This is a genomic window from Holdemania massiliensis (assembly GCF_022440805.1).
Taxonomy (GTDB): Bacteria; Bacillota_I; Bacilli_A; order Erysipelotrichales; family Erysipelotrichaceae; genus Holdemania; species Holdemania massiliensis_A.
Genome location: NZ_JAKNTK010000001.1, coordinates 115,344 through 1,038,089 on the forward strand (window position 1 = coordinate 115,344; position 922,746 = coordinate 1,038,089).

The following is a 922,746-nucleotide window of genomic DNA, read 5'->3' on the forward strand; positions in this document are numbered from 1 at the left end:
TCGCTGCGCGCGGAAACGATGACGTTGGATCAGTTTCTCGATCTGTATGAGGTGACCTATGAAACAAAGAGCTTACGCGAAAATTAATCTGTGTCTGGACGTCGTATGCCGGCGAGAAGATGGGTATCATGAACTGGAAATGATCATGGCTCCGGTCAATTTATACGACACGCTGAATTTTGAGTTCTGTGATGAACTGCGCCTGCAAAGCAATGTCCCTTATCTGCCGTTAGACCGCCGCAATACGATCATCAAGGCGATTGAGCTGCTTCGGGAGGAATATGGATTCAAGGAAAACTTTGAAATCACCCTGCAGAAGCACATTCCGACTCAGGCCGGCATGGCCGGGGGCAGCACCGATGGCGCGGCGGCGATTCGGGCGCTGAATAAGATGCTGCGCTTAGGGATGGATAATGACAAGATGGTGGAAATCGCCAAGAAGGTCGGGGCGGACGTGCCGTTTTGCCTGCGAAGCCGTCCGGCTTTTGTCACGGGTATCGGTGAGAATCTTGAACATTTCCGCGTGCATACACCGTTCTATCTGTTATTAGTGAAACCCTATAAAGGCGTATCAACTAAAGTTGCTTTTGAAACACTGGATTTCAGCAGTGCGCAGCATCCCGATTGTCGGAAAATGCGTCAGGCTTTGATGAATAATGATTATGACGGAGTGATTCAATCGCTGGGCAATACGCTGGAACAAAGCGCCTTTAAGCTTGTTCCGCAGATTGCGGCCATTAAAAAAGATCTGTTGGCAATGGGTTTTGACGGAGCTTTGATGTCGGGCAGCGGCTCGACGGTTTTCGCTTTGACGCGGGATCCTGAGCTGTTGGAGAAAGGGGCGGCCGCGATGCGGAAGAAGGCTGCGTTTATCCGCAAGACCGAACTGCGTCCGCAGGAAACAGTGAAGCGTAGTTTTTATTAGAATAGAAAAGAGGAAGAACATGAAGCCGAATATCGTATTTTATTTTACCGATCAGCAGCGCTGGGATACCTTGGGCTGTTATGGCCAGCCGCTTCCGATTTCCCCGGTTTTGGATCAGCTGGCCGAATCCGGCGTACTCTTTGAACAAGCTTATACTGCACAGCCTGTCTGCGGGCCCTGCCGGGCTTTATTTCAGACAGGATTATATCCTACGCAAACCGGCTGTTTCCGCAACAGCATCGCTTTGCCAGAAGGGGTTAAAACCCTGGGAGATTACCTGACGGAGGCTGGCTACGAAACCGGATATGTTGGAAAGTGGCATTTGGCCAGTACAGGAGAACTGGAAAAGAAACCGGATATCGACTATACGATAACCGCGGTTCCGCCTGAACTGCGGGGTGGCTATCGGGGTTTCTGGAGAGCAGCTGACGTTTTGGAATTTACATCCCATGGCTATGATGGCTATGTCTTTGACGAACACATGCAGAAGCGGGAATTCAAAGGTTACCGCGTGGACTGCATTACCGATTTTGGGCTGGAATTTTTAGATCAAGTTCAAAAAGACAAACCGTTCTTTTTAACGATCTCGCACATTGAGCCGCATCATCAGAATGATCGGCATTGTTATGAGGGGCCGGCAGGTTCTAAGACCCGGTTCCAGGATTTTGTGTTGCCTGCGGATTTACAGGCTCTGCCGGGGAATGCGGCCGAGATGTATCCAGATTATTTGGGCTGTTGCCGCTCTTTGGATGATAACTTAGGCCGTGTAGTGGACAAGCTGAAAGCCATGGGCGTATGGGAGAATACGATCCTGATCTTCGCTTCCGATCACGGATCCCATTTTATGACCCGCAATCGGGATGCCCATTTAAACGGCTATGATGATTACAAGCGTTCCTGTCATGACGCCTGTCTGCATGTGCCGTTAGTGATCTGCGGGCCAGGATTTGAAGGAGGCAAACGAATCAGCGAACTGGTCAGCACCGCTTCGCTGCCGAAAACAATTTTAGCCATGGCGGGCATCGACGTTAGAGATCAAATGATTGGCGAAAATCTGCAAACAGTGGTTGATGGTAAAATTCAGAACCGGCCAAACCGAATTTTTGCCCAGATCTCGGAAAGCCGTGTGGGCCGCTGCATCCGCACTGCGGATTATCTTTACAGTGTGTATGCGCCGGGCGTGCATGGCGGAGAGGTTATGGACAGTGATCTCTATGAAGACGATTTCTTATATGATCTGAAAGCCGATCCAGCTCAGCTGCACAACTGTGTCGCAGATCCTCGTTATCAGAAGATCAAGGATGACTTGCGGGCACAATTAGTTGAGGAAATGATCCAGGCTCACGAGAAAAAACCGGTTATCCGTGACGGAAGTTTGTAAGGCTAAAAAAGCTTATTCTCCAGATTATCTAGGTGAATAGGCTTTTTATTTAAAAGATTAGAAGGAATTAACGGTTTTTGTTAAAGCGCAAAACTATTTTTTTCCAGATTTCTCAGCCGTTTTTCGATTTTTCCATTCTAAAAAAAGTTGAACACCCCCGAGAATTACAAAAAGCCAAGATAAAACATATACTGAAATCATTTCATGGTCCCACATATAACTATGCCAATATAAAAAGTAAGATGTAGTAGCAACCAAGATTATATAAGTGATGTGAATAATGAGCAACCCTATGAAGCCTAAACCTAATAAAACTAATGCATAGTCGTTTCTTTTCATAAATTACACTCCTTATCATCTTTTATTTTAATATTAACAAGAAACGATTAGGAAAAACATAGTGATTTTTTTGCAAAAAAGCACTTATTGATTTATTCAGTGATCAAATTTAAAATTGGGATCATAAAGGAGGCCTATTATGAAAACGTTAAAATTAGTCATTTCTCTACTGCTTTTTGCAACATGCTTTATCCAGCCAGTATCTGCAGAAGAAACAGTTGAGGGAAAACCTCAATATCCAGAAGAATGGGGAGTTGAAGGTGTTGATTTTGATGTTTCGTTTAGGAATTATGATAACATTAATGATATACATCTTAATGAATCAGTGCCTTCACTCTATGCATGGCCAGGCTATTCGTTGCGGAATATAAAAAATAGTGGCACTTGGACAGATTACAATATTGTTATTAGCAATAGTGTAATTAATGCCGGGAGCAGTAAATCTTTGACAGTTTCCAAAAGTATAAAAACAACGGTAGAAGGTGTTTCTTCTTTTGGTGCTCAGGATTTTAATGTAAAAATAGGCGTTAGTACATCAGCAGAAGTTTCGATATCGGAAACGTATAATGTTAGTTGTCCAACATCCTATGGAGGAAGAACAGTAGCTCAGTGCAATTATATTTACTATCCAAGAATGACAACTTATACTTTTGATGAATACTTATTAGAAGTTAAATCAGGTTCAGGCAGCGCTAAAGTTTTTTCAGGGCTACATGAAGGAATTAGTTATATTTATAAGTGAAAATAAAAAGCCAAATTTAAATTTGGCTTTTCTATAGACTAAAGAGGTGTATATATGAAATTAGTTTCCATTATTGGATTATTAATCAAAGTTGTGCTAGAATCGTCGATAAATATCTTTGTGAAACCTATGAACATGATGAAATTGGATAATTTGTCGACAGTCGATTATACTGAAAATTACGAAATAGAAATATACTCAGGAGGTTGTAATTTCTGCGAAGATTGAGATAAAACAAGATTAACTATAATAGTTTCAAATAAACTATATAATTATCATTCGTAATTAAGTCTAACAAAGAAAATGGTAACAATAACCCTTTTCTTTGTTTTTATTTACATTTCCTTTAAAGTATGATATATCAAATTTATAATGATGAATTCATATAAAAAGATACATCGAATGTAACTGCTAATATAACAACGGCTTTACAGAGGACTGGAAAGGATTAAAATGGATAAGGATTATTCAACAAAAGAGATAAGTTTAGCATTAAAAACTTTGCAATTGTACTTTGAAAGCTCTAATCATCAAATCTGTGAAAATTCCAATATATCAATGGACAAATATTATCGTTTAATCAATGGTTATGATAAATTGGGAAAACAAAGCTTGAAGAAAATTTTAGCCTGTTATTTAGTTGGGGAAAAGGAATTTTTCTCTAATTCTAATGAAATACACATACTTTATAATAAGTTTGTCGATAGCTATATCTTTGCGGATAATGATGAAATGAAACAGGTTGTGCAAAAACTCATTGAGAATGAGGAAGTTTTTGAAAGCTCAATCACGTTTTATATTGTTATATTGCTTAATTATGCACAAAAAGTTAGAAAATACGAAGACACAGCAAGAGAAAGAAAGATTATATTAAAAATTTATTCACTATTGAATGACAATGATAAAGCATTCTTTAATTTGTTTTATTCTTTAGAGCTAAGAAGAATACATAAACTGGATGAAGCGGGTTTTCGTATAGAAGAATCTTTGGGAAATTGCACTAATAAACTTCGAAGTATGCTTGTCTATCATAAAATTATCATTAAATTAAAACAAAACAGCCTAGCTCATATTCAAAACGACTTCGATATCTGCAAGAAGCAATTTCTTTATGACCAAAATTTTAATCGCTATTTAGAAATTATATGCCATGAAGCAATTTATTATGTGAAGATATTTCAATATGATATGGCCATTGAAATTTTTAAAACAGCGCGGAATACGGCTGAAAGAGAAGAAAATAGCAGACTGAAAAATCTCATCAATGACAATCTTGTCTGGGTTTATATTTTGAAAAAGGATTATCAGCAAGCTTTGAATTATGTTGATGAGTCTTTTACTAATGATATAGCTTGTTTTCACAAAGGTTATCTATATCACAAGTTAGGAAATATTCAAAAGTCAGATAGATATATTCAAATGGCACTTTCTCGCAACCTAAATAATCGCACAGTTCTTATAAAACTGATTCGTTATGTTTCGATTTTAAATGCTGGAAATGAACGAAAGATTTTAAATTATTTAGAATCACTGGAGAAACTTCTACTGAATGGGAAAAAATATGATGTTGAAGATTTAATCTTTGTATACAATGAAGTGATTGATTTCTACGAAACGAAAGAAAAATATAAAGAGGCAACGGAATATTATCATAAGCTAATAAAAATTATATGTTAAGCAATGAACTATCTGCATAGGTAGTAAGCAATTAATTATAGAAATGATTAAGACGGGTGAGAAAAAGCCGCTGATCTAAAACGGAAGTTAGTAAATCTAAAAGAAGCTTATTCTTCAGATTCTCCAGGTGAATGAGCTTTTTCAGCGAGATTCATGAAATCAATCTCACAAGAAAAGTCAGTGTTCAGAGAATGAAAAGCAGGTGGATCCGGAATCAAGAAAGAAGGATTCTGTGATCTACATGAAGAAACATCATGGTTTCAACGACTGGATGATCGGATTTCTGTAACGTCAAACAAAAAGGAAGAGGATGATGGAAATTCGATGTAAGCCCCTTCATTGAAGCGCTGGAGTCAGGGAATCTCCTGACTTTTCAAAAAAGGATGTAAAAAACAGGAAAACACGGGAAAAAAGATCACTTTAGGCTTTTTTTAAAGGTCGAGTTTGGGTAAAATAGACTATGGAGGACGATGGAGAATGAAATCTGCGATTATTATGGCGGCAGGTAAAGGGACGCGTATGCATTCCGAACTGCCGAAGGTTATGCATCCGGTCTGCCAGAAGCCGATGTTGGGACATATTCTTGACAATCTGAAAAAGATTCAGGTAGACAAGATTGTGACGGTAGTCGGTTTTGGCCACGAACAAGTGGAAGCGGCAATGAGCGGACAGACGGAGTTTGTGCTTCAATCCCCACAGTTGGGAACGGGTCATGCCGTGATGCAGGCGGCGCCGATTCTAAGCCAGGCAGAAGGAAAAACCCTAGTCGTCAATGGGGATTGTCCCTGCATTCAAAGTTCAACTTATCAGGGAATGCTGGACGCCCTGGATCAGTGCGGCATGGTCGTTTTGACCGCAGTGCTGGACGATCCGAAACAGTACGGCCGAATTGTCCGTAATTCCGAAGGGTTAATTGAAAAGATCGTCGAATTCAAAGACTGTACGGAAGAACAGCGGAAAATCTCGGAAATCAATACCGGCATCTATTGTTTTGACAATCAGGCTCTGTTTGAGCATCTCAAGGAAATCCGCAACGACAATGCCCAGCAGGAGTATTATATTACGGATTTAGTTGAAATCTTGAACCGGCACGGACTCGGTGTCAAAGCCAAGATTGTGGAAGACAGCTTTGAAGCCAGCGGCGTCAACGACAAGAAGGAACTGGCGCAGGCAACCCGCTGGATGCAGAAGCGGATCAATGAACATTGGATGGAGGAAGGGGTCACGCTGATCAATCCAGACAGCACGTATATTGGACCGGATGTCATTCTGGGCAAAGACGTCACTTTGTATCCGAACGTCTATCTGGAAGGCAATACCGTGATTCATGACGGGACGACAATCCTTCCGCAGTCGTTTCTGGTTAACGCCGTGATCGGAAAGAACTGCACGGTTGACAGCTCGCGCATTACCGACAGTATTATCCATGACGAAGTGAAGATCGGACCTTACGCTCATCTGCGCATGAACTGCGAAGTAGACAGTAAGAATCGAATCGGAAATTTTGTCGAGTTTAAAAACACCAAGTTTGGCTTTGACAGCCGCTGTGCTCATCTGACCTATCTGGGTGACAGCGAAGTGGGCTCCAAGGTGAACATTGGCTGCGGCGTCATCACCGTCAATTATGACGGAAAAAACAAGTTCCATACTGTGATCAAAGACGGAGCCTTTATTGGCAGCAACGTCAATTTAATTGCACCGGTGACGGTCGGAGAAAATGCCGTCGTTGCCGCAGGATCAACTGCGACCAAGGATGTGCCGGACGGGGATATGGCAATTGGCCGCGTACGCCAGAAAAACAAGCCGGGTTATGGTCTTATCTACAAAAATAAAGAGAAAAAATAAAAGGAGAAAACATGATCGAGAATGCAATTGTCTTCGCACTGTCCAGCAGTGTTGAACTGGCTCAGGAAATCGTTGAATACCTGGGCTTACCGATGGGAAAGATTTCTGTTAAGCATTTTGCGGATGGGGAAATTATGGTTGAACCGGAAGAAACCGTTCGCGGCCGTTCCGTATATATCGTTCAGTCGACTTGTTCGCCGGTCTCGGATCGCTTGATGGAAGTGCTGATTGCGATTGATGCCTGCAAGCGTGCCAGCGCAGGTGAAATCACAGTCATTATGCCGTACTACGGATATGCGCGTCAGGACCGCAAGGCCCGCGCACGTCAGCCGATCACGGCAAAATTGGTTGCGGATCTGCTTCAGACAGCCGGTGCTGACCGTGTTGTTACGATTGATCTGCATGCTACGCAGATTCAGGGTTTCTTCAATATTCCAATTGATGATTTAAGTGCTGTGGCGATGATCGGCCAGTATTTCCGTTCCAAGAGTCTGGATAATGTTGTGGTTGTTTCTCCGGATCATGGCGGAACAACGCGTGCCCGCCGTTTGGCTGACTGCCTGAACGCACCGATGGCCATTATTGACAAACGCCGTCCGAAACCGAATGTCGCTGAAGCGATGAATGTCATTGGTGAGGTTGAAGGCAAGACTGCGATCATCGTTGATGATATGGCAGATACATGCGGTACGTTAATTGCCGGCGTTAATATTCTGAAAGAAAAGGGCGCAAAAGAAATTTATTTCGCCTGCACTCATGGCCTGTTAAGCGGCCCTGCGATTGAACGGATTGAGAATTCCTATATTAAGGAAATGGTCATTACCAATACGATTCCGTTAAGTGAAGAAAAGAAACAAGGCACGGATAAGATCACATTATTATCTGTCGGCTACATGCTGGCGAAGACGATTGAAGCGATTCAACTGAAAAATCCAGTCAGCGCTGTTTACGATCTGTTTAACGACTAATTTACACTCCACTCTTTAACAAAAGGAACGCTCATTGCCGGGTGTTCCTTTTTATTAAATGAGAGAATAAAGGCATTATTATTCACAAATTGGGAAAACGCAATATCTTGTTGAAAGTTATTGCAGAGATAAAATTTCCATAGAGGAATGAAACACTGTAATAAAATTTATGCTATACTAAAAATAGATTAAATGCTTTTTATTGAAGTAGAGTACTTTAAAAGGGTGGATAATACATGAATTCTGTCATAAAAAACTGTAGTAAAGCTATGAAAGAATTTGTAATTCTAATTTTAAGTTTCCTTGTTTTATATGGATGTTCATCTGCTAATCCGGAAAAATATGAAACCGTGCAAAATGAGGAAATACCGTTGACCATTCATGATACGATACTCTATGAGGAAACGAGTGAAAAGATTTTTACAATTACGAAACTCAAGGATAAAAGAAAAATTATTGATGAGATGGTATTGCATCAAAATGGTACTGAGATTCAACCGGAAGATCTCTTCCTTTTGTCCATGGGGCGTATTCTTCGCTTTGTTTCACAGGAAAGAGATCTTGTAATGATATATTACGATCAAGGCACATACGACTATATAATCTATTTCTACGGGCAAAGTGATCCGGATAAAATAACAGCGCAGTATGATTTCAATATAGCTGATAAAATTTTAAGATTTGATGACCCGCATGGAAAAGATTCTAGCTTGGAAATCATAAATTATCTGCGCAAGGTATATTCCAAAGAAATTGTTATATCAGGACTGGAATGAAGTTTAATTCAGGAACGCTCTCAGCCGGGTGTTCCTTTTCCTATGGCTTTATTGACATTCTAACAATTTCATTACCTTTCTGCTTGATTGACGACGGTTCCGGACAAACATGGTATAATGAAAACGACAAAATTCGACACCGTGGAGCGGGAGGAAAATCATGAGTAAAAAACAGAATCAGTCAATCATTCGGAAGATGATCAGCATTACAATCATTGCATTAATATTAGGCGCAGTTTGCTTTTTAGGCGGTGTCCTGTTAGCCCAGCGCACCCATTCTGGGAAAACTGTGATTACCAGCGATACGCTGTTCCAGCAGCTGCGGTCTGTCAGTCAGCTGACAACGGTAGAATATCATTATACCAATATGGGGAAGTTTGAGAAAAACGCGGATCTTAATGGCTGGACGATCCCGCTGACCAAGGCCAGCTTCATCCTAGCTTATGATGGTAAAATCACAGCTGGAGTTCGTCTGGATGACGTCAAGATTGATGTCGCTCAGACGACGATTACGATCACACTGCCCGCCGCGGAGATATTAAGTCATGAAGTGGATGAATCCAGTATTGAAGTGTATGATGAGTCCAATAACATCTTTAATCCGATCAGTATTTCTGATTATGCCGCTTTTTCCAAACAACAAAAAGAAGTGATGGAAAATAAAGTGATTGAAGGCGGATTGCTTCTGCAGGCGCGGCAGAAAGCAGGCGAGGTGATCAGTCAGTTATTGACGACGGCCAATCCGGAATATACAATTGTCGTGCAAGAAGCAAAATCGGAATAGCTCATTTGAAAAAGAATTGCTTTTCGTCCAAGCAGAACAAAAATGTTATGCTGCAATAAAAAATCTCTGATCTTCTCCATACAGGAGAACAAGCAGAGATTTTTTGTTTTGTTCCAATTTGTCAGAAAGTGCGTTAATCTGTTCTGCTAGATTCATTCATAACGATTAGAATGAAATGTGAAAACAGGTGGTGCTAAGTCGTTTTTTAGAACTAACAAAGTAAAACTAAGCAGCCGCTAGTTCTGTTTCCGGCGTCATTTCAATAAATTGATCAAGATCGAAAGAATACAGATAGGTCTGGATCTGCTTTTCTGGGTACATTTGATGTAAACAGCGCTGATAAATAGAAATCTGCCGGGCATACAGTGTCTTTAGCTGATCGACCTGAGCATGACGATCACTCTTGAAATCAATGAGAATTACACGGGATTCGTCCTGGGCAACATAGTCCATCTGGCCATGAATCAATTCATTGCCGGAAAGTACCGCGAAGGAGAGTTCTTTCTCTACGTTCATTCTCTGACATTGTTGAAATAAGGACTGTCGGCTCAGTTGAAGCAGAAGCCGAATGTCGGATAATCTGATTTCAGGAAGAAGTCGGCGGATCAGATCTTCCGTCCACTCCTCAGTGGGCAATAATTCTACGGCTTCATGCAGCTGAATGCCGCGCTGAGCTGGCCGGATTGCCGTTCGATTTGGAAACAGCGCGGGAATATAGGCTGTTTGTTCGGTTTCCGAGGGTGTCAGTGTGATGGGCAGCGGTTTTTCTTCCGTGTAGCGCGGCATTGCCACAATGGATGGGCGGCGGCGCTGCAGCTGCTGGACTTCCCAGCGGTCTTCGATCATGCGAACTTTCCAGAAAGCAGCCTGGCTTTGACACATCGCGGATAGAATTAAATCGGTGGTGCCTTTCCGCTCCAGCAGGGTGTTCATCGTAATCGGTTTTTGCGGCAGATCCCCTTTGACCGTATCGACAAGAATCATTTGATTCTGGGCCCGCGTTAATGCGACATAAAGAATCCGGATGTTTTCTTCCAATTCTTCCAAAGTGATTTTGTATTCAATGGCTTGTCGAATGGCGGTAGGACGCTTAAAACGCCACGGCAGTTCCAAAGCCGGAAGTCCAATACCCAGATCGGCGTCGGCGATGCAGGTTTCCTTTTTATCCATGATGTCGATGCGGCTGCTTGCCCAGTAAAAGACAACCGGAAACTGCAGACCCTTGGATTGATGAATTGTCATGACCTTCACAACGTCATCTTCATTCCCTACAGGAATGGCTTCTGAGGTTTTTTCTTCGCTGACCTGTTCAATCATGCCCAGAAATCCAGTCAGAGAATCAGAATGCTCTTGGCTGTATTGTTCCGCTTTCTGGCGCAGTAAATCACAGTTGGTGCGTTGCTGTGCCGTGCAGTGTTCTTCATAAAAATGATGAATCTGAAACATTGCGTCAAGCAGGGCGCACAGACCCTGTTTCTGCACAAGGTCATTCAGTCGCTGGCGGTCAGCGACGAGCGGGTGGTGCATTTCCTTTAATACATCAAACAAAGGCTGACGTCCGCGCTTCATTGCCAGCTCAGCCAGTTCTTCATCATTCATCTGATAAAAATCTGAAGATAAAACCGCGGTCAGCGATAAATTGTCAGTGGGATTGATCAGGATTCTAAACCAGGAAAGCAGGATCTGCATCGCTTCCGATTGGAAGAAACCAGCCTTGGCATCAATGTAATAGGGAATGCCGGCCTGCTCAAAAGCCTGCTTTAAATGCGTTTTGACTGCATGGGAGCGCACGAGAACCACATAGTCTTTCCAGTGCCGGAAGTCTGAGGTTTCATGCATCGTTAGAATCTGTTGGGCGATGTACTGAGCTTTGATCTGATTGGCAGCGAGATTCTCCGTTCCCTCATCCTGTTCTTTCAGTGCTTTCACCATTAAAGCATGGAATTCAACAGGATAGTTATCCTGCTTCTGTGCCGGAGCTCCGGTTTTAACACAGTCATGATCAGTATATTGATCAGAACAGCCGGGAATGTTCATCAGCCGCAGAAACAGGTCGTTGTTGAAATCCACGATCATCTGTTTGGAACGATAGTTGCTGGAAAGGTGGATAAAACAGTTCTCCGGACGCGGGTCGTTCATCAAATCGCGCATGATCTGAGGCTTTCCGCCGCGGAAACGATAGATTGACTGCTTGACGTCGCCGACGCGGAAGACATTGGCACCACGGGAAATTAAGCCGATAATCGCATTCTGAAGATCGTTGGAATCCTGGAACTCATCGACCATGATTTCATCAAACCGTTCACGGTAGCGTTGTGCGGCCAACCCCTTTTCTGCGGTTAAGATCTGGTAGGCGAAATGCTCCATATCATCAAAATCGATGCCTTCCTGCGCTTCTTTAAGCTGGGCATAGTAAGTCAGATAGTCCAGCGTCAGCGCAGTCAGCGGCTTGAGTACTTCGTAGGTCAGTGCCAGATCCGAAAGCAGCGTTTCCTCGGAATAGGTGCGGCTGACAAGATCTTTCGAGAGGGCGTTGAGCTGCTTGCGCAGATTGTTGAATTCCAGCGCATCTTTCAACGTGCTGATTTTCGTCTGGATCGCACCGAAAAGGGCACGGCGGTATTCGCGGTAATCTGCGTTTTTTGCCGCCTGAATCGCGGGAGTCAGTTTTCCCAGAAACAGTAAAACTTCATTCGCCTGCTTCGCTTGATCCGGATAAGTGTCAAACAGAAGCCGCTGCATCTGAACCGCACAGTCTTCCAGACGGCCGGCTTCCACCGCGCAGCTTTCAAAGAAGATTTCCTTCAGCGGAGAAGGCAGCTGATCAAGCCGGGCAATTGGGGTATAGGCTTCGGCCGCAGCCTGAATCCAGGCTTGGGGATCCTGAGATCCGCTGGCTTTGGCGGCAATCGCCAGAACCGCTTTCTTTAATTCTGATATGTCCTCGCTGCGGCTGGAAAAATACTGCAGCAGCGTTGTAAATTGTTGCGGATCCTGCCGCATGTGATTGCGGCAAGCCTGAGTGAAAGCTTCCTCTTTCATCTGCGCGACCGCCGCATCGTCAAAAATATGCTGGATACGGGCCGGATTTAATCCGATCAGCGCATAGTCGGCCTTAATGACAGACAAACAGAAGGAATGGATGGTGCTGATATGGGCGCTCTGCAGAAGGATCAGCTGCTGCCGGCAGTATTGGGCTTCCGCTTCGCTCAGATCTGGTTCCTGCAGCTTGTCGTTCAGGCTTTGAAGCAGACGTTTTTTCATTTCACTGGCGGCGGCCTCCGTAAAGGTCATCGCAACAATGCGGTCGATACTGATGTGATCTTGAAGCATTCGTTTCATCAAACGGGCGACCAAAACGGTTGTTTTGCCGGCTCCGGCAGAAGCCGAAACGAGGATGTTATGATCGGTCGTATGAATCGCTTTCAGCTGCTCCTCACTCCATTGAATTGCCATCGGAAGCCTCCTTTCCTTCATCAATCCCAACCCACGGCACTGGCTTTTTCGGCGCTTTCCGCAGGCGGCAGATCGGTTTAAAATCACAGAACAGACAAGCGCCCTCGACCGGGTCTAATTCAATCCGGCCGCTGCAGAGCTGCTCAACTAAGTGCTGATACAACTCTAAAATCAGGGCTTCGACATTCTCGAAATCCTTGAGACTGCGGACTTTAACCTGTCCGTCTTTGCAGGTTAGCCCCTGAACATGGGTTCCATCATAATCCAAGCCCTGGCATTCCTTCATCGTCCAGCCTTTGAGCTGATGACTGCTCTGCAGCTCGCTCATCCATTCATCGCGGTCTATTTCCTCAATTTCCATCCGCCGGCCGTTCAACGAAGCTTCGCTGACCGGAATTGTTTCATTTTTCAGTGAACAGTAATAGGCTCCAACAGGGCTTAAATTCAGCTTGCGTACAGCGATGATCAGGTATGTCAGCAGCTGCAGCTGCAGGCCGGCTTTTACTTTTGTTTCGCTGAGTGTTTTGGCGGAGCTTTTGTAATCGAGAATCCGCAGATCATCCAAACAGGTGTCAATGCGGTCGATAATGCCTTTTAATCGGACAAGAATACCGTTGCTTTCAATCAAATCTTCCTCAAAACGGAACTCCTGATATACCGGCTGAAATGAGGTGTTTTCCTCCATGTCGGCTAAGGATTCCAGCAGTTGTTTCAGGTTCAGCTGCATCCGCCGCTGAATCTGGTCAATTTCTGCCTGCTGATCTGGAAACAGATCATTCAGCTGGTGAAAATAGGGGCCCAGAATCGCGGCTATTTCCTCCTCACTGATCTTGGCGTAATTCTTACCCCAGGTTTGAATGCTTTGTTCCAGCAGGGCATGCTGGATCGTGCCGGTAATCGCAGCGTCCACAGTGGTCAGACTGCCTTTGGACAGCCGCAGTCCGCTTTTTAAAAAATAAGCATACGGACATTGGAAATAAGTTTCAAAGGAGGAAATACTGCCGCGCAGCACGTTGTCAGGCGCAAACAGGCGGCGGGCTGTCTCCGGAGAAAGCTGATGATGCTGATCCGCGTAAACCTCGTTCTGGGTTAATGGCCACAGCACAGCGGAGCAAGCAGCACGCTGTTCAATTTCAAAAGCGACATCCCAGCTTTTTCCCTCATAGTTGCCAGTGGCGTAAGAAAAGATCAAACAGTATGAGGCACTGGTGTAAATCCATTCCAGCTGGCTGGTGTAATGATCATAACGTTCAGCCTGGGAAGGCATCGATGTATTTTTGAGGTAGTCTTCATCAAAGATACCTGTGCAGGCGATATTTCCCGGGAAACTATTCTGATCTGCACCGAAGAGAATCGCCAGCGGCCGGCAGGGCAGCGGGTGTTTCAGATCCGTCAGCGCAATCCTACCGTCAACTTCTTCACTGACCTCCAATTGCTTCTGATCCAGCAGCGCCATCAACATATCCACAGCTTCCGGCTGACCGAGTAAATCCCAGCAATCTTCCAGTGTCGTTTTTAAATTTAATAAAGCGCGGCGTTCCAACTCATCATTTAAGCAAGGCTGCTGGCGCAGCAGTTCATAACAGCGGTTCAGCTTTTCGCTTAGCGGTACCTCTTCCAATAACGGAAGCAGCCAGGGCAGAAGCTGTTCGTGAACATGCTGCGCCTGTGCTTCCATTCGCAAGAGATTTTCTTTTTCAATTGTATTCAGCAGCGTGTTGGTTTCCAGCGCCTGCTGAACGTGAGTAAAGACCGGTTCCCGCAGATCGTTCATGTCGAAAACAAATTGTGTCAGATACTGAACATACGCTTCGGAAATAAACACCGGATAAGCTTTTAACTGCAGCGTAGTCAAAACCGCATCGACAGAAGGCGTGCGCGTCAAGGCGACAAGGGCGCTGAAGCAGCGCAGGATTTTAGACGGCTTGGAGTAAGAAACCTGAGCCGCCGGCAACTGGTAACGGTTCAAAACAGAGCGAACCAGGCTTCCGTCACGCTGACTGTCACACAGGATGATCATCACGTCCTCCGGCTTCCACTGTTCACGCAGTAAAAACTGGGCTACGCCTTCGGCCTCCTGACGGGAATTCAGAGCTTTGTAAAAGGCTGTGCGCGGCTGACCTTTCTTCAGCGGACAGATACGCAGACCACGCTGCTGCAAGGCATCGAGAAGGCGCTGCTGGTGCAGATCCTCCACCCAGCCCGGCGTACACTCGGCAGAACTGAAATCCTGGGTCTGCGCCGCCGCCAGAAAACGGACTTCCTGAAAATGCGAAAACGGCAGATCGTCGATCAACGTCAGCAGCTGCTTTAATTCACGCTGACCTTCAGTCTGTTCCGGCAACTCCTGCAGCGACAGACCGTAGTCCTGCATAAGCCGGTGAAAGGCGATTAGCTGGCGGTGAAAATCCGGATAACGGACCATTTTGCGATAGATTCGGCATTCCTTTTCAGCAGCCTGGATCCGCATTGACGCAATCAGGCTGTCGCGCGTTTCATTTTCATTTTCCAAAGCCTGACTGCGGATCAGACCCGACAGCGTGCCTGCCGCATAATGCGTCAGAAACTGCCCGTTCTGTTCCCTGATTTTTGCTTTGATCAGCAAGCTGTGCAGGTATCCCGGTGCCAGCAAATTCGGTATTTTCATGATGATCGCCTCCGCTGTTTTCAATATGCTTCATTTTATCATAGAAGCCGGTTGGCGGCAAAAGCCAGAACTTGCCTGAAAAATAAAAAACAGACGAATTTCAGGTTCGTCTGTCAGGGCTGCAGCGTCAGGACGTCCGAATATTCGTCTAACTGCAGCTTTTCTAAAGTTGATCGTGAGGCTTCGACAACAACGCGGGAGTAGGCATAAGAATTCGTTGTATCTGGCGTGTACCATTTTCCTTCCCGGACCGCCCGCAGAAAGATGTCGATTCCGATCTGGAACTCATTGATGCCTTCTTCCTGTTCAAATATGTTCATGACTTTCAGCGACTGATAATCCTCCGGCTGAACCTCCTCTTCCGTCCGCTGCTGATACTGTCCCGGCGGCAGATTCAGACGCACGCTGCCGTAGCCCAGCTCCGGGGCTTCGCGGAAGACGACTTCGCTGAACGGAAAGGAAAGATAGATCTTATCAATGGCGTCAGTCTGTTCGATTTGAATTTTCACCGGCTGTCCAGAAAAAATTTCCGGGAAATCCTCGCTCAGTTCGACTTTTTCATAACGGGAGAATTCCATCATCGTTAACGGGACGCTGATTCCCGTAAGCACAACGCTGATAATCAGGGAAATCAGCAGCGGCCGTTTTTTTGCAGCCGGATGGATAAGCCGCCACAGCGCGGAAACAGCGGCCTGGAATACACCGATCAAACCACCGCACAATAACGTCACGCCCCATAGTTTAGCGCCCTGAATTAACAGGAAGACCAGCAAGCCGAAAGCGAAGCAGAGAGCAATTTCACCGATGCCAAACGGTATGAGAACCATCAGGGCAATCAGCTGGACAATGCCGATCATGAAGCGGGCGGTTACCTTCCCAACACCCCAGCCGTGTTTTCTGGATGTTTCTCTCTCATTATAATAAGAAGAAGAGGACGGCTGAATCAGCGGATCGATCGGATCTTCTAAAATCCGTTCTTCCGCAAGATCTACCCTTAGCGATTCCAGTTTTACTTCTGTCTGCACGATGTCGTCTTCGGCCATCTCGGCCTGATCGAACGCTTCCGTTTCTTTGCGCAAATCTTTTTCTTTGGCCTGTGACGCTGCTTTTAAGGAATCCGATGTGTCAGATTGGGGTGAGCAGGCGTCATCAGAACGCCTGCGAAGGTGAAAGCTCAGCGGTTTTTCAATCAGATCCCGCAGTGTGATCTCTTTGTTTTCCAGTCCCTGAGTAATGAAGCTGGCCATTAACAGGATCACCAGACAAAGATAGATCAGGTTGATCGCCAGACGAACGACAATGTTCAGCGGGACTGCCAAAAAGCTCGGCAGAATGACGCGCAGAAGACCGGTCGTCAACGTTTCCAACAGAGAAAACGGAATTTTCATCAGTCCGACAACGACCAGCGCGATCAAAATCAAGGCGATCAGCCGAATTACGGCTTCCACGCTGAGATCGTTGAAATGCTGCGTAAAGTAGCTGACAGCCGAATCAATCCCCTGTGTCAGACCATCCACCACGCTGTCGATAATATCGCGGCTTTTATCACGGGTATATTTATCATCGATCTTATATGCACTGAGAATCTCCCGCGCCAGATCGTCGAGATTGCCGAAGTCAGCAACGGCTTCATCTTCGGTTTTGCCTTCCTGCAGCTTATTGTCAATATAACCGGAATACTCATCCAGGATATCCTGGATTTCATCGTGTTTGAGCAGGTGCAGTTTATGTTCTAATTTTTCAAGAAATTCCTTCTTTGTCATCTTGAGATCCCCCTTCCAGGAAAAGATTGAGCTGCTTGGAAAATGCCAGCCATTCGGTTTTGAGCTGATTCATCGTCGCTAATCCTAACGCGGTGATGCGGTAATATTTGCGCGGCGGGCCTTCTGTGGATTCGACCAGGTAGGTTTCAAAATATTTTTCGTTGGTCATGCGTTTGAGCAGCGGATAAATCGTGCCTTCATTCACCTCAACGACTTCGCAGACCCGCTTGACCAGCTCATAGCCGTAGATGTCATGCTGACTGACAACGACCATGACGACTAAATCGAGCACGCCTTTTTTAAATTGTGCGTTCATGGCGATCCTTCCTTCTGGTTACCATGCTAAACCAACTACCTTGCATTGTCAAGTAGTTAAAGCAGAACATTTTACCAGTTTTTACGGCCTGAGGGCAAATTTTACTTTTTTTTATCGGTGGATTGTGATAAAACTGATATAGAAGAAACTGAAACAGGGGGACCAAACACATGGCAATTTATCAAATTTTAGAAGAAATTAAAGATGTCAGAAAAGAGGGGGAGCTGTGCGACTTTAACGGCTACCTGGAAGATTACCTGGAAATGATCGATTCTTCCGAAGATCAGCTGATGAAGGAAATCCTGCATGCGCTGTTTGAAGAAGATCATGATTTAAAGATCTGCGTTAATCTGCGCGCCGATATCAACCGTCAGGTTATTTCCAATCAGATCATTCGATATAAAGATGCGTTCAAGCTGCAGGGACATCCGGTAATTTGCCCGGTTATTGTTTACGGCAAACAAGAGGATGCCGAACGGGCGCTGATCCTGGTTAAGCACAGTGACCGCAGCTATCTGTATGCCAAGGGCCTCTATTACACGCTGACGGAACCATACAGCTTCTTAGCTGACTGCAAGAACGAACTGGTTGCTGTGACGGCAGAGAGTGTTGATGGTGTGCTGGCGACTTTCCGCAAACTGTTCAGCGTCAAAGCGGGGGCTTTGCAGCGGGAAGCGGACCGCAATTGTTTCTCCAACTATGAACAGCTGAAAAAGGATGCACTGGATGAAGCGGAAGCCGTGAAGGAAAATGCCGAAACCGAGCTGCGTGATGCGGAGGATAAGGAAGCGATGATTTATTCGCTGGTTGTTCGCTGGTTCTTACTGAAAAAGGTTGTTTACGTTCAGTACATGGTCAATAAGGATATGCTGCAGAACGTTCATGAAGGCAATATCAAGAAACAGCGGAATCAGGCCAAGATCAATGCGGATGAAATCCCGTTCATTTCTTACAGCGAACTGTGGAGAAGCATCTAAATTCAACAAACTGACAAGCATGACAGAAATGTTGTGCTTGTTTTTCTTTGCGATGAATTGTAAGCCATCATGCCTTTGATGATTCGCTATCGGCGGACAAGCCGATCCGGACAGACAACGGTTGCCTGTTGAAAAAAGTTGTGCCTGCGGCTGAGCAGAAAGGTGTTCGTTTTCATCGATAAATAAATTATTCTGAAAATGAATAAAATAAAAGAATAAATAATTCGACATCAAATCACCTTCATGATAGACTATGAAAAAAGGGAGGATTCTATCATGACGATGCAGGTCAGCTTTGAAAGAATTGACATCACTCCGGCGCTGCCGGTCCGCTTATCCGGTTTTGGAAAAGTCCGCTGGGCCGAAACGGCGCACGATCCACTGTTTGCCCGCTTACTTTTATTCAGCGGGGAACAGGAAACTTTATGGATTCAGCTCGATTGGTGTGCGGCGGATTCCATGCTTTTTGATCAGGTAGCAGATTTAACCGGAATTCATCAGCCGCATCTTATCATTTCAGCGACACATACCCATTCCGGACCTTGCGGTACGGTTCGCTGCGATCAGGGTATTTTGAAGGGGTTGGAGCCGGTATTCGGGGATGTGAATGCCTGTTATATTGCCGAAACTGCCCGCAAGATTGCAAAGGCTGTTGAGCGGCTGCGGCAGACAAAACAAGCTTTCCAATGGCGGTTGGTTCGCGGAACGGTTGCCGGACTTGGAACGGATCGGCATGATCCGCAGCTGCCCTGCGATCAGGATGCCTTCGTTCTGGAACTGATCACAGAGGAAGGACGGCGCTGTCTGTGGACACGGATGGCGTGTCATCCAACCGTTCTTAACGGCGATAATCTTGAGCTGACGGCAGATTTTCCCGGCGCGCTGGAAGCCTGCTTTGATGCGGTAGAAATGGTGGCTTTTGTGAACGGAAGCTGCGGGGATATGAGTACGCGGTTCACCCGTCAGCAATCCAGTTTCGCCGAGATGGAACGCCTGGCTCAGCTGGCGGCCGATCAGCTGAAAACGCTGTTGGCACAGCCGGTGCATTTTACTCCGGGCGAAAAGCTGACGCTGAAAGTGGATCAGAAAACATTTCAGGTAAAAGCGAAGGTTTTGGATTCAGTAGACGTGGCCGAAGCCAAGGTCAGTGCCTTGAAGGCTCAGGTTGAACAGGCCCGCAAAGCGGGGGCGGATGCCCATGCCCTGCGGCTGTTGGAATCTTTGAAAGAAGGGGCGGAGAATAATCTTTTGTCCTGCCGCAATGCTTCCGGCGTCCGGGAAATCGCGCTGTCTGTTTCCTGTATCCAGCTGCCTTCGCTCAATCTGATCACCGTTCCAGTCGAGCTTTTCAGCAAGCTCAGCAATCCGGTGAAGGCCGAATGGAAGGCTGAATTTATCGGCTATACCAATGGCTATGCGCTGTATATGGCCGATGAAAATGCCTTTGATCAGCAATTTTACGAAGCGATGAGCAGTCCGTTTGAAAAAGGCGCCGGGGAAGAACTGATCCGGCAGATCGGCAGCTGGCTGACGTCCTTGAACTAATTCTTTAGTACGCTTTTCTATAATCTTTTAAAATTTTCAGCGCACAGCGGCCGCAAACGGACCGCTGTTTTCAATCCTTTGATGAGCGATGATTTTAAGTGATGATAGTTTAGAGGAATTGATAAATTGTCATAAGAAAAACATTCCATTTTTGATCCTAGATATCACGAAGATCGCTATCTTTTCACTTGGGATCTTTCAGATAAGGCGGAATGAAAAACAAAGCTGGCAAAGCACTCAGAATTACTTTGATGAAGCTTTTTCGCATTTTCTTATCTTGGGGTCATGGGTTTTCATTTCGCAGTAAAAATTCGCCTTAAAATAAGTCGGTAAAGCACGTTTTAATGCCATCCTAACTGTGCTATAATTAACGCGAGTTCATAATCAGAAAGAAACTTCCGAACTCATGCAAGGGGGACAAAATGAGAAATTCCTGGATTTTTCCGGTGTTGTTTTTTATGATGATATTTGGGTTTGGCGGGATGTTCAGCGGCCTGCTTTTTCCGCTTATTATCTTTTTTATAATTTATAAATCAGTAACGAAGAATAATAATGAACGGCAGACAGTACGCCGCCGGTCTTCGTCAGGGCAGAGCCGTACGCGTCTATCCGGCCGCCAGAGTGATCTGGTCAATGAAGCGCTGGGCCGTTATTTCCGCACGCATGAAAAACTGCCGCTTCTGGAAGAAATCGGCCTGCGTCCGGAAAAGGCAGAATATACTGGACTGCGGAATCTGATCCTGCTCAAAGAGGACGACTGCATTGGAACGCTGGATGAGTTTGGAGAACGTTACCCGCGGCTGTATAACGAAGTTCTGCGCCTGTTGGTTGAATTTGCCAAACAGCCGCAGACAGAGGAAACACCAAAGCAGAAAGTGAAACCGGAAACGGTGCAGGCGGAAGAACCGGCGCCGGTTCAGCCGGAACCGCAGCCGGAGTTGGATCGGGCAGAAGCCTGCATTGAAAAAATTAACGTGCTGAATACCGAAATCGCCAATGAATCGATTACCAATGGACTTTATCAGACCTGTGCCTTGCTGAAACATCTGGCGATTGCTGAGGAAAAATTTCCTGAGAATAAAGATAAGCTGGACAAGCTTTATCAATACTATCTGCCGATTTTGCTGGATATCCTGGAAAACTATAAGAACATCGGCCAGTCGGCGGCTAATCATGAGGATTTCCATGAAGCAGAGGATCGTTTAAACAAGACGATCATCCTGATCAATGAAGCGATGAAAACGATCAGCGCGACGATGGCTGAGGATGATTTGATGAGTTTGTCCGCGGATATGACGACGCTGGAAGCGCTGCTGAAAAAGGATGGATTGGTTCAGGAAGGTACGCTTTCAGGAGTCAGAAAGTAGGTGAAACAATGAGTCAGAAACAAAAAAATACGGATTATTTGGATGATTTGTTTGACAAACATTTTAATGATAAAGATTTTATGAATACCAACCTTGCGGATTTCGGACAGATGGTGCGCGACACCATTAACGAAGAAGCCCGCAAGCAGGGTTATGATACGATGAGCGATCTGATCAGCGGCGAAATTCAGGAAGGGCTCAGCGGCAATAGCCGGACCCGCAAACGTCCGGTTACCGCGGCCGTGCACCGCCGTCATGGAAGCTATCGCACCCGTTATGAATACGTTCGGGAAATGCTGGAAAATGTCGTTTATCCGCCGCGGCAGCGTGGTTATTACCGCGATGGGCACCAGGATGCGATTCAGCGTTATCTGCGCAGAATGGCCATCAATCAGAATGACATGATGATGTATGAGAAAATTGTGGATGAGGAAATCCGCAAGTATTATCAACAGAATACCCGTCAGCGCAGTAATAAATACGATGAAGGCTATTATGATGGATTAAAGCTTGTGGCCCGCGCGCTGAAAGAGTCCCGCGATCTGATGATGGAAGAAATCGGCGATCGGCTGGCGGCAGCGCTGAAAGTCTATTAGAGGATAAGGCATGTCAAAAGAAAATGAAAAGAAGGATCTTGAACAGCTGATGAATTCGATGTTTCGCGGACATCGTCTGAATACGGTGTCGGCGGAAGACTATCTAGAGCAGGTGCAGAAAAACCAAACGGAGCTGCAGACGGGACTGGATCAGGCCCAGGCTCACCAGAAAAAGGCGGAGGATACGCTGCGTACAACGGAAAACGCGATGGATCAGCTCAATGCCATTCTGCGCCGGCAAAGCGAAGAAATCCAGAAGCAGTCGGAAGCGCTGCGCGGACAATCACAGGATTTAGGTTTCAGCGATCAGGATTTTGCGAAGCTGCAGGCTGAAGTTCAGAAGGACTTCGGGATTCAGGTCGATATTGAGAACAAGGAGAAACGTCAGGCTCAGGATCTGCAGGCAGTGCTGACAGGAATGCGGGAAGCCGCTGAACAGACGGGTGCGGTTGTGTTGGGCCAGGAAGTCTTTCTGAGCGATTTGGCCCGAGCGTTCTTCCGGCCTTTCGCCAGCGGTCAGCCGGAAGGCGTGCTGCGCAATGTCTTTGTCATCAGCGGCCCGGTTGGCAGCGGCCGGCACCTGGCGCTGTCGACGATGATCCAAACCCTGGCTGAAAAACACTGGCTGACCAGTGCAGACACGGTGACGATTAACGGTTCGCATTATGCCGGAAGTGATCAGGAAAAGGTCTTCATTCAGGATATGTACGCGGCTTCCTGCGCCGAAGCCGAAGTGATTGTCATTGAACAGGCGGAAGCGATGTATCCGCCGTTTCTCAATCAGCTGATGAAGCTGTGTCAGAATGAAGAAGTGACTTTGAATAAACGATATGTTTTAAATAAAGGAAAACAGCTGGTGGAAGCCAACAGCTCTTTGGTCACCCAGACTGTGTCAACGCTGAAATTGACAGATAAATACATTGTTTTCCTAACGGCCTCACGCAAGACGCTGATGCAGAATTTCCCGAATTCCATGACAGAAGTGATTTTAGATCAGCCTTCGTCGCAGCCGTTAAGCCAGGAAGTCCTCCTGACGCTCTTTCAGCGGCGGTTAGAGGAAACGGTGGTCAACGCTGCCAGACAGCTCAATATCACTTTGACCTTTGAGGCGGATGCGGCTAGGAAACGGCTGGCAGTCTTGGAAACGTCAACCGGAGCTTTGGCCTTGGAAAAAGATATCCGGCAGTTGAATGCCGCTTTAAACGAGCTGTGTCTGAAACAATCGGAGCCGCTTCATGAGGTTCATATCAAAGTGGAAAAGGAATGGATTTTTGAAGCTCACGGTCAACCGCTGGCGATTTCTGATTTAATCCGGCTGGAAAAGGATGATCTTGAAGCCATTCGTAAAGAAATGGATGCGATTGTCGGTCTGCAGGAAGTCAAAGATACGTTAAAATCCATGGAAGAACATTACAAAGTCACCCAACTGCGGCAGAAACAAGGCTTGAAAGCCGCGCCGCTGTCCCGCCATATGATCTTTACCGGCAATCCCGGAACGGGCAAGACGACGATGGCCCGCTTAGTCGCCCGGCTGTTTAAGGCCCTGGGCTTGTTGTCGCAGGGGCAGCTGATCGAGGTCAGCCGCAGTGATTTAGTCGGCCGTTATGTCGGCCACACCGCACCGCTGACCCAGCAGATTATTGAATCCGCTTTGGGCGGCGTGCTGTTTATTGATGAAGCGTATTCATTAGTCCGCGGCAAGGATGACAGCTTCGGTCTGGAGGCTGTCGACACGTTAGTGAAGGGCATGGAAGATCACCGCGATGATCTGATTGTCATTCTGGCTGGCTACAGCCGGGAAATGGAAGAATTCCTGAATGCGAATTCCGGGTTGAAGTCGCGGTTCCCCAATAATCTGAACTTCGCCGACTATACCGGTAGCGAACTGACGCAGATTGCCGTTTCACTGGCGCAAGGGAAAGACTACGTTATCGACGAGGGCTGTCTGAACGATTTAACGATTTATTTTAACGCGGTTCAGATGAATTCCGCCGCCCGCAGCGGCAATGGCCGATTAGCTCGCAATACCGTAGAAAAAGCGATCCTGAATCAATCCCGACGGATTCTGAACGATCCGAAAGCACGAATGGATCTGCTGCTGCGGGAAGATTTTGACCTTGAGCTGCAGAACTAAACTCCATGAAGATCAATAAAGCTGCCGGGAAGGCTTACTAACCCGCAGCTTTTCCTTTTCTTGCAAATGAATGGAAGCTTTCCGAGGAAAAAACCACGCTGTTCCGCTGATTCAGGAGCATCAAAGCAGAAAGCGGTGCGTGCAAACAAAATTCATCGCTGAGCAGACTCGGGAGTTTCTTGACAAGCGGAAAGCGACCGTCTAAGATTAAAGAGGTAAACGAATTCAATGGATAGAAAAGAGGAATAATGATCATGGCTGAAGAGAAAATTACGCTGACGCTGAATCCCCAGATTTCAGAAGAAGAAACCATTGCGGAGCCAGCGCCGCAGTTAAAGACTGCGGATCAGCAGCAGGAAGTCAAATTAAGCCCGGAAGAACAGAAAATGGTCGATGACTTTTCCAAGCAGATCGACGTGACATCATCCACAACCGTATTGCAGTACGGCGCTGAAGCCCAGAAGAAAATTGCGGATTTCTCCGATTCTGCCCTGCAGAATGTCAGAACAAAAGATCTCGGTGAAGTCGGTGAAATGATGGCAGATCTGGTCGGCGAGCTGAAAGGTTTTTCGGCGGATGAGGAAGAAGAAAAAGGCTTGTTCGGCATGTTTAAGAAAACGACGAACAAGATGGAAAAGATGAAAGCCCGCTATGACAAGGCGGAACTGAATGTCAACAAGATTTCCAAAGCACTGGAAGATCATCAGATTACACTGATGCGCGATATTGCCCTGCTGGATCAGCTGTATGAAAAGAACATGGTTCATTTCAAAGAGCTGACCATGTATATTCTGGCAGGGAAAAAGAAGCTGCAGGAAGTCCGCAGTCAGGACCTGCCGAAGATGATTGAGGCAGCCAAGCGCAGCGGACTGCCGGAAGACGCACAGAAGGCCAATGATCTGGCTAATGCCTGCGACCGGTTTGAGAAGAAGATTCATGATCTGGAACTGACGCGCACCGTTGCGCTGCAGATGGCGCCGCAGATTCGTCTGGTTCAGAACAATGACACCTTGATGACGGAAAAAATCCAGTCGACGCTGGTCAATACGATCCCGCTGTGGAAAAGTCAGATGGTGCTGGCACTGGGGCTGAATCACTCCAAGCAGGCGATGGAAGCTCAGCGTGAGGTCAATGAAATGACCAACCAGCTGCTGAAAAAGAATGCCGATACATTAAAGATGGCCACGATTGAAACGGCCAAGGAATCCGAGCGCGGCATCGTGGATATCGAAACGCTGCAGCATACTAACGAGGCGCTGATTTCGACGCTGGATGAAGTCGCTCAGATTCAGAAGGAAGGCCGCCAGAAGCGGATTGAAGCGGAAGCTGAACTGCGCAAGATCGAAAAAGAACTCAATCAGAAACTGTTGGAAATCAATCGTTAAACCAGCGGCTCTGTACTGAGATCTCATTGGTAAAAGAAAGACGGAATAAAAAAACAGGAAGCGCTTGGCGTGTGCATAAGCATGAAGCTAAGGCTTCCTTTTTGTCAGCCTTCTCCGCAGCCTCTGTCTTAGGCGATTTTTGTGCAGTTCCCAGCGGTCATCGAGGCTGCAGCCATGAAAAAACAGGTTGTTTTCGCTTCTGTAAAATAGAGGAATTATACGCTGCTTTCTGATACAGGAGCTCAATCTTTGGCAAAAAACATTCTTTCACAAGAGTTTTACAGTGGATGCCGAACATCTATGATATAATATAAAAGTAAGATTAAAGCAGGAATTGAGCTTGCTTTTCAAGCTTAATTACGGTACTATGAATCACTGTGAGCAAATGGAGAGGAAACACGCTGCAGACGAAAAAGAAGCAGCGGAATAAGGGAGGATTTTTATGGTTTGGATTTATTCTATCGTCGTTCTGTGCGCGACGACCATCGGAGCGATCGCCGGTTTGGGCGGCGGTGTAATTATTAAACCTTGTTTTGATATGCTGGGATATCATGATGCGGCAACAATTGGGGTGTATTCATCGATCGCGGTCTTTACGATGTGCATTGTTTCCATCATTAAGCAGCTGCGGCATGGTTCTCGGTTTGATGTCCTGACGGTCGTCATGATTTCGTTGGGGTCCATTCTGGGCGGATTCGCCGGGGAAAGTGTGTTTAATTTAGTCAATCAGCAGTTCTCTTCCCAGGGAACAGTGAAGGGAATCCAGGCGATTTTATTGGCGGTTACGCTGGTCTGCATCCTGATCTACACGCTGAATAAATCGAAGATCAAGACCTACCGCGTCAAAAATAAAGCGGTGATTACGCTGCTGGGTTTTGTCCTTGGGGTTATTTCGGTCTTTTTGGGCATTGGCGGCGGTCCGATGAACATTGCGCTGCTGACCATCTTCTTTTCCTTTGATATGAAGGAATGCGTTGTCTATTCGATCGCGACCATCTTCTTTTCGCAGATTTCCAAACTGTCCCAGGTGTATATCGCCAACCAGTTTACAGCGTATGATATGTCGCCGATTTTGTTTATCTGCGTGGCTTCTGTCATCGGCGGCTACCTTGGAACGTGGCTGAACAACCGGCTGGATAACCGGCAGGTGGAAAAGGTCTATATCGCCACCATGGCCTGTCTGCTTCTGCTCAGCTGTTTCAACGCTTACCGCGGTTTTTTTGGATAAAATAGAAACAGAGCGGCGATGTCGCTCTGTTTGAGTTAAAATAGAGATAAAGAAAGAGAGGATTCTACAATGAGTATTCCTGTACCTGCACCGTATATCGCCCAGTTTGAACAACGCGGTTTCGGTATGTTTATCCACTGGGGGCTGTATTCACAGCTGGCTCAGGGGGAATGGACGATGAATCTGCATCATATTTCCAATGAAAAATACACGGAGTTATTCAAAAACTTCACAGCGGAAGATTTCGACGCCAGACAAATTGTCGCGCTGGCTAAGCAAGCCGGCATGAAATACATCACGCTGACCACTCGTCATCACGATGGTTTTTCCCTGTATGATACCCGCGGCCTGACTGATTATGATGTTATGCATACCCCATGCGGCCGGGATCTGGTGAAGGAGTTTGTGGAGGCGTGCCGGGAAGAGGATATTCTTCCGATGCTCTATCACACGACGCTGGATTGGGTGCACCCGGATTTTGATCAGGATTTTGACGCCTATTTAGAATATCTGTCCAAATCGGTGGAAATTCTCTGCACGCATTACGGTAAGATCGGAGGGCTGTGGTTTGACGGCAACTGGTCTAAACGGGATGCGGACTGGAAGCTGGATGAATTCTACGGCATGATCCGGCGGCTGCAGCCGGAAGCGATGATTATCAACAACACCGGATTATCCCAGCAGGGAAAGACCGGTCATCCGGAAATTGACAGTGTCACCTTTGAACAGGGACAGGCTTCTCCGATGAATCGGGAAGGCATGCCGAAGTATGTGACCGCTGAAATGTGCCAGACGATGAACCGGCATTGGGGAATCGCCGAGCATGATCTGGATTACAAGAGCCCGCGGCAGATGATCGAACGGCTGTGCCATGCCCGCAAGGTCGGAGCGAATTATCTGCTGAACATCGGTCTTACCGGCCAGGGCGGCGTGACCAAGATGACCGAGGCGCTGCTGGAAGTGATCGGTCAGTGGACGGCGATGGCGAAGGATTCGCTGTATGACGGGAAGGTCAGCCCGATCCGCTGCAGTCATGAGAAGGATTTTGTGCTGGAGAAGGACGGCTGCGCTTACGTCTATGTTCATGATCTGCCGTTATTGGGGCCGAAGGATGTCGTAGCGGCCTATGAAAGCACCGATGAAGATCATGCGCTGTTGGGCTTAACCCGCAAGGTCAAAGCGATTCACTGGCTGGATAATGATGAAGAACTGTTGTTCAGTCAGAACGGCGATCAATGCAGCTATCGAGCCGTGGGCTTCCCTTATGGAACCCATTGGATCGTGCGCGTCGCCAAAGTTGATTTTGAATAATCAGCCGGGAAGATGAAGAAACACCGTTTAAAAAGCAGCGGTGAACAGGAACTTGTTTCAATCTTAATCAATAAAAAAGAGGAACAGCCTCATTACGGATGGATAACGTAAAGGAGCTGTTCCTTTTTTTTGTGCTTTAATTTTCAGGCGCATTCCATGTCATAAAATCAGCTCTTTTACAACGAGATCCTGTTGGTGAGTGATCCTCAGCTTTGCTGCAATCCCTCATTGTCCGGCAGCCCGTCGGCGGCGCTCCTGTTCCGCTGCCTGCAACTCCTGTTGACGCTGTTGGGATAACAAACTGGCACTGAGATGGCACTGCTTTAAGAAGGCTTGGGCAGAACGGGTCAGATATTTGGAACGATGGTAAACCAGGTGGCAGGTTCGCCGGAAAGCCGCATCCGGAAGCTGGAGCAGCTGGACTTCCCCCTGCAGAATATCATCTTTTACCAGTTCATAAGGCAGAACGGAAATCCCGATATTGGCTTCCACGGCACTGACGATGGCCCGGGTTGAGGAACTCTGCCATAACGGCTCGACCTGGATTTGATGCGCTGTCATAAAGTTTTCAAAAATCTCCCGGGTGCCGCTGCCCAATTCCCGCATCAACAACGGTTCACGAACAATATCCTCCAGTGTAAGCCGATCCTTTTTGGCCAGCGGATGATGAGCGCCGCAGAGGACGACAAGCCGGTCTTCATAAAACGGCTCGGTGATGATATCCGGTGAATGAATCAGACCTTCGCATAAAGCAATGTCTATTTCATTATTCAGAATTTTGGCTTCAATGGTTTCCGAACTGTTGACAATCACCGGAATTTTAATGCCGGGAAAGGATTGAGAAAACGCTTTAATAATCTGCGGAAGCAGCCGAATACCCAGAGAAATACTGGCGCCCACGCGCAGCGTTCCGAAATAATCCCAGTTTTTAATTCCGGTTTCCATCTCATCAAAGGTAGCGGTGATGTGCTGGGCATAGCTCAGAAAGTTTTTGCCCGCTTCGGTAATATAAATTCGTCTTCCGATCCGGTCGAACAGGGCAATGCCGTAATAGTCCTCCAGCTCGCTGATGGCCAGGCTGACAGCCGGCTGCGACAAGTGGAGATTCTCCGCGGCGCGGGTAATGTTCATCGTGTGACAGACTTCAACAAAAATACGCATGTGACGCAAAGTCATAACAGCCTCCTTATATATTGAAAATGATATGAAATATATTTAATTATAATATTATTCATATAATTAGGCAAGCACTATAATGGGGTGGAAGGAAAGGGAAAGAGAAATGGAAAAAAAACAGGAAGTCAGTCTTATTAAAATGTTTACCTCCACCTTCACCCTCAGCATGTTCACTTTCGGCGGCGGCTTTGTCATCGTCCCGTTAATGAAAAAGAAGTTCGTCGATGAGCTGCATTGGGTGGAAGAGAAGGAAATGATGGATCTGGTCGCGATCGCGCAGAGCTCACCGGGAGCGATTGCGGTCAACGGTTCAATTATCATCGGTTATCGGCTCAAAGGGATTGTCGGCGCGCTGGTCAACATTCTGGCGACGGTACTGCCCCCGCTGATCATTTTGACCATCATCTCGTATTGTTATGATGCTTTCCGCAGCAGCGCCGTCGTCAGCTTTGCGATGCGCGGGATGCAGGCGGCCGTTGCCGCGGTCATTGTCGATGTCGTCTTCAATATGATCAAGGGACTGATCGTGGAGAGAAATCGAGTCGGCATTATCGTCATGATCCTGGCGCTGATTGCCAATAGCGTCTTTAAGGTCAACATTCTCATTCTGATCGTTGTCTGCGGCGCGATTGGGACTGTGAATACGATGAGCCGTGAAAAGGCCAGAAAGGAGCGCATCGGATGATTGAAATCTTCTTTAAGCTATTCTGGAGCTTCTTCCAGATCGGTCTGTTCAGTATCGGCGGCGGGTATGCCGCGATGCCGCTGATCCAAAATCAGGTGGTTGCGATTCATGGCTGGCTGACGATGACGCAGTTTGCGGATATCATCACGATCGCCGAAATGACTCCAGGTCCGATTGCGATTAACTCAGCCACGTTCGTCGGCACTCAGGTCGCCGGCCTGCCGGGAGCCATCATTGCCACAATCGGCTGCGTGCTTCCTTCCTGCATCATCGTGCTGACCTTGGCCTGGGTTTATTATAAATACCGCGAATTGTCCGTCATGCAGGGAATTCTGTCCGGTCTGCGGCCGGTTGTCGTCGCCCTGATTGCCGGAGCTGGAATCAGCCTGTGCAAACTGGCGCTGTTAAAAGAAGGCGCGGCGGGATTGGCCTGGTCGCAGATTGACTGGTTGTCGGTAGGCTTGTTTGCCGCGGCATTGATCGCCTTACGGAAATTCAAATTGAATCCGATTTGGGTTATGGCCTCGATCGGCGTGTTCAATGTAGTCATCCATATCTGGGGATAAAGGAGGAAAATAGGGATGAAGTGGAATGTGACAAAGCATGGGAAACAGAGAATACTCAAGGATGAGAAAAAACAGACTGCCGCTATTTTGACACTGGAGGCACAGACGCCGGTGATTGAGTATCAGGGAAAAACGTACAGCGTTCAGGTTGAAAGACAGGCGCATACGATTTCCTTGAAGCTGGTACCGCTGGGTGAAGGAAACCTGATCTGGAATGGCAAGGAAGACGGGATCTGGGCGCTGCGTCCGCCGGTCTATGAACAGGCAGAGATTCGCTTCGGTGATTTTATCGGTCAGCTCTGCTGCCGGGGCGTTCGCTGTCAGATTGAAAAAGCCGGGCATGTGATCGGCCATCTGCAGCCCAATCAGATTGAGATGGAAGAATCAGATCCGCTGCTGGCAGCCTTTCTCATGCTGGTATTCAGCCGAATGATTGAAGAGAAGGACATCATGCTTGTATAATTCAAAAGAACCCTCATTCCGGATAAGAATGGGAGTTTTTTTTTATTAATTTGTTTTTCTGAGTTTGTTCAATAACGACTCCGGCATAACCGCAGAAAAAATTGGCAGGCACAGCGATCTAGGATAAAGAGGACGGAAAAAGCCTGTTTCCTCGGCAGGATCGCCGCCGAAGCAAGCCGGTGCGTGAACTTTAGTTTTCAATAGCGTTATTTTATGGGGATAAACAATTTAACCTCATTCTGCGGATCGTCATAGGAAATTACTTTCCGGGCATAAACCTCAAAATCCTCCCGTTCATCCAGCTCCACTTTGGCGCTTGGCAGCCAAGTTCCATAGATATAAAGATAAGTCGTATATAAATTGCGAAAAGCTCCCCGATGAGTAAAGACCGCAAATTTTCCCCCATTCAGCGTTTTTGCGATCAAGCCTGGCGGCAGAGAAGTCAAAGCGCTGACCGGGCTGCCGACCAACACCGTAAAGGCAATGTCGCCTTCCTGAGTATAGGTGGTCGACAACGTTTCACAGACACTGTATCCAATGGCCGAGGTCGAGAAAAAAGAATGATACTCACGCAGAAATTGTTCCCAGAGAGAAGGAATCTGATTGTTGGAAAGGGCTGTGGTGCCGCGCAGACCACCGAGCTGAACGGCTTCGCGTTCTACAATCTCCGGCGTGTGGGAAACGTTGAAAGCGATGTGTTCAAGATCGCCGGGAAGCAGCTTCACTTTGGCTTCGACAAACCGGCTGATGCCGCGTCGGCGGTACTCGATGGGAGTGCATCCAAAATGTCCCTTGAAAGCTCGGTTAAAAACTTCGGCCGACTGAAAGCCGCATTCCAGCGCGATGTCGAGAACTCTTTGATCCGAATGCAGTAATTTCTCAGAAGCGGCAGAAAGCCGGCGGCGATGGATATAACGATTCACGGATTCACCGGAAACCGTGGTAAACAGGCGAGTCATGTGATAGTAAGAATAACCCGTTTCCCGCGATACATCGCTCAGACTGATTGGATCGGATAAATGCGCTTCGATATACTCAACGGCTTTTTCTAAAATTGATATGGATTTCATGCAGCGCCTCCTTCCCGTATTGTCATTATACCATGGCCCAAAGACGTGATGATCCGTCATATTTTAGCAAAAATGATCAAGAATGGACGCTTCGGCTCTGATATGCTGAGAAGCAGATACTTTACAGTGAACACAGGAGGACGAAGAATGGAAAAAACGACGAAAACAGAATTAAAGAATACTTTGGAAATCGTGGCGGAGAACCGTGATATCGTGGTTTACGGACTGACGCAGAACAATCTGAAACATGTCACTTTCAGAATACCCAAAGAGAAAATTACGGTGTTCACCGGTGTGTCCGGTTCGGGGAAATCAAGCATTGTCTTTGATACGCTTGCCGCTGAATCGCAGCGCCAGATGAACGCGACCTATCCGCCCTTTGTCCGATCCAGAATGCCGAAATACCCCAAACCGGCGGTCGAACGGATTGAGAATTTATCCCCATCGGTGATTGTTGATCAATCACCTTTAGGCGGAAACATTCGCTCCACCGTCGGCACAATCAGCGGTCTGTATGCCAGTCTGCGGCTGTTGTTTTCACGGATTGGAAAGCCGTATGCCGGATCGGCCTCCTGCTTTTCGTTCAATGATCCCAATGGAATGTGCCGGACATGCAGCGGTCTGGGCAAGGTTACAAGTTTGGATGTAACCGCTCTGCTTGATCCAGCTTTATCGCTAAATCAGGGCGGTGTGAAGGATTCCTTATATCGTCCCGGCTCCTGGTATTGGAAACAGCTGGCTCAGTCCGGTCTGTTTGATCTTGATAAGCCGATCCAGAAATATACAACCCAAGAGTACAATCTGCTGCTCTATGGATCCAGGGACGGCAGCGGCACACCGGAAAATCCCAAGCTTCCTGGTTTGGTTCATCAATATACCAAAATCCTGCTGAACCGGGACCTCAGCGACAAAAGTCAGCATACGCAGAAGAAATCCCAGCATTTGATCAAAGAATCGGAATGTCCCAGCTGTCAGGGGAAACGGCTGAACCCGACAACTCTGGCCTGTCGGATTCACGGCTATTCGATCGCGGAGATGAGCGAAATGGAGCTGCCGCAGCTCAAAGCCGTGCTGATGGAAATCACGGATCCCACTGTAAGCATGATTGTTCAGACACTGGCCGAAGGGTTGGACAGGCTGATTGAAATCGGATTATCCTATCTGCATCTGAATCGCGAAACGCTGTCGCTTTCCGGCGGGGAAGCACAGCGGCTGAAATTGGTTCGCTATATGGGAAGCAGTTTAACCAATCTGCTTTATATCTTTGACGAGCCCAGCACCGGCATGCATCCCCGCGATGTCGGCCGCATGAACCGGCTGCTTTGTCAGCTGCGCGATAAAGGCAATACCGTGCTTGTAGTCGAACATGATGAAGATGTGATTTCAATCGCCGACCACATTATCGACGTGGGTCCGCTGGCCGGCCAGAAAGGCGGCGAGATCGTCTTTTCCGGCAGCTATGCCCAACTGCTTCAAACCGATACGCTGACCGGCCAGGCTCTGCGGCATACGCTGCCGATTAAACAAAGTTTCCGCGAGGCTCAGACAAGCCTGCCGATTCGCGGTGCTCAGCTGCATAATCTGAAAAAGGTCGATGTGGATATTCCGTTGGGGATCATGACGGTGGTGACCGGAGTTGCCGGTTCAGGAAAGAGTACGCTGATATCCCAGGTCTTTGCCAGACAGTATGAAAACGATGTGATCATGATCGATCAAAGTGCGATTACAGCCACGCAGCGTTCCACACCTGCTTCCTACCTTGGCTTTTTTGATGAAATCCGCCGGCTGATGGCGCGGGAAAGCGGACAGTCAGAAAGCCTGTTCAGCTTCAATTCCGCCGGAGCCTGTCCTGTCTGCGGCGGAAAAGGGGTTATCGTCACGGAGCTGGCGTTCATGGATCCGATCATAACAGAATGCGAAGCCTGCGCAGGTCAGCGGTACAATTCGGAGGCGCTGAGCTGTACTTATAAAGGTAGGAATATTGTTGATTTATTGAATCTGACTGCTTCAGAAGCCTTGACAGTCTTTGTGGAAGCGAAGATCCGCCGGCACTTACGGGTGATGGAACAGGTCGGATTGGGATATTTAACGTTGGGACAGCCTTTAAGCACGCTGTCCGGCGGAGAACGGCAGCGAATCAAGCTGGCCAAAAATCTGGCAAAGCGCCGGGGAATTTTCGTGATGGATGAGCCGACAACCGGCCTGCACCGCTCGGATATTCAGAATCTCTTAAAGCTTTTTGAACTGATCGTGGATCGCGGCGGAACCCTGATCGTAATCGAACATAACCTAGACGTGATCAAGCAGGCGGACTGGATCATTGATATCGGGCCGGATGGCGGAAAAGACGGCGGAGAAGTGGTGTTTACCGGCACCCCGGCTGAGATGATTCGAAGTGCCCAAACGCTGACGGCAGAGAGTCTGCGGCGATCCTGTGCCCGTACCGATCTTTTAAAATAAGGAGATGAAAGACAGCGAAAGGACAGCGGTAATCGGAAAGCAGACCCAAAGGAAGAAATAGCGTATCCCTTTTAATCTTTCTTTGCTTCCTTAGCCTTAACGATTCAGAAAACAAGGAAGACTAAAAACGGTCCGGATCCCGTAATGGGAAATCCCGACCGCTTTCTTTTTGCCGCTCAGCTTTTATTAACCTGACATTCTTTTTCGACCCATTCCTGCGCTATCCACTGGCATGGAAAACGCCCGCTGGTCAGCTCCTGGACTTTTTCCGCTACCGTCGGATCGGTGGTTAAGAATTCATAGACGACCTGTTCGCCATAATCCTTAGTGAGGATATCGGCCTGATCCTTTAATAAATAATCCAGCTTGCCGATCAGATCATAGGAGAACGTCAGCGTATAACGATCCATCAGCACCATTTCCACCTTAGGCGCCAGCTTGACGGTTTCACTGACAGAACGGGAATAAGCCCGGACAAGTCCGCCCGCTCCCAGTTTGATCCCGCCAAAATAACGCACGGTGACGGCGCAGCAATCCTGCAGACCGCTGAGCTTGAGCGCTTCCAGCATCGGGACTCCGGCCGTACCGCTGGGCTCACCTGCATCGTTGGAACGCTGCAGTTCGTTATGCTGCCCGGCGATGTAGGCGTAACAATGATGATTGGCTTCCGGGTGCAGCCTGCGGATTTGCTGAATGAACTCCTTGGCCTGGACTTCATCCAGACACTTGTGCAGATAACAGATAAACTCCGATCGTTCAATGACGATGGAATGATGAAAATCCTCTTTCAGCCGCATGCGATCACCTCTTGATTTTCATCTTATCATGAAATCCAATCCCAAACAATCCTGCTTGCTTTTCTTATTATAAGGAAGGTAAAAATGAATTCTTCCTGAGATAACTTATACCAACGTTTAAAAATCCCGTTGAATTGGGTCTTGTAGAAACTCTGCAATTCAACTAGAATAAGACTATTAGTTTTAGAAAGCAGGGATTTTATGAGTAAATTCAATTCAGATAAAATGGGCACGATGCCGGTCGGCAAGTTGCTTTTCAGCATGTCGGTGCCGGCGATTTTTTCCATGTTAGTGCAGTCGCTGTATAACGTCGTTGACAGTATCTTTGTTGCTCAGGTCAGCGAGGATGCCCTAGTTGCTGTGTCGATCGCCTTTCCGCTGCAGATGCTGATCATTGCCCTGGCCTTAGGCGTCGGGGTCGGCACCAATGCCCTGATCGCCCGTCGGTTGGGAGAAAAACGCCGGGAGGAAGCCAACATTGCGGCCAATACCGGAATCGTTCTGTCATTAATCAACATGGCGCTGTGCATGTTTGTCGGACTGTTTCTGGCCAAGCCTTTTGTCGGCTTGTTTACCACCGACGCCGCGGTTTTTGAGATGGGTTCGCAGTATTTGATGATCGTCATGATTTTCTCAGTCGGCGTGATGATTGAGATGACCTGTTCACGAGTGCTGCAGGCAACCGGCAACATGATCGTACCGATGCTTTCGCAGCTGATCGGCGCGATTACTAATATCATTCTGGACCCGATCTTCATCTTCGGCTACTTCGGCGTTGCGAAAATGGGCGTTGCCGGAGCGGCGGTGGCAACGGTCATCGGTCAGATCCTGGCGATGATCTTTGTGTTGATCGTTTTGAAAGTCGGAACGCATGAAGTTGATATCGCACCCTGGCGGCACCATCCGCAAATGCAGGCGGCCAAGGATATCTACCGCGTTGGAATTCCAACGTTTGTCATGAACGCAATCGGCTCCCTCACCACGACAGCGATGAACGCCATTCTGATGAGCTTTTCCGCAACGGCAGTGGCAGTGCTGGGAATCTATTTTAAGCTTCAGTCGTTTGTTTTTATGCCGATTTTCGGGTTAAACCAGGGCGCGATGCCGATCCTGGGCTACAATTACGGCGCGGGGGATGAAAAACGTTTTACTCGCACGCTCGTCTTATCCTTCGGCGTGGCCGTGGCGATCATGTTAGCCGGCACGGTTCTGTTCTGGACGATGCCGGAAATGCTTTTGAAGCTGTTTAACGGTTCTGATCAGATGCTGAAGCTGGGCAGCTATGCGCTCAGAATTCTGGCGCTGTGCTTCCTGCCGGCTGCCTGCAGCATCATCATGACCACGATGTTTCAGGCGTTGGGCAAAGGCTTGATGAGTTTGGTCATGTCGCTGTTGCGCCAGTTGGTTTTCATCATTCCGATGGCCTGGATTCTCGGCCAGCTCGGCGGACTGAGCGCCGTTTGGTTCTGTTATCCAGCCGCCGAAGTGTTGGTGGCGGTGATCTTTATCCCGATAGCCTTAAAAACGATTAAACGCAGTTTTAATGCAGAACGCCGTGAAAATGGGGCATACTGAAAAAGCACGATCCAAAGCAAGGTGATAAAATGAAAAAAGCATGTTCTGTTCTGTATGGCGCTTCCGCCGTTTTGATGATCTACAGTACGATCTTTCAGCTGCAGCATCAGCTCTATGCGAAGCTGGGCTATCTTGTCCTGGCCCTCGGCGTTCAGCTGATCGGCCCGCTTGTTGTCAAAGCCCTCAAGCTGAAAGAGGCTTGGGGATTGTTGTTCTGGGCGCAGCTGTTTATCGCTGTGGCGATGATCATCGGCAATACCCTGAACGGTTATGCCATTCCTTACTTCGATAAAGTGCTGCATTTCAGCTCCGGCATCCTGATCTGCGCGGTGATCACGCTGGTCTATTGCTGGCTGAAACAAAGCTGGACGGAAAGCACGCCGCGTGATTATCTTCTAAAATGCTTATCCATTCAGGGAATCAACATGATGATAGCCTTTCTCTGGGAATGCTTTGAATTCGCCTGTCTGATCTTTCTCAATATCGACGCGATTAATCACTATACCCAAGGCGTTTACGATACGATGACCGACATGATCGTCTGCTTCTTAGGCGGTCTGGTCTTTCTGTTTTTGCTTACGCGCAGCGAACGCAAAGGGAAAAAAGATCCGCTGCTGCATTCACTTGAAACGTTTTATAAAACCAACCTGCAAGGCCGCTGAGGCCTTTTCTTTTTGAAAAATACACGTTGAGAGATCCGCGGCCCATTCTGAAATGGAAACAAAAAAGCAAAATAAATCTTTGAACGCCGAGGCATACTAGAGGCCAGGAGGAAATCAGGATGCAGATTGAAGGAATAATTCACAATACACCCCAGCCCTATCTTGAGCTTGCGGCGGATGCGGCGCTGCCGGAAGGACCGCTGATCATCATGCTTCAAACTCAGCTGTTTAAACAGAAGGCAGAAAGAAAAGGACAAATCTGGACGCTGGAACTTCCGGAGGAAGTCTGTTCACAATCTGAGCTTACCGAAGGCAAAACGGTCAGCCTGTGGCTGGAACCAGAATCCGGTCACAGTTTGGCAGAATGTCCGCAGGCCTTACAGGAAGCACTCTTAGCCAACCGCAGTGCCTGTTATTTTTTTCAGCTGCTGGATCCGGAGCAGCGCGGGCGTATTATTCATTATGCGGAACAAGGGGTGGAAGATCAGCGCATTCGGCGGATCGACAAAATTGTTGCGATGCTCTATGAACGACGCACTTTGTGAACTTGTGAAATTAAATGAAGAAAATTAGCACTAACTACTTGACAGTGCTAAATAATGTGATATACTAAAATTGCAAGTTGGGAAAGACCCAATAAGCCAGGAATAAGACAGATAGAAAGAGGCGATTCAAGATGAGATTTGTACCGAACACCTGGATGGACAGCTTGGCCGACGAGGTTCTTAAGGATCCATTTTTCAGAAAGAATACTGTCCCGGCTGTCATGAAAACCGATATTCGCGAACGAGAAGATGGGTATCTTCTGGATATTGAGCTTCCTGGATTTAAAAAGGAAGAAATCAAAATGGAGCTGGAAGACGGCTATCTGACCATCGCAGCCGCGCACACAGCAAGCAGCGAGGAAAGAAGTGAACAAGGCAAGCTGGTGCGTCAGGAACGTGTCAGCGGCAGCTGCACCCGGACTTACTTTATCGGTGAAGAAATGAACGTCGAGGACATTAAGGCTCGTTATGAAAATGGTGAGCTGAAGGTCTTCGTACCGAAAAAAGACCCGCAGGTCATGCAGACCAAGAAAACGATTTCCATTGATTAACTTCTCTGAGCGATCAGAGTTCAGATCAGGCAGTATCGCATAAGTTGAAAACAGAAAGAGGTGTGATGTATGAGATTACTACCAAGAATGATGTTTGACGACTTCTTTGATGACATGTTTGATGAACCTTTGCTCCATCGCAATGCGATCACCGCAATGCGCTGCGACATTCGTGAGAAGGACGGCAGCTATCTGCTGGATATTGAGCTGCCAGGCTATACCAAAGAAGATATTAAGATGGATTTGGAAAACGGCTATCTGACCGTATCCGCGCTTCGCAATACCAGTAAAGAAGAAAAGGACGATCAGGGCAATGTGATCCGCCAGGAACGTGTCCAAGGCTCCTGCTCCCGCAGCTTCTATGTCGGCGAAGCGATCACGCCGGAAGACATCAAAGCGCACTATGACAACGGTGAATTGAAGATTGTTCTGCCGAAGAAAGACGCGCCGGCAGTGGAAACGAAAAAGACCATCATGATTGAATAATCTAATCTTTAAATCAGCGGTATCCTGGATTCCGCTGGTTTTTTCTTTGTTCAGTTTGGCAATGAACCCAATCAGAAATAAATGAGATCCAAGGTCAAGGGCAGAGGATCAGTCTGCCGCGCTTTTAGTCAGCCGTCAGCCGGATATTTGCGGCTTGGATCAGGCAAGGGAAAGCACAGTACTTATTCTATAAGGAAGAATTGACAGAATCTGATGATTGTCTATCGCTTCCTCCGTCACCATCGGCTATACTTGGACTGTAAACCGTAGAGGAGGGAAAATCAGGTGAATACAATCGAAATCCTAGTCACCTGCCTGGCTTTGTCGCTGGATTGCTTTGTGGTTATGATGGCGCGGGGCGCCGTGATGAATCCGCAGGAACACCGCCGCTCGCTGATTAACAGTTTTATCTTTGCCGGATCGAGCCTGCTGATGATCGTCTTGGGATCGCTGGCCGGTTCCCTGATCAAGAGTCAGCTTGTGCTGCATGTCAATCAGGTGATCGCAGCGCTGATCCTGTTTGCCCTAGGCTGCTTCCTGTTAATTCAGGCCTTTCGGCAAAAAGCCTTTGAAGAACGTCATGATGACAGTTTTAATTACAAAAAAGTCTTATTCCTGGGATTGATCACCAGTGTTGATGTTTTCCTGTTGGGAACCTGCATGACCTTGCTGCAGGCAGATGCCTTTCAGGTGTGCTTAATTTCCACATTGGTAACGCTGGCTTGCGTGGAATTGGGACAGCAGATCGGCTATCGTTTAGGTCTGGCCTATCGCCGGACCATCTTTACAGCCGGCAGCGTGATTCTCTTTCTGATCAGCCTTAAGGTTCTTTTCCAGGTGCTGACGCATCTGCGCTAGGGGGGAGATCATGGAAAAACGGGGGATGATGAAACGCTTTCTGGCAGAAAGCCTGAAAGAGCTCATGCTGCAGAAAAGCTTTGAAAAGATCACGATTAAGCAAATCTGCGATAAAACCGGCGTCATCCGCGCCACGTTTTATAATTATTTTGAAGACAAATACGCAGCTTTAAGTTATATCATTTATCTGGATACTGTCGATACAGCGCTTCCTTATATAGAAAAGAAGCAATTCCAGCAGGCGGTCAAAGCGATGCTTGATAAATTCGTGGAAAGTCGTGAATTTTATCAAATTGCTTTCCGGATCACCGGTCAGAACAGCTTTTCGGATCTGTTTGAAGAAAACGTTCAGCAGTTATTTGCGGAGATGTTCCGCCGTTACGGTCGGACCGAAAAGCTGGGAACGATGACCGAAGATGAACTCGCTGGCTATTTCGGCAACAGTTTATGTTACACGGTCAGTCACTGGCTGTGCCGCAATCGAAACATGGACAGTGAAACATTTTTAAAGCAGTATGGAGCCGTTCTGACCAGTTCCGTCTTTGATTTTCTCGATATGCCTCAAGGCAGTGCCAGCGGTTTGTAAGCCTTCGTGAGAGAAAATAATCGAACTGTCTGAAATGTGGAAAACTTCATGGAAGAAGGCTTGACAGGGGAGTGGAAGCGTGATAATTTTTAAACAGTTAACCGACTGACGGAAGTGGAATTGACCACAGGGAAGTTAATGCAGAACAGAGCCGACCGTCTGGGCCATTAAGGACCAGCAGTGCGGCTTTTTTTCGTAAAAGGAGGAAAAAAGATGAAAGAGTATGAGCTGAAATACGGATGCAATCCCAACCAGAAACCAGCCAGCGTCGACATTGAAGAGGGAGATCTGCCGTTTACGGTACTGAATGGCCGTGCCGGGTATATCAATTTGCTGGATGCCCTCAATGCTTGGCAGCTTGTCAAAGAATTGAAAGAAGCAACCGGAATGGCGGCCGCTGCTTCATTTAAGCATGTATCTCCCGCCGGCGCCGCGATTGGCCTGCCGTTGGACGACACCATGAAAAAAATCTACTTCTGTGAAGACACGGAGCTTTCGCCGATTGCCTGTGCGTACATCCGCGCCCGCGGGGCAGACCGCATGTCTTCTTACGGCGATTTCGCCGCCCTGTCAGAAGAATGTGATGAAACCACGGCCCGTTTCCTGTCAAAGGAAGTTTCTGATGGTGTTATCGCTCCTTCCTACAGTGAGAAAGCGCTGGAAATTCTGCGGGCTAAACGCAAGGGGACCTACCTTGTCTTGCAGATGGATGCGAATTATATGCCGAAAGCGATGGAAAGCAAAGAAGTTTACGGGGTACGTTTTCATCAGCAGCGCAATGATGTGAAGATTGATGAGAGTCTGCTTCAAAACATCGTATCGGAAAATAAAGAATTGCCGGAAGCGGCCAGACGAGATCTGCTGATCGCGATGATTACGGCTAAATATACGCAGTCCAATTCGGTTGTTTACGCGAAGGACGGTCAGGCGATCGGAATCGGCGCTGGCCAGCAATCCCGCATCCACTGCACACGAATGGCCGGCAACAAGGCGGATATCTGGCATCTGCGTCAGCATCCGAAAGTGCTGAATCTGCCGTTTAAAGAGAAGATCCGCAGAGCTGACCGCGATAATGCGATCGACGTGTATATTTCCGATGAATGGGAAGATTTGCTGCGGGAGGGCAGCTGGCAGGAAGCTTTCACGGAAAAGCCGGAAGTGCTGACCGCGGAAGAAAAGAAAGCCTGGCTGGCATCGGTCAGCGGGGTATCCCTGGCATCAGATGCGTTCTTCCCGTTTGGTGATAATATAGAACGGGCTCGCAAGAGCGGCGTTTCATACATCGTGGAAGCCGGCGGTTCTGTGCGTGACGATCATGTCATTGATACCTGCAACCGATATGGGATCGTGCTGATTTTCAACGGTGTCCGTCTGTTCCATCATTAAACCGCTTCTTTCCGTCGGTTAGCCTTAGTTAGTGCTGGGGTTCAGGCGGACAGAAGAAGTGCAGAAAATTTCGAGAATGAAGAAAAAGGATATTCCGATCAGAAGGCTGTTTAGCTTGCGGCTGAGAAATGGGATATCCTTTCTTTATGAAAGTACTGGTTCAGCATCCTGACAATCGAAGAACAGAATGGGAACAGAATTACAGGGATTGGCAGGTAGCGCGACATAATAACAAGAACCAACAAGACAGGAAAAACGCACAAATAGAGAATCAGAAAGGAATTCAAAAACAAAAGGACCCAGGAATGAAATCCTTAACGAATTCATAAAAGCCCTTGAAAATAAGGCGTTGTTACGAATTTCAAGCAGGCGGAGTCAAGGCGGAATGCAAAAAGCCGATAAAAAAATGAAAAAACTTTAAAAAGTTGTTGACAGAAAACAGTGGGTTTGGTAATATAAATGAGCACCTCGCGAGAGGGCGTCGATCTTTGAAAACTAAACAGGAAGAAAAGCACAAAAATACAACGTCAATTCATAAAGAATCTGTCTTAGGACAGAGGATATAAAACGAGCTAAACAAACTCGAACAAATGGAGAGTTTGATCCTGGCTCAGGATGAACGCTGGCGGCGTGCCTAATACATGCAAGTCGAACGCTTTGTAAAGGAGCTTGCTTCTTTACGAGGAGTGGCGAACGGGTGAGTAATACATAAGCAATCTGCCCATCGGCCTGGGATAACAGTTGGAAACGACTGCTAATACCGGATAGGTTAGTTTCTGGCATCAGGGACTAATTAAAGTTGGGATACAACACGGATGGATGAGCTTATGGCGTATTAGCTAGTAGGTGAGGTAACGGCCCACCTAGGCGATGATACGTAGCCGACCTGAGAGGGTGACCGGCCACATTGGGACTGAGACACGGCCCAAACTCCTACGGGAGGCAGCAGTAGGGAATTTTCGGCAATGGGCGAAAGCCTGACCGAGCAACGCCGCGTGAGTGAAGAAGGCCTTCGGGTTGTAAAGCTCTGTTGTGAAGGAAGAACGGCTCATAGAGGGAATGCTATGGGAGTGACGGTACTTTACCAGAAAGCCACGGCTAACTACGTGCCAGCAGCCGCGGTAATACGTAGGTGGCGAGCGTTATCCGGAATTATTGGGCGTAAAGGGTGCGCAGGCGGTTTGAAAAGTTTAAGGTGAAAGCGTGGGGCTTAACCCCATACAGCCTTAGAAACTGTCAGACTAGAGTACAGGAGAGGGCAATGGAATTCCATGTGTAGCGGTAAAATGCGTAGATATATGGAGGAACACCAGTGGCGAAGGCGGTTGCCTGGCCTGTAACTGACGCTCATGCACGAAAGCGTGGGGAGCAAATAGGATTAGATACCCTAGTAGTCCACGCCGTAAACGATGAGAACTAAGTGTTGGGGAAACTCAGTGCTGCAGTTAACGCAATAAGTTCTCCGCCTGGGGAGTATGCACGCAAGTGTGAAACTCAAAGGAATTGACGGGGGCCCGCACAAGCGGTGGAGTATGTGGTTTAATTCGACGCAACGCGAAGAACCTTACCAGGTCTTGACATATCAGGCAAAGGCATAGAGATATGCTGGAGGTTATCCTGAATACAGGTGGTGCATGGTTGTCGTCAGCTCGTGTCGTGAGATGTTGGGTTAAGTCCCGCAACGAGCGCAACCCTTGTCTTTAGTTACTAACATTAAGTTGAGGACTCTAGAGAGACTGCCGGTGACAAACCGGAGGAAGGTGGGGATGACGTCAAATCATCATGCCCCTTATGACCTGGGCTACACACGTACTACAATGGCGGATACAACGAGAAGCAAGACAGCAATGTGGAGCAAACCTCAGAAAGTCCGTCTCAGTTCGGATTGAAGTCTGCAACCCGACTTCATGAAGCCGGAATCGCTAGTAATCGCGGATCAGCATGCCGCGGTGAATACGTTCTCGGGCCTTGTACACACCGCCCGTCAAACCATGAGAGTTGGCAATACCCGAAGCCGGTGGCCTAACCCGTAAGGGAGGGAGCCGTCGAAGGTAGGGCTGATGATTGGGGTTAAGTCGTAACAAGGTATCCCTACGGGAACGTGGGGATGGATCACCTCCTTTCTAAGGAGAAAGACGAGAAAAGTTGGATTTTGTGGAAAAGTAAGTCTGTTTAGTTTTGAGAGATCGAAAGATTTCTCAGTGCAGTGATTGTTCTTTGAAAACCGAATAACAGAAAACAGATAGAAAGACATGATCTTTCTGAAAAGTTGAAAAGATTTCAAAAATCAGAACAAGATATTTGAAGTTGAACGTTGAACAGTTCTTAAGAAAGAAAAGCGTAACTGGACGACTCGCAGTCAAGACAGGAACGCGTGATTAAATGAATAAGGGCGTATGGTGGATGCCTAGGCATGTAGAGCAGAAGAAGGACGCAGCTAACGGCGAAACGCGACGGGGAGTGGTAAGCACACATCGATCCGTCGGTGTCCGAATGGGGAAACCCAGCGCGAGTAATGTCGCGTTACCCATGAGTAAATACATAGCTCATGAGGAGAGAACCCAGGGAATTGAAACATCTTAGTACCTGGAGGAAAAGAAAATAAGAATGATTCCCTCAGTAGCGGCGAGCGAACGGGGAAGAGCCCAAACCAGCCTCAGGGCTGGGGTAGTAGGACCACAACGTGGTACGTTAACCGATAGAAGAAGGACATTGAAAGGTCCGCCAAAGAGGGTGCAAGCCCCGTAATCGAAATTGGAAGACGACCTAGTGGAATCCTGAGTACGGCGAGGCACGTGGAACCTTGTCGGAAGCATCCGGGACCATCCGGAAAGGCTAAATACTCCTACATGACCGATAGTGAACCAGTACCGTGAGGGAAAGGTGAAAAGAACCGCGGGAGCGGAGTGAAATAGAACCTGAAACCATATGCTTACAAGAAGACAGAGCCCGTTAAGGGGTGATGTCGTGCCTTTTGTAGAATGAACCGGCGAGTTATGTTATCGTGCAAGGTTAAGTGGAAGACACGGAGCCGAAGCGAAAGCGAGTCTGAAGAGGGCGAGAGTACGATGAGATAGACCCGAAGCCGTAGTGATCTAGCCATGACCAGGTTGAAGGTTGGGTGAAACCAACTGGAGGACCGAACCGACCCCCGTTGAAAAGTTGGCGGATGAGTTGTGGCTAGCGGAGAAATTCCAATCGAACACGGCGATAGCTGGTTCTCCCCGAAATAGCTTTAGGGCTAGCGTCGAAGTAAGGGTAGTGGAGGTAGAGCACTGAATTCATGATGGCGCCGTCAAGGTGTACTGAATGAAATCAAACTCCGAATGCCATTATGTCATCTTCGGCAGTCAGACTGTGGGTGATAAGGTCCATGGTCAAAAGGGAAACAGCCCAGATCATCAGTTAAGGTCCCAAAATTACTGCTAAGTGGAAAAGGATGTGGGGATGCACAGACAACTAGGAGGTTGGCTTAGAAGCAGCCACCCTTGAAAGAGTGCGTAACAGCTCACTAGTCGAGTGACCCTGCGCCGAAAATTAACCGGGGCTAAGCAGTATACCGAAACTATGGCAATGACTTCGGTCATTGGGTAGGGGAGCGTTCCATGGGCGTCGAAGCCGTACCGGAAGGAGCGGTGGAGCGCATGGAAGTGAGAATGCCGGTGTGAGTAGCGAGATGCAGGTGAGAATCCTGCACACCGATAGACCAAGGATTCCAGGGGAAGGTTCGTCCGCCCTGGGTAAGTCGGGACCTAAGGCGAGGCTGAAAAGCGTAGTCGATGGAAAACAGGTTGATATTCCTGTACCCGCGCATTGAGTGATGGAGTGACAAAGAAGGCTAACCGGACCGGTAAATGGATTCCGGATCAAGCGAGGTAGGAGGCAGTCAGGCAAATCCGGCTGTCAATCTGAAGGCGTGAAGAGGAGCGAACGGGCGACCCAGTAGCGAAGACGGCGATGCCAGCTTTCAAGAAAAGCTTCTAGCGCAAATCAATGAGCGGCCCGTACCAAAACCGACACAGGTGGTCAAGGCGAGAAGCCTAAGGTGAGCGAGAGAACTGTTGCCAAGGAACTCGGCAAAATAGCCCCGTACGTTCGCAAGAAGGGGCGCTCGAAAGAGCCGCAGTGAAGAGGCCCAAGCAACTGTTTAACTAAAACACAGCTCTCTGCAAAGTCGCAAGACGAAGTATAGGGGGTGACGCCTGCCCGGTGCTGGAAGGTTAAGAGGATGTGTTAGTGGCAACACGAAGCATTGAATTGAAGCCCCAGTGAACGGCGGCCGTAACTATAACGGTCCTAAGGTAGCGAAATTCCTTGTCAGGTAAGTTCTGACCCGCACGAAAGGCGTAATGATTTGGGCGCTGTCTCGGCAGCAGACTCGGTGAAATCTTAGTACCTGTGAAGATGCAGGTTACCCGCAACTAGACGGAAAGACCCCATGGAGCTTTACTGTAGCCTGATATTGAGTTTTGATCAAGTATGTACAGGATAGGTGGGAGACGAAGAAGTTGGGACGTCAGTTTCAATGGAGTCGACGTTGGGATACCACTCTTAGTTGATTGAAATTCTAACCTATATCCGTAAGCCGGGTAAGGGACAGTGTCAGGTGGGCAGTTTGACTGGGGCGGTCGCCTCCTAAAGAGTAACGGAGGCGCCCAAAGGTACCCTCAGATTGGTTGGAAATCAATCGACGAGCGCAAATGCAGAAGGGTGCTTGACTGCAAGACAGACAAGTCGAGCAGGGACGAAAGTCGGGATTAGTGATCCGGCGGTGCAGAATGGAATGGCCGTCGCTTAACGGATAAAAGCTACCCTGGGGATAACAGGCTGATCTCGCCCAAGAGTTCACATCGACGGCGAGGTTTGGCACCTCGATGTCGGCTCATCGCATCCTGGAGCTGAATTCGGTTCCAAGGGTTGGGCTGTCCGCCCATTAAAGCGGTACGCGAGCTGGGTTCAGAACGTCGTGAGACAGTTCGGTCCCTATCTGTTGTGGGCGTAGGAAATTTGAGGAGAGCTGTCCTTAGTACGAGAGGACCGGGATGGACCCACCGCTGGTGCACCAGTTGTATCGCCAGATGCATAGCTGGGTAGCTAAGTGGGGAACGGATAAACGCTGAAGGCATCTAAGCGTGAAACCGACTCCGAGATGAGATTTCCCATTTCCTAGAGAAAGTAAGACCCCTTGAAGACGACGAGGTAGATAGGTCAGAGATGGAAGCACAGTGATGTGTGGAGTTGACTGATACTAATCGGTCGAGGATTTAATCACATGAGGAAAAAACAAACGTTCATAACGAAGTAAGAAAGAGCAAGACTTTCTAGAAGCAACTGTTATTTGGTTTTCAGGGAATAATCCTGAAACGATCTGGTGACGATAGCGAAATGGTCACACCTGTTCCCATCCCGAACACAGAAGTTAAGCATTTCCGCGGCGAGAATAGCTATGCCTGCCATAGTGAAGGCAGCTCGTTGCCAGGTTCTTCGGTTCCCTTCCCAGGGAGCCTTTTTTTGTTTTGCTAGTGAATTTTTAGAGTAATGAATCAATGCTTTATCTATAGTTAGACATTTACTAGAGAAATAAAAAAAGACATATGCCATTAAAAAACGCTCTAATCATGGTAAGGTAATAATTAACAAATAAATAAAAGCTGTTGACAACGCTTACATTGTCTGTAATAATATAAATACATTAAGACAGCACATTAGGATTGTTATTGTGTTAAGCAAGCGAGACCTATTTGCACATTGTTGCGGATAGGTCTTTTATGTATTCAAAAAGGAGAGGTTTTATGGACGTTTATAGTGTTGTTCAAGGTTTAGCTAAGAATTTAGATGATGTATGTGATCCGGTTTTTTCCAAACGCATGCTGGGAGATGGAATAGCAGTTGAGCCAAGCAATTCAAAGATATTTAGTCCCGTTGATGGGAAAATTGTAATGTTTTTTGAAACAAAACATGCTTTAGGAATTCGAGCAAAAGATGGTGCGGAACTTTTGCTTCATATAGGAATTGATACGGTGGAATTGAATGGCAAACCGTTTAAAGAAAAGGCTAAGATCGGCGATTCCGTGTCACGAGGCGATTTATTAATGGAGGTTGACTTCTCAATGATAAAAAAATTAGGCTATGATACAACAGTGATGCTTATTGCTACTAACCGAAGGGTTCAATTGATTAAAGATACTGGGCAAATCAGCATTAATGATCCAGTTTTCACATTATTATAAAGTAAGTGAGGTGAGAAAGAATGATAGCCACTAAAATATTTAACAACAATAGTATCCTTTCTAAGAATAATAAAGGTGAAGAAATTATTTTAGTTGGAGGTGGCATTGGATTTGGTATTAGAAAAAATGATGAAATTGATGAGCGGAAAATCGAAAAAGTTTTTTGTTTAGAAAAAGAGACTAATTATAAATTTCAAAGCATTGTCAGAAATACACCTTTGCAGTATATTCTTGCCGCTGATCAGATTATTACATATATAAAGAAGAACTCTTCTAAAAAAATTAATGACTTTATTTATGTGACACTCACTGATCATATTTATACAACGATAGAGCGCGTTAAAAATCACATTGAATTTGATCAAGTTCTTTTGACCAACGTAAAAAATTTATATCACGAAGAGTATAGATTAGGCTTAAATGCCTTAAAAATTCTTCAATCTCGATTACATATTAATATTCCAGATTCTGAAGCAAATTTTATTGCATTACATATTATTAATGCAGAAATGAATTGTTCAATGCCAATGATTTATGAAATTACATCAACGATTTCTGAAATTGCACATTATGTGTCTGAAACCTTGCATACAGAACAGGATACTATTTCTTTTGATCGATTCATGACTCATTGTCGTTTTCTGATTCAACGAATTTTTAATAAAAATGAAGATGAAGTCAATAACGCAATATTTGAAAACATTCTCACAAATATAGAAAAATCGCATACTGAGGAATTGAACTGTGTTGAACATATTATGGATATTATCAAGGAAAAATGTCAGTATGAAATTAATGAAGATGAAAAAATGTATTTAATGATTCACTTAATTCGCTTGAAAAATAGTAAGTATCAAAATAGACAATAGTCTGTTTTAGATAAAGGATTAGATTTGCGCAAGTTTAATGTGCAGCTTACTGCAGGCAGCTGTACAAATCCAGCATGTAGATAGTTGATAAGGAGGATAAACTATGACAAAGTTTTCAAAACTATCTGAGCAGCTTTTGGAGGGAATCGGTGGTTTGAATAATATTACTTATATTACTCATTGTGCCACTCGTTTGCGCGTAAGTTATCGCAGCAAGGAATTGCTTAAAATGGAATTGTTAGAAAATCTGCCGAATTCTTCAGGAATTATCGCATTGGCGGGAACTGTTCAGGTTATTATTGGAACCGATGTCCATGATGCGTATAATGAATTTATAGAGTACACAGGCTGGTCTGAATCAGAAACTTCGGCGGAAATTGTAAATGAATCAGAAGAAGTTCAATCTTATGAGAAGCGAGATTTTCAGTATTACTTATTGAAATTCAGTAATTTTATTGCACCTATATTTATGCCGATTATTCCTGCATTAATTACAGGTGGTATGATTTTAGCAATTAAGAATTTGTTGGTTAACTACTTCGGTGTTTCTATTGATAGCGGAACTGCACAATGGATGTTAAATATATTTGATGCTGCTTTTAAATTCCTGCCTATTTATATTGGTTATACAATGGCTCAGCAGCTAAAAATGCAGCCGATTATGGGTGCGATGCTTGGTGCAGTCTTAATTTCTCCTACATTTGAAAGTGGTCTGATTCCTGATATTTTTGGATTTCTAGTTCCGCAAGTCAGCTACAGATCTACGATCCTTCCAGTTATCTTGGGAGTTGCCTTGATGTATTTTGTTGATAAAGGGCTAAAAAAGGTATTACCGAAGACGTTATCTTACTTTTTAAAACCACTCTTAACTATGATTATCGTTACTCCTGTCGTATTGATTCTCTTAGCTCCTGCAGGAAATCTGCTAAGCGGTTATGTAGCCGATTTTGTGCTTTGGGTATCCAACACTTTAGGTATTATTGCATTGCCTTTGCTTTCTATGATTTATCCATATATGGTTATGTTTGGCCTTGATAAAGGACTGCATCCAATTGCTTTGGAACTGTTGGATAAACTTGGCTATAATCCCGTAACAATTGTAATTGGGTTTATTTCTAACATCTGCATTGGTGCGACAACATTGGCACTCGCATTGTCGATGAAAGACAAAGCGCAGAAGGCGACCGCGGTTTCCTCAGGGATCACAGCTTTGTGTGGCGTAACGGAACCTGCCTTCTATGGACAGTTAATATCACATCCTAAATGTATGATTGGTCACGCTGTGGGTGCATTATGCGCTGGCTTATTTGCAGGATTCTTTCATTTGAAAACATTTGTGCATGGAGGATGTCCGGGTTGGCTAACTCTTTTATTCTTTGTGGATCAAAATGGAAATATTAATTATGTCCTAATTGCCATCGTAACGGCTCTGATTGGAATGATTGTGTCTTTCTTTGCAACCTGCATAATCTTAAGAAGAGCAGGCAAATTGGAGAATAATAAAAAGTTTAGCAATGAAGTAATTAACTAGTGATCGCTTCTGTTTGTTTAAGAAAAATATACAGATTGTAATTCCAAGGACAAAAAGTAATAAAGGAGGTAATTGGAATGATAAAAATGATAAACGGAGATCAGATGCTTTGGGGCTCTGCGACTGCAGCCTATCAATGCGAAGGAGCATGGCAGGAAGATGGAAAAGGAACCAGCATTTGGGATGATTTTGTACATAGCAATAAGAATACGAAGGGCATAACTGCGGATGTTGCCTGTGACTTCTATCATCATTTTGAAGAAGATATCCGGATGTTAGCTGAAGGAGGACAGAATACATTTCGCTTCTCCATTAGCTGGTCGCGAATTTTCCCTCATGATGATGGTATCGTAAATGAGGCAGGAGTCCAGTTTTACAATCAAGTTTTAGATATTTGTGAAAAGTATAAAGTACTTCCCAATGTAACCTTATTGCACTACGATTTACCAAGCTACATTGGTGCTGATGGATGGGAAAAAAGGGAAACGATTGATAAGTTTGCAGCTTATTGCAAAAGATGTTTTGAGATTTTCGGTGATCGAATTCCATATTATGCAACGATTAATGAGCCTAATCACAATTCCTATTGTTCATATTTAGTGGGGAATTATCCACCGAATCATGTTGGCGATGTCCAGAATTTAGTTAAAGTCTGTTATCACAATATGGTTGCGAATGCAAAGGCAATTCAGGAATTCCGTAAGCTGAAATTGAAGGCCAAGATTGGAATTGTAAATTCCGGGGCAAGTCGTGCTGATATTTTAAAAGATACACCTGAATATCGAGAAGCCAAACGATATGCTAATATGCTGTTTCATGGATGGTTGATTGGAGCAGCTGTACTCGGAAAATTTCCTGACGATTTAGGGGATACACTGCGGAATTTAGGGGTTGATTTATCCTTTGTTAAACAAGAAGACTTAGATTTAATTAGAGAAAATACAGTTGACTGGATTGGGGATAATATTTATGCTCGAAAAGTAGTAAAACCGTATGAATTTGGAGAGACACAAATGGTCGTTAATAACGATCCGCATCATTCTCAAGCTTTAGAGGGCGTGACAGTCAAAGGATTATTCCAGCCGGATATCGATCCAACAACAAGAAAAAATCCTTGGGGTCGTGAGATATATCCCAAGTGCGGCTATGATGCGCTGATTCGTTTGCGAGATGAGTATAATAATATACCGGTGTTCATAACAGAGAATGGACATGGAATGTTTGAAACGGTAGACGAAAAGGGTGAAATTAATGATCAGGAACGAATCGAATTCTTAGAAGAGTATTTAGATTTCTTTGCTAAAGCAAAGGAAGAGGGATGTAATCTGCAGGGTTACTATATCTGGAGTACAATGGATTTATACAGTTGGATCAATGGTTATGAAAAACGCTACGGTCTTGTTCATGTTGATTATGAAAATAACTGTAAACGTATACCTAAAAAAAGTTATTATTGGTATCGTGACTATATTGAATTTCAAAAGAATCAGTAGTTTTTGTAAGCAACGATTCATTTCTAATCAGGAAAATGCCTGTGCTTAAGTCATTAAAGCACAGGCATTTTATACAGTCGGGGAAGTGCTGATAGAAAGTTGGTCTAATTCGAGTTGTCTTTGGCGGAACACACCATTAAGCCCATCAAAAATAAGCAGTCCTGTCAGTTTTGAAATTTCCTCCAGCGAAGAAGAATGATCATCGGATGAAAACCATTGCTGATATACAGAAATCAATCCGGATGCAATGAATTCAAGCACATATTGAGGAAGAACATTGTCATTTGGAAAATACTTGTCAAATTGAATGAGGAGATGATCTTTGACGACTTCTTTCACTTTATTCAACAAATGGCTGTGACCGGAAGAATGAAGCAGACTGTGAAAAAAGAGTGCGTCCTGATTGATCATGGTTGTCAGTTTTTCAAACAGCGGATAAGGATTGAGCCGCTCTGCGGAAAAATCAGTGCTGTCAAGAATTTCAATTAATGACTGAATAATGTCATTTTCAATATCGTTGAGCACATCATAGATGGAGTCATAATGCGTATAAAAGGTTTTGCGATTAATCAAAGCGGTATCAGCTATTTCTTTAATCGTAATCTGTTCGATGGATTTTATACTCATTAATTGTATTGTGGCATTGATGATCGCTTTACGTGTTTTGATTACACGTTTGTCTTTTGTATTTAGGTTCTTTTCCATTTCATCACCTGATTTGAACATAGTATAATCCTCAGATGTTGCTTATGTCAATGAAGAAACAGATATGTTGAAAAAAAACGGAATTCATTTGTGATTATCTCAGCTTAAACAACATAATTATTTCATAATGCCCAATAAGAAACGATAGAAGCGAATTTGACCATTGCCTCAAAGGCCAGTTTGGCTTATACTTCTATCATCCAATAAGTAGCAAGTGTTGCTTATTCTCCAAAAAGCGCGAAAAACATCAGAACTTAAACTTTATTTAAAGGAGGACTACTGAATGAGTGATTTTATTTTGATAACCGACAGTACTGCCGATATGCCAGAATCCTTCTACACTCAGCATCAAATTCCTGTTTTATCCTTAACGTATACATTGCATGACCGGACTTACACACAGGCTGACAGCCTGCCGATGAATGAATTCTATGATCAGCTGCGCCAAGGCGAAATGCCAGTGACCTCACAGGTGAATCCAGAAGCAGCGCTGGCAGGTTTTCGTGAAGCAGCTCAGCAGAATAAAGATATCCTCTGCCTTTGTTTTTCTTCCGCTTTGAGCGGAACTTATAACAGCTGCCGGATTGCGGCTGAAATGTTGAAGGAAGAAGGCTATACCCACAAGATTATCGTGATCGATTCGCTCTGTGCTTCAACTGGAATGGGCCTGCTGCTGCATAAAGTCTGTGAAATGAAGCAAAAGGGTGCTTCGTTGGAAGAAACGGCGGCCTGGATTGAGGATCATAAACTGAATGTCTGTCACGTCTTTACCGTCGATGATCTCAATCACTTATATCGCGGCGGACGGGTGTCCAAGACAGCGGCAATTGTGGGTTCAATGATCAACATTAAACCGATTCTGCATGTCGATAATGCAGGAACGCTGCAGGTGATAGGTAAAGTACACGGCCGTACAAAATCATTGAAAACACTTGTCGATCTGATGGAAGAAAAGATGGGAAGCTGGAAGGATAAAAATGATATCTTCATGATCTGCCAGGGAGATGTTCAATCAGAAGCCCAACAGGTAGCCCAAATGGTCAAAGAACGCTTTGGAATTTCTCAGTCGCTGATCACCTATACCGGCCCAGTGATTGGCAGTCACACTGGTGCGGGAGTTATTGGTTTGTTTTTCATGGGGGATGAACGCTGAGTTTTCCAAAAGATTAAAAATGATTCTCAGTCCTTTCTCCAATGATCTGTCTAAGTTAAGCATGAACACCTTAAACAAGACAGATAGTTTTAAGGCAGTTTGATTCTTATCGCAGATTGCAGATTGAGTTTTTACTTGCACCTGATATACCGCAGGTGCTTTTTTTGTGTATTTGAGAACCGTCAGCAGCGTTTTTTTGTTATTCTCAGCGAAAAATAAAAGAAAAGACTTGCTTGTGACGCTGCGTCATTCATTATACTTAAACTAAGGCGGTGAAATCATGGAAAAACAAAAAGCGATTCCCGAGGGATTTATGGCGATTGGTGAAGCTGCCAAAAAGCTGGGGGTTACCGTAAGGACGCTGCAGCATTACGATAAAGAAGGATTGCTTTCCCCTTCCGCAGTCAGTTCGGGCGGTCGACGTCTCTATACCAATAAAGATCTGGTCATGGTGCATCAGATCCTATCGCTGAAACATCTGGGATTTTCGCTGTCGGATATCAAAAACAGACTGATTCCGCTGGATAGTCCGGCAGAGGTGGCCAATGCTTTACAGGATCAGGCTGAGGCTCTGCGGGAGAAAATTGAAGGTCTGTCGCAATCTCTGCGGGAAATTGAAACACTCCATCAGGAAGTGCTGAAAATGGAAGCCGTGGATTTTAAAAAATATGCGGATATCATTGTGAATCTTCAGATGAAGAACGATTTTTATTGGCTGATTAAGCACTTTGATGATCAGATGCTGGATCATATTCGGCAACGATTTGATCAGGAAAGCGGAATGACTTTCATCCAGACTTTTACGCAGCTGCAGGAACAGGCGATCCAACTGTATGAAGATGGAGTTTTGCCGGAGAGTGATCAGGGTCAGGCTCTGGCGGAAGCATTCTGGAAATTGATTGATGAATTTACCGGCGGTGATCTGAGCCTGCTGCCGAAGCTTGTAGAAATCGGAAAGTTTGAAGGCAGTGAGCCGGGCTGGAAAGCAAAGCAGACGGAAGCCAATGCTTTCATCGGACCAGCTCTGAATACCTATTTTGAAAGGAACGGATTCAACCCGATGCAGGAGGAAAAATGATGAATACGGCCATTGAGGTTCGCGGACTAACCAAGCGGTACGGGAATCACGTTGTTTTAAAGAGTCTGGATTTTACGGTGCATGAAGGGGAGATCTTTGCTTTGCTGGGCGTTAACGGCGCAGGAAAAACAACGACCCTGGAATGCATCGAAGGTTTAAAAAAGGCGGATGGCGGTCAGATCCGGATTAACGGTAAAATGGGCATACAGCTACAATCCGCTTCTCTGCCGGAACGCATCCAAGCCCGCGAGGCTGTCAGCTTGTTTGCCTATTGGAATCAAACTGAGCCAGATCCAAAACTGCTGGAGACGATGGGAATTCAGGAGTTTGCGAAGAAACAATATGTTCAGCTGTCAACGGGTCAAAAACGGCGGCTTCATTTAGCCTTGGCACTGATCGGAAATCCGGATATTCTAATTCTGGACGAGCCGACAGCTGGATTGGACGTTGAAGGCAGGATCGCACTTCATGAACAAATTCGTCAGCTGAAAGCGCAGGGAAAGACAATGGTACTGGCCAGTCATGATATGGCAGAAGTAGAAAGTCTTTGCGATCGGATCGGGATTTTGATCGAAGGCCAGCTTGCCTTTATCGGGACGGTCGCGCAGCTGAATGAAAAGGTAGGAAAACAATATAACATTTCGATTCGTTCAGAGGCGGGAGTAGCACAATTTGCCACTGAAGATATAGCGGAAACACTGCTTACCCTTTTAGCTCAATATAAAGCTGAAGGCAAAGGCATCAGCGATATTCATGTTGACCGCGGTTCGCTTGAACAACATTTTATTACGATGACCAGAGGAGAAAAAGGATGAAGGCATTTTTATATGGAATTGCTTTGCAGGGGCGTCTGGATATCCGAAGCAAGACGCTTTTGATTACCTGTTATCTTGTACCCCTGTTGTTTTTTATCGTCATGGGCGGAATTTTCACTTCCATCATGCCTGGAACAGAAGCGACATTGATACCCGCGATGACGGTGTTCGGTGTAACGATGGGGGCTTTGATTGGACTGCCGCCGACCTTGGTTGAAATCTATGGAACGGATATCAGAAAAGTCTATCAGGCAAACGGTGTACCTTCAGTGCTGGGACTTGTTCTCTGCAACATTTCAGCTTTTGTTCATTTATTCATCATGAGCCTGATTCTTTATTTTATAGCGCCACTGTTGTTCCAGGCTGAATTCCCAATACAGACTGACGCGTACTTTGGCAGTCTTGCGATTTTTATCGCAGTATCGCTGGGCATCGCCAGTGTGATTGGATTGGCTGTTCACGATCAGGCGAAAACCTCAATGGTTTCAATTCTATTCTTCCTGCCTTCAATTCTGCTTTCCGGCATTATGTTCCCCGCTGAAATGCTGCCAAAAGGGTTTGAGGCGGTCGGACGCTTTTTCCCTGCATCCTGGGGCTATCAGCTGATGAGCGGAGCTGTCTTTCAGGCTGAACTGCTTGTCCCGCTGCTAGGGATGCTTTTGGCCGCAGGCCTGATCTGCGCTGCACTGCTGAAAAGAATCAGTCAAAAATGATCGTACCAGAGGGCTGAAATCAGACAACATTGAACATCAAGCCGTAAAGATCCAAGGGATGAGGATTTACTGGATCATGATCAGAATGAGCATCCATGATAAAAGGAATAGCAAGATTTCGCAGTGAACTGCGCCTTATTTTGCCATTCCTTTTTTTTTGTAAACAATGCGTCAAAATTCTTAAGCAGAAATTGAAAAGACGGAACTCCATTCATTGAGAATGCCAATTTGTCCAGGCACTTCAACGAAAATGATTACTGCCTCTCCAATTAGGAAAAGAAGAGAACTAGGTATTGCAGCTGACGTGATCCCAATCATTCTGCTGATCGACATCAATCAGCCAGTTCAATCCCCAATGCCGTTCGTAAACAACTTCACTGTTCAATCCTGCCGGAGCGGGCTCGCCTTTAATCCTGGCGTCAACACAGGCCCAATCATAGCGGAAAATCAAATCCGCGGCATCGAGAATTTCATCAATGGAACGCAGCGAGGTGTCTTTCATGAATTCATCAAATGTGGCTTTGGTGCTGACGACCTCAATCGCTTTCTGGCAATCGCAGATCTGACTCGGGAAATCAAGGGAATCAATCAGTCCCAATGCCCAGATCAAAGGCCAATAGGCCTCGTATTTCCAGACCATGTTGACCCAGTCCTGTTCACTGGCCGTTCCTTCAAAAATGGCTTTTTCTTTTTCTGTCAGAAACAGCCGGACGCCAAACCGATCCAGAAGTCCGGTCATGAACAGCCGGGAGTCTTCTACCTCCTGTTGATTCTGCAGGTCGCAGGCCAGCTGAATGGTGATCAGGCAGCAGATCGCGCGCCGAGCGATTTCCTCAGCACTGCGTAGCCGGACTTCATCCGCAGTTTCAATTCCCGGCAAATGTTCGATATAAGGCACACCCTGCTCTTTCAGCAAAGCGATGGATTGTTGCTTTCGTTCTTCAGCGCTTTTCATGGCAGCCTCCTTTTTTCATATCTTATTTTATCACGAACAGGTGACGAAAAGCTGATGTCTTTAAGAAGGAATGCTGAAATTTTCCATTTTACTTGAATTTTGTTCAAGAAAAGGCTTGCGAGGGCAGTGAACTCCCCTTATAATAAGGAAGAAGTAGTCATTCCCAAGCAATTTTTTTAAGAATGATGTACAATAGAAGCACTCTTGGGAAAGCTATATGAAGCGAGGTGTAAGAACATGCAACATGATAAAATTATTATTAAAGGCGCGCGTGAGAACAACCTTAAGAATATCGATTTGACGATTCCGCGGGATAAGCTGGTCATCATGACCGGATTGTCCGGTTCCGGAAAGACATCGCTGGCGTTTGATACGATCTATGCGGAAGGTCAGCGGCGGTATGTTGAGTCGTTAAGCGCTTATGCGCGGATGTTTTTAGGTGGTGTTGAGAAACCGGATGTGGATTTGATTGAAGGCTTGTCGCCATCCATTTCCATTGATCAGAAAACAACGAGCAATAACCCGCGTTCCACCGTCGGCACGGTAACCGAAATTTATGATTACCTGCGGCTTTTGTATGCCCGTGTCGGCGTTCCTTATTGCCCGATCCACAATGAGCCGATTGTTTCCCAGACGATTACTCAAATGGTGGATCGAATTATGGAACAGCCGGATAAGACGCGTCTGGAGATCCTAGCGCCGGTTGCGCATCGGGAAAAAGGAACGTTCAAAGACGTTTTTGAAAAGCTGCTGAAGGATGGCTACCTGCGGGCTCGGGTTGATGGTCAGATGATTCTGCTGGAAGAAGTCAAACCGTTAGAGAAGAACAAGAAGCATTCCATTGATGTTGTCGTTGACCGAATCGTCAAGAATGACGGAATTCGTTCCCGGCTTCATGATTCTCTGGAAACGGCGCTCAAGCTGGCTAACGGCATCGTTGTTGTGCTGGCGGGAGAAAATGAACTGTTGTTTTCACAGAACTATTCCTGTCCGAAATGCGGCTTCTCCGTGCCGCGTCTGGAACCACGGCTGTTTTCGTTTAACTCGCCATTGGGCGCGTGTGACGAATGTAAGGGGTTGGGCATCACCCAGCGGGTGGATGTCGACTACCTGATTCCGGACCGCTCCAAATCGATCCGCAAGGGCGGCATCGTTTACTACAAGAACATTGTTGATACGGAGAATATTGAATGGCAGACGTTCAATACGCTGTGCCGGCATTATCATATTGATCTGGACAAACCAATTCAGGATTTTACGAAGGAAGAACTGGAAATCGTCCTGTATGGCTCCAAAGAACCGATTGCCTACAGCATCGCTTCCCGATCCGGCAACCGCTTCAGCCGCAATGATTACATCGAAGGAGTTAAAACGTTGATTGAGCGGCGTTTTGTTGAAACAACGTCAACGATGTCGCGGGAATGGTATGCCTCTTTCATGGCTGAATCCCCTTGCCCGAAGTGCGGCGGCAAGCGTCTGAATGAGATGGCGCTGAGCGTGCGTGTCGGCGGCAAGAATATTTATGAATGGACGACGATGTCCGTCATTCAGGCACTGGATTTCATGAAGAACTTACAGCTGGATCCGATGCGGGCGGAAATCGCACGGTTAGTCATAAAGGAAATCGTCAGCCGTCTGACGTTCTTAAAAGACGTTGGATTGGAATATCTGACGTTGGATCGGCTGGCTGGGACTTTATCCGGCGGTGAAGCGCAGCGTATTCGGCTGGCAACGCAGATTGGTTCACAGCTGACCGGTGTTTTGTATGTTCTGGATGAACCTTCCATCGGGCTGCATCAGCGTGACAATGCCCGGCTGATCAGAACCTTGAAAAACATGCGTGATCTGGGCAACTCCTTAATCGTTGTCGAACATGATGAGGAAACGATGATGGAATCCGACTGGATTGTCGATATCGGACCGGGGGCGGGCGTGCATGGCGGTGAAGTGATCGCCAGCGGGACACCGCAGATGGTCATGCAGTGTGAAAGCTCGATTACCGGTCAATACCTCAGCGGCCGCAAAAAGATCGATGTGCCGGCAAAACGCCGCAAAGGCAACGGCTTATTCCTGGAAATCAAGGGGGCGCAGGAAAACAACCTGAAAAACGTCAATGTGAAGTTCCCGTTAGGGACTCTGACAGTCGTAACGGGAGTCAGCGGCAGCGGCAAGTCTTCGCTGGTCAATGAAATCCTGTGCAAAGCGGTGCAGCATTCCTTAGGCCGGACACGCATCAAGCCGGGCAAGCACAAGGCAATTCTAGGATTGGAAAATCTCGATAAGGTCATTGAAATCTCACAGGATCCGATCGGCCGCACCCCGCGCTCCAATCCGGTAACCTACACCGGTGTCTTTGATGATATCCGGGACCTGTTTACCCAGACTCCGGAAGCCAAGCTGCGCGGCTATGACAAGGGCCGGTTTTCCTTCAACGTCCGCGGCGGGCGTTGTGAAGCCTGTCAGGGCGACGGCGTGAAGCGGATTTCGATGCACTTTCTGCCGGACGTTTATGTCCCATGCGAAGAATGCCATGGCAAGCGGTACAATGAAGAAACGTTGCAGGTTACCTACAAAGGCAAAAATATCTACGATGTACTGGAAATGACAGTGGAAGAAGCGATTGAGTTCTTTTCTTCAATTCACCGAATCAAATCCAAACTTCAGACATTGCATGACGTCGGCCTGGACTATGTCAAGCTCGGTCAGCCGGCAACCACGTTGTCGGGCGGCGAGGCTCAGCGTGTGAAACTGGCCAGCGAGCTGCAGCGCAAGGCGACCGGCAAGACCGTCTTCATCCTGGACGAGCCGACAACCGGTCTGCATACCCATGACGTTAAAAAATTACTTGCGGTCTTACAGCGAATCGTCGATAATGGAGATACGGTCATTGTCATCGAACACAATCTCGATGTGATTAAATGTGCCGATTACATTATTGATATTGGCCCGGAAGGGGGCGATCAGGGCGGTACGATTATCGCCAAAGGCACCCCGGAACAGATCGTCAAAGTAGAAAAGAGCTACACCGGCCAATATCTGAAATCCATGCTTGAGAAAGGATGAGGCTATGGAATACGAAGGCAAGGTTATGATCAGCGAGCTGCAGAACTATTTCAAATTTGAACAGCTCAGCGGCAACGAAGAATCGCTGAACCGATGGGTGATCGTTCCGGACGTCAACCGTCCGGGACTGGAACTGGCAGGGTTTTACAAGCATACAGAACCTCGCCGGATCGTGATCATCGGCGACAAAGAACAAGCGTATATCGACACGCTCTCCGTGGAAATCCAGCGAGAGCGTTTTGAGCAGCTGACCGACGGCTACACGCCGACGATCATTTTAACCCATCACCGCGAATGTCCGCCGGTGCTGCTGGAGGTTGCGGGATATAAAAATTTCCCGATCTTCCGCACCGCGATGACCACTTCCCGGCTGATGGTCGATCTGATCAGCTTCTTGGATGAACGCCTGGCACCCTCCGACAGCATTCATGGCGTCTTGATCAGCGTGTATGGCAAAGGCGTGCTGATCTGCGGTGAAAGTGGGATGGGCAAGAGTGAAACAGCGCTGGAACTCATCCGCAAAGGTCACATTCTGGTGGCGGATGACCGCGTGGATGTGGTGCGTGTCCACAACAGCATCATCGGCCATTCCCCGGAACTGCTTCAGGGCATGCTGGAAATCCGCGGCATCGGCATCATCGACGTAGCGAAGATGTTCGGCGCCAGCGCGCTGCTGCCTTCTGCGCAGATTGATCTGGTCGTTTCGCTGGAAAAGTTTGATTCCAACGCCGAATATGCCCGCGTCGGAATTGAAACTGAACAGTTTATGCACATCCTGGAAGTGGATGTGCCGAAAATCGTATTGCCGGTGAAGGAAGGCCGGACGATTGCCGTGCTGATTGAATCGGCAGTCACGAATTTCCGTTTGAAAGAAATGGGATTCGACAGTGCGAAAGCGTTTGAGAACCGGGTGTACGACTACATTGAGCGGCAGAATGCAGCCAATGCCGTACCGCCGGAAACAGAAAAGGAGTAATCGACAATGCAGTTTTTTCCTGATCCGCAGACTTTTATTGCCATCGGAAGTCTGTCTATTAAGTGGTACGCAGTGATCATTCTCTGCGGAGCCGTTTTGGCGTATTCATTCTGCGTCAAGGAAATCAAAAAGATGGGATACAAAGCAGAAACGGCGGAGGATCTGTTTCTCGGCTGCCTGATCTGCGGGCTGATCGGTGCCCGGCTGTGGTACTGCACCTTCTACAATCTGGAATATTATCTGGCCAATCCAATCCATATTCTCTACACGTTTGAAGGCGGCCTGGCTATTCAGGGCGGGCTGTTCGGCGGCGTGCTGTTTGGACTCTGGTATGCCCGCAAACATAAGATTAACTTTATGCGGATGGCCGATGCGATCGTGCCGAATGTGCTGTTGGCGCAGGGGATTGGCCGCTGGGGCAATTTTATCAATCAGGAAGCTTTCGGCCGCACCGTCAGCGAATCCTTTTATCGGTTTTATCCGGAATGGTTTAAAAATCAGATGTTTATTCAGGGCGCCTATCGCGAACCTACGTTCTTCTATGAAAGTGTCGGCGATATCTTAGGCTTCATTCTGATCGTCTTTGTGTATAAAAAGTTCTCCAAACCGAAGCGTGGTGATGGGGTTTACGCCTATATGCTTTGGTACGGTGCGATCCGGATCGTCGTCGAAGGACTGCGGACAGACAGTCTGATGTTAGGAAGACTGCGGATGGCGCAAGTCATTTCTGTGATCTTTATTGTTGTTGGTCTGTTAGGCATGCTGGGGGTTTTCCGCAAGCTGACGAAAAATCCAAAACCCGTCATTTTGTTTGATTTAGACGGAACGCTGCTGAATACAGAGCCGGCGATTTTAGCCAGCTATCGTGAACTGTTTAAAAAATACAGAACAGAAGAAGAATTTACCCGGGATAAGCAGCTGGCGGTGCTGGGGCCTTCCCTGAAAGCCATGTTCGCCGAATATTTCCCTGATCAGGATGCCGATCAGCTGACAAAGGAATACCGCGAGCACAACCGCGCCTTCCACGCAGATCTGGTTAAACCGATGGACGGCGCTGTGGAAATGCTGGATTATTTAAAAGCGGAAGGCTATAAAATGGGCATCGTTTCCACAAAGATTAAGGAAATGGTCCTGCTCGGTCTGACCTTGAACCAGATGGAAGGGTATTTCGACGTGATCATCGGCCAGGATGAAGTGAAAAACGGCAAACCGGATCCGGAGGGCATTCTGACAGCCTGTCGATTGATGAATGAAGGCCATGACAGCGTGATCTATGTCGGCGACAGTCCAATGGACATTCAGGCTGCCCGCAACGCTGGAGTTTTCTCTGTCGGCTATCTGTTCAATCCGGAACGCCGGGAACAGCTTGAAAATGAAAAACCGAATCGGATCATTGATGATCTGCGGCAGATCGAAGCTCTGGTCAAGGAGGATTTAACATGGACAAGCAATATGATGTAATCATTATCGGCGCCGGACCTGCCGGCATGACTGCCGCGGTTTATGCCAGCCGGGCAGGCTTAAAAACCGCAATGCTGGAAAAAGCAGCGCCGGGCGGTAAGATGATCAAGACCTATGAAATTCAGAACTGGCCGGGAATTAAGGAGATCAACGGAGCGGATCTGGCCTATCAGATGTTCGAGCATTCCACGCACTTCGGGGCAGAATACCTGTATGGTGATGTGGAAAAAATTATCGAGGGTCCAATCAAGCAGGTTGTCTGTGCCGATGGTCAGATTTATACCGCTGCCGCTGTGATCATTGCGACTGGGACCCGTGAACGGCTGTTAAATATACCGAACGAAAAAGAACTGACCGGCAAGGGTGTATCCTATTGCGCGGTGTGCGACGGCAGCTTCTTCCGTGATCAGCCGGTGACCGTCATCGGCGGGGGAAATTCAGCGCTGGAAGAATCGTTGTATTTAACGCAGTTTGCCAGTGAAGTTCATATTGTGATCCGCCGTGATGTGTTCCGGGCCGAGCCGATTATTCAGCAGGCGATCGAACAGAACCCGAAGATTGATATTATCCGCAGTCATGTTCCGGTGGAAATTCTGGAACAGGAGGGCAAGGTCGGTGGCATCGTCTTAAAGAATGTTCATGACGGAAAGCTGACAACGCTGAACACCAAAGCGGTATTCCCGTATATTGGCGCGGATCCCTGCACGGAGTTTGCGCAGGATTTGGGAATCCTCGACGATCATGGCTACATCCTTGTGAATAACAACATGGAAACCACTTGCCCGGGGATTTATGGGGTGGGCGATGTGACGGCGAAAACGCTGCGTCAGGTAGTCACTGCTGCCAACGACGGCGCGATTGCCGCTCAGCAGGCTTTCCATCAAATCAAACATTAATGGATCTGAGGCAAGATTTCTGCATAGATAAAAAGAGAGAACGTTTCGCGGATTCCCTTGAAGCGGGAACATCGGGAAACGTAAAGGAGGAATAAAAAATGGCATCAAGAACAATTCGGTTTGAGAATGGATTTCATGGTGAACTGCAGTTAGATGAAGGCGTTGTTAAAATTGGCCGGGAACCCGGTTCCGCTGCGCCTTACGACATGCTTTACGGGGCGCTGGCCTCTTGCCTGTATGTGACATTCTTAGGCATATTGGAAAAGAAACGAATCGCAATCGAAGGTGCGGAGATTGTTGTGGAAGGTGAAAAACGGACAGAAGTTCCGACCACGTTAAAAACCGTGCATCTGACTGTGACGATCCGTGGGACGGAGAAGGAAGAGGCAGTTCGCAAGTCTTTCGATCTGGCGACAAAATATTGTTCTGTTTATCAGACGATCAGCCATGTTGCTGAAATGAGCAACGAACTGCATTTCGCTTAAGCTTTCGCTGCCGAACCTGAACCCTTATCCGGTTCAGGTTTTTTCAAATGCGTTTGCTTGATCATCGAAACGGAAAAGAGGAATTCTATGATTTATACCGTCACATTAAATCCGGCGCTGGATTATTACTGCACCGTTGAATCTTTAAAGCTGGGTGAAACCAACCGCTGCGTCCGTGAAGCGCTGATCGGCGGCGGCAAAGGGATTAACGTATCGTTGATGCTGGCGCAGCTGAAGGTACCGACAACCGCTTTGGGCTTTGCGGCCGGCTTTACGGGCGAGGAACTGATTCGTCAGCTGCAGGCGCAGGCGATCACGGCGGATTTTATCCGCTGTGAAAAAGGACAGACACGAATCAACGTCAAGATCAGCGCTGGGGAGGAAACGGAAATCAATGGCCGCGGGCCTGCGGTCAGTGCGGCAGAAAGGGAAGCGCTGCTGGAAAAAATTCACGGCATCCATCCTCAGGATACGCTGGTGCTTTCCGGGAATGTACCGCCGACCTTACCGGAATCAATCTACGAACAGATACTTTCCCAGCTGGAAGATCCCTCCATTCGCGTCGTCGTGGATGCCGAAGGAAATCTGCTGAAAAAGACGCTGCGGTTTCATCCGTTTCTGATCAAACCGAATTTAGCTGAGCTCCGGCAGATGGTATCCAATCCCCAAGCTTCTTTAGACGATCAAATTCAGGAGCTGCGTCAGCTGGGCGCTCAGCATGTCCTGGTATCCATGGGGGCAGAGGGTTCAGTTTTATTTGCGGCGGATGGCAGCGTGTACCGGCAATTACCGATGACAGGGGAAATGATCAGCACTGTGGGTGCCGGAGATTCGATGGTCGCCGGATTTTTAGCTTCGTTGGAAAACCCGTCTGCATCCTTTGAGGAAAGTCTGCGCTGGGCAGCGGCCTGTGGTACGGCAACGGCCTTCAGCCGCGGGATTGCGCAGCGGAAACAGGTGGAAGCACTGTTAAAACAGATCCAAATTGAAGAATTAAGCGGCCAGATGCCGAAAATTTCTTTTCCGCTGTAAAAGATAATGCAGTAGCCGGCAGTTTTTCCTGTCCGCGCCAAGCTCAAAACCTGGATTCTTCCTGAGCGGCATTTCCGGAAAAACCCGAAGTTTTTCTGGTGGAAGTCCGCAGCCGGTTTCTTTATAGTGAAGTCAGAGAAGAAAGAAAAGAGGTAGAACGATGAGAAAATTAACATCGCGGCAGATCGTAACCGAACAGGGGATCGTCGAGGGGAGTCTGATCCTGGATGGAGATCGTATAAGCTCGATTGATCCGCAGCCGGTCAGAGAAACAGAAGAGGAAGAGGCCTGGGCTATTCTGCCGGGCATTATTGATATCCACACCCATGGCGGTGGGGGTTATCTGACGAATTATCTGGCTAATTCCGGATCCATTGATGAAATTCGCAAGCTGTCCAAATTCTATGCTTCGCGGGGAATTACCTCGTTTCTTGCCACGGTTTCCCTTTGGTCGGAAGAGAAAATGTGTGAAATCATGTCGGGAATCGCCGATCTTGTCCAAAATGAAAAGATGCCGGGCGCCCAAATATTAGGCATAAACCTTGAAGCTCCATGCTTCAATTTAAACAAGTCCGGTGCCGGATTTATGACCCCCCAATGGATGCCCAATCCCAGCCGGGAATTAGCGGAACGTTTCATTCAGGCCGGCCGGGGATTTTTAAAATATGTAACGCTGGCGCCGGAGCTGCCGGGCGCTCAGGCTGCGATAGAAGCCTATCAAAAGGCGGGAGTTCAAGTCGCGGCCGGTCATACCGATGCTTCTTCAGAGGAAATGAAAAGAGCGGTGGAATGGGGAGTGCGCAGTGTAAGTCATGCAGGAAATGCGATGTCCATGATTCATCAGCGAAACATCGGCGTTTTGGGCCAGCTGATGCTGCAGCGGGAAATGATCGCTGAACTGATCTGTGACTTTATCCATCTCAGTCCGGAATTTATCCAGCTGATGATTCAGGTCAAAGGCTGCGATCATCTTTGCATGATTGCGGACGCTTCTGAACTGGCCGGGCTGGAAGAAGGGGTCTACAATACTCAGCCCCGTCCTGTCCGTCTGAAACCGGATGGCCGGGTTGTCGTCGAAGGCAGCGATGTGCTGTGCGGAAGCAGCCTGTTTGTCATCGACGGACTGCGCAATCTGACGCAGACGCTGCATCTTCCGTTAAGCGAAGCCGTTAAAATGAGTTCGCTCAGCGCCGCCCGGCATTTTCATCTCGATCACGCTTTGGGCAGTCTTAAAGCTGGAAAACAGGCTGATCTGATCCTGATTGATGAGAATTTTCAGGTCCTGGAAACCATTGTCGAGGGAAGAACAGTCTATCGGCAAGGAGATGAAATTGAACGCAATCCGGCAATCACTAAGTTGAAAATAGGCTAAGCCGCTGAAAATCCCAAAGAACTGATTCATTTGGAATCGGATCTTTGGGTCTTTTTTTATCCTTCTTTCCTGCTTAAACTGCGGGTTTATCCCGTCATTTTCTTATTTGACAATTCAAAAAAGCTCAGAAATCGTTAAAAACAGTCTGAACAGGCGCTGAAAAAGCATCATAAAATTACCGATTAAACACGAATTATCTGGGATGGAGTTCAGCCTTGAAGCTCTTTACAATGAAGTTATCAGAAGCGTGCTGCAGAATTGAAGAAGAAAGTTCATGCAGAAAGTGTTAATTTCTGAGATCCATCAAAACAGAGAGGAGGAGATAAGAATGATTCGTTTACTGCGGATTGATGAACGGCTGATCCATGGTCAGGTTGCGACGACATGGACACGTCAGCTGGGAGTCAATGCCATTGTCGTGGCTAATGATGAAGCGGCGGACAACGAACTAGTTACGATGACGCTGCGAATGGCTGCACCGCCCGGAATCCAAGTTGCGGTCAAAAACCTTCGCGGGGCAGTGAACCTGCTGAATGACAAGCGGATTGCCGACATGAAGATTCTGATCGTCGCAGACAAGCCTAAAGATGCTCTGGAACTGGTTCGGCAGGTACCGGGAATTCCCTGTGTCAACATTGGAAATTTCGGCCGAGTTGGGGACAGGCATCAGCGCCGTTCACTGACTGAGAACTTTTCAGCCAGTGAGGAAGAATTGGAACAGCTGCGGGAAATGGCTGAGCTTGTCCGCTGTGAAGTTCAGGTTCTGCCGACTTTGCCAAAAAAAGATCTGAAACAATTCTTATAAGAAGAGGAGGAGAAAATTTCATGATCCAAAGTGCTTTAATTCTGGCCTTCGTGTACTATATTGTCTACCTGTTGGACTGCAGCATGGCCTGGGATGCAACCTGGCGGCCTTTATTTGTAGCTTCTTTGACCGGTCTTGCTTTAGGGGATATGAAAACCGGATTAATTATGGGGGCGTCCCTGGAAGCTATTTATATGGGAATATCGGCGATTGGCGGCGTAATTCCCTCCGATCCCTGCTCAGCCTCCATTTTGTCGGTGGCCTTTGTTGTTCTGACCGGCGCGGATCTCAATTTGGCGTTGGCTCTGGCCGTGCCGATTGGAACGGTCATGCAGTATGTCAGCACATTGATTTCACCGATTGATATTTCCTTAGTTGGATTGTTTGAAAAATTTGCCCGTGAAGGAAAAGATAAATCCTATACGCTGCTGCACTATGCCAGTATGTTTATCATTCGTCCGCTGCCTAAGACGATGGTCGTCTTTCTGGCGGCCGCGCTCGGCGTTGAAAATCTTCAGACAGTAACGAATTTACTTCCGGCCTTCGTTATGAACGGCCTGAGTGTTTCCGGTGGAATGCTGGTCGCGGTCGGCTTCGCAATTCTGACCTCCATGATTTGGTCGAAGGCCCTGGGCATTTACTTCTTTCTTGGCTTCGCCTTTGTTAAATTTCTGAATCTGCCGATTATCGGTGTCAGCATTTTTGCTTTAGCGGCTGCGATTCTCAACTATACGCGGCAATGGCAGGCAAAAAAGATGAAAGATGAAATACTGGCGCAGCTGCCAGAAAATCATGCGGGTAAGGAGGATTTGTTCGGATGAAAAAAGTATATACCCCTGAAGAAAAGAAAAACCTGAGACATTTGTTCTGGCGTTCCGGTCATTTCTGGGCAACCTTCAATATGGTCAAGATGATGGGACAAACCTATGCTTTCTGCCTGTTTCCAATTCTAAATGAAGTCTATGCTGGAAACGAAGAACTGAGACGGGAAGCAATGCTGCGCAACACAGAGTTCTTTAACTGCAATGCCAGTATGTCTGGACTCTGCCTGGGCGTCAGCTATGCTCTGGAAAAAGAACGGGCAGCCAATCCGGAATCAGTATCTCCGCAGATGATTACGAATATTAAAACATCTTTGATGGGGCCGCTGGCAGCCATCGGCGATTCGCTGTTCTTCAACTGCATCCGCGTGATTTCCGGCGGTATCGGCATTGCCCTGGCTTCTCAGGGGAATCCATTGGGCGTCGTGCTCTTTGTCGCAATTTACGGCGGATCCTTCCTAGCCCTGAAGTGGATATTAATCAAACTTGGCTATGGCTTAGGCACCAATGTCATTACTGAAGCCTTCCATTCCGGGATCATTAACATGATTACACAGTCGGCATGTATCATGGGACTGATGATGGTGGGCGCTTTGGTCGCGCAGATGGTCTCTGTTCAAATTCCTTTGATCGTGCCGATGGGCGGCGGCGCGGAAATGGTAGTACAGACAATTTTTGATGAGATCATGCCGGGTTTGTTAGAGTTGGGTCTGTTGTTTGGCATCGTAGCTTTGCTCAAACGCAAATGGAAGCCGATTACAGTTATTGCCTTGATTCTGGTGATGGCGGTTGTCGGATCTTTCTTCGGTATTTTCTGATCATTCGCAGAAAAGGAAGGTGGCTTCCTTTTTTGTCTGTTTCGAAATCAGGAAGAAACTGGAAAGAAGTTTGATCTGAGGAAGCTTGCCCGAATGTTATAATGAGGAGGAAATAACGATGGAAAGAAAAAGGTGTTCGGCATGAATGCGAATTACCGGCAGCTGTCCCTGCTTTACGAGTTTCTTAATCATACAGGACAATATCTGACTTATCCGATGCTGTGCGAGCAGATGAACGTTTCAGAGAAAACGATTCATAATGATATTCAGGTGATCAACGATACGATACGCAAGAATAATCTTCAAATCTGTCTGCGTAAAAACCGCGGCTTCCTGCTTCAGGCCCAGGATCCGCGCGTGATCCGGGAATTGAAAAATCAATTTCGATATCGCTTTTATAATGTATATGACCTGCAGGAGAATTTTAAACTGCGGATTAATACGATTTTAAAACAGCTGCTGATCAGCGAAGGGTATATCAAACTCCAGGTCATTGCGGATCAGATGTGGCTCAATCCCCAGTCAATTTCACGGGAGATGAAAGAAGTCCGGAAAATGCTGAGCGACTATAATCTGAAACTGGTCAGCCGGCCCTACCATGGGATGAAAATTGAAGGAAATGAGATTAACTACCGCTTCTGTTATATGGATTCCATTTGTTACTATAACCATAAGGTGAAGATGATGGACGTCTTTCTGGATGTTGATCACAAGGATCACATGGAAGGTCGGGAACGCGAGGAAATCGCACGCATTGTTTCGGATTTAATCTGCAGTCAGAAACTTGCGATCAGCGACCTGGAAACCCGCAAATGGATAGTGATGATCATGTTGTCAAATCGGCGCCAGAAAGCAGGGCATTCCGTAACCTTTTCTGAGGAACAGGCACGGCTGCTCGATCAGTTTCGTCCGCTGTTTCCGCTGGACGATCTTTGTCTGCAGCTAAAGGCATATTATGGTCATGCCCTGCCGGTTCAGGAACAGCGGTTTCAGCTTTTGTTTCTTCTCTGCAATCTGGATTTATCCGACAGTGAAATTGAGGAAACGCGCTTTGGTCCTTTCTATGACCTGGCGGCAGTCCTGTTTGACAAAATCCGCAGGAAATTTGCCTCTCTGGACATTTTAAGTCTGTCTGCGATGGACGCTATGAAAACAGAATTTCTGCGCTTTTTGATTCCCATTGTCGTGCGGATGTCGTTTAAGATTCCGGAGAATAATACGACTTCTGAACTGGTTCGGATCGCGAAACAAACCCCGGTTTCTTGTCAAATCGCCATTATTATTCATGATATCATTCAGAACTGGTTTGACTGCGATATCGGCGAAGTTTCACAATGTCTGATCTCACTGTTTCTGTACCGTCAGATTAAAAAAATTGAGAATAAGCGGATGCAGCTGCGGCTGGCTGTGTACCCGGTGGCGAATGTGTTCGTGGCGGAAGCTTTGAAAGAAGCTTTGATGGAACGGCTGCATTATTATGTTCAGTCCGTAGCGATCTTAAGAGAACGGGAGTTGACGGAAATATCACGGGAGACAGTTGATTTTCTGATTTGTTTTGATGAAAGCGTTCCGGTTTCCGTTCCGGATTCAGTCCCTGTTCTGAAAATCGATTACTATCTCAACAACAATGATTATGATGCTCTCTATCAGAACATGATCCAGCCGTCGCTTCAATATGAAACGCCTTTTTCATCGCTGAGCCGGGATGATATTTATCTGGACGCTCATTTTTCTGATGTGGAACAATTAAAAAAGACGTTAATCAGCTTTTATCTTGAAGAATTGGATCAACAGTGGCTGGCCTACTTACTGTATCGGAAATTTCTTCATTTGGATTGGCTGATATTGGACGAAACGTTGAACATTCTTCTGTTTACATCCGAAAAAAGACGGATGATGACGAAATTGTTTTATCTGGTGAAACCTTTGCCTATAAAAAATAAGAAGATTAAACGGATTTATTTTTTTGTTATCCGGACTGACGGCGATCCAATTCGATTAAATACGGCAGAAATGCTGATTCGCTGCATGACGGAGGGACAGCCCCGAATTTTGAAGGATGAAGCAGATAACCTGCTGGATCCTTATGAATATTATATCCATCAGCGGAAAGTTAAAATCAGCGGATGAGGGGAACGGAGAACGAAAGTCATAATCTAAAGTCAGCAAATAAAACAGAAATGCTCATATTAGTTTGATCATCTCTGTTTTCTTTTCACTTTGATAATTGCTTATACGTTTTCTTTTTATTAAGATAAAGTGAAAAACATAGCGTACTCTTAAAAAATGAAGCAGATGTATCATTGTTGAACACGATGCTTTCCTCCTTGGGAGAATAACTGAATGATTAAGTATACTTAATAGGAGAATGGGACAAGATTAGAATTGAAATTTTCCAAGGAAAGCCAAAATTGTTTGATGTCCAGAGAGCTTGTATAGTAAACCGCTTCAACGAGTTGAGTTTGTTCTGCCACTATTTTCTGCTTGATGACAAGGATTGTCGGTTTTCCATGATAGTGAAACTGGGCAGAGGTCAGGAAATACAGGGTTTCATGATTGCTCAGATAAAGGCCGGTGCTGTTGATTGCGGGGAATTCTCTGTTGGCCAAAAGCATGCCATCGTAACGGAAGCCATTTCTTGAAACAGGAGTTAAGCTGTGGATAAAGGTATCAATTTTATTCTCCTGATCCACCAGAAAAGCGAAATGATGATAATCTGACTCCTCAAGATTTTTATAAAAATTTTGATTTCTGACATATCGTTGATAAGCATCCAAGTTTAGTCTGGAAAGATCATCAACAAAAAGTGTGTTTTGAAAGGGAGTTAAAAACAGATAAGCGGTCACTGTCAGCAAGAGAAAAGGAATTATCTTTCGTAATGCCTTGATCATACGCTTCATCATTTTCACTCCTTTAAAAAAATTATACAAAGAAAACGGAAGAATAGAAAGGCCGGATTGTGCCTGGAAAGACTGCGTGAAGCGTTTGTTTCTGCTTCCTTGGATCACCCTTGGTTCCGACAAGGATAAACAGAAATCGGGCAAAAGCAAACATTGAATTGATGACAGGACATACGATAGAAAAGATAGATTCTCTGTATGCTGAAAAACGGCGGGGAAAAGTCAGATTGAGAAAAACAAGGGGTTCACGATTGAGAACCGCCAGGGGCTGTGGTAAAATACAGCTAACAAAACAAGAGGTGATCGAGATGAAGAAAAAGCGTGTTATCCTGGTCAGCGGGATGTCCGGAGCGGGCAAAACGAGTGCGACCAGCGTTTTGGAAGATATGGGATATCACTGCATCGACCAGTTCCCGGTTCAGCTGTTAAGTCTGTTGGTGGATCTGATCGAAAACAGTACCGATCCGCGCTATTCGTATTTAGCGCTGGCAACGTCCGCAAAAGATTTTCCGGAATTCCTCAAAGCTTTTGAAGGTGAGGACATGGATGTGCGCGTCCTGTTTCTGGATGCTTCCAATGAAGAACTGCTGCACCGCTATAAATCGACGCGGCGGACGCATCCGCTTTTAATCTCCAACGCTTGCAATACGCTGGAGGAAGCGATCAGCGTGGAGCGGCAGATGTTCCAGAATTATAAAGATACCGCTTTTCTGTTAGTTGACACGACGTTCTTAAAAGCGTCGGAACTGAAACAGAAGATCGAGAAGTATTTTTCATTGAGCAGCGCGCCGGTCTTTTCGATCAGCTTCATCTCATTTGGCTACAAGCATGGCGTACCGCTGGACGCGGATCTGATGATTGATGTGCGTTTTCTGCCCAATCCGTATTGGGAAGTGGAGCTTCGGCCGTATTCCGGTGATGATCCGCAGGTCTATCATTATGTAATGGATAAACCGGAAACTCAGGAGTTCATCAAACGTCTGCTGGAATTCCTCGATTATGCGTTTACTGAATATGTCAAGGAAGGCAAGAATCATTTCACCGTGGCGATTGGCTGTACCGGCGGTCAGCATCGCTCTGTTTCGATCACGAATTTCCTGTATGACCACTATAAAATTCAATATAACTGTTATAAAGAACACCGCGATAAGCGGGGATTAGATGAACAATAGACCGTTGAAAGTGGTCGTCATCGGCGGCGGGCATGGCCAGTCGGTCATTCTGCGCGGCATTAAGTTTATTCAGGATATTCAGATTTCAGCGATCGTCACCGTAGCGGATGACGGCGGCAGTACCGGCCGGCTGCGTCGTCAGTTTCATATCCCGGCGATGGGGGATATTCGCGCCGTTCTGATTGCTTTGGCTGAATCAGAAACGTTATTGAAAAATCTTATGGAATACCGGTTTGAAGGCGAAGCGGATCCAGAACAGGAAGATCAGGGTGTGATGGGACATAATCTCGGCAACCTGATTCTGACAGCGTTAACGCAAAGCTGCGGAAGCTTTCTGGAAAGCATCGGGATCTTGTCCAAGGTGCTGAATGTGCGCGGCGATATCATCCCGGCGACAACGCAGGTGATCACGCTGTTTGCCCGCATGGCAGACGGAACGATTGTCCGCGGGGAGTCCAACATTCCGAATATGAATAACCGGATCGATACCGTGTTTTACCAGGAAACGGTCAAAGCTTCGGAAAAGGCTGTCCATGCGATTCAGGAAGCGGATCTGATCGTTTACGGGATCGGCAGCATTTTCACCAGTATCCTGCCGAATCTGATCATTCCGGAAATTGCCGAAGCGATTCATCAATCGCACGCTTACGGCGTTTACCTGTGCAATGCGATGAGTCAGCCAGGGGAAACGGATGATTTTACGATGGAAGATCATGTCGACGCCCTGATTCGTCATGGCGCTAAAATTAATGAAGTACTGTTTGCCCAGGATCCGATACCAGAAACAATTTTAACCCGCTATGCGGCTGAGGGTGGAAGACCGGTTAAAATGGTTCAGGATCAGCATGCCTATCAGGTCACTCCGACGTCCCTACTGGATTTCAGCGATGAGCTCGTCCGCCATGATGCCGATAAAATCCGCCGCAGCATGCAGCAGCTGTTAGCGAAAATGAAGGAGTAAGTATGTCATTTACCACAGAAGTCAAATCCGAAATTGCTCAGAATGAGCTGAAAACCTGTTGCCAGAAGGCGGAACTTTCTGCTTTGGTGCAGCTGTGTTCCAGCCTGACGATTAACGCTCAGGGCATGTCGTTAATGATTAAGACGGAGAATGCCTCAACAGCGAAACGGATTCTTAAATTGTTGAAGGAAAACTATGCGGTTGAAACGGACTTATCCGTCATCAAAAAGATGAACTTAAAGAAAAATAACATCTATCGTTTACAGGTGCTGAATAAGACAACGGAAATTCTCAATGATCTGGGCTTGTTTACAGACCATGGCTTGCAGAATCACCCGACCCGCAAATTGGTTCAGAAGGAATGCTGTGCCAGAGCTTACTTGGCCGGTGCATTCATGGCGATGGGATCGGTCAATTCACCGCAAAAGACGAATTATCATCTGGAAATTGTCACCAATGATGAATCGCACGCCTTGTTCATTCAGAAGCTGATGCACAAATTTGATATGCCGGCCAAAGTGATTTCCCGCCGGACAGCGTATGTTGTGTATTTGAAAGCAGCCGATAAAATCGCGGATTTTCTGCGCTGTGTCGGGGCTTATGAAGCGTTGATGAAGTTTGAGGATATCCGCATCCATCGGGATTTCCGCAATAACCTGACGCGGCTGGATAATTGTGAAGTAGCCAATGAGATGAAAAGTCAGGCGGCAGCGAAGAAGCAGCTGGAGGATATCGCGCGGATTGAAAAAGCCGGACGGCTGCGGTTTCTCGATGAAAAGCTGAAAGCCGTGGCCCAGCTGAGGGTGCAGTATCCGGAAGCCAGTCTGAACGAATTGAGCGCGGAATATGAAAAACAGACGGGCGTTGCCATGTCCAAGTCCGGTATGAAGCATCGTTTCGGCAAGCTTCATGAAATTGCGGAGCAGCTTCCGGAATAAGTCGTTCTTTCATCTCAAGACCCAAAGAATTCAGCATAAAAAAGCAAACTTTATCCATACTGCTAGAGAGGTGATGGAGTTGGCTTTTTTTCTTTTGTTGATCCAGCTGACCGGTTTGTCCTGGAATTTAACCTATACGGCGGAAGAATGGAACTGTGATCAGGGACAGATCACGGTAGTGCTTCACGAACAATCGCTGCCGGTTACATTGTTTGATATTGAACTGACGGATACGGGGAAAATTCGAGCCTGTGAAATCCTCAATCAGGCCGCATCCGTAACCTTTGAAATTGATGATCACGTCGCCCAGACTACACCGCTTCCTGTTTGGTTGTTTGCGGATGGCGAGCTGGTTCAGCGTTTACTGGTTGAAGAAGGGGCAGCTACCATTTCCATTTCCAATCCTGACTACACCTATGCTGCTCAGCTGCAGGCCGCTTCCTCAAAGCCGGTCATTGCCCGCAGTGCAGTCAGTTCGGTTGTGGAGTATAACCGCCGGCGCGGTGAGGTAGGGCTGGCCTTTTTGTGCTTTGCGACCTCTGGCTTTTTGATCGTGTGGACATTCTCAGCCAGCATGCGGCGCCGTCGAAAGGAAAGAAATTCTTAAATTTGATGTTAGAGTTGCAAAACTTTTCTCTTTTGCGTTCTTTTAGGATATAATGAAACCGGTGATAAACATGAGATTTTTAACGATGATTCTTACAGTTCTGCTGATCATCGCCTTTATCAGCATGGCCTGGCCGTTTATTTTGGCAATGCTGGTGATGTTGGTGGCCCTCGGCGTTTTCGGTTTGTTTCGGGTACGGAAGATGACGAAAACGATGAGCGATCAATGGGCATCGATGGATCAGAATCAGGATTCGATTTGGATTGATGAACAAACTCAGGACAGCCCGTTTGAACAGCGGGTATCGCAGCCTGAGGTTTTTGAAGCGGAATATACTGAAAGAAGGACGGATGAGGATGGACGCCAGTCAGATACAAAGGGACTTTGATCCCGTTACCGTAGATGATTACCCACTGATCCAGCGTTATTTAGCGCTGGCCCAGTATGAAGAAAGCAATCACAACTTAGTCAACATGATCCTATGGATCGACTCTTACCCGCTGTTTAAGTGTCAGCATGAAAACTGGCTGCTGCTTTTGGGCGTGCATGAGGGAACGCTGTTCATTTATATGCCGCTGTGCCGGCCGGAATATTTCAAGGAAGCGATTCTGGCGGCAAAGGCGATCTTTGAGCGTTACCATCTGCCGTTTGTACTCAGCTGTTTCACCAAGGAGGCGGCGCAGTGGTTTGCGGATACTTTTCCCAACACTTGTCTGGAGGAAAACCGTGACAGTGCGGATTACGTCTACCTGTGTGAAAAGCTGAAAACCTTCGCGGGCAAGAAGCTGCAGAAAAAACGCAATCATTTGAATGCGTTTTATAAGGAGTACGAAGGCCGCTGGCAATACGAATCATTCAATAAAGACAATGTTGCAGAATGTGTGGAATTTTTGAAACAATGGCATGCTGACGACCCGGATGCGTTTCTGCAGGCAGAGCGACAGGGGGTATTCAGAATTTTATCCTTGTTCGGTCAGATTCCTTACCACGGAGGACTGATCCGCATCGATGGCCAGGTGAAAGCATTTGCAATCGGCTCCTGGCTGAGTGATCGGATGTGTCAGGAAAACATAGAAAAGGCCGATGATGAAATTCGCGGATTATATCAGGCAGTCATGAAAGAATGGCTGATCCATGAATTTGATCAGGCAGAATATGTCAATCGGGAAGATGATATGGGGCATGAGAATATCCGCCAGGCCAAGCTTGCCTATCATCCTGAGTTCTTAATTGAAAAATATCGACTTTGCGGAAAGGAGAATCAGCTATGATCAGTAAAGCGCTGCCGCAGGAAAAAAAGACGATTTACGGAATCTGGAAACAGGTGTTTGCCGGCGATGACGGCGGCTATACAGATTATTTTTTCCGCACGCTTTACAAGCCGGAAAATACGCTGGTTCTCAAAGAATCCGGAAATATTGTATCAACGCTGATGCGGATTCCGCATGCGATCATGCTGAATGGCCGGATCGTGCAGACTTCTATGATTCTGGGGGTAGCAACACTGCCGTCCTACCGTAAGCGCGGCTGTATGCATGAGCTGATGAATGATGTACTGGATGAGGTCGAACATCGTGAACTGGTGACGCTGATCCAGGCTTATAATCCATCCATGTATATTCAGTTTGGTTTTGAGATGGTGTATTACCGCAGACGTTATACGGTTCAGCGTTCTCAAATTCCAACTTGCAGCAATGAGGGACTGACCTATAAAATTAAATCAGAAGATCTGCTTGAGGTGTATACGACGTATGTCCGTCGGTTTGATGGATTCTATCTGCGCACGAAAGAGGATTTTGATCATCTGCAGGAGGAGTGCAATGCTGAGGGCGGTAAGCTGATTGCCTATTACGATCAGAACAAGCAGATTCAGGGCTATGCCTCTTTATATCAGACAGCTCAGGGGATTGAAGTGCGGGAATGCATTTATCTCAACAGTGTGGCGTTGTTTAAATTACTGAATCTGGCGCTTCAGCTGAAGAATGAAATCCTTGTGCATACGACAGCCGATGAACATTTAGAGAAGATTATCAAAGATGTAACCTGGCAGGATTATGGTTTTACCATGGCGCGGGTGAATGATTACGATTTGTTCAACCGGCTTTACGGTACCACAGTGGCTTCACCGAAAGAGGCTTTTGCGCTCAGTGGAAAACCGTTGTTTATGCACGAATATGCCTGAGTCCAAAATACTATGAATATCAAAGAACTGATAAAAAGGTGGATGCAGCCATCAGTGATCAATGTATAAGCGTAGATATGCCGTTCCGGTCGATGCTTTGCTTCAGATTGGAGTTCTGAGTAAGGAGAAATACAAGGAGTGGCAGTTTGGCCGTGTGGATTATTTAGAACGTGTGTGCAATACGAATTTAAGTAAGCTTAGTTTAATCTTGCATGAAATTCGCGTTTATGCTCGCAAAAATCAGCTGAAGCCTTCAGTGAGTGATTATAAGCAATGGGGAAATAAGAATAAGAAAATATCACTTCGTTTCAGCAAGTATGGAAATCCAGAAATTGAAAAACAATATTCTACGCTTTATGTTGATGTGAAACGAATTGGACAACTGAAAGAAATGAAGCAGAAGGAAGCAGATGTTTCGGATATTCAAGTCAAGGATGAATGATAAGAAAACCTTGAATATCAAAAATTAATGTTCTAAAAAAGATATATCATTTAGGAATTAAGAAAAAGAGATATGGGATTTCAAAGATACAGGGACAGATAAGCCGGTATATTCCTATAAAGCTTTTCCTTAATTTTTTCTTGGATAATATTTTTGCAGTTCGCGATGTTCTGTGGCTAATTATTAAGCTGTGCTCAGGATCAATGACTCTTTGTTATATTTTACTGTCGGATGAATGCCGCATTTTATAAATTTAATTCCTGCCATAGTTTGGCAATGGGTTCGCTTTTCTTATTATTCTTCACATACTCTTCGTAGGCTTTTTCTGTAACTGCGATATCGAATTCATCTTCAATTTTTTCAAATAAGGCTTTTTTGAATGCTTCATCCAAAGTCATTTCATGCAATGTTGCATAACGATCAGCTAATCTTCGTTCTTCATCATTCATATGAATTGAGAATTCCATCATTATCACCTCTTTTCGACTCTGTTATAATTTATATTTAGTATAGTTGTCAAGTTAAGCAATTTTTTCTTTAAAACTTAGGTAAAAAATAAAGGAGTTGTTGATAGAGAATGTCCAGGGTTATTTGATTGTTACTCACAATCCGCAATTAATTGAATACTTTGATCATGTTATTTTCTTAGACAAAGGTCAGAAAGTCTTTGAAGGCAGTGTTGAGGACTTTGTAGAAAGTGTCTATTATGAGCGCTGGCAGGTTCATAATTGATGATCCTTGTAAAAGTAATGAAAAAACAAATATATAGAGGAATTGTTCATGAAAGATTATAATTAATTTAAATAGCCTAATATAATAGAACAAAACAGGCTGCGGAGGTTAAGTCATGAACAAAATGAATGACAGTTCAGGGGATCAAGGCTTTCAAGTCAATAATGGGATGTTTTACTTAATAAGGTTGATGAAAAAAGTGACTTTATCTGGGGTTATCATCATGATTTTTCTTTTGGGCGGCTGCAAGACTATTACAAAAGATGAACCCATCCCCAGGGATATGACGGTGGATCAAATCGATTCAGATTATCAAATATCATCATTTCAGTTAGATGATAGTAAGACATTGGAATACAGGGATGTTTATCACAACAATTTAAGCATTGTTGAATTAGAAAATCGGGAAACCTATTATGTTTCAACTGATTTATATTTAATGGATTTAAAGAGCAAAGAAATAACAGAAGTCACAGCTATCAATAGAGGTAATGATGAGGGCAGAATTTGGAATTTTATAGAATTATCAGATAAGTCATATTTATATACGAACGTTACTTACACAGGTTTGTCTGATTTCACCTTCATGGATTTTGAAGTAATCCATTTAAAAGAGGGTAACAAAAAGGCCATCACTAAAGGCCGCATCGATAATATTTATGAATTACCAGTATTTACAGTCGATAAGGATGCAATTTACATTTCCGTTTCCTCTTATGATGATGTGCAGGATAAAACCGAGGGGAATTATAGAATTGAATTATGGAAATTCGATACCAATACCTGTGAAAAAATTGTTTCCAGTACAGGCAGATATTATATTGGTGAGCACGATCATTATAGCTTAGATGATGAATGTGAATTTTACTCTGATCAAACAATATATATTAATAACAATGGTAGTTATTTTGTTACGGGAAATGGTGATCAAAAAATAATGAATAAAGTTGAAGAGGGTTTTATCTCTAAAGTGTCCTGGTCTTTACCCAAAAACCTAGTTCATGCGATTCCATTGGGGCATAAATACTTAGTGACTGAAAGGCTTAAAAATACAACTGAACCAGATGCGTTAATATCGTATGTACTGGATGATCACGGAACGAAATATGATTTGAAGACAACTCTAAGATTGGAAGATTATTGTGTTTTAGAGGAAGGCATTGTGGGTTTTTATAAGGGAAACACGGTTATTTTAAAAGATTTAGAAGATAGGATTGGAATGACGGTTGTTCCTGAACTTAAAGGGGGTATTTATTTTCGCAAGGTGGATGGAAATTCTGTATTAGTTTTTAAAAATGGAACCTGTTATAATCTGACTGTAAAATAGAATTGACGATGAGAATAGAAAAATACAGGGATAAGGGAAGGATTGCATACCATTTGAAAAAAGAAATTCTGTATACCAGTAAAAACTTTTGCTCAATCTCAGGAATTACAATGGAAACGCTGCGCCATTATATTGATCTGGGACTTTTGGTTCCAGCCAGGGTTCGTTCCAATGGTTATCGTGAGTTCTCCATGGATAATGCCGTTGATGTGTTTTATTTGCGTCATGAGCGGGGATTGGGTGCAAGTCTGAATCAATTTCATCCGGAAAATGAGGCAGAAAGCTTGGTGGATCAGAGCGTTCGCTATCAGGAAAATCTGATCCAGCTGCAAAAACAAAAAGAACTGCTTGAACGCCAGATTGACAGAAATATCTATTATCAAAATCTGATTCAGCGGGCAATGCATCAAATTGAACAGCCGATGTATTTAAACACCAATCAGCTGTTTAGTTTAAGTTTTTTGGAATTTTCAGAAGCGAATTTGAAAAAAGAAACCGTCCTGAAGACGATTGATCAATGGATGCAGCATCCGGAGCTCCTGCACATGGCCTTTCGAATTGACCCGGAACAGATGCAGTCCACTTCTCCCATCTTGAATCCCCGCATCGGACTGGGCGTGCGAACGGATTTTGCAGAACAGATGAGCCTTCCTTTAGGTGAGGCGCAAACCAGCTGCGGCAGTGGGAAAATGGTAACCACGGTTTCACGCAGCGAAAGTTTGACCCAGATTCCCAGATCGGCACTGACGTCTTTAGAGCGCTGCGTTAAACATCCTATTCAAAAAGAGTTAGTCGGGCGATTGATTACCCGTGTTCAGGAAGAAGGAAAGCTTTGGTATTATTTCAGCATCAGTGCAGATTTAGGATAGATCTTGACCCCGTGGCAGCCACGGGGTTTATAGTATAATCAGATCGATTGTGAAAACATCGACAAGGGAGGAAAAAAATGAGAAAACTGGGACTTACTTTGATTGCTTTTTTCATGCTTCTCTCCTGTGCTGCCTGCGGGCAACAACAAGGAGAAACGAAGAAAACAAACCTTCAATTTAAGGCTGGAAGCTATACCGCTTCCGCACAGGGCTACAATGGAGAGGTAACGATCGAGGCAACCTTTTCAGAGAATGCGATTACCGACATTCAGATTCAGGAACAGAAGGAAACAGCGCATGTTGGGGACTCCGCTTATCCTATCTTAATTGAAGATATCATAGCGGCGAATGGTACCGGAGTCGATGGAGTCAGCGGCGCAACCTTTACGAGCATCGCTTTGAAGAATGCGGTTAATGCTGCGGCGGAAGCGGCAGAAGCTTCTGATTTAGACACGTTCAAAAAGAATACGGTTACCCACCAAGCTAAGGATGAAATCACAGGAACTTGGGATGTTGTCATTGTTGGTGCCGGCGGCGCTGGAATGATGGCGGCAGCTCAGGCAGCACAGAATGGCGACACAGTGCTGATTATTGAGAAGAATGCAGAAATGGGCGGCAACACCCTTGTCTCAGGCGGAGCATACCAATCCACTTTTGACGCGGTTGTCTGGGATCCGGAAAATCCGGATGCGACTAGCGGTGAGTACAATGGAGAAACCTATGAGAAGGTAACCAATGACGCAGGCCGTATTGATACATTGAAGACCATTTTAGACTGGTCTGAGGAACCTTTTGATGGAAGCGTGGATGAAGCCCATCCATTTGTCGCGGGCGATATTGCTTTGAATGCCCAGCGCGGAGTGCATGAAGAATATCTGCCGACTTTACTGGCTTTGAAGGATGAAATCCGCGCTTATTTAGCATGGGCACAGCCGCAGCTGGACAGCGGCACGTCTGAGACCAAACTGACGTTGTTCTCGACCATCAATCTTCACGTTTTCCAGACTTACTATGGCGGACTGCGGCCAAATCGTGAGAATACAGAATGGATCTATGGCGATGTTGATTTAGTCCGACAGTTTGTCGAAGGCGGTCAGGAAATTAAAGACTGGCTGGAAGCACAGGGCGCTTCGATTGATCAAAGCCGGGCCTATACTCTAATCGGCTGCTTATGGCAGCGTGAAAATGCGGTAAATGGCGGTACCGTTGACGGTCAGTTCTATGAAGGCAAATGGGGCGGCTATTTCGCCGTGCCGGCCAATACCGTATTAAAAGCCAATGAAGCGAATCAGATTATGACAAGAACGACCGCCAATGAACTGATCACAGATGACACAGGCCGGGTTATTGGCGTCAAGGCAACACAGTTTGACGGAACGCCGGTCACGGTGAATGCCAATAAAGGCGTCATCATTGCGACAGGTGGTTATGGCGCGAATATTGGAATGGTTCAGAGCACCAATGATTATTGGGAAGACGGTTTCATTGCCAACAATATCGGTACAACTAATCGTTCCAGTTTGAAGGGTGACGGCATTACAATGGCTCAGGCTGTCGGTGCGGCAACGGTCGGTGAAGGCTGGACTCAGATGATGCCGTTAGGCTGGGTTGACAACGGCAATCTTGCCGGTGGTGCTGGAGAAAATGTAATCTATGTCAATCCGGAAACAGGCAAGCGCTATGTTGACGAATCAGCGGAACGCGACGTTCTGTCCGAAGGCGGATTTGAAAACGGTATGAGCGAAGCCAAAGCGAAGGAATTAGGCTTGAAGTATGTTCCGGGAATCTACGTTGAAATTTCCAACGTGGGAACAACGGCCGGATCAGGCGGATTCAATAATTTGCCGGATGATGTTGAAGGCCGGATGATTTTCAGAAGCGTAGAAGAAACAGCGGAATTGATCGGCTGTGATGCTGAAACCCTGCGGCAGACGATTATGGATTACGATAATTATGTGATGGGTGTCGCGAAAGAATTGGAAGTGGAGAAACTTTCTTACCGCGGAACAGTAGGTCAGGTAGAAGTGGACGATAATGGAAATTATCTGCCGGAAACCTATTCGTTGGATAAGATTCGCGTGCGCTTCTTAGCGCCTTCCACGCATCACACCATGGGCGGATTAGTCACGGATATGGATCGTCGTGTCTTAAATGAAAACGACGAAGCGATCAGCGGCTTATATGCGGCTGGTGAAGTTGCCGGAGGTATCCATGCTGGAAATCGTCTGGGCGGCAATGCGATTACTGAAATTATTGTTTCCGGCCGGATCGCAGGAAACAGCGCTTCAAATCAGAAATAAAATTGAATTAACCATGGAGAATCCTGAAAGTGGAAGTTCCATGGTTTTCTTTTGGAAAAGGATGGGTTCTCTGCCTGAATTTCTTTCCTCTATGAATGGGAACTGGTTAAGAACAGGCGTTTCTCATAAAATCTTCCGATTCAATCAAAAACAGAAGTCAGAAGTCTCCAACCAGAAGGAGCTGTTTCTCTAAACAGGAAGCTGGCGATCCGGTTTTTAAGTTAAGATATCATGTGTGTACGAATGAAATAAAGCGTGGATCAGTGTTATGAATTGATGCGCTTTCGCTGATATGAAGCAGGAATACCCGCTTTCTTTCGCAGCTTGGCGATTAGTTGTCGGGAACATTGAATCTGTTTTTCCTGCAGCCGCATTGTGATCTGCAAGTCACTGAGCGGAAAATCCGGCGACTCCTGCGCAATGACCGTGCGGATTTGTGAGATAAGTTCTTCCTGACTGAGATTGTCTGCACTCAAAGAAGCAAACAACATCTCAATGGGAAGCAGTTTCCCTTCAAACAGGAAATACTTGTCTTGAACAGCCCGCGTAATTGTGGAAGGATGCAGTCCCAGCTTCTCCGCTATTTCTTTTTTCTGACATGCCCGCAGGGGCTGGTGAAGAATTAACGCCTTTTCCTGGATCAGAAGCAGTTCATTCATGATCAAACTCAACGTCAGATTGCGTTGGGACAAGGCATCGAGAAAGAAGCGAGCTTCCTGCAGTGCCTGCCGTAAGGCAGGCGGAGGCTGCTGATCCAGGCTTAGGTTTGGTTCTTCGATACTTTCCAAGATGCAGTGATGATCCTCGATCCGCACTTCAAATTCCGGCAAAATCCATTGCCCATCCGCTGCTTCATAACTTGCACACGGAGCGGGGGAACATTCCTGAAGCTGATGAAAATAATTTAAAATTTCAGTAGGGCTGCATGCCATTTTGATAGCTGCTTTTTGCCAGTCATGAGTCAGAATTTCTGCTTCACAGACAGTAAGAAATTGAATCGCTTTTCGATAACCTAAACGCTGCAGCTGCAAAATCAGGCACTCCTGCGGATTTCTTGCCCCAACTCCGGCTGGTTCCAGCTGCTGCAGCCAGCTTAAATGCCGTTCCAGGACAGGCAGTGCGACATGAAAAGTCTGAGCTAAATCCTGCAGAGAGTCTTCAAGGAAACCTTGATCATTCAGCGATTCGATCAAAATCTGACAGACATGTTCCTGAACCGGCTGTTTCAGACTCAACAGCTGTTCGTAGAGATCCGCCTTTAAAGAGGTTGGCGATGAGGCAAAGTTCAGCCAGTCGCACTGAACTGTTCGCAGGTAAGGATTGCTTTTCTGTCTTAGCCGCAGCTGACGCATCAATTCGGCACGATTCCATGTCAGAACCTGCAGTGATTTTTCCATCGCCGGCGTGTAGTGAAGCTCCAGTTTTGGCTGCGGACGAAGTGTGACCGAGGTTTTCATAGCGTTCTCCTTTCTGCTGAATGTCAGGCTGTTAAAAGTAGAATTTATGGAAAATAATGGTTCTATAAAAGATTACCTTTCCTTGAATAACAATTGATTCGTGCTTCTGAAATGATTATACTAAATTTAAAGTAAAACTTACATAACGCTTTAAAGGAGATGCGATGAGAGAAAATCAGCTCACAGTCCAGAATCAGATTTTATCCTTGTTAAAGTCCGAGGAATTAAATGAAAAGCAGGCGGATCATTTCACTGCCGCCTGGTTGGCCCAGAAACTGAATTACAGCCGCAACTTTATCAGTCAGCTGCTGAACGATTTAACCGACCAGCGGCTTTGTGTCAAAATCAATACCCGTCCGGTATATTATTTCAGCCGCGAGCGTCTGCTTCAACAGGGCTACGCGATCCCTGAAACACTCAGCTCCTTGTCAGGCTGGCCACAGCTGAACGAGTATAAGCTGCGGAAAGAGAACGATGTGTTTGATCGGCTTGTCGGGCGGAACGGGAGCCTTTCCTATGCCATCGAACAAGCGAAAGCCGCGATTACCTATCCGCCGCAGGGCTTGCCTATGCTTTTGACCGGAGCGACGGGAACTGGAAAAAGCTATCTGGCCCGCTTAATGTATCAATACGCCTGCCAACAGGGAACGTTGCGCGAAGACAGTCCCTTCGTTACGATCAACTGCGCTGAGTATGCGGATAATCCGGAATTGTTTCTGACGCATTTGTTCGGGTATAAAAAAGGGGCGTACACCGGTGCGGACAGCGACCGGCAGGGATTTTTGGCTGCGGCGGACGGCGGCATTTTGTTTCTCGATGAAGTTCATGCGCTGAAACCGGAATGCCAGGAAAAGATATTTTTGTTTTTGGATCAGGGAATTTATCACATGATCGGGGACAATGAAACCTGGTATTCCAGTCATGTCCGTGTGCTGATGGCGACTACAGAAAATCCGCAGGAAATTCTGCTGAAAACACTGCTGCGGCGAATTCCCATTCATGTGCAGCTGCCGGATTTGGATCATCGGCCTTTATCAGAAAAACGAAAGCTGATCGTCTCGTTGCTTCAGAAGGAACAGGAAAAACTGGACTGCATGGTATTGATCAGCGACTTGGCTTATCATACGCTGGAATCCGTGCATTACTCAGGCAATGTCGGTCAGCTGGAAAATGCCGTCAAGGTCAGCGTTGCGAATGCCTTTCTGCGGCGCGAAGCACAATCGCTGGAAATTCATATTCACGATTTGCCGGCCAGCCTGACCTCGGCGATGACCTATGACCTGCTTCAATGCTCCGATCAGACACTGCATCCGCTGCATGCCGTTGTGCCGCAGATTTCCAATGTAAGCGGCTATGAGGTATTCAACCATGCCCTGCTGCACAGCTTCCACAGCTATAAACAGCGCCAGATGAGTTTCGACAGTTTTCTGGCCGTTGCTTATACCAAACTGGAAACCTATGCGGATACCTTGATCCAGGATCGCTGGATTACACCGCAGCAGGAAATTTTCAACAATTTATCCAGTCTGATCTTAACGCTCAGTGTTTCCCACACTCCCCGCCGGCAGCTGTCCAACAATTCAATCAAGATTCTGGCCCGTTATTTAGCTGATGCTGCCCGTCAGCGTCAGCAGGAATTTTCTTTGAATGCAGAAGAGAAGGAAAGTGCGGAGGCCTTTCTGCAGCTGATCCTGCAGCGATATCCGCTGGAAGCCCGTCAGATCCGCAAAATTCTGGATCTGGCAGTCAACACTCTGTCCTTCACTTCCACGCTGCTGCCCACCCTGGATCTGTTTATCTTCATGCAGTATTTCAGCCGAGATCTGCAGCGGGCCTCAATTCCCGTTGTTATTTTGGCGCATGGCTATGCGGTTGCCAGCGGTATGGCTGAGGTTGGCAATCAGCTTCTGCGCACGCAGATGTTCGATGCGATCGACATGCCGGCGGACTGCCGCTTTGACGATGTGACAGCCCGTCTGAACGAATACATGGACTCCCTGGAAGGCTGTCTGGAGCTGATCGTTCTGGTCGATATGGGATCGCTGGAAAATATCAGCGACGCTTTAGGTACCCAACGCACGATGAACATCGGAATTCTCTCCAATGTATCGACCAAGCTGATGCTGGACATCGGTTCGATGATCATGGAAGGAACGCACTCATTAAAAGAAATTCTCAAAGAAGCCAGTAAGCGCAGCGTTCATCATTATGAAATCCTGGAGAACCAACAAAAGCCCAATGCAATTGTGGCTGTCTGTTCAACTGGAATTGCCACGGCAGAAAAAGTGCTGGCCCTGTTTCAAAACAGTCTGCCTGCTTCGGTTAAGGTGGAATTAATTCCCGTGGATTATCCCTCGCTCAATCAGGGCCGGATCACCAGTCTGACAGCTCAGTACCATATTCTGTTAATTGTCGGCACCCTGGATGCATCGGTGCCGGGAATTCCGTTTGTTTCCGTAGAAGAATTAATTGATCAGAAAAATATGGACGTGCTGGATCAATGCCTGAAAGGAATTCTATCCAAAGATCAGCTGCATGCCTTCAAACGGAAGATCATCAAGAATTTCTCCATGGAAAACCTGATGAATTATCTGACGATTCTCAATCCCAATCGGATACTCATGTATGTCGAGGAAATCCTGGATCAGATTCAGGAGAAACGCCAATGCAGCTTCAACGGGCGCACAATCATCGGCCTGTATCTGCATATCAGCTGCTTGATCGAACGTTTGGTTATCGGCAAAGAACCTGCGGGTTATCCTGATCTGGAAGCCTTCGCCATCAATCAGGCAGAGTTCATTCAAATTGTTCAGGACAGTTTTGCGGCAGTGTGCCGAGCGTACAACATTGTATTGCCGGTCAGTGAGATCGGTTATCTGTACGATTATATCGAGCAGGGCAGTGTCGCGGAAACCTCGGACAGTGTCGCAGTGCGCGATCAAAAAGATTTCTTTGCCGCAGATTAACTGGATTTCACGGCAGAAATCAAGAAAAAGGACGAATTTTACCGGAAACGGGGAAAGATTCGTCTTTTTTTACGGTTTGGATGAGCTTGCCACGGAAATTGCTAGAAGATAGGCATACGAGATCCTTAGGAGGTGAGAGGGAATGATTAAATTGTTACGGGTCGATGACCGGCTGATTCATGGACAGGTGGCAACGACCTGGACGAAAACGCTGCAGGCGGATTCGATCATTGTCGCCAATGATGAAGTGATCAGCAACGAATTGCAGATCATAGCGCTGAAGCTGGCTGTTCCGGCCGGCATGAAGGTCGCTATCCGCAGTGTCAGCGAGGCGATCGGCTTGCTTGCCAACCCCAAGGCACTGCCGATGAAAATCTTTGTGGTCGTCAATCATCCGCGGGATGCTCTGCGGATTGCGCAGGCCGTGCCGGAAACGATTGAAGGGATCAACATCGGGAATTATTACGGAAGTCCTCAGCTGCGGACCGAGGAAAAAGTCAAACTCGACCGCAATATCTATCTCGATCCGGAAGACGTGGATACGCTGAAGCAGATCTGCGCGCTGCCGATCGAGTTTACTGTGCAGATGGTGCCGCATGAACCGAAGAAAAAAGTCAGCGACTGTCTGCACCACCTGGGATAACAAAGGAGGAATGAAAAAATGATGATTGTCCAAGGTTTGTTAGTCGGACTCGTGTATTATGTCTGCGATCTGTTGTCTTTGGCCTGGTGTGCCAATCCGATGGTGAACCGCCCGATTGTGTTGGGGCCGCTGGTTGGTCTGGTACTGGGGGATCTGCAGCAGGGAATTTTAATCGGTGCCTCAGTAGAACTGGTCTTTTTGGGCGTCGCCAGTATCGGGGCAACGATGCCGGCCAATGCCGCATTGGGCGGGACGATCGCCACGGCGTTTGTCATCCTGACAGGTGCGGATATGGAAGTCGCACTGGCGCTGGCGGTACCGATCGGCATGCTCGGCGTCTTTACCAACGAATTGCGCAAACTCATTACGGCAAACTTTCTGCCGATGTTTGACCGCTTCATCGAGGAAGGAAATGTGAAAGCATATGATCGTTCGATTCTGTGGGTATCCGCGCTCGTACAATCCTTCCAGGCGATTCTGGTCTTTCTGTGCATCGCGTTTGGAACGCAGTCGATCGACGTGATGTTGGCGGCGATTCCAGCTCCGATTATTGATGGAATCAAGGTTGCCGGCGGGATGCTTCCAGCATTAGGCTTAGGTATCCTGACGATCATGCTGTTAGGAAGAAAAGGTGCTTTTCTGTATTATCTGCTGGGCTTTGCGTTAGTCGTGTTCTTTAACGTATCCACGACGGCGGTGGCTTTGATCGCCTTCATTCTGGCAGGCATCGAACTTTACCGCGAACTGGATTTCCAGACTATGCTGAAACGCACACAACCTGCTGCCGCAGCTACTGAAGAAAAAGAGGAGGAATTCTTTCTATGAATAAAAACTTACAAGCTTATCCAAAAGAAGAAGTCACCGCTTTAAAACGGATGTACTGGCGATCCAATTTCCTAGAATCCTGCTTCAATATGGTGCGGCTGCAGGGATTGGGGTTCGGCTATGCGATGATTCCGATGCTGGAGTATTATTATAAAGATGACCCGGAAGGCTTCAAGGCGGCGCTTAACCGGCATACGCAGTTTTTCAATACCTGTCCTAACGTTGTCACCTTTAACCTGGGCGTAGCCGCCGCAATGGAAAAGGAAGCCGCGGTCAATCCTGACTTTGATCCGGCTGCCATCAACGCGGTAAAAACCGCGCTGTTAGGTCCGACTGCCGGCATCGGCGATGCGATTTTCTGGGTTGTGCTGCGGACCTTGGCTGCGGGCATCGGCATCTCCTTGGCGCAAAGCGGTTCAATTTTGGGTGCCGTGGTGTTTGTGCTTTTGATCAATGTGCCAAGCTTTATCGGCCGCTGGTATCTGGAAATCGCCTCCTACACGACCGGAACACAGCTGGTTCAAAAGATGGATGAAAGCGGCCTGATCACCCTGATTTCCAAAGCTGCCGGCATTATCGGGTTAACGATGGTCGGAGCGATGGTCGCTTCCAATGTTTCGCTGTCCACCCCGCTGACCTTGAATTTCGGCGATGTTCCATTTGAGCTGCAAAGTGCCTTCGATATGATTATGCCGGGATTTCTGCCGTTGATGCTGTCCTTGCTGGTCATCGCGCTGCTGCGTAAAAATGTCAAAGCAAACTGGATCATCATCGGGATGATGGTTGTCGCCATTGCAGGAAGATGTATCGGGATTTTGTAAGCTATGCGGAAGTTTTTAATCGCAGCACACGGAACTCTGGCTTCCGGTATGCAAAATGCCCTGCAGATCATTGCCGGAAATAGTGCCAAAATGACGGTGATCGATGCCTTTGTCGATATCCAGAATCCGGCCGATCAGATTCAGGCTTATTTCAGTCAGTTGTGTGAAGAAGATGAGCTGATCATTCTCACCGATATGCCCGGCGGCAGTGTCAATCAGCTGATGATGCGGTATTTATGCCGACCGCAGACGCATTTGATCAGCGGCATCAATTTGAATTTGGTGCTGACGTTAATTTTAAATGCCGAAGAAACAGATACGTCAGCGCTGATTCACCATGCCATTCAGGAAGGCCGGGATCAAATACTGTATATCAATGAAAAAATGGAACAGCTGAGTTCTGAGATGAATGCTTTTTTCTGATTCCCTTGAGGGAAAGGGAAACGAAGCATAGAATAAAAGCGAAGGAGGAAAACGGAATGAAAAGTTATCGCAGTCATCGCATCGTAACAGAAACAGACGTCGTTGACGGCTGGCTGACCGTGGATGAAGCAGGTTCCATCATAGCAGTGGAAACAATACCTCAGGGTGAGCCGGTGCTGGACTATCAGCAGGATTGGCTGTTCCCCGGTCTGATCGACCCGCATCTGCATGGATTTATGGGCTGGAACGCTTCAAAAACGCAGGATGAAACTTCGATCCTACACATGGCGGAGGCCTTGTTGTGGTCAGGGGTGACAGCCTGCGTGCCTTCCTGCATTTCATCCCCGATCATGCTGGAAAATGTTCAGGCATTGCATCGTGCGAAAGTTCATCAGAAACAAGGCGCGGAAATCTTAGGTCTGTATATGGAAGGCCCTTTCTATAATCCAAAATACAATGGCGGAACGCCAATCCAGTATTTCCAGGAACCTACCCTAGATAAAGCCATGGCGTTTTATGAAGCTGCCAGCGGGGATTTGTTCAGCATGGGACTGGCACCGGAGCTGCCGGGGGCAATGGACGTGATCGCCTTGCTGAGCGCAAAAGGTGTGCGCATGGGCATTGCTCACACCGGCGCGGATTATCAACAGACGATTGCAGCGATAGACGCCGGATGCAGGATGGCTACGCATTCATTCAACGCCATGCGCAGTCTGCATCACCGTGAAGTCGGAGTCAGCGGCGCCATTCTTCTGGATCAGCGGATCTATAATGAAATCAACTGCGATTTTATTCACGTTTGTCCGCCGATGATCGAAATTCTGCTTAAAATGAAGCCGCAGGATAAAATCCTGATGATGACCGATAATGACAGCATGACCGGCATGCCGGCAGGAGATTATCAGATTGACGGAGTGATTGAGCGGCTGGAGCCCAGCGGAAAAATCGTGCTGGAGGACGGAACGATTTACGGAAGCGGCCGAACTCTGCTGCAGGGTGTGTTCAATCTGATTGAGGAACTGCATCTGTCGGTACCGCAGGCCGTGGCGATGGCTTCGCTGAATGCCGCGGTGTTCTTAGGTCAGCAAGATCGAATCGGATCGCTGAGAAAGGGAAAACAAGCCGATTTTATTGTGGTCAATGATGAACATCAATGCTTAGCGACTTATCAGAAAGGAATTCAGGTCTGCCGCATTGAAGACCGAACGCAGCTTGCCAATCCTGAATTCATGAAACTCAAAGTCGCCTAAGACAAAGACAGTCCTGATCAGAAAACTCCCTTACAGATATCATTCAAAGTAAAAAAGGAACGGCATGACTGCCAGCGGGGCAGTAGCTTACCGTTCCTTTTATCTTGATCAAGGTTCGTTCTAATAATTAGGATCAGAATTCATTCAGCATAAGAAAAGGACCGAATCAGCCGGCGATTCCTTGATCATTCCGGTTTGTTCTGATTGTAAAGCGTGCGGAAATCCCCCACCGGCATCGGTTTGCCGAACAGATAACCCTGGCCTAACCGGCATTGCAGGTTCAGCAGCATCGCCCGCTGAGCTTCGGTTTCCACGCCTTCGGCAATGACGCTGACGCCTAATTGGTGGCACATCCGGATGATGCTGGCAACAATAATCTGATTTTGGGCTGAATCCGCCAGTCCCTGGATCAGACTGCGGTCCAGCTTCAAAACATCGAAGTCGGCGACAGTCAGCAGGCTCAGATTGGTATATTTGGTTCCGAAGTCATCCAGTGAAATCCTTAACCGCAGCCGTTTCAGCGACTGAATGATCGAACGCAGCGTTTCTTTTTCCAGCTCACCGACGGTTTCCGTGATTTCAATTTCAATCAAGGCCGGATCAAAATCATACTGAGAAAGAATCTTTTCCACTTCCAGCGCCATGTTGTCTTCCAACAACGTAATCCGTGAGAAATTGAGCGAGATCACGACGGCGTCCTTGCTTTCGTGCTGACGGCGCTGCTGGATGCGGCAGACCTCATTCAGCACAAAGAAGTCAATCAAGCGGATCAGATGTTCTTTTTCCAGTCCCGGCACAAACCGTGAGGGCGGCACGATCCCCAGCTGCGGATGCAGATAACGGATCAAAGCTTCACCGCCCAGAATCCGTCCGCTTTTAAGATCCGCCTTCGGCTGGATATAGACGAGGAACCGATTTTCCTGGAGCGCCTCTTTTAACCGCTGCAAGGATTGAGGATGATAGTGCTTGGTCACGGTTTCCGTCGTTTTATAATAATTTTGCTTGGCGATGATCATGAGCTGATTGGCATGGCTCAGCAGGCTGTTGATGTCCACTTCATCCTCACTCCAGCTGCCGCCTAGGGAAACGCCGTTGAGAATTAACGTGAACGCTTTTTTCAGCCGGGCAAGACTTTGCTGGAATTCGGCATGCGTGCTTTTTTCATAAATCGCGATAAACTCATCGCCGCCCAGACGAAACAGCTGATCGGTGCAGGCCTGCAGCTTCAGAATGCGGGCCACTTCAACCAGCACCTGATCCCCATAATGATGGCCATACAATTCGTTCAGTTCTTTTAAGCCATTGACGTCGAAGACGGCAACGCCCGCCTGGGCCGGCGGATTCTGCTGCCAGTTTTCCAACAGCTGAACATACTGATTGCGGTTATACAGGCCGGTCAGCGGATCGCGATAACTCATGAACCGTAGCTTTTCCACCGCCTGATATTTCATCAGTTCACTGACTAGGAAGGTAGCCAGGGATTGGGCGAAGCTCAAGTCCTGACCTTGGGCGGTCGGGTTGATGATGGCGCAACAGCCGAGAATCTGATCTTGGGAAAGCAGCGGTACCGCCAGCAGAGAATGCAGTCCCAGGCGCATGAAGCTGCGCGCCAGTTCCGCGTTCTGACTTTTCATCAGATCCATATCCAGCAGCACAAAATCAGAATGGGTTCGGAAATAGGCGTAATCTGGACCAAACAATGCCGTTGTCAATGTCAGCCAAGTTTCAGCCAGTCCCGGCAGTGATGGGGCTGGCCATTCATGCAGGGAATGCGACTCGTCGGTAAAGCTGAGCAGCGTTCGTTCGGCTTTATAATAATGACCGACATCAGCCAGACAAAGCTCCATGGCCTCGGTCACAGACTGAGCCACAACGATGCGGCGCACACTGCTTAACAAAGCGTTGCCGCGTTCCAGCTGCTGTGACAGCTCCTTGCTTAAATGATTGTGTTCGGCAATGTCCATCGCAAATTCCATGCGCGCGGTCCGGCCCTGCCACTGAATCAGCTTATCCTTGACGATGAAGTCCCGGTTCATCAATTCATTGGTATGCTCCCAAACATAATATTCATTGAATTTCAGTTTGCCGTTGGTGCAGAACGGACAGGGGGAATCCCGTCCCTGCAGCACCGCATAGCACTTTTTGCCGATATAATCATCAATGATGTTGAGATCCTCTTTAATCGTGCGGTTGATAAACAACAGCTCATAGGTGTTGGGGTCGCTGACATAGATCACGTCGTTCAGCTCTTCCAGCAGCTGCGAGGTCAAGTGCTCCTCCAGCTCCGGAATGATCGAAACATCCGGCGCGGTATCCGGCTGATCGTCAATCTTGGTATTGTTGACCTTCCAGCTCTCCTGCTTCATCGAAGGCAGATAGAACTGCACCTGATTTTTCCCTTGGCGTTTGGATTGATACAGGGCGATATCGGCATTTTGATAAAGCTTGTAAAAATAAGTGCCGTCTTTGGAATAAAAGGAAACACCAACGCTGCAGGAGATGCTGCCGGAAAATAAGGCAGCGACAGCCTGACTCAATTGTTCCGCTTTCTCTTTAACGATCTGTTCACTGCGGCAGTTTTTCATAAAAATCGCAAATTCATCGCCGCCGATCCGCCCCAATACGTCGTCCGCCCGGAAAACCTCACGGATCTGCCGGGCAATACGGGCCAGGACCTGATCCCCATAGAGGTGACCAAAGGTATCGTTGACATGTTTGAACTCATCAATGTCCAGAATCAGCAGCGCATGCAGCGCCTGCGGATGACTCTCCAGGACAGACTGAATCTGCGCCTCAGTGGAGCCTTTGTTAAGCAGACCGGTCAGGGAATCCCGCTGGGACTGATACTGCAGAATCAGTTCATGGCGCTTTTCCTTGTCGATGTTGCGGATAAAAAACAGCACTTTCAAATGCGCGGTAGCCGGATCCTGAATAATATGCGCGGTCGTTTCCACCCAGACCATCTGGCGTTTTTCCGAAAGCCGGCGGTACTGCAGCGTGATCTCACGTTGATCCTGACCGTAGGCGGATTTGATCGCTTCCCGGCTGAAGGTCTTAAGGAAAGCTTTCCGCTCATCCGGATGAATCTGTTGGCGGGCGACGTTCTTTTGAAATTGATCGTAAGGGGTCTGGACGGCCTCGCTGATCAAAAAGCTCCACTCACCGCTGATTTTTTCGACAAGGTTGTCGCAGAGATTGATCTCGATCATTAAGCAGGCCCCGGCGGCGATCGCCTGGCGGTACTGCTGTTCCTTGGCATAAGCCAGTTCGGCATCTTTCTGCAGCGTGACATCTTCCAGAATGCCGACCGCTTGTTCCTGGGGCCCATATTCATTGTGCAGCACAGTCAATGTCAGCTGGGTCCAATGATAGATTCCATCATGACCTCGGCTTTTGATCAGACTGCCGGCATGATTCTCGCCCTGCCGCAGCTGACTGAAGACCATAAGAAAAGCTTCGCTGAACTGCGGCTGAATGTAGCCCTGTTCAATAAAAAATTCAGGATTAGCCGGCTGAGATGGAAAATCATAGCGTTCGCAAGCCTGCGGACTTCCGGTAATTTCATTTTTCTGGATATTGTAATCGAATACAAGACAGCCGGTTTGATCCAGAAGGGCCTGGAACCGTTGATCGTTGGCTTGGCTTTGGAGTGCCTGCTGCTTATCGGTGGTGATGTCCACGACTACGCAGTTGATTGTCTGAAGGCTGCCGGTTTGGGCAAACGCGGCATAGATCAATAGATACTGAACACCAGATCCTCCGTTCAGCCGCAGCTGAAATTTCAAACCCGGTTTTCCAGCGGCAAAGGCTTCCTTGATCTGACGCAGGACACGCTTGTGATCTTCCTTTGGAATCAGCCGGCTTAGTTCATTATGAAAGGTGCTGCGGATCTGATCGGCACTTCGCTGAAGAATCCCATAGAACCGCAGATTCGCATACAGCAGCGTCAGCGCGTCGTCCACCTGGACCAGACAAATGCCGCCAGGCAGATGATCGGTCAGCATTGCCATTTCCGCGTTTCGCTGCTGCAGAGTATTCAGCTCTGACTGCAGTTCGCTCTGGCGAAGCATCGCTGTCTGAATGTCGGAGAAAAAAAGCAGCACCGCAATTCGGCCCTGATCGGTCAAAAAGCGGAAACCCCGGCACTGCCGCCATAAAACGGAACGGTCCCGGCAGGTTAAACGCAGCGTAAGTTCAAACTGGTTGGCTTGCTGAAGCGCTTGGCGGGCCTGAGCTTTAGCCGGACCGACATCGTCGGGATAAAGAAGCAGATCCAGCTGTCCCTGACATTGCAGATAAAATTCATCATAGGTGAAGTTCAAGGCTTTTAATAAAGATGAGCTGATATAGAATAACGGCAGGTTTTCTTCCCAATAAACTCCGATCATTTCCGGATAAATCGCCGCTTCCAGCATTGTAAATGAAGGCTGCGGAGCCCTGCCGCCCACATTCGGCAGCTTTAAGGCTGAGGGCAGATCCAGATCCAATAGCAGGATTGAAAACTGCGGTGTTTCCGCTTCCAGACGCAGCTGAATCCGGATTGAAGGACGGTCGGGATAGTCGAGCTGAAAAGCTGCGAACAAGGCACACAGGTGCGGCTGTTTCCGCAGAACTTCAATATGAATCCAATGCAGCTGAAGGGGCTGCGGAGTTTGACGGTAATAGCGGTTCAGCCAGAGCAAAAGATCTTCGCGGCCCAGCGGCGATTCCCCATCCATGCCGCGGCACAGCAGTGTTTCGCTTAAGACTGTTTTAAACGACTTGAGATCCCGCTGAAGCAATACCGCCTCGGCCGTTTTTTTAAAGAACTCACTGATTCTAAAAGTGGGATTTTCCATTCTATCCTACCTCGTTTTCAATATCATATCCGTATTTTATCATCATAAGAATAGCATAACCTCAGGCGGAAAACCAGCAAGCGGCGAAAAACAAAACAGAAATGAGAGAACCGCGGAAAAGGCTCAAAATCAGGCTGCTTTTCAGATCGCTTCGAAAGGCGCAAACCGCGGCTCGTTTCCGGGAAAGCTTGGGAAAAAGCTGAGTCAATAACAAAAAAACCGCCCGAAGGCGGAAAGACTTACTTCTGCTTGTGTACCAGATCGTCGATCAGGCCGTAATTCTTCGCTTCCTCAGCGCTGAAATACCGGTCGCGGTCACTGTCCTCGGAAATTTCCCTCAGGCTGCGGCCAGTATCCGCTGCCAGCAGGGTGTTGAGCCGCTGGCGAATCTGGAGAATATGCTCAGCGGCGATCTTCACATCAGCGGCCTGTCCCTGAACACCGCCTAAGGGTTGATGGATCATGATTTCACTGTTGGGCAGGGCGAAGCGCTTGCCACGGGTGCCTCCGGCTAACAAAACGGCAGCCATGCTGGCGGCCATGCCCATGCAGATGGTGGAGACATCGCAGCGAATTAAGCGCATCGTATCATAAATCGCCAAACCGGCGCTGACGCTGCCGCCGGGGGAATTGATATACAGCTGAATATCCTGACCTGAGCGGGAGGCCAGATATAAAAGCTGGGCGCACAGGTTGCCGGATACCGTATCGTCGATCGGTGCGGTCAGCAGGATGATCCGCTCTTTCAGCAGGCAGGAGATCAGATCGTAAGCCCGCTCGCTGCGGGCGGACTGTTCAATAATCGTAGGAATTAAGGTCATGGAGAAGACTCCTTTCCTTTTACAGTATGCCAGAATTCAGCCCGTCAATACTTGGGAATCAAAAAATTGTAAAGCAATCGTGAAAATGGCTAAGTGAAGTCATTCACAATTGACATTTAACGCCTTAAACACTATAATTAAGTCGTGTCATAAGGAGGTCTATAAAATGACAGTAAAAGTTGCGATTAATGGTTTTGGACGCATCGGACGTCTTGCTTTCCGCCAGATGTTTGTTGCCGAAGGTTATGAAGTTGTAGCCATCAACGATCTGACAAGCCCTAGAATGTTAGCTCATCTGTTGAAATATGATTCAGCTCAGGGCCCTTTCACAGGCCATACCGTTGAAGCGAAGGAATCTTCAATCGTCGTTGACGGACATGAAATCGAAATCTATGCTAAGGCTGATGCGAAAGAACTGCCTTGGGGTGAACTGGGTGTCGATGTTGTTCTGGAATGCACAGGCTTCTATACATCGAAAGCGAAGGCTTCCGCTCATATCGAAGCTGGCGCAAAGAAAGTCGTTATTTCCGCTCCTGCTGGAAACGATCTGCCGACCGTTGTCTTCGGCGTTAACGAAGGCGTTCTGACAAAGGAAGACACAGTTATTTCCGCTGCTTCCTGCACGACAAACTGCTTAGCTCCAATGGCGAACACATTGAACAAATATGCTCCAATCGTCAGCGGTATCATGACCACAGTTCATGCTTACACAGGCGATCAGATGACTCTGGACGGCCCTCAGCGCAAAGGGGATCTGCGTCGTGCCCGCGCTGCTGCCATCAACATCGTTCCAAACAGCACAGGTGCTGCGAAGGCGATCGGTCTGGTTATCCCAGAACTGAACGGCAAGCTGATCGGCTCTGCTCAGCGTGTACCGGTTCCGACAGGTTCAACAACTCTGCTGGTTGCGGTTGTTAAGGGCAAAGACGTCACAAAAGAAGGCATCAATGCTGCCATGAAGGCTGCGGCTAACGCTTCCTTCGGTTATACTGAAGAAGAACTGGTTTCCAGCGATATCATCGGTATCACTTATGGTTCTCTGTTTGATGCAACACAGACCATGGTTACAAAGATTGATGACGAAACCTATCAGGTTCAGGTTGTTTCTTGGTACGATAACGAAAACAGCTACACAAGCCAGATGGTTCGTACAATCAAATATTTCGCTGAACTGTAAGAGCGAACAACACAGAATAAAGAAGAATGAGCTGATGCAATGTCGGCTCATTTTTTTGTGAATTTGCGGAAAGAACGATCAGAAAAGCAGGTGATGTATCGCGAAATATCTGCACCAAGAAAACGGCGGCAGAAGAAAACCCGGAAATTTTATTCCTGATCAAATTGAATATGGTATGATCAATAAAAGGCATAGGGAATGGCTCATTCTGTCAGGATTGTTCATGACCGTGTTTTGAAGTGGGTCAAACAACTCGGTGAGATTGAGGGATTACAGATCAATCAGAAACATGAGGTCGGGTGAAGAAGCCATGCCGGGCAGAAAGGAAGTGCACCATGCAAAAGAACAGGGATATAAAGCTGGAAAATGGATATGTGATCGGCAATGGTCAGGTATTGATCACAGCCGGACTGGGTGTAGAAATCCAACGTCATGGAAAACCGGTGCTGACTGACCATCCGTGCAGCAAAACGGCAGTAGCCGCGGTCAGCGGCCCGGATTATGTCTGCAATAATCTGGCCTTTGGCTTTACGATCGAAGCCGAAGAACCATGGAAGGAAGAAAGGGCAGGCATGCCGGATGCACAATGTGAATTCTATCATGTGCTGTGCCAAAACAGCGAAGCTTCTGTGCAGGTGGAGGACAGTGTGTTTATCAGCGAGAGCGTCTGGATTCGAACACTGCGTTCAACCGCGGCTTTGTCTGTGCGTGTCCGGATTGAAACTGATCCGCGCAATGGTGAGTTTCTCTGGTGGGATGGAACGCCGGTGAAGCCGGAAAGTGAATTGTACGCACCCTCCGTCGATCCGGATCAATGGGTGCAGGTTCAGGCGGATCAGCTGATTTTTCAGGGAGCGCCCCGGCGGTTGTTTCAGGATATCTCCAATGCTTATCGCTATGTGGGGAAGCCGCGGTATCTGGCTGTTCAGTGCAATGCGCAATCTTGTGTGGATCCTACCGGCTTTAGGCTTCAGCTTGAACCAGATCAGCCAGTTTCACTGATCAGCTGCCTGAGCTTGAACCGGGAAGAAGCATCCGCTTTTGCGAAGCAGCTGGCAAAACTGAGCAGTGATGAACTGCAGCGCCGCTGCCTGCGGATGCAGCAGGATCGGTTTCTAAAGCCGAAAGCCGCACCCTCTGATCCGCTGGCGAAAATCCTGCAGGGAACGGAGGATCTGATTCAGGCTGTGACCGCGGACAATGGTGCGAGTTTAGCACAAAGTTTTATCTATCCTTTACATTACATCCGGGATCAATACGGGATTTTCCGGTTTCATCAACAATGCTTAAATCATAGGGAAATGAAGCGGATCTGTCAGGCTTATCTCGGTTTCGAAAGGCAATTTGGAATTCAAAATGCCTATGATCCGATCACGCCGCACACAGCTTTTGCGGCGCGGTCTTTTAAACCGATTTCAACCGAGTGGGAGAAGACGGAACTGCCCAGCTATATCAACCTGTTTGTTCTGGAATATGTTCAGCTCACTCAGGATCTGACATTTGCGGCTGAAGCATATCCGATTCTGCGCTACAACGTTTTGTGTCAATCGCTTTCAGAGGTTTCGCTGCTTTCGGGAAGTGGGGATGAAACCTATGTGCATATCAGCGGACTGGGCAAAGAAGCGGATTTCACGGACTCCTGTTTTCTCTATCTGAAAAACTGTCAGGGGATGAAGGCGCTGGCGGAGAAGCTGAATCAGAATAGCGATGCAGCTTTGTTTGAACAACGTCTGAACCAGGTGAGCGAGGCGCTTATGAAATATAATTATGGTCAGGAAGGACAGTATTTTCAGATCAGCCGATCCCAGCCGGACTGGATCAGCGACGTGCTGTTAATGCCCTATTGGATCAACATGGATGAGTCGTGGAAACGTTTGTGCCGAGCTGGAGTTGAACGGGTGAAGAATGAGGCAGTCAGGCCGTATCGAAGCCGGAATCAGGATGATCGCTGCACAGGAATGATGCCGGCGATGCTGCTGAGCGCGCTGTGTCAGCTGGAAGATCCAGCGTGGCTCAAGGTCTGTGACGATTTAGGCAAAATAGCATCGCCGTTTGGCTTGTTTTGCGAATATTACCGGACGCAGGAGGGAACGATGATTGGCTATTCCGGCGGGCAGCGTCCATGGGAAAGTGCCTGCGCGGCTTCTGCCTTGATCGAGATGCTGATCGGTATGAAGGTGGATCCAAGCTCTTGCACGCTTACCCTGAACATTCATATTCCCCCTTCGTGGCAAGGCTTTGCGACCCGCTGGATTGAACTGTTTGACGGCAGCGAAATCAAGCTGGAGGTCACGCTTCATCATCTGACTTTGATGCGCAGGAATGCGGAAAATCCCCTGCATCTCAATGGACGTTGGCATGCTTTTCAGGAATTGAAGATTCTGCAGGGAGACGTGATGGATCAGTGGGAATGTTCGATTTCTGAATTTGTGAAATGACAGAAAATGAACTTGCTTACATTGAAAAGAACAGATTTGTTTTCAGGAAAAGTTGACAGGCAAGGCAGACAAAATTATGTTTTGGAGGCAAAAATAACTTCTTGGGGTTGAATACGCAAGCGCTTACAATTATAATAAAAAAAGAAAGGTACGAAGGAGGAAAATCATCGTATGAAGAAATTAGTAGCGTTAGCCGCGATGCTGGCCATGGCTTTAACTGTGTCAGCCTGCGGCAGCAATGGCGGAGGAAGCGGAAATGACGGAGGAAATTCCGGCACAGACGCAGCCAAAACGTTAATCGTTTATCAGAACAAAGCGGAAGTTACCACGCCGATGCAGGATTATGCAGAAAAGTGGGGCGCCGACAACGGCGTGAAGGTTGTCGTAAAAACCTGCACAGGCAGCTGTGATTACGGCGCAGCGATGAAAGCGGATATCAATGCGGGGGAAACGCCGGATATCTTCGTCATCGAAGGCATCACAGGCTATAATCTGTATAAGGACATCATGGAACCAATGGATGGCGAAGCTTGGGTCGATCAGACACAGTATGAATTTGTCCAGGACGGCAAAGTTTACGGCTATCCGGTTGCGGTTGAAGGCTATGGCTTAGCTTACAACGCAGAAATTCTGGAAAAAGCAGGCGTGGATCCGAAGACATTGACGAATTTGCCGGCTTATGAAGAAGCGTTTGCTAAAATTGACAGTATGAAGGATGAACTGGGTCTGACTGCAGTTGTTTCCTTAGTCAGTGCTGAAGGTTCAACTTGGGTTTTAGGCAATCATAACTTTGCGGGTTACCTGTCATCCGGTTTGGCTTATGACGATACATCCGTTACCGATATGGCGTTAAAGGGTGAAGTTGACGCAGCGCGTTTGTCCACCTATGCTGATTGGGTTGAATTGCTGTTTAACTACACAGATAAGAAGATGCTGACCGTCAATTCCAATGATGAACAGATGGCGGAATTCGGTGCTGGCAAATATGCCTTCCTGCATCAGGGAACTTGGGCTGATCAGCCGGTTCTTGAAGCCGGCGGAACGTTCAAAATGGGCTTTGCGCCGCATGCACCTTTAGGCGCTGAAGAGACAAACGGACTGTTTGCGGGCGCGCCTTCCTGGTACTGCCTGAATAAAGATTCCGCGAATCTGGATCTGGCTAAGAAATTCCTGAATGATCTGTGCTTCAGTGAAGAAGGCCAGAAGATGATGACGGAAGAAGTCGGTCTGGTTTCTGCATTTGAAAACAATACGCATCGTCCAACGGGCCCGCTGTCCTCAGCGCTGGCGGATTGGATTGAACAGGGCGGTACGGCTTACAGCTTCACTAACCAGTATTCCCTGCCGGATGGATTCAATATGAATACATTAGGTCCGATTTACGGTCAGTTTGCATTAGGCAATATTGACAAAGCGACATTCATCCAGATGTTTGCGGATGCCATCGCAACATTGGGAAAATAAGAACAAGTAGGCTGAGGGGGTAGGCGAGCGGAACTCGTCTGCCCTCTTTTCTTTAAGAAAGGGGAATGTTCCATGGCTGCAAAAAAGAAAACGCTGACTTCCCGAAAGAGGGCGGATCGGCTGACGTACATGTTGTTTCTGGCGCCGGCGATGCTGTCCTTTCTGCTGGTCATTGCCGTTCCGTTCTTTATGGGAATTTACTTTTCTCTGACCAACTGGACGGGCATTACACAGAGCGGATTTGATTTCGTGGGTCTGCAGAATTATATCAACAGTATTAAGGATATTCGTTTCCAATATTCATCCATGATTACGATTGTCTTTGCGCTGATCAACTTCATCTCGGTCAACGTTGTGGCCTTCTCACTGGCCTTGTTGGTTTCTTCCAAGATCAAGGGAAGAAATATTTATCGAACCGGCTTCTTCCTGCCGAACTTGATCGGCGGCATTGTTCTGGGCTACATCTGGCAGTTCATCTTCAACAATGTCCTGATCAGCATTGGTGAGAACTATGGTATTTCGCTCTTGGCGAACACCTTCTTTCTGACCGATCCGAAGCTGGCGGTGCTGGCTTTGGTCATCGCGGGAACCTGGCAGTACGCCGGCTATATCATGATGATCTATTACACGGCTTTGCAGAATGTGCCGAAGGAGTTGCTGGAGTCCGCTGATCTCGATGGCGCGAACGCCTGGCAGCGGCTGCGCCACATCACGATTCCGATGATCATGCCGGCCTTTACCGTCGCGCTGTTCTTGACGCTCAGCAGCAGCTTTAAATCCTATGATGTCGTCATGTCGCTGACCAACGGCGGCCCGTCGATGCTCTGGCAGGGACAGGCGATTAAGGCTACGGAACTGATTTCCGTCAACATCTACAATACCGCATCCGTCAACAACCTGATGGCGGAAGGCCAGGCCCGAGCGGTTATGCTGTTTGTGGTGCTGGTTGTGGTTTCTGTAATTCAGACGTCGATTACCAAACGAAAGGAGATTGAATCCTGATGACAAAAAGAAAATGGCACCTGGTGCTGCTGGAGGTTTTTGCGATCTGCGTGTTCCTTCTCTATATTTCACCGATTGTCTTAGTGGTCATCAACTCAGCTAAGCACAGCGGCGATATCGTATTGAATCCGTTGGGCCTGCCGAGCGATTGGGGCGTGCTGTTTGAGAACATCAAAGCAGTTGTCACCGATCGGACGGTTCACTATTCCTCAGCGTTTATTTCCAGTACGATCATTACTGTCGGCTCTTTGATCACGATTGTACTGTTTGCGACGATGGCCGCCTGGGTCTTAGTCCGGCATAAAAGTAAATTTTCCACACTGGTTTATTTCATGTTTGTCGCGGCGATGGTCATTCCGTTTCAGGTTGTCATGTATCCGCTGGTATCCTGGTTTAAGGAATTGGGGACGTTCCTCAACATTCCGCTGTTAAGAAGCTATCCAGGCGCAATCTTTGCGTACACTGGTTTCGGCATGTCGATGTCGGTTTTCATGTTCTGCGGATTTATCAAGGGAATCCCGTATGAGATTGAAGAAGCGGCGACGATTGACGGATGCAGCAAGTGGCAGGTCTTTGCTTATATCATTCTGCCGATGCTCAAGCCGATCATTGTGACTGTCATCATCCTCAACGGAATCTGGATCTGGAACGACTTCCTGCTGCCATTGATGGTGTTGGGCAAGGGCAACGCGATTCAGACGCTGCCGCTGGCGGTATCCAACTTCGTCGGCGCCTATACCAAGCGATGGGATATGATCCTGACGTCCACTTTCCTGGCGATCCTGCCGATGCTGATCCTGTTTTTGTTCGCGCAGAAGCATATTATCAAAGGCATGACCGAAGGAGCAATCAAATCCTAACGAGCTTAAGTTTAACCACTTAAGTTCTCTTTTTTTGCGTGAGAGAGGAATATACGATGGAAAAAATCATTTTTGATACGGATATCGGCAGTGATATCGACGACGCGTTTGCGCTGGGCTACCTGCTGAATCATCCGGAATGTGAGTTGTTAGGCATTACAACGGTGAGCGGGGAAGCGGAAAAACGCGCGGCCCTATGCCAGCTGTTTGTTGATCGCAGCGGGAAAACCGTACCGGTGCACAGCGGCATCAGCAAGCCGATTGCCTATGAAGAATTACAGCCAAGCTGTCCGCAGGCACGGGTGCTTGAGCGGTTTAGTCCCACAGGGGCGGTGTCGGAGAAATCCGCAGTGGACTTCATCCGTCAGACCGTGCTCAAATATCCGCATGAGGTGACGTTGATCAGCGTTGCGCCGTTTACCAATCTCGGTGTGCTGTTCACACTGGATCCTGACATTGCCCGCCTGTTAAAACGGGTGATCATCATGGGCTGCAAAGTGGACAATCATCCCGATTTTGTCGGCCGGCTGGACTGGAATGTGCTGTGCGATCCGATTGCCGCGAAGATTGTGCTGGATGCAGACATTCCGGAACTCATAATTTATCCCTGCGATGTGACGTATAAACTGCACCATTCGCCGGACTATCTGAAAACCCATGTCCAGGGGAAGTATCGTGAACTGATCGAAGCGATGTCCGAGGTCTGGTTTGAGCGGTTTGACGGATACAGCTATCATGATCCGATGGCTGCGGCCTATGCTTTCCGTCCAGAGCTGGTCCAGGTACAGCGGGGACAGATGCGCGTCGATTTGATGAAAAGCGGAACACTTAGTTATACCGCATGGCAGCCGCAGTCAAAGGGGCATCATGCGATTGCCTATGAATTGGATGAAGAAGGATTTCTGGAAGAACTCTACACCCATCTCAATCGTGAGGAAGAACAATGAGGAAGCTGGAAGACGCGGTTTACGCCGGCGTTTTAGGCAAGATCATCGGTGTTTATTTCGGCCGTCCGGTTGAGGGCTGGAGTTACGCGCGGATTCAGGAACAATTCGGTCAGATCCGCACCTATGTGCATTCCCAGGTGGGATCTTCAATCATTGAAGCGGATGATGATATTTCCGGGACGTTCACATTTGTGAAGGCGCTGCGGGAAAACGGCATGCCCTCATCTTTGGAAAGCCGACAGATCGGACTTCACTGGCTGAATAAGGTGATCGAGGAAAAAACGATTTTCTGGTGGGGCGGTATGTTTCGTTCCACTGAACATACTGCTTATCTGCGGTTAAAGGAAGGCATTGACGCCCCGGACACCGGATCCATGGCCTATAATGGAAAAACGGTTGCCGAACAGATCGGCAGTCAGATTTTTATTGACGGCTGGGGACTGATCAATTTAGGACATCCGGAAATGGCAATGGCGATGGCTGCGGAGGCAGCGAAGGTGAGCCATGATGGCATTGCGGTTTCGATGGCGGCCTGGATCGCGGTTCTGGAAGCCGTGGTGTTTGAGGAGAAAGACATCCGGCAAGCCATGCGCAAGGCCAATTCGATCATCAACGATCCTGAAGTCAGTGAGCTGGTGGAATGGATGATCGGCGTTTGTGAGGAAAGCACAGATTGGCGGCAGGCCCGGGACCAGATTGAAGCCTGTCATCCATACTCCCGTTATGGCGGCAATTGTCCGATCGTTACGAATTTTCTGGTCATTGTCATGAGCTGCATCCTGGATCACGATGATTTTCTGGAAGCCATCAGCATTGCAACTTCGGCGGGTTATGATACCGACTGCAACGCTGGAAATGTCGGCTGTATCGAAGCCATTCGCTTAGGCCTGGAAAACCTGGATCGGCATGCGTTTCTGCGCTCCCAGGTGAATGAACGAATGTGGGTTGTCAGCGCGGAGGGCGGTGCGACGATTGAAAACGCCAGCACCGTGGCTCAGCAGCTGATCACAGATTCCCAACAGCTGCATGAAAAAACACAAAGCTTGTGGCCGCGCTATGCCTTTCTGTTTCCCGGCAGCACACATGGCTTTGAAGCACTTCAGGGAACAACGGTAAGCCGAAATCCCGGAATTGAACTGATTCCTCAAGCAGGAAAAACGATGGAGTGGCGAACTGAGGTTTTCTATGATCTGCTTCATGAAAAGGCCGGCGGTTATGCCTTGGTCGCTTCTCCGCTGTTGTATTGGGGACAGCGCATCCATGGTGAGGTGCAGTCCGATGGATTGACAGAGGTCACGCTGTTTGTCGACTTTTTCAACGCAGAAGAACAAGTGGAACGTTTTCAGTCGGATCTCATTCTCATAGATGGGAAACAATCCCTGAACTGGCCGCTTCCGCCTGGCCGCGGTTATCCGATCTGGCGGATGGGCTTGCTTGTCAAAGGGCAGCCGCTGCTTGTGCATCATCTCGATCATGGCGGAGAGCCGGCGCTGACCTATACGGAGATTTCGACGATGAGTCCCAACTATACAACCGGTCGGGCTGTGCCAAGCTGGTATCGGGCCTTTACCGACAGCACCCGCTGCAGCACGGTCGATCATCTCTCCACATTCTGTCTTTCCCATACGGAAGATAACGGTCTGGTCTATATCGGCAATCAGGATTGGCACCACCTCAGCATCGCCTCCACCTTAATCTTAACCCTTCAGAAAACGGCCGGCTTGGTGCTGCGCCTGACGGGTCTGCAGCGCTACTATGCGGCAGTGCTGCAAGACCAGAAGCTGCGGATTGTGTGCCGTAAGGATCGGGACGTGCAGATTCTCGCAGAGTGTGACTACGCCTATGCCGCGGATCAGGAAGTCGCGATGAAATTTGAAGCATATTCTGATCAGCTGAAAGTCAGCATGGACGGGGAAGTCCGTTTAATCTGTCATGACAGCACCTATTCCTGCGGCGCAGCCGGCTTCCTGGTTGAAAAAGGAACAGTGCAGGCCAGGGGTCTGAGTCTGCAGGAGGTTACGCATGCGTAAATATTTGATCATCAACGCCGATGACTTCGGCATGTGCCACAGCGCAAACATGGCGGTGCTGGATCTGTTTCAATCCGGCTGCATCCGCTCCACGACCTTAATGGCCTGTTGTCCATGGGCCAAGGAAGCAGCGGCGCTGTGTCATCAACATCCTGAAATTCATGTCGGTCTGCACGTTGCGCATACCGCGGAATGGGAGAACTACCGTTGGGGGCCGATGAGTTCGCAGGCCGCTTCCCTCCGGGATGAGGAAGGGTATTTCTTTCACCATACTGAGGATGTGCTGCGTCAGGCTAATTCAGAGGATCTGATGCGGGAAATGAAAGCTCAGGTTCAATGGCTGCGGAAGCAGGGAATTCCGTTTACCCATCTGGATAATCACATGCTGACGCTGCAGAATCATCTGATCGAAACCCTAGAGTATTGTCAGGAAGAAGGATTCAGCTTCCGTCTGGCCCGCGCGAAGGCTCAAACTCATCCGCAGACCGCGGAAGCCGTCGCCTATGCAGATACGCATGGAATTGCGATCATCGACTATCTCAATCCTAACAGTGACCGTTTCCCGAATGACCGTCATACCTATGCCTCCATCCGCGACAGCTATTTGGCGATGTTAGCGCATCTGCCGGAGGGCGTCAGTGAATTTTTCACGCATCCTGCGGTCGAAAGTGAAGAACTCAAGGCGATTGCCCCGGACTGGAGAGTGCGCGTCGGCGATTATCAGTTTTTAAAAGATCCTGTTTTCCGGCAAAGTCTGCGTGATAATCAGATCACGCTGATCGGCTGGGAGGATGCGGCACTGCTGAACAGTGCCTCCGCGTTAAGGAAATGAGGTGCAAAGATGCAGTACGATAAAAAATTAATCGACTCGTTGATCCCGAAAGAAGAAAGCAGCGAAGTTCAGGTGGAGAAGCTGCGCCCGGGACAGCTGATAAAACGGCTGGACGACTTTCCGGTGGTCTATCAGCCTTTAGGGACACTGGAATGGCACGGCCGTCAGAATCCCTTGGGCTGCGATGCGATCAAAGCCACGGCCTTGTGCGAAGCGGTAGCTCGGAAGATCGGCGGCGTGGTGATGCCGGCGATTCACTTTGCGGCCGATGTCGATATTGAAGGACCGCAGGGGATCGGTTATGGCATGGATGGCTTTGCCGGAATGAAGCTGCCGGGCAGTTTTTATCAAATTCCGCTGCCGTTGTTAACCGAGCTGCTGATCCACGCCTGCGGCAATTACTTTGACCGCGGAGCCCAACTGGTCGTTTTGATCAGCGGACACAATCCGCCGATCCAGAAACAAATCATGGATCAGGTGCGCGATCATTTCGCCCCGCTGGACAAACCCGTTCTGACGTCGATGGAGTTTGAACTGGCGGACAAGCCGGAATATCGGATCAGCGATCATGCCGGGGGCTACGAAACAGCGATGATGCTGGCGCTCTCTCCCGCCCAGGTTGATCAACAGGCCAATGTCGGACTGGAACGTGAGGATCTGGGCATTGCCAGCTCCCTGTCGGTCACCGAGGCGACAGGGGAGCAAGGGACGGCGTATTTTGAAAGCCAGGTACGCGGCATGAGCCAATGGGTTCAGGCTGAATTTCAGCGCCTGAAAGACCATGCGGACTGAAATCCTGGAACCGATCCTGCCGGGGGATTATCCCGATCCCTCGATTTTGCGGGTGGGTTCGGAATATTATCTGACGTTTTCCTCCTTGCAGTATCGCCCCTGTCTGACGCTGCTGCATTCCGCGGATCTGATTCACTGGGATTTCGTCACTCACTGCTTCAACGACTTTGATTATGACATTTGGGCGCCGGATCTGGTTGAAGTAAAGGGGCGCTTCTACATTTATTTTTACGCTGAGCAGGAAAACTGGGTTACCTGGGCTGATCATATTGAAGGCCCCTGGAGCCAGCCTTTGCCGCTGGAGATTCCCGATTATATCGACCCTGGCCATGCGGTGGATGATCAAGGTCAGCGCTACCTGTTTTTAGGCCGCGGCATGCGCGTTAAGCTGAGTGCGGATGGTCTAAAGCGAATCAGTGAGTCGGAAGCGGTTTTTCCTGTTTATCAGGTGGACAGCCGCGAAGACATTGAAGGCGATTTTATGGAAGGGCCGAAGCTTTGCCGCCGCGGCGATTGGTTTTATTATACGTTTGCGACTGGCGGAACAGCCGGGCCGGCGACCGGCCATCGCGTCGTTTCGGCCCGCAGCCGCAGTCTGGATGGCCCCTGGGAATTTTCTCCCTATGATCCCGTTCTGCAATGCCGCAGCCGCAGCGAACCCTGGCACTGCAAAGGCCATGGCACGTTGATCGACGATCCCGAAGGCAACGCTTATCTTGTTTATCATGCTTACCGCAAGGATCGGCAGCTTTGGGGAAGACAGATTCTCATCGAACGGGTCAGCTTTGATGAAAACGGTTGGTTTTCCGTCGATTCCGCCCATCCGATAACAACCGCGGCTTTGCCGCAAACCATTCAGTTTGATTTCAGCCATGGAATTCCCTGGACGCTGCGCAGCTTCCGAAACCATGATTTAACTCGGTTCCAGGCTGCTTCCAATACTCTGCGCATGCAGGGACGGGGCTGGACGCTGGGGGAGAGCGAGCCGTTACTCATGACGGTGAATGAGGATGATTTCCAGATCGACGTGCACGTGAAGCTGCAGGGGGAAGTTTCAGCTGGACTGTGCTGTTTCTACAATCCTGAACACTGTGCCGGAATTTTGGCCGATGCCCAGGGTGTCAGCATCATTCGTCACAACCGGGTGCTGGCAAGACACGAAGGAACAGGCGAACAGCTCTGGCTGAGGATGGAACTGAAGCAGCTATACCTGAGATTTTATGTCAGTCAGGATGGCCGCCACTATCAAAAGATCAACAATGTGATCGACATATCCGGTTACAATCACAATAACTACGACGGATTCCTCAGCGTGAAGCCGGGATTCAGCGTCGTCGGCCAAGGTCAGGCGGAACTTTCTGATCTGACCTATCGAACCCAAGCAAGGAGAAAACAGAAATGAAAACATGGTGGAAAGAAGCCGTTGGATATCAGATTTATCCACGCACGTTTTATGATGCTAATGGGGACGGCATCGGCGATTTGAAAGGCATTACGCTCAAGCTGGATTATCTGAAAGCCCTAGGCGTCGATCTGTTGTGGATCGGTCCGTTTTTCAAGTCGCCGATGGATGACAATGGCTACGACGTCAGCGATTATTATGCCGTCGATCCGATCTTCGGCACGCTCGATGACGCCCGTGAATTAATTCAGGAAGCCCATCAGCGCGGATTGCGGATCATTTTGGATCTTGTGCTCAATCACACGTCGGATGAACATCCCTGGTTTATCGAAGCCCGCCGCAATCAAGAAAGTGAAGAACACAGCTATTATATCTGGAAAAAAGGCCGGATCAACGCGCAGGGCCAGCGCATTCCGCCGACCAACTGGTCGAGCTTTTTCTCCGATTCCGCTTGGTGCTACAATGAAGCGACCGACGAATATTATATGAAGATTTTTTCAGAGAAAATGCCGGATCTCAACTGGGCGGAACCCAAGCTCAGAGAACGCATGATGGAAGTGGCCCGCTTCTGGCTGGACGAGGGTGTCGATGGCTTCCGCGTCGATGCCGTCGCGCATTTAGCCAAGGATCTGCGCTTTGAAGACAGCACGATGCCGCTGGATGCCCAGGGCAACGCTCCGGACTGGTCGAAGTTTTCCAATCTGCCGGCGCTGTTTGATTATCTGGATGAACTGAAGGACAAAGTCCTGCGGCATTACGATATCGTGACGGTCGGCGAGGTCGGCGGCGGAGCCTCCCCACAGATGGCGCTGAATTATGCCGACGCGCAAACCGGAGCGTTCAACATGGTATTCACGTTTGATCATTGCTGGGCGAACGGGATCAGCGCCGGAACCGTCAGTTTTCCAGAACAGGTGAAAACCGACGTGATTGCCTTGAAGAAAACCTTTGCCGCGTGGTACGAGGGTCTGCATGAGCGCGCCTGGCTGCCGGTTTACTGGCTGAATCACGATCATCCGCGGGTTGTCAGTCAATACGGCGATCCCGTGCATTATCACAAGCCCTCCGCAAAGATGCTCTGCAACACACTGTATTTGATGTACGGTACGCCGTTTATGTACAACGGTGAAGAAATCGGCATGACCAACGTGGACTACACCGAACTTTCGGATTTTCAGGACGTATGGGTCAAAAATCTATATGAAGGCGTCAAGGATCAATATCCCTTGGCTGTGCTGATGGAGCATTTCCGGAGAACTTCGCGGGACAACGCCCGCACCCCGATGCAATGGAGCGCCGCTCCCAACGCCGGGTTTTCCACGCAGACGCCGGTCAGTAAGGTTAACGGCAACTACCGCACGATCAATGTCGAAGCGCAGGATCGAGATCCCAATTCCATTTTGAATCACTACCGGGCGGTGCTGAAACTGCGAAAGTCAGCGGAATACAAGCCGGTGTTTATTGAAGGTGAATTTGCGCTTCTGGATGAAGATCATCCGGACGTCTTTGCCTACCGAAGGGATAACTCTGAAAAAACCATTTTCGTTGTCAGCAATTTTACTGGGAAGGATACGGAATATACGATTCCTGCCCGGCATGTCCGCTGTTTGTTAAGCAGCTATCCTGACAGTCATCCCCAACCGCCCACGCTGATCCTGCGTCCGTTTGAATCCGTCGTGCTGGACGTGCTGGACTGATATGGAAAGCTATGCTTTATTTTTAGCGGATCATCCGGTCGATCAGTCGATTCTGGAAACCGTTTTGACCGAAAATCTCGGCGCTCCGTATGAGCTGTATTTGACGGAAGCCGGACGTGGGGTGATCAGCAGTGAAGCGGATCTAAAAACATTGTTTGATTCACTGCTTCCGATCTTAAGCGATGATCTGCATCAGCCGCTCACAATCCTCATCACGCATCGCTCAGATACCCTTTCCGAGGCTGCACTGAACTTCTGTCACCGACATAAAAAAGGCCGCTGTCTGATGTTGGCGGAGGCGGTGATCCTGGCTTATCTGAACCGTGAACCAAAGCTGACCACTTTGGCTGAGCATTATTTCGACGATGTCAGCTTTGAAGCGATGGCGACCGCCAAAGCGTTTGTCAGCACCGGTCTGAATGCCAGCCGGGTTGCCCAGAAGTTGTATCTGCACCGCAATACCGTCAATTATCGGCTGCAGAAATTTATTGAACAATCCGGTCTGGATATCCGCGATTATCACAACGCTCAGCTGCTTTACTTCTGCACACTGATCAAGGAAAACGCCGTTCGCTGATCCTCTGTGCTTCCCTGAAAAGAAAGTGCAATAAGACAGTCGATATAATAAAGAAGTTCAGAGATGAAAATAAAATAATGAGATTTGTGCAGTGTGCACAGGAAAGAAACGAAGAAAACCGATATAATCAAATCAGAGGTGGAAACAATATGGCAAATTTACAATTGAAGAACGTAAACAAGATTTATGACAATAAGGTACAGGCGGTATTTGACTTCAATCTGGATATAGAGGATAAGGAATTTATCGTCTTTGTCGGACCTTCCGGCTGCGGCAAGTCGACGACGCTGCGGATGATCGCCGGTCTGGAAGAAATCACTTCCGGCGAGCTTTACATTGACGGACAGAAGATGAACGACGTGCTGCCGAAGGACCGTGACATCGCGATGGTCTTCCAGTCCTACGCGTTGTATCCGCACATGACAGTGTATGACAACATGGCCTTTGGCCTGAAACTGAAAAAAATGCCGAAAGAAGAAATTGATCAGCGTGTCCGGCATGCGGCGGAAATTCTGGAAATCACGCCGTATCTGAAACGTAAGCCGAAAGCACTGTCCGGCGGCCAGCGCCAGCGTGTTGCCCTAGGCCGCGCCATCGTGCGCAATGCCAAAGTCTTCCTGATGGATGAACCGTTGAGTAATCTGGATGCGAAGCTGCGCGTGCAGATGCGTACGGAAATCATCAAGCTGCATGAAAGCCTGGGGGCCACGACAATTTATGTTACCCATGATCAGACCGAAGCGATGACAATGGCTTCGCGGATTGTCGTCATGAAAGACGGCTATATCCAGCAGATCGGTTCGCCGAAAATGATTTACAACTACCCGGCCAATATGTTTGTCGCGGGCTTCATCGGCTCACCGGCCATGAACTTCTTAAACGGAGTATGCAAAGAAGAAGGCAAAATTGAAATTGACGGCCGCAGCTTCAACATTCCGGAAATGTTCAAGGATGATCTGAAGCCGTATATCGGCAAGGAAATCGTGCTGGGCATCCGTCCGGAAGATATTCATTATGAAGGCATTGTGGCGGAAGCGTTCCCGGACACCCCATTTGACTTCAAAGTGGAAGTCTGTGAACTGCTGGGTCATGAATTTATTCTCCACGGGCATTTTGGACCGCAGGAGCTGTTGGCGAAGGTATCTTCCCGCGTCGATGTCAAGGCTGGGGATGAAATCAAGCTGGCGATGGATGTGACAAAGCTGCATTTCTTTGATCAAGAAACCGGAATTGCGATCAATCATTAGGAGGAACAAGTCATGTCAAAGCGAACAACGGCAAAAGACCGCAGCTTGAGTCTGTATCAGGTCTTTGTCCGCAATTATGCTCCATCCGGGACTTTCCGTGAGGTGGAAAAGGATCTGGACCGCATTGCTGCGATGGGGTTTGATTACCTCTACCTGCTTCCGATTCATCCGATCGGTGTCCAACAGCGAAAAGGCGATCTGGGCAGTCCGTATGCGATTTCAGATTACTGGGCGATTAATCCGGAATATGGAACGCTGGAAGACTTCAAACAGCTGATTCAGGCAGTACATGATCATCACATGAAGATCATGATCGACATTGTGATTAATCATACGGCGTATGACCATCCATTTACCCAAACGCATCCGGAATATTATTATCATAAGCCAGATGGCAGCTTTGGCAACCGCGTCGGCGCCTGGACGGATATCCTCGACTTGGATTATGGCTGTGAGGCTCTGCGGGAGGAAATGATCAACATGCTTTGTTACTGGGCAAAGCTGGGCGTCGATGGCTATCGCTGCGACGTGGCCAGTCTGGTGCCGGTTTCGTTCTGGCAGCAGGCGGCAGAAGCAGTGGCGAAGATCAATCCGGATCATTTCTGGGTGGCGGAAAGCGTGGAGCCGGAATTCATCCGCGCCCTGCGTTCAGAAGGTTTTGAGGTGGCAACCGACAGTGAATTATATACGGCGTTTGACTGCTTATATGATTATGACATCTATGATCAGTTCAAAGCGGCGGTATCTGAAAAATCTTCTCTGCAGCCGTATAAGCAGGCTGTCCGTGATCAGCAATGGCGCTATCCGGCTAATTTCCTGAAGCTGCGGTTTCTGGAAAATCATGATCAGCCGCGGATAGCCAGTTATACGCAGGATCACGATAAAATCCTGAACTGGGTGGGGTATTCGTTCTTTGTGCAGGGCACAGCGTTTGTCTATGCCGGACAGGAAGCCTGGAATACGCATCAGCCAAGCTTGTTTACGAAGGATCTGGTCGACTGGACACAGCGGGATCAGGCTTATGAAGCCCTGATCCACCGTCTGAATGAAATTCGCCGGATGGACTTCATGGGTGCGCATCGGCAGTTTATTCTGCATGATAATCCACAGGAAGTCTTGGTTTGCGAATATCAGTGTGAAGACAGCCGGGTTTTTGGCATCTTTAATGTCCGCGGTCTGGAAGGGGATCTTCCATTGGCGACAATTGAAGGTGAATTTGTCAATCTGATCGACAATCAGCCGGTGATCGTTGAAAAGGGTCAGCTGAAGCTGAGCCGGAAGCCGCAGATCTTTGTGTGCTCCAATCTCTCGGCGGAATAAGCTTTTCTAGCCTTGTCGCTGAAATTGAAAAGGAAAAGGCAGACTGTCCCCAGACAGAAAGTGTATCAGAATTTCAATCGAGGATGTGACTTTGGTCATGTCCTTTTTGTCTGCGGAAATTCCATGTTGAAACAGGGTATGAAGAAACAGCGATCAATCCCATCAAGAAAGCTTCATCCGGATCAGCCTGCCGGCAGGATACCAACAGAAAGGTTAAGCGCAGGGGAAAGGAAACAAAGCCGTCGACAGCACAAAGCTGACTTTTTCTGAGGATTCACGGGAAACTTTGGCAAAAGATTGCAGGAAATCCACGGTAAAATTGGACTTTGCCCGGCTCAATGGTTGACAATCGGCGTAAAAACAGGGATGATATTAATGGATTTTTATGACCCTTTTTATAGAAATGAAGAGAAAGGAGCGCTGATTTATGAATAAGCTGCCTGAGAAATTAACACAGCTGAGAAAATATAACGGCTTATCTCAACAAGCCGCAGCCGAGAAAGCCGAGGTTTCGGTTCTGGATTATATGGCCTGGGAAAATGGGGGAGCGATTCCTGACATTGATCATTTGATTTTGTTGGCGGAGGCTTTCCACATCAGTTTGGATGAGATGATCCGCAATGAGGTGCCGGTATTGCCGGAGAAGGATGTCCATGAAACGTTGGATATTCCCTTTATGAAAAAGCCGGAGGAAGAATATCCGACGCCTGAGATCAAGATCGAGGAGCCAATCCCGCCGCAGCCGGATTTGGGACAGACCCGGGTGATTCCAGCTGTGAAGGATTTGGAAAAAACCAAACCGCTGAGGGTGGTGAAGGAGCCGGAAGCTCAGCCACATTCGACAGCGGGAGCAGGCACGAATCGGCCGCAGCCGCAGACGATGAAGTCCAAAAAGAACAATCAGACCAAGCTGATCGGGGCGGCGGCTGGCCTGGGACTCGTCGTGCTGCTTCTCATCCTGGTTTTCAACAGCTTGGGCGGCGGGAAAAAAGAGGAAGTAACCAACATCATGACTGCAGAGAACCGCATTGCGGCCGGCAGTGAATTTACCCTTGTTTTAAATACCGATGGAACCGTCAAAGGCCAGGGAAGCAATGACGAGGGTCAGATCAACGTTGGCAGCTGGGCCAATATCACTTCGATCAAAGCCGGAGCGCAGCACAGCGTCGGCTTAAAGAAAAACGGAACGGTTGTCGCAGCCGGCAGTTCCCGGCAGAAGCAGACAGAGGTTGCCGAGTGGAGCGGGATCACAGCGATTGCGGCGGGGGATCATCATACCTTGGGTTTAAAGAAGGACGGCACAGTCGTCTGTACCGGCGACAACAGCGATAAGCAGTGTGAAGTTTCCGAATGGAAAGACGTCGCTAAAATTGCCGCCGGAGCCAACATCAGCGTTGGAATTACCCAGGAAGGGAAAGTGCTGATTGCCGGCAGTCAGGCTGATGTTTCCACGCTCAGCGGCGTTCAGAATGTTGTCATCAGTGGGGATACGCTGTTAATTCTGACCAAGAACGGCAGTCTGGACTGCATCGAAGGCAAAACCGGCGTCTGTCCGGCTAAAACGCCATCTAAGATTACAATGGCGGCGGCTTCATCTGAGCATCTGTTGATGCTCAGCAGCGACGGCACAGTGAGTGCCGAGGGCGACAAGGAATATGGCCGGCTGGAAGTCGGAGAGTGGAAAGATGTGATCGCAATTGCGGCGGGCAAGAACCATTCCGTTGGCTTACTGAAAAACGGCAGTCTGGTTGCGGCCGGCGACAACAGCCGTGGTCAAAGTGAAATGAACGGCGGCAGTGAAGAAGAAAAACAGCTGGAAGCCGTGAAGAATATCAAGATTACCCAGGATGGAGATCAGATCAAAATCAGCTGGGATAAAGTGACGGATGCGGATTACTATGAGGTATCCGCGGCCTTGAAAAAGGAATATTCCGCCAAAGTGGACGGGACTTCCGTATCCTTAAACGGGAACTTGTTTGAGGATGGCAAGCAGGTGACGTTCAGCATTGTTGCCAACTCACGGGAAAACAACATCAAACCGTCAGAACCGGCAACACAGGTCTTTAACTATTTTGCACCGACCGCAACGCCATCGGTTACACTGGCTTCAGTAGCTAACGTCAAGATCAGCCAGGATGCCAACAATGTCCGGATCAGCTGGGATGCTGTGGACAACGCCGATTATTATGAAGTCAGCGTGACCAACCAGAGCGGCTATCACGAAAAGGTCAGCGGCACTTCCGTCACGCTCCCGAACAGTTCTTTTGAAGACGGCAAGCAGGTGACGATTACGATTGTGGCCGGATCAAACAGTACACTGTATGAGAACTCCGTGGAGTCCGTCACCAATTACAATTATATTGCCCCGACACCGATTCCAACTCCGGAACTGACGCCGGTTCCGACGCCGGAACTCACGCCAGAGCCAACCCCATCGGAAACAACGGAACCTTCCACAACACCGGAGGGTGAAGGGGAAGGCGGAGATTCACTGCCGGAAAGCGAGGGAAATCATGGAAACGAATAATCGCTGGTATGTACGCCGAAAAGACGGCAAAAAGGACGGCAGTTTCTCGGACAATGAATTAGCCGCTCTGATCCGCAAAGGGATTGTTGAGCCAGAGGATGAAATCTGGACGATGAAGATGGCCGACTGGATGGCTTTGAAAGATTCCATTTACAGCTTCTATCTGCCGCAGGAAGAAAAACCATTTGTCTTAGAAGACACGGATGTTGAACTGGAGCTGGATGTCCATTCAGATTCAGATATTCTGTTATAAGCTGTATCGAAGAATAGAAAAGTAAAAAAGGTCGACTCCTGGCATGATCCCGGAGTCGATTTTTTTATTCGCAAAAGCTAGTGAATGGGTTCAATACAGTAAAGTGGGAAACAGAAATCAGGATTTAGCAGTTTGCCGTATGCAGAATGAATAAAATGACGAATTAATATTTTACAAACAAAGTGGAAACATAACGCCAATAAAGTCCTGGTATTCTTTCATCATCACAGGAAATAAGTGAAAAAGGAGAAAAACAAGATGGCAAAATCGAAATTAATCAAGACTCATGAACGGATTGCGGAAAGCGTCGTCGAAGGATACAAAAGGATTGAGGAAGGTGTCGTTGGCGGTTACAAAAAAATTGAAGACGAGGCTGTTGGAAGCTTCGACAAGATGGCGGATCACTTTGTAGACCAGTTTTTGACCAGGGATGGCGAATCTGTCGCGGAAGCAAGAGCTCGGCTGACTCGGCAGCAAAAAGAAAGAGAAGAAATGAAGAAGGAAAGTGAAGAACGCAGGATTGCTTCTCAATCTGCGATGCAGAGAGACCGGCAAAAAACTGAGAATCGAAAAGCGGAATCAGAAAGAAAGGCAGGAATCTAACCATGAAAAAGAGTACATTTGCCGCGATGATTTTAGGTACCATAGGAGGGATCTTGTTTGCGCTTGGGATGTGCATGACGATGATTCCGGAATGGAATGCTTTCAGACCTGGCGTTATTATGGGCGTCGCAGGGATGATCGTTCTGCTGATCATGATCGGCGTTTGGCGAAAGATGGAAAATAAGGAACCCATCAAGCTGTCTGGAAAAACCCTTGTGGCAATTTTAATCGGAATTTTGGGTTCACTTTTATTGGGTGTGGGTATGTGTCTTACCTTGGTATGGAGCCATTTGACTATGGGAATTGTCATTGGAATCGCAGGAATCGTTACGCTGATCTGTCTAATTCCTTTTGTGAAGGGATTAAAGTAAGAAGAAAAGCTGGAGACTGATGGCATGGCTGTGCAATTCTGCCATGCTTTTTCTCTGTTCATGATTTAAACATAAAGCAGAAACAAAACAGAAACAATCGCAGAGTATGATAAAATAATAGAAAGGATGAAGCCATGCGGAGGAAATTCAACAAACAAAAGACGAGAAGACAATTTCAAATGCCGCAGTTGGCTCTGAAATACAGATTGCTGCTCTATGGATCCATGTTTGTTTTTGTTATTTTATCCATGATCAACGTGTTCTATGCTTGTTTTAATGATCTTGCAGCCATCGGGTGTTATGGATTAACGGCGCTTACTTTTGCGGCTGGCATTGTTTGTTTGGTGAGCGATGTTGGCCGCCATATGAAAAAGACTGTAAAATCAGTGGCTGCGGTTAATCCTTATGTGAGCAGGATGGCTTGCGATGATCGGCTGAGGACAGTTGTCCTGTCAGTGCCTGGGGTTATTGGGAACGTTTTGTTCGCTGTCTTGAATGGGGTGACTGGAATCGTCAGTCACTCTGCCTGGTTGGGTACGCTGTCAGCTTATTACATACTATTAAGCATCATGCGGATCAGTGCGGTAAGTCAGGCTTGGAAGATTTCTCAAATGACCCAGGATCCTGTCCGGAAACAAAAAGAGTTCAGGGTGTATTCTCAAGACAGTATTCTGTTTTTACTCCTGGCTCTGGTTCTGGCGGGCATGGTCATTTTGCTGGAGTTTTCGGCCGGCGGAAAAACCTATCCGGGTCTGACCATCTATGCTGCGGCAGCTTATGCGTTTTATCGCATTACGTTGTCCATGATTAATATGATCAAAGTCAAAAAACTGCGTTCACCGCTTTTGATGATCATTCGCAAAATAGGTTATGCGGACGCCTGCGTATCCATTTTGATTCTTCAGACGGCCTTGTTTTCGTCTTTTGCACAGCCCGCTGAGGCGGAATTTGTCAAACTGATGAATGGAATGACAGGCAGCGGAGTATGCGTGATGATCTTTGCGATGGGAGTCCAGGGCCTGTGCGTTGGCAGAGTAATGAAAGAGAGGAATGGATGATGATCAATATCTTGGTCGTAGAAGATGATCCAAAGTTAAATCAGATTGTCTGTAAGTATCTGACGCAGAATGGTTTTCATGCTCAAGGCTGCCTGAATGCGAATGCGGCTTACGATGCAATGTATAACCAGCTGTTTGAGCTGATTATTTCTGATATTATGATGCCTGAGATTGATGGGTTTGAGTTTGCCCGAACCGTACGGGAGTTAAATCGAACCATTCCGATTTTGTTCATGTCGGCAAAGGATGATCTGCCTTCCAAACAAAAAGGATTTCAGCTGGGGATTGATGATTACATGGTAAAACCCATTGATCTGGACGAACTGATTCTTCGGGTAAGAGCGCTGCTGCGGCGGGCCAATATTGAGATGGACAGAAAGATCATCGTAGGCAATCTCGTTTTGGATGCCGATGCGATCAGTGCGGAAGTTGACGGCGAGGAAGTCCCGCTGACCACACGGGAATTTAATCTGATTTATAAGCTGCTTTCTTATCCCAAAAAGACATTTTCCCGTGCCCAGCTGATGGATGAGTTCTGGGAATCAGACAGTGATGCGAGTTTGCGGGCTGTGGACGTGTATGTAACCAAACTGCGGGATAAATTATCAGCGTGCGATGGTTTCAAGATCGTAACCGTCAGAGGTTTAGGGTACAAGGCGGTGCTGCAATGACGGGAAATAAGGAGAAAAAGACCAGGATAAGAAATGACAGTCGATTTCCGCCCTCTTTGTTTCTGGTCTACCTGGGTGTTTTGCTGCTGATGTCAGGTTTGCATACAGGATTAATTGTTTATATGAATACAGCAGAATGGAATGACTTGATCAAAACGCTGCTGCCGATTCTTTATTGGGGACTGATTGCTATTGGCCTCACGTTGTTTACCCGCAGAAAAATGAAAGAAACCTACGATGTACCGCTTCAGCAGTTTGCCAGAGCGACTGGAAGCGTAGCTAAAGGTGATTTTTCTGTCTACATGCCGACGCTCCATACTTCGGATAAGCTTGACTATCTAGATGTGATGATTCTGGATTTTAATAAGATGATTGAAGAGCTTGGAAGCATTGAAACGCTAAAATCAGATTTTGTTTCCAATGTATCCCATGAGATGAAAACGCCGATTGCGGTGATCAAAAATTACGCGGAGCTGATCCGGAATGGGAATTTGGAGGAGGCGGAATCCGCGGAGTATGCCCAGGCTATCATTGATGCTTCCGTGCGGCTTTCCGATCTGATCAGCAATATTCTCAAGCTCAATAAACTGGAAAATCAGAGTATCAATCCGGAAATCAAAGAATATGATGTGTGCCGCCAGGTATGTGAATGTATCCTTCAGTTTGAAGGAAGCTGGGAGGAAAGAAAAATTGAGCTGACGACAGAGCTTGAGGAGTCGGCCAATGTGATCGCAGATGAAAATTTAATGGAACTGGTATGGAATAATTTATTGTCCAATGCGCTGAAATTTACAGAACCCGAGGGCACAGTGTGGGTAAAGCAATGGACGCAAGATCAAAAAGTAAGGGTGTCCATAACAGATTCGGGCTGCGGCATGAGTCCAACAATAAAAGCACATATTTTCGATAAATTTTATCAGGGAGATCCTTCTCACTCAAAGGAAGGCAATGGTTTGGGGTTAGCACTGGCAAAGCGGATTATCGATCTGATGGAAGGAGAAATCCTGGTCACCAGTGAAGAAGGAAAGGGCAGTACCTTTACGGTAACCTTGCCTGCGGCCGGCGCAAAAGAAAGAATGGAGAGTGAGTGCATAAATGGATAATGAAGAAAACCGGCCAAAGCGATTCGTCGGATATGAGTATAAGGAAATCAATGCTGAAAGCAGCTGGATTCCTCTTTTAATGGATGGTTATGAATGCTTTGGCTGGGAACTCAGCGATTCCTTCTCTCAAAACAATCCAATTCCGATAAATATAAAAAAAACGGAAACGCTTTATTTAAAAAGGAACCGGAATATTGTCAATAAAGTAGAGCTGACAAGATTGCAGCGAAACTTTGAAGCCTGTGTTGATGAAATTGAGAAACTGGAAAAGAATAAAACATCCACCGCAACAATGTATGCCCTTGTTTTAGGTCTGATTGGGACGGCTTTTATGGCGGGTTCCACCTTCGCAATAACCGCTCAGCCTCCGCGGATCCTGCTTTGCATTCTGCTTGCGGTACCTGGGTTTTTAGGATGGATTTTTCCGTATTTTCTGTATAAGAAAAAAGTGGTGACTCAAACAGAGCGCATTAAACCTTTAATCGAAAAGAAATATGATGAAATTTATGAATTGTGTGAAAAAGGCAATAAACTCTTATATTGAATTAAGAGTGTTGGTTAGAAATCGTTGAGACGTACAAGTCCGCCGACGATTTCTTTTTTTTGGCAAAATGCGATGATTGTAAAAGAAAGACTTTATGAACGGAAAACGGAAATTCAGGCCGAAAAACATGAGCGGCACAGGTGAAAATTCTATGCTGCCGGTTTATGGGCATAGCTTTTATCCATAGTCTTAACAAAGACCGGATGGGGATAAAGCGGTTGGATTTGATTGTGCTGCAGCCGGGATATCACTGAAAAAATGAAGCGACTGATAAAGTCAGCAGCTGTGCCTGTACAAGGTTTAACTATCAGGAAAAAGGTACGATTCCATAGTTGACACAATGAGTTTGTATCTTTCTTAAGGTCAAGGAGAACAAGAATCAACTAGGGACTTATTGATCTGAAGTTTCAGTTCTTCCAGCAATAATTCCGCAATCGGTGTGAAGACCTGATATTTTTTCCAGATCACATACATTTTCGTTTCTAAAGGTGGTTTTAACGGTCTGAAGCATAATTCACTGTCTTTACCGGTATCGGCAAGTTTATCAAACGAGAGCATATATCCCAATCCTTCTCTAACAAAGACAGATCCGTTGTAAGGAAGATTGATGGTGCCTGAGAGCTGAAGCGTATCCGCTTTTTCACCACACCATCGGGGAATATCAACCTGCATTGCCTGCGCCGAACAGATCAAATTTAGTCCATATAAATCTTCAACGCTTATTTCTTCTTTCTGAGAAAGACGATCTTCTTTGCGCATGACTAAACCCCATGTATTGATCTCGGGCACCTCGAGATAGTTATATTTAGACAGGTTTGGCGGTTCGACAATGACTGCGAAATCAATCAATCCCTTATCTAATCGCTCAGTAACCTGTTCAGTATTCCCGCTGGTAAGATGATAACGAAATAATGGGTATTTTTCTTTAAACGCCTTAATCGTTTGCGCAAGATACTTGATTTGATAAGACTCTGCACACCCGATATACACTTCTCCGCCTAAAACTGGATCAAGGGCTTTAAATTCATCAAGCGTTTTATCGACCATTTCAAGAATATCCTCAGCTCTTTTTCGCAGCAGCATGCCTTCGTCGGTTAGACTTACGCTGAAACTGCCGCGGCGGAATAACTTCTTCCCAAGCTCCTGTTCTAAATCCTTCATCTGTTTGGATAATGTTGGCTGTGTGACATGAAGCCTTTCTGCGGCTCGTGACATATTTCCTTCTCGGGCAATTTCCAAAAAATAACGAAGCACACGAATTTCCATAAGTTCGCCTCCCAGCTGAATGGCTTTTCAATATTATATCAGGTGTTTGATATTCTTGAAATGAATATCACGATATAGAATTCGAGTATTGGATATATCGCAATGCTTCCAATATAATAATTTTGAAAAGGAGCGGCAAAGAAATTGGCAGAAGCAATGGATACGATGGGACTTATTTATCAAAACTTGAAAGATGCAGGCTGTAATGAGGAGACAACCGAAAAATGTATGCTTTTAGCGGAAAAGGGAGAGGTCAAAAGGATGCTGCCGCTTCTTCTGCATCACAGAATGACGTTGCTTGAGAATATTCATTTCAGGCAAAAACAAATCGACTGTCTTGACTATTTGGTATACAAAATTCAAAAAGAAACATTTTAGGAGGTAAGACAAGGATGAAATTTAATTTTAATAACCCAACTAATCTCTACTTCGGCTCTGGTTCACTGAATCAGCTGGGAAGTCTGACGATGCCAGGGAAAAAGGCGCTGGTATTGATATCGAATGGGAAATCAACAAAAATAAACGGCTATCTTGATCGAACACTGTCTCAGCTTGATGAAGCGAAGATCGAATATATCATATTTGATCAAATTATGGAAAACCCAGTCAAGGAAGTCATTATGGAAGGGGCGGCGAAGGCAAAAGAAAATGCCTGTGACTTTATCGTAGCTTTAGGCGGCGGGGCGGTGATCGATTCCGCATCAGCGATTGCCGCAATGGCGACCCATAACGGAGATCTTTGGGATTATGTTGTGGGAGGAACGGGGCGATGCCAGCCGCTAGTCAATAAGGGGCTTCCCATTGTTGCGATAGCAACTACTTCAGGGACAGGGTCAGAAATGAATGGTTTTGGCGTCATCTCGAATCTGGAAACCCATGAAAAAATTGGTTTTGGCAATCCCTCGCTGACGCCGGTCATTGCTATTGTTGACCCTGAACTGATGCTGAGCGTTCCTGCAAAATATACAGCGTATCAAGGCTTTGACGCTCTGTTTCATCATACAGAGGTCATGATGTCCAAAGGAATTAATCTGCTGAGTGAAACGATTGCGCTCTCAGCAATAAAAAGTATTGCAGAATATCTGCCCCGTGCTGTAAGAAATGGTCAAGATCTTGAAGCCAGGGAACATGTCGCTTATGGCAGTACGATGGCTGGCATAACGATGCAGCTAACATCGACGACAGCGCAGCACAGCATGGAGCATGCAATGAGTGCTTACCATCCTAGTCTTCCGCATGGGGCCGGACTGATTCTAATTTCTAAAGCATTTGCGGAATTCTTTATTGAAAAAAAAGCTTGTGATCAGCAGTTTATAAAAATGGCCCAAGCCATGGGCATCGAAAATGCAAAGAAGCCGGAGGATTTTATTACAGCCCTGATACAGCTGCAGGAAGCTTGCGGAGTAGCTGATTTGAAAATGAGCGATTTTGGCTTTACTCGTGATGAGGCGATGACATTGGCCAAAGGTGCTCGCTCTATGCAGGGAGGTTTATTTGAGGCTAATCCTTGTGAACTGACCGATGAAGACTGTGCGGGTATTTTTGAAAAATCCTACAGATAAGAAAAAGGCATAGTGTTTTTCTTAAACGGTTCACAGGAATCAGTCGAGATTCAAGATCTGGAGTTTCTCTTTATGAGGAAAGGAGTGGAAAGAGGATGAAACGATTCACAGTCATGATCACGGTTCTGACGATGCTGTTCAGCCTTGCGGCTTGCAGCAAAGAAGCGGATCAATCAAACAAAGATTTAAAGGTACAAAGTACAGATACTATGGAAGGTGAGGGGATTATGAATCATGAAGATGGATCATCCAATAAAACGGCAGTGATCTATTTTTCAGCAACTGGAACAACAAAATCCATAGCCGAAGAGGCCGCTGAAATTTTGAATGCGGATATTTATGAAATTGTACCGGAAATTCCTTATACAGAAGAAGATCTGGCTTACTATACGGACGGGCGTGCCGATCAGGAACAGAATGATCTCTCAGCGCGTCCTAAAATTGTCGGGCATATCGAAAATATGCAGAACTATGACACGATCCTGCTCGGTTATCCGATATGGCATGGACAGGCGCCGAGAATTATCAGCACTTTCTTGGAAAGCTACGATTTTTCTGGAAAAACAATTGTGACCTTTTGCACCTCCCAAAGCAGCGATATCGGATCAAGCAGTCAGAATCTTCATACATTAGCGGAAAATGCAGATTGGCTTGACGGCCGTCGATTTGCGGCAGGAACGTCAAAGCAGGAGCTTGAAGAATGGCTGGGAGAAATCGGGATCCTGCCTGAGAAAGCAGAAAGTCAATCTGCTTTCGATTTTGAAAGGCATACGGTTATGCTGAACAGTGGTTACGAAATGCCGATCATGGGTTTGGGAACTTATAGTCTTTCTGAAGAAGAATGTTATAACTCCGTAACTACATTGCTTCAATTCGGCGGAAGATTGATCGACACGGCTTATATGTATCACAATGAAGCAAGCGTTGGACGTGCAGTAAGCGATTCAGAGGTACCCCGAGAAGAAATATTCGTGATCACCAAGCTCTATCCCAATCAATTTTCTGATGCTGCCAATGCGATTGATGACGCATTGGAGAGAATGGGTTTGGAATACATAGATATGATGTTATTGCATCACCCAGGAACAGGGGATGTGGAGGCATATAAAGCTATGGAACAGGCGGTGAGTGAAGGTAAGATCCATTCGATTGGCTTATCAAACTGGTATGTTGAGGAATTAGAAGAATTTCTGCCTCAAATCGATATTATGCCTGCCTTGATCCAAAATGAAATTCATCCTTATTATCAAGAAAATGATGTTATTCCATATATCCAGGATCTTGGTATGGTTATGCAAGGATGGTATCCCCTCGGCGGCAGAGGACATACAGCTGAACTTTTAAACGATGAGACTATTATAACCATCGCCCAAACGCATGGGGTTTCTGCGGCCCAAGTTATCCTGCGCTGGAATCTGCAGAAAGGGGTCGTAGTTATTCCGGGTTCCAGTAATCCAGAACATATCCGTGAAAATATAGAATTATTTGATTTTGAACTGTCGGATGATGAAATGGCGAGGATTAATGCCCTTGATCGGGGCGAAAAACATGACTGGTATTAAATCGAATCTAAGGATGTTGAAATGAAAGCAATCGGTATCATGTCTAGGGAAAATTGGGACATAAGGGTTTTACAGCCTATCCAAGATTTGATAAAAAGGGACAAGCGGAGATTTGTGGTCCGTGGTATGAAGGAAAGATTCCTTATGAACATAAAAACTATATGTCTTTTAACGAAGTTCAGGAGGCCTATGCTGGTAATCTTGAAAAATTAGGCTTTCAAGTATTTCGATAAAGATAGTAGTGTTGATAAAAGAGGAACTGTCGATGTGAAAACACATAGAATGTGATGAACTCAAGGTTCTTATTTGCAACAAAAGAGGAACGGCAAAATTATGTACAGTGTGTACTGCATAATCTTACCGTTCCTTTTTTAGCATACAGAATATATAAAACTCCAATGAGTTGAATAACTCATTTGAATGATATATAATAGCTCAAAAGAGGCTGAATCTAAGTCTTCTCGATTTTCGTAACGAACGAGGTTTCTTTTTAAGTATAAATGCTTCGAATTGGAGTAGGAGGAAATATATGCCTGAAAATCAGAACATAGAATGGAAAGAATCCTGGCGTGATGAGTATTTAAAGTGGATCTGTGGTTTTGCAAATGCTCAGGGAGGCAAGATCTATATCGGTACTGATGATGAAGGCTCGATCATTGGTGTGCCAGACAGTAAAAAGCTTTTAGAAGATATTCCCAACAAAGTGCGGGATATTCTCGGTATTCTCGTAGATGTCAATCTCTTAGGACAAGATGATAAAGATTACATAGAGATATGTGTTGCCCCGAGTAGTTATCCAGTGAATTATAAGGGTGAATATCATTATCGCAGCGGAAGTACAAAGCAGCTTCTTAAAGGTGCTGCTTTGACGGAATTCTTACTATCCAAAACGGGCTATAAATGGGATTCCGTTCCAATGGATAGTGTTACAGTTGAAGAATTGGACAAAGAGAGTTTCGACATTTTCCGAAGAGAAGCTCTGCGAAGCGGGCGTATGACTGAAGAAGATCTGAAGATGAGCAATAGACAGCTTCTTGACAGCCTTGGTCTTCTTGGTCAGGGAAAGCTGAAACGGGCGGCAATTCTTTTATTCCATCGTAATCCGGAAAAATGGGTTACTGGTGCATATATCAAAATTGGATATTTTGGTGAGGGATCCGATTTGCGCTATCAGGATGAGATCCATGGATCTTTGTTCATCCAGGCAGATAGGGTTGTCGAATTAATTTATTTAAAATATATGAAGGCAATGATATCCTATGATAACGTTACAAGAATTGAAACTTATCCGCTTCCCAAAGCGGCTGTCAGGGAAGCGGTGTATAATGCAATAATCCATTCCAATTATGCAGCATTAGTTCCAATTCAGATTCGGATCCATGAAGATGCGGTTTATATCAGCAATGACTGTGTTTTTCCGATTGGGTGGTCAGTCGATACGCTGATGGAACGTCATCGTTCACAGCCTTACAATCCTAATATAGCTAATGGTTTTTTCAGGGCAGGATATGTGGAAACCTGGGGACGAGGGATCGAAAAGATATGTGAAGCGTGTAAAAATCATGGTGTTCCTGGTCCAGAATATAAGCTTAATTTAGAAGATATTATGGTGAAATTTACACCTTTGAAACAACCAAATATTTTAAAAGGTCAGAATGTCCTAATAAATGACCCATTAAATGACCTAATAGAAAATTCTTTGGAGAAAATAGTTATAACAGTAATAAAGGAAAATCCTCATGTAACACAGGCGCAGCTTGCCGCAAAATTGAACCGTTCTGAAAGGCAGATAAGAAGAGTCATAAAAGAATTAAGAGAAAAAAGTTTGATAGAGCGTGCTGGCAGCCGAAAATCAGGTCAATGGATTGTAAAATAACTTTACGAGTCAAATAAAAAAGGACTAATAATCATGAAAAGAAATTAGTCCTTATGATCATTTGTTTTTCCTAAACAAGTGCTTTATTCCGAGCTGTCATCTCTCTTTTCGTACTTTCGCACAGTAATATCATAAATTAATGAGGCTAATAATAAAATGGATGCGGAAACCATTGAAAGACCTGCAAAAATGAAATTACCCGTTCTTGAAGTAAAGAATAAAACGACTAAGTTCACCATCAGGCCAGCAGCACTTCTAAACCAAGCGCAACAATAGGAAATGACCCAATCGGCAGAATGAAAACATTACAACCGTTAAGCCATGGTTCTTTCTGATAATCGAGGATCAGAATGAAAGATTAGTTTTCGTGCTGAGCTACGGTAGCGTTTTGAATCTTTTCTGCTTCCACTAACCGGAAGGCTACTTTGCCATAACGAATTAAGGAGATCAGATTTTCTGCCAACATGTCAACCTGACCGATGACGTTGGCGTATTCAACGCCAGGCATGCTTTTCAATGCGATCTGCAGTTCCCCTTCATATTTGCCCGAGAGCTCGTTGTCCAGCGTGATGCACAGCTTATCGCGATCAGAAACGGGCTGAGCACAAACCGAACCCAGGCCGCGAGTCTGAGTTGCCCGTAAAATAAATTCCGGCTGATCACTGCGCGACTTTAAGACTATGTTCAACAGCTTTTGGCGCAGGTCAGGATCCAGGCTGGAGTTAAAGTAAACCGGTACGCAGACACAATGGTTGTGGACAATTTCCTGAACCTGTTCCATTTCTGTCCGTGAAGGATTGCCGTCGCCAAAAAAGATGTAGTCGAACATACCGGTTGCTGTGAGTTCCCCAGCACTCAAATAAGCCGGTTTGTAACGATGGTTTTCCACAGTACATAAGCCGTGGCCATAGGCAAACAATAAATTGTCGGCATCCAGCGAATTGATGAATACACCGGTGCGGATCCCGCAGGCCTTAAACAGCTTCGCATTTTTATACGTGTCAATAAACGACATTCCAGTATCCGGATGCGGGAAGAAATTATGGACAGCGACGTAATTTTCCAGATTGCCGTGACGCTGAATCGCTTTGATCCGATTGATCGGCTCCGCCTGCATCGAAGCATTGTCCTCGATCAGCACACCGTCTTCATTGCGGGTCATCTGAGCGACCAGCTCGTGATCCTCCTCAAATCCAAAATCCAGCCGTACAATCCGAATTCCCAGATGAACAAACGGTGACAGATCGTTCGGTTCCGCGTGTAGCTGATCCATGATCCGGCGATTGATATCCACATGCAGCGTCAGGCCCATCTTCCGGCACTCGCTGATCAGCCATTGAAACGGTGCCTTTAACTGGTTGGGTGCACTCCAGGCCTGCGGCGATTGAACGGTCGTATAAACCTGGCTGTAGCCCAGTGTGACTGCCAAATCTAATTGTTGTTTCATCACCGCTTCTGACTGCAGATGCGGGTAGAGAGAGATCCCTAAAAGACTCATGGTATATTCCTCTTTCTTGTTTATTCCTTTCTCATTATAACGCACTCCGGAAAAAAGAAAAAGGCAGACTTGATCCGGAAAAGAGCTCCGAAACAGTCTGCCCTAATATTCAGTTATTTTTCAAATTCCTGAACGACTTTGTTCATCTGGTTCGGGATGTCGATATGCTGCGGGCATTTCGTCTTGCAGGCGCCGCATTTTTGACAATGCGAAGCCTTTTCCGTAATCTCCATCGCATCATAGCCTGCTTTTTGAGCGGCCTGAACATTGTAGACATGGGCGGTGTTCAGCAACCGGAAATTCTTCGGAATATCCAGCCCGAATGGGCATGGCATGCAATAGCGGCAGCCGGTGCAAGGGACCTGAATCCGAGCCTGGAATAATTGCCGGGCCTGTTCGATCGTATTCAGTTCTTCTGCGTTGAGCGGTTCGATCTCACTGAAGGTTTTGACATTGTCGATGACCTGTTCCATCGTGCTCATGCCGGACAGGACAGTCTGTACATTGTCATGACTTCCGACCCAGCGAAGTGCCCAGGAAGCATCGCTCCAATCCGGATGAACACGGCGGAATTCCGCTTTGATTTCTTCCGGAACATTGGCTAACATGCCGCCTTTGACAGGTTCCATGATCGTCATCGGAATGTTTTTGGACTTAGCCAGCTCATAGCCGCGCAGACCTGCCTGAATGTCGGTATCCATATAATTGAACTGAATCTGACAGAAATCCCAGTCATAAGCATTGAGGATTTCTTCAAACACTTCGTAATCATCGTGGAACGAGAAACCGATCCGACGAACCTTGCCGCTGTCCAGCACCGATTTCAGATGCGGAAGCAGATTCATCTCTTTAATGTGTTCCCAACGCTCACGGCTCAGGGCGTGCAGCAGATAGAAATCAACATAGGACGTCTGCAGTTTGGTCAGCTGTTCATCTAAAATTCGATCAAAATCCGCGATATCCTTGCACATCCAGGTCGGGGATTTGGTGACTAAGTAGAAACTGTCACGCGGTTTGGTAGCGACCCACTGACCTACAACAACTTCACTTTCAAAGTTGTGATACGGATAGGCCGTGTCGATATAGTTTACACCATGTTCATAGGCATAATCGAGCATTTTCATCGTCTCCGGACGGTTGATTTTTCCATCCTCGGTGACTGGAAAACGCATGCAGCCGAAGCCCAGCAGCGAAGTCTTTGCCGGGATTTTGCCTTTTTCTCTGTATTTCATAACAATCCTCTTTCTATGATTCACAACGGATTCCGCTGTTCAATCCAAATTCCTGATTTAATTATACTGCATTGTCGTTCCGGATGTATTTATAAAACGTACTTTTTTTTATTTGCAGCTGATCCAGAGCTTGTTGAAGCGTACATTCATGACGCAGATAACAGGCGGCCACTTCGCTGAAATTTTGTGGCGGGATGTAGCGCGGCCGGCCTAAGTGCTTGCCCTTTTCTTTGGCAATCCGAATGCCCTCAGCCTGTCGTGTTTTGATGTTGATCCGCTCGTTTTCAGCGACAAAGCTGAGGATCTGGAGTACCAGATCACTGATGAAACAGCCGACCAGATTATCCGGACGGCTGCGGGTGTCCAGCAAGGGCATATCCAAAACGACAATCTGGACTTCCAGACGCTTGGTTAAATCCGCCCATTCCTCCAGGATGGCCTGATAATTGCGGCCCAGCCGATCGATGCTTTTAATCACCAGCAAGTCCTGCGGATGCAGAACTTCCTTTAACCGGCGGTAAGCCTGACGGTCAAAATCCTTGCCGCTCTGACAATCAACATAGAGTTGGGACTCGCTCAATCCGAACATTTTCAATTCTTCGATTTGACGATCTAGATTCTGACTTTTAGAAGATACTCGCGCATAGCCATAATTCACGTTTAATTCCTCCTTGGCAAACGTTGGCATGGAAGACAAAAACAGCTATTCCCTCCCTTGAATAGCTGAAATTGTCTGCCTGTTTATAAAGGTACACCTTTATAAAAGCGCTTTCATGTTTTTATTATATCATCATCAGCTCGAAACGCAAGCGCTTTCAAATCTGATTTAGATAAAATATCCTTCATTTGTTCCAAAAAGATGAATAAACAATTTAATTTTTACCTGTTTTAGTTCTGTTCTGTCCTGTCTTGCATAAGTTTTATAAAGGTGTACCTTTGCGGACACAAAAAAGAGAGAGGAGCCGTTATGAACAAAGAGGAAATTTTTCAACAGATTCGAGGAAAACTGATCGTTTCCTGCCAAGCCAATGAGGAAGAAAATCCATTCAATCCACCGGAAGAAATGACCCGCATGGCTCATGCCGCAGCGATTGGCGGCTGTGCTGGTTTCCGGGCAAACCGGCCGGAGAACGTTCAGATGATCAAAGAAGCCTTCCCGGATAAAGTCATGATCGGGATTTGGAAAGTCGAAACCGAGGGCTGCGATGTGTATATCACACCGACGATGAAGGAAGTTGAAGTGCTGCGGGAAATCGGCAGCGACATCATCGCTGTTGATGGGACCGACCGTCTTAACTGCAACGGCCGCAAAGCCTATGAGCTGATTCGGGAAATCAAGGAAAAATATCCGGATCAGGTAGTCATGGCCGATATCGCTACGATCAACGATGCCCGTCTTTGCGTTCAGGCCGGAGCCGATATCATCTCTACGACCTTGTCCGGGTACACGGCGGACAGTCTGGACCGTTATGCGTTAGGCGCTGACTTTGAACTCATCGAACAGATCCGCAAAGAATTCCCGGATGTCTTCATCAATGCGGAAGGCCGGATCTGGACGCGTGAAGAAGCGAAGAAAGCTTATGAATGCGGCGCGGATGTGATCGTCGTCGGTACGGCGATTACCAATCCAATGAGCATCACAAAACGATTTGTTGATTATATCAAGAAATAGGCATGGCGAATCTGCCATCCGAATTAAATAGAATAGGAGGTTGAGAAAACAAAAAGCGAGAGTGGGAATGAAAGTAAATCCTAGAGAGGAGGTACAATATGAATATTGGACTAGGATATGCTTTATTTGTTTCTGTTGTCTGTGCATTCTTTGGATGGACAAACTATGGCTTTGTCAACTTGCAGACAACCAAACCGGTCGTCTGCGGCGCTTTGGTCGGTCTTATTTTGGGGGATTTAAGAACGGGCATTATCATCGGCGGTACGCTGACGCTGGTTTATATGGGTGTTCAGGGTGTCGGTGCGGCGATTCCGGTCAATGCGACGACAGCGACGACGGTTACGACAGCGCTCTGCATTATTACCGGCGTGGAAATGGAAACTGCGATTGCGATCGCCGTTCCGGTTTCCGTTATGGGTCAGTTAGGCCGTATGGCAGCGTGGACGATCAATACACCGCTGATGCATATTGCGGATAAGTATGCGGAAACCGCGGATTATAAGAAGATGACACGGCTGCAGTTGGTGGGCTCGCTGGTCTTCTTCATCACTGAATTCATTCCGGTTTTCCTGTGCATCTACTTCGGCTCCAGCTTTGTTACGATGGTCAACGAAAATATGCCGGTTTGGATTTCTGAATGGCTCTCAGCCGCAACGGGTATGCTTCCGGCACTTGGCTTCGGCATGCTGCTGGCAATGATGTATAAAGTCAAATACATTCCGTTCTTTATCGTAGGCTTTGTTATGTGCGCTGTATTCGGCGGTTCACTGCTGGCGATCGCATTGCTGGGCGTTTCGATGGCGATCTTCGTCTTCTTCTTCGGCCCGCAGGGTAAACGGAGAAAAGGAGGTGCGATGTAATGACTGAAAACAGAATGGAACAACCTATGAACGATAACAAGATCATTTCATTAGACCGCAAGGAACTGATGGGCGTCTTCTTACGCTTCTCCTGCTTCCCAATGGTGACGATCAACTACGAACGTTTCCAGACACTGCAGTATTTCTCAGCATTGGCACCAGTTCTGAAAAAATTATATCCAAATAAAGAAGATCAGATCTCAGCGGCGAAGCGTCACATGGCGTTCTACAATACTACGCCGGAATGGATGGGCTTCACGCTGGGCATGAACTGCGCTCAGGAAGAACAGATCGCCAATATGCCTTATGGCGAAGAACGGACGGGACTGGAAGAATCCGTCAATACGATCAAAGCTTCCCTGATGGGTCCGCTGGCAGGCATCGGCGATTCCCTGCGGGCAACCGTAGAAGCGATTATCGGCGCATTGGCGGCCGGCTTTGCGATGAACGGCTCCATTTTCGGCGCTATCCTGTTCTTTGTCTTGGGTAACGCTTACTACTTCGGTATTTCCTATTTCGGATTCTTCTATACCTATAAAAACGGCATGAAGGTTATCCGCGATATGAATAAATCCGGCATTCTTGACCGCTTGATGGAAAGTGCCACAATCTTAGGCATGACGGCGGTCGGCGCGCTGATTCCTTCCTGGGTTGGCTTTAAGTTGACCAGTGCGATTCAGATCGGCGATTACGTCTTAAATATTCAGCAGGAACTGGACAACATCATTCCAGGCTTGGCGCCGTTGGCTTTGACAATCTGTCTGGCTTGGCTGTATAAGAAGAACGTTTCTTCCCTGAAACTGGTCGGCCTGATCTTTGTCTTCTCGCTGATCATTTCCCTGATTCTGTAATTCATCATTTCATGCAGGGGCGGAATTCATTACGATTTGAAAGGAGAAATAAAATATGGCAGTGATTCAGTATCGGCTGGACGGAAGAATGCTGCATGGTCAGGTCAGTAACTTTGCACGGGCGCTGAACATTGAAGAATTTGTGGTGGTCAACGAAAAAACGGCAAATGATCCGACGCAGGTCATGCTGCTGGAACTGGCGGCGCTCAATGCAGATGTCGACGCCGTTTCCCCGGAGGACGCGTATGACTTATTGACCGGCGATGAGCTGGAAGACTACCGCGTGATGGTCGTATTCAAAGAGATCTTTGACGCTGTGGAATTGGTCAAGCTGGGCTACTCGATGCAGGAAATCTGCATCAGCGGCATGTATGCCAAAGACAACGAAAATAAGGTCAAAGCGGAAGCATGCCTGTTTGTCGATGACAAAGATAAGGAAGCATTCCGTTTTCTGGAAGATCATGGTGTTCTGCTCACGCATCAGATTTCCCCGGAATATACAAAAAAGCTGGTTCATGATCTCGTAAAGTTTTAATGAACAGGGCCGACGGTGTTTGTCGGCCTTTTCTCACTGGGAAAGGAAAGAGTCGCTATGGATGGGCAGGATAACATGAAGGAAAGGCTGCTGGTGCTGTCGCAAAGGATGGCGCGGCGCAAGAGTCCGAAACAGAAAAAACGCACGCTGTATCAGCTGAGTGAAATGTTCAGCGCCCTGGGATATCCGGTGACGCTGATGGGGAAAAAGGGCATCCATGGACAACAGCTGCTCGGCGGCGATCCCACGCATGCCAAGGTCATTGTCGCCGCAGATTTTAACCTGCGGGAAGCCCGGCTGATTCCCGCTCGTCAACAGCTTTTAAACCAGTCGGCAAACCGCAGAAATCAGCTGGATAATCTGACGGTATCGCTGGTGCTGACGGTGCTGTTAGCCATCATGGGCGTGCTGCTTTGCATCGCGGGGGCTAAACAGGAAGGCCGGTGGTTTCTGTTTGTTCTGGCAGCCGGCGTGTTTTTGCTGGCCTTCTGGCTGGGACGGCGGCAGGCTGTGGGCAATGCCGGGAAAAACGCGGCGATGTTTGCGCTGTTGGAATGTGCCCGGCAATATCGGAAAGAACCGGTTGCCTTCTGTTTCCTGGAAGAAACGGGAACCGAGCTGGGGCTCAGGCAGCTGCGTGAGAATTTTCCGCAGGCAGGACTGGTTTACATCCATCAGCTGGGTCGGGAAAAAGCGCTTTGTGTGATGCTGAAAGGCAAACCGACTAGGCTGCAGGAAGCACTTGCCGAAGCTTGGCCATCACTGACAGTGCAAAGCTTGCAGGAAAATGACGACAGTCTGATCCGCAGCTGGAACGAGGGCATTTTAATCAGTACGGCGGATCCCGCAACGATGACCTGTGAAATGCCGGGCGGCAAATTCGATGTGCAGGTAGACTGTGATCAGATTCAGCAGGCCGTGGAAGTCATCGGTGAACTGATCCATCCCCATCGAAAACAGGAATATCACAGCTCTGAAAAACAAGACTAAATAACCAAGAATCAAATGCGCAAAAAGGAGGCAGTCCTCAACGAGGCTGCGAGGAGGTAGAAATGCAGGGAATTTTATTAATCAGTCATGGTCCGTTAGCCGAAGGCATGTTAAAAACCGCAGAGATTTTCTTTGGCGAGAACATTCCGCAGATGAAAGCGCTGGTATTGAATACCCAGGATGATCCGGAAGACTTCCGCGGGCGGCTGCAGGAAGCTGTCGATGAAGTGAATACCGGAGAAGGCGTGTTGGTCTTCGCTGATCTGTTAGGCGGTACACCGTGCAATCAGTCTGCTTTTGTGCTGAATGAGAAGGTCACGGTGCTGACCGGGATGAATCTGCCGATGGTCATGGAATGCCTGGGCTTACGGATGAGCGGTGAAGTAGCGATCGACCAACTGGAAGAAACCGCAAAGACCGGCATTGTCAACTTTAATAAAATGCTGGAAGAGAAGAAAAAAGCCGGCCGCAGCCGTCGGCGCAGCAAAGAAGAAGCTGAATAAGCTTCTTTCATCCGTCAATTTGAAAATCAGAAATCACGGGTTCATTTGGAACTTGCGGTTTCTGATTTTTGTCGTGGAAGCATGGTGAATAAGGCAAAAGCTCAGGCTAAAAGACAGAGTTAAATTTTGACAGTTGAACGATTTTGAATAGAATTGAAGAGAAAAGATTGCAAGTGACAGAGAGCCTGATTAAAATAGGAAATATGTTTGGAAAGAGGGAAAACGCATGAAGAAAAAATTCAACTGGAATTCGTTTATTTATAACTTCGTCTTTATTACGATGATTATGTCCGTCATCTTCTTAGCTGTTCGGATCATTTTGGCGCCTTCTGAGGCCATGGCTGATGATGTGCGTGTCAAGAGCGACTACGTGCTGATGCTGGTGCAGTGTATATTGGGCGTGGTGGCGATGCGGCTGCCGGACTTTATCGAACATAAAATCCAGATCCAGATTCCCAGCTACATGCTTTTGTTGTATGCCATCTTTCTGTACTGTGCGATCTATTTGGGGGAAGTTCGGGCATTCTATTACAACGTGCCGCATTGGGATACGATTCTGCATACTTTCAGCGGTGGAATGTTAGGAGCGCTGGGTTTTTCCTTTGTCACGATTCTGAATAAGTCGGAAAAGATTCCGATGAATCTTTCGCCGGTGTTCGTCGCCGTGTTTGCTTTTTGCTTTGCGGTGACGTTAGGTGTCTTTTGGGAAATCTATGAATTCACATTTGATGGAATTCTGCATTTGAACATGCAGAAGTTCATGCTGGAAAATGGGACGCCGTTTATCGGCCGGGCAGCTTTAATGGATACGATGAAGGATCTGATTGTCGATTGTCTGGGTGCGTTCATCATGTCGTTTGTAGGTTATCTGTCGCTGCGCTATAAGACAGGCTTGATCGAAAAGCTGCAGCTGAAATGGCGCAAGGGTGCGATCAAGGAAAATAAAACTCTGTAAATCGGGCAGTGCCGGAATGATCTGCGAAACCTTTGCGGCTATCAGATTAAAACATAAGAACCTGAACCAGCGAGTCCAGGCCTAAGCTCAAGTTGATTCAGGGCAAATTTTGGGGTATACTGAGCTTAATCAGAAGGCTAGATGATGGATCTAAAACGGAAGGTCAGGGAGATAACATGAAACGAAAAACCGAAATCCGCAGCACGCGTTCAGGAGCGATAGGCAACATCGTCGGCGGGGTTCTCTTCATTGTTTTTGGAATTTTTGCTTCCTCAATGCTTGGTTTTCATGATTCGATGGGGATGGGTTTTGGCGGCCCATCGCTGAGTCCAGGCCTGTTTTTCATGGGGTTTGGATTGATCGGCGGAACAATCAGCATCCTTTACGGGCTCTTCGCGTTAAAACGCGGCGGCATTGCCGAACATGAAATCATAACCGAAACATTGCCGGAACAAGAAACCCAAGCGGAGGGGGATCCGGCGGAGCAGTTAAGAAAGCTGAAAGCACTGGCAGACGAAGGAATTATATCCGAGTCCGAGTATGCGATGAAAAAGCGGGAAATTCTGAATAAAAAGTGGTAGAATAAAAAAGGAAAACCGATGATGAGAACGAGTAATCCGGGAAAGCTTCGCAAAGAGAAGGTCTGGCAGGTGAAAAGACCAGGGAGCGCCGGGATGAATGCCTCTTGGAGGGCTAATCTGAAATAAGTAGGATGGCCGCAGCCGGCGTTAACGGCAGAATGAGCGGAACAGAAGTCTTTCTGTTCAAGAAGAGTGGAACCGCGCGGAAAGCGTCTCTTGACGGGAGATGCTTTTTTTGTGGAAAACTGGATTTTCACCATTGTGGAAAAACATCTGTCAACCTGTTCAAAGGGACAAGCTTAATTTAAAGGAGGAAAACAGTAATGAGTATACGTCTTTACAACACCCTGTCGGGGAAAATTGAAGAATTTCAGCCGATCAAACCGAATGAGGTCAGCATGTATGTCTGCGGACCGACGGTCTACAACCATGCCCACATCGGCAATGCCCGGCCGATTATTGTTTTTGATACGCTGCGCCGGTTATTTGAGGCACAGGGCTACACGGTAAAATATGTGTCCAACTACACGGATGTGGATGACAAGATCATCAAGAAAGCGCATGAGGAAAACGTCCCGGAGGGCATGATTTCGGCAAGGTATATCGAAGCCTACCAAAAGGTTCGGGAAAGCTTAAATACTGAAACGCTGTACGCTACTCCGCGGGTGACGGAAACGATGGATGAAATCATTCACTTCATCGACGAACTGGTCAGTACCGGTCATGCTTATGCTGTGGGCGGCGATGTGTATTTCCGCGTCAGCAGCGTTCCTTCCTACGGTACTTTCTCGAAGCAGAATCTGGAAGACCTGCAGGTCGGTGCGCGGATTGAAGAAAATGCCAAAAAGGAAAATCCGCTGGATTTCGCCTTGTGGAAAGAAACCGATATGGGGATTAAGTGGCAGTCTCCTTGGGGAGAAGGCCGTCCGGGCTGGCATACAGAATGCGTCGTGATGATCCACAAGGAATTCGGCGATCAGATCGATATCCACGGCGGCGGCATGGATCTGCGCTTCCCGCATCATGAAAATGAAGTCGCCCAATCGCAGGCACTTTTCCACAATTCGATTGCCCGTTATTGGCTGCATAATGCAATGATCAATATCAATGGTGAAAAAATGTCAAAATCACTGGGCAATGTGTCCTGGGCAAAAGATGTCATTGAAAAGCTGGGTGCCGATTTGGTGCGCTGGCTGATGCTGAGCGTGCACTACCGCGGGGAACTGAACTTCTCGGATGAAACGATTGAAACGGCCCGCAAGGAGCTGGATAAGGTCAGAATGCCGATGAAGCAGGCGTATATCAAGAGCCAGCTGGCAGGTACTGAGTTGAGCGGCCGCGATGAAGAAGCGGTGCAGCGGTTTATTGCCGCGATGAACGATGATCTCAACACGCCGAATGGATATGCGGAAATTTTTGAAACGGTGAAAAAATTGAATCAGGCATTACGCCAGCGGGAAATCCAGTGGGATCAGGTCGGTGCGCAAACCGCGGCGCTGGAAGCGATGCTGGAAATCTTGGGCATTCGTCTGCCGAAGGTGGAGCTGAGCGAGGATGACAAACAGGTTTTCGCTCAATGGAACGCAGCCAAGGCAGAAAAAGATTTTGCCGCGGCGGACGCGAAGCGGGCGATCCTGATCGAACGAGGATTGATGTAATGCAGCTTAACGAATTGTCCGGAAGTACGCTGGCCTATATCGGCGATGCGGTGTGGTCGCTGCTTGTGCGGGAATATTTAGTGGAGCTGGGGTATGGCCGGGCCAAGGACCTGCAGCGCTTAAGCGTTCAGTTTGTCAGTGCGAAAGCTCAGGCGCGATTTTACGAGCAGCTGCATGATGCCGGTGAGCTGAGTGAGGAGGAGGAAGAAATCTTCCGCCGCGGACGCAATTTCAAAAGCGGCAGTGTTCCAAAGCATACCGACGTTCAGATTTATCGAATTTCGACGGGCTTTGAAGCGTTAGCCGGATGGTGGCATCTGAGCGGCCAGCAGGAGCGGCTGCAGAAGGTCTGGGAACAGGTCAGAACATCTGTGATGCTGGCGGCAGAGCCGCGATAAAGAAATCATTTCGGCTGTCCGGAATGGATATCACAGCAAACAACGCAGGATAAAGGTAAATTGCTCAGTAGGGCAGTGGGGAAAAGCGGCGGAATCAGCTTTAAATCTTATTCGCGGATGAAAGAACGATGGGAAAATAATCGCGGAGTTTCCGTTTCCATTTTCTTGCATATTGTGTATACTGATAGTGACCGTAGTACCCGCACCTCTTACTTTTGTAATGTGGCCCAGGGTACTCTTTTTTTGATCAATAAAAAGAAATGGAGAGGTTAATTCTGCAGGGGTTCAAGACATTTTCTTGAATCCGCGAAACAACTTAACTGCGAAACGATTTGGGATTAAAACAGGACTAGAACAGGACGAAACAGGAGGTCAGAGTATGGCACAATATGTTTATCTTATCAAAAAAGCCTTTTAAATAAAGGCTTTTTAATATATTTGTCACTAGTTTGTCACTAGTTTATGCTACTTTAATAGTAATACAGTGTCTCTTAATTCTGTAATTGTCTTATGTGTGTAGACTCGTTTTCCAGTGCTGTTGGAAGTGTGCCCCATCAGCAGATCCATGCATTTTTCGTTAGCGCCGGCATTGTCCAACCGTGTTCTAAACGTGTGCCGCGTTTCGTGAATCGTGTGGGGAATACCAGTCAGAACACACAGTTCTTTGAAACGTTTGCTAAATGTCAGATAGCTCATCTGCAAGCCCAACTGATTAACCGAGATATACTGCTTGTTTGCTTCTAGTCTTGTCTTAACCAGCGGTTGTATCCTGGGGTGGATAGGCACAATTCGATTTTTACCAGCAGCGGTTTTAATGCCGCCAGTAATAATCATATCTTCGAGATCTACCACCGAGGCATCAATGCTCAAATATTCTCGGATTCGGAATCCGGTATACAATAAGATTAGTACATCCGTGATGATAGGCATGTCGTTTATATGATTCCACAGCCATTCAATTTCTTTATCTGTATAAGGTGTTTTTTCTTGCGGGGCTATAGGGGCCGATGTAAGCTCCTCAGAACGTTTTTTTATGATAACGTCTAAGCTATAAGCGTACTTATCTAAATGTCCCCACAGCGCCTTTATAATGCCCTGTGTGCTGTATCCTTTGCCGCAACGATCAATTGTCAACTGCATCTGATTGGATGTGATTTCAATATATTGTTTTTGGCTCAGTGAGTTTATATGTTTATAGGCGCTGGACAGTGCACGCTGATTTTTCTCCCCAAGTTTTGGAGCTGCATCTGCTTTCCAGCGGTTAAAAAGTTCTTCAAGCGTTATTCTGCGCTCCAACGGATCATAAGGACTCTTGTTGTACTCGATCAGCATTTCAAGTCCCTGATCGTAGGTCTCTGCGTACCCGATCCGATCAAATATCGGGTAACCCTTATCAGTATAGCCTTTCACCGGCCCGCGGACTTCATAGGGTTTCCGACGTGCTCCAGAGAGCTTGATCACAGATCCGGTTCCGTTTGGTCTTCGTTTCATTGCAAAAAGCCTCCTTTTATCGTAAAATAGAGGCATAGTAAAAGGGATGACCGACCAAGTCATTTTTACTATGCTGAAGGATCGGATTGCAGTCTGATTCTTCTCGCCTGCCGGCTGCAACCGGTGGGCTTTTTTGCGAAATAGCTGGTTATTTTTTTACTTCAATCTCGAATTTATATTTATTTGTAAAATCGTTTGTTATTAGTGTGTACGTGCCATCTTCTGAATATGGGACGTATAAGTAATAATCAGCTTCAGCATCTTTTAGCATGCCGCCCATCCCTTGAAGATCATCATCCATAAGTGTTGAGTACATCTGAATTTGATTACCTGTAGGATCATACCAAGTGTTGTACAAGGAATTGTAATAATTTTGATCCGCTCCAATATTTTTGATATGAATAGGAACTTTGAAGTAAGTTCTTTCATCAGTGTCATACCATTCTATAGCAACGCCAAGAGTGGCTTCAAATTCTGAACAAATATATGAATCTCCAAGTCCCAAAACTGAATCTTCTGTTGCCTGAGTAGGTTCAGGGTTATTGATCTGTTGTGGTGCTTTTGAGTTTGGTCCGCAACCAACGAAAAGTAGTAAAGCTGCGCTAAGTGCGATAAACTTTTTCATAATTTTCTTCCTCCTTAACGCCTAATGGCAAAAGTTTCCTAATGTTGAATTTACAAATTTTTCCTATAAAAGCTACTATTTGATCAAACCCTACGATTAACCGCCTAAAAACAGTCTTTGTAACAATTTTTTAGCCGATTTAATTCATGCGATATAATTTAGGCAGATGACAACCGCGGATAAATCGAAACAGGGGTGATTTTAATAGATAAAATTTTTTAGATTTTGAGATTTTGCTGATAGTAAGCCAGATAGATATAAATAGGAGTTTAATCTATCTAGTTGAGTTGCTTGAATAAAATTCCAGTAACTGGTAAGATATGAATCATACAGAGGCTCCGGAGCCTTCCGCATATCAACGAGGATACGAGGAGGGATAGCTGATGGATATCAATGATTATAGAAACAAAACAATCGAAATGCTAAGAACGATTAAGTGCTTTGAACTAATGAAAGCTATTTATGAATTCGTTCAAAAAGCGACCAGGGCTAGATGAGAATCTAGTCTTTTTTTTCGTTCTGCTCTTTAAGCAATAGCTGATACATATCTGCAAGAACTTGCCACTGTTCTTCATTCAGCTGCGCTAAAACGTGGATCAGCTGCTGCTTGAAGCTTCCAGTGTTCTCTGCATTGATCACCTCCCCCATAAACCCTGCGATTTCTTGTGTGCGGGAAACGGGCAAGAAGATAGGCTCTTTGCCTTCCAGCAGCCATTCCTTATTTACGTTATCTCGCAGGCAAATGTCACGAATAAGGCGAGCTGACGGATTTGATCTCATATTTTCAACTTCCGAATATGCGCCTTGCGTAATACCTAAATCAGCAGCGTAAACTCCTTGCTTTTCTTTAAGGATTTCTTCGCGCAAATATCTGATTCGCTCATTTACTTCGGGGGATTTTAAAGTTTTTGCCACGGTTTCACCTCCTTTGAACGATCTCATAATAGCATATCTAAAAAATTACTGCAACAGTAAAAAAACATTTGACAATTACTGTTGCAGGATATATGATTACTGTGTCAATAAACAGTACCGCAAAGTGAAGGAGGTGTAAGATGAAGAAAAAGGAATTATTGTTTTGGTTTCTATTGGGCAGTTTTGTATATCACATCATTTCCATAGTTTTAGAAGCCATTCTATGCAGTCTTTGAGATATAAATCTACTAATTTGGTAGCAATAACTCCGGATAAAAAAGTGAAGCCTGCAATCCAGAATTTACGTCTTTGTACTTTATCGTATTTGTCTTTGAAAAACATGATTAGACTACTTGAATCATGAAGGAGAACTAAAGGATCAATTCCTTCACTGGAGTATTTATTGTAGAGTTCAATAAAGCGAATACCTTGTGGAGTTATTCTAGCGGCGTGTCTGATGTTAGTTAAATAGTTACCATAATCGTTTTTGTGTAAATCAATACCAGTTATCAAATTATTGTTAACACAAACATCCAAAACATCGTCACAGTCATTTCTGGAGAGTGGATTTAAAACAGAGTCCATCGCATCGTTGAAACTGTTGCTTTTCACTATACATAGGAATTTATATGTAATGATATAAATTTCTTCCGTCGAATTAAACATAATTTATTACGCCTCCTTCTTCCATTATACAAAGAAAAAGATTACCAACAAGAATGTAAGAATTTATTGACAAATTAAAGGTCGAAACCTAGGGCAATACACCCGATGGTCTGCCGGTTAGGCCGGCACTGATGAGACCAGAAAGGAGTGTGAAAAAATGTCGTTAACGAAAAAAGAGAAATCTTTGCTTCCAGTTTTTAAAGACATTGACAAGCATTTGACTGACGATGTTCTGAGAGCTGAACTGCTTGGTATGGGCAAGGGTATGGCGTTCATGCTGACGGGCAGTTTGCCTGATCTCAAACCACAGGAAAGATCGCCCAGACCCAGGCCAGCAGGAAGATGACCGAGAGAAGAAAGCGAGGTGAGTAGATGGAATTTAAAAGCCCTGCCGAGGAGCAACAGTATTTATTTAAAGTGGAGTTACCTAATTTGATCACACGAATACTCTTGCTGAGCACATGTCAGAGAGAAAGCAAAGAACGAATACTCCGTGATTCCGAAGCATTAAAAAAGGCTTCAATCCAGTCCATTGAAGCCTGTAAGAATTCACTTATTAAAGAAAGAGGTGAAATGAAATGTCATACGCAAAGAGGCTCGAACGAGCCTTGATCGAAGCTGATCTGAAAGCTGCTGAACTGAGCCGCCGGACAGGTATCTCCAAGGCGTGTTTGAGCCAGTACCTGTCTGGTGTATCAATCCCACGGGAAGATCGTCAGGAGCTGATCGCAGACGCGCTAGGAAAAGAAATTGAATGGTTTTTTCCGCAGAATGTGATGGCTAGGAATACAGCTGAGGAGCTGCCAGACGGGAGAGTGCCTGTTTACTTGGCGGCCGCAAAGCTCGAGATGAGTCCACAATCCTTAAGGTTGGCTCTTCAACAAGGCCGGGTACCCTTTGGTTTTGCGGCGCAGTCAGAAAAAGGTTGGACCTATCATATAAGCTCTGCAAAGCTACAGGAGTACCTAGGCATAAAAAAAGAATCCTCGGCTGCAACCGAGGATCCAAGATGATCTTAATGCCCTTGAGATCATCTCTATTTTACCACAACACCAGTCAAATACAAATTCAAAAGACTCAAAAAAACCTTAGAATTAACGCTTGTTTGCTCAATGCAGGCAAGCATATCAAGATAACGATCTTCCTCTGGAAAATCAGGACGCAAAACTACATGCCGGATGTCATCCGAAACTGTATCAAAATCATTTATCCATTGTTTAAAGGTCACAATAATCACTCCTTTACTCCAATTATAAATTAATTTGTAGACGAGTGCCGAGGTAAAAAATGCTGACCAGCCGCTGCAACGGTTTAAATAATGGATCACAGCATAGTAAAAAAGGAGAATGAAATGACAAAATATCGGCTTAAACGCCCAGTGCTGGTAGTCCTCACAGCTGCGATTACCGCTGGTGTGACGCTCAATTTGCCAGCAGCAGAAGCTGAGGCACATGCACCATCACCTCAGCCGATCACCGTGACTGCTATTTACCAGCCGGATGAGCCAGCCTACACTGCCAACATGGATGTCAGCTGGCACGAGTGGCAGCCAACAGGTAAGGCGGCCGGCGTGGTGCCGGTTGCGCTGCTGGAGCTGGCAGAGGAGTATCAGATCAGCCCAGTCTACGCCTCGGCGGTATTTGTACTGGAGACTGGCTGGGGTAGCTCATCGGCCTGGCTGGCCAAGCACAATCCGGCCGGCATCCGGTGCGGATCTAGGTATTGCAGATATGACACGGCCACAGATGGCCTCAGGCGTATGATGGAGATCATGACTGACTACTACAGCAACGGTCTGACCACGGTGGCGCAACAGCGCAACTTATGGTCAGAGTCAGACGATACTTACACAATAGTCCAGTTGATGGAGCAGCTGGCAGGATAACACGGGAATTTGTTCTTTGAAAACTGAATGAGAGGCTAAGTCATAAAAAAGCTCCTTGACTTAACGCAATACAAATGTATAATGATTATAGGCACATAGCGCAATACAAAAGTGTTGAAGTTAAGGGAAAGGAGGAACGTGCCAGAAAAAAAGAAAATGGGCAGACCCATTGTAGGTGAACCAAAAGATATCCCGGTGCAATTGAGATTTGACAAAAGCACATTGGAAAAATTAGACAGATTGGCTAAACAAAAGAAAATGAGCCGATCTGAATATGTCAGATGGCTCATCAATGAAATGATTTAAACTGGGCACGCATAGTTAAGTTTGGCGACATAGCATGCGTACCCAATCAACACCCACAAGGGGCGGTTAAAGTATACCATTAGCCTCTTGTGTTTTCAAGCACGCTTTAAAAGCGGGAAAAGAAGAACAGGAGGCTTTTTATATGACAGAAATTCTCATTCAGATTGAAGAAGAAGGCGTTACCCAACGAGTTAACTGCTATCACATTGACAGACGAGAACACGTCTGCGCCAACTGCAAGCATTTCCATCAGAACTATACGAAAGTGAAGCATACCAATATCTTCAAGCAGCTTTTCATTCCAGTCAATTCAGGATTCTGTGTATTCCCGAGGATAAAAGACCGGAAGCCATCTGATACCTGCGGGAAATGGGAAGATAAAGCCGAATGAAAAAGCGAAAACTTCGTCGCTGGGTAAAAGCGGTTATGGTCATCACCGCCGGCGCAATCATGGCGCTGGCTCTGACCAGCTGCATGATCAGCGCGCATTATCAAACATTAGAAAGGGTAGAAAATTATGAATGAAATTATGAACATCAACGGTATTGAATGCTATGAGGAAAACGGAACAGCTTACTTGAAACTGGAAACAGTAGCAAGAGGGCTTGGATTCACCCAAGAAAAAAATGGGATCGAATATGTAAGATGGGAAACAGTAACTAAATATCTTGAAGAATTGCGCTTTCCCAACAAGTTGGGAAAAGAAAGATTTTCGCAGGAAGTTGCGAAAGACAGTTTTATCCCTGAAAACGTATTTTACCGTTTGGCAATGAAGGCGAAGAATGAAGTGGCAGAACGATTTCAAGCGTTAGTTGCTGATGAGATCATCCCATCAATCCGGAAAACTGGTGGCTATGAAGTACCAAAAGATCCTATGGCTGCACTGAAGCTGATGTTTGAGGTTCAGGAAACAGATAACAAGCGAATCAATGAACTTGAAGGAAAGGTGAGCAATCTCGCTGAGAATGCGCCGTTGACACCGAGTGAATACGGATATTTGAACAATTTGATTTCCAGCAGGGTTCGCGAAGTCAAACAAGTGCATCAAATGGAACTCAACAAACAGCAGTATTCCTATTTATATAAGGCAATCGGACGAGATGTGAAACAGGTTGCTAATGTCAAGGTAAGAAGTCAGATTCGATCTAAAGATTTTGATAAGGTTACGGAGTTTGTAAACGACTGGGAACCTTCAAAAGCGGTAATGGTTGTTATTGAAGACATGAGCGAGGTGTGCGGAAAATGAACCTGAATAGAGTAGTTATTGATAATTTTCGAAACATTGCACACGCCGAGTATGATCTTACATCCCGCAGCATCTTTGCGGGCCCAAACCGCAAGGGCAAGACAAACACCATCCTGGCGATCTATTGGGCATTAACTGATCTGTTGCTTGATGGCTCGTCAGACTACCAGTCGTTTAAACCCAGCTACATCGAGGAGGCTGAGGTCAGCGTTGAGCTGGTCTGTGATACCTTTACACTCAAAAAAGTTTATAAGGGATGGCGTCCACGTCAGCAAGGTTCTGGTGATCCAGGTGATCTGCAACATACCACCGATTACTGGATAGAGGGCACTAAGTACAAAACACAGGGTGAGGCAAAAAAGGCGCTGCTTAAGTTACTGGGCACTGATCGACAGCTTGAGACATCAAAATTTGATCTGACCCGGGCATTGATTGACCCGTACTACATCGGACAAGGCTGCGACTATAAGACACTGCGTAGCTTCATTGTCGAGATCATCGGTGATGTGAGCAATGAGGACGTATTTGCGGCTGATCCGGCGCTGCTGATGATCCGGGATCTGATGAGCCGGTATCAATATGACCCAGGACTTGCGCAAAAGTTTGTCAAGCAACAAGTCGCAGCGGTTAAAAAGGATATTGAGGCAAGTGAGCAACAAGTTAAAGGTCTGGAGTCTGTACAGGACGTAGATCCAGCACTGCTCAAAGAGGCTCAAGAGGCGCTTAATCAAATTGACAAGCAAGTGGCAGGTTTACAGGTACAGCTGTCTGGCCGGGACAATCCGCGGATCAACGAGGCAAAGCTCCAACTGTCTGATTTGACTCTTAAGCTGGCCGAGAGCCGGACAAAGGACATGGAGGCAGTACAGGAGCATAACAGGCAGATTGAGGCGGAGATCAACAGACTGCAAAAAGTGCAACAGGATGCCACATGGCAAGCACAGGATTTAATCCGGCGCCGGATTTCCGCTGAGAATGCAATTCTTGGCAATGATCAAAAGAGTGCCAGTATTGAACAGCAGATCGCGGAGTTGGAAGCTCGTAGGCAAGAACGACTGCAGGAATATCACACCAGAAATGCCGAGGAATATACGCAACCAGAATCACAAAAAGAAGTGTGCCCAAATTGTGGCCATGTGCTGAATCAAGATGCCCTTGAAAGCTATCGAAGTCAGTGGGAAGCAAACAAACAGCGAGACCTTGATTACATCGTCCGGCAAGGTAAGCAACTGAAAAATGACATTGAAAATCTGAGATTTAAAATTGAAGAACTCCGAAAAGGAAAGGTAGACGCAGAGGAGAGTTTACCGCTGATCAAACAACAAATCCGCGAGTTTGAAAAAGACGCTCAGCAAGCTCAGGACAGCGCCGGACAGCTGCGTAAACAGTTAAGTGAGGTAGTTGAATCAGATCAGACAATAGCGCTCAGAGAGGCTGTGAAAGCGGCTCAGGATAGCTATGACAATCTGATCAAAAATCAGCAGGCATCCATGGCTGACGTACAAGCGGAGATCCAGCGGTTAGACGCTGACTCTGTACAGTATCACAACGTCCTAAACGATCACGGCGCTTACGTGGCCACGCAAAAAAAGGCTGCGGCCATGTGTATACAAATTAAAGCAAAAGAGGACACGCTCATTGACTTTGAGCAGCAGTCCATCCTGATCGATCGCTTTTTAGAGATCAAGCTCGGACTGTTCCAGCGTCGTATTTCCAGCGTGTTTGGTGATCGTGTTCAATTCACTCTGATCAAATACAATCTGAAAAAAGGCAGCTGGGATGAGGTGTGCTATCCGTCTGTGTTGGACAAAAACACACCGTTTGAGGATGGCTCAGGGTCTGAAAAGATCCTGACAGGCATCTACCTTGCTGAGTGCGTTAAACGTCACCTTGGGCTGGGGGATCTGCCTTACATATTTGATGAGTGCGACAAGCTCGACACAGCCAGCCTGGCGGCGATTCCGACACAGGCGCAGATCATCACGACCAAAGTTGACGACGTCAACTATAACAAAGTAACGCTGATCACAGCGTAAGAAAGGGAGGCTAAAAGTTTATGATTAAAGGTACAGTCAAGTTTTTTGAGGACAAAAAGGGTTATGGTTTCATCGCCGGCGACAACGGGAAGGATTATTTCTTCCACTGGTCAGACATCCAAGCTGAGGGTTTCAAGAAGGCCGAAAAGAACCAACGTGTAACCTTTGAGGTCATTCAGGGCGACCGTGGAGAAAAAGCAGGCTATGTCTGCCTGGAGGCTTAACAATATGGCTGATATAAAGAGTAATGCACCAGTAAAGGCTCAGAGCACAAGCTCTCAGCCTTTCCAGTCAGCACTGGCGAAGACACAGACTGCCTATACGGAAATGGTTGTCGAAGCTGGACTAAAGCTCAATATCCAGTATTCAGAGTATCAGAAATTATGTGTGGCTAACTTGTTAACAAAAATGAAAGAACTGCTCGATAAAGAAGGTCTTGATATCAAACAGATAAATCAGACCAACATCACGTCGATTTTGCAGACGGCAGCCATGCTCAACCTTAATGCCGCTGCTTCTCCACGGGAATGTTATGTCATCACGCGGAATGTTAAAACAGCAACCGGCTGGTCAAAAGAATTTGAATTTGGAATTGAGGGCGATGGTAACGACAAAATTCTGCGCAAATATGGGGCAGGAGTGAAACAGGTCTATCCGATCTGGGAAGTCCGCGAAAGTGATGAGTTTACCTATCCAGCCTTTAAGGGCATTAACCTGGATCCGCCATCATGGACGCCTAAAAGCATGACCGGCAAGGTTGTGCGAGTGGTCTATCCGATCCGATATGAGGATGATCAAATTCAGTATCACATTTCTGAGCGTGATGAGGTTAAGGTCAACCTGCAGGCGCATATCAGCAATAATCTGCTCAAGTCAAAAGATTACACGGAAGCGAAAAAGGTTGAAATTATTGACCGGTTGAAAGACATGACGCTGGATCAGATCTTTGAGGACCCGGACGCATTAAAAATCATGTCGCCAGCCTGGCGGGCACCGCACTCCCGCGAAGCGATGATTTTACGCAAAATGAGAAATAACGCGATCAAGAAGATCCCGAAGGATTTCAGTGATGCTTTCATGGCCAAGGCGTATGAATCTACGTTTGAAGACTACGATCAGTATCGCGACGATCGAATTGATAAAGAAGGAGCAGTTGACGCAGAAGTCGCTGAGCAGGCCGGAAGCCGCCCAGTACAAGACGATATCCCGGTGATACCTCAACAGGTCGAGAGCGTACAAAAGGCCCCGGAAATCATCCGTAGTGAAGCCGAGAAGGCCGCTGTGTCGGCTGATCCGTTCTGATCATGGAATTCCGTTGTTTGGCCAGCTCATCCGCTGGCAACTGTTATCATATTACATTAAATCGTAAAGACTTGCCTCCGGTAGTGCTGCTACTGGAGGCTGGCCTTCCCTATGCTGAGCTTCTGCGCCGTATGACCTCTGAGGGGCTCGACTTACGGCCCTTGGACGCTGTTTTGATCACGCATAACCACAAGGACCACTGCGCTGCTTCCGGCGATCTGCGACGCCGCGGGAAGCGTGTGTATGGCAACCGGTTGATCGTTGGAGAGAACCAGAACACACTGCTGGAGGCCGGCAGGATTAAGACCGTCGCTGCGGAAACCAGAGTTTACCCGTTTGCCGTTGAGCATGACGCTGAGGATAGCCTGGGTTTTGTGATTTATACCGATATGGAGATGATCCTGTTTGTCAATGATTGCAAATACTTTGCGGAGGATCTTTCACGGCAGCAGTTTGATTATGTATTTATTGAGTCCAACTATGACGGCCAGGTGATCCACTTTGCTTACGAGGCTGCCAAAGAGCAGCATAATGAGGTCGATATCAAACGTTATGAGCGCATTTTAAACAGCCACATGTCGATTAAGCATACCTGCGATCAGCTCAAAAAACTGGATCTCAGCAACTGCAAAGGCATCTTTCTGATGCACTTATCTGACCGTCACGCTAACCCGAATCTGTTCAAACAAAGGGTTTTAAAAGAGTTTAAAACGCCTTGTTTTGTATGTCGAAAAAGCGGGGGTATTTTATAGGTGAATGGATACATAAAAATTGGATATGTGAAGGTGTTCCGAACATTCTTAGACTGGCAATGGTTCCAAAAACCTGAGATGGTGCAGCTCTGGTTGTATCTGCTTCTGAAGGCGAATCACCAAGAAAACAAGTGGCAAGGAATGGTTATCGGAAGAGGGCAGCTGTTTGTTGGAAGGAACAAAATTCAAGCTGAAACAGGGCTTTCAGAACAGACAATAAAGACATGTTTAAAGCGTCTAAAATCAACCGGCGAGATAACCACCCAATCAACCAGCAGAGGAACGCTGATAACCATTGTGAAATGGGACGATTTTCAAGATGACGTGGTTCAAAGTAACCGACAAATTAACCAGCCGACTAACCAGCAGTCAACCAGCGATCAACCAACGACTAACCAACAAGTAACCACAAACAAGAATGAGAAGAATGAAAAGAATATAAAAACATATAGGTCGCTTGTCGATGAATACACGCCTGATCTCGATCTCAGAAAAGCCCTTGACGATTTTGTCAGCATGCGAAAAGACATGAATGGATTTACCGTCAGGGCGTTGGAGCTTGCGCTTAAAAATCTGGACAAGCTGGCTCAAGACGAGCAGACAAAAATAATGATCGTTAATCAGACCATTGAACGTGGATGGAAAACATTTTATCCACTTAAGCAGAAAAGCACTTATACATCACAACGGCAGGACGTGCTACCGGATTACTACCAACAGATGAAAACCGGATCGGAAAAAGAAATCGCGGAAGAAACGGATTTCGACCGTGAGGAGTTTGAAGAAATCCGCAGGCAGCTGCGGGAACAGGAGGAGAAGAAATGATTAACAGAGTAATCTTAACCGGCCGGCTGGCCCGGGATCCTGAACTGCGCAAGACGCAGTCTGGGTTGTCCGTCTGCAGCTTTCAGCTGGCTGTGGATCGTCCAAAGCTCAAGGGGCAGGACGAGGCTGTCACGGACTGGATCAGCTGCCAGGCTTGGCGGCAGTCCGCTGACTACATTTGCAACTATGCAAAAAAGGGTGCGCTGCTTGCGGTGGATGGCCGGATCCAGACGCGCAGCTATGACAATGCCTCTGGTCAGAAAGTGAACGTTACTGAAGTCGTCTGTGAGCGTGTTGAGATCCAGCGGCAGGCGTCATCGCAAGCGAGTGGCAAGTCACTATACAACGGCGGATCCACTACATCTGCCAACACTGCCAGCCGCGGTGCATCGTCAACCTACGGCAGCACAGGTTTTGCCAATCCGGAGTATCAGGATCCGTTTGGTGAGGATTACAGCTCAGGTCCAACGCTGGACATCAGCTCGGATGATCTCCCGTTTTAGTTGAGGTGGAGTGTTATGAAGATTGAGTTGTATAACGATCACTTTGAAAACGCCAAACGATACCAGATCCCACGGGCGCAGTTGATCATTGCGGATATACCGTACAATATCGGGATCAACGCTTACGGAAGCCGTTCTGATTGGTATATTGGCGGCGACAACAAAAATGGCGAAAGTGATAAGGCGGGAAAGGAATTCTTTGACACGGACAAGGATTTCAAAATTTATAACTTTTTCCAGTTCGGCACGCGGCTTCTCAGTCCGGAGCCGAAGGAAAGAGGAAAAGCGCCGTGTATGATCATCTTCTGCAGTTGGCAACAACTGAACGAGATCACAGACTATGCCAAACAATTTGGATTTAATCATACACAGCCGCTGTTCTTCATAAAAAAATCATCGTCGCAGGTATTAAAAGCAAATATGCGTATCTGTGGCGCAACAGAAACAGCGCTTGTCCTGTATCGTGACAAACTGCCTAAATTTAATAACGGTGGGAATATGATTCTGGATTGGTTTGAGTGGGATAAGTCAGGAAAATACCCGAAGATTCACCCAACACAAAAGCCAGTTCCAGTGCTAAAACGACTGATTGAAATCTACACGGATCCAGGCGATGTTGTGATTGATCCGGTGGCCGGTAGCGGAAGCACATTAAGAGCTTGCGCCGAGCTGAATCGGAATTGCTATGGGTTTGAGATCAAGAAAGAGTTTTACAGAGCAGCTAAAGAAAAGATGTTGTCGGATGTGCCTGTATGCTTGAATTTGTGAGGGAAATGAAAAATGATCAAATTTAAGAAATCAGAAAAAATTGCAGCAAAAGATCGAACAGTCTTTTGCGGATGGGAAAAGAAAGCGATCCAGCCATCGACGGCAATGAAAAGAATTGCAGAGAACAATGGAATCGATCCGGAATTGATAAACATTGACGAATTTGAAGAAATGGCAGCCAGTCTTGGGTATTGGAGGACGAGATGAAAAAGAAACTGAATCTCATCAGCAAAACGACGAACATCCGGAGCCCTAAAAAGGGACGGAAAAGGAGATAAAAATGAATCTTATGGAAGAAGCTGAGCTTTTTGGAAAAGCGGCAACAAGGGTGGCTGGCGTAGTGGAAAAATCAGACGACTTTACAGCCATAATCGCTTGTCTCGAAATTGAGATCGAAAAGCTTGAACGCGAGAACTTAGGCTTGCAGCAGCAAGTTGATAGATATGGATTGCAATATCTCGATGATATCACCAACCCATTGGAACCACTTGAAAAGCAGGTGAAAGAATGAGTGAATATCAGAAAGAGCTTGATATGCTGACTAAAACTGCAGGGTTTACCAGCGATATTTTGCAGGAGCTGGTAGACAGAGCGAATCCAAGAAAGCTAATTTACAAAGCTGATGGATACGATGAATCAGGAAATCTTGTTTATGATATGGCTTATTGTCCACGATGTGAAAAAGAATTTGAATATGGAATTAACGACTGGGGCTGTAATTATTGCTGTGATTGCAGCCAGGCGCTGGATTGGAGCAATGACCAATGATCCCCGCGCTGCTCGCCGTCGCGTTTGTGGCGGCGGTGCTGCTGATAGACAAATTAGGAGGTGACAGGTGATGACCGCCGCTGAGCTCCAGGCGGCCATCCTGGCCACGCAAAAGCAGATCCTTAACACAATGTCGCCGATGCGCAAAAGAGACCTGCAGCGCCATCTTTCAAGGCTCAGACGCAAGCTGCGGGCGGTAGAGAGAGGGAGATAAGTATGAGCAAGATTGTAGCTTTTGATTTTGACGGCACTCTGGCCGTAACTCAATGGCCAGTGATCATCAAACCAATCTACCCGATTGTGGAGTATGCCAAGCAATGCAAGGCTAAAGGCGATCAGATCATCCTCAACACCATGCGAGAGGGTGATCGGCTGCAAGAGGCCGTTGATTGGTGCCTGGATCAGGGGATAGAGTTTGACGCGATCAACGACAATGTACCCTGCATGCAGACGTTTTATAAAAATAATCCCCGTAAAATTTTTGCCAATGAATACATCGATGACCACAACCTTGTGTTCGCTGGCGTCGGCAATGGCAGCCGACGCAATCTTGAGAAATACGCCGCAGTCCTTTGCGAGCAGTTTTCGCGCATTGGCCCGTGTTGTTATCTCAATAACCGGGAGCATGATTGCGACACCTGCGAGCTATTCGGCGTATGTCACAATCCTGATAAGCTGCTGGCGTTTATGATGCAGCCAGCGGATGAGGAAAAAACTGAATAGGAGGATTAGATGATAACCATCAAAGATGAGTGTGAACATTTCAAACGAGAAGCGAGGGATTACATCTATCTGCAGAAAATAAGGCCGATCCTGGACGACGAGGCTCAAAGTATATACGACAGATTGGGTATTAAATCACCTCGAATGAGAGAGGTGATTTACGAAAATGCGAGAGATCCCAAACATGATGAAAAAATTGATATCTGGGAAGCAGGAAAAAAGAAAATCCGCGAATTAGTAGCTGTTGAAACAAGAATAGAAGCTATTGACAGAGTGTTTGATCATATGAGCGATGAAAAGATCAATGGCATCTCTATCAAGGATGCGATATTCAGTCTTCTGGTCTTGGGGAGTTCTCAATCAAGTATGGCTGAAAATCTGGGTATGGATAGATCTACACTGCGAAGAAAAGTAAATCGAGAGATAAAAAAAGCTATCAGAAAATCAAAGTTGCCCCATTGGTCGGGGGTTGACGTGATATAATGATAGTGTGAAATTTTGTCGATAGTAGCGTCCCCACGATACGGGATCGGCGCGAGATCGGTAATTATGGCCAGTGCAGACGGATGGACGCATCCTATAGGCTGCCAGCGCCTGAGCCTGTGATGAGAAGCCTTTGCGCCGGGCACGGAGTAACGCTGGGCTCCCAGGTGGGAGTAAGTCACAGGATTGAATTAGGGATAGCGGTGGATGAATTCTAAGTGAACCCATCTGCGCAAGGCACTCAGTGATGAGTGCTTTTTCTTTGGTTTCCGGCCGGTTCTTTCTCCTTCTGGTCGGATGCGGCAGGATGTTCTTTTCCCCCTCTGCTTTCTAACTTTCCTGCAAACTCACAGCCCCGCGTATCGCCTTGCGGGACTAAATAAAAAATAGGCACGAGGCCTATTTGACGGGATGGCGTGGGATGATGCATCGCTTATGTACGATGTCACTCATCACAAGCAAAAACTGTAGATTGGTGGGCTTGCCTTTAGCAGACAAGATAGTGTTACCAAAATACTTTGATAACACACTGGTATCACCTCGGGTCCAAGCTCCCTCGATTGATGTGCGGATATTGTGCTCGACGCGCGTGGCTGTAGTGTGATGAGCAATAGCTACCTTGGGGTAGAGATGGCCCTTGAGATTTTGCAACAATGTCTGATCTAACACCGCATAAGTCAGAGCACTGGCCAACAGGTTGTAGCCTTGGTTGACGATGCCGCACTCCTTGAGCAGCTCCACAGCGATGCCATGGATGACAAGAGCGTCAACTCGATCATCCTCGTCCGGTGTAAGATCAAAAAACTGCTCAAGAGTGTTCAGCAGGGCGATATAAACTTCCAGCCTGTGAGAACAGCTTAAGCAGCATTTAGGATATAATCTTTCCATTATTTTCCTCCTCCCAAGGTTATTTTAATTTGAGAGAATAACTAATAACACCGGATTTAAGCCGTATAAAGCATAAAAATTAAAATGATGGACAAATATTGCGTAAAATCAACAAAATTGTCGAAAAGTGTCGATTGCATCAGGAGGTGATAGGATGCGCGGTAAATATGAGACACACGTAAAACCTAAGCTGGATCTGATTGCTCAGTGGGCGCGTGACGGCGCGATTGAGCGGGACATTGCTAAAAAGCTCGGCGTGTCTGAGAGCACGTTTAGCGGCTACAAAAAAGAGCACCCAGAACTGATGGAGACACTAACCGTCAACAAAGAAGTTGCGGATGCACGAGTCGAGAGTGCGCTGTATAAGCGTGCGATTGGATATGAGTATGATGAGGTGTGCACTGAGGTTGGTCCTGATGGTACAAAGACCAAAACAACAACCAAGCAGGTGTTGCCGGATGTCACTGCGCAGATATACTGGCTAAAGAACCGTAGGCCAGATCGCTGGAAGGATAAGCAGGACATCAGCATTGAGGGAGCATTAAAAGTGGAGATTATCAATGACATCCCAAAACCTACTGACACGGATTAGACTGACGGAGCTGATTGCCCCGTCTTTTTACGATCTGTACTGGGACGTTACTGAGCACAAGCACACGCACTACAAGCTTGCCGGCGGCCGTGGATCGACCAAGTCATCGTTTATCAGCATCATGATTGTGCTAGGCATGATGTCCAATCCAGACGCCAACGCGATGGTGCTGCGCAAAGTTGGCAGGTATCTTGAGGAGTCGGTATTTGAGCAGCTTCTTTGGGCGATTGAAAAGCTCGGTGTCGATCACCTTTGGCGGCCTAAATACTCGCCGTTAGGCTTAACCTATCTGCCAACCGGTCAGCGCATCGTCTTCCGTGGAGCTGATGAGCCAAAAAAGATCAAGTCCGTCAAGCTGCAACATGGCTACTTTGCGTACACCTGGTACGAGGAGCGGGATGAGTTTGATGGGGATGAGGAGGAGCGCACGATCAACCAGTCTCTGATGCGCGGCGGTGATCAGTACTGGGTCTTCTACAGCTGGAACCCGCCAAAGAGTATCAATAACTGGGTCAATCAGGATGTTTTGCTGCCGCGGGAGGACACGATCGTCCATCACAGCGATTACCGATCGGTTCCACGGGAGTGGCTCGGTCCACAGTTTTACATCGAGGCTGAGGAGCTTAAGCGCAACAAGCCGATGGCTTACCAGCACGAATACCTCGGTGAGGCAACCGGTACAGGCGGTCAGGTATTCGATAACGTTACGATCCGGGAGATTGCGGACGATGAGCTGGCAGTCTTTGACAAGATTCATCATGGCTTAGACTTCGGCTTTGCGGCAGATCCGCTGGCCTATGTTAAAAATCACTTCAACAAGACGCGCCGACGTCTTTTTATTTTCGGCGAGTTGTATCAGGTTGGGCTGTCCAACGCTAAGGCAGTCCAGCAGATCAAACTGTTGAACCCGCTCAACCAGTTAGTTGTCGCGGACAGCGAGGATCCGCGGACGATCAACGAGTTTCGCGAGCTGGGCTTGCGGATCATCGGGGCTAAAAAAGGGCCGGGATCCGTCGACCACGGAATCAAGTGGCTACAAGATCTCAACGAGATCATTATCGACCCACGCTTTTGCCCTAATACAGCTCGGGAGTTTTCGAGCTGCGAGCTGGAGCGAGATAAAAACGGCAACTTCAAGGGATCATATCCCGATAAAAACAATCACAGCATTGACGCCACCAGGTACAGCCTGGAGGATCAGATGACAATGAGCAAAGCGAAAGCCCGCCGGAAATCCCGGTATGGCATTGTGTGAGGTGAGGACATGAGGAAAATGAAATATATCGGTGCATTTGATGAGCAGAATTTGGATAAGACCAAGATTCTGCAGCTGATCAATGTGCATCGAAGCACAGAAGGTGTGCGAATCCATCGGAATCTGGATTATTATGACGGAAGTCACGCCATCCTTCGGCGAAAAAAGAAAAATGAAGCCGCAAGCAATAATCGATTAGTATGCAACCATGCAAAGGATATCGCTGATACGGCCACCAGTTACTTTTTAGCGGCACCGATTACTTACAGCACCAGTGATAAGGCGATGGATACTGACCGGCTTACCGACTACTTCGATATGGCGGATGTGGATGAAACCGATCACGACAATGCCCTTGATATGTCCCGGGCAGGTGTAGCGTATGAATACATCTATGCTGCACAGGATGAGGCGCGTCCTTTAATCAAAAATCTTGAGCCGCAGCACACATTTTTGGTTTACGATGACACGATTGAAGAAAATGTATTGTTTGGAATTTACTACTACTGGGTTGTAGATGCAGCGACAAAGCAGGAAATTTATAAAGCAGTCGTGGCTACGAAGCACTTTATCCACACGATCGACATTATCAATGACTCTGCAGCTGTGCAAAGTGATCAGAATGATTCAGAACCACATCTGTTTGAAGGTGTACCGATTGTTGAGTATCGTAACAACAAAGATGGAATCGGTGATTATGAGCAGCAGATTAGCCTGATCGACGCTTACAACACGCTGATGTCGGATCGGGTCAATGACAAGGAGCAATTCCTGGAAGCAATTCTGGTTCTCATCGGCGCATTGCTTGGCGATGATGAAAAGGAAACAGGAGAAGCAGCAAAGCAGATCAAAGACCTCGGTATCCTGGAGCTGCCGCCAGGCGCCAGTGCGGAATATATTACTCGAACTTTTGATGAATCCTCGGTTGAGGTGCTGAAAAAGGCGATCAAGGATGACATTTACACCTTTTCGCACGTTCCGTGCTTGACCGACGAGAATTTTGTCGGCAACAGCTCAGGCGTAGCCATGGAGTATAAGCTGCTTGGTCTTGAGATGATCACTAAGACGAAGGAGCGATACTACACCAAAGGGCTAAAGCAACGGATGCGCTTGATCTGTAATTATCTCGGCTTGAAAAACATCGCACTGAATCCAGCGGCGATCATCCCAGAGTTTAAGCGCGGGCTACCAAAAAATATGCTGGAGTTGTCACAGATGATCGCGAATCTGTCCGGCGCGGTGAGCCAGAAAACGCTGATCAGCCAGCTGGATTTTGTTGAGGATCCGGATGCGGAAGTGGAAGCGGTAAAGAAGGAAAGTCAGGAAAAGCTGAAACAGCAACAGCAGGCTTTTGGAAACTATGCGGAAGGCGATCCTGACGATCAGACAGAGCCGCAAAAGGACGAAAAAGAGCTGAATGAGTAATCCTGACTACTGGCAGGAACGTGCCGAGAAACGCATCCACAGAGCTCACAGAAACAGCGATAAGACAATCAAAGAAGTTACAGCAGCCTATCAACAGGCGGTTGATGATATTAACAGCGATATTGAAAAGATCTTTTACCGATACGCTAAGAAGAACGATCTGTCTTCAGCAGAAGCAAAAGACATTCTGAATCAGAAAATCAGTGAAAATGAATGGAATCAAATTAAACTGCAGATCAGTTCAATCAAGGATCCAGTCATAAAAAAGCAGCTGCGTGCAAAGCTGGAAGCATCCGCTTATGGTGCGAGAATCGACCGGCTGGAAGCTCTGAAGCAAGACATTTACATCAAAACAAAGCAAGTCGCTGATGTAGAGCTGCAGAAGTCTACTGAACTGTATAGAAAAACAGTTGAAGACAATTATTTGCACAGTGTCTTTGACTTTCAGCAGGGTACAGGGTATGCCTATGAATTCGCATCGATGTCACCGGAGCACATTGAAGAAATTCTGAAAAATAACTGGAGCGGGAAACATTACTCAAAAAGTGTCTGGGACAATACGGATGTTCTCGCGGAGAAGCTGCAGCAAACACTTACCATAGGCTTGATGTCAGGGAAAAGCTACAAACGTATGGCAGCGGAGCTGACAGAGTTGACCAGCTATGGTCAATATGCGGCTGAACGCCTGATCAGAACGGAAACGGCATATCTGATCGAGGAATCGGACAAAGCTGCTGCGATTGACCGCGGAACGAAAGTCAGAATTTTCCGCGCCACTCTAGATCTTAAAACGTCTAAGATTTGCCGAGAACATGACGGAGACCGAGTGTCAATAGAGAAATCTGTGCCTGGCAAGAATGTACCTCCGCTTCATCCGCATTGCCGATCGTGGATGGAAGAAGAAATCGAAGGCTACGAACATCGGATCCGCGCGGCAAGAGATCCAGTCACGGGAGAGCGTGTAATGGTTCCAGCAGAAATGAAATATGCAGACTGGTATGATAAGTACGTTAAGAATAATCCTGAAGCGATGGCAAAAGAAAAGGCACTCAAAAACTACCAATTGGATAAAAAGCAATATCAGGAGTACGAAAACATCCTAGGTGTCAAAAAAGTGCCAAAAACGCTTAAAGAATTCCAAGAAATGAAGTATAGTAATAGTGAAGAATGGCTAAAAAAGCAACGTGAGTTCAGCACAGTTAGCAAGATCAAGAATAAACCAACCTACAGTGACATCTATCGTCAAAAAATGATAGATTCCTACTACCATTTTAGAGATCTTGGCTATGAGTTTACAGATCACTCATTAAATCGATTCCATGGGCAAAAAGCAAGTAAAGGAAAGCGCTTATTCACTGAGGAGGATCTTTTAGAAATTCTATCAAATGATTCCAACTATATGGAAGAAGCAACAAATAGAATCGTGAAATTTTATGATGATATCGCAGTAATTCAAAATGCTGAAACGAAAGAGGTTGTCAGCATAGTCACTCGATCTACAGTAAAGGAAGGATGGAAAAAGTTATGAAAACAGTTAAAGCTCTACTTAATCTATTTGAAGAATTATTTGCAGGTAGAATCTCTTGCTTGGCTTTTTCTTATGACTTTCCTAATTTGATGCTTGATCTCAAGGATGATTCAATACAGAAAACACTCGACGATATGCCTGAATTGTGTGCGTTCTATTCACCCTACAAAGATTCAAATTATGATGATGAAGAGATATTGAATGACGAGGAGTTTTTGAAAAAGATCAAGCCTATATATTACAAATTAAAAATGCAAATGAAAGATTAAAGCGGGTTAAATGCAAGCCTGCTTTTTTCATGCCCTGGACATGGCAAAAAACTGTCTTTTTATTATGGCTGTACACTGCTCGGGCACGAACTGGGTGGGGGAACGCAATAAAGATAGGACTGCCTTGGCACAGACTCGGCGGGCCGGAAAGGACGATGTATATGGATTTATTTTTGAAGCGATTACCACTCAACATCCAGCTGTTTGCGGAGGGGGACGGCAGTAATGTCGGAGGTACCGAAGGATCAGCTGGCACAGAAGGAAGTCAAGGCGCCGGGGGAACTACAGGAAGCCTTGACGATATTTTAAAGGCGTTCAAGCCAGAGGACGTCTTGAATCATCCGTCATTTAAATCGGTTCTGGACAGCCGGATCGGATCAGCGACCAGCACAGCACTGGCGAATGCCAGAACACGCTGGGAAGCAGAGCAGAACGAAAATCTAAGTGAAGCTGAAAAGCTGGCCAAGATGACCAAAGAAGAACGGGAACGGTATCAATTCAAAAAAGATCAAGAAAAGTTTGCGGCTGAACGATCCAAGTTTGAACATGAAAAGCTGATCGTTGAAGCTGCGAAAGAATTAACAGGAAAAGGAATTGATGCCACACTTGCGAGCTTTGTTGTTGGCAAGGACGCGGATGAAACAAAAAAGAACCTGGAAGCCTTTGAAAAATCCTACAACGCTGCAGTGGAAGCTGCGGTCAACGATAAGCTTAAAGGTGGAGTGCCACCAAAGAAAGCTCCAGCCAACACAACAACTTACACTGATGATCAGTTACGGAATATGACGCCGGAACAGATCAATGCCAACTGGGACGCTGTTGTTGCGTCCATGAAAAAATAGGAGGAGTGAACAATTATGTCTATTCAGAATTTTATCCCTACCATTTGGAGCGCTCGTTTACTGAACCATTTGGACAAAAGCCACGTTTATTTAAACCTGCTCAACCGCGATTATGAAGGCGAAATCAAAAACTTTGGTGACACCGTTAAGATTAATCAGGTCGGTGACGTGTCGATTAAGGACTACACCAAAGGCACAGACATCGATGCACCGGAAGACATCACCGGCGAACAGCAGGAGCTGAAGATCGACCAGGCGAAGTATTTTAACTTTGCTGTGGATGATGTCGATAATGCACAGACCAATCCAAAGCTGATGGATAAAGCAATGCAGCGCGCGGCCTATGCAATGAACGATGTTGTTGACGCCTTTGCGGCAAACTTGCTGGCGATCAATGTCCATGCCGACAACGCGATCGGAACCAACGAAGCGCCGATCGTGCCAACAAAAGCGGATGCCTACGACTACCTAGTTGATCTGAACACGAAGCTGACAGAAGCCAACGTTGCCAAGATGGGGCGCTGGGTTGTCATTCCAGCCTTTTACCATGGTCTGCTGCTGAAGGATGACCGTTTTGTCGGCAATGGTACGGATTACAACCAGGCAATCCTGGAAGGCGGTGAGGTTGGTAAGGCAGCTGGATTCACAGTTTATGTATCGAACAACGTGCCGCACACTGAAGGAGCGAAGTACAAGGTTATTGCGGGTACCACAGAAGCGGGATCTTATGCGGAACAGATCCTGAATACGGAAGCCTACCGCCCAGAGAAGCGCTTTTCGGATGCCGTTAAGGGTCTGCATACTTATGGCGCAAAGGTGCTGCAGAGCAAGTGCATTGCCGTCTTAACTTGCAATAAAGCGTAAGCAGAGAGAGGAGAGTTACTATGGCTTTTATCTACAATTTAAAAACCAAGCTGCTTCATGAGTGCAGAAATGCCGATGTAGCTAAATGGTGCAAAAACAGACCAGAAGAATATCTGGTTTCTGATGATAAAGAAAAACTGGTACAGGTATTGGCGTTGAACAATGCTTTAGAAAGTGCAGAACCTGCCAAACAGGAAAAGAAGAAGTCCCCTTCGCAGATGAATCTCGAAGAACTGAAAGCCTGGGCGGCTGAGCTGCAGCTGGAAATCCCGGAATCCTTGACCAAAGCTGAGATCCTCGCGCTGATCAAAGAGAAGCAGGGCGTATGAAAACCCCTGCAGAAGTAATCACTGCGTTAACCGGCTGTAAAAACGCTGACCTGGTTGCGGTCGTTTTGGAAGCTGCAGAACAGACGATCTTAAGCTTGACCAACCGCACAAAGCTGATCTCGCCGTTAGAATCTGCACGGCGGGATCTTGCGGTTGTGATGATCAACCGATTGGGTACAGAAGGCGAATCCAGCCGCAGCGAGGGCGGCATCAGCGTTAGTTTTGAAGACATGCCGAAGGCAATCCAGACGGTGATTGAAACCTATAGATTAGCGAGGGTGGGCGGCCATGCGTTTGAGGCAGTGCCGAATCAAGAAGTATAGTCTCAAGCGGCATGTTATGGCTCAAAACGAGGAAGGCAATACTTACTCGACTTGGGGAAGTCCGGTTGAAATTGATGCTGAAATCTGGCCAGCCGGCGGGCAACTGCAGGCGCAGATTTATGGTCAGGAGCTGCAGTATATGCTGAATATGCTCTATCAGGGCGAGCAGGAGATCAAAGAGACGGATGGTATCTGTGTTTTTGTTGCTGCAGATCAGGATCCTGACTACCAGGTGATCTCACAGCAGCGATATGCTAGCCATCAGCTTTTTGTGCTCAAAAAGCGATGAGTGACCTTGTTGGTTTGAAAAAACTGTTGGATCAGCTGGATGCCGTGTCAGATAACGCCCAGGACGTCCTGTTAAAGTCCATGAAAAGGGCTGCAGGTTTTGTCCGCGATGACGCTCGATTACGTGTACCGTTTAAAACAGGGGATCTGCGGCGCAGGATTCACAGCCGTACGACGAAAACAGAAACAGGTGTAAGGTCAGTCGTCTCTGTCAGCTCTGAATATGGCGCTTATGTCGAATTCGGCACGGGTCCACGGGGTGAAGAAAATCACGAGGGGATCTCGCCAGAACTGAATCCGCATTACTCGCAAACAGGATGGACAATACCGGCCAGCGCTATGTCTGAAAAAGACGCACAGGACTATGGGCTGGGAATTGCCAAAAAAGATGGCAAAGTGATCGGGTATTATACCAAAGGTATGCCAGCACGACCTTACATGTATCCGGCGCTGAAGGATAACGAGGATCAGATCAATAAAAACGTGGCCAAGGATCTCAAAAAAGCAATCAAGGAGGCAGCGAAATGATAGACGCCAAAAAGATTATCTTCGGGGAATTAAAGAAAATCTCTGAAAATGTAACGGATACCTATCCGGATGACTGGAAGAAGTTTCCCTGCATTCAGTTTTTAGAAGAGGAAAATATTCCGCAGGAGATTACCGACGACACAGAGCGCATGTCATATATCCGCTATAAAGTGGATATCTGGGATAAAGTTAGTACAACGGCAGCAGCCCTGCAGATCAATGCGGTGTTTGCCGGACTGGGGCTCAACCGGTCATCCAGCGTGGATGTACCGGAGCAGTCTTATTTAAAGCACAAAGTGATGCGTTTTGAGGGTGTCGTGGATCACGATACCCTGATTGTTTATCAGAAATAGAAAGGGGCGAAGTGAATGCTTGCCAATGGAATTAAGTTAGGCTACAAAGAAACTGCGGAAGCCGCAGAGTTTACCGATCTGACAGGGTTGAAGGAAGTGCCGGAACTTGGTTCGGATCCAGAGAAAGTAGATAACACCGATTTAGCTGCTGATGTAAAGCAGTACGAAATGGGAATCGGTGATGCCGGGGATATGGAGTATAAGTTCAAGTATGTGAATACGGCTAATTCCTCTTATCGAAAACTGCGGACTGCTGCAGATAGTAAGAAGGTTTATCCTTTCCAGCAGACGATGCCGGACGGAACTAAGTATCAGTTTGATGCGCAGGTCAACGTCAAAGTTGGAGGCGGTGGCGTGAATGCCGCGATTGAATTTACAGCGTCGATGGCGCTGCAGAGTAAGATCACAGTTGTGGATCCGACGGAATAGGAGATGAAAAATAATGAATGAAACAAAAAGAAAGCCCTTTGCGGTCTGGACTGTTGGAGAAACCGACTACAGGCTTAAACTGGACACAGCCACGATCGCAGAACTAGAAACAAAGTTTAAATGCAATTTGCTGACCCTGCTGGAAAGCAGCGGCAGTATGCCGGCTTTGTCAGTCATGCTGACGATCATCCATGGGGCGATGAAAAAATTCAATCATGGCGTTACCTATAAAGAGGTTCAGAGTTTGTTTGATCAGTATTTGGATGAGGGCGGTTCTCAGGTAGCGTTTCTGTCAGATATTGTACTGCCGGTTTATCAGGTGTCCGGTTTTTTCTCGGAAGCTCAGACGGAAGTCATGGACAGCCAGATGGCGGAGGTTCGCGAGAATATCTAACTGTTACTGACTATCTGAATGAGCTTTATGTTCAGGCGCTGAAATTTGGAATCACCCCCGATTGTTTCTGGGCGTCAACGGTCCAAGAGATCATTGACATGATCGATGCCCGGCAGGAAAAACAAACAGAGGAGCTTAAGCTGCAGATCACGATGCTGTCTGTCCAAGCAGAACAGATTTTTGAAGGCATGGTCACAATTTGGAGCGATAAAAACAGCAAGCCTCAGCGTCGGCAAATTTGGGATTTTTACCCGAAGCTTTTTGAAAAAGAGCGTGAGGCGTATGAAATTCAGCGTCAAAAAGACGAAATGGCTTTGTATCAAGCGAAATTCAATGATTTCGTGCTCAGGCATAATCGCAAATATGGAGGTGATGACCAAGCATGAACGGAATCACTCTTGAAAAGCTGCAGGTCATCATCGAAGCGCAGACCCAGGATCTGCGCAACGAGCTTGCTAAAGTAAAGCAGCAGCTCACATCAACCTCAGCCGCAGTAAAAAAAGAAACCGGGAAGATCGGAAATTCCTTCGGCGGAATGATGAAAAAGGTCATGGGTTTGGTAGGAATTACCGCCGTTGTCACCTCTCTTAAGAAAGTAGGATCAGCCGCAATCGAGATGGCCAGTGATCTGCAGGAGGTGCAAAACGTCGTCGATACGGCGTTTGGTGACATGGCTTATATGGTTGAGAATTTCTCAAAGAAAGCGATCGATCAGTTCGGCATGTCGGAGCTGACGGCGAAGCGGACAGCGTCCACCTACATGGCCATGTCAAAGGGCATGGGAATCGCCGGGGACAAAGCGGCGAAGATGGCGATCAGTGTTGCGGGATTAACTGGCGATGTCGCTTCGTTTTACAATGTCAGCCAGTCGGTAGCGGACACAGCGCTGAAATCCATCTGGACAGGTGAGACAGAAAGCCTGAAGCAATTCGGCGTTGTCATGACGCAAACGAATCTGCAGCAGTTTGCTTATAGCAAAGGGATCCAGAAGACGATTGCCGACATGGATCAGGCAGAACAGACAACGCTGCGGTATATGTACGTCACTGAGCAGCTTAGTCTGGCTCAGGGTGACTTTTCCAAGACCAGCGGCAGCTGGGCAAACCAGATCCGCATCTTGCAAGAGCGCTGGAAGCAGCTGCTGGGGATCATCGGAAACGGTTTGGTTCAGGTGCTGACGCCGGTTATTCAGTTTATCAATATGATCGTTTCCAAGTTGTTGTGGTTTGCGCAGGTGCTGCAGTCTGTCTTCCGCGGCTTATTTGGCGGTGGTAAAGCGGATCCAGTAGCAGGCGCGGCTGCATCAGCGAGCAAAGCGGAATCCGCCCAAAACGGGTACACTAACTCGCTAAAAAAATCAGATGCTCAGGCTAAAAAGAATCAGAAAACTTTGGCCGGCTTCGATGAAATCAATAACATCAATCAACCGCAATCTGGAGCTGAGGGTGCTGATATGTCCGGGCTTGGCGGCGATGGATTCGCAATAGATTTCGGAGATCTCGGGCTGGATGAAGAGCCTGATACATCCGGAATTGAGAAAGCGGCCGAGAAGATCAGAAACATCATCAAGGGGGTGCTGGACTTCCTTGATGAGAATAAGGCTAAAATTCTTGCGATTATGGGTGGCGTTGCCGCCTTTTTAATTGCCTTGAAATGGCCTGCAATTGCAGCAGCGATTGGAAAGATTGTGATGCCGCTTAAAAAAGCATTTGACTGGTTAAAGGCGTTTATGAGCCTGGCGTCAAGCGAAGGGATCATCGGAGCTTTAAAAGCTGCCTTCTTGGGATTCAGTACAACAGGGCTGATTGTAGCGGCGGTCATCGGAGCTGTGGTAGCGGCGGTGATTTACCTCTGGAACACCTCAGACGAATTCCGCAACAATGTGATGGCTGTTGTGGAGGGCCTGATGTCAGTGTTGAATCAGTTGTGGCAAGGCGTGTTGGTACCGATCGGGAATTTTATCTTGGATTTGATCGACAATGTGATCATGCCGTTGGTCAATATCATCGCTCAAGCCGTTTGTGCTGTCGTTTTAGAGTTGAGTGGTGTATTATCCGCTTTATGGGTCAATATACTGCAGCCCATCGCTGAATTTATTGTGGGTGTTTTATCGGTTTGCTTCCAAGGATTGTATGATATCTGGGTGGCTATGCTGCCAGCGATCAATGAGATGATGGCAATCTTGCAGACAATTTGGGTTGACACACTGCAGCCGATTGCTGCTTTTATTGCGGATGTGCTCATTGTTGCTATTCAACTATTGGGTACAATCATCCAAACCGTTCTGACAACCGCGCAGACAATGTTTAATAAGCTGGTTACTTTCTTGACTGGTACCTTTGCAAAAAGCTGGGAAACCGTCTGGGGTGGCTGTAAAACTGTGTTTGCAACGATCTGGAACACGATTATCGACATCATAGAAACAGCTGTGAATTTTATCATCGACGCGATTAACTGGTGTATTGATCAAATTAATAAGATCCACATTGATGTGCCTGGGTGGGTTACGGCCTTAACCGGAATGACCACTTTTGGCTTTAATATCGCTCGTATAGAGCGTGTGTCGTTACCGCGGATTGAGATGCCGAAACTGGCCAACGGTGGTTTGGCCTACGGTCCTACTACGGCGATTGTCGGTGACAATCCAGGGGCATCGTCGGATCCAGAGGTTATCGCACCACTGTCTAAGCTGCAGAACTTAATGGGCTTCGGCAGCGCGGAAACGCTGAACGCTTTGAATCGTCTATACGATATCCTGCTCATGATTTATGAAAAGGACGACACCGTTATCATTGATGGGGAATCATTGGCCGATCGAATCAACAGGATCAACAAGGACAATGATCGCAGGCGGGGAAATCCGGTATTTGCCTTGGAAAGATAGGAGGGATAGGCAATGATCTATATTTGGACAGACGATGATCCAACACCACGAGAATTACCAATCCCTTGTAAATTTGACTGGCAGTTCTCTGACCTAGATCGGGGATCCGGGCGAAATGATTTTGGCTTAATGATGAGAGAAAGAATTGGGTCAAAAGTAAAATTAACTCTGAGCTGGAATCCAAAAAAGCAAAACAGAAAAGCAAATGAGGCAATGATCCGTTTTTTGAAATCATTGCCTCCTTATTGTTATTTGAAATATCCGGATCCGGACGGAACAACGCCAACGATTGAGTGCTATCGTGGAGATATTAAATCCGGGATGTATCACTATGATCCAATTAGCGGCAGCATTTGGAAGGATACGTCAACGTCCTTTACAGAGAGGTAGGCGCTGATATGGCAAAAACAACGCAGACCTTTTTTGAGAACTCTATTTATAAGTATAGGGATACGGAAGCTGAGATCGATATTGACGTTTTTGACAATACCGCCAAAGGAGATATTAGTGATGTGACTGTAAGTCAGCGGCGTCTGGCTCATCTCACTGAGGTGTATGACGGAGATCGGGATATCCCTAAGCGGTTCGCAACCTGCGAGTACGATCAATTTTCACTTGACGGATCCATGACCCTTCTTCCAGATGATTACGCGCGTGAGAAGGTCGGCTGGTGGTCGGAGCTGTCGGATGATAACTGCGAGTTTATCCGACCGCAGATCATCACAGTGCGGTTTGACAAGCGGCACAGCTCAGCCGGGATCACTTGCTATTACGATGAGTACAGTAAACCGGTGGAGTCGATCTGTCGATGGTATCGTGGTGATGAGCTGTTGGCAGAGTACAAGCTACTTTACCCAGCGTGGACGGTTGAGTCCTTTAACAGCGCCAACATCACTGTCGATCAATTTAATGAGATGACCGTTGGATCGTTCAATTACGGCGAGGCACCGGCAAAACAGGAGTATGGGCAGAGCGTTGACGGCTATGATCATATTGAGATCGAGATGATTCAGACGCAAAACCCACAGACCTATGTCAAGCTTTACGAGATTGATTTTGGGTTGACGTATGCGCTGACAGGCGAGCAAACACAGGGGGCAAAGGTTAAAGAGCAGGTATCCTTATTGAGCAACACTCTTTACCCCAACGAGCTGTCTTTTAATCTTGAGAATTATGAGCGCAAGTATGATCTGCTCAACCCGTCGGATCTGCTGCGTTATTTTAAAAAAGGGCAGGAGGTGCGGGTCCAGGCCGGTGTCAAAAATCGCAAGACTGGGATTTATGAGCGGAACAACATGGGCAAATATTACCTAGATCCACCATCCAGTAAATCCGCCAAGCTGACCTGCAAGGCTTACGGCATCTTAAACATGCTGCTGGATGATGAGGACTATTACTCCCCGTTTTGGCAGGACGCAACAGTCGCTGATATCGTCAATGACATCCTGATTGGCTACGACCACTACGTCCATCCTAACGTCGCCGGGATTAAGCTGACCGGCTACATCCCAACGCAAAACAAAAAGGACGCCTTAAAGGTAGTGGCTATCGCGGTGGGTGCCATTGTCAAAGAGGGACGTGACGGTAAGATTTACTTTTATCAGGCGACAGAGGAGCTGATCAGCAATCAGATTATTGCGGAGGACACAGTTTATACGGGCTGGCCGCATGCAGGCATGCTGATGGCCGGTCTGCAGCCCTTACCGCAGACAATCGTTGCACTGCCGTATGTGCTTAAGGTCGATCGCAACACCCGGCTAGGGGATATCGACTCCAAAGACATTGGCAGTTACACCAAGGTGTCCGTCAGTTACTTTAACTATGGACCAGCAAACTCGACTGCTGAGCTGCAGGAGCTGTTTAGCGGCGAGGTGATCACTGATGAGGACGGTAATGCCAAGATTACTTATTCAGATGCGCCAGTCTACGATCTGACCTGTGAGCTGCCAACTGGCTGCACAATCAAGCACTACGCTGATGTAAGTCTGTTCCGTGGCGATCCTGATACGATTTATGAGCTGGTAGTCAAGGGTAGGGTGCGCAAGGTTTCGAGCGCCACAGCCAGCGCTATGCAGCCCCAGATCGAGATTGACCCGCAAGCACAAACGCTGGTGCTGGACAGCTGCAATGAGCTGATCGGCAGCGCCCAGCAAGCCAGGACTGCCGCTAGGTGGTATCTGGATCAGATGCAAAAACGGCTGGACATCAGCTTCAAGTGGTGGGCAGTGGCAACCACGGAGGCATCAGAGTATTTAGAGGTTGAGACCACTTACGGAACCATCGTTAAGGCGCAGATCAGCAGCATTGAGTATGATCTCGGCGGTGGATTGACCGCAACCGTTAAGGGGGTGGTGTGATATGGAGTATAAAACTTTCCGGGCGACGGACCGTTACAACGTTGACGACCTGCTGCGGGTTGAGCGTAACTGCCAGATCCTGAGGGATCGGATTGCAGCGTTACTTGGCGTTAATCTGCAGCTGGACATCCGGACGGACTGGGATCTGACCAGCCTGCCGACGATCAGCCAGATGGATCGGATCCGGTGCAACATCGAGCAGCTGGCACGCACCATGCGCGACGCCTACACGATCCCCGATTTTGGAGATTATTTTGATTACACGATCGCTAACCAGTTTGAGCGGGCGTTTGAGTTTATGGATCAGTACCTTGCGGATCTGATCGCGATCATCAGTCAGCCGCTGGCTAGTCAGTATTTTGCCAACGAGCCATTATTTCTGCCTGCAGAGAGGAGGGATTAAGTGGCAAATTTATATGATTTCACGGAGCGGCTCAAGTTGCTCCTTTATTTAAACCATCGCAAGTCATCGGTCAATACCCGACATTTTGATGACAACTTTCAGGCGGTGGATGACTTTGCACGGGAGACGGATCAAAAGTTTGTCGACCAGGATACAGCGCGGAATCAGCTGCAGTCTGATCTACTGGAGATCATCCGCACCAACAAAACTGCTTTTGACAATCACGCTGCAGATCAAAGCAATCCACACGCTGTTACCAAGCTGCAGGTGGGGTTGGGTAATGCGGATAACACAAGCGATATCGACAAGCCAGTCTCAACAGCCCAGGCTAAGGCGATCAAAGCAGTCCAGGATGACGTAACCACGCATAAGCAAGACACTGATAATCCCCACGGGGTGACCAAAGCTCAAGTCGGACTTGGCAGCGCCGATGATACCAGTGATCTTGACAAGCCGGTGTCGACTGCCCAGGCGGCAGCCATAAAGACAGTACAGGACGATATTACGGCTCATAAAAACAGTAAGACCAATCCCCATGGCGTGACAAAATCGCAGGTGGGGCTGGGCAATGTGCCCAACGTGGCAACCAACGATCAGACGCCAAGCTACACTGCAGCTACTGTCCTGGCTGCTCTCGTGTCCGGTGAGAAGCTCAGCGTTGCTTTTGGTAAGCTCGCCAAGGGTACAACGGATCTGATCTCCCATCTAGCCAACAAGTCTAATCCGCATGGAGTGACCAAAGCACAGATCGGATTGGGTAGTGTTGACAATACTGCGGATAAGTCTAAACCGGTATCCACACCGCAGCAGAACGCGATTGACGCCGCAATGGCTCAAGCTAACGCCTACACACTGCAAAAGATCGCGGATCTGATCAACGGCGCTCCGGAGTCGATGGATACGTTAAAAGAGGTCGCTGATGCCCTCGCTGCCAACGAGGATGTCATGTCTGCCTTAAACGCGGCCATCGGCACCAAAGCACCCCAAGCGGAGCTTGATGGGCACACCGGTAATACGACAATCCACATTACGGCAACAGAGCGCACGAACTGGAACGGTGCGGTTAACGCAAAGCATAGTCATGCCAATAAAGCGTTGTTGGACACCTACACGCAAACCGAAGCTAACCTTGCAAGCGCGGTAAGTAACAAGCACAGTCATGGTAATAAGTCGGTTATAGATGGCATTACAGCCGCTCTAATCAGCGCATGGAACGGTGCAGTAAGTGCTCAACATAGTCACAGCAATAAGGCTCTGCTGGACTCTTACACACAGACTGAAACTAACCTGGCGTCAGCCGTGTCATCTAAGCATACTCATAGCAATAAAGCAGTGATTGATAAGATTACTCAGGCTATGTTAGATACCTGGGATACGGTGAGCGGTAAAGCGGCAGCAGTGCATAAGCACGTTAAAGTTGATATTACTGACTTTCCAGCTTCGTTAAAAAATCCAACGGCGTTAACGCTAAAGCTGAACGGTACAGCTGCAGTTACTTACGATGGATCCGCTGCTAAAGAGGTTAATGTCACACCGGCAGGGATCGGAGCTGCGGTAAGCGATCATGTGCATACTAGCATTAATGATAGCGGTGACGGCAAGCCGACAACGTTTGCTTACTCAAAGTCCGGTCTTGAAACAACCTCATGGGTTGCGGCATGGAGTGGCAAAGAGCTGCGCGCTATATCGCCAGCCAATCTTTTAAAAACAATTGGTGCAGCTGCGGCGAGCCACACGCATACCAAAGCTCAGATCAGCGACTTTGCTCATACACACGATGATCGGTATTATACCGAAGCTGAAATCGACACTAAGGTAAAAACGATTAATGACACCATCGCAAGTAAAGGCGGTGGGGATATGTTGAAATCTGTCTATGATACCGACGGTGATGGTATCGTTGACAAAGCTGAGGCTGTACCTTGGTCTGGTGTAACGGGTAAACCATCAACCTTCGCACCGTCTTCACATACGCATACAAAAGGTCAGATTAGCGATTTCCCTACATCTCTCCCAGCCAATGGAGGCACAGCGAATTACTTAAATGCAATAGCAATACCAGCAAATGCTAATTTAAACAGTTACACTACGCCGGGATTTTATTATTGCGCGGCGAATGCAACTGTGGCTACGATGACTAATGCGCCTTCAGGTAATGCTTTCTTCATGATTGTAGGGAAGCACGCAGGAACATTTCAGATGTTTGTTGAATATACAGTTTCTAGTCAGAAAATATACATCAGAAATTATTATGGTAGCTGGGGTTCTTGGCAACGTATTTTTACGACAGCAAATAAACCAACTTTATCCGAATTAGGAGCTGCTGCTACGAGCCATACACACACGAAATCGCAGATATCAGACTTTCCTTCTTCGTTACCTGCTAATGGTGGTAACGCAGCTACGGTTGGAGGGTTTACTGTTGGTGTTAATGTCCCGGCAAACGCTAAGTTTACTGACACGGTTTATACACACCCAGCTTACACTGCAAGGAGTTCTGGCCTCTACAAGATTACAGTTGACGCAAAAGGACATGTTTCTGCTGTTACAGCTGTATCCAAAGCTGATATTACTGCGTTAGGTATACCGGGGCAAGATACAAACACGGTGTACACTCACCCTACAACTGCTGGCAATAAGCATATTCCATCCGGCGGGTCGTCAGGTCAGATATTACGCTGGTCATCTGATGGTACAGCAGTTTGGGGTGCTGATAACAACACAACTTATAGTGCATTTAAAGCAGCAACAGCTTCAGCCGCCGGTGGGGCAGGTTTAGTACCAGCGCCTGCTGCTGGTAAACAAACCAGTTTTTTAAGAGGTGATGGTACGTGGGCTGTGCCGAGTAACACGACTTACGGTTTAGCGACCGCAAGCGCCAATGGGTTAATGCCGGCTACCTATGTTGCAAAAGTGGACAAGCTTAATCCGGAAAATGTCATCCGCAATGTCACTATTGCAGTCGCATCGTTTGTGGCAAATACGGATGACAACAAGACTCAGTATCCTTATTGTGCAGACTACACGGTCAGCGGCATGACGGCCACGTGCTGGGCTAACGTTAATCTGTCAGCAGCATCCAAGGCCCTCGGGGTCATTGAGCAGGGCAACACAATGGCAGGCAAGTTGAGGCTGTACGCTAATGCTGTGCCAGCAAGCGATATTGTCATTGATAACATTGTCTGGAAGGAGGTAGGATGATGGCTTTAAGCGAGATTAAAGACACAACCGGGTCAAAGCTCAATCAGTACAAAATAACCCATGCAGATGGCACCACAGAGGTTGTTACGCTGGAGTTTAGCCCGGGGGAGGACTATGTACCGGGCACTCCGTTTAACGCCGCTACGGTCAATCCCTGGCTGCGTAAGATCAACAACCACGATCTGATGCCGATCGAAAATATCACAGTGCCGACATCGCAGTTTGTTGACTCAGCGGATTATCCGCAGTATGCATATCATGTGGATATTGCAGTGGCCGGGCTGCTTGAATCCGACTACTGCCACGTGACGCTCTCGCCGGCGACTGACGAGGAGGGCTGCATTGCCAAAGGGCGGAGCCTTAACGGCATCCTGCGGTTGTATGCGGTCGCACTGCCGGAGGAGAGCATCACAATATCAACGCTTGTAATAGATAGGAGGGGTGTTTAATGATTTTTGATATCTTAGGATCAGGCAAAGGTAAAAATCCGTTCCCGGGATACCAACTAAAAGTAGGGGAATTGTGTTCCTTGCCTGCATTAACTACAAACAGTGCCAATGAACGAGTTCTAACAATACCGGCAGGATGTATTCCAGTGTGTATTAAAATGGATCCAACATTCAAAGCAAGCAGTGGAAAAGGTGAAACTTCGACTTTAGTTTTAGACGTAAGAGATAATAACAATAAAGAGTTTTACCGCGCGTGCAGGAATGGGTCGGGCCAAATATATAACAACGGAACGGCATATTTATGTCCATTGGGAGCTTACGATGGGGACTTGGAACTTGCGAAGACATGCACTAAAATTCGTGTTCGAGCTCATAATTCAGGTATGGAATATCTATATAGTGACTATCAATATGGAAAGGTAGCTGTTACCATGTGGCTCGAAAAAAATCCGGGGGGGGGGTAATAGTTCGTATATCAAACTATTTAAAAGCCCTTTTGTTAAGCCATTATTCACGATTTTTAAAAAGACTAAAAACACTCAAAAGCGGGGTGAAAACCATGCTTTTTGACATACAAGGCAAAGCTGGGGGAGGTTCATCCTATCCAGGCTATGAGCTTAAAACTGGCATTTTGTGTAGTGTACCGCAAGTGACGCAAAGTAACACAGCACGGCGAAGTTTAGCTATACCCGCAAATTGTATTCCGATCTGCATTAAGTGTTCGGGAACATGGAACTGTTATTCAGGCAAAGGTGAAACCTCGAGCTTGGGAATCTCTATTTCCGATAACAATGGGAAATCGTTCTTAAATGTAAACAAGAACTCTGGCCCGCAGTGGATGAACATTAGCAACGGCTTCTATCTCTACCCTCTGGGCGCTTATGACAACGATGTCGAAGCTGCTGCAACAATCAACCGCATTGATATCAACACTTGGGGCAATGGCGGTATGTATGACGCAACCACAGGCAAAGTAGAAGTTACTGCATGGCTTGAGAAAACCGGATCAGGTGGAGCTAAGCCAGTTAAGCCAAAAGAGTACAAGCGACTCTATTTATACAAAGATGGTGATCAATGCGAGGATGTAACTGGTGGATGGGCCTTTACAAAGCCAGCTTCTCCAGCAAGCGGGTACACTTCTTCTTTTAACAAAGAGGGATGTTTGTATTGTGGCGGGCAAAATAGCGGTAACGCAACCTTCGGCACTGTAAACTCAATAAATATGTCTGATTATGACCGTTTGATTGTTGAGTTTTACTACGGCGGCAATGCAAGCGACGGAAATGCAAGCTTCTATGTCAATTTTAACAGTGATAACAAGATTAAAGTGAATATAGCAACGGTTGCAAAAAATAAAGTTTGCTTAGCTGGTTCAGCCGATATGGTGGGCGGAAAAGTTAATCTTGTTGTAGCAACAGGCGGCTATTCGACGACAAATATGTATATCAAGCGTGTTTGGCTGGAAACGGTGGGTGAGTAATATGTTATTCGGAGAATGCAGAAACGAAAGTCGAAACTATCCAGGATATTTAGTGCATAGTAACTATGCTTATCCTAAAGAAACGATAATTTGTTCTGGGCAGCAGGGAACAAAATCGCTTGTAAGTAAATCTATTCCATTGGCAATTAGAGTAACGTTCAAAGCTGCATCGGAAAATGTCTATGGCCATCGAGTATCTCTAAATGGGAAAACAGTTACAGAAATACAGTGTTGTAATGGAAAATCATATGATATCACATTAGACCTTGAAGCTATTTATGGTTGGGATTGGTTGCTTGCCCAAACAAGTTTTGTATTTGGACACTATGATTGGTATCAAATGCCAACAACGATCCATGTTGTAAGATGGGCTGAAAAGTCTAGTGGCATTGGCAATAAATATGAAGTGGTTAATCTATTTGACGCGCGGCAATCGCCAGGCAGCGTGAGCGGGTCAAAGACGTTTGATAAACCAGTTTACGTAGACAAAGTTTACTTGTCGTGGTTCCGTAGCTACAGCGATTATAAGGCGACAGTAACCGTTAAGGTGACGCTGACCGATGATACTCAACAGACAATCTATTCAGTGTCAAATAGCAGCGTTGTGGGCGGTGAAAACGCAGTCTTAAACATCAATGACAAGATCAAAGCGATCAGCTTTGAGATGTTTAGTGGCAGCGTTGGCGGCAATGGTATTGGATATCAGGTTACTTTTGTAGCATTAAAATGAAAGAGGTAAATAAATGGAAATAACACAAGAAATTATTCCCAAGTCGCTGTGGGGGCTTAAATGCCCTCACAATATGATTCCGGAATACATTACGATCCACGAAACAGCGAATGATGCTTCAGCGCGAAATGAAGTTAACTACATGCAGGGAAACCAAAAAGAGGTTTCCTTTCATTTTGCGGTAGATGATAAACAAATCATTCAAGGGCTTCCGCTCGATCGCAACGCCTGGCATGCTGGTGATGGTTCGGAAGGAACCGGAAACCGGAAATCCATTGCGATCGAAATCTGTTACAGCAAGTACGGAGGACAGCATTATGAGCAAGCTCGGCTGAATGCGGTTGAGCTTACTGTAGAACTGTTAGGCAAGTACAACCTACCGCTGACCTGTTTGAAAAAACATCAGGACTGGTCATGTAAGTTCTGTCCTCACAGAATGTTGTCAGAAGGCCGATGGGATGATTTTGTAAAAAAAGTGAAAGAAAAATTAATAGAGGAGGATAAAAACATGGGCATTAAAGACAGTTACAAAACAGAGATCTACAGCGGCCTGACAATCCAGGTCGCACGTATGGGGATGGATCCTGATTATGAGTACAAGGGTACAGTCGTAGGCAAGCCGTTTGGCTCTAACGCAGTGCAACGATCTCAATCTATTGACGATCCGGAGCTGGAGGCGGATGGTTGGCAGTCTTGTGGCCACACCAACGGCGGAATCTTTTACAAAGAACCGAGTGATGGTAACTGGATGGCAAGCGGGATCGAGGTGCTGATGGGCAACGCCACACAGCTCTGGGACACTCGGTTTGACAACTGTGCAGCCATCGGTTTTTATCACTCTGGGGAGATGATCATCGGTACTCAGGCAGAGATCAAAGCTTTAGCCGCGGCTGGCCAGCTCCGAGGAGCGGTCACTGCAGCCTTCGGGGTTAAGCTCAATGGTCAGCGGTGGACAGCGGGATCAGAGTTTAATTCACAACGTGACTACATTTACAGCAACAAGTCCGGGCGCACGATCATCGGGCAGGCTGCAAATGGTCAGTATGTGATGGTATCTGTGCCAGGCGTAAGCGGCAAGTCTGGATTAACCGGCAGCCAGCTGCCTGCATTGGCTGATCACTTGGGGTTAACCACAGCGGTTTGCCTAGACGGAGGCGGTAGCCGGTACCTGTCTTACTGCGGGTCGATCAAAACAAACACCACCCGCGCAGTTAAAAACGACATTATTATTTATCGCCGCAAAAAGGCAACATCGGCACCGGATCCAGAGCCAGAAACAAAGCCAGATCATCAGCCGGATGCAGCTGGTGACGGTATGGTGCTGATCACAGACAAGGGTCCGCTGCGGATCCGCAATGCGGTGATGGGCGACAAGATCTTATACACGGTACCACAAGGCGAGCAGATCGACATTCTGGACATGCTGCCAGGGCGGCAAAAGGACGGTTATCAATGGGCGTTTGTGTCCTATAAACCAACGGGCAAGGACAAGATCATCGGATACAGCCAAGTAGATGGCGATTACTCGTTGCTTGATGAAAAAGGTTAAAGAAAGAAGAGGGAATATGAAGAAAATGGAAAATATCGTAAATATCTTCAAAGCTTGCGTAGCCACTGTGGGAACTTGGTTGACATGGATCTTCGGTGCATGGGATGTGGCTCTAGCTGTTTTAATAGCGTTTATGGCACTTGATTACACGTCAGGTCTGCTCAAAGCCTACATAAACAAGGAGGTGTCCAGCGATATTGGTCTTAAGGGCCTGACGCGCAAGTTTTTAATTTTACTTGTCCTAATCGCTGCGGTGCTGCTGGATCGCCTTATTAATACAGGTGATTGGGTATTCCGAACGATCGTCTGCTACTTTTATGTAGCAAACGAGGGGATTAGCTTGCTTGAAAACGCTGCAGCCCTTGGCCTACCGGTTCCGGATGCAATTAAAAACGCCCTAGCTCAATTAAAAGAGGGCGGGAAAAAAGAAATTAAATAGTAAACACCCCGACTTCCATCAGGAGGCCGGGGCCTTTTTTATGATATTAGAGTATAACTCTCGTTCAAGTTCTTTTCTTCTATTCGCTGCTTCTTCAAGAGTGTCATAACGTTCTCGGATTCTTTTTCCTTTAAACATTATTTCCATAATATATTTTTTCCTCTCTCTGCTTACGCCTTTGACTCCAGTTGTGTTTCTTTTGCTCAATTTCGGGCTGAGTACAGACAGAGGATTAGTTCCCTCATAACTTAAAGATCTCATTCTTTCTGCATTAATACAACCACAGCTTTTAGCCTTTCCGGCTTTTAAATTTGTAGCGCTAATGTTCACGGTTTTACCGCAATCGCACACGCATTCCCACATTACTTGGGGGCGCTTAGACACTATTTTTTTAGCAGTTAAACGTCCGAATCTTTTTCCGGATAGATCAACAATTCTTGACGGCTTTCCTAAGCACCCACAGCTCTTAGAATCACCGCTTAGCAAAGAATATCCATATACATATTTCTCATTTCCACACTTACAGCGACACAACCAAGTCTGCCTTCCCTTGATTGCTTCGCCAGGTTTGATTACTGTCCAGTAACCAAAAACACGCCCTGTCAAATCTTTTTTATTCATTCTGTATTAAGTTATCGACAGTTGTATTAAGCTCGCATGCGATCCTGTATACTGTGTCATACTTTGCTAATCTAAGATCGGATTCTCCAGATTCATAACGCTGATATTGTCTTTTAGTTATACCAACATTTTTAGCAATCTCATCTTGGGATAGACCAGCTTTAATGCGATACTCTTTCAAATTCTTACAAACGTTAGTTTCCAATAAATATTTAGCTGCTTTAGCTCCATAAATAACAGAGTTTCCGTTAGGCTTAAAGTCTTCCGGCAACATGTTTACGAGTTCAATGATCCGATCATAAAGCTTCTGATCTCTGGTCTTTAAGTCGTTCATGGCTTCAATTTCTTTTCTTAAAGCCCACATAGGTTCGGTTAAGGCACGAACATGGAAACTTTCTTGGAAATAGAATGAGGGGAGCGTAAATCCTGCTTTTTGTTCTTGCTTGAAAATTATGTGGATAAATTGTTTTGCAACGCCGTAAGCGAATTGAAATTTGTTTTCACCTTCCAGATTTACAAATGGATTAAATTGTTCTTTCATATAGTTTCCTCTTTTCTTTATCTGATTTCATTGTAGGCGACATATATGTCGTTGTCAATGAAAAGGTGACATTTGTGTCGTTTTTTGGGGAGGGTGGGGATTTTTTATTTTGTCTTGCTTAATACGCGATAGAGCCACTCAACTTCATCAAGCATCTCACGATCCTCGTCGTACTTAAACTTTTGCTTTGGCTGTATGTTACAACCGCAGGACGTCACTCGCTTACCGGTTAGCTCAAATCCATACACCTTGATCATATCCCCACAGCTACATCGGCAAAGATAACGATTATCCTTGATACCGTCGGAAGAGATATAAGGATCGAGCTTTGCAATGACAGTTAGTCGGCTAAAAACAAATCCCGTCAAATCGTGGATCACTATCCCCGGGTGGCGCTGCTTATAATGCCAGTAATCGTGATCTGCCTCACGTTCTGTGTAATCGCGTTTAAGCCATTCTTTTTTTAATCTGGCGGCTGCAAGTTTCCGCTGCCTGTGTTGCTCAATCTTCCATTTGTCCTTCATAAATAAAGTATAAAGTTTTATCCTTATTATATAAACTGTTAATATTTGTCACTAGATTGTCGCTAATTATGTTGATTTTGGCAGCTTTGTGTATTATAAATAGTTAAGCAAAAGCCTTTATATAAGGCTTTTATTATGAAAGGTTAGGTAAAAAAATCATGGCACAATGGATATACGGGAAAAACGCAGCAATGCAGATTCTGAAAAGCAAGAAAAAGGTTGAGAAAGCACTCGTAGCGGAAGGCATGCGGTTTCCGGAAGCAGAAACACTGTTAAAAAGCCGCCGCATTCCAACCCAGAGAGTCAGCCGCAAGGAGTTGGACAAAGCCTGCATGGATACGCACCATCAGGGCATTGCTTTGTATTGTGAAGATTACAAAACGGTGAGCGTGGAAGAAATGCTCAGCCGGATTCCACAGGGGAAGCTTGGAACGATTGTCGTGCTTGACGAGCTGGAAGATCCGCACAATCTGGGCGCGGTGTTAAGAACCTGCGATGCGGTTGGAGCGGATGGGGTGATTCTGCGCAAGAACCGATCGGTATCGCTGAATTCCACAGTGGCTAAAGTCTCAACCGGTGCCATCGAAACCGTTCCGGTGGCGATGGTAGCCAATCTGACTCAGACGCTCAAACAGCTGAAAGAAGCAGGGTATTGGGTGTATGGTACAGATATGCAGAACGCCCAAGATTATCGGCAGCCGGCCTTTGATACGCCGGTTGTGCTGGTCATCGGATCGGAAGGCAAGGGCATATCGCGGCTTGTTAAGGAAGAATGTGACGTCATGCTGACATTGCCGATGGAAGGCACGATTTCTTCGCTGAATGCCTCCGTGGCCTGCGCGGTTCTGCTTTATCAGATTCATGCGAAGCGTTTCCCTCTGAAATAAGAGGAGGAAAAAATATGACCGAGGAAGTATCCACAGATAACGAACTGCTGTATATGATGCGCCAACAGGACGACTGGGCGGTGGAAGACCTGCTGAACAAATACAAACCGATGATCTGCGGGATGATTTTCCGCTTCGGACAATTTGACAGCTGCTCGGTTTCCAGCGATGCTTATCGGGAAGATCTTGAACAGGAAAGCCGGATGATGCTGGTCGGAGCTGCGGAAAACTACCGCGAGGATTATCCCTGCAGCTTTAAGACCTATCTGCAGAACTGTCTGAGGAAACATTTATTAACGATTTACCGGCACTCACAATGCTCCAGTGACGCTGCGTTTTACGCCTGTGATTCTCTGGATATCATCGTGGGTGAAAATCATGCTACATACAAAGCTGAGCTGCTGGCGTCCAATGACCGCTTCTTTGATCCGGTTTACTGCTTTGCGTTAAACGAAGCTTCCAAACAGATCAAACATCTGCGCCGATACTTTACACCGAAGGAATGGAAGATATTGTGTCTGTCATTGGAAAGCACCTCATACCAGGAAGCAGCGGCCCTTTTGAACATCACCCGGAAGAGTTACGGCAACCAATTAAGCCGGGTTCGCAAAAAACTGGAATACCTCACTCGAAAATTTTCTGAAGAGGCTTGAAAAGATCCCGGGAAGGTGCTATAATCCGCTTAAGTTAAGGGTTATTTGACGAACCCTTTTCTTTATGGTAAAGTGGATAAGCACGGTAAGGAGGGACCTCGATGGCGAAAGAAACAAAAGTGATTCTGACCTGTACAGAGTGCCTTTCACGCAACTATGTAACACACCGGAATCCCAAGACGCATAATCAACGTCTTGAATTGATGAAATACTGCAAAAAATGTGGAAAACATACACTTCATAAAGAAACGAAGTAGGAGGATACAGATATGTTAAAATGGTTTAGTTTCAGCGGTATCTCCAAAGAAGTCAAGCGTATTCGCTGGCCGAAGAAAGAAGAACTGGGCGGAAATTCGATGGAAGTTCTGATTTTCTGCGCGTCGTTCGGCGTTTTCTTCGTAGCCTGTGAATTTTTCGTTTCCTTCTTCCTGAAATTGATTGGAATCGGAGCGTAAGTCATGACAGAGTCTAAAAAAGAATGGTACGTGGTTAACACCTACGCCGGGCATGAGAACCGAGTAAAGGAAAATCTGCAGCGTCGTGTGGATACGATGGGCATTTCCGACTATCTGTTTCGCATCCTGGTTGCGGAAGAACCGGAGATTGAATACAAAAACGGAAAAAAAGTAGAGAAGATGCACAACCTGTTTCCAGGTTATCTGTTCGTTGAAATGATTATGACGGATGAAGCTTGGTACATTGTCCGAAATACACCGGGGGTTACCGGATTTATCGGTTCCAGCGGCGGCGGCGCCAAGCCGTTTCCAGTATCGCCGGAGGAAATTGATTCGATTCTGCGTCGGATTGGCATGAGCGACCGCAAGGTCAGCGTTAACTTTACGACGGGCGACCGCGTCAAGATTCTGACCGGACCGTTCAGCGGGATTGAAGGCTCGATTGATGCGATGAACGACGATACGCAGACTGCGACAGTTCTGTGCATTCTGTTTGGCCGTGAAACACCGACCGAGATCGCCTATAACGATTTAGAGAAAGTCGAACTGTAAACTGAAAGATCTGCAGGCCGCAGACTGATTTAGGATGCGGCCGATGAATTTGGCGGATCCGAAAATACAAAAATGAAAGCCGCATTGCTGCGGTTTTTTTATGTGCGGCGGAACGGAGATCTTAAACAAGCTCTTTGTATATGACAGATCCGGACTGATACTTTTCCTGTTTGATTTCGTGTTTTTCAGCGAGAAGATTAGAAAAGGCAGCGGTATCCGCGGAATAAAATGCGGATGAAATTCAGAAAGCTGGGTTAATCCCCGGCAAGCAGGAATTATTTTACGGTTTTCAACTTTTTAGGAGTAGGTTATATTTTTCTTTGTGCTATAATGAGGACATATAAAATCGGTTGTTGTAAGAAAGGTCTGCGATAATTTCAGAAAAGGTTCGAGGTTCTCTTGCGGAGAACGGCGGTCCTTTTCTTTCAATCCCAGAGATTGTCCGCTTTGAAGAGCCAGATTCCGCAGCTCTCTGCAAAAAGGAATCAGACCCGCTGGCATCGTTGTCCGGTTTTGAAGCATAAGGATAAATGACGAATTCGATACAGGAATCAAGCTCGGACAGTTCGGAGGCAAAACTATGACGTTCAATATTAATTATCAATTCGGGATTGCGGCAAGCTGGCATGCGCTGGATGAACAGCTGACGCTGGTGTCGGCCAGCAGCGAATTCTGTGAATTAGCCAATATCCATGAGGCCCCGCCCCAGTTTATGACCTTCTTTGAGGCTGCGGGACAAGCTGACTTGTTGGCGGCCGTCCGCGCTGCCCAAAAGGGAGAAGCACTGACTTTGGATCTGCCGATGAAGCTGAACCAGACGACACAATGGGTTCGGCTGAAGGGCATCGTTAAAATGTGGGAAGCGGCAGGACCGCTGCTGCAGCTGATTTATACACCGATAGAGGATCTGATTCAGCGTCAGCGTGAGCTGGATCAGAATGGGAAGGAAATGACGGAATTGGCTGAATGGATGATGGCGGAATATCCAGGGAATGTCTATATCAGCGATCAGGACAATTATGAACTGCTGTATGTCAATCCGATCGCCTGCGATACCCTGCAGGCTGCCCGCAGTCAGGTCATCGGCAAGCCGTGTTATGCCGTGATTCAAGGGCTCGATAAACCTTGCACCTTCTGTACTAATTCTTTATTAAAAGAACATGAATCGTATGAATGGGATTTTGAAAATCAGAAGCTGAAGCGAACCTTTAAAATCAAAGACCGGCCGATTCGCTGGCAAAATCGTCATTGCCGGATCGAGCTTTCCTATGATATGTACAGCTCCGAGTACAAGCTGGCCAAAAAAGACCGGGAACGCGAAGTGATTTTAAACACGATTCCGGTGGGAATGGCACGTCTGGATGCGCGGGATCTCAGCACGGTTCTGTGGTACAACGAAAAGTTTCTGGAGATGATCGGCTATACTGAAACGCAGTTTGAAACAGAGCTGCACTGCCAATGCAATTACATTCATCCCGATGATATGACACGGCTGCTGGAAATGGCCGGACATCTGAAAGCCACGGGAGAAAATGCGGTATTTGACAAGCGTATCCGCAGACGGGATGGAGAAGAACGAATTCTGACAACAACGCTGGGCTATGTCAGTGCGCAGGACAGCTGGGATGGGATTCCCTCTTATTACAGCATCGGACTGGATGTAACGGATGAACGCAGGCAGATCGAAACGCTGCAGCATAAAGCTGAAAAAGACGCCTTAACCAGCATTTATAACCGCGCGGAAACGGAAAGTCAGATCAGCAGCTACATCGCTGAAAATCCACAGTCAATGGGTGCGCTGTTTATGATCGATACCGATGATTTTAAGCAGATTAACGATACCCAGGGACATATGGTCGGCGATGTTGTGCTGACGGAACTGGCGATGGCAATGAAAAAAATTATGCGGTCCAGTGATGTTGTAGGGCGGATCGGCGGCGATGAATTTACAATCTTCATGAAACCGATTAGTCGGGTGGAGGATGCCCAGCAAAAAGCGGAAGTCATGCTGAATATTTTCCGCAGCCTGTTCAAAAAAGACAAGAATGCCGTACAGGTTACCTGCAGCATTGGGATTGCAATCTATCCGGAACATGGAAAAACCTTTAAAGAATTGTATGCCAGCGCCGATAAAGCTTTGTATCAGGTGAAGCTGCAGGGGAAGAACAACTATCAGATCTATAACCCGCAGATGAGCGAAACCTTGGGAACACTGGAATATTCCGGCTTGCGGACAGCGATTGATTCAGAAATCAAGCCGCAGCCGAATGCCGACAGTACGGTTTCCAGTGTCTTTCAGATTTTATATCACACCGCGAATCTGGATGAGGCAATCATGACGATCTTGGAGAGAATCGGCAGGCAGTTTGATGTCAGCCGGGCGTATGTGTTTGAAAACAGTGAGGATGGTCTGTATTGCGATAATACGTATGAATGGTGCAAACCGGGAATTGAACCGCAGAAAGAAAATCTGCAGCATATGGATTATCGGGGCCTGGATGATTACGAAAGCTTATATTCCGAAGATCTAGTTTTCTATTGCCACGATATCAGTACGCTTTCCCCAGCGCAGCAGGCTTTGTTTGCTGCTCAGCATATTCATTCCACGCTGCAGTGCGCCTTTAAGGTGGACGGCCGGTTTGCAGGCTTTGCCGGCTTTGACGAATGTACGGGAAGCCGCTTGTGGAGTGCGGAGGAAGTCCGCGTGCTGGCACTGGTTTCCCAGATCCTGACGACGTTTCTGCAAAGGAAGCAGGCTCAGGAAACCGCCAAGAAAATGAATTCCTACCAGGCGATTTTGGACGCGCAGGAAGAATCGATTTATGTGATCCGCCAGGACACATTTGAGTTGTTGTACGCCAATCAGCGATCCTTAGGATCACATCCGGATCATGGTTTGGGGATGCCATGTTATCTTGCGCTGCATGGCCGTTCGGCCATCTGCGAGGATTGTCCGTTTGGCAAAACCGCGGCGGCATCGGCGAAGAAAACCGTTCGCGTATCCTGGCGCGGGATTGAAGCGTGTCTGGTGATCAAAAATAAACCGGAAAAAGCATAAACCTGCCTGCCCTTTTTGCGGATAATCGAGCGAAATTCAAGGCATGCAGGGCAGCTCTGCATGTCAAGCACAAACGAGGAAGGTCAGAAAGGATCAGTCCCACCCGGGCAGAAAAGAGGGTACGCGCATGAAAGACAAACGCAGTTTATTGATCTATACGATGATCTGGGGCGTGGCCGTCCTGATTCTTGTCGTTTTGTTTTTTGAGAATCTGGGTTTTGCCAAAGTGATTAATTACAGTGGAATTGTCCGCGGCGCAACGCAAAAGCTGGTCAAAGAAGAATTAAACAATGAACCGGATGATGCGCTCATTCAGTATTTGGACGATATTCTCGATGGACTGCAGCACGGCGGGGGAACGTATGATCTGACGCTGATCAGCGCCCGTGACTATCAGTACCGGCTTAAGCAAATGCGGCTTGCCTGGAACCAGATGAAGGAAGAAATTGCGGAAGTCCGGGCAGGAAAAAACAAAGAGATCCTGTATGAAGCCAGTCAGGAATACTTTGTCATGGCTGATGAAATGGTCGCCACCGCGGAAAGTCTATCCAACCGCCGGCTGGTGCTGGCGATCGGAATCTTTTTTGCTTATTTGATTTTGTCGGCTGGTTTTTTTCTGCTTTGGTTTTTCAATAAGCAAAAACAGCTGGATAAAGTCCGCTATGTCGATGAACTGACCGGTCTGGCGAATTTGTCAGGGTTTGAGTTATCCCTGCGAAAGCTTACAGATGCCATGAGTGAAGAGGAACTGGCAATCGCGTATTTTGATCTTGATGATTTTAAATACATCAATGCGACCTATGGTTATGCGGTGGGCGATCAGATCTTATCCTCAATTGGATCTATTCTTGCCTCTGCCTATGGAAAGGATCACTGTGCCCGCGCCGGCAATGACAATTTTTATGTGTGCGTGAAATTGGAAAAGGGTTGTTTGGAAAAGCTGAAACGAAAGCTGCGAAAACAGCTGAAGAAAACGCTGGCTTTGGATGTAATAGACGAAACGACGATCACCGTCGGTGCCTGTATCATGAATAAAAAAGATGAGCTTCATGATATGCTGGACAATGCGATGCTGGCGCATAAACGGGCGAAACAATGCGGAAAAGGCAGCGTTGTCTGGTATGATCAGCAGCTGCTGAACCGGCTGAATCAGGAAACGCTGTTAATGAAACAGCGTCATACCGCCTTAGCTCAGCATGAATTTCAATTATACCTGCAGCCTAAATTTGAAATCCCTTCGTTGGAAGTTTACGGGGCGGAAGCGCTGGTGCGCTGGAGCCGCAAGGATGGCACCCAACTGCCTCCGGATGATTTTATTCCATTGTTTGAAGGGAATGGATTTATTCATGAGCTGGATTTTTATATGCTGAAACAGGTGTGCCGGTTTATCTGTGAGCGGAATTTGCAGGATCGTTTTATGATTTCCGTTAACTTTTCACGAGTGACGATTCATCATCGGGACTTCTATGAAAAATTTCATTCAATTGTCGATGCCTACGCCATTCCATCCCGCTGTCTTCAAATTGAAATTACCGAGAGCGCTTTTAACGGCTTGGCCAAAACGGTTCTGGATATGCTGAATCAGCTGAAACAGGAAGGTTTCATTTTATCGATTGATGATTTCGGATCCGGCTATTCTTCATTGAATCTGCTGAACACATTGATGATGGATGAGATTAAAATCGACCGAGTTTTTCTGAATGAAGAAAATGCGCGCCGCGAACAGATTATCGGCTTGATTGTCGACATTGCGGATACGCTGGAGATCGGTGTGATCTGCGAGGGTGTAGAAACCCAAGCTGACGTGGATATGCTGCAGCGCCTGCATTGCGGACGGGGGCAGGGATTTTATTTGTCTAAGCCGCTGCCGGAACAGGAGTTTGCGGATCAGTTTCTGGCTGCGCCGGTTGCAGCTGGAGAATAATATTTTCCTGTTTTAATGGACTGTCCGGCCTTTCTCAATCTCTTTAGAATAAAAAATGCTGAGGAATCACGTGGAGGATTCACCAGCGTTTTTTTGTTTGGAAAAGCGGATCAAGCCGGGGGCTGACATCACATCAGCATCTTTTCAACCATGCGGTATAACGTCGGTTTGAGATGATCAATCGACGCCGGCTGTTCCTCAATAATCGAGGAATAACAAACCGAACCGACCAGTTCGACAATCATGTAGAGGATCCGGAAAGCCTCATCCCGATCCAGCCGCTGCATCTGTGGATAACTTAGCAGCTCTTCCAGAATCGCGTTGATTTCCGCCTGATTGCCTTCACTGAGATATTCAACGACCAGGGGCCAGGAGAAATTCCGTTCAATCAGCTTAAGCAGACCTTTGTTAGATTTGAAATATTCGATGATCGTATCGATGAAAAACAGCACAGCCGGCAGAAAATCCGTAATCTTCTGTTCTTGAGTTTGGGTGTAGGCGCGGATGACGATCTGGGAACTGATCTGGATGACGAGATGCTTCATGATGTCCTCTTTATCATGAAAATAAAGATAAAAGGTTCCTTTGGCGACCTGGGCTCGCTGTACGATATCATCAATGGTCGTTTTGGCGAAGCCTTTGTTCAGAAAACAATGATACGCTGAATTTAATAAATCGCCTTGCTTCTGTTCTTTTTGCTGTTTTAATGTACGCTGGGCCATAAACTCACTTCCTCAGCCTCATTGTAGCATAGCTGGTAAAAGAGTTAAATATGCAATGACCAAGCGTCAGATGCTAGACAAATCGGTTTATCTGTCGATTGACCAATAGTCATTTCAGCGGTATTCTGTCAAACGTAATGACCAACAGTCATTGAAAAGGGAGAGTGAACTGCAGTGAGAAAAATTGCAGAACAGATCGTAAAAAAACGAATTCTGATTCTGGTGCTGGCTACGGTGCTGTTAGTGCCGTCGTTAGTGGGCTATATCGGCACACGCACCAACTATGACATTCTGAGCTATCTGCCGGATCAGCTGGATTCCATTCAAGGACAGGAAATTTTGGATCAGCAATTCCATGCTGCCAGTATGGCGATGATCACGGTCGAAAACATGGAAAAGAAACAGGTTGATCGGATTGAAGAAAAAATCCGCGGGATCGATGGTGTCCGCGATGTCATGGGACTGGGGGATTTCTTACAGACCATGCCCTCGGAGATGGTTCCGGAGGATCTGCGGGGAATGCTCGACAACGGCACCTGTCAGCTGTTGCTTGTGACGTTTGAGGAAGGCAACGGCGCTGACCGAACGCTAAAGGCTGTGGATGAAATCAAGACGATGATGAATTCACAGATGTTCTTAGGCGGACTGGCCGCAGTCATCAACGACACGAAGATGCTGATCGAACAGGAACTGCCGCTGTATGTGGCAGTCGCCGTGGGGTTATCTTTAGTGGTCTTGTTTTTGGGTCTGCGCTACAGCGTCGCGCCTTTGATTTTCTTGTTGGGAATTCTGTATGCCGTGCTGTATAACTTCGGGACGAATATTTTTCTGGGTGAGGTTTCCTATATCACTTCGGCACTGGCGGCGATTCTGCAGCTGGCGGTGTCGATGGACTTCTCGATCTTTTTGCTGGAACGCTATGACGAGGAGCTGCACAAAGGCTTAAAAAGTGAAGAAGCCATGACGGAAGCGGTGGTCAATACCTTCACGGCGATCAGCGCCAGTTCCTTAACGACAATCGCCGGCTTTCTGGCGATGTGCATCATGGATTTAAAGCTGGGCACCGACATGGGCGTGGTCATGGCCAAGGGCGTCGTGCTGGGCGTGTTCTCGGCCGTCGTCATTCTGCCGGCACTGATTCTGGTGTTTGACAAACCCATTCATAAGCATAAACACAAGGTTCTGATTCCCAAGCTCCGCGGGGTTGCGAAACTGACAACGACGCATTACAAAGCGATCCTGATCATCGCGGTCGCACTGCTGATCCCATTTGGTCTGGCGCAGAAGAAAACCGACGTGTATTACAATCTGTTGGATTCCCTGCCGCAGGATCTGACCTCCACCGCGGGAACACAAAAGCTGCGCGATGAATTCGACATGCCGACAACTAATTTCATTCTCGTCAGCGATCAGCTCAGCCGTCCGCAGATGGATGAGGTGCTGGAAGTCATTCGGACGACGGAAGGCATCAATTCCGTCATGACGCTCGACAAGTTTCTCGGCGCGGGGATTCCGGAAGCCTTTCTGCCCGAAAGCATCCGATCGATTTTCAGTGCCGGCGGCTGGAAAATGATCATGGCCAATTCCAGCTATACCTCGGCAACCCACGCTCAGAATGCCCAGATCAGCGAACTGGAAAACCGCGTCAAAGCGATTGATCCGACGGCGTTGATCACTGGTGAAGGTGCGCTGAACCGGGATCTGGTGCTGATTGCCGATCACGATATTCAAATGGTCAATATCGTTTCAATTCTGGCGGTGTTTGCGATCATTGCGATTTCGTTTAAGTCCATCAGTGTTCCGATCGTTTTGGTTGCGGCGATTGAAATGGCGATTACGATCAACATGGGCATTCCTTATTTTCAGGGAGAAACGATTCCCTTTATTGCCAGCATCGTCATCGGAACGATTCAGCTGGGTGCGACGATCGACTATGCGATCTTAATGATGACGCGTTATCAGGAAGAACGCCGCGTTGGCAAAGTGCGCAGGGATGCGGTTGAGCATGCCGTTTATACGTGCAGCTCCTCGATTTTGACCAGCGGGCTGAGCTTCTTTTCGGCAACGGTCGGCGTGGCGATGGTTTCCAAGATCGACTTGATCCGTTCGCTGTGCGGCATGCTGGCACGCGGAGCGCTGATCAGTATGGCGGTCATTCTGTTGGTACTGCCGGCTTTGCTGATGGTTTTTGGACCGATTGTTGAAAAATCGTCATTTCAATTTCTGAATAAAAAAGGAGAGGAACATTGATGAAGAAGAAAACACGTTTCCTGTCGCTGGCTCTTTCCGGCGTGCTGACGATGAATTTATGGACGCCGGTTTTGGCGGAAGGGCAGCCGGAAGAAAAAACCCGGAAAGAAGAAACCGTCTATGCCTTTCTGGACTGGCAGGGAGAGCTGAAATCCGCGACGGTCAGCGAATGGCTGCATAACGAACAAGGCTTTCATCAAACTGCGGATCAAAGCATTCTGGAGAATATTAAAAATATCAGCGGGGATGATCTGCCGCAGCAAAACGGCAGTTCGCTGGTGTGGAATTCCGCTGAACATGATCTGTATTATCAAGGCACAACGACGGCGCAGCTGCCGTTAACGATGCAGATCCAATACCAATTTAACGGCAAAAACGTAAATCCGCAGGAGATCGTCGGCCAAAACGGCAGTTTGAAGATCACGATCAAGCTGATCAATCATCTGGAAACCACCGAAACGATCAACGGGAAAACAAAATATATTTCCACACTGTTTCCGTGTGCAATTATAACCGATCTGCCGACAGAAACCTTCAAGGATGTCAAGGCGGAATCAGGGCTGATTTTGAATGAATCCAAAAATCAGATCGTGGCGCTGGCAACGATTTCCGGCATGAGTCAGATGCTGCAGGCTTCCCAGGTCAGCGCGCTGGATGAGATCAAGGATAAATTGAAAGATGAATTTGTCATCACCGCGGAAGTGGAAAACTTTGAAATGCCGTCGATCATTCTGGCTGCCACAGCCTCGTCCAATCTGGAAGATCAGGAAATCGACCGCAGCGATTTGGATCAGCTGAGCAGCGGTGTCAATGATCTGAAGGAGGCTACGGCCAAAATTCTGGACGGCACAGTGCAGCTGCATGATGCCAACATTGAACTCAATGATAAAATGGGTGAGTTTCAGTCGAAATATAAGGAATTTTCCGAAGGCCTGAATACTGCTTCCACATCGTCAAAAGACTTAAAGGAAGGCGCGCAGAAGTTGTCGGAGGGCGTAGGTGAGATGCAGCTGCAGCTGAGCGCGATGCTGCAGAAATACAATCTGACGGACGAGCAGCTGATGGGCTTGCTGCAGCAGCTCAACGGCAGTCTGACCCAGCTGCAGAATGCTTCAGCACTGATGCAGCAGCTGGCGGGTGCGATGCAGGGTCTGGCGGAAATGCCGCAGGCAACCGGTGATGCGATTCGCGGTGCTGCTCAAAGTGAAAGTTTTAATGCAGCCTGGGCGTCGGCAGCGGATCAGGTCAAAGCGGGGGTAACCGCAAATTTGCCGGATCTTCCGATTGAAGTGAATCAGGATGCGCTGGTTTCTGCGATCAGTCAGGCGTTGATGGAGCAGGGTATCGATGAGAGTCAGATTCCGGATTTAACCCAGGCGGTTGCTGGGAAGGTGAAAGAACAGCTGGATGCTCAGCTGACTACCGCGCAGCAGACATTGAAAGCCGGGTTAGGCCAGGCTGCTGAGGCAGGGGTGGATGCCATGGGTCAGGCAGGGAAGCAGGTGGCTGCCGGGACGATTGAAACGATTGCTACCTCGGTTCAGGATACGATGAATAAAAAGGTTCAGGAAATGGCCGGACTGATGAGCCAGGCTCAGCAGCTGACCACAGAAATGACCAGCATGATCGAGCAGATCAACGGCATGATTGAACAGATCGGCGGCGTGGATGAGCTGAAAAACGCACTGAGCGCGCTGCAACAGCTGCCGGAAGGACTCAAGACGCTGAAAACAGGAACGGATCAGATGGCTACCGGAACCACGGCGATGAAGGCGGGTCTGGATAAGCTCAACAGTGCTTCCGGCGAGATCACGGATGCGATTGACAAGTTTAAAAACGCGACGCAGGAACTGGCGGAAAAGACCGGTGAACTGAATGACGGCGTCGATGAATTCAGCCGTGAAGGCATAGATGAATTAAGCGGTAAGGTGACGGAAGCCATGGATGATCTCAACGAGGTGCTGGATACGGCACGTGCAGCGTTGGATCAATCCCAAGAATACCGCAGTTACGCGGGTGCGGATGATCACATGGAGACTTCTGTCAAATTCATCATGAAAACGGATGAAATCAAACGCCCGGAAGAAAAAACATCGGTCGCTCAAGCTCAGCCGGAAGTGAAAACGACATTCTGGGAACGGGTTAAGAACTTGTTTCAATGAATCCTCGAAACCAAGTCAGAATGAAATGAGTAATCGAATTTGTCATTAGAGAAAGACAAACAATGAAGGCGGGAAATTCCGCCTTTTTGTATGCCTGAGTCAGAGGTAGATTTTCTTGGAATAAAACAGAAAAGGTCAGCCGATAAAGTGTCAGGAGGATTCCGATACCGAAAATCAAAGACTTGTACTGAAGGGGCAGGAAGAAGTTGAAAACTTTTTAAAATGGTTTTAAAAATAGATTGACAGAAAGTGCTTTCCGTTCTATTATTAAAATAGATTTAAAAAGTAATTTAAAAAGTTACTGAGGAGGAAAAGAAGATGGAAATTGTCAACGTAAGAATCGACGAACGAATGATCCACGGTCAGGTAGCGGCGTTTTGGACAAACTCATTAAACGCCACGCGTATTTTAGTCATCGACGATCAGGCTGCATCGGATGACATCCAGAAAATGGCGCTGCGCATGGCTTGTCCGTCCACGGTTAAACTGTCAATTCTCAGCGCTGAGAAAGCAGTTCAGCGTCTGCAGAAGGAAGCTTATCCCAACGAAAGGCTGTTTGTCGTCATGCGCGGTGTTGCAACGGTGAAAAAAGTTATGGATCTTGGGTATGTCTTTCCTGTGATTAACGTTGGAAACATCTCCAACAAATTGGGTTCTGTTCGAGTTGTCGGAACGACCAGCGTCACGCCTGAGGAAGCGCAGCTGTTTCGCGAGATTGCGGAAAAAGGAATTCGGATCACCGCGCAGATGGTACCAAGCGATGAACTGAAGGAATTCATGCCGCTGCTCGAACGGGCGTTCTAAGCTGAAATTGTTCCGGCCTAAAATCGCTTTTAATCATGAAAATTCGCAGTCAAAATGCGGAGGAAAAGGAGGATGGATATGACAAATTCACCGGTTCTTAATGAAATCAATCGTGAGAAGTTAAAAGAAGTTCTGTCAAATGGATATCCGATGAGCAAAGCGGCGCTGGCAGAAAGGACGGGACTTGATCTGTCGCTTGTCAGCAGCATTGTCGATGAACTGGTAAAAACGCGGGAAATCCAGGCGGTGGGAACACAGTCAGTCAAAGCGGGCAAGAGCTGCCGGGTCTATCAATACAATTTAGACTGCCGCAGCGTTATTGTGCTGATGCTGCAGGGACAGAGAATTGACTGGTTTTTGTTAGACAGCCTGGGCATGACCAAAAACCAGGGACAGGTCGAAGTTGAATCAGATCAGCTGGAAACGATGCTGTTCCTGCTTCAGACGATGCGCCGCAGCGAACCTTCGCTATGCTGCTTTGCTTTGGGCATGGATGCCAAAGGTGAGGATGAAACTGACGAGGATCTGCTGAAAAAGTTGGAAACAGCCAGCGGGTTAAAGGGAATCATCGGCAGTCGCATGTGCTTTAGTGCTGAGGGCAGCGGACAGCGGCTGCGGTTAAAAGAAAACCATTCGCTGATGAGTTTTGGTTTTGGGCAATCCGGTCTGAGCGGCAGCTTCGTGGTCAACGGCAAAGTTCAAAAGGACATACCGAGTTGGACTGACGCATCAAAACCATTGCCGGAGCTTCATGAGGAAAATTCTTCGGATGAACTTTTGCAGGCGCAGCTGCAGTGGATCGAAAACAGCGTGCTTGCTGCGGATCCGGATGTCGTTGTGTTCTATGCGCATCCTTTCTTTGAACAGCATAAAGAAGAGATCCTTGCTGGTTTGAAACAACGTTATAACACCCTGCCGGTTCCGAAGATCATGACTGCGGAAAACTTCCAACTGGATTATGAAATCGGCCTAAGCAGGCAGGCCATGGCACTGCTGGAGGAATTCAAAGATCGGCAGGTTTAAGTGTTTGATAATTGAGTAAATCATTGGGGTCAGGAAAAAGCGGCCAGAGAAGCTGCTTCTCCGCTTATCCATAACCCTTGAAACAGAAAGAACCGTTGAATACAGCGGTTTTTTCTGTTTCGGCAAGGAATTTGCATTGTCGGAGATGAGAGTGCAGATGAACAGCAGGATTCAAATGAAGTTTTAGAAAAAGAAAGCAGGCAGAATGCCAGATGTAAGCAAGTCTGCATTATTTTTGCTTTGAGGCGCTTGTCAGATGCGAGATGAAACACAGTTCAGGAAAAGCCGGTCGTGATAGACGAAACAGAACAGGATAAAACACAGAAATCATAAAATGTCAGCATTTATCGTTGATAAAATAAACGCACTTCTTTAAAATGGGAAAAGTAAAACCACGGATAGTCCGAAATCATTCAATTCAGCAAAGTCAGCGGATATCCAAAAAGATTGCTTGAGGAGGCTGTCATGTTTAATTTATTTAAAAAACCTGTGCGTTGTGAGGTCCTGTCACCTGTGGACGGCATCAGTGTGCCCTTGGAGGAAGTGCCGGATCCGGTCTTTGCCCAGAAAATGATGGGGGAAGGCATTGGCTTCCGCTATGCGGGAGAGTGGGTATACTCTCCGATGAACGCAACCGTGCTGCTGGTGGCGGAAACCCGCCATGCGGTAGGCCTGAAAGGCGCTAACGGAGCGGAAGTGCTGCTGCATATCGGCATGGACACGGTCGAGCTTCAGGGACAGGGGTTAGAAGTGTTTGTTAAGCCCGGACAGAAGGTTAAAGCCGGTGATCCGTTGGTTCGGATCGACCGGGCGTTCATGGAACAGAAGCAGATCGATTTGACGACGATGATCGTCGTGACCAACAGCCGGGAATATCGGGTTGAAATCATGCCGACGGGTCAGGTGAAGACTGGAGATCTTGTGCTTTGCGCGGATCGTTAAAAAAACCGCTCAAACTCGGCTTAAAATCAAAAATATCCCTTGACTAAAGGCTGAAACCCGCTTAGAATAGTAATGCTGTCGAAGGCAGCAAGTTTTATTATGCGTGGGAGGACGGTGTTGCACCTGTCCACAAAACCACAGCACAGACAATCAATTTTAAGGAGGAATGTCTTGTGAGCAAGAAAGTTGCAAAAATTTGTAAGCTCCAGTTCCAGGCAGGCGGAGCCCGTCCGGGACCGGCACTGGCTTCTGCAGGCATCAACATGCCGCAGTTCTGCAACGCATTTAACGATGCGACCAAGGATCGTGCAGGCGATATCGTCCCTGTCATCATCACAGCGTATGAAGACAAGAGCTTTGATTTCGTTCTGAAAACGACACCAGCCTCAGTTCTGATTAAGAAGGCTGCCGGTATCAAGTCCGGATCAGGCAGCGCCAAAGCCAACATCGTCGGAAAGATCTCTCTGGAAAAGTGCAGAGAAATCGCTGAGTACAAGATGCCGGATCTGAACGCCAATGATGTAGAAGCAGCAATGCGGATTATCGCCGGAACAGCGCGCAATATGGGCGTAGCTGTTGAAGGCATGGAATAAGAGAGGGACATCACGATGGCAAAAAGAGGTAAGAAATACACAGAGGCACTGAAGCAGGTCGATGCAGCGAAGCTGTACAGCCTGACCGAAGCGGTCGCTCTGGCGAAGAAAATCAACACTGCAAAATTCGACGCATCCGTCGAAATCTCCTTCAACCTGAACGTTGACCCACGTCACGCAGATCAGCAGATCCGCGGCGCGATGGTTCTGCCGAACGGCACAGGCCGTTCCCAGAAGGTCTTAGTCGTCACTCAGGGCGCGAAGGAACAGGAAGCCAAGGATGCCGGCGCAGATTTTGTCGGCGGCAAGGAAATCCTGGAAGATATCAAAAAGGGCTGGTTCGGATTTGACGTTATCGTCGCTACTCCGGATATGATGGGCGAACTCGGTAAGCTGGGTAAAATCCTGGGCCCGAAAGGCTTAATGCCAAACCCGAAGACGGGCACCGTGACGATGAACATCGCCAACGCTGTCAACGAAATTAAGAAAGGTAAGGTTACTTACCGCGTTGACAAGGAAGGCAACATCAACGTCATGATCGGCAAGTGCTCCTTCACCGATGAACAGCTGGCAGAAAACGCAAAAGCGCTGTACGGCGTCATTGCAAAGGCTCGTCCGGCTGCAGTTAAGGGTAACTACATGAAGAGCATCACGGTTTCCACAACTATGGGACCGGCGATTCGTGTCGCTGCTGAGTAATTGCTTGACAATTACGAAAACCCTGTTAAGATTAGTTTGTTATCAATATACCATAGACAGCAACGGCCACACGGCTTAATCATGTTGCCGAGGTAGGAAGATCAACTTTGAACTTTCAAAACCCGTGCTGTCTTGAGTGCGGGTTTTTATATTCAGGTATATTGTGACAGTATAAAATGGAGGTGTACGGAATGAAAGATGCGGTATTAGAATCCAAAAAGGCAATCGTCTCTGCGATTCAGGAAAAGATGACGAGCAGCCAGTCAACAGTTGTTGTTGAATACCGTGGTCTGACAGTTGCCGAAGTCACTGAATTGAGAAGAAGCCTGCGGGCTGAAGGCATTGAATTCAAGGTTTACAAGAATTCCATGTCCCAGCGTGCCGCTGAGGCTGCCGGATTCAATGAGCTGACGGAACAGCTGACCGGACCAAACGCAATCGCATTCTCTGATGATGCTGTTGCGCCAAGCCGCGTGCTGGCGAAGTTCGCCAAGAAGCACGACAAATTAGTTCTGAAGGGTGCGATCGTCGAAGGCAAAGTCGTCGGCGTCGATACGATTAAAGAACTCTCCAGCCTGCCGAACCGTGATGGCATGCTGTCCATGCTGCTGAGCTGCCTGCAGGCACCGGTTCGCAGCTTCGCTTGCGCTGTTAAAGCAGTCGCAGACAAAGACGGAGAAGCTGCTCCCGCTGAAGAAGCAGCTGCTGAATAACAAAACTGACCAAGGAGGAATAAGAACATGGCAAAGTTAACAAATGCTGAAATCATCGAATCTCTGAAAGAGATGACAATTCTGGAACTGAACGAACTGGTAAAAGCGATCGAAGAAGAATTCGGCGTAACGGCTGCGGCTCCGGTTGCAGCAGCGGCTCCGGCTGAAGCTGCGGCTCCTACAGGACCGACAGAAGTTTCCGTATTCCTGAAGGAAGTCGGCGCTTCGAAGGTTGGCGTCATCAAGATCGTTCGTGAAATCACAGGCTTAGGTCTGGTTGAAGCGAAGGGCTTAGTTGATAAGTGCCCAAGCGCAATCAAGGAAAACATCAAGCCGGAAGAAGCCGAAGAAATCAAGAAGAAACTGATGGATGCCGGCGCTTCTGTCGAAATCAAATAAGTTTCGCAAACACAGATTATCCATTCTGCAAAATCTGCGGAATGAAATTAGCCCATGGGAGGCGATGGAATGAGTCATTACTTTACTGACAATCGTCAACTACCACAAAACCGGAAGGAGATTTCTTTCCGGTTTTCGGGCTTTATTATCCCTCTTATTACAGACAATGGAGTGTTCTGTAAAAGTGAAGTGGATTTTGGATCGTATGTCCTGTTGAAAACGATTAAGGAAGAACCGCTGGGTGATCATGTCCTGGATCTGGGCTGCGGCTACGGCGTCATCGGCGTCACGGTAAAGAAATTATTTCCCGATGCTGAAATGCTGATGGTGGATGTCAATCCCCGGGCGGTAGAGCTGGCTGTTCTTAATGCGCAGAAGAACAGTGTGGAAGCTGAAGTTCGGGTATCGGATATCTTTGAGAATGTCACTGAAACGTTGAGCGATATTCTGACCAATCCGCCGATCCGTGCCGGCAAGAAAGTGATTTACGCGATGTTTGAGCAGGCGTATGATCATTTGCGCCCGCAAGGGCATCTGTACGTGGTGATCCGCAAGCAGCAGGGCGCACTCAGTGCGAAAGCCAAGATTGAGGAAATTTTTGGCAACTGTGAAGTGATCAACAAAGAAAAAGGATATTACATTTTGAAATCGACAAAAACAGATTGACAACTTGTATTAAGTTTGGTACTATATTAAATTGCAAAAATGTATAAAAGTTAAGGGGGTTTTAGGCCCTTTTAGCCGTTGTTAACACTGTTATGAAAGGATGGCGTACATGGAAAAAATGCAGAACTACCGTATTGAAAAACTGGGTAAAAAGGCAGAACGCCGGAATTATTCCAAAGTCAGCGGCAGCCTCGATCTTCCAGATCTGGTTGAAGTGCAGACTCAGTCTTTTGAATGGTTTATCAGAGAAGGCATCAGGGAAGTTTTTGAAGATATTTACCCGATTCAGAACTACGGTGGAAATATTCGCCTGAAATTCGTAGATTACGAATTCGGCACGCCAAAGTATACCGTCAACGAGTGCAAATACCGGGAGGCGAATTTCGCCGCGCCATTGAAAGCCAAAATGGAGCTGGAAATGGTCGACAATACAACCGGTGAGGTACTGACAAAATGGGAAGACGTTTTCCTGGGCGAATTCCCGATGATGACGGAAACCGGAACTTTCATTATCAACGGCGCTGAACGTGTTATCGTTTCTCAGATCGTACGTTCGCCAGGCGCTTATTTTGATATTGCTTCCGAAGACAAAACTGGCAAAGATAGCTTCAACTGTGAACTGATCCCAAGCCGCGGTACGTGGCTGGAGTTCATGACCGATGGCAAGAAGGCGGCATTGGGCCGGATTGTCAACATGTCGGTCGACCGCAAACGTAAAATTTTATCCACAATCCTGTTCAAAGCCATTGGTATGTCTTTGAATCTGGAAAAGAGCGAAGATGGCTTTGATACGACGGAAATCCGCCGCTTCTTAAAAGCGTTGGGTCTGGAAGTGTTCGAGGAGAACATCGTTGAGGGTGAACCGCGCGAATTCCTGAACCTGTATATGCTGCTGTATACTTCGTTCTTCGGCAACTATGAAGAAATCCGCAACACGCTGGCTGCCGATAAGATCAAGACGAGCAACGAAGCGCTGCTGGCGATTTATGAAAACCAGCGTTCAGATGAAGTTCCGACGATCGACGGATCGATCAACCTGATGAACGCCAAGTTCTTCGATCACCGTCGTTATGATCTGACCAAAGCCGGACGTTATAAATTAAGCAAAAAACTGTCGCTGACTGACCGCATGGAAGGGACTTACCTGGCGGAAGACGTACTCAGCGGCGAAGGCAAAGTGCTGTTTGAAAAAGGCACGTTTGTGACCAAGAAGGAACGGAATGTGCTGCGTGAAGAAATGCTGAAGGGCAGCCATGTAACAGCATTCCCATTCGTTCATGATTTCTCTCATCCAGATACTTCCATGATGGATACATCCTGGAGTTTAGGTCTGATCGGCCGTATTTTGGCCAATGATGTGGACTGCGGCGAGCGTCTGTTTGAAAAAGGTACGGTTCTGACCGAAAAAGACATCGAAGCCCTGGCGAAGGAAGTCAAGGAAGTCCGCGTTTATTCCGGACTGGTTGCCAAACCGGTCGCTTTGACGGCGGAAAATGCTTCGGCAGTGCTGAACTATGGTCACCGTTTCTTTGTCATCGGCCGTTTGACTGCCAATAATGAAGATATGACCAACAATGGCGAACTGGTCGTTGAACGCTACATCCCGGATGAAGATTATTCCAAACTGAGTGCTTCCGAGCAGCAGGTCATCATTGAACGTGCCCACCAGAACCAGGCGATTACCGCATGGTTAGTCGGGGCTGCGGTTCAGACGATTACGGTTTCCACTTCTTCCGACTGCAGCAATCCGATCAAGATCGTGGCGATTGACCCGATCAACCAGAAGAAAACAATCACGATTTCCGACATGTATGCCTTCTACAGCTATGAGCTGAACATGATGGATGGTGTCGGCAGCGTCGATGATATCGATATGCTGGGCAACCGCCGCATCCGGACGGTCGGCGAACTGATCCAGAATCAGTTCCGGATCGGCTTGAGCCGAATGGAACGTGTCGTTAAAGAAAGAATGTCGATTGCGGAAGCGGCCGGCTTAACGCCGAAGCAGCTGACCAATATCCGTCCGCTGACCGCGGCGATCAAGGAGTTCTTCTCCTCTTCGCAGCTGTCGCAGTTTATGGATCAGCAGAATCCGCTGGCTGAACTGACCAACAAGCGCCGTATTTCAGCGTTAGGTCCGGGTGGTTTAACCCGTGAGCGCGCCGGCTTTGAAGTCCGAGACGTTCACAACAGCCATTACGGCCGAATCTGCCCGATTGAAACGCCGGAAGGTCCGAATATCGGCTTGATTTCCAACCTGACAACCTATGCTAAAATCAACGAATACGGCTTTATCGAAACACCGTACCGGTTAGTGAAAGCGGATGGCGAAGTCACGGAAGAGTATGTATATCTGTCAGCCGATGAAGAAAATGATTTCATCATCGCGCAGGCGAACGAAGTGCATGAAGGCCGGCTGATCAACGACATGGTCGTTGCCCGTAAAGCGGGTGAAACGATTATGGCGCACCGCGATCAGGTCGAACTGGCGGACGTTTCGCCGAAACAGATTGTTTCGGTTGCGACCGCGTGTATTCCGTTCTTGGAAAATGACGATGCTTCCCGTGCCCTGATGGGTGCGAACATGCAGCGTCAGGCAGTTCCGCTGCTGAATCCGCATTCGCCGTATGTCGGCACCGGGATGGAGCACCGCATCGCGCGGGACTCCGGCAGTGCCTGCATCTGCACCGGCAACGGCGTCGTCACCTATGTGGACGCCAATAAGATTGTCGTCACGGAGGATGAGGGCGAACAGCGCGTTTATGAGCTGCAGAAATTCCGCCGTTCCAACGCCGGCACCTGCATCAATCAGCGGCCGATCGTCAAGCATGGCGAACGCGTTGAACGCGGGGATATTCTGGCCGACGGGCCTTCGATGGAAAAGGGCGAACTGGCTTTAGGTCAGAACGTCACGATCGCGTTTATGACCTGGCACGGCTATAACTACGAAGATGCGATCATCATGTCCGAGCGGATGGTCCGCGACGATGTCTACACTTCTATTCATATTGAGGAATACGACATTGAATGCCGCGAAACGAAGCTGGGACCGGAAGAAATTACCCGCGATATTCCAAACGTCAGTGAAAATGCCTGCCGTCATCTCGACGGACGCGGTATTGTCATGGTCGGTGCGGAAGTCAAGGAAGGCGACATCCTGGTCGGTAAGGTAACCCCGAAAGGCCAGAGCGAAATCTCTCCGGAAGAAAAGCTGTTATTGGCGATCTTTGGTGAAAAATCCCGAGAAGTCCGTGATAACTCGCTGAAAGTGCCGCATGGCGGCGCCGGCATCGTTCACTCCATCCGAATTTTCAAACGGAATGAAGGCCACGATCTGCCGCCGGGAGTTAATGAAGTGGTTAAAGTCTACATCGTTCAGAAACGTAAAATTTCTGAAGGTGATAAAATGGCCGGCCGTCATGGCAACAAGGGCGTTATCTCCAAGATCCTGCCGATCGAAGATATGCCGTATTTGCCGGATGGCACCCCGATTGATATCATGCTGAACCCGTTCGGCGTTCCATCTCGTATGAACATCGGACAGGTTTTGGAAATCCATCTGGGCATGGCTGCGAAAGCCTTGGGCATCAAATTTGCGACTCCGGTTTTCGACGGGATTTCCAATGATGAACTGAAGTCGATCATGGAAGAAGCGCAGACCTCCCAAGACGGCAAGCTGGTGCTGCATGACGGCAAGACCGGCGAACCGTACGATGAACGGATTTCGGTCGGCGTTATGTACATGATCAAGCTGGCGCACATGGTTGACGATAAGCTGCATGCCCGTGCTACCGGCCCATACAGCTTAGTTACGCAGCAGCCGTTAGGCGGTAAGGCGCAAAATGGCGGTCAGCGTTTCGGTGAAATGGAAGTCTGGGCGCTGGAAGCTTACGGCGCCGCGCATACGCTGCAGGAAATTCTGACTGTGAAGTCGGATGATATCGTCGGCCGGACGAAGACCTATGAAGCCATCATCAAGGGCAGAGATCTGCCGGAACCGGGAATTCCTGAATCCTTCCGCGTTCTTAAGCACGAGCTGCAGGCGTTGGCCATCGACGTCAAGATGCTGGATGAAGAAGGTCTGGAAGTCGATATGAAGAAGATGGAAGCAGACGAAATTAACGAAGTTGCAGCCCTGGAGAACGTCGTATCCGAAACCTCGACAGAGATTCCGGCCCAGGTCATCGACGAGGAGGATCTGCCGGAAGAAGCGGCTGTAATCGGATTTGATGACGAAGACGTTGAGTAAAGGAGGCGTAAGCGATGAGTGTCAATAAATTTGCCGCCATTCAGGTCGGTCTGGCATCCCCGGAACGAATCCGCGAATGGTCCTATGGCGAAGTCAAAAAGCCGGAAACGATTAACTACCGTTCTCAGAAACCAGAACGGGACGGCTTATTCTGCGAACGGATTTTCGGTCCCTCAAAGGACTGGGAGTGCTATTGCGGAAAATACAAGAAAGTACGCTATAAGGGCGTAATCTGTGACCGCTGCGGCGTAGAAATCACCAAGAGTTCTGTCCGCCGTGAACGGATGGGTCACATTGAACTGGCAGCACCGGTTGCGCATATCTGGTATCTGCGCGGCATTCCAAGCCGCATGAGCCTGCTGCTCAACATCACGCCGAAAGCGCTGGAAGAAGTAGTTTACTTCGTATCCTGGGTCGTCACCGATCCGATGGACACCCCGCTGGCTGTCAAACAGATTCTGTCTGAAAAAGAATATCGTGAAAATACCGCGCTGTACGGTCCGGGCAGCTTTGTCGCCCAGACCGGTGCCGAAGCGGTCAAAACCTTGTTGGAAAAGGTCGATATCGAAAAAGAACATGAGATCGTCATCAAAGAACTGGAAAACGCGAATGGGGATAAGCGCAAGAAACTGATCAAGCGTTTGGAAACGATCGACGCTTTCCGGCATTCCGACAACAAGCCGGAATGGATGGTGCTGAGTGTTCTGCCGGTTATTCCGCCGGATTTACGTCCGATGCTGCAGCTGGACGGCGGCCGCTTTGCGACCTCCGACTTAAACGATCTGTACCGCCGTGTTATCACCCGCAACAACCGTTTGAAGAAACTGTTGGAGCTGGGAACGCCAGCGATCATCGTGCAGAACGAAAAACGTATGCTGCAGGAAGCGGTCGATGCTTTGATCGACAATGGCCGCCGCTCCAAGCCGATTACTGGTGCGGGCGGACGAGCCTTGAAATCCCTGTCGCATTCCTTAAAGGGTAAGCAGGGACGTTTCCGTCAGAACCTGTTAGGTAAGCGTGTCGACTTCTCCGGCCGTTCCGTTATCGCGGTAGGACCGGATCTGAAGATGTATCAGTGCGGAATTCCGCGTGAAATGGCGATTCAGCTGTATAAGCCGTTCGTCATCAATGAAATTGTCAATCAGGGCATTGCCGGCAATCCGAAGACGGCGGAGAAACTGATCGACCGCCAGGATCCGCGCGTCTGGGACGTTGTCGAGCAGGTCATTGACAACCACCCGGTATTCCTGAACCGTGCCCCGACACTGCACCGCTTAGGAATTCAGGCATTTAAACCGAAACTGGTTGAAGGCCGTGCGATCCGTCTGCATCCATTAGTCTGTACGGCGTTTAACGCCGACTTTGACGGCGACCAGATGGCTGTCCATCTGCCGTTGTCGGAAGAAGCTCGGGCGGAAGCAGAAATCCTGATGCTGGGCTCCAACAACATTCTGGGTCCGAAAGATGGTAAGCCGATCGTTACGCCGGGCCAGGACATGGTTCTGGGCAACTTCTATCTGAACATGGAAGAAACTGCCGATGAATTCTTTGCGAAGGCTGATTTCCTGGATTCTCTGGGCGATCATGAAGCGGCTGAGATGTGGCGCCGGTTCGGTACCAATGAAGGCCATGTCTTCAAGGATACCAATGAAATCCGGATCGCTTATCAGAATAAGCAGGTGCATCTGCATACCCGCATCGCTTTGCCGGGTTATGCGCTGCATAAGAGCTGCTTTACTGAAAAGCAGAATCATTCCTACTTAGTAACGACGGTCGGTAAGGTTATTTTCAACGAAATGTTTCCAACCGACTTCCCTTATATCAACGATGTCAACAAGGCCAGTCTGCAGGCAACACCGGAGAAGTTCTTCCTGCCGTTAGGCACGAATATCAAGGAAGCGATTGCCGCCATGCCGCTGAATCCTGAATTTAAGAAGAAGGATCTGTCCAATGTCATCGCGGAAGTGTTCAATCGTTACAGAACGGAAGGCACTTCGGATATCATGGACAATATTAAGGATCTGGGCTTTGAATATTCCACCGTGGCGGGCATGACCGTTTCTCTGGCGGATATCAACGTCGTTCCAAACAAGCAGAAATATGTTGAGGAAGGCCGTGCTCAGGCTGATAAGCTGGATAAGCTGCTGCAGCGAGGCATGCTGACGCCGCCGGAATGGGAGCGTCACTTCTCGAAGCTGTGGGCGGATATCAAGGATGAAATCGGCGATGCCGTTATGAAATCCCTGCCGCGTAAGAATCCGATCAACATGATGGCGGTTTCCGGGGCGCGAGGCAATAAATCTCACTTTACTCAGCTGTGCGGTATGCGTGGTCTGATGGCGCGTCCGACGCAGTCGAAGTCAAAGAAAGAATATCAGCCTTCGATTATCGAAGTTCCGATTTATTCTTCCTTCCGTGAAGGCTTGAATGTGTCTGAATTCTTTATCTCGACTCACGGCGTGCGTAAAGGTCTGACCGATACCGCGCTGAAGACGGCGGAATCCGGATACCTGACTCGCCGACTGGTCGATGTTGCGCAGGATGTCGTCATCATTGAAGAAGACTGCGGAACTGACCGCGGCTATCTGGTTGAGGATATCATCGACCGCAAGACCAACACGATCCTCGAACCGCTGGCAGAACGGTTAATCGGCCGTTACAGCCAGGATGCGATTGTTGATCCGAAGACCGGTGAGGTTCTGGTTGAAGCCGATACCTATATGGATGAAGCGATGGCACAGCGTGTTGTCAACGCCGGCGTTACTCAGGCCTATATCCGCAATACCTTTACCTGCGAAAGCACCAACGGTGTCTGCCGCAAGTGCTACGGCCGCAACATGGCGACCGGCAAGCTGGCGGAAGCGGGTGAAGCGATTGGTATCATGGCGGCTCAGTCCATCGGTGAACCGGGTACTCAGCTGACCATGCGTACTTTCCATACCGGCGGCGTTGCTTCCGGTAACGACGGTGATATCACACAGGGTCTGCCGCGAGTTGAAGAACTGTTTGAAGCGCGCTGCCCGAAACATGTCGCAGTCCTGTCCAAGATTGATGGTGAAATCACCGAAATCAGTGAACTGGAAAACAAGAGCGGCATGCGGATTGTGGTCACCAATGAAAAAGAAAGCATTGAACACAAATGCGATTTGACGCAGACGATTCGTTCTTGGCTGAAAGTCGGATCGAAAGTCGTTGCCGGCGATAAGCTGACCGAAGGTCAGGTAAATCCGAAGGAACTGCTGGAAGTCGCAGGCGTAATGGAAGTTCAGAACTATATCCTGAAGGAAGTTAAGAAAGTTTATGCTTCTCAGGGTATCGAAATTTCCGATAAGCACATCGAAGTCATGATCCGGCAGATGCTGCGGAAGATCATTGTCATCGACGGCGGAGACACCGGCTTAAGCGCGGGTCAGACGTTGTCGCTGAACAACATCACCGGCATCAACCGAGCCTGTCTGTTAGCGGGCAAGCATCCGGCTGTCTTTGGACCAACGCTGTTAGGTATTTCCAAGGCTTCAGTCGAAACGGATTCCTTCCTGTCCGCGGCGTCCTTCCAGGAAACCACCAAGGTTCTGACGGAGGCGGCGATCAAGGGCAAAGTCGACCATCTGATCGGCTTGAAGGAAAACGTTATCATCGGCAAACTGATTCCTGCGGGAACCGGCTCGAAATTCGAGCGTGAAACAACACGGCTGATCGAAGAACGGGCTGCCGAGCTGCGTGAAGAACGCGAAGAACGGGCTGCTGATCTGGAAGAAGATGTTAAGCTTCCGGAAGAAATGCTGAGCAATCACGCTGAACCAGCGGCATAAATCACTCAAAGAGGGAGTATCTGAAACAGATGTCCCTCTTTTTTTCATTGAATTTTCGGCGCGAGTATCATATCATAGTAAAAAAGGTGGGATAACAATGAATCACTATTGCGAACGAGTTTTACATCAGCTGAAAGAAAAAGACGCTTCACAGCCGGAGTTTCTGCAGGCTGTTGAGGAAGTTCTGAGTTCCGTCAGCTTGATTTTTGATCAGCATCCGGAATATGAAAAGATGGCAATCCTGGAACGATTAACCGAACCCGAGCGGATGATCCAGTTCAAAGTACCGTGGATGGACGATCAGGGTCAGATGCATGTCAACCGCGGCTACCGCGTACAGTACAACAGCGTTTTAGGTCCATATAAAGGCGGGTTGCGGTTTCATCCGGCAGTCACACTGGGGATGATGAAATTCCTGGCGTTTGAACAGATTTTCAAGAATGCGTTAACGACGCTGCCGATTGGCGGCGGCAAGGGCGGCAGCGACTTTGATCCGAAAGGAAAGAGTGATCAGGAAGTCATGCGGTTCTGTCAGAGTTTCATGATCGAATTGTCCAAGCATATCGGTCCGGATGTCGATGTCCCGGCGGGGGATATGGGCGTCGGTGCACGAGAAATCGGATATTTGTACGGCCAGTACCGGCGTTTAAAAGGGGTCAGCGAACGAGGTGTGCTGACTGGCAAAGGCGTAGGCTACGGCGGCAGCCTGGCGCGCAAGGAAGCAACGGGCTATGGTTTGATCTATTTTGTGTTGGAAATGATGCGGGCTCACCAGATGGATCCTCAAGGCAAGCGGGCGATTGTCAGCGGCAGCGGCAACGTTGCGATCTATGCGGCGGAAAAAGCGCTGCAGAACGGAATTCAGGTCATTGCGATGAGCGATTCCCGCGGATATATTGTCGATGATCAGCTGGATCTGAACGTAGTGAAGAAGATTAAGGAACAGCTGCGGACATCCTTGTCCGCCTATCCGGAAATGGCTGGTCATGGTGAATATCATGAAGGCTCTGTTTATGATGCCGGGTTGAAGGTCGAACTGGCCCTGCCGTGTGCTACACAGAATGAAATCAACAAGGAACGGGCTGAGCGGCTGCTGAATCAAGGCTGTCTGTTAGTCGCGGAAGGCGCCAATATGCCTAACGACAACGAGGCCATCGCACTGTATCACGAAAAAGGCATCCTGTTTGCCCCAGGAAAAGCGTCCAATGCCGGCGGTGTAGCAACATCGGCTCTGGAAATGAGCCAGAACAGCATGCGGTTAGCCTGGACATTTGAGGAAGTGGATGATAAGCTGCGCGGGATCATGCGGTCGATTCATGAACAGTGCCAGACGGCGATGAATCAGTATCAGCTTGATCCGAAAGATTATGTGACGGCCGCGAATATTGCGGGCGTTCAGAAGGTCATCGACGGAATGATTGCGATGGGGGATTATTAATCCATCCCTCCTGTTGTTCTGATCCCAGACAGGATTCACAGATAAAAGGAGAATCACAATGAAGCAACCGAACGAATTAACCATACGCAATACAGGGGGAGGCTGGCGATGAAGCTGGCCCTTCTCTTTCTTGGGCTGGCTTTTCTCTATCTTTTCCTGGGCTGGCTTGTCAGCTTTCCGATAAAACTGCGGGCTTATTCCCTGTCCAGTCCCAAGCTTTCATCTTCGGTGCGGATCGCGGTGGTATCGGATCTGCACAGCACGATTTATGGAGAGAATCAAAAGCGTCTGCTTAGCAAGCTGCGGCAGTCGCAACCGGATCTGATTCTAATGCCAGGCGATATCATTGATGATATCAAGCCGCTGAAAGGGGCTGAACAGTTCCTGGATCAGGTACCGGCGATCGCCCCCTGTTATTACTGTACGGGCAATCATGAGAACATTGATACGCTGATTACGCTGGAAGAAGTGAAGAAGCGGGTACGCCAGGCTGGCATTACTGTGCTGGACAACAAAAAGAAACGATTGCGATTCGCGGAACAACGCTGACTATCTGTGGGATTGATGATCCCCGTAAATACGCCTATGTCGATCGTGACCGCCAGGAAGAAATTCAGCTGATGAAGAATCTGGGCGAGGTGAAAGACAGTTCTGAATATACGATCCTGGTTGCCCATCGGCCCGAAAGGGCAGAGATTTATGCCCAGTTTGGCTTCGACTTGATTGTGTCCGGACATGCCCACGGCGGTCAAGTACGAATTCCCGGCTTGATCAACGGATTGTTCGCTCCCCGGCAAGGCTGGTTTCCCAAGCGGGCAGGCGGCCTGTATCATGAAAAGGAGTCGGAACTGATCGTTTCCCGCGGGTTGTGTCAGCGCTGGTATCTGCCGCGTATTTACAATCCAGTTGAAATTCCAATCCTTGACATCCATCCTATTGCTAAGTAAAAGAACAGTTTTCCTGTTCTTTTGTTTTGTTAAGCCTAAAAAGTGAAAATTAGCGTTTAATTCACATTAAAATCAGTAAAAATCTATCGTTTCCCGTGAATTTTGATTTATAATGAAGCCAGGAAAGGAGTGAGTTCATGAATCAAATTCGGGACGTAGTGAATTTAGATACAAAGGCCTTTATCATGTTTTCTGATCTGATCAAGCAATTTTATGAAGTCAAATCAGAGACCTTGAAAGTTTTGGATCTGAAGTTATCCCATCTTAAAATCCTGCATCTGTTGTCTGATCATAATGGAATCAACCAACAGGAAATTGCGGTCATTTCCGCCAGCAAGCGCTCTACAATCTCAGAAATCATATCAGAAATGGAGAGTGAAGACCTCGTGGTGCGGATCGGCAACGATACAGACCGCCGAGTAATGAACATCTTCCTGACAGAGAAAGGAAAATCCGCTTCAGATCTTATTCAGTCTGAATTCCGAAGCTACTGCATGCAGTGCATGGAAGGGTTCTCCGATGCTGAGGTTCTGTTGTTTCAACAGCTGCTCAATCGTTTTCAGTTCCAAAAAGGGAAAAAGTAAATTCACGGAACCAAACAGCTGAGAAGTTTTCCTGCCGAGGGAGGACTTCTTTTCATAAGTGGGAAATGGACTGTTCATAGCGGTAAGCTTGCTTGTTTCCCCTTTCATTTCGCCGTATAATTAAAAAAGAAGTTCTGTCGGGAATGGACAGAAATAGGAGGAAAGTATGCGAGAATGTTCACTGCACTTTGATTTTTCCAATGAAGAGGGAAAACTGGATCTTGATAAAGCGGAAGCTTTAATGGATATAGCGCTGAAGTTAGACATTCATACGTTTAACACGTATTGGGATCAAAATGTCTATCCGGAAGTGGATGATGAAGATCACGCTTTTGCCGAACAGATTCATGCGCTGGCGAATCAGAAAGGGATGAAGCTGTCGTCTTATCATTTTGTCGGTTCGGTCCTGGACGAGGATGATCCAGAACAAAAACGGGTGCGTCATTATATGCAGAAAAGCTTAGATATTTACAGTGTCCTGGAGCCAGGTGTTTTTGTCGTTCATCCTGGAACTTTTTCGGATGGTGGATTTAAGAAAAACAAGGTGGTGCATCAGGCTTCCTTGGAAAAATGGGGTGCCGAGGAAACCCATCGGCGGGTTGTTGAAAATCTGCGTTGGTTTGGTGAGCGTGCGGCTGAAAAAGGAATTCGGCTGGCGATCGAGAATATCTACGGTGGGCGCTTCTACAGTCAGATCGACGAACTGATTAACCTAGTGGAAGAAGTCAATTTGGACAACGTTGGTTTCTGTTTGGATGTCGGACACGCGAATGTCGACGGTGTAGATATCCCGTCTGCTGTACAGCGGATGGGGCGGAAACTCTATGAAATCCATCTGCATGACAACAATGGAAAAAAGGATGAGCATCTGCCGATTGGATTTGGCACCGTCAACTGGATTGAAGTGATCGAAGCATTGAACTCCATCAACTATCCGGGTACCGCAACCTTTGAGTTTTTCCGCTGGCCGATGCCGGATTATGAACAGGGACTGACCCATGCGGTTCAAATGTGGAGAACTTTGGAATCCATTCAGGAAAACGGATATTTTACAACGAATTGGAAGTAAACACAGCGAGTTTGGATTAATTGTCAGAATTAATAAAAGCCGGAATTTCAGGAAAATTTAATCCTGAGGTTCCGGCTTTGCTTGTTGACGAACATAGGTTAACAGTGCTTCTTTTTGATTGGGTACCTGATCTTCAATCACCGCGGACAGCGTTTGATTTAAACAGGCGGAAATCTGCGTTTTCGGACAGCCGGCGGCAATCAGATCATAGCCGTTGATTGCCAGCTGTTTCAGGGTTAAACAATCAGAATTTTGAATTTCCTCAATCGCAGCGATCCACTGTCCAGCTTGTTTCACGCTGAGGCGGCACAGTGCCTGCTGAAGCTGAATCCATTCGACACTCAGATCCGGCAGCTCACAAATCAGCCGGCGCAGATCAATTCGATTTTTTGGCAGTGGGCGGTTCTGATTCTGGACAAGTTGGATCAACCGTTTCCGGTCATGATTAGAAAACTTTAACTGACGGCTCCAGCGCTGAGCCTGATCCAGGCAGAACGTCAGCGGAGTTTGATCTGATTCAAGAAAAAAGCAGGCCATTCGTGGCAGCGTAACCTCGGGACATAAGCGGAAAGCATCGAAAGCCTTTTGGATGGCTGCCGGTGATTGGAGAACAGGAAGCTGTGGAAATAAGACTGCCAGTATTTCATGATAGGCAGTGAAGACTTCATGCCAACGCTGACCGATTACCATTTTCTCTATTTCCCGGGCAATGCGTTCTGCGGAAAGAACCCGCAGCAGCTCCTTTTTTTGAAAAAGTGCGGAATGCGTTTCAGGTTCAATCGTAAAGTCTAAAGCTGCGGAAAACCGCAGCGCCCGCAGTATCCGAAGGGCATCCTCATCCAACCGCTGACAAGGATCACCAATACAGCGGATCCTTCTCTCTTTCAGATCCTGCTGCCCGCTGAAATAATCCTGAAAGCCAAGCTCAGGATGCCAGCATAGGGCATTGATCGTGAAGTCCCGGCGCGCACAATCTTCCTTTAAAGAACGGACAAATTGAATTGATTGCGGATGACGATGATCCTGATAATCCTTGTCGGTTCGATAGACGGTGACTTCAATCGGGAAATCCTGCATCAAAATGGTGACTGTGCCATGCTTTATTCCCGTCGGAATGACGGAGTGCCCCTGAGTTTGAAAGCATTCCATTATCTGTTCCGGAAGTGCAGAGGTGGTAATATCAATATCCTGCACAGGACGTCCCAATAACCCATCACGTACACAGCCGCCGACCCACCAAGCCTCATAACCCGCATCGTTCAGCAGCTTCAGGCAGGCCAGTCCGGCGCTGCGCAGGGCCTCATTCATCGGTGCCTTCTTTGCGGATTGTATCCAGGTAGCTGTAAAGCGTAAATTTGGAGATGTCGAGGAAGGAACAGATTTTATCGCCGCTCTTGGTAATCAGGAAAGCTCCCTTGTGATCGAGAAAGCGTACGATTTCCATCTTTTCTTCCTTATTCATATCCTTTGCGGGTTTATCCATGTGCTTGCGGCATTCCTGCAGAAGCAGTTCCAGGATCTGATTGACGTCATTGGTAAACGGTTCTTTGCCTGCGTTATTTTCTTCCTGCGGAAGCAAGGTAAACGAATCCAGCTTTTTCTGTGCTTCCACTAACGGAGTGATATCGGTATTCAGGCACAGCGAGCCGATATTCTGTCCCTGTTCATTCTGAAAGAAAATCGAACTGTTGCGGATAATCCGGCCGTCATCGGTGACCATGACCTTATTATAGCGGTGCGATTCAGTCTGTTCGCTGGAAAGAACCTCCAAACCCCAAGCTCCGCCGCCATCGCCGATCTGCCGGCCGCTGATCTGTCCGTTGCGGATATCAATAATCGTATGGGCATAATCTTTCGTGTTGTCATGCAGAACAATTTCACACTGCGGTCCGAAATGATGTTCAAGCAAGTCCATAATCTGTGAAAAAAGCAGACGTTGTTCTTCGATTGAGTTCACCTGCGATCCCTCCTTTATTCTCTAAAGAATATTGTTCCAGAGGAGCCGGAAAAAGTCAAGCCAGACCTGAATGCGACCTAAAATATTTTTAGTATATTAGTAAATACCTAAAAAAAAGTTAGAATCACTCTTTACAATTAAGGGAAAGCATGTATACTAGAAGTGTATCAACTCATTCAAGGAAAAGGAGTGGAAATCATGGATGCAATTTTAGAAAAAATCAGCCGGATCGGCATTGTGCCGGTCATCAAAATCGACCGGGTAGAAGACGCTGAGCCGCTGGCAAAAGCGCTGTGCGAGGGCGGTCTGCCTGTCGCTGAGGTCACCTTCCGGACAGAACATGCCAAAAAAGCAATGCAGATCATCAACGAGAAGTTCCCGGAAATGATTCTGGGTGCCGGCACCGTGTTAACAACAAAGCAGGTCGACGATGCGATTGAGGCTGGGGCAAAGTTCATTGTTTCACCGGGCCTGAATCCAGAAATTGTCCGTTACTGCCAGTCTAAAAACATCATGATTCTGCCGGGCTGCGCGAATGCCAGCGATATTGAAGCGGCGCTGTCATTCGGGTTAACGACGGTTAAATTCTTCCCAGCTGAGCCGTTAGGCGGTCTGAAGATGATTAAGGCGCTGGCTGCTCCTTATGTGAATGTCAACTTTATGCCAACCGGCGGCGTCAAAGAAAATAATATCTGCGAATATCTGGCGTATGATCGGATCGTCGCCTGCGGCGGCACCTGGATGATCGATTCCAAGCTGATTGCCAATGGTGAATTCGATAAGATTAAGGAACTGACACAGCAGGCAGTCAAGACGATGTTAGGTCTGAAACTGGATCATGTCGGCATCAATGCGACGCCGTCGACTTCTGAGGGCATTGCCAATGAAATGGCAGGACTGCTGCAGTGTGATGTCCGCGCAACCTCCAAGAGCTTCTTTGCGGGAGAGACCGTTGAAGTCATGAACGAAAATGGCCGCGGAACGCATGGTCATATCTGTTATACCGTGAATTCGGTTGACCGCGCAGTTCGTTACTTTGAAGCCCGCGGTTACAAGTTTGTTGAGGAAACAAAGCAGTTTGACGCGAAAGGACATCTGAAATTCGCTTATTTTGAAGGCGAAATCGGCGGCTTTGCGATCCATCTGAAGAATGCAGCATAAGGAAAGGATAAACTTATTATGAAAATCATTACATTAGGCGAAATCATGCTTCGTCTGTCCACTCCGGGCAATACTCGTTTTGTTCAGTCCGATTCCTTTGACGTCGTTTACGGCGGCGGCGAGGCGAATGTGGCAGTTTCTCTGGCCAATTATGGTCATGATGCGTATTATGTGACCAAACTGCCGAAACATGAAATCGGTCAGTCAGCCGTCAATGCTTTGCGTCGATTTGGCGTCCACACGGATTACATCGCCCGCGGCGGTGATCGGGTTGGCATTTATTATCTGGAAACTGGCGCTTCAATGCGGGCTTCCAAGGTTATTTATGACCGTGCCGGATCTTCGATTGCCGAAGCTTCCGTGGAAGATTTTGATTTTGATGCGATCATGGAAGGGGCCGATTGGTTCCATTGGTCAGGCATCACACCGGCGATCAGCGCAAACGGTGCGGCATTAACCAAAGCCGCCTGCATCGCAGCGAAGAAACATGGCGTAACGGTATCCTGCGATTTGAATTACCGCAAGAAATTATGGACACCCGCCGAAGCTCAGGCCGTCATGAAAGATCTGATGCAGTATGTTGATGTCTGCATCGGCAATGAAGAAGATGCTGAACTGTGCTTGGGCTTTAAGCCGGAGGGAACGGATGTTTCCAGCGGCAAGCTGGATCTGAATGGCTATAAGACCATTTTTGAACAGATGCGCACTCAGTTTGGTTTCAAGACTGTCTGCACCACGCTGCGGGAAAGCTTCTCGGCCACGCATAACGGCTGGTCAGCTCTGATCTATGACGGCGAGGAATTCTATCAGTCCAAGCGTTATGAAATCAATCCGATTGTTGACCGGGTTGGCGGCGGCGATTCCTTCTCTGGGGGTCTGATCCATGGTCTGCTGACCAAGAAAACACAGGGCGAAGCTCTCGAATTCGCAGTTGCGGCTTCTGCATTGAAGCATACAATCAACGGTGATTTCAACTTGGTCAGTGCGGAAGAAGTCGAAGCCTTAGCTGGCGGCGATGGTTCCGGACGTGTCCAGCGATAAGCAATAACTCAGATCAATCCTTTGTTCCTTATGGAGCAGAGGATTTTTTTATCGAAAAATGAAGGAATAATGAAGAGTTTGTTACAATCCCACAACCTATATTGACATATGTAGATTTGAAAAGTAAATTTAAAAGTATAAGAAAGCGCTTTCTGAAATGAGGGATAGATCAAGAATCGAACTATAAATAGAGGTGAAATATGAAGAAAAATATTGGGATTTTATCATTCTTGATGATTATTATTGCTTTTTGGTTTACATATCCTTTATTTAACCAATTAAGTGAATTTCGTTTTTTAGAATACGAGCGATACTATGATTCTGAAAATTGTGAAAAAGCGGGTCTAACGATTGAAAATAATCAATATTTAATTGAACTCGACAGTCGGGAATATTTTCAGACCATAAATGAATTAGCAGTGAGCAATCATCTTGTAGTCAGTTTACGAAATGCTGAAGTCGATGAAGGCGGAATCCACATAGAATCATTTTATTTATCCAGCAATGCTAAAGACACCCAAAAAGCCTTTTTGTTAGAAAAAGGGCAAGTCGATGTTACCTCAGCAGATCATGAATACTCTTCTTTTGCCCAGCAGAAAGACCGCAGAGTTGCTTTCATATTTTCGGATGCTGGTTATCGGGTCACCTCCATCTTAAACAGCATCAATAAAGCAGGATTTTATAGTTTATATAATCTGGAAGGTGACGGCGAGACCCATTTTAATAACTTCATTAATCAGCTTACTGATAAATATCCGGGAATGAATATTATTCGTCAGCCAAATCCGATATTTGCAGAAAAACTGTCTGATTTTGCCTATATTGATAATCCTTTTGAAGATCTTCAGATTAAATTTTTTGTAATTTTTATTATCACTTTAATCTTAGGCTCAAAAATATTTTCACTGCAGAAAAAAATTTCTTTGTATAAAATGGAAGGCTACAGCAGTTTTAGGATCTATTGCATGATGGTTCTCAAGGATTTTTTTATAAGCATTATAATTTTCTTCCTGCTGTTTAGCTTAATGCTTTTTGGTTATTATGGAGGCAGCATTAACACTTACACGGCGTTCATGATGCTTTATGGCATTGAATTGTTTCAGCTGGTCATTATAGAATGTTTTGTCTCCTTGATTTTCTATGGAATTATTGCGGGTGTTCCGATAACATCTTCCAGTAAAGGAAAGAATAAACTAAAGGAAGTTCAGTTTGCCGCGTATATTATCAAAGCTGTGACTGTCACTATTATGCTTCCGATTATGATATCAACTTACGGCTATGTCAAAGATTTTGTCATCATGAATGTTCGGCATGATCATGCAGCGAAAAGCCTGAATAACTACTATATCTTCGCAAATAGTCTCAATTCTATCGCTTATAATCTGGATATGGCCTCTGCGAATTATATTTCACTGCGTGATGATTTCATCTGGAATAATGGATTGTTTGATATGGGCAAAGGAATTCTGATTGATGACTATGCATCCTTTGATCCCAATCAACTGGATGAAATCATCGTTGTGGATGAATCTTATTTAAGACAGACAGGACTTTGGGATGAAACGATGAATCCGCAGGAAATTTATATCTTTCTTAAAGAAGGGATCGAGATCGACCGAGAGAAATTACAAGGGCAAATTTTGAGTGGCTTGTTATCCCCTTTGCCTGTCCATTGGATTGATCTTAAGGTCAAATTACAAAGTTATATTCCTTCTGGACTGCTTTTCAGCGATGAAATTGAAGATCTTCCAGTAGTCTATATGCCGGAAGAACCGGGGTATGAGGGACAGCTCAATTACAGGATCATTTACTATGACGGATCAGTTTCTGAGGCTCAGGAATATGTTGACAGTCTGTTCTGGCAGCATGGCTATACACCAGCTTATAAAATGGAACCGTTGAGAGAAGCCTTCGAGAGAACTTTCCGTAATTATAATGCCAACAATGTGGATCATCTAGTTCAGTTCACAGTTCTGCTTTTAGCTTATATTCTAGCCAATCAGTTTCTTTTGGAAGTCGATATCGACAACAATCGAAAGCGGTATTTCTTGGCGGCGACAGAGGGAATGAGACCTTACTCCGCACAGAAGTATATTCTGAAATTTGCGAGCGCTAGTATGTTGGCTGTTGTTGTTTGCTTGGTTCTAAAACAAATAACGATAGGAAAAACACTCTTTTATGCAATCGTCAGTTTGGGTTCGGCCGAAGTTGGCATGTATCTGATCTATCTGATTCAGTGTAATAGAATAAGGAGATAACGATGGAGATAAAGATTAGGAATTTGCGCAAGTGTTATGGCAAACATGAATTGTTTAGCAATTTGAATTTGAAAATTACCAGCGGAAAAATCAACTGTCTGTATGGAACAAGTGGCTGCGGGAAAACAACGATATTGGATATTATCGGATTTATTGAGCCTTATCAGGGGGGAGATATTTTCTACAATGGCAAAAAAATCGTCAAAAGTGCTCAGAAAAGAAAGATGCTGAGAGAGAAAGTGGGGTTTATCTTCCAGGACTTTGGCTTGATTGAAAATGAAACAGTCGCACAAAACTTTAATATGGTTTATAAGATTAAGCGGATGAAAAATCGTGAAAAACGAATACAGTCTACTTTAAAAAAACTGCAGCTTGAGAATATGCTGAATCGAAAAGTCTATGAGCTTTCCGGCGGAGAACAACAGCGCATTGCGATTGCCAAAGTACTGTTAAAAAATCCAGATCTGATTCTCGCGGACGAGCCAACGGCTTCGTTGGATGTTGAAAATAAACAAATTGTGCTGAACATGATGAGGGAGTTTGCCAATGCAGGAAAAACCGTAGTTGTCGTGAGCCACGATCCGGAAATCATTGAGTTTTCTGATGTAAAGCTGGACTTGGCTCATCTCAAAAGAAAAACAAGAAATGAAGGACGAGCTTAATATCATCAATGAAACAAATTCAAGTCAAAGGAAAGGCGGAAAGAAGATGAGAATACGTGCAGCTCTATTTCTGTTTTTATTTCTTATTGCAGGATGTGGAAGTTCTGCCAAGAACTTGGTAAAGGTTCCAGTCCCGACGAATTCTCCAAGGGTAACGACGGAATATGTTCCAGATACCCAAACGATACCTGAGGTCAGTCAACACGAAAATCGTTACTCATATGATAACGCCTACCGTGAACCTCGATTTTCTGCAGAAAATAATCCTTGTATTTTTGCAGACTATGTCGTTGTTTCGGTCGAAAATATTGAAGAATCTCAAATCATTATTGAAATAGGAAATCATTGCAATGAATTAGGGAAAGATGGAATTGTATTTTTGCAGAAAAGTGATCTCGAATCCTTTCCAAATGAAATGTCGGATTCGCAGCATAAAGGTAAACTATTCTATCGTTTTCCGGATGATTTCCAACCTGTAAATTACTTAGATTATGTCGATCATGCCTATCGTTTAGAGCTTATGGAGTAACAAGGTTATTATGTACTCTGAACGATGGCAAAGATTTTCATTTTAAGTTGTTTGATGATGAATATCAGCTTAGATAAAATTGTGGAAATAATAGGAGGATAATATCAATGAAGAAATCTGTGATCATTCTGTCTTTAGTCTTAATTGCAGGATGCAGCGCAAAAGTAAATCAGCCTGATCCAACAGTGCCGCCAGAGATGGATGCAAGTGTACCGACCGCAACACCGGCGATGACTTCTAACGAAGAAAGCAGACCGTATCCTGAGAGTCAGTGGAACGCTGTTGATTTTTCTCTGTTTTTTGATACGATTCCGGCAGAAAGTTGCTCCGGGGATCTGTCAAAAGAGATGTGCATTGAACTCTATGGAGAAAAATCAGCACTTCCGGAAGACTTAACATTGATTGATGTCGGAGAAAACGGAGAATATCATAGTTTTACGCTTGAAAACAGCGATGATCATTCTTCAATTCATTTCGCTGTTCTGCACCATCTCTATGATTCATTGCTGGTCAGAGCGGATTTTATCCTGGATGAGAATAATCATTCAGAAGTGATGCTTTATTTCTATTATGATCAAGATATTCAGCAGCATCCGGAATACTATGACATCGGAAAATCAATCGAAAATTGGGGCGGCACGAATATCTATCATACAGCTTATGCGATAACGCAGAAGGACATTGTGATTGAAAATAATGAAGTAGTAGATCACCAGGGAGACTATTCTCTTGTAAGAATGCAGAATTTCTACTGTGATTCCACGGACTCGGAAGATTCAAAAACGGGCTGCAATTATATCCAGAATCTTGAGATAGTTAAGTTTACAGAGTGAGGATATATTGGAGATAGAGTTAACTGCATTCAATCTATGTAAAAATAAAAAGCTATCTCAAAATAGTTCTTTTCTCTGATCAGCAGTATGAATGTAAATATGATTTAACAACTTTAACAAGTAAATCAAGGATTGGATCAGGAAATTGTTAAAGATACAGGAAAAGGACAGTTAATTTCCTCACTGCCCCTTTTCATTCTGCATGCGGATTAAATATAAGATCGAGGAGATGCAAGTTTATAATGTCAAACGGAGTCATTGCCTTGTAACAACTGTTGCAATAAGTAACAACTCTGCGGTCAGGATAAGCATCTACCTGACTTTGTAATAAAGTCAGCTGCTTTTGAAGAGGGATCAGGTCACGGATTTTTTCAGCTCTTCAAAATAATGAGGAGCGCTGATCAGATTACGCTCGCTGATTGGATTCATGAGTAGAGTTCCACAGGCAGCTGCCTGAACTTGAGGTTCATGTATGATGAAGTTCATCTTCCTTAAAGCCTGACGGACTTGACAGCGAAGCTGCAGTGATGCGCGAACACAGTCCTGCACCGTGATTGACACACCTTTATAATCCGGCCAGAAGAACTCAGAATCTCGTTCGAATAAGCTTAGAACATGAATTACAGTACAGTTTGGAAAGTGTTCCTGGAGAATAGCCTGGCAGCTCAGGCAAACTGTAATAAGCAGATCATCATCCTGAATAGACCATGAAGATCTGCAGCATCCCACTATTTCTGCATTCCAGCGCTGTTTGAGATAAGTTTTTATTCTTGCAGAGGTTTCCGGATGGGCAGCCTGAAACTGACAGCTGGGAAAATAGTAAATCAAGTTTGCTCCTCCTTTCAAAACTGACTGAATTTAGCCATAAATTCATCATAATTTTTGGTTTCCAACAAGTCAAACGCCAGGTGACTGTTTTGAATAATTTTAGAGATTTTATCAAAGAAAATCCGCGTGAGCGCCTGATTCTCATTGATGCAGACCAAGAAAATAATCTGAACCGGTTTAGCGTTCCACGTTACCGGTTTTTTCAGCTTGCAGATGGAGATGAAGTTCGGCAGTCGTTCTGGGTTTAACGGATGAGGAATCGCGATCTTATTGTTATACTCGGTCGTTCCCATGCATTCGCGCGCAATGACGGAATCGTAAAAGTCGTTGGGCAGGGAAATATTTTTGCGAATGTGGTCGATTTGCTTCGTCAGTGCTTCCTGTCGGGAAACCGCGCTGATTTCTAAAAAAAGTTCCGGCCGAATGAGTTTGTCCAAATGAAATTTCTCATTCAGATTATTCAAGAGTAAACGCAGAATGTGCAGATCATTCTCCGACAAACTGGGCTGAATTTTTAACGTCGGCTTATCAAAGCGCAGATTCATTTCGGTGGCGTTCAGAATGACGTCAAACTTTTTCAGTTCCTCCGTATCCAAAGTTTTTGCATCGAACAGCTTCACCAGATTAATAAAATCCGCCAGCGTCTTGTTCAGCCGATAGGCAATCAGCTTAAACAAACTTGATATATCGTTAGAGATCACGGCGATGTTTACTTTCACCCGCGCCTCCGGCCCCCGCTCTAAAGCTAAGGCAATATGCAGGGTGAAATACATGATTTCTTCCTCGGATACTATGATTCCATATTTTTTGGGAATAAATGACAAGCCGCAGACAGCCAGTTCATTGGCGAACGGGAACTCATCGCGGATGGATAAAAGATTGGACTGCGTCACCTGCATATTGTTTTCCAGACGATGCAGAAACGGCACGATATGCGTCAGTAAATTTGTGCGCAGGTCTTTATCTTCAAACAAATCTATTTTCGATAATTTTAAAACACTGCGAAGAAACAAGTTATAAAAGATAACCGCGTCCTGCGGCCATTCCTCTCCCAGGTCGCTGTGATCGGCATTGATCTTCTTTTTTCCGTTGATATGGAAAGCAAAATAGCACAGCTCGGCTTCCGGCAGCGACACATGAAAAATATCCTCAATCGAGCGGTTGATATCCAGCGCCGTCTTGTATTCCAGCGACTGCCGCATTTCTTCGCTGACTTCCTGACTGATGATGTTGTTGGTTTCCACACGGTTAATCGCAATCAGAATATGCAGGGACAGCGCGCTGCATGAATCAGCAGTGATTGAGATGTTGGCATTCATCAGCGATTCAGCAATGACGTGCTGGATCAGGCTCAGCTGTTTTGATTTGTATATTGTTTCCTGCGGCAGAAAATCGATGATTCCGCTGATCGACGCTTCTTTGGACAGACAGCGGCGGATATCTTTTTCTTTGCCGATGATCCGGTAGCCGTTGCTGTGACTGTGCTGCAATATCAGATGATAACGCTCAAGCAAGGGTTTCAGTTCTCTGAGATCCTTACGCAGTGAGGAAGGGGAAATGTAAATTTCATCGGCGAGATCGTACAGATTCAGATATTCGTTTTCCGTGATTAAGCGGGCCAGAAGATATTTTTTGCGGTTTTCCGGCGAATCGACAGTATCGGTTTCCCCCTCACTCAGAGACTGAACATAATGATTAAATTTTTCCTGATCATAGACGATCAGCACCGATCCCGACCCGCGCTTGATTAAAATATCAGCCCCGTTTTCCATCAATTCATCCTTGAGCTGATTGATGTATTTCAATAACGTCTTGACGCTGACGTTCAGCATAAAAGCCAGCGCCGAGCTGGACTGTGGTTCTGAGGAAGCCATCAGCTTTTGAAGCAGGATCGGCCGGTCTTTTTCGTACATAAAACGCCCCTCTTTTCTTTTCCATTATAAACAATTATAAAATTGGAAGCTGTTTTTATCTTCTTTAACACAAAGGTAAATTCTTCAAATCATGTTTACCTTTTCGATAGAGAAACACTTTCCTACACCGTTCATGTTCAAATGGTATAAATAAGTCAGAAGCAATGAGGAGGAAAGTACAATGAACATTTTACTGGTCTGCGCCTGCGGTTCCAGCACCAGCGTCGTTCTGCAGAAAATGAAAGAAAACCTGGCAAGTGACGAACCGTGGACGATCGAAGCAAAATCCCTGTCGGATGCGAAAAAGGTCATGGGCAAATATGATTATGTCCTGCTTGCACCGCAGATCCGTTATCAGATCAAAACCATTCAAAGTCTGGCTGAGCCTTATGAGGGCTTAACGGTGATGAACATTGAACCGGCAGACTTCGGCCGCTGCAACGGCAAGGCGATTCTGGATCAGATTCGCCGCTGTGAACAAACAAAACAAAAATAAAGGGGGACTCTATTCCATGGCGAAGGAACAACACGAAAAGAAAAAATTCCTCGACCGGTTTGAAGAAATGTGCATGCCGATGGCAACCTTCTTCGGAACCGAACCACACTTTTTGGCACTGCGCGACGGCGTTGTCAGTGCGCTGCCGTTTACGTTTGTCGGCGGCATTGCTTTCTTAATCTACAAATGTCCATGGCAGGAAGGCTATGCGACAGGCGTGGGTTTCTTTGATGCCTTCATGAATGCCTGGTTCCAGATGTCTATGAATTTCAAGGATATCTGTTACGCACCCTATGGAGCCACGCTGGGCATCATCTCCATTTTCATCTGCTTTACCGTAGCTTATTCACTGGCTGAACATTATAAAAAGAACGCTGTGAATTTTGCGGTATGCGCGACGTCGATTTATTTGCTGATCGCTTCGCCGGTGATTTCGGGGGCAATGTCCATTGCCTATCTAGGATCAGTCGGTATTCTGGTAGCCTGTCTGGTGGCCCTGGGATCTGTCGAGATCATGCGGATTTCAATCGAAAAGGGCTGGACGATTCACATGCCGCCGAGCGTTCCGCAGGTCATTGAGAATACATTCAGCACGATATTCCCGTATGTTTACGCCTTGATCATCTTCTATGCGCTGAGCGTGATTTCGCAGCTGGCGTTCGGCAAACTACTGCCTGAGCTGTGGCAGTACATCTTCACGCTGATTACCGTAGCGGTGGAAAATCCAGTTGCCGTAACCGTGCTGACCGCCTTTGAAAACTTGTTGTTTTCATTTGGAATTCATCCTACCACCGTTGTCGGTCCGCTGCTGGATCCGCTGCAGCTGGTCACCTTGACAGCCAATGCTGAAGCTTTTGCGGCTGGCACAGCGCTGAATGCCTTGCCGCATGTCTATACGCAGTCATTCTGGGCGTATTATTCCTGCATTGGCGGTGCCGGATCAACGCTGGCTTTATGTGCGATGTGTGTTAAGAGTAAGTCGAAGCAGCTCAGTGCGGTCGGCAAGGTTGCGATTGTACCTTCACTGTTTAATATCAACGAACCTGTGATCTTCGGTCTGCCGATCTTCCTGAATCCGATCCTGGTGATTCCGTTCATGTTGGCGCCGTCCGCCAATATCCTGTTAGGCTGGCTGTGTACTTCACTGGGACTGGTTAATCATTCATTCCTGTTTCTGACTTCGACGACCCCGACGGTTTTAGGGGCATTCATCTCGACTTTGGACTGGCGGTCCTGCCTGCTAGTGGTCGTGATGTTTGCGATCGACTGGATGATCTATTACCCGTTCTTCAAGATTTATGAAAAACGCTGCATTGAACAGGAAAGCGGGGAAGCGGCTGAAATTGAAGCAGCCAATCCCTCAGCATAACAACAAAAGAAACGAGGCAGAAACATGACCGATATCAAAATGACAGCTTTTGAAATTATCTCGTATGCCGGAGATGCAAAAAGTTCCGCCTATGAAGCCTTGGAAGCGGCGAAACAAAATGATCATGCCGGCTATGAAGCGAAGATGGAGGAAGCTGAGAATAAAATTAATGAGGCGCATAAAACACAGTATGCCATGCTTCAGCAGGAAGCTGCAGATCAGCTGCACGCTGAATTTTCAATCATCGTTGTTCACGCTCAGGATCATTTAATGACGACGATGGCAACGATAGATCTGATCAAAGAACTCAGTGAACTGTATTTTCTGCGGCATGTGTAAATGACAGACAGCTGCCTGCATTCCAGGCAGCTGCTTTTCAAAGCTGATTTCTTATACAAAGAAGCAAAATAAGGAGGAACAAATGAAACACGGATTCCCAAATGACTTTTTGTGGGGCGGAGCGATTGCGGCCAATCAGGCGGAAGGCGCATGGAACGAAGGCGGCAAAGGACTGTCCGTTCCTGACGTTGACTGGCATGATCCCCATCTGATCCGCGGCGGCAAACGCGATGCGGATTCAGAAATGACCAGCTCGCGGTTAAATGATTTACTGGCGATGGATGAGGACTGGCAGTTTCCCAAACGCAGCGGCATTGACTTCTACCACACTTATCAAGAAGATCTGGCACTGATGAAGGAGTTGGGATTAAAGGCTTTCCGAACCTCAATCAACTGGGCGCGGATCTATCCCCATGGCGATGATGATCAGCCCAATGAAGAAGGGTTAAAATTTTATGATGATCTGATTGATGCGATTCTTTCCAACGGCATGGAGCCGATTATCACGCTGTTTCATTACGAACTGCCGCTCAAGCTGGTAACCGAATACGGCGGCTGGCGTAATAAACAGCTGATCGATTTCTATGCTCAATTTGCCCAAACCTGCTTTGAACGGTATAAGGGGAAGGTGCGGTACTGGATTCTGATCAATCAGATCAATTTAATCTATGTTGAATCATTTAATTCATTGGGAATTCTATGTGATCAGGTGGAGAATCTGGAAGAAGCAAAATATCAGGCAATCCACAATCAGTTTGTGGCCTGTTCACTAGCGACAAAATTAGGACGGGAAATTGATCCGAACTTCAAACTCGGCATGATGATATCCGATCATAACTGCTATCCGGAAACCGCTTCGCCCGAAGATGTGTTCAGCACCCTGCAAAAAAATCAGATGAGTCAGTTTTTCTACGGCGATGTGCGGATCCGCGGGTATTATCCAGGGTATGCTCTGCGTTATTTTGAGGATCATCAGCTGAACATTGACTGGACAGAGGAGGAACTGAATCTGATTAAGCACTACACGGCTGATTATATGGCGTTCAGCTATTATTACTCACGCATGAACTCAGCTGTCCGCAACACGCCGGAGCTTAACGATATTTCACGCAATCCGCTTCTTCCTGCCTCCGTTTGGGGATGGTGTGTCGACCCCCTGGGCCTGCGCAATTCGCTCAACGTCTATTATGACCGCTACCAGCTGCCGCTAATGATTGCGGAGAATGGATTGGGAGCCTTGGACGAGCTGAAAGAGGGAACGGTAGAGGATGATTATCGGATTGATTATCTGCGGGAACATCTTAAAGCTATCAAGGAAGCTTTGCACGATGGTGTCGATGTGTTCGCTTACTGTGCCTGGGGACCGATTGATATCGTCAGCTGTACGACGAATGAAATGTCCAAGCGCTATGGCTTTGTGTATGTTGATCTGAATGACGACGGAACGGGCAGCCGGAAACGGTTTAAGAAAAAGAGCTTTGGGTGGTACAAGCGGGTGATAGAAACGAATGGAGAAGAGCTCTAGTTTAACATGGAAAACAATGGCGCTGGCAGCAGTGGCCGGGGCTGGCATCGGCATTGGCGTCGGACTGATATTAACAGCCGGTATTGGCTCGGATACAGTCACGGTTTTCCAGGATGGTCTGCATCAACAGCTGCGGATCAGCTATGGACAAGCCTCACGGCTTTACAATCTGATTTTGATTTTGACGGCCTTAATGGCAGCGCGGAAATATTTTGGAGCCGGCACTGTGATCTCAGCACTGATCACCGGCTTCGCGATTGACTCAACGGTTGCCCTGACAGGCAGTTTTATCGTCAGATCGGGTCTGCCCGGAAGCGTGCTTGTCTTTTTAGCCGGTCAGACACTGTATGCATTCTCTTTGGCAATGCTGATCCGCTGTCAGCTTGGCATGAATGGACTGGACAGCCTGATTTATGCGCTGCAGGAGAAAACTGGAATCAGCTATCGGCGGCTGCGTTGGGGAGTTGATTTTCTGTTTACATGGATGGGCTGGCTGCTGGGCGGCATCGTCGGCATCGGAACGTTGATTTCCATTCTGACAACCGGTCCGCTGATTGATTGGTTCCAGCGGCAAAGGAGGGTAACCTGATGGTAAAATTGATTTTGTTTTCAGTCTTGGCCGTGATGAGTTTGGCTTTGCCGTTAAGTCTGATTTTCACTTCGGGGACAAAGCCGAAAATCCCATGGATTTTGTTGGGCGCTGGTTATTATTTGACAGCGAATTTGATCTTAAACCTTTTAAAAAATGCCTGGATGATGAAGCTGGAACCTTTAGGCGCTATGCTTTTCTATTTAATCATTACCGTTATAACCTGGACACTGACCGCAAGTTTGTTTTTCCGTCGTTTGTCCGCTGCGAAAAGTGGAAAAATAAGTCTGATTTATGGAGGATATGCGATGATCAATACATTTGTGGCCAGTATGGTCAGCTATTCTCCTCTAATCCAATATGGCTTATTAAGCGTGAGCGGACAGACCGATCAAATTCCTGCAGAAGCAGCGGCATTGCTTCACTCAGCTTACAGCACAATTCAGGCTGCCGATATTGTGCTAGCCATAATTGAACTTTTATTTGTCTTTTTGATCATAGCTCAGCTGTTTAGCATCCTGCTTACGGGTAAAGGACCGCGAAGATTTATTGAATTTGCGGCAGGTTTGTTTGCTTATATGTTGATTCAATATGGCCAATGGGGAACAGGAGTCAGCTTTATTGCCTATGGAGCCATACTGGCAGGACTTGTAGTGATCGGTAAACGCGAGAGGATACGTTTAACAAGGGTCTAACATTGAAGGCGTAATTAAAGAGATTTGTTTTGTTAATTTATGAACTTTATTCCTTGACTCGGTATCAAGTACCGAGAGTACGATAAAGCTATCGAAAGACTTTCGGTTTGGAAAGGCAGGGAAAAAGATGGATAAAAACAAAACGAAAGGCATCACTCGTCGGGACTTTATCAAAGGGGCGGCTGCCGGGGCAGTCGGATTGGCTGGCGCAAGCTTGTTGAGCGGCTGCCAAAATGCAGAAACAACGCCGGCTGTGGCTAAAATATTTAACGAGCCAAAACATTGGGACTATGAATGTGACGTTGTAGTGATCGGCTCCGGAACTGCCAGCTATGCGGCAATCCGAGCGGCCAACGAAGGCTTGGAAACGATCTGTGTCGAAGCCAGTGCTTTTGCCGGAGGTGCAACAGGCTTCTCCGGGGGCGGTGGCTGGTTCCCGATGAACAAATGGTCTATAGAAGCAGGGGACACCAAAGAAAAAATGATGAGCTATCTGCGGAATTGCTGTCGGGAAGTCCCTATCTCTGACGCACAGTTAGAAGCGTATATTGACAATTCACAGCCAACTATTGATTATTATGATGAAGTGTTTGCACGATGCAGCGAGCCAGTCCATTCCCAGGTCAGCGGTTTATTCGGTGATTATCAGGCAGAGTGGGAAGGCGGCGTGACTAATGCAAGCCACTCCGTTTCTTACGGCGGGGTTACAAAGTGGAAAAATGCTTATCTGGAATCCATTGAAATGTGCGGCGGAAAACTGATGACTTCAACCAAAGCTACGGGCTATGTCTGGCGTTATGATGCTGACGATGTGCCGGAAGTCCTGGGCGTTTTATGCGAGCAGGAAGGCAAACCGATTGCGATCAAAGCCCGCAAAGGCGTGGTCTGCGGTGCCGGCGGCTTCGACTGGAATGACGAAATGAAGAATTCTTTCCTGGCAGTGGAAACACCATATGCTTGTTCGTTAAGTTCTAATGATGGGACGATGTTAAAAGCAACGATGGCACTGGCACCAAAACTGATGAACATGTCGGAATGTTTTGGTCACTGGACATATAAGGCAAAAGCGGAAGAACAGAAGGCGATGAATTCTCCAGCCAATATTTTCTTTGGCCACTATTTCCCGCGCCAGATTGTTGTCAATCAGAAGGGTCATCGTTTCTGTGATGAATCGGCCAGTTATGATTCTTTATGGCTGCCGTTTGCAGCTTTTGATACCTTTGCGCCGTATGGTAAAAGCAACCTTCCGGCCTTTGAAATTTTCGATCAGAAATTTGTCGATGAAATCAAAGGCTTCTCAGTAGATTTCTTCATCGGCGATCTTGTTGACGGAGTTCCTCCCTATGCGATCATGGCAGACAGTCTGGAAGAGCTGGCCCAGAAAACCGGAATTGATCCGGAAGGTTTAATAGCCGAAGTTGCCCGCTGGAACCAATACTGTGCTGAAGGAAAGGATCCGGATTTCCATCGGGGTGAACAATATATGGATCAGATGTTTAACCGTATGCGGGATACATCGCTTCCGTTGGAATCCAATCTCGGACCGATTGACGCAGCACCTTATTACGCATTGGAGATAGCGCCAAACATGTTAGGAACCGTGGGTGGTCCGGCATTAAACGAATTCGCGCAGTGTCTGCATATTTCAGAAAAACCGATCGGCCGGTTATACGCCTGCGGTAACTTTTCCGGCTTTGGCGGACCGGGCCGAGGATATACAGGAGCCGGAGGCACAGTGGGCCCAGGTTTGGTCATGGCCTATATTGCCGCAGGTCACATCATTCAGAATCAAAAAGACTGGGAATAAAGAAGGTGCCTTTTTTAAGGCATCTTTTCATATTCCCAGGAATGCTTTATACTGAAATCAAAACTGAGAAGGAAGAACGGTCTGCGTGGAAGTCAAAAGGAATAAGCGAAGAGTGGAAAGGAAATAACTATGGAGCATAAAACAGGAACCTTTGCAGAACTCTGGGGTTTGTCGCCGGAAGGCTTAAAATTTTATATAAAGAAAGGTTTGATTGATCCGGAATCATTGGGTAAATATCGTGTTTATTCTTATAAGGAATCCAGCATTCTTCATCGTTTGCTCTATTTCCGTTCTTATGGTTTTTCTCTGGATGAGGCGAAAAGCCTTTGTTATGTTGGTCAGCGGTCTGAAGTTTTACGGCAGCTGAAAGATAAAAATGCCGAGATCCAAAAAGAAATTAAACAGAAACAAGCGCTGCTGGAACAGCTGAATCATGACATACAATTTTTGGATCAGGCTGAAGAACAGCTGAATGAAATCACGGTAAAGAAAATGCCGGCGGTCTGCGCAGTGGCAGGCAGTTTGGAAGATGGCAGCCGTGATACCGAGTTGTTTTCTGATTGGGTTCGTTATCTGCCGTTCGTCCAAACAAATTACGTTGTCGATCTGAATGATCAAAATTCCTATGATGTTCGTTGGGGAATCACTGCGCCCTTATCTTTGTATGAGGATTTAAGTCAACAGATAGGACAAAATGAAATCCAGATTTTCGGCGGCTGTCTTTGTCTGCATTCGCTGATAAAGGATCATGACAACAAAGGGATTGACCCGCGGATTTTAGAGCCGCTTTTAGCCTATGCCAAAAGGCATAATTATCAGATAAAAGGTTATGCTCTGATTAACTTCACGTTCATTCTGCAGCCGGAAAAGGATGCAGAGAAAAGTCGTTACCTGGAATGCTTTATTCCGATAGGTTCAAGCGAAATAAAGAAATAGACTCAGATACAAGATCTGTACTTATGTACAATAGTTAGCGGATCTAGTAATTAATTCATCAAGATTACAGGTTATTATAGTGTAATCAATGTTACACAGCACATAGTCGATTGGACGATTTCATGTTTTTATTGTTCTGAAGGTTATCCTTTCCACAAACACGGAATCAAAGAATTAGACTCTGCCCTTTCTTTTATTGTCAGAATCTTTAGAAAGCTCAGGCAGAATTGATTGTCAAATAATAATTAATATCGGAAGGCGATGAAACTTATAAATAATCCGACTGTTCTAATTGGGAAAATTGTTTTTGAATCAGATCTGCGGCCTGTTCAATGACCGAATTAGAGGGATCGCTCTTTGCCAGGCAAACCAGGTCGGTATTCAGAGTACAGTCTTCAATTGGAAGAAAGGCAATGCCGCTGAAGGCATGATCGCGGGCCAGAGCGGGAATGAATGCGCAGGCATTGTCTAGAATGGACAGTTTTTTATAAATTTCAGTCAGATTGTCTGCGTATAGAATCCGTCGTACTTCAATCTGCCGGTCTTTTAGCAGCTTTAATAGCCGGTCATTCAGAGAAATTGACGAGCGACTTTCCAGCAGGATCAGCGTCATAGCCTGCAGCCGGGACAGCACTGCCTTGGAAGCCTGAGCCAGTCGGTTAGACGCAGAAACTGCGAGACACAGCTCATTACGGATCAACGGTCGTTTTTGATAGCCGTTGAAATACAGGGAAGAACTGAGATCTTCGGGAATTAAAACGAGGTCATAATTTTTCTTTTCGTCACTGGGGTCACAGCTGACCTGAAGCATGAGTCCAGGAATAGCGGATACCAGATCATTAAAAATACCGGTCATCAGATACTCCGCCATCTGTGAGTACCAAATGGACAGTGGCTTGGCGGCCAGTTCCGGATTTTGATGTAGCGATTGATTCAATGCGTCATAAATTTGTACGATATTTTCAGCGGCGTCGATGACCCTTCGACCTTCGGGTGTCAAACAGACCGAACGGGAGCTACGGCTGAAAATCGCGGTATTGAGCTCAGCCTCCAGTTTCTTTACCGTTTTCGAGATCACACTCTGCGAGACATACAGCTTGCAAGCAGCTTTGGAAAAACTCATTTCTTCGGCGGCAGCAATCAGAATCCGACATTCACTGATATTCATAGCAATTCCTCCCAGGATTACGTTCCTATTATATCAAACGTTTCCAAAACGGCATAGGTAAGCCAAAGGTAGAAAAAACGGAAAGAATAATAAGAAACTGTTTTGATATAATTTTATCAATCTGTGAAGAAAAGGAGAGAAAGAAATGAGTCAACAAATGACACGAAAAGGATTCCTCAAGGGAGCGCTTGCCGGAACGGCCGGCATCGCTGCGGTTTCCCTGCTGGGAGGGTGCAGTACCGAAGACGAGAAAACGACTGACAAGGAATCCATCGAGACGCTAGCGTCTTCGGATATTCTGATCATCGGCAGCGGGATGGCTGGTTTTATTGCCGGAATTCATGCGATGGAACTAGGGAACAAAAATGTTTTGATCATTGATAAGGCCAGCGGCGACGGTTTTGACTGGGCCGGTTCCTCAATGATCTGCGGCGGTTCACTGCTGATTCCAGTTTCCGGCAGTGAATCTGATGCGAAGGCCTACGCCGATGCACTGTATATGAAAGCGCTGCAGAAATCAAACTACGATCATCTGACGACATTGGCCGAGGGGGCGTGGGAAAGCTATCAATGGCTTTTGGAACTGGGTATTCAGTACGGCGAGCCGTATTCCGTATTCCCGGCTTTCCCAGAAGTCAGAACGACAGTTTCTGCCATGGGCGATACCATGACCCGGCTGCGTGACAAATACATTGAAATGAATGGCAGCCTGATGTTTAATACCAAGGCTGTTCAGCTGATTTATGACGGAAATGGCATCAGCGGTGCGGTAGTCCGCCAGGATGGCCATTATGCCCAGATTAAAGCCAAAAAGACCATTCTGTGTACTGGAGGCTACGCGGCAAATAAAGAATTTCTGGAAACCCATGTCGGTGAAAATGGTGATGAAATTATGTGCAGGGCCCGGGAAGGCTGTACTGGTGACGGTATTGCCATGGCCCAGGCAGTCGGCGGCTATACTGTCAATTCCTGCGGCATGCGCAGCATTCATCTGTCGGCGGTCGATCCGATCTATAAGGAAAAGGGCCAACCGGGCAATGACATTCCATATATGATCGCCGTTAATTCCGAAGGACAGCGATTTGTGGACGAAGCACTGGGATCTGTGCGCCATGGTCAGGCCGTGTTTAATCAACCAGTCCAGAAGGATGGGCTGATCTTCGATTCCAAGGTGCTGGAGACGGTTCAGGCAACAATGGATAAATTGCAGGGCCAGGGAGTGATCACATGGAAAGCAGACACGATTGAAGAAATGGCGGGCTACTTTGGAGTGGATGCGGCTGTGCTGGTTCAGACAGTTGAAGAATTCAACCGTCATGTGACAGAGGCCGGCACTACCGAGGGTCTGGCCGTCAACAAGTCGGCAAAGGCTCTGAAAATTGATACGCCGCCGTATTACGGCATTTATCCGCTGGTGCCGGGTACTTCACTGACCTTTGGCGGACTGGCGATTTCAACCAAGGCCGAAGTCCTTGAACCAGACGGCAGTCCGATTCCGAATCTCTATGCCTGCGGCGAAGGGACCGGCGGTTTCTTCTATGACGATTATTTTGGCGGTTCCTGTCTGACACGTTGTGCCGTATATGGAAGGATCGCTGCGGAAACTGCGGTTGAAAGTCTTTAATTCAGCAGCAGGGCAGATCTGTGCTGAGAATACAAAGCTGTGGACTCTGATAAACGGAGATCACAGCTTTTTTCATGGATTAAGCAGACAGAGCGGGACAGACAGAGCGGAGAACCGAGGGCACTATCACAAGGTCAGTCTGAGATTTCAACTGATTTTGAAAAATGAGACCTTGCAATACCTTGATAATCTATGTATACTGAAAGCATAGAAACTCTAGGTATAAAGGAGGTTAATCATGAACTATGATAAAGGGCTGATCGCCGGCAGTTCCGGGATGTTGGTGCTGAGCTTGCTGCAGGAAAAGGAATGCTATGGTTATGAGCTGATCAAACTGCTGAAAGAACGTTCCAGTGACGCCTTTGATTTCAAAGAAGGGACACTTTACCCGATCCTGCACAAAATGGAAAACGAAGGCTGGATCCGTTCAGCGAACAAAGCGGTGAATGGTCGGACACGGCGTTATTATGCGGTCACAGCCAAAGGGTTAAGGCAGCTCAAGGCGCAGCAGGAACAATGGGGCAGCTTTTCTTCCGCGGTAAATCAAGTGCTGTCCTTCCAGGGGAACTGATGATGAATCCCATTGAGGAATACATTCAAGCGGTCACTTCACAGGTTCATTTTATCTGGGACCGCACGGCGATTGCAGAAGAACTGCGGGCGCATCTGACAGACAGTGCAGAAGCTCTGATGGAAGAAGAAAATCTGTCAGCCCATGAAGCACAGACGGAAGCCGTAAAGCGGATGGGGGATGGGAAAACGGTTGGACAGCAGTTAAATCAAATCCATCATCCTGTGATCGGCTGGATCTGGCTGATCACGCTGTCGCTGGCTCTCATTGCGGGGATTGCCCTGGTTGGTTTAACAGTGAATTATGCGTGGGATATCTTTTCCTGCAGTTCTCCGTATCATCCCAAGGAGGCCGTGAAAATCAGGGATCTGAATGAAAGTGTGGATCTGGCAGGCCATGTTGTTCGGCTGGATGCTTTGTGGGAAGAACAGGGAGACCAGTTAATCCTAACTTATCGAATCCAGAATAAACTAAGTTATTCCCGTTCCGGCTGGTCGGTTACGTTATTTCAGATCTTGGATCAAGACGGAAACTATGGAGCCAGTCCTTACTTTGAGGGAAGTTCACTGTTGGGATCACGGGGAATGATTCGGATTGAACGTCCTGATTCAGGAAAGCTGAAACTGACCTTTATTGATGGCCAGCAAAGAATTCTGGATGTGTCAGAACAGGAGGGGCAGCCATGAAAAGAATAAAGCAGATTGGATTAAGCTTGGTTGTGCTGGCTCTGACTCTTTTCTTGATTTATTGGACAAGCGGATTTTATTTTTCACCGCAGGCTTGTGTTGAGGATTCACTGAGAGGGCTCTATTTCGCGCCGGCAGAGAAAATTCAGGAAATCCGTTCGGGCGATCATTTCTATTATTTGTATGCCAACGATCATCAGTACGCGCTGCACAATGTTAAAAAAACAGCTTTGTTTTTCTATGTCAGCGGCGGCGGTAGCACGCATAACGATTATCCGAAATCAACGGAATCCTTTGATCTGGACTTCAGCGCCGATCAAGGAAATGAAGTTTTTTTAGTTCATCGGAATCGTCCGGATATTGCGAAAGTAGAATGGGAACAGACGGAAGGCAGCCGCAAGGTCATCTTGGATCAGTGGAAGGATGATTTTGCCATGATCGTTTTGCCTCGTAGCGACATGGATTCCGGCTTTTGGCAGGGAACAGTCCGAGCCTATGATGCCCAGGGAAATCTGGTCGATGAGCGCGTTTTTCCTTAATTTATTTCCGGCAAAGAATGAGATTTGTTCATTTCATTGACAAAGCGGCGGGGTTGTCTAGTGGAAAAAGCGGCGAAATCGTGTAGAATAAACCTACCGTAAGGGAGGAATATCCATGTTCTATGCTTTTTACGATATCTTTTATCTGCTTGTGCTGGCTGCGATTGGTTTCTCTTTGTGGGCCAGCTCACGCGTCAATTCCACATTCAGAACCTACAGTCAGCAGCGCACGCGCAATGGGATGACCGGTTATGATGCCGCGCGCGAAGTGCTCGATGCGAATGGATTAACCGATGTCCGGATTGAACGCACGGCAGGAAATTTAACTGATCATTTTGATCCGCGAACGAATGTGATCCGGCTCTCGGATTCAGTTTATGGATCAGCTTCAACAGCCGCCGTCGGAGTAGCTGCGCATGAAGCGGGTCATGCGATTCAATACGCCAAAGGATATGCACCGTTAAAAATCCGCAATGCGATTATCCCGCTGACCAATATTGGCTCCCGCATGTCAACTCCGTTAATTCTTATGGGACTGATCTTTTCCCGCATGGGGCAGGCTGCAATTACAATCGCTTATATCGGCGTCGCGTGTTTCGCACTCAGCGTGCTGTTTCAGCTGGTGACGCTGCCGACCGAATTTGACGCCAGCCGCCGGGCCGTGGCGGCGATTGAAGGATGCGGCTTGTTGACCAGCGAGGAAGTCGGTTCCACGAAAAAAGTTCTTTCCGCCGCGGCGATGACGTATGTGGCAGCCTTGGCAGTCGCGATTACGCAGTTTTTACGCTTATTGAATATGGTGCAGCGCAATGACCGACGGTAAAAAAATGAGGGATGTCCATCTTCTGAACCCAGGTTTGCAGGAAGATCTGACTCCCTATTCTTTAAGACAGGAAGAATGTGCGGCAGAACAGCTTAGAAGGCAGCTGCTTGTCTGGACGGTTTCCGGGCGTGCTTTAATCGGCATCGATCAGCAGGGGCCGGGACTTGGCTTTGACTGCAGCGGATTGATCTATCTGTAATCATCAGCGGAAAGCCGCCAATACCGCTGGAATTTAAGTTCTCAATGTAACAAAGAAAAACTCGAATCCCGAAGAGTGATCATCGGAATCCGAGTTTTTTTATTTAGCTTGGAAATTCAATTAAGCTTAAGCGTAGAAGCCTGTCGCATAGCCGACAAACGTTAAGATGCAGGCCAGAACCAGGATCAGACCCATCAGTTTCAGCGGCGACCATTTCTTTTTGGCATACAGGCCGTAAACACCCAAGGTCAAGCCCAATGGCAGAATCTGCGGGAAGATCGAGTTCAAGACGGAATCGGCATTAAACAAGACCTGGCTTTCCAGAATGGTGTTGGTTGTTGCATCGTAAACATCTTTGACAATCTGAATCGGCAGTGTGCAGGAAACAAAGGAAGCGGTTAAAGCACCGACGACGATCAGACCCAAAACCGTCATGGTATCTGTCAGCAAGTTCAGCCGGCCCGTTGCCATAAACGTCTGCATGCCTTCCAATCCGGATTTATAACCCAGCTTGAATAAGAACCAGCTCAGTGCCGCGGTACCGATCGGATAGACAAGCATATAGATTACCGGTCCCAGCCAAAGCATATTGGCGGAGGCCTGGGAAATCGACAGACAGATCGTCAACAGAATCGGAATGATCGTGGCAACCCACAGGGAATCGCCGATCGCCGATGTCGGGCCGATCAGGGCGACTTTAACGCTGCTGATGAGCTCCGGCGTACATTGTCCGTTGGCATTGGCTTCTTCCAAACCGCAGACAATTCCGTTGCAGATGGAGCCAACCTGAGCTTCGGTATTGAACAGTGTGATATGCCGCTGCAGCGCCGCTGCCTTTTCTTCTTTGGTATCGTATAATTCATCAATGACCGGAGCCATCGCCTGACCGAAAGCCATACCCAGCATGGATTCAGCCTGTTGGGAACAGCCGTTCCAGAAGAACCAGGTTCTAAAAGATTTCTTTAATGTTTTTTCACTGATTTTCTTAGCCATGATTATGCTCCTTTCCGATCAGCCTGTGAAGAAGCTGCGACATAATAGAGAATCGCGGTGATGATCGCGACAACAGCGACGGCCATCGTGCTTAAGCCGAAGTAAGTTACCAGAATGAAACCGGCCAAGAAGATCACGATATGATATTTCTTCTTTAATAAGAAGGACAGGATAATACCCATTCCCAGCGATGCCATCATGCCGCCGAAAATGCTCAGCGCGGTCGTGACCCAGCCTGGAATCAGGGTGGCAAAATCAGCCTGTCCGGAAGCTGCGGTCATGGAAGTCAGAACCAGAACAGCGGGAACAAAACGGCATAAGAAACCAATCGCCTGTCCCATAACCACGTTAGGGATGATCATTTTCTTGGTTTCTCCCGCTTCTGCATATTTTGCGGCAAAGCGGTTCAGCGGCAGATTCAAGGCATAGGACAGGTTCCACATAACCTGACCGACCAATCCGCCGATTCCAGCGAAGACGACAGCTAAGCCAATCGCTCCGGTGGCATCCATGCCCTGACCGAAGACGATCGCGGCAGCGACACCGATGTAGGTTGCATAAGATAAGTCCCAGGCCACCGCGCCGCCTGGCGTCACGTTGCCCATATACATGATCTGTAACGGAATGCCGACGACCATGGCCGTTTGAATATCCCCTAAAATCACGCCGACAACTAAGGCTGCGACTAACGGACGGCCTAAGGTGTACCAACCGATGGTATTGCCGACGATGGAACCGATGGATCCCAGATACACAAAGAGTGCGATCAGGATGATTTGAATGATTGACATAATTACCCCTCTGACTTTCTATTCAATCGTTTTGCGGAAAGCGTCCCAGCTTGTCCGAGTCGTGTTAGGCAGCTGTTGGAAACAGACGTCTGCCCCTTTGGCACTCAGCGCGTCGATGACTTCAACATCCTGTTGGCTGAGGTAGAAGATCCCGGTGGCTCCGGAAACCTTATGCACGGAATCCGGACGCTTGGCGATATTGCCGAGCATGACAAATTCAGCGTTAAGAACCGTTTCTTCCAGATCTGCCAGCTGCTTCGGGAAGCGCACGATCACTAAACGGTTATTAGCGCTCTGTTCGCTCAACAGCGAGCGCGCTTCTTCCGTGGTGACAATATGCGTTTTATAAAGCGGCGGTACGCTCATCGTCATGATCGATTTCAGCATTGGATTTTTGGCGCTTTCGTCGTCGATCGCAATGATTTCCTGGATCGCCAAGGTTGGACACCAGGCGACAATGGTCTGGCCGTGAATCAGCCGGTCATCGACGCGGACTACAATTTTACCCATGGTTTATTCTCCTCTCTTCCATTACCACAGCTGCGGTTCGATCAGACTCGCATACATATACGCAACGGTATAGCCGCTGTTGTTGGACTCAATTTGGCGAACCTGGCCGATCGTCGGATAGTACTGCTGATAAGGGAAGTTGTTGACCTCGCCGCGGAAAACGGCGTATTCCTTCATCGCACTGTACCACTGATCAATTTCTTCCTGATTCAGGGTGAAATAGGCCTGCGGGATAAAGCCGACAAGATCCTCAAAGGTTTCGCCATAGACTAAGCGGATCGGATTGCCCTTTTCACGCAGCCGTTTGACAGCGGTCACGACCGCGTCATGGGTGTTGATATGCCGGGGATGCATGGATCCGCGCCAGTGGGTGATGACCAGATCGACTTTCTCATCCACAAAGTATTGTTCCATCCGCTGCGCGAATTCCTCCAACGTCGGCATGTTGCTGGAAACGTAGCCAAGCCAGATCGTATCGGCTCCCAGCTTTTCCGCAGCTTTCTGATTCATCGTTAACAAATCTTTCAGATAAGCCTGTTTCGCTTCCTCGGTAGCTGCCGGATCTTCCAGCCGTCCCTGAGTGACGTGGATCAGTGTGCAGTGTGCGCCTTGTTTGGCATATTTGAGAACCAGAGGTCCGCCCATCAGCTCCGCATCCAGAGAATGAGCGCCGATGCTGACGACGCGTTGAATTGATGTCATGTTTATCTTCCTTTCTTTTTTTAATCTAAATTCTTGCGGTAATCCGTAAAGGTACGGAAAACGGTAATCCCATGACGCTCGTAGAAGCGCCGGCCGGGAGCGTCGGTAGAAACAAAATACATGTGATAGATCCCGCGCTTTTCCATTTCCAGCTGCATGAGATCGAGCAGAATGCTGCCTAAGCCCCAGTTGCGCTGGGAAGCCTTGACGCCGATCGGGCCGAACCGCATCGGATTGCCGTCAATCTGCCGCATACAGAATCCGGCAAGCTGATCATTTTGATCGACACACAACAATACGTTGTCTTCCGCCAGGTCGTTCTGCATACTGATCAGCAGATTGCGCTTCCAGCCCCCGCCAAACTCAACCTTGGCAAATTCAAGCAGATCCACACAGTATTTCCAGCTGAACGGAATGAAACGGAAGCCTGCCGCTTCCGCTTTGGCTTTGCGGGCCAGTGCGGCTTCATCCAATTGATAGCCATGCAGATCCTTGCACATGGAGTAACTTTCTTCTCCGCTCTGATATCCCAACGCCTCAAAGAAAGCTGCGGACAACGGATAGTTCTGTTTATCAATCCCCGGAAAGAAATAATTCGGACTGTAAGCGGCGACGGTCACATTTTTTGCCCCGCGCTCTTTCATGTCAGACTCGGCCTTTTCAACCAGACTTCGTCCAATTCCCTGACGGCGGTAATCCGGATGAACAAATAAGACGTTGATCCAGCCTCTTTCCGGCTCTAAGCCGCGCTCCAAATAAGGAAATTTGCGGCGAGTCGCTAACAGGAAGCCCACCGGCTTCTGATCACAAAGGGCAACATAACAAAGTGACGGATCAAAATTGTCATCCAGTAAGGCTTGTTTGCGGAATTTGTGAACAGTCAGCGGGTCAAAAGGCAGACATTGGTTCCACAGATCAACAACGGCCTGTTCATAGATCTGATTATAATTCTGAATTTCCATGTTTTCTCCATTCCTCCTCAGTCAGTATATTAACAAAGCAATCAGAAATACTTATAATATTGATATGTTAACATATTAATTGAATTCATTATACGGTGTCCTTTGATTTTATGCAAGCCCTTTCACAGAAAAAAAGAACATTCGCTCGAAGAATGTCCTTTATACTTTAATATTGACGGTGACAGAGTACCAATCCTTATTGAAATAGGTTTCAGCATATTCGATGATTTCATCCCGCTGATCAAAGGTCAGACGCTTGACAAAGAAGGTTGCGGTATTTTTGCGGATATTCATCAGCTTTGCAATCCGGGCGTCGCCCACTTCCCGAACAGAATAGTTTTCATTGACCCAGACGGGTGCGACGTTGACCTGCGCCAGGGTTTTGTAAAAGGATTTCGTTTCATGGACGGTCTGCGCTTTTTCCAGCGGAAGCAGACGGCTGTCAACAAACGAGCTTTGGTAAGCAATCGGTTCGCCGTTGGCCAGCCGAATGCGGCGGACGCAGACAATCGGCTGCTGCGGATCAATCGCCAGTTTCTCGGCGATCTGGGAATTGGTGATCAGTTCAATTTTATCAACATGCATGTCGATTTCATAACCTTGCTGGAGCAGCTCATCACTGAAACTCAAGGAGGTCAGCCCGCGGATCATCTGTTTTTTAGCGACAAACGTGCCCAGACCCTGAATGCCCGTGAGATAACCCTCGTTGATCAGATCGGTGAAAGCTTTGCGCACCGTGATTGTGGAAACATTATATTTCTTTTTCAGCACTGATTCGCTGTCAACTTTATCTCCTGGTTTCAATTTGCCAGATTTGATGGCTTCAATAATATCCTGTTCGATTTGGAAATACTTGGCGACCTTGTATCCCATACCCTTTCACTCCCTAACTTAATATGTTAACTTCAACTGGATTATAACAGATTCTTTTTTTAAAAGATAGTGTCAATCCGGGAAAAATCAGCTGATATCAGGAAGAAAAAAGATGTTAAGGTTAAAGGGCCTGGAATGAAAGGCAGGGTAAGTTTAGAAGCGATGGATTGACTGCGGCTGGGCTTTGCTTTTTAAATAAAGTACGAGCTTCCCTTGATTGTCCAAGGTCGCCAGCGCAATATCCTTCATGGAGCAATCGTTCTGGCTGTGAATCTGATCAAACAGTTCATCTTCGCTTTGACCGAGAGCCTGCAGATTTTGATGAAGAATCTGTCCGTCAATGATAACGTTGGTCGGCAGGGATGTCGGGATGAAATCCTGTTTCAGATCAGTAAGCTTCAGCGGCCGGTCCGCATCTTGGGGCAGAACGGACAGATTTCCGGTCGGCTCTAAGATCGCATAGTTCACTTCTTCAAGATTAAAATAACCGCCGCTGCGCAGACAGCTGAGCAGTTCGTTAATATTCAGCCGGGCTTGTTTTAAGCCTGCCCATTGAATCTGACCCTGTGCAATAACGACAATCGGCGTTCCGGTTAAGATCCGCCGCATCAGCATGTTCTTATCCGTCAGTTTTGACATGAAGATGCCCGCTAACAGAAAGAAGGCAATCGCAGCCAGCCCATGAAGCAAAGGAATATCTGCGGATAACGCTGTTGTCGCGGCTAAGGAACCGGTAGTAATTCCCACGATGTAATCGTAAAACGTCATTTGTGAAATCTGCTTCGGCCCATTCAGCCGGGCGACCAGAACGAGAACGAGAATCGCGCACACACTGCGCAGGATCATTTCAAAAAAAGTCATGAGTTCAACTCCTTTTGTCCTAGCATGGCCGAATTGAACTGTTTTATCATCTTAATTCAATCTCGGTAATGGATGCTTAACAACAAGGAGTCAGGATAGGTGAACCTTACCGCAGAGAGTTTTATTTGCCGCAAAATAGAATTTCGATCAGCCCTAGTCCCAGAAGCAGCATGGAAGTATCGCTGATTAAGATCAGGCGAAATGCATTGAACTGCGGTGCGGTTAACGAAAGCAGAAGGAGATAAAGCAAGCCGACACAGAAAGCAGAAATGATGGAGGTTCCGGAAATCCTTTGGATGTCTTTGCGGTGGAAGATCAGTCCAATAAGCAAACCGAAACTGAAATAGACGGCGATGACTGCCTGGGGATTGAAAAGAAGCAGCGTTTTTCGATAAGCATTGATCGCAAATAACAAGGCTGATAATCAGAGAACCAAAAGCACAGTGATGAAGACATTCAGCTTTTTCATAAAAAATCCCTTCCTTTCCGGTGGTGGATGAAAAACAGTTGTTTAGATAAGGTGTGAATGCCTGCCGTGAAATGGATTGAAATCTTTGAAAGCGATGCTTTATAAATTAATTATATTATTTTTATAGATCAGAACGACGAAATCAAAAATAAAAAAGCATTGGATAAAAGCCATTAGTGAAAGCTTTGAATCGTGATGAAAAGGTCGGAGAAAGAAAAGCTTGCGGATAGACGCTAGGATTCTTTTCCCTGAATTTTCCTTGTTTTCCACCTCTTTAATCCGGAGTTAGAAAAGAAGCGGAAGGCTATGCCGCAAACTAAAAAAGCGGGAAGAAGCGAAGGAAACAGATCATTTGCTTTTGTGGGAAGTTAGGACTATGATTAGGGATATCGAATTATACGAACGAGAAGAAAGGGGCGGTAAGCATGTCAGCAATTCTATTTCCTGAAGCGATGTGTTTGGTGGAACCGGTCAGCGGTCAGGTGAGCTGGGGCGCGAATCAGCTGTGGTATGGCGATTTATGGCAGCGCAAAGCAGGCTGCGGTCCAACAACTGCGGCTTCACTGATCTTTTATCAAAAACAGAAGCAGCGACTTCAACAGCGCGAGCCGTTGTTGTCAAGCCGTCAATGTCTGTTGGATCAGATGATGGAAATGTGGAATTACATTAAACCTGGACCCGGCGGAGTCAACCGCGTATCCCAGTTTACGGAAGGCTTGGAAAAATACCGCGCTGAGCAGAACCTGAACTTTGATATCCAGGCGTTGGAGATTGCGGAAGATCCATCTCAGCGATGCGGCTGGCCGCAAGTCAGTCAGTTTTTGGAAACGGCCTTGAAGCAGGATGAGCCTGTCGCTTTTCTAAATTTGTGCGCGGGTGAAGAAAAACGAATTGATGAATGGCATTGGGTGATGATCAGCACGCTGAATCCGGAAACCGGAATCATCACATTCTTTGATGAAAGCAAGATTAAGGAGGCCGATCTGGCGCTGTGGCTGCGCACGACAACCAAGCGCGGCGGTTTTGTGACGCTGCATTGGCCGTCAAAACGTGCTGATTTGTAAAGAAAGATTAACAATTCCCTGAAAACGGATTATAATTATTTCTAATTAAGTTAAAAAGCGATAAGGGGGAAACGCATGGCAACGAAACAACGTGGTTTAATGACTTCCGGAGTGATCTGGAAGGAACTGTTACTCTTTTCTATTCCATTATTGCTGGGGAATTTGTTCCAGCTGCTCTACAATACGGTCGACTCGATTGTGGTCGGCAACTTCGTCGGTCATCAGGCACTGGCTGCGGTGGGAGCCAGTACGCCGCTGATCAATATGCTGATCGGTTTTTTCATGGGCGTCGCAGCCGGGGCCGGAGTTCTCGTATCCCGTTTTTTCGGCGCAAGAAAGCTGGAGGAAATGCACACTGCGATCCATACCTTTGTAGCTTTCACGCTTTGTTTCGGGGTCTTGATGATGATTGCCGGAATCACGCTAACACCGCTGTTTCTGAAATGGATGGGAACGCCGGCGGATATCATGGAGATGGCCGTGCTGTATCTACGAATCTATTTTCTGGGGATTATTCCAACGATGCTGTATAACTCCGGAGCTGGAATTCTGCAGGCCGTAGGCGATTCCCGCCGTCCGCTGTACTTCCTGACGGTTGCCAGTGTATTGAACATCATTCTGGACTTGGTCTTTGTTATTAATATGAAGATGGGGGTTGCCGGCGTGGCCTGGGCCACCCTGATCGCTCAGAGCGTGTCCTGCATTCTTGTGGCTTTCACGCTGCTGCGGACAAAAGAGAGCTATCGGCTCCTTCCCAATAAAATCCGCATTGACAAACCGATGCTGGTTCAAATTGTACGGGTCGGCATTCCCAGCGGCTTGCAGCAGATGATCGTTTCCTTCTCGAATGTGCTGGTCATGTCGTATGTCAACCGCTTTGGTTCAGCGGCGATTGCCGGATTCAGCTCAGCGAACAAGTTTGATAACTTCCTTGGTCTGCCGGTCAACAGCTTCATGCTGGCCATCACAACATTTGTCGGACAGAATATGGGCGCCAATCAGATCGAGCGCGTCAAAAAAGGAATTCATACGTGTATTTTCATGGGGATTGGCATTGTGATTGCGATTGGCATTCCGGCCTATCTGTTCTCGGATCTGTGCATCCGAATGTTCTCGCAGGAAGCCGATGTCATTTATTATGGATCGTGGATGATGCGCACGCTGGTGCCGTTCTATTCAGTTTTGAACATCGCTCAGGTGTTAACCGGAGCGGTGCGCGGAACCGGCAACACGACCGTTCCGATGCTGGTCAATGTTTTCTATTACTGCATTATCCGTCAGGTATTTCTGGCGCTGGCGATGTTGTTCGTCAATTCGATCGTCGTTGTTTTCTGGAGCTATCCTCTGACCTGGAGCTTATCGGCGATCACCCTGTTTCTTTACTATAAACGGGGCAGCTGGCTGCGGCACAGCGGAGTTCAGGGCTGATGCTGGATCCATCCTGCATTCGTTATCAGGATCTGAGTGAAAGCCGTGCGCTCTTTATTTCCGATATTCATGGTGAGGGTGAACTGCTGAAGGAACTGCTTAACAAGGTTCATTATGTTCCCGGACAGGATTCGCTGTTTCTGCTGGGCGATCTGATTGAAAAAGGCCGTGCCAGTCTGGATACTTTGCATCAGGTGATGGATTTAAGCCGGCAAAAGCGAGTCGTTGTTTTAAAAGGCAATAATGATGAAGCTGAGCAGCTGCTGGAAGAAACGATTCCGCTGCCGATGAAGCTGGGATATCTGCGGACACGGCGGTCGCTGATCAGTGAGATGGCGCAGGCTCAGGGCATCACAATTGATGAAAAAACGGATTTTGGGGTTCTGCGCCAACGATTGACAACGGCGTATGCCGAGGAATTTGCTTTCTTAAGAGATTTGCCGCTGCTCGTCACAGGACAGGGCTATGCCGCGGTGCATTCCAGCATTCAGAACGTTGAGAATGTACGTCAGAATAACCCGCGCTTGATACTTAAGGATAATGATTTTCTGCTGAATTCTGACAGCCGTTTTCCAGTTCCGGTTATCGTCGGCCACATGCCGACTGTAGCGCTCAGTGACCGACAGGCTGACTGCGGCGTTCACTTTTTGAAGGACAGGAATCTTTTTGCGATTGACGGTGGCTGCGGCATGCATGCCCATGGTCAGCTCAATGCCTTGATCGTTGAACAGGGAGATTTCCAACATTTTCAGACAGCCAGTGCCGATCATCTAAAACGGCGCAGGGTTATCAGAGAGCAGGCCGGAACCCCGGAGGAGCTGCAGGTTTTTGTACGTTATTTTGAAAGCGAAATTGAAGTGCTGGAGGAAGAAGGGGCATTTCTTAAGGTTCGTCATCTTAAAACAAACCGGCTGCTGGAAATTCCGCGCAGCGCACTGCGAATCATTGAGGGAAAGACGCATTGCTTCAACAGCACGAGCTGCTGGCTGCCCTTGCACCCAGGACAGGAAGTAGCGGTGATTCAGGAATATGGTGACCGGGTCTTCTGCAAACACGAGGGCCGCCTGGGCTGGGTCAGCAGCGCTGTGTTAGAAAATCTTGCATAATAAGATTAATTGAATAAAATCGAAAAAAGGTCTTTGTGTTCTTTCTTATTTATGGTGAATACAAAAAGCGATATGGACACAGGCCATCGACAGGGCCGGGAAGAACTTTTGGATCCTGCAGAGCGAAGCGGCGTGATCAAGATGGGACCGCATTTTCTATTTCAGGGGGTTGCAGAGAAGAATCAGTTAGATGTTTACCTGGCAGAAGTGTTTGGGAAAGAGATGATCGGAAAGCTTCCAGATATGGCGGCCTACATGATCATAAACGAAGATTATAAGATGATCTGTCTGGAAGCTTTTGGATTTAATCTTTCGTTGTTCAACAACAAAAACTTCAATGACTCTACGATTGGAGAAATATTACATCAAATTTGAGACAAACAGAAGAACCAGTTAAACTGAAAACAACTGGTTTTTTCATAGATATATATTTTAGCTGGAAGTTAATGTTGGAATGGAAAGCAAGTTATTTTTAGTATAAATCCGCAAATCATCATTGAAAAATAAACTTTTGCGGTTATAACCTTATAAACTATTTATAATTTTAGGAATAAGCGATATACTATTATAGACAGGAGGTGTTGTTTATGATTTATAGACCCATTTACGTTGATAAGATAATGACCTATGTGAATGCGCCGTTTATCAAAATTTTGACCGGAATCCGTCGTTGTGGAAAATCAACCATTTTAAAAATGTTGATGGATGAAATGAAAAAACAAGGTATCCGGGAGGACCAGATCTTACATTATAGCTTTGATTCTCTGGAATATGAAGATATTAAAACAGCAAAGGCGCTTTTTGCCCACTTGAAGCAGCACTTGTTTTCGGAAGGGAAAACCTACCTTTTCCTCGATGAGATTCAGGAAGTGAAATCGTGGGAAAAGGTTGTCAACTCCCTTATGACAGACTATGATGTGGACATTTATGTAACCGGCTCCAATTCCAGGATGATGTCTTCTGAAATATCCACCTACCTGACAGGGCGTTATATTGCATTTCGTATTTATCCTTTGTCCTTTTCAGAATATATGATCTTCCGAAAGGAATACACAGAAGTCCTTGATCCTCACACAGAACTTGCAAATTATGTGCGGCTCGGTGGTTTTCCTGCGGTTCATCTGCAAAAATATACGCCGGATGAGGTTTATACTATTGTTAAGGATATTTACAATTCCACGATCTTTACAGACATTGTAAGACGTAATCAAATCCGCAAGGTGGATCAATTGGAGCGGATTGTAAAGTTTGCCTTTGACAATGTTGGGCGGACATTTTCAGCCGCTTCTATTTCCAAATATCTGAAAAGTGAGAATCGTTCGATTGATAACGAAACGGTTTATAATTATCTCAGCCAGCTTGAGAATGCTTACATTCTCCATCGTTGCTCCCGTTTCGACGTACAAGGCAAAGAAATTTTGAAAACCCAGGAGAAATTCTATTTGGCGGACTCAGCGCTGCGTTACAGTGTATTGGGATATTCGCCAGACAGCGTGGCTGCCATGCTCGAGAATGTTGTCTATCTGGAATTGCTGCGCCGTGGATATGAAGTTTATGTTGGAAAGCTGGATAATGCTGAAATCGATTTTATTGCCGTTAAACAGGAGAACAAACTATACATCCAAGTAGCACAGGAGATCGGCTCCCCTGAGACTGAACGGCGAGAATACGGCAGACTGCTTGATATTCGGGACAACTACCCGAAATATGTGCTGCGCACAGACGTTTTCGCGGGAGGCAATTACGAGGGAATCAAGACCATGCGCATTGCAGATTTCTTGCTAAGTGATGAGTATTGAAGAAATGAGGGGGACTTATGTATATTTCAAAAGTAACGATACGCAATTTTAGAATTTTTGATCCTGTGGGTCTTACGACTTCATTGAATGGTTTCTATACCAAAACAAAAATCTACAGATAATATTGAACAGATTTCCGTCTGACTTATGGGAGTATCAAGAAATAAAAGATTCCTATTTACGATCAATAAAAGGTAAAAAATCCCCTTACATAGCCGACCGTTTTTGTGGTCAATCCAGGCTATGGTAAGGGGACTTTATTTTTTTCAGGATTGTCTGCGCAGGGTCAGTGCCAGTTGGGAAAGCATTACTTCATGTTTTTGTATAAACGCCTGATAGCCGCAGAACTGATCATCAAAGTAACAAACGTTCAGCCGACGGCACTGCCCATGGCAAATTCGCGCATAGCGGCAGGTTTTGCATAACGGCGTCGTCCGATGCGGTTCATGTAAAAACTGTGTCAGTGTTCTGGCCTTCATCAGCTCATCCAGCGATAAATCACGCAGATTGCCCAGCTTGTATTGATCTAAGACATAGAAGTCGCAGGGATAGACGCTGCCGTCGCTTTCGACCACGAACTGCATGCTGCAGAAGCCGAGATAACCGCACTGCTGCGGCGGAACACCGGCGAATAACGGAATCAGATTATCAAACAGCGTCACACTGATATAGTGATTCTGTTTCAGTTCTTCCAGCCATAACGTAAAAAATTCATCATAGAAATGAAAGAAGGCCTGCGGCGTCAGCGAATAGGCGTCATTGAGTTCTTCAAACGGCGGCAGGCACGGAATGATCTGGATATAATCAAAATGATGAAGCAGATAGAAATCAAACAGTTCCTTGGGATGCTTTGCCAGCTGGCGGGTCAACACGGTCAGAATGTTGAAGTCTATTTTGGCCCGGCGCATTTTTTCAATGTTCTCCATAATCCGTGAAAAGGTTCCCTGACCTTCGGCGTCCGGCCGCATCGCGTCATGTTGCGCAGCATAGCCATCTAACGAAACCCCAACCAGAAAACGATTCTGTTTCAGAAAGGCAATCCATTCATCATTCAGCAACGTAGCATTGGTCTGTAAGGCATATTGAAAATGATGAAAATTCTTCTTTTTAAGATTGACCCGGCGGATAAAGCGGCGAAAATAATCCAATCCCGCCACCGTAGGCTCTCCCCCCTGAAAGGCAAAGGTGATCGTGACTTCCTCATGGAAGAAGCCCAGCGTCTTGTCGATGAGTGAATTCATGGTCGTTTCATCCATGATTCCATAGGAAGGAATTTCCCGGTTTTTGGCGACGTCGCAGTAAAAACAATAACGACAGCGCAGATTGCAGGCACTCGAAGCCGGTTTGATCAACATCGAAAAGTATTTCATGAATGACGACTCTCTTTCTGTTTCCTAGCGTTTGTTCCTGAATTATTATAGCATGTTCTAAGTAAAATGGCAGAAAACGCCGTCCTCAGGAAGAAACTGAAAAAAACTGCACAAGCAACGGCTTATGCAGCGGCTGAGGTAGGCGGCTGAGCTTATAGGGTAAAACTGAAAATGACACTGGTAAATTCCTCAAACGTTTTGCATTGCCGCAGGACATTCAGGATTGAAGAATCCGAGAAAAGCAAGATTAAGGCCTCATATAATTCTTTAAACAAATGCGAGTCTTTTTCGTTAATCGCGATTAACAAGACAATGTGTACCCGCTGGCTTCCCCATTGGATGCCGTTAGGGGAAATCGCAATTGCCAGTCCGGTTTTCTCACAGTCCATTTTCATTGAGTGCGGAATGGCAATCTGTCCAAAAGCAGTGGATGCAGCCAGCTCCCGTTTGAGAACTTCATCAAAAAAGCGGGCGGAAACAAAGTGTTCATTATAAAGCTTGCGGCACAGAATTTTCAGAATGCTGTCGCGTTGGGAGTCGGCGGATTTATCCAGATAGAACAGTGAGGATGAAAAAAACTGCGGATAATACTGCGTCAGAATCTGCATCTTTTTCCGTTCCAGAACGGTCTGGATCTGAGCGTAGATGTCTTTGAGATTCATCGCGCTGATCATCGGCGGAAGCATCACGGTAAAGCCGTGGTTCTGATGCACAGGCACGGTTGTAAATAAAAGCTCATAGCTTTTGTCGGTTAATTCTTCTTCGAAGGAAACGACGGTTGGGATCAGGATGTCGGAATCAAAGTGGATTAACAGGCAGTTGTAAATCTGCGACTGATTCTGCTGATAGTCCGGACACAGCAGCGCGCATTTCAGCTTTTTGATGTCTTTCTGCTGCCGCTCCAGATCAGCGCCGATATGCATCGCCAGGTAGGCAGTTTCATCCGGACTGATCTGGATATCAAAATGTTCATCCAGATAATCCGTGATGCAGATCGCGCAGTCATAAAGCAGCGGACAGGAAGACTGAATGGTTTCCAGCAGGGGATTTTTCAGACTGGTTTTCTGTTTTGAACGATAAAATAAATTCTTAAAGTGCAAAGACAGCGGAACGAGTAAGGTTTCCTTATTCAGCTGCAGATGATAACGACGGTTGATCTCGTCGATCACTTCATGCGTCATTTTGAAAATCTGCGGACCGACAATAGATTTCAGTGTTTCATCATCTTTGCGCTGCATGAAATTGATGTTGGCAACGATCAGCTCATTCATATTCTGGCGTTCCATAGCATTGAACTTCACCCCAAAATGAGCTGAGAAGATCGCAGTCAGTTCCTCACAGATCGGATGGCAGGATTCCTGGCTGCCGTCGGTTTCGCTGAAAGCATTGCCGTTAAGCATACGATCGAGGATGACGGTGATGTGAAGAAGCAGATTGGTGTAGCCGAAATCATTGATATAACAATTATACTTTAAGAAAATATCGTGCATTTTTGCCTGCAGATAAGCTACGTCAATCTCAGGAAAATGAGCTTTCAGCAAAGCTGTGTCAACAATGTGGCCGGCTGCTTCTTTATATAAGGTCTGCGTTAGGAATCGACGTTTGTTGCGCTCAGTCCCAACAAGAAAAATGGTATCGTTTTTGCATTTCAACGACAGATGATAGGCGGCATACTGCTGATTCACTTTGGAGATCAGCTGCTTCATGGAGGAATAACTCAGATACAGCTCATCACAGAGGTCATACAGATTCAGAGATGACGCATGATCGACAAAAAACAGATGCGTGATGTAGGAAAAACGTTCTTCATACGACTGAGCGGGCATTTCCTTGCGCTGCGGCAAAGGAATCTGTCTATTTAAGATGTAGCCTTTCGTTGTTGCCTGAATTAAGTTGGCTTGTTCCTGATTGATCCCTTTGATATGGTTTTTGATCGTGCGGCTGCTGACATGAAGCAGTTCAGCCAGTGCGGTCGAGCTCAGGGGCTCTGACTGCTTTTGCAGCTGCAGGATTATTTTTTCTTTAACGGAGTCCATGCGGTTTCCCTCCTTTCCGCTGGGATGATCGTTTCTTCTTTGCCGGCACAGACCTGAACCCATTGCCGGATAAACACTGTAAATCCCCATAGGATAAATTGTAAATCCTGGCCGTACTGCTTTGGAAAAAATACAGTTCCAGGAATTGGCTGATCTTATTATACGCATGAGTTTCGTGCGGGTTCAATCAATGAAATTCACCGCCGGTATGAAATTGCTGGAATTTTCACACCGGCAGTGAAAAAGGAAGGTGGAAAAGGGATCGAACTTTGGCGATAATGATAGCGTAAGAACCGGTTCTCAACAAAAAGGAAAGGAAATCAAGATGGATAAAATCAGAATTCTGCTGTGCTGCGGGGCAGGGATGTCAAGTGGATTCCTTGCTCAGCAAATGCGGATTGCCGCTAAGAAAATGAATGTTGTCGTCAAGATTGAAGCTAAAAACAAAAACAGTGTTCAGGACGATGTCAATGCGATCGACCTGCTTCTGTTAGGCCCGCATCTGGAATATGTGAAAGCGGAGATGATGCAGCTGTGCGAGCCGTATCATGTACCGGTCATTGTCATCCCGAAAGAAATGTACGCGAGTCTGGATGGGAAAGGCTTAATGGAGTTAAGCATGAAAGCAATTGAAAAGAATAAGGGAGAATATAATCATGGATAAGCTGATTCAATGGCTGGGCAGCGATTTTGCCCCGAAAGTCGCCAAGTTTATGGATAAAAAAATCATCAAAGCTCTCTCCAGCGCCTTAATGGCGAACGTACCGATTTTATTGTTAGGTTCATTGATCTCAATCTACAACCTGATTGCCGGATATCTGCCGTTTTTGCCGGATCTGTCACCGGTATATACATTCAGCTTCGGCATCATGTCGCTGACATTGGTCTTCTTAGTCGGCTATCATGGCGCTAAAGAATATGGATTTGGCGAGTATGGAGTGTCGACGGGATTGATCTCACTGATGATGTTTATGATGATCATCCGTCCGTCGATTGAAAATTTCCAATTTCAGGTTGCCTTTGGCCGTTTCGGCGGAACGGGCATGATTCCAGCCTTCTTTGCGGGCATTGTCACCATCGTCATCAGTAACCTATACTTCAAGCTGCATTGGTTTGAGGACTCCGAAGCGATTCCGGATTTCTTAGTCCGCTGGCTGAATCAGGTCATTCCCGGAATCGTTGTGCTGGTTTTAACGACCACCTTGATCTATGGCTTAAATTTAGATCTGTTTGCGCTGATCACACAGCTGTTCAGTCCGCTGATTGCAATTGGTCAGACTTTCCCAGGTTTCCTGCTGTGTATTTTCATTCCGGCATTCTTCTATTCCTTCGGTGTCAACAGCTGGTTTATGAATCCGATTACAACACCGATTGCGCTGGCCGGCATCACAGCCAATGCCGAAGCTTTTGCCAACGGTCTGGCACCGACCAACATTTACACCTCGAATATTACTTTCAGCGTTATCTTTATCGGCGGCATGGGCGTGACCTTAGCCTTGAATGTCATGATGTGCCGTTCCAAAAGCAAACGGCTGAAACGATTTGGTCAGGTTGCGTTAGTACCGTCCTTATTCAATATCAATGAACCACTGGTCTATGGCGCACCGATCGCTCTAAATCCGATTCTGATGCTGCCGATGTGGATCAATTCCCTGGTTATTCCTACGATTGTCTGGTTTGTCCTGAAGGCCGGCTGGGTTACCATTCCGCATGCGGTCATGAATGTCAATCAGCTGCCGATGCCGATCTGTTCATTTTTGGCAACGCATGGCGATTTCCGCGTCATTCTCCTGGAGGTTGTCCTGTTTGCGGTATCCTGGGTTATTTGGTATCCTTTCTTTAAAGCCCATGAAATGAAAGTATTAAAAGAAGAGGAAGAAGCATGAGTGAACAAAACACACAATCGACACTGATCAGTGCAGCTATGGAGATCATCCTGCATGCCGGCGATGCCCGCAATCATGCCAAACTGGCACGGCAGGCCATGCGGGAAATGAATTTTACTCAAGCGGGTCAGTATCTGGAGGAAGCAAAGAAAGAAATTGCGGAAGCCCATCGGGCGCAGACCGAGATCATTCAGAATGAGGCCCGGGGAATCCAATATGATTACAGCATGTTGTTTAATCACGCCCAGGATACGCTGATGACGATCAACAGCGAGATTGAGCTGACTGCCGATCTGATCTTAACCTTCGAAGTCGTCATGCAGAAGCTGACGGAAAAGGAGGGCTGAGGATGGCGAAGTTTCCGCAAACATTTCTGTGGGGTGGGGCCAGCGCTGCTGTTCAGATGGAAGGCGGCTGGCAGGAAGGCGGCAAGGGGATCAATGTTGCCGACATTCAAATCTGCCGGACTCACGATGCCCAGGGCGGCAATGTCAATTATACGCGGCAGTCTTTGAAAGAGCGGATCGAGGATGTATTATCGGATCATCCGGTACATTACTATCCTAAGCATGAAGCTGTGGATTTCTATCATCGCTATCCGGAATACATCCAATTGATGCAGGAAGCTGGCTTCAAAGCCTTTCGTCTCAGTATCAGCTGGGCGCGAATTTATCCCAACGGAGATGAAGCACAGCCGAATGAAGCCGGAATCGCTTATTACCGCAAGGTGTTTGAGGCGCTGCGGGAAGCTGGAATAACGCCGATCGTCACGCTATCTCATTATGATATGCCGCTGGCGGTTGTGCAGCATCACCATGGCTGGTATGGTCGGGAAACGATTGATCTGTATGTTCGTTATGCCCGAACGTGCTTTGAACGCTTCCACGATTTAGTGCCTTACTGGATCGCGGTCAATCAGATCAATTTAATCTTTGGGGAATCTTTCAGTTCCTTAGGCATGATCATGGATGAATATGAAGATTTTACAGCGGCCAAATATCAGGCTGTCCATCATGAATTTGTCGCCAATGCACTGTTAGTAAAAGCGGCTAAGGCCATTGATCCGAAAATTCAGGTCGGCGTCATGCTTGCGGATCAGATGACCTATCCGCTTAACAGCGACCCGCGGGCAGCCCAGCAGGCGCTGCAGGCGAATCGGATGAAGGATTATTTCTATTCCGATGTGCAGCTGCGCGGGGAATATCCAGGCTATGCCAAGCGGTATTTTAAAGAACACGGGATCACAATTCAGATGGAACCCGACGATGCGAAATGGATTCGCGAAAATACGATGGATTTTCTGGCTGTTGCTTATTATTATTCGCATTGTGTCGATGCTTCCGGCAAAAAAGTGGCCAATCCGCTGACCCCGGCAACACAATGGGGCTGGACGATTGATCCGGCAGGGCTGTATACTGCGATGAGCTCATATTGGGATCGTTATCATGTTCCGATGATGATTGCGGAAAACGGCATCGGAGTTGAAGAAACGTTGGACAGTGACGGTCAGGTTCATGATGACTATCGCATTGCCTATCATCGGGAACATATCCAGGAGATGCAGAAATTACTTGCGGACGAGGTGGAGCTGTTTGCTTATACGCTGTGGTCGCCGTTTGATATTGTCAGCGGCAACAGCTGCGAAATGGAGAAACGGTATGGACTAATTTTTGTCGATGTCGACAATAACGGCCAGGGCAGCCGCAGACTGGTCAAAAAAGACAGCTATGCATGGTATAAGCATGTCATCGAAACAGACGGTGAAGAATTATGAAATCGGTTAAAAAACTGATAATGGTGATCTGTTTGATTCTGTCCTGCACCGCCTGTGCCCAGCCGGAAGGGCCTTCATCTTCCTCTGATGTTCAGCCGGTTATGCTTTATTTTGTCCGCCATGGGAAAACCATGTTCAACACAACCGGACAGATTCAGGGATGGTCAGATACGCCACTAACGGAGGCCGGGGAAACCCAGGCAGATGCGACAGGGCGAGGCTTAAAGGATATCTCATTTATCGCGGCTTATACGTCTGATTTAGGCCGTGCCCGCGCTACGGCGCAGCGAATCCTGGCACAGAATGAACAGCCGGTTCCGCAGCTGATTGAACTGACCGGTTTGCGGGAATGGGGTTATGGCGGATATGAGGGGCGTCCAGGCAATGAAATGTGGGATCCTATTTTTGAGGCTCATGGATTGACATTTGATGAGTCGTTCTCACAATACAAAGAGTTAAAGAACTTGATCGGCGAAGCAGGGATTGCGGATGCCATTGCCGCGAATGATCCGACTCAGACCGCGGAAACGTATGATCAGATTTTAACCCGCGCTCAGCAGGCGATGGATCAGATTGTCGCAGAAGCCCAGGCAGCTGGCGGCGGTTCTGTCCTGATTGTTTCCAGCGGCGGTGTTATTCCGACAATTTTAAAAATGTTGATGCCGGATCAATTCCAGGGCGGCAGTTTGGCAAACTGTTCAGTAACTATCGTTGAGGTGCAGGATGGTCAATATACGCTGGGTGTTGTCGGAGATACAAGCTATACCGAAAAAGGAACAGTAAAGCAATGAAAGAAGGATTATAATGCAAAAGTTAAGTTTTATAACAGCGGCTGTGATGCTGAGCCTGTCGCTCTGTGCTTGTGCTGCATCCCCTGCCTCATCGGCGCCGACCCCTTCTCCGGATCTTCAATCCGATGTTTCGATGAAGGTGACGAGTGAACACATTGAAATTGATTCTGCCCGTCAGACCAAGATTCAGGCGGTTCTGACCCAGCCGGCTTCAATGCCGGAAGCCGGTTATCCGCTCGTTGTCTTTGCGCATGGTTTTCAGGGAAGCAAGGATGAGAGCGGCGCATTTACCGCGGTAGCTGAAGGTCTGGCACAGCAGGGAATCGCCAGCATCCGAATGGATTTTCCAGGCTGCGGCGACAGTCCGGAAGACTTCATGGCGTACACCTTAAAGAATATGCAGGATGATGTCGACAGCGTCTTCGCTTATGCCCGCTCGGCGATGAAGATTGATGAAAGCCGTATCGGCATGTTGGGCTACAGCATGGGCGGACGGGTTGCTTCCTTATATCTGAGTGAGGAAAATATCAATACTGCAGTGCTGTGGGCACCGGCAGCGGCTGATGGATTAAAGTCTTTAGCCAGTATGGGCGATGAAGAAACGATTCGCAGACTGATTGAAGAGTCCAAAGACAGCGGCGTGGCAGTCATTCAGATATGGAATCAGGATGTGGAAGTCGCTCATGATTTCCTTTCTCAATCCGCGGAAGCGATGCCAATGACCAATCTGAGTGCTTATACGGGCAGTTTAATGGTGGTGACTGGCGGCCAAGACAATACTGTAACCACCGCTATCACAGACCCGATCTTTGAAGCTGCGGTCAATACCCAAATCACGACTCATCTGGATGTGCCGCGCGGTACGCATTCCCTGGGCGCAGGAGATTTCGGCAATGATCCGCAGGTTCAGAATGCGGTTGTTGAAGCTACCGTTCACTTCTTTGCGGATCAGATGCAGTAAACAAACCCAATCCCGCTGAACTGAATCATGAAGAAATGAGAATCAGATGATAGGTTCAGTTAATCCTCCCTACAAAAAAGGCAGATACGCTGCCTTTTTGTCATTCTGATCATATCGGGGTGAGTCATCATAATAAGGAAGGTGCAAAACTGATCATAGAATGATTTATAGAAATGATGTTAATATCAAAAAACGGATTAGGATAATCATCTGAAATTCCGTGCATTGGTTGAGTATAGACGGTGATAAAGAAAAGAATGAATTTGAATTGCCAGTGTTTATGGCAAGTTGTCTATTTCTATTGATAAACTTTACATAATGCGCTTTAATGAAATAAAGCATGATGTATTTTGATTTAACAGGGACTGTTTTGTTCGGATAATGTAAGATATCCAGCGGCAAATGCAGAGTGATGGTGTTTGATAGTCTTTAGAATCTGCGGACAGCTGGATGCATAAGATTTGGAGGAACTTATGAGAAAGTCTATTCTATTCTTCGCTATCGCGTTTATATCAATTTGTTCTGTTCTGTTTTTTTTGAATGGATTTATTAAGGAAAATAAAAATGAGGATAGAGAGACAGCGCAAGTTGATAATCAAAAGATTGCCCACAAAAAAGCTAATCAAAATAAAGTGAAAACAGATTCCAGAGGTGCCTCCTTCGAAAAGACAAGTGATTCCTATAAAATTGATATCCATAGTTCATATGTCCAAAATGAATCAATGGAGCTTGGAGAGTTTCGTTTTGATAACAATTTTATTCAATCTGACAGTCTACTGTTGTCTGAATATGAGGATCGCGTCTATTTTAGAGGCTTAGGCGGGAACTTGCTTTGTTATAACGGCACAAAAACGGAAGTGATTTTAAATGAAGTCATTTCTAACATTTATCAAAGTGATCAATTTTTAACGTGTTTACTTGAAGATCGGGATCAAATTGTTTTGTTGGATTTAAAAGAAAATCAATATAAAACATTCCCATATTCTCTTCCTTTTAATAAGAAAGACTGTTGGATACAATGCCTTTATCATGTAACCAATGATTCCTGTGTGGTATATAACTTAACTGATAAAGATAATTTATATGTATTGGATAATGATACCTATTCAATCATGACTGAAGATGCACTGGCGGCTCATTTTAAAGTAGAAGATTCTGATTATTATTTATATAATGGGGAGTATGGAGCATCTGGCAATTTCTATGAAAATAGTGTTTTAATTGATCAGTTCGTAGAAGAGATACAGGTAGTCGATTCTAATCTTTATTACTTAAAAAATAAGAATGTATATGGCGGATATTTAGTAGAGAACTATTTAATGAAATATGATACACAAAATAAGAAAATAAGTCAGTTAGTCAAAACACCAGTCATCTCTTTTTTGGCAACAGAAATGGGTGTTTATTATTCTTTAGATCCAACGTGCTTTAAAGAAAAGCCGATTAGTTTAGAAAACGCTGATGAACTCAGAATGAACGAGAACCGCGGTGTTTATTTTTTAAGCAGCCAAGGAATGTTAACCCAAATTTCTAATGAACTTTATTCAGGTTTTCAGAACTGCCAGTATGGACTGATTGGGATCATTCCACTTGAAGATACGATAGAGATTCATTTAATAAACGAACCAACAAAAGTTTTAGATAAATTGGATACTAATCTAAGCAAATTTATTCAGCATCGGTGGAAATATAATGAAAGTTTCTAATAAAAAACAGGTTGCAGAAAAGAAAAACAATCATTAATTGATATAAAGTTTTGAAGCTCCTTTTAAAAGAAGGTAGCGGGCAAAGCGTCAAAAGAATGAGCCACAATTTTATTTCCATTTGTTATCCATAATGCCGAAATAATTATTGTAACACAATCTGAATTGATAAAAGAATTAAGTGGTTAAGCAGCTGAAGCTGAGAATAATAACCCACAGACTAATGAAAACGTTATTTAATCAGCGTCGTATCCCAATGTTCTACTTGCTCATAAAATTGTTCACTTTCCGGGCTGTTCTTCTGTTGATAAGTGTCAGTAAAGGAATGCAGGAAACGGAAGAAAATCTGAGTGTAATGAATTGGGGTTTGCGGGTCATTGCGATGCCGCAGAATTTGAAGAAGAATGCCGCCGAAAAGGATATCGGCTGCCGCAATCAGGCTGTCTACATCTTCAGCTCGGAAATAACCATCTTCAACACAGGGAAGCAGAATATTCTGATTCTTTTTTATAAAATCGGTTTCCTGTATCTGAGCGGAAAGTTTAGGATTGAGCTGTTCCTGAATTTCAGGAAAAACCGCAAAGTAATCCGGAATGCACTGATAAATCCTGGTTTTGTCTTCCATCTGAAAAAAATACAGGAACAGACGCGGATGCTGAAATGACTCACGGCATTGTGCCAGCCATTGACTAAGATAGTGATAAAGCGAACTGTCGCATTTCGTCTGCAGCTGGGAAGCTTCAACCCAGATCCGGCTCATCCGATCTATCAAGGTGAATGCGATCAGCTGATTCATATTCTGAAAATAGTTATAAAGCGTTGCACTGTTATAGCCGGCTGCATCCGCAACCTGCCTCAGCGTGATCGCATCAACGGACAGAGTATCGGTAAGCGAGATTACAGCCTCGATAAAGTAGCGGGTCATTCGGGATTTTTTTAATTGAGCATTATGTTCATTCATGGTCGTGTCCTCTTTGTCTGTCATTATAGCACAAATTCATAACCAAGAAAATTAATCAAATGATTGTAAAAATAATCATTTGATTGTTGAAAAATGGACAAAGCCTGATACAATGAAAGGGACGAGGGAGGATTTAGAAATGAAGAAGGAAATATCACGTCGAAATTTCATTAAAGGAACTGCCGCTTTAACCGCTGGAGCAGCTCTAATGGGACTGGCAGGATGCGCTCAGGAAGAGGCGCAAACAACCCCGGAAGCACCAAAATCGAAACATGTAAAGGTTGCGGTTTTTTCACCAACGGAAGGAACGAAGAATGCGGCTGCGATGTTGGCTGCGAAGTTCTCAGATGATGTTGAGTTCGCTGACCTGACCAACGCTGCATCCCGAACTGAGGAAGTCACGTTTACCGCAGAGGATCTGGCGATTGTAGCCGCGCCGTCCTATGGCGGACAGATTCCGATGATCGAAGGTCTGTTTACTAATTTAAAAGGGGATAATACACCTTGCGTGGTCGTTTGTGCTTTTGGCAACCGAGCCGCGGAAAACGTCTATGCCAACATTGCCAACATTGTGTCGGCTCAGGGATTTGTGGTTGTCGGAGCGATCGGCCTGGTTACGCCGCATGTCTTCTCCAGCAACGCCAAAGCAGGCCACAGCCGGCCCAATGTTGAGGACAATCAGATCATGGCGGAATTTGCGAAGAAAGTCATGGATAAGCTGAACAGCGGTACGATTGAGGCGATGAAGCTGGAAGGCTCCGCGGAAGTTGATTTCGCTAAGGAAATCTCCGTAGCGCCGAAAGAATTCAAAGTGGAAAACTGCGTAAAGTGCGGAGCATGTGCTACGAATTGTTCTACAGGAGCGATTGATCCGCAGACTTTAGAAATTGATGAATCAAAATGTATCAACTGCATGCGCTGTTCCTTCGTCTGTGAATTCAATGCCCGTTCTTATGACACGGCTGTAAAACGTGAATTCATCGAAGGAAAACTGTCAACAAAGAAACCTGTTGAATATTTTGTTTAATTAGACAATAAAGAAATCGGAATTGGGTCATACAGACCATTAAAAGCCGCAGATCATCTGCGGTTTTTAAATGTTTCATTTCAAATATTTACTTTGATAGAACTGAAAAAAGGATTAAGCTTAAAGAAAGGGAACAGCATATGAATTGTGTGGGGGTCATGATGAAATATAAAACAAACTGGTTGGGAATTATTCTTATCGCTATGGCATTGCTCGTTTTAGGCGTTGTTTTTATCTTGAATCTTGTTCGTGAAGAACAGGAATTCAGGGGATTAAAAACACTTTCGGTTTTCCAATTTGATAATGATGGGGATGATGTGAAGCCGCAGGGAAGAATGGAACTAGAAAGTACCGTTGATTTTCTTACTCTGGAATTGAATGGACAAACCTGTCGGATTGCTAAGCCGGAAGGTTTGGTTGGGGCATATCAAGGCGGACCTTATTTTTGTGAAAGCAATATTCCGTGGGCAATCTATTTTGGGAAGCATTATGATACGATTGGAATTGCCGAACTGACCCATGTCTTAATTCATGGTGATCAACGCAGTTTCCAGTATACAGGAAGCTATTTTCTATGCTTTATTCAAAATGAATCTTATAAGCTGAACAAACAAGAATGTATCCGGCGCTTTAAAAAATTAACTTCTGCCCCATTGTGGGATTAAACAAAAAAAGCATAAGAAAATCCGGCAAACGTAAGCTCGCCGGATTATTCAGTTCAATTAAAGCTCAGCCAATTCACGGCCTAACATATAGGACAACGTGCAGCAGACAGCACCTAAGTTCTGTCCAGGCATAACGAAGTTGTACGAGTTGGCATAGAAATCGCCGACCATGATGCCTGTGTTGTACAAGCCCTCAATCGGCTGATCATTCGCGTCACAGACCTGCAGATGATCGTTCGTGCGCAGACCGCCGCAGACGGTTAAGAAAGTTGCGCCAGTGACTTTGGAACCATAGAACGGAGCGGTATCGATCGGATAGAGAACTTCCGGATTAACATGATATTCCTCATCCAGGCCAGCCTTGGCATATTCATTGTAGCGCTTGATGCTGGCGAGGGCATTGGCTTTGACTTCATCGCTGTAGCCTTCATACATCTTTTCAACCAATTCTTCTAAGGTATCCGCTTTGAAGTAGTTGGAATTGCTGTTCCACATTTCAATATATTCTTCCGGTGAATAAGCTTTAATGCCGTTTTCTTCATCGACGCAGTGGCCAAACGGTTCCCATTGATCCTGGGTGTAAGCATAGTTGACATCCCAAACCCCGAAAGCAGTCCGTTCCGGCAGCTGCAGTACAGACATGGCGCCATAGGCAAAGTTGGTTACTTCATTCTGATACCGCTGACCGCGGACATCCAGATTCAATCCCCAGAAGTTGGAAATTACCGCATGAGAAGGTCCCGGAACACCGCCGTTGATCATCGGAGCACAAGGATAAGTTTTCTGCCAGGCTGCGCCGACCCACAATCCCATTTTCTGTCCGTCGCCTGGCATTAAACCGTTGTAGACTAAACCGGCATCGTAATCAACCTCATCCGACAGTGTATCCTTGAAAATTTCATACGCCCATGGTGAATACTTGGCCATCATATCCTTATTGCGGGAGAAGTCGCCGGTAGCCAGGACAATCGCCTTGCGTCCGACATATTTAACATAGCTGCCGTCTTCTTTCTGCGCGATGACCGCGGATACTCGGCCGGTATTCTCATTTTCGCGAATCAGATATTTTGCGACCGTTTTATAATGAATTTCACCGCCCATGTCAGCGATATGGCTGGCATAAGCCTGAGCCTGCAGCGGGGCACCGAACAAGGCGCCGAACGGCTGTTCCTCATTCCAGAAATTGTGGGAAGCACTCGGTACGGTCAGGACTCCATCAGGATCGTAATAACCTGGCTCCAGGCATACATGTAAGCCTTTGGCTTCCATCTTGTCAATCATCCAGTCTACAGATTCAGCACTGTTGTTGATCCAGCGTTCCCATTTCTTTTTATCCATGAAATAAGTGCCGGAAGTCTGTTCGGTTTTAACGATTTCCCGGGCAATCTCTGGTGAATAATCAATTCCCTTCGCTTTTTGATATTTAGAACCCACGGCATGATTGGAACCACCGCGGGAATACGGCTGCGAACCGGCGGAGAACATCAGAACGTCAGCTCCCTGTTCCATCGCGGAACACATGGTGCATAAACCCGCCATACCGGAACCGATGACAATGATATCATGTTCGATCGTTTCCTTAATCTCTGATTCGGGAATCGGATCAGGGGCAATTTCAAATGACCATTTTGTCTGCGTAAAGGTCTCTGCGGTTAAAACGTTGTTTCCAGCAGGGGCTGATGAAGCTTCCGGCGTTTTGGCTTCGTTGTCTGAGGCACATCCGCCCAACATGCCGGCTGCGGCTAAGCCGACGGCTCCGGCCGCCGCGCCTTTGATAAAGTCCCGTCGGGAGATTCCAGATGTTGCTTTGTCTGTGTTTTTCATTTCTTTCCTCCTCGTTTTATGAGCTTTGTTCGCTTATGTCAGGATTGACAATAAATGCACAATGCTCTTTAATGGTTATTGTAGGCGTTTTCTGACCAAGTAAAAAGCAGTCTTTTTTTGCGCAGGCGCAAGAGAAAATTACTTTGTTCAGAAAGGATCAAGTTTAGTTTCAGTCAGAAAAGACAGGGGGAGTATGGATGGATATCCAGCATCTGCGTTATTTCTTAACCGTCAGCCGAACGCTCAACTATACCAAAGCCGCAGAGGAATTATATATCAGCCGCCAAGCCGTTGCTCAGGCTGTCCGGCAGCTGGAAACTGAGCTGCAGTCGCCGTTGTTGATCAATCGCAAAAATACATTGGCACTGACGCCTTTAGGGAAGGTGTTTCAGAAGGAAGCCAGTAAAATTGTACGGTCATTTGGTCAGTTTGAGGCGGCAATGCTGAAACAGGCAGAGGATAAGAAAAACGAATTACGGATAGTCATGGGCGCGGGAATTGTCTTAAATCTTTCAGCGGAGATGTTTGCGAACTTTTCCACTGCGTATACTTCGATTCTATTGTCCACAAAAGAAGAAGACAATGAAGCGATTCTGCGCCATGTTGAAGAAGGCGAGGCGGACCTGGGGTTAATCGGAACAACCCCAGCGTATATTCAAGGCTTTCGCTCGTGCTTAATCAAGAAGAGTGATCTGCATGTCTGCCTGCATATTGATCATCCCTTAGCGAAAAAGGAATCGTTGACCTTTCAGGATTTAAAAGGCGTACCGATGGTCGGCTTTGGGGAAAAGTATGATCTGCATCGCTATTATGTTCAGAAGTGTCATGAAAATGGCTTTGCGCCCACCTTTTCGATCATTACGGCCGATGTGAATATATCCCGCAATCTGGTCCTGGAAAATCGATCGGTCAGTTTCGCTTTTCCGGATTACCGCAAGGACAGCCATCCTTCTGTCTCCAAAGTGAAGGTGCTGCCGTTAAATCTGGGGGAAACCGATGCTTGGGGTATTTATGCCATCACGCGAAGTGACGAAGAGATTACGCTGCCCCAACAGCTGTTCATTGAGTTTATGCAGCGTCAGGCAGGAACGGCCCTGTCTTGTTAGGCTTTGGCGTCGGCTTTAATCTGAGTGCTGCGCTTATTTTCTAAGAGCGGGAACAGGAAGCCTTAAAGGAGCTTTGATTATGCTTCTTTGACTGTCTGACGTCTTTAATTGTGCAGTGAAAGCAGCAGCTAAATTAAAATTTGTCAGGGATTCTGTTCAGCCATCCGGCTTTTCTTGATATAATAGATCCAGAAGAACAGATTTCAGTAGAAATGCAAATGTAAATAAATCATCGTGTTGAAAAACTTTACAATTTTTAAAGAAAACATTTGTCATTATGCCGCATTTGCGGTATAACTACATTATGAAATCTTAGGGAGGGGCGAGTTTATGGCAAAAGGATTGGTAGTGATTCTCAGCGGCGTCAGCAGTATTGGTAAAGATCAGGTTCGTCAGAAGCTGCTGAATGATCCGGAATTGGGCTTAATGGATATCATATCCCTGACCACACGGCCAAAGAAAGAAACGGAACGGGATGGTTCAGATTATTATTTTGTAAATCATAAGGATTTTGCGGATGCCGTGCGTGATCATCGAATGCTGGAATATACGGAATTCAACGGATATTATTATGGAACTCCGGCTGAACATGTGGAGTTTCTGACGGCTATGGGCAAGCATGTGCTGATCTCAGTGGAAGCTCAGGGCGTTGGTCAGATTCGGATTAAACACCCGGATAACAAAGCTTTTTTCCTCGTGCCGACAAGTCTGGAAGAACTGGAAAAACAGATTCGACAGCGATATCATGCGGATGAGGCAAGTATTAATCTGCGGATGAATAAAGCGAAAACTGAATTAGAGCTGGCGAATATCTTCGGAACGTGTGTGCCGCTGACCTCGGATGAAGAAGTTTTCAACATCATTAAAAAGGAATTGTTGGAAGAACTGAAAAATCGCGAACAGAATTCATAAGAGCTGGCAGCTGCCGGCTTTTCTATAGTGCCAGACAAGCAAGGTGGATAGAGATCGGACATTCAATCCTTATTCATGGATGTAAAAATCAGCTGAATGCAGGAATGATTCTGAAGTTTAAGAATGGAAGTATGTTCATCATCATTGCCAGTTTAATCATAATCTATCTGGGATGGTTTATCTTTTCCAAACCGGAAAAAGTTTGGGAAATGCGGTATCAATTCTTTGTCAAAGGCGGAGAACCTACGCAGTACGCTATTTTCTGCATCAGATTCACCGGCATTGTTTTGATTCTTGCGGGAGCAATGTTAATCGCGCTCTATATCCTTGAAATCATCAGCATTGTTTCTTCAAAAACGTGAAATGCTGCCTAAGACAAATGGATAAATGAAAGTGAAGGTTGAAAAGACGTTTAGCTTCCGATTTCTGTATGGAATAGCCGGATTATTACGCTGTTTTATTTCAATTTGGAACAAAAAAGAAAGAAACTGGAGAAACACTTACAGTGAACTTAAGGTTTTCTGACTTTCCCTGTATTTTAAATAAAATATGCTATTCTAACAGGGTAAAGGCAGGCGATAAAGATGAACAGAAAAAGAATTTTAATCATTTTAGGAGGAATTTGTTTGGGTTATGCCTGCCTGACCTGTCTTACGGTTTCCCTGCAGTTTGGCAATGCTTTTTTTCTCATTCTCGGTATGTTGCTAATTTGTGAAGCACTCATCCATGAAAAGTTAGGAAAGCAAAGCAAGCATGTGATCAATTGTCTGGGGTTGGTTGGCAGCGGAATAGCTCTGATTTTAATCGTTCTGATGATCGGCGCGGCGAATGTCCGTTTTTCCTCTACAGATGTTCAGGGATCCACGGTTATCGTACTGGGCGCGAAGATCAATGAAGATCGTCCCAGCCTGATTTTGCGTCGTCGTCTTCAGGCCGCTTTAACGTATGCTCAGGAACATCCTGAGAGTCAGATCATTGTGACAGGCGGGCAGGGTGAAGGCGAAATCTATACAGAGAGTGCTGTGATGAAAAAATGGCTGATGGATAACGGGCTGGAGGCCGAACGGATTTTTGAGGAAAATCAAGCGCGAAATACCGGTGAAAATTTAAGGTATTCGCTTGAACTGTTAAGACAAAATGAACTGAGTGAAAAGGTTGTGATTGTTACAGACAGCTTCCATCAGCTGCGGGCGTCAATTTTGGCTAAACAGCTGGGAATCGAACAGATTGAAGCGGTGAACTCGGAAACTCCGCTTTCGCTGATTCCGATGTATACCGTAAGAGAATGGTTCGGATTGGTAAAAGCCTTGGTTCTTCAAAGATAAGCAGATAAGATTTCTCGGCGGATGTCTGAGAAATCTTTTTTGCAATTTCTGGGAATATTCCAGCATCCCAGAGAAAGTGAATGATGAAAGAACTTTGCAGTGCCTGAAATTAAAGCTCGCGGATAAAGATGGAATAAGAATTAAAAACGAGAAATTAAGAATTAAAATGAAAACTTGTTTTAACCTTTAGTAAACATGGAAATCACAGATATAATCATAATTTATTTCGCGGAAATTCCCAAAGTTAGATTTTGTATTCTTCAATAACGCTTTTATAAAAGGCTTAAAATGATGCATAAGTATAATTTATACATTAGTAAATATTACTTATGGATTGGAAATGCTTATTGGACAAGCTTCTTTTCCCATGCTAAATTGAAAACGTGATAACGCTTACAAACTTTTTCTTATTTCTTTATCCGACTGCGGATAATTAAGGAATGAAAAGGGGCGGAAGCAGGGGAAGAGAGGAAAGTAAGATGAAAAAACTGTTCAGTTTTCTGGCAGCCATTGTCACAGCATTGACTGTGATCGTTCCAAGTCAGGCTGTCCCGATCTTGGCTGAGCCGACTGCGTCACCGGTGACCCTTCGTGTCGGAACCTGGAATATAGCCGCAGGAACGCACCCGAATCTTGGCGAAATGTCCAGTGTGATTGCGGAAAACAACCTGGAGGTTGTTGCGGTTCAGGAAGTCGATATGTTCAATAACCGTAATAATGTGGATATGTTGATGGGCTTAACCAGTTCCGAATTATCGCATACGGACTTTGCGAAATTCCGCAATTATGAGGGTGGGGAATTTGGGATCGGATTTGTTTCGCATTATCCGATTCTGCAATCCTCCGCAAGTCCTCTGGAAACTTACGAGTTAGAAGCAACCAAGGTTGCCCAGCGGATCGTAATTGAAAAAGAAGGCAAGCAGATTGCGCTGTACAATGTCCATCTGAGCGCGCAGACGCCAAAACAAATGACCGCCAGGGAACTGCGTCAGGTGCAGTTTCTGCAGCTGGCCAACATGATTGCGAAGGATCCGATCGAATACAAAGTGATCATGGGTGATTTCAATGCGGATCAGGATACCTATGAGTTTTCCCGCATGCTGGATTTCTTCAATATGGCGAATGGCCGCAATGATCAGTGGCAAAGAACTTATTGGCCGGACGATGATCCGGCAATGAAAGTGTTTAGTGTGGATAATATTCTGGCGACGAAAAATATCCAGATCGACAATTTTGAAGTGGTTCAGAATCAGCTTTCGGATCATTATCTGCTGTGTGCGGATCTGACGCTTTCCGAAGAAAAAGCTCCGGATCTGCGCAAGAATTTAGCCCTGGGGGCTGCTGTTGAGGTAAGCTCCAGTGATGAAGGGACCTCAGCTTTCAGCCTAGTTGATTATCAATATGGAAAAGGCTGGACTTCGTCCGAGGCCAGTGCTGAAATTACCGTGCAGCTGGATCATGCGGTTGAAAATGCCCAGGTGAAGCTGCATTGGGGTGAGCAGAAGCCATCGCATTATACGCTCAGCACTTCTATTTCAGGGAAGACCTGGACAAAAGTGGCAGAAGTGAATCAGCCGCAGGTCATGGATTCTCTTTCCGCAGGGAATGCTCGTTACATCAAGCTGGAGCTGATGGAGAAAACGACGGATCTTTACGATCTGCGGGAAATCGAAGTGTTTGGTCAGTTCAATGCGGCTTTGGATGCAGCCAATGAGAATATCCTCGACAATAGCGGATTTGAAATGTGGGAACCGATCGTGATACCGCATCCGCTGCAGCCAAATGGGACCTGGTGGGATAAAGATATCTGGGAAAATGATCTGAAGACCCAGCCATGGATTTATCAAATCTATTTGGGAGAGCAAGCGATGACCCCATATTATATGGCTTATCAGGATAAGCAGGATAAGCATGAAGGCGAATGTTCCGTGCGTGTTGAAAAACGCGTTGGTGCGACCAATGAAGCGTATTTCAAACTTCAGAATTATCCGTTTGTTAAAGATCAGACTTATAAGATTTCATTTTGGTACAAGACTGCAGATATGAGCTCTGAGAGCTTAAATTTGAAAATCTTTAACGTAGATCACCCGATCAAAAACAATACCGAATGGACGCATTTTGAAGGTGAATACAAAGCGAATGCAGCAACGTCGTTAGTCAATCTTTACTTAAAAGACGTTTCCAATAAACCTGTAAATACCGGTACTTTCTGGATTGATGATTTCCAGATCATTCCGGTATCTACATCTGAACCGCTTCCGGTTTACGCACAATCACTGGAAGTCCAGATGAATGTTTCACGGTTAGCGGTGAATGACACAGCCCAGGCAACCGTTCAGGTTATTCCGGAGGATGCTGAGGATCAGGATGTCGTCTGGTCTTCATCTAACCCTAAGGCAGCGACGGTTGATAAAAATGGGAAAGTGAGCGCTGTCGGGCGAGGCAAGACGCTGATTACAGCCACCTCAACATCCAATTCCTTGATGAGAGCTTCGGTTCCGCTGACAGTTTACAGCGATAAGATTGAGATTCAGGCTTTGGAAGAAGCAATTTCTGAAGCTGAAACCTTGTCTTCTGAGAATTATACGCAGGGCAGCTGGACTCGTTTGGAAACAGCATTGACTGAAGCCAAAGCGCTGCTCAGTTCATCAGAGCTGGATCAGGATGCGGTCGATGCGGCACTGGAGTCTATAAAGCAGGCGATGAAATACCTGGTCGAAACCAGTGAAATCGATACGGCTTATGAAAAGATCATGAATTACTGGGTGAATGAATTAGTCGGTGATTCCTCAGGAACCTTCCAGGATCCTGTTTATCTGGAGAATGTTCAAAGTCTGGATCAGAAATCCCTGAATTATCTGAATACGATGAAAGATCCGATGTCCCCGGATACCAGCGAATTGTGGACAGACAAAGCGATGAATGATGCGGAAATGGGGGCAAAGGTAACGGAAGCCCTGGATCGCCTGAAGATGATTGCGACCCAGTATCAGACACCGCAGTCAGCTTTGTATCAGGATGATGCGGTAAGAATTCAGATTTTAGAAGCCATGGAATTCATTTTGGCCAATAAATATGGACCGAATACCAAAAAAGGCTCGTCAAACTGGTGGGATTGGGAAATCGGCAGCCCGCGTTCAATGATGGATGTTTCCTTCCTGATGCGCGATGAAATGCCAACAACAATGAAACAGTCTGTTGTAAAAACCATTGACCGGTTCGTTCCGAAAGCTGATTATCGACTCGGCAGCTCGTTGAAAGAAACTGGCGCTAATCTGATTGATAAAGTTTCCATCGTGATCAAGCGTGCCGCTTTTGAAGGCAACAGCAGCCGTCTTGAGCATGCTCAGTCCTGCATGGCGCCGCTGTTTACCTATGTCACCTCTGGCGACGGCTTCTACAAGGACGGCAGCTTCATCCAGCATACTTCCATTCCTTATAATGGCTCCTACGGCTTTGTCCTGTTGGATGAGCTGACAAACTGCATCATCATGCTGAACTTTACCGAGCATGCTGTCAGTCCGGAAAACGTCGCCCTGTATGAAACATTCCTGAATGATTCCTTTATCCCATTCTTATCCTACGGCGGCAACGTTCTGGATTTAGTCCGCGGCCGTGCGGTATCCCGAATGGCTCAGCAGGGTGATACCATGGGCATGAAGATGATGGGAACGATTCTGCAGTATGCGGAAACTGTCGATACAGAATCCGCTGCCCAGATCCGTGCAAAACTGAAAACAATTGCCCAGGAGAAATTTAGTCAGCCGCAAACCCAGGATTTCTCATTGGTTCCTTACAGTGATTACATTCGCGTTCAGGTACTGCGGAATACTGAGGATGTCGAGGCTGCGACCCGTCAGAGCAGTTATAACGTTTACTCCTATATGGACAGAACAGTAGTTCATCGGGAAGATTTCACCTTTACGGTTTCCAATTCCTCCAAACGGATGTACAACACCGAGCAGGGCAATGATGAAAACAACAAAGGCCGATATCAGGGAATGGGGCATACCCAAATTTATACCTCGGATATCAGTCAGTATAATGACCATTACTTTGCGACTGTGGATAACTACCGTGTCAGCGGCGTGACCACAGCCCATCAGGATATCAGCTTTAATACCAGCGGTCAGTCTGCCTGGGCGGGCGGCACCACGCTGGATGGCGTCAATGGGGTCAGCGGTCTGATTCTGACCGGCGATAAACCGTTCAGTAAGCCGAGTGCCAGCGGAACCGGAAATGACTCCAATGTCAGCGGCAGCCGTTCGGGCATCAGTGCTTATAAATCCTACTTTGTCTTTGGCGATCAGCTGATTTTCTTAGGCACGGGGATTACGAATGACGGCAGTGACCCGAATGTTGCCGTCGTTGAAACAATTGTGGATAACCGCAAGATCAAGGCGGATGGATCCAATACCTTGATCGTGGATGGTGACGTCTATCTCAGCGCCAACGGCGAAGAAGTATTGACGAATCCTGCCTATGCCTGGCTGCAGAGCAATGCCGATGACGCCATTGGATATGTCTTCCTGAATCCTGCCGAGGTTCTGATTAAGAAGGAAACGCGCACAGGGACATGGTATGACGTCAACAGGCTTGCCAAATTTACAGATTATACGGAAAGAACCAACAACTTCTTATCCTTAGCTGTTCAGCATGGTCAAAAACCAACAGATAGCCAGTATGCTTACATCGTTCTGCCGCAGGTAAGTCAGGAAGAAACAGCCAGCTATCGTGCGGATGAACACATTGCCATCATCAAGCAGGAAGGCGGAGTTCATGCCCTGAAAGATTTGGCCAGCGGTCAGATCGCCATGAATTTCTTTGTCGCCGGCACAGCGGGGGATGTCACTGTTGACAAGTCGTCCGCAATGATTCTGGATAAGGCGGACAATGCGGAGACGCTGCGTCTGGCAGTCAGTGACCCTACACGGTCATTGAGTGAAATCACAATTACGATTGACAATGTCAATCCGCAGCATTTAGGTGTTCTGAGCGGCGATGCTCAGATCATCCGGGCGGAAGGCAGCTCTGTTTCCCTGAAGGTTCGTTTTGACATCAAAGATGGTCAGCCAAGAGTGGTTGAACTCGGAACATCCTATGATAATCAGTCGATCAACTATGCTTCGCAGGCTAACGGTGCGCATGCTGCAACGGGAACTTCACAAGTAGGTGAAAACCGTGCCCCGGCTTTCGCTAATGATGGCGATTCCTCAACCCGCTGGGCATCAGATTATACCAAAGGCAATGACGAACAGGGCAGTAATCTTGATGCGGAAACCAAAGCGAGAGAAAACGACCAGTGGCTGGATATCAACCTTGGACAAAAGCGCACGATTTCCCAAGTCGTTATTACCTGGGAAGCTGCGAATGCCCGCGAATATCTACTGCAGGGATCCTTGGATGGGGAAACGTATTTTGATCTGTACCACGCGGTCATTGCCAATGCCGGCAAGACCCCTCGGACCGATACCCTGAGCTTTGATGCCGCAGAAACACAGTATCTGCGGATGCAGGGAATTGAACGTTCGCATTATCAGGGCGGATATTCGATCTTCGAGATTGAGGCGTATGAAAAGGTTTCGTTAAGTGCTTCGATGGATAAAGCAAAAACATTATTGGAACAGTACGGTGATGCTTCAGCCTTTGTTTCGGAAACTGTCTATAATCAACTCAAAGAAAAGGTGGAAGAAGCATTAGCAGCCGCGGAAGCCTTAATAAAATTGGGTGCTGCCTATGAGGATGCCGAATTGGCAAGAATCGTGAATGAGCTGGAAATGGCCAGCCGGGATTTCAACGCCGCGGTACTGCACGTTGAGCAAGTGATCATCAGCGAAGGGGATTCGTACTTATTAGGCAAGAATGAAGGCGTGCAGCTGCATGCGTCGATCCTGCCGGCGAATGCCTACAATTCAGCAATTCGCTGGGAAAGCAGTGATCCTGCAGTCGCTGCTGTCAATGAGAGCGGTTATGTTCAGGCAGTCAATGGCGGAACAGCCGTAATCAAGGCAATCGCTCTGGATAATGAAGTCAGTGCCCAAATTGAGATTACGGTGGAATCAAAAGTCACCGGCATTACTATCGAACCAGCGGAAGTTACCGTTCTGCGTGCAGAAACGGTGACACTGCAGGCTAAAGTGGAGCCGAGTGATTCCAATAATCAAAACGTGATCTGGACTTCTTCCGATGAAAGTGTAGCGACCGTCGATGAAAATGGCGTCGTCACGGCTCATACAATCGGTTTAGCAACGATGACCGCCACCACAGAAGAAGGCGGATATCAGGCGAGCAGTACAGTAAGAGTCAGTGCGGATCTGAAAGGAAATAATCAGATGATCGGTGCGACGGCAACGGCATCCTCGACTGTCAGTGCCTCCGGGGTAAGTCCGCAGGGAGCCGTAGATCAGGATTACACTACACGCTGGGCATCCAATTACAAGAATATCACTGAGGCAGAAGCTGAAGATCAGTGGTTGTTGATGGAACTGCCGGAGGCCCGGACAATCAATGAAATTCGGATCACTTGGTTCTCGGAAACGGTTTATGGCAAAGAGTATCAGATTCTGGGTTCCATGGATGGTGAAAACTTTGAAGTCATGGCAGAGATTACCGAGGGTCAGAATAAACAGTTCATTATTGACTGCAATGAAATGACAGTCAAATTCATCAAATTTAAGGGAATCAAGCGCACCGCAACCAACGGCGGTTACGGCATTGTTGAATTTGAAGCGTATTACAATCCGGAAATTGTGGATCAGCTGATTGAAGCCAAAGTGCTGGCAAGCCGTTACGGTGAAGATCTGGTTGGAAGCTATGCTGGTTATCAGCAGCTGAAAACCGCCATCACTGAAACAGAAGCCCTGATTGACAGAGACTTCACTGGAGCTGAAATTCAACAGATGCGTGAAGCTCTGATCGCCGGCATGGAAGCGTACCGTGCTGAGATTGTTGAAGTCACAGGTGTCCAGATATCGCAGCCGGAATTGACGCTGGAGATTAAGACCCAGGCTCAGATTGAAGCTTCCGTCACTCCGGAAAACGCAACAGACAAACAGTTAATCTATACGACAAGCAATGATTCCATTGCCGAAGTTGATGCCGCTGGCTTGATTACGGCCAAACGCAAAGGTCAAGCTGTGATTACAGTCACTTCCCGTGACGGTGGTCACAAAGCCACGGTGAATGTGACGATTACGGCCTTTACAGACAATCCGCCGGTGATCACCGCCAACAATGTTACGATTGCATTAGGAAGTGAATTCAATCCGCTTGATTATGCTATCGTCAGCGATGTGGAAGATCAGGATCTCACTTTGACTTCTGAACATGTCATCGCCAATGATGTCAATCCTACGCTTGCCGGAGTTTATCATGTCACATACAAGGTCACAGATTCAGCCGGCAATGAAGCTGAAAAGACCATCACTGTAACGGTGATGCAGGATCCGGAAGAAGTGACGCTGACCAGTGAACAGGGAATTAAAATTATCGGCTTGTTTACGGATACGGATTCAGTGGAAGTCAAGGATCTGACCGCTGATCATGAAGGCTTTGATCGTCAGGAAATTGTCAAGGTCTGGCAGCTGAAGATGGGCAGCAGTTCCAGAAGCCGCGGCTTAACGCAGTATGAAGTCCGCATTCCATTTACGGAAAAGAAAGACGGAATTCATTTGTATCGCTATCACATTTCCTATCAGCCAATCTCCGATTTCAAATTTGAAGGCGATGAACTCGTATTCAATACGACAGTGCTCGATGGTGTTTATGTGATTACCCACAGCCAGCCGGATCCAGCTCCGAATACGCCGTCAGATTCCTCGGATGAGGTTAATTCCGCGAACCCAGCCGTTCCGGCAGTTCCGGAAAAGCCAAAATCCACAGGCAGCTTCTGGAGTTCCTTGTTTGGAAACAAGAAGCAAACGGAAGAAGAATCGACGCCAATTGAAGAAGCAGAATCTCCGGCTCAGAATGAATCGAAGCCGGAAGCTCCTGCGCCAACAGCACAGCCGGAAAAGACACCGGAAGTGAAGCCGGAAGAAAAATCCGCATCTTCCCCATGGATGTTGGTCGGCGGCACTGTTGTGATCGTGGCAGCAGGTGCAGCATTATGGATGCTGAAGAAAAGAAAATAATCAGTGACTCAGGGTTTTCTCTAACCTGAAACACAAATGCCAGAGAAGCAGACTTCACACAGAGGTCTGCTTTTCAATTCGCTTTATTTTCTCAGTTATCATTTTTCAACCTAAGTAGTGATGGCGTTTTATCGGTTAAAATCGCAGTCAATCCCAATTGGTTCAGCATAAAGCAGAGATTCCAGGAGGTCTTCCCGGATCTCTTTTTTTGCTTTTTTGGACTCTGAAATCCAGCTTGGATAGGACTGTCTATGACATTTTATTCATCCTAATCAACGATCGGTTCAAAGAATTTCCGCTTAAAGCGGAATTGAGGAATGATTTCTGCTTCTGTCTGGATGCTAGAATAGGCACAGAAAGGAGAATTTTGATGAATATTCTGAACTATCGTGTGGACGACCGCTTAGTGCATGGCTGTGTCGCGACAATGTGGGTACCGAAGCTTCACATTGAACGCGTGATTTGCATCGACGACGAAAGCGCCAATAATCCAATGCTGAAAAATGCCTTGCGCATGGCGACGCCCAACGGCGTCTTCCTGTCCGTCTTAACGCACGAAAAAGCCATTGAAAACCTCAAAGCCGACCGTTATCAAAATCAATCCGTCATGATCGTAGCCAAAAGTCCTAAAACCTTCCTGAAACTGGTGGAAAACGGAATCGCCGTGCCGATGTTAACCCTGGGCAATCTCGGAAACATCGACAAAACCGCAGACTCGGTGGTGATCAGCCGCTACATCACGGTCAACGACGAGGAAGCTGAGATTTTAAAGCAGCTGCATGAAAAAGGGGTAGAGCTGGAGGCTAAGCTGCAGCCGACGGATGATTCGATTTCCAATTTCTATCAGGTGATGATGGAAAAGCGGAAATAATGGAGAGAGGAGAGAATTGAATGTTTAACCCGATACAGATCATTTTACTGATTTTAGCCTGTCATATCATCGGAACTCTAGGTCAAAATGTTCAGTTGGTCGCAAAGTTCGGCGGTCAGCAGGTATTCCGCGGCTTGATTGCCGGCGCGATTATGGGGGACGTGAAAACCGGTCTGCTGATCGGCGGTACCTTCCAGCTGATGTCGATGGGACTCGCTGCTTACGGCGGAGCCTCCATCCCTAACTTCAATACAGCCTTGTGGATTTCCGTACCGTTTGCGATCGCTTCCGGTACAGACGCTCCGCTGGAGCTGGCAATGGCGGTCGGCGTTCCGGTCGCCACGCTGGGTATCCAGCTGGACGTCATTGCCAAGACAGTCAACTCCTATTGGTATCACCGTGCGGAAAAGCATGTTGAAAAACGCGAATATAAGAAATTATACCGCGATATTCTGATTGGTGAATACGGTTTCGGCCGCGCCGCATTAGGGCAGACATTACCGGTCATCATCTTCTTACTGCTGGGCGAGCCGATTGTTCAGCTGATTATCAATTATATGCCGGCCTGGCTAACCACGGCGTTGGGAACGGTCTCCGGTGTTCTTCCAGCCTTGGGCATGGCGCTGTTAATGCTGTATATGCCGGTCAAAGAGAACTTTCATTACTTACTTTTGGGATTTGTGCTTTATGTCTTCTTCGGTCAGTCCATCCTGGCGATCACCTTGGTGGGTGCCGTGATTGCGGTCGTCTTATTTAAACGGATGGAAAAAGAATCCAAGGCAGGAGCCAACGCTTATGTGAATGTAGATGCAGGAGGAATCGGCGATGAGTGAAACAAATAAAAAACTGACAAAGAAAGAACTGCGTAAATTCTCAGTACGTTATGCCTTAACCGCACAAGCCTGTCAGAGCTATGAAGCGATGCAGGGTGTTGCCTGTGCCTATTCCATGGGACCTTTCTTTGAGGAATGGTTTGCGGATGATCCGGATCTGTTACAACAGAAATTCCAGAACAATTTAAAATTCTTTAACTGTCAGACCTATTTCGGGGCAGCGATTACCGCAGCTGCTCTGGCGATTGAACAAGATCGAGATCCATCCTCGCTGCAGTTAGCAGCCTCATTAAAGACATCCTTGATGGGCCCGTTCTCAGGGATCGGCGATGCCCTGTTCAACACCATTCCGAAAGTGGTCATGGGTGCCATGACGGCCTATGCCGCGATTGAAGGCAACTGGATTACCTGTATTATCATGATTGCGATTTTTACACCGCTGATCACCTGGGTTCGTCAGAAACTGATTGAAATCGGGTATTACGGCGGAGCGGAGCTAATCACTTCACGCAAGGATCAGCTGAACAACATCCGTGATGCGGTTTCAGTCTTGGGCGTTATCGTTATCGGTGCGCTGATTCCATCCTTAGTTAAGGTAACCACTCCGCTGGCGATCACCATCGGCGACGCTTCGCAGACCATTCAATCGATTCTGGACGGAATTCTGCCGGCTCTGCTTCCATGTATCGTCACCGCCGTCACCTATTTTGGACTGACGAAGATCAAAGGCATGAATACGGTCAAAATGGTCTGGATTATGATCGTGGCCACAATTCTTCTGTCTTACTTCGGCATCCTGGCTTAAAATGACGGAACTCAGTTCCACTTGAACGAATGAGGACGTCAATCTCAAAAATCCGGCTGGCCGCTTTCGATTTTGATGGTACGTTAGTCCCCAAAGATATCCCCAACCTGGATCTGGAAACGGACATTGTGAGGCTGCTGCAGAAACTTCGGCAGCAGGGGGTTTACATCACGGTTGCGACCGGCCGGCATCCTTCCTATATTCTTAAACGTATCCATCGCTTTGCCTTCGATGCGATTGTCGGCTATTCCGGCAATGTCACATTGATCGCCAATCAGCTGCAGGCTTTTACCTTTGAGCCTGCCATTGTTCGGCAGATTGCAGCCTATGCCGGCCAGCTGTCTCAGATCGACGTTACGGCGTATACGAAGGAAGGGATCGCCTGCTGCGGCAGCCGCAAGCATCAGGCTGAATTGAAAGCTCGGCTGGCTCAGACAGAACGCATCTGTGATCTCAACGGTGTGACCGAATTTCTGCTTTCTGAGGAGTCTTCCGTGTCGGCGATGATGGTAAGCCGGCTTTGTCTGCGCTATGCTGATCCTTCGCAGGCAGCCGCAATCCAGGCCGCTTTTCCAAAACAGTTTCATGATTATCGGTTGGTCAGAACCGGAAACCGACAGATGGAAGTCCTGCATGCCAGCCGCTCCAAAGCAACGGAAATGCTGAAGCTTGCTGCTCAATTCCAAGTGAGGGCCGATCAGGTTGCGGCCGTTGGCGATGATGAAAACGATCTGGAAATGCTGCAGCGATTTCATCCCAGCTACTATGTCGGTTCCCATCATCCGCTTCTGCAGCAGGCTGCAGACTATACAGCTGCCAGCTGCCGCGATGTCTTAGCCGCATTGACCAACAAAGAGGGAGAAAGGAATGCTTAAAATCTTATTAGCCAGTCATGGCAATCTGTGCCTGGGCATGTTGGAAACACTCCAGCTTTTTACCCAGGAAACTCGTCACATTCAGGCGATTCCGTTTTATACGGAAGACCCTGACCGCAATCCGGAAGCAGAACTGAACGATTTTATTCACAATCTTCAGGAAAGCGATACTGCGATTGTATTGACCGATATCCTGTGGGGAAGTGTCAATCAACAGCTGATGATGAAGCTGAGCGACAAGCCGCAGGTTCATCTGATCACAGGGCTGAATCTGCCCCTGTTACTGGAACTGGTCACAATGAATCCGGAGACGATCAATCCGGAAACAATCGCTGAAAAAGTGAATCACTGCCGTGACTCGATTGTTTATATGCGTGAATATGCCATTGAAAATTTGGATGGCGATGAATAGGAGGACTTTATGGTAAAAGTAACGACAACCACAACCGTGAATATTACGCCGGATCATCCGACCTATATTGCCGGGCATGCGATGCGGACTGAGAAGTTCAAAGGGGTCCATGATGACATTGAAGCAACATGTTTGGGATTGGAAGTCGATGGAAAACGCTTTCTCTGGATCGAAGCCGACATTTCCAATTTTGACAGCGGTTTTGTCCGGCTGTTCAAATATCATCTTGTGGAATATGACCATATCCCGTATGATCATATCATTCTGAGCGCCGATCATAGTCATTCCGCTCCGCTGCTTTTGACGCGGAATCCGGAAATGCCGCATGATGATGCCTGGCGGAAAGAAGTCCTTGAAAAATTAATCTGCGGTGCGGAAGAAACCTTGAACAAAGAGTTCCATGAAGTCGCACGTGTGCAGTACACGACAGGAGAATCGCAGGGCTTTTACGGCAACCGCAATGCCCGGGATAAATACGGCGATACCCAGATCGTTGTCATTGAATTCAAGGATGCAGCGGAGAAGACGATTTCCGCTTTAGTCAATATGTCCTGTCATTCCACCGTACTCTCCCCGGAAGAATATCAGATTTCAGGGGATTTATTGGCCGCAGTGCGGCGTGAGCTGATCCCATATCTGAACGTAACGCCGTTAATCTGCAATGGCAATGCCGGGGATATGTCCAACCGCCTGTATCGGCAGAACAATGATTTTGCGGAGCTGAAGCGTGTCAGCAGCGGGATTGCCAAGCAGATATCTCAGTTCACGCAGACATGTGATCTGGAATTGGCCAAGCCGGAGGTCCGGAGTTTTACTTACAAGGTTGAATATGATCCGGACATTGAGGTGCTGAAAGCCCGTCTGGCACAGTCGAAGGCAAAACTGGAACAGGCTGAAGCCTACGATGAACGCAAGTGGCTGATCTCTGAAATCAACGGCTTCGAGCGCAAGATCAAAGCCGGGCATGTGAAGCTGGAGCTGGAAACAACGATCCTTCGCATGCAGGATCTGGAGATTGTCGTTCTGCCTTGCGAGCTGGTTTCAGCGTTTGGCCGTCAGATCAAGAAAAGCTCTCAGGCCAAAGCCTGCTTCGTCTGGGGTTATGCCAATGGTCAAAACGGATACGTTGTGGAAGCCAGCGAATTCGGCGGCGGTCATGACGGGATTTCCACTCAGATGCCAAAGGGCAAGGCGGAAGAATACGTCGCTCTGATCATTCAGAATTTGTTTGATAATTAAACCATGAAAGAATCCCCGTTGAAAGCGTTCTGCCTTTGATGGGGATTCTTTGTTAGAACAGGAGGGAGCCTATGGTCTATAACTTTACTTCCCGTGAGAAGAATATCCTGCATTATCTGTCGATCAGCGAGACTTATACTCTGGGAAAACAGCTGGCTGCCGTAACCGGGGTGAGCGAGCGGACGATCCGTGATGACATTAAGCGAATCAACCAAGTGTTATATTCTGAGGAGCTGGACGATGCCTTCGAACTGGTCAGCTGCCACACCAAAGGCTATAAGGTTCTGATCAAGGAACCTCGTCAGTTTAAGCAGTTTATGAAGGATCTGGATTATGATGTTAATACAATGGAGCGGGAGCTGATCAATTTCCGAGAACGGGAAATCCGGCTTCTAGCGATACTGATGAAGGATGTTACATTATACCGGCTTTCACAAATGTTGTATTTCAGCGAATCCACGATCCGCGCGCTGATCAAAAAATCCAACAGCACTTCGGTAAAAAGTCATTATACGATGAAAGTGGCCAATGGAAAGCTGAGGGTCAACGGCAATGAGATTTCAATTCGGATCGCAGCCTTGAAAACCATTTATGTTAATCCTGAATATAAAGGCATTCCTGATCATATTTACCGTGAGATTACCAATCCAGAATTTGAGGGGAATGTGTATTCAGTCCTGCAGACCATTTTTAAAAAGACTTCAACACTGAGCGTTCCGTCGCTGTTGTTTCAGTACCTGTCAAAGTCGCTGTGGATTGCCTACCGGCGCAATCAGTTTAAAAAGGTTGTGAAATTCACTGAGGATGAGAAACGAATGCTGGAAGCGTATGATGTTGAATTTGAAACGGCGGAAGCGATCGTAAAACTATTGGATCGCCGGCATCATTATGAATTTCTGCGGGAGGATATTTATTTTCTGGCGATGATCCTGATTTCTTTTGGCAACCGCCGTAATTTGATGATTCAGGAAATGGATAATGAATCCTATGCTCTGTGCAAGTTTGTCACTGCGGAAATTATGAAGGATTTCTTTGCCGGGAGTCAATCTGAGATGGCGGATTCACTGATGGAAAACCTGTCCTTGTTTTTCTGGGGTTTTCGTGTGCGCAATCATTTTGACATCAGCCGACAGACGATGGGCGTGACGCGGGTAAAGCGCAAGCTGATCACTGCGTCCGAATACAGCCGTAAGATTGCGCGCTTGCTGGAAGCCAAGATTCAGGCTAGAATTTCCGACAAGGAAATGGTCTTTCTGACCGTGTGCATGGCGGAAGGTTTGGAAGCCAGTAAGGAACGAAAGCGGCAGAGTATTCTTGTGACCAGTAAGTACGGAGCCTGTGAGGCAAAACGTTACGCCGCTCAGCTGCAGCATCATTTCCACAACACCATTCAGCGGATCGGAATCTGTGAGCTGTATGAGATTGAACAAGTCTATGCGGAGTATGACGTCATCTTGGTCAATGACCGCAAGCTGGCCAGCCAGGATGAGAAATTCGCTTATTACAGATCGTACAGTACGGTCAACACGATCAGCCGGCAGACTCGATATCGGATCTGTCAGATTTGCGATGCCTATTGGTTTTATCATCAGCTCAGCGCCGATTGTTTTCTGACGAATTTAAATTTAAAATCCAAGCTTGAAGTCTTCCGATTCATTGCGAAGAAGCTGCTTCCGAAGACGCAGGATCAAAAAGAACAGGTAAATCTTCTGCTGGATAACGATAAACGGCTGACTTGTGAATGTGGTTACCGGGTTGCGTTGATCGCCTTGGTAGAACCGGAATTTGAAAAAAATGAGATTTATTTCATGATTCTTAAAAACGCGATCTCCTGGAACCAGCGGTTCGTTCAGAATATCATCTTGTTAAAAATGAAAAGTGATTTAGATCTGCAGAATTATGAAATGGGATTGCAGGAAATGTTGATAGATCCGGATAAATGCAGCTTGCTGATCGGAGAACCGAACTTAAATACGCTGCGGAAAATATTGAAAGTGGAGGAATAAGAATGAGAATGAAAGAAGCAGTTCATGCAGATGAGAAAAAGGTCAGAATCGGCGCAAAGCCCAAAATATCCTCAATCCTTTCTCTGATCTTCGCGGTGATGATGCTGGGATCCGGCAGTCCAGGATTAATGGTATTGGGGGCTGTTTTCGGCGGGATTTCCCTGATCGTCATCTTTGTGGTCCGAGATGAAATCAAGGCTGAAATTTCTGCCGGCCGCCTGCTTTTCTATCATAAAGCCGGGGAAGTCTTCTGTGATATTGCACTGGATGAGATCGTGGAATGGAATACGCTGAACAAGGGAATTGAGATTCAGACCCGGGATCAACAACGTTATTTCGTGGATACCTACGATACGATCAAGGCACATCATGTGCTGAAGAAGGTTCTGCCACACCAGGAAACAGCCGCCTTGCTTCAACAGAAGCGTAAGCATCGAAAGAGGTAAATCCTGTCTGGCAGGAAAGAAGATCGGGAAGAGGGGTTTACAGCTGTTTAATGGGTTAGGAAAGTTTTGTGAGGAGTACGATGAAACTCAAATAAAATGAATGTTGAAAACAGGAAAAGTCTAGGCTTGAAATCAGCTCCTTTTCACAGAAAAATATATAAAAGTGTGATGAAAATCACGTTATTATTTATAATTGTGTGATTGCTGATTGCGGTTTTGTATTTGAATGCATATAATAAAAGTGTGATCGGCATCAATGTACATTTTGTGTAAGGGTGGTGAATCGATGGAACGATTGATTTTGAAGAAACTTCTGGCTTGGAAGAATTCACCTTATCGAAAACCTTTAATTTTAAAAGGTGTGAGACAGGTAGGAAAAACCTGGGTTCTTAAGGAGTTCGGCAGACGTTATTATGAGAATACGGCCTATTTTAACTTTGACGAAAATGAGGAATACAAACAGTTCTTTGAAACGACTAAGGATGTTAATCGGATTTTGCAGAATCTGATGATGGTCAGCGGTCAAAAAATTGTACCGGAAAAGACGCTTATTCTCTTTGATGAGGTGCAGGATTGTCCTAAGGTTATCAATTCGATGAAGTATTTCTGTGAAAATGCACCGGAGTATCACATTGCCTGTGCCGGTTCTCTGTTGGGTATTGCTTTGGCGAAACCCTCCTCTTTTCCTGTTGGTAAAGTCAACTTTATGCAGATCGATCCTATGACTTTTGAGGAGTTCTTGTTGGCTAACGGCGATGATTCCCTGAAAGCATTTTTGGAAAGTTGGGATACGCTAGAGCCTATTCCGGAGGCTTTCTTTAATCCGCTCTATGAGAAACTCAAGATGTACTATGTGACCGGAGGGATGCCGGAGGCGGTCCTGATGTGGACGGAAGCCCGGGATGTAGCTGCTATGCAGGAAGCGCTGTCAGGGATTATTGAAGCTTACCAGCGGGATTTTGCCAAACATCCAGATACGACGGAATTCCCTAAAATTTCGATGATCTGGAAATCCATACCCTCACAGCTGGCAAGAGAGAATAAAAAGTTTTTATATAAAGTTGTCAAGGAAGGCGCAAGAGCCCGCGAATATGAGGATGCTTTACAATGGCTGGTCGATGCTCGGCTAGTGCATAAAATTTACCGCAGCTCAGCGCCGGGGCTGCCTGTAGCTGCTTATGACGACCTGTCTTCCTTTAAAATTTATCTTGTCGATGTAGGATTGCTTCGTCGTCTGGCTCAGCTGGCGCCTACAGCCTTCGGGGAAGGAAATCGCTTATTTACTGAGTTCAAGGGTGCATTGACGGAAAACTTTGTGCTCCAGACATTGGTCACCCAGTTTGAAGTTGTCCCTCGTTATTGGACCCAGAACAATCCTCCTTATGAAGTCGATTTTCTCATACAACGAGAAAATGAGATTTTTCCTGTTGAGGTCAAATCTGAAACCAATACGACCAGTAAGAGCCTTAAGAAATTTAAAGAACTGTTCCCAGACCAAGTGAAGCTCCGTATTCGATTCTCTCTGGATAATTTGAAACTGGATGATGATATGCTGAACATTCCGCTGTTTATGGCTGATCAAACAGACCGATTAATCGGCTTGGCATTACAACAGCGCAAATTTTAATTTGCAGAATTACTCATTCAGAGGAGTCTGGATTCGTGTATTGATGACATTGATGCTTTTATGTGCTCTCTTTTCAATAAAACTTCGTGTGGAGGATGAAAAGAGAGCTTTTAATATAGAATCCAACAAGGAAAGAGGTCACAGAAAGTGCGCCGAGATATTGCGGTAGAAAGTATTTACCCTCGGTGTCGGCTCAGAAACAAGTCAGTCTTTTCCATTTGAAAATGGCTGTGGTATAATCAAGCTGAGGAGTAAACAAAGATGAATTCCAAGGCCCTGGAGTGTTCAAAATCAATACAGAGCGGGAAATGGCTGCAGATCGAGTATGACAACACCACCGATCAGAAGCGGACATTTTTTTGGATCGCGATTGAAGATATTGAACCGCAGACCCGGAAGATGAAAGTTAAAATGTTCAATCCGGAAAAATCCATGGACGTCATGGACGCGACGGTTTATTTTGATAAAATTTTGGCGGCGCGGGTCATTGAGAGCACAACATTTCCGCTGCAGGAAGCCTTGATTGACAAAATCCGCATACATTATAATGACTTTGATTTTTTGGAATATACCGGCATTAATGAACGGGTACTTGGCTATTACCGCCAATGCTACCTTTTAGATCAGGATACCTCCGTTCACAGCTATGCTCTGGTGGAGGGACTGGATCCGGAGATTCTGAAGAAAAATACGATGCCGTTAGCCCCGGCGCAGTTTGATCAGATGGTGCGCCAGCTGCAGAATGAGCTGCGTTTACAGCGCCGGCGTCAGGCTCCGGCCTGGCTGAAGCTGGCGATCAACGTGCTTTCGCTGCAGCGCCGGGACGGCATGATTCCGATTGTTTACCGGGATCTGCTTTTGGATCTCGTTCACCGCAAACTGATTGTTTCTCCTGACTTGGGTTTCAACATCAAGGTCAGCGATGAGGAAGATCAGCCGCGGTTTCTGCTTCAACGATACCTGGACTGTTCAGCGGCTGAGTTTATTGACCGCTATCCGAGTCAGCCGCAGAGCATGAGCGAACAGATCGCTGTTAACTGCAGCCGTGGAGAAACCGTCGATGAACGCCCATATCTGTTTGAACTTCGACGGCGCATGAATATTAACATTGAAACAGAATACAATGAAATTCAGAATCAGATGCAGAATCAGACGCTTTGTGCTCCGTTAAAAGCTTTTTTCGGTATGCCGGAAAAGGTCAGCCGACGCCGGAAGCTGCCGATTCTGACGCTGGGTTCTCAGGTCAATATCAATCAATACCGCGCCATTTATAATGCGATGAATCAGGATGTCGTCTATGTCCAAGGGCCGCCGGGCACGGGCAAAAGTGCGACGATTGTCAACGTGCTGCTTTCGTGTTTTCTCAACGATCAAACGGCTTTGATCGTTTCCAATAACAATGAAGCGATTGACAACCTTGACCGCAAGCTGAGCTCGCTGGAAAGCGAGTATCAGCGGATTTCATTTCCGATTCTGCGCTTAGGCTCCAATCAGCGAATTGAAGAAGCGCTCATTCAAATTAAATTGCTTTGCGATCAAGCCCGTGCGCAACCTCCAACCCGCGAAGAACGGGAAGAACTCAAAGCGTTAACAAAGAAGCTTTCCGGCAGCCGGAAGCAGAAAAATCAACTTTTGGAACAGATCGAAACCCGCCTGGAACTTGATGAGCAAATCGAATCTTTGGAAGGGGTGCTGCAGGAGCTGCGCTTAAGTGGAAAGCAGGAACCGAGCGCGCAGATGACGGCTATGGCGATCGAAACACAGCTGGCTGAACTGCAGCGGCAGCGTCAGGCACTCGCCGGCGTGAGTGAAGATGAGATCCAAGCTGCCCAATCCCCGCAGGAAGTTCTGCGTTTTCTCTATTTAAAATCCAAAATCAGACTGCAGCACCTTCTGTCTAGTAAAAATGAACGCCTGAAAGAAATTGTATCGATGAACAATCAGGAAGATCGGTTCTTGGAATTTCGAGCGCTGATTCAGCAGCGGGAAGGTCTGCAGCAGCTGTTGGATTGTTTCCCGTTCTTGATTTCGACGAATGTTTCCTGCAGCAAGCTGGCCAATGCGGAACCGATCTTTGATCTGATGATCATGGATGAAGCCGGACAGTGCAGCAATCCGCTCTCCCTGCTGCCGATGGCACGCTGCCGGCGGGCGCTGTTTGTCGGCGATCCCAGTCAGCTGCAGCCGGTGATCACGCTGCCTTCTTCCCGCAATATCCGTCTGGTCTGGGACTACGATATTCCTCAGGCTTATGATTATAAGATGAATTCGATTCTCAGCACGATGCTAAAGGTCGATACACTCTCCAAATTTATTCTGCTGAAGCATCACTACCGCTGTGCAGATCCGATCATCGCGTTTTCCAATCAGAAGTATTACGGTGGGGAACTGGTGTTGAGCGGACCGGCAAGTTCAGAGGATGCGCTGACGCTGGTTGATGTGCAGTCAACGCCGCAGACCCAGAAAAATGTAGCGATGGAGGAGGTCGCAGAAGTCGTGCGGCAGATCCGATCGCACCCGCAGAAGGAGATTGCGGTGATCACGCCGTTTCGCCGTCAGGCGCAGATGATCCAGCGGGTTCTGTCAGATCAGAAGCTGGATTATGTGAAGGTGGGAACGATCCACACCTTCCAGGGAGATGAAAAGGATACCGTGATCCTGAGCTGCGCGCTGACCGAATCCACATCACAGGGAACCTTTGATTGGGTAAAAAACAATCAGGAGCTGATCAATGTCGGGGTGACCCGGGCCAAGCAGCACTTTACGATGATTGCCGACCGCAGTCAGATCGCCCGGCTTTCCCAAGGTAAAAGCAATGATCTGCTGGAGCTGATGCAGTATGTTGGAAAGCAGGGAAAAACACAGATCAGCGCGCGGGAAAGTCAGCTGTTTCAATCAAAGGTAAAGAACTTCAAATATTTCAATACCGCGGCGGAAGAGGAATTTCTAAAGACCCTGCTGCACATCAAATCGGTCTTTGGTCAGATTCTGGTTGAACAGAAGGTCAAAATTACTGATGTTTTAAAGGTGGATGCCAGTGATCGAAAACTGTTTACCTATGGCAATCAGGCACACTTTGATTTCGTGATCTATGACTTAAGCCATCGTCCGCTGCTGGCGGTTGAGGTTGGCGGAACCGAGCATTTCAGCGACGCTAAAGTTCGCAGCCGGGATCAGAAGAAACGTCAGATCTGCGATGCCCATCAGCTTCGGCTGATCACGATCCGTAACGATTATGTCCGCCGTTACACCTTTATCAAAGAATCAATACTGGAAGCGCTGGGCGAATAACGCAGCGAAACTCATTTGCAAATCGAGGAACAGGAGGTGAAGATATGCAGGAAGAAGCTAAACAGAAGGCGGGTCTGTTGATCGGCATTCATCGCCGTCGGCGGCTCAAGGAAGATCCGGGCGGAGGCTGGACACAGGATCAGTTTATTCTGGATGCGCTGACCGGCGAGGCTATTTGTTCCCGAATGACGTTATATAAATTAGAACAGGGACAGGGGATTCAGGATGAAGATCGGCTGGAGCTGCTTTTACGAAAACTTGATGAAACACCGCTAAAACAGCCAGAGCGGATCCTGAAGGATCAGGCTTTAATTCAACGCTTAAAGCAGGCCTACGACGCCATGGATTTGGCCGCGCTGGCTGCCTTGTATGCCGAGATTGAAGCTTTGCCGCCTACTGATCAGGTGATCCTCAAAGAAACGCAGTCCTGCCTGAGATTGATTGTCGAACATCTTGCGTTTGCCGATGTGCCGCCGGATAAACGGCTGTATATTGAGTATCGCAAAGGGGATGCGAAGCTGAAGGAACAGGTTTCGGCGATGTTGGATCTGGCTCAGGTGCTGGATGAGGATTTGTATGCTATGCTGATCAGCGTCTTCTGGCAGATCAATCTGAATCAATGGTCAGACTGGAAATTGTCAGAAACGCTGCTGGTTCGTTTAGAGCAGTGCCAGCGGCAGGACGGGATCTGGCTGTACCGCAAAGGGGCGTTTCTTTCGGCGCTCAACCGCAAAGCGGAAGCCTTGGATTGTTTGAATGCCGTGCTGAAGAGTTCTTATTTGCTTCCGGATGCCGTCCGTGCGATCTCGGAAATTCTGCGTTTTCGGATCTGGAAACAGTTAGACCAAAACGATGCTTTCCGCCAGAGTCCGGCTTTTGAACAGACATTGCTTTCCCTGCCGAACGATCTGACAAGCCAGGGGTGGATGGAACTGGGCCTGTGTCTGTGTGAGGGGGATGAACAAAGCGGCGTCCAGCGAATTGAACGAGCATTGCTTCAGGCACCGTATCTGGCTCTGTTCTATCTGCCGCACCTCGATCGCTGCCCGTTGGATTTTTCTGTTGTCCTAAGAACAGCAGCGGCCTATCTGGATGCCTGGACGAGTCCCGGAACAGGGGCGATCTATCGTTATTATCAGGCAAAGCATCAAAAAGAAGCACCGATCTCGTTGCAGCAGCGTATCCTGAAAGAAATCCTGCCGCAGATGGAAGATACCGTTTATCGTCCGCAGGAGTTGATTCCCATCCTGCATGATGAGCTCTTAGCGTTGGTACAGAAAACTGGAAGCTATAAGGGATTGGCAGACTTTGAGTTAGCTGTGAAAAGACGCAAGCCATCTTTGAATCGCAGTTTTGGCATGTCGGGATAAAACGGCGCAGACTGGCAATAACAATCAAGGAAGCAAAGGAGAAAATGATGAATAAATTACCCCCAATCGCTAAAGTTTATGAAGCGCTGAGTGCTGTTGCCGACCAGCGCGTGGAGATGCATGCTGATCATGCGATCGTGACTTCCTCCGATCATACGAAGGACTACACTGTAAAATTCTTGCCGGACGGCTATTCCAGCAATGACAATGCCACGCTTTGGCAGCATTATCCTGGCTATCCTATTTTGGCGGTGATGATCATTCAGGGAAAGCTGAAGTCCAATCCAAAATGTTTGCCTTGGTTTCAGGCCGTGAATTGGAAGCAACTGAATACCCAGGCTAAAAATGATTATGACAAAGCAATTTCCGTCTTTCTTCAGCCCTTTTCCAAAACCATTCAAGATCAGATTGTGAGTGAAGTTCAGAACTTGTTTGATCAGCTGAGTTCGATGGAGATCACGGTGAAGGGCAATCGTGCCCCGCGCAGTCAGGAAAGCAGAACAAAATAAAAATTAGCCAAATCATGATTTACCAAATCGTACTTGACTAAATAAACTCGCTGCTTTATAGCGTGATTCATCTAAACGGCCAGTGGAAAGGGAAAGATATAAAGAATTGGAATAAAGGATGCGGGATCATCGTTATTATGACTTCGATTCTTGTCTGAGACTTGTCCCCATAAAAGAAATGTGATATAATGCGTTTAAACATATAAACTTATAGAAGGAGCGTCTATGAGCAGAAAAACGATGCTTTGCATGAAAGAGTGCGCGCCGATCTTTGCAATGCTTCAAGATCCAAGACGGCAGGAGATTACTCAGCTTTTATTTGAAAACCGGGAATTAAGCGTTACTGCACTGACGGAGAAATTGGCGCTGTCCCGACCAGCGGTTTCACATCATCTGAAACTGCTGCTTGACGCCGGTTTGGTTCAAGTTCGGCAGGAAGGCAAAGAAAGATATTATCAGCTGAAGCTGAAACCGGCGCTGGACCGGCTAAAAAAGCTGACAGCTTCGATCGAAAATGATATGGAACAAATGAAGTAAAAGGACACCTCATAATGAGGTGTTTGCTTTAAAGTAATAGGTTTATATGTTTAAACTTATTATAAAAAGGAGAAGCAAATGAATTATTCTGAACAAGCTCAATGGCAGACGATTATGCGTTGTCTGCCGCAATCTTATCAACTGTCGCCGCTGGATTTGCCGCAGGAGGAACACTGGAACTGGCATGAAAATCAGATTCATCTGGACACCTATCGAAATGCACAGGCAAGTGCTAAAATTATTTTATTTCATGGCGTTGGTACCAACGGTCGTCAGATGACGACGATCATCGGCAGGCCGCTGGCTTTAGACGGCTATGAAGTTATCGCTTTGGATATGCCGCTTTATGGCGTGACCTCCATTTGTCAGAAAAAAACCGTCAGTTATGAAGACTGGGTTCAGCTGGGCAGCGATTACATTGATTATGAACTTAGCCGGGATTCACGTCCGATCTTTCTATACGGTTTATCGGCTGGCGGGATGGAAACTTATCATGTGGCCTGCAAAAACAAGCATGTCCAAGGGATCATCGGCATGACATTTTTAGATCAAAGAGATCAGCAGGTGCGCAGAGAAACGACACGGAACGCCTTTTGGGCTGCGGTGGGCACACCTCTGGCGGGTTTGTCAGTGAGGCTGGGATTGGGCAAGCTGAAAATGAAGATGTCAGTTTGCTCAAAAATGTCGGCACTGTGCAATGATCAAGAATGTCTGAAAGCTATGCTGAAAGATAAAACATCGGCCGGCAATGCTGTTCCGATGAAGTTTATTCATTCCTATATGACTTACAAGCCGGAAATTGAACCGGAAGAATTTGACCGCTGTCCCATCCTGCTGACTCAGCCGGAAATGGATCGTTGGACACCGCTTCACTTAAGTCAATTGTTTTTGCAGCGAATTCAGCATGTGCCGGTAACAATAAAAATTCTTGCCAACGGCGGTCACTATCCGATTGAAGAAACTGCACTTCAACAGCTGCATGACGCCATTTCTGAGTTTCTTTCAAACCTGCTAGAAAAACCTTCGGGTTCTTCGCTGGAAAGATGAATTAAGAATGACTGGAGGGAAATATCAGACTTCACTGCCTGCATGACGATAAATACCCGTTTGATCAGGTTTAAAATACGCTGCGACAAAGTGACAAATTCAAAAAAATCATGGATCATCCACGAATTGCAGATCAATGAATAATCGGCGGATTTTTTTAATCCGCTTTTGGTATAGTCAGTGTGGGTGATGATTTCAATGAAAGAAACGAAACAAAACTTAGAAGTTCAGGAAGCCAGAAAATCCAAGAAAGGGGCACTGCTGCGCAACCGCAGCTATTTACTGCTGCTGCAGGGCAACCTGTTTTCAGGCTTCGGCGATGTCCTTTTCAGTATTGCAGCCGGAATCTGGGTTTATCAAGAAACAGGCTCCACGATGATGATGAGTCTGATGAGCTCGATTTCGATGGCAGTTTCCGTTTTGGTAACGCCGCTGTTAGGCCCTTATATTGATCGAAAAAGCAAGAAAACAATCATGGTTTCGATGGATACGCTGCGCGGGGTAGCCTTGCTTGCAGCAGGGCTGTGGGTTTGGGGCCAATCGCTGTCCGTTCCGGTTTTAATTCTGTGTGCTGTTTTGATGGCGCTGTGCAACGCTTTGTTCACACCGGCGGCCACGGCGGCGTTTGCGCTGGTCGTTTCCCGCAGTGAATTCATGCAGGCGCAGTCATGGAATACCGGCTTGTTTCTTCTGATCAATCTGAGCGGCAAGGGCATCAGCAGTTTGCTGGCACTGAGCTTTGGTCCGGCTGGGTTATTGATGGTAAACGGGATTCTCTATCTGCTTTCGGCAGTTTCAGAATGCTTTATCACGCTGCGCAAAACGGAATTACCAGCGCCCGAATCGCACGCCTTTATCGCGGACTTTAAAGCAGGACTTCAGGTGACGTTCGGCAATTCTTCCCTGCGGACGCTTCTGGCTCTGCTCGTTCTGTGGAATATTTTGATTCCGGGCTTATCTTCGGTCTTGCTGCCCTTTTTGCAGCAGAAAGGCCTGACCGATGAATTTTACAGCTTATATCTGACCTGCGGCAGTATCGGTGCGGTGGCCGGAACGCTGATTCCAGGAATTCTGCCGGCTTCGGTTCGGGATAAATTATGCAGCCTGATGCCGATGGCGCTGGGGTGTTTGGCGGGAATTGTGATTGCGCTAAGCCGCAGTCCGATTGTCTTATGCCTTGCCTATCTGCTTACAAATTTGCTGAATTCGGTAGGCAACATCATCGTTTCCTCGGCGATGATCTTAGGCTGTGACGAAGCGCTGCGCGGACGGTTCCTGTCGCTGCAGACCGCTTTGTTGACAGCCGGCCGACTGATCTCGACGTTGGCGTTTGGATTTTTCGGTGAGTTTGTTCCGCTGGCAATTCTCGCGCTGATCGGCGAAGGACTCTGCTTCCTGCTCTATCTGCCGTTTCTGCGCAGCTCTTCCCTAAAAGATTTCCTCAAACTGGGAGTGAGTGATGAAGCGCAAACCTTGGAATAAATCAACTTACGACAATCAAGAAAAAGCCGCAAATCCATCCTAGGACCTGCGGCTTTTTCATCTTCGGTTTTCCTTAACAAGCTTTATCGGCGGTATACTTGATATTTCCGGTTTTTCCGTCCAGGCGGTTTTCTTGTTCGTCGACGGCTTGGGCAATGAAGAATTCGATACCATGGGTGATAATCTTCTGGCCGCTGGCCCGGCCTTCAAGAATAGCGTCACAGCATTCGATCACATTGCCTAACAGTTCTTTCGGTGAGGTGAAGGTTCCGTGGTTGCGCAGAATCAAATCATATTGATCCTCAATCCTCTGAATTTTTTCTAAACTTTTTTTGTATGCGGAAACCGTGGATGAGTTTTCACCGAACAACAAGACCCCGACGCCGCAGCCATCTCCGAAAATAATCGTGCGTTCCTCGCGGACTAACGGCATCATCATGCCCTGAGTATGTCCCGGACAAGCGATCATCTGGATGCTTACGCCGCCCAGATCAAAGTCTTGTCCATCCTGGATATCCCGATATTCGCCAGTAAAGTCCGGGCAGTAATCGGCCTGCGGAATCGTTTGGTTCTGCGGATCAGCGGAAAACCGTTCAAGTCGGTAACTGCGTGAGGCGTGTTGATGAACAAGCTTCAGATCCGCATGATTCAGGTAGACTTCATCAAACCAGCAGGCTCCTGGCGCATGATCAATATGACCGTGGGTTAAAATGACAAACAGCGGTTTGTCCGTCAGGGTTTCCGCATATTCGCGGATGTTGCCGAAGCCGTTGCAGGTATCCAGCAGGCAGGCTTTTTCCTTTCCTTCCACCAAGTAGCAGCAGACGCCGGTGAAATCGGTAATGCGGGTGATCGCCGGGCTTAAACGTTGAGATGTATAATAGTTCATTGACAGTTCCTCCTGTCTTCATTATAGAAAAGTTCAATGATTTTACCATGAGTTTCAGTTCACTAATATTGTGGAAAAACAGTAAACGAAAATGAAGATCGAACGTTGGATAACTGTTGATGTCCGGAAACGTCCAGCTGCCCTGGCCCTAGAAGCGGATCTAAAAGGCAGCTTTGATTTGCTGAAACAGCGTGCGGATTCCGATCAGGACAATGAAAATCTCCAGTCTTCCCAAAAGCATGCCTGCCATCTCGACAATCAAAGCCAGAGGCGGTGTCAGCGGCCCGGTAATGCCGATGGACAAGCCGACGGTGCCCAAAGAGGAAGCAAAGTCAAACATGGCCTCGATCAGTGAACAGTTCGCTGTCAGCATCAGCAGGAAGGTGCCGATAAAATAGATCAGCAAGTAACTGAAAACAAAGCAGGAAGTATCGGCAAGCAGCTTTGGATCGATTAGGGTCCGACCTTGCGGGCGAATATAGAAGGAAAGTGAGACGGCGCCGGCGGGAGCACTTTTGTTTTGCAGATGATTGTTCATAGCCCGCAGCATCAAATACATGCGGGTCAGTTTGATGCCGCCCGCGGTTGAACCGATGCCGCCGCCGATCAGCATCATCACGATCAGAACCAACACTGCCGCCTGCGGCCAGCGGGCATAGCCGACGGTGGAAAAGCCCGAGGTCGATAAGGCTGAAACGACTTCGAACAAGGCGATCCGAAAGCTGTCCGAAAGGTGAGCATAAGCGGCGCTGAACAGCACCAGCGCAGTGAGCGGAACAGCCCCTGCTAAAAGAAGACCCATAAACCGAACCTCGCTGACGGCCAGAAACTGCCGCACCTGTCTGCGCATCAACAATAACAAGGCTGCGAAGTTGGTCGTCCCGATCAACATCAGGATGATTGTGATGAATTCGATCAGTGGGCTGTTGTAATATCCGATACTTTCCACGCGTGTCGAGAAGCCGCCGGTAGACAACGCGCACATCGCGTGGATCAGGCCGTCAAACAGGCTCATGCCGGCAATTCTGTAGGCCGCGACGCCGAAGATCAGAAACGTTGTATACATCAGGAAGATGACGCGGACTGTCCGTCCCAGGTTGGGGGTCAGCTGATCACTGTGACCTTCGGCCTGAAACAAATTCATACTCTGTTTATTTTGAATAAACAACGTCATCACCATGACGAAACCCAAACCGCCGCAATACTGCATAAAACCTCGGTGAAACAGGAACAAGGGCGAAGTCTGAGCGACATCCATCACAGATAATCCGGTAGTTGTCCAGCCACTGACCGATTCAAACAGACTTTGAACCCAGGAAAGCTGACCGGCCAGAACAAACGGCAGCGCCCCGATAACAATGCCGTAACTCCAGGCAAACAAGACGAAGAAGCTGCCTTTTTTGATCAGCTGCGGACGCGGCGCTTCGTTATCCTGCGGCTGATTCTTCAGACAAACAACAGCTCCGGCGATCAGCGAACTCAGTGCAGGAATCGCAAAGGCGGCCAGATCGGAGAGTGTTTCCGGATAAAAACAAGCAGTGAGCATCGGGATCGCAGTCAGAGCTCCACAGAGCATCATCAGCTTTCCTTCAATGCAGCCGGATTGGATCCGTTTTAATCCAAAGTGTTTCATCGTCCGGTCAGCACCTTGACGGCTTCCGCCTCTTTCTGAGCGGCGGCGATCAGGATCAAAATATCCTGAGCCCACAGCACGGTGTCTCCATGAGGAACCAGATGCTGATCCTGGCGCAGAATTGCGGCAATGATGACCTCGTGGCTTAAACCAATCGCACTCAGTGTTTTGCCAATGACCGGCGAACTGGCGTTTAACCGCAGCTCAGAAATGCGCACCCCGCCATAGCCCAGCGGCAAAAGTGTTGTAAATTCATCAAGAAACGCCTGTTGTTCGACAATCTGGGTAATCGTTGATAAAGCACAGACGACAGAGTCGATTCCCATGCGGTAGAAGAAGCTGATTTTTTCCGGATCCGCGGCTAATGAAACCGTTTTTCGGACATGAAACTGCTTCTTGCACAGCTGGCAGATGACCAGGTTATCTTCATCAAACGGGGTGAGCGCAATCGCAATATCAGCCTTTTCGGCTCCGGCGTCTTCCAGAACAAAGGGTTTCGAGCCATCTCCGATCAAAACAGTCAGCTCCGCGATTTGTGCCAGCGTATGACAATGCTCGGGGTTTTTATTGATCACGGTAACGGCATATCCCCGATGAAGAAAGGATTTGGCCAGCGACTCCGCTTTGTGATAACCGCCGATAATTAAAATGCGTTTTTTCATAACGTTTCGTTTCCTTTCTCGTCCGCTGCGGCTCTTGCTTGGAGCCGTTGTTCAATTGCCTGGGAAGACAGTGTCGTCGGACAGATCGTCTGAATGCCAAACTCACGATAAACACATTCCCGCTGCGGATCATACAGACGGCAGATGACATGCGGAACCTGAAATATTTCCCGGGCCAGCTGAGCAATCAGGATGTTGGTATTGTCATGATTTGTGACGATGACCAGATGATCGGCTTTTTCAATCTGGGCTTGTTTGAGAACTTCCACGTTGGCTGCATCACCGACCAAGGTCAGGCCGGCGTAGGATGGAGATAACTTCCGGAAGGCTTTGGCCTGCCGGTCAATTAATATGACATTCTGACTTTCGTTGGACAGGGTGCTGGCTAACGTTGAACCCAGCCGTCCGCACCCAATAATCAAAGTCAGTTCCGGCTTGCCCAGCCAGTCATGACGGATACTCATCATTGCCGCTTCCTCCTTACTAAATGACCCACGCCTTTTTCATCCCAAATCACCTTCCACGGATTGACGGGCTGCGTCAGGGAACAATCCTGTTCTGAATAGGCGAAGCTTCCCGAGCTGTTCAACGAGGTACACAGCTCCAAATTGCATCGGGCGGGGATATAAGTCGGTGCCAGCGCGGCAGCGGCCCGAAAATGCTGCATTGCCCTTAAAGGCTCATTCCTTTTCCATAGAACAATCCCCATTAGGTTGTGCGGAATGGGGGAATGGGGATACTGCTGCATCGCCAGCGCGATTCTCTGTTCGCAATTTACGGTCGGATAAAGTTGAAGCTGGTCTTTGATTTGATGGATCAACTCCTGCATGTCCAGGTTTTCTGCGATTTGATTCATAGGTACACCTCCGCTTTCTTGGACATCTTCAGCTTAACGCGAAGGCTGTGAGGATGGTGTGAGAAACAAGGTGTCAGGTGTGAGAATGGTGTGATAATGAAGCTTGATGAAAGCAGGCTTCAATGCGCAGAATGAGTGGAAAATAAAAAAATCGCTCCGCATCCGGTTGACGGATCCGACGCTTCCTGAGTATGATGAATAAAAGCTGAAAAGCAGAAAGGGTGAAGCATATGGCAGAGAAGGACGCCATGAAATATCGTTTGGCACAGGCGATCAAACAGCTGATGGAAACTGAACCGCTGGATAAAATCACCGTCCACGATATTGTAGAAATTGCTCAGACGACGCGGCAGTCGTTTTATCGGCACTTCCAGGATAAATATGATCTGGTCAACTGGTATTTTGAACGCCTGGCAGAGAAATCCTTTAAGCTGATGGGTGTGCAGTATACATTGCGGGAAGGCCTGCTTAAAAAATTTGAATTTATCCAGCAGGAAAAAACATTCTTTTCCCAAGCTTTCCGATCTCAGGATTACAATTCTCTGATGCGTTATGATTATCAATGCATCCTTGATTTTTATACCCACTGGATCGAAACAAAAACGAAGCAGCCGCTGACGCCGCAAATTCAATTTCTGCTTGAAATGTATTGCGAAGGTTCAATGCAGATGACGGTCAAATGGGTAACCCACGGTGCCCAGGAAGATCCGGCGGTGATTGTGGACTTGCTGATCGAGGCTCAGCCGGAAAAACTGCGGGCTGTGCTGCGCGATGTCCAGCTGGAGTGAAAGCACAGGTGCATGGATGGAAAGGAACAAAATAAACCTTGCGAGTCGGATGTCTATTTCTATTTTTAGAGAGAATTCAGAGACTTGATCAGAAAGAGCGGAACTTTGATGCGATTTAAATTATTTATACCCTTGAATAAATTTGTACAAAGGGTATAAAAGGGTATAATGATTTTGAAGGTGGTTTTATGGATCCATTCGAGATCATCGCTCAGATTGAGGGATTCCCTCCCGGAGGAATTGCCGTAAAAATGGTGAATGGGAAGCAATACTTTTATCATCGGATAACAAGAAATAAAAACGTACTGAAACTTATATCCACGCAGATCAGGTAGAATCACTTCGTGCACAAATTGAGGAACGGAAGAAGGTTGAAGCGGAATTAAAAAAATTATCTGACCGGATGTATAAATTAGCAAATGGTACATGGGTACAAAGAGACTGGTATTCATCATTTTTGTTGTATTGCTACGATGATCAAACAAAAAACATAGACAAAAAGAAATGTGTTTCTGAATTTAACAACTATTATGAAAAAGAAAGAACTCTCATTGAATGGATTAAAGTAAATAAGATTAAAGTATTAAATAGTGGAATTAAAATCGCATAAACTTAATATTTAGGGAGATTGACTATACTTCCTTATTGAAAGATAGAAATTTACCGTTAATGTGGTCGTAGGGCTGCTGGGTAATAGAAGTTCTTACTCAAATAGATTTATACTTGTATTCCAAAGTCTGAAAATGATGTACGATTATAAGCTAAACTTGGTAGTAGGAACTCCATGGGAATCGTCAGAAAGATTGTTATCCGGATACGGATCCGGTTGAATTAAAAGCCGCAATCTTATCCGTTGGGGATCAAGCGCTTGCTGATCATTATGACAGAGCAACAACCGAAGGCGAAAGGGCGGTTGGATTGAACCGGACAGGGCATATTACCAATTTTCCCCTTCGCTGTGCGAATATCTGGAGGATTTTGTTGAAAAAAATAAAGATGTTATTTTGGATTAAGTTGATATTCCACTTAGCTGGGGAGTTAAGCTGTCCAAAATGTTAAAAGGGATGGAATAAGACGGAAAAAGTGAGCTTCATAAAGTGGAAGCTGTAAGGAGAAGGACATCAAATGGAAACGAATTTCTTTATGGATAAGAATTATAAACCGAATAATACCATACTTGCAGAGGTACTTTGTCAAGTCTTCAATGACTACAATAATCTGTTGTTGCTTGTAAAGGATTATCAAATGAAATGGAGTTTTACGAAGTCAGGAGGATGGACATTAAAAGTCTATGATGCGAAAAAAGCATTGTTTTATCTTATTCCACATTCCAATTCTTACACTATCAGTCTGACAATCAGAGAAAATGAACGCAATGAATTGCTGGGCGATTCAAACATTAGCTTTTTGAAAAAAGAAATTGAAAATGCAAAAAAATATTCAGAAGGATATCATATCCAACTCTTTGTTCATGATGAAGATAGTTCTAAAAAGAGCCTTGTGTTCTTAACTGATTTAATGAGTTTCAGAAAGTAATTTTCACCCCGTTTGATGAGGAGAATCCGATGTGCGAAATCTGCGAAAAAGTAAAGACGATTGATTTCTTTCCCACTCCTAAAGCCTATCTTGATTGTCTGAAATACATACAATCCCTGGTTGATTGTGGGAATTTCCAATTTGAATCGAAGAATTGTGACACAGATAAAGTGAAAGATAAAAATGGATATTGGGTAGATGATGTTATAAGCCATGTGATTAAATGTAAAAATTGTGGTCAGTGCTTTACATGTACTGTTGTCACATACCGCGGAAGCGGAAGTTTTAGAAAAGGCAAATAATCAAATTTCTGATTTCAGCTGTCAGCCGGTTATTTTGCCGGCTCTTTTAATCAATAAAGTTTACCTGTCAGAAAGGAAAAAGGTAGATTGTTACATTTTTATCAAAGTGTAACTTGAATCCTTTGTTAATTATTTTACAATGTATGTAGAAAGCAATGAAGGAGGAAATCAAAGATGGCAAATCGCTTTATGTTGAATGAAACAAGCTACCACGGCTACGGAGCCGTCAAAGAAATTGTGAACGAGGTCAAAAGCCGCGGCTTTCAAAAAGCATTGATCGTTACAGATGCAGACTTAGTTCGTTTTCAGGTTGTTAAGAAGGTGACGGATCTGTTGGATGAGGCAGGCTTGCCGTATGCGATTTATGATCAGGTCAAAGCCAATCCGACCGTGGATATGGTGAAGGAAGGTGTGGCCGCTTTTAAGGAAGCCGGTGCGGATTATCTGATTGCGATTGGCGGCGGTTCCCCTCAGGATACAGGCAAAGGCATCGGGATTATCGTAAACAACCCTGAATTCTCGGATGTCGTTTCTCTGGAAGGCACAGCACCGACGAAGAATAAGGCAGTACCGATGATCGCGATTGCCACGACAGCCGGTACGGCAGCTGAAACAACAATTAACTATGTCATTACGGATGAGGCAAAACGCCGTAAATTTGTCTGTGTCGATCCGCATGACTTGCCAGTAGTGGCGATTGTCGATCCGGATATGATGTCGAGTATGCCGAAAGGACTGACAGCTTCTACCGGAATGGATGCCCTGACGCATGCAATCGAAGGATATACAACATTGGCAGCCTGGGAGCTGGCGGATACCCTGAATCTGAAAGCCATCGAACTGATCGGCCGTTCACTGCGCGCAGCTGTCAATAACGATCCAAAGGGGCGTGAAGACATGGCGCTGGGACAGTATATGACGGGAATGGCATTCTCGAACGTAGGCTTGGGTGTTGTGCATGGCATGGCGCATCCGTTAAGTGCCTTTTACGGTACGCCGCACGGGGTTGCCAACGCCGTTCTGCTGCCGTATGTCATGGAATTCAATCAAGATTATACAGGTGAAAAATTCCGTGAGATTGCGCGGGTTTTAGGGGTATCTGGCGTGGATGCCATGAGCCAAAAGGAATATCGCCAGGCTGCGATTGATGCTGTGCGTCAGCTGTCCCTGGATGTGAATATTCCGCAGACCTTAAAGGAAATCGGTGTGAAGGAAGAGGACCTTCCAGCCTTGGCAGAAGCCGCAATGGCCGATGTCTGCACTGGCGGCAATCCGCGTCCATGCACCTATGAATTAGTTCTGGACGTCTATAAGAAAGCATTCTAAGCAGAAGGTGCGGATAAGCGGATCAATCCCCATCGTCTCTCTGCAGAAGAAAAACACCTGGATTCTCCGCTTCGAGATTCAGGTGTTTTTGCTTGTTTGGTTTCATGCAGATGAATGATCGCTGCAGGTGAATCCCGGAGTAGAAACAGTCTTGTTTTAATTTACACTGGGATAAATCAGAACCCTTCCTCCCGTGTCTTAAGCAGAACCAGTAAGGTCAGCGCTTGACCTGTGCTTATTTATGGTTCCAGCCATAATACTCCGCATCTTTTTCCAGGGAAATTTCAGCGGATTCATCCGGCTCGTAAATCCAGAATTGAGTGTCGGCAAACAACGACTGCCATTCCTCAATGCTCAGCGTATAGCGGCTTTGTGTATTCTGAATCCGTATCCGATCCCGTACATAAGCGTAGAACTGCGGCTGATTGTCTTGAAGCGTCATGAGGATTTCGCCGTTTTTTAACGCCGGCAGGGCTTCCTGAGTTTGTATTTTCTGCATCGTGAGTTATCCTTTCTGTGATTCCTGATCAACCAATCGGTAGCCAACCCCGATTTCGGTGACAATGTAGCGGGGCTTGGCTGGGTTTTCCTCGATCTTTCGCCGCAGTCCGGCCATTAACGCCCGCAGTGCCTGCGTATCCTCGCCATAACCGCTGCCCCAGATGTGGGTGATGAGATAACGCGTGGTCAGCACTTTCCCGCTGTTGCGCAGAAACAGGCTCAACAGGTTGTATTCCATCGGCGTCAAATGCAGCGCTTCCCCGCGCAGCGTAACCTGGTGCTTTTCCAGATCCAGAGATAAATCCTGAACTGTCAGTTTCTTTTGCGCTGTTTTGGCGTTCTGTTTAAAAGCATGCCGAATCGCAACGCGGATGCGGGCCATCAGCTCGGTAGTGGAAAACGGCTTGGTCAGATAATCGTCTGCCCCTGAATCCAGAGCCTCAGCCTTTTCCTGGTCCTGATCGCGTGCGGAAACAACGATGATCGGAATCTCCGACCATTCGCGAACCTTGCGGATGACGTCCATCCCATCATAATCCGGCAGTCCTAAATCCAGCAGCATTAAGTCATAGAGATTGGCTGCCAACAGGGTCATGGCACTTTGCGCTGTGGCAGCATTGTCGCTGTTAAATCCTTCAGCGCTTAAGACGTAGCTGATAAAATTGCGGATCTGCGGATCATCCTCGACGATTAAAATTCGCTGTGTAAAAGAGTTCATGATCAATCCTCCAAAGGCAGTCGAAAGGTAAATTCAGCACCGCGCTGATCAGTCCGATTGCATGCGCTGATCGATCCATGGTGGGCCTTGACGATGGATTCACAGATGGATAAGCCCAGACCGATCCCATGCTGGGCATCCGGCTGGCGGGTGCGGGTGGTATAAAAGGTCTGAAAAATGTGCGCGAGATCTTTTTCCGCAAGGCCCTCGCCGCCATCCCGGACGGTAAACACGGCTTCCTTCTGTTCCCGCCGCAGCGTCAGAGAAATTTCATCCTGCGGACGGGTATGCTTTAAGGCATTATCCAGTAAATTGATCAGCACCTGCTGGATCAGCTTGCCATCCATGGGAATCATCAGCACTTCCGGCGGAATTGAAACATTGATCTGCCGCTGCGGAGCCCGTTTGGCGATATGTTCCAGGGCAGAGGCAATAATTTCTTCCGCGGCTTCTTTTTCCAAATGCAGATTCAGATGCCCATCCTGAATTCGGGTCAGACTGAGAATGTTTTCGACCAGCGAATGCAGCCAGTCGGCATCCTGATAGATATCCTGAGCTAAAGCATGCCGAGGATCGTGTTCTTCGCTCATGTCCAGAATCATTTCTGAAGTGCCCATAATGGCGGAGAGCGGCGTGCGCAGATCGTGGGAAATGGCCCGAAGCAGATTGCTTCGATACCGTTCCTGCGCTGCTTCTTCTTCCGAGCGGATTTTCTGCTTTGCGCTGCGGAAGCGGTCCAGCGCCAGTGTGAGCGTTTCACATAAGGACTGAAGCAGCTGATGATCTGATTCACTGAAAGCGGTCATCGCCGCTGCGGGAAGTTTCAGCTTGGCCAGCTGGATGCCGTTGTTTTGCAGCGGCAGGCAGGTGAAGGGGGCTGCTGAGTTCAACGCAGGATCTGAATTGAACTGATCGCAGGGCAGGGCTTGGGCCGCTTGGCAGGGCTGGGCAGCATACAGTACAGCCGGCTGTTCTTTTTCATCCAGACACAGGCAGCTGACTTCGCAATGGAAAGCGGAAGACAGCACTTCGGCAGCCAGCCTGGCAATTTGGCGAATCTCAATCTGTTCGTTCAATCCGCGGCTGAGCGCGTACATCGTTTTGATTTCCTGTTCCCGCTGCAAAGCGTTCTGCGCGTTTAATTTAGCTTTGGATGTCAGGGCACTGGTAATAAAGGCAGTTGCGGTCATAATGATAAATGTGATCCAGTAGCTCGGATCATCGACCGACAGCGACCAGTATGGTGCGGTAAAAAAATAATTGAAGATCAGCGTAGCCAGCAAGGAAGCAAAGACACCGTAGCCATAACCACGGGTCATCCAGGCTGTCAGCAGGACTGCCAATAAATAAAGCAAGACAATGTTGGTTTCGGGAAAGCCCAGCTGTCTGAACAACAGTCCGCCCGCTGTGGCCGCGGCCAACAAGCCAGCCATCTGTAATCCATGCCTCAACGTCGTCCAGGAAACTGAAATTCGGGAATTGGACATCGCGCTCATCTCCTGGTACTGATTGTAGCCTAAAATGCGGAAACTGTCCATTTTAGATGCAGATCCTTTCAGCACTTTCAAACCGAAATGATGCCGGCCCTGATGTCTGTTCTTCGAATGGGATGATCAAGTCGGGATCGGGAAAGCTGAATGTTTCCGGTGCTTATGCAGACAGGGCGGCAATTTCGAAAACCTCATTAAAGACATTTGGCGCGAAGTCCGATATAATAGAAGCAATGAATTCGTCGGCTGCCCAGACAGGCTGTCCGATAGGCAAGGTTGAAAGCCTGGGTCGATCAGCGGCGGAAGGCTTGAATTTCACTGGCAGACAAGGAGAAATCAAAATGACAAATTTAAAGAACCCGGAAAATTTTTGCCAATTTCTCTGGCATGAGTATTTGGAAAATCAGAACTACGCGATGCTGGGCGAGTGCTTTGTCCCGGAAACCTCGGTGATCGGAACCGGCGAGCATGAAGTCAGCGCCAATCTGGCGGAGTTTGAAAATAAAATTGCAGCGGAAATCCAAGGCCGCAACGTTATCTTTAAAATTGAGGAACAATGGTACCAGACCCAGCCGATCAGCGAGGACTGTGTGATTGTGATCGGTGAGCTGCGGGTAAAGGAACAATCCGGCAATCCGCTTGAATTTGAAAGCCGGTTTCGCTTTACCTTTGTCCTGCAGCGCCGGGAAGGACAGTGGAAGGTGCTGCATGTTCATCATTCTGTGCCGGATCCGGAACAAGGCGCGGATGAATTTTTCCCGCATCGCTTAATGGAACAATCCAACCGGCAGCTGATTCAGCTGGTGGAAGAGAAGACCAAGGCCTTGGAGGAATCCTATCGTCAGATGGAATACAATGCTCATCATGATTCATTGACGCAGCTGCTGAACCGTCGCTCAGTCGAAGCTCAGATCAGTGAAGTCATGCAAAAGGAACCAACAGGAGTCATGGTGATGCTGGACGTAGACTGCTTTAAACAGATTAATGACACGTATGGACATCCGGCCGGCGATCAGGCTCTGGAAACCTTGGGCGAAGCTATCCAAAAAATCTTTCCGCAGGGACTCAACGGCCGCATCGGCGGAGATGAATTTATCGTTTATCAGATCCAGAGTCAGAAATCCCAGGCTGAACTCCGGGCTGATCTGGAATCACTGCAGCACCTCTGGGATCAGATCAGAGCGGAGAAGGGCCTGGAACTGCCGGTTACGGTCAGCTCCGGCATTGCATTCTTCCCACAGCATGGGCAGCGTTTTGATCAGCTCTGGTCCCATGCCGATCAGGCCTTGTACCAAGCTAAAGCAGAAGGACGGCAGCGTCTGTGTTTCTGGGAAGAGGAAGATTGAGATTCAGGCTAACAGTCAGACAGGATTGAATTGAAAATCCAGGAGGAAAGCATGATGAGACTGCAGGAACAGATTGAGCTCTGGAACGAAACGGATCAGTATGAAGCGATTATCGAAGCGATTGAGGCCTTGCCGGAAGCTGAACAGACTCCCGAGCTGATCAGTGAGCTGGCGCGGGCTTACAACAATACGGCTGGACTGGATGATACTCAGAATTATGAAAAAGCAATTGCCTTGCTGAAATCGGTGGAAGAAGAGCTGGGGGAGGAACACAGCTGGAATTTCAGAATCGCCTACGCGTATTATTATCTTGATCAGGAAGGGCCGGCGCTGACCTATTTTGAAAGAGCATTGGACGCTCGTCCGAAGGATGAAGATACGCTGGCTTTTATTGAAGACTGCCGCAAACGGTTAGCCCTGCCGCGCTTTGAGAGACCGTTCAAACAAAGAGTGCAGGAATGCTGGAGTCAGTTTGAGAAGGAGGAACAGGTCCTGCGGGTGCGGATGCGCAATCGCTTGGAGAGTGAAGTGATTGTGGATCAGGCTCATCGGCTGCTTCACACCGCCTTCACCAATATCGCCTACGAAATGGGGTGTGCTCAAGATCATTACGATTTGATTCTGACACCGGAAGGCAACCGTGTTTCGCTGTTTGCCCTCGATTATTTTTGCCGACAGATGCCGGACCGCCTGAAAAAGTGGTGGCATGTGATGGCAGGACGTCAGCCGTCGCGGCAAACTTCACTGCGGATTGCCGGACAGGAATTGAGTGCAGAAGAGGTTCAGGTGTGGATTGAGGAGCAGGGGGAAAAGTCCGTCAAGCTGGCTGTTCATTGTGCTTCATTCGACGCGCTGATGCCGGAAAATGAGAACCAGGTCTGGTGGATGCTTTCCATTCTGATCGATCAGACATTGGGAGAGATCGCTGCTATGGCGGTGATCGACGATGTCACTTTGCTTGCGCAGCCGCGGCAAGAAGGCGGCCTTTCACTAGCTCAGCTGCCGGATAAGCTCGTCGATCTGGGCCTGGATCTGAACCGGGATCCGGCACGTATTTTAGAGGGCTATACAGCGTATCGCATGGAACCCACAGAAGCGAGCCTGGAACAGGTACGCGGGGATGTAACGGTGGGAGTCACCTGCTGTCCCGTTTTGATCCAGCAGTATCTGCGGGGAATGACGCAGACGGTAGACGATCTGCATCAGGATGGCATCGCGGCAGGATACTTTTATTACCCCCTGGATTGTTTCACCGGTGAAGATCGGGCGAAAGCGATGCTGGATTTCCGCGATGCACTGGCTGAAAAGATCAGCGAACAGGCCGGCGCCGATACGGTGACGTGGATCGGCGGGGCTTCGGGCCTGAACTGCGGATATCTGGACTTTATCGCTTGGGATATTCAGGCGGTCATGGATAGTGCCGTCAAGGTGTTCGCTCAGCAGCCGGTGGCGTGGGCAGCCTTTCAGACCTTCCGCACTTCGGTTGGCGGCATCCTGTTAAAAAACGATGAGGAATAATCCAAGACACTAGTAAAAAGGAACGGCAAAATATGAAGCTTCATTGCTCATCATGATGCCATTCCTTTTTTGTTTTTCCCTTTGTCTTTTACAGTCCTTTTCTCATGCAGCAATCAGCGCGGCTTTCGCTGCGGCCGTCTTCCTGCAAGCAATGCTACGACAAACATCATCAAGGCGATTGTAATCCAGCCTAACGACTGTGAAGCCAGCGGCAGAGCATTGAGCAGGCTGGTCAAGCCGGGAATTCTAAAACCCATGCTGTCCAGCTGGGAAAGAACACTGACAATGCCGGTGCTGAAAATCGTCAGTGGATAGACAAGCCGATTGGCTTTATACAGCGGATCGCCCAGTCCCAGCAAAATCAAAATTAACGCCATCGGATAAAGCATGTTCAATACCGGAACCGAAATGGACAGAATCGTTGAAAGTCCGAAGTTGGAAACAGCCAGCGCAAACAGCGTCAGAAACAGCAGCCATTTGGAATAGTTGATCTTCGGCGTCAGCGAAGAGAAAAATTCGCTGCAGCTGGTCAAGAGACCCACGCAGGTCGTCATGCAGGCTAGTAAGAAGATGAAGGCCATGACCCAGCGCCCGCTCTCGCCAAACAGCAGGGTGACGGCCAGCGTTAAGGTCTGCGCGCCGTTAGCCCCGATCGGCATTGAGGATAACGAAGTTCCTAACATTGTCAGCATGATATAAATCACAGCCAGAATGATTCCCGCCAGACAGCCGGCTTTCATGCTGGTGGACATGACCTCCCGATCATCCGTGATTCCTAAGGCTCGGATATTCAAAGAAACAACGATACCGAAATTCAGCGCTGCCAGCGCATCCATCGTCAGATAACCTTCAAGAAACCCCTGGATCAGCGGTGCTGAGGCATAGGCCGGCTGCGGCAGAGCCGCCTCACCGAGGGGATGAAGCAAAGCCGCGGCGAAGACCGCCAGGATCAGAAGCAGAAGCACTGGGGTTAAAATTTTGCCTAAATGATCGACAAGCTTGCTTGGATTGCGCGACAAGAGCCAGGCGATCAGAAAAAAGCCAGCGGTGAACAACAACAATGAAAGCTGCGTGGAGGCGCCTTCAGGAAGCAGCGGCATGATCGCCATTTCAAATGGCAGCGTTGCGGTGCGCGGTGTAGCCAGCAAAGGACCGATGGACAAATAGATCAAAACCGCGAAGAATAGACCAAATTTCGCATGAACCTTCTGCGCCAGTACGTCCAATCCGTTAAACCGGGAAACCACGGCGATCCCCAGGACTGGAAATCCCACCGCGGTGATCAGAAAACCAATCAGCGCCGGCAGACTCTGCACCCCGGCATTCTGGCCAAGAAAAGGCGGGAAAATCAGATTGCCGGCCCCGAAAAACATCGAAAACAACGTCAGGCTCAACAGGATTAAATTCTTTTTGGAACATTTTTTCATAAAGCTCTCCTTTCTTCGATTGCACAAAAAAACCGTCGCACAAAGGACGGTTTGACCGCGGTACCACCTTGATTCCGGAATGTTTCCGGCACTCTTCCCATCCAACAATGGGCTGTGTCTTTAACGGGATCAGCGTCCGGCGCTTCCTACTGTCAGTTCAGAAGGCTTCTTCAAGAGGACTTCGGCTGGAATTCTGCCTGCCGGCTTGCACCTGGTCCGGCTCTCTGCAAGGTTCAGAAATTTCCGTCTACTTATTCTTGTCATCGAATCTATACCCTGATTGTATTCGAAAATGAATAAATGTCAATTCTTTTATGAAAGCGCGTCCAATTTTTACTGCGATTGTGATGAATTGGGAGTTTTCAGCTGACAAAGCTTTTCACTGAGTGCCGCTGGTTCCTGTAAGACAATGGCGGCGGCAGCCAAGGCCGGATGAAGACAATGCTCGATCGGCTTATCCTGACTTAAGCCCAGAAGCAGGCCGCTTAAAAACGCATCTCCGCAGCCTAACGGATAAGCTCCGTCCTGCAGCGCAGGGTAAGGGCGAATCCCCTCCATCGTGACTAACAAGGCTCCGTCTTTATCTAAGGTAATGATGATCCAGCTGACGCCTTTTTTTAACAAGGCTTTGGCCGCCTGAGCCATCGGCACAGCACCGGCATAAGCGTTCATTTCATCCCGGTTCACAACGATGCCTTCCCATTTTTCAAGCGTAGCTTCTGGCGGAATCTGACCGCTGAAAATCCAACGTGTCTGCAAAGTTTTGGACAAAAGTGTTTTCAAAAAAGCCGGATCGGTTTGATCGGTAATTCCCCAGGCACATTCGCTGATGACGCAGTAGGGCAGATCTTCCGCTTTGCCCTGAAACAGAAATTCCGGCTGGATTGAGGAAAAGTAAAGTCCCTTTTCCGAGTCGGATGCTGAGATGAACACCGGCGTGTTCTGATTGACAACCGGGCCGTAAACAAAGCAGGTTTTTTTCTGCAGCTCGTTAATGATGGCCAGTCCGGCATCATCCCGTCCGAACTTGCTGATAAAATGCGTTTCCAAGCCTAAACAGCCGCAGTTATAGGCCACATTATGCATGGATCCGCCAAAGCTGCGGACAATCTGCGCTTTGTTGCAGCGCTCCATTTCCATGGTCTGACGGCAGAGGACAACCAGATCCATCATGGAAGTTCCGATCACGGCAATTCCGTTCATCACACTCACATCCTTTGCCTTCATGATAACAGAAATAACTGTGAAAGAAAACTGTCAATCCTTGCGGGAATTGCTCAGAATCTGATGGAAAAAGAGAATTCTAAATCTGAATCGAAACCGAGTTGTTAGCGGAGGCAATCCGGAAACAGTTTAAAAAAACGTGTGAACAGTCCGGCTCTCCTGAGTAGATTAACCACAGGAAGAACCGGAGATTCACACGTTTAAAGAATATCTATCTATGAATTAAATCTTACGGGCTGTCAGATTTCCACTGGCAATCGCTTCGGCGATATTCCAAGGCTTTTCGCAGTCACCGACAGCATAACATTCAATTCCATCTAAGCCTTCAATCAGCGCTGTGTTCGGCAGCATATCCATGGCTTCGATCACGGTGTCGCAGGCGATTTCCATATCGACGCCGGTTTCCCCATGAATCGTGACCGTGCCTTCATTGACGCTGACGACCTGGGCATTCGGCCATAAGCGTGTCCCGCGGGCATACAGCATCGGGAGCGTAAAGGTCTTGACCCAGGCGGACTGTCCCTTATCCAGCTTGTCTTTGCCTTCACTGGATACGAGGGTAACATGCTTCCCTTGGGCAATCAGGTACTGCGCGGCGTCCACGGCCTGTAAGTTCCCGCCGACAATGGTAACTTCATTGCCGATGGAAGCGGACGCGATGTCCTCAATCGAGATGACTTGGGTCTTCGCCGTAGAATTCAGCCCCAGTGTGGAGCGAGCTCCGCCGACTGCCAGAATGACGACCTCCGGCGCTTCCTTTTTGATCAGTTCCGCATTCACTTCGGTTCCCAGAACAACATTAACGTTTTTCAGTTCCTGCTGTCGGACTAAATATTTCTGGAAATCATTCAGATTTTCATGCGGCCCTTTGATAGCATTGGCAAAGGACAACAGACCGCCCAGCACACCGCTCTTTTCGTAAAGCGTTACGCTGTGGCCGCGCTCTGCCGCAATTCGTGCTGCTTCCAAGCCGGCCGGACCGCCGCCGATCACCATGACCTTCCGGGCTTTTTCCGCCGGCAGCGGAACCTCTCCCTCCGGCATCGCTTCCCGATAGGCGCGCTGAGTTGTCGCGTTAACCCGGCAATGTTCATAAATCTTACCCTCTTCATCATAATCAAAGTGGCAATGCAGGCAGCGCGTACAAGGGGCGATTTCATCGATCCGTCCTTCTTTCAGCTTGTTGACATATTGCGGATCAACGGTCAGCGGACGGGTCATCAACAGGAAGTCGCACAGACCGTCCTTCAAAGCGTCTTCAAACATCTTTGGTGCATGCGCTGGATCCATATAGGTTACGGTTCCAACCGGAATCGAGACGGCATCCTTGATCTGCTTTGCAACATTCAGCATCATGCCGCAGCCAGAATGATTGGCCAAAAGCTTGCCCTGGAAATGCCGGGAGAAATCAAACTGCGCTCCATTGGCCGCTGTGCCTTCGATGCCGTAACCGGTGAAGTACAGATCGGACGCAAACTGATTGACGTGCATCCGGAAGACACCCAGACGAACATGCAGAGAATCCGCGCCATAGTTTTCCAAGACCTTGCAGATCTCGCAGTTTTCTTCTACGGTTGTAGACAAGGAAGCCTCGCCCATGTCGATGTCATTTTCTTCGATGCCGTTGATCAAAATCTGAACCGGGAAATCCGCGCCGCAGACTTCCTTGATCCCGGCGACGATCTCACCGACAAACCGCGCCCGGTTTTCAAACGACTGCGGTCCATATTCATCCTCACGATGATTTCGCTGGCGGGAGAAGAAAGCCTGACCGATATTGTTGCCCGCGGCATTGATTTCCACTGCGTCGAAACCTTGTTCCTTTAAATATTTCGCGCCGTTGATGAAATCACTTTTCAAGTTTGCGATTTCTTCATCCGACAGATGCTCGGCATAGGCTGATTCATACTGTGCAGCGGTGGCCGGATCAAAACCGGTAAATTTCTGTCCCATGCAGGAAAGCTGATAGCCGATATAACCGCCGGCATCATGCACAGCCTTGGCCAGCGCCGCTAACGGTGCTTCGGCTTTCGGCGTTTTCCGCGCACTGGTATAATGATCAAAAACATTGACGAAATCTTCTACCCAGACCATTTCTACGCCGCCCTTGGCAAAGTTGCTGTAATAGGCGCAGATCTCCTGTTCACTTCCGGCGGTATCCGAACCGGCTGCGGATTTTACCATGCGGTGGTGTAAAGTCAAGCCGCCAAATTTCCAATCGGAAAACAGGGTCGCAAAATCAGTGTTGGTATCCCGATAATCATAATCCTGTGGGTTCAGCGGATAAACTGAGGTTGAAGACGAGCTTGGACAGGGCGGACATTCGGTTGAAGCCGCACCTTCATTTTTTGTTTCGCAGCCAGGCAAAACAGAAACAACAGCCGCGGAAACGGCCGTCACCGCAGCACCCTTCAAAAAAGCGCGGCGGGAAATTCCTTTTTTCTCCATGAATTTTACTTTGTCAAAAAGCTGACAATCCTCCTTGATCTCATTATGGCATACTCTGAATCAATGCATCGATGCGATCTGTGCATGGCCCTATCCATCTTTTGCATGGTGAATCAAGACTTGAACTTGCATTTGTTTTCGATTATAGTGAGGAAAAACCGAGGGATTGTTATGAATATAGAAAATTTGAAAATGCTGAAAATTCTGGACCGCTGTCAAAGTATTTCCAAGGCTGCCGCGTGTTTGTATCTTTCCCAATCTACCCTCACCCGCCAGCTCATCATGATGGAAAAGGAATTGGGCTTTACGTTATTTTACCGCCTTCCTGAGGGGGTCAAGCCAACGCCCGGAGGACGTTATTTCATCGATCAGCTGGACGCGGTGCTGGACAGCTATGACAGCGCGGTGGCGGGAGCGCATCAGCGATCCTTTGCGCTTGCCAAAACAATCCGCATTGGGATTACCAGTTATACGATCCACTTTGTACCTCAAGCCTGCCGGACGGCGCAGCCGCATTTTCAAAATGTGCACTTTGATTATGTAGCCTGCCGGCTGCCGGAAACCTATCAGGCGCTGGATCAGGATAAGATTGATATTCAGCTGTTAGCAGACTGCAGCGAGCCGATTTCCATCCATTTGAATTGCATCCCGCTGTTCCATTGTCCTAACTGCTGCAAGATTCCGCAGGGACATCCGTTTTATGGAAAAGAAACACTGCGGCTTGCGGATCTGGCACATCAGCGGGTTCTGACATTGCCTCCGAACCGAACACAAAACGCCGCGCGCTTGGATCAGATTCTGCAATCTCCAGAATTGGATATTGAACGAATCTATTTTGATACGCCTGAACAGGCTGAAGCCCTTTCCCTGGCACAGAAGATTCCGATCATGACGCTGGCTTTCCCCAGCGAAAAGGATTGTTTTTCAGTTTCTCTGTTGGAAGCAGTTCCTGCCGTTCAGCTGGGCATCCTCTTCCGGAAGAAGGACCAAGCTGAATTAGAACCCTTGTTGAATTATTTTCGGGCCTATTTCATCCGTCATCAATATGATTTCCTGCCGTTGAAGCCGCTGGTATCCAACATGACAATCTAGACCTGGATGGTAAACAAGGAAGACCAAGCCTTTGTTTATAAACCAATCTGCTGGCTGTGGGGATAAGACAGAACCGAGAACGATCCAAAAAAAGAGCGAAACCGCAAAGGATAAGAATCTTTGGCTGTTTTCGCTCTTTATAAAATGATCCCCCAAGGCACAATCCGCCCGAGGCTGCTAGCTTGATAAACTACGATTCTTTGTCAAATTTCAATCGGTAATAAATTGAAATGCCGACAACAAACAGGTAGGCAATGATGAAAGACAGGATGACAAAGAGATCGGCATTCATCAGAGCATAGATGATCATCAACGTGCCGAAAATGTAGATCATGGCATCATAAGCTTTCCCTTTTGCCCGATTGGTAATCTGGATATTCCGTTCATCCCGCTGATCAATTTCAATTTGCTTCTGCCGCTCAGGGGCGTTTTTCAGAACCTGGTGACTGATCAGTTCACCCAGTCCATGGCCGAATAGGCCGGCGCCCAAACCCAAGCATATATAAGGCAGAGCCGGCAGCGATTCGGCATACTGCGGGAAGCTTTTAAGAAAAACAAAACCTGCTGGAAGCAACAAAATTCCCACTCCTGTCAGCAAAACGGCATTTCTTGTTTTCATACTTTTTCCTCCTCGTAAATGAAAACTTCTTCAATACTCACGTCAAAATAACGGGCGATCTTAAACGCTAAGAGAATCGATGGATTATACCTTCCGTTTTCCAGCGAACCGATGGTTTGTCGGGAAACTTCCAGGGCAGCGGCTAATTCTTCTTGTTTGATGCCGCGTGATTTACGCAGCTCTTCTAATCTGTTTTTCATAAACCTCCTTCATCATTGTGGAAAGCTTGCTTTCCATTATAGTATAGCATGTCCGCTCTCTATGTCAAGCTAACTTTCCATTTTCTTTTAAATAATCCTCTCTGACTTCATATTGGAAAATACGTGAAGTATTTCTGTCTTTCCTATTCAGAAGGACGAAGGCATCAGAATACTTTCTTATCGGATATTCCATTTAAGCACGGAAACAACGCGAAAGGAAAGCAATCGTAAAATATTTGCAAGAAAGAGTGCAGAAGTGCGCCGCATTCTTTATAATAAAGGCATGAAGACTTTGTGATTTAAAAGGATTGAGGGCCGGTTATCGGTCATGCTCAGGTTTATGAACAAGATGAAACTGAGAATCAATAAAGAAAGAAGGATAGAAAATGTTTAGAATTGGACAGTCGAGCGATATTCATCAGTTGGCAGAAGGGCGCTGGCTCATTTTAGGCGGTGTTGAGATTGAACATACGAAAGGACTGGTCGGCCATTCCGATGCGGACGCTTTGCTTCATGCGATTGCAGAGGCTGTGATCGGCGCTTTGGGCGAAGGCGATCTGGGAAAGCATTTTCCCGATACTGATCCGCAGTACAAAGGAATCAGCTCTTTGATTTTGCTGGAACATGTAACAGAGCTGATGGAAACCAAAGGCTTTCGCATCGGCAATGTTGATGCGCTGATCATGATCGAAAGGCCGAAGATGGCTCCGCATATTTCAGCCATGCGCAAAAACATCGCAGCGGCTCTGCATTGCGGAGAGGATCAGGTGAATGTCAAAGCTACGCGCGGGGAAAAGCTGGGCTTTGTTGGACGTGAAGAAGGCGTGCTGGCCCAAGCCGTCGTCCTGTTGGAGAAAATGGAAGCATGAGTAGTTTCTGCCGCTTCTGGCTGCGGTTAAGCCTGATTCTGAACGCCGTGACGGCAGGGGAGAGTCTGGTCAGTCAGAACTGGATGATGTTGGGCATTGCGCTGATCAGTCTCTGGTGCCTGGTGCTGCTGATGCAGGGCAGACTGCTGGGACTACGATTATACTGGACAATGTGTGCGACGATTTTTATTATCAATATCATGAATGGGATCGATCTGTCGTTTAATCTGTTGAATTTGATCGATCCGGCCATTATGACGTTTCTGGTACGGCGCAATCAGAAGGCTTTTCGCTGAACAAAAGACAAATTTAAAAAAGGGGATGCGGCAGTGCGCTGTTGAGTTTCGCTGCGGCATCCTGATTTCGTAAATGAGTCCGGAACACGGAATAAAAATTTGAAGGAGGTCTTGATTCCAATGACTTTTAAGATTATCCGGTTGGTTGATCAGCCGGAAATGAAGGAGCAGGCAGCTCAATGGTTTCATGAAAAGTGGGGTATTCCGCTGCAGGCGTATCGAGAAAGTATCGAGGATTGTCTTGCAAATAAGCATTCGATTCCTCAATGGTATATCGCGATGGAAGGGGAAAGAATCATCGGCGGCATGGGCGTCATTGAAAATGATTTCCACGACAGGAAAGATCTTGCGCCGAATGTGTGCGCTGTCTATACAGAAAAACAGAAGCGCGGACAAGGCGTTGCAGGAGCCTTGTTAAATTATGTTTGTTCGGATATGAAAAGCAAAGGAATAAGCACTTTGTATCTTGTAACCAATCATACCGGCTTTTACGAGCGCTACGGCTGGGAATTCCTTTGCCTGGTACAGGGCGAGGGTGAATCTGAACTTTCAAGAATGTATGTTCATAAATGAAATCTTAACTTTTGCAATAGGCAAAATCAGATTGGGGAGATGAGTCAGATGCTGGGATTGTGAGTAAAAGTAATTGTCGACAGACCTTTGGGAAGTACGCATCCGCAATATCAGGATCTTATCTATCCAGTCAACTACGGATACATTGAAGGAATGATGGCTCCGGATGGAGAAGAACAGGATGCTTACATCTTAGGCATCGAGGTGCCGCTGAAGGAGTTTACCGGCAAAGTGATCGCCGTGATTCATCGGCATAACGACATTGAAGAAAAATGGGTCGTTGCCCCGGAAGGGGTCCATTTTTCAAAGGAGAAGATCCAGGAATTGACGTATTTTCAGGAACAATATTTTCATTCAGAAATTGTGATGGAGGAGGCAGAATAAATGAACGGCGGGGTGTTGCTGCTGCCTTTCCTGGCTGTCCGATTCGGGTTATTATTGCTTGTAGATAAAAAAGCGATTGGACGTGCAGGTCATTTTGCACCAGTTCGAAGGGAAGAACAATGGGCCAGTTTTATCTATCAGCTATCCAATATCGGACTTTTTGCGTATTTATTTTTTCTGACAATTCGGATTGATTTCTCACTGCAGTTCTATATGGGACTTGTCTTTTACTTTTCAGGAATCGTGTTATGCGCAGTTTCGGCAGTTTGTTTTGCATTTCCGGATGAATCGGGTTTAAATATCAATGGAATTTATCAGCTTTCCCGCAATCCCATGTATGTCGCTTATTTTATTTGCTTTGCAGGCATGGCTTTCTTAACACAGTCCTGCCTTTTGCTGGGCATCGTCCTGATATTTCAGGTTTCAGCACACTGGATCATTCTTTCAGAAGAAAGAGAATGCACAGCGAGATTTGGCAGACGGTATGAAGAATATAAACAGAAAGTTCGGCGTTACATTTAAGAACTTGATAGAAGGGAGAAGCGAACATGTTGACGAAGCCGGTATATGGCTGGAGTGATTTTCAGCTGGAGGGAACGGGTGTCTATGGGTTAAGTTATCTTGATGATATTGCGTTTGAGTGGGTGGAACAGGCGATCCATGGACTAGAAACCATGCAGCCCTTCTGTGTAAAAGGGTTCTTAGAACCGAACCGCTTTTTATGTACGGTCAGCTATTGGAACTGCCATCTTGTGTGCGAAGACGATGAACGTTATCCCTTGAATCAAGAAGAGGTAATCCATGAGTTTTCTCACACCAGCATGCTGCAGTTCTGTCAGTACCTGTATGAGGATGTCAGTCAAAACATCAATGAGTGGGCTTCATTTGTCGATTATAAAGATTTAGATATTGAGAAAAGAAAAGCAGAGCTTGATCAAAAATTAGAATGTCTCAAAAATCTAATTGCTGAGCGAACGGAATGGTTCGGTGAACATCGCTGTTTTCTTTAAAGAGAGAGTTCGTTTGAATATTGGAGAACAAAGGATAGGAGGGGATAAAAATGGTAAAAGTCATTTCACCGCAGGACACAACAAGAAATAGGGCCTACGAACTCTGGATGAAAGCGCCCAATCCGATGGTCACTTTTCTGAAAACCTTGGATGTGTCCAATCTGATCAAAGTCAGTAAGAAGAAGCAAATGAAGTTCAACATGCTTTTGGATTATTGTATTGGGAAAGCTGCGGTCAGTATAAACGAATTTTATATCCTTCCAGTAGGGGATCAGCTTCTGCAGTATGATACGATTGCAGTCAATACGATCGTAAAAAATAAAACCGGTGAAGTCAGTTCCTGCGATCTCTTATATACAGAGGAGCTGGAGATGTTCAATCAATCGTATTTAAAGTATACGGCTCAGGTAGCGGAAACCTGTCAGGACAGAGATTTATCGAGCGACAGTATGGTGATCGGCACCTCCGCAATTATTGATACTGAAATTGATGGGGCGGTCGGCATGAACAGCGGGATTTTTAATAATCCTTTTATCATTTGGGGTCGGTATAAGAAGAAAGTATTCAAAACTTATCTGACAATCTCTTTCCAATTCCATCATACGCAGATGGATGGAGCCCATGCGGGGAGATTCCTGGCAAATTTACAACAGGAAATCGATCGTTTGAAATGAGCTTTCGGCAGATAGCGAATGGGAATAAAATTCGTTGATAAAGAAGAAAATACCGTGATCAACAACATTATTAAATTGTAATTTTCGGTATAATAAGGCCATCTATCTTTTCATCATTATTATTTCGTGATGGGGCTCTAAAGTGGAAAATGAAAAGCTATAAAAGAATTAGAGAAATTTGTTGAAATAGATAAATGAGAAAATTTGAAAGGAGCGCATGTTATGAAAATGCCTGATCATATTGAGGGTGTGATGTTTGCGCCCTGCGGAATGAATTGCAAAGTTTGTTATAAACATTGTTATTCCAGAAAACCTTGTGATGGCTGCTTAAAAAGTGACATGGGAAAACCGGAACACTGCCGCCTATGCAAAATAAAGGATTGTGTCAAAATGAAAGGATTATCCTATTGTTTTGAGTGTGCTGAATATCCATGCAAACTTATAAAGAATCTTGAAACAAGCTACAGGAAACGATATCAAGCAAGTCTGATGGAGAACAGTGCTTTTGTCAAAGAATATGGATTGGATAAGTTTATGAAGCAGCAGAAAATGAAGTATCTTTGTCCTCAATGCGGCGGAATTATTTCTATCCACGATCATGCATGCAGCGAGTGCCAGACTCAAATGAAATAAACAGTAGTTTAAGGAGCAAAAACAAATGTTAATCCATGAAAGAAATGATAAAATTTGGGAACCGATGAAATCGAATTGCTCAAAATGCTCAGGTTTGTGCTGTACGGCTCTGTTTTTTTCAAAAGCCGACGGTTTTCCTAAAGATAAAGTATCAGGACAACCTTGCATCAATTTGTTAAATGACTACCGGTGTAAAATACATCCACAGCTTGAAAAACAAAAAATGAAAGGTTGTATTGGTTATGACTGCTTCGGAGCGGGGCAGCAGGTCACTCAGGTTATTTATCAAGGTCAGACTTGGATGGATATGCCAAACCGGGCAACAGAAATTTTTGATGTTTTTATCATGGTATTTAAGCTTTATCAAATTAGATATTATTTAACAGAAGCCATGCTGCTTATTCCAGCACAGCCCTTAAAAAATTCTGTTCAGAGCTTAATCGAAGAGAATATAAAAATCTGTCAGGATCAGCCGGGCAACATCTTATCTTTTGATTTAGAGCAGTACAGAAATAGAGCAAATCATATTTTAAAGCAGGTATGTAAGCTGCTTCAGCAGAGTATTCATAGTGAAGGCAAAAAAGTTCCCGCTAATTTTCTTGGCGGTAATTTTAAGGGACAAGACATGAGCGGAGCCGATCTCAGCGCAAAACTTTTGATCGCTGCGAATTTTGAAAAGAGTCTTTTCTATGGGACCTTGTTCTTAGGCGCGGATACCAGAGATACAAATTTTAAGAATGCGGATCTCAGTGAAGCTGTATTTTTGACACAAGGACAGGTTAATTCTGCGAAAGGAAATCGACAGACAAAATTGCCCTATCATTTGGATTATCCGGTAACTTGGAAGTAAGAGATGAAGGTGTTATGAGATTGCAGGATAGAGGGCATGTAATTCTGATCCCAAAAAGCTTTGTACAAGTTTCATTCATATTGGTACATTCCTTGAAGTATAGGATGGCGTATACAGAATTAATAAGATATTGAATTAAACAAGTTATTATAAAGGAGCTGTCGCTATGATAAATTGGAGTCAAGAAGCTGAAATAGTAATGACGGAACGCTTTGGAAAAGATACGGTTATCGCATTGGCTACGATAGAAAATGAAGTGCCGGATGTCCGCTATGTAAATGCCTATTATGAGCAGGGGACATTCTATGTGATTACGCATGCCTTGTCTAAGAAGATGAGGCAGATTGCCAATCATTCAACTGTGGCAATAGCGGGTGAATGGTTCACTGCGCAGGGAAAAGCCAGCAGTTTAGGATATTTTGGGAAAGAAGAGAATCATGAGATCGCAGAGAAACTAAAAAATGTCTTTGCGGAATGGATAGAAAACGGACATTTTGACTTTACTGATGAGCATACGATCATTTTACGCATTGAGTTAACAAGCGGACTGCTGCTCAGCCACGGAACAAAGTACAAATTTTAAGTTCTCAGTGTTATTGGCTAAGAAAAGATAAACAAATAAAAGAGGGAAAAAAATGATATTTCAGGGAATTGCCATCGCAGTTTTATCCGTATTCTACGGCTGTTATATAGTGAAAATGTTCTGTCAGAGAAAGAAAGGCATCCAAACAGATCAGATGGGAAAAGGCAAGACGGGACTGGCAAAAGGGATTGAAGTGACGATGAAGATCGCAGCGATACTCGTTTTTTCAGTAGGGTTGCTTTGTGTCCTTTTGAACGTGAATTTCAGTTCACTGCCTCTGCGGATGGGGGGTGCCGTTTTGAGTATTGCCGGTACCGCTGTATTTATTGCAGCTGTTATAACAATGCAGGATAATTGGCGGGCCGGGGTTTCACAAACCGACAAAACAGAACTTGTTACAAGTGGGATTTATCAATACAGCCGCAATCCTGCTTTTCTTGGCTTTGACCTTTTGTATCTCGGACTGTTGCTGATGTTTTTTAATTGGGCGTTATGTGTTGTATCCATCTTTGCCATGGTGATGTATCATTTACAAATCGTTAAGGTGGAAGAAGCGTTTCTGCAGGCTGCCTTTGGCGAGGAATATCTGAAATATAAGAAAGAGGTATGTCGTTATCTTGGCAGGAAACGATAGTTTTAGGTTAAATATTAAGGAATAAACACGACCCGAATGTCCTCTTTTCCTGTTCAATTCAGAGGGAAAAGGGGTTTTTCATAAGCCTAAGACCAAGTTGAAAAAAAGAATTGAAAAGATTCCAACTTTTTCCGCAGTTGTTTCACCTAATAATATAGGAGCCCAGAAAAAGATCTTTTTCTAAAATCGGAGGTGATACCTTGGCGGCAATCTGATTTTAGATCGGAAGGAGCGAGCCTATGAACAAAGAAGAAAAAAAGGACTTATTAGAAAAAACAATTCTGGAACATCAGCGGATGCTGTACCGGATAGCATTTTCGATTATTAAAGATGAACAGTTGGCACTGGATGCGGTGCAGGAAACGATTGTCAAAGCGTATTCCCAGATCTATCAGCTTCGCCAGCCGGAGTATATCAAAACCTGGCTGGTGCGGATCTGCATGAATGAGGCTAACGGTCTGTGCCGCAAGCAGATCACGCAGCGGCAGCGTCAGACTGAGCTGCAGGCATATCAGGGGGTAACCGAGGATGCTTCGCCGACAGAATACAGCGATCTGTTTCAGGCAGTCATGGCGTTGGAACCGAAATTGCGGACGGTCATTGTTCTGCGGTTTTTTGAGGAATTGAAATTTGATGAAATTGCAGCGATGACGCAGACCAACGTCAACACGATTAAATCCCAAGTGTATAAAGGCTTGGATCTCTTAAAAGCCCAGTTAAAACAGGAGGTGTAAATTATGCAGGAACCTTGGAAAAAAGCCAGAGAAGAATATCAGAATCAACCCATTCCCCCACAGCTGGAGGCTCAGGTAAAACAAGCGATTGGAGAAGGACGGCAGTCATCGCCAAGGCAGCATTGGCTTAAAAAAGGATTGATTAGTTTTGCAGCCGCGGCTGCCTGCTTCACCCTCATGATGCATGGCTCTCCCGTCTTTGCGCAGACGGTGGCCAATCTGCCCGTGATCGGTGAATTTCTGAGAATTGTAACCGGCGTTCAGATTGAGAAGGAAGACGTTAATGAAGTGATTCACATTACGCTGCCAAAGGTGGAAAACAGCGGCAATCCGGAGTTTGAAAAACAGATTAATCAGCGGATTGAAGAAGAACTGGAAAATTTATCCCAGGAAGCCCGGACGCAGGCTGAAGATTTGAAAAACAATGCGGAAGGAAAAACAGGAACCTATCATCCTGTGGATTTCTATGCCGCCTATCAGATTTATTACAATCAAGGTGCATTGGTCAGCTTTTCAATTGATACCACAACAACGATGGCCAGTGCTTATGAACAGCGGTATTTCTTCAATTTGGATTTGGAAAGCGGGAAAGAGCTGACATTGGCTGAAGTCATCGGATCAGAAAACTTAGCTGCTGCAGATCAGCAAGTTCGTTCTCAGATTGAACAGCGGCTGGCCCAGGATCCGACCTCGTTCTTTGATTTTGACGAAGAAGGTGGCTATACTGGATTAAGTGAGAATCAGAAGTTTTATATCAATGAGAACCGTCAGGCTGTGATTGTTTTTGATGAATATGAAATTGCTCCGGGAGCTACGGGGACTCCGGAATTCATTCTGGATCTGCCGTTGTTAAAATAGAATTTTTAATGATAAGACAGGCTGTCATTTTTTGGACAGCTTGTTTTACTTTTAAGAATAAACGCGCTATCATAAGAAAAAATCAGGTTTCTGATTCTGTGGGAAAACTCCAAAGGTGAAAAAGCAGAGGGGAAGGTTGAAGTGGAAGCAAAAGAGAATGTACGGGGACGATTTGCGCCCAGCCCCAGCGGGCGAATGCATTTGGGCAATGTATGTGCGGCTCTGCTGAGCTGGTTGTCAGTCCGTTCGCAGCGAGGTGTTTGGCTGCTGCGGATTGAAGATCTCGATCCCCAGCGCAGCCGTCGGGAATATGCTGAATGGATTCAGTCCGACTTACAGTGGCTGGGATTGGATTGGGATGAGGAACCAGTTTGGCAAAGTGAACGAACGTCAATTTATGAAGCGAAACTGGATCAGCTGCGACGGCAGAATTTGATTTATCCCTGCTTTTGCAGCCGAGCGGATCTGCACAGTGCAAGTGCGCCGCATGGAACTGACGGCGAGCTGCTTTACAGCGGACGCTGCCGGAATTTAAGCGAGGAACAACATCTTGCGCAGGCCAAAATCCGGCGTCCTGCCTTGCGGATAAGCGTTAACAAGGCACCGATATCTTTTACCGACGGACTTCAAGGACAGATAAGGCAGCGGCTGGATCAAACCTGCGGCGATTTTATTGTGCGGCGTTCTGACGGTGTTTTCGCTTATCAGCTGGCAGTTGTGGTTGATGATGGTTTAATGGGAATGACCGAAGTGGTCCGCGGTCTGGATCTTTTGTCATCCACACCCCGTCAGCTCTATTTATACCGCTGTCTCGGTTTGCCGGAACCGAAATTTTATCACATTCCGCTTTTAATGAACGTTCAGGGACAGCGGTTGTCCAAGCGTGATCAGGCACTGGATTTAGGTGAACTGCGCCGGAGGTGGAGTGCGCCGGAGTTGATCGGCAAGCTGGCCTGGCTGCTCGGCCTGCGGGAAAGTGAAGAAGCCATAGAAGCCAAGGCGCTGATTCAGGACTTTGACTGGGCTAAAGTAAAACGGGAGCCAATCCTTGTACCGGAAACCCTTTTTATACGCTCCTATGAAATTGGATAAAAAAACAGCGGAGATCTTAATAACTCTTCCGCTGATTGAATCGTAGTGCACTTAGTATAGAAAGAAAAATGCAGATTGAATAGGAACAGAAAATGAATTTATTCCAAAGGAAGGCATTGCATATATTCCGCATGCCTTTCTTTTTGTACGTGGCTCTCCAGAAGATACCAGTGAATGGTTAAAAAATCCGGATATAAAATCTGATCTTCTTCAAGCCGGTAGAATGAATTCTTGATCCAAATCAGGTGACTGTCCATGATCATGCGGGTAAAAGCATGTCTCTCCTGTTCACTGCGCCAGGGAACCAGACAGCCTTGATCGCTCAGACACTGCAGGGAAAGTTCAAGATGTTCTTCAATCTGACTGACGGCATTGACATTGTGCCGGTAGAATTCGGGTGTTGCCCTGCCTAATTCATCTACGGTATAGAAGAAGCGATTGACGATCAGGCTGTCGATCATCGCCCTAATTAACGCAAAGAATTCTTCAAAATTGGATGCCGGAGCCTGGTTCATAAAATCCGGCCAGCGCAGCAGCGCAATCATCAGATCTTCCTTTTTATGATAGTGATAGGTCAGATTGCCTAGACTGATGTTGAGCGCACCGGCAATGTCCCGCATCGTTGTTTCCTGATACCCTTTTTCGTTGAAAAAAGTTTGGGCTGTGCGAAGAATCGCTTCTTTCAGATTTCCTCTCATAATGATCACCTGCCCCTCATTCTAGCATGCCCTGAAGTTTCTGGCAAACTGGGGAACAGGCTTGACAAAGCGAGAAAAAGTGCTTAGAATCCATATTAGTACAATGTGCTAATATGGAGGGAAAAATGAAGAAAAATTTAATTGCTTTGTTCCTGCTGGCCGGCTTGATGATGACGGCCTGTTCATCGACACCAGCGCCAACATCTGCGCCAACCCCAGAAACCACCCCAGCGCCAACCTCAACTCCGGAAGCACCGGCTGTTGAATACCGCAATATTGAGATCGAGAAGCTGGCTGCGGAAGGCATGAAAATGTCATTTGCGACAGTGTACGGGATTTATAACCAGGAAGGCGACGCAGTAGACAGTTCAATTCAAACGACGGTCTATGTTAATGATGAAACACAGGAAGTAGTCTATATTGATATCGAGGAGGCTTTGCTTCCGGTGACGGTCTCCGGAGCCGAAGGCTGGGCAGTGTTAACTGAAGAATCTGCAGCTGCTCTGAGGGATGCTATTCTCTCAGTGGGTGAAATTCAGGTTCCGTCGGCCTTTGAACTGAACGGGCTGGTTTGGACTGGAACCGTGCAGAATGATCAAGTGACCTATACTGCTGCGGTGAACGGCGCAGACATGGAATTTATGGAATATATCACGACACAGGAAGGCGGCGCCTGGTATCATGCAAGTTTGGCTCAGCCGGCACAGCTGCTGGACAGTGAGGGAAAGCCGGCGGTGGAAATTAAAATCGGTACGAAGGCCTCGATTGAACACGGCGTTGGCTTCTGGCCGAGTCCAATCACTTTCCCAGGCAATATTGAACTGATCAAAAATTATGTTTATGATCACGGCACGAATTACGGAACTTATCCTGAAAACACGGATATTGTGAAGAATGAAGCCGGTGAATGGGTTGTTGCGGATGTGACGACAGGGGCGACCTTAGCAGGAACACCTAACTATCTGAACCAGATCAAACAAGCCAGTGAGTTGATCGCGGCCGGTCAGGGTATGGCGTATCCGGCAGAATAAGTAAAAAAAGCAGAATTTGAAGGATTTAAAACTTTCAAATCTGCTTTTCCTTAACCCATTATTGAAATAAGCACAAACCCTAGCAGGAAACCAGTCAGCTGGAATACCAAAGGCCGGCGTCCGCTGTCCATCAACGTGACCTGCGGTAAGATTTCGTAGTAGGTGACATACAACATACATCCGGCTGCAAAGGCCAGGGTAAATCCGATGAAAACCGGACTGATCGAACCTAACAGGACACCGGCGATACCACCGATCAAAGTCGGCAGTCCGCTCAGGGCTACCAGAAGCAGTGCTTTGCCCCGGCTGACGCCGCCGCTGCGCAGCGGAACAATCATGCCCATGCCTTCCGGCAGATTATGCAGAGCCAGAAGCAGTGCCATCATAACACCGGTTTTAATTTCATACAAGGCACTGGAACCGACCGCCATGCCTTCCGGGAAATTATGCAATGCAACAGAAGCGATCATCATCAGACCTAACTGGATCAGTTTCTGATTGTTGACAGTTTCCATCGCATGATGGTGATGATGCAGATCATCCAGTTCATCCGGCTGCTGATCATGATGGTGGAAGACGCCGTCAAATTTTAATAAAAGCAGCACACCCAGCGCACACCCGATGACCGCAATCGTTAATCCGGCTTCTTCCAAGGCTTCCGGCATCAGATCGAAACAGATCATGCTAATCATCATTCCGGCGGAAAAGGCCAGCAGGCAGCTTAATGATTTTGAAGACCGCGGATCAATGCGCAGGCCGAGAATTCCTCCAGCCAAGGTGCCCAGCACCCCCGCGACAAACGTTAATAACACAGCAGCAAACATAAGGATCGCCTTCCTTTCAGCGTCTTTAATTATATCAAACGTGTCAAGATTGATTAGCTGTTTGCTTCCAGTCTGCCCGCTTTCCTATTCCCTAGTCTTTGTGAGGACTGTTTTCATTCCTGAAAATTTTATCTCCAAAGTGAAGTTGAATGTGAAAAAAACGACAATTTCAGGTATAATATAATAAACAGTAAGACATTTTAGTTTCAACTTTTCACACTTGTGGAATCTCAGATATCGTTGAGTTGAGAAATAAGGAATATCTGAAAAAAGGATCGCGATATCATGAGGCAGAATTATGAAAGATCGTCAATGAAAGGAGGGGTAAGAAATGAAGAAATTCTCTGTTTTTCTGGCCATTCTGTTATGCTTGTTGGGATGTCAGGCTAAACCGACAACAGAAGAGACACTGAAAGCGCAGGCGGAACTTTTCTTACAAAAAGTCGATACACTGCCGCAGCTTTCCGCAGCAGTTGAAGACGAGAAAACATCGCAGGAAGAGGCTTCCCAGCTTGTGGAAGAGTGGAATAAAGCGTTGGTGGAACACTTGAAGCCAGTGATGACAGACCAGGGAATAACCAATTTTATCTCCAGACGCATGTCAACCGGTTTTAACCGACTTCTAGGAATCAGCGAAGAAGAGAGTACGGCGGAGCATCGTCAGGTCACATCCGTGGAACAGCTCAGCGGTGGCGATTATGATGTCATGGTTACTTATACCGCCAAGGAGAAGGAAGTTCGGCTTTTGCTCAACTTTAAGGAAACGGATGAAGGCTGGCGAATTGAATCGCTGCGCATCCGATAGATTGTAAAGCAACGCTGCGAAGGAGTAAGAAAGTCAGTGTGATTGAGAATGCACTGGCTTTTTCAATTTTCTAGCGAATCGGGCTGCCTAAGCGTATTTCTCTAATTTTTAAGCTTGTGGACTGGAATCTCATACGGATAATAGAAATAAAATGGTATAATAAGGCCAACAGAAAGTGAGGACAGAAAATGATCAAATTTAATGAAAAACAACTGGTCATGCAGTCAGTGGAGGGCAAGGTGCATCCGCCGATCATGAAGCGTCAATATCGCACTGGCAGTGATGGAAGACCTTGGATTTTACCGGCTACCGGAGGAATCACGTATAATTTCCAGATTGGGGATGGCTGCATGGGCTTGGCCGGCGACCATGTGGAGCCGGGCGTCAGTACAAAGAATCCGGATTCGGCGATGGATATGGCCTACAACACGCTGACCTGCGTTGGCAATCAGGCCAAGGTGATCACGGGTGAGGCCAAAGGGACGATCGGTTATGTTACCGGAAAGCACGGCGGAATTGACCATGTCATGATTGCGTTTGAACAGGAAGTCCTGGAGAAACTGACGATTGATGATAAATTCTTAGTGAAGGCTTGTGGTCAGGGTATGGCACTGACTGACTATCCGGAGATTACGGTCATGAATCTCGATCCGCAGCTGCTCAATAAAATGGGAATCGAAGAAGTGGACGGATGTCTAATTGTTCCAGTTACCAAAGTCATTCCCGCAGCGTTGATGGGTTCCGGTCTGGGCAGCGATACCATGCTCAGTGGGGATTATGACATCATGACGCGGGATTCCAAGTCTTTTGAGGAATTGAGCTTGCAGGAACTGCGGTTCGGAGATATTGTGATGATTCAGGATCATTGCAATGATCACGGTCCGGATTATTGCCAGGGAGCGGTGACCATCGGTGTCATTATTCATGGTGACAGCTATATTTCAGGGCATGGTCCAGGGGTTACGGTGCTGATGAGCTGCCGTCAGCCGAAGATCAAGGCAAAGCTGGATCCGAGCGCAAATCTGGCGAAATATCTTAATTTTAAAAAATAAACAGAGCTGCCGGTTTTCAATTGAGAACCGGCCTTTCTGAAGGAAAGGAGAGTTTATGGAAAAAGCAACACCTTCCCGTGTTTTTCTTACCTTGCTGAAAGAGGGGAAGCGTCTGCAGGATCTGGTGGATCAAGGGGCCCAGCTGCTGAACAATCCGATTATGTTTGCTGATCACGATCATCAGCCGCAGGCTTTTTCCGTTAATTATCCTGCTGATGATGTTCAAGATCGAATGCATGCTCAGCTCAATTCTGCCGAATTGAACAAGAAGGCTTTGGATAAAATTGCCGATCCTATTCCCTTCCTCAGTCAGAATCCAGCTTTTCGCCGGCGGCATCTTGTCTGCAAAGCCATTTGGAATGATCGGTGGATTGGGACATTGATGATTCCGGAAGTTGAATACAGCTTAGAAAATCTGGACTTGGAGCTGGTTCGGACCATTGCCGATGCCTGTGCAATTGCCGGAATGCTGGAACTGGAAACGGCGGCAGTGGATCAGCGTCGTCCAACTGTCTATGTTTTTAATGACTTAATTGATGATCGGATAGCGAATGCCTCCGCCTTGGAGAAACGGCTTGCAGGAGGTCCGCTGACACGTTTTTTTCCATATCGTGTGATTCATGTGCATTCCGCGGAATATGAAAATGATCCGCGGTTTCAATCGGTGATGACAGCGCAGCTTCGCGCTCGTCCAGAGGTTGACTGGATTTTTCGTGCTCGGGGCCGGGTTTTTCTGCTTTGTGAAGGTGAGCAGCTTCCCTTAGCGCTGACCCAGTTTCTGATTCAGCTGCATGATCAGTATGGTTTCGTTTATGGCGTCAGCGACTGTGCTCAGGATTTATGGAAGCTGAAATGGATGGTGCAGGAAGCTGTTACTACGACCAGATTTGCGGTTTATGCTGAACGCAAGCAAGCTATTCATAATTATGATGATTATAAGTTTTATGCGGTGGCCGATCTTGCCGAACCTGAACAGTGGGAGAATTATCTGACCGTCAGTTTCAAGGAAATTTTGGATTATGATGCAAAGAACGGCACAGAATATCTGAAAACCATCCAGTATTATCTTGTGAATGATGCTAATCTTCAAAAAGCCAGCGAAGCCATGTTTATGCACAAAAACACGTTAGTCTACCGCATGAAACGGATTCGCGAATTGTTCGGCGTTGATTTGGAAGTAAACAAGGATTTGCTGAAACTGTATTTCTCCTTTGCTTTATATAAGCTGCATCAGTTCCGCAGCCGGAATTTAGATCACTGAAACTGAAATAATTCTATTGCTCAGATAATCTAATCAAGAGGAAAAAGGCTTCTGATGGATACAACACCAGAGGCCTTTATTCATAGTTTTAGAACTAAGAATTCATGATCTTATTGCGAGGCTTCATCTAAGCAGGCAGCGACAGCTTGGAACAGTCGTTCACTGCTCAGCGTTGCGCCGGAAATGGCATCAATATTAATCGAATTGGCTTCAACGATAGCAGCCGGCAGCGTTTCTAACGCCGGGCCGCCGACGGTCACCGTTTCTTTGTGATCCTTAACCGTAACCGCATTGATTTTGCCTTCCTGGATGATGACCTCCACCGTCATCGGTCCATCCTGGCCGTCCACTGTTGCTTCATAAGTTCCATCCTTAAAGGTTTTTTCCATATCATAGCGCTGTACAGCGGTTGGCGATGAATCTGCGATAAAGTATTCGGCAGGAATGCTGTCATCAGCGGGCTGAACTTTATACGATTCGATATAGTCTATCGTCATCGCGTTCTTTCCAGCTTCTCTGCCCATGAAACTGGCGCCCAGAATGGCCGTGCCGCTCATTGCACCGCCGCCCCAGAAGGAGGAAACGGCTCCGGCGACAAAAACGCCTGGAATCGCAGTGCCGAATTTATCCATCGGCTGCATCATGACATTCGGCTTAATGCCGCCTGAAGTTGCGATCAGCAGAGATTTGATCGGAACACAGTAGTATTTATCGCCTTCAACTTTGTTGATGGCAGCGTTATAAAGATTATCATTCAATACAAATTCACGTCCAAATTCATCAGGTTCCTTACTGTCAACATGGGCGTTGTAATCTTCAATGGTTTTTTTCAGAGTGTCGGCAGGTACATTGATCTTCCCAGCGAGTTCCTCAATCGAATCCGCTTCGATCACATAACTTTTTCCAGCATCACTCATGAAGAAGACCTGCATCATCGGCGCATGGATGGTAGTTAACAGATCATCGCGAATCTTATCGGTGAAAATTTCATACATAACATTGCCTGGCTGGGCATCCAGTGCCCGTTCACGGACGACCTGCTGGCGGTGTGTTTCATCCACAAAGCGTTCGCCATTTTGATTGACGTTGATTCCGCCGGCATACATTGCCTTAGTATCCATAATTCTTCCGGTACCCGGGGCCAGCGGATTTTCCAGACCTACAGCTAGGGTTGCCATGCGGTCCATGTTATACGTCAGCGTGGCTCCTACTTCCTGAAGCATGCGCAGACCATTGCCGTCGCATTCTTTCAGACCTGCGGTCAGCACACTGTCCAGACCTTCCTTGTAGTAGGAAATCAGTTTCGGATTTCCGGCAAAATCGCCGGTTGCCATAATAATACCGCGGGCGGCCTGCAGCGTCGTTGTTTCGCCGCTTGTCAGATCCTGAACTTCCAGTCCAAGAATATGCCCGTTTTCGTTAGGAATCAGCTTCATGCCTTGGGTATTTAAGCGAATTTCAATTTCTGGCGTCCGCGCCAGCATTTCATCCATGACCTCATGGATGGCCGCGCGGTACTTTTCGGGATTATCCGGCAGCGGCTTATAGGTTCGAGGATAATTATAAAGGTCATGTTCCGGGGCAAAAACAGTTTTCTTGCCATCCGGCATGGTTGTGTATTCATTATCGTTAAGTCCATTTTCCCATAGCCAGTTTACAACATTTTTGGATTCGTTGGCGTACAGCCAGATAATATCCAGATTAGGCCGGCCACTGTTGTTCAGTGCAAAATGCGCGATATCTTCGTAATACAGTTCCGGGGAATCTTCCGTATAACCGTCGAGCTGTTGAATAATCGTATCTGCACCGCTCATGGAACCGCTGGTATTTGTCATAGTGCCGCCGGTTGTATTGCGGCGCTCCAGTAAAATAACTTTTTCAGCTCCATTTTCCACAGCACTTAAGGCGGCAGACATGCCGGCCGGCCCCGCCCCCACGACGATGACATCCGCGTCCGTGGTTTGCGGCGAAGGCAGAGGAACTGCGTTGTTTCCCTGATTTACAGCGCAGCCCGTAATTAACGAACATAATAAGAAAGCAGATAGACTGAGTGCTGAGCGTTTTCTGTTCATTTTCATTATTTCCCTCATTTCTTCACAGTTTGAAATCCGGCCGGAACTCATTTCTGTGTCTTCATTATAAAAAATGGGAACGGATTTACAAGTGAGTGAAAGCGTTTCTGGTTAACTGCACAAAACAGGGACTTCTTTTTGGTGAGGAGACTAAGAAGTTATCCTGATGAGCTCCGTAATGAGTTGTTTGGCAATAGAGGTTTATTCTTCAAGCCTTTGATTAGGAATAAATAAAAAAATATTTATTCCTAAAAACAATAAGAATTATTTAGAATGAGTATGTTAAAATGAGAGAAATAAATAGATTCTAATTAAAAATAAGGAGAACAGGAAACATGAAGAAGATGATTGATCGACTAATTGACGATATTCAAGCAAAAAAAAGTCCGATTGTTGTTGGGTTAGATCCTGTAATTAGCAGAATTCCAGAGGTTTATTTTAGGAATGCCCAGGGTGAGAATGAATTGGAAATCATCAGCAATGCTATTGTGAGTTCGAATAAAGATATTTTGGATTCGATTTCTGATTTAGTTCCTATGGTTAAACCGCAGATAGCCTTTTACGAAATGCTGAAACATTATGGTATTCAAGCTTTTGAAGAAACTGTGGAGTATGCGAAAGCAAAAGGCCTGATTGTAATAGAGGATGGAAAGCGAAATGATATTGGCAATACAGCAATGGCTTATGCACAGGGGCATCTGGGTGAATTTAAAGGGATAAACTGTAAGCTGAAAGGTTTTGATGTTGACTTCTTAACCATATCACCCTATTTGGGTCCCGAAAGTTTAGATCCATTTATTAACGTGTGTGAGGAATATGACAAGGGAGTCTTTATTTTAGTGAAGACTTCAAACCCAGGAAATTCAATAATTCAAGATGTTGTCACAAAAGAAGGACACACTATTTCTGAAACGATTGCAGCTTATGTTCAGCATAAATCAATGGCAAACAGAGGTGATTACGGCTATTCCGCAATTGGCGCAGTGGTCGGTGCAACTTATCCGGAAGACGCTAAAAAACTAAGAAAATTGATGCCGAATAGTCTGTTTTTAGTTCCAGGCTATGGAGCTCAGGGGGGAAGCGCTGAAGATATTGTTGCTTGTTTTAATGATGATGGACTGGGTGCGGTGATAAGTTCTTCCAGAGGAATTTTATATGGCTACGAAAAGTGGATTGATGCAGGTTCTTGCACTACTTCTAAATATAAAGAATATGTCAGAAAACTAACAATAGAAATGCAAAAAGAGATCTATACGAGCTTAAAAGCGCATTGTAAAAACATGCGTTATTAAAAATATCGTAGTTTTATAATTCAATATCATTGAGATTAAAGAAAGTCAAAAATGACTTAAAAGAGGAAACGATGATGAAACTGGCCGTTCTTAGTGATGTCCATGGAAATTATGAAAAGCTCCGATCCATCGTCGGAAAGCTTTCAGCTGCAGATAAAATACTGTTTTTAGGGGATTTGTTCACAGAGGGTGATGATCCGAACGCGTGTTGGGAATTGTTGACTCAGCTGCATACTGATGTCTGGATTATGGGAAATACGGATGAGTGGTTATGTGAGGATTACGATGTTTCCACGCTGAATGCACTCTGTCGCCAGGAAGCATTAGAAGCTAAAGCCAAGATGAATCCAATCACGATAAAGGCAATACAAAAATGGAATAAGGAAAAGAAATTCAAATTGGGTTCCTGCAGTATTCTGTGTGTGCATGATTATCCATTGACAGACAGTTTGTCTGCGATGAAAAATAAAGTTTATTCCAGTGGGGCAGATCTTATTCTTTGCGGACATACCCATAAGCCCGCGCTTTTACGTTTTGAAAACAAAATGATCATCAATCCTGGAGCTGTCTGCAAAGGACAATATGTCCTGATTGAAATCGAAGAAAACATGGAAAGCATCGAATTCATTAGCTTCTGATTTTGTAAAAAAGTTTGTGATCCTCCTGGTCAGAAAATAGATCGACAAAGAAGCAAAACCGCTGATGTATGAATGCAATTTATTGAATATCTGGATCCTGTGCCTCCTTCAAGGCCTGAATCAACAGATCGCAGCTGCGGGAACAATAATGATCTTTGCGGCGGATCAGGCAGATATCCCACGTCAGTTCCGGTTCGGCAAAAGGAATCGCAGGCAGTTCCTCAGGCTGATTGGGTTTCAGATAATAAGTAGTCCCAATTCCAACCCCTTGATTGTCCTGGACTAACTGTTTCCAGGCAATTTCATTGGGTGAGGTCAGAGCATAAGAAAGACGCAGGTGCTGCTTCATAGCGCACTGTTCAACAGTCTGCCAGATTTTAAAGATCCGATTTTTGGTGATCAGCGGATACTGAGCACAGTCCTTTAATGTCGTTATTTTCTGTTTTGCCAGCGGATGCTCGGGATGAACGACAGCGCATAATTGATAATGCTGCAGCCGGATGGTTTCAAATAATTCCGGTTTATTCGGCAGATTGATGGACAAACCAAGATCACAGTCTTCCTGTTCGACCATTTGTTCGGCAAAGATATCCGGCAATTCTAAAAATTCAATTTCAATTTCCGGATGCTGACGTTTGAAATCGTCAAAAACGGCATAAAAACTCCCCTGCAGAATTCCATGACTGCAGGCAACACGGATATGACTGTTCTCCTGACTGGCCATATTTTTTAAACGTTCCTCCGTGGCAGATACCTGATCGAGCAGAACGGTAATTTCTTTCAGCAGCGCCTGACCGAAGGGTGTCAGACACAGTTTGCCATGCTCTCGATAGAAAATTTCAGTATTGAACTCCTGGGCGAGATTACGCATGGATTTGCTTAAGGCCTGGGGCGTGATATACAAGGCCCGAGCTGCAGCTGGAAGACTAAGACATGCTGCAAGTTCTTTAAAATAAATCATTTGTCGAATTTCCATCTTATTTCACTCCTGGTTTAAGTTAAGCATTCACAACCTGGCTTGTCAACCTGGAGTGAAACTTAAAGTTTCAGTCACGAAGAAAAAGGTTGATTGCATGTGAAAATAAAATCAAATACAATGAAGTCAGTTTCTAACGAATAGAGAAGAAACGGGGAGGAAATGATGAAGAAGATCACAACACTGCTTCTTAGCGCGGTTCTGCTGCTGTCCTTGACAGCCTGCCAGACGCCAAAGACAGAAACCGGCAAATATACACCGGGAACCTACAGCGCTGAAGCCCAGGGTTTCGGCGGGAAAGTCACAGCAACGATCACTACCGACGCTCAGACAATCACGGATGTCATTTTGGAAGGTGCTGATGAAACACCGACGATCGGCGGAGCGACCTTGGAAACATTAGCGGCTGCAGTAAAATCGGCGAACAGTGCGGAAATTGACGCGGTCAGCGGGGCAACCGTGACCAGCAATGCGGTTAAGACCGCGGTGGGTCTGGCTCTGGATCAGGCGCAGGGAAAAGAAACCGCGAAAGCGGATCTGAAAGATGGAACCTATTCCGTCAAGAGCACAGGTTACAGCTGGACAGGCCAGATCAGTGCGGATGTAACAATTGAACAAAATCAAATCAAGGCTGTGACGATCACGGAAGAACATGAAAGCGAAACTGGGGAAATGGCGCAGACCGCTTTCGACACGCTGATTCCGCGGATGATCGAAGCGCAGAGCCTGGCCGTTGACAACATCAGCGGTGCGACGGCCACTTCCAATGCGATTCGGGATGCCGTTGCTCAGGCGATCACAGCAGCGGGCGGCGATCCGGCTCAATGGCAGACACCAGTGGAGAAGAAACAGGATACGGTGAAGCTGGAAGGCTATGATGTCATTGTTGTCGGTTTGGGCGGTTCCGGAATTCTGTCCTATTGTGCGGCAGCGGAATCCGGGGCTGCGGTCTTCGGGATTGAAACGACGGCAAAACTGGGTGGCCAGTCCGCAACGACAACCGGACCGATGGTAATCAATTCTCACAATGAGGCTTACAAGGATGTTGCCTTTGCCAATCCGGATGACGTTTATAAGACCTGGATTGATTATGTCGAAACCGAAGACAAGGCCGATATCATTCATGAAGCAGTGTATAACAGCGGAACTTATCTGGACTATTACATCGATCAGTTCGGCTTTGAGTTTGCGGGAATGATCATGAGCTTTGCGAAGCCGGAATGGTCGCAGTTCTGGACACGGTACGTCGGTGAGAACGGCACTTCCAATATCTTTGGCCCAACCAAGACCAATCAGTTTAACCGGGCTATGGATAAAGCCGTGTCGCTGAATGAGAAAAATGGTTATCAGCTGGAATTGACAGCGCAGGAACTGATTTTTGACAACGATCAGGTTGCAGGCGTCAAAGCTGTTTCCTACGATGGAACGACCTATGAAATTTATGGGGATACCATCATTCTGGCAACCGGCGGTTATATCGGCAATGAAGAAATGGTTCTGGAAAACTGGGATGCTATGCCGAATACGGTCGCTTCCCTAGTCAATGATGGAACGGGAATTCAGATGGGACTGGCAGCCGGAGGAACGACGTATATGATGGGCGTTGATCCGATGATCCATATTCTGCAGGTTCCCAATCTGATCAAAAACGATGATCTGACAGCCGATCAGAAAGCTATTTTATCGGCTTTGGCTCTGGTCAAGGGAGAAACCAGCGTGACCGTTAAGGGAGAAGCCCTGGATCCAACCCTTTCCGAAGCGATGATACCGGAGTATAAATACTATAACGTTTATTCCGCGGATCAGATGGAAGCTTTCAAAAACACCGGACTGACTGAGAATTTTGCCACGGCAACAAGCATGTTTATGGGGCAGGGCGGCAGCTTTGAAGTCGGTCAGCCGATTGCGGATTTAGACACTATTTTGGAAGTGGGAATGCAGTATAAAAATGTTCTGAAAGCCGATTCCATTCAGGCGCTGGCCGATCAGATCGGCTGTGATGCGGCGGTTCTTGCGCAAACCCTGGGCGGGGAAGATACGGCTTACTATGCGGTCATTGTTTCCGGTTATACTTACGGAACGGTCGGCGGATTGGATGTCGACGTCAATATGAATGTGCTGCGCCAGGATGGTACGCCGATTGACAATCTTTTTGCGGTAGGTACAGATTCCATGGGTGTGGAAAACATTGAAGGAAAACCGTATACGCCATGGGGTGGACAGGCTCAGTCGTGGACCTTTGTTTCCGGCTATTTAGGTGGAAAAGCGGCGGCAGCTGTCGGCATGGCAAAATAATAAAGTGTATTTGAAAAACAAAAAAACCTTGCTGCGAGGTTTTTTTTGTTTAATGCTGAAATAATATTTAAGCAATAAAAAATGATTTAGATCAATTTTAGATAAGAAAAAACTTAAAATCGTTAATTTAGATCAAATTTATGAAAATTATAATCGAAATAACTAAAAAATCCGTTATGTTCTTTTCTTTGAACACAGCGGATTTTATAAAATAATGAATGCGATGCAGAGAATTAGATCTCTTCCATCAGTTTCTCAAACTGATCCAGAGTTTCTTCAAAATAACGGAAGGCATCGTTATAAACCTGTTCCCCACGCGGATCAGCCCCGGCTTTGATCAGCTGATCAATTGGAGCGCAGCTGCCGCCGCGGGTGAGGAAGCGCAGATAATCTTCCGTGTCACCCTTGAGAATGCGGGAGGCAAAGGATAAGGCGACAGACATGCCGATCGTGTATTTGTAGACATAGAAATTGTAGTAAAAATGCGGTACAGAATAACATTTGTATTTTTCCAGCTCATGTACGGTCACAGCCGGACCATAATAATCCTGATTCAACTTGTAATAATAGTCTGTTAAATCGGAAGAGGACAGAGCTTGTCCGGCTTCCAGCTGTTGATGCAGCCACGCTTCAAACTGAGCGAACATCGGCTGACGGTACAGTGTGCCGACCAGCTGTTCCAGCATGTTGTATAACAAGGAAGCCTTCATTTTCGGATCATCGCTGTGCTGAAGCATATACTGATTCAACAGAACCTCATTGACTGTTGAAGCAACCTCGGCGACAAAGATCCGATAATCGGCCAACAGCGGACGGTTAGCCCGATGCGAGAAGAATGAATGTATGGAATGTCCCAGCTCATGCGCAAGCGTGCTCAAGGAATCATATCCCCCTGTAAAGTTGGTCATCACAAACGGATTGGAATCGTAGGTGCCCCATGAATACGCACCGCCGCGCTTGCCCTGGTGCGGATAGAAATCAATCCATCGTTCTGTCCGCGCCCGTTTTAACAGTGCCTGATATTCTTTGCCTAATGGTGCTAAGGCCTGATCCAGAATTTCAAAGCACTGATCCAGATCATAATGCGTGTCAACAGACTGAACCAGCGGAACGTTCAAATCGTAGCTGGTGCAGTCATCCAGACCCATCAGCTTCTTTTTCAGTTCATTATACCGCCAGAATGCTCCATGATATTTCTGATTGGCGATGTCCAGAACCTGCTGGAACAGCGGAACATCGGCGCCGTCTTCAAACAGACTGGCCTGCAGGGCGCTGGAAAAGTGATGCAGTCTGGCCTGCAATACCTGACCCTGGGCATGGCCGATCAAGGTCGAACAAAAGACGTTCTGATGCCGGCGATATTGTTCATAAAAATGCTCAAAGGCCTGTTTGCGGATTTCCCGATCCGGATTGTGCAGCAGTTGATTCATAATCGCCTGATTTAAAAATTCTTCTTTTCCATCAATCAGCACCGGCTTGAATTCGGGCACAAAGGCTTTAAATGTTTTCTGCGGATTTTGAAACAGATCGTTCATCTGCGCCAGCAGCTGTTCTGTCTGGGCATCCGGACGATGCGGGATCGTGCGGAAAATCTCCTGAATTGGATAGCGGTAATCGGCGCAGTCGTCCTGTTTCAGATAATCTTCGACAAGCTGCTGATGTTCGATCAGTTCCTGATCAATAAAGGTTGTCGAAGCATAAACCTGATTGACGAACGTGACTGATTTGGCCAGGTTCTGCTGGACCTGCGGGTCTTCCGGTTCCACATCAGCCCGCATCTGGGCATAGACCGTCAGATTTTCACACTGCCGCTGCAGGGCCTCCTGACTGTCCATAAACAGACGGAAGCTCTCACGGGTCTCTGTAATGTGTCCCTGCTTCTGCGTAAGCTGAGCCAGTGTTGCTTTGGCCTGTTGTAAAGCGGCGTCAAACTGAGCCTGATCGGCAAACAAACCGCTCAGATCCCAGGTGTCTTCAATGCGTATGTCTTTTCTTTCCATAATGATTTTCACCTCTATCCTTTATTGTATCATTCTTTCCCGATTTTCCCCATTTCTTCCTGCTGGGAAAAGAAAAAACTTCCGCCTGTTCAAAGCGAAAGTCTATATTTAGTTCCATTTTTGGCCTAAGTGATGTAAAGGTGGGGTAGAATCCAACCTGTTTCCAGCATCGAAGATCAACATGGGTACGTTACGCCAAGGGGAAGGCAGCTTACACCTTTTTCGTCATCAAAACTTCTGCTTTGTAATTTCCGAAAAGGTTTCGAGGCTTATGCCGTTTTCCCGCAGGGAGCAATGAATATCGTTAATGCTGTCCTTTTTCATTGAAGGCGTTTGCCTGTGGATCAGCATCGGCATCTTCGATATCAAAAGGAACGTCATAGGCAGAAACGACTGTAATTCCGCATTGGCGGAATACGGGGACAACCGAGCGATCCTGGGTCGTAAAGATGGATGCCCGCTGAAGCCGCGGAAACTGGCTTAATTCCTCTGGAGTAATGGCCTGAATATTAAACAGCTCATCCTCCCCATCCCAATTGGGGGCAAGCTGACAGTTAATTTCATCACCGCCGTCCATATCTATTCGGGTGATTTCCGAGGCTAGTCGGGCAGGGATGGGGTAACGCCGAAACCAGTTCGCCGCTTCCGGAATCATTTGATCATAGCCCTCAGTTTCCGGATCGATTCTGCGTCGGCTATATTCATCCGCAAATTCCCAGATGTCAAACCTGGGCTTTAATAGCCCCTTGTCATACATCAGCACGTTCATCACCGCCAGCTTAAAATTCAGATTTTTGAATTTCAGCACAGGCTCTTCCAACTTAGACAGCTTGTATTGACAGGACTTTCCCTTGGACTTCGGCAGGGTGTGGGGGATGTTCGGGTAGGACGCAGAATAGCGAAGCCATTTTCCCAGTTTCTTCGGCTTGTTGGCTGTGCGCAGAAATGTCCAGAAATCTTCCGGTCGATGAAGAACAGTGCCAATCTGGGAATGCCGGGTTATGATCACAACCTGACCATCCGGCAGCGCCGTGATATGATCAGGTTTTTGGAGTCCGAACATACCGGATCGGATACGCAGGATTTCGTTTGTTTTTGGGCTCCAGAGCTGCGCAAAGTCGGTGCGGAAGTCCTCGCTGGAATTATAAATCAGCACCCAATCGCCGGTGAAATGCCGGATTTTTAAATTCTCACCCATGCCCGGCAGCGGAACAATTTGACAGTGTCCGTTGTCCATATCTAAATCAAAGAGATTGCCCTTTGTATCACCTTCACCCCAGGTTTCTTTGATCATCAGCAGACGGGAGGTTCCAGGGATTGGGATGCTGTTGCCAAGGGCATCATAATCTTTCATGCGTAAAAATGGATAAGCATTCAGATCCTGATTTTCATAACAGGTCAGCCGACTGTCGCGGCGATGACGCTGGGCAAAAATCCGGCCTTGTCCATCGGCGGCCAGCTGGCATTCCTCATCGCTGGCGGATAAAATGAACCGCTGGGTGTTTTCGCAGCCGCGCTCATTCATTGTCAGGAAGAGAAGACTTTCTTCATCTCCGCAGCACAGCCGATCGCAAAACCAGTACAGTTTGCCCAGTTTCTTCATCGACCTGGGTGTGAGCGCCGGCCAGTCGTTGATCCGGGTGGGATCTTTGCCGCCAATGACGTGATCGGAATACGGCGAGGAATAGATCGCAGCATAAAAATCAAGTTCCTGAGAATAGGTCAACTCCCGGAAATCTTTCCATTGAACACGGATGGGCTGGAGCGGGGAATTTCTCAGATCAGCGACAAATTTTCCCTGCTGATCATCCTCTTTCGCAATCCAGATGCCGCTGGCAAAGTTTCCGGCAATTTCCTGAATAGTATAATAGGCGTCATCCGGAAAATAAACATCCTGGCAGGGCATGACAGGGTGCAGATTCTGCGTTTTGGCTGGCTGCCCCCACTTGCGGCCGCGCTGCTTCATCCGTTTGAAGTTGTACTTTGCTTTGCGGCACTGTTTTTCAAAATCGTCTTTTTGAGCTTCACAAATCAAGACGAACAAGTATTCGTCCTCTTCATCCAGATCATAAAGTCCCCATCCCAAGGTGCTCAGCTCCTGACCTAAAGCCTGAACACCGATTTCATGCTCAAAAGGTCTGTATTGTAAAACGATATGATCGAGACGAGTGTCAAGCAATGCTGGAACAGATTGGCCCCAATGCCTGCGCAGCTCCGCCAGCGTATCGCCAATTTCACCGTCAAAACGGAGGATGTCCAAGGCGGTTTCAGTCAGCGAATCAAGATCAAACATGAATATTTCCTCCTGACGGATTGTTCTTAAGCCTGAAAATCATATCGGCGGGCAGGCCATGGACAATTTCTCCACTGTCCTTCGTTGTCTTCTGCCTGTCCGGTAAGCAGGTCGATTGCCGCGTCGGCCACAAAGCCCAAATAACATTCCGCTGAAGTGTCAGAACAGAGCAGCTTCCACATCAGACCGCCGAACAGATAGGACTGGGCAAATTCCCGCCAGCTGTGCAGTTCCTGGGCAGCCCGCAGGGAGAGCTCCCGCAGCATTCCGATGGCTTCCCCTTCAGTAATCCAACCAAGGTAACAGCCCCAGCGCGTTAACATAGCTGCCCGGCCGGTATCCCAGCCCGTCATAAAGCTTGGAGAAAACCGCGTTTTGTAATGCTGGGCAAAACGCCAGGCACGGGCAAGGGCTTCGCGTTCTTCCTCATCCTCAGCTTCGTCGGTGAGCTCCTTGGCAGTAACGGCATCGCAGAAAAGCTGATAACGGAAAGTGTATCCTTCCTGTGAGAGGTAGCGAAGCGTATCCAACAATTCACTTCGGCCATGGATTCCCCACGACCGACGGACCAGTGAAGCGATTTGTTGTTCCATGACCGGAATGTGTTCTTCGACATCCATATCGTCTAACTGATGATCGTTTAAATTGCTGATGATCCCGGAGAGCAGGATGCCAAACTTTGCCCAGCATGGGTCATCTTGGGTATAGAGTACCGGTTCGGGTTCCGGCAAAGACTGGATCTGAGCCAGTTTCTCATCTAAGACACGGTATAGTTCTTCCTCCAATGCCTGATCAAAATCGGAAGGCTCGGTTTCCTCATCCTCCTCATTTTCCATGGCCAAGGTTTCCAAAGCGGCGGCGATGACTCCCATGTCTTCGCCTAAAAGCTGATTCATCATGCCTTCCAGGCCTAGTGCAGTAACTTCTTCGACTTTTTCGTCCACCTTCTGCTGGATCATCGCTTCCATGTCTGTCATCTGCGCCATGAATTCAGGGCTGAACATCTGACCTAAGATTTCCACCTGGCGCTGTTGATTCGCCGCGTTCTGAGCTTCTGCTTCCTGTTTGCGAAGCTGTTTTTCAGCTTCGGCCTGGTTTTGTTCAGCGATCTTCCGGCTTTTTTCCATCGATTCGTTCAGCTGCTTGGATGCATTTTCACTGGCTTGTTGAGCTCGTTTCATCATTTCTTCAATGTTGACCATGGTGATCTGTTTCCTCCTTTTTTCTTTTTCAGATCTCTTCATTTTGTGCTGTCATGATTCAGGGAAAGCTGAGTGATTTCCAACTTTGTAAAGTAGACACACAAACGTTCCTTCTCCTTCGCGATGGGGATACCCATGGTTTTGTGATCAAGGATATACCGTAAGATTTGTGATTTGAAATCCGCTTGTAATCTTTTCTTTGTCTTCTCAGCTTTCCTTTCAGAATCATTTTGATTCCTTGTTTTTTGATTGTTCGTACAGAGTTTCCATATATTCAAGAATGGTTTCTATTTGAAAGTCGATCATTTCATCGGAAGCCTCCGCAAAGAGAAACGGCAGTGTATCCGGAATGGCTTTGTGTAAAATTGCCGCAGAGAAGACTAAATTACCAAGAAGCTTGATATTTGATTCTTCTGTATGAATGCCTAGGATCTGGATCAGCTCTGTAAAAAAAGTGAGACGTTTTCTCTGGAACTCTTGTCGTTTTTCGTCGGATAAACACTTAAAGAGAGCCTGTTGTTCTTCTACGCTCATGATGGTGAAGCCTTCTTGACCGCCATAACAAATTTGGCGGAGAAACTGTGCGGCACTTGCCCGCCAGCTGAGCTTAGGATCTTCCATCAGACTTTTGGCGTAAGCCAGCATTTGCGGCTGCTGCTGATAGAAAGCCTGGATGACCAGATCTTCTTTAGCGGGGAAAAAAGAATAGAAAAAAGTTCGGGATATGCCGACGTTTTGGTAGATCTGTTCTACGGTTGTACGCTGAATGCCCTGGGTGGAAAAAAGTTTTAATCCAGTATCAATCAAGGCTTTTTTTATTTGTTCTCTTTCTGATTCGGAATAGGCGACTTTGGGCATCGAGATATCCTCCTGATAAAATAAAGACAAACTTCAAACTTTATCTTTATTTTATCAGGAGCGGCGGAACAGCACAAGCAGTAAATAACCTTTCTTGTTTACGCTTTTTCCTGAAACAGCTAAGTTTTACTTAGCGGATTTCAAACATTGAGTAAAACAGCGAGAAATTCAAAAATTTGAAACGATCTAAATCGGAGCGGAGTTTGGCAGTGGGGATCAAAAGGAGGATCTGGGATTGCGCAATGGAAAGCTTACATTCAGAAATTGTAAAGTGTCTGAAAGGGACTCAAGCGAGCTTATAAAAAGAATTCGTAAAGTTTTTTAACTTTTTATGGGGCTTTTTCTGATTTTCCGCAATATTAATGATGAAGGAGGATTTTTAAAATGAAGATCAGCAATACCCCACCCCATGATTTATACCATTTACTCCTGCCGCCTTTTCCTGGTTTAGCACCGGTTCACGAACGTTTAATGCCGATTGATTATCGCGAAAATGTTGTGTTCCTACACACCTTCGGTTGTGCAGATGAAAAGTCTGAAAAGATTCGCTTGGCCTATTTTTCAGCACTGTTTCATCGTCAGTTCATCCGGGCGGATGTAAAAAATCCGAAGCCTGCAAAATCCTATAAGCAGGAAAAAGAGGCTTGCTTGGATTTACTTATCCAGCTGGAAGACGACCAAGGCCAGATCCTGCTTGTAAATATGGAAATGCAGGATACTCAGAGGGAGAAGTATTTGTCATTGCGCTCTCAGGGATATGTGGCTCAGATCGTTGCCGATCAGTTGAGCGAGGACAACTTTAGTGAATTCCATCCAACAGTTCAGATTACGCTTGCTAACCGCATCCTTAAAAAGCAGGACGATGATGATTATCTCTATGCGTTTTGTTATTGCAATGAAGTGAATAAAATCCGGATGCCGGATGAGCGGTGTCGGATACTCTGGATAGAAATGGATAAATTAGAGAGGTTGGAAAGCAAACCGTTAAACGAATGGAGAATGGATGAGAAAATCCATTACATGCTTCGATTCAGCCAGTGTGCAGAGAAACAGAACATCATTCATGAATTAGTGGAGAAGGAGGAAATAATCAAGATGATGGAAGAAAAGAAAATGGATTTCTTAAGTGATACGTGTTTAGCCATTGCCCGCATTCGAGCTAAGTTTGACGAAGTAGAATATGAAATGGACTTGGCAGAAAGTCGTCTTCAAGGCAAGCTCGAAGGCAGAATTGAAGGTAAAAAAATGTTGATGAAACATTGGCTAAGCCAGCACTTTGAATTGAGTGAGAAAGAAGCGTATTGGATTGACCATTTAAGTGAAGAGGCACTGCTGGATCTCTGTCAGAATTTTGATAAAGCGCATGTGTCCGATAACCTTTGACAGGAAGTTGAAGCTTCACAGGAGAACATCAAAAAGGAATGCTGTGTTCTCATCACAAAATAGAAACCTTGGACACGGATAAAGTGAAAATCTAACTTTGACAGGATCGGATCTCAATAGATTCTGAGGGCAGACTCCATTAGTTGGCGCAGTGTCATCTGCCGCTCTGAATTCTCTTAACCAAATCACAGAAGCGTTCGCTATGAGCCCAGTTCATCGATCGTTGGAACAGGAAAAAAGAACCCTTCCGGGACTCGGAGGGGTTCTCAAATACAGCCTTGTTTTTAACGCTTAATGCATGAAATTGTGAGGATTCTGAAAATACTGGATTAGGAATGCATGTGCAGACCACCGTCGAGCATGAAGCTTTGACCATTGAGATAGCCTGAATCCTCAGAAGCCAAGAAGGCAATGATCGGTCCGCAGTCTTCCTCGGTGGTGCCGATGCGGTGCAGCGGAGAGCGGCTTTCCAGCGCTTTTAAGGCCTCAGGTTGGGTAGTGCGGAAATTCTCGGTCGCGATGATCGGTAAAAATACGTTGGTTGTAATTCCGTATTGTCCCCACTCATTGGCGGCGGTACGGGTAATTGCACGGATGGCTTCCTTTGCCATGCCGTAAGCGCCGAAGCCGTTGTTGCCATCATAACCTGCAGCAGAGGCTGTATTGATGATGCGCCCCCAATGATTTTCTTTCATGTACGGGAAGCAGCGCTGCATGAATTTGAGACTGGCTAACGGGCCGGTTTTGTAGGCAAGCAGAGCATAGTCGGTGTCAATTTCTTCGATCGGACGGTAGAGCATGGCGCCTTGCGCACAGTTAACCAAGATGTGAACGGTGTGGAAGCGGGCGATTGTTTCGTCAACGACATGCTGAATCTGCGCTTCGTCGGAAACATCGCAGGTAACCGTCAGAATCTCGCCTTCAATTTCCTGCTTCTCGATTTCCTGGCGGATCTGATCCAGCTTTTCCTGACGCCGCGCGCACAGCACTACGGAAGCGCCGTTGATGGCCAGAACCTTGGCCACACCTGCGCCTACGCCAGAACTGGCACCTGTAACAATAGCAATTTTTCCAGAGAGTTTACCCATAAATCTCACCTTCCTTTCTTTCAGTATAGCACTAGTTCGTGAAGAAAGCGCAAATTTACACAAAGTATTGATTTCACAAATCAGTTTCGGGAAAGGAGGGAAAAAACGACAGAAAATCTCGCTTTTAATTTAAAGCGTACGGCGCGGAATTATGATCTCAGGTTTTCGAGCAGCTTGGGCAAAACAAAACAAGGCTGGAATGTAGAAAGGCCAAATCCAGTCCCCCGCTGCGATAATTCCAAATTGAAACAAGACGACGTTCAGATCGCAGAGTGCTAACAAAAACGTTCCGCCTGTGGTCCAGCACTGAACTGTCTTTCTGGTTTCCTGGGAATCGAATAAAGAAGGTTTCCGCGGATTGCGAGTTTCTTTCTTTAGCTTACGCAGTAGAATCATTCCTGAGAAAAACACGTTAAATCCCGTTTGGACGGCATAAAACAGACTTAGACAGAAGATTTTCGGCAGTCTCAGCACGAGAGCGGAAATGAAAATCAAGCCAGCCAGCGTGAGACACAGTTGAATCCAGCGTTCCTGCTGGATTACAATGAAACTCAAACAAAGCTGAACAAGGCAGAATAGGGCGATTCCGGTCTGCCAATCGGAAGTAAACAATAAAAAAAGATCAGCCAGACTGCAGCCAATTAAAGCCAATCCGGCCAACGGTTCAGCGGCGGGTGTTTTGATGCTGGATGTCAGCGCACCGGCGGTACAAAATCCAACCCAGCTCCATTGCCAATAAGCGATTTCATTCAATGCCCACGGACCAGAGAACTCCAGGATAAATAAGCAAGACGCAAAAAAAAACTGCGGTCAGGATGAACATGATGACTACCTCCGCAGTTTAGTCTTCCCTTCCCTTCCTCGCTTTATCAGCAAAGGTCCGGCGATGCTGTTTCGGGATAAGGCATCAATGGACGGCAGGACAGAAGCGTCAAGCGATCTCCGGCAACTTCCAGATCCAGGATATAACCTAAGCCGTTGGGAGCGTCAATCTTGAAGAAGTCTTCAGGTCTACGTTGTTCCAGCAGCATTCTGACAGCTCGGATTACGCCGCAGTGCGTGACGAGGGTGGCGCTGTTGATCTGGTTTTGGAGCAGATCAAAGGTCAGGGCATGCAGGGCATCGTGAATCCGTTTTTGAAATTGCGGCAGCGTTTCAGCTTTGCCGATAGTTTCCCCCTGCAGCCAGCGCCGAAAAAAATAAGCTGCGGACGGATTGGTTTCAGATTTATTTTCCAGATCACCGAAATTGATTTCCCGGAATTGAGGAAGCAGGCCATTCAGTTCAGCTTTCCCATCGTATAAAATGTGAAAGGTTTCCGTACAGCGGCTCAGATCGGAACTGTAATAGTGCTGAGTCTGAGGATAAGCACAGCTGCGGCGCAGCCTGCGCAGTTCAGAGCGGCCCCAGTCAGTCAGGGGCACGTCGGTATGCCCTGCCAGAAGATGCTCCTGGTTGCCATACGAAAAACCATGCCGGACAAAAACATAACGGAATAAACTCATATTTCCTCCTGCGGGTCAAGTTCGACCGATAATAATTTCGAAGCTAGAATCAGCTTTCCGGAATAAACGCTGCGAGCCTGCTGGACTAAAAGCTCAGGATCGCCATAGATTGGCAGATGCGACAACAACAGCGCGGACACCTGGGACTGCTGCGCGAGCAATCCAGCTTCTTCACCATTGAGATGACCTGCCTGCTGACCCGATCGCGGAGCATACAGACTGCATTCACTGATCAATAAGTCTGCATTGCGGCAAAAGTCGGCCAGTTCGTCAAAATAGGCGGTATCTGCGGTATAGACAAGACACTGTCCCTGACATTCGACCTTGATGGCCAGACATTCGATTGGATGGCGAGTCTGCAGAAAGGTACAGTGAAAGGGACCGATTTGAAGTTCACTGTGAGCCTTGATCGCTGTCGCCTCGGAAAACGGGGCCCAGGTCAGCTGTGGGAAAACCTGTTCATCGCGCAGACCGTAAAAGTGCAAAGGTTTGGATGTCTGCCCAAGCTGGGCTTGGATCAGCCGGCCATAGATGGCACTGCCGAAATCACTGTAATGATCGTAATGATAATGGGAAATCAGGATGTGATTCAGATCCTTCAGATCAATTAGATTCTGAAGCGTGCTGAGGACACCGCTGCCGCAGTCGAGCAGAAGATGAAAACCATCCTGACTCAGCAGATAACCGGAACATGCCTCATTTTTCCGACAACAGCCGCCCCAGCAACCGATTACTGTACAGCGCATAAAGCGTCCTCCGCAAGCAACGAGCTGGAGATCAGGCTGGACGTGTAAGCCTGCTTGGGATGATGCATCAGCTCAGCTCCGACTCCCTGTTCAATCACCTGACCTTTGACCAAGACAAAGATCGTGTCCGACATGTAATGGACAACGCTCATATCATGGGAGATAAACAGATAGCTTGTGCCATAGCGGCGCTGCAGTGATTTTAACAAATTTAAAATCTGCGCCTGAATCGAGACGTCCAGGGCTGAAACACATTCATCGCAGATGATGACCTGGGGATTTAAAAGCAAAGCGCGGGCGATCGCAATCCGCTGACATTGGCCGCCGGACAGTTCAGCGGGTCTTCGCGACAGACAATCCGGCTCCAGACCCACCTGCGGCAGGATTGTCCGGATTTTCTGCCGAGCCAGAGCCGGGGAGAAATCATCATCCAGCCGCTTCATTGGCTCCATCAGTATCTTTTCAATTGTGAAATAGGGATTCATCGATTCCTTGGGGTTCTGGAAAATAAACTGAACATTGCGGCGGAACCGGCGGTATTCTGCCTGTTTCATTGTGCGCAGATTCTGTCCTTGATACAGGACCGTTCCTTTTGAGGGACGCTGCAGATCGCCGAGAATCTCGCCAAGGGTGGATTTACCGCTGCCGCTTTCCCCGACGATGCCGACGGTTTGTCCCTGAGCTAATTTCAGGCTCACGCCGCCCAGAGCCCGCAGCGTTTTTTGTTTTTCCCAGAACACTTCTTTTTTTAGCAGGTAATCTTTGACCAGATTCTGGCCTTCGAGGATTAATTCTGACATCCATTCACACTCCTTCTGCGTTTCGGCACCGCACAAAATGCGCGGTTTCTTCCTGAATTGTTAACGGCTGACGGCACTCCGGAGTGCACAGCCGGCAGCGGTCGGCAAACAGACAGCTTGTTCGATCGCGGTCTTTCTCCGGTACAAAGCCGGGAATTTCGGCAAGCGGCAGATTGGGATCCTGATCCAGCTGCGGAATCACGGAAATCAAGGCTTGGGTATAGGGATGCTGAGGATGGTCATAAACCACCGCGGTCGGTCCCGCCTCCATGATTTGACCGGCATACATCACGACGATCCGATCACAGTATTTACGCAGCAGGTTCAGATTGTGAGAAATCATCAGCAATGCGACATGCCGGGTCTGATGCAGCTGGAAGAACAGCTCGGTGACCTGTTTCTGAACGATGGGATCGAGCGCGGTTGTCGGTTCATCCGCCAGGATCAGCTGCGGATCGCACATCAGCGCCATTGCAATGTTGACGCGCTGCCGCATGCCGCCGGACAGCTCACCGGGATAGTTGTTTAAAACCCGCTGCGGATCCGAAATGCCGACGCTGGCCAGCAGTTGTTCCGCTTTGACCAGCGCTTCCTTCGGCGTGCCTAAGCCCTGAGCGAGATAGCCGTCGGTGATCTGATTGCGGATGCGGATTAAAGGATGCAGGTAAGCGACGGTGTTCTGCGGAACAAAGCCGATTGTCGAACTGATGACCTGGCGGCGGGCTTTGGCACTCAGCGTCAGCAAATCCTGTCCGCCCAGGATCATCGCTTCCGCCTGCAGTTTTAAATCTTCGGACAGCAGGCCCAGCAAGGCCCGCGCCGTCATTGTCTTGCCGGATCCGGATTCACCGATAATGCCGACGCATTCCGATTTTCTGACGGATAAGGAAACATCATGGATCAACGCCTGGCCGCGGGCGTCCATGACAGAGCAGTGACGGACATCAAGCAAAGAAGGGATCATCAGCGGCTCCCTCTTTTTACCAGGCGGTCATTCAGACCATCTCCCACCAGATTAAAGCCCAGGGCCGCCACTAACAGCACGGCGCCGGGAGCAACTGCCAGAAAGGGATAGGACAGGACAAACTGTCGGGCTTCACTGAGCATCAGACCCCAACTGGCTGAAGGCGGCTGAATGCCCAAACCTAAAAAGGAAAGCGAGGACTCCGTCAGAATGGCTCCGCCGACCGCGGAGGAAAACTGGGTGATCAAACGCGGCAGCATGTCCGGAAAGATATGACTGATGACGATCTGTCCTGAGCGGCAGCCATAGCTGCGGGCGGCTTTGACATACAACCGGGTTTTGTTTTCCAGAATCATCGAATACACCAGCCGGGAGAAAGAGGGAATCATGAAAATCCCGATTGCGATGACGGAATTGATCAGGCCCTTGCCTAAGACGGCGACCAGCATCATCGCCAGCAAGATCCCCGGGAAAGCCATAAAGCCATCGATAATCCGCATGATTAAGGCCTGCAGCCGCGGTCCAGCCATGGCTGCCAGCGAACCCAACAACAGACCCGCTGCGGTTCCGACACTGACCGAACCTAAACCGACTAATAAGGCCGAACGGGAAGCGATCATTACGCGGCTCAGGACATCCCGGCCGAATTGATCGGTACCCAGCCAATGCGAGAAGGTCGGCAGCGCAAAGCGGTTGGCAGTGTCCATTTTATTGGGATCCATCGGCAGCCAGAAGAAAGAAATCAGGCACATAGTGAGGATCAGCGCGACCAGCAACAGGCCGGGCAGCAGGGAAGAGTGTTTTTTCATGTTTCGTTTCCTCCGGATTCCATGCGAATCAGCGGATTAGCTGCGATTACCAGCATATCCGTGATGAAATTAAACAGGACGACCATCAAGGTGATGAACAGGACAATTCCCTGAAGAAGCTGGATATCTCGTTGTTCCACTGAGGTCAGCAAGAGCCGGCCGATCCCCGGCAAAGCAAAGATCGTTTCAATGATGACCGTGCCGCCGAACAACTTGGCAGTTTGACTGCCGATCACGGTGATCGGTGCGATCATCGCGCTGCGCAGGGCATATTTGAGAATCGCCGTGGTGCGCGGCAGACCCTTGACCTGAGCACTTTGCATGAAGTCCTGATTTAGAGCACTGAGCATCGAAGAACGGAACAGCCGGATTAAAACTCCGGACTCGCCGATCGCCAGAATGATCGAAGGCAGTGCCAAACTGTGCAGATAGGCTGAAATGCCTTCAGCGGGCGGGGTATAGCCCGTGACGGGAAACCAATGCAGCTGCGCCGCAAAAAGAATCATGAAGATCATACCCAGCCAGAAAGCAGGAATCGCTGCACCCAGCTGCATCAGGGAACGGGACAGCCGGTCGATCCAACTTCCCTGAAAAAGCGCGGAAACAATCCCAAGTCCAGCGGAAAAGCAGACTGCCAGGATCATCGAAAAGAGGGTCAGTGAGAAAGTGACCGGCAGCCGCTGCAGAATCAGCGTGCGGACGTTTTCACCAAACAGATATGAAGTCCCCCAGTCTCCCTGAAGCAGATTGCCAAGCCAGCGGGCATACTGAGCCGTCCACGGCAGATTTAATCCCATCGATGTTCGCAGGGCTTCCAGACTTTCCGGCGTGGCTTCCGTCCCCAGAATCAGCTGGGCCGGATCACCGGGAATCCATTTTAAAACCATGAAGGTAATCAGGGAAACGACGAACATGACAGCCAAAGCGCTGAACAGCCGTTTGCTTATAAGTCTAAACATAAATGACTCCTTTCTTAAGAAAAGCCTGAGCCTCAGCGGCACAGGCCTGGGTCATGTTGCTTACTGAGCGAAGCGGACATCCTTCATTTCGTAGATGTCGATCGGATAAGTCGCAAAGCCTTCAATGCCTTTCTGCAGGACATAGATTGAAATCGGATCCTGGATGTAGAGGGCCGGAACTTCTTCCGCCAGAATTTCTTCAACACGTTTGACGATCTCAGTGCGCTGGGCTTCCCGGCCTTCCGCCTTATAATCGCTTAACAGCTGGTCGACTTCCGGATTGTTGTAATTGAAATAATTCTCTGAGCTGGCAGATTGATAGCGGGCTAACAGCACATAAGGATCGAGTCTTCCGGTGTGGCCGACGACCGTCAGATCGTACTGTCTTCCGTTATAGACGTCGCTCAGCCACGAGGCCCATTCTACAATTGTGATCTCGCAATGGATTCCGACAGCTTCGAGCTGATCCGCGATGACCTGACCGGCGTTGACGTAAGCCGTATAATTCTTCGGCAGCACCAGGTTCAGCGTCAGCCCGTTTTCATAGCCGGCTTCTTTCAGCAGGGATTTGGCCATTTCCGGATCATAGCTGTAATCTTCACTGTGATCGACGTATTCTTTAAGCACGGTCGGATAATGGGAACCAATCTTTTCGCCATAACCCCACCAGACCGTATCAATCAGTGCGTCTTTGTCAACTGCGTAATTGATGGCCTGCCGTACCCGCAGATCGGAAAGAGCTTCATGGCTTAAATTCATCGCCATTAACTGCAGGGAATTGGCCGGCGCCTGAACTACGGTGTAGGCCGGATTGTTTTCAAACGCGGCAACCTGATCGCCGGAGACACTGATGATGTCCAGTTCACCGTTTTGAAAAGCGGAGATCTGCGAAGCAGCGTCTGGCATCATTTTAAACTGAATGGTTTCCAGGTTGACCGTTTCCGGGTAGTTTTCGTTTTTGACCAGGGTCAGCGACTGCTGCGGAACCCATTCCTTTAAGGTATAGGCTCCAGTGCCGACGGGTTGATTCTTTAATGTATCAGCGACTGTAACATCGACGATCGCAGCCCAAGGATAAGCAAACGTGGACAGAATTGCCACATCCAGCGTTTCTGTTGTGAAGACGACGGTTTTCGCATCCGGTGCTTCCATCGTCATCAGGTTGGCGTAATCTGCAGCCCGCGGACTGCCTTCTGCCTTTAATCGTTCAAAAGAAGCAATGACTGCGGCGCTGTCGCAGGGATTGCCATTGGAAAACTGGGCGTTGCCGCGCAGCGTGAAGGTCAGCGTCATGCCGTCCTCGCTCACTGTCCAGGACTCGGCCAAACCGGCTTTCAATGTACCGTCAGTGGTGACTTTTAACAGGGGTTCGTATAGATTGTTGGTAATCTGGAAAGTGCTGGCCGCGGTGGTGCGCTGCGGATCCAATCCATCCGGATCGACGCTCATCGCCATGATCAGCTCGTTTTTAACCGGCGCTGCACTGGGGCCGGCGGGATCGCTTGAAGGGGTTGGCTGAGCAGAACAGGCGCTCATTGCGAGCATCAACAGACTCAGACCGAAACAGATCAGTTTCTTCATAGATTCATCTTTCTCCTTTTTCCTCTTGTGGAAGACGAGCAGATTGTAACAAGCTTTTGTTAATGGAAAATTGCAGGAAAGTTAAAAAATGGTAAATTTCCCGCGGTTCGCAAAAAGCCAAGATCGGAATTAGGATTTCTTGAGAAACAAACAAAAGGGAGCGCTGCGGGCGCTCCCAGGTTCAAGCAGGGGATGATGTTTATCTGATCATGAAGAAGGCATGAATGTGGATCGCTTGAATTCCAGCTTCTTTTACATCAGAACAGCCGCAGCACAAACGCTGCCGCACTGCAGCACAGGATACCGCAGACCGTCGGGATCGCAATCGCCGCCAGCGTCCATTTCAGACTTTTGGTTTCTTTGTAAATCGTCAGGCAGGTCGTTGAACATGGCCAGTGAAACAGGACGAAGATCAGTGTGCAGACTGCCGTGGTCAGGGTCCAGCCCTGGGCCAGAAACAGGTCTTTCATCGCGCTCAGACTGTTCATCTCAATCAGAGAGCCATTGGCCAGATAAGCCATGATGATGATCGGAATGACGATTTCATTGGCAGGAAAGCCGAGGATGAAGGCGATCAGAATGACTCCGTCCAGACCCATGAAGCGGCCTAACGGATCCAGGAAACCGGAAGCCCAGGCCAGAAGGGACTGACCGTTGATGCCGATATTGGCCATAACCCAAAGCAGGATGCCGGCGGGAGCGGCGACGGTGATCGCCCGGCCTAAGACAAACAGCGTGCGGTCAAAGACAGAACGTACCAGCACCTTGCCCAGCTGCGGTCTGCGATAAGGCGGCAGCTCCAGTGTAAACGAGGACGGTACGCCTTTGAGCACGGTGGCGGATAACAGCCGGCTGACCAGAAACGTCATGCCCAGTCCCAATAAGATTGTTAGGGTTAACAACAGCGCTGAAAGCAGCGATTGCGACAAACCGGCAGCAGAGCCGAGAAAGAACATTGTCAGAATACTGATCAGCGTGGGAAAGCGTCCATTACAAGGAGCGAAGTTGTTCGTGAGAATTGCGATCAAACGTTCGCGTGGAGAATCGACGATTCGGCAGCCGATGACGCCGGCGGCATTGCAGCCAAAACCCATGCAGGTGGTCAGGGCCTGCTTGCCGCAGGCGTGCGCTTTCGCAAAGGTTTTATCCAGGTTGAAGGCAACGCGCGGCAGATAACCCAAATCTTCCAGATAGGTAAACAGCGGGAAGAAGATCGCCATCGGCGGAAGCATGACGGCGACGACCCAGGCTAAAACCCGATACATGCCCTCGCTCAGCATGATGACCAGAACCTCCGGCAGATGCAAGGCACGCAAACCCGCCGCCAGCGGCGCTTCCAGAGAAAACAGGAATTCCGCCAGCATCTGCGAAGGTACGTTTGCCCCCGCCAGCGTGATCCATAAGACCAGGCACAAAAGCAGAATCATCAAGGGCACGCCCGCCCAGCGGGAGAACAGAATCTTATCAATCTGCCGGTCCCGCTTCATCGCCTCCGCTTCGTTCATCGTGACAGTTTGTTCGGCAAGCTCCTGCGCTTTTTCCACCGGGCATTGAATCAACAAGTCTTCCCAGCGTTCTTTTTTATACGCCTGATCCAGAACCTTGCGGCTGCGCAGTGCCAGACTGTGCAATGTTTCGATATCAGCCTGGGTCATGGAGGTGGATTCATACAAGAGCTTCAGCGTGGTTTCCGGCGCGTTTAAGATCTGCAGGGCGATCCAGGGAATATCATAGGCTGGATCGAGCATCCGCAGCTGCCCACGCAGCCGATCCAGTTCATTTTGAATCGCAAACGGATAGTCCAGGCAGGCGATCTCGGTTCGCGGATGCGCAGCCAGATCTGCCACCGCCTCCATCAGGGCGTCCAATCCTTTGTGGGAACGGGCGCTGGCGCCCACCACCGGGACATGAAGCAGCCGGCTGAGAGCTTCCAGATCAAGGGTGATATTTTTTTTCTGAGCTTCATCCATCAGATTAACACAGACGACGACATTGGCGGTCATCTGGAGAATTTGAAGGACGAGATTCAGGTTGCGCTGCAGTGCGGTCGCATCGCAGACGACGATTGTCACTGCCGGCTTGTCAAAGCAGATGAATTCGCTGGCGATCGCTTCTTCCGCACTGTTGGCGATCAGAGAATACGTTCCTGGCAGATCAACCAGCGTGTAGTCCTGATTGTGATGACGGGTCACCCCTTTGGCCAAGGCGACCGTTTTTCCCGGCCAGTTGCCGGTATGCTGCTTCATGCCGGTCAGTTCATTGAATACCGTACTTTTTCCGACATTGGGATTGCCGGCCAGGGCTACCAGAATTTCCGAATCCGCAAAGCGGAAGCTGCGGCTGGCTTTCGCGCTGGTCGACTGGACAGTGAGTCCCATATTTATTCCTCGTCATGCTCGACAAGGATGGAACGGGAATCTTTGTCGCGAATGGCAATGACGGTACCACGGATCAGATAAGCTACCGGATCGCCGGCACAGCTTTTGACCAGCGGAATCAGTTCCGTTCCCTGGACTAAACCGATATCCTGCAAACGGGTGCGGATGGAGCCGGTGCTGTTGAGCTGAGTCACTTTGCAGCGCTTCCCCAATGGGATTTGATTTAATGAACATTGGACGATACTCATAGTCAATTCCTCCTTTAAGTTGGTCATGAGAAATCTTGTTTCCCACTACCAACTTATGTGCAGGGGCAAAGTGCTGCTAGGCTTACACAACTGCTGGTACAAAGAATCTCTAAAATAAAAAACTTTCGGCTCTGAAGAATCATGAAGGAATTCTTACAATTCCTTTCCCACTGAAAAGAAAGAAAATGGGGATGATATAATTGATTTAAAGACGAAAAACAGGAAAGGGGAATTGGCAATGAAAGGAATGAGGCTGCTGGGATCCAAGATCATGACAGTGCTGCTTCTGATTTTAATTGTGGGAAATTGTTATGGTTTTCTCAGTCAGCGCTGGCATCATTTAACCCCTGTGGATTTCCGGCACTGCGGGGTATTCCGATTTAGCGGCGCCGATGGTTATGGTCGGGTAGAGTTTACCAATATCAAGGAAACTCTGAATATCACTCAGGAAGGGCAGTTCTGCGCGAATGTGGAGTTCTTCGCACAAACGGCCGACGGGCTGATTGAACTGAGTGCTCTTTCAGATCTGCATAACGGCGATTTGCTGACGGTGATTCCGGTTTATGACTCCGTCTACTCTCAGCTTTTAAAAGTGGATCCGGACACTTCGCCAGTCAGGCTGGAAGTTGCGAATTTATTGGCGCCGATTCACGAATTGGACAGCCGGCTGGTTTCTGAACGGAGCGATATTTTGCATAAGGTAAACCTGGGATTTGCCGGACATGCAAGCTGGATTACGCATGCTGTACGATTGGATGAAACAGGTGAAGGGATTCTGATTGTGATCTTTGAAGATCTGGAAAATGACGGAATCTATGCAGTGGAAGTCAAAGGTGCCTGCTTTGATGAGAATGATGTTTTTCATTTTGCGTCAAAAACGCTGCGCCGGATTGATCCGCAGACATTCCAGCAGCAGGCGGATGCTGATCCCACTTGGCAATGGGGCAATGGAAAGGGGCTGGTGCGGCAATGAAACGAACAGGACTGAACTGTCTTCTGGTTGTGATCGCCGCGCTGACGCTGACGTTGTTTGTCCGCAGTATGCTGCAGAAACCGTTGATTGAAATCAGCCGCGAGGCATGGGAGTATTATCATGTTTCCGTGTATTCCGGAGATTCCTATCCCAATCAGAAGGTATGGAATCAACGGCTGTTGGACGACGATCTGCGGTATGCCCGGCAGGCCGGCGATCTGGCGTGGCTGGATCAGCTGAAACGGGTTGAATCAGCTTTCAGCTGTCAGGCTCCCCGCTATAACTGGTATCCAGCCTGCAATATCAAACTGACTGACGAGCCGCGGATCCGGGGAACAATGCCGCTGCTGAGTCGGGAAGAAGCGCAGACACCAGATGTGCAGGAAGCTTTGGAGGAAATCATTTTCCGCTTTTCCAGTCTGCGCTACAATCACAATCCTGACGGGATACTGACGATTGAAAAGGCGGTTTTTATTGATTCTGAGCTTGAAAATTCTGCTCAGCTGGTGGCCTGGGTAAGGTTGGATAACGATGAAAATGCTGTGCCGAAGACGATGGTTTTTGTTGCCAACAATCTGCGCCAGGGAACAAACCGCTGGGTTTACTGGAATGATCACTTCAGTTCTAATCGGGATATTGAAACTTTCCCGCTGCCGCCCAACGGCTACTGGCCTGAATATCATGCGGCAGAATTGCCGCTGCTGCAAGGGAAGTCCATGAAGTTCAGTGAAATGGAATGGATGGCGAACCTTTTCTTAAATGAATGATCGGCAAGTGAACATAAATTGTGAATGTGCCGAGAGGAATCGAAAGTTAATTGTAAGTGAAGAAGGAGGAAGCATATGAAGATCATTGTCAACATCTATTATACAGGAATCCAGGGCCATGCCCGCCAATTTGCCGAAGAAATGGTTCAGAGCGGAACCGTTGCTCAGATTCGCCGGGAAGAAGGGAATCTTCGTTATGATTATTTCTTTTCCATGGAAGATCCGGAAACGGTCTTGTTGATTGATGCCTGGGAAAACCAGCAGGCGATTGACCGGCATCATGCCTCGCCGATGATGAAGAAAATCACGGAGCTTCGTTTAAAATATGATTTGCATATGAAAGTTGAAAGAACTGTTCCATCAGAAGAACCGCTCCCTGAATCAGACAAACAGTTTATCCGGGAATAAGTTTTATTTGATAGAAAATTACGTAAATAATTATAACTGTCTCATTGCATAGAAGGAAAGAACTGCTTATCCTTAAAGCAGGAGGGAACACTCATGGCCAATGAAGATAAAAAAGATTTTAACGCGATGCTCCATGACAGTAAGGATATGCCCAAGTTTCAGACGATCACCGATCAGAGCAGCATTGAGAAATACGGCGGAAGCAAAATGTATTTTGCGCCGCCCATTGATTATGACAAGGTAATGAAAAGAATTCCTTATGGCAAACTGATGACCGTTGGAAAAATCCGGGAATATTTCGCCAAACAAAATCATGCGGACTTTACAGAACCGATCACCGCCGGTATTTTTGTTTCAATTGTGGCGTGGGCAAGCGAGCAGCGCAGAGAAGACAAAACGCCTTATTGGAGAACGCTGAAAGCCAAGGGCGAGCTGAATGCCAAATACCCCGGCGGGATTGAAGCGCAGAAAGAAAAGCTGGAAGCCGAAGGGCATACGATAATCCAAAAAGGTCGTAAAAATATACGATACTATGTCGAAGATTACGAGAAAGCTCTTTTTGACTTGAAATAGGCCGAGCGGGATTGCCGGCAAGCGTCAGGTTTTCAACTGAAAAGAAGGACAGAACTTCACTCAAATCGAAAAGGGGTGGAAAGCATGAAAATGACTGGGGATAAAATTCATCCGAAAATGTTTGATCATCTTTTTAATCACGATCAAAAGCAATCACTTAGAGCCAAACATCACTCAAAGAACATTTTGTTAATGTTCATCGTTGCGTTTGGATTCTTGATCTCAGCTTATACCCAGAAAGACGTTCAGCCACCCCAATCCGCTGAACCCGTTTCCGAAAGTCTGTTTACGATCTCTGAACGTGGTTTTGATTTAGCGGAAAAGGAAACTTATCGAATGAATATCCTTTACGACAATGGTGCAAAAGTCAGATCAATCCCGTATCTTTTTGATCATCAAATCTCCGCTGCTGAAAATGCGGATGAGAATCTTCAGCTTTTCACGGACTTTACGGTCCAGATCATAGATAAAAACTACCGGAATATAGCTTTCCTAAAATTCCACGATGGAAATCAAATCACAAGCAAAGAGGTAACTTTTAAGGTAACGGATATCCCTTTCAATGAGAAGTTGAATTTAGGGGAAAAAAGCAAAAAAGCGCTTTTGTTCGGAGATCCGCTTCCGTTTGAAGTCTGGCTGCCCCCGGTCATGGATTCGGTAACTATTGATTTCTGGTTTTCTTCCCGACTGGTTTTTACCGATTTCAAGTTTGCGGAAGCTTTTATCAGTGAGATAAAAGAATCGGTGATCTATCCTGAAGATTCACGATATTCCGAAGTTCACTGTCATGATCCAAGTTATGACTTGTTTTATGCTCCTGTTACTCTAACAGTCAACGATGCTCAGGATTATTCGGTCACGTTTATTCAATATTGCGGGGATGGGGTTAAAATCAACAGTCAGCGCTATGTGCTGCCGAATCATGATCTGATCTTGAATCTTGTCCATCTCTTAGAGGATAAATTGTTTTCCTATATCCCCGATGATGGTTTAAATCGCAGGGAGTATTTAAGGCCGATTTATTTTTCCACTGATGAATTTTACATTGAATCAGAACCCTTTGAAGCTTCTCTTCAGCTAAGTGCTTTAGATTCTGCCTTAGTGGATTTTAAAGCACTAGGACTAACTGCCTATGAAGATGGTAAAGAAGTGGATGTTCTTCCTGCTGAGCTTGGCGCTCATCGAATTGAGTTTCATGACCAGCATGGAAATATTTATGAATACCGGTATGTGAATCGGGAGCGAGACCGTTAAAAGTGAGTATTCAGTAACGACTAAATGAAAGAATCAAAGAACAAAAGAAGCAACAAAATAAAAACCAGACTGATTCAGCGGCTTTGCTGAAAGTCTGGTTTTTGTATTTCTGTGTTTTCAGTTTTAAAATGAAATGAAAGTGAATTTATTTCCCGGCGTTTTTCGCAGCGTTGGTGCCTGCAGTGTAGCCCGAGAAATTAGCCCAGCCCTGCATCATCGCTGTCATGGAATCTGCACCATTGGCACCGCCGACAACACAGCCTGCACCATAGAGGTTGGCAATCGGATTGCCGTCTGTATCCACGATCTGGAGGTTCTCATTGGCTTTTAAGCCGCCTAATGTTGTTGCGAAGCGTGGCTTCTGTTCAACGATGACATAGGTACCTTCCTTCAGGGCAACGGGTTCCGGCTTGTTGAACTGTGTGTCTTTGCCAGCGGCGCACATGTCGTTGTATTCTGCGACTGTCGCACTCAGACCTTCGGCATCAATGCCCATCTGTCCGGCCAGCGCACTCAGATCATCCCCTTTGACAATGATCGGTTTGCCGTTGTTGGATACGGAATACCAATCTTCGATGGAAGCTTCGCTAGGGATCAGCTTGTCCTCAACAGATTTGGCAAGATACGCGGCATATGCCTCTTCATCCATAACCAGGTAAAGAATTTTGTCTTCCTGAGCTGTAGTGGCGTTAGTGATTTCACTTAAAGTACCGACTTCACTGACGACTCGCTCACCCTTGGAGTTCACATAAATCGCACCATGACCTGCCGTGGCTGCCGTCGAGCTGGCCGTCGCGGCCAGACCTTTGGTCGGCAGCTTTTCGACGCCCTGAGCATAAACCTTGACCAGATCCAGATTGATCGTGGCTGCGCCGACTTCTTCACCCATGACTAAGCCGTCGCCGGTGTCGCTGTCACGACCGTAGAACAGATAACCGTTCAGGGTTTCCGGCAGTAATTTCTGATTGGCGCCGAAGCTGCCGGTTGCCAGAACAACGGATTTGGCGTTAATCGTCACTTCTTTTCCCGTAGCATCGGTAGCCATGGCACCCACGACGGCACCGCTGTCATCGGTCAGAAGCTTGGAAGCCCGAACATCCGTGAACAGCTGGCCGTTGTTTTGGGCAAGCAGATCCTTCATCTGATCTAAGAAGGAAACTGAACGGCCGACAACGCCGATCTGCCGGGAAGCAGAATGATCCGGATACTGCGTAGCTGCGGCATCGTAGGCAATCTTCAAATCATCCGTCAGCCAGTCGATGCATTCGCCAATGTTGTCAGCCAGCAGCTTGACTAAGACAGGATCGTTCTTTTGCAGACCGACCTGCATGATATCCTGATACAGCAGTTCAGAAGAATCGTTGGTTTCGTTTAAGACCTCTTTTTGAATCCGGGAGTTGGTCGCAACCATCGTTCCGGCATTGAGGACCGTATCGCCGCCGATGAAGCCGTTCTTTTCGATACAAATAACGTCCGCGCCGGTCTGTGCCGCCCGCACGGCAGCGGTGATTCCGGATCCACCTCCGCCGATGACCAATACGTCGCAGTCATAGCTGTCATTCAACGCTTCTGCAGCGACTTCTGTGTTGAAGCTGGTGCTCAAGTCCGCTCCAGCCTGGGTCAGCGCGTCTTTGACGGCAGCCATGAAGGTAGCGCTGGTAATCGTCGATCCGGTGATCGTATCCAGATTCACTGTCTGATTAGCGATGATGTCGTTTGTCAGCTGATCCATCGCGTTGGTTCCAATTCCGGTGGTCTCCGAAGATTCAATGACCTGAATGGATTCGATCGCGTGGTCGTTGACCGTGACTTCAATCGTAATTGGGGCGTTATGACCCGTAACCGTTGCGGTATACGTACCCGGCGTCAGCGTCGAAGCTGACGTTGAGGGAGTTGGGGTGCTGGTTGTTCCTGAATTGCTGCAGCCGGTAACCGAAGCCGCAATAAGCAGGCACAAAGCCAGACGAATAAGCTTTTTCATTGTCTTTCCTCCTCTTGCAATGCAACAAGATAATAATTTAACAATGTGTTGAAAATATTTTGGTTTTGACACAGTTTTGACTAAATTCTGTTGTTAGTTATAATTAAAATGGGAGAACGAGTATGAAAACGATTTTAATAGTGGATGACAACGAATCCATCTGCAACATTTTGTATCATTATGGAAAAGAAGCGGGCTATACGATGCTGATCGCACACAACGGACAGGAAGGCCTGGCCTATTTCACCAACTACAAGCCGGATGTGATCCTGTTGGACGTTATGCTTCCGGATATCGACGGCTTTGAAGTCTGTCAATGTATCCGCAAGGTATCCCGTGTTCCGATCCTGATGATTACCGCCAAGACAGCGGATCAGGATCGGGTTATGGGACTGGATATCGGCGCGGATGATTATATTCTCAAACCCTTTTCCTGCCAGGAAGTCATGGCGCGGATTCGCGCGGTGCTGCGTAGAACCGAGGAAAATCCGGAACAAGCCGACTTTGTCTATGGCAATTTAATGATTCAGGAAAGCCGGAATTTAGTTAGTCTGGATGGTAAACCGATCAATCTGACCAAGAAGGAAATGGAGCTGCTTGTCCTGCTTGCTTCCCATCCCGGCCGGGTTTATTCCCGTGAGATTCTGTTGGATCTGGTCTGGGGCTACAGTGGGGAGAGTTATGATCGGGCAGTGGATTCCTGTGTGAAGCGGCTGCGCGCCAAACTGGATGAAGTTCCGCATCCCTGTTTCTCAATCAAAACGATCTGGGGCGTAGGCTACAGCTTTGCTTACGAGGAAAAGAAGCATGAGCAAGCTGACAACTAAGTTAGTGCTGATGTTCGGCGTAGTCATTGTGAGCTATGCCGTGATTTTAGTTTACAATTTTTCGCATTTTACAGCGGATGTTTTAAACTCGCATCATGTCGATATTATTTTCCGCGGGGCAGAAAACGTAGCGGAAACGTTTGAACGGATGCTTCCGGAGAAGACGGGACCGGAGAATTTCATTCAGTCGATCAAGAGCCTGGAAAATGTGGAGTACAGTTTGGCGATGCTTTCGGATATTAGTGATTACAGCTATTCGCTGTGTGATCGAAATGGTCAATATCTCTACTTAAATGACAATCAGCTGATTGAAAAGCAGGATATCAGTCTGATTCCGGAAGCGGAAACCGTTCGGGATTCAGCGCTGGCGGGAGAAAGCTCCTGCATCGAGTTTCCCACTTCCGACGGGCATATCATTGCCGGTGCGGCGCCGATTCAAAATGTCAGCGGGGAAACGGTCGGCATCATTCTGATTCTGCATCAGGCCAGCGATTCCATCGCGATGCAGTCCAAGATCAACAGCTTTCTGTTTGGCTTGACGCTGGTAGTTTTACTGCTGCTTCTGCTGGTCATCGTTTTTATGTCGAATCGCTTCACTGCTCCAATCCGCAAGATCACGCTGATCGCCAAGGAGCTGGCGCAGGGGAATTTAACGATCCAGACTCATATTCATCAGAAGGATGAAATCGGAGAGCTGGCTTATTCGATGGATCAGCTTGCGATTGAGCTTCGCAAAAGTAAGGAAATTCAGAAAAATGAAGCGAAAATGCACGATAACTTCCTGGCGGATATTTCCCATGAGCTGAAAACACCGGTCACCGTGATCCGCGGTTCACTGGAAGCTCTGGCCGATGGTGTGATCAAAAATCCAGAGGATGTCGCAGCTTATTATCAGCAGATGTTATCAGAAAGCCGATATTTACAAAAACTGATTCAGGATCTGTTGATGATCTCAACGTTAAAAACCAAGGAATTCAAGATTAAACAAGAGCCCGTGCATCTGTCTGAGGTGATGTCGGACACGGCGATGAGCGCCCGCGGCATGGCGATGAAAAAGAAAATCCAATTCGTAACGCAGGCACCGGAAAATGATTTTGTCATGCTTGGCGATTACGAATTGATCCGCAAGCTGCTGATGTTGATTTTGGACAATGCGGTAAAATATACAGAATCCGGCAAGTCGATCTATTATTATCAAACGCAAAAGGGGGAGATTGTGATTCAGGATGAAGGTGTGGGGATGGATCAGGAAGCCCTCTCCAACATCTTCAAACGGTTTTATCGTCAGGGAAAGGGGATTGAATGCGGCAGCTCCGGCATGGGATTAGCGATCGCCAAAGAAATTGCCGTTCGGCATCAGATTGAGATTCAGGTTGCGAGCAAACTTGGCGTAGGAACCACGTTTACTCTGATCTTTCCGATTGATCATGATCAGGGAAAATGAGAACATCCCCAAAAATTGAGTAGGGATCCAACAAACTTGCGAAGATGCTTCTTCCGGAGTAAGATTAGAAGCAGACAGGAAGTGATTTTATGGCGTTAGAACAAGCAAGAGCCTATCTGGAAATCTGGGGCTGTGCCGAACAGATTATCGAATTGAAGCATTCCAGCGCAACGGTTGCCTTGGCTGCGGAAGCGTTGGGAACAGAAGCCGCGCGGATTGCGAAAACCTTGGCGTTTTGGGTTGATGGCAAGCCGGTGTTGATTGTAACCGCCGGAGATCAGAAGATCGACAATGCGAAATTCAAGGCTTTCTTTCATGTCAAGGCCAAGATGCTGGGACAAGCAGAAGTGGATGTTCAGATCGGTCATCCCGTCGGCGGGGTGTGTCCGTTTGGGATTCAGCCAGGGATTCCTGTATATCTGGATGTATCGCTGCAGCGATTTGAAACCGTCTTTCCTGCCTGCGGCAGCGGCAACAGCGCGATTGAGCTGACGCCGGAACGGCTGTTTGAGATTGCCCAGGCTGAAACCTGGACTGATGTATGTAAGTAAAGCGCCGCAGAATGCAACAACTTCCGTTGAATTTCTGCGGCGCTTTTTAAAATAGTTATGCGTCTGTCATAGATCATTTTCAGATTAGGATGAACAGAATGCGAATGGAATTAAAGCATCAGATCTAAGTTCGATTACCCATCCACAGTCTTTATTTTGTATATCAATTTACAGAAGGATGTTTTTTAAAAGCTTGCATTATAATTTAAAAAATGTTTAAAAATCAAAAGTTTTTGCATTGCGATGCAAAAACTTTTGATAATCTTATGGATTTGAGATATGATAAAACTAGAGGTGGTAAATATGATTTCCAGAGATCAGTATTTAAATAATTTAATTCGGTTGAAAGATAAAGAAGTCATCAAAGTAGTCACCGGAATCCGGAGGTGTGGGAAATCAACATTATTCGAACTTTATCAGGAATATTTGATGAATCATGGGGTTTCCGCTCAACAAATCATAAAATTCAATTTGGAAGACGGTGATTATGCTGAGATAGAAGAATATAAGGCACTTTATCAGTTAGTAAAAGACAAAATAGTGCCGGATAAAATGAACTACATTTTTTTGGATGAAGTTCAGCGGGTCAAAGATTTTCAAAAAGCCGTCGATAGCTTGTATATAAAAAAGAATTGTGATGTTTATATTACAGGCTCGAATGCGTTTTTGCTTTCTGGTGAACTAGCGACATTGTTGTCAGGACGATATATGGAAATTAAAATGTTGCCATTATCCTTTAAGGAGTATTGTTCGGTTTTTCCTACGGACAGAAATATTGATCGGCTTTATCAACAATATCTGATAGACAGTTCTTTTCCCTATGTTCTCCAGTTAGATCATCAAAGAGATATTCGGCAGTATCTGGAAGGAATTGTGGATTCGATTATTTTAAAGGACATTGTTGCCTGTAATCGAATTTCTGATGTGAATATGCTTCAAAGTGTTGTGCGTTTCCTATTTGATAATATTGGGAATTTGTGTTCTACAAAAAAAATCGCAGATACCATGACCTCAGCGGGGCGTAAAATTACAGTGCATACGGTCGAACGTTACTGCACAGCTTTGATTGATAGTTTTATTTTCTATCGTGTAGGCCGATATGATATCAAAGGAAAACAGTATCTTAAAACCGGGGATAAATATTATGCCGCTGATGTGGGACTTAGAACCACGGTTTTGGGAAGAAAAAAGGCGGACGATGGGCATATTTTAGAAAACATCGTCTATTTAGAATTACTGCGTCGTGGTTATGAGGTCTATGTCGGCAAAATTGGCAGTGTTGAGGTGGATTTTATTGCCATTGGGGAAGAAGGCGAGGAATATTATCAAGTAGCCTATACCGTCAATGATGCTGATGGAAAAACACTGAAGCGCGAACTGGAACCGCTGGATGCGATTAAAGATCACAATCCAAAATATTTGCTGACAATGGATCCTGTTCCCTTTGTTTCCCACAATGGGATCAAGCAAATCAATGTTCTTGACTGGCTTTTGAGATAAAAGCTTGTCTTTAGTCTAAAGCTTAAGCAGAAATCACTCCAAACAACGAAAGCGTCACTGAAAATTTTACACTTAATATTTGTTTATAAGAAGGCGAAAAGGATGAAAAGAGTCTTCAAGTTGCTCGGCCTTGTACTCGCAGTGGTGGTCGCTTTGAAGCTGAACGATATTTACCATAATGTATATCCTAAATCCAAAAGTGAAGCCTGTGTTGAGTGTCAGGAATTAACAGAGGCGCCCAATGGGAAAACGGTGAATTTGTTTTTTCGCGACACGATGAGCGAAGGCTGGTTTCAGGTCAGGGATATATATTACAAGCAAAATATTTGGGATCGAAGAAAGTGGATCGGGCAAAGCTTAGATTATAACGGCGGCAACCAAGATGCTGGCTTGCAAATGATGTTGTATTTTTCTTCCTATGAACTGCCGCCGTATATCACTCGCGGGATCTACCTCAAAGAGGATTCCATGATGATTTCAGAGGTTCCCATTACGCTCATGAAGGGAGCGTATGATGACGCGGAATATTTATTCTATGATTTTAAATTTGAATACGATTCCTTATATGTCTGTGGAACAATGCGAATCACCCGCCGAGATGAAAAGCAATTTTCTTCTGATGAAGAAAAAAAAGAATGGATCGGGTTCATTTTAAAGAAGATGTTTTGGTCATCTCCAGCTTGAAGGCTCGTTGAAATTGCATAGGCTCAGGATTAGATCAATGGATATAAGTAAAGACGCTGCGAAAAACCATCTTCCGGTTTTCACAGCGTCTTTATCATCTAAACTTTAATTCGCAAGGAAACCTTATCCGCTGATCTGATTTGTTTTCGCAATGATTGCGTCAACCGCTTCCAGCATCGCTGAGCGCAAACCCAGCACTTCCGCTTTTTCCACACCGACAATCGTGCTGCCTGAAGGGGAACAAACCTGATCCTTTAACACACCTGGATGCAGACCCGTTTCACTCACCATCGCGCCTGCCCCTTTGACGGCTTGGGCGGCCATCGCATACGCTTGTGCGCGGGGTATTCCATGCTTAACCGCAGCGTCGGCCATGGCTTCAATCACCATGTAAATTAAGGCTGGGGTACTGCCGGTCAGCGCCGATACCGCATTCATCTGAGCCTCTTCAATGACAGCGGTTTTCCCAGTCATCACAAATAAAGAAATCACCTGTTGTTTCTCCGCTTCGGTTACTTTTGCGTTGAAGGTGAGTGCGGTGAAGCCTTCACCAACCGCAGCGCAGGTATTCGGCAAGGTTCGCACAATTGATACATCCTGCCCTAACCGCTGGGCATACCAGTCCAAGGTCAGAGAAACCGCAATCGAAACCACCAGCGTTTCCGGCTTCAGCACATCCTTAATCTCCTCAAGGACTTCCGCCATCTTATACGGCTTGACCGCTAAAAATAAGATGTCGCTGACCTTCGCCACCTCGGCTGCCGAAGTGAGCTTTTGAGCAGGGAAATCCGTCTTTCCCGCTAAATTCGGTGAATATGCTGCCATCGTGTAGTCCTGCGTTTTCTGCGTGATGCCGCGAATGATCGCCGATGCCATGTTGCCGGTACCAATCCAGCCAATTGTTGTCATTGTCAATTCCTCCTGCTTTCTATTGTGAAAGTCTGACGATTAGAACTTTATTATACAACAAAGATGGGAAATCCACAGCAAGGCGAATTGTAATTCATCGGCGAAACCTTTAAAATAAAGACAGAAAGGCCAGGTGGAAACGATGTTTGAAAAACTCAGCGAAGTCAAAGTGCTTCGCGATCCAATTCATGGCTATATTCACGTCGATCTGCAGGTAATCTGGGACTGCATCAACAGCCGCGAGGTTCAGCGTTTAAAACGGATCCGGCAGCTGGGCGGAGCTTTTCAGGTCTATCATACGGCAGAACATTCCCGTTTTGCGCACTCGTTAGGCGTGTATGAAATTGCCCGGCGGATGGTGGAAGAAATTCGCGATCTGCGCCAAACGCTGAGCGAGGAGGAAAAAATCACGGTGATGGCGGCGGGTCTGCTTCACGATCTGGGGCATGGCCCATTTTCGCATGCGTTCGAATCGGTCACGACCACGAAGCACGAAGAGATGACGCGCCGGATCATTCTGGAGGATACCGAAGTGCATCGGGCGTTAGTCCGCTGCTGCCCGTCACTGCCGGAAAGCGTAGCGGCAGTCATTGATCATACCCATCCCAATAAGATTCTGGTGCAGATGATCAGCGGCCAGCTGGATGCGGACCGCATGGACTATCTGCTGAGGGATGCTTATTTCACAGGGACAAAGTATGGTGAATTTGATCTGGAGCGCATCCTGCGGACGATTCGGGTCCGCGATCATAAAATGGTCGTGAAGGAAAGCGGAATGCATTCGGTAGAAGACTACATTATGGCCCGCTATCACATGTACTGGCAGGTTTATTTTCATCCGGTATCGCGCAGCTTTGAGTCAATGCTCGCCCTGACGTTTGCACGGTTAAAGCAGCTGCGTCAGCAGCACAGTCCGATTCTGGATCAGATTCCGATCTTCAACGCTTTTCTGGAAGGAAAAAGCGTCAGTCCGCAGGAACATTTTCTGATGGATGAATCCGCCTGCAACTATGGGTTTACGCTTTTGCGCCAGTGCGCGGATCCAATTGCTTCCGATTTGGCCCGGCGTCTGCTGGACCGTGATCTGTTTCAGTCATGTGAGATCCACACGGAAAAGCAGTTGGAAACAATGCGTACCCGTCTAATCGAAAAGGGTTGGGATCCCGCTTATTATTTGACGGTGGATGAAGTTCGGCAGCGGCCTTATCAACCTTACCAAGGGAATGAAAATTCAATGGTTTGGGTGTTGATGGAGGACGGAAGCATCCGTGAACTCTCGGAGGCTTCGGTGATCGCTGCGGCGTTGGTTCATGGCGAATCCAAGAATGATCTGCGGATGTATTATCCCCGTGAAATGGAGAAAAGGTAAAAGGATCGGATAAACCGATGAAAATCAAACGCTGATCATCCAAAAAATGGAAAAGATGATTTAATACAGCTGTTCGTCAAAGTGATTGTTTATTTTGCACAAACCGCAAAAAGTAGACTTTCCCTGACAGCCCTGAAAACTCCAAAATTCTTGGAAATCAGGGCTTTTTCTTTCGCTTTTTCGCTGTCATAAAATGTCTAATTAAATTGACAGAAGTGAAAAAAGGGGGGGCGTTGGCTATGCGATGGGAATGGCTGACAGAAAAAGAATATAGCCAAAGGGCGGCGGGCGGCCGTCTGCGGGATCCGCGGTTTTTAGAGCCGGCTTTTCCCGTTCAGTTCCGCCGCTGCTTCAAGGCGCAGATCGAAGGGCAGGAAGTGATCGGTGTTGTTTGCAAATCAGGGAAACAGATGATTCTGGGCGGAATTCTGGATGAAAGTCCCCTCACACTGCAGCGAAGTCTGCGCTTTTTCAACCGCCTGATGTGGCGGTGGGGCTGTCAAAACGGTGTGATTGGAAGTCAGCCCTGTCTGCTTGCGCTGCCGCTGGCTGCACCGGAGGATCAGCCTTGGGAAATTCGCTCGCTGAAGGAAATAAAAAAGTCCGGCCGATGCAGGGAGGGCGCATGCCGGATCGAATGGGTCAAAGAAAATCCAGGGGTGGGCATAATGAAGTGCCAAATTGATCCGCAGACATTGATCCAGCGCCTGGAAAGTCAGATTATGACGGTTCAGGAAAAGGATGTTGCCCGCCGGGGAAAAGCCATTGCCCAAATTCATCATTGGCATCAGCTGGCCGAAAAGCTGGGCCCTAGGATTGATGCCGGAGGTCTGCGGTTTGTCTGTGTTCAAAATCAAGCATGGATCACCGCCAGTCTGCCTTCAGCCTATTCCGTCGATCCGCAGTATCTGCGCATGCAGCTGGCCAAAAAGCTGATGGAAATGGGGATCACGCTGCAGCCTGTGCCTGTGACAGTGTGGTTTCACTGGCAGCGGCGCTTATTCGTGCCGATAAAGCAGAAAGACAATTAACGCTATCTGACCGGTCAGACAGGCCATCCCGGCACTGTGATGTGCCCAGAGAAGCGTTGGCCAGAGGTGTGCCGTCAACAAGCCAAAGCTGGTTATTAATGCAGCCAGACTGATTAAACATCCACGGTTCATCCTGTTCCCTCCTGCTTTAGACTATGGGAAAATGCTCGGGAAGGTTCGGCTTGTTACCTTCCTTTTTTCATTCAATGCTTCACACGGCTCATGGATCTGTGTGGCGGAACCAGTAAAGTGAACCGGCTGGATTGGGCTGACCGCTGATCGGATCGACACGTCGCTCTTCCAGCTGTGGACTCAGTGTGTACCAGGGACCGGGGGAATCCTGTGAGTAGACGGTATTGAAAATCTGCTTCCAGATCAATTTCGGTACCCGCCGTTCCTCGTTGGTTTCCAGCCGTTCATTTTCGTCATAACCACTCCATAAAACAACGGTCATCTGCGGATTATAACCAGCGATCAGGCTGTCCCAATCACTCGAACCCGATTTGGCCGCGGTCGTTGTGTACGGTTCATAGCCCAGCAATGAAGGCGTCATGACCTGCAGGTTCTTGATATCAAACGGTGCTCTCAGCAGCTGCGAAAGCATCAGCGTTTCATCCCGATGCAGCAGCTGTTTAGGATTTTCATGACGCTGGTAGAGGATGTTGCCGGCATTGTCGGTGACTAAGCGGATCATCGACGGTTCATCGACAAGACCTTCTGAGGCAAAGGTGTTGTAAATCTTGGCCAGATCGATTAACGGGAAGTGCGTGGCGCCCAAGGCCATCGCCGCTGTCGCTTCTTCCGATTCAATGCCGAAGGCTGCCAATCCGTCTGCCAACAGATCCATTCCCAAAAACAGATGGGTTTTGACAGCGTAAATATTATCGGAGACGCCGATCGCGTTGATCATGGAAATTTCCTTCTCCGGATAGACGTTGCGGTAATTGGTGGGGGAATAGAACACGCTTTGGGAAATCTGAAACTGCGTGGCGGTGGACAGGAAGGTCGAGGAAGGCGACAAGCCCTGCTGCAGGGCGATGTAGTAAAGCAGCGGCTTCAATGTCGAACCGACCTGGCGGGTGGAATATAAGGCGCGGTTGTATTGGGAGGTCGTATAGTCGCGTCCGCCGACCATCGCCAGCACGTTGAAGGTGAAAGGTTCGAGAATCAGTCCGGCGATCTGTTGATCGGTATCGGGCATGTGATCATCGACCGCATCCTGCAGAATCGTCTGCATCTGCGGATCCAGATAGGTGTAGACGTTCAGCCCTTTTTCCAGGGTTTCCTGATCGAGAAAACCCATCTCTTTCAGCTGAGCCAAAACGGCGTCTTTATAATACCCGCTGGAACCCATGATTTTCTGACTTGAAAAGTCTGCTAACAGCACCGGTTCAGATTTAGCCAGGTCGGCTTCACTTTGAGAAAGCTTTTCATTATCGACCATGGCCTGCAGCACGACTGACTGTCGTCTGCGGGCATTCTCCATGGAAATAAACGGTGAAAATAACGACGGGCCGTTGGGAATCCCGGCGAGCATCGCCATTTCCCCCAGCGTGCAGTCCTCCAGCTCCTTGCCGAAGAAAAAGGCTGCGGCTTTCTGAATGCCGTAGATGCCATGCCCGTAATAAATCGTGTTGAGATAGGTTTCCAGAATCTGATCTTTGGAGAAATGCATTTCCAGCTTGGCGGCATAGACGGCTTCCTGAAATTTTCGTGACCAGGTCTGATCCAGCGTCAAAAACAAGTTGCGCGCCAGCTGCTGGGTAATCGTCGATCCGCCTTCGACAATATCGCCGTTTTCCGCATTGACCATGACCGCCTTGGCTATCCGGATCGGATCCAGACCATAATGTTGATAAAACCTGCGGTCTTCGATCGAGATGACGGCGTCGATCATCGTTTGCGGAACATCCTCCAAATTTATCCATTCACTGTTTTTCTGATAGGTTGATTCATAAATTAAACCACCCTGGTTATTATATAGACGGATTCGGCTGTCCTGTCCCAGCAGCGGAACATAGGATAAGTAGGCATAACCGTAAAAGCCCAAAAGAGCCAGTAATCCGCACAGCGTCAGCACGCATCCAGCTGTGATCAGTTTTTTCATCGCTTCTCACCTCAATAAGATTATTGTGGCCTGTAGAAAGAATTTTAAACTTATTGAAATTGACTATTGACAACTATTCGACAACCGTTATAATCATAGGGAATAAAGGAAAAAGAAACATGATTTCAAAAGCAAAACAAGTTCGCGTTATCCGCACAGATCTCAATACGGGGCAGAAGGAATGCCTGAGCGATGGGGTCGGGGAGATCGTCGGCGGGAATCAGCTGTTCTATACAGAAGGCGGTTCTGCCGGTTGTCCGGTTCGGGTTGAAATACACAGTACAAGCATAACGATCCAACGCCAGGGTGAAACGGTGACCACGATGTTTTTAGTCCTTCACCAGCGATCTGTATCCCGTATTCAGACGGAATTCGGGGTTTTTGAAATCGGCAATCTTACGACCCTTCTGGAACAGAACGAGGACTGTTGGCGCGTCGCCTATGAAATCGGCGAAGCCGGACAGCCGTCTGACCGTTTCCAGATTGAATGGTTTTTTAAGGAGGCAGAAGCGTGAATCAAATTGAAACGAATCTCAAAAACTGCATTATGAATGCTGTAAAACAGGCGTTTGATTTCGATTTAAAAAATGATGACGTCGTCATTGAAATTCCAAAAGAAAAGATCCACGGCGATTATTCAACCAACACAGCGATGCGGCTGACCAAACAGCTTCATCAGAATCCGCGGATGATTGCACAGCAGCTGATCGACCATCTGGATTTGAAGCAGGGCTCGATCGCCAAATGTGAAATCGCAGGTCCGGGTTTCATCAATTTCTTCATGGAAAGCGCAAGTTTGGCTTCCGTCATCGGCGTCGTGCTGCAGGAAAATGAAAACTACGGCCGTTCGGATGCCGGCCAGGGATTAAAGGTGGACGTTGAATACGTTTCAGCCAATCCGACCGGGGATCTGCATCCGGGTCATGCCCGAGGTGCAGCGATGGGCGATTCCGTTACGCGGCTGATGAAATTTGCGGGCTATGATGTCACGCGGGAATACTATGTCAACGATGCCGGCAATCAGATCCGCAATATGGCGCTGTCGCTGCAGGCGCGTTATCTGCAGGCATGCGGCGTTGAAGCTGAGGTGCCGGAAGATGGCTATCATGGTCCGGATTTAATTAAAATCGCTCAGGATCTGAAACAGGAATACGGCGAAGAGCTGGCGCATAAGGATAAAGCAGAAACTTATTCCTTTTTCCGCCAACAAGGACTGCAGGCCGAGTTAGCGAAGCTGAAAGCCGACCTGGCGGCCTTCGGCGTTGAATTTGATGTCTGGACCAGTGAACAGAGCATTTATGACCGCGGCATGGTGGACAAAGCACTGACTACGCTGAAAGCGCAGGGCATGACGTATGAAAGCGAAGGAGCTCTGTGGTTAAGAACAACCGATTTCGGTGATGATAAGGACCGCGTGCTTGTCAAAAGCGACGGCAGCTATACGTATCTGACACCGGATATCGCATACCATGTTGATAAGTTTGATCGTGGTTATGATAAGCTGATCGATTTCTTCGGAGCGGATCATCACGGCTACATTGCCCGCTTAAAAGCGGCGGTGCAGTCGTTGGGCAAAAATAAGGACGATCTGGAAGTGGATATCATCCAGATGGCCCGGATGGTCAAAGATGGTGAAGAGTTTAAGATGTCCAAGCGGACCGGCAAAGCGGTGGCTTTAAAGGATCTGGTTGAGGAAGCGGGCGTCGATGCCGTTCGGTATTTCTTCGTTTCCCGCGCTGCGGATACGCACATGGATTTTGATATCGATATGGCGAAGAAGCAGACCAACGAAAACCCGGTCTATTATGCCCAATACGCGCATGCACGGATGTGTTCGATCCTGCGTTCGGGAGCGGATATCACCCTTGCGGATCATTATGAACTGATCACCCATGAAAAAGAACTCGATCTGCTTAAGCATATCAATGAGTTTGCATCCACAGTAGCGGATGCAGCCAAAACCCGCCAGCCGCACAAAATGTGCAACTATATCACCCGTTTGGCGCAGCTGTTCCACACGTTCTATGCCGACTGCAAGGTCTTAGACAGAACAAACCTGGAACTGAGCGCTCAACGTCTGGCGTTGGTGAAGGCTTCTGAAATGACTCTGCGCAACGCTTTGACTCTGATCGGCGTCAGCGCACCGGAAAAAATGTAAGAAAGGACTGTTTCAAAGTGTCAAATCGTTCAATGACTGATGTTGCTTACCAATTGTTAAGCAAAAAGAAAAACAGCGTCACCTTCAACAAGCTGTGGGATGAGGTTTCTCAGATCATGGGCTATTCCGAAAATGTAGCGGAGCGGAAAATCGCTTCGTTCTACACCTCGATGATGCTGGATAACCGGTTTACTTCCCTGGGCAACAACAAATGGGATCTGCGGTCACGGCATACGTATAACGAAACGCACTTTGATACCAGTGCGATCGTTCTCGAGGACGACAATAACGACGAGCTGGACGAACTGGACAGCTTCGAGGAAGAAGCGGAAGTCGAAAAAATTCCGTTTGAAGAAACAAACGAAGAAAGCTTCTAAGGATCGAAAGGGCAGCGTTGTCTGCCTTTTCGTTTGGCACAGGCTGTTTGGCACAGGCTGTCGTTGGCAGGAATAAAAAAGGTAAGCGCATAATGTGGAAGGATTGGTGAAAATCTTGAAAACTGTGGTTTGGGATTGGAATGGAACATTACTGGATGATGTCGAGGTCTGCATTCAGACGGTCAATGCGATGCTTCACCAGCGGAATCTGCCGCTCATTGAAAACGTCGATCAATATCAGTCCGTGTTTACCTTTCCAGTGATTGATTATTACCGCCAGGTGGGTTTTGATCTGAAGCGGGAACGATTTGAGGATCTTTCCGAGGAATACATGGCAGGCTATCACGCACGGGCAGCTGCCTGCGGCTTGTTTGCGGATGTTGAACCGGGAATTCTAACCCTGAAGAAACATGGGATACCGTCCTTGATTCTCTCCGCTTCCCGCCAGGATCATCTGCGAAAACAAACCGAGCAATGCAGATGTACGGCCTGGTTTGATGATTTGATCGGCATTTCCGATATTTATGCCAAAGAAAAGCTCAGTGCAGCTCAATCCTGGCTGCAGGATCATCCGCAGAAGGATCGGAAAATGATCATGGTGGGTGATTCCCTGCATGATTGGGAAGTTGCCGAGGCTTTGGGTTGGGAATGTATTTTAATTGATCGCGGTCATCAGAGCCGTAAACGCTTGGAAAGCTCAGGAAAACCGGTTATGTCCAATATTCTTGAAGCGGTATCGCTGATCTTAGCTTAAATAACCGAATTCTGCATCATTTCCTTATTTCCTGGGGAATGATGCTTTTTATTTACAAGCGTTAGGAGTGGGGAGTTTGTTATAATAAAGGGGAAGAATATTGTAAAGGAAAGAAATAAACTGGACTAATTAAACTGAACAGATCGAGGCAGAAAATGAGGGAAGGAAAATGAAGAAGATAAATTTGTTGATTTTATGCTTGTGTCTTTTGAGTTCCTGTGATGGAAACAGAGTAAAAACGATGGATTCAAGATTGGAAAAGAATGAGGAAGCTCCGCGGTACGCTGTTCAACTTTGTGGAGGGAGAGATGAATTCTACGCTAACAGCACACTTTATCTCTATGTGACTCCAGCGATTGAAGAAAAAGCGATCAATTATCAGCTGAAATCACGAACGCTGGAGCGCTTGGAAAAGAATCGATGGGTTTCCGCTGAGGAGACAATTTATGATCCGGATGAATTTGTCGGTATTGGCTGGCGATTTGTTGATCAGGCCATCGTCCCCTTTATGAGTGGAGATGAAACGACATTCAGGATGAAATTTCACATTTCGGATAAACTGGGTGAGGTCGATGTGTATTCGCCTGAAATTCAGCTGGTCGATGAGATCCTGGAACCAGAAAAAATGGAAAGCACTGCTTTTTTAAGCTTGTATCCGTATTCTCTTTACAGTGCCAATGATTGTTTTGTTCAGGATGAATCGGTTATAGCGGAGGAGGCGATGGTTTTGGTGGAGGAGGCCGCCTGTAAAGTGATTGGGGAAGTGAATCAAGGGTTTATCAAAAAATCTGTCACGTGCAAGGTGCTTGATAATGACGCTTGTCCTATCTCCCTTTACCAAGATTTTCTTCCCGAAGATGATACAAGCTTAACCGCCCGGAAAACAGTTTATTTCTATGATGACGGTCCGCTTTTTGAAACGGAGACAATCACAGGAAAAGCGTTTAAAGAACTGTTGGCAGAATTTGAGGGAAATGAGTCGATCCCCATTCCTGTCTGTCTGATCGAAGGCCAAAATAATACAGAGGATAGATTGAATAGTTATGGTTATCGCTTCTATGATGAAGAAGCGGATATTATTTACGAATTGTATCAATCGACGATGTATCCAGGGATTGATTTCTGTATCCGTAAAGGCACGCACAACATTGCGCATGCATTTCTGTTTACGGAGAAAAAATTACAGCAGTAAGCAATTTGGATTGGGGGAAATCACAAATCCATTCTTGGTTTATCTGATTTCCTGGTTTTACGTTTCACTGGGAAGATGAATTTCTGAACGATGATCAATAATGTACTGATATAAATTTTTTGCGGCTTCTGAATTATTTAATTTGTGCAGCGCAACCTGCAGCCGCCACTGAGCTTTTTCTTTCATTGGAATTTTAACGAAGCCTTCAGGGGATAAATGATATTGAACATTGTGCATCGCTATCGCTTTTTTGCGTTTTAAAACTTCTTCTGCGGCTTCCAGACTTGCAGCATTAAAAATAATCTTGGGTGAACAGCTGAGTTCCAGCATATGATTTACATAACAATCATAAATTTTAAAGTCTGCATTCATGGTGACAAAAGGTTCATTTTGAATATCGCGAAAATGAATAGAAGTTTTTTGAGCCAGCGGATGGTCTTCCGGCAGACACAGATAATCGGGACTTTCTATAAGAATCCGGTAATTCAAATCATTTGAGAAAATAGGCCCGGTGATCAAAGCAAGATCAGTTTTTTGTTCAAGCAGACGCTGTTCCGCTGCTTTATCGGGAACTTCGCAGATCAGAAGCCGGTGTTCAGGATGATCCTTTTGATAGTTCTCTAGGATTTCCGCAACCATGCCGTAAATATAGCTGGCAATCACCACGCTGATTTTTATATGTTTATCTTTTCTGATTCTTTCATTGATGATGGAAATCTGGCTGATGTGATCTTTGATCTGAGTATAGTAGAGCTGACCTTCCGGAGTCAGTTCTATTTTTCCTTTATTATAGGTGAACAACAGGGTATTTAACTCTTGCTGCAAGCCTTTAAGACTGCGGCTTAATCCCTGCGGCGTAATAAAAAATTTCTGCGCGCTGACGGTCATGTTGCGGGTCTCGGCAACGTCAATAAAATATTTAAGCTGTTCAAGTGTCATACGAACATCCTCCACTTATTCTAAGGATATAATTAATTCCAAGTATAGCATACAGCCTGGAAAAACAAGAGGAAAATAAGGGCTTTCAATATTTTGTTGATGAGGTTAACAATGTTTTGTTGCTTCGATTCTGGTGCGGAGCGAAATAGAATAGGGGCAGGAGGAAAGAAAATGAAGAAATTAAGTTTACTTTTACTAGCCTTGATCCTGATTTCAACCGCAGCCTGTTCCAGTCAGGAATCCAAAAATCCACAGCCGGAAACGACGCCGGAAGCCACAGCGGAACCCGTTGCTTTAAAAGATGGAACGTATGATGGATATGATATGCAGTCTCCATACGTGGCTAAAGCAACAGTGACGATCGAAGGGGGAAAAGCGGTAAGCTATGAATTTGAGGAGTGTCATCTTCCTAATTTCTGGGCTACCCTGACGGAAGAAGAAGCCGAGAAACTCGGTGAAGAAGAAGCAATGGCCGTCACGGTCGGGACAGGAACCAGCTACTATGCCCGGCATGTCTTGCTAGGCAGCGGAGATGATACGATTAAACTGACTGTTTTGGAGGATCCTTGGGTGGCTCCGAACGGCTCCACTTATATTGAATATGGAAACGATGAAATTGCCAGCTTCAGCGAATACGTTGAAAATGATGAAAATGCTGCCTGGTATTTTGATCAGATCTTAGCGGGAAACTACTGGATTGCCGACAAAGACTGGAATTTAATGGAGGATATGTCGGCTTATACGATGACCCGCAAAGACGGAGTGGTATTGGATAAGGTTGACTCTCGCTTAAAAACGAAAATCATGCACTGGACTGCGGTTGGTACAGGCGTCGGAACCGAAATGGGAAACAACGGCTGGACGGGCAATCTTAAGATTCTTGGCGATACGCTGATTGAGCTGCAGTTCCCGGACGGGGAAATTGCCAAGAATGAAAACAATCAGGTCATGATTGGTGATGTTGTTACTTCCGCGACCATTGAACAGTATGAAGGTTATCTTGATATGTTCTATGAAGCTTACAACAAGGCAAAACAATAAGATCAGAGATTGAACTTAGATACTGAATCGTGAATACAATTCTGTGATATCTTCATAAAAGATGGAAAAGCTCTATGCAGAGCTGAAAGCCATCTTTTTTTATACAGAAAAAAGGATTATCTATTTTTTTTTGGAGGTAATTGAGCTATATAATGATAAGAAAATTTCAGGAATGTAGAATATTATTTCGAAATAATCCGCAGTCTTTTTATCAGTATATCTTATAATTATATTCGTTTGTAAAAAAATAGTTTTCTATTTTTAGTTTCTGTTTTAAAATAAAAATAAGATAAATGAAACAACAAACTTGAATGATCGGTTACTGAACAGATGAATCGAAACAAGTCATGCAATGATGTAAATGTAAAATAGTTAATGGTTAGGACTTTGAAAGTTTTGAGGAATTTATTATTAGAGTCATCTCAGAGATATCAGTTTTAATGTTTTCTGGATGCACAGTTGGTACGATTGCAGATAATTTGGGTATGACTTTTTGAGATGAACAGTAAATGATGCAAGATCTTGATCAAAAATATTTTTGGTAAAGGGGGTGTTGCAATGCAGCTAAAAGTAGATTCAATTACAAAAATTTATGGCGAAAAAACTGTGCTTAAGGATTTCTCTTTGACTTGTAAGGAGGGAATTGTTGGGCTGTTAGGGCCTAATGGTGCAGGGAAAACAACATTTATAAAAATTCTATGCCAATTGATACCACCGACAAGCGGAATGATACAAATCGATGGGAAAAAGATTAATAAGCATACGAAAAAAAATATCGGCGTAATGTTTCAGCAGCAGGAACTTTATGAAGAATTTTATGTTGAAGAGTTCTTATATTACATTGCGACATTGAAAGGTTTAACCAAGGATAAAACAAGCTTAGAGATCAATTCTCTATTGGAAACAGTTCAGTTAATAGGCGCAAGAAAAATGAAAATAAAACACTTGTCTGGCGGAATGAAACAGCGATTATTAATTGCACAAACTTTGCTGGGCAATCCTAAAATTTTAATCTTTGATGAACCTACCGCGGGCCTGGATCCCAATCAGCGTATAAAAATCAGAAATTTGTTCTCAACCTTAGCGCAGGATCATATACTTATCATTTGCACGCATGTTGTTCAAGATATTGAATCAATAGCAGATAAAATTATTATGCTGGATAAAGGCGAACAGATTCAGTCGGGAAGTGTAGAAGAAATATTGAAAAATTTACAAACGCATGTCTATGAATTGGAAACGGATGCTGGAAATTTGGATTATTATCAAAAACAAGGAAAAGTAAGCAATATTTATAGAAATGATGAAAATCTGAGGATTAGGATTATTTCTGAAAATAAGTTAGAAAACAGCATGCCGGTTTATCCGACATTGGAAGATGCTTACTTATGGTTTATAAGAGATGAAAATAATTGAAAAGCTAGCTGTATTTGAACTGAAAAAGATCTTAAAAGATTCAAAGTTAATCCTGTTAATTTTGATTCTGCTTGCAGTTAACGTTTTCTCTTTATATTACAGTGATGTAAAAGAATACAAATTTCCCAGCCTCTATTATCAGCTTTACACTGATGAGTACAAAGAATGCGCCGACAATTCTGATGAAGAAAGGATATCAACCATTCAAAGGAAAATTGACAGCCTCTATGATAAAAAAGAGTTGAACAAAGAAGATGCGGTTCATCTGCAGGTACTTACTCAAATTAAAAACGATTTAATGCGTATAAATCAATATCATACTTCTGTGGAAGAAGTAATAAACAATAGTATATTGATGAATTCAGTCAGTATTTTTTCTGAAAAATCATCGATTTCAAAAAAGAATGTTGAAAAAACACTTCAAGATTACGAGAAATTGTTAGAGGTTCAGCCTGTTAATCGAAGTCATTTAGCTTATGAAAAGTTTTTTTCCAATCATTATACTGATATGTTTTTAGTTATAGCCGTAATATTGGTGTGCTTTCCCTTAATAATCCGAGAGAAAAACTCATCTTTGATTATGAATTTAAAATCGTATTTTTTCGGAGGAACACATACAATTATAGCGAAGTTAACAGCCTTATCCATTGCAGCCGTTTTCTTAACCGGAGTCTTTTATTTGTCCAACGCTGTTTATTATCAAATCATGATTGGATTTGTGAATGGAAATGATCCTGTTCAATCAATATCAAGTATGATGAGTGCAGAATTTCTGCTTTCCTGCAACATGACTATGGTTTATCATCTTTTCGCTAAAATAAGCTTAATTCTTCCGATTGCCCTGATGATGTTCCTGCTTTTCAACTTGTTTCAAGATTATTTATTCTCTTTTTCGATAGCCTTTGTTTTCATTATCTGTGAAGGGATTTTGTATTTTATTATTTCTTATCAATCATCCTGGGCTCTGTTCAAATATATGAATCTCTTCTCCTTTTTTAACAGCGCGAAAATTTTGTATGAATATAATAATGTGCCGATTCTCAATTGTCTGCTTTCATATAATCATCTTTATTTTCTTGTTTCTCTTTTTTTAATTGTTAGTTTAATCCTGATTTCAGTCTTTGTTTTCAATCACTCGTTTGAGTTTAAAACAAAGCTTCGTGTTAAAAAAAGACATAAAATGCTTTACACGAATCATACGCATATTTTAATTCATGAAATCAACAAGCTTTTCTTTCATCACAAACTAATTTATGGATTTTTGGCTTTCGGTATATTTTTAATTTATTCCTGTACCTATGTCAACTTTACCAAAACTCAAACAGATAAAATATTTGATCAATATCTGCTTAAGCTTCATGGGGAGTATACTGCAGAAAAGCAAATGATTGTTGAAAACGAGAGGAACATGATTAATGAAGCCATAGCTGAATTGGATTACATTGAGGATCAGTTTTATAACAACAAAATAGACTATTCGGATTATTATATACAAAAGAACAGATTGTCTAAAATCTTGGATAACAATTCAGCTTTATCAATGATTGAAAATCAGGTTAATGAAAACATAGAAAACCCATTCATTCTGGATTCAAAAGGCTATTCTTATCTCCTGGATTTGGAAGCCAAAGACGATATAATGAATGGTAATCTTAGAGATTGCTTCATCGTTATGATAATCGTAATATTCTGCAGCTGCAATTTGTTCAGTGAGAACTCCTATAAACTAGCTCAGTACTATGAGGCGGTAAACTGTATTAAACCAAAAGAACGATGCGTCAAGGTTTTTATGTTATTTGCGCTTTCATGTATATTAGCCCTGAGTTTGTTTTCAAAGAAGATGTATCTTGCAAATAACAATTTCATATTGACTGACATTCATGCCTCAGTTGGAAATATTCCTGAATTGCTGTTGTTGTTTCCAGAAAGCATGACGTTAGCAAAGGCATTAATTATACAATGGCTTTCACGTCTGCTTGCCGTATTCGCTGTTTCGCTAATGAGTTCCCTGTTCACTTTGGTGATAAAGACAAAGTATATGAGCATCATTGTTTCATTCTTTACAATTTTCATTCCTCCGCTCATGGTTTTATGTCAATTCAGTCCATTTAGATTGTTTAGCTTTTCCAGATTTTTTACTGGAGCGATCAGCTTCAGTGATCCAATCTCGATGATCCTGCTTGTTATTACTACGATAATCTTAGTTTTTATCGTTATGATTTTTCCTTCTTCCCATAAATCAAAGGTCTTGCGTGGAATTTAATAAAACCGTCGATAAAGCCTGAATAAGGAAGATGCTGTTGATATAACGGTGTTATTAAGACTGATAATTAAACTTAAGAAAGGTGATTGAAATTATGAAATTGATTCAAGTCAAAATTCTGTCCTGCTTCTTCTTGCTGATATTGATTGCCAGCGGCTGCAGTGCAAGAACAAATTTAAATCCTGAAATACCTCTTGATGAAGACTTTGAATATGAACATGATATGAATATTCAAGAACTCACATGGACGGGGTTTAAGAGCGTTGCTGCCTGTCCTAAAGGTATATATTTCACGATTGCTGATTATCTTATGTTCTATGATTTTGCCTCTGGCAATACAGTGTTTGTCTGCAATAAGCCGAATTGTTTGCATGATAAGGAAACGGATCAGCTTATTGGGCAGGAATGCAATGCTTATTTAGGCAATGCCTCTTATGGGGGCTTAGTTAATATTGCACCGCTCTTCTATCAGAATGGAAAATTGTATATGATTCAAGCTGTTATTGATTTTGAAACGACCCAAATTGCCCAACATTTTCAGTTGTTGGAAATTGATTTGGATGGAAATAATCGCGATGTAATCTTTACTTTTGATAATCCGGTCAATGAAATTATTTTACATAGAGGATATGGCTATTTCGTTACCCATGGTAAAATTGGAAAAATTAATCTGACAAAAAAAGAAACATTCGAACTGTTTGAATGGGAAGGGATAGAAAATATCGGGAATTTATTTGCGATTGAAGATGACTTGTACTTCTCCGCCGATCTTGCCAACATTGACTCTCAGACTTATTATGGAGCATTACTTAGTTATAACTTAAATACAGATAAAATCTCAGTTATTTCGGAAAACGTGGGGAGCAATGTCAATCCAATCGGAGACCATAGATTTGCTTTCGCGAGGAATGGAAAAACATATATTTTAGATTCTGAAACTGGAAATACAGAATATCTGTCTGAAGATGCTGGTCAAGTCTTTTTTACTAATGATTATTTATTTGTCTATAATGGTATCAGCAGCCAAGGAAACACTGAAGAAAGTTTGCACTTAAGTGTATATAATAAAGAAACATTGGAGCTTCTTGCAGAAACGACATTAATTCCAGGAACAAAAATTTGTGCTTCCGCAGCGCATGGCAATAGCTTATATGTCTATTACAATGACCCAGAGGATTATTTCTCAACTGAAAGACTGTATGAAATCAGCTATGAACAAAAAGAAATTGTCCAAAAGATATTCTGTGAGAAACATCCGAATGATAACAAAATTCAAGGCTATCGGTATTGATGAAAAAAGAGAATGAAAAGAAGCCATCTGCATTTCTGCTGATGACTTCTCTTGAATTCTTTGTCTTTTGCGGTGGGAGTGATCCCGCCTTTTTGTTTTATATTTAGCGATGATACAGCTTTTTCTTCTGATAGACCGGTTCGCAGGTCAGATTCATTCCCAGCTTTTTGAATGTGGAAGAATCGACTTCTGAAAGCAGAACCGTTGAATGGACTTCACAATCCTTCAGTTTTTTCAGCTGCTGCATCGCCAGATGGGAAACTGGATTGTTGGTGGCGGCGATCGCCAGCGCAATCAGAATTTCATCGGTGTGCAGCCGTGGATTGTGGTTGCCGAGGTGCTGGACCTTCAGCTTCTGAATCGGTTCGATAACGTTGGGTGAGATCAGCGGAATGTTGTCATTGATGCCGCCGATTTCCTTCAGCGCATTCAGCAGGGCAGCGCTGGAAGCTCCCAATAAATCGGAGGTTTTTCCGGTAATGATCCGGCCGTCGTTCAGTTCAATCGCAACCGCAGGCGCCTCGGTTGCCGCCGCTTTCTGCAACGCGGCAGTGACTACCTTGCGGTCTTCCTTCACAATTCCGGCTTGGTTCATAATCAGTTCGATCTTCTGAACGGATTCCTCCGTCGCCATATCCCGACGGTAATCACACAGTGCCTGGTAATAACGGCGCAGAATTTCATCTTCGCTGGCCCGGCGCGCCGCTTCATCATCGACGATGCAGTTGCCAACCATATTTACGCCCATATCCGTCGGTGACTTATATGGGGAAACTCCGGCAATCTTTTCAAATAAAGTATTCAAAACCGGAAACACCTCCACATCGCGATTGTAGTTGATCGCCGTTTCGCCATAGGCTTCTAAATGGAACGGATCGATCATGTTGACATCATTCAGATCCGCAGTCGCCGCTTCATAAGCTAGGTTGACTGGATGCTTCAGCGGCAGATTCCAGATCGGGAAGGTTTCAAATTTGGCATACCCCGCCTTGATGCCGCGCTTGTAATCATGATACAGCTGCGACAGACAGGTTGCCATCTTTCCGCTGCCTGGTCCCGGAGCGGTGATGACGATCAATTCACGGGTTGTTTCGATGTATTCGTTTTTGCCGTAACCCTCATCCGAAACAATGTAGGACACATTGCTCGGATAACCAGGGATCGGATAATGCAGCACAACGTTGATTCCGAGGTTTTCCAGTTTCTTCTTAAACAGATCCGCGGTAATCTGCCCGGCATACTGGGCGATGACAACGCTGCCGACATACAAATCGATGCTGCGGAAAGCGTCGATCAGCCGCAGGACGTCCAGATCGTAAGTGATCCCCAAATCGCTGCGGACTTTATTCTTTTCAATATCGGTTGCATTGATGACAATAACGATTTCTACGGAATCTTTCAGTTCCATCAACATTTTAATTTTGCTGTCAGGCTGAAACCCCGGGAGGACACGGGAGGCATGATAATCATCGAAGAGCTTGCCGCCGAACTCCAAGTAAAGCTTGTTGTCAAACTGCTGGATGCGTTCTTTGATTTTGGCAGACTGCATCTGCACATATTTTTCATTATCAAAAGCCAGTCTTTTCATAGTCTATACCCCTCAAAAACTCAATTACATATTATATCAGAAAGCCCCCGGGAATACTATTAATTAAATGGTAAAATAAGCGGAACCTGTGAATTTCAAAAGCTGCAGGTCAGAGGAGATTGGCTTGAGCAAAAAGAAAAAACCCTTGCGGGTTTTTGTTTTAGAGAACGGTTACGTTAACTGCGCGGGACTTATTGCTGCGCGCATCGTTTTCAACTTCGAAGGAAACCTTCTGTCCTTCTTCTAATGACTTGTAGCCATTACCGTTGATGCCTGAGAAATGAACGAAGATATCGCCCTGTCCCTGATCATCCGTAATGAATCCGTAGCCTTTGTCACCGTTGAACCATTTTACTTTTCCTGTACTCATTTTAAGTACCTCCTTTAGTGGAAATAAGAAGCTACTCAAGGTATAAAAAATCGCATAACTTTAGGGATTTTTGTACATTGAGTGATAATTACAATCCCGATATGCGATCATAGCTATTGCTTAATATTACTTCTTCAGTATAACAGGTTTCCGGTGGATGTCAAACAATTTAAAAATTATTTTTCATGTCGAAGTTTTTTGATTTAGACGTTTTTATAAAAGTGAAGTCAGATTAATCCCAACAGCTCATGCAGAGCCCAGGCAATCCCGTCTTCATCATTGCTGCGTGTCTGACAGCGAATCTGGCGGCGCAGCTCAGGGTCGGCATTGCCCATAACGATACCATGAGGAAAGCCTGTCAGCATTTCCAGATCGTTCCAATCATCGCCGAAGACGGCGATTTCATCAGGCTGCAGACCAAGCTGATGACGCAGATGATCAATGCTTTGATATTTGCTGGTACGGGAGTTTGAGATCTGCAGCACTTTGCCTTGATCTGTCAGATAAACATTGGCCTGATCCTGACAAATCTGACGGCAGGATTCAACTAGGGAAAGGGGCAGCGGCATGACTGAATCGACAAGATTTTCAAAATAGATCAGGATTTTAACGGTTTGACAGAAAGCCGAAGTTTCCAGCGGGACAACGGACTGCGGGGCGATTCCCCACTGCCCATAAGCCGCCGCGGCTAAGGGTTGGTTAAAGGCGTGACGTTCTTCCTGCAGCTGCAGGGCAAGGTGCAAAGCAGGGATTGGATTGATCGTCTGCACGCAGCGAGTTACAAGCGGAGCGGGAAGAAAGGTGTAATGTGTTTGTCCATGCAGCTTCTCACAGGCTCCATTACAATAGATTCCTCCGTCAAACAGACGAAACTCCGCTTCTGTCCAGCCTAGCATCTTGTCCAACAGGGGAGCGCGGGCTGTGGCAAGAAACAACCCGATGCCCTGCTTCTGACATTGCTGCAGCGCCGTTCGGGTTGAATCGGCCAACGTTTTTCGGGATGTCAGCAAGGTTCCGTCCAGATCAAAAAATAAGGCGCGGATCATCAACGGGTTCGTCATGCAAAACGATATAAGCTAGGATAATCGTGCAGAATTGACCAGCGGGCTTCGTCACTGCAGCTTAACAACAGGCGCAGGCTTTCCATGCTGATCTGTCCGGCCGCAAACAACCGCCGGGTCATTTCATCCGTCGGCAGCTGCAGGTCCTTTTCCAGCTGTTCGATCTTTTTTAAGCCGTAGCAGTAACAGGTGAAATAGCCGAACATGTCTTCCTGGGCCAAAACCTGACCGCGTGCTGTTTTGATGTCGAAGCCCAGTTCTTTTTGATACAGCTGCACCGCTTCGCTGATCGGGCGATTTTCCCACCGCAGCATCAAATCAGCCTGAATCCGCACGGAAGTATGATGCCGTCGGTAAGCGGTAAACAACGGGAAGTAGGGGTCCTCCGCAAAGATCGTTTCGTATACATGTTCGCTGCGGTGTGCTGTACCCTCGATTAATGGATCCGCTTTGGGGCCGCGGCGCATTGTTTCCGGCAGCGGATCGCTGTTGACGCGCAGAAACTGGATATGATGGCCAAAGTAGGCTTCGTGAATGGTGTTGACTTTGATCCAGCCGTCGCTAACAGCTGGATAGTTGGTTTCATTGAGAAACATCCGGCCATGCAGCGGCCGTTCATACGGGCAGCCGTCCATGTAGCCGCCCCACGGGAAAGAATCCCGCAGCTCTTCCGGAACACCGGTCAAATCGCACAGCTCGTCAATCGGATGCCAGAGCGTCTGCCGGCTGACAGCCTTGACGCGGGCTAAATATTCATGCCCGCGCCGGAACATTTCCTCGGCACTTTCACAAGCTCCGGCTTTGTCATCCAGCAAGGCGCGGACTTCCGCCATCGTGGTGATTGGGGTATCGCTCAGGCGATTGGCAATCGCAAAGACGTTGGCACGGGTCGCTTCAATTTCATCCTGATACCAAGAAAGCAAGTCGTCCAGATCCACGCCCAGCTTCATCGCCAGCGTGCAGCGGTAAACTTCCGGATCGGTATTCAGCCGCTGATCATCGGATCTGATCTTCTGATTTTCTGTAATGCCATCCGCGCGCAGCCGTTCAATCCAAAGCGCCAAGGCTTCTACGCCTTCGCTTAAGGCCTGTCGGGTCCGTGCTTCCTGCTCGTCCAAAAACGGAATGATCTGTTCTGCCTGATGCTTCAGCGCCTGACTGCGGGCAAGCACAAGCGGCAGATCAGTTTCATCCAAGTCGGAAAACCGCGCTTCCAAAGCGTGCAGACAGGCGGGCAGTGCCGTCCACTGCTCAGCCAAAATCGTCATCCGCAGACTGCGGCGGCGCTGATCTGAAGACCAGAGCTGTTTTAAAGAATGCAGTATTTCACCGAGCTGAACCTGCGGATGAGCCCAGAAATCATCCGCTTCCCAGCTCAGAAAATCCAGACAGTCATGAAAATGATGAATGAAAAAATGTGAAACTTCATCCTGATCACTCAGCTGATCAACCCGAACGGAAAGCTGTTCTAAAGTTTCCAGCAGGGCTTTGCGATGTTCTTCATCGGGGATCCAGAGTGAACGTTGGTAAATCTGACGGCTGTGCAGTCGATCGCCGGCCAGCGCTAAATCGCGGTCCAGCTGACGGATGATCATGATTTCCTGCGGTGAATGCATAATGATTCCTCCTGTTGATTTGGCTATAACTATAATGAAATTCTTGTCTGTTGGCAAGAACATTCAGCAATAAAACAAGGGATGGTATTCAATTCGGGGGACTTTGCTTAAAGCAAAGCCGCAGAACTGGTTTCTGGAAAACCATTCAAGACTTTTGGATGAAAAAAAAGAACTGTCGCGAAGCAAAGCCCTGACAGTTCTTTCTGTTTTACGATAAATTTGCCGGTGATGAGGAGTTCTCAGTCCCGTTCGATTCCAACTCTTCCAGTTGTTCTTCCAGCCCGAAAGTAATGTCTTCCAGGGATGCAACTAAACCTTTCATCTGCTCGATGTTCTTTTTTAGTGTCTTGCAGGCCAATTCCAATGAAGCGGTAGCGTTTGGATCTGTTCCCTGAGCTCCTTTGCAAATGACGTTAAGGACGGAATCATCCAGGTTGTCTACGATCGAAGCGAGATCCCAAGCGATGTCGTAAATTTCTGAACTTTTATTCATACTATTCCTCCGGTTGGAATTATATCCAACAATTTCTTCTGTGACAATCATTTTTTCAGTGAAAATAAGTAAAATTTTCACTGAATCGGGTGATAACACTGACTTTACAGGTCTTGGATAGAAATATTATAACCAAAAAGACAGCTGTCAGCACCTCAATAACACTATTATACACAAAAATGTTAAAAATTCTTAATAATTTAACCGAAAATGGGTAAAAAATGGTTATTTTTTTTCTATTAGGAAATTGCATCAAAATGGGTGATAGGTTCAAATGAGTTAAATAACTCAAACGAATCTTATGAAAAAGAAAAACGACCTAAAAGGTCGCAACGAAAAGAGAAATGGGATAGGAGTGGAAGGATAGACTATTCTCGAGCGAATGGGTCTAAGACATCGACAGGGATCATAACAGAATCCCATTGGATACAGTAGGCGCGGAAACATGGAATACCCCGATAAGAAATAAGATCACAAGCTTCTTCAGCGATATCGATTTCCATCGGATCCAGAAAACCACATTTAGTACACTTGAAGGGGATCGAGTTCACGGTGCCAGTCATAGAGTTCCCAGATTTCATTGATTTTCACCTCCAATCCAGCCAGGAAAAAGGATTCAACCAATTCCATGATGTGTCCGCAGGAACAAAGGAAGGGATCAATGCCTGTGGACTCCTTACGAAATTCTCGATAAGAAGAAAGCTTCTTACGAATCCAAGCTCGAGGCTTACGTAACATTTTTTGAATACAGCGATAAAGTTTCTTTTTTCGAGAAGTATAGGCGCCTAAGTAACGAACCATTTTGAAATGATCATCAGGAATATGAAGAATGAGCTTTTTCATGAAAACGAGAGTGGAATCAAACACATCTACACGTTCGTGGGTTTGATGGTCGATATAGTGCCACCAGACAAAGTCAAGGTCAACATCATAGTCTTCAATCCGACTTTGAGCCATGACAGGACGACCAACATAACGAATAATATAATCCACACAATCTTGAGTGGATTTGTGAGTAGAAGGTGGAGAGTAAACATAGAAGCCATCGGGATAATCTCGATAACATTGCTTTTTTACGATATTAAAATCTGGAGAATTCAATTTGGCTTCCATGCGGTCAAGCAACTGCTTTTGAAAAGAAAAACGCAGAGAATCGTAGTGGATATGTTTTAAAGGTTGAAACGAACCGCGTTTGTAAACAAGGGAAAAGAGATCTGAATTCAATTAAACTGTTCGATCATTTCTTTTTCCCAAGAGCCATATAGAGAAGAATGAAAAGGATGAAACAAACTCAAACGCGTTGTATAGCTTTGAGGAATGTTGTATAATAACTCAGAAGAAGTAGTAATTCCATTTTCTGATTTTCTATGAAAGTGAGGTTCTCTTTCCATGAAGACAATCACCTGTTCTAATCGTATTTACTACTCGGAATTATCCTTGGAAGAAGCGAACGCTCTGCACCAGGATATCCAGCTCTATCATGCCATGATGCATACTGCCTATCATTTGTTATGTCTGAAATCACAGGGGATTCCCTTTTCCTTTGATGATAGTCTGGGAAAAGAAATGAAACGCCGCTTTCATACGAATGACTATTTTCCACTCTCTGCGATTCAAGAAGCACAACAACATTTAAGTAACGATTTTGCCAACCATGAAAATCAGAAGAAGGTGCTGAAGGCTCAATGCAAGGCCATCGAGAAAAAAATAAAAGAAGTCGAAATCAACATTCGGAAAATTGACCGACAATTAAAAGAATTATTCAGAAAGACAAAACAAGGGAAACAAACGGAAGCGGATTACTTGCTTGAAGTGCAGCAGCTGCGTCCTGAGCGAAAACGATTCAAGAATCGTCGCTCTCATCTGATTTATGGATTGAATCGGAGAAAGCAGAAGTTAGAAGCTCTTCAACAAAGAATGAAGTTTACCTGTTTTGGCGGGAAGAAGTTAGCTAGGGCAAGAACGACAGTGTATGCAGGGCAACATGAAACCTGGCTGAAAGCATATCAATCAGCCCGCAATCGAACGATGATGATACGGGGAAGAAGGCAAGGAAAATTCTCAAATAACTTATTCCAATATCATATTGAAGAGGGAGTTTTGATTTACCGCTGCAGTAGTGAGAAACGGGAGATCCCGCTCAAGATTGAATTTCATCAACACAAAGAAGAATTGGAAAGAGCGGTGAGACTGCCGCATAATACACCTGGAAAAGCAGTGGCTTATGTGTTGGAAGATCATGGCGCTTATTTTATTATCAAAGCGATCGTCGAGATGGAAGAGAAAGCGAAGAGCGAAAACACAGAACAAGGGGTCATTGGCATTGATATCAATGTCAATCATATCGCGGTAAGTGAAACGGATGGCTGCGGAAACTGTGTTTTATTGAAAATGGTGAAAATGCCTCTGGATGGGAAAAATAGGAAACAAAGGAAACATCAGATTGGTCAGACAGCCAAGGAAGTAGTCTTGGAATGTGTGCGGAGTCATAAGCCGTTAGTGATGGAAGATTTGGATTTCCAGAAGACAAAAAGCAAGATGCGGTATGGGAATCGAAGACAAAATAAAATATTATCCGACTTTGCGACAAGCAAGATCGAAGAAGCGATTGTGCGGCGCTGCTGGAAAGAGGGATATGGAGTAAAGAAGGTGAATCCAGCGAATACAAGCAAGATCGGGAAAGAAAAATACAGCAAAAGAATGGGCTGCACAGTCCATATGGCGGCCACGTATGTGATAGCGCGGCGAGGGATGGGAATGGAATAGAAGCAACCGAATTCTGTTTCTTAATCTGTACAAAGAAGGCAGGGACAAGAAGATCGCTGACTTTCGCGTCGGAATGAAATTAAGAAACAGAAAGAGAACGAAGACGCCTGTGGGGAAGAACCTTCGACACAGCCTTCATCTTGTGAAGCAAGAGAGAGGAGGAAGGAACAGAACTGCAGGAATACTCTCCTGGCAAGAAACAGAGAGGGGCTCTGAAGGTTTAGACTTTCAGAGTGATGCTTGCATCACTTTCTTGTAGATATCTCAGTTTCCAGGCTGAGGAAATCTTAAAATTGAGAGTTCTTGGAATTTTCTCACAAAGTGGCATGTTGACATTTCAGGCAGAATCCAAAGGATTGTTCGGGTTGCGTGCTTTTTCCTTGAAAAGCGCTGCTGCAGACTTCTCAAATTTAGAAAAATGGAGTAGAATAAGGGCGTAGAAAATAGGAGGATACATTTATGGCATTAGTTTCCGCAAAAGAAATGATCGAAAAAGCTCATGAAGGTCATTATGCAGTAGGCGCATTCAACATCAATAACATGGAATGGATTAAATCCATTCTGGCCGCAGCTGAAGAAGCCAAATCACCAGTCATGTTAGGCGTTTCAGAAGGCGCTGGCAAGTATATGGCAGGCTTTAAGAACGTCGTGGCCATGGTCAGAGAAATTCATGATTCGATGGGCATTACCGTTCCGGTTGCGCTGCATCTGGATCACGGTTCATTTGAAGGCGCAAAGGCCTGCATTGAAGCGGGATTCACTTCTGTCATGTTTGACGGCTCGCATTATGATTTTGAAGAGAATGTAGCGAAGTCCAAAGAAATTCTGGAATTGGCTCACTCCAAAGGCATTTCCGTTGAATGTGAAGTCGGCGGCATCGGCGGCGAAGAAGACGGCGTTGCCAGCATGGGTGAATTGGCAGATCCTCAGGAATGTGCGAATATCGCAGCTCTGGGCGTTGATTTCCTGGCAGCCGGCATCGGCAACATCCACGGCAAATATCCGGCTGACTGGCAGGGATTGAACTTTGACCGTCTGGCTGAAATCCAGGCTTCGACCAATGGCAAACCGTTAGTTCTGCACGGCGGCAGCGGCATCCCAGCCGATCAGGTTGCCAAGGCGATCTCACTGGGCGTTTCCAAGATCAACGTCAACACTGAACTGCAGCTGGTTTTCGCAGCCGCAACCCGCAAGTACATTGAAGAAGGCAAAGATCTGGCCGGCAAGGGTTATGATCCGCGCAAACTGCTGAAACCGGGTGCTGATGCAATCACGAAGAAAGTCATTGAAATGATGAACCAGTTTGGTTCCGCAAACAAAGCGTAATCACTGAAAAACTCTTATTGAGAAAAACTCGCGGAGAAATCTGCGGGTTTTCTTTTTTTTCCGGATCGGGAAAGCTTATAATAAGAGGGTGTATGAAAAACGACGAGGAGGTCCGTGATGAAAACGTTAAAACAGAAGGGGAAAGATATCGTTTGGGTCGTAGCTGGCAACGCCGTCCTGGCGCTGGCTGTCAGCATGTTTATTTTGCCGTATGATATTCTGTCCGGCGGCGTCGCCGGCATTGCCGTAGCTTTGCAGCCGTTAATTCCGCTGCCGGTCACACTGATGGTCAATATTCTAGTGGTGGGTTTGTTTGTCATCGGCGCTTGCTTTCTGGGGAAGGAATTTGCGATGAAGACCATCCTGAGCTCGCTGATTTATCCGGTATTTCTGACCTTTTTCAGCGGTCGGGTTCCGGTTTTGGACCTGGATCCGATTTTAGCTTCGCTCTACGGCGGTTTGTTAGGCGGCATGGGCGTTGGGATGGCGTTAAGAACGGGGGCGAGTACCGGGGGAATGGACATTCCGCCGCTGATCGTGCATAAGCTGACGCACATTGAAATTGCCAAGCTGGTGCTGATCACCGATGCGCTGACCGTGCTGCTAGGTGCGTTTACCTATGGCTTGGAAGCGGTACTGGTAGGCTTTGTGTCGGTTTGGGCGTCTTCCGTAGCGATTGACAAGGTGCTGATGTTCGGCGGGCAGCAGGCCAAAGCGATTCAGATTATTTCAGATCAATATGAACAGATCATCGAACAGATTCATTCCCGCCTGGAACGGGGAACGACCCTGATTGAAGCCCAGGGCGGCTATACCCATGAGAAGCGTAAAATCGTGCTGGTCGTTATCACGAAAAACCAGTATCCTGCGCTGATGGAAATGGTAACGGCGATAGATAAGGAAGCGTTTGTGATCGCCAATGATACCCATGAGGTCAAGGGCTTTGGCTTCAGCTTTGAGTTCAAAGTTTAATCGGTAAATTGAAACACCGAGAACCTGACTGCGAAGAAAACTGAACCATGAACAAAAAAAGAATCGGCAGCCCGGGAATGAAAGTCTTCCCGAATCCGCCGATTCTTTATTGTCAAGGTGAAGCGAAGCTGCCGGAAACAGGGTCAGCGTGTTCAGTTTCTTCCGCAAGAGTAGTACGGGGAAATTCAAGAATTACCTGAGCTCCGCTGCCATCCGGGACATTGCCGGGAATCATGCGTCCGCCTTCGATCTGCATCGCCTGCGATACCGTATACAGTCCCAAACCCGCATGTCCGTTGCTGCTGCGGGCAGATTCATAACGATAGAAGGGTTCGCCGATGTGCTGCAGACTCTCCGCATGGAAGCCTGGCCCTTCGTCACTGACCTTGATGATCCAGTGCGTTTTAGTAACCTGTCCCATCAGCTGAACGGTTTTGCCCACAGGACAATACCGGATTGCATTATCCAGCAAATTGATCAGCGCCCGGCGCAGGGTTTCCGTATGCACCCAGGCGGAAAACGGCGGACAGAATACGGTTAGGGTCAGATCCTTATTGCGGCATAAGCCCTCGACTTCTTCCGTACAGCGCCGGATTAACTCATCGATCGCGGTCAGTTTGGGCTGTTCAGCCTGATTTTGACGGCTGGCAGCCTGCTGAAGCTGATAGACATAATGACTCAGCTGCTCTAAGCGCCGTCCGATCACTTCCAGACTTTCCGCAGCCGTTTCCGGCAGTGTTTCTTCCTTTAACAGTTCCACATTGCCGGCAATGACAGCCAGCGGCGTTTTTAGGTCATGGGCCAGAGCGGCGATCTGAATTTCACGCTGATTCTGCATGTCCCATTGCTGAACAAGCGAGTCTTTCAACGCCGTCCGCATCGTATCCACAGAATCCAGAGCCTGGTTGAATTCATTCAGGGCGGTATCCCGAATTTCAAAATCCAGATTGCCGGCGGCGATCTGGGTTGCGGATTCCTCCAAGGCGTTGAGCGCCTGCACTAATTTCTTTCCATAACGATTGGTCATTCCGATCAATAAGATCAGGATCAGCAGCGCGCACAATCCGACAAACACTCCCTGCAGATCTGGAATCAAAGCGGCGATGGCCGGTGAAGCAGGACGGACAGCATAGCGGAATAAAAGAATGACGGTTTCCGCTCTTAAATCTGTCCGCAGCCAGGCAGAAGCACCGATCATGCCGGTATAGCTGCCGGAATAATAGCTGTAATCCGCCAGGGCATCATCGGGCAGCAGAGAACTGTCCGCCCACTGTTCATGACTGAACAGGATATAATCAAGACCGTCGGGAACCTGATTGGGATCAAAGAAATCCTGCACCTGAATTTTGCCGATCAACTCCTGCGCTTGCTTTTCCGCATGATTGGCCGGAGTGTACCAGCCGGCGTTTAATCCCAGCTGAAATAGGCCAAGGGCCCCCGCCAATAAGGCAAGCACACCCAGGGATGTGATTAAGAAATAACGCCGCAAAAACTGCGCTAAGGTTTGGGTTTTTCTGCGTCTTCGTTTTTCCATCGATAACCTATCCCCCATACGGTTTCAATCGGATCGCTGTGCCATTTTCGGCACTTGGACCGGATATTTTTAATGTGTTCGGTAATCGCAGCCGGTTCGCTGCAGCGATCCCAGCCATTGATCAGCGCTAACAGCTGTTCTTTGGTCCAGATCCGGCCGGGCTGACGGCGTAAGGCCATCAGAATTTCCTTTTCACTGCGTGTCAGATTCAGCGGATGACCTTGAAAGCAGATCTGCTGATACGGATCCAGCTGCCAATCGCAGGCATAATCCCAAAGCCGGCGATGTTCCCGCCGCAGGTGAGCCTGAATCCGGCTGCGCAGGACGCTCAGACTGAACGGCTTGGTCAGGTAGTCATCCGCGCCTAAGCCCAACCCCTCAATCATCATTTCATCTTCACTGCGCGCGCTGAGAAACAGGATCGGACAGTCCAGCTGACTGCGGATGTTCCGGCAAAGCTCGAAACCGGACTGATGCGGAAGCATGATATCCAGCAGGACTAAATCCGCTTTCGCCCAGATTTCTTCATCAACATCAGCAGGATCTGTATAGCCGATGACGGTATGCCCGTCTTTCTCTAAAGCGATGCGAATTAATCGAAGCAGATCCGCGTCATCATCCACGGCGATGATCCGTGCCATATCCATTCCCTCCCTGCCGTTGTTTTCTCTATTATATCATTAAGCATGACAGAATATAAAACAGATAGATATGGGCGGGATAAAACCAGTAGAAGAAACGCTGATTGCGCGGTCCGCGCCGGCCGTTGTACAAGGCCATGAAACCCACCGCGAATAGTCCCATCCATTCATAACCCACCGTCAATACTTCGATGAAACTAAAATTCATCTGTCCCAGCACCAGCGCATACAGTCCGCCTATCGTCAACGTAAAGACACTCAGCTGAACGGCGCGGTGTTGGCGCAGGGCATAAAGCAGAAAACCGCCGATCAGATAGTAGATCCCGCCTTCGTTAAGAAACGGCAGCGGAAACAGCGTGCACTGCAGGAAATAGGCATAGGGCACCAGTGTCAGCGGCAGACTGGCAAACAGGAAATAACCGGCCCAGGGCAGCGCTAACAAGCCGATTCCGATCAACCAGCGTTTTTTCTTCAATTCATCCAGCCCCTGCCACAAAAGGAAGCAGAGCAGAAAGGTAGCGAAGATGTTGTTGGCCGGGAAAAAACCATCGGCCCGCGTCCAGCCGAAAAACTGGATCGCATATTGAATCAATCCCATCGCTGCCGCGATGATGTAGCAGCGCAGAACATACCGCCGGCGATTGGAGGTGTGCGCAAAGCCTTCCGCTGTACAGAACAGAAACAGCCAGCCGGACAGCCGGCCAAGCTGAGAAAAAAGCAGCGGAATCCGTCCGGTAAAACCAAAGAAATAATGAATGTGATCCAGCACCATCAGGATCATCGCCAAACATTTCAGATCAAATCCGCTGAATCCGCGGAACCGTTTTTTAGATTTCATAGAAATCCCTCCTTCTGTTTCTGAGCATAAACCACAAGTCTAAGGAAATTCTAAGGAATGCGAAAACTATGCACCCGTATCGGGAAAGAGTGGCAATGCGGAACGGATCACGGTATAATAGTTACGTAAAAAGATAAGGATGAGATTATGCAGATACAACATCAGTTTCCCTGTTCCGCCGTTCAGTTTTTCAACTTCATGGCCCGGCGGATTGCACAGGACATTCAGATTGAAACCGATAAGAAATTGACGATTGCCCAGATTCGTCAGGGCCTGAAATACGACAAGAAGATTGTCGTTTCGGATAAGAAACAACGGATCGGCAAAGCCGAGCTGACGATTTTTGATAAACCGGCGCATGTGCAGCTGCGGGTCGATATGTTTGACGGAACGCAGGTCATTGATACCCAGTGCCAACAGCTTGACGAACATAGCTGCATGGTTGTGTACAGCGAAGAATTCCGGCCTGCCAATATGGAAAAAAAGCTGGCAATTCTGAGCCTTTCGTGGATGGGAAAACGGAAAAACGAAAAGAAGCTGCAGCGGCTGATGGAACAATGGGAAAAGGAAATCCGCCAGCTGTATGGCTGAGCTGGGGACGGAACTCAAAAACAATCACGTTTGAAACAAAACTTAATAGTATGATAGTGCAATGAAAGGAGCCCAACCGATGGAAGAAGTATTTAAGATTGAAGGCGGTCATCAGCTGAACGGAGAGGTCAGAATCAGCGGGGCAAAGAACGCGACGGTGGCATTAATTCCGGCCTCAATTCTGGCCAGCGGCCCGGTGACGATCTGCGGTGTGCCGGATATTGCGGACGTGGAATCGTTATCCACCTTGTTAGAGGAACTGAACGTTGCGGTGGTGCATAAAGATCGGGGACATCTGATCATCGACCCGACTGAAATGATCAACCGCCCGCTGGAACATCCGGCGGTCACCAAGCTGCGGGCTTCCTATTATTTTATGGGAGCGTTGTTAGGCAAATACAAACATGTCAAAATCAAAATGTCGGGCGGCTGTTATCTGGGGCCGCGACCGATTGATCTGCATTTGAAGGGTTTTGAAGCGCTGGGAGCGAAGGTCGATTATCAAAAAGGCTGTTATACGATCGAAGCAGAAGAGCTGATCGGAACGAAAATCTTTCTTGATATTTCTTCGGTCGGCGCGACGATCAACATCATGATGGCAGCGGTCTACGCAAAGGGCCGGACAACGATTGAAAATGCCGCTAAGGAGCCGGAAATTATCGACGTCGCTACGCTGCTCAACAAGATGGGCGCGCATATCCGCGGCGCCGGCACCAATGTGATCACCATTGACGGCGTGGATTATTTATCCGGCTGTTTCCATGAGATCATTCCGGATCGGATTGAAGCGGGAACGTTTATCATCATGGCCGCGGCGGCCGCGAAGGAAATGAAAATCACGAATATCATTCCGCAGCATTTGGAGTCGCTGCTTTCCAAACTGCAGGAAATGGGTGTGGATATGGAAGTCGACGTCGACAGTGTTCTGATCCGCGGCGGCGGCAAGCTGCAGGGTGTCGATATCAAAACGCTGCCGTATCCAGGCTTTGCGACCGATCTGCAGCAGCCGTTGTCAGCCCTGCTGACACAGGCGGAAGGCAAATCAACGATCCGGGAAACGATTTATCCGGAACGGTTCAAGCACTGCATAGAATTGCAGCGGATGGGCGCGGACATCAGCGTCGGACAGGGCAGCTGTACGATTGAAGGGATTACCCCGCTGTATGGCGACCGTGTCACCGCGACGGATCTGCGCTGCGGAGCCAGTCTGGTTGTCGCCGGACTGTTGGCGGAAGGCGTGACGGAAATTCATGAAATCTATCATATCGAACGGGGTTATGACGATTTGGACGGCAAACTGCGGGCGTTAGGCGCGAATATCTGGCGGGAAACGGTAGAATAAAATAAGCGGAAGGCCAAACTATCCAGTAGTATAGAACAGAGCGGCAGTGTTGATGATGATATCGCTTTGTCAGCTTGTGGTTAGGCAAGAAAAGGATGAACGAGAAAAAAGGAACGAGATCAGGCAGCCAATGTGCGAATCGTTCCTTTTTTGATATAGGCGCTGATCATCGGTCAGCGGGGTTTGTTTTTGAAGGCAATCGGCGTCATGCCGGTGTAATTTTTAAAGGCCCGGCTGAAATAGTGCTGAGAACTATAACCGCACTGCAGCGCTACTTCATTCATCGTCATGCCCGGATTTTCCAGCATCAGAGATTCCGCCAGATCAATTCTTAACCGGTTCAGATAATCGGTAAAGGAAAGACTGGTTTTTTCTTTGATGATTCGGGACAGATAGGAGGGACTGAGATAAAACCGCTGGGCAACCTCCGTGAGATTCAGGGTATTCTCAGTAAAGTGATCCCGGACATAATGAAAGGCGGCCAGCCCTTTATCCTGAAAAGCGTCTTCTTCACTGACGGAGGCCGGATTGGCTTTGCGGTGAAGCTGGGTCCAGCTGTCCATCGCCTGTTGGAGAATCGGCACGAAGCCATGGACATCCAGCGGCTTTAACAAATATTTGTAGACGCCTAAATCAATAGCCTGTTGGGCATACGCGAAATCGCTGTAGCCGGAAACGATCAGAATCCGGCAGTCCGGGGAGCATTTGCGGATTTCCCCAATCGCTTCCAGACCATTGAGCTGCGGCATATTGATATCCATGATGATAATTTCCGGATCCAATTTCTGAACGAGTTCCACGGCTTCCCGTCCATCTTCGGCAGTTCCGGCGACTTTTAAATCCAGACCGCTGGATTCGATCAGATGAACAATTCCATTGCGGATGACCGGTTCATCATCGGCTACAATGACGCGAAGCATGTGTTTTCCTCCTCAGCCGGGAACGCTAATGTAATCCGAAAGCCTTTTCCCGACGGGCTTTCCAGAGTCAGGCGGTACTGATCACGATAAGTCAGGTAAAGCCGTTCGTTGATGTTGTATAAACCATAATGATCCGATTCCTGATGGCTGGCCAGTTCCTGCGTCAAACGCTGCAGACTCTGCGGATCAAGACCTTTGCCGTTATCCTGAACCGACAATAGGATCAATTCACCCTGCCGGCGAATTTCGATCGCAATCTGTCCATCTTTTCGTTTCCGATCCAAACCATGAACCAAGCTGTTTTCCACCAACGGCTGCAGGATCAGCTTGGGAATCAGGATCTCGCTGCATCCCGGTTCAACGCTCAGCGTATAAGCAAAATGATCAAGGAGCCGCATTTTCTGCAGCGTCAGATAGCTTTCCACATGCCGAATTTCATCGGCAACGGGAATCAGCTCACGGCCGTCGTTTAAAGCGATGCGGAACATCTGGGAAAGCTGCCAGATCATATCTGAAACCTCCCCGGCGTCATGTTCAAGTGCTTTCCATTGAATCGTATCCAGCGTGTTATATAAGAAATGGGGATTGATCTGCGCCTGCAGCGCCCTTAATTCCGCTTTGCGTTTCTGCTGCTGAACAGAAACGACCTGATTGATCAATTGCCTGAGCTGGGCTACCATTTCATTGAAGGAACGGCCCAGCCGGACAATTTCATCGGATCCCGAATTGCAAAATACCGTGTTCAAATTTCCGTTGGCAACAGCCAGAACACTTTGTTCTAGGCGTTTTAACGGCGCGGTGATCGAATTGGACAGCCGCCAGGCTAACAGCGCAGCGCAGATTAACAGAAAGAAAGCGAAGCCGACCATCATCCCAACGACTTGATCGAATGAGGAAAACAGCTTGGCATCGCTGACCTGGACACAGTACAGCCATCCTGGGGCATAGGGCACCGAAGCGTAGAAGATCGTATCGGAACGATCAGAATCCAGCTTTAAATAACCGGCGATTTCAGCCTGGCTGGCAAGGGCCTGAAGATCCTCCTCAGTCAGCTGAATTTCATCGAAAACCTCCGGCGCGGCGGTATAAGCCAGACCCTCGCGGTTCATGATCCATGAAAATCCATCGTAAATACTGACGGAAGACAGGATATCTGTAAATTTATCCAGATTGACGGAGCCGTTGATAAAGCCGATTTTCTCCTTGTTTTCATTGCGGATCGGATAGCAGATCAGAAAGATCGGTTTGGCATCGGACTTGGAGATGACCGGCTTGCTGATGACATACTCCTGTTCGGTCGCCATAGCTTCAATAAAATACGGACGCTGATGCACGTCAATCGTCAGCTTGTCATTAATCCAGCCCTGTCCATCCACCCCTCCAACCGCAAAAGCTTCCTCGGGATTGCCGTACTGTTGGCGCAGAACTTCATTGAGGGAAGAAAGATAGGGACGAAGCTGATCAAAATCCAGCGACTGCGTGCCGGGAAATTCATGGATAATCCGGATTTCACTGATTCGCTGGTTCAGCCAGGAACCCACTTCCGCGGCTTTCGCGTTGACCAGCTGGCTGGTCTGCTGCAAAGTCTGTTTCTCACTGGCCGGCCGCAGCTGAGTTTCGGTAATGGCCAGAATCGGCAAGAACACAATCAAAATGCAGGCCAGAAACGACCAGCAGAGTTTTGTCCGCAATGTCATCGTATCCCTCTTTTCCCCTGGTTTAAACGCATGAACATTCTTGTTTTTAAGTATAAATGAAGCTTGCCGGGATGACAAGCCGAGCTGTGTTGAAAGTGCAAAAAATAACAAATCTGTGCAAAGCCAACGTCAAGGCAACATGATAAAATAGTATTGTCAATAAGTTAACAAAAGGAGGAAAACAAATGAAGAAACTATGTGCGCTGATGTTGTCCGGGTTATTGATCCTGGGACTGGCCGGCTGTGGGGATCATTCGAAAACACCGGCACAGCCATCAACCGCGAATGCGATTACAGATGGAACTTATGCCGGTGAAGGCAATGGCCGCGGCGGCATTATCGGGGTAGAAGTCACGATCAAGGACGATACGATCACCGCGATCACAATCACCAAGAATGATGAAACCGCTGGGATTGACAAGGCGATGGATACGCTGACGGAAGCGATTCTGGCAACCAACAGTGTGGATCAGGATGCGATTTCCGGGGCGACTGCGACATCCAACGGCTTCTTAGAGGCTGTCAACAACGCTCTGGCGGCAGCCGGGGCAAGCAAGGAGATGCTGAAAAAGGTTGATACCGGAGCACCGGAATCCACTGAACGGACAACCAAGGAAGAAACGCATGATGTTGTTGTCATCGGGGCCGGCGGTGCAGGCTTTGCGGCGGCAATCACAGCGAAGATGAATGGCGCCGATGTTATTATTGTTGAAAAAATGCCGATGGCTGGGGGCAATACGCTGATTTCCGGAGCTGAATATGCCGCGCCGGGCAACTGGCTTCAGGCAGCGGAAGGTATTGAAGACAACGCTGAGCTGATGGCTCAGGATATGCTGACAGGCGGCGACAATCTGAATGATCCGGAGCTGGTCAAGGTTGTTGCGGACAATGCCTTGGCTGGGGCAGAATGGCTGCGCGATACCTGCAATGTGGTCTGGGAAGACGAGCTGATGTTCTTCGGCGGGCATTCGGTTAAGCGTTCACTGATTCCTTTAGGTGCCAGCGGAGCTGAAATCATTAAAAAGGAACAGGCGAAAGCTGAAGAACTGGGAATTCCGCTGCTGCTGGATACCCGCGCTACCGAGCTGATCACCGATGAAACCGGACGGGTTACCGGCGTGAAAGCCGAAGGCAAAAATACCGATTACACCTTCACCGCAAAAAATGTGATTTTAACCACCGGCGGTTTCGGCTCCAATATCGAAATGCGCAAGCAGTATGATCCGCAGATTGACGAATCCATTCTGTCCACCAACTCAGTGGGTTCCACTGGCGATGGCATCACGATGGCGACGAAGGTCGGAGCGAATCTGGTCGGCATGGAATACATTCAGACTTATCCAATCTGTGATCCGACAACCGGAGCTTTACTGTACTATGATGATGCCCGTCTGTATGGCTACACGGTGATTGTCAACAAAGAAGGCAAGCGGTTTGTTGAGGAACTGGGACGGCGTGACGTCATGTCGATGGCCATTAAGGATCAGACAGGTCATGTCTGTTACGAACTGGTCGATCAGAACGGCTTTGATCTGAGCAAGCTGCAGGAAAATCATGCGGCAGAGCTGGATTATCTGACCCAGGCTGGATTGATGGTCAAGGCGGATACGCTGGAAGAAGCAGCAAATTTCTTCGGCATTGATGCAGAAGAACTGAAAAAGACGGTGGAAAACTACAACAGCTATGTTGATGCCGGGACAGATCCGGAATTCAACAAGCGTTCAATGCCGGCTAAGATCGAAACGGGACCTTACTACATTGTCAAGGCAGCACCGGCTGTCCATCATACGATGGGCGGTGTTCAGATCAATGCGAACGCGCAGGTCATCAACCAGGATGGCAGTGTTATTGAGGGTTTGTATGCAGCAGGTGAGGTAACTGGCGGTATTCATGGAACCAATCGTTTAGGTTCGGATGCGCTGGCTGATATCACAGTATTCGGACGCATTGCGGGCGAAAACGCTTCGAAGTAAGAAATAAAAAAATGATGGCTGATTATCCCCGGGGGAGAAAGGCCATCATTTTTACTTTATCCGGCAGTAAAGCACGAAAGACATGAAAAGCAGCCTGTTGGAAAAGCAATCTATCAGGATTTACCAGATCATTTCCGAAAGCATAATGATAATCGGCAGGGTGAAAAGACACAGGATGGTGGACAGGCTGACAATTTCCGCGCCCAGGCTGATATCACGGTGAAACATCTGGGCGAAAACCGGCGCCAAAGCGGCAGAGGGAGCGCAGGCAGAAACCAGAATTACGGTCCGGATGGTTGCAAAAGTATTCGGCACCAGACTCAGCGCTGCCAGTAAAAAGGCGGGAATCAGAACTAGCCGGTAAAGACTGATACGGTAAGCCGCAATATTTTTAAACATGTGAGTAAGCGGACTTTTTGCCAGATAAGCACCCAGTACCAACATCGCCAGCGGTGTATTCATGGAACCTAGCGAAGCGACGGCTTCCATGACGGGCACAGGAGGTTTCTGCGGAAGCAGAAAGACAAGCACACCCACCGCCATTGCCCAGATACAGGGATTGGTCAGAATTTTTTTGAGCGTGACGCCCTCCCGGGTGCCGGACATGACAATCACTCCATACGTCCAGGCGTATAAATAGAAGCAGACGATGAATGGCGATAAATAGAAAACCGCTTCGATGCCCAAGAGTCCCGTCACCAGCGGAATTCCGAGAAATCCGGCATTGGAAAAGACCAAGGCGAATTTTTCAACCCGTTCTTCCCGCTTGCACAGAACACCGGCGATCATGATATTAGCGGCATAGACGGCCAGACTCAGCCCAAAAGCTAGGATCAGTCCCTGCAGCTTTTCCGGCGTATAGGTCTGGTTAAACGAAGTGATAATTGTGCAGGGAGTAGCTACCATCAGTAAAATATTTGAGAGCCGTGCGGTTGTATCGTCGTTGATTGTTTTTTTGCGGTAAAGCAAAAAGCCAACGCTCATCATCAGAAACATTTTCAGAATTTGATTAAATATCGTAATTGCGGACTCCATAAAATCCTCCCCTAGGCTTTCATTAGCTCAGGGACTATTATAACGGATTTTTATAAGAAAAGGAAATGAAGTCAGGAAACCAAACTGACTGGATTTTTTGAGTTTTTGACAATGTGAATCAAGATATTTTGTTGATCTTAATCCCAAAGTTATCCACAATTCCTGTGAGCATCAGGGATATATCGGTTTTATAAAAAGAGGTGTTTGGCAGGATAAACCGAGGAGGAAACAAAGGCTTCTTAGCTTCCTACCCAATAAGTTTGATTTATGCCTGTCAACGCAGCAATTTGCTTACCTTTTAATGTATAGCAGATGTATCGTTTTCTCTTTCCTGATTACCCCAGCAGGAATTATTTTTCAGCATTCTATGTTAGGTGAGGTGAAAAGGGGGTTGACTGACTCATGTTAAAGGGAAAAAGATAAAACTCAGAAAATACCAACCTTTAATTTGCCGCTCAACATATCGTTAAATAACTTGTATTATAGTTTGATTCGTTAAATCATACATATAGAGACTTTCTAAATTCACTGAGAAGTATACTTGATTGAATAATATATTCTCAATAAAAACTTGTCCTTTCGGTAGTTCAATTGTCGTTAATTCGTTATTTTCAGACCAAATATTTAAGTAGGGAATATTGAAGTCAGGATCTTCCGTTAGATAAATAACGTGTCCTTCAGTGACACATAATTCACGGAAAATAACTTTGGAATTAATCGGAGTAATGATTTCAACCTGAAAACTACTTAATTGAATTCTGCAGATACTTTCTGACAACGGACTGTAAAAATATAAATAATCATTTAAACCACGCAGATAATCATTGACATAGATATTGATCTTATCAATTGTCTCTATGGTTAAAGTATCTAAGTTAATTCTTCTGACTAACAAATCAGATATTTCGTAATAATATAAATAATTGTTATATTCAAATAATCCACAGGGCATTAAATTAAGTTCCGTAACATTCAATTCTCCATTACTGAGATTCAATATCGCAAAGTAATTATTCTCGTATCTGTTACTATCATTTGAGCTGCCTGTCGTTAGATATAGAAGGTTTTTCTTTCCTAGCATACAACCACTGACGTCTTCTAATAACAAGGCTTGGTCGTGTGAGATTAAATCATAGCTGTAGAGATTGGCTGTTAAATAATTATCCGTGTAATCCGTGAAATAAATCCTATTGTCGTAAAGATATAATCTGCCTATATTATTACCTGTGATCAATGAACTAATTTTGAAATGGTCTTTACTGATTTGATATAAAGTTTTAGAATCTGTAAAAAATATTGAATCGGAACTTTCTACTAATTGACAAGTAGCATTAGCGAATTCATGATAATATTTATTTAAAGTATAAGTGTCAAACACTTTATTTTTATCTAGGAATCCGGTATGTGAAACTGCATTTTTAATATCTGTAAAAGGAAAATATTCGGGTTCGGTATTACTTGGATTGACCCTAGCTTCCTTTGTTTCTTGAGGGGAACTGGTCGGTTCGCTGATCGTTGAATTATGACATCCTACAATTAGTAACAGGAAAACAAGTAAGAATAATTTAAATGTGAATTTCATAGGTTTAATACCTCAGAAAGTTTTCATTAAATAGATAAGGCGAAGAAGAAATCACAGTTTGACTTTTTAAAACAGATAAAAAATTAGCCTTAGGCAATAGCGCAAAAATATAAACTAAAGTTTTTCGCATGATTAACTCCTCTTTCATAATTTAAGGATAGCATACAACTTGCTTTTATCAATAGAATTAGGATTAATAGACATAATTGTGCATTGAATAGATAAAGTATAAGAATTTGTATTCACTGTAGAGGTTAAGCATTGAGGAGAGATCAGATGAAAGCAGCATGATTAGAGGACAATACTCTATTTTTAGAAAAATTTGCAAGAATAGTAAAAGCGGATCGTGATATAGAATTTGACGCATTTTCAGCTGAAAATGTTCTTAAAGATGTTGAGGGAAAAATATTAAAACATTGTTTTTAGACATTTAAATACAAGCAGTGATTTAGCGATCGTTGATAAAATTCAAAACGATTCTATTAAAAAATCTTTAATCTTTTGAACTGTCATGTTCATGAGGGACTGCTTTAAAGAAGGAATAGCTGTTTTTTCCGTGTTTTTTGGTCTGATATAAGGCGGCGTCAGCACTTTTATACAGTGTTTCAAAGTTACAGCCATCCTGAGGTGCCAGCGCGATGCCGATGCTGGCGCTCATCATCCAGGTGCAGCCCAGCGCAGTATGCGTTTTATTCAAAGCCTTCGATAGAGCTTTTGCCTTATCTTCAACCGCAGCAGGACCGGTGATTGGATAGAAGACTGCGAATTCATCGCCGCCGATCCGTCCGATAATGTCATCTTGGCGAAACTGGGAGCAAAGCGCAGCGGCAAAGGCTTCAATCACCGTATCTCCAAAAACATGGCCGTAGCGGTCGTTCGCTTCTTTAAATGTATCAATATCAAAGATGAAAAAGGCAAATTGCTGATCAGGGCAAGTTTGAAGCTTTTGTTCAATATGCCGCCGGGTTGCGCTTTTTGTCAGAAGATGCGTCATCTCATCCGTCTGAGCCAAAGCCTGAAGCCGTTTTTCCTGGCGCTTTTCAGCATCAATATTCTGTCGATATGTCAGCATGTGCAGCGACTGATCCTTTTCCTGCTGAATGATCCGTGCTGTTATCCGCATCCAGAAATAATCTCCGCCAGTAGAGATCATAAATTCATAGGTTAAAGTATCCTGCCCGTTTTCATAAGCGCGGATCACATTCGCAGGCGTAAAGGTGTCAACATAACCCTGCCGGAATTCAGCTTTGATCTGCTTTTCAGCAACGACCTTCAGGGCCTGATCGTAAGGTGTGCCCGCCGGAGCTCCCAGACTTTCAAAATATTTTTGCGTTTCTGCATCTGCCGGACAGTTGTGGGTAATATCCAGCTCATAGATGTTGTCAAACAGTTCTTCGGTGGCTTTTTCAAAGGTGGAGCGCTTTTCCTGTTCCACCGACTGCGTCAGTTCAATTATCTGCAGATTAAAGGTTCGGATGACCCGGGTAATAATATACAGAATGAAGAGAATGATCGCCGTGATGATCAAAGCAGACTGCCACAGCTGCCGCTGCAGCGATCTTAATAATTCGCCCGTATCCTGCCGGACAAAAAGATGCCATTGAAGCTGCGGAATGTAACGCGAGATTACATAATCCTGTCCCTGGCTTTCCTGCGGATTTTTTACCCAGAAAGGATTCGAGGCATCGCCGCTCTGCCAGCTTAATATCTGTTTCTGCACCTCATCTTGATAGGGATACAGCGAAAACAAATTCATTCTTTCATAACCGGTGTAATGAGAGGAAATTTCAATGTCTCCGGCGCTGTTGATCAGAAATGCCTGCACCTGATACTGATCCTCATAACTTTGAATTAAAGTCTGCAGGGAATCAATCTGCAGGCCGACGCCGACGATCCCCAAAAGCTGCCCTTGATCATCCGTAATCTTGCAGTTGACAAATACAGTAATTTCGTTGTTTTTGCCTTTGACCTCATCGTTATCGACGTTCATCGCGTATTCCTGGTCGGAGGTTGCCATTGCGTAATACCAGTCGTTTTCCGGATTTTCCGGAGAGAGCACCCGGTCAAGTCCGGCATAATTGTAATAACGCTGCGAAGCGGCAGAAACTAAAAATACAGAATCATACTGGGTTTGATCATGATACGCTTTCAGATATTTTGTCAGAACCGCTTCATATTCCGGATTGTTCAGGTTGCTGCTTTCTTCAAGCAGCGCTCGGCGAAGCAAGCTGTCATTGGCCATGGTCAGTGAGATGTTGACCGGTTTGGCAAACAGCGTTGTCAGCTGATAATAAATCCCTTCTGAAGTCAGTTCAGATACTTGTTCTATATTTTTGACGGAAGCCGAATAATTCATCTGGCAGCTCAGCACGGCAGTTGCCAAAAAGCCGAGAAAGACGACCAGGCAGACTAAGATATTGGTTTTCAGTAAGATATTATGTTTCATGATTTTCCTTCTTCCTTTATGGTGATTGGATTTTTCAACTTCATATCTTATTGGATCATGTTGGTCAGTAGAATCATTATCCCAAAACAGTTAGATTTATACTGACCGGGATAACTCTATTGTAATCCGCCTTTCAAAAATACTGCACAGATTTTCAGAAAAAGAAAAACCGTTTTCGTAAAACAAACCCAACGAAATATCGCAAAACAGAAGGGTGGATACATCTTTTCTTCTTCACAAGTGTCAGACTTTAGAATTCAGGATATGGATGAAGAGCATTCTCTGAGAAAGAAATCATCATTTCTTTTCCTGTTTCTCTGATTTATAACCAATGGTTAAAAAAATTAACCAAAACATGCCGAGCGTTCAGTTGTCAGTGACATGACGTCCTGTTAAGATAAAGTCAGGATAGGCCTATCCTTCTGGATATCGTAAAGAGTCCGGCAGAAAGGAAATCATGATGAAAATCAATGAAATTATCCGCCAGCGGCGGAAAGAATTAGGATTAACGCAGGAACAAATTGCACAGCGTTTGGGTGTGACCGCCCCGGCTGTCAACAAATGGGAAAGCGGCGTCAGCTATCCGGATATCACGCTGCTTCCACCCTTGGCCCGTCTATTAAAAACGGATCTGAACACGCTTTTATCATTTAAAGAAGAATTAACCGATGCAGAAATAGCCGATATTATTCGTGAGATCACCCAGCGGATTCAGATGGATCAGGTGGAATCGGCGCTGGCTTATGCCCGCGAACAGGCGGAAGAATATCCTGGCTGTCTGCCGCTGCTTTATGCTTTGGCGTCCGTGTTAAAAGGCTGTTTGATGCTGGTGCCGGAACAGCTGAACGAAGCTGAGTCGCTGATTCATTCATGGCTGCAGCAGTGCGTGCAGGGAAATGATCCGCGGTCTCGCAATGGCGCAATCGGATTTTTATTTCTTGATGCTTTGGAGCAGGAACAATTTGATGAAGCCAGGGAATTGCTGAATCAGCTGCCGCAGCCGGATGCCGTGAATAAACAACAGCTGCAGATTAATCTTTATCTGCGCTCAAAAGAGAGGGAAAAGGCGCTGGAACTGATGGAACGACGGCTGATCCAAACTGCCAACGACCTGTCAATGCAGTTGGGTACCTTAGCCAACTTAACAATCAAGGAACAGCCGGAAACCGCGGAACGCTATCTGCAGGTATCCCGTTGGATTGGAGAACAGCTGGATCTGATGCCGTATAATCGAGCTTATGCGGACTGGACGGCCGCGACAAACCGACAGGATGGCGAAGCAGCTCTGACCGCGCTGGAGGCCATGTTTCAGGCTTTGAAAACACCATGGATCGCTTCCCAGTCACCGTTATATCCGCATATTCAGGATCAGAATGATATGAGTACGTTCAGTGCGCTGCTCAGTCAGTCGCTGTTGAAAGCACTCCAACAAGATGAAACAATGTCATTTCTGCGCCAGTCTCCGCGTTATGAACAGGTCCTTCGCAGGCTAGGGGAGATTAAAAATAATGGAGGCTGAGAGGCTGGAAAATAAGATGGATTTCCGTAAGCGAAATGGCAGATTCATTCCAGTACCATGATGAATCCATAAATAAAGCAGAAGAGAAGGCTGACAATTGAACAGTCTTCTTTTTGTAAGCAGGGTCAGTTCGGGTGGGTTACGTTGAAAAGCTGACTGAAATTCCTGTTTTTAAAAAAGGAAGCTTAGAAAAGCGATGCTTATCTCATTGAGTTATCCCAACACCTCAAAATCATCCATTTCTGGGAACGGAGTATAAAGCAGAATGTCCGCAGAATTAGACAGGGCTTTTGCTTTGTCGACGCTTTGGACAGTCAGCCGGGACTGTCTATTTTCAAACGATAAGAAAGCGCTATGATACAAATAGGATCCGATGAAAGTGATCCAAGAAGGAGTGGGATTATATGAAAAATTCAATGACGCGTGTGCTATGGTTTATTGCCGGAATCCTGCTGATCATCTCCGGCTGTACCTTGCTGTTCAGGCCGGACGCCTCGCTGATCTCCATGGCGGGAATGATTGGGTTTGTGATTTTGATCAACGGTATTTTCAGTTTGACAATTTACTTTGTGTTCCATAATGTAATGTTAGGCGCTTTATGGCAGCTTCTCGACGGTATTCTGGGAATCCTGGTCGGCTTTATGTTTCTGGCCAACAGTGTTCTGGTCGCCTCCGTTCTGCCCTATGTTTTCGGGATGTGGATCATGTTCTCCGGATTGTCTAAGCTGGTCGGCGGATTTGATTTGCGGAAGCTAAATTTTGATGGATGGGGATGGCTGGTACTGTTGGGGGCAGCAATGACGATGCTGGGATTGCTGACATTCTTTAAACCGGTAATCGGTACGGTAGCGTTATCAACCTTGTTTGCTTTGGCTTTGATCGTTGAGGGTGCCCATGCACTGATCCGCGGAATCTATTATCAACGTTTCTGGCTGTAATGAAGGATTGAATCATCACGCTTGTTTTAGAGGACAAGAGGGATCGCCCGGCAGAAATTCTAATTCAAAGGATTTCTCGGTGCCGATCCCTTTTTTTCCTTTCCGAATGTTTTCAAATTCACGAATCAGTTTGACAGTCCAGCCATCGTCCCGTACAATGAGACTTAAGCAAACAGGTATTGATGATTAAATCAGGATAAAATAAGAAATCGCCGCGGGATAAGCCTGGAAAAGGGCTGTCATTAAGAAGCGTGAAAGACTGAGAACTCATAGAAATCAATCAAAAGAGGGAGCAACATCATGCATATTAATGAACAGTTAAAAATGGATTTAAACGGGGTTCGGCAATTTATTTCTATCCGCGCAGAAAAGGCTGAAGCGCCACTGCTAGTCTACCTGCATGGTGGTCCCGGGGATGCAGCTTTGCCTCTGGTTAAGAAATATAATAAACAACTGGAGCAGCAGTTTACCGTTGTGATTTGGGAGCAGCGCGGTGCTGGAAAATCGTATTATCCATTTGAAGGCGCAGTCACAATCGAGATGTTTCTTCAAGATCTCAATGTGCTGGTGACGAATTTATTAAAGCGGTTTAACCAGAGTTCACTGTATTTGGTCGGTCATTCCTGGGGAAGTATTTTGGGACTTCGCTTTGCACAGGCGCATCCGGAACTAGTGCGGACCTATATTGGCTGCGGACAAGTCGTGAATATGAAAAAATCGAGTAGGATTGCTTATGATTATGCGTTAGCCCATGCTGATCAAAAGAGTCTGGAAAAATTGAAAAGGATCGACTGTAGTTATCAATCAGAGAACTGGCTGAACGATTTACTTTTCGTCACACAACAAGTTGTTAAACATAAGGGGTCGCTCTATGGAGCGAAGAATTACAATCGTTTAATTCTGCCGTTTCTGTTTTCAAAAGATTACACAATCAGCGATTTGATCCGACGTCAGAAGGGCAGCCTGCAGGCCATACAGTACTTGTGGCAGGAGGTCATGCAGACGGACTTTGAAGCGCAGACGCGTTTTAAAACGCCGGTTATTCTGATTGAAGGTCGCTATGACAGCCATGTTTCCTCAGCTCTGGCGAAGGATTACTTTGATCGAATTGAAACGGAAAAACAGTTTTACTGGTTTGAAAATTCTTGTCACTTTCCTCAATGGAGTGAAAATGAGAAATTCAATCAGCTGATGTGTGATTTGCTAGGATAATTCCTAATCAGGACAGATGACACGGAATTCATCAACAATACCGACAAGATAATGACGATCAAAGGAGGAATACTGGCATATTTTCTTGGAAATGCCGAATCAGTTGACGAATCTTGATTACTATCAGTTCCACCTTAGGCAGAAAGTCAGATGAAGGTTAGAATAAGCTTTGTTATTATGGTTAGGTTTATTATTTCCTGTGAGGAAGCAGGAAGAATATAGGACATAAAGCTTCGTTGAGAAAAATTTCTTGATGGAGTTTTTTTTATATGTACTAAAACGGCTTGTCTGAGAACGCGCAAAAATATAGTTGTGAAGATTTTAATTGTTGATAACCGATAACTATCTGGCTAAAAGTGGAAAATTCTAAAAATATTTGAACTTTCCCTGCAAAAAACCTGAAATCTAACCAATATATAACCTTCGATTGATAGGATAGGGGTGTCTTGGAGGTGAAGCCTATGCGGAAATGGTTAGTTTTCGGCTTTATAACAGCTATGTTGCTCCTGTGCCCAATCCGAGTTTTGGCCGATTCGCCTACCGATGAACCGGAAACGGAACAAATCGAAGAGGAATCCACACCGCAGGCTGCCCGCAGAAATCAGGATTCTGTAATGCTCTTTGCTTTCTTAGCGGCGGGAGTTGTTGTCATTGCAGCCGCATTGATGACTAAGAATCAAAATCTTAGCTTGTTTGTTAATCATGTTGATTACAATGGCGATGGCAGCTATATCATCACCTGGGGTTATAAAAACCCTAAACGTTATAAAGTCAAATTTGATAAAGGCAAGGCAGGTTTAAAAGTAAGAAAGGGAACTGCGATTATCCTGAAAAGTGCAGAACTAACTGAATTTGAACCTGGAATTCATAAAGACGCGATGATTACGATCATTAACAATGAAACTGAAATCGAATGGATTGCAGGAAATCAAAAGGTCGGCGTTAATGGAAAAATGATTCAGGAAGAGAGGGAAAACGAAAATGAAGATTACAAGCAGATTGGATAGAGTCTTAAAATGGTTGACTGTCTTGGCAATGACAATGTCCTGCTTCACAGAGTTGCCGATTCGCATCGTCGCAGAAAGCTTTGATGTTGATTCTGTAATCAGAATTGAATCTAATGAAAACGTAGCAGATGTTCATTTAATCGTCAATGTTACCGTGAACGGTCAAACGGTATCCGCGGAGAAATCAGTCGCAGCAGGAATGCTGACTGTAAAAGCCAATGACGGTTATGAAATTGATTCAATGGATCTGGATGGAACCGCATTTCAGGATACGGTAGAAGTCCAAGAAGCAAGTCAATCTTTAAACATTACGGCTCATCCAACCACAACGCAGGTCAATGAGTCTGAAGAAACAGAAAAAACTCCGGAACCAACGATGAGTCCGGAACCAACGACAGAGAACAGTTCGGAGCCGTCAGAAACACCGGAAATTAGTGAAACGCCGGAAGTTACTGAAACACCGGCAATGAACCCTACAGAAATTCCTGAAAATACAAATGAGATATTGAATAATGAGGCTTTACAAGCTTCAAATGCATTGTCGCTTGATATTGAAACTTATAGTTTGTCAGATGTATATATCAATAGTGGGCAATGGAAAAGTATTGAGGGTTCATCAGGATATTATCACTCCTGGTCAAGCAGCAATCCGTCGATTGTAACAGTATTTGATAATTACGATCGTTATGGCAGTATTTATGCCAAGAGTGTAGGACAGGCTGTAATTACTCATCGCTATTATAGTTATGGATGGAAGGAAGAAAAGTTTACTGTCTACGTCACAGCTCCTGAACAGGTCGGTTATTTCTATATTATGAAGCCAGGTAAGGAAAATGCCGCATATAGAGAAAAATGGGCTTATGCAGGAGTAGGAACAATTGTTGCCAACACACCTGTTGCAAGTAAGAATACAGTTTCAGTAAGCGTAAAAAGCTATCCACAATCATATCCAACAATTTATGACCAAGATGGAAATGCGTATACCTACAGCATCAATGGTGAAACCGGAACTTACAGTATCGTATGGGATTATATGATTGACTCGTCGGGCGCCAATGATGGGAATGAAGTGCTAACTGATAATCCTTCATGGCATGTTGATGGGCACGCAATCTTAGTTGCGAAGGATTATAAAACGGTTGATGTTATGGTTAAGCAGCCAGGATCAGTTTCTTATTCGCGTCTTAGTGACGACTATCCAGTATTAGTTGAAAATGGAAAAACACTCCAAAATATTCCGAGTGTAGATTCCGAGAAAGATTATCAGGATAAAAGTTATTTGTTTAATGGATGGTATACAGATCCAGAATGTACAAATAAAGTCGATATAGCGTCATATAAAGTAACATCAAATACAACATTTTATGGTAAATATGATGCAAATGAATCCACTTATAAAATTAAAGTAAATGCTTATGCAGGAAATAGAGGTACTGGTACACTAATTGGTACAAAATTGATTGAAAATGTAAGCTGGAGTGAATTAAGTGCTTATTATAAAATGGAGCACTATGAACTGGCTAACTTAACGTTGGGAACTGATTTGTCTGGAAATGGAGAGATCATCACTTCTTTCTGGGATCCTATCAAACAAGATATCTCATTAACTTCAGAAGAGGGATATCATATATTAAGTCTTTATTTAAAAGAAGACAGTCCAGTGTTTATTACGATTAATTATAATGGTAATGGGAATACTGCTGGTTCTATTCCATCTTCAACAACAGTTCTAAAAGATGATTCTTATAGAATTGAGAATCATGGAAGTCTTGAAAAAGAAGGGTATACTTTTACAGGTTGGAATGATAAAGCAGATGGCTCAGGAAGTGCATATGGAGAAGGTCAAACAATTAATGTAAATAAAAATATGACGCTTTATGCACAATGGGAAGAAATTGATCGAGGATTCTCTGCCAAAGGATTTGAAGTCACTTATGATGGTAATCTTCATAGCCTAGAATTTGTGGGTGAACTTCGAGAGAATGAGACTGTTCAGTATTCTGTTGATAACGGAATAAACTGGAATACTACGAATAGTTGGATGAATGTTTGTTCGTATTCAGTTCTTGTTAGAGTCATGAATAAGCATACGGAAGTTTGGAGAAGTTCTCCTGTTTCAGTCAAAATCAATCCACGTGAGATTACCGTAACAGGAAATCATAATACGATTCCTTATGATGGCTTTGCGCATACTGTAACAGGGGTTTCCGCTAGTAATTTGGTCAAGAATCATTCTATTACTTGCGATACAGCCAGTGTGACAAGGACTGATGCTGGAACCTCCAATATGAATTTGACAGAAAATACGCCGTTTAAGATTATGTCAAAGAATGTGAATGTTACTTCCAATTACAACGTAGTAAATGTTGAAGATGGTTATCTAACAATCACACCGCAAACAGAAGAGCTGAAGGTTACCATTACAGGTAATAACGCTAACAAAGTTTATACGGGAAGTGAACAGGAAGTTACAGGCTGGAGTTCTGACGCTCCGCAGGGAGTCAGTGTTGTATTGACAACAACAGCGAGAGCAGCAGGAACTAATGCAGGAACATACAAGATGAATCTGAAGGCTGAAAACTTCAAAGTAACGAGCGATAACTACAGCAATATTGAAGTCGTTGTAGTAGACGGCTATCTGACAATCACACCGATCGATAACGTTACAATTAAAGCTGATAACAAATCCAAAGTTTATGGGTCTGATGATCCTGAATTAACGGCAGTTGTTACAGGTTTGATTGACAAAGATGTTCTGAATTATAAGTTAAGTCGTGAAGAAAATAATAACGTAGGAACTTACGAAATTGTTGTTACGTTAAATAACAATCCAAATTACACAGTGACTCATATTGAAAATGGGGAATTTGTAATTTATGGTGAGATCTTCTATGACAGCAATATTGCTGCAGAAGGTGAAGCTCCGAGTGATTCTAATAAATACAAATTAAATGATGAAATCAAAGTTGCTAATCGCAATACATTAGCACTAAATGAAGCTGTGTTTATCGGATGGAGTACTGAACCTCAGTCATTAATCCAGACTCAGGAACAGGAAGATGCTGCAAACATTATTGCTGAGGGTTCTACTTTGAATCAGGGTATGACAAGTTTAACCTTATATGCGGTTTTCGCAGAGGATAAAAATGGAACAAATATCCCAGATTATAGAGAAGACCATTACACAATTATCTTCCGAGCTGGTGCAAATGGATTTCTGAATACAGGTAATATTACGATTGAAGATATTTTAATTGGCACACACTTCGGTGATGTTGTGAAAGTAATTCCAACACCTGTAGCAAACGATGGCTATCATTTCGCAGCTTGGAATAATCCAATTCCTGCAAATGATGTTGAAATTGTTGGTAATATGGAGTTTGTAGCGAACTTCGCCATCAATGATTACACTGCGATTGTGAACTATATTGATGAAGATACAGACGAAGTAATCGCCACAGCGAAAGAAGTAACAGCGAAGCATGGTGATGTAGTCAATGGTGAAAAATATAAAGTTACTATCGAAGATTATATTTACACTCATGCAGATTCAAAGATGATTACGGAAGACAAAATGAATGTCAACGTGTATTACAGCGCTGATAAGAACCATGATGAAATTCCAGATAAGTATCAGATTGAAATCACGTACAGAGCGGTTAACGGCACAATTACTACGAACAACGGTCCATTCACTCTGAATAAAGTGGATGCGAATGGCGATTACGCAGTAGATGGTGTAGCGCACTTAGCTGAAGATCAGATTGCAACAGCGACGGCGAATGAAGGTTATCACTTTGAAAGCTGGTCACCGAAAGCCCCGACAACGGAAATCGAACTGAGTGAAGACACAGAGTTTGTAGCGAACTTCGCCATCAATGAGTACACAGCGATTGTGAATTATATTGATGAAGATACAGACGAAGTAATCGCCACAGCGAAAGAAGTAACAGCGAAGCATGGTGATGTAGTCAATGGTGAAAAATATAAAGTTACTATCGAAGATTATATTTACACTCATGCAGAATCAACGACGATTACGGAAGACAAAATGAATGTCAACGTATACTACAGTGCTGATAAAAACCATGATGAAATTCCAGATAAGTATCAGATCACAGTCACTTACAAAGCGGTTAATGGCACAATCACTGCGAACAATGGTCCGTTCACTCTGAATAAAGTGGATGCGAAGGGCGATTACGCAGTTGATGGTGTTGCGCACTTAACTGTAGATCAGATTGCGACAGCGACAGCGAATGAAGGCTATCACTTTGAAAGCTGGTCACCGAAAGTCCCAACAACGGAAATCGAACTGAGTGAAGACACAGAGTTTGTAGCGAAGTTTGCCATCAATGAGTACACAACGATTGTGAACTATATTGACGAAGATACAAACGAAGTGATTGCCACAGCGAAGCCGGTAAAGGTGAATCATGGAGAAACAGTCAACGGTGCAGATCATGTGATCAACATTGAAGACTATGTTTACACCCATGCAGAATCGAAGCCAATCACAGAAGACAACATGGAAGTCAACGTGTACTACAGTGCTGATAAAAACCATGATGAAATTCCTGATAAGTATCAGATTGAAGTCACCTACAGAGCGGTTAACGGTACAATCACTGCGAACAATGGTCCGTTCACTCTGAATAAAGTGGATGCGAATGGCGATTACGCAGTTGATGGTGTTGCCCACTTAGCTGAAGATCAGATTGCGACAGCGACGGCGAATGAAGGTTATCACTTTGAAAGCTGGTCACCGAAAGTCCCAACAACGGAAATCGAACTGAGTGAAGACACAGAGTTTGTAGCGAACTTCGCTATCAATGAGTACACAGCGATTGTGAACTATATTGACGAAGATACAGACGAAGTAATCGCCACAGCGAAGCCGATAAAGGTGAATCATGGAGTTGTAGTCAGCGGTGCAGATCATGTGATCAACATTGAAGACTATGTTTACACCCATGCAGAATCGAAGACGATCACGGAAGACAACATGGAAGTCAACGTGTATTACAGCGCTGATAAGAACCATGATGAAATTCCAGATAGGTATCAGATTGAAGTCACTTACAGAGCGGTTAACGGTACAATCACTGCGAACAATGGTCCGTTCACTCTGAATAAAGTGGATGCGAATGGCGATTACGCAGTTGATGGTGTTGCCCACTTAGCTGAAGATCAGATTGCGACAGCGACGGCGAATGAAGGTTATCACTTTGAAAGCTGGTCACCGAAAGTCCCAACAACGGAAATCGAACTGAGTGAAGACACAGAGTTTGTAGCGAACTTCGCTATCAATGAGTACACAGCGATTGTGAACTATATTGACGAAGACACAGATGAAGTGATTGGCACAGCGAAGCCGGTAAAGGTGAATCATGGAGTTGTAGTCAGCGGTGCAGATCATGTGATCAACATTGAAGACTATGTTTACACCCATGCAGAATCGAAGACGATCACGGAAGACAACATGGAAGTCAACGTGTATTACAGCGCTGATAAGAACCATGATGAAATTCCAGATAGGTATCAGATTGAAGTCACTTACAGAGCGGTTAACGGTACAATCACTGCGAACAATGGTCCGTTCACTCTGAATAAAGTGGATGCGAATGGCGATTACGCAGTTGATGGTGTTGCCCACTTAGCTGAAGAACAGATTGCGACAGCGACAGCGAATGAAGGTTATCACTTTGAAAGCTGGTCACCGAAAGCCCCGACAACGGAAATCGAACTGAGTGAAGACACAGAGTTTGTAGCGAACTTCGCCATCAATGATTACACGGCAACCGTGAACTATATTGACGAAGACACAGATGAAGTGATTGCCACAGTGAAGTCATTAAATGTAAAGCATGGTGAAATACTCGACGGTGAAAAATATAAGGCTACTATCGAAGATTATGTTTACACCCATGCAGAATCAAAGATGATTATGGAAGATAACATGAATGTCAACGTGTATTACAGCGCTGATAAGAACCATGATGAAATTCCAGATAAGTATCAGATTGAAGTCACCTACAGAGCTGTTAACGGCACAGTCACTGCGAACAACGGTCCGTTCACTCTGAATAAAGTAGATGCGAATGGCGATTACGCAGTTGATGGTGTTGCCCACTTAGCTGAAGATCAGATTGCAACAGCGACAGCGAATGAAGGCTATCACTTTGAAAGCTGGTCACCGAAAGCCCCGACAACGGAAATCGAACTGAGTGAAGACACTGAGTTTGTAGCGAACTTCGCTATCAATGAGTACACAGCGATTGTGAACTATATTGATGAAGATACAAACAAAGTGATTGGCACAGCGAAGCCGGTAAAGGTAGAACATGGAAAAACAGTCAACGGTGCAGATCATGTGATCAACATTGAAGATTATATTTACACTCATGCAGAATCAAAGACGATAACGGAAGACAAAATGAATGTCAACGTGTATTACAGCGCTGATAAGAACCATGATGAAATTCCAGATAAGTATCAGATTGAAGTCACCTACAGAGCTGTTAACGGCACAGTCACTGCGAACAACGGTCCGTTCACTCTGAATAAAGTAGATGCGAATGGCGATTACGCAGTTGATGGTGTTGCCCACTTAGCTGAAGATCAGATTGCAACAGCGACAGCGAATGAAGGCTATCACTTTGAAAGCTGGTCACCGAAAGCCCCGACAACGGAAATCGAACTGAGTGAAGACACTGAGTTTGTAGCGAACTTCGCTATCAATGAGTACACAGCGATTGTGAACTATATTGATGAAGATACAAACAAAGTGATTGGCACAGCGAAGCCGGTAAAGGTAGAACATGGAAAAACAGTCAACGGTGCAGATCATGTGATCAACATTGAAGATTATATTTACACTCATGCAGAATCAAAGACGATAACGGAAGACAAAATGAATGTCAACGTGTACTACAGCGCTGATAAGAACCATGATGAAATTCCAGATAAGTATCAGATTGAAGTCACTTACAAAGCGGTTAATGGTACGATTACTGCGAACAATGGTCCGTTCACTCTGAATAAAGTGGATGCGAATGGCGATTACGCAGTTGATGGTGTTGCTCATTTAACTGATGAGCAAATCGCAAAGGCGAGTCCGAATAACGGATATCAAGGCGGAACCTGGAGTCCAATGTCTCCGACAACGGCTTTGGATTTAACGGAAGATACGACCTTTACGATTACCTTCACAGCGATTCCGGCTATTCCTGATCCAGAAGAACCAGAACCGAATCCAGGCTGTCCGGAAGGAACGACATGGGATGAAGCAGCTCAGGCTTGCTTAGCTCCATTTGTTCCAGGTCCAGGTCCAGAAGTTCCAGGTCCAGGCCCAGTGAATCCGGGTCCAGGTGCTGAAGAAGAAGTCATTGTTGAACCGGAAACACCGGAACAGGGTGGAACCGTAACTCCGACCCCAACCCCGGAAATTGAAGAGATCGAAGAACCAGAACAGCCGGAAGTCGGCCATAAGGGTTCTTGGGCTTTGATCAACTTGATCGCCAGCCTGCTCGGTTTGTTAGCAGCACTGTTCCTGATTTTCGCGAAGCATCAGAAGGATGACGACGAGGAAGATCAGAATCAGAGCGCGGCGATGAATGAAGAAGATCCTCAACAGCTGAAGCGCAAGAGAATCTACAAGTGGATCTCTGGCTTAACGGCTGTCATCTCGGTTATCGTCTTCGTTCTGACCGAAAACATGCGGCTGCCAATGATCTTAGTTGACAAGTGGACGCTGTTGATGGTTGTCTTCTTCCTGATCAATGCCGTAACGCTGTACTTAGGCAGAAGATGGCATGAGAATGAGGATGACGAGGAACAGACCCAGGCGTAATTCTCAATCACAAAGAAACAAAAAAGGCTGAGTGAATGCTCAGCTTTTCTTGTTGAATGAAGTAAAATAATATTGAAAGTCACCTTAAAAAGAACTGAAGAACTGCGGATAAAATGAAAAATAGATTATTCTTAATTCCTGTTGATTCGCAGGAGAAATCTGAACGCTGATGGGATAGAACAAACGCGCTTTTTTTTCTTATCGGGTAAAGACAAAATCAAATAGAATCTGTGACAGAACGCTTGGCATAGATTTCAGCATTGATCTGCCACTCACCATTCTCTTTCACAGTAACATTCTGCCAATGAAATTCATCATCGTCAATGTTGACAAAAACCCACTTTCTGTTTTCGTCATTCGTATAAGTAAGTACAATCATTTCCCCTTGCTTTCTGGCTTCAAGACGAATTATCTTTCCTGTGTAGCCATAAGCAACATCCCAGGCTTGAGTGTCGGGATTGAAGATACGAAGAGATGTGCCGTATTCATAATCCGGTAGGATAATCACATCTTGAATTGCCATTCCTTCAAGAACCCATGAGAAAAGCCATTCCCCCTGGATGGTCCCAGTATTATTGCTTTCAACATAATCAATTTTCCAACTGCCGATCAGTTTTCCAAAATAATTAAACGCTTCCGGCAATTTTGTGTTTTTTCCTTCGCTTACTAAAGCCTTAAAAAAATCTTGCATCGATGAATTCCTCCTTATGATAAAGAGCGCAGGGACAGGCAGCTGTTGATTTTCCCTACTGCTTGCAGAATATTTGAAACAGTTAGAATTAAATTTAAAGATGATCAGCCATCCCAGAACATCATTTCACACGTTGTGATGCGGTACAGCTGGCTTGATCTTTATTGTATCGGTTCTCCGCTCAGGAGTCAAATGGGAGGAAGTCAGTACAGCCTTGCAGCACGTGCGTGAACAGACAAGGACCCAATTCTATTAAGGCAATTTCCTAATAAAAAAGCCGCCTCATCGGATTTCTCAGATAAAGCGGCATGAGATTTATACTACATCAAAATCAGTGCGATTCAGCTTGCAGCAGATCATGCAGGAGCTGATAAAGGTAGTTGACATCCAGCGGTTTAGGCACAAAACCGTTCATCCCTGCTGCCATCGCAGCATCCACATCCTCTTTAAAGGTATTCGCTGTCATGGCTACGATTGGAATAACAGAGGCATCTGGACGAGCCAAGGATCGGATAGCTCGTGCAGCTTCCAGACCATTCATGTTTGGCATTTGAATATCCATCAAAATCACTTGGAAAGTTCCTGGCTCATGGGATGCAAATTGCTCCACAGCCTGTTCGCCATCGAGACAGCGTTTGACCACAGCCCCTTGAATCTCCAGAAGCTGGATGGCAATTTCAGCATTCAAATCGTTATCCTCTGCCAGCAGAATTGAAATGTCTTTTAATAACCTATCGTTCTGGGAATTAAGCAAGTGACTTTGGGCTTCTTCCGGATCGGGATTCAGCTGCAATGGAACAGTAAAGAAGAATTCACTGCCTTGATCTAGCTGACTTTGAACCTGAAGGACACCGCCCATACTGCGAACGATATTGCTGCTGATAGGAAGGCCCAAGCCAGTTCCCTGACTTTTCGCCTGGCTGGTTCCGACCTGTTCAAAGCTTTCAAAAATTCGCAGCTGATCTTCTTGGGGAATGCCGGAACCATTGTCGATGACCTGGAAAAAGAAGGAAGCTTCTTTCTCTGTGCTTGATTGTTCTGTAACCCGAAGCTGAACCTTTCCCCCTTCAGGGGTGAATTTAAACGCATTGGAAAGCAGATTGGTCAAAACCTGGCGAAGCCGAATACTGTCGCCTAAGAGCTGCCCGTGGATTACGGTTTTTTCCACGGCACAGGTCAGTCCGCGCTGAGTCGCTTCGGTTTCCATCATCGTCTGGATTTCGTCCAGCATGCGGTTCAAGGAAAACGGTTCATTGGCCAGTGTCAGTTTTCCGCTGTCAATCCGGCTCATGTCCAGGATATCGTTGATGAGATCAAGCATGTAATGCGAGGAGGCCCGCAGCTTGGATAAGTTCTCCTGAACTTCGGCAGGCACATCGTCCATCATACTGGTAAGGTCAGTCAGACCGATTACTGCATTCATCGGCGTACGCAGCTCGTGGCTCATGCGCGAAAGGAATTCACCTTTTGCCCGGCTTTCAGCTTTGGCTTTTTCCAGATTGTTCTGCATCAGCACCGCCTGCATTCGCGCCCGATAGATACTTAAGACCGCAATGACGACGACGATCAAAAACGCTGTTAGAACTAGAATAAAGGTCACAGGATTAGCATAAATAAGTTCGGTCAGGGTCATATTGGAAGCACCGATAGAAATCATATTGCGGTCCAGTATTTCAGAACGTTCCTTCTCGGAAAGACTGTTGATCGCTTTGTTGAGAATGGTCAGCAAATCCGGATCAGAAGGCCGTTTTAAGGCAAAACTCAGATCACTGCGGTTGTTGATCGGCGTGACGGGAACAAGATTGGAAAAATGATAACGCTGAATATCCAGCTCCAACCGGCTGCCCAGACCATAGATAAAGTCCGCTTTGCCGCTGTTTACCGCTTTCAGTGCATCGGTGACCGTAGGGTAAGTTTGTATTTCAGCAGCGCTGATTCCCGGCGGCAGGGACTGACCTTCGACAATCGCGCAGATCAATCCGGCAGCCGGATAAGAAGACATTTTATTACGGACCACAATGTTATTGAGATTGACATACGGAGAAGTTAGGGTTAAGCCTTGATCGATGGACTGTTCCTCCGTTCCGGTATAGAATCCAAGCAGATCCGCGCCGCCCTGCTGGACCAACTGCATCGCTTCCAGATAGGTGTCGGTAAAATGATAAGAAAAACTCAATCCGGTATACTCGGCAATGACATCCAGCACATCACAAATAACACCGCGATGCAGGGTGGTTGACGTATTGAGGCAAAACAGCGGATGATAACTTCTCGGAACCGCGACGATCACAGGATCCCGCTCTTGAATATACGTTTTTTCCGCGGGAGAAAGTGGAATATCCACATCCATTGCATTCTGGAAATTGGCGGCATAGCGGTCAACGCTGAAATTAGGATTGGAATCAGTAATTCTCTTTAGAGCCATATTCAATCCGTCGAGAACCGCTTGATTGCCGACTGTAGTAACGATGTAATAGGGCTGAGAATCGAAAGAGGTGACGGTGCGGAAGCCAGGCGGATTTTCAAAGTTATTCCCCAGCAGTAAATCAACTTCCCCATTTTCTAAATAAGGATAGAGGTTCCCCTCAAGGGAGAGCTCTTCATAACTGTAAGTTCGGATTTCACATTCAAGGTTATGAATGGTCAGATACTCCTGCAGTCTGCGGATATTTTCCAAGGCTCTTTCATAGACGCCGATTGTTTTTCCATTTAAACTGTATAAATTAAAGTTGCTGATGCTGCTGTCATCTTTGCGTGCCATTAATACCGCTTTGCTGTAGCCGATATTATATTCCGGATAAGCAAACCATTGTTCAAAAGAAGGTGAATAATAAGTGCCGCCCATCAGATCAAAGCGTCCTTCTAAAAATTCATCAATCATGTGATCGCCGTCGGTATCAATATACTCATATTCCCACCCTGTGTATTTGGCGATTTCATTAAGATAGTCCACAACGATTCCTTTTCGGGTCCCGTCTTCTGTCAGCTCTGTAATGCCGGGAAGCTGTGAAAACGCAACCTTAAGTACGATAGGCTGCTCTTTTTCAGCATGGGTGATAACGGGAGGAACCGCAGATAAGAGGGTTAAGAGCATGATCATGCCCCATTTAATTGGTTTCAGGATTCGTTTTTTCATGGATCATCTCGCTCCTTTATCATCATTAAAACAGCCGCAAGCTTTGAAGTCTGTTCAGCCGACATGAGAAGTTAGAATTTGATATTCCAGATAACCCAATAAACCAACTGCCTGTCGTTCTTAAAGCTACACCAGATCACCCTTGATCTACAGCCTCTTTTTTAAGCAGCAGGCAATCAATACCCGAATAACATCCATGATCTGGATTGGATCCACAGCTTTATAAGGTTGTTTGCTGAACAATATAAGGCTTGTTTGTTTTATTATAAACCTATTTGGAGAGTAAATATAGAACAAATTCACAGCTCATGCCGGCAAAGTGATGCAAAACGATTGTCAAGCGGAATCCGCCGGCGTTCCATATTGGAAGCATCATAAGGTAAAAAGATAAAGAAACCATTGTATTTTGCTTCTTTTTCCAGTGAACGCTGCTGCTAAACTTGCGGAATAGAAAAAAATCTCAGGCTTGAGTCAAGCGGATTTCCGGCAGACTATGCTGATCAGGTGAGGGGTAAAAAAAGCGCTTAACTAAGGCGAAAATTAAGAAATTTAGGATTGCTTTTAACAGGGGGCTATGCTAAGATATATAAGCACTTACTTTGGACACGCAAAGAGGTCCAAGGCGGAAGGAGAGTAATTATGAAAAAAGGAATTCATCCAAACTACCATAAGGTCACAGTCACCTGCACAACATGCGGCAACACATTTGAAACCGGATCAGTAAAAGACGATATCCGCGTCGATACCTGCTCTAACTGCCATCCGTTCTACACTGGAAGACAGCGTTTCGCAGCGGCTCAGGGTCGGATCGAAAAGTTCAATCAGAAGTACGGATTGAAGAAATAACAACGCGAAAAAGGATAAGGGAGCGCAAGCCCCTTATTTTTTTGATTGGAGAACGGTTGTTCGGGTCACTGCGGACAGCCTCGTCCAGCAGTATATGCTGGATATTCCAAGGTCTGAATCAGTGAAATAAAAGAATCCTGCATTCGCTGGCAGACGGGTAAACCAGCTTTGCGGCACGAATGAAAAATATTGTTTCTTTCAGCTATTAGTCCGGGTCCAAGGGTGGAAAGTCAGCATCAATTCCTGTACAATAGGAACGGATAAATGAAACAAAGACGATAAGAGAAGAAGAGGAGCGGAATTATGATGTATCATCAATACCGCCCGGGATATGTCGAAGTGATTTCCGGGTGTATGTTTGCGGGAAAAACAGAAGAATTAATCCGACGGATTAAGGTGCTGGAATTTGCGAAGAAAAAAGTGCTGGTGTTTAAGCCGGCGATTGATAACCGTTACAGCGAAACCAAGGTGGTTTCCCATGCCGGCAGTGAAGTTGACAGCATCGTGATTCGGGAAGCAAAGGAAATTCTGAACTATGTCAATGATATGATTGACGTCGTCGCAATTGACGAGGTTCAGTTCTTTGATGAAGATATTATAGAAATCTGCGATTATTACGCGAAGAAAGGCAAACGGGTCATGGCTGCGGGACTGGACATGGACTTCAAAGGCGAGCCGTTCGGGGTGATGCCGATTCTGATCACGAAGGCTGAATTTGTCACGAAGCTGACCGCGGTTTGTACGATCTGCGGGGCTCCGGCGACCCGCACCCAGCGCTTAGTCAATGGCAAACCGGCCAGTTACGATGATCCGATTATCTTAGTCGGGGCTTCTGAAAGCTATGAAGCCCGCTGCCGGCACTGCCACGAGATTAAAAACAAGCCGTCCCATCTGGGGCTGGATCATGACTGAAACCTTTAAAAAATGGATCGCACCGAAAGATTTCTATAAAAAAGTATTTCTGATTTCCGTTCCCTTAGCCTTGCAGCAGCTGCTCAACAGCGCAATGGGGATTGCCGACAGCATGATGGTGTCGTGGATCGGTCAGGTCACGGCGGTGGGTACGGCTGCGCAGGTGGAAAACCTGATGATGACCGTCGGCTTCGGCGTTGCCAGCGGAGCGGGGATCTTTATGTCACAGTTCTTCGGCAAGCAGGACTTAAAGAGTGAGAAGAAGGCCTTCGGTCTGGGCGTGATCTTAAGCCTGATCAATGCTCTGGTGTGGATGGCGGCTTCGATTTTCTTTGGCCGTCAGCTGATGGGCTTTTACATTCAGGATCCAACTGTGATCGAATCAGCGCTGCAGTATTTGATGATTGCGATGATATCCTATCTGCCGGGGGCTTTGATCACGATGTTCTCGTTCGCTTACCGCTGTATTCAAAAAACACATGTTCCGATGCTGATCGGTCTTGTCAGCATGTCTGTCAATATCGTGCTGAATTACTGTTTGATCTTCGGCCATTTCGGATTTCCGGCGCTGGGCGTGCGGGGGGCTGCATTAGGTACGCTGATTGCGCAGACAACAGGCCTGGTGATTCACATCATCTACGCCTATAAATCCAACCAATCATTCATCGGTACACCGCAGGAAATGTTTGCGCTCAACGCTGATTTTGTCCAGCCGATTCTGCGGCGGGCTTATCCGTTAGTGCTGAATGAATTATTTTTCGGATTTGGCAATACTTTATATATCCGGGCGTTTGGCCGTTTGGGAACGGAAGCGATGGACGCCTACTATGTCGGAAACCAGATTTCCAACATGTTCTTCTTTATCGTCCAGGGCTTAAACAGCGCCAACGGCGCGATCCTGGGTGCCTCTTTGGGACAAGGGGATCTGGCGCTGGCAAAGCGTCAGGGAAACTGGTTTGTCGCACTGGCCGTCGTCTTGTCGGCCATATCGTCGCTTTTGATCTTAACGTTTGCCCATCCGATGGTCGATCTGTTTGGTCTGCAGAATGCCAATGTCATTCGCGAAGCGGTTCTGATCGTACGGATTTTCTCGATCCGCATTTCACTGCGGATGTTCAACGTGCTGGTATTCTCAGCACTGCGAGCGGGCGGCGATTCCAAATTTCTGGCTTTTTTGGATGCCGGAATCATGTGGATTGTCGGTCTGCCGCTGGCCTTCCTGTTAGTGGAAGGACTGCACTTCACCAGCATCGCCTTAGTCTTTTTGATCATTCAGGTGGAACAGCTGGTCCGCATGGTCATCGGTCTGAAGCGCTATTTTAAAGGGGCTTGGCTGATCGATCTCACCCAGGAAGTAAAAACTGCATAAGGAGGAATAAGCATGGATGCAATGATGAAACGGCTTCAGTCGATTGAAGCCCGATACGATGAAATCAACGAAGAAATGATGTCGCCGGCGATCGTTTCCGATCCCAAGCGGCTGGCTCAGCTGGGCAAGGAACAAGCGTCGCTGAAACAGTCGGTTGAAGCGTATGAAGAATTAAAGAGCCTGAATTCACACATTGAGCAGGCCGAGGAAATGCTGAAGGAGCATGATCCGGAACTCAAGGAAATGGCGCAGATGGAGCTGGATGAACTGCTGCCGAAGAAAGAAGCGCTGATCGAAAAGATCGAAGTGCTGTTAATACCGAAGGATCCGAATGATGATCACGACTGCATCGTGGAAATCCGCGGAGCCGCCGGCGGCGATGAAGGCAATATTTTTGCCGGAGATCTGTATCGGATGTATGTCCGGTATGCGGAAACGCAGGGCTGGAAAATTCAGGTGCTGGAAATGAGCGAGTCGGAAGCCGGCGGGTTTTCCGAAATTTCCTTCCTGGTCAAAGGCAATGAAGTCTATCGTCAGCTGAAATTTGAATCCGGAGCGCATCGTGTCCAGCGTGTACCGAAGACTGAAACTCAGGGACGGATTCATACATCAACGGCGACGGTGCTGGTGCTTCCGGATGCTGAGGAAGCCGATATCGAAATCGATCCGGCTGATTTAACGATTGAAACGCACCGCGCTTCCGGAGCCGGCGGGCAGCATATCAACAAAACGGATTCCGCGGTGCGGATTGTGCATGTACCGACAGGCATTACCGTCAACTGTCAGGAAGGCCGTTCCCAGCACGAAAACCGTGAAACCGCAATGCGTTTGATCCGTGCCCGTGTCTATGAAGAACTGAGCCGCCAGAAGGAAGAAGCGGAAGGGGCAATCCGTCGGGCAAAAATTGGTACCGGAGATCGTTCTGAAAAAATCCGAACCTACAATTATCCGCAGAATCGGGTTACCGACCATCGAATTGGCTTCACGGTCAATCAGCTGGATCGGATTATGGAAGGCAAGCTGGACGACGTCATCGCCGCTCTGTTAGCGGAGGAGCAGCGCCAGAAGCTGGCTGGAGAACAGAATCATGCCTAGTTTCCGCGAACTGATTCATGCGTCGCTGCCGCTTTTGCAGCAGGCGCAGATTCCGCAGGAAACCGCTCAGGTGTTTCTTTTGGAGCTGAGTCAGAAGGAAAGCTACGATCTGTATCTGCATTATGAGGAGGAAGTCCCGGCCGAGCTGGTCAAACAGTATCAGGAAGGGATGGCACGGATCCTGAAACAGGAGCCGATGCAGTATGTGTTGGGATATTCCTGGTTTTACGGCTATCGTTTTCAGGTCAATGAAAACGTGCTGATTCCGCGTCCGGAAACGGAAGAGCTGGTCGCGAACATTCTGGCGGATGTCGACACTTATTTCGCTGACGCAGAAACGGTGGAAGCGGTGGATATTGGGACCGGCAGCGGGGCGATCGCCCTGGCATTAGCCAAAGAAGAACCGAAAATCCGCATGAGCGCCACGGATATCAGCGCCCAAGCTGTAGAAGTTGCCAAAGCCAATGCCGCTAGTTTAGGCGTCAATGTGAAATTTATGGTCGGCGACATGGTGCAGCCGGTCATTGAGGCTGGAATGAAGGTGGATCTGTTGATCTGCAATCCGCCTTATATTCCTCAAGAAGAAGAACTGGAAGCTTCAGTCAAGGACTACGAACCGCATGTCGCGCTGTTTGGTGGTGAGGATGGTTTAAAATTCTATCGCCAGGTTTTTGCGGCGGCCCCGCAGGTGTTAAAGGAAAAAGCAATGATGGCCTTTGAAATCGGCTGGAATCAGAAAGAAGCCTTGTTGGCGGAGGTCAGAAAAACCTTTGGCGAAGTGCGGGCGGAAGTCGTTCAGGATATCAACGGTAAAGACCGGATGTTGTTTGTGTATTTTAATCTGTAAACTTCTTTTGAAGTCATTTTGTATAAACCGTGAAAATCCGCCCATCCTGAAATCAACAGGAAGGGCGGGTTTTTTATGAAGAAGCTGATTGTGATGATAAGCCTTGGTTTGTTTTGTTCTCTCTGCACACTGGTTGGAGAAACGGAAGAAGTGCGCTTCCAGATTCAGGCGGATTCTCAAATTCATCAGGAAATTGAGCTGAAAAATCAAATCTATGCCGTCTATTCAGAGCTGACCGCCGGAGTGGATGCGGACAGCCGTCCAGTTATCATCGCACAAAATATCAGCGCATTTGAAATCGCGGATGATATCGATGCTGAATATCGCAGCAATACCGTCATCATCACTCAGGGAGACGGCAAGGGAAGCCTAATCCACGGCAGTTTTGATGCTTTCAGCTGCGGACGTCCAGTGAAGCCGAAATCCTGGCTTGCGGAGATCTTAGGAAAGTAAAGGAAGTAAGCCAGAGCTTAGGAACTCATTTCTTACTGAATGAAGCAGAAGACGGATTGCGGAAAACAAATTAAGTCTTTTCCCCTTTGGCTTTATCAGACTAACAAAAACTACCAACAGATAGGAAGAAAGCGAGCTGGCATGATGCTTCTTCCTTTTTTCTTTTCCCATTAAAAAATTGAAGCCTGAAAAAAATGAAGGTAAAGCGAATAAATTGAGAGAGGAATGAAAAAACACAATGCTGCGGGAATAAGAAAGATCCTGGGCGGCAGACACAATCTCCTCATGAAAAAAACTGAAAAATTAGTTTGGAATCTCGTTTACAATAACCAAGTCTGTATCTTGCGATTACTCCATTTTCCAATCTTCAGGAACATTCTGACTGCCCCAGCGACACAGTTCACTTAAGATCGGCATCATCGATTTTCCTTTCTGGGAAAGACTGTATTCCACTTTCGGCGGGACCTGCGGATATTCCTGACGCAGGATCAGACCATCCGCTTCCAGCTCTTTCAGCTGGCTTGATAACATTTTATGAGTCACCTTGCCCAGAGACCGTTTCAGTTCGCTGTATCGCAGCGTACCTTGTTTCCAGAGCCAAAATAGTATATGCATCTTCCATTTTCCCTCGATGCAGGTCATGGCATAGGCAAAGGGGCGGACGTTGACTTCTTTTAATTCTTTCTGATTTTGCATTATGCTCTCCTTTTGGATAGTATCTTACTTATTCGTGCGTACTCGTTTATTTGATAGAATTATGGTATAAATAAGATAAGAAGTCAACAGGAGGGATCAATCATGGCTATGCTTACATCATCACTGGTTCTCGGTTCAATTCAGTTAAAAAATCGGATCGTCATGCCGCCGATGGCGACATCTAAAGCTGAGGAAGGAAAGATTACTGCCGATTTAATTCAATATTATAAAGAGAAATCCGCAGATGAAGCGATCGGTCTCATCATTGCGGAGCACAGCTATGTTTCGATGGAAGGCAAGGCCAGCGCAAATCAGGTGTCCTTAGCTATAGATGCCGACATGGAAGGATTGAAGGCGCTGACGAATGCGATCCATGCCCATCATACACCGGTTTTTGCCCAGATCAATCATGCCGGAAGTGCCGCGAAAGCGGAAATTACAGGTTTCCCTCCGCTGGCGCCCAGCGCAGTGAAACACCCAAGAGCGAAAGCGGAGGAACTGCCGCAGGCGATGAATGCGGAAGATTTGGAAAAAGTCATTTCCGATTTTGCCCTGGCCGCGGGTCGGGCGAAAGAAGCAGGATTTGACGGTGTGGAAATCCATTCCGCTCACGGGTATCTGTTAAATCAGTTTTATTCCCCAATCACGAACCAAAGAACGGATCAGTATGGAGGTTCCCTGGCTAATCGGATTCGGCTGCATATCCAGATCATTGAAAGAATCCGTCAGACTGTCGGTGAGGACTATCCGCTGACCCTGCGTTTAGGTGTCTATGATGGACTGGAAAACGGGAGTACTGTGGAAGAAGCGGTTCAGGCCAGTGTTCTGTTTGAACAGGCGGGATTGGATTTCATTGATCTTTCAGGCGGCTTAAATGGTTATCTGCGTCCGGGTCACAGTGAACAGGGTTATTTTCAGGATTTTTCCGAAGCTGTTAAACAACATGTCAAAATGCCTGTGCTTCTGACCGGCGGAATTACCGAAGCCCAGGCTGCGGAAGCGCTGCTTCAGGCGCAGAAAGCCGATCTGATCGGCATTGGCCGGGCGATTCTGAAAGATTCAAAATGGGCGGAAAAGGCATTAAATACAATAAAGTAGAAAAGCGGAAACACTCAATATTTTGAATTAATGAGAAAAAGTCAGAAACAATTGAGAAGCAAGCAGAATCATAAACGAAGCAGAGAGAGTCTTTTATGACTAACTCTGCTTTTTTCTTTGCGCCAGTCAGAAGCAGGCTTCAAGATTTCCGGACTGGATCTCGGACAGATGCTGCGCAATCTGCTGCTCAGACCAGTCCCACCATTTTACTTTCAGCAGGCGATCAATTGTATTTGAATCAAATCGTTTTCGTATCGGCTTTGCGGGAACACCGCCAACAATCGTATAGGGTGGAACATCTTTTGTAACAACTGCCCGTGTTCCAATAATCGCGCCATCGCCAATCGTAACACCGGATAAAATAACCGCTTCATAACCAATCCAAACGTCATTGCCGATGACAATATTCCCCTTGTTGTCCCAAGCCTTTGTGATCTCATTGACCGCTAATCCCCATTCCTCAAAAAAGATGGGGAAGGGATAGGTCGACAGCGAAGATAACGTATGGTTTGCGCTGTTGAAGATGAATTTTGCTCCGCAGGCAAGGGAACAGAATTTTCCGATAATCAGTTGATCCTGGTTGACCGGGTAATGATATAAAACATTGTTTCTTTCAAATGCTCTTGGATCGTTGACAAAATCGTTATAGATCGTATAATCGCCGACGATTATGTTGGGATTGGTGATCACATTTTTCAGATACACAGTTTCTTTATCTTTTGAGCGCGGATAGATTTTCTGAGGCATAGCGATTTTCCTCCTGTTCTTTCAACGGAAATACAAACTTTTTAAACTCCTGGAAGTTGTTGTTCTCGGTATAATAGACGGCCTGTTCCTTCACGGAGTAAAGGAATGAAACCCGAGTAGCCCATTTCCCCTCTTGACAAGTGACTTGAAGCAGAGCCTGAGCGTCTGAAATTGAGAAATGTGATTGACAGCTGCTGAGGAATTCCAGCGCCCGTTCATACCGGTCATCACCCGGAACAATAAATTTTTCAGTGCTTTCCGGCTTGAGTAAAGAATAATTTGTAATCAGGGAATAGCGTTTCTGTTCCTGCCGATATCCGATTCCCGGCTCAAGGATTAATACACGCCCCTGAGCATCAGATAACAGAGCCTGCATCGAAGCATCTGGGGCATACGTTATCTTTTTTGTTTTTGCGATTTCAAGAACCTCATCAAAAGACAGCTGGCCCTGGATAAACTGTTCCGTTAAAGCGGCAATGGTAATGCAGTTTTCGTCCGCTTGATAAACTCCGTCAGGGTTTTCATGCACATACAATAACGTTCCAACATTTCCGTTTCTGTTGACTCCATGATAAGAATGATATATTCCGTCAGGCCTTAAAATCCCGATATAGAATCGATCTTTTTCTATCTGTACCTTGTGCTTCCATACTGAAAGGTCAATATCAAAATTAAACCCTGTAATCACATCATGGCCATGATAAACAAATCGCGTACACATTGTTGTTTCCTCTTATATTTTCTTTCTATGTTGATTATTTTACAGTCAGAATCCAAAACAGGCTATACACAGTCTGATACAGAATTAAACTGGGTAAAGGAAAAGGCTGCCCTCAGCAGCCCTGACCGTTATTTTTGATAAATGATTTTTCTGACAGCATAGACAGATAAGCCATATTCTTCCGACAGACACTTCATAGAAACTCCGTCGTGATATTCTTTTCTTATCTGTCTGTTGCGCTGCTCTAATTCTTTCCGATAGCCGGAAACCTCTCCCCAGCGCTTTTGCTTTTTCTGTTCAATCGGAACATAAATATATTCACCCTGAACATACTTCTGCAGCTCTTTTACCAAAGCATCGGGAAGAATCACTTTTGCATTGCCATATTTCATGCGGGCTTCCTCCTTGATTGAATATCAAGCAGCAAAGCCAGTTTATTTACACTGCGGCGCTTTTACTCCATGCAACGGCCGCAGTCTGCCGGCTTTGCATGGACGAAATCATCGTTTTTCCTTTTTTTGTTTTCGTACATTTCAATCCCTTCCTTCTTTTCCTTAAAATTGATTTTGGTTGTTCTCAGTGTAGCATGTTCATCACTTTCGATCAAGGTGTGGATTTTCTGATATGCATATGATTTCTGAAGGCGTTCTTAGTCTGAAACTACACGTGCTTTCACAAAATTACAGGAATAAGTCGATCCAGCGGAAGATCTGCATGTCCTGGCTGAAATAAAATGGGCATTCCTTGCGTTAATTTATAAAGATCGGTGATGTTTCTGAATTAAAATCCTTACGCTTCAATCATCCATTGAAAAGTAAATAAACCAACGCAATCCCATTGGAATTGCCCTTTAGCTGTTCTCAGATCAGTTGTGTATATCTGAAACCTCTAAAAACTAAATTGATGAGAAGCTGTTTTTTCTCTATAATGAAGATGCAAGAACGATGAGAGGATGCGAAGAAAATTGAAAACGATCATTGTATACTACTCCCGTAAGGGAAACGACAACATCCGGGGTGAGATTGTAAATCTGTCTGTCAGTAAGATTGAGGAGGCAGCGAAGGAAATTGCTAAGCTGACCGGAGGCGATTTGTTTGAAATCAAAACCGTTGTACCGTATGCCGAAGACTATCCCACCTTCCTGCAGCAGGCTCAGCAGGAATCGCAGGTCCAGGCTCGTCCGAGATTGGCGGGGACGATGCCGGATATCCGTGATTATGATGTGATTTACCTTGGCTATCCTAATTGGTGGGGAACTGCACCGATGGCGGTGTTTACCTTTTTAGAACAAGCGGACTTTACGGGAAAAGTCATCAAGCCGTTCAGTACCTCTGAGGGCAACGGATTGGGAAAAAGCATACGGGATATTCAACAAGCCTGTCCCTTTGCGATTGTAAAACCAGGGCTGGTTATCCGCGAGAATGATCCATTGCTGGAAGAGTGGGTGAGGTAAGCCGCGGCAAGGAAGCGATGCTCTGTTGTTCGCAGCTTCCGGAAATCTGAATATCAGGGGTTGAGGTGGCTGCCGAATTTAAAACAGAATCTTCAATCATGACAAACCGCTGTTGTGTCCTTCGCCGCAGCGGTTTTGTTTTGCTTGATCCAGTGATCTCATCGCAGTCCGCTGAAAGTTTTTACCAGGAACAGAAGAACTTCCCCCGGGCTTCTGCTTTTATTATATAATGGGGAAGAAAATGACGCTGAATGATGGGTGTCAGGAGGAGCTGTGATGATTGTTGAAATCCATGATGTTCTGACGCAGAAAGAAAAACTGAGCTATCCCTGCGATCAGTTAACTGTCGGTTTTATCAGCGAAGCTGAATTTCAGACTTTCGTAAAACAGGCGGATTTGCATTTGCCGATACCTAAGTCAACAGAAACGCTGATGCGCAATGCGGTCAGTGAGAATGAAGAGGCGTTCTGGTGTGTTCTGCATCTCATCAATCCCGGACAGATCCTGGGCGAACGCGACCAGATCGGCTTGCTGATGCTGAAAAACTGCTTCTTAGTGGTTGATCTGGCGGATGCGGATGACAGTACCGGGGAAGCGGTGAACCGCATGCTTCAGACGCTGCGGCCGCAGAAAGCAACGCTGCCGCGGCTGATCTGCGGTTTCTTCCGGGAGATTTTGGTCCAGGACCCGGATATCCACGAAGAATTGGAACTCAGAATTGATACGCTGGAAAAGGAAGTGTTTGATTGGAAAGCCCCGCATTTCCGCCGCCAGGTGATGCAGCTGGGAAAAGAACTGCTGACCTTGAACCGTTATTATGAACAGCTGATCAATATGAACGATCATTTAGAAGAAAATCTCAATGATCTGTTTGAAGAAAATGAACTGCGCAGCTTTCATCTGCTGAATGACCGGCTGCTTCGTTACCGCGATAATGTGCAGCTGCTGCGTGACCGCCTGACGCAGACGCAGCAGTCTTATCAGGCGCAATTGGACTACCAGCTGAATAAATCCATGAAAACTTTGTCGCTGGTGACGACAATCTGCCTGCCGCTGTCACTGATTGCCGGATGGTACGGAATGAACTTCACAACGATGCCGGAACTGCAGTGGCCGTATGGCTACCTCTATGTCATTGTGCTGAGCGTTGCCGTTGTGAGCTTGGTCATCGGTCTGTTAAAACATAAAAAAGGATAAAAATGGTGTTTTCTTAACTTTAGCTTAACCCCGGGTCCGGTATAATCAAGACTGTCCGGGGATAGAAAGGAGCAGCGCATGAAACTGTTGATTGTGGAAGATGAGGAAGATCTGGCTATGGGCTTAAAACGCGGCTTACGCAAAAATGGCTATGATGTCGAGTGGAGCAGCGATGGACGTGAAGGACTGGAGCTGGCTTTGATCGAGGATTATGAATGTCTCTTGCTGGATCTGAATCTGCCGGGCATGGATGGGCTGGAGCTGCTTCATCAGCTGCGTCAGAAGAAGCCGCAGCAGAAGGTTCTGATCTTATCAGCCCGGGGAGCTGTGCACGATAAGGTGAAAGGGCTTGACCTGGGAGCGGATGATTATCTGGTCAAACCGTTTCACTTTGAAGAACTGCTGGCACGCATCCGCAATCTGACCGGACGCCGTTTTGTGCGTCAGGAAGCGGTGGTCTGGCGTGGGAAACTTCGGATTGACATTGAAAGACATCAGGTTTTTGCGCAGGATCAGCGCCTGAAGCTGACCGCCAAGGAAATTCAGATCCTGGAAACACTGGCTCTGAATGAAGGCAGGCTGCTGAGTGCGGAAGCGATCATCGCGCAGGTATGGAGTGAAGATGAAGACCTGTTTTCCAACGCTTTTAAAGTCCATTTATCTTCCCTGCGGCGCAAACTGACGCTCGCGACGGGCGAAGACTGGATTGAATGTCAGCGTGGATTGGGATATCGCCTGAAGGAGAATGATCATGAAAAAGCTTAGTCTTCAGGTTAAGATAACCCTGTTGTGCGCGATGATTCTGACGGCAGCCTGTCTGCTTCTGACCGTGACTTCGATGATTTTCAGTTCCCGAAGCCTGACCGGTGTGGCCCAGCAGGCAACGACAGTGATCACAGATTACGCTGTTTCGTTTGAAGACTATGCCGCGGCGGTTTCGGCTGCCCAGGCAGTTGACGTGAAGGAAAAAATGGAAGCAGCTGAACTGGAAAACGCTCCTGAAGCAGCCTGGCTGGCCGATCAGATTGTGATCACGTCGGATCTGGAGTCTTTTCTCAGCGGCGAAGTACCGGAAGAGCTGCAGCAGAATATGATTCAGATTACAACGGCGGTCAATGATCAGCTGCAGGTCCAGGTTCTGGCACTGATGGTGGCGATCATCATCCTGGGCATTCTGGGGATCTATCTGACGGTTTCCCGGCTGACGCGGCCGCTGCGGGACTTATCCACTTCCATTGGTACGCTGGACGAAGACAAATTGTCCACCCGCTTAGAGGAAAATGGCATCCGCGAGGTTGCGGAGCTCAGCCGGGCTTTCAACCAGATGATGAGTCGTCTGGATGAAGCCTTCGAGCGGCAGAAGCGCTTCACCGCGGACGCCGCCCATGAGCTGAAAACACCGTTGGCATCGATTCAGGTCAATCTGGATTCCCTGCGGCAGGATGAAGAATACACCGCTGAGGAAGCCGCGGAAGTTCTGGAAGTGACGCAGCGCAATATCCGCCGCTTGAATCAGCTGGCAGAAAATCTGCTTCAGCTCAACAGTGCTCAGATGATCGAACAGCGGCATCGTTGTTCCGTACATGACTGTTTGTGTACGATCTTGGAAGAACTGGAACCGCGGATCAAACAGAAACAGCTGACGATCCAGCTGGCGGAGGTTTATCCTTGCCTGGATTCGGAACCGACGCTGTTGCTTCGCAGTTTGTATAACTGTGTGGAAAACGCGGTGAAGTATTCACCGGAGAACAGTACGATTCGAATTGAACTGGAAAAAACGGAACAGGAGGTTCGGATTGGGATTATCAATCCATCGGAACCGATCAGTGAAAACCAATGCGCTCAGCTGTTTCAGCCGTTTTATCGGCTGGATGCCTCACGCAGCCGCAAGCTGGGCGGCAGCGGCTTAGGCTTGGCGATCACGCAGGAAATTGTTCAGCGCTTAGGCGGATCCGTCCGGGCTTTATGGCAGGACGGCGAGTTCAAAATTGAGATTCGCCTGCAGGTCATGCAGGATTCATAAAGCGCTTGTCGTTTTTATTCCGCATAAGGATCACCCTGCAGGCAGTTTGTTTTCTGCCGCAGGGAAATCGAAATGAATCAGCCATTGTATAAAAATAGACTTTCAATGAAAAGTTGTTTTCATTGCACCCTGAGAAAGGAGATTCTCTATGAATTTTATGCAGCGTGCCCTACGGCACTTAACTCGCAGCAAGACCAAATCACTGCTTCTGACCCTGACTTTCTTTTTGATCGCAAACTTTGTCGTCGTCGGATTTTCAATCAGTTCTGCCGCCGCCCAGGCCAAAACCGAAACCCGGCGCAAAATGAATCCGGTTATCGCCTTCCAGGTTGATTTTGACGCCTGGTACGAAAAATACATGCAGCTGGAGGGTGACGAACGGAAAAACTTTACCTCCCCGAAGCCTGATCCGGAGCTGGTGCGCAAGATGCTTGCGGATTCCCGCGTGAAAGCGGCGGACTGGATGCGCTCCGCTGTCGGGTATGCCGACGGCTTTGAGCCGGTCCCGATTCAGCGTCCAACTTCCAAAGACGAAGACGATGAGGATGCCCTCTTCAGCACTTCGGTTGTCATGTCAGAAACGATATCCGGCAGTGGTCAGCAGAACAGCCAGACTCCGGATATGACGATGCTGGGCATCATGGCTCCGCAGATGACCAAGCTGGAGGATGGCACCTGGAAGCTGGCTTCCGGACGGATGCTTACACAGGAAGAAATTGATAATGGCAGCGCCGTCGCCGTGATCGACAAGCGGCTGGCGGAAGCAAACAATCTGAACGTCGGTGATTTTCTGAAGCTGAAATTGTATTCCGATGATGAAATGAAAGCGATCGCCGATACGCAGAACAACAATGTCCTTGATCTGGAAATCGTCGGGATCCTGGAAAGCAGCGAAGAGCTGAGCAATGATGAACTGCAGTGGGCCAGCACTTATTCCAACCCGGCCAATCAGGTGATTATTCCGCAGTCGCTCTATATGCAGCGGGATCTGGAACTGATGACGCAGTTTCACCAAGCTAATCCCAAAGCCCAGGAAACCACGCCGGAAGACTACAATCCAAGCAGCGTGATCTTCGTGCTGAACGATCCGCTGGAGGTCGATGCTTTCCGTGAACAATATGGCCAGAATATGGATGAATTCCTGGTCATGGATGCCAACGATGAAATGTATCAGCGCTTATCCAAACCCCTGGATACCTTGACGGTTTTCTCGGATCTGATCGTCGCGGTCGTTTTGATCAACGCCGTCGTTATCATTTCCCTAGTCAGTGCTCTGACGTTAAAAACCCGGGAGACAGAAATCGGCGTGCTGCTTTCGATCGGTGTATCTAAAGTGAAGATCGTCGCGCAGCTGTTTACCGAGGTCCTGATCACAGCCATGCTGGGCTTTATCCTAGCCTGTGCCACCGGTTCGATGATCGCCGGTCAGGTGGGCGAGCAGGCCCTGGCGATGCAGGTTCAGGAAAATCAGAACAACAGTACCCAAAGTGGTTTCATCTACTCTTCCTCTTCCTCCGATTCACTGTTTAACGAGGTCTCTCAGGAAGAAGTCACGGCCAGTTATCATGCCGGCGTGAATGCCGTCATTCTGATCCAAATCTTCATTCTCGGCATCGGTGTCGTCTTCGTCAGCACCCTGATTCCATCCTTGATGGTGCTGCGCTTCAATCCGAAAAAGATTCTGATGAGTCAGAATTAGAAAGGTCAATCGCATGTTAAAATTAATCAATCTGAATTATGGCTATACCGATGGAGCATCCCGGCGCAGTATCCTGCAGGATTGTTCCTATACCTTTGAAGATGGACGATTCTATACGATCCTGGGGCCGTCGGGCAGCGGCAAGACGACGCTGTTATCGATTCTGGCGGGATTAGACAGCGCGGAAAGCGGCGAACTGTGGTACAACGACACTCCGATCACACCATCTCAGCTGTATCATTACCGCCGCAATCAGATCGGCATCGTATTTCAGCAATACAATCTGATCAACTATCTGACCGGAATTGAAAACGTCGAACTGGCGATGACCGAGACCGACAACGCCGTCCCGAAAAACCGCCGGGAAATTGCCTATGCGCTGTTGGAAAAGGTCGGGATTGTTCAGTCGAAAGCCAACCGTCCGATTTCCAAGCTGTCCGGCGGTGAGCAGCAGCGCATTGCGATTGCCCGGGCCTTGGCAGCCAATGTCGATCTGATTTTTGCGGATGAACCGACGGGGAATCTCGATACCGCGACGGAACAGGAAATTATCCGGATCTTCAAGCAGCTGGCAGAAGAATTTGGCAAGACCGTCATCGTGGTGACGCACTCCGAAACGGTTTCGCAGTTCAGCGACGAACGGGTGCTTCTGGCCGAAGGACAGCTGCACCGAATGAATCCGGTGAAGGAGTCAGCGGAAGTCTGAATTGCTTCTTCAACAGGAGATGGTTCGTCTTTGCGGTCAATAAAGCATCGCCAATTGATAATGTGAAAAAAGTAACAAAACCATAGCCTTTTAAAATCGATCGCGGTATAATAGAGATAGTTAACAGGAGGAACAATTCATGATAATTCAAGATCGATTTGCCGGTAAGGTCATGGTCGTTACCGGCGGTACTTCGGGTATCGGCAAAGCTGTCTGCTTAAGAGCGGGCGCAGAAGGCGCTAAGGTCGTCATCGCAGGCCGCAGTCAGGCGCGCGGAGAAGCGATTGAAAAGGAAATTCGCGAGGCAGGCGGTGAGGCGGTCTTCATTCAGTGCGATGTCACGAAAAAAGAAGACATTCTGAATCTCTATGCGAAAACGGCAGAGCGTTACGGCCGTTTGGACATTGCGATCAACAACGCGGGAATCGTCGGGGATTCCAAGAAGATCGAAGATCTGACGGATGACGACTGGTTCAGTGTTGTCAATGCCAATCTGAATGCGATGTTCTACTGCATCCGTGAAGAAATTAAATATATGCTGAAGAATGAGAACGGCGGAGCGATTGTCAACACCGCTTCGGTAGCCGGGGTTCGCGCAACGCCGGCGGGTCCAGCTTATGTCGCAAGCAAGCACGGCGTGGTCGGTCTGACCAAGTCCACGGCAATGGATTATGCGAAAAACAACATTATCTGCAATGCCGTCTGCCCGGCGGGAACGGATACGCCGCTGACCGAAGCGGCAAAAGAAAAGATCTATGCCAAGATCGCAGAACTGAAAGCGCAGGGCATCGATCCTTCCGAATTCATGAAAAACTCCATGATTGCCGGCAAAACACAGACCTTGCAGGGACGCAATGCGACTTCGGAAGAACAGGCGGCTACGATTCTGTACTTCGCCTCGGATGAAGCGCGTCACATCACCGGTTCGATCGTCGTCGCCGACGGCGGTTTCACCGTCTATTAAGCCTTGAAAATCTGATAACCAACCAGGAAAGCGGAAATCATTTCCGTTTTCTTTTTGTCTTCAGAAAACCCGACAGAATCCGTTCAAGGCGTGAACTGTCTGGATCAAGTCGCTGATGTTGAGAATCGGGGTTAACAATCCCGCAGATTGTCCGGACGTAAAACAGAAAAGTGTTGTCTTAAGAAAGTCTTTAGGAAGTTCACGCAACCTTCACGTGCTTTTGATACTTATCCCATAATGTTTGCCTATAATACAAGCATACAAGAAAGGAGGCATCCAAGTTCAAGCTCGACTGAAGAAGCATAAAAAATAAGTTCCCTTTTTTATAAAATATTTTCCCCTCTTAACAATAAAAATAATCGGAAAAGGCAGGCTTCCCCTCCTGTCTATCCCAGAAAAGCCTGCCGCTCCCCTCGGCAGGTTTTTTTGAATTTCATTACTCCCCGCTTTAAGTCTTTTCTGAAAATTGATTTCCGGTATGACTCAAAAGACAGGCAAGCTTGAAGAAAGACTTGAAATTTTCAAACTTTTGATTGAAACTAAAGTTAAACAAGATTAGTGGGAACTGAAAGCTTCCCAGGAGGAAACCCATGATGGAAATGAAGCGTGTTCGAGATCATCTCTGCAGTATCGAAGAAGGCTATGTCCGCTGTTTTCTCATTGAAGGTGAACGTGCGGCTCTGGTTGTCGACGGCGGTGTCGAAGCGGGTTTAAGAGAAAGGGTGACCCAACAGACTGAAAAGCCGGTGACGTTCTTATTGACGCACAGCGATCCGGACCACATGGCAGCCTGTGATGAATTTGATAAAATTCTGCTTCATCCGGCTGAGATGGCGCGGTTTATGCAGAAACATCCGTATTCCGGAGAACTTATTGCGGTGCAGGAAGGGGATCAGCTGGATTTTGAGCCGTATCACTTTGAGATTGTCCTGATTCCCGGACATACCCCAGGCAGTCTTGCCTTGTGGGAAAAGTCCAGAAGGTTTCTAATCAGCGGCGACAGTGTAACCAATGCCACGACCTTTCTGTTTGGCGAAGGTCGCAATTTACAGGCGTATTTGTCCAGCCTGCGGAAACTAGAAGCGATGGCCGATCAGCTCGACGTGATCTATGGCTCGCATGGGCCGGTAGAGGTTTCTGTAGCACGGATCGGCGAACTGATTGAATTGTGCGAGCAGGTGCAGCGGGGACAGCTCCAAGGCACGCCTGCGGAACGCTTCGCAGGCAATATCCAGGAAATTCGCTGGAAGTCAGCGGCCGTTTATTATCCTGCCTCATCCAAATAAAAAAAGCCGGAATCCTGCCTTTTCCCACAGCGATCATCGCTGCAGGAAGGCGGGAAAACCGGCTTTTTCTTTTGCTTGAAAGGATTTAGTCCAACTTACTTTCACCGTTGGTTAGCTGATAGCGAATCTGGGAACGGTCAAAATCCGGGATCTCATCGCTGAGGATCACAGCCTGATCCAGACGGGAAAACTTGACAGGGTAGAGCTTGTTGAATTTGGAACCGTCAGCGAGGATGAAGGTGGAACTGGAATGCGCGATCACTTTTGCCTTGACGTCGGCTTCCTGTTCGTTGGTGGTCGTAAAGCCGACTTTCTCATGGATGCCGTTGACGCCGATGAACGCCACGTCGAAAAACAGATCATCCAGCTGCTTCAGCGTCATATTGCCAGTAACGGCTTCGGTTGTCCAGCGGATAGTCCCGCCCAAAAGGATCGTATGCGTGGAATTGTGCTTCAGTTTGGCAATGTGCGGAATGCCGATCGTGACGACGGTGATGTTTTTGGCCCGTACATAATTCAGCATTTCATAGGTAGAACTGCCGGCGTCGATATAGACCATCTGATTATTTTTGATCATTCCGGCAGCCAGGCGTGCAACCTGGTTCTTGCTGGAAACATTGGTTTCCGATTTGATCAGCATCGGTGGTTCGGCGGACTGATCATCATTCAGACGGGCGCCCCCATGGAGCCGGCTGACCATGTTGAGATCTTCCATTTGCTGCAGATCGCGGCGGATTGTCGCTTCAGAAACGTTCAGGAGCTGCACCAGCTCCGCGACGCTGACCGAGGTGTGTTGGCGGCACTGATCAATGATGGTCGCCCAGCGTTGTTGTTTTATCATCGTATTTCCCTCCGAGGCCATTATAACACACTTTCAGGAACATGATTGAAGATGATCGGTAAAATTAATAAAACAATCATTTTGACTGATTAAAACAAGAAACGATCATGATTATTTTTGAAATCAATCAAAATATGCTTGAATTTGCGATTGATATCGCTTACATTGAAGCTGCGAGGAGGTATCGCTTCATGATTATAACAATCACGCTGAATCCTTCGATTGATTACACGATGACGGTGGACGAGCCTTTAGTGGATATCGAGGTCAACCGGACTGTCGATGAACAGATGAAGGTCGGCGGTAAGGGATTAAACGTTTCGATGATGCTGGATAAGCTGCGGATTCCGTCTCGGGCCATCGCCTTGCTGGGCGGCTTCACCGGGGATTATATTCAAAGCCGGCTGCGGTCAGTTCCCTTGATCGATTTGGTGAGTGTGCCGATAGCGGGGATGAACCGGATCAATGTGAAATTGTATCACGGGCAGGGTACGCTGTGCGTGAACGCCCGCGGTCCCCAGGCAGAGCCAAAGAGCGAGCAGGCTGTTCTGAAGCAGTTGGATGCGGTCAGTCCTGGAGATTGGGTTCTGGTCTGCGGCAACATGATGCGGGGGTTGAGCGAGGATTTTCTGATCCGTCTCTCAGACGGCGTTCATGCGCATGGCGCCAAGCTGGTGATCGACATGGAGACGCTGACTCCAGCACTCCTTCAGCGCTGTCATCCGGCATTGATCAAACCGAATTTCTATGAGTTTAAGCTCTTGATCCATCAACCGGAGCTGACGCTCAGCGAGCTGCCGGAAGCGGCTGCCCGGCTTTTGGAAAACGGTGTGGAAAACATCTTGATTTCGCTGGGGGCGGAGGGCGCTTATCTGGCAGGATCCGATGAATGTTACAGACTATTTCAGCAGCCGATCGAGGCGGTCAATCAGGTCGGCTCCGGCGATGCGATGCTGGCGGCGTTTGTCGGCAAGCTGAGTGAAGGCTGTTCAAAAGCCGAAGCGCTGGCTTGGGCCGGGGCGGCCGGAAGCAGCGTCGCGATGACCCAGGAAGAAGTCAGACTGGAACAAATTGAACATGGCCTGAGCCGGGTTCACGTCGAAAAGCTGGAATCAGGACGTTAACCATCAAGCTGATGGTGAACCAATATTAGAAAGAGGGAGAAAAACCATGGCAAAAAAACTGAATTACGCCGACATGGCCGCTGCGATCATCACACAGCTGGGCGGCAAGGAAAATCTCACCAACGTCAATCACTGCGCAACCCGTCTGCGCGTGGTTGTCCGCGACGAAGCAAAAGTGAATCCAGACGCCTTAAAAAAGATTCCAGGTGTGCTGGGCGTGGAAGCTCATGCCAATCAAGTCCAGGTCATCGTCGGACAAATCATTGAGGATCTGTTTCTGGAGGTTGAAAAACGCGTGGGCAAAACCGAGGGAACAGCCCAGAAGCCGCAGGAGAAAAAGCTTGTCACAATTTTCTCGAATTTCCTGCAGCTGATGGCTGGGATCATGAGTCCGGTTATTCCTTCGCTGATCGCCGCCGGCTTTCTAACCTGTCTGCTTTTACTGCTGAACCTGGTCTTTGGGCTGGATTCAACCAATTCCACGTATATCATTCTGAACAATCTGGCGCAGTCGGTCTTCTATTTCCTGCCGGTTTTCGTTGCCTACACCTCGGCGAAGAAATTTGATACCGAACCGGTTCTGGCGATGCTTTTAGCCTGTTGGCTGCTTTATCCGGATTGGGTAACGATGGCCGGAGCCGGCGGCTATACGTCATACTTCGGGATTCCGACGCTGTTAACAACGTATAACGGTGCAGTGCTGCAGATCATCCTGTCCGTCTGGGTCATGTCCAAGCTTGATCAGATGCTGAAAAAGGCCCTGCCGCTTTCCGTCCGGCATTTCCTGAAACCGTTTCTTTTGATTCTGATCACATCCGTCATCACGCTGACGCTGACCGGTCCGTTAGGCGGCTTAGTCACCATTTATATCGCGATGTTCATTGCCTGGATCCGTAATTATGCCAGCTGGGCTGCGGTGCCGGCGATCATCATCTTTGCCAGTACGATCGGTTTGTTATGTCCGGGCTTCCATCTGGCTTTGATTCCGATTGCCACAACCAGTCTGGCCACCGTCGGCTATGACGACTTCATCAATATCTGGTTCTTCTGTTGCACGATCACCCCAGGCTTCATCGCTTTGGCCGTGGCGTTGAAAAGCAAGCAGCGCCGGCTAAAGGAAATCGCCTTCCCGGCTTCGATTTCCGCACTGTTCGGCGGGATTTCCGAACCGACAACCTATGGCATTTCCTACAAAATGCCGAAAGTGTATTTCTGCAGTATTGCGACTTCACTGATCACCGGGCTGTATGCCGGCTTCGTTCACTTGAAATGCTACGGCTTCGGCGGTTATTCGCTGACAAACATTTTATTATATCTGGGCGAAAACGGCGATACCGCAAACTTCATCAAGGCGTTAATCGGTGTGGGAATCATGGCAGTCTGCTCGTTTGTCTTCGTCTTCTTAACCAAGTGGGATGACAGTGTCTATAATGAAGACGATGAAAGTGAAGCTGCATCCGCTTTAGCTTCCATCGAACTGTCCGCTCCGGCGGAGGGCGTCTATATTGCCCAGGAAAAAATTGCGGATCCGGTCTTTGCGGCAGGAACGCTGGGCGCTTGTTTCGGGATCCGCCCGCAGACGGATGAAGTGAAGGCTCCGATCAGCGGCATCATCAATTCGATTGCCCCAACGAAGCATGCGATTACGATCAAGGGTGAAGGCGGTGCTGAAGTGATGGTGCATATCGGCATTGATTCGATGAAGCTGGATGAACATGAAATTGAGCCGCTTGTTGAAGTCGGACAGACCGTTTCCCGCGGTCAGGTGCTGGCAAAGGTTGATCTGGAAGCCTTCAGAGCAAAGCAGCTCGACGATACGATCATTGTGATCTTATTAAACAGTGCGGCGTATGCCGAGGTCAGAGCCGACGATCAGCGCCAACAGCTGATTGCGGCAGCGTAGAGAAAGGGGAATTCTATGCGGAAATATGATAAGCAGCTGCTGGAGCAAATTCGGGCAAAGGAACATGTTGAAAGGATCGACGGAGTTCCTGTTCTGATGAAGCCGGTGCCGGATGATGAACGCAAGCATGTGCTGGATCCGCGGCTGCTGGAAGTCATTCGGATGAAGCAGAAAATGTTCGCGCAGCGCTCTCAAAACGGATATCGGCTTTCGCAGGAACGTTATCGGCCGGACAAGGTGACCGAAGATTTATGCGAAGTTCAAATCGAGGTCGAAGAACAGCTGATCGACATCCAGCATGATCATAAGATCGACGTTTATCTTTACCGCCGCCAGGATGATCAGGGCTCCCTGCCGGTGCTGATCTACTTTCATGGCGGGGGTATGACGGCTGGGGATATGCGGCTGTTTGCCAACCAGATGCGGCTTATCGCGGAATTGGCGCATGCCGTGGTTGTTTTCCCGGAATATCGGCTGGCTCCGGAGTGTCCGTATCCGGCTTCCATTGAAGATGCCTGGGGAACCGTCCAATGGGTTGTTGAGCATGCCGAGCAGCTGAACGTTGACTTAGAGCGGCTGATGGTTGCGGGTGACAGCGCCGGCGGAGCGCTGACGAACGCCTGTTTGTTAAAGGATGAAACCGGCGTGATCAAAAAAGCGTTTGAAATTTATCCAGCCGTGGACAGCACGGATTACCATACGCAGACCCGCTACACCTGGTCGTATGATGCCTATCCGATTGTGGAAGATCAGCGTAAGGAAGCATACAGCCGGATTGATCGGATTAAAAACAGCATCGGCGTCAGCGAAGCGGAAAGTCTGTATCTGCAGGGAAAGACCAGCTATGAAAATCCGCTGGTTTCGGTGATTTATGCACCGGCAGAACGATTGGCCAAATTTCCGCCGTTGGTCATCGTGAGTGCGGAATATGATTATCTGCGCGTTGGCAGCGACTACTTTGTCTCTGTTTTGCAGGAGGTTGGCGTAAACGTGAAGTCGGTGCGCTACTGCGGCTGTGATCATGGCTTTCTCGACATGCTCGGCACGATCGTTCAATCCGAAGATCTCTGTCATTTGATCGCCAGCGAAATTCAGGCGATGGACAAGTAATTTTCAGTCAGGGGCGAGTGAATCGTCCCTTTTTCCATCATTTTCTTTTAGGATAAAATGCTCCCCTTTCAAGCTTTCCATAATGCAGAGGAAAGCGGGGTGTGCGATAATGGAAGCAGAGAAGTAAGGCAAAGCTTTTGAAAAGACCATCCGATGCGGATGGAGAAGGAGGGATTATCATGCTTGTGACGATGAAGGACATTCTCGACAAAGCCAGTGCCGGCAATTATGCGGTGGCGGCTCCCAATCTGTGGACGGAACTGGACGTTCGGGCGGTGATTGACGCCGCGGAAGAACTGCGGGCTCCGCTCATCCTGGATATCGCGTATCCAGCGAATCCGGATCTGTTTCTGTTGGGACAGATCGCCTGTTATTTTGCGAAGCGGGCCACGGTTCCGGTCGCGGTGAATCTGGATCATGGCGGTGAGAAAAAACAGATATTGGAAGCCTTCCGCGCGGGTTTTACTTCAGTCATGATCGACCGCTCGGCCTGTCCGTTTGAACAGAATGTACGGGAAGTCCGAGAAATCGTGGAACTGGCGCACGCGCTGGGGATTTCCGTGGAAGCTGAGCTGGGGCATGTCGGCATGGCGGATCAGTATGAAAGCGATGGCGAAGCGGCGCTGACCGAACCGGAAATGGCCGCTGAGTTTATCCGGCAGACGGGCGTTGACTGTCTGGCGGTTGCGGTCGGTACAGCTCATGGTGCCTATCCGAAAGGCATGAAACCGAAACTGGATTTCAAACGGCTGGCGGCGATCAAGGAAATAACCGGAAATTTCCCATTAGTCATGCATGGTTCTTCCGGCACTGACAATGAATTGCTGCGCCAAGCCTGCCGTCAGGGAATCAATAAAGTCAACATTGCCAACGACCTGTGCCAGGCTGCCGCAAAGGCTGCGAAATGTGCCGATCTGGAAGGCAATCATGCTTATGATTTCAGCGCTGTGATCTATGAAGCGGTGAAAGCCAAGATGAAAGAGATGATCGTGATCTATGGATCGCAGGGCAAAGCGGATTAGAAAATAACAAGCGCAGACAAATCCATTTTTAAAAGTCTGTTCAGCACAGAAAGACAGATAAGAATAGAAAAGATCCACGGGATAAGAATCAGAAATTTCTGACCCATGGATCTTTTTGTTTGGAAAGGGAGAAAATCACTTTGGAATGTTTATAAGGTTTCCCGGAACGCTTTGACAATGTCCATGAATTCTTTTACGCGTTTTTCATCGACCGCATTTTCAAAAATACCGTCAATTTTAAAGGTCGTGGCACAGACAGCGCCGTCAGCAGCGGATAATTGTCTTGTAATGTTATCTTTATTGCAGCCAGTATTGCAGAGGATCGGTGTATGTTTAACGGCTTTTTTTACCTGAGTGAGAACCTGCGTGTCAGTTTCACTGCCAGCCGTTAATCCTGAAACGCATAACGCGTCAGGCCGATTATTGAATTCCGTTGATTTTGCGATCTCAGCGATATTTCGGTCCGCAAGATATTTAGCCGCTTCCGGAACGATATTAAACAACATTTTTACGTTCTCCGCGCCGATCGCCATTTTATGACGCACGGTTTTTCCAACGTTGGTATTCCACAGACCGAAATCTGATGCATAAACGCCGGAGATGATTTCACGAATAAACTTAGCATCGACAGCGACGGCCAGATCCAGTGAAGCAATCGGATCCCAGAGACAATTTACGCCGTAAGGAATTGTGATTTCCTTTTTTAACTCACCGATCACATTAGCCATGGCGGCAACGGTCACCGGCTCTACTTTGGTTAAATAAGGCAGCGAAAATTCGTTAGAGAACATGACGCCGTCAACGCCGCCGTTCTGTAAAGCATGAAGATCTCTTCTTGCACAGTCAAGGACCTTGGCCATGCCGCCTTCCTTGTCATAGTATGGATCTCCTGGGAGCGGCTGCAGATGACACATTGCGATGATCGGCTTTTTTACGCCAAATAATTCTTCCAACCAATTGTTCATAATCATTTCCTCCTTGAACAACCTCATTATAGTTCAAGGAATTATATGATTCTAGTGATCGAAAGTGAGTAATCATATAACGGATTAAATGTTCTTAAATCATAAAAATACCTGTATATGATAAAAATCAATGATTTAATCAAAAATAATTCATAAAAACAAATCATAAGTGCTATAATGAGGACGGAGGTATCGAGGACATGAAAAAATATTCAATCAAACAACAGATCACCACAATCATCAACGCTGCCATCTTTTTGGGATTTCTTGGCTTGACCTTCAGTATGTTTATGAATTCAGAAAAAACTATTCTGGACTGGGCCATGCTTATCCTTTGCTTAGCGATTTTCGCCTGTGCTGTTTATTATGAATATTTGAAATATTTATATCAGGATGCACTGTATACCCTGAATTTTCTGCTGGATCCGGAAGCTGCAGAGATGAAATACCGGCGTGTATGCAGACTGGATATCACGAAGAATTATGAAAAGAATTCAGGTATTTTTGAAGTGATGCTTGCGATGGAAAAAAAAGAACCCGATAAAGTCCTTAAACTCATTGCAAAAAATGAAAAGAAATTCAGAAGCAGCGTTGAATTGTTAATTGTTATGTATTATTATCAAATCAGAGCTTATCTGATGCTGGGAAATGTCAAGAAAGTCAATCAGGTTTACAGCGAGGCTCAGGCTGTTGAAAAAATGAAAAAAAGACCGAATCTGATTCATTATGATGAACTGGACGGACTGCATGAACTGGCATTGGGAAATAATAAGAAAGCCTATGAATGCTTTAAGTCCGTAAAGGTTTCTAAAATGAATCCGAAGGAAATCATCTTTATTTACAGTCAGCTCGCCAATTTATCCAGTGGCGAAGAAAAGGCCGAGTATCAGCAGCGGATTCAGGAATTAAGGGAGGGGCGCGTTTCATGAAAGTAAGCAAAGCAATCGTGAATGACCGCAGGATTAAGATCATGCGCCAAATTGAAGAAAAGCGGTCTGTCAGCGTAGATGAGTTAGTTGAAAAATATCATGTATCACCGATTACAATTCGTCGGGATCTGCAGTATTGGGAGGATAAAGGCGCGATTATCCGAAACTACGGCGGAGCATCATTAATTCAGGAATTTGTTGAGGATGCTGAATATGAAAGAACCACATTCCAGAAGGCGATTGCCAAACGTGCGGCGCTTTACATCGAGGAAGACGATGTGATTTTTATTAACTCCAGTACGACGGCCTTGATGATTGTCGACTATATTAAAGATAAGCACGTAACGATCATCACCAACAATGCGCGGGCAATTAACTATACACCTGATCCCAAGGTGCTGATTATTTTCACCGGCGGTGAGGTGCGGTTCCCGAAAAATTCTATGACAGGTGATTTTGCGGTCGCAGCGCTGAACAATATCACGGCGACCAAGTGCTTCGTCGGTTGCAGCGGATTAACTGAAAATGGCATATCAACGGGATTGATGAAGGAAATGCTGATCAATCAGACAATGATCAAACGTACCAGCGGTCAGCGTTTTGTCTTGTGCGACAGCACCAAGATCGGCGTCAGCTATTCATTCTTCTACTCCAGCCTGAAAGGCTTTGATTATCTGATTACCGATGTGAAAGCCGATGATGAAGTGATTGAGAAGGTAAAAGAAAATACCGGCATCAATGTAATCAAGGTGGAAGCGATGAAAGGCGGATGGAAAATCTAGCCTCAAAGAACAAACGTAAAAAAAGCATTGAAATCTGAGGAAATCAATGCTTTTTTGATGCTTTTGAGCGGCTTGTTTGCGGCTGTATTCATCAGCGGAAAAGCATGCCGATAGGGATCGAATAATAGGATGTAAGGATTCAACTGCCCAATGGAAGTTATCTGACATCACAATTTTTTTCTGCAGCGCTTGTCAGCGGCTTCCTGATAAAAAGATTAAGACCAGATTTCTTTGATTTTTTCCTTTAAACGGCGGGCTTCAGCGGACGGATCTTGAGCGCCGCGAATCGCTCGGCCAAAAATAAAGCAGGAAACGGGGATGCCGCGAAATTTTTCCAAGTCATCATAGCCGATGCTGCCGGTTGCGGCAACGTCAATTCCATACTCGCATAATTTTTTCAGCGTGGCAATTTCCTCTTCATCCCATCCGCCGGGTTTGTCGCCGGAATGCTGCAACGTTAATTGGGAAATTCCCAACTCTTTCCACAGCGGAACATCATCAAAAGACCAATGGCCATAGAGCTCGATCTGCAATTGAGTTGACAGACCACGCTTTCTTGCTTCTTCTTGGACGGAAGTAATGGTGCCTGGTTCACAGGCGCACAGGATCGTTGTATAATCCGGTCTTCCGTCCAGCAGCATGCCGCCGATTTTGCTTCCGGCATCGACAATTTTCAGATCCGCCAACAGTGGCTTTTCCGGATACATTTCCCGGAAAAGTTTGACGACACGCGCGCCTTCGGCGGCAATCAAAGAGTAACCACATTCTAAAATGTCAATTTCATCAACAACGCCGGTCTGGCAGTCACGAATGGCTTCTTCGGTGCTGGAGCAGTCTAAGGCTAACTGTAAAGCAGGGATTTTCATTTTCTGTTTTCCTCCATAATTTTTGCTGCTAAAAAACGATGAATACTGGAAAGCTGTGGAATAAAACTCATGTCTTCCTCACACCAGACTTCCGCAGTAAAGGTCCCTTCGTAGGGAATGTGTTTGAAATAATGCAGACAGCGGTTAAAATCGACCAGCCCTGAACCAAAGGGAACGTTATGTTCATTGTGGAAAACGGCGTCTTTTAAATGACAGGCGATGATTTCTCCATGTGCATAAGTCAGCTCTTCCGCTGCATCATAGCCGTTATATGCAAGATTGCCCGTATCTGCATACAGCTTCAGCTGCGGATGGCAAAGTTCACAGATATAGTCCGTACATTGGCCGATTCGGCAGAAATGCGGTACATCTTCCAGGACTTCCATGGCGAGAAGGATCGAATATTTTCTGGCAAAATCCAATACCGACAGTAAGGCGTTGGTAAACCGCGCACGAGTTGCCGGAGTGCTTGGCTTTTGATATACATCGTAAGGAGCCAGCTGAATCACAGGAATATCCAGGCGGGCTGCCAACAGCACCGCTTTTTTGATGATGTCGATTCCCTGATCAGACAACAGAGGATCACCCAGCGGAAAAAAGCGGCTGGCACTTAATGCCATTGTTCTAAACGGCATCTGAAACTGTCGGGTCAGCGCTTTTAATTCAGCACAGTCTTGATCCGTCCAAGCCAGCCGCTGCAAACGGCAGGACTGGCCGTCGACGCTCAGTTCTATATAATCAAAACCCGTCTTTTTTGCGATCTGAAACTTTTCTTTCCACGGCAAAGCCAGGGGAATCCCTTTTTCATAAATACCAAGAGGAATGGATTCTAAGTTGGTCATTGAAAAAGAAGGAACAACCCGAAAGCTGTTCCTGAAAGGATTAAAGGAAACTAGGGAACGGTAAATTTATATCGTGAGTAAAGATATCATCGAACCCTCTTGGATAGTTATATGAAATCTTATCTTTGTCATCCGGATAAACAAACTTACCGCCAACTTCCCAAATAAATGGCTTGAATTGATACTGCAGACGGTTTTTCCGCATGTACCACAATACGAGAATCTCATTGGTATCCGCTTTAAAGTTTGTCCACAAATCATGATGATAGGGAATCATGACCTTCGTCTTCAGGTCTTCACCCATCCTAAGAATATCGCTGGCCGTCATTTTATCGGTGATGCCGCGCGGATTTTCCCCAAAGGATCCAAACGCAACGTCGATATCAAATTGATTGCCATGCTTGGCATACATGTTGCCGAAATGGGAGTCGCCGCTGTGGTAAATCGTACCGCCTGGGGTTTTGACAACATAACTGACTGCACGCTCATCCATGTCATCGCAGGCCATGCCCTTAACCTCGCCATGCGGCGGTGCAGTAATCAGGATTGTCCGGTCCACTGATTCGACGGCAGTGACCTCGATATCTCTGATTTTAATCACATCTCCAGGACGAACTGTAATCAGGCGATCCTCTGGAACACCCCAGCTGCGCCATAAATCGGTGGCAAATTTAGAACCGATGAACGGAACATCGCGTTCAACATCATTGATCACCGTTTTCTTTTTCACGTTGTTTAAGACCGCCGCGGCCAAATTGACATCGATATGATCGGTGTGCGTATGAGAAGCAAAGACCGCGTCAATTTCGCTGACCGCAAAGGGATCCAGTACCGCCGGCACAGCGCGCAGATTAGGCTGCAGCTGACGGGCGCCGGACATTCTTGCCATCTGGTGATCCGGATCCATCATCTTGCGGTTGCCGGCATCGTCATAATGCGAACGTTTTCCGGAACCACACCAGTAATCCATTGCGATATTGGTGTTATTTTCAGTTTTAATCCATAAACCGGTACATCCTAACCACCACATCGCGAAAGTTCCTTTTTCGACGACCGTTTCAGCAATTTCTTCATTCAGCCAGGTTCCCCATTCCGGGAAGGTACTGAGGACCCAGCTTTCGCGGGTTACATCCTTGACATTAGGCATTTTATGACCTCCTTTATTTATGTTTCCATTATACATGGGCGATTTTATGCTGGATAGCCTTTTATATGAACGATTTGAACGTTTTAGGAAATCATATAAGAGTGATATAGCTAAATATCCTTAAAATTACTAGAATGAAAACATCCATAAAGGAGGGATATTATGAAGGTCTATCCATCAATCGCATCCGCGAACCCGTTAAATATCAGCGGGGAGCTCGAAAAAATCAGGGGTTATCCCCATGTTCATGTCGATATCGAAGACGGTCATTTTTTGCCCAATATCACATTTGGCCAAAAGACGGTTCGTCAGCTGGTGCAGCAGACCGATTTTGAATTCGACCTGCATTTGTTGACGGATCAGCCTTATCTGTTTTTACAAACTCTCAGCGGCTGTCATTTTTCTCATATCTGCTTCCATGGGGAAGCTTCCGCCTATCCGCTGCGGGAAATCAATCGGATTAAAAAGATGGGAGCCAAGGCCGGCATCGCTGTGAATTTTAAAACGCAAGTTCGGGAATTCAGACCCTTTTTCCCCAGTCTGGACTATATCCTGATCATGACTGCCGAACCGGATGAAGCAGGAGAAAATTTCTGCCCGGCCATGATCGAGAAGATTCAAGAAGCCCGAGCGATTCTGCCGAAAAACATTGAGATCTGGGCGGACGGCGGAATTCAGGCGGAAAACATCCGATCTTTATCAGAGGCGGGGGTCACCGCTGTGGTTATGGGCCGTGCTGTCTGGAACAGCGCAGATCCGCTCCAAAGCCTAAAAGAATATGAAAAATTATAGGAGGAAATTATGTACGAGAAAGAAAAACAGGAAATGCTGGATGCCTGCTTGAAAATGAAGGAATACCGGCTGATTTCATTGACAGGCGGCAATGTTTCGCTGCGTGTGGATCAAGAACGGTATCTGGTTACGCCTTCCGGAATGCTGTATGAGGAAATGACGCCGGAGGATATCGTTGTGATTGATCATGAATGCCGCGTGATCGAAGGCCGGCTTAAACCATCCTCAGATTCTTCCGCGTTGATCTATGTCTTTGATCATCTTCCGATCAACGCTATTATTCATACGCATCAGCCGTATGCGACAGCGATTGGTTTCAACAATGATTCGCTGCCAGCCTGCATGGTGACTTTGATCGACGCCGCGCATGCCCGGATTCAGGTTGCACCGTTTACGCCGTCCCAGGATGTCGGAATGGGACAACTGGCGGTTGAATATGCCAAAGAAGCCGCCGCGGTGATTATGAAGCATCATGGCGTGATCACCTTTGGAAAGGATTTAAAGGAAGCTCTGTATTCAGCGGTTTATCTTGAGGAAGCCGCGAAGACCTATTGTATGGCGCGGATTATGGGGCCGGTACCGGAGCTTTCCGAAGCGGAGATCGCGAAAGAAGCAGCGGGATGGACGCATTATGGCCAATCTGGAAGATAACAAACAAACTTATAAATAATCATTAATTGAATAAAATAATCATAAAATGGAAATAAAATCAAGAGATATCCTTGGAATAAATGTTTAAAAATCATAAATCTATTTAATGGTTCATATAATTCGTTGAAAGCGGTTTCTTCGCGTGCTAAACTTTAGATAGCTTAAGCTAGAGAGGAGGCCTTGACAATTTTAAAGGACATCGTTGTTTCAAATCACTACATTTTTTGCGAAGGATTTGCGGACTGGACAGACGCCATTCAAGCAGCTGCTGAACCTCTGCGGGCCGATGGGATTATAGAAGACAGTTATATTCGTTCGATTATTGAAAATGTGAAGGAATATGGACCGTACATTATCATTGCTCCGGAAGTCGCCATGCCGCATTCTACCCTTGGGGGAGAAGGGGTGCATGATACCTGCCTCAGCTTCATGAAAACGGAAAAGCCGGTTGTTTTTGATCCTGAGGATCCATCCAAGAATGCTCGCTTGTTTTTCACCTTGGCGGCGACCGATAATGAGAAACATTTGAGCAATATGGTGGCTCTGGCTGAATTTCTGCTCAAGGATGGAGCGATAGAAGACCTGTTGAAAGCACAAAATGCAGATGATTTGATGAAAGTACACTGGAAATATTCCGAACAATAATTATTAAAAGGAGGGCATCATGGGATTTCTTGAATTGATTTGGGCGTATTTTGTCAACAATTTCTTAACTCAGCCGGCCTATTTTATCGGTTTGCTCGTTATCATCGGGTACATGCTGATGAAAAAGCCGTTTCATGAGTCATGCGCAGGTTTTATCAAAGCCGTCGTCGGCTATAAAATTCTGACGGTCGGTTCCGGCGGATTAAGCAGCACCTTCAAGCCGATCATTGCGGCCTTGCAGGACAAGTTTAATTTAAGCGCTATCGTTTTGGATACGTACATGGGACAGGCTGCAGCCCAGTCAGCCCTGGAAGCAGCTGGTAAATCTTTCTCACAGGCAATGCTTCTGCTGCTGTTTGCCTTTGTATTTAACTTACTGCTTGTCAAATTCCAGAAATATACAAAGATGAGAGCTGTCTTTACGACGGGGCACATTCAGACACAGCAGGCTACGATCGCATTCTGGTTCATCTTTACCTGCTTCCCGCAGCTGGGTGACTGGCCATTAATGCTGATCATGTCGATTCTCTTAGGTCTGTATTGGGCGGTCGGCTCGAATCTTACGGTTGAGGTAGCGCAAAATCTGACGGATGGCGCGGGATTCTGCGTTGCGCATCAACAAATGTTCGGAATTGCGATCTGGTCTGCGATCGGCTATAAATTCTTTAAGGGAAAAGACGGCAAAGTCAAACGTCTTGAAGATTATGATCTGCCGGGCTGGTTGTCTATTTTTAATGAAGATATGGTTTCCACAGCTTTGTTAATGACGTTGTTCTTCGCGGTTATTCTGCTTGTTCTAGGCAAAGATTATCTGGTCAGCGCAGGGATGCTGGGGGCAGGAAGTAGCTTCCTGTTCTATATCCTGGATACCTCATTAGCCTTTGCGGTTTATCTGTCGATTCTGAAATTGGGCGTCCGGACCTTCGTCGGCGAATTAACCGCATCGTTCCAGGGCATCCAAAGCAAGCTGCTCCCAGGCGCGATTGTCGGCGTCGATTGTGCAGCCGGCTATGGCTTCGGTTCAGAAAATGCCGTAACCTTTGGCTTTATGTTCGGCGCTTTGGGCCAATTCTTGGCGATTATCGGTTTGATTCTCTTTAAATCGCCGGTCCTGGCGATTGCGGGCTTCGTTCCTGTTTTCTTTGACAATGCGACGATTGCGATTTATGTCAATGCCAAAGCCGGCGCTAAAGCGGCGATGGTCACGACTTTCTTCTCAGGCATCTTGCAGGTTGTCTGCTCAGTGATTGCTGCGATGGCCTTTACCTACAATGGTATCGGTGTGGTCGAATTCGGCGGCTACATGGCGATGTTTGACTGGGCGGTCATTTGGCCGATCTTCACCTTCATCATGAAATATCTGTCTTACATCGGCGTAGCGATTGTCATTCTCGTATTGGTGATGATTCCTCAGCTGCAGTACAAGAAGGATCCGGAAGGCTACTTCCTGTGCGTCAGTGATTATGAAGCTTATAAAGAGCATATGAAACGGAAAGAGGCGGCTGCGTTATGATTAAAATTCTGATCTGTTGTGCCAGCGGCTCCGGGACCAGTCAGTTAATGGCAATTACGGCCCAGAAAGCCTGCAAAAGCGTCGGGGTGGAAGCGAACGTCAAGCACTGTCCGATTGCGGAAGGAAAGTCCTCAGCCAGAAACTATGATCTGGTGCTGACTTCTCCAGCCTTTATCAAAATGTTTGATTCTGCCAAAGCGGCCGGAGTGAATGTTTATCCGTTAAAAAATCCACTTTCGCAGGATGAAATTATCGCGGCTTTAAAAGCGGCGGGGTATGTATCTTAAATTGAATGAATGAGAGCTATCCTGACCGATAGCTCTTCTTTCTAAAGCGGCGTCAGGAGGATGAAAATGAAATTTGAAAAAATCCATTTGGATGATATTGTTCGTTGTTACTGTGCGAGTTCATTGACCATTCAGAATCAGACCTATGCTTTATTTGCCAGTGAAAATCCGCAGAGTGAGTGTTATTCCTATACCGGAAAAGATTTCAGTGAAAGAGAAGTGGTCTGGAAGGATCGGGGCGGGTGTATGTCGATCATTCCCCTCCCTTTTAAGTCCGGTGAATTCTTAGCCGTGAATGAATTCTATTTAAAAGTGACGCCGAGTCGGGCTAAGCTTGTCCATGGCAGAAAAACGGAACACGGCTGGGAAATCCAGGATGTTCTGAGTCTGCCCTATCTGCATCGCTTTGACATCTATTCGGTGGGGGGAATTCAGTATCTGATCTGTGCGACGATTGCCCGGAATAAACAAAGTAAAGAAGATTGGAGTGAGCCGGGACAGATTTATGTCGGCGTTCTTCCCGATGATTTATCGCAGGGTATTGAATTAAAACTGCTTGTGGACGGCTGTTATCGCAATCATGGCTATTGTCGGGGACTTTATCGGAATCAGCTGTGCGGCTATTTTACCAGCGATCAGGGAATTTTACGGGTTATTCCACCCCAGGATCAAAGCGGCGAGTGGGAAGTGGAAAGAATTTTCGAGGGTCAGGTCGGCGAGGCAGCATTTGCGGATATCGACGGCGACGGCATAGAAGAAATGATGACGATTGAGCCATTCCACGGCAACCAGATGAAAATTTATAAATGGCGGGATCATCGGTATGTTTGCGATTATGTCTATCCGCATGAAATTGATTTTGCCCATGCTTTGATCGGAACAAATTTGAATGGGAAGCCTTGCTTTGTCGGCGGTGTCCGGCGGGTTCAGGCTGAACTATTTGTCGTCCAGTTTGCTGAAGGAACTTATCAGGTGACAACGGTCGAAACGGGGGCCGGTCCGGCCAACATCGCGGTTCTTCATCGTGCCGACGGAGATTATATCTTGTCAGCCAATCACACAAAAAATGAGGCGGCAGTTTACAAAGTCGTTGAATAGGAGAGAATGATGCTTGAAAAATTAAAAGAAGAAGTATGGAAAGCAAATCTGCTTCTCCCGCAGTATCAGCTGATTACGTTTACGTGGGGAAATGTCAGTGGGATTGACCGAAGCGCAGGCTTAGTCGTCATTAAGCCTAGCGGTGTGGAATATGAAACAATGGGTGTTGAAGACATGGTTGTCTGTGATCTGGAAGGCAATCTTGTTGAAGGCCATTATAAACCCAGCAGCGATTTAAAAACGCATTTGGAACTGTATAAAAATTTTGCGAACATTGGGGGTGTTGTCCATACCCATTCGCAGAATGCGACCGCCTGGTGCCAAGCTGGAAAAGCGATTCCGGCTTTAGGAACGACCCACGGTGATTATTTCTACGGCGCGATTCCCTGTACCCGGCCGATGAATGAGGCTGAGATCCTTTCAGAGTATGAACTGAATACGGGAAAGGTCATTGCAGAAACCTTTAGAACCCATCATTTAGACCCGGATCAGATCCCCGGCGTTCTGGTGCAGAGCCATGGCCCTTTTACGTGGGGAAGCACACCTTTTGAAGCAGTTCACAATGCGGTAGTTCTGGAAGAACTGGCGGAAATGGCTTTCAAGACGCAGCTGATCAATCATGAGGTCCATGCGATGCAGCAGGACTTGCTGGATAAACACTATCTAAGAAAGCATGGCGCAGGAGCCTATTATGGACAAAAGTAAGCAATACTTGTTAGGGATGTATGAAAAAAGCCTGCCGGCGGATTTATCCTGGCAGGACAAACTGGAACAATGCCGGAATGCTGGTTTTGATTGGCTGGAAATCAGTATTGATGAAACCGAGGAAAAGCTGAAGCGATTGGACTGGGATAAAGAGGAGCGAAGAAAGCTCAAAGAACTGACAATTTTAAACGATGTTCCGCTTTTAACGATGTGTCTGTCGGGACACCGCCGCTATCCTTTAGGCTCATCCGAACCGCAGATGCAGCAGAAATCGCTGCAGATCCTGGAAAAAGCGATTGATCTGGCGGTTGACTTAGGCATTCGGATCATTCAGCTTGCCGGTTATGACGTTTATTATCAGACAAGTACGGAAACGACCCGCAGAAACTTTGTTCAAAATCTGAATACAGCTGTTCAGATGGCAGCCAGAAAGGGTGTGGTTCTGGGCTTTGAAACAATGGAAACACCATTTATGGACACAGTGGAAAAAGCCATGGAATATGTCCGTCTGATCAACAGTCCCTATCTGGGAGTTTATCCTGATCTGGGGAATCTGACCAATGCTTCCCTGCTTTATCAGACAGAGGTCAAAGCGGATCTTGAGAAAGGCAAAGGTCATATTTGGGCGGTGCATCTTAAGGAAACGCGGCCGGGAATTTACCGTGAGGTTCCCTTTGGAACGGGGCATACTGAATATGTTCAGAATCTGTGGCAGCTTAAACGACTGGGCGTCCGCATGTTTACCGGTGAATTCTGGTATACGCCGCAGTTTCCTGATTATCCGCAGGTTTGTCGTGAAGCCTGTGTCTTCTTAAGAAGCAGGCTGGATACCGTATTTTATGATTAAGCTGATCGTCTGCGATGTTGATGGAACGCTTTTGGATGAAGCCAAACACTTAGACCGAAAGATCATCTCTACGATTGCGGGCTTACGCCGCCAAGGGATTCTTTTTACCGTGGCGACCGGACGCAACGAGGCGATTGTCGGGTCTTATATTGATCAGTTCGGGATTGATATTCCTTACGCGACGGACAACGGAGCGAATATCTGGTGCCGCCATCAGCTGCTGAAAAGTAATTCTGTGAAAAAAGCCTATGCCGGTCAGATTATTCAGACTTTGGTGGAAGTGCAGATTCCGTTTACTTTTTTTGATTCGTCCGGCGGGTATTCCTTTGGCACTTCAAAAAAGCTGCAGGAAATTCGCAAATTGTTCCGCGGCCAACTCGTGATGCACAGGCTTAGTTCCGCAGCTGATTATACCGATGTTGATTTCTATAAGCTGACGCTGGATTCCGCAGGCTTTCCTGAAATGGAAAACCTAGTTCAAAAGGTAACGGCGCTTTGTCCTCAAATTGCCTTTAACCGATCAGAGGATACACTGTATACGATAACAGCAGAGGGAACCAGCAAAGGCCAGGCGTTAAGCCTGATTGCCCGGCAGCTGAATGTACAGCGTCATGAAGTGATGAGTATCGGGGATAATTTCAATGATCTTTCCATGTTCAGGCAAAGCGGGATTGGGGTCGCAATGGAACACAGTGATGAATTGGTAAAACAACAGGCAGATGAAATTGCCCCGACCCATCAGGCAGGCGGCGTCAACGCCTATTTAATCGGAAAGTTTTTAAATTCCAGGATAAAGGAGTAACTATGGAAGAGTTAATCAAACATGCCCGGCATATTCGCCAGAATATTCTGCGGCAGGTCTATGCCGCACAGAGCGGACATCCAGGCGGCAGTCTGAGCGCTGTTGAACTTCTGACAGTTTTGTATTTTCAGGTCATGGATATAAATGAGCGAAATGTCGATACACTGAACCGCGATCGTTTTGTATTAAGCAAAGGCCATGCCTCGCCGCTGCTTTATGCCGTTTTGGCAGAAAAAGGTCTGTTGGAAGAAAACGAGCTGACAGGTTTCCGCAGTCTTGATTCTAGGCTGCAGGGTCATCCGAATATGCGCTATGTATCCGGTGTCGATATGTCCACCGGTTCATTAGGACAGGGGATTTCCTGTGCAGTGGGAATGGCTTTAGCAAACAAGCTGGATCAGAATCCTCATCGGGTTTATGTTTTGATCGGTGATGGAGAATGTGAGGAAGGTCAGGTATGGGAAGCCTGCATGGCTGCCGCGCATTACCAGCTGGATCAGCTGTGCGTGATTCTCGACTATAACCATCTTCAAATTGACGGAGATATACAGACGGTCATCGGGCCGGAACCTTTCCGCGCCAAATTTGAAGCTTTCGGTTTCCACACGATAGAAATTGATGGCCACCAGCTGCCGCAGATTCAGTCTGCCTTTGAAGAGGCAAAACAGGTGAAAGGCCGATCGACGGTCATTGTGGCGCATACGGTGAAGGGAAAGGGCGTTTCGTTTATGGAAAACGAAGCCGGCTGGCACGGTGCTGCACCGAATCGCGCGCAGTACGATCAGGCGATGAAAGAATTAGGAGGAGAAAGCGAATGACAACCGCGACACGGGAAGCTTATGGAAAAGCCTTGGCGGAGCTGATGCTGGAAAAAGAAGACATTGTCGTTCTGGATGCGGATCTGTCCAAGTCGACGAAGACGATTGAAGCAAAAAAGGTTTGCCCAGACCGACATTTTAATCTCGGAATTGCCGAAGGCAACATGATGTCGGTTGCCGCAGGACTGGCAGCGAGCGGCAAGATTGTTTATGCTTCCAGTTTTGCGGTGTTTGCGGCAGGAAGAGCTTTTGAACAAATCCGCAACAGCATCTGTTATCCGAATCTGAATGTAAAGATCTGTGCTACTCATGCCGGCATCAGCGTTGGGGAAGACGGCGCATCCCACCAGGCGATTGAAGATCTGGCGCTGATGCGTTCCCTGCCGAATATGAAGGTGTTTCAGCCGTGCGATGCCAAAGAAACGAAGGCGGTCATTGAGGCGGTTTATGCGATGGAAGGACCTTGTTATGTGCGGTTGGGAAGACTGGGTGTGGATGAGGTCTACCCAGGTGAATGTCATTTTGAATGCGGAAAAGGCGTGATTCTGCAGGAAGGTGAAAAAGCAGCGATTCTCTGTTCAGGACTCATGGTTCAGGAAACGCTGAAGGCCGCAGCACAGATGAAAACACTGAAGCCGACGATCGTCAACATGCCGACGATCAAGCCGATTGACAGAGAACTGATCGAGAAGCTTGCCCGCACGCATAAAGTGATGATTACAGTTGAAGAACATAGTATTTATGGCGGACTGGGCAGTGCTGTCGCAGAGGTCTTGGCGGAATCGGGTCTGCCGTGCCGGCTTGAGCGGATGGGAATGCAGGACACCTTTGGCAGAAGCGGAAAGCCGATGGAGCTGCTTGCCTATTATGGACTGGACGCTAAGCATATTCAGAAATATGTCGAAAGCAAAGTAAAATAAACAGTCTGCATTTTAGCATAACGAAAAAATCCCATGAACGCAGCGGAGCAATTCCGGCTAATTTCATGGGACTTTTCTTCGATATCGAATTTCTATTGCGATGCCTTATTCATCCACAGTCGGGGTCAGGGTTTCATTCCAGAGAAATTGACTGGATACCGTATAAACATTGGTTCCCGGAACGTGATATTTTGCATCCGGATAATCCTTATAAGCGATGATATTGCCCATTCCATTGGAGAAAGTGCCGGCATTATACAGCTTCGATCCGTCATACCCCAGCTGGATCAAAAGGCTGATGATATAGGCAGCCTCGACGCCGGCTGTGGAAATAAAGACGATCGGCTGATCCTGCGGAAACAGATCGCGGATCAGACTCTCAGATTCCTGGTAATTGGCAGAAAAGCTTCCGACGTCGCCCATCTGGGCGGTCACCTGCCCATTTTCATCCCGCACCTTTGTCATGCGGTACAGCACATTATCCTTCCGCTCGTAGTCGACCAGCACGCCGTAAAATGGGATGTTGACAAATCCTGCGACAGAGCCTTCCTCAGCCAGCTGGGCCGGGGAGCGCAGATCAAAATAAAGCACATCCTTTAAAAACAGATAGTCATCCAGATTGGTCGGACTGATCGGCGAATCGCTCATTAACGCACTTTGCGGAACGGATTTCTCCGGCAGCGCCGTCGGCGCTGAAACAGGATCGGGTAAAGGGGTGGATTGAGGCTGAGTGCTGCACCCGCCTAAAATCAGGACACAAAGTCCGATAAGCAATAATTTCTTTTTCATTTCATTCACCTCGCTGTATTTCAACTTCTAAAGAATCCGGCCAGGCAGCTGAGGTCAGACGGCGCTGTTCCATCCCTTCGCTGAGCGTCAGTTTCAGCCCGGACTCCGCAGGTTCGCACCAGGCATAGTCGATCTTCAGCTGAGCCATTTCTTCAAAGCGATGGATCATAGCCTGCCGTTGTGCCGGATCTTCTATATTATAAAGGACTGTGCTTAAAACATCCAGAATTCCAGCTTGATCTGAAGCACATAACGTCACGCTGCGCAGCCAATTTTCACTGTAGCCGGTATGCGGATTCAGAATGTGATGACGGCGAAGCTGTTGATCACCCTCCGAAAGCAGAAAATAATGCTGATCATCGGCGGAAGTCGAAACCGCTCCCGCAGTCAGGGAAAAAGCATACAGCATCGCTGAACTGCCGGAAGGATCACGTGCGCCGATATTCCAGGCCTTGGGTGAAGCCGAGGGTGACCAGGCGATCAAGGAGCTGCTTCCGGCATCAAGCAGAAAGGGAGTGGCGAATTGTTTCAGCAGATCGGCCAGCTGATCAAGAATGTAGCCCTTGGCCATCGCCCCCAAACTGATCTGCAGAGAACCCTCGCATTCACCAGGATCGAAACGGACGGTTTGTTTTTCATGATCCAGCTGAATCACCGCATCCAGATCCGCAGCGGCAGGCAGACAGCCGACTAGACTTCGGATCACAGCTGGATCCGGATCGGTGTTTTCCGTCGGAAAGGGAGCGAATTTCGATTCCCACAGTGAACTTAATGATCCCAGCAGAGGGTGGAAAAGACCTTCACTCTGCTGTGATAAATCCAGCGCTGTACTGAGCATGGCAAACAATCGGGGATCAAGCGGGATCGTTTCTTTCGGATGCTGATTGATATAAGCCACGTTGTGCAGTTCATTGCCCTGAGCATCCAGGTACTGATGATGAGAGTCAGCCAGTTTATGCCACTCGAACAGCTCGGCTTCTGCCAGAACAGTCGCTTCATCCAGTATCTTTTCATCGGTCATCGTCAGCTGAACCGTTGTGTTGAGCGGAAGAACCAAATTTCCCTCGCTGTCCGTTAAAACGTCAAAATAATTTGTGAAAGTTTTTTCTTGATCAGTTTCATAGCTCTCCTGGTGCGTACAGCCGGAAATCAGGCTTAAGCAAAGGATTATTAAAATTAAAGAAAACGCTTTCAGAAAATTGTTCATCCAATTAGACTCCTTGTTGGGTTAGTTATGAAAAATGTAAATAACGTCGCCGGTTGTTTTTCACAGGCAAGCTTGTTATAATGATAACATATTAGAGTGTTTTACGCACAGCAAAGTTTGAAACAGATAAGACAGGGAATCATCCAGCTCTGTTTTTGCCTGCGTGCAGCGCTGGGAACGCTGCAGGGACGCTCTGATAAGTTTCAGGGAGTAAAGAATACTAAGGAGGGAATTCATGAAAAAAGTATGGGCAATTCTACTGTCCTCACTGCTGGTACTGACGTTGACAGCCTGCGGCAGCAACGGCGGAACGCCTGCACCGACACAGGGAACGGACGGCGGTGCATCGACACCATGTACAGCCAGCGGTGAAATCACACTCGACAGCATCAACGAATATCTGAACACGAGTGCAGATATGGGCGAGGGCTCGATGGCCAATGTTGTCGCTGTTGTACCGATCAGCCACATCAACGGTCCGCGCGAAGAAACTGATTTCTATGCCTTTGTCAATTTCAAGTACAAAGCCAGAAACTATGTGAAGTATCAGATTACGTATTTGTCCTGCACCTGCCGTTCGGCGGATGTCAATTACTGGATGACAGCTTATGTTGAACTGACATTGCCGGAAAGCAAAAAGCTGGACGACGCTCAGGTTCGGTTCCTGTCATTTGACCGCGACAACGGTGATAAGTATACAGCCGGCTTCTGGGGTGACAGCAATCCGACTCCGGCAGGCGCTACTTATGACATGTTCAAGGCTGAGTACATTCCGTTCTTCATCGATAAGGACTATGCCTACATTAAGACGCTGAGCACTGTCGATGATATCGCGGCGGAGGACTACACCGCTGGTGAAGGACGCGAAAGCCTGACGCTGGATACGTTTACCGGTTCATCCGTTTCATCCAACAACATCATCAGAATGCTGAACGCACTGATGGAATATCACGGCACTGACGAATATTTCAGCGCTGAATAAAAAGGGAAAAGAGGAAAAATCCAATGAAAAAATTATTTGCGATCGCTCTGTCTGTTCTGCTTCTGGCCGGCTGTTCTTCTGCACCGCAGGAATGCCCGCCATGCGCTACACCGGAGGCCAGCACGCCTACCGCAGCTGCACCTGCACCGCTGCCGGAACCACGCGATACGACAAAGACCTACAAGCCTTCTAAAGATGCGGCTGATGAAGCCTGCACAGCTGAAGTCTGGGCTACAGGCTGCTCTGGCGTTAACGTAGACAACCTGACTGAATACCTGGGCCGCGACGACGTTCTGTATATCGACCTGCGCGATTACAACGACTATGCGAAGAAGCATCTGAGAAACTTTGAAGTCATTCCTTACTTTGCCTTGATTTTTGATGAAGCTGCCGGAACCGAAGGCAAGCCTCAGCTGTATGGCGGAACATTGGAAGAACCAGTTGCTACTTATGAAGAATCCGCAGCGCTGTTAGAAGCGATGTTCCCGAAGGATAAGACGATCTTCTTAATGTGCCAGTCCGGCGGACGTGTTGCGCAGATGATGAAGCTGATGAACTCCTTAGGCTATGACATGAGCAAGATTTACAATGTCGGCGGCATGGGCCAGTTCACTGATTCCAAGTTTGCTCCATACACGACAGACAATGCGGAAATCGTTCTGGAAGCGACCTATTCTTTTGAAGGTCTGACACCGGCAACGAAATAAGCATAAAACTAGAAACACAAGAAAGCAGCGTTTTCGATAATGCTGCTTTTTCTTTGTTTTTACCGTTTCTTAAAGTTCGCTTGGTTGCTTTCAGCACTTTAACAATGGTATAATATTTATGTTTTTATAACCATCGATTCTGACTGAAAAGGATCGGGATATCAACGAAATTTCAGGGTGGACTTCTGTGATCTGACGGTTGAACTTCGTTCTGTCAAGGGGCGATTTTCAGACTTCGGAATCTTTGTAGCGGAAGCTTCCTGCGAAGTTTCAAAAAAAGAAGGAGGGAATAACCCCATGCTCTCTGTCGAACAATGTTACGCTCAGCTTCAGGGTGATTATGCAGACATTATCCGGCGCATGCGAACGGATGAGCGAGTTGTTAAATTTTTAGCCATGCTGGTGCGGGATGATTCGTTTAATCAGCTGAAGACAGCGTTGGAATATGAAGATTATGAAACTGCATTTCGGGCTGCCCATACGCTGAAAGGCGTGCTGCTGAATTTAAGTCTGACCGCACAGGCCAAAGTGATCAGCGAATTGACGGAAGTGCTGCGTAAGCAGCAGGCTGACGAACAGATTGGTCCGCTGTTTGAGCAGGCCAGCGCTGCTTATGCCGAACTGATGGCGGGGATCCGCGAATTGCTGGAAAAGAATGATTAATTATGAAAGCCCGCGATAAAGTATTGATCGTTGATGATTCGGATATCAATCGATCGCTGCTGGCAGATATGCTGGCGCAGGATTACGATCTGGTAGAGGCAGCCAATGGATTGGAAGCCGTTGCCCTGCTGAGTCAGCAATACAGTGAAATTTCATTGGTGCTGCTGGATATTGTCATGCCAATGATGGATGGTTTTGAGGTGCTGGCCTCGATGAATAAATCGGGATATATTGATCATATTCCCGTTATTATGATTTCTGCGGAAACCTCATCGGTCTATATTGACCATGCGTATGATCTGGGGGCGGCGGAATATATCAGCCGGCCTTTTGACGAGAAAACGGTTAAGCGTCGTGTAAAAAATACGATTATGCTGTATGCCAAACAGAAATATCTGGAAAACATGGTTACAGAGCAGCTGCTTGAGAAAGAAAAAAACAACCTTGTGATGGTTGAAATCTTAAGTCACATCGTTGAATTTCGTAATGGTGAAAGCGGACTGCATGTTATGCATATCCGGGTAATCACAGAAACGCTTTTAAAACAGCTGTGCCGGATGACGGATCGCTACAATCTGACGCCGGAACAGATCGCGATGATTTCCAATGCCTCGGCGCTGCATGATATTGGAAAGATTTCGATTCCGGAAGCAATTTTAAACAAACCGGGGAAATTAACATCGGAAGAATATGAAATCATCAAAACACACAGTGCTATCGGTGCGGAGATGTTGGAAAAAATCCATTATTTTGAAACTGAACCGCTTGTTCAGGTCGCTCGGAATATCTGCCGGTGGCATCACGAGCGATATGACGGCCGCGGTTATCCGGATGGATTAAAAGGAGAGGAAATCCCGATTTCCGCTCAGGTGGTTTCTTTGGCGGACGTCTATGACGCTTTAGTCAGCGTGCGGGTATACAAAGCAGCTTATACGCATGAGGAAGCTATGCAGATGATTTTTAACGGAGAATGCGGAACGTTTAATCCGCTGCTTTTGGAGTGTCTGAAAGAAGCAGGCCCAACGCTGAAAAAGGAATTGAAGGTTCGCTCGCTGTCCGGTGCTTCCCGGATTGAGCTGCAGGACATGGCGCGGAATCTGATCCAGAGCGGCAATGCCTCCAACCGCACGCTGGCGCTGCTGGAACAGGAGCGGACAAAATATCAGTTCTTTGCTTCGATGTCCAAAGAAATTCAGTTTGAATATAACTATCACTCCGACTTGCTGAGTATTTCGGAATGGGGCGCCGCTCAGCTGGGTGTCAATGAAGTCATCATGCACCCCCTGCAGAACTCACAGATTCAGCAGCTGTTTGCCAGCGTGGACTTTGAAGATTTTTTAGCGAAAATCCGCACTGCTCAGCCGGAGGATCCGATTCTCAGCGGAACATATCCGCTGCAGGTGAAGGGCACTTCGCGCTGGTTTAAGGTGGTCGCCCGGCCGTTGTGGGTGATGGAAGAATCCTCGGAACTGACTGGCGTGATCGGCAAGTTTATTGATGTGCATGACGAACAGGTAGAACTGGATCAGCTCAAACAAATGGCTAAAATTGATTCGTTAACCGGACTGTTTAATCGGGCCTATGCCAAACGGGCCATGGATACGATTTTAAACAATGAAGCGGATGCTAGCCAGAACTATGCGCTGTTGGTTTTTGATATTGATTTTTTCAAGAGTGCCAATGATGAATACGGACATCTGTTTGGTGATCAGGTCCTGGCCAACGTCGCCCATCGGATTCAGTCCAACGTCCGCCAGTCGGATATCTCAGCCCGGATCGGCGGCGATGAATTCTTGATTTTCATGGAATATAAGGATCATCTGGAACAGATGATCGAACGGATCTTCCGGTCATTAAACGGCAGTTATCAGGGCTATGATATTACCGTAAGCATGGGGATTGCGTGTTATCCTAAGGATGGATCTGATTATCTGACGCTGTTCCATCATGCCGACCAAGCTCTATATGCAGCCAAACGCCGCGGACGCCGCCAATATTGCCTTTATGATAATTCAATGAAGGATTTGTTGACCGGTGTTTCAAGTGAATAAAGAAAACAAGGATTCAGCCTGGGCCGAGTCCTTGTTTTTGGTTGTTTGTTAACTTCCTGGATAGGGATTAAGAGCTGTCTTTCCTGCTTCATTTAAAATTTGAAAAAAGAAGGATAATCAGACTGACCTTGCATGATCCGGTATTTAATCCTTGATCTTCAGCAGTTTGTGATAAACTCCGTTGATTATGCCGGCAGTGATGAAGTTTCCGACACCGGCAGCTGTGCAGAAAAATAGGGTGATGACATGCCATTCTTCATAGCCGAACAGACCGTCGAGAATTAACATCAGACCGAGGCCTAAAATAATCAAGCCGACACCCATAACAATGCGGGTAGTAAAGACTTTCTGGAACCGTTCATATTCATCCTGTAAATCACAGATCAGTTCGCCGCTGAGATGGAAGCCTTGTTTCTCAATCTTTTCTACATCCTGATAATCCATTCCGCCTTTGATCAGCAGACCAACGCCGATCGCGACAAAAAACATCAGGATAGCAGCGCCTAAATCATTGTCGAACAGAATCGTCGGGATCACTCCGCAGAGAATGAAGCCAACGCCGCCGCTGATTTTTCGCGCAAAGATCTGATTGAGGTGCAGATACTTTTCTACCGATTCCCGATCAGAGGTGTAAGCGAAACGTCCGATCAACGATTCCTCTGGCTGCGGACCTGGAGAGGGGAAATCATCAAAAGCATCGTCATTCCATGACGTTTCCTGAATCCGTTCTTCGACAGGTTCAGGAAGCGGAGCTTCAGCACTCTCTTTCATTAATTCATCCAATGAAACACCCAGCAATTCACTGAGCTGGATCAGTTTTTCAACTTCCGGATAACCCTGGCCACTTTCCCATTTTGAAACAGCCTGGCGGGATACGTTTAGTTCAAAGGCCAGCTGTTCCTGGGAAAAACCGGCTTCTTTTCTTTTTTTCTGGAGTTTTTGAGCAAAATTCATCATTGTTCACCTAACCTTTATTTGATGTCTTTATTGTAGGGGAAATTTACAGGGAAAGCTACCAAGTTGTGTTTGCGTTTTTCAGCAACTTGAAGTTGCGGGGCGAAAAACAGGCAAAAACAGCTGTTTTTGGATAAGAATTTCCTTTTTTTATCCTTTTTCAGCTGGACAATAAAGTTCATCGTTTTACAATATTGAGGTAGAGAGTGGGGATTGGAAATGGAAAGTCTTATTTTATCATTGAATGTGGTGATGCCGCTGTTATTTTTAATTTTGGTAGGTCAGGGTGTGCGCCGGCTGCATCTTTGTGATGAGCGGACATTAAAACAGATGAATCAGTTGGTCTTTAAATTGTTTTTGCCATGTACATTGTTCAATAATATCCTGACGACAGACTTAAAAACAGTGCTTCAGCCGCAGTTGTTAATTTATGCTGCATGCGGTGTGCTGATCGCCTGTGCGGCAGGATGGCTGATCATGCCGCGGATCAGTCATGACCCGCGGAAACAGGGCGTCATGATCATGAACACCTATCGAAGCAATGCGGTGCTGTTCGGCATGCCGATTGTGCAGTTAATTTACGGTGATGCTCAGCTGGGTGTGATGTCGATGCTGATCGCTGTAATTGTCCCTTTGTTTAATATTTTGTCAGTGATTGTGCTGGAAACCTTTCGCGGGGGAAAAGCGCGGTTATCCAAATTAGCTGAAGGGATTGTGACCAATCCGCTGATCATTGCTTCCGTGCTTGGATTGCTCTGTTTATTCTCCGGAATTCATTTGTGGAAACCGCTGGCTTCTGTCATCAGCGATATGGGCAAAGTATCGACGCCTTTGGCCTTGATCATTCTGGGAGCTGGCTTTCAGGCGGAAAAGGTTGCTGAAAATAAGAAGGAACTGATCGCATCGGTTTCTGCCCGATTGGTCTGGACACCACTGGCAGCCTTAGGCACAGCGGTTGCCCTAGGTATCCGCGGCGTCGCTTTGGTCAGTCTTCTGGCCATCTTTGCTTCACCCAATGCGGTATCATCGTATTCGATGGCCGAAGGAATGGGCAGCGACAGCGAACTAGCCAGTCAGGGACTTTTATTCAGTACGGTGTTCTGCATTCCTACGATATTCCTGTGGATTTTCTGTTTTAGTCAGCTCGGCTTTATCTAAGCTGGAAAGGAGAAGTCCATGACGGTTTGTTTTGAGTTGGATCCAAAAGAGTGTCCGGATATCCTACATGCCGAACAACGGATAATCGAAATTCACTCAGTGCCGGGGAATCCACGGCAAAGAAGTTGGACAGTTGAAGCTGGGAAAGCGAATTTAGAAGACCTGATCCCACAGCTGCAAAAAGTCACAGCGCACCGTCAGATTCTTCCGCAGAAGTCAGATGAAGACTGTCTGATTGAGCTGGAAGAAGCGGCTCGATGGTTAAGCCGGCAGACTGAGGATGATGTGGAATGGCTTGCGGCAGCGATCACTTTAATCCAGCAGCGAATGACTTATGATCCGAAATTGGCATTGGAGTACAGCCATGGCAGGGGTTCTGGTTTATCCTTAAAGGAGGCCTGGTCCTGCGGTCGGGGAACATGTCGGGAATTTGCGATGGGGATGGCGGCGCTTTGCCGGATTCAGGGTATTCCTGTTCGTTATGTTCAGGGAATCAGCGCTCCGGATCGGCTGCATGTATGGAATGAAGTTTACTTGGATTCGACAGGCTGGCTGGCGGTGGATGTTCAGTCCGGTTTGATCGGATATTGGGGAAATCTTGTAACGTTTCGGATTGCGGAATCGATCCGCGAATTACCGATGCCGTCGGCTTTGAAGCTTAAAATTACCGAACCGCTGGCCATTCCGCAGGATCGGCAGGTTTATCTGCATTTCAAGAAAATGCCGAAGGCTTTGGAGGGCTCAGGGCAGTTCCTTTTGAAATCATGGCAGAATGAATTCAAAGTTCGCTGTCTTGTTCACCTTCAGGCCCAAGCTCATCCATCAACGTCATTCGCTGCTTTATCAGCGGCAGTGTTTGAACAGCTTGCCAGCTTCCCTCATGCCGAAATGCTTTCGCAATTTAAAATCAGTTCTGAAGCTGCAATGCAAATAAGGGAACAACTCTGTGAACAGTTAAGACAGTCTGGCTTCACCGTGCGCATGGCTTCTGGTCTGAATTGGAGTACAGGTCAGCCGGCAGTCTGGCTGGAACTTGCAGCTTCACCGTGTGAATGGCTGAAGCTGGATATCCTGTCGAAGATGTTGGGACCTCAATTAGATTGGGTGCGGCTGAGCGTCGGAAATTCTGTGGATGAGGTGATTGCCGGATTGCGGGAAAGTGCCGAAAACTGAGTATACCGCTGATTTGCAGAACAGGCAGTCAAGACGAAGTGCCCGGGGTTCTTCATCGTGAAAAAGATTTAAAGGGAAAAATGTGGATAACTCTTTATAGCAATGTTGGAATATCCAGCGATGATTTCAGGCAAGGTTGAAAGCCAAACTGATTTTGCAGATTAAAAAGAGCCGAGGCAAAGCCGTGAGAAGTCCTGATGATCCCTGTAAGTTCAATTTTGCATCCATCCTTGGTGACTCTTTTAATTCTCTGGACGCGCACTGTGGAAATGTTGTGAAGAAACGTTGACATTGACCGCAGATTTCAACTATAATGTCATTATTCATCGGAGGGGAAATCACATTCTGGGTGATTTGCTGGATAAGATGGCTGACGGAAGCGTCGGTGTCTTATCCTTTTTTGATTGATTGGAGGAGTTTCAATGAGAGCTGAATTTACGAGTGGAAAAATTTTAGCGCCGCTGATGAAATTTACGGTGCCGATTATGATTGCCTTAATCTTACAGGCATTGTATGGGGCGGTGGATTTACTGGTTGTCGGTCAGTTTGCTTCGCCGGAAGCTGTGTCTGCGGTAGCGACGGGCAGTCAGGTGATGCACACGATGATGGTGATTATCACGGGACTGGCGATGGGCATCACGGTCTTAATCGGGCAGCAGTTTGGCCGGGGTGAACCGGAAAAAGTCGGTCAGACTGTGGAAAGCGGTGTTTTTCTGTTTGGCTGCCTGGCTTTGATTCTGACCGGGATCATGTTGTTCGCAACGCCGGCTCTGGTTACGCTGATGCAGGCGCCGGCAGAAGCGGTCGCGTTTACGAATCAATATGTTTTGATCTGTTCCGGCGGGATTTTATTTATCGCTGCGTATAATACGCTGGGCAGTATTTTCCGCGGTTTGGGAGATGCGCGCACGCCGCTTTTGGCCGTCGCGATAGCCTGTGCAGCGAATATTGTTCTGGATTTGCTTTTGGTTGCTGGGTTTAAAATGGGCGCTGCCGGTGCAGCGCTGGCCACGGTCATGGCTCAGGCGATCAGCGTGATTTTGTCGCTGATGGTGGTTGCCCGTCAGGGTCTGCCGTTCCCTTTTTCTTGGCGGCATATCCGGTTTCATGGTTCGACGATCAAGGAAATTGTCAAATTAGGTGCACCGGTAGCGCTGCAGGACCTGCTTGTCAGCATTTCCTTTTTAGCAATTACGGCCATCGTCAATCAGCTGGGCGTCATCGCTTCTGCCGGCGTAGGTGTCGCAGAAAAAGTGTGTACCTTTATTCTGTTGGTGCCTTCGGCCTATGCGCAGTCCATCTCGGCGTATGTCGCACAGAATATTGGCGCAAATCAGCCCCAACGGGCAAAACGCGGCATGGTCTACGGGATTGCGACATCCCTGTTATTCGGGATCTTCATGAGTTATTTCGCATTCTTTCACGGTCATCTGCTTTCCGGCTTATTCGCGCGGGATACGCAGGTCATTTTTGCCGCTGCGGATTATCTGAAAGCCTATGCGATCGACACGCTGCTGGTGTCGTTTATGTTCTGCTTTGTCGGGTATTTCAACGGCTGCGGCAAGACGACCTTCGTGATGTTTCAGGGACTGATCGGCGCTTTCTGCGTGCGGATTCCGGTTTCTTACCTAGCCAGCAAATGCGTACCGGTTACACTGTTTCGGATCGGTCTGGCAACGCCGTGTTCGACCTTTGTGCAGATCATCCTCTGCGTTCTCTATTTCTTTGTCTTAAGCCGAAAAGAAAAGAAAAATGCCTCGCTGGCTTCGGCCCAATAAAATGACAAAAGAAAGCTGCAGAGCCGCAAGACCACATACTTACTGTTCGTTTCTTTGTTTGGCTTGACTGACTCAGAAAACGCAGGCAGCTTGAAGACTTAAAATTATAGAGAAGAGTTTATAAAAAGAGCCAGTTTTGATCGACTGGTTTTTTTTGATCTCAATTTGCCTTGTTGGTTTTGTGGCAATCCCTTACAATAAATAAAACGGAGGAATTAGAATGGCTAAAATGAGTCTTTGTCGGCGCGGCGCATCGCTGCCGCAGACGCGAATCTGGATTTAGCATCAGCTGCTTCAAATCGATGACAGGCTGAGAAAAGCTGAGGAATTCAGCTCAGAAAATGCCTGGCTGGTGGTCTATGCGCATGAATTTACGCCGCCAACAATTTTGTTGGAAACGCTGACAGTCTCGCTGCGGTATGACGGCGATCTTTTAATCGTTCAGGCCCTTTCAGCAAGCTCCCAAAATGTTCAGCTGACAATTCGATTCGCATGCGATGTAGGGAATGTTCAGGCTTTACGTCAGGCTTTGGAAACACAGGGATTTACTTTCTATCGTGAAGAACAGGAAACGCATTGACTTACCCGTTATACTTATAATCCAATAATTTCTCAGATTCCGCGATGATTTTTTCATAATGCTCAAAATCTGTCTTATACAAATTTAAATAGATCATATCCAGAAGACACAGCTGTGAACACCGCAGTGTCATGGCATTCAGCCGCGTATTAGTTTCATAGTTTACGGTCTTTAAAACAATATCGGAATAACCGTGGAGACGGTTTTTCTGAATTCGCGTCATAGCGATGACAGTCACATTTTGATGTCCGGCAATTCTTGCGGCCTTTAATATTTCCGGTGTTTCACCGGATTCGGAAATCAAAAATAAAACATCCTGCGGACCGAACTGACTCAGCATGGAAAAAATAATGTGTGAATTCGCGCTGCAAAAGGAATCCAGCCCCATCTTCAGCCACTGATTGGAAATATACTCCGCGAATAAATTCGAGTTGCCAAAACCAAAAACAATGATTTTCCGCGCTTTTCTCAGCGTTGATACAGTCTGATCAATGACTTGCGGCGGATTGAATTCAAGAGTCAGTTCCGCCATCTTCTGATACTGCTGGATGATCTTCTGATTGGTGGAAGAGGTGCCTTCGTTGACGACAATTTCTTCCTTAACCTTTTCCTCAGTTAAAGAAATGGATAAGTCTTCCAACAGCTCCCGAAAGCTGCGGTAGCCCAGCTTCTTGGAAAAGCGGATAATTGTGGATTGGCCGATATTCAGCCTGTCCGCAAGCTGATATGACGTAAAACTACGCGCTTCCAACGAATGCTTTTCAAAGAATTCCACAATAACTTTTTCGGTCTGTGTCAATTCATTTTGGACTTGTTTTAATTTTTCCTGATACATGAAACCCACCTCATTCTTCTGAATTTATTATAGCGGACCGGATATGAAAGAACAAGCTGATTATTCACAAATGACTCGGAAAGTCTTCACAAAATAATTTATTTAAAAATTAATGACTTAAATTCGTTGACAAAAAGGAAGCCGAAAGATTATGATCTGGGTGTGTTAATTCATTTTATTTGCGCAAAGTAATGAATTAAGAAGTTATTGCGATGGATCGCAAGGAGGGCGTTTTATGACTTTAATTCAAGCTCTGCTGATAGCTTTATGCGGCTATCTCTCTTCCAATTATTCACCTTGGATCTTCGGCCAGCTGGGCGGCTGGTATACGATGGGCCGTCCATTGGTTTCCGGCTTGATCATCGGTCTGATTCTTGGGGACGTGCGCACGGGGATTCTGATGGGCGCCGCGGTTCAGACATTATACATTGGTTTGGTAACGCCGGGATTATCGATGCCGGCTGATCTCAATTTTGCGGCCTATATGGGGATACCGCTGGCAATGGTCGCCGGGGCATCCACAGAATACGCGCTCAGCTTATCCGTTCCACTAAGCTTCTTAGGGGTATCACTGGTTTATGTCGTCGCTTCAGTGAATGTTTACTGGGTACGCAAACAGGAACAATGGATTGAACAGGGAAAGATTAAAAAAGCGGCGAATGCACCAGTCTATGCTTCAATCTCTCAATTCATCGCACGGTTTGTTCCGATCTTTCTGGCTTGTTATTTCGGACAAGATTTTATTATTTCGGTTGTTCAGGCGATTCCGACCTGGCTTGGCGATACCTTTGTGATTTTCGGCAAGATGCTGCCGGCAGTCGGGTTTGCGATGCTGCTGCGGTTTGTCTTAAACAAAAATATCGAGTTGGTTTATTTCTTCGTCGGCTTCATCATGATTGCGGTCTTGAAGATGCCAATTGTGGCCGCTACGATTGTCGCCTGCTTCTTAGCTTATCTGGATATCCGCTATACGGCAAAAAAGGAAAATGAACTGGAGGTTGAAGTCGATGAGTAACACTAAGAAATTATCGAATCGGGATTTATTCAACGCGTATGCGTATTGGATGATGTTTGCGCTGGCCGCGCAGAACATGGAACGGATGGAAGCTCCGGCCTTTGCGGGAATGATGGGCAAGGCCGCGGATAAGCTTTATGAAGATCCTGAAGAACAGAAGGCATTGATGCTTCGGCATACGCAGTTCTACAATACCCAGCCGATGGTCGGCGTGATGATCAATGGAATTGCGTTAGGGATGGAAGAGCAGCGGGCTTGTGGCGAAAATGTTCCGGATGAGTTGATCTCCTCGACCAAAACTGCTTTAATGGGGCCATTCGCAGGGGTTGGTGACTCCTTGTTTATCGGCACACTGATTCCGATTCTCTTGAGCATCGGTCTGGGATTAGTCGGTGAGCAGGGCAGTTTGGCCGGTCCGTTGTTCTACATCGTGGCCTGGTTAGGCATCATGCTTCCGTTCACCTGGCTGACTTTCCGCTTCGGCTACCGTTCCGGGATCAACGCCATTCATACTTTGTTTGAAAGCGGCATGAAGGATATCGCAGTCCGTTTTGCCAACATCGTTGGGATGATCATCGTCGGCTGCATCAGCGCTCAGTATGTCAGTGTGAAGATCGGCTGGCAATACGTTTCCGGCGAGATGACGATGAATATTCAGGGAGTTCTGGATGGAATTATGCCAGGCTTACTGCCGCTATTGCTGACACTGGGCGCATGGGCGCTGATGGAGAAAAAGCAGTGGAAGATGGGACGGGTCTTCATTCTGATCTTTGCGATTGCTTTAGTCGGCCGATTCTTTGGAATCCTTGCTTAAACTTTATGAACAAGTCATTGATTGAACAGCTGCAGGGTGGGTTGGTTGTTTCCTGCCAGGCATTTGACTACGAACCTTTCTATGGTGCTGATTTCATGGCTAAAATGGCCATTTCCGCCAAATTGGGGGGAGCTGCGGCGATTCGTGCCAGTTGGCCGGAGAATATCCGAGCGATCAAAAAGGAAGTGGATTTGCCGGTCTTCGGCATCAATAAAATCATGCCGAAGTCTTATGATAAGCTGCACGATGTGATCATTACGCCGACGCTACAATCCGCGCGGGCTGTGGCGGAAGCCGGAGCGGATATTGTAGCGGTGGACTGTACCCTGCGTCAGGGACGGACACCGCAGACCATCCTGAATTTGCTTCAGGAATATAAAGCTCATCTGAACGTGCTGATCATGGCGGAAATCAGTACCGCAGAGGAAGGTGAAATTGCGGCTGAGGGCGGTGCTGATATTTTGTCGACGACGATTGCCGGTTATACGCCGTATTCGCGCCACCTAGAAGATCCGGATTATCAGCTGATTGAGGAATTATGTGCTCTGACTTCACTGCCGATCAATGCCGAGGGCCGCTTCCATCATCCGGATCAGGTAGTTAAGGCATTCCAGCTGGGCGCCTGGACGGTCACGGTCGGCAGTGCGATCACTCGTCCGCACTGCATTACCCGGGAATTCACGCAGGCGATCGCCCGCCTTAAAGAACAGGAAAAGATTACAGAATAAAAACAGGTTAAATTATTCATAAAGTATTGTAAACTTTGAATAAAAAGTTTACAATGGGAACAGAAAGTGGAGGAATTGAAAATGAACAATAAAGTATTTCCAACGGTTCGCCAGCTTGTCGATCAAGTTGAAGCAACGCAGCAGGAGAACATCGAAGCCGCAGCGCAGGCGGTTGCCCAATGCATTATCGACGGTGGTATCGTCCAGGCCTGGGGCGGCGGACATTCCTTAGCGGGAGCCATGGAAGTAGCCCATCGAGCAGGCGGATTCATTCCGACAAAGAAAATTGTAGAACCGTCCAACAATGCTTATGAAACAGTTGAAAGAGCCGGCGAGATTTTTATGAAGAAGGTTGATGTCCGTCCGGGCGATGTTGTCTTTATCATCTCCAATTCCGGCCGTAATCCGCTGTGCATGGATATTGCCCTGGGCTGCAAGAAGAAGGGTGCCAAGCTGATCGCGATCACAGCGCTGGAAGCTTCTTCGCACTTGTCGCCAAAACATTCCTGCGGCAAGAATCTGTATGAAATTTCAGATATCGTTTTGGACAACTGCACGCCGGAAGGCGATTGCTGCATCGATCTGGAAGGCTTTGACGGCAAGATCTGCGGCATGTCGATGATTACGACCTCGGTTCTGGTTCAGGCGGTGACCTATCGGGCAGCTGAAATCCTGATTGAAAAAGGGATCACTCCTCCGATCTACAAATCACAGAATATCGACGGCGGACGGGAGTTCAACGAGACGCTGGAAGCTAAATACATCGATCGTCTGTATCGGATTTAAGCGGTTTAATCTCAAAAGAAAAAAAGCATCAGGGTATTGGAAGCGGGAAACCTTCAAAACTGATGCTTTTTTTATGTTTTTAATTGCCTTTATTCTTCTTCTTTCCTCTCAACGCATTGTTCGATAATCCGCAATAATCGTGCACAGTCAAGCGGTTTTGCCATATGAGCATTCATCCCGGCGCGCAGACATCGCTGAACATCTTCTTCAAAGGCATTGGCCGTCATCGCAATAATCGGAATCGTATGAGCCTGCGGATGTTCACTTTGACGGATTTTACGGCACGCTGTTAAACCATCCATGACCGGCATCTGCAGATCCATTAAAATCGCATCAAAGGTGCCGGCCGGAGCAGCCAGGAACTGATCGATGGCTTCCTGTCCATTTACCGCAATCTGGGCTTCAATCAAGCCGATTTTCAGATATTCAACAGCAATTTCCCGGTTAAGTTCATTATCCTCAACTAACAGGACTCGGCAGCCGGATAATTCCGGCACGCTCGGCTGATCCACTGTCTTTGTTTTTTCAGGATGGCCGCTGTGAATCTCCGCCAGCGCACTGTACAGCCGCTTGCGAAACAGCGGTTTTTCAATAAAGTGTTCAATTCCAGCTTCCTGGGCCTTATCCATGATCTGCGACCAATCGTAAGCAGAAACGAAGATCACCGGGAGTTCCTCACTGATCTGTTCATGAATTGTTTGTGTCAGCGTTAAGCCATCCATTCCCGGCAGAACCCAGTCAACAATCGCAACATCATAACTTGCCTGGTTCTGATGCGCTGACCGAATTTTCCGCAGCGCTTCAGGAGCATCGAGCGCACTGTCGGCAAAGACCGCCGCCGCTTCCAAAATTGCCGTGACATCTTCACAAACCTGTGGATCATCATCTACGATGATCACGCGCATGCCGGCAATTTCCTGCGGTCTGAATTCCGGATAATCTGCTTTTTTCAGGTCCAGGCGGATCGCAAAGGCTGAACCTTTTTCCAATTCACTTTCAACGGAAAGGGTACCGCCCATCATTTCGACGATGTTATAAACAATCGATAATCCTAAACCTGTTCCGCCTTCCTGGATATGCAGCTCACCTTGTTCCTGTTCAAAAGGCGAACCGAGCCGCTGCATAAATTCTTTGGACATCCCGATTCCGTTATCCCTTACCTGGAAGCATAGACTTACATAACCTTCACGCTGCGAGGGACTTTCCATGATTTCAAAATTGATGTGACCAAACGGCCGGGTATATTTGACGGCGTTGTTCAAGATGTTAATCAGCACCTGATTGAGCCGAGTCCAGTCACCGCAGAGATGATCATTCCAGAGATCATGAATATGAATATCAAAGGTATGATGTTTGGCCTCCGCCTGCGTCCGGATGATGCCGGAGACATTGTCAATCAGCTCTGAAAGGCAGAACGGTTCTTCCTTGATTGAAACTTTTCCGCTTTCAATCCGTGACAGATCCAGGATATCATTGATAATGCTCAGTAAGTGAGCTGCGGATAAACGAAGCTTGCGAACAGATTCATGAACCTGTACCGGATCCTGGGCGTTGCGGTCAAGAATTTCCACCATTCCAATAATCGCGTTCATCGGTGTTCGGATTTCATGACTCATATTGGAAAGAAACTCTGACTTGGCCCGATTGGCCTGCTGAGCAGCTTGAGCGGCTGTTCGCAAGGACTCCTGAACTCGCATGTTTTGAGTGATGTCTTCCCAATAAAACATCATTTTCTTTCGTCCGGCGATCATGACGCCGGTTTTAATCGTGAACCGCAGATCCAGCAGCTGATGGGTTTGCGCATGTTCGATTTGGAGCTGATAGCTTTCATCTTTTTCGATTGTTTCCGCCATCAGCCGGTGGTACAGATCGGGTGAAGCCTTACAACACAGCTCCTTTAACAGCTCGGGATTCGTCAGATAAGCCTGGCTGTCATGACCTAAAATCCGCTTGCTGTTGCGGAAAACCTGTTCCAAACGATGCTGATTCTGATCAAACAAACAGACGACCAAGTCGCTCTTTTCACTCAGGGCGTCATAGGTTGCGTTCTGAATTTCCCGTTCGACCATCTGCCGGCGTTCGTTGTTGCGGCGGCGAACCAGGAAGTACAGCACGACGGTAACAGTCAGAACCGAGATGACGATCAGCATTTCGATGATCCCAGTAATGATTGCCAACACACTTTGTGATTCCGCCTGAATCACTTCGCTGGGAATAATCCCACACAGAATCCACTGCGGATTTTCCTGAACCGGAATAAAATAAAGGTAATATTCTTTTCCTTGGATCTTGCAGCGAATGCTGAATTCTTCTTGATTCACAAGCCGATTTTTAAGCTTTTGCTGATCATCACCGCGATAGCCGGCGGCTTCGATCAAGTCGGCAAACTGAATAATCTGAGTTTCATTTTCACCGCTTTGGATTGCGGCGCTGACTGCACTGCCGCTGAGCGTATCGACAAGAAAGTAATAGCCGTCGCTGCGAAAGGATTTTGCGATGGCATTGCTGCTGTAACGCTCCATCGGAACACCGACGAAAAAAGTACCTAGATCCTGATTGTCTTTTTCCAGCAGCATCTCAATTACGGTTAAGCTCGCCCCGGTTTCATCCACGAACATGGCTGAGTAAGCGGTACTGCCGGGCAGCAGTGCCTGCGGCTGGAAAGGAAGCTGATCTGCGTTCACGGTTTGTCCCTGACTGTCATAGCCGATTCCCTCAGAATTCAGATAAATCGCAAACCGATAATCATATTCCTGCAGAAATGCCTGCATGGTCACTGTGGCTTTTTCAGGATCTTCCCAGCTTATGTAGGCGGCAAACCGCTTGACGCTGTTAAGATCCGCGAGAATATCGGAATCGATCAGGTTTTCTGATTTTTGAAAAATATTCTTAACGGCCTCAACCGCATTGTTTTCCATCTGCTGCTGAACATGCCGAATCATCAAACCCGTCAGCAAAATCAGTCCGATTAAGACGGCGAGCAGCAGGCCTTCAAAAACGCGGGAAAGGGTCTGTTTATTCTTCTGTTTCATAGTTGTCTAAATTATCCTGATTAATGATCTGCGAGTCGGTTAGATATTCAGCTTTTAGTGCTTCCCCGCTGAGCAGCTGATAGCCGAGCTGCTGAAGGAGCATACCCCATTGTGCAGGCGACTGCACTGAAGCTGCACGAACAAAGCCTTTTTCAACGGCTTGAAGCAGAATATCCGTACCGGCATCGTGATACAGACTGCCTGTTCCATATAACAAGATACTATCCTGTCGTCCGGCAGCCAAGACCAGACTGTGCATCAGCAGCGTAATATCATCATTAAATCCCCACAGGATATTCATTTCCGGATGTTCGCTCAGCAGCTTTTCAGCTGCCGGCAGTACTTCTTCATACAGCGTAACTTCATCGCTGGCAACGACTTCCACTGCAGAACCTTCCAGCGTATCAAGAATTCCCTGAACCCGGCTCGTTACAGAGCGAGCCAGCGGATTGTTCAGCATGCCCAGCTTTCCGCCTTCAGGATGATCCTTTAAAATTTGTTCGCCGATTAATACCCCCAGCTGATAATTGTCACCGCCGATAAAGGCAGCGGTATATTCAGAATCACTGACCTGGGAATCAAAACAAATGACCGGTACCTGAGCTTCCTGACATGCTTTCAAAGCGGGTAAAATGCCGTCAACATCCACCGGACCGAGAAATAACAGATCAATTCCTTGATCCAGCATCTGTTCGATTCCTTCAATCTGCCGATCATTGTCCAGCTGTGGATCAAAAGTAATCACTACATCGCCTTTGGCTTCTGCCGCACTTTGAACTTCTGCCAGCGCTGCCCGGTAGGCAGGGTCGGTTAGATCCATACCTGTAAATCCAAAAGTAACTTGTTCATCTTTTGGACTTTCTTTATCCATATTGAACAGCGTACAGCCGGACAGGCTCAGCGCCAGGCATAAACCAATTCCCAGGCTTCCCCATTTTTTTCGCATTGTGTTTCCCCCTCTGTATTCCGTCTTTATAACTTCTTTATTGTATGTTTATTATACCGCGAAAGAATACGTGAATTCTACCATTCTTACCGATTCTTCTGCTTTTATCAATTTGGCAGGTCCGGGTATCCTTAGAATAAAGATCTGTTGCTGCACGATTTTGTAAACTCTCAACAAGTAGCTATTTTGTATAAAGACTGAAAATTATAGACCAAAAAAGAACAACGCCTTCACGTCTCGTAAAGATTGTCGGCGTTGTTCTGTCCACCACTTCCCTCGTAAGAGGGAGTGAATGACGGGTATCGCTGCTGCAAGCGACCCTACGCTTTGATTATAATCCATTCCTGAGTTATTTCAAGTTTTCCCCTTTTAGAATCGACTGTTTCATAAATTTACACAATTTGAACAGAAAATCTGTACTGTAACCTTACTTTTTTCAATTTTCGGCGGGGCTTTTTCCAATTTTCCGCAATATTAGAAATGTAGGATTTCTTGTTTACAGCGGCTGCCCGTCCGGATGGATCATTGTTTGATTCATTGTTTTTCAAGCTTGTTTTTCTGAGCTTAGGAAAGGAGGGGCTTTTTATGAAGCTATTCATAAAACTTTTGAGCTCTATTTCTCTTTCTGAATTCATCCTGATCGTCCAAACAGCGATCATGCTTCTTGAATACAGACTGAAAATTATAGACCGAGAAAGAAAAAACGCCGTCTTATCCCGCAAAGATGACCGACGTTTATCTGTCCACCACTTCCCTCGTAAGAGGTAGTGAATGACGGGTATCGCTGTTACAAGCGATCCTACCTTTATATTATAGAACATTCCTGAGTTATTTCAAGGCTGTTTATCTATTTTCTAAGAATTAGAATATAAAAATACTATGTTGGAATAAACTAATTATCATTTTTCATTAATTTACATCATGGGATCAGAAAATCTGTACTGTAACCTTACTTTTTTCAATTTTTGGCGGGGCTTTTTCCATTTTTCCGCAATATTAGAAATGTAGGATTTCTTGTTTACAGCGGCTGCCCGTCCGGATGGATCATTGTTTGATTCATTGTTTTTCAAGCTCGATTTTCTGAGCTTAGGAAAGGAGGGGCTTTTTATGAAGCAATTCATAAAACTTTTGAGCTCTATTTCTCTTTCTGAATTCATCCTGATCGTCCAAACAGCGATCCTGTTTCTTGAATACAGACTGAAAATTATAGATCGAAAAAGAAAAAACGCCGTCAATTCTCGCAAAGATAACCGGCGTTTATCTGTCCACCACTTCCCTCGTAAGAGGTAGTGAATGACGGGTATCGCTGTTGCAAGCGACCCTACGCTTTTATTATAGTCCTTTTCTGAGTTAAGACAAGACTCTTTTATCAATTTTATCTTTATTTTCTCTCCAAAAATAAGAAAACGGAGAGGCGCAGATCCATCTCTTAAACATGTGACAAAAAATCAATTCCAACACGAGAGAATGTCGAAGCATTTTTCTTCCTATAGACCTAAAGCATGATATAATCAGATTATCTATGAACTGAGAAAGAGAGGATCCTATTGATGATTGATGCCGAAGTGCGCCATGCGATTGAATTAGAGACAGAACGACAGACCCATAACATTGAACTGATCGCTTCAGAAAATTATGTTTCCCGTGATGTATTGGAGGCTGTCGGCTCCATTTTGACCAATAAATATGCTGAAGGATATCCAGGCCGGCGTTATTATGGCGGATGTGTCGATGTGGATAAAATAGAGAACCTGGCGCGTGAGCGCGTGTGCGAGTTGTTTCAGGCGGAACATGCCAACGTTCAGCCGCATTCCGGTTCCCAGGCCAATATGGCAGTCTATATGACAATCCTGCAGCCAGGTGATAAAGTATTAGGCATGGATCTGAACTCTGGAGGACATTTGACCCATGGCCATCAGCTGAATTTCTCTGGCCGGCTCTATGAGTTTCACAGCTATGGTGTCGATCAGGAAACCGAATGCATTAACTATGAGGAAGTGCGCAGGATTGCGATGGAAGTGAAGCCGAAACTGATAGTGGCTGGGGCCAGTGCTTATCCGCGTGAAATTGATTTTAAGAAATTCCGCGAAATTGCGGATGAAGTTGGTGCTTATCTAATGGTGGATATGGCGCATATCGCCGGTTTGGTTGCCGCTGGTCTGCATGGCAGTCCGGTTCCTTACGCACATTTTGTGACTTCAACTACACATAAAACGCTCCGCGGACCGCGCGGCGGCATCATTCTCTGCAAACAGGAATTCGCAAAGGATCTCGACCGTAATGTTTTTCCAGGGATCCAAGGCGGACCGCTGATGCATGTCATCGCAGGAAAGGCGGTGTGCTTTGGTGAAGCGCTGAAGCCGGAATTTAACGATTATGCTCGGCAGATTGTCAAAAACTGTCAGGTTTTCTGTGAAACACTGAAGCAGGAAGGCCTGCGGATTGTGACCGGCGGAACGGATAATCATTTGATTTTGGCAGACGTTAAATCCTCATTTGGCCTTACTGGTAAAAAAGCCGAAGCCCTGTTGGACGAAATCAACATCACCTGCAATAAGAACACCATTCCTTTTGATCAGGAAAAACCCTTTGTGACCAGCGGTATTCGTCTGGGTACAGCAGCGATGACAACGCGCGGATTCAAAGAAGCAGAATTCCGCCAAGTCGCTCGCTGGATGACGATGATTCTGAAAGATCCTGAAAATGAAGCGCTTAAGAACCAGCTGCGACAGGAGGTCATCGCAATGACTTCCCGTTATCCACTAATTCGCGAAGCATAAAAGAGAAAAGTCCTGTCTGATCAGTGCAGTCTGCATTGATCCGGCAGGACTTTATTCTTATAACCAAGACAACAGACTCAGGCTGGAAGGGAATCTGTCGGCAGATTTAACAGGAGATTGACAGTAAAGACATGCTCGTTGGGAGTAATTTTTAAAATTCCATGATATTTTGCGCATAAGGACTGAATGGAAGATAAACCAATGCCCTCCCCTTCCCGCTTCGATGACAGAAAAATATCGTCCTGCTTCCGGATTTGGCCGTTATAGCTGTTGCGGCACTGCAGTACCAATCCATTTTCACCCTGCATCTGGCTTTTTACTTCAATAAACTGCAGTTCTCCTGCTTTTTGACGCAGACAGGCTTCCATGGCATTTTCTAAAATATTGCCTAAGATGACCGTCAGGTCGGTATCCCGGATCATCAAGGCTGACGGCAGGACGATTGACGTGGTGAACGCGATTCCATTTTCTTCAGCCATATCCATGTAATACCGCACAATGGCGCTGAATAACAGATTTTCGCAGACTGGAGTTTTAACCGAGGACTCAAAGGTACTGATAAACTGATTCAGCGACGTTCGCAGTTTATCTGTTTCTCCTTGATCCATGTAGGTTTTTAAGGTTAAAAGATAATGATGCAGATCATGGCGGGTCTGGCGTGTACTGGTGATGCTGGCAGCCAGGCGTTCCGCTTGTTTATCCCGAATCAGCGCCTGATATTCCTGAACCTGCAGCTGCTGCTGGAGCTGCTGCTTTTCTTCACTGAAGTTGATCATGCTCAGCGTCGCATAATAGGAGAGAAAGGTTCCGGCAGTCCACACAATAGCCAACAACAGCGGCCAGGTAATTTCCGTGTTGAGAACCGCCAGCGAAGACGTGAAGCCCAGCCGATAAATTAGATAGAACGCTGCCGGAATCAGCCACAGCATACTCCAGATTTCCGGTGTGTCTTCATGTTCCCATACCGGCAGTACCTGATGAACAAGGAAGTACCAGATCAACGGCACGCTGATCGTGAAAATCACAATCCGGCACAGAGAGATGGAAGCGACGGCTGAAAGTCCGACCAGCCAGGGGGTGAGGTGAGCTTCTAAAATCTCTGAAAACATCAAAACGATATCCGAATAATTTTCTATCAACAAGATCAGAAACAACAGCTTGCGCAGCGAGGTACGCAGAACCCGATAGGCAAGAAAGAGACAGAATACGAGAAAGAAACATGTGAATGAAAACATCCATATAGAATCTAATCCGTAGGTTTCACCTAAAAAACAAACGCTTAGTGTAGTCGCTAAATAAAACACCAACGCATATAAAATGCCGCGGCCAAAAGAACAGCGCAGATGCTTTCGGAACGGGATTAAAATCAAAAACAAATAGGGCGCCAGCCGGGTGCCCAAGCTTAAAAAATAATCCAGAATGGACATGATGCTTACCCCTCGTTCAGGCGCTTAAACGAATAATCGGCATAAGCCTGCCGGATTTCCGCTTTGCGTGTGCGATTGATCGGAATCTGGACCTGGTCTTTCATTAGAAAATAATGATCATCCATCTGCAGGACATAATCCATATTGATCATACAGTTGCGGTAAGGGCTGATAAACTGCTTGTATTTTAAAAGCAGCGGGGAGAATTCCGCAAAGGACATATAGGTTTTAACCATCCGATTTGCCGTGTGAATTTGAATGTAATGATTATAGTAATCTGTATACATGATGTCGCGAACCAAAATCCGTGCCATAATCCGGCCTTCTTTGACGTCGATGTAATGATTGCGGGAACGAATCGATTTTTCACTCAGCCGCATGACATGGTCCAGCTTGTCCTGAGGGATCGGCTTTAAAAGATAATGGAAAGCCTGCACATCGTAACTCTCAACCGCATAATCAGGACTGGATGTTGTGAAAATAATTAATGAATTGATATTGTTCTGGCGCAAGGTCCGGGCCAGTGTCATTCCGTCAATCTCATTCATAAAAATATCGAGGAAAATGATGTCCCAATCCCCGTGTGAAGCTTGCAGAAATTCACTGCCAGAAGGAAAAAGACGGATCTCATAGATCAGGGATTCGCGCAGGCAGAAATTTTGAATTTTTTCAGACAGCAGCTTCCGATCTGCGGCTGAGTCATCGATAACTGCAATTTTCATAATGAGTGCTCCTTTCGATCCGCTTGCAAGCGTAAAGCTCCGGGATAAGGGAATAAATTGTTCGATTTCCTTGATTTTCTTTATTATAGCAGATTTTTGAAACAAATTTAATTTTATAAATAATTTGACTATAAATTATTAAAGAATCACGAATTTTTCATTCAGCAGTGAGAATGGAAGAATAACCGAAATCCTAGAGAAGAACAGTTGCCGCTTGAAGAAAAGAATGACTGCTTCCCAGCCAATGAAATCGAACTTTTTGCCCTAGGCGAAAGTTTTGCCTATTGGTTGAAATAGTTGTGGAAACAAAGGCGGATTGACTGACAGCGGACATTAAACGAAAAACGAAAGAAAAAGATTTTCACTGAGGGGCTGGCCATTCATTTCAAATTTTTTCACTTTGGAAAAAACGAAAAAAATGAATGGATTATGATAAAAAATACAGCGATATTAAGATAAAATTTTTAAGCAATGAAAATGGGAGGAAGATCAAAATTGATGGTGAAGGAATACAGGTGTCTGTCCACCCTTAATAAATAAAAGACTTGGGAAAAGGGGCGATCGAGTGGGAAAGGAGGCCGCGGTTCGTTTCTTGGATTCATTATTTTTAAGCAATAATATCGTTGCGTTTATTCTTACCTATGAAGTCCTAACGGGGAAATCCGACAGGAATCGAAAGCAAAAAAAAGTAAAATTTGTTGTTGACAACGACGGATGATATCGCTTACAATGACGGTGTAATTGGATTGTTATTGTTCAATAAAACAAGCAAAACCAATTTGCAAGAGGACTTTTATGTCTTCTCTGCAAATTGGTTTTTTCTATTTTCCAAGGAGGTATACGATGGAAATCTGTTATAGCCCGCTGGCAGGAAAAGCCGTGAATTTGGATCAGGTTCAGGATGAGATGTTCTCTCAGCGAATGCTGGGGGATGGCATGGCAGTCCAGCCGGAAGCCCGTGAAATTTACAGTCCGGTTGCTGGTGAAATTACGATGGTGTATGAAACGCAGCACGCAATTGGGATTAAAACCGAGGGCGGCAATGAAATTCTGCTGCACATCGGGATTGATACGGTCATGCTTAACGGTACGCCGTTTGACACTCAGGTTCAGGTTGGGGATCACGTTCAGCCCGGAGATCTGCTGACCATTGTGGATTGGAATTATATCAAAGAAAAGGGCTGCGATACGATCGTGCCGATTCTGGCAATCAACCACAAAGTAAAGCTGCTGAAAAGCAAAGGAACGGTAAAACCCGGCGAAGCTTTATTTGAAATCGAAGCGTGAAGCATGCGCTGAAAGCGAGGTGGCTCTGTGATCATCAAACAGATTTACAATAACAATGTCATCCTCTCGGAAAACGAAGTGGGTGATGAGATCATTTTAGTTGGCCGGGGAATAGCTTTCGGGATGTCTCGCGGAAGCAAAGTAGTAGAAGGCCGAATTGAAAAGAAGTTTGAGCTTCAGGATGACGTCGGTCAGAAATTCAAGAAGCTGGCTCAGGAAGTCCCATATAAAACGATTATGGTTTCAGAAGAAATCATTGATTATATCAAGACACAGTCCAATAAGCGGATCAATGATTCCATCTATGTTACGCTGACAGATCACATTGCCAATATGATTGAACGGATCAAAATGGGCATCGTCTTTGATACGACGCTGCTGCTGAATGTCAAGTCGCTGTATAAAGAAGAATACCGGCTCGGCTTAAAAGTGACGGAACTGCTGCGGCAGAAATTGAAGATTCAGATTGACGATGGCGAGGCCAGCTTCATCGCCCTGCACATCATCAACGCCGAACTGGATTCCAACATGCAGCAGATGTATGAAATCACCGCGGTGATCGACGAGATTCTAAATATCGTCCGGGAAGATTTCCAGCTTGAACCGGAAAATGGTCAGTGCGACCGATTCATCACGCATTGCCGCTTCTTTGCTCAGCGGGTGGTGAATAACGAATATCTCAGTACGAAGTCCGATATGAATCTGAGCACCTATCGTGTTTTTGAAAACACCCATCCGCGGGAAACGGCGTGCATCGAGCGAATCGCCGAGCGGATCCAAGAACGTTATCACTACGAAGTCAGCACCGATGAAAAACTGTACATTATGATTCATCTGATCCGGCTGACGGAATAAACGGGTTATTGCCAGATCTGGGAAACGGTCTGTGTAATAAATAAATTTGAAAAATGATTGGCGGCTGAAACGGGCTGCTTCCTACTTCTGACAGGCTCAGCTGGCCTGTCTGCCTAGCCGGCTATAGACGGCAGGCGGAATTCGGAACGAAAAGGGCAGACCGTAAAACCAACGCTAAAAGGGATGAGGAAGCGGACGGCGATCAAAGCGATGACCGTACCGACCAGCGAGGCAGAGAACTGCAAAGATCGCAGGAAAATCGATCCTGATTGTACCGCATGGATCAGTCCGATCATTTTCAAGCTTGAACTTAGCGTTAGATTTGAAAGGAGAAATTACCAATATGGGGAAATATGAAGAGTTATCCAGAAAAGCTCTGGAAAGCTTAGGCGGCGTTGAGAATATCACGCACGTCACACACTGCGCGACTCGGCTGCGGATCAGCTATGCCCGCAAGAGTCTTGTCAATGAAGAAGGTTTAAAAGATCTTCCGGGATCCGCCGGCTTAGTCAACAAAGACAAGCAGGTTCAGCTGATTATCGGCCCGGGCGTCCATGATGCCTATGAGGAATTCCTGGAAATTTCCGGATGGAAAGAAGGCGGCGCTGTCGCGGTGGAAGAAGAGGAAGAAACCGGACCGAAAAACGCCATGTACTATCTGAATAAGTTCGGCAACTTCGTCGCCCCGATCTTCATGCCGGTTGTTCCGGCAATGATTACCGGCGGTATGATCTTAGCGATGAAGAACCTGCTGGTCAACTACTTCGGTATGGGCGTCGACAGCGGCACAGCCCAGCTGATGCTGATGATCTTCGATGCCGGCTTTGCCTTCCTGCCGGTCTATGTCGGCTATACCTTAGCTTCTCAGCTGAAAATGCAGCCGATCATGGGTGCCTTCTTAGGTGCAACCCTGATTGCTCCGCGTTTTGGAACGGGAACGGTAACGGATTTCTTCGGTATCGGCATTCCGCAGGTTTCCTACAGCTCGACCGTCATTCCGATCGTGCTGGGCGTGTTCTTTATGTACTATGTGCAGAAGGTACTGAAAAAGATCATTCCGGAAGCCTTAACGTTCTTCTTAACACCGCTGTTAACGATGATCATCGTCGTTCCGGTAACTTTGATTGTTTTAGGTCCGTTAGGCAACCAGCTGTCCGGCTACATCGCCGCCTTCTGTATCTGGCTGACCAACACCCTCGGCTTTATTGCGCAGCCAATCCTGTCCGCGATCTATCCATACATGGTTATGTTCGGTCTGGATAAAGGTCTGTCCCCAATCGGTATTGAATTGATTGCCAACCTCGGCTACAACTCGGTAACCGGCGTTATGGGCTTTGTTTCCAACATCTGCATCGGCGGCACCGCTCTGGCTGTGGCGACGACGATCAAGGACAACAAGGCACAGAAGGGCATGATCGCTTCCTTCGGTGTTACCGCGTTGTGCGGCGTTACCGAACCGGCCTTCTACGGCGCGCTGCTGTCCCGTCCGAAGGCGTTGATCGGTACGGCAATCGGAGCCCTTTCGGCAGGTTTGGTCGCGGGCATCTTCGGATTGAGAACCTTTGTTCAGGGCGGCTGTCCAGGCTATCTGACACTGTTGTTCTTCGTTGATCAAAACGGCGGATTATACTATGTCTTCATCGCTATTTTGGTCGCCGCGATTGCAACGATTGTTTCCTTCGTCGCTACGAAGATTATTCTCAGCCGCGACGCGAAAAAGGCAGTTCACTAACATTTAGTCATTTGATTTCTGCCGGAATGCATCATTCCGGCAGAAATTCTATAAGCCTGTTTCAAGAAATGCGGGATCAGAATCAGAACTGTTTCCATGTTGCTGTTTCAAAACAGGGGGATTTAAAGCGATTTTGTTTTACGGGATTGAAGAAAAGGAAAGGATTAAGGGGCAGCCCTTAAAGGTGAGTTATGAAAATATTAATTGGACAGTTTATTAATGAAGCCAATGCCAACATTCCAGTGAAGGATGAAATCACGACCTTCGATATTGCTTTCGGTGATGAGCTGATTGAAAAGATGCAGGTCGGAGATCTCTTTGAAAACGCCGGAATTGAAATCATTCCGTCCGTCTATGCCGTTTCCGGAGCTTCCGGGGTGATCAAACGCCACACGTTTGATTATATCGAGGCTTGTTTCGTCAATGCCGTAAAGGAACATCTGCATGAAATCGACGGAATTTACCTGATGCTTCACGGCGCCAGTGAAGTCGAGGACTTAGGCTCCGGGGATCATCATATTTTAAAGACAATCCGCGAACTAGTTGGACCGTATATTCCGATCACGGTCGCCTGCGATCCGCATGGCAACCTGTGTGAAGAATATGTGCATGCGACAACCGCAATCCGCAGCTACCGGGAATCACCGCATACAGATTCCCGTGATACTTGGCGGAAAATGGCGCAGATGGCGATTGATTTAGTCAAGAACCGGCAGAATATTCATTCTGTCTACCGCAAGCTGCCGATGATTTTAGGCGGGGAACAGAGCGTCTCCGCGGATGAGCCGGTACGGTCGATCAATGCGTATATGAACGAACTGGAAAAAGATCCGAGAATCCTGAGCTGTTCGTGGCATGTCGGCTATATCCGGCACGACTGCGATGTCGCAGGCTGCGGCATTGTCGTAGTTCCGGCAACCGAAGCCGATCAGCAATATGCCGAAACAATCGCCGATCAGCTGGCGGCGTATGTCTGGGACAAGCGGCATGAGTTCCATTATACCGGCACGACAGCCAAGCCGGAGGCGGCGCTGCAGATGGCGCTGGAGTTTGACGGCAGGCCGTTTGTAATCACAGATTCCGGCGACAACACCACCTCCGGGGCTACCGGCTGGAATACCTTTATTCTGCGGCAGGTATTAGCCGAGAAGAATTTGAATAAATCGATTCTGTTCGCTTCGATCTGCGATCCGAAGACCGTCGATCAGCTGGAAACCACAGCGATCGGGGAAACAGCTCAGATCGAATTGGGAATGGGTTATGATGCAATGTCGGAAAAGGTTGCGCTGAAGGTGAGCGTGAAGGCCAAAGGCGAAATTGTCCGGCCGATCGGCATCGGCAGCGAGGATATCGTCAAAACCTTCGGCAAATGCGTGCTGGTGCATGTCGAAGGGACAACGATCGACATCATCATCGCCAATCACCGCCAGTCTTATGCCCATGCCATTCAGTTTGAAAAGGCGGGAGCGGACTGGATGAATTACGATATCACCGTCGTTAAACAAGGCTACATCTTCCCGTATCTCAAAGAACAGGCGAAGGGCTATGTGATGTCTTTAACCGACGGCGCGACGCCGCAGGATACGGCTTCGATTCCATTTAAACGAATTATGCGTCCGATGTTTCCTGTCGACCAGATATAAACAAAAGTGCAGCGGTGAATTTCACCGCTGCCCAACCTCCCTTTTAAATTTCGGGTTCCCGGCGGTTTAACCGCCGATGAATCTTTTCGTAAGTGGACAGCTTGCGGTCTAACAGCGTTTGGTAGTTGAGCCGGAAATAGATCGAATACAGCGTATCCAGAATGTAAAGCAGAGTCAGCCGAGTGGAGAAGGAAGAAATCTTCTGATAGTGATTTTCATACGACGACATGAAGATGCGGTATTTCGCAAAGCGGGTTAGCGGATTTTTCTGCGTTGAGGTAATCAGCACGATCGGCGATTGATTATCGCTTAAAATCTGACAGACCGTGTTCATCGAACCGCCCCGTCCGCCAAAGGAAATCACGATGGACAGATGTGTGGCGTCGGCATTGCCGGCCGAGAGCTTCTGCATGTATTCCGCTTCCGGAACATGGACGCTGACGTTGATTTCCTGCATCTGAAACGCAAAGTTCTGGGCAAAAAAGAGATTGCCGGCTGAGGCGTAAACGTCGATATGAGCGGCCTTCTGCATCAGCTGCGACACCTCGACTAAAACCTGTTGATCGGAAAGCTTCAGCGTATCGTCAATCGTCTGGGCATACACGTCCTTTAAGTGCTGCTGGATTTCGTTGACCGTATCGGTCGGTGAGATCGGAAAGTCAAAGCTTTCCACCGCTGTTTCCGTTTCGGTATGCAGCGCATCCTGCAGCTGCAGCTTCAGATCGTTAACGCCGCTTAAGCCCAGCTTGTTGATCAGGCGGTAAAGCGTTGGCACGGAAACGTAGGTCAGCGAGGCAATTTCTTTCGGCTTGGCGGCAAGGAAGCGTTCCGGATCGTTTAAAATCGTTTCGATCAGAATTCGCTCGTTGGGCGTCACATTTTCAAGGTTTTCCAGTTTTTTAAGAATATTCACAGCACATCTTCCTTTTCTGTTAATTCCACTATATCACATTTTAATCAGAAAGACGGAAGAAAAAAAGCTGCGAAAAAGAGAAGGAGAAAGAATTTATGGGTAAAGGAAATGTTGTTTTAAAACAGGTTAAAGCGCCGCAGAAGGACTGTACCGGGATCCCGGTAGCCTTGAGCGATGCCACGATTCAGCAGCGTAAAGATAAAGTCCTGAAAAAGATGCAGGAACGCGGTCTGGATCAGCTGGTGATCTATGGCGATGTTGAGCACGGCGGCAACTTTGAATATCTGGTCGGCTACTTCACACGCTTTGAAGAAGCGCTGCTGGTGCTGAACGCGGATGGCAAAGCCACATTGGTGCTGGGCAATGAAAATCTGAACAAAGCATCCAAGTCACGAATTGAAGCAGCGGCAGTGCATGTGAGCTTGTTCTCGCTGCCCAATCAGCCCAACCGCAGCGATAAAACATTGAAGCAGCTGTTAGAGGAAGCGGGAATTGCGGCGGGAAAACGCACCGGCTTAGTCGGCTGGAAAATGTTTACGAGCAGTCTGGAGGACAACAAAAAAATCTATGATGTTCCTTCATACGTCGTCGATGCAGTCAAGGCGATTGTCGGCGAAGATCAGCTGAGCAATGAAACCGACCTGTTCATCGGTGAACAGGGCGTGCGCACGACCAACAATGCCAATGAGATCGCACATTATGAATATGCCGCGGCCTTGGCTTCCGACTGTGTGCTGGATGCGATGGACAAGCTGGAGATCGGCGTCAGCGAACTGGAGCTGGGCGATGCGCTGGTGCGAAACGGGCAGCATACCAGCATCGTTACGATTGCGGCCAGTGGTCCGCGGTTTGTCCAGGCCAACATGTTTCCAACCGCCAACACCGTCAAGCTCGGCGATCCGATCGCTTTGACCGTCGGTTACCGCGGCGGCTCCAGCAGCCGTTCCGGTCTGGCAATTCAGGAAGCGGCGCAGCTGCCGGAAGCGACGCAGGATTATCTTGACCGTGTCGCGGGGCCGTACTTTAGAGCATACTGCGCTTGGCTGCAGGCGATTCACATTGGGCAGTGCGGCGGCGCGCTGTTTGATACGATTGAAGCCGTTCTGCCACGGACCCAATACGGCTGGTCACTATGTCCGGGGCATCTGAGTGCTGAGGAGGAATGGATGTCCTCACCGGTGTATGAAGGCAGTCAGGAAAAACTGGAAAGCGGAATGCTCTTTCAGATCGACATCATTCCGTCGGTGGCCGGCTATCCCGGCACAAGCGCGGAAAGCACGGTTGTGCTGGCTGATGAACCGCTGAAACAGGAAATCAAAAAACAATATCCGGATATGTGGGAACGAATGCAGCAGCGCCGGGCTTATCTGAAATCCGAGCTGGGCATCGAGGTGTCCGAGGATGTTTTGCCGATGTGCAGTACCGTGGCTTATCTTCGCCCGTTCTTATTAAATAAGGATAGTGCTTTTGTTTTAAAGCCGGGTACGGAGCAGCAATGAAGAAGATTTTGATCGGAGCGCTGCTGGCGGAATCCAACGCCTATGTGCAGAAAGATTGTGAAATTCAGGACTTTACGATTTTGACCGGTCCGGCCATGGCGGACAAACTGGCGATTCGCGAGCTGGCTGAGGCGCATGACGTTCAGCTGATCCCCTCGCTGCATGCCAGCTGCATGGCAGCCGGCTGCGTGGATGAGGACACGTTTGACTATTTACAGAAAAAATTCATCCAAGCTGTAAAGGCTCATCAGGAAGAGCTGGATGGGATCTATCTGTTTCTGCATGGCGCCAGTCATGTGCGGAATTTGCCGGGCGGCTCCGGCGATCATTTCCTGCTTCACGCGATCCGCAAAATTGTCGGACCGTATCTGCCGATTGCGGTTCTATGCGATCCGCACGGCAATCTGGCGCAGGAGTATGTCGATGAATGCACGGTGCTGCGTACCTTCCGCCATTCCCCGCATTCAGATCGGGACCAAGCCAGTCAGATTGTCTTTCAGTGCCTTTTAAATGTATTACAGGATCGGCGTCCGATTCATCCGGTTTATCGGAAGGTTCCGATTCTCTTAGGCGGGGAACGCTGTGTTTCGGCGGATGAACCGTTGTGCTCGATCAATCAGAAGCTTGATCAGATTGAAGTGGATCCGAGGATTCTGTGCTGTTCCTATCATATCGGCTATCTGCGCCATGACAGCGAGCACTGCGGGGCGGGGATAGTCGTCGTGCCGAATCAGCCGGAAGATGAAGCCTATGCTGAACAAAAAGCCGAAGAAATTTATGATTATGTCTGGCAGCGCCATACTGAGTTTCATTTTACCGGCAACGCGTCGGAACCCGATGCGGCGTTGGCGGCGATGCTTGAGTTTGACGGGCGGCCATGTTTCCTTTCTGATTCCGGGGATAATGTCACCGCCGGCGCACCAGGCGTGAACACGACGATGCTTAAACAAGTGCTTGCGCTTTCCGATTTTCACAACAAGCAGATCCTGTTTGCGGCTATCTGCGATTCTGAGCTTTGTGCTAAAACGTTGATTCATGTTCAGGCCGGCGAGAAGGTGGATGTCGAAATCGGTGCGCAGCTGGATTCCAATTCAGCGCCCGTCAGAATCCGCGGAACGGTCGCGGCTGTCGGGAATCTGCATCGGCGGTATGGCGATGAAGCGGTCGCCGGCAGTGCCTGGACGGTCAAGCTGGAAGATCTGCCGGTCAGCGTAGTGATTGCCAGCGCTCCGGTTTCCTTTTCCGAACGGCTTCAATATGAAAAAGCTCATGTGGATTTAGACACCTATGATCTGATCATCGTCAAACAGGGCTATCTGTATCCGGAGCTGAAAGCAATGGCGGCAAACTATGTCATGGCCTTGACCGACGGAGCCTGCATGCAGCGGACTGAAAAGCTGATATACAAAAAGGTCAGCCGTCCGATCTACCCGCTGGATGCGATCTGAGATCAGGATCAGAATGAAGAGAGCTGCGCCACGATGTGCGCACAAGGAGGAGTATATGAAAATATTAATTGGCGGCTTAGTCGCTGAATCCAACGCTTATGTCGCAAAACCCTGTGAAATTCAGGATTTCGTCATTCAGACGGGAGAGGATATCGCCCATCGCATGTATCTGGATGAACTGCAGGATGAACTGCAGGCCAATCAAATTGAACTGATTCCGGCAATTTTCGCCTATGGCGCCGGGGCTGGCCGGGTTGCCTACGATACCTTTGATTATATTCTCAAGCAGTTTCTGCGCAAGGTCAAAGCCCATCAGCACGAACTGGACGGCATGTTTTTCTTCCTGCATGGGGCAAGCAACGTCATCGACCTGGAAGGCGGATCCGGTGATCACAAGATCATTGAGGAAATCCGCAAAATCGTTGGCCCGTACATGCCGATTGCGGTCGTCTGCGATCCGCACGGCAATGTCGATCAGGAATATGCTGACCGACTCAATGTGCTGAGAACCTTCCGTCACAGTCCGCATACCGATCGCAGGGAAGCCCATCAATATGTTTTCCGCTGCCTAGTCGATCTGCTTCAAAATCGCCGGGAAGTCCATCCGGTTTACCGCAAAGTTCCGATTCTCTTAGGTGGGGAACGGTGTGTCTCAACCGATGAACCGCTGGTTTCGATCAACAAGCTGCTCGATCAAATTGAAGCTGATCCGCGGATTTTAAGCTGTTCCTATCACATCGGCTATCTGCGTCATGACAGCGCCAAGTGCGGCGCGGCGGTTGTCGTTGTGCCGAATCAGCCGGAAGATGCAGCGTATGCGCAAAGCAAAGCGGATGAGATCTATGACTTTGTCTGGGCGCGGCATAAGGAGTTCCATTTCACCGGCTATGCCGATGAGCCGGAAGCGGCTTGGGAAGCGATGCTGAAGCACGAAGGTCGGCCTTGCTTTTTGACGGATTCCGGGGATAACGTTACCGCCGGCGCGCCGGGCGGCAATACCGTCGTACTGCGGCAGGTTCTGGCGGAAACCGATTATCATGGCAAATCCATTCTGTTAGCGGGGATCACCGATAAAAAACTGTGTGAACAGGTGTTTGTCCATCAGCATGTCGGCGATCATGTAACCTTTGCGGTTGGACCGGAAATTGATGAGTTGTCGGCGAAGGTCACGGTCAGCGGTACGATTCTTTCCACTGGGGATCTGCACAATCATTATCATGATCCGAAGGTGGTTGGCACATGCTGGACGGTGAAGCTGGATGACTGCCCGGTGACACTGGTGATTCAGAGCTATCCGGTTTCCTTTGCGGAACGGGCTCAGTATGAACAGGCGAATGTGGATCTGGATGGGTATGATCTGATCATCGTCAAACAGGGCTATCTGTACCCAGAATTGAAAGCGATGGCTTCGCATTACGTCATGTCGCTGACCGATGGGGCGTGCATGCAGCGGACAGAACGGCTGAGCTACAAGAAGGTCATTCGTCCGATTTATCCGTTAGACAACATTTAAACGCAGCTTCCTGTTTCCGATTGCGGAGGCAGGAAGCTTTCTGTAAAGGGGGATGGATTCATGAATGCTTTACTGACGTTGGCGGCGGGAATTGTGGGATGGAGAATCGCAGCGCGGCTGAAGCTGCCGGCACCGGCGATGCTAGGCAGTATGATCGCCGTCGGGCTTACGAATATTTTGTTTGATTACGCCGCTTTGCCGCTGGCCGTTAAGGTGTTTGCCCAGGCGATTTCCGGGGCGTTTATCGGCATGCAGATAAACCGTTCGGATTTAGGTCGGCTCAAGTCGCTGATCGTCCCGTTTCTGATTTTGGCAGTTCTGCTGACGGTCAATACGTTTGTTGTCGGGATTGTGATCCGGCAGCTGTGCGGCTGGGACTGGATGACGGCGCTGCTGGCTTGTGTGGCCGGCGGGGTGACGGATATTTCGCTGATCGCGATGGAGATGGGCGCGGACGTCGGAACGGTGGCGATGATGCAGACCTCACGGCTGGTTGGAGTGCTGTTGTTTTTTCCTTACTGGATTCAGTTTCTGACCCGCCATGAACCCGACGCGGAAAAACCGGCGGAGACAGAAATCCCGCAGCCAATGCGGATTACATTTTTGGATCGCCTGATTCACCATCGCAGCGGAAAGATTGCCTTTACCTTATTGCTCAGCCTGGGTTTGGGGATGATCGGCAATGCCAGCGGTCTGCCGGCAGCGTCGATGGTCTTTCCGATGATCGGCGTGGTCGCCTTCAACTGTACGACCTCGGTCTGCGCCGTACCCGTTCAGATTAAGAATGTCGCGCAGCTGTTAGCGGGCTCCTTGGTGGGTGTCAGCATCACCGCGGCCACCTTTGGCAGTCTGTCCTCGACGTTGGTGCCGGTGGGGATTCTGTTAGTGAGCTATTGGGCCGTGAATCTGATCTACAGCCTGTTGTGCAAACATCGGCATCTGCTGGATCTGAAATCCGCGATGTTTGCGTCAGCGCCGGGCGGGGCAACGGACATGTCGTTGATCGCCGCCGATCTGGGAGCGGATCTTTCGCAGATCGCCTTGATTCAGGTGCTGCGGGCGGCATATGTGGTGGCGGTGATGCCGCCGCTGATCCTCGGCTTCATCCGGCTGTGGGGATAAGAATGAGGGAGTAGAAGATGAAACGTTATTTTTATTTAGGTCTGGGTTCACTGGCGATGTGCGTCTTTGGACTGATGTATAACTGGACGGTGTTTTCTCCGGCCGTCAGTGTTCAGCTGAACGTCTCAGCTGCCAGTGTCGCCAATGTTTTCTCGGTCTGTCAGATCTGTTTTTGTGCCGGTGGGGTGCTGAGCGGTTTTATTTATTACCGCGTTCCGTTTCGCGCAAGCATGCTGATCGCCAGTCTGATGATCGGCGTGGGTTTGTTTCTGACCAGCCGGGCGGATCAGGTGGCGATGATCTACGCCTGCTACAGCGTGCTGTTTTCTCTTGGCGCCGGGTTTGCGTATAAAGCGTTATTGACGACGGTCATGACCTGGTTTAACGATAAGCCAGGCTTAGCCAGCGGCGTATTGGTGATGGGAGCGGGACTGACGGCGTTTGTATTCAATGTCCCGACCTCGCTGATCATAGAAAGTCTGGGCTGGCGGACGGCGATGCTTCTGCTGGCACTGATCGCCTTTGTTCTTTCCCTGGTCGTGTCGCTGATCGTGCGCCCGCGCGGCGTCGTCCGCAAAGCGGGAAAGCTGGAGGAAGGGGAGGAAGAAGGTCAGGTATCGACCGGTCAGATGATGAAAAGCACCCGTTTCTATGTGTATTTTATCTGGAGTGTTCTGGTGCTGGCCGGCTGCAGTTCACTGACTGGCACGGCGGTCAGCTGCGGCATCAGCTTCGGCATCAGCGCGACGATGGCGGCCACGCTGTCGATGATCATCTCGCTGTTCAATTCCGTCAGCCGCGTCTTTTACGGCATTATTTATGATAAGATCGGCCGGAAAACAGCGATGGGGATCGCCACGACGCTGTTTATCATCGCGGTCATCATTCTCTACTGTGCCTTTACCCTTGGCAGCACAGCGCTGTTAGCGGTCAGCTTTATTTTTGTCGGCCTCAGCTTCGGCGCGGTGCCGACGATTTCTTCCGCTTACATCCTGACCACCTTCGGCAAGAAGTATTATCCGAGTAATTTCAGCATCCAGGGAACCTATACGCTGTTCAGTCCGTTTTTAGGCACGATGCTGTTCAGCGCCCTGTTTACCGCAACTCAAAGCTACCCGCTTTCCTACAGCTATCTGATCGCGTATGCTTTGATCGCGCTGGGGCTGTTCTTTGGCCTGAACCGATTGTTAAACAACCCGAAAACCACGGCTCATTGACAACAATTTCTCATCCGGACAGGCAGGACAAAAGCCGGTTTGAGAATTTTATTCAAAGCTTTTTGAAGCCCTTAAAAAACACTGAAAAAGCAATATAATGAAGGGCAGAAAGACTCAGTCGAAAAGACTGAAAGGAGGAAAACAATGGACGGAAAAGTCAAAAAAGGTTTCTTATGGGGAACTGCCAGCGCGGCCTATCAATGTGAAGGCGGCTGGAATGAAGGCGGCAAGGGCGAAAGCAACTGGGATCAGTTCTGTCATGGCCCGAAGAACGTCAAAGGCTACACCGGCGATGTCGCCGCGGATTTCTATCATCGCTACAAGGAAGATATCCGGCTGTTAAAGGAAGGCGGACACAATACCCTGCGCTTTTCGATCAGCTGGACGCGGATTCTGCCGGATCAAAGCGGCAAGGTCAATCCGGAAGGCGTTGCCTTTTATAAAGATGTGCTGAAGGAATGCCGTGAAAACGGGATTACGCCGAATGTGACGCTGCTGCACTATGACATCCCAGCCTGGTTAGAAGATCTGGGCGGTTATGCCAATCCGATCTTCTCCGATGAATTTGCCAAATACTGCAAGGTCGTCTTTGAACAGTTCGGCAATGAGATCCCGCTGTATGTGACGATCAATGAATCGACGCACAACGCGTACTGTTCCTATCTGACCGGCAACTATCCGCCGAACATTCATAACGTTCAGACGTTGGTGCAGGTGTGCTACAATCTCGTCGTTGCCAATGCCAAAGCCATTCGGGAGTTCCGCAAGCTCAATCTGACCTCGCAGGTCGGCATCGTACATACAACCAATACTGTTCAGATTTTGAAGGATACTCCGGAATATCGGATTGCCCAACGACGCGGGGATCTGTTTAAAAATAAGTGGGTCACCGATCCGGCCATTCTGGGCAAGTTCCCGGAGGATCTGTTCCCGCTGCTGGAAGAAAGCGGGATTGATCTGTCCTTTGTCAAACCGGAGGATCTCGATATCATCGCCCACAACACGATTGATTTCTTAGGTCAAAACTGCTACACCCGCGCGCTGGTCAAACCGTATGAATCTGGGGAAACCAATTACTATCCGAATAATGTCGGCGCCGGACAGAAAACCATCGAAGGCTATACCGTCAAGGGCTGGTTTCAGACTGACGTGGATCCGAACACGCCGAAAAATGCCTGGAGCCGGGAAATTTATCCAAAGACGGTGTATGACATGTTGATGGGCATCAAGAAGGATTATGGCGATATTCCAGTCTACATTACGGAAAACGGTCATGCCTTATATGAAGAACCGGATGAAAACGGAGAAGTCAACGACGACGAACGAATCGAATTTTTGAAGTCCTATCTGGAATGGCTGATCAAAGCACAGAACGAAGGCTGCAACGTGAAGGGCTATTACGCCTGGTCAACAACCGACTGTTATTCCTGGATCAACGGTTATCAGAAGCGCTATGGTCTGATCTACATTGATTATGATCATGATCTGAAACGGATTCCGAAGAAGAGTTACTACTGGTACCGGGATTTCATCAAGGAACATACGGAGGACTAACGATGACCGAGCAGTTTTTATGGGGTTCGGCAACCGCCGCTTATCAATGCGAAGGGGCCTGGAACGAGGATGGCAAAGGCGCCAGCATCTGGGATGAATTCTGCCACAGCGACAAGAATACAACCGGCATCACCGGCGATGTTTCCTGTGATTTCTATCATCATGTCGAGGAAGACATCCGCATGCTGGCGGAAGGCGGACAGAACACATTCCGTTTCTCGATCAGCTGGTCGCGGATCGTGCCGAAGGCGGATCGGGTTGTCAATGAAAAAGGCCTGGCTTTTTATGACCGGGTGTTGGATGCCTGTGAGAAATACCATGTCGTTCCCAACGTGACCTTAGTCCATTATGATCTGCCGGACTACATCGGTGCTCAGGGCGGCTGGTGTTATCCAGGCGTCGCAGACGAATTTGCCTATTACGCGGCGGTGGTTTTCCGCCATTATGGGGATCGGATTCCGCTGTACGTCACGATTAATGAACCGAATCACAATGCCTACTGCAACTATTGCGTCGGCAACTATCCGCCGAATGAGACCAATCTGCAGCACTATTGTCAATGTGCTTACAACATGGCGGTCTGCACGGCCAAAGCGATCCGCGAGTTCCGCAAACTGGGACTGAAAGCGCAGATCGGCGTCGTGCAGGGCTGCGGCCCGGCGACGGCGCTCTTGGACACGCCGGACTATCAGGAAGCTGTCAAATACTGCAATTACTTCTGCAACGACTGGATTCTGGATCCGGCGATCAAGGGTGAATATGATCCGCAGCTGATCGCGGCTGTTCAATCCCGCGGCATTGACCTCAGTTTTGTCAAAGAAGAAGACCTGGCTGTGATGAAGGACAATACGATCGACTTTCTCGGCCAGAACATCTACAGCCGCATGCTGGTGAAGCCGAATACTTCGGGGATAACCGCCTTTACTGTCAACAATGCCGGCAACAACGATGGATCTGCCCAGGCCGCGCGGGAAACCCGGGCCATCGCCGGCTGGTTTGAATCGGACCGCGATCCCAACACCAAGCTGAATCACTGGGGACGGGAAATCTTTCCGGAATGTGCGTACAACACGCTGATGGAACGCAAGCGGCGCTATGGGGATATCCCGATTTACGTCACCGAAAACGGACATGGCTGTTATGATGTCGCCGATGAAAACGGGTTTGTGGAAGATGACGAACGGGTTGAGTTTTTATCCAACTATCTGCACTATATTCTCAAAGCGAAGCAGGATGGCGTGAATGTCAAAGGCTATTACGTCTGGAGTACGATGGATCTGTATTCCTGGATCAATGGCTATAAGAAACGCTATGGTCTGGTACGGGTTGATTATGACGATCCAGCCCGTAAGCGCACGCCGAAAAAGAGCTACTATTGGTATAAGCAGTTCATTCAGGATCATCAGGATCTTTAATTATCAACACAGGCATTCCGACCCTGATCAGCGTTGTTTCTTGCGGTCAGCCGGATGCCTTTTTCCAAAGTGAAAACCAGGGGGAATTGTTATGTTAGATCTTGCGGTCCTGTTTCATGTTGAAATGCAGATCCTGATCTTTTTCGGCCTCGGCGCGCTTTTAAAAAAGCAGAAGATCACTGACGGTCACATCGACGAATTTTTATCCACATTGATTCTGAATCTGATCATGCCGGTGAATATCTTTCTGTCGTTTTACCGCAATGTTTCAGTCGCGATGCTGCAGAAGAGCTTTCTGTTAGTTCTGGCGGGGATCATCGTCGTCGTGCTTGTCCTGGCGCTGTCGCGTCTGCTGCCCAAGTCCATGTCGTTGGAAAAGCGGCGGATTGCGCAGTATTCGATGTTGATTTCCAACGGTTCGCTGATCGGCCTGCCTTTGATCGAAGGCTTGTGTGGCAGCACCGGCGTTGTGTATGCCAACATCTTTATGATACCGACGCGCATTCTGTCCTTTTCTTCGGGTGAAAAATATTTCAATACGGGGTGGAAACCGGCCGGAGCGTTGACCATCGCGAAGAAGTTCTTTTTCAATCCGATCACCCTGGCGATGATCCTGGGATTTCTTTTCAAACTTGCCCAGCTTGGAATACCGGCAGGGATCGACGCGGTATTCAGTTCCTTGTCGGGCTGCATGAGTCCGCTGGCGCTGTTATTGGTCGGCTCAACCTTGCTGGAAAGCGGATCGGAAAAAGAGAATGTTTCAAAGGACATCGTTGAAATCAGTGTGTTCCGCCTGATCATCGCTCCGCTTCTAACCTACTTTGTGTGCGCTGCGCTGCGCCTCAGTACCCCGCAGATCATCGCCGCGGTTCTGGTCAACGCCACGCCGGTGGCTTCCACCGCAACGATCTTCTGCCGCAAATACAACGGCAACATCCGCTATACCAGCCGCTGTGTCTTTTTCTCCACGGTGCTGTCCTTATTTACGTTAGTGCTGGTTTCGGTTACAATGTCCATGGGATAAGGGGGAAATTTTCCATGACGAATAAACTTCAGTTCAAGGTCGATCTGATTCGGGGACCGATCTTTCAGTCGCTGCTTTTATTTGCGATTCCGCTGTTTTTTTCCAATGTGTTCCAGCAATTATACAATACCGTGGATACGATGATCGTCGGACATGTGCTGGGAGATTTGTCGCTGGCGGCGATTGGTTCCTGCGCGGCGATTTATGATCTGTTGATCGGATTTGCACTGGGGATCGGCAACGGACTGGCGATTGTCACTGCCCGCAGTTATGGGGCACAGGATGAGGAGCTGCTGAAAAAGTCGGTTGCAGCTTCGATTGTGATCGGACTGGTCACTTCGCTGGTATTAACCGTAGGAGCGGAGATCATTTTAATGCCGCTGTTAAAAATGCTGGATACCCCGCCGGAGATCCTTGCGGAAGCATTCAGCTATATTTCGATCATCACGCGCTTTACGCTTGTGATGTTTGCGTATAATCTGTGTGCGGGACTGCTGCGGGCGATTGGCAACAGCTTTATGCCGCTGGTCTTTCTGATTCTGTCCTCGTGCTTGAATATCGGACTGGATATCTTCTTCATCGCCCAGCTGAATATGGGCGTCGGAGGTGCGGCGATCGCGACGGTCATCGCACAGGGAATTTCCGTGGTGCTGTGCCTGATTTACATCCTGAAAAAAACGCCGGCCTTGATTCCGCAGTCACGGCATTTCAAGATCGGCCGGGAAATCTATGCGGAGATGGTCGGTCAGGGTCTGTCCATGGGCTTCATGGGCAGCATTGTCGCTGCCGGATCCGTCGTGCTGCAGTATGGCATCAACAATCTGGGAACTCTGATCATTGCCGGACATACCGCTGCCCGCAAGCTGTTTATGTTTTTCAACATGCCGTTTTCAGCGATGGCAATGGCAATTTCAACGTTTGTATCGCAGAACCGCGGGGCCGACCAGCGCGGACGGATTCTAAAGGCAATGCGCTGCGCGGTGATTTATGATTTTGTGATGGCGGCGTTGGTCACGGTGATTCTCGGTTTGTTCGCGAAGGATCTTGTTCAGCTGATTTCCGGATCCCAGGAAGCAGTCGTGCTGAATAACGGCGCGCTGTATCTGCAGGTTGTCGGTCCGTTTTACGCAGTGCTGGGGGTGCTTTTGGAAACGCGGTTTGCCCTGCAGGGCTTAGGCGCGAAAATGATTCCGCTGGTTTCCAGTGTGATCGAGCTGGTAGGCAAGGTCGTGTTTGCCTTCCTGTTCATTCCCAAGTTTGCCTATCTCGCGGTGATTTTCTGCGAGCCGGTGATCTGGTGTCTGATGACGGTGCAGCTGATCTATGCTTTTGTCACTCATCCGTATATTCACTTGCTTGCGCCGAAACTGAAAACATCGTGATGAAGAAAAGAGGACAGAGCGATGAAAGTGTTTGTTTCTGATTTGGACGGTACGCTGTATCCGCCGAATGTAACGGACAGCGGTGAGGAAAACCGCGCGGCGATTCGCCGTTGGCGCGAAGCGGGCAATGTGTTTGCAGTTGCAACGGTGCGGATTCACCAGTCTTATCCCAAGGTCGCAGAGGATCTGGGGTTTGCGGTGGATTATCTGGGCGGCAATGGCGCAGAACTGATTTTCAGTGATCAAACTCGAATCTTGCGTACGATCAAAGCGGAAGTCTTTCTGGAACTTGCGGACTGGCTGAAAGCGCATGACGTCGATGGAACAGTCAAGATGAATTGTCAGGGATGCTGGATCAGCAGCGACAGAAAGCATTATCCGTATGGTTATCCTGAACGAATCCGCAATTCTCTGCGCCAGTCGCTGACTTTGGAAGAGGCGACGATTTTGCCGGATGCGGAAATTGTCAATCTAGGCATCATTCTGCATCCGGATCAGCGCGACGCCGTAAAACAGGCACTGCGTTTAAAACTGGGTTCACAGCTGAATGTCGTCAGCTCGGATCGGGACAATCTGGATGTGATTCGTCCGGATTGTTCCAAAGCGGCGGCGCTGGCTTTATTAGCGGAACGCTGCAAGGTTCCGTTGAGTGAGGTCATCGTGATCGGCGATTCTGAGAATGACGTGGGCATGTTTAACGTCGTAAAGATGAGCTATTGCATGGCTGATGCAGAACCGCAGATTCAGCAGAAGGCCGTCCAGACAGTTCGTTCCGTTGCGGCGGCACTGGAGCTGGAAATGGCCAAGCTGCAGGCGGAGCAGGGATCTTAATCAAGAAAAAAACGGAGAACTCACAACTGAATAAAAAGGCTTGTCTGCAGCAGGACAGGCCTTTTTTGAACGGAATTGAGATGAACTGAGGATAACCCTTTTTGCGTAAGCCTGCTTTTATTCTGCGCAGAAATCAGCCAGTTTCCAATAATGTTTTTCATAATAGAAAGACAAATAAGAGAATTTTTGGATCCGATGAATCAATTTGAGAGAGGAAAAGAAGCGGAGGCTGAGAATTTTATTCGATCTGCGTCCAGGTTCTTTCCAGATCGAGAAAAGATGTTAAAGTAGGATCAGAAAGAAGGAAAGTGATGATGAAACCCATTCAAACTATGGATCTGAATAACTACCGCTTCCTGTCCAAATTAACGATGAATCCTTTTCGTGAAGAAGTCATTGCCTGTGTTCGCTCCCAAATGGAACTGCAGGAAAATCGTTACCGCCATGAACTGATGATAAAAAAAGGAAAGGCGTGGGAAACACGGCTGAAGTTGAAGAAACCTGGGTTAGTCTGCTTTTTGGATGCGGACACCTTACTTTTAACCAGCGCAGAAACAACTTCATTTCAGAGTGATCCCAAGAAAACTCAATTTTTAACCTATTCATTGAAAACCGGCGATCTGACTGAGATCTTTTCTCTTCCGTTTCCGGTATCCTCAGCCCATTATTTAGGCGGCACACAGCTGATCGTCAAAGCTGAGGTGGATGAAAATGTTGGGGAGGATGAAGCGAATTTCCCAACAGGAAACACGTATAAAGAAAACGTTATGGTCTTGGAAGAGCTGCCCTGGTGTGCAAATGGCCGTGGCTTCATCAGCTGTCATCGAAACCAGTTGTTTGTGGCTGACTGGACGACGCAGCAGTATCAGCCGATCACCTCTTCCGGGTTTCAATGCGGCAGTGTGACGGCCTGCCCCGATCATCATCAAGTTTTGTTTACTGGAATGACTTATAAGTATAAAGCGTCTCAGAAAGAAGGTCTTTTCTGTTATGATGCAGTCAAGCAGGAAGTAACTACGTTGATTGAAGAGGGCGTTTTCCGACGGATCAAAGAACCTTGTTTTTTGAAGGACAGCCTTGTGTTTGCGGCTACAAAAGGGGAGCGTTATGGGAAAAATGAAGCGCTGGATTTCTATCTTCTGAATCCAAAGACGAAACAATACCGACTTCTGAAATCACTGGATCATCCTTTGGGAAGCTCAGTTGTATCTGACTGTCGGTTAAACAGCGGCAGTGCAGTTAAGGTTGTCCAAGATCAGCTTTACTTTACGATGACCGTGGGATGGACGACGCCGTTATTTCGTCTGGATTGTGATGGAAAGCTGGAAAGGATCCTGGATTTTGACGGATCCATTGACGATTTTGCTTTTAACAATCAGACGCTGTGGCTGATAGCCCAGCGGGCTAACGCTCTGCAGGCTCTGTATACGGTTGATTTAAAAACAAAGAAGCTAAAAACTGAAAAAGATTGGAATCAGGCGGCACTGCTTGACCGTTATGTTGCCCAACCACAGCCTTTTCCTTTTTCTTCACGCGGCTGCAGAATTGACGGTTGGGTTATGGTTCCGATAAACTATGATCCCCGTCAGCAATATCCGGCGGTACTGCAGATCCATGGCGGCCCGAATCTGGCTTATGGTGAAGTATTCCATCATGAAATGCAGATGTTGGCGAGCGCCGGTTATTTTGTGCTTTTCTGCAATCCCGTTGGATCGGTAGGCCGAACTGATGAATTTGCGGATATCCGCGGTCGTTATGGGGATGAGGATTACGAGAATTTAATGGATTTTACCTCAGCTGTGCTGCAGGCTTTTCCAGCGATTGATTCTCAACGGATCGCGGTCTGCGGCGGCAGTTATGGCGGGTTTATGGTCAACTGGATCATCGGCCATACATCTCGATTTGTCTGTGCCGTCAGTCAGCGATCCATCGCTAACTTTATGACAATTTACGGCCTGAGTGATTTTGGTTATTATTTCGTGCGGGATCAGCTGGCGGCCGAGCCTTTGAGTGAAGCGGGACAAGCTGCGATCCATAAGCAATCGCCGATTCGTTACGTTGGAAATGTGCAGACGCCGACACTGTTTCTGCACAGTGATCAGGACTGGCGGTGTTCGTTGTCGGAAGGACTGCAGATGTTTACAGCTCTGACTGATTTGGGAGTCAAAACGCGAATGGTTTGTTTTCAAGGGGAGAATCATGAATTAAGCCGCAGCGGGAAACCTCAGGCACGGCAGCGGCGTTTATCTGAGATCCAAAGCTGGCTGGATCAGTGGTGTTATAAACAATAAAAAGGTGCCATGATCCCAAAGTTGGCTGAGTGAAGTGCATATTATATAGAAACATTTCTGACTATGGTATTTATATTATTATGGATGATGACACCAATGCCTGAGAATCAGAATATTAAATGGAAAAGCAAGTGGAAAGACGAATACTTAGAATGGATTTGCGGTTATGCCAACGCATAAGGCAGCAAAATTTATTTTGGTTTTGACCATGACGGAAATATCATCGATCTGTCCAATGACCACAAGCAGTAGCTGTATCAATCCGGTGTACCTATTCAAATCAGAGTATATGAGGATAAGCTGTATATCGCAACTGTGGTTGTCTGCCGAAAAATTGGACATTGGAAAATTTGATGCGCAAACATGCCTCTAGTTCGTACAATCCCAATATTGCTCATGTTTTCTACTTGGCAGGCTTTATTGAAAGTTGGGGGCGAGGCATTGAGAAAATCTACTCTGTTTGTAAAAATAACGGTGTGCCGCAGCCTATCTATACCATCAATCCTGGTGATATTATGATTAAGTTTATCGCACCGGAGGATCGAGTTATTCGTTCCAGCAAGGTGACTGATAGGGTGACTGTAAAGGTGACTGATCCGGTGACTGATCCGGTGACTGATCCGGTGACTGATAACGAGCGTGAGTTGTTGTTACTTCTGACAGAAGATCCTGGCTACACAATGCCGAAACTTTCTGAAAAAATGGGCATCAGCAGAAAAACAGTGGCACAAAGGATAAAGCAGCTTAAAGAAAAAGGTATCATCGAGCGTATAGGCTCTGACCGAAAAGGCTATTGGAAGATAAATAACTGAACACCAGTTGTTTCAATGTCAAAAATAGGTTTTTGATATATTCTGTGAAAACCCAAAGAGAAAAATTTATGCCTGTTATTTGCCATCAAGCTGATAACAAGTAATTCCCATCAAAATATCCATATGGAACTTATCACTGTTTGTCAAAACGACAAGGATTGTTAAATCAATGTCATGTTCCTTCATAAAAGACATATCAATTTTTAAAATTGGGGTACCAGCAAAAACTTTTTGTTCAACGGATTTCAAAACCTGAAATCCTTGCCCTTTCAGATTTACTTTGTTAAGTCCAACATAAGAAGAAATTCTGCCTCATTGTCAGCGATGATTCCAAAAGCGCGAGCAGTATTGGCGAACATTGCGATTCTACCGCTGCATGGTGAACAAATCATTTCATTACTGGTTTCAATTGAAAAGCCATCACCAAGCAGTTTCTTTGAGAATATGTCATCCTTGACGTCTTCCAAGAGTATAAGGATTCCGCTGCAGGCTGCGCTTTAAACGTAGAGAAAATGTCTTTTCAGAAAGCAGAAAACAAATCTTTAAAGATAATGTCTGCCAAAAGATTTAATTAGAACTTTGTCTTTGCAAAAACGTATTTCCTTTTCTACTTCAGCCACTGGAAAGGGCGCTGTGCTATACGTTGACAAGGGCAGAACAGACCGATATAATTTAAATAAATATTCTTGCCTGAGGCCGCATAGGAAATAATCAACTTTGCTGTTCCTGTGCGGCTGTCTTTCATCGGACTCATTTAAAATAGCGGATTAAACTGCGATTTTCCGTTAGGGGTCAATCAGGAAAAAGAAGAAGACAGGGAGGAAAACTATGGCTGTAATTGAAGTTGTTAAGTATAATGGAACACCCGATGTCTTTGCGTGGAAATATCCAGGCGAAGAACTTGGGACTTGGACGCAGCTGATCGTCAATGAGTCACAGGAGGCAATTCTGTTTAAAAATGGAATGGCTCTGGATGTTTTTCCCAGTGGCCGTTATACGTTGGATACGGAGAACATACCGCTGCTCAGAAAGCTGATGAATATGCCGTTTGGCGGCCGTTCACCGTTTACCGCGGAAATCTGGTTTGTCAATCTGGTCAGTTCGCTGAATATTAAATGGGGTACTGCCTCACCGATTCAGCTTCAGGATCCAAAGTATGGTATTTTTGTACCAGTACGTTCGTATGGGCAGTTTGGAATTCAAATTGTAGACTCTAAACAGTTTTTAATCAAGTTGGTCGGTACTTTGCCGGTTTTTGATAAAACTAATCTAACGCAATATTTCCGTGGTCTTTATATTACGAAGGTTAAGGATACTGTATCTTCGTATCTGGTTCATAAGGGCATCAGTATTTTGGAAATCAATGCCTATCTTGATGAGCTGTCTGAATACATGAAGGATCGGATCGAGCCGGTGATGGAGGATTACGGAATTGAGCTGGTTAATTTCTATGTTAATGATATTAACGTTCCGGAGGAGGATCCGGCAGTTGTCAAACTGAAAGAAGCATTGTCTAAACGGGCAGAGATGAATATCATCGGTTACAGTTACCAACAGGAGCGTTCCTTTGATACCCTTGAGGGTGTGGCGCGGAAAGAAAGTGCTGCGGCCTCTGGTTTCATGGGAGCCGGACTGGAATTGGGTGTTGGCGCGGCTGCCGGCAGTGCTTTTGGCGGTCAGTTTGCAAGCATGGGCGGAATTTTAAATGTTGAAAAGGAAGTCCCGCGAATCGAATGTCCAAGCTGTCATGCCCAAATTGAAAAAGGGATGGCTTTTTGTCCGGAATGTGGTTTTCAGCTGGAAGGGAAAAAGAAACCATTTACCTGTTCAGCCTGCGGTGAAATTCTGATCGAAGGTGTGAAGTTCTGTCCGCACTGCGGCCGGCGTCTCAATCCGTGTCCTAACTGTGGGGCTGATATCCCGGAAGGAAAGCAGGTTTGTCCGAATTGTCATGCTGAAATACTGCCAGCTTGCCCAAAATGCGGCAAAATGCTGCCAATTAAAAACGCGAAGTTCTGTCCGGAATGTGGTGCTCGATTAACTCGTCATTGTCCAAAGTGCGGCACAGAAGTGGGAAAACAGATTAAATTCTGTCCTGAATGCGGCGAAAAATTAGAATCAGAGGATTAGCTGAAGATAAAGTCAAACTGCTGATGCTGTCCATGATTCTGATCACAGCGTTTTGTTATGATCATAATGCAGGTTTAAGGTAAATCGAAACAAGGACACTGAAAGCCTCATAATATAGACATCAATCAAAAAATCAAAGAATTGCTGCTAAAGCTTAATCAGGAGCATTAGGATGGGTAAAGAAGGAAAGTGGGGGAAAGTACAGTGGAAAAAAGAATTAAGAAAGTGTCTGTTTTGATGAAGCAAATTTTATACTGGGCAGAGCTAGCTGTTGGGGGCTTTTTCACTCTGGGTTTTGTTTCAGTTACAGTGACCTATATCAGCGAAGGACAGGAATTGGGCTCGATTCTGATCGGAGTATTTATGTCCATCTTAACTTTTCTTGTGACTCGCAATGGATTTCGCGGTTCGCGGCTGATTTCTCAATATAAAAAATACTTCGCAATTCTGGCTGTGAATGGTGAGCGCTCTCTGGAGCGACTGGCATCGATTTCGCATGTTCCTGCCGACAAATTTCAGAAACAGATTGAGCAGATGATTAAACGGGGATATTTTGGGTCCGCTTATATCAATTACGATACAATGAGTTTGGTTTTGGCTGGTGATGAATTGCCTCAGGAAGCAAATCGCATCCGCCAGGTTCAGAATACCCAACGTTATCGGACGGTTGTGTGCCAGGCCTGCGGCGCTACGAATAAGGTCGCGGAAGGGATGATTGGAGAATGTGAGTTCTGCGGTTCTCTGTTGGAAGCAGCAGAGAAAGACAATGCGGAATAATCAACAGCCTGCGATGAGTTAACGATAGTGAAGCCTATCGAAAGGGATCCTCCGTGAATAAGAACCAGAGATCTCAATTTTTTAAATTTTATGATTTACAATTTTTATCGAATTTACAAATACAAACTATACAGCTGGCCTGAAAGGGCAGGGTAAACCACTTCGGTGGTTTTTTATTTAGTAGGAAAGTTCTATGCAAAGTGAGGGAGAGCGGCTCTGAACGTTAAATTTTAACGCATAAACTTTTATAGCAAAGAAGCAATGTAAATGATGGAACAAACTCAATCGCATTGTATAGCTTTGAAGAATGTTGCATAAAAAATCAAAAGAAGTTGTGATTCTGTTTTCGATTCTCTGTGTGAAAGTGAAGTTCTCATGAAGACAATCACTTGTTCTGATCGTGTTTACTACTCGGAATTATCCTTGGAAGAAGCGAACGTGCGACAATGCTGGAAAGAGGGATATGGGGTAAAGAAGGGAAATCCAGCGAATACAAGCAAGATCGGGATAGAGAAATACAGCACAAGAATGGGCTGTACAGTTCATATGGCAGCCGCGTATGTGATAGCACGGCGAGGGATAGGAATGGAATAGAAACAGAGAGGGACTCTGAGGGTTTTAGCTTTCAGAGTGATGCTTGCAGTACTTTCTTGTTTCTGTGTTCTTTTCTTGATAGAATTCATTCACAGAGAATTGTTAGCTCAATTGAAGGAACAATACAAGATTTCAAGCCTGGAATTAGGATAATCATAATTTCTGACAGGAAAAATTCAAGCTGAAAGGTTGGCTAAAGCAGAAATACCTGAATAACTAAGTGCAGTTTTGCGTATTTGCGATTCTTTATCCATTGTAATGACTTCAAGATGCAAAAGAGAGGAGATAACTGTGTAAAAAAATGGAGTATTCTAACCCAAGTGGCTGAAATACTCCATTTTATTCATTGTTTAAAGGATTTTATTGAGCCGAATCGATTATTCAGCCAAAGCCGAGGAAACAACTCGGCCGGCTTCAACACCTGATGTCATGGCCCATGTGAATGTTGAACTTGGCAAATACAGGTCACCTTGAACTCCGCCGACAACTTCTCCGGCGGCATACAATCCTGGAACAGCTTCTTCCGATGTGTTTAAGACCTGCATAGAATCATTAATGCAAATACCGCCTAATGACGTTGAATAACGGATTGACATTTCCAGAGCATAGTAACGGCCTTCTTCAGTAATGGTCGTGGTTAATTGGCGTCCGAATTCATCTTCGGCACCAGCAGTCACAGCTTCGTTGTACTTCGCAACTGTAGCCTTGAGAGCCTCTGCCGAAACATCCAGTTTTTCAGCCAGTTCTTCTAAAGTATCAGCCCCTTTATAGAATGGCTGACCTGTATAGTCATCGGCAGTCCATTTAGCCGCATCTTCAGCAGAGTAAATGCTGGCCATTGCAGCATTAAATGCGTCATAGTTTTCCTGATCCATCAGTAAGTATTGTCTTTCATTCTTTTCCATCGCGAGCATCAATTCCCAAGTATCCCCATTTTCACAAGCGAATCTTTCCCCTTTTTCGTTAATCAGGATTCCGCTCATGTTGTAGGCTTTACCAACTCCCATATTGGTGTACTGAGGAGCACCGCTTGGAAGAATCATCGTGTTCGGCTGTTTATTTAACCAGGTCAAGTTACGGGTAGCCCCATCGACCGCTTTGATCATTTCTAAAGCATCACCGTCATGACCGGAATGTCCTGAATAACGGAAGGCGAAGTATTCTTCCGGAACGATGTCCTTGTTATGACCATAACCCCCGGTTGCCAGAATAACCGCTTTAGCATTGATTGTGTAGTTAGCATCTTCACCAGTAGCCTTAACTCCCACAACCGTACCCTCGTTGACGATAAGTTCAGTAGCCTGAGTGTTCAGCAGCAATTCAGCCCCTGCATCCAGCATAATTTCTTTCAGTTTGAGCATTGCACCTGCACCGCTGCCTTCAAAGGAATAGCTTGCTCCAGAGCCTTCATGCTTGTACGGCATGTTGCCGCCATTTTCATCCACGATCCAGTCAAAGTTTGGACCGATAATTCTGGTGAATAATTCAAGGGTTGGAAGATGGTTTTTGTTATGACCGATCGCCAGCAGCCGTTCTTTCAAGGCTTCTGGAGAATCTTCATAACCAGCTTCTTTTTGCCATGTGCTGTTTGTAGCGGACAAAGTTCCCCCAGCCATGGCGCTGGCGCCGCCAACCATCGGTGTTTTTTCAAGCAAGATTACTTTGTAGCCATCTTTTGCGAGGTATTGTGCCGCCATCATACCTGAAGATCCGCCGCCTACGACAACGACATCGGTATCCAAGGTTTCATCTTTCAATTCGGCTTTTTCTGGAGCGGCACTGAATTTATCCATATCCGCCCCTGCTTGATTTAAAGCGTCATTCACCGCAGTTCTGAATCCAGCGGATGTAACTGTAGCGCCTGCCACCAGATCTACCCCCGTAGTTTGATACTCTACCATCTTTTCCGCTAAAATCGTAACAGCTTCAGAACCAATCCCCTTGGTTTCTTTGTGATCCACGACCTTAATTTCAGTAATGGCGTCTTCAGTGACGGTAACATCCAGTTTGATGTCGCCTTTGAACCCTGTCCCCACGGAAGAATAAGTGCCGGGAGTCATTTTTGTTTCAGGATCGGCTGTTGGCGTTGGCGATGATGAACATCCAGCTAACAACATCAATCCGCACAACAACAGTGCTAATAAACGTTTCATTTCTTTTTTCTCCTCACTAGACAATCGTCTACTATTATTTTATTGATAATATCCAGCCGTGTCAATTCATCAGGAGTACAATTTTAGTAAATTTTCTCTCCGCTAAATTCCACTTAAGTATGGAATCGAAAGATTTGGCTAAGATTCTTTCTTTTTTTAGCATTCGATTCCAACAGAAGAAGATAATAAAAGGGGTAGAACTAAGCTTTTTAAAGGATATTCAAGGTTATTGCGGGGATGCGGAAAACAAGTTGACACACCTGTGGAAATCGCTTACAATATTCGTGAAGTTGGGTTGTTATTGTTCAAGAAAACAAGCAAAACCAATTTGCAGGGCTTTTGTTCTGCAGATTGGTTTTTTTGCATTTTCGGGCTTGATATAGGACAAAATGACCTGAATATTCGGTATGGAAAGAGAGGAATCCTGTATGAAAGTCTTGATCGGCCAGTTTGTTACGGAATCCAATGCCAACATCCCCCATCTGTGTGAACTCACAGATTACGACCTTGCCTTTGGTGAGGACTGCATTGCAAAGATGCAGATTCGCTCGGTATTTGAGCGGCATGGAATAGAGTTGATCCCGTCGATTTATGCCAATGCCGGAGCTAACGGCGTTGTCAGCGCGTCTGCTTTTGCGTACATTGAAAGCTGCTTTTTGAAGACGGTTCAGGAACATCGCCATGAGATCGACGGCATTTACCTGATGCTTCACGGCGCCAGTGAGGTTCAGGACTTGGAAGGCGGTTCCGGTGATCATCATATCCTGCTGGAAATCCGCAAGTTGGTCGGGCCTTATGTTCCAATTGCGGTATCCTGCGATCCCCATGGCAATCTGAAAAAAGAATATGCCGAGGCGATTCAGATTCTGCGCAGCTATCGCCAGTCCCCGCACACGGATAAGGAAGAAACCTATGAAAAGGTCACGGAACTCTTATGTCAGCTGTTGAAGCAGCGTCAGCATATCCATGCCGTTTACCGCAAGCTGCCTTTGATCTTAGGCGGGGAGCAGAGTGTATCCGCGGACGAGCCGGTACGTTCGATTAATCGCTATATGGATCAGCTGGAAGAAGATCCACGGATTTTAAGTTGTTCCTGGCATGTCGGCTACATTCGCCATGACTGTGCGGTGGCAGGATGCGGCATCGTGGTCATTCCCGCGCATACTGAAGACCAAGCTTATGCAGAAGAAATTGCGGATCAGCTGGCGGATTACGTCTGGCAGCGGCGGCATGAGTTTCATTATACCGGATTAACCGCTAAACCCGACGAAGCGCTGAAGATGGCGCTGGACTACGAAGGCAGCCCGGCCGTGATCACGGATTCCGGGGATAATATGACCTCCGGGGCAACCGGCTGGAATACGTTCGTTTTGCGCCAGGTCTTAGCCTTGCCGCAATTAAAGAAACACTTTCTGTTCGCGCCGATCTGTGATCCGAAAACGGTGGAGCAGCTGAAAGTCTGTCAGCCGGGGGAACCGGTCAAGATTTGTTTGGGGGTGGGACATGATACCCTTTCTGAAAGGGTTGAACTCTCGGTTATTGTCAGAAAATCTGGTGAAATTGCCCGCTTTGTCGGCGACGAGCTGATCAAGGTGTTTGGCCAAGGGATTCTGGTCAGCGTTCAGGGCAAGCCGATTGATATTCTCATTACCAACACCAGCCAGCCGATCATCGTGAATGCCCAGCTGCAGCATCTCGGCATCGATTGGACGGGGTATGAAGTAACGGTTGTGAAGCAGGGTTACATCTTCCCGGATTTTAAAGCTCAGGCCGGCTTCTATGTGATGTCGCTGACCGACGGCGCAACGCCGCAGGATACCGCATCCATTCCGTTTAAACGGATTATGCGCCCGATGTTTCCCATCGATCAGATTTAATGGAGGAGGAGTTTATTATGAAAGTCTTAGTAGGATTGTTTACAACCGAGTCCAATGCCAATGTTCCGGGAAAGAATGAGATAACGAGTTATGATCTCGGCTTCGGTGAGGACTGCATCCGCAAGCTGCGGGTGGCTCCGGTCTTTGAGGCGGAAGGCATTGAGATGATTCCGGCGGTGTATGCCAGTGCCGGTGCTTCCGGGGTGGTGACCCGTTCCACCTTTGATTATATTGAATCGCTGTTTCTGGATACTGTGCAGCAGCATCTGCATGAGCTGGACGGCATTTATCTGCATTTGCACGGCGCCAGTGAAGTCGAGGGAATCGGTTCGGGTGATCATCACATTCTCTTAGCGATCCGCAAGCTGGTCGGCCCATATCTGCCGATCGCCGTGGCCTGTGATCCGCACGGCAACCTGTGTCGGGAATATGTGGAAAACTGTACGATTCTGCGCAGCTATCGGGAAAGCCCGCATACCGATGCCGATGAAACCAAGCGCAAGGTGGCGAAGATGCTCTGCGATCTGTTAAAAAACCGTCAGAATATCCATGCCCTTTACCGCAAGCTGCCTTTGATCTTAGGTGGGGAACAGAGCGTATCGACGGATGAGCCAGTGCGTTCGATCAATCAGTACATGGATGAGCTGGAACAGGATCCGCGGATTTTAAGCTGTTCCTGGCATGTCGGCTACATTCGCCATGACAGCGATGTGGCAGGCTGCGGCATTGTCGTTGTTCCCGCAGCGGAGAAGGATAAAGCCTATGCTGAAGAAGTCGCCGATAAGCTGGCAGCCTATGTCTGGGATCGCCGGCGTGAATTCCACTATACAGGTTTGACCGCAAAGCCGGAGGCGGCACTGAACATGGCGCTGGAGTTTGAGGGAAAGCCGGTATTCATCACCGATTCCGGGGACAATGTGACCTCGGGGGCAACCGGCTGGAACACCTTTATTCTACGGCAGGTGCTGGCTCAGCCGGATCTGAAAAAGAAGTTCTTGTTCGCCAACATCTGTGATCCTGAAACGTGGAAGCAGCTGGACGCCTTAGCTTTGGGCAGTGAAGCGCATATTTCTTTGGGTGTAAATGCCGATGAACAATCCAAATCAGTCGAGCTGGAAGTTGTGATTCGTTCTAAAGGCAGCCTGCGCGGCTATCTGATGCATGATCATGACGCGCACTATGGCGATGCGGTTGTGGTTTCAGTTAAGGGTTTGCCGATTGACATCAGTATCGCGTCAACGCGCCAGACGATGTGTGAAAAACATCAGTTTGACGCTGTCGGAATGGATTGGGACAAATACGATGTGATCGTTGTCAAACAAGGCTATATCTTCCCGGAACTCAAAGAAAAGGGAAAACTCTGCATCATGTCGCTGACGATGGGGGCAACCCCGCAGGATACCGCCTCCATTCCATTTAAGCGGATCATGCGGCCGATGTTTCCGATCGATGAAATGTAGGTGATCGTCATGAAAGTTTTAATCGGTTTCTTTACGACAGAATCCAATGCCAACATTTTAACCCAAGCCAATCTTTCCCATTATGATCTGGCCTTTGATGAGGAATGTCTACGCAAGAATAAAGTCAGCGAAGTTTTTGATCTGGCGGGGATTGAGATGATCCCGGCAATCTATGCGAATGCGGCCGGCGCCGGGGTGATCGAAAGGAATGCCTTTGATTATATTGAACGCTGTTTTCTCAGAACCATCAGCGAACATCTGGACGAACTGGATGGTATATATCTGCATCTGCACGGCGCCAGCGAAGTGGAGGAAATCGGTTCTGGGGATCATCATTTGTTAAAGAAGATCCGCGAGCTGACTGGCCCATATCTGCCGATCGCCGTGGTCTGTGATCCGCATGGCAATCTGACTCAGGAGTATGTGGAAAACTGTACGATTCTGCGCAGCTATCGCCAATCGCCGCACACCGACGCCGATGAAACCAAGCGCAAGGTTGCCGGCATGCTTTGCGATCTGTTGAAAAAGCGTGAACACATTCATGCGGTCTACCGCAAGCTGCCCCTGATTTTAGGCGGGGAACAAAGTGTTTCCACCGATGAGCCGGTGCGTTCGATCAATCAGTATATGGATGAACTGGAACACGATCCTCGGATATTGAGTTGTTCGTGGCATGTCGGTTATCTGCGGCATGATTGTCCGGAAGCGGGCTGTGGCATCGTCGTTGTCCCGAAGAAAACCGAGGATCAGGCTTATGCGGAGTCGATTGCGGATCAGCTGGCGGCCTATGTCTGGCAGAAGCGGCATGAATTTCACTACACGGGATTGACCATGCAGCCGGATCAGGCGTTGAAAAGCGTGCTGGAATTTGCGGGAAAGCCGGCTTTCTTAACCGATTCCGGCGACAATGTCACCTCCGGTGCCAGCGGCTATAACACGTTCATCCTGCGGCAGTTTCTGGCGGTCAAGGATCTGAAAAAGCAGGTGTTGTTTGCGACGATCTGTGATCCCGAAGCCTGTTCTCAGCTGCAGGGGAACAATCTCGGCGACAGCGTTGAATTGAAGTTAGGAAAAGGGGTGGACTGTTGGTCAGAAAGCGTACAGCTCACAGGGACAATTATTGCCAAAGGTCCCCTGATGGGCAATCTCTGGAGCGGCCGCAGCCGGGTTTGGGGACAGACGGTTACCGTTCGTCTGGCTTCACAGCCGATGGATATCATCATAGCATCCAACAACAATACGCTGTGTGAGCAGCATCAATACATTGCCGCCGGAGTGGATTGGGACCAGTATGATGTGATCGTCGTCAAGCAGGGCTATATCTTCCCGGAATTAAAAGCAAAAGGAAAACTGAATATCATGTCGTTAACGATGGGTGCAACGCCGCAGGATACCAAAGCGATTCCGTTTAAGCGGATCATGCGTCCGATGTTTCCGATGGATGAAATTTAGAAAGGAGAATAGCAAGCATGGAAATCAATCAAGACCGATTATGGAACCGGCTGCACGAATTAGGCAAAATCGGTGTGGATCCGCAGGGCGGCAACACGCGCTGGACGTACACCGATGTTGATATGCAGGCGCGGGACTGGCTGATCGACCAGATGCACCAAGCCGGGCTGCAGGTGCAGGAAGATGCCATCGGCAATGTCATCGGGATCTACAATCCTGCGGACAGCTCGGAGGCTCCGGTTATCAGCGGTTCGCATTTTGACACCGTTCGCTGCGGCGGACAGTTCGATGGCTGCTTAGGCCTGTTGGCAAGTCTGGAAGCGGCCGAGACTTTGAAGGAAAACAACGTCAGTCTCAAACGCCCGCTTTATGTGATCGGCTTTCGCGATGAGGAAGGCAACCGTTTCAGTTCCGGCATGCTGGGCAGCAAGGTCATCACAGGCAAGGCGGAAGATGCTGACTTTTCCGCGGTCGATGAAGCCGGAATCACGATTGGTGAAGCGATGAAGCAGCGGGGTTATCATCCTGACCTGTACCGTCAAAGCCGAATTGACCCGATCTATGCAAGTGTGGAGCTGCATATCGAACAGGGCAAGGTACTGGAACAGGCTGACTGTCCGGTTGGGATCGTCGAAGGGATTCCGTATCTGCGGTTTTACGAAATCACCCTGACTGGCTGCAGCGGTCATGCCGGAGCGACGCCGATGAACGATCGTCAGGATCCGGTGTTGGCGATGACGCGCTGGATTCAGAAAATCACAGAACTGGCCTCGGCCCGTCCCTACACGGTAGCGACTGTCGGCAACATTAAAACCGTTCCCGGATCCACCAACGTAATCTGCGATCATGTGACCTTTTCGCTGGATATCCGCAGTCTGGAGGAACAAAACATCGACGACTGCCTGCAAGCGATGGGAAAACTGGAGGCCGAGCTGAAAGCCCAGGGGATCCAGGTCAGCTGTCAGCTGCGGCATATTCTGTACGGCGTGGAATGCGATGAAAAGCTGAAAAGCCAGCTGGAACAGATTCTTCAAACCCGTAAAATTCCCTATCAGCGTTTAATGAGCGGTGCGGGCCATGACAGTCAGAACTTCAAAGATGTCTGTCCCTGCGCGATGATTTTCGTCCGTTCTGAAAACGGCTATTCGCACCGCAAAGAGGAATTTTCGTCAAAAGCAGACTGTGCGGCCGGCGCTCAGACACTGCTGGATCTGCTTTACCAGCTCACTAACGAAGAATGACTAAAATATCAAAATCAGAAGAAATAAAGAAGGAAGCGTAAACCGCCTTCCAAAAGGAGAAGAAGTATGAAAGTTTTGATAGGAACCTTTGTCACAGAATCCAATGCCAACGTACCGGCGAAAGCCCGGATGAACAATTATGATCTGGCCTTCGGCGATGACTGCATCCGCAAGATGAACGTTTCGGATATTTATGAGGAGGCTGGGATTGAAATCGTGCCTTCGATTTATGCCGATGCTGGCGGAAACGGCGTGGTGACCAAAGAAGCCTTTGATTATATTGAAAGCTGTTTTGCCAAAGCTGTGCGTGAACATCTGTCCGAGCTGGATGGCATCTATCTGTTTCTGCATGGCGCCAGTGAAGTGGAAGAGATCGGCTCCGGCGATCATCACATTTTAAAAACAATCCGGGAAATCACCGGACCGTATCTGCCGATTGCCGTCGTCTGTGATCCGCATGGCAATCTCTGTCAGTCGTATGTGGAAAACTGCACGATTCTGCGCAGTTACCGCGAATCTCCGCACACCGATGCCCAGCAGTCCAAGCGCATCGTTTCCCAAATGCTTTGCGATCTGTTGAAGGATCGTCAGCACATTCATTCTGTCTATCGCAAGCTGCCGCTGATTCTGGGTGGGGAGCAGAGTGTGTCGGCCGATGAACCAGTGCTTTCCATCAATCGCTACATGGATGAATTAGAACAGGATCCGCGCATCCGCAGTGTTTCCTGGCATGTTGGCTACATTCGCCATGACTGTGACGTGGCTGGCTGCGGCATTGTCGTCGTTCCGCAGAACACGGAAGATCAGGCCTATGCTGAAACTATCGCCGATCAGCTGGCTGCCTATGTCTGGGACAAGCGGCATGAATTCCACTACACCGGATTAACGGCTCAGCCGGAAGAAGCCCTGACGATGGCTTTAGAACTGGAAGGAAAACCGGCGATCATCACGGATTCCGGCGACAACGTGACTTCCGGCGCCACGGGATGGAACACGTTCATTCTGCGCCAGGTGCTGGCTCTTGCCGATTTGAAGAAGAAATTCCTGTTCGCAACGATCTGCGATCCGGACTGCTACAAACAACTTGAAGCGCTGCCTGACGGTACAGAAACGCAGATCACGCTCGGCACAGGCTATGACGAATACTCCGCTCCCCTCACCCTTGACGTGACGATTCAGTCGCATGGGGAACTGCGCGGCTTTATGTATCGGGATCACAACAAGGCGTATGGCTATGCGGTCACCGTCAGCGTCAAGGGGATGCCGATCGACATCATGGTTGCTTCCAACCGTTATGCGATGGTGGAAATCCATCAGTTTGTCGACGCCGGCATCAACCTGGACGATTACGATGTGATCGTCGTCAAGCAGGGCTACATTTTCCCGGAACTGAAAGAATATGGCAAGCTGTGCGTGATGTCCTTAACCGGCGGAGCAACGCCGCAGGACACGGCTTCCATTCCTTTCAAGAGCATTATGCGGCCAATGTTTCCGATCGATCAGATCTAAGGGGCAAAAAAGATGAAACCGATGAAAATTATCGCGGCGAAATTTACGCTGGAAGCCAATGAACATGTTCCGATGTTCTGCGATTTGGAGAATACCGCGCTTTCTTTTGGACAGGAAGCGCTCAGCCACATGCAGCTGGGCGAGGTGATCGACCGCTCGGATCTTGAACTGATTCCGGTGCTGTGCGCGGATGCCGGCTGCAGCGGAGTGATGCGCAAAGGGGCTTATGACTATCTGAAACAGCGCATTCTGAAAGCCGTACAGGCGCAGCTGCCGCAGTTGGACGGCATCTATCTGCATCTGCATGGAGCCAGCTTTGTCGAGGAAATCGGCAGCGGAGAACAGGATCTTGTCCGGGCGATCCGCGAGCTGACCGGGCCGTATCTGCCGATTGCTGTAGCCTGCGATCCGCATGGCAATCTCACGCGGGAGTATGTGGAAAATACGACCTTTATCCGGTCTTATCGCCAGGCTCCGCATACCGACATCGCGCAGACGGTGCAGCGGACATTTCAGACGCTGATCGACCAGATTCAGCAGCCTCAGGGCGGCCGTCCGATTTACCGCAAACTGCCGCTGATCTTAGGTGGGGAACAGAGTGTATCGGCCGATGAACCGGTGCGTTCGATCAATCAGTTTATGGATGAGCTGGAGAAGGATCCGCGGATTTTAAGCTGTTCCTGGCATGTCGGCTATCTCCGTCATGACTGTCCGGAAGCTGGGTGCGGCATCGTCGTGATTCCCGCCTCGCGGCAGGATCAGGCTTATGCGGAAACGGTTGCGGATCAGCTGGCGGCCTATGTGTGGGACAAACGTCATGAATTTCATTATACCGGAACGACAGCCAGTCCTGAACAGGCGCTTGAAATGGCGCTGAGCTTTGACGGCAAACCGGTCTTTATTACCGATTCCGGCGACAATGTGACCTCCGGGGCGATGGGCGCGAATACCTTTATTCTGCGTCAGGCGCTGAAATGCGAAGCGAATCCAAAGAAGTTCTTGTTTGCGGCGATTCAGGATCCGGCAGCCTGCGCCCGGTTAGCGGATTGTCCGGTCGGCCAGAGCCTGAGCCTGCGTGTAGGGATGGGGCTGGATGAATACAGTGAGCCGGTCGATCTGACCGTCACCGTCCTGCATCATGGCCGTCAGGCTGGAACCGCGATGTATGGTGAGGAAGGCGACTACGGACCGATCGTGACTGTGCATATTCAGGGCACCCAGATCGATCTGGCGATCACGGACAACAACCATTCCTTTGTGGAAGAGCGGCAGATCCAGGCGTGCGGAGTCAGTTGGGATGATTACGATGTGATCGTCGTCAAGCAAGGCTACATCCATCCGGAAATGAAGGTCAAAGGCAAGCTGTGCGTGATGTCGCTGACTGGCGGCGCAACGCCGCAGGATACCCGTCTGATTCCGTTCAAACGGATTCTGCGGCCAATGTATCCGATCGATGAAATCTAAGTGAAAGGAAGGAAATCTATGCAGGAAAAATTCTTATGGGGTTCTGCGACCGCCGCCTATCAATGTGAGGGAGCCTGGAACGAGGACGGCAAGGGGCCAAGCATCTGGGATGAGTTCTGCCACAGTGAAAAGAACACGAAGGGCATTACCGGCGATGTATCCTGTGACTTCTATCATCATTACGAAGAAGATATTCGGATGATGGCCGAAGGAGGACAGAATACTTATCGCTTTTCAATCAGCTGGTCGCGCATCGTGCCCAAGGGTGACCGCGTGATCAATGAAAAAGGATTCGAGTTTTATGACAACGTATTAAGCGAATGCGAAAAATACGGCATTGTGCCGAATGTGACGCTGATTCACTATGATCTGCCGGATTATGTCGGCGCCCAGGGCGGCTGGTGCTGGGATGGGATTGCGGATGAGTTTGCCTACTACGCCGCGGCGGTATTCCGCCATTTCGGCGACCGCATTCCGCTTTATGTGACGATCAACGAGCCGACGCACAACGCGTCGTGCTGCTACATGGTTGGCAACTATCCGCCCAACGAGAAAGTCAATATGCAGCACTTCTGCCAATGCGCCTACAACATGGTGATGTGCAATGCCAAAGCGATCCGTGAATTCCGCAAGCTGAAGCTGAACGCTCAAATCGGTCTGGTCCATGCTTCCTGCAGTGCGGAAGCAATCTGTGATACGCCGGCCTATCGGGAAGCGGTGGAAAACGGCGATCTGTTCACCAATGACTGGGTGCTGGATCCGGCGATTAAAGGCGAGATTCCGCAGAAGCTGATCGAAAAGGTGAAGGCTTCAGGGATTGATCTGTCCTTTATGAAGGAAGAAGACCGGGCGATTATTCGTGAAAATACGATTGATTTCCTCGGCCAGAATGCCTACAGCCGACTGTTGGTCAAACCGTATGTTTCCGGAGAAACCTGCGCGACCGTCAACAATGCTGGCAATAACGATGGATCAGGCAAAGCGGCGAAGGAAGGCAAAACGGTCAAGGGCTGGTTCGAGTCGGATACCGATCCGGATGTTCCGCTGAATCCCTGGGGCCGGGAGATCTATCCGCAGTGCATTTACAACACCCTGATCAAACGGAAGCAGAAATATGGCGATATTCCGATCTACATTACGGAAAATGGTCATGGCGCGTATGATGTGGCGGATGAACAGGGCTATGTTGCGGATGATGATCGGATTCAGTTTCTCGACAATTTTCTTAAACAGATTCTCAAAGCCAAGGCAGAAGGGGTCAATGTCAAAGGCTACTATGTTTGGAGCACGATGGATCTTTACAGCTGGATTAACGGTTATCAAAAGCGGTATGGACTGGTGCGGGTGGATTATGATGATCCAAAGTTAAAGCGGACGCCGAAAAAGAGCTATTACTGGTATAAACAGTTTATTGAGGAACATCAGGATTTGTAAGCAATAAGAAAGCGGAGGTGAATGATATGAAACAACAGCCATTTTTATGGGGCAGCGCCACGGCTGCCTACCAATGTGAAGGTGCCTGGAATCTGGATGGCAAAGGACTGGGTGAATGGGATGTCTTTTCGCATGAAAGTCCGCTGAATATCAACGGAGCAACGGGCGATGTGTCGTGTGATTTTTATCATCATTACGAAGAAGATATTCGGATGATGAAGGAAGGCGGCCAGAATTCTTATCGTTTTTCATTATCTTGGTGCCGGATTTTGCCGGAGGGCCGGGGACGGATTAACGAGCAGGGAATCGCGTTTTATAATCGGGTGATCGACTGTTGTCTGGAGAATGGACTGGAGCCGAACGTTACTTTATTCCACTACGATCTGCCGCAGGCATTGGCAGCCGAGGGCGGCTGGGCAAACCGGGCGATTGTCGAAGCGTTTGAAGAATATGCCAAGGTGTGCTTTCAGGCGTTTGGGGATCGGGTTCAGTTATGGGTCACGATCAATGAGCCGAAATATTATGCTTATTGCAGCAACATGGTCGGCAACTATCCGCCAAATCACAAACTTGATTTTGACCGATATTTCAGAACCCTTTACCATGAAGCGCTGGCGAGTGCCCGGGCGACGGCGGTTTATCATCAATTGAAGCTGGATGGACAGATTGGGATTGTTCATGACAGCAGCAATGTGGAAGTCGCGCCGCAGACAAAACAGCCTGAACGGATTCGGATGATCGCCGATTTGTTTTATAACCGGCTGATTCTGGATACTGCAATTCGCGGTGAACTGCCGGGTATGCTTGTGCCGTTTCTGCAGGAAAACGAAATCGATACGTCGTATATTCAGTCGTCAGACGCGCTGATCTTCGCTCAGGGAAAAGTGGATTTTTTGGGATTAAACGTATATAATCGTTTTTACATTACGGATTATACTGAAGGGGAAACCGAAGTTTTCCACAATAATCAAGGTGCGGGATCGAAGGCTAAGGAAGGAATTCGGATTCAGAACTGGTATGAGACGACCGTGGATCCGACAACAAAGCGGAATCTGTGGGGAAGAGAAATTTATCCGCGGTGCATGTTGAATACCTTGTTGGAAATTAAGGAGCGTTATGGCGATATTTCGGTTTATATTACAGAGAATGGACATGGCTGTTATGAAACTCCGGATGAAAACGGCATGGTTCAGGATGATGAACGCATTGAAATGATGCAGGGGTATATCGACTATATGTTTAAGGCGATGGAGCTTGGTTGTCAAGTGCGGGGATATTATGCCTGGAGCACGATGGATTTATACAGCTGGGTCAACGGCTATGAAAAGCGGTATGGTTTAGTTCGCGTCGATTTTGACAACGACTGCCGCCGGACACCGAAGAAGAGTTATTTCTGGTATCAGAAGCTGATTCAGGAGCATCAAAAATAATTTTTCTTGCCCTTTCAATCTGTTGGATATGAAAAGCGCAGAGTCTTTCTTCTCTGCGTTTTTTAAGTTTGGCTTTACAAATAGAAGAGAATTATACCTGGATCAGCTTCAGCATCAAGGCAATATCTTCCGCCGCCATAGCAAATTTGGATTTCTCAATCAAGATATTCTTTCCGGTCATGATATAGGAAGGAAGGATGCGAATGTCGCCATAGTATAGCTCAGTATTGCGCAGCTTGTAGGTCGAAATTGCCGGCACAATGTTCTTCTTTATCGTCTTCTTCGTTATTTTATTGAATGCTTTTTTTGCCACATCGCCCATTAAGAGAATGACTTGAAGTTGTGGAAATAAGGATAGTTCTTGTTCTAAATAAGGCAGGCTTCTTTCCAATGCGCTGTTTTCCACAGTATAGCCTGTCTTGGGAATCTTGACAGCATTGGTAATGTAGATCCCTATATCTAATAAGTCCTGAATCTTTGTGACTGACAATCCAGCTTCACGAAAGAGTGGGATTGTGGTTGACAGGTAGTCGGCATGAGATGAACCATAAAAATCCTGACTGGGGTCTTGCGGTACGATCTCATTGATCAGCACAGCACGGATAATCTGAGGATTTAGATCAACATCATTAAGCTGGATAACATTCTCCAAGCCCACAGTTTTTTCGAGTTCTGTTTTTATGTTCATGCTTGTTCTCCTTCGGTTACTTTTGCTTTGATCTTATTATAAAGGGGATTTGTTGACAACGGAATGTCAGGATTGAATCATAAACTTTGTATGAATCATTTTTACTTGCATAATCAGATTAGTAATGCTGAAATGATTGTTTTATTGAGTTTGTTTTTTAACTCATTTAAGTTTGCTTCGAAATGCGGTACAATCATTATTATGATTACAGGGGGATAAGTTTAATTTAAAATATTAAATCGTGATTTACTAAATCATGATTTAATTGAGGAGAATTTGTTATGGATATTGGAAGATTGGAAGAGTTAGAGTTTTTAGAAAGAAGGTACAAGTCAACCTCTAGTCAACTTGTACTTCTTTATGGCAGAAAAAGACTGGGGAAGACAGAGGTGCTATGCAAATTTTGTGAAGGAAAAGCTCATATTTATTATGCCTGTCAAGAAATCTCAGATCGATGGCAATTGAAGTGGTTTTCAGAAAAACTATTAAATGAAAAAATTTCTGCCAGTGCTTATATCCAACAATTCGACGATTGGGAAAAAGCATTTCGTGCAATCCTTGAATTACCTTATCATGAAGCAAAAAAACTAGTCGTGATCGACGAATTTCCTTACATGTGTAAAAATAATCCAAGCATTCCTTCAATTTTACAAAATTTATGGGACGAGATCTTAAAAGACTCAAATGTAATGCTTATTTTATGTGGCAGTGCTATGAGCTTCATTGAAAAAGATTTATTAGCGGAGAAAAATCCGTTATATGGCAGAGCAACAGGGATTTATAAGATGACAGAGATGAATTTTTATGAAGCCAGTCAATTCTTTCCTAACTATTCCGATGAAGATAAGGTGCTGACTTATTCCATTCTTGGCGGTATACCCCATTATCTGCGTCAATTCAATTCTAATATGTCCTTGTCAGATAATATTAAACAAAATATTTTGTCGAAAGGCTGTGCGCTGTACACTGAAGTTGATTTTCTATTAAAACAGGAGCTTCGTGAAACTGCAATTTATAACTCAATTATCGAAGCAGTAGCGATGGGAAGCACTCGTCTGAATGAAATTAGTCAGAAATCTTGGGTTGAGAATAGTGCGAAAACAGGTGTTTATCTAAAAAATCTGATAGAATTGGGATTGGTTGAACGCGAATTTTCTGTAGATGCAGGGGTGCAGGAACGAATTAAACCGAATCGAGGTATTTATCATTTGACGGATAACTATTTTCGATTCTGGTATGCTTTTGTTTATAGTCATTATTCTGAGTTGGAAACTGGAGATGTCGACGGAGTCTATAATTATGTTGTTGCGCCTCAATTGCATCAATTTGCTTCTTTTACTTTTGAGGATATCTGCAGACAATACATGCAGCGTCTGCAAAAAGAAAATAAACTGCCATTTCGCTTTTCTAAAATGGGAAGATGGACAGGAAAAACGACGGTCAGAGATAAATCGAGTGACGCTGGATATCGAGTTGCTGAAACGGAAATCGATATTCTTGCCCTGTCTCAGGATAAGAAAAAAACTCTTGTTGGAGAGTGTAAATTTAAAAAGACAGCGTTTAACTATTCAGAGTATTTAGATGTCAGCGCAAAGTTAACACCGCTTAAAGCGCAAAGTGAATTTTATTATGCCTTATTTTCGCAATCAGGATTTGATGATCTGCTTCAAAAACAAGCAGAGAGTGATGATCATTTAACTTTATATTCGTTGGATTCCATCGTCAAAGGCATTGTTTAACACTTTTGATTTTTGATGGAATTCTATTGTAATCAAAATAAACATCTTGATCGATATCAGGGTTGTAAGATCAGGAAAATCCGATATAATGAATCTGGAAAGAAATCGGGTGAAAACATGGAAACACAGCGTTTAACAAAGAAAGACAGCGCTCAAATTGTAGAAATATTAAACCGGGGCGGAGTTGTGGCCTTTCCGACCGATACCGTTTATGGCTTGGCGGTTCGCTATGATTTAAAAGAAGCCATTTTAAGGATGAAGGAAGCCAAACAAAGACCGGAAACCAAACCTTTTCCCATGATGGTTTCATCAAAAGCACAGATTGAACGAGTCGCCGTTACGGATGAGCGTTCCCGCAAACTGATCGATCATTGGATGCCTGGGGCTTTAACTTTAATTTTTAACAAAAAACCGGAAATTGATGAATTGGTGACCAATGGTTTTTCGACCATTGGAATTCGGATGCCGGATGATGAATTTGTTTTGGAGCTCATCAATCGTGTGGGTGTTCCGCTGTTAGTGCCGAGTGCCAATATAAGCGGTCAGCCATCCTGTACGACTTCGGAAGATGTGCTGAAACAGTTGGAGGGCAGAATTGATGCAGTAGTGCTGGGAGAAAGCGGAGCGAGCACATCCAGTACGGTCTGTGATACGACCGGGACTGAACTGAAGATTCTGCGCCAGGGTCCAATCAAACTGGAAGATTTGGAAGCAACAATAAAATAATAGGAAGAAAGAAGGAGAATTCTATGAAAATTGCAATGGCTTGTGATCATGGTGCTTATAAGAATAAGGAAGCACTGAAGGCAAAATTGATTCAGGAAGGATATGAGATCGAAGATTTCGGATGTTTCAGTGAAGAAAGCATGGATTATCCGAAAGTGGCTTATCCTTGCGCTAAAGCAGTAGCGGAAGGAAAAGCGGAACGTGGGATTGTGATGTGCGGTACAGGGATTGGCGTTAGTATTGTAGCCAACAAGGTGCCAGGCATTCGCTGCGCGCATGTGCATGATCTGGAAACGGCGAAGCTGACACGGGAACATAATGATTCCAATGTCCTAGCGATGGGCGGACGGATTATCAGTCAGGAATTAATTGAACAGATTGCGGAAGTCTGGCTGACAACCCCGTTTTCCCATGAGGAAAGACATCAGCGTCGAATTGATCAGATCGCTGAACTTGAGAAAAAAGCATAGTTAGGTAGAAAGCGACAGTCATCCATAATGTTGGAGGCTGTCGTTTTATTATTTAACAGCGATGGTCTATAAGATAAAATAAACTCTCATTATTTATCCTGTCAATTAGGTGTAAGTATACCATCAAAGTTATAACAACAATAGCAGCATATACTTTAATCAATTCGCTGAATTGCTTTTTGGTTAAAACACTGTAATTCTTCAATCAAAGCAGATAAAAGCTCAATTTGATGTTCAGTTAACCCTTCCACACAAAGATTGCGTACAGTGGTGACGCCTAAAAGAAAATCTGTTGATACATTAAAAATAGCCGCAATTTTGATCAAGATGTCATAGGAAGGAAGTCGGATTCCATTTTCATAGGCGCTTACCATGGCTTTTGTAATTCCTAGCCGATCAGCCAACTGTTGTTGGGTGATCTTTTTTTCTTTTCTGAGTATTTTGAGTTTTAGATAAAAATCATGCATAAATTATTACCTTCTTTTCTGTGATCAAGTGTAAAGATGAAAGGTAAACTATCGGTTTACTTTTATAGCTATAAAAGTTGACATATCTGACTGGTAGAGATAGAATATTAAAGGAAGAAAAGATGAAATTTATCGTTATTGTATGCTATTCATTACATTTATTTTGTAATTCATTACATAGTATGAAGTGCAAAGAATTAATGATAATTCAAATTCTAAAATTTCATTGAAGGTAAAACACTAATTTAAAAGAAATGAGGAGTTTCTATACGAAGTTAGAATAATGATTTAGGGGAACTTGAAGCTGGTATTATCGGAAAATGAAACAATTCAAATTTTATGGAGGGTAAAATGAAACGACAAATTAAGCAAGGTAAAAATCAAATAGCTAAAATAGTTAAAAAAACATCGAAACTAGTATTAGCTTTTTTTCTGGCTGTTATGCAATTCAGTGAATTTAGAATACTTGCTGAAGAAGCTGCAAGAATTTCAGAAAGCATTTATCTTTTAGTAGGAGAAACGAAAGATATTGCTTCGTATCAAGAAGACGATGTAACGATAAGTGTGGCTGATCCTTCTATTGCATTATTAGAAGATTCATTACTCACTGGAATGACTGCGGGCGAGACAGAACTTTTATTAAGCAATGAGGAAAAGCAAACGATTATCCCAATTATTGTTACAGAGGCATTAAAAGAGGAGCCTACCGTTAAACCTGTAACTACGATGACTCCAGAAGCAACAATAGTACCAACAGAAGAACCGAGGGTCACAGAGACGCCAGAATTGGAAACGCCAAAGAAAGAAGATCACGTTGAAGGAGCGATTATAGGAAATGAAATTGCTCAATTTTCTATTGATTTAGCAAATCAATCAGCAACGATAGTAGAAGCTAGCAAATACGCTTCGACGCATGTTATGCAAAGCACGATTTCTGTGGGTCCTCTTAATCAAATACCATCGAATACAGCAAAAATTCAAATTATTAATGATAAGAACGAAATTATTGCTGTAAGTAAATCATCTCTTTATTCTACAGAGGCAAATGGTGAACATTTTATTGAGACTGAGGTATACTATCTTACGGAGATTAACCCAGGAACCTATCAGATACAGATCGTTGACGGAACAGAAGTTTTTGACGTAAATCAAATTGAGTTTATTGATAACCCAATAATAAAAGGATTGCAAGGTAATGGAACGATAGGTTTATCTAGCTTGGAAATTGAAATTAGATTTGATGGATTACTGACACAAGACATTGTATCAAAATTAAAAATTCAAGTTCTTGATGCGAATGACCGACTAATAGGATCAGCTAATTCCGACCATGTTACAGTTAGTGGAACGACTCTGAATTATGTTGTTTCAACAGAAACTCTAACGAACCAGTCTTATCATGTTTCGATTATTCAAGAATCTGAAACAGGAATATATATTGATCCTGCAGCCCTAAACAATGGAGTTTATGTAAGTTCTAATTATTGGACAGAGATTCAATCAATTGAAATTCTGGATTTAGATAAAAGTGTGATTAGACTTAATTTAAATGAAAAGGAAGACATAGAATCTCACGATTACTTAGTAGAGGCAAATATTACAGGAAATATCGTTTTTTCAGATTATTGCAAAGCAAAAGAAGGAACGATTGAACTTCAGCTTAAGAAAAAAGGAGTAGAATCTTCAATACAGTCTTTTATTGCTGGAACAAGTAGTCCTTCACTAATGGTTTCACTTATGGATAACCGAGGCTTCACTTCATCTAAATCGCTTGATTTAAAGGCTTATCTACCGACTGCATCAAGTTTTTATAAACTTGATAATAATCAGTATGATGAAGGGGTTTCTAAGTTAAATTTAAAAGTTTATATGTCTAAAAATTATCAAAAATTGATTAACACAAGTGATTTTAGAGCTGAAATATCAAAATCCACAGGAAATACAGAAGATGATATTTCTGTAATAGGCTCTATAAGCCGTGATAAAATGAAGATAAAGGATGAAGAGAACCAATATACTATTGAAATGGAAATTGCGTTATCAGAGCCTTTATACGCTGGCGAAAATGTGCATTATAGTCTGCAATTCAGACCAGTTTATTTATCCATGGGTATTGGAATTATATCTAAATCGAAGTTTTCGGGTTATATGAGGATTGGAACTTCAACAACAACTGACTTTTCAAAACAAAATAATTTGATTCCAATTGTTGTTGAAACTAATAATAGTATTGAAAATATGACTGTTAGTATGGAAGATGAAGATGGTAATGTTATTGATTCAAGTCAATTAATAAAGATTGATAATCCTGCAGATAATTATTATGTGCATACAGGCGGAGTGTTTTTAACACCAAATGAATTAATTGGAGGGAAAACATATCATTTCTACGTTATACTTAATGGCAATAAAGAGCTGGTAAAAAGTTATGTATATAATGCTGAAAAGGTGATTGATGATTCCCTTCAGTTAGAGGCTGAAAAAACAGGAACAAACAAAGTAAAACTTTATTTTAAGGCTGGGTATACTAATAAGAACGTATCTGAAGAGGACATTCTTAAGATTTGTTCAGAACTTTATTTAAAAGATGCGTCGGATCATATCATTAAGCTCGCCTACAAGGACTCTGCCATGACATATTATGGGGATTGGACAATAAACTTAGAGGCGTCAGAAAATTTAAAGAAAACAACTTATGAAATCTATTGGAGAGGATATCCTAGAAGTATTGTCCCTGGTGAAAAAGCTGTGTACGGATATGAAAATGAAGGCAAAATAATAATTAGCAATAGTGATCCCAAGGCACTCTATACAGCGAATATCCTAAAAGATGGGAAAGTCGTTAAAAAAGGATTGAAACTTATTTCTACAGGAAATGAAAAATATCAGCTAGAGACTAATTTTGCACAGGGATTGGAAGCTGGAAATTATAAATTAAATGTATTAGAGAATAATGTTTTCGTATTCCAATGCGATTATTCAATTTCACAGAGTTATGACTATTCAATTCGAGTTAACGATAGAGGGAAAAATTGGAATCAGACTACAACTTTTATTACAAACCCTGATCGTATAGCCAGTGTTATTGTAGAATCAAGTAAATATATTTATTGTCGAGTGTGGTTAGGCGATAAGAAAAACGTTGGATATAGATCTATACTACTTAATTCATCTACTTCAATTAGATTGGATGACACAAAAGAACAGCAGATAATTCATGTGCAATTGAAAAATGATGATGGAATTGAATCGGAAGTCATTGATATACCAGTATATTATCGGCCTGTTCCTGGGACTTTTGAATTAGTAGATGTAACTAATCCAGTAGATGTAGTTGCAACAGGCAGTGCGATTAAAGTTTCAATGATTGGCAACCGTTTTGATGCTCAAGCAAATGTGCTGCTTGAAGGCAATACTAGCAAACAATGTACAATTCCATTTAAAGAAGAATTAGAAGATGGAACTTATTTGTATGAAGGGTATGTTTATCCAGGCTATAATCAGAGAGTTGAAAAGGCAACTTTCTATTTAACAAGTGAAGACTATCCTTATACGAAGAGTAATGAAATAACAAAACCTTTAATCGTTGGAGGTTTAAGCTATATCGTATTGCCTCTATTCGGAACGTATGGGGGTGAAGCTTATACGACTGCGAAAGACACTGTTCTAGAAGGATATGCACTGCAGGATAAGTCTGTAGATATTTTAATTAAAGATCCTGATAATGAAACTACTACTTCGCAGCTGCAAACCAATGAAAAAGGATATTTTGAAACAACTCTTAATACTGAAAAAGAAGGGACATATATCTTAAAAGTTACTTCACCGGGTTTGCAGTCTTATTACAGTCAATATAAGCTATACTCTGACAGAACAGCACCAGTTATTGAATCCGCAGCAGCTGTAGAATCTGGTTCAAAGAACATTATGATCAAGTGGGAATGCAATAATCCAGATGTAGATTATTATATGGTTTATCGCGACGATTACCTGATTGCAGATAAGTATAAAGAGAGAACCTATATTACATCAGGAACTTTAAATGATCGAGTAACGTATAAAATCATTGCAGTGGATAAGGCAGGAAATCATTCTGAACCGATTGTTAAAAAGATTGGTGATTATGAACCGCCGACAATTCCAGAAAATATTGAGCTTGCAGATCGTAGTTCCAAGCAAATTCATTTTACTTGGAGTGCTTCGAAAGATAATGTTGGAGTAAAAGGATATCGAATTTATCGAAATGATAAGTTGGTTGCTACAGTTGATACATGCGTGTATACAGATATGCTTTTAACAAAAGATACTTCCTATACTTATGTTGTAGAGGCGTTTGATGCTGCTGGAAATGCAAGTAAGAGCGAGCCAGTACAAATAAGCACGGTATCTCCAAAGTTTCAGAATATTTCTGCGTTGGAAACAGAATATATCATTGAAGAGCAGGAAATGGTTGCGGTGTCTGCTGAATGGAAGAATGAGCAGAACATGATAGATCATCTGATTATTCTGAAAATTAAAGAAGAAAATGCATCTGATTGGAATATAATATCAGAAGATCAGATCGGCAAAGCTACAGTGAACATCAGCAAGATGGAAGCTGGAAAATATACATTGGCAGCGATAGCAAAGGATCGCGACGGTGAAACAACTGAAGAATTGCAAACGTTTACGTTGAAACATGATGATATTAATCCCACGGTTGCAATCACTACTCCTTTAGATGGTACAAAGAAAATTTATACACATAAATTTTCTATTCAAGGAAAATCAGAAGATAATGTTGCTGTTGATCGAGTTCGCCTTGAATACTCTGTAGGTAATGTAAAAGCAAAGTTGATTACAGAATTAAAGCCTGATGTGAAGAAACAAAAATATGATTATTCCTATGAGTGGGATAGCAGTGAAGTGAGTGGAACTGTTACGATTACAGCAACAGCTTTTGATTCGCGAGGAAATAAAACTTCAACTACATCTAGCTTTGTAGTAGATAATACTCCGCCAAAAGTTCCTACACAATTCTCCATTTCCAATACAGACCAGTATATTTATCTTGATTGGAAACATGAACAACCTGAAGAAGACTTCGATCATTTCGTGATTTATCGATCTGATAAAGAAAATGAAGGCTTTGAGGCTATTGATACAATTACTACGTTAGGATTTTATGATGATATTAACACAGGAGCGCAGCCTAATGTTAAATATTATTACTACGTAACAAGTGTTGATATTCTTGGAAACGAGAGCAAACCTACTGCAATTTTACAAGGAATTATGGAACGTGATGTTCAAAATCCTGAAGTAGTTAGCGTTTTGCCAAAGGAAAATTCTATCTTAACTAAAACTGTAACGTTAAGTGTTTCTGTTTATGACAATGCATCACTGGATACGTTAACTGCTGAATATTTTGATATTGTAAGTAATAGCTGGCAATTAATTGAAAGAGTCACCATCGAAAACAAAAAATCCAGTGTTGAAAAGATCCTATGGAATACAGAAGGATTGAGTGGAAACATCCAGATTCGTTATATCGTAACTGATAAAACCGGAAATGTATCAAACGTCAAAGAAGTAACTTATGATGTAGTTGAATATACTGCGCCAGAAAAACCTATTTTATCAGTTCAAGTTGAAGGAGCTCAAGCAAATCTTTCATGGACATACTCTGGAGAAGATAAGTTGTTGAAAAACTTTAGAGTGTGGATAAAAGAAGAAAATAGTGAATGGAAATCATTAGGTTATACGCAAGAAACAGAAAAAACGGTTAATAATCATGATGGCCGGTGTAGTTTTAAGATTGAAGCAATAGATAATCTAGGCGCCTCAGCGGATAGCAATATGGTAGATGTGTTGTTAATTACTCCGGATACAGAAGCTCCTGTTGCTCACATCAACTTACAAAAGGTGACTATTAAGCCAGATGAAGAGATTAATTTTGATGCTTCTAAGTCAAAAGATGATCGTGGTATTGTCAGTTACTCCTGGAATATGGGAAATGATGAAAATGTAGGGCAAGAGAGTTTCACTTATACTTACTCAACTCCAGGTACATATACAGTTACACTGACGGTCAAGGATGAAGCAGGGAATATAGGAACTGCAACCTGCGAAGTAACGGTTGTCGAAGATGACTCAAAATATGTCCAGTTTGACCTATCAGTTATTAATCGCAGAGATAACACGTCCATTGGTAATGTAGCAGTTAAATTCAGTAAGTTAAATGGGGATGAGGTCTTATCCTTTATTACGGATGATCAGGGAAAAGCAAACGTAATAATAGAAAGCGGATCATACTTAGTGGAACTGTTTGCGAATGGTTATTTTTCCGAGCAACAAAAAGTGATGGTTGATTCAACTTTGAATGATATTGCTTTCAAGTTAAGCAAACTTGACTTTATTGAAGGTAAGCTCACATCAACTGAAATGACTTATGATGAAATAGTTGCGGCAGGTATAGATGTAAATGATCCTGATAATCAACATATTTATAAGCATGAGGTTAAATTGGAATTTGCTGCAGGCTTAGAGATACCGGTAACAGTATATAAGAATAGTGCTGGTAAGATTTTAAGAGCTATTGATGGTATTCCTGGATTCTTTAAGAATTCATTTACTGGAATCGATTCTTCTACAAACTCCAGAATAACAATTTATCCAATTTCTGAAAAATTCTATTTGGCAGTTATTGGTGAAGCAAAATGGCTTAAGCAGATGTTTGATGTTCGCTTAGTTGTACTCAATACATCAGATTCTTTGGATATTGAAAATTGTAGAGCTAAGCTTGAAATACCAGAAGGATTATCATTCCCTGATATGGGAAGCAAAGTTCATTACGAAGAACATGATCTGGGCAAGATTGAGAATACGCTAAGTGCCACAACTAACTGGTATATTCGAGGGGATCAAGCTGGTGAATATACGATTAAGGCAAAAGTGGAAGCTGAAATTGACAATGAAAGCTTTGAAATTGAATATGAAACAGAAGACCCTATTCGTGTGCTGGATCCATCGAAGTCTTTGAAAATGCATATCACTGCTCCTGATGCTGCTTATTACGGAGAAGAATATACCTTTACGATCTCCTTGGAAAATATTAGTGAAAAGCCAATCTATGGATTATCCTATGTTATTCAGAGCCTTGAACAATATAAGGTTATTCAAATTGGTGATAAGGAAACAAAGCTTCCGATTACACAAGAAGACTTCGATCCAGAAACTTGTGGTATCGAAGTTGATGAATTAGAACCAGGTGATACAGTGTCATTCACAATATCAACAAAAGTGTTATTTAATTCAATTTTGGAAATCGCAAAGAAAATACCTTCAATGCTTGACAAAATTCCAACAGTTGAAGCACAATCAACTTCAATAATGGGGAAGGTAATGGATGTGATCAATGTACGTTATTTCTTAACTAATATTTTTGTAACAAAGCTAGAAGGCAGTACAACAGATATAGATTACGATGTTACAATTGATCATGTTCGATTCCCATCGGTTTGGGAAGTGTTTGCACAAGAATACATTGATGTAGCGAAGAAAGAATTAAGTGAATTGTTTGGCGGTGCAGAGTTCAATGAATTTGTATCTGATCAAGTATTTGCATTTTTACAAAAACCGATTGTGGAGCTAGAAGAAGAAATTAAAGAAAAGGGATACATCGAATTAGAGAAGCATGAAATCGTTAAGAATTTAGAATCAATTTTTAAAGTAATAAACCCAACACCGAATACTAAAGTTGTTATTACTGTTGAAGAGAAGAAACGCAGTGGATCTGATGCTTTGCAAATAAGGTGTGTAGAAGGTCAAGCACAGACTACAGAATTAACGAACAGATTAGAAATAATTGGAAATGGCCGCTTTGCTATTGTTGGCCAACATTCTGGAGAAGCGACAGTTAGAGTTTCATTTGAAGATGGAAAAGCATATACCATTCCGGTTAAGGTCATTGGTGAAGAAGATACAATAGCTAATCAAACAAATGCGGAAGTAGTTATAAATGGAGATAAATCAGAAATTTCTAATTTGGATCAACTACTTGAAGATGCAAAGAATTCTGAAGATCAAATTAAAGCTGAGAATCCGTTATATCCAGTTCAAACAGTACTTTGTGTAGATCTGACAGAAAAAGATGTGTTTAAGTTGTCAATACCAATTGAAAACTTAGAAAAAATTTACGAAGCAGGTGCACAACTTACACTAATAACAAAGGCAGGAAAACTGAGTTTTAATCGCAAAGTATTAGAAGAGATTCAACAAATACAAGGTAATGAATTTATTTTTGGAATTGTTGAAGTAAATGAAGAGAAGCCAGAAAGCTATAGTTCAACTCCAATTTACAAAGTTTTAATGCAGTATGATGATCAGGAATTAAATTTGGAGAAAGCGAAAATTGTAGCTGAAGTTCCATTTACTGTAGACTTAAATAAAATAAATTTACATGTGGTTTCAACAGATTACTTGCAGAATTATGATTTAGATTATGTTTACAATGGTACTATGGTACAATTTGAACTTAATCAGCCGCAATTGATTGGTTTCATTCTTGAGCCTAAGAAGCAAGAGAACTCGAATGATGATGTTACGGATAACACGGATACCCCAGTGGTTTCAGAGGCAGCACAATCGCAGGACTCTGCAACTAAGAAAACAGTTGTTATTAATAAAGTGGATAATCAGAATCAAGATTTATTGCAGCAGACTTGGGATGAAGTGTTAGACAATTTGACCAAAGACGAAAAACGTGAGATTCGATTGAATGCTGCTATAGAATCAATTCCTGCAGAAGTTATTAAGGCGATTAGTGAATCGGATAATACTCTTGTTATTACCTTACCAGATGGAACACAAGTAAAAATTGACAGTGAGTTGGCTAAACAACTAGATCTTGATGGGAAATCAGAAATTAGTATCAAGGAGTTACTAGCACAGAAAAATGAAATTATCGAAAATGATCAAGAAATGAAAGAAAAGCAAAGTGTACATGAATCTGAGAAGAATGAGAACATTGAAGTCCATGGGAAAAAACAAGAAAGTCCAGTAATTATCTGGTTGCTTATCATCATTCTCTTGGCAGCCGCAGGTTATTTCATCTACAAAAAGATAAAATAAACAAAGTCTCCGACTAGAGCGGAAAAATAACTGAATATCAGCAGCTTCTTGCATAAAACAATCCTTAGCTTCCTCTCTGTAAAAGCTTTGTCATCACCTTGATAGAAGTATCCGTCTGCTAGAGGAATTCTGGATATTGTTTCAATTCAATTGATTCCAAAATCCGGTTTTCCTCTGGCGGGATTAAAAAGAATCTTCTTGATTACTTTGACGAGAAGTTATCCTTGTCGTTTCATTTACTTGCTAGTCGTTTTATCACAGTTACTTAAGTAAAATTAAGGGAAAGGAATATATATGAAAAAATTTTTGAAAGTTGTTCTTATGATGAGTTTGCTAGTTTCAGGACTACTGATACAAAGCCATAAAATTAAGGCTCTGACACCTGAAGAAGAATCTATTATTGAAAATTTAAGAGAACAAATTTTGTATGAAGACCCAGAAGGAGAAACTGGCTATTATGGTTATTTAGTTATTCCTGATAGTTATATTACGCTGGTGGAAAACTGGCTCGGAGAATTAAAGTCGCCTTTGACGTCTGAGGAAATTATTCAAGTCAATAATGAGATTGACGCTATTCAACGTATGATTGTCGATGATGCATTGACAAACGAAGGATCTATTGGAGTCGCAGGTGTTGATATTTGGTGCAATCCCAAAGATGGCAGAAAATATTGTATGTCCACCAAAACCCATATTACATTAGCTAAATTGCAAGGAAACTGGTCACATAATGAATTGCGAGAAGACATTATAAATCGAATCATTACTTTAGCTGCCTCCATGGATGTTGTAGTTTCCATTGATGGCCGTGGAGCTGAAAATATCCATATTATTGATCAGAGAACTGCGCCAGAACCCACTCCAACGGCTCCTGTTGAGACTCCGATTCCAAGTATTGAACCAACCTTTGACCCTAAACCTACAGAAGTACCTGAGATTTTATCCCCTATAGAATCAGAAGAAGTTATTGCAGAGCAGGAAACTGAAATAACTTTGGATGATATTAAGGAAGAAATGAAAAAAGCTGCCGAACAAAGCTCTAATCCAGATACAGCAACACATTCAAATGCAGTTACAATTCCAGTAAAGGTCTTAAGTGAAGGATTAATACCAGAAATTCAAGTGCAGCAGGAATTGATTAAAGAAGCAATAACAAATCAGACTATTCTAAAATTCAATATAACAGATAATCAAGGCAAGTTCTCATATTCATTGGAACTGAAACCAGAAAAAATTATGGGCTTGAACATTACAATGAATAAGAACGCAGTAACTGAGATTGAGTCTTTAAAAGAAGTTGCGAAGACAGAACCTATTTTGGCTAATCTGTTACAAAAAAATAATATGGCCATGGATTTTTCTCACAGTGGTGAACTACCTGGCGAGATGGGCATCAAAATAAATGTGGAAGGCTTTTATAAAGCCGGAGATATCGTTGATTTCTATTATTTTAATGATGATCAAAAGAAGCTTGAAAAAATATCATCGAAGTTGATCGTTAATGCTGACAATACAATCCAAGTAAAACTAGACCATTGTTCACTGTATGTATTTGATAAAGTAGAAGCAGAATCAGATCAACCATCGGGAGGAAATCAAAATTCTTCTGAAAATCAGCAACAGTCGGATCCTAATCAAGAGCAGTCAGAGCGGAAAACAAAGTCAGCGCAGAGTATTCTTAAAAACACCGGAGATCAGTAACCGGTAATTCAAAGTATGAAAAAAAGATATAAGAAAAATCAGCAAGACATAAGTACAGGAATGATGTTTATTATTCCTGTTCTTTATATTGCTTGCGCTTCACTAATTATCATTGTTTCTATTTTTTGTTTGCCTGACTCATGGCGAAAAATGACAAGTTTGTTGATTGCTGAGCATTCACCAATATTTTCAGAATTTAATAAAGCAAATAGATCAAACGAATCCAATCTGTATGAACATGAAACAATAAATCCAACGCTAACAGAGCCTTATGGAAAACTTCGCATAGAAAAAGCGAACTTAGAAGAGACACTTTATTTTGGTGACGATCCAGTAACCTTAAAAAAAGGAATTGGGCAATATCCAGAAAGTGGACTTCCTGGGGATGGAAAGCCGATACTTCTTGCTGGGCATAATGGTACTTTATTTAAAAATCTGAAATACGCAAAAATTGGAGATGAAGTTCAAATCGAAACAGATTTCAGTATTTATTGTTATGAGATTATAGATATCGCAGTTACTGCAGTTGATGATTGGGATACTTCAGTTTTAGATGAGAAGGAAGAATTACTAATAATGTATACTTGTTATCCATTTGACAAACTGGATGTACCCGATCGCTATTTTGTTTATGCACGTTATATGAACAAAATAACAAAGTAGAGGAGCCGATAATGAACAAATATTATAGGAACTTGATCTTGGGATTTTTTTTGATGCTAGCATTATTTTTATTTAATTTATCTGCCACCTTTTCTTATAGTTTCTTAAATACAAAACAATATATTCAAATAATAGAAACAAGTGGATCGATTATAGCGCTGCAAGAAGAACTGATTGAAACGTTAGAACAGACGACTGAAAGAATCAATTTAAGTTGTGATATTAGTGAGTGTCTGTCAGTAGATTCTATATACGATATTATTTATAAAAGATTAAGAAATAAAAATTCAAACGATCTTACATTAGATTGCAATTGGGAAACCCGCATTCAACAAACATATGAAATGAACCACTGGCAATTTAACTCGGATAAAATAAAAGAATTAGCAATAGATGGAATCAGCCAGATAAATCAAAGAATAAATAATCACTTAATATTTTTTATGGCCGATAGTGCAGTTAAAATTAATCCTATATTTTTGGGGATATCCGTTGTTTTATTGTTAGTTTGCTCTGTTATTTATTTAATTTTACATAGGAATAAAAAGTTGTGTTGTTCAATTGTATTTTCGACAATCCTGATCCAGCTTATTCTAATTGGGTTATTATCATTAGAAATGATGAATAGAATTACAATTGGATATGGAATGCAATCAGCTTATATGTTTTTCCAAGCCTTGCTTACTCAGTGGAAAACAGGACTTTGGATTGTTACTTTTATAGATCTTGGATTTCTCTTGCTTTTTGTGAAGACGATATTTCTGAAAGGAAAAAGACGATAGATAATAATTGATTTGAAAAAAGAAACATATGAAAAGCTAAAAAATGGAAAGCTGGTTTAAAACAGTGATTTTTGAATTACAAGCAAAGTTTTGATATATCAATTTTGGGATTCAAGTGCAATGGGAACCTTAGTCCCCATTGCAAGATTATTTATTCAGTGTGTCAATAACCACAGGCAGCACCTGTTTCTTTCGCGAGATGAAGCCTGGGGCAAAACTATCGGTTAAGACCGTTTTGAAGCCTTCTTCAATGACCCAGCTCTTCTTTCCGGTATACAGGAAATGCGACCCGGATCCTTTCGGATCGGTAAAAAGAATCAGGAGTAAATCATAATGGAGCTGCAGATTCTGATCTTCCAGATAAGCTAAAAACTCTGGTTTGACTTTCTGGTATTCTGCAGCACAGCGGCAGACAACCTGACCGATTGCGACTTTGCTGTCCTGAACACGATACTCTTTGAAATCTTCATACATCAATTCCTGGAATGATTTGTTCATCAGGGAGTCTGAAGTGCCCACTAACTCCTCGGCTAAAGTCTGAGCCTCAACGCCTGAAATCTGCGATAACTTCGCTGCCATCACACGATCCACATCGGTGGTTGTTGGTGATTTCAGATTCATCGTATCCGAAAGCAAACCGGACAACAACACACCGGCGATCGCCGGCGGCATGTCGACCTGATGCTGCTCATACAATCCGGCGACAATCGTACAGGTAGATCCGACGATCTGATTGACGAAGGAGATCGGACTTTGCGTTTCAATTCCGCCGAGGCGGTGATGATCGACGATTTCAATAATTTCTGCGAATTCCAGATCATGAATACTCTGTTCTTTTTCGTTATGATCCACGAGAATCAGCTGCTTCTTGCGGTAATTAAACAGATGATAACGCGAGATGGCGCCGATGACTTCTTCTTTCTCATTGACAACCGGATAGGTGCGAAATCGGGTCTTGGCAATTCGCTGGCTGGCCCCGTCTACCGTTTCACTAGTGCGGAAAACAACGACGGCGGAGGTCATGACTTCTGCGACACTGGGACTTTGGAAGATACTGTGGGCCACCGTAATCGCGCTGAGCGGCGTGTGCAGGATCGACACCTCTTCTTCCCTAGCCATTTCCAAAGTAATAGAATCGACCCAGTTTTCGCCGCAGATTAAAATCAAGGAAGCCTTCTGGCGAATGGCGGAGCGCTGCACTTCAGGATTGTTGCCGACGATCACAATCGTTCCTGCTTCAATCGTGCTGTTCTGGCCTAAAGAAGGCATAAGATGAACTTTGCCATTCGGATGAAATGGTGCCTGATGCAAAAGCGAAGCTTTCGTCGTTTTGATTATGTTGGCTAAAGGAACACGGCTCATCAAATCCTGCAGTGCTTCTTCGTCCGCAGTCCACAGGTTTGTTAAGTCAGAAACAGAAACAATACCTTCCAGATGATGCTTGGAATCCACGATAAAGATACCTTTATTCTTTCGCGATAAAATCGCATCCAGGGCTTCTTTCATCGTTGTATCTTTGCTTAAAAGCATGGCTTCATCCATGTCGATTTCAGCCAAGGTGCATTTGGCACTGGTCAAAAGCATTGGAACGGGCAGATGGAAACGCTCCAGGATGTATAAGGTCTCCTTATTAATTGCGCTGAGCCGGCAGGGCAGCGTATGCATTCCCAGCTGATTTTTCAGCGCTGAGTAAGCGATTGCCGAACAGATCGAGTCGGCATCCGGGTTTTTATGACCGATCACATAAATAGGTTTATCCATAGCTTATCCTCACTGACTCCATCATAGCGAAGTTTGTCAGGAAAAACAAGTTTGATTTTTGCATACGAATTAAAACCTTGAAAGACCAAGACAAAGACAATCCTTTTGTCTGCTTTCCTGACAATCTCTGCGGTTTGTCTATGTTGCCAAAGGCGAGTTTTCCGTATAATATCAACCGAAAAGGAGGGCGTGAGAAAACTCATTGCACAACTGACGGAATCCTTTGTATTTTCCACTTTTTCAATGGTATAATAACAAATGATAACGCTTTGCAAAGAGAAGGAGAGAGCTTATGTTAAAAGTCATGAATCACCCGCTGATCACGCACAAGCTGACTCAGATGCGGAAGGTGGAAACCGGAACGAAAGACTTCCGGCAGAACCTCGATGAAATTGCCGGGTTGATGGCCTATGAGATCTGCCGCGATCTGCCGACCAAGCCGGTTATGATTCAAACGCCGATCTGTGAATGTCAGACTGAAGAATTATCGAAGGAAATTGTTCTGATTCCCATTCTGCGCGCCGGGCTGGGACTGGTCAACGGCATTACTGATCTGATTCCGACAGCCAAGGTTGGATTTATCGGTCTGTACCGCGATGAAGAAACACTTCAGCCGCATGAGTATTTTGCCAAGTTTCCCAATACGATGCCGGATGCTGTAAATATGGTCCTGGATCCGATGCTGGCAACCGGAGGCTCCGCGGTGGCCGCGATTGATATGATCAAAAAGCGCGGAGCGAAGACAATCAAGCTGGTTTGCCTAGTCGGGGCTCCGGAAGGCGTCAAAGCCGTTGAAGAAGCGCATCCGGATGTCGATATCTATCTGGCGGCACTGGATGATCACCTGAATGAAAAAGGCTACATCGTTCCAGGACTGGGCGATGCCGGCGACCGCATTTTCGGCACGCGATAGTGAAAAGCTGGATCCAGGCGATGACGCTGGGATTCACCGTGATCGTATCCATCCTGGCGCCGACGCTGATCGGGCTATTGCTGGATGAGACCTGCGGGATTCGCCCCTGGGGTGTCATCGGCGGCATCCTCTGCGGGGCTGGGTGTGCGTTTGCGGCCTTATGGCAGCTGACGAAAACGAAATAAGGAAAACGTATGCGTAAACAAGGAATTTCATTGGCGCTGATCCTGTCGGGCCTGGTCGTGCTGATCGGGGTCCTGACTGACTGGCGGATTGCGTCCGGCTTCATCCTGGGCGGCGCCATTTCGGTTTTGCTGTACTGGCGCACAACGATGTTCTGTGATCAGGTTTTAGATCAGCAGGCATCGGGAAAACTTGGATTGATCGGCCATTTTCTGTTCAGCTATCTTCTGATGGCGATGCCGCTGTTGATTTCCGCGCTGGTTCCGGAGGTGTTCAATATCTTCGCAGCCGCCGGCGGCCTGTTTCTGATGAAGATCGTTTTGATTCTTGATTCAGTATTAGAAAGGAGGGAAAAAGATGGGTAAACCGCTGCACCTGACGATTCAGTCGGATGTGTTCATCATCTTGGGCGTGACGGCACTGCTGTGTCTGGCTGTGATCGCCTTGTCCAAAAAGATTGATAAAACCGATCCGCTGGCCAAACCGCACGGCGTGGTTCTGTTGGCAATCATGCTGGTGGAAACGCTGGATAACCAGGTAAAGGACAATGTCGGACCCCGGATCGCTAAAAATCTGTCGCCGTATGTCACGACGATTGCGATTTACATCTTTTTAAGCAATATTCTGGGCCTGTTCGGCTTCTCTTCTCCCACAGGCAATTACAGCGTCACCCTGATGCTGACGATCGTTACCTGGGTGCTCGTTCAGATTGCCCAGCTCAAAGCCGGCGGCTTCAAGGCGTATATGCACGCCTTTATTGAACCGATGCCGGTCTTTCTGCCAATGAATATTTTCGGCAAATTCTCGACGATTCTGTCGATGTCGCTGCGTCTGTTCGGCAACGTGCTGTGCGGAGGCATTATTATGTCTTTGGTCTACAGCTTTACGTCATGGTGCTCGACTGCATTGATTAATTTACTCATTCCCGTCGGATCGGCGGTCAACTTTATCGCCCCGATTCTGACCCCGGCGCTGCATTTCTACTTCGATCTGTTCGCCGGATTTATTCAGACCCTGATCTTCATTACGCTGACGATGGTCTTCATCGGCAATGAAGTTCCGGAAGAAATGAAAAAAGCATAACCATTTTAGGAGGAAAAAATTATGGATATCGCAAAAGGTTTAATCGCTATCGGCGCTGGTCTGGCTGTTATGACCGGTATGATGACAGGTATTGGTGAAGGTTTTGTCGCCGGCAAGGCCGTTGAGGCTATCGGCCGTAATCCGGAAGCTGAAGGTAAAATTCGTTCGACGATGATTCTGGGTATCGCCTTATCTGAAACCTGCGCTATTTACGGCTTATTGGTAGCGATCCTGCTGATCTTCGCGTTCTGATCGGGCCTCGATACGAAACGGATAGAGCAGGAGGGAAGATATGATTGATATTGATGTTATAGGCCAATTGCTTCCCAATCCGATCACGATGCTGACGCAGCTGTGTTCTACGCTGGTGCTGTTTCTGATCATCAAAAAGTTTTTGTGGAAGAGCATCACCAATATGCTTGAACGGCGTGCTGAGAAAATGCAGGAGGAACTGACGGCGAGCGAACAAGCTCACCAACAGGCGCTGCAGGATCGTGAGGATGCCCGTTTACAGCTGAAGGAAGCGGTGACACGGTCACAGACGATCATTGAAAAAGCGACGGTGGAAGCCAAGTCGGTGCGGGAAGAAATTGTCCGCAAGGCTAAAACTGAAGCCGATGATCAGATCGTTCGGGCCCGCGGCCAGATTGAGTTGGAACGTTCACAGATGCAAAGTGAAATCCACAAAGAGATGGTTGAGGTAGCGATGAGCGCGGCTGAGAAGCTGATCGGAGAAAAAAGCAACGAAGCCAGCGATCGCCAGGCTGTCGATCAATTTGTAAAGGAAGTAACAGCGTATGGCCAGTCAGGTCGCTGAACGGTACGGCCAGGCACTCTTTGAACTGGCTAAAGAAACCGGAAACCTCGTTCGCTGGGGTCAGCAGGCCCGTTATTTAGCGGCGGTGGTGGAAGAAAATCCGCAGCTGCTGGATTTTTTCAACGCGGTGAAGATCAGTGCGGAAGAAAAAAAACAGATGGTCAACACCTTGTTTTCCGGACAGATCGATACCCTGCTCGTGCATTTTCTGGATCTTTTGATTGATAAAAAACGAACGAAGAACACCGTTGAGATTCTCCGTCAATTTATCAGTCTGGAAAACGCTGAGCGCGGGGTAGCCGAGGGTTATGTGTACTCGGCACGCAAACTGGCAAAAGAAGACATGATCCGCATTGCCGAAGCGCTAACTCGGAATCATGGGCGCAGTCTGGAACTGACCAACCGGATCGATCCGCGGTTAATTTCCGGATTTAAAGTGGTGATCGGCAACGAGGTGATTGACGGCTCCATGAAATCAAAAATTGAATCACTGAAAAGTGAACTGTTGAAGGAAAGCAGGTGAGAGAATGAGTTTAAGACCTGAAGAAATCAGTGCTCTGATCAAAGAACAGATCAAGCACTATGAAGATAAAATTCAGTCGAACGACGTCGGCTATGTCATTCGTGTCGGCGACGGAATCGCCTTAATTCAGGGATTGGACAAAGCGATGTCATCCGAGCTGCTGCTGTTTCCGCATGATGTCTACGGCATGGTGCTGAACCTGGAAGAAGACCATGTGGGCGCAGTCTTGCTGGGCGATGATACGCTGATTAAAGAGGGCGATGAAGTCAAACGCACCGGCCGGATTGTCGAAGTTCCGGTTGGCGACGGAATGTTAGGACGAGTGGTCAACGCCTTAGGTCAGCCGATTGACGGCAAGGGCCCGATTGTCTGTGACAGAACCCGTCCGGTTGAACGGGTAGCGCCGGGTGTCATGACGCGTAAGAGCGTGCATCAGCCGTTAATGACCGGATTAAAAATTATCGACTCGATGATTCCGATCGGCAAAGGCCAGCGTGAGCTGATTATCGGTGACCGCCAGACCGGCAAAACCGCGATTGCGATCGACACGATTCTGAACCAGAAGGGTCAGGATGTGTACTGTATTTATGTTGCGATTGGACAGAAGACCAGCACCGTCGCTCAGATTGTCGAAAAGCTCCGGCAGCATGATGCGATGGGATATACGACGATTGTTGCAGCAACGGCCAGTGAAATGGCTCCGCTGCAGTATCTGGCGCCATATGCCGGCTGCGCGATCGGTGAGGAATGGATGGAACAGGGCAAAGACGTGCTGATCATCTATGATGACCTTTCCAAGCATGCGGTTGCTTACCGTACCATGTCGCTGTTATTAAGAAGACCACCGGGACGCGAAGCCTATCCGGGCGATGTTTTCTATCTGCATTCCCGGCTTCTGGAACGGGCGGCAAAGCTGAATGATGAACTGGGCGGCGGTTCTTTGACCGCACTGCCGATCATTGAAACCCAGGCCGGCGATATTTCGGCCTACATTCCGACCAATGTCATTTCGATTACGGACGGCCAGATCTTCTTGCAGACCGAACTGTTTAATGCCGGTGTTCGGCCGGCGGTGGACAGCGGCTTGTCCGTATCCCGTGTCGGCAGCGCTGCGCAGACCAAGGCCATGAAGCAGGTTTCCGGTTCGTTGAAGCTGGATCTGGCACAGTATCATGAAATGCTCAGCTTCTCGCAGTTTGGCTCCGATTTGGATCCGGTGACCAAGGCGACGATTGATCACGGCGCTCGGCTGACTGAATTGTTAAAGCAGGGACAGTATTCGCCGTTAACGATGAGCGAACAGGTTTTATCACTGTTTGCCGCCAAGAACGGTTATCTGAAGAACGTACCGGTCGAACAGATCAAGAACTTTGAAGAAGGCATGCATAAATTCTTTGCACAGGACAAAGCCGATCTGATCGAACGGATTGACGCAGAGAAGAAACTGGATGCGGATTTGGAAGCGGCGCTGAAGCAGGCGATGGACGAATATCTGCAGCAGTTTCAGCTGATCAGCGGGATGTAGTGCATGGCGCAGGGAAAGCAAGCGTTAAAGGGACGCATTCGTTCCGTCAGCGCCACCCGGAAAATAACCAGTGCGATGGAGCTGATCGCCAATGCCAAGCTGCAGAAGCAGCGCATTCAGATGGAAAAAAACCGGGAATATGCGGATACGCTGCGTCAGATGGTCAGTCAGATTCTGGCGAACAATCCGGAAAGTGACTGCGTCTATTTAAAGAAAAATCAATCACCCCGCACCTTAACGTTTATGTTTACCTCGGATATGGGGCTGTGCGGAGCGTATAACGCCAACCTGCTGCGGATGGCTCAGGAAGTCCTGGATCCGCAGGATCCGATGATTGTGATTGGCACCAAGGGCACCAGCACGCTGCGGCAGAAAGGATTCAATCTGATCCATGAGCCGATGGGGTCCGATCATGTGGATTTCTATGTGTTCAATGATTTGGCGGATGAAGCGCTGAATCTGTATGTTGACGGTGAAATCGGAAAGATTCAGATTCTTTATTGCCAGTTTGTCAATGCGGTAACCTTTACCCCGCAGCTTTTGACGCTGCTACCGGTCAGTCCGATGGAGCGGGAAGGCCGGGAGTTTAAGGTGGAAACCTTATTTGAACCAGGTCCGGATGAAATCCTAAAATCCCTGATTCCGATGTATGTCCGTTCTTTGCTTTACAGCACGCACATGCAGACGAAAACGGCGGAACAGGGTTCTCGCCGGGTTGCGATGGAAAGTGCGACGGACAATGCCGACGAGCTGATCGATAAGCTGACACTGCAGTATAACCAGGCGCGTCAGGCGGCGATCACACAGGAAATCACAGAAATTGTCGCCGGGGCCGACGCCTCGTAGCGAAAGGAGAGTTTATGGCTAATAATATTGGAAAAATCGTACAGGTCATCGGACCGGTTGTCGATATTCGGTATGCCGCCGGGAATCTGCCGGCTTTAAACAACGCGATTGTTGTGGATAAGGGCGAAGGTCAGCGGATTACCGTTGAAGTCGCCCAGCATATCGGCGATGACGTTGTTCGCTGCATCGCGATGGCTTCGACGGACGGACTGGTCCGCGGCATGGAATGTCTAGATACCGAAGCGCCGATCAGCGTGCCGGTAGGTCAGCAGGTGCTGGGCCGGATGTTCAATGTCCTGGGCGATGAGATTGATGGTTTGGGCGGATTGCCGGAACCGAACAAGAAACTGCCGATTCACCGCGCTGCGCCTTCCTTTGAGGAACAGCTGACGTCTGCGGAAATTCTGGAGACCGGCATCAAGGTTATCGACCTGCTTTGCCCGTATGCCCGCGGCGGCAAGATCGGTCTGTTCGGCGGCGCCGGGGTCGGCAAAACCGTCTTGATGCAGGAACTGATTCACAACATTGCCAAGGAACATGGTGGCATGTCCGTTGTGGCTGGGGTCGGCGAACGAACCCGTGAAGGCAATGACATGTACCATGAAATGAAGGATTCCGGCGTTTTGGACAAGACGGTTCTGGTCTATGGTCAGATGAACGAAAGTCCGGGCGCAAGAATGCGCGTGGCGCTGTCCGGCTTAACGATGGCGGAATACTTCCGCGATCAGGAAGGCCAGGACGTCCTGTTGTTTATTGACAATATCTTCCGTTTTACCCAGGCGGGTTCAGAAGTTTCAGCACTGTTAGGCCGGATGCCGTCGGCGGTTGGTTATCAGCCAACATTGGCGACAGAAATGGGACAGCTGCAGGAACGGATCACTTCTACGAAGCGGGGTTCGATTACTTCCGTTCAGGCGATTTACGTTCCGGCGGATGACTTGACAGACCCGGCTCCGGCGACGACGTTCTCGCATCTGGATGCCAAGACCGTTCTGGATCGTTCGATCGCGGCATTGGGTATTTATCCGGCGGTTGATCCGCTGGAATCCAGTTCACGGATGCTGGATCCGTTAATCGTGGGTGAAGAACATTACGAAGTCGCCCGCGGCGTCCAGCAGTTACTGCAGCGCTATAAAGAGCTGCAGGACATCATCGCGATTTTGGGTATGGATGAATTGTCAGATGAAGACAAAAAAATCGTAAACCGGGCACGCCGGGCACGAAACTTCCTGTCGCAGCCGTTCCATGTTGCCGAACAGTTCTCCGGCTATAAGGGAACTTACGTTCCTTTAGCGGAAACTGTGCGCAGTTTCAAGGAACTGTTGGCTGGTAAATATGATGATCTGCCGGAACAAGCCTTTATGTTCGTCGGTACGATTGAAGAAGCGGCGGAGAAAGCCCGTCAGCTGGGGCAGTAGCGTATGATCCACTGCCGCGTGGTGACGCCGGAAGGACTGGCGAAGGAACTGGATACCACCATCCTGAATGTGGTCAGCACTGTCGGTCAGCTGGGAATCTTATCCCGTCATGTACCGCTGGTCACACCGCTGGCCATCTCCCGCATGATTACGGAAGAAAGCGACGGCCGCAGGGAATACGCTGTCGCCGGCGGTCTGTTATATTTTGAAAATGATCTGGCAACGATCCTGACCGATGCGATTGAGTCCAAAGAGGAAATTGATCTGCGCCGGGCAGAGGAGGCCAAACAGCGGGCTGAAGCTCGGATGGAAGATCCCAATATGGATATCCGCCGTGCTGAAGTTGCCCTGAAGAAGGCCATGAACCGAATTTCGGTGAAAGGCGATGTAAAATAGAACCAAGCGACGATTTCTTTCTTTGGAAAGAAGCCGTCGTTTTCTTTTCCTGGTTACCGGAAAAGAATAAGCACTTCTGTGAAAATGATAGGCTTTCAAGAGAAATTGTTGAAAAATCAACAAATCTTGACCTAATTCCACATAAACAGTTTTCTTCTAAAAAATAAACTCTTATAATGATAGAAAAGGGAAGGGTGACTTATGAAAACAGTTTATATAAACGGAATCGTGTTGGACGGTACAGAAACGATGGAACCGCGCAAAGGCCTGGCGATCGTGACGGAGGGAGAAACGATTACGGCGATTGAACCGCTTCAAAGTGAATATCAAGAGGCGCAGATCGTTGATCTGAAAGGTCAGTACATCATGCCTGGGCTGATCAATCTGCATGTCCATCTGCCGGCCAATGGCAAGCCGAAGAAAAAACAGAGCGATCCGAAGAAACTGGTCAGGCTGATGACAAGCAATTCCTTCCTGCGCAAGATTATGTTTAACATGTGCGCAGGCTATGCGAAAACACAGCTGATGAGTGGAGTGACGACGATCCGCACGGTCGGTGGAGTGGAAGATGTGGATACGCAGATCCGCGATGCGATTTGTGCGGGAAAATTGGAAGGTCCGCGGATTCTTGCAGGAAACATGGCGATTTCCGTACCGGGAGGCCATATGGCGGGTTCTTTAGCGTATGAAGCGACTTCTTCGCAGCAGGCACGGGACTATGTCCGTCAGATTGCCAAAGATAAACCCGATTTAATTAAATTGATGATTACCGGCGGAGTATTGGATGCCAAAGTCAAAGGCGAGCCGGGAGAATTGAAAATGTCTCCGGAAATCATCAAAGCAGCCTGTGAGGAAGCTCATGCGTTAGGCCTGCAGGTAGCAGCTCATGTGGAAAGTCCGCAGGGTGTTCAGGTCGCTTTGGAAAACGGCGTGGATACGATCGAGCATGGAGCTATGCCGACAGCGGAGATCATCCAGCTGTTTAAAGACCGCAAGGCCTGTCAGGTGGCTACGCTCTCACCCGCTTTACCTTATGCTTTGTTTGATCGGACTGTCAGCCATGTTTCAGAGATGGAACAATACAACGGCAAGGTTGTCTTTGACGGAATTGTTGAATGCGCTAAGGCCTGTTTGGCTAGTGGCGTGCCGGTTGGATTAGGCACCGATACCGGTTGTCCTTATATCACGCATTACGATATGTGGCGGGAAGTCAATTACTTCCATAAATTCTGCGGGGTGTCCAACCAATTTGCATTGTATACAGCGACGAAGCGCAACGCTGAACTGGTGGGAATCGACAAGGAAACCGGATCGATCGAAGTCGGAAAATGCGCGGACTTCATTGTTACAGAAAAGAATCCATTAGAGGATCTTAAAGCTCTGCGGAACATCCGGATGGTCGTTGCCCGTGGTAAACGCATTGAGAATCCAAGGGTGAAAAAAATGCCGGAAGTCGAGCAGGCTCTGGATCAGTTTCTTTAACAGACGTTAAAATCCAATTAGCATAACTGTGATCGCAGTTGGATAATTGGATTTTCTTTTGCTTCGTAAAAGGAAATCATTTCATTCTGGATTTGATGATTACTCAATGACTAGGATACTTGTAGAAATATTCTTAAATTGATCGAAATTAATAAATTTTAATAAAAGATTCCGGATAATTATGAGAAAATAGTATTGACGCTGGATCGCTTTTCAATGGGAAATTACAATGGAATAAAAGTGATCAATGTCGTTGATTGGCTTTTGGACAGGTCTGTTTGACTTTAGGTTCAATGAGGTTTCATTTAACTATTGCGTTTGTTTTAGTTTATAATTGGGAATGAAAGTCTTGTTCAATCGTTTACTTCGTTTGATGGAGCAGGATAAATCCGCAAAAGGATAAGTTGATTTTGGATTAAGCAAGGGTTTCAAGAGGGCTGTTAATAGCAGCTCTTTTTTTGTTGCAGGTCAGTATGCTGGTTAAAAACACTGAAAAACGTTCAGTTAAAATGGAAAAATAGAACGGGAAGTGATTGCAGTTCATTGAGGCAAATCGATCTGCTTATGGAATATGGAAGCAGATCTGTCCCATAAAAGCCTGGAAATTCAGATGATGCTCCAGATCTGTCTTGAAACCCACTTTTAAAAGGGAAAGTAATATTTTAAACAAGGAAAAAACTTCCAGTTAAAAGGGAAACTTGGTTCATGGAAGTTGTCTGGGGTTCTTTCTATAATGAAATCAGAAAGGAGAATCAAAGATGGCTGAACTGATTATTGCAACTCATGGAAAAATGGCAGGCGGCACAGCGGATGCTGTTGAGCTTCTGACAGGGAAGAAAAAGCATTTGTTCATTTTGGAGGCCTATGATGATAACCTGTCGGTTGAGGAAAAAATCGAGCAGTTATGCCGCAAGCTTGATCCGCAGCAGCAGTGGATTTTCGCCGTAGATCTTCATTATGGAAGTGTGGCGCAGGCTCTGGCAGTCCATTTTGCAGGAAAGCTGGATCAGGTTAAAATTCTTGCCGGTTTTAATTTAAGCTTAATTCTTCGGCTGACAGAAGCATCTTCTGAAACCGTGTTCACCGAGGATGAGCTGCGCAGTCTGGCGGAAGCAAGCCGTAAGGACGTCATATTGGTGAATGATCTGTTTCAGATGTCTTCTGATTTTTAAGAGAGGTGGCCCAACATGATTAAAATGCTGAGAATTGACGAACGGCTGATTCATGGCCAGATCGTCGTTGACTGGTCCCGTTATCTGGGCGTCAATGCGATCATTGTCGGCAATGACATGGCCGCTACCAATTCGGTGGTTGAAATGACGCTGCGCATGGCAGCGCCGACAGGAATTAAAGTTGGAATCAAAACGGTCCGCGGTGCGGTAGAGGTTCTCAACAACCCGCAGATGGCGCAGTATCAGGTTCTGGTGATTGTCAGCAGTCCTCAGGATGCAGCACAGATTGTCACTCAGGTTCCGGGAATCCCGCGCGTGAACTTAGGCAATTACGGCCGCCTGAACCGCGAACAGCAGCATCGCCAGACCCTTCGCAGCAGCGTCTATCTGAATGAAGAGGAAATCGCAAAAATGAAAGAAATTATGGCGATGGGGATCGCCTGCGACATTCAGATGGTCACGTCAGATCCGGCAGTTCCGCTTCAGGAATGCCTAGAAAAGAGAGGATAATATGGTACAGGGAGCTTTGTTGGCAGCTTTGGTTTACTATGCTTTTAACATGATGGACTGCCTGTTAGGCTGGCAGGTTCTGGTTCGGCCGATTGTGCTGGGACCGATGGTGGGGCTGGTCTTGGGGGACTTTAAAACCGGGATTACGATGGGCGCTTCATTAGAGGCTATCTATGTCGGCATGTCCTGGATCGGCGGTGTGACTCCGGCGGATCCCGCTTCCAGTTCGGTCGTCGCCATCGCCTTTGCAATTCTGACCCATGTTTCGCCGGAAACGGCTTTAACCATCGCCTTACCGATCGGCGCCGTCATGGCCCGTGTCGACAGTATGGTAACGCCGATAACCGGAGCTTTGTCAGGGGTGTTTGATAAACTGGCGGAAAAAGGGGAAACGCGGAAGTATTCCATTCTCCACATCGCGACACTTTTCTGTGTAGATTATACGATTCATACCACGTTGATTTTCATGGCCATGGCCTTCGGCATGGACAAAATGGAATTTGTTCTTAGCGGCATGCCGGACTTTCTGCTTAACGGCTTAAATGTTGCGGGCGGAATGCTGGTCGCTGTTGGGTTTGCGATTTTAACGACAATGATCTGGTCTAAGGAACTTGCGGTCTTTTTCTTCGTCGGTTTTGTACTGGCTGAGTTTCTGCAGCTGCCGATCATCGCAATCGCGATTTTAGCCTTAGCCGTGGCTGTCGTCGGCTTTAGCCGGGATCGAAAAATGAAACAGATGGAAGATCGGCTGGCTTCCAGTGGGAAGGAGGATCTGTTCTGATGAAACACAGCGAACTGACAGCTCAGGAAAAGAAACATCTATGGACGCTGTTCTGGCGCTCCGGCACCGTCTTTGCTTCCTTCAATATGGTCAAAATGGAAGGACAATGCTACAACTATTGCATGTTCCCGATTTTGGATGATGTCTATCAAGGACAGGAAGAACTGCGACGGGAAGCAATTGTCCGCAATGGTGAATTTTTCAATACCCATGCCTGTACGATGGGATTGTGCTTGGGAATTTCCTATGCAATGGAGAAAGAACGGTCAGCGAATCCAGAAGCGATGGATCCGGCTATGATTACAAATATCAAAACTTCTCTGATGGGACCATTAGCTGGAATTGGTGATTCCTTATTCTTCAACACGATCCGCGTCATTGCTTCCGGGATTGCGATTTCACTCTGCGCTCAGGCTAATCCGGCCGGAATTCTATTATTCATTCTGATTTACGGCGGTTCGTTTCTGCTGCTGAAATATTATCTAGTCGATCTGGGGTATCGTCTGGGTGTCAATGCCATCGGCAGTGCTTTCCAATCCGGAACGATGAATATGATCACGCAGGCGGCTTCCGTCATGGGTTTGATGATGGTCGGCGCGCTCGTTTCCCAAATGGTCTCCGTCACAACCCCTTTAGTTTTAAATATTAACGGCGCAACGTTGGCAGTTCAGGAAATCCTTGATGCAATCATGCCGGGAATTTTGAAATTAGGCTTGTTGTTTCTGATATTCGCAATGCTGAAAAAGAAAATGAAGCCGGTGACGATCATTCTGATTGTTTTAGCAGCGGCCATCCTCGGCAGTTTCCTGGGGGTTTTCTAAGATGAAATATATCAAGAGTTCAAGAATTTATTTTGAGGATGGAGTCCGCGACGGCATTCTGGTTCTTGATCAAGGTCGTTTTGCCGGCTTTCTCGCTCCTCAAACCCACGTTAGCGAAGTCCTGGATTTTGGTGATCAGCGGATCATTCCCGGCATTTTTGATACGCATAATCACGGCACTTACGGCTATGCGCTGAATCCGCTTCCGGAACAAAGCAAAGAATCGATTGATCGGGAAATCCGCGGCTATTTGAAAGCTTTGACATATGAGGGAGTAACCAGTGTTTTTCCTACCTGTGAACCGCCGATCATTGAAAATACGGCGCGGATTGCCGAGGAAAAACCGATCGGCGCTCAAATTCTGGGAATTCACAGCGAAGGTCCTTATCTGAACCGCGTGGGAGAGAATGGCCGTCCAATGCCTTCACCGCCGGTCGATATGGAGGTCGTGCGCAAAATGGTGGCGGATGCCTGCGGGAAACTTCGGTTAGTTGCACTGGCGCCGGAGATTGAAGGAATTCAGGAGGCCATGCAGTATTTCCTGAAGCATGACGTGAAGCTGGCCTTCGCTCACAGCGACCTGAAGAGTGAGGGAACAAAGCAGGCGATTGCCCAGGGGATTACAGTAGCCACACATTTATCCAATGTTATGACCGGGCTGCATCATCGGGACCTGGGAGCCTTGGGTACCTTACTGATGAGTGATCAGGTAGATTGCGAATTGATCTGCGACGGCCTGCATGTCTCCTTAGACTTCATTGGTTTGTTATTAAAAATCAAAGACAGTTCCCGGTTTATGATGATTTCAGATTCCAGTGAACTAGCGGGATTAAAACCTGGGGTCTATGACAGTTTCTGGCCATTGCCGATCACCGTCGATGAACAGGGATATTTAAAAGATGCCGACGGTCGGCTGTGCGGGAGCAGCAAATCCGTCCTGTTTGGAATGGGAAATCTTGTGGAAAAACTCGGATTGCCGCTGGAACAGGTTATTCGAATGGCCTCACTGAATCCAGCCCGGATTTATGGTTTTGATGCGAAGAAGGGTTCAATTGCCTTCGGCAAAGATGCTGATTTTGTCGTCATCAGTGAGGATTATCAGGCCAGAGCTACCTTTGTCGGCGGAAAATGCGTCTATGACGCTGCAAAGGAGGAACGGATTTTCAACCCCGAATTAGGCAGCATCCGGAAATAGAAAAGATCGGCAGGTGTCTTCCCCAAAGCCCTGCCGATTCCTTTTGCCTTGATGTCGATTTGACTTGATGAAGAAAGGAGGGAGAATATGATTGCCAATCACCGACAGTTGTCGCTGCTGTATGAGTTGATGACACATGTCGAATTTATTCACGCGGATGTTTTAAGCCAGCGCTTTCAGGTGAGCACCAAAACGATTCGCAGCGACATCGGAATGATCAACGATACGATCCGCTCCCTGTCTATGAAAATCGAGTTTCGTAAGGGCCGCGGCTATCGTTATCTGACGCAGAATCCGGAAAAAAGCGAAGAATTGATCGCGCAGTTTCAATATCGCTTCTATGACATCTATGATCTGCGGGAGAATTTTAAGGAAAGAGTCAATTTGCTGCTGCGAAAACTGATGGAAAACGAAGGTTCAGTAAAATTAGAGACTTTGGCTCAGCAAGTGGGATTAACTCCCGCGGCGATTTCCAAGGAACTGAAGGAAGTCAGAAAAATATTGAAGGCTTATCATTTGGAGCTGCGCAGCCGTCCGTATTATGGACTGACAATCGTTGGCGGGGAGATTGAGTTCCGGTATTGTTTAATGGATTCTCTGACCTATTTTTATTATAAAGTAAAATGGTTCGATCTGTTTGGAGAACAGGAGCTGCCGTCCGATTTAGAGAAGACTCATCGCATGAAGATTTTAAATACTCTGATTAACTATTTAAAGAAATATGACTATGTAATCAGTGACGCAGCCTGTCAGAAAATGACAATCATGATCATCATTGCCGCCCGTCGGATTCGAGCTCATCACACGCTGGAGTTTACAGCGGAGGAAGCCACCTGCTTGAGGATTCCGAAAGAATATGAAATGATCGTTGATTTATGCCGGGCCTTGGAAGCGATGGAGGTTTTTGAAGGCTGTGTCTGGGATGAAAATGAGGTTTTGTTTTTGACGCTGTTTTTCCTCTGCAATATTGACTTGTATGAAAATAACTGCAAGTTCTGGGATTACGGTATTTTCTATGAAACAACACAGAAATGCGTTAATGAAGTCAGCCGGCGCTTGTATGAACATCATTTGGATTTAATGAAAATCCCTGATTTTAGTCAGAAGCTGACGAAAGTGCTGCTTCCGATTACCATTGCCATGCAGTTTGGAATTCGGGAAAAGCATACGATCAGCCGGATTACCAGTATTGTAAAGCTGACACCGTTTTGCAGTGCGGTCGTTTCTTTGATCAATCAAGTGTTCAGGGAGTTTTTTCATGAAGATCTGGGCGAAGAATCGTATTGCGTATTGATTCTGTTTATTTATAATACGCTGAAGCAAACTGAAGATCCGGGTCGGCGGCTGAAGCTGCTGATCAATCCGATTTTAAATCGCTTTGTCGGCGAATCATTACGCCAGGAACTGTTTGGCCGGTATGGCAGCAAAATTGAACAGATTGATATTTTAAAACCGTTTCAGGATATGGAAGATACTGCGATGAAGCAATACGACTGCCTGATCAGTTTTGACAATACAGTCCCCTTTCGATTGGAAGGAAAAATTCCAATCCTGCGCGTCGATTATTTTCTGACAGATGAAGACGATCAAAGGATATATCATCAGCTGATTCAGCCTTTAACGCAGATTGCCTGTCCCTTTGCACCCTTCTCCGTGAAAGAGCTGAGTCAGGAAGCCGGCGGGTTGAATGAAGCAGGTCTGATGCAGCTTTTAAATGAGAAAACGGGCGGAATCTTATTAAAGGAGCTGCAGGAAAACCGCTGCAGCTGGAACTGGATCTGCCGCAATGGCGTGATGACGATCATTTTATTTTCTGATCAGGTTCAGAATCATTTGATCCATTTTGATAAATGCTGCTGGATTGAGGATAAACGGCTGGAATATTGTTTCCTGTTTGTGGTGGATTGTCAGTCAAATCTGACAAAGATCAAGACCGCAGAAGAAGTGACGCGCCGTCTGATTCAGGATCGGGAGCTGATCACACGATTGTTTACTGCAGATCCACCGGATTTCTATACCGTTTTGACACAGGGACAGCGCTTGCCGGACGGGGAGAACAGATAAATGAAAGGCTTGTTTTTTCTCAGTTATTTCAGTTATTTTCTGCCCTACACCTTGATGATTCCCTGGCTGACATCGCTGGGATTTTCGCAGGTTCAGCGCAGCTGGATGTTTGCGGCTTCCGCTTTGGCAGCCATGATCGGACAGATTCTCTCTGGTTTTCTTTGTGATCGTTGGAAGACCCTGCGCAAACCCTATCTCTTCACACTGATCGGACTTGTGGTCTGCGGATGGCGTCTGTATGCGTCGAATTCATATGAGGGTCCTTTGCTTTGGGCGGGTTTATTTGGCGCTGTTTTCCGCGTTAATATGGGAATTCTGGACAGCTGGGCCTTGGAATTAGATCCATCGGGGAATCTGCGCTACGGCGTGATTCGCGGATATGGGGCTTTGGGAAGTATTCTGGGAAGTATTGGTGCTTCAATCATCTCAGTTCGCTTGGGGATTCAGGATATTGCCGGCTTTGTCCTGCTTGCCGGATCGGTAACCCTGGTTTTTGCGCTGCGGCAGCCGGAAGGAAAAGGTTTAAAGACGAAGCAGAATTTTCAATGGTCAGATGTAAAAGCATTGTTGAAGCTGAAAGGCTACTGGCGAATGATATTGATTTTATGGGTGATTCACTTCATGTCCAATGCGGATATTTTGACCGTGATTGATAAAATGACAGCCTTAGGCGCCAATTCTCAGCTTATCAGTATAAAGTGGGTACTGCAGTCGTTGTGTGAGCTGCCGTTGTTTTTAATCAGCAGCTGGCTGCTGAAACGATGGTCAGCCCGCAGACTGCTTCAATTTTCCCTGGCCATGTATTGTCTGCGGTTAGGCTTGACAAGCTTTGCGAGTACACCCGAAATGATTGTTTTTATTTCCGGACTTCAGCTGGTGACTTTTCCGCTGCTTCAGATTTCAGCAAAAATTCTGATTGACCGACAGGTTCCTGCTTCACTGAGGGCAACAGGTCAGCAATTGGCTTTGGGGATTTATTCCGGCTGTTCCATGATGTTGGCACCCTTGGTATTTGGCGGTTTAACGACAGTTTTTTCTTACGATGCAACGTTAATGATCACAGGGCTCCTTGGAATCATCCCAGCCCTGCTGCTGGCAGGTAAACAAGAAGCTGAAGCAATCTGAATTTTTCATCAAAAATTATTCATATCGAACAGTTTTGTCTTGATTTCAAGGATAAATTCATGGAACTCATACGGATTTGCATAGGTTAGACAGAGGGAATCAGAGTATTGAAGAAACAGATGATTCGCTGATAAGGAATCTTACCGCTGCAGAATTCTTCACTCTGAGAGCTGAGAATCTTGTCGCAGCAATGACATGAGAAAGAACAGTGATTATTATGTGAACGTTTTGACATGATAAAAACCCAGTGATATACTGGGCATAACAAAAACGGAGGGAAAACGAATGACTAAAATTTCAAGAAGAAGCTTCTTAAAGGGAACGGCCTCTTTGGCTGTTATGGGCGTCTTAGGTGGCTGTGCCCAGCAGGAAGGATTGGAAAAAACACCGGAGGATGTTCCTGAAACATCAAACTACAATGCTACTAGTCAAAATGGATTATGCAGTCTTGATTTTTCCGCAATGGAAAAATTGACGACGGATGTAGCTGTGATCGGCGGAGGCGGCGCAGGAATTTGTGCTGCGATAGCCGCTGCTCAAAACGGCGCTCAGGTACTGTTGATGGAGAAGTTGGGAATGTTAGGTGGTGCGACAATTTTATCCGGAGGGAAGATTCCGGCAACTGGAACTGAAGAACAGAGGGCTTATGGGGTTGAGGATGATACTGTAGAAGCCAATGCCCGTGATATTCTGCGTCCGAATAATTACAGCGTTCGTGAAGAACTAGTCTATACGGTTTGTGAGAATGCGAAAGATATGGTCGAATGGACTCGCTCAATGGGAGTTAACTGGTCGATTATGGATTCTTTATATTATGGACAGTCGGAATATCGAATGCATAATGCTGAAGGAAATGGCGTTGGGATGACTAAAGCGATGATTGATACGTTGAATTCTATGGATACAATCACGACGAAGTTGGAATTTTCCGTTAATGGACTGACTTTGGAAAAGGGTACGGTGACAGGATGTTACGGAAAGGATAAGAATGGCAAAGAATATGTGATTGAAGCTAAGAATGTAGTGTTGGCTTCCTCTGGTTTTGGCAATAATGATGAAATGCTGGCAAAATACTGTCCGGAGACTCTGCCCGCAGTTAAAGTAGTAGCCAGCGGTGCGACAGGAGAAGGAATTCTGTGGGGTGAACAGCTGGGGGCTAGGTTGGCCTGTATGGGTGCTTATCAAGGATACGCTTTCCACAATGTTGATAATGATACGACCAGTGATCAAGGACTGGCCAACAACGGCGGAATTTTTATAAATGAACAAGGCCATCGTTTCTGTAATGAATACGGTGGATATTCAGAATTGACACCGCATATTCTGGCACAGAGTCACAATCTCTGTTATCTTTGCTTTACGGATATTCAAAAAGAGAAATGTGCAAATTTCGCGAAATGGGACGAAGAAGGAATTGTGTTCAAAGCGGAAACGATTGATGATTTAGCTGCGACGATTGGTGTAGATCCAGCCGCACTGAACAAGACGGTTAGTCAGTATCAGGCGGGGATTGAAAAAGGTGAGGATCTGTTTAATCGGACGAAGCTTCCAGCTAATTTTGATGGTCCTTATTATGCGATTAAGATTACTGGGGAAATCCGGCATACACAGGGAGGAATTGCTACCGATGTGGATACCCATGCGCTACGTGAAGATGGCTCAGTTATTCAAGGCCTTTATGCCGCAGGAGGATGTACAGAAGGTTTTTCTTCCGGTGATGGTGCAGCATATATGTCCGGCAATGGTTTGCTTCAGGCTATGATTTTTGGCAAAATCGCTGGTATCAAAGCCGCTACTGAACAGCGGGGAGAAATAAAGGCCGTTCAGTGGACAAAAGCCTAACGATCAGAACAGGGGAATATGTAAAAAAACGACGCATTCTAGACGTCGTTTTTTAATCATAGACAGACTATTGGAATCGTCTTGACAACTTTAAACTATTGTAGTAGTCTATAAGTGTCATAAAGACTATTGTAATAGTCTTGAGGAGGCAGAGATGAAACTATTTGACTCAGAACTGAAGATTATGGATGTTTTATGGCGGCGCGGAAAAACGCCGGCCAAAGAAATTGCGGATGAATTAGGAAATACCATTGGCTGGAATAAGAATACAACGTATACGGTGATTAAAAAATGCGTTGATAAAGGAGCTGTGCTGCGGACGGAGCCTAATTTTCAATGTGAGGCCTTGATTCAGCGGGAGGAAGCTCAGCGTGAGGAAACAGAGGAGCTGATCAACAAAATGTTCGGTGGCAGCGATGAGCTGTTCTTCTCTTCCTTCTTAAAAACCAAAGGACTCAGTGATGAAAAAGCCGATGAACTTTTAAAACTGATCGAGAAAATGAAATGAGGAACAGACAATGTGGATTGTAAAAATGAATATGCCATTGATTCTGATGAGTCTGGTGGGGGCGGGGATGATCGTCATTGTCATTCTGTTAAAAAAAGGTTTCGGGCGGTTTCTGCCGCAGCGATTGTTTCCTTTGCTTTGGATTTGTGTTTTAATTCGCCTGCTGATCCCTTTTTCAATATCCAGTCCGTTGAATCTGACGTCATTCTCGAAATGGGGAAATTGGGCTGAATTCAGAACGTTCGGCATTGCAGAAAGCACGAATGTCGTTGTCATGGATGAAGCCCCGGCAGTTCAGAAAGGAACGCAGACGCAGACCTCAGTAACGAATGAGATTTCAGAACAGATAGCTATGCAAGCCCCTGCTTTTCAGCTGAATTGGAATATTGAAACAATTTATACGACAGGCGTATTGGCAACGGGGATATTTCTGGTTTGGCGCTTTATCCAGACACGCCGTAAGTTTGATGCCAGTGTTTTGATCGAAGGGGATCCGCGGATCATTTCAGTGTTGGACGCACAAAAGATCACAGCCGAAGTCTATCTCAATGATCGGATTCAGGGACCCTTAGTTTTTGGTTTGCGGAGACCTTTGATCTTCCTGCCTTCAACGCTGGATTTTACCGACAGTGATCTTCTGCGGAATATCCTGCAGCATGAATGCACGCATATCCGCCGGCATGATAATTGGATGAAGCTGGCCGCTGTTGCAGCCTTAAGCATCCATTGGTTTAATCCGCTGGTTTGGCTCATGGTCAATGCGATCAGCCGTGATCTGGAGGAAGCGTGTGATGAAAGTGTGCTGACGCAAATGAATCTGGAACAACGGCAAAGTTACGCCCGGGCATTAATTCAGATGTCGCGGAAGCAGCTGAAATTCGCCTGGAACTACTGTGCTTTCAGCCGCAATGAAGTGGAACGGCGAGTGCGCAAGATTGCGGCATATAAGCCATTGCGGAAAATTGTGATGGTTGCCTGTGTGGGCTTCATCGCTCTATTTTCGATGTTCACTGCTGCAGCCGCTCAGGCGCCGTTTATCGCAGAATTATCCTCCAGCTGTTCCAGTTCCGATTCCCGGTTTATCCTGGAAGCCGAGCTGAGGCGGGATCTTAATCTTTCGCTGTCATCGCAAACCCGCAGCCGGGCAGATCAGGCGCTGATTCAGGTGCTGAAAGAAAATCCTGACAGCGGACTGGCGGCGCTGAAACAAAAAGCTGCGGCGGCATTAGCGGAAGAGTTCCATGCCGAAGTGCAGGCATTCCATATTGACGCCTATCTGAATTTGGATGAAGCGGAGCTTCTAAAGGAATATCAGGCACATGCGATCCTCTATCAGAATCAACGATATACTTATGAAGGAAAACCGGTCAGGAATTTTGAAGATTCGATGGCGGGACGTTATTTTATGAATGATGAAGGGGACGTGGATGTGTATGTGGTTCGGGATGATCTAGGGAGGATCACAGAGCTGAAAACATACGTGGTGAAATAAGGTTAAAAAATCCCGGTACAGTCTTCTGCGAGAAAGCACTGCGCCGGGATTATCCTTATTAATTGAGTAAATAAAGATGTTCCCTATTTATCGGTAAAGGATGATGGAAGGAAATAAAAACAGATACGGCGCTGTCAGAATTGCCAGTAAGAGCGCGGCTTTCCGTTTCTCAGACAATGTCCAAGGAAGCCGTCGAAAACTGATTTTTAAATTGAACAAATAGATTAAGCCGCCGGATAACACGGTGATCGCAGCGGTGATCAGAAAGCCCAGAAGATGAGCGTACGGATTAAACTGAATCGCATAGGCAACAGAACTGCCGACACTGAAGGAAATGAACATCAACAGAGCACCGCCGATAAAATCGGAGAGATAGCCAAATCCAAAAATCCAGAGGAAACATTTTTTCCAGGCTGATTTGAAGTCCTGATGATTGAGCCTGCAGCCTAAGAACAGGACCAGCGTATCAATGATGATATTGCCAAGGAAGGTCAGGATAAAAAATCCGGTTGAAGGGATGAAGAGGAAAAACCAGAGGGGAAACAGGACATTGTATAAACGATATTTATGCATAATTTCTCCTTTCATATCATTCAGGTCAGAAATGCCAAGATCAGCACGCTGCCCTTTCACTTGTTTTCATTATAAAGGAAGCGCGGAAAGCGGAAAATAGGAAGTGAGGAACCGTAAGAAATTTGACAGATCTGTCAAGAATCGCTATCATGAGAAAAACGAGGGAATTCCGGCTTTCCCGATAAGAAGAAAGGAAGATTCTTTATGGAGGCAATCGTTCGTGTCGCTGTGCACTTAGGCTGTTTTGCGTTGGCGCTCTATGCCATGCAGGCGCTGAATTATGAAAAACTGATTCGCAGCGGCCGTGTTGTTCAGGCACAGCTGCTTTATCTTTTGGTCGCGATGTGCATCGCGCTTTTATCCGCGCAGTTTTTACTCAATCTCGTCATCAAGATTCATGTATAAACAAAAAGGACATGGACATACTCACCACTAGAGGTGAAATCCATGTATATGTACGAAAAGAAAAGTACCAAGGGCAAAGCGGCCGCGGTCATTTTAATGACGATGATCCTGATTCTGATCTCCGGCTTCTTCATTGCCAATTCCACTTTATTCAACAACCGTCCCGTCCTTCCGGTTAATCAGCCGGACGCCGTTGCTTCTTTGCATATTCCGGTGGTGCTGCCGGCCGATGAAACCGTTGCCGCGCCGTTTGCGATCAACGCCAAGGAAGTGCTGCATTTCTTTGAGAAAACAAAAAGTGAGGATGTCCTCGCTCAGGCTGTCACCGAATTTGAAGGTGTGTACCGGCCGAATCAGGGACTGGATTATGCTTATGACGGCAAAGTCTTTGAAGCGACTGCGATGTTAGGCGGTACGGTAACCGAAGTCAAGGAAGACGCGATGTTCGGAAAAAGCGTGACGGTCAAAACCGGAGAAGATCTGGAAATTACGTATCAGAGTTTATCTCAGGTGTCGGTGAAAAAAGATCAGGTTGTCAATCAGAACGATGTTCTCGGTTTAGCTGGAGAAAACATCTATAACAAGGATCTGGGAATCCATCTTCATGTCGTGGTGCAGAAGGACGGTAAGCTGATTGATCCGGCAACGATCATCGGCATGAAACCGGCTGAAATAAAATAGCACTTCGGTGCTGTTTTTTTCTGAGAGTTACGCTTCTGAAATAGTTACAAATTCATTAATTCTGGTGTTATTTTGAGGAGTTGTGTTATAATGTTTGTGTTTACACGAGATGCGGAGGTTGGTTTATGTTGTTTACCAAAGAAGTAGGTATCGATTTAGGTACTGCAAATACATTAATTTACGTTAAAGGTGAGGGCATCGTGTTGAACGAGCCTTCCGTTGTTTCATTAGATGCGGAAACGAAGAAGTGTCTGGCAGTCGGCCAGGACGCGAAGGAAATGCTGGGCCGTACACCGGGACGGGTCATGGCGATCCGTCCGTTAAAAGACGGGGTTATCGCTGACTTTGAAGTCACGGAACTCATGCTGGAGCATTTTATCCGCAAATTAAAGCTGAAAGGCATGTTCTCCCGTCCGACGATTTTAATCTGCTGCCCATCCAACATCACATCGGTTGAACGGAACGCGATTCGCGATGCCGCTTACCGCTGCGGTGCAAAACGCGTTTACATTGAAGAAGAACCGAAGGTGGCAGCCATCGGTGCAGGTTTGGATATTGCCAAGCCGACAGGTTCGATGGTTTTGGATATCGGCGGCGGTACGACAGACGTTGCGATTTTATCCTTGGGTGAAATCGTCACCAGTACATCCTTGAAGATTGCGGGCGATAAGCTTGACCGCGATCTGATCAAATATGTCAAGGAAAGCTATAAGCTTTTGATCGGTGATCGTACCGCAGAAGAAATCAAGAAGCGCATCGGCACCGCCTGGAGAGGCAGCCGCAGCGATTCAATGGATGTCAGCGGCCGTGACTTGGTCACCGGTCTGCCGCACACGATCACATTAAATTCAGAAGAAACAGAGCTGGCGATGCGGGAAAGCCTGCAGGATGTTGTCCGGGCATGCCGCACAGTCCTGGAACAGACGCCGCCTGAATTGAGTGCGGATATCGTCAGCCGCGGTGTGGTTTTAACCGGCGGCGGAGCGCTTTTGCAGGGCATAGATCAGCTGCTGATCAATGAACTGAACGTCCCGGTGTATGTCGCTGAAAATGCGTTGTCCTGTGTTGCGGAAGGCACCGGCGTCATGCTGGAAAATCTGCATCTTGTCCGCTAGTAACCAACAATATCGCTGAGTCAGCGATATTTCTTTATCGTAGTTTGGGGGTACTTTCAATGCTGCATTTGATTGAAGGCGCCTTTCCGTTCTTTGCACTGCCGTTTGTGATTTCCTTGATCTGCGTACCGATTGCCAAGCGCATCGGGTTTGCCTTAAAGGTCTACGCGGTGGAAAATAACCGGACGGTACATCACGGAAAGATAGTGCAGATGGGCGGTTTGGCCGTTTTCGTCGCCTTTATGATTTCCATGGCCTGTTTCCTGAAGGCGGATTCGACCATTAACGGCATCCTGATCGGAGGCTCGGTGGTCTTTTTGGGCGGCTTGCTCGACGATATGATTAATCTGTCGCCGTTAAAAAAACTCTTGTTTGAAGTCGCCGGGGCGCTGATCGCAATCTTAGTCGGAGGGATTGGTTTAACTTCGATTACTTTGCCGTTTGGAATTGAAATCAATATGATGCCGTTTTCCTTTTTGGTATCCTTTGTCTGGATCGTCGGCGTGACGAATGCGATCAATCTGATCGACGGCCTTGACGGCTTGTCGGCAGGCATCTGCTTTATCGTGGTCTGCACGATTGGGTTTATCGGCTTCTTTATGGGACGGCGGGATATTCCGGTCATTTCATTGATTCTGGCAGGTTCCATCGCTGGTTTTCTGCCGTACAACTTCCATCCAGCTTCAATTTTCCAGGGTGACTGCGGGGCGCTGTTTCTGGGCTTTACGCTGGCGTGCCTGTCGTTGCTGGGATTTAAGACAACCACGTTTATTACGTTAGGGTTTCCGGTCATTATTCTGTTCGTTCCAATTTCGGATACGTTGATCGCGATGATCCGGCGCAAGCTGAGCGGAAAAGGAATCATGCAGGCAGACCGCTCCCATCTGCATCATATTCTCATGTATAAACTGAAATTGGGACACCGCAATACCGTGCTGGTGCTGTATCTGGTAACGATTTTATTTGGCGGCTGCGCGGTGCTGAGTTATTTCAATGAACAGTGGGGACTTATCCTGTTAATTGTTCTGACGTTTGTCGCTGAGATTTTCATCGAAGCGACGGAGATGATCAATCCGAAATGGCATCCATTGCTGGGCTTGTGCCGACGGCTGACAGGCCATCCGAAAAAGAAAGTCTTATTGGAGGAAACGGATCCCAGTGATGCCAGTGAGATTCTGACGGAAGCGGAATCTGATATAGAAGAAACAGAAAGCATGGATGCGGCAGAACCGGATGAAGACTCCCAGAATTAAGTGAAGATCATCTTGCAATGATCAACAAACATGGATCACTGTGCGATCCTGTTCACTGACTTGAAAATGACGACAATCAAATCCATTAAAAAGGACTGAAAAGCGCTTTGTTCCGCGGTTTTCAGTCCTTTTTCCCATTTTGCCTGTGAAAGGCAGAAAAAGGAATCGGTTCTTGTTTGATGTTGGATCTAGTGAATCCCTGATTCAATGTGAGCTGAATACGATTATATGCATGAAATTCCCGTGGACAGGATAGACGTTCTCATGGTTAAGCTTCAAATAAGGCTTTAAAGTAATGGATCAGATAATGATAAAACGGATGGACCAATGTCAATCGTGCGCTGTCCTGCGGATGCAGAGAAATCCGCAGTTCTCGGCTGCATTGGGGATTGGAAATCGGGATGAGCTTTACATCTTCGCCGAATTCACCCCAGGTATGCTCAGGCCAGAAGCCGATTCCGCTGCCGGCGCCGATCAGATTGCGCACTGTTGCCGGACTGTCGCTTTCAAAGATGATCTTGGGATGAAACCCGGCCGCCAGACAGAACTGATCGCAAATTTTCCTGAACTTTCGGTTGCCGGCCAGACAGATGAAGCCTTCATCTCTTAACTCCCTGAGATCAATCGCATTCAGACTGCTGTAAATCGAGTGGGAGGGAACAGCTAACATGATCCGTTCTTTAAACGAAACGGAATTGGCGGATCGTTCAGAGCGTTCCTGCTGATCTGTCAGCGTATCGATTGAAAGATCACAGATCTGCGCCAGTTCGTTTTGCATAATCGAAAATAAGATTTCAGCGTGATCATGCTTATAGGCGATGACGGCTTCCGTCACAGCATTGGAGGCTGCCAGAACATTGATGTGCAGTGTACAGGCGCTGCGATGAACGAGCTGCTGCATTTGATCCGGAATCTGGTTGAGTAGCTCCAGAGGTTCCTGCAGCATGCCATACAGAGCGCAGCCATACTCCGTCAGGATGATATTGCGTCCGCGGGAAGCGATCAGCGGTACGCCGAGTTCAGCTTCCAAACGCTGAATGGATTTGGTAATGGCCGGCTGAGCGACATGCATTCTTTCAGCAGCACGGGTGACGTGCTGGAGTTCAGCAACCGCGGCAAAGTAGCGAAGCTGGGTTAACTCCATAAACTTTCCCTTCTTTCATAACTTTAGGTTATTAATTCAATCAATATTAACTATTACATATTATACATGAACGGTGCTATACTTGGAAAGCATGATAAGGGGGATTTTGATGAATAAAGATCTGACCGTAGGAAAACCGGCATCGGTACTGTGGCAATATTCGCTTCCGCTCTTCGGCAGCATTCTGTTTCAGCAGCTTTACAACATTGCCGACAGTTTTGTTGCCGGACGCTGGATTGGGACCTCAGCGCTCGCGGCTGTGGGCAATTCCTATGAGATAACATTAATTTATATCGCTTTTGCCTTCGGCTGCAATATCGGAACTTCTGTGGTGGTCGCCCGGCACTTCGGTTCAAAGAATTACAGCCGTTTAAAAACAACGGTGACGACTTCGCTGATTGCCAGCGTCGTCATCGGTCTGCTGCTGATGGGAATGGGGTTGATCGGCGCTGACTTTCTGTTAAGACTCATTCAGACGCCGGCGGAAATCTTCGGCGATTCCTTGGAATACTTGCTGATTTATTTAGGCGGCTTTCTGTTTTTGTTGGTTTATAACATTGCGACCGGAATTTTTTCGGCATTGGGCGATTCGCGCACGCCTTTCTATTTTCTGGCCGTATCTTCGGTGACGAATGTGTTTGTCGATATTCTGTTTGTGGCTCAGTTTCAGATGGGCGTAGCCGGTGTGGCCTGGGCGACATTTCTTTGCCAGGGGATCGCGGCAGCTTTGGCACTGGGCGTTGTCATAAAGCGTTTGAAAAGTTTGCCGGAGAGTGAAAAAGCTCCTTGGTTTTCCGCAGACTGCTTGAAAGAATTAAGCTTGATTGCCATTCCCAGTATTTTGCAGCAGGGATTCATCTCTGTGGGCAACATCATGATTCAAAGCATGATCAATGGCTTCGGCATGGCAGCGGTCGGCGGTTATTCCGCGGCAGTGAAGCTGAATAACATGACGATTACTTCCGTGACTGCGATCGGCAATGGAATGTCCAATTATACAGCGCAGAATGCCGGCGCCGGCTTGCCGGATCGAATTGAAGCGGGATTATCGGCCGGAATTAAGCTGGCAGTGGGGATTGCCTTCGTTTTCACCGGGCTGTATCTGCTGGCTGGACCGGTGTTTGTCGGTTTGTTTATCACCGACGGCAATCAGGCGGCGTTATCCGCAGGCGTTCTGTTTCTGCGGATTGTTTCTCCGTTCTATCTGGTCATCGCAGTAAAACTGATCGCGGATGGTATCCTGCGGGGAGTCAATCGCATGAAGCTGTTTATGAGTGCAACGCTGACAGATTTGGTCATTCGGGTCGTCTGCGCGGCGGTTTTCTCCAGAGGATTAGGCCTGACTGGGATTTGGCTGTCCTGGCCAATCGGCTGGATCATCGCGGCTTCCTTATCGCTGTTTTTCTATCATGCGGTGAAGCAGCAGCGCTTTGATATTCCGCAAACCGATATCCGTCTGGAAACAGCGGAAGAAGCGGCACAAGCCCAATGGGTTCAGCGCGAAGCCTGAGCCTGCAGCGTGAATTTTGACGAATGTCATGAATTTTAAATAAACAAAGGAAACCTGCAGTGTCAGGTTTTTTTGTTTCTGCCATTTTCTCAATCCGTCAGGATTCTAGAAGGAACGTTTTCAAAGTCTGCGCAGAAAAAAATAATTCTCGGAAAACGAGAAGAAAGAAGGCAAATCGCGATTTTGGGCAACATTATAGTCAGGAAGGTGAAGAAAGATGAAAAACAACCTGATGTTGGAACGCCAAGCGTTAAACTTGTCGCCTATTTACAGTGAGGATCCTTCTTTAAAGGAACAATGGGGAGCCTATCTTTCCTTAAAAGAGGAAGAATTCTCCGGATTGTCAGTTCGGCAGGCTCATTGTCATTTGGTCAGCGAAGCGAACTGGCTGAGCCGCAAAGATGCCCGCAGCTGCGTTCAGCTGGGAGTCAAGGCCAGGATTGGAGATATCTGTTATATTGACTTTGGCCAGGCCTATTTGAATGAGGCAGGATTTCAGCACTTCGGCATTATCCTCTCATTCTGCAACGGCAAAGCATTTGTCGTTCCGATGACATCCAATCCGGTTACCTACAGAATGGCGTATGATCCGATTGAATGTCCGAATGGCCGCCGGCACTTAATGCGCATCGGTCTGATTGAAGGCATGAAAAAAGAATCAGTGCTGTTTCTGAATGACTGCAAATACATCAATACTGCCCGGATTATAGACGTCAAAGCGACGATCCCAGAGAACAGCGCACTGTTTGGCCGCATCGTCAGACGTGTCAAGGAATGTCTTATGCTTTAGAATTTCACACCGACTGGAAGATTCGACAGAGTTTTCAGCTGACCTTTCTTACAATAGCCTTAAGAAGGTGAAAAACATGAGTCAGCTGACCCTTAAGAAGTCAACGGCATGGCTCCGGAAGATTCATTGGAGCGATGGTATTTTAGTTTTAAGTTTTTTCTTCACTGCGCTTTCTTTTCAATCCGCAGTGTTTCTTTATCCTGGACTGGCCTTTTTCTATCAGCGAAATCGAAGGGAGGGACTGGCGGCGGCGATCGGCACGCTGGCTGGCAGCAGTTTCTCCGGCTTTGCCGGATTTTACTGCCAATTGCTGCTGCTGGTTTTCTTCCTGCTGCTGATCTGTTTGATCCAACTGCTGCGGCAGAACCTGTTTGCCTGGTTTCCGATGATCTGCGGACTGAATGTGCTGCTGGCCAATCTGGCGATCGGTACAGCCTTGCCGCAGGGCTTGGCGGCAGCCGGGGCCGGCGTGTTGATCTGCCGTTTTACCCAGTCGGACTGGATGTGGATTGATACGGAATTCAAGCTGAGCATGATGATGCTGGGAATTTTGGGAACCAGTTTGATTTACCCTCTGATGCGGTTATTCCCATTGGAAGGCGCTTGGATGGCCTCCGTTTTAGTGATGGCCTGTCTGGCGATGACGATGCCGGTGCGGGAATATCTGGCCTTATGCCTGGGCTTGTTGTTCTGTTTTCCCGTCGGCGCACACACGCCGGTGTGGTGCAGCGCTTTGCTGCTCATGAATATTCTGCGTCAGGATTTGGGCTGGATGCGGTTTTTAGGCTGGATGGTGCCGTTAATCTGGACGCAGCAGCCGGCCTGGGCTTTAGCCGGCGCGATTGTGATCTTTCTGGCGGCGCAGCAGTTCCCGGCGCTGCAGATCGCGCAGCATTGGGTAAGCGAAGAAAAGCAGACGCTGAACGGTCAGCGCATTGAAGGCCGCAAGCGGACACTGCTGCATCAGCTATCGCAGTTTTCCCACATCTTTGATTTGATCGCCGATTATTTTGAACCGATCCAGCCAAGCCAATCGCGGATTTTGGAAGGAATGGCTGATGCGCTGGATACCGTAGCACTGCAGATGAAGCAGAGCGTCGTGGATGATGAGGCGCTGAGCGAGAAACTCGTCAATCTATTGGAAGGCTATCACTTTGAAGTAAAGCGCGTCCATGTTCAGCAATGGGAGGAGGGACCGCTGCAGGTGGTGATTGATTTCTCTCAGTTAACGCACAGCGAACTGGAAGAAGTGGTGCTGCCGCTCATTCACATGGTGATTGATTCCGATCTGAAGGTGACGCGGTTTCAGCGCAACCGTATCTTCTATACCGGCAGCCGGCTGGAGCTGTCGACTTCTCAGCCATCCTCATTCAAGACAAGATTATTTACCTTAAAGAAGGATCCGGAGGTTTCCGGGGATACCAGTGCGGTATTCCGCAACGGTCAGATGACGATCTGCACGATCAGCGACGGTATGGGCTGCGGTCCGCAGGCCGCCCGCAGTTCCCAATTCGTGACGCAGGTCCTGCAGCGGATGCTGAGCGCGAAGCTGCCGGTAGAAGCAGCCGTGCAGAGCATCAACGCGCTGCTTCATGCTGATCAGCGGGAATTATTTGCCACACTCGATTTTCTTTGTTATGATCAGCGCCGCCATCAGGCGTTTCTCAGCAAGTCCGGGGCCTGTCCGACCTATCTGATCCGTCAGGGAGAGGTGATGGAGATCAGCGGAGAATCGCTGCCGATCGGCATTATTCAGGAAATTGAAACGGATTGCTTTCAGATTGAATGCCAGGATCAGGACTGTTTTGTGATGAGCAGCGACGGTGTTGAAAAACAGGTGCTCGATCAGTGGGTCCGCGGCGGTGATCCTGATCAGATTCTGCAGCGGATCGAAAGCGGTTTGAAGTCGATCGAAGAAACTGGCTGTACCGATGATGTCACTGTCTTAGTAGCCCGTGTCAGCAAGCGCTGATGCGGGTTTTCCCCTTTTTATGGCAGGAAGAAAGGAAAAGAAAACAAAAATTGACAATTCTTTCGGATTGTCGTAAGCGAATCCCTTGGCATTTCAAACGATCTGTGGTTCAATAAGTAAAACCAGCTGAAATAAAGGAGGCGATCGCATGCGATGGGATCAACTGGCAGAGAAAAAGTGGATCATCGGCGTTTCCGGCGGACCGGATTCGATGGCTTTGCTTGACTTATGCCGGCGCCATCAAGTTGCGGTCGTCTGCGCCCACGTGAATTATCATCATCGTCCGACAGCCGATCGGGATCAGCTGCTTGTAGAAGACTATTGTCATACTCATGCGATTCCCATTTCCAGTCGGTCCCCCATCCAGGAAGCCAGCGGAAATTTTCAGGCTTGGGCACGGGACGTTCGGTACGCTTTCTTTGCCGAGCTGGCAAAAGCGGAAGGAGCGGCCGGAGTGTTGATCGCCCATCATCTGGATGATTTTCTGGAAACAGCTCTTTTGCAGCAGGAATCAGGCCGTCAGAGTGAAGTGCTGGGCATCCGCGAGGAAGGCCGGGTCATGGGCGTTCAGGTGGTGCGTCCCTTATTAAATAGAACAAAGCAGCAGCTGCAGGACTATTGCGATCGGCACCACATCCCCTATGGTATTGACGAATCCAACCTCAGTGACGATTACCGCCGCAATCAGCTGCGTCATCATCAGCTGGCTGAACTGAGTGAAGACCAGAAACGTTCAGCGGTTCAAAAATTGAAGCGCCGCAACCGTAATCGTCAGAAAAGAAGGGATGCTGTCAAAGCTAAGCTGAATCCTGCGAATCAGATCATTTCCCAGGAAATATTCCTGACGCTGAATGAAACAGAGCAGCGGATCTTCCTGCGTATGTGGATGCAGGAACAGGGGGCATCCGTCCCGTCGGAAGCTTTTCTGATCGAACTGATCAAAGCGCTGAGACAGAAACAAGGTAATTTTAATCTGACTTTCAGTAAAGACCGCCGATTTCAGCTTGCTTACGGATTCTTTTCACTTGACTTCACAGAAGAGGTATCTTATTGTTATGTTCTGGATAAAATAGAATTGTTCGCGACGCCGTATTTTAAGGTTGCGATGCAGGGAGAAACTACGGAAGCTGTGACCCTGACAGAGGAAGACTTTCCGATCACGATCCGCAGTCCGCAGCCGCAGGATGCAATTCAGCTGCGCTTCGGCACAAAGCGTCTAAACCGATGGTTTATTGACCGAAAGATTCCGCCGGATCAGCGCCGCAGCTGGCCCGTCGTTGTCAACCGCGGCGGAGAAATTGTTCTGGTCCCGAAAATAGGCTGTAATGTCGCACATTACTCTAACAATCCAACTTGTTTTGTGATAAAATAGTAATATTCTGGAGGTTTGGCTATGCATCCATGTTTAGAAAAAATTTTACTCAATGAAGACGAAATTGTCGCCCGCTGCAAAGAGCTGGGACAACAACTTACCGAAGAGTACAAACACAATGAACAACCCCCGCTGCTGGTCGCGTTGTTAAAGGGATCTGTTCCTTTTTTGGCAGAATTGATCAAGCATATCGATCTGGACATTCAATTTGATTTTATGGATGTTTCCAGCTATGAAGGCACGGAATCTATTGGCGATATTAAGATTATCAAGGACTTAGACTGCTCGGTTAAAAACCTGGACATTCTGTTGGTCGAGGATATTGTGGATACCGGCAGAACGCTGAAAACGGTCAAGACCATGCTGAAAAACAAAGGCGCAAAAACCGTGCGTGTCGTCACGCTGCTGGATAAACCGGACCGTCGGGTTGTCGATATTGAAGCAGATTATACCGGCTTTGAAATTCCCAATGAATTCGTAGTCGGATTTGGACTGGACTTCAATCAGAAGTACCGCAATTTCCCATTTGTCGGAGTTTTGAAAGAAGAATGCTACAAGTAACGCTAGCGAAGGAGTGATACAATGCGTAATAATCGTTGGATCAATTTTGTTCCGTATCTGATTGTGATCCTGGCGCTGTTCAGCTTAATGAACATGAATACCGGGACTGCGACACAGAACCTGACCTACAACGAGTTTCAAAAATTAGTGGAAGAACAGAAAGTCACCGAAAGTGCTTTAACCGTCGGTGACAATGTCATTAAGATCAAAGGTGTTTTCGAGCAGGATGGCAAGAAGGTGGGTTTTACCGCTTCCGTGCCGCGTTCGGAAACTGAAGTTGACGCGCTGATGAGCGCCTTGAAAGCGGCCGATGTCAAGGTCAGCGACATGAATGAATCCAATTTGTTCTTGGATACGATCATGTCTTTGATTCCGTTTGTGATTTTCGGCGCGATGGCGTTCTTCTTAATCTCCAAGATGAACGGCGGCGGCAACAACAAGGCGTTTGAATTCTCCAAATCCCGGGCCCGGCTGGAAGGCAACATCAAAGTCCGCTTTGAGGATGTCGCCGGCTGTGACGAGGAAAAACAGGAAATGGCCGAAATTATCGACTACCTGAAATCACCGAAAAAATTCGCCAAGATGGGCGCCCGGATTCCGAAGGGCATCCTGATGGTCGGCTCACCGGGTACCGGTAAAACTTTGCTGGCGAAAGCGGTGGCTGGGGAAGCGGATGTTCCGTTCTATTCGATTTCCGGTTCAGATTTCGTTGAAATGTTTGTCGGCGTCGGCGCCAGCCGTGTCCGAGATATGTTTAAGAAAGCGCAGCAGACAGCGCCGTGCATGATCTTTATCGATGAAATCGATGCGGTTGGCCGGCAGCGTGGTGCCGGCTTAGGCGGCGGTCATGATGAACGGGAACAGACCTTAAACCAGCTGTTGGTTGAAATGGATGGAATTACGGACAACGCCGGAATTGTTGTTATTGCGGCGACTAACCGTCCTGATGTTCTGGATCCGGCTTTGCTGCGTCCAGGCCGGTTTGACCGACAGATCACCGTATCTCTGCCGGATCGCAGAGGAAGAAAAGCGATTTTGGAAGTCCATGCCCGCAATAAGAAGCTGGCGCCGGAAATTGATCTGGATGCGTTAGCCAAGCGGACGCCGGGATTTTCCGGGGCAGATCTGGAAAATGTGCTGAACGAAGCGGCCATTTTGGCTGTGCGTGAAAACAGTGATCTGATCCATATGCACAATCTGGATGAAGCGATTGACCGCGTTATGATGGGACCGGCGAAGAAATCCAGAAAGTACGATGAAAAATCCAAGAAGTTAGTAGCTTACCATGAGTCCGGCCATGCGATTGTCGGCCTGAATCTGGAAAACTCCAATATTGTTCAGAAAGTGACGATTATTCCGCGTGGCACAGCCGGGGGTTATAACCTGATGACGCCGAAGGAAGAAAAGATCATGAATACTAAGAACGACCTGATGTCGGCAATTACCGGCTACATGGGCGGTCGGGTTGCTGAAGAAGTCTTCTTTGATGATATTACCACTGGGGCGGTCAATGATATCGAACAGGCGACCAAACTGGCGCGGGATATGGTTACGCTGTATGGAATGAGTGATCTCGGTCCGGTGCAGTATGACCATGGTCAGCAGAATGTCTTCCTGGGCCGGGATTACAACTCGGCAAGCAATGTGTCCGGACAGGTTGCCTTTGAGATCGATCAGGAAATTCGGAAGATCATCGACCAGTGCCATGATGAAGCCAAGAAAATTATCCTGGAACATAAAGAAGAATTGATCAAAATTGCGGAGGCTCTGATTGAAAACGAAACGCTGACCGCAGAACAGATCGATAAGATTATTAAAGGGGAACCTTTCCTGGATTTGCCAGCAGCCCCTGAAGTGAAATCGGAATCGGAAGAAACGGTTGAAACCGAAACGATCGTAACAGAGATCACTGAGAATTCTCAAACAGAAACAGAAGCTGAATAAGCGAGCAGAAAGATGGTCTATTCGGCCATCTTTTTTTCATAGGCTTTGATTTTATTTGCTAAAAACCCAAAAAAAAGCAATATTTTAAAATATAATTGAAATCTGCTTTTTAGTTATATGAAATATCGATTATAATAAAGAGGAACAAGAATGAAAGCAAGGGACAGCCGTAATTGATCAACCGCAGAAAAGAGATTCAATTTTTATAATAATCATAAAAAATAAGGCAGGAACAAATATGGATTACAATCAAATATTAGCAAGACGGATTCAAGAATTGTGCGAACTCAAAAATATTTCATTGGAAGTATTAAGTCAGAAGGCAAAGATCAGCGAACGAACATTAAGGAGACTTGTCAAAGGTCTTTATAAAAATCCCGGGATGGCGACGATTTTTCGTATTGCCTATGCGTTGGATATGACATTGGCCGAGTTTTTGGATTTTCCGGAGATCAATGAAGTCGAATTTTCCAATTCAGGATCATCACCTACTTCACAAGCCGACGATCAAGAGCTGGAATCCTGAGATTCAGGCATAGAAAATCACTGGGAAAGGGATTACAATACAGGCAGGAGGTTCGTTATGAAAATAAGTGAAGTTATTCAAAAAATGAAGCAGTACCATCGCGGAACGGTCAGAGGGGAACCAATCGACGAAGCGACAACTCGGGATCAGATTCTGTATGGAAATCCGGATCAGGAATGCACGGGGATTGTGACGACTTGTTATGCTTCGGTTGACGTGATCCGCAAGGCTCACGCCAGTGGAGCCAATCTGATCATCTCGCATGAAGCACTGTTTTGGAATCATGGTGATCATACGGACTGGCTGGAAGCTGCGCAGAACAAGACTTTCCTGGCTAAGAAGCAGCTGCTGGAGGAAACCGGCATGGTTGTCTGGCGTGATCATGATTATATCCACTCAGGAATACCGATGAACGGCGGATACGTTGATGGGATTTTCCATGGGGTGATGGTGACTTTGGGCTGGGAAAAATATCTTAGCTGTGATCCGGCTCGGCCCATGGTTTTTGAATTGCCGGAAACACCGGTGAAGGAAATCGGCCGTCAGATTATGGAAAAGTTCCATCTGACAGGATTGAAAATGCTGGGAAATACCGAGGCAAAAGTACGGAAGGTTGCGATTGTCGGACATATCCTGGGTGGTGACAATGATACAATTACCTGGATTGAACAGGAAGAAATAGAGCTTGTGATTGCCATGGAACTGGTTGACTTTACCGTCAGCGAATATATCCGTGACAGCGCGATGCTGCAAAGACCGAAAGCGATTCTGGCAGTCGGGCATTTCAATACAGAAGAACCGGGAATGGAATATATGGTCCGTTACATCCCGGAAGCCCTGGGCACCGTAATTCCATGCCGGTATATTCAGTCCGGCGACATGTACGAATTTATGACAGTGTAGTCTGTCCCAGATGTTGACGAGAGTCAGATCGATTTAAAATCTTGTTGATTTCAAAATGAAGTCAGCTGCCGATTGAGCAGCTGGCTTTTTTTGTCGATCAAGATCTGGCGGGCTGAACAGGAACACCTTGAATAAACAAGCGTTCCTGCTCCGCAGAGAATTCTCCGGAAATAAAAAATTTAAAAATATAGGAATATTAATGAATGATTATACATATACAATGCTGACGGAAAGGGAAAAAGATGTATGAGATAGTGGGATAATATCAGCGTAAATCAGAAAAAAATCAGGGATTAATGGTTACAAAGGCATGTGTGTCAAGGAAATCTGAAGAGACGAATTGGAAAAATATACAAAAATCTACAAATTATCCTTGACGTAAGCGTATTCATAGAATATATTATGTATATACAAGAAATGAAATTATGATTATACAGGAGGAAAAATATGGAAAAACCAACGATGGTTGGATACATTTTAGATCAGGGGCGGGCCTTGCGCCAATCCTTTGCCCAGCGGGCATGCTTTGTCAATCCGATGGTGGAGTTGTTTCAGCAGCACGACATTCGGAAAATTTATTTCTTAGGTTCCGGAACAAGCTATCATGCCTCGCTGAGCTTTAAAAACTGGTTTGAGCAATTTCTTCCTGTTGAAGCTGAAGTGGTCATCCCTACCGTTTTTACCCATTATACGCAGATCAACAACAATCAAATATACATGCCGGAACAGATTTTGGTGGTTGGCATCAGCCAGTCGGGAACCAGTGTTTCCACTGTCGAAGCAATGCGCAAAGCGAAAAGCGAGGGTTATCTGACAGTCGCGCTGACCGAAGCTCTAAGCAGCTTGATCACTCGTGAAGTCGATGTCGTCGTACCCTTGACCTGCGGCAAGGAAGAAATTCCAATTGAAACCCGCGGCTACATCATCACGCTGCTGACCGGTTATCTGTGGGCGGTGGAAATTGCCGGAGCCCTGGGCCGATTGAATCCAATCCAGTTACAACAAAAGCTCGATGATGCTCAGACGATGCTTGCGCATTTTGATGAACTGACGGCGGAAGTCCAGCAGTGGATCGACCGCAATCAGCCGGAGCTGTTGAACATGGAAAGAGGCCATATCGCAGCGTATGGAACGCATTATCCAACCGCGCTGGAAGGCGTGCTGAAAATGTATGAAACCTTCCACAAACCGTTAAGCGCCTACGAACTGGAGGAACTGATCCACGGTCCGCAGATGGCGTTTGATGAGAAGACCTATTTGTATTTTATTGCCAGCAATGAATTTGAACGCAGCCGGATCCCGCTGTTTCTCGATTGGATCAAGGAAAATGAAGTGACCGAACACGTCTTTGTTTTCTATCATGACCAACAGACCACAAACCCTAAAGATCTGCATTTCCACAGTCCGATCGCGCATGATTTAAGTCCGCTGGCCTTCGTTGTTCCCTTCCAGCTGATGGCGGCCCGCAACTGCGAGGCGATCGGCTACGATACCAGCGTCTACCCGCCGAAGCGCCGGGCGTTCGCGCATAAGAAAACGGAGGAATAACGATGAATCAATTTCTCATTGCAACCCATTCCACCCTGGCTGAAGGGTTAGTTCATGCGATTCACTTCTTCAACAGTGAAGCAACCAACGTCCATTATCTCAACGCCTATGTTGAGGACAATGAATTTGAGAAAGCACTGCGCGCCAAGCTGGATGAAATTCCTGACGGCAACCTTGTTGTTCTGACCGATCTGGCCGGAGGCAGCGTCAATCAGATCGCTGCCCGACTGATGCAGGAAAAACCGTTTATTCTGGTCACCGGCATCAACTTCCCGCTGGTTCTGGAGATGATCTATCAAAGTGAGGACATCACGGCCGATTTGGCAGCGGAGATCGTCGAACGGGCAAAGACCGAAATGCTGTGCATGAACACGTTGAGCTCAGAAACCAGTGAGGAAGCCGACGAAGACGACGAGCTGTAAATTCCAAAGTGAGGTAATGACCTGAACTGAATCAGGCGTTATAGAAGGAAAGGAGGATTTTATGATTATTTTAGTCAGAGCGGATGACCGGCTAATTCACGGCATGGTGGCTGTGTCCTGGACTTCCGCAATTAAACCGGAAACGATTCTGGTAGCCAATGATGAGGCGGCAGGGGACAGCTTTAAAGCCGCTACGATGAAGCTGGCCAAACCAGCCGGCGTCAAACTGATCATCAAGACAAAAGACGATTCCATCAAGGCTCTGAACAATCCGATCAACGACCGAAAGAAAATATTTCTGGTTACGGAAACGGTGGAAGATGCCTGCTATATCTGGGAACGCGTCAAGGGGATCGCCAAGCTCAACATCGGCACGGCCGGCGTCAATAAAAAGCCGGGCGAAGAATACATCCCAACGCTGCCGCAGGTCTTCATGACGCAGAAAGAATTTGCCTGCGCCAAGAAGATGGCGGATGCCGGTGTAGAAGTATTCGCGCAGATCACACCGTCCCAGGACCGCATGAACTTCAAAGAAATCGAAAAAATATTTGCCAAATAGAAAATTATAAGGAGGGCAAAAACTTATGCTTCAGGGATTCTTAGTCGCGCTTGTCGCAACCTTGATCTACATGGAAAGCCGCATCGGCGGTCAGCACATGCTGGATCGACCAATTCTCATCGGCCCGATCGTCGGTTTGATCATGGGTGACTTCACAATGGGCTTAATCATCGGCGGCAATCTGGAATTAGTCTGGATGGGCTTAGTCGGAATCGGAACCTCAACACCGCCGGATGTCGTTGTCGGCAGTGCCTTAGCGACAGCGTTAGCCATCAAAACCGGGGCTTCCTACGAAACTACATTAGCGTTGGCAATCCCGATCGCTTTACTGGCGCAGGTCGGCTCGATCGGCGTCTGCATTCTGAACACGACCTTCGCTCACCGCGCGGATAAATGTGCGGATAAGGGGGACTGGAAAGGCGTTGAAATGTCCAACTGGATGGGCAGCGCGCTGTATTTCGTCTTCAAATTCAGCATGATTTTCCTGGGCTTCATCATCGGCGGCGACGTCATTACGGCGATTGTCAACAACATTCCGCCAGTCATTCAGTCCGGTTTGGCGCAGTCCGGCAACCTGCTTCCGGCTTTAGGTATCGCGATGCTGATCCAGCTGACCTTTGACAAGAAATTCGCAGCCTTCTTATTCTTAGGCTTTGCGTTAGTGGCCTTCTTCAATGTCAGCACGATTGCGGCCGCCGTAATCGGCGTAATCTGTGCCTATGTTTACTATCAGTTCGCTCCAAGCGGCAAAAGCGGCGCTGTGAGCGGCAGTGATGAAAGTGAGGAACTGTAAGATGACGATCGGAATGAAAAAATTAAGCTCGAAGACATTAAAGAAAGTCTATAATCGTCACTATCAATTATTGGGATGCTTCAACTACGAACGCCAGATGTCGACCGGCTATGCCTGGACGATGATGCCGGCGATCCGCGAGCTGTACGGGGATGATGAAGTCCGGATGAAAGCCGGCGTTAAGCGTCACTTGGAATTCTTCAACTGCGCGACAACGCCAAGTCCGTTTATCATCGGCATTACCTGCGCGATGGAAGAACAATGCGCCAGTGTGCCGGAAGGCGAATTCGACGTCGCTTCGATCAACTCCGTCAAAGCAGCGCTGATGGGACCGTTAGCCGGAATCGGCGACAGCTTCTTCTGGGGAACGTTCCGTGTTATCGGCGTCGGCGTCGGCGCACCGCTGGCGGTTGCCGGCAATATTCTCGGCCCGATTCTGTATTTCCTGATCAACTTCATTCCTTCTGAGATCGTCCGCCGCGTCGGTTTCAAGATCGGCTATGAAGGCGGAAGCGAATTCTTAACCCGGATCTCGGAAGACGGCACGCTGAATAAGCTGACCGAAGCGGCTCGAATCATGGGTCTGGTCGTCATCGGCGCGATGATGGCTTCGATGGTCAATGTCAATCTGGTCACGGTACTGAATATCAACGGCGCGCAGGTTGTCCTGCAGGAAATCTTTGACGCGATCTGCCCGAAAATTCTGCCTTTAGGTCTGACCTTCGCTTGTTACTGGGGCCTGCAGAAGCGCTACTCCGGAACGATGATCATGATCGCGTTGCTGGTCTTAGGCGTTTTGGCTGTCGCATTAGGTCTGTTGTAAAATTAGAAATCAGGGGTGAAATCGGATGAATAAAGAAGCAGTGCTGGAAAGTCTGAAAGACGGCTTAATCGTTTCCTGTCAGGCAGTGCCGGAGGAACCACATTATATGGAAGGCATCACGGTCAAGTTCGCAGAGTGCGCGGCCTGGGCCGGAGCCAAAGGCATTCGTGCCAATTCACCGGAAGATATTCGGGCGATCAAGGCGAAAGTCGACCTTCCGATCATCGGGATCTGGAAAATTAACCGCAATATCAAGGACGTTTATTTAACACCGAATCTGGAGGCGGCCAGAGCCGTCTGGGAAGCGGGAGCGGAGATCATCGCCGTTCAGGCGACGCATCATTACCGGGATGACGGGAAGCTGGCCTATGAAACGATTCGTGAAATCAAGGAAAATATTCCGGAAGCCCTAATCTTTGCCGATGTCAGCAATGCTCAAGATGCTCGGATCGCCGCTGAAATGGGTGCGGATTTCGTCGCGCCGACCTTAGCCGGTTATACCCAAGCCGGAGCCTTTGATAAACTGGAAATCAAAGACGCTCCGGATTACATTCTGCTTCGGGATATTGTGGACGCTGTCCAGGGCACAAACGCGCGGGTGATTATGGAAGGCAAAGTCGCGACGCCGGAAATTGCCGTTCAATGCCTGTATATGGGCGCTTATGCGGTCGTCGTCGGCAATGCGATAACCCGGCCGCACATTACGGCGAAGCGCTTTGCCCGGGCTCTCAACCGATTCCATGACTAATCCGATGATCTGGATCACGCTGCTGTGCTTATTTGGCAGCGTGGTCTATAAAAAATGGGTCAGTGAAAAAGCCCTGCGCAAGCTGTATGTCTTCAAAATGAAGCAGGATACCGACAATTTTCTTAAGATGATCGATTCCCCCTATTGCAAGTTCAATTTTTCCAAAGTGTCGCTGCAGATGATGAAGCTGAATTACTTCATCGATCTGCAGGATCATCCGCAGGTGCAGAAAACCTATGATCAATTTGCTTCCCTGAAGATGAATGCGGATGAAAAAATCGCACTCTATTCCCGGATGTTCGGGTATGCACTGCAGTTCAGCAACCGAGCTTTAGCTGAAGCCTGCCGTGACCAGCTGACACCGCTGCTAAGCGGGAAAAAGGGTGAGAAAGCGGAACTGATCCGCGGTGAGGTTGAGCAGCTTGACCGCATTTACATCCAGAAAGACACCAGTCTGATCCAGGAGCTGATCGAAGCGCTGCCGGAATGCGAAAACGATGAAATCAAATCACTGATCGCCTTCCGCATCGCAAAACTTTATCATTATCTCAACGAGCCGCAGCAGGTAGAGATTTACCTGAACCGAGCAATGAGGTATACTAATAATGATAAGAATAGAAAGTCGCTGATGGCGATGATCAGCGATCCCTCGGAGCTGGATTAGATGAATAAATATGAACAAATAATTAATTACTACCGCCAACAGATCGTCGATAAGGTACTGAAGCCGGGCGATCAATTACCCAACGAAATCGAAATTGCGCAGACGTTTCAGGTCTCGCGCATGACCGCAAACAAGGCCCTGAATATTTTAGCCCAGGAGGGTTGTATCCGCCGGGTGAAAGGTCAGGGAAGCTTTGTCGACAACCAACAGATCGTCAAAGCGATCGGCAACTTAACGAGTTTTACCGATGACATCACGAAGATGGGGCAGAAGCCAGGTGCGATTCTGGTTGAATACCGGATTGAACGGGCCGATAAACTGCCGAATCTGATGGAGAAAATGAAGCTGGGGCCGGATGATGCGATTCATTATATCGTGCGTATCCGCACAGCGGATGAAACCCCGATCGCGATCAGCTACACCTATCTTTCGCAGAAATACATGTCCAGTGTGGATCTGCGGAAAATTGAAGGTTCAGTTTATCAGATCATGCAGGAAAATGGCGCACAGTTCAAGTACAGCGACGGTGAGATGACGGCGATGATGCCGACAGAAGACGAAAAACGGCTGCTGAAAATCAAGGATGTGGCGCTCTTGCGCAATATTACCTGGATGTACGACCAGGATGACGATCTGATCGAATACACGGAAATGCTGTATATCGGCTCCCGTTATAACTATTACTACCGTACAGTCAATCAATAAGGAGGGTCATTCATGACGGAAAAAAACTGGGATATGTACCAGTATATCCTGGAGTCCAAGCCGGCGGTGAGAAATATCGTCGAGCATCAGGATGAAATCTTTGAAGAAGCATTAAATTACTGTGCTGAGGGCGAGATCGAACAGATTTACGTCGTTGGTTCAGGAACCTCATATCACGGTGCGCTGGCCTGCAAGAAACTGCTGGAAGATGTGCTGAAGGTCAAAGTCTTTGCCAGCTATCCGATGCAGTTTAAGGATAACGAGCTGATTTTGAACAAACATACGTTGGTCATCGGCATTTCCCAAGCCGGCCGCAGTTCCTCGACGATTGCCGCACTGGATAAAGCGCGGAAGCTGGGATTAAAGACGATTGTGGTAACCGGCGAAGCCGGAAAACCGGTCAGCGAGCATGCCGACATCACGATCCTTCTGGCAATCGGCATGGAATATGCCGGTCCGAAAACCAAAGGGTATATCGGCACGATGGCGACGATCATGCTTCTGGGCATGAAGCTGGCCGTGCGCTTAGGCCGGATCAGCGAAGATGAAAAAGAACGGCTGAGCGCTCAGATGGTCAAGACCTGCGACAACATTCCGGAAATTGCCGAACAGGCGAGCCAATGGTATCTGCGCAACAAGGAAGATCTGCTACCGTGCCGCCGGATGATTCTGGTGGGATATGAAAGCTGTATTTCCGCGATGATGGAAGGCACGCTGAAAGTGCTGGAAGCTGTCCGCTACAGCGTTGTCGGGTATGAGCAGGAAGAATTCATGCATGGCGTCTATCACTCCATCCATGAGGATACGACGATGATTTACCTGGCTTGTCCGGGACAGTATTTTGAACGTTGCCTGCGGATGCGCGATTATTTCGCAAGGGAACGGCACAATCCGAATTATGTCATCACCTCTGATCCTACCCAGGCTGAGGATCCGCATAACTTTGTTTATCCGTTTGTCAACGATCCGTATTTCGCAACGATGGAATACATTGTCCCGCTGCAGGTGCTGGCGAGAAAGTTATCGCTGGATCTGGGCATTGACTGCAACATCGCCAGTGATCCGGATTTCCACAAAAAGATGGGCAGCTACACTTACTAGATTGGTTTCCTCCCTTTCCTCAAATCATATTGTAAGTGATCGCTGCGTTTGCCAAAATGACTTTTGGCAAAGCCCAAATGAGAAAGCGTTGTCCTTGGCGGCAGCGTTTTTTTTCGCTCTAAACTTATGCTTCTAAAATAAACAGAAAAAGAATGCCGATAAAGGAAACATCAGTTTTCCACAATGAATACGGAAGGGATTAAGTCGGTAAGGCGTTGATTCTGCAGCACGCCTAGATCTGCCTGCGTCTTTCGCCGCTTGGAAAATAGTCAGCTAACAGAAGTTAGACTGAAAAACCAGAAAATCAGATTTGACGGATCAGAACACTTCGGTTACACTGAGAATCAGAGTTATTCTATTTCGAACCGGAAGGCATTGTGTGGGAACGCGTCGAAATTTCAGTCCTGACCTTAGAACGGAATCGCTGCAGAACATTAGGCACTTCGTAGATGTTCCAGTGTCAGAAGCAGGCCATCCCACGACAGATGAAGCTTAGCCGGAGAATGTGGAAAATCAAAGGGCAAGCCCTGACCTTGAGACAGCTCTTCTGTCTGTTTCAGGGTCTGATCTGAACTACTTATTTCCTGACTATCAATGTTCTCTATCCAGAGTTCAGCGACCATGCCGGCAGCCTCTTTGAGATGACTGGCTCACTGTCAGCCAACCCATCCATGACTGTGCGATGCTGAATCAGCCGAAGGCGATCCTGCAGGCAGGATACTTAACTTAAGAAGTCTGGTATGGAATAGATGCTTCATTTTCTGCTGAAAATCTTCGGTGTTATTTTGTCTGTCCTTGGATAGGGATCCGTTCTTAATCTGAGGAGATCTGATCTTTGCGGTCTTCGCTGATCCGCAGGATCACAGAGCTGATTGTCAGCGGTGTCCAGGTTCAAAGTCCTGATCGGATGCCGGGATTTCTTTCAACAAAACGGATTTTATGTCAACGATAAAGGGAGATTGCCGATGAAAAGAATATTAGTCATTGAAGATAATCCGGATATCTGTCAGGTTCTTCAGACGGCCCTGAACGATGCCGGATATGCAATGCAGGCCGCGCTGACTGGATTGGACGGCCTTCAATATTTTCGTGAACATCACTTTGATCTCGTGCTGCTTGATATTATGCTTCCCTATAAAAGCGGTGATGAGGTTCTGCGGGAAATTCGGGAACTGTCAGATATACCGGTCATTGTGCTTTCGGCCAAAGACCTTACTTCTGTCAAAGTGGATCTGCTGAAAGCAGGTGCGGATGATTATGTGACTAAACCGTTTGATCTTGATGAGATACTGGCTCGGATTGAAGCTCAGCTGCGCCGCAGATCAGGGATGAATGGATGTACTGTTTTAACTTTTAAAGATATATCGCTGAACTGTCAGGATCTGCGGGTGACTTTGGGACAGCAGGAGATTGCCTTAACTGCCAGGGAAACTCAGCTGTTGAAGCTGTTGATGGAATATCCGAACAAAGTGTTCACAAAAGCCAATCTCTATGAAACGCTGTGGAATGAAACAGAGATCGGAGATGACAATGCTGTGAAAACGCATATCAGCAATCTTCGGGCAAAGCTGAAAGCTGCCGGAAGCGATTCGGAGTATATCGAAACGGTCTGGGGTTTGGGCTATCGGCTTTCTAAAGAGTGATCTTTTCGGAAGACCTAGTGAAACAGCCGGAAAATCCGAAGTCCTGACGAAGCTTTTATAAGAGACAACGAAGGTCTGAGAAAAAATCTCAGGCCGTGTTCTTGTCCTGACAAAGAGCCTGTTTTAAGCTCCTGTCATTTATCTATTCCATAAGGATATTTCTGTTTTTGAAGATCGGCAGGTTAAAAAGATCAAAACGAGTTTATAATTCGTGAATGCTGAACGATAAAATATGGACTGAGAACACAGCACGGCCTTCTTGATAAAAACGCATATTTAGAAATCAAATCTGGCCTTTACGGGACACAGCCTTAAAAAAATACATAAAGAAGTACAGAATTGTCTGCGAATCCGGATAGGTCTGAAACTGTCAGACTTATCGAAATCTTAACGATGAAGCTGAGTTTCCTGACGTTTTCTTAACCTTTGCCGTGTATGCTGTAAGCACAGCGAAAAACAGGAGGATGGTTATGAATGAAATGATCTTGGAAACACAGAATCTGTGTAAAACATATCGGGGCTCTGCAGCGCTGAAAGATGTCAGTTTGAGTTTAAAGCGCGGCCGAATCTATGGGCTGATCGGCCGCAACGGTGCCGGGAAAACAACGCTGATGCGGATTATTGCCGGCCTGCATTTTGCCGACAGCGGCGAACTTCGGTTGTTTGGAAAAGAAAAACAGAAAGATTTGCAGAGGTTGAGGAAACGGATTGGATTTATGATTGAGGCGCCGGGGATCTGCAGTTCAATGACCGCCAAAGAAAATCTGACGCTGCACCGGACGCTGCGCGGAATTCCTAACCGTGCTCTGGAGGATGAGCTTCTGCATCTTGTCGGCTTGAAGGAAACGGGAACGAAAAAAGCCGGACATTTTTCATTGGGAATGAAACAGCGGCTGGGGATCGCGATTGCCCTGATCAGCAGTCCGGAGTTCTTAGTTTTGGATGAGCCGATCAACGGTCTGGATCCAATCGGCGTTGTGGAAATCCGGAAGCTGCTTTGCCGCCTGTGCGAGGAACGGGGAATGACGATTCTTTTGTCCAGCCACAATTTGCCGGAGCTGTATCAGACGGCGACAGATTATATTATGATCGACCAAGGCATGATCAAAAAAGAACTGACGCTGTCGGAGCTGGAAGCGCAGTGCCGTCAATATCTGCTGATCCGCACAGACAATCCGGGACTCGCCGTCAGTTTGATTGAAGAAGAGATGAACAGTCAGAATTATCTGGTGATGCCGGATCAGTCCATTCGGTTTTATGACGGTGTTGGTCAGGTGGAAGAGACAGCCCAGCTGTTCCGCCGGCATGATCTATTGATCACCCAGCTGACCACGGAAGGCAGTACGCTGGAAAAGGTTTATCTGGAAACGATCGGAGGACAGCGCGATGAGTAATTTAATTCAATGTGAAATGATGAAGCTGCGCAAATCGGTTCCGCTGCGCATTCTGTTTCTGCTGATGCTCGCCCTAGGACTGGTATCATCGATGTCCAGCCTCAGTTATGTCAATTCACCGGTTCAGCAGGAGCTGGAAATTGCCCTGCATGGCTGCGATGCGTTCTTTTCTTCACTGCGGGACATGCCGACGATTGTGATGATCGGCGTTCTGGTCCTGGTGTTTGTCGTCACGAATGATTTTGAAAACCGCACGATCCAGGCGGCAATCTGTGCCGGTCACAGCCGTGCGGCGATTCTGATCAGCAAGATGCTGGCGTTTGCGGTCGGTTATCTCGCCGTTTATCTGCCGTATCCATTAATCCGGGCGGTGGTTCAGGGAATGCTGATGGGGTTTGGTGCGCCGGTGAGTGCGGCGTTGATCTTCAAAATGGCAGCGAGCCTGATTGTCATTCTGCTGAGCGGGATGGCGGTGAACAGCGTTGTCTTCTGGCTGGCCTTTACCGTTCGGCGCTCGATTCTGGTCGTTGGGGCGGGCTTTGTCATCGCGGTATTGGGGACGACGGCGCTGATGTCATTCACATACTCGCTTCCGCAGCTGGGCAGTCTGCTGGCATATACGCCGATCGGTTTCTTCCGAGAGCTGGCTCTGGGAAATTATACTCCGGCATTGCTGGGACGGGCTGCTGGGATGGATCTGGCGGTTCTTGTTTTGACCTTGCTTTTCAGCCATCTCTGTTTCCGGCATGAGGATATCCGTTGACTGCGGCTGTGATCGCCGCCTTGGGGATGATTGCCACCGCTTTTGGCCTGCGGTTATTTCAAATTCACAGGCAGCTGAGAAAACTTGCCGGACAGCTGCGCGCCGGTATCGACGAAAAATCGCGTGAGCGTTTGTCGCTGGAGCTGATCGACGACGACCTGAGCGAACTTGCCGCCCTGATGAACGAGCGTCTTGAGCAGCAGGAACGGCTTGAGATTGCGGGATATCGGAAGGAAAAGGAGTTCCAGCAGATAATTGAGAGCCTTTCGCATGACCTGCGGACGCCGCTGACCGCGATAAAAGGGAATCTGCAGCTGCTAGCGAGAACAAAGCTGAATGAGGAACAGAACCAACGTCTGAGCGTTATCAGTCGTCATGCTGAAGCTTTGGAAGTTCTGATCAGAAAGTTCTGGGAGTATTCGTGTGCCGCGGCTGAGGATCAGAAGGTCTGTTTTGAGAGTGTGGATCTGCAGACTTTGGTTATTCAATGCGCTGCCGATCATATTCCGCAGTTTGAAAGCCGGGGACAAACCGTGCTTCTGCGGGAAAGCCCTGTGGCAAGGATCTGGGCGGATGCCGATTTCTGCCGGCGCATCATTGAGAATTTACTTCAAAATTGTCTCGCGCATGCTGCTGGCAGGATTGAAATTGCCTTTGCTGAAAAGGCTGATGTCGTTATTTTAACCGTACAGAACGCATTGGCAGAGGACCAACACCTGGACGCTGAACGGATATTTGACCGATTTTATACCGGGGACAGTGCCCGTCAGCGAAGTTCAGGATTAGGACTGGCGATTGTCCGTCAGCTGACCGAGCGTCAGGGTGGAAGCTGCTGGGCAGAAATCAGAGACCATCAGCTGATTCTCAGCGTCATGTTTTTAAAGGGTTCCAGAAGCCTGCAGGACGGATAGTCCGATATTTAAAAAAAGGCTTGACGAAAAAGGAAAGAAAAAAAGACCGCAGACGCAATGAACAGTGATCCGCGTGAGAAAGTAAAGAAAAGCAGACTGAAAATCAGCCTTGAAGAGATCAAGGTGTTTTCAGAGTGCTCTTCTTTAAATCATTTTACTATGTAGTTGTGGAAAATTCAGAGAACAGTGTGAGACACTCAGATTTTCTCCTGATTTGTCACAACCCTTTAGCTATACTTTTTTAGCTTAGCCCATCGGGAAGAAGCCGACGGCTGTCAGCAGGATGCCTAAGCCCAACAAGATGAACAACAGCTTGTTGACGCTGACGCCTTTTTGAATGTAGTGATAGACGATGACGGAAAGCACTAACGGCAGTAAGTTCGGCATGATGCTGTTGAGTACATCCGCCAGAATAAAGGATCCGCCGCCCATGTTGAGCTGCAGGGAAACCGGAACCGCGACGATCGTCGGCACCAAACCACCGATAACGACTAAGCCCAGAATCTTTGCGGCTTCCGTTACTTTTTCCAGTGTTCCGTCTGCCTGAATTTTCGCCAGGAATTCCCGGCCGCCTTGATAACCTAGTTTAAATCCATAAACACGGGTCAATGTGGACGGAATCAAATTCAACAATAAGTACAGGACGACCCCTAACAGATTTCCAGCCGCGGCCAACGGGGCGCCGATGCCGCAGGCGATGACGCGGAAGGTTCCCCAGAAGAAGCTGTCGCCGATTCCCGCTAACGGGCCCATCAAGGCAATCTTGACCGAGCTGATCGACTGCGGATCAAACGAACCTTCCGGAGCATTGGCATATTCTTCTTCCATCGCACAGGTGATGCCCAGACAGAAGGGAACAAAAGCGCAGGTCGTATTAAACATCACATTGTGGCGGATTAGTGCTTCTTTCAGGTCTTCCGGATCCGGATATAGTTTCTGCAGCGCCGGAAGCAGCGCGCGCATGTAGGAAATTCCCTGCTGCTTATCATAGGTATAACAGCCCAGCGCTTGATAGGAGCGCCAGAACACTTTGTTCAGTTCTTTTTTTGATAATTCAACCGGCGTTGTCATGATTAGTCCTCCTCCTCAGCTTTGGGTTTAAATTGATAATAGATATAAGCACAGACCAGGCCTGTCAATGCAACGCCCATCGTGCCCATGCCCAGGTAAGTCGGCAAGAGGAATCCCAGCGCAAAGAAGCCGGCATATTTCCAATCGAATGTGAATTTTAATAATATGCCGATACCGATTGCCGGCAGGAGCTTGCTGGCGTTGGTCAAACCGTAGCGGACAACCCCTGGAATTGAATCAATGACGGCCTGAATCGCAACGGATCCGGCCATAAATCCCAAGGCGATAACAATGAAGTAGACAACAAAATAGATGATGCCGCCGCCGATGCCTGTCCACCAGATCATTTTGGTATCACAATTTTCCACCGCTTTGTTGGTTAAGGAAGACAGCACCGCCGAGTTGACGGAGGAAATAAACGTATTCATGACGCTGGCTAATAAAGCTACTGGAATCGCCAGCGCGACGCCTTCTTCCACAGTCAGACCGCTGGTAATGACCAGTGCGGAAGCCAATACGCTGCCGCTGACAACTTCGGTTGGGGCCGCGCCGATCTGAACGACCCCCGCCCAGATCAATTCCAACGTCCCGCCGATGATTACACCTTGTTTCAAGTCCCCTAATAAAAGACCGACGAGCGTGCACAGCCAGATTGGCCGTGCGATCATCTGCTGACCGAACCATGATTGTTCGATCCGGCCGTAGCCGGCAACAAGGCCGACTAAAATCGCTTGTAAAATCATACCCTTTTCTCCTTTTTATTCAAATTTTTTGGCGAATTCCGCAAAATCCACGGCCGGCATCTGCGGGGTGATCTGGGCAAAGACTTCGACACCCTGATCGTGGATATGCTTCAGACAGATAAATTCCTCTGGGGAAGCAAAGACACCGTCGCTGATTTCGATTTTGCCTTCAGTGACCCGGCCTTTAGTGCCGTCCACTTCCGGGCCGACATTGACGCGGCGGATTTCCGGACATTGGCTGACAAGTGTTTCGGCATCGGCAATCGTCCCAACGGTGATGAAGATTTTCTTGGCTTTGTACTTAGGGCCGTTGAGCCGATCTACAGCTTTGGCCAGCGTCCAAACATACATATCAACATTGGCCGGTTTGGCAAGTTTGAGCGTCATGGTGTGGAAACTGTCATTGGCCGCGGCGTCATTGGCAACCACCAGGACATTCGGTTTCAGTTCGCCCACCCAGGTCACAGCGACCATGCCGTGAACTAACCGTCCGTCGACGCGCAATAAACTGATCATAACGATTCTCCTTTCTAGTCGTCATCTTCCTCGCGGCATGTTAACAGATCATTCATGTAGCAAGTTTGACGGCAGGCATTTTCAACGATTTCTTTCAGCTGCGGACCGGTCAGATCCGCTTCGGTGAAGGCGCATTCCAAGATCATGGCTAAATTCATGCCGGTGATCAGATGGAAAGCATAGTGCTGAAGGTTCTTAAAGAAGATCTGATTCACCGAACCTCCGTACAAATCGGTAAAGACGATGCAGTTTTGTTTGGCATATTGTTGCAGTACAGCTTCGGCTTTGGCTTCAAAGCCTGTTTCCTGGACAGTTTGTTCCAGGATGATGATGTTCTGTGCCCCGAAAAACTCCAGGGTTGCCTTCATGCCGGAGGCAAGCTTGCCATGGGAGGCGAGGATGATCTGATTCATTCGGTTCTTAATTTCCCCCTTTCAACGAATTCTGTAGTGTGAGTGCTGCCAGATTTAACCTCAGTATAATCTATAAATATATATTTGTAAATATAAAATTCACGAAAATATATATTAAAAGGCGGGGCGTTAAGGATTCAACTCCATTAGATAAGAAAAAAATACAGAATCTACAAAATTCTGAGTTATTTCCCCGGTCTTTTTGATTATGGATTGATGAATTCAGAGGAATTCCATCTCAGTAATCAAAACAAATATATATTTACTCTTGATTTTTTTGCGGCGAATGGTATATTTGTGGTGTGATGCCAGATGATTTCAAATAAAAGGAGAATAAATGAGAAGCATGGAAAAAGAAAAACTATCAATGATCGGTCACATTCAAGATACGCCGCGGGTTTTGAAAAAGGCTTATACTCTTCGCGATGAATACATGAACGACTTTGTCGACGCCTTTGTCAGTCATGACTTTAAAAAGGTGTACTTTTTGGGTTCCGGTACGTCCAATCATGTATCCATGGTGATTAAGAATCTCTTTGTCGATCTTCTGCACGTGGAAGGCGTTGCCTGTGCGCCGACGATTTTCACGAATCATGAAAATCCGAATCCTTCGGGTGTTTTTAAGAAAGAACAGATCTGTGTTATCGGCTTCTCCCAGCATGGTGACAGTATATCGACATGCGAAGCTGTCAAAAAGGCGTCGGATGGCGGTTACTTTACAATCGCCGTTACTGAACAGTTAGACAGTGTGCTGCAGGAGCTGGCAGATGTTTATTGTCATCTCGTCTGTGAAGAAGAAGAAATCGGACCAGAGACCCGCGGTTATACAGAAACAATTTATCAATTTTATATTCAGGCGATCGAAATTGCCCGCCGTAAAAAGCTGATCAGCGAAGTAGAATTCCAGCGGCTGGATGAAGAAGCCAAAGCACTCGCTGACAATTTGGAAATTGTTGTCAAGGAGTCGGTCGACTGGTATAATCGTAATAAACAAGAGTTTTATCAAATGACAAAATCCTCGATTGCCGGCTATGGCTATAACTATCCGACAGCGCTGGAATCGCGTTTGAAATTCTTTGAAACTTATTCCCGTCCGTGTACCGGTTATGAAATGGAAGAACAGATGCACGGTCCGATGCGTGCTTACAATCAGGACAACTATATCTTTATGATCGCTTCCGAAGGTCAGAAAGAGCTGAACCGGTTAAAAGAGTTAGTGCCTTATTATAAAGATGTCTTTACCGAGCATGTGTTTGTCATCACCTGTGAAGAAGGGGTCGCAAGCACTGACCGGGATTTGAAGTTTTCAGTCAGAACATCCGATCTGCTTTCCCCCATTCTTTATGTGATTCCTTTTCAGGTGCTTTCCGCCTTGATCTGCGAAGATACGGGCATTGATACCAAGGTCAGTCCGATCAAAAAACGTTATGTTTCATCCCATTATCCAAGCTCAAGACACAAAAATCTGAGTCAGGATCCCCAGTAAATTCATATTCAGTATCCGGCAATCCTGTTGGGGGTTGCCGTCAGTTTGCAAAGCAGGAGGTAGACCATGCCGAAACTTCCAAAGTATGTGGAAATCGAGAATTATTTTAAGACAAAAATCGAAAGCGGAGAACTGCAGGCCGATCAGCCGCTTCCTCCGGAAAGTGAGATCTGCGCGAAGTTTTCCACCAGCCATATGACGGTTTCCCGGGCGATGAACGAGTTGGCCGTGCATGGCTACATCAAGCGGATTAAAGGAAAAGGAACCTTTGCGGATCATCGTTTCCAGACGAAAATCAAGAAAAACTCGGTGCGGACAGAAAGCATTACCGATATGATCCGCAATGCCGGATTAAAACCGTCGGCTGAGCTGATTAAATATGGAATTATTAAAGGCAAGGAAGCTCCTGAAATTGCATCAGTGCTGCATGTTGCGGAAGATGATTTTCTGCATTACTTCATTCGGACACGTTATGGCAGCGGCAGCTTAATCTGTATTTCTTACTCTTATATCTCGCAGAATATTCTGCCGACAATGGATATTAAGCGGTTGGAAGGTTCGCTGAACCAGTATATTGAGGAATTGGGAATTGAGCGCTCCTATGGGTATATGGAACTGGGAGCTTGTCTGCCCAGCCCGGAACAGGCGAAACTGATCGGATCGAATCATGTGCCGCTGCTTCGCCAGACGATCATGTGGAATGTGAATGATGAACCTTTTGAGCTGACAATGCATTATTTTGTCGGCGATAAATTCACGATTACTCAAGACAAGATCATGTCACAGCCGGAACCGTCGGCAGTCCATGATCATGTTTCAGAGCCTTTGGTAAAATAACAGAATGAATGAAATATTGTAAAAAGATGGCTGCTGCAAGGTCATCTTTTTATGATAATGCTAATATTCACCGGCTGTTCCTATGAATTGGAAAAAGCAAATTTGGAAAGCGATTACCGAAAATGGCTACATTCAGCTAAAAAATGTAATGGATGTTGATTTAATAGGCATGTCGGTTTGTATTTTGGATAGCCCAGGCTATGTTCTGACGCAGCCAAGGATAACTCCCTTCTTTAAATCGATAAAACCTCGGAAATAGCCTTTGTTTATGGACTTTTCTGAGGTATTAGTTGGTTCGGCTATCAAAAAAGTCTAATCATCATAAGTTGGATAAGCACTCAACAAGACAATATTTCCGCAGGGATTTCTGCAATGAAGATCGAATTCTGTAAAATCGTAAGAAAACTGTTATGAAAGTTCACAATTTCGTCCTTTTTCTTTCACCCAGGTCGGCGTATAGTGATAGTAAAGGAGTGAGAAATGATGCGATTTGGAATCTTAGGTTACGGCGGAATCGCGCAGCGCTTTGTGGGTGACAGCGCTCAGGTCAGAGAGGCTGAGATTACCGTGATCGCTTCCCGAACGGAAGCCAAGCAAAAAGCGGCCGCCTCAGCGGTTAAAACAGCGCAGATTGTGGACCAGTATGACGCCTGTCTGAGCAGCCCGAATGTGGACTGTGTTTACATCGCTTTACCGCATTTGATGCATAAAGAAATGGCCATGGCAGCTTTGGCTCAGCATAAGCATGTGCTGGTGGAAAAGCCAGGAACGTTAACCACCGCGGATTGGGATCAGCTGTGCGAAGAAGCAAAGCGCCAAGACTGCTTTCTGATGGAAGCGTTAAAAACTCCGTTTTATCCAAGCAGTGAGATTGTTAAAAATCTGATCGAGGATGGAGCGATCGGTCAGGTCTATGAAGCGGATGTCAATTACTGTTACGATTTAAAAGATCAAACCAAACCCGGTTGGTATATTCACGATGCGAAACAGGGTGGTGCGCTGTATGATATCGGCAGTTACCTTTACTATTTTGTGTTGGATTTATTTCCGGATTGTTGCGAGGAACTTCAGGTTCAGGCAGAGCTTCGTAATCAGATTGATGTTCATTTCACGTGTGAACTGAATACCCGAAGCGGGGTTCGGATTTTGACCGAAGGGGCGATCGACCGTGAACGCCCGCGGGAAGCGCTGATCCGCGGCACAAAGGGAACACTGCGCATCCCTTATTACTATCGGGCGGAGGAAATCATTCTGGAAAATGCGCAGGGCATTCAGACAATTCGTCCAACGCTTCATTATACAGACTTGGGTGGGGAGATTGCCGAGGTATGCCGCTGTGTCGGCAATGGCTGGCTGCAGAGCCCGCTGTATCCGCAGGCGAAAACCCGCGAAGTTCTGGCTTTCATGGAAGCCATCCGCAGCCGCTTTCCCCAAATCTGAACTAGATAAAACAAAGGCGAATCTAAAGCGTAAGCCAATTCTGAACTTTGAGGATCACGGCAACACTCAACTTTAGAGTTCATCCCTTTGCGGTTAAAAGAAAATTTCACCAGAAATGGTGATTTTTTTCTGCTTCTGAAGCAGGGCTAAGTTCTCTATACTGAAGGAAGAAGAAAGGAAAGGGGGGATAACGATGCCTCGGCAATCCACCAAAACATTTTACCGTCAGGCGCTGAATTTGTGTCTGGCTATGATAGCCCAGCAGCTGATTCTCAATCTGATCACGATTATTGATAATGTTATGGTCGGCCGATTCGGTGATTTGTTTGTTTCTTCCGCAGCCATCGTTAACCGTCTGTTTACGGTACCCAGCAGTTTTCTCAACGGTATTCTGGCGGCCGGTGTTGTCTACCTGGCGCAGTATGCAGGGGTGGATCAGCCGCAGCGCATGCGTCAGACCTTCCGGTTTTCCATTCTCGTTTCCGCAGCGATGATGCTTCCCTTTATTCTCGCCGGGATCGCTTTTCCCCAATCGTTAGTCCGCTTGTTTTCCTCCGATCCGGCCTTATTGGAGCCGGCAACCATTTACCTGCGGTTTCTGGCTTTGTCGATGATTCCGTATGTGCTGTCCCAGGCAATTGCCAACGCTCTGCGCTCAATCGGTCAGGTGAGGCTGCCCTTATACGGCAGCTGTGCGGCGGTGATCGTGAAGATCGTTGCCAATGGCATTCTGTTGGACGGGATGAGGGCCGGGATGGCAGGCGCTGGGATCGCGATGCTGATCTGCCGCAGTCTTGAAGCCCTGATCATGGTTGCGCTTATGAAACGTTCACAATGCGTGTTTGCACAGGCGTGGAAGGCCACGCCAAGAATACCACGGGTGCTGGCATTTCAAATCAGTAAGACCATGCTTCCGATCGGATTGAACGAATTGTTCTACGGCTTAGGGCTGGCGGTGCTGTTTAAAGGCTATACGTCTTTCAATACGGCAACGACCGCCGGCTATTCGATCGCGATGACCTATTATGAGCTGTTCCGCGTCCTCTTTCCAGCGGCGGGGACCGTCTTGACGATTCTGGTCGGGCCGGTTTTGGGTCAGGGGAAAAAGGATGACGCCAAACAGGTTGTCAGCCGGGTGTTCAAGCTGGCACTGACCCTTTCGGTGCTGTTTGGCATCCTGATCTATTTGTGCCGCTGGACAATTCCGCTGCTTTACAGCGGGTCGGCCGTATCCTTGGCGACCGCGGATCAGCTGATGCAGATCATGGCGCTTTTGTTTCCGTTGGCGACCGTGCATTTCCTCGTCTATTTTGTCTTCCGCAGCGGCGGCGACAGCCAGTCGATCTTCCTGATTGATTCGCTGTTTATGTGGGTTGTCCCGATTCCGCTGTTGATGATCCTGACACAGAGAACCTCCTTGCCGATCACCGCGGTTTATTTCTGGGTAGAAGTCAGCTATCTTTTAAAATGCCTGTTGGCGGTGGGCTTGCTGAAAAAGGAACGCTGGCTGCATAATTTGACAGAAATGGAAAACACAGAAGAAAGCAATGCCGCGGAGTAAGCAGAAAAAAAGAATTCATCCGTACCGATACGAAATGAATTCTTTTTTAGTCTATGGAAAGCCGTTGAGAATAACTTGAAGCAAGCGAATGCCAAGGGATAAAAGCGGTCTTTATTCCGAGGACATGAGGGCCGACTTGCAAAGAATTTCATGGATCCGGGTACTTAAAATCGAAGCGGAGTATCCTGGCGTCAGAACCATGGCCGTATCAGCGCCTTCCGATGTGCCGCCTAAAGCAACGATTGCTTTTCCCCACTCGATGACATCCGCATCCAGCGCCATCACCGCGCATTCAAAACAAACCTTGACGCCTTGGCCGAATGTCCGAAGGGTGGCAGCCATGATTTCCAGCGGATAAATTCCGCCCTGTTGGCTGCTTAAGCCCCGTTCACCGCCGCTGAGCGCGTGGGCGGCTGTGACAATCACAACTCCATGATCCAGCAGCTCCTTCTGGATCTGTGCCGGCATGCGGTTCTGACCGTGGTTTTTCGCGTCGGAAACCGATCTGACGCAGATCAGCTTGCCCGGATAATCCTGTTTCTGCGCTTCGTCGATCACCGCGCGGGCGGTTTTGCCTGTGGAGGAGGCAAAGACGACATCGGTCTTCATCTGTTTGGCTTTGCGGATGGCTTCATGGGCTGCCGCGGCTGTATTGCAGCAGCCAGGATTTGAAAATAAAAGCATACGATCCCTTCCTTCTGCTTCTATTATACCGGAAATCCAGGCTAGCTGGCGAAGTGTTCTGCACTAAGGTTAGTGATCTTTTTCCGTTTTTGTTCAGGAGAAGAGTTTCCTTATAATGAACTCACAGTGAACCAGAAAGGAGGCAGAGAATGGAAAAAGTTGTGATCTTTGATATGGACGGTGTGCTTGTCGATACGGAACCTGTATATTACCGACGGCTCGAAGAATTTCTGATCAGCCGCGGCTATCACTTTTCCCGCACTGTGCTCGATTCGCTTGTCGGAGAAAGCAGCCGCAAAACATTTTCGATTCTAAAACAGGCTGATCCAGCATTTTATGATAGTGAGGAAACCTATCGCCGCGATATGCGCGCCTTTCATCGCCACCATCGGATCGCTTACCGCGAACTGGCGAATCCTCATTTACATCAAACGCTGAATCAGCTGAAAGACACAGGCTGGCGCTTAGCGCTGGCATCCAGTTCACCGCGGAGCAATATCGAACAGGTGCTTCAGGAGCTCGAGATCCTGCCCTTGTTTGAAGTGATCGCCAGCGGTGATGATTTTAAGGAAAGCAAGCCCAACCCTGAGATCTATCTGCATGTGGCTTCCCGACTGCATGTTTTGCCCCAACAATGTCATGTGATTGAAGATTCCACGTATGGCATTCTGGCGGCTGTGCGCGCAGGGATGCGGGTGCTGGCCAAACGCGACGAGCGGTATGGCTTTGATCAATCTCCGGCGCATCAGTTCTTTGACGATCTGATGGAAATTCCGGGCCTGCTGCAGACGGCTGTCTTTGATTCACTGCACTAAAAATAGTGCAATTAATTGAGTAGTTAATGCTTACAAAGCTTTCTATAATGGCATTGACAAAGGACGAAATGGAAAGAGGAATAATGTGAAATATCTGATCGCGAGTCATGGCGAATACGCCGCCGGTCTGGCCAGTGCGCTGCGTCGGTTAAGCGGAGAAAACGCCGATGTGATTCCCTTATGTGCCTACACCGATGAGCTTCCCCTGGAAACTCAAATGCAAACGATCATGGCGGGCCATGAAGAAGAAACCTGGATTATCTTTACCGACTTGCTGGGCGGCAGCGTCAATCAATATATGATGCGTCATCTGCTGAAGCCCAACTGCCACATTCTCGCTGGGGTCAACCTGGAATTGATTCTCGACGTGCTGAAACTGGAAGAAACAGACGATCTGGCGGCCGATCTGCAGCGCTGCATTGATCAAGCGCAAACCCGGATCTGTTATGTTAATTCGATGCTGCAAAAGAAAGGAAGCGAGAGCTGAAAAAAACTGAATCCTGCCGTTTCACAAACCAAGGTTAAGAAAGGGGTAAACACTTATGTTACTAAACGCACTGCTTCTGTCGCTGATCTATCTCGTATCCCGAACCGATATGATCAACGGTTACATGATGCTGACCAAACCGATCGTTCTCGGTCCGCTGGTCGGCCTGGTTTTGGGGGATCTGCAAGCCGGTATTCTGATCGGCGCCACACTGGAATTGGCCTTCATCGGCGTCATGAATATCGGAATTTCCGTATCCATGGACGTTTCCATCGCGACGATCGTCGGCGGCGGGCTGGCGATTCTCTCCGGTCAGGACGCGGCCTTCGCTTTGACGATTGCGATTCCGGTCGGAATTCTGTTCAACATGTTAAAAACCTTCATCCGCGTCGTCATGCAGTACTGGATCGTCGAAATGCAGAAAGCCTGCGAAGTCGGCGACTACAAGAAGGTTGAACGGTATCACTGGCTGACCTGGTGGCTTTACAGCATTATCATGATGGTGCTGGTATTCGGTTCGATCTATTTAGGAACCGGCGCAGTTCAGGCCGTGGTCGACTTCATCCCGCAGTGGATCTACAACGGCTTAAAGGTCGGAACTTCGATCCTGCCGGCTTTGGGCTTCGCGATGCTGCTGAACATGATCTGGACCCGCGAAATCGGCGCGTTCTACTTCATCGGCTTCGTGCTGTCGGCCTTCTTGGGCATGACCAATACCGGAGTAGCGATTTTGGGTGCCGCCTTTGCGGTCATCGCCTTCTTCTTCATCAAATCGGAAGATACAGAGGGGGCAGAGGAAGAAGTCAGCGAGGAAAACCGACAGACCAAACGGCTCAGCCGCAAGGCCTTGATGGGCGTCTACTGGCGTGCGCATACGCTGGAAGCTTCGTTTAACTATCAGAACTATCAGGGATCAGGCTATTGCTATGCGATGATTCCGGCGCTGCGTGAATTATATCCGGATCAGAAGGATCTGGCGATGGCATTAAGCCGCCATTATGAATTCTTCAACACTACGCCGCAGGTATCGACGTTGATCTTCGGCATCTCCTGCGCGATGGAAGAAGAAATCTCCAGCAATCCGGATCTGGCTCCGGCTTCGGTCAACGCCGTCAAAGCCGCGCTGATGGGCCCGCTGGCCGGCATCGGCGATTCGCTGTTCCAGGGCACGTTCCGGATTATTGCAGCCGGTGTCGCGGCTCAGTTAGGCTTACAGGGCAATGTTCTGGCACCGTTTGTCTTCATCGTTCTGTACAACGCGCCGCATTTCTTGGCCCGCTGGTATCTGATGTGGAAATCGTATGATTTCGGAAGCAAGTTTATCAACAAGATCTACAAATCGAACATTATGGATAAGCTGACGCTGTGCTTCGGAATCCTGGGCTTAATGGTCATCGGCGCGATGACGATGTCGATGGTTTCCGTTTCCACGCCGTTAGTCATTCAGTTCGGTCAGATGGAACCGCTGGCGCTGCAGTCGCTGTTTGACGAAATTCTGCCGGGCTTGCTGCCGCTGTGCATCACCTGGGCGACAGCCTGGTTATTAAAGAAGCAGGTCAACATGCTGCACATCATGATCGGCATGTTCATCCTGGGCATTGTCTGCAATGTAATCGGCATTCTGTAAGCACAAAGCCAAGCTGTATTTTACGATAGAGGAACAAGGCGGTGTCTTTCAGCCTTGCTTCCTCTTTTCCATCAACATCACTAAAGGAGGAATTGTCGAATGGAAACCATGATGGGTTATATTGAAGAAAGCGCGGCGCAGTGCCGTTACAACATTGAACATGCTTCAGAGCTGGTCAGACCGGCGGTGGATCTGTATACGCAGAAAGCGTACAATCGGATTCTGATCATCGCTTCCGGCTCTTCCTATAACGGTTCGTGCCTGGCGAAATACTTCGTTGAGAAAATCCTGAAGGTCAGAACTGAAGTCGTCACCTCGTTTACATTTAATCATTATGAAACGATTTTTGATGAACAGACGTTTGTGTTCGGCGCCGGTCAGAGCGGCCGTTCCACCAACACCAACGACGCCCTGCAGAAAGCCCGCGATCATGGCTTGACCGCAATCGGCTTAACCGGCAATGTGGAAAGCGTGATGAAGGATCATTGCGATCTGTGCCTGAACTGGGGCATGGGGATTGAGAAGATCGGCTTTGTAACCAAGGGTGTTGTTACATTGGGACTGTACTACATGTTGTTTGCGATTGAAGCTGGCAAAGCCAAAGGCCTTCTCAGTGCGGCGGAGGCCGAAAGCTATTATGATCAGCTCAGACAGGCCTGCGATACAATGGATCAGACGGTGGCCAAGACTAAAGTCTGGTATGCAGCCAACGAAGAAGAATTAACCGATTTGAAGCGGGTGCAGATTCTGGGCTATGGGCCGAATCACGCCGTCGCTCTGGAAGGGGCGCTCAAGATCGCGGAAACCACCGGCCATGCCGCGACCGCTTATGAAATGGAAGAATTCCTGCACGGCCCGTCGATTGAAACCAATGCCGACCGCACGGTGATCATTGTGGATTCGCTGGGCGAGCCAAGCGATCGCGCGATCCGGATGTACGAAAGCGTCCATGAGCTGACCTCACGGGTGTACCTGATTACCAACCGCACAATCGAGGATCCGAAGGTGCTGACGATCGACCATCAGCTTGATGAACATTTCAGCGTGCTGTTCAACGTCATCCCATTCCAGGTCATTTCCGCGATGGGACGCGACAAATGGGTGAATCCGCTGGATGAAGCCCGCAAGCGGATGAATGATATCATGGGATCCAAAGCACCGAAGACCGGCAATGAAATCGGTTTATAAGCAAGGGAGGCAACCACAATGATAAAATTACTGCGTGTCGACGACCGTCTGATTCACGGCGCTGTCGGATTTTCCTGGACGAAACAGCTTTCGATCAATATGATTATTTTAGCGAATGACGCGATTGCTAAAGATGACTTTCAGAAGATGACGCTGGACATCGCCAAGCCGCGGGGCACGAAGCTGGTCTGCGAAAGCGTGGAGAAAGCCAAGGCCTTAATTCGCACGCACTTAAAAAGCAGCACGAATGTCATGATCATTACCAACAACATTCCTGACGCTTACCAGATCTTAACGGATATTCCGGAAATCGGTTCATTGAATCTGGGCGGAATCCGCAAGAACGCCGAAACCAAAGAAAATCTGATCGGAGCGATTGCGGTATCGCAGAACGACATTGATCTGTGCAACAAGCTGGTCAGCGACGGCTTTGAAGTTGAGCTGCGTTTGATTCCGGACGGGAAGAAGACCTACTTTAAGGACTATAAGCTACAGTAGCGCAGGATGCAGGGGCAACCCTGCATTCTTTTAAAGGAAGGAGAGGATGCGGGTGGAATACATCAGCGATCGCCTGGAACAGATCCTGATCACACTGGGAGAAGCCAGTGAACCGCTGACCAGTGCCCAGCTGGCTGAAAAGGTCAAGGTGTCGGCGCGCACGATCAAAAAGGATGTCAGTGAACTCAATGCGATTCTCAAGGATTATGACGCGGTCATCCATGCCCGTACCGGCGTCGGCTACAAGCTCTCTGTCAACGATGAATTTCTTTACAATCAGTTTCTGACGGAGCTGAAACGGCGCGAGCTGCGGACCGCCCAGACCGTTCCGAAGTATCGTTATGAACGCGTGAATTATATCGTAAAGAAGCTGCTGACGGTGGATTATTATCTGACGATTGAGGACTTGGTCGACGAGCTGTATATCAGCCGTTCGACGCTGACTGCGGATTTAAAGGAAGTCCGGGAAATCTTCAAGGACTACAATCTGGAGCTGACTTCCCGGCCGAATTATGGAATCCTGTTGGTCGGTGAGGAAATCGCCAAGCGGCTGTGCATTGCCGAATATTTTTTCCATGCCAACATTTCAACCGGCTATTTCGCGGCCGACAACGCGATGTTTGTCAGCAGCACCAATCAGGATGAAATTCGCTTTGTGCGCGATCTGTTGGAAGAAATCATGGAGAAATACAGCATTCACATGTCCGATCAGTCGCTGCAGAACTTTGTCATTCACATCATCATCGCGATCCGACGCTGGAAATTCTATAACTATGTCAAAGTCGAAGATGAAAACGGGAAGGTTCGCCAACAGAGCCTGATCCGTGAATGGCCGGCGGCGCGGGAGCTGGTGGAGCGGCTTCAGACAAAGCTGGAAATCCTGCTTCCCCAGGAGGAAATCCTCTATTTTGCCCTGCATTTCAAATCCAAGCACATCACGCAGCTGGACGAGATTACCAGTGAGGAAATCGAACAGGTAGAAAAGACGCTGTACGATATTTACCGCATGCTGCAGAAACGCTTCGGCGTGATTGCGATCAACAAGGATCGGTATGAGGAATATCTGCGGATGCATATTCCGGCGATGGTGGCGCGACTGCGCAGCGGACTGGTGATGCGCAATCCGATGATCTACGATTTTCTCAACAAATATCTGTTTTCCACGCACATCACGATGATGATCAGCGATATTTTGGAACAGAATTTCAGCGTCCGCATGAACAAAAATGAATTTGCCTATCTGGTGCTGTATACCAACCTGTTGTTTTCGACGGAAAGCCGGACGCACAATGGAAAGATCTTGGTTGTCTGCGGCCGGGGGCGGCCGGAAACGATCACGCTGATCAATGAAATCAATGAAAATCATGCGGCGCTGGCCGGCAGTATTGAAATCTGCGACGTCAGCGAGCTGGAAAACCACGATCTGCATCAGGCTGAACTGATTCTCAGCACGGTTCCTTTGGAAGCCTCCTATGCGGTGCCGTATATTTACATGGATGGCCGGCTGTCGTATGGCGAACAGATCCAGCAGTCGATCAAGCATAACCGGCTGTCCTTCCGCAAGCTGCGGCAGTATTTTTCCCCGCGCTATTTCAACGGCAGTCTGAAGGGCAGCGTGCGCGATGAGGTGTTCCGTGAGGTGGCCAAGGGGTTTGACAACTGGAAAGAAATCCTGGCAATGTTCTGGGAGGCGGAACACATTCTGTCCCATGAAACGACCAAAGGCGTCGTCTTTCTGCATACACTCAAGCCGCTGCCGGAAAGCTTTATCTATATTGGCTTTTTGAAGAAACCGATCATCTGGAACAAGCTGTGGGCGCAGACCGTGATTTTTGTCAATATCAACGATGATCTCGATTCGCTGCGTCTGGGCTATGATTTTATCAGCGAGATGATCAATGATCCGCGCGAGCCGTTTTCAGGGAAAATGACGGATTATGACAGTATGATCGAAGTGCTGAGTAAAAATTGAGAGGAGCAAGCTTATGAAATATTTGATTGCCGGCCATGGCGACTATGCCCAGGGTGTAGTCAACACACTGAAATTCTTTAAGGATGATCTGAACAACGTCGATCTGCTTCCGTATACCTCGGATTTTGAGGAACAGCTGCAGATGTATTTAGAGCGGCAGGATCCTGCTGAACCGTTGTGCATGGTCACGGATCTGGTCGGCGGCAGCGTCAATCTGGAAGCGATGCGGCAGCTGCGCAAGCGGAATTTTTATCTGATCAGCGGAGCGAATATCTCGCTGCTTTTGGAAATGTTGTTTTCTGAGGTGACGGAAGGGGCGCAGATTGAGGAGATTGTGCATGCCGCCCGGGATCAGATGGTCTATGTCAACGCGATGATGGGAGCGCAGTCTGAATGATCCGGCAGGTCAGCGTAGATGACCGTCTGCTTCATGGGCAGGTGGCGTTCTACTGGACCAGCTATTATAATTTGGATACCATTCTCGTTTTAAACGATGAAGCGGCCAACGATGAATTCACGAAGATGATTCTGGGACTGGCCAAGCCGCGCGAGGTGCGCTTGCAGATTGCGGAGGTGGAGGCTGGCTTTGAAATCGTGCAGAAGCAGCTGGAATCGCAGGAAAACGTGCTGATCATCGTCGGCAGTTTGTTTGACGCCAATCAGGTGCTGGAACATTTTCACCAGCTCAAGACGCTGAATCTGGGCGGCTTGCGAATGCGGCCCAACGGGAAGATTCTCAATGAGCGGACAGCGCTGACCAGCGAGGATATCGCGATCTGCCGGAGGTTATTGGAACGGCGGATTACGATCACGGTGCGCCATTCGCCGGAAGTTACCGAGAGCCTGTTGACCGAAAGCGTGCTGAAACAATTATAAAAGAAGAAAATCAGGGTCTGGCCGATCCTATTCATCAGCCGTGCCCTGATTTTTAAAATGTTTTCGGAATTGCGTCGGCGTTAGGCCCACCGCTGATTTAAAGGTGCTGCAGAATAAATAAATGGAAGAAAAGCCGGTCGCTTCCGCAATCGCGGTGATCGCCTCATCCGTGGTTTTTAACAGCTCCTGACTTTTCTGCAGCTTAAACTGCAGGATAAACTGGCTGGGCGACTGCTGAAGCAGCTTTTTAAAGCAGCGGTATAAATAACTTTGGGAAACGTGGGCGATTTCACAAAGCTGTTCAACCGTCACATTCTCGCTTAGATGCTCCTGCAGATAGCGGACACATTGATTGAATACCGTTTCCTCACTGGAACGCACATGCGGAGAGGCGGATTGTTGGTGATCACCTTCATGCCGCAGAATTCTCAGCCGCAGAAGCAGACTCTTCAAAAGCAGCACGGCTTCCAGATAATACCCCGGCTTCTGTTCGCTGACCTGCTGGATCGTATGCTGCAGCTGATGAATCAGCACTTCATTGATCGTATCATGCAGCACGAGAATCTGCGTCAGCTCCAGCGATTCGATGAACCGCGCGACTTTATGCACCGGCTGAACGGTGAAATGCAGAAAGAAAAACTCGATCGTGTCCTCTCCCAGGGAGCTGACAGTGTAAAAGGCGTTAATCGGAATGATCATCAAATCTCCCGGCCCGACCCGATATTCCTGATCTTCCACAATCACCCGGCAGTACCCATGCTGGAAGAACAAAATTTTGAAGTGGTTCATGAAAATACTGTGGTTGATCAGCGGTGGTTGTTTGGAAAACTTACCAATTTTAAGAATTTCATAATCAAATTCTTCTTCGATTTTGGAAAAAGTATCTTTTCCGATCGGGATATAGATCGAATTCATTCCGATTCACCTCATTTTCTCTGAACTTAAGTATATCATAACTTGTTCAGTCCTGAAAATGAAGGTTCTGAAATTCTTAAAATCATGAGCGAATTTGATATTGTGAAAACATTCTTAAATGCTAAAATGGGATCAAGAAGGGAAGGAAAGAAATGAAGAAAACACTAGCTTTATGTTCGGCCTTCTTGTTGATGGTTTCCGCTTTGAGCGGATGCTCAACATCAAATGGAAAACCAGCCGATCAGCCGTCGGCTTCTCCGGCCACGGCGTATGATGAGGAGAAAAATGCCGATGTGATTGTTGTCGGCGCCGGCGGAGCGGGGTTGTCCGCTGCAATTTCAGCTGTTGACAACGGAGCTCAGAACGTCATCATTATTGAGAAGACCAACCGTACCGGAGGCAATCTGAATCTGACATCCGGTTCGATGTCCGCTGCGGAAACCTCACTGCAGAAGGAAGCCGGACTGGAAGACACGAAAGCTTCCTTTGTCGAAGACATTATGAAGAACGGAGCGCAGCTGGGCAACCGGGAACTGGTAGAAGCGTTTGTCAACGAAGATACCGACATGTTTGAATGGATGCTGGAGCATGGTTTGGCTGACAATCAATTCAATATTGATAAGGCGACCGGCGGCAAGGCTGTTTTCGCGCCGGAACACCAGTTGTATTCCATCCAGCGGACGTATAAAGCCAAGGCGGATGATCCTGAACATTATTCCAGCGCGGCGCATGAGGTGCTGGATCAGTACATCAAGACTTTGGATAACGTTGCGATTGACTTCAATACCGACGGCGTGAAGCTGCTGGCGAATGACAAGGGCCAGGTTTTAAGCGTTGAAGCGGTCACGGAAGACGGCAAGACTGTCAAATATACCGCATCCAAGGGCGTGATCATGGCGACCGGCGGCTATTCCGGAAACTTTAAGCTGATGGGCAAATACGCCGAGCATGGCGCTGATTATCTCAGCTCTACAACCTCAATGGGTGAGGGAATCCGGATGATGCAGGAAGTTGGCGGCAACGTGGATGAAACCGCGATGAGCTATATTCCGACATTCCCAATGGGGGTTCAGACGGGTCCGCAAAGCGGAACGATCGGTTCGACCTATACCTGGAAAGCCGGCGGCATCTGCGTCAATCAGGAAGGCAAGCGGTTTGTCAACGAACAGGAAGCCCGCGTGGATGTCCGTGAAGTCGCCCTGGAAGAACAGCCGGGCGCGGTTCAGTATGATATCTTTACCGATAAGATCGTAGCCGATCTCTCGGCAGCCGGCGGCGATATGATGTATCAGATGTATTTCAATCCGGAAACCGGACGGGCCAAGAATCTGGTCAAGTCCGCAGCGACATTGGATGAGCTGGCAGCGATGATCAATGTGCCGGCGGAAGCGCTGAAGACTACGGTTGAAGCTTACAACAAGGCCGTGGATGGAGATGCTGAAGATGAATTCGGACGCAGCTTTGATCCGACGCCGTCCGCTTACAGCGTTGCCGTCAACAAGATTGAAGGCGACAAGTATTATGCCATTCCGTTAAAGGCGCTGGTCGTTATGACACTGGGCGGCGTTTCGATTGATACAGAATCGCATGTTCTCGATGAGAGCGGCAATGTCATTCCAGGTCTGTATGCGGCAGGCGAATGCACCGGCGGCATCTGGGGTAAGTTCGTATCCGGCGGCACCGGCGTCATGGGTCCGATCACCTTCGGACGGATTGCCGGACGCGCAGCGATGAACGACACCCTGGCAGAAGGCTATACCGTCAAAGCGGCCTCCAACCTGTTTGACACATCCCTGTTTGAAAAGGAAACAGCATCTGCCGATCGTTTCGATATGAGCAAGCCGCTCAAAGACGGCGAATACACAGCGACTGTCGATGGACAGGAAGGTCCGATGAGCGTCAAGACGACGATCGCGGACGGCAAGATCAGTGCGGTGGAAATCACCGAGCAGCATGAAACCGCCGGTGTTTCCGACAAGGCGATCAGCGATCTGCCTGCGTCCATCGTCGTGGAAAACTCAGTCAATGTGGATACCATTTCCGGCTGCACGCTGTCCAGCGGCAGAATCCTGGATGCGGTGACCGACTGCCTGAATCAGGCCTCAGCACAATAACCTTACAATTGGAATAAACAGAAAAGCGGCATGGTTAGTAAACGATGCCGCTTTTCTGTTATGGAATCCACATCTCAGATTCAATGGGTTAAAACAACTTTGATATTGAATCGCTGCTATCCAATATATTCTCGTGGGGAAGTCCCATAAAAATCTTTGAAGGCTTTATAGAAATTACTGTTGTTGCTGTAGCCCAGCATCAAGGCGATCTCATTGATCGATAGATCAGTTCCTTTCATCAGAATCACTGCCCTTTCCATTCGCTGCGTAAGCAGGATTTCAGAAAAGGATTTGCCTAGTTCGCGATGAAGCAGCGTTGATATGTAGTTAGGATGATAGGAAAAATGATCAGCAATCTCTTTTAATGTCACTGTATCAAAGTGCTCACTCATATACTGTACAATTTTTTCAGACAGACTGCTGCTGGAAGATTCTTTGTTTGTCTGCACAAACTGCCGCGCTACCTGCAGCAGGAAAGAAAGGGCCAGTGATTTGAGGACGGCCTGTGTATCTTCCTGCTTGTTAGCATATTCAATAACCATCATTTCCAGCAGTGTACGAATATTACAGTCATGTTCAATTTTAAAATGCAGAAATTCATCAGAAAACTGATTGGTTGACGGATCGAGTAAAAAATGGAAGAGTCTGGTGTTGGAAGATAATAAAGGCAAAAATGTTCTAAAAAAGGTTTCCCTTTGGATGAGCAGGCCGATGATCGTCGTTTCTGTGTCATCATGCACACACAGGGCATGTCCTGCAAATGGCTGTCCTGCGTAAAGCTCTCCTTCATGAATGGTAATTCGATGATCATATTTAAAACTGATCGAATCATATTCCCCTTGATAAGTAAAATTAAAGTAAAAAAAGTTATGCCGATGGAAAAGCTCCTGCCGTCCTCGGCTTTGATGGACGCAGATTAAGATTTCCTCATCCAAGGATCCTGGCCAGTAAAACATTTTTTCTGATTCGTTGCCGACTGGAAAATCGTGATAGGTCCAGTCTAATGTTAAAAATTGGCTGCGGAGCTTGGCAATGGCAGCGCATAATTCGTTTCTTTCCATGTTATTGTGTTTTGTCAGGATCGAAGTGCCAGTTAAAATCACCGTGGTAGATCATCTGACGGGTCATTCCGCCGTCGATACAGATATTCTCGCCGGTGATAAAAGAAGCCTTATCTGAGCATAAAAAGAGCACCATGTTGGCGATGTCAAGCGGATCACCGACACGGCCGGCAGGATGCTGCAGACTGTCGGCTCCTGGATATTCATAAAAATGGGTATCAATCCATCCCGGGGATATTGAATTGACTCGTACCCGTCCGGAAAAACTGACAGCTAGAGCATGCGTCAGCGCAGCGATGCCGCCTTTGGCTGCCGTATAGCTTTCAGTTTGCGGCTGACTCATTCGATCCCGGGAGGAGGCAATATTGATGATGACAGCGCCTGGGGCAAAATGTCTGGAAAATAATTTAGTCAGATAAAATGGAGCAGTAACGCCTACCCGCAGCGCATAGTTAAACTCTTGATAGGAACATTCGTCTATTCCCTTCATCAAAGGCAGAGCGTTGTTAATTAAATAGTCCACATGTCCATAATCGGTAAGGACTTTTTCGGCAAAAAGGGTAAGTGTTTTCTCTTCCGCAAGATCGCCGGTAAAGTATCCGCCAGGCTACTTGTCAATATCGCAGATGATCGCGCCTTCCTTTTGGAACTCATCGCAGATGCATTTACCAATTCCCTGGGCACCACCGGTCACCACCACAACTTTATCTTTAAACATAAGCGTTCTCCTCTCTTTAATGGGATTCATTATATCATTGATCTTAGAAAAAGCCAGTGGATTCATTAAGATTCAGCGCTGTTTTATTCTGCTTTTTTTTGCATAATCAGTTCATTGCAGAATGAATTCAGGAGGCAGGGTATGAAATTTAATTGGAATAAAGAGAATGCAGCCTTTTATCGAAAGCTGTTCTCGCTTGTTTTGCCAATCGCTTTTCAGCAGTTCATGTTAGCGGCCGTCAGTGCATCGGATGCACTGATGCTGGGATTTGTGAATCAGGATGCGCTTTCAGCAGCATCCCTGGCGGGACAGATCACATTTGTGTTTAATCTCTTTATGGGCGGATTGACAATGGGGACAAGTATTTTGGCAGCGCAGTACTACGGCAAAGGGGATATGGATTCGATTGAGCGAATTTTTGCCTATGTCATGAAAATCTCTTTTTTGATCTCCGCGGTTTTCTTTCTGGCTTCGTTTTTAGTTCCAGAAAAATTAATGCAGTTTTTTACTCAAGAACCTCAATTAATTACAGGCGGTATTGTATATCTTAGGATTGTGGCTGTTTCCTATTTATTTACGGGGATCTCGCAGATTTATCTCTGTATATTAAAGAACACAGGATTCGCTGTAAAAAGTATGATCATCGGTTCAATGGCAGTGATCGTGAATATTCTTTTGAACTTCAGTCTTATTTTTGGATTGTTCTTTTTTCCCAAGCTTGGGATTGCGGGAGCGGCTCTGGCAACCTCTGTTTCCAAACTGCTTGAAATGGGCTGGGCACAAGCTGAATCAATGCGTAAAAATCATGCACGGTTTCATCTCAAACTTTGCTTTTCCGTTCAACCCCAACTGAAAAAAGATTATTGGCGATACAGTCTGCCGATGCTAGGGGATTATCTTGTATGGGGGCTGGGCTTTACGATGTATTCAGTGATCATGGGACATTTGGGAAATGACGCGGTTGCGGCTAATTCCATAGCCAATATTGTAAAAAATCTCATTGTCAGTTTTTGCACAGGACTTGCCAACGGCGGAGGGATTCTTGTTGGAAATGAACTTGGCATGGGGAACCTATCAAGAGCCCGGACCGTTGGGGAAATTCTTTGGAAATTGGCATTGTTCAGCGGAATGGCTTCCGGACTGCTTTTAATCATCCTTACTCCGCTTATTCTGAATGTTACGGTTTTAAGTCCGCAAGCCACCCAGTATTTGAAAGGAATGCTGATTCTTTGTGCCTGCTACATGGCAGCGAAATCAATCAATATGATGACGATTGCAGGCGTGTTTCCGGCTGGGGGCGACTCCCGCTTTGGCTTGATCTGTGATACGGTGACCATGTGGGGATTTGCCGTGCCTGTCGGCTTTCTGGCAGCGTTTTATTTCCACCTGCCGGTTGTCGCTGTCTTTTTCCTAATCAATTTAGACGAGGTGGTTAAAGTTCCAGCAGCGATCTGGCATTATAAACAATATGGCTGGCTGAAGAATATCACTAGAGAGACAGAAAGCTCCGCGGCAGCAATAGGATATTAAGATTCGCCGCTGAAGAAATTAAGATTTAGCGCTGTCAGGAAAGTAAGAAACCCTTATGCTGAACAGAGAAGGAAAAACAATCAATTTCAGGAGGTATGATTCATGAATAACTTTATTTTCCACATGCCGACCCGTGTGCTCTTCGGTGCCGGTCAGCTCAGCCAGCTGCATAACGAAAAGCTTCCAGGTAAAAAAGCGATGATTGTCACTTCGAGCGGACAGTCTGTTAAGCAATACGGTTATTTATCCCGGCTGCAAAAGGAACTGGAATCTGCCGGAGTTGAATATGCGCTCTTCGATGAAGTCCGTCCGAACCCAACAAGGAAAAATGTGATGGATGGAGCAGCAGCCGTCAAGAAAGAGCACTGTGATTTCGTCATCGCGCTGGGCGGCGGTTCGGTTATGGACTGCAGTAAATGTATTGCGCTGATGGCAGCCAATCCAGGAGAAATTTGGGATTACAGCCTGAGTCAAGCGGGCGGAAAGAAAAATGCCGAACACAATGCCATACCGATTGTCTGCATCACAACCTCGGCTGGCACCGGCAGCGAAGTGGACATTGCCGCAGTCATCTCCGATGACGAAGCCAGAGAAAAAACAGGGATATTCTTCCCTTCAATGTTTCCGACGCTCTCTGTTGTTGATGCTGATCTCATGCTGAGTGTGCCTGCAGCGCTGACGGCTTATCAGGGAATGGATACATTCTTTCACGCATCTGAAAGCATGATCAACAAAAATGAACATCCGATGGGTGAGATGTTTGCCCTCAAGGCGATAGAACTGACAGCGAAATATCTGCCTGCTGCTTATAAGGATGGTTCCAATAAAGAAGCACGGGAGAACATGGCGCTGGCCAATTCGCTAGCAGCCTATTATATGCTGTGCACCTCTGCCCATACGATGGAACATGTCATGGGAAGTTTTCATCCTGATCTGATTCATGGGGCTGGTCTGATCATGACAGCGCATGCTTATTATGATTTCTTTGCAGAGCGTAAAGCGGCAGAAGAACCGATGATTAAGATGGCAAAAGCAATGGGCGTTGAAGATGCATCTTCAGGAAAAGACTTTATCCATGCGCTGGATCATCTGATTGCTGAAGTGGGATGCGCAGATCTGAAAATGAGTGAAGTCGGAATTACGCAAGCGGAATTAAAACTGTATCCGCAGAAAATCCATGAAGTCTTGGGCGGCGATATCACAGCTGATCCGCTGCCGCTCTCTGATCAGGATTATCTGGAAATTTATAAGAAATCCTACAAGTAAGAACCGATGATTGATAAACAGCCAAGCGTTGAATCGGTCATGAATGACAAGATAGGGTTATCAAAAAGCATCAGTGTGCGGCTTGCATAAAACCGGAACTTCACCCTCCGCTTTTTCTGAGTGAAGTTCCATTTTAGTTTTACTCAAGCTTAATAACGGCAGGTAAGATTTAATGAAAAATTGGATGAAGAGGAGGATTTTATCCGCAAAGGGGAGCTCAGGTTAACGCAGCTGCCTTTTTACGGAACAGGAATGAAAATGAATAGAAAAATCAGGAATACAAAGGCTGAAAACGGCGATATGACAACAGGAAGTCCAATCCGGCTGATTCTGCGATTCGCCATTCCTTTATTTATCGGCAATATCTTTCAGCAGGTATATACGATCGCCGATACGATGATTGCAGGATATAATCTGGGCGACAGGGCAATCGCCGCAATTGGTGCGACAAGTTCAATTTATTCCCTGTTAATTGACTTTGCCTCCGGGATGAACAGCGGCTATGGGATCGTAATTTCACGAATGTATGGGGCAAAAGACAGGGAAGGGATGAAGAAGTCCATTGCTGCCGCAATCGTTTTAAACGGATTGATAACGTTAGTTTTAACTGTTTTATCGCTATTTGCAATACGGCCGTTTATGCAGGGGATGAATGTTCCCGATCGTATATTTGAGGATGCCTATCTCTATATTGTGATTATTTTAGGCGGGATGGCGTCTACCAATTTATACAATATGCATGCAGGAATTCTTCGTGCAATCGGAAACAGTCAGGCACCCTTGATGTTTTTAATTCTATCATGTTTCATTAACCTAAGCTTAGATACGCTGTTTATCGTAAACCTGGGCTGGGGTGTGCAGGGGGCGGCCATGGCAACGGTTATTGCACAAAGCTGTGCAGCAGTTTTCTCCGGCGTCTATCTGGGATTAAAATATCGGCAAATCCTTCCGGAAAGACGGCACTTTGTTATTGAAGCAGGTGTATACAAAGATGTGGTCACTTCAGGTATGGCAATGGCAGCGATGATGTGTGTTGTCGATTTCGGTTCCATTATTTATCAGCGTGCAATCAATGGCTTAGGTGAAAGCTTAATTGCAGCCCATACGGCTGCCCGCAGACTGATCGGTATTTTTATGATGCCGCTGGCATCCATTGCCACGGCGTATTCCACGTTTGTCAGTCAAAATTGGGGAGCTGGCAAAAAACAGCGTGTGAGGCACTCGTTAAAGAATACGATGTTCATGGAAATTGGCTGGGGACTCATTTCTGCCTGCATTAGTATTGGATTTGGAACCATGATGGTACGTCTTTTAACCGGTACAACAGATGTATATATCATTGAAAAATCAGTCCAGAGTCTGCGGTTTCATTTGATTTGTTTTCCCGCGCTTGGACTGCTTCTGGCTCTTCGGACGGCATTGCAGGCAATGGGACAAAAGATCATTCCGATCTTATCCAGCAGTTTTGAATTTGGGGTTAAACTGATCGCGGGATTATGGTTGATTCCGTGGCTTGGTTATCTGTGCGTCTGCGTGAGCGAACCGCTTATCTGGATAACCTGCACCGTTTTCTTGGCTGTCGTTTTTTTGATTCAAAATCCCCTGAATGAAAATGAGGTAAAGAGTAAATGAAAGAAATTGAAAAATTAGACGCAGGATTAACTTATGATTTTTGGGATGAAGAGGTAAATGCACGAAAGATTCAGGCTTTGGAAAATTGTCAGAAGCTCAATGCAATCCCCATCCAAAACACGGAGCAGCGAACACAAATGCTGCAGTCCTTTTTTGGTTCTGTTGGGGAAGATGTTGTTGTTCTGCCGGTTTTTAATTGTGATTATGGCAGGAACATTCATGTCGGCAATCACTTTTTAACCAATTATAATGTTACGATTCTTGACATTGCGCCAGTATGGATTGGAAATCATGTCATGATCGGACCAGGGACATTGATTACTACGGTGAATCATCCAATTTCCCCATTAGGACGGCGGCAGCACCTTGCCGTTAGCAAGTCGGTCACGATTGGAGATGATGTGTGGATTGGCGGAAATGTTACTATTTTACCCGGCGTTACGGTGGGGAATAATGTGATCGTTGCTGCAGGAGCAGTTGTAACAAAGGATGTTCCAAATAATTGCCTGGTCGGCGGAGTTCCGGCTAAAGTGATTCGCAGCCTTGAAAATGATATAATAGAACAAAATGAAAAATAGGAAACGAAAGGATGGGGGAACAGAAGATGGAGGCAGATCAGAGAAAAAAGCAGGAAAAAAGGATTCCCGATAAGATTGAAGTACGCAATGCCCGGGTACATAATCTGAAAAATATAGATGTGGATATTCCATTGAATCAGATCGTCGGCATCGCCGGTGTTTCCGGTTCCGGAAAATCCTCGCTGGCTTTGGGCGTTTTGTATGCGGAAGGTTCAAGACGTTATCTCGATGCGCTCTCCACGTATACGCGCCGCCGCATGACCCAGGCGGCTAAGGCGCAGGTGGATGAGGTGAATTTTATTCCCGCGGCGCTGGCGCTGCATCAGCGTCCCAGCGTGCCCGGCATCCGCAGTACGTTTGGAACCGGCACAGAGCTTTTGAACAGCCTGCGGTTAATGTATTCCCGGCTTGCCAGTCATTGCTGCCCGCATGGACACTATGTCAAACCTTCGCTTGCCGTGGCCGCCGGTCAAAAACTAGTTTGTCCTCAATGTCAGGTGCATTTCTCCGCCCTTTCCGCGGAAGAGCTTGCCTTTAACAGTCAGGGAGCCTGTCCTGTCTGCGGCGGAACGGGTGTTGTCCGCACTGTGGATCAGGCGGCTTTGGTTCCTGATGAATCCCTGACGATTGATGAAGGCGCGGTAGCTCCTTGGAATACGCTGATGTGGTCGTTAATGACAGATGTATGCCGGGCGATGGGGGTGCGCACAGATGTTCCGTTCTCACAATTGAGTAAACAGGAACGGGATATTGTCTTTCATGGACCCGCAGAGAAGAAGCATATTTTCTATAAACCGAAAAATGGCAATCAGGCTGGGGAATTGGATTTCACTTATTTCAACGCCAATTACACGGTGGAAAATGCGCTGGCAAAGGTCAAAGATGAAAAGGGCATGAAGCGGGTTGAAAAGTTTTTGAAGCAGGATGTTTGTCCGGAATGCGGCGGAACCCGGCTTTCAGCCGAGGCAAGAAAGCCGAAGCTGCAGGGAATTTCGCTCGATGAAGCCTGTGCGATGACGCTGGATCAGTTAGTCGAATGGGTGAGTCAGGTACCGGATTCCCTGCCTGCCGAAATGCGTCCGATGGCAGAGGCAATCTGCGAATCCTTCCAACTGGTGGCCAAACGGCTGATGGATTTAGGCTTGGGTTATCTGAGTCTGGATCGGGCGGCCGCAACCCTTTCGACCGGTGAGCGGCAGCGCATGCAGCTGGCCCGGGCAGTCCGCAACCGCACAACGGGGGTATTGTATGTCTTGGATGAACCGTCGATCGGACTGCATCCGTCGAATATCACCGGTTTGACCGGAGTAATGCAGGATCTGATTGCCGATGGGAACTCCGTAGTGCTGGTCGATCATGACACGCAGATCTTATCCGAAGCAGACTGGATTGTGGAATTGGGACCGGAAGCGGGGGCAGAGGGCGGCCGCATTCTTGCCCAGGGTCCGCTGCAGTCGGTTGTCAAAAATCCCCAATCGCAGATCGGCCCCTTTCTGTTGGGACAAGGCAGCCGGCGGCAAAGGAAACCCATTGGGCCTGACCAAGTGTTTGATCGGGGTAGAATTCACTTATCAACCGGCGAGATTCATACCGTAAAACCCTTGGAGGTGGACATTCCGCAGGGACGGCTTACGGTGGTGACAGGCGTGTCCGGATCAGGGAAAACCACGCTTATTCTGGAAAGTCTGATTCCCGCGCTTGAAGCCCAAATCACCGGGAAGCAGCTTCCCTCTCATATTAAAGCCATTTCAGCGGAATCAATACAGCAGGTGAAGCTGATCGACGCGACTCCGATTGGAGTGAATGTGCGCTCAACCGTAGCGACGTATGCCAATGTTCATGATGAACTGCGGAAAATCTATGCAAGAACTCCGGAAAGCCGGGCTTTGCAATACAAAGCCGGAGATTTTTCCTACAATACCGGACAACTGCGCTGCCCAACCTGCGACGGAACGGGAACGATCAGTCTTGACGTTCAGTTTCTTCCCGATATCGAAATCCCTTGTCCTGAGTGTCGGGGAACCCGATATGCCAGAAAAGCTGATCTGATTAAGCGTAAAGGCAAAGCCGGAAACGCCTATTCTCTGCCGGAAATCATGGCGATGGATGTAAAGCAGGCGTTAGCAGCGTGTGAGGACTTAAAAACAGTTGCACAGCGGCTGCAGGTTCTGCAGGATTTAGGTCTGGGCTATCTGACGCTGGGGGAAGAAACGCCGAGTTTATCCGGCGGGGAAGCGCAGCGGCTTAAGCTAGCTTCAGAAATGGGACGAAAGCAGACCGGAACCGTATTTGTTTTTGATGAGCCGACAATCGGACTGCATCCGCTGGATGTCCGCACTTTGCTGCAAGTCTTTGACCGGCTGGTGGAGTTTGGCGCGACGGTTCTTGTCATCGAACATGATCTGGATATGATTTCCAACGCTGATTATCTTATTGATATGGGACCGGGCGGCGGGAATGCCGGGGGACGGATTGTCGCTGTCGGCACCCCGGAAACCGTGATGGACAATCCCCAAAGTGTAACGGGGAAGTATTTAAAGAAAGTTAAGGAACAGCATTAAAATGCATATAGGATTTATTGATTTTCCGATCGCAGACTGAGGATGGAAAAAAGAAGGAAGAAAGCAGAGAAGACTGCGGATGAAGGAGGACCCTTCAGAAATAGTGGTTTCCTGCTTTTTTTGTTATGCTTCGGCCACGCTGAAATGAATTTTGGCTGGAGACACTTAAGGAAAAGGGAACTCATTGTTCACTTAAACAGGCATCAGTTATCTTGTGAAATATTAAATTGTGATAACAATCGAAAACTTGTTAACAAAATAATTCAATAAAAAAAGCAAAAATGTATACAGTGTTTAAAAGCGCTTACATTCGATTTAAAAAAAGAATTGACTGCGGTAAAGTAAGATCATCCAAAGAAATAGAGAAAGGATTGTGAAGCTTTTGGAAAAAAATGAACAGGAAATTCTTCAGGAAGAAAATGAGTTGTTTTTTAATCAATTCAATCATCATGATGCCTGGCTGATCGGGAATGAAATTTTACGATTGTATTGCGGGGAGCGAAGTAAAGCCAACGGGGATAAGGGAATTGGAATCCGTATTTCCCTGCAGAACCTCGTTCTGTTTCAATATTTGATGGATGGCAAAAAAGATGACTCCTGGCTGATCCGGAAAGAGAATACAGTAATGAAGTTCAGTCACAGCTCTCTCTACATCCGAGCTGTGAACGACAGGACAAAGCAGTATGAGGCGTTTAAAGAAGACAAAACTTTGGCAATCTGCGGAGGTGGATTTCCAATCCGTATGGAAGGACAGGTTCGCGGCAGCATATCGGTCTCTGGATTAGTTCATCACGAAGACCACGATTTGATCATTGAGGCCTTAAGAAATCACAAGCATAAGGAGGTGCGCTGATGAAGCTGGGCATTCTGGGGACAGGAATGATCGTTAAAGCTTTAATGAAAACGATCAAAGATTTACCTTTTGAAAAAGTAATTATATTAGGAACGAAGGAAACTGAAGAGGAAACGCAGCGGCTATGCCATGAAAATCACTTGACCGATTACGTTCTTGATTATGAGGAACTTCTTAAAAGTGATGTTGATACTGTTTATGTTGCGCTTCCTAATCACTTGCATGCGGCTTTCGCTAAAAAGGCGCTGGAGCGGGACAAACATGTCATTATTGAAAAACCGATTACAGCGAATACCTCGCAGCTAAAGGAACTGATCGAAATTGCGGAGCAGCATCACAAGATGATCTTTGAAGCCATGAATATTCATTATCTGCCGGCTTATGCAGCTCTGCAAAGTTCTATTCAAAAGATCGGCAAGCCTAAAATCATCAATTTCAATTACAGTCAATATTCTTCGCGCTATGACGCATTTCAAAGAGGTGAAGTGCTGGCCGCCTTTGATCCGCAGCGGGCCGGCGGTGCGGCAATGGATCTGAACGTATACAATCTGCATGCGGTGGTCGGATTGTTCGGCAAACCCAAAGCCGTTCAATACTTTGCCAACCTGGAACGCAATATTGATACCAGCGGCGTCTTAATTCTCGATTACGGTGATTTCAAAGTTTCCGCAATTGGCGCTAAAGATTGCAAAGCTCCGGTACGAAGTACCATTCAGGGGACGCAGGGCTGCATTGTTATTCCTAAGGCGGTAAATCAGATGGACAGCTGGCAGCTGTTGAAAAACAATGGTGAACAAGAGGAATTTTGTGATCAATCCGGCCGGCATCGCTTATATCATGAATTTATGGAATTTGACAGGATGCTGAAGCAGCAGGATTGGCCATGTCAAAATAAAATGTTGGAGATCAGTCTGGCCGTCAGTGAAATTCTGGAACAAGCACGGCGTCAGAATGGAATTGATGTTCATTTTAATAAGGAGGACAAAGCATGAGTGAGAAAATGGTTATTGCCTTTATCGGCAATGGAAGAAGTGCGAATCGCTATCACATTCCATTTGTGAGAACAAGGGAAGAGAAGATCAGAATTAAAACGATCTGCGCCCCGAAGTCAGCGCACGATCCTTGGAAAAAGATTCCCGGCGTCATTTACACTGAGGATATCCAGGTCGTCTTAAGCGACCCTGAAATTCAGGTTGTTGTTCTGTCGACACCGAGCAGTACGCACTATGCACTGGCAAAGCAGGTGTTGGAAGCCGGTAAACACTGTGTTTCTGAAAAACCGTTCACACCGACACGCAAGGAAGCTGAAGAGATTTTTAACTTGGCCAAAAGCAAAGGGCTTATGCTGCAATGTTATCAAAATCGGCGCTTCGACAGTGATTTCCTTACTGCACAAAAAGTCATTGAAAGTGGAAAGCTGGGAGAAATAACTGAAGTAGAGGTTAGTTTCGATTACTATCGGCCGGAAGTTCCGTCAGATCCTGCCCATGTATACCGTCCATACAGCGGTTTCTTATATGGCCATGCCTGCCATACACTGGATCAGGTTATTTCCTACTGGGGTATTCCTGACCATGTACAGTATGATGTCCGTCAGCTGTTGGGGGAGGGGCGAATGAATGATTATTTCGATGTTGATCTGTTTTACGGCAATATGAAAGCCTCAGTTAAGTCCAGCTATTTCCGCGTCAAAGCCCGTCCGCCTTTTACTGTCTACGGCCGCAAAGGCATGTTTGTTAAAGCGGTCAAAGATAAGCAGGAAGAACATCTCAAAATGTTTTATATGCCAGGTCAGGAAGGCTTTGGGAAAGATAAGCCCTCGGAATATGGAACGTTGATCTATTATGATGAAAATCAGATATATCATGAGGAAAAGGTGATCACGGAGCCTGGGGACTATGGTTATTATTATGATGCACTCTATGAAACGATTATGCATGGCGCTCCTCAGCTGGTTAAACCGGAAGAAACGCTGGCGCAGATTGAAATTCTGGAGAAGGGTATTCAGCTTCTGAAGTAATGTTTTTGAAGGAAGAAAAAACAGGGGAAGGTGATCTATAGAGTAACCGAGAATTCCGATCTAAAAATTTTTGTCAGAATTAAATTGTCAGTCAAAAGAAGGGAGAATTTTTATGAACTCACAGAAAATGGATTATTTTGTTGAGAAAATCAATTGGTTTTTCTCACTTACTCCATTAGTCGCACTCAAAAATGGAATGATTCGCTTGGTTCCATTCACCATTGTCGGCAGTATTTTTATCCTCTTGGGGAATTTCCCATGGTCGGGTTGGGCACCTTTAATGAGCAGCATCTTTGGGGCAGACTGGAAAACTCCAATCGCTCAGGTGCAGTCGGCTACATCAGACATGATCGGATTGATTGTCGTATTCAGCATTGCTTATGAATATGGCAAGATCAAAGTCAAAGATCCGCTTTGCTGCGCTGCAGTCGCGATCTCCTGCTTTGTTATTTTGATTCCGGGATATGCCGCCAGCGGCGATATGATGGTGGCCAGCGCCATCTCCAAATCCTGGTTTGGAGGCGCGGGAACTGTTTGCGCCATCTTTGTCGGATTAGTGGTCGGAGCGCTTTACAGCGCAGTCCTTAATCGAAATATAACGATTAAGCTTCCTGATTCTGTACCGTCCAATGTCGCTAATTCCTTTACGGCTTTGATTCCTGCGGCGTTCTGTATTATTTTAGCATTCCTTTTAAATATCGGTGCAGAGGTTCTTGCGAATAAGTCCTTTGCGGAAATGATTTATGGAATTATCCAAATTCCGCTGCAGGGCTTGACCGGTTCACTGGGGGGATATCTGATCTTTACATTGCTGCAGAATTTCTTCTGGTTCTTCGGTATCCACAGCAGCGTAGTCGGCAGCGTCTTCAATCCTTTCCTAAAAGCCAATGCGATCAGCAATCAGGCAATTGTGGATGCGGGCATGGCTTTAACACTGGAAAATGGTGCTTATTTATTTAGTACTAACTGGAATCGGCAGATTATGTGTATGTCGGGGAGCGGGATTACGATTGGACTGGTCTTGGCTATGCTGTACCTGGCAAAGTCAAAACGCTATAAAGCTCTTGGGAAACTGGCTATCGTTCCTACCATTTTCCAGATCAATGAACCTGTATTGTTCGGTTTTCCGATCGCCTACAACGTAACGATGTTTATTCCCTTTATCCTGACTCCGATTGTCGCAGTGCTGACCGGTTATTTCTTTGCCCTTATCGGATTTATGCCGCTGTTTACAAATTTCACTGTTCCTTGGACGACTCCGCCATTATTATCTGGCTTTCTCATCGGCGGCTGGCGTTTGATGGTCATTCAGATCATCGTTATTCTGGAATCATTCTTTATCTATCTGCCATTCTTTAAAAAAATGGATAATCAGGCATACAAAGAGGAACTTGCCGAGAACGCAGAAGCAAACGATACGAATTAAAACGTGATTGATACTTCAGACTGCGGTTAATTTCCGCAGTCTGTTAAAAGAAAGAAGGTTGTTATTGATGAGTTTGAGAAAAGACTTTTTATGGGGCGGAGCCACAGCTGCGAATCAAGTGGAAGGCGGCTGGCAGGAAGGCGGAAAAGGAATAAGCATCATTGATATTGAACGAGGTTCCGTCCATGGGGTAAAACGCGTCATTGATCAGGAAATATTGCCGGATGTATTCTATCCCAGCCATTCCGCTACCGATTTTTATCATCATTATAAAGAAGATATTGCCTTATTCGCCGAGATGGGATTTAAGGTCTACCGCTTTAGCATCGCATGGACACGAATTTTCCCAAACGGTGATGAAACCGAACCGAACGAAGAAGGACTCGCGTTTTATGACCGCGTATTAGACGAATTAGAAAAATATAACATTGAACCTTTAGTCACAATTCATCACTATGAAATGCCGTACCATTTGGTCAAAAAATATGGTTCATGGCGCAATCGTGAGCTAGTTGATTTTGCGCTTAGATATGCGAAAGTCATCCTCAGGCGATATCAGCACCGAGTTAAATATTGGCTGACTTTCAATGAGATCAATAACGCTCTAACCAATCCCCGGCCTTGGCATCAGGCTGGAATAATCTATGCTGAAGGGGAAGATCAGGCTCAGACAAAGCTCAACGTTATGCATCATCAGTTATTAGCAAGTGCTTTAACGATTATTGAAGGCAGAAAAATTAATCCTGAGTTTCAATTTGGCTGCATGCTGCTCTATCCGAAAACCTATGCGCAAACGTGTAATCCTGAAGATCAGCTGATGGTCAGGGAGAAGATGCTGCCATTGTATTATTGCGCTGATGTCCAGGTTCGCGGGTATTATTCCAATACATGCACAGCCTATTGGGACCGCAATCACAGCCAACCCGTGATGAAGCCGCTAGACGAAAATATTCTGCGGCAGGGAACTGTTGATTTTATTTCATTCAGCTATTATTTTTCTTCGGTTGTCGGTACGGGACCGATTGAACAAACGGATGGCAATATGTCAAAAGCAGGAGTTAATCCTTATTTGAAGGCGACGGATTGGGGATGGCAGATTGATCCGCTGGGACTTCGTTTAGCCTTGAATGACCTGTATGATCGTTATCAAATTCCTTTATTCATTGTTGAAAACGGTTTGGGTGCGCGGGATGAAGTGACGGCTGAGGGTACGATTGAGGATGATTATCGAATTAGTTACTTAAAAGAACACATTCAGGCCATGAAGGATGCGGTCGAAAAGGATGGTGTTGATGTTATCGGATATACTTCCTGGGGATGCATTGATTTGGTATCCGCCGGCACCGGTGAATTGAGAAAACGTTATGGTTTTATTTACGTTGACCAGCACGATGATGGAACAGGAACGCAGGCAAGATTGAAAAAGCAATCGTTTTACTGGTATCAGAACGTTATAAAAACCAATGGCGAAGAACTCTAAGCGGGCCGTGTGCAATTTTAATTTACAGGAAGTAAAGAATGCTGAAGATGATGAAGTTAATCTTAAAAGAAGGTGGAAATATTGAGTTCAAATGAAATGCGGTTAAGAACGGAAAATCCTAAAAAATTATTATTATCTTTGGCAATTCCAGCCATTTGTGCGCAGATCATTACACTGCTCTACAACATGGTAGATCGGATGTTTATCGGCAGAATGCCGGACGGAGCAATGGCCATTGCCGCAATTGGTCTGTGTGTTCCCATCACCACCGTATTTAATGCGTTGACCGGATTGTTTGGAAGAGGCGGAGCCCCCTATGCGGCGATCAACATGGGTCGTGAGGATTATGACAAAGCTGAACGATACCTTGGAAACAGTTTTGCATGCTTGGTTTTTTTCTCGATTCTTATCACAATCATTGTCTCTTTATTGAAGAAACCACTGCTGTTAGCTTTTGGAGCCAGTCCTGTAACGCTTCCTTATGCTTTGGATTACCTGGGCGTATATTGTCTGGGGACCCTGTTCATTCAACTGACAGTCGGAATGAACTATTATATCACCACGCAGGGATTTGCAAAGACCGCGATGATGACAACGATCATGGGCGGAATTCTGAATATCATTCTTGATCCTATATTTATCTTCACCCTTCATCTGGGGGTAAAGGGGGCGGCCCTGGCCAGCGTTTTAGCGCAGATGCTTTCCTGTATGTGGGCTTTGAAGTTTCTTTTTGGCAAGCGCACAAAATTAAAAATTTCCTTTGCGAAGATGAAGATTGACCCACATGTTATGAAAGATATATTAACGTTGGGCGCTTCCCCCTTCTTTATGAGTGCATCAGAGGGGATCCTTCATATTTGCTTCAATATGCAGATCTTGAAATATGGCGGAGATCTGGCTGTCGCAGCCATGACTATTCTGTTTTCGATGTATCAGTTCATTCTGCTGCCGATTGAAGGTGTCGCATCAGGCTCACAACCCATTATCAGCTACAATTACGGGGCTCATCAATTTTCTCGGGTAAAAGAAACGCTGAGTCTTGCATTAAAAACAACGATCGTTATCAGCGTGGCGGCAACGTTGTGTATGCTGATCAAACCGGATTTGTTTATCCGCATCTTTAATTCGGATCCAGATTTAATCGCGATTGGAGTACCGATGCTTAGAATTTACATTTTTGGCTGCATGCTGATGGGGGCAAATTCTACCTTTCAGCAGACTTATAATTCTTTGGGGGCTGGAAAATATTCATTCTTCTTCGCCTTTCTCAGAAAAGTCATTCTGCTCATTCCGCTTTTATATTTGTTACCCGCTTTTCTTCCGTTTGGTGTATTCGCTGTCGTTCTTGCGGAACCTATCTCAGACTGGATAACGGTCGGCTGCAATGCAATGAATTTCCGGCGATTTCTAAATCATCAATTAACGAAGGATTCCTCACTGCCAAGCTAGCTTAGCTGCATCGGCATTCACGGTATATTGAAATTGGGGGTGGTTTTATATCGATTCGCTATAAAGGTTCTTATCTCAGCTATTTCTTCATGTATTTATTCTATTATCTGTCAATGGCGCTCTTCTCCGGCTTAATCTCTGTTTATCTCATGAACAAGGGATATTCTGCCGGACATGTGAGTTTAGTCACTTCCAGCGCTCTGATTGTCTCCATGGTGATTCAGCCGTTTATTGGAAATTTGACAGATCGGTTTAATAAACAGAAGGTAAGTATTTGTTTGCTTCTATCCGGAAGTGTCTTAGGAATCCTGTTTGTACACAGTCAAAAAATATATTGGATGGCAGTTTTTTACAGTTTAGCTCTGGGGTGTATGAACGGCTGCAATCCAGTAATCGAGAAAACAGCAACGCTTGCACGGTATTCGTATGCTTCGATTCGTATTTGGGGCTCAATCGGCTATGCAACTGGAATTCAGGTCAGCGGTCTGATTTTTCAATATCTTTCAGGAGAAAGTGTCTATTATTTCTTTTCCCTGGCGATTCTCATTTGTGCTTTTGGATTTCTGGGAGTACAAAAATTTGATGAGTCTGATGTGAAATCCAGTGCCGAGCTTCCATATAGTCTGCGTGACGTTTTCAACAAGCAGTACCTCATTTATTTGATCATTGCGGTTCTGTTCTATGGTGCAACCACTGTCCATTCTACCTATCTTCCTGTTATACTGCAGGAAAATGGAATGTCTGTCAATGGAGCGGCTACCGTTGTTTCGTTGGGAACACTCTTAGAGCTGCTTGTCATTTTTGCAGGGAGTAAATTTATTAATCATATACCGAATAAAACTTTGCTGCTTATCGAATTTATTCTATTGATCCTGCAATTCGCAACTATGGCGTTTATTCCGTGGCTGCCAATCAAAATTGTGGTCATTCTATGCACAAAATCAGTGGCCACCATGGCTTACATCATGATCAATATGAAGGTGATTCGGACAATTGTTGATGTTCGCTATCAAATGACCGCCTTATCGATTGTCATGACCGCTAAAAATTTTGTCACGATAGGTTTCCAGGTGATATCCAGCCATTTAATTGATCATGGCGGCAGCCAGCTGTTTTATTGTTTCTTATTCATCGTATCGTGCCTGGCTTTCGGCATTACGTTAAAGTCCAGAATGCCTAAAGGCGACACGGTTGCGATGTATCATTAGAACTTGATGATTCAACGATCCGTGCGAAGGAAGGGGTTAAGAATATCCTGAATAATTAGAGAGATTGGGAAGGCAGGTATGGAAATAAGGATCAATTGTTTTCATACAAAGCAGATAAAAGTAACTACTACAATAATGGAGGTAAATATGAGAAAGATTGTATTGTTGTGTGCAGCCGGAATGTCTACAAGTCTGCTTGTAAATAAAATCAAACAGAGCGCTTCAAAAATTGGATATGAATGTGAAGTGGAAGCTCATCCTGTCGCGGAGGCTTCAATTCATGGACAAACTGCGAATGTGATTCTGCTGGGACCGCAAGTAAAATTCAATTTGAATAAGGTAAAACAACAAGTTCCTTGTCCTGTGGAAGCGATTGATATGCGGGCGTATGGAATGATGGATGGTGACGCTGTTATTAAGCAAGTGAAAAAAATTTTAGGAGATTAAAAAATGAATGGAATTGAATTGGTCAGTTTTAATATTATCAGCGCGGTTGGGACCGCGAGATCCTGTTACATTGAGGCTATCCACTGTGCAAAAGAAGAAAAGTTTGAAGAAGCTGAAAATCTTCTGGCAGAAGGCCAGAAAGTATTTATCGAAGGTCATCATGCCCATATGGAATTAATCCAGAAAGAGGCTGAAGGTGAAAAAACAGAGTTTTCCTTACTTTTAATGCATGCGGAAGACCAATTAATGAGTGCCGAAGGCTTTGGTATTTTAGCTGAAGAATTTATCAGTCTTTATAAACAATTAAAATATTTGAAAATATCTAAGGAGGAAGACAATGTCGAATAAAGGAGTGAAGATCGTTACAATTGGCGGTGGAAGCAGTTATACACCGGAACTGATGGAAGGATTTATTCAGCGCTATGAAAAGCTTCCAATCCGAGAAATCTGGCTGGTTGATATCGAAGAAGGAAAGGAAAAATTGGAAATCGTCGGTGCAATGGCACAGCGAATGTGGGATGCCTCTCCTTATGACGTTCAAGTTCATTTAACGTTGGATCGTAAGGAAGCACTTCGGGATGCTGACTTTGTTACAACACAATTTCGCGTCGGTTTGTTAAATGCTCGAATCAAAGATGAAAGAATTCCATTTTCTTATGGAATGCTGGGCCAGGAAACCAATGGGGCTGGCGGAATATTCAAAGCATTCAGGACTATTCCAGTTATTCTGGACATTGTCAAAGATATGAAAGAGTTATGTCCTGATGCATGGTTAATTAATTTTACAAATCCAAGCGGAATGATTACAGAAGCTGTAATGAAATATGGAAAATGGAAAAAGGTCATCGGCTTATGTAATGTTCCCGTTAATGCGATGATGAAGGAACCTGCAACAATCAATAAAACATTGAATCAGTTAACTTATCAATATGCGGGTTTAAATCATTTCCACTGGCATAAGGTTTTTGATGAAACCGGAAATGAGGTTACGATGCAGATTATTGCAGCGATGTTTGAAGGGAAAGATACAGGAATTCCAACCAATATTTATCAGGTACCCTTTTACAGAGAGCAGCTTGAAGAAATGAGAATGATTCCTTGCGGTTATCATCGTTATTATTATCGTCAGCAGGAACAGCTGGAGCATGGACTGGAAGAATATAAGGGGATCGGAACGCGCGCGCAGCAGGTTAAGAAAACAGAAGAAGAATTATTTGAACTTTACAAAAACCCGGCGTTAAATGAGAAACCGGAACAGTTGGCAAAACGCGGCGGTTCTCATTATAGTGATGCAGCTTGTGAAACGATTGCTGCTGTTTACTCAAATTCTAATCTCCATATGGTTGTAACGACCATGAATCGCGGGGCAATTCCGGATCTTCCTGCTGATGTTGCGGTTGAGGTTTCTTCCTTAATCGGCAACCTTGGCGCAAGACCGCTGGCTTTTGGCAGGTTAAATGCTGCAGAGCGGGGCTGGCTGCAATGCATGAAAAACATGGAACTCTGTGTGGAAGAAGCGGCTGTGACAGGAGATTATGGCAAAGCAATGCAAGCTTTCTTCCTGAATCCACTAATTCCTTCAGGGGAAAATGCAGTCAAAGTCTTAAATGAATTACTGATTGCGCATAAAAAATATCTTCCGCAATTTGCTGAGAAAATTGCGGAATTAGAAAGTAAAAACACGATCATTAAAGATGAAATTGCCCGTGAATTAACGAATCAGGGATTATAAAAATATAAAATCCTTCTTTGTCAGCGAGTTCAAAATCAATGAACTGATAAAGGAGGATTTTTTTGATACAACGGTCGTTCAGTCTTTTTCCTTTATAATGCCTAACGTGATCCGCGTTGTTTTATCTTGCTCAATGTCAAAAGAAGGAGATACCTTGGATTTCCAGTTTTTATCATAATTTTGTGTAAATAAACAAGAATACAGAACTTCCAGCAGATAAATAATGGATACATCTGTACTGAAAGAGGCTATTTTGGAGAACTGTTTTTCTCTTGTGCAAATACGAAGATTACAGGATGAAAGACTGGAAATTGTGCTGTTGCCTATACTGGTGATGGAAATAATCGGAACCTGGTGTTCTTTAAGATATTTTGCACACTGAACCAATGTTCGTGTTTCGCCGGAATAGGAAAGAATAATTGCACAAGAAGAGGATCGGGCCTGATAAGCATCAAACATCATCTGTCCCTGAATCGAATGGATTTCAGCATGTTTTTGAATTTGCATTAAATTGTGTTTAAAACTTTGCGCAATCAATGCATTTTGACGAACACCAAAAATATGAATGAGATCGGCTTTTTCCAAAATGTTTACTGATTTTCTAAGATCATCCTGTTTGATTAATGAGAGTGTGTCGTCAATGGATTCCTTTTTTAATACTGAGATCTTAGTCGCGATGGTAAGCAGACTGTCTTCTTTATTAAAAGGCTGGTTTGCATCAATCTCAGAAACTTGTGATTCTAAGTACTCGAGTTCTTTTAAATAATCCGCTTTTAATGTTTCCCAACCAGAATAATTAAGCTTATGAGCAATTCGGCTCATCGTTGCTGGTGAAGTAAAAGTCGCATTTGCGATATCACGCATAGTCATTGTACGAATTGCACTTTTTTGGTCAAGAATATACTGAATGATGAGTTCTTCATTATATGAAAAATCTTCGTTTTTTAAACGATCTTCAATGAGCATAATGCCTCCCAATAGGTTCCTGTTATATTTACAATTAGTATAAAATACTGACAGGAATGATTCAACAAAATAAAAACGCGAAAAATAATATGCCTGACATATTTACTTCCCAATAATTTAAACTAGGCAGGGGATTTGACAAGCTCAGGCATTAATAATAAACTTAGGGTGCTAAAAACGAAATACAGAAAAGAGGTTTCTTATATGAAAGATACATTAATTCATGCAATCAGTGCGAATGGACATATTCGGGTTCTGACCTGTACCTCAACGCAGTTGGCGGAGCAGGCGCGGAAGCAGCATGATCTGTGGCCGACCAGCGCGGCCGCTTTGGGACGGGTCTTAACCATTACCGCGATTTTAGGCAGCATGTTAAAGACTGAAAAAGAGAAGGTCACCGTGCAGATCAACGGCGGCGGTCCGATTGGTACGATCATGGCAGACGGTTGGGCCAATGGCGATGTACGGGGATTTGTCGGCGATCCGGAAATCTATCTGAAATACAATGATACCGGCAAACTGGCCGTCGGCACCGCTGTGGGCAAGGACGGCTATTTGAAGGTCATCAAACGGATGAACATGAAGAATGACTTCACCGGACAGGTGGCCCTGGTCAGCGGTGAGATCGGTGAGGATTTCGCATATTACTTTACGATTTCTGAACAAACCCCTTCGGCCGTTTCGCTCGGCGTGCTGGTTGATACGGATAATTCCGTTATGGCTGCCGGCGGGATTTTAATTCAGATGATGCCGGAAGCGACAGAGGAAGATATTAAGCTGGCCGAAGCCGCAGTAGCTAAGCTGAAGCCGGTTTCTGAGATGGTCAAGGAAGGTCATGACGCAAAGGCTCTGGCCATGATGTTGTTTGAGGATCTTGAAATTCTGGAAGAAAAACCGGTTCAATGGCATTGCGACTGCAGCAAGCAGCGGTTTAAAGCAGCTTTAACGACGCTGGATCGGGGAGAACTGGAAAAAATGCTGGAAGAGGATCATGGCTGCGAAGTGAAGTGTGAATACTGCAACAGTAAATATCAGTTCACGGAAGAAGATCTCCGCACGATTCTGGAGTTCAAAGCGGCATGTGGAAAATAAGGGATCTGGAAATTGCCAACCCGGTTGTCATCGCACCGATGGCGGGTATTTCCAACGCGGCGTTTCGCACGATCGCCCATGAATTCGGCGCCGGATTGATCTATACTGAAATGATCAGCGATAAGGCGATTTGTTACTCCAACAAAAAGACGATGGAGATGACGCAGCTAGCGCCGAATGAACATCCGATTGCGATGCAGCTGTTCGGTCATGAGGAAGCTTCGATGATTCAGGCCGCGCAGGTTCTGGATAAAACGGATTGTGATGTGATCGACATCAATATGGGATGTCCGGTGCCGAAGGTGGTCAATTCCGGTTCCGGCAGCGCCATGATGAAAGACCCGGAGGCGACCTATCAGCTGATGCGGAAAATCATCGCTGCTGTGCAAAAGCCGGTAACAGCGAAAATTCGTTTGGGCTGGGATCATTCCTCGATCAATGTGCTGGAAATGGCGCAGGGCTTGGAAGCGGCTGGGGTCAGCGCTCTGGCTGTCCATGGCCGGACCCGCAGTCAGCTTTACGAAGGTCAGGCAGACTGGAGCTGGATTAAACAGGTTAAAGAAAAAGTTTCGATACCGGTTATCGGCAACGGAGATATCCGTTCAGTCGAAGAGGCAATGGCCCGGATGGAGGAAACCCATGTCGATGCGATTATGATCGGCCGGGGCGTACTGGGCAATCCCTGGCTGATTCGCGATCTGGTTCATGCCTTTACGAAAACAGGGGAAATCACGCCGGTCAGCGATCATGAGAAATTTGAAATCGCTTTGGAACATGCGCGGCGCTTGTGTGTCTTAAAAGGTGAACGGGTCGGCATGAAGGAAATGCGCGGACATGCCTGCTGGTATATTCAGGGAATTCCCTATTCCAATCGGATGAAGGATCGGATCAACCAGATGACAGCGTATGCTGAATTGGAAACACTGCTTCGCCAGTATGAAGAAGCGTTAGTCAGCGGAAACTTTGACTGGCTGTTTCCTACACAATAAGAAGAACGACAAGGAAGACCATTTCCGGATTGAAGCGGAAGTGGTTTTTTTCTTCGTTCACAAATTGACAAAAGCAAGAATGTATTATACTGTATTATTAGAAATGATACAGATTGAAATTTTGATGATGATCGTAAAGGGGGAGAAGTATGGTAAAAAAGAGAATCGCGCTGCTGATCGTTCTGCTGCTTTTCTGCGGGTGCACATCCAATTCCAGCAGATCGGCAGAAAATTCTGCGGAGTCATGTACGATTGGGGAGGAGCTGCGGGTGCGGACGCTGGCCGAGGTCTGGTCCACGGCGAAATACGATTACGGTTATTGGGAACAATTATCTGAAATAGTGGATTGGGACGCTGCTTTTGAGCAATGTCTGCCGCTTGTGATGAACGCAAAAAATGATGATGAATATGTTGACTTAATGCGTGAGTTTACCGCTTTGCTGCATGATGGACATACGCATTACCGCCCGTTTCCGGGCTATGCCGCCAATAAGGGAAGTTTGCCGATCAAGCTGGAATATCTTAACGGAAGTCTTTATCTCGTTGGAAAAAACGCCAGTGTGGATCTGGAATTGGGCAGTGAACTGCTGCGCATCGATGAAGAACCGGCCTTAGATTATATCCTGGCTCATTATGGCAAATATGTTCCCGTTCTGACCGAACCCGCGCATACGCGCGAAACCGTGGAACAATTCAGGAATGATCAGATCGGAAAGAGCGTCACGCTTGAATTTCAAATGGAAGATCATTCTGTGAAGGCAATTCAGCTGGAATATGATAAACATAATCATGGGATCACGGATGAACTTTCAACGAAGACAGACTTTGATACACGATTGTATAACTCGAATACTTATACCGTCGCACCGATAAATGAGGATATTCTCTACATTGAAATCCGATCGTTTGCGAGCAGCGGCATGGACGATACCTTCACGAATATCATCCTGCCGCAGCTGGCCGAATACCGCGGCTGTATTCTTGATGTACGGCAAAACCCCGGCGGAAATTCTTATCATGGAGATGTAATCCTGCAGACCTTATCCAACGCGGGCGTACCGCCAACCACCGTCTTCAACTCAACATTTTATTCCATGATGGTTCCTTATGGTTCGGATAATTCAAATTATCAGGCGGATGATCGGACAAAATCTATGGCTCAGAAAATGATGAAGCATGCCTACTATGGAATTGACCAAGATTGTTCTGAATATGCCCTGAATCGAGCGGATTATTGGAATACGCTTGACGTGCCGATGACCTTATCTATGCCGGTCATTGTTTTGACCTCAGATCAAACTGGCTCCGCGGCGGATACGTTTGCGGCTAAAGCCAAGGTAATGGAGAATTTTACGGTGATGGGATTAACAACGCATGGCGCAACCGGGAATAATCATTCTGTGAAGCTTCCGGACGGCAGTTCTTATTCTTTGTCAGTGGATAATGTTTACAGTCCCGAAGGCTATTGTATCTGGAACCATGGGGCAATTCCGGATATTGAAGTCTGGCAGACGATCGAGGATTTAAAGAACCGGGAAGATACCGTGCTGAATACCGCAGTAGAAGTATTGCAGGAAACGCTGCGTAAAGCAGAGAGCTGAATGGAGATCAGGAAAGGACAGACGATGAAAAAGAAAATTCTATACTTAGCCTGTGTTCTGGTGCTGATGCTGACAGGCTGTTCGGCAAAGGAAACGCCGAATACCGAAAACCCGAAGAATCCATGCTCCCGGACAGTGGAGGAGCGGGTTGCGGTTTTATCTGAAATCTGGTCAACGGCGCAGTATTACTATGGCAACTGGATTGTAATGCCGGATGATTTTGACTGGGATGCAAAATACCATGAATTCTTACCCCGCATCATTCAGGCAGAAAATGATACGGATTATGTGAACTGCCTGCGGGAGTTTGTCGCGCTGCTTCAGGATGGACATACAGATTTCGTGCCGGCTTCCGATTTACAGCTGGATTCTGCTTTTCTGCCGTTTTCGCTGGTGGATCTGGATGGCCAGCTGATTCTGGACGGATCCTCAAGAAATTATGATGTTCCTTTAGGCAGTGAATTGATGGAAGTGGAGGGTCAGCCGGCATGGGATTATATTGAAGAACAGTTTGCGAAATATGTTCCGGTTTTGACAGAACCCGCCCGTCAGAGCGAAATGATAAAGCAGTTTTTGAAAGGTGAGAAGGGAACCGGGATTACGCTGAAATGGCTTACGCCTCAGGCTGAAACCTTGGAAGTTCAGTCCACCTATGAAGCCTCTGGAATGCAATACTTCAATCAGCTGAGTCCAACGCTGTCTGATAAAAAGCTGCTGCTCAGCGCCAGCCCATATATGGTTTATGAAATCAGTGAGGAACTTGTCTATGTGGAAATATCCACTTTTTTAGGACAAAGCTTTCAGCTCTATGAAAATCAGGTGATTCCAATTCTGGAAAACTATCAGGGCGTGATCCTGGATGTAAGAAACAATCACGGCGGCAATTTTACGAATGCGCTGACTATTCTGCAATCGTTTTCTGATCAACCAGTGCCTAATGGCTATTACTTTGACTCCGAATTCCATTCTTCGTTGGTTCCGTATGGATCGGAATCTGATCCTGTTTTTTACTCAGGAAGCGAGCTTAACCGTAAGGCAGCGCGCATGATGAAGCATCAATATTATGGTGCGGATGCCGATATTGAAACCTTGCTGGAACAACAGGAACCTGAACCCTATCCGATCCTGACTACTGCGTTTATGGATAAGCCTGTTGTCGTACTGACCTCTCAGTTTACAGCTTCGTCGGCGGAAAGCTTTGCGGCGACGGCGAAATTGATGGACAATTTTACCTTAATAGGGCTAAGAACCTATGGAATATCGGGGAATAACAATCGGGTCAACTTATCGGATGGAAGCTTCTATTCATTAACGGTCGATCTTTGTTTTACTCCGGATAAGCAACTGTTTTGGAATCAGGGCGTGCAGCCGGATATTGAAGTGAAAATGACGCTGGAGGATCTGCTTGAGGAAAAAGATACGGTTTTAATCGCCGCGATGGAAACCCTGCAGCGTCAGATTCAGGAGCGAACCGCAAGATGAGCCTGTTTACATTGGACCCGCGCAGCCGTCAGCCGATCTATGAACAGCTAAAGGAACAGATCGTGCGGTATATCAGCCTGAATGTTCTGCAGCCGGGGGATCGAATGCCTTCAGTGCGGATGTTGGCCCGCGATCTGGGAATCAATCCCAATACGGTTGTAAAAACCTATCAGGAACTGGAAGAAGAAGGAATTTTGGTCACTGAACCAAAACGGGGCTTCTTCGTCAGCGGAAGGGAAGTTCATAAGGTGCTGCAGCAGAAGCTGAAACTGCAGCTGCAGGAAGCGGTGCAAAGTTGTCAGGAAAGCGGAATTTCCGAAGTTGAAGTACAAAGATGGATTCATGAAATTTACAATGAGGGGGATCAATCATGTTAAGGGTGGAGAATTGCTGCAAAAGATATGATCAGCAAACGGTATTGGAGCATTGCAGCTTAGAGCTGTCTGCGGGAACGATTCTTGGGTTAATCGGGATAAACGGAGCGGGGAAGTCAACGCTGCTGCATTGCATCAGCGGTGCGGCTGTGATCGATGAAGGAACGATCACATGGCAGGATCAGACGATTCTTGATAATCCGCAGGTGAAACAGAAGCTTTTCTTAGTTCAGGATGAGCCGGTCTTTCCCTCAGCTGAAAACGGCCGGGAGCTGATCGCTTATCTGTCTTTGTTTTATCCAAACGCCGATTCAAGATTGTTCGACGAACTGTTAAAAGAATTAAAACTGGATTCAACCCAGCCGTTTTCCACATTGAGTAAGGGAATGAAGCGTCAGCTGTTAATGGCCGCAGGACTGGCGATGCATCCGCAGCTGATTTTGATCGACGAGGTGTTTGACGGACTGGATCCCGTTGCCCGGCGAATTCTGCAGGGACAGCTGGCGGCGCAGACGATTGATGAAGGCATGACCTCGATTTTAACTTCCCATCGTCTGCAGGATCTGGAGAATTTCTGTGATGAATATGCCCTGTTGGATCAGGGGAAGATTCTCCATCAGAATTCACTGCTTCAAATCCAGCAGGAAATGATCAAAGTCCAACTTGCTTTTGACCATCCGATTGATCCTGGTTTGTTTCAGGATTTTGAGGTGCTGAAACTGGAAATCCATTCACGGATGGCGCAGGTGATTCTGCGGGGAAAGCGGGAAGAAACGGAAAAGCGGCTGCAGAAATTCCATCCGGTACTGCTTGAACTGTTTGACTGTTCTTTGGAAGAAATTTTTCTGGCTCAGCTGCAAAAGCAGGAGGAACTGGCATGATCAACAAAAAATATTTAATGTACTTATTGAAACGTGATTTTCGCTTAGCCCTGTGTCTGTTGCTTTTTGACGGCATGATGATGCCGTTATTGGCGATCAATTTTCCCAGCCTGCTTAATCCCGATGCCAGTGGCTTCTTTAATTTGATCTTTACTTATTTGTTGATGATCATCGTCATTCTGGTGCAGCGTCAGCTGGGGTTTGTAACGAATCGAGCGGAAAAAGTCAGCTTAGGTCAATTGCCGATGACAAAAAGAAGCTTAATCTTTACTCGTTTGTGCGCGGGCGTGCTGATCTATCTTGTGCCTTTTCTGATCGCCTGGGTGGGTATGGGAATTTCATTTGTATTCAGTCAGGATGCGACGGGAATCAGTATTCTTCAATCCCTGATTCTATTGATTGGTGCCATGATCGTTGATTTAAGTTTCTGCAGTTTTGTTTTTTACCGCAGCCGCAATCATTTCCAGGCGCTGTTTACAATCTTAGTCTGGACGCTGGCCCCGGTATTCATTGTTTCAGCCTTGGTAGCCGTAATGAGAGCGACAGCGATTTATTGGCAGCAGTGTAATTTGTTTTTTAATATGCTGCATGACTTCGGAACGCTGACTGGCTTCTTTACCCAGGCGGCCAAGATCTTGATTCTGGACGGAAAGATTCCGGCTTTTCCAGTATGCCTGAGTTTGGACGGTTTGGCTGTCATTTTTAGTCTTTGGATTTTATTGAGGATTACAGAAAATAATAGTCAGAATGAGCATCGAACATTGACGCAGACCTCTTTGTTCAAACTCATGCCGGCACTGACGGCGGCCCCCTTATTGATCGTCAGTGCGATGACCGTGGCTAAGCTGCGTAATGCGCTCATTTTTATATCACTAAGCATTGTCTTGTATTTGTTGATCCAATTTATTTCAACGGCAAAAATCCAGTTTAACCGAAGAATGATCGGTATTTTGCTTCTGGAATTTCTGCTGATCCAGGGAGTGACCTGGTCATGGCGGTATACTGGCGGCTGGGGTATGACGCATGCGATTGAAGAAGGTTCGATTTTCTTTATTAATCGTTACTTTGGAATCGGAGAAAGAGAACCTTATTATCTGGAATTCTCTGTTAAGAAAACAGCGACGATGAGTGCAGAAAGCAAGAGCATCCTCGTCGAGGTTCAGCAGGAGGCAGAACAGCGATATCGCAGGCAGGGGCTAAAAGGAAGTACTGGATTTATCCAGATCGTTTATCGGCTGCAGGAGGATCAGGTTGGACTGATCATTCCTTATTATTCAGATCTGATTGAACCGCTGCTGGAAGAATTAAATGCACAGGGAACAGAGGTCAATACAATGATTAGAACAGAAAATCCATATCAGAATCATTCTTTCGAAATTGATAGTCTTAATGTTCAGATTTTCTAAAGGAATCATCAAGCTTTACTGCTTCTTATGGGGGTACTTATGAAAAAGAAAATATGGATCGTTTTATTTCTCTGCTTATTATCAGGCTGTGCGGTGAAGACTGAGGATTGTCAAATTCCCCTGGAAACGCGTATTCAAAGTGTTTCAGAAATGTGGCATTATGCAAAAAGTTATTATGGCAACTGGCAGCTGATTTCTCAAGCTGATTGGGATGACGCTTATTATGAAACCTTGGAAAAGGTGCGTACCAGCAAGACGGATTCAGAATACCGGTCTGTGATGCGGCAGTTCGGTACCCTGCTTCAGGATGGTCATTTTAATTTAACCTGGGAAAATGAACCGGAAGAAAAAGGAATACCGCTGCAGTTTACCGTTATCGAAGGAAATTTAATTGTGAGTGCCGCAGATTCTTTTTATACCAAGATTCCGGTTTCAAGTACTGTGAATCAAATTAACGGTCAGGATTGGTTAACCTATGCCGAAGAAACAATCGGAAAAGAAACCGGTATCCAAACGCCGGAAACACGTCAGCTAATCCTGGCTCAGCTGCTCTCCTATACAAAAGAAGAAGCGAAAGAGATCACTTTGGATTTGGTCACGCCTCAAGGAGAAACCCTGCATGAAACTCTGTCCTATCTCGATAAGGATGATCTGATTTTGTGGACAAACGCTGCTCAACTATCGCTGGATAAGTCAAAGAACAAATTTCTGACCTATCACACTTCCCCAACGATGATTGCGGCGATTTATCAAGACCGTATCGGATATATTTGTATTCAGTCTCTGAAAACAATCGACATCGCAGAAGAATTTGGAGAAGTCATGACCAAGGTAATCAAGGATTTGGATTTTTATGTTCTGGATATCCGAATGAATGCCGGCGGAAGCGGGACGGTGGCGAAAACGATTTTAAATTATTTTTATCCTGATGAAATTCCGGATCTAATCATGTATCATCAGGAAACGGACAGTTATGATGTGGGCGTGTTCTCTTCGCTTCAGGCAATGAATCTTTCATCGGAAGAAATTGGGGAGTCCTCTGAGTTGGATTATGATCGGCGCCGAGGTGAATTGATGGCTGAAAATCAATATTACACGGCTTCAGAAACATCTGTCGATATCAATACCGTTTCTCCTTTACCCAATGTGGCAATTCTGATTGGAAATCGCACAGGATCTGCTGCCGAAGATATGGCAGCTTATGCCCAGGCGATTGGCATTTCTTTAATTGGTGGGCATACTGCAGGGGCTACCGGTCAGGTCGCAATTCTCAGCCTGGCTGACGGGGCGAAAATGATGTTTTCCACAGTGCGTGTAGTTTCGCCTTGCGGACAAGATTTTCTTAATCAAGGGATTCAACCGGATTTCGAAGTGAAACAAACGCTGGAAGATTATAGGGAAGGAATCGATACGATGCTGGCCTATGCTTTAAACTTTGCGGAAAAACAAATAGAACCGTGATGAAGGCATGCCAGAAAAGCTGATCGTTAAGCACTGAAATACAGCTTCCCCGTTGACAAACGGCTTGGAAATGCTATAATCTAAACGATTATTTGCGCGATGAACAGAGGAGTAATCCGAGACGAAGCAGACAGAGAGTTCCTGGCTGGTGAAAAGGAATGTGCCAAGTGCGGATGAATAAAGACTGGGAGCGGCAACGCAGACCTGCGTTATGGGCAGACTGATGAATCAGTTACTAAGATGATTAAAGTGATTTAATCATGAATTAGGGTGGTACCACGATGATAACTCTCGTCCCTATCGGGTTTGAGAGTTTTTTTATGGAACAAAGGAGGAAAAGAAAATGGAACAGAAGTTATCCGAACAAGAACTGGTTCGCCGTCAGAAGATGGAAGAACTTCGGGCAAAAGGCATTGATCCGTTTGGACATGCGTTTGCGCGGACACATCGTTCCGCACAGCTGCGGAGTGAATATGGAGAATTAAGCCAGGAGGATCTGGAAGAGAAAAAAATCCCATGTGCGATTGCTGGCCGCATCATGACCAAGCGCCGGATGGGCAAGCTGGGATTTATGCATTTGCAGGATCGCGATGGCCAGATTCAGGTTGTCGTCAATAAGGGGATTGTCGGTGAGGAAGTCTATGAGCTGTTTAAAGCAGCGGATCTGGGCGATATCGTCGGGATTGAAGGCTATGTCTGCAAGACGAATACCGGTGAATTATCCGTTAAAGCTGAGAAATTTGAGCATCTGACCAAGGCACTGCGCCCGCTGCCGGAGAAGTTCCACGGTTTACAGGATGTTGAAGAACGCTTCAGAAGACGGTATGTCGATTTAATTATGAATGAAGACAGCCGCAAGATCGCGATGCTGCGGCCAAGAATCATCCGCGCTGTCCAGCATTATCTGGATGGTCAGGGATTGATGGAAGTCGAAACGCCGGTGCTGCAGCCGATTTTAGGCGGCGCCGCGGCCCGTCCGTTTGTCACTCATCACAACACGCTGGATATGGATTTCTATCTGCGCATTGCAACAGAGCTGCCGTTAAAGCGTTTGATTGTCGGCGGGCTGGAAGGCGTCTATGAAATTGGCCGTCTGTTCCGCAACGAAGGCATGGATCCGAAACACAATCCGGAATTTACGACGGTGGAAGCGTATGTTGCCTACAGTGATATTGAAGGCATGATGGCGCTGAATGAAGGTCTGTTTGAAAGTGTTGCCATGGAAGTCTTCGGCAAGACCGATTTCACATTGGGCGATAAGCCGATTTCCTTAAAGGCTCCGTACAAGCGCTGGCATATGGTGGATGCGGTCAAAGAAGTCACCGGTGTGGATTTCTGGAAGGAAATGAGTGTTGATGAAGCGCTGGCACTGGCGAAAGAACATGGTGTTGAAGTTCAGCCGCATGAACGTACTGTCGGTCATATCATCAACCTGTTTTTTGAACAGTTCTGTGAGGAAAAGATTACCCAGCCGACCTTCGTTTATGGTCATCCGGTTGAAATCTCACCGCTGGCTCGCAAGAATGCGAAAGATCCGCGTTTTACCGATCGCTTTGAGCTGTTGATCTACGGCACGGAATATTCCAATGCGTTCAGCGAACTGAATGATCCGATTGATCAGCGTCAGCGTTTTGAAGAACAGCTGAAACTGAAAGAAATGGGCGATGCGGAAGCCAGCGAAATGGATGTTGATTACGTAGAGGCGCTGGAATATGGTCTTCCGCCAACCGGCGGCATTGGAATCGGCATTGACCGCTTCGTCATGCTTTTGACAGGTCAGGAGTCGATTCGCGAAGTCTTGTTGTTCCCGCACATGAAAAACCGCAACGATTAATACTAATTTAGAAAAGAGAAAGAAAAGTACCGAGCAGGATGATTATAAAATCACCAGGAGGTACTTTTTATTTGTTTGTTCTAATACAATTCTTAAAGAACCGTTTGCCCATATTGGACTAATCCTATTAAATGGATAAGTAAGACGAACAATCACAAAAAAATCAGAAAGAACTTGAATCTGATCGCAATCTATTAGAAACTAACATCAGGAAGATGGAATGAATTCTAATCAGGAAATTCAATCCCGTGGATAGGAGCAGAAAAGATGAATTTGGAATGGACGGAAACCGGTAAAATTACAAAATGTGTTTTTCACCAGGGAGAAGCAGTACACTTCCGTTTGGATGAATATGGCGGGCCTGCCTGGCAGTGCCGCCTGGGGGAGGAGCTGCGGACTTCCACCTCGCCGCGGTATAAAGACGGCTGGTTTAAAGAAGCCTTTTTTGGCGTTGAGCTGCGGCATCGGATCAAGATGGAAGGGGAGTGTCTGATCATCGAAGCCGAAGCAGAGAATCAAAGCTCACAGACAATGCCGCTGGATCAGCTGGGTTTAAGAATCGGATTGGACTGCAGCATGGAAAGTTATCCACAATGGGATACGGTATTTGCGCCGACAGTGCTGCGTTGCGAGAAGACGTATTTCTGGGGTCTGTTAAAAAGTCCGCGCGGGCGTCAGATCGCAGTGTACAGTCCTGATCCGATTGCCAGCTGGCATTTGGATTACAACCGCTTTTTCGCCGATGGTGGTCACCGCATCCTGACCTTCTGTCTGGATTTTATGCAGAGCGGAAAGCTGCCGCCGCGGCATCCGCAGTCGTTGCCGTTAGAGCCGGGAGAAATTCGGCGCTGGCGGGTTGAGCTGACGGAACTAAGCGGCGAGCAAACCCTGAAATGTTGGCTGGCGGAAAAAGGCGTGCCGGTATTTGCGGGTGAACGATGGAGTGCAGAATGCGGAAGTTCATTGATATTTCAGCTGTTGTCTGCAACGGAACCCACACTCATGGCGGAAGGTGTGCTGGTGAATTGCCAGCTACAAGAGCCGGGCGTCTATGCCGTGACGCTGCAGTCAGATCAGCCGCGGGAAATTCGTCTGATCGCCGAGAATGGGCAGCATCAGAGTGAAGCCTGGGTTCAGTTTATTCACCCTTGGCAAACGATCATGGAGGAAGCCGCCAATCAGGTGCTGCTCCAACCGCAGAAAATGGGAACTCATTGCGAAAGCTGGTATGGTTTGTTTACCGGCGCGCTGGCGATTGTGCATGATTTAAACTTTGACCGTGAGGCTTATTATCAGAAAGTCCGCGAACTCATTCCGCTGGGCTTTGATGTGGAAAAAGGGTGTCCGATCGTTCATCCCGGACGGATTCAGAACACGGCCTGCATGATCGGTTTGTTAGCGGATCTGAGCATGGCAGCTCAGGACCGCAGACCGCTGGTGCTGGGAGCCAAGCTGGCGGATTGGCTGATTGAACACAGCCAGCGTGCTGATGGTGCTTTCTGCAATGGCAAGGGCAAGCATTACACCAGTGTGATCTATATTGCCAAAAGTATCCTGGAGCTAGTTCTGGAAGAACGCAAACAGCCCGAAGCCTTCTGGCAGCAGTGTGCTCAGCGCCATTTTGAAGCTGCGAAACGGGCGATTGATGAGCTGGCGCTGCACCGTGATAACATTGAAACCGAAGGCCAGGCCACGCTGGAAGATGGCATGCTGACATGTTCCGTGGCTCAGCTGACAATGCTGGCAAGACTGCTGGATCCGGATCAACGTCAACCGTATATCGAAGCGGCCGAGGCTTTGGTTGAAAAACACCGCTGTTTAGAACGAACCGCGGTAGCGGACAGCCGCTGCACTCAGACGACACTCAGATTCTGGGAAGCTCAGTACGATGTTCTCATCATGGGCAATATGATCAATTCTCCGCATGGCTGGAGCGCGTGGAAAGTTTACGGGATCCTGGATCTGTATCTGCTAACGGGGAAACGGGAATATCTGATCGACGCGATGAATACGCTGATGAGCTGTGTCAGCCTGCTCGATGTGGAAAAGAAAACGCTGAACTGGGCGTTTGTGCCGGATCCGCATCGGGAAGTCATGGCCTTTGTCAGCGATCCGCAGCAGCCGGGAAAAGGCAAATTTGTAAAGCAGACGATTGCTGAAGAACGCGTGGCGATGATCAGCCGCTGGTACCGTGCTCCGGAAGAGACCGCGGTGTTCGGTTATCTGGGCAGCTGGCCGGATGTTTCTACCGATCAGGGCGGCTGCTGCGACAATGACGTGCATGAGATTTTTAAATGTGCGGAGGAAGTCATTTTAACGAAAGCTTATGTGCATGAAGAAATAGACAGCTGGGATGCTTTTCACTGCACGGCAGAAAATACCGCGGAAGGTCTTGTGATCCGGCCGCGCGAAGCACTGGTTGATCAGGTTCATGTTTTGCTTTCCTCTGAAAAGAAAGTGACCGTCGAATTTGCTTCAGGCACAGTAACCGTCATCCTGCAGCGCGGATGGATTGAGGCGGATGGAACGGTAAGGGCAGATTAAAGAAACAAATGGGAACTGGATTAACAGATATAAGCCAGTCCGGTTTTCAAAACTGAAAGTCGAATTAAGGCAAGATGCGGGATCATCGAAGGAAAGAAGGCAGACGATGAGATGGAAATGGAAGATTGGATTGATTGTCAGCCTGTTGTTAGTCAGCGGATGTGCAAAATCAACTTTGCCGTCCGCTGCCTCGCCGCTGACGCTCGTCATTGCGACGGATCTGCATTATCTGGCACCTGAGCTGCATGATCAGGGCGAACGCTTTCAGCGATTAATCGAGGAAAGTGACGGGAAGCTGACAGCCGAGAGTGAATCCATCGTAGATCAATTTATCCAGAAGATGCTGCTGAAGAAACCTCAGGCCGTAATTTTAAGCGGCGATCTGACATTCAATGGGGAAAAGCTCAGCCATCAAAAACTGGCGCAGAAGCTTCAGCGATTAACCGAAGCCGGGATCGATGTCTGGGTCATTCCCGGCAATCACGATTTAAACAATACCTCGGCGGCTTCATTCAGTCAGGATCAGGTCCGGCGCGTGGAGTCGGTCAGTGCCGCAGAGTTTTCCGCAATCTATCAGAATCTGACGAACCGGAAAGTGATCAGTCAGGATCCGAATTCGCTGAGCTGCCTTGTTCCAATTGCCGAAGATCTGACACTGTTGCTGCTGGATGCCAACAGTGAAGCCGCACCGGGAGTGATCAGCGAATCGACTCAGCAGTGGATTCAAGCTCAGCTTGAACAAGTCCAGGCTGAAAAGCAAACCGTCATCTCGGTCAGTCATCAGAATCTGGCAGAGCATACGACGCTGTTTTCCTCTGGCTTTACGATACAAAATGCCGATGAAGTCAGAGTACTGCTGAAAGCTGCGGATGTTCGCGTTCATTTCAGCGGCCACATGCACATCCAGCACATTCAGAAGCAGGAGGGAATAACGGATATCGCAACCTCCTCGCTTTCCGTATCGCCGCTGCAGTACGGCTTAATCACATTGGATGAAGACCGCACGCTGCATTATCAAACGCAGAGGCTGGCTCATCCTGAGTTAAAAGCGAAAGCCAAACAATGCTTCGAGCAGACAACCCATAGGCAAGTTCAGCGTGGTCTGGCTGACTCATCCCTGTTCCCGCAGGAACAAGCCGCCATGATCGAATTGGCGGTCAGGATGAATAATGAAATCTTTGATGGAACGCTGGCTGACAATTTCGCAGCCATCCTGCAGGATCCAGCTTGGCGGCTGTGGAAAAATCAAGCCGGAAGCTTATTCTTCAGTCAATATCTGCAGGCGATGGTGAAGGAAGCCCAGCCGAATCAGAACAAAATCACGCTGGTATTGCGTTGAGGAGAACCCAATCCACAAGACTTTCAACGGAATACGAATCAGAGGAATTTTTATGTTCCTTTTCATCTCTGGGCAGCGCTTGGGAAACTGCGTCACTTCTCTGTTAAACAAAAAATGCAAGGATGTGATGTATTTATCTTATTCAATGATTGACATTCCTATAATAAGTGATATATTTGTCTTATTAAGAGATAAATATATCTCGTGGAGGAACTTTGATGAATAAAAAATCGATGTTTCGCTGGCTGATGGCCGGCGGTGTTATCCTGTTGATCGTCTTGCTTTCCTGTGCTTATTCCGTCTTTGAAAATGAAAGCCGCTTGGTAGCGCCCATGGATTTTTCCACCTACCAATTTCGGGTAAAAGATTTACCGATGTTAATCTCAATTCCTCTGCTTATCGTTTACATTCTGGCATTGGTCGTGCGGCTGTTTCTTGCTTTAAAGCAACAGCGTCTGCAGGATCAGCCGGGGTATACGCGCCGCGTGGATCAGCGGTTCGGATTGTTCGGTTTCTTTGGTTTTCTCGGTTTTCTCGGTTTCTGGAGCTATGCAAGCCAACGTGTGATCTTCCCATTTTTCTTCTTTGTATTCTTTGGTTTTTTCGGTTTCTACTACGAAGGAAAAATGTCGGGAACACTGGCGGATGAAATGTTTGAGGAGCATCGCATAAAAGCGCAGCTGAAAGCCTATAAGGTGGGAATGAGTCTGATCTTTGTGATCCTGTGGCTGGTCGGCTTCGGTTTGTTTAACCGGCAGTTAGATTATGTAGCGATTTACCTGACGATCGGGATTTCACTGGCGTATGCCGTCACGTTGTTTTTAAGCGAGTACCTGTTGTACCGCTACGAACACCAGGAGTAGGATCATGCCGGAATTTATTTGTCAGCTAAAGCAATACCGTGCTGCGAAAGGGTTGACGCAGCAGCAGCTGGCTGATTTAGTGCATGTCCGCCGGGAAACGATCATGCGTTTAGAAAAAGCGCAGTATAATCCCTCGCTGAAATTGGCGATTGATATTTCGCGGGTTGTGGAACAGCCGATTGAGAAAATATTTATCTTTGATTGATAAAATCAGCTTGAGTCAGACGCGGCGTCCGGGTTTATACTGAAGCTGCGAGGTGAAGAAAATGCGAATTAATGAAGCAGCGGAACAGCTGGGTCTGAGCCAGCGGGCAATAAAATATTACGAAAAGGAGGGTTTGCTGAAAGTCGGACGCGATGAAAACGGCTATCGCAATTACTCCCAACAGGATTTGGATCAACTGAAAAAAATCTCACTGTACCGCAGACTGGGGATTGGCGTGAAGGATATCGAAAATTTGTTAAAAAGCGAAGATTCTTCGCGTCTGCGGGAGATTCTGATCCAAAAACAAAATCAGCTGCATCAGGATCACATGCAGATGCAGGCTTTGGAAAAATATCTCAGTGAAGGAGATCTGGATGAGGCGCTGCAGACGATTGATTATGAAACGATTGCGCAGGCGATGCAGGATATGTTTCCGGGCTTTACTGGTTACTATTTCATGCACCACTTCATGCCGTATCTGCAGATCCAGATCACAACGCCCCAGCAGCAGGCCGCCTATCAGCGGATTCTGGCTTTTTGGGATTCCGTCTCGATTAAAATTCCGCTGTTTATGCGTCTGACCTCATTTGTGCAATACAAGCTGAGCGGGGAAAAAGCGTTCAGTCAGGCTGAACAGATGGACAATCAGATGAAGCAGATGATCGAGCTCAGCGATCAGGATTACGAGAAACTGAAAAAACAAGTTATGCAGGGAGTCAAACTGAAAACAAGCTTTCCGATGAAATATCATCCTGCCTTTATCGCTCAGCGTAAATTTATGAAACAGCTGCAGGACTGCGGCTACAATGATATTTTCATTCCCAGCATGATTGCCCTGTCGCCTGCCTACAAGACCTATCATGAAGCGCTGGATCGTGTGAATCAGCGGATATGCGAGGATCTGGGGCTGTACTACAATACCCGCTATGAGCTTGTGTATAAAAAGAAGGCGAAGTCCGCGGATCAATGTGAGGAAAGCAAGAATCAGCTTTAAATCAGAATCCAGAAAATCAGAAATCGGAGGCAGCGGGAAATTCCTGAACTGAGATCCGATTTTTTCCTTTATATTCAAATGAAAAAGCCAATGGACATTTGACCCAGCATAACACTATCAAATTTATTGTTTTTCCTAAAAAAAGCTTGACCTGGAGCCAGCTTCAGGTGTTAATCTAATAGAGAACAGAAGAAGGGGGATTGCAATGAAAGAAAAAACACCGCTGATCGTGGTGATCGACGGACAAGGCGGGATGATCGGCCGAAAATTGTGTGATCGGCTGTTGGAGTGCAATCCTGAGCTGAATCTGTTGGCACTGGGCACAAACAGCACTGCGACTTCAACGATGCTGAAAGGGAAAGCGCGGCAGGGCGCAACCGGAGAGAACCCGGTGTTAGTCGCTGCCCGGCGGGCGGCGGTGATTGCTGGTCCGGCTTCCATTGTTGTGGCTGATTCCATGCTGGGTGAAATCACCCCGAAGATGGCAGCGGGGATCGGACAGAGCGATGCGGAGAAGGTCTTAATCCCTTTAAACCGCTGCGGAATTCTGATTGCTGGGGTTCAGGATTGTTCCGTCGACGAGCTGATTGAAAAGGCTGTCGGCCTGATCTTGGAAACGATTGCTGTTTGATGTTTTTGGCAGAAGCTGAAATGTCGTTCCAACCAGAAACAAAAAGCGAATGCGGAAATCACGAAGGTTTCCATGCGGCAGAGCACTGTTGTTTTTGAGTAGGAGAAAACAAAGATGAAAAACACAAGACACTTGATTATTACGGCTTTATGTATGGCTTTAGGCGTTGTTCTTCCGATGGCCTTTCACGTCATTCCCAATGCTGGCAGCGTAATGCTGCCGATGCACATTCCGGTTTTGCTTTGCGGTCTGATCTGCGGTCCGATCCTAGGCTTGATCTGCGGAATTTTTACTCCGGTGCTGTCGTCCTTAATCACCGGGATGCCAGGTCCGGCGTATCTGCCAAGCATGATCTGTGAGCTGGCAGTTTATGGCTTGCTTGCCGGAATCATGATCAAACTGATGAAGACGGAAAAACCAATGATCAATCTGTATGCCGCGCTTGTCACCGCGATGATTGGCGGACGAATCGTTTATGGATTGATGAACGCTCTGATTTTCAGAGCTGGGGCGTATTCCATTCAAATGTGGATGACGGCGTCCTTCGTAACGGCGCTGCCGGGTATTCTTCTGCAGCTGCTGATTTTGCCGGCTGTGGTTTATGCCCTGCAGAAGGCGAAGCTGGCGTGAGTGAGCTGACGGACATCCTGCTTTGGCATGCCGCGCATTATCCCTCCATGCAGCCGCAGGATGCGGTCAAGCTGATTTATCAGAATGAATTCGGCTGCGAACATCTGATTGGCGATTCACAGGGAATGCTGGAATTTCTCAAGCAGGAGATCGAGGCGAATTCGGATCGTCACCGCGGGCGGCCATGGGATGAACTTGGTAGCGGTCTGGTGCGGTTGCATTTAGCCGGATTAAAACCGATTCAGGCCGAAGCCATTTTTGACGCTATGCAGCAGACGGCTCAGCTGCATCAAGGCCGTGAAGTTTCATTTCAAATGAAGCTGAAAGAATTGGAGAGCTTGACACAATTAGGAAAAATGCCGTTTGATGAACGGACATGGAAAGCTTGGCTAACGAATTATCCAGGCGGATCAGTACATCATTCCGACATTTATCGGCGTCAGGAACATCCGGCATACAGAGTGATTTTACAAGCTTACGCAATCGATTTAGCCCGTTTGTAAAATAACAGGTCTATTCTTTTCCTAGGAGCTTTGTCAATCGGAATTCAAAGAGAAACAGGTTCAGCGGATAACATCGCTGAACCTGTTTTGAATTGTCAGGACAGAACTGAAAAGGAACGGTATAATGGAATTCGAGTACCAGATGAGCCTGAGTTCTCATGGACAAAGGTTTGATAAGAAGGAAGAGAGGGGAAAACAATGAAGGTATTGGAAGATAAAAAATGGATTCAGGGAAAATGGATTAAGAATCAGGAATGTTCAGATTCAGAACTAAGAAAAATAATGGATGTTTTTACAGATTTGTTGCAGCGCAAAAAGACGATGGTCTGTTCCTATCCTTCCCAATCGGGAATGATTATTTCCAAAGCGGTGTATATCAACTTTGTTGAAAATGGGAAGGAAATCTGGATAAATACCGATGAAAGCGCGGAATTCTGTCAGTATTTAAAGTCGAACAAGCAAGTGACCGGTTTTATTTTTGATGAGGAATCGGTCTGCGGAGTGATGCTGCAGGGGCAGGCGGAGTTTGAGCAGCGGGAAGCGTATATTAGAAAATCATGGCGAAGTGAGCTGAACGAGTGGTAACCAGAGGGAATGTTCGGCGGTGATTTCAAAGTCATTCATTTTACAATCAATCGGATCAAAGTCTTCTTTGATTCCAGAGAAACTTTTATACAGCTTGGGCAGGAAGCTTAGAATCACAGGCTGATTTCTAGGAGTGCCTGAAAGAATCGTGGATTCTTAATACGAATCAGCTTTATTAAAAACGATTTGGTAAAATCTCTAAATGTGTCTTGCATTAATTATACGCATATGTATAATTATCTATATAAACATGCACGGCGTATAATTGTGAAAAAAAGATTATGCTGAGCATGGATAGGGAGGAAAAGATGAAAAAGTTGATTCAAATTGTTTTGGCAGGAATGTTGTTTTTCAGTATGACGGCCTGTTCTCAGCCAGCAAGTTCCACTGGATTAAAAGATGGAACATACACTGTTGTCACCAAAGGGATGGACGAGGGACTGACGCTGGACGTCACCTTCGCGGAAGGGAAAATTGCCGAGGTCAAAGTCGTTTCGCATAACGAAACGGCTGGCGTCAGTGATCCGGCGATTGAACGGATGCCGGAAATGATCGTAACGAATAACAGCGTGAATGTCGATGCGGTTGCCGGGGCCACCATGACTTCCAACGGTATTCTTGACGGCGTCAAAAAAGCAATCGAGGAAGCCGGCGGAAAAGTGGAAGATTTCAATACCGCGGCAGATCAGACAGCGAAACAGGAAGAAGTGACGATGGAAGCTGACGTGGTTATTGCCGGCGCGGGACTGGCAGGTCTGACAACCGCGGTTTCCGCTGCTGAAAATGGATTGGATGTTATCGTTGTTGAGAAGATGCCGCGGGTCGGCGGAAGCCTGGCTCTGGCCATGGGCTCTTTCTTCAGCGTCAACAGCGAGATCGCAAAAGCAGCTGGGGTTGAAGACAGTAAGGAACATATGATGGATATCTGGCATCAGATTGCGGAATATGGCCCGGATGCTCCGGATCAATATCCGAATTTTGACCGGATCAGCTATATTCTGGATGAAACCGGTCCGCAGCTGAGCTGGCTGCAGGATCATGGCGTACAGTTTAACAACGTCATTCCTAGTGTCGGAACTCATCCGGTGATGATCACGACGGATAACGGCGCAGCCGTTGCCGAAAAACTGGAAGCGGCGGCGAAAGCAGCGGGGGTTCAGATTCTGACAGATACACCGGCGCTCGAACTGATTACAGAAGAGGGCAAAGTTGTCGGACTGAAAGCCGCATCGACGACGCAGAATCTTACGATCAAGGCTCCGAGCGTTGTTTTGGCAACCGGCGGTTTCGGCAATAATCTGGAACTGATGGATGAATTGATTCCGCAGTTCAATGGTTCGCATTTACAGACGGCGGTCGGAAACGTCGGCGACGGCCTGGCGATGGCTGAAGCCGTCGGCGGTGTCGTTTATGATCACTGCTGGGCTTTGGTCACAGGCATTACGGTCAGTCCGGCCTTCTTGGGCGCTGCTGCGGAAGCGGCAACGATCAATCTGGCGAACAAAGCAATGGTCGATCAGACTGGCAAACGGTATGTCAGTGAAGTAAGTGATCTTTCGGTTGTTCCGAATGCTTTGGCAAAACGCGAAAGCAAGAGCTTTGTCCTGTGCGACAGCAGTGATCCGGAAACTGTTAAAATTCTTGAACAGGGTTTAACAAGCGGCGCTGTGTTCAAGGCCGATACGATTGAAGAACTCGCAAAGGCAGCGGAAATTGACGCGGTGGCGCTGCAGGAAACCTTTGACCGCTACAATGCTTCTGCCGCAGCGGGTGTTGATGAAGAATTTGAAAAGCCGGCAGACAGCCTGATCGCTTATGGCGAAGGTCCGTATTATGCAGTTCAATGCGTTGCCGATATTATCGGAACTTACGGCGGCGTGAAGACCGATTTTGATTCGCACGTTCTGGATAAGGACGGCAATCCCATTGAAGGTCTGTATGCGCTGGGCGAAATGTCAAACCGCGAATATTACAATGAAGCCTATATGGCCTGCGCTTCTTTGACCATGTACTCCACAGTTGGCCGTCTGCTGGGACAGAATTTAGCGACTCAGGCAAAATAACACGCTAGGAAAATTCAGAAAATCTGGCAAAGACTTCAAATCTATTCCCGGCTGTTGCCTGGACTGAAGTCTTTGCCGCTTCCAATCAAATAGAATAAAGGAAAAACAGCGGTAGTTTAAGATGGAACGCTGTTTTTCTGTTAGCAGCCGAATGAATAGCTTTTTCAACATAGACTTTCATGATCGTCCTTGACCAATTCGGTTCCCTCAGCTAAGATAAGCTCAGATGGGTCTTAAACCTAATCCAATATATTAAGCTGAGGAAACCATGAAATGGAGGAATCATGATGGGTGAAAGAATGCTCGACAAGCTGAATACACCGACGTTTGAGGAAATGGCAGAAACCTGCGGTAAAAGCCGTGCGTTGTTTATTCAAATCAATGAATGGCTGTCTGCCGTCTGCGGTACGGCACAGACAATCTGTTTTCCCTATGGGAATCACTACGGCTGGGCAGTCGCTCATAAAAAGAAGAAAAAACTAATCTGCAATGTCTTTGCGGAAACAGATTCGTTGACGGTGATGCTACGCTTATCGAATGAACAATTTGCGCAGATCTATGATCAGGTTGAACAGGAAACGCAAGCCTGCATTGACAAGAAATATCCTTGTGGGGACGGCGGTTGGCTGCATTATCGGGTTACCAATGAAGCTCAGTTTCACGATGTTCAGAAGATGCTGGAATTGAAATGCACAGCGTAGCGGATTTCAAGTGTTTACAAGTAAAGAGGTCGGTCTGAGGAAATCGGCGCTGAATGAAATGCGGAACCTGCGGGCTGAGGTAAAATAAACCAGTGAAGGATCAATAACAGCGCTGCAGATTTAAAATTAATCAGGCCAGGGATGCTCTAATCCATTCGATCAAAATAAAGAAAAAATATTCTTTTATCATTTTACAATAAAAAAGCTTGACCTGGAGCCAGCTCTAAGAGTTACGATAAAAGCAGGAAATCGTTAGAAAAACAGGAGGAAGCAAAGATGATCTATCGAACATTAGGCAGCACAGGTCTGAACGTCAGCGAGATTGGTTTGGGCTGTGAAGGTTTTACGGAAGATGAAGGCCGGGGCACCTATGCTTTGGTTGATGCGGCAGCGGAGGCGGGAATCAATTATTTTGATTTGTATTCTCCGGATCCGAACCTGCGTCATCACCTCGGCGAAGCCCTGAAAGGCCGTCGGGATCAGTTTATTATCCAGGCTCATCTGTGTTCTGTCTGGATCGAGGGTCAGTATAAGCGCACGCGGAAGGTCGAAGAGGTTCAGGCTGGATTTGAGGATTTATTGACTCAGCTGCATACCGATCACGTGGAAGTCGGCATGATTCATTATGTAGATTCTTTGAAGGACTGGCAGGAAATTGCCGAGGGGCCGGTGATGCAGTATGCGCTGCAGCTGAAAAAAGAAGGCCGGATCGAACATATCGGTTTAAGCAGCCACAATCCCGAAGCGGCGATCAAAGCGGTGGAAAGCGGCTTGATCGAAGTGCTGATGTTCAGCGTGAATCCCTGCTATGACCTGCAGCCGGGCAGTGAGGATATCGAAGCCTTATGGGCGGATGAAAGCTATGCGAAGCCGTTGGTGAATATGGACCCGCAGCGCGAGGCGCTGTATGAATTATGTCAGCGCAAGGGGGTTGGCATCACCGTCATGAAGCCTTTTGGCGGCGGCGATTTATTAGATGAAAGCCTGTCGCCGGCAGGCAAAGCCCTGACTCCGGTTCAATGTCTGCATTATGCTCTGACCCGTCCTGGTGTTGCCACCGTGCTGCCGGGCGCGCATACGGTTGAAGAGCTGCGCCAAAGCATCGCTTATGAAACAGCCCGGGATGAAGAACGGGATTATGCTGCGGCGCTGGCATCCTTCCCGAAAATCAGCTGGAAAGGGCATTGCATGTATTGCGGTCACTGCGCTCCATGTCCGATGGAGATCGACATCGCCACGGTGACGAAATTCTTGAATCTGGTAAAAGCCCAGGGCGAAATGCCGGAAACCGTTCGGGAGCACTATGCGGTTCTGGAACACACTGCCTCTGAATGCATCGGTTGTCATGCCTGTGAAAAACGCTGCCCGTTTGATGTGGAAGTCACGGAGAACATGCGTCAGGCTGCGGCAATATTCGGCAAATAATCAGCTTGCGTTGAAGCTTAGGCAAAAGGAACAGGAGGGAATAAATCATGAATATTGCTGAAGTCAGTAAAAAATACAATCTCACGCAGGACACCCTGCGTTATTACGAGCGGGTAGGACTGCTTCCTAAAGTCAACCGCACAGCCAGCGGCATTCGCGATTATACGGAGGAAGACTGCCGTTGGGTAGAGTTTATCAAATGCATGCGTCAGGCAGGACTGCCGATTGAAGTGCTGATCGAATATGTCGCCTTGTTCCAAAAGGGGGATGAAACGATTCAGGCCCGCAAGCAGCTGTTGATCGAACAGCGGGAACAGCTGATTGAAAGACTGGACGAAATGAACAAGACGTTAGAACGCTTGAATTATAAAATCGCTGCCTATGAACGCAACGACGAATGTCATCCCTGATCAGAAGGAAAACGGAGGGATCGGCTGAGCTGGAGTTGAAGGCGCAGGCTGCAGAGATTATGTTTTAATACAACGGTATAGTTCGCTTGTTTGAGCTATGCCGTTTTCTTATGGGAAAGGATAGAAAAGCCCCTGTCTGATTTTCAGACAGGAGCCTGAATTATAGCTCCAGTTTTGCCCGCAGATCCAATATCGTATCGGCGGCCATCCCGGTTAAATAAGCGGTAAGCGCAGGGAGCTCCATTGAATTTAAAGACCCCAGCGCTTCCATCACCAACGGCAGATTGACGCCCACCAAACATTGAACCGGAATGTCAGAGAGTTCAGCGAGCGCCAAGGCTGTCATGTTGCAGGGAGTTCCTGCAAACAGATCGACAAAGATCAGCACACCGTCGCCTTCATCAATGCGGCGGACTTCCGTGACAATCCGGTCTTTCAGCTCCAGCGGATTATCCTGCGGATTTAAGCTGAGCGCGGCTATGCTGGATGCCTGGGGAAAGAACATCCCGGCACTGACTTTAAGTGCTTCGGCCAGCGGCCCATGGGTGACGATCAGAATTTGAATCATTCAGCATTCCTCCTTTCTTTCTTTTTCAGCTGTTTCCAATGCCTGCCGCTTCAGAATTTCGCTGCAGAAAGCCTTAACTTCCTGAGCTTCCCCCAATACCCGCAATGGGATGATAAACATCTGATGAGGAGCATGGAAGAACAACAACGTATGAGCTAAGGGAACGATGCGTTGGATATCCGAATAGGTCAGCGTCTGTTCGGCAATCCGAATGTCTTCACCGAAGATCGCAGTCACCGGAGTGTATCGGGCGTGGGTCAGCGTTTCTTTGAACAGTCCGCTGATTTGGTTAGATAGATTGTCCAAAGCCAGCGGCTGATTTTCCAGATCCACAAAACACTGAGACCAAGCACGAGGATCCAGCCGAAAAGCGTGGAAGCGCCGTGGAAATAGATCAGGGTGAAAAGAACCAGAACCGGAACACTTAGCTCGATTGCCAGATGCCGCATTTTATTGCGCGGCAGCAGGGAAGCCAGAAACTGATAAGCTTCTGTCAACTCTGTGTCATGCAGGGTAAAGGTGAGCGATCTGTTCATGCCACTTGGTTTATCCGGCATGATTTTGCAGCTGCAGGTAATGGTTCAGGAACCGTTCAGTAATCAGATGCGGGCGGGTGATGGCGGTGCCGATCGTAATCATATCGGCCCCGGCTTCGGTTACGGCGTCGATGTCTTTCAGCTCCCAGATGCGTCCTTCCGCATTGACCGGCAGGGTGAAATCAGCTTTTAACTGCCGGATCAGTTCTGTATCCGGTCCTTCAATCGGCTTGACTAAACCGGACAAGGTTGTGGAGAGAATATCGACAGCTCCGCTTTGAGCGCAGATCTGACATTCTTCATAAGTCGCACAGTCTGCCATGATGCCGATATCCGGAAAAGCTTCGTGGATTTGATGAAGCAGCTCCAGCAGCTCAGTTTTGCCGCGCTTTTTCGTAATGCGGGCATCAAGCGCAAGCAGATCCGCTCCTGCTTCAACTACTTCACGGGCTTTTTCAAAGGTCGGCGTAATGAAGACGTCATCGAGACTGTCTCCTGCCTGCGGCATGACTTTATTGATGCCGATGATGATCAGATCCGGACTCAACGAACGGGCAGCCTGGATGTCCTGCGGCCAGCAGCAGCGAACGACCTTTGCTCCGCCCAGCATTGCGCTCTGCACCATTCTTTTCATGTTTTCCGCACCGTAGAGCGGCGTATCCTCGTAGGCCTGGCACGAAACGATCAGCTGGCCCAGGCAGGCGTTTACACAGGTTTTCATCAGACTGTCAAAATTCCTGAGAAGTATCCGAGGATCGCAATGACCAGATACAGCAGGATCATTTTAGTTGCGCTCCAGTTCTTCTTGGCCATCAGATAATAGGTGCCCAAAGCGGCTAAGAAAACCGGCAGCTTCGGCCAGACGCCATTGATCAATGACTGCAGATCAACGATGACAACACCGTCCTTGACATATTGGAAGCCCAGATTAATGTTGGCATAGGCACAGGCGATACAGCCGACGACCATCAAACCAACAATGTTTAAAGCGCTGATGATGTCATCCTTTAAATCATTGCCAAGGATCAGCTCAGCGGCCTTCGCTCCGAAGGCAACGCCGCGGTTAAATAAGAACCATGTCAGCGGCACCATCACCGCTAAGAAGGCGACGATGTAGAAGATCGCTCCGGTAATCTGCCCATCCGCACTGAGTCCGCAGGCAATCGCCAACAGAATCGGAATGAAGGTTCCCGGCAGCAGCGCATCGCCAATGCCGGCAAACGGTCCCATCAAGGCTGATTTGATCGATGTGATCAGATCTTCAGGAATATCCTCGCCGCGGGCTTTTTCCGCTTACATGCCCAAGGTGATGCCCGGAATCAGACAGCCGATGAACGGTTCGGTATTGAAAAACGGCAGATGACGGGCCATCAGTTCCTGCTGCTTTTGTTTGTCGCCAGGGTAGAGATCTTCACGGATATCGCCGAACATCTTGACTAAGGCCGGAGCCTGCATCGTTTCCGGCTGATACAGGGAAAGATTGAAGCACATCCAGTTGATATAACATTTGCGGATCAGTTTTTTAGAAAGCACGCTGTCTTTCTTTTCTTGATTGATGGAAGTCATCAGTTCTGCACCCCTTTCCGACTGCGGCTAATTTTGAATTCAAATAACGCGAACAGAATGGCAAAGACCAAAACTGTCAGCATGTCGACGCCCAAAACGCCGACAAAGGCAAAACCAACGGTGAAGAAAATGAGATCGGTCGGATTTTTCACCAACAATTTCATTAGAATCGCAAAACCTACCAACGGCATCGGATTGCCGAAGATCGTCATGATGTCGATCAGCCACTGCGGCGAATTCGCTACGAGCATTTCAATTGCACTCTGTCCCCAATACAGACAGATGAAAGTAGGAATGAAGCGGAACAGGAACTTGACGACGTTGCCCCAGACCGGAACCCAGGCTGCGGCTTCCAATTTCCCCTGTTCCACTAACTTCTTCTGATAATTGACCGGAAGCAGTGTTGCGGCAAAGCATGGCGTCGACATGATCTGACCGACCGCGGAAGCCGTGACGGCCAGGGCTACTGTCGTTCCGGAATCCAGATGGGCGACGACGCCCAGCGGTATCGCGATGAAGGTAGCCAAATTCATATCCGGCGTAATCGATCCTCCCGGCGTAACTAAACCGATGAAGATCAGCTGCACATAGGTGCCTAAGATCATTGCGGTTTTGACATCGCCCAGAATCAGACCGATGAACAGAGCCGAAACTAACGGCCGGCCAAGGCAGTACCATCCGATTAACCCGCCGCCTAAAAACGGCGTGTGAATGAAGGTCAGATAACCAAGCAGAGAAATGAGTATGACCTGAAGTAAATTCATCACGATCCCTCCTTATTTCATTTTATTTTTAAATTCTTTGTATTCGATTCGCTTCATGTCCGGAACGACTTGGAAGAAAATCTCAATTCCTTTCGCATCCAGGACATCCAGATCGGCAATTTCCTGAGCTGTGAGATAAGTGCCGTCCTGGACTGTAATCGTATCGTCCCGTTTTTGAACCGGACCGATCATCAGGCTTTTCGGCAGTTCTTCTATTTGTTCAAACAAGGTTCTGGCAATGGTGGGGAAGCGGAAGACAATCATCGTTCCGACTTTGTCCGTGATCGCCTCACGAATCGGTCCGATAGCTTCCTCTGCTGTGTAGACGTCGTTTTTCATCCCCGGCATCGCGATTTTTTCCACAACATATTTCATCGTGGAATTGGTCGCGGTGAATTCATCAATGACGATGATATGTTTGATGAAGTAGTGCTGAACCAGACGGGTCATACATTGGCCGTGAATCAGACGGTCGTCGCAGCGAATGAGATTGATCATGCTTTTCCTCCTCTCTGAAACCGTGATCGTACGCTGACGGATCTAACTAAAGCATAAGGACTCACCTCTCTTTTTATATAAACTCCAAAATATCATAAATTGGAGTATTTTACTCCAAACACAGAATACACCCGTTTGCACAGATAAGCAATAGCTTTTTAAAAGTTTACAATTTAAACGAAGCCAAGGATTGGTTTGACAGGGGAGCTGTCCCTTTGGATTTCTTTCTTTTTCCGAACGAAAGAGACTTGTTGGCTTAAAATTTATGATATGATTGAAAAAGAGTTTAACCATGAAATCCTCTGAAAAGAAAGGTAGGAATCCTTGTGTCCATTTATACGAAAATCAAAGATAATTACGCTTCCTTCACGAAGAGTGAACAGCGGGTTGCCAAGTATTGTCTTGACAATTATATGGAGGTCAGTACGCATACGCTTTCGCAGCTGGCTGAAAAAGCGAACTGCGGGGAAGCCACGGTCGTTCGCTTCTGCAAAAAGATCCGTTGTGAAAGCTATCATGATTTCAAAGAGGAGCTGGCGGAGGAAACGCGGGAACACCGCAAAAGTGAAAACGATTCGTTTGTCACCCAGATTTATCACAATATTCAGACTTCCATCGAATACACAATTCAGAATCTGGATTTGAATCAGCTTGATGAGATAGCCGGCCGAATGAATAAGGCGGGGATCATTTTCTGCGCCGGTGTCGGCAATTCCGGAATTCCAGCCGAGGCTTGTGCGATGCGTTTGGTGCGCAATGGAAAAAATGGCGTCTATTTTAAAGACAGCCATTTTCAGTCGATTTATCTCAATGAGCTGAAACGTGGTGATATTGCGATTTTGTTCAGTGCTTCCGGTGAATCCATTGATACGCTGCATTGTGCCGAAATTCTGAAACAGCGGAAAGTGACGACGGTTTGCGTGACTTCATCGATTGTTTCTTCTCTGGCATCGCTTTGTGATTACTGCATTTTAATGAAGCGCTGGTCTGGGCCGCTTGGCGGAGGCAGTATGATCGGGCAGATCACGCAGCTCTACATTGCCGATCTGCTTTCGACGCGGACCGGGATGATCGATCAGAAGGCGACATTGAAGGCCAAGGAGACCACATTCGACTATATCCTCGATAAGATGAATAAGGAAAAGATATAATTGGCAAAGAGTCGGCCGGTGCTGAGTTTTTAGGAAAGCGGAACGTTTTAGCTGGGAAAGGACAGGGGAATGGTAATCACTTTCTTTACCGATGTTGCAGCCTTCCGTTCAGAATGGTTATAATGGTTAACGAACATGAACGAAAGGAGATCCACCATGGAAAAACATCAGGTTCTTGTGGACAAAAGCAAGTGCATCGGCTGCGGCTTATGTGTGCGGGATTGTCCTGTCAACCATCTGGAACTACGTCAGCAGAAGGCGGAAACGGTGTCAGATCATTGCATTCAGTGCGGACATTGCGCGGCAGTATGTCCGAAACAAGCGATCAGTCTTTCTGGTTATGCCTGCGCGCCGGTTGAAAAACCAAAGCTGGAACGCTTAGATCCACAGACTTTATTAGATACGCTGCGGTTTCGCCGTACGATCCGGCAGTTTCAGAAACGCGAGATAGCGCCGGAAATTGTTGATCAGATTATCGAAGCCGGATGGCTGACGCATACGGCAAAAAATAAACGGGATGTTTCCTTTGTTGTTTTGGATCAGCAGAAAGACCGCATTGAACAGATGGCGGTCCAATTGTTTCGCAGGATTCAGCCGGTGGCAGGGCTGGTCAATTCTCTGGTGCGGGAACATCCAATTGATGATCATTTCTTCTTTTTTGAAGCTCCGGTGGCGATTGTCATTTTAGCCGAGGATAAAACCAACGGTCTGCTTGCGGCGCAGAATATGGAATATGTAGCTGAAGCATGCGGCCTTGGCGTTTTATACAGTGGTTATTTCACGATGGCGGCGCAGGCATCCGGCCAAATCCGAAAGGCCTTAAAGCTTCAGCGCGGACAAAAGATCGCGATGACGCTGGTGCTGGGCTATCCGGCGGTCCAGTATCAGCGCTCGGTTCCGCGGGATGAACCGGAGGTGATTCGGCTGTGAAACCAGATAAGTGGGAATGTAAAGAACGGGTTCGGCTCATCGCTGAAGGCTTCCAACAATGCCGCAGTGCTTTTACGGCGATCGGTGATGAAACGCGGCAGGTGATTCTGCAGGTTTTGCTGGAAAGTGATCTCAATGGCATCCGGGTTGGGGAGATTGCGGCAAAAACCCATCTGACCCGGCCTTCAGTTTCCCATCATCTTCAGATATTGAAGGCAGCCGGAATCGTCGCGATGCGCCAGGAAGGGACAAAGAATTATTACTACCTGAGCCTGAAGCAGACGCAGTGGAAAGCGATTGCGGATTTAGTCAATCTGATTTATGCGAGCGTCGAGCATATCAGTGCCGCGGAACTACGCAGGGAGGGATAAAGATGATTTGTTATTTTACAGGAACCGGCAACAGCGCTTATGTCGCCTCCAGAATTGCCGATCAGACTGAACAGGAGGTCCTCGATCTATTTGAAAAGATCCGCAGTCAGGATCACACGGCGCTGCATTCTGAAAAACCGTGGGTCATTGTCTGTCCGACCTACGCCTGGCGGATACCGCGGATTCTCAGCGAATGGCTCAAACAGACTCCGCTGACCGGCAGCCGGGATTTGTATTTTGTCATGACCTGCGGCGGCAGCATCGGGAACGCAGAAGCTTATTTGAAAAAGCTCTGTCAGCAGAAACAGATGAATTTTTGCGGTTGTTTCCCGATTGTGATGCCGGAAAACTATCTTGCTTTGTTTACCACTCCAACCCGAGATGAAGCGTTGGAATGCATCCGCAAAAGCGAGCCTTTGATTGATCAGGCCGCTCAGAAAATTCGTCAGGAAGTTCCGTTTTCACCCATTCAGGCAGAAGCAAAAGACAAGCTGAACAGCGGGATCGTCAATGTTTTGTTTTATCCCATGATGGTATCCGCGAAAAAGTTTACGGTAACCGACGCGTGTATTCACTGTGGGTTATGCGCGAAGGTTTGTCCTTTGAACAATATCCAGCTTCGTCAAGGTCAGCCTCAATGGGGAAAGAACTGCACTCATTGCATGGCCTGTATTTGCCGCTGTCCGAAAGAAGCGATTGAATACGGTACGCACAGCGTGGGATTACCACGCTATACCTGCCCTTTGTAACCCATGAGAAAATCCCCATCTCTGATTTGAAACGGAGATGGGGATTTTTAAAACATTGATATTCAGATACAAAATATGGCGTAAAGTGGTACGATTTTCTTATTTTCTTCCCAGCCAAAGTTCTTAGCCGAACATTTAATGGCATAAGCCGGTTTATATAGCTCCATATATCGCTTGAGTCTCTTTGCTTTCGTATTATCTGCAGCTTTGACTTCAATCGGGATGATCTGGTTTTCGCGCTGAATAATAAAATCAATTTCAGCACCTCGTTCTGACTCCCAATAGTAAGGGGAATATCCATTCACAATAAGTTGATTATTCACATAATTTTCTGTCATTCCACCTTTAAAATCATTGATTTCATCCACCATATAAAGAATATCTGTTGCGGATAATTCTTTTTTTGCACAAAGCAGACCTGAATCAGAAACATAAATCTTAAAGGCATCAATATCTCGATAATTCTCTAGTGGTTTCCTGATCTGCTCTGCTCGGTAAATCCGCGAGGTAATTCCCGAAAGGCAAAGCCATTCGATGGCATTTTCAAATTCAGCGGCACGGCCTCCTTTTTTTACAAGTTTATACTGGAAATGCGTGTTCTTTTTAGAAAGCTGAACGGTTATGTTATCATAAACCAACCGGGTTTTCTTAATTTCGTTGGAATGATTGTATTTACTCATATCATTCAGATAACCAGTCAAAATCATGTCTTGAGTATGACGTACGAGAAGATAGTCCTGTGTTTGGGTAAAATGCATGACACATTCAGGCATTCCCCCCACGATGAGATATTGTCGATACAACTGCATTGCAGCGTCGTGATAAACGGCCGGCAGCGGTCTGTTTGTATTAAAACTTTGTTTAATTTGCAGGACGAGTTCGCTCTCTCCCATAGCAAGCATGAACTCTTCCAAATCCATTGGGTACATTTTTTGAATATCAACTTTACCAGCAGGAAATGAAAATTCGGCTCGATTGACTGCAACTCCCAATAGACTTCCAGCAGCAGCAACATGATATTCCGGAGCACTTTCACAAAAATATTTCAAACTCGTCAAGGCTCGTTCGCATAATTGTATTTCATCAAAAATAATCAACGTTTTCTCTTTGATGATGGATTGATTGGCAAGATGGGACAAGATCGGAATTAAATAATCTGGCTGGATGTTCTCGGCAAATGTTTCAGCTAGTTTGGGATTGGTTTCAAAATTAAAATAAGCAACATTCTCATAATGGATTCGTCCAAATTCAAGTAATGTATATGTTTTTCCGACCTGCCTCGCTCCTTGCAGAATTAAGGGCTTACGATATGGATTTGATTTCCATGATTTTAAAAACATCATCATTTTTCTCTGCATAACAAACCTCCTGTGTTTATTTTATTGCATATTCGTGTAAAATTCAATGGAATAATTTAATAAATTAACATTATTTAACACGAAAAACCAAAAATAAGTTTCCCATCTTCAGAACAGCAAAGCCAGAGTTTTATTCTAGCTGAACTGAGATGGTTTCTATTTCAATAAAACTTTCAGAATGCTTCTCTATTCAGTTATAATAAAGGTACTTCAGGAGGAATTTCATGGTCAATTTAGCGCAATGCAAAATCCGTATGGTTTGTCTGGATCTGGACGGTACGTTGTTTACGCCTCAAAAGAAGGTCAGCGAACGCAGCCGTAAAGCGATTGTGGCCTGCCTGGATCGGGGCATTGAGGTGATTCTCGTTACCGGTCGGCCGTATTTGTTTGCCCGCGGTGTCGCGTTGTCCATTGATCCGCGCGTGGATGTTATCGGCTATGTCGGAAACTACCGCAGTATTCGATCTCAGGCGGAAGGAACGCCGATTGCACGGGAAACCGCCTTGGAAATTCTGCGGCTGCTTCAACACGAACATGTGTGGATGCAGGCCAAGACGTTTCATCACATCTATGGCAACGCATTGAATTTGATTCGTCCGGATTATCAGAAGGTCACCCGAAACAATCCAGCTCAGGAACGAATTGAAGTTCACAGCTGGACTGATCCGCTGCGAAAAATACAGGAATCGTCAGATCCGGTTTATAAAATTATTGCGTTGGGTGGATTAAAGGTGAAAAAATTGACTCAGCAGCTATCATCACTGCCAGGCATCAAGGTATACAGTTATGCGAAGACCAATCTGGAAATCACGTCGGATCAGCATGATAAAGGAACAGCCATTCGCTGTGCAGCAAAACAGCTGTCAATTCCGCTGAATCAAGTTTTAGGCGTGGGTGACAGTCTGAATGATATTGAAATGCTGGAAGTCTGCGGCGTCAAGGCAGCGATGGGCAACGCTTCCTCAATGCTAAAGACGAAGGCCGATATCATTACCGGCACGAACGCCCAGGATGGTGTGGCTCAGCTTTTAGAACAGCTGGTATAAAAACAAGACAGGCAAGGATAGTGTCAATAAATCAAGGAGAAAGGAAAAACTATGGAATTTTTGGATTTGGCAGCTCAGCGGTATTCCGTCAGACGTTTCGACAGCCGAAGGGTCGATTCATTGCTTGTAAATCAGATTTTAGAAGCCGGACGGCTGGCGCCCACGGCGAAAAACCTGCAGCCACAGCGCATTTATGTCATCCAAAGTGAAGCGATGTTAGCTAAATTAGCCGCGATCACACCGATGACGTTCAACGCGCCGCAGGTCATGGTCATCTGCGGGGATGAGCAGGAAGCCTGGATCAATCCATTTAATCAGCACAGTTCTGCGGAAATGGATGCTTCCATTGTCGCCGTCCACATGATGCTGCAAATGCAGCAGCTGGGGATCGGCAGCACCTGGGTTTGCTGGTTTGATACAGCCCAGGTGAAACAAGCTTTAAACCTGCCGGAAGCGGTTGAACCGTATTGTCTGCTTCCTTTCGGGTATCCGGCGGCAGATTGTCACCCATCCTGCCAACATGATCAGCGCAAGCCGCTGGATCAAACCGTAGAGTATCTTTAGAACACATTTTTTAGTTTATTTCTCCAATAAAAATGTTCAACTACAGAACATTCAAAGGCCTTGACTTCAGGGTTTTCTTTGAATGTTTTTTATGTATCGCAGAGGTTTTCTTTTTTGAGGTCTATTGTTGTAAACCTTGGCTGGTGCTATAATGAAATCAGATCAATATTGAAGTGGGTAGAAAAAGAATTTGCGAGTATATTTACAGGAATGTGGAGGAAATAGGATGAAGATCAAACGAAGAAAACAGATTGGAATCGGGATATGTCTGATCCTGGGATTGTTAGGACTGGGCAGCTGCAAGTCTGCCGATGCGGCAAAGGGCTCAAACGAGAAATGGCTGAGTCAGGCTGATTCACAGGCAGTGATTGTAAAAGGGACTTATTATATGCCGGATTTCGATCAAAATCAGATCTATGTCTGGCATTTTCAGGATCAGTCTTTGTCGACCTGGGATTTTGTACAGGAGGCCAATCTGGAACCCAGTAAGATTCTTAGGATCACATCTTTCGATGATCAGCATTTGGCAATTTGGACTCAAACTAAGGAAGAAGCGACTGGACTTTATGAGATGAATCCGTTGACAATAAACCTGTGGAATTTGGAAGAGAACCGCCTGGAAAGACAGATTCAGGCAAACGGTTCGGGGCAGATGCGGGGTGAGGACTTATACTGGATCGTTCAGAATCAGCTGTGGCATCAGTCCGTAAATCAAGACGAGGCTGAGATGGTCGCAGATCTGAGTACCCTCGTCGGTGATATGCAGCAGGTTAAAGTGGAAACCGTCCAAGATTTGTATGTGATCGTTTCTGCCGAACAGTATTCCCCGGAAAGTGTGCGGACTTATTTTAGAATAGATCGCAGCGAACAGACGGTTTCTTCCTTTGCCGTGCAACCTGAAAACTGGGGTGCCCCTTATTATTCAGTGGCTTATTTGATTGGTGCGGATGATGAAAAGCTGTATTTTCAGATTTACGGTGCAAAGCAGGTTGTTTACTTTTCAACAGATCTGGAAGGGAAAAAGGCTGAGTTGATTACGCTTCAGGATTCACTGAGCAATCAGCCCTGTTTATCGGAAAAAGGTATTTATTCAGTTGTATCCAATCGTAAAATTGGTAATTTTGACAATCCGAGGCAATGTCAGGTGATTCGCCAACAGAATTATGATAAAACACCCATCACAACTGTGGACTGCGATCTGGAAACACGGCTGACAAGGGTGGGCGGATGGCTGAAAACAGCGACTTTGTCCGGCAATGGAATGCATCGGATTTCATTAATTCAGCCTGAAACAGGCAAGACTTATGAGGTGGTGCAGAATAAAAACGCATTTTATCAAGAGCGGGAAGACCAAGCGCTGGATGGCATTGATCAGCCGATGCAATTCGATCAGGAAGTACCGGCTGCTCAAGGCAGTGCCCTGGATCCCGGAGAACTGCTTACCTTAGAAGGGAAAGTGGTGGAAGTTGAAGACAAGATTTTGGTTCTCAGTGCTAATGGGAAGACTTTACAGCAGTTGAATCCAGAAACGGGTACCTATGAAGAACGCTACTTTATATCGCAGGCGAAATATCCACGAGGAAGAATGCGTTCGATGATCCCGGTTGAAGATTGGCTGTTCATTAAGGCAACGATGGATCAGCCTGGAGGTATGGAGTGTTTACTGATCTTGGATAATCAGGAATTCACTCCAGTTTATACTCTGGAAAATGTCAGACTTGTTTCCGCGGCTCAGGGGAAGGTATATTATATCCGAAATCGAAATGGGACTGAAGCAGCCGAGGTGCGCTGTCTTGACCTTTCCAGCGGAGAGGATGTGCTCCTTCTGGATGAAAGATTGTTTAATAACGAGTCTTATGGTTCATCGCTGAGCGGGATAACCTATGATGATGTCCATCATTGTTTATGGCTGATTCAGGGTGGTTTCCGCGGTGGAGATCTTTATCAGTATGATCTGACGAATCAAACCTTAACTTTAAAAGCCCGTCCGGAACAAATTGATACCTACAATGAACAGAGTTTTTTGTTAACTCCATCAGCGCGGCCAAAATTGCTTTTGGGTTTATGGCAGGCGGAAGATTTGATTGGGGATAATGTAGACTATTATTTCCTGGAAGGAAATCAGGCAGACTTACTAATCAAAGATATATCGATGATGGGAAGTGCCGTTCTTACGCAGCGGGGTGCATTTACCGCGGAGCTCTCAGACGGGGATTACGCGCAGCCGTTTCAGGACTATAATTCACCAAGCTATCGTCCTTATTCAACGATTTATTATCGCAGCGGGGAGCGCAAGGATGAACTATTTCAATTAGACAGTATGGAAGTGGAATTAGCCTATCTTCCATCGGTTGATCTGTTATGGCTGAGGGCGCAGGATAAACAGTCAGAATATCCGCAGGAAACCTGGATCAGTTATCTCTACGATCTCAATTCCGGTGAACTGCGTACAATCAACGAAGAAACCTTCAACATTTATGAGTGAATCTCCGATTGGATTGATCAGAAGTGGATGTATTCAGCTTTTGTGATCCTGCTGGATTTCTGAATCTTAGATACGCTGAAATACAGGAAAGAATGAAGGAAGATGCAATGAAAAAAGGAAAAGGCAGAAAAATAGGTATTGGGCTGATCCTGTCCGCACTGCTTGTCAGTGCCTGTGCAGCGGAAAAAGTTCCGGTGATTTCAGAAAGTCATGAATACTGGTATACAGATCAAAATTCCGATTCAATATTGATGGATGGAGTTTTATGGACACCTACGTTGGATCATCACGCTATTTTACGCATGAATACGATAACCGGAGAATCCGAAATCTGGGATTTTGCATCAGAACAAGCGTTGGGTGAAATAAAAATCCGGCGCATCACAGTGGTTAATGAGCGCTATCTTGCAATATGGCTGACCGCATCATCGGATTCAACGCTGCCCATTGCGGCAAAAGAATTTTATTTTCTTGAAGATGAATCCTTCATTCCCGCAGCGGTTGTCATTTGGGATCGTTCAGCAGGGGAAATCAGAGATATCTTGAAAGTCCCTCTGGAAGCCGCGGTTCACGGGATAAATGCCTATGTCATCACGGACAATATTTTGCGGCGAATCGTGTTAAGTCAGGGCTTTGCAATCAATGAAAATTCATTCTGGGATCGAGTTGAAGGCTGTGAAAAAGTGAAAGTTGTGTCTGCGGTTGACAAGCGCTTAATTTTGCAGGTAGCGGGAAACTCAGAGAAGGAAACGAATTCTTCTGAGCAGCGATACTGGATCTGGAATTTTGCATCACGTTTGCCGGATCAATGGATTGAAATTTCGTTTATCCCTGATTTTGGGGCAGAGAGGGCATCTGTGGAATATATCGGAAACCGGGACAATGAGTTATTTTTCCAAACACAGAATGAAACGGGTACGCTTGTTTTCCAAGCCGGAGCTAATGGAATCGGTCAGACCCAGGAGTTAGGCTCGCTCGCTAATAGCCAGGTATGTATTTCTGAAACCGGTTATTATTATGGAACTGTGCTTTCAGCGCAGTCGGGTACGAGAGCGCCCGGACTTCTGTTAATGCGAAAACAGGGGGCTGAAACAGTGGTCATCAGTGAGTTTCAAGGCGGAGTTTCAGCCGAAATTTCACCCCTGGGAGGATATTTATTAGTGCAGGTTCAGATGGAAAACGGGCAAATTCAACAGTTTCTGATTCATCCCGTAACTAAAGAAAAATTATGCCTGCAGGAATCAAGCGAAGCTAAAGCCAATTAAAACAGCTTGATAGAGTAGAAATTTGATCCAAGGAGTGTTTGCTTAAGGGCTTTGCGGAAGATCTGAGACTTTTTACAGGAAAGCATTTTCACCCCTATTAAAATAAGCTATAATCTTTACCAGAGAAACAAGAGGTGAGTACGAATGCAGAGTTTTGAGAAAGTTTTAGAATCCATTCCCGAACGTGTGCGGATGCGGCTGATTCCGGTCACCTTTGAACCAGGGGATACGATCATTGAAAAAGGTGCGCCCGTTACCTGCGGCTATATATTCACCGAAGGCGTACTGGATGTGCAGAGCGTTAACACCCGCGGCATTGCCTATACCTATGTGACCAATTATGAAGCCCGTTTTGTCGGATTGATGGAAATCTTCTCGGATCATCATCGTTACTGCTGCTCGCTGAAAGTTGATAAACGCTGCTGCGGTTATCGGATCAGTAAGGAAGATCTGTATATCCTGTTGTCGGACTGTGATCCATTTAAGGAATACTTGATTTGTTACTGGGCTAATCAGTTTTATGAATCTTCGATTAACGAATCCCGTTATCCTACTAATTCGATGGATATCAAGCTGATTGATTATCTGCTGCGGTTATGTGATGCGCTGAAACCAAGCGGGGATCTTATTCGAATCAAGATCAAGAGGGAAGAGCTGGCAGCATTTATGGGCTGTTCCCGACGGACGGTTTACCGACTACTCAGCCAGTTTAAAAATGAAGGGCTGATTGGAAAAGAAGGAAATACCTTAACCATTACCTCTGAACAAAGAAAGAAATTGGTTAAAAAGCGGGAAGAGTAAACGAAATTAAAAAATTCTCACATCGGCAGATAACCAGAAAACTGATGTGTAGCGGCTGTTTGGTTAGAAGCAGCAGGAAAGTCAAAGCATAAAAGATTCAGGAAAGGACAAGCCTCTACCGTATCCGCTTTGAAAACAAATCCCGCTTTTATGGCAGCTTCCATGACTTCATGCGCGTTGGGAATTGGTGTGCCCGCCGGAGCCCCGCCATTAGCGTCTAAGTTCACAGATCGGAATCTGATTATGAAGCTTGTTCAAAGCGGACTTGCGGTGAGCTTTAATGCAGGCTGGCAATATACGGAATATCCGGGAATTGTTGCTTTGCCTTTAGCGGACTTGGAGGTCGAGGTTGAGGTTCATGTATTAATCCGCAAAGATGTAGCCGCGAATGAATCGGTGAAGCGATTTTCGGATTATTTAAAAGCTTTCAACACATGAGCAGATGGACTGACGAAAGCGATTTGTTTTTATGGTAAGAAAGGAAGCTGGAAATAAGGTGAAAATGATGAAAAAAATAGTAATCGGTCTAAGTGCTGCATTTTTGTTGATGGGTTGTTCTTACATAAACGAGAAGGAAAATCACAAGGAAGATTCTGAATTAAACCAAGAAGTGGGGATCAAGCCAAGCCCGGATGAAAATCCTCAGTTTAATCATGATCCGGTGGAGAATGGGGAGAATATAGTCGATTCGGGGCTTAATCACGAAGAAATTATGGCTGGGAATTTTGCTTCCTTTGCTGGTGAATATGTCAATTCAGAAGGAACGATAATGCTTCTTGATGAAGCCGATATTGAAAGAAGACTGCTGGATGTAATGTGCATAGAAGACGGACATTATTTCTTAAATGTAAAAACGGATGATGGATTTGGTTATGGAATTGATGTTTACGGTATCGGTGTGGAAGTATCCTATTTTGAAGGTTTGACTGATATTACAAAAATTCGCGTTTGCTGTGGTCAAGCGGGTCCTATGTATATAGAAGAAATTTTCAATAAAAAGTAGAGAACAGGATCAAGCGTGTCTGTGAATATGCATAGAAATGACGATTTAACCGCAGTGTGGAAAACGCTTACAAAAGAAATTGAAAGAATCACAGGAAATATAGTAAAAGTGACATTTGTCACTTTTTTTGTAAGCTTTTCCATGATATAAATCTACTGTATTTGTAAGCGCTAAGCTTACCAGGAGGGAAAAGATGAAAAAGTTAGGACTTCTCTGTACCGCCGCACTGCTTACTTTATCGCTGGCTGCCTGCTCAGGCAACAACGGTAAACAAGGCGGCACAGACAACAACGGTGATCAGCCGATTAAAGTAGCGATCGTTCTGTCCACCGGGGGACTGGGCGATAAGAACTTCAACGACATGTCCTATGATGGACTGAGCCAAGCCAAAGCAGACTTTGGCATTGATTTTCAGTATGTTGAACCAGCTTCTGCCAGTGATTTTGAAGCGGCTTACCGTCAGTTTGCTGACGCAGGCGTTTATGATTTGATCATTGGTCTGGCTACTGACCAGAATGATGCTCTGACCGCAGCTCAGGCAGATTATCCAGATCAGAAATTCTCCATCATTGATTCTTCAATCGAGCTGCCAAATGTCAGCGCTGTTTCTACAAAATGGCAGGAACAGACATTCCTGTGCGGCGTTTATGCTGGCTTGGGCACGTTGTCAGAGATGCCGAAAGCCAATGCCGATAATGTTGTCGGGGTTATCTTAGGCATGGACAATCCGAATCTGCGTTCCGGCGTCGTCGGCTTTGAAGCAGGCGTTAAGTATGTGAATCCGGAATGTGAAGTGTTAACAGCGACAGTCGGTGATTTCAAGGATTCCGATAAAGGTAAAAACATTGCTTTGTCGATGTATAACAAGGGCGCTGACTTCATTCAGCACATTGCCGGGGCAGCTGGACAGGGTGTCTTTACCGCGGCGAAGGAAGCAGATCGTTATGCCTTCGGTGTCGGCGGAAATCAGAATGCTATCGAACCAGATTATATCGCAGCGACTTCCATCCGCAACGTCAACGAAATGGTTTACAACGAAGTCAAGGCTTTAGTTGAAGGCACATGGACGGAAGGCGTGAAGATCAGCGGCTTGAAGGAAGAAGCCGTCGGATATTCCAATGAGTTCTCCAATGTTGAAGTTCCTGAAGATATTGCGGCAGCGATTGCGGATATCAAAGCTAAGATTCAAAACGGCGAACTGGTCATCTGCGAAACTGAAGATGAACTGGAAAGCTGGGTATCTTCCAATCAGTATACAAAATAAGCTGACAACCAAGTTGATTTTGTAAAAGAAAAAGGAGGAAACAATGAACAGTGTAGAAATGATCGATATTGTTAAGCAATATCCATTAGTACGAGCTGTTGATCATGTTTCCTTTTCTTTAGGTGAGGGAGAGATTCATTCCCTGCTGGGAGAAAATGGAGCCGGCAAATCAACGCTGATGAAAATCCTCTACGGGATGACATCGCCGGATGAAGGAGAAATCCGCATCGACGGCAAGCCGGTTAAGATCAAGAGCCCCAAAGACGCAATTCAGCTGGGAATCGGCATGGTGCATCAGCATTTCATGCTTTCCCCAGTCATGAGCGTAACGGAAAATATCATCGTCAATCATGAGCCGCGCAAAGGCTGGCTGATTGATGAAAAAAAGGCCGAACAGCAGATTCAGGAGCTGATCGACCGGTTTCATTTCAACATTGATGCGCGGGCCAAGGTTCAGGAGCTGTCGGTGGGTGAGCAGCAGCGCGTAGAGATTCTCAAAGCGATCTACCGCGGCGCTAATATTTTGATTCTGGACGAACCGACTGCGGTTTTAACACCGCAGGAAGTGGAAGAGCTGTTTGTTATCATGCGGAATTTAAAGAATGATAAGAAATCCATTATCATCATTACGCACAAACTGAAGGAAACGCTGGCGATTGCCGACCGCATTTCGGTTCTGCGCGATGGGAAAATGGTGGAATCCGGTCTGCCGTTAGGCAATGTCACGACAAACGATCTGGCTAAAATGATGGTTGGCCGGGAAGTGGAATTGAACGTGCGCCGGGAAAATACCAATCTGGGAGAAGACTATTTCCGAATTCAGGATCTTAAGCTGAGCGAACGCGGTGTTCAGATACTCAGCGGAATATCGCTGACGATCCGCAAAGGCGAAATTCTCGGGATTGCCGGGATTGAGGGCAATGGTCAGACGGAATTGATTGAAGTGCTGACCGGACTGCGCAAGGCGGATTCCGGAACCATTACGATGGGATCCGAGCCGATCCATGGCGATGCGCATACTTTTTTGAAACATAAAATCGGGCATATTCCGGAAGATCGGCTGACCCGCGGTTTAGTCAGTGAAATGTCGATTGAAGATAATCTGATCTTAGGCTACCATGATGAACCGCAGTTTCTGAAGCAGGGTATGCTGCAAAAGAAAAATATTCAAAGCTATGCGGATGAAGCGGTCAATGACTATATGATTAAAACGCCGAATGCCCGTGAACTGGTCTCCTCGCTGTCCGGCGGAAACCAACAGAAGGTCGTCATTGCCCGGGTCTTCAAGCAGAATCCGGATGTTCTGATCGTAGCTCAGCCAACCCGCGGCGTCGATGTCGGCGCGATGGAATATATTCATCATCAGCTGCTGCAGCTGCGCGATGAAGGCAAAGCCATTCTGTTAATTTCAGCGGATCTCGATGAAGTTCGATCGCTGTCGGACCGGATTGCGGTCATTTATGATGGCCGAATCGTCAGTGTGCAGAAAGCAGAAGACACCGATGAGCTGTCATTAGGATTGTTGATGACCGGCGGAAAGGAGGAGCGTCATGAGCAAGCTGTCTAACCGCCTGATCCGGACCAGTCCCATCTTGATTTCCATCGTTTCCTTCGCGTTGGCAATTCTGGTCAGCTGCATCATCATGTTATTATGCGGCTATGATCCGATCTTTGCGTATTCTGTGATCATTGAAGGATCATTGGGATCGGTGCGTTCCTTTACCAACACGCTGATTCAGGCAACACCGCTGATCTTTACCGGCCTGGCGTTTATGATTGCCAAAAAAGCGACGTTAACCAACCTGGGAATTGAAGGTCAGATGTATACCGGGGCGATGGTTGCGGCCCTAGTCGGCATGACGCCGCTGCCGCTGCCCGGTGTGGTTCATCTGTTTCTGGCCATCCTCTGCGGTGTGATCGGCGGTGGCTTGTCCGGAGCCCTGATCGGCTTTCTGAAGGTTAAGTTTGGGTCCAATGAAGTCATTACGACAACAATGTTAAACTTTATTATCATCAATTTCTGTGATTATCTGGTCAATTATCCATTGAAAGCAGAAGGTGCGGTTGCCCAGACCAACAAAATTGTTGAAGGTGCGCTGTTAGGGAAGATGATTCCTGGCTATCAGCTGACCTGGGCGATTGTCATCGCTGTGATTGCGGCGCTTGTAGTTAAATTCATCCTTGAAAAAACACGTTTCGGTTATGAAATCCGGGCCGTGGGTTTGAATATGAAGGCTGCGGAAACGGCAGGCATCAAAGTCGGCGGCGTCATGATGAAGGCGATGCTGTTCAGCGGTGCGCTGGCTGGTTTGTGCGGAGCCGTGCATGTAACCAGTGTCGGCAAGCGCTTTATCAGCGGCTTTTCACCAGGATATGGATTCAGCGGCATCTCCGTGGCCGCGCTGGCCAGTGATTCGCCACTTGGAATCATTCTGGCCGGCATCATCTTCGGCGCCTTGAAAACTGGAGCGATGTATCTGAATATGATGAGCCAGATTCCAACGGAATTTGTCAGCGTCATTCAGGCGTTGGTCGTTATCTTTGTTTCAGCGCCGTTGTTGATCCGGGCGCTGATCGGCGCAGATCGGAAGAAGAAGGGGGGACAGAGTCATGCTGAATAATGTGACAGGCATTTTAAGCACGATGTTCTCGATGTCAATTCCGCTGATTTTAGCGGCCTTGGGCGGTGTGTATTCCGTGCGCAGCGGAATTATGGCGCTCGGCTTGGAAAGCATGATCCTGACCGGCGCGTTCACCGCGGCCGTAGGTTCCTTTTATTCCGGCAATGCCTGGATCGGCTTGTTATGCGGAATCCTAGGCGGAATGATTTTTGGCTTATGCCATGGCGTGCTGTGTATCCGCTACAAAGTCAATCAGGTCATCAGCGGTATCGGCTTAAACTTATTGGCAACGGCGGCATCGACCTTGTTGATGCAGATTATCTGGGGCAATAAAGGCAACTCTGAAGCTGTAGCTTCGGTCAATACCAAACTGACATTCCTGAAAGATATTCCGGTTTTGGGCGATATTTTCAGCCGTCAGTCGGTGCTTCTGATCTTTGCGATTGCAGCCTGTATTCTCAGCTGGTTTATCTTATTTAAAACGCCGTTTGGCCTGCGGCTGCGCATGGTCGGTGAGAATCCGAAAGCGGCCAGCAGCATGGGCATCCCGGTTCGCCGGATGAAATATATCGGTGTTTTGGTCTGCGGTGCCTTGGCTGGTTTAGCCGGTGCCTATCTGTCGATCGACAGTCTGAACATGTTTGTTCGGGATATGTCGGCCAGCCGCGGATACATTGCGATCGCCATTGCGATCCTGTCGCGCTACAATCCGCTCAGCGTTTTGCTTTGCGGCTCGCTGTTTGCTTTGTGCGATGCCGTTCAGATTTATGTTCAAGGCTACGGAATTCCTTCGCAGCTGGTTCAAATGATTCCATATATCGTCACGCTGCTGGTTCTGGCCTTTGGCGTCAAGAACATTCAGCCGCCTGCCGGTGTGGGTAAATATGAAGATGAATAAAGGAGGAACTATGGAACATTTCAAGAGTACGTCCGTTGCGATTACCGATATCTGGCAGAGCAGCTGCCAGTATCCTGATGTCACGGTCAACAGCCAGAACGAAACCTTTGTGGTTTGGGAAAAGTATCTCGATCACACAGAGGTGATTCAGTTTGCCCAGATGATCGACAATCATCCGCATAACGAAGTTCAGATTTCCGGCTCCGGCCTGGCGCTGCGGCCAAGTATACATACTTTCAAGGATCGGATCATCACGGCTTGGTCTGAATTTGAAAACGAAGTTTGGAAGCTGTGTGTCCGCGAATACAAAGACGGGGTATTTGGGGCTGTTCAGGTGATCGATGAAGGCGAAGCCTTATTCTATCCGTCGGTCAAGGATGACGGAACGCATCCGGTTGTTGTTTATAACCGTCAGGGCGTCGGTTTCAGCGATACGATTGTTGCCACCCTGGGTGAAACAGTGACCCTGGAAAAGGTGAACACCGCCGTGAAGAGCTATCGCCCATGCTTTGATCATGATGGTCAGGGACATTGCTTTGTGGCCTATGATTTGTATAACGGCGTCAATTATGATGTCGTTGTCCGGGCTAAAATCGACGGCGAGTGGGGCGAAGAAATCAAGCTGAATCAGACGGCGATTTACAGCACGCATCCAGTGATGACAAGGGTTGGAAACAAAGTAACCGTGGCTTGGTATGAGAATGGCAAGCATTGCTATTTCAGCAATAACGTCGCTGACGTTGAAGTGAAAGCGGGTCAGGCGGTCGTTTCCAACTATACGGTGCTGACAGAAAACCGCAACTGGTACAATAACATTGATATCACTGCGAATTCTCAAGGCTATACGGTCGTAACATATACCTGGGGAAAATACAATGCGATCATCCGCGTCCGTGATCTGGAAGGCGTTTGGTCGGAACCGGTCGTCATTACCTACAATGACAGCCAGTGCGCTGTTCGTCCGCATATCGCCTTAGATGAAAAGAATGTTCTGCATTATATCTGGCAGTTTGGCAACAAGAACGGCCATATGCATCGTTATGCATCCATTGTCTACAACGAAGTAGCTCTGGAGGTATTGCCGCAGTTCTATGATCTGGAAATTGAAAAGAAGATTGATCAGTTCGTGCAGCCAATTCCGGCCGAAAAAGCCTTGGACAGCCGCAGTGAGGAAGAAGTTGCGGCATGGCTGAAGAAAAACGGCTATGAAAACCTGTCTTTAACCTTCGGTGATATTCACGGACAGTCCAATTTGTCGGATGCCTTAGGCGAGATTGATCAGTATTATCATTATGCAATCAAAGACGCTAAGATGGATTTCTGCGCCTTAACCGATCATGATGATTATCCAGACATCGCAACGGATTCGGAATGGGAATGGAATCGTACAACCCGTAATCTGTTCAATGGCGAAAAGAACTTTGCGGTTCTGTTGGCTTATGAATGGACGTCAAATGAATACAAGCATGACTTCGGACATAAAAATGTTTACTATCCATCCAGCACCGGCGGACTGTACCGCAGCACCGATCCGGAAGGCAATAATCCGACGGTTCTGTTTGCGAGCATCAAGAAAGACGGCGGACAGTGTATTCCGCATCATCCGGCAGCCAACTGGGGATTAGTTTCCGCGGCCACAGACTGGGATTACCATGATCCAGAAGTCCAGCGCGTCGTTGAAATTTTCTCGCGTCATGCGGATTACGAAAAATTTGAAAATCAGTCAAAATATACCAAAAACATCATGAAATTTGAACGGCACTGCGCTCAGGATGCCCTGGCTCGCGGATATCATTTAGGCTTTATTGCCGGTTCGGATTCGCATCAGATGGAACATGGCGTAGAAGGCGGAATCTTAGGTGCTTTCGTACCGACACTGACCAGTGAAAACGTCTGGTCTGCGATTTATAACCGTTTCACCTATGGTACCAGCGGTGCTCGGATTCTGGCATCGCTTAAAATCGGCAGCCATCATATGGGTGAAGAAATTATGATCCCAGCGGGGGAAAGCGTTAAGCTGGATGTCAGCGTGCTGGCCGTCAACGATATCCGTACAGTCCAGATCATCAAGAATAACGAAGTTCTTGTTGAAATGGAAGGCTGCGGTCAGGCGATGGACTTCACGGTGGAAGACAGTGAACGCGGCGAAGAAGATTATTACTATCTGCGGGTGGAACAGGCTGATGATCACTGCGCCTGGTGTTCTCCGATCTGGGTCAAACGCGGATAAGCCCTGCGCTTTGATGCGAAATCAGAATTGTATCCGAACAAGGAATGCTTTTCTTTAAGATTCCTTCGATGGATTATTTGAAAAGGGTTTAAAAGGAACAGACAAGATTGGTGCAGCTGCCCCATGCATGTCTGTTCCTCTTTTTCTGATTACGCTTCATTCCCACACAGGAAGTTTTTCTTTCGGTCGTTTTTCTGTTGATTTTATTCAGTCGGTCTGCATGGATAATAGCGTATCCCAAGCGGTTTAAACAATTCTGTCGCTGACTGAAAAGCAAAAGAAAACTCATCCAGAGAACAGATGAGTTGCTGCAAGGCATAGATTTCATCCAATTAGGGGGCAGAATGAACTTTCGTTAAACGGGTTCAGGCTGGGGATACCCCTGATTTTTTATTTGTGAAATCAAAGAAAACCTAGATTAAAAATAGCTGATGAATAACCCAGAACCGCTTGGGTGAGCAGGGGACAGAGCTGAATTGGACTGCCGTCAGAGCTGGGATGTTATCCCAGACTGATATCGCTGTCCTCCATAGACCTGTTTTTATCCGGCAGCTCAGTTATACCTTCGGTGCAGCCGTGCTTATTTACACTGAAAGCCTTGATCTTTCATCTGCTGAACAATCGTATCCATTTTCATTTCGGCATTGGAAAGATCAATTCCAAGATTGCTTAACATCGTCGGATCTACTTCTTTCAGATCGATTTCAATTGTAGCGCTGATGGTATCCTGAATGTCAACCGTCGTTTTAATCCCCTTGATTTCCGCTGAAAAACCAGACTGCGCCAGAATGGCGTCGGTCATTTGCGTTTTCTCTTCCTCAGAAAGCGCTGAAAAGTCCATGTTTCCGAACATCGCTTTGTCATAAGTCATCTTCATTGACATGACCGTGATCTGATTTTCTTCTGCTGTCAGGTTGTACGTTGCAGTCATGAATCCTTCCTGAGTGTAGCTGCAGGAAGTCGTTTGCTTTTTTGGCGCACTGGAACAACCCGCAATCATCAGGCAGGCTAAGACGAGAGTTAAGATTTTTTTCATTTTTCCTCCATGGCGGAATTACCGCAGTATCACAGTTATTCATGCCGACGATCAATACTTCCCTGATGAGAATCGGCGGCGAAAGTCTGTTACTCATATTATAAACGAACGAGTAAGCTTTTTACAGTCTAAAAAATAAAGGGGAAAGGTCAATCTCCTTTTTCCATTGTTCCTACTCTTCGATACCGGGATACAAATTGATTGCAAAATAAGTGGTCAGTTCTGTGATCCCGGCGCCGAAGAACGATCAAATAGTGATATAATAGAAAGAATTAAAGGGGAATCAATATGGGAAACGCAGAGAAACAGACCAAACAGAAAATTATGGAAATCGCGAAAGAACATTTCTCCCGTTATGGGTATGCCGGAACGAATTTAGAAGCCATTGGAAAGGAAGCGGGAGTCACTCGCGGACCCTTGTATTACTATTTCAAGAATAAAAAAGAACTGTATGCGGCAGTGATTGAACAGGAAAAAATTCATGTTGTCGATCAGTACAAGCAGATCTTTGAACAGGCGTGTTCGATCTATGAAAAATTAGAGAAGGATATCATTTACTGTTCATCCAGCCAATCCCTGCTTCGCCAGATTGGAGTCGGCGGTCAGGGCGAACCGGAAATTCCCATGCAGGATTATTCACAGAAAGTGTATCAGATCAAGGAAGAAGCGATGCAGAAGGCTGTGGATAAGGGGGAGTTAAGAGCGGATGCCAAGATTGAAGAAATGCTTCAGTTTTTGTATATCTTTGTTTATGGTATGACTGAATTGCGAAAAACTGAGAATTCGGAACTTGTTCTGAAACAGCGAACGCTGATTCAGGATGCCCAAATGTTTGTCGAGCTTTTTTCTGCCCGTTACGGTGCTTGAAGGGATGATCTTAAAATGAACATCGGAAAAGCGGGACTGTGACAAATCAGTAAAAAAGTGAAAACCACAGAGCTCCAGCCTAGACTCTGAGTTTTCCCCAATTTTATCGTGAAATGATCCAATGAAAAGCATTCTGGAAACATAGGCTCTCTTCAAGTCTGTTTCTCTGCCTGCTTTTTTCAATTCCTTTCCCCAAAAAGTTAGATTCGACTCTTTTTCTTCATGATCTTCCGTAATTTGTAAACATTGCTTCAAGGCACAGGCTGTTATAATAGAGTCATTCAAGGAAATGATGCTGAAAACTCCGGTTCAGGCTGGATGTCAAAAAATAAAGGATGCTTATTGTCAGCCATGAAGAGACTTCCTGATAGATCCGCTGAAATGGATCTGAGGAAGGGCAGCTAGCTTCGGTTTTGTGCGCCTGTTCTGCAATGATCAGGACGGACGTGGGACTTTTGCGGGGTCAGAGAATCAGAGAGGGGAACTATGGGAAAAATACTGCTGATTGAAGATGAAGAGGCAATCCGGACATTGATGCGCCTGGCTTTAACAACAGCCGGGTATCAGACAGCGGAGCTGCCCGATGGAAAACAAATCCTAGAAACTCTGGAACAGGGCGGACTGGATCTGATCCTTCTGGATGTTATGCTTCCCGAGGAGGACGGATTTTCAATTCTGAAAAAGATCCGCCGCTATCAGGTGCCGGTGATCTTTGTCAGTGCCCGCACTCAGCTGGCAGACAAGGTGCAGGGGCTGCAGGCCGGAGCGGATGATTACATCACCAAGCCGTTTGAAATGATGGAACTGCTTGCCCGAGTGGAAAGTGTCCTGCGGCGGACCGGAAGAAAAAACGGCATTCTCACATTTCAGCATCTCTGCATCGATGAGGATCAGCGCCAGGTCAGAGATTCTTCGGGCCATAGTTTAGAGCTGACGCCTAAGGAATTTGATCTGCTTGTCTTTTTTGTCCGCAACCGGAATATTGCTCTTTACCGTGAGGAAATACTGGAAAAAGTCTGGCACGATGATTATGAAGGCACGACTCGGACTGTGGACATGCACGTTGCCTCCCTGCGGCGGAAGCTGGGCCTGAGCCGGCAGATTGTATCCGTGTATAAGATCGGCTATCGGCTTGAGGACCGGCCATGAAACTGCGCTATCAGCTGGCGCTCAGTGCTTTTGCGCTGTTTGCCCTGATTTTTAACGGAGCCGGTCTGACACTGATTGAAATCAGTGCCCATCAGCGCTTTCAGGACCAGCTTGACGCGATGATCGGGCAGAATCGGGCGCTCGACGGTCTTTTGACGACGACGGTTTCACTGCTTCAGTTTTATCCGTCAGTCCAATCCCTGGATGAACAGCTGAGGAATCAGCTGGAAAAGATGCTGAAGGAAAACGCGCTGGAAAACGGCGTTCGGATTTTAGATGACCACGGCGTCTGCATCGCTGAGAATCAGTTTCCGGAGATAGCTGATGATCAGCTGACACTTCCGCAGCCGGATCAGATCTGGCTGAAAACAAAGACGTCTGGAGATCGGGAATATCTGATTTCCGCTCATCAGGTGGCGCTGAGTTCTCGAACCCTGATCGTGCAGACCAGTACGGAGATTACAGAACTTCGCTCGGATCAGGAGCATCAGCGGTGGCTTTTTCTGATCATCAACATTGTGGCTTCTGCAGCCTATCTTGGCGCCATGATTGTGATCAGCCGGCGGCTGACTCGGCCGGTGGAGCTGCTGGCAGAGCGGGAACGGCAGATTGCTTCGGGGAACTGGCACCAGCGCTTAGACCTCAGCGGCAGCCAGGAACTGAAGGCGCTGGCCGTGAATTTTAACCACATGGCTGAAACCGTTGAACAAAAGGTCGCGGAGCTGGAAACCGGCAACCAGGAAAAGGAAATTTTCATACATAATTTATCCCATGAAATGAAGACGCCGCTGACGTCGATATTAGGCTATACGCAGCTGCTCAGGCGGACAGCGATGAAACCGGAAGATGCTGAACAGGCTCTGGATGTCATCGAATCCGAAGCTCGGCGAATGGAACAGCTGTCATCCCGGCTGATGCAGCTGATCATGGCTGCTCAGCCCCTGCCGCAGCTGAAATCACATTCCGTGGAATTACTGCTGAAGCAGGCCGCTGTCCGGCTGGAACCTGTGCTTCAGGCGGCACAGCTGAAGCTGATCGTGGAAAGTGAACCGCTGGAGCTGGAAATGGACGAAGAACTGATGCAGGCGGCCCTGCGCAATGTGCTGGATAATGCCGTCAAAGCCAGTTCTGCCGGCGGCCGCCTCTGGCTGAGTGCCTTCCGTCTGAATACATCAATAATCATCGCTGTGCGGGATGAAGGCTGCGGGATCCAGGACCCGCATCCGGAACGGATGCTGGAGCCCTTTGTCATGGAGGATAAAGCCCGGACGCGGAAGCATAATGGAGCCGGTCTGGGACTGGCATTGACCCAGCGGATTGTAGCGGCGCATGGCGGCCGAGTGGAACTGAAAAGCAAGCTTCATTCCGGGACAGAGATTCGCTTTGTCTTTCCGCTGCCTTCAGAACACCCAGCGGCATCGGAAAAAAATCAGCTCGGAAATAAACCAGCGGCTGCGGAAACGAAAGCGGGAAAGGAAGGCTGTCTATGATCCTGAAGTGTAAGACAAAAAAGACCGGAACACAGTTGAAAGACGGGCTTCGCTTTTCTGTTGAAATGATATGCCCTCGACTTTTTCTTGTTCCTTCTCAAAGCGGCGTACGCTGGCCGCGGCTTTTGGTCAGCCTGATGCTGATGAACATCCTGACCGGCTGTTCCGCTCAATCGGAATCGCTGATAGTCCGTGATTATCCCTCTAACAGCGGGCCGGCTGTCATGTCCAGTGAAGAGGAACGTCTGAAACAGCTGGCAGTGGATACCCTGAACCGTTATTTTGGGCTGGAACTGACGGTTGAGGGCTGGCTGTGGGATTTCAATTACAGTTCCGCGATCAAAACAGAGACTCAGGAATATGCCATGATTGAAGAAACAGAGACGATGCTGATCTTGTTTCTGCATCAGAGAAATGCAGATGAGATCAGTTATGGAGTCTGTCTGGACGAAAAAACACAGGAGGTGCTGGCTGCCCAGGTGAATTTTGAGACTGCCCGGCCCCTGGAAATTTCATCGGAAACTGAGCAGCAGATTCAGAGTCAGGCAAAAGCCTGGCTTGAAATCAACCGGCCGGAATTTGACATGTCGTCGCTGACCAGTATTTACGCCGTGCAGATGAAAAACCAGATCGCGCTGTCGGTCTTTGCCGATTCTCAGGGACATAAAGGCTATCTCTATACAAACCTGGCGGATGGGCGGCCGATGGCTTTCGGCACCGGATCATTTGCGGAGAATCTGCTGATATCCATAGAGGACGCAAGTTTTCAGGCCGCTGACGAATAATTTCAATGTCTTCAGTTTTTACAACTTCATAACAATTTGCATACACTCTGCCAACAACACCCGTCTAAGCTGTTCTCATGAAAAGAGGACGTCGTGATGTTAAAGGTGAATGAAAACAAACAGAAAAGAATCGAGGTCTTTGGATACAGCTATGACCGCTACGCTCTGAAGACGCCGGTCATCACAGATCAGGATGATCTGGACGAGCTGCTTCGGCAGGTCGTGGCGCCGCAGCTGGAAAAAGGAGATCTTGTATTCATGAGTGAAAAAATGGTGGCCTGCACCCAGGGCCGGGCCTTTCCGCTGTTAGCGATTGTGCCGGGCCGTCTGGCGCGGCTGCTCAGTCGTTTTGTAACCAAAACACCTCGCGGAATTGGTTTGGGAATGCCGGAAACCATGCAGATGGCGATCGAGGAATGCGGTGTTCTGAGAATCCTGCTGGCTGCCGCAGTCGGCATGCTCGGTAAGCTTTTAGGCCGGAAAGGCTGGTTTTATCGTGTGGCCGGAAGGAAAGCGGCGGTGATTGATGGACCCTGTGATTACACCCTGCACCCATATCATCAATATGTAGTGCTGGGGCCGCAGGATCCTCAGCGGACGGCGGAGCACTGTGCTTTATTGCTGGGCCATCCGGCCGCAATTGTGGATATCAATGATTACGGAGCCGAAATCCTGGGCGTCTGGCCGGCGTCTGTCAATCGCCGGAAACTGGCAGAAATCCTCAGGGATAATCCGTTGGGGCAGAGTGATCAGAGTACGCCGATCGGGATTCTCCGTCCGGTTTTAAAATCGGAAATTCAAGCTGAGGACGTATCTCTGGAATGAGAAACAGGCCGAGTCTGCACGGAGGAGGATTCGTTTAGAATTGAAAGAAGTAGTCTTTCCAGCGCTGTTAGCTGCACACGGTCACTGGTTTGGTTAAAAGTTCTGAAAGGATAAAATAAGCGGTAAGTTATCCACAAGAGACAGGAAAGGAAAAAGCAGACCGAAAAACAGACTTGAACAGATTAAGTTGTTTTCAGAACGCTTTCCTTTTAGCGTTTTACTATGAAATTGGGGAAAACTCAGAGTCTAGGCTGGAGCGCTCAGGTTTTCTCTTTTTTATTGATTTGTCACAGTCCCTTTCTTACCCTTGCACTATTTTATGCATGGATGTATAATTGTGATAAAGAAAACATGCATTGATGCATGTCAAGGAGGGAAAGTCATGAAAAAGCTGATTTGTCTGTGCTTAGCATCTCTATTATGCTTAGCAGGATGCTCCAGCAGTCCGAAAACACCAACTTCGGACGGAGACAGTTTGTTCAAAGCCGGAACGTATATCGGAAGCGGCGATGGCAACAACGATCCGATTACGGTAGAGGTAACCTTTACCGAAACGGAAATCGCGTCAATCACGATTAAAGAACATAAAGAAACGGCGGGGATCAGTGATCCGGCATTCGAAAAGATTCCACAGAGCGTGATGAGCAGCCAGAGCCTGGCTGTGGATACGGTTGCAGGGGCAACCAACACGAGCAAGGGGATCCTGACTGCGATTGAAGACTGCGTTAAGCAGGCAGGCGGCGATGTAGAACAGCTTAAGAAAGCTGTCGATCAGACGGCGAAAGCCAAGACAGAAGAAAGCCGCAGTACCGATGTTGTCGTGGTCGGCTCTGGAATTACCGGAATGAGCGCTGCCTTAAGCGCCAAAGAAGCGGGTGCTGATGTTGTCGTCATTGAAAAACAGGCGGTGACCGGCGGCACGACGGCGATCGCAGGCGGCTATTTGATCAGCATTGATTCCAAATTGTATGACGAAACTGATTTTGATGATTCTCTGGATACGTTCCGTAAGTATTGGGATGAACGGATGAGTTATTCTGGTCAAAAGTCCGGCTATCCGGATGAGACACGATGGGAAGAGATTGTTGCCAAAACCGGAGATACGGTCGATTGGCTGCAGGAAAAAGGTGTGACCTGGGAAGCTTTTACCGGGTTTGGACCGTATCCGACAGCGCATAATCCGGCCGGCGGACGCGGCTTGATTGATGAAATGGTCAAGATCGCAGAGAGCCAGGGAATCGAAGTGATCACAGAATGCAAGGGCGAGAAGCTGGTTATAGATGATCAGGGTGCTGTTGTCGGAATCGTTGCGGAAACGGCAGATAAAGTGATTACCTTTAATGCCTCCAGCGTCGTTTTAGCGACAGGCGGGATTTCTGCGAATGATGAAATGGTTAAGCAGTATTCACCGAAGGTTGCCCAGGCGCAGACGATCTCGGTTGCGGCGGCAGGTTCAACAGGGGACGGCATGACCATGGCATTGGAAGCCGGAGCTGTTCCATTTGAGAGTTTCTTTACTTCGATTTGTGCAACTACCGTGGATCCGGTTCTTGCCAAAAGCGTTTCTGAAGCGGCAGCCTTGACGACCGACAAACAGTTGGGAGTTAACGCAAAAGGAGAACGTTTTGCCAGCGAAAGTGCAGTCTATTATGATGCTTTAGGTTCAGATATGATTCAGGACGGCAATGCCCCATTCTACTATATTTATGATTCCAGTGATGCGGATATAGCTGCAATTCTGGAAAAAGGAGCAGCCGCCGGTGCCGTAGTCAAAGCGGATACGATTGAAGCTTTGGCGGAAGGCATGAAGGTCGACGCCGCCGCGCTGAAGGCCAGCTTTGACCGCTACAACCAGCAGGCAGAAGCCGGAAAAGACGAAGATTTCGGGAAAGCGCCTGAAAATTTAGTGGTTTTGGATCAGGCTCCTTACTATGCCGTGATCTTCTATCCGACGACTTTCGGATCTCAGGGCGGAGTTCTGACCAGTGAAACCGGTCAGGTCCTGAATCAGACCGGTGAAGCGATCCCGGGGCTGTTTGCGGCTGGTGAGATGAGCAATCGTTATTTCTATAACGAGAACTATGTTCTGGCAGCTTCTTTAGGTCTGTATGCTACAACCGGCCGGATTGCCGGTACGGCAGCCGCGGCCAAATAAACCGCAGCGGACACTTGCAGGTCTTAATCAAAAAAATAGGACGCTTCCTTCAAGCTGAGAGGAAGCGTCTTTTCTGTTGGCCGAACTTTTCAAAGAGGCAAGGGCAGGTCGCGGAGGAGGATCTTCGCTCAGTATTCTTCTTTAGTTTCAGTGATGGGGACTTTGCCCCCATTTTCCGGAAGCGTGCGGATTCCAAAAATAAAGTACAGGACATGAAAAAGCCAGACGCCCAACAGAATAAACCGGCCGACAGGAACACGGGACATCATGATCCATCCCAAGGCCATCATCAGTGTAACTGCCGTCATAATCCGTAATTTTGTCCTTGCAGTCATGCCTTTTCCCTGAACATAGCTTTCCAGATTCTGCTTATAAAGCGCGGTATTGAGAAGCCAGGCATGCAGCCGCTGGGAACTTTTTGCATAGCAGCAGACCGTGAATAACAGAAAGGGAACGGTCGGAAGCAGCGGCAGGACAGCACCCAGAGCGCCGAGGATCAGACTGACAGTACCCAGCAAGATCAAGAGAGTTCGTTTCATATTATTTTTCTCCTTTTTCCTTATATCGATGTCTCATCAGCTGCGTCTTCCGTTTTCAACGGGGATGACCTGATCGGCAATCCGCATCGTTGAGGCGCGGTGGGAAACCAGGACGACGGTTCGATCCTGGGTTTCTTTCTGCAGCGCATGCAGAATGATAGCTTCGTTCAGGCTGTCCAGATTGGAAGTGGGTTCATCCAGAAGAATCAAAGGCGCTGAATGCAGAAATGCCCGAGCCAGACCCAGCCGCTGCCGTTCTCCGCCGGATAAGGTATCGCCCAGCTCACCTACTGGGGTATCATAGCCTTGGGGAAGCGTGAGAATCCAGTCATGAATGGAAGCTTTGCGGCAGGCTTCCTGGATTTCTTCCAGGGTTGCGTCTTGTTTGGCAATCCGCAGATTGTTGGCAATTGTATCATGGAACAAATGGGTTTCCTGGGTAACATAGCTTTCCAGTTCCCGCAGATTGGCCGTGTTGATGTCGGAAATCGATGTGCCGGACAGTGTACATCTGCCTTGCCGGACTTCCCAGAAGCGCATCAAGAGTTTGAGAAGGGTTGATTTGCCGCTGCCGCTGCGTCCGACGATGCCGGTGATTTGTCCCTGCGGGATATCGAGCGACAGATCGGAAAGAATTTCTTCTTCTCCATAACTGAAACTCAGATTCTCGGCCTTGGCGCCGGTGAAGTTAATCTGCGGCCGACCGGTGATTTCATCGACAACCGGCGTTTCTTCCAGCAGGTCCAGCACACGGTTGCCGCTGGCCAGTGTATTCTGCAGCGTACTGCCCAGATTGGCCAGAGCGATGACCGGTCCGAAGGAGCTCATCAGACCGACAAAGGCCAGCACCGCACTGCTGAAATCCAACTGACCTGTATGGATGAGCAATCCGGCAGCGATCAGCAGCAGACTGTCAAAAAGCAAAACCAGCGTCTGCGTCAGGGCCATGTTTTTTCCATTGAGAATTTTCATCGTCAATTCATGCTTGGCCAGGCTTTCCGTGCGCTGATCCAGATCAGCCAGACGCTGTTTGCCAACATCAAACTGCAGGATCTCCGAAAGTCCACGCATCGTTTCCAGAACCGAACTGCTCAAAGCTCCCGATTGCCGGCGAAGCTGTGCGCCTAAACCCTGCGATTTTCGGTGGATATAGAGCGGAACGAGGATTCCGACAGTGACATAAGCAGTCAGCGCTATGGCCCCTAACAGCGGGTGGAAGCGTCCGATCCAAAGCGTCATAAACAGGCTCATGAACAAGGCGATCAGAATGGGAGAAATCGTATGAGCATAAAAGACTTCAAGCAATTCAATATCAGAAGTGATCAATGTGATCAAATTCCCCTTGTCCGCTCCTTCTAGTTTTGCCGGTGCCAATTTCCGCAGGGCGCTGAAGACCTGGGAACGGATCAGCGCCAGCAAGCGAAAGGCTATCGTATGATTACAAGCCTGTTCACCATACCGTAAGATACCACGCAGCAAAGCTAGGACAACGATCAGCCACAAGCTGCCCAGATATGCGGCGGTGCCTGGAAAAATAATGCTGAGCAGCACACCCGCGCCTTCAATAGTAATGAAAGCAGCTCCAAGATGACCAAGAAAACCAAAGGTTACAGCCATCACCATCCAGCCGCTCAACGGTTTAACCAGACCGATCATTTGTCGGCACAGCGTATAAGTATTCCGAGTTTTCATGCGTTTACCTCCTCGCAGCCGGTCTCCAGCTGCTTCTGGGTGTGCCATAGATCAGCATAGACACCGTTGTTTTTCAATAAATCATCATGCGTTCCAACTTCTTTCAGCTGACCCTGTTCCAGAACCAGAATCTGATCCGCATGCTGAACCTGAGTTAAATGATGGGAAATCAGGATGACCAAATGCCGGTGGGTCAGCTGGTGAATCTGGTTGAGAATATCAATTTCACTTTCGACATCAATATTGGAAGTTGCTTCGTCAAAGATGTAGATTGGCGTATCATGCAGCAATGCGCGGGCTAAAGCTAGCCGTTGGATCTGACCGCCTGACAGATTGGCGGCTTTTTCCAGCAGGACAGTGTCCAGGCCTTGTTCACTGCGCAGAAAATCAGCTAGCCGAGTTTGTTCAAGAACGGCCCAGAGCTGCGAATCATCGGCGTGCGGATTGCCGATTAACAGGTTTTCGCGAACGGTGCCTTTAAACAGAATGCTGCTGTGACCGATATAAGTCACATTTTTCATCAGACTGGTCTCACGGATCTGGTTTAATTCCAGGGATCCAAGCCGGACATTGCCGCTGTAGTTTTGATTTTGTCCGGTCAGAATCTTGGCCAGTGTTGATTTGCCGCTGCCGCTTTCCCCGACGATCGCAATCAAGCTGCCGTAAGGCAAGGAAGCGTTGATGTTCTTCAATACCGTTTGATCAGGCTGGTATTGGTAGCCTAAGTTTTGAATCTCAATCGTCGGATGGGTTTCGGTGATGATTTCTGTTTTTTCGGAAGGTTCGGGCAGATCGAGCAGCTGAAAAATCTTGTCGCTGGCAGCCATGCCGTTCATTGCAATGTGGAAGAAACTGCCCAGCTGCCGCATCGGAATGAAAAATTCAGCGGATAAGAAAATAATGGCCAACGCCTGCATCAGTGTAATCGATCCCGCCTGCAGCTGCGCCGCAGCCAGAAACACACCCAAGGCCGCCCCGCCATAAGCAACCCAATCCATGATGATAATCGAATTGAGCTGCATCGTCAGCACCCGCATGGTGATCTTGCGGAAATGCTCAGCTTCAACGTCCATTTTCTTGGCCATCGCTTCATCCGCCTGATAAATTTTTAAGGTTGTTAAACCCTGCAGATTTTCTAAAAAGCTGTCGCCCAAAGAAGCGTATTGACCCCAATAGCGAGACAGCAGTTTCTTCGCAAAGGTCTGTACAGCCGAAATCGCAATGGGAATCAGTGGAACGCAGAACAGAAGGGCTAATGCCGAAGGCAGGCTGATCCAGGAAAGCGCAGCAAACAGTGTCAGCGGTGCCAGCATACTGTAAAAAAACTGCGGCAGATAAGCTCCAAAGTAGGTTTCCAGCTGATCAACGCCTTCAACCGCAATTTGTACGATCTCCGCTGTCGCAGTCTGTTCCCGATAACTCACGCCCAGACGCAGTAATTTTTCCAGGATCTGCCGGCGCAAAATCTGCTTGACAGAGCGCGAAGCCTCGAAGCTTTTGCGGCTGGCGGCGCTTGTACAGAACCATCGGACCACCAAACTGCCGAAGATAAGTACGGCCGCTAAGCTTAGCTGCAGAGCGTTCAGCTGATTTTTCCATAAGGCTTCCAACACAAAAGCGAAGGTAAATAAAATGATCATGTTGGCGATCAAACTGCCCCATTGCAGCAAAACCTGATCCCGGATAGCCTGTTTGGATTCGGGCACGGCCTGAATCAGTCGTTTATTGATCATCATTGAGAAAACTCCTCCCATCAAAATGTTAACTTAAGATAACATTAAGCTTAAAAAGAATGCGGATAATGTACCCGCGTTCTTTTTATCTTCAACATGATGAAATTTAACACTGATTAACCAGTTTGTCAATCAAAAAGTTAAATTAAGCTAACAATGATTTGCATTTTCTTCAGGATTCACAGGGGCTGAGCCAGAGTTAGATTCTCGCAGAAATGAATGTCTGCTTTTATTGAGCTTCAAGCCATGCGGGAAGATCCTGCAGCGTATTCTCGGTATTTAACAGATAAAAGGAATCTGTAATTTTCTTCTGTGAACGATGCTGCAGAGCAGGGATACTTCTCAATCGCTGTTTGGAAAAGAACGCACTGAAAGATTCCATGCCCTCCTCAAAGATTTTCTCATAGTCTTCAGTGGTGTCAGGAAGCCGGGTAAACCAAAGGATGGGTTCCATATAAAAGACATAGAGTGCGCTTGGATTGTTCAGTGTGCAATTAGCGATTTCTTTTAAGAGGATCGAACAGCCGTGAACGGTATCCTTTTCATCGCAGAATAACAGATAGTAGTCATCTTCCATCTCACTCAAACGCTCCAGCTGCGTTTCGTCAATAACCAGAGGTTCAGGTGTTTTTGAAATTTCAGCTCCCAGCGCACTTTTCTTGGATCCACAGGCAGAAAGCAGAAGCAGGCTAAGCATAAAGCAGATTAGTTTTCGGGAAAGCATAATTAAGAACCTCCTTTTTCTTTTTGTCATTTCTCAATCCTATACAAGCTGATGAAATGTCCGATGTCCTGATTTCAGGTTATCGTATCTGATCGATTTTTGCAATGATCTGTTAAAAATTCGGGCATAAAAAAAGCCCATCGGAATTCGCCGATGGGCAGGAATTAAAAGAATAATATGGAAGTGTCTTAACAGGCTTTCAGTTTGGCGTATAATTCGTCTTCTAATAAAGCGCTGCCGGCAGCGGCGTTAGCGGCGGCTTGCTTTGGCGACTTGGCCCCGGGAATAACGACAGGTTGGCAAGGATGGTTAAGAATATAGCGCAGACTGGTTTCGATCAGATTTTCACGGCCTACAGCGGCGATGATCCGGTCTAAGCGGTCCATTTTCTGCAGATAAACCTCACGGGCACTGCCGCCTTCATTGAACGGAGTTCGGATCGTGTCCGTGAAGTGTGTTTCACGGGTATAATGACCAGAAAGAATGCCTTGGGCTAATGGGCCGCGGACAAGCACGCCGATGTTGTTATTCAGGCAGTAGTCCAGCATGCCGTTGGTTTCCGGGGCTTTGTTGATCAGCGAATAATCCAGCTCAACCACCTCGCAGCTGCCGCGGCGGTTAAATTCTTTCAGGACATTCAGATCATCCGTTGAGATTCCATAATGATGGATCAATCCCCGCCGTTTCAGCTCATCCAGTCCATCCAGCCAGGGCTCGACTTCCTCCGGTTTTAAATCATTGAGATGACACAGCGCAACATCCAGGTAATTTGTCTGTAAGCGAAACAGCGAAGCGTGGCAGGCTTCGATCACGATATCGCCACAGGTAAACTGCATCGCTCCGCCGAAACGTTTGGCCCAGTTGCCGAATTTGGAGATGAAGACGACATTTTCACGCAAGCCTTTTAAGGCTTGTCCCAGCCGCTCCTCCGAACAGCCTCCAGGGATGCCGTATGCATCCGCTGTATCAAAAACGGTAATACCTTGGTTGTAAGCGGTCTGAATTGTATCGTAAACCTGTTTTTCATCCAGCTCGCCCCATTGATTGCCAATGTTCCAGGTTCCCATGCCCACCGCCGAAACATCCAATCCTGTTTTTCCTAGTTTTCTTTTCAGCATATGTTTCCTCCTGACTTTTTCTCATTATATCATTGTCAGCGAAGGAAAGGGAATTCATCAGGCAGCTTCAGTTTTAAAACCTGTGACTGAAACGGCCTGCTTCGGCGTGGTTCCTTGAGGATTGATTATCTGTTCAGCTGTCAAAAAGGGCGAAGCTTCGCTGTTTCTGTACGATAGACTTAGAACACAGCCTGTCAATTTAGAATTTCTTGCAGAAAGTCGCGAAGAAGTGTTGACAAAGAAGCTTGGCAGACTATAATAATAAGTGCTAGCACTGATGAAGCAAGAGTGCTAAGGTGAGCGATAAGGAGGAATTACGATGATTAGACCATGTAATGATTTTGTGCTCTTAGAGAAAGAAAAGGCAGAAGAAAAAACCGCCAGCGGGATTATCCTGACTGACAAAAACACAGAAAAACCGACCGTCGGCAAGGTGCTGGCAGTCAACGGCGGACATGAAGTTGACGGCAAGCATGTAGATTGCTGCGTCAAAGTCAACGACCGTGTTATCTACGAAAAGTACGGCGGAACAGAAGTCAAGATCGACGGTGTGGAATATCTGTTAGTCCAGGAATCCAAGATCATGGCTGTAATTGAATAAATAAAAAATAAGGAGGAATGAGAATATGGCGAAGGAAGTCCGTTTTTCTAAAGATGCCCGCGTTGCAATGATGAAGGGCGTCGACACGCTGGCCGATACGGTCAAAATTACATTGGGTCCGAAAGGCCGTAATGTTGTTCTGGAAAGAAGCTATGGTTCACCGCTGATTACCAATGACGGTGTTACGATCGCAAAAGAAATCGAATGTGAAGATAAAATTGAAAACATGGGCGCCAAGCTGGTTCTGGAAGTAGCGTCCAAGACCAACGATACAGCTGGCGACGGCACAACAACCGCGACGCTTTTGGCACAGTCGATGATCCACAAAGGCATGAGCAGCGTTGAAAAAGGAACCAATCCGGTTCTGATGAGAAGCGGTATGGAAAAAGCCGCGAAGTTCATTGCCGACAAGCTGCTGGAACAGACGCATAAAGTTGAAACCAACCAGGATATTGCCCAGGTTGCGGCGATTTCTTCCGGGGATGCGGAAGTCGGCGAAATCATTGCCAAAGCGATGGAAAAGGTCGGCCGTGAAGGCGTAATTACCGTGGATGAATCCAATGGCTTTGAAACGGAGCTGGAAACGGTTGAAGGTCTTCAGTATGACAAAGGCTTCATCAGCCCATACATGGTTTCCAACCGGGAAAAGAACGAAGCCGTGCTGGATAATCCATATATCTTAGTAACAGATCAGAAGATCAACACGATCCAGGAAGTTCTGCCGTTGCTGGAAAAGATCGTTCAGACCAACAAGCCGTTATTGATCATTGCTGATGATATTGATCAGGAAGTCGTTGCAACGCTGGTTCTGAATAAGTTAAGAGGCACCTTCAATGTAGTCTGCACCAAGGCGCCAAGCTTCGGCGACAATCAGAAGGCCATGCTGGAAGATATCGCAATTGTTACCGGTGCGAAGTATTTCGCCAAGGATCTGGCCATGGAGCTGAAAGACGGCGAAATTGAAGATCTCGGTCACGCAAATCGGGTTGTCGTTAAGAAAGACGACACGACGATTGTCGGCGGAACTGGTGAGAAAGAAAAAATTGACGATCGGATTGCAGAATTGAAGCAGCAGATTGAAAATACAACGCAGGAATACGACAAGAAGCGTCTGAATGAACGTCTGGCGAAGCTGACAACCGGTGTTGCGATTGTCAAGGTTGGCGCTGCGACAGAAAGTGAAATGAAAGAAAAGAAGCTGAGAATTGAAGATGCTCTGAATGCAACGAAAGCGGCAGTCATGGAAGGCATCGTCATCGGCGGCGGCGCAGCTCTGGCTTCCATCTACCGTGAATACCGCGATGAGCTGAAGGGTGAAACATCCGACGAACAGAAGGGTATCAGTGCCGTCTTTGAAGCCATCGTTAAACCGTTGTACCAGATTGCGGAAAACGCTGGTTATGATGGGGATCAGATTGTTTCCCGTCAGCTGACAGAAGGCAAGAACATCGGCTTTGACGCGAAGAAGGGTGAATGGGTCGATATGTTTGAAGCTGGTATTGTGGATCCGACAAAGGTTACTCGCAACGCTCTGCTGAATGCAGCTTCGATTTCAGCCCTGTTCATCACCACCGAAGCGGCGGTCGCTGAATTGCCGGAAAAGAATGCTCCAGCAGCTCCAGCTATGCCTGAAGGCGGCATGTACTAAGCCTTCATTCCTATAACATTGAGTTCCAGGCAGACAGCACATCCCCCAGTGCTGTCTGTTTTTTTATTGTTTCATTCATGATTTCAAAACTATCAATTAAAATTAGTTTTACGAATTGTGAAATATATTTCATAATTCATTTTTAGCAGTGATAAAATTATTACATTTCTAGTTTTATCCACCCTTATTTCTATTTATATATATTTCTTTAAATATTACATTCTGAACATTCCCTATATCTTTATGAAATTTTGTTTGACAAGAGTTTCACTTTATAATAATTTACCTTAGTAAGGGCTTACAGGGGGAATAACAATGTTTAATATTATTAAGTATATTAAATTTTATCTGCGAAGATGATTTTTTGTTTTTTATTAAAAGACCATAAAAAGAAATAAGGGGAGAAAAAATGTTTAAGAGAGTAAAAAAAGTTTTGGAATGTATTTTAATCATCTGTTTGTTGACAATCCAAATCAATGATGCTGCAATTGTTGCTCAAGCTGAAAATAATCGCGTTCGCTTAAAGCCGACACAAGGTTATCAAACAATAGAAGTTAACCAGGGAAGAAAAGAATCAAGGCTAACAACAAATGAAGAAGTACCTGATGATACAATATCAGGCCAACCTTCTGATTCTGAGACAACGCCTGAACCTACACAAGAACCTGAAAATCCAGAACTGACACCAGAGCCAACTGCAGAACCAACTCAGCAGCCTGAACCGGCAGAAACACCGGAGATTTTGCCGACCTTAGAGCCTCAGGAAAGTATTGAACCTGATACGCCAAGTCCAACACCAACAATTGAACCGACTCTCATTCCAACCGTTTCGCCAAGCAGCACTCCGGGAGTGACGGCTACGCCTACAACAACGCCATCCGTAACACCTTCCACAGATAAAACGATTTTTTCATTAAACGATCAGGAAGAAAGCCAAAACCTAACTGAAATAGTTGAAGAAAGAACAGAAAACTCTAAGACATATGATCTAGGTGAAGGAATTTATAAAACCGATGTCTATATGAATCCTATACATAGAAAAATTGATGGGCAGTATGTAGAGATCAATACAAATTTAGATTCAGGTATTTCTTTATTATCAGAAGAAGGCCAAACAATTATAGCTCAAAATAATGATGTTTATTATAATGCTAGATTCTATTCTGGCGGGAATATTTTATCACAGATCAGAAATGAAAATGATGCACTTATCCAGACAGAAGTCGCCCAAGGGAATACCTCTACTTATCTGTCTGAATCAGATACAATTCAGTATTTTGATGTTTATCCGAATATTGATTTTCAGTATCGGATCATGACAACTGCATTGAAGGAAAATATTCTTTTAAAAGAAGGTTTTACTGGAAATGAACTACGGTATCAGTTAGATATTGGAAATTTAAATCCTGAAAAAGATGATACAGGAATGCTTTACTTCAAAGACAGTGAAGGTACAATTCAATTTATTTATGAATTACCTTATCTTATGGATGCGGCAAAAGAAGCATCATTTGACGTTTCTGTAGACTATGAAAGAATTAATGATACGAAAATTGAATTAATTATTCAATGGAATGAAGCTTGGACTCAAAGTGAAAGCCGTGTTTATCCAATTATTATTGATCCTGTGATCACTCCATACAGTGATTATGATGGAGTGGATGTTACTTCTTCATATGTTAGAAGTACAGATGGCAAGGCGATACAGTCAAAGAATATGCGAGTAGGATATGAGAGCCGATCTCAGGCATCGGAGTTAACGATTGAATGGGCACGCTCAATTATTCATTTCAAGATGCCAGACATCGGAACTGGAAAAAGAATTATTGATGCGAAAATGAAATTGTTCCGAGTTAATGGTTATGTGGATCATGCTGGAATTGATGTTTATTCCACAGCAGCTTATCTCGATCCTGCAAATGCTAATTATTATAATTTGCCTGAGAAAAAGAAAATAAGTAATGTCTCTGCACAAAGCTTGATGGGGACAGGGTATAAAGAGTTTGATATTACAGCTCACGCTAAGGATCTATATGCTGGAACAGATAAGACTTTGATTCTAATTTCTCAAGATGAATATGATAAAACTAAAGGTCCAAATGTTTTTATGACGGAAGGCAATACGGACCGACCGGTAATTTCATTAACATATAGTGTAGATGAAGATGTTGATTCTGGTTTAGATCCCAATTTAATGCTTACTAATTTAAGAATTTATTCTAAAGGCATTAATCAGTTTTATGGAATTAGCATTGATGGCATCCTCAAACCACGATATTATGTTGTATTCTATCTTTGTAAATTAAATGACAAGGGTGAAATTGTTCGCGTTGGAAAAGATCATTATTATGAATTAAATGAAAATCCAGGAACTACCTATATTGATCCTATATTTGTAACGTCACCAGTTGAAGGCGTACAGCATTTTGAAAAAGAGCCGGCGAATTTTACAACACCTTATATGGAAACGAGTGATTTTTCAGAAGGAGAAACCGTTTATTTGTATGAAGTTACAATAATGGAAGATCCGAGCGGCAGATACGGCGAGTATTCGTCATATACAGATCGTTTCTTATTTCATGAAGTAAAATTGGGAGAAACTTTGCCATCTTTAGCTGCTTACTACGGCGTTTCAATTGAACAGATTCAATTCGATAATAATACAACCGATAATGTTCTGGTTGAAGGTCAGAATATTGTTATCCGAATTCCTTCCGATACGCTTAAACCCAATGCAGATAGTTTTAGACCTCCTGTAACGATCACCGAATACACTGCAGATTATAAATATCGTGGTGATGTCTGCCTTTTTGCCTGTTATACTGCTGATCCAGTAAATGTAGGGAGCGGTAATTATTATCATAGTAATGTTGATCTGAAGCTTAAAGGTTATGAAAGTATTGAATTAAAAAGGTTTTATAATTCTTCGGGTGAAATAATGTCCTCTTTATTTGGAAATAATTTTACAACGAACTTCGATCAGTTTACTTTTTACGATAAAGATCATAATCTCTACTATTTAACTGAAAATGGAAGAATATATCAATATATTTATAATAACGGAAACTATACAACAGATATTGACAATCCATTTACACTGTCTTTTGAAGATAACAAAATTGTGATTACTGATGAAAACACACACAACGTTATGTATTTTAATGAATATGGGCTGCTTGACAAAATACAGGAGTTAAGCGGACAGTTCATTAAGCCGGTTTATGATGAATATGGAATGATCAGAAAACTAAGCTTATCGGATGCCAGTGAAGTAATATTTAATTACAACAATCAGAATATGGTTCAGGAGATTATTCTGCCGGACGCTACCAAAGTATTTTATGAGTATAATGAAAACCGGCAGCTAACGAAATTTACAAATGCCCAAGGATATACTGAAACCTATTCTTATGATGAATCGGGTCATATCAATGAGATTGTCGATGAAAATGGAGATTCATTAGGACGAAATACTTATGATAATCAAAATCGCGTAGTTCGTCAGATGGATGGTGAAGATAATGTGACAACCTTTGAGTATCAGCCGGGGAAAACGATTGTTACAAAAGGATCCAATGCGGTTACTTATTATATAGATTCTCTTGAACGTGTTACCAAAATTGAGTTCAGCGATGGGACGAGCCGTACTAACGATTATTCCAACGTCGAAAATCAATTGCTTTATTCCACAAATGAACTCGGTGCGAAGGCAGAATTTACTTATAATTCATATGGGGATATCGAACAAGCTAAAGATTTCGACGGCAAAATTGAGTCGTATGAGAAGAACGAGTATGGATTTCCAACTAGAATTAATTACTCAGACGGAAGCTATGAAGCGTTTACTTATGATAATCAAATGAATGTACTCACGCATAGAAACAAGTATGGAAAGACGGAGAGCTATGCTTATAATGACAAGAGCCAGGTCATCGAACATGTCGATTTTTACAATGGGAAAACGCAGATGGAGTATACAGGCAGCAACTTAACCCGAGCAGTTTTACCAAATGGGGAAGTAGTTATTTATGAATATGACGAGCTGAATCATCTCAAGAAAGAAAATCATGACGGATATTCTATTAACTATGTCGTTGACGCTTATGGAAGAAATACAGAAAAAAGGTATTCAACGGGAAGAACTGAAAAGTGGGAATATGATGGCCGAGGGAATATCACAAAGTATACAGATCCTAACGGCTTAATTACAACGACAGAATATAATAGTATGGATTTACCAATCTTGGTAACCCGTGGAAATCTGACGGAATCTTATACTTATGACGCAGAAGGAAGGAAAACATCCTATACTGATAAATTTGGAAAGACAGAAACTTATGTCTATGACATAAAAGGAAACTTAACTGAAACAACTGATAAATATGGAAACAAAACCACAAACACCTATGATGCTGCGTCTAACTTAATCAAAACGGTGGACAGTTTGGGTAATATCATCCTATATACGTATACGAATGGATTATTAACCACGGAAACGAATGGACGTGGTGAAAAAACAACGTATGAATATGATAGTTTGAAGCGTTTGACTAAAACAAAATATTGGAATGGTCAGACCGTGATCAACGAATATAACGATCAAGGATTGATTTCAAAATCGACAGATTCTAAAGGTATTGTTACTGAATATTTTTATGATGCGACAGGGAAAGAAACGAAAGTCACTGTCAATGGTATTTCTGAGTCTAAAGTGTATAATGCAGACGGCAATCTTATCGAAGAAATTGATAAAAAAGGTGTTAAAACACAATATGGCTATGATGTCAATGGCAATCAAAATTACGTTCTATATCAGGATGGTACCGAGGTTTTCCGAATTTATGACATCTATGGCAATATGATTTCAGAAACAGATCAGCTAGGACATATAAAAACAATTGAATACGATGCAGCCGGCAACGTAATAAAAGAGACAGACCATTTAGGAAACACTGCAATCTATACTTATAACGGTCTTTCTCAATTAGTTGAATCGACAGATAAAGAGGGATTTGTCACAACTTTTGAGTATAATGATTTTGGCATGATTATAAAAGAGATTTCACCGCGAGATTATATTACGACTTATGAATATGACAGCTTCGGCAATTTAACGAAGAAATATGTTGACAATGTACTCATTGAGGAAAATCATTATGATAATCATGGCCGTGTTACAGAAACGAAAACGCTGAAAGATCATACGACAAATACTTTAGACGCATTTGGAAACGTTTTGAAAAAAGTTGATCATAATACATTACTGGAAACAAATTATGAATATGATCTTCATGGAAATCTAGTCAAAGAAACCAATACTGCTGGTCAGCAGAAGCTTTATACTTATGATATGTATAATCGTTTAAAAACAATGACGAATTCCTTGTCACAAGTTGTGACTTACGATTATGACGTTTTCGATAATATCGTTAAAGAAACAAACAAAGGCATTGTCTCAGAAATGAGCTATACAGCTAAGGGTGAGTTATTATCCAGAAAAGAATCCGACGTAACGACAAGCTATGAATATGATATTTTTGGCAATGCTACAAAAAAGTTGGAGAATGATATAATTGTCGAAACGAATCAATATGATGCTTTATCACGTGTTATAAGAACAACGGATGCTTTAGGTAATTTTACTACTTTTGTTTATGATGCTGAAGGGAATCTGCTTGAGGAAACTGACAAAAACGGTAATAAAATTAAACACGAGTATGATAAAAAAGGCCAGGAAATAAAAACAACGGATGCTTTAGGTAATGTGTTTACTTATGTTTATGACGCTGATGGAAATCAAATCGAATCAAAAGATCCAGCAGGCAATAAAACGACAACCCAATATAATGCTTTCTCACAGCCAGTTAAAGAAGTAGACTCACGAGGATTCTTGACTGAATATGTGTATAACGCAAAGCAGCAGCTTATTACAAAAAAATTGCCTTATAACTATCAAGTGAATATGACTTATGATAATGCAGGCAATAATATCAGTGTAAAGGATACACGTGGAAATATTAGCTATACAGAATACAATTCGTTGGGTTACTTGGTTAAGGAAAAATCAGCAAATGGTGGAGAAACAAATTACTCTTATGATCTAGAAGGTCAATTGACGGAGAAAAAATTTCCTAATACCTTAATTGAAAAATACGAATATGACAGCCGCGGCAATTTAATCAAGTTTATTCGTAATGGCAATGTGATCCAAACGAACACGGTTAATTCTATGAATCGTGTTGTTACCGAAAAAGATGCTTTAAATAATACCATCAGCTACGAATATGATGCTTTTGGCAATGTTACGAAAATAACCAATGGAAATCAGATCACGGTTAATGAGTATGATTTAAACAAGCAGCTTATTAAGTCAACGATCAATAATGAAAAGGTTTTTGAATATTCCTATGACAAAAACGGAAATCAAACCTCTGTAAAACAGAACGATCGGTTGATTAAACAGTTGGATTACAACGGTAACAATCAGGTTATATTGGAGTTGAGCCAAGGTGTCGAAAAATATACAGAATACAATGCGATTGGAAAAGTGAGTGAGGAAGGTTATCTTAGCGGCGAACAAAAGAATGTTTTATATCGTTATGAGTATGATTCGTCAGGCAATATAATCAAGCAAACAGATAATCAGAATCATGAAAAGAGTTTTGCGTATGATGCTTTCAATAATAAGATTGAAGAAATTGATACGAATGGCAACAGCACACGTTTCGCCTATGATGGTGAAGGCAATTTAACGAAAGTAGAAGATGCAGAAAATCGTGTCGTGAATTATACCTATGATAATGCAAACAATCTTATTAAAAAAAGTTATAGCGTGACGCAGGAAGCGACGTATGCTTATAACTTAATGGGACAAATGGTCTCTTCTCATGATGAGTACGGGATTAATTTAAGTATGCAATATGATTTGCTGGGCAATAAAACGAAGCTCATTAAAGCTGATAAGAAAGAGATTAATTATGAATATGATTCACTTGGCAATCTTACAAAAGAATTCTGCGGAAATCTAATTCATACATTTACTTATGATGCTCATGGAAATCGTTTGACAAGTTCAGATTATAGTACGGAAACAAGATCTTATGACATTTATGATCGGTTAATCAGAGTAAAAGATGTTAATGGGAATGTCGTTGAATATGAATATGATGTGTTTGATAATCAGACGAAAATTATTGTTACTGACAATAGTGGTCCAAGTTATTACGCTGATGAGCCTACAGGCCCAAAAGTTAACATTCAATTAAAAAAATACAATGATTGGAATCAACTTATTGAAGTTTATAGTGATGATGTCGGATCGTTAACAACACCCAAAGCCACATATACTTATGACGATAATGGTCATGTTAATCAGATTTCTGAACTTGGATTAACTGTAACTATAAATTATGATGTTTATGGGCAGTTGATTTCCAAAACAACAAAGAGCCAAGCGAAGACGATCCACGATTTACAGTATACATATGACGGAGAAGGAAATGTTTTAACAGAGAAAGTTAAATCAAAATACGATATAAATTCTGGAGTATGTAAAGAAGAATACAATAACGTTTATACTTATGACAAAATGAATCAATTGAAATCCAGTACTAAAAAGGATATTCAGGGAAACATGACAACAACGAATTACTTCTATAATTATAAAGGGGATCGGGTTGCTCAAACTCCAGAAGGAAATGAAGTCTACATTTATAATGATCATAATCTGTTGGAAAGAATAGAAACTGCACAAGGCGTACAACGATTCTATTATTCAGCAAATGGAGAAGTAACCCAAATTACTTCTACCAATTCCTCAACTTATAATTTCTCTTATAATTTGTTTGGGAACTTAACCTATGTAGATCATGGTGATTCAAGTCTTTACTATAATTATAGTTATGATGCCAACAATAATATGACAGGATTAAAAGAAACATATGAGGTAAATTATAATAATTATAATGAGGTTATTCCCTATGCAGATGGCCCAGAAATTGTAGAAACATATAACTATTTTGTTAATGACGTTTCATTGGCGAATACAGAACAGTTAGAAAGTATCTCTAAGAGTTGGCGTTACGGTGGATCGAATACATTCTATTATTATGGCTTAGAACGATTAGGTTCTGGAAACACGTTGTATCATACTTCACTCAATGGGACAGTGGCATTTACAACAAATTCAGACACGTTGGGAAACATTTATTCCATATCGGATAATTATTATTATGAAGATTATGGTGTATCCAATAAATATGGATTCAGTTTAAATGGCGAGTATAAAGATTCTAGTGGTATAATACATTTAAGAAACAGAGCCTATTTATCACAATACGCAATGTTCTTACAACTGGATGATTACACAGGGACTTTAGAAAACATAACAAGTCAAAACCGAAGAACGTTTGCCAACAACAATCCATATCGATTCTATGACAAAACTGGTAATAACGCGGAAGAGGTGAGAACAACCGCCCAAGCGAATCAAAATCAGACTGGCTATGATATTGATTATGTAAAGGCACAAGTAGTTGAAGATTATAATCAAAATGAAGGCGAACCGATTATGCCATTAGATGGTGGGGTACTCCCTTGGGAATGGGATTGGGGAATATCTATAACTGCAGAAGATTTGAATAGGTTAATAAAGTCTGGTAAGGCACTATTGCATGAAGCAATAAAATTGTTTGCAATAGGTGTGCTTGTGATTATATGTGCGCAAGGGTTAAAAGCAACAGTAAATACGTATGAGAAGCAGCAAGAACAGGAAGCAAAGGTTTCTCAATCAAGTGCGAGCTCGAATGCAGGGACAATAGATACTCCTTCAAACAATTATAACAAAGGATTGGATGAGGCTTTAAGGGATTTGGGTAAGCAATTGTCTGGAACAGCAGGTGCGGCTATATTTGATGTCTTGCTTGGATTGGTCATATCTGAAATTAAGAGATATGTTAATAATGAGAGATTTAATAAGAAAGAAAAGCATCATGTCGTACCACTAAATGCTGGTAATCCAATGAATAGAAGAGTAATACAATGGGCGGAAATTAATAGTACAACTAAAGAAAGGCATCTAACAGTTAATATTGCAGAAATTTATATGTATCTACACTATACAATTCATCGTGCTCCAATTGTAAAAGACGAATATTTAAAGATGTTGAACAGAGAATATAGTCCATATTATACTCTTGCCAATAGTAAATTACCTTGTGATCCGATATCAAAGAATGTTATTACAACAAAAACAAGAACAATCAGAGATTTCTTAGAAAAAATAAGTGATGAAACACATAAGATAATGAGGATGTTCAATTATGTATAGAATAAAACAGTTCGGAAGTAAAATTTATACAACTCACTTGATAGGCTATAATGAAAAATATTGTTATTTGTTTTTAAATTGTAACACACGCTTTATAGTCTATTCTTTAGAGTTGGAAAAAGTAATCATTGAATCAAGAGACTTGCAATGGGTAGAAACTATCGATTTTACTGCTGATTTAGACTATGCGATATGCAGAAGTTTTAAAACTAAAAGTAATCAACTAGCAGACGCCTACCTTATTGAGATGAGTAAGCTAAAGGATGGTTTAAATTATGAATATTTGGGTAAGTTAGCGTGCAACAGAGTTTGGAAACTTTCTCGCTTTTCAAGCGGCATGGTTATGGCTACAGCCAATAAAATACAAATCATGGATTGTAAAACAAAAGAAGTAATAATGGAAGCAGAGAATAAGTTTTTCTATTATAAATTGCTTTCTTTACGCGAGGAAGAAGAAGAGGATGTTTTAGAAGTAACCTATCTTGGAACCGACACAAATGAGTATTATCAAATTCGGTCAGACTCTATCCAGATCATTCCGGGAATGGATCAAGATGAAAAGCAATATATAGCATGGAAGAGATATGGATTTGATCGGCAGCTTCTTCAATCACGTACATCCTCTGGCGGAGTTAAAATTGAGGATCAAAGGAATCAGCGAACTGTTATATTAGAGGGAGAAAAACTCATTGTTTGTGAAGGGCAAGTATCGCTGTCTGGGAATTATTTTTGGACACTTGTAATTCGAGAACTAGATGAAAGTGAAGTTATTTCATATTTTGTTGAAAAGAAAAAGTTAATATCGGAAGCCTATGAAAGAATAGAAACAGAAGAAAGATCTGGAGAAGAGAGTGGATTAATATGCAAAGATCCTACATGGGCAGGTTCGGTACAAAGGGAGAAGAAATATGAAAATTATCCAAGTGGAACAGGAGAATTAAAAAGAAATAAAATGTATTTTGTCTTATTTGATTTAAGAACAGAGGAAGTAGTTCATATATTAGATGACACTTTTGAGATTTGGGGTGTTGATAAATATGAATTTGATGAAAAAACAGGGCTAATATTTCTGGAAGAGTCATTAAAACAATACTGTATATCAATCCTTCAACTGGAGGAAAAAGATTATATCCATCAGAAGTTAAATCAACTGGATTTTAGAAAACTTCAACTGGCTAGTGGGGCAAAAGAACAGTTTTGTGAATCAATTTTATTTAAAGGATATTAATATTCAGTTCAATGATAAAAGCATATCTTACTTTATTAAGCAGGGTATGCTTTTTGATTAAATGGAGCAAAATTGGAAAAAGGGAATTGTTCTGAAACACAACCGATAAAATGCAGCTATTATATGCAATTTTTGATAAAGATTATTGGATTTAGTTATTTTATAAGGATAGAGCCTGAAGATAAATTGAAATATTCTTATGATCATTTGACTAATCCAAGGTTTAGTTTGTTGAATATCAATGATTCTAAGTGCAGAAATTATTCGTTAAAAGAAATTAGAAAGCATTTGCAACTTTATGGTGAATTATAATTTCATAAGAATAATTTATGAGAAAATCTAAATGTTGAGATAAGCAGTATACCAATGAAATACTACTTATCTTTTTTATTTCCAGCTAAATTATGTGGTATGATTAAAACAAGAATAGGCAAGCAGCTGAAAATAAAGGCATATTATTCTTAGAGCAAAAGAATTTGGCAATAAAGTTTATGCTATATATCTACTCGGATATAAGGAAAAATACTGTTTGTTATTTATTCACTATTATTGTGAAAGTGGAAATGAAAAAATATGCAGAGCTTTCGAAACCCACAGAAGTCAATGGGCTAAAGTATATGTGGTTGACATGAATAAATTGAGTGAAAGCTTTGAACATGAATTTATCAAATTCTTATGATATAGGCTTTAAAGATGGTTCTGTACTTATAAGTTAGCGAATATAAGAAGTTTCTTAGAAAATTTAAGTGATCAATCGCATAAAGTGATTAGGAGGTTCTTATGAAAAAAATTGCGGAATTATCATTGGGAATAGAAAGTAATAATCATTTATTGGGGATAAATGAAAAGTATAACCTATTATTCATCCAAATAGAGAAAGCATTAATTCTTTTCTCGCTAAAATCATTAGAAATAATAGAAAGATATAAATTTTCAGGTATTCCAGAAGCTGTTATATTTAGCGAAAGTAAAGACTATGCAGTTCTTGTATGCCGTCAAGGTTTTTCATCTTCCAATAAGGTATATTTAATGAATTTGCAGGAAGATTTAAAACATCTGAATTTCTCTTTGAAGGGTGAAGCGAGCGCTGTCTTTAAATCTACTATTTTTCCACTTTCGAATTATCCAGACCACATACTAATTGGCAGAAAGAATAGTTTAGAATTATTCAATTGCAGGAAAGATGAAATAGATATTACATATCAAACCGATAAGAAAATTCATTTAATTAATTTGATAGAATTTAACGATGAGATTAACTTAGCAGTGCGATATGAAGCTGAGTTTCAAGAGGATATAAGTAAACTCTATCTTCTTAAGCCTGATATTGATTACTATTGTATAGATAATGGAGTCATTTATGAACGGAGTGTTGTTTCACCAAAAGTAAGCAAATATTATAAAGAGAAGACAATTCATTTTGTTAATGATGGAAGTCAATTGATTTTGTCAAATTCAAGTACTTCATCTAAACAAGCTTATAATCCTAAACTAGATCGATTGAATATTGAGTTTGTTGATATTGAAGGACGATATTTAAGTGGAGAAGTTCATTTTTTTGATCAAAAGGATAACTATTTAGGAAGATATTCCTTTTTGATGGACGCAAAAACATTGGAGCCTGTATATGCGAAAAAAGATGGTTTAAAGTTTTATTACTATGCAAAGAAGAATTATTTAATTTATGTGGAAGTCAGGGAAGAAGATTATATTGAGATTGTTGAATTTACCGAAAAAGATCATCAATCCCTGACCATGGAATTGTTAAGAAAAGGCAGAGTGAAAAAGAATAAAGTTGATTCACAAGGGTTTAAGCAGATAATATTGTAAGTCAAAAGTTAATAATCAACGATTATCATTATAAAATCAAAGATGGAGATAAGTGGTATATCAAGGAAATACTGCTTATCTTTTTTTTATTTCTGTTTTATAACATCAGCCATACTTACTGTGAACAAGCGGAAATTGGCAGACCAATCCGGATTGAATCAAATCATAAACAAAGCAGTAAGGACAAAGCTGAAAGCGTTTTCTGACCGAGCTGTTCATGATATAATAAATCTTACAACAGGGAAAGGACGATGATGAATGGCGGGGGGAACTGCACAGCTGGCTTTGGATCGGGTGGAAGCTGGGGAAAATTTAGAAATTACAAAAACACGAAAAACATTACCGGAGGGAATTACAAGGGGAATGTTGATGAAGGATGTCTTACGGATTGCCGGGCCATCTTTTGTGGAGCTGACGCTGACGCAGCTGACCTCCATGGCCGATTTAATGATGGTCGGACAGCTGGGAGCCTGGGCGATTACGGCCGTCGGATTAACAACGCAGCCGAAGTTTTTAATGATGACGATGTTTATGGCGATGAATGTCGGGGCTACCGCTCTTGTCGCTCGTTATAAAGGCGCAGAACAGCCAGGAAAAGCCAATGAAACAGTACGGCAGGCTTTGATGCTGACGCTGATTATGTCGATCGCTGCTTCGTTGGTCGGCTTCTTCTTTTCCGAAACGATGGTTCGGTTTATGGGAGCGACGGATGAGCTGAGTTTGGCTAACGGAACGATTTATCTGCAGATTCAGATGGCAGGCTTTGTACTGATGGCGCTGACTACGACGATTACGGCGCTGCTGCGTGGGGTGGGTGATTCCAAAACCGCGATGAAATACAATGTGACCGCGAATGTCGTCAATATTGTTTTGAACTGGATCTTGATTTACGGCAATCTGGGATTTCCCAAAATGGGTGTGGCAGGAGCTTCGCTGGCCACGGTCATCGGTCAGACGGCAGCCTTTCTGATGGCGGCCTGGGCCTTGATGAAAAAGGGCGGATATCTTGAATTCCATCTGCTTGAGAAATATCATATCGATAAAGAAATACTCGGCAACATCTTTGCGATAGGTCTGCCGGCGATGGTGGAGCAGCTGTTTATGCGCTTTGGCGTCATCCTCTATTCTAAAACTGTAGCTTCCTTAGGCACAGTGGCGTTTGCCACGCATAATATCTGCATGAACATTCAGGCTCTGTCGTTTATGATCGGTCAGGGCTTCGCGGTTTCCTCGACGTCGCTGGTCGGCCAGTCATTAGGAAAAAAACGCACGGATATGGCGCATCATTATGGAAAAGTCAGTCAGCAGATCGGAATTGGTTTTTCTTTGATCCTGGCTTTGATCTTCTTTGTGATCGGCGGTCCGATTGTCGCCCTTTACAGCAATGAAGCAGAAGTCATCGAACAGGGTACGCGGATTCTGATGTTTCTGGCACTGATTCAGCCATTCCAGGCGACGCAGTTTATTCTGGCCGGTGTTCTGCGCGGCGCTGGAGATACGAAGACCACGGCTGTGGTCATCTTTGTCACGACCCTGATCGTGCGTCCATTGTTGGCCATTTTAACGGTTTACGAACTGAAGTGGGGCTTATATGGAGCCTGGATTGCATTGGTTGCGGATCAGCTTTTGCGCACTCTGCTGATCTGGCTGCGTTACCGAAGCGGAAAATGGCAGCTGATGAAGCTGCGGGGCGAGCAGGCATAAACTGAAATCAGGAAAAGGAGATAAATTATGAAACCAATTCAAATGGCTGAGGGAAAATTAGCGCGCGGGCCGCTGCCGGCAATGTTCTGCGCCCGTCATTACGAACAGGTTAAGGCATTTCATCAATCACTGGCTGACTATGCGCCAACGCCGCTGATCAATCTGGAAGCTTTGGCGAAGCAGCTGGGCATCAGGGCGATCCTGGTTAAAGACGAGTCGCAGCGGTTTGGGCTCAAAGCCTTTAAGGCTTTGGGGGCCAGTTATGCGGTTCATCAGATTCTGGCTGAAATGCCGGATCAAAAGCCGGTTTTTGTTACGACCACGGATGGCAATCATGGCAAGGGTGTGGCCTGGGCAGCGCTGCAGGCAGGGTGCCGGGCGGAAATTTTCATGCCAAAGGGCACCGTGGCCAGCCGGGTTGAAGCGATTGAAGCCCTGGGCAATGCCAAAGTCACAGTGACAGAATGGGGATATGATGAAACAGTGCGCTGGACACGCGAATATGCCCAACGGCAAGGATATATCCTAGTTCAGGATACCGTGCTGCCCGGATACCATAAAATTCCGCAGAATATTGTCTTAGGCTATACGACCATGATCCGCGAGGTTTATCAGCAGCTTCCGCCTTCAATTCAGCCGACGCATGTGTTTTTGCAGGCCGGAGTCGGGTCGATGGCCGGGGCGGTTTTAGGCTGGCTGGCGGATACGCTGAAAGATCAGCTGCCAGTCACTTCGATCATTGAGGCGGTGGATTCAGCCTGTGTTTTTGCTTCCTGTCCACAGGGAAAGCTGGTATCGAAGGCAGGAATCACGCCGACCATCATGGCGGGGCTGAACTGCGGTGAAGTCAATCCTGATATCTTCCCTGTCCTGCGTGATTATGCTTCGTTCTACTTTGCCTGTGCCGATGAAATTACTGAGGCAGGGATGCGCCAGTACGCCAATCCATCCGACGGAGATCAAGCGATCGTTGCGGGTGAATCCGGAGCCGTGGGCTTGGGATTGGTGTTGAAACTGTGTCAGGACTCTAGTTATGCTCAGATGAAACAGGCTTTAGGCTTTGATGAGAATTCGGTTGTCCTGCTTTTCAATACGGAAGGGGCGACTGATCCTGAGGATTATCTAAGAGTTGTCGGCCGGCCTTGGACGGAGGTGAGCGGATGAAGAAAAATTCAGACCGCACTCTAGCCAATGTCGTCGTCACCGTCGTTCTGCTTGCGCTGATCGGTTTTGGCATTGCCGTACAGAATGTCGATCAGATCTTCCCGGAGATCGCTTCTGCTACCCCTAAGCCTCAGCCCATTTCGAAAACGGTGACGCTGCCTTCCTTTTTGGATGGCTGTCAGCGCAATGAAGAGAATACGCTGACCATCACGGAAATGGATGGCATTGTGAGTCTGATTCAGAAATATCACTGTGAAGTCAACGAACTGACGGAAGCGGACAAGCAGCTTTTAGCTCAGGGCATCACTCCGATCAGTACACAGGAAGTCCGTTTTTCCATGGAAATCCAGATTATTCAAAACGCTACGCAGCGGCAGGATCAGCTACTTCAGGAAATGATCAAATGGCAGAAGCTGGTGGATTATGTAGGCTGTTTCTATCACTGCGTGCGGCTGAGTACAACCGAAATTAATGAAGATAACATCATGAACTACGCAGAAGTTTTGGATGAGCAAGCCTGGCAGGTTGATCAAATTTATCGAATTGACCAAGTAGTGTTTGGAACGGTCGGTGATCGTTTGTTTACATTTGGGATCGCAGAAGTTCTGGAGCCTGCCCAATCGACGGAGGAGATCAACGTGCTTGACGTAACCGATCCTCAAGTCATAGCCAAAATCCGGCCGTTAGTCGATCTTGAAGTTCCTCAATGATTTTTTCATCCCCATATGAAAAAATTAAAAGACGGACAGAACGGAAAAGGGGGAATATCCAGCATGGCGAAGCAGATAAAGACACAGACCAGCGATCGGTTTCTTCCAACCCGGACGCTGGTTTTCGCATTCATTTTCCTGATCGGATCCGGGCTGCTGATTCAGAATCTTGATTTCCTCTATCCCCTTTTCCATCAACCGGAACCGCTGCCGCAGGCGGTTGTGGAACTGCCGCCTTTCTTAGAAGGCTGCCGATCGGATGAAGTAAACCGCATGACTGTGACTCAAAGTGAAGACCGGCTGTATCTGGATTTGGAATACCATTGCTCGAATATGGAGATGACCCGGGAACAACAACTGCTCAAGGCTCAGGGACTTTCAGAATCTACACGTTCTTATCTGGAGTTTGGAATAACCGTGGAACAGTTCGATGATGCGCAGAAGCTTGAGACTGCGCTGACACAGGAATTGATGCGCTGGGCACAGTTTTATCAAAGAACAGGCTGCTTCTATTCTTGTGTTCGGATCAATGAAACAGAAATCACAGAAGCGAATATCATGGATTTCGTGGAAGTTTTAGATGCTCAAAGCTGGCAGGTTGACCGGCTGATGCGGGTGGAAAATGTCATTCTTGGCACAGTCGGCATGCGGCTGTTTTCGTTCGGCCGGATCAATCAGACAGAGGTCGGCGCTGATCCCACGCAAAGTATTCCCTGGGATTTAACGGATCCGAAAGTCATCGCCAAGATTCGCCCGTTAATCGATACAGAAGTTCCGCCGCATCTTCAGTTCAGCACGGAATAAGTGAGAAAGGAAAGGCAAAGACAATGGATAAAATAGAAATTCTGAATGTCCGAGAAGGAAATCTGAAGGATGTTTCTCTGATGCTGCCGAAAGAAAAGCTGATCGTCTTGACTGGGGTATCCGGCTCCGGGAAATCCACATTTCTGATCGACGTGCTGTTTAATGAATGTCAGCGGCAGTATCTGGAAGCCATGGGAATGCAGGGAATACCGAAACCCAAAGTCAGGAAAGTCCGCGGCGCCAGTCCGGCGATTGTGATCACCCAAACGATGGAAAATAAAAATCCACGCTCGACGGTCGGCACACAAAGCAACATCTATACTGATCTGCGGATGATCTATGAGAAGCTGCATCGCCGTACCTGTCCCCAGTGTCATCGCGAGATTGAAGCAGCCGAATGTCGGGAAACGACGGAGAAAATCAACGGGGACTTTCATGTAACTATGGATTGTCCGCATTGCGGGTTCCGCATGGATAAGCTGACCCGGACTTATTTTTCCTTCAATACCATGGAGGGAGCGTGTCCGGCTTGCGAAGGTTTGGGACAGATTTCGGTGATCGATTCAGCGCGGATTCTCGATGATTCGTTATCGCTCGAACAGGGTGCAGTGCGCTTTTGGGAAAAACGATATGGCGAATATCAAAGCGAGCTTTATTATACTGCCTGCAAAGCATTGGGAATTGAAGCTCCGCACAACGTTCCGCTGTCGCAATACACCGCTGCCCAGCGGAAGCTGCTGCTGGAAGGAAGGACTTCGTTGTCGGAGAAGCCGGATTTAAAAAAAGCCGGAAATTTTGAAGGGGTGGTTGCCAATCTGAAACGACGCTGGGCTGAAAAAGGCGGTCAGGCTTCGGCCTTGGATGCTTATTTTAAACGGACGCCGTGTCCGGTCTGTCATGGTGAACGGCTAACTGAGTTAAGCCGTACCGTAACAGTCAACAAGACCCGACTGCCGGAATTATCTGCGCTTTCACTGACGGCGCTGCAGAACTGGATAGAACAGCTGGATGCCATTTTAACCGGCAATGCGAGAATTGTGGCAGAAGCGTATCTGCGCGATATTCAGACCAAACTCAGACGGCTGATTCGCTTAGGCTTAGGGTATCTGACGCTGGATCGGCAGATTGTGACGTTATCCGGCGGTGAGCGGCAGCGGCTGCGCTTGGCGGCGGCATTGGATTTGGAAATGTCGGGACTGGTGATCATGCTGGACGAGCCGACGGCCGGTCTGCATCCGCAGGATACCGAAGGCCTGATGGATATTCTTAGACATCTGCGGGATCTGGGTAATACGGTGATCGTGATCGAACATGATCAGCAGGTCATGGCCGCGGCGGATCTGTTGGTAGAGTTTGGCCCGGGAGCGGGAATCCACGGCGGCCGAATTGTCAGCTACGGTACCTTAGAACAGCTTCAGGCGGATCCAGCCTCCCTGAGCGGCACCTGGCTGCGGCGTCCGGATGAATTCAATCCGCATCCAAGACCGGCTCAGCATTGGCTCACGATTGAAAATGCCAGTCTTTATAATCTCAATCATCTTGATGTAAAAATTCCGATCGGCTGTCTGAGCGCCGTTACCGGACCTTCCGGTTCCGGAAAGTCAACCCTGATCTTTGAGGTGCTGGCATCCGGGCGCTGCCCTCAGGCGATGATCCGCGGTTTGGAAAACTTTGATCAGATCGTTCGAATTGAACAAACTTCGATCACCCGGATGAAGCGCTCCAATACTGCGACGTATACCGGAATCTACACGCTGATCCGCCAGCTTTTTGCACAGACCGATCAAGCCCGGGCAGCCGGACTGAGCGCGAAGGCTTTCTCATTCAATACCCCGGGCGGCCGTTGTGAAAGGTGTCAGGGCATGGGCGTTGTGGAAAGCAATCTGTTGTTTTTTGCCAATACGGAGATCGTCTGTCCGCAATGTCATGGTCAGCGGTTCAATGAAACAGTGCTGGCGGTTCAATACAACGGCATGACGATTCGGGAAGTTCTGGATCTGACGGTCGAGGAAGCACTGGATTTCTTTGCGGATCAGCCTAAAATTCACGCTTCGCTTGCCCTGCTGGAAGAAACCGGCTTGGGTTATCTGCCGTTAGGTCAGCCGCTGACGACGTTGTCCGGCGGGGAAGCACAGCGCTTAAAGCTGGCGGCAGAGCTGATTGAAAATCCAAACGGTAAGAGGCAGCTCTATTTAATGGATGAACCGACGACGGGTCTGCATCCGGAAGACATTGCCCACTTTATCCAGCTGCTTTACCGGCTGCGGGAGGCCGGCCATACCCTGATTGTGGTTGAACACAATCCGCAGCTGATCCGTGCCTGCGACTGGGTGATTGATTTGGGTCCGCAGGGTGGGGAACAGGGCGGCCAGCTGATGTTTGCCGGCGTGCCGCAGGTTTTAAAATCCACCGGCGTCAGTGCAACAGCCCGCTTTTTGTAGCCGGATGGTCCAGCTTCGATCTTTCTGTCAACGCCACAACAGCTTCATTCTCAGCTTGCCGGACGCTGGTCTAAAGCAAAGGGATTGAACTGGGAGTCTTGCTTCTCAGTTCGTTTTTCAATGATCAGCCTGAATTCAACGGTCTTCTTAGATCGTTGTTTTTTTTGATGCAGGATTGAATCAGTCCCGATTCAGAGAAAAAAGAATAACCGGTGTGAGGAGGAAAGAATAGGAATAAGGTGAAGGACGGCTTGACTTGCGTCAGATCCGGAGTATACTTAGACATGTTCGTATACAAGTAAACTAATTGACAAGGAGGCCGGCAGATGAATAAAATCCGTATTCCCATCTTCAATGTTGAACAGATGCTGAAAGGCTATGCGCGTCTGCGCGAGGCTTACAGCCGTTACTGCGCAAGGTCTGTGGCAGGCGAAGTCTTCTCCCCCAATGAGATGAATGTTCTGATCTTTTTGTTCAACAATCCGTCGATCAATACGGCGAAGGAGCTGACTGTCACGCTGTCGGTTTCCAAAGGACTGGTCTGCCGCAGTGTCGATGCTCTGACGCGGCGGGGGTATCTGACCAGTGAGGAAGATGTCCACGATCATCGAATTCTGCACTTGAAGCTGACGCCCAAAGCTGCGCCGGTGATCGGTCAGATGCGTCTGAGCATGGATCAGTTTTCCCACGCCCTGACACGCAATATTACCGAGGAAGATCTGGCTGTTTACAGCCGGGTTCAGCATCAGATTTATGCGAATATCGAAGCGATGACCAATCAGAAAGGGGATTAAACTATGCTTCAATCCAAGGAAACAAATTTAGGAGAGGATCGGGTAGGCCGGCTGTTTTTCGCACTGGCAGTCCCGGCGATTACCTCTCAGGTTGTCAATGCACTCTACAACATGGTCGACCGCATGTATATCGGCCACATTCCCGGCAGCGGGGCATCCGCGCTGACCGGCGTCGGCGTGGCCTTTCCGCTGATCATGATCATTTCGGCCTTTGCCGCGCTTGTCAGCATGGGCGGTGCGCCGCGGGCTTCCATCATGATGGGCAAAGGCGATAACGAACAGGCCAATAAAATTTTAGGCAACTGCTTTACAGCGCTGGTGATCACATCTGTGGTGCTGACCGCCGTAACGATGCTGTTCTGCGAACCGTTATTGATGTTGTTTGGAGCCAGTGAAAATACGATTGTCTATGCCAAAGCCTACATGATGATCTATGCAGCCGGAACGATTTTCGTTCAATTGACGCTGGGCATGAACGCGTTTATTTCAGCACAGGGTTTCTCTCGCATCAGTATGCTCACGGTGATTATCGGTGCGATTACCAATATCGTTCTCGATCCGATTCTGATCTTCGGCTTCAACATGGGCGTGCGCGGAGCCGCGTTGGCGACGGTGCTGTCACAGGCGGTTTCCACGATCTGGGTGCTGCAGTTTTTAAGCGGCAAAAAAAGTCAGCTGCGGCTGCATCCGAAATATTTCAATATCAATGCCAAGATCTTATTCCCCGCCCTGGCACTTGGCGTGGCACCGTTTATCATGCAGTCAACCGAAAGTCTGTTGGTCTTATGCTTCAATTCTTCTCTGCTTAAATACGGCGGTGATCTGGCGGTCGGGGCGATGACGATCCTGTCCAGCGTGATGCAGTTTTCGATGCTTCCGCTGCAGGGACTGACACAGGGAGCGCAGCCGATCATCAGCTTCAATTACGGTGCGGGAAAGATTGATCGGGTGAAGCAGGCGTTCCGTCTGTTGTTGGTCTGCTGTCTGGTTTATTCAGCGACGATGTGGCTGCTGTGCATGGTGGCGCCGCAGATGTTCGCGGCGATCTTTACCAGTGATCCAGCCTTGACGCAGATTACGGTATGGGCGCTAAGAATTTATATTGCCGCGGTCTTCCTGATGGGGGCGCAGCTGGCTTGCCAACAGACCTTCATCGCGTTGGGCAATGCTAAGATTTCTACCTTCTTAGCCTTGCTGCGGAAGATTATCCTGTTGATTCCGCTGATTTACATTCTGCCGAATTTCTTCGAAAATCAGGTATTTGCGGTCTTTGTGGCGGAACCGATTGCGGATACAATTTCCGTTCTGACCACCGTGATTTTGTTCTTCCGCTTCTTCCGTAAGGTAGAAAAGCAGCAGGTTCATGCTTAAGGTTTAAAGTCAGACAGAACGCATCCCAGTGAAGCTCCGTTTTCGTAAGCGGAGCTTTAAACTAGCCAGATATTAAAAAACGAAGACTGAATTCCTGTCATCGCAGGATTGAGCTTCGTTTTATTTTTGTTAAAAAGTCTATTCCCTTGCTTCACCTTTCAGCTGCTGCAGGATCTCCTTGCGCAGGGCTTTGATATTCAGCGGCTTGGCCAGATGCCCGTTCATACCAGCTTCTTTGGCTAAGGCAATATCTTCGGCAAAGGCATCGGCAGTCAGCGCCAGAATCGGGATTTGCTGGGCATCCCGGCGCGGCAGGCGGCGGATCTGGCGGGCCGCCTCATAACCGTTGAGGATCGGCATCTGAACGTCCATCAGAATCAAGTCATACCAATGATAAGGTGCGTGTTCCATTTTCCAGACCCCCTCCTGACCATTCTCAGCCGTTTCCACACAGGCGCCTTCTTGTTCCAAAAGTTCAACCGCGATTTCACGATTTAACGCATTGTCTTCGACTAACAGAAACCGTCTTCCCGCAAAGATTTCCGCTGGCTGATCCGGTGGAGCAGGAACGTCGGTTCTTCCCATGACATAGGTTTGCAGCGCCCGGCAAAGCGTCGAGGCAAACAACGGCTTGGAAATAAAGCCGTCAATTCCTGCTTGCCGGGCTTCCAGTTCGATATCGCCCCAATCATAGGCGGAAACAATTAAAATTGGGACAGTGCCGGAAATCTGATGGCGGAGCTGCCGCGCGGTTTCCGGACCATCCATGTCCGGCATTTTCCAATCGAGAAAAACGGCGTCAAACTGCTTGTCCTGCGCCTTGATTAGCGCTGCCTGCCGCAGGGCTTCCTGTCCGCTCTCAGCCAAGGTCACCTGCACGCCTAACTGCTGCAGAGCGGTTGTCATCGTTTCACTCATGATGAGATCGTCATCGACAACCAGTACATGCAGGTCAGGAAAATGAGTTGTCAGTTCATCTGTTTTCTGCTGAATGCGCAATGGCAGCGTGACAGTAAAGGTGCTCCCCTGTCCGACCTGACTTTCCACTTCAATTTTTCCATGCATCAGATCGACGAGCCGGTGCGTGATCGCCATGCCTAATCCGCTGCCTTCGGTTTTGTCGACCCGACTGTCCATCTGACGGGAAAAAGGTTCGAAAAGCTGGCTTAGAAACTCCGGCTGAATCCCGATTCCGCTGTCCTGTACGATGAATCGGAACTCAGCATATCCGCCGCTGATTTCCGACTGTTCTTCCAGCGTAAACGTGATCGAACCTTCGGGTGGGGTAAACTTGGAAGCGTTGGATAAGATGTTGATCAGAATCTGGCGCAGCCGCAGCGGATCCGACCACAGCTGTTCATGCCGCACATGGCGCAGATGAATCGCAAATTTCTGGTGTTTGGCCTTGAGCATTGGCTGCATGATCGCCACGATATTTTCCAGCGTTTCCGGCAGTGTGAGCGGCTCATTGTTCAGCGTCATCCGGCCACTTTCGATGCGGCTCATATCGAGGACGTCGTTGATCAGTCCCAGCAAATGTTCACTGGACAGAGCGATTTTGCGCAGACAGCTGCGAAGCTTGTCCGGATCGTCCAGATGCAGCAGGGCCAGATCCGTCATCCCCATAATGGCGTTCATCGGCGTGCGGATATCATGCGACATGCTGGAAAGAAAATCAGATTTGGCACGGCTGGCTTTACGGGCAGTTTCCAGGGCCGCTTTCAGTTCCACCGCCTGATGTTCCAGCTTGGTCTGCATCTGCCGCAGTTCTGTTTCATTGGTGACATCGAGATAGATGACCAGATAAACCGGCAGGCCATCTTTCACACCGATCTGTTCAGCGTTAATCTGCAGCCATGCATCGGCGCCGCTCTGTCCCCGCATCTGAGCTGTAAAATGAACCGGCAGGCCGGTGTTGAGCCGCTCCCGGTTGGCCTCCAGCTGCTCGGCGCTGCGGGCAACATTTTCAACAAACAGCGGATAATCCTCATTTTTCCAACTGTCTTCACCAAAAAAATCAAGAAACTTCCGATTCGCGTCCAGAAGCTTCAGCTGCAGATCGGGACCAATCTGATATTTGGCAACAAAGCCAGGCAAATTATCATACGTAACGGATTGTTCCATCCGCATCTGCATCACCTCGTCAATGTTGTTCATGACAGTATAAGCGACCTGAACACCGTCGAGCTGTTCATCGACAAAGGTAGCGGCCAGCTGAACCCAAATATAGCTGCCGTCCTTGCGGCGCATCCGGGTGACCGTGGTGTAGCCGGGCTGCCCCGCTGAGATTGCCCCGATGACAATCTGCTGAATCGCATGCCAATCCTCCAGGTTCTGCGCATAATACAGATCCGGACGATTGTGATACAGTGCTTCATATTCCGCCTGCGGGTAACCGATCAGATCATAATAAAAATCATTAGCCCAGATCAATGTGAAATGTTCGTCCAGAAGATGCTTGCTGACGCTGACGTGAAGCATGCTCATCAAAAGCGTATAATCCTGATTCTGACGCGGTACAGCCTGCGGATTGATGGCGTTCATGGTAATTTCCTCCCTGATATCCAGCTGAAGACAAAACTGAAAATCCTGATGAGTCAACAGAAAAGAGGTAGGACAGACACTTTATCTTTATCTATTAGGCTATCAGATTATCTGGCTTTATTGTACCCCTGCAAGGCAAGGTTGGCAAGTGTCATTTCCATCCGAATCGGCGCATGATATAATATAAAATAAAGAAATAAACAGCGGAGGAGGCGTATAAAATGCAGTCGGCAACGACATTGTACGATTATCTTTATCAATCAATCTTAACGCAGATCCGCTGCGGGGCTCTGCGCTGCGGGGATCAGCTGCCTTCCCAAACGGAGCTATGCCGTCAGTACAATGTCGGCATCACTACCGTTCGCCGGGTTTACCGCATGCTTCAGGCAGAGGGCATTGTTTCCTCCGGCGCCCGAACGAAGGCCGTCATTCAATGTGATCTGCCGCAGGAGAAAAGCGCGGGTCTGGCAGTAATGCGCAAAGCTGTCATTTTAGATATGTTCTGCAGTCTGGCGCCTTTGTATCCTGGACTTCAGGCTTGGGGAGCAATGCAGGTGAAAGATCTGAACGCACTGCGTCAGCTTTTGGAACAATTTGCGAAATCCGAGGAACAGCGCGGGCAGCTGCATGCCTATTCCCAACTGTTGGATTCGCTGTTCCTCCCGATGCACAACCAGGTTCTGATGGATTGGGCTCAGGAGGTCAGTCATTCCACCTATATTCCGCTGTATGCCACACTGCAGCTGGATGCCCGCTATGCCTTGCCTTTTGAACAGTTTCAAGCTCTGATCCAAGCGCTGTTCAAAGCGATGGAAGTCGGACAGTGTTCGCAATGTGAGGATGTTCTGCGGCAGATTTATTATAAAGGCTGGACTCGGGCGGAGAAAATTCTGAAGGCTTTGACCGAGGATTGCACAGAAGTAAAAGCTCCGGCTGACTATACCTGAGCTGCGCTGAACAGCCGCACCCCGAAGTATACGGCGATTGCGCGGTCTTTGTCCGATCGTATCCGCAGTCAGGAGTTTGCCTTTCAGCCCTACATTCCCTCTATTCCGCAGTTGATGCAGGAATATGATGCGTCATTGGCGACAATTCGCAGTGCGGTTGCGCTGCTTAATGACATCGGACTGATCCAAACGGCACCGAAGAAAGGTTCAATCATTCTGCGCAGGCAAACCCAGCCGCAGACGATGAAACTGGAAATCGCACTGGTCAGGGAAAACATCGTCTATTTTCTGGATGCGCTGCAGCTGCTGGCATTGTGCTGGTCACCGTTGGCTAAAACGGTTTATCCCTCTCTGTCAAAGGCTGAATGCGAACAATATGCGCAGCGTTTAACGGACTTGGGACTGACCTCGGATTCCTTGTTAAGCGAACTGCTTTGGCAGCTGGGGGAAAAGGTTGTCTATCCAGGTCAGCGAAGTCTTCTGGAACAGCTGAAAAATCTTCTGATCTGGGGGTATTATCTCAAGCGTCTGCCGCCGGATGCAGATTATCCGGATTTGACGCAGCCGGAACGGATTGCGGCGATTTTGAATCAGCTTATTCAGGCTCTGAATAGGCAGCAGACAGACCTTTTCATTGAACTGTCGCAGGTGTTATTCTTTCAGGCCTACGCCCTAGCTCGTTCTCTGGTTTTGCACTGCGGCGCTCAGGAAAGCGAACTGCCCGCAGCTTTCCCGGCGAGTGCTTTAGCTGATCTGAACTGTCAGAGCAAAGAGTGAATTGAAAGGGTAACCGCTGTTTCGGTATTTATCTTAATTAAGCGATTGGAAAAACAAGCTGCAGCAATGAAAAGCGGAAGTTCAATCGTGGTCAGATTTTGTCGGAATTCATTCTAGTTTATGATATGCTTAACGTGACAAGGCTTAAAGCAAAAATAAATCAGGCATGCGGCCTGATGAATCAAGCAAAGAAAGGGAATTGTGAGATGAAGAAAAGAACAAGATTCGGGTTGATTGGATTGGCTTGCTTACTCCTTGGCGGCTGTGCGAAACAGGAATCTGCCCAGGAAATCATGACTCAGGTAGAAGCCCGGTCTGCCCAAAATGAGACCGTTCAGACGATTGAACTGGATGGTAAAATGAGTATGGCGGCCCAGGGCATGACTTTGGATTTTCCGCTATCAGGTGTAATTCAGGCCCAGCCGTTAAGCACTGTGGGCGAACCTGCGATTTATTTTGAGATGGGGACAACCTTTTTGGGACAGGCAATGACGTTCAGCTTTTTTGTTCAGGATCAGACGTTCTATTCTGATATGATGGGGGAAAGAAGTATCGAACCGTTTGTTTCATCCGATTCAGAGAATGACGAAACCCAGTCCATCGCATCGATGTTTCAAAAATTCTCAGTGGAGAAAACAAGTGAAGGTTACCGGCTGAGCTATCAAGCCAATTCTTTTTCGGAACTTCAGGTTATGCTGGAAAGTCTGATTGAAGAAACCGGGAATGAAGAAGCGCTGAACAATCTGCGGGAGCAATGGCAGGGTATGGATGATTCGGTCACTTTGGAGGCCTGTACGCTGAGTTATGATATCAGCAAAGAGTACCAGATGACCCGCGGTGAACTGAATCTGGCAATTTCCACCATTGAAGAGGAGATACCTACGCGGATCAGCTTCACCTTGACACTGCTGATTAGTACCGATAAGCCAATGACACGCCCGGATCTTTCCGGCTGGCAGCTGTAAGCCGCGGATTTCCTTCTTGAGATAGGAAAGGCTTTAAAAGGAGGGTTCAGGAGTGCGGAAAAAAATCGAAATCGGCATGATGATTTTTGTTATTCTCTACGGCGCCGGCTTTTGGACATGGAAGAGCTTCCGTCATCAGCCCTATTCCTTTACACCTGTTTCCATGACCACGGAAGCGCTGAACGATCAATATCAGGTGGATATCACGCTGATTAACGAACTGTTCCGCGATCAGCTCAACCGTGAAATTTCCCCTGCGCAGGCAGAAGTGCAGTTTCATGGTGAGTGTTTTATAATTAACTATGCCCGCAGCTTTACCGCGGATCCCCAATCGATCGGTCTTCGCTATCTCGGACAGGCAGATTCTCCGGACGGACGTTTCCTTCGTTTGGAATTGTATGTCAGTGAAAAAGATCTGAGCGAGGTGATGCCGCTGCAAAAATATCGTGTGTGGCTGGGCGTAGAACGTCAGCTTGGCTGGCTGGGTACAACTGCGGCGATCCTGGAATATCACAACGTCGGTGTTTCGCTGAAAGGTCAGTTTCTGTTTAAGCATAACGATTTATTCTACTTGGGCGAACTGGTCTATCGCGAGCCGGGAATGAGCGGTGAGACCGCCATGGATCAGCCAGCGTGGGAAAGGGTCATGAATCAGCTGTTTCCATTTTTAAACGATTAACGTATGTCACTTTGATATGGGATGCAGGTCCATTCAGCTGCGGCGCTGCTGCCAAGCAGACTGCAGTTTGATGCGGGGGCTCTAAAAAAGCCAAGCTGTAAAGAAGTCAGAAAAATAAACATGAAAAAGGATTGTCATTCGCAAAGCCGAAGGCAATCCTTTTATCTTTTTCAATTTAGTTTAAGAAAGAGAAGTGATTTCAGACAGGAAGTCGAGCGTCAGTTTACAATCCGCATTTCAGCTGAGCATTGCAGTTGGTGCAGGTATTGCATCCGCCGATTTCCTCTACGATGCCTTCCAGACAGATCGGGCAGATATCGCCGACTTCTACGCCGATGTTGCGGTCCTGACGATCCGCACGCAGGTCGGTTTTCTTTTCCGCTTCCTGCGTCTTTTTGACCGGAACCCCGAAATCACGTTCAATATCCATCTGATCCCAGCTATTTTCTTCCTCGTTGCTTAAGGTCAGCACTTGGGAATCACGGGAACCATCGACATAAACCGTGCCGCCTTTGGCACCGCCGGCATACAGCCGCTCATAAATACCCTGCACCTGGCGGACAGAGAACCCACGCGGAGCATTGACAGTCTTGGAGATCGAAGAATCAATCCAGCGCTGAATTGCACACTGTGTATCCGCATGTTCTTCCGGCGTCAGTTCCATCGCGCTGACAAAGAATTCCGGCAGCGTGTCGCGGGTATAGCCCGGATTCAGCGCCAGCCACTGATCGACGATCGCGGCGTTGACTTCAATGAATTTGCCCAGCCGTCCAGAGCGGAAATAAGAGAAGCTGAAATACGGTTCCAGTCCGGTCGAAACTCCGACCATCGTACCAGTTGAGCCGGTTGGGGCAATCGTCAGCAGGTGGGAGTTGCGGATTCCATATTTCAGGATATCCTGCCGGAGATCTTCATCCATCTGTTTCATATAGCCAGTATTGATGAATGCCTCGCCGCTGGTAAAGAACGGGAAGCTGCCTTTTTCCTTCGCCAGTTCAACTGAAGTTTGATAGGCTGCGCGGGCGATGCAGTGGAACACCTGATCAATCGTTTCCAGCGCTGCGGCGGAGCCATAACGCTTGCGGTTCCAGATCAGCATGTCATGCAGTCCCATAACGCCCAAACCCACGCGCCGTTCACCCAATGCCTGATCTTCATTGGCTTTGAGGAAATACGGCGTGCTGTCGATGACGTTGTCCTGCATTCTGACAGTCAGGGAAACCGTTTCTGCCAGTTCCTCAAACAGGATGCGTCCGGTCTTTTTATCTACAAAGTTGGCCAGGTTGACCGCTGCCAGATTGCAGACAGAATACGGGGCCAGCGGCTGTTCTCCGCATGGATTGGTCGCGACAACTTTCTGTCCGTAGGCTTTGGCATTGGTCATTTTGTTGGCGTTGTCAATGAAGAAAATTCCTGGTTCTGCCGAATAGGTAGCACAGAAGCAGATCAGATCCCACAAATCGCGGGCGCGGATCGTGCGGTAGGTTTTGATTGGATAACCCAAAGCTTCCCACTCACGCACATCCCCGATCTTATGCCAATGCGTATCGTAGGCTTCCTTCTGCTGCGGCGTATAATTGGCAATGTCCGGGAAACGCAGATCGAAAGTGCCGTCCGTTTCCACCGCGTGCATAAATTCATCGGTCAGGGTGACGGAAATGTTGGCGCCGCTTAAGAATTCCGGATTGACGACTTCTAATCGTCCCCCTTCCAGCAAGGTCTGCTGGGCATAATCCATGACTTCTGCCGGGGTATTTTTATTGTCGATCAAGGTCTCCAGCATCTGCCGTTCCAATCGCGTCAGCGGAATAAATTTCAATTTGCGCTGTGCCAGTTCCCGAACCTGCTCGTCTTTGTTGTTCTCACTCAGCCATTTTAAAACGCGCGGATTCTGCATTTTAGAAATGATGAATTCAATGATATCCGGATGCCAGTCGGCCAACATAATCATCTGAGCTCCGCGCCGGGAACCGCCCTGTTCAACCAGATTGGTCAGGTTAGCGATATCGTTCAGCCAGCTGACAGCGCCGCTGCTGCGTCCGCCGACGCCCTTGGCCGGGGCATGCTTCGGACGCAAAGTCGAGCCGTTGGTGCCGACGCCGCCTCCGCGCGACATGATTTCCATGACTTCCTTGCGGTGTTCCGCAATACCGCCGCGGGAATCCGCAACAAACGGCATAACGAAGCAGTTGAAATAGGTGACCTGAGTTCCGCTGCCGGCTCCGAATAAAACGCGGCCGGCCGGAATGACATTTAACTTCTTTAATTGATCGGTAAACAAATCGGCATATTTCTGCCGCTGAGCATCGTTGTTTTCCGGTTCTGCCAGCGCTTTGCCGACACGCCGGGCAATCTGTTCATAGTAGATTTCCATCGGCTTGTCGATTTCGGCAAACGGCCGGCGGATTAAACCGGTGATCGACTCCTGCTCGTCTTCCAGCGTACCGCGGAATTCCTCTTCGATTTCAATCGTGACGCTTTCGTTTTCCCAATCGATCGTCTTGACAGCACCGACACCCCGGGCTGGATACTTCGGGTCCTCTTTAATGACAGCCAGGACGATATCCCCCACGCCCAACGTCTTTAATTCCCGATCCTTTTGGGCATAACGGTCAAGCATGACCAGCCGCGATACACCGGAATGAATTGTATGATCCTCCGGTTGGATTTCAGTTAAATACGGGAAAAACTCCCGAATATCCTGATTGAGTTTAGCGATCGTTTCCTTACGATATCCCATAATAGCAATGCTTCCTTTCCTATACTTTTACATGGCCGAATCCGCAGTGGAATTCGTGGATGAACTGGATTTTGATTCGACGGCAGCCTGAATCTGCAAAGCAAAGAAATAATCACTGAGCCGATTCAGATAAATGCCCAGCTGCGGATTGGTTTTGCGGCTGTTCTGCAGTCCCCACCAATGCCGTTCAGCCCGCCGGCTGACGGCTCTTAAACGGTTTAACAAGGCGCTGGAGGGACAGGTGAGCGGATAATGAAACTGAAACTCACTCCGATCCTTCAGAATTTCTTGAATCTCAAGCTCAAGCCGTTCCCTTCGTTGGCCGAACTGGCCTTCTCCATACCCTGCCAGTTCAGCGCAGCCAGCGCTGAGATCTTGAACAAGAGCTTCCATGACCAGCCGATAGGCAGGCGTCAGACTGGCGAAAACAAGACATTCGGCGCTCAGTTCATCCAGATCGCCCAACACTTCCAATAACGGATCGGCTTTGGAAATCCGTCCGCTTTGAATTTCGGTTGTTCCCTGATCTCCCGTTTTGGTTGTTACGATCATGACATCACCTCGCTTTTTCCTGCTTTCTGCAAGCCATTGCTTCCATTATAAAATGTTTTTGCCTAGATGTCATAAAGAAAGTGCTTTGGAAACAATTTACATTTTTATGATAAAAATGCGAAGGTAATGTTACCGCCTTTATTTTTGTTTTCAAACAGCTCAGAATTGAGAAAACAGAGTGCTGATTCAAGATCGGGCATAAGTTCTCAGGTCAGCGGATAAACTGAAATGAAGCTTGTTGAAGCAGCCAGCGGCAAATCCTAAAATTGGAACAGACAGCTCCGGAGTAGTGGTTACGGCTCGGGGCAATACTATCACTGAACTTGGACTGGGAAGTTCAACGGTTTGGAAGGAGGAATCGCGAGGATGAAAACCAATTTTGATCCTCAGGCCCAAAAGGCGCTGCAGGCAGCCCGCACGGTAGCCCGGCAGATGAAAAATACCTTTATCGGGACGGAACATTTGTTGATCGGTATTCTGCAGACAGAAAATTCGGCATTGAAAAAACTGCTGAATGATCGCGGAATTACCGCGGAACAGTTAAAAGAAGATATTCAGGTGCTGTTCGGATTTAATGAGGAGGAAACACGGCAGACGGAATACACGCAGACCGTCGAAGAAATCCTGGAGAAATGTTTGATTGAAGCGGCGCGGTCTACACCGCATGTGATCACGCTGAAAATGTTGACGCGGACATTGTTGGAAACCCCGAATAATGTGGCTTCCGAACTGCTGCGCCGGTATGATATTGATATTGCCCAGTTAATCAGCGAACTGAATCAGCAGGATATTGAAAGTCTGAACTCGATTCGGGAGCTGCGCAATCTGAATCAGTGGATGACAAACCGGCCTTCCAATATCGTTGAACGCCAGGAACAGATGAAAGCCGTAATTCGAATTTTATGCCGCAAGGAAAAAGCGAATCCGCTGTTGTTAGGCGATCCGGGCGTAGGCAAGACGGCGCTTGTTGAACAGCTGGCGAAAAGTATTCAGGAAGGGGAAGTCCCAGACTGTCTGCGTAACAGCGTGATCTTTGAACTCAGCGTCAATGGATTAGTCGCCGGGACGAAATACCGTGGTGAGTTTGAAGAAAAGATTCAGAAAATACTGGATGCCCTGAAGCAGTTTCCCCAGGTCATTCTTTTTATTGATGAAATTCATCAGATCATCGGCGCTGGTAAAGCAGAAGGCTCGATCGATGTTGCGGGAGTGCTGAAACCGGTGCTGGCACGCGGTGAAATCCGCTGCATTGGGGCAACAACGTATGACGAATACCTTAAGTTTATTGAAAAAGACCGGGCCTTGCAGCGGCGTTTCCAGCCGGTGATGATTGAAGAGCCGGATCTTGATTCTGCCAGGCGGATGATTCAAGCCAAAATTCCCGAATACGAACAGCATCATCAGATTCAGTTTCCAATGGATCTGGTGGAACCGCTGATGGAAAGCACGCAGTATTTCATGCCCTCGCGCAAACTGCCGGACAAAGCGCTGGACGTCATTGATCTGGCTTGTGCCAGCGCACGGATGGATCATCGCGATCAGGTCAGCCGTCAGGATATCGATCAGATTCTGCAGCAGCTGACTGATGTGCCGCTGCAGGATCGAAATCGCAAAGATCGGGTGATGCAGCGGCTGCGCAAGGAATTGATCGGTCAACAGACGATGCTGACGCAGATTGATCAGCAGCTGCAATGGATGGAGCTGGGCGTTGTTGAAGACAAACCGTTAGGCGTATGGTTACTTTGCGGCAAACAGTTTTCCTTAAAGCAGCGATTGGCGAAAGTGCTGGCGCAGCTGTATTTTGGCCAGGATGATCGGCGGATTGAAGTGGATATGATGGATTATCAGGATAGTCAGGCGGGATATCGGTTTGTCCACGGAACCGATCAGCAGTATTCCTTGTGGCTGGAAAAGCTGCGGCGTTCCCCTTATTCGCTGTTATTGATCCGAAACTTGGATGCGGCACGGGCAGAATGCGAGGCGATTCTGCGCAAAGGCATCGAGCAGGGAATGATTGAAGAAGAAGCTGGTCGCAAGGTGGATCTGCGGCATTGTCTGATTCTGCTGGACACCCAGCAGAGCCGCAGTTTGTCTGGATTAGGCTTTCAGGCATCCGCGGTTCAAAGTGATGGCGAAGGATGGGAAACGCTGGCTGATGCGGTTCTTGATTTTAAGACGCTGGGCAGCGCGGAAATGGAAACTTTGGCACGTCGGCGTTATCAGGAAATTACCCGCAAAATGCCGCAGCTGGCGCTGGAGCTGGGAGAAGATACGCCTTTTGATGTGGAAGGGGAAGATCCGGAAAAGATCGATCGGCAGATCCGTTCCTATTTAACGCGGCATTTTAAAAAATCGGCCGGCTGAATGAGGTAAAAACAGGCCGGGATCTGGGAAAAACGGCTGTGTTGGTTGCCTGGCTTTGCAGGGTGTGATAAAATAAACACTACTAAAAGGCGAAAAAGAGGGAAAAGGATGGAATATTCAGCGTTGATCGTGGCTGCCGGACAAGGCCGCCGGATGAATCTTGGCTACAACAAGGTGTTTTACACCTTTGCGGACGGCAAAAATGTATTGGAAAAAACAATGAGTATCTTTGAGGCAGACCCACGCTGCCGTCAGATTGTCATCGTCACGCAGCGGGAGGATTATGTTCGCTGCATGCGCAATCGAACACAGCGGGGAAATGTGGTATTTGTGGAAGGCGGAGCAACTCGGCAGGAGAGTGTATTCAACGGCCTGATGGCGGTGAGCGAGGATTATGTGCTGATCCATGACGGAGCCCGGCCGTTTCTTGAACAGGCCTGTCTGGACCGACTTTGTCAATGTTTAAGCGAGCATGATGCCTGTCTTCTGACCGTGCCGTGCAAGGATACGATCAAGGTCATTGAAGAGGGAAGAATTAAGGAAACACCTAACCGCAGCCAGCTGGTTCAGGCGCAGACGCCGCAGGCATTTAAAACATCGCTGATTCTGCGGGCATACCGCAAAGCGCGTCAGGAAAAGGTGCAGGCTACCGATGACGCCCAGGTTGTGGAACTGTTGACGGGCGAAGCGGTTTATGCCGTTTTGGGCTCTTATAAAAACATTAAGATTACAACGCAGGAAGATCTGCGCTGAAAGGACAGCCCCGGGGCTGTCCTTTTGTTGGTAAAGGTTAGAATTATTTTGTTTAATTCAGCGAAAATAAGTGGAGAATGTAAGTATTACTATTTTATTATTGTTACTATAAAGGGTGGGGAAAAGATTTTTATTAAAGCATAAGTAATGATTATCTATAAGTAATAATTGCTTATAGATAATTATTCATTATTGGACATATAGAACACAACCTCCTATAATGAAACTGTGAAAGCGCTTTCTAATCTTAAGATCATAGAGGAGGATTTCTATGCAGCAAGGAAAGAAACTTGTCCTTACTCTCTTCTTATTGGCTGCAATGCTTACAGGATGTACGTCGAATCCTGCAGCACAGCCAACAAAGTCTCCTGAACCCTCGGCATCCGATACGATTTCATTGAAAGTGGCTACCTGGAATGTAGATTCCAAGGCGCATCCGGATATCAATAAGATGTCGGAAATTATTCATGATTTAGGGATTGAAATCATGGGCTTCCAGGAAATTGATGTGAACAATGAACGGAATAACCGTGATATGGTCCAGGAATTTGTCAATGAGAATTATCCCTACGTCCATTTTGCCAAGGGCCGTGATTTTGCGAATGGGGGATTTGGCGTCGGGATTACCAGCGCACATGAACTGCTGGAGCTGTCGTCCATTCCGATTGAAAGCACAAGCTCAAAAGCGACCAAAACATTGGAGCGTGCTGTAATTGAGAAAGAGGGAAAACGGATTTCATTTTATGTCACGCATACGAGCTGGGAAAATATTGAATTGAGAAGGCGGCAAATTGCGCAGATTATCGAACGGGTCCAAATGGATCCGAACGAGTATAAAATCATGGTGGCAGACTGGAATGCAGAATTGGGCAAGACAGAGTATGCCATGTTTGAAGATGAATTCAATATTGCAAACGGCAAGGACGGAAACTGGCTAGATACCTTTAACGGCAGTGAAACCTTTGACCCGTTGGACAACATCATTACGACTAAGAACATTACGATTTCCAATGTTGATAAAGTTCGCACGGACATGGCGGATCATGATCTGCTGTATTGTGACTTGACTCTGCACGATCAAATTCAGGGGTCAGCCGGAATTGGAAATGTCGGCCTGGGGCAGGGGGTTAATGCCAGCAGCACAGCTAAGGATTCGGATCCGATGAGGCTCAATGATTGTGATATGGAAACGCTGTGGGAGTCAGAAACAGGCGGCGAACAGTCGGTGATCATCGAGATGGACCGTTTGTATCAAGGCAAGAGCTTAACTGTATTCTGGGGAGATTTGAAACCGGAATCAATTGAAATTCAAATGTCAGCAGACGGCGTGCTGTATGAAGATTCATCAAAGGGAGAACTGACTTCCGCTGAAACAGCACTTGATTTTAACGGCACATTCAAATATTTAAAGCTGACATTATTGGGAAATGCGGACAAATATCAGATTCGCGAACTTCAAATTTTTGCCGACCGCATTCCTTATACCGCGGATCATACTGAGAATGTTCTGATCCATGGAGATATGGAAGATTTGGAAGGCTGGCAGTTCAGAACAGACTTTACCAGCAAAGAAACAAATCCTGTAAAAAGTGAACTGAGCGGGGGCGCTGATACTGATGCTGCGGAAGGCAGTCAGGCTTATAAAATTACCCGAACTCATGCAGAGGGAATCGGCAAAGCTTCTTTAGTTCAGCACGCTGAAATCACGGCAAATAAAAAATATCAGCTGAGTTTTGAGCAGAAAACGGATACGCTGGGCAGTGCATCCTTTGGCTATGAGGTTATTCAATATGATGATCAAGGACAGGCCCTGGATTTGTACCATGTTGCATTGAATGACAATCTTAACTTATCTCAGACCTATCGGCGTAATGATTACAATTTTACAACCGCGCCGAACGCTGCCAGTGTAGATATTCTGTTTCATGTAACAGCTGGAGAAGGTTCATTGTGGCTGGATAATGTTTCTTTGAAACAAGTAGTTCCGACGGAAGCTATTCTTTTGACCGCAGACAAAACGCTTTTGACCGAAGGTGAAACGGGATTCGTTCGGGCTAATATCTTACCGAATAATTACACGGATCTCAAATATCATTGGATCAGTACAGATGATTCCGTTGTCACAGTAGATGATGAGGGAAAGATCAGTGCTAAAGGTATTGGACAGGCTTATGTTGGTTTACGGAATGACAGTGATTTGGCAGCTGAGTCGTTGATTTTGATAACTGTTCAATAATCTTAATCATAGTCAGAGGATTAAGCAGGCATTCATAACCTGCTTTTCTCTCATTTTGAATCGTGATAAGCATTAAAAATGAGTGAACTGCCTTGAAATAACTCAGGAATGTTCTATAATATAAAAGTAGGATCGCTTGCAACAGCGATACCCGTCATTCACTACCTCTTACGAGGGAAGTGGTGGACAGATAAACGCCGGTCATCTTTGGGAGACTGTACGGCGTTTTTTCTTTTTCGGTCTATAATTTTCAATCTGTATTCAAGAAGCATGATCGCTGTTTGGACGATCAAGATGAATTCAGAAAGAGAAATAGAGCTCAAAAGTTTTATGAATAGCTTCATAAAAAGCCCCTCCTTTCCTAAGCTCAGAAAAACAAGCTTGAAAAACAATGAATCAAACAATGATCCATCCGGACGGGCAGCCGCTGTAAACAAAAGACCCTACAGGTTTAATATTGCGGAAAATTGGAAAAAGCCCCGCCAAAAATTAAAAAAAGTAAGGTTACTGCAAAGATTTTCTGACCCCATGATGTAAATTAATGAAAAATAATAATTAGTTTATAAAAACATAGTATTTTTACATTTTAATTCTTAGAAAATAAATAAACAGCCTTGAAATAACTCAGGAATGTTCTATAATATAAAGGTAGGATCGCTTGTAACAGCGATACCCGTCATTCACTACCTCTTACGAGGGAAGTGGTGGACAGATAAACGCCGAGAATCTTTGGGAGAGTTGACGGCGTTTTTTCTTTTTCGGTCTATAATTTTCAGTCTGTATTCAAGAAACAGGATCGTTGTTTGGACGATCAGGATGAATTCAGAAAGAGAAATAGAGCTCAAAAGTTTTATGAATTGCTTCATAAAAAGCCCCTCCTTTCTTTAAGCTCAGAAAATCGAGCTTGAAAACAATGAATCAAACAATGATCCATCCGGACGGGCAGCCGCTGTAAACAAGAAATCCTACATTTCTAATATTGCGGAAAATTGGAAAAAGCCCCGCCGAAAATTGAAAAAAGTAAGGTTACAGCACAGGTTTTCTGTTCAAATTATGTAAATTTATGAAACAGTCGATTCTAAAAGGGGAAAACTTGAAATAACTCAAGAATGTTCTATAATATAAAAGTAGGATCGCTTGTAACAGCGATACCCGTCATTCACTCCCTCTTACGAGGGAAGTGGTGGACAGAACAACGCCGGTCATCTTTGCGAGACTGTACGGCGTTGTTCTTTTTTGGTCTATAATTTTCAGTCTGTATTCAAGAAACAGGATCGCTGTTTGGACGATCAAAATGAAATTATTGAGATCAGAATTGATAATTATTATAAAAAAAAGACGCTGTTTATCAGCGCCCAAATGGGGAACGATATAAATAATGTCGATTCAGCCTTTCCTTAAGATACGTTTTAAGGCATCAAGGTTAAGCAGATTGACTGTTTCAAAATGTCCTTTATAGAAGCAGGCCCAGTTATTGAACACACAAGGAAGGGATTTCGCTTTTTCAACAGAGTCAATGGGATTGAGCGATAGCGGAATGGAATTGGCCTCACATTCTTTCCTTATAGTTTCTATATATTGAGTAATAAACGGACATTGATAATCATAAAAAAGTGTTAATTCCTGATTTTCAATCTGCATAAGCTTCACATTTGCAGCGAACCGCGGCAAGGTTTTATCAAAAGACAAGGCTAATAGATCATAGCCATTCTCCGTTTGATCAACAATCTTAAAATTAAACTTCTTCACGAAGGATTGGTCAGAAAGCCAGGCTTTTTGTTTTTGAGAGCCAAGCATGCAGACACCGGATTTGCCCTGCCTTTCAGCGTCTGCCAAACAGGATTCCAGCAGTGCCTGCCCGATCCCCTGACCTTTATAAGATCCAGATACCCATAGACAGTACAAATAGAGATAATTATCACCAAGAATTGGAACCCAGGCCGTTTCCAATGGTGCATATTCGATGAAAACCGCTTCCTTCACATTCAGTTTTCGAAAAATATGACCTTCAGGAATACGGTCAGCCAGCCACTGACGTTTCGCTTCCACACCTGGATGCGGTTTTTTGCTGCGGATGATGCAGCTGAGATGTTCTGTTTCCAGATTATCCAAAGTTAAAGTTACAAAATCCATTTGCATATTCATTCCTCATTTTCTATTGATGCATAGATTCATTATACATGAAATGCATCAGAAAACTTGATCTGAACAAACTTTATGAATAAAGTGGCTGAGAAAGTTGATCGGGGAATTAAATTTACAGGATATCTGCCTTTTTTCGTTTTATAATGGAATGGACAGGAGGTTTGTTTATGCAAATACAGACAATTTTAGATCATCTCCAACGACATACGCCTTGGGTAGATTATCGCAAAACCCGGGATATCGTTCTGGTCGGCGAAACACACACGGAGATCACTCAGGCTGCGGTTTGCTGGGTTGCAACAAAAAAGGTGATTGAGGAATGTATTAAGCGGGATATTCATTTTATCATCTCTCATGAAAACTGCTTCTATCTGGAAACAACGGCTCCATACCGATCCATGAAAGAGCTTCGGGATGAAAAAATCAAACTTTGCCGTGATCATCAGATTACAATTTATCGCTGCCATGATGGTTGGGATCGCTTTCCTGAATATGGTGTTGCGGATTGCCTGGCCCAAATAACCGGAATTCCATTTAATCCTCGTCCAACCGAGTCCTTTTATCATTACGCCTGTCTTCAGCATAAAACTGTGTTGGAACTGGCTGAAAAATTAGCGGAGGCGTTAGCCCCGCATGGCTGCAGCGGCGTTGAAATCTTGGGAAATCCTGAACAGTCAGTGACTAAATTAGGCGTTGGGGTCGGGGCTGAAATGGATTCTCAGATCATGCGGATGGAAAATGTGGACTGCATGATTCTTTCGGATGACAGCTGCACCAACTGGATTGACCTGCAATGGTGTCTGGACGCTCAAATTCCTTGTATCCTCTGCCATCATTCCACAAATGAGATGGAAGGAATGCTCGGATTGGTAAAATATTTAAGTCAGATTTTTCCGGAATGCTCATTTTTCAAATTAGATGAAGGCTTTCAATTTACATTCGTTCCAGCAAGAAGAAAATAACAGGGGATAGGATTTAATTTTAGTGTTTGACCGTAAACGGCTAAATCATCACGGCCTTTTGGCTTTTTTAGCAAGACATCATGAATCGAGCTAAGCGGATCTGAAAAAAAGCAGATTGTAAGGGAGAAATCAGATCTGCGAATTGTGAAAAAAACGAAGTCTGTCGGCTTCGTTTTCCGTATAGAATTAGCGCTGAGGCATGGTAAAAGAAGCCAAGGCTTTGTTTAAGAAATCATTGAAAGGCTGCATGCTTTTTGCGAGTGCGATAATGTGTTCGATCAGTTCAGAATTCGATTCGCTGAGCTCAACGGTCTGTTCCAGGTACCACGATTTCATTTTTAAGTAATCCGCTAACGGATGATCAGCCGGAAACGGCTTCGGCACGCGCTTTAAACTCTCGCCCCGAATCGGCAGGCAGACTGCGAATTCCTGATTGTGAATGAGTCTGTCAAATTCATCGGCTTGATCCAGGATCGCCTGTCTGACTAAAGCTGTGGCTTCACTGAACATTGAGGCAAATAATCCGCCTCCGACCAACAGTGTTTCAGCCGTCAGGCAGAGAAACAGGTCGCAGGGAATGGGCTGCGGACCGCTGGGGGATAAATGAATCCGGAAGAGCGGGCTGTAAGGCGATTTATCTTTTGAGAAACGTGTATCCCGGTTCAGTCGGCTGATGCGGCGGGAAATATCAATATCCAAGCGACGCGGATCCTCTTGAGCCAAAACGTCGTTGACTGCTTGGGCAAGCTTTTCAAACTGCCGCCGAGCCTGTTTGTATTCAGCTTGGTGAGCATGCATCCAGTCTAAATTGTTGTTGCGGGCAAGGTCGCTGAGAAACTGTTGAGTGAAAGCCAGATCCATATCTAATTCTGACATACTTTTTCCATCCAGACGGAAGAAACCACTTCCTGTAAATGGCGCTGCTTTTCTTCCGGCAGCAGGCGGGCTTCCATTTGATCGAAAACCGTCATGTGGTCTTCGATTTTTTCCATTGCTTCTAAGTGTTGATGCAGGATCTGCGGATCAGCGGAAGGCAGTTTGGAATATTCTAAATTTTCCGGATCCAGCCGCTGGGTTCCGATCGCAAAGTCAATCCGGCAGGTACAGCGGCAGCCTCCGGATGCCAGATAACAATACTGCGACATGAAGTCTGCCATCTTCCGTCTGGCACGGGATAAACGCTGCCGGTAATTTTCCGGCGTCAGGCCGAGAATTTCAGCAGCCTGTCGGCTGTCGGCTTTAAACATCGTTCCCAAGATGAAGATACAGCGATCCTGCGGTTTCAGACATTGAAGCATCACATTCGTACAGGAAAGCTTCAGCTCTCTGGCTAAAATGAGTTTATCCTCGCGCTGCGATTCCCGTTGATAAGCCTGGATATCCTGAGCATAAGCATCAAAACTGAGCGGATGCTGAGCGAACATCGATCGTTTTTCATCAATCAGACGATTGACGGCAACGCGGTAAACCCAGGTTGTCAGCGCGCTTTCGCCACGGAAAGTCGGCAGCTTTTCCAATACGAGAAGCAGAATTTCCTGTGTGGCATCTTCGGCATCCGCGATGCTGCCCAGCATCCGCAGCGCCAAATTAAATATGGAGGGCTGCAGCTGAGCAATCAGTTCATTGACGGCCTGCGGCTGATGATCCAGCACCTTTTCAATTAAAGCTTCGGAAATTTGTTTGTCCATCTGAATTTCTCCTTTCAATAATTAGACGGAAGGAAGAGAAAATTGTGACATTTTTTTAGATGCTAATTTGCGGAATTAATAAAAAATAGGCTTTTACTGCGGATTCAATAAGAAAGCTGCCCGTGATCTTCATCGTGTAAGCACAGCCGCAGATCTTGTTTTTTCTGCATCGATCCTCTTTGATGGATCAGCCGGTAAAGGGACGGGCAGCACTTATTGTTTCTATTATAGCGCAGCTGTGGACAAAGCTCCAGCTTGGAAGCTTCCAGGAAATCAGGTCTTCAATGCAAACGTCAATTCGACTGCCGCTAGGGGAAAATTAGGGATAGGAAATTCAATACTGCATTGTGCTTTCTGCCTTGGCCGGCCTCTGGAATTCACGATTAAGCAGGTATTTGTGCTTTTTTCTGGTAAAATCGGACAACTTGAGCTATACTAATAACTAAAGGTTCCATTTCTTGATGCATAATCTGGTTATGCCATCCTGACAGTGCGTTTCGGCACTGTTTTTGAATTCGGAATAGAAAGAGTAAAAAATGAAATTTGAAGAATTATCAATCAACCCCGGCATATTAAGAAATTGCCGTAAAATGGGATATACAACCCCAACTAAAATTCAACAGAAAGCGATCCCGCCTGTTTTGGAGGGACGTGATTTGTTAGGCTTAGCGCAAACCGGAACTGGGAAGACGGCAGCTTTTGCGCTGCCGATTCTGGACCGTTTAGCCAAGGCGCCCGTGAAGGGCAAACGACCGGTGCGGGCATTGGTGTTAACGCCGACGCGTGAGCTGGCGATTCAGATCGTTGACAACTTCCATCGCTATGGGGAAAGTCTGCCGTTAAAAACAACTGTGATTTTCGGCGGGGTGAAGCAGGGCGCTCAGGTTGAACAGCTGAAAAAAGGTACGGATATCCTCATCGCAACGCCTGGCCGGCTATTGGATTTGGTCGGACAGGGATTATTGGATCTTGGACAGGTTGAAATCTTTGTTTTGGATGAAGCGGATCGAATGCTCGACATGGGCTTTATTCATGATGTAAAGAAGATCAGCGCAATGCTAGTCAACAAGCAACAGACCTTGTTATTCTCAGCTACAATGCCAAAGGAAATTTCGGGCCTGGCCGCTTCTTTATTAAAAAATCCCGTTCGCGTGGAAGCGACGCCGGTATCAACGCCGATTGAAAAGATCGAGCAGGCGGTGTATTTTGTTGAGAAAAAGGATAAAAGCGAATTGTTGATGGAATTGTTGAAAGATAAGTCCGTGACTTCAGCACTGGTTTTTACCCGTACCAAGCATGAAGCGGATAAAGTTGTCCGGGTCTTGAATAAAGGTCATGTGAAGGCCATGGCGATTCACGGCAACAAATCGCAGAATGCCCGTCAAAATGCTTTGGCAGCCTTTAAGAACCATCAGATCCGGGTTCTGGTGGCAACGGATATTGCAGCCCGCGGCATTGATATTGAACGCTTATCACATGTTGTTAATTACAACATTCCCAATATCAGCGAGACCTATGTTCACCGCATTGGAAGAACCGCGCGGGCGGGAGAATCCGGCGTTGCGATTTCCTTTTGCCAGACCGATGAGCGGCCCTATCTCAAGGACATTGAAAAATTGATTCGATATACAATACCGGTCAGAAAAGCACCGAAAATCAATCAGGAATCCGTTATAACGCTGGCCGAGCTGGAAGCCAGAAATAAATCTGAGACAAAATCGGAAGCGAAAAGACCGGAATCCTCAAAGGCAGTCCGTACGCATGCCCGCAATGAACAAAAACCAGCTGCTTCCCAACGCTCTGCACGCCGGCGTTTCGCAGGCCAGGGTAAATCGGAAACTGCGCATCAGTAAAGCTGAAAAATCGTTGAAAAGTGATTTTATAGAGAAAGCGTTGCCTTGTGGCAACGTTTTTTTTGACGATAGAGTTATATAAATGGTCAAAAACTGTACTGGATTATAAGCAGCATCGCAGAAGTCGGGAAAGTTGAAGACTTCTGGATTCTGCCTGTTTAAATTCGCCGGCGGCGTTGATACGAATTGGGGATGTTCCATTTTTTCCGAAGTTTTGTAATTTCACGGCGGCTGAGCTGAATACCGCTGCGGACAAGCAGCTGCAGCAGCTGATCATCACTGTAAGGATGATCAGGATCTTCCATCGCTAACTCTTCATTGAGGAGCTGATGGATTTCATCATGGCTGTGTCCCTGAATATTGCCGGAAGCCAGCAGCGTTGTAAAGCACGCCAGCTGTCCCTCAAACTCATAATACTTGTTTTTGCAGCAGCGCGAGATTGTGGAAGGGTGGACTCCGCATAATACCGATACATCTTCGAGTCGGCAGGGTTTCAAGGGCTGATCCTTAAGCAGATAATCGCGCTGAATGGTAATCAGGGCATGGAAAATCTGCAGTAAGGTCAGATTGCGCTGATTGATCATATCCAACAGGAGATTGTTTTGTTTAAGATATTTCTGCGCCTGGGGACTGAGCTGATCGGCAGGGATTGGAAAAATCGGCAGTTCCTCAATCGCGGGAGTAACAATCAGTTCATTTTGACTGCGTGTAACGTAGACGTCAGGTTTTATCCATTCCGTTAGGGGTGGTTCGATTTCACAGGGAGTCAGACGGCATGTCCGGATTGTGGCCAGTGCCGCCTCCAGCTGGTCTGCGGTGATATCGAGCTGGCGCAAAATTGCATCCCCATGTCCGCTGATCAATTCTTCCGCACAGTCAGTCACGATTTTAAGCGGCAGGGTCAGTTTCCTTCGGCGCAGCTGAAAACAAAGAAAATCGGTGCTGTTTTCCGTTGCGATGCCTTCCGGTTCAAAGCTTTGAATTAAGCGCAGCGCGGCATCCACCTGGGCTTTCGGATAGGGGAACGGCTGTTCTTGATGATAAGGAAAGAATCCATGGTGATCCAGCGATTCGATCAGATAGCTGCAAACCTGAGGATCATACGCTTGACGGCAGGTATGCAGCTGATAATAAAGATCAGCGCGTACGCCGCCCTCGGCCCCGGCATGGATCTGTTTTAAAATTTCATCGTTGCCTGAAGGAAACCAGGGATTGGGCTGCAGCAGGGAAAGCAGTTCCCTGCGGATCTGCTGATTGGACATTTTTAAAACCGTCAGCGTCTGATCATAACTTCGGCTGTACGTTTGTTTTTGCTTCAAAGCCGGTTTGAGCTGATAGGCCCGTTTTTTCATTGCCAGTTCCCTCTCTTTTTTATTGTCTGAAGCCGAAAATACAGCTTGAAAGCTCTCGTCTTGCTTTATAAGAACCCTTGCAAAACCGCATGAAAACAGGTTTTCTTTATAAAGGGCTGTCAAGCCCTAATATCTTTTCACCAGACATTTGGGCAAGTTCGGCACCATTTAAGGCTTGTATGCACGGAACGATAGAGGTACGTTTTTGGTGGGTGATGGAGTTGCTGCCCTACCGGATATCTTTTAACCTTAAAAGCCGGGCTATACACTCCATTTCTGAGGCCTAATTATTGGCATTGAGGCTTCATGTAAGGGCCGCCTTTTGTATGCTCCGTAAGGAGCGTAGCCTCTCGGGAGTTCATGGAAAACTGGGAAAATCCCCAGCAAGCGGTTGGAGTGATGTGTGTTCACTCAAACACTGCTTGCCACTATTATGTACTCCCATTTTTGCTAATGCGCATTTTACCAATTAGACGTAATGGAACTAAACCCTATAAAACTGCATAGGTAAATACATTTAAATCTACGATTTCTTTACCACCCCAGTTTTTCTTTTGAACAGTATGGGGTTCTTTTAGAAAACCATTTTTTGTTAGTGCTTTCTCAGAAAATACATTTTCAGGCATAACAAATGCTTTCAACTTTTGAATGCCCAAATCATTGCAAAGGTAATCCATTATAAGCCTTACTGCATCAGTCGCAATCCCTCTATGCCAATACGATTCGTTTATGCGGTAGCCAATCGTTATTTGGTTCATTCTTTTTTTATAGTCAAACAGTTCTGCAAGTCCTATGAGCTTATTGGGTTCATCGCACAGATAAATGCCTGCAATAATCAGTTTCTTTTTATCAAAATCTCGCCCGCCTAAGTTTCTAATTGCAGCAAGCAAATTGCCCCTGCTCTTTTTATACAGGAATGGAGGTACATATTGATAGACGTTAGGATTATTCGTAATTTCCATAAGGTCATCCACATCATCTTCAACTATTTTCCTGATGATAATATGGTCATTTCTCAGGTAGGGAAATGTTTCAAATAGCTCTGCCATTATAATACCACCTTCGTTCGCATTATCCGCCTAAGACGTATTCACGCCGTCGTTTTTTCAATTCTAATGTTTCAGCGCGTATCTGTCAAATCAAAACTTATATTGCTTTAGCAGTTCTTGCAAGACACTATTTTCCTTTGGGCACTAAATAGGGCACCCTTGTTCCATTCAGTCCATAGTCCGTTTTTCATGCGCTTAATAACCATGCGTACTTGTACTGTTTAGACTGTCTTTACCAGATGGTAACAACACTATTTTTATTGATTTTATAGACGAAAATCGTTTTATAACTTCTTATAAGTCTTTATAGGGAAACAGTAAAACCCTTGTGAATCAAGGCTTTTCGCCGTTTCTGCTTAAATCCTGTATAAATCTTTTTTGCAAGCCCGGGTCAAAAAAGCGTCAAATAAAGGTGTTGTGTTACGCTGTCAAAACACATATCAAGCGATTATGCAGATAGTATACTGCTCAAATTAAAATATACTCCGAAGGCCGCTTGCAGCAAGGCGGCTTCTGCTCCTACTGCCTAACAAGTTTGGGGCTGTTGACAAGGTCGGTTTCTAAAAAAGCACCTCCTTATAAACTGTTTAAATCCCCTATGCCACCCCAATAATGGATGACAATCTGCAACTAGAAATTAGGCTGTTTTTTGAAAAAGGACTTTGTCAACAGCTCGAAGTATGCCCAATAATTATCGAGGGCGAAAGCACAGCTTGCTGTTGCTTCTTGATTGCCACACAAGTAGAGACAGACGGGCTTGTCAATGACGGTAAAGCCGTTTACTTTATCGGTGACAAGGGCAGCTGGCTCTGCTGCTTTCCGTTTGTTCTATGCTCACACTCTCCCCTACCCATGATCGTTTATCGTTTTCTTTGTATCCATAGTTTAAAGCCTAATACAAATACGAAACCGCCGAGTAACACAAAAAATGACCATATAACATTCCAATAGATTGAATTAACATCAAACATCCACAATAATAATTTGTTCCAAAATTCTAATCCAACAGCAATAGCAAATAAATCAAATAGTACATAGAAGCCACCCAATAGATATATCCATCGCCACCAATAGTTGTTATTCCGATTTTTAAAAAAAGTAATAACCCCAATAACACAAAGCACAGCTAATACTCCCATTAATATAAAATAAAGTAATCCTTTATTTTCTAATAACTTCATCCAAAATTCAGCATATGAATTTCTATCGATCAAGCCCCATATTCTATGCAAATGAAATAAACCAAAGACTATGAAAAACCAGGGTTCCCATGCTGAAATTTTCTTTTCCATCTAAATTCATCTCCTGTAAATTACCAATTCCCATTTATCACTCTTCCATAAAATGTCGATTATTGTCACACGGGAATAACTTTTATATCACTTTGATCATACCGCATTCCTATCAATATTTCCACACAACATTACGGATACCCATTTCTGGAAGAGGGTGCCCTCTTCCTATGCTTGCGCTTCAATGACCTTGCCATAAAAACAGGAAAGGAAAAAAACGGACGCGAATAAGTCATATTCGTTAAACTGATATAGACAATCGCACTCTGAAAAGCTAATTAGCCGTATCTTCTTATTTGTTTTTTTAAGCTCTCGTTGAATTGGGCGTCCAATCGCGTTAAACTACATTCCTAATCTATTAATATCTGCACAAGCAAAGCCATTTAAGTCAGTATCCGTGCGGTTTCTGAGTATTTCGCACTTCTTGATAGCACAAATTCCAATACTATTTTTTTGTAAGGTACGGATTTCGCCCTGATAAGGGATTGTTCATGCAAAAAAATTTGATTTTAGTTGCGAATTTAAGAAAAGAAAATATAATCAGATTGAGTAAAAGGTGGAGAAAAGAGGAAAATGAATGGCGGAAAATAAAACGAAAGAAGAGATCTTAATGCTGCTTTCGCGGAAGATGGAAGAAATGCCGCTCAATGAGGAATTGCTGCGCGGCTGCTGTGCGGGCAGCCTGGGGGAGGACCTGCAGCTGAGCCGCAGCGTTATCTCTTTATATCTGAATGAACTGTTTAACGAGGGCCGGCTGATCAAGGTAGGATTGCGGCCCACCTCCTATCTGTTAAAACATGAATTGGAGAAGCAAGGTTTTGCCGGGTTGGCTGCGGCCTATAATTCTTTGGCAGAATTAAATTCAGAGAAAAAGCTGGAGTCCGGCGCGGATCAGATTTTTCAGGATCTGATCGGGGTTCACGAAAGCCTCAGCTATGAGATCGAACAATGCAAAGCCGCTGTCAGTTATCCGGGCAGCGGTCTGCCGGTGCTGTTGGTCGGCGCTACCGGTACGGGGAAAAGCTACATCGCCAACCTGCTTTTTGAATACTGTCAGCAGAAAGGGCTGATCAGTCATGAACGCAAGCTGGTAACGGTGAACTGCGCTGAATACGCCAACAATTCAGAATTTTTCCTGACGAATCTGTTCGGCTATAAAAAAGGCTCTTATACCGGGGCCGATAAGGATCATGCCGGTCTGTTGGCATTGGCGGATGAAGGCATGTTGTTTTTTGATGAAATTCACAGTCTGGCGCCGGAATGTCAGGAAAAACTATTTCTGTTTATGGATCAGGGTATCTATCATATGGTTGGGGATAATCATCAATATTATTCCAGCCATGCACGGTTTGTGTTTGCGACGACAGAGAATCCAGACCAGTCGCTGCTGAAAACCTTGCTTCGGCGAATTCCGATTACTGTGCGTCTGCCGGCACTGAAAGAACGGCCGGCCTATGAAAAAAAGCAGCTGATACAGAAAATTCTGAAACAGGAATCAGAAAAATTGGGCAAACCTATCCAGATCAGCAGCAGCGCTTATCAATATTTGGATAACTTTGAGTTTACCGGAAATATTGGGGAGCTGAAAAACTGCCTGCAGATCAGCGTTGCCAAGGCTCATTTAAAAACACCGCAGCAGAAAGCGGTCATCGAGCTGCATCTGAGTGATCTGCCGGCGGAGATCATTAAGAGCTATTCCGATCCGCAGGCGATTATGGATGCGCAGCGCAAAATGCTCGATCTTGAAACCATTGAACCCCATTGGAACCCCGATTCACAGTATCTGATGTTGTTTAAGTCCATCCTTAACTATGTTCAGCAGCTGCATCAGGGGAAAATTGATAACGACGTATTTTATAACTGCGTGGATCTGATGATCGAACAGTTTATCGGCTTTTTGTTTTATGATAAGCAGCAGAAGACCTCGATCCGCGAGGATATTGCTTCCAGTATTCTGGGGAATGTCAATACCTTGTTCTTCCGGAAATATCAACGTGACGGATTGTCCAACAATGAAATTGCGATCCTGACAAAGTATATCGTCAGTCTGCTGGAAAATGGAACAATCCCGCCGGCCGAGCTGCGGCGGAACCAGGAGCTGTTTTATCAGCTGGAGGATAAACTTCGTACCGAAGACGCCAAAGAATATGCAATTGCACAGGATCTGGCAGTCTTGATTGAAAATAGTCTGAATACCAGCAGCTTCGGGCGTTTTGAAACGATTGTCCTGTATTTCTTCCTGCGGCATTTTCATTTGGAAATGCAGGGCGGCCGCATTCCGGTCATCATTCTGGCGCACGGCTACAACATCGCCAGTGGAATTGCCGAACTGGCCAATCAGCTGCTGCACCACAATATTTTCACAGCGATTGATATGCCGATTGAATCTCATTTTGAGATGATGACCGCGAAATTAAAAGAGGTTATTCAGAAAATGCAGGGCGTCAAGGAAGTGATTGTCATGGTGGATATGGGATCGCTGGAGGAATTTCATAACTACATAGAGAACTTCAGCGATACGGATGTCGGCATTATCAACAATGTAACGACCAAACTGGCGCTGGATGTCGGTTCAATGATCATGAACGAAGTGCCGATGATGAAAATTTTGGAAGAAGCCAAGCGCCGCAGTGAGCCCAATTTTGTGTTTCTGCGCCGCCGCAAACGCCGTCAGGCAATTTTAACGGCCTGTGTTTCCGGCTATGGCATCGCCTGTAAGTTTGCCACACTGTTGGAAAACAGTTTTCCAAAGAAGCTGGATTTGGATATTATCCCGGTAGCAGCGGAAAGTCTGGATTTTAAAAACGGTACCGGGGTGCTGGATAACTATGATGTTCTGATGATGATCGGCACGCTGGAATCAGAAAATCCGAACATTCCCTTTATTTCCGTTGAGGAAATCATCAATCAGGCCAACGGCGAGAAGCTGGCACGGCTGTTTGACGGTTTGATGAACCAGGAGGAACTGCGGATATTCGGTCAGAACATGATTAAGAATTTTTCACTGGACAACCTGCTGAATTATCTGACGATTCTCAATCCGGAAAAGGTAATCACAATGGTTGAGGAGGTCCTCAGTCAAATGCAGAAGCAATTGGACAGTGAGTTTACAAGCAGTCAGCTGGTGGGACTGTATCTGCATATCTGCTGTATGATTGAACGGCTGATTTTGGGGCGGCCGCTGGCTTATGAAACCCGCAATCCACAGTTTGAGGCAACGCATCAGCCGTTTATCGCGCTGATCCGCAAAATCTTTGACCCCGTGATCAAAATCTATAACTTAACGCTGCCGGTGGAGGAAATAGAATATATTCATGATTATATCTATCCTAAGGAAAGTGTTGAAGAAAAGAAAAAAAGTGTTGAAGAAGAGCAGGAAAAATTGAAAATTTTGATGGAAGAAATCGGTTTTTCCGAATAAATGTCAAAAAAAAGTTAAAAATTATCCTGTGAAAAACGATATTTATGAAAAAAATGTGCTGAGAAATAGACTTGGCACATTTTTTGCTGTTAAAGGGTGAAAGGACGGAAGAACAAAGATGAGGAAAATTATATTGGCTTCTCACGGTAGTCTCGCTGAAGGCATGCAGAGCGCCGTGGACATGATTCTGAGAACGAAAGGGTGCGAGGCGTACGGATTGGATACTTACCATGAGCCGGAACAAATTTACGCGATCATTGAAGCACAGGTTCAAGCGGAACCCGATACACAGTTTATTGTGATGACGGATATCAACGGCGGCAGCGTCCAGAATCAGATGCTTCATCTGTGTAATTATCCGAATGTCTACGTTCAAACCGGGATGTGTCTGTCGATGGTGCTGGAAACGATTCTGACTCCGGAGGGGGAAGCCTTGGAAGTCATGATGGAGCGGATCTGCAAAACGTCAGCGGAGAATATGCTGGGCTGCTGCGCAAAGACCATGACGGATACTCAGGAGGAGGAATTATGGTAAATCTAGTGCGAGTCGACGAGCGGATGCTGCATGGACAGGTCGCGATGACCTGGGTCAGCGCCGTTTCACCCAATGCCATCTTAATCGCCAATGATGACGCGGCGTCCAATGAGATGTCGAAGATGGCGTTCAAAATGGCCAAACCGGCCGGGGTGAAGCTGGCGATCAAATCGATTGACGAGGCGGCGGTGCTGCTCAACAATCCGAAATCCAAGGAAATCAAGATTTTTGTGATCACACGGACGATCGCAGATACGCTGCGTCTGGCAAAACAGACCAGCGAAATTCACAAGGTCAATATCGGGGGCGTTAAAAAACGAGAGGGGGCCAAGCAGATTTCCAAAACGACGTTCCTGAATGATGAAGATATCGATAACTTGAAGGCACTCAGCGATCTGGTTGAGGAAATTGAAATCAGGATGGTGCCTTCGGATCAGAAGGTCGACGTCAAGAAACTGATCAAAGAAAGATAAGTAGAGAAGGAGAACATTTATTATGAACTTAATGCAAGGCTTTTTAGTCGCTGTGATTTATGCCGTTCTTTGTTTCCTTGAATCATGGCTTGCCTATCCGATGTGCTCCCGGCCAATGATGGTCGGACCACTGATCGGATTGGTCATGGGGGATCTGCAGGCAGGCATCGTGATGGGGGCCAACATGGAATTAGTCTTCATGGGCGTTGTCGGGATTGGCGGAACGAATCCGCCGGATGCCACCGTCGGCACCGCTGTCGGCACGGCGTTTGCGATCATGATGGGCGCGGACATGGAAATGGCCCTGGCGCTGGCCGTACCGATCGCCTTACTGACTTCCGCCATCAATCCAATTTTTATGAGCATCAAAACCGTAATCAATCCGTATATCGACAAGCTGATTGAAAAAGGTGATTATAAGATGATCGAACGCATGGTCGCGATCAAATCCTGGATCGGAATTGTTCCGAAGGCCATCATTATCATGTTTGCGGTTGCCCTAGGCGCCAATTCCCTGAACGGACTGCTGGATAAGATTCCGGCCTTTATCACCGGCGGCATGAGTGTGGCTGGCGGAATGATGGCAGCCGTCGGATTTGCGATGCTGCTGCGCATGATGTGGTCGAAAAAGATGTGTGTTTATTTCTTCTTCGGTTTTGTCTTAGCCGCTTACATGGGTCTGCCGATCATGGCGATCGCATTCCTGGGCATTATTCTGAGCGTTATTCTGTACTTTGAAGGCAGCTTCAGCAAAGGCAATACACCGGTAACTGCTGCCAACGATGAAGGGGAGGACCTGTTCAATGATTAAGGAAAAATTTAATTTAACGGATGAAGATATCAAGATGTGCCGTTCGATCTACTACCGCACTTTATCTCTGTCGGCTTCGTATGATTACGAAAAAATGCAGGCTCTGAGCTATCTGCGGGCCATGATTCCGGCGATCAATCGTTTCTATGACGACGAGGAGGACCGCAAGGAAGCCTATAAACGGCATTGGGAACTGTTCAACACGACACCGACAGTCGCCGGCTTTATTACCGGGCTGTCGGCAGCGATGGAAAAGCAGGCTTCGGAAGATCCGACGATGGACCGGACATCCATCAACGCCGTAAAAGTATCATTGATGGGTCCGTTTGCCGGGATCGGTGATTCGATCTTCTGGGGATCCTGGCGGATTGTCGCAACCGGCATCGGCCTGTCCTTTGCCCTGGCTGGCAGCATTCTCGGTCCCATTCTGACCCTTTTGATCTTCAACATCCCGGCGCATTTTGCCCGTTACTACGGTCCGATGATCGGCTATGGCATGGGCAGCAAGTTTATGACGACCGCATCGGAATCCGGTTTGATGGAATTCTTGACTAAAGCCGCAAGCATCGTCGGTTTGATGACAGTGGGGGCGATGACCAGTTCGATGGTCAGTCTGTCCACATCCTATGTCTTCACGATGAACGGCGCGGAGATGTCGCTGCAGTCCATGATCGATCAGATTTTACCGGCAGCCCTGCCGTTAGGTCTGACGTTCCTGTGCTTCACCCTATTAAACAAGGGCATGAAGTCCAATACGCTGATCTTTGGTTTGATCATCGTTGCGATCATCGGCCGATTCTTCGGCATCGTCTAAGCTTTCATCCATGTACTTAAATATTTTAAAGGAGGAAATCTATGGTTACGTTGTTAGACTGCATTAATCGGGTACCGGAGATCACTGACCGGATCATCGCGAACCGAAATGAGAACTTTGCGACATTCTTCAGCGTTTTGGAAGGCCATCTGGATACGATGGATCAAATCGTGCTGGTTGGTTCCGGTACATCCAATACGGCTGCCGTGACAGCGCGGGGATTTATTGAAAAGGTAACGCAGATTCAGACAATCTGTGTGCTGCCGAATGAATTCCTGAATAACAGCGGCGTTTACCGTTCGAGGGCCCTGTATATCTTTACCTCCCAATCAGGGACCTCAACGCTGACGCAGCAGGCGGTGTTCAAAATGCGGCAGATGGGTTACTGGACCGTAGGGGTAACGGAAAACAAAGATACGCCGCTGGCTTCGCAGGTTCATGTGCATGTGGACATGGGCTGCGGCAAGGAAGAATACGGCATGCGCACGATCGGCTACTGTGCTTCCATTCTGACCTTGATGCTTCTGGGACTAGAAATCGGACATACCTTAGGCCGGATCACGGAAGGCGAATATGCAGAACTGCTGAATCATGCTCGTCTGATCAGCAAGAACCATCGGCAGATTTCTGATGCGTCGATGGCCTGGTTTGACCGCAACCGCCAACAGCTGATGAATTCAACTTCGTTTACAATCTACGGCGGCGGTTCGCTGTGGGGTGTTGCCTTGGAAGGGGCCTTAAAAATTCTGGAAATTTCTAAGCGGAAAATGGCTGTCGGTTATGAAGCGGACGACGGCATGCATGGACCGACGATGGGCTTTACACCGGATAACTGTGTGATCGCGCTCAATGACGGCGGTCTGGACAGTGAAAAAGGGGTTCAGCTGGCAAAGTGGGCGAAAGAGATCATGCACAACGGCTTTGTCTTTGGCAAGGACACCCTGGATGATTCCGATTTGGCTTTTGATCCGATCAGTCAGGAATTCATCAGTATTGAATTTGCACCAATGGTTGAAGTGTTGGCTTATCGGCTGGCAGTGGACGCCGGGATTGATCTGTTGGATAAATCGATTCATAAAGAACGCGACTATTTCAGCACACATCAAAGCTTAAGCAAATAAGCAGGACGAAAGAAGGGGCGAAAGCCCCTTTCCTGATACCTGGGCAAACATGCTGAAACGGCGGGCAAAGACGACTCTGCCCTAGGGGACAAAGATGAAGGAGGGAAGCTTATGATCAAGGCGGTATTTTTTGATTTAGATGGGGTGCTGATCGATTCTGAAACGATCCAGCACCGGTATTTGAAGGAAACGATTGATGAATTGAAACTGGGTGTTCCGGCTGAAGCGTTCATTGCGCTGATCGGTTCACACAAGAGTCTCAATCCCTGGGATGAGATCATCGCAAAGTATGAACTCAAGCTCAGCCGTGAGGAACTGGCAGCTCAGTTGTTCGGGCATCGGCGCAATCGTTTTCTGGCGCTGAATAAGCGAGAAATTATGTTTCCTGAGGTGCCGGAGGTGCTGCGGCAATTGCGGACACGGGGAATCCGGACCGCCTGCGTATCCAGCAGCAGTCCTGATTATATTGAGAAGGCTCTGACAGAATGTGGAATTCGCGAGCAGTTTGATCTGATCGTGAGCAGCGACAATTTCCAGCGAAGCAAACCGGCACCGGATATTTATCTGTACTGCCTTGATTTTTTCCAGCTTTCATCCGATGCCTGTCTGGCCGTGGAGGATTCACCGATCGGTATCGCGGCGGCGAAAGCGGCCGGGCTGGAGGTGATGGCGCGGATCAATCCGGAAATTGATTTGGATCAAAGTGCGGCTCAGCAGCGAATTAGCAGTTTGAAAGCTGTGCTGGACTGTGTGAACAGTGAGGTGAGGGAGCATGTCTAAAAAATTGGATAAAGAATTTCTGAAGATCTTTTTCCAGCTGTCAATCCCGGTGATTATTTCCGAGGTTGTCCTGTTGATTGCCAACAATGCATCGACGGCGATGTTGGGGACGTTGTCAGAAAAAGCCATCAGCGGGTTCAGTGTTTCCAATCAGGCGTTTGATATTTATTCGATGGTCATTCTGGGACTGACCGGGGGTTTTCACGTTTATATCGCCCAATATTATGGAAGTCAGAATCAGGAAAAGTACAATCAGGTTTTGCGTTATGGTTTAAAATTAGCGCTGGCTGTCGGATTCTTATGCACCGCAGCGTTTCTGTTTTTCGCCGATCCGTTTTCCCGGCTGTTTCTGAAAGATCCGGAAACGTTAGCCTATGCGATTCCGTATCTGAGGATTTTCAGTTTGACTTTTATTCCGTACGCGGTGAATCTGGTTGTCAGCGGTGCGTATTCCATCATTGGCAAAGCTAGGATCACCTTGTATGCCGGAGCGCTGAACTGCGGCGTCAATCTGTTGTTCTGTTACCTTCTGGTCTACGGCGTCGGCTTTTTTCCGCAGATGGGTTCGGAAGGCGCGGCTTTGTCTTTGGTCATTGCCCGACTAGCGGAAACGGTTTTCCTGTATTTTGTGGTGAACCGCAAAAACTCGGAATTCCGTTTCCGGCTGAAATATCCGCCGCTGAAAGAAAATGAACTGATGCGGATTTTGCGCACCTCGGCTCCGCTGATCATGAATGAATGCTTGTTTGCCTTCGCCTTCATGATTGTCTTTATGAATTACAGCTATGTTGGAGAACAATATTTAGCTTGCATTCCCGTCGTAACGTTAATTACAAAACTGGTCTTTGTCCCTTCGACGGGAGCGGGTTCGGTCATCGGGGTGATGGTCGGCGGTCAGCTGGGCCGCGGACGGCTGGAAGAAGCCAGGGAAAACATGCAAAAAATCAGGAAAACCTGTTATTTGATCATCATCCTGGGCTGTACCTTGATCGCGTTATGTTCGCCTTGGATTCCCAAGCTTTTCTCTCTGCAGGGGGACGTGTACGAGATGGCGGTCAAAATGTTGTTGGTCAAGGCGTTCTGCAGCGCTCTGGGCGGCGGGATCACGATGGTTTTTTACAACACGCTGCGCATTGGCGGAGATACCCGCAGTGTCTTCTTCCTCGATGGGTTCTTCAGCTGCTGCTTCCCGATGCTGCTCAGTCTTCTGTTCAGCCGGGTACTGCCAGTGAGTTTTCTCGGCTTGTATTTTGCGGTTGAATTCTGCAATGTGATCAAGTCGCTGTTAGGCAGCTTCTTTGTTAAAAAAGAGAAATGGCTGCAGCAATTATCCTGAAGCTGTTCGCATACCGCTGGACTTCAATTCTGCAGCTAAAAAACATTCAGCAGGATGACGACCTGTGTTATGCTAAAGACAGGAAGCCAAGCCCGAAGCGATTGACTTCGCTCAGGTTCAATTAGCTGAACGATTCATTTGTTTATTTTAAATAGAAAGGAGCCGGTCTGGCTGTTGGCCAAGACAGAGCAGACTGGCAAAGGAACAAAGAAATGACCGGACGTTTTCAAGGCTCCATGCTCGACTGCATCCGCAATACCGCTCAGGCAGCGGTCAATATCGCGGATCACCGCGAAATCAACTGTGCGGCTCTGATCACGCTGCTTTGCAGCTTGTCCGAACCGATCAATGAAATTTTATTGATCGGCTCCGGCACGAGCAGTACGACGGCGATCACATCCCGCTGTTTTATTGAACGGGTAACAGGGATCGCAACGCATGTCGTTTATCCCAATGATTTCCTCTACAACTGCACCGTCAGAAATCCGCATGCCCTGCATGTCTTTACTTCGCAGACGGGAACCTCAAAAGTCTGCTTTGAAGCAATGAAACAGGTTCAACAATGGGGCTATCCGTCCCTGGTCATTTCGGAATCCGCGCAAACGCCGATGGCTCAGGCTGCCGATTGCTTTTTGACAATGGACTGCGGTATTGAGGAATATCCGATGCGGACTACCGGCTACAGCGCGACGGTCATGACGCACATGGCCATGGCGATCAGCATCGCGCAGCATTACGGCCGGATCACAGAGACAGAAGCAGCCGAGCTGACGGAGGAAATTCGAGCTTGTTCCAAACGGCTGCCGCAGGTCATTGAGCGGACGCTGGAATGGATGAAGCAGGCCAAGCGGAAAATGCTGCGGTCGGATCTGATCGTGTTTACGGGCGCGGATGCCTTAGTTGGCGTTTCATTAGAAGGCGCGATGAAGGTATGGGAGACTCCGCAGATTGCTTCGGTTGGATATGAGATTGAAGAAGGCATTCATGGACCGAACTATGGCTATAACAGCCGTCACTGTGTGATCGTACTGAATGACGGCGGCCGGGAAGATCAGAAATGCCGAGGCTTAGCCCGATATATGAAGGAAGTCTGGAATAACGGCTTTTTGATCGGTGTCCATCCGATTGATGAGGAAGACCTGGAGCTGCCGGTGGTTTCACCGGATTTATGCGTCATTGATTTTGCGGCAGTCGTTCAGACGATTGCGTTTAAACTGGCTGAGGATCAGGGCCGTGATCTGGGGGCACATCATGACAACAGCCGGATGAACGCCTATTTCAAAACGCATCAGTAAAAGTCAAATCATTTATTAAGAAAACGAGGAAAAGAAAGGACGGATGATGAAAAATGCAGGCAGAACGAATTACGGAAGCGACCTGGAGACTGATCGGCGGCGGCTGTGATTGTTACTTGCTGGACGGCAGTCAGCCCGTTTTGATCGACTGCGGCTGCGGCCAGGAAAACATTCAGAAATTTTGTGAAGCCTTGATTCATAAATCGGTGGAAGCTGTGATCTGTACGCACGCCCATATTGACCATACCGGGCACTGCGGCTTGTTCAAACAGGTCTGGATGACGGAAAGAACAGCGGCATCCAGCAAAAACTGGATGGATGAAGATCGGTTTCAGCTGCATCTCAAGTATCAGTTAACCTTTGTCCAAGATCAGGAAATTCTTGAATTGGGTTCGCGGCGTTTAGAAATTCTGATGTGTGATTGTCATGCTCCGGGCAACATCATGATCCTTGATCATGAAGAGCGGACACTGTTTGCCGGGGACGAACTGGATCAGGATCAGGTTCTGCTGCTGCCGGGATTTTCCGAGAAACCGGGTCAGTTTCACAGTGAACCGGCAGCAACAGTTGGGGATTATCAGCGAATGTTGAAGCGGATCGCTGGACGGCGCTCGGAATTTGACCGAATTTGTACCGGACATAACGGATCTCCGTTGAAGCCGCAGATTTTGGATCAGATGATCAGCCTATGCCAGCGTATTCTGGATGGAGAAGTTGGCAGCGAAGACTGCAGCTCTGCCAGCTATTCGCTGTGGGATACCCATTTTCCTTATCCATGTGCCCACTACCGCCGATTTAGTGATCAGGGGCTGTCGCTGGTGTACTGTACTGACAGTCTGACTGAACGCCAAGCGAATTCCATTGTGGCGCCGGCAACGCCGCTGCATCGGATGTGCGAGGAGAATACCCGCAGGCAGCACAGATAGATATTTGAAGTTTGAGGGGAAGGGTTGTCCATAATGGGCAGTTGATCTATAAACTAAAACGGATAATTAAAAAACAATAAAAGAGGAAGGCTGCAAATACTTAATCTGCAATCTTCCTCTTTCTTTCGTGAACAGATCGGTGAGTACAGTTGGATCACGAATCGTTTCTGTTCAGAGTCAATCGTGCAATGGAAGCTAAGCCGCGGCTGGCTGATCAATGAACGGATGATCGTCCAGCGACACCGATCCTGTCCGGCCTTCGGTTTCAAATAAGATCACTGTATTTTTTCCCTTTTTAAATAAAGGGGCAGGGATGTAAAGATAATGTGTCGGTCCGATATCCCAGAAGCGGCCGAGGTTTTCGCCATTGATAAAGGCGCAGCCTTTGCCCCAGCCCTTCAGATTCAAAAACATGTCCGCGGGTTCGTCGAGCTCAAAGGCATATTCATAGAAGGCCGGGACGCCGGATTGATAGTCCTGCGTAAAATCGACCTGTTCCACGTTGTTCAGCTCCAGACAATACTGCTGCCAGCCGGTATGGAAGTGCAGATCAAGCATAAAGCCGCCCTTGATTCCCTTGCGCTGATGCGGGGAAACCAGACTGGCACCGTAATTGATGCGTCCGAGGTTTTCCACCAGAATATCAATGACGTTGTCCTCAGGATGATCCAGTGTCAATGGGATATTGCTTCCCATCGTTTCCTTGTATTGCGTGGCGACGAGTTTCTGGTTGACGAAGATCTGGGCGCGGTCATCACAGTCCGCCAGCTTTGCTTTGGCCAGCTCGCGGGCTTTGCCGACATGGGCACGGTAGAGAATATAGCCATAACTCTGCCCCAGTTTTTCCATCGGCTGAGGAATATCGGCTGCGATCGGCTGAGTCAATGTAGAAAGCGTATTGAACAGAGAAACCTGATTCGTACAGGTTAATTCGCCGATGCCTTGAAACTGAATCGGCGTAGACAGCGGCACCGGTGTGAAAGCATGGAACTTGGCGATCACTTCGCGGAAGGCCGCATATTTGTCTGCTTCTGTGCCCCATTCCGTTAACGGCGCGGCGTAGTCGTAAGAAGTGATCTGCGGATCCATCCCGTTGTGATAGCTGCAGCCATTGTAAAATTCCGGATTGGTGCCGCCATGGAACATGTAAATGTTGACACTGCCTTGTTTCAGCATCGCTTCCAGTTCGCCAGCGGCTTCTTGGGCATCCCGGGTTTTTAATGGTGAGCCCCAGTTGTTGAACCAGCCGATCCAAAATTCCATGCACATCAAAGGGCCTTGAATCTGATTGTCATTCATGAACTGCCGCAGCGCTCCGATTTGCTCATCCGTGCGGGAACCGAAATTAGCAGTCGGCAGCACGCCTTCATTGAGGAGCGTACCGGCATCCAGCACTTCGCGCCAGCCGCCATCCGAGGTAAACATCGGAACATCGCAGCCATGCTTTTCCATCAAGCGTTTGACCGCTTTCAAATAATTCTTATCGTTGCCGAAGGAGCCATATTCATTTTCAATTTGGCACATCAGCACCGGTCCGCCGTGGGTGAAAAACAACGGCCGGATGACTGGGAATAATTCCGCATAGTAGGCATCAATCGCATCCAGATACGGCTGATACGTCGAGCGTACCCGCATTGAATCATCGGCTAACAGCCAGGCTGGCAAACCGCCGAATTCCCACTCCGCGCAGATATAAGGCGTAGGCCGCAAAATGACCCATAAGCCCAGTGCCTGGGCCAATCGGACAAACCGGGCGACATCTTTACGTCCGGTAAAATCAAACTGTCCCTTCTTGGGTTCATGGTAGTTCCATGGAATATAGGTTTCAACGCAGTTGCAGCCCATGTTTTTCAGTTTTTCCAATCGATCCTGCCAGTACTCCGGAACGATTCGGAAGTAATGCAGCGCTCCGCTGATCAGCTTGATCGGCTGACCGTCAAGGATAAAATCATCGTGAATCGCAAAGGTAGTCATGATCTGTTCCTCATCTTTCTCTTTCCTTCATTGTAGAAAAGAAATTGGAAAAAATAAAGAATTTCTTGAGTTTTGTTTGAATTTTTGAAATTGTCTGAGCGAGTATAGAATTTTATAGAAGCAAGCATGAAGAAGGTCAGTTACAGATGAAAGAGTCAGTTAAAATAAATCAAGGCCAGGCGAATCCATCTAGTAATAAAAAGACAGAACCGAACTTGTTTTCTTCGATCATCGTAAAGCGGCCGGCAAGTAAAAAGTACCTGAAAGTCTGTTGTACAGAATTGAAGTTTATTCATTTTTGATCCATTGAATAAATTCTTCATAAGAAGAAATTTTCTGCATTGACAGAATATTGTCCTTACTTTCATAAAGCTTGTTGATTAAGGAATCAACAAAATCACGGAACATCAGACGAGTTTCGTTGCTGAAGGCAATTAAAATCACGATATAGACATCATTGCCGTTCCAGTTTATAGGCATATCATTAATCACAATGGAAAAGCAATTTTGCTTTGCATTCATCTGCAGAGAATGAGGCAAGGCAATGCCTTCTACAAATACAGTGCTGGACAGCTTTTCTCTTTCCATAACATCCTTATAAAAAGAATCCCCAACATAGTTTAATTGACATAGTTCATCAGTCAGATACCTGATTAAGTCTTTATACTCAGTCCAGGCGTAAAAGTTTTTTTTGAATAGCCCGATCGGCACTTCGTCTTTTGAGAATATCGAATTGTTTTTTCTTTTTGACAAATCATAAATTAAAGCTTTTAATGATTCTATTTCAAGATCAGTAATTAAGGGTGAAATATAAAAGGCAGGAATATTTGAGTCAATAGGATCAGAGGTGATAATTAAATCGTATCGTTGCTGGGATGATTCATACTGGTCGGTATAGATAAACTCGGCAAAAGTGGACAAAGGTTGGACTTTAATTTGAAATTTTTCAATACAATTAATATATTTTGGCAAGGATACCAGTACTTGCAAAGCTGATCGATTATCCCTTGATTCATCGTAAAAAGCTCCAATATGAAAGGCCAAAAAAGCAATTTCATCATCAATTAAATAAATATGATGTTCTTTTAATATATCCGAAATGAAAACCCCGATTTCAAATAAAAACGGATTGGCTGCTCGCGTGATTTTCGTATGCGGATTGCTGATATATTGATTGAGCGAAGAACGGTTTGCCAAGGCCTTGATATGAAAGGCAAATCGGATAAAACTGTTCTGATCAAATTCGATGTAATAGTAAGCTTTCAGTTTTTCCACAATTTCTTTGCAGATTTGTATATATTCATCTTCGATATATTCGTTGATACTGGAAATTCCTTCTTGGGGTTTAATGATCTGATATGTTTTTGAGGATAAAACATAAGAGATGTAATTCATTTCTGACAGCGGCAGTTCGATATGATATTTTTGATGCAAGAAGGCAGTTATTTCTTCACTGACATTTTCAATTTTTTTGTTGAGTGCAGGCATGCTTCCAGTTTCTTCGCTAATAAAATAATGATTTTCGAGCCGACTGATACTGACGATCAAATGGGTAGTTATGTTTTGAAGCATATAGGTGTTCACATGCCATTGATGCCGGATCAGAATGTTTTCAATTGCCGATTTAAGCTCACGATAACCATATTTGCGATTAAGCTCATCGAAATAAAAATATGAAAAATCCTTTAACTCTTCTTTAATGAGATTGCTTAAAAGATTTCTTTTATCAAGCTCTTTTCCGTATAAGGCATAAGTTCCGCCCTGTTTTTTGAGGGTTAAAGGATAATGCGCCAGCAGTGGACGAACATATTTGTTGATATCATTTTGTACAGTAACATCACTGATAAACAATGAATCAGCAAATTTAACATAATGAAAGACGTCATGGAATAATAATTCTCTCAAAATCAGCCGGCATCGCTGTGTTTGTGAGTATTCCAGATGTCGGGGCTGCATGACATCCGACAGCCGGATCGCATTGTTCTCTAAATAATAACCCTTTGAGTTGGATTGAATGACGTTGCTTTGAAACATCTGATTCATTTCTTTCACATAATTGCGAATGGAACGTTCTGTCACGTTCAGTTTAATGGCTAAAAAAGATGAGGGTAATGGTGTATTGGACTCCTTGAGTAAATAAAATAACTCTTCTTTCTTGTTCTTTGCCATTTTGCACGCTCCCTTCACAGAAATAAGCTTATGATCTCTGTACTTATCATACACAAAAAGAACATCGGATATCATTCTTCTTTTTTCCTGCAGATGGAAAATCTTAGGTGCTTTTTTTAAAAATGATCTGTGATAGAGTTCAGGCAGACAGGAGGTAAGAGAATGAAAGTTTTATTATTTTGCGGTGGTGGATGCTCTTCCGGCTTTGTGGCTTCAGCGATGCGGAAATACGCAAAGAAAAACCGGATAGCGATGGATGTCATTGCACGGGGAGAAGGCGAGGTCATGTCCTTGATCCAGGATGTGGATGCCTTGTTAGTAAGTCCGCACTTTGCGCATGCCTTAGAGGATGCAGCCCTGCGAAAAGCGGTTGAAGAACACGGCGTGGTTTTTATGGCCATTGATTCCAAAGATTATGCCATGATGGATGGCGAAAGCGTCTGTAAAAAATTATTAGTGAAGATGGAGGAAAAACATCATGTTTAGTCTTATCGAAAAGAAACTGGTTCCGTTTTCAAAGAAAATTGAAAAGAATGCCTGGATACAAGGCGTACAGGGAACATTTATGCTCATCATGCCCCTGCTTTTAACAGGCAGTGTAGGGGCTTTGTTTGGTATGATGCACATGGTTATCCCAGCTGTTCCCGATCTATCCATTTTAAATACGTTTACGATGGGATTGTTTGGTCTTTTGGCTTCTGCCGTTATGGTCTATAAAGTGATGGAGAAAAAAGGATATAACAGCAAAAAGTTGATGGCGGGCGTCTTGGCTTTAGCGGTATATATTGTTCTTGTCAATCCGGAAATGACAGCCGAAGGAGCCCTCTTTGACTATTCACGCTTTGGAGCTTCGGGCTTGATCAATTCGATCCTGATTATGGTTTGGATCGTAAATATTTATTCTGTTATTATCAAAACAGGAATAACGGAGAATAAAACATCACTTCCGGATTTCCTTTATGATTGGGGAATTAATCTGTTGGTGGGATTTATTGCGATCGTACCGGCAATCTTAATTACCAATGTGTTTCACATTGACTTCTTTGAGATGATGAGCGAAGTCTTTGCCCCGTTGTATGCTTTGGGCAGCGGTCCTTTCGGCGGTATTGTTTTGTCTTTCTCTTATGTGCTGCTTTACGCTTTTGGCATCTCGCCGTGGTGTATTGCGCCGATTATGTATTCCATCTGGTACAATGCTTATGATATGAATCTGATGGCTGTGGCGGCCGGGCAGGTTCCAACGGCCTTGTATACCTTGGAAATGTTCTGTTTCAATGCCATTGGGGGAACCGGCTGTACATTGGCTTTGCCGATCCTGGCTTCGACTATTGCAAAATCAAAGAAACTGAAAGCGATTGGGCGCGTGACGCTGATTCCCTCTTTGTTCAATATCAATGAACCTGTTATCTATGGCTTTCCGGTAGCGATGAACGTTATTTTAATGATTCCGATGTTTATCGCACAGTTCTTAGTAGATTGTACTTATTTCCTGCTTGTAGGTCTGCGGATTTTTGCCAATCCTGTTAGTCAGAATGCGGTGTTGTCGCGTGTTCTTCCGGCCTGCATCGGTGCTTTCACACTCAACGGCAATTTCATGGATGTCGTTCTTTGGCTGATTCTGTTTGCGATTACTGTAGCAGTATGGTATCCATTCTTTAAAATGTATGATCGACAGTGTTTAGAGGAAGAAAATAATGAATGAGGAAGGCTATGAAAAATAAATATACAGACAGAAAAAATGAAATGATTCATGTTTCCATGCAGATGATTTCCTATTGCGGTGAAGCCGATCAGCGAATCCACGAAGCTTTAAAGAGAGCCGATCAGGAAGATTTTGCTGGAATCGACGAATTATTGAAGACGGCTAAAGAATATCTGAATCAGGCACACATGGCTCAATCTCACATTATCCAGACAAGCATTGATCAAGACGAAGAAGTTACTTTACTGTTGTTCAATCATGCCCAGGATATCTATATGACAAAAAACACCGAATTAATCAACGCAGAACATCTTGTGAATATCTATAAAAAGATTTGGGCATTAAAGGAGGGACGATGACTTGAGTTTTCCAGAAAATTTTTTATGGGGCGGCGCTACCTCAGCCTTTCAATGCGAAGGCGGCTGGAAAGCGCAGGGAAAAGGTGTAGCTATTTGTGATATAGCGGTAGCCGGAAGTAAAGATAAAATACGATATAACACCTATATTGATGCATGTGGAAATAAAGTAAAAGGGATGATGCTGGGGAATAATCCAGAGGGATGCCAGCCCTATATTTTTGAGGATGAGATATATCCTTCACATGAAGCCGTCGATTTCTATCATCACTATGCAGAAGATATTGCATTGTTTGCTGAAATGGGATTCAAAGCATTTCGTTTGTCGATCAACTGGCCGCGGATCTATCCCAAGGGTGATGAAGCAGAACCCAATCCCGAAGGAATTCAGTTTTATAAAAGGGTATTCCAGGAATGTCATAAGTATGGAATAGAACCGATTGTTACGATTACGCATGATGACGATCCTGCTTTTATAGCAGCCAATTATGGAGGATGGTTTAATCGGGACTGCATTGACTTCTACGATAAATACTGCAGTACGCTGTTTGAGAACTTTAAAGAAGATGTCAAGTACTGGCTGACATTTAATCAAATTAACGAGATGATGCTTCTTGCCGATTCCTTTGGGTTAGCTGTGGGCAGAGAAGAACTTCAGCTCTATAAAGAACAATTGTTTCAGCAGATCCATCACAAACTGGTGGCCTCTGCAAAAGTGGTGAAGATTGCGCATCAAAAGTATCCGCAGTTTAAAATGGGTTGCATGATTGCCTGCGGTCCCAGTGTTTATCCAGATACTTGTCATCCTAAGGATATTTTGGCGGCGATGGAAAAGATTCAGGAAAACTTTTATTGTTCTGACGTGATGATTCGCGGCGCTTATCCTAGCTATGCCGAAAGAATCTGGAAAAAGGCAGGCGTAGAAGTGAACATCACAGAAGAAGATAAGGCGATACTCCGTGAAGGAACGGTAGATCTTTATACCTTTTCTTATTATTATACCAATAACATCAGCGCCCAAAAGGAGGCGGAGGGGAAGGCTGACTTCCAGGTTGGAGTTCATAATCCATACCTCACCTACAGTGATTGGGGCTGGGCTCTGGATCCTGATGGACTGCGATACTGCCTGAATTTAATTTATGATCGTTATCAAATTCCAATTATGGTCGTGGAAAATGGTCTGGGAGCACTTGATCAAGTAGAATCTGATGGTTCTGTTCACGATGATTATCGTATCGAATATCTCAAAGCTCATATTCAGGCGATGAAAGAAGCCATTAATCTGGATGGGGTTGAGCTGATCGGATATACCGTTTGGAGTGCCCTTGATATCGTCAGCGGTGGAACTGGGGAAATGGCAAAACGCTATGGTTTCATTTATGTCGATAAAAATGATGATGGCAGTGGGTCATTGAAAAGAAGCAGAAAAGATTCTTTTTATTGGTATAAGCGAGTCATAAAAACCAATGGGGAAGTCTTGTAAACTGAGAGCAGAAGTAAAAGAGGAGCAGAAAAAGGACAGAATTCCAATTTCTGCTTTTTCTGTCTTTGAATTTTCAAACTAAAATGTCCGTGATTCTGATCGTTATTCACACTGCGCTTTAGGGACATAAAATTGTTGAAGCAATCTAGCATTTCATGAAATCAGTAAGCAGCAAAATAAGCATAACCTAGCTAGAAAGCTGGTGATGACAGATACGATTTTTGTTTGCGGAGAAAAAATCTTACCCGAAAATAAAATTTTTATAATTTTTTGCGGGGCTTTTTCCATTTTTCCGCAATATTATAAGTGGGAGGTGACAAGATGCGATGCCCGCGATGCTTTAACGAAGATCCAAGCTGGTTTTATCTTGGCAGCAAAGGATGGTACTGCCGCCGCTGCATCGGCTTTTCCCGGATGCTGGTGTGCGAAGCGGCTGGCTGCGGCGTTTCCGGATTTATCGGTCATTCCGGTCTGCCAGGGCTATACGCAAAAGACTGAAGCGGATCTGATCGTCTGCACCACGCATCAGCTGTACCGCTATCCTCGGCGGTTTGATCTGTTGGTGCTGGATGAACCCGATGCCTTTCCCTACAAGGGCGATCCGGTGCTGCATGGGATTGCCCGCGTCAGCTGCCGCGGCCAAATCATCTATACTACAGCGACACCGGATGCTGAGCTGCAGGCTCGGATCCAGGCTGGAACGTTGGCGCAGCTTAAGCTCAGCCGCCGTCCGCATGGTTATGATCTGCCCGTGCCGCACGTTGTGATCGGACCTGGGATCTGGCTTCTGATTCAGCTGTACCGCTGGCTGAAAAGCAAGCAGAAAGCCGGCAAACAAGCCCTGATTTTTGTGCCGACGATTCGAACGTGCTATCGTCTGAAAGCCTTGTTTTCGCTGTGTTTTGCCTGTGAGGCGCTGACCAGCAAATCCGAGGATCAGGATGAAACGCTGCGGAAGCTGCGGGCCAAGGAACTGCCGTTCTGTTTTGCAACGACGGTGCTGGAAAGAGGGGTGACGATCAGCGGCGTCGATGTGTGCGTCATGCTGGCGGATCACAGTGTTTTTGATGAAGCCTCATTAATTCAAATGATCGGACGGGTTGGACGCAGTTTTGTATGTCCGCAAGGAGATGGATTGTTTTTATGCCGGCAGCGCAGCGAGGCCGTTGAGCGCTGTGTGAAACGGCTGAGGGAAGCCAATGCCGCTGGCTGAGCGGTGTCTGTGGTGCGGCGGTCCGCTGGCAAGCGGCCGCACGATCAGCGAATTGATGTTTGTTGAAGACGAATTGTGCGGAAAATGCCGCAGTCTGCTGACGCCGATTTCGTCTCACGTCATCCTTGAAGATCTGGTAGTTCAGGGCTTATATGTCTATGACGAGGCCTTTATGAAAATGCTTGTGCAGTATAAGGAATGCATGGATGAAGCGCTGCAGGCGATTTTCTTAAAACCGTGGCAGGACTCGCTGCGCCGGCGTTATCGCCGCGCCACGCTGATCCCGATGCCCTCCTCCCGAACCAAACGGGAGAAACGTGGTTTTGACACGATCCCGCAGCTGTTTTCCGGTTTGCGGCTGCCGATTGTTCCTCTATTGGAAAAAACAGACGACTTTGAGCAGCAGGGCAATGCTAAGCAGCGTCAAAGAGCCGCAGACCATATCCGCTTGATTCCAGGGGTTTCTATTCCTTCGGGCCCGCTGGTTCTGATCGACGATGTGCTCACGACCGGCAGCACGCTTAGGGCGGCGCAGGTGCTGCTGCCCCAGACCCGCGAAGCTCTGGTTCTGGCTGTAAATCAACGTTTTCTGCCGTCGGATTCTTCCCGCGCTTTCCCATCCTTTTTCAAAAAAGCTCGAAATAAGGCGAAGGAAAAGATTTGAGTTTGCGGTCATTCCTCTCTATACTCAAAGTAGACGGGAAAGGAGGAATTCCGGCTGCAGGAGGCAACAAAAGTCCGCAGCATCACTTTTGGATTCTTCGCTATCAGCACACAAAGGGATGAGGCGGCACGATGAACTTCAGGGAAAAGGAACGAAGTTCAGTTTTGATCCGAACGGCAAAACAGCGTGATTCAGCGCTGCAGAGAAAATGAAGAAAGGGTTAGGTTTAGAGGCAGATGCAAGGTAAAGTAAAGATGTTCAATAAGGAAAAGGGCTATGGCTTTATTAAGCTTAACGATGGCCGCGATGTCTTTTTCCATTATTCCCAGCTGGTCATGGACGGCTTCAAGACGATCGAAGAAAACGCCGAGGTGGAATTCGATCTGATCGAGGGCGACCGGGGATACCAGGCCCACAACGTCAAAAAACTGTAAAACAGCGATCAAAGGCCGGGTTTGACGGCCTTTTTCTTTGTGTTTTTCGCTCAATTACGATACAATAGGAACGATGGAGGGACCATAATGGCAACTTTTTTGGATAAACTTTTTAATTACGATAAAAAACGACTGAAAGAAGTCGAGAAACGCGCTCATGAAGTCGATGCGCTGGCATCTCAGATGGCAGGTCTGAGCGATGCGGAACTGAAAGCCAAAACCCCGCAGTTTCAGGAGCGGTTAAAGAACGGTGAGACTCTGGATGACTTACTTCCGGAAGCCTTCGCGGTTGTCCGCGAGGCGGCCAAGCGAGTGATTGGCGAATATCCGTATCTTGTTCAGCTGATGGGCGGCATTGTTCTGCATGGCGGCGATATCGCGGAAATGAAAACCGGTGAAGGTAAAACGCTGACCTCGGTTTTGCCGGTCTATCTGAACGCCTTGGATGGCCGCGGCGTGCATGTCGTCACGGTCAATGAATACCTGGCAGGCCGTGACGCCGAATGGATGGGACAGATTCACCGCTTCTTAGGCTTAACGGTCGGCTTAAATCTGCGTCAGCTGACCCCCGCTCAGAAACGGGCGGCTTACAACTGCGATATCACCTATACGACCAATGCGGAAGTCGGTTTTGATTATCTGCGTGACAACATGGTGACGCGCGTTGAGGATCGCGTTCTGCGTCCGCTGAATTTTGCGCTGGTCGATGAAGTCGACTCGATCTTGGTCGATGAATCGCGGACGCCGCTGATTATTTCCGGCGGCCAGAAACAGACGGCTAACCTGTATATTCAGGCAGATCGTTTTGTGAAATCACTGAAAATTGACGAAGACTATGAGATCGACGTCAAAAGCAAGACCGTACAGCTGACCGATTCCGGCGTCACCAAAGCGGAAAAAGCGTTCCGGGTAAAAAACCTGTACGAGCTTGATCATACGCAGCTGGTGCACCATATTTCCCAGGCCTTAAAGGCCAACTACATCATGATGAAGGATGTGGAATATGTCGTGGATAACGATGAGATCGTCATCGTTGACCAGTTCACCGGCCGTTTGATGAAGGGCCGTGCTTATTCCGATGGTCTGCATCAGGCGATTGAAGCCAAGGAAGGCGTATCCATTAAACAGGAAACGACAACGCTGGCCACGATCACCTATCAGAATTTCTTCCGCCTATACAACAAGCTGGCCGGCATGACCGGTACGGCAAAGACGGAAGAAGAGGAATTCTTAAGCATTTACAACATGCGCGTCATGGAAATCCCGACCAATCGGCCGGTTGCCCGTATCGACTATCCGGATGCGATCTTCGGCACCAAGAAGGCTAAATTTGAAGCTTTGGTCAATGAGGTCAAAGAATGTCATGAAAAAGGTCAGCCTGTTCTGGTTGGCACGATCGCCGTGGAAACCAGTGAATTCATTGCGAAGATGTTAAAAGAACGCAAGATTCCACATGAAGTCCTGAATGCGAAAAACCATGCCAGAGAAGCGGAAATCATCAAAAAGGCAGGTCAGAAGGGTTCGGTAACGATTGCGACCAACATGGCCGGCCGTGGTACCGATATCAAGCTGGGCGAAGGGGTCCGGGAACTTGGCGGTCTGGCGGTCATCGGTTCAGAACGGCATGAATCCCGCCGTATTGATAACCAGCTGCGCGGTCGTTCCGGCCGTCAGGGAGATCCGGGCTATTCCCGTTTCTATGTCTCGGTTCAGGATGATCTGATGGTGCGGTTCGGTTCGGAGAAGATGGAAAGCCTGTTCTCTCAGCTCGGCGATGTTCCGATTGAATCCAAGGTCGTGACCAAGTCGATCGGCAGCGCGCAGAAGCGCGTGGAAGGCGTGAACTTCGACGTGCGTAAAACCTTGCTGGAATATGATGATGTTCTGCGGCAGCAGCGTGAAATCATCTATGAACAGCGCAACTTCATTCTTGATCACGACGATGTCCATAGCATCGTGAAGGATATGTTTGACCGCGTTGTCAGCAATCTGGTCGCAGCCCATACGGAACACGATGGGAAGGAAGAACATGTCAATACCGCGGAACTGCTGGAATCGTTAGGCAAGATGGGCTTCCATGAAAGTCTGACGGAATCCGATCTGGAAGGCAAGAGTATTCCGGAGATCAGCGAGCTGTGCTGCAAAGCGGCTTGGGATGTCTATGAAGGCAAGATTGAGCCGATCAAGGTGCATGTCCTGCCGATTGAAAAGACGATGGTGTTAAAAGTTATCGACCGCAACTGGGTGGATCATATTGATACCATGAGTAAGCTGCGCGACGGTATTCATCTGCGTTCATATGCCCAGTCCAACCCGCTGCAGGCGTATGTTTCCGAAGGCTATCAGCTGTTTGAAGACATGATGGCGCGAATTGCGCAGGAAGTTGTCACTTTCTGCCTGAATGTAAGAATTGTAATAGAGGAGCGTAAGAAATAACGATGGAACTTTATGAGATTCGACAAGGCCTAACCGCTTCGGTAACGAAGTTAAAGCAGTTAGGCGACTCTCTTTGACTTAGCTGCAAAGCAAAAACAAATTGAAGAACTGGAAGCCAAGATGAACGAGGAGCATTTCTGGGGCGATCCCAAAGCAGCCCAGAATGTCATTCGCCAATGCAACGGCATGAAAGAGTTGGAAGCTAAATATCATCAGATGGAACAGGCTTTAGCCTCACTGCAGGAAACCGTAGATGAGCTGAACCAGAATTTTGATGAGGAACTGAAAGAGCTGTTGGATATGGAATATCAGGATACGCTCAGTCAGTTTGAAGAGTTTGAAGTCATGGTGCTGCTTTCGCATCCTTATGACAAAAACAATGCGATTCTGGAGCTGCATCCGGGAGCCGGGGGAACGGAAAGTCAGGACTGGGCAAGCATGCTTTATCGGATGTACTGCCGCTGGGCTGAACGGAAGGGCTATAAGGTTACCTTGCTGGACTACCAGGAAGGCGAAGAAGCCGGAATTAAATCGGCGAGCATTCTGATCGAGGGTGATATGGCCTACGGTTATCTGAAAGCGGAAAAGGGCGTGCACCGGCTGGTGCGGATTTCTCCGTTTGATTCCTCCGGCCGTCGGCACACCTCGTTTGCTTCCCTGGATGTGATGCCGCAGTTCGCGGATGAAATTGAAATTACGATTGATGAAAAAGACCTGGACGTCGTAACGATGCGGGCCAGCGGAGCCGGCGGACAGCATATCAACAAGACCGACAGCGCTGTGCGCATGACGCACAAGCCGACCGGCATTGTGGTATCCTGCCAGACTGAGCGCAGTCAGATTCAGAACCGGGAACGCTGCATGAACATGCTGAAATCCAAGCTGTATCAGCGGATGATCGAAGAACAAGAAGCCAAGCTGGCAGCGATCCGCGGCGAACAGAAAAACATTGAATGGGGATCGCAGATCCGTTCCTATGTCTTCTGTCCTTATACCATGGTCAAGGATCATCGTACCGGCTATGAAATGGGCAGTGTTCAGAATGTCATGGACGGCGATCTGGACGGCTTTATCTTCAGCTATCTCAAAAGTCAGATTCAGTAATTTAAAAAGGTGTTTCAAAGCGAAGCACCTTTTTGATTGGATGCACTTGAAATCAGCGGAAAGAAAGACAAAAAGTCATTTAGGTTGGATGCCATAATTTTATTTTCTTTGGCATCCAGATTCTTTCAGAGATAAACTTAACATTTTTGTGTTTAAAATATAACCTAACCTATTCGCCCAATTGTAAACATTTCAAGCAAATTTATTTTCTTAAATTAACAACGGAACGAGCGAATGTTATAATCAAATTAACAAAGTGGAGGAAAAGCTTTATGAAGTTAGGATGGAAAATTGTCAGTTTTTTGTTAGTCATAACCTTGATTTCTGGTTGTTCTGCGCAGACAACTCCGACAGCTCCAGGGGAATCGGCCGTGATCGCGGGAAAATTAAGTGATGGAACAACCTATGAAGCCAATGTGAAGTTAATCCGCTATTTGAATCAGGAACAGCTTCAGGAACTGTATGAATATGGCCTGACGATTGAAGAACAGGCAGTCGGAGCGGTCCAGATTGAAGCTGAGCTGAACAGACTGGAAGGTAGGGATACTTTAGATTTGGCAGAAGTTTGGGAAGCTTCATTTCAGAAGGCGGCAGAAGAGGCAGAAGCAGAACACGAATCTTTGCGGATCTATCCGGGGGGCTGGCTGAACAGTATAAAACCATTAAGCGTGAATGAAAGCGGACAGGGATGGGTGCTGATCTCACAGGAAACGGAACCAACTTTAATGAATCTGTTTTATTCAGATAAAAATGAGGCAGAGAAACAGATTGTAATGGAAATTCCAGAACCTCAATCCGAGGTCTTGAAAGAAGACGGTGAGTTAAAGGTTGGGGAACCCTTCATGGCAGGCGATGTCGAACTCATCGTAGAAGAAATCAAGACCAGTTCGAGTGTGATGCTGTATCGGTGGGATGCTGGTTATCAAATGAATGAGGGTGAACAGGCGATTGGCCTGCGTGTAAAAATAAATAATCAGGAAAATTATGATTTGTCTATACTTGCTTTCAGTGCGGTTTATGAAACAGATGCGGAGAAGTTAGGACGGGAAGTGGTAGCGGCAGAAAGGGCAGAAGGATTTGAGGTTCTTTCGGAAATTGCACCGCAGACGGAAGAGATCATGAGGTTTATGATTAAAGTGGATACCAACACTCAGTCAACAGGCCGTTTAAAACTTGCGGTTAATGGTTATTGTTTCGGAATGGATTATACCCTGGGAGAAGAGCTGGATCGTTATCCCGTATATCAGGAAGGCGATGTGATCGAAACACCGCAGGATCGCCTGTCGATCAAAAAAATCAGCACGGTATTTCAACTGAATCCTCCATCAACTACTGGTAATTATACTTATCTGAAAGCTGATCCGGATATGAAGTTGTATTCGATTGAAGGAACTTATGAAAATCTGGGCTCCGATTCTGTGCAAGTCGAGCAGCGCTTGGGAATTCTATGGCAGGAAAGAGCTGAGACGGAGTACGGGTGGGTTCTGATTCCCTCTGGAAATGATTTTGATACTACTAAAACTTGTGAATCTCAACAACAGTGCGACGTCGATCTCATTATTATGCTGAATGAAGAGCAGCTTCAGCATTTAGATAAGATCCGGATTGGCGTTGGAGATCTTGTAGTTAAAGGGCAATAAAGAAAAAACAATTAGGGAATGAATCGGAGTATTTAAGCAAAATCTGAGTGAACTGCTTTTGTTTGAAGCCGATTGCAAAAAGGAGAATAGGGATGAAATTGCTGAAACTATCAATTTGGAGTATGATGCTGCTTCTTCTGTTTTCCGGATGCGGCGGAAATTCTACGATGAATAATCAGCTTGAGCCATTTTCTGATGTTCGTTATTTTGAAAAAGCTAAAAACCGCCGTATTTATCAACCTATGGAATACGTGCTTGAAGATATCAGTACCTACACGTTTAACGAAGGCACAATTCTGGTTGGTGCAGAAGAGCTTCAGAAGCAGATCCTGGAGAATGGAAAAAATCCGGGATTGGGGATCCGATCACTGCATAAGCAGGGAATTACTGGAAAAGGCGTGCGTGTTGCGATCCTAGATCAACCGCTTTTTCTGGACCATCCGGAATATTCAGATACCATAGCAGCGTATTATGATACAGGCTGCGGTCCGCAAGCCATGAGTTCAATGCATGGTCCGGCAGTACTCAGCATTCTTGCCGGCAAAAACATTGGTGTCGCTCCTGATGCTCAGGTATTTTATGCCGCAGTGCCCAGTTGGAATCAGGACAGCGGATATTATGCCAAGGGATTGCAATGGATTATGGATATGAATAAAATGCTTCCGGCCGAGGATAAAATTCGCGTTGTTTCCGTTTCCGCAGCTCCTTCCGGGAAAGGATCAGATTTTTCATTAAATACAGAATTGTGGGAAGAAACCGTGCATTCCGCCCAGGCAGAAGGAATTCTTGTTCTGGATTGCGATCCTGATTCATTGATTAGTGCAGCGGTTTGTGATCCAAACCACCCCGAAGAAGCGGCTTGGTGCTCCGGCGGTTTTCTATCCCATTCCCAACCACTTGCACCAGGTTTTGTTGGGGTTCCGGCTGCCCGTCGGACTGTGGCTGAAGAGTATATTGAAGGTTCCTTCAGTTATGCCTACATGGGTAATGGAGGACTCAGTCTGGGAATTCCGTATGCTGTCGGAATTCTGGCCTTGGGCTGGCAGGTCAATCCCGTATTAAGCGGAGAAGAAATGCTTCGACTGCTTTCAGATACCGCAGAAGTAGGAAAAGATGGCAGTCGGATTGCCAACCCGGCAAGCTTTATTACGGCAGTGGAAAAAACAAAAAAGTAAGATTATTTTGTGTAACCGGTTGCATTCTAAAATCTGCTGTGATATCATGAAAATAGTTTTAGGGATGGTCATTGTGGATACAAGCTTAACCCGTTTGAAAAACATTTGTTTTTTGAGCGGGTTTTTTGTTTGCAGAGGAGGAATAGGACATGAATCTTGGGATTATGGGGTCGGGCAATATTGTGTCAGCCATGATTACAATGTTTCAAGCAACAAACCGCTATCATTGTCCAGCATTGTACTGCCGCAGCGTCAGTGCTGAAAGAGGAAAGGCAATTGTGCAGAAAAATCATATCGATACTCTCTGTACTGATCCGGATGAATTTTTAAGGGATGATCGTTTTGATACCGTCTATGTTGCTGTTGCGAATCAATATCATTATGAATATGTAAAAAAATGTCTTTTGGCCAATAAACATGTCCTGTGTGAAAAGCCGTTTACCACATCATTCACAGAGGCCATAGAATTAATCGAGTTGGCTAGAAAGCAAGGGTTGATGATGGCTGAAATATCCAGAAGCGTGATGACAAGCAACTTTGGAAAAATAAAAGCCCAGTTATCGGAAATTGGGGAAGTTAGACTGGTTTCCACTAATTTATCGCATTATTCACGACAGTATGACGCTTATCTAAAAGGTCAGATTTCGCCGGTTTTTGATGCTCAATTTGGCGGAGCACTGAGAGATTTCGGTATTTATACACTGCACTTTCTCATTGGCCTGTTTGGCGAGCCGCAGACACTGCAGTATCACGCTCTGTCAGGATTTAACGGAGTAGATTTGAGCGGAGTATTGCTGCTGAAATATCCACAGTTCACAGCCGTCAATACTCTGTCAAAATGTTCTAACGGACAGCCTTATTGTCTTATACAAGGGGAGAAGGGTTATCTTTACTGCAACAGCGCGCCGATGTATTGTGAAAAGGCGCAACTGGTTCTTAATCAGAAAAAACCGACGGAGGTCTGCGGCACAGCTGATTACAATGATGAATTATGCAGACTCGCAGACTTGTTTGAAAACAGAGAAATAAAGCTGCTTGAGCAGGCTATGCAGGAAACACTAATTTGTATAAAACTGATAGAAAGGGGAAAAAAATGAAAATTCATCGGATCTTAACCAACAATGCCGCTGTTGTTATCAATGAAAATGGCAATGATCAAATTGTCTGTGGAAAAGGTATCGCTTATAAAAAGAAATGCGGTGAAGAGATTGATCCCACATTAGTCACACAGATGTTTGTGATGATGCCGGACAGTAAGCTGTTCAGCCAATTAGAACAGCTGTTAACCGATATCCCTTTAGATTATGTGATTTTAAGCCATGAAATTGTCAAGATGGCACGGGTCAGTATGGGACTCAAATTAAGCGACAGCTTGATCATTTCTCTAGCTGATCATATCTACGGAACAATGCGTCGTTATCGAGAAGGTTTCAGCATTTCTAATGGTTTGATGTGGGAAATTCAGCGTTTCTATGAGAAAGAATATGAAATCGGTCTACTTGCAAAAGAAATGATTGAAAAGAAATTTCAAATTGAGCTTCCTTTGGATGAAGCGGCTTATATTGCTATGCATATCGTCAATGCTGAAACCAAAGATTCAACCTTGGATGAAACAATGAGAATCACGAAACTGATTCAGGATATCATCAAGATCATCCGAATGTTCTTCAAAGTGGAACTTGATGAGAGTTCGGGTTATTATTACCGCTTTATTACTCATTTAAAATACTTTGCTAGAAGAATTCTAAGGAATGAGGAAGTCGGTGAGCAGGATAACAGTGAACTTTCCAAGCTCATTTTTGAGAAATATAAAAGTGCTTATGCTTGTTCAGAGAAAATCGAACAATTTCTCTTAGATAAATTTGATTATCGGATTTCAGATGAGGAGAAGATGTATCTTACAATCCATATTCATTCCGCAGTTACAAAAAGCGCTATTCAAAGAAAGGAGGGACATTCAGAACGCTGAGCGGAAATTGAGATATACTTGGAAAAGGAAGGATGGTTACATTAAGTTGGCTTTACCTCATTTTTCAAACCTGAAAAAATTTGAAAAGGAGGAAAATTTAGATGGGAAAGTATACGAATTTAGCTTCTGATATTTTGAAAAATGTTGGAGGAAAAGAAAATGTACAGGATTTAAGACACTGCGTTACCCGCCTGCGTTTTACTTTAGCAGATGAGTCGTTAGCCAAGGACGAAGTTTTAAAAAACATGGAAGGGGTCATCACCGTTGTCAAAGCAGCCGGGCAGTACATGGTAGTAATCGGTGAACATGTTACTGAAGTTTATGATGAAGTCTGTACTCAACTTGGAAATCGTGAAACCAAGGCTGTGAAGAAAACAGAGAAGGAAAAAAAATCGCTGATTGATCTGTTTTTGGGTGTAATTATGGCTGGAATGGGACCGACGTTAAACCTATTATGCGCTTGTGGTATCATCAAAGGTTTGTTGGTTCTTGCAGGATTTGTTGGAATTTCAGCAGATTCTGGTATTTATCAACTCATGAACGCTGCAGGGGATTGTATCTTCTATTCTTTACCTTTAGTTTTAGGTTTTAATGTTGCGAAAAAGTTTGATATTGATCCTTATTTTGGGTTGCTTTTTGGGGCGGCTTTAACCTATCCGACAATCCAGGGAACAGATTTAAGCTTCTTTGGCATTATTGTCAATGCCACCTATACTTCAAGTTTCTTACCAGTAATGTTCGGTTTAGTGCTTGCCATTCCTGTATATAAATTTCTGGATAAACATATTCATCGATTGTTAAAAGGTTTTCTGACACCGATGCTGACCTTAATCATCTGTTTCCCGATTACTTTTGTCATCATTGGTCCAATCGCAAATCTTGCTGGTGTGGGTTTAAATTATATCTTAAGCTTTGTTTTTGAATTTTCGCCAATCTTGGGAGGCATGATCATTGGCGGTCTCTGGCAAATTCTGGTCATGTTTGGAATGCATGGCATCATCAGTATGTTTGCTTTCTATGATTTGATAGCAGGCAATCCAAGTGCAATGCTGGCGATGACAACGGGAGCTACTTATGCCGTCTGCGGTACTTTATTGGCAATTGTCTTAAAAAGTCGGTCAGAAAAAACACGTTCACAAAGTGCCAGTGCATTGGTTTCAGCCATTTTGGGAGTCACAGAACCCGCAATGTACGGCATTATCATTCCACGTAAAATATTATTGGTAATGACCTGTGTCGGCGGTGCTGCCGGTGGTCTGATCTGCGGCTTAATGGGGATTAAAATGTATGCTTATACGGGGATGGGCCTGCTTGGTTTATTAGGCTTTTTGAATCCTGCGGCTCCCAATGTCTTTATCTTGCCCCTGATTGTCGCTGTTCCGTTCGCCGTTGCCTTTGCTTTATCCTTGTTGACCTACAAAACAGAAGAAGATCCGTTTCCTTCAGAAGAAAAGCCGGCGGATAATAAAAAAATCATGATTGTTTCGCCGGTTGACGGGCAAATTCAGGCCCTGACGGATTCGAGTGACGAAGTCTTCGCAGCGGAAACGTTAGGGAAAGGCTGTCTGATTTTTCCTGATGATAATCGAGTCTACGCTCCGATCAGCGGAACGATTACGACTCTGTTTCCAACTAAACATGCAATTGGCATTACCAGTGAAGAAGGGGTAGAAGTCTTAATTCATATCGGCATCAATACTGTAAACTTAAGAGGTCAGGGCTTTCAAACACAAATCAGCCAGGGCGATGTTGTCAAGAAAGGGCAGCTTTTATTAGAATTTGATCGAGCTGTGATTGAAGCTGCGGGCTTTTCATGCGAAATTCCAGTAATTATTACCAACAGCAATCAATATTTAGACATCGTGTTAGTGGGACATGAAAACCATGCCCATGGTGATGACATGCTGGCGATTCTATAAGGAGGTCAAGATGACAAAATTTCCAGAAAACTTTTTTTGGGGTGGAGCGACCGCAGCCAATCAATATGAAGGTGGCTACAATGAAGGCGGAAGAGGCTTAGCGGCTACAGATGTTACGACCGGGGCAACGAAAGATTCACCGCGTCGGCGAACCTACATTCTGCCTGATGGGACAACCGGAGCGACAAGTAAAGTCGGAGAACGAATTCCTGAACAGGCTCGATCCGCAATCTTGGATGGTTATTATTATCCAAATCATACAGGCACGGATTTCTACCATCATTATCAGGAGGATATTGCCCTTTTTGCTGAGATGGGTTTTAAGATGTTTCGCATGTCCATTGCTTGGCCGCGGATTTATCCACATGGCAACGATCCTGAACCTAATCCAGAGGGGATTGCTTTTTATCATAAAGTGTTCGATGAATTGCGCAAATACAAGATTGAACCGTTGGTCACGATTTCTCATTATGATGATCCGCTGACGCTGGAGGAAGAATTGGGCGGATGGGAAAATCGCAGGACAATCGAGTATTATGAAAGATATTGTCAGACGTTGTTCAAGGAATACCAAGATGATGTTCAATATTGGCTGACTTTTAATGAAATCAACAGTGCAACAATGATATCTTCCTTTATTCCGGATTATCCTAAGGAATTGGATAGGGCAGGCTATCGTGTACTTCATAACAAATTTGTAGCCAGTGCGAAAGTAACGCAGTACGCACATACACATTATCCAAAGCTTAAGATTGGATGCATGATTGCCGGTTTGTTTTCCTACCCTCTGACATGCGATCCTAAAGATGTACTCGCCAATCAGCAGAAAATGCAGAATTATTTCTATTATGCTGGGGATGTGATGGTTCGCGGGACTTATCCGGCATTTGCCAAAAAAATGTGGCGACAGCTGGGATTGGATGAAGCTTTCTTCCAACAGGATACTGATATTTTGAAAGCTGGACGTGTTGATTTCTTCAGTTACAGTTATTATTCCACCTCATGTCATACGACACATGAAGGAGCGAAAAAAGACGGAGGAGGAAATTTATCTTTAGGGTATTATAATGAATACATTCCTTATTCTGAATGGGGCTGGGGGATGGATCCGGACGGTTTACGCATCAGTTTAAACGAAATTTATGATCGTTATCAAGTTCCAATCATGGTCGTGGAAAATGGTTTAGGTGCTGTTGATAAACTGGAAAATGGACAAGTTCATGATCCATATCGTATTGATTATATGCGTGCACATGTTCAAGCAATGGCTCAAGCGATTGATGATGGCGTAGATCTGATCGCTTATACGCCATGGGGCTGCATTGATTTAGTCAGTGCTTCAACCGGCGAAATGCGGAAGCGCTATGGCATGATCTATGTCGACTTGAATGATCAAGGTCAGGGAACATTAGATCGTTTCCGCAAAGACAGTTTTTACTGGTATAAGAAATGTATTGAATCCAATGGAGAAGATTTGGATTAAGCAGCATTGAATTCCAACTAGTTGAAATTTGATGACCTGAATAAATATTTATTCTTAAGATAAGGGCCTGATTTCTGCTTGCTTCCTTAAATGTAATCAGTTTATTATAAAAGTCGTTTTCGATTCTTTCAGGGAACGGCTTTTATTGTAAAAATGGAAATTCAAAATATACCCTATTTTACGTAAAAGAGCGATTCATTCACTCTTTTGATTAAGGCAGAAAAGGAATCAGTCTTGGGAAAAGCGTAAGTGAATGCTCTTGCGAGCGGAAAAGAAAAAGACAATGAAAACGCTTGCGATTAGTGTTTGGGAAAAGTTCGGTTCGTGATAGAATAAGATAGGAGAGACTCATGATCTTAGGCAGGAGGAACTAAAGATGAAAATATGCTCATTTGGTGAAACCTTGATTGATTTTACGCCGGTCGGCGTCAGTGAAAATGGAAATATCATATTTGAACGCAACCCAGGTGGAGCTCCCGCAAATTTGGCGGTGGCTGCGGTAAAGCATGGCGTACAGGCAAGCTTTATCGGTGAGGTCGGCGACGATATCTTCGGTCAGTTTTTGAATGAAAAGCTCAAGGGTGAGGGCGTTGATACGGAATATATGGTGATCAATTCCCGCTATAAAACAACGCTGGCCTTCGTTCAGCTCGATGAAAAAGGGGAGCGGTCCTTTTGCTTTTACCGCAATCCGGGTGCAGATACAATGATTGAAAGTCAGGCAGTCAATCTGCGGGCGATCGATGAATGTGATATTTTTCATTATGGATCAGTGTCGATGACGCATAATCCGGCGCGGATTACGACCTTTGAACTCATCAAATATGCCCAGCAGAAAGGCAAGCTGCTTTCATTTGATCCGAATCTCAGGATGCCTCTGTGGAACAGTGAAGAAGAAGCTCGGCATGAAATCCGTCATGGTCTGCAGTTCTGTGATATCCTGAAAGTGGCGGAAGAAGAATTGATTTTTCTAACCGGCTGTGAGACGCTGGAAGAAGGAGCACGGCAGATCGCAAAAAAATATAAAACACCGCTGATCCTCATCACCGAGGGCAGTCAGGGCAGTCATGCCTTAATTCACGATTACTATATCAACGCCCCGGCTTTCCCGGTATCTGTCGTGGATACGACAGGCGCCGGCGATGGCTTCTTAGGCTGTTTTTTGGCCAGTTTCCTGAAATCAGGAAAAACGCTGGAACAGCTCAGCGGCGAGGATGTCTATCAGATGCTGCGGCTGGCGAATGCTTCCGGGGCTTTGTCCGTAACCCGTAAGGGCGGAATGCCGTCCCTGGTTACAACCGAAGAAGCACAGGCTTTGCTGGATCAGCAGCCGGAGGGCTGAGCGATGGGCGCCGGTGAATTCCTGCAGCGGCTGCAGCCGCTTAAGGCAGAAATGGAAGCGGCTTTCTTCCGGGTCTATCAGCCGTTTCATGTTCAGGAAGAAACTTTTGATGCGCTTTTGGCGATGCTGGATGAACAGATGCACAACCGCAGCTCGCTTCATCGTGAAAAGGACCGCAGCACATCCTGGTTCAGTATGGAACCGGCAGGCATGCGGCTGGATTATTCCGCAGTGCAGTCTGCGGCACAGATATCAATGCGGGCCAGGGAATTGCGTGAGTTAGGGATCGGCTGGGTACAGCTCAGCGAGGTTCCTTTTCCACATACGCAAAATTCACGGCAATTGCTTCAAACTTTGATTGACGCTTGGCATGCAGAAGGCTTCGCAGTGGGAGTGGATTTTGACGTGTCCGGAACCGCTGCTGATGACCCTTGGGCAAGACAGGCGCTAAAAGGGGATCCTGCGATGCAGCAGCGGTATTGGATGATCGCTGATGCCAAACTCGCATCTCTTTACAGTCCGTTTTCCAAAGAAAATGAAACCGGTGTGTTTTATAAGCTGGAAAAAATTCATCAATATGTTTACCGCAACCCACAGACTCAGTGCTGGCTGCTGGATTATAAAAATCCCCAGGTGTTAACCGCAGTGCTGGAACGCTTTTGTTCTCTTGCTGATTTAGGTGTGGATGCGATTGAACTGCGGCAGCTGGATCATATGTGGAAAGAATGCAAAACTCAGCTACTTTATCCTCAGGTTCCCGATTTGTTTGCGCTTTTTGCCGCCGCTGGAAAGCTGGTATGTCCGTCTGTGCTGGTGATCGGACACAGCGAAGCGGCAGCCCATGATTTACAGATCCTGGCTCAGCGTGCTCCGCGGGCCACAGCCATCATCGATCAGGCAGCCATGATCAATGGTTGGAATTCTCTGGCAACCCGCGATACGAAAATGCAGCGAGCGGATATGATTTTTCATGCGCTGAATCCGTCAACGATAGCGATTCATCCTGTTGGCTGTGATCAGGGCATCTGCTGGAATTTTAACGTGGAAGCGGCAATGATGCGCGGGTGGAATCCTGAATCTCATCGGCAGTTTTTGACAGATTTCTATACCGGACAGGCTTTGGGCAGTTTTGCCGAAGGGGAGAGCGATCCGGGGAGCGGACGCTGTTATGGAACTTTGGCAAGCTGGGCTGGATGCGGCCGGGCGATGGATAATCATGAACCTTATGAATTGGAAAACAGCTGCCGGCGTGTTCTGCTGCTTCAGGGATTAAGTCTGGCAATGAGAGGCATGCCGCTGTTGTCAGATGGCGATGAACTGGGCGCGCTGAATGATGTCAGCTTCCGTTTGGATCCAGGCAAAGAACAAGATCGACGATGGCTGCAAAGACCGGTTTATATCGAAGAAAAAGCCCAACAGCGCTTTTCACCGTTGAGCTTGGAATACCGAATATTCCAAAGTTTAAAAGCCATGCTTCGGGTCCGATCGGATTATCCGAACTGGAACTGGGGACAGGAGCAGATTCTGGATACCGCCAACGATGCATTGTTGGTGTGGAGCCGATTCTGTGAAAATCAGCGGCTGCTGTTTTTGTTCAACTTTACGGAATCTCCGCAATACTGTCCGCTGACATCCTTATTTAATGAGGGTGAACAGGCACGGGAACTGCTGACAGGCCGCCGGATCAGCGGCAGTCAGAAAACATTAGGTCTTAAAGCGTACGAATTTCTATGGCTGATTGTTGAAGGCGACGTTGATTCAATTCAATGACGTAGTTTTTGTCATTCATCGATTTTTTGTCACGATCATATCCCCTGTACTTCCGCTGTTGACAAGAAGCATGCTTTACAATCTTTCGCGAACCATCATCAGCGTATATCCAAGCAGATTTTGACCTTTCCATTTGGATTTGTCGAGTCTGTCGGGATCATTCATCGAAAGGCCTATACCCCAAATGCGGTCTTTAACTGCACATTCTGCTAAAACAGCATTTCCGGTTGCCTTAAGTTGTTCTTTTAAGTCTTCGTTTTGGGAAAACTTTGCAATTAATCCCTCGTAAACCACAATTTGGCGAATACCATTCCAATGAATGTCATCGTAATTGGAAACAAGCCGGCCAAGAGCCTTGATACGAGCAACATCGTTCGTATTGAGAATCTTGGCCGCTGTTTGTTTATCTTGAAAACAAACAGCTTTGCGGTACATCATATATTGTTCCATGGAGGAGAACGTGATATCATCTACTGTAAAAAAAGAAGAATACCAATTGCTTAAATATCCATTACATTCCTCTGGATTGTGGAAACAAACCATTCTCATTACTTCACCCTCTTTCTGGATTGCAAGTTAAGTTCTAAATCGTGTGATCAAAATAAGCTTTTTTTACCAAGCGGCACTTTTTTCAGTACCTCAGAGCCTGGAATGTTGTAATATCCTAATTATAGACATAAAACTTTCCGTTCCAATTAGGCATAAGGCTTGGAAATCCTAGATTTTAAGTTGGTCTGTATCGAACCCCTACACTTGCACTCAACCCTTGTTTCATTGAGACTGCAAACTGCTCATACTTTCGCAAGATCAACACCCTCAGCGAGGTCAGTCCTTAGCTTGTAGGCAGTTCATCCGCAAAGTAAAATTCACAAGCAGGATAATCATCATAGTTTGAGAAATCATCAGATTGGCCTAAATAGTAAAGTGTGTCTTCTTCAATAACAAAATAACCTGGAAGTATATCTCCTTCTGTAGCGAAGGGTTCAGTAGAACAACCATCGAATCCGTACTCTGTACATCGGGCATATTGTACGGCAAAGGAATAGGCATGATTCCCCAAGGCGATATATTCACCATCGATCCATTCACTATATTCTGTTTCTAAACGACTGGTAATATAGAGTCGTGCGGTGCCCTTTTTTTGAGGATACAAAACGAAAACGAGGCTGTCTCTTAAAAAATCAGATTCTCCTTCCGGCAAATCCAACCGAGGATCAATGTCCTTTTCCTTCCAGTTATGACACACATAAAGAAAACTCTTTGTTTCGGGATAATCTGAAAAAACGTGTTCTTCCTGTTCAGGGATCAAAGTGGATGGGCTGCTGCTGATGAGGTTGGAGTCAGGCGAAGGCAATGGCAACTCGTCCGACTGAAAAGAACATCCGCCGAATAACAACAGGGATAAGAACAGAAATAGAATTTTACACATCATTACTCCATCCCCAGTCTTTTATGATTTCCGCTTTTGGAAAGGCTGTTAATTTGTTCCCAGCTGCCGCAGATGTTCACTCAGATCCTGAAAGATCTGATCTAACAGACCCGGATCTTGATGATGCGGCAGATAAACCATATTCAGCTCCCGCTTCAAAACAAAATCGATAACCGGAATCTCCACCAGGGTTCCTTCAACCAGATCAGCGTGGATGATATCTTCATGCAGAAAACCGATGCCACATCCATTTTTGATCAACGTCTTCATGACATTCATGCTTCCGCACTGAACCATTCCGGCAAAGCTCTCATAGGATAAATTGTGTTCAGCCAATCCAGTCGGCAGAATTCCGCGCATCCGCGATTCTTTCTGGCGCACAACCAGCGGATAAGCGATCAGGTCGTTCAGCATAACCTCTTTTTTCTGCGTCAGCGGATGGCCTACGGGAACAACCAGACCCATGTGGGTCATTTTCACCAGCCGGCTTTCATAGACCGCTTTGTCAAAGAATCCCTCAACCAAAGCGAAATCAATTTCTCCCTGATCCAGCGCTTCCAGGCAGGCGGCAGTTCCCAGAATCCGCATGCACAGCTCGGTGTTTGGATTTTCTTTCATCCACCGGCAGATCAGTGGCGGCATGATGTACTCGCCGAAAGTGAAGGTACAGTCAAACCGCAGTAAACGACGGTTTTCCTGTTCCTGCCGCAGCCGTTCGATGATATCCTGACTCTGTACCTCCAACGCCAGAACCTGCTGATAAAACCGCTGTCCCATTTCCGTCAGCCGCAGCCGGCGATTATAATACTCAAACAGCTTGATGTTGTAGGTTTGTTCCAGGTAGCGGATATGCTGCGAAACGGCGGGTTGGCTCATATGCAGCTGCTGGGCTGTTTTCGTGTAATTCAGCGTTTTGCTGAGAAGCAGAAAGGTCTTTAGGCGATAATCCAGCATACTATCCCTCGATTCTGATTTTATTATATCATAAGATGAATTTATGAATCATCAAAATCAACTTATAGAAAGAAATCATACATGGACAAGTCCGCAGAACATGGGTACACTATAGTTAAGAAAAATGAAATCAGAATAGAAAAGAATACCCGGAGGAATGTATGAATAAGTTTAAGAAAATACTAATCAGCTTTGCTGTCCTTGGCATGATCACAGGCTGCAGCCCGGTACCGGAATCATCTTCGGGCAGCGGTCCTGTAACGCTGCGGATTGGAACATGGAACATCGCTTCCCAAAAACATCCGGATCCGCAGGCAATGGCGGCTATGCTGGCCAAGCACCGTCTTGACGCTGTTGGAATTCAGGAAGTGGATGTGCAGAACAACCGGAATTCACAGGATCTGGCTCAGACTTTTGTGAATGATGACTTTCCTTACGTTCATTTTGCCAAAGGCCGGGATTTTGCGGATGGGGCCTTTGGAATTGGCATCGTGAGTCAGCACGAGCTGCTGCAGGTTAGTTCCATTCCGTTAGAAAGTACCGGCAGTCGGGCAACAAAGACGTTGGAACGGGTGGTCATCGAGAAAGACGGAGTTCAGATCGCGTTATACAATACGCATCTAAGCTGGGAAAATCTTGATCTGCGCCGCCGTCAGATTGCACAGGTTATTCAGCGGGTCAATGCTGATCCGATGGAGTACAAAGTGATTACCGGAGATTTCAATACCGATCAGCATGAATATGAATATTCGATGTTTCTGGATAACTTCAACGTAGCGAACGGATATAAGTCCATGTGGTATGATACCTATCGAGAAGCGGATGATCCGTCCATGAATGTTTTTACGATAGACAATGTCTTATGTACAAAGAATATGCGGATCACAGATATTCAGCGGGTTGAAAGTGATCTGTCTGATCATGATCTGTTCTATGCGGAATTTGAATTGCTGGGTGAAGTGGAAGGCCTTGCCAATTCTGACAATCGGGCGCTGGGGCAAAATGTCATCGTTTCTTCTTTGAATGAAGAAATCTCTCCGTATTTGCTTGTGGACTATGACACGAAAACACCGTGGGTGTCCGATGCTGCAGATCAGCAATTCATTACGATTGAATTGGATCGGGTGTACGTAGTTGATCAGATCAATGTGCTGTGGGATACGGTGAAAGCCAAACAGTATCTAGTTTCCGGTTCTCTGGACGGCGAAAACTATCAAACTCTTGCTGAAATTCAGGATGTGAAAGACAGCGATGCCATTGCGGTGAATAACCAGCCAGTCAAGTTTGTCCGCTTGGAGCTGTCGGGGAAAAAGGCCGCGAACCAAGGTTATGAAATCACTGAAATTCAGATTTTTGGGGATCCATTGTCACCGCAGATTGATTCTGCCAATCGTTTGCCGCAGGGCAGTTTTGAAGTTTGGAATGGGAATCAGCCGGAAGGCTGGAACTGGACGGTAGAGCAGGCGGAAGAACACAGCGGAACGGCTGCATTTGTTTTAGGTGCGGACACTGCTGCAAAAACAGCGGGCAGTTCATCCCTGATGCTCACCCAATCAGGAATCAGATCAGGCATTGATGGAGTTCTGAGCACCTCTGCCGCGGTGAAGCGGAATACAACGTATCAGCTTGTTTTCGATCACAAAGCGCAGCAGCTGAACAGCACTGACTTTACGATTGAAATGACGCAGAAGACGGCTAACGGTGAATCCATCTCAACGCATCAGGTTACACTGAACGATAATCTGTGCATGAGCGAGGAGTGGGCGGTTTACAGTTTGAACTTTGTTACAGCCTATTCTGCGGACTCATTGGATCTCAGCTTCAGGCTGAGCGGTGCTGAAGGAACATTGTGGCTGGATGACGTTCAGATTCGGGAAGCGGTGCCGACAGAAAACATTTTCCTGAATACGGAAGCCGCAGCTTTGAAAGTCGGAGATAAGACAATGGTGACGGGTGAGAGATTGCCGGAGGCGGCGAGCGATGTCACACTGCACTGGTTTTCCTCGGATGAACGGGTCGCAGTTGTTGATGAACAAGGTCAGGTCACCGCGATGAAGCCGGGCAAGGCCTATATTGGATTGTGCAGCGACAGTGAACTGCGGGTGGAGTCATCTTTGTTAATTACTGTAGAAGAATAAAATAGGATGAAGGCTTAGGCTGGGCTGTGGGATTTCATACTCTGACAGCCCAGCTTTTTTTGTAGTCGCTCAGCGTTTGTGTTATAAATAAGGAAGGATAATGACGACCTAAGGGAGGCGTTGATCATGATAAAAGCAGCAATTGTAGATGATGATTTGGAATTTCTTGAAATGATGTCAGGCGAACTGGAAAAGACTCAGCTATTTGGTGAAATTAAGACGTATAATGATCCGCAGAAATTAATCGCCACACTCGGTCAAATTGCTTCTGATGTTTTATTCTTGGACATTGAAATGCCGAATATTGATGGTTTTTCTGTGGCGAAAGCTTTGCGGGAACAGCCCGTTTCCCCCTTGATTGTTTATGTTACAGCCGAGGAACACTATATGGCGGAAGCGTTCGGTTTTCATGTGATCGGCTTTCTTGTCAAGTCAAAACTCCAGGAACAGCTGGCGGGAATGATCACTAAGATCAACGAGGAAATTGCCTATCGTCAGGTGACAGTGGAAACGACACAAGGCAAAATCTCAATTCGCCGCGATCAGATTTTAATGCTCAGCTGTTTTAACCGCAAGGTAACACTGACATTGCAGGGCGGGATAAAATATGAATTGCGCGGACGCGTTTTAAACGATGCGGTCTGTGCGCTGGCAATGCGTGAACACTTGGTTCAGATTAACCGATCGGAAGTCGTGAACTTAATGAATGTGGAAAAAATCAAAGCCAATACCTTGTTTATCCGCGGACTAAGTCAGCCTTTAATGATCAGCAAGTATCAGAAGGCGGAGGTTCTTCGGCGCTTTTCAGATTATAAGGTGATGGTATGAATGCATTTGTGATCGAATTCAGTTTTTGCCTGCTTGAAATGCTCAGCGTCACCCTATTGGTGCAGAAATTCTTTGCCCTGCGGGTTTCCCTTCCAGTCCTGCTTTTGTCCCTGCTGGGATTTGCCGCTGTTGAATATTCGATGGAATTTTGGATGGCTGATCCAACTTTACTGGTTCTTCTGATGTTTTTGAATATGATGATCATGATTCGTTTAGCCTTCACAGGGAAAACCGTGAACCTAGGAATTTTAGTTTTGTTGTTTTACATCGCAGAAGGAATCCTCTCAGTGATTTCGTTTCAGGTTTTAACGCTGAGTGCCAAAATCCCGATCGAAGTCTTGATGCAGGAGAACTGGCTGCGAACGCTGGGTGGTTATTTTAATAAACTGGCGATTTTGACGCCGATTGTCCTGATGAAGAAAAAACCGGAATTGCTCCGATATGAAAATTTAAGCTGGATGTTTCGGTTTAGCTGTCTTTTATTGTTTCTCTGCGTGTTCTTTAATTATCTGATCTGCTGCACCTTCAATGACCGGCGAATTCGGATTCTCTCGGCCGCGCTCAGCGCAGCTTTATTTGGATTCTTTGTGCTGATGAATTGGGTGTTTTTGCAATATCGTCAAATGCGGGAAAGTAAGAAACGGCTTGAGATTGAACATAACTGCAATACGCTGAAAGCAGTATGGCTTGCGGAGACCTTGGAAAATCAGGAGAAGTACCGTAAGCAGCGTCATGATCTGAAACATTTGCTGGGGCTGCTTGAATTATATTTATCACAGGAACGCAGCCTGGAAGCTCTTGAATACATTCGATCAACCATGAAAACGGTAGAGGATATCTCAAGGAAGGAACATACCGGAGATCCAATCATTGACAGTCTCTTAAATCGAACGATAGAGAGTGAGCCCCATCTTCAGTTTCATCTGGAAACCGGCCGCGTACAATGGCCGTTAAAGGAAGTCGATACCTGTATTTTAATTTCCAATCTGCTGAGCAATGCTGTGGAAGCCGCAAAGCTGTCACAGCAGAAAGAAATTAAACTCTATCTTAAAGAAGATGAAACGACAATTTATCTGACGTTAATCAATTCGGTTAAACCGAATCTACGCATCAATCTAAAACGAAGTTCAAAGTCGGATTGGAAAGAACATGGTTATGGAATTGAGAGTATCCGCACGATTGTGAAGCAGGCTGAAGGCGAGCTTGATTTTCACTTGGCTTCAGACCGTTTTGAAGTCCGGATTTTACTGCCGAAGGAGGAAAAACATGCGTAATTTTTCTTTAAAGCTGGCCCGCTGGCTCAACGGACAGCTGAACGAACCTGTGAATGAGAATGATCTGCGCTTTGGCATCGAGAATTTATTAATTCAAGGAATTCTGATCCTGTGCATGACCGGCATTGCCTTGGTCTTCAACTGTGTTCAAGAAATGCTGGTTTTTATGTTCAGTCTGGTGGCAGTCCGTTCCTTTACCGGCGGAATCCATCTGCACCGCTTTTCCCATTGTCTGCTTGTGACCCACAGCGTTTGTTTCGGATGCATTGCCCTCACACAGTTCATCCCTAATCCTGGATTTTATGTCCTGCTTGATCTCTTATCCCTGGGCATCATTTGGAAATGGGCTCCGGACATGCGCTACAAACGCCGTAAAACCGAACAGGATCGTCAGCGAGCACGGCGGTTAAGTCGGATATTAACCAGTATCTGCGGTATTTTCTCAGTGATTGAACTGCTGGCAATCAATCAGGGAATGGGGCGGATTATTGCCTGCTCCCTAACTGCCAGCGCCATATCTTTAGCTTTGGCTCAGAAGACAGTGCAGTGAAACTGTCTTTTTTTCTGCTAAGCCTTAAATTTGTCGAAATATGTCTATTCGCTCCCAAAAACTGCCTATTGGTTCCCAAACTAAAGACATTTCCGTAAAATTTTCTATAATAAAATTATCAAATGGAAAGAAAGGGGAGAAAAGCATGAGACAGCGTTTCTGGAAAACTGCGGCGATGCTCGTTTTAGCAATGGCTGCAATCAGCAAGCTGACAATTTCACAATGGGGCTGGTACCAACCGGAAGAAGACTAATCAGGGAATTTTCAACAACAGGGGAAAGAACAGGGAATTGATCATCGGTGCAGATGCGCAAAAGTCCGCTCTCATTCACTGAAGGTCAGAACAATTCATTTCTCTTTCTGCCTATGATTTTCTCATAGGCGCTTTTATTATGCCCAAAAGGAGACCGATATGCAGGGAAAACGAGGATTACTTCTGATTTTGATACTCTGTCTGCTTGCCGGCTGCCAGTCAAAAACGCAAATGAGCGCGGAGCAGCAATATCTGCAGACGCTGCAGAAAAGCCAGGCTGAGCTGACCGCCTTATTTGAAAATGGTCAGCCGCAGTCGCCGGACTGGCTGGCACAGCTTAGTGCAATCGGCGAGCAATGGAGTGAACCAGAGGAGACTTACCATGGCAGCGACGAGGAAGTCGCAGGCTTAGCACAGGCCTATGAAACAATGGGAAAGCAAGTCTGTGTGATCGCTAAGGCCTTACAACATCAAGACACAGAAAAAGCGATTGATGAACTGGAAAAACTAAAATCTGAAGCAGGAAAGAATGGGGAAAAATTAAATGAAATCGTTCAGCGGTGGAATTAAAAAGCTTATGATCTGTCTGTTCAGTTTCTGTATGCTGATACAGAACACGGATATGATCCGGGCAGTCAATGAGCGCAGAATCATTGAAAAATACAACCAGACAGGACCTTACTACAACGTTGATATTACCGAAAATGATCCCGTCAACAACGAAGATTCGGAAGAATCAGAAAATCAAAATGAGTCGTCAGAAGGTGAAGAACTTCAGCCCACTCCCAGTGCGGTAGCAACCGCTGAACCCCAGCCGACTGAAACACCGGAAGTAACGGAGGAGCCGACTGCGCAGCCAACGGCTGAACCCTCGGCAGAACCAACGCAGATTCCTGTACAAACACCTCAGCCGACGCTGATGCCGACACCAACCGCGGGCGAAGCAACAGAGTCTGCAGCGCCGCTGGAATTTACACAGACGGATACCAATATCAGCGAGGCCGAGCAAAGCGAGTATGCGGATCCGGAAATTGTGGATGAACGCACGGTGATTTATACCAGTAAAGAAGACCAGAATCTGAAGAAAATGGTCATGGGCGTCATCCGCAATTATAAAACTGCTGATGGTTTTGCGCCGATTGACACGCAGCTGACTCCGGCCGTCAACCTGCTCAGTGAGGACAGCACTGGTTATTTTGTTCAGAATGGAACCAATGTAGTCCGCAGCTACTATCCGGCGGATTCCAAAACCGGCATCGTTCTGGAAAAAGACGAAGTCCGTGTGACTGTTATCCCGCAGCTGAAGCAAATTGGCGAACCCACGGCTGAGGGTGCGCAGCTGATTTATCCAATGGAGAATCAAATCAATCTGCGCTATACCGTGATGCCGGCTTGGGTGGAAGAAGAACTCGTACTCTATGAAAAGCCAGAATCCAATATCTTTACTAGTCAGATCAGTGTGGAAAACGGCACGGTCATGCAGGGGGATGAACATGGTTTGGTCGTGGTGGATCAGAACGAACAGCTATCCATGCTGATCCGCGCTCCCAAAGCGAAAGACGCCGCGGGCAGCGACGCTGAAATCACCGTCGTTCTGGAAGACGGACTAGTTCATTACAGCGTAGATGAAAGCTGGCTGATGAGCGAGGAACGAGTCTATCCGATTGTCATGGATCCAAACTATTTTGGCTATGCCCATAATGGAACCGACGTCAGCGTTTCGCAAAGCCGGCCGACGAAAACCTTAGGCAATCCGAATATGGAAGCGGATGGCTGGGTTTTGAAAAACTATGACGACGCTTTTTTGTTCGTCGGCAATCATCCGCGGTATTCACATTCTTTCAGTTTCTATAAGATCAACAATGACCGCATGAATGAAGTCTTAAAAGGCAAATACATCAAAAATGCAACGCTGAATATCATTCAGGGAAAGACCAAACCGGGAACCGAAAATAAACTGCTGGCCTGCAGTATTCCGGGAACCTATGACATTTCCAAAGCAACCTATTTAAACATGCCGTCGAATTTTGAATGCTTTACCGGTGATTGGACATGGGAAGGCTGCTGGATGCATTCGCTCGATATCACGCCTTATGTGAAAGACGTAGCGGAAAACAATAAGCCGAACAACGGCGTGCTGTTGACCCTGGAGGATCCGGAATCCAGCTATCTGGAAATGTATGCTTCCGAATATTATTACATTACAGGTACTGGGGAGAATACACCGTATGTTGAAGCGGAGTATTATGACAGTCCGGATGTGACAATGACAGATGTCAATCAGTTTACCTGGAATGTCCGGCCGTTCGTTAAGTACGATTTCAAGGAAGGACTGGCCTATCTGGTCGCTGTTGGTTTTGACGGGGCGGCTCCTTATCATGCCCAGACAACGGTGACGATTAAAGACGGCGAGACCGTGAAATTTACTGAAACGATGGAAGCGATCGACAACTTCTACTGCTATCCGGACTACCCGGAAATTGAAAAAGCGCAGAGCTATAATGAAACGAAAGTCAGCAATTATCAGACCGGGAAGTTTTTTGACAGCTTTGAGCCAGGAAAACTCTATACTGTGCAGTTTCAGTCGGTCAAAGGTACAGCGAAGAGTGCTGTCAAGGAAACATATTTCCGCACCTATGAGGTGAAGGGCTTCGATTTAGTCAGTTCGATTGCTTCGTTCTACGGAATTTCAAAAGAAACACTCATGGCTGATAACAATCTTCAGGATGAATTGATTACTCAGGGGAATATCCTGTTCATTCGCGAACCGCAGAAGAACAAGGATGTCGATTATGTGGAAGAGGATTTATCAACAGACCAGAAAAAGCAGGTGGACGCAGCTTTGCGCGGCCGTGATCTGCAATGTGAATTCGGCTTTGAGCCAATCAATCTGAATACCGGTAATTTCATTCTGGAAAGTCAGGATTTCGCGATGAATGTGCTGGAAGACAACTTTACCTTCTCCCGCGCTTACAACAGCAGTGCTGCCCAGGTTTACAGTATTTTTGGCATGGGTTGGGCCTTCAGCGGCTTCTCCCGCATCGCCAGTGATGATGCCGGAGCGACCGTCATTCTTGAAGATGGAACAAAATATTACTTTGCCAAGCAGAATGACGGAACTTATACCAATACGCTGACGGCCGTTTATCAGCTGAGGTGGGATACCGATCACTTCATCTTATCCAATCAGGATTCAACCTGGATTTACGATTCGTCAGGGCTGCTGAGTCGGACTGTTGACAAACAAGGCCGCAGTACAATGTATACCTACAACCAAGGCTTGCCGAATACGATTACGCTGAAAGATGGAAAAACGATGACGTTCCATTACAATGCGGATCATCTTGTCGATCAGATTCAGTTAGGGGAAAATGATCATGTCAGCTATACTTATGATGACAACCTGAATCTGGTATCGTTTACCGATCAGACCGGTGCTGTCATCCGGTATGCCTACGATGAAGCTCACAACATGATTTCATGGACCAATCAAAATGAAGCTCTCGTCGTTACCAATACTTATGATGATCAGCATCGCGTTACCAAGCAGGTGGATGGTCAGGGCAATGTCATGACCTTGGAATATCTTGAAGGCCGAACAAAGACCACCGATGCCAAGGGCAATGTAGAAGTTACCTGGTTTGATGCCAACGGACAGACGACCAAGGTCGAATACGCGGACAGCCGGCAGGTTTTAAAGACTTTTGTCAAGGGACTGTTAACGGAAGAAACGCTGGAAAACGGCATTCATTGGGCCTATACCTATGACGAGCGAGGCAATCAGCTGACCGCAACGCGCAGCGACGGCTTCAAGGAAACCCGCACCTATGATGCCAGTAATAACCTGCTGACCCTCAGCAATACAGCGGGTCAGAGTGAAGCTTGGACGTATGACGCATCCAACAATAAGACCAGTTATACTGATGCTTTAGGTCATACAACAACCTATGCTTACAATGATCAGCAGCAGCTGATCAGCGAAACTGATCCATTGAATCACACAGTCAGCTATCAATACAACGATCAGGGCCGGGTAAGCAAAGTCACTTATCCTGACGGGACTTTCTCAACCTTCACGTACAATGATGCAGGCTATTTGCTGACAACGACAGATCAGGATAACCGGACCACAACGCATGTGCTGAATGCCCGCAATGAGATCGTTCAGATTATCAATCCGGACGGCGGAACGCAGTCAATGACCTATGATGCGGCCGGCAATAAGCTGACAGAAAGCGATTTTAACGGCAATGTGACATCCTATGAATACGACTTATACGGAAACGTTGTAAAAATGACGGATCCGCTGGGGAATGTTACAGCTTATACGTATGATAAAAATCAGAATTTAATCAAAACAACTTATCCTGACGGAGTTGTGACTTCCCGCACGGTAGACAGCCGCGGAAGAACCCTTTCTGAGACGGTCAACGGACTGACCACCACCTATACTTATAATCAGTTTGGGGTGGCGACGGAAACCAACGCTCACAATCAAACCAAGACACTGACTTATGATGCTTTGGGGAATGTGATTAAAACCCAGGATTTTGACGGCTTGGAAACGCAGTCCACTTATGATGCCTTAGGCCGCGTTTTAACCACAACGGACAAAGCCGGAAATGTTATAGCTTATACTTATGATGCAAAAGGACAGAGAATCAGCGTAGAAACAGCACGGCAGACAACGGTCTACGCTTATGATGCCCTTGGCCATGAAATCAAACAGACGCTGACCAGCGGCGATACGATTCGCGTGACGGAAAAAACCTATGATGCGATGGGCAACTTGACCAGCATAAAAGATCCGTTAGGTCATACGACGTCATATGCCTATGACAAGGGTCTGAAAACGAAAATGACAGATGCCTTAGGTCAGGAAACGCTGTATGCCTACGATGCGATGGGACGGGTCATCAGTGAAACCAGCGCAGATCAGAAAGTCCGCACGTGGACCTATGATCACCAGGGGAATATCCTTACAGCAACGGATACCAACGGACACACTACAACGTTTGTCTACAATGGCAATCATCAGGTCATTGAACAAAAGGATGCGCTGAACAACCGTACAACAACAACGACAGACAGCCGCGGACGGACGACTTTAATCACGACTCCGTTAGGCAACAAGACCGGCTTTCAGTATGATATCCATGGCCGCCTGACGCAGAAAACACGCAATGGGAAAGTCATCGAAAGTTATGTTTATGATCAGTACGGCAATCTGACTTCACAGACGATTCTGGGATTGACGACAACTTTTGCCTATGATGCCTACGATCAGCTGGTTAAGACTACTGAGCCGACCGGATTGGTTACAGAAAACATTCTGGACAATCTGCACCGGCTGACTCAGGTTAAGGTCAACGGTGAAATCCAAAAGACCTATACCTATGATGTTTATGATCAGGTTATCAGTGAAACGGATGCCTATGGCAGCACGACAACCTATACAATTAATAGCTTAGGTCAGATCACAAAGAAGACGGATCACGGAGTGACGACTCAATATACCTATGATGCATCCGGCAATGTGACTGTGCAGACCGACAGTTTACAGAATACTAAGGCTTATGCCTACGATGCCTTAAACCGCGTCATCACCGAGACGATCAATGGCAGTAAGCTTACTTATGCGTACGATCTGCGCGGGAACTTAACACAGTTGACAGACCGCAACGGCAACACGACAACTTCAGTTTATGATGGTGAAAACAACCTTCTGTCGGTAACGGCCAATGGCCATACAACAGCATCTGTTTATAATGCGGTGAATCAAAAGACGACAGAAAAAGTCGACAACCAGACCATTCATCAATGGGCCTACGATGCCGACGGCCGTCTGATCAAGGAAACCGACGGTTTAGGCGGCATCACGCAGACGGTGTATAACCCAGCCGGTCTGATTTCCAAGATGGTGGATCCGATGGGCTATGCTACAGAGTATACCTATGATGACCATGATAATCTGACAATCACAAAAGATGCGAAGGGCAATACGCTTCAGCGGCAGTACAATGCACTGAATCAATGCGTAAAGGAAACCTCAAAAATTGGCGGCGTTACGGCTTATGAATACGATGTTTTCGGAAATGTCAAGAAAACGACCTATCCTGACGGCGGAATTGAAACCGTGGTTTACAACGCAAAAAATCAGAAGATCAGTGAAACCAAATTGAACGGCGCTGTTCTGAAATACAGCTACAACGCTTATAATCAATTGTTAAAAACATGGCAGAATGATGTTTTAATTGAAGAGAACGTTTACGATTCAATCGGCAATAAAATCGAAACCTATGACGCTTTGCGGCATAAGACAAGCTGGCAGTATGATAAGAGCGGCCGCGTCATTTTGCGGAAGAACGCATTGAATCAGACGCAGACGTATACTTATGATGCGGAAGACCGGATGCTCACGCAGACAGATGAGGCAGGCATCACCACCAGCTACATCTATGACGCTGCTCAGAATGTCCTGGTGGAAAAGGTCAACAACGCCAAAACAACAACGCGGACGTATAACGCCTTTAACCAGGTGCTCAGTGAAACAGATCCAACCGGGAATACAACGCTGTATGAGTACGATTTGAATCAGCAGCGGATCAAGACGACAGACGCGCTGAATCATACGACAACGACGGAATACAATGCTTCCGGCTATGAAACGGCCACGGTGGACGCCAACGGCAAGCGGTATGAAAAGGTCTATGATGAAGTTTATAATCTGATTCAGGAAAAAGATCCGCTCAATCATCTTGTCACCTATACCTACGATGCAGCCGGTAACATGACTTCGGTTCAGGATGCCCGCGGCTTTAAGCTCAATTATACTTTGAATAAAATGGGCAAGGTTATCCGCCGATACTATGACCAGGTTGAAGTGCTGTATGTCTACAATACCGCAGGCGAACTGATCAAGGCGACGGATGAGGATAAAAAGTCGGAAGAGTACACGTATGATCTCAATGGGAATCTGACAACGTTAAAGCAGAAAGACGGAACCCTCATCACTTATACCTATGATGCCAATCAGAACCTGCTTTCCAAACCGGACGCCACCTTCACGTATGACGCTTTGGATCGCGTGGCTTCGATGACGGATGATCACGGTTCAACCCAGTATACCTACGATGCCGCAGGCAATACGATCAAGGTGGCTCGGGATAACCAGACGATTCAGTATCAGTATGACGCCTATGGCAACCGTACCAAGATCACCTATCCGGATAATACATCCATCACCTATCAATACGATCTGGCAGGCCGAATGACGAAGACGGTCAATGCTTCTCACTATTCCAATTATGAATATGACGCCTTGGGTCGATTGATCAAGGAATCAATGTGCAACAATGTCGTGATCACCAAGAGTTATGACAATAACGGTAATCTGTTAACCCAACTGACCAAGCTGGGAAGCAAAACGTTAAGCTCTTATACGTATGTGTATAACGCAGTTAACAGTGTCAGCAAGCAAACCGAAGTGCTCAACGGAACAACCACGGTGAAGGATTACAGCTACAATGAAAATGATGAATTAATCAAGACAGTGAAGACCCAAGGTTCAACAACAACGACAACCCAGACTATCATCACCCTGACTGGCAACAAAACGGAAGTGACAGAGGGTCAGGTGACCTATCGGGCAACCTATGACGACTTCAACCGAATCAAGACCTACTATGATGGAACGTCGCACTTCACTTACAGCTATGATCAGCGCGGCAACCGGATTCGCGAAGGCCGGGATGACAACGCGGTCAGAGAATATACGTATAACGATCTCAATCAGCTGATTCGAGTGAAGGATTTTGACGGAACTGTGACAACCTATGCGTATGATGGAGCAGGCAACCGCATCCAGCAGACAGCGGATCGGACGAATACGGTCTATACGACATCACCAGCAGCGATTACAGACAGCATAGACACCTTGATCCAACAGCTGAAAGAAACCTCGTCAGAAGCCACAGAAACGCATCAGACAGAGATTTCAGCAGTAACCCGAGCCGCTACCGGCAATACAACCACAATCACGTATTTGAATGATGAGCTGGCAGAAAATCCAGTGGTTCTGGTCAAGACTCAGGACAATGCGAAGACGAAGTATTGGTATGGCAATGAACGGCTGTGTACGAATGACGATTTCTATTTGTATGATGGACAAGGAAGCGTTACAATCTTGTTAAGCGGATCCAATCAAGTGCTGTCGACCTACAGCTACAGTGATTATGGAAGGAGAGATAAGAAGTATAATCCGTTTGTCAGCAGCAGTGATGAATACGGATATCGCTCAGAAGCGCATAACAGCGATGAAACACAGTACTTAAGAGCCCGGTATTATGATACTGTCACAGAATTGTTTATCAGTGCGGATGGCTATCGTGGGGACTGGCAGGATCCGTTAAGCCAGAACCGGTACAACTATGGCCGCAATAACCCGAACAAATACTTTGACCCAACGGGAAAATGGAGTGTCTGGGGAGCGATTAAAGGCGCTGTGAACAGTGCCGCAAAGGCTGTGAACAAAGTGGTGCAGACCGTCAAGAATGCGTTTACTCCGCCAAAGAAAACAACGCAGCCTAAGAACAGCTTTACCCCACCAAAGCCAGCATCAACACAGAAGATAACCAACCCGACTGACGCTCGAACAACACCAGCGACCTATGCCAAGTATGATAAGGCGATTCAATATTCAACGCCGACTACGAACAATAATAATTACAAAGGCGGAACAAGCAGCAGTTCCGGAAATAGCGATTCAGGGAAAAAAAGCACTCCTAATAATCAGGAAGCTATGAAGCAAGCTGCCGAGTTGCTGAAGAAGCAAACGGAAGAAAAACAGAAAACGCTTGTGGCCGCGATGAAGGATATTATGAAGAATATAACCACAGCGGTTAAGAATGTAATTATTAATAACTTAACTCAGAAAACCACAAGTCTTAATAAAAAGTATCCAGAGGTAGTCGGATCGTTAGAAGACCGTGTGCAGGCATATTGCGGAAAACCAAAGGAAGAAAAGAAGCAAGATTCTGAGAATAAAGAAGGAATTCTGCAAACAGTAAACAATGGTATAAAGAGTGCGGGTATTTTTGTTTCTGATATTATTCAGTCAACAAATACAGTTTCAATTGCAATATCAATTACATTTGGAAAAGTAATTGATCGATATGTACCAATCAAGGGTATTTTAGAGGCAATTTCACTCTTTGGAATAGCGACAAACTTAACTGAGAAAATTCCGTTAAATGCTGGAGATGAAGGAAAACTAGCAGAAAAGATTCCGTTGGATAAGGAACTAAAGTATTTAGAGAAGCTGCCGGGGATCAGTGTCAGAAAAGATTTAGTTATTGATCTCCCGCTGAATATCAAAGGAAACCAAGATTATCTTGAGAAGATTAAAATCCGGAATGAGCAGACCTTTGTGGAAGAGATTCCGTGGGATCAAGTGATTGAGGAAAACACTAAAAATGAATGGCATAGAATGACAGCTAAAGAATCTGCTGATGCTGCAAAAAAGTTAGGATTTGAGAAGACTAATTATAGAACTAAAACTGGAGAACCTGTTTATTATAACAGAAAAACGAAAACATATATAAGCCAGGATGTTGGCAGTGGTGATGGGAGTGGACCTCACAATGGCGGTGTGTGGAAGCAAGCGAAATCTCCAGAAGAATTAAATAGCAAAAAGACAAGAATGGGCACGTATGATGCAAATTTAAATAGGATTGGAGATTAAATGAAAAAATATTCTATTACGAAATATTCTAGAAATAACAGTATAAAGGAGGAATGGACATCAATAAGTGATATTGGGAAAATATATAACGGATGTATTTTAGATGCTAAAGAATATAAAAAAATTGAAGATTCATATGTGAGAGCTGTGCTAGAAATAGCATCATATATGGGAATAGAGTATTTTAGAATTAAGGATGTATTCCGTTGGAAAGATTTAAGGAAAGATATCAATGAAAATGCGGTCTTTAAAGAGCTATATCCTCAATCCATGTTGAAAGTTTATGAAGAAATGACAAATGAAACAATAGTAAACAAAGAGGAGCTCTGTGACTTAGTACGGTTGGAATTGAGAGAAGATATTGGAGGTCTGTTGTATGTCCCTTATCGATTGAAAATATTTATTGGTGATGATTATATGATGGGAGTCCATACATCAATACCATTAGAAAGTATTTACAAGATCATTTCAGATTTGGGTCTTAATATTTATCAATTTATTTAATTTAAAAGCTTTGTGATATTTAGCAATCACAAAGCTTTTAAATTTTATGGACACTTCAACGAAGGTTTAGTTTGTGGCTACTGCTATGTAACCACATATGCGTATGACGGAGCATGCAACCGGATCCAACAGACAGCGGATCGGACGAATACGGTCTATACGACCTCGCCTGCAACGATTTCAGACAGCCTTGATCCAACAGCTGAAAGAAACCTCGTCAGAAGCCACAGAAACGCATCAGACAGAGATTTCAGCAGTAACCCGAGCCGCTACCGGCAATACGACCACAATCACGTATTTAAACGATGAACTGGCAGAAAATCCAGTGGTTCTGGTCAAGACTCAGGACAATGCGAAGACGAAGTATTGGTATGGCAATGAACGGTTGTGTACCAATGACGATTTCTATTTGTATGATGGACAAGGAAGCGTTACAATCTTGTTAAGCGGATCCAATCAGGTGCTGTCGACCTACAGCTATAGTGATTATGGAAGGAGAGATAAGAAGTATAATCCATTTGTCAGCAGCAGTGATGAATACGGATATCGCTCAGAGGCGCATAACAGCGATGAAACGCAGTTCTTAAGAGCCCGGTATTATGATACTGTCACAGAATTGTTTATCAGTGCAGATGGCTATCGTGGGGATTGGCAGGATCCGTTAAGCCAGAACCGATACAACTATGGCCGCAACAATCCGAACAAGTACTTTGACCCAACGGGATTTATGAGTAGGGTGCCTATAGGAGGAGGTATCATCAATCCACCGGCAAACAAAAACAAGTTTGAAAAGTATCAACCGGAAAAAAAGAGAGAGCCTCAGGCTAAAGGCGGGAATACATCAAGTGGCGGAGATACTGCCAATAGTGGAGCGGGAGCAGGAAGAAATACAGAGAGCTCTACACCAAGTAATAATCCCGGGAAAAAAAGCACTCCAAGTAATCAGGAAGCTATGAAACAAGCTGCCGAGTTGCTGAAGAAGCAAACGGAGGAAAAACAGAAAACGCTTGTGGAAGCGATGAAGAATGTTACAGAGAGTATAACTGCAGCAGTTAAGAATGTAATTATTAATAACTTAACGCAGGAAACCACAAGTCTTAATAAAAAGTATCCAGAGGTAATTGGATCGTTAGAAGACCGTGTGCAGGCGTATTGTGGAAAACCGAAGGAAGAAAAGAAGCAAGATTCTGAGAATAAAAAAGGAATTCTGCAAACGATTAACAATGGTATAAAGAGTGCTGGTATTTTTGTTTCTGATATTATTCAATCAACAAGTACAGTTTCGATTGCGATATCCATGACGTTTGATAAAGTAATTGATAGATATGTACCAATCAAGGGTATTTTAGAGGCAATTTCACTCTTTGGAATAGCGACAAACTTAACTGAAAAAATTCCATTAAATGCTGGAGATGAAGGAAAACTAGCAGAAAAGATTCCGTTGGATAAGGAACTAAAGTATTTAGAGAAGCTGCCGGGGGTCAGTGTCAGAAAAGATTTAGTTATTGACCTCCCACTGAATATCAAAGGAAACCAAGATTACTTAGAAAAAATAAAAATCCGGGATGAGCAAACCTTTGTGGAAGAGATTCCGTGGGATGAAATTGTTAATAGTGATTCACAAATTGAAAATTTAAAACCTGCAAAACCGGAAAAAGTGATTAATGATTTAAAGAATTATCAGACTAAGAAGTGGGACATTGGTGGAAATGAAATTGCATTTGATAAAAAGGGAATGAAGCATGTTTTAGAAAGACACCATCCTGAATACTGGGATGGATCTGTTAAAGAAACACAATCCTTCTTTGATAAAGATATGACAATCACAGATATTCAAAATATAGCTGATAGAATTATTAATCAAAATCGAGACGTAATTGAAAAGAAAGGAACTACTGGAATGTATCAAATAGAAGGAGAGGTTGATGGAAATAAATATGTAATAGGATTTAATAACGGTAGGATTGGACAGTTTTATAAAAAATAGAATAAGCACTTATAGACTTCAGTGGAGATTTAGAGCGTATTTAAAAAATACGCTCTAAATTTAATGTAAGATAAATTATAGTATAATGGAGATAGATATGATAAAAGTAGAAACTTACATAAAAAAAGAAAAAGTTATAACATCATTAAAGGCTGCAAACGAAAATTGTGAGGAATATTTTGTGAAATGCGAAGATGAAAATTGTTTGCAATATATTGAAGATTTTGACTATATAGAGGGAGCGATAGTAATTTATAATGATGAAGAAGTATTATTAAGTTTTCAATATTGGGATATAGTAGATCAACTATGGTCATATATACTTGAAGCGTTTAATCATATAGCTAATGGAAGTAAAAATGAAAAAATTTTATTTCCAGATCAACCAGTAGAAATGTATTTTGATATTATTTCTGATGATTTTCTGCTAGTTAGTATCAAAAAAAACAAATATCAAATTTATAGAAAAGAATTTTTTGATGCAATGTTAGAAAATGCGAAATCTTTCTTTGGAATTCTAAAAAAGTGTGATAATGAACAGATAATTTTAGAAAGTAAGAAAAATTTAAAAAAAATAGATGAAATTAAAAATTTAATAAATTCTTAGCCTGAATCATTAAGCGTTTTACCGACGTGTTTATGCACATATAATCAGATGATTATAAATTAAGACAAAAAAGCTTCTTAGGTAGTGTGGGGTAATTAAATGAAAGTTAAAGAGTTGAGTAAAGAGAATATTATAAAACAATATGAAAAAAGTGGCGACGTTATAATGCATGCAACTTTGGAAGGAGATTATAAAAAAATAATAAAGAAGGGAAAAAACTAACTGAAATATTTAAACAATTTGAGGCCGATACGAAGTTAGCGATGAGTTGTTTTCCAGTTTTATTGAAAAGCAATAATGCAGTTGTCAAAACTAAAGGGGCAGCTTATTGTTTTGCACTTAATATTAAGGTAAATACAGCTGAGAATTTACTATTTGAAATAAGTAATGATCACAAAGACGGGATATTTGGGTTTAATGTAAAAATGGTTTTGAAAGTTTGGCATGAAAACGGAAAACTGGAAATTTACCAAAAGAAAAAATAGAAAATACTTAGGAATAGGAAAAATCATAGGGTAACCAAATAATTTAGGGGTATATCCAAAATATAGTTATAAAGACGTGACTCTTGAACTGGATGATTTAGGACATCGAAATTATATAGAGTCATGAGGGATGAAAAATACAAAAGCTTAATGTTTATTAGAAAGTTTTCTGATGAACAGGGTTCGATGGAAATAAAATGGATGACAACCAAATCCGTAGATGCACAAAAATGGCTTAATAGTATGGATTTTGGTAAGAATCCTAAAATAGTCGAAATCACCGTACCAAAATCTGCACTAGATAATTTCTATTATCCTGGGAATAATCTTGATAACATTGGACCGGCATTTAGTGGGGAAATTGATTATTTAAATACTGTTATAAAATCTATAAAATAGGAGGCTAATATGAAATTATATAGACCTGTTGGATTATATGAAATGGTGAAAATTTTGAATAAAGATGGTAAGGGTTTTCCGCCTAGATATTCTTATCAACCTATTTTTTATCCTGTTTTAAACGAATCATATGCGATTCAAATTGCACAAAAATGGAATACATTAGATTATAATTCAGGATTTGTAGGATTTGTGACAGAATTTGAGATTGATGATAATTATATAAAAAATTATGAAAGTCATTGTGTGGGTAGTGAAATACATAAAGAATTATGGATACCTGCTGAAAAAATGTCTGAATTTAACGAAAATATATTAGGGAGAATTCAAATAAAGCGAGCATATTATGGAACTGAATATACTGGAATCAGCCCAAATGGAAAATCAGGGTTTAAGGAGGATAACATTAACAGGCAATTAAAGTTGCTAGAATCAACTCTTAACTATAATTGCATGGACTTCAGTGGGACTGTATATGTAGAATGGAAATTAATAAACTTGAATTTCCTATATTGGTTTAAAGTATTTAGTGAACATAAAAAAGCGTTGAAATCAATTTACAATTGTTTAGAAAAGAATGATAAATTATATATCACTAAAGAGTTAATTTTCTGAAAATTATCTTCATGTGATATAAGTTTAAAGGAGGGTTATTGATCACGCCGTTAATAATTGTAATTTTGTAAGTTGGTTTTTTTCAAAAACAAAATTAAAAAATCACTGAAATCTTTGCAAAGAAATCAGTGATTTTTTTATACCAAGAGGAGACTACTGCTATACGCGTGTTGCCAGAGCTTAAAGTGTTAAAAAATACTCTCTGTTATAATGTGAAAATCTAATGATCTAAACGCTAAGAATGCTAATGTGTTGATGAAGACCCAAGGTTCCACAACAACAACCCAGTATCGGTATGGTAATGAACGGCTGTGTACCAATGACGATTTCTATTTGTATGATGGCCAAGGAAGCGTTACAATTCTGTTAAGCGGATCCAATCAGGTGCTGTCGACCTACAGCTACAGCGATTATGGAAGGAGAGATAAGAAGTGTAATCCGTTTGTTAGCAGCAGCGATGAATACGGATATCGCTCAGAAGCGCATAACAGTGATGAAACACAGTACTTAAGAGCTCGCTACTATGATACGGTCACAGAATTATTTATCAGCGCAGATGGCTATCGTGGGGACTGGCAGGATCCGTTAAGCCAGAACCGATACAACTATGGTCGCAATAACCCGAACAAATACTTTGACCCAACCGGAAAATGGAGTGTCTGGGGAGCGATTAAAGGGGCTGTGAACAGTGCCGCAAAGGCTGTGAACAAAGTGGTGCAGACCGTCAAGAATGCGTTTACTCCGCCGAAAAAATCACCACAGCCTAAAAACAGCTATACACCACCAAAGAAATCGACACCGACTCAGAATGTAACCAATCCAACCGGAGCCCGAACAGCGCCACCGATCTATTCCAAGTATGATAAGGCGATTCAGTATACAGCACCGTTGAACAATAACAATAACTACAATAACAACGGAAGCTCTATCGGTGGATCCGGCGGTGGTTCAGGAAGCAATGGTAGTGGAAAAAACACCACAGCTCGAAGCCAGGCGGAAGCGCAAAAAGCGGCTGAACTGCTTCGGCAGCGAATTGAGGAACAACAGGGAACGATTATGAAGTCGTTACAAAAAGCAAAGGCAGGATTAGCTGAAAAAGAACAGGAAAAGCGGAAAGTCGAAGCGATTATGGCATCGATACAAGAACCGCGGTTCAATTTGGAATTCCTCAATAAAATGGGAAGTTTATACAATCGAGTCAGCGGCTGGTGTAAAGAGCGTGGGAAAGAAATCAAAGAAGTTGGCGATAATTTTAAGAAGGGAGCTAAGGAATTAGGAGACCAGCTCAACGAGGCCTTGTTGGGAGGCTTACAGCATGTGAGCGATACAATTGGTTCAGTCTCTGAAGCGATTTCGAAGCTGACATGGAAAGACGTGGGGAAAGCAACGGTCACAACTATCGCTGCTGGACTAACGTTTGCGGCAATCTTCGTGCCGGGAGGCGGAGTAGTCGGAGCAGTGATTAACGGATTTGTAGCCGGAGGAGCCGCAGGAGCCGCAGGATCATTAGCAAGTAGCACATTTGAGATTGTGGATGCGGTGCAGGCAAACAGTCAAGATGAGCTGTTGAAGAAGTATAATGCCAAAGACTGGGCAGAGCTGGCGCATAATTACCTAGAACAAGCTGGAAATTCCATGGTACATGGTTCGATTGCGGGTGGCGTTACAGCCGGCACCCAAGCCTACGTTGACTCTAAACTGCATCCTGAAGGAAGTGTTGTTCAGAGTGGGAATGAGGGAGCTAGTAGAGCTGAGACGGGAACCGTATGGGATGACATTAAGGCAACACAGCCAAATATTGAAGGAACAGATATACCAAAATCGTTTGAGTTGAGTGCAGGGGGAAAAGATTATTGGGTAAATCCTAACGCTACTAAACATATGGCAGAGTATTCGACGAGAACCCTATCACATGGACAAAAAATTACAGAACAACAGTTATTGTCAAGTTTTAAAGCAGCAGTAAGTGAAGCAACAACTAAAGGGTTCACATACAATGTTCCGATACGTGTGGGAAATTGGGAATTGATTTTTAGTCCAGAGAGACAAGTAGGTCAATTACCAGTTATAAAGCATGCACTTTATATACCATAGGAGGATAATAGATGAAAGTAAAACAAGTGTTATTACAGAATACTATAGGCGAAAAAGAGGTTGACTTTTATGTTCCTGTGAAAATCGATTTCAAGGAAAATGATGAAAAAAATAAGGAACTATTTTATTATAGAATGTTCAATCCTAAATCATCATTTGTTGAGGTTTCCATCAATTCAGTTACAAGTAAAATAGTGAATATAACATTAGTATCTGTAAATAATTTTAAAGAGATAGAACGTTCATGTTTAAATATTCCTAAGGAAGATGGAAATCCGATAATTGATATGAGTATTTTTAGCGAAGATCATATTATAACGGATAATGTGAATTTTAATATTTATATACATGATAAAAAGATATATATATTGCAAGAATCTATCGCTGTTTGCAAGCAATTAAAAATGAAGTTTGTAAGTCTGCTTTTAGATAAACAAAATAATATATCTGGATTTGTTTTTGAAGATTTTTCAGATGGGGAGTGGAAAGAAGTAAAAGAAAGCATTGATAGCTCAGTAAGTATTGTATCAGAAGTATAACAATTCTAATTCATCCACTTCCAGCGTACGAAGTGTAAGTCTTGGAAGTGGCCTGGATTGGAGCGCTAACGACAATCCTGACAATACACATTTAGCACTACTTTACAAATACAGAACTAAGAGCAGAATACTGACTCTCGAAAGGCTTTGCAGTCGATTTATGACTGCAAAGTTTTTTGTTGTAAAATAGATCAAAATAGAAAAATAAGAAATTTTATTGAAAATGTTACAAACCGATCTTTGATATTCGTATATGATGTAAAAGACGGAACTTTCATCACCTATACCTATGATGTCAATCGGAACCTGCTTTCCAAACTAGACTCTACATTCACTCATGATGTTTTGGATCGCATGATTCCGATAACGGATGATCACAGTATGACCTAACATAAATGTGATACAGTTGATTATCACAATCACATATTTAAACGATGAGCTGGCAGAAAATCCAGTGGTTCTGGTCAAGACTCAGTACAATGCGAAGACGAAGTATTGTTATGGCAATGAACGGTTGTGTACCAATGACGATTTCTATTTGTATGATGGACAAGGAAGCGTTACAATTCTGTTAAGCGGATCCAATAAGGTGCTGTCGACCTACAGCTACAGTGATTATGGAAGGAGAGATAAGAAGTATAATCCATTTGTCAGCAGTGATGAATACGGATATCGCTCAGAAGCGCATAACAGCGATGAAACGCAGTACTTAAGAGCCCGGTATTATGATACTGTCACAGAATTGTTTATCAGTGCGGATGGCTATCGTGGGGACTGGCAGGATCCGTTAAGCCAGAACCGATACAACTATGGTCGCAACAATCCGAACAAATACTTTGACCCAACCGGAAAATGGAGTGTCTGGGGAGCGATTAAGAATACGGTGAATAAAGTTGTGAACACCGTGAAAAAGACAGTGAACAACGTAGTTAAGACAGTGACCAAAACTGTGAATAACGTTGTTAATACCGTGAAGAACACCTTCAATCCACCAAAGAAATCGACACCGACTCAGAATGTAACCAATCCAACCGGAGCCCGAACAGCACCACCAATCTATTCCAAGTATGATAAGGCGATTCAGTATACAGCACCGTCGAACAATAACAATAATTACAATAACAACGGAAGTTCTAACGGTGGATCCGGCGGCGGTTCAGGAAGTAAGAGCAGTGGAAAAAACACTACAGCTCAAAGCCAGGCGGATGCGCAAAAAGCGGCTGAACTGCTTCGGCAGCGAATAGAAGAACAGCACGGAACATTAATCCGGTCGGTACAAAAAGCGTCGGCAGGATTAGCTGAAAAAGATCAGCGGAATATAAAAGTAACGCAGAAAGGCTTTAAGGGGATTGATTTCAAAGATGTGAAGGATAAAATCGGATCGTTGGCAAGTCGATTCACTGGCTGGTGTGAAAGTACGAAGGAAACGATCAGCAAAGGAATTGAATGGGCAGGAGAGAAAGCTGGAGAAGCTTGGGATGCAGCAAAGAGCATGACCAAGAATACCATTCAGAGTTTCCTGGATCACCCAGTAGAAAATATGTTGATCGCGGCAGGAGGCGCAGCGGTTCTGTACTTAACAGCTGCATCCTTTGGAACTTTACCAGTGTTAGCAGGAATCTTAGGTCATACCGCAGTAGCTGGATATGCAGGCGCCACAGTCTACAGTATTTATGAGTACAACTATGTAGACAAGGAAAAAGGGGCACAAGATTTAACGAAAGTTGCTTTATCCACAGTAGGCAGTCTCGGGGTTCTGGGAAGCACAGGCAATATTAATGCTGGAGGAACTCCAAGCATAGGAATACAGGGTGATGGAAGTGCGGCACTAAGTGGAGGGAAGCTAATCGGTTATACACTAAGCTTAGATGCAGCAGTAGCTTCAGATCCTGCAGTAAGTGCAGCATTGGGAATTACACAAGCAACGATTACGAATGGCGAAGTATCTTTTGGAGAACAATCTAAAGATCAAAAACCAAATAATGACATAACAAGTAGTTTAAAGAAAGTTAAAAATAATAAAGAAGCTAATAAAGTGGCTAATGAATTTGGATATGAAGGTGCGGAAGAATTAAAACAAGATTATGTTTTTAAAGACGGCGCAAAATTTAACATGATGATCGATACTGAGACAGGAGAAATAGTTTTAGTATCTATTAAAGATAGTAAAATTCAAGTGCGCACAGGATTATTTAGATAGGGAGAAAAAGCATGATACCAAAAATTAAAGTGTATTTTTACTTGTCAGGAGATACAATAGATTTAAATGATATATCAGAAAAGCTTAAATTAACTCCAACAAGAACTCGAAAAAAAAAATGAATGGCCACAGGGATCAATTAATGCGGGGTTAGCACAGGATGTTTGGCAATTTCAAATAGATAAGAAAGAATGTTTTTCTATCTCTGAACCGCTAAATAAGCTGCAGAACATAATTTTGCCCAAAATAGAATGTCTAAAAGCATGTATTGAACAATATACCTTAGAAGTGTCAGTAGTAATAACTGTTGAGATGAAAGCTGGTGAGGGTCCTGAATTAACTTTATCAAAGGATAATATAATTTTTTTATCAAAGATAAATGCAGAGTTTAGTTTAGATTTATATGTTGACTAAATGGCAAAAATTGAAAACTAATTATAAATTAGCGCTTTCTTTGCTCGAATTTGTTTAGTCCGGTAGAAAATTCTCGAAAATGGATTTTTAAGAATAATTTTCTAAAAATATTATCCTTTGGTAGATAATAAAGTAAAGTGTTATCAGTATTTAAAATCTTATGAAACTTTACCAGTACTGGCAGGAATCTTAGGCCATGCCGCAGTAGCTGGATATGCAGGAGCTACAGTTTACAGTATTTATGAATACAAATATGTAGACAAGGAAAAAGGGACACAAGATTTAACGAAAGTTGCTTTATCCACAGTAGGCAGTCTCGAGGTTCTGGGAAGCACAGGCAGCATTAATGCTGGAGGAACTCCAAGCATAGGAATACAGGGTGATGGAAGTGCGGCACTAAGTGGCGAGAAGCTTATAGGTTATACGCTAAGTTTAGATGCAGCAGTAGCTTCGGATCCTGCAGTAAGTGCAGCATTGGGAATTACACAAGCAGCGATTGCGAATGGTGGAGGATCTTTTGGAGAGCAGAGTGGTGTCAAGAGTGATGATAAGGGAGACAGTGATTTTGAAAAAGGTAATTATAATAAAGTAAAGGATAATTACTTAAAGAAAAATGGTATTGATGCCCATGAATTGAAAAAGGATTTTTTGGGAAGAAAAGCACCAATTGCAGAATATGATATTTATGTAGATAAGGACACAGGAGAATTATTTATTTTCAAGAAAGGTGGAAAGGGGGTTGGAATTCCCATAGGTGAATTCATAAAATAAGTTATGGAAAGAACAAATGTAAAAGTAAGTCTAAGATTTATAGGGGAGGATTATGATATTCAGGAGATAACAGATACTCTAAATATCATTCCTTCTGAATCATGGAATAAAGGAGAGCCTATTAGAAATTCTGGGAAGAAGCGTACATATACAGCCTGGATTTATAGTTTAGATGCAATTGAAACATTGGATGTATGCGAGCAAGCAAAAAAAATTGAAAAGGTATTTTCCCCTAAAGGTGAAAAAATTGCTACATTGAAAAAAAAGTATAATCTGGATGTTAGTGTTGACTTTGTGATAATAATAGAAAACGAAGACGTTCCAGCAATATACTTTGATGCATCATTTATTGAATTTGCTGCTAAAATAGGGGCAAGATTTGACTTGGACACGTATGTAAACTGAACACATTTGCCCAGCTTTGTTGGGCGATGTCTCCAAAGGTTATGCACTTTTTAGCATAACCTCTTTGACAATAAGGAGAAATCCACAGAAGGCGGATCTCAGGAAGACTTAAGTTGGTTGAACAGGTGAAGCCAGCGAAACAAAAAAGGGACTGTAATGCAAAAGGAAAAATAGCCGAAAGCATTACAGCTTCTTTTGATTTGCACACTTTTCGCTCCTAAGTTTTTTTTGGCTCTTTGGTGATTGAAGTGTTGTATACTGATCAAGGGCAACGGATGAGGATAAAAAGTCGGAAGAGTACACGTATGATCTCAATGGGAATCTGACAACGTTAAAACAAAAAGATGGAACCCTCATTACATATACCTATAATGCCAATCAGAACCTGCTTTCCAAATCGGACGTCACCTTCACTATGACGCTCTGAACCGAATTGTGACGATGACAGATGATCTTGGCTCTATCCAGTATAGTACGATGCAGCTGGCACCCAAGCCTACATTAACTCTAAACTGCATCCGAATAGTAGCATTATTCAGAGTGGGAATGAGGGAGATACTGGAGCTAAACCGAATAAAGATGTGATTTTTGGAAGTGAGATTAAATCTGCCGAAAAATTAGCTAATCAAATTTCAAAGCGCGGTTGGACGAAAGAGTTGGTTATGGACACAATAATCCATATACGATACGTACAAGTATTAACAAGGCTACCGGAAATCAGGCAACTGTCTATTATACAAAGCAAGGATCATATGTAATAGTAGATGACATTACTAAAGCAGTAGTACAAGTAGGAGACAATATAAATCCTACTACATGGATTCCTGATTCACACATAGTAATCTATATATCCCTAAGTAAGAAAGGAGTCAAAATGACAATAAGCATAAAAGAAGAATTAAAAAAATTGAAAGTTTATACAATATCAAATGAAAAATTGTATAAATTAAGCGAGTTAGAAGAAATTTTGCAGAGTGTGTGTTTCGATATATTTGAAAGTGACGATATTATTCTTACACCTTACTATATTGTCAATAATAAAGTATATGAATTATATGCTTATGAATTAAATGTACGATTTGTTGATAAAACTGATTTTGAAAGTTATTTAAAAAAAATAACTGGAAAAGCACGAATAGAAGAAATTGCTGATGAAATTATTGAATTGCATAAAAATTGCTACTTAGAAATCACTGATGGTAAAAAGCTACCTAAACGAGCCTTGCAAGAGTATATATCATATTTGCAAAGCTCCAAAGAACTTAAGGCGGAAATACAAAAAGTGTTTTCAACCTTTGATAAAGGGAATTTGTATTTTGAAGTTTATTAAATTCTAGCGATATGATAAAAGGGCATTCCCATTGTAGGAAATGTTCTTCTTCTATATTTAATGATGCTTGAAATCTTGTGAAGAAAGGACTTGTTAAATGGAAGCATTAGCAATAAATTTTATAAGAATAAGTAATGTTGTCTGCATATTTAGGCTAAAACGCAGAAAACACGCTCTACATAAGGCTTTACAGTCGATTTATGACCGCAAATTTTGTGTTGTAAAATAGATCAAAATATTGGTGTATGTGTCACGTTTTAGAACAAAAATATTCTATAATGTCTGATGCGAGTGTGAAAGAAATTATAAGTAAACAAAAACTCTTAGAATGGTATAATGATCCTAGCAACTATAGATCAAAATTACCAAGCAATAATGAGAATCATATGTATGAATGCTGGGAGGAGAATAGAGTGGATATTAAGTGGGTTGCGAAGTTAAAAGGAAAAGAAGAATTTTTCAAAAATTATTCCTCGCAATGTATTGCAGAAAATGATAAAATAGAATCAATATTATTTTATTCAATTTCTAATAATAACTTGGATGATAGATACGACATTACGAATTTCCTTCTGGATCAAGGGATAAATCCTATTGTAATAAATGAAGAACATGAAACATTGCTACATGTATTGTTGTCACAAGTAAAACATGATTTAAATAAGACTATAAATTTGTGTCAACGTCTTATAGATGCTGGAGTTGATGTCAATGTGCTAGATAATAAGTGTAGATTGGCATTACAATATTTAATAAATTTGAAATACACAGATTTTGAATTGGAGCCTTTATATAATTATAGGTTTAATAGAAAAGGTGTTGATGTTGAACAAAAGAATGTTTGGGGAATGTCACCCATAGATGTCGCAAGAAAATTACCGTATCGAAAAGATTTAGTTAAAAGAATAGAACAATATAAATTGTTAAATGAATAAAGATCTGTAAGCTGTTCAAGAACCAATCTTAATTATTAAAAAATGAGGTGAATCAGATAGGGGGGAAAATATATTTAATCAAGATATAGGAGAAGAATAATATATGATTATTAACATTTTTAAAAGCTGTCGATGAATTTCCGTAAGGTTAACTTCTATTTTCGAGAATAGTTCAAACATCATATGAATAGTAGTGTTGTCTGAACGGTAAGTGAGGTGGGACATAATTCAACCACATATACGGACTATGCTGAAAATGCTACGAAAAATCTAAGATCCTTAGAGGTAGTACTAGGAAAATACATACAGTTTGGTATTTCATATGTAAATATAGCAGAATGGAGAGCAGTAACGTATTTTCAACTAGATAACTGGGAAGAAATAGTTGGTGCTGTTGATGAAACAAATATTTGGAAAGCAAATGAACTGTTTTGATACAACAAAATAAAAAATTATTTTGTCGTATAATCCCTATAGTACAATGGGGATTTATGCACAGGAAGTTTAATTTTTGAAAATGGATACAAATTTTTAAACTCTGGAGATTTTTGGAAAACGGGTGTACATTAGGAGAACTGCTATGCAATCACAAGATTTTAGTAGTGGAAAAGAAATATTTTATAAATATAATGGAGACTTTTTCAGATGGAAAGGGATGGTGTATATCAAGAGTATAAAAAATGTGCGATTCCAAGAGAGCTCGAATTACAATGGATAGAAGAAAAAATAACCAATCTTGTTAAAATGCTTACTAAATGTCCTAATTATAAAAAGATAGCTGAAGCATTAGCTGAGTATGGACATTATGCTGTGTTACTTAAAGATGGCGATATGTTTGACTTTATGATTAGATATGTATTTGAACGTAAATGTGATTGGGATACAAACACCATTTTCAGAAATATTAACGCTATTTTGTCATCTGCTAGTATTATAAAAGATCATAAAATGAAGTGATTATAAAATGTATAACATGTCTAAAGGAAGTTCTAAATCAAGATGTTAAAATTTCAGACGATTATAGAGAGGAGGGGGAGCTGCCAGAGTATTTATCGAGAGAAAGAGTTATAGCCAATATTCAGGGAACAATAAATTATTTGGAAAGCATATCAAAGTAGGATTAAATTTAAAGATACTCTGCTTTGTGAGAATATCAATTAAAGTGTAAGCTTGGGAAGTGGCTTGGATTGGAGTATTAGCGGCGAACCTTACAGGACACATTGTAACGCAGCTCTACGAATTACGGAAATAAGCACAGGAAACTGGCTCTATGAAAGGCTTTTTAGTCGATTTATAACTGCATAGTTTTTTGTTGCAAAATAGATCCAAATAGAAAAATAAAAAATTCTATTAAAAATGTTACAAATTGGTCTTTGATATTCGTATATAATGTAAAAGACAGAACTATCATCACCTATACCTATGATCTCAATCAATTCCTGTTTTCCAAGCCGGGCGCAACATTCACATATGATGTCTTGGATCACTCAGTAGTAAACATGTTGATCGAAGCAGCTGGAGTAGCTGGGTCGTTAGCAAGCGGTACATTTGAGCAAAAGACTGGAGTTGGTATATAATTACTTTTAACGAGAAGGTAATTAATTTCTACCAATTCCTTACTGTTGATGAAGTACAAGCGAGGAAGATTGCTCCTTGGTTTGAAGAAGTAGGCCTCATCCAATATGAATTTAGTGAGTCCATTTCGAAATTACTAAAACAAGGAATATTAAGGAAAGTAGGACAATAAATGAATCGGGAAGAATTATCTAAAGAGCTTTTAAAAAAGAAAATTCCTCAAGATGCATACTCATTGTTTGGGGGATTGCCAAATGAGTGTTTTTGCTTAGCAGAGGAAAAACAATGGGAGGTATATTATAGTGAAAGAGGTAAAAAAACACAATTACGAAAATTTAATTCTGAGGATGAAGCATGTGAATTTATGTATAAAAAATTAATCAATATTTTTTGTTAGTTTGGTATATTGTTTTTGTGTAGCTTTGCCGAGTGATGCTCTTGCTCGCTGGTTTGATGCCACACAGCGTTTAACCTGAATACATTTTGATTGTTAATACTTTTTGGACTGAAAAATCTGTTTCCAAATCAAGTCAACAAGCTAAATATTCCGTCAGCTGATGTGCCTTTCTGAGCGGCGCAGACTGATATGGTTCATTATTGGATTAAGAAAACATCACAGAGAAACAAAGCATGCTGGAAAAAGCAAAGGAAGAATTAGTTGGGATGCAGCAGTGGCTTCTAATCCAGCAGTCAGTGAGGGCTTTAGGCATTACACAGGCTGTGATTGCGAATGGCGGAGGATCTTCTGGAGAACGGAGTAGTGTCAGGAGTGATGGTAAAGGAATACTGATAATACAAAGCATGGGGAGCAACGTTTAAAGAAAAGCTTACTGACGAAAAGGTAGCGGATATTATGGAGAATTACTCTCGAAAAGTGTATCAAGAAGGAGGCAGGATAGTATACGCAAAGAAAAATGGCAAGTATTATGATGTAATAATTACAAATACTGATGGTGAAATCATTACTGCTGTTGGAGGAAATACTAAATCTTTAAAACGTGGAAAGAGGTTACTAAAATGCTCAGTAATAATAGAGGATATAGTTCATTACCATATGAAGTAAGATAGGAGAAAATTATTGGTAAAAATAGCAAACATAGAAGGCAATTTGGAGTTTAAGATATGCCTGAAAAGAAATGATATGCTTGATTATAATCCGCAAAGAAGTGATTATGAAAATTGGATTCCATTTACTCTGTATTTAAATTTACCTGATAGATGCAGCATAATTGGTGAGAATGTTAAAGCTACAATGACGATATTTGAAATAAAAAATTTGATTCATGGTATTGAAAATGTGCTTGTTCATTTGGATAATCAGGAAACTGTATTTATAAGGTTAATAGCAGTGAATGCTTATTTGAACTAAAGCTAGAAGGAATTCATGAAGATAATGCTGTTGAAATTGAATTGTAGATAAATTTAGAAAATCAAACAATGGGAAAGATTTCAGGTTTTGACGAGGGAGTGAGATGGGAAACGAATAAGGATGAAATAAATGTTTTTCTTGAAAATTTTAAAGAGGAACTTTTAAAAATTAAAAAAATACCAAGTTCTAATGAGTGGTATATAATTTTGTAGTGTGATATCCCTAGAGGTTATGCACTTTCCAGCATAACTTCATTAATCTGTTGGCAGGTGTATTGAAGCCTGGAACAGCTGATACAGCAAAAAAACTATTAATGTGAAGTAATGGTATATGGCACTAGAAACAAAAATGTTTCAGTGAAGCATTTCGTGATATAAGAAAAGGCAGAATCACAATAAAACAAACGTGATTTTGATGCATAATATCGTTTTCTAATAGCGGTAGGATTGGAGAATTCAGATCTAGTGTTAGATAAGATCAATTTAAATGTTTTTTTAAATAACTTATGATCTAAGGCGCTTTCGTAAAGCTAATTAATTAGAGGAATTACAACTTGCTGACTTTTATAAAGTGTCTGACAGACGGAAAAATATTATGAGGTGTTTACAGATGAGACATACATTTATGATCCAAGTTATAAAGATGTTCCTGTGCTAAAAGATGATTATTTCAATATGCTGAAAGAAATTAATCCTCAAGGTTTTAATGCTTTTACGAAAAAGTAGGTGGTATAATGGAAAATAATGAGATGTTGATAGCATATCTTTTTAAAGAATTATTTCCTATAGAGTGGATGCGCTATAGAATGTATTTTTCTGAGGATATCTATAGATCTATTCCTTATTTGTTGTACCGTTATAAGGATGATTGTGATTTAATTTATCAAGAAAAGTTGCTAAATTGTGTTGAAAGCTATAAAGGAAAACAAAAATGGACAACATTCCATCCGCATTATATTAAAAATAATAATTACATATTAACTTTAAAATCCGTACGTGAAAAAATAGAGGAATGTAAAAGATCGGGAAGAATATATTATGAAAAAGCAGAGTTTGGGGATGACTTCAACAGAATGTGTGAAGACGCAATTAGCGATATTCCTAATTTAGGGAAGCACATTAGAGAAGCTATGATATTAAAGATTCATAGTTTGAATGGGCACATACCAAAATGATATGGAGGTTATTTATGCATAAGTTAGTGGAACAAATAATTAAACTTGGAGGGATAGATACGGAAATTACAAGAATTCATATAGATGAATGGTTTGAAAATGCCACAATCGGTTTTTTTGGAAATGAAGATAAGGAGGTAGTTTGTAAATTTAAACAATGTTTTGAGGTTTCCTTAAAACATGATAGGAATTATTTAAAAGAAAGAAATTCAGATGATAGCTTGAGTTATAAATATTTTATTCAAGATGTTAGAATAATTAAAAACGATGAATTTTATGTGTTTGAAATTTCTGCATGGCCTTTAGCTGGAAAAATTATTTGTAAAGAAATTTGTATAGATATTCAGAATTAATAATTGTTTAATCGTTTAGAAGCTATTAAAGAAGGAGGGTTTGCTGATTATTTTCTTGACGTGAAGCTTAGTGAGCGATGTTATGAGAATGTAGATAAGGTAATCGAAAATGTTTTTTAAATAAGGTTTCGGATGATTTATTCCTTAACTGTGTAAATGATTTTTGAGTATAGACGAAAAAGTCTTACTAATTCAAGGTAGGTAGCGTTTGAAAAGTAATTAGAATATCTGTTTATTGCAGTGACAAATTTTAAGAAAATAAGAAAAAAGGAAAAATAGAAGTTGATGAAGTTTTAAAAATAAATTTAATTAATAATAACTAAATAGAATGATGCTGGATCAAAAGCTTAAAGCAGAGAAAAGGTTGATTAACTCCTTTAGAGTTTTTTGCACGATAACCTGAAAAATACCTGAAATAAGCTTTTTTTGGTTTGAAAGGTGGATGAACTTCCAATAATTTTAGAATCTAACAAACTCCAAGTAGGCAAGATTTTATGAACATGTCGGTCGAGTACTTTAAAACCCAATGTCATAGAATTGTTTGAAATCCCCCTTAGTAGATTTATCACCCGGCTTTGCCAGACAATGCCCAAGGCTTAGGTGACGTTAAGCTACCAGAGCCTTTAACTTAAATTTGATAGTAGCTTCGGTAAAACCGTAGATGAGATTGCTTTAATTGGATCACTGGAGAATCAAGGTTATAACTCATTTCAGGAACTTAAAGAAGTTATCGGCACAGCCGGTAACGGAAAGCATTGACATCATATTGTCGAGCAAATTAATAATACTTCCAATATAATAGAAATCGATAGTGCAGTTCATGTTAAAATAAGTAGATATTATAATACAAAGAATTTTGATTTTACAAACGGCTTAAGTGTTTGGGATTCGCGTCTGGGTAGAGTTATGATGTTCAATACGAATTTGGTATAAATGTTCTTAAACAGTATGGAGTAATTAAATGAAAGTTAAAGATTGGAGTAAAGAGAATATTATAAAGCAATTTAAAAAAAGTGGCGATGTTATGATGCGTGCAACTTTGGAAGGAGATTATAAAAAAAATAATAAAGAAGGAAAAAAACTAACTGAAATATTTAAACAATTTGAGGCCAATACGAAGTTAGCGATGAATTGTCTTCCGGAATTAATGAAAAGTAATAATGTGGTTGTCAAAACTAAGGCGGCAGCTTATTGTTTAGCGCTTAATATTATGGTAAATACAGCTGAGAATTTACTAATTGAAATAAGCGATGATCCCAAAAACGGAATATTTGGGTTTAATGCAAAAATGGTTTTGAAAGTTTGGCATGAAAATGGGAAACTGGAAATTTACCAAAAGAAAAAATAGAAAATACTTAGGAATAGGAAAAATCATAAGGTAACCAAATAGTTTAGGGGTATTTCCAAAATGTAGTTATAATGACGTGACTCTTGAACTGGATGATTTAGGACATCGAAATTATATAGAGTCATGAGGGATGAAGAATACAAAAGCTTAATGTTTATTGGAAAGTTATCTGATGAACAGGGTTCGATGGAAATAAAATGGATGACAACCAATTCCGTAGATGCACTAGAATGACTTAATAGTATGATTTTGATAAGAATCCTAAAATAGTCGAAATCACTGTGTCTGAATCTGCGCTAGATAGTTTCTATTATTCTGGGAATAATCTTGATAACATTGGATCGGCATTTAGTGGGGAAATTGATTATTTAAATACTGTTATAAAATCTATAAAATAGGAGGCTAATATGAAATTATATAGACCTGTTGGATTATATGAAATGGTGAAAATTTTGAATAAAGATGGTAAGGTTTTTCCGCCTAGATATTCTTATCAACCTATTTTTTATCCTGTTTTAAACGAATCATATGCGATTCAAATTGCACAAAAATAGAATACATTAGATTATAATTCAGGATTTGTAGGATTTGTGACAGAATTTGAGATTGATGATAATTATATAAAAAAATATGAAAGTCATTGTGTGGGTAGTGAAATACATAAAGAATTATGGATACCTGCTGAAAAAATGCCTGAATTTAACGAAAATATATTAGGAAGAATTCAAATAAAGCGAGCATATTATGGAACTGAATATACTGGAATCAGCCCAAATGGAAAATCAGGGTTTAAGGAGGATAACATTAACAGGCAATTAAAGTTGCTAGAATCAACTCTTAACTATAATTGCATGGACTTCAGTGGGACTGTATATGTAGAATGGAAATTAATAAACTTGAATTTCCTATATTGGTTTAAAGTATTTAGTGAACATAAAGAAGCGTTGAAATCAATTTACAATTGTTTAGAAAAGAATGATAAATTATATATCACTAAAGAGTTAATTTTCTGAAAATTATCTTCATGTGATATAAGTTTAAGGTAGTTTGTAAATTTAAACAATGTTTAGAGGTTTCCTTAATACAGGATGGGAATTATTATCCATAATCAAACAGGGAGAATGAAGTATGAAAAAAGTTAGAGAATTCTTGTATAATCATGGATGGTCTTATTATCAAGTTCGCAATCTGACGGTGGCTCCCCTGTGTTTTTTGTTATTTATACTAGCAACATACGGTTTTACTTCAGTTACCCAGAATCAGTCTTTCAGTAAAGAATCACCGCAGGTAATTCCTCTTTCAGATTTTGGTTTGATGGATGAAATTGTAGAAAAGAAACGTAATTGGATTGATGGACTGGGTAATCAACGTTATGAATGTATTCTTCAGGGAGTGGATCCGGATACAAATTACAATATCAGATTGAATATTAATGTGGTTGATTATCAAGAAGAGATTAATCCAGTCATTGGATATCTTCGCGAGATGGGAATCAGTGTTAATCAAAATTCTTTTCGATTAAAGGATCTTAGAGATTACCTTGAAGATATGAATGAATTAGATGCTGATCTGTGGAAATCAGAAATGGCTTATTCCAGTCTGACTTTTGACATTGAGCTATCCTCCTATGGGAATCCGAATAATACGATATATTTGCTTTCTGGAAATAGAGCTGTGGTTTTTCGATATTATGATAATATCGAAATAACCCAGGATTTAATTGACTGCATCGTTTCTATCTATGATTTGGATATAAAATGAACAGTAGCGGATTTTTATGAGCAACCCTAATCAAGTCATGCTTATTTTAGATCGAATGAGGAAGAGGATCCAAAATCTATCTATGAGAGGAATAAACATCCTGAAATGTCCGAAACCTTAAATTGTCCAATAATTAGAATTTATGTACACATACCTATAATTTTATTGTCGCGGTAGAATTAAAGTGAACCTTTGAAGTTTGTACAGCCAAATGAAAGAGGGTTCTTTTTATAATGATAGCCAAATAATGAAAAATGTGTTTTTTAAGATCTGAATCATAAGAAAAATGTGCAATTTTGTTACTAAAATCCCAGAAAAATGTGTCGAACTAATTGCAGACCATAAGCAAGGATGGGGACTCGGTATGAAAAGAAATGCAATTCAAGATTTAAAAAACTGGAAGGCGAGTGAGGAGCGCAAACTGAGGGTATTGAAATGAGCACGGCAGGTCGACAATAGTGTAAAGTATAGTGAAGAATTCCTCTGCAATAAGGAAAAATCACGGAACAGATATTATTCCTGTTGAGGTAAAAGGGGGAGAAGACAAGTCTGCACCTTCGTTTAAGAGGTACATTGCTGAACATCAACCTGAATATGCGATTCGTTACTCTAAGCGCGGATATAGAAAAGATGGAAAAATGATCAATCTTCCCCTATATCTGGCTCGAAAAACCATTGACTTACTTTGATTTTAAAAGCCTGACGTAAAAATAAGCAGGCATCATTCCTTTTCGCTCAGCTGTTCTCGTACTAAATCAATGAAGCCTCGGGCATAATCCGGCAGGTAGACCCCTTTGCGGTAAGCTGCAGCATAGTGCGTCAACGTTCGCTCGCGGCCAACAGAAAAACAACGCGGGGCAGGCTGGTAAGCCTGCAGCTCTACCGCGTGAATATCCCGAGTGAAGGAACAACCGTAACCGGCAGCGGTGAGCGCCATGGAAACGTCGATATTCTGAATTTCCAAAATGACGTTGGGAGTCATGTTGTAATCATGAAATAACTGATCAGTTATCTGACGGGTGCGTTGATCCTTTTTCTGCAGGATAAACAGCCGGTCTTTTAGCAAGCTGAGATCTAGCCAGGGATAACGGCAGCCAGGCCGGGGCTCGGCTAGATTGATCAGCGGATCCTGCGGCGGCAGCAGCAACATCAGCTCTTCAATGCGGATGATTTCCGTCACCAGCTCGCGGCGGCGCACCGGCAGGGAAAAGAAAGCCAGATCCAGCTCGCCCCGGATTAAGCTTTCCTCCAGCTTTGGCGGATCCTTTTCCTCTATGATCAGCTTGACGTGCGGATACCGCTGAGTAAAGGCCGGCAGAACCTTGGGCAGCAGGGAGAAGCTGCGAAAGATTGAAAGACCGATGCGCAGCTGTCCACGGTGATTTTGAGCGATATCCTGCATTTCCTCATCCAGCTGTTTTTTCATAAATAATATTTCCTGAGCTCGTTCGATATACTTTTCGCCCGCGTAGGTCGGAACCAGCCGGTTGCCCAGACGACAAAACAACGGCTGACCGACGCTGCTTTCCAACCGCTGCAGAAAGCGTGTCAGAGCCGGCTGGGTTAAATACAATTCCTGAGCTGCCTTGGTGATGCTTTCATTGCGGGCTAAGGCTAAGACATACGTCAATTCTTTAAAATCCATGCGCTTGTTCCTTTCGCTTGCTTTATAATTATTACATCAAGTAATAATCATTATGAAATGAATGAATTTGTGGAATCCTGAATTCCATTATACAATAAGACAGTCAGAAAAACTTACAAGAAGAGGAGAAAAGTATGGGGAAACTTGAATCACAGGAAGAAAAATATAAAACAATGACGGAAAAACCAGTGTCCAGTCTGATTTGCCGCCTGGCGGTGCCGACGATTATCAGTATGTTAGTAACCTCCTTTTACAACATGGCGGATACATTCTTCGTCGCCCGGATCGGAACCAGCGCAACCGCGGCGGTCGGCGTTTCCTTTGCGTTGATGGCGATCATCCAGGCGTTCGGCTTTTTCTGCGGTCATGGTTCGGGGAATTTCATTTCCCGCAAGATGGGGCAGCATCGGTTTGACGAAGCCCAACAGATGGCAGCCACCGGCTTTTTCACAGCCTTGATGCTAGGCACAGTCATTCTGGTGCTGGGTGAGATCTTCATCGATCCGCTGTGTCGGATTTTAGGCGCTACGGAAACCATTCTGCCGTATGCTCGCCAGTACCTGCGCTTGATTCTGATCGGCGCACCGTATATGACAGCTTCGCTGGTCTTGAACAATCAGCTGCGGTTTCAGGGCAGCGCCTTCTATGCGATGATCGGGATCGCTTCCGGAGCAGTGCTGAACATCGCGCTGGATCCGCTGTTCATCTTCGTTTTTGACATGGGCGTCAGCGGGGCGGCGCTGGCGACGATCATCAGCCAGCTGGTCGGCTTTGTTTTGCTTTTAAGAGGAACGACGCAGGGCGGCAATCTGCGGGTACGCCTGCGCAACATCACGTTCTCCAAATATTACTATTCACAGATCATCAACGGCGGTATGCCGTCGCTGTGCCGGCAGGGCTTAGGCAGCGTGGCGACGATCTGTCTGAACCTGATGGCCGGGCCGTATGGCGACGCGGCGATTGCGGCGATGTCGGTGGTTGGGCGCGTGATGAATCTGGCGGCTTCGGTGGTGACCGGATTCGGCCAGGGATTTCAGCCAGTATGCGGCTTCAATTACGGTGCGTTTTTGTATGATCGGGTGAAGGAAGGCTTCTGGTTCTGTGTCAAAGTCGCGACAGTGATCCTGATTCTGTTGTCGGTCACCGGATATCTTTTAGCCCCGCAGGTGATTCAGCTGTTTTCCAAAAACGATCCGCAGGTCATTGCGATTGGGACGCAGGCTCTGCGCTGGCAATGTCTGACCTTCCCGTTATGCGGCTGGATTACGGTCTGCAACATGATGCTGCAGACGATTGGGAAATCGTTCAGGGCTTCGTTATTGGCAATGTCGCGGCAGGGCTTGTTCTTTATTCCGGCGGTGCTGCTTTTGCCGGCCTTGATCGGGATTCAAGGCGTTGAAATTGCCCAGCCGATTGCCGATGTGTGCAGCTTCATCCTGGCGATCCCGTTGCAGCTCAGCGTGCTGCATGAGATGACGGTGAAACAGCGTGAAGCGGCGGCGGATCAAACGGCCGTAGAAGGCTGATTGACCAACGGCAGCACGTTTGCCAATAAAGGGGGAAATACGATGGCGGTAGCCAAGAACCGGCTGTTGTTAATGCTCTATCTTCTGGACAACAGCGATCAGCCGTTGAAGGCCCGGCAGTTAGCCGCAATGGCGGGGGTCAGCGAACGGACGGTAAAAAACGATATGGCCGAGCTGCGCGAACTGGCGATGGCCAGCGGCGTTGAAATTCTGACCCGCAAAGGCAAGGGCTATCAGCTGCAGGTGCTTGATCTGCAACTTTACGAGCCGGTTCGGGAACAGCTTCAAATCCGTTTCAGCACGATGAATTACACCAAGAGTGAAACGGTTACCCGGACCAACGATATTGTCCGCCGGCTGATCGTCGCGCAGAATTATCTGACCTTTGACGCGATCTCCGATCAGTTGTTTTTATCACGTCGTACGCTGCAAAGTCAGCTGCGGGATGTCCGGCAATGTCTGGAGGCCTTTGGCCTAACACTGCGCTCCCGGCCGAAATACGGCGTCAAGGTGATCGGCGATGAATTCCAGCGCCGGCTGTGCATGCTGGAACTCTACGAGATCCATTACTACAAAGCGATCTCCTTTCTGAACTATGACGAATATGTGCAGTATTTTGATGTTGACGATACCGAACGCAACGATATCCGGCATATTTTTCTGCGTGTGCTGCGGGAAAGCGGGATCGCCCTCAGCGATACCTATACTAACCGCATTGCCTGGTATCTGGTTTTGGTGCGCAACCGCATTCAGGCGGGATTTACGATCACCATGGAAGAAGCGAAAATGGCCTATCTGCGCACCTTTGAGGAAGCTCAGATTGCCGCGGATATCGTCGCGGCGCTGCAGGCGAGCTATACCGGTTTTGATTTGCCCGAAGCCGAGGTGCTGGCGTTGGAAACTATTCTGCTTTGCTGGAATGATCCGCTTGACAGTCCGCAGCTGAGTCAGCGCTATCCCCGCTGCTTTGAACTGGCAAAGGAGCTGGCTGGGAAGATTGCGGAAGGCCTGAAAACAAGCTGGGGCGTTGATTTTGCCGCGCTCCCTGACTATGACCGGCTGATGATTCCCGGTTTGATTCCGCTGTTATTCTGTGATTCATTGAATTTCCGTTATCCGATTCTCGGCTCCCATGTCGACAACAACGGAATCCGTTATTCCCCAGTGAGCGAAGCGCTGGCGGTTAGTGCTGCCCAGATTTTGGAAAAGCAGCTGGACGTTCCGATCCCCGATATGGAAATCAACATGCTGGCGGTGCGCTTCTTTGCCCTGATCGACGGTGTTCCTTATCCCTATAAAAAACGCCGGGTTCTGATCTGCAGCCGCAATGGCCGGGTGGCTTCGGAAATCATCCGCAACCGGCTTTTCCGGCGGTTTCGCGATCGTTGGTTTGAAACGGTCGACATCTATGAATTCTATGAAGTCCGCGGACTCAACCAGGAAGACTATGACTGCCTGCTGCTGAACTTTCCTTCCTACAGCTACCGCTATACGATTCCCTATCTGGTGATCAATCAGATCCCGGATTCCGGTGAGCTCAATCAGTTTTTTAATCAGGTGGTGATGGACGGCTATCAGCTGCAGCCGATTCTCGATCAGTTTGGATGGGATACCGCCAGTTTTTATCCGGAATTTCTTTATGACGGCAAGGAAGCCTTCATTCATTTGATCAGCTATAAAAACGGCCGGGATTATTACGCCGTGCAGAAAATGGAGGAGGAACTGACACGGGTGCGGGATTTCCGCGTTGTGCATCAGACGGTCATCATCGTCCAAAGCCGCCAATACACCCGTCGCAACAGTTTTGAAATCTACCGTCTGGCCAAACCTGGAGCCTGGGAAAAGAAAGAGATCCGCTATCTCATCTATGTGACGGCCGATTTTGCTTCAGGGCTGCAGAGCCTGCGGTTTCTGGAACAGGCTGCCCATCAGCTGGCGGTCAATCAGCAGGATATTGACGATCTGTTGAAAACACAGGATCTGAGCTTGTTAATCAATACGGTCAAGCTGTGTCTGCAGGCCGGCGGCGATGTAATCCATTTATAAAAATTAAACACTGCGAAAAAAATTACCTCTGATCAAGGGCAAATGACGAACATTGCCCTTTTTTTATCCTTATTTTCCATGAGGTAATTCACGCTGAAAGCGCTTATAATCCAAGTGTAAAGATAAACGCGCGCTTATTTCAACAAATCCGCAGAAAGTCTACAGGACTTTTTCCGGATTTCCGCAACAGAACAGTCCGGGCAAAGATCGCCACTTTCAAAGGACGTGAGGAGGGGTTTCATGATCAAAATGTTTCGTATCGACGAGCGGCTGATTCACGGTCAGATCGCCATCAAATGGTCACGGCATACCGGCGTCGATCACATCGTCGTTGGCAATGATGCGGCCGCCAACAGTCCAATTATCCAAAAGAGCTTGAAAATGGCGGCGCCGGCCGGAATCAAGACCGCTATCCGCAGCGTTGATGACGCGATTGCCCTGCTGAAGGATCCGCGCTGTGAAGCGATGAAGATTCTGATGCTGGTCAACAGTCCGGAGGATGCTGAACGGGTTGTGGCTGCAGTCCCAGGTATTCCATTCATCAACATCGGCAACTATGGGCGGATTGCGCCGGAGAAGCCGGGCATGCCGCGCAAGCGTTACGGCAACAACATCTATTGCGACGAAGTGGAAGTGGAAAGCTTCAAACATCTGATCGCAACCGGCCTGAAATGTATTTACCAGACAACGCCGGAGGAACCGGCAGAAGACATTACCAACCTGTTTAAATAAGAGGAGGAAAAAAGGATGATTCAAAGTGCGTTATTAGTCATGCTTGCATGGCTGATCGTCAACGGCGTCGACCGCGTGATGTCGTGGCAGACCTTCGCCCGTCCAATCGTGACGGCGGCGATTACCGGCTTAGTATTAGGGGATCTGACAACCGGTGTCATCATGGGCGCTTCGCTGGAAGCGATCTTCATGGGGATTTCGGCCATCGGCGGTTCGGTGCCGGCGGATGCCTGCTCGGCTTCGATCATTGCGGTAGCGATGACGATTCTGACCGGCGTGGATACGGAAACCGGTTTGGCGTTAGCGATGCCGATCGGCACGCTGATGGCGACGGTCGGTGAAATGTATAAACCAGTGCTGGCTTCGCTGGCTCCGTATTGGGAGCATTTAGCGGCGACCGGCAACATGAAGAGCTTCCGGATCCAGACTATTCTGTGCGGTCTGTTCGTTGACCGTCTGCCGCAGACGATCATTCTGTTTCTGGCTGTCGCCTTCGGCGTTGAAGGCCTGCAGAGTGTCATCGGCGGTCTGCCGGCTTGGGTGATGAGCGGTTTGTCCGCAGCTTCCGGAATGATGACCGGCGTCGGCTTCGCGATTTTGACCTCGATGATTTGGGACAAGGAAATCGGCGGTTTCTTCTTCGTCGGCTTCGTTCTGTCCAAATATCTGGGCTTGGGTCAGCTGCCAATCGCAATTATCATGGCGGTTGTTGCAATCATGTACTTCTATAACGATAAAAAACTGCTGGATGCGAAAACGGCGAACGCGGCCGCAGCCAGCGCAGGCAATAATGAGGAGGATTTCTTCTGATGGCAAAAATGGAATTGTCCCAACAGGAAAAGAAAACGCTGAAATCCATGTTCTGGAATTCCGGACTGGTCTTCTGCGGCTTCAATATGGTAAAAATGGAAGGCAATGCGTTCACCTGCACCATGGCTCCGGCGATTGATGAGCTTTACAGCGATCCGGAAGAACGCAAGGCTGCTTTGGTTCGGCACAACAACTTCTTCAACACGCACGCTGTACTGTTCAGCTTTATCGCGGGTCTGGCGTATGCGCTGGAACGTGAAAAAGTAACTAAGGGCAGCGTCGATGATGATACGATTGAAAATATCAAAGTCGCTTTGATGGGCCCGACGGCTGGCATCGGCGACGCCTTCTTCTTCAACTGCGTGCGCGTTATTGCAGCCGGTATCGGCATCGGCTTATGCGCGGAAGGCAATCTGTTAGGCGTTTTGATCTTCGTGCTGCTTTATGGCGGTTCGCAGGTTGTCGCTCGTTGGTATCTGCTAAAAATCGGCTACACGATGGGAACTTCCTTCATCGACTCGATCTTCTCCTCCGGTTTGATGACTTCACTGACGAAGGCCGCGGCAATCTTGGGCTTAAGCATGGTCGGTGCGATGGTTGCTTCCATGGTCAATGTCAAACTGGCTTGGACGATCCAGGTCGGACAGACCTCGGTCGTCGTGCTCGATGTTGTCAACTCGATCATGCCGGGCATCCTGTCCGTCGGTTTGGTTTTCGGACTCGTTGCATTAATCAAAAAGGGCGTTCGTCCGGTTACGCTGGTTCTGGGAATTCTCGTTCTCAGTGTAGCGCTGGCGTTCTTCGGAATCTTCTAAGCAAGAAGGAAGGGCTGTCAGCGCAGCCCTTTTGCTTTGCGGTTTAGGCTTCTCTGATTCGATAAGAATCAGTGAGGATTCTTTCACCTCTATCGATGGGAAGAGGAATCACTAAAAATAAAATGAATGGCAGTGGCGGACGGAGAGAAATCGGTATCCCCTACATGAAGTGAATCACCGCATCGAAAGAGGGGGCGTATTCTGTTCCATGATCGAGCAAGGATTGGTACAACATAATAGAAAAATAAAGGAGAAACAGATGGAAACAATTTTAAAAAGCGAACGCATTCTCTGGAACGGCCAGTGGCAGTCCGGGGCGATGATCATCGAGGATGGGCGGCTGAGTGGGTTTACCACCGACCCTAAGCGGCTGGCCGGCGCCGTGGATTATGGAAATCAGCGGATTATTCCGGGAATTTTCGATACCCATAACCATGGGACACACGGATATGGGCTGTCGGGACAGGTCAGTGAGGATCCGGCGGTTCAGAAACCAACCATTCGGCATTATCTTAAAGGCTTGGCTTCCCAGGGTGTCACCAGCATTTTCCCAACCTGTGCGGTGGGGATGATCCGCAGCGTCAGCGAAGTGGCGGACGAAGAGAATGAAGGCGCGGATATCGTGGGGATACACAGCGAAGGCCCATGGCTGAACCGCGTTGGGGAAAAGGGAATCAAAACCGGCTGGCCGGAAGTATCTCTGGATACCGCGAAGCAGATGGTTGCCGATGGTCAGGGAAAGCTGAAGCTGGTCGCGCTGGCACCGGAAATTCCGGGGATTGATCCGATCATTGAGTATTTCCTGTCGCAAGGCGTGACACTGGCTTATGCGCACAGCGACTGCACATATGAAGAAGCCATGGCTGCTTATGCTAAGGGCATTACCGTAGCGACGCATACCGGCAATGTCATGACCGGGCTGCATCATCGCGATATCGGCGGCTTGGGTGCTTCGCTGAATAATGAAAATGTGGAATGTGAAGTGATCTGTGACGGCCTGCATATCAGCCTGGAAATGCTCAAGCTGTATTTCAAGCTGAAAGATCCGTCACGCTTCATGATGATTTCGGACTGTTCCGGGATGGCCGGGGCGCCGATTGGGCAATACAAGGGCTGGCATCCAGGCATGATCATTTCGATTACGCCGGAAGGCTTCTGCCTTAGTGATACCGGACGGTTGTGCGGCAGCTCCAAGCCGGTGCTCTACGGCATCGGCAATTTGGTCGAAAAGCTGGGCATGCCGATGAGTACAGTCAGCCGCATGGCTTCGCTCAATCCGGCTAAAAAATACGGACTGGCCGACCGCAAGGGTTCGCTGGAAATCGGCAAGGATGCCGACTGCGTTGTCATTACTGACGATTATCAGGCCGTTGCGACGTATGTACGCGGACGCAAGGTCTATGACTGCGAGCAGGACACTGACCTGTTCAATCCTGAATTCTATCGAGAAATGAAAGTGGAGGATCAGGCATGAGCACCATTCTGCGCTCACGCCGCATCGTCACGGAGAACGGCATCGTTGACGGCGTGATTGAAATTAACGAGGGTAGAATTGTCCGTATCGGTCCGGCTGAGGGGCCCGTTGATTGGGATTTTGAAGATCAGCGGATCATTCCGGGCATCATTGATATCCACAATCATGGCTTCGGCGGCTGGTCGATGACTGATCCGGCCACATGTCGGGATGTTCAGGGTTTTGCCAAAGCCGTGGCTTCGGTCGGGGTGACCGGCGTGCTGCCGACAGCCAAAGAGGAAGCTTTCGAAGCGATTGCCGACTGTACGGATATTCCGCTGGATGGAGCCTGGATTTACGGCGTTCATTCCGAAGGTCCGTTCTGGGCGCGCGGGGGAGAAAATACCGTGGGTGAAGATTACCCGCTGCCGGATGTGGAGGAAGCCCAGCGGCTGATCGACAAGGCTAAGGGCAAAATGGTGATGATGGCAATTGCGCCGGAACTGCCGAAAGCTTATGACGTCATCCGTCTGCTTCATGAAAATGGGATTAAAGTTGCTTCCGCTCACACCAAGGCTTATTCCGAGGATATCCACAAAGCGATGCAGGAAGTTGGATTGGATATCGTTACCCATCTGTGCAACGGCATGCGCGGCATTCATCACCGCAATGTCGGAGCATTAGGGCAATATTTGCTGGAAGACAATCTGCGCTATGAGCTGATCACGGATTTAAACCATGTCTGCAAAGAGATGATTCAGATCTGCCTGAAAATGCAGCCGGTGGAGAAGTTCTGTCTGATCTCGGATTCCAATTATATCGCGGGGCTGCCGACCGGGCATTACATGCGCTATAACAAAGAGATGATCGCGGACGAAAAGGGTCTGATCCTGGATCTGCATGGACGGATCTGCGGCAGCGGCAAGTGGGTGCTGTATAACATCGGCCAGCTGGTCAATGTCGTAGGCGTATCGCTGGAAGACGCGGTGCGCATGGCTTCGCTCAATCCGGCGAAATTCTTGGGCATTGATCAGCGGACGGGCTCTCTGACGGAGGGCAAGCAGGCTGATCTGGCCGTGATTGACGATCAGTATCAATGCTTGATGACAATGGTTGAAGGCCGGATTGTCTATGACCGCAATCAGGACAAGGATGTCTTCAATCCGGAAGCGATGAAGCGGAAGATCGCATAATCAGGACGAAATATGAAACGCTGTATTATCAAAGCCGATGATTACGGCTTCACCGAAGCGATCAGCTTGGGAATTTTGAAGGCCTATCGCGATGGAATTGTGCGCAGCACAGCCGTGATGGTCAACATGCCGGCAGCTCCTGCGTCCTTGGAGTGGATAAAGGAAGTTCCAGGTTTGTGTCTGGGACTGCATATCAATATCGTCGTAGGCCGGCCTGCCGCCGATCCAGCTGTAGTTCCCGGATTAATCGACGAACAGGGGATTTTCCACAGTTCCAAGTTCTGCCGTGCCGCTCTGGCCGCCGGACAGGATCCGGTTCCGAGTAAAGATCAGGCATTGGCCGAAGTCGAAGCACAGATTCGCCGGTTTATCGCGCTGACCGGCAGACTGCCGGAGTATCTGGAAGGGCATGCGATTCGTTCGCGGAACTTGTTGGAAGCGATGGCTGAGCTGGCCAAACGTTATGATCTGCCGCATTTGTCCTACCTGGAAAATCAGGATCATAAGCTGATTCAGCGGCCGCAGCGCGCGAATGCCATCTATTCCTTTTATGAACAGGGCGTGGAGCCGGCTGATTATTTCTTGCAGAATCACAGCGGGATTGCGGATTTGCCGCTGTCGTTAGTCACGCTGCATCCTGGTTATCTTGACCGTTCAATTTATCAGATGTCGTCTTTTACTGAAGTGCGTATCAAGGATCTGGAAGCCGCGACTTCACCGCAGGTTAAAACCTGGTTTGCCCAACAGGAAATTGAATTGATTTCCTTCCGTGATATTACAAAGTATTAACTGAAAAAACGGCTTTGCAGAAAGCCGTTTTTTTCATGAAGCCTGAGCGCAGGTCGTTCCCTTCCTCGTTTTGTCTGAAGCAGACGGATCTGCCGCGAAGGCAGAAATTCATCCGGGAACTGAGAGATCGGTAAGGAATTTCTTACGGTTTGTCATCAAGCTCTTCAATATCCGGACGGACGTGTTTGATCTTCAAGCTGTCGCCGGCCAGTTCGTCTAAAGAAACTTCCAAGGCATTGGCAATGTCTGTCAGTTTGGGCAGACTGAGCTTGGTAGAGGCGTTTTCCACATTGCTCAGATGCGGGATGGAGAGGCCGGCAGCCTCGGCGAGTTGTTCCTGAGTCATTTGCCGATGCCTGCGGATTGCGCGGATGCGCTTGCCTAAGGCGGCATAATTGACGTGATTCATAAATATTCACTTCCTTCGCGATTATTGTAGCGGGAATTGAACAAAAAGGTAATAAGCTGGGTAAATAAATAACAGATTTAATATTTAATTTTTAAGCTTTTTTACAAGACTTTTTCAACGAGCTTCCAAAAGCGTAAAAAGTAAGTGGATAATTCATTTTAAACAACGATGTAAATTTAATAGTGCAACAATTATTTTTGTAAAGATTATGATTCATTGCCTTATTTAAAAAGAATGTAATCATTATTGAAGATAATTACTGAAATTAGAGTGGAGTGGAAAATCAAGGGGTAAGAGGTTTAGAAATTATTAAATTCTTGAGTGCGCTGCATGTTGAAAGGATTAAAATAAAGTTTGATTAAATCTGATTTAAGATTAAAAAGTCTGCCAGCGATGGCAGACTGTAAGCCTCAAATCAGAATAACTTAAACCGGTTTGAAACAGGAAACTGCAGAGTAACCGGGTGATCTTTCAGCGCTTCCCCTTTCTGCTTCCGGGAATGAACTTCGGCATACAGCGAACTGAGGCTGATCAGCAACCGGAACAGATCGTTATCAAAGTCTTCATTCTTAAACCCTTCGTAGACCGCTTCCTTCATCCATTCCACCGCAGTCAGCTGGAAGATTGTCACCGAAGTTGTCTGATTGGACGTATGTAAGGAAAGATGCTCGTCGATCGGCAGCTCAGGAAAGGCATTTTCAGCACAGATTTCCGGCAGAAAGAAACGGAACTGCTCAGCCAGGGAAACATCATTGAGATCCCGGCTCAGAATTTCTGTATAACGATTGAGCTTTTCTTCAGTATCGCAGGCCTGAAACAGACGCATGGCTTGGGTTGTCATGGTGTGGATCTGAGCTTTTGTGTAAGGAAACAAAGCGGCCTGCGTTCTGTCCTGTTCAAGCAGGAAAATCTGCCTGCGGGAAACAAATTCGCTGTTATCCCATGTTTGAACCACCGCGGTAATGGCTTCGCTCAAAAAGCGGCAGACAACACCGTTGACCCGACATTCCGCATTGACGCTGCCATCCGCTTGGCGGGCACCGTAAACTTGAATGACTGTGACTTTCCGACTGCCGAGAACCTGCGGCAACAAGCCTTTCAGCGCGTTCCAGTAATCCAGCCGATGATCGGTGCTCAGGGGCTGACCCATGCCGATGACTTCACTTTGAATGCAGTTCCATTTGCGTTCTTTTCCACCGAACTCGGTTGTCAGCTGCAGAACTGATTCGTCGCGCATTAACGTGATGACGGCCGCCATCATGCCGAATAAGAAGCTGGCCGCAGCCGATCCGATTGCCTGATCCGGATCCTTCCCTGCTCCGCTGCAGCGCTCAACCAGCGTTTCGTCAAAGCGCGGACAGTCGAGTTCAAACGTACAAACCGCCATCACCCGCTCATCTAAACTGTCAATCTGGGCACGAACGCGCAAATCCCAGCGGGGAAAGACAAGCTGATCGGCTTCTATCCGATTTGCTTCCATGCTGGCGCAGACTGTACTCAGCTGCTGCAGCAGGCGGGCATTTTCTCTTTTTAATTCTTGATTATTCATAACTTCACTCCTCAACTTTTTTATTGTAGCGCCGCAGGGGGAACTTCCGCAACAAAAACAAACTAAACCTGACTTCCATCAGACACAAGACATTCCGCTTTTTTTAGGAGGAAGGTTTGCGAGGAGCCCAATCAGAAAGTAAAGTGAAAGGAAGCTGCCGGGATTCTCATCAGCCAAAGAAGCTTCGGCAAAGGATTCTATGCTTTCAGCCGGAAGTCTTGACTTTCCGGGTCTTGTTCGATCAGATCCTGCTGCATTAATTCCTGGAGTAAAGTTTCAGTTTGACCGGAGGTCAGATGAAGCTGGGTTTGGATATACTGCGGGCTTGCCTGAATTTCCGTGGTGATCAGATCCAATACCCGCTGCTGGAGTGTCTGCCGCTTTTTAAGCCTGCGTGAAACCGGCAAGCGGAACAGCACTTCGTGGCGCTGCTGATGAGCGGTAAGCTGCGGGACCGACCAGCCCTTTTGCTTCCAGATCGCTTCAATCCGCAATAGACCTGTGCCCTGACCATCAGCGGCTTTGATGAAGTGAAACATCTGATACAAAACCGGATTGGCGGGGAGTGTCCGGCGGGTGAGCTGACCGCTGTTGACGATCTGGACTTCCTGATCGTTTTCACGGATCTCAATCTGCGGATGATCTTGATAATCAGCGTGAGCCAATGCATTGACCAACGCTTCATTAATTCCCCAGGCGATTTCCTCAGGATGCTGACATTGAACCTGATGACGGGCAGAGAAGTAAAAGTCGCAGCAGTTTTCTTCCTGCTGATGGCCGCTTAGCTGATTGCTCAGGCAAAGACCGGGAAAGATACGATGCAGCACTTCTTCGCTGCCAAACATCAACAATCCCGCCAGCGTTGGCCGCAGACTTCCGTCATTCGCAAAATAAACGGCGTTGATCTGAAGCAGAAAACTAAGCTCCGAAATCATGTTCCAGACCGAATCCGGCTGAATCTTACGGTAACACTCTCGATAGGTCTGGATTGAAGAAGCTTTTAGATCGCTTAACGTGGCGGAAATCACCGGTCTTCCATCCGGCAGTTCGCGGAACCGATTTTCCATCATTGTCTGTACTTCACTGATCTGACAGCGATAATCCCCTTCCCCACCGCGCCGATAGGTTCCGGAAAACGGTGAAGCGCCCAGATAGACCGGCTTTTCACAGGCCAATGCCTGTGGAACTTCAATCACAACGATCCAATGATCCTGAACTTTGACAACCTGAACCTGATCGCGCTGAAGCAGATTGACACTGACTAATTCCGGATTGGTTACGATCTGCCAGAACTGATCAGCCAGCTTCTGCGGATCACTCAGCGCTACGGTCTGAAAATATTTCTCCGGTGTTTCAATGACGCCTAAAAGCAGGACACCACCGACGGTATTGGCAAAGGCGGAGTAGGTTTCCCATAAGCTATGCGGCAGTCCACCCTGGGCTTTCTTGGCTTCCAGCCGGTTGTTTTCCTGATAACGTGCAAGCTGCGCCAATTCGATCATGAAGATCCCCACCTTTCTTTTCTCTCTTTACTGTAGTCTATTCCCAACGGGATTTCCAGTATTCCTTTCAGAAAAGAAAACAAAAAAGGACGGCGATTAAAATTCGGCGTCCGAATGAGCATTTTGTGAGGATGGCGATTCTTGACCGTTTGGGGATTCGGGAAGATCCGGCTGATATTCCATAATATCTTCCACGCGGCAATGCAGCACTTGACATAAGCGATCAATCGTCAACACAGTGACGTTGGCGTTCTTCTTCATCCGAACCAGCTGGGATTTACTAATGCCGTAATCCTTGATCAGCTTATATCGGGATATATTGTTGTCGGCCAGCGTTTTCCACAAACGATCGAAAACTATCATGACTTAAACACCCCATCTTTCTTTACATTTTAGCGTGAGTACGATATAATTTATAGGTACTATATATGATCCTTATTTTATCCTCTCCCCCCTGAGTATTCAAATCTGGCAAAACCAAATCCTAAAGCAAAAGTAACCGCACTACTTTCGTAAAAAAAGACAGTCTGGATATTGAACATCTGATCGAACTAGCTGAGTTGAACAGTCTGGAAGAGCTGAAGCAGAATTAAGACCTAAGAAGTTGGACGGTGAAGCACTAGGCGAAAATTCTATACTGAATAGCTGATTTTCAACTTCTGCTTCCCTTGAGAATTATATATAGTAAAAGAAAACAAGTCTAAGTAAAGACAACATACCAGTTTTGAAACAGGAATAACAAAGATGATAAAAAAAATTTGGAAATGGATTTTAACTTTATTTCAACCGAAGTCTCATACGGAAATAGAACAAGGAACACCGGATTACCGTCAAACCTGGTTTGAACAATGCGAACCGGGCTTTTTGGTCTGGGCGCGGATGCCGCTGTCTGAGGAAGAACTGGCAAAGATTGATCCTGCGCATCAGATCCGACCGTATCTGATCCTGGCAAAAACCGCGACCGAGCTGATTGTTAAAGCCTGTTCATCCCGACCCTATGCCAATCTGCGCGAATACCAGACCGTGATGCTGGAAAAAGATCACCCGCTGAATAAGCAGACTTATATCGATCTGAAGCATAATTATACTTTGACAGCGGAACTGCTTCAAAACAAACCGCTTCCCGTAGAGCGGCATAACTTGCGGCGCATCCAGAAGCATCTAGTGCTGGTCTTTCAGCTGGATCACATTTATCATCCCTATCTTGCGGTGGGTCTATTTTGGGAAAAAGGTGATATTCTTGAAATTGACCATGTTCTTTGGTATATGCAGGAGTTTATCCCTGGAAAGCTGAGCTTAATCCGTTTGTATCGAAAATACCGTTCGTATATGGAGGATGCCGGCTGGAATCTGTTTTTCTGTGGTGGCCGGGCTTACTTTACCGATTTTGCCCATCCGGTTATCCTTCAGGGTAAAACCCGACTGGAACTGGTGCATCGGGCGGCAGCACATGAAATTGAATATGCGGATTATTGCATCAGTCAGGCAAAAACGCTGCATATCCGCTGGGTTCCTGGGGTGATAATGAAGCGGAATACCGAGGCTTACATCGTGCTGACGCGGACATTCCGGGGCTGGAACTGTCTGGAGTGGAATCACAATAAGAAAAAATGGCGCAGCAAATGGATTCGGGATTTTAACGGCATGGAATATGCTGGTCGAGTTCGTCGGCTTAAGCTGCGTTCCTTAATCGCTTCCTTGATGAAGGTGGGGCTTTTCCAGTTAGAAAAAATGGATCCAGAGCTGCTTGACTATTTGGGCGGCAAGGATCAGGATTGGGAAATGTTGCAGCGTAAGGCGGATGAGCGATTCCTGATCAGGGGCATCAACCGCTCCGCCGCCTGAGCTAAAAAAACGCCATTTTCTACGAACCTGGATGGGATCTGGATGAAAGTTTTTTCGTCCGCTTGGAAACAAAATGATTACAAAACGGCATAGATATAAAACAGAAAATTAAGCTCTGAAATTTTCTTTTGTGGTAACATAGCTCCCTTAAATCTCTAGCGATTGATAATATTTTTCTACTTCTGAAGAAGATAAAGTTTTTGAAAGTAAAATGAATAAGTGCAATTTGTGATAATGTAAAACTAGAGAGGTGGTCTTGCCATGCAATCTTTTAAAATTACGCCAATAAGCAATGATAAAAATCAAATGTTAAGGCTGCTGATCAAGTTGGATAGACATGTTTTGAAACAGTAAGAATTAATTGCATACACTCAGCAAACGCAGATTTGTTCTCTATCTACACTACAGAGGATAGAGAAAGGAAAAATCGTAATAGATGATGTAGTTTATCACAAGTTAATTAATCGAATGGGTTATATTCTTGGTTTAATCATTTAACTGTTTTCAGATGTTTTGACGAACACTTCTGAAGTTTCTTTAAACGATGACATAATTATGGTATAATAAAAACACAAAAGGAGGCTGGTCGTATGCCACACATTATTCCCATCCGAGACTTGAAAGATACTGCAGCCATCGCACAGTTGTGCAATTCGTCCAAGGAACCTATCTTTATCACAAAAAACGGATATGGTGAGATGGTCATCATGAGCATGAAGTTCTATGAAGAGAGGATACTCATGCAGGATGTGTATGAAAAGTTGACAGAAGCAGAGGATGACATCCATGCAAAAAAAACAACAGATGCCCATAGTGCGCTCCATGAATTGAGAGCAAGACATGGCCTATAAGATAGAAGTTACGTCTCACGCCGATAAGGACTTGGAGGAAATTCTGACATATATTAAAGAGGTTTTGGCAAATGTCAGCGCTGCCTCTTCTTTTTTAGATGCTGTTGAGGAATGTTACAGCGGTCTGGAGGCATCACCTTTCATGTTTGAAGAGTGTCGAGATCCGCATCTCAGGGTACTGGGATATCATCGAGCTGTGATTAGACACTATGTCATGGTCTATCGAGTAGATGAGACGGAAAAAATCGTCTATATCTTGCGATTCTTCTATGGAGCGCGGGAGTACGAAAAACTCATTTAATAAGATTCATAATAAGATAATCGCAAAAGGGGATGTGACAAAAAGAAAAAAAATAAGAGCCAGCATCAAAAGGACTCAGCTTAAATTGATCTTGAATCATAGCGTTATACCCATCAATTCCTTTGCGTAAGTTAATATAACTTGTGCAATATAGATTTTACTGATCTCTATAAAACTCATCATACACTCAATGCCTTGAGGATTCTTGAAATCAATTCACTATCCAAAGTAGTATTGATGCTGATCTGATTCCCATTAAATGTCAATTGTATTCTTTTGACACCGTCTTCGCCTCCGTGGTTACGGTATTTAGCATTTCCTTCTTGTAAGGGGGCTATATGACGCTTAAACTTGGTGTCGTCAACCGAAAAGAAAATCCGTTTCATCTGTTAATCTGAGGATCGGCAGACGAAGCGGATTTTTGTTTTTTTGATCGGAACGATTTCGGTGAAGTTTATTTTGCGGAAAGGGTGATGAATTCGTCGATCATGTTTTCCACAATCTTCAGCGAATCACGCCAGAAGTCCGGCTTGGTGATGTCGATATCCGCCATCGCGGCAACTTCCTCGACGCTGCTGATCGTTGTGGCTTCCAGCAGTCGGTTGTATTTGTCAACGAAAGCCGGGCCTTCCTTCTGATATTGAGCATAGAGGCCCTTGGCAAATAAGCAGCCGAAGGCATAAGGGAAATTGTAGAAGTTTAAGCCGGCATCGTAATAGTGACTCTTGCAGATCCACATATACGGATGCAGCTGATCATGATCCAGACCTGTGCCGTAAGCTTTCTTCTGAGCTCTGAGCATGATGTCTTCCAGATCGTCACTGAACAGGAAGCCTTCCTTCCGCTTTTCCACCACTTCCGTTTCAAACAGATAGCGGGAATAAATATCGCAGATGACCTGCGTGACATCCTGCAGCGTGCTTTCGATCAGCATCATCTTTTCTTCATCGCTGGCAGCATCACGGATTGCGGCGTTCATGATGACCGTTTCATTAAAGGTAGACGCCGTTTCAGCCACTGGCATCGAATACCGGGTGTTCAGCGGGCTGTGATTTTCGATCCGGTGACCATGGTAGGCATGGCCTAATTCATGCGCCAACGTTACGACATCGCTCAGCGAGCCGTCGAAGTTGGTCAGCACCCGGCTCTGCTTTAACATCGGCAGATTGCAGCAGAAGGCGCCGCCGACCTTTCCCTTGCGCGGGAAGAAGTCGATCCATTCCTCATCGAAGGCGCGTTCGATAATTCCAGCGACATCCTTGGAAAATGGCGTGAAGTTCTGAATTAAATAAGCCTTGGCTTCCTCAACGGTAAAGGTTCGGGTACTTTCTCCCATCAGCGCGAACAGTTCATAAAACGGCAGGCCGTGGGTATAGCCGAGCACCTCGGCTTTATGGCGCAGATAGGCGTGGAAATGCGGCAGCGCCTCATCAATCGCCGTAAACATGGCATCCAAAGTGGCCTTGCTCATGCGGGAATTGAACAGTGTCATATCCAGGACGGAATCAAAATGGCGTAGTTCGCTGACCGTGTTGGCTTCACCCTTGATGGAGTTGAGTGCGAAGCAGACCGCGTCCTTGATTTTATCGTAGGCCTGCAATTCCGCTTCATAGGCTTTTTTGCGAACCTCTGGATCCGTGCTGTAGGCGAGATTGCGGATCGAAGACAGCGTGTAATCCTGGCCGTCCATCGTTACCGCCACCGTAGAGGTCATATATTCCTGCAGCTGGGCCCAGGCGTTGGAACCGTTCAGCTCCATCTTGCCAATCGCATCCTCGACCTCATCGCTCAGCGTATGAGCGCCGTGACTGCGGATTTCCTGCAGCCAGAAGGCGTGCTGCTGAAACAGCGGATCACTGGAAATCAGTGCATCCAGATCCTGTGCCGCGATCCACTTCTGAAACCGTGTAGACGCCAAAGCCGACTGACTGGCTTTGATCTGAAAGCGGGAATTCATCGACACCGTTTCCTGATCGGCGGTGTTGGCGGACTGACGCAGCGATAAATAAGCGCCCAGCCGACGAGTCAGCGTCTGATAGGCGGACAGCTGTTCAATGATCGCTTTCAACGTGGATTTTGGATCCTTTGAATCCAGCGTTTCCGCCAGCGTGTTCATTTCGGCAATCCGGGTGTCTAAAGCCGCGAAATCCTGCTGGAAGGCTTCGCTGTCATAACCGGTGTAGAGGTCGTTTAAATTCCATTCGTTCATCCTTTAATCCTCCTGTTTCTTCCTGTTGCTTAAAATCATCAGCAAGGCCATCACCAACATCATGCCGACGGCCATTCCGGCGCTGTCGATCAGCATATCCCGCAGCTCGCAGCTGCGCCCGGAAGAAAACCGCTGCAGATTTTCGTCCAGCACCGGAATGATGAAAAACGGCAGCAGTGCAACCTTGCCTTTCATCCATGACCAGGGCTGGAGGCGATAAGCCAAGCCGATCAGAACGCCCAATAAAGCATATTCACTGAAATGCGCCAGCTTGCGGATGACAAAATTTAAAAAATCCGTTTCCGGATGCAGCCCGACCGTGTTTAAGACCGGCCGCACCCACTCGCTGACCGTTAAGCTCATGCCATTGGACGTTGAGGCGGAAGCAGCGGAATTGGAAAAAATAAAAATCACCATCAAACCGACTAAAATCCAACAACTTTTCTTTTTCATCCTCTGCTCCTTTCTGACTTCCTGTATTATAAACCAACTTTTCCAGTAAAGAAAGAACCATGATATAATGGAGCGTGAAGTGAAGGAGGAAACAGTTTTGGAAATGAAGAAAATGATTCGGGACCTGCCTTGGGTTCTGATTGGTAATTTTATGCTGGCGCTGGCGGTAGCGATGTTTATTCTGCCGTATAATATTCTCTCCGGTGGGGTCGCGGGTATCGCTGTCGCCTTAGAGCCGTTGTTTCATATTGATCCGACAATGATGGTCAATGCGCTGGTTTTAGGGATGTTTGTGCTGGGAACCGTGTTTTTGGGGAAAAGCTTTGCGGTCAAGACGGTAATCAGTTCCTTGATCTATCCGGTATACCTGACGGTGATCACGCGCTTTGTTCCGATTCTTGAACTGGATCCGATGCTGGCATCGCTGTACGGCGGCCTGATCGGGGGATTAGGCATCGGCATGGTTCTGCGCACCGGAGCGAGTACCGGAGGCATGGATATACCGCCGCTGATCGTCAATAAATATACCGGCATCAAAATCTCCACGCTGGTTCTGATCACGGATGCGCTGACGGTGGGGCTGGGGTTATTTACCTATGGTCTGGAAGCGGTGCTGGTTGGCTTTATTTCCGTCTGGGGCACGTCGTTTGGGATTGATAAGATGCTGACGCTGGGCGGCGGCAACGCCAAGGCAGTGCAGATTATTTCCGAGGCTTATGTTCAGATCAACGCGGCTATTCAGTCCGAACTTGACCGGGGAACAACGCTGACCGATGCGACAGGCGGCTATACCGGCGCCCCGCGGAAAGTGATTCTGGTCGTTGTGGAAAAGAAGGAATATCCAAAGCTGCTGGAATTGGTCAATCAATTTGATAAAAATGCCTTTATGATCACCAGTGATGCCACGGATGTCCATGGTGAGGGGTTTAGCCTGGAATTTAAGGTATAGCTTTCCTGTTTTTGAGCAGGAAGGGATCAGGCTCTTACTCGAATTTGGGTGAAGCATAAACAATAAAAAAGAGGAACAGTGAAATGATACGTGCAGTGAACCGCATAATCTTACTGTTCCTTTTATTCTTGTCTTTAACGATATCCTTACCGAGTAGACTGTGTTTCTTTCTTTAATTTTGATTTTTCTGCCGTTGTTCCTCTTTACGCTTTTTTATCCAAGCTCTAATTTTTTCATCTTCTGCCTGTTTTTCTTTTTCCGTCTTAAATTTAGGGGGCTGTACATATCCACCAGCTTCCGCTGCCGCAATATCTAATTCATAGAATGCCTGCATCTCTTCTTTTGTCATTCCGCTGTCCTCCTATCTATAAATATTATACTGCTTTCGGATGTATTTATCTATCAGTTTCTGAGCTGCTAGTTCATCAATCGCCATGTTTTCTTTAGCTCCGAGAGAATGAGCTCCAAGGGTTTTTGCGTAGTGATCCACCAGCTTTGTTTTCGCCGTCATCGTTACAATTCCATCATTGCCATGATTTTTACTTTCGTAACAAGCTATTGCGAAGAGATGGCCTCCAATTCCTTTATATTTTCCTTCATGACTCACATTTATTGGATTCGGTTCCACTAAAAAGACTCTCGTAAAACCTTGTTCATGAGAAAAAGAAATCAATCCCTGAATGATGTCCTCTCCTTTTACATGTAATGCGAATAAGTTTTCACCTTCCGCTTTAGTCCAATCAAAGCGCCATCTTTCGCGTTTAAGCTTTCTTTGTAGGACGGATGTCATTTTGATCGGTCCAAATTCAGTTTCTACAGTTTCCCCAGTAGAGCGAACTTCCAAACAGTCAGTCAAGCCATCTATTTCGATATCCAATCCATTACAATAAACGCTATTTTTAAACGGGTCACTTTCGGATAAGGATCGTTTATTCTGAATTAACCCCTTGTGACTTCCGGCACGCTGCCTTCGCGCCTGTTTTTCTCTGAAAATTTTCATGTTCTCCGCTTCCTTTCTCAATTTTTCAATCCAATGTTCCCTTTCACAGAATGGAATCAGCAAGTTCTGTTTTTATACACGCTTCAATCCCAGTAATAAATATCCGCTATGATTCTTATTGCGCTTTTTCGATAAAACTCCCTATCCTTTTCGCATTTTTCATCATTTCATCACAATTTACACATCTCACTGGGTATTTTTTCTCATCCCCTGCCGATGCAAAAAAGGGGCGTGTGCCCCTGTGCCCATTTGGATGTGTCGTTTTATTTCTGTGTTTTACGTTGTGCGCATATGCCTTTTGTTTAGCGATGTTCAAAGTGGATAAAGGTCTAGGCTCTGTCCGGTTAATAGAAAAGGACAGCTTCGGTTCAAAGGAGAGAATCCCTGTTATTTTTGTTCTATATTGTAAGTTTAACCCATGTTATAATAGGAACAAATGAGGTGCGGAAAATGTTGGAATTAAAACATGTAGGGAAAACATATAAAAATGGTGTAAACGCCCTTTACAATATCAATTTAAAGATCGATCAGGGTGAGTTTGTCTATATCATCGGACCGACGGGTTCGGGAAAATCCACGCTGATCAAGCTGCTGGATGGAGAAGAAATTCCAACCAAAGGCAAGGTGGAGGTAACCGGGATCAATGTCGGAAAGCTGAAGCATTCCAAAGTCCCGCTGTACCGCCGCAATATCGGCGTTGTCTTTCAGGACTTCCGGCTGTTAGAGCGCAAAACAGTGTTTGAAAACATCGCTTTTGCCTTGGAAGTCATCAACGTGCCCAAGGAAAGAATCCGTAAACGGGTGCGGGAAGTCATGAATCTGGTCGGCTTGGACGATAAGGGCAGCTCTTTTCCGCAGGAACTCTCCGGCGGTCAGCAGCAGCGTGTGGCCATTGCCCGCGCGATTGCGAACAAGCCGAAGATCCTGATTGCGGATGAACCGACAGGAAATCTGGATCCGCAGAAGTCGGATGAAATCATGACGCTGCTGGAAAAGATCAACCGGGAAGAAAAAACGACGATCCTGATGGTAACGCACGATATCACGTTGGTGAACAAGCACCGCAAACGAACGATCGCCTTAGAGGCAGGACATATCGTAGCGGACATGAACGAGGGAGGATATATCAAACATGATTAGACGATTCTTTCGGCATATCCGCGAGGGCTTTTATGGCGTGGGGCGGCATGCGGCGATGTCGGTATCAAGCGCCTCAGCGGTTACGATTACTTTATTGATTATCTCAATCTTTATGATTGTGACAGGCAATATGCAGGAGGTCACCAAGAACATCGAAGGTTCGGTGAAGATCTCGGCGTTTGTGGCTTATGATCATGAGGAACAATCCCAGCTGGACATGCTTCAGGCGACGATCAAGAACCTGGAACATGTAGTGGGTGTGGAATACTCAAGCAAGGAAGTGGAATTTGATCTGTTGCTGGCAACTTATGAAAACGAAGATGCCAAAGCCGGTTTGGAAACCTATCGCGAGGATAATCCGCTGCACGATGCGTTTTATGTGGAAGTGGATGATGGCGATGCCCTAAAGGAAACGGCAGAGAAGATTCTGGCGATGGAAGGCATTGAAAGTGTAAACTATGGCGGAGACAGCGCGCTGATGTTTGTAAAAACGTTGAACTCGGTGCGTGTTGGCGGAGCTGTTTTGGTTCTGGGGCTGAGTGCTTTGGCGATCTTTTTGATTGCGAACACGATCAAGCTGACGATCTATGCCCGAAGCAATGAGATCGCGATCATGCGGGATGTCGGAGCGACGAATGGATTCATCCGGGCGCCGTTTGTGGTGGAAGGGATGATCATCGGAGCGCTGGGCGCGATCATTCCGATCCTGTTTACCGTGTTCGGCTATATCTTTCTGTATGATAAGCTGGGCGGAGTGCTGTTTTCAGAGATGTTTAAGCTGACGCCGCCGCATCCATTTGTGCTGCAGCTGTCGTTAGTCTTATTAGGGATCGGGATGGCAGTTGGATTGATCGGCAGCTTCATGTCGGTAACAAAATATCTGAGGTGGAAACGATGAAAAAACTGGGACTGATCTTATTGAGCGCCATCCTGCTTCTGGGCATGGTCTTGCCGGTCATGGCTGATGATGACGAGGATGTCTACTACTTAACGATGTGTTCCGGTTCGGATTTGTCCGAAGAACAGAAGAACGAGTGCCGGGATTATGCCTCCCGCCGCAACAGTGAATTAACGAAGCAGCTCAGTGACATCAAGGCAAAACGCAAGGAAATCGAATCCAACCTAGAGAAAATCGGGAAGGAAATTCAGGGCTATGACGCTCAGATTGCCACATTAACGACACAGATCAACGAGCTGACGGCTCAGATCGAAGAAAAAGAAGCGCTGATCGCACAGCTGGAATTGCAGATTGAGCAGAAAGAAGCGGAAATTGCCGCTTTGCGGGAAAAGGTGGAACAGCGGCTGGTGCGATCCCAGCAGACACTGCATACCAATCAGTTCCTGGATTTTCTGATGGGGGCAGAGGACTTCACTTCACTCTTGCGGCGGATTCAGGGTGTCAACGACATCATGAATTATGATAAGAAGTCGCTGGAAGAACTAAAAAGACTGATGGATGAGCTGGAAGCGGATAAAGCGCAGATGGCGGAAGAAAAAGCGGCGCTCGAAATCAGCAAGACAGATCTGGAAGCAAAGAAAAATGAAGTGACCGAGCTGCGCGTCGTCGCTCAGCTGGCGCAGGTGGCCTATGAACAACAAGCCGCCGATCTGGAAGCACAGGGCAATCAGATCACTGAAAACTTAGGCGCTTTCAAAAATATTCTGAGTTCAATTGATTTCGGCAGTATCGGCAGTTCTACCGGCTTTACCAAGCCGAACGGCGGCTATTTAAATAATGGAACCTGGTATTACCGCAGCGGCGGCGTCCATCTGGGAATGGATATCATGGCAGGAATCGGAACGTCCATAGCCGCAGCTGGCAACGGCGTCATCTTAAACAGCGCGGATGGCTGCGCGAATAATGGCTCCATCGGCAACACCTGCGGCGGCTCCGGCGGCAGCCGCGGGGGCGGAAATCAGGTGTATCTGCTGACCAACATCGACGGCGTGACCTATGCCATCAAGTATCTGCATATGAGTCCGGGTACGCCGGTGGCAACCGGCACCGTGGTCAGTGCCGGAGATCGGATCGGAGCGGTCGGACAATCCGGCAATGCCAGTGCGCCGCATACACATATCGAAGTATTCAAGCTAGGCACGATGTCGATTGAAAGTTATGCCAACAGCTGGAACGGCGATTTGGCCTTTGGGGCTGGCTGGGGCTCCGGTGCCTTAAGCAATACCTGCGATAAGAAAGGGGCGCCTTGCCGTGTGAAGCCGGAAACCGCCTTTGGCTATTAATAAAGTCGATTGGAGAACTGAAAGCAGAAAACAGGAAGTGGATAAAAGGCCGGGGATGAGCGGGAATTTCTCTCTATCCCGGTCTTTTTTATGCCTTTGATAAATAAAAGGATAGATGCAGAGCGGAGTCGATGTTTGTGGATAAGGCTGAATGGATGCGACTGATTTCAGCTTTGTACTCAATTTATCCATGTCATCAATCCTCAAAAGAGCGCTTCAGCCTGTGCTTTTGTTCGGTAAAGATTGTAAGAAATAACCCAATATTTTCATCATGACCGAAATTGATTCTATGTTATAATACTAGCGATTGGATGTGAAAAGATGCTGGATTTAAAACATGTATCAAAAACATATAAGAACGGAGTGAACGCCCTGTATGACGTCAATCTCAAGATTGATCAGGGAGAGTTTGTCTATATCATCGGACCGACGGGTTCGGGAAAATCCACACTGATCAAGCTGCTGGATGGAGAAGAAATTCCAACCAAAGGCAAGGTGGAGGTAACCGGGATCAATGTCGGAAAGCTGAAGCATTCCAAAGTCCCGCTGTACCGCCGCAATATCGGCGTTGTCTTTCAGGACTTCCGGCTGTTAGAGCGCAAAACAGTGTTTGAAAACATCGCTTTTGCCTTGGAAGTCATCAACGTGCCCAAGGAAAGAATCCGCAAACGGGTGCGGGAAGTCATGAATCTAGTCGGCTTGGATGATAAGGGCAGCTCTTTTCCGCAGGAACTCTCCGGCGGTCAGCAGCAGCGTGTAGCGATCGCCCGCGCGATTGCGAACAAGCCGAAGATCCTGATTGCGGATGAACCGACAGGAAATCTGGATCCGCAGAAGTCGGATGAAATCATGACGCTGCTGGAAAAGATCAACCGGGAAGAAAAAACGACGATCCTGATGGTAACGCACGATATCACACTGGTGAACAAGCACCGCAAACGAACGATCGCCTTAGAGGCAGGACATATCGTAGCGGACATGAACGAGGGAGGATATATCAAACATGATTAGACGATTCTTTCGGCATATCCGCGAGGGCTTTTATGGCGTGGGACGGCATGCGGCGATGTCGGTATCGAGCGCCTCGGCGGTTACGATTACCTTATTGATTATCTCGATCTTTATGATTGTGACAGGCAATATGCAGGAGGTCACCAAGAACATCGAAGGTTCGGTGAAGATCTCGGCGTTTGTGGCTTATGATCATGAGGAACAATCCCAGCTGGACATGCTTCAGGCGACGATCAAGAACCTGGAACATGTGGTGGGAGTGGAATACTCAAGCAAGGATCAGGAGTTCGATGAACTGATGGAAACGTATGAGGATGAAAGCGCCAAGGAAGCGCTGGAAACCTATCGTGAGGATAATCCGCTGCACGACGCGTTTTATGTGGAAGTGGATGATGGCGATGCCCTAAAGGAAACGGCAGAGAAGATTCTGGCGATGGAGGGCATTGAAACAGTGAACTACGGCGGAGACAGCGCGCTGATGTTTGTGGAAGCGCTGAATTCTGTGCGTGTTGGCGGAGCCGTTCTGGTTCTGGGGCTGAGTGCTTTGGCGATCTTTTTGATTGCGAACACGATCAAGCTGACGATCTATGCCCGAAGCAATGAGATCGCGATCATGCGGGATGTCGGAGCGACGAATGGATTCATCCGGGCGCCGTTTGTGGTGGAAGGGATGATCATCGGAGCGCTGGGCGCGATCATTCCGATCCTGTTTACCGTGTTCGGCTATATCTTTCTGTATGATAAGCTGGGCGGAGTGCTGTTTTCGGAGATGTTTAAGCTGACGCCGCCGCATCCGTTTGTGCTGCAGCTGTCGTTAGTCTTATTAGGGATCGGGATGGCAGTTGGATTGATCGGCAGCTTCATGTCGGTAACAAAATATCTGAGGTGGAAACGATGAAAAAACTGGGACTGATCTTATTGAGCGCCATCCTGCTTCTGGGCATGGTCTTGCCGGTCATGGCTGATGATGACGAGGATGTCTATTACTTAACGATGTGTTCCGGTTCAAATTTGTCCGAAGCGCAGAAGACGGAATGTCAGAACTACGCATCGAAGCGCAACAATGAACTGCAGAACGAATTGAATGAAATCAAAAAGAAACGCAAAGAAATTGAAGAAGATCTGGCGAAGGTCGGACAGGAAATCAGAAACTACGATTCACAGATTTCCTCACTGCAGTCGCAGATCAATACCTTAAATGCTCAAATTGTGGAAAAGGAAGCTTCAATTGCCGCTTTGGAAGAACAGATTCTGCAAAATGAAAACGAAATTAACGCTTTGCGGGAAAAGGTGGAACAACGGCTGGTGCGATCCCAGCAAACGCTGCATACCAATCAGTTCCTGGACTTTCTGATGGGGGCAGAGGACTTCACTTCACTCTTGCGGCGGATTCAGGGCGTCAACGACATCATGAATTATGATAAGAAGTCGCTGGAAGAACTAAAGACGCTGATGGATCAGCTGAACGCCGACAAAGAACAGCTCAACATTGAAAAGGAAGAGCTGGAAGTGACTAAGACGGATGTCGAAGCCAAGAAGCGTCAGGTTGTCAGCTTAAAAGCGACGGCAGAGCTGGCGCAGAAGCAATATGAAGAACAGGCAGCGGAACTGGAAGCGCAGGGCAATCAGATTTCAGGCAGCCTGAGCGAGCTGAAAGGCATGCTCAGCTCTTTGGGACTGGGTTCGATTCTGACGTCCAGCGGCTTTACCCGCCCGACCAATAGCGGCCGTCTGTCTGCCGGAACCTGGCATTATGGACTGAATGTCAACGGCGGCGTGCATCTGGGCATGGATATTGCGGCAGGGGTCGGAACACCGATTTTTGCGGCCGGTAACGGCGTTGTATTGGCGAGCGCGGACGGCTGTTCCAACGACGGCTACATCGGGAATTCCTGCGGTGAAGCCCAGGGCGGCAGCCGCGGCGGCGGGAACCAGGTGTACCTTCTGACCAGCATCAACAACGTGACCTATGCCGTTAAATATCTGCATATGAGTCCGGGAAGTCCGGCTAAGACTGGAAAAGTGGTCGACGCTGGGGATCAGATCGGAACGATCGGGAAATCCGGCAACGTGACCGGCGCTCACGTGCATGTGGAAGTATTCAAGCTGGGAACCATGTCCTTGGAAAGCTATGCCAGCAGCTGGAGCGGCGATCTGGCCTTCGGCGCCGGCTGGGGCGCGGCAGGATTAAACCGGCTGTGCTCTAATGTCGGAGCTCCTTGCCGGGTAAAACCGGAAACCGTTTTCGGATACTAGCCCAACCGGCAGATTATAAACCAGCAGGAAATGGATTTGCCAAAAAGCAATCCACTTCCAGCGAAGCGAAAAAAGAAAACGCTGCTGCGGTAGGACGGAAATCATTTCCTGTCAGAAACAGAGCGTTTTTTCTTGGCGAAACAGGCTCAGTTTTTGCCTTTGAATCAAGGCTTGATTCAAGCTTAGGAAGCATAAAAACAAAAAGTGTCCGGGATCGGCACTGCAGCCTTCCCGGACTTTTCTTTACTTCGTGTTATTCAATTGAATGTTCATCGGACTGAGCCTTAAGAAAATTCTCCATGTTGGCCAAAACCTTCTGACCCAGCCGTTCGATGCACTGTACGGAATTGCCGGCAGAGGTTCTTAAACACCGCACCCGCGGATGATCGAGCAGCGACAGATCACCTAAGGCCCGCTCACTGTCGCAGAAGAAATGCGTGTCCGGCAAATCCAGCCACTGCTTCAAGGCTTCGGGATCGTGTCCCGGACCGATGGATGTGTTGAAGACAATCTTGTGGTCGCCCAGCCGCTGAAACTGTTCCTGTCCCATGACGATAGCGTTTTTATTCAGACATTCGCAGATGACATCGTTGTGCTCAAGCAGGCTGTCCAGCGGCTGATAAACCATGCCCTGAGCTTCCAGCTCAGGCTTGCGGGTCCGGCTGTAATACTGGATCTTTGAGCCAAAGTGCATCAGGCCGCGGGCAATGATCTGGCCGGTCGTTCCCATGCCAAGAATTCCAACCTTCAAATCCGTCAGCTCCAGCGGAATTGGTTTGAAGGAAGGCTGGCGGTAACCATTGAGGAAGCCGATCAGCTCATACAGGACATATTCAACGACGCCTTCATCGCCATAATCACGGATGCCGGTAACGGTGATGCCCAGTTCCCGCGCGGCCGCGATATCCACATTGGCACTGGCTTCCGAGTACAGACTGCAGCACATTCCCACATAACGAAGCTGGCTGCAGGCCTTCAATACCGATGCGCCGACATTCGTTTTCCAGCTGACCAACAGACAGTCCGCATCGCCGATCCGGCGGAGGATCTCAGCCTCATCGGTGGGTGAATCCGGATACTCAATAACCGTTTGAGCCAGATCATGAATTCGCAGCCGAGCTTTCTCATTCATCCCAATCGGTTCCAGGATGACACATTTTTTAAACATCATATTCCTCCCGTTTTCTTTTATTATAGCATACAATCCCTGTCCTGCCGCAGTCGGGAAATAGCTGAGAAGTTCAGTTATTCACAATCCTTGCATAGACGGATTGAATCCGCAGGGAGGAAATGGTAAGATTAAGACAATATCAGCGGCAGGAAAAGAGGAAAGTCATGAACAAGAAGGAATATCCGGGTTCCGGCATCTTGGCGGCCGGGCTTCTCATCGCGGCACTGTTGGGAATCATGGGGATTTTTTATCAGAACCTGCAGGAAAAATTATTTACGCAGGCGGTGAACAATCTTGTCGTAACCACTCAGTCCGATAAATTATATTTCGATCAAATCATTCAAAATCAGCTGTATTGGCTGGAAACCATCGCTGAAATCAGCGATGTACCGGAAGCGGATGGGCAGGAAAACTGGCAGAAGATCCTGAATTGGGAGAGCGTGGATGGAATGCGCTTTGGCGTCGCGGATGCGCAGGGAAATTTGACATATGCGAAGCAGGCGGTCATGGATATCCGTGATCGGGAATATTTTCAGGCAGCGATGCAGCGGAAAACGACAATTTCCGGGCCTCTGACGACGCCGGAGGGAGAGGACAGCATCGTACTGACCGTGCCGATGATCCGCCAGGGTGAAGTGCAGGGGGCAGTTTGCGCTGAGATTACAACGATCGCTTTGGGGGCTTCACTCAACGATTACGCCAATCCCAAGGCCAAGGCGACGCTGGTCTTTAATCCGCAGGGACAGCTCATCTCCTCTTATGCGGGGATGGAACGCTATGAGACCATTTATGAAATGCTCGAAACGATGAAGCTGAAATCGGATGACCTGGTGGAACAGATGCGGAGCGAAGTTCTGGCTGGCAACAGCGGGACGCTGACGTACTACAATGGCGGTCAGCTGCGGCTGCTTTACTATGAACCCGTGGGGATTCAGGATTGGTATATCTGTTCGCTGGTGGTGATGGATGCCCATGAAAAAATTCTGCAGGAAATGAGCGCCAGCGCTTTCGGTGTGTTTGCCGCGATCTTGTTGATCGTCATTCTATTGGCAGTCACCGGGGTTTATTTAATTCTGTATTTTCAGAAGCGGGTCAAGGAAGCGCAGAAAGATCCGCTGACCGGCGTCTATACCCGATTGATGGCGCAGCGCCAGGCATCCCGCATTTTAAAAGAGAACCGGCATACGTTGTGCGCCTGTCTGTTCATTGATATCGACGATTTCAAGACGATCAACGATCAATACGGACATGATGAAGGCGACCGCGTGCTGATCAGCGTCAGCCGGATTTTGCGCGAAAGTGTCCGCAGTCATGATATCGTCAGCCGTTACGGCGGCGATGAATTTACGGTCTGGCTGAATGATCTGAAACAGGAACAGGAAGCCCGGGACATCGCACAGCGGTTTTTGACGCGGATTGATCAGCAGACAACCGTGCATATCAGTCTGGGCATCGTGATCGTTTCACCTCAGGAATGGGATTATGAAGCCGTGCTGAAACGAGCCGATCAGGCGCTGTATCAAGCCAAGCAAAAAGGCAAGAACCAAATCTGTCTGATCCCGGCTGAGCCAGAGGAAGCGAATCAGTAAAAAGTGGAGTCGTTCGAGATTCCGCTTTTTTACAGGTGGAGCTGGACTTTTGGCAAAGCGGCAGGCACGTCTTTTCTTCCAACAGCAAGATCATTGCCGCACTCTTGCCTGGTTTCGCTGAAGCTTATTCCTTAAATGGGATGGGGTTGAGCCTTGCGCTTTTCAAGCCGCGGGGTTTATGCTATACTAGAACTTGAAAAAAGTTAAAGCCGATTTGTGCTTAGAAGATGAAAATCTGTTCAAAATAACAGAGAGGTCAGGCCCGCAGGCAGAACTGTGGTAAAATAAAAAAACTGAGGTGACCCGAATGAGTGAAAATGAAAAGAAAACAGTCAAAATTAAATTAGAACGCCATCTGTGGCCGGATGAGATGCGGGAGCGTCAGCGCCGCCGGCAGGTGAGCGTGTTGATGATCGCTTCGCTGGCGGTCGTTTTTATCGTCGGCTTTTTGTTAGGCGGTACGCTGCATCCCGTTTCTTCCGCTTCCGGCGTAGGCGGTACGGCCAATACCGGCAAGTTTGCCCAGGGCAAGCTGGACTCCATTTACAGCATTATGAAAAATGAGTGGTATTTCGGCAAGGATGATGAAAATCTTGAACAGGATCTGATCGACAGTGCGCTCTATGGCATGAGCAGTTCGGTGCTGGACCCGCATACGACGTACATGTCGGCGGAACAGACGCTGGCGTTTTCCACCGCGATTGACAACAATTTCGTCGGAATTGGAATTCAGTACAATGCTACGGGGCCGAAAATTGTGACCCGCGTCTTTGTCGATTCCCCGGCCTATCAGGCCGGCGTTCAGGTCGGCGATATTCTTTTGAAGGCAGACGGCCAGGTACTGACCGATTTGCCCAGCGATGAGGTGGCGGATTTAGTCCGCGGGGAAGCCGGGACGGAGGTTGAGCTGGAGGTTCTGCGCAATAACGAACCGGTCACGATGAAAATCATCCGCGGCGAAGTCAACAATACGGTTTACGGCGAAATGCTGGATGCGTCGCTGGGATATCTGGAAATCATCTCCTTCGGATCGACGACCGGCATGGAATGCGAACGATATTTAAATATGATGAGCGAGCAGGGGCTGCAGCGTCTGATTCTGGATCTGCGTGATAACGGCGGCGGATATCTGGATGCTTTGGTCAGTGTTTCGAGTTTATTTCTGCCGGAAGATACGCTGATCATGACGCAGGAATACAAGGATGGCCGGCGCGTGGAGAGTCATACGACCACCGGTCAGTTTGAAAATATTCAGGGTATTGTGATTCTGATCAACGGCGATACGGCCAGTGCTTCAGAAGTCCTGACCCTGGCGTTAAAGGAACAGCGTGAGGATGTGACGCTGGTCGGCACGCAGAGCTACGGCAAGGGCAGCGTGCAGGTGCAGCGCCCGTTTGCGGACGGCTCAGTTTTGAAATACACGAATTCCCGCTGGCTGTCGCCGAATGAGGAATGGATTAACGGCACCGGCATTACCCCGGATGAAATTGTGGAACTGCCGCTGGTCATGCAGACCACCGCGTCCTCATTCATGCTGGAGGAAACAGAACGTTATACCCAGGATCAGGTCAGCGAGCATGTCGCTTCGGCTCAGAAAGCGCTGAGTTTTCTGGGTTATGCGGTAAACCGTACGGATGGGTATCTGGATGCCTCTACCTCCCAGGCGCTGCGGCAGTATCAATCTGAACATAATTTACAAGCCAGCGGTGAGCTGGATGCCGCGACGCTGCAGTCGCTGGTTTCCGGCGTGCGGTACAGCTGGTCGATGGATAAGAGCGTTGACAATCAGCTGCAGAAGGCGGTGAGCATCCTCCATGGCGAATGAGCATTTTCAGTTAGTTTCCAAATACAAGCCCACCGGAGATCAGCCGGGAGCGATCGATAAGCTGGTCGCTGGATTACAGGAAGGCAAAAAGGAACAGGTATTGCTGGGGGCCACGGGTACCGGCAAGACGTTTACGATCGGCAATGTGATCGAACGGGTGAATCGTCCGACGCTGGTTTTTGCTCACAACAAGACGCTGGCCGGTCAGCTGTATTCTGAATTCAAGGAACTGTTCCCGCATAACCGCGTGGAATATTTCGTATCCAATTTTGATTACTATCAGCCGGAAGCCTACATGCCGAAGACCGATACCTATATTGAAAAGAATGCGATGACCAACGATGAGCTGGACATGCTTCGGATGGCCGCGGTCAACTCCGTGCTGGAACGGCGCGACACGATCATCGTCGCCTCGGTCGCCTGCATTTATGCATCCTCCGATCCAAACCAATACCGCGACATGTTCTTTACGATCCGCGTCGGCGAGCACATCGACCGCAACGACCTTCTGCGCAAGCTGGTCGACCGGCAATACAAACGCAATGATATGGATCGGGCACGCGGGACGTTCCGTGTACGCGGCGATACGATTGAAGTCAGCATGGGGCATACCGATACCTTCATGCTTCGGATTGAAATGTTTGACGATGAGATTGAACGGATCTGTGAAGTTGATCCGCTGACCGGCAAGCTGCAGAACGCCTATACGGTATATAATGTTTTCCCGGCTTCCGGTTATGCCCGGCCGAAGGATCAGATCGAACGCGCCTGTCAGGAAATTGAGGAAGAACTGGAGCTGCGCCTGGCCGAACTGGACCGGCAGGGCAAGCTTGTTGAAAAGCAGCGTCTGGAACAACGCTGCCGCTACGATCTGGAAGCCCTGCGGGAATTCGGCGTCTGTCCAGGTATTGAAAATTATTCCTCGCATATCGACGGCCGTCCGGCAGGACAGCGGCCGTGGAATCTGTTCGATTATTTCCCCAAGGATTTCCTTTTGGTTGTTGATGAATCGCACGTATCGCTGCCTCAGATCCGCGGAATGTATAACGGCGACCGGGCACGTAAGGAAACGTTGGTGGAATATGGCTTCCGCCTGCCAAGTGCGCTGGACAACCGGCCGATGCGTTTTGAAGAATTTGAAACGCTGGTCAATCAGGCAATTTATGTTTCCGCGACGCCGGGCAATTACGAACTGGATAAGGTCCATGGCGAAGTGGTGGAACAGATTATCCGTCCGACGGGTCTTTTGGATCCGGAAATCACCGTGCGGCCGACGCGCGGACAGATCGACGATCTGTTGGATGAAATTCGTCAGTGCATCGCTAGCAACGAGCGTGTTCTGATCACTACCTTGACCGTCAAGATGGCGGAGGATCTGACAGATTATCTGAAGAAGAATGATCTGAAGGTCGCCTATCTGCATCATGAAACCCTGACGCTGGAGCGGACGGAAACGATCCGCGATCTGCGCCGGGGCAAGTATGACGTTCTGGTCGGCATCAACCTGCTGCGGGAAGGCATTGATATTCCAGAGGTATCGCTGGTTGCGATTCTGGATGCCGATAAGGAAGGCTTCCTGCGTTCGGAACGTTCGCTGATCCAGACGATCGGCCGAGCTGCCCGAAATGCCCATGGCCGGGTCATCATGTATGGGGACAAGATGACGGATTCCATGAAGAAGGCGATTGAGGAAACCAACCGCCGCCGCGCGATTCAGATCGCTTACAATGAAGAACACGGCATCACTCCGACGACGATTGTCAAGGAGATTGGCGAGGCCATTCATGGCAAGGAAACGCAGGAAATGGCGGCTCGCTACATGAAGAAGAAGTCCAAACTGGGCAAGAAGGAACAACAGAAGCTGATCGACAATCTCGAAAAGGAGATGAAGGACGCGGCGCGGGTGCTCGATTTCGAGCGGGCTGCCGAACTGCGCGACATGCTTTTGGAACTCAGAGCTTCTCTGTAAAACTGTGAATTTTGATCAAAACCGGCAGAAATGCCGGTTTTCTGCTTTGTGAGCGCTTTGACATTACTGGAAATTGTGCTACAATAGATGCCGGCAGCCGGATATTCCGGCGGAGCTTTAGTTCTTTCTTGCTCGCTAAACTCGAAAACTGAGCTTTTAGTTTTTCCTGCTCGTAAAACTCGGAAACTGAGCTTTTGGTCGATCCTGCTCAAAAAACTCGGATACGCAAGGAGGAAAGCATGAAAAAACTGATTCTCATTTTTACTGCGGTTCTGATGTTGGCTGGCTGTGCGGCTCAGACACCAGAAACAACCCCGACTCCGGAAACCACTCCGGAAGTGACAGCGACCCCGGAAAGTGCGGCCAAGACAGATTCCTTTACCGGACCTACGGTGGATTCCGTAACTTCTGCCTCAATTGTACAGGAAGCGTATCTGCAGGATTATACGCCTGCCGGGTTTACTGACAGCGATAAGGAAAAAGCTTTGTTTGTCATCGGTGATCCGCGTCACAACAGCGTGCTGTGGGATATGGCCCGCACTGCGATGAAGCACATGGAAGAGCAGGGCATGGAAGTTGAAATGCGCGATCTGTATACAATGAACTTCAATCCGGTTCTCTCCGCCGCTGATTTCTATTATGCGAAAGACGGTCAGGGTGAACCGACAGCGGATATCAAGGCAGAACAGGATCTGGTCAGCCAGGCTGATCATCTGATCTTCGTTTATCCGAACTGGCATGATTCGGAAATCACAATCGTCAAAGGCTATAAAGAAAAAGTCTTTGCGAAGAAGTTCGCTTATCAGGATGGTGCGAATGGTCTGGAAGGCCTGCTGAAAGGCAAGAGCTACTTCACGATCATGAACTGTGGCTATCTGGGCGGCGGACGCGGTTATATCGGCGACGGCGTTGGTATTGAAGACGAAAAGTGGGATACTTACATGAACGCTTTCAAGGTCTTTGATGATGATACTTCAGCTTTCTGGGGTACAGACAACTACGGCCGGTTTGTCAATGACCGTACACCAGGCAATGAATCGGAAAACTATGGCGAAGAAATTGAACAGCTGCGTTCCGATTTGAACGCTTTCCTGGATCAGGTTTACTTCAACTAAAATAACTAAGTACGCTGCGTCGGCGATGAAAAGTCAGGACGCAGCGTTTTTCTTTTTGATGGGCGTTACGGTTGTCATAAAGATTTAAGAAAATGCGAAATTCGCTATGTTATAATAGATAAGGTTATCAGACTATGTTCGTATTATGGAAAGAAAAAAGGAGAGGAGAACTGGAATGGCAGAACCAAAAAAAGATTATTTAAGCTCTCTGGCCTCGGAAATTGAAAAGAAGCCGGACAGCTTCAAAGAAGAAAAAGTAGAACGCATTGTCAAGCCAAAGCGAAGCTTGGATCCGAAGATCATGATCGGTCTGGCCGCAGCGGTCATCGTGGCCCTCATCGGCGTGTATTTCCTGTTTTTTGCCCCGAAGATCAAGGTTGAAAACTTTGTCGGCAAAACAACCAATGACGTTGGCATCTGGGCTAAGGAAAACGGCATTGACACCAAGAATATCGTTATGAATCAGGTCTATTCAATGGAGTATGACGCCGATCAGATCATTTCCCAGAACCGCAAGGAAGGCAGCAAGGTCAAGAAGAATTCCACATTGATCTTTGAGGTGTCCAAGGGTGCGGATCCGGATGAGAAGATTGACTTCCCGGATATCAAAAACATGACGCTGGACGAGATTAATGACTGGATCAGCACGAATAAACTGTCAAAAGTAAAGGTCAACACCGTGTACAGTGAAACGGTGGAAAAGGATCAGGTTATTTCCTTTGATCTGAAATCTGTGAATGAAAATAACTTTACCCGCGGCACCAACCTGACGATCAGCGTGTCTAAGGGACCGCAGCCGGCTGGCGAGGTGACCGTAGAAGATTTCGTGAAGAAAGAAGTCTCCAGCGCTGAAACCTGGGCGAAGAGCAAAAAAATCGAACTGGAAATCGTTGAAGTTTATCATGATACGATCAACACCGGATTGGTTGTTTCACAATCTGTGGAATCCGGCAAAACTATGAAGCAGGGCGATACACTGACGCTGACTGTATCCAAGGGCAAAGCCGTCAAGGTTCCGCAATTGGTGGGCTACACGAAGGATCAGTTGGAAGCTTGGGCCGCCAACAAAGAAAACGCGGTATCCATCGTGAAGAAAGAAGTTTACAGCGATGCGCCGGCAGGCAGTGTTATTTCGCAGTCGATCAAGGGCGGCAGTCAGGTTGATTCCGGAACGGTTCTGGAACTGACGATTTCACTGTATATGCCGCAGCTGCAGACCAACAGCCGCGAATGGTACGGCAAGGATTATCTGGCTCTGAACGCTTGGGTGGATGATGTGAATTACCGTGGTGCCAGCATTACAGCTGGGGCCTGGGATGGCGAGGAATGTTCCGATGAATATCCAACCGCCGGTCAGATCATCAGCTATCACTGCATGGCCAACGATGGCAGCGATCTGCCGCACGGCTGTGATCGTCCGCTGCCGTTAAACGCTAAGATCGGCTATAAGAAATCGACTGGCGGATGTACGCCGAAAGTTGAAGAACCGAAGGAAGTTCAGATTGGCTTAACGCCGTTAGGCAGTGAGGAAGCGATGAAGAATTTCTGCGATACGAATAAACTGGCATGCAGCTTTAAGTATTCAGAAACAACTGAGGCTTCAAAAGAAGGAACAATCGTCGTTACTAAAAATGGTACTGCCGTTGATCCTAATACGAAAGTTAAAGCTGGAGAAGCCTTGGATATTGAAGTATTTTACAATCCGAACAAATTAAATACACCGGAGGAAAACCCTGATAAAACTGATGGTACTCAGAATACGAATGCAGGAAACACACCTTCCGAATAAAAAATGATTTTGCTTAGTTAACAAATTCTTGAGTTTTTAAATCAGAAAGGGAGCCTGTCAAAATGAATTTTTTCAATCGAGCGATGAAGAATGTCACCAGAAGGATGTCGAAATCCATCCTTCTGGCTGTGACCTTTTTCCTGATCGGGAATCTGGTCATCATTGGTTTAGGGATCAATAATGCAGCATCCAATGCTAAAATTTTGACCCGTCAGAAAATGCGGGCGGTAGTCGCACTGGAAATTGATTATAATGCCTTCTATAACGAGGCAGATAAAATCACGGATGACGATGAACGGGAGGCGTTCTATAAAAACTCACCGCGGCTTACCACAGAGAAAGTGGAAAACCTGAAAATAGATGAGCGAGTGAAGGCGGTCAATAATATCTCTGTTTACCAGGTATACGCGAAAAGTTTTGAATCCGTTCCGCTGAACAATGATTTTGATAAACAATATACCGATAATCAGGACAGCGAAGCATCGGTTGACGGATCCGTTGACAGCTCCATGGCAATGCGCTCGTGGCGTCCTGCGGATCTTCGGGTTCAGGCTAACCGGTATCCGGAAATGATTGAATTTGAGGATGGCACATACGAAATGCTGGAAGGCCGGTTCTATAATCAGGACGACCTCAACAATTCTGCTGCGGTAGTCTGCGTTCCGCAGGAATTAGCTGAATTGAACAATATCCGCGTTGGCGATACGATCAGTGTGAATACCAATAACCCTGACGATCTTCAATACATGGAAGGCTCCGATCTGACGGAAGCTGATTATGAGTTGTCTTTGGAAGTCATTGGAATTTATAAAAGCAATGAACAAGTTGATCAGAATTCCGATGAATACAAGTGGATGGCTCGATATGAAGCGCCGCAGAATACGCTGCTGATCCCAGCCACAACGATCTCGGATAAATACTATGAATCCTATGTGAAGTCCTATCGTTATTACATGACGACACAGCCGGAATACTATAAAGAAGAAGATCTGATGGCGAAGGAAGATTACAACAGCTCATCCAAGGCTGTTTATCTGTTAAATGATCCGCTGCAGGTAGATCAGTTCGTGGCTGATCATGAAAATGAAACCGGAGATTATATCGTTCTGAATGCCAATAATGATACGTTCAAGAAGCTGGCGCGGCCGCTCGATACGTTATCTTTGTTCTCCAATATCATCGTCTGGATCGTTGTCATCAATGCGGTTGTTATTATCACCTTAGTCACAGCACTGACACTGAAAACACGCGAATATGAGATTGGCGTGCTGCTTTCCATCGGCGTATCCAAGATGAAAATCGTCGCTCAGTTCTTTGTGGAACTGATTGTCGTAGCGTTGATCGGCTTTACGTTGTCTGTGCTCAGCGGTTCGCTGATCGCCAAACAAGTCGGAGCCGCGGTACTGAATTATCAGGTGGATACGGAGAATCAGTATGGAGAGCTGGACGATCAGAACAACACGAATTATTATTGGGGTGAATCCAATTATTTCACCGAAATCAGTCAGGACGATCTGTTAGCGGAATATGAAGTCCAAATCAATCCGCTGATCATTGGTGAAATCTATATCCTGGGCATCGGCGTTGTATTCATTTCCATTTTGATCCCATCCTTCATGATCATGCGGTTTAATCCGAAGAAGATCCTGATGAATCAGAATTAAGGAGGGCAGACAATGACAACGATTTTGAAATTAGAAAATCTGAACTACGGTTACGAAGACGGCGGATATAAGCGTCAGATTTTGAAGGATCTGTCCTATGAGTTTGAGCAGGGACAGTTCTATACGATCTTAGGCCCATCCGGCAGCGGCAAGACGACACTGTTGTCGATCATTGCCGGGCTGGACAAGCAGGAAAGCGGCAAGATCTATTATGAAGGCGAGGATCTGGATAAGATCGGGCTGTATAAGTATCGCCGTAATAAAATCGGGATCGTCTTCCAGCAGTACAACCTGATCAGCTATCTGACAGGATTGGAAAACATTGAGCTGGCGATGACGGAAACGGACAATTCCATACCGAAGAATCAGAAGGAAGTTGCTTATGCACTGCTGGAGAAATTCGGGATTGTGAAATCCAAGGCAGATCGATTGGTGACGAAGCTGTCGGGTGGTGAGCAGCAGCGCGTAGCGATCGCGCGGGCAATTGCATCGAATGTCGACTTAATTTTCGCGGATGAACCGACAGGAAACCTGGATACGGCAACAGAACAGGAAATCATCAAGATCTTCCGGATGCTGACGGAGGAATTTGGGAAAACGGTTATCGTTGTTACCCATTCTAATGTGGTATCGGGGCTGAGCGATCACCGCGTGCTTTTAAATGAAGGTCAGCTGACCGATATTCAGTAAATAAGACTGAGGAGGAATCCTCGGCCTTTTTCTGTAATGAAATTGAAAGGAATTTGCTATTTAGATTTCAAACTTCTATGGTACTATAAAATCAGAACATAGAACATGACGGCTGACACCGTCAATAATGAAGGGGGAAGTGAAAAATGAATTTTTTCACCCGTGCGCTAAAAAATGTAACGCGCCGCATGTCAAAGTCAATTTTACTGGCCATTACCTTTTTCCTGATTGGGAATCTGGTCATCATTGGTTTAGGCATCAACAACGCTTCAGAGCAAGCAAAAGTCGAAACACGCAGAAAGATGCGGGCAGTTGTTTCCTATGAAGTTGATTATCAGGCTTTTTGGGACTATGCTGACAACTTGTCAGAAGAAGAACAGCAGGAGGCTTACAAAAATTATCCGCAGGTCAAAATGGAGGATATTAAAAATCTGATGACCGATGAACGGGTCAAAACCGTCAATATCGTCAACAGCAACATGTTGTATTCCAATGGTTTTGAAACGGTCCCGCTGAACAATGAACGGGAGAATAATGGCGGGGGCAGCATTACCTATGAAGATGGAACCACCGTTGAATATGTCGAACCGGATCTGCGGCTGCAGACCAATTTCTTTCCGAACATGATCGAGCTGGAAGACAAAATGTATGAAGTGGTTGAAGGCCGGTTCTATAATCAGGAAGAAGTGGATAACGGAGCGATGGTTTGTCTGATTACAGATAAACTTGCGGACCTAAATAATCTGCGGATCGGCGATACGATCTCCATTGATTTGGTTGGACGCAGTGAATTGCAGTATTACCAGCAGAGCGGGATCACGGAAGAGGATATCACGATGACGCTGGAAATTATCGGTATCTTCCATAACAATGAGGAATTGGATGAAAACTCTGATGAATATCGATGGATGAGCCGGTATAACTCACCGGACAACATCATCCTGGCTCCGGCTTTAGCGTATGGCAATGCCTATTATCAGATGGGAATTAAGCAGTGGGAATACTACAAAGAACAAAATCCGGAAGCGTATGTGGATGCTGAAAGACCTACTCCGGAAAGCTATACGTATGTGAATGAAGCGGTCTTCCTGTTGGATGATCCGCTGCATGTGGATGAGTTTGTGGCGGATCATCAGGCAGATCTGAAAGAATATATGTTGATGGACGCGAACAACGATACGTTTAAGAAACTGGCACGGCCATTGGATACGCTGTCGCTGTTCTCCAACATTATCGTCTGGATTGTGGCGATCAATGCGATCGTGATCATTACGCTGGTCACAGCTTTAACGCTGAAAACACGGGAATATGAGATCGGCGTGCTGCTTTCCATGGGTGTGTCCAAGATGAAGGTTGTTGCCCAGTTCTTCGTTGAACTGATTGTCGTGGCTCTGATTGGATTCACTTTATCAGTAGCCAGTGGTTCTTTAATCGCCAAACAAGTGGGCAAGCTGGTTATGGATTATCAGGTGGACACGGAAAAGCAGTACAGTGATCTGGATGATCAGAACAATGGAACTTATTATTGGGGCGATACAAACTACTTCACCGAACTCAGTCAGGACGATCTGTTAGCGGAATATGAAGTCCAGATCAATCCGATGATCATTGGTGAAATCTATATTCTGGGCATCGGCGTTGTATTCATTTCCATTTTGATCCCATCCTTCATGATCATGCGGTTTAATCCGAAGAAGATCCTGATGAATCAGAATTAAGGAGGGCAGACAATGACAACGATTTTGAAATTAGAAAATCTGAACTACGGTTACGAAGATGGCGGATATAAGCGTCAGATTTTGAAGGATCTGTCCTATGAGTTTGAGCAGGGACAGTTCTATACGATCTTAGGCCCATCCGGCAGCGGCAAGACGACGCTGTTGTCAATCATTGCCGGACTGGACAAGCAGGAAAGCGGCAAGATCTATTATGAAGGCGAGGATCTGGATAAGATCGGGCTGTATAAGTATCGCCGCAATAAAATCGGGATCGTCTTCCAGCAGTACAATCTGATCAGCTATCTGACAGGATTGGAAAACATAGAGCTGGCGATGACGGAAACGGACAATTCCATACCGAAGAATCAGAAGGAAGTCGCCTATGCACTGCTGGAGAAATTCGGGATTGTGAAATCCAAGGCAGATCGATTGGTGACGAAGCTGTCAGGCGGTGAGCAGCAGCGCGTAGCGATCGCGCGGGCAATCGCATCGAATGTCGACTTAATTTTCGCGGATGAACCGACAGGGAACCTGGATACGGCAACAGAACAGGAAATCATCAAGATCTTCCGGATGCTGACGGAGGAATTTGGGAAAACGGTTATCGTCGTTACCCATTCCAATGTGGTATCAGAGCTCAGTGATCACCGTGTTTATCTTAATGAAGGTCAGCTGAAGGATATCAGCTGAAAAGGACTTTCTTTCGCGGCAGTGATTTAAAAATCAAAGGGGTTAAAAATGGGATCAGGGCAGCCTGATCCTGTTTTAATGAAAATTTTCATTAGGGACAAAGTGAAATGTCATGATTTTCTGAAACAAAGAACAAAACATTCCCCGCGATGTCTGTTTTTGTGATATCCTATAATCATTCAGCATGCCGATAACGCATGCCGCAAAGCACAGAAAGTGGGGGAAGTTGGGAAATGAGAAGGCAGAACAGGTCAAAGCTCGTTTCCTGGATGGCCTGACGGCAATAAAGTTCAGGTCAAAGGAAAAAGAAAGCGAGGAATACTCATGCAGGAGATTCAATTATTAAAAGCGATCGAACAGGATGCGCGGATATCTGTGGTCGATCTTGCCGATATTTTAAACTCAAGCCCGGAACAAGTGGACAACGAAATGAAAAAGCTGGCCGAAGAGAAAGTCATCTGCGGTTATCACACGGTGATCAACTGGGATAAAACGAATCAGGATCATGTCATGGCGCTGATCGAAGTGAATGCTTCACCGGAACGGGACTGCGGCTATGATAAGGTTGCGGAAAAAATCTATCGTTACCCTGAGGTCAGCAATATGTATCTGATCTCAGGACGTTCGGAATTTATTGTGATCGTCAAGGGACGGACGATGCGCGAAGTCGCGGATTTTGTCGGACAGAAGCTGGCGCCGATTGAAGGCGTCAAGGGAACGGCTACGTATTTTGTTTTGAAACAATATAAAGTCGAAGGTGTGATCATTGATCAGCAAAGCGATGATCAGGAACGGCTGCTGGTGACTCCATGAATCCTAAAACGTTATTAAATGACGTCATCGGGACGATTCCGCCTTCTGGGATCCGAAAGTTTTTTGATTTAGCCAGCTCAATGGAAGGGGTTATTTCGCTGGGCGTCGGCGAGCCTGATTTTGATACGCCGTGGCATATTCGGGAAGAAGCAATTTATGCCATCGAAAAGGGCCGGACTTTTTATTCGGCGAATGCAGGTCTGCCGGAGCTGCGCAAGGAAATCTGCCGTTATCTGAAACGGAAATTTCAGCTGGAATATGCATGGAACACGGATATTCTGGTTACGGTCGGGGGAAGCGAAGCGATCGACATCGCTTTTAGATCACTGCTGAATCAAGGCGATGAAGTGATTGTGCTGTCGCCGGGGTATGTCGCCTATGAGCCGTGCGTGCGTCTGGCCGGCGGAGTGCCGGTGATCGTAGAATTAAAAGAAGAAGACGAATTTAAACTGAAAAAGGAACAGCTCCAGAAGGCGCTGTCTCCGAAAACAAAGGCAATCTTAATGAATTTCCCGGGAAATCCTACCGGGGGAATTATGACGCGGGAAGATTTCAGTGAAATTGTCCCGCTGATTCAGCAGTCGGGCATCGCGGTGGTTACGGATGAAATTTATGCCGAGCTGACATACAGCGGCAAGCATTGTTCCATCGCTTCATTTAATGAAATCAAAGATCAGGTCATTTTGATCAGCGGTTTCTCAAAGGCCTATTCGATGACAGGCTGGCGTTTGGGTTATATTGCCGCCCATCAGGATCTGATTGCGGCGATGAACAAAGTCCATCAGTATGCGATTATGTGCGCTCCGACAATCAGTCAGTACGCCGGAATTGAAGCGATGGCGAAGGGTGACGGCGATGTGGAAATGATGAAAGATTCATTTGAACGCCGGCGCAACTTTATTGTCAACGGCTTAAACCGGATGGGATTGAAATGTCCGATGCCGCAGGGAGCATTCTATGTGTTCCCGTCGATCCGACATACCGGGATGACCTCGGAAGAATTCTGTGAAAAACTGCTGGAAAAAGAAAAGGTCGCTGTCGTACCCGGCAATGCCTTTGGCGCCAGCGGCGAGGGATTTGTACGTATCTCTTACGCTTACAGCATTGATGAAATCAAGGCAGCGCTGGAGCGGATCAGCCGTTTTCTTGAAAACAGTTAAATTATAGCGAATCTAAAAACTCTGGATAGGAAAGTTCAGAGTTTTAGTTTGTTTTATGGATGCCTATGTTAAATGCAAGGCTGGAATAAGATGAGGAATCAAAGCTTGTATGACTTATTCCTGCCACCAGGATTGAGGCGGCTGCTGATTCATCAGACCTTCGATCGTCCAGCCTGGACTTTGAATTTCTTCTCCCTGGCGAATCCGACGGCACCACAGCCAGACGTTGGAGGTTCCTTTTGACAGCTGTGACATGCCTGGATCCTCCACGGTAATTTTCAGCTGATAACATGCCTGATCTGTCTGAATCTTCTGTGTGATGATTTCGCTGTCTGCGATCTCAACGGTGCTCCAGAACAGAAGGCCTTCCGGATCCCAGGAAACCTGATAAAGATAAGCTAGCCGGGTGTAGTCGTGGGCAAGGATGGCTTCCTGATAGGCTTGAACAAGCTGATCAGCACTTTCAACCCTGCCGCGCGGCTTCGGCGGGTTATCTGACCACAGCATCTGGTCAATAAGCCAGGTTTCATCAGCTGAAGCTAAGCGCAGAGCCAGCGTGTAGGACGTCGGCGTATCGCCGTAAGCACAATCGATTTGTACCAGAGCGTCATTATCACTCAGGCTCAGGACTTCACATGTTTCAAGGGTGCCCAGCCGGCTCATACCGTAATTGGTTCCGCTTTGTTTCTGATTGGCTTCGATCATCCGGGCACGGCACTCCGGCGTCAAATGCTGGGCAAGCTGTTCGCCCGCACGGAAAAAGCGCAGTTTGGCAACTTCCTTGATTAAGGCGGCGGCAGCTTCCGCATTCTGCTCGGCAAAATGCGGATCATTCTGGTGCTGAGCGTGCTGTTTCTGATACGCTGAAGAAACGGTAGTCAGTCCGATTTCTTCAGGCTGATGCTGACAGGCAGTTAAAAAAAGCAGAACCGCTAAGACGGGGGATAACCAACGGATGAAACGCATCATGATGCCTCCTTTGTTCTGCTTCTATTATACGAAAAGAGGAAGAAAAACGATAGCCTGATACGCGGAAATGAATGGGTTGGAAATTGTGAAAAAAGCGGACTGCGCAGGGTTTTCGGCGAGTTTTTCCCAAAACGTGAAATTGCGAAAAAAGAGGTTTACTTTCACTCCCGAGTTTGCTATACTAGATAAACGGGTAGATATAAAGAATATTTACTCCTTGCTTATCCGCCAAGCGATAAGCCAATAGACCATAAGGAGGTGTGTTTCATGAAGAAGTATGAAGTCATGTATATCGTAAACGCATCCCTGGATGATGCAGCACGTCAGCAGGTTATCGACGGACTGCACGCTATCATCACCGACAATGGAGGAAAAATCCTGAAGGCTGATGACTGGGGAGTCAAAGAGTTTGCGTACCGTATCGAAGACATGACCAAAGGTTACTACATGGTTGTAACTTTTGAAGCTGACAATGCGACAGTCAAGGAATTTGACCGTCTGGCGCGGATCAATGCCAACGTTGTTCGCTACATGATCATCAAACAGGAAGAAAAATAAGGATAAAGAACTGAAGGAGGAGCTGTCATGATTAATCGTGTCATTTTAGTCGGGCGTTTAACCCGCGATCCAATGCTCAGAAAGACCCAGAGCGGACTTTCTGTCGCTACCTTCACCGTCGCCTGCGACCGTCGGTTCTCCGGCGGCAATGGGCAGGACCGTCAGACTGATTTCATCAGCTGCGTGGCCTGGCGGCAATCTGCGGATTTCCTTGGCCAATATGCGCACAAAGGCGCGTTGGTTGGCGTTGACGGACGGATTCAGACACGCAATTACGACAACGCTTCCGGTCAGAAAGTGTACGTCACAGAGGTTGTCTGTGACAGCGTACAGCTGTTGGAGTCGAAATCGGCATCCGAGAATCGTTCCGCTGCGATGGGCTATCAGCCGCAGAATGCGGGCTTTGCCCAGGCCAATCCCTTTGGGGATGCACCGGCGAACGATGGATTCGATGATTTCAGCGCTGGACCGACACTGGATATTTCCAGTGATGACTTACCATTTTAATTGAAAGGAGATCGACTATGGCATTCAAAAAACAGCGTATGGGACGCAAAAAGGTCTGCTATTTCACAAAAAACAATATCACTTCGATCGACTATAAAGATGTTGAACTGCTGAAGCGGTTTGTTTCTGCCAACGGCAAGATCATTCCACGGCGGGTTACCGGCACACGTGCTAAGTATCAGCGCATGCTGGCAACAGCGATTAAACGCGCACGCCAGATGGCTTTGCTGCCTTACGTTAACGACTAAGTTATGAAAAAGCCTCCATCAGTGATCTGGTGGAGGTTTTTGCCATTCACAGGAGGGATAACATGAATAATAGTGTAAGAAAAATAACTGACGGCGCGATGATGGTCGCTCTGATCGGCCTGTTTCTGTTTTTAAACCGCCAGCTGGCTGGACTTTTAGATCTCTATGCCGCATGGCTGGTGCCGCTGCCGATGGTCATGTACGCGGTAAAATACGGATGGAAAAGCGCGTTGGTTCCGTTTGTTTCCGTTATTTTTCTTTCATTCATTATCGCTGGGCCGCAGACCTGGTTTTATGTGATTACCGCCTGCGTCTGCGGTGTGGTTTATGGGCAGGGCGTGAAAAGCGGATGGAATAATCTGCGTCTGATGCTGACGACGATGATCTTTACGATTCTCTCAAATTTAATCACAACGGTTTTATTTGCTTCCTTTTTCGGTTATGATATAGCTATGGAAATTTCCGAAATAGGCAAAATGATGACGCAGATGTCGGATAATTTCAATCTGCAGCTGCCGTCGGGATTGGACATGACGGGATTTCTCAAGATGATTTTTGTCTTATCCGCGGTTCTGACCGGGGTTATGGAAGGCATCATCGTCCATCTGCTTTCTAATTTTATGCTGAAACGGATGAAGATCAAGGTAGCTCCGCCGAAACCGCTCAGTGAAATCATGATTCCGAAGTGGCTGGCGTATGTCTGCTTCTTTCTGTTTATCGGCAGTAATTTTGTCGGACAGTTCACAACGCTGCCGCCGCTGGTCACGGAACTGATCCTGGTCGGAGGCGTGCTGGGAGCGCTGGTGCTGGTCTTCTTCGGATATCTCTGCTGTCTTGTCTACGGGGCTGTCCGCTATCATAAGAACGTTGCGCTGTATATCATTCTTCTGACATTTTTGCTTTTGCCGATCATGCTGCCGTTGTTGGCGATTGTCGGCTTCCTGTATGTCACAACCGATATGCGCCAGAAAATCTTAGGGAGGTAATGCTGTGTCTGAAAAAATCGGAAGGATCAAAACGCTGCTGCTGATTCTGATCGTCGTTGAAGTGCTGGGCTTAGTCTGCCTGTATTTCCTGTTTGATCTGGATATCAAGATCGCTGCTTTGTACTTTATCATTAATACTCTGACGTTATATTTCCTCGTGCAGTATTATCAGGAGGACAGTCAGAATCGAATGTTTGGCGTTTCGCGAATTCTGGGCAGTGAAGCGAAGGATGCTTTTCAGTTCGGTCAGATCGGAATTGTTACTTATGATGAAAACTACACGATCACCTGGATGAGCGAATTGTTTGCAGAGCGGGGCATCAACCGCATCTCCAAAAAGCTGACGATGTGGCTGCCGGAAGTGAATGATTTAATTCAAGGGGATGTGGAAAAAGTCCAGGTTCAGATCGATGATCGAACCTATGAAATTGCCCGTAAGGAAGATGCCCGGATTTTGTTTTTCCAGGATGTAACCGAACAGCATCAGCTGGAAAAGGCTTATCAGGAAGAACAGATTGTCGTGGGTCTGATCCATCTGGATAACTATGAGGAATCCACACAGTATGAAGAAGAACAGGAAATCGCGATGATCAACAACAATATCCGCCAGCCGGTCGTCGAATGGGCGAAAAATCAGGGCATGTTATTGCGGCGTTTGAAATCGGATCGGTTCTTCGTCGTCTTAAACGAGCGGATTTTTAAACAGATCGTCGATGAACGCTTCAGCATTTTGGCGCAGACCCGCAAAGCCTCTCAGCAGCTCGATGTGGCGATCACCCTGTCAATGGGATTTGCACGCGGCAGCAGTGATGTGGCTCAGCTCGATGAAATGGTCAACCAGCTGCTGGAACTGGCCCAGAGCCGGGGCGGCGATCAGGTCGCGATCCGCCGTCAGGGCGAGGATGTCAAATATTTCGGCGGAAGCAGCGAGGCTCAGGAAAAGCGCAGCCGCGTTCGCGTGCGGATCATGGCGCATACGCTCCGCGACCTGATTAAGAAAAGTACGAACGTCATTCTCTTGGGACACAAAGAAGCGGATTTTGATTGCCTCGGTTCCCTGATGTGCTTAAGCCGGATCGTCCAGGCGTACGATAAGCCATGCTGCATTATTTCCAAATCCGGCGGGATGGAGGAAAAGCTCAGCGGGGCAATGACGCTGTATAAGAAAGAATTGGAACCACGGCATAAGTTTGTCACGGAAAATGAAGCCTTGAATCAGCTGCGGGATGGAACCTTGGTCATCATGGCGGATCACCACCATCCAAGTCAGTCCAATGGTCCGCAGGTTCTGGAAAAAGCCAAGAAGATCGCGATTTTCGATCATCACCGCCGCCGGACAGATCTCGATATCAACCCGATCTTAGTGTATATTGAACCCAGCGCTTCCAGCGCTTGCGAACTGATCTCGGAGTTTGTTCCGTATCAGACCGGCAAGGTTGACTTTATCAGTGAGGAAGCCACGATTATGCTGACCGGCATGATGATTGATACCAACCGCTTTAAAGTCCGCACCGGTACCCGAACCTTTGAAGCTGCGGCGATGATCCGGCGCTGGGGAGCGGATCCGCAGGAAGCCGATAATTTATTAAAGGATGAATATTCTGAATTTGAAACGAAAACAAAGGTTTTAAAATTCTGTGAAAAAAGAGATAATGGTATTGTCATTTCCGCAGTTACGGATAATGAGATTCTTTCCCGTTCGATGTTGTCGCAGGTTGCGGATTCCATTTTGACCATCAAAGGCGTAGAAGCGGCCTTTGTCATTGCCAAGATCAGTGATTCCCAGACAGCGATCAGTGCGCGCAGCCGCGGCCGCATTAACGTTCAGGTGATTATGGAACGGATGCATGGCGGAGGTCATTTAAGCGCCGCCGCACTGCAGCGGGAAAATACAAAGGTGGAGGATCTGCGCACAGAGCTGATCGCCACCTTAGATGAAGTCATGAAGGAGGAATAAACGATGAAAGTCATTTTATTAAGCGATGTCAGCAAGGTTGGAAAGAAAGGGGCGATCGTGGAGGTCGCCGACGGCTATGCCCGCAACTTTCTGATCCGCAACCGCCTGGCCGTTCAGGCGACGGCGAAAAGTCTGGAAATCCTGGACGAACAGAAGGTTCAGCAGAAGCTGAATGAAAAAGAAATGGAAGCGAAGGCCCGCGAAACGGCCTCTCAGCTGGAAAAAATCATGCTTCAGTTCTCGGTCAAGAGCGGTAAGGAAGGCCGGGTCTTCGGCTCTGTATCCACCAAACAGATTGCTCAGGAACTACAGCGCAAGCATGGCATTCATATTGACAAGCGCAAGATTCTCGACACCGCGCCGATTCAGAGCTTGGGCGTGACCAACGTCCGGATTGAGCTGTTCAAAGACGTCATCGGCACGATCCGCGTTCAGGTTACCGGAAAAGAGTAAGCGTTTATGCGACAGATGCCCAGCAGTATTGATGCCGAACAGTCGTTGTTGGGTTCGCTTTTCATCTATCCCAACAGCGTCCGCATCGCATCCGAAGAAGGCCTGCGCAGCGAGGAATTTTTCCTGGAGGCTCACCGTAAGATCTATGCCGCTGTCGATGCTTTAAACAGCGAAGGCAAGCCGGTGGACGCCGTGTCCGTCGCCAGTCTTTTGACCGATCAGGGCCAGCTGGCGTCCGTGGGCGGTTTGGAATACATCATGCAGCTGGCGGACAGCTCAGTCACTTCCGCCAGTACGAAATACTATATCGAGCTGATTCAGTCCAAAGCCTTACTGCGCAGTCTGATTGAAACGGCGCAGACGATTGCCGAGGAAGGAATGCAGAACGCCAACGACATGGAAACGATGATGGACATGGCGGAAAAGCAGATCCTCGACGTAACCCGGCGGCGCAAGACAACGGATTTCAAGTCCAGCAATGAAGTGGTCAACAACGTCATTGAAAATATCCACAAGATGAGCGCGCAGAAATCCGGGGTGACCGGCGTGGCGACCGGCTATCGGGATCTGGACAACACGACCAATGGTTTCCAGCGCGGCGACTTGATCATCCTGGCAGCGCGTCCGTCAATGGGAAAAACGGCTTTCGCGTTAAACGTGGCGATGCAGATCGCTCAGCTGAATCATCAGGCCGCGGCGATTTTCTCGTTGGAAATGCCTGCCGAACAGCTGATTTCCCGTATGCTTTCCGCGAAAAGCCGGGTTCCGGGCGGTCAGTTAAGAACTGGCTTCCTTAATAACAACGAATGGAACCAGCTGAATGAAGCGGCGGCGGATTTAAAAGCAACGAAGATCTTCATCGATGATTCCCCGAATGTGCGGGTATCGGAGATCTATTCCAAATGCCGCAAACTCCAGGCTGAACACGGCTTGGCAGTCATCCTGATCGACTACATTCAGCTGATTACCGGCAGCGGCCGCAATCCTGATAACCGTCAGCAGGAAGTTTCAGAAATTTCCCGTGGCTTAAAAGGCCTGGCGCGTGAGCTGCAGGTGCCGGTCATCGCATTGTCGCAGCTGTCCCGTTCCGTTGAAAAACGTGAGGACAAACGGCCGATGCTGTCTGACCTGCGTGAATCCGGAGCCCTGGAACAGGATGCCGATATCGTTATGTTTTTGTACCGTGATGAATACTATCAGCGGGAAAAGAGCGAAGAAGGCACGGAAAAAACCGAAATTAATATCGCCAAGCATCGTAACGGGCCGACCCGTCAGATCGAGCTGGCGTTTGAACGCAACATCAACGCTTTTTACAACTATGAGAATCAAAATGGGTAATACCCCGAAAGGGAGGATGAAATGAAAAAATGGATACCGATTGCCGCGGCCTTGGTTTTAAGCGCGCTGATTGCCGGGCTGTGGCCGGCTCTTTCCCGAGCCAATCAGGTTGTACAGGCGCAGGGAAAAGTGGAAGAAAGCCTGCTTCCGCAGCAGATTGAAACCCTTTCCGCGCAGCCGCTGACGGTGAAGAAAATCTACAATGCCGGAAAACTGGTCGGCGTTGTCAGCGATTATGCGAAGATTGAGGCGCTGCTGGATGAGGTTTACCATAGCGTATATGAAACGGACTTTCCCAATACCCGCTTGGAACTGGGGGAAGATATGATCGTCACCGAGGAGCTGAGCTATTATCGTTATGAGAATATTGATGAGGCTCTCTGTGCATATTTACGGGAAGGCGATCTGTTTTCTGTAGAAACTAACCGGATCGACTTTTCGGATGAAAACGATGTCTATGCGACGATCTATGTTAAAAATCTTCAGGATTTTTATGATGCCCGCGATCAGTATCTGCTGAACTTCGTGTCCAAAGAAACGCTGGATACAGTGCGGATGGGACAATCCACGCCGGAATTGAAAACGTACGGAACCCGGGAAGTTAATATTGATGTCCTGGAGAAAATGACTGTGACTACCGATCGTGCATCCTCCTCCAATATCCTCAAAGACAAGCAGGAAATCCTGCACTATTTAAGCTACGGCGCCGAGCCGAATCTGGAAATGAAGTATTACACCGTCGTTGAGGGCGATATGATCGACGGTGTCGGAACGAAGAACGGTCTTTCTGCCCAGCAGGTTGTGTCGATCAACAGCGATCAGCTGGAGAGTGTGGATCAGCTGATTCAGCCGGGGATGGTGCTCAATGTGACCAATTTCCAGTCCCCGATTACCGTTCGGGTTACCAAAGAACGGGTAGCGAAGGAAGAAGTTTATCCGGAAGATCCGATTTATAAGGAAGATCCGAATATGAAAGAAGGCTCCTATGTCACGGATATCAATGCTCAGAATGGTTCCCGCAATGCCTTCTATGAAGAAGTCTGGATCAATGGTGAAAATACCGGCGGTACGCTGGTGTCCTCGATTATCACGCGTCAGCCAATCCGCGAAGAAACCCGCGTGGGCACCAAGGTTATTCCTGGCGTTGGAACTGGAACGTTCCGCTGGCCGGTGGACAATCCGTCGATCACCTGCCGCTGGGGCTGTTATGCCGGCCATCAGGCGATTGATATCAAGAACTCCTACAACCGTTACGGCAATTTGTATGCGGCTGACCGCGGCACCGTCGTCGAAGCCAGCTACAGCTCGATTAACGGCTACTATCAGATCATTGACCACAACAATGGCTACAAGACGTATTATGGTCATATGAATCGGCCGGCCTTCAACAAGGTTGGACAGAATGTTGAAAAAGGTGAGATTATCGGTCAGATCGGCATGACTGGCCGCGCGACTGGTCCGCATGTTCATTTCTTCATCTATGAAGGAAGCCGGCGCCGCAATCCATGCGATGGGTTCTTGCCATGTTAAAAACGATGGAATTTTATCTGTTGGCGAGCGGTTCCAAGGGCAACTGCTTTGTGTTGAAAACTGCCGCCACGCAGATCGTGATTGACTGCGGAACGACCAAAACATACTTAACACGCAGTTTTCACATGATCGGTGTAGACTATCAGAATACAGAAGCGCTGTTGGTCACGCATGGTCACCGCGACCATACCAGCCAGCTTAAGATGTTTTCCGATGTGCAGGCCTATGCTGCGTTCAAGCTGGAAAACCGAGCGGATCAGCACTGGATTGCGCCCTATGCTCCTTTTCAGGTAGGCGATCTCAGGGTGACGCCGCTGCCGTTGTCGCATGACGCCGAAAATACTGTCGGCTATGTGCTGGAAACGGCACAGGAGAAGCTGGTCTATATTACCGATACCGGTTATGTCCGTGAGGAATGCGTGCCGTTGATTGCCGATGCGGATTATTATGTTATGGAAAGCAATCATGATGTGGGGATGCTGATGCAGACCCGGCGGCCGTATCCGATCAAAATGCGGATTCTTTCCGACAGCGGCCATCTGTGCAACGAGGACTGTGCCCACCTGCTGACGCGTCTGGTTACGCCGCGCACCCGTTCGATCTTTCTGGCGCATCTCAGCGAGGAAGCGAACAATCCGCAGCTGGCCTGGCAGGTCAGTGCCGATGCTTTGAAACAATGCGCCTGCCGTCAGGATCTGGTGCTGAAAGCCGCGGGACAGTACGAAATACTCATGGGAGGATGCCGATATGAAGAAAGGCTTGATTCTGCTTACCGCCCTGTTGGTGTGCTGGAACTTAGTTCTGACCGTTGAACTGGGACAGGTAAAAAAAGAGAAATCACAGCAGCAGCCGACACAGGATCCGCAGCAGTCGACGCGTCCGGTGTCAGTCGTGACTTCGGATATCACCAAGATTGTAGAGCGCAGCGAAGCGAAGGTGACGGGCGTGTCGGTGCTTGATGAAACCGGCGAAGATCTGATCGCCAGCGGCAGCGGCACGATTTACAGCATGACCAGCGACGCGGTCTATATTATTACCAATCAGCATGTGATCGCCTCCGGCGGTTCCATTCATGTTTCGTTTGCCAACGGCGAACAGCTGCCGGCGGAACTGGTCGGTGCGGATGGATATACTGATTTGGCCTTGTTGAAAGTGATTCCGGATTTCCGTGCGGAAGCCTTTGATCTGGGCGATTCTTCCTTGTGCAAAAAAGGCGAGTGGGTCATGGCGATCGGCCATTCGATGGGCGCCGAGGCGGACGGCAGTGTCACTGTCGGCGTAATTTCCTCCAAGGACCGCACGATTTCAATGGATGTGGATAAGGACGGAACCGACGATTGGGATATGCTGGTACTGCAGACGGATGCGGCGATCAATGCCGGCAACAGCGGCGGTCCGCTGATCAATATGAACGGCGAGCTGATCGGGATTACGACGATGAAGCTGCAGGGCAATTCCACCGAAGGCATCAGTTTCGCAATTCCAATCAATGAGGTGACCACGATTGTGGAACAGCTCAAGGCCAGTGGAAAAGTCAACCGTCCGTTTGTCGGCATCAGCGGCAAGGATGTCAGCGCTCTGACCAGCTATCAGAAAAGCTATATGGGAATCAGTCTGGATCAGACTGAGGGGCTGCTGGTCACCAAAGTTGCTGAGGATTGTCCGGCTGAAAAAGCCGGGGTGCATGTCAACGATATCCTGATCCGCTTCGACGGTTCGCCGGTGGACAGCTACAAAACCTTCCGCAAGCTGCTTTACGGCAAGACGATCGGCGATCCGGCGGAATTGGTTGTTTTGCGCAGCAATCAGGAAGTAAAGCTGAGCGTGACGATTGAATGATCCGCGTGATTGCCGTCGGCCGAATCAAAGAAAAACCAATGCAGCAGTGCATTCAGGAGTATTTGAAACGGCTGCAGCCCTATTGTAAGACCGAGATTGTGGAAGTGGAGGATATCGCAGCCCCCCAATCCAATTCCCCGGCTCAAAATGAACAGGTAAAACAAAAGGAAGGCGAACGCATTCTGGCTAAAATCCGCCGCGATGAAATCGTGGTGCTGCTCGATCTGAAAGGCAAATCCTATACCTCAGAGCAGCTGGCGGATCAGCTCCAGCAGATTTTCAGTTACCAGGGCAGTCAGCTTGTCTTTGTCATCGGCGGTTCGCTGGGCGTCAGTCCGGAGGTGATCCAACGCGCCGATCTGCGCTGGAAGCTATCAGATCTGACCTTCCCTCATCAGCTGTGCCGTTTGTTGGTTCTTGAACAAATTTATCGAAGTTTCAGGATTTTAAATCATGAACCTTACCACAAATGAAAGCGGTGACTGAAAGCCCTATCGTTTCTTCACTTTCTTCTTGTAACAGGTTCAAAAATGAGTTAAAATGAATTCAGGTAGAGCAGGAGGTAAAAACAAAATGAAACAGATTTCTGTATTGGTTATTGATCCAGTTGGCTTACATGCACGTCCGGCAACGGTCGCTGTTAACGCTGCTAGCAAATTTAAGAGCGAAGTGAAGGTTGCTTATAAAGGACGTTCAGTCAACATGAAATCCATCATGGGTGTTATGTCCTTGGGCATTCCAACACAGTCCGAAGTAACGGTCACCTGTGAAGGCGAAGACGAAGAAGTCGCGATCACAACAATCGAAGAAGTTCTGCGTGCACAGAAAGTAATTGCATAAGTTGGATTGAATAAGAAGATGCGCGGCATCTTCTTTTTTTTCCAAGGGTTATGTAAGCGCAAACATTGTCGAAATGGATCATTGAGGAGGAAAAACTATGATCGAAGAATTGTATCAGCGGTGGCTGAATCATCCGCACATTGACCCGCAGCTGAAAAAAGAGCTGGCCGGTATGAGCGAGAAAGAAAAGCAGGACGCATTCTATACGAACATTGAATTTGGCACAGCCGGCATGCGCGGCTTGCTTGGAGCAGGCACGAATCGGATTAACATTCATACGATCCGCAAGGCCAATGAAGGCTTTGCCCGATATATTGTAGGCTGTGGACAGGAAGCGATGCAGCGGGGCGTGGCAATCGGTTATGACAATCGTCACATGTCCAGCGAGTTCGCCCGTGAATCGGCGGCAGTCTTAGCGAGTCACGGAATTACCAGTTATGTGTTTGAAACGCTGCGGCCAACGCCGGAGCTGTCGTTCGCTGTTCGGTATTTGAACTGCTTTGGCGGCATCATGATCACCGCCTCGCACAATCCGCGGGAATATAATGGTTATAAGCTGTATGATGAAACCGGCTGTCAGCTCGTGCCGGATTTAGCTCAGCAGGTTATTGACCAGGTCAATGCCGTTGAGGATGAACTGGCGATTGATCCGCAGCTGACTTCCGAGCAGCAGAATTTGATCCACATGATCAGCGCTGAAGTCGATGAAGCTTATTATGAAAACGTACTGTCGATTCAGCTGAATCCGGATGTCAATCGGGATAACGTTGAAATCGTCTTCTCACCGGAACACGGTACGGCCAACATCCCGGTTCGGGAAGTCTTTACGCGCGCTGGATATCATTTTACGCCGGTTGAGGAACAATGCACGCCGGATCCGGATTTCTCCTGCACCAAGACTCCGAATCCGGAAGAAAAAGGTGCTTATGAGCTGGCCTTGAAGCTGGCTGAAGAAAAACAGGCGGATATCATTTTAGTCTGCGATCCGGATGCGGACCGCATGGGCGTCGGTGTGCTGCATGCGGGCGAGTATGTTCTGCTCAGCGGCAATCAGAGCGGCTCGGTACTGATTGAATACATCCTGTCGCAGCTGAAAGCCAAAGGTCAGATGCCGCAGAATCCTGTCATGTTCAATACGATCGTAACCAGTGATCTGGGAGAAAAGATCGCATCGAAATACGGTGTGGAAACAGAGAAGACGCTGACTGGCTTCAAATTCATCGGTGAAAAAGTAGCCAAGTATGAAAAGACGCAGGCGAAGAACTATGTTTTCGGTTATGAAGAAAGCTATGGTTCGCTGATCAAGCCGTTTGTCCGCGATAAAGATGCGCCGCAGGCCTGTCTGATGCTGGCGGAAGCCGCCTGCTTCTATAAGGCCCAGGGCAAGACGTTAGTCGATGTGCTGAACGGACTGTATGATGAACTAGGTTATTACAAGGAAAGCCAGACCTCGCTGACCTTAAAAGGTCAGGAAGGTGCTATACGGATCCAGGAAATATTGAATACCCTGCGCCAAGACAAACCAACCCAGATTGGATCGGTGGCGGTTACTGCGATTGAGGATTATCAGGAAGCCACACGCGAAGAACAGGGGGCTGTCTCGCCTTTGGAAGGATTCTCCCGCAGCAATGTCCTGAAATACTATCTGGCGGATGGTTCTTGGATTGCGATTCGGCCAAGCGGCACAGAGCCGAAATGCAAGTTCTACTACTGCATTAAGGGAACCAGTGCTGAGGATGCCGAAACAAAGACGGAAGTCATGCAGAAGGCGATTGCCCAACTGGTTGCTTAACCCTTGTCCTGCATTGGGCTTCGGTCCGATCGAAAAGGCTGAGCATTGTCTGGATGCTGAAATAAAAAGGAAAAAGGCTGTTCCATGCGAACGGCCTTTTTGCATTTTGAAAAGCCTATGATTCAGCATACACAGTGGATCTGATTTTTGTTCATCACTGTCAGCTGATGATTTTAATCCCCTTCATTCAGTTCTTTTGCTTCACTGCTGGTTTGACAGCCAAGCTCAATCACAAAATCCGCGAGCTTTTCGGCGGCGTCCGGATGGCTGAGTGAGTGCATCATAGCCCGCATCATGTCCAGCCGTTGGGGATTTAGAAATAATGAATGGAGCGCCTCATCCACAGGGAAGGTCCGCGTAATCCGTACGGCGACTCCATTGTTGACGAGAAATTCAGCATTGCGTTCCTCATGGCCGGGGAGCGGATTGACCAGCAGCATCGGCAGCTTTTTCGCCAGGGCTTCCGTTACGGTTAATCCGCCGGGTTTGGTGATCAGACAATCTGCAGCGCTCATCATAATGTCTACATAATCTGTGAAACCATAAGGATAAAGCGTACAGCTGTCCTTAAGCTGAGCTTTGAGCTTCATCAGCTGACTATACTGTTTTTGATTCCGTCCGCAGACAGCCAGAATCTGCAGGGGTTGAGGACTGCGGGCAAGCTGAAGAATGATCTTACGGCTGTCAGCATAGCCCAGACTGCCGCCCATGATCAAAACGGTTGGCAGCTTAGGATCCAGCCGCAGCAGAGCCGCGGCTTCTTTGCGGTTAAGGGGCTGGCTGAACTTCGCCTGAATCGGAATGCCCAGGGGAAGCAGCCGGGATGGGTTAAGACCGCGTTTTACAGCCGCAAGGTTCAGCAGTTCGCTGGCCGTGACGATCCATTCAATGTGAGGAACATCCTCCCAATACGGATGCAGCGTGTAATCCGTAACGATGCCCAGCGCCGGAATCGTCAGAAGGCCGCGCTTCTTCATCTCATTGACTAACTGTGCCGCAAAGACGTGGGTACAGAGAAGAAGATCCGCTGGGAAATCACGCAGAACCCGCTGAAACTTAGCGGCATTCAGTTTATTAAACAGCTGAATCATATTGATGCTGGAAGTGTCGATCCAGCCGGAATGCGGATGTTCCGCCAATCCATAAACCTTGCGGTACAGCGCTGGGGTTCGCCTGGCGGTCAGCCGGTAGCCCTTGTCAATCGTCTGCTTAACGGCCGGGCTGAGCACCTGATAGACATCGATGGTTTTCACCTCAGCGCCGCGGGCAAGGAGCTGATCGCTGACGGCCCGAGCAGCGGCGTGATGTCCATAGCCTGCCGTAACGGATAAAATAAGCACTTTCATTGGATATTCTCCCTTCACTTTCCATAACGTTTATTCAAATTGTTCTTTTTCGGATTCATCATAAAGCGCGGCTTCATAAACCTGACGGAGCTGTTTGCCAACGAGCGGCAGGCTTCTTTGTTCCGCCGTTTTCCGCCCGGCTTCCCGCAGATCCGGCAGCCGGTGTTCGGCCGCCGCCTGAACCAGCCGGACAAAGTCATCAACGTTTTTTCCCTTATAACAATTGACTTGATCTATCAGCCAGGGATCAAAGACCGGAATATCCCTCAGGATGACCTGTTGATAGGAGGCCAGCGCTTCCAGTACGACAATGCCTTCGGTTTCTTCCTTGCTTGGAAAAAAGAAAGCATCCGCCCCGCAATAAGCGCCTTCCAGGACCGGCCCTGTGATGTAGCCGGGAAAGAGGACATTGTCCGGATGTTCCTGAGTCACAATTCTGCGGATAGACCGGGGCACTGAATACAGCGGGACATGACCGAACCAGATGAATCGGACTTCCGGCAATCGCCGCGCCACCTCGATGAAATCCAGCAGCCCCTTCCGTTCAAAAAACAAGCCGACTGACAGAATGACTTTTTCATCTGGCCGCAGTCCAAAATAGGTTCGGAATTGTCGGATTTTTTCTTCACTGTAGGTGAACTGCTTTAGATCGATGCCATTGCTGATGGCATGTACCGGCGGCTGAAGACCGTAGCTTTCAATCAGCCTCTTTGAATAAGGGGTAGGTGTGATAATCCGATCCGCCTTGGAGTACACTTTGATCAGCCGTTTTTTAAACAGCGGAGCCAGCTGATTGGAAAACAGAAAGGAATTTCGGAAGTCTTCCTCAGTGCTGTGGGCATGGATCACTACCTTTTTGCCAAGCCTGCGGCATTTTCGGATCAGTGCCAGACTGCCTGGACCAATCGTATTGATGTGAGCTAAGTCAAAATCATCGCCGGGATCCAAAGTAAATTCAATTCCTTCATAAGTCAGCGCCGCTTTCTGATGACTCAATGCCTTGCCGATGCCGGATTTGGAAATAAACTTCATGCCTTCAAAATACAATAAGATTTTCATCATTTCATCCTCCCCATGTGAATGTAAATCAGTTAATGTGTTATCTGATTAATACAATAATACATTAATACAAAACTGTCAAGCGGGATTCAGCAAGAGAATTCATGGGTGTCCGAAAACAGAAAAGCGCGAACCGCTGGTTCCGCAGTATTCTGGATGTAATCTTTTATCAACACAATGATCCAGTTCGCAGCTGTTTTGCAAAAAAGGTTTTGATTTTCTGCTTTGAAGAAAAGTCTAGTTCGTGCTTTCTTCCATCACTCCTGAAACTGGAAGGAAGAACAGCTGAAAAATTTTAAAAAATTCTTGAAACGAAAAACTGAGTCCTGTATAATAATTCCCGTTGAACAAAGGGGTTCATGAAAAGTCAGCTTTTCATATCCCCTTTTTCTTTGTTGAAAATGAGGTGAAGCCTATGCAAGAAAACAAGCGTTTTTCCTTCCGTATCGATCAGGATCATGATGTCCGTTTTAACCGTCTGATCTTCTGCGGGTTGCCGGATGGAAATACAAATCGGGCTCTTGCGCGGGAATGGAACCAGCCCGTCATGTCCACACTAACAGAGGAAAGACAGGCGAAAGCAAATGCTGAGAGTCTTATTAGTGAATAATGCGCTGAGCGCTCAAGCTCGTTTAATCAGTCTGATTCATCGCTGCGGCTGGCAGTTGTCCCAACAGGTCAGCACGCTTTCGGCAGCCTGTGTCCAATTAAACCAGGCAGGAGCGGAGCTGGTCTTGGTAGATATCCCATCCCAAGAGGAAACGGCCCTGAATCAGCTGGCTGAGATGGCCGCGGAATTCCCCGATACATACTTTTTGTTTTGGGTTTCTAAGAAGCCGAATGCGGAGCTTTCTGCACGCAATGTGATCGTTTGTCTCCGCCCGCTGCGGCTTGACGGTGTTTTAAAGCAGATCAGCGAGCAGGCGCCGGAATTGCTGCAGCGAAGCCCGAAATTGAAAAACTTGGCTGAACAGATCCGGCAAATCGCTCAGGCCAAGCGTGTTTTAATCGAAAGCGGCATGAGTGAGGATGAGGCTCATCATACTTTGGAAAAAATGGCGATGAATCAGCGGATCAGCCGCTGCGAAGCCGCGCTGCAGGTTATAAAAACATATCAACAGGAATGAGGAGAAAAAGAATATGAAATATATATTTGTCACGGGCGGAGTTGTGTCCGGTTTGGGCAAGGGAATTACCGCTGCTTCCTTAGGACGGCTCTTAAAAAGTCGGGGATTGAAGGTAGCCTCCCAAAAGCTGGATCCGTATATCAATGTGGATCCGGGAACGATGAGTCCCTATCAGCATGGAGAGGTGTTCGTAACCGAAGACGGCGCGGAAACCGATCTGGACTTAGGGCACTATGAACGCTTTATTGATGAAGACCTGAACCGTTTTTCCAATCTGACAACCGGCAAGGTTTACTGGAATGTCCTGAATAAGGAACGCCGAGGTGAGTACCTGGGCGAAACCGTGCAGGTGATTCCGCACATTACCAATGAAATTAAAAAGTTTATCTATTCAGTAGGCGAATCGTCCAACGCTGACGTCGTGATTACGGAAATCGGCGGCACGATCGGCGATATTGAAAGCCAGCCATTCATCGAAGCCATCCGTCAGATTTCACTGGAAGTCAAAAAGGAAAACTGTCTGTTCATGCACGTGACCCTGATTCCGTATATTGAGGGCAGCGGGGAGCTGAAATCAAAACCTACGCAGCATTCTGTCCGTGAACTGCGGGCGAATGGGATCACGCCGGACATCATTGTCTGCCGCTGTGATCAGCCGCTGCCGGCCTCTTTAAAAGAAAAGATCAGCTTGTTCTGCAATGTGCAGCCGGACTGCGTAATTGAAAACCGCACCGTTCCGGTATTGTATGAAGCGCCGATCATGCTGCAGGAGCAGCATCTGTCAGACAAGGTATGCGAACTGCTGCAGCTGGACTGCGCTGATTGTGATTTAACGGAATGGAACAACATGCTGGAGGGGATCCGTCAAAGCCAAGGTCAGGTGACGATCGGTCTGGTCGGCAAATATGTGAAGCTGCGTGATGCCTATCTGTCGGTCGCTGAAGCACTGCGGCATGGCGGATATGCCAACGGCACTGATGTGGATATTCGCTGGATTGAAGCGGAAACCGTGACGGAAGAAACGGCGGAAGCGATACTTGGGGAATGTGATGGAATTTTAGTTCCCGGCGGCTTCGGAGACCGGGGAATTGAAGGTAAGATTGCGGCGGCGCATTATGCCCGTAAGCAAGGAATTCCATATTTAGGCATCTGTCTGGGGATGCAGACGGCAGCGATTGAATTCGCCCGTCATGCCCTAGGTTATGCCGATGCGCATTCGCGGGAATTTGATCCGGCCAGTCCGCATAAGGTCATTGACTTTATGGCCGATCAATCCGATGAGATTGAAAAGGGCGGAACCATGCGCCTGGGAGCTTATCCCTGCGTCATTCAGCCTGGATCACGGCTGGCTTCCATCTACGGCCTTCAGCAAATCCAGGAACGTCACCGCCATCGCTATGAATTCAACAATGCCTACCGCGATGAATTTGAGGCCAAGGGAATGCGGATCAGCGGAACCTCGCCGGATGGACAGCTGGTCGAAGCGATTGAACTGAAGGATCATCCGTATTTTGTTGCGGTGCAGTATCATCCGGAATTCAAAAGCCGGCCCAATAAGGCGCATTTGTTGTTTGTCGGCCTGATCGCGGCGGCCTTGAAACAAAAAAATCACATATAGAAAAACAGGATGAAGCAGACAGGCCTCAGCAAGCTGTCAGCTTCATTCTTTTTGTTTGATTTTGAAGTTTGGCTTGGTTGATCTATGCTTTGCAGCAGGCTTTGATTTATCCGCTAACGCTATGCGATAGGAAGCGGGCAGAACCCTAAAATTAAGCAGGAAAGGCGCCTGTATTTCAGCTCAATTGCGATCATTTAGGCAAGGTTATTTCTTACCTCGGATGAGCGCTGAGCCGAGGCGGCCGTGGGTTTGAAATTTGGCATAAACGATGTCTGGAAGTAGTTGACAACTTTTTTGTTTGAGCATATAATATTAACAGATTTAGACCGTTGGATGATATGATAACGCGCTGTGAGATCATGCTTCAAGAGGTGATTTCAAGCGCGTTTTAGCTTATTGACCCATTAAGTTCTAAATTCAATAAGGAGGGTATTTCATAATGAATACTGGAAAAGTAAAATGGTTTAACGCTGAGAAGGGCTATGGATTTATCTCTGACGACAACGGACAGGGTGATATCTTCGTTCATTTCTCTGGCATCAACGGAAGCGGCTACAAGTCCCTGGAAGAAGGACAGAAAGTTTCTTACGACGTTGAAAACGACGAAAGAAGCGGCAAGACTCGCGCAGTCAACGTTACCGTTCTTTAATCAAACCAATCTGCTTTGAGGCCTATCGGCCTCTTTTATTTTTTCCAGTTTATAAGCCTTATCTGATTCGATGAAGGAGCATGTATGATTAAACCGTTAAGTGAAGCAACGATGAAAGCGATCTACAACCAGGCGATGAAGCAGGATTTTCCCAGCGATGAGCTGAAGCCGCTGAACCGGATTCTCGCTCAGAAGCGTAAAGAAATCGCGTTGTGTTTGGGCTATTACCAACAAGACAAGCTGATCGGCTATGCCGTCCTCGAACAGGATGTCCGCCAGCAATGTCTGCTTCTGGATTATTTCGCGATTTTGAAAGCTTATCGCGCGCAGGGACAGGGGACGCAGTTTTTGAATGAACTGAAAATTTTGTTTGCCCAAAAGGAAATGATTGTGATCGAAGCGGAAGCGGCCAAGACGGAACAGGCGCAGAAACGGATTGCCTTTTACCTGCGGGCCGGAGCGCAGCTGACGGATATTCAGCTTCATCTCTACCATGTTGATTATGCCGTGCTGACGCTGGATCTAGCAGCCAGCTTGGATCCGAAGCAGAAACGTAAACGAATTGCGGAGCTCTATCAGCGGATCTATCCCGCTTTTTTCCGCAGGTTATATCTGCGCATGGATTGAGCGGTGCGGACATCATGACAAAAGAAGCGAAGCTGCAGGTTTTAGCTCGTATAGCCAGGCTGCTGAACGAAGAAGAAATTTTGTGGGCTGTGGGCGGTTCCGCGCTGCTGTACCTGAAAGGAATCGTTTCCGATTTTCACGATTTGGATTTAATGATTGATGAACACGCTGAAAAACAGGTCAGAAACTTATTGGCAAAAATCGGTACTTTGCATTCAGCAACTTCCTCAGCGCAGTTTCATTCCCGCTGCTTTATGGAATGGACGGTTGACGGGGCCGAGATTGACATCATCGGCGGCTTGGTGATCGAAAGTGAAGGACACGCTTATGCCTTTCCCTTGAAACCGGAAGAAATAGAAGACTACATTCAGCTGGAAGGAGAAATTATTCCGCTGCATTCCCTGACCTGTTGGGAACAATACTACACACTGATGGGCCGGACTGAAAAAGCCGAAATTCTGCGAAGGGTCCGAAGCAGTAGAAAATCAATTCCCACTCAATGAGCCGAATTTCAGTCAGCTTCAATTTTCCAGGCTAGTCCGAAGTGCCTGTTTTATCCGCGAAGGTAATTATTTCCTGATTCATTTTATTCAACATTCACCGCTGAAGACAGGCTTCAATTCAGAGTGCTCTTTAAGAAAGGGCTTACAAAAGATGACAAGAAAAGATTGAACTGTGGGAGTCAATGTTGTAATATGATAGTAGATAGAACAAGGCGGAAGCCGCTCTCTTTTGAATTGAAATCTGGAGGAATGGAGATCATGATGCTGGAAAAAACGCTGGAAGGAATAGACATGTTCAGCGGTTTTCGGCATAAAAGAAAGAGAGAGAAACAGGAGGAAATCCATGAATCAGACAACACTCATTGAAAGTTTTCACCAGGGGCACTGCATTGATGCTTACGAGCTTTTCGGCGCTCATTTCACCTATGAGCGCGTCAACGGTGTGCGTTTTACGGTCTATGCGCCGCATGCGCGCAGCGTTCAGGTCGTCGGCGATTTTAACGGCTGGAACGGCGAAAATGCCAAGATGGAACGCCTGCCGGAAGATCAGGGCATCTGGAGCCTGTTTATTCCTGATTTGAAGGAAGGACAGCTGTATAAATACCGGATTGAGGATTCAGCCGGGAATGTTTTCGATAAGTCCGATCCGTATGCGTTTTACAGTGAAATGCGGCCGAACAGCGCTTCGGTGATCGTGAATTTAAAAGGCTTCCAATGGAAGGATCAAATCTGGCTGGGCGAGCGGTCCAAGAACTTCGCAGAACCGCTGAACATTTATGAAGTGCATGCCGGCAGCTGGAAAAAGAACGGGCCATATTGGCTGAGCTATCGTGAACTGACGAAAGAGCTGATTCCGTATGTCAAGGAACACGGCTTTACGCACATTGAACTGATGCCGCTGAATGAACATCCGTTTGACGGCAGCTGGGGTTATCAGGCCAGCGGCTATTTCAGCTGTACTTCCCGCTATGGGCAATGCAAGGATCTGATGGAATTCATCAACGAATGCCATCGTCAGCATATCGGGGTGATTCTCGATATGGTTCCGGTGCATTTTGTCAAGGACAGCCATGGTCTGCGGTATTTCGATGGGGAAGCTTTGTATGAGTATCCAAGCGTCAATGACGCGCACAGTGAATGGGGAACGATGAATTTCGATCTGTGGAAAGAGGAAGTCCGCAGCTTCTTAATGTCGTCGGCTTCGTTCTGGTGCGATCTGTACCATATCGACGGCATCCGCATCGACGCCGTCAGCAACATCATCTACTGGGGCGGAAACAAGAACCGCGGCACCAATGAGGGCGCGCTCGCGTTTATCCGCCGTCAGAACTATTACCTGTCGAAGAAATATCCGGAAGTGATGCTGATCGCGGAGGATTCCTCGGATTATCCGAAAGTCACCAAGTCGACGCTGGAGCTGGGACTGGGCTTTGATTATAAGTGGGATCTGGGCTGGATGAACGATACGCTGAAATATTACGGCCGCGATCCGATCTACCGTAAATATCATCACAACGAGCTGACCTTCTCCATGGCGTATTTCTATTCTGAGCGGTTCATCCTGCCGTTAAGCCATGATGAGGTCGTGCATGGCAAGCATACGATTGTCGATAAGATGTGGGGCAGCTATGATCAGAAATTTGCCCAGGCTAAAAATCTCTATCTCTATCAGTTCACCCATCCGGGCAAAAAGCTGAACTTTATGGGCAATGAGATCGGGATGTTCCGCGAATGGGATGAAGCCCGGGAAATGGACTGGTTCCTGTTAGGCTATTCCCGGCATGCGGCCTTTGCGCGGTATTTCCAGGATATCAGCCGGATTTACTCGCACCACCGGGCGCTGAGCCGTTATGATTATGATCATCAGTATTTCCGCTGGATCGACGCGGACAACGGCGATCAGAGCGTGTACAGCTACTATCGCGAAGATGAACAGAACATCATGGTCGTCGTTCTCAACATGACGCCGGCGTCCTATGAACATTTCCGCATCGGCGTACCGCAGGCGGGTGCTTACAGTGAACTGCTCAATACGGAAAAAGATATTTATGAGGGCTGCAACATGTGCAACTTCAAACCGGTAGCGACAGAAACCGTGCCGGCTCATCATTTTGAACAGTCGCTGGATATCCGCGTCGCACCGTTTGCGGGCATCCTGCTTATCTGCAAGAAGACCGCAAAGAAGAAAGCGCCGAAGAAAACCGGAAAAACTAAGAGCGAACCGGCGGAAAAGCCGCAGGCGCTACCGGAAGCCAAAGCGGTGAAAAAGAAGAAAACTGCCGTCCGTAAGCAAGTGGATTAGGGATTAAGAAGCGCCCCTGCAGCACACGGTCGTATTGGGGAAAATTCGCTGCAGGGGCCCTTTTCTTGAAAAAAGTTCGATTAAACAGGAATCAGGATTAAGGAAAAAAACGAATAGTAACGCTGAATTAGGTAAAAATGAGGAAGTAACCGCTTTTATTAACAGGAAGCGATTGCGTTTTAGGGAAAAACTGGTAAAATACACGCGGGAGGAATTTTATGTTCAATAACAAACAGGAATTCGTAGAAGAATTCACCAAACGGATCGAGGAAAATTACGGACGCTCTGTCGAACAGTCCCATCCGACAGAACGATTTATGGTGCTGGGCGAGATGGTTCGTGATTTTGCGGGCATCCATTGGAAAGAAACGAAAGAGAAGATTGCGGCAGAGGAAGCCAAGCAGATGTATTACTTCTCGATGGAGTTCTTGATCGGCCGGCTTTTAACCAATAATCTGATGAATTTAGGCATTTATGAGCTTGTTCGCGACGGCCTGCAGGATTTGGATATCGACATTAACGAGCTGGAAGACCTGGAGTCCGATGCCGGTTTGGGCAACGGCGGCTTAGGCCGTCTGGCAGCCTGCTTCCTGGATTCGCTGGCTTCGCTGCAGCTGCCGGGCAACGGCAACTGCATCCGTTATCAATACGGTCTGTTCCGTCAGAAGATTGAAAACGGCTATCAGGTGGAAGTTCCGGATCAGTGGCTGACATTGGGCAATGTCTGGGAAGTCCGCAAGCCGAAAAGCGCGGTGGATGTGAAGTTCTGGGGACATGTTGAGATGCGCAAGGATGAAAACGGTGAACTGATTTTCGAGCATGTCGATGCCGAACATATCCGGGCCGTACCGTATGACATGCCGGTCGTCGGTCATGGCACCAAGGAAACCAACACGCTGCGGCTGTGGTCGGCCGAGGCTTCCGACATCATCCCGACCAACAAGGATTTCCGTCTGTACTTGCAGGAGCTGCAGGAAATCTGTCTGAATGTGTACCCGGATGATTCCACGGATGACGGCAAAATCCTGCGCTTAAAGCAGCAGTATTTCTTTGTTTCCGCGGGCGTCAAATCGATTATCCGCTCGCATCTGCGCGTCTATCCGACGCTGGATAACCTGGGCGAAAAGATTGCGATCCAGCTCAATGATACCCATCCGGTATTGGCGATTCCGGAACTGATGCGGGTCTTGATGGATGAATATCACTATGATTGGGATCATGCCTGGGAAATCACTACGACCGTCATGGCTTATACCAATCATACGATTCTGTCGGAAGCGCTGGAAAAATGGCCGATTGCCTTTGTTCAGCGTCTGCTTCCAAGAATTTATATGATTATTGAGGAAATCAACCGCCGCTTCTTAAAGGAAGTCGCTGAGAAGTTCCCATATGAACGCGATATGGCTTACCGCGTTGCGATTTTGAAGGATGATCAGGTGCACATGGCGTCGCTGGCGGTCGTCGGCTCGCACAGTGTCAACGGTGTCGCTCAGCTGCATACCGATATTCTGATCAATGACTTATTCCATGACTTTGTCCGGCTGTATCCGGATAAGTTTAACAACAAGACCAACGGCATCACCCATCGCCGCTGGCTGCTTTACTCCAACCCGCAGCTGCGGAAGATGCTTGACGAGCTGATCGGCGAAGGCTTTGAGTATGACCTCAATGAGATCGAAAAGCTGATGGATTATGTGGATGATCCGGCAATTCAGAATCAGTTTATGGAAATCAAGCATCAGCGCAAGGAAATCCTGGCGAAACTGGTCAAGGAACGCTGTGGGGTTGAAATCGATCCGAATTCAATTTACGATGTTCAGGCCAAGCGTCTGCATGCCTATAAGCGGCAGCTGCTCAACGCCCTGCATATCATCTATCTCTATCAGCGGATGAAGGAAGATCCGTCGTTTACGATCACGCCGACGACCTTTATCTTCGCGGCCAAAGCCGCTCCGGCCTATTATTTCGCCAAGAAGGTAATCAAGCTGATCAACAGTCTGGGCGAGGTGATCAACAACGATCCGGCGGTCAATTCAATGCTGAAAGTGGTATTTATCCCGAATTACAGCGTTTCAATTGCGGAAGTGCTGATGAATGCGGCGGATGTTTCCGAACAGATTTCCACAGCCGGCAAGGAAGCCAGCGGCACCGGCAACATGAAGTTCATGATGAACGGCGCGATGACGCTGGGAACGCTGGATGGAGCCAACGTTGAAATTGATGAACGCGTCGGCCGTGACAACGATGTGATCTTCGGCTTGACTGTCGATCAGGTAACCGAGCTGAAGAAGAACTACAATGCCTGGGATTACTACAACGAGGATGAACGGATTAAGAAAGCCGTGGATTCGTTGGTTGACGGAACCTGGGCAGAGGATCACGACGAGTTCAAGTTGATTTTCGATGAGCTGATGTATAAGAACGACGAGTATCTCTTACTGGCCGACTTTGCCAGCTATACGGCTGCCCATGAAGAAATTCAGCGCCGGTATGCCGATCGGGGACAATGGGCGAAGGCTTGTCTGATCAACATTGCCAAATCCGGATATTTCAGTTCTGACCGTACAATTCAGCAGTACGCCGAGGAGATTTGGCATATTTCTCCGGTACGGATCGACGATAAATAAGCAAAACATCCCGCATTTTTCAAACGATGCGGGATTTTCTTTGGTCTTTCTTGAAAAAGTAAGTGGGAAATGCTTGTTGAGAGTGCGGCTTGTCCATTATAATAGAAGAACAGGCGAATTTTGAGAATGTGAAAAAGACAGCAGCAGAAAAGAGGGAACAAATGAAAGAAAATACAAGCATGGAAGCTTTTCTGGACGATTATGGAAAAATTGTAGTGTATTTGTCACAGCGGTTTTACAACGGGAAAAGCGATCGGTTTTATCTGGAACGGACGCAGGGAGAAGTGACGGCCTGTCAGATCCGTGAACTGGAATCGCATGAGAGCTATACCCGATATACGTTGACTGGCCCGGCCGATATCCGGATGGGGGAAGCCGTGGAAATCGTGGAGGAACATGGTCATCGGGCCGTGCTGCAATTCCGCCGGATTGTCCAAACTTCCCGTTTTGATGAAGATTTTGCTTATACGGGTGAATTGGGAGCGTTTTGTGAGGAAACTCAGACGCGGTTTGTGCTGTGGGCGCCGACTGCGAATGAAGTACAGCTGGATCTGCGTTTAGGGGAGAAACAGGTGCTGTTGGCGATGACGCGTGGGGACAAAGGCGTTTGGCGGACGGAAGCTGCGGGTGATTGGGATGGCGGAACGTATCTCTATCAGGTCAAGGTCAATGGGGAAATCCACTGCAGTCCTGATCCGTATGCGTTGTCCTCGACAGCCAACGGCCGCCGCAGCGGATTGGTCAATTGGAAGCGGATGACGGAAATGCCTCAATCCGCGCTGCCGCCGTTTGCTCGCTATACCGATGCGGTGATTTATGAAGTGAGCGTGCGCGACTTTACCCATCAGAAGGAATGCGGAACCACGACGCACAGCCAGTATCGTTCACTGTGTGAAACGGGAACCGCCTTAGCGGGAAAACCGACGGGACTGGATTATCTGACTTCGTTAGGCGTGACGCATGTGCAGCTGCTTCCGGTTGCGGATTTTGCGACAGTCGATGAGGAACATCCGGAGCTGTTTTATAATTGGGGCTATGATCCGCTCCAATACGGCTGTCCGGAGGGCAGCTATGCCAGTGATCCCAACGATCCGCGCTGCCGGGTGCGTGAGCTGAAGCAGCTGATTGCGACGCTGCATGCGCATGGACTGCGGGTGAATCTGGACGTTGTGTTCAACCATCACTACGATATTCAGTTTTCAGCGTTTGATCAATGCGTTCCTCACTATTATTTCCGGACTACCCCTTCCGGCTTTCTGTCCAACGGATCCTTCTGCGGCAACGATACCGATTCTATCAAACGGATGGTGCGCAAATATATCGTGGACATTGTCTGCCGCTGGATTGAAGTTTATGATGTCGACGGCTTCCGCTTCGATTTAATGGGCGTGCATGATGTCGATACGATGAACTGTGTCGTCAAGGAAGGCCGCCGGCTGAAACCCGAGCTGATGGTTTATGGCGAGGGCTGGGATCTGCCGACCGCGCTGAACGATGATCTGAAGGCCTGCCAGCGCAACAATGCGAAAATGCCGGAGGTCGCGCATTTCAACGATTACTTCCGCGATGTTGTCAAAGGCAAAACGTCTGAATTTGACGTTCAGGCGAAAGGCTATGCGACCGGCAATTTATATCAGGCGCATGATATGATGTCGGCCTTGTGCGCCAATACGCTGAATAAGGAAATGTATAAGATTTACCAACAGCCGACGCAGAGCATCAACTATATTGAATGCCACGACAATGCGACGGGCTGGGATAAGATGAAGGACTGCTGCAAAGATGAAGTGCGTGAGCTGCGCGTTAAGCGGCAGAAGCTGATGATCGCAGTGACGCTGGTCGCTCAGGGCGTGCCGTTTCTGCAGAGCGGGCAGGAATTCTGCCGGACAAAATACGGACATCATAATACGTACAATGCTCCCGACAACATTAACCAGGTCGATTGGGAACGCAAAAACCGGCATGAGGAGGTCGTTGAGTTTACCCGCGACTGCGTGCGGCTGCGCCGGCTGATCCGGGCATTCCGCTTTGCCAGCGCTGCGGAAATCGAGGAACATGTGCATTTTGAGGTCACGGAAGGGCAGATGCTTCTGTATCAGCTCAATGATGTGCAGGCGTATGGCGGCTATCAGACGATCAAGGTGTTCTTCAATCCGTCCAATGCGGTTCAGTATGTTGAGCTGGAAGAAGATTATCAGCTGATTTTCAACGAAGCCGGCTTATTGACCACGCCGGTGATGGTCCGCAATCTGGCGGTCAATCCGATTACGATGGTCGTACTCGTCAAATAAAACAAGCGCGGGCAACCGTGCTTTTTCTGTTAAATGAGCGAAGCGATGACTTCGCAAGGAGGATTTTATGATCAGCAATGTTCATTCTCATTCCCACTGGTGCCGTCATGGCCGGGGAAACTTAGAAGATTATGTGAAGGAAGGTCTGCGCTGCGGCTTGCAGAGCATGGCGGTGTGCGAGCATGTGGCCAGCGAAATGCCGATGGGGCCGCGGATGCCCTGGAGCGATATGCCGGCGTATCTGGCGGAAGCCGATGCGGTCATCGAGCGCTATGGGACGCAAATTGAACTGTTTAAAGCCTTTGAATGCGAGTATTTTCCCGAAGCTATGGAGCGCTTCGTGCAGCTGCGCGATCATCACGACGTGCCGCTGTGGATTCTGGGCCAGCATGAAAGCGCCGATCATCGCTATGACTACTTCGCGATGCAGGATCGGGATGCGGAAACCCGCCAATACACCGCGGATGTCATCGCGGCGCTGAACACCGGTTTTTTTCAGCTGCTTGCCCATCCGGATGTCATTCTGGTCAACTATGACCGGCCGACGCCGCTGGTGATGGAATGCATGGATCGGATTTTTGCGGAATGTGAAAGGCTCAAAGTCGCCGTGGAGATCAATGCGAACGGCCTGCGCCGGCCGACCGGCTATCCGAATCGTGAAATTTGGATGTTAAGCAAAAAATACAAGCTGACCACAATCATCAGCTCGGATGCCCATGATCCGCGCTGTCTGGTGGATGACGCTGTCCATCAGGCGGAACAAATGGCTGCCGCGTGGGGCATTGAGATCACGCCGAAGCTGACGGTGAAGTGAAATAGTCCTCAGGATTGCCAAAGCGGTCCAAACAGTGTATGATTATACGGATATTGAAACTCACAATGCGCAGGGAAGGAGGCACTGACGATGATTTCCTGGTTATTACGAGGACTGTCACTGACGTTCTGCCTGCTTTTATCCTGCGGCCTGCTGCTGGTGCCGCCGCTGCTTTTGCCTGCCCAGTTAACGGTGCAGAATGAGGCACAGACGGAGAAAGAAGCCCAGCTGCAGCTGGCAGAAGGTCTGAATAAAAAGAAGACTGCCGTTTTTTCCACAGATCTGGCTCTGGGCAAGGCTCAGCCGCCGCGGGTGGATCTGCCGGCAAGTTTTTTTGATCAGCGCTTAACCGTACAGCTGTGCGCGCAGGTTGCGAAACCGAAAGTTCTGGCTGTGCCTGTCGGACGCCTGGCTCCTCCTTTTCAGCTTTGATTTGAATGAAGCATTGAAATATACAGGAGGAAAAATATGAATTTTTTACAATCACTCAGTCCCGATGGCCGTCAATTGGCCAAAGCGGAAAAGCTGGCGAAAAAAATTGAAGCTCTGGGCAGCGCATATAAGGCGCTGTCCGACACTGATCTGCAGGCCAAGACCGAACAGTTCCGAAATCGTTTAAGTCAGGGCGAGAGCCTCGATGATCTGCTTCCGGAAGCCTTTGCCACAGCCCGCGAGGCGGCGGAACGGGTGATCGGCGAACGTCCGTATCCCGTCCAGCTGATCGGCGGCATTCTTTTGCATCAGGGCGATATTGCGGAAATGAAAACCGGGGAAGGCAAGACGCTGACCTCGATTTTGCCCGTCTATCTCAACGCTCTGGCTGGTCAGGGTGTGCATGTTGTCACGGTGAACCCATATTTGGCTCACCGTGACGCGGAATGGATGGGACAGATCTATCGCTTTCTGGGTTTGACGGTCGGCTGCAACGACCGCACGCTGACTTCCGTGCAGAAACGGGCGGCGTTTGCCTGCGATATTACCTATACGACCAATTCCGAACTAGGCTTTGATTATCTGCGGGACAACATGGTCATGAATCTGGAAAGCCGAGTGCTGCGCGGACTGCATTTCGCATTGGTCGATGAAGTCGACTCGGTGCTGGTCGATGAAGCCCGGACACCGCTGATCATTTCCGGCGCTGGGGAAATGCTGGATAAGCAGTATTTAATGGCCGATCAGTTTGTCAAGGCGCTGCGCCAGGACGAGGTTGAAGTTGATCCTCAGGAACGGCAGGTCTATCTGACGGAAAAGGGCATCGTTCATGCCGAACGGTTCTTCAAGGTTGCCCATCTTTACGATCACAGCCATGCCGATTTGGTGCATTATATTCAGCAGGCACTGAAAGCCAACTACATCATGATGCGGGACGTCGAATATGTCGTGGAAGACGGCGAGGTCATCATCGTGGATCAGTTTACCGGCCGGAAGATGGAAGGCCGGGAGTTCTCCGATGGTCTGCATCAGGCAATCCAGGCTAAGGAAGGGGTCGGCATCAAGCAGGAAACCAAAACCCTGGCGACGATCACGTATCAGAACTTCTTCCGCCTGTATGACAAGCTGGCCGGCATGACCGGAACGGCGAAAACAGAAGAACAGGAATTTTTAAGCATCTATAACATGCGCACGATCGTCGTGCCAACCAATAAACCGATCGCTCGGCTCGACTATCCAGACGCAGTGTATAAAACCAAAGGCGAGAAATACGATGCGATCGTTGACGAAGTCGTCCGTCTGCATGCCCAAGGCCAGCCGGTTCTGGTCGGCACGCCTTCGGTGGAGATCAGCGAAATTTTATCGCAGCGCTTAAGCCAGAAAAAAATTCCGCATCCCGTTCTGAACGCGAAAAACCATGCCCAGGAAGCGGAGATCATCGCTCGGGCAGGGCAACGGGGCGCTGTGACGATCGCGACGAACATGGCCGGCCGCGGTACCGATATCAAGCTGGGCGAGGGTGTCGTTGAACTGGGCGGTCTGGCGGTTTTGGGAACGGAACGGCATGAATCCAAGCGCATTGACAATCAGCTGCGCGGCCGTGCCGGCCGTCAGGGCGATCCGGGCTTTTCGCGTTTCTATGTGTCGATGCAGGATGATTTCATCATCCAGTATGCTTCGGATTTGCAGAAGGAAAGCATAGCGAAATTCTGCGAGGATAAACTCCCGGCGGAAAAGCTGCGCAGAACCATCGACTTGATTCAGAAACGGGCGGAGGATCTGCATTACGATTCCCGCAAACGCGTATTGGAATATGATGACGTTTTGATGGAACAGCGCCGGATTATCTTTGGGCAGCGGGATCAGATTTTAATGCAGCAGGACTTGAGCGAACTGGTGGCTTCCCTGATGGATCAGGCGGCGGCCAGTCTGGCAGCTTCCCTGCTGCGCGCCAAACACGCTAATCCAGCACAAGCAGACGCTATCCTGCAGGAAGCCGAGAAGACCTGGCTATTGGATGAGATCCGGCCTGAACTGGAACAAGCGAAGGATGAGAAGACATTGAAGACGCTTCTGACAGAAGAATTCCAGAAGCAGCATCAGCGCAAAAAAGCGGAAGCGCCGCTGCAGATCGCTCAGCTGGAAAAGATGATTCTGTTATCGGTGATCGATCATCAGTGGAATGATCACGTCGATTCGATGAATCGGCTGCGCGAGGGCATCTATCTGCGCTCCTATGCTCAGATTAAACCGGAAGATGCCTATCGTCAGGAAGGCTTTGAGCGGTTTACCAACATGATGGCCAACATTACCGATCAGGCTGTTCTGACACTGCTGCACATACAAAAGCGGGAAGAACCAGCGCCAACGGAGTAATTTCCCTAAAAAATGAAATAAAAAAAGCGAACGGAGCTTTGGCGTTCTGAACGATGACCTCATCAAAGGCAGATCACTCAGAACAAACCCAATCGGTTCGCTTTTTTTGAAGGAAGTCCAATTCCCTTTCAAGCTGGGTAACGCCAGGGATTACTGCAGCATTGCGGCATGAACTTTTCCTTCATGCGAATAGATCCGCAGACAGCCGCCGCCCTCATCGCTTTTCATGAAGCAGTCGGCGATGATATCGGTATCGGTGTCTGGACGGCTTTCGATCACCGCTTCCATTAACGCCTGCAGCGACGGCTTATCGGTGGTTATGCGGTATTCCGCCATTAAGATAAATGTCGGCTTCGCGGCCTGGGCACCGTCAAAGTCGTAATGGATCGTGTTCAGACAATCCTCAAAGCTGTTAAGGGCCAGCTGGCGATACGGCGGATTCATCATGTGCCGCAGGAAATCATAAGCTTTTTCCCGGTTCGGCGCCACGATGCACAGCCGCATGAATCCGGTTACGGTTTCCGGACATTGCATAAAATCATCCTCCAACGGACGATAATCCATCATTTCTTTTAATGACATGGTTCTTTGAAGCATAGATGCGCCTCCTTTGCGTTCTCATTATACAAAAAAAGAAGGGGAAACGAAAGAAAGAAATCCGCCGGACGTGGTATACTGATAAAAGAAAGGGGACAGGGTTATGAAAAAACGATTCGCAATTTTGTTAGTTTTGAGCTTAGGGCTGTCAGCCTGTTCCCAAACTTCGCTGAAGCTGCCGGATCTGCTGGGCGGCAAACGAGAGATCGTGACGTTCAGCGAGTCGCTGTACCGGCCGCAGCAGGAATTCGAGAAGATCAGCTGCGATGTCAGCGAGGGCTGTTATGTTGTGAGCAGTGAAATGGAAGCCGGGCTGCTGATCGGCAATCTCGTTCGCTCGGGTCAGCGCAAAGCCGCCATGATCGCCGATGAGGATCTGGATCTCGATAAAATCTTCATCTATGCCCTGGCGCTTGCACCTTCCACCTTTGAAGCTCAGTATAGTCAGCGCCGGATGATGAACGGCACGCGAAGAACAGAGTTTACGATCACGATGGAAGATGAGCAGCAGCTGCAGCGCAGCCGGGTTCAGGCTCAGCGGCTGGTCTCAGAACTCATCAATCCGAATCAGGCTCAGCGCGAGGTCATTCAGACGCTGCATGACTGGCTGGTGCTGCACACCCAATATGATACGGAGGCGGCGAAGCTGAGTGAGGCGGAACGAAAACAAAGTCTGGCTTTTCGGGCCTCCGGCGTGTTTGAAAGAGGCAGGGCGACGTGTTCCGGCTACATGGAAGCGATGGATCTGCTTCTGGAAGCGGCCGGGATCGGTTCGATCAAGGTTTTCAGCAACACGATGGATCATGCCTGGAATCTGGTCAGTCTGGATGGCGAAATGCGCTATCTTGACGCCACGTTTGACGACCCGGTGCCGGATCAGCCCGGACGGGTGATGTACGACTTCTTTCTGATCGACGCCCCGACGCTGCAGCTGCGGGAGAAATATGAATTTGACCCGGCGACGCCGACGACGATATCCCAGGCGGAATATGAAGCTTACTTCCAATACTGCTTTTCCTAAAAACCACGCTGCGGCGTGGCTTTTCTTTGGGCTGGACAACCGGCAGCGCCGTGCTATACTGAGCTTAAGGAAATCAAGGAGGCATAATATGATCATTCAAAGCACGCATGTCTGGATCGACGGTACGTTTGTACCGCAGCAGTTGGAAATCGAAGACGGAAGGATTCAGGCGCTGCTGCCGTACGGTGAAAAACCAGCGGATTACGACGCCGCGGATCACTGGATTCTGCCGGGATTTATCGACATTCATACCCATGGCTGGAACCGCTGTGAAGCGGGAGCTCCAACGCTGGAAGCGATGCAGCGCTGGCAGAAGCACATGCCGAAGGAAGGGGTAACTTCGTTTCTGGCGACGACGGCGACGCAAAGTGTTCAGAAAAACGAACAGGCGCTGCCGATTTTAAAGCAGTCCATCGAAACCAAGGCAGAAGGAGCGGAAATCCTGGGCATCAACATGGAAGGCAACTTCATCTCGCATCAGTTTCACGGCGCTCAGGATCTGTATACGATCTTCAAACCCGATCCGGAAGTTCTGCTTCACTATCAGGATTTAGCCGGCGGACATATTCTGACGGTGACCTGTGCCGTTGAATTTGACGAGGACTATGCGTTCGTCAAGACCGCAGCGGAACATCAGATCCGTGTTTCCTGCGGGCACAGCGGCGCCAGCTTTGATCAGATCAAGGAAGCTGTGCGTTGGGGAGCCAGCGGGATTACTCACTGCGGCAACGGCATGCGTCCGTTCCATCACCGCAATCCGGGAATTTTCGGAGCGGCGCTGAATCTGGATGAGCTGTATGCCGAGGTGATTGGCGACGGCATCCATGTGCATTTTGAAACCGCGCATCTGATCGGAACGATGAAGGGAGAAGACAAGCTGATTCTCGTCACAGATTCGGCGGAATGCAAGGATGATCCGGATTATGCCGAGTTTGGGAAAGAAGGAGCCTTCCGGCTGCCGGACGGAACTTTGTTTGGTTCTGCGCTGTATGTCAATCAGGGCATCGACAACCTGCACCGCAAGGCCCGGCTGCCGCTAAAGACGGCGATTAACGCCGCTACGATCAATCCGGCCCGCTACTTGGGCGTGGAGGCGCGCAAAGGTTCCATTGCCGTTGGCAAGGACGCGGATCTGGTCGTCTGCGATGAGCATCTTCAGCTGAAACACGTCTACTGTCGCGGCGTCAGTCAGCCCCTGGAATAATTCAGTAAAATCCTCATTATAGTGTTCTGGACAACCAGTGAAAGAAGGACTTTTCCAAGAAGGAAAAAAGTTCACTTTCGCTGGTTGTTTTATTCAACATTTTGTTTGACATTATGGTTGGTTGTGCTATGATACTCAAGACCAAAAAAGGAAATGATGTTTCCAGGGGGATTGTTGTTATGAAAGCTCTGAGCGGAAATGAACGTCTGCTGATCCTGATCAACTGTTTTTACAACCTCGCCAACGCGATGTCGGCCGTCTTTATGAATGTGTACCTGTATGCTTATACCGGATCGCTGGTTGTGATGTCGATCTATACGATCGTGCGCATCGGTCTGTATCCGTTTTTCTTTACAATCGGCGGCAAGTGGGCGCAGAAGCATCGCTTCTCGCAGACGCTGACCGTTGGTTTGATCTTCATCATGTTTTCGCTGTTATTTGTGCTGGGTGCCAGCGATGAATTTGAGCAAATTCCGCAGCTGGTCTACGTCGTCGCCGCGCTGGTCGGGATCGGCGAAGGTCTGTACTGGCTGAGCATCAACAGCCTCAACCAGATCGTTTCCACGGCTGAAACGCGATCGCTGTTTATCTCGGATATCGGGATTTTTAACAACCTGTCGGCGATCATCGCTCCGCTGATCTCGACCTTTATTATTGAACTGGCGGGCAGCGATACCGCCGGCTACGTTGAAATCTTTAAAATTGTTCTGGTGATTTACGGTCTGATCGCGCTGCTTTCCACCCGCATCAGCGCCCGCAGTGCCAACCGCGGTTTCTCCGTGTTAAAACGCATGAAGCTGGATGATCCGCAGTGGCGCTACTGTATGATCTCCACCTTTCTTTACGGCATGCGGGATTCGCTGATCTTAACGCTGGCGGGGTTGCTGGTCTACAATGCGACCAACGGCAGCGGCAGTGCCTATGGCAAACTGCTGGCGGTTTTCGCAGTGCTGACGATTCTGGCTTATGCCTGGGTGTCGCGGACGATGCGCCGGCGCAACCGGATGCGGTACTATCAGATCGGCGCGGTGCTGATCGCTTCGAGTACGATTGTGCTGGTTCTGTGGCCAACCTTGGCCGGGGCGGTCTATTATGGAGTTGTCAATGCGATTGCTACGCCGATGTATGCCAATCCGTATCAGATCATCATGATGAATGCGATTCAGGATTATGCGGAAACTGAAAATATCGTCGGTCGCGTGATCGCCAAGGAATCGTATCTGTCGATCGGCCGCTGTTTGGGCATGGTCATGATCGTTTTGTGTTCCTGGGTTCTGCCTGAATCCTTGTATCTGCCCGTAGCGGTTGTGCTGTGCTCCCTGTTTCCGGTGATTCTGGTCGTGTACGCCACATTCTATCACAAGCAGCGGGATCATCAGAAGCAGCTGGGGATTGTGCGTTAGGTGAAAGGCTGGAGTCAACAGATGAAAAGCATGCAGAAATTGACGCGTGATGAAATGACGACGATGGTCATCGCCAGTCTGTACAACCTGGCCAATGCCATGTCAGCCGTGTTCATGAACGTTTATTTATATGCCTATACCGGTTCGCTGGTGGTGATGTCGGTCTACACGATCGTGCGGATCGGATTGTTTCCCTTTTTCTTTACACTGGGCGGCAAGTGGGCGCAGAAGCACAGCTTTGCCGGGCCTTTGTCGGTCGGCTTGGTTTTTATCATGTTCAGCCTGTTGTTTGTGCTGGCGGCGCAGGATCAGTTTGCCGCGGCGCCTCAGCTTGTCTATGTTGTGGCGGCGTTAACGGGGGTTGGCGAAGGCCTGTTCTGGCTCAGTCTGAACAGTCTGAATCAAATCGTTTCCTCGCCGCAGTCTCGCTCACGTTTTCTGGCCGGTGTAGGAATCGGCAACAACATTTCCGCGATTGCCGCGCCGCTGGTTTCCACGCTGATCATCGACATGGCGGTTTCGGATACGGCGGGGTATGTGGAAATCTTCAAGCTTGTTCTGGTAATTTATGCGCTGATCGCGCTGGTCTCCCTGCGCGTCAAAGCCCGCAGCGCTCCGCAGCCGTTTTCGGTGCTGAAACGGATGAAGCTGGATGATCCGCAGTGGCGCTACTGCATGATCACGACCTTTTTCTACGGGATGCACAATTCCCTTTCGCTAACGCTGGCGGGATTGCTGGTTTATAACGCGACCAACGGCAGCGGCAGTACCTACGGCAGGCTGCTGGCTCTGTTTGCCGTGATCTCGATTCTGGCGTTTGCGTTTGTATCGCGGACGATGCGGCGAAATAACCGCATGCGGTTCTATCAGATCGGGGCCGTGCTGATCGCCTCCAGCGCGGTTGTGCTGGTGCTCTGTCCAACCCTGGGCGGCGCTGTTTACTATGGCGTGGTCAACGCTCTGTCAACGCCGATGTATGCCAACCCTTATCAAATTATCGTGATGAATGCGATTGCGGATTATGCCGGTCAGGAAAACATCGTTGGCCGGGTGATCGTACGGGAAACCTACCAGTCGATCGGCCGATGTCTGGGCATGGCGATGATCGTCCTGTGTTCGTGGATCTTTCCTTCCGCGCTGTATCTGCCTGTCGCCGTGATCTTCTGTTCCGCCTTTCCCATCGCTATGGCAGTGTACGCGACAATCTATCATCGACGCCGCGATCAGCTGAAAGCGCAGGGATTGGTGAAATAACTCGATCAGTGATATAATGAAACCGGAAAATCCGGTTTTTTTACATTATAGGAGGAGCAGCATGTTTCAGAACGAATGGACGCCTTTTCTCAAAGAAGAATTTCAGAAGCCTTATTTTCAGCAGTTATCCGCATTTTTGCGTCAGCAGTATGCCACAACGAAAGTCTATCCGCCGCGGCTTCAGGTTTTTTCGGCCTTTGAATTTACCAATTATTCCGATGTCAAGGTTGTGATCCTGGGACAAGATCCGTATCATCAGCCCAATCAGGCGCATGGCATGTGCTTCTCCGTGCGCAAGGGGGTTAAAGTCCCGCCCAGCTTAGTCAACATTTATAAGGAGCTGCATGACGATCTGGGCTGTACGATTCCGCATCATGGATATCTGATGAAATGGGCTCAGCAGGGGGTGTTTCTGATGAACACCGTTCTGACGGTCGAAGATTCCAAACCGCTGTCGCACCGCGGCAAGGGCTGGGAAGAATTTACGGATGAAGTCATGCGCAGACTGAACGAGCATCCAGATCCGCTGGTTTTCATTCTGTGGGGACGCAATGCTCAGGATAAGGGGCGCTGGATTACTAATCCGAAGCATCTGATCCTCAAATCGCCTCATCCTTCCCCACTTTCAGCCAGCTACGGCTTTTTCGGCACACATCCGTTTTCCAAGGCCAATCAGTTTCTGATCGATCATGGCCGCACGCCGATTGACTGGCAGATTGAGGATTAACATGACAACGATCCAGGAAGCCGTAGAGTGGATCACAGCCCGGCATAATTTTCATCATGGCTTCGATCATTTTCAGCGGTTCATGGCGTCGCAGGGCGATCCCCAGGATCAATTCCGCTCGATTCACGTTGCTGGCACCAACGGCAAGGGCAGTACGGTCAGCTATCTGGCCAGTTGTCTCAGCGCCGCCGGCTATACCGTCGGCACGTTTACCTCGCCGCATTTAACAGCACATCAGGACCGCATTCGGATTCAGGATCGCTGGATTGAGGATGAAACCTTTGTCCGCTACACGGATATCTATCGGGAATTGATCGAACAATGGGATCTGGCGATGTTTGAAATTGATTTCTTTTTTGCCTGTCTGTGGTTTATCGAACGAAAGGTGGACATCGCTGTGATTGAAGTCGGGTTAGGCGGCCTGTGGGATTCGACCAATACGCTGCATCATCCGCTGTGCAGTGTGATCGTGTCGATCGGTTTGGATCACATGGATCGCTTAGGCGACAGCGAGGAAGCCATCGCTCTGCAGAAAGCGGGGATTGTGAAGTCCGGAGGGGTTGTGATCAGCGGTGTAAAACAGCCGGAATGTCAATTGGTGATCGAAAACGTGTGCAGGGAAAAGCCGGCTCGGCTGATCCCGGTTTCCCCCGTCAAAGTCCTTCCCGGATATCCGGTTCAATTCATTTGGGAGGGGAAATCGTATACTTTAAATACGGCCGCCCGTTATCAGGCCGAAAATGCCGCAGCAGCACTCACCTGTTTGAATGAAGGCCGGCGGCGGGGGTGGTTTGATGTCAGCGAGGAGGCCCTCGTTCAGGGATTGAAGCAGGCGGTCTGGGCAGGCCGGTTTGAAATCATGGGACATCATCCGTTAATGATCATCGACGGGGCCCACAATGTTCCCGGGATTGAAGCGCTGTGTGCTTCCATGAAAGATTTGCCGCATCCTCAGATCATTGTGTTTACTGCTTTAAAGGATAAGGAAACAACAGGCATGGCTGAACGATTGAAACAGAACTGCGACCAACTGATCATCACGCAGTTTGATTATTTTCGGGCCCAGACGGGCAAGGCCCTGACAATTGAGGGCAGCGAGCTGATCGAAGACTGGAAAACGGCGATCCTGAGCGCGAAGCAGAGGGCTCAGCCGGAGGGTACGGTGGTGATCACCGGTTCACTGTATTTCATTTCGGAGGTTCGGGCATGGCTGAATTCAGGAAGCTAAAGAGGGATCGATGGACGTTGCGGCGCTGGCGGTTTCTGTTTTGGCTGGAAATTGCACTGTTGATCATCGCTTTGATTGTGTTGTTTGCGGTGGAACTTCGCATCTTCCCCATCTATCATCGCCGGAGCTTGTTTGGAGGAATTTTGCTTTGGTTAGGCTGCAGCACGCTGATTGTTCCGACGCTGCAGCGCTATCGTGAAACTTATCATCGCATCGGTTTTGAGATGGAACTGAAACATAAGCTAGATCAGGTGGAAGCCGTCGATCCGACAGGACTGGATATTGACTGGAACCGCCAGCTTGGCTTGGATCCGGCGTTAATGCGTTGCGAATGGGATTGGGCCTACCAAGGAAAAGCGCAGTATGTCCCAGTTCAGATCGGCCCGTTCAGTCTGTCTAAAGAAGGCGTAAAAAAACCGATCGTAAAAAACGGATTGTGGATTCAGCTGAAGGGAAGCTGGGATTTTGACAGCGGCTGGCAGCATATCCGGCAGGATAAGATATGGAACTGCGGAAGCTCATTCCCCGATTTCGCCGCCTGCCATAAGGACGTGGAAGCTCAGGCGGTCAGTCCGCAGCTGCGGCAGATTTTGACAGCCTGCGGTTTTGCTTGGGATGAGCTGTTAGTTCGGATTCAGCACGATCGGATTCTCTTGGCCGTGCGGGAAAGCAAACTGACGATGCCAGCTTTAATCGGCCGCTTGGATGGGATCAGCGATGCGGAAGGAAAGCGCTGCGCCAAGCTCATCCGGGAAGCCGTGAAAATGCCGGAAATCGCGGAGAAAACACAAAAATAACGGAATCTTCACCGTTATTTTATTTTTGTAATAATCTTAAAATGGAAACGGTTACGGAAATGGTAATAATTTTAGTTGCAAATAAAAGGATTTGGTGGGAATGTGATTTATCCGCGGATATGTGAAAAAAATCGAAATATCAAAAACGAAATTGAAACCGGTTACTTTTTTAATAAAATTGAGAAAATGTCGAGAATCATCATAATTTTATGCGAAAATGGTTTAAAAAATCGGCGAAATTCATTCAAACCTGGATTTTTCCAACAGTTTCGCAAATAATTTTGATTATCAACTGAAAATGTACGTTTTTAAATTTTGGTGAACTGAAAAAATATGATTTTTAATCTTTGAAAAACAGACAGGAACACGCTATAATAAAATCATAAAGAAACTATGGGGGCTAAAAATATGAAACAAAATAATATGGTTGCCATGATTTTAGCAGGAGGACGCGGCAGTCGTCTTCTTGATCTTACCAAAAAAGTCGCTAAACCGGCAGTCTACTTCGGCGGAAAGTATCGTATTATCGACTTTCCTTTAAGCAATTGTGCCAACTCGGGAATTTCCGTAGTCGGCGTTTTGACGCAGTATGAATCCGTACTGCTGAACTCGTATGTGGCACGGGATCACCACTGGGGATTGGATGCGCGCGACAGCGGCGTCTTCGTTCTGCCGCCGCGGGAAAAAGATAAGACCGGATTAGGTCTGTATCGCGGCACGGCGGATGCAATCACGCAGAACATCGACTTCCTGGATCAGATGGAAGCGGAATATGTGCTGATTCTTTCCGGCGATCACATTTACAAAATGGATTATGCGAAAATGCTGGCGCATCACAAAGCCAACAATGCGGATGCGACGATCGCAGTTCTGGCGGTTCCGTTAAAGGAAGCCAGCCGGTTTGGCATTATGAATACGGATGAAACCGATCGGATTATCGAATTCGAGGAAAAACCGGCGAAGCCAAAGAGCAATCTGGCTTCGATGGGAATCTATATTTTCAACTACAAGACGCTGCGCAAATATCTGACGGCTGATGAAAAAGATCCGAATTCCGAACATGATTTCGGCAAGGATATCATTCCGGCCTTCCTGCGTGACAACAAGATTCTGACGGCCTACCGCTTTAAAGGCTATTGGAAAGATGTCGGAACGATCGACAGCCTGTGGGAAGCGAACATGGATCTTCTCAATCCGGACAACGAGCTGGATCTGGGCGATTCGCAATGGAAGATTTATACTGAGGATGTACCGACGCCGCCGCAGTTTATCGGCGAAGAAGCCGAGGTGGACAACTGTTATATCAACCAGGGATGCATCGTTAACGGCAGTGTGAAGAACTCCGTGCTGTTTACCAACGTGGAAGTCGGCAGCGGAGCTCAGGTCCTGGATTCTGTGATCATGCCGAATGCGGTGATCGGTGAGGGCGCCAAGGTAACCCGCTGCATCGTCGCGGACAATGTCGAAATCAGTCCGGGCGCCGTTGTCGGCCATAAGGACAGCGAGCATATTGAACTGATCGCAAAAAAGAGAGTGAAATAAGGGGGACGGAAGTATGTGTGACGCATTAGGAATTATTAACTTTGAAGACGCCTGTGTCGACATCACAGGTCTGATGGATTACCGCCCGGCTTCTGCGATCTCTTTTCTGGGTCGTTACCGTTTGATTGACTTCATGCTTTCCAATATGACCAATTCCGGGATTTCCCAGATTGAGGTGTTTATTAAAGACAAGCCGCGTTCCCTGATCGAACATCTGGGCAACGGCCGGCAGTACAACATCAACTCCAAGCGCGGACGCCTGAGTATTTTGTATGGTGAAAACCGGATCATGTCGGAGGTTTACAATCACGATATTGCCAACTTCATGGACAACATTCAGTACATTGAAGAGGTCAACAAGCCTTACGTCATCATCGCGCCGAGCTATATGATCTATCAGATCGACTTCAATGAAGTCCTGAAATATCATGCCGAAAAGAATTCAGACGTAACCGTGATTTACAAATCGACGGATAATGCCAAGGAAGAATTTATCGGCTGCGATACGCTGTCGATGGATAAGGACAAGCGAATTGTCGCCTTTGAAAAGAACCGCGGCAAATACAAAACCCGCAATGTTTCGCTGGAAGCTTATGTCATGACGAAAAAGCTGTTTTTGGAACTGGTCCGCAAAGCTGCCAACACTAGCTCGCTGTATTGGTTCAAAGATATTTTGGCGGACAGCTGTGAAGATCTGCGGATCAACGGCTATGCGTTTAAGGGCATGGTTTACTGTGTCAACAGTCTGCGCAGCTATTTCAAGGCGAACATTGAACTGCGCACGCATGCCAAGGCGCGGGAGCTGTTTAAAGAAGATTGGCCGATTCACACCCGGACCAACGATTCTGCGCCGTCGCAGTATATGCCGGAAGCGAAAATCCGCGGCTGTTCGATTGCCAATGGCTGTCATATTGAAGGCCATGTGGAAAACTGCGTCATCGGACGAAATGTCATTATCAAACGCGGCGCTGTCGTGAAAAACAGTGTGATTCTGCCGGGGGCGTATATCGGTGAGGGCGCGAAGCTGGATCATGTTATCGTCGATAAGGCGGCGATTGTCAACCATGTTAAAAAGCTGGTCGGGACCGATGATTCCCCGATCTATGTGAAACGCAGAGATCGGATTTAAAGGAGGGGTCTTATGAAATCAGTATTGTTTGTCGCAGCGGAAGGTTTGCCGTATATCAAAACCGGCGGACTGGCAGACGTTATCGGCTCGCTGCCGAAAATCTTGAATGAAAAAGGCATGGATGCCCGAGTTGTTTTGCCGCTGTATAAACGAATTGCTGAAAAATACCGCGGTGAGTTCACCAAGCTGAAAACAATCCCGATTCATGTCGGTGTAATCGACACGGTCGCGACCATTTATCAGTCGCAGTGGGAAAATGTCACCTATTATTTTATCGAACATGCCGGCTATTTTGAAAGAGATGGACTTTACGGCTATCCGGATGACGGCGAACGGTTCGCATTCTATCAAAAAGCGGTGCTGGAAATGCTTTGGGCATTGGATTTCTTCCCGGATATCATGCATTGCCATGATTGGCACACCGGGATGATTGCAGCGATGTGCCACATTCAGTATCCGGATGATCAGCGCTATCAGCAGATCAAGCACATGTATACGATTCATAACCTGGCTTTCCAGGGGAATTTCCCAGCCGATGTGCTGACGGACTGCCTGGGCATTGACCGCCGTTATTTTGACGATGGTTCAATGCGCTTCCATAACGGTATCAGCTTCATGAAAACCGGAATTATTTTCTCGGATAAGATTACGACCGTATCGCCTTCTTATTCTCAGGAAATTCTGACCGCGCAGTATGGCGAACAGATGGATGAAGTGCTGCGGTTCAGACAGAGCGATCTGTACGGTATCGTCAACGGAATTGATACCCAGATGTGGGATCCGATGCAGGATCCGGCATTGCCGGCGCATTACAATGCAGAATCCGTGCTGGAAGGCAAGCGCGCCAACAAAGCTGCGGTTCAGAAAGAATTGGGGCTGCGGGTAGCGGACGATGTGATGATGATCGGGATTGTTTCCCGTCTGACCTGGCAGAAAGGCGTGTATCTGATCATTGAAAAGATGGCGGATATCATGGGTCTGGATATTCAGTTTGTCGTTTTGGGCACCGGGGAAACGCATATCGAAAATCAATTTAAGATGATGGAAGACAAATACCGCCGCCGGGCTGTGTATTACTGCGGTTACAATGATGAACTGGCGCATCGGATTTATGCCGGCTGCGACCTGTTCTTAATGCCGTCCTTGTTTGAGCCGTGCGGAATCGGTCAGCTGATTGCCATGCATTACGGGGCGCTGCCGCTGGTGCGTGAAACAGGCGGCCTGCGTGATACGGTACACCCATACAACCAGTATACTAAGGAAGGCAACGGCTTCAGCTTTACCGCCTTCAACAGCCATGACATGCTTTACACGCTGCGCTGCGCCGCGGATACCTATTATCTCAATCGTGCGGATTGGGATCAGCTGGTTCAGCAGGCGATGGGAACGGATGTCAGCTGGAACCTGTCGGCGGATCAGTATACTCAACTCTATAACGAAATGTAAAAGAAGCGAAAAAAAGCTTCTTTTCTTTTTCTTCTTTTTGAGTTGAAATTCGGCTCGAAAACAAGAAAAAAAGACGCTCAGAGAGAGGGGAAAGCGACAATGGGGCAAGGTTGTCAAAAGAAAGCGCTATCACCTTGATAAGATGATCACAAGCGGCTTTTTCCTAGTTTACTTCACTTCTTTCGGGTGTTATAATTTGAAATGTAAAAGGAGGAATTCTTAACATGGCAAAACAAACTGTTCGTGACCTTGATGTTAAAGGAAAACGCGTCCTGGTTCGCGTCGACTTTAACGTACCTATCAAAGATGGAAAAATTACCAATGATAACCGTATCGTTTCCGCTCTGCCGACAATCAACTATCTGACAGAGCACGGTGCAAAGGTTATCCTGATGTCGCATCTGGGCAAGATCGATCATAAAGATCCTGAAAAGTGCGAAGCTGGCAAGAAAAAGAACAACATGGCTCCGGTAGCAGAACGGCTGCAGGAACTGGTTTCCGGCAAGGTAACCTTCGTTCCGGTAACCCGCGGCGAAGAACTGGAAAATGCCATTGCAGCGATGAACGAAGGCGACATCGTGCTGATGCAGAATACCCGTTATGAAAAGGGCGAATCCAAGAATGATCCGGATCTGGCGGCGTATTGGGCAGGCTTAGGTGATCTGTTCGTTTCCGATGCGTTCGGATCAGTTCACAGAGCGCATGCTTCGACCGTAGGCATTGCAACGCATCTGCCTAGCGCCTGCGGATTCCTGGTTCAGAAAGAAATTGAAAATCTGAGCGCGGCCATCGACAATCCGAAGCGTCCGTTAGTCGCTATCCTGGGCGGCGCGAAAGTTTCCGATAAGATCGCAGTCATTGAGAACCTGCTGAACATCGCGGACAAGGTCATTGTCGGCGGTGGTATGGCGTATACCTTCTTAAAGGCGCAGGGTAAGGAAATCGGTACATCTCTGTTGGAAGAAGACCGCATTGAAATGGCGAAGGAATTCCTGGCTAAGGGCGGCGATAAGCTGATTCTTCCAGTTGATTCTGTCGTTGCCAATGCGTTTGAAAACGCAACGGAAGTCAAAACGGTCAGCAATGATGAAATTCCGGCAGGCTTCATGGGTCTGGATATCGGTCCGAAGTCGGTTGAACTGTTCAAGCAGGAACTGCAGGGTGCCAAGACGGTAGTCTGGAACGGCCCGATGGGCGTGTTTGAAAATCCAGCTTATGCTAACGGTACAATCGAAGTCTGCAAGGCTATTTCTGAACTGCCGGAAGCAATGACGGTCATCGGCGGCGGCGATTCTGCGGCAGCAGCGATCCAGCTGGGCTTCAAGGATAAGTTCACGCATATTTCCACTGGCGGCGGCGCTTCCCTGGAATACATGGAAGGCAAAGAACTGCCGGGCATTGCAATCATTCAGGAGAAATAAATCAATGAGAAAACCAATTATTGTCGGAAACTGGAAAATGAATAAGACCTGCGCAGAAGCAGTCAGCTTCATCAATGAAATTGAACCGAAGCTGCACGGCGGCGCAGATTACGGCATCGCAGCTCCGTTTACGGCGCTGAAAGACTGCGTTAACACCGCTAAGAATTTGCTTGTTGCCGCAGAAAACTGCCACTTTGAAGACAACGGTGCTTTCACCGGTGAAGTCAGTGTTCCAATGCTGGAAGAAATCGGCGTGAAATGGTGCATTATCGGTCATTCTGAGCGTCGTCAGATGTTCAATGAAACCGATGAAACGGTCAACAAAAAGGCAAAACGGCTGCTGGAAGCAGGCATCACTCCAATTCTGTGCATCGGCGAAACCGAAGCTCAGTTTGACGCCGGCCAGACAGAAGAAGTCATCCGTGCTCAGCTCAAAGGCGGCCTGGATGGACTGTGCCCGAAATGCGTTGCCAAGATGGTTCTGGCTTATGAGCCGATCTGGGCAATCGGTACGGGCAAGAGCGCAACGAAGGAAATTGCGCAGAACTGCTGCCACATTGTCCGCGACCAGGTTCGCGTCATGTTCGGCGATGAAGCGGCCGACAGCGTTCGTGTTCAGTACGGCGGATCCGTCAAACCGAACAACATTAAGGAATACATGGCCATGGAAGATATCGACGGCGCTCTGATCGGCGGAGCTTCGCTGAAAACGGATTCCTTTGAAGAAATCATCAACGCTACAAAATAAGCTAAACTGACAAAATTCCCATCGATCCTCTGTCTATAATGAAGCCAAAAGGAGGCGTCGTTATGAAAAAGAGGATCGGCGGGATTCTGATTGTTTCCGGCGCCATCTTGTTGCTGAATCCGACTCTGGACGTCCAACAGCTGATGGCCGGCGTGGAAACGATGCTGGTCAGCTACTGGCCGGTACTGCTGATTGTTCTGGGCCTGGCGCTGCAGAATGACAGCCGAAAAACAAAGAAAACACACCGTTAGCATTTGACTTTTTCCCAACGTTTTTAATGAGAAGGAAAAAGGAAAATAGAAGCAGGTAATCACAAGGAGGAAATTGAAGATGCCTAGTATTATTGATGTTTACGCACGCGAAGTCCTGGACTCCCGCGGCAATCCAACTGTTGAAGTCGAAGTGACAACTGAATCCGGCGCGTTTGGCCGCGCAATCGTTCCATCCGGCGCATCCACAGGTGAAAGAGAAGCTCTGGAACTGCGTGATGGTGATAAGAGCCGTTTCATGGGCAAGGGCGTTACCAAGGCGGTTGCCAACGTTAACGATATCATTGCCGATGCTGTTTTAGGCATGGATGTTACTGATCAGAATGCGATCGACAAAGTGATGATCGAACTGGACGGCACAAATGACAAGTCGAAGCTGGGCGCGAATGCGATCCTGGGTGTTTCAATGGCTTGCGCCCGTGCTGCTGCGGATTACTATGATATGCCGCTGTATAAATATTTCGGCGGATTCAACGGCAAGACTCTGCCAGTTCCGATGATGAACGTCTTAAACGGCGGAAGCCATGCGGATTCCACCGTCGATTTCCAGGAATTCATGATTATGCCGGTTGGCGCTTCTTCTGTCAAGGAAGCAGTCAGAATGGGTGCAGAAACATTCCACAACCTGCGTAAAGTATTAAAGGGCAAAGGCTACAACACCAATGTTGGTGATGAAGGCGGATTCGCTCCTTCCTGCGTTGAAGGCAATGAAGAACCGCTGAAGCTGATCGTTGAAGCCATCACAGCAGCTGGCTATGTTCCGGGCAAGGATATCTGCATCGCTATGGACGTTGCGGCTTCTGAATTCTACAACACAGAAACAGGCAACTACGATCTGGAAAAATCCGGACAGGGCACAAAGACAACGGATGAAATGATCGCGATGTATGAAGAATGGGTAGAAAAATATCCGATCGTTTCCATTGAAGACGGTTTAGGCGAAAGAGACTGGGACGGCTGGAAGAAACTGACAGACAAGCTCGGCAGCAAGATTCAGCTGGTCGGCGACGATCTGTTTGTCACCAACCCGGCAATCCTGAAGGAAGGCATTGAAAAGGGCATCGCGAACTCGATCCTGATCAAAGTCAACCAGATTGGTTCCTTAACTGAAACCTTCGACGCGATCGAAATGGCGAAGAAGGCAGGCTATACCTGTGTTGTTTCTCACCGCTCCGGTGAAACAGAAGATACAACGATTGCGGATATCGCTGTCGGCCTGAATGCAGGTCAGATCAAGACAGGTTCGATGAGCCGTACAGACCGGATTGCGAAGTACAATCAGTTAATCCGTATTGAAGATGAACTGGGCCCAATCGCTGAGTACCAGGGCATGGACTGCTTCTACAACGTTAAGAAGTAAGTTCTAAGCACAAACCATGAAAGACAGACCTGAATTCGGGTTTGTCTTTTTTTCTTGTTAAAAATTTGTTTGTCATCGCTTGACAGTCTGATCCAGTTTAGGTTTAAATGAAAGCAAACAATGAATGAAAGCGGAGGAGAAAGATGATAAAAGGGATAATCTTTGACTGTGATGGCGTATTAACGGATACGGAACCTAAGTTTACGAAAGGGATGATGGATCATCTGCATGCCTTGGGGATTCAGGCGGATCCGCAGGACTTGGAAACATTTTGCGGCATGACGCTGCGGCGCTCTTGCGAGGAAGTGATGAAGCGATACAAGATTGATCAGCTTGATCTTGATCAGTTTATCGAAGATGAACAGCGCTGTTATGACCGCTATTTTCAAGATGATCAGATGTTTCCCATGCCGGGATTAATGGGGTTTTTGGATTTTCTTCAAAAACAAGGAATTCAGCTGGCGGTCGCCACTTCTTCCAGTACAGCCTACATTCAGCACCTGTTGGACTTGTTTCAGATCAAAGACCGGTTTTCTGTCGTGGTTGCTGGGGATCAGGTGGAAAATGGAAAGCCAGCCCCAGATATTTATTATAAAGCTATGGCTGAATTAGGACTGCCCGGCAGTGAGTTAGCCGTTATTGAAGATTCTGAAAATGGAATTGCCGCGGCAAAAAAAGCCGGTCTTTACACGATCGGCTTCAAGGCTTCCGAGATTGTTCAGAACACAGCGCAGGCAGATGTTGAAGTCAGGGATTATGCTGAACTTATGCAGCTGAAAAACTTATTCTGAAGAGTACATAATCTGTTTCTCAAAATAAGTCAGAATTGCTTCGGAGTCCGCAGATTTCATCATAACGCTGAAATCTGGCCGGCGCAATAACGTCATTAAGCGAATCAAGATATTGGCATATTCCGGTGTGTCATAAACCGCACAGGCAAGAATGATGGAGACTGGACTGTATTGATGATTGCCGAAAGCAACCGGCTGTTTTAAACGAAGCAGTGAGATCGCAGGCTCAATGACACCATCTTGAGGTGAGGCGTGGGCTAAGGCAATTCCCGGAGCGATGACAATATAAGGACCATATTTTATCACCAGATCAATCATCTGCTGCAGATAATTGACGGTGATTTTTTTCTGCCAGAGAAGCAACTCACCGGCTGCAATAATCCCCTCTTTCCAATCTGTAATTTCTTTGTCAAGCAGTATTCTTTCGCTGGAAAAGAGCTTGAGAAACATTGTTTTTTCATTGAGTGTGATGGATAAAGAGAAGGCGGAGAGGCGGGACTGATCAGAAAGGGAAATCTTTCGTTTTCCTTCCAGCGTGTTTAAAAATGCTCGGATCTCAGTCAGATCTGTTTCTGTAAGCAGGACGCTGACTGTAAGCGAAGGAACCGGAAGTGAATCCAGCGGTACAGTTGAAATAATCAAGTCGATATTTTTATTCTTAATCATTTCAGCCGCTTTATGCGCCGGACAAATATCCACCAGCTGAACATGGAAATACTTTGTGATCTGCATGGCTAGAAAATTTCCTGTTGCCATGCCGCTGCTGCAGGTAATCAAAATATTCGGAACATAATGATTCAGCTTCCCGCGTTCCATAGATGCTAAGATGTGCATTAGGATATAAGCTGTTTCGTTGTCACTCAGCGAAATATTTAATCCGTTTTCCAGAATATAAATATTTTGTTTTATGATTGCGAAATCTTTCGCATACCGGTTCTGGGTTTCCATAAGATAGGGATTCTCCAGCTTTTTTCCTGATTGAAGCCGGTGACAGCACGCTGAAATGTGAGCACACAAGTATTCCAGCAGCAGAGAATCGCTGAGGAAATCCATTTTATAAGAGAAGGAAACATTCTGCAGAAATTCTTTAATGATCATGGCAAAAAGAACGGAATCCTGAGGAGTTGAATTTATTTTCAGTACGATATCCATATCCTTCAGCGTTTTGATAAAAAACGCAGTTTCAGCTGAAATCCAATTTACCTTGGATTTCAGCGTATCGCCGACGGCTTGAGAAAAACGAACTAAGGATAAAGGAAATTCTGAGGTCTGGATGTCCTGAGCCTGATGTCCGGTCTGAATTCTGCCTATTTGGAAAATCAAGATGAACAGAATGCGGTAAAAATCCGCATCTGAGATTTCTAAATCCAGCATAACTTCTGTCTGTTTAATACAGGCCTCAGCCAGAGATCGATATTTGATGATCTTTAATATATTCGTTATATAAAGTGTGCAGGGATTGATCGGCTGAGCGGCAAAACATTCTTCATAATCCCAGTCAGGAAGCAAAGAATCAAGTAAAAAGGTCCGTTTATCATTTTCAGGACCTACGAACCAGAGACCGTCCTGCGTACTTTTGAGAAAGTGGGTATGATAAGTCTTGCTTTTAAGCTTAATCGCTTGCAGATCATTGATAATTGTATTCCGGCTGACACAGAGCAGCTCTTTTAATGTATCGTTTTTAACAGGCGTTTCTGAACAGATCAGAAGGCAGAGTAGAATAAATTGCCGTTCGCGGCCTGACAGACGATATTCGTAGAAGGTCAGCGAGTTCATGGAAGCAATAATATAACTGCGCTGTGCTGAGGTTCCTGTAAATCGAAATTCCTTTCCGTCAAAAAGAAGTGTCTCGCAGACTCCAAGGGATGTCAGATAATCAAAAAGCTCTTCACTGTAATTATAAATTGTTCGCTTTGAAACACCGAAGGCTTCAGAGATCTCAGTGAGTCTGAGCGGTCTTTCGGGTGTCGTTATGATTTTTTTTAGTAATGCATAAATTTGCTTATTCATAATTTTCTCTTATTTTAACATGCTCTAATTATACCATAAAATGTTTACAAACCTGAATCCAAAAGGCTTCTGAAAAGGTTGAAGCATTTTGTTTGGGAAAGAAGAAAAAGCAGGATTTTGGACTGTTCAAACAAGCTGAGGTCGTTTATGATGAAATCATGATCTAAGCTTAGTTTCATAAATCCGTATAGGAGGTGGATGAATTTGAAAATAAAGGCCTTGATTGCCTGCGGAGGCGGAATTGCAACCTCAACCTTTGCCGCAGAAGAAATTAAACGAATTGCGAAAGAACTGGGTGTAGATATCGAAATTGTCAAATCCCGGATCGTGGATGTTCCGGCGATGGCAAAAGATTTTGATATTTGCTTTGTCACTTCTGGATATTCCCAGGTGATCGATTGTCCGCTGGTTCGGGTTAACGGTCTGATCACCGGCATCAATGAAGAAGCGACCACTGCGGAAATTCAGACAGCACTGCTTCAGGTTAACCAAAAACTGAACGATCAGTAGCGATCGTTAGGGAGGGAAAAATGCAGATCATTAATTCAGTCATCCAATTTATCATGGACTTAGGCGGAGCGATTTTCCTGCCGTTTATGATTACCATTCTAGGGTTATTCTTCAAGATCAAATTCTTTGATTCATTCCGCAATGGTTTGCGGATTGGAGCTGGATTTTTAGGAATTACTGTGATTTTGGAGATGTTATGCAACAGTTTAAATCCGGCGGTGGAGTTCTATGCGGGCATGGGCAGCGGTTTTACGGTCATTGATATTGGCTGGGAAGGCATTGCTGCTATTGCTTGGTCTACACCGTTTGCTTTGATCATCGTACCCATTTGTCTTGTTCTGAATTATTTCCTGATTCGTATTCGCTTTACGAAAACAATGGATGTGGACATCTGGAATTATTTCCATGTGATTCTGGGGGCGGCAATGGCGTACTACATTGCTCAGCTAGGTGGAATGAGCGCTGCGGTTTCGATTGGACTGGCGATGTTGGTCGCGATTGGCACATTCGTCGCAATCCTGAAAATGGCCGACTGGATCGCGCCGCACTGGCAGAAACATTATAATTTGCCAGGTACAACCTGCTGTAATAATGATGCTTTTCAAATTTGGGCCATTGATTATGCAGTTTGCTGGATTCTGGATAAGATTCCGGGAATTAACAAAATTAACCTGGATGCTAAATGGTTCAGCGATAAGTTTGGTTCCTTAGGTGAAACCTCAGTTTTAACCTTCTTTGTCGGAATCCTCATTTCCCTGATTACTCGTCAGGATTTATCCACAATGTTAACGATGAGCGTAACTTTGTCCGCTGCCATTGTTATTCTGCCGCGGATGGTCAGTCTGCTGATGGAAGGTCTGAATCCGATCTCCACGGCAGCCCGTAAAATGTTCAAGCAGAAGCTGGGAGCTGAATACGATATTTACATTGGAATGGACGAAGCTCTCTGCTTGGGGGATGAAAGCGGAATTCAATGCGCTGCCATCATGATTCCGATTGGTTTGGCAGTTGCCTTTCTGCCAGGTGTGAATTTCTTCCCCATCGCCAGTCTGGGATCCATGGTCTATACGACTTGTATGTGTTCACTCTTTGCACGCGGGGATATCTTCAAAACCGTGATTGCTTCTACGGTAAACTGTATTTATTCTTATCAAATCCTAAGCTGGATGGCACCGTTGGTAACAAAGCTGGCTGTCAATACAGGCTATATCTCGAATGCTGCCACATTAGTAACGGGCTCCAGCGTTGAAGAATTTCATAGTGTGATTTTGGCCTTGATCAGCAAGCTCCTGGGGATTTGGTAAAAGGAAGAATTTTGAGAATTAGTAATTAAACGGCTTTTTAAGAATTAGAGGGATAACGATGAAAACCTATTATGTCAGAGAAAGTGTTAGAAAAATTTACTTAGGCGTCGGAGTGGGGAGTGTAATGTTATTATCATTATTACTGATCCTGCATCCAACCCTGTTTCATTCAGTGGTTCTGAATCTGTGGTTTTACGGAATAGCGATTGGGATGAGTGGACTGCATCTGTTTCGAGCTAAGACTTGTAAGCTTCGCATTGAGGATGAGGAACTCTATTTCTACAATGGGCTGTTAGATACCAAGCACATCCCACTTAATAAAATCCTCAGAATCGAATACAATCCGGAGATCCGCATTCGCATCTACATGCAGCGCAAAGATACCGTATATCGAATTCCCAACGTCTTTAGCCGTGAAGATACGGAAGAAATTTTCCGGACCCTCAGGAAAAAGCGGAAGCAGATTCTTATTGAGCGTATTGAGAAGCCAGGGAAGTCTATTCAAATTTCAGAAAATTGTGAGCGTGTAAAATGAGTCAGATATTTGTAATTGAGGGAACTGCTGAAACATGGCAGGAAGCATTGCGGCAGACAGCCCAGAAGCTATTGGAAATGAATTGTGTCAAACCTGATTTTTATGCCAGCTGTGCTGCCCGGGAAGAAAGTTTCCCGACGGGACTGACGGCATCCTGTCCGATCGCAATCCCGCATACAAGCAAGGAATATGTGCTGCAGCAGGCTGTCTGTGTTTTGCGGTTAGAGCATCCAGTAAAATTTCGCAGTATGGAAAATGTAGATCTGCAGGTTGAGGTTCGGTATGTCATGAACTTAGCGCTTCAGGATGATCAGGAACATATTCGCATTGTTTCGCAGATCATCCGCAATCTTAAAGATAAACATTTTATTGGAGCCATGGATGCTCTGGATGCGGAGTCTTTAAGTCAGTTTTTAAATGTAAAATTTCTAAAGGAAGGGAATGAAAAAGAATGGGAATAAAAGAAGTGTTCAAAACGACAAAACCAGTCATTGGCATGATGCATTTAATGGCTCTGCCTACCGATCCGAAATATGATCCGCAGGGAGGAATACAGAAAGTGTTGAATCGGGCACGGACTGATTTGCAGGCTTTGCAGGAAGGCGGAATTGATGCAATTCTGTTCTGCAATGAATATTCGATTCCCTATTTAAGCGACGTTCATCCGGTAACCATTGCCTGCATGGCGCGGATCATTGGCGAACTGATGAGTGAAATTCATGTGCCTTTCGGTGTGGATGTTGCTGCCGATCCTATGAAAACATATGACCTGGCAGCGGCCGTAGGCGCAGACTTTATTCGGGAGACCTTGTGCGGAGCTTATGCTGGAAATGATGGAATTTCAGATGTGCGCATGGGTGAAATTGAACGGCATCGCATCGAGGTAGGGTGCCGGGATATTCTAACCTTGGCAACGTTGGTTCCGGAAGGAGCACGTCAGCTTGCTGAACGTTCGATTGAGGAAGTAGCCAAAACAGTTACCTTCTCTTTAGCGCCAAGTGCGTTGCTGGTCTACGGTTCAACGGCGGGATCATCCATTGATGGTTCATTAGTCAGCCGGGCAAAAACGGCCACAGAGATCCCGATTTTTGCCAGCAATGGCGTCCGTGCTGATACGATTGAGGATATTCTATCGCTTGCGGACGGCTGCGTTGTCGGAACCTGGATGAAGCAGGAAGGAAAGTTCTATAATCCTGTTGACTCTAAGCGAGTGGCAGAACTGATGGGAAAAGCAAAAGCGGTTCGGGGCGATCTCTAATGCGGATCAGTCCGTCGCTGGCCTCAGCGGATCTTCTGCATATGGCAGAGGAGATAGAGTTTGCGGATCGTTATTTTAACGAAATTCATCTTGATATCGAGGATGGAGTTGTTGTTTCAGGAATAACCTTTGGCACTAAGATGTGCCGACGTATCTGTGAATACTCTCATTCCTCGGTAAAATCAATTCATCTTGAAGTATTGAATCCCATGGATTATCTGACCGAGATTCAAAGCTGCCAGCCGACGATCGTATTTATTCAGCTTTCACATCTGAAACATCCTGACAGGGTAGTTAATGCCTTCAAAAAAGCCGGATTGCGTGTCGGAATTAGTCTGAATGCTGTCGATAGAAAGAGCGAACATTTAGCTGAACTGCTGAATCTGACCGATTATTTTCTCATAGCAACAGCTTTTCCAGAGGATCCCAAACAGAAATATCAGAAAGTGATGGAAGAATTTGCACTGCAGCTTGCCGAGAATCATGAACGGAAAATATGGATTGACGGCGGCGCTACGGCTGAAATCATTCATCGGCTGTCGCATTCACCCATTGCCGCTGTGGTCGCAGGCCGGGCTGTATTTGAAGACAAAGATCAGGTAGTACGTCAATTTTGTCTGGAATAAGAAAAATTCTGTCAATAAAAGAAGGGAAAACAAATACGGTATTCTGTGGAAAACAGAGTACCGTATTTGTCATAGGGATGAATTAGGTTAGAAAGTCTGATTCTGGTCAAGAATAAGAGCGGCTAACGAAAAAGATTCTCTGTTAACGAAGAGTGAATTTTGGAATTTGAGGGATTTCATCAGGATGACTGCGGAACTGTTTGCAATTTGACTATTCCTTTGTTATAATAGAAAAGCGATAAATCTGAAAGGAGGATTAAGATGCTTGATATCTTATTGATGGTGGTGTCCGTGATTTTAATACTTCTTTCTCTGTTACAAAGTGGAAAATCAGACGGGATCAGCGGTGCTTTTACAGGGAGCGGCGGATTAAATCTGTTTGCCAATGTAAAAGAGAGAGGACCGGAGAAGATCATTTCGAATGCCACACTGGTTGTCGGAATTTTGTTCTTCGTGCTGGTCATTGTGATTAGAGTACTGAACTAACGGCCGTCAACAGCGGCCTTTTTTCATATTAATTAAAGAAATTCGAGGTGAAGTTATGGAACAAACAGACATAAAACAACAAATAGAAACAATGATTGCGGACGAGCAGTATCGGCCGTTAAGTTTAGCTCAGCTGCAGGAAACGCTGGGCTTATCAACAACTGAAGAATTCATTGCGATGAATAAAGCGGTCAATGAACTGGCCGAGCAATATGTGATCGTGTTCAGCCAGAAAGGAAATCTGATGCCAGCGAAAATGGGTGGCTATTACCGCGGCGTCCTGTCTGTGAATCGAAAGGGATTTGGCTTTCTGGATCTGGAAAATGAGAACAGCATTCATCTCACGGAGGCCAATCTGCATGGTGCGATGAATGGGGATCTGGCGATTGTAAAAAAATTACCATCCTTTTACGGCAGTGACGAAGGTGAAGTGATCCGCGTTCTGCAGCATAAAACCAATACGCTGGTGGGAACCTTTTTCAGTTCTGTGGGCAAAGGCCTGCAGCTGAAACTGGATGATGAACGGATTAAAGCCCGGCTGATCGTTAAGAACTGGCAGGCGTTTAAAATGGTCAGCGGTACCAAGGCCTTATTAAAGGTCCTGCGCTACGGCGATCCGATGGAACTGGAAATTGTTCAGCTGTTAGGACATATTGATGATCCAGGCGTCGATATCCTGTCGGTGCTGCTGGAATATGATATTGATCCGCAGTTTCCAGAGGAAGTCATGGAACAGGCGCAGAAAACTCCGGCACGGGTTACGCCGAAGGACAAAGAGGGTCGGCGCGACTGCACCGCAAAAACAATTATTACGATCGATGGTGAAGATTCCAAAGATCTTGACGATGCGGTTTGCGTGGAAAAGATAGATGGAGGATACCGGCTGGGTGTCCACATTGCGGATGTTTCTCATTATGTGCCGGAAAACAGTCCGCTGGATCTGGAAGCGCTGAAGCGCGGAACATCAACCTACGTCGTTGACCGGGTTGTGCCGATGCTTCCGCATTTATTGTCCAACGGCATCTGTTCGCTGAATCCGAAGGTGCTGCGGCTAACGCTGTCCTGCGAAATGGAGATCAGTGAAAGTGGAGAGATTCTTAACTATGAGATCTTTCCCTCCTATATTAAGACAACCGAACGGATGACTTATACCGCGGTGAATGCTATTCTGGAAGGCGAGGAAGAAACCTGCCGGAAATACAAAAAACTGGTTAATATGATCGGTCTTATGCGGGATTGTTCGCGGGCGATACGTCAGCGCCGCCATGCCGCCGGGGCGATTGATTTCGAAACACCGGAGGCGAAAATCATCCTAAATCCCCAAGGCAAGATTGAGGAAATTCAAGTACGCGAACGAAAAGAAGCGGAAATGTTGATCGAAGACTTCATGGTCTGCGCCAATGAATGCGTAGCCCGGCATTTAAAGTGGCTTGAAGTACCAGCTTTATATCGGGTTCACGAAGCCCCAGAGCCGAAAAAGCTGCGGGATTTCGCCAAGATTGTCTTGTTGATGGGCAAGCGCTTCAAAGGCAGCGTGGAACAAATCCGGCCGCTGCAGCTGCAGCAGCTTCTGGACTCCTTTAAGGAGGATCCAGCATATCCGGTGATCTCAACCATGATGCTTCGCAGTATGCAGAAGGCCAAATATGATCCGCGCTGTCTGGGACATTTTGGTCTGGCGTTAGAGGAATACACACACTTCACATCCCCGATTCGCCGTTATCCGGATTTAATCGTACACCGGATGCTGCATAAGTATTGCTTTGGCTTAGCCTTTGATCCGGAAGTGATGAAAGAGGATGAGCTGAAGATGGAGGAATACGGCAAACAGACCTCTGAACGGGAACGGGCCGCGATTGAAGCGGAACGTGAAGTAGAAGACATGAAGAAAGCGGAATACATGGAGGATCAGGTCGGAAAAATTGCCGAGGGCGTGATCAGCGGCGTAACCAAGTTTGGTTTCTTTGTTGAACTGGAAAACACGGTGGAAGGTCTGGTTCACGTGCAGAAGCTGACCGATGATTACTATCATTATGATCCGGATACATTAAGCTTAAAGGGCGAACGGACGAAAAAGATCTACCGCTTGGGACAGCGCGTAAAAATCAAAGTCACCGGTGCCAGCAAGCTTCATCAGGAAATCGACTTCGATCTGGTTCGCCCGCGTAAGGAAAAACGGGAAGCCGTGGTACCGGCCGCAAAGAAAACCGGTTATCGCAAAGATTCGAGTCGGCCTGCCGAAAGCATTCCTGTGAAAAACAAACGCCGCCGTTCTCATCGGCGGAAACCCAAACCCACCCAAGCATAAGGAGGAATCACGATGAGCGGTGAAAAAATCATTGCCGTCAACCGCAAGGCGTCCCATGACTATGCGTTAGAGGAACGCTTTGAAGCCGGACTGGTTCTGACCGGCACCGAAATCAAGTCGATCCGACAGGGCAAAGCTCAGTTCAAAGATGCCTATATCAGTATCATCAGCGGAGAAGCCTGGATTAAGGAAATGCATATTGCTGCCTATGATCATGGCAACCAGTTCAATCATGATGAAACGCGGGAACGAAAGCTGCTGCTGCATAAAATGGAGATCGTCAAGCTTCAACAGAAAGTGAAGCTTAAAGGCTATACAATCGTTCCGGTCAAGCTGTATTTAAAAAATGGCCGGGCTAAAATGGAGATTGCTCTGGCCAAGGGCAAAGCGTTGTATGACAAGCGCGAAGACGCGAAGCTGAAAGATGCAAAGCGGGAGATGGAAAAAGCGATGAAAGCACGGTGGTAAGCCGTGTTTTTTTGATATAATAAAAGCAGGAAAAGGAGTTAAGAACAATGGCGTGAAATCGGTCGTAGGCGGAAGGATTGTGTCCCTTCTAAAAAGAATAAGAAAATGAACCGCATCCAATTCCGTTATGTTCCTTTAAGCCGGCTGATTTATTGTTAACGATGTATCGCCGGTGCTTTAGGCTGTGTTCTTGCAGCTGCTGTTCATACTGTTTGCTTGCTTTGTCGAGGAGGTGGGATTGGAAGCCGCTGAGATTTTTTTCAGGGGATGCACCTTTAACTCTTTATCTTAACAAATGGGCTGACACAAGGACTCCTATGTGGTTTGTCCTATGTTGTAAGTCTGCGGCAATCCCTGGCGCTGATGGTGATCATCAGGCTGCCTGCGGTCATTCTAAGCTTGGTGATTGAAGCCTGGATTTAGGCTTAGGGTTTTAAGGATCAAACATACTCACATTAAACTCGTATGGCTTTGATGTTCCATCTTCTAGTCAGCGGCAGTCTGAAAGCAGCGCTGAGGATGCTGGAAAGCGGTATGTTTATTCATTGGATGCGTCAGGCAATTGGAAGGAAAGAAGGCGGAGAAATGCGAGGAAAGCGGAAGCGCTTTGGATGGTTTGCCGTGATGCTGGGTCTGCTGTTGTTTGCGGCAGCAGGGATGAAAGCCAGTGCGGATATGGGGCCGAAGTCTGAACTGGTTGTCGTCGTCAGAAATCCGCCGCAGGAACATTACATTGTATCGCTGATGTTTCAGACGGATGCTGCATGTCTGCCGATGCGGGAGAAGGCAGCTTCTGAGCTGACTTCCGTCATGGCAAAACAGCTTGATCAGGAATATGCGGGCTGGTACAGTGTGACCCAAGTAAGCTGTCAGAAAATACCGCGAATGATTGTCGGCGATCTTCAGGGACAGGCGATCGGGCCAATCCGGCTGCATCGCTTCATGAATATGGCGATCACGCAGCCTTACAAGCTGATGATCGTAACGGAAAGCGGGCAGGTCTGGATCAGCGATCCGATCTTTCAGCAGACTATGCAGCTGAAAGTGACCGTCGATTATGCGACAGGAAAGTTAACAGTACCGCCTCAGGCTGAGGCCTACTTTTTTCAATATTTGTCTACCTTGTTGCTGACCTTGCTTGTTGAAGGCGTGATCCTGATCAAAAAGGGATTTTCTCTGCGGGAAAATGCAAAGGTATTTGTGCTGACTAACGGACTGACTCAAGGCTTGATGACATTGTGGATGCTGGTGTGCATGAACAATATGAACTTAATGCTGGCGATCGTCCTTCAGGGAATCATTGAATTGCCCATCGTTCTGATCGAAGTGTGGATCTATCACCGTTGGCTGAAAGGACAGACAAAAGAGGATCGCACAGCCCTTGCCGTGGATGCTAATTTGGCTAGCTGGACATTGGGAATGGGCATCATGCTGGCGGAGAGTCTGCTGATTCGATTGTTATTCTAAAGCGAATAAGAAATGAAAAAGCTGTGGGACAGATTTGATATCCAAGGTCCACAGCTTTTTTTCATATGAAGTTGTTTATAAACAAAACAGGCTCAGCTTGGAAATTCACGGTTTTCCCATTTCTGCAAAATGGATGATCAAGACATTCTGTTTTAAAAATTTGACTCGAAGTTTATACAGAAAGATCATTTCACCGTTGGATTAAGCCAAGATGTTTTTACCAGCTGCTGCCGGAGGTGCCGCCAAAGCCGCCGCCGGTAAAGCCGCCCCCGCCGCCTCCGCCGAAGCTGCCGCCATGCGGACCGGAGCTGGAAGAAACCGGTGCGGAAGTCATAGCCTGCTGGAAGGAGTTCATCGTCCGATCCAGCCGGCTGATCATATACCATGTTGTCCAGCCATCCGGGCCATAATACCAGGTCGGTGGTTCGATTGTCAAACCGCGGAAATGTTTTGACCAGATATCGGTTAATCCCATCGCATAGGCATAGGGCAGAATGGAATAAAAGTAAGTCGGATCGTCCTGAACCAACATGGCCAGACGGTCCTTTTCTGCATACAGAATGAAATTCCGCAGACCTAAAACCTTACCGGTTAAACGCTGGCCGCGCTCAGTCCGTTTCTTCATGAAGACAGCACAGCCGGCACTGATTAAGGTGCAGAGAATCAGGAATATTGGAACGATCCATCCCTGATTTGCCCAGATAAAGGCCACTGTCAGCATTCCTGCCCAGAAAAGGGTGAAGAGGCTCATCCCCAAAAGCATCCCAAACTTGAAGCCGCCGCTGCAGCTGTGCCAGCGCCGCTGAAGCAGGCATCCCATTACAATCGCCGCGATCATCAGTAAATAGGGGATGATCAGAAAAACAATCGCAGCCCCGCTGAATTCGACAGCATAGACCTGCAGGGCAGCCAGAACCGCGGCCGGCAGCGGAGCCAGGAATGCAACAACAACCTGCAAGGTGGAAGATATCCGGGTAAATAATCGTTTCTCCGGCAGATTGTAATACGCTGAGAAATCCTGAATCGCCTGATTGAGATGCGTGTAGAATTTCTCTTCCAGTTCTTTGGTCGTGACGCTGTCACGATTCTTAAATAATGCATTGAACAACCGCAGTTGCGCAACCGGAGCTGTTTCCGGCAGGGATTGAAGCTTATTGAGCTTTAATGTCTTATCCTGATCTTCAATCGATAAGTAACCGCGGTTGGCCCAGTCCAGGATCAAGGACAAAACTTCCCGGTTCTGAATCGTTCCATTTAAGATGAATCCGACTTCTGTACTGGAAATTCCTTCCGGAGCACTGAATTCCACCGGAATGATCAGCGTCTCATCTTTTCCCCATTTCAACAGACACAGAATGCTGAGCAGGGTGGTAAAACCGCCAAGCAGAGCTAAAGGCAAAGCATAATTGGCAGCTTTGGGAAAGGTGAAATACTGATCCGGCAGATCCAGCTTCACGGTTATCCCTTCAAAGGGCTGCAGGGTGGATAAGGTTTCACCGCTGAAGGTCGTCCCTTCCTGCTGAAATTGAAACTGATCCTGCGGCAGATCGGAATAGAAGTACAGCTGATCGGCATCGAAGGGTTTCGGCATTGTCACCCGGAAGGTTACTTTTTCAATCGTCGTATCCCAGTTTACTGAAATCAGGTTCCAGTAGAAACTTTGGATCCCGCCCAGTTTCAAATCCCGGGTATGCACCTGATAGCGGATCTTATAGCTTTCTGAAGACTGGGCATAGGTATCCGCGCTGCCTAAACGGAGATTATAGTAATCATCCTCATCACTGATCTTAACTTCATGACCGGACAACACCTCGATGTGATCGATCGGATAAACGTAACTGCGGCTGACAACCTTATCGCCAATGGCCCATGTGACACTGCGGTAACGCTTGGGAAGGGTGAGATTTAAGCCGTGGCTGGACTGCTGAAATTGAACGTCCAAGGTTTCAGTTACGGTATAGACGCCGTCTTCGCTCACCTCAATTTGAATGTCGTAATGCTCGATCGTAAAGCTTTCCTGAGCGTGAACGGGCTGTAAGCCCACAAAAAGCAGAAACAACGTCAGGACGCTGAACAAAATTCGTTTTTTCATAAGTTTACTCCTTGATTTCTATGCCAAGGGCACAGACGTAACTTTTGTCATTGCATTTTTGGTGAAAAAAATATCGCAGCGAGCGATATTTCAGAAAGAAACTTTGACGTTTTCGCGCTGAGCTTCATCTTTGACGACAAACAGCGGCATTTTCTTAAAACCGCAGATCCCAGCGATCAAATTGCTTGGAATGGTTTCAGTGCGGGTATTGAAGGCTTTGACCACGCCGTTGTAATACTTGCGGGCGTTGGCAATTTCCCCTTCCATATCTTTGAGCTGACGCTGTAAGTCGATGAAGTTGGTGTTGGCTTTCAGATCCGGATAGCTTTCTGAAATGGCCAATAACCTTCCCAATAAGCCGGAAAGGTTCTGTTCCTGGGCAATTTTTTCATCCATGGAATGAGCGTTCATAGCCAGACTGCGTGCGGAAACAACTTTTTCCAGTGTTTCTTTTTCATGTGCAGCATAGCCTTTGACCGTTTCCACTAAGTTTGGAATCAGATCATAGCGCTTGACCAGATACACGTCCATGGTAGAAAAGGCTTCTTCTACTTTATTCTTTAATGAAACAAACCCGTTGTAGGTCGCGATAAACCAGATGATCAGCACCGCGAGTACGACCAGTAAAATAATCCACATCATGTGTCAATTCCTCCTCTGTTGTCCCATGAGGGCTTGATCTTATTATAGCATAGCTTGCGGAAGAACATTCCTGTCAGGACTGCGTTTTAAGAATTCTGAAAGAAGTCGGAACCGCTGTGCTGATTATGAATGAAACGGGAAATAAAGTGGAGAAGGATTGTTGATTCCAAAGTTTTGCGGCAGTCAGATTAAACCAGAAGGATTCAGCTCAGACTCTAAACAGCGCTGATGCAGGGATAAGGCTGATTGCATGGACTGATTTACCAAGGAAATTGAAACGTTTTGTTTCTTCTTTCCTTGTGAGTCTGTAAGTATTGGGCGGCCAATGACCCCCGATAAAGCGAAAAATTCAGGAATTTTCGGCATTCGGAGTAAGATTAACAGAATTTTAACAGAAACTTAACAGTCATTTTCTTTATTTCTTGGTATCTTTACCCTTGAGAGGAGTGGAAGGATGACATTGCAGGATATACAGTGGGATATGATCTTGGGCGGCTTTGGGCTGTTCTTATTTGGCATTAAATTTA

General features: G+C 46.6%; 821 protein-coding genes, 3 rRNA genes, 4 pseudogenes, 1 riboswitch and 4 other annotated features (2 of these 833 running past the window's edge). Of the genes and pseudogenes, 648 read left to right on the forward strand and 180 right to left on the reverse strand.

Features of this window, described 5'->3' with window-relative positions; translation table 11 throughout:
- The 3 genes in view from rsmA to MCG46_RS00550 are tightly spaced (at most 19 nt apart) and all read left to right on the forward strand, a layout consistent with a single transcriptional unit that may run on beyond the window.
- Positions 1-87, forward strand: partial view of a 16S rRNA (adenine(1518)-N(6)/adenine(1519)-N(6))-dimethyltransferase RsmA gene (rsmA, locus tag MCG46_RS00540; RefSeq protein ID WP_240276632.1) — the end only. The gene continues 789 nt to the left of window position 1, outside the view; the window shows 87 of its 876 coding nt (coding positions 790-876); its start codon lies beyond the left edge, outside the window; the stop codon is at positions 85-87.
- Positions 59-925, forward strand: coding sequence for a 4-(cytidine 5'-diphospho)-2-C-methyl-D-erythritol kinase (locus MCG46_RS00545; RefSeq protein ID WP_154239890.1), 867 nt, complete (start codon positions 59-61; stop codon positions 923-925). Before rsmA ends, MCG46_RS00545 begins: the two co-directional genes overlap by 29 nt.
- A gap of 19 nt (positions 926-944) precedes the next feature.
- Positions 945-2,306 (forward strand): sulfatase-like hydrolase/transferase, encoded by a 1,362-nt coding sequence (locus tag MCG46_RS00550; protein WP_240276633.1) that lies wholly within the window; start codon positions 945-947, stop codon positions 2,304-2,306.
- A gap of 93 nt (positions 2,307-2,399) precedes the next feature.
- Here the strand turns inward: MCG46_RS00550 and MCG46_RS00555 are convergent, their stop codons facing one another.
- Positions 2,400-2,645, reverse strand: coding sequence for a hypothetical protein (locus MCG46_RS00555; RefSeq protein ID WP_240276635.1), 246 nt, complete (start codon positions 2,643-2,645; stop codon positions 2,400-2,402).
- A gap of 139 nt (positions 2,646-2,784) precedes the next feature.
- Between MCG46_RS00555 and MCG46_RS00560 the strand changes: the two genes are divergently transcribed.
- The 6 genes from MCG46_RS00560 to MCG46_RS00585 all read left to right on the forward strand — a co-directional run bounded on the left by MCG46_RS00560 (position 2,785) and on the right by MCG46_RS00585 (position 9,437).
- Positions 2,785-3,387: a hypothetical protein gene (locus MCG46_RS00560; RefSeq protein ID WP_240276636.1), complete on the forward strand. Its 603-nt coding sequence runs from the start codon at positions 2,785-2,787 to the stop codon at positions 3,385-3,387.
- A 453-nt stretch (positions 3,388-3,840) separates the two neighbouring features.
- Positions 3,841-5,064 carry a tetratricopeptide repeat protein gene (locus MCG46_RS00565; protein ID WP_240276640.1) on the forward strand — a complete coding sequence of 408 codons (1,224 nt, stop codon included), beginning with the start codon at positions 3,841-3,843 and terminating at the stop codon, positions 5,062-5,064.
- 477 nt (positions 5,065-5,541) lie between these two features.
- Positions 5,542-6,909, forward strand: a complete 1,368-nt coding sequence (glmU, locus tag MCG46_RS00570; RefSeq protein ID WP_240276641.1) for a bifunctional UDP-N-acetylglucosamine diphosphorylase/glucosamine-1-phosphate N-acetyltransferase GlmU — start codon at positions 5,542-5,544, stop codon at positions 6,907-6,909.
- A gap of 11 nt (positions 6,910-6,920) precedes the next feature.
- Positions 6,921-7,877, forward strand: a complete 957-nt coding sequence (locus MCG46_RS00575) for a ribose-phosphate diphosphokinase (RefSeq protein ID WP_240276642.1) — start codon at positions 6,921-6,923, stop codon at positions 7,875-7,877.
- A gap of 236 nt (positions 7,878-8,113) precedes the next feature.
- Positions 8,114-8,653 (forward strand): hypothetical protein, encoded by a 540-nt coding sequence (locus MCG46_RS00580; protein ID WP_240276645.1) that lies wholly within the window; start codon positions 8,114-8,116, stop codon positions 8,651-8,653.
- Between the two features lie 160 nt (positions 8,654-8,813).
- A complete protein-coding gene (locus tag MCG46_RS00585) occupies positions 8,814-9,437 on the forward strand; it encodes a DUF4230 domain-containing protein (protein WP_020226100.1) in 624 nt (207 codons plus the stop codon).
- A 225-nt stretch (positions 9,438-9,662) separates the two neighbouring features.
- Here MCG46_RS00585 and MCG46_RS00590 read toward each other — a convergent pair whose 3' ends face one another.
- From MCG46_RS00590 to MCG46_RS00605, 4 genes are all read right to left on the reverse strand, one after another.
- The gene (locus tag MCG46_RS00590) at positions 9,663-12,893 is read right to left on the reverse strand and encodes a UvrD-helicase domain-containing protein (RefSeq protein ID WP_240276647.1); all 3,231 of its coding nucleotides are present in this window, start codon (positions 12,891-12,893) and stop codon (positions 9,663-9,665) included.
- Entirely contained in the window at positions 12,874-15,540 is a 2,667-nt protein-coding gene (locus tag MCG46_RS00595) for a PD-(D/E)XK nuclease family protein (protein ID WP_240276650.1), read from the reverse strand. The genes MCG46_RS00590 and MCG46_RS00595 overlap by 20 nt, the downstream gene beginning before the upstream one ends.
- A 113-nt stretch (positions 15,541-15,653) precedes the next feature.
- Positions 15,654-17,303, reverse strand: a complete 1,650-nt coding sequence (locus tag MCG46_RS00600) for a DUF1700 domain-containing protein (RefSeq protein ID WP_240276651.1) — start codon at positions 17,301-17,303, stop codon at positions 15,654-15,656.
- Positions 17,281-17,619 carry a PadR family transcriptional regulator gene (locus MCG46_RS00605; protein WP_240276654.1) on the reverse strand — a complete coding sequence of 113 codons (339 nt, stop codon included), beginning with the start codon at positions 17,617-17,619 and terminating at the stop codon, positions 17,281-17,283. Before MCG46_RS00605 ends, MCG46_RS00600 begins: the two co-directional genes overlap by 23 nt.
- Before the next feature lie 170 nt (positions 17,620-17,789).
- Between MCG46_RS00605 and MCG46_RS00610 the strand changes: the two genes are divergently transcribed.
- From MCG46_RS00610 to MCG46_RS00645, 8 genes are all read left to right on the forward strand, one after another.
- Entirely contained in the window at positions 17,790-18,596 is an 807-nt protein-coding gene (locus MCG46_RS00610; RefSeq protein ID WP_240276656.1) for a hypothetical protein, read from the forward strand.
- 276 nt (positions 18,597-18,872) lie between these two features.
- Positions 18,873-20,141, forward strand: a complete 1,269-nt coding sequence (locus MCG46_RS00615; RefSeq protein WP_240276657.1) for a hypothetical protein — start codon at positions 18,873-18,875, stop codon at positions 20,139-20,141.
- 422 nt (positions 20,142-20,563) lie between these two features.
- Positions 20,564-21,508 (forward strand): hypothetical protein, encoded by a 945-nt coding sequence (locus tag MCG46_RS00620; RefSeq protein WP_240276658.1) that lies wholly within the window; start codon positions 20,564-20,566, stop codon positions 21,506-21,508.
- 8 nt (positions 21,509-21,516) lie between these two features.
- On the forward strand, positions 21,517-22,104 hold the full coding sequence (locus MCG46_RS00625; protein WP_240276659.1) for a hypothetical protein: 588 nt from the start codon (positions 21,517-21,519) through the stop codon (positions 22,102-22,104).
- Between the two features lie 10 nt (positions 22,105-22,114).
- Positions 22,115-24,238, forward strand: coding sequence for an AAA family ATPase (locus MCG46_RS00630; RefSeq protein ID WP_240276664.1), 2,124 nt, complete (start codon positions 22,115-22,117; stop codon positions 24,236-24,238).
- Between the two features lie 254 nt (positions 24,239-24,492).
- On the forward strand, positions 24,493-25,623 hold the full coding sequence (locus MCG46_RS00635) for a toxic anion resistance protein (RefSeq protein WP_040452406.1): 1,131 nt from the start codon (positions 24,493-24,495) through the stop codon (positions 25,621-25,623).
- A 442-nt stretch (positions 25,624-26,065) separates the two neighbouring features.
- Positions 26,066-26,851, forward strand: a complete 786-nt coding sequence (locus MCG46_RS00640; protein ID WP_020226088.1) for a sulfite exporter TauE/SafE family protein — start codon at positions 26,066-26,068, stop codon at positions 26,849-26,851.
- Between the two features lie 69 nt (positions 26,852-26,920).
- Positions 26,921-28,162, forward strand: coding sequence for an alpha-L-fucosidase (locus tag MCG46_RS00645; protein WP_240276666.1), 1,242 nt, complete (start codon positions 26,921-26,923; stop codon positions 28,160-28,162).
- Between the two features lie 225 nt (positions 28,163-28,387).
- On the opposite strand, the gene MCG46_RS00650 is transcribed toward MCG46_RS00645, so the two are convergent.
- The gene (locus tag MCG46_RS00650; RefSeq protein ID WP_240276668.1) at positions 28,388-29,338 is read right to left on the reverse strand and encodes a LysR family transcriptional regulator; all 951 of its coding nucleotides are present in this window, start codon (positions 29,336-29,338) and stop codon (positions 28,388-28,390) included.
- 106 nt (positions 29,339-29,444) lie between these two features.
- On the opposite strand from MCG46_RS00650, the gene MCG46_RS00655 reads away from it, so the two are divergent.
- The 3 genes from MCG46_RS00655 to MCG46_RS00665 are packed head-to-tail and all read left to right on the forward strand — an operon-like array spanning position 29,445 to position 31,051.
- Entirely contained in the window at positions 29,445-30,023 is a 579-nt protein-coding gene (locus MCG46_RS00655) for a chromate transporter (protein ID WP_240276670.1), read from the forward strand.
- Positions 30,020-30,589 (forward strand): chromate transporter, encoded by a 570-nt coding sequence (locus MCG46_RS00660; protein WP_240276671.1) that lies wholly within the window; start codon positions 30,020-30,022, stop codon positions 30,587-30,589. The genes MCG46_RS00655 and MCG46_RS00660 overlap by 4 nt, the downstream gene beginning before the upstream one ends.
- Before the next feature lie 15 nt (positions 30,590-30,604).
- Positions 30,605-31,051 carry a hypothetical protein gene (locus tag MCG46_RS00665; RefSeq protein WP_240276672.1) on the forward strand — a complete coding sequence of 149 codons (447 nt, stop codon included), beginning with the start codon at positions 30,605-30,607 and terminating at the stop codon, positions 31,049-31,051.
- A 206-nt stretch (positions 31,052-31,257) separates the two neighbouring features.
- Here MCG46_RS00665 and MCG46_RS00670 read toward each other — a convergent pair whose 3' ends face one another.
- Entirely contained in the window at positions 31,258-32,121 is an 864-nt protein-coding gene (locus MCG46_RS00670; protein WP_240276673.1) for a helix-turn-helix domain-containing protein, read from the reverse strand.
- Positions 32,122-32,268: 147 nt separating this feature from the next.
- Between MCG46_RS00670 and MCG46_RS00675 the strand changes: the two genes are divergently transcribed.
- Complete coding sequence (locus tag MCG46_RS00675) at positions 32,269-34,581, forward strand: ATP-binding cassette domain-containing protein (protein ID WP_240276676.1); 2,313 nt, start codon at positions 32,269-32,271, stop codon at positions 34,579-34,581.
- A 176-nt stretch (positions 34,582-34,757) separates the two neighbouring features.
- On the opposite strand, the gene MCG46_RS00680 is transcribed toward MCG46_RS00675, so the two are convergent.
- Entirely contained in the window at positions 34,758-35,378 is a 621-nt protein-coding gene (locus tag MCG46_RS00680; RefSeq protein ID WP_240276678.1) for a YigZ family protein, read from the reverse strand.
- A gap of 201 nt (positions 35,379-35,579) precedes the next feature.
- Between MCG46_RS00680 and MCG46_RS00685 the strand changes: the two genes are divergently transcribed.
- The 15 genes from MCG46_RS00685 (at position 35,580) to MCG46_RS00755 (ending at position 52,150) form a co-directional block, all read left to right on the forward strand.
- Entirely contained in the window at positions 35,580-36,953 is a 1,374-nt protein-coding gene (locus MCG46_RS00685; protein ID WP_240276680.1) for an MATE family efflux transporter, read from the forward strand.
- Positions 36,954-36,982: 29 nt separating this feature from the next.
- On the forward strand, positions 36,983-37,615 hold the full coding sequence (locus MCG46_RS00690; RefSeq protein WP_240276682.1) for a hypothetical protein: 633 nt from the start codon (positions 36,983-36,985) through the stop codon (positions 37,613-37,615).
- Between the two features lie 119 nt (positions 37,616-37,734).
- Positions 37,735-38,160 (forward strand): YdeI/OmpD-associated family protein, encoded by a 426-nt coding sequence (locus MCG46_RS00695; RefSeq protein WP_240276685.1) that lies wholly within the window; start codon positions 37,735-37,737, stop codon positions 38,158-38,160.
- Positions 38,161-38,291: 131 nt separating this feature from the next.
- Positions 38,292-38,711 carry an Hsp20/alpha crystallin family protein gene (locus MCG46_RS00700; protein ID WP_240276687.1) on the forward strand — a complete coding sequence of 140 codons (420 nt, stop codon included), beginning with the start codon at positions 38,292-38,294 and terminating at the stop codon, positions 38,709-38,711.
- A gap of 69 nt (positions 38,712-38,780) precedes the next feature.
- Positions 38,781-39,197 (forward strand): Hsp20/alpha crystallin family protein, encoded by a 417-nt coding sequence (locus tag MCG46_RS00705; protein ID WP_240276689.1) that lies wholly within the window; start codon positions 38,781-38,783, stop codon positions 39,195-39,197.
- A gap of 285 nt (positions 39,198-39,482) precedes the next feature.
- Positions 39,483-40,055 carry a manganese efflux pump MntP family protein gene (locus MCG46_RS00710; RefSeq protein WP_020226074.1) on the forward strand — a complete coding sequence of 191 codons (573 nt, stop codon included), beginning with the start codon at positions 39,483-39,485 and terminating at the stop codon, positions 40,053-40,055.
- Between the two features lie 10 nt (positions 40,056-40,065).
- Positions 40,066-40,641, forward strand: coding sequence for a TetR/AcrR family transcriptional regulator C-terminal domain-containing protein (locus MCG46_RS00715; RefSeq protein WP_154239845.1), 576 nt, complete (start codon positions 40,066-40,068; stop codon positions 40,639-40,641).
- A 91-nt stretch (positions 40,642-40,732) separates the two neighbouring features.
- A riboswitch (ZMP/ZTP riboswitch) is annotated at positions 40,733-40,813 on the forward strand.
- A 41-nt stretch (positions 40,814-40,854) separates the two neighbouring features.
- Positions 40,855-42,027: a phosphoribosylaminoimidazolecarboxamide formyltransferase gene (locus MCG46_RS00720; protein WP_240276691.1), complete on the forward strand. Its 1,173-nt coding sequence runs from the start codon at positions 40,855-40,857 to the stop codon at positions 42,025-42,027.
- A gap of 587 nt (positions 42,028-42,614) precedes the next feature.
- Positions 42,615-44,150 (forward strand): 16S ribosomal RNA (locus MCG46_RS00725).
- 253 nt (positions 44,151-44,403) lie between these two features.
- Positions 44,404-47,299: ribosomal RNA gene (locus MCG46_RS00730) — 23S ribosomal RNA — on the forward strand.
- A gap of 95 nt (positions 47,300-47,394) precedes the next feature.
- Positions 47,395-47,508, forward strand: a 5S ribosomal RNA gene (gene rrf, locus MCG46_RS00735).
- Together the 16S, 23S and 5S rRNA genes form the textbook arrangement of a ribosomal RNA operon.
- 311 nt (positions 47,509-47,819) lie before the next feature.
- Entirely contained in the window at positions 47,820-48,257 is a 438-nt protein-coding gene (locus MCG46_RS00740) for a PTS sugar transporter subunit IIA (RefSeq protein WP_240276692.1), read from the forward strand.
- Positions 48,258-48,277: 20 nt separating this feature from the next.
- Entirely contained in the window at positions 48,278-49,126 is an 849-nt protein-coding gene (locus MCG46_RS00745; protein WP_240276695.1) for a PRD domain-containing protein, read from the forward strand.
- Between the two features lie 103 nt (positions 49,127-49,229).
- Positions 49,230-50,657, forward strand: a complete 1,428-nt coding sequence (locus tag MCG46_RS00750; RefSeq protein ID WP_240276697.1) for a PTS transporter subunit EIIC — start codon at positions 49,230-49,232, stop codon at positions 50,655-50,657.
- Positions 50,658-50,734: 77 nt separating this feature from the next.
- Entirely contained in the window at positions 50,735-52,150 is a 1,416-nt protein-coding gene (locus MCG46_RS00755; protein ID WP_020225440.1) for a glycoside hydrolase family 1 protein, read from the forward strand.
- Positions 52,151-52,219: 69 nt separating this feature from the next.
- Here the strand turns inward: MCG46_RS00755 and MCG46_RS00760 are convergent, their stop codons facing one another.
- Positions 52,220-52,876: a TetR/AcrR family transcriptional regulator gene (locus MCG46_RS00760; protein WP_240276699.1), complete on the reverse strand. Its 657-nt coding sequence runs from the start codon at positions 52,874-52,876 to the stop codon at positions 52,220-52,222.
- 262 nt (positions 52,877-53,138) lie between these two features.
- Between MCG46_RS00760 and MCG46_RS00765 the strand changes: the two genes are divergently transcribed.
- The 4 genes from MCG46_RS00765 (at position 53,139) to MCG46_RS00780 (ending at position 56,614) form a co-directional block, all read left to right on the forward strand.
- Positions 53,139-54,008 carry a DegV family protein gene (locus tag MCG46_RS00765; RefSeq protein ID WP_240276701.1) on the forward strand — a complete coding sequence of 290 codons (870 nt, stop codon included), beginning with the start codon at positions 53,139-53,141 and terminating at the stop codon, positions 54,006-54,008.
- A 280-nt stretch (positions 54,009-54,288) separates the two neighbouring features.
- Complete coding sequence (locus MCG46_RS00770) at positions 54,289-55,086, forward strand: MerR family transcriptional regulator (RefSeq protein ID WP_240276702.1); 798 nt, start codon at positions 54,289-54,291, stop codon at positions 55,084-55,086.
- Positions 55,086-55,901 carry an ABC transporter ATP-binding protein gene (locus MCG46_RS00775; protein ID WP_240276704.1) on the forward strand — a complete coding sequence of 272 codons (816 nt, stop codon included), beginning with the start codon at positions 55,086-55,088 and terminating at the stop codon, positions 55,899-55,901. Before MCG46_RS00770 ends, MCG46_RS00775 begins: the two co-directional genes overlap by 1 nt.
- On the forward strand, positions 55,898-56,614 hold the full coding sequence (locus MCG46_RS00780) for an ABC transporter permease (RefSeq protein ID WP_240276706.1): 717 nt from the start codon (positions 55,898-55,900) through the stop codon (positions 56,612-56,614). Before MCG46_RS00775 ends, MCG46_RS00780 begins: the two co-directional genes overlap by 4 nt.
- Before the next feature lie 286 nt (positions 56,615-56,900).
- Here MCG46_RS00780 and MCG46_RS00785 read toward each other — a convergent pair whose 3' ends face one another.
- On the reverse strand, positions 56,901-57,569 hold the full coding sequence (locus tag MCG46_RS00785) for a DUF4272 domain-containing protein (RefSeq protein WP_240276707.1): 669 nt from the start codon (positions 57,567-57,569) through the stop codon (positions 56,901-56,903).
- Between the two features lie 237 nt (positions 57,570-57,806).
- On the opposite strand from MCG46_RS00785, the gene uvrA reads away from it, so the two are divergent.
- From uvrA to MCG46_RS00840, 11 genes are all read left to right on the forward strand, one after another.
- Positions 57,807-60,632, forward strand: a complete 2,826-nt coding sequence (gene uvrA / locus MCG46_RS00790) for an excinuclease ABC subunit UvrA (RefSeq protein ID WP_240276714.1) — start codon at positions 57,807-57,809, stop codon at positions 60,630-60,632.
- A 4-nt stretch (positions 60,633-60,636) separates the two neighbouring features.
- The gene (hprK, locus tag MCG46_RS00795) at positions 60,637-61,608 is read left to right on the forward strand and encodes an HPr(Ser) kinase/phosphatase (protein ID WP_240276716.1); all 972 of its coding nucleotides are present in this window, start codon (positions 60,637-60,639) and stop codon (positions 61,606-61,608) included.
- A 6-nt stretch (positions 61,609-61,614) separates the two neighbouring features.
- Positions 61,615-63,069 carry a prolipoprotein diacylglyceryl transferase gene (lgt, locus tag MCG46_RS00800; protein WP_240276719.1) on the forward strand — a complete coding sequence of 485 codons (1,455 nt, stop codon included), beginning with the start codon at positions 61,615-61,617 and terminating at the stop codon, positions 63,067-63,069.
- Positions 63,048-63,965 carry a thioredoxin-disulfide reductase gene (trxB, locus tag MCG46_RS00805; protein WP_240276722.1) on the forward strand — a complete coding sequence of 306 codons (918 nt, stop codon included), beginning with the start codon at positions 63,048-63,050 and terminating at the stop codon, positions 63,963-63,965. The genes lgt and trxB overlap by 22 nt, the downstream gene beginning before the upstream one ends.
- Before the next feature lie 98 nt (positions 63,966-64,063).
- The gene (locus MCG46_RS00810; protein ID WP_240276724.1) at positions 64,064-64,450 is read left to right on the forward strand and encodes an OsmC family protein; all 387 of its coding nucleotides are present in this window, start codon (positions 64,064-64,066) and stop codon (positions 64,448-64,450) included.
- Between the two features lie 87 nt (positions 64,451-64,537).
- Complete coding sequence (gene pfkB, locus MCG46_RS00815; protein WP_240276726.1) at positions 64,538-65,482, forward strand: 1-phosphofructokinase; 945 nt, start codon at positions 64,538-64,540, stop codon at positions 65,480-65,482.
- Between the two features lie 160 nt (positions 65,483-65,642).
- A complete protein-coding gene (nagA, locus tag MCG46_RS00820) occupies positions 65,643-66,854 on the forward strand; it encodes an N-acetylglucosamine-6-phosphate deacetylase (RefSeq protein ID WP_240276728.1) in 1,212 nt (403 codons plus the stop codon).
- Positions 66,855-67,182: 328 nt separating this feature from the next.
- Positions 67,183-67,659, forward strand: coding sequence for a PTS system mannose/fructose/N-acetylgalactosamine-transporter subunit IIB (locus MCG46_RS00825; protein ID WP_240276729.1), 477 nt, complete (start codon positions 67,183-67,185; stop codon positions 67,657-67,659).
- A 20-nt stretch (positions 67,660-67,679) separates the two neighbouring features.
- Positions 67,680-68,480 carry a PTS mannose/fructose/sorbose/N-acetylgalactosamine transporter subunit IIC gene (locus tag MCG46_RS00830; RefSeq protein WP_154238512.1) on the forward strand — a complete coding sequence of 267 codons (801 nt, stop codon included), beginning with the start codon at positions 67,680-67,682 and terminating at the stop codon, positions 68,478-68,480.
- Complete coding sequence (locus tag MCG46_RS00835) at positions 68,477-69,298, forward strand: PTS system mannose/fructose/sorbose family transporter subunit IID (RefSeq protein ID WP_240276730.1); 822 nt, start codon at positions 68,477-68,479, stop codon at positions 69,296-69,298. Before MCG46_RS00830 ends, MCG46_RS00835 begins: the two co-directional genes overlap by 4 nt.
- A 141-nt stretch (positions 69,299-69,439) precedes the next feature.
- Positions 69,440-71,428, forward strand: coding sequence for a BglG family transcription antiterminator (locus tag MCG46_RS00840; protein WP_240276738.1), 1,989 nt, complete (start codon positions 69,440-69,442; stop codon positions 71,426-71,428).
- A gap of 227 nt (positions 71,429-71,655) precedes the next feature.
- Here MCG46_RS00840 and MCG46_RS00845 read toward each other — a convergent pair whose 3' ends face one another.
- Positions 71,656-72,198: a hypothetical protein gene (locus MCG46_RS00845; RefSeq protein WP_240276741.1), complete on the reverse strand. Its 543-nt coding sequence runs from the start codon at positions 72,196-72,198 to the stop codon at positions 71,656-71,658.
- A 308-nt stretch (positions 72,199-72,506) separates the two neighbouring features.
- On the opposite strand from MCG46_RS00845, the gene rapZ reads away from it, so the two are divergent.
- The 8 genes from rapZ to MCG46_RS00885 all read left to right on the forward strand — a co-directional run bounded on the left by rapZ (position 72,507) and on the right by MCG46_RS00885 (position 78,500).
- Positions 72,507-73,370, forward strand: coding sequence for an RNase adapter RapZ (gene rapZ, locus MCG46_RS00850; RefSeq protein WP_154238508.1), 864 nt, complete (start codon positions 72,507-72,509; stop codon positions 73,368-73,370).
- Positions 73,360-74,331 (forward strand): gluconeogenesis factor YvcK family protein, encoded by a 972-nt coding sequence (locus MCG46_RS00855; RefSeq protein WP_240276745.1) that lies wholly within the window; start codon positions 73,360-73,362, stop codon positions 74,329-74,331. The genes rapZ and MCG46_RS00855 overlap by 11 nt, the downstream gene beginning before the upstream one ends.
- 2 nt (positions 74,332-74,333) lie before the next feature.
- Positions 74,334-75,269, forward strand: a complete 936-nt coding sequence (gene whiA / locus MCG46_RS00860) for a DNA-binding protein WhiA (protein ID WP_240276746.1) — start codon at positions 74,334-74,336, stop codon at positions 75,267-75,269.
- Positions 75,270-75,348: 79 nt separating this feature from the next.
- A complete protein-coding gene (locus MCG46_RS00865; RefSeq protein ID WP_240276747.1) occupies positions 75,349-75,876 on the forward strand; it encodes a hypothetical protein in 528 nt (175 codons plus the stop codon).
- Positions 75,877-75,961: 85 nt separating this feature from the next.
- Positions 75,962-76,264 carry a hypothetical protein gene (locus MCG46_RS00870; protein ID WP_240276748.1) on the forward strand — a complete coding sequence of 101 codons (303 nt, stop codon included), beginning with the start codon at positions 75,962-75,964 and terminating at the stop codon, positions 76,262-76,264.
- Positions 76,233-77,147 (forward strand): DUF2156 domain-containing protein, encoded by a 915-nt coding sequence (locus MCG46_RS00875; RefSeq protein WP_240276750.1) that lies wholly within the window; start codon positions 76,233-76,235, stop codon positions 77,145-77,147. Before MCG46_RS00870 ends, MCG46_RS00875 begins: the two co-directional genes overlap by 32 nt.
- Positions 77,144-78,058, forward strand: a complete 915-nt coding sequence (locus tag MCG46_RS00880) for a GNAT family N-acetyltransferase (protein ID WP_240276752.1) — start codon at positions 77,144-77,146, stop codon at positions 78,056-78,058. The genes MCG46_RS00875 and MCG46_RS00880 overlap by 4 nt, the downstream gene beginning before the upstream one ends.
- A 154-nt stretch (positions 78,059-78,212) precedes the next feature.
- Positions 78,213-78,500 (forward strand): hypothetical protein, encoded by a 288-nt coding sequence (locus tag MCG46_RS00885; protein ID WP_240276758.1) that lies wholly within the window; start codon positions 78,213-78,215, stop codon positions 78,498-78,500.
- 245 nt (positions 78,501-78,745) lie between these two features.
- Here MCG46_RS00885 and relB read toward each other — a convergent pair whose 3' ends face one another.
- Entirely contained in the window at positions 78,746-78,967 is a 222-nt protein-coding gene (relB, locus tag MCG46_RS00890) for a type II toxin-antitoxin system RelB family antitoxin (RefSeq protein WP_240276759.1), read from the reverse strand.
- A gap of 100 nt (positions 78,968-79,067) precedes the next feature.
- Between relB and MCG46_RS00895 the strand changes: the two genes are divergently transcribed.
- From MCG46_RS00895 to MCG46_RS00910, 4 genes are all read left to right on the forward strand, one after another.
- Positions 79,068-79,232: a hypothetical protein gene (locus MCG46_RS00895; RefSeq protein WP_240276761.1), complete on the forward strand. Its 165-nt coding sequence runs from the start codon at positions 79,068-79,070 to the stop codon at positions 79,230-79,232.
- A 115-nt stretch (positions 79,233-79,347) separates the two neighbouring features.
- The gene (locus MCG46_RS00900; RefSeq protein WP_240276763.1) at positions 79,348-80,559 is read left to right on the forward strand and encodes a hypothetical protein; all 1,212 of its coding nucleotides are present in this window, start codon (positions 79,348-79,350) and stop codon (positions 80,557-80,559) included.
- Between the two features lie 8 nt (positions 80,560-80,567).
- Entirely contained in the window at positions 80,568-81,428 is an 861-nt protein-coding gene (locus tag MCG46_RS00905; protein ID WP_275890939.1) for a MerR family transcriptional regulator, read from the forward strand.
- A 77-nt stretch (positions 81,429-81,505) separates the two neighbouring features.
- Positions 81,506-83,728 carry an FAD-dependent oxidoreductase gene (locus MCG46_RS00910; protein ID WP_240276767.1) on the forward strand — a complete coding sequence of 741 codons (2,223 nt, stop codon included), beginning with the start codon at positions 81,506-81,508 and terminating at the stop codon, positions 83,726-83,728.
- 266 nt (positions 83,729-83,994) lie between these two features.
- Here MCG46_RS00910 and MCG46_RS00915 read toward each other — a convergent pair whose 3' ends face one another.
- Positions 83,995-85,185, reverse strand: a complete 1,191-nt coding sequence (locus MCG46_RS00915) for a hypothetical protein (RefSeq protein ID WP_240276769.1) — start codon at positions 85,183-85,185, stop codon at positions 83,995-83,997.
- A gap of 164 nt (positions 85,186-85,349) precedes the next feature.
- On the opposite strand from MCG46_RS00915, the gene MCG46_RS00920 reads away from it, so the two are divergent.
- From MCG46_RS00920 to nagA (MCG46_RS00945), 6 genes are all read left to right on the forward strand, one after another.
- The gene (locus MCG46_RS00920) at positions 85,350-88,151 is read left to right on the forward strand and encodes a sigma 54-interacting transcriptional regulator (RefSeq protein WP_240276773.1); all 2,802 of its coding nucleotides are present in this window, start codon (positions 85,350-85,352) and stop codon (positions 88,149-88,151) included.
- Positions 88,152-88,293: 142 nt separating this feature from the next.
- The gene (locus MCG46_RS00925; protein ID WP_240276775.1) at positions 88,294-88,794 is read left to right on the forward strand and encodes a PTS system mannose/fructose/N-acetylgalactosamine-transporter subunit IIB; all 501 of its coding nucleotides are present in this window, start codon (positions 88,294-88,296) and stop codon (positions 88,792-88,794) included.
- An 18-nt stretch (positions 88,795-88,812) separates the two neighbouring features.
- The gene (locus MCG46_RS00930) at positions 88,813-89,619 is read left to right on the forward strand and encodes a PTS mannose/fructose/sorbose/N-acetylgalactosamine transporter subunit IIC (RefSeq protein WP_240276779.1); all 807 of its coding nucleotides are present in this window, start codon (positions 88,813-88,815) and stop codon (positions 89,617-89,619) included.
- The gene (locus tag MCG46_RS00935) at positions 89,616-90,440 is read left to right on the forward strand and encodes a PTS system mannose/fructose/sorbose family transporter subunit IID (RefSeq protein WP_240276780.1); all 825 of its coding nucleotides are present in this window, start codon (positions 89,616-89,618) and stop codon (positions 90,438-90,440) included. The genes MCG46_RS00930 and MCG46_RS00935 overlap by 4 nt, the downstream gene beginning before the upstream one ends.
- A gap of 3 nt (positions 90,441-90,443) precedes the next feature.
- Positions 90,444-90,863 carry a PTS sugar transporter subunit IIA gene (locus tag MCG46_RS00940; protein ID WP_240276782.1) on the forward strand — a complete coding sequence of 140 codons (420 nt, stop codon included), beginning with the start codon at positions 90,444-90,446 and terminating at the stop codon, positions 90,861-90,863.
- Between the two features lie 56 nt (positions 90,864-90,919).
- Positions 90,920-92,113 (forward strand): N-acetylglucosamine-6-phosphate deacetylase, encoded by a 1,194-nt coding sequence (gene nagA / locus MCG46_RS00945; RefSeq protein WP_240276785.1) that lies wholly within the window; start codon positions 90,920-90,922, stop codon positions 92,111-92,113.
- A gap of 185 nt (positions 92,114-92,298) precedes the next feature.
- Here nagA (MCG46_RS00945) and MCG46_RS00950 read toward each other — a convergent pair whose 3' ends face one another.
- Both MCG46_RS00950 and MCG46_RS00955 read right to left on the reverse strand, forming a co-directional pair.
- A complete protein-coding gene (locus MCG46_RS00950; RefSeq protein WP_240276787.1) occupies positions 92,299-96,951 on the reverse strand; it encodes an EAL domain-containing protein in 4,653 nt (1,550 codons plus the stop codon).
- A gap of 239 nt (positions 96,952-97,190) precedes the next feature.
- Positions 97,191-97,772, reverse strand: coding sequence for an ATP-dependent Clp protease proteolytic subunit (locus MCG46_RS00955; RefSeq protein WP_020225409.1), 582 nt, complete (start codon positions 97,770-97,772; stop codon positions 97,191-97,193).
- A 166-nt stretch (positions 97,773-97,938) separates the two neighbouring features.
- Here MCG46_RS00955 and gap point away from each other — a divergent pair, with 166 nt between their 5' ends.
- The 22 genes from gap (at position 97,939) to MCG46_RS01065 (ending at position 122,687) form a co-directional block, all read left to right on the forward strand.
- Positions 97,939-98,949, forward strand: a complete 1,011-nt coding sequence (gap, locus tag MCG46_RS00960) for a type I glyceraldehyde-3-phosphate dehydrogenase (protein ID WP_240276789.1) — start codon at positions 97,939-97,941, stop codon at positions 98,947-98,949.
- Positions 98,950-99,284: 335 nt separating this feature from the next.
- Entirely contained in the window at positions 99,285-101,387 is a 2,103-nt protein-coding gene (locus MCG46_RS00965) for a hypothetical protein (RefSeq protein WP_240276791.1), read from the forward strand.
- Positions 101,388-101,558: 171 nt separating this feature from the next.
- Entirely contained in the window at positions 101,559-102,851 is a 1,293-nt protein-coding gene (locus MCG46_RS00970; protein ID WP_240276793.1) for an ABC transporter substrate-binding protein, read from the forward strand.
- Between the two features lie 72 nt (positions 102,852-102,923).
- Entirely contained in the window at positions 102,924-103,853 is a 930-nt protein-coding gene (locus MCG46_RS00975; RefSeq protein WP_240276795.1) for a carbohydrate ABC transporter permease, read from the forward strand.
- Positions 103,853-104,713 (forward strand): carbohydrate ABC transporter permease, encoded by an 861-nt coding sequence (locus tag MCG46_RS00980; protein ID WP_240276797.1) that lies wholly within the window; start codon positions 103,853-103,855, stop codon positions 104,711-104,713. Before MCG46_RS00975 ends, MCG46_RS00980 begins: the two co-directional genes overlap by 1 nt.
- Positions 104,714-104,769: 56 nt before the next feature.
- Positions 104,770-105,660, forward strand: a complete 891-nt coding sequence (locus tag MCG46_RS00985) for a nucleoside hydrolase (RefSeq protein WP_240276799.1) — start codon at positions 104,770-104,772, stop codon at positions 105,658-105,660.
- Positions 105,657-107,690, forward strand: a complete 2,034-nt coding sequence (locus tag MCG46_RS00990; RefSeq protein ID WP_240276801.1) for an ADP-ribosylglycohydrolase family protein — start codon at positions 105,657-105,659, stop codon at positions 107,688-107,690. The genes MCG46_RS00985 and MCG46_RS00990 overlap by 4 nt, the downstream gene beginning before the upstream one ends.
- Positions 107,683-108,522 (forward strand): polysaccharide deacetylase family protein, encoded by an 840-nt coding sequence (locus MCG46_RS00995; protein ID WP_240276803.1) that lies wholly within the window; start codon positions 107,683-107,685, stop codon positions 108,520-108,522. Before MCG46_RS00990 ends, MCG46_RS00995 begins: the two co-directional genes overlap by 8 nt.
- Positions 108,523-108,531: 9 nt before the next feature.
- Complete coding sequence (locus tag MCG46_RS01000; protein ID WP_240276806.1) at positions 108,532-109,314, forward strand: creatininase family protein; 783 nt, start codon at positions 108,532-108,534, stop codon at positions 109,312-109,314.
- Complete coding sequence (locus MCG46_RS01005; RefSeq protein WP_240276808.1) at positions 109,304-110,716, forward strand: family 43 glycosylhydrolase; 1,413 nt, start codon at positions 109,304-109,306, stop codon at positions 110,714-110,716. Before MCG46_RS01000 ends, MCG46_RS01005 begins: the two co-directional genes overlap by 11 nt.
- Positions 110,713-112,413: a glycoside hydrolase family 13 protein gene (locus MCG46_RS01010; RefSeq protein WP_240276810.1), complete on the forward strand. Its 1,701-nt coding sequence runs from the start codon at positions 110,713-110,715 to the stop codon at positions 112,411-112,413. Before MCG46_RS01005 ends, MCG46_RS01010 begins: the two co-directional genes overlap by 4 nt.
- A gap of 1 nt (position 112,414) precedes the next feature.
- The gene (locus tag MCG46_RS01015; protein ID WP_240276811.1) at positions 112,415-112,990 is read left to right on the forward strand and encodes a helix-turn-helix domain-containing protein; all 576 of its coding nucleotides are present in this window, start codon (positions 112,415-112,417) and stop codon (positions 112,988-112,990) included.
- A gap of 149 nt (positions 112,991-113,139) precedes the next feature.
- Positions 113,140-114,237: an ABC transporter ATP-binding protein gene (locus MCG46_RS01020; RefSeq protein WP_240276813.1), complete on the forward strand. Its 1,098-nt coding sequence runs from the start codon at positions 113,140-113,142 to the stop codon at positions 114,235-114,237.
- Positions 114,238-114,249: 12 nt separating this feature from the next.
- Positions 114,250-115,557: an alpha-amylase family glycosyl hydrolase gene (locus MCG46_RS01025; RefSeq protein ID WP_240276815.1), complete on the forward strand. Its 1,308-nt coding sequence runs from the start codon at positions 114,250-114,252 to the stop codon at positions 115,555-115,557.
- A gap of 427 nt (positions 115,558-115,984) precedes the next feature.
- Positions 115,985-118,084: a helix-turn-helix domain-containing protein gene (locus MCG46_RS01030; RefSeq protein WP_240276817.1), complete on the forward strand. Its 2,100-nt coding sequence runs from the start codon at positions 115,985-115,987 to the stop codon at positions 118,082-118,084.
- A complete protein-coding gene (locus MCG46_RS01035) occupies positions 118,071-118,337 on the forward strand; it encodes a DUF4339 domain-containing protein (protein ID WP_240276818.1) in 267 nt (88 codons plus the stop codon). The genes MCG46_RS01030 and MCG46_RS01035 overlap by 14 nt, the downstream gene beginning before the upstream one ends.
- Positions 118,338-118,595: 258 nt before the next feature.
- Positions 118,596-118,940 (forward strand): hypothetical protein, encoded by a 345-nt coding sequence (locus MCG46_RS01040; RefSeq protein WP_240276820.1) that lies wholly within the window; start codon positions 118,596-118,598, stop codon positions 118,938-118,940.
- Positions 118,941-118,942: 2 nt separating this feature from the next.
- Positions 118,943-119,311 (forward strand): hypothetical protein, encoded by a 369-nt coding sequence (locus MCG46_RS01045; protein WP_240276824.1) that lies wholly within the window; start codon positions 118,943-118,945, stop codon positions 119,309-119,311.
- A gap of 179 nt (positions 119,312-119,490) precedes the next feature.
- A complete protein-coding gene (locus MCG46_RS01050) occupies positions 119,491-120,369 on the forward strand; it encodes a hypothetical protein (RefSeq protein WP_240276825.1) in 879 nt (292 codons plus the stop codon).
- Positions 120,366-121,040, forward strand: coding sequence for a response regulator transcription factor (locus tag MCG46_RS01055; RefSeq protein ID WP_240276826.1), 675 nt, complete (start codon positions 120,366-120,368; stop codon positions 121,038-121,040). Before MCG46_RS01050 ends, MCG46_RS01055 begins: the two co-directional genes overlap by 4 nt.
- Before the next feature lie 122 nt (positions 121,041-121,162).
- The gene (locus MCG46_RS01060) at positions 121,163-122,143 is read left to right on the forward strand and encodes a HAMP domain-containing sensor histidine kinase (RefSeq protein ID WP_240276828.1); all 981 of its coding nucleotides are present in this window, start codon (positions 121,163-121,165) and stop codon (positions 122,141-122,143) included.
- The gene (locus tag MCG46_RS01065; protein WP_240276830.1) at positions 122,136-122,687 is read left to right on the forward strand and encodes a hypothetical protein; all 552 of its coding nucleotides are present in this window, start codon (positions 122,136-122,138) and stop codon (positions 122,685-122,687) included. Before MCG46_RS01060 ends, MCG46_RS01065 begins: the two co-directional genes overlap by 8 nt.
- A gap of 363 nt (positions 122,688-123,050) precedes the next feature.
- Here the strand turns inward: MCG46_RS01065 and MCG46_RS01070 are convergent, their stop codons facing one another.
- Positions 123,051-123,953 carry a LysR family transcriptional regulator gene (locus MCG46_RS01070; protein ID WP_240276833.1) on the reverse strand — a complete coding sequence of 301 codons (903 nt, stop codon included), beginning with the start codon at positions 123,951-123,953 and terminating at the stop codon, positions 123,051-123,053.
- Positions 123,954-124,097: 144 nt separating this feature from the next.
- Here MCG46_RS01070 and MCG46_RS01075 point away from each other — a divergent pair, with 144 nt between their 5' ends.
- From MCG46_RS01075 to MCG46_RS01090, 4 genes are all read left to right on the forward strand, one after another.
- Positions 124,098-124,331, forward strand: a complete 234-nt coding sequence (locus tag MCG46_RS01075) for a hypothetical protein (protein ID WP_240276835.1) — start codon at positions 124,098-124,100, stop codon at positions 124,329-124,331.
- Between the two features lie 14 nt (positions 124,332-124,345).
- Positions 124,346-125,515, forward strand: coding sequence for an iron-containing alcohol dehydrogenase (locus MCG46_RS01080; RefSeq protein ID WP_240276836.1), 1,170 nt, complete (start codon positions 124,346-124,348; stop codon positions 125,513-125,515).
- 95 nt (positions 125,516-125,610) lie between these two features.
- On the forward strand, positions 125,611-127,077 hold the full coding sequence (locus tag MCG46_RS01085) for an aldo/keto reductase (RefSeq protein WP_240276838.1): 1,467 nt from the start codon (positions 125,611-125,613) through the stop codon (positions 127,075-127,077).
- A gap of 529 nt (positions 127,078-127,606) precedes the next feature.
- A complete protein-coding gene (locus tag MCG46_RS01090; RefSeq protein WP_240276839.1) occupies positions 127,607-128,953 on the forward strand; it encodes an RNA-binding domain-containing protein in 1,347 nt (448 codons plus the stop codon).
- Positions 128,954-129,311: 358 nt separating this feature from the next.
- Here MCG46_RS01090 and MCG46_RS01095 read toward each other — a convergent pair whose 3' ends face one another.
- From MCG46_RS01095 to MCG46_RS01105, 3 genes are all read right to left on the reverse strand, one after another.
- Positions 129,312-130,451, reverse strand: a complete 1,140-nt coding sequence (locus MCG46_RS01095; protein WP_240276840.1) for a MupG family TIM beta-alpha barrel fold protein — start codon at positions 130,449-130,451, stop codon at positions 129,312-129,314.
- A gap of 113 nt (positions 130,452-130,564) precedes the next feature.
- Positions 130,565-131,683, reverse strand: coding sequence for an aldo/keto reductase (locus tag MCG46_RS01100; protein ID WP_240276841.1), 1,119 nt, complete (start codon positions 131,681-131,683; stop codon positions 130,565-130,567).
- Positions 131,684-131,744: 61 nt separating this feature from the next.
- Positions 131,745-132,341, reverse strand: coding sequence for a recombinase family protein (locus tag MCG46_RS01105; protein WP_240276842.1), 597 nt, complete (start codon positions 132,339-132,341; stop codon positions 131,745-131,747).
- A 309-nt stretch (positions 132,342-132,650) separates the two neighbouring features.
- On the opposite strand from MCG46_RS01105, the gene MCG46_RS01110 reads away from it, so the two are divergent.
- The 10 genes from MCG46_RS01110 to MCG46_RS01155 all read left to right on the forward strand — a co-directional run bounded on the left by MCG46_RS01110 (position 132,651) and on the right by MCG46_RS01155 (position 140,686).
- Complete coding sequence (locus MCG46_RS01110; protein WP_240276844.1) at positions 132,651-133,355, forward strand: N-acetylmannosamine-6-phosphate 2-epimerase; 705 nt, start codon at positions 132,651-132,653, stop codon at positions 133,353-133,355.
- A gap of 98 nt (positions 133,356-133,453) precedes the next feature.
- Entirely contained in the window at positions 133,454-134,215 is a 762-nt protein-coding gene (locus tag MCG46_RS01115) for a PTS mannose/fructose/sorbose/N-acetylgalactosamine transporter subunit IIC (RefSeq protein WP_020225382.1), read from the forward strand.
- A complete protein-coding gene (locus tag MCG46_RS01120) occupies positions 134,215-135,066 on the forward strand; it encodes a PTS system mannose/fructose/sorbose family transporter subunit IID (protein ID WP_240276851.1) in 852 nt (283 codons plus the stop codon). Before MCG46_RS01115 ends, MCG46_RS01120 begins: the two co-directional genes overlap by 1 nt.
- Before the next feature lie 55 nt (positions 135,067-135,121).
- Complete coding sequence (locus MCG46_RS01125) at positions 135,122-135,601, forward strand: PTS sugar transporter subunit IIB (protein ID WP_240276853.1); 480 nt, start codon at positions 135,122-135,124, stop codon at positions 135,599-135,601.
- A 57-nt stretch (positions 135,602-135,658) separates the two neighbouring features.
- Positions 135,659-136,591 carry a hypothetical protein gene (locus tag MCG46_RS01130; protein ID WP_240276855.1) on the forward strand — a complete coding sequence of 311 codons (933 nt, stop codon included), beginning with the start codon at positions 135,659-135,661 and terminating at the stop codon, positions 136,589-136,591.
- A gap of 62 nt (positions 136,592-136,653) precedes the next feature.
- Entirely contained in the window at positions 136,654-137,094 is a 441-nt protein-coding gene (locus MCG46_RS01135; RefSeq protein WP_240276857.1) for a PTS sugar transporter subunit IIA, read from the forward strand.
- Between the two features lie 226 nt (positions 137,095-137,320).
- Positions 137,321-138,049, forward strand: coding sequence for a hypothetical protein (locus MCG46_RS01140; protein ID WP_154238473.1), 729 nt, complete (start codon positions 137,321-137,323; stop codon positions 138,047-138,049).
- A gap of 176 nt (positions 138,050-138,225) precedes the next feature.
- Positions 138,226-138,630 carry an SHOCT domain-containing protein gene (locus MCG46_RS01145; protein WP_240276858.1) on the forward strand — a complete coding sequence of 135 codons (405 nt, stop codon included), beginning with the start codon at positions 138,226-138,228 and terminating at the stop codon, positions 138,628-138,630.
- 9 nt (positions 138,631-138,639) lie between these two features.
- Positions 138,640-138,850: a binding site (T-box leader), on the forward strand.
- Between the two features lie 103 nt (positions 138,851-138,953).
- Complete coding sequence (gene cysS, locus MCG46_RS01150) at positions 138,954-140,288, forward strand: cysteine--tRNA ligase (RefSeq protein ID WP_275890940.1); 1,335 nt, start codon at positions 138,954-138,956, stop codon at positions 140,286-140,288.
- On the forward strand, positions 140,288-140,686 hold the full coding sequence (locus tag MCG46_RS01155) for a Mini-ribonuclease 3 (RefSeq protein ID WP_240276865.1): 399 nt from the start codon (positions 140,288-140,290) through the stop codon (positions 140,684-140,686). Before cysS ends, MCG46_RS01155 begins: the two co-directional genes overlap by 1 nt.
- A gap of 465 nt (positions 140,687-141,151) precedes the next feature.
- Here the strand turns inward: MCG46_RS01155 and MCG46_RS01160 are convergent, their stop codons facing one another.
- From MCG46_RS01160 to MCG46_RS01175, 4 genes are all read right to left on the reverse strand, one after another.
- Entirely contained in the window at positions 141,152-142,177 is a 1,026-nt protein-coding gene (locus tag MCG46_RS01160; protein WP_195397832.1) for a tyrosine-type recombinase/integrase, read from the reverse strand.
- Positions 142,178-142,325: 148 nt separating this feature from the next.
- Positions 142,326-142,802: a hypothetical protein gene (locus MCG46_RS01165; RefSeq protein WP_195397833.1), complete on the reverse strand. Its 477-nt coding sequence runs from the start codon at positions 142,800-142,802 to the stop codon at positions 142,326-142,328.
- A gap of 501 nt (positions 142,803-143,303) precedes the next feature.
- Entirely contained in the window at positions 143,304-143,717 is a 414-nt protein-coding gene (locus tag MCG46_RS01170) for a helix-turn-helix domain-containing protein (RefSeq protein ID WP_195397834.1), read from the reverse strand.
- A gap of 195 nt (positions 143,718-143,912) precedes the next feature.
- A complete protein-coding gene (locus MCG46_RS01175; protein WP_240276866.1) occupies positions 143,913-144,383 on the reverse strand; it encodes a hypothetical protein in 471 nt (156 codons plus the stop codon).
- Positions 144,384-144,540: 157 nt separating this feature from the next.
- On the opposite strand from MCG46_RS01175, the gene MCG46_RS01180 reads away from it, so the two are divergent.
- Together MCG46_RS01180 and MCG46_RS01185 are read left to right on the forward strand one after the other, a co-directional pair.
- Entirely contained in the window at positions 144,541-144,729 is a 189-nt protein-coding gene (locus MCG46_RS01180; protein WP_240276867.1) for a hypothetical protein, read from the forward strand.
- A gap of 232 nt (positions 144,730-144,961) precedes the next feature.
- On the forward strand, positions 144,962-145,396 hold the full coding sequence (locus tag MCG46_RS01185) for a helix-turn-helix domain-containing protein (RefSeq protein ID WP_240276868.1): 435 nt from the start codon (positions 144,962-144,964) through the stop codon (positions 145,394-145,396).
- 23 nt (positions 145,397-145,419) lie between these two features.
- Here the strand turns inward: MCG46_RS01185 and MCG46_RS01190 are convergent, their stop codons facing one another.
- Positions 145,420-145,611, reverse strand: a complete 192-nt coding sequence (locus MCG46_RS01190) for a hypothetical protein (RefSeq protein WP_240276869.1) — start codon at positions 145,609-145,611, stop codon at positions 145,420-145,422.
- Positions 145,612-145,734: 123 nt separating this feature from the next.
- On the opposite strand from MCG46_RS01190, the gene MCG46_RS01195 reads away from it, so the two are divergent.
- From MCG46_RS01195 to MCG46_RS01280, 18 genes are all read left to right on the forward strand, one after another.
- Complete coding sequence (locus MCG46_RS01195; protein WP_240276870.1) at positions 145,735-146,268, forward strand: glucosaminidase domain-containing protein; 534 nt, start codon at positions 145,735-145,737, stop codon at positions 146,266-146,268.
- A gap of 156 nt (positions 146,269-146,424) precedes the next feature.
- A complete protein-coding gene (locus MCG46_RS01200; protein WP_240281431.1) occupies positions 146,425-146,574 on the forward strand; it encodes a CopG family transcriptional regulator in 150 nt (49 codons plus the stop codon).
- A 142-nt stretch (positions 146,575-146,716) separates the two neighbouring features.
- On the forward strand, positions 146,717-146,965 hold the full coding sequence (locus MCG46_RS01205; protein ID WP_240276872.1) for a hypothetical protein: 249 nt from the start codon (positions 146,717-146,719) through the stop codon (positions 146,963-146,965).
- Positions 146,962-147,099: a hypothetical protein gene (locus MCG46_RS01210; protein WP_240276874.1), complete on the forward strand. Its 138-nt coding sequence runs from the start codon at positions 146,962-146,964 to the stop codon at positions 147,097-147,099. The genes MCG46_RS01205 and MCG46_RS01210 overlap by 4 nt, the downstream gene beginning before the upstream one ends.
- Positions 147,092-147,820, forward strand: coding sequence for an ORF6C domain-containing protein (locus MCG46_RS01215; RefSeq protein ID WP_240276878.1), 729 nt, complete (start codon positions 147,092-147,094; stop codon positions 147,818-147,820). The genes MCG46_RS01210 and MCG46_RS01215 overlap by 8 nt, the downstream gene beginning before the upstream one ends.
- Entirely contained in the window at positions 147,817-149,856 is a 2,040-nt protein-coding gene (locus tag MCG46_RS01220) for a hypothetical protein (RefSeq protein WP_240276880.1), read from the forward strand. The genes MCG46_RS01215 and MCG46_RS01220 overlap by 4 nt, the downstream gene beginning before the upstream one ends.
- A 20-nt stretch (positions 149,857-149,876) precedes the next feature.
- Positions 149,877-150,080, forward strand: a complete 204-nt coding sequence (locus tag MCG46_RS01225; RefSeq protein WP_240276883.1) for a cold-shock protein — start codon at positions 149,877-149,879, stop codon at positions 150,078-150,080.
- Positions 150,081-150,084: 4 nt separating this feature from the next.
- Positions 150,085-151,158 carry a hypothetical protein gene (locus MCG46_RS01230; protein WP_240276885.1) on the forward strand — a complete coding sequence of 358 codons (1,074 nt, stop codon included), beginning with the start codon at positions 150,085-150,087 and terminating at the stop codon, positions 151,156-151,158.
- Positions 151,159-151,175: 17 nt separating this feature from the next.
- On the forward strand, positions 151,176-151,910 hold the full coding sequence (locus MCG46_RS01235; protein WP_240276887.1) for an MBL fold metallo-hydrolase: 735 nt from the start codon (positions 151,176-151,178) through the stop codon (positions 151,908-151,910).
- Entirely contained in the window at positions 151,911-152,735 is an 825-nt protein-coding gene (locus MCG46_RS01240) for a hypothetical protein (RefSeq protein WP_240276889.1), read from the forward strand.
- Entirely contained in the window at positions 152,732-153,238 is a 507-nt protein-coding gene (gene ssb / locus MCG46_RS01245; RefSeq protein ID WP_240276891.1) for a single-stranded DNA-binding protein, read from the forward strand. Before MCG46_RS01240 ends, ssb (MCG46_RS01245) begins: the two co-directional genes overlap by 4 nt.
- A 15-nt stretch (positions 153,239-153,253) precedes the next feature.
- Complete coding sequence (locus MCG46_RS01250; RefSeq protein ID WP_240276893.1) at positions 153,254-154,006, forward strand: DNA-methyltransferase; 753 nt, start codon at positions 153,254-153,256, stop codon at positions 154,004-154,006.
- Positions 154,007-154,018: 12 nt separating this feature from the next.
- Entirely contained in the window at positions 154,019-154,213 is a 195-nt protein-coding gene (locus MCG46_RS01255; RefSeq protein WP_072685732.1) for a hypothetical protein, read from the forward strand.
- A 73-nt stretch (positions 154,214-154,286) separates the two neighbouring features.
- Positions 154,287-154,517, forward strand: coding sequence for a hypothetical protein (locus tag MCG46_RS01260; protein WP_240276895.1), 231 nt, complete (start codon positions 154,287-154,289; stop codon positions 154,515-154,517).
- Positions 154,514-154,774, forward strand: coding sequence for a hypothetical protein (locus MCG46_RS01265; RefSeq protein ID WP_240276897.1), 261 nt, complete (start codon positions 154,514-154,516; stop codon positions 154,772-154,774). The genes MCG46_RS01260 and MCG46_RS01265 overlap by 4 nt, the downstream gene beginning before the upstream one ends.
- A 70-nt stretch (positions 154,775-154,844) precedes the next feature.
- Positions 154,845-154,988: a hypothetical protein gene (locus MCG46_RS01270; protein ID WP_240276899.1), complete on the forward strand. Its 144-nt coding sequence runs from the start codon at positions 154,845-154,847 to the stop codon at positions 154,986-154,988.
- A 2-nt stretch (positions 154,989-154,990) separates the two neighbouring features.
- Positions 154,991-155,497, forward strand: a complete 507-nt coding sequence (locus MCG46_RS01275) for a hypothetical protein (RefSeq protein WP_240276901.1) — start codon at positions 154,991-154,993, stop codon at positions 155,495-155,497.
- A gap of 9 nt (positions 155,498-155,506) precedes the next feature.
- Positions 155,507-155,980: a hypothetical protein gene (locus MCG46_RS01280; RefSeq protein WP_117894241.1), complete on the forward strand. Its 474-nt coding sequence runs from the start codon at positions 155,507-155,509 to the stop codon at positions 155,978-155,980.
- 399 nt (positions 155,981-156,379) lie between these two features.
- Here the strand turns inward: MCG46_RS01280 and MCG46_RS01285 are convergent, their stop codons facing one another.
- Complete coding sequence (locus tag MCG46_RS01285; RefSeq protein WP_240276903.1) at positions 156,380-156,868, reverse strand: sporulation initiation factor Spo0A C-terminal domain-containing protein; 489 nt, start codon at positions 156,866-156,868, stop codon at positions 156,380-156,382.
- Positions 156,869-157,022: 154 nt separating this feature from the next.
- Between MCG46_RS01285 and MCG46_RS01290 the strand changes: the two genes are divergently transcribed.
- The 26 genes from MCG46_RS01290 to MCG46_RS01415 all read left to right on the forward strand — a co-directional run bounded on the left by MCG46_RS01290 (position 157,023) and on the right by MCG46_RS01415 (position 179,779).
- The gene (locus MCG46_RS01290; protein WP_240276905.1) at positions 157,023-157,460 is read left to right on the forward strand and encodes a hypothetical protein; all 438 of its coding nucleotides are present in this window, start codon (positions 157,023-157,025) and stop codon (positions 157,458-157,460) included.
- On the forward strand, positions 157,429-158,715 hold the full coding sequence (locus MCG46_RS01295; protein ID WP_240276907.1) for a PBSX family phage terminase large subunit: 1,287 nt from the start codon (positions 157,429-157,431) through the stop codon (positions 158,713-158,715). The genes MCG46_RS01290 and MCG46_RS01295 overlap by 32 nt, the downstream gene beginning before the upstream one ends.
- A gap of 9 nt (positions 158,716-158,724) precedes the next feature.
- The gene (locus tag MCG46_RS01300) at positions 158,725-160,140 is read left to right on the forward strand and encodes a phage portal protein (protein ID WP_240276908.1); all 1,416 of its coding nucleotides are present in this window, start codon (positions 158,725-158,727) and stop codon (positions 160,138-160,140) included.
- Positions 160,133-161,668 (forward strand): minor capsid protein, encoded by a 1,536-nt coding sequence (locus MCG46_RS01305; RefSeq protein ID WP_240276913.1) that lies wholly within the window; start codon positions 160,133-160,135, stop codon positions 161,666-161,668. Before MCG46_RS01300 ends, MCG46_RS01305 begins: the two co-directional genes overlap by 8 nt.
- A complete protein-coding gene (locus tag MCG46_RS01310; RefSeq protein ID WP_240276914.1) occupies positions 161,665-161,937 on the forward strand; it encodes a hypothetical protein in 273 nt (90 codons plus the stop codon). The genes MCG46_RS01305 and MCG46_RS01310 overlap by 4 nt, the downstream gene beginning before the upstream one ends.
- 161 nt (positions 161,938-162,098) lie before the next feature.
- Positions 162,099-162,779 (forward strand): DUF4355 domain-containing protein, encoded by a 681-nt coding sequence (locus MCG46_RS01315; RefSeq protein WP_240276916.1) that lies wholly within the window; start codon positions 162,099-162,101, stop codon positions 162,777-162,779.
- Positions 162,780-162,794: 15 nt separating this feature from the next.
- Positions 162,795-163,643, forward strand: coding sequence for a phage capsid protein (locus MCG46_RS01320; protein ID WP_240276918.1), 849 nt, complete (start codon positions 162,795-162,797; stop codon positions 163,641-163,643).
- Positions 163,644-163,663: 20 nt separating this feature from the next.
- Positions 163,664-163,972: a hypothetical protein gene (locus MCG46_RS01325; RefSeq protein ID WP_240276925.1), complete on the forward strand. Its 309-nt coding sequence runs from the start codon at positions 163,664-163,666 to the stop codon at positions 163,970-163,972.
- Entirely contained in the window at positions 163,969-164,295 is a 327-nt protein-coding gene (locus MCG46_RS01330; protein WP_240276929.1) for a phage head-tail connector protein, read from the forward strand. The genes MCG46_RS01325 and MCG46_RS01330 overlap by 4 nt, the downstream gene beginning before the upstream one ends.
- Before the next feature lie 16 nt (positions 164,296-164,311).
- Positions 164,312-164,584: a hypothetical protein gene (locus tag MCG46_RS01335; protein WP_240276931.1), complete on the forward strand. Its 273-nt coding sequence runs from the start codon at positions 164,312-164,314 to the stop codon at positions 164,582-164,584.
- 14 nt (positions 164,585-164,598) lie between these two features.
- A complete protein-coding gene (locus MCG46_RS01340) occupies positions 164,599-165,111 on the forward strand; it encodes an HK97-gp10 family putative phage morphogenesis protein (RefSeq protein ID WP_240276933.1) in 513 nt (170 codons plus the stop codon).
- Positions 165,108-165,464, forward strand: a complete 357-nt coding sequence (locus tag MCG46_RS01345) for a hypothetical protein (RefSeq protein ID WP_240276935.1) — start codon at positions 165,108-165,110, stop codon at positions 165,462-165,464. Before MCG46_RS01340 ends, MCG46_RS01345 begins: the two co-directional genes overlap by 4 nt.
- A gap of 15 nt (positions 165,465-165,479) precedes the next feature.
- Entirely contained in the window at positions 165,480-165,893 is a 414-nt protein-coding gene (locus MCG46_RS01350; RefSeq protein WP_240276937.1) for a phage tail protein, read from the forward strand.
- A 13-nt stretch (positions 165,894-165,906) separates the two neighbouring features.
- Positions 165,907-166,287 (forward strand): DUF6096 family protein, encoded by a 381-nt coding sequence (locus MCG46_RS01355; RefSeq protein ID WP_072685752.1) that lies wholly within the window; start codon positions 165,907-165,909, stop codon positions 166,285-166,287.
- A gap of 98 nt (positions 166,288-166,385) precedes the next feature.
- Positions 166,386-166,673, forward strand: a complete 288-nt coding sequence (locus MCG46_RS01360; protein WP_072685753.1) for a hypothetical protein — start codon at positions 166,386-166,388, stop codon at positions 166,671-166,673.
- Positions 166,670-169,171: a phage tail protein gene (locus tag MCG46_RS01365; protein WP_240276939.1), complete on the forward strand. Its 2,502-nt coding sequence runs from the start codon at positions 166,670-166,672 to the stop codon at positions 169,169-169,171. Before MCG46_RS01360 ends, MCG46_RS01365 begins: the two co-directional genes overlap by 4 nt.
- Before the next feature lie 12 nt (positions 169,172-169,183).
- A complete protein-coding gene (locus tag MCG46_RS01370) occupies positions 169,184-169,561 on the forward strand; it encodes a hypothetical protein (RefSeq protein WP_072685756.1) in 378 nt (125 codons plus the stop codon).
- Between the two features lie 8 nt (positions 169,562-169,569).
- Positions 169,570-171,528 (forward strand): hypothetical protein, encoded by a 1,959-nt coding sequence (locus MCG46_RS01375; protein WP_240276940.1) that lies wholly within the window; start codon positions 169,570-169,572, stop codon positions 171,526-171,528.
- Between the two features lies 1 nt (position 171,529).
- On the forward strand, positions 171,530-171,931 hold the full coding sequence (locus tag MCG46_RS01380) for a hypothetical protein (RefSeq protein WP_240276941.1): 402 nt from the start codon (positions 171,530-171,532) through the stop codon (positions 171,929-171,931).
- Positions 171,932-175,132 carry a pyocin knob domain-containing protein gene (locus tag MCG46_RS01385; protein WP_240276944.1) on the forward strand — a complete coding sequence of 1,067 codons (3,201 nt, stop codon included), beginning with the start codon at positions 171,932-171,934 and terminating at the stop codon, positions 175,130-175,132.
- Complete coding sequence (locus tag MCG46_RS01390) at positions 175,132-175,581, forward strand: hypothetical protein (RefSeq protein ID WP_240276946.1); 450 nt, start codon at positions 175,132-175,134, stop codon at positions 175,579-175,581. The genes MCG46_RS01385 and MCG46_RS01390 overlap by 1 nt, the downstream gene beginning before the upstream one ends.
- The gene (locus MCG46_RS01395) at positions 175,581-176,045 is read left to right on the forward strand and encodes a hypothetical protein (protein WP_240276949.1); all 465 of its coding nucleotides are present in this window, start codon (positions 175,581-175,583) and stop codon (positions 176,043-176,045) included. The genes MCG46_RS01390 and MCG46_RS01395 overlap by 1 nt, the downstream gene beginning before the upstream one ends.
- On the forward strand, positions 176,015-177,061 hold the full coding sequence (locus tag MCG46_RS01400; RefSeq protein WP_240276951.1) for a hypothetical protein: 1,047 nt from the start codon (positions 176,015-176,017) through the stop codon (positions 177,059-177,061). The genes MCG46_RS01395 and MCG46_RS01400 overlap by 31 nt, the downstream gene beginning before the upstream one ends.
- 1 nt (position 177,062) lies before the next feature.
- Positions 177,063-177,791, forward strand: coding sequence for a hypothetical protein (locus tag MCG46_RS01405; RefSeq protein WP_240276953.1), 729 nt, complete (start codon positions 177,063-177,065; stop codon positions 177,789-177,791).
- Between the two features lie 13 nt (positions 177,792-177,804).
- Positions 177,805-179,340, forward strand: coding sequence for an N-acetylmuramoyl-L-alanine amidase (locus tag MCG46_RS01410; RefSeq protein WP_240276955.1), 1,536 nt, complete (start codon positions 177,805-177,807; stop codon positions 179,338-179,340).
- A gap of 16 nt (positions 179,341-179,356) precedes the next feature.
- A complete protein-coding gene (locus tag MCG46_RS01415; RefSeq protein WP_240276957.1) occupies positions 179,357-179,779 on the forward strand; it encodes a phage holin family protein in 423 nt (140 codons plus the stop codon).
- Positions 179,780-179,797: 18 nt separating this feature from the next.
- Here MCG46_RS01415 and MCG46_RS01420 read toward each other — a convergent pair whose 3' ends face one another.
- Together MCG46_RS01420 and MCG46_RS01425 are read right to left on the reverse strand one after the other, a co-directional pair.
- Complete coding sequence (locus tag MCG46_RS01420; protein WP_240276959.1) at positions 179,798-180,400, reverse strand: hypothetical protein; 603 nt, start codon at positions 180,398-180,400, stop codon at positions 179,798-179,800.
- Positions 180,393-180,941 (reverse strand): helix-turn-helix domain-containing protein, encoded by a 549-nt coding sequence (locus tag MCG46_RS01425; RefSeq protein ID WP_240276961.1) that lies wholly within the window; start codon positions 180,939-180,941, stop codon positions 180,393-180,395. Before MCG46_RS01425 ends, MCG46_RS01420 begins: the two co-directional genes overlap by 8 nt.
- 682 nt (positions 180,942-181,623) lie before the next feature.
- Between MCG46_RS01425 and rlmB the strand changes: the two genes are divergently transcribed.
- The 7 genes from rlmB (at position 181,624) to MCG46_RS01460 (ending at position 188,994) form a co-directional block, all read left to right on the forward strand.
- Positions 181,624-182,352 (forward strand): 23S rRNA (guanosine(2251)-2'-O)-methyltransferase RlmB, encoded by a 729-nt coding sequence (gene rlmB, locus MCG46_RS01430; RefSeq protein ID WP_240276963.1) that lies wholly within the window; start codon positions 181,624-181,626, stop codon positions 182,350-182,352.
- 14 nt (positions 182,353-182,366) lie between these two features.
- Complete coding sequence (locus tag MCG46_RS01435) at positions 182,367-183,005, forward strand: sigma-70 family RNA polymerase sigma factor (protein ID WP_240276966.1); 639 nt, start codon at positions 182,367-182,369, stop codon at positions 183,003-183,005.
- A gap of 101 nt (positions 183,006-183,106) precedes the next feature.
- A complete protein-coding gene (gene rpmG, locus MCG46_RS01440) occupies positions 183,107-183,262 on the forward strand; it encodes a 50S ribosomal protein L33 (RefSeq protein WP_020225370.1) in 156 nt (51 codons plus the stop codon).
- 12 nt (positions 183,263-183,274) lie between these two features.
- Positions 183,275-183,460, forward strand: a complete 186-nt coding sequence (secE, locus tag MCG46_RS01445) for a preprotein translocase subunit SecE (protein WP_020225369.1) — start codon at positions 183,275-183,277, stop codon at positions 183,458-183,460.
- A gap of 3 nt (positions 183,461-183,463) precedes the next feature.
- Positions 183,464-184,012 carry a transcription termination/antitermination protein NusG gene (gene nusG, locus MCG46_RS01450; RefSeq protein ID WP_006057353.1) on the forward strand — a complete coding sequence of 183 codons (549 nt, stop codon included), beginning with the start codon at positions 183,464-183,466 and terminating at the stop codon, positions 184,010-184,012.
- Positions 184,013-184,592: 580 nt separating this feature from the next.
- Entirely contained in the window at positions 184,593-187,070 is a 2,478-nt protein-coding gene (locus tag MCG46_RS01455) for a diguanylate cyclase domain-containing protein (protein ID WP_240276974.1), read from the forward strand.
- A 127-nt stretch (positions 187,071-187,197) separates the two neighbouring features.
- Positions 187,198-188,994 carry a putative bifunctional diguanylate cyclase/phosphodiesterase gene (locus MCG46_RS01460; protein ID WP_240276977.1) on the forward strand — a complete coding sequence of 599 codons (1,797 nt, stop codon included), beginning with the start codon at positions 187,198-187,200 and terminating at the stop codon, positions 188,992-188,994.
- 128 nt (positions 188,995-189,122) lie between these two features.
- On the opposite strand, the gene MCG46_RS01465 is transcribed toward MCG46_RS01460, so the two are convergent.
- Positions 189,123-189,716, reverse strand: a complete 594-nt coding sequence (locus tag MCG46_RS01465; RefSeq protein WP_240276979.1) for a TetR/AcrR family transcriptional regulator — start codon at positions 189,714-189,716, stop codon at positions 189,123-189,125.
- A 174-nt stretch (positions 189,717-189,890) separates the two neighbouring features.
- On the opposite strand from MCG46_RS01465, the gene MCG46_RS01470 reads away from it, so the two are divergent.
- The 17 genes from MCG46_RS01470 (at position 189,891) to MCG46_RS01550 (ending at position 212,066) form a co-directional block, all read left to right on the forward strand.
- Entirely contained in the window at positions 189,891-191,966 is a 2,076-nt protein-coding gene (locus MCG46_RS01470; protein WP_240276981.1) for an efflux RND transporter permease subunit, read from the forward strand.
- A complete protein-coding gene (locus MCG46_RS01475; RefSeq protein ID WP_240276983.1) occupies positions 191,966-194,128 on the forward strand; it encodes a hypothetical protein in 2,163 nt (720 codons plus the stop codon). Before MCG46_RS01470 ends, MCG46_RS01475 begins: the two co-directional genes overlap by 1 nt.
- A 318-nt stretch (positions 194,129-194,446) precedes the next feature.
- On the forward strand, positions 194,447-194,932 hold the full coding sequence (locus MCG46_RS01480; RefSeq protein WP_240276986.1) for a PTS system mannose/fructose/N-acetylgalactosamine-transporter subunit IIB: 486 nt from the start codon (positions 194,447-194,449) through the stop codon (positions 194,930-194,932).
- 78 nt (positions 194,933-195,010) lie between these two features.
- The gene (locus MCG46_RS01485) at positions 195,011-195,955 is read left to right on the forward strand and encodes an ROK family protein (protein ID WP_240276988.1); all 945 of its coding nucleotides are present in this window, start codon (positions 195,011-195,013) and stop codon (positions 195,953-195,955) included.
- 465 nt (positions 195,956-196,420) lie between these two features.
- Positions 196,421-196,897 (forward strand): PTS sugar transporter subunit IIA, encoded by a 477-nt coding sequence (locus MCG46_RS01490; protein ID WP_240276990.1) that lies wholly within the window; start codon positions 196,421-196,423, stop codon positions 196,895-196,897.
- Positions 196,898-197,070: 173 nt separating this feature from the next.
- Positions 197,071-197,490, forward strand: a complete 420-nt coding sequence (gene rplK / locus MCG46_RS01495) for a 50S ribosomal protein L11 (RefSeq protein WP_006057336.1) — start codon at positions 197,071-197,073, stop codon at positions 197,488-197,490.
- Positions 197,491-197,505: 15 nt separating this feature from the next.
- Positions 197,506-198,189, forward strand: a complete 684-nt coding sequence (rplA, locus tag MCG46_RS01500) for a 50S ribosomal protein L1 (protein WP_020225358.1) — start codon at positions 197,506-197,508, stop codon at positions 198,187-198,189.
- A gap of 32 nt (positions 198,190-198,221) precedes the next feature.
- Positions 198,222-198,347, forward strand: a sequence feature (ribosomal protein L10 leader region).
- A 33-nt stretch (positions 198,348-198,380) separates the two neighbouring features.
- A complete protein-coding gene (gene rplJ / locus MCG46_RS01505) occupies positions 198,381-198,902 on the forward strand; it encodes a 50S ribosomal protein L10 (RefSeq protein WP_240276992.1) in 522 nt (173 codons plus the stop codon).
- Positions 198,903-198,929: 27 nt separating this feature from the next.
- Entirely contained in the window at positions 198,930-199,301 is a 372-nt protein-coding gene (rplL, locus tag MCG46_RS01510; protein ID WP_020225356.1) for a 50S ribosomal protein L7/L12, read from the forward strand.
- Positions 199,302-199,370: 69 nt separating this feature from the next.
- The gene (locus tag MCG46_RS01515; protein WP_240276994.1) at positions 199,371-199,967 is read left to right on the forward strand and encodes a class I SAM-dependent methyltransferase; all 597 of its coding nucleotides are present in this window, start codon (positions 199,371-199,373) and stop codon (positions 199,965-199,967) included.
- A gap of 109 nt (positions 199,968-200,076) precedes the next feature.
- Positions 200,077-204,216, forward strand: a complete 4,140-nt coding sequence (locus MCG46_RS01520; protein ID WP_240276996.1) for a DNA-directed RNA polymerase subunit beta — start codon at positions 200,077-200,079, stop codon at positions 204,214-204,216.
- Positions 204,217-204,230: 14 nt separating this feature from the next.
- A complete protein-coding gene (rpoC, locus tag MCG46_RS01525; RefSeq protein ID WP_240276997.1) occupies positions 204,231-208,028 on the forward strand; it encodes a DNA-directed RNA polymerase subunit beta' in 3,798 nt (1,265 codons plus the stop codon).
- Between the two features lie 97 nt (positions 208,029-208,125).
- Entirely contained in the window at positions 208,126-209,466 is a 1,341-nt protein-coding gene (gdhA, locus tag MCG46_RS01530) for an NADP-specific glutamate dehydrogenase (protein ID WP_240276998.1), read from the forward strand.
- 108 nt (positions 209,467-209,574) lie between these two features.
- Positions 209,575-210,015, forward strand: coding sequence for a metallophosphoesterase (locus tag MCG46_RS01535; RefSeq protein WP_240276999.1), 441 nt, complete (start codon positions 209,575-209,577; stop codon positions 210,013-210,015).
- Positions 210,016-210,086: 71 nt separating this feature from the next.
- A complete protein-coding gene (locus MCG46_RS01540) occupies positions 210,087-210,413 on the forward strand; it encodes a hypothetical protein (protein ID WP_240277000.1) in 327 nt (108 codons plus the stop codon).
- Between the two features lie 137 nt (positions 210,414-210,550).
- On the forward strand, positions 210,551-210,997 hold the full coding sequence (locus MCG46_RS01545) for a MarR family winged helix-turn-helix transcriptional regulator (RefSeq protein ID WP_020225350.1): 447 nt from the start codon (positions 210,551-210,553) through the stop codon (positions 210,995-210,997).
- Between the two features lie 166 nt (positions 210,998-211,163).
- On the forward strand, positions 211,164-212,066 hold the full coding sequence (locus tag MCG46_RS01550) for a sugar phosphate isomerase/epimerase family protein (RefSeq protein ID WP_240277001.1): 903 nt from the start codon (positions 211,164-211,166) through the stop codon (positions 212,064-212,066).
- Positions 212,067-212,123: 57 nt separating this feature from the next.
- Here MCG46_RS01550 and MCG46_RS01555 read toward each other — a convergent pair whose 3' ends face one another.
- Together MCG46_RS01555 and MCG46_RS01560 are read right to left on the reverse strand one after the other, a co-directional pair.
- Positions 212,124-213,374 (reverse strand): CCA tRNA nucleotidyltransferase, encoded by a 1,251-nt coding sequence (locus MCG46_RS01555; protein WP_240277002.1) that lies wholly within the window; start codon positions 213,372-213,374, stop codon positions 212,124-212,126.
- Positions 213,367-214,023, reverse strand: coding sequence for a helix-turn-helix transcriptional regulator (locus MCG46_RS01560; protein ID WP_240277004.1), 657 nt, complete (start codon positions 214,021-214,023; stop codon positions 213,367-213,369). The genes MCG46_RS01555 and MCG46_RS01560 overlap by 8 nt, the downstream gene beginning before the upstream one ends.
- A gap of 198 nt (positions 214,024-214,221) precedes the next feature.
- On the opposite strand from MCG46_RS01560, the gene eda reads away from it, so the two are divergent.
- The 6 genes from eda (at position 214,222) to MCG46_RS01590 (ending at position 220,507) form a co-directional block, all read left to right on the forward strand.
- Entirely contained in the window at positions 214,222-215,184 is a 963-nt protein-coding gene (eda, locus tag MCG46_RS01565; RefSeq protein ID WP_240277006.1) for a bifunctional 4-hydroxy-2-oxoglutarate aldolase/2-dehydro-3-deoxy-phosphogluconate aldolase, read from the forward strand.
- 18 nt (positions 215,185-215,202) lie between these two features.
- Positions 215,203-216,225, forward strand: coding sequence for a sugar kinase (locus MCG46_RS01570; RefSeq protein WP_240277010.1), 1,023 nt, complete (start codon positions 215,203-215,205; stop codon positions 216,223-216,225).
- A 200-nt stretch (positions 216,226-216,425) separates the two neighbouring features.
- A complete protein-coding gene (locus MCG46_RS01575) occupies positions 216,426-218,483 on the forward strand; it encodes a hypothetical protein (protein ID WP_240277011.1) in 2,058 nt (685 codons plus the stop codon).
- Positions 218,484-218,485: 2 nt separating this feature from the next.
- Entirely contained in the window at positions 218,486-219,145 is a 660-nt protein-coding gene (locus MCG46_RS01580; RefSeq protein ID WP_240277013.1) for an ATP-binding cassette domain-containing protein, read from the forward strand.
- A gap of 46 nt (positions 219,146-219,191) precedes the next feature.
- The gene (locus MCG46_RS01585) at positions 219,192-219,674 is read left to right on the forward strand and encodes a hypothetical protein (RefSeq protein WP_240277015.1); all 483 of its coding nucleotides are present in this window, start codon (positions 219,192-219,194) and stop codon (positions 219,672-219,674) included.
- Positions 219,675-219,781: 107 nt separating this feature from the next.
- A complete protein-coding gene (locus MCG46_RS01590) occupies positions 219,782-220,507 on the forward strand; it encodes a hypothetical protein (RefSeq protein ID WP_240277016.1) in 726 nt (241 codons plus the stop codon).
- A 354-nt stretch (positions 220,508-220,861) separates the two neighbouring features.
- Here MCG46_RS01590 and MCG46_RS01595 read toward each other — a convergent pair whose 3' ends face one another.
- Positions 220,862-221,335 (reverse strand): hypothetical protein, encoded by a 474-nt coding sequence (locus MCG46_RS01595; RefSeq protein ID WP_240277017.1) that lies wholly within the window; start codon positions 221,333-221,335, stop codon positions 220,862-220,864.
- 14 nt (positions 221,336-221,349) lie between these two features.
- On the reverse strand, positions 221,350-223,248 hold the full coding sequence (locus tag MCG46_RS01600) for a BglG family transcription antiterminator (protein ID WP_240277021.1): 1,899 nt from the start codon (positions 223,246-223,248) through the stop codon (positions 221,350-221,352).
- Positions 223,249-223,429: 181 nt separating this feature from the next.
- Here MCG46_RS01600 and MCG46_RS01605 point away from each other — a divergent pair, with 181 nt between their 5' ends.
- From MCG46_RS01605 to MCG46_RS01640, 8 genes are all read left to right on the forward strand, one after another.
- The gene (locus MCG46_RS01605) at positions 223,430-223,744 is read left to right on the forward strand and encodes a PTS sugar transporter subunit IIB (protein ID WP_240277023.1); all 315 of its coding nucleotides are present in this window, start codon (positions 223,430-223,432) and stop codon (positions 223,742-223,744) included.
- Positions 223,745-223,760: 16 nt separating this feature from the next.
- Complete coding sequence (locus MCG46_RS01610) at positions 223,761-225,113, forward strand: PTS sugar transporter subunit IIC (RefSeq protein ID WP_240277025.1); 1,353 nt, start codon at positions 223,761-223,763, stop codon at positions 225,111-225,113.
- A 24-nt stretch (positions 225,114-225,137) separates the two neighbouring features.
- Positions 225,138-225,452 carry a PTS lactose/cellobiose transporter subunit IIA gene (locus MCG46_RS01615; protein WP_240277027.1) on the forward strand — a complete coding sequence of 105 codons (315 nt, stop codon included), beginning with the start codon at positions 225,138-225,140 and terminating at the stop codon, positions 225,450-225,452.
- 82 nt (positions 225,453-225,534) lie between these two features.
- On the forward strand, positions 225,535-226,977 hold the full coding sequence (locus MCG46_RS01620) for a glycoside hydrolase family 1 protein (protein ID WP_240277029.1): 1,443 nt from the start codon (positions 225,535-225,537) through the stop codon (positions 226,975-226,977).
- Complete coding sequence (locus MCG46_RS01625) at positions 226,961-227,566, forward strand: YczE/YyaS/YitT family protein (RefSeq protein WP_240277031.1); 606 nt, start codon at positions 226,961-226,963, stop codon at positions 227,564-227,566. Before MCG46_RS01620 ends, MCG46_RS01625 begins: the two co-directional genes overlap by 17 nt.
- Positions 227,566-228,261: a hypothetical protein gene (locus tag MCG46_RS01630; protein WP_240277032.1), complete on the forward strand. Its 696-nt coding sequence runs from the start codon at positions 227,566-227,568 to the stop codon at positions 228,259-228,261. The genes MCG46_RS01625 and MCG46_RS01630 overlap by 1 nt, the downstream gene beginning before the upstream one ends.
- A gap of 127 nt (positions 228,262-228,388) precedes the next feature.
- Positions 228,389-230,068, forward strand: a complete 1,680-nt coding sequence (locus tag MCG46_RS01635) for an FAD-binding protein (RefSeq protein ID WP_240277033.1) — start codon at positions 228,389-228,391, stop codon at positions 230,066-230,068.
- 129 nt (positions 230,069-230,197) lie between these two features.
- The gene (locus MCG46_RS01640) at positions 230,198-231,004 is read left to right on the forward strand and encodes a MerR family transcriptional regulator (RefSeq protein WP_240277034.1); all 807 of its coding nucleotides are present in this window, start codon (positions 230,198-230,200) and stop codon (positions 231,002-231,004) included.
- 268 nt (positions 231,005-231,272) lie between these two features.
- Here the strand turns inward: MCG46_RS01640 and MCG46_RS01645 are convergent, their stop codons facing one another.
- A complete protein-coding gene (locus tag MCG46_RS01645; protein WP_240277035.1) occupies positions 231,273-232,172 on the reverse strand; it encodes a LysR family transcriptional regulator in 900 nt (299 codons plus the stop codon).
- 145 nt (positions 232,173-232,317) lie between these two features.
- Here MCG46_RS01645 and MCG46_RS01650 point away from each other — a divergent pair, with 145 nt between their 5' ends.
- From MCG46_RS01650 to MCG46_RS01675, 6 genes are all read left to right on the forward strand, one after another.
- Complete coding sequence (locus tag MCG46_RS01650; RefSeq protein ID WP_240277036.1) at positions 232,318-233,796, forward strand: FAD-dependent oxidoreductase; 1,479 nt, start codon at positions 232,318-232,320, stop codon at positions 233,794-233,796.
- A 238-nt stretch (positions 233,797-234,034) separates the two neighbouring features.
- Positions 234,035-234,367: a PadR family transcriptional regulator gene (locus MCG46_RS01655; protein WP_240277038.1), complete on the forward strand. Its 333-nt coding sequence runs from the start codon at positions 234,035-234,037 to the stop codon at positions 234,365-234,367.
- Positions 234,368-234,369: 2 nt separating this feature from the next.
- Entirely contained in the window at positions 234,370-235,053 is a 684-nt protein-coding gene (locus MCG46_RS01660) for a permease prefix domain 1-containing protein (RefSeq protein WP_240277040.1), read from the forward strand.
- Positions 235,050-235,592, forward strand: coding sequence for a hypothetical protein (locus tag MCG46_RS01665; protein ID WP_240277042.1), 543 nt, complete (start codon positions 235,050-235,052; stop codon positions 235,590-235,592). Before MCG46_RS01660 ends, MCG46_RS01665 begins: the two co-directional genes overlap by 4 nt.
- 115 nt (positions 235,593-235,707) lie before the next feature.
- On the forward strand, positions 235,708-236,415 hold the full coding sequence (locus MCG46_RS01670) for a zinc metallopeptidase (protein WP_240277044.1): 708 nt from the start codon (positions 235,708-235,710) through the stop codon (positions 236,413-236,415).
- Positions 236,402-236,614, forward strand: coding sequence for a hypothetical protein (locus MCG46_RS01675; RefSeq protein ID WP_240277046.1), 213 nt, complete (start codon positions 236,402-236,404; stop codon positions 236,612-236,614). Before MCG46_RS01670 ends, MCG46_RS01675 begins: the two co-directional genes overlap by 14 nt.
- Before the next feature lie 126 nt (positions 236,615-236,740).
- Here MCG46_RS01675 and MCG46_RS01680 read toward each other — a convergent pair whose 3' ends face one another.
- The 8 genes from MCG46_RS01680 to MCG46_RS01715 form a co-directional block, all read right to left on the reverse strand.
- A complete protein-coding gene (locus MCG46_RS01680) occupies positions 236,741-237,607 on the reverse strand; it encodes a PTS system mannose/fructose/sorbose family transporter subunit IID (protein WP_240277048.1) in 867 nt (288 codons plus the stop codon).
- Positions 237,608-237,609: 2 nt separating this feature from the next.
- Positions 237,610-238,398, reverse strand: a complete 789-nt coding sequence (locus MCG46_RS01685; RefSeq protein WP_240277050.1) for a PTS mannose/fructose/sorbose/N-acetylgalactosamine transporter subunit IIC — start codon at positions 238,396-238,398, stop codon at positions 237,610-237,612.
- An 18-nt stretch (positions 238,399-238,416) separates the two neighbouring features.
- Positions 238,417-238,908: a PTS system mannose/fructose/N-acetylgalactosamine-transporter subunit IIB gene (locus MCG46_RS01690; protein ID WP_240277051.1), complete on the reverse strand. Its 492-nt coding sequence runs from the start codon at positions 238,906-238,908 to the stop codon at positions 238,417-238,419.
- A 21-nt stretch (positions 238,909-238,929) separates the two neighbouring features.
- Positions 238,930-239,610, reverse strand: coding sequence for a PIG-L deacetylase family protein (locus MCG46_RS01695; RefSeq protein WP_240277054.1), 681 nt, complete (start codon positions 239,608-239,610; stop codon positions 238,930-238,932).
- A 20-nt stretch (positions 239,611-239,630) separates the two neighbouring features.
- On the reverse strand, positions 239,631-240,572 hold the full coding sequence (locus MCG46_RS01700) for a GNAT family N-acetyltransferase (RefSeq protein ID WP_240277056.1): 942 nt from the start codon (positions 240,570-240,572) through the stop codon (positions 239,631-239,633).
- 159 nt (positions 240,573-240,731) lie between these two features.
- A complete protein-coding gene (locus MCG46_RS01705) occupies positions 240,732-241,445 on the reverse strand; it encodes a GntR family transcriptional regulator (RefSeq protein ID WP_240277058.1) in 714 nt (237 codons plus the stop codon).
- Positions 241,446-241,598: 153 nt separating this feature from the next.
- Positions 241,599-242,306, reverse strand: a complete 708-nt coding sequence (locus tag MCG46_RS01710) for a YetF domain-containing protein (RefSeq protein WP_240277059.1) — start codon at positions 242,304-242,306, stop codon at positions 241,599-241,601.
- Between the two features lie 121 nt (positions 242,307-242,427).
- Positions 242,428-242,721 carry a hypothetical protein gene (locus MCG46_RS01715; RefSeq protein WP_240277061.1) on the reverse strand — a complete coding sequence of 98 codons (294 nt, stop codon included), beginning with the start codon at positions 242,719-242,721 and terminating at the stop codon, positions 242,428-242,430.
- Between the two features lie 479 nt (positions 242,722-243,200).
- Here MCG46_RS01715 and MCG46_RS01720 point away from each other — a divergent pair, with 479 nt between their 5' ends.
- The 5 genes from MCG46_RS01720 to MCG46_RS01740 all read left to right on the forward strand — a co-directional run bounded on the left by MCG46_RS01720 (position 243,201) and on the right by MCG46_RS01740 (position 248,172).
- A complete protein-coding gene (locus MCG46_RS01720) occupies positions 243,201-243,839 on the forward strand; it encodes a hypothetical protein (RefSeq protein ID WP_240277063.1) in 639 nt (212 codons plus the stop codon).
- Positions 243,840-243,914: 75 nt separating this feature from the next.
- Positions 243,915-245,267, forward strand: coding sequence for an MATE family efflux transporter (locus tag MCG46_RS01725; protein ID WP_240277065.1), 1,353 nt, complete (start codon positions 243,915-243,917; stop codon positions 245,265-245,267).
- Entirely contained in the window at positions 245,267-246,373 is a 1,107-nt protein-coding gene (locus tag MCG46_RS01730) for a metallophosphoesterase (RefSeq protein ID WP_240277067.1), read from the forward strand. The genes MCG46_RS01725 and MCG46_RS01730 overlap by 1 nt, the downstream gene beginning before the upstream one ends.
- Before the next feature lie 9 nt (positions 246,374-246,382).
- The gene (locus MCG46_RS01735) at positions 246,383-246,748 is read left to right on the forward strand and encodes a hypothetical protein (protein ID WP_240277069.1); all 366 of its coding nucleotides are present in this window, start codon (positions 246,383-246,385) and stop codon (positions 246,746-246,748) included.
- A gap of 212 nt (positions 246,749-246,960) precedes the next feature.
- Positions 246,961-248,172, forward strand: a complete 1,212-nt coding sequence (locus tag MCG46_RS01740; protein WP_240277089.1) for an ATP-binding protein — start codon at positions 246,961-246,963, stop codon at positions 248,170-248,172.
- Positions 248,173-248,438: 266 nt separating this feature from the next.
- Here the strand turns inward: MCG46_RS01740 and MCG46_RS01745 are convergent, their stop codons facing one another.
- Both MCG46_RS01745 and MCG46_RS01750 read right to left on the reverse strand, forming a co-directional pair.
- Positions 248,439-249,542: a radical SAM/SPASM domain-containing protein gene (locus MCG46_RS01745; protein WP_240277090.1), complete on the reverse strand. Its 1,104-nt coding sequence runs from the start codon at positions 249,540-249,542 to the stop codon at positions 248,439-248,441.
- A gap of 152 nt (positions 249,543-249,694) precedes the next feature.
- Entirely contained in the window at positions 249,695-251,578 is a 1,884-nt protein-coding gene (locus MCG46_RS01750; protein ID WP_240277091.1) for a BglG family transcription antiterminator, read from the reverse strand.
- Positions 251,579-251,903: 325 nt separating this feature from the next.
- Between MCG46_RS01750 and MCG46_RS01755 the strand changes: the two genes are divergently transcribed.
- From MCG46_RS01755 to MCG46_RS01785, 7 genes are all read left to right on the forward strand, one after another.
- Complete coding sequence (locus MCG46_RS01755; RefSeq protein ID WP_240277092.1) at positions 251,904-252,242, forward strand: PTS sugar transporter subunit IIB; 339 nt, start codon at positions 251,904-251,906, stop codon at positions 252,240-252,242.
- Positions 252,235-253,464 (forward strand): PTS sugar transporter subunit IIC, encoded by a 1,230-nt coding sequence (locus tag MCG46_RS01760; protein ID WP_240277093.1) that lies wholly within the window; start codon positions 252,235-252,237, stop codon positions 253,462-253,464. Before MCG46_RS01755 ends, MCG46_RS01760 begins: the two co-directional genes overlap by 8 nt.
- A complete protein-coding gene (locus MCG46_RS01765; RefSeq protein WP_240277095.1) occupies positions 253,461-253,811 on the forward strand; it encodes a PTS lactose/cellobiose transporter subunit IIA in 351 nt (116 codons plus the stop codon). The genes MCG46_RS01760 and MCG46_RS01765 overlap by 4 nt, the downstream gene beginning before the upstream one ends.
- A gap of 2 nt (positions 253,812-253,813) precedes the next feature.
- Positions 253,814-255,238 (forward strand): glycoside hydrolase family 1 protein, encoded by a 1,425-nt coding sequence (locus tag MCG46_RS01770; RefSeq protein WP_240277096.1) that lies wholly within the window; start codon positions 253,814-253,816, stop codon positions 255,236-255,238.
- Complete coding sequence (locus MCG46_RS01775) at positions 255,235-256,029, forward strand: histidine phosphatase family protein (protein WP_240277097.1); 795 nt, start codon at positions 255,235-255,237, stop codon at positions 256,027-256,029. The genes MCG46_RS01770 and MCG46_RS01775 overlap by 4 nt, the downstream gene beginning before the upstream one ends.
- A gap of 13 nt (positions 256,030-256,042) precedes the next feature.
- Positions 256,043-256,990: an alpha/beta hydrolase family protein gene (locus tag MCG46_RS01780; RefSeq protein ID WP_240277099.1), complete on the forward strand. Its 948-nt coding sequence runs from the start codon at positions 256,043-256,045 to the stop codon at positions 256,988-256,990.
- Positions 256,991-257,463: 473 nt separating this feature from the next.
- Positions 257,464-258,696 carry a hypothetical protein gene (locus MCG46_RS01785; protein WP_240277102.1) on the forward strand — a complete coding sequence of 411 codons (1,233 nt, stop codon included), beginning with the start codon at positions 257,464-257,466 and terminating at the stop codon, positions 258,694-258,696.
- Positions 258,697-258,925: 229 nt separating this feature from the next.
- On the opposite strand, the gene MCG46_RS01790 is transcribed toward MCG46_RS01785, so the two are convergent.
- On the reverse strand, positions 258,926-259,654 hold the full coding sequence (locus MCG46_RS01790; protein WP_240277104.1) for a TetR/AcrR family transcriptional regulator: 729 nt from the start codon (positions 259,652-259,654) through the stop codon (positions 258,926-258,928).
- A 139-nt stretch (positions 259,655-259,793) separates the two neighbouring features.
- On the opposite strand from MCG46_RS01790, the gene MCG46_RS01795 reads away from it, so the two are divergent.
- Together MCG46_RS01795 and MCG46_RS01800 are read left to right on the forward strand one after the other, a co-directional pair.
- Positions 259,794-260,681 (forward strand): 4Fe-4S binding protein, encoded by an 888-nt coding sequence (locus tag MCG46_RS01795; protein ID WP_240277106.1) that lies wholly within the window; start codon positions 259,794-259,796, stop codon positions 260,679-260,681.
- Positions 260,682-260,839: 158 nt separating this feature from the next.
- The gene (locus MCG46_RS01800; RefSeq protein WP_240277108.1) at positions 260,840-261,346 is read left to right on the forward strand and encodes a hypothetical protein; all 507 of its coding nucleotides are present in this window, start codon (positions 260,840-260,842) and stop codon (positions 261,344-261,346) included.
- 57 nt (positions 261,347-261,403) lie between these two features.
- On the opposite strand, the gene MCG46_RS01805 is transcribed toward MCG46_RS01800, so the two are convergent.
- Entirely contained in the window at positions 261,404-263,170 is a 1,767-nt protein-coding gene (locus MCG46_RS01805) for an FAD-dependent oxidoreductase (protein WP_240277109.1), read from the reverse strand.
- 197 nt (positions 263,171-263,367) lie between these two features.
- On the opposite strand from MCG46_RS01805, the gene MCG46_RS01810 reads away from it, so the two are divergent.
- The 20 genes from MCG46_RS01810 to MCG46_RS01905 all read left to right on the forward strand — a co-directional run bounded on the left by MCG46_RS01810 (position 263,368) and on the right by MCG46_RS01905 (position 291,995).
- Positions 263,368-264,276: a LysR family transcriptional regulator gene (locus MCG46_RS01810; RefSeq protein WP_240277111.1), complete on the forward strand. Its 909-nt coding sequence runs from the start codon at positions 263,368-263,370 to the stop codon at positions 264,274-264,276.
- Positions 264,277-264,606: 330 nt separating this feature from the next.
- Positions 264,607-265,188 (forward strand): guanylate kinase, encoded by a 582-nt coding sequence (locus MCG46_RS01815; protein ID WP_240277113.1) that lies wholly within the window; start codon positions 264,607-264,609, stop codon positions 265,186-265,188.
- 104 nt (positions 265,189-265,292) lie between these two features.
- The gene (locus MCG46_RS01820) at positions 265,293-265,550 is read left to right on the forward strand and encodes a DUF6199 family natural product biosynthesis protein (RefSeq protein ID WP_240277115.1); all 258 of its coding nucleotides are present in this window, start codon (positions 265,293-265,295) and stop codon (positions 265,548-265,550) included.
- A 222-nt stretch (positions 265,551-265,772) separates the two neighbouring features.
- A complete protein-coding gene (locus MCG46_RS01825) occupies positions 265,773-266,513 on the forward strand; it encodes a YdcF family protein (RefSeq protein WP_240277120.1) in 741 nt (246 codons plus the stop codon).
- 479 nt (positions 266,514-266,992) lie between these two features.
- On the forward strand, positions 266,993-274,645 hold the full coding sequence (locus MCG46_RS01830; protein ID WP_240277122.1) for a polysaccharide lyase family 8 super-sandwich domain-containing protein: 7,653 nt from the start codon (positions 266,993-266,995) through the stop codon (positions 274,643-274,645).
- A gap of 370 nt (positions 274,646-275,015) precedes the next feature.
- Complete coding sequence (locus MCG46_RS01835; RefSeq protein ID WP_154238685.1) at positions 275,016-275,516, forward strand: PTS system mannose/fructose/N-acetylgalactosamine-transporter subunit IIB; 501 nt, start codon at positions 275,016-275,018, stop codon at positions 275,514-275,516.
- 20 nt (positions 275,517-275,536) lie between these two features.
- Positions 275,537-276,349: a PTS mannose/fructose/sorbose/N-acetylgalactosamine transporter subunit IIC gene (locus MCG46_RS01840; protein WP_240277123.1), complete on the forward strand. Its 813-nt coding sequence runs from the start codon at positions 275,537-275,539 to the stop codon at positions 276,347-276,349.
- A complete protein-coding gene (locus MCG46_RS01845) occupies positions 276,342-277,154 on the forward strand; it encodes a PTS system mannose/fructose/sorbose family transporter subunit IID (RefSeq protein WP_240277125.1) in 813 nt (270 codons plus the stop codon). Before MCG46_RS01840 ends, MCG46_RS01845 begins: the two co-directional genes overlap by 8 nt.
- A 29-nt stretch (positions 277,155-277,183) precedes the next feature.
- Complete coding sequence (locus MCG46_RS01850) at positions 277,184-278,029, forward strand: HAD-IIB family hydrolase (protein WP_240277127.1); 846 nt, start codon at positions 277,184-277,186, stop codon at positions 278,027-278,029.
- Positions 278,022-278,441, forward strand: coding sequence for a PTS sugar transporter subunit IIA (locus tag MCG46_RS01855; protein ID WP_240277130.1), 420 nt, complete (start codon positions 278,022-278,024; stop codon positions 278,439-278,441). Before MCG46_RS01850 ends, MCG46_RS01855 begins: the two co-directional genes overlap by 8 nt.
- A 9-nt stretch (positions 278,442-278,450) precedes the next feature.
- Positions 278,451-279,680, forward strand: a complete 1,230-nt coding sequence (locus tag MCG46_RS01860) for a hypothetical protein (RefSeq protein WP_240277132.1) — start codon at positions 278,451-278,453, stop codon at positions 279,678-279,680.
- A 71-nt stretch (positions 279,681-279,751) separates the two neighbouring features.
- A complete protein-coding gene (locus tag MCG46_RS01865; protein WP_240277134.1) occupies positions 279,752-281,686 on the forward strand; it encodes an HTH domain-containing protein in 1,935 nt (644 codons plus the stop codon).
- A 2-nt stretch (positions 281,687-281,688) separates the two neighbouring features.
- Positions 281,689-282,132, forward strand: coding sequence for a hypothetical protein (locus tag MCG46_RS01870; protein ID WP_240277136.1), 444 nt, complete (start codon positions 281,689-281,691; stop codon positions 282,130-282,132).
- A gap of 286 nt (positions 282,133-282,418) precedes the next feature.
- Complete coding sequence (locus MCG46_RS01875) at positions 282,419-283,759, forward strand: ATP-binding protein (RefSeq protein WP_240277137.1); 1,341 nt, start codon at positions 282,419-282,421, stop codon at positions 283,757-283,759.
- Between the two features lie 261 nt (positions 283,760-284,020).
- Positions 284,021-287,050, forward strand: coding sequence for an AAA domain-containing protein (locus MCG46_RS01880; protein ID WP_240277138.1), 3,030 nt, complete (start codon positions 284,021-284,023; stop codon positions 287,048-287,050).
- 44 nt (positions 287,051-287,094) lie between these two features.
- A complete protein-coding gene (locus MCG46_RS01885; protein WP_240277140.1) occupies positions 287,095-288,420 on the forward strand; it encodes a hypothetical protein in 1,326 nt (441 codons plus the stop codon).
- 47 nt (positions 288,421-288,467) lie between these two features.
- Positions 288,468-288,929, forward strand: coding sequence for a hypothetical protein (locus MCG46_RS01890; protein WP_240277142.1), 462 nt, complete (start codon positions 288,468-288,470; stop codon positions 288,927-288,929).
- Positions 288,930-289,154: 225 nt separating this feature from the next.
- Positions 289,155-289,466 carry an ArsR/SmtB family transcription factor gene (locus MCG46_RS01895; RefSeq protein ID WP_240277144.1) on the forward strand — a complete coding sequence of 104 codons (312 nt, stop codon included), beginning with the start codon at positions 289,155-289,157 and terminating at the stop codon, positions 289,464-289,466.
- A 78-nt stretch (positions 289,467-289,544) separates the two neighbouring features.
- Positions 289,545-290,513 carry an alpha/beta hydrolase gene (locus MCG46_RS01900; RefSeq protein WP_240277147.1) on the forward strand — a complete coding sequence of 323 codons (969 nt, stop codon included), beginning with the start codon at positions 289,545-289,547 and terminating at the stop codon, positions 290,511-290,513.
- A 198-nt stretch (positions 290,514-290,711) separates the two neighbouring features.
- Positions 290,712-291,995 (forward strand): MFS transporter, encoded by a 1,284-nt coding sequence (locus tag MCG46_RS01905; RefSeq protein ID WP_240277150.1) that lies wholly within the window; start codon positions 290,712-290,714, stop codon positions 291,993-291,995.
- A gap of 73 nt (positions 291,996-292,068) precedes the next feature.
- Here the strand turns inward: MCG46_RS01905 and MCG46_RS01910 are convergent, their stop codons facing one another.
- The 5 genes from MCG46_RS01910 to MCG46_RS01930 all read right to left on the reverse strand — a co-directional run bounded on the left by MCG46_RS01910 (position 292,069) and on the right by MCG46_RS01930 (position 296,035).
- Complete coding sequence (locus tag MCG46_RS01910) at positions 292,069-292,884, reverse strand: MBL fold metallo-hydrolase (RefSeq protein ID WP_240277152.1); 816 nt, start codon at positions 292,882-292,884, stop codon at positions 292,069-292,071.
- Between the two features lie 160 nt (positions 292,885-293,044).
- Positions 293,045-294,592, reverse strand: coding sequence for a TrkH family potassium uptake protein (locus MCG46_RS01915; protein WP_240277154.1), 1,548 nt, complete (start codon positions 294,590-294,592; stop codon positions 293,045-293,047).
- Positions 294,514-295,179, reverse strand: a complete 666-nt coding sequence (locus MCG46_RS01920) for a potassium channel family protein (RefSeq protein WP_240277156.1) — start codon at positions 295,177-295,179, stop codon at positions 294,514-294,516. The genes MCG46_RS01915 and MCG46_RS01920 overlap by 79 nt, the downstream gene beginning before the upstream one ends.
- On the reverse strand, positions 295,176-295,646 hold the full coding sequence (locus tag MCG46_RS01925) for a potassium channel family protein (RefSeq protein ID WP_240277158.1): 471 nt from the start codon (positions 295,644-295,646) through the stop codon (positions 295,176-295,178). Before MCG46_RS01925 ends, MCG46_RS01920 begins: the two co-directional genes overlap by 4 nt.
- On the reverse strand, positions 295,643-296,035 hold the full coding sequence (locus MCG46_RS01930; RefSeq protein ID WP_240277160.1) for a hypothetical protein: 393 nt from the start codon (positions 296,033-296,035) through the stop codon (positions 295,643-295,645). The genes MCG46_RS01925 and MCG46_RS01930 overlap by 4 nt, the downstream gene beginning before the upstream one ends.
- A gap of 248 nt (positions 296,036-296,283) precedes the next feature.
- Here MCG46_RS01930 and MCG46_RS01935 point away from each other — a divergent pair, with 248 nt between their 5' ends.
- The 4 genes from MCG46_RS01935 to fucO all read left to right on the forward strand — a co-directional run bounded on the left by MCG46_RS01935 (position 296,284) and on the right by fucO (position 299,987).
- The gene (locus tag MCG46_RS01935) at positions 296,284-296,823 is read left to right on the forward strand and encodes a TetR/AcrR family transcriptional regulator C-terminal domain-containing protein (RefSeq protein ID WP_240277161.1); all 540 of its coding nucleotides are present in this window, start codon (positions 296,284-296,286) and stop codon (positions 296,821-296,823) included.
- A gap of 1,125 nt (positions 296,824-297,948) precedes the next feature.
- Positions 297,949-298,359 (forward strand): DUF3788 family protein, encoded by a 411-nt coding sequence (locus MCG46_RS01940; RefSeq protein WP_240277163.1) that lies wholly within the window; start codon positions 297,949-297,951, stop codon positions 298,357-298,359.
- A 29-nt stretch (positions 298,360-298,388) separates the two neighbouring features.
- Positions 298,389-298,661: a hypothetical protein gene (locus tag MCG46_RS01945; protein WP_240277165.1), complete on the forward strand. Its 273-nt coding sequence runs from the start codon at positions 298,389-298,391 to the stop codon at positions 298,659-298,661.
- A gap of 174 nt (positions 298,662-298,835) precedes the next feature.
- Positions 298,836-299,987, forward strand: coding sequence for a lactaldehyde reductase (gene fucO, locus MCG46_RS01950; protein ID WP_240277166.1), 1,152 nt, complete (start codon positions 298,836-298,838; stop codon positions 299,985-299,987).
- Between the two features lie 235 nt (positions 299,988-300,222).
- On the opposite strand, the gene MCG46_RS01955 is transcribed toward fucO, so the two are convergent.
- From MCG46_RS01955 to MCG46_RS01965, 3 genes are read right to left on the reverse strand one after another with little or no spacing between them, the layout of a single operon-like run.
- Positions 300,223-300,486, reverse strand: coding sequence for a hypothetical protein (locus MCG46_RS01955; RefSeq protein WP_240277167.1), 264 nt, complete (start codon positions 300,484-300,486; stop codon positions 300,223-300,225).
- A 6-nt stretch (positions 300,487-300,492) separates the two neighbouring features.
- Positions 300,493-301,206, reverse strand: coding sequence for a response regulator (locus MCG46_RS01960; RefSeq protein WP_240277168.1), 714 nt, complete (start codon positions 301,204-301,206; stop codon positions 300,493-300,495).
- 2 nt (positions 301,207-301,208) lie between these two features.
- Complete coding sequence (locus tag MCG46_RS01965; protein WP_240277169.1) at positions 301,209-302,744, reverse strand: sensor histidine kinase; 1,536 nt, start codon at positions 302,742-302,744, stop codon at positions 301,209-301,211.
- Between the two features lie 293 nt (positions 302,745-303,037).
- Between MCG46_RS01965 and MCG46_RS01970 the strand changes: the two genes are divergently transcribed.
- Together MCG46_RS01970 and MCG46_RS01975 are read left to right on the forward strand one after the other, a co-directional pair.
- Positions 303,038-304,042, forward strand: a complete 1,005-nt coding sequence (locus MCG46_RS01970; RefSeq protein ID WP_240277177.1) for a diguanylate cyclase domain-containing protein — start codon at positions 303,038-303,040, stop codon at positions 304,040-304,042.
- A gap of 51 nt (positions 304,043-304,093) precedes the next feature.
- Positions 304,094-305,560, forward strand: coding sequence for a tetratricopeptide repeat protein (locus tag MCG46_RS01975; protein WP_240277179.1), 1,467 nt, complete (start codon positions 304,094-304,096; stop codon positions 305,558-305,560).
- A gap of 113 nt (positions 305,561-305,673) precedes the next feature.
- Here MCG46_RS01975 and brnQ read toward each other — a convergent pair whose 3' ends face one another.
- The 3 genes from brnQ to MCG46_RS01990 all read right to left on the reverse strand — a co-directional run bounded on the left by brnQ (position 305,674) and on the right by MCG46_RS01990 (position 310,659).
- Entirely contained in the window at positions 305,674-306,987 is a 1,314-nt protein-coding gene (gene brnQ, locus MCG46_RS01980; protein WP_240277181.1) for a branched-chain amino acid transport system II carrier protein, read from the reverse strand.
- Positions 306,988-307,026: 39 nt separating this feature from the next.
- Positions 307,027-307,260: a binding site (T-box leader), on the reverse strand.
- 60 nt (positions 307,261-307,320) lie between these two features.
- Positions 307,321-308,190, reverse strand: a complete 870-nt coding sequence (locus tag MCG46_RS01985; protein WP_240277184.1) for a carbohydrate kinase family protein — start codon at positions 308,188-308,190, stop codon at positions 307,321-307,323.
- Positions 308,191-308,433: 243 nt separating this feature from the next.
- Complete coding sequence (locus MCG46_RS01990) at positions 308,434-310,659, reverse strand: FAD-dependent oxidoreductase (RefSeq protein WP_240277186.1); 2,226 nt, start codon at positions 310,657-310,659, stop codon at positions 308,434-308,436.
- Between the two features lie 171 nt (positions 310,660-310,830).
- On the opposite strand from MCG46_RS01990, the gene MCG46_RS01995 reads away from it, so the two are divergent.
- Complete coding sequence (locus tag MCG46_RS01995; protein ID WP_240277189.1) at positions 310,831-311,751, forward strand: LysR family transcriptional regulator; 921 nt, start codon at positions 310,831-310,833, stop codon at positions 311,749-311,751.
- A 190-nt stretch (positions 311,752-311,941) separates the two neighbouring features.
- Here MCG46_RS01995 and MCG46_RS02000 read toward each other — a convergent pair whose 3' ends face one another.
- Positions 311,942-312,370, reverse strand: coding sequence for a hypothetical protein (locus tag MCG46_RS02000; protein WP_240277191.1), 429 nt, complete (start codon positions 312,368-312,370; stop codon positions 311,942-311,944).
- Positions 312,367-312,570 carry a helix-turn-helix transcriptional regulator gene (locus MCG46_RS02005; RefSeq protein WP_020225275.1) on the reverse strand — a complete coding sequence of 68 codons (204 nt, stop codon included), beginning with the start codon at positions 312,568-312,570 and terminating at the stop codon, positions 312,367-312,369. The genes MCG46_RS02000 and MCG46_RS02005 overlap by 4 nt, the downstream gene beginning before the upstream one ends.
- A gap of 386 nt (positions 312,571-312,956) precedes the next feature.
- Here MCG46_RS02005 and ispF point away from each other — a divergent pair, with 386 nt between their 5' ends.
- The 14 genes from ispF (at position 312,957) to gluQRS (ending at position 321,760) form a co-directional block, all read left to right on the forward strand.
- Positions 312,957-313,439 carry a 2-C-methyl-D-erythritol 2,4-cyclodiphosphate synthase gene (gene ispF, locus MCG46_RS02010; protein ID WP_240277203.1) on the forward strand — a complete coding sequence of 161 codons (483 nt, stop codon included), beginning with the start codon at positions 312,957-312,959 and terminating at the stop codon, positions 313,437-313,439.
- On the forward strand, positions 313,436-313,735 hold the full coding sequence (locus MCG46_RS02015; RefSeq protein ID WP_020225273.1) for a hypothetical protein: 300 nt from the start codon (positions 313,436-313,438) through the stop codon (positions 313,733-313,735). The genes ispF and MCG46_RS02015 overlap by 4 nt, the downstream gene beginning before the upstream one ends.
- A 120-nt stretch (positions 313,736-313,855) precedes the next feature.
- Positions 313,856-314,308, forward strand: a complete 453-nt coding sequence (locus tag MCG46_RS02020; RefSeq protein ID WP_240277204.1) for a GNAT family N-acetyltransferase — start codon at positions 313,856-313,858, stop codon at positions 314,306-314,308.
- A gap of 156 nt (positions 314,309-314,464) precedes the next feature.
- The gene (locus MCG46_RS02025; protein ID WP_240277206.1) at positions 314,465-314,692 is read left to right on the forward strand and encodes a hypothetical protein; all 228 of its coding nucleotides are present in this window, start codon (positions 314,465-314,467) and stop codon (positions 314,690-314,692) included.
- Positions 314,693-315,214 (forward strand): methyltransferase family protein, encoded by a 522-nt coding sequence (locus MCG46_RS02030; RefSeq protein ID WP_240277208.1) that lies wholly within the window; start codon positions 314,693-314,695, stop codon positions 315,212-315,214.
- A 26-nt stretch (positions 315,215-315,240) separates the two neighbouring features.
- Positions 315,241-315,702 (forward strand): hypothetical protein, encoded by a 462-nt coding sequence (locus MCG46_RS02035; RefSeq protein ID WP_240277210.1) that lies wholly within the window; start codon positions 315,241-315,243, stop codon positions 315,700-315,702.
- Positions 315,703-315,752: 50 nt separating this feature from the next.
- Complete coding sequence (locus tag MCG46_RS02040; RefSeq protein WP_240277212.1) at positions 315,753-316,376, forward strand: CatA-like O-acetyltransferase, family 2; 624 nt, start codon at positions 315,753-315,755, stop codon at positions 316,374-316,376.
- Positions 316,377-316,628: 252 nt separating this feature from the next.
- Complete coding sequence (locus MCG46_RS02045; RefSeq protein ID WP_275890998.1) at positions 316,629-317,009, forward strand: DUF3795 domain-containing protein; 381 nt, start codon at positions 316,629-316,631, stop codon at positions 317,007-317,009.
- Between the two features lie 25 nt (positions 317,010-317,034).
- Entirely contained in the window at positions 317,035-317,859 is an 825-nt protein-coding gene (locus MCG46_RS02050) for a pentapeptide repeat-containing protein (RefSeq protein ID WP_240277214.1), read from the forward strand.
- Between the two features lie 166 nt (positions 317,860-318,025).
- Positions 318,026-318,442, forward strand: a complete 417-nt coding sequence (locus MCG46_RS02055; protein WP_240277216.1) for a pyridoxamine 5'-phosphate oxidase family protein — start codon at positions 318,026-318,028, stop codon at positions 318,440-318,442.
- 154 nt (positions 318,443-318,596) lie between these two features.
- Positions 318,597-319,076 (forward strand): methyltransferase family protein, encoded by a 480-nt coding sequence (locus MCG46_RS02060; protein WP_240277219.1) that lies wholly within the window; start codon positions 318,597-318,599, stop codon positions 319,074-319,076.
- Positions 319,077-319,315: 239 nt separating this feature from the next.
- The gene (locus tag MCG46_RS02065) at positions 319,316-319,810 is read left to right on the forward strand and encodes an RNA polymerase sigma factor (RefSeq protein ID WP_240277221.1); all 495 of its coding nucleotides are present in this window, start codon (positions 319,316-319,318) and stop codon (positions 319,808-319,810) included.
- 3 nt (positions 319,811-319,813) lie between these two features.
- Positions 319,814-320,668 (forward strand): anti-sigma-V factor rsiV, encoded by an 855-nt coding sequence (locus MCG46_RS02070; protein ID WP_240277223.1) that lies wholly within the window; start codon positions 319,814-319,816, stop codon positions 320,666-320,668.
- Between the two features lie 141 nt (positions 320,669-320,809).
- The gene (gene gluQRS, locus MCG46_RS02075) at positions 320,810-321,760 is read left to right on the forward strand and encodes a tRNA glutamyl-Q(34) synthetase GluQRS (protein ID WP_240277225.1); all 951 of its coding nucleotides are present in this window, start codon (positions 320,810-320,812) and stop codon (positions 321,758-321,760) included.
- Between the two features lie 98 nt (positions 321,761-321,858).
- On the opposite strand, the gene MCG46_RS02080 is transcribed toward gluQRS, so the two are convergent.
- Positions 321,859-322,458, reverse strand: a complete 600-nt coding sequence (locus MCG46_RS02080) for a TetR/AcrR family transcriptional regulator (RefSeq protein ID WP_240277227.1) — start codon at positions 322,456-322,458, stop codon at positions 321,859-321,861.
- 125 nt (positions 322,459-322,583) lie between these two features.
- On the opposite strand from MCG46_RS02080, the gene MCG46_RS02085 reads away from it, so the two are divergent.
- On the forward strand, positions 322,584-323,489 hold the full coding sequence (locus MCG46_RS02085; RefSeq protein ID WP_240277229.1) for a hypothetical protein: 906 nt from the start codon (positions 322,584-322,586) through the stop codon (positions 323,487-323,489).
- Between the two features lie 50 nt (positions 323,490-323,539).
- Here MCG46_RS02085 and MCG46_RS02090 read toward each other — a convergent pair whose 3' ends face one another.
- On the reverse strand, positions 323,540-324,313 hold the full coding sequence (locus MCG46_RS02090; RefSeq protein WP_240277231.1) for a ZIP family metal transporter: 774 nt from the start codon (positions 324,311-324,313) through the stop codon (positions 323,540-323,542).
- Between the two features lie 331 nt (positions 324,314-324,644).
- Here MCG46_RS02090 and MCG46_RS02095 point away from each other — a divergent pair, with 331 nt between their 5' ends.
- The 3 genes from MCG46_RS02095 to MCG46_RS02105 all read left to right on the forward strand — a co-directional run bounded on the left by MCG46_RS02095 (position 324,645) and on the right by MCG46_RS02105 (position 327,431).
- Positions 324,645-325,118, forward strand: coding sequence for a hypothetical protein (locus MCG46_RS02095; protein WP_240277233.1), 474 nt, complete (start codon positions 324,645-324,647; stop codon positions 325,116-325,118).
- A gap of 188 nt (positions 325,119-325,306) precedes the next feature.
- On the forward strand, positions 325,307-326,170 hold the full coding sequence (locus MCG46_RS02100; protein WP_240277235.1) for a DUF4438 domain-containing protein: 864 nt from the start codon (positions 325,307-325,309) through the stop codon (positions 326,168-326,170).
- Between the two features lie 55 nt (positions 326,171-326,225).
- Positions 326,226-327,431 carry a PucR family transcriptional regulator gene (locus MCG46_RS02105; protein ID WP_240277237.1) on the forward strand — a complete coding sequence of 402 codons (1,206 nt, stop codon included), beginning with the start codon at positions 326,226-326,228 and terminating at the stop codon, positions 327,429-327,431.
- A gap of 110 nt (positions 327,432-327,541) precedes the next feature.
- Here MCG46_RS02105 and MCG46_RS02110 read toward each other — a convergent pair whose 3' ends face one another.
- Positions 327,542-329,509, reverse strand: coding sequence for an FAD-dependent oxidoreductase (locus tag MCG46_RS02110; protein ID WP_240277238.1), 1,968 nt, complete (start codon positions 329,507-329,509; stop codon positions 327,542-327,544).
- A gap of 329 nt (positions 329,510-329,838) precedes the next feature.
- Between MCG46_RS02110 and pyrF the strand changes: the two genes are divergently transcribed.
- Both pyrF and MCG46_RS02120 read left to right on the forward strand, forming a co-directional pair.
- Positions 329,839-330,795, forward strand: a complete 957-nt coding sequence (gene pyrF, locus MCG46_RS02115; protein WP_240277240.1) for an orotidine-5'-phosphate decarboxylase — start codon at positions 329,839-329,841, stop codon at positions 330,793-330,795.
- Between the two features lie 71 nt (positions 330,796-330,866).
- The gene (locus MCG46_RS02120) at positions 330,867-331,433 is read left to right on the forward strand and encodes a metallophosphoesterase family protein (protein ID WP_240277242.1); all 567 of its coding nucleotides are present in this window, start codon (positions 330,867-330,869) and stop codon (positions 331,431-331,433) included.
- Positions 331,434-331,512: 79 nt separating this feature from the next.
- On the opposite strand, the gene MCG46_RS02125 is transcribed toward MCG46_RS02120, so the two are convergent.
- Positions 331,513-332,409: a LysR family transcriptional regulator gene (locus MCG46_RS02125; RefSeq protein ID WP_240277244.1), complete on the reverse strand. Its 897-nt coding sequence runs from the start codon at positions 332,407-332,409 to the stop codon at positions 331,513-331,515.
- A 165-nt stretch (positions 332,410-332,574) separates the two neighbouring features.
- On the opposite strand from MCG46_RS02125, the gene MCG46_RS02130 reads away from it, so the two are divergent.
- The gene (locus MCG46_RS02130; protein WP_240277250.1) at positions 332,575-334,704 is read left to right on the forward strand and encodes an FMN-binding protein; all 2,130 of its coding nucleotides are present in this window, start codon (positions 332,575-332,577) and stop codon (positions 334,702-334,704) included.
- Positions 334,705-334,937: 233 nt separating this feature from the next.
- Here the strand turns inward: MCG46_RS02130 and pepF are convergent, their stop codons facing one another.
- The 4 genes from pepF to MCG46_RS02150 all read right to left on the reverse strand — a co-directional run bounded on the left by pepF (position 334,938) and on the right by MCG46_RS02150 (position 341,057).
- A complete protein-coding gene (gene pepF, locus MCG46_RS02135) occupies positions 334,938-336,704 on the reverse strand; it encodes an oligoendopeptidase F (RefSeq protein WP_240277253.1) in 1,767 nt (588 codons plus the stop codon).
- Between the two features lie 304 nt (positions 336,705-337,008).
- Positions 337,009-338,997, reverse strand: a complete 1,989-nt coding sequence (locus MCG46_RS02140) for a DUF6892 domain-containing protein (protein WP_240277254.1) — start codon at positions 338,995-338,997, stop codon at positions 337,009-337,011.
- A gap of 26 nt (positions 338,998-339,023) precedes the next feature.
- Positions 339,024-340,199, reverse strand: coding sequence for a DUF1266 domain-containing protein (locus tag MCG46_RS02145; protein WP_240277255.1), 1,176 nt, complete (start codon positions 340,197-340,199; stop codon positions 339,024-339,026).
- A gap of 225 nt (positions 340,200-340,424) precedes the next feature.
- Positions 340,425-341,057: a TetR/AcrR family transcriptional regulator gene (locus tag MCG46_RS02150; RefSeq protein ID WP_240277256.1), complete on the reverse strand. Its 633-nt coding sequence runs from the start codon at positions 341,055-341,057 to the stop codon at positions 340,425-340,427.
- Positions 341,058-341,441: 384 nt separating this feature from the next.
- Here MCG46_RS02150 and MCG46_RS02155 point away from each other — a divergent pair, with 384 nt between their 5' ends.
- On the forward strand, positions 341,442-342,440 hold the full coding sequence (locus MCG46_RS02155) for a hypothetical protein (RefSeq protein WP_240277257.1): 999 nt from the start codon (positions 341,442-341,444) through the stop codon (positions 342,438-342,440).
- 329 nt (positions 342,441-342,769) lie between these two features.
- Here MCG46_RS02155 and MCG46_RS02160 read toward each other — a convergent pair whose 3' ends face one another.
- From MCG46_RS02160 to MCG46_RS02210, 11 genes are all read right to left on the reverse strand, one after another.
- Positions 342,770-343,528, reverse strand: a complete 759-nt coding sequence (locus MCG46_RS02160) for an SDR family NAD(P)-dependent oxidoreductase (protein ID WP_020225242.1) — start codon at positions 343,526-343,528, stop codon at positions 342,770-342,772.
- Between the two features lie 129 nt (positions 343,529-343,657).
- A complete protein-coding gene (locus tag MCG46_RS02165) occupies positions 343,658-344,281 on the reverse strand; it encodes a hypothetical protein (RefSeq protein ID WP_240277258.1) in 624 nt (207 codons plus the stop codon).
- Between the two features lie 116 nt (positions 344,282-344,397).
- A complete protein-coding gene (locus MCG46_RS02170) occupies positions 344,398-345,033 on the reverse strand; it encodes a histidine phosphatase family protein (protein ID WP_240277259.1) in 636 nt (211 codons plus the stop codon).
- On the reverse strand, positions 345,030-345,779 hold the full coding sequence (locus MCG46_RS02175) for an MBL fold metallo-hydrolase (RefSeq protein ID WP_240277260.1): 750 nt from the start codon (positions 345,777-345,779) through the stop codon (positions 345,030-345,032). Before MCG46_RS02175 ends, MCG46_RS02170 begins: the two co-directional genes overlap by 4 nt.
- The gene (locus MCG46_RS02180) at positions 345,764-346,579 is read right to left on the reverse strand and encodes an ABC transporter ATP-binding protein (RefSeq protein WP_240277262.1); all 816 of its coding nucleotides are present in this window, start codon (positions 346,577-346,579) and stop codon (positions 345,764-345,766) included. Before MCG46_RS02180 ends, MCG46_RS02175 begins: the two co-directional genes overlap by 16 nt.
- Positions 346,580-346,583: 4 nt before the next feature.
- The gene (locus MCG46_RS02185) at positions 346,584-347,543 is read right to left on the reverse strand and encodes an ABC transporter ATP-binding protein (protein WP_240277264.1); all 960 of its coding nucleotides are present in this window, start codon (positions 347,541-347,543) and stop codon (positions 346,584-346,586) included.
- The gene (locus tag MCG46_RS02190; RefSeq protein ID WP_240277273.1) at positions 347,543-348,352 is read right to left on the reverse strand and encodes an ABC transporter permease; all 810 of its coding nucleotides are present in this window, start codon (positions 348,350-348,352) and stop codon (positions 347,543-347,545) included. Before MCG46_RS02190 ends, MCG46_RS02185 begins: the two co-directional genes overlap by 1 nt.
- Positions 348,349-349,311, reverse strand: a complete 963-nt coding sequence (locus tag MCG46_RS02195; protein WP_240277274.1) for an ABC transporter permease — start codon at positions 349,309-349,311, stop codon at positions 348,349-348,351. Before MCG46_RS02195 ends, MCG46_RS02190 begins: the two co-directional genes overlap by 4 nt.
- A 60-nt stretch (positions 349,312-349,371) precedes the next feature.
- Positions 349,372-350,892, reverse strand: a complete 1,521-nt coding sequence (locus MCG46_RS02200; RefSeq protein ID WP_240277276.1) for an ABC transporter substrate-binding protein — start codon at positions 350,890-350,892, stop codon at positions 349,372-349,374.
- Positions 350,893-351,149: 257 nt separating this feature from the next.
- A complete protein-coding gene (gene feoB, locus MCG46_RS02205) occupies positions 351,150-353,270 on the reverse strand; it encodes a ferrous iron transport protein B (RefSeq protein ID WP_240277278.1) in 2,121 nt (706 codons plus the stop codon).
- A gap of 2 nt (positions 353,271-353,272) precedes the next feature.
- Positions 353,273-353,518 carry a FeoA family protein gene (locus MCG46_RS02210; RefSeq protein WP_006058412.1) on the reverse strand — a complete coding sequence of 82 codons (246 nt, stop codon included), beginning with the start codon at positions 353,516-353,518 and terminating at the stop codon, positions 353,273-353,275.
- 238 nt (positions 353,519-353,756) lie between these two features.
- On the opposite strand from MCG46_RS02210, the gene MCG46_RS02215 reads away from it, so the two are divergent.
- From MCG46_RS02215 to MCG46_RS02235, 5 genes are all read left to right on the forward strand, one after another.
- Positions 353,757-354,491: a hypothetical protein gene (locus tag MCG46_RS02215; RefSeq protein WP_240277279.1), complete on the forward strand. Its 735-nt coding sequence runs from the start codon at positions 353,757-353,759 to the stop codon at positions 354,489-354,491.
- Positions 354,488-355,258 (forward strand): hypothetical protein, encoded by a 771-nt coding sequence (locus MCG46_RS02220; RefSeq protein WP_240277281.1) that lies wholly within the window; start codon positions 354,488-354,490, stop codon positions 355,256-355,258. The genes MCG46_RS02215 and MCG46_RS02220 overlap by 4 nt, the downstream gene beginning before the upstream one ends.
- Before the next feature lie 75 nt (positions 355,259-355,333).
- Positions 355,334-355,666 (forward strand): antibiotic biosynthesis monooxygenase family protein, encoded by a 333-nt coding sequence (locus tag MCG46_RS02225; RefSeq protein WP_240277283.1) that lies wholly within the window; start codon positions 355,334-355,336, stop codon positions 355,664-355,666.
- Positions 355,667-355,759: 93 nt separating this feature from the next.
- The gene (locus tag MCG46_RS02230) at positions 355,760-356,239 is read left to right on the forward strand and encodes an MGMT family protein (RefSeq protein ID WP_240277286.1); all 480 of its coding nucleotides are present in this window, start codon (positions 355,760-355,762) and stop codon (positions 356,237-356,239) included.
- 84 nt (positions 356,240-356,323) lie between these two features.
- Positions 356,324-357,493 carry a hypothetical protein gene (locus tag MCG46_RS02235; RefSeq protein WP_240277288.1) on the forward strand — a complete coding sequence of 390 codons (1,170 nt, stop codon included), beginning with the start codon at positions 356,324-356,326 and terminating at the stop codon, positions 357,491-357,493.
- Between the two features lie 145 nt (positions 357,494-357,638).
- Here the strand turns inward: MCG46_RS02235 and MCG46_RS02240 are convergent, their stop codons facing one another.
- The gene (locus tag MCG46_RS02240; RefSeq protein WP_240277290.1) at positions 357,639-359,474 is read right to left on the reverse strand and encodes an FAD-dependent oxidoreductase; all 1,836 of its coding nucleotides are present in this window, start codon (positions 359,472-359,474) and stop codon (positions 357,639-357,641) included.
- A 122-nt stretch (positions 359,475-359,596) separates the two neighbouring features.
- On the opposite strand from MCG46_RS02240, the gene MCG46_RS02245 reads away from it, so the two are divergent.
- The 5 genes from MCG46_RS02245 to MCG46_RS02265 all read left to right on the forward strand — a co-directional run bounded on the left by MCG46_RS02245 (position 359,597) and on the right by MCG46_RS02265 (position 364,480).
- The gene (locus tag MCG46_RS02245) at positions 359,597-360,301 is read left to right on the forward strand and encodes a response regulator transcription factor (RefSeq protein WP_240277292.1); all 705 of its coding nucleotides are present in this window, start codon (positions 359,597-359,599) and stop codon (positions 360,299-360,301) included.
- A complete protein-coding gene (locus tag MCG46_RS02250; RefSeq protein ID WP_240277294.1) occupies positions 360,282-361,745 on the forward strand; it encodes a sensor histidine kinase in 1,464 nt (487 codons plus the stop codon). Before MCG46_RS02245 ends, MCG46_RS02250 begins: the two co-directional genes overlap by 20 nt.
- Positions 361,746-361,834: 89 nt before the next feature.
- A complete protein-coding gene (locus MCG46_RS02255) occupies positions 361,835-362,296 on the forward strand; it encodes a YbaK/EbsC family protein (RefSeq protein WP_240277295.1) in 462 nt (153 codons plus the stop codon).
- A gap of 303 nt (positions 362,297-362,599) precedes the next feature.
- The gene (locus MCG46_RS02260) at positions 362,600-363,796 is read left to right on the forward strand and encodes an ATP-binding protein (protein ID WP_240277297.1); all 1,197 of its coding nucleotides are present in this window, start codon (positions 362,600-362,602) and stop codon (positions 363,794-363,796) included.
- A gap of 102 nt (positions 363,797-363,898) precedes the next feature.
- The gene (locus tag MCG46_RS02265) at positions 363,899-364,480 is read left to right on the forward strand and encodes a hypothetical protein (RefSeq protein WP_240277300.1); all 582 of its coding nucleotides are present in this window, start codon (positions 363,899-363,901) and stop codon (positions 364,478-364,480) included.
- A gap of 123 nt (positions 364,481-364,603) precedes the next feature.
- Here the strand turns inward: MCG46_RS02265 and proC are convergent, their stop codons facing one another.
- Complete coding sequence (gene proC / locus MCG46_RS02270; RefSeq protein WP_240277304.1) at positions 364,604-365,389, reverse strand: pyrroline-5-carboxylate reductase; 786 nt, start codon at positions 365,387-365,389, stop codon at positions 364,604-364,606.
- 142 nt (positions 365,390-365,531) lie between these two features.
- Here proC and MCG46_RS02275 point away from each other — a divergent pair, with 142 nt between their 5' ends.
- Both MCG46_RS02275 and MCG46_RS02280 read left to right on the forward strand, forming a co-directional pair.
- Positions 365,532-366,758, forward strand: coding sequence for an HD domain-containing protein (locus MCG46_RS02275; RefSeq protein WP_240277306.1), 1,227 nt, complete (start codon positions 365,532-365,534; stop codon positions 366,756-366,758).
- 239 nt (positions 366,759-366,997) lie between these two features.
- On the forward strand, positions 366,998-367,789 hold the full coding sequence (locus tag MCG46_RS02280) for a hypothetical protein (protein WP_240277311.1): 792 nt from the start codon (positions 366,998-367,000) through the stop codon (positions 367,787-367,789).
- Here MCG46_RS02280 and MCG46_RS02285 read toward each other — a convergent pair.
- Positions 367,757-367,921, reverse strand: a complete 165-nt coding sequence (locus tag MCG46_RS02285; RefSeq protein ID WP_240277312.1) for a hypothetical protein — start codon at positions 367,919-367,921, stop codon at positions 367,757-367,759. The genes MCG46_RS02280 and MCG46_RS02285 overlap by 33 nt on opposite strands.
- 88 nt (positions 367,922-368,009) lie before the next feature.
- Positions 368,010-369,896: a transglycosylase domain-containing protein gene (locus MCG46_RS02290; RefSeq protein ID WP_240277315.1), complete on the reverse strand. Its 1,887-nt coding sequence runs from the start codon at positions 369,894-369,896 to the stop codon at positions 368,010-368,012.
- Positions 369,897-370,015: 119 nt separating this feature from the next.
- Here MCG46_RS02290 and MCG46_RS02295 point away from each other — a divergent pair, with 119 nt between their 5' ends.
- The 5 genes from MCG46_RS02295 to MCG46_RS02315 all read left to right on the forward strand — a co-directional run bounded on the left by MCG46_RS02295 (position 370,016) and on the right by MCG46_RS02315 (position 374,377).
- Positions 370,016-370,411, forward strand: a complete 396-nt coding sequence (locus MCG46_RS02295) for a DUF1934 domain-containing protein (RefSeq protein ID WP_240277316.1) — start codon at positions 370,016-370,018, stop codon at positions 370,409-370,411.
- Positions 370,408-372,054 (forward strand): arginine--tRNA ligase, encoded by a 1,647-nt coding sequence (gene argS, locus MCG46_RS02300; RefSeq protein WP_240277317.1) that lies wholly within the window; start codon positions 370,408-370,410, stop codon positions 372,052-372,054. Before MCG46_RS02295 ends, argS begins: the two co-directional genes overlap by 4 nt.
- A gap of 17 nt (positions 372,055-372,071) precedes the next feature.
- A complete protein-coding gene (gene rpoE / locus MCG46_RS02305; protein WP_240277320.1) occupies positions 372,072-372,431 on the forward strand; it encodes a DNA-directed RNA polymerase subunit delta in 360 nt (119 codons plus the stop codon).
- 106 nt (positions 372,432-372,537) lie between these two features.
- Positions 372,538-373,185 carry an HAD family hydrolase gene (locus MCG46_RS02310; RefSeq protein ID WP_240277322.1) on the forward strand — a complete coding sequence of 216 codons (648 nt, stop codon included), beginning with the start codon at positions 372,538-372,540 and terminating at the stop codon, positions 373,183-373,185.
- A gap of 169 nt (positions 373,186-373,354) precedes the next feature.
- Positions 373,355-374,377, forward strand: a complete 1,023-nt coding sequence (locus MCG46_RS02315; protein WP_240277324.1) for a hypothetical protein — start codon at positions 373,355-373,357, stop codon at positions 374,375-374,377.
- A 57-nt stretch (positions 374,378-374,434) separates the two neighbouring features.
- Here the strand turns inward: MCG46_RS02315 and MCG46_RS02320 are convergent, their stop codons facing one another.
- Positions 374,435-375,316: a LysR family transcriptional regulator gene (locus tag MCG46_RS02320; protein WP_240277326.1), complete on the reverse strand. Its 882-nt coding sequence runs from the start codon at positions 375,314-375,316 to the stop codon at positions 374,435-374,437.
- Between the two features lie 171 nt (positions 375,317-375,487).
- On the opposite strand from MCG46_RS02320, the gene MCG46_RS02325 reads away from it, so the two are divergent.
- From MCG46_RS02325 to MCG46_RS02340, 4 genes are all read left to right on the forward strand, one after another.
- Positions 375,488-376,357: a hypothetical protein gene (locus tag MCG46_RS02325; RefSeq protein ID WP_240277328.1), complete on the forward strand. Its 870-nt coding sequence runs from the start codon at positions 375,488-375,490 to the stop codon at positions 376,355-376,357.
- A gap of 558 nt (positions 376,358-376,915) precedes the next feature.
- A complete protein-coding gene (locus MCG46_RS02330; protein WP_240277330.1) occupies positions 376,916-377,773 on the forward strand; it encodes an ABC transporter ATP-binding protein in 858 nt (285 codons plus the stop codon).
- Positions 377,760-380,036, forward strand: a complete 2,277-nt coding sequence (locus tag MCG46_RS02335) for a hypothetical protein (protein ID WP_240277332.1) — start codon at positions 377,760-377,762, stop codon at positions 380,034-380,036. The genes MCG46_RS02330 and MCG46_RS02335 overlap by 14 nt, the downstream gene beginning before the upstream one ends.
- A 94-nt stretch (positions 380,037-380,130) precedes the next feature.
- Positions 380,131-381,327 carry a hypothetical protein gene (locus MCG46_RS02340; RefSeq protein ID WP_240277334.1) on the forward strand — a complete coding sequence of 399 codons (1,197 nt, stop codon included), beginning with the start codon at positions 380,131-380,133 and terminating at the stop codon, positions 381,325-381,327.
- 103 nt (positions 381,328-381,430) lie between these two features.
- On the opposite strand, the gene MCG46_RS02345 is transcribed toward MCG46_RS02340, so the two are convergent.
- From MCG46_RS02345 to MCG46_RS02375, 7 genes are all read right to left on the reverse strand, one after another.
- Complete coding sequence (locus tag MCG46_RS02345) at positions 381,431-382,915, reverse strand: DUF1846 domain-containing protein (RefSeq protein WP_154238150.1); 1,485 nt, start codon at positions 382,913-382,915, stop codon at positions 381,431-381,433.
- Positions 382,916-383,075: 160 nt separating this feature from the next.
- A complete protein-coding gene (locus MCG46_RS02350) occupies positions 383,076-383,285 on the reverse strand; it encodes a cold-shock protein (protein WP_006061374.1) in 210 nt (69 codons plus the stop codon).
- 227 nt (positions 383,286-383,512) lie between these two features.
- Entirely contained in the window at positions 383,513-384,331 is an 819-nt protein-coding gene (locus MCG46_RS02355) for an HAD family hydrolase (protein WP_240277337.1), read from the reverse strand.
- Between the two features lie 11 nt (positions 384,332-384,342).
- Positions 384,343-385,962: a DUF885 family protein gene (locus MCG46_RS02360; protein ID WP_240277343.1), complete on the reverse strand. Its 1,620-nt coding sequence runs from the start codon at positions 385,960-385,962 to the stop codon at positions 384,343-384,345.
- Positions 385,963-386,170: 208 nt separating this feature from the next.
- The gene (locus MCG46_RS02365; RefSeq protein ID WP_020225209.1) at positions 386,171-386,455 is read right to left on the reverse strand and encodes a hypothetical protein; all 285 of its coding nucleotides are present in this window, start codon (positions 386,453-386,455) and stop codon (positions 386,171-386,173) included.
- Positions 386,456-386,977: 522 nt separating this feature from the next.
- Positions 386,978-387,679, reverse strand: a complete 702-nt coding sequence (locus MCG46_RS02370; RefSeq protein WP_275890942.1) for a transposase — start codon at positions 387,677-387,679, stop codon at positions 386,978-386,980.
- On the reverse strand, positions 387,676-387,846 hold the full coding sequence (locus tag MCG46_RS02375; protein ID WP_240277345.1) for a hypothetical protein: 171 nt from the start codon (positions 387,844-387,846) through the stop codon (positions 387,676-387,678). The genes MCG46_RS02370 and MCG46_RS02375 overlap by 4 nt, the downstream gene beginning before the upstream one ends.
- On the opposite strand from MCG46_RS02375, the gene MCG46_RS02380 reads away from it, so the two are divergent.
- From MCG46_RS02380 to MCG46_RS02390, 3 genes are all read left to right on the forward strand, one after another.
- Positions 387,845-389,221 (forward strand): IS200/IS605 family accessory protein TnpB-related protein, encoded by a 1,377-nt coding sequence (locus MCG46_RS02380; protein ID WP_240277346.1) that lies wholly within the window; start codon positions 387,845-387,847, stop codon positions 389,219-389,221. The two genes, MCG46_RS02375 and MCG46_RS02380, sit on opposite strands and share 2 nt — an antisense overlap.
- A 459-nt stretch (positions 389,222-389,680) precedes the next feature.
- A complete protein-coding gene (gene fba / locus MCG46_RS02385; protein ID WP_006058291.1) occupies positions 389,681-390,547 on the forward strand; it encodes a class II fructose-1,6-bisphosphate aldolase in 867 nt (288 codons plus the stop codon).
- A 117-nt stretch (positions 390,548-390,664) separates the two neighbouring features.
- Positions 390,665-391,519, forward strand: a complete 855-nt coding sequence (locus tag MCG46_RS02390; RefSeq protein ID WP_240277347.1) for a YitT family protein — start codon at positions 390,665-390,667, stop codon at positions 391,517-391,519.
- A gap of 112 nt (positions 391,520-391,631) precedes the next feature.
- On the opposite strand, the gene MCG46_RS02395 is transcribed toward MCG46_RS02390, so the two are convergent.
- The 3 genes from MCG46_RS02395 to MCG46_RS02405 are packed head-to-tail and all read right to left on the reverse strand — an operon-like array spanning position 391,632 to position 394,532.
- On the reverse strand, positions 391,632-393,053 hold the full coding sequence (locus MCG46_RS02395; RefSeq protein WP_240277348.1) for a sensor histidine kinase: 1,422 nt from the start codon (positions 393,051-393,053) through the stop codon (positions 391,632-391,634).
- Positions 393,017-393,694, reverse strand: a complete 678-nt coding sequence (locus tag MCG46_RS02400; protein WP_240277352.1) for a response regulator transcription factor — start codon at positions 393,692-393,694, stop codon at positions 393,017-393,019. The genes MCG46_RS02395 and MCG46_RS02400 overlap by 37 nt, the downstream gene beginning before the upstream one ends.
- 31 nt (positions 393,695-393,725) lie before the next feature.
- Positions 393,726-394,532 carry a TraX family protein gene (locus MCG46_RS02405; protein ID WP_240277353.1) on the reverse strand — a complete coding sequence of 269 codons (807 nt, stop codon included), beginning with the start codon at positions 394,530-394,532 and terminating at the stop codon, positions 393,726-393,728.
- A 147-nt stretch (positions 394,533-394,679) separates the two neighbouring features.
- On the opposite strand from MCG46_RS02405, the gene MCG46_RS02410 reads away from it, so the two are divergent.
- On the forward strand, positions 394,680-395,123 hold the full coding sequence (locus MCG46_RS02410; protein ID WP_240277354.1) for a DUF3284 domain-containing protein: 444 nt from the start codon (positions 394,680-394,682) through the stop codon (positions 395,121-395,123).
- A 79-nt stretch (positions 395,124-395,202) separates the two neighbouring features.
- A complete protein-coding gene (locus tag MCG46_RS02415; protein WP_020225203.1) occupies positions 395,203-396,465 on the forward strand; it encodes a UDP-N-acetylglucosamine 1-carboxyvinyltransferase in 1,263 nt (420 codons plus the stop codon).
- A 173-nt stretch (positions 396,466-396,638) separates the two neighbouring features.
- On the opposite strand, the gene MCG46_RS02420 is transcribed toward MCG46_RS02415, so the two are convergent.
- Together MCG46_RS02420 and MCG46_RS02425 are read right to left on the reverse strand one after the other, a co-directional pair.
- Positions 396,639-397,385 carry a response regulator transcription factor gene (locus MCG46_RS02420; protein ID WP_240277355.1) on the reverse strand — a complete coding sequence of 249 codons (747 nt, stop codon included), beginning with the start codon at positions 397,383-397,385 and terminating at the stop codon, positions 396,639-396,641.
- Positions 397,367-399,082: a cache domain-containing sensor histidine kinase gene (locus tag MCG46_RS02425; protein WP_240277356.1), complete on the reverse strand. Its 1,716-nt coding sequence runs from the start codon at positions 399,080-399,082 to the stop codon at positions 397,367-397,369. The genes MCG46_RS02420 and MCG46_RS02425 overlap by 19 nt, the downstream gene beginning before the upstream one ends.
- 185 nt (positions 399,083-399,267) lie before the next feature.
- On the opposite strand from MCG46_RS02425, the gene MCG46_RS02430 reads away from it, so the two are divergent.
- Positions 399,268-401,055 carry a flavocytochrome c gene (locus MCG46_RS02430; RefSeq protein WP_240277357.1) on the forward strand — a complete coding sequence of 596 codons (1,788 nt, stop codon included), beginning with the start codon at positions 399,268-399,270 and terminating at the stop codon, positions 401,053-401,055.
- Positions 401,056-401,175: 120 nt separating this feature from the next.
- Here the strand turns inward: MCG46_RS02430 and MCG46_RS02435 are convergent, their stop codons facing one another.
- The 3 genes from MCG46_RS02435 to MCG46_RS02445 all read right to left on the reverse strand — a co-directional run bounded on the left by MCG46_RS02435 (position 401,176) and on the right by MCG46_RS02445 (position 406,118).
- Positions 401,176-402,090, reverse strand: a complete 915-nt coding sequence (locus MCG46_RS02435) for an AEC family transporter (protein ID WP_240277358.1) — start codon at positions 402,088-402,090, stop codon at positions 401,176-401,178.
- Between the two features lie 466 nt (positions 402,091-402,556).
- Entirely contained in the window at positions 402,557-403,672 is a 1,116-nt protein-coding gene (locus tag MCG46_RS02440; protein ID WP_240277359.1) for a hypothetical protein, read from the reverse strand.
- 493 nt (positions 403,673-404,165) lie between these two features.
- Positions 404,166-406,118, reverse strand: coding sequence for a sensor domain-containing diguanylate cyclase (locus tag MCG46_RS02445; RefSeq protein ID WP_240277361.1), 1,953 nt, complete (start codon positions 406,116-406,118; stop codon positions 404,166-404,168).
- Between the two features lie 457 nt (positions 406,119-406,575).
- On the opposite strand from MCG46_RS02445, the gene MCG46_RS02450 reads away from it, so the two are divergent.
- The 5 genes from MCG46_RS02450 to MCG46_RS02470 all read left to right on the forward strand — a co-directional run bounded on the left by MCG46_RS02450 (position 406,576) and on the right by MCG46_RS02470 (position 418,646).
- Positions 406,576-407,637 carry a helix-turn-helix domain-containing protein gene (locus tag MCG46_RS02450; protein WP_240277362.1) on the forward strand — a complete coding sequence of 354 codons (1,062 nt, stop codon included), beginning with the start codon at positions 406,576-406,578 and terminating at the stop codon, positions 407,635-407,637.
- A 404-nt stretch (positions 407,638-408,041) separates the two neighbouring features.
- On the forward strand, positions 408,042-408,575 hold the full coding sequence (locus tag MCG46_RS02455) for an HdeD family acid-resistance protein (protein ID WP_240277363.1): 534 nt from the start codon (positions 408,042-408,044) through the stop codon (positions 408,573-408,575).
- 300 nt (positions 408,576-408,875) lie between these two features.
- Positions 408,876-409,787, forward strand: a complete 912-nt coding sequence (locus MCG46_RS02460) for an alpha/beta fold hydrolase (RefSeq protein ID WP_240277366.1) — start codon at positions 408,876-408,878, stop codon at positions 409,785-409,787.
- A gap of 461 nt (positions 409,788-410,248) precedes the next feature.
- Positions 410,249-410,794 carry a hypothetical protein gene (locus MCG46_RS02465; RefSeq protein WP_240277367.1) on the forward strand — a complete coding sequence of 182 codons (546 nt, stop codon included), beginning with the start codon at positions 410,249-410,251 and terminating at the stop codon, positions 410,792-410,794.
- On the forward strand, positions 410,769-418,646 hold the full coding sequence (locus MCG46_RS02470; protein ID WP_240277369.1) for an InlB B-repeat-containing protein: 7,878 nt from the start codon (positions 410,769-410,771) through the stop codon (positions 418,644-418,646). The genes MCG46_RS02465 and MCG46_RS02470 overlap by 26 nt, the downstream gene beginning before the upstream one ends.
- A gap of 217 nt (positions 418,647-418,863) precedes the next feature.
- On the opposite strand, the gene MCG46_RS02475 is transcribed toward MCG46_RS02470, so the two are convergent.
- Both MCG46_RS02475 and MCG46_RS02480 read right to left on the reverse strand, forming a co-directional pair.
- Positions 418,864-419,337, reverse strand: coding sequence for a hypothetical protein (locus MCG46_RS02475; protein WP_240277371.1), 474 nt, complete (start codon positions 419,335-419,337; stop codon positions 418,864-418,866).
- 331 nt (positions 419,338-419,668) lie between these two features.
- Positions 419,669-422,473 (reverse strand): ATP-binding protein, encoded by a 2,805-nt coding sequence (locus tag MCG46_RS02480; RefSeq protein WP_240277372.1) that lies wholly within the window; start codon positions 422,471-422,473, stop codon positions 419,669-419,671.
- Between the two features lie 639 nt (positions 422,474-423,112).
- Between MCG46_RS02480 and rpmE the strand changes: the two genes are divergently transcribed.
- From rpmE to MCG46_RS02510, 6 genes are all read left to right on the forward strand, one after another.
- Complete coding sequence (gene rpmE / locus MCG46_RS02485) at positions 423,113-423,319, forward strand: 50S ribosomal protein L31 (protein ID WP_006058230.1); 207 nt, start codon at positions 423,113-423,115, stop codon at positions 423,317-423,319.
- A 306-nt stretch (positions 423,320-423,625) separates the two neighbouring features.
- Positions 423,626-424,231: a thymidine kinase gene (locus MCG46_RS02490; RefSeq protein ID WP_240281433.1), complete on the forward strand. Its 606-nt coding sequence runs from the start codon at positions 423,626-423,628 to the stop codon at positions 424,229-424,231.
- On the forward strand, positions 424,224-425,600 hold the full coding sequence (locus tag MCG46_RS02495; RefSeq protein WP_240277375.1) for an MATE family efflux transporter: 1,377 nt from the start codon (positions 424,224-424,226) through the stop codon (positions 425,598-425,600). Before MCG46_RS02490 ends, MCG46_RS02495 begins: the two co-directional genes overlap by 8 nt.
- 12 nt (positions 425,601-425,612) lie before the next feature.
- Positions 425,613-426,695: a peptide chain release factor 1 gene (prfA, locus tag MCG46_RS02500; RefSeq protein WP_020225180.1), complete on the forward strand. Its 1,083-nt coding sequence runs from the start codon at positions 425,613-425,615 to the stop codon at positions 426,693-426,695.
- Complete coding sequence (gene prmC / locus MCG46_RS02505) at positions 426,688-427,542, forward strand: peptide chain release factor N(5)-glutamine methyltransferase (protein ID WP_240277377.1); 855 nt, start codon at positions 426,688-426,690, stop codon at positions 427,540-427,542. Before prfA ends, prmC begins: the two co-directional genes overlap by 8 nt.
- A gap of 75 nt (positions 427,543-427,617) precedes the next feature.
- On the forward strand, positions 427,618-427,995 hold the full coding sequence (locus tag MCG46_RS02510) for a hypothetical protein (protein WP_240277379.1): 378 nt from the start codon (positions 427,618-427,620) through the stop codon (positions 427,993-427,995).
- 348 nt (positions 427,996-428,343) lie between these two features.
- On the opposite strand, the gene MCG46_RS02515 is transcribed toward MCG46_RS02510, so the two are convergent.
- Complete coding sequence (locus MCG46_RS02515; RefSeq protein WP_430622656.1) at positions 428,344-428,691, reverse strand: winged helix-turn-helix transcriptional regulator; 348 nt, start codon at positions 428,689-428,691, stop codon at positions 428,344-428,346.
- A gap of 102 nt (positions 428,692-428,793) precedes the next feature.
- Between MCG46_RS02515 and MCG46_RS02520 the strand changes: the two genes are divergently transcribed.
- The gene (locus tag MCG46_RS02520) at positions 428,794-429,789 is read left to right on the forward strand and encodes an NADH:flavin oxidoreductase (protein ID WP_240277381.1); all 996 of its coding nucleotides are present in this window, start codon (positions 428,794-428,796) and stop codon (positions 429,787-429,789) included.
- Between the two features lie 126 nt (positions 429,790-429,915).
- Here the strand turns inward: MCG46_RS02520 and MCG46_RS02525 are convergent, their stop codons facing one another.
- From MCG46_RS02525 to MCG46_RS02535, 3 genes are all read right to left on the reverse strand, one after another.
- The gene (locus MCG46_RS02525) at positions 429,916-430,536 is read right to left on the reverse strand and encodes a CatB-related O-acetyltransferase (protein ID WP_240277383.1); all 621 of its coding nucleotides are present in this window, start codon (positions 430,534-430,536) and stop codon (positions 429,916-429,918) included.
- Positions 430,502-431,257 (reverse strand): conjugal transfer protein, encoded by a 756-nt coding sequence (locus tag MCG46_RS02530; RefSeq protein WP_240277385.1) that lies wholly within the window; start codon positions 431,255-431,257, stop codon positions 430,502-430,504. Before MCG46_RS02530 ends, MCG46_RS02525 begins: the two co-directional genes overlap by 35 nt.
- Before the next feature lie 128 nt (positions 431,258-431,385).
- The gene (locus MCG46_RS02535; RefSeq protein ID WP_240277386.1) at positions 431,386-431,649 is read right to left on the reverse strand and encodes a CD3324 family protein; all 264 of its coding nucleotides are present in this window, start codon (positions 431,647-431,649) and stop codon (positions 431,386-431,388) included.
- A gap of 572 nt (positions 431,650-432,221) precedes the next feature.
- On the opposite strand from MCG46_RS02535, the gene MCG46_RS02540 reads away from it, so the two are divergent.
- The 8 genes from MCG46_RS02540 to MCG46_RS02575 all read left to right on the forward strand — a co-directional run bounded on the left by MCG46_RS02540 (position 432,222) and on the right by MCG46_RS02575 (position 440,585).
- The gene (locus MCG46_RS02540; protein ID WP_240277387.1) at positions 432,222-432,710 is read left to right on the forward strand and encodes a flavodoxin; all 489 of its coding nucleotides are present in this window, start codon (positions 432,222-432,224) and stop codon (positions 432,708-432,710) included.
- A gap of 276 nt (positions 432,711-432,986) precedes the next feature.
- Complete coding sequence (locus MCG46_RS02545) at positions 432,987-433,907, forward strand: magnesium transporter CorA family protein (protein ID WP_240277388.1); 921 nt, start codon at positions 432,987-432,989, stop codon at positions 433,905-433,907.
- Positions 433,908-433,985: 78 nt separating this feature from the next.
- The gene (locus tag MCG46_RS02550; RefSeq protein WP_240277389.1) at positions 433,986-434,672 is read left to right on the forward strand and encodes a response regulator transcription factor; all 687 of its coding nucleotides are present in this window, start codon (positions 433,986-433,988) and stop codon (positions 434,670-434,672) included.
- The gene (locus MCG46_RS02555; RefSeq protein ID WP_240277399.1) at positions 434,659-435,930 is read left to right on the forward strand and encodes a sensor histidine kinase; all 1,272 of its coding nucleotides are present in this window, start codon (positions 434,659-434,661) and stop codon (positions 435,928-435,930) included. The genes MCG46_RS02550 and MCG46_RS02555 overlap by 14 nt, the downstream gene beginning before the upstream one ends.
- Before the next feature lie 148 nt (positions 435,931-436,078).
- Complete coding sequence (locus tag MCG46_RS02560) at positions 436,079-437,629, forward strand: ABC transporter permease (RefSeq protein WP_240277400.1); 1,551 nt, start codon at positions 436,079-436,081, stop codon at positions 437,627-437,629.
- A 13-nt stretch (positions 437,630-437,642) separates the two neighbouring features.
- Positions 437,643-438,335, forward strand: a complete 693-nt coding sequence (locus MCG46_RS02565; protein ID WP_240277401.1) for an ABC transporter ATP-binding protein — start codon at positions 437,643-437,645, stop codon at positions 438,333-438,335.
- 139 nt (positions 438,336-438,474) lie between these two features.
- Entirely contained in the window at positions 438,475-439,299 is an 825-nt protein-coding gene (locus MCG46_RS02570) for an SDR family NAD(P)-dependent oxidoreductase (RefSeq protein ID WP_240277402.1), read from the forward strand.
- Between the two features lie 590 nt (positions 439,300-439,889).
- Entirely contained in the window at positions 439,890-440,585 is a 696-nt protein-coding gene (locus tag MCG46_RS02575) for an MBL fold metallo-hydrolase (RefSeq protein WP_240277403.1), read from the forward strand.
- 85 nt (positions 440,586-440,670) lie between these two features.
- On the opposite strand, the gene MCG46_RS02580 is transcribed toward MCG46_RS02575, so the two are convergent.
- Positions 440,671-441,426, reverse strand: a complete 756-nt coding sequence (locus tag MCG46_RS02580; RefSeq protein WP_240277405.1) for a DeoR/GlpR family DNA-binding transcription regulator — start codon at positions 441,424-441,426, stop codon at positions 440,671-440,673.
- Positions 441,427-441,617: 191 nt separating this feature from the next.
- On the opposite strand from MCG46_RS02580, the gene MCG46_RS02585 reads away from it, so the two are divergent.
- From MCG46_RS02585 to MCG46_RS02605, 4 genes are all read left to right on the forward strand, one after another.
- Complete coding sequence (locus MCG46_RS02585; RefSeq protein WP_240277408.1) at positions 441,618-442,550, forward strand: 1-phosphofructokinase family hexose kinase; 933 nt, start codon at positions 441,618-441,620, stop codon at positions 442,548-442,550.
- A 46-nt stretch (positions 442,551-442,596) separates the two neighbouring features.
- Entirely contained in the window at positions 442,597-444,453 is a 1,857-nt protein-coding gene (locus tag MCG46_RS02595; RefSeq protein ID WP_275890944.1) for a glucose PTS transporter subunit IIA, read from the forward strand.
- Positions 444,454-444,468: 15 nt separating this feature from the next.
- A complete protein-coding gene (locus tag MCG46_RS02600; RefSeq protein WP_240277409.1) occupies positions 444,469-445,563 on the forward strand; it encodes an alpha/beta hydrolase in 1,095 nt (364 codons plus the stop codon).
- A gap of 179 nt (positions 445,564-445,742) precedes the next feature.
- Entirely contained in the window at positions 445,743-446,585 is an 843-nt protein-coding gene (locus MCG46_RS02605; RefSeq protein WP_240277411.1) for a class II fructose-bisphosphate aldolase, read from the forward strand.
- A 149-nt stretch (positions 446,586-446,734) separates the two neighbouring features.
- Here the strand turns inward: MCG46_RS02605 and MCG46_RS02610 are convergent, their stop codons facing one another.
- Positions 446,735-447,550 (reverse strand): BtpA/SgcQ family protein, encoded by an 816-nt coding sequence (locus MCG46_RS02610; RefSeq protein ID WP_240277413.1) that lies wholly within the window; start codon positions 447,548-447,550, stop codon positions 446,735-446,737.
- 200 nt (positions 447,551-447,750) lie between these two features.
- On the opposite strand from MCG46_RS02610, the gene MCG46_RS02615 reads away from it, so the two are divergent.
- Both MCG46_RS02615 and MCG46_RS02620 read left to right on the forward strand, forming a co-directional pair.
- A complete protein-coding gene (locus tag MCG46_RS02615) occupies positions 447,751-448,479 on the forward strand; it encodes a hypothetical protein (RefSeq protein WP_240277415.1) in 729 nt (242 codons plus the stop codon).
- Positions 448,476-449,261, forward strand: a complete 786-nt coding sequence (locus MCG46_RS02620) for a DeoR/GlpR family DNA-binding transcription regulator (protein WP_154238108.1) — start codon at positions 448,476-448,478, stop codon at positions 449,259-449,261. The genes MCG46_RS02615 and MCG46_RS02620 overlap by 4 nt, the downstream gene beginning before the upstream one ends.
- Before the next feature lie 215 nt (positions 449,262-449,476).
- Here the strand turns inward: MCG46_RS02620 and MCG46_RS02625 are convergent, their stop codons facing one another.
- Genes MCG46_RS02625 through ulaG form a run of 3 tightly spaced genes read right to left on the reverse strand, consistent with a single transcriptional unit; the run spans position 449,477 to position 452,116 of the window.
- Complete coding sequence (locus tag MCG46_RS02625) at positions 449,477-450,127, reverse strand: orotidine 5'-phosphate decarboxylase / HUMPS family protein (protein ID WP_240277416.1); 651 nt, start codon at positions 450,125-450,127, stop codon at positions 449,477-449,479.
- Positions 450,124-450,969: an L-ribulose-5-phosphate 3-epimerase gene (locus tag MCG46_RS02630; protein ID WP_240277417.1), complete on the reverse strand. Its 846-nt coding sequence runs from the start codon at positions 450,967-450,969 to the stop codon at positions 450,124-450,126. The genes MCG46_RS02625 and MCG46_RS02630 overlap by 4 nt, the downstream gene beginning before the upstream one ends.
- Positions 450,970-451,009: 40 nt before the next feature.
- Positions 451,010-452,116, reverse strand: a complete 1,107-nt coding sequence (gene ulaG, locus MCG46_RS02635) for an L-ascorbate 6-phosphate lactonase (protein WP_240277418.1) — start codon at positions 452,114-452,116, stop codon at positions 451,010-451,012.
- A 162-nt stretch (positions 452,117-452,278) separates the two neighbouring features.
- Between ulaG and MCG46_RS02640 the strand changes: the two genes are divergently transcribed.
- The 11 genes from MCG46_RS02640 (at position 452,279) to MCG46_RS02690 (ending at position 461,194) form a co-directional block, all read left to right on the forward strand.
- Positions 452,279-452,908, forward strand: a complete 630-nt coding sequence (locus MCG46_RS02640) for a ribulose-phosphate 3-epimerase (RefSeq protein WP_240277420.1) — start codon at positions 452,279-452,281, stop codon at positions 452,906-452,908.
- A gap of 9 nt (positions 452,909-452,917) precedes the next feature.
- Positions 452,918-453,559, forward strand: a complete 642-nt coding sequence (locus MCG46_RS02645; protein ID WP_020225151.1) for a class II aldolase/adducin family protein — start codon at positions 452,918-452,920, stop codon at positions 453,557-453,559.
- Between the two features lie 180 nt (positions 453,560-453,739).
- Positions 453,740-454,204, forward strand: a complete 465-nt coding sequence (locus MCG46_RS02650) for a PTS sugar transporter subunit IIA (protein WP_020225150.1) — start codon at positions 453,740-453,742, stop codon at positions 454,202-454,204.
- A 19-nt stretch (positions 454,205-454,223) separates the two neighbouring features.
- Positions 454,224-455,717: a PTS ascorbate transporter subunit IIC gene (locus MCG46_RS02655; RefSeq protein ID WP_240277422.1), complete on the forward strand. Its 1,494-nt coding sequence runs from the start codon at positions 454,224-454,226 to the stop codon at positions 455,715-455,717.
- Complete coding sequence (locus MCG46_RS02660) at positions 455,714-456,004, forward strand: PTS sugar transporter subunit IIB (RefSeq protein ID WP_020225148.1); 291 nt, start codon at positions 455,714-455,716, stop codon at positions 456,002-456,004. Before MCG46_RS02655 ends, MCG46_RS02660 begins: the two co-directional genes overlap by 4 nt.
- 66 nt (positions 456,005-456,070) lie before the next feature.
- Positions 456,071-457,102, forward strand: coding sequence for a hypothetical protein (locus tag MCG46_RS02665; protein ID WP_240277424.1), 1,032 nt, complete (start codon positions 456,071-456,073; stop codon positions 457,100-457,102).
- A 9-nt stretch (positions 457,103-457,111) separates the two neighbouring features.
- Entirely contained in the window at positions 457,112-457,807 is a 696-nt protein-coding gene (gene araD / locus MCG46_RS02670; RefSeq protein ID WP_240277426.1) for an L-ribulose-5-phosphate 4-epimerase, read from the forward strand.
- Positions 457,794-458,654, forward strand: coding sequence for an L-ribulose-5-phosphate 3-epimerase (locus tag MCG46_RS02675; protein ID WP_240277427.1), 861 nt, complete (start codon positions 457,794-457,796; stop codon positions 458,652-458,654). Before araD ends, MCG46_RS02675 begins: the two co-directional genes overlap by 14 nt.
- A complete protein-coding gene (locus MCG46_RS02680; RefSeq protein WP_240277429.1) occupies positions 458,647-459,456 on the forward strand; it encodes an HAD family hydrolase in 810 nt (269 codons plus the stop codon). The genes MCG46_RS02675 and MCG46_RS02680 overlap by 8 nt, the downstream gene beginning before the upstream one ends.
- Before the next feature lie 2 nt (positions 459,457-459,458).
- Complete coding sequence (locus MCG46_RS02685; protein ID WP_240277433.1) at positions 459,459-460,274, forward strand: transketolase; 816 nt, start codon at positions 459,459-459,461, stop codon at positions 460,272-460,274.
- Positions 460,271-461,194 (forward strand): transketolase family protein, encoded by a 924-nt coding sequence (locus MCG46_RS02690; protein WP_240277435.1) that lies wholly within the window; start codon positions 460,271-460,273, stop codon positions 461,192-461,194. The genes MCG46_RS02685 and MCG46_RS02690 overlap by 4 nt, the downstream gene beginning before the upstream one ends.
- Before the next feature lie 105 nt (positions 461,195-461,299).
- Here the strand turns inward: MCG46_RS02690 and MCG46_RS02695 are convergent, their stop codons facing one another.
- Together MCG46_RS02695 and MCG46_RS02700 are read right to left on the reverse strand one after the other, a co-directional pair.
- Positions 461,300-461,983 carry a hypothetical protein gene (locus tag MCG46_RS02695; protein ID WP_240277437.1) on the reverse strand — a complete coding sequence of 228 codons (684 nt, stop codon included), beginning with the start codon at positions 461,981-461,983 and terminating at the stop codon, positions 461,300-461,302.
- Position 461,984: 1 nt separating this feature from the next.
- A complete protein-coding gene (locus MCG46_RS02700; protein ID WP_240277439.1) occupies positions 461,985-463,190 on the reverse strand; it encodes an FAD:protein FMN transferase in 1,206 nt (401 codons plus the stop codon).
- A 235-nt stretch (positions 463,191-463,425) separates the two neighbouring features.
- On the opposite strand from MCG46_RS02700, the gene MCG46_RS02705 reads away from it, so the two are divergent.
- The 4 genes from MCG46_RS02705 (at position 463,426) to MCG46_RS02720 (ending at position 467,593) form a co-directional block, all read left to right on the forward strand.
- Positions 463,426-464,172 (forward strand): hypothetical protein, encoded by a 747-nt coding sequence (locus tag MCG46_RS02705; protein ID WP_240277441.1) that lies wholly within the window; start codon positions 463,426-463,428, stop codon positions 464,170-464,172.
- Between the two features lie 23 nt (positions 464,173-464,195).
- Positions 464,196-464,879 (forward strand): rhodanese-like domain-containing protein, encoded by a 684-nt coding sequence (locus tag MCG46_RS02710; protein ID WP_240277442.1) that lies wholly within the window; start codon positions 464,196-464,198, stop codon positions 464,877-464,879.
- Positions 464,880-465,176: 297 nt separating this feature from the next.
- Positions 465,177-465,542 carry an Hpt domain-containing protein gene (locus MCG46_RS02715; RefSeq protein ID WP_240277453.1) on the forward strand — a complete coding sequence of 122 codons (366 nt, stop codon included), beginning with the start codon at positions 465,177-465,179 and terminating at the stop codon, positions 465,540-465,542.
- Between the two features lie 2 nt (positions 465,543-465,544).
- On the forward strand, positions 465,545-467,593 hold the full coding sequence (locus tag MCG46_RS02720) for a bifunctional diguanylate cyclase/phosphohydrolase (RefSeq protein ID WP_240277454.1): 2,049 nt from the start codon (positions 465,545-465,547) through the stop codon (positions 467,591-467,593).
- A gap of 144 nt (positions 467,594-467,737) precedes the next feature.
- Here the strand turns inward: MCG46_RS02720 and MCG46_RS02725 are convergent, their stop codons facing one another.
- Positions 467,738-468,547, reverse strand: coding sequence for a helix-turn-helix domain-containing protein (locus MCG46_RS02725; protein WP_240277456.1), 810 nt, complete (start codon positions 468,545-468,547; stop codon positions 467,738-467,740).
- 219 nt (positions 468,548-468,766) lie between these two features.
- Here MCG46_RS02725 and MCG46_RS02730 point away from each other — a divergent pair, with 219 nt between their 5' ends.
- The 4 genes from MCG46_RS02730 (at position 468,767) to MCG46_RS02745 (ending at position 473,236) form a co-directional block, all read left to right on the forward strand.
- Positions 468,767-469,705: an AEC family transporter gene (locus MCG46_RS02730; protein WP_240277458.1), complete on the forward strand. Its 939-nt coding sequence runs from the start codon at positions 468,767-468,769 to the stop codon at positions 469,703-469,705.
- A gap of 18 nt (positions 469,706-469,723) precedes the next feature.
- A complete protein-coding gene (locus MCG46_RS02735) occupies positions 469,724-470,878 on the forward strand; it encodes a transglutaminase-like domain-containing protein (RefSeq protein WP_240277460.1) in 1,155 nt (384 codons plus the stop codon).
- A gap of 422 nt (positions 470,879-471,300) precedes the next feature.
- Positions 471,301-472,656 (forward strand): MATE family efflux transporter, encoded by a 1,356-nt coding sequence (locus MCG46_RS02740; protein WP_240277461.1) that lies wholly within the window; start codon positions 471,301-471,303, stop codon positions 472,654-472,656.
- A 352-nt stretch (positions 472,657-473,008) separates the two neighbouring features.
- Positions 473,009-473,236 carry a hypothetical protein gene (locus MCG46_RS02745; RefSeq protein WP_240277462.1) on the forward strand — a complete coding sequence of 76 codons (228 nt, stop codon included), beginning with the start codon at positions 473,009-473,011 and terminating at the stop codon, positions 473,234-473,236.
- A gap of 1 nt (position 473,237) precedes the next feature.
- Here MCG46_RS02745 and MCG46_RS02750 read toward each other — a convergent pair whose 3' ends face one another.
- Complete coding sequence (locus MCG46_RS02750) at positions 473,238-474,071, reverse strand: MurR/RpiR family transcriptional regulator (RefSeq protein ID WP_240277463.1); 834 nt, start codon at positions 474,069-474,071, stop codon at positions 473,238-473,240.
- A 235-nt stretch (positions 474,072-474,306) separates the two neighbouring features.
- Here MCG46_RS02750 and MCG46_RS02755 point away from each other — a divergent pair, with 235 nt between their 5' ends.
- From MCG46_RS02755 to MCG46_RS02770, 4 genes are all read left to right on the forward strand, one after another.
- On the forward strand, positions 474,307-475,086 hold the full coding sequence (locus MCG46_RS02755; RefSeq protein WP_240277464.1) for a PTS mannose/fructose/sorbose/N-acetylgalactosamine transporter subunit IIC: 780 nt from the start codon (positions 474,307-474,309) through the stop codon (positions 475,084-475,086).
- On the forward strand, positions 475,079-475,900 hold the full coding sequence (locus MCG46_RS02760) for a PTS system mannose/fructose/sorbose family transporter subunit IID (protein ID WP_154240620.1): 822 nt from the start codon (positions 475,079-475,081) through the stop codon (positions 475,898-475,900). The genes MCG46_RS02755 and MCG46_RS02760 overlap by 8 nt, the downstream gene beginning before the upstream one ends.
- 5 nt (positions 475,901-475,905) lie before the next feature.
- Complete coding sequence (locus tag MCG46_RS02765; RefSeq protein ID WP_240277465.1) at positions 475,906-476,628, forward strand: N-acetylmannosamine-6-phosphate 2-epimerase; 723 nt, start codon at positions 475,906-475,908, stop codon at positions 476,626-476,628.
- An 81-nt stretch (positions 476,629-476,709) separates the two neighbouring features.
- The gene (locus MCG46_RS02770; RefSeq protein WP_240277466.1) at positions 476,710-477,414 is read left to right on the forward strand and encodes a sugar isomerase domain-containing protein; all 705 of its coding nucleotides are present in this window, start codon (positions 476,710-476,712) and stop codon (positions 477,412-477,414) included.
- An 89-nt stretch (positions 477,415-477,503) separates the two neighbouring features.
- Here MCG46_RS02770 and MCG46_RS02775 read toward each other — a convergent pair whose 3' ends face one another.
- Positions 477,504-480,446, reverse strand: coding sequence for a response regulator (locus MCG46_RS02775; RefSeq protein WP_240277468.1), 2,943 nt, complete (start codon positions 480,444-480,446; stop codon positions 477,504-477,506).
- Positions 480,430-481,392 carry a substrate-binding domain-containing protein gene (locus MCG46_RS02780; protein WP_240277469.1) on the reverse strand — a complete coding sequence of 321 codons (963 nt, stop codon included), beginning with the start codon at positions 481,390-481,392 and terminating at the stop codon, positions 480,430-480,432. Before MCG46_RS02780 ends, MCG46_RS02775 begins: the two co-directional genes overlap by 17 nt.
- 1,550 nt (positions 481,393-482,942) lie before the next feature.
- Here MCG46_RS02780 and glyA point away from each other — a divergent pair.
- Positions 482,943-484,172, forward strand: a complete 1,230-nt coding sequence (gene glyA, locus MCG46_RS02785; protein WP_240277470.1) for a serine hydroxymethyltransferase — start codon at positions 482,943-482,945, stop codon at positions 484,170-484,172.
- 77 nt (positions 484,173-484,249) lie between these two features.
- Here glyA and MCG46_RS02790 read toward each other — a convergent pair whose 3' ends face one another.
- Both MCG46_RS02790 and MCG46_RS02795 read right to left on the reverse strand, forming a co-directional pair.
- Entirely contained in the window at positions 484,250-485,599 is a 1,350-nt protein-coding gene (locus MCG46_RS02790; RefSeq protein ID WP_020225102.1) for an ATP-binding protein, read from the reverse strand.
- A gap of 5 nt (positions 485,600-485,604) precedes the next feature.
- On the reverse strand, positions 485,605-486,321 hold the full coding sequence (locus MCG46_RS02795) for a LytR/AlgR family response regulator transcription factor (RefSeq protein WP_020225101.1): 717 nt from the start codon (positions 486,319-486,321) through the stop codon (positions 485,605-485,607).
- An 843-nt stretch (positions 486,322-487,164) separates the two neighbouring features.
- Here MCG46_RS02795 and MCG46_RS02800 point away from each other — a divergent pair.
- The 4 genes from MCG46_RS02800 (at position 487,165) to MCG46_RS02815 (ending at position 491,838) form a co-directional block, all read left to right on the forward strand.
- Positions 487,165-487,608, forward strand: coding sequence for a PTS sugar transporter subunit IIA (locus MCG46_RS02800; RefSeq protein WP_020225099.1), 444 nt, complete (start codon positions 487,165-487,167; stop codon positions 487,606-487,608).
- Positions 487,609-487,635: 27 nt separating this feature from the next.
- Complete coding sequence (locus tag MCG46_RS19545) at positions 487,636-488,463, forward strand: PRD domain-containing protein (protein ID WP_240277471.1); 828 nt, start codon at positions 487,636-487,638, stop codon at positions 488,461-488,463.
- A 343-nt stretch (positions 488,464-488,806) separates the two neighbouring features.
- Positions 488,807-490,195, forward strand: a complete 1,389-nt coding sequence (locus MCG46_RS02810) for a PTS transporter subunit EIIC (RefSeq protein ID WP_240277472.1) — start codon at positions 488,807-488,809, stop codon at positions 490,193-490,195.
- A gap of 191 nt (positions 490,196-490,386) precedes the next feature.
- A complete protein-coding gene (locus MCG46_RS02815) occupies positions 490,387-491,838 on the forward strand; it encodes a M81 family metallopeptidase (RefSeq protein ID WP_240277473.1) in 1,452 nt (483 codons plus the stop codon).
- Positions 491,839-491,881: 43 nt separating this feature from the next.
- On the opposite strand, the gene MCG46_RS19550 is transcribed toward MCG46_RS02815, so the two are convergent.
- Entirely contained in the window at positions 491,882-492,751 is an 870-nt protein-coding gene (locus MCG46_RS19550; RefSeq protein ID WP_020225095.1) for a MurR/RpiR family transcriptional regulator, read from the reverse strand.
- A gap of 95 nt (positions 492,752-492,846) precedes the next feature.
- On the opposite strand from MCG46_RS19550, the gene MCG46_RS02825 reads away from it, so the two are divergent.
- The 12 genes from MCG46_RS02825 (at position 492,847) to MCG46_RS02880 (ending at position 508,859) form a co-directional block, all read left to right on the forward strand.
- Positions 492,847-494,250, forward strand: a complete 1,404-nt coding sequence (locus tag MCG46_RS02825; protein ID WP_240277474.1) for an aminopeptidase P family N-terminal domain-containing protein — start codon at positions 492,847-492,849, stop codon at positions 494,248-494,250.
- Positions 494,247-495,698: a M81 family metallopeptidase gene (locus tag MCG46_RS02830; RefSeq protein WP_240277475.1), complete on the forward strand. Its 1,452-nt coding sequence runs from the start codon at positions 494,247-494,249 to the stop codon at positions 495,696-495,698. Before MCG46_RS02825 ends, MCG46_RS02830 begins: the two co-directional genes overlap by 4 nt.
- A gap of 55 nt (positions 495,699-495,753) precedes the next feature.
- Positions 495,754-497,211 carry a M81 family metallopeptidase gene (locus tag MCG46_RS02835; RefSeq protein WP_240277477.1) on the forward strand — a complete coding sequence of 486 codons (1,458 nt, stop codon included), beginning with the start codon at positions 495,754-495,756 and terminating at the stop codon, positions 497,209-497,211.
- Positions 497,212-497,271: 60 nt separating this feature from the next.
- The gene (locus MCG46_RS02840) at positions 497,272-498,333 is read left to right on the forward strand and encodes an AbrB family transcriptional regulator (RefSeq protein ID WP_240277482.1); all 1,062 of its coding nucleotides are present in this window, start codon (positions 497,272-497,274) and stop codon (positions 498,331-498,333) included.
- A 17-nt stretch (positions 498,334-498,350) separates the two neighbouring features.
- Positions 498,351-499,550 (forward strand): MFS transporter, encoded by a 1,200-nt coding sequence (locus tag MCG46_RS02845; protein WP_240277484.1) that lies wholly within the window; start codon positions 498,351-498,353, stop codon positions 499,548-499,550.
- Between the two features lie 144 nt (positions 499,551-499,694).
- Complete coding sequence (locus tag MCG46_RS02850) at positions 499,695-501,104, forward strand: glycoside hydrolase family 1 protein (protein ID WP_020225089.1); 1,410 nt, start codon at positions 499,695-499,697, stop codon at positions 501,102-501,104.
- Between the two features lie 2 nt (positions 501,105-501,106).
- Complete coding sequence (locus MCG46_RS02855) at positions 501,107-502,519, forward strand: glycoside hydrolase family 1 protein (RefSeq protein WP_240277486.1); 1,413 nt, start codon at positions 501,107-501,109, stop codon at positions 502,517-502,519.
- 91 nt (positions 502,520-502,610) lie between these two features.
- Positions 502,611-503,543, forward strand: a complete 933-nt coding sequence (locus MCG46_RS02860; RefSeq protein WP_240277488.1) for an AEC family transporter — start codon at positions 502,611-502,613, stop codon at positions 503,541-503,543.
- Positions 503,544-503,557: 14 nt separating this feature from the next.
- Complete coding sequence (locus MCG46_RS02865) at positions 503,558-504,925, forward strand: MATE family efflux transporter (protein WP_240277489.1); 1,368 nt, start codon at positions 503,558-503,560, stop codon at positions 504,923-504,925.
- Between the two features lie 21 nt (positions 504,926-504,946).
- On the forward strand, positions 504,947-505,756 hold the full coding sequence (locus MCG46_RS02870; protein WP_240277490.1) for an HAD-IIB family hydrolase: 810 nt from the start codon (positions 504,947-504,949) through the stop codon (positions 505,754-505,756).
- 311 nt (positions 505,757-506,067) lie between these two features.
- Positions 506,068-508,047 carry an alpha/beta hydrolase family protein gene (locus MCG46_RS02875; RefSeq protein WP_240277491.1) on the forward strand — a complete coding sequence of 660 codons (1,980 nt, stop codon included), beginning with the start codon at positions 506,068-506,070 and terminating at the stop codon, positions 508,045-508,047.
- Positions 508,048-508,400: 353 nt separating this feature from the next.
- The gene (locus MCG46_RS02880) at positions 508,401-508,859 is read left to right on the forward strand and encodes a winged helix-turn-helix transcriptional regulator (protein ID WP_240277492.1); all 459 of its coding nucleotides are present in this window, start codon (positions 508,401-508,403) and stop codon (positions 508,857-508,859) included.
- 75 nt (positions 508,860-508,934) lie between these two features.
- Here the strand turns inward: MCG46_RS02880 and MCG46_RS02885 are convergent.
- A pseudogene (locus MCG46_RS02885) lies at positions 508,935-509,326 on the reverse strand (PTS sugar transporter subunit IIA).
- 361 nt (positions 509,327-509,687) lie between these two features.
- Here MCG46_RS02885 and MCG46_RS02890 point away from each other — a divergent pair.
- From MCG46_RS02890 to MCG46_RS02900, 3 genes are all read left to right on the forward strand, one after another.
- A complete protein-coding gene (locus MCG46_RS02890) occupies positions 509,688-510,989 on the forward strand; it encodes an SPFH domain-containing protein (RefSeq protein ID WP_240277493.1) in 1,302 nt (433 codons plus the stop codon).
- Between the two features lie 204 nt (positions 510,990-511,193).
- Positions 511,194-511,766 (forward strand): hypothetical protein, encoded by a 573-nt coding sequence (locus MCG46_RS02895; protein ID WP_240277494.1) that lies wholly within the window; start codon positions 511,194-511,196, stop codon positions 511,764-511,766.
- 375 nt (positions 511,767-512,141) lie between these two features.
- Entirely contained in the window at positions 512,142-512,360 is a 219-nt protein-coding gene (locus tag MCG46_RS02900) for a hypothetical protein (RefSeq protein WP_240277495.1), read from the forward strand.
- Positions 512,361-512,737: 377 nt separating this feature from the next.
- On the opposite strand, the gene MCG46_RS02905 is transcribed toward MCG46_RS02900, so the two are convergent.
- On the reverse strand, positions 512,738-514,513 hold the full coding sequence (locus MCG46_RS02905; protein WP_240277496.1) for an FAD-dependent oxidoreductase: 1,776 nt from the start codon (positions 514,511-514,513) through the stop codon (positions 512,738-512,740).
- Between the two features lie 428 nt (positions 514,514-514,941).
- On the opposite strand from MCG46_RS02905, the gene MCG46_RS02910 reads away from it, so the two are divergent.
- The 8 genes from MCG46_RS02910 to MCG46_RS02945 all read left to right on the forward strand — a co-directional run bounded on the left by MCG46_RS02910 (position 514,942) and on the right by MCG46_RS02945 (position 526,380).
- Complete coding sequence (locus tag MCG46_RS02910) at positions 514,942-516,390, forward strand: M81 family metallopeptidase (RefSeq protein ID WP_240277497.1); 1,449 nt, start codon at positions 514,942-514,944, stop codon at positions 516,388-516,390.
- A gap of 17 nt (positions 516,391-516,407) precedes the next feature.
- Positions 516,408-517,850, forward strand: a complete 1,443-nt coding sequence (locus MCG46_RS02915; protein ID WP_240277498.1) for a M81 family metallopeptidase — start codon at positions 516,408-516,410, stop codon at positions 517,848-517,850.
- A gap of 9 nt (positions 517,851-517,859) precedes the next feature.
- The gene (locus tag MCG46_RS02920; RefSeq protein ID WP_240277500.1) at positions 517,860-519,302 is read left to right on the forward strand and encodes a M81 family metallopeptidase; all 1,443 of its coding nucleotides are present in this window, start codon (positions 517,860-517,862) and stop codon (positions 519,300-519,302) included.
- Between the two features lie 17 nt (positions 519,303-519,319).
- Positions 519,320-520,543 (forward strand): Zn-dependent hydrolase, encoded by a 1,224-nt coding sequence (locus MCG46_RS02925; RefSeq protein ID WP_240277502.1) that lies wholly within the window; start codon positions 519,320-519,322, stop codon positions 520,541-520,543.
- A gap of 66 nt (positions 520,544-520,609) precedes the next feature.
- Complete coding sequence (locus MCG46_RS02930; protein WP_240277504.1) at positions 520,610-522,052, forward strand: M81 family metallopeptidase; 1,443 nt, start codon at positions 520,610-520,612, stop codon at positions 522,050-522,052.
- Between the two features lie 21 nt (positions 522,053-522,073).
- Positions 522,074-523,516, forward strand: a complete 1,443-nt coding sequence (locus MCG46_RS02935) for a M81 family metallopeptidase (RefSeq protein ID WP_240281436.1) — start codon at positions 522,074-522,076, stop codon at positions 523,514-523,516.
- Between the two features lie 18 nt (positions 523,517-523,534).
- The gene (locus tag MCG46_RS02940; RefSeq protein WP_240277506.1) at positions 523,535-524,950 is read left to right on the forward strand and encodes a glycoside hydrolase family 1 protein; all 1,416 of its coding nucleotides are present in this window, start codon (positions 523,535-523,537) and stop codon (positions 524,948-524,950) included.
- Positions 524,951-524,976: 26 nt separating this feature from the next.
- The gene (locus MCG46_RS02945) at positions 524,977-526,380 is read left to right on the forward strand and encodes a glycoside hydrolase family 1 protein (protein WP_275890945.1); all 1,404 of its coding nucleotides are present in this window, start codon (positions 524,977-524,979) and stop codon (positions 526,378-526,380) included.
- A 91-nt stretch (positions 526,381-526,471) separates the two neighbouring features.
- On the opposite strand, the gene MCG46_RS02950 is transcribed toward MCG46_RS02945, so the two are convergent.
- Complete coding sequence (locus MCG46_RS02950; RefSeq protein WP_240277511.1) at positions 526,472-527,068, reverse strand: uracil-DNA glycosylase family protein; 597 nt, start codon at positions 527,066-527,068, stop codon at positions 526,472-526,474.
- Between the two features lie 281 nt (positions 527,069-527,349).
- Here MCG46_RS02950 and MCG46_RS02955 point away from each other — a divergent pair, with 281 nt between their 5' ends.
- From MCG46_RS02955 to rpiB, 3 genes are all read left to right on the forward strand, one after another.
- A complete protein-coding gene (locus tag MCG46_RS02955; protein WP_240277513.1) occupies positions 527,350-528,807 on the forward strand; it encodes an ATP-binding protein in 1,458 nt (485 codons plus the stop codon).
- A 117-nt stretch (positions 528,808-528,924) separates the two neighbouring features.
- Positions 528,925-529,533 (forward strand): L-threonylcarbamoyladenylate synthase, encoded by a 609-nt coding sequence (locus tag MCG46_RS02960; RefSeq protein ID WP_240277523.1) that lies wholly within the window; start codon positions 528,925-528,927, stop codon positions 529,531-529,533.
- Between the two features lie 23 nt (positions 529,534-529,556).
- Positions 529,557-530,003: a ribose 5-phosphate isomerase B gene (gene rpiB, locus MCG46_RS02965; protein ID WP_240277525.1), complete on the forward strand. Its 447-nt coding sequence runs from the start codon at positions 529,557-529,559 to the stop codon at positions 530,001-530,003.
- A 155-nt stretch (positions 530,004-530,158) separates the two neighbouring features.
- On the opposite strand, the gene MCG46_RS02970 is transcribed toward rpiB, so the two are convergent.
- The gene (locus MCG46_RS02970) at positions 530,159-530,470 is read right to left on the reverse strand and encodes a helix-turn-helix domain-containing protein (protein WP_240277527.1); all 312 of its coding nucleotides are present in this window, start codon (positions 530,468-530,470) and stop codon (positions 530,159-530,161) included.
- Positions 530,471-530,821: 351 nt separating this feature from the next.
- Between MCG46_RS02970 and MCG46_RS02975 the strand changes: the two genes are divergently transcribed.
- The 4 genes from MCG46_RS02975 (at position 530,822) to MCG46_RS02990 (ending at position 542,727) form a co-directional block, all read left to right on the forward strand.
- Positions 530,822-539,581, forward strand: coding sequence for a PKD domain-containing protein (locus MCG46_RS02975; RefSeq protein ID WP_240277528.1), 8,760 nt, complete (start codon positions 530,822-530,824; stop codon positions 539,579-539,581).
- A 294-nt stretch (positions 539,582-539,875) separates the two neighbouring features.
- Positions 539,876-541,282 carry a hypothetical protein gene (locus MCG46_RS02980; RefSeq protein ID WP_240277529.1) on the forward strand — a complete coding sequence of 469 codons (1,407 nt, stop codon included), beginning with the start codon at positions 539,876-539,878 and terminating at the stop codon, positions 541,280-541,282.
- Positions 541,283-541,297: 15 nt separating this feature from the next.
- The gene (locus tag MCG46_RS02985; protein ID WP_240277530.1) at positions 541,298-541,945 is read left to right on the forward strand and encodes a class D sortase; all 648 of its coding nucleotides are present in this window, start codon (positions 541,298-541,300) and stop codon (positions 541,943-541,945) included.
- A gap of 11 nt (positions 541,946-541,956) precedes the next feature.
- Positions 541,957-542,727, forward strand: a complete 771-nt coding sequence (locus MCG46_RS02990; RefSeq protein WP_240277531.1) for a hypothetical protein — start codon at positions 541,957-541,959, stop codon at positions 542,725-542,727.
- Positions 542,728-542,874: 147 nt separating this feature from the next.
- Here the strand turns inward: MCG46_RS02990 and MCG46_RS02995 are convergent, their stop codons facing one another.
- Entirely contained in the window at positions 542,875-544,488 is a 1,614-nt protein-coding gene (locus MCG46_RS02995; protein WP_240277532.1) for a putative manganese-dependent inorganic diphosphatase, read from the reverse strand.
- 292 nt (positions 544,489-544,780) lie between these two features.
- On the opposite strand from MCG46_RS02995, the gene upp reads away from it, so the two are divergent.
- The 22 genes from upp to MCG46_RS03105 all read left to right on the forward strand — a co-directional run bounded on the left by upp (position 544,781) and on the right by MCG46_RS03105 (position 565,184).
- Positions 544,781-545,401 (forward strand): uracil phosphoribosyltransferase, encoded by a 621-nt coding sequence (upp, locus tag MCG46_RS03000; protein WP_020225028.1) that lies wholly within the window; start codon positions 544,781-544,783, stop codon positions 545,399-545,401.
- The gene (locus tag MCG46_RS03005; protein ID WP_147612174.1) at positions 545,401-545,586 is read left to right on the forward strand and encodes an AtpZ/AtpI family protein; all 186 of its coding nucleotides are present in this window, start codon (positions 545,401-545,403) and stop codon (positions 545,584-545,586) included. The genes upp and MCG46_RS03005 overlap by 1 nt, the downstream gene beginning before the upstream one ends.
- A gap of 9 nt (positions 545,587-545,595) precedes the next feature.
- Positions 545,596-545,949 carry a hypothetical protein gene (locus MCG46_RS03010; protein ID WP_154238989.1) on the forward strand — a complete coding sequence of 118 codons (354 nt, stop codon included), beginning with the start codon at positions 545,596-545,598 and terminating at the stop codon, positions 545,947-545,949.
- Entirely contained in the window at positions 545,942-546,667 is a 726-nt protein-coding gene (locus MCG46_RS03015; RefSeq protein WP_240277533.1) for a F0F1 ATP synthase subunit A, read from the forward strand. Before MCG46_RS03010 ends, MCG46_RS03015 begins: the two co-directional genes overlap by 8 nt.
- A gap of 21 nt (positions 546,668-546,688) precedes the next feature.
- Positions 546,689-546,919: an ATP synthase F0 subunit C gene (gene atpE / locus MCG46_RS03020; RefSeq protein ID WP_020225024.1), complete on the forward strand. Its 231-nt coding sequence runs from the start codon at positions 546,689-546,691 to the stop codon at positions 546,917-546,919.
- A 40-nt stretch (positions 546,920-546,959) separates the two neighbouring features.
- Positions 546,960-547,484, forward strand: coding sequence for a F0F1 ATP synthase subunit B (atpF, locus tag MCG46_RS03025; RefSeq protein WP_154238987.1), 525 nt, complete (start codon positions 546,960-546,962; stop codon positions 547,482-547,484).
- Entirely contained in the window at positions 547,465-548,007 is a 543-nt protein-coding gene (locus tag MCG46_RS03030; RefSeq protein ID WP_240277534.1) for a F0F1 ATP synthase subunit delta, read from the forward strand. The genes atpF and MCG46_RS03030 overlap by 20 nt, the downstream gene beginning before the upstream one ends.
- Positions 548,008-548,011: 4 nt before the next feature.
- Positions 548,012-549,532: a F0F1 ATP synthase subunit alpha gene (gene atpA, locus MCG46_RS03035; protein ID WP_240277535.1), complete on the forward strand. Its 1,521-nt coding sequence runs from the start codon at positions 548,012-548,014 to the stop codon at positions 549,530-549,532.
- Positions 549,533-549,535: 3 nt separating this feature from the next.
- Positions 549,536-550,378: an ATP synthase F1 subunit gamma gene (gene atpG / locus MCG46_RS03040; RefSeq protein ID WP_240277537.1), complete on the forward strand. Its 843-nt coding sequence runs from the start codon at positions 549,536-549,538 to the stop codon at positions 550,376-550,378.
- A gap of 14 nt (positions 550,379-550,392) precedes the next feature.
- The gene (atpD, locus tag MCG46_RS03045; RefSeq protein ID WP_240277539.1) at positions 550,393-551,796 is read left to right on the forward strand and encodes a F0F1 ATP synthase subunit beta; all 1,404 of its coding nucleotides are present in this window, start codon (positions 550,393-550,395) and stop codon (positions 551,794-551,796) included.
- A gap of 3 nt (positions 551,797-551,799) precedes the next feature.
- Positions 551,800-552,192: an ATP synthase F1 subunit epsilon gene (gene atpC / locus MCG46_RS03050; RefSeq protein WP_240277541.1), complete on the forward strand. Its 393-nt coding sequence runs from the start codon at positions 551,800-551,802 to the stop codon at positions 552,190-552,192.
- A 201-nt stretch (positions 552,193-552,393) separates the two neighbouring features.
- The gene (locus tag MCG46_RS03055; RefSeq protein ID WP_240277549.1) at positions 552,394-553,674 is read left to right on the forward strand and encodes an amidohydrolase family protein; all 1,281 of its coding nucleotides are present in this window, start codon (positions 552,394-552,396) and stop codon (positions 553,672-553,674) included.
- A gap of 758 nt (positions 553,675-554,432) precedes the next feature.
- Entirely contained in the window at positions 554,433-554,846 is a 414-nt protein-coding gene (locus MCG46_RS03060; protein ID WP_240277551.1) for a PTS sugar transporter subunit IIA, read from the forward strand.
- A gap of 15 nt (positions 554,847-554,861) precedes the next feature.
- On the forward strand, positions 554,862-555,356 hold the full coding sequence (locus MCG46_RS03065) for a PTS system mannose/fructose/N-acetylgalactosamine-transporter subunit IIB (RefSeq protein WP_240277553.1): 495 nt from the start codon (positions 554,862-554,864) through the stop codon (positions 555,354-555,356).
- Between the two features lies 1 nt (position 555,357).
- A complete protein-coding gene (locus tag MCG46_RS03070) occupies positions 555,358-556,137 on the forward strand; it encodes a PTS mannose/fructose/sorbose/N-acetylgalactosamine transporter subunit IIC (RefSeq protein WP_240277555.1) in 780 nt (259 codons plus the stop codon).
- Positions 556,137-556,958 carry a PTS system mannose/fructose/sorbose family transporter subunit IID gene (locus MCG46_RS03075; RefSeq protein WP_240277557.1) on the forward strand — a complete coding sequence of 274 codons (822 nt, stop codon included), beginning with the start codon at positions 556,137-556,139 and terminating at the stop codon, positions 556,956-556,958. The genes MCG46_RS03070 and MCG46_RS03075 overlap by 1 nt, the downstream gene beginning before the upstream one ends.
- A gap of 1 nt (position 556,959) precedes the next feature.
- Positions 556,960-558,153 carry an N-acetylglucosamine-6-phosphate deacetylase gene (locus MCG46_RS03080; RefSeq protein WP_240277559.1) on the forward strand — a complete coding sequence of 398 codons (1,194 nt, stop codon included), beginning with the start codon at positions 556,960-556,962 and terminating at the stop codon, positions 558,151-558,153.
- Between the two features lie 87 nt (positions 558,154-558,240).
- Positions 558,241-560,217 carry a BglG family transcription antiterminator gene (locus MCG46_RS03085; RefSeq protein WP_240277561.1) on the forward strand — a complete coding sequence of 659 codons (1,977 nt, stop codon included), beginning with the start codon at positions 558,241-558,243 and terminating at the stop codon, positions 560,215-560,217.
- Positions 560,218-561,342 carry an MFS transporter gene (locus MCG46_RS03090; RefSeq protein ID WP_240277565.1) on the forward strand — a complete coding sequence of 375 codons (1,125 nt, stop codon included), beginning with the start codon at positions 560,218-560,220 and terminating at the stop codon, positions 561,340-561,342.
- A gap of 285 nt (positions 561,343-561,627) precedes the next feature.
- Entirely contained in the window at positions 561,628-563,184 is a 1,557-nt protein-coding gene (locus MCG46_RS03095) for an FAD-dependent oxidoreductase (protein WP_240277566.1), read from the forward strand.
- 154 nt (positions 563,185-563,338) lie between these two features.
- The gene (locus MCG46_RS03100; RefSeq protein WP_240277568.1) at positions 563,339-563,692 is read left to right on the forward strand and encodes a BlaI/MecI/CopY family transcriptional regulator; all 354 of its coding nucleotides are present in this window, start codon (positions 563,339-563,341) and stop codon (positions 563,690-563,692) included.
- 10 nt (positions 563,693-563,702) lie between these two features.
- Entirely contained in the window at positions 563,703-565,184 is a 1,482-nt protein-coding gene (locus MCG46_RS03105; protein ID WP_240277570.1) for a M56 family metallopeptidase, read from the forward strand.
- An 87-nt stretch (positions 565,185-565,271) separates the two neighbouring features.
- Here the strand turns inward: MCG46_RS03105 and MCG46_RS03110 are convergent, their stop codons facing one another.
- Positions 565,272-565,757 carry a hypothetical protein gene (locus MCG46_RS03110; protein ID WP_240277572.1) on the reverse strand — a complete coding sequence of 162 codons (486 nt, stop codon included), beginning with the start codon at positions 565,755-565,757 and terminating at the stop codon, positions 565,272-565,274.
- 204 nt (positions 565,758-565,961) lie between these two features.
- Between MCG46_RS03110 and MCG46_RS03115 the strand changes: the two genes are divergently transcribed.
- The 4 genes from MCG46_RS03115 (at position 565,962) to MCG46_RS03130 (ending at position 569,211) form a co-directional block, all read left to right on the forward strand.
- On the forward strand, positions 565,962-566,162 hold the full coding sequence (locus MCG46_RS03115; RefSeq protein ID WP_020225012.1) for a DUF1146 family protein: 201 nt from the start codon (positions 565,962-565,964) through the stop codon (positions 566,160-566,162).
- Positions 566,163-566,210: 48 nt separating this feature from the next.
- A complete protein-coding gene (locus MCG46_RS03120; RefSeq protein ID WP_167540017.1) occupies positions 566,211-566,843 on the forward strand; it encodes a M23 family metallopeptidase in 633 nt (210 codons plus the stop codon).
- 128 nt (positions 566,844-566,971) lie between these two features.
- Positions 566,972-567,958 (forward strand): rod shape-determining protein, encoded by a 987-nt coding sequence (locus MCG46_RS03125; protein ID WP_081587922.1) that lies wholly within the window; start codon positions 566,972-566,974, stop codon positions 567,956-567,958.
- Positions 567,959-568,017: 59 nt separating this feature from the next.
- Positions 568,018-569,211, forward strand: coding sequence for an MraY family glycosyltransferase (locus MCG46_RS03130; protein ID WP_240277574.1), 1,194 nt, complete (start codon positions 568,018-568,020; stop codon positions 569,209-569,211).
- 268 nt (positions 569,212-569,479) lie between these two features.
- Here the strand turns inward: MCG46_RS03130 and MCG46_RS03135 are convergent, their stop codons facing one another.
- Positions 569,480-570,355, reverse strand: coding sequence for a LysR family transcriptional regulator (locus MCG46_RS03135; protein WP_240277576.1), 876 nt, complete (start codon positions 570,353-570,355; stop codon positions 569,480-569,482).
- A 109-nt stretch (positions 570,356-570,464) separates the two neighbouring features.
- Here MCG46_RS03135 and MCG46_RS03140 point away from each other — a divergent pair, with 109 nt between their 5' ends.
- The 17 genes from MCG46_RS03140 to MCG46_RS03220 all read left to right on the forward strand — a co-directional run bounded on the left by MCG46_RS03140 (position 570,465) and on the right by MCG46_RS03220 (position 587,296).
- Positions 570,465-571,865 carry an MATE family efflux transporter gene (locus tag MCG46_RS03140; RefSeq protein WP_240277578.1) on the forward strand — a complete coding sequence of 467 codons (1,401 nt, stop codon included), beginning with the start codon at positions 570,465-570,467 and terminating at the stop codon, positions 571,863-571,865.
- Between the two features lie 217 nt (positions 571,866-572,082).
- Complete coding sequence (locus MCG46_RS03145; protein WP_020225006.1) at positions 572,083-572,655, forward strand: hypothetical protein; 573 nt, start codon at positions 572,083-572,085, stop codon at positions 572,653-572,655.
- 76 nt (positions 572,656-572,731) lie between these two features.
- A complete protein-coding gene (locus MCG46_RS03150; RefSeq protein WP_240277580.1) occupies positions 572,732-574,627 on the forward strand; it encodes a SpoIIE family protein phosphatase in 1,896 nt (631 codons plus the stop codon).
- A 148-nt stretch (positions 574,628-574,775) separates the two neighbouring features.
- Entirely contained in the window at positions 574,776-575,999 is a 1,224-nt protein-coding gene (tilS, locus tag MCG46_RS03155; RefSeq protein WP_240277582.1) for a tRNA lysidine(34) synthetase TilS, read from the forward strand.
- Positions 576,000-576,020: 21 nt separating this feature from the next.
- Complete coding sequence (hpt, locus tag MCG46_RS03160) at positions 576,021-576,560, forward strand: hypoxanthine phosphoribosyltransferase (protein ID WP_020225003.1); 540 nt, start codon at positions 576,021-576,023, stop codon at positions 576,558-576,560.
- A 21-nt stretch (positions 576,561-576,581) separates the two neighbouring features.
- Positions 576,582-578,504, forward strand: coding sequence for an ATP-dependent zinc metalloprotease FtsH (ftsH, locus tag MCG46_RS03165; protein WP_240277584.1), 1,923 nt, complete (start codon positions 576,582-576,584; stop codon positions 578,502-578,504).
- A 238-nt stretch (positions 578,505-578,742) separates the two neighbouring features.
- Positions 578,743-579,030 (forward strand): helix-turn-helix domain-containing protein, encoded by a 288-nt coding sequence (locus MCG46_RS03170; protein ID WP_240277586.1) that lies wholly within the window; start codon positions 578,743-578,745, stop codon positions 579,028-579,030.
- A 57-nt stretch (positions 579,031-579,087) separates the two neighbouring features.
- Positions 579,088-579,933, forward strand: a complete 846-nt coding sequence (locus MCG46_RS03175) for a Nif3-like dinuclear metal center hexameric protein (RefSeq protein ID WP_240277587.1) — start codon at positions 579,088-579,090, stop codon at positions 579,931-579,933.
- Positions 579,934-580,380: 447 nt separating this feature from the next.
- Entirely contained in the window at positions 580,381-581,481 is a 1,101-nt protein-coding gene (locus MCG46_RS03180; RefSeq protein WP_240277588.1) for an SIS domain-containing protein, read from the forward strand.
- Between the two features lie 2 nt (positions 581,482-581,483).
- Positions 581,484-581,903 carry a PTS sugar transporter subunit IIA gene (locus MCG46_RS03185; protein WP_240277589.1) on the forward strand — a complete coding sequence of 140 codons (420 nt, stop codon included), beginning with the start codon at positions 581,484-581,486 and terminating at the stop codon, positions 581,901-581,903.
- A gap of 61 nt (positions 581,904-581,964) precedes the next feature.
- Positions 581,965-582,462: a PTS sugar transporter subunit IIB gene (locus MCG46_RS03190; protein ID WP_240277591.1), complete on the forward strand. Its 498-nt coding sequence runs from the start codon at positions 581,965-581,967 to the stop codon at positions 582,460-582,462.
- A gap of 25 nt (positions 582,463-582,487) precedes the next feature.
- Positions 582,488-583,255 carry a PTS mannose/fructose/sorbose/N-acetylgalactosamine transporter subunit IIC gene (locus MCG46_RS03195; RefSeq protein ID WP_240277593.1) on the forward strand — a complete coding sequence of 256 codons (768 nt, stop codon included), beginning with the start codon at positions 582,488-582,490 and terminating at the stop codon, positions 583,253-583,255.
- Position 583,256: 1 nt separating this feature from the next.
- A complete protein-coding gene (locus tag MCG46_RS03200) occupies positions 583,257-584,078 on the forward strand; it encodes a PTS system mannose/fructose/sorbose family transporter subunit IID (RefSeq protein ID WP_240277595.1) in 822 nt (273 codons plus the stop codon).
- Between the two features lie 25 nt (positions 584,079-584,103).
- Positions 584,104-584,826 (forward strand): N-acetylmannosamine-6-phosphate 2-epimerase, encoded by a 723-nt coding sequence (locus tag MCG46_RS03205; RefSeq protein ID WP_240277596.1) that lies wholly within the window; start codon positions 584,104-584,106, stop codon positions 584,824-584,826.
- On the forward strand, positions 584,795-585,490 hold the full coding sequence (locus tag MCG46_RS03210) for a hypothetical protein (protein WP_240277597.1): 696 nt from the start codon (positions 584,795-584,797) through the stop codon (positions 585,488-585,490). Before MCG46_RS03205 ends, MCG46_RS03210 begins: the two co-directional genes overlap by 32 nt.
- Positions 585,491-586,195: a GntR family transcriptional regulator gene (locus tag MCG46_RS03215; protein WP_154238969.1), complete on the forward strand. Its 705-nt coding sequence runs from the start codon at positions 585,491-585,493 to the stop codon at positions 586,193-586,195. It begins immediately after the preceding gene.
- A gap of 12 nt (positions 586,196-586,207) precedes the next feature.
- Positions 586,208-587,296: an SIS domain-containing protein gene (locus MCG46_RS03220; RefSeq protein ID WP_240277598.1), complete on the forward strand. Its 1,089-nt coding sequence runs from the start codon at positions 586,208-586,210 to the stop codon at positions 587,294-587,296.
- Between the two features lie 434 nt (positions 587,297-587,730).
- On the opposite strand, the gene MCG46_RS03225 is transcribed toward MCG46_RS03220, so the two are convergent.
- Complete coding sequence (locus MCG46_RS03225; RefSeq protein WP_240277599.1) at positions 587,731-587,919, reverse strand: hypothetical protein; 189 nt, start codon at positions 587,917-587,919, stop codon at positions 587,731-587,733.
- A 342-nt stretch (positions 587,920-588,261) separates the two neighbouring features.
- Between MCG46_RS03225 and MCG46_RS03230 the strand changes: the two genes are divergently transcribed.
- From MCG46_RS03230 to MCG46_RS03245, 4 genes are all read left to right on the forward strand, one after another.
- Positions 588,262-588,939 carry a response regulator transcription factor gene (locus MCG46_RS03230; protein WP_240277602.1) on the forward strand — a complete coding sequence of 226 codons (678 nt, stop codon included), beginning with the start codon at positions 588,262-588,264 and terminating at the stop codon, positions 588,937-588,939.
- Between the two features lie 470 nt (positions 588,940-589,409).
- On the forward strand, positions 589,410-590,333 hold the full coding sequence (locus MCG46_RS03235; protein WP_240277604.1) for an ABC transporter ATP-binding protein: 924 nt from the start codon (positions 589,410-589,412) through the stop codon (positions 590,331-590,333).
- On the forward strand, positions 590,326-591,096 hold the full coding sequence (locus MCG46_RS03240) for an ABC transporter permease (RefSeq protein ID WP_240277606.1): 771 nt from the start codon (positions 590,326-590,328) through the stop codon (positions 591,094-591,096). Before MCG46_RS03235 ends, MCG46_RS03240 begins: the two co-directional genes overlap by 8 nt.
- The gene (locus MCG46_RS03245; RefSeq protein WP_240277608.1) at positions 591,093-592,007 is read left to right on the forward strand and encodes a sensor histidine kinase; all 915 of its coding nucleotides are present in this window, start codon (positions 591,093-591,095) and stop codon (positions 592,005-592,007) included. Before MCG46_RS03240 ends, MCG46_RS03245 begins: the two co-directional genes overlap by 4 nt.
- Before the next feature lie 246 nt (positions 592,008-592,253).
- Here the strand turns inward: MCG46_RS03245 and MCG46_RS03250 are convergent, their stop codons facing one another.
- The 4 genes from MCG46_RS03250 to MCG46_RS03265 are packed head-to-tail and all read right to left on the reverse strand — an operon-like array spanning position 592,254 to position 594,750.
- A complete protein-coding gene (locus MCG46_RS03250; protein ID WP_154238967.1) occupies positions 592,254-593,078 on the reverse strand; it encodes a PTS system mannose/fructose/sorbose family transporter subunit IID in 825 nt (274 codons plus the stop codon).
- A 2-nt stretch (positions 593,079-593,080) separates the two neighbouring features.
- Positions 593,081-593,821, reverse strand: coding sequence for a PTS mannose/fructose/sorbose/N-acetylgalactosamine transporter subunit IIC (locus MCG46_RS03255; protein ID WP_020224987.1), 741 nt, complete (start codon positions 593,819-593,821; stop codon positions 593,081-593,083).
- 15 nt (positions 593,822-593,836) lie between these two features.
- On the reverse strand, positions 593,837-594,337 hold the full coding sequence (locus MCG46_RS03260; RefSeq protein WP_240277609.1) for a PTS sugar transporter subunit IIB: 501 nt from the start codon (positions 594,335-594,337) through the stop codon (positions 593,837-593,839).
- 14 nt (positions 594,338-594,351) lie between these two features.
- Positions 594,352-594,750 carry a PTS sugar transporter subunit IIA gene (locus MCG46_RS03265; RefSeq protein ID WP_240277610.1) on the reverse strand — a complete coding sequence of 133 codons (399 nt, stop codon included), beginning with the start codon at positions 594,748-594,750 and terminating at the stop codon, positions 594,352-594,354.
- 337 nt (positions 594,751-595,087) lie between these two features.
- Between MCG46_RS03265 and MCG46_RS03270 the strand changes: the two genes are divergently transcribed.
- The 4 genes from MCG46_RS03270 to MCG46_RS03285 all read left to right on the forward strand — a co-directional run bounded on the left by MCG46_RS03270 (position 595,088) and on the right by MCG46_RS03285 (position 600,074).
- Positions 595,088-596,236, forward strand: a complete 1,149-nt coding sequence (locus MCG46_RS03270; protein WP_240277615.1) for an SIS domain-containing protein — start codon at positions 595,088-595,090, stop codon at positions 596,234-596,236.
- A gap of 66 nt (positions 596,237-596,302) precedes the next feature.
- Positions 596,303-597,073: a GntR family transcriptional regulator gene (locus tag MCG46_RS03275; RefSeq protein WP_240277617.1), complete on the forward strand. Its 771-nt coding sequence runs from the start codon at positions 596,303-596,305 to the stop codon at positions 597,071-597,073.
- Positions 597,074-597,556: 483 nt separating this feature from the next.
- Entirely contained in the window at positions 597,557-598,513 is a 957-nt protein-coding gene (locus MCG46_RS03280; protein WP_240277619.1) for a Gfo/Idh/MocA family protein, read from the forward strand.
- Between the two features lie 193 nt (positions 598,514-598,706).
- The gene (locus MCG46_RS03285) at positions 598,707-600,074 is read left to right on the forward strand and encodes an MATE family efflux transporter (RefSeq protein ID WP_240277621.1); all 1,368 of its coding nucleotides are present in this window, start codon (positions 598,707-598,709) and stop codon (positions 600,072-600,074) included.
- A 111-nt stretch (positions 600,075-600,185) separates the two neighbouring features.
- Here the strand turns inward: MCG46_RS03285 and MCG46_RS03290 are convergent, their stop codons facing one another.
- Positions 600,186-600,758, reverse strand: coding sequence for a pyruvate kinase alpha/beta domain-containing protein (locus tag MCG46_RS03290; RefSeq protein ID WP_240277623.1), 573 nt, complete (start codon positions 600,756-600,758; stop codon positions 600,186-600,188).
- Positions 600,759-600,907: 149 nt separating this feature from the next.
- Between MCG46_RS03290 and MCG46_RS03295 the strand changes: the two genes are divergently transcribed.
- From MCG46_RS03295 to MCG46_RS03330, 8 genes are all read left to right on the forward strand, one after another.
- Positions 600,908-601,573 carry an HAD family hydrolase gene (locus MCG46_RS03295; protein ID WP_240277625.1) on the forward strand — a complete coding sequence of 222 codons (666 nt, stop codon included), beginning with the start codon at positions 600,908-600,910 and terminating at the stop codon, positions 601,571-601,573.
- A gap of 85 nt (positions 601,574-601,658) precedes the next feature.
- The gene (locus MCG46_RS03300; protein WP_020224978.1) at positions 601,659-602,060 is read left to right on the forward strand and encodes a PTS sugar transporter subunit IIA; all 402 of its coding nucleotides are present in this window, start codon (positions 601,659-601,661) and stop codon (positions 602,058-602,060) included.
- A gap of 55 nt (positions 602,061-602,115) precedes the next feature.
- On the forward strand, positions 602,116-603,687 hold the full coding sequence (locus MCG46_RS03305; RefSeq protein WP_240277627.1) for a PTS system mannose/fructose/sorbose family transporter subunit IID: 1,572 nt from the start codon (positions 602,116-602,118) through the stop codon (positions 603,685-603,687).
- A gap of 99 nt (positions 603,688-603,786) precedes the next feature.
- Positions 603,787-604,875: an SIS domain-containing protein gene (locus tag MCG46_RS03310; protein WP_240277628.1), complete on the forward strand. Its 1,089-nt coding sequence runs from the start codon at positions 603,787-603,789 to the stop codon at positions 604,873-604,875.
- An 18-nt stretch (positions 604,876-604,893) separates the two neighbouring features.
- Positions 604,894-605,373 (forward strand): PTS sugar transporter subunit IIB, encoded by a 480-nt coding sequence (locus MCG46_RS03315; protein ID WP_240277629.1) that lies wholly within the window; start codon positions 604,894-604,896, stop codon positions 605,371-605,373.
- Between the two features lie 52 nt (positions 605,374-605,425).
- Entirely contained in the window at positions 605,426-607,345 is a 1,920-nt protein-coding gene (locus MCG46_RS03320) for a BglG family transcription antiterminator (RefSeq protein ID WP_240277630.1), read from the forward strand.
- 13 nt (positions 607,346-607,358) lie between these two features.
- A complete protein-coding gene (locus MCG46_RS03325) occupies positions 607,359-607,742 on the forward strand; it encodes a PTS sugar transporter subunit IIA (RefSeq protein ID WP_240277631.1) in 384 nt (127 codons plus the stop codon).
- Complete coding sequence (locus MCG46_RS03330) at positions 607,739-608,221, forward strand: PTS sugar transporter subunit IIB (protein ID WP_240277632.1); 483 nt, start codon at positions 607,739-607,741, stop codon at positions 608,219-608,221. The genes MCG46_RS03325 and MCG46_RS03330 overlap by 4 nt, the downstream gene beginning before the upstream one ends.
- A gap of 27 nt (positions 608,222-608,248) precedes the next feature.
- On the opposite strand, the gene MCG46_RS03335 is transcribed toward MCG46_RS03330, so the two are convergent.
- Positions 608,249-609,136, reverse strand: coding sequence for an AraC family transcriptional regulator (locus MCG46_RS03335; protein WP_240277633.1), 888 nt, complete (start codon positions 609,134-609,136; stop codon positions 608,249-608,251).
- A 152-nt stretch (positions 609,137-609,288) separates the two neighbouring features.
- Between MCG46_RS03335 and MCG46_RS03340 the strand changes: the two genes are divergently transcribed.
- Positions 609,289-611,250 (forward strand): FAD-dependent oxidoreductase, encoded by a 1,962-nt coding sequence (locus MCG46_RS03340; RefSeq protein ID WP_240277635.1) that lies wholly within the window; start codon positions 609,289-609,291, stop codon positions 611,248-611,250.
- A 116-nt stretch (positions 611,251-611,366) separates the two neighbouring features.
- Here the strand turns inward: MCG46_RS03340 and MCG46_RS03345 are convergent, their stop codons facing one another.
- Both MCG46_RS03345 and MCG46_RS03350 read right to left on the reverse strand, forming a co-directional pair.
- On the reverse strand, positions 611,367-612,311 hold the full coding sequence (locus tag MCG46_RS03345; RefSeq protein ID WP_240277637.1) for a helix-turn-helix transcriptional regulator: 945 nt from the start codon (positions 612,309-612,311) through the stop codon (positions 611,367-611,369).
- 1 nt (position 612,312) lies between these two features.
- Positions 612,313-613,095 (reverse strand): annotated as a pseudogene (locus tag MCG46_RS03350) (SDR family oxidoreductase).
- Positions 613,096-613,170: 75 nt separating this feature from the next.
- Between MCG46_RS03350 and MCG46_RS03355 the strand changes: the two are divergent.
- The 15 genes from MCG46_RS03355 to MCG46_RS03425 all read left to right on the forward strand — a co-directional run bounded on the left by MCG46_RS03355 (position 613,171) and on the right by MCG46_RS03425 (position 631,211).
- Positions 613,171-614,559, forward strand: coding sequence for an MATE family efflux transporter (locus MCG46_RS03355; RefSeq protein WP_240277638.1), 1,389 nt, complete (start codon positions 613,171-613,173; stop codon positions 614,557-614,559).
- Between the two features lie 102 nt (positions 614,560-614,661).
- Positions 614,662-615,825 carry an iron-containing alcohol dehydrogenase gene (locus MCG46_RS03360; protein WP_240277640.1) on the forward strand — a complete coding sequence of 388 codons (1,164 nt, stop codon included), beginning with the start codon at positions 614,662-614,664 and terminating at the stop codon, positions 615,823-615,825.
- Positions 615,826-616,083: 258 nt separating this feature from the next.
- Positions 616,084-617,457 (forward strand): MATE family efflux transporter, encoded by a 1,374-nt coding sequence (locus MCG46_RS03365; RefSeq protein WP_240277643.1) that lies wholly within the window; start codon positions 616,084-616,086, stop codon positions 617,455-617,457.
- Positions 617,454-618,035: a sugar O-acetyltransferase gene (locus tag MCG46_RS03370; RefSeq protein WP_240277645.1), complete on the forward strand. Its 582-nt coding sequence runs from the start codon at positions 617,454-617,456 to the stop codon at positions 618,033-618,035. Before MCG46_RS03365 ends, MCG46_RS03370 begins: the two co-directional genes overlap by 4 nt.
- Before the next feature lie 11 nt (positions 618,036-618,046).
- Complete coding sequence (locus tag MCG46_RS03375) at positions 618,047-620,596, forward strand: excinuclease ABC subunit UvrA (protein ID WP_240277647.1); 2,550 nt, start codon at positions 618,047-618,049, stop codon at positions 620,594-620,596.
- Between the two features lie 382 nt (positions 620,597-620,978).
- On the forward strand, positions 620,979-621,449 hold the full coding sequence (locus MCG46_RS03380; RefSeq protein ID WP_240277649.1) for a heme-binding protein: 471 nt from the start codon (positions 620,979-620,981) through the stop codon (positions 621,447-621,449).
- Complete coding sequence (locus MCG46_RS03385; protein WP_240277651.1) at positions 621,449-622,441, forward strand: Gfo/Idh/MocA family protein; 993 nt, start codon at positions 621,449-621,451, stop codon at positions 622,439-622,441. The genes MCG46_RS03380 and MCG46_RS03385 overlap by 1 nt, the downstream gene beginning before the upstream one ends.
- Positions 622,438-623,469, forward strand: a complete 1,032-nt coding sequence (locus MCG46_RS03390) for a Gfo/Idh/MocA family oxidoreductase (RefSeq protein ID WP_240277652.1) — start codon at positions 622,438-622,440, stop codon at positions 623,467-623,469. The genes MCG46_RS03385 and MCG46_RS03390 overlap by 4 nt, the downstream gene beginning before the upstream one ends.
- Positions 623,470-623,581: 112 nt before the next feature.
- Positions 623,582-624,895, forward strand: coding sequence for a PTS sugar transporter subunit IIC (locus tag MCG46_RS03395; protein ID WP_240277653.1), 1,314 nt, complete (start codon positions 623,582-623,584; stop codon positions 624,893-624,895).
- 67 nt (positions 624,896-624,962) lie between these two features.
- Positions 624,963-626,375 carry a 6-phospho-beta-glucosidase gene (locus tag MCG46_RS03400; protein ID WP_240277654.1) on the forward strand — a complete coding sequence of 471 codons (1,413 nt, stop codon included), beginning with the start codon at positions 624,963-624,965 and terminating at the stop codon, positions 626,373-626,375.
- A gap of 81 nt (positions 626,376-626,456) precedes the next feature.
- Positions 626,457-627,824 carry an MATE family efflux transporter gene (locus MCG46_RS03405; protein ID WP_240277655.1) on the forward strand — a complete coding sequence of 456 codons (1,368 nt, stop codon included), beginning with the start codon at positions 626,457-626,459 and terminating at the stop codon, positions 627,822-627,824.
- 53 nt (positions 627,825-627,877) lie between these two features.
- The gene (locus tag MCG46_RS03410; protein ID WP_345893094.1) at positions 627,878-629,032 is read left to right on the forward strand and encodes an MFS transporter; all 1,155 of its coding nucleotides are present in this window, start codon (positions 627,878-627,880) and stop codon (positions 629,030-629,032) included.
- Positions 629,033-629,110: 78 nt separating this feature from the next.
- On the forward strand, positions 629,111-629,479 hold the full coding sequence (locus MCG46_RS03415) for a PTS sugar transporter subunit IIB (RefSeq protein WP_345893083.1): 369 nt from the start codon (positions 629,111-629,113) through the stop codon (positions 629,477-629,479).
- 3 nt (positions 629,480-629,482) lie between these two features.
- Complete coding sequence (locus tag MCG46_RS03420; RefSeq protein ID WP_240277656.1) at positions 629,483-629,827, forward strand: PTS lactose/cellobiose transporter subunit IIA; 345 nt, start codon at positions 629,483-629,485, stop codon at positions 629,825-629,827.
- Positions 629,817-631,211, forward strand: a complete 1,395-nt coding sequence (locus MCG46_RS03425; protein WP_240277657.1) for a 6-phospho-beta-glucosidase — start codon at positions 629,817-629,819, stop codon at positions 631,209-631,211. Before MCG46_RS03420 ends, MCG46_RS03425 begins: the two co-directional genes overlap by 11 nt.
- A 78-nt stretch (positions 631,212-631,289) precedes the next feature.
- Here the strand turns inward: MCG46_RS03425 and MCG46_RS03430 are convergent, their stop codons facing one another.
- Positions 631,290-632,177, reverse strand: coding sequence for a MurR/RpiR family transcriptional regulator (locus MCG46_RS03430; RefSeq protein ID WP_240277658.1), 888 nt, complete (start codon positions 632,175-632,177; stop codon positions 631,290-631,292).
- Positions 632,178-632,381: 204 nt separating this feature from the next.
- On the opposite strand from MCG46_RS03430, the gene hslO reads away from it, so the two are divergent.
- The 22 genes from hslO (at position 632,382) to MCG46_RS03540 (ending at position 656,190) form a co-directional block, all read left to right on the forward strand.
- The gene (gene hslO / locus MCG46_RS03435) at positions 632,382-633,269 is read left to right on the forward strand and encodes an Hsp33 family molecular chaperone HslO (protein ID WP_240277659.1); all 888 of its coding nucleotides are present in this window, start codon (positions 632,382-632,384) and stop codon (positions 633,267-633,269) included.
- Positions 633,257-634,258, forward strand: a complete 1,002-nt coding sequence (gene dusB / locus MCG46_RS03440; RefSeq protein WP_240277661.1) for a tRNA dihydrouridine synthase DusB — start codon at positions 633,257-633,259, stop codon at positions 634,256-634,258. Before hslO ends, dusB begins: the two co-directional genes overlap by 13 nt.
- 149 nt (positions 634,259-634,407) lie before the next feature.
- Complete coding sequence (locus MCG46_RS03445; protein WP_240277663.1) at positions 634,408-635,859, forward strand: S41 family peptidase; 1,452 nt, start codon at positions 634,408-634,410, stop codon at positions 635,857-635,859.
- Positions 635,860-637,341, forward strand: a complete 1,482-nt coding sequence (locus MCG46_RS03450; RefSeq protein WP_240277665.1) for a S41 family peptidase — start codon at positions 635,860-635,862, stop codon at positions 637,339-637,341.
- On the forward strand, positions 637,338-637,718 hold the full coding sequence (locus tag MCG46_RS03455) for a GntR family transcriptional regulator (protein ID WP_240277667.1): 381 nt from the start codon (positions 637,338-637,340) through the stop codon (positions 637,716-637,718). The genes MCG46_RS03450 and MCG46_RS03455 overlap by 4 nt, the downstream gene beginning before the upstream one ends.
- Complete coding sequence (locus tag MCG46_RS03460) at positions 637,712-638,596, forward strand: ATP-binding cassette domain-containing protein (protein WP_240277668.1); 885 nt, start codon at positions 637,712-637,714, stop codon at positions 638,594-638,596. The genes MCG46_RS03455 and MCG46_RS03460 overlap by 7 nt, the downstream gene beginning before the upstream one ends.
- Entirely contained in the window at positions 638,593-640,002 is a 1,410-nt protein-coding gene (locus MCG46_RS03465; RefSeq protein ID WP_240277669.1) for a hypothetical protein, read from the forward strand. The genes MCG46_RS03460 and MCG46_RS03465 overlap by 4 nt, the downstream gene beginning before the upstream one ends.
- Before the next feature lie 39 nt (positions 640,003-640,041).
- Positions 640,042-641,463, forward strand: a complete 1,422-nt coding sequence (locus MCG46_RS03470) for a S41 family peptidase (protein WP_240277670.1) — start codon at positions 640,042-640,044, stop codon at positions 641,461-641,463.
- 90 nt (positions 641,464-641,553) lie between these two features.
- Positions 641,554-641,765: a binding site (T-box leader), on the forward strand.
- Positions 641,766-641,806: 41 nt separating this feature from the next.
- Entirely contained in the window at positions 641,807-643,297 is a 1,491-nt protein-coding gene (gene lysS / locus MCG46_RS03475) for a lysine--tRNA ligase (protein WP_240277671.1), read from the forward strand.
- A 267-nt stretch (positions 643,298-643,564) separates the two neighbouring features.
- Positions 643,565-645,841 (forward strand): hypothetical protein, encoded by a 2,277-nt coding sequence (locus tag MCG46_RS03480; RefSeq protein ID WP_240277672.1) that lies wholly within the window; start codon positions 643,565-643,567, stop codon positions 645,839-645,841.
- A gap of 106 nt (positions 645,842-645,947) precedes the next feature.
- Positions 645,948-647,180, forward strand: coding sequence for a metallophosphoesterase (locus tag MCG46_RS03485; RefSeq protein ID WP_240277673.1), 1,233 nt, complete (start codon positions 645,948-645,950; stop codon positions 647,178-647,180).
- A gap of 218 nt (positions 647,181-647,398) precedes the next feature.
- A complete protein-coding gene (locus tag MCG46_RS03490; RefSeq protein ID WP_240277674.1) occupies positions 647,399-648,043 on the forward strand; it encodes a DUF3796 domain-containing protein in 645 nt (214 codons plus the stop codon).
- Positions 648,044-648,047: 4 nt separating this feature from the next.
- Complete coding sequence (locus tag MCG46_RS03495; RefSeq protein ID WP_240277675.1) at positions 648,048-648,248, forward strand: helix-turn-helix transcriptional regulator; 201 nt, start codon at positions 648,048-648,050, stop codon at positions 648,246-648,248.
- A 61-nt stretch (positions 648,249-648,309) separates the two neighbouring features.
- Entirely contained in the window at positions 648,310-649,242 is a 933-nt protein-coding gene (locus MCG46_RS03500) for a MerR family transcriptional regulator (protein WP_240277676.1), read from the forward strand.
- Between the two features lie 205 nt (positions 649,243-649,447).
- Entirely contained in the window at positions 649,448-649,873 is a 426-nt protein-coding gene (locus MCG46_RS03505) for a DUF3842 family protein (protein ID WP_240277679.1), read from the forward strand.
- Between the two features lie 114 nt (positions 649,874-649,987).
- Positions 649,988-650,503 carry an ECF transporter S component gene (locus MCG46_RS03510; protein WP_240277681.1) on the forward strand — a complete coding sequence of 172 codons (516 nt, stop codon included), beginning with the start codon at positions 649,988-649,990 and terminating at the stop codon, positions 650,501-650,503.
- Positions 650,500-651,006 carry a hypothetical protein gene (locus tag MCG46_RS03515; protein WP_240277683.1) on the forward strand — a complete coding sequence of 169 codons (507 nt, stop codon included), beginning with the start codon at positions 650,500-650,502 and terminating at the stop codon, positions 651,004-651,006. The genes MCG46_RS03510 and MCG46_RS03515 overlap by 4 nt, the downstream gene beginning before the upstream one ends.
- A 198-nt stretch (positions 651,007-651,204) precedes the next feature.
- Positions 651,205-651,591, forward strand: a complete 387-nt coding sequence (locus MCG46_RS03520; RefSeq protein WP_240277684.1) for a hypothetical protein — start codon at positions 651,205-651,207, stop codon at positions 651,589-651,591.
- Between the two features lie 308 nt (positions 651,592-651,899).
- Positions 651,900-653,654: an FAD-dependent oxidoreductase gene (locus MCG46_RS03525; RefSeq protein WP_240277686.1), complete on the forward strand. Its 1,755-nt coding sequence runs from the start codon at positions 651,900-651,902 to the stop codon at positions 653,652-653,654.
- A gap of 287 nt (positions 653,655-653,941) precedes the next feature.
- The gene (locus tag MCG46_RS03530) at positions 653,942-654,355 is read left to right on the forward strand and encodes a DUF3788 domain-containing protein (protein WP_240277687.1); all 414 of its coding nucleotides are present in this window, start codon (positions 653,942-653,944) and stop codon (positions 654,353-654,355) included.
- 276 nt (positions 654,356-654,631) lie between these two features.
- Positions 654,632-655,780 (forward strand): aldo/keto reductase, encoded by a 1,149-nt coding sequence (locus MCG46_RS03535; protein ID WP_240277688.1) that lies wholly within the window; start codon positions 654,632-654,634, stop codon positions 655,778-655,780.
- A 47-nt stretch (positions 655,781-655,827) separates the two neighbouring features.
- Entirely contained in the window at positions 655,828-656,190 is a 363-nt protein-coding gene (locus MCG46_RS03540; RefSeq protein WP_240277689.1) for a MerR family transcriptional regulator, read from the forward strand.
- Between the two features lie 160 nt (positions 656,191-656,350).
- Here MCG46_RS03540 and MCG46_RS03545 read toward each other — a convergent pair whose 3' ends face one another.
- The 7 genes and pseudogenes from MCG46_RS03545 to MCG46_RS03575 form a co-directional block, all read right to left on the reverse strand.
- A complete protein-coding gene (locus MCG46_RS03545; RefSeq protein WP_240277690.1) occupies positions 656,351-656,758 on the reverse strand; it encodes a PTS sugar transporter subunit IIA in 408 nt (135 codons plus the stop codon).
- Positions 656,759-657,091, reverse strand: a complete 333-nt coding sequence (locus MCG46_RS03550; protein ID WP_240277695.1) for a YcxB family protein — start codon at positions 657,089-657,091, stop codon at positions 656,759-656,761.
- On the reverse strand, positions 657,016-657,294 hold the full coding sequence (locus tag MCG46_RS03555; RefSeq protein ID WP_240277698.1) for a hypothetical protein: 279 nt from the start codon (positions 657,292-657,294) through the stop codon (positions 657,016-657,018). The genes MCG46_RS03550 and MCG46_RS03555 overlap by 76 nt, the downstream gene beginning before the upstream one ends.
- A 10-nt stretch (positions 657,295-657,304) precedes the next feature.
- Entirely contained in the window at positions 657,305-658,015 is a 711-nt protein-coding gene (locus MCG46_RS03560; protein WP_240277700.1) for an N-acetylmannosamine-6-phosphate 2-epimerase, read from the reverse strand.
- A pseudogene (locus MCG46_RS03565) lies at positions 658,015-658,860 on the reverse strand (PTS system mannose/fructose/sorbose family transporter subunit IID). The gene MCG46_RS03560 and the pseudogene MCG46_RS03565 overlap by 1 nt, the downstream one beginning before the upstream one ends.
- Positions 658,860-659,624, reverse strand: coding sequence for a PTS mannose/fructose/sorbose/N-acetylgalactosamine transporter subunit IIC (locus MCG46_RS03570; protein WP_240277705.1), 765 nt, complete (start codon positions 659,622-659,624; stop codon positions 658,860-658,862). The pseudogene MCG46_RS03565 and the gene MCG46_RS03570 overlap by 1 nt, the downstream one beginning before the upstream one ends.
- Positions 659,625-659,636: 12 nt before the next feature.
- The gene (locus MCG46_RS03575) at positions 659,637-660,122 is read right to left on the reverse strand and encodes a PTS sugar transporter subunit IIB (protein WP_240277706.1); all 486 of its coding nucleotides are present in this window, start codon (positions 660,120-660,122) and stop codon (positions 659,637-659,639) included.
- A 326-nt stretch (positions 660,123-660,448) separates the two neighbouring features.
- On the opposite strand from MCG46_RS03575, the gene MCG46_RS03580 reads away from it, so the two are divergent.
- From MCG46_RS03580 to MCG46_RS03595, 4 genes are all read left to right on the forward strand, one after another.
- Positions 660,449-661,273: a MurR/RpiR family transcriptional regulator gene (locus MCG46_RS03580; RefSeq protein ID WP_240277707.1), complete on the forward strand. Its 825-nt coding sequence runs from the start codon at positions 660,449-660,451 to the stop codon at positions 661,271-661,273.
- Positions 661,274-661,429: 156 nt separating this feature from the next.
- Positions 661,430-662,203 carry a nitroreductase family protein gene (locus MCG46_RS03585; RefSeq protein ID WP_240277708.1) on the forward strand — a complete coding sequence of 258 codons (774 nt, stop codon included), beginning with the start codon at positions 661,430-661,432 and terminating at the stop codon, positions 662,201-662,203.
- The gene (locus MCG46_RS03590; RefSeq protein ID WP_240277710.1) at positions 662,200-662,574 is read left to right on the forward strand and encodes an ArsR/SmtB family transcription factor; all 375 of its coding nucleotides are present in this window, start codon (positions 662,200-662,202) and stop codon (positions 662,572-662,574) included. The genes MCG46_RS03585 and MCG46_RS03590 overlap by 4 nt, the downstream gene beginning before the upstream one ends.
- Positions 662,575-662,576: 2 nt before the next feature.
- A complete protein-coding gene (locus MCG46_RS03595; protein ID WP_240277712.1) occupies positions 662,577-663,323 on the forward strand; it encodes an EFR1 family ferrodoxin in 747 nt (248 codons plus the stop codon).
- A gap of 62 nt (positions 663,324-663,385) precedes the next feature.
- On the opposite strand, the gene MCG46_RS03600 is transcribed toward MCG46_RS03595, so the two are convergent.
- Positions 663,386-664,681: an ATP-binding protein gene (locus tag MCG46_RS03600; RefSeq protein ID WP_240277714.1), complete on the reverse strand. Its 1,296-nt coding sequence runs from the start codon at positions 664,679-664,681 to the stop codon at positions 663,386-663,388.
- A 224-nt stretch (positions 664,682-664,905) separates the two neighbouring features.
- Between MCG46_RS03600 and MCG46_RS03605 the strand changes: the two genes are divergently transcribed.
- The 5 genes from MCG46_RS03605 to MCG46_RS03625 all read left to right on the forward strand — a co-directional run bounded on the left by MCG46_RS03605 (position 664,906) and on the right by MCG46_RS03625 (position 670,842).
- A complete protein-coding gene (locus tag MCG46_RS03605) occupies positions 664,906-665,727 on the forward strand; it encodes an HAD family hydrolase (protein WP_240277716.1) in 822 nt (273 codons plus the stop codon).
- 51 nt (positions 665,728-665,778) lie between these two features.
- The gene (locus MCG46_RS03610) at positions 665,779-666,291 is read left to right on the forward strand and encodes a nitroreductase family protein (protein WP_240277718.1); all 513 of its coding nucleotides are present in this window, start codon (positions 665,779-665,781) and stop codon (positions 666,289-666,291) included.
- A gap of 226 nt (positions 666,292-666,517) precedes the next feature.
- Positions 666,518-668,776, forward strand: a complete 2,259-nt coding sequence (locus MCG46_RS03615; protein WP_240277720.1) for a hypothetical protein — start codon at positions 666,518-666,520, stop codon at positions 668,774-668,776.
- Positions 668,777-668,883: 107 nt separating this feature from the next.
- The gene (locus MCG46_RS03620) at positions 668,884-670,041 is read left to right on the forward strand and encodes a hypothetical protein (RefSeq protein ID WP_240277722.1); all 1,158 of its coding nucleotides are present in this window, start codon (positions 668,884-668,886) and stop codon (positions 670,039-670,041) included.
- A 144-nt stretch (positions 670,042-670,185) separates the two neighbouring features.
- Positions 670,186-670,842, forward strand: coding sequence for a Crp/Fnr family transcriptional regulator (locus MCG46_RS03625; RefSeq protein WP_240277724.1), 657 nt, complete (start codon positions 670,186-670,188; stop codon positions 670,840-670,842).
- A 17-nt stretch (positions 670,843-670,859) separates the two neighbouring features.
- On the opposite strand, the gene MCG46_RS03630 is transcribed toward MCG46_RS03625, so the two are convergent.
- Complete coding sequence (locus MCG46_RS03630) at positions 670,860-671,069, reverse strand: hypothetical protein (protein ID WP_240277726.1); 210 nt, start codon at positions 671,067-671,069, stop codon at positions 670,860-670,862.
- A gap of 16 nt (positions 671,070-671,085) precedes the next feature.
- Here MCG46_RS03630 and MCG46_RS03635 point away from each other — a divergent pair, with 16 nt between their 5' ends.
- The 7 genes from MCG46_RS03635 (at position 671,086) to MCG46_RS03665 (ending at position 678,858) form a co-directional block, all read left to right on the forward strand.
- Positions 671,086-671,280, forward strand: a complete 195-nt coding sequence (locus tag MCG46_RS03635; RefSeq protein ID WP_240277728.1) for a substrate-binding domain-containing protein — start codon at positions 671,086-671,088, stop codon at positions 671,278-671,280.
- Positions 671,281-671,347: 67 nt separating this feature from the next.
- Complete coding sequence (locus tag MCG46_RS03640; RefSeq protein WP_240277730.1) at positions 671,348-671,845, forward strand: hypothetical protein; 498 nt, start codon at positions 671,348-671,350, stop codon at positions 671,843-671,845.
- Positions 671,846-672,038: 193 nt separating this feature from the next.
- Positions 672,039-673,109 (forward strand): BMP family ABC transporter substrate-binding protein, encoded by a 1,071-nt coding sequence (locus MCG46_RS03645; RefSeq protein WP_240277732.1) that lies wholly within the window; start codon positions 672,039-672,041, stop codon positions 673,107-673,109.
- Positions 673,110-673,152: 43 nt separating this feature from the next.
- Positions 673,153-674,676 carry an ABC transporter ATP-binding protein gene (locus MCG46_RS03650; protein WP_240277734.1) on the forward strand — a complete coding sequence of 508 codons (1,524 nt, stop codon included), beginning with the start codon at positions 673,153-673,155 and terminating at the stop codon, positions 674,674-674,676.
- A complete protein-coding gene (locus MCG46_RS03655) occupies positions 674,660-675,730 on the forward strand; it encodes an ABC transporter permease (protein WP_240277736.1) in 1,071 nt (356 codons plus the stop codon). Before MCG46_RS03650 ends, MCG46_RS03655 begins: the two co-directional genes overlap by 17 nt.
- Complete coding sequence (locus tag MCG46_RS03660; RefSeq protein ID WP_240277738.1) at positions 675,720-676,628, forward strand: ABC transporter permease; 909 nt, start codon at positions 675,720-675,722, stop codon at positions 676,626-676,628. The genes MCG46_RS03655 and MCG46_RS03660 overlap by 11 nt, the downstream gene beginning before the upstream one ends.
- Before the next feature lie 10 nt (positions 676,629-676,638).
- Entirely contained in the window at positions 676,639-678,858 is a 2,220-nt protein-coding gene (locus MCG46_RS03665; RefSeq protein WP_240277741.1) for a CehA/McbA family metallohydrolase, read from the forward strand.
- A 580-nt stretch (positions 678,859-679,438) separates the two neighbouring features.
- Here MCG46_RS03665 and MCG46_RS03670 read toward each other — a convergent pair.
- Positions 679,439-679,894 (reverse strand): hypothetical protein, encoded by a 456-nt coding sequence (locus tag MCG46_RS03670; RefSeq protein ID WP_240277743.1) that lies wholly within the window; start codon positions 679,892-679,894, stop codon positions 679,439-679,441.
- Positions 679,895-680,182: 288 nt separating this feature from the next.
- Here MCG46_RS03670 and MCG46_RS03675 point away from each other — a divergent pair, with 288 nt between their 5' ends.
- From MCG46_RS03675 to MCG46_RS03700, 6 genes are all read left to right on the forward strand, one after another.
- Positions 680,183-680,761 carry a TetR/AcrR family transcriptional regulator gene (locus MCG46_RS03675; RefSeq protein ID WP_240277745.1) on the forward strand — a complete coding sequence of 193 codons (579 nt, stop codon included), beginning with the start codon at positions 680,183-680,185 and terminating at the stop codon, positions 680,759-680,761.
- A gap of 486 nt (positions 680,762-681,247) precedes the next feature.
- The gene (locus MCG46_RS03680) at positions 681,248-681,910 is read left to right on the forward strand and encodes a response regulator transcription factor (RefSeq protein ID WP_240277747.1); all 663 of its coding nucleotides are present in this window, start codon (positions 681,248-681,250) and stop codon (positions 681,908-681,910) included.
- A complete protein-coding gene (locus MCG46_RS03685) occupies positions 681,907-683,400 on the forward strand; it encodes a sensor histidine kinase (protein WP_240277753.1) in 1,494 nt (497 codons plus the stop codon). The genes MCG46_RS03680 and MCG46_RS03685 overlap by 4 nt, the downstream gene beginning before the upstream one ends.
- Positions 683,397-684,185: a hypothetical protein gene (locus MCG46_RS03690; protein WP_240277754.1), complete on the forward strand. Its 789-nt coding sequence runs from the start codon at positions 683,397-683,399 to the stop codon at positions 684,183-684,185. The genes MCG46_RS03685 and MCG46_RS03690 overlap by 4 nt, the downstream gene beginning before the upstream one ends.
- A 96-nt stretch (positions 684,186-684,281) precedes the next feature.
- Entirely contained in the window at positions 684,282-685,010 is a 729-nt protein-coding gene (locus MCG46_RS03695) for a coenzyme F420-0:L-glutamate ligase (RefSeq protein WP_240277758.1), read from the forward strand.
- Between the two features lie 382 nt (positions 685,011-685,392).
- Positions 685,393-687,165 (forward strand): FAD-dependent oxidoreductase, encoded by a 1,773-nt coding sequence (locus MCG46_RS03700; RefSeq protein WP_240277760.1) that lies wholly within the window; start codon positions 685,393-685,395, stop codon positions 687,163-687,165.
- A gap of 128 nt (positions 687,166-687,293) precedes the next feature.
- On the opposite strand, the gene MCG46_RS03705 is transcribed toward MCG46_RS03700, so the two are convergent.
- The 5 genes from MCG46_RS03705 to MCG46_RS03725 form a co-directional block, all read right to left on the reverse strand.
- The gene (locus MCG46_RS03705; RefSeq protein ID WP_240277763.1) at positions 687,294-687,704 is read right to left on the reverse strand and encodes a YbaN family protein; all 411 of its coding nucleotides are present in this window, start codon (positions 687,702-687,704) and stop codon (positions 687,294-687,296) included.
- Between the two features lie 36 nt (positions 687,705-687,740).
- On the reverse strand, positions 687,741-689,396 hold the full coding sequence (locus MCG46_RS03710) for an amino acid ABC transporter ATP-binding/permease protein (protein WP_240277765.1): 1,656 nt from the start codon (positions 689,394-689,396) through the stop codon (positions 687,741-687,743).
- A complete protein-coding gene (locus tag MCG46_RS03715) occupies positions 689,393-691,132 on the reverse strand; it encodes an ABC transporter ATP-binding protein/permease (RefSeq protein WP_240277767.1) in 1,740 nt (579 codons plus the stop codon). The genes MCG46_RS03710 and MCG46_RS03715 overlap by 4 nt, the downstream gene beginning before the upstream one ends.
- Before the next feature lie 226 nt (positions 691,133-691,358).
- Positions 691,359-691,853, reverse strand: a complete 495-nt coding sequence (locus MCG46_RS03720; RefSeq protein ID WP_240277768.1) for a hypothetical protein — start codon at positions 691,851-691,853, stop codon at positions 691,359-691,361.
- Between the two features lie 188 nt (positions 691,854-692,041).
- Entirely contained in the window at positions 692,042-692,971 is a 930-nt protein-coding gene (locus tag MCG46_RS03725) for an aldo/keto reductase (protein WP_240277770.1), read from the reverse strand.
- A 319-nt stretch (positions 692,972-693,290) separates the two neighbouring features.
- Between MCG46_RS03725 and MCG46_RS03730 the strand changes: the two genes are divergently transcribed.
- From MCG46_RS03730 to MCG46_RS03785, 12 genes are all read left to right on the forward strand, one after another.
- A complete protein-coding gene (locus tag MCG46_RS03730; protein WP_020224897.1) occupies positions 693,291-693,572 on the forward strand; it encodes a co-chaperone GroES in 282 nt (93 codons plus the stop codon).
- Between the two features lie 25 nt (positions 693,573-693,597).
- The gene (gene groL, locus MCG46_RS03735; RefSeq protein ID WP_154239446.1) at positions 693,598-695,220 is read left to right on the forward strand and encodes a chaperonin GroEL; all 1,623 of its coding nucleotides are present in this window, start codon (positions 693,598-693,600) and stop codon (positions 695,218-695,220) included.
- A 409-nt stretch (positions 695,221-695,629) separates the two neighbouring features.
- A complete protein-coding gene (locus tag MCG46_RS03740) occupies positions 695,630-704,548 on the forward strand; it encodes a DUF6531 domain-containing protein (protein ID WP_240277772.1) in 8,919 nt (2,972 codons plus the stop codon).
- Entirely contained in the window at positions 704,541-705,776 is a 1,236-nt protein-coding gene (locus MCG46_RS03745; protein ID WP_240277774.1) for a hypothetical protein, read from the forward strand. Before MCG46_RS03740 ends, MCG46_RS03745 begins: the two co-directional genes overlap by 8 nt.
- Positions 705,777-706,556: 780 nt before the next feature.
- Entirely contained in the window at positions 706,557-707,606 is a 1,050-nt protein-coding gene (locus MCG46_RS03750) for a hypothetical protein (protein ID WP_240277776.1), read from the forward strand.
- Between the two features lie 258 nt (positions 707,607-707,864).
- Positions 707,865-709,310 carry an MATE family efflux transporter gene (locus MCG46_RS03755; RefSeq protein ID WP_240277778.1) on the forward strand — a complete coding sequence of 482 codons (1,446 nt, stop codon included), beginning with the start codon at positions 707,865-707,867 and terminating at the stop codon, positions 709,308-709,310.
- 27 nt (positions 709,311-709,337) lie between these two features.
- A complete protein-coding gene (locus MCG46_RS03760; RefSeq protein ID WP_240277780.1) occupies positions 709,338-710,474 on the forward strand; it encodes a diaminopropionate ammonia-lyase in 1,137 nt (378 codons plus the stop codon).
- Positions 710,471-711,184 carry a hypothetical protein gene (locus MCG46_RS03765; protein ID WP_240277782.1) on the forward strand — a complete coding sequence of 238 codons (714 nt, stop codon included), beginning with the start codon at positions 710,471-710,473 and terminating at the stop codon, positions 711,182-711,184. Before MCG46_RS03760 ends, MCG46_RS03765 begins: the two co-directional genes overlap by 4 nt.
- A gap of 63 nt (positions 711,185-711,247) precedes the next feature.
- Complete coding sequence (locus MCG46_RS03770) at positions 711,248-711,988, forward strand: hypothetical protein (protein WP_240277784.1); 741 nt, start codon at positions 711,248-711,250, stop codon at positions 711,986-711,988.
- A 23-nt stretch (positions 711,989-712,011) separates the two neighbouring features.
- Positions 712,012-714,429, forward strand: a complete 2,418-nt coding sequence (locus MCG46_RS03775; RefSeq protein WP_240277786.1) for an AAA family ATPase — start codon at positions 712,012-712,014, stop codon at positions 714,427-714,429.
- Between the two features lie 326 nt (positions 714,430-714,755).
- Entirely contained in the window at positions 714,756-715,223 is a 468-nt protein-coding gene (locus MCG46_RS03780) for a MarR family winged helix-turn-helix transcriptional regulator (RefSeq protein WP_240277788.1), read from the forward strand.
- A gap of 3 nt (positions 715,224-715,226) precedes the next feature.
- Complete coding sequence (locus MCG46_RS03785; protein WP_240277790.1) at positions 715,227-716,594, forward strand: MATE family efflux transporter; 1,368 nt, start codon at positions 715,227-715,229, stop codon at positions 716,592-716,594.
- A gap of 138 nt (positions 716,595-716,732) precedes the next feature.
- On the opposite strand, the gene MCG46_RS03790 is transcribed toward MCG46_RS03785, so the two are convergent.
- Positions 716,733-719,138, reverse strand: coding sequence for a response regulator (locus MCG46_RS03790; protein ID WP_240277792.1), 2,406 nt, complete (start codon positions 719,136-719,138; stop codon positions 716,733-716,735).
- A 221-nt stretch (positions 719,139-719,359) separates the two neighbouring features.
- Here MCG46_RS03790 and MCG46_RS03795 point away from each other — a divergent pair, with 221 nt between their 5' ends.
- From MCG46_RS03795 to MCG46_RS03810, 4 genes are all read left to right on the forward strand, one after another.
- Positions 719,360-720,085 (forward strand): GntR family transcriptional regulator, encoded by a 726-nt coding sequence (locus tag MCG46_RS03795; protein ID WP_240277794.1) that lies wholly within the window; start codon positions 719,360-719,362, stop codon positions 720,083-720,085.
- 36 nt (positions 720,086-720,121) lie between these two features.
- Positions 720,122-720,862 (forward strand): GntR family transcriptional regulator, encoded by a 741-nt coding sequence (locus MCG46_RS03800; RefSeq protein WP_345893095.1) that lies wholly within the window; start codon positions 720,122-720,124, stop codon positions 720,860-720,862.
- Positions 720,863-721,068: 206 nt separating this feature from the next.
- On the forward strand, positions 721,069-721,827 hold the full coding sequence (locus tag MCG46_RS03805) for a hypothetical protein (RefSeq protein WP_240277797.1): 759 nt from the start codon (positions 721,069-721,071) through the stop codon (positions 721,825-721,827).
- Between the two features lie 52 nt (positions 721,828-721,879).
- The gene (locus MCG46_RS03810; protein WP_240277798.1) at positions 721,880-722,506 is read left to right on the forward strand and encodes a hypothetical protein; all 627 of its coding nucleotides are present in this window, start codon (positions 721,880-721,882) and stop codon (positions 722,504-722,506) included.
- Between the two features lie 223 nt (positions 722,507-722,729).
- Here the strand turns inward: MCG46_RS03810 and MCG46_RS03815 are convergent, their stop codons facing one another.
- Positions 722,730-725,246, reverse strand: coding sequence for a vitamin B12-dependent ribonucleotide reductase (locus MCG46_RS03815; RefSeq protein ID WP_240277799.1), 2,517 nt, complete (start codon positions 725,244-725,246; stop codon positions 722,730-722,732).
- Between the two features lie 27 nt (positions 725,247-725,273).
- Positions 725,274-725,798 carry an ATP:cob(I)alamin adenosyltransferase gene (locus MCG46_RS03820; RefSeq protein ID WP_240277800.1) on the reverse strand — a complete coding sequence of 175 codons (525 nt, stop codon included), beginning with the start codon at positions 725,796-725,798 and terminating at the stop codon, positions 725,274-725,276.
- A 366-nt stretch (positions 725,799-726,164) separates the two neighbouring features.
- Here MCG46_RS03820 and MCG46_RS03825 point away from each other — a divergent pair, with 366 nt between their 5' ends.
- The 4 genes from MCG46_RS03825 to MCG46_RS03840 all read left to right on the forward strand — a co-directional run bounded on the left by MCG46_RS03825 (position 726,165) and on the right by MCG46_RS03840 (position 731,688).
- A complete protein-coding gene (locus MCG46_RS03825; RefSeq protein WP_240277801.1) occupies positions 726,165-728,162 on the forward strand; it encodes an AAA family ATPase in 1,998 nt (665 codons plus the stop codon).
- Between the two features lie 108 nt (positions 728,163-728,270).
- Complete coding sequence (ispD, locus tag MCG46_RS03830; protein ID WP_020224880.1) at positions 728,271-728,915, forward strand: 2-C-methyl-D-erythritol 4-phosphate cytidylyltransferase; 645 nt, start codon at positions 728,271-728,273, stop codon at positions 728,913-728,915.
- Positions 728,916-729,186: 271 nt separating this feature from the next.
- Positions 729,187-731,151, forward strand: a complete 1,965-nt coding sequence (locus MCG46_RS03835; protein ID WP_240277804.1) for an endonuclease/exonuclease/phosphatase family protein — start codon at positions 729,187-729,189, stop codon at positions 731,149-731,151.
- 294 nt (positions 731,152-731,445) lie between these two features.
- Positions 731,446-731,688, forward strand: a complete 243-nt coding sequence (locus MCG46_RS03840) for a hypothetical protein (protein ID WP_240277806.1) — start codon at positions 731,446-731,448, stop codon at positions 731,686-731,688.
- Positions 731,689-732,537: 849 nt separating this feature from the next.
- Here MCG46_RS03840 and MCG46_RS03845 read toward each other — a convergent pair.
- Positions 732,538-733,290, reverse strand: coding sequence for a GNAT family N-acetyltransferase (locus MCG46_RS03845; RefSeq protein WP_240277808.1), 753 nt, complete (start codon positions 733,288-733,290; stop codon positions 732,538-732,540).
- A gap of 173 nt (positions 733,291-733,463) precedes the next feature.
- Here MCG46_RS03845 and MCG46_RS03850 point away from each other — a divergent pair, with 173 nt between their 5' ends.
- Entirely contained in the window at positions 733,464-734,258 is a 795-nt protein-coding gene (locus tag MCG46_RS03850; RefSeq protein ID WP_240277810.1) for a Nif3-like dinuclear metal center hexameric protein, read from the forward strand.
- Positions 734,259-734,444: 186 nt separating this feature from the next.
- On the opposite strand, the gene MCG46_RS03855 is transcribed toward MCG46_RS03850, so the two are convergent.
- Together MCG46_RS03855 and MCG46_RS03860 are read right to left on the reverse strand one after the other, a co-directional pair.
- The gene (locus MCG46_RS03855; RefSeq protein ID WP_240277811.1) at positions 734,445-735,134 is read right to left on the reverse strand and encodes a DUF2461 domain-containing protein; all 690 of its coding nucleotides are present in this window, start codon (positions 735,132-735,134) and stop codon (positions 734,445-734,447) included.
- Positions 735,122-735,946: an RNA polymerase sigma factor gene (locus tag MCG46_RS03860; protein WP_240277813.1), complete on the reverse strand. Its 825-nt coding sequence runs from the start codon at positions 735,944-735,946 to the stop codon at positions 735,122-735,124. The genes MCG46_RS03855 and MCG46_RS03860 overlap by 13 nt, the downstream gene beginning before the upstream one ends.
- A 536-nt stretch (positions 735,947-736,482) precedes the next feature.
- On the opposite strand from MCG46_RS03860, the gene MCG46_RS03865 reads away from it, so the two are divergent.
- The gene (locus MCG46_RS03865; RefSeq protein ID WP_240277815.1) at positions 736,483-737,799 is read left to right on the forward strand and encodes a DEAD/DEAH box helicase; all 1,317 of its coding nucleotides are present in this window, start codon (positions 736,483-736,485) and stop codon (positions 737,797-737,799) included.
- A gap of 158 nt (positions 737,800-737,957) precedes the next feature.
- On the opposite strand, the gene MCG46_RS03870 is transcribed toward MCG46_RS03865, so the two are convergent.
- The 3 genes from MCG46_RS03870 to MCG46_RS03880 all read right to left on the reverse strand — a co-directional run bounded on the left by MCG46_RS03870 (position 737,958) and on the right by MCG46_RS03880 (position 741,492).
- Positions 737,958-739,151 carry a hypothetical protein gene (locus tag MCG46_RS03870; RefSeq protein WP_240277817.1) on the reverse strand — a complete coding sequence of 398 codons (1,194 nt, stop codon included), beginning with the start codon at positions 739,149-739,151 and terminating at the stop codon, positions 737,958-737,960.
- A gap of 491 nt (positions 739,152-739,642) precedes the next feature.
- Positions 739,643-740,200 (reverse strand): GNAT family N-acetyltransferase, encoded by a 558-nt coding sequence (locus MCG46_RS03875; protein WP_240277818.1) that lies wholly within the window; start codon positions 740,198-740,200, stop codon positions 739,643-739,645.
- A gap of 860 nt (positions 740,201-741,060) precedes the next feature.
- Positions 741,061-741,492, reverse strand: a complete 432-nt coding sequence (locus MCG46_RS03880; RefSeq protein ID WP_240277821.1) for a hypothetical protein — start codon at positions 741,490-741,492, stop codon at positions 741,061-741,063.
- Between the two features lie 577 nt (positions 741,493-742,069).
- On the opposite strand from MCG46_RS03880, the gene MCG46_RS03885 reads away from it, so the two are divergent.
- The 10 genes from MCG46_RS03885 to MCG46_RS03930 all read left to right on the forward strand — a co-directional run bounded on the left by MCG46_RS03885 (position 742,070) and on the right by MCG46_RS03930 (position 753,004).
- Positions 742,070-744,913 (forward strand): sigma 54-interacting transcriptional regulator, encoded by a 2,844-nt coding sequence (locus MCG46_RS03885; RefSeq protein WP_240277824.1) that lies wholly within the window; start codon positions 742,070-742,072, stop codon positions 744,911-744,913.
- A 118-nt stretch (positions 744,914-745,031) separates the two neighbouring features.
- Positions 745,032-745,448, forward strand: a complete 417-nt coding sequence (locus MCG46_RS03890) for a PTS sugar transporter subunit IIA (protein ID WP_240277826.1) — start codon at positions 745,032-745,034, stop codon at positions 745,446-745,448.
- On the forward strand, positions 745,442-745,921 hold the full coding sequence (locus MCG46_RS03895) for a PTS system mannose/fructose/N-acetylgalactosamine-transporter subunit IIB (protein ID WP_240277827.1): 480 nt from the start codon (positions 745,442-745,444) through the stop codon (positions 745,919-745,921). The genes MCG46_RS03890 and MCG46_RS03895 overlap by 7 nt, the downstream gene beginning before the upstream one ends.
- Positions 745,922-745,943: 22 nt before the next feature.
- Positions 745,944-746,732 carry a PTS mannose/fructose/sorbose/N-acetylgalactosamine transporter subunit IIC gene (locus tag MCG46_RS03900; RefSeq protein ID WP_240277830.1) on the forward strand — a complete coding sequence of 263 codons (789 nt, stop codon included), beginning with the start codon at positions 745,944-745,946 and terminating at the stop codon, positions 746,730-746,732.
- Complete coding sequence (locus MCG46_RS03905; protein WP_240277836.1) at positions 746,725-747,546, forward strand: PTS system mannose/fructose/sorbose family transporter subunit IID; 822 nt, start codon at positions 746,725-746,727, stop codon at positions 747,544-747,546. The genes MCG46_RS03900 and MCG46_RS03905 overlap by 8 nt, the downstream gene beginning before the upstream one ends.
- Positions 747,547-747,587: 41 nt before the next feature.
- Positions 747,588-748,667 (forward strand): SIS domain-containing protein, encoded by a 1,080-nt coding sequence (locus tag MCG46_RS03910; protein ID WP_240277840.1) that lies wholly within the window; start codon positions 747,588-747,590, stop codon positions 748,665-748,667.
- 111 nt (positions 748,668-748,778) lie between these two features.
- Positions 748,779-749,447: an HAD family hydrolase gene (locus MCG46_RS03915; RefSeq protein WP_240277842.1), complete on the forward strand. Its 669-nt coding sequence runs from the start codon at positions 748,779-748,781 to the stop codon at positions 749,445-749,447.
- Entirely contained in the window at positions 749,440-750,783 is a 1,344-nt protein-coding gene (locus MCG46_RS03920) for an MATE family efflux transporter (RefSeq protein ID WP_240277849.1), read from the forward strand. The genes MCG46_RS03915 and MCG46_RS03920 overlap by 8 nt, the downstream gene beginning before the upstream one ends.
- 212 nt (positions 750,784-750,995) lie before the next feature.
- The gene (locus tag MCG46_RS03925; RefSeq protein WP_240277856.1) at positions 750,996-752,078 is read left to right on the forward strand and encodes an SIS domain-containing protein; all 1,083 of its coding nucleotides are present in this window, start codon (positions 750,996-750,998) and stop codon (positions 752,076-752,078) included.
- A 53-nt stretch (positions 752,079-752,131) separates the two neighbouring features.
- Positions 752,132-753,004 carry an MBL fold metallo-hydrolase gene (locus MCG46_RS03930; protein WP_240277858.1) on the forward strand — a complete coding sequence of 291 codons (873 nt, stop codon included), beginning with the start codon at positions 752,132-752,134 and terminating at the stop codon, positions 753,002-753,004.
- Positions 753,005-753,199: 195 nt separating this feature from the next.
- Here MCG46_RS03930 and MCG46_RS03935 read toward each other — a convergent pair whose 3' ends face one another.
- Both MCG46_RS03935 and MCG46_RS03940 read right to left on the reverse strand, forming a co-directional pair.
- Positions 753,200-754,978, reverse strand: a complete 1,779-nt coding sequence (locus MCG46_RS03935) for a glycoside hydrolase family 35 protein (protein ID WP_240277859.1) — start codon at positions 754,976-754,978, stop codon at positions 753,200-753,202.
- 288 nt (positions 754,979-755,266) lie between these two features.
- Positions 755,267-757,147 (reverse strand): BglG family transcription antiterminator, encoded by a 1,881-nt coding sequence (locus MCG46_RS03940; protein ID WP_240277861.1) that lies wholly within the window; start codon positions 757,145-757,147, stop codon positions 755,267-755,269.
- A gap of 162 nt (positions 757,148-757,309) precedes the next feature.
- Between MCG46_RS03940 and MCG46_RS03945 the strand changes: the two genes are divergently transcribed.
- The 17 genes from MCG46_RS03945 to MCG46_RS04025 all read left to right on the forward strand — a co-directional run bounded on the left by MCG46_RS03945 (position 757,310) and on the right by MCG46_RS04025 (position 777,837).
- Positions 757,310-757,633: a PTS sugar transporter subunit IIB gene (locus MCG46_RS03945; protein WP_240277862.1), complete on the forward strand. Its 324-nt coding sequence runs from the start codon at positions 757,310-757,312 to the stop codon at positions 757,631-757,633.
- Positions 757,626-758,849, forward strand: a complete 1,224-nt coding sequence (locus tag MCG46_RS03950) for a PTS transporter subunit EIIC (RefSeq protein ID WP_240277863.1) — start codon at positions 757,626-757,628, stop codon at positions 758,847-758,849. The genes MCG46_RS03945 and MCG46_RS03950 overlap by 8 nt, the downstream gene beginning before the upstream one ends.
- Before the next feature lie 8 nt (positions 758,850-758,857).
- Entirely contained in the window at positions 758,858-759,208 is a 351-nt protein-coding gene (locus tag MCG46_RS03955) for a PTS lactose/cellobiose transporter subunit IIA (protein ID WP_240277864.1), read from the forward strand.
- A gap of 1 nt (position 759,209) precedes the next feature.
- Positions 759,210-760,688: a family 1 glycosylhydrolase gene (locus tag MCG46_RS03960; RefSeq protein WP_240277865.1), complete on the forward strand. Its 1,479-nt coding sequence runs from the start codon at positions 759,210-759,212 to the stop codon at positions 760,686-760,688.
- A 313-nt stretch (positions 760,689-761,001) separates the two neighbouring features.
- Positions 761,002-761,901 (forward strand): helicase-related protein, encoded by a 900-nt coding sequence (locus MCG46_RS03965; RefSeq protein WP_240277866.1) that lies wholly within the window; start codon positions 761,002-761,004, stop codon positions 761,899-761,901.
- Positions 761,888-762,565, forward strand: coding sequence for a ComF family protein (locus tag MCG46_RS03970; protein ID WP_240277867.1), 678 nt, complete (start codon positions 761,888-761,890; stop codon positions 762,563-762,565). The genes MCG46_RS03965 and MCG46_RS03970 overlap by 14 nt, the downstream gene beginning before the upstream one ends.
- A gap of 236 nt (positions 762,566-762,801) precedes the next feature.
- Entirely contained in the window at positions 762,802-762,999 is a 198-nt protein-coding gene (locus MCG46_RS03975) for a cold-shock protein (protein ID WP_020224870.1), read from the forward strand.
- Between the two features lie 87 nt (positions 763,000-763,086).
- Positions 763,087-765,435 (forward strand): preprotein translocase subunit SecA, encoded by a 2,349-nt coding sequence (secA, locus tag MCG46_RS03980; RefSeq protein WP_240277871.1) that lies wholly within the window; start codon positions 763,087-763,089, stop codon positions 765,433-765,435.
- A gap of 2 nt (positions 765,436-765,437) precedes the next feature.
- A protein-coding gene (prfB, locus tag MCG46_RS03985; RefSeq protein WP_240277873.1) for a peptide chain release factor 2 occupies positions 765,438-766,539 on the forward strand; the annotation gives its coding sequence in 2 pieces (ribosomal slippage) (positions 765,438-765,509 and positions 765,511-766,539; 1,101 coding nt in all).
- Between the two features lie 272 nt (positions 766,540-766,811).
- Complete coding sequence (locus tag MCG46_RS03990; protein ID WP_240277877.1) at positions 766,812-768,179, forward strand: hypothetical protein; 1,368 nt, start codon at positions 766,812-766,814, stop codon at positions 768,177-768,179.
- Positions 768,180-768,271: 92 nt separating this feature from the next.
- Complete coding sequence (locus MCG46_RS03995) at positions 768,272-769,354, forward strand: S8/S53 family peptidase (protein WP_240277878.1); 1,083 nt, start codon at positions 768,272-768,274, stop codon at positions 769,352-769,354.
- 149 nt (positions 769,355-769,503) lie between these two features.
- Positions 769,504-770,451, forward strand: coding sequence for a Gfo/Idh/MocA family protein (locus MCG46_RS04000; protein ID WP_240277884.1), 948 nt, complete (start codon positions 769,504-769,506; stop codon positions 770,449-770,451).
- Positions 770,448-771,323 carry a BglG family transcription antiterminator LicT gene (licT, locus tag MCG46_RS04005; protein WP_240277886.1) on the forward strand — a complete coding sequence of 292 codons (876 nt, stop codon included), beginning with the start codon at positions 770,448-770,450 and terminating at the stop codon, positions 771,321-771,323. The genes MCG46_RS04000 and licT overlap by 4 nt, the downstream gene beginning before the upstream one ends.
- Before the next feature lie 101 nt (positions 771,324-771,424).
- A complete protein-coding gene (locus MCG46_RS04010; protein ID WP_240277888.1) occupies positions 771,425-773,242 on the forward strand; it encodes a glucose PTS transporter subunit IIA in 1,818 nt (605 codons plus the stop codon).
- A 10-nt stretch (positions 773,243-773,252) separates the two neighbouring features.
- Positions 773,253-774,725 (forward strand): glycoside hydrolase family 1 protein, encoded by a 1,473-nt coding sequence (locus MCG46_RS04015; protein WP_240277890.1) that lies wholly within the window; start codon positions 773,253-773,255, stop codon positions 774,723-774,725.
- 376 nt (positions 774,726-775,101) lie between these two features.
- Complete coding sequence (locus MCG46_RS04020; protein WP_240277892.1) at positions 775,102-776,067, forward strand: carbohydrate kinase family protein; 966 nt, start codon at positions 775,102-775,104, stop codon at positions 776,065-776,067.
- Positions 776,068-776,070: 3 nt separating this feature from the next.
- Complete coding sequence (locus tag MCG46_RS04025; protein ID WP_240277894.1) at positions 776,071-777,837, forward strand: alpha-glucosidase C-terminal domain-containing protein; 1,767 nt, start codon at positions 776,071-776,073, stop codon at positions 777,835-777,837.
- Positions 777,838-777,912: 75 nt separating this feature from the next.
- Here MCG46_RS04025 and MCG46_RS04030 read toward each other — a convergent pair whose 3' ends face one another.
- From MCG46_RS04030 to MCG46_RS04040, 3 genes are all read right to left on the reverse strand, one after another.
- A complete protein-coding gene (locus tag MCG46_RS04030; protein WP_240277896.1) occupies positions 777,913-778,386 on the reverse strand; it encodes an NADAR family protein in 474 nt (157 codons plus the stop codon).
- Positions 778,387-778,669: 283 nt separating this feature from the next.
- A complete protein-coding gene (locus tag MCG46_RS04035) occupies positions 778,670-779,269 on the reverse strand; it encodes a hypothetical protein (RefSeq protein ID WP_240277897.1) in 600 nt (199 codons plus the stop codon).
- A 45-nt stretch (positions 779,270-779,314) separates the two neighbouring features.
- Complete coding sequence (locus MCG46_RS04040) at positions 779,315-780,220, reverse strand: LysR family transcriptional regulator (protein WP_240277898.1); 906 nt, start codon at positions 780,218-780,220, stop codon at positions 779,315-779,317.
- Positions 780,221-780,381: 161 nt separating this feature from the next.
- On the opposite strand from MCG46_RS04040, the gene MCG46_RS04045 reads away from it, so the two are divergent.
- The 31 genes and pseudogenes from MCG46_RS04045 (at position 780,382) to MCG46_RS04180 (ending at position 815,870) form a co-directional block, all read left to right on the forward strand.
- Positions 780,382-782,358, forward strand: a complete 1,977-nt coding sequence (locus MCG46_RS04045) for an endonuclease/exonuclease/phosphatase family protein (RefSeq protein WP_240277899.1) — start codon at positions 780,382-780,384, stop codon at positions 782,356-782,358.
- A gap of 126 nt (positions 782,359-782,484) precedes the next feature.
- Positions 782,485-783,186 carry a LytR/AlgR family response regulator transcription factor gene (locus MCG46_RS04050; protein WP_240277900.1) on the forward strand — a complete coding sequence of 234 codons (702 nt, stop codon included), beginning with the start codon at positions 782,485-782,487 and terminating at the stop codon, positions 783,184-783,186.
- The gene (locus MCG46_RS04055; protein ID WP_240277901.1) at positions 783,183-784,460 is read left to right on the forward strand and encodes a GHKL domain-containing protein; all 1,278 of its coding nucleotides are present in this window, start codon (positions 783,183-783,185) and stop codon (positions 784,458-784,460) included. The genes MCG46_RS04050 and MCG46_RS04055 overlap by 4 nt, the downstream gene beginning before the upstream one ends.
- Positions 784,453-785,010: an accessory gene regulator ArgB-like protein gene (locus MCG46_RS04060; protein ID WP_240277902.1), complete on the forward strand. Its 558-nt coding sequence runs from the start codon at positions 784,453-784,455 to the stop codon at positions 785,008-785,010. Before MCG46_RS04055 ends, MCG46_RS04060 begins: the two co-directional genes overlap by 8 nt.
- Positions 785,011-785,422: 412 nt before the next feature.
- Positions 785,423-785,833, forward strand: coding sequence for a hypothetical protein (locus tag MCG46_RS04065; RefSeq protein ID WP_240277903.1), 411 nt, complete (start codon positions 785,423-785,425; stop codon positions 785,831-785,833).
- Positions 785,808-795,005, forward strand: a complete 9,198-nt coding sequence (locus tag MCG46_RS04070; RefSeq protein WP_240277904.1) for a toxin C-terminal domain-containing protein — start codon at positions 785,808-785,810, stop codon at positions 795,003-795,005. Before MCG46_RS04065 ends, MCG46_RS04070 begins: the two co-directional genes overlap by 26 nt.
- Positions 795,006-795,509 (forward strand): hypothetical protein, encoded by a 504-nt coding sequence (locus MCG46_RS04075; RefSeq protein ID WP_240277906.1) that lies wholly within the window; start codon positions 795,006-795,008, stop codon positions 795,507-795,509.
- A 190-nt stretch (positions 795,510-795,699) separates the two neighbouring features.
- Positions 795,700-797,496, forward strand: a complete 1,797-nt coding sequence (locus MCG46_RS04080; RefSeq protein ID WP_240277908.1) for an RHS repeat domain-containing protein — start codon at positions 795,700-795,702, stop codon at positions 797,494-797,496.
- 97 nt (positions 797,497-797,593) lie between these two features.
- Positions 797,594-798,103 (forward strand): hypothetical protein, encoded by a 510-nt coding sequence (locus MCG46_RS04085; protein WP_240277909.1) that lies wholly within the window; start codon positions 797,594-797,596, stop codon positions 798,101-798,103.
- Positions 798,104-798,202: 99 nt separating this feature from the next.
- A complete protein-coding gene (locus tag MCG46_RS19425; RefSeq protein ID WP_275890949.1) occupies positions 798,203-798,325 on the forward strand; it encodes a hypothetical protein in 123 nt (40 codons plus the stop codon).
- Between the two features lie 41 nt (positions 798,326-798,366).
- On the forward strand, positions 798,367-798,588 hold the full coding sequence (locus MCG46_RS04090) for a hypothetical protein (protein WP_240277910.1): 222 nt from the start codon (positions 798,367-798,369) through the stop codon (positions 798,586-798,588).
- Positions 798,589-798,774: 186 nt separating this feature from the next.
- A complete protein-coding gene (locus tag MCG46_RS04095; protein WP_240277911.1) occupies positions 798,775-798,987 on the forward strand; it encodes a hypothetical protein in 213 nt (70 codons plus the stop codon).
- A gap of 9 nt (positions 798,988-798,996) precedes the next feature.
- Positions 798,997-799,602, forward strand: coding sequence for a hypothetical protein (locus MCG46_RS04100; protein WP_240277912.1), 606 nt, complete (start codon positions 798,997-798,999; stop codon positions 799,600-799,602).
- A 255-nt stretch (positions 799,603-799,857) separates the two neighbouring features.
- Positions 799,858-801,696, forward strand: a complete 1,839-nt coding sequence (locus tag MCG46_RS04105; protein WP_240281439.1) for an RHS repeat domain-containing protein — start codon at positions 799,858-799,860, stop codon at positions 801,694-801,696.
- Between the two features lie 11 nt (positions 801,697-801,707).
- Positions 801,708-802,235, forward strand: a complete 528-nt coding sequence (locus tag MCG46_RS04110; protein ID WP_240277915.1) for a hypothetical protein — start codon at positions 801,708-801,710, stop codon at positions 802,233-802,235.
- 406 nt (positions 802,236-802,641) lie between these two features.
- Positions 802,642-804,435, forward strand: a complete 1,794-nt coding sequence (locus MCG46_RS04115) for an RHS repeat domain-containing protein (RefSeq protein ID WP_240277917.1) — start codon at positions 802,642-802,644, stop codon at positions 804,433-804,435.
- 138 nt (positions 804,436-804,573) lie between these two features.
- Positions 804,574-804,849: a DUF4279 domain-containing protein gene (locus MCG46_RS19600; RefSeq protein ID WP_430622670.1), complete on the forward strand. Its 276-nt coding sequence runs from the start codon at positions 804,574-804,576 to the stop codon at positions 804,847-804,849.
- A gap of 117 nt (positions 804,850-804,966) precedes the next feature.
- Positions 804,967-805,620: a polymorphic toxin type 33 domain-containing protein gene (locus tag MCG46_RS04120; RefSeq protein WP_240277921.1), complete on the forward strand. Its 654-nt coding sequence runs from the start codon at positions 804,967-804,969 to the stop codon at positions 805,618-805,620.
- Between the two features lie 3 nt (positions 805,621-805,623).
- The gene (locus tag MCG46_RS04125) at positions 805,624-806,025 is read left to right on the forward strand and encodes a DUF4279 domain-containing protein (RefSeq protein ID WP_240277922.1); all 402 of its coding nucleotides are present in this window, start codon (positions 805,624-805,626) and stop codon (positions 806,023-806,025) included.
- A gap of 643 nt (positions 806,026-806,668) precedes the next feature.
- Entirely contained in the window at positions 806,669-807,355 is a 687-nt protein-coding gene (locus MCG46_RS04130) for a colicin E5-related ribonuclease (protein ID WP_240277923.1), read from the forward strand.
- A 239-nt stretch (positions 807,356-807,594) separates the two neighbouring features.
- Positions 807,595-807,738: pseudogene (locus tag MCG46_RS19605) on the forward strand (GH-E family nuclease); the annotation flags it as partial.
- Positions 807,739-807,768: 30 nt separating this feature from the next.
- Complete coding sequence (locus MCG46_RS04135) at positions 807,769-808,290, forward strand: hypothetical protein (protein ID WP_240277924.1); 522 nt, start codon at positions 807,769-807,771, stop codon at positions 808,288-808,290.
- A 645-nt stretch (positions 808,291-808,935) separates the two neighbouring features.
- The gene (locus MCG46_RS04140) at positions 808,936-809,247 is read left to right on the forward strand and encodes a hypothetical protein (protein ID WP_240277925.1); all 312 of its coding nucleotides are present in this window, start codon (positions 808,936-808,938) and stop codon (positions 809,245-809,247) included.
- A gap of 790 nt (positions 809,248-810,037) precedes the next feature.
- Positions 810,038-810,262 (forward strand): hypothetical protein, encoded by a 225-nt coding sequence (locus MCG46_RS04145; protein ID WP_240277926.1) that lies wholly within the window; start codon positions 810,038-810,040, stop codon positions 810,260-810,262.
- A 681-nt stretch (positions 810,263-810,943) separates the two neighbouring features.
- Positions 810,944-811,234 carry a hypothetical protein gene (locus MCG46_RS04150; protein WP_240277927.1) on the forward strand — a complete coding sequence of 97 codons (291 nt, stop codon included), beginning with the start codon at positions 810,944-810,946 and terminating at the stop codon, positions 811,232-811,234.
- 733 nt (positions 811,235-811,967) lie between these two features.
- A complete protein-coding gene (locus MCG46_RS04155) occupies positions 811,968-812,408 on the forward strand; it encodes a hypothetical protein (protein WP_240277929.1) in 441 nt (146 codons plus the stop codon).
- 14 nt (positions 812,409-812,422) lie between these two features.
- Positions 812,423-812,761 (forward strand): hypothetical protein, encoded by a 339-nt coding sequence (locus tag MCG46_RS04160; protein ID WP_240277931.1) that lies wholly within the window; start codon positions 812,423-812,425, stop codon positions 812,759-812,761.
- Between the two features lie 961 nt (positions 812,762-813,722).
- Positions 813,723-814,109 carry a hypothetical protein gene (locus MCG46_RS04165; protein WP_240277933.1) on the forward strand — a complete coding sequence of 129 codons (387 nt, stop codon included), beginning with the start codon at positions 813,723-813,725 and terminating at the stop codon, positions 814,107-814,109.
- Between the two features lie 407 nt (positions 814,110-814,516).
- A complete protein-coding gene (locus MCG46_RS04170; protein WP_240277935.1) occupies positions 814,517-814,663 on the forward strand; it encodes a hypothetical protein in 147 nt (48 codons plus the stop codon).
- Between the two features lie 36 nt (positions 814,664-814,699).
- Entirely contained in the window at positions 814,700-815,122 is a 423-nt protein-coding gene (locus MCG46_RS04175; RefSeq protein WP_240277937.1) for a hypothetical protein, read from the forward strand.
- Between the two features lie 115 nt (positions 815,123-815,237).
- Positions 815,238-815,870: a hypothetical protein gene (locus tag MCG46_RS04180; protein WP_240277938.1), complete on the forward strand. Its 633-nt coding sequence runs from the start codon at positions 815,238-815,240 to the stop codon at positions 815,868-815,870.
- 721 nt (positions 815,871-816,591) lie between these two features.
- On the opposite strand, the gene MCG46_RS04185 is transcribed toward MCG46_RS04180, so the two are convergent.
- A complete protein-coding gene (locus MCG46_RS04185) occupies positions 816,592-817,515 on the reverse strand; it encodes a LysR family transcriptional regulator (protein ID WP_240277940.1) in 924 nt (307 codons plus the stop codon).
- A gap of 134 nt (positions 817,516-817,649) precedes the next feature.
- Between MCG46_RS04185 and MCG46_RS04190 the strand changes: the two genes are divergently transcribed.
- The 8 genes from MCG46_RS04190 to MCG46_RS04225 all read left to right on the forward strand — a co-directional run bounded on the left by MCG46_RS04190 (position 817,650) and on the right by MCG46_RS04225 (position 826,879).
- A complete protein-coding gene (locus MCG46_RS04190) occupies positions 817,650-819,041 on the forward strand; it encodes an MATE family efflux transporter (protein ID WP_240277943.1) in 1,392 nt (463 codons plus the stop codon).
- Positions 819,042-819,083: 42 nt separating this feature from the next.
- Positions 819,084-821,087, forward strand: coding sequence for a BglG family transcription antiterminator (locus MCG46_RS04195; protein ID WP_240277945.1), 2,004 nt, complete (start codon positions 819,084-819,086; stop codon positions 821,085-821,087).
- A gap of 240 nt (positions 821,088-821,327) precedes the next feature.
- Positions 821,328-821,819, forward strand: coding sequence for a PTS system mannose/fructose/N-acetylgalactosamine-transporter subunit IIB (locus MCG46_RS04200; RefSeq protein WP_020224840.1), 492 nt, complete (start codon positions 821,328-821,330; stop codon positions 821,817-821,819).
- Between the two features lie 15 nt (positions 821,820-821,834).
- Positions 821,835-822,629 (forward strand): PTS mannose/fructose/sorbose/N-acetylgalactosamine transporter subunit IIC, encoded by a 795-nt coding sequence (locus tag MCG46_RS04205; protein WP_020224839.1) that lies wholly within the window; start codon positions 821,835-821,837, stop codon positions 822,627-822,629.
- On the forward strand, positions 822,629-823,444 hold the full coding sequence (locus MCG46_RS04210) for a PTS system mannose/fructose/sorbose family transporter subunit IID (protein ID WP_020224838.1): 816 nt from the start codon (positions 822,629-822,631) through the stop codon (positions 823,442-823,444). The genes MCG46_RS04205 and MCG46_RS04210 overlap by 1 nt, the downstream gene beginning before the upstream one ends.
- A gap of 259 nt (positions 823,445-823,703) precedes the next feature.
- Positions 823,704-824,918, forward strand: a complete 1,215-nt coding sequence (locus MCG46_RS04215) for an N-acetylglucosamine-6-phosphate deacetylase (protein WP_240277946.1) — start codon at positions 823,704-823,706, stop codon at positions 824,916-824,918.
- Positions 824,915-826,090, forward strand: a complete 1,176-nt coding sequence (locus MCG46_RS04220) for an N-acetylglucosamine-6-phosphate deacetylase (RefSeq protein ID WP_240277947.1) — start codon at positions 824,915-824,917, stop codon at positions 826,088-826,090. Before MCG46_RS04215 ends, MCG46_RS04220 begins: the two co-directional genes overlap by 4 nt.
- Positions 826,091-826,102: 12 nt before the next feature.
- Positions 826,103-826,879, forward strand: a complete 777-nt coding sequence (locus MCG46_RS04225; RefSeq protein ID WP_240277957.1) for a ChbG/HpnK family deacetylase — start codon at positions 826,103-826,105, stop codon at positions 826,877-826,879.
- Positions 826,880-827,021: 142 nt separating this feature from the next.
- Here the strand turns inward: MCG46_RS04225 and MCG46_RS04230 are convergent, their stop codons facing one another.
- From MCG46_RS04230 to MCG46_RS04245, 4 genes are all read right to left on the reverse strand, one after another.
- Positions 827,022-827,288 carry a helix-turn-helix domain-containing protein gene (locus MCG46_RS04230; protein WP_240277959.1) on the reverse strand — a complete coding sequence of 89 codons (267 nt, stop codon included), beginning with the start codon at positions 827,286-827,288 and terminating at the stop codon, positions 827,022-827,024.
- Between the two features lie 415 nt (positions 827,289-827,703).
- Positions 827,704-828,837: a DUF6348 family protein gene (locus MCG46_RS04235; RefSeq protein WP_240277961.1), complete on the reverse strand. Its 1,134-nt coding sequence runs from the start codon at positions 828,835-828,837 to the stop codon at positions 827,704-827,706.
- 197 nt (positions 828,838-829,034) lie between these two features.
- Positions 829,035-830,339, reverse strand: coding sequence for an AlbA family DNA-binding domain-containing protein (locus MCG46_RS04240; RefSeq protein WP_240277963.1), 1,305 nt, complete (start codon positions 830,337-830,339; stop codon positions 829,035-829,037).
- Positions 830,340-830,435: 96 nt separating this feature from the next.
- Entirely contained in the window at positions 830,436-830,702 is a 267-nt protein-coding gene (locus tag MCG46_RS04245; protein ID WP_240277965.1) for a helix-turn-helix domain-containing protein, read from the reverse strand.
- 381 nt (positions 830,703-831,083) lie between these two features.
- On the opposite strand from MCG46_RS04245, the gene MCG46_RS04250 reads away from it, so the two are divergent.
- The 3 genes from MCG46_RS04250 to MCG46_RS04260 all read left to right on the forward strand — a co-directional run bounded on the left by MCG46_RS04250 (position 831,084) and on the right by MCG46_RS04260 (position 833,336).
- Positions 831,084-832,184, forward strand: coding sequence for a hypothetical protein (locus MCG46_RS04250; RefSeq protein ID WP_240277967.1), 1,101 nt, complete (start codon positions 831,084-831,086; stop codon positions 832,182-832,184).
- Positions 832,185-832,774: 590 nt separating this feature from the next.
- Positions 832,775-833,035: a type II toxin-antitoxin system Phd/YefM family antitoxin gene (locus MCG46_RS04255; RefSeq protein WP_240277970.1), complete on the forward strand. Its 261-nt coding sequence runs from the start codon at positions 832,775-832,777 to the stop codon at positions 833,033-833,035.
- The gene (locus MCG46_RS04260) at positions 833,025-833,336 is read left to right on the forward strand and encodes a type II toxin-antitoxin system RelE/ParE family toxin (protein WP_240277971.1); all 312 of its coding nucleotides are present in this window, start codon (positions 833,025-833,027) and stop codon (positions 833,334-833,336) included. Before MCG46_RS04255 ends, MCG46_RS04260 begins: the two co-directional genes overlap by 11 nt.
- A gap of 454 nt (positions 833,337-833,790) precedes the next feature.
- Here the strand turns inward: MCG46_RS04260 and MCG46_RS04265 are convergent, their stop codons facing one another.
- The gene (locus MCG46_RS04265; RefSeq protein WP_240277974.1) at positions 833,791-835,545 is read right to left on the reverse strand and encodes a M3 family oligoendopeptidase; all 1,755 of its coding nucleotides are present in this window, start codon (positions 835,543-835,545) and stop codon (positions 833,791-833,793) included.
- A 3-nt stretch (positions 835,546-835,548) separates the two neighbouring features.
- The gene (locus tag MCG46_RS04270) at positions 835,549-835,998 is read right to left on the reverse strand and encodes a VanZ family protein (RefSeq protein ID WP_240277975.1); all 450 of its coding nucleotides are present in this window, start codon (positions 835,996-835,998) and stop codon (positions 835,549-835,551) included.
- A gap of 103 nt (positions 835,999-836,101) precedes the next feature.
- Between MCG46_RS04270 and MCG46_RS04275 the strand changes: the two genes are divergently transcribed.
- On the forward strand, positions 836,102-836,947 hold the full coding sequence (locus MCG46_RS04275; RefSeq protein ID WP_240277977.1) for a YitT family protein: 846 nt from the start codon (positions 836,102-836,104) through the stop codon (positions 836,945-836,947).
- 172 nt (positions 836,948-837,119) lie between these two features.
- Here MCG46_RS04275 and MCG46_RS04280 read toward each other — a convergent pair whose 3' ends face one another.
- Together MCG46_RS04280 and MCG46_RS04285 are read right to left on the reverse strand one after the other, a co-directional pair.
- Positions 837,120-837,296, reverse strand: a complete 177-nt coding sequence (locus tag MCG46_RS04280) for a hypothetical protein (RefSeq protein ID WP_240277979.1) — start codon at positions 837,294-837,296, stop codon at positions 837,120-837,122.
- Positions 837,297-837,308: 12 nt separating this feature from the next.
- Positions 837,309-837,947 (reverse strand): hypothetical protein, encoded by a 639-nt coding sequence (locus tag MCG46_RS04285; protein ID WP_240277981.1) that lies wholly within the window; start codon positions 837,945-837,947, stop codon positions 837,309-837,311.
- 450 nt (positions 837,948-838,397) lie between these two features.
- Here MCG46_RS04285 and ftsE (MCG46_RS04290) point away from each other — a divergent pair, with 450 nt between their 5' ends.
- The 6 genes from ftsE (MCG46_RS04290) (at position 838,398) to MCG46_RS04315 (ending at position 844,595) form a co-directional block, all read left to right on the forward strand.
- Positions 838,398-839,087: a cell division ATP-binding protein FtsE gene (gene ftsE, locus MCG46_RS04290; RefSeq protein ID WP_020224822.1), complete on the forward strand. Its 690-nt coding sequence runs from the start codon at positions 838,398-838,400 to the stop codon at positions 839,085-839,087.
- Positions 839,080-839,985, forward strand: a complete 906-nt coding sequence (gene ftsX, locus MCG46_RS04295; protein WP_240277983.1) for a permease-like cell division protein FtsX — start codon at positions 839,080-839,082, stop codon at positions 839,983-839,985. The genes ftsE (MCG46_RS04290) and ftsX (MCG46_RS04295) overlap by 8 nt, the downstream gene beginning before the upstream one ends.
- A complete protein-coding gene (locus tag MCG46_RS04300) occupies positions 839,982-841,328 on the forward strand; it encodes a murein hydrolase activator EnvC family protein (RefSeq protein WP_240277984.1) in 1,347 nt (448 codons plus the stop codon). Before ftsX (MCG46_RS04295) ends, MCG46_RS04300 begins: the two co-directional genes overlap by 4 nt.
- Before the next feature lie 321 nt (positions 841,329-841,649).
- A complete protein-coding gene (ftsE, locus tag MCG46_RS04305) occupies positions 841,650-842,339 on the forward strand; it encodes a cell division ATP-binding protein FtsE (RefSeq protein ID WP_020224819.1) in 690 nt (229 codons plus the stop codon).
- Complete coding sequence (gene ftsX / locus MCG46_RS04310; protein WP_240277985.1) at positions 842,332-843,237, forward strand: permease-like cell division protein FtsX; 906 nt, start codon at positions 842,332-842,334, stop codon at positions 843,235-843,237. Before ftsE (MCG46_RS04305) ends, ftsX (MCG46_RS04310) begins: the two co-directional genes overlap by 8 nt.
- Complete coding sequence (locus MCG46_RS04315) at positions 843,234-844,595, forward strand: murein hydrolase activator EnvC family protein (protein ID WP_240277986.1); 1,362 nt, start codon at positions 843,234-843,236, stop codon at positions 844,593-844,595. Before ftsX (MCG46_RS04310) ends, MCG46_RS04315 begins: the two co-directional genes overlap by 4 nt.
- 253 nt (positions 844,596-844,848) lie before the next feature.
- Here the strand turns inward: MCG46_RS04315 and MCG46_RS04320 are convergent, their stop codons facing one another.
- A complete protein-coding gene (locus MCG46_RS04320; RefSeq protein ID WP_240277987.1) occupies positions 844,849-845,763 on the reverse strand; it encodes a D-isomer specific 2-hydroxyacid dehydrogenase family protein in 915 nt (304 codons plus the stop codon).
- A 167-nt stretch (positions 845,764-845,930) separates the two neighbouring features.
- Here MCG46_RS04320 and MCG46_RS04325 point away from each other — a divergent pair, with 167 nt between their 5' ends.
- The 11 genes from MCG46_RS04325 to MCG46_RS04375 all read left to right on the forward strand — a co-directional run bounded on the left by MCG46_RS04325 (position 845,931) and on the right by MCG46_RS04375 (position 860,788).
- Positions 845,931-847,355, forward strand: a complete 1,425-nt coding sequence (locus MCG46_RS04325; protein ID WP_240277991.1) for a diguanylate cyclase — start codon at positions 845,931-845,933, stop codon at positions 847,353-847,355.
- 307 nt (positions 847,356-847,662) lie between these two features.
- On the forward strand, positions 847,663-849,180 hold the full coding sequence (locus tag MCG46_RS04330) for a S41 family peptidase (RefSeq protein WP_240277993.1): 1,518 nt from the start codon (positions 847,663-847,665) through the stop codon (positions 849,178-849,180).
- Positions 849,170-851,149 carry an excinuclease ABC subunit UvrB gene (gene uvrB / locus MCG46_RS04335; protein ID WP_240277995.1) on the forward strand — a complete coding sequence of 660 codons (1,980 nt, stop codon included), beginning with the start codon at positions 849,170-849,172 and terminating at the stop codon, positions 851,147-851,149. The genes MCG46_RS04330 and uvrB overlap by 11 nt, the downstream gene beginning before the upstream one ends.
- 239 nt (positions 851,150-851,388) lie before the next feature.
- Positions 851,389-852,264, forward strand: a complete 876-nt coding sequence (locus MCG46_RS04340) for an NAD(P)H-dependent oxidoreductase (RefSeq protein ID WP_240277996.1) — start codon at positions 851,389-851,391, stop codon at positions 852,262-852,264.
- Positions 852,265-852,439: 175 nt separating this feature from the next.
- Positions 852,440-854,053, forward strand: coding sequence for a PASTA domain-containing protein (locus MCG46_RS04345; protein ID WP_240277998.1), 1,614 nt, complete (start codon positions 852,440-852,442; stop codon positions 854,051-854,053).
- A gap of 62 nt (positions 854,054-854,115) precedes the next feature.
- A complete protein-coding gene (locus tag MCG46_RS04350) occupies positions 854,116-855,717 on the forward strand; it encodes an FtsX-like permease family protein (RefSeq protein WP_240278000.1) in 1,602 nt (533 codons plus the stop codon).
- A gap of 12 nt (positions 855,718-855,729) precedes the next feature.
- Positions 855,730-856,407: an ABC transporter ATP-binding protein gene (locus MCG46_RS04355; RefSeq protein WP_240278002.1), complete on the forward strand. Its 678-nt coding sequence runs from the start codon at positions 855,730-855,732 to the stop codon at positions 856,405-856,407.
- Positions 856,408-856,553: 146 nt separating this feature from the next.
- The gene (locus tag MCG46_RS04360) at positions 856,554-858,125 is read left to right on the forward strand and encodes an ABC transporter permease (protein WP_240278006.1); all 1,572 of its coding nucleotides are present in this window, start codon (positions 856,554-856,556) and stop codon (positions 858,123-858,125) included.
- Between the two features lie 12 nt (positions 858,126-858,137).
- On the forward strand, positions 858,138-858,815 hold the full coding sequence (locus MCG46_RS04365) for an ABC transporter ATP-binding protein (RefSeq protein ID WP_240278007.1): 678 nt from the start codon (positions 858,138-858,140) through the stop codon (positions 858,813-858,815).
- Between the two features lie 324 nt (positions 858,816-859,139).
- Complete coding sequence (locus MCG46_RS04370; RefSeq protein ID WP_020224800.1) at positions 859,140-859,628, forward strand: Lrp/AsnC family transcriptional regulator; 489 nt, start codon at positions 859,140-859,142, stop codon at positions 859,626-859,628.
- The gene (locus MCG46_RS04375) at positions 859,625-860,788 is read left to right on the forward strand and encodes an aminotransferase class I/II-fold pyridoxal phosphate-dependent enzyme (protein ID WP_240278009.1); all 1,164 of its coding nucleotides are present in this window, start codon (positions 859,625-859,627) and stop codon (positions 860,786-860,788) included. The genes MCG46_RS04370 and MCG46_RS04375 overlap by 4 nt, the downstream gene beginning before the upstream one ends.
- A gap of 114 nt (positions 860,789-860,902) precedes the next feature.
- Here MCG46_RS04375 and MCG46_RS04380 read toward each other — a convergent pair whose 3' ends face one another.
- Positions 860,903-861,754: a hypothetical protein gene (locus MCG46_RS04380; protein WP_240278011.1), complete on the reverse strand. Its 852-nt coding sequence runs from the start codon at positions 861,752-861,754 to the stop codon at positions 860,903-860,905.
- Between the two features lie 270 nt (positions 861,755-862,024).
- On the opposite strand from MCG46_RS04380, the gene rpsF reads away from it, so the two are divergent.
- From rpsF to MCG46_RS04445, 13 genes are all read left to right on the forward strand, one after another.
- A complete protein-coding gene (gene rpsF, locus MCG46_RS04385; protein WP_020224797.1) occupies positions 862,025-862,315 on the forward strand; it encodes a 30S ribosomal protein S6 in 291 nt (96 codons plus the stop codon).
- Between the two features lie 27 nt (positions 862,316-862,342).
- Positions 862,343-862,822, forward strand: a complete 480-nt coding sequence (gene ssb / locus MCG46_RS04390; RefSeq protein WP_020224796.1) for a single-stranded DNA-binding protein — start codon at positions 862,343-862,345, stop codon at positions 862,820-862,822.
- 17 nt (positions 862,823-862,839) lie between these two features.
- The gene (gene rpsR / locus MCG46_RS04395; protein WP_006057562.1) at positions 862,840-863,070 is read left to right on the forward strand and encodes a 30S ribosomal protein S18; all 231 of its coding nucleotides are present in this window, start codon (positions 862,840-862,842) and stop codon (positions 863,068-863,070) included.
- Between the two features lie 62 nt (positions 863,071-863,132).
- Complete coding sequence (locus MCG46_RS04400) at positions 863,133-864,056, forward strand: DUF2232 domain-containing protein (RefSeq protein WP_240278012.1); 924 nt, start codon at positions 863,133-863,135, stop codon at positions 864,054-864,056.
- 4 nt (positions 864,057-864,060) lie between these two features.
- Positions 864,061-866,013 (forward strand): DHH family phosphoesterase, encoded by a 1,953-nt coding sequence (locus MCG46_RS04405; protein WP_240278015.1) that lies wholly within the window; start codon positions 864,061-864,063, stop codon positions 866,011-866,013.
- A gap of 3 nt (positions 866,014-866,016) precedes the next feature.
- Positions 866,017-866,466, forward strand: a complete 450-nt coding sequence (rplI, locus tag MCG46_RS04410; RefSeq protein ID WP_240278016.1) for a 50S ribosomal protein L9 — start codon at positions 866,017-866,019, stop codon at positions 866,464-866,466.
- A gap of 6 nt (positions 866,467-866,472) precedes the next feature.
- Complete coding sequence (gene dnaB / locus MCG46_RS04415; RefSeq protein ID WP_240278017.1) at positions 866,473-867,804, forward strand: replicative DNA helicase; 1,332 nt, start codon at positions 866,473-866,475, stop codon at positions 867,802-867,804.
- 21 nt (positions 867,805-867,825) lie between these two features.
- Positions 867,826-869,334 (forward strand): M23 family metallopeptidase, encoded by a 1,509-nt coding sequence (locus MCG46_RS04420; RefSeq protein ID WP_240278018.1) that lies wholly within the window; start codon positions 867,826-867,828, stop codon positions 869,332-869,334.
- Positions 869,328-870,146 (forward strand): MBL fold metallo-hydrolase, encoded by an 819-nt coding sequence (locus MCG46_RS04425; protein ID WP_240278019.1) that lies wholly within the window; start codon positions 869,328-869,330, stop codon positions 870,144-870,146. The genes MCG46_RS04420 and MCG46_RS04425 overlap by 7 nt, the downstream gene beginning before the upstream one ends.
- Positions 870,082-871,173, forward strand: a complete 1,092-nt coding sequence (locus tag MCG46_RS04430; RefSeq protein WP_240278020.1) for a S1C family serine protease — start codon at positions 870,082-870,084, stop codon at positions 871,171-871,173. The genes MCG46_RS04425 and MCG46_RS04430 overlap by 65 nt, the downstream gene beginning before the upstream one ends.
- Entirely contained in the window at positions 871,170-871,646 is a 477-nt protein-coding gene (gene rlmH, locus MCG46_RS04435; RefSeq protein ID WP_020224788.1) for a 23S rRNA (pseudouridine(1915)-N(3))-methyltransferase RlmH, read from the forward strand. Before MCG46_RS04430 ends, rlmH begins: the two co-directional genes overlap by 4 nt.
- A 100-nt stretch (positions 871,647-871,746) precedes the next feature.
- Complete coding sequence (locus MCG46_RS04440; protein ID WP_006057571.1) at positions 871,747-872,013, forward strand: HPr family phosphocarrier protein; 267 nt, start codon at positions 871,747-871,749, stop codon at positions 872,011-872,013.
- A 97-nt stretch (positions 872,014-872,110) separates the two neighbouring features.
- Entirely contained in the window at positions 872,111-873,805 is a 1,695-nt protein-coding gene (locus MCG46_RS04445) for a phospho-sugar mutase (protein WP_240278021.1), read from the forward strand.
- Positions 873,806-873,978: 173 nt separating this feature from the next.
- On the opposite strand, the gene MCG46_RS04450 is transcribed toward MCG46_RS04445, so the two are convergent.
- Both MCG46_RS04450 and MCG46_RS04455 read right to left on the reverse strand, forming a co-directional pair.
- Complete coding sequence (locus tag MCG46_RS04450; protein ID WP_240278022.1) at positions 873,979-875,151, reverse strand: MGDG synthase family glycosyltransferase; 1,173 nt, start codon at positions 875,149-875,151, stop codon at positions 873,979-873,981.
- Positions 875,152-875,181: 30 nt separating this feature from the next.
- A complete protein-coding gene (locus MCG46_RS04455; protein ID WP_275890950.1) occupies positions 875,182-876,213 on the reverse strand; it encodes a glycosyltransferase family 4 protein in 1,032 nt (343 codons plus the stop codon).
- 412 nt (positions 876,214-876,625) lie between these two features.
- Here MCG46_RS04455 and MCG46_RS04460 point away from each other — a divergent pair, with 412 nt between their 5' ends.
- The 12 genes from MCG46_RS04460 (at position 876,626) to secA (MCG46_RS04515) (ending at position 891,576) form a co-directional block, all read left to right on the forward strand.
- On the forward strand, positions 876,626-876,820 hold the full coding sequence (locus MCG46_RS04460) for a hypothetical protein (protein WP_240278024.1): 195 nt from the start codon (positions 876,626-876,628) through the stop codon (positions 876,818-876,820).
- Positions 876,795-877,337: an ANTAR domain-containing protein gene (locus MCG46_RS04465; protein WP_240278026.1), complete on the forward strand. Its 543-nt coding sequence runs from the start codon at positions 876,795-876,797 to the stop codon at positions 877,335-877,337. Before MCG46_RS04460 ends, MCG46_RS04465 begins: the two co-directional genes overlap by 26 nt.
- A gap of 13 nt (positions 877,338-877,350) precedes the next feature.
- On the forward strand, positions 877,351-878,955 hold the full coding sequence (locus tag MCG46_RS04470) for a CTP synthase (RefSeq protein ID WP_240278027.1): 1,605 nt from the start codon (positions 877,351-877,353) through the stop codon (positions 878,953-878,955).
- A gap of 439 nt (positions 878,956-879,394) precedes the next feature.
- The gene (locus MCG46_RS04475) at positions 879,395-879,604 is read left to right on the forward strand and encodes a cold-shock protein (protein WP_006057580.1); all 210 of its coding nucleotides are present in this window, start codon (positions 879,395-879,397) and stop codon (positions 879,602-879,604) included.
- 84 nt (positions 879,605-879,688) lie between these two features.
- Positions 879,689-880,231: a GNAT family N-acetyltransferase gene (locus MCG46_RS04480; RefSeq protein ID WP_240278029.1), complete on the forward strand. Its 543-nt coding sequence runs from the start codon at positions 879,689-879,691 to the stop codon at positions 880,229-880,231.
- A 14-nt stretch (positions 880,232-880,245) separates the two neighbouring features.
- Positions 880,246-880,734, forward strand: a complete 489-nt coding sequence (locus MCG46_RS04485; protein WP_240278031.1) for a nucleotidyltransferase domain-containing protein — start codon at positions 880,246-880,248, stop codon at positions 880,732-880,734.
- 343 nt (positions 880,735-881,077) lie between these two features.
- Positions 881,078-883,036: a 1,4-alpha-glucan branching protein GlgB gene (gene glgB / locus MCG46_RS04490; RefSeq protein ID WP_240278033.1), complete on the forward strand. Its 1,959-nt coding sequence runs from the start codon at positions 881,078-881,080 to the stop codon at positions 883,034-883,036.
- A 218-nt stretch (positions 883,037-883,254) separates the two neighbouring features.
- A complete protein-coding gene (locus MCG46_RS04495; protein ID WP_240278035.1) occupies positions 883,255-885,663 on the forward strand; it encodes a glycogen/starch/alpha-glucan phosphorylase in 2,409 nt (802 codons plus the stop codon).
- Positions 885,664-885,824: 161 nt separating this feature from the next.
- Positions 885,825-887,954, forward strand: a complete 2,130-nt coding sequence (gene pulA / locus MCG46_RS04500; protein ID WP_240278042.1) for a type I pullulanase — start codon at positions 885,825-885,827, stop codon at positions 887,952-887,954.
- A gap of 67 nt (positions 887,955-888,021) precedes the next feature.
- Positions 888,022-888,768, forward strand: coding sequence for a PHP domain-containing protein (locus tag MCG46_RS04505; RefSeq protein WP_240278044.1), 747 nt, complete (start codon positions 888,022-888,024; stop codon positions 888,766-888,768).
- 90 nt (positions 888,769-888,858) lie between these two features.
- Positions 888,859-889,200 (forward strand): hypothetical protein, encoded by a 342-nt coding sequence (locus tag MCG46_RS04510; protein WP_240278046.1) that lies wholly within the window; start codon positions 888,859-888,861, stop codon positions 889,198-889,200.
- A gap of 36 nt (positions 889,201-889,236) precedes the next feature.
- On the forward strand, positions 889,237-891,576 hold the full coding sequence (gene secA / locus MCG46_RS04515; protein WP_240278048.1) for a preprotein translocase subunit SecA: 2,340 nt from the start codon (positions 889,237-889,239) through the stop codon (positions 891,574-891,576).
- A 150-nt stretch (positions 891,577-891,726) separates the two neighbouring features.
- On the opposite strand, the gene MCG46_RS04520 is transcribed toward secA (MCG46_RS04515), so the two are convergent.
- Positions 891,727-892,173 carry a hypothetical protein gene (locus MCG46_RS04520; protein WP_240278050.1) on the reverse strand — a complete coding sequence of 149 codons (447 nt, stop codon included), beginning with the start codon at positions 892,171-892,173 and terminating at the stop codon, positions 891,727-891,729.
- Positions 892,174-892,276: 103 nt separating this feature from the next.
- Here MCG46_RS04520 and MCG46_RS04525 point away from each other — a divergent pair, with 103 nt between their 5' ends.
- From MCG46_RS04525 to MCG46_RS04595, 15 genes are all read left to right on the forward strand, one after another.
- The gene (locus MCG46_RS04525; protein WP_240278052.1) at positions 892,277-893,194 is read left to right on the forward strand and encodes a transglutaminase domain-containing protein; all 918 of its coding nucleotides are present in this window, start codon (positions 892,277-892,279) and stop codon (positions 893,192-893,194) included.
- Between the two features lie 88 nt (positions 893,195-893,282).
- Positions 893,283-894,398 carry an N-acetylglucosamine-6-phosphate deacetylase gene (nagA, locus tag MCG46_RS04530; protein WP_240278059.1) on the forward strand — a complete coding sequence of 372 codons (1,116 nt, stop codon included), beginning with the start codon at positions 893,283-893,285 and terminating at the stop codon, positions 894,396-894,398.
- Between the two features lie 179 nt (positions 894,399-894,577).
- On the forward strand, positions 894,578-895,801 hold the full coding sequence (locus MCG46_RS04535) for an MFS transporter (protein ID WP_240278061.1): 1,224 nt from the start codon (positions 894,578-894,580) through the stop codon (positions 895,799-895,801).
- Positions 895,802-895,822: 21 nt separating this feature from the next.
- Entirely contained in the window at positions 895,823-897,055 is a 1,233-nt protein-coding gene (locus MCG46_RS04540; protein WP_240278063.1) for an MFS transporter, read from the forward strand.
- 61 nt (positions 897,056-897,116) lie between these two features.
- Positions 897,117-897,782, forward strand: a complete 666-nt coding sequence (locus tag MCG46_RS04545) for a uracil-DNA glycosylase (RefSeq protein ID WP_240278065.1) — start codon at positions 897,117-897,119, stop codon at positions 897,780-897,782.
- Between the two features lies 1 nt (position 897,783).
- Positions 897,784-899,010 carry a bifunctional folylpolyglutamate synthase/dihydrofolate synthase gene (locus tag MCG46_RS04550; protein WP_240278067.1) on the forward strand — a complete coding sequence of 409 codons (1,227 nt, stop codon included), beginning with the start codon at positions 897,784-897,786 and terminating at the stop codon, positions 899,008-899,010.
- Positions 898,989-899,807 (forward strand): hypothetical protein, encoded by an 819-nt coding sequence (locus MCG46_RS04555; RefSeq protein ID WP_240278069.1) that lies wholly within the window; start codon positions 898,989-898,991, stop codon positions 899,805-899,807. The genes MCG46_RS04550 and MCG46_RS04555 overlap by 22 nt, the downstream gene beginning before the upstream one ends.
- Positions 899,808-900,215: 408 nt before the next feature.
- Positions 900,216-901,349, forward strand: coding sequence for a glucose-1-phosphate adenylyltransferase (locus MCG46_RS04560; protein ID WP_020224763.1), 1,134 nt, complete (start codon positions 900,216-900,218; stop codon positions 901,347-901,349).
- Positions 901,350-901,362: 13 nt separating this feature from the next.
- Positions 901,363-902,478, forward strand: coding sequence for a glucose-1-phosphate adenylyltransferase subunit GlgD (glgD, locus tag MCG46_RS04565; RefSeq protein ID WP_020224762.1), 1,116 nt, complete (start codon positions 901,363-901,365; stop codon positions 902,476-902,478).
- A 12-nt stretch (positions 902,479-902,490) separates the two neighbouring features.
- Complete coding sequence (glgA, locus tag MCG46_RS04570; protein ID WP_240278071.1) at positions 902,491-903,924, forward strand: glycogen synthase GlgA; 1,434 nt, start codon at positions 902,491-902,493, stop codon at positions 903,922-903,924.
- A 224-nt stretch (positions 903,925-904,148) separates the two neighbouring features.
- Entirely contained in the window at positions 904,149-905,345 is a 1,197-nt protein-coding gene (locus MCG46_RS04575; protein ID WP_020224760.1) for a phosphoglycerate kinase, read from the forward strand.
- Positions 905,346-905,349: 4 nt separating this feature from the next.
- Positions 905,350-906,093 carry a triose-phosphate isomerase gene (gene tpiA, locus MCG46_RS04580; protein WP_240278073.1) on the forward strand — a complete coding sequence of 248 codons (744 nt, stop codon included), beginning with the start codon at positions 905,350-905,352 and terminating at the stop codon, positions 906,091-906,093.
- Between the two features lie 62 nt (positions 906,094-906,155).
- Complete coding sequence (locus MCG46_RS04585; RefSeq protein WP_020224758.1) at positions 906,156-906,344, forward strand: LiaF transmembrane domain-containing protein; 189 nt, start codon at positions 906,156-906,158, stop codon at positions 906,342-906,344.
- A 79-nt stretch (positions 906,345-906,423) separates the two neighbouring features.
- Positions 906,424-907,722 (forward strand): phosphopyruvate hydratase, encoded by a 1,299-nt coding sequence (eno, locus tag MCG46_RS04590; RefSeq protein ID WP_020224757.1) that lies wholly within the window; start codon positions 906,424-906,426, stop codon positions 907,720-907,722.
- Positions 907,723-907,865: 143 nt separating this feature from the next.
- Positions 907,866-908,513: an HAD family hydrolase gene (locus MCG46_RS04595; protein ID WP_240278075.1), complete on the forward strand. Its 648-nt coding sequence runs from the start codon at positions 907,866-907,868 to the stop codon at positions 908,511-908,513.
- On the opposite strand, the gene MCG46_RS04600 is transcribed toward MCG46_RS04595, so the two are convergent.
- On the reverse strand, positions 908,505-910,523 hold the full coding sequence (locus MCG46_RS04600; protein ID WP_240278076.1) for a BglG family transcription antiterminator: 2,019 nt from the start codon (positions 910,521-910,523) through the stop codon (positions 908,505-908,507). The genes MCG46_RS04595 and MCG46_RS04600 overlap by 9 nt on opposite strands.
- Before the next feature lie 198 nt (positions 910,524-910,721).
- Between MCG46_RS04600 and MCG46_RS04605 the strand changes: the two genes are divergently transcribed.
- The 10 genes from MCG46_RS04605 to MCG46_RS04650 all read left to right on the forward strand — a co-directional run bounded on the left by MCG46_RS04605 (position 910,722) and on the right by MCG46_RS04650 (position 919,485).
- Positions 910,722-911,033, forward strand: coding sequence for a PTS sugar transporter subunit IIB (locus MCG46_RS04605; protein WP_020224754.1), 312 nt, complete (start codon positions 910,722-910,724; stop codon positions 911,031-911,033).
- A gap of 20 nt (positions 911,034-911,053) precedes the next feature.
- The gene (locus tag MCG46_RS04610; RefSeq protein ID WP_240278077.1) at positions 911,054-912,337 is read left to right on the forward strand and encodes a PTS transporter subunit IIC; all 1,284 of its coding nucleotides are present in this window, start codon (positions 911,054-911,056) and stop codon (positions 912,335-912,337) included.
- Positions 912,338-912,395: 58 nt separating this feature from the next.
- Positions 912,396-912,872, forward strand: a complete 477-nt coding sequence (locus MCG46_RS04615) for a hypothetical protein (RefSeq protein ID WP_154237533.1) — start codon at positions 912,396-912,398, stop codon at positions 912,870-912,872.
- Entirely contained in the window at positions 912,869-913,333 is a 465-nt protein-coding gene (locus MCG46_RS04620; protein WP_240278078.1) for a PTS sugar transporter subunit IIA, read from the forward strand. Before MCG46_RS04615 ends, MCG46_RS04620 begins: the two co-directional genes overlap by 4 nt.
- Positions 913,324-914,130 (forward strand): BtpA/SgcQ family protein, encoded by an 807-nt coding sequence (locus tag MCG46_RS04625; RefSeq protein ID WP_240278079.1) that lies wholly within the window; start codon positions 913,324-913,326, stop codon positions 914,128-914,130. The genes MCG46_RS04620 and MCG46_RS04625 overlap by 10 nt, the downstream gene beginning before the upstream one ends.
- Complete coding sequence (locus MCG46_RS04630) at positions 914,130-914,756, forward strand: hypothetical protein (protein ID WP_240278080.1); 627 nt, start codon at positions 914,130-914,132, stop codon at positions 914,754-914,756. Before MCG46_RS04625 ends, MCG46_RS04630 begins: the two co-directional genes overlap by 1 nt.
- 261 nt (positions 914,757-915,017) lie before the next feature.
- Entirely contained in the window at positions 915,018-915,242 is a 225-nt protein-coding gene (secG, locus tag MCG46_RS04635; protein ID WP_006057619.1) for a preprotein translocase subunit SecG, read from the forward strand.
- A gap of 55 nt (positions 915,243-915,297) precedes the next feature.
- Complete coding sequence (gene rnr, locus MCG46_RS04640) at positions 915,298-917,550, forward strand: ribonuclease R (protein WP_240278081.1); 2,253 nt, start codon at positions 915,298-915,300, stop codon at positions 917,548-917,550.
- A 12-nt stretch (positions 917,551-917,562) separates the two neighbouring features.
- On the forward strand, positions 917,563-918,018 hold the full coding sequence (gene smpB / locus MCG46_RS04645; RefSeq protein WP_020224747.1) for an SsrA-binding protein SmpB: 456 nt from the start codon (positions 917,563-917,565) through the stop codon (positions 918,016-918,018).
- A gap of 474 nt (positions 918,019-918,492) precedes the next feature.
- Positions 918,493-919,485 carry a hypothetical protein gene (locus MCG46_RS04650; RefSeq protein WP_240278084.1) on the forward strand — a complete coding sequence of 331 codons (993 nt, stop codon included), beginning with the start codon at positions 918,493-918,495 and terminating at the stop codon, positions 919,483-919,485.
- Between the two features lie 217 nt (positions 919,486-919,702).
- Here the strand turns inward: MCG46_RS04650 and MCG46_RS04655 are convergent, their stop codons facing one another.
- Both MCG46_RS04655 and MCG46_RS04660 read right to left on the reverse strand, forming a co-directional pair.
- Entirely contained in the window at positions 919,703-921,577 is a 1,875-nt protein-coding gene (locus MCG46_RS04655) for a DUF2207 domain-containing protein (protein ID WP_240278092.1), read from the reverse strand.
- A gap of 90 nt (positions 921,578-921,667) precedes the next feature.
- The gene (locus MCG46_RS04660; RefSeq protein ID WP_154237540.1) at positions 921,668-922,219 is read right to left on the reverse strand and encodes a LemA family protein; all 552 of its coding nucleotides are present in this window, start codon (positions 922,217-922,219) and stop codon (positions 921,668-921,670) included.
- Positions 922,220-922,673: 454 nt separating this feature from the next.
- Here MCG46_RS04660 and MCG46_RS04665 point away from each other — a divergent pair, with 454 nt between their 5' ends.
- Positions 922,674-922,746: the start of a Na/Pi cotransporter family protein gene (locus MCG46_RS04665; RefSeq protein WP_154237541.1), read on the forward strand. It continues 1,586 nt past the right edge of the window; 73 of the gene's 1,659 nt are visible here — the first part of the coding sequence; the start codon lies at positions 922,674-922,676; its stop codon lies beyond the right edge, outside the window.

What these genes read in the sequence shown, in the direction of transcription:
- MCG46_RS02110 (WP_240277238.1), bottom strand. Translation starts at nt 329,509, where the DNA reads ATGAAAATGAACAGAAAACGCTCAGCACTCAGTCTATCTGCTTTCTTA.
- MCG46_RS03520 (WP_240277684.1), top strand. Translation starts at nt 651,205, where the DNA reads ATGAAGGTATTGGAAGATAAAAAATGGATTCAGGGAAAATGGATTAAG.
- MCG46_RS01380 (WP_240276941.1), top strand. Translation starts at nt 171,530, where the DNA reads ATGGAGTATAAAACTTTCCGGGCGACGGACCGTTACAACGTTGACGAC.
- MCG46_RS02365 (WP_020225209.1), bottom strand. Translation starts at nt 386,455, where the DNA reads ATGAATAAAAGTTCAGAAATTTACGACATCGCTTGGGATCTCGCTTCG.
- MCG46_RS04420 (WP_240278018.1), top strand. Translation starts at nt 867,826, where the DNA reads ATGAAAAAATGGATACCGATTGCCGCGGCCTTGGTTTTAAGCGCGCTG.
- ftsH (WP_240277584.1), top strand. Translation starts at nt 576,582, where the DNA reads ATGCGTAATAATCGTTGGATCAATTTTGTTCCGTATCTGATTGTGATC.
- MCG46_RS02080 (WP_240277227.1), bottom strand. Translation starts at nt 322,458, where the DNA reads ATGAGAGGAAATCTGAAAGAAGCGATTCTTCGCACAGCCCAAACTTTT.
- MCG46_RS00580 (WP_240276645.1), top strand. Translation starts at nt 8,114, where the DNA reads ATGAATTCTGTCATAAAAAACTGTAGTAAAGCTATGAAAGAATTTGTA.
- MCG46_RS03530 (WP_240277687.1), top strand. Translation starts at nt 653,942, where the DNA reads ATGGGTGAAAGAATGCTCGACAAGCTGAATACACCGACGTTTGAGGAA.
- MCG46_RS04575 (WP_020224760.1), top strand. Translation starts at nt 904,149, where the DNA reads ATGGCAAAACAAACTGTTCGTGACCTTGATGTTAAAGGAAAACGCGTC.
- MCG46_RS03635 (WP_240277728.1), top strand. Translation starts at nt 671,086, where the DNA reads ATGAAGCTTGTTCAAAGCGGACTTGCGGTGAGCTTTAATGCAGGCTGG.
- MCG46_RS04550 (WP_240278067.1), top strand. Translation starts at nt 897,784, where the DNA reads ATGACAACGATCCAGGAAGCCGTAGAGTGGATCACAGCCCGGCATAAT.
- MCG46_RS03575 (WP_240277706.1), bottom strand. Translation starts at nt 660,122, where the DNA reads ATGATCAATCTCATTCGCTGCGACGACCGTCTGATTCACGGCCAATGT.
- MCG46_RS03395 (WP_240277653.1), top strand. Translation starts at nt 623,582, where the DNA reads ATGAACTCACAGAAAATGGATTATTTTGTTGAGAAAATCAATTGGTTT.
- MCG46_RS01485 (WP_240276988.1), top strand. Translation starts at nt 195,011, where the DNA reads ATGACAAATTCACCGGTTCTTAATGAAATCAATCGTGAGAAGTTAAAA.
- MCG46_RS02875 (WP_240277491.1), top strand. Translation starts at nt 506,068, where the DNA reads ATGATGAAACCCATTCAAACTATGGATCTGAATAACTACCGCTTCCTG.
- MCG46_RS02520 (WP_240277381.1), top strand. Translation starts at nt 428,794, where the DNA reads ATGGCTATGCTTACATCATCACTGGTTCTCGGTTCAATTCAGTTAAAA.
- MCG46_RS01610 (WP_240277025.1), top strand. Translation starts at nt 223,761, where the DNA reads ATGGCGAAGGAACAACACGAAAAGAAAAAATTCCTCGACCGGTTTGAA.
- MCG46_RS02280 (WP_240277311.1), top strand. Translation starts at nt 366,998, where the DNA reads ATGCGATGGGAATGGCTGACAGAAAAAGAATATAGCCAAAGGGCGGCG.
- MCG46_RS03945 (WP_240277862.1), top strand. Translation starts at nt 757,310, where the DNA reads ATGAAAGTTTTATTATTTTGCGGTGGTGGATGCTCTTCCGGCTTTGTG.
- MCG46_RS03230 (WP_240277602.1), top strand. Translation starts at nt 588,262, where the DNA reads ATGAAAAGAATATTAGTCATTGAAGATAATCCGGATATCTGTCAGGTT.
- MCG46_RS01655 (WP_240277038.1), top strand. Translation starts at nt 234,035, where the DNA reads ATGAACTATGATAAAGGGCTGATCGCCGGCAGTTCCGGGATGTTGGTG.
- MCG46_RS02245 (WP_240277292.1), top strand. Translation starts at nt 359,597, where the DNA reads ATGAAAACGATTTTAATAGTGGATGACAACGAATCCATCTGCAACATT.
- MCG46_RS04165 (WP_240277933.1), top strand. Translation starts at nt 813,723, where the DNA reads ATGAAAGTTAAAGATTGGAGTAAAGAGAATATTATAAAGCAATTTAAA.
- MCG46_RS02675 (WP_240277427.1), top strand. Translation starts at nt 457,794, where the DNA reads ATGGACAAAAGTAAGCAATACTTGTTAGGGATGTATGAAAAAAGCCTG.
- MCG46_RS01815 (WP_240277113.1), top strand. Translation starts at nt 264,607, where the DNA reads ATGGCAAAAGGATTGGTAGTGATTCTCAGCGGCGTCAGCAGTATTGGT.
- trxB (WP_240276722.1), top strand. Translation starts at nt 63,048, where the DNA reads ATGGACAAGCAATATGATGTAATCATTATCGGCGCCGGACCTGCCGGC.
- MCG46_RS02325 (WP_240277328.1), top strand. Translation starts at nt 375,488, where the DNA reads ATGAAGAAATTAAGTTTACTTTTACTAGCCTTGATCCTGATTTCAACC.
- MCG46_RS01615 (WP_240277027.1), top strand. Translation starts at nt 225,138, where the DNA reads ATGACCGATATCAAAATGACAGCTTTTGAAATTATCTCGTATGCCGGA.
- MCG46_RS03190 (WP_240277591.1), top strand. Translation starts at nt 581,965, where the DNA reads ATGATTATTTTAGTCAGAGCGGATGACCGGCTAATTCACGGCATGGTG.
- MCG46_RS03315 (WP_240277629.1), top strand. Translation starts at nt 604,894, where the DNA reads ATGATAAAATTACTGCGTGTCGACGACCGTCTGATTCACGGCGCTGTC.
- MCG46_RS01675 (WP_240277046.1), top strand. Translation starts at nt 236,402, where the DNA reads ATGACCGACGGTAAAAAAATGAGGGATGTCCATCTTCTGAACCCAGGT.
- MCG46_RS03740 (WP_240277772.1), top strand. Translation starts at nt 695,630, where the DNA reads ATGTTTAAGAGAGTAAAAAAAGTTTTGGAATGTATTTTAATCATCTGT.
- MCG46_RS03375 (WP_240277647.1), top strand. Translation starts at nt 618,047, where the DNA reads ATGGGGGAACAGAAGATGGAGGCAGATCAGAGAAAAAAGCAGGAAAAA.
- MCG46_RS01865 (WP_240277134.1), top strand. Translation starts at nt 279,752, where the DNA reads ATGGTCTATAACTTTACTTCCCGTGAGAAGAATATCCTGCATTATCTG.
- MCG46_RS04475 (WP_006057580.1), top strand. Translation starts at nt 879,395, where the DNA reads ATGAATACTGGAAAAGTAAAATGGTTTAACGCTGAGAAGGGCTATGGA.
- MCG46_RS01455 (WP_240276974.1), top strand. Translation starts at nt 184,593, where the DNA reads ATGACGTTCAATATTAATTATCAATTCGGGATTGCGGCAAGCTGGCAT.
- MCG46_RS03290 (WP_240277623.1), bottom strand. Translation starts at nt 600,758, where the DNA reads ATGCTTTTATTTTCAAATCCTGGCTGCTGCAATACAGCCGCGGCAGCC.
- MCG46_RS02225 (WP_240277283.1), top strand. Translation starts at nt 355,334, where the DNA reads ATGAAGATCATTGTCAACATCTATTATACAGGAATCCAGGGCCATGCC.
- MCG46_RS02795 (WP_020225101.1), bottom strand. Translation starts at nt 486,321, where the DNA reads ATGAAAATTGCAGTTATCGATGACTCAGCCGCAGATCGGAAGCTGCTG.
- MCG46_RS02645 (WP_020225151.1), top strand. Translation starts at nt 452,918, where the DNA reads ATGTACGAGAAAGAAAAACAGGAAATGCTGGATGCCTGCTTGAAAATG.
- MCG46_RS01080 (WP_240276836.1), top strand. Translation starts at nt 124,346, where the DNA reads ATGAAATTTAATTTTAATAACCCAACTAATCTCTACTTCGGCTCTGGT.
- MCG46_RS02440 (WP_240277359.1), bottom strand. Translation starts at nt 403,672, where the DNA reads ATGAAATTCACATTTAAATTATTCTTACTTGTTTTCCTGTTACTAATT.
- MCG46_RS01370 (WP_072685756.1), top strand. Translation starts at nt 169,184, where the DNA reads ATGATCTATATTTGGACAGACGATGATCCAACACCACGAGAATTACCA.
- MCG46_RS03895 (WP_240277827.1), top strand. Translation starts at nt 745,442, where the DNA reads ATGGTAAATCTAGTGCGAGTCGACGAGCGGATGCTGCATGGACAGGTC.
- MCG46_RS03915 (WP_240277842.1), top strand. Translation starts at nt 748,779, where the DNA reads ATGATCAAGGCGGTATTTTTTGATTTAGATGGGGTGCTGATCGATTCT.
- MCG46_RS00910 (WP_240276767.1), top strand. Translation starts at nt 81,506, where the DNA reads ATGAGAAAACTGGGACTTACTTTGATTGCTTTTTTCATGCTTCTCTCC.
- MCG46_RS04035 (WP_240277897.1), bottom strand. Translation starts at nt 779,269, where the DNA reads ATGATGTGTAAAATTCTATTTCTGTTCTTATCCCTGTTGTTATTCGGC.
- MCG46_RS04280 (WP_240277979.1), bottom strand. Translation starts at nt 837,296, where the DNA reads ATGACAAAAGAAGAGATGCAGGCATTCTATGAATTAGATATTGCGGCA.
- MCG46_RS03935 (WP_240277859.1), bottom strand. Translation starts at nt 754,978, where the DNA reads ATGACTACCTTTGCGATTCACGATGATTTTATCCTTGACGGTCAGCCG.
- MCG46_RS04200 (WP_020224840.1), top strand. Translation starts at nt 821,328, where the DNA reads ATGATCAAAATGTTTCGTATCGACGAGCGGCTGATTCACGGTCAGATC.
- MCG46_RS01905 (WP_240277150.1), top strand. Translation starts at nt 290,712, where the DNA reads ATGAAAGAAACGAAACAAAACTTAGAAGTTCAGGAAGCCAGAAAATCC.
- MCG46_RS01365 (WP_240276939.1), top strand. Translation starts at nt 166,670, where the DNA reads ATGAACGGAATCACTCTTGAAAAGCTGCAGGTCATCATCGAAGCGCAG.
- atpG (WP_240277537.1), top strand. Translation starts at nt 549,536, where the DNA reads ATGGCGCAGGGAAAGCAAGCGTTAAAGGGACGCATTCGTTCCGTCAGC.
- MCG46_RS03790 (WP_240277792.1), bottom strand. Translation starts at nt 719,138, where the DNA reads ATGAACGCCATCAATCCGCAGGCTGTACCGCGTCAGAATCAGGATTAT.
- MCG46_RS02905 (WP_240277496.1), bottom strand. Translation starts at nt 514,513, where the DNA reads ATGAAACGTTTATTAGCACTGTTGTTGTGCGGATTGATGTTGTTAGCT.
- MCG46_RS02700 (WP_240277439.1), bottom strand. Translation starts at nt 463,190, where the DNA reads ATGAACAATTTTCTGAAAGCGTTTTCTTTAATTTTAATAATCCTTTGC.
- MCG46_RS03660 (WP_240277738.1), top strand. Translation starts at nt 675,720, where the DNA reads ATGCTGAATAATGTGACAGGCATTTTAAGCACGATGTTCTCGATGTCA.
- MCG46_RS00680 (WP_240276678.1), bottom strand. Translation starts at nt 35,378, where the DNA reads ATGCGGCTGAAAGAGGATTTTCATCATTCCATCGTCATTGAACGATCG.
- MCG46_RS03270 (WP_240277615.1), top strand. Translation starts at nt 595,088, where the DNA reads ATGAGAAGCATGGAAAAAGAAAAACTATCAATGATCGGTCACATTCAA.
- MCG46_RS01255 (WP_072685732.1), top strand. Translation starts at nt 154,019, where the DNA reads ATGATCAAATTTAAGAAATCAGAAAAAATTGCAGCAAAAGATCGAACA.
- MCG46_RS04450 (WP_240278022.1), bottom strand. Translation starts at nt 875,151, where the DNA reads ATGAAAGTGCTTATTTTATCCGTTACGGCAGGCTATGGACATCACGCC.
- MCG46_RS02455 (WP_240277363.1), top strand. Translation starts at nt 408,042, where the DNA reads ATGAAAAATTCAATGACGCGTGTGCTATGGTTTATTGCCGGAATCCTG.
- MCG46_RS01130 (WP_240276855.1), top strand. Translation starts at nt 135,659, where the DNA reads ATGGATGGGCAGGATAACATGAAGGAAAGGCTGCTGGTGCTGTCGCAA.
- MCG46_RS02625 (WP_240277416.1), bottom strand. Translation starts at nt 450,127, where the DNA reads ATGAAAATCCCTGCTTTACAGTTAGCCTTAGACTGCTCCAGCACCGAA.
- nagA (WP_240278059.1), top strand. Translation starts at nt 893,283, where the DNA reads ATGATCATTCAAAGCACGCATGTCTGGATCGACGGTACGTTTGTACCG.
- MCG46_RS01685 (WP_240277050.1), bottom strand. Translation starts at nt 238,398, where the DNA reads ATGTCAATCATTCAAATCATCCTGATCGCACTCTTTGTGTATCTGGGA.
- MCG46_RS03370 (WP_240277645.1), top strand. Translation starts at nt 617,454, where the DNA reads ATGAAAGAAATTGAAAAATTAGACGCAGGATTAACTTATGATTTTTGG.
- MCG46_RS02750 (WP_240277463.1), bottom strand. Translation starts at nt 474,071, where the DNA reads ATGTATCAGGAAAAATTAAAACAAGTCCAAAATGAATTGACACAGACC.
- rpoC (WP_240276997.1), top strand. Translation starts at nt 204,231, where the DNA reads ATGAGTGTCAATAAATTTGCCGCCATTCAGGTCGGTCTGGCATCCCCG.
- MCG46_RS04245 (WP_240277965.1), bottom strand. Translation starts at nt 830,702, where the DNA reads ATGATAGTTTTCGATCGTTTGTGGAAAACGCTGGCCGACAACAATATA.
- MCG46_RS01890 (WP_240277142.1), top strand. Translation starts at nt 288,468, where the DNA reads ATGAATAAATTACCCCCAATCGCTAAAGTTTATGAAGCGCTGAGTGCT.
- MCG46_RS00925 (WP_240276775.1), top strand. Translation starts at nt 88,294, where the DNA reads ATGATTAAATTGTTACGGGTCGATGACCGGCTGATTCATGGACAGGTG.
- MCG46_RS01810 (WP_240277111.1), top strand. Translation starts at nt 263,368, where the DNA reads ATGGATATCCAGCATCTGCGTTATTTCTTAACCGTCAGCCGAACGCTC.
- MCG46_RS01070 (WP_240276833.1), bottom strand. Translation starts at nt 123,953, where the DNA reads ATGGAAATTCGTGTGCTTCGTTATTTTTTGGAAATTGCCCGAGAAGGA.
- relB (WP_240276759.1), bottom strand. Translation starts at nt 78,967, where the DNA reads ATGGAATTCTCAATTCATATGAATGATGAAGAACGAAGATTAGCTGAT.
- MCG46_RS01015 (WP_240276811.1), top strand. Translation starts at nt 112,415, where the DNA reads ATGGAAAGCTATGCTTTATTTTTAGCGGATCATCCGGTCGATCAGTCG.
- MCG46_RS02545 (WP_240277388.1), top strand. Translation starts at nt 432,987, where the DNA reads ATGATTGTTGAAATCCATGATGTTCTGACGCAGAAAGAAAAACTGAGC.
- MCG46_RS01670 (WP_240277044.1), top strand. Translation starts at nt 235,708, where the DNA reads ATGTTCTATGCTTTTTACGATATCTTTTATCTGCTTGTGCTGGCTGCG.
- MCG46_RS01840 (WP_240277123.1), top strand. Translation starts at nt 275,537, where the DNA reads ATGTTTAACCCGATACAGATCATTTTACTGATTTTAGCCTGTCATATC.
- MCG46_RS02235 (WP_240277288.1), top strand. Translation starts at nt 356,324, where the DNA reads ATGAAAATGACTGGGGATAAAATTCATCCGAAAATGTTTGATCATCTT.
- MCG46_RS04180 (WP_240277938.1), top strand. Translation starts at nt 815,238, where the DNA reads ATGAAAAAAGTTAGAGAATTCTTGTATAATCATGGATGGTCTTATTAT.
- MCG46_RS03860 (WP_240277813.1), bottom strand. Translation starts at nt 735,946, where the DNA reads ATGGACAAACAAATTTCCGAAGCTTTAATTGAAAAGGTGCTGGATCAT.
- MCG46_RS01180 (WP_240276867.1), top strand. Translation starts at nt 144,541, where the DNA reads ATGTCGTTAACGAAAAAAGAGAAATCTTTGCTTCCAGTTTTTAAAGAC.
- MCG46_RS04525 (WP_240278052.1), top strand. Translation starts at nt 892,277, where the DNA reads ATGAAAAAACGATTCGCAATTTTGTTAGTTTTGAGCTTAGGGCTGTCA.
- MCG46_RS03680 (WP_240277747.1), top strand. Translation starts at nt 681,248, where the DNA reads ATGGGAAAAATACTGCTGATTGAAGATGAAGAGGCAATCCGGACATTG.
- rapZ (WP_154238508.1), top strand. Translation starts at nt 72,507, where the DNA reads ATGAAGAAAAAGCGTGTTATCCTGGTCAGCGGGATGTCCGGAGCGGGC.
- MCG46_RS02070 (WP_240277223.1), top strand. Translation starts at nt 319,814, where the DNA reads ATGCAGGAACCTTGGAAAAAAGCCAGAGAAGAATATCAGAATCAACCC.
- MCG46_RS00625 (WP_240276659.1), top strand. Translation starts at nt 21,517, where the DNA reads ATGAGTCAGAAACAAAAAAATACGGATTATTTGGATGATTTGTTTGAC.
- MCG46_RS00655 (WP_240276670.1), top strand. Translation starts at nt 29,445, where the DNA reads ATGGAAAAAAAACAGGAAGTCAGTCTTATTAAAATGTTTACCTCCACC.
- MCG46_RS04300 (WP_240277984.1), top strand. Translation starts at nt 839,982, where the DNA reads ATGAAAAAACTGGGACTGATCTTATTGAGCGCCATCCTGCTTCTGGGC.
- MCG46_RS00835 (WP_240276730.1), top strand. Translation starts at nt 68,477, where the DNA reads ATGAAAAAAGTATATACCCCTGAAGAAAAGAAAAACCTGAGACATTTG.
- eno (WP_020224757.1), top strand. Translation starts at nt 906,424, where the DNA reads ATGCCTAGTATTATTGATGTTTACGCACGCGAAGTCCTGGACTCCCGC.
- brnQ (WP_240277181.1), bottom strand. Translation starts at nt 306,987, where the DNA reads ATGAAAAAATGTTCCAAAAAGAATTTAATCCTGTTGAGCCTGACGTTG.
- MCG46_RS03785 (WP_240277790.1), top strand. Translation starts at nt 715,227, where the DNA reads ATGCTTCAATCCAAGGAAACAAATTTAGGAGAGGATCGGGTAGGCCGG.
- gdhA (WP_240276998.1), top strand. Translation starts at nt 208,126, where the DNA reads ATGAATCACTATTGCGAACGAGTTTTACATCAGCTGAAAGAAAAAGAC.
- glgA (WP_240278071.1), top strand. Translation starts at nt 902,491, where the DNA reads ATGAAATCAGTATTGTTTGTCGCAGCGGAAGGTTTGCCGTATATCAAA.
- fba (WP_006058291.1), top strand. Translation starts at nt 389,681, where the DNA reads ATGGCATTAGTTTCCGCAAAAGAAATGATCGAAAAAGCTCATGAAGGT.
- MCG46_RS01175 (WP_240276866.1), bottom strand. Translation starts at nt 144,383, where the DNA reads ATGTTTAATTCGACGGAAGAAATTTATATCATTACATATAAATTCCTA.
- MCG46_RS00750 (WP_240276697.1), top strand. Translation starts at nt 49,230, where the DNA reads ATGACAAAGTTTTCAAAACTATCTGAGCAGCTTTTGGAGGGAATCGGT.
- MCG46_RS02690 (WP_240277435.1), top strand. Translation starts at nt 460,271, where the DNA reads ATGACAACCGCGACACGGGAAGCTTATGGAAAAGCCTTGGCGGAGCTG.
- MCG46_RS04225 (WP_240277957.1), top strand. Translation starts at nt 826,103, where the DNA reads ATGAAACGCTGTATTATCAAAGCCGATGATTACGGCTTCACCGAAGCG.
- MCG46_RS04205 (WP_020224839.1), top strand. Translation starts at nt 821,835, where the DNA reads ATGATTCAAAGTGCGTTATTAGTCATGCTTGCATGGCTGATCGTCAAC.
- ftsX (WP_240277985.1), top strand. Translation starts at nt 842,332, where the DNA reads ATGATTAGACGATTCTTTCGGCATATCCGCGAGGGCTTTTATGGCGTG.
- MCG46_RS03425 (WP_240277657.1), top strand. Translation starts at nt 629,817, where the DNA reads ATGTCGAATAAAGGAGTGAAGATCGTTACAATTGGCGGTGGAAGCAGT.
- MCG46_RS00600 (WP_240276651.1), bottom strand. Translation starts at nt 17,303, where the DNA reads ATGACAAAGAAGGAATTTCTTGAAAAATTAGAACATAAACTGCACCTG.
- glgB (WP_240278033.1), top strand. Translation starts at nt 881,078, where the DNA reads ATGAATCAGACAACACTCATTGAAAGTTTTCACCAGGGGCACTGCATT.
- MCG46_RS01875 (WP_240277137.1), top strand. Translation starts at nt 282,419, where the DNA reads ATGGAACGATTGATTTTGAAGAAACTTCTGGCTTGGAAGAATTCACCT.
- MCG46_RS04040 (WP_240277898.1), bottom strand. Translation starts at nt 780,220, where the DNA reads ATGCTGGATTATCGCCTAAAGACCTTTCTGCTTCTCAGCAAAACGCTG.
- MCG46_RS00995 (WP_240276803.1), top strand. Translation starts at nt 107,683, where the DNA reads ATGCGTAAATATTTGATCATCAACGCCGATGACTTCGGCATGTGCCAC.
- ispD (WP_020224880.1), top strand. Translation starts at nt 728,271, where the DNA reads ATGGAATATTCAGCGTTGATCGTGGCTGCCGGACAAGGCCGCCGGATG.
- MCG46_RS03065 (WP_240277553.1), top strand. Translation starts at nt 554,862, where the DNA reads ATGATTAAAATGCTGAGAATTGACGAACGGCTGATTCATGGCCAGATC.
- MCG46_RS01800 (WP_240277108.1), top strand. Translation starts at nt 260,840, where the DNA reads ATGATGAAATATAAAACAAACTGGTTGGGAATTATTCTTATCGCTATG.
- MCG46_RS02430 (WP_240277357.1), top strand. Translation starts at nt 399,268, where the DNA reads ATGAAGAAACTATGTGCGCTGATGTTGTCCGGGTTATTGATCCTGGGA.
- MCG46_RS03195 (WP_240277593.1), top strand. Translation starts at nt 582,488, where the DNA reads ATGCTTCAGGGATTCTTAGTCGCGCTTGTCGCAACCTTGATCTACATG.
- MCG46_RS00905 (WP_275890939.1), top strand. Translation starts at nt 80,568, where the DNA reads ATGAGAATAGAAAAATACAGGGATAAGGGAAGGATTGCATACCATTTG.
- MCG46_RS04495 (WP_240278035.1), top strand. Translation starts at nt 883,255, where the DNA reads ATGTTCAATAACAAACAGGAATTCGTAGAAGAATTCACCAAACGGATC.
- MCG46_RS03805 (WP_240277797.1), top strand. Translation starts at nt 721,069, where the DNA reads ATGAAGAAAAGAACAAGATTCGGGTTGATTGGATTGGCTTGCTTACTC.
- MCG46_RS02755 (WP_240277464.1), top strand. Translation starts at nt 474,307, where the DNA reads ATGACTTTAATTCAAGCTCTGCTGATAGCTTTATGCGGCTATCTCTCT.
- MCG46_RS00610 (WP_240276656.1), top strand. Translation starts at nt 17,790, where the DNA reads ATGGCAATTTATCAAATTTTAGAAGAAATTAAAGATGTCAGAAAAGAG.
- MCG46_RS03940 (WP_240277861.1), bottom strand. Translation starts at nt 757,147, where the DNA reads ATGGCAAAGAACAAGAAAGAAGAGTTATTTTATTTACTCAAGGAGTCC.
- MCG46_RS02780 (WP_240277469.1), bottom strand. Translation starts at nt 481,392, where the DNA reads ATGCGAAAAAAATGGGGAAGCCTGGGAATTGGTTTATGCCTGGCGCTG.
- tpiA (WP_240278073.1), top strand. Translation starts at nt 905,350, where the DNA reads ATGAGAAAACCAATTATTGTCGGAAACTGGAAAATGAATAAGACCTGC.
- ispF (WP_240277203.1), top strand. Translation starts at nt 312,957, where the DNA reads ATGTTTAGAATTGGACAGTCGAGCGATATTCATCAGTTGGCAGAAGGG.
- MCG46_RS02420 (WP_240277355.1), bottom strand. Translation starts at nt 397,385, where the DNA reads ATGCTTCGCGTCATTGTAGCCGATGATGAACCGGTCATCCGCAATGGA.
- MCG46_RS00690 (WP_240276682.1), top strand. Translation starts at nt 36,983, where the DNA reads ATGAAAAAAGCATGTTCTGTTCTGTATGGCGCTTCCGCCGTTTTGATG.
- MCG46_RS03665 (WP_240277741.1), top strand. Translation starts at nt 676,639, where the DNA reads ATGGAACATTTCAAGAGTACGTCCGTTGCGATTACCGATATCTGGCAG.
- MCG46_RS01265 (WP_240276897.1), top strand. Translation starts at nt 154,514, where the DNA reads ATGAGTGAATATCAGAAAGAGCTTGATATGCTGACTAAAACTGCAGGG.
- MCG46_RS03295 (WP_240277625.1), top strand. Translation starts at nt 600,908, where the DNA reads ATGGAAAAAGTTGTGATCTTTGATATGGACGGTGTGCTTGTCGATACG.
- MCG46_RS04155 (WP_240277929.1), top strand. Translation starts at nt 811,968, where the DNA reads ATGGAAAATAATGAGATGTTGATAGCATATCTTTTTAAAGAATTATTT.
- MCG46_RS03080 (WP_240277559.1), top strand. Translation starts at nt 556,960, where the DNA reads ATGAAATATATCAAGAGTTCAAGAATTTATTTTGAGGATGGAGTCCGC.
- MCG46_RS01720 (WP_240277063.1), top strand. Translation starts at nt 243,201, where the DNA reads ATGTCAGCAATTCTATTTCCTGAAGCGATGTGTTTGGTGGAACCGGTC.
- MCG46_RS01030 (WP_240276817.1), top strand. Translation starts at nt 115,985, where the DNA reads ATGAATAAGCTGCCTGAGAAATTAACACAGCTGAGAAAATATAACGGC.
- MCG46_RS04265 (WP_240277974.1), bottom strand. Translation starts at nt 835,545, where the DNA reads ATGAACGAATGGAATTTAAACGACCTCTACACCGGTTATGACAGCGAA.
- cysS (WP_275890940.1), top strand. Translation starts at nt 138,954, where the DNA reads ATGAGTATACGTCTTTACAACACCCTGTCGGGGAAAATTGAAGAATTT.
- MCG46_RS04430 (WP_240278020.1), top strand. Translation starts at nt 870,082, where the DNA reads ATGAAGAAAGGCTTGATTCTGCTTACCGCCCTGTTGGTGTGCTGGAAC.
- MCG46_RS03100 (WP_240277568.1), top strand. Translation starts at nt 563,339, where the DNA reads ATGAAACTATTTGACTCAGAACTGAAGATTATGGATGTTTTATGGCGG.
- MCG46_RS03795 (WP_240277794.1), top strand. Translation starts at nt 719,360, where the DNA reads ATGCAGTCGGCAACGACATTGTACGATTATCTTTATCAATCAATCTTA.
- prmC (WP_240277377.1), top strand. Translation starts at nt 426,688, where the DNA reads ATGCCTAGTTTCCGCGAACTGATTCATGCGTCGCTGCCGCTTTTGCAG.
- MCG46_RS04190 (WP_240277943.1), top strand. Translation starts at nt 817,650, where the DNA reads ATGGGGAAACTTGAATCACAGGAAGAAAAATATAAAACAATGACGGAA.
- MCG46_RS01740 (WP_240277089.1), top strand. Translation starts at nt 246,961, where the DNA reads ATGATTTATAGACCCATTTACGTTGATAAGATAATGACCTATGTGAAT.
- MCG46_RS02350 (WP_006061374.1), bottom strand. Translation starts at nt 383,285, where the DNA reads ATGAGTACAGGAAAAGTAAAATGGTTCAACGGTGACAAAGGCTACGGA.
- MCG46_RS03150 (WP_240277580.1), top strand. Translation starts at nt 572,732, where the DNA reads ATGAGTCAGCTGACCCTTAAGAAGTCAACGGCATGGCTCCGGAAGATT.
- MCG46_RS02065 (WP_240277221.1), top strand. Translation starts at nt 319,316, where the DNA reads ATGAACAAAGAAGAAAAAAAGGACTTATTAGAAAAAACAATTCTGGAA.
- MCG46_RS01160 (WP_195397832.1), bottom strand. Translation starts at nt 142,177, where the DNA reads ATGAAACGAAGACCAAACGGAACCGGATCTGTGATCAAGCTCTCTGGA.
- MCG46_RS01465 (WP_240276979.1), bottom strand. Translation starts at nt 189,716, where the DNA reads ATGGCCCAGCGTACATTAAAACAGCAAAAAGAACAGAAGCAAGGCGAT.
- MCG46_RS01135 (WP_240276857.1), top strand. Translation starts at nt 136,654, where the DNA reads ATGCAGGGAATTTTATTAATCAGTCATGGTCCGTTAGCCGAAGGCATG.
- MCG46_RS02910 (WP_240277497.1), top strand. Translation starts at nt 514,942, where the DNA reads ATGAAAGTCTTGATCGGCCAGTTTGTTACGGAATCCAATGCCAACATC.
- MCG46_RS03545 (WP_240277690.1), bottom strand. Translation starts at nt 656,758, where the DNA reads ATGATTCAAATTCTGATCGTCACCCATGGGCCGCTGGCCGAAGCACTT.
- MCG46_RS00640 (WP_020226088.1), top strand. Translation starts at nt 26,066, where the DNA reads ATGGTTTGGATTTATTCTATCGTCGTTCTGTGCGCGACGACCATCGGA.
- MCG46_RS02260 (WP_240277297.1), top strand. Translation starts at nt 362,600, where the DNA reads ATGATTTCCAGAGATCAGTATTTAAATAATTTAATTCGGTTGAAAGAT.
- MCG46_RS03430 (WP_240277658.1), bottom strand. Translation starts at nt 632,177, where the DNA reads ATGCTCATTGAAGATCGTTTAAAAAACGAAGATTTTTCATATAATGAA.
- MCG46_RS04235 (WP_240277961.1), bottom strand. Translation starts at nt 828,837, where the DNA reads ATGAATAATCAAGAATTAAAAAGAGAAAATGCCCGCCTGCTGCAGCAG.
- MCG46_RS01695 (WP_240277054.1), bottom strand. Translation starts at nt 239,610, where the DNA reads ATGACATCAATTCAACGCGTCGTCAGCATCGGCGCTCATTCTCTGGAT.
- whiA (WP_240276746.1), top strand. Translation starts at nt 74,334, where the DNA reads ATGTCATTTACCACAGAAGTCAAATCCGAAATTGCTCAGAATGAGCTG.
- secE (WP_020225369.1), top strand. Translation starts at nt 183,275, where the DNA reads ATGTTAAAATGGTTTAGTTTCAGCGGTATCTCCAAAGAAGTCAAGCGT.
- MCG46_RS03535 (WP_240277688.1), top strand. Translation starts at nt 654,632, where the DNA reads ATGATCTATCGAACATTAGGCAGCACAGGTCTGAACGTCAGCGAGATT.
- MCG46_RS01825 (WP_240277120.1), top strand. Translation starts at nt 265,773, where the DNA reads ATGAACAGAAAAAGAATTTTAATCATTTTAGGAGGAATTTGTTTGGGT.
- nagA (WP_240276785.1), top strand. Translation starts at nt 90,920, where the DNA reads ATGAAAAGTTATCGCAGTCATCGCATCGTAACAGAAACAGACGTCGTT.
- ftsX (WP_240277983.1), top strand. Translation starts at nt 839,080, where the DNA reads ATGATTAGACGATTCTTTCGGCATATCCGCGAGGGCTTTTATGGCGTG.
- MCG46_RS03905 (WP_240277836.1), top strand. Translation starts at nt 746,725, where the DNA reads ATGATTAAGGAAAAATTTAATTTAACGGATGAAGATATCAAGATGTGC.
- MCG46_RS01025 (WP_240276815.1), top strand. Translation starts at nt 114,250, where the DNA reads ATGTCAAAGCGAACAACGGCAAAAGACCGCAGCTTGAGTCTGTATCAG.
- dnaB (WP_240278017.1), top strand. Translation starts at nt 866,473, where the DNA reads ATGCGACAGATGCCCAGCAGTATTGATGCCGAACAGTCGTTGTTGGGT.
- MCG46_RS01260 (WP_240276895.1), top strand. Translation starts at nt 154,287, where the DNA reads ATGAATCTTATGGAAGAAGCTGAGCTTTTTGGAAAAGCGGCAACAAGG.
- uvrA (WP_240276714.1), top strand. Translation starts at nt 57,807, where the DNA reads ATGCAACATGATAAAATTATTATTAAAGGCGCGCGTGAGAACAACCTT.
- MCG46_RS00825 (WP_240276729.1), top strand. Translation starts at nt 67,183, where the DNA reads ATGATTCGTTTACTGCGGATTGATGAACGGCTGATCCATGGTCAGGTT.
- MCG46_RS04315 (WP_240277986.1), top strand. Translation starts at nt 843,234, where the DNA reads ATGAAAAAACTGGGACTGATCTTATTGAGCGCCATCCTGCTTCTGGGC.
- MCG46_RS02730 (WP_240277458.1), top strand. Translation starts at nt 468,767, where the DNA reads ATGGAAAGTCTTATTTTATCATTGAATGTGGTGATGCCGCTGTTATTT.
- MCG46_RS03910 (WP_240277840.1), top strand. Translation starts at nt 747,588, where the DNA reads ATGGTTACGTTGTTAGACTGCATTAATCGGGTACCGGAGATCACTGAC.
- MCG46_RS02100 (WP_240277235.1), top strand. Translation starts at nt 325,307, where the DNA reads ATGATCAAATTTAATGAAAAACAACTGGTCATGCAGTCAGTGGAGGGC.
- MCG46_RS03060 (WP_240277551.1), top strand. Translation starts at nt 554,433, where the DNA reads ATGGCTGAACTGATTATTGCAACTCATGGAAAAATGGCAGGCGGCACA.
- MCG46_RS01375 (WP_240276940.1), top strand. Translation starts at nt 169,570, where the DNA reads ATGGCAAAAACAACGCAGACCTTTTTTGAGAACTCTATTTATAAGTAT.
- MCG46_RS04445 (WP_240278021.1), top strand. Translation starts at nt 872,111, where the DNA reads ATGATCGAAGAATTGTATCAGCGGTGGCTGAATCATCCGCACATTGAC.
- MCG46_RS04350 (WP_240278000.1), top strand. Translation starts at nt 854,116, where the DNA reads ATGAATTTTTTCAATCGAGCGATGAAGAATGTCACCAGAAGGATGTCG.
- MCG46_RS00915 (WP_240276769.1), bottom strand. Translation starts at nt 85,185, where the DNA reads ATGAAAACCTCGGTCACACTTCGTCCGCAGCCAAAACTGGAGCTTCAC.
- MCG46_RS03450 (WP_240277665.1), top strand. Translation starts at nt 635,860, where the DNA reads ATGGAGATCAGGAAAGGACAGACGATGAAAAAGAAAATTCTATACTTA.
- secG (WP_006057619.1), top strand. Translation starts at nt 915,018, where the DNA reads ATGCTTGATATCTTATTGATGGTGGTGTCCGTGATTTTAATACTTCTT.
- MCG46_RS02920 (WP_240277500.1), top strand. Translation starts at nt 517,860, where the DNA reads ATGAAAGTTTTAATCGGTTTCTTTACGACAGAATCCAATGCCAACATT.
- MCG46_RS00950 (WP_240276787.1), bottom strand. Translation starts at nt 96,951, where the DNA reads ATGGAAAATCCCACTTTTAGAATCAGTGAGTTCTTTAAAAAAACGGCC.
- MCG46_RS03775 (WP_240277786.1), top strand. Translation starts at nt 712,012, where the DNA reads ATGGATAAAATAGAAATTCTGAATGTCCGAGAAGGAAATCTGAAGGAT.
- MCG46_RS02950 (WP_240277511.1), bottom strand. Translation starts at nt 527,068, where the DNA reads ATGAACATAAAAACAGAACTCGAAAAAACTGTGGGCTTGGAGAATGTT.
- MCG46_RS04610 (WP_240278077.1), top strand. Translation starts at nt 911,054, where the DNA reads ATGCAGATCATTAATTCAGTCATCCAATTTATCATGGACTTAGGCGGA.
- MCG46_RS02450 (WP_240277362.1), top strand. Translation starts at nt 406,576, where the DNA reads ATGATGAAAATCAATGAAATTATCCGCCAGCGGCGGAAAGAATTAGGA.
- MCG46_RS02850 (WP_020225089.1), top strand. Translation starts at nt 499,695, where the DNA reads ATGGACGGAAAAGTCAAAAAAGGTTTCTTATGGGGAACTGCCAGCGCG.
- MCG46_RS03560 (WP_240277700.1), bottom strand. Translation starts at nt 658,015, where the DNA reads ATGAAAACCTGTGTAAACGCCTGCCTGGGCCAGCTGATCGTTTCGTGC.
- MCG46_RS00660 (WP_240276671.1), top strand. Translation starts at nt 30,020, where the DNA reads ATGATTGAAATCTTCTTTAAGCTATTCTGGAGCTTCTTCCAGATCGGT.
- MCG46_RS02580 (WP_240277405.1), bottom strand. Translation starts at nt 441,426, where the DNA reads ATGATAAAACAACAACGCTGGGCGACCATCATTGATCAGTGCCGCCAA.
- MCG46_RS03205 (WP_240277596.1), top strand. Translation starts at nt 584,104, where the DNA reads ATGAATAAAGAAGCAGTGCTGGAAAGTCTGAAAGACGGCTTAATCGTT.
- ulaG (WP_240277418.1), bottom strand. Translation starts at nt 452,116, where the DNA reads ATGCCTAATGTCAAGGATGTAACCCGCGAAAGCTGGGTCCTCAGTACC.
- MCG46_RS04170 (WP_240277935.1), top strand. Translation starts at nt 814,517, where the DNA reads ATGAAATTATATAGACCTGTTGGATTATATGAAATGGTGAAAATTTTG.
- rplI (WP_240278016.1), top strand. Translation starts at nt 866,017, where the DNA reads ATGAAAGTCATTTTATTAAGCGATGTCAGCAAGGTTGGAAAGAAAGGG.
- MCG46_RS01755 (WP_240277092.1), top strand. Translation starts at nt 251,904, where the DNA reads ATGGATAAAATCAGAATTCTGCTGTGCTGCGGGGCAGGGATGTCAAGT.
- MCG46_RS00645 (WP_240276666.1), top strand. Translation starts at nt 26,921, where the DNA reads ATGAGTATTCCTGTACCTGCACCGTATATCGCCCAGTTTGAACAACGC.
- MCG46_RS03855 (WP_240277811.1), bottom strand. Translation starts at nt 735,134, where the DNA reads ATGTCAGAATTAGATATGGATCTGGCTTTCACTCAACAGTTTCTCAGC.
- MCG46_RS01345 (WP_240276935.1), top strand. Translation starts at nt 165,108, where the DNA reads ATGATAGACGCCAAAAAGATTATCTTCGGGGAATTAAAGAAAATCTCT.
- MCG46_RS02915 (WP_240277498.1), top strand. Translation starts at nt 516,408, where the DNA reads ATGAAAGTCTTAGTAGGATTGTTTACAACCGAGTCCAATGCCAATGTT.
- MCG46_RS00970 (WP_240276793.1), top strand. Translation starts at nt 101,559, where the DNA reads ATGAAGAAATTAGTAGCGTTAGCCGCGATGCTGGCCATGGCTTTAACT.
- MCG46_RS02900 (WP_240277495.1), top strand. Translation starts at nt 512,142, where the DNA reads ATGAAGACAATCACTTGTTCTGATCGTGTTTACTACTCGGAATTATCC.
- MCG46_RS03645 (WP_240277732.1), top strand. Translation starts at nt 672,039, where the DNA reads ATGAAAAAGTTAGGACTTCTCTGTACCGCCGCACTGCTTACTTTATCG.
- MCG46_RS00550 (WP_240276633.1), top strand. Translation starts at nt 945, where the DNA reads ATGAAGCCGAATATCGTATTTTATTTTACCGATCAGCAGCGCTGGGAT.
- MCG46_RS01650 (WP_240277036.1), top strand. Translation starts at nt 232,318, where the DNA reads ATGAGTCAACAAATGACACGAAAAGGATTCCTCAAGGGAGCGCTTGCC.
- MCG46_RS00935 (WP_240276780.1), top strand. Translation starts at nt 89,616, where the DNA reads ATGAATAAAAACTTACAAGCTTATCCAAAAGAAGAAGTCACCGCTTTA.
- MCG46_RS04230 (WP_240277959.1), bottom strand. Translation starts at nt 827,288, where the DNA reads ATGAATCACGTCAATTATGCCGCCTTAGGCAAGCGCATCCGCGCAATC.
- MCG46_RS02000 (WP_240277191.1), bottom strand. Translation starts at nt 312,370, where the DNA reads ATGAAAACAAGAAATGCCGTTTTGCTGACAGGAGTGGGAATTTTGTTG.
- MCG46_RS04045 (WP_240277899.1), top strand. Translation starts at nt 780,382, where the DNA reads ATGAATAAGTTTAAGAAAATACTAATCAGCTTTGCTGTCCTTGGCATG.
- MCG46_RS03015 (WP_240277533.1), top strand. Translation starts at nt 545,942, where the DNA reads ATGGGTAAACCGCTGCACCTGACGATTCAGTCGGATGTGTTCATCATC.
- MCG46_RS02380 (WP_240277346.1), top strand. Translation starts at nt 387,845, where the DNA reads ATGAAGACAATCACCTGTTCTAATCGTATTTACTACTCGGAATTATCC.
- MCG46_RS03420 (WP_240277656.1), top strand. Translation starts at nt 629,483, where the DNA reads ATGAATGGAATTGAATTGGTCAGTTTTAATATTATCAGCGCGGTTGGG.
- MCG46_RS00560 (WP_240276636.1), top strand. Translation starts at nt 2,785, where the DNA reads ATGAAAACGTTAAAATTAGTCATTTCTCTACTGCTTTTTGCAACATGC.
- MCG46_RS02220 (WP_240277281.1), top strand. Translation starts at nt 354,488, where the DNA reads ATGAAACGAACAGGACTGAACTGTCTTCTGGTTGTGATCGCCGCGCTG.
- MCG46_RS01205 (WP_240276872.1), top strand. Translation starts at nt 146,717, where the DNA reads ATGACAGAAATTCTCATTCAGATTGAAGAAGAAGGCGTTACCCAACGA.
- gap (WP_240276789.1), top strand. Translation starts at nt 97,939, where the DNA reads ATGACAGTAAAAGTTGCGATTAATGGTTTTGGACGCATCGGACGTCTT.
- MCG46_RS02595 (WP_275890944.1), top strand. Translation starts at nt 442,597, where the DNA reads ATGGCAAAAAAACTGAATTACGCCGACATGGCCGCTGCGATCATCACA.
- smpB (WP_020224747.1), top strand. Translation starts at nt 917,563, where the DNA reads ATGAGCGGTGAAAAAATCATTGCCGTCAACCGCAAGGCGTCCCATGAC.
- MCG46_RS03525 (WP_240277686.1), top strand. Translation starts at nt 651,900, where the DNA reads ATGAAAAAGTTGATTCAAATTGTTTTGGCAGGAATGTTGTTTTTCAGT.
- MCG46_RS02125 (WP_240277244.1), bottom strand. Translation starts at nt 332,409, where the DNA reads ATGGAAATTCGACAAATGATTTATTTTAAAGAACTTGCAGCATGTCTT.
- MCG46_RS02160 (WP_020225242.1), bottom strand. Translation starts at nt 343,528, where the DNA reads ATGGGTAAACTCTCTGGAAAAATTGCTATTGTTACAGGTGCCAGTTCT.
- MCG46_RS03470 (WP_240277670.1), top strand. Translation starts at nt 640,042, where the DNA reads ATGAAAAAGAAAATATGGATCGTTTTATTTCTCTGCTTATTATCAGGC.
- MCG46_RS02860 (WP_240277488.1), top strand. Translation starts at nt 502,611, where the DNA reads ATGTTAGATCTTGCGGTCCTGTTTCATGTTGAAATGCAGATCCTGATC.
- MCG46_RS03820 (WP_240277800.1), bottom strand. Translation starts at nt 725,798, where the DNA reads ATGATCGTAACAACCAAAACGGGAGATCAGGGAACAACCGAAATTCAA.
- MCG46_RS02025 (WP_240277206.1), top strand. Translation starts at nt 314,465, where the DNA reads ATGGCTCCGGATGGAGAAGAACAGGATGCTTACATCTTAGGCATCGAG.
- MCG46_RS02250 (WP_240277294.1), top strand. Translation starts at nt 360,282, where the DNA reads ATGAGCAAGCTGACAACTAAGTTAGTGCTGATGTTCGGCGTAGTCATT.
- MCG46_RS01690 (WP_240277051.1), bottom strand. Translation starts at nt 238,908, where the DNA reads ATGGGTAAAATTGTAGTCCGCGTCGATGACCGGCTGATTCACGGCCAG.
- MCG46_RS02515 (WP_430622656.1), bottom strand. Translation starts at nt 428,691, where the DNA reads ATGCAAAATCAGAAAGAATTAAAAGAAGTCAACGTCCGCCCCTTTGCC.
- MCG46_RS03600 (WP_240277714.1), bottom strand. Translation starts at nt 664,681, where the DNA reads ATGCAGAGAAAAATGATGATGTTTTTAAAATCATGGAAATCAAATCCA.
- ssb (WP_240276891.1), top strand. Translation starts at nt 152,732, where the DNA reads ATGATTAACAGAGTAATCTTAACCGGCCGGCTGGCCCGGGATCCTGAA.
- MCG46_RS04425 (WP_240278019.1), top strand. Translation starts at nt 869,328, where the DNA reads ATGTTAAAAACGATGGAATTTTATCTGTTGGCGAGCGGTTCCAAGGGC.
- MCG46_RS03925 (WP_240277856.1), top strand. Translation starts at nt 750,996, where the DNA reads ATGACCGGACGTTTTCAAGGCTCCATGCTCGACTGCATCCGCAATACC.
- MCG46_RS03755 (WP_240277778.1), top strand. Translation starts at nt 707,865, where the DNA reads ATGGCGGGGGGAACTGCACAGCTGGCTTTGGATCGGGTGGAAGCTGGG.
- MCG46_RS03285 (WP_240277621.1), top strand. Translation starts at nt 598,707, where the DNA reads ATGCCTCGGCAATCCACCAAAACATTTTACCGTCAGGCGCTGAATTTG.
- MCG46_RS00740 (WP_240276692.1), top strand. Translation starts at nt 47,820, where the DNA reads ATGGACGTTTATAGTGTTGTTCAAGGTTTAGCTAAGAATTTAGATGAT.
- MCG46_RS00830 (WP_154238512.1), top strand. Translation starts at nt 67,680, where the DNA reads ATGATCCAAAGTGCTTTAATTCTGGCCTTCGTGTACTATATTGTCTAC.
- MCG46_RS02575 (WP_240277403.1), top strand. Translation starts at nt 439,890, where the DNA reads ATGATGGAAATGAAGCGTGTTCGAGATCATCTCTGCAGTATCGAAGAA.
- MCG46_RS01770 (WP_240277096.1), top strand. Translation starts at nt 253,814, where the DNA reads ATGGCGAAGTTTCCGCAAACATTTCTGTGGGGTGGGGCCAGCGCTGCT.
- MCG46_RS02640 (WP_240277420.1), top strand. Translation starts at nt 452,279, where the DNA reads ATGAAGGTCTATCCATCAATCGCATCCGCGAACCCGTTAAATATCAGC.
- MCG46_RS03280 (WP_240277619.1), top strand. Translation starts at nt 597,557, where the DNA reads ATGCGATTTGGAATCTTAGGTTACGGCGGAATCGCGCAGCGCTTTGTG.
- MCG46_RS01730 (WP_240277067.1), top strand. Translation starts at nt 245,267, where the DNA reads ATGCTGGATCCATCCTGCATTCGTTATCAGGATCTGAGTGAAAGCCGT.
- MCG46_RS01055 (WP_240276826.1), top strand. Translation starts at nt 120,366, where the DNA reads ATGATGATCAATATCTTGGTCGTAGAAGATGATCCAAAGTTAAATCAG.
- MCG46_RS01140 (WP_154238473.1), top strand. Translation starts at nt 137,321, where the DNA reads ATGAAGAAAAAATTCAACTGGAATTCGTTTATTTATAACTTCGTCTTT.
- MCG46_RS03595 (WP_240277712.1), top strand. Translation starts at nt 662,577, where the DNA reads ATGATTTGTTATTTTACAGGAACCGGCAACAGCGCTTATGTCGCCTCC.
- MCG46_RS04255 (WP_240277970.1), top strand. Translation starts at nt 832,775, where the DNA reads ATGCCACACATTATTCCCATCCGAGACTTGAAAGATACTGCAGCCATC.
- MCG46_RS01975 (WP_240277179.1), top strand. Translation starts at nt 304,094, where the DNA reads ATGATGAGACTGCAGGAACAGATTGAGCTCTGGAACGAAACGGATCAG.
- MCG46_RS02825 (WP_240277474.1), top strand. Translation starts at nt 492,847, where the DNA reads ATGGGTAAAGGAAATGTTGTTTTAAAACAGGTTAAAGCGCCGCAGAAG.
- MCG46_RS00930 (WP_240276779.1), top strand. Translation starts at nt 88,813, where the DNA reads ATGATGATTGTCCAAGGTTTGTTAGTCGGACTCGTGTATTATGTCTGC.
- MCG46_RS03330 (WP_240277632.1), top strand. Translation starts at nt 607,739, where the DNA reads ATGATCCGGCAGGTCAGCGTAGATGACCGTCTGCTTCATGGGCAGGTG.
- MCG46_RS01995 (WP_240277189.1), top strand. Translation starts at nt 310,831, where the DNA reads ATGAATATAGAAAATTTGAAAATGCTGAAAATTCTGGACCGCTGTCAA.
- MCG46_RS01830 (WP_240277122.1), top strand. Translation starts at nt 266,993, where the DNA reads ATGAAAAAACTGTTCAGTTTTCTGGCAGCCATTGTCACAGCATTGACT.
- MCG46_RS01360 (WP_072685753.1), top strand. Translation starts at nt 166,386, where the DNA reads ATGATCGATGCCCGGCAGGAAAAACAAACAGAGGAGCTTAAGCTGCAG.
- MCG46_RS04110 (WP_240277915.1), top strand. Translation starts at nt 801,708, where the DNA reads ATGAAAGTAAAACAAGTGTTATTACAGAATACTATAGGCGAAAAAGAG.
- MCG46_RS02980 (WP_240277529.1), top strand. Translation starts at nt 539,876, where the DNA reads ATGAAAAAATTTTTGAAAGTTGTTCTTATGATGAGTTTGCTAGTTTCA.
- MCG46_RS04505 (WP_240278044.1), top strand. Translation starts at nt 888,022, where the DNA reads ATGATCAGCAATGTTCATTCTCATTCCCACTGGTGCCGTCATGGCCGG.
- rnr (WP_240278081.1), top strand. Translation starts at nt 915,298, where the DNA reads ATGGAACAAACAGACATAAAACAACAAATAGAAACAATGATTGCGGAC.
- MCG46_RS01855 (WP_240277130.1), top strand. Translation starts at nt 278,022, where the DNA reads ATGCTTAAAATCTTATTAGCCAGTCATGGCAATCTGTGCCTGGGCATG.
- MCG46_RS01415 (WP_240276957.1), top strand. Translation starts at nt 179,357, where the DNA reads ATGAAGAAAATGGAAAATATCGTAAATATCTTCAAAGCTTGCGTAGCC.
- uvrB (WP_240277995.1), top strand. Translation starts at nt 849,170, where the DNA reads ATGGCGAATGAGCATTTTCAGTTAGTTTCCAAATACAAGCCCACCGGA.
- MCG46_RS04240 (WP_240277963.1), bottom strand. Translation starts at nt 830,339, where the DNA reads ATGATCGAATTGGCGCAGCTTGCACGTTATCAGGAAAACAACCGGCTG.
- MCG46_RS02355 (WP_240277337.1), bottom strand. Translation starts at nt 384,331, where the DNA reads ATGATCCGCGCCTTATTTTTTGATCTGGACGGAACCTTGCTGACATCC.
- hprK (WP_240276716.1), top strand. Translation starts at nt 60,637, where the DNA reads ATGGAATACGAAGGCAAGGTTATGATCAGCGAGCTGCAGAACTATTTC.
- MCG46_RS02470 (WP_240277369.1), top strand. Translation starts at nt 410,769, where the DNA reads ATGAAGATTACAAGCAGATTGGATAGAGTCTTAAAATGGTTGACTGTC.
- MCG46_RS01045 (WP_240276824.1), top strand. Translation starts at nt 118,943, where the DNA reads ATGAAAAAGAGTACATTTGCCGCGATGATTTTAGGTACCATAGGAGGG.
- MCG46_RS02880 (WP_240277492.1), top strand. Translation starts at nt 508,401, where the DNA reads ATGCGCAAACATGCCTCTAGTTCGTACAATCCCAATATTGCTCATGTT.
- MCG46_RS01985 (WP_240277184.1), bottom strand. Translation starts at nt 308,190, where the DNA reads ATGAACGGAATTGCCGTGATCGGAACTTCCATGATGGATCTGGTTGTC.
- MCG46_RS01850 (WP_240277127.1), top strand. Translation starts at nt 277,184, where the DNA reads ATGAGGACGTCAATCTCAAAAATCCGGCTGGCCGCTTTCGATTTTGAT.
- MCG46_RS04070 (WP_240277904.1), top strand. Translation starts at nt 785,808, where the DNA reads ATGAAATCGTTCAGCGGTGGAATTAAAAAGCTTATGATCTGTCTGTTC.
- proC (WP_240277304.1), bottom strand. Translation starts at nt 365,389, where the DNA reads ATGACAACAATTGGCTGGATTGGTACCGGCAACATGGCATCGGCGATC.
- MCG46_RS03490 (WP_240277674.1), top strand. Translation starts at nt 647,399, where the DNA reads ATGAATAAAAAATCGATGTTTCGCTGGCTGATGGCCGGCGGTGTTATC.
- MCG46_RS03250 (WP_154238967.1), bottom strand. Translation starts at nt 593,078, where the DNA reads ATGACAACGCCGGTTGAATTATCAAAAAAAGAACTGAACAAAGTGTTC.
- MCG46_RS02005 (WP_020225275.1), bottom strand. Translation starts at nt 312,570, where the DNA reads ATGAAAAACAGATTAGAAGAGCTGCGTAAATCACGCGGCATCAAACAA.
- MCG46_RS02215 (WP_240277279.1), top strand. Translation starts at nt 353,757, where the DNA reads ATGAAAGGAATGAGGCTGCTGGGATCCAAGATCATGACAGTGCTGCTT.
- MCG46_RS00705 (WP_240276689.1), top strand. Translation starts at nt 38,781, where the DNA reads ATGAGATTACTACCAAGAATGATGTTTGACGACTTCTTTGATGACATG.
- araD (WP_240277426.1), top strand. Translation starts at nt 457,112, where the DNA reads ATGCTTGAAAAATTAAAAGAAGAAGTATGGAAAGCAAATCTGCTTCTC.
- MCG46_RS04100 (WP_240277912.1), top strand. Translation starts at nt 798,997, where the DNA reads ATGAAATTATATAGACCTGTTGGATTATATGAAATGGTGAAAATTTTG.
- MCG46_RS04480 (WP_240278029.1), top strand. Translation starts at nt 879,689, where the DNA reads ATGATTAAACCGTTAAGTGAAGCAACGATGAAAGCGATCTACAACCAG.
- MCG46_RS01970 (WP_240277177.1), top strand. Translation starts at nt 303,038, where the DNA reads ATGACAAATTTAAAGAACCCGGAAAATTTTTGCCAATTTCTCTGGCAT.
- MCG46_RS04195 (WP_240277945.1), top strand. Translation starts at nt 819,084, where the DNA reads ATGGCGGTAGCCAAGAACCGGCTGTTGTTAATGCTCTATCTTCTGGAC.
- MCG46_RS02190 (WP_240277273.1), bottom strand. Translation starts at nt 348,352, where the DNA reads ATGAAAAAACACTCTTCCCTGCTGCCCGGCCTGTTGCTGGTCGCGCTG.
- ftsE (WP_020224819.1), top strand. Translation starts at nt 841,650, where the DNA reads ATGCTGGATTTAAAACATGTATCAAAAACATATAAGAACGGAGTGAAC.
- MCG46_RS03495 (WP_240277675.1), top strand. Translation starts at nt 648,048, where the DNA reads ATGCCGGAATTTATTTGTCAGCTAAAGCAATACCGTGCTGCGAAAGGG.
- MCG46_RS03385 (WP_240277651.1), top strand. Translation starts at nt 621,449, where the DNA reads ATGAAGCTGGGCATTCTGGGGACAGGAATGATCGTTAAAGCTTTAATG.
- MCG46_RS03920 (WP_240277849.1), top strand. Translation starts at nt 749,440, where the DNA reads ATGTCTAAAAAATTGGATAAAGAATTTCTGAAGATCTTTTTCCAGCTG.
- MCG46_RS03305 (WP_240277627.1), top strand. Translation starts at nt 602,116, where the DNA reads ATGTTACTAAACGCACTGCTTCTGTCGCTGATCTATCTCGTATCCCGA.
- MCG46_RS03875 (WP_240277818.1), bottom strand. Translation starts at nt 740,200, where the DNA reads ATGGCAGAGCTATTTGAAACATTTCCCTACCTGAGAAATGACCATATT.
- MCG46_RS03650 (WP_240277734.1), top strand. Translation starts at nt 673,153, where the DNA reads ATGAACAGTGTAGAAATGATCGATATTGTTAAGCAATATCCATTAGTA.
- MCG46_RS00615 (WP_240276657.1), top strand. Translation starts at nt 18,873, where the DNA reads ATGACGATGCAGGTCAGCTTTGAAAGAATTGACATCACTCCGGCGCTG.
- MCG46_RS02560 (WP_240277400.1), top strand. Translation starts at nt 436,079, where the DNA reads ATGAATTTTATGCAGCGTGCCCTACGGCACTTAACTCGCAGCAAGACC.
- MCG46_RS01195 (WP_240276870.1), top strand. Translation starts at nt 145,735, where the DNA reads ATGACAAAATATCGGCTTAAACGCCCAGTGCTGGTAGTCCTCACAGCT.
- MCG46_RS04380 (WP_240278011.1), bottom strand. Translation starts at nt 861,754, where the DNA reads ATGCGTTTCATCCGTTGGTTATCCCCCGTCTTAGCGGTTCTGCTTTTT.
- MCG46_RS02760 (WP_154240620.1), top strand. Translation starts at nt 475,079, where the DNA reads ATGAGTAACACTAAGAAATTATCGAATCGGGATTTATTCAACGCGTAT.
- MCG46_RS03030 (WP_240277534.1), top strand. Translation starts at nt 547,465, where the DNA reads ATGGCCAGTCAGGTCGCTGAACGGTACGGCCAGGCACTCTTTGAACTG.
- MCG46_RS01040 (WP_240276820.1), top strand. Translation starts at nt 118,596, where the DNA reads ATGGCAAAATCGAAATTAATCAAGACTCATGAACGGATTGCGGAAAGC.
- upp (WP_020225028.1), top strand. Translation starts at nt 544,781, where the DNA reads ATGTTAAAAGTCATGAATCACCCGCTGATCACGCACAAGCTGACTCAG.
- MCG46_RS02185 (WP_240277264.1), bottom strand. Translation starts at nt 347,543, where the DNA reads ATGATCCCTTCTTTGCTTGATGTCCGTCACTGCTCTGTCATGGACGCC.
- MCG46_RS02035 (WP_240277210.1), top strand. Translation starts at nt 315,241, where the DNA reads ATGTTGACGAAGCCGGTATATGGCTGGAGTGATTTTCAGCTGGAGGGA.
- feoB (WP_240277278.1), bottom strand. Translation starts at nt 353,270, where the DNA reads ATGGGACTCACTGTCCAGTCGACCAGCGCGAAAGCCAGCCGCAGCTTC.
- MCG46_RS00605 (WP_240276654.1), bottom strand. Translation starts at nt 17,619, where the DNA reads ATGAACGCACAATTTAAAAAAGGCGTGCTCGATTTAGTCGTCATGGTC.
- rplL (WP_020225356.1), top strand. Translation starts at nt 198,930, where the DNA reads ATGGCAAAGTTAACAAATGCTGAAATCATCGAATCTCTGAAAGAGATG.
- MCG46_RS03955 (WP_240277864.1), top strand. Translation starts at nt 758,858, where the DNA reads ATGAAAAATAAATATACAGACAGAAAAAATGAAATGATTCATGTTTCC.
- MCG46_RS02705 (WP_240277441.1), top strand. Translation starts at nt 463,426, where the DNA reads ATGAAAAAAGTATGGGCAATTCTACTGTCCTCACTGCTGGTACTGACG.
- MCG46_RS02720 (WP_240277454.1), top strand. Translation starts at nt 465,545, where the DNA reads ATGAAAGCCCGCGATAAAGTATTGATCGTTGATGATTCGGATATCAAT.
- MCG46_RS03930 (WP_240277858.1), top strand. Translation starts at nt 752,132, where the DNA reads ATGCAGGCAGAACGAATTACGGAAGCGACCTGGAGACTGATCGGCGGC.
- MCG46_RS03745 (WP_240277774.1), top strand. Translation starts at nt 704,541, where the DNA reads ATGTATAGAATAAAACAGTTCGGAAGTAAAATTTATACAACTCACTTG.
- MCG46_RS02890 (WP_240277493.1), top strand. Translation starts at nt 509,688, where the DNA reads ATGGCTGTAATTGAAGTTGTTAAGTATAATGGAACACCCGATGTCTTT.
- MCG46_RS00545 (WP_154239890.1), top strand. Translation starts at nt 59, where the DNA reads ATGAAACAAAGAGCTTACGCGAAAATTAATCTGTGTCTGGACGTCGTA.
- MCG46_RS03690 (WP_240277754.1), top strand. Translation starts at nt 683,397, where the DNA reads ATGATCCTGAAGTGTAAGACAAAAAAGACCGGAACACAGTTGAAAGAC.
- MCG46_RS02530 (WP_240277385.1), bottom strand. Translation starts at nt 431,257, where the DNA reads ATGTGTACGCGATTTGTTTATCATGGCCATGATGTGATTACAGGGTTT.
- MCG46_RS02330 (WP_240277330.1), top strand. Translation starts at nt 376,916, where the DNA reads ATGCAGCTAAAAGTAGATTCAATTACAAAAATTTATGGCGAAAAAACT.
- MCG46_RS04145 (WP_240277926.1), top strand. Translation starts at nt 810,038, where the DNA reads ATGAATCGGGAAGAATTATCTAAAGAGCTTTTAAAAAAGAAAATTCCT.
- MCG46_RS01775 (WP_240277097.1), top strand. Translation starts at nt 255,235, where the DNA reads ATGAAATCGGTTAAAAAACTGATAATGGTGATCTGTTTGATTCTGTCC.
- MCG46_RS02255 (WP_240277295.1), top strand. Translation starts at nt 361,835, where the DNA reads ATGGCGTTAGAACAAGCAAGAGCCTATCTGGAAATCTGGGGCTGTGCC.
- eda (WP_240277006.1), top strand. Translation starts at nt 214,222, where the DNA reads ATGGATGCAATTTTAGAAAAAATCAGCCGGATCGGCATTGTGCCGGTC.
- MCG46_RS01490 (WP_240276990.1), top strand. Translation starts at nt 196,421, where the DNA reads ATGTTTAATTTATTTAAAAAACCTGTGCGTTGTGAGGTCCTGTCACCT.
- MCG46_RS03825 (WP_240277801.1), top strand. Translation starts at nt 726,165, where the DNA reads ATGAAAACCAATTTTGATCCTCAGGCCCAAAAGGCGCTGCAGGCAGCC.
- MCG46_RS03200 (WP_240277595.1), top strand. Translation starts at nt 583,257, where the DNA reads ATGACGATCGGAATGAAAAAATTAAGCTCGAAGACATTAAAGAAAGTC.
- MCG46_RS03255 (WP_020224987.1), bottom strand. Translation starts at nt 593,821, where the DNA reads ATGATTTTACAAGCGATTTTAGTCGGCCTTGTTGCCGGCTACGGCCGG.
- MCG46_RS02960 (WP_240277523.1), top strand. Translation starts at nt 528,925, where the DNA reads ATGGAAACACAGCGTTTAACAAAGAAAGACAGCGCTCAAATTGTAGAA.
- MCG46_RS02400 (WP_240277352.1), bottom strand. Translation starts at nt 393,694, where the DNA reads ATGGCACGGATCATCGCCGTGGATGATGACGCGGATCTGCTTCGATTA.
- MCG46_RS04400 (WP_240278012.1), top strand. Translation starts at nt 863,133, where the DNA reads ATGAATAATAGTGTAAGAAAAATAACTGACGGCGCGATGATGGTCGCT.
- MCG46_RS01580 (WP_240277013.1), top strand. Translation starts at nt 218,486, where the DNA reads ATGGAGATAAAGATTAGGAATTTGCGCAAGTGTTATGGCAAACATGAA.
- MCG46_RS02570 (WP_240277402.1), top strand. Translation starts at nt 438,475, where the DNA reads ATGATAATTCAAGATCGATTTGCCGGTAAGGTCATGGTCGTTACCGGC.
- MCG46_RS01885 (WP_240277140.1), top strand. Translation starts at nt 287,095, where the DNA reads ATGCAGGAAGAAGCTAAACAGAAGGCGGGTCTGTTGATCGGCATTCAT.
- MCG46_RS02695 (WP_240277437.1), bottom strand. Translation starts at nt 461,983, where the DNA reads ATGAAAAAGAAATTATTGCTTATCGGACTTTGTGTCCTGATTTTAGGC.
- MCG46_RS01165 (WP_195397833.1), bottom strand. Translation starts at nt 142,802, where the DNA reads ATGAAAAAGTTTATCGCACTTAGCGCAGCTTTACTACTTTTCGTTGGT.
- MCG46_RS03995 (WP_240277878.1), top strand. Translation starts at nt 768,272, where the DNA reads ATGAAATTGCTGAAACTATCAATTTGGAGTATGATGCTGCTTCTTCTG.
- MCG46_RS01295 (WP_240276907.1), top strand. Translation starts at nt 157,429, where the DNA reads ATGACATCCCAAAACCTACTGACACGGATTAGACTGACGGAGCTGATT.
- MCG46_RS01200 (WP_240281431.1), top strand. Translation starts at nt 146,425, where the DNA reads ATGGGCAGACCCATTGTAGGTGAACCAAAAGATATCCCGGTGCAATTG.
- MCG46_RS02810 (WP_240277472.1), top strand. Translation starts at nt 488,807, where the DNA reads ATGGGGAAATATGAAGAGTTATCCAGAAAAGCTCTGGAAAGCTTAGGC.
- MCG46_RS02095 (WP_240277233.1), top strand. Translation starts at nt 324,645, where the DNA reads ATGAAGAAATTCTCTGTTTTTCTGGCCATTCTGTTATGCTTGTTGGGA.
- MCG46_RS01350 (WP_240276937.1), top strand. Translation starts at nt 165,480, where the DNA reads ATGCTTGCCAATGGAATTAAGTTAGGCTACAAAGAAACTGCGGAAGCC.
- ssb (WP_020224796.1), top strand. Translation starts at nt 862,343, where the DNA reads ATGATTAATCGTGTCATTTTAGTCGGGCGTTTAACCCGCGATCCAATG.
- MCG46_RS00620 (WP_240276658.1), top strand. Translation starts at nt 20,564, where the DNA reads ATGAGAAATTCCTGGATTTTTCCGGTGTTGTTTTTTATGATGATATTT.
- MCG46_RS02735 (WP_240277460.1), top strand. Translation starts at nt 469,724, where the DNA reads ATGACGGTTTGTTTTGAGTTGGATCCAAAAGAGTGTCCGGATATCCTA.
- MCG46_RS03075 (WP_240277557.1), top strand. Translation starts at nt 556,137, where the DNA reads ATGAAACACAGCGAACTGACAGCTCAGGAAAAGAAACATCTATGGACG.
- MCG46_RS03750 (WP_240277776.1), top strand. Translation starts at nt 706,557, where the DNA reads ATGAAAAAAATTGCGGAATTATCATTGGGAATAGAAAGTAATAATCAT.
- MCG46_RS04285 (WP_240277981.1), bottom strand. Translation starts at nt 837,947, where the DNA reads ATGAAAATTTTCAGAGAAAAACAGGCGCGAAGGCAGCGTGCCGGAAGT.
- MCG46_RS00975 (WP_240276795.1), top strand. Translation starts at nt 102,924, where the DNA reads ATGGCTGCAAAAAAGAAAACGCTGACTTCCCGAAAGAGGGCGGATCGG.
- MCG46_RS04065 (WP_240277903.1), top strand. Translation starts at nt 785,423, where the DNA reads ATGCAGGGAAAACGAGGATTACTTCTGATTTTGATACTCTGTCTGCTT.
- hpt (WP_020225003.1), top strand. Translation starts at nt 576,021, where the DNA reads ATGCATCCATGTTTAGAAAAAATTTTACTCAATGAAGACGAAATTGTC.
- MCG46_RS04345 (WP_240277998.1), top strand. Translation starts at nt 852,440, where the DNA reads ATGGCAGAACCAAAAAAAGATTATTTAAGCTCTCTGGCCTCGGAAATT.
- MCG46_RS00590 (WP_240276647.1), bottom strand. Translation starts at nt 12,893, where the DNA reads ATGGCAATTCAATGGAGTGAGGAGCAGCTGAAAGCGATTCATACGACC.
- MCG46_RS01035 (WP_240276818.1), top strand. Translation starts at nt 118,071, where the DNA reads ATGGAAACGAATAATCGCTGGTATGTACGCCGAAAAGACGGCAAAAAG.
- MCG46_RS03130 (WP_240277574.1), top strand. Translation starts at nt 568,018, where the DNA reads ATGCTGCATTTGATTGAAGGCGCCTTTCCGTTCTTTGCACTGCCGTTT.
- MCG46_RS03655 (WP_240277736.1), top strand. Translation starts at nt 674,660, where the DNA reads ATGAGCAAGCTGTCTAACCGCCTGATCCGGACCAGTCCCATCTTGATT.
- tilS (WP_240277582.1), top strand. Translation starts at nt 574,776, where the DNA reads ATGCGATGGGATCAACTGGCAGAGAAAAAGTGGATCATCGGCGTTTCC.
- MCG46_RS01275 (WP_240276901.1), top strand. Translation starts at nt 154,991, where the DNA reads ATGAGCAAGATTGTAGCTTTTGATTTTGACGGCACTCTGGCCGTAACT.
- MCG46_RS01965 (WP_240277169.1), bottom strand. Translation starts at nt 302,744, where the DNA reads ATGGACAGTTTCCGCATTTTAGGCTACAATCAGTACCAGGAGATGAGC.
- MCG46_RS01700 (WP_240277056.1), bottom strand. Translation starts at nt 240,572, where the DNA reads ATGGAAATTCAGAATTATAATCAGATCTATGAACAGGCCGTTGTTGAT.
- rpsR (WP_006057562.1), top strand. Translation starts at nt 862,840, where the DNA reads ATGGCATTCAAAAAACAGCGTATGGGACGCAAAAAGGTCTGCTATTTC.
- MCG46_RS03240 (WP_240277606.1), top strand. Translation starts at nt 590,326, where the DNA reads ATGAGTAATTTAATTCAATGTGAAATGATGAAGCTGCGCAAATCGGTT.
- MCG46_RS02145 (WP_240277255.1), bottom strand. Translation starts at nt 340,199, where the DNA reads ATGGTCAACATTGAAGAAATGATGAAACGAGCTCAACAAGCCAGTGAA.
- MCG46_RS01590 (WP_240277016.1), top strand. Translation starts at nt 219,782, where the DNA reads ATGAAGAAATCTGTGATCATTCTGTCTTTAGTCTTAATTGCAGGATGC.
- glyA (WP_240277470.1), top strand. Translation starts at nt 482,943, where the DNA reads ATGATTGATGCCGAAGTGCGCCATGCGATTGAATTAGAGACAGAACGA.
- MCG46_RS04485 (WP_240278031.1), top strand. Translation starts at nt 880,246, where the DNA reads ATGACAAAAGAAGCGAAGCTGCAGGTTTTAGCTCGTATAGCCAGGCTG.
- MCG46_RS03120 (WP_167540017.1), top strand. Translation starts at nt 566,211, where the DNA reads ATGTACGAAAAGAAAAGTACCAAGGGCAAAGCGGCCGCGGTCATTTTA.
- MCG46_RS01585 (WP_240277015.1), top strand. Translation starts at nt 219,192, where the DNA reads ATGAGAATACGTGCAGCTCTATTTCTGTTTTTATTTCTTATTGCAGGA.
- MCG46_RS02605 (WP_240277411.1), top strand. Translation starts at nt 445,743, where the DNA reads ATGCTTGTGACGATGAAGGACATTCTCGACAAAGCCAGTGCCGGCAAT.
- MCG46_RS04655 (WP_240278092.1), bottom strand. Translation starts at nt 921,577, where the DNA reads ATGAAAAAACGAATTTTGTTCAGCGTCCTGACGTTGTTTCTGCTTTTT.
- pepF (WP_240277253.1), bottom strand. Translation starts at nt 336,704, where the DNA reads ATGGAAAGAAAAGACATACGCATTGAAGACACCTGGGATCTGAGCGGT.
- MCG46_RS01870 (WP_240277136.1), top strand. Translation starts at nt 281,689, where the DNA reads ATGAGAATGAAAGAAGCAGTTCATGCAGATGAGAAAAAGGTCAGAATC.
- MCG46_RS03610 (WP_240277718.1), top strand. Translation starts at nt 665,779, where the DNA reads ATGGAATTTTTGGATTTGGCAGCTCAGCGGTATTCCGTCAGACGTTTC.
- groL (WP_154239446.1), top strand. Translation starts at nt 693,598, where the DNA reads ATGGCGAAGGAAGTCCGTTTTTCTAAAGATGCCCGCGTTGCAATGATG.
- MCG46_RS00870 (WP_240276748.1), top strand. Translation starts at nt 75,962, where the DNA reads ATGATTCTTACAGTTCTGCTGATCATCGCCTTTATCAGCATGGCCTGG.
- MCG46_RS04650 (WP_240278084.1), top strand. Translation starts at nt 918,493, where the DNA reads ATGTTCCATCTTCTAGTCAGCGGCAGTCTGAAAGCAGCGCTGAGGATG.
- MCG46_RS03500 (WP_240277676.1), top strand. Translation starts at nt 648,310, where the DNA reads ATGCGAATTAATGAAGCAGCGGAACAGCTGGGTCTGAGCCAGCGGGCA.
- MCG46_RS02265 (WP_240277300.1), top strand. Translation starts at nt 363,899, where the DNA reads ATGAAAAGAGTCTTCAAGTTGCTCGGCCTTGTACTCGCAGTGGTGGTC.
- MCG46_RS01290 (WP_240276905.1), top strand. Translation starts at nt 157,023, where the DNA reads ATGCGCGGTAAATATGAGACACACGTAAAACCTAAGCTGGATCTGATT.
- MCG46_RS01570 (WP_240277010.1), top strand. Translation starts at nt 215,203, where the DNA reads ATGAAAATCATTACATTAGGCGAAATCATGCTTCGTCTGTCCACTCCG.
- MCG46_RS03760 (WP_240277780.1), top strand. Translation starts at nt 709,338, where the DNA reads ATGAAACCAATTCAAATGGCTGAGGGAAAATTAGCGCGCGGGCCGCTG.
- MCG46_RS01805 (WP_240277109.1), bottom strand. Translation starts at nt 263,170, where the DNA reads ATGAAAAACACAGACAAAGCAACATCTGGAATCTCCCGACGGGACTTT.
- MCG46_RS03140 (WP_240277578.1), top strand. Translation starts at nt 570,465, where the DNA reads ATGAATAAAGATCTGACCGTAGGAAAACCGGCATCGGTACTGTGGCAA.
- MCG46_RS02155 (WP_240277257.1), top strand. Translation starts at nt 341,442, where the DNA reads ATGAAGATCAGCAATACCCCACCCCATGATTTATACCATTTACTCCTG.
- MCG46_RS04370 (WP_020224800.1), top strand. Translation starts at nt 859,140, where the DNA reads ATGCAGGAGATTCAATTATTAAAAGCGATCGAACAGGATGCGCGGATA.
- MCG46_RS02360 (WP_240277343.1), bottom strand. Translation starts at nt 385,962, where the DNA reads ATGCATTCACCGCAGGAAATCATGATCATCCGTCAGCTGGACCGCGAT.
- MCG46_RS01335 (WP_240276931.1), top strand. Translation starts at nt 164,312, where the DNA reads ATGGCTCAAAACGAGGAAGGCAATACTTACTCGACTTGGGGAAGTCCG.
- MCG46_RS02105 (WP_240277237.1), top strand. Translation starts at nt 326,226, where the DNA reads ATGGAAAAAGCAACACCTTCCCGTGTTTTTCTTACCTTGCTGAAAGAG.
- rpiB (WP_240277525.1), top strand. Translation starts at nt 529,557, where the DNA reads ATGAAAATTGCAATGGCTTGTGATCATGGTGCTTATAAGAATAAGGAA.
- MCG46_RS02790 (WP_020225102.1), bottom strand. Translation starts at nt 485,599, where the DNA reads ATGTCCATTCTGGATTATTTTTTAAGCTTGGGCACCCGGCTGGCGCCC.
- MCG46_RS01390 (WP_240276946.1), top strand. Translation starts at nt 175,132, where the DNA reads ATGGCTTTAAGCGAGATTAAAGACACAACCGGGTCAAAGCTCAATCAG.
- rlmB (WP_240276963.1), top strand. Translation starts at nt 181,624, where the DNA reads ATGGCACAATGGATATACGGGAAAAACGCAGCAATGCAGATTCTGAAA.
- MCG46_RS19425 (WP_275890949.1), top strand. Translation starts at nt 798,203, where the DNA reads ATGAAAGTTAAAGAGTTGAGTAAAGAGAATATTATAAAACAATATGAA.
- MCG46_RS01540 (WP_240277000.1), top strand. Translation starts at nt 210,087, where the DNA reads ATGAAGAATCTGGGCGAGGTGAAAGACAGTTCTGAATATACGATCCTG.
- fucO (WP_240277166.1), top strand. Translation starts at nt 298,836, where the DNA reads ATGGCAAATCGCTTTATGTTGAATGAAACAAGCTACCACGGCTACGGA.
- MCG46_RS00900 (WP_240276763.1), top strand. Translation starts at nt 79,348, where the DNA reads ATGAACAAAATGAATGACAGTTCAGGGGATCAAGGCTTTCAAGTCAAT.
- MCG46_RS01145 (WP_240276858.1), top strand. Translation starts at nt 138,226, where the DNA reads ATGAAACGAAAAACCGAAATCCGCAGCACGCGTTCAGGAGCGATAGGC.
- MCG46_RS04105 (WP_240281439.1), top strand. Translation starts at nt 799,858, where the DNA reads ATGAAGACCCAAGGTTCCACAACAACAACCCAGTATCGGTATGGTAAT.
- MCG46_RS04320 (WP_240277987.1), bottom strand. Translation starts at nt 845,763, where the DNA reads ATGTTTAAAAAATGTGTCATCCTGGAACCGATTGGGATGAATGAGAAA.
- MCG46_RS03975 (WP_020224870.1), top strand. Translation starts at nt 762,802, where the DNA reads ATGCAAGGTAAAGTAAAGATGTTCAATAAGGAAAAGGGCTATGGCTTT.
- MCG46_RS01780 (WP_240277099.1), top strand. Translation starts at nt 256,043, where the DNA reads ATGCAAAAGTTAAGTTTTATAACAGCGGCTGTGATGCTGAGCCTGTCG.
- MCG46_RS02935 (WP_240281436.1), top strand. Translation starts at nt 522,074, where the DNA reads ATGAAAATTATCGCGGCGAAATTTACGCTGGAAGCCAATGAACATGTT.
- MCG46_RS01090 (WP_240276839.1), top strand. Translation starts at nt 127,607, where the DNA reads ATGCCTGAAAATCAGAACATAGAATGGAAAGAATCCTGGCGTGATGAG.
- MCG46_RS03695 (WP_240277758.1), top strand. Translation starts at nt 684,282, where the DNA reads ATGTTAAAGGTGAATGAAAACAAACAGAAAAGAATCGAGGTCTTTGGA.
- MCG46_RS04545 (WP_240278065.1), top strand. Translation starts at nt 897,117, where the DNA reads ATGTTTCAGAACGAATGGACGCCTTTTCTCAAAGAAGAATTTCAGAAG.
- MCG46_RS03345 (WP_240277637.1), bottom strand. Translation starts at nt 612,311, where the DNA reads ATGGAAAGAAACGAATTATGCGCTGCCATTGCCAAGCTCCGCAGCCAA.
- MCG46_RS03135 (WP_240277576.1), bottom strand. Translation starts at nt 570,355, where the DNA reads ATGGAGTTAACCCAGCTTCGCTACTTTGCCGCGGTTGCTGAACTCCAG.
- ftsE (WP_020224822.1), top strand. Translation starts at nt 838,398, where the DNA reads ATGTTGGAATTAAAACATGTAGGGAAAACATATAAAAATGGTGTAAAC.
- MCG46_RS02600 (WP_240277409.1), top strand. Translation starts at nt 444,469, where the DNA reads ATGCGGAAATATGATAAGCAGCTGCTGGAGCAAATTCGGGCAAAGGAA.
- MCG46_RS01420 (WP_240276959.1), bottom strand. Translation starts at nt 180,400, where the DNA reads ATGAATAAAAAAGATTTGACAGGGCGTGTTTTTGGTTACTGGACAGTA.
- MCG46_RS04050 (WP_240277900.1), top strand. Translation starts at nt 782,485, where the DNA reads ATGATAAAAGCAGCAATTGTAGATGATGATTTGGAATTTCTTGAAATG.
- MCG46_RS02955 (WP_240277513.1), top strand. Translation starts at nt 527,350, where the DNA reads ATGGATATTGGAAGATTGGAAGAGTTAGAGTTTTTAGAAAGAAGGTAC.
- MCG46_RS03480 (WP_240277672.1), top strand. Translation starts at nt 643,565, where the DNA reads ATGAATTTGGAATGGACGGAAACCGGTAAAATTACAAAATGTGTTTTT.
- atpA (WP_240277535.1), top strand. Translation starts at nt 548,012, where the DNA reads ATGAGTTTAAGACCTGAAGAAATCAGTGCTCTGATCAAAGAACAGATC.
- MCG46_RS02290 (WP_240277315.1), bottom strand. Translation starts at nt 369,896, where the DNA reads ATGAAAAAACTGATCACAGCTGGATGCGTGCTGACGCTGTGCGGATTA.
- MCG46_RS00755 (WP_020225440.1), top strand. Translation starts at nt 50,735, where the DNA reads ATGATAAAAATGATAAACGGAGATCAGATGCTTTGGGGCTCTGCGACT.
- MCG46_RS01845 (WP_240277125.1), top strand. Translation starts at nt 276,342, where the DNA reads ATGAGTGAAACAAATAAAAAACTGACAAAGAAAGAACTGCGTAAATTC.
- MCG46_RS01065 (WP_240276830.1), top strand. Translation starts at nt 122,136, where the DNA reads ATGGATAATGAAGAAAACCGGCCAAAGCGATTCGTCGGATATGAGTAT.
- MCG46_RS03310 (WP_240277628.1), top strand. Translation starts at nt 603,787, where the DNA reads ATGGAAACCATGATGGGTTATATTGAAGAAAGCGCGGCGCAGTGCCGT.
- MCG46_RS03445 (WP_240277663.1), top strand. Translation starts at nt 634,408, where the DNA reads ATGGTAAAAAAGAGAATCGCGCTGCTGATCGTTCTGCTGCTTTTCTGC.
- MCG46_RS01210 (WP_240276874.1), top strand. Translation starts at nt 146,962, where the DNA reads ATGAAAAAGCGAAAACTTCGTCGCTGGGTAAAAGCGGTTATGGTCATC.
- MCG46_RS01100 (WP_240276841.1), bottom strand. Translation starts at nt 131,683, where the DNA reads ATGAAATACAGAGAAAAAGGCAAAATCCCGGCAAAGACTTCGCTGCTG.
- MCG46_RS02460 (WP_240277366.1), top strand. Translation starts at nt 408,876, where the DNA reads ATGCATATTAATGAACAGTTAAAAATGGATTTAAACGGGGTTCGGCAA.
- atpE (WP_020225024.1), top strand. Translation starts at nt 546,689, where the DNA reads ATGGATATCGCAAAAGGTTTAATCGCTATCGGCGCTGGTCTGGCTGTT.
- MCG46_RS02050 (WP_240277214.1), top strand. Translation starts at nt 317,035, where the DNA reads ATGTTAATCCATGAAAGAAATGATAAAATTTGGGAACCGATGAAATCG.
- MCG46_RS02945 (WP_275890945.1), top strand. Translation starts at nt 524,977, where the DNA reads ATGAAACAACAGCCATTTTTATGGGGCAGCGCCACGGCTGCCTACCAA.
- MCG46_RS02970 (WP_240277527.1), bottom strand. Translation starts at nt 530,470, where the DNA reads ATGCATGATTTTTATCTAAAACTCAAAATACTCAGAAAAGAAAAAAAG.
- MCG46_RS03555 (WP_240277698.1), bottom strand. Translation starts at nt 657,294, where the DNA reads ATGAACAGATCGCTCACCTTTACCCTGCATGACACAGAGTTGACAGAA.
- rpsF (WP_020224797.1), top strand. Translation starts at nt 862,025, where the DNA reads ATGAAGAAGTATGAAGTCATGTATATCGTAAACGCATCCCTGGATGAT.
- nusG (WP_006057353.1), top strand. Translation starts at nt 183,464, where the DNA reads ATGACAGAGTCTAAAAAAGAATGGTACGTGGTTAACACCTACGCCGGG.
- MCG46_RS03615 (WP_240277720.1), top strand. Translation starts at nt 666,518, where the DNA reads ATGAAGATCAAACGAAGAAAACAGATTGGAATCGGGATATGTCTGATC.
- MCG46_RS00785 (WP_240276707.1), bottom strand. Translation starts at nt 57,569, where the DNA reads ATGAAAAGCGCTGAAGAACGAAAGCAACAATCCATCGCTTTGCTGAAA.
- MCG46_RS02395 (WP_240277348.1), bottom strand. Translation starts at nt 393,053, where the DNA reads ATGGAAAAACGAAGACGCAGAAAAACCCAAACCTTAGCGCAGTTTTTG.
- MCG46_RS01155 (WP_240276865.1), top strand. Translation starts at nt 140,288, where the DNA reads ATGCAGCTTAACGAATTGTCCGGAAGTACGCTGGCCTATATCGGCGAT.
- MCG46_RS01410 (WP_240276955.1), top strand. Translation starts at nt 177,805, where the DNA reads ATGGAAATAACACAAGAAATTATTCCCAAGTCGCTGTGGGGGCTTAAA.
- MCG46_RS02150 (WP_240277256.1), bottom strand. Translation starts at nt 341,057, where the DNA reads ATGCCCAAAGTCGCCTATTCCGAATCAGAAAGAGAACAAATAAAAAAA.
- MCG46_RS03510 (WP_240277681.1), top strand. Translation starts at nt 649,988, where the DNA reads ATGAAAAACACAAGACACTTGATTATTACGGCTTTATGTATGGCTTTA.
- MCG46_RS00575 (WP_240276642.1), top strand. Translation starts at nt 6,921, where the DNA reads ATGATCGAGAATGCAATTGTCTTCGCACTGTCCAGCAGTGTTGAACTG.
- MCG46_RS02315 (WP_240277324.1), top strand. Translation starts at nt 373,355, where the DNA reads ATGAAGAAGATAAATTTGTTGATTTTATGCTTGTGTCTTTTGAGTTCC.
- MCG46_RS00985 (WP_240276799.1), top strand. Translation starts at nt 104,770, where the DNA reads ATGGAAAAAATCATTTTTGATACGGATATCGGCAGTGATATCGACGAC.
- lysS (WP_240277671.1), top strand. Translation starts at nt 641,807, where the DNA reads ATGGAACAGAAGTTATCCGAACAAGAACTGGTTCGCCGTCAGAAGATG.
- MCG46_RS02020 (WP_240277204.1), top strand. Translation starts at nt 313,856, where the DNA reads ATGACTTTTAAGATTATCCGGTTGGTTGATCAGCCGGAAATGAAGGAG.
- MCG46_RS03275 (WP_240277617.1), top strand. Translation starts at nt 596,303, where the DNA reads ATGCCGAAACTTCCAAAGTATGTGGAAATCGAGAATTATTTTAAGACA.
- MCG46_RS03175 (WP_240277587.1), top strand. Translation starts at nt 579,088, where the DNA reads ATGAAAATAAGTGAAGTTATTCAAAAAATGAAGCAGTACCATCGCGGA.
- MCG46_RS02090 (WP_240277231.1), bottom strand. Translation starts at nt 324,313, where the DNA reads ATGTTTGCTGCTGTGTTATTAACGTTTGTCGCGGGGGTGCTGGGCACC.
- MCG46_RS01960 (WP_240277168.1), bottom strand. Translation starts at nt 301,206, where the DNA reads ATGAACTCTTTTACACAGCGAATTTTAATCGTCGAGGATGATCCGCAG.
- MCG46_RS00810 (WP_240276724.1), top strand. Translation starts at nt 64,064, where the DNA reads ATGGCATCAAGAACAATTCGGTTTGAGAATGGATTTCATGGTGAACTG.
- secA (WP_240277871.1), top strand. Translation starts at nt 763,087, where the DNA reads ATGGCAACTTTTTTGGATAAACTTTTTAATTACGATAAAAAACGACTG.
- MCG46_RS02585 (WP_240277408.1), top strand. Translation starts at nt 441,618, where the DNA reads ATGATTATAACAATCACGCTGAATCCTTCGATTGATTACACGATGACG.
- MCG46_RS00875 (WP_240276750.1), top strand. Translation starts at nt 76,233, where the DNA reads ATGGACGCCAGTCAGATACAAAGGGACTTTGATCCCGTTACCGTAGAT.
- atpD (WP_240277539.1), top strand. Translation starts at nt 550,393, where the DNA reads ATGGCTAATAATATTGGAAAAATCGTACAGGTCATCGGACCGGTTGTC.
- MCG46_RS00670 (WP_240276673.1), bottom strand. Translation starts at nt 32,121, where the DNA reads ATGAAATCCATATCAATTTTAGAAAAAGCCGTTGAGTATATCGAAGCG.
- MCG46_RS03890 (WP_240277826.1), top strand. Translation starts at nt 745,032, where the DNA reads ATGAGGAAAATTATATTGGCTTCTCACGGTAGTCTCGCTGAAGGCATG.
- MCG46_RS01935 (WP_240277161.1), top strand. Translation starts at nt 296,284, where the DNA reads ATGAAATATCGTTTGGCACAGGCGATCAAACAGCTGATGGAAACTGAA.
- MCG46_RS00665 (WP_240276672.1), top strand. Translation starts at nt 30,605, where the DNA reads ATGAAGTGGAATGTGACAAAGCATGGGAAACAGAGAATACTCAAGGAT.
- MCG46_RS01515 (WP_240276994.1), top strand. Translation starts at nt 199,371, where the DNA reads ATGAGTCATTACTTTACTGACAATCGTCAACTACCACAAAACCGGAAG.
- MCG46_RS04055 (WP_240277901.1), top strand. Translation starts at nt 783,183, where the DNA reads ATGAATGCATTTGTGATCGAATTCAGTTTTTGCCTGCTTGAAATGCTC.
- MCG46_RS01545 (WP_020225350.1), top strand. Translation starts at nt 210,551, where the DNA reads ATGAATCAAATTCGGGACGTAGTGAATTTAGATACAAAGGCCTTTATC.
- MCG46_RS01305 (WP_240276913.1), top strand. Translation starts at nt 160,133, where the DNA reads ATGAGTAATCCTGACTACTGGCAGGAACGTGCCGAGAAACGCATCCAC.
- MCG46_RS02510 (WP_240277379.1), top strand. Translation starts at nt 427,618, where the DNA reads ATGAAGAAGCTGATTGTGATGATAAGCCTTGGTTTGTTTTGTTCTCTC.
- MCG46_RS03340 (WP_240277635.1), top strand. Translation starts at nt 609,289, where the DNA reads ATGAAGAAAACACTAGCTTTATGTTCGGCCTTCTTGTTGATGGTTTCC.
- MCG46_RS04555 (WP_240278069.1), top strand. Translation starts at nt 898,989, where the DNA reads ATGGCTGAATTCAGGAAGCTAAAGAGGGATCGATGGACGTTGCGGCGC.
- MCG46_RS01765 (WP_240277095.1), top strand. Translation starts at nt 253,461, where the DNA reads ATGAGTGAACAAAACACACAATCGACACTGATCAGTGCAGCTATGGAG.
- MCG46_RS01060 (WP_240276828.1), top strand. Translation starts at nt 121,163, where the DNA reads ATGAATACAGCAGAATGGAATGACTTGATCAAAACGCTGCTGCCGATT.
- MCG46_RS04020 (WP_240277892.1), top strand. Translation starts at nt 775,102, where the DNA reads ATGAAAATATGCTCATTTGGTGAAACCTTGATTGATTTTACGCCGGTC.
- MCG46_RS04630 (WP_240278080.1), top strand. Translation starts at nt 914,130, where the DNA reads ATGCGGATCAGTCCGTCGCTGGCCTCAGCGGATCTTCTGCATATGGCA.
- MCG46_RS01300 (WP_240276908.1), top strand. Translation starts at nt 158,725, where the DNA reads ATGAGGAAAATGAAATATATCGGTGCATTTGATGAGCAGAATTTGGAT.
- MCG46_RS02830 (WP_240277475.1), top strand. Translation starts at nt 494,247, where the DNA reads ATGAAGAAGATTTTGATCGGAGCGCTGCTGGCGGAATCCAACGCCTAT.
- MCG46_RS01910 (WP_240277152.1), bottom strand. Translation starts at nt 292,884, where the DNA reads ATGAACTATTATACATCTCAACGTTTAAGCCCGGCGATCACCCGCATT.
- MCG46_RS02995 (WP_240277532.1), bottom strand. Translation starts at nt 544,488, where the DNA reads ATGGATAAACCTATTTATGTGATCGGTCATAAAAACCCGGATGCCGAC.
- MCG46_RS00675 (WP_240276676.1), top strand. Translation starts at nt 32,269, where the DNA reads ATGGAAAAAACGACGAAAACAGAATTAAAGAATACTTTGGAAATCGTG.
- MCG46_RS04160 (WP_240277931.1), top strand. Translation starts at nt 812,423, where the DNA reads ATGCATAAGTTAGTGGAACAAATAATTAAACTTGGAGGGATAGATACG.
- MCG46_RS01955 (WP_240277167.1), bottom strand. Translation starts at nt 300,486, where the DNA reads ATGCAGAAAATACAAACTCAGGAAGCCCTGCCGGCGTTAAAAAACGGC.
- MCG46_RS02710 (WP_240277442.1), top strand. Translation starts at nt 464,196, where the DNA reads ATGAAAAAATTATTTGCGATCGCTCTGTCTGTTCTGCTTCTGGCCGGC.
- MCG46_RS03355 (WP_240277638.1), top strand. Translation starts at nt 613,171, where the DNA reads ATGAAATTTAATTGGAATAAAGAGAATGCAGCCTTTTATCGAAAGCTG.
- MCG46_RS02870 (WP_240277490.1), top strand. Translation starts at nt 504,947, where the DNA reads ATGAAAGTGTTTGTTTCTGATTTGGACGGTACGCTGTATCCGCCGAAT.
- MCG46_RS01185 (WP_240276868.1), top strand. Translation starts at nt 144,962, where the DNA reads ATGTCATACGCAAAGAGGCTCGAACGAGCCTTGATCGAAGCTGATCTG.
- MCG46_RS02930 (WP_240277504.1), top strand. Translation starts at nt 520,610, where the DNA reads ATGAAAGTTTTGATAGGAACCTTTGTCACAGAATCCAATGCCAACGTA.
- MCG46_RS01750 (WP_240277091.1), bottom strand. Translation starts at nt 251,578, where the DNA reads ATGGACTCCGTTAAAGAAAAAATAATCCTGCAGCTGCAAAAGCAGTCA.
- MCG46_RS03465 (WP_240277669.1), top strand. Translation starts at nt 638,593, where the DNA reads ATGATCAACAAAAAATATTTAATGTACTTATTGAAACGTGATTTTCGC.
- MCG46_RS00635 (WP_040452406.1), top strand. Translation starts at nt 24,493, where the DNA reads ATGGCTGAAGAGAAAATTACGCTGACGCTGAATCCCCAGATTTCAGAA.
- MCG46_RS04510 (WP_240278046.1), top strand. Translation starts at nt 888,859, where the DNA reads ATGATTTCCTGGTTATTACGAGGACTGTCACTGACGTTCTGCCTGCTT.
- MCG46_RS02015 (WP_020225273.1), top strand. Translation starts at nt 313,436, where the DNA reads ATGAGTAGTTTCTGCCGCTTCTGGCTGCGGTTAAGCCTGATTCTGAAC.
- MCG46_RS01940 (WP_240277163.1), top strand. Translation starts at nt 297,949, where the DNA reads ATGGAAACGAATTTCTTTATGGATAAGAATTATAAACCGAATAATACC.
- MCG46_RS01555 (WP_240277002.1), bottom strand. Translation starts at nt 213,374, where the DNA reads ATGAATGAGGCCCTGCGCAGCGCCGGACTGGCCTGCCTGAAGCTGCTG.
- MCG46_RS01635 (WP_240277033.1), top strand. Translation starts at nt 228,389, where the DNA reads ATGGATAAAAACAAAACGAAAGGCATCACTCGTCGGGACTTTATCAAA.
- MCG46_RS03335 (WP_240277633.1), bottom strand. Translation starts at nt 609,136, where the DNA reads ATGAATTCGATCTATATCCCGATCGGAAAAGATACTTTTTCCAAAATC.
- MCG46_RS03455 (WP_240277667.1), top strand. Translation starts at nt 637,338, where the DNA reads ATGAGCCTGTTTACATTGGACCCGCGCAGCCGTCAGCCGATCTATGAA.
- MCG46_RS03880 (WP_240277821.1), bottom strand. Translation starts at nt 741,492, where the DNA reads ATGGAAAAGAAAATTTCAGCATGGGAACCCTGGTTTTTCATAGTCTTT.
- MCG46_RS02060 (WP_240277219.1), top strand. Translation starts at nt 318,597, where the DNA reads ATGGGAAAAGGCAAGACGGGACTGGCAAAAGGGATTGAAGTGACGATG.
- MCG46_RS01990 (WP_240277186.1), bottom strand. Translation starts at nt 310,659, where the DNA reads ATGGAGAAAAAAGGAATTTCCCGCCGCGCTTTTTTGAAGGGTGCTGCG.
- MCG46_RS00685 (WP_240276680.1), top strand. Translation starts at nt 35,580, where the DNA reads ATGAGTAAATTCAATTCAGATAAAATGGGCACGATGCCGGTCGGCAAG.
- MCG46_RS03220 (WP_240277598.1), top strand. Translation starts at nt 586,208, where the DNA reads ATGACGGAAAAAAACTGGGATATGTACCAGTATATCCTGGAGTCCAAG.
- glgD (WP_020224762.1), top strand. Translation starts at nt 901,363, where the DNA reads ATGTGTGACGCATTAGGAATTATTAACTTTGAAGACGCCTGTGTCGAC.
- MCG46_RS02680 (WP_240277429.1), top strand. Translation starts at nt 458,647, where the DNA reads ATGATTAAGCTGATCGTCTGCGATGTTGATGGAACGCTTTTGGATGAA.
- MCG46_RS03625 (WP_240277724.1), top strand. Translation starts at nt 670,186, where the DNA reads ATGCAGAGTTTTGAGAAAGTTTTAGAATCCATTCCCGAACGTGTGCGG.
- MCG46_RS00585 (WP_020226100.1), top strand. Translation starts at nt 8,814, where the DNA reads ATGAGTAAAAAACAGAATCAGTCAATCATTCGGAAGATGATCAGCATT.
- MCG46_RS02390 (WP_240277347.1), top strand. Translation starts at nt 390,665, where the DNA reads ATGAAAACGTTAAAACAGAAGGGGAAAGATATCGTTTGGGTCGTAGCT.
- MCG46_RS04075 (WP_240277906.1), top strand. Translation starts at nt 795,006, where the DNA reads ATGAAAAAATATTCTATTACGAAATATTCTAGAAATAACAGTATAAAG.
- MCG46_RS03730 (WP_020224897.1), top strand. Translation starts at nt 693,291, where the DNA reads ATGATTAGACCATGTAATGATTTTGTGCTCTTAGAGAAAGAAAAGGCA.
- MCG46_RS04270 (WP_240277975.1), bottom strand. Translation starts at nt 835,998, where the DNA reads ATGAAAAAGAAAAGTTGTTGGATTTTAGTCGGTTTGATGGTGATTTTT.
- MCG46_RS01795 (WP_240277106.1), top strand. Translation starts at nt 259,794, where the DNA reads ATGAAGAAGGAAATATCACGTCGAAATTTCATTAAAGGAACTGCCGCT.
- MCG46_RS02770 (WP_240277466.1), top strand. Translation starts at nt 476,710, where the DNA reads ATGAACAATAAAGTATTTCCAACGGTTCGCCAGCTTGTCGATCAAGTT.
- MCG46_RS03085 (WP_240277561.1), top strand. Translation starts at nt 558,241, where the DNA reads ATGATTGCCAATCACCGACAGTTGTCGCTGCTGTATGAGTTGATGACA.
- MCG46_RS04535 (WP_240278061.1), top strand. Translation starts at nt 894,578, where the DNA reads ATGAAAGCTCTGAGCGGAAATGAACGTCTGCTGATCCTGATCAACTGT.
- MCG46_RS03900 (WP_240277830.1), top strand. Translation starts at nt 745,944, where the DNA reads ATGAACTTAATGCAAGGCTTTTTAGTCGCTGTGATTTATGCCGTTCTT.
- MCG46_RS02480 (WP_240277372.1), bottom strand. Translation starts at nt 422,473, where the DNA reads ATGAAAAAACGAATCCTGAAACCAATTAAATGGGGCATGATCATGCTC.
- rplA (WP_020225358.1), top strand. Translation starts at nt 197,506, where the DNA reads ATGGCAAAAAGAGGTAAGAAATACACAGAGGCACTGAAGCAGGTCGAT.
- MCG46_RS00555 (WP_240276635.1), bottom strand. Translation starts at nt 2,645, where the DNA reads ATGAAAAGAAACGACTATGCATTAGTTTTATTAGGTTTAGGCTTCATA.
- MCG46_RS01660 (WP_240277040.1), top strand. Translation starts at nt 234,370, where the DNA reads ATGAATCCCATTGAGGAATACATTCAAGCGGTCACTTCACAGGTTCAT.
- MCG46_RS02335 (WP_240277332.1), top strand. Translation starts at nt 377,760, where the DNA reads ATGAAAATAATTGAAAAGCTAGCTGTATTTGAACTGAAAAAGATCTTA.
- MCG46_RS01110 (WP_240276844.1), top strand. Translation starts at nt 132,651, where the DNA reads ATGAACAAAGAGGAAATTTTTCAACAGATTCGAGGAAAACTGATCGTT.
- MCG46_RS03710 (WP_240277765.1), bottom strand. Translation starts at nt 689,396, where the DNA reads ATGAAAACTCGGAATACTTATACGCTGTGCCGACAAATGATCGGTCTG.
- MCG46_RS01120 (WP_240276851.1), top strand. Translation starts at nt 134,215, where the DNA reads ATGACTGAAAACAGAATGGAACAACCTATGAACGATAACAAGATCATT.
- MCG46_RS03815 (WP_240277799.1), bottom strand. Translation starts at nt 725,246, where the DNA reads ATGGGATATCGTAAGGAAACGATCGCTAAACTCAATCAGGATATTCGG.
- MCG46_RS04560 (WP_020224763.1), top strand. Translation starts at nt 900,216, where the DNA reads ATGAAACAAAATAATATGGTTGCCATGATTTTAGCAGGAGGACGCGGC.
- MCG46_RS02085 (WP_240277229.1), top strand. Translation starts at nt 322,584, where the DNA reads ATGAAGAAAAATTTAATTGCTTTGTTCCTGCTGGCCGGCTTGATGATG.
- MCG46_RS03585 (WP_240277708.1), top strand. Translation starts at nt 661,430, where the DNA reads ATGGAAAAACATCAGGTTCTTGTGGACAAAAGCAAGTGCATCGGCTGC.
- MCG46_RS02375 (WP_240277345.1), bottom strand. Translation starts at nt 387,846, where the DNA reads ATGGAAAGAGAACCTCACTTTCATAGAAAATCAGAAAATGGAATTACT.
- MCG46_RS01000 (WP_240276806.1), top strand. Translation starts at nt 108,532, where the DNA reads ATGCAGTACGATAAAAAATTAATCGACTCGTTGATCCCGAAAGAAGAA.
- MCG46_RS00955 (WP_020225409.1), bottom strand. Translation starts at nt 97,772, where the DNA reads ATGACCTTAATTCCTACGATTATTGAACAGTCCGCCCGCAGCGAGCGG.
- MCG46_RS03950 (WP_240277863.1), top strand. Translation starts at nt 757,626, where the DNA reads ATGTTTAGTCTTATCGAAAAGAAACTGGTTCCGTTTTCAAAGAAAATT.
- MCG46_RS03865 (WP_240277815.1), top strand. Translation starts at nt 736,483, where the DNA reads ATGAAATTTGAAGAATTATCAATCAACCCCGGCATATTAAGAAATTGC.
- MCG46_RS03840 (WP_240277806.1), top strand. Translation starts at nt 731,446, where the DNA reads ATGAATTCAGAAAGAGAAATAGAGCTCAAAAGTTTTATGAATAGCTTC.
- MCG46_RS01575 (WP_240277011.1), top strand. Translation starts at nt 216,426, where the DNA reads ATGAAGAAAAATATTGGGATTTTATCATTCTTGATGATTATTATTGCT.
- MCG46_RS02405 (WP_240277353.1), bottom strand. Translation starts at nt 394,532, where the DNA reads ATGAAATCTAAAAAACGGTTCCGCGGATTCAGCGGATTTGATCTGAAA.
- MCG46_RS01820 (WP_240277115.1), top strand. Translation starts at nt 265,293, where the DNA reads ATGATTCTGAAGTTTAAGAATGGAAGTATGTTCATCATCATTGCCAGT.
- MCG46_RS02045 (WP_275890998.1), top strand. Translation starts at nt 316,629, where the DNA reads ATGTTTGCGCCCTGCGGAATGAATTGCAAAGTTTGTTATAAACATTGT.
- glmU (WP_240276641.1), top strand. Translation starts at nt 5,542, where the DNA reads ATGAAATCTGCGATTATTATGGCGGCAGGTAAAGGGACGCGTATGCAT.
- MCG46_RS02170 (WP_240277259.1), bottom strand. Translation starts at nt 345,033, where the DNA reads ATGAGTTTATTCCGTTATGTTTTTGTCCGGCATGGTTTTTCGTATGGC.
- MCG46_RS01085 (WP_240276838.1), top strand. Translation starts at nt 125,611, where the DNA reads ATGAAACGATTCACAGTCATGATCACGGTTCTGACGATGCTGTTCAGC.
- MCG46_RS04125 (WP_240277922.1), top strand. Translation starts at nt 805,624, where the DNA reads ATGGAAAGAACAAATGTAAAAGTAAGTCTAAGATTTATAGGGGAGGAT.
- MCG46_RS04455 (WP_275890950.1), bottom strand. Translation starts at nt 876,213, where the DNA reads ATGATGAAAATCTTATTGTATTTTGAAGGCATGAAGTTTATTTCCAAA.
- MCG46_RS02230 (WP_240277286.1), top strand. Translation starts at nt 355,760, where the DNA reads ATGGCCAATGAAGATAAAAAAGATTTTAACGCGATGCTCCATGACAGT.
- MCG46_RS01315 (WP_240276916.1), top strand. Translation starts at nt 162,099, where the DNA reads ATGGATTTATTTTTGAAGCGATTACCACTCAACATCCAGCTGTTTGCG.
- MCG46_RS01280 (WP_117894241.1), top strand. Translation starts at nt 155,507, where the DNA reads ATGATAACCATCAAAGATGAGTGTGAACATTTCAAACGAGAAGCGAGG.
- MCG46_RS01475 (WP_240276983.1), top strand. Translation starts at nt 191,966, where the DNA reads ATGAAGAAGAAAACACGTTTCCTGTCGCTGGCTCTTTCCGGCGTGCTG.
- MCG46_RS02200 (WP_240277276.1), bottom strand. Translation starts at nt 350,892, where the DNA reads ATGAAGAAACTGATCTGTTTCGGTCTGAGTCTGTTGATGCTCGCAATG.
- MCG46_RS04260 (WP_240277971.1), top strand. Translation starts at nt 833,025, where the DNA reads ATGGCCTATAAGATAGAAGTTACGTCTCACGCCGATAAGGACTTGGAG.
- MCG46_RS04060 (WP_240277902.1), top strand. Translation starts at nt 784,453, where the DNA reads ATGCGTAATTTTTCTTTAAAGCTGGCCCGCTGGCTCAACGGACAGCTG.
- MCG46_RS02725 (WP_240277456.1), bottom strand. Translation starts at nt 468,547, where the DNA reads ATGAATTTTGCTCAAAAACTCCAGAAAAAAAGAAAAGAAGCCGGTTTT.
- MCG46_RS03970 (WP_240277867.1), top strand. Translation starts at nt 761,888, where the DNA reads ATGCCGCTGGCTGAGCGGTGTCTGTGGTGCGGCGGTCCGCTGGCAAGC.
- MCG46_RS00990 (WP_240276801.1), top strand. Translation starts at nt 105,657, where the DNA reads ATGAGGAAGCTGGAAGACGCGGTTTACGCCGGCGTTTTAGGCAAGATC.
- MCG46_RS02180 (WP_240277262.1), bottom strand. Translation starts at nt 346,579, where the DNA reads ATGTCAGAATTAATCCTCGAAGGCCAGAATCTGGTCAAAGATTACCTG.
- MCG46_RS03715 (WP_240277767.1), bottom strand. Translation starts at nt 691,132, where the DNA reads ATGATGATCAATAAACGACTGATTCAGGCCGTGCCCGAATCCAAACAG.
- MCG46_RS01645 (WP_240277035.1), bottom strand. Translation starts at nt 232,172, where the DNA reads ATGAATATCAGTGAATGTCGGATTCTGATTGCTGCCGCCGAAGAAATG.
- MCG46_RS00630 (WP_240276664.1), top strand. Translation starts at nt 22,115, where the DNA reads ATGTCAAAAGAAAATGAAAAGAAGGATCTTGAACAGCTGATGAATTCG.
- MCG46_RS04000 (WP_240277884.1), top strand. Translation starts at nt 769,504, where the DNA reads ATGAATCTTGGGATTATGGGGTCGGGCAATATTGTGTCAGCCATGATT.
- MCG46_RS01925 (WP_240277158.1), bottom strand. Translation starts at nt 295,646, where the DNA reads ATGATGAGTATCCGTCATGACTGGCTGGGCAAGCCGGAACTGACTTTG.
- MCG46_RS03460 (WP_240277668.1), top strand. Translation starts at nt 637,712, where the DNA reads ATGTTAAGGGTGGAGAATTGCTGCAAAAGATATGATCAGCAAACGGTA.
- MCG46_RS01330 (WP_240276929.1), top strand. Translation starts at nt 163,969, where the DNA reads ATGAAAACCCCTGCAGAAGTAATCACTGCGTTAACCGGCTGTAAAAAC.
- MCG46_RS04470 (WP_240278027.1), top strand. Translation starts at nt 877,351, where the DNA reads ATGAAATATATATTTGTCACGGGCGGAGTTGTGTCCGGTTTGGGCAAG.
- MCG46_RS04355 (WP_240278002.1), top strand. Translation starts at nt 855,730, where the DNA reads ATGACAACGATTTTGAAATTAGAAAATCTGAACTACGGTTACGAAGAC.
- MCG46_RS03540 (WP_240277689.1), top strand. Translation starts at nt 655,828, where the DNA reads ATGAATATTGCTGAAGTCAGTAAAAAATACAATCTCACGCAGGACACC.
- MCG46_RS03110 (WP_240277572.1), bottom strand. Translation starts at nt 565,757, where the DNA reads ATGCATAAATATCGTTTATACAATGTCCTGTTTCCCCTCTGGTTTTTC.
- MCG46_RS04660 (WP_154237540.1), bottom strand. Translation starts at nt 922,219, where the DNA reads ATGATGTGGATTATTTTACTGGTCGTACTCGCGGTGCTGATCATCTGG.
- MCG46_RS02550 (WP_240277389.1), top strand. Translation starts at nt 433,986, where the DNA reads ATGAAACTGTTGATTGTGGAAGATGAGGAAGATCTGGCTATGGGCTTA.
- MCG46_RS01270 (WP_240276899.1), top strand. Translation starts at nt 154,845, where the DNA reads ATGACCGCCGCTGAGCTCCAGGCGGCCATCCTGGCCACGCAAAAGCAG.
- MCG46_RS01895 (WP_240277144.1), top strand. Translation starts at nt 289,155, where the DNA reads ATGAGCAGAAAAACGATGCTTTGCATGAAAGAGTGCGCGCCGATCTTT.
- MCG46_RS02465 (WP_240277367.1), top strand. Translation starts at nt 410,249, where the DNA reads ATGCGGAAATGGTTAGTTTTCGGCTTTATAACAGCTATGTTGCTCCTG.
- MCG46_RS04600 (WP_240278076.1), bottom strand. Translation starts at nt 910,523, where the DNA reads ATGAATAAGCAAATTTATGCATTACTAAAAAAAATCATAACGACACCC.
- MCG46_RS02535 (WP_240277386.1), bottom strand. Translation starts at nt 431,649, where the DNA reads ATGAAATATGGCAATGCAAAAGTGATTCTTCCCGATGCTTTGGTAAAA.
- MCG46_RS04015 (WP_240277890.1), top strand. Translation starts at nt 773,253, where the DNA reads ATGACAAAATTTCCAGAAAACTTTTTTTGGGGTGGAGCGACCGCAGCC.
- MCG46_RS03055 (WP_240277549.1), top strand. Translation starts at nt 552,394, where the DNA reads ATGAAAACAGTTTATATAAACGGAATCGTGTTGGACGGTACAGAAACG.
- MCG46_RS02495 (WP_240277375.1), top strand. Translation starts at nt 424,224, where the DNA reads ATGACTGAAACCTTTAAAAAATGGATCGCACCGAAAGATTTCTATAAA.
- atpC (WP_240277541.1), top strand. Translation starts at nt 551,800, where the DNA reads ATGATCCACTGCCGCGTGGTGACGCCGGAAGGACTGGCGAAGGAACTG.
- MCG46_RS00775 (WP_240276704.1), top strand. Translation starts at nt 55,086, where the DNA reads ATGAATACGGCCATTGAGGTTCGCGGACTAACCAAGCGGTACGGGAAT.
- MCG46_RS04025 (WP_240277894.1), top strand. Translation starts at nt 776,071, where the DNA reads ATGGGCGCCGGTGAATTCCTGCAGCGGCTGCAGCCGCTTAAGGCAGAA.
- MCG46_RS01945 (WP_240277165.1), top strand. Translation starts at nt 298,389, where the DNA reads ATGTGCGAAATCTGCGAAAAAGTAAAGACGATTGATTTCTTTCCCACT.
- MCG46_RS01005 (WP_240276808.1), top strand. Translation starts at nt 109,304, where the DNA reads ATGCGGACTGAAATCCTGGAACCGATCCTGCCGGGGGATTATCCCGAT.
- MCG46_RS01640 (WP_240277034.1), top strand. Translation starts at nt 230,198, where the DNA reads ATGGAGCATAAAACAGGAACCTTTGCAGAACTCTGGGGTTTGTCGCCG.
- MCG46_RS00765 (WP_240276701.1), top strand. Translation starts at nt 53,139, where the DNA reads ATGAGTGATTTTATTTTGATAACCGACAGTACTGCCGATATGCCAGAA.
- MCG46_RS02665 (WP_240277424.1), top strand. Translation starts at nt 456,071, where the DNA reads ATGAAATTTGAAAAAATCCATTTGGATGATATTGTTCGTTGTTACTGT.
- MCG46_RS00695 (WP_240276685.1), top strand. Translation starts at nt 37,735, where the DNA reads ATGCAGATTGAAGGAATAATTCACAATACACCCCAGCCCTATCTTGAG.
- MCG46_RS02340 (WP_240277334.1), top strand. Translation starts at nt 380,131, where the DNA reads ATGAAATTGATTCAAGTCAAAATTCTGTCCTGCTTCTTCTTGCTGATA.
- MCG46_RS02140 (WP_240277254.1), bottom strand. Translation starts at nt 338,997, where the DNA reads ATGTTTGATCTTGATTCGCTGACTGAAACCGCCTTGGACATCCTCCGT.
- MCG46_RS04340 (WP_240277996.1), top strand. Translation starts at nt 851,389, where the DNA reads ATGAAAAAACTGATTCTCATTTTTACTGCGGTTCTGATGTTGGCTGGC.
- MCG46_RS04090 (WP_240277910.1), top strand. Translation starts at nt 798,367, where the DNA reads ATGAGTTGTTTTCCAGTTTTATTGAAAAGCAATAATGCAGTTGTCAAA.
- MCG46_RS01600 (WP_240277021.1), bottom strand. Translation starts at nt 223,248, where the DNA reads ATGTACGAAAAAGACCGGCCGATCCTGCTTCAAAAGCTGATGGCTTCC.
- MCG46_RS01760 (WP_240277093.1), top strand. Translation starts at nt 252,235, where the DNA reads ATGGATAAGCTGATTCAATGGCTGGGCAGCGATTTTGCCCCGAAAGTC.
- MCG46_RS02630 (WP_240277417.1), bottom strand. Translation starts at nt 450,969, where the DNA reads ATGACCAACTTAGAATCCATTCCTCTTGGTATTTATGAAAAAGGGATT.
- MCG46_RS02845 (WP_240277484.1), top strand. Translation starts at nt 498,351, where the DNA reads ATGAAACGTTATTTTTATTTAGGTCTGGGTTCACTGGCGATGTGCGTC.
- MCG46_RS01680 (WP_240277048.1), bottom strand. Translation starts at nt 237,607, where the DNA reads ATGGCTAAGAAAATCAGTGAAAAAACATTAAAGAAATCTTTTAGAACC.
- MCG46_RS02715 (WP_240277453.1), top strand. Translation starts at nt 465,177, where the DNA reads ATGCTCTCTGTCGAACAATGTTACGCTCAGCTTCAGGGTGATTATGCA.
- MCG46_RS04010 (WP_240277888.1), top strand. Translation starts at nt 771,425, where the DNA reads ATGGGAAAGTATACGAATTTAGCTTCTGATATTTTGAAAAATGTTGGA.
- MCG46_RS02435 (WP_240277358.1), bottom strand. Translation starts at nt 402,090, where the DNA reads ATGGAGTCCGCAATTACGATATTTAATCAAATTCTGAAAATGTTTCTG.
- MCG46_RS02615 (WP_240277415.1), top strand. Translation starts at nt 447,751, where the DNA reads ATGAAAAAATATTCAATCAAACAACAGATCACCACAATCATCAACGCT.
- nagA (WP_240276728.1), top strand. Translation starts at nt 65,643, where the DNA reads ATGAGAAAATTAACATCGCGGCAGATCGTAACCGAACAGGGGATCGTC.
- MCG46_RS00965 (WP_240276791.1), top strand. Translation starts at nt 99,285, where the DNA reads ATGCAAAAGAACAGGGATATAAAGCTGGAAAATGGATATGTGATCGGC.
- MCG46_RS03225 (WP_240277599.1), bottom strand. Translation starts at nt 587,919, where the DNA reads ATGGTCGCTGAACTCTGGATAGAGAACATTGATAGTCAGGAAATAAGT.
- licT (WP_240277886.1), top strand. Translation starts at nt 770,448, where the DNA reads ATGAAAATTCATCGGATCTTAACCAACAATGCCGCTGTTGTTATCAAT.
- MCG46_RS01550 (WP_240277001.1), top strand. Translation starts at nt 211,164, where the DNA reads ATGCGAGAATGTTCACTGCACTTTGATTTTTCCAATGAAGAGGGAAAA.
- MCG46_RS02740 (WP_240277461.1), top strand. Translation starts at nt 471,301, where the DNA reads ATGAGAGCTGAATTTACGAGTGGAAAAATTTTAGCGCCGCTGATGAAA.
- MCG46_RS01785 (WP_240277102.1), top strand. Translation starts at nt 257,464, where the DNA reads ATGAGAAAGTCTATTCTATTCTTCGCTATCGCGTTTATATCAATTTGT.
- MCG46_RS01930 (WP_240277160.1), bottom strand. Translation starts at nt 296,035, where the DNA reads ATGAATCAAATCGCAGAAAACCTGGACATGCAGGAGTTGATCCATCAA.
- MCG46_RS03145 (WP_020225006.1), top strand. Translation starts at nt 572,083, where the DNA reads ATGAAAAACAACCTGATGTTGGAACGCCAAGCGTTAAACTTGTCGCCT.
- MCG46_RS01355 (WP_072685752.1), top strand. Translation starts at nt 165,907, where the DNA reads ATGAATGAAACAAAAAGAAAGCCCTTTGCGGTCTGGACTGTTGGAGAA.
- MCG46_RS04275 (WP_240277977.1), top strand. Translation starts at nt 836,102, where the DNA reads ATGAAGAAAATGATTCGGGACCTGCCTTGGGTTCTGATTGGTAATTTT.
- MCG46_RS03700 (WP_240277760.1), top strand. Translation starts at nt 685,393, where the DNA reads ATGAAAAAGCTGATTTGTCTGTGCTTAGCATCTCTATTATGCTTAGCA.
- MCG46_RS02775 (WP_240277468.1), bottom strand. Translation starts at nt 480,446, where the DNA reads ATGAAACAGAAGAATAAACAGACCCTTTCCCGCGTTTTTGAAGGCCTG.
- MCG46_RS02610 (WP_240277413.1), bottom strand. Translation starts at nt 447,550, where the DNA reads ATGAACAATTGGTTGGAAGAATTATTTGGCGTAAAAAAGCCGATCATC.
- MCG46_RS02800 (WP_020225099.1), top strand. Translation starts at nt 487,165, where the DNA reads ATGGAAATCTGTTATAGCCCGCTGGCAGGAAAAGCCGTGAATTTGGAT.
- MCG46_RS00745 (WP_240276695.1), top strand. Translation starts at nt 48,278, where the DNA reads ATGATAGCCACTAAAATATTTAACAACAATAGTATCCTTTCTAAGAAT.
- MCG46_RS02445 (WP_240277361.1), bottom strand. Translation starts at nt 406,118, where the DNA reads ATGAAACATAATATCTTACTGAAAACCAATATCTTAGTCTGCCTGGTC.
- MCG46_RS04030 (WP_240277896.1), bottom strand. Translation starts at nt 778,386, where the DNA reads ATGAGAATGGTTTGTTTCCACAATCCAGAGGAATGTAATGGATATTTA.
- MCG46_RS02555 (WP_240277399.1), top strand. Translation starts at nt 434,659, where the DNA reads ATGAAAAAGCTTAGTCTTCAGGTTAAGATAACCCTGTTGTGCGCGATG.
- MCG46_RS03670 (WP_240277743.1), bottom strand. Translation starts at nt 679,894, where the DNA reads ATGAAAAAAATCTTAACTCTCGTCTTAGCCTGCCTGATGATTGCGGGT.
- MCG46_RS04330 (WP_240277993.1), top strand. Translation starts at nt 847,663, where the DNA reads ATGAGTGAAAATGAAAAGAAAACAGTCAAAATTAAATTAGAACGCCAT.
- MCG46_RS01630 (WP_240277032.1), top strand. Translation starts at nt 227,566, where the DNA reads ATGGTAAAATTGATTTTGTTTTCAGTCTTGGCCGTGATGAGTTTGGCT.
- MCG46_RS02925 (WP_240277502.1), top strand. Translation starts at nt 519,320, where the DNA reads ATGGAAATCAATCAAGACCGATTATGGAACCGGCTGCACGAATTAGGC.
- MCG46_RS03505 (WP_240277679.1), top strand. Translation starts at nt 649,448, where the DNA reads ATGAAAGAAAAAACACCGCTGATCGTGGTGATCGACGGACAAGGCGGG.
- MCG46_RS04095 (WP_240277911.1), top strand. Translation starts at nt 798,775, where the DNA reads ATGGAAATAAAATGGATGACAACCAAATCCGTAGATGCACAAAAATGG.
- MCG46_RS01285 (WP_240276903.1), bottom strand. Translation starts at nt 156,868, where the DNA reads ATGGAAAGATTATATCCTAAATGCTGCTTAAGCTGTTCTCACAGGCTG.
- MCG46_RS01405 (WP_240276953.1), top strand. Translation starts at nt 177,063, where the DNA reads ATGTTATTCGGAGAATGCAGAAACGAAAGTCGAAACTATCCAGGATAT.
- MCG46_RS04185 (WP_240277940.1), bottom strand. Translation starts at nt 817,515, where the DNA reads ATGGATTTTAAAGAATTGACGTATGTCTTAGCCTTAGCCCGCAATGAA.
- MCG46_RS02685 (WP_240277433.1), top strand. Translation starts at nt 459,459, where the DNA reads ATGGAAGAGTTAATCAAACATGCCCGGCATATTCGCCAGAATATTCTG.
- MCG46_RS03705 (WP_240277763.1), bottom strand. Translation starts at nt 687,704, where the DNA reads ATGAAACGAACTCTCTTGATCTTGCTGGGTACTGTCAGTCTGATCCTC.
- MCG46_RS00980 (WP_240276797.1), top strand. Translation starts at nt 103,853, where the DNA reads ATGACAAAAAGAAAATGGCACCTGGTGCTGCTGGAGGTTTTTGCGATC.
- MCG46_RS04360 (WP_240278006.1), top strand. Translation starts at nt 856,554, where the DNA reads ATGAATTTTTTCACCCGTGCGCTAAAAAATGTAACGCGCCGCATGTCA.
- MCG46_RS01480 (WP_240276986.1), top strand. Translation starts at nt 194,447, where the DNA reads ATGGAAATTGTCAACGTAAGAATCGACGAACGAATGATCCACGGTCAG.
- MCG46_RS02975 (WP_240277528.1), top strand. Translation starts at nt 530,822, where the DNA reads ATGAAACGACAAATTAAGCAAGGTAAAAATCAAATAGCTAAAATAGTT.
- MCG46_RS02055 (WP_240277216.1), top strand. Translation starts at nt 318,026, where the DNA reads ATGATAAATTGGAGTCAAGAAGCTGAAATAGTAATGACGGAACGCTTT.
- rpmE (WP_006058230.1), top strand. Translation starts at nt 423,113, where the DNA reads ATGAAAAAAGGAATTCATCCAAACTACCATAAGGTCACAGTCACCTGC.
- MCG46_RS02765 (WP_240277465.1), top strand. Translation starts at nt 475,906, where the DNA reads ATGAACAAGTCATTGATTGAACAGCTGCAGGGTGGGTTGGTTGTTTCC.
- MCG46_RS02835 (WP_240277477.1), top strand. Translation starts at nt 495,754, where the DNA reads ATGAAAATATTAATTGGCGGCTTAGTCGCTGAATCCAACGCTTATGTC.
- MCG46_RS04250 (WP_240277967.1), top strand. Translation starts at nt 831,084, where the DNA reads ATGATAAAAAAAATTTGGAAATGGATTTTAACTTTATTTCAACCGAAG.
- MCG46_RS02210 (WP_006058412.1), bottom strand. Translation starts at nt 353,518, where the DNA reads ATGAGTATCGTCCAATGTTCATTAAATCAAATCCCATTGGGGAAGCGC.
- MCG46_RS02285 (WP_240277312.1), bottom strand. Translation starts at nt 367,921, where the DNA reads ATGAACCGTGGATGTTTAATCAGTCTGGCTGCATTAATAACCAGCTTT.
- MCG46_RS00565 (WP_240276640.1), top strand. Translation starts at nt 3,841, where the DNA reads ATGGATAAGGATTATTCAACAAAAGAGATAAGTTTAGCATTAAAAACT.
- MCG46_RS04615 (WP_154237533.1), top strand. Translation starts at nt 912,396, where the DNA reads ATGAAAACCTATTATGTCAGAGAAAGTGTTAGAAAAATTTACTTAGGC.
- MCG46_RS01095 (WP_240276840.1), bottom strand. Translation starts at nt 130,451, where the DNA reads ATGAGTCTTTTAGGGATCTCTCTCTACCCGCATCTGCAGTCAGAAGCG.
- MCG46_RS03235 (WP_240277604.1), top strand. Translation starts at nt 589,410, where the DNA reads ATGAATGAAATGATCTTGGAAACACAGAATCTGTGTAAAACATATCGG.
- MCG46_RS00595 (WP_240276650.1), bottom strand. Translation starts at nt 15,540, where the DNA reads ATGAAAATACCGAATTTGCTGGCACCGGGATACCTGCACAGCTTGCTG.
- hslO (WP_240277659.1), top strand. Translation starts at nt 632,382, where the DNA reads ATGAAAGATACATTAATTCATGCAATCAGTGCGAATGGACATATTCGG.
- MCG46_RS03010 (WP_154238989.1), top strand. Translation starts at nt 545,596, where the DNA reads ATGCGTAAACAAGGAATTTCATTGGCGCTGATCCTGTCGGGCCTGGTC.
- MCG46_RS02120 (WP_240277242.1), top strand. Translation starts at nt 330,867, where the DNA reads ATGATGAAACTGGCCGTTCTTAGTGATGTCCATGGAAATTATGAAAAG.
- MCG46_RS03765 (WP_240277782.1), top strand. Translation starts at nt 710,471, where the DNA reads ATGAAGAAAAATTCAGACCGCACTCTAGCCAATGTCGTCGTCACCGTC.
- MCG46_RS01665 (WP_240277042.1), top strand. Translation starts at nt 235,050, where the DNA reads ATGAAAAGAATAAAGCAGATTGGATTAAGCTTGGTTGTGCTGGCTCTG.
- MCG46_RS04460 (WP_240278024.1), top strand. Translation starts at nt 876,626, where the DNA reads ATGCAAGAAAACAAGCGTTTTTCCTTCCGTATCGATCAGGATCATGAT.
- MCG46_RS02175 (WP_240277260.1), bottom strand. Translation starts at nt 345,779, where the DNA reads ATGCGCTGTACAGTAATCGGTTGCTGGGGCGGCTGTTGTCGGAAAAAT.
- rplJ (WP_240276992.1), top strand. Translation starts at nt 198,381, where the DNA reads ATGAAAGATGCGGTATTAGAATCCAAAAAGGCAATCGTCTCTGCGATT.
- MCG46_RS03570 (WP_240277705.1), bottom strand. Translation starts at nt 659,624, where the DNA reads ATGAATTTACTTCAGGTCATACTCATTTCTCTGCTTGGTTATCTGACC.
- MCG46_RS01725 (WP_240277065.1), top strand. Translation starts at nt 243,915, where the DNA reads ATGGCAACGAAACAACGTGGTTTAATGACTTCCGGAGTGATCTGGAAG.
- MCG46_RS03185 (WP_240277589.1), top strand. Translation starts at nt 581,484, where the DNA reads ATGAATCAATTTCTCATTGCAACCCATTCCACCCTGGCTGAAGGGTTA.
- rlmH (WP_020224788.1), top strand. Translation starts at nt 871,170, where the DNA reads ATGATCCGCGTGATTGCCGTCGGCCGAATCAAAGAAAAACCAATGCAG.
- MCG46_RS03725 (WP_240277770.1), bottom strand. Translation starts at nt 692,971, where the DNA reads ATGCTGAAAAGAAAACTAGGAAAAACAGGATTGGATGTTTCGGCGGTG.
- MCG46_RS02815 (WP_240277473.1), top strand. Translation starts at nt 490,387, where the DNA reads ATGAAAATATTAATTGGACAGTTTATTAATGAAGCCAATGCCAACATT.
- MCG46_RS02865 (WP_240277489.1), top strand. Translation starts at nt 503,558, where the DNA reads ATGACGAATAAACTTCAGTTCAAGGTCGATCTGATTCGGGGACCGATC.
- MCG46_RS01050 (WP_240276825.1), top strand. Translation starts at nt 119,491, where the DNA reads ATGCCGCAGTTGGCTCTGAAATACAGATTGCTGCTCTATGGATCCATG.
- MCG46_RS03390 (WP_240277652.1), top strand. Translation starts at nt 622,438, where the DNA reads ATGAGTGAGAAAATGGTTATTGCCTTTATCGGCAATGGAAGAAGTGCG.
- MCG46_RS01310 (WP_240276914.1), top strand. Translation starts at nt 161,665, where the DNA reads ATGAAAACAGTTAAAGCTCTACTTAATCTATTTGAAGAATTATTTGCA.
- MCG46_RS01220 (WP_240276880.1), top strand. Translation starts at nt 147,817, where the DNA reads ATGAACCTGAATAGAGTAGTTATTGATAATTTTCGAAACATTGCACAC.
- MCG46_RS02195 (WP_240277274.1), bottom strand. Translation starts at nt 349,311, where the DNA reads ATGTTTAGACTTATAAGCAAACGGCTGTTCAGCGCTTTGGCTGTCATG.
- MCG46_RS04620 (WP_240278078.1), top strand. Translation starts at nt 912,869, where the DNA reads ATGAGTCAGATATTTGTAATTGAGGGAACTGCTGAAACATGGCAGGAA.
- MCG46_RS03845 (WP_240277808.1), bottom strand. Translation starts at nt 733,290, where the DNA reads ATGCAAATGGATTTTGTAACTTTAACTTTGGATAATCTGGAAACAGAA.
- MCG46_RS00920 (WP_240276773.1), top strand. Translation starts at nt 85,350, where the DNA reads ATGAGAGAAAATCAGCTCACAGTCCAGAATCAGATTTTATCCTTGTTA.
- secA (WP_240278048.1), top strand. Translation starts at nt 889,237, where the DNA reads ATGAATTTTTTACAATCACTCAGTCCCGATGGCCGTCAATTGGCCAAA.
- MCG46_RS02410 (WP_240277354.1), top strand. Translation starts at nt 394,680, where the DNA reads ATGCAGATACAACATCAGTTTCCCTGTTCCGCCGTTCAGTTTTTCAAC.
- dusB (WP_240277661.1), top strand. Translation starts at nt 633,257, where the DNA reads ATGTGGAAAATAAGGGATCTGGAAATTGCCAACCCGGTTGTCATCGCA.
- MCG46_RS04540 (WP_240278063.1), top strand. Translation starts at nt 895,823, where the DNA reads ATGAAAAGCATGCAGAAATTGACGCGTGATGAAATGACGACGATGGTC.
- MCG46_RS00720 (WP_240276691.1), top strand. Translation starts at nt 40,855, where the DNA reads ATGAAAGAGTATGAGCTGAAATACGGATGCAATCCCAACCAGAAACCA.
- MCG46_RS00715 (WP_154239845.1), top strand. Translation starts at nt 40,066, where the DNA reads ATGGAAAAACGGGGGATGATGAAACGCTTTCTGGCAGAAAGCCTGAAA.
- MCG46_RS04465 (WP_240278026.1), top strand. Translation starts at nt 876,795, where the DNA reads ATGCTGAGAGTCTTATTAGTGAATAATGCGCTGAGCGCTCAAGCTCGT.
- MCG46_RS00845 (WP_240276741.1), bottom strand. Translation starts at nt 72,198, where the DNA reads ATGAAGCGTATGATCAAGGCATTACGAAAGATAATTCCTTTTCTCTTG.
- MCG46_RS02475 (WP_240277371.1), bottom strand. Translation starts at nt 419,337, where the DNA reads ATGCAAGATTTTTTTAAGGCTTTAGTAAGCGAAGGAAAAAACACAAAA.
- MCG46_RS01125 (WP_240276853.1), top strand. Translation starts at nt 135,122, where the DNA reads ATGGCAGTGATTCAGTATCGGCTGGACGGAAGAATGCTGCATGGTCAG.
- MCG46_RS03260 (WP_240277609.1), bottom strand. Translation starts at nt 594,337, where the DNA reads ATGATCAGTTTATTGCGCGTCGACGGACGGTTAGTTCACGGCATGGTC.
- MCG46_RS03850 (WP_240277810.1), top strand. Translation starts at nt 733,464, where the DNA reads ATGCAAATACAGACAATTTTAGATCATCTCCAACGACATACGCCTTGG.
- MCG46_RS00650 (WP_240276668.1), bottom strand. Translation starts at nt 29,338, where the DNA reads ATGACTTTGCGTCACATGCGTATTTTTGTTGAAGTCTGTCACACGATG.
- MCG46_RS03870 (WP_240277817.1), bottom strand. Translation starts at nt 739,151, where the DNA reads ATGAAAAAACGGGCCTATCAGCTCAAACCGGCTTTGAAGCAAAAACAA.
- MCG46_RS02320 (WP_240277326.1), bottom strand. Translation starts at nt 375,316, where the DNA reads ATGACACTTGAACAGCTTAAATATTTTATTGACGTTGCCGAGACCCGC.
- MCG46_RS03620 (WP_240277722.1), top strand. Translation starts at nt 668,884, where the DNA reads ATGAAAAAAGGAAAAGGCAGAAAAATAGGTATTGGGCTGATCCTGTCC.
- MCG46_RS03115 (WP_020225012.1), top strand. Translation starts at nt 565,962, where the DNA reads ATGGAGGCAATCGTTCGTGTCGCTGTGCACTTAGGCTGTTTTGCGTTG.
- MCG46_RS01535 (WP_240276999.1), top strand. Translation starts at nt 209,575, where the DNA reads ATGAAGCTGGCCCTTCTCTTTCTTGGGCTGGCTTTTCTCTATCTTTTC.
- MCG46_RS02275 (WP_240277306.1), top strand. Translation starts at nt 365,532, where the DNA reads ATGTTTGAAAAACTCAGCGAAGTCAAAGTGCTTCGCGATCCAATTCAT.
- MCG46_RS03780 (WP_240277788.1), top strand. Translation starts at nt 714,756, where the DNA reads ATGAATAAAATCCGTATTCCCATCTTCAATGTTGAACAGATGCTGAAA.
- MCG46_RS03485 (WP_240277673.1), top strand. Translation starts at nt 645,948, where the DNA reads ATGAGATGGAAATGGAAGATTGGATTGATTGTCAGCCTGTTGTTAGTC.
- MCG46_RS00770 (WP_240276702.1), top strand. Translation starts at nt 54,289, where the DNA reads ATGGAAAAACAAAAAGCGATTCCCGAGGGATTTATGGCGATTGGTGAA.
- MCG46_RS02985 (WP_240277530.1), top strand. Translation starts at nt 541,298, where the DNA reads ATGAAAAAAAGATATAAGAAAAATCAGCAAGACATAAGTACAGGAATG.
- MCG46_RS02030 (WP_240277208.1), top strand. Translation starts at nt 314,693, where the DNA reads ATGAACGGCGGGGTGTTGCTGCTGCCTTTCCTGGCTGTCCGATTCGGG.
- MCG46_RS04085 (WP_240277909.1), top strand. Translation starts at nt 797,594, where the DNA reads ATGATAAAAGTAGAAACTTACATAAAAAAAGAAAAAGTTATAACATCA.
- MCG46_RS01835 (WP_154238685.1), top strand. Translation starts at nt 275,016, where the DNA reads ATGAATATTCTGAACTATCGTGTGGACGACCGCTTAGTGCATGGCTGT.
- MCG46_RS03835 (WP_240277804.1), top strand. Translation starts at nt 729,187, where the DNA reads ATGCAGCAAGGAAAGAAACTTGTCCTTACTCTCTTCTTATTGGCTGCA.
- MCG46_RS02240 (WP_240277290.1), bottom strand. Translation starts at nt 359,474, where the DNA reads ATGAAAAAGCTTATTCGTCTGGCTTTGTGCCTGCTTATTGCGGCTTCG.
- MCG46_RS03325 (WP_240277631.1), top strand. Translation starts at nt 607,359, where the DNA reads ATGAAATATTTGATTGCCGGCCATGGCGACTATGCCCAGGGTGTAGTC.
- MCG46_RS02490 (WP_240281433.1), top strand. Translation starts at nt 423,626, where the DNA reads ATGTATCATCAATACCGCCCGGGATATGTCGAAGTGATTTCCGGGTGT.
- MCG46_RS02525 (WP_240277383.1), bottom strand. Translation starts at nt 430,536, where the DNA reads ATGCCTCAGAAAATCTATCCGCGCTCAAAAGATAAAGAAACTGTGTAT.
- MCG46_RS04210 (WP_020224838.1), top strand. Translation starts at nt 822,629, where the DNA reads ATGGCAAAAATGGAATTGTCCCAACAGGAAAAGAAAACGCTGAAATCC.
- pfkB (WP_240276726.1), top strand. Translation starts at nt 64,538, where the DNA reads ATGATTTATACCGTCACATTAAATCCGGCGCTGGATTATTACTGCACC.
- MCG46_RS03365 (WP_240277643.1), top strand. Translation starts at nt 616,084, where the DNA reads ATGAATAGAAAAATCAGGAATACAAAGGCTGAAAACGGCGATATGACA.
- MCG46_RS02940 (WP_240277506.1), top strand. Translation starts at nt 523,535, where the DNA reads ATGCAGGAAAAATTCTTATGGGGTTCTGCGACCGCCGCCTATCAATGT.
- MCG46_RS02295 (WP_240277316.1), top strand. Translation starts at nt 370,016, where the DNA reads ATGATTTCAAAAGCAAAACAAGTTCGCGTTATCCGCACAGATCTCAAT.
- MCG46_RS01880 (WP_240277138.1), top strand. Translation starts at nt 284,021, where the DNA reads ATGAATTCCAAGGCCCTGGAGTGTTCAAAATCAATACAGAGCGGGAAA.
- MCG46_RS04625 (WP_240278079.1), top strand. Translation starts at nt 913,324, where the DNA reads ATGGGAATAAAAGAAGTGTTCAAAACGACAAAACCAGTCATTGGCATG.
- pyrF (WP_240277240.1), top strand. Translation starts at nt 329,839, where the DNA reads ATGAAGAAGATGATTGATCGACTAATTGACGATATTCAAGCAAAAAAA.
- MCG46_RS02655 (WP_240277422.1), top strand. Translation starts at nt 454,224, where the DNA reads ATGGGATTTCTTGAATTGATTTGGGCGTATTTTGTCAACAATTTCTTA.
- MCG46_RS01860 (WP_240277132.1), top strand. Translation starts at nt 278,451, where the DNA reads ATGGTAAAAGTAACGACAACCACAACCGTGAATATTACGCCGGATCAT.
- MCG46_RS01605 (WP_240277023.1), top strand. Translation starts at nt 223,430, where the DNA reads ATGAACATTTTACTGGTCTGCGCCTGCGGTTCCAGCACCAGCGTCGTT.
- MCG46_RS03770 (WP_240277784.1), top strand. Translation starts at nt 711,248, where the DNA reads ATGGCGAAGCAGATAAAGACACAGACCAGCGATCGGTTTCTTCCAACC.
- MCG46_RS00780 (WP_240276706.1), top strand. Translation starts at nt 55,898, where the DNA reads ATGAAGGCATTTTTATATGGAATTGCTTTGCAGGGGCGTCTGGATATC.
- MCG46_RS01250 (WP_240276893.1), top strand. Translation starts at nt 153,254, where the DNA reads ATGAAGATTGAGTTGTATAACGATCACTTTGAAAACGCCAAACGATAC.
- MCG46_RS01325 (WP_240276925.1), top strand. Translation starts at nt 163,664, where the DNA reads ATGGCTTTTATCTACAATTTAAAAACCAAGCTGCTTCATGAGTGCAGA.
- MCG46_RS01320 (WP_240276918.1), top strand. Translation starts at nt 162,795, where the DNA reads ATGTCTATTCAGAATTTTATCCCTACCATTTGGAGCGCTCGTTTACTG.
- MCG46_RS03170 (WP_240277586.1), top strand. Translation starts at nt 578,743, where the DNA reads ATGGATTACAATCAAATATTAGCAAGACGGATTCAAGAATTGTGCGAA.
- MCG46_RS01010 (WP_240276810.1), top strand. Translation starts at nt 110,713, where the DNA reads ATGAAAACATGGTGGAAAGAAGCCGTTGGATATCAGATTTATCCACGC.
- MCG46_RS00760 (WP_240276699.1), bottom strand. Translation starts at nt 52,876, where the DNA reads ATGTTCAAATCAGGTGATGAAATGGAAAAGAACCTAAATACAAAAGAC.
- MCG46_RS01745 (WP_240277090.1), bottom strand. Translation starts at nt 249,542, where the DNA reads ATGAAATACTTTTCGATGTTGATCAAACCGGCTTCGAGTGCCTGCAAT.
- MCG46_RS01225 (WP_240276883.1), top strand. Translation starts at nt 149,877, where the DNA reads ATGATTAAAGGTACAGTCAAGTTTTTTGAGGACAAAAAGGGTTATGGT.
- MCG46_RS01710 (WP_240277059.1), bottom strand. Translation starts at nt 242,306, where the DNA reads ATGACTTTTTTTGAAATGATCCTGCGCAGTGTGTGCGCGATTCTCGTT.
- MCG46_RS01705 (WP_240277058.1), bottom strand. Translation starts at nt 241,445, where the DNA reads ATGGGATACAAGGTCGCCAAGTATTTCCAAATCGAACAGGATATTATT.
- rpmG (WP_020225370.1), top strand. Translation starts at nt 183,107, where the DNA reads ATGGCGAAAGAAACAAAAGTGATTCTGACCTGTACAGAGTGCCTTTCA.
- MCG46_RS03415 (WP_345893083.1), top strand. Translation starts at nt 629,111, where the DNA reads ATGGAAATAAGGATCAATTGTTTTCATACAAAGCAGATAAAAGTAACT.
- MCG46_RS03095 (WP_240277566.1), top strand. Translation starts at nt 561,628, where the DNA reads ATGACTAAAATTTCAAGAAGAAGCTTCTTAAAGGGAACGGCCTCTTTG.
- MCG46_RS01460 (WP_240276977.1), top strand. Translation starts at nt 187,198, where the DNA reads ATGAAAGACAAACGCAGTTTATTGATCTATACGATGATCTGGGGCGTG.
- MCG46_RS02620 (WP_154238108.1), top strand. Translation starts at nt 448,476, where the DNA reads ATGAAAGTAAGCAAAGCAATCGTGAATGACCGCAGGATTAAGATCATG.
- MCG46_RS01020 (WP_240276813.1), top strand. Translation starts at nt 113,140, where the DNA reads ATGGCAAATTTACAATTGAAGAACGTAAACAAGATTTATGACAATAAG.
- atpF (WP_154238987.1), top strand. Translation starts at nt 546,960, where the DNA reads ATGATTGATATTGATGTTATAGGCCAATTGCTTCCCAATCCGATCACG.
- MCG46_RS03685 (WP_240277753.1), top strand. Translation starts at nt 681,907, where the DNA reads ATGAAACTGCGCTATCAGCTGGCGCTCAGTGCTTTTGCGCTGTTTGCC.
- MCG46_RS03180 (WP_240277588.1), top strand. Translation starts at nt 580,381, where the DNA reads ATGGAAAAACCAACGATGGTTGGATACATTTTAGATCAGGGGCGGGCC.
- prfA (WP_020225180.1), top strand. Translation starts at nt 425,613, where the DNA reads ATGGATGCAATGATGAAACGGCTTCAGTCGATTGAAGCCCGATACGAT.
- pulA (WP_240278042.1), top strand. Translation starts at nt 885,825, where the DNA reads ATGAAAGAAAATACAAGCATGGAAGCTTTTCTGGACGATTATGGAAAA.
- MCG46_RS04605 (WP_020224754.1), top strand. Translation starts at nt 910,722, where the DNA reads ATGAATTTGAAAATAAAGGCCTTGATTGCCTGCGGAGGCGGAATTGCA.
- MCG46_RS03215 (WP_154238969.1), top strand. Translation starts at nt 585,491, where the DNA reads ATGAATAAATATGAACAAATAATTAATTACTACCGCCAACAGATCGTC.
- MCG46_RS03400 (WP_240277654.1), top strand. Translation starts at nt 624,963, where the DNA reads ATGAGTTTGAGAAAAGACTTTTTATGGGGCGGAGCCACAGCTGCGAAT.
- MCG46_RS04215 (WP_240277946.1), top strand. Translation starts at nt 823,704, where the DNA reads ATGGAAACAATTTTAAAAAGCGAACGCATTCTCTGGAACGGCCAGTGG.
- lgt (WP_240276719.1), top strand. Translation starts at nt 61,615, where the DNA reads ATGCAGTTTTTTCCTGATCCGCAGACTTTTATTGCCATCGGAAGTCTG.
- MCG46_RS01625 (WP_240277031.1), top strand. Translation starts at nt 226,961, where the DNA reads ATGGAGAAGAGCTCTAGTTTAACATGGAAAACAATGGCGCTGGCAGCA.
- MCG46_RS04220 (WP_240277947.1), top strand. Translation starts at nt 824,915, where the DNA reads ATGAGCACCATTCTGCGCTCACGCCGCATCGTCACGGAGAACGGCATC.
- MCG46_RS00880 (WP_240276752.1), top strand. Translation starts at nt 77,144, where the DNA reads ATGATCAGTAAAGCGCTGCCGCAGGAAAAAAAGACGATTTACGGAATC.
- MCG46_RS02040 (WP_240277212.1), top strand. Translation starts at nt 315,753, where the DNA reads ATGGTAAAAGTCATTTCACCGCAGGACACAACAAGAAATAGGGCCTAC.
- MCG46_RS03675 (WP_240277745.1), top strand. Translation starts at nt 680,183, where the DNA reads ATGGGAAACGCAGAGAAACAGACCAAACAGAAAATTATGGAAATCGCG.
- MCG46_RS03070 (WP_240277555.1), top strand. Translation starts at nt 555,358, where the DNA reads ATGGTACAGGGAGCTTTGTTGGCAGCTTTGGTTTACTATGCTTTTAAC.
- MCG46_RS01620 (WP_240277029.1), top strand. Translation starts at nt 225,535, where the DNA reads ATGAAACACGGATTCCCAAATGACTTTTTGTGGGGCGGAGCGATTGCG.
- MCG46_RS04595 (WP_240278075.1), top strand. Translation starts at nt 907,866, where the DNA reads ATGATAAAAGGGATAATCTTTGACTGTGATGGCGTATTAACGGATACG.
- MCG46_RS00940 (WP_240276782.1), top strand. Translation starts at nt 90,444, where the DNA reads ATGCGGAAGTTTTTAATCGCAGCACACGGAACTCTGGCTTCCGGTATG.
- MCG46_RS03360 (WP_240277640.1), top strand. Translation starts at nt 614,662, where the DNA reads ATGAATAACTTTATTTTCCACATGCCGACCCGTGTGCTCTTCGGTGCC.
- MCG46_RS01520 (WP_240276996.1), top strand. Translation starts at nt 200,077, where the DNA reads ATGGAAAAAATGCAGAACTACCGTATTGAAAAACTGGGTAAAAAGGCA.
- MCG46_RS02130 (WP_240277250.1), top strand. Translation starts at nt 332,575, where the DNA reads ATGAAGAAGATCACAACACTGCTTCTTAGCGCGGTTCTGCTGCTGTCC.
- MCG46_RS04585 (WP_020224758.1), top strand. Translation starts at nt 906,156, where the DNA reads ATGAAAAAGAGGATCGGCGGGATTCTGATTGTTTCCGGCGCCATCTTG.
- MCG46_RS02565 (WP_240277401.1), top strand. Translation starts at nt 437,643, where the DNA reads ATGTTAAAATTAATCAATCTGAATTATGGCTATACCGATGGAGCATCC.
- MCG46_RS02660 (WP_020225148.1), top strand. Translation starts at nt 455,714, where the DNA reads ATGATTAAAATTCTGATCTGTTGTGCCAGCGGCTCCGGGACCAGTCAG.
- MCG46_RS00700 (WP_240276687.1), top strand. Translation starts at nt 38,292, where the DNA reads ATGAGATTTGTACCGAACACCTGGATGGACAGCTTGGCCGACGAGGTT.
- MCG46_RS04375 (WP_240278009.1), top strand. Translation starts at nt 859,625, where the DNA reads ATGAATCCTAAAACGTTATTAAATGACGTCATCGGGACGATTCCGCCT.
- MCG46_RS01435 (WP_240276966.1), top strand. Translation starts at nt 182,367, where the DNA reads ATGACCGAGGAAGTATCCACAGATAACGAACTGCTGTATATGATGCGC.
- MCG46_RS00840 (WP_240276738.1), top strand. Translation starts at nt 69,440, where the DNA reads ATGAATGCGAATTACCGGCAGCTGTCCCTGCTTTACGAGTTTCTTAAT.
- MCG46_RS03105 (WP_240277570.1), top strand. Translation starts at nt 563,703, where the DNA reads ATGTGGATTGTAAAAATGAATATGCCATTGATTCTGATGAGTCTGGTG.
- MCG46_RS01790 (WP_240277104.1), bottom strand. Translation starts at nt 259,654, where the DNA reads ATGAATGAACATAATGCTCAATTAAAAAAATCCCGAATGACCCGCTAC.
- MCG46_RS03720 (WP_240277768.1), bottom strand. Translation starts at nt 691,853, where the DNA reads ATGCTTTCCCGAAAACTAATCTGCTTTATGCTTAGCCTGCTTCTGCTT.
- MCG46_RS02855 (WP_240277486.1), top strand. Translation starts at nt 501,107, where the DNA reads ATGACCGAGCAGTTTTTATGGGGTTCGGCAACCGCCGCTTATCAATGC.
- MCG46_RS01215 (WP_240276878.1), top strand. Translation starts at nt 147,092, where the DNA reads ATGAATGAAATTATGAACATCAACGGTATTGAATGCTATGAGGAAAAC.
- MCG46_RS01425 (WP_240276961.1), bottom strand. Translation starts at nt 180,941, where the DNA reads ATGAAAGAACAATTTAATCCATTTGTAAATCTGGAAGGTGAAAACAAA.
- MCG46_RS01115 (WP_020225382.1), top strand. Translation starts at nt 133,454, where the DNA reads ATGAATATTGGACTAGGATATGCTTTATTTGTTTCTGTTGTCTGTGCA.
- MCG46_RS04140 (WP_240277925.1), top strand. Translation starts at nt 808,936, where the DNA reads ATGGAAAGGGATGGTGTATATCAAGAGTATAAAAAATGTGCGATTCCA.
- MCG46_RS03605 (WP_240277716.1), top strand. Translation starts at nt 664,906, where the DNA reads ATGGTCAATTTAGCGCAATGCAAAATCCGTATGGTTTGTCTGGATCTG.
- MCG46_RS02425 (WP_240277356.1), bottom strand. Translation starts at nt 399,082, where the DNA reads ATGACATTGCGGACAAAACTCTGCTGGTCGTTTCTGGCCTGCATTTTG.
- MCG46_RS03265 (WP_240277610.1), bottom strand. Translation starts at nt 594,750, where the DNA reads ATGAATCAGATCATCCTCGCCTCCCATGGCAAGCTTGCCTCCGGCATG.
- MCG46_RS01900 (WP_240277147.1), top strand. Translation starts at nt 289,545, where the DNA reads ATGAATTATTCTGAACAAGCTCAATGGCAGACGATTATGCGTTGTCTG.
- MCG46_RS04325 (WP_240277991.1), top strand. Translation starts at nt 845,931, where the DNA reads ATGAACAAGAAGGAATATCCGGGTTCCGGCATCTTGGCGGCCGGGCTT.
- MCG46_RS04365 (WP_240278007.1), top strand. Translation starts at nt 858,138, where the DNA reads ATGACAACGATTTTGAAATTAGAAAATCTGAACTACGGTTACGAAGAT.
- MCG46_RS03885 (WP_240277824.1), top strand. Translation starts at nt 742,070, where the DNA reads ATGGCGGAAAATAAAACGAAAGAAGAGATCTTAATGCTGCTTTCGCGG.
- MCG46_RS01395 (WP_240276949.1), top strand. Translation starts at nt 175,581, where the DNA reads ATGATTTTTGATATCTTAGGATCAGGCAAAGGTAAAAATCCGTTCCCG.
- MCG46_RS02415 (WP_020225203.1), top strand. Translation starts at nt 395,203, where the DNA reads ATGGAAGAAGTATTTAAGATTGAAGGCGGTCATCAGCTGAACGGAGAG.
- MCG46_RS02345 (WP_154238150.1), bottom strand. Translation starts at nt 382,915, where the DNA reads ATGAAAAGACTGGCTTTTGATAATGAAAAATATGTGCAGATGCAGTCT.
- MCG46_RS00855 (WP_240276745.1), top strand. Translation starts at nt 73,360, where the DNA reads ATGAACAATAGACCGTTGAAAGTGGTCGTCATCGGCGGCGGGCATGGC.
- MCG46_RS02990 (WP_240277531.1), top strand. Translation starts at nt 541,957, where the DNA reads ATGAACAAATATTATAGGAACTTGATCTTGGGATTTTTTTTGATGCTA.
- MCG46_RS01920 (WP_240277156.1), bottom strand. Translation starts at nt 295,179, where the DNA reads ATGAAAAAACGCATTTTAATTATCGGCGGTTATCACAAAGCGGAGTCG.
- MCG46_RS03990 (WP_240277877.1), top strand. Translation starts at nt 766,812, where the DNA reads ATGAAGTTAGGATGGAAAATTGTCAGTTTTTTGTTAGTCATAACCTTG.
- MCG46_RS01230 (WP_240276885.1), top strand. Translation starts at nt 150,085, where the DNA reads ATGGCTGATATAAAGAGTAATGCACCAGTAAAGGCTCAGAGCACAAGC.
- MCG46_RS03090 (WP_240277565.1), top strand. Translation starts at nt 560,218, where the DNA reads ATGAAAGGCTTGTTTTTTCTCAGTTATTTCAGTTATTTTCTGCCCTAC.
- MCG46_RS04440 (WP_006057571.1), top strand. Translation starts at nt 871,747, where the DNA reads ATGAAACAGATTTCTGTATTGGTTATTGATCCAGTTGGCTTACATGCA.
- MCG46_RS02840 (WP_240277482.1), top strand. Translation starts at nt 497,272, where the DNA reads ATGAATGCTTTACTGACGTTGGCGGCGGGAATTGTGGGATGGAGAATC.
- MCG46_RS03640 (WP_240277730.1), top strand. Translation starts at nt 671,348, where the DNA reads ATGAAAAAAATAGTAATCGGTCTAAGTGCTGCATTTTTGTTGATGGGT.
- MCG46_RS04520 (WP_240278050.1), bottom strand. Translation starts at nt 892,173, where the DNA reads ATGCTTCAAAGAACCATGTCATTAAAAGAAATGATGGATTATCGTCCG.